Below are 859,268 nucleotides of genomic sequence, written 5' to 3'. Positions count from 1 at the left end.
GGAGGCCATGCGAGTGGCGCGATGCGCTGTGGAAGGCGGAAAAGCATCCATAATAGCGCCAACGGTGCGCGCACCGGCCCCGCAGTGGTCCGCGCGGCATCGGGCCCCGCGATGAGGCCCACGCCGGTTCAGTCTGCAAGCGTGCTAGAAGATATGCGGCGGCTTGCCGTCAGTGAGCTCGCGCGGCAACGGTTCGTCGAGCTGCCACTCGACGTGCGGCAGCGCAAACAGGTCGCCGTGAAAATCGACCGGGGCTTCGCTCGTGAAAAGCCCGTCGAGATAGTCGAAACTCATTTGCGAAGAGACGGCGCGCAGCGCGGCATCCACCGAATGCGACGGTTGCAGTTCGGGCGGGTCGACGTCGAGCCGTACGGCGTAGCGGTCGGCTTTCGTTTCCAGCGCGCCGATGTCGATCAGCTTGCCGTCGACATTTTGCGCAAGGACGCGCTCGCCGTTCGCGAACAGCCGGAAAGTGGCCCGTAGCGCCGCGGATGCGGCGGGTTGCTTGCTTGCCATCGCGATTCTCCTTGTGGTCTTGCGTTGGGGATGCGGCCTAGCCGTCCTCGCCGACTTCGTTCGGATCGGGCAGGTCTGCGCCGCGGCCGGGGTCGGGCGGCGCGGGCTCATCTCTCGCCGACTGCTTCTGCTCGTCGGACAGGCGGCGGTCGCCGGCCGTCGGATCGTTCGGCGTTTGACGCGGCGGCGTCGGGCGGGCGGATTCGCTTGTCATGGGAACTCCTGGTCGTGGCGGTTGCTGGCGCCTGCAGTCAGCGCTGTGTTCCGGCGCAAGCCCGACTCAGTCCGGCGCACGCGTGCGATCCGCGTCGCTTTGCGAGCCGGGCGGCGTGCCGGGCTTGGTATCGGGGCCAGCCGTCGGGGCGGCGTCTTCGAGGCGGTGGTTGTCGGGCCGCTCATCCGAGCCGTCGCTCGGAATGTTTTCCGTGTGGCCGGGCACCGGTTGCTGTTCGATATGTCCGGTTTTCGGTGCGGGATCTGGCATGCTGGGCCTCCGTGATGGCTGATTCGTCGTAGTGAATCAGCATCCCGCGTGCCGCGCTGCCGCAAGTCGGGGATGGATGTCCGCAAGCGCCGGGTCATGGGCGCGCGGTGGCGACTCGCCGTCTCCGGCAAAAATCTTCGACCACAAACGGCGCCACCAGCCCGGCGCCGAATGCCACATACACGACGGTGATCTGCGGCACGCGCAAGTGAAACTCGAAGCCCGGCGTAAAGCGCTTCGGCACGATCACGTAGTCGCTAAAGGCGGCGACCACCGTCAACGCACTCGCGAGCGCAACGCGTCGCCTGTGCTCGGCGCGCGACGCGCGGGCGGCTTCGACCGTCTCCTGCACGGCCGCCAGCGTGTACGCATTCACGGCGGCCCAGCCGATCGACATCAGATGATGGATCGCCAGCCCCGTCACCAGATGGCGCGGGCGCGGGCGGGCCGTCTGGTTCACTTCTTGCGGCCACACCCAGTGGCTCACGGCACTGACTGGCGCGGTCGCGCGCTTGCCGATGAGGCGCGCGCAGGCGCCGAGCGCGAGCGTCGAGAGCGCGCCGGCAACGAGCCCCGGCAGCACGATGTCTTCTAATGGTCGAACCTCCAGAGCCATGGTGATTTTCCTTGCAGGTGCTACCGGCATGATCGGCGCCCGGGTCGCGCAGGCGCTTGTCGCGGCGGGCCATTCCGTCGTGTGCGGCGTGCGGGATCCCGTGGGCGCCGCACAGCGCTTGCGCGGCTGCAGGCTCGTGCACGTGGACTTCGCCGCTGCCCGCGATGTAGCAAGCTGGATGCCGCTCCTCGCGGGCGTCGACGTGGTGATCAATGCCGTGGGCATCTTCAGCGACGCGACCGGCCACGACTTCCGGCGCTTGCACACCGAGGCGCCGGTCGCACTCTTCAAAGCCGCCGTCACTGCGGGCGTGCGGCGCATTGTTCAGATTTCCGCGCTCGGCGCCGATGCCAGCGCGCAAACCGCCTATCACCGCAGCAAGCTCGCCGCCGACGAGGCGCTGCTTGCGCTGCCGGTGTCGTCGCTGATCGTGCAGCCGTCGCTCGTCTTTGCGCCCGAGGGCCGCAGCACGCGCTTTTTCGCCGCGTGGGCCACGCTGCCGGTGGTGCCGCTGCCGGGTTCGGGTGCTCAGCGCATCCAGCCGGTTCATATCGACGATGTCGTCGAACTGATCGTGGCGGGGGCGCTGGCTGCCCCGGGCAGGGATAGGCCGGGGGCGACGGCGGGGCCGCCGCGCCGCGTCCCCGCCGTGGGTAGGGAGCCGATGACATTGAAGGACTATCTGGCCGTTTTGCAGCGCGTAGCGGGCGGCCCGCGCGGCTGGGTCGTGCCGGTGCCGATGGCGCTCGTCCGGTTCGCCACGCGGCTCGGCGCGCTGCTGCCCGGCTCGCTGATGAACGCCGACGCGCTCGCGATGCTCGAGCGTGGCAACGTCGCGCCGACCGAGCGCTTCGAGCGGCTGGTCGGCCGGCCGCCGCGCGCGCTGTCCGACATGCCCGCAGACCCCGAAAGCTTCGGCACACCGGCGCGCCTGATGTGGCTGCTGCCTTTGCTGCGGGCATCGATCGCGGCGGTGTGGATCTGGACCGCGATTGTGTCCGCGGGCCTCTATCCGCGCGCGTCGAGCCTCGAACTGCTCGCGCGGGTCGGCGCGCCGGCGGCGCTGGGGCCGTTGCTGCTCTATGGAGCGGCATTGCTGGACCTGGTGTTGGGCGTGCTCTCGCTCGCGTGGCCGCGCCGCCTCGGGTCGCGCGCGCGCCTTTGGGTCTTGCAGATCGCGCTGATCGTGCTGTACACGGCGCTGATCAGCTGGCGCCTGCCGGAGTTCTGGCTGCATCCGTATGGGCCGCTCTCGAAGAACCTGCCCATGATCGCGCTGCTGATCCTGCTGATCCAGTTCGACGGCGGCTCAGCCGCGCGGCCGCGGCGGGACGCGGCCGGCCGTTCGCCACCTTGGTGAGTGAGCCATGACTTACCTCGTCATCAAATGGCTGCATGTGCTTTCGTCGACGATTCTGTTCGGCACCGGCATCGGCTCCGCCTTTTACATGCTGCTGACGAGCCTCGGCCGCGATCCGCGGACGATCGCGCGCGTGACAAAGCTCGTCGTGCTCGCCGACTGGCTGTTTACGACGCCCACGGCGATTATCCAGCCCGCCACCGGGTTCTACCTCGTGCATCTCGCGAACATGCCGCTCGCAAGCCGCTGGCTCGCCTGGTCGATCGCGCTATATGTGCTGGCGATTGCCTGCTGGCTGCCGGTGGTGTTTCTGCAGATGCGCCTTGCCGCGTCGGCACGGGTCAGCGCCGAGACCGGCGGTCCGCTCACCGCCGCCTACTGGCGAATGCTGTGGATCTGGGTCGCGCTCGGCGCGCTCGCGTTCTTCGCTTTTCTCGGCATTTTCTGGCTGATGGTGACAAAGCTCGCCTGATCCGGCGCTCCACATGAGCACCTGACGCCGCGCGCGCCGCAGTAGCAGGCCGCACGGCGTGCCCACAAGCCGCAGCGGGACCGCACGCGGGCCGCACCGGGGCCGCACCAGTGCCGCCCGGCGGCCCTCGCGGCGCGGCCGTGGTATCGTCCGCCGCTCCGATTCCGGCCGTCAACGCCTCGCTGGCCGATGCGGTAGAATTCCATTTTGGAATAAGGATCGGAAGATGCACTGGCAGCCTCGGATCGCCCACTTGATGCCCGTCCCGCGTGAGTCGTGCCCCGCGGCGGAGCGTCACGTCCGCCACGCACGATCGTGTAGCAGTATCTGAGTGCCGCGAAGCGACCGACGTGGGTAGGCCGTCGGTGGCGCTTCGCTCCAAGAAGATTTCCAAGCATTGCGCCCCACGCGCACCGTCAGCCGGCGCCTCGCCATGAGCGCGCCGGGCTGATCTACCGAGTCGTCCACACATGAACGCACCTCAAGTTTTCGATCCGCACGGAGCCGCCGCCGCGGTCGCCGCCGATCCTGAAGCGCGCCTGCGCGAAATTCCCTATAACTACACGTCGTTTTCCGACCGTGAAATCGTCATCCGTCTGCTAGGCGACGACGCATGGTCGGTGCTGGCCGAACTGCGCGCGGAGCGCCGCACCGGCCGCTCGGCGCGCATGCTCTATGAAGTGCTCGGCGACATCTGGGTGGTGCGCCGCAATCCTTACTTGCAGGACGATCTGCTCGACAACCCCAAGCGCCGCGCGATGCTGATCGAGGCGCTGCATCACCGTCTGTCGGAAATCGAGAAGCGCCGCCGCGCCGATCTGACCGAACATGGCGACGAAGCGGGCGTCGAACGTGCCGCGCGCGTCGAAACGCTGGTACAGGCCGCGCGTCGTGCCGTCGACGAATTCGAAAGCGAGTTTCAGAAGACTTACGATCTGCGCCGCCGCGCGACCAAAGTGCTCGGCCGCGTCACGCAAAAGGACAACATCAAGTTCGACGGTTTGTCGCGCGTTTCGCATGTGACCGACGCGACCGACTGGCGCGTGGAGTACCCGTTCGTCGTGCTGACGCCGGATACCGAGGCCGAGATCGCCGGCATGATCAAGGCGTGTTTCGAGCTTGGACTCACCGTGATTCCGCGCGGCGGCGGCACCGGCTACACCGGCGGCGCCGTGCCGCTGACGCCATTCTCCGCCGTCATCAACACGGAAAAGCTCGAGCAACTGGGCGCGGTGGAAATGACCGAACTGCCGGGCGTCGACCGCAAGGTGCCGACCATTTTCTCCGGCGCGGGCGTCGTCACGCGGCGCGTGACCGAGGCGGCCGAGCAGGCCGGCTTCGTGTTCGCCGTCGACCCGACTTCGCTCGACGCCTCCTGCGTGGGCGGCAACGTCGCGATGAACGCGGGCGGCAAGAAGGCGGTGCTGTGGGGCACGGCGCTCGACAACCTCGCCTGGTGGCGCATGGTCGATCCGGAAGGCAACTGGCTGGAAGTCACGCGTCTTGCGCACAACCTCGGCAAGATTCACGACGTGGAGGTGGCGCGCTTCGAGCTGAAATGGTTCGACGGCAACTATGCGCCGGGCGAGAAGCTGCTGCGCACGGAGTCGCTCGACATCAAGGGCCGCGTGTTCCGCAAGGAAGGCCTCGGCAAGGACGTCACGGATAAATTCCTCGCCGGCCTGCCGGGCGTGCAGAAGGAAGGTTGCGACGGTCTCATCACGTCCGCGCGCTGGGTGCTGCACAAGATGCCGGCGCACACGCGCACCGTCTGTCTGGAATTCTTCGGCCAGGCGCGCGAGGCGATTCCGAGCATCGTCGAAATCAAGGACTACCTGTTCGAAACGTCGAAGCAGGGCGGCGCGATTCTCGCCGGCCTCGAACACCTCGACGAGCGCTACCTGCGCGCGGTCGGCTATGCGACGAAGAGCAAGCGCAACGCATTTCCGAAGATGGTGCTGATCGGCGACATTGTCGGCAACGATGCGGACGCCGTGGCGCAGGCCACGTCCGAAGTGGTGCGCATGGCCAATGGCAAGAGCGGCGAGGGCTTCGTGGCGGTGAGCGCCGAGGCGCGCAAGCGCTTCTGGCTCGACCGCAGCCGCACGGCGGCCATCGCGAAGCATACCAACGCGTTCAAGATCAACGAAGACGTGGTGATTCCGCTCGACCGCATGGGCGAGTACACGGACGGCATCGAGCGCATCAACATCGAGCTGTCGATCAAGAACAAGCTGCAGCTCGTCGACGCGCTGGAGGCGTTTTTCAAGGGTGGCAAGCTGCCGCTCGGCAAGAGCGACGACGCCAACGAAATCCCGAGCGCCGAGCTGCTCGAAGACCGCGTGCAACAGGCGCTGGATCTGCTCAAGCGCGTGCGCACGCGCTGGGAGTTCCTGCGCGACAGGCTGGACCTGTCGCTGCGCGAGGCGCAGCACTATCTGGTCGGCCTCGGCTACGAGGCGCTCGCCGAGAAGTTCGCGGACCGCGTGGACGCGCAGCCGGACGCGACCGTGTTCCATGTCACGCAGGACCGCACGATCCGCGTGTCGTGGAAGCAGGAAATCCGTGCGGAGTTGCGCCAGATCTTCAACGGCGGCGAGTTCAAGCCGATCCTCGACGAAGCTCAGGCCATCCACAAGCAGGTGCTGCGCGGCCGTGTGTTCGTCGCGCTGCACATGCACGCGGGCGACGGCAACGTGCACACCAACCTGCCGGTCAATTCCGACAACTACGAGATGCTGCAGGACGCCCACAAGGCGGTCGCGCGCATCATGAAGCTGGCGCGTTCGCTCGACGGCGTGATCTCCGGCGAGCACGGCATCGGCATTACCAAGCTCGAATTCCTGACCGACGACGAAATCGGCGAATTCCGCAAATACAAGCAGCGCGTGGATCCGCACGGCCGCTTCAACGCGGGCAAGCTGCTGGAAGGCGCCGATCTGCGCAATGCCTACACGCCGAGCTTCGGCCTCATGGGCTATGAATCGCTGATCATGCAGCAGAGCGACATCGGCGCGATTTCCGAGTCGATCAAAGATTGCCTGCGCTGCGGCAAGTGCAAGCCGGTGTGCGCGACGCACGTGCCGCGCGCGAACCTGCTGTACAGCCCGCGCAACAAGATTCTCGCGACCTCGCTGCTGGTCGAGGCGTTCCTCTACGAAGAGCAGACGCGCCGCGGCGTGTCCATCAAGCACTGGGACGAATTCGGCGACGTCGCCGATCACTGCACGGTCTGTCACAAATGCGTGACGCCGTGTCCGGTGAAGATCGACTTCGGCGACGTGACCATGAATATGCGCAACCTGCTGCGCAAGATGGGCAAGAAGAAGTTCAATCCTGGCAACGCGGCCGGCATGTTCTTCCTGAACGCGACGAATCCGCAGACCATCAATCTCGCGCGCACCGCGATGATGGGCATCGGCTACAAGGCGCAGCGCCTCGGCAACGAGGTGCTCAAGAAGTTCGTGAAGAAGCAGACGGCGCATCCGCCCGCTACCGTCGGCAAGCCGCCGGTCACCGAGCAGGTGATCCACTTCATGAACAAGAAGATGCCGGGCAATCTGCCGAAGAAAACCGCGCGCGCGCTGCTCGACATCGAGGACAACAAGATTGTCCCGATCATCCGCAATCCGAAGACGACCACGGCCGACACGGAAGCGGTGTTCTACTTCCCCGGCTGCGGCTCCGAGCGGCTCTTTTCGCAGGTCGGTCTCGCGACCCAGGCGATGTTGTGGGAAGCAGGCGTGCAAACGGTGCTGCCGCCGGGCTATCTGTGCTGCGGCTATCCGCAGCGCGGCTCCGGCCAGTATGACAAGGCCGAGCAGATCGTCACGGACAACCGCGTGCTGTTCCATCGCGTCGCCAACACGCTGAACTATCTCGACATCAAGACGGTGGTGGTGTCGTGCGGCACGTGCTACGACCAGCTCGCCGGTTATGAATTCGACAAGATTTTCCCGGGTTGCCGGATCATCGACATTCACGAGTTCCTGCTCGAAAAAGGCATGAAGCTCGACGGCGTCACGGGCACGCGCTACATGTACCACGACCCGTGCCACACGCCGATCAAGACGATGGACCCGGTCAAGCTCGTCAATTCGCTGATGGGCTCGGAAAAGGACGGCTACAAGATCGAGAAGAACGATCGCTGCTGCGGCGAGTCGGGCACGCTCGCGGTGACGCGTCCAGACATTTCGACGCAGGTGCGTTTCCGCAAGGAAGAGGAAATCCGCAAGGGTGCGGCCAAATTGCGCGGCATACCGCTCGTCGCCGAAGCGGGTGCGAACGCGATCAACCCGGCCAATGCATCGGCGGGCGCAGCCGGTGCGGCGAACGGTTCGGTGCTGAAGGCCGGCGACGGTCCGCAGCCGAAGGGCGCGACCGACGTGAAGATTCTCACGAGCTGCCCGTCGTGCCTGCAAGGCCTGTCGCGCTACAACGAAGACGCGGGCATCGAGGCGGATTACATCGTCGTCGAGATGGCGCGGCATGTGCTCGGCGAAGACTGGATGGTCGACTACGTGCAGCGGGCGAACAATGGCGGAATCGAGCGCGTGCTGGTTTAATGGCACGACTGACGATTTTTGCCTGAGGACGACGATGGATTGCGTTTTTTGCCGTGAAGATGGCGGCGATGTGCTGTGGCAGGACGACACCCTGCGTGTCGTCCTCGCCGACGAACACGATTACCCGGGGTTTTGCCGGGTGATCTGGAACGAGCATGTGGCGGAGTTTTCGGATCTGGACGCGGCGGGCCGCGATCGCGTGATGAAGGTCGTGTATGCGGTCGAGCGCGCCATGCGGCGCATTCTCCAGCCGGCCAAAGTGAATCTCGCGAGCCTCGGCAACCAGGTGCCGCACGTGCACTGGCACGTCATTCCGCGGTTTTCGAACGACGCTCATTTTCCTCTGCCGATCTGGGCGCCGCGGCAGCGCACGGTGTCCGAAGCGATGCTGTCGTCGCGCCGCGCGCAAGCCACGCTGCTGCGCGAGGCGGTGCGGCAGGAAATCGAACAGGCGCTCGCCTGAGCGCCCATCACCGCCGTTTCGCGCCATGGCCTCACGGGGCGCATGCGGGCGCGGCGGCGTTTTCATATTGAGGCCATCATGAGCGGACTGACCCCCGATACTCCGGTGCCGAGCGGCGTCGTCGTGCATGCGAAGTCGCGTGTGCTCGAATTGCAGTACGCAAGCGGCGAATCGTACCGGCTGCCCTTCGAACTGCTGCGCGTGTATTCGCCGTCGGCGGAAGTGCAGGGTCACGGCCCTGGCCAGGAAACGCTGCAAACCGGCAAGCGCGACGTGACCATCACGATGATCGAGGGCGTCGGCAACTACGCGATCCAGCCGACTTTCTCCGACGGACACTCCACCGGCATCTATTCGTGGGATCTGCTCTACGACCTGGCGCGGCGCCAGGATGAACTCTGGCGCGCGTATCTCGACAAACTCGCCAAGGCCGGCGTCGATCGCGACGCGCCGATGGCCCCGCCGGGCGCTGCGCACGGTCACCGTCACTGATACGATTCGCCAGGCCCGCCGCACTGATGCGGCGCAACATTTGAGAATACGCGGAAAGGACAAGCGCGATGAGCAAAACCCACTTCGGCTTTCAATCGGTCGACGAACAGGAAAAGGCGCAGAAGGTGGCGGGCGTGTTCCACTCGGTCGCCGCCAACTACGACCTGATGAACGACCTGATGTCGGGCGGGTTGCACCGGGCGTGGAAGATGTTCACGATCGCCCAGGCCAACGTGCGGCCGGGCTACAAGGTGCTCGACATCGCGGGCGGCACGGGCGACCTGTCGAAGGCATTCGCGAAACAGGCGGGCGAAAGCGGCGAGGTCTGGCACACGGACATCAACGAGTCCATGCTGCGCGTGGGTCGCGACCGGCTGCTCGACAAGGGCGTGATCACGCCCGCGCTGCTCTGCGATGCCGAGAAAATTCCGTTTCCGGACAATTACTTCGACGTGGTCACCGTGGCATTCGGCTTGCGCAACATGACGCATAAGGATGTCGCGCTGGCAGAAATGCGCCGGGTGCTGAAGCCGGCCGGACGCCTGCTGGTGCTGGAATTTTCGAAGGTGTGGGATCCGCTGAAAAAGGCCTACGACGTCTATTCATTCAAGGTGTTGCCGTGGCTCGGCGAGCGCTTTGCAAAAGACGCGGAGAGCTACCGCTACCTCGCGGAGTCGATCCGCATGCATCCGGATCAGGAAACTTTAAAAACAATGATGGAACAAGCGGGTCTCGACGGCGTCAAATATTACAATTTGTCAGCTGGCGTGGTAGCTTTACATGTGGGGACCAAATACTAGGGTCTCCAACCCATCGATTTTTAAAGGAAAGTGCGAAATGTTCGATTCAGTGCTGTTATCTCCCCGTAAGGTTAAGCGGTCGCTGGTGAGAAGAATCGGACTGATCGCCATGGTCGGTCTGATCGTCGCCGGCTCCGTCGCGTCGCTCGACGCCGAAGCGCGCCGCATGGGCGGTGGACGTAGCATCGGCCGTCAGTCGAACACCGTTCAGCAGCAGGCCGCGCCGTCGCAACCGGCGCCCACCAATCCGGCCATGCAGCAGCGCGCGCAACCGGCTCCCGCGCCGGCTCCCACCCCGGCTGCCCAGCCCAACCGCTCGCGCTGGCTCGGGCCGATTGCCGGCCTTGCTGCCGGCCTCGGCATTGCCGCGCTGCTGTCGCACTTCGGTCTGGGCGGCGCGTTCGCGGGCGCCATGGCCAACGTCATCGTGATTGCGGTGCTCGCGATGATCGGCATCTGGCTCGTCCGCCGCTTCATGGGCCGCAAACGCGATGCGTCGCAACCGGCTTATGCGGGTCACTCGCCGTCGCTGAATTCGGGCGCTACCGGCTACACGCAGGAGCCGCGCTATACGGCGCCGCCGACGGGCTCGTATCTCGAACCGCAAGGCAATCCGCTCACTACGCCGTCGGTCAACGCCACGCCGAGCGTGCCGGCCGGCTTCGACTCCGATGCATTCCTGCGCAACGCCAAGGTCTATTTCGTGCGCCTGCAAGCCGCGTGGGACGTGGGCAATATCGACGACATCCGCGAGTTCACCACGCCGGAAATGTTCGCCGAGGTGCGCGTCGACCTGGCCTCGCGCGGCGCGGAGAAGAATCAGACGGACGTCGTGCAGCTGAACGCCGACCTGCTCGGCGTCGAAGAACGCGCGAACGAGTACTTCGCGAGCGTGCGCTTCTCCGGCCTGATTCGGGAAGCGCCGGGCGCGGCGGCCGAGCCGTTCGTCGAAGTCTGGAACCTGTCGAAGGCGAACCGTCCGGGCGAAGGCTGGCTGCTCGCCGGCATCCAGCAGGTCGCGCAGCACTAAAGCGGCGCGGGCGTGCAGCGCCGGTTGCGATCCGGCGTCCGCAGCTTGCAAGGCCCGCTTCGACGTTCTCTTGCGGCCGCTCTCCATTCACCGCGGTTAGCCGTTCGGCCGAGCAGGCCGCGAAGCGAACGGACGTTACAATAGGAACCCGCGCGGGCAGTCGCTCGCGCGGGTTTTTTCTTGCCACTTTCAATGACCCTCGCCGCCAAGCCCTTTGTCGCCGCTGTCAATCATCTGCTCGCCCGCGAATCGTGGGCTCGCGAGCGCCTCGCTCCCTATGCGGGCAAGACCGCCAGACTGTCGTCGCCGCCCGTCGTGCTCACGCTGCTCGTGCAGCCGGACGGCTATCTCGGCACCATCGGCGAAACCGACGCGCAGCAGTTCGACGTGACGCTCTCCGTGCCGTCCGACGCGTTGCCCGCCTTCGTGCAGGGCGGCCAGGCGGCCGTCATGAAGCACGTGAAGATAGAAGGCGACGCCGAGTTCGCGACCGTCATCGCGAAACTCGCGGAGCACTTGCGCTGGGAGCCGGAAGAAGATCTGGCCAAACTGATCGGCGACGGGCCGGCGTGGCGAGTGGGGTCGATCGTGCGCGCGGTCGGCGAACACGTGCAACGCACCGGCCGCAATCTGCTCGACACGGCCACCGAATATCTGCTGGACGAGAACCCGCAACTCGTGCGTCGCAGCGCGCTTGGCGACTTCAACGCGGAACTGGCGCAAGCGCGCGACGCGCTCGCGCGTGTCGAAAAACGCATCCAGCGTCTTGAACAGAAGGTCGAAGCCCGCGGCGCCGTCGCGCCGGGCAGCGCCGCCACGTCGCGCGGCACGCGCTAGTCACCGGGCACAACCATGCGTTTTCTGCGTTTCCTTAAGATTTTCTTCACCGTAATCCGCTTCGGTCTCGACGAGATGATGCTCGGCCGCGTCAACGACCGGCGCGTGCGCATGCTGCTGCGTATCACGACGATCGGCCGGAAGTTCGAGGCGCCGCCGGGCGTGCGGTTGCGTCTCGCGCTCGAAAGCCTGGGGCCGATCTTCGTCAAGTTCGGGCAGGTGCTGTCGACCCGGCGCGACCTGCTGCCGGTGGATATCGCCAACGAACTCGCGAAGCTGCAGGATCAGGTGCCGCCGTTCGATTCGGCGGTGGCGATCGGGCTCGTCGAGAAGTCGCTCGGCGCGCCGGTCGACGTGCTGTTCGACGACTTCGAGCGCGTGCCGGTGGCAAGCGCGTCGATCGCGCAGGTGCACTTCGCGACCGTGAAGGCAGGACAGCATGCCGGCAAGGCCGTCGCCGTGAAGGTGCTGCGCCCGAACATGCTGCCGGTGATCGACTCCGACCTCGCGTTGCTGCGCGACATCGCCGTATGGGCCGAGCGGCTGTGGGCGGACGGCAAGCGCCTGAAGCCGCGCGAGGTGGTCGCCGAATTCGACAAGTATCTGCACGACGAACTCGACCTGATGCGCGAGGCGGCCAACGGCAGCCAGTTGCGCCGTAACTTCGCCGGGCTCGACCTGCTGCTCGTGCCCGAAATGTATTGGGAATTCTGCACGCCCACCGTGCTCGTCATGGAGCGCATGGTCGGCGTGCCGATCAGTCAGGTCGACACGCTGCGCGCGGCGGGTGTCGACATTCCGAAACTGGCCCGCGAAGGCGTCGAGATTTTCTTCACCCAGGTATTCCGGGACGGTTTTTTCCACGCGGACATGCACCCGGGCAACATTCAGGTGAGCCTCGATCCGGCGCATTTCGGCCGCTATATCGCGTTGGATTTCGGCATCATCGGCGCGCTGTCGGACTTCGACAAGAATTACCTCGCGCAGAACTTCCTCGCGTTTTTCAAGCGCGATTACCACCGCGTCGCGACGCTGCATCTGGAATCGGGCTGGGTGCCGCCCACCACGCGCGTCGAGGAACTGGAAAGCGCCATTCGCGCGGTGTGCGAGCCGTATTTCGACCGCGCACTGAAGGACATTTCGCTCGGTCAGGTGCTGATGCGCCTTTTTTCGACGTCGCGCCGCTTCAATGTCGAGATCCAGCCGCAGCTCGTGCTGCTGCAAAAGACCATGCTGAACGTGGAGGGGCTTGGCCGCTCGCTCGATCCGGAATTGGATCTATGGAAAACGGCGAAGCCCTATCTGGAGCGCTGGATGAACGAGCAGATCGGCTTGCGCGGCTGGTACGAGCGGCTGAAGATCGAGGCGCCGCAGTGGAGCAAGACGCTGCCGCAGTTGCCACGGCTGATCCATCATGTGTTGGCCGAGCGTCATGACCACGGGCGCGTCGGCAACGACGACATGATCCGGCAGATCCTGCTCGAGCAGAAGCGCACTAACCGGCTGCTGCAGGGCTTGCTGCTGTTCGGCGTGGCGGTCGGTGTCGGCGCGGCGCTGGCGCGTCTCTTTCTCGCGCTTGCGTACGGCGCCTGATCCCACAGCTTGCGAGGCAAATGATGAGCGATCCGACCCAAACCCCGGTGCCCGAATTCGAGAGTCGCGATCCGAACTCGCCGACGTTCTGGGACGAGCGTTTCGAGCGTCACTTTACGCCGTGGGACCAGGCGGGCGTGCCGTCGGCGTTTCAGGCGTTTGCGGGGCGTCACGCCGGCGAGGCGGTGCTGATTCCGGGCTGCGGCAGCGCGTACGAAGCCGCGTGGCTGGCCGCCCGTGGGAGCCCGGTCCGCGCGATCGATTTTTCGCCGGCGGCGGTTGCGGCTGCGCGGGCGCAGTTGGGCCAACAGCACGCCCAGCTCGTGGAACAGGCAGATTTCTTCAGCTACGAGCCGCCGTTCACCCCCGCGTGGATTTATGAGCGCGCGTTTCTCTGCGCATTGCCGCCGGCGCGCCGCGGCGACTACGCGCGCCGCATGGCCGGGCTGTTGCCGGCGGGCGCGCTCCTTGCCGGGTTTTTTTTCATCGGCGCGACGCCCAAGGGGCCGCCGTTCGGCATGGAGCGCGGCGAACTCGACGGCTTGCTCACGCCGCATTTCGAGCTGATCGAAGACGAGCCCGTCAGTGATTCGATACCGGTCTTTGCGGGGCGCGAGCGCTGGCTCACGTGGCGTCGCCGTGCCTGAACGATGGGCGTCGCCGTGGCTCGCGCTGTGAAGCGCGAGCCTGGCGGCCAGCGCTTGGCACCCCCCTTGATTTTTGCCGCGCCCGCCCTCATTTAGCGCAACGGCGGTCGCGTCGGGCGCCGATCCCCAAAATGCCGGGGAGCGTTGCCGTTTGCGGCTATAATTCAAGGCTTTGCAAGCGTTTACAAGATTTCAGTAGGGAAACGGTCATGCCGATCTACGCTTATCGTTGCGAGTCATGCGGCTTTGGGAAGGACGTCCTTCAGAAGATGAGCGACCCCCAGTTGACGCAATGTCCCGAATGCGGGAAAGACACTTTCCGGAAACAGGTCACGGCCGCGGGCTTCCAGTTGAAGGGCTCGGGCTGGTACGTCACCGATTTTCGCGGCGGCAGTGGCGGTACGAGTGCGCCCGCCAATGGTGCTGCGAATGGCGCTGGTGACGGTGCCGATAAGGGCGCGTCCACCGGCAACGGCGCGGCTAAGCCGGAAACGGCCGCGGCCGCCACGCCGGCTGCGCCCGCCGCGCCGGCAGCAGCGGCAAGCGGCTCCGGCAGCGTCTAGTAGCACGGCCGCCTTCACGGGCGGCGCACACGTCGCGCGTTCTTCACACCGCGCGGCATTCTGGCGGTACACATGACGACGAAAAAAACGACGCTCAAATCGGTGTTCCTGACGGGCCTCCTGGTGCTGGTGCCTTTGGCCATCACGCTGTGGGTGCTCGGTCTCATTATCGGCACGATGGACCAGACGCTGTTGCTGCTGCCGAGCGCCTGGCAGCCGGAGCGCGTGTTCGGCTTTCGCCTGCCGGGCTTGGGCGCGGTGCTCACGCTGGCGTTTGTGTTTGTCGTCGGGCTTCTGACCCAGAACTTCGTCGGGCAAAAGCTCGTGAAGTGGTGGGAGCTCGTGGTCGCGCACATCCCCGTGGTGGGGCCGATCTACACGAGCGTCAAGCAGGTGTCCGACACGCTGCTGTCGAGCAGCGGCAACGCGTTTCGCAAGGCGCTCCTGATCGAATATCCGCGCCGCGGCTGCTATACGATTGCGTTTCTGACCGGCATTCCGGGCGGCGACGTGATCAACCACCTGAAAGAAGACCACGTCAGCGTCTACGTGCCGACCACGCCGAACCCGACGTCCGGCTTCTTCCTGATAGTGCCCAAGAGCGAAGTGATCGAACTCGACATGACGGTCGACGCCGCGCTCAAGTACATCGTCTCGATGGGCGTCGTGGCGCCGTCCGCGCCCGCGGCGCCGCTGCGCCGCACGACAGTCGAGCCGCCGCTGTAATGCCGGCGCGCCCGCCTCCATCGCGGCGCGCCGTTCAACCAATGCAAAACGAAAGTCAAACATCATGTCGATGAGATCTAAATACTGCGGTCTGGTGACCGAAGAACTGCTGGGCCAAACCGTCTCGCTGTGCGGCTGGGTAAGCCGCCGCCGCGACCATGGCGGCGTTATCTTCATCGACCTGCGTGACCGCGAAGGCCTCGTCCAGGTCGTGTGCGACCCGGACCGCGCGGAGATGTTCAAAGCCGCCGAAGGCGTGCGCAACGAGTTCTGTCTGCAGATCAAGGGCGTGGTGCGCAGCCGTCCGGAAGGCACGACGAACGCGGCGCTCAAGAGCGGCAAGATCGAAGTGCTGTGCCATGAGCTGATCGTGCTGAATGCGTCCATCACGCCGCCGTTCCAGCTCGACGACGACAACCTGTCGGAAACCACGCGCCTCACGCATCGCGTGCTCGATCTGCGCCGTCCGCAGATGCAGCACAACCTGCGTCTGCGCTACCGCGTCGCAATCGAAGTGCGCAAGTACCTCGACACGCTCGGTTTCATCGACATCGAAACGCCGATGCTCACCAAGAGCACGCCGGAAGGCGCGCGCGACTACCTCGTGCCGTCGCGGACCAACCCCGGCCAGTTCTTTGCGCTGCCGCAATCGCCGCAGCTCTTCAAGCAGCTGCTGATGGTGGCGAACTTCGACCGCTACTACCAGATCACCAAGTGCTTCCGCGACGAAGACCTGCGGGCCGACCGTCAGCCGGAATTCACGCAGATCGACTGCGAAACCTCGTTCCTCTCGGAGCAGGAAATTCGCGATCTGTTCGAGGCGATGATCCGCCACGTGTTCAAGGAAACCATCGGCGTCGAGCTGGACGCGAAGTTCCCGGTCATGGAGTACTCGGAAGCCATGCGCCGTTTCGGCTCGGACAAGCCGGACCTGCGCGTGAAGCTCGAATTCACCGACCTGACCGACGCGGTCAAGGACGTCGACTTCAAGGTATTCAGCGCGCCGGCCAACACCAAGGACGGCCGCGTCGCGGCGATCCGCGTGCCGAAGGGCGGCGAGCTCTCGCGCGGCGATATCGACAGCTACACGGAATTCGTGCGCATTTACGGCGCGAAGGGCCTTGCGTGGATCAAGGTCAACGAAGTGGCGAAGGGCCGCGACGGTCTGCAAAGCCCGATCGTCAAGAACCTGCATGACGAAGCGGTCAAGGCGATCATCGAGCGCACCGGCGCGCAAGACGGCGACATCATCTTCTTTGCCGCGGATCGCGCAAAGGTGGTGAACGACAGCCTGGGCGCACTGCGCCTGAAGATCGGCCACTCGGAGTTCGGCAAGGCCAACGGTCTCGTCGAGTCCGGCTGGAAGCCGCTGTGGGTGGTGGACTTCCCGATGTTCGAATACGACGAGGAAGACAACCGCTACGTCGCCGCGCATCACCCGTTCACGAGCCCGAAGGACGAGCACCTGGAGTACCTGGAATCGGATCCGGCGCGCTGCCTCGCCAAGGCCTACGACATGGTGCTGAACGGCTGGGAAATTGGCGGCGGCTCGGTGCGTATCCATCGCGAGGAAGTGCAGAGCAAGGTGTTCCGCGCGCTCAAGATCAACGCGGAAGAAGCGCAGGCCAAGTTCGGCTTCCTGCTCGACGCGCTGCAATACGGCGCGCCTCCGCACGGCGGCATCGCGTTTGGTCTCGACCGTATCGTCACGATGATGGCCGGTGCCGATTCGATCCGCGATGTCATCGCGTTCCCGAAGACGCAGCGCGCGCAAGACCTGCTCACGCAGGCGCCGAGCGAAGTCGACGAGCGTCAGTTGCGCGAGTTGCACATCCGTCTGCGTGCGGCCGAGCCGAAGGCGTAACGGCTGCTGCGGCGGCTCGATGCTGCTGACTGCTGTCTGAAAACGACAGCGCAAGCAAAACCAGGAAGGCGCGGGAGGAAACTCCGGCGCCTTTTTCGTTTTTTGCGTTACAGTCGAAGCAACAACGTTCGACGCTTCCTCGACTACTCGCCGACATATATCGCGCAAGCGTTGCGCATCGTTTTTACGCCATGCCGAAACCGCCGAAGATCCCGCAGTCCGTACTCGTCGTCATTCATACGCCCTCGCTCGACGTGCTGCTGATCGAGCGCGCCGATATGCCAGGCTTCTGGCAGTCGGTGACGGGCTCGAAGGACCGGCTCGACGAGCCGCTCGCGGAAACGGCCATGCGTGAGGTTGCCGAAGAGACGGGCATCGTGATCGGCGGCGCGCTGGTGCCGCAAAGCGCCTTGTTCGACTGGCAATATTCGATTGAATACGAGATCTATCCGCAGTTCCTGCATCGCTACGCCGAAGGCGTGATCCACAACACCGAGCACTGGTTCAGCGTGGAAGTGCCCGAGCGGCTCGAAGTCACGCTCGCGCCGCGCGAGCACACCGCGTTTCTCTGGCTGCCGTATGAAGAGGCCGCCTCGCGTTGCTATTCGTCGTCGAATGCGGATGCGATTTTGCAGTTGCCGAAGCGGCTGCGCGGGCGTTCGGAGTCTCGCCGATGAGTGTCGGCGGCGCACGCCGTTTCGCTCGTCTGCGGCAATCGCTGCTCGGCCGCCGCTACTGGCAGCGCTACCGCTTCACGAGCGGCAACGAGGTCAAGCTGCTGCGCTCCGGCGACGAGTTCTTCAGCGCGCTCGTCGCGCGCGTGGATGCGGCGGAGCGCGATGTCGTCCTCGAAACCTATATTTTTTGCTACGACGAAGCGGGGCAACTGGTCAACGCGGCGCTGCTGCGGGCGGCCGCGCGCGGCGTGCGCGTGCGCGTGATCACTGACGGCGTCGGCACCGCGCGCCTGCCGATGTTCAACGAATGGGTCGGCGCCGGCATCGAGCATCGCATCTACAACCCGCACATCTTCGGGCGCTTTGGTTTTTCGCGCACGCATCGCAAGCTCGCCGTGATCGACGATCAGTTCGCGTACTGCGGCGGCATTAATATCGTCGACGATTACGAAAACAACGGCGAGACGCTGCCGTACCGCCGCTGGGATTTTGCAGTCGAGTTGCGCGGCCCCGTGGTCAACGACGTGCGTCAGGCGTTCGAGGTGCAATGGCGGCGCATTCGCGTCGGGCATAAACCGCTCGAATCGCTCGAGCCGGATCTCAGCCCGAAGACCACGGCCTCGCTCGGCAGCCTGCGCCGTCGCCGCCGGCGCCGCAACGAGGAACTGTGGGCGGGCGGCCAGCCGTGTGTGGCGTTCGTCGCGCGCGACAACCTGATCAATCGCCGCGCCATCGAAAAGGCGTACCTCGCGGCGATCGGCCAGGCGCGCAGCGAGGTGCTGCTCGCGAATCCGTACTTCATGCCGGGGCGCAAGCTGCGGCGCGCGCTCGTCTATGCGGCGCGGCGCGGCGTGGTGGTGAAGCTGATCATCGGCCGCAAGGAGTTCAAGGCGCTCGATTACGCCGTGCCTTTCCTCTATCGCGCGTTGCTGAGAGCGGGCGTGCAGATCGCCGAGTACGAGAAAACCCTGCTGCACGGCAAGGTTGCGGTGGTCGACTCGAACTGGGCGACCGTGGGCTCGTCGAACCTCGACGCGCTCAGCCTGATGCTGAACAACGAAGCGAACGTCGTGCTGGTCAACGATCCGTCGATCGACGCGCTGCGTGAGGCGATGCTCGCCGCCTTCAAGGAGGCGCGGCGCATCGACGAAGCACACTACGACGCGCGCCCGGCCGGCGAGCGCCTGCTCAACTGGCTGGCCTACACGACCTACCGGCTCGCCATGAAGCTTCTGACAGTGGGCGGCTACGACTAGAGTCGGCGGGGCATGCGTCGAGACGTGTCGCCAGAGCATACGAAGGTTTCGTCTGAAGAAGCCATGACTTAAGGCGAACCCCTCTAAAAAATCCGATTCCTCCGATTGCCAGATGCCCCAAAATTGAAACCAGGTTAGAAACCGGTTTCTAATAAAGTCCTTGTTTCGCGGACGGCGCCACTCAATAATAGTACGGCCGTTCGATTTTTTGTTTCGGTCACATTAGAACGGTAAAAGCTATGCGAAAAGGCGAACAAACGCGAGCCGCAATTCTCGATGCAGCACTTGACCTGGCAAGCCGCGACGGACTGGAGGGTCTGACGATCGGCCTTCTCGCCGAGCGCATGCAGATGAGCAAGAGCGGCGTGTTTGCGCACTTCGGGTCGCGCGAGGACTTGCAGGTCGAGGTCGTGCGCGAATACCACCGTCGTTTCGAAGACGAGGTGTTTTTCCCGAGCTTGCGCGAACCTCGCGGACTGCCGCGTTTGCGCGCCATGATTTCCCGCTGGATCGAAAAGCGCATACAGGAAGTCACGACCGGGTGCATCTACATCAGCGGCGCCGTCGAGTACGACGACCGCGCAGATAACCCGGTGCGCGAACAACTGGTGTCGAGCGTGACGATGTGGCGGGCGGCGCTCACTCGCGCCATTTCGCAGGCGATGGAAGAAGGGCATCTGCGCGCGGACACCGACCCGCAGTTGATGCTCTTCGAACTGTACAGCTTCACGCTCGGTCTGCATCACGACGCGCGCTTCCTGCATCTGCCGGACGCGGTGCGCCTCACGTGGGCCGCGCTGGAAAAATTGATTGTTTCGTATCAAAGCGAAAGCCGTTAGCGAAAGCCGCGGAACTGCACAAGATCCGGCGGCAAACGTCGCGCAGTGTAAGCACTGAAGCGACAGACGAGATCCGCATCACGCCCTCGCGCTCACGGCCTGGCTTCATGTTCAAACTTTGGAGAGAGTCATGGGACAGTACGCCGCGCCGCTGCGCGACATGCAATTCGTGTTGCACGAGCTGCTTAACGTCGAAGCCGAGATCAAGCAGATGCCGAAGCACGCGGATCTCGACGCCGAGACGATCAACGCCGTGCTCGAAGAGGCCGGCAAGTTCTGCTCCGAAGTGCTGTTTCCGCTAAACCACAGCGGCGACCAGGAAGGCTGCACGTACGTCGGCGACGGCGTCGTGACCACGCCGAAGGGCTTCAAGGAAGCCTATCAACAGTATGTGGAAGCCGGCTGGCCCGCGCTCGGTTGCGATCCGGAGTACGGCGGCCAGGGGCTGCCTGCGTTCGTCAATAACGCGCTGTACGAAATGCTCAACTCGGCGAATCAGGCGTGGACGATGTACCCGGGCCTCTCGCACGGCGCCTACGAGTGCCTGCACGCGCACGGCACGCCGGAGTTGCAGCAGCGCTATCTGCCGAAGCTCGTCTCCGGCGTGTGGACCGGCACCATGTGTCTGACCGAGCCGCATTGCGGCACCGACCTCGGCATCCTGCGCACGAAGGCCGAGCCCAACGGCGACGGCTCGTACTCGATCAGCGGCACGAAGATTTTCATCTCCAGCGGCGAACACGATCTGGCGGAAAATATCGTTCACCTCGTGCTCGCGCGTCTGCCGGATGCGCCCAAGGGCACCAAGGGCATTTCGCTTTTCATCGTGCCGAAGTTCATTCCGAACGAAGCCGGCGAGCCCGGCGAGCGCAACGGCGTGAAGTGCGGTTCCATCGAACACAAGATGGGCATTCACGGCAACGCGACCTGCGTGATCAACCTCGACAACGCGAAGGGCTGGATGGTCGGCGAGCCGAACAAGGGCCTCAACGCGATGTTCGTGATGATGAACGCCGCGCGTCTCGGCGTCGGCATGCAAAGCCTCGGGCTCACGGAAGTCGCCTATCAGAACTCGCTCACGTATGCGAAAGAGCGTCTGCAAATGCGCTCGCTGACCGGCCCCAAGGCGTCGGAAAAAGCCGCCGACCCGATCATCGTGCATCCGGACGTGCGCCGCATGCTGCTCACGCAAAAGGCGTATGCCGAAGGTGCGCGCGCATTCTCGTACTGGTCCGCGCTGCATATCGACAAGGAGCTGTCGCACGCCGACGAATCGGTACGCAAGGAAGCCGCCGACCTCGTCGCGCTCCTCACGCCGATCCTGAAGGCGTTCCTCTCGGACAACGCGTTCGAAGGCACGAATCACGCCATGCAGATTTACGGCGGCCATGGCTTCATCGCCGAGTGGGGCATGGAGCAGTATGTGCGCGACGCGCGCATCAACATGATCTACGAAGGCACGAACGCGATTCAGGCGCTCGACCTGCTCGGCCGCAAGATTCTCGGCGACATGGGCGCGAAGATGAAAAAGTTCGGCAAGCTCGTGAGCGAGTTCGTCGAAGCCGAAGGCATCAAGCCGGAAATGCAGGAGTTCGTCAACCCGCTCGCCGACATCGGCGAAAAGGTCCAGAAGCTGACGATGGAAATCGGCATGAAGGCCATGCAGAACCCGGACGAAGTGGGCGCCGCGGCTGTGCCGTATCTGCGTACCGTCGGTCACCTGGTGTTCTCGTACTTCTGGGCGCGCATGGCACGCATCGCGCTCGACAAGGAAGCCTCGGGCGATCCGTTCTACAAGGCGAAGCTCGCCACCGCGCGCTTTTACTTCGCGAAGCTGCTGCCCGAAACCGCCATGACCATCCGTCAGGCGCGCGCCGGTTCGAAGCCGCTGATGGACGTCGAAGAAGCGCTGTTCTAAGTCATCTAACGCAAGGCGCCGCGTGGTCAGCCACACGCGGCGCTTTCGCAAGCCACATTCATCGCGAGCGAGCCGAACCGTTCGCGACACCGCACAACTCTCCGGAGGAACGACGTGAGCAATCTGATCATTCGCAAGGTAGCCGTGCTCGGCGCCGGCGTGATGGGCGCGCAGATCGCCGCGCACCTGATCAACGCCAAGGTGCCCGTGCTTCTTTTTGACCTGCCGGCCAAGGAAGGCCCGAAGAACGCCATCGCGTTGAAGGCGATCGAGAATCTGAAGAAGCTGTCGCCCGCGCCGTTCGGCGTGAAGGACGACGCGCAATACATCCAGCCCGCGAATTACGACGACGACATCGAAAAACTCGCCGAATGCGACCTCGTGATCGAAGCGATCGCCGAGCGCATGGACTGGAAGCACGACCTGTACAAGAAGGTCTCGCCGCATATCGCGCCGAACGCGATCTTCGCGACCAACACGTCGGGCCTGTCGATCACCGAGCTGTCGCAAGGTTTCGCGGATGAACTGAAGGCGCGCTTTTGCGGCGTGCACTTCTTCAATCCGCCGCGCTACATGCATCTGGTCGAGCTGATTCCGACCGCGGCCACGCGTCCGGAAATTCTCGATCAGCTGGAAACGTTCCTGACGAGCGTGGTCGGCAAGGGCGTCGTGCGCGCAAAAGATACGCCGAACTTCATCGCGAATCGCGTCGGCATTTTCTCGATTCTCGCGGTGATCACCGAAGCCGCGAAATTCGGCCTGCGTTTCGACGAAGTCGACGACCTGACCGGCTCGCGTCTTGGCCGCGCGAAGTCGGCCACGTTCCGCACGGCGGACGTCGTCGGTCTCGACACGATGGCGCACGTCATCAAGACGATGCAGGACAACCTGAAGGACGATCCGTTCTTCCCGGTCTACGAGACGCCGGCCGTGCTCGCCGAACTCGTGAAAAAAGGCGCACTCGGCCAGAAGACGGGCGGCGGCTTCTACAAAAAGGAAGGCAAGGCGATCAAGGTGCTCGACCCGAAAACGGGCGAGTACGTGGAAGGCGGCGCGAAAGCGGACGAACTGGTCGGCCGCATTCTGAAGCGTCCGCCGGCAGAGCGCCTCAAGCTGCTGCGCGAGTCGCAGCACCCGCAGGCGCAGTTCCTGTGGGCGATTTTCCGCGACGTGTTCCATTACATCGGCGTGCATCTGGAATCCATCGCCGATAACGCACGCGATGTCGATCTCGCGATCCGCTGGGGCTTCGGCTGGAACGAAGGTCCGTTCGAAGGCTGGCAGACGGCCGGCTGGAAGCAGGTCGCCGAATGGGTGCAGGAAGACATCGCGGCGGGCAAGGCGCTGTCGAGCGTGCCGCTGCCGTCGTGGGTGCTCGAAGGCCCGGTTGCCGAAAAGGGCGGCGTGCATACGAACGAAGGCTCGTGGTCGCCGGCTTCAAAGACGTTCGTGCCCCGCTCGTCGCTCGGCGTGTACGACCGCCAGGTGTTCCGCGCGCCGCTCGTCGGCGAAACGGCGGCGGATCCGAAGAGTTACGGCAAGACGCTGTTCGAGACCGACGCCGTGCGCGCATGGGTCGACGACCGCGCGGGCGAGAACGACGTGCTGATCGTGTCGTTCAAGAGCAAGATGAACACGATTGGGCCGTCGGTGATCGACGGGTTGACGCAGGCCATCGAACTGGCGGAGAAGGACTTCAAGGGTCTCGTCGTCTGGCAGCCGACGTCGCTGAAGCTCGGCACGCCGGGCGGCCCGTTCTCCGCGGGCGCGAATCTCGAAGAAGCGATGCCGGCGTTCATGATGGGCGGCGCAAAGGGTATCGAGCCGTTCGTCAAGAAATTCCAGCAGGGCATGCTGCGCGTGAAGTACGCGAGCGTGCCGGTCGTCGCGGCGGTGTCGGGCATTGCGCTTGGCGGCGGCTGCGAGCTGCTGCTGCATAGTGCAAAGCGCGTCGCGCACATCGAAAGCTATATCGGTCTAGTGGAAGTCGGCGTGGGTCTCGTGCCCGCGGGCGGCGGTCTGAAGGAAGCGGCGCTGCGCGCGGCGGAAGCGGCGACGCAAGTGGGCGCGACCAACGATCTGCTCAAGTTCCTGCAAAAGTCCTTCGAAAACGCGGCGATGGCAAAGGTCTCGGCGTCCGCGCTCGACGCCCGCGCAATGGGTTATCTGAAGCCGTCGGACACGATTGTCTTCAACGTATTCGAGCTGCTCGACGTCGCGAAGAAAGAAGCGCGCGCGCTTGCCGGCGCGGGCTACCGTCCGCCGCTGCGCGTGACGCAGGTGCCGGTCGCCGGGCGTTCGGCGATCTCGACCATCAAGGCTTCGCTCGTCAACATGCGCGACGGCCGGTTCATCAGCGAGCACGATTTCCTGATCGCGAGCCGCATCGCGGAAGCGGTGTGCGGCGGCGACGTGGAAGCGGGCAGTCTCGTCGACGAGGAATGGCTGCTGCAACTGGAGCGCCGCGCGTTCGTCGAGCTGCTCGGCACGCAGAAGACGCAGGAACGGATCATGGGCATGCTGCAAACCGGCAAGCCGGTGCGGAACTAACAGCGACGCGCGGACATTCTGGAGAGACAAATGAGCAAGCAATTGCAAGACGCATACATCGTCGCCGCGAGCCGTACGCCGATCGGCAAGGCGCCGCGCGGCGTGTTCAAGAACACGCGCCCCGACGAACTGCTGGTGCATGCGATCCGGTCGGCCGTGGGCCAAGTGCCCGGACTCGATACCAACGTGATCGAAGACGCCATTGTCGGCTGCGCGATTCCCGAGGCGGAGCAGGGCCTGAACGTCGCGCGTATGGGCGCGCTGCTGGCCGGGCTGCCGCAGTCGGTCGGCGGCGTCACGGTGAACCGCTTCTGCGCGTCGGGGCTGACGGCCCTCGCGATGGCTGCGGACCGCATTCGCGTCGGCGAATCGGACGCGCTGATCGCGGGCGGCTGCGAGTCGATGAGCATGGTGCCGATGATGGGCAACAAGCCGTCGCTGTCGCCGCATATCTTCGATCGCAATGAAGACGTCGGCATTGCCTACGGCATGGGCCTGACCGCCGAGAAAGTCGCCGAGCGCTGGAAGATCAGCCGTGAGGCGCAGGACGCGTTCTCCGTCGAATCGCACCGCCGCGCAATCGCCGCGCAGCAAGCCGGCGAGTTCAGCGACGAGATCGCCGCATACACGGTCACCGAGCGCTTCCCGGATCTCGCCACCAGCGAAGTGCGCGTGAAAACGCGCGAGGTGTCGCTCGACGAAGGTCCGCGCGCCGACACCTCGCTCGAGGGCCTCGCCAAACTGCGCACGGTGTTCGCCAACAAGGGGTCGGTGACGGCCGGCAACAGCTCGCAGACGTCGGACGGGGCGGGCGCGCTGATCGTTGTGTCGGAAAAGGTGCTCAAGCAGTTCAACCTGACGCCGCTCGCGCGCTTCGTCAGCTTCGCGGTGCGCGGCGTGCCGCCGGAGATCATGGGCATCGGGCCGAAGGAAGCGATTCCGGCCGCGCTGAAGGCCGCGGGCCTCAAGCAGGACGACCTCGACTGGATCGAGCTGAACGAAGCGTTCGCCGCGCAATCGCTCGCGGTGATTCAGGACCTCGGCCTCGATCCGGCGAAGATCAACCCGCTCGGCGGCGCGATCGCGCTCGGCCACCCGCTCGGCGCGACGGGCGCGATTCGTGCGTCGACGGTGGTGCACGGCCTGCGCCGCCGCAACTACAAGTACGGCATGGTGACGATGTGCGTCGGCACCGGCATGGGCGCGGCGGGCATCATCGAGCGGCTGTGACACGGCCCGCTTCGGTGGACGCGGCACGCCGCCAAGGCGCCTGAACGGTTCGCAGGCCTCGCGCTTGCGAACCGTTTTTTCCATTCGGACAGCAGTTCTGCGGCAGTTTCCGCTGCAGTCGAGGAGACGCAAATGACGACGGATATTCTGGTCGAGCGCGCGAACGGCGTGCTGACCCTCGCCTTCAACCGGCCGGACAAGAAAAACGCGATCACGGCCGCGATGTACCAGACCATGGCCGACACGCTCGTCGAGGCGCAACGCGACGCGTCCGTGCGCGCGATGCTGATTCGCGGCAGCGCGAACATATTCAGTGCCGGCAACGATCTCGAAGACTTCATGAAGGCGCCGCCGATGGGCGAAAATGCGCCGGTATTCCAGTTCCTGCGCGCGCTCAGCTCTGCCGAAAAGCCGCTGGTGGCCGCGGTGGCGGGGCCGGCGGTGGGCATCGGCACGACGCTGCTGCTGCACTGCGATCTCGTCTATGCCGCCGATTCGGCCAGCTTTTCGCTGCCGTTCGCGCAGCTCGGACTGTGTCCGGAGGCGGCGTCGAGTTTGCTGCTGCCACGCGTTGCCGGCTATCAGGCCGCCGCCGAAAAACTGCTGCTCGGCGAGGCGTTCGATGCCGCCGAGGCACAGCGCATGGGCTTTGTGAACCGCGTGCTGCCGGCTTCCGAAGTCGACGCGTTGGCGGCATCGCAAGCCGCGAAGCTCGCGGCGCTGCCGGCGTCGTCGTTACGCGTGACCAAGAGTCTGATGAAGCGCGCGAGCCATCAGGAACTGCAGACGCAGATGTCCGAGGAGGCGGTGCACTTCGGCAAGATGCTGATCGCGCCCGAGGCGCGCGAAGCGTTCAAGGCGTTCTTCGAAAAGCGCAAGCCTGACTTCCGGCAATTCGACTGAGCCCGGCGGGGCCCGGAGGCGCCCCGCACGACGCTCGCGTGCGGTGGTTCAAGGCTGAACCGTGTCGTAATCGACGTAGCTCGTTTCGCGGCAGAAGCTCACGAGCCGCACGCCCGCCTTGCGTGCAATGGCAATGGCCAGCGACGACGGCGCCGAAATGGTCGCGACCATCGGCACGTCGACGCGCGCGGCTTTGCGCACCAGCTCGTAGCTCGCGCGGCTCGACAGGAATACGAAACCTTCCTTGGTATCCACGCGATCGAGCACCAGTTGGCCGATCAGTTTGTCGAGTGCATTGTGGCGGCCCACGTCTTCGAACGCATAACGGATCGTGCCCGCCGCGTCGCACCACGCCGCGGCGTGCAGGCCGCCGGTCAGCCGGGTCAGGGCCTGATGGTCGGGCAATTCGCGGGCCGCACGTGCAATGGCGTCGGGCGCGAGCCGCTGCAAGAAGCCGGTGTCGGGCACGCGCTCCGGCTTCAGATCCAGTAGATCGATGCTTTCGATACCGCACACGCCGCAGCCGGTGCGGCCGGCGAGCGCGCGGCGTTTTTCCTTCAGCGCGACGAACGCCTGCTGCACGACCTGCAGATGCACTTCGGCGTGCGGCAAATCGGTGTCGTCGTGCAGCTCGACCTCAATGTCCTGAATGTCGCTGCCGCGCTCCACGATGCCTTCCGAAATCGCGAAGCCGACCGCGAACGCTTCCAGATCGCGCGGCGTGCACATCATCACCGCATGCGAAATGCCGTTGAAAACCAGTGCCACCGGCCATTCCTGACCGACGTGGTCGGTGACCGTTTCCACCGCCGCGCCGCGATGACGGTGCACCTCGCGCTTCACCGCGCCGGGCTGGCCTGTTTGCAGTTCGTCCAAGCTGATTCACTCCGTGTATTCCGCGCGCCTTGCCGTCGCGCGCCTTGCCGCGCCGCCGCCGTGCGAATAAGGTTCTAAAATACCTCAAGCCGGGCTTGCGCGTCGCCCATCATCAAAGAGGACACTGCCATGGGACTGAATGAGGCACCGCTGCTGTTCGACTTCGAGGTGCAGTCGTCGGAGAATTTCACCTATATCCCGATGTCGGTTCGCTTCAACCTCGATCGGTTCGGGCTGCGCATTTCGCTCGCGCAATGGCAAATGCTGCCGCTGGAAGACCGCAAGCTTCTTGCCCGTTTCCCCGTTGCGGACGACGCGGAGATCGAGCCGAACTTCGATCACGCCCTTTTCGAGATGTTGCGCACTCATGCGAATGTCGAGCCCGAGTGGTTCACGCCCGACGACGCGCCCGCCTGGCGCAATACGGAGGCCGTGCCGGAGAGCGTCGAGCGGCAGGCGAAAATGGCGGGCCTCGCGGCCCCGAGCGCGGCACGTTGGGCGGAACTCGACCCGTTCAAGCGCTACGTGCTCGCCAAGCTGTCGCGCAAGCAGGAAATCAACCACGACTTCATCCCGGCGATGAGGGAATTTGGCGCGGCCGGCTAGGCGCGGCCGGCTAGGCGCGGCCGGCTAGCTACCGGCGACTAGCTGCGGCCGGCTTGCTGCGGCCGGCCAGGAGCCGCTGCCGTCCTGCCGCTGCAGCCCAGCTGCTTCGATCAGCCGCTTCGCCCAGCCGCTTCGCCCAGCCGCCGCCCCCGCCGCCCCCGCCGCCCCCGCTGCCCCTCAGCCCCTCAGCCCCTCAGCCCCTCAGCCCCTCAGCCCCCTCCACGAATTTTTTCACCCCGCCCCCTAAACCCTTCCCGAACGCTGCCGTTATCCATGGGTTGGCGCGTAAAAGACTCGCATCGCAAGCGGCCTCGCGCTCCCGCCCGAAGAACGATCGACGTTCGGAACCCATGACTCCTCTCATCTCGAAGCGGCTGCTGATCAACATGGCGGTCGTGGCCGTCGCGCTCGGCGCAAACGTGTTCGTCGCGTGCCTGCAGATCGCCGGCCAGCGCGACGCCGACGCCCGCACGCTGCATTCGACGCGCGTCCGCCAGAGTCTCGACGCCTACCAGGCGGCGCTCGACGGCGGCTTGGCCGCGCTCGCCCGCTTCGAGGCTTCGGGCAAGGACACGCCGGTCAACGCCGCCGCGACGATGAACGCGACGCTCGCCAGTCTCGAAAGCGAGTTGCGCGGCGAACTGGCCGCCGAGCCGGTCATGCTCGCCACGCTCGCCCAGATCGGCGCGGACCGCCACGCGCTGCAACGCGACATCGGCGATGCGTTGCTCACGCGCGACGCAGAGGAGCCGGCCGCGTCCCGTGCATGGACGGCGGCGTCCTACATGCATGTCGGGCTCGGTCTGCAACGGATGGAAGCGGGCCTGGCCGCGCTGCGCGCCGCCGAAAACCGCGCGCTGGAGCTGTCGCTCGCGGCGGCGTCGAAAGAGCGGCGGCATGCGGCTTTGCTTCTCGTCGCGACCATGCTCGCGGGCAGCGCGCTCCTGATCTTCACCTTCGGCGCCCGCGAAAGCAGCGCGCGCAAGAAGCTCCACAGCGTGCGCGCACTCGGCCGTAATGACGAGCGCTTTCGCAGTCTGTTCGACGATCATCCCGTGCCGATGTACATCTTCGACCGCAAGACGTTGCGCTTTCTCGCCGTCAATTCAGCCGCGATCCAGCAGTACGGCTATTCGGAGAGCGAGTTTCTCGACATGACGATTCGCGCGATCCGGCCGAACAGCGAGATCGGGCGGCTCGAGTCGCATCTGCTGCGCGCCGACAGCGCCGAGCGCGGCCGCACGATGGCGGGCATCTGGCATCACCGGCGCAAGGACGGCTCGCTCATCAGCGCGGACATTTCCTATCACGCGCTGAACTTCATGGGCCGCGCCGCATTCTTTGTTCTCGCCGACGACGTCACCGAGCAGATCAATGCCGAAGCCGAGGCGCAGCGCTCGAACCAGATGCTCGAAACGGTGATCGACAACATCCCGCAGCGTATTTTCTGGAAGGACCTGGACTCGCGCTATCTCGGCTGCAACATGGCGTTCGCGCGCGACGCGGGGCTGTCGTATCCCGAGCAGGTGGTCGGCAAGAGCGACGCGGACATGCCGTGGCGCGCGTTCGCCGAGCTGCTCAACGCGCACGACCGGGAAGTGGTGCAGACCCGCGTGCCGAAGATGAACTTCGAAGTCGACGTGGTGATCGGCGGCGTGCATCGCACGACGGTCACGAGCAAGCTGCCGTTCACGGACAGCGACGGTCGCGTGATCGGCGTGCTCGGTTCGTACACGGACATCACCGAGCGCAAGCGCGCGGATCTCGCGCTGCGTCTGCAAAGCCGCGCGCTCGACGCGAGCGTCAACGCGATTCTGATCACGGCGCCTTCGCCGGCGGGCAACCTGATCGAGTATGTGAATCCGGCCTTCATGCGCATCACCGGCTACGATCCCGCCGAGGTGATGGGCCACGACTGCCGCGTGCTGCAACGCGACGACCGCGACCAGGAGGGCGTCGCGCTGATCCGCGAGGCGCTCGCTGCGAATCGCGAAGTGAGCGCGGTGGTGCGCAACTATCGCAAGGACGGCGCGCTGTTCTGGAATCAGCTCTTCATCGCGCCGGTGCCGAATGCGGAAGGCGTGATCACGCATCACATCGGCGTGATCAACGACGTGACCGATCTGATGCGCTATCAGGAACAGCTCGAATACCAGGCCAACTACGACAGCCTCACGCGCCTGCCCAACCGCAACCTGCTGCGCGACCGTTTGCAGCATGCGCTGATCGTCGCGCAGCGGCATCACAAGGGCGTCGCGGTGGTGTTCATGGACCTCGACGGTTTCAAGAACGTCAACGACAGCCTCGGCCACAGCGTCGGCGACCGGCTGCTCGGCGTCGTGGCCGAGCGGCTCGCGCGCTGCACCCGCACGAGCGATACGGTCGCCCGCCACGGCGGCGACGAGTTCGTGATCGTGATGACGGATACCGTCGACGAACAATCGCTGATTGCGTGGATGGAGCGCGTACGCGCGTCGATCTCGGAGCCGGTGTGGCTCGACGGCACGGAGCTGTATGTCGGCTGCAGCATGGGTGCGAGCCTGTTCCCGCAAGACGGCGACGACGCGGAAACGCTGATGAAAAAGGCCGACCTCGCGATGTATCGCGCGAAGGACATGGGCCGCAACACATTCCAGTTCTATCAGCCGGAGATGAACGCGAGCGCGGGCGCACGCCTGGCCCTCGAGCAGCGTCTGCGGCGCGCGCTACGCGATAACCAGTTCCTGCTGCACTATCAGCCGCAAGTGGATATCCACACCGGCCAGATTGTCGGCACCGAGGCGCTGGTGCGTTGGAGCGACCCCGAAGCGGGCCTCGTGCCGCCGTCGTCGTTCATTCCGGTTGCCGAGGAAAGCGGGCTGATCGGGCCGCTTTCCGAATGGGTGCTGCGCGAAGCATGCCGTCAGAACAAGGCGTGGCAAAACCTCGGTTTGCCGCCGGCGCGCGTCTCCGTGAATCTGTCGGCGCGCGTGTTCCAGCAGCGCGATATCGCGAAGCTCGTCATGCAGGTGCTCGACGAAACCGGCCTCGAGCCGCAGTACCTCGAACTGGAGCTGACCGAAAGCGCAATCATGCGCAACGCGGAAGAAGCCGTGTCGATGCTGAACGAACTGAGCGCGCTCGGCATCGGCCTTGCAATCGACGACTTCGGCACCGGCTATTCGAGCCTCAGCTATCTGAAGCGCTTCCCGGTGGATCGGCTCAAGATCGACCGGTCGTTCGTGTCCGACATCGGCATCTCGGGCGACGACGAGACCATTACCTCGGCGATTATCGCGCTCGCGCATTCGCTGAAGCTGCAGGTGATTGCCGAAGGCGTGGAGACGTCGGCGCAGCTCGACTTCCTGAAGGAGCGCGCCTGCGACGAGATGCAAGGCTTCTACTTCGCGAAGCCTTTGTCGACCGAGGCCATCTCCGAACTGATGAAGGGCGGCACGGCGCGCGAACCGGCGCTGGCGTGACGCGGCGAAGGCGCGCCCCTGAACCGTCGTCGCTGCGTTAGTCCAGCGCGGGCAGCGCGCGCGGGCGGCGGTCGCTGTCGGTGGCGACGTAGGTCAGCGTGGCCTCGGTCACCTTCACGATGTCTTGCGCGAGGCTCATACGCTGCGCGTAGACCTCGACGGAAACGGTAATGGACGTATTGCCCGTCTTGACGATATCCGCGTAAAAGCTCAGCAGGTCGCCGACGAACACCGGCTGTTTGAACAGGAACGAATTGACCGCGATGGTCGCGACCCGCCCATTCGCGCGACGGCTCGCCGGGATCGACCCGGCAATATCCACTTGCGCCATGATCCAGCCGCCGAACACGTCGCCGTGAATATTGGCGTCCGCCGGTTGCGGCATGACGCGCAGCGCGCAAGGCTTTTGCGGAAGTTGGAGGTTATCGGTCATGAGGACACTCGGAAAACGCGGGTTGGTTTGATGCGCTCGGCGACGAGACGCGGCCATTGTCCAAAACAGGGCGGCGCACCCGGCGTCCGGCCGGGATGGCGGCGAGGCGGCCGACAAAAGCGGCGCGAGCCGGCTTCTGCGACAATACGAAGATCAGGAATTGTACGGGAAAGCGCCCAGGCGGGTTGCGCGACGAGGCCGCGTGCTCACGCACGCGCTGCGGGTCCGCGGCCGCTGTGCTCTCCGGCATTTCCCCCTCCTCCCCAGCCGAACCATGCGCCGCTCGCTTCCGTCCGAACCCTCGCCGATTTCCACCCAGCCGCGCAACGATTGGCAGACCATCCTGTCGCTGCTGCCGTATCTCGCCACTTACAAGTGGCGTGTCGTGTTCGCGCTCAGTTGCCTGATCGGCGCTAAGGTGGCCAACCTCGGCGTGCCGATCGTGATGAAACGGATCGTCGACAGTCTCGCCTCCGTGCAGCATCTCACGGCGCTAGGCCGTGCGCACGATTCGCCGGGCATCGTGCTGCTCGGCGGCGTCGGCCTGCTCGTGGTCGCGTACGCGGTGGTGCGGCTCTCCACGTCGCTCTTCACCGAATTGCGCGAGATTCTGTTTTCCAAGGTCACCGAGAACGCGGTGCGCCAGCTCGCGTTGAAGGTGTTCCGGCATCTGCACGGCCTGTCGCTGCGGTTTCATCTGGAGCGGCAAACCGGCGGCATGTCGCGCGACATCGAACGCGGCACGCGCGGCATTACGCAGCTCATTTCGTATTCGCTGTACAGCATTCTGCCGACGCTCGTCGAAGTCGGCCTCGTGCTTGGCTTCTTCGTCGTCAAATACGAGGCGTACTACGCGATCGTGACCTTCGTGGCACTGGCCGTGTACATCGTGTTCACGGTGAAGGTGACCGAGTGGCGCACGCATTTCCGGCGCACGATGAACGAGCTCGATTCGAAGGCGAACTCGCGCGCCATCGACTCGCTGCTCAACTACGAGACGGTCAAGTATTTCGGCAATGAAGAGTGGGAAGCAAGCCGCTACGACGAAAACCTGAAGCGCTATCGCACGGCGGCAATCAAGTCGCAGCGCTCGCTCTCCGCGCTGAACTTCGGGCAGCAGGCGATTATCGGCACGGGGCTCGTGTTCATTCTGTGGCGTGCGACGGAAGGCGTAATGGCGGGGCGCCTGACGCTCGGCGATCTCGTGCTCATCAACACGTTCATGTTGCAGCTGTATATTCCGCTCAATTTTCTCGGCGTGGTGTATCGCGAGCTCAAGCAGAGTCTCACCGACATGGACCGCATGTTCACGCTGCTCGGCGCGGCGCAGGAAGTGCCGGACGTGCCGAATGCGCCGCCGCTGCAGGTGAGCGGCGGGCAAGTGCGCTTCGAGCATGTGAATTTTTCGTACGAGCCGGCGCGCCAGATTCTTCACGACGTGAGCTTCACGATTCCGGCCGGCACGACGACCGCGGTGGTCGGCCATAGCGGCTCGGGCAAGTCGACGCTCGCGCGGCTCATGTTCCGCTTCTACGATCTGGACCGCGCGACGGGCGGCGCGATCACCATCGACGGTCAGGATATTCGCGATGTCGCGCAGGCATCGTTACGCGCGTCGATCGGCATCGTGCCGCAGGACACCGTGTTATTCAACGACTCGATCTACTACAACATCGCCTATGGACGCCCCTCGGCGACGCGCGAGGAAGTGATTGCGGCGGCGCGTGCCGCGCATATCCACGAGTTTATCGAAGGACTGCCGAAAGGCTACGACACGCCGGTCGGCGAGCGGGGCCTGAAGCTCTCGGGCGGCGAAAAGCAGCGCGTCGCGATTGCTCGGACCATCCTGAAGAATCCGCCCATCCTGTTGTTCGACGAAGCCACGTCCGCGCTCGATTCGCGTTCGGAGCGCGCTATTCAGCACGAACTCGATCAGATCGCGCGCGAACGCACGACGCTCATCATCGCGCACCGGCTTTCCACCGTGGTTCACGCGCAGCAGATCATCGTGATGGACAAGGGGCGTATTGTCGAGCGCGGTACGCACGCAGAACTGTTGCGCGCCAACGGCCTCTTCGCGCAGATGTGGGCGCTGCAGCAGCAACGCGCCGCCGAGGCGTCGCAAGCCGCGGAAAGCGCGGGCGCCGCAACGCTGCCCGACAGCGCGGAGCTGCCGGCGCGTTGAGCGAGCCGTATCGACAGGAACAGCTTGCCGCGCTCAGCGCGCGTGCAAACGCTGATCCAGTTCGGTGAGTTGCGCCGGCGTGCCGACGTTTTCCCACAAGCCTTCGTAGAGCTCGCCGGTTGCGAGGCCGCGTGCGATCGTCTCCCGGTAATACGGCGTGAGCGCGCGCCGCGTGCCGCGCGGCAGGCCGCGGAACATGCGCGTGTCATAGAGTCCGATATTGCCGAAGGTGAAGCGCCGCCCGGCTTCGAGCGACAGCACCCCGCCTTCGAGTGCAAAGTCTCCGTTTGGATGAAACGGCGGATTGGGCACCATCACGAGATGCATGCCGGGTTCGGGCGAAGCCCGCAGCGCTTCGGCCTGCGCGTTCAGCACGCTGTAGTCGAAATCCGCGTACACGTCGCCGCTCACCGCAACGAACACTTCGCTCGCGCCGTGGTCTTCGATCAGCGGCAGCGCCTGTACGATCCCGCCCGCGGTCTCCAGCGCTTCATGCTCGGGCGAATAGCGCAGTTCGATCTGCCAGCGCGAACCGTCGCCGAGCGCGGCCTCGATCTGCTTGCCGAGCCACGCGTGGTTGATCACGATCGTCTGAAAACCCGCGCGCGCAAGCCGTTCGATCTGCCAGACGATGAGCGGCTTGCCGCCCGCTTCGAGCAAGGGCTTGGGGCGCGTGTCGGTCAACGGACGCATGCGTTCGCCGCGGCCCGCGGCGAAAATCATCGCTTTTTTGAGGGACATTGTAGTTATTCAGAACGTGTAGCCGACTTCGTTCGCGCGGCCTTCCAGATCGTCGAGCAGCTTCGCGAACGGACGCAGCGGCGCGTAGCGTTCGGCCACCTTGCGCGCATAGCCGATGAAGCGCGGCAAGTCGTTCATGTAATGCGGCTTGCTGTCGCGGTAATTAATCCGGCAAAAGAGACCGAGCACCTTGATATGCCGTTGCAGACCCATCCATTCGATCTGGCGGTAGAACTCGCCGAAGTCGGCGTCGACCGGCAGGCCGGCTTTTTTCGCGCGCTCCCAGTAGTACACGAAGCAATCGAGTTCGAACTCCTCGTCCCAGCTGATGAAGGCGTCGCGCAGCAGCGACGCCACGTCGTACGAGATAGGACCGTACACGGCGTCCTGGAAGTCGAGCACGCCGGGGTTCAGTGCGCGGGTTGCTGCCTCGGCCGCGCCCGGTTCTGCGCATACCATCAGATTGCGCGGCATGAAATCGCGCAGCATGAATACCTGTGGCTGCGCGCGGGCGCTGGCGATCAGCAGCGCGAACGTGCGGTCGAGCACACCGCGCGTGTTGCCGTCGACCTCGCGCCCGAGGTGCCTGCCGATGAACCACTCGGGCATCAGTTCCATCTCGCGGCGCAGAAACGCTTCGTCGAACGGCGGCAGCACGTCTTCACGCGAGGCGAGCTGCCAGCGGATCAGCGCGTCGAGCGCGTCGCGCATCAGCGTCCGTGCGCCGCGCGCGTCGTTCTCCTCCTGCGCGGCGGTGAGCGCGCCGAGATACGAGGCAGTGCCGAGATCGGTGACGAGCATCAGGCCCGCGTCGACATCCACCTCGAGGATGCGCGGCACATGCACGCCGGCCGCTTCGAGCAGCCGCGCGACCTGCACGAACTCGCGGCATTTTTCGGGCGGTGGGGCGTCGACGGCGATCAGCGTGCCGGCGCTTTCGCCTTCCGCCGCCTTACCGGCGAGCCGGAAATAGCGCCGGAAGCTGGCGTCGGAGGAAGCGGGCGCGAGCGTGCCGATATTCAGTGCATAGCGGGCCGCATGGCCTTGCAGCCAGGCCTTCAGCAGGTCGAGGCGGCTGTCGGAGGAAGGGGGGGTGAAGTCTTGGGAAGGAGGCAGCGTCATGAAAACCGGCGGCAAATTCAGAGGGGCAACGTCTTGCCATATAATACCCCACGACTTTTTTGACGCGACTCACGCCAGCTTTCGCGTATTCCGCTTTACCGCCCGCCTCACCGTTCGGAGATTGTAAATATTGATGTGCAGCCGACTGTCACGGTCGTGGTGTGCAGGCGGTGGATCGTGACTGCAGAAGCTGACGGACGGGCCGATTCGCCAAACGATACATGCCGCCTAGACAGCTTTCCCAAACGAATCCCTCTTGTGCCGCGATGCCGCGCAAAAGGCGGCTCGTCGCGGCGTTGATCGCCGTTCCGGGCCTCGTGCCCGCGCTTGCTCACGCCCAACTGGTCGGCGAGGCCGCACAGCCGCAGCCGATCGACCCGCCGTGGGGCATGCAGCTCGCCCCGCAACTCGAAGACCACGTGCTGCAGCCGGGACAGAAGCCGGCCACGTTCGTGCTCGGCGATTCGACCAACGGCACGACGGATCAGGACCTGGCTGTGAAGGGCGCGGCGGAAGTGCGGCGCAATACGGTCGTGATCAAGTCCGACGCGCTGCATTACGATCAGGACTCGGACATGGCCGACGCCTACGGCCAGGTTCGCCTGAACAACAACGGTACGACGTTCGCCGGGCCCGAAGCGCACATGCGCGTGGATTCGAGCGAAGGCTTCATGACCGCGCCCAAGTACCACTTCAACGTGACGGGCGGTTCGGGCAGCGCCGAGCGCGTCGACCTGCTCGACAACGAGCGCTCGGTGTTCACCAAGGGCACGTACACGGCCTGCGCGTGCACGGACAATCCGGCGTGGTACATCAAGGGCAGCGAATTCGACTTCGACACGGGCGCCGACGAAGGCGTGGCCTACAACAGCGTGCTGTTTTTCCAGGGCGTGCCGGTGTTCGCCTCGCCGTGGCTGTCGTTTCCGCTGTCGGGCGAGCGGCGCAGCGGTATCCTGCCGCCCACCTTCTCGCTCAGTTCGACGAACGGCTTCGAACTCTCGGTGCCGTATTACTTCAACATCGCGCCCAATCGCGATCTGACGCTCACGCCGCGTCTGATCTCCAAGCGCGGTGTGCAGCTGCAGGCCGCGTTCCGCTATCTGTCGCCCACGTATTCTGGCTCGATCACCGGCGAATTCCTGCCGAACGACCGGCTGACGAAGACCAACCGCTACGCGCTGTATATCCAGCACAACCAGAACTTCGGCAACGGGTTCGGCGGCTACATCTACTACAACAAGGTTTCGGACAACACCTATCCGGAAGACCTGTCGTCGTCGGCGAATCAGTTCATGAACGGCACCCAGCTCCTGTATCAGCAGGAAGCCGGGTTGACCTATAACAACGGACCGTGGTCCGTGCTCGCGCGCGAGCAGCATTGGCAGACGCTCACGCCGTCGGTCGCGCCGTATGGCCGCGAGCCGCAATTGAACGTGAAGTACGCGAAGTACAACGTGGGCGGCTTCGACTTCGGCGCCGAGGCGGACTACACGAATTTCCGCATCACGACCGCTGACATGACGCAGGGTCAGCGGGTGATGTTCAACCCGTACATTTCGTACTCGGTCGTCGGGCCCGGTTATTTCGTCACGCCGAAGGTGCAGTGGCACTTCGCGTCGTATAACCTGAACAACATCAGCACCGACGTGCCGGCCGGCACGCCGAAGAACTTCACCGAATCGATCCCGACGCTGACCTTTGACACCGGGCTCATTTTCGACCGCTCGGTGCGGCTCTTCGGCGAGGATTACATCCAGACGCTCGAGCCGCGCCTGTACTACGTGTACACGCCGTATCGCAACCAGGCATCGGCGCCGCTTTTCGACACCGCGGAATCCGACTTCGGGCTCGCGGAAATCTTCACGCCGAACACGTTCGTCGGCAACGACCGCATCGCGGACGCGAACCGCCTGACGGCGGCCATCACCACGCGCTTCATCAATCCGGCAACGGGCGACGAGCGCGCGCGCTTCGTGATCGCGCAGCAGTATTACTTTCAGGACCAGCGCGTCACGCTGCTGCCGAACCAGACGAGCACGCAGGCCACGCATTCGGACCTGATCGTGGGCGCGTCGCTCAAGCTCGGGGCCGGTTTCGCGTCGGAAACTGCGTTCCAATATAATGCGGACAACAACCAGCTGGTCAAGACGAGCGTCGGTTTCGGTTTCAGTCCGGCCACCGGCAAGGTGCTCAACGTCGCGTATCGTTACACGCGCGCGAACACCACGCTCGACAATGAGCCGATCAACCAGGTGCTGGTGTCGGGGCAATGGCCGCTGTCGCATCGGGTTTTCGGGGTTGGGCGGTTCAATTACGATCTCGGCGGGCATCGGATCGTCGACGGACTCGTCGGTCTGCAGTACGACGCAGACTGCTGGACGCTCGGCGCCGGTATTCAGCGCTACGCAAACGGGCTGAATACGTCGGGGCAGCATCAGTCGAGCACGCGCTTTCTCGCGCAGTTGACGTTCAAGGGCTTGTCGAGCGTCGACAACGGGCTGATTGCCGCGTTCCGCAGCAGCGTGGCGGGCTATACGCCGCTGCCGCCACCGCCGCCGCCGGAGTCGCGGTTCATCAATTACGAATGACGCTCGCCCGGTCGTTCATCGAATGCGAAAAGACGGGCCAGGCGTGCCCGACATCATTGGAGTATCTGTGGCAATCATGAAAAAGCTTCGCTTGGCAACGCTCGCGGCAGGTCTGGCCGCCGTGGCGTCTTTCGTGTCGGTTGCGCCGGTACAGGCGCAGGCGCTCGCCGGCAACCGCGGCCAGACGGTCGACACGATTGCCGCAGTGGTCAACAACGGTGTCATTACGCGGCGCGAGCTGGACGAGCGCGTGAACCTCATTACCCGCCGTCTGAATCAGCAGAACGCGCCGATTCCGCCCGCCGACCAGTTGCGTCAGCAGGTGCTCAACCAGATGGTGCTGGAGCGCATCCAGTTGCAGAAGGCAAAGGAAGACGGCATCAATGTCGACGACGCCGCCGTGCAGAAAACGCTCGAACGGCTCGCCCAGGCGAACAACCTGTCTCTCGACGTGTACCGTGCGCGGATCGAGGCGCAAGGCGTGCCTTGGGCCACGTTCACGAGCGACGCGCGCACCGAGCTGACACTGTCGCGTCTGCGTGAGAAGGAAGTGGACAGCAAGGTCACGGTGTCGGACGCGGAAGTCGCGAACTACATCGCGAGTCAGCGCGGCCCGAACGCCGGCGCGACGAGCGACCTGCACATGGAGCACATTTTCCTGAAGGCGCCGCTGAACGCGCCGCAAACCGACATCGAAGCGGCGCAGAAGAAGGCCGAGGCATTGCTCGCCGAAGCGAAGGGCGGCGCCAACTTCGGCAAACTGGCGAAGTCGAATTCGCAGGCGCCGGACGCGGCCAAGGGCGGCGACATGGGCTACGCGGCGCCTTCGAAGCTGCCGCCGGAATTCGTCAAGGCCGCCTCGGCGCTGCGTCCGGGCGAGGTCAATCCGGAAGTGATCCGCACGAACGACGGCTTCGAGGTTGTGCGCCTCGTCGACCGCCGCGCCGGTCAGGGCACGAGCTCGGACGCGCCGAAGCTCGTGCAAACGCACGTGCGCCACATTCTGCTGCGCGTCGGCGACGGCATGTCCGAGCCGCAAGCGCGTCAGAAGCTACTCGAAATCAAGAAGGAAATTCAGGCAGGCGGCGACTTCGCGAAGTTCGCCCACACCTATTCGCAGGACGGGTCGTCGTCGCAAGGCGGCGACCTCGGCTGGATCAGCCCGGGGGAGACGGTGCCGGAATTCGAGCGCGCCATGAACACGCTGCAGGACGGCCAGATCAGCGACCCGGTGCGCAGCGAATACGGCTATCACCTGATCCAGGTGCTGGAGCGCCGCGAAGCGCAAGGCTCGATCGCCGAGCAAATGGACCTGGCCCGTCAGGCCATCGGTCAGCGCAAGGCCGAGCAGGCTTACGCCGACTGGCTGCGCGAACTGCGCGACACCGCGTATGTCGAAGTCAAGCCTGACCTGTCGAGCATTCAGTAAGCACCATGAGCACCGCCGCCCAGTCCGCCAGCTTGCCGTTGCACGTCGCGATCACGACCGGCGAGCCGGCCGGCGTCGGTCCCGAACTGACAGCGCAGGCGCTGGCGGGCGCGGCAACGCACTGGCCGAACGCGCAGTTCACCGTGCTCGGCGATGCGGCGCTTCTCGCGGAACGTGCGCGCGCCGTGGGCGTGGACTGGAGCGCGCTGCTGGCGGACGGCAAGCGCATTCGGGTGCAGCACCGGCCGCTCGGTGCGCCGGCGGTCGCGGGCAAGCTCAATGCGGCCAATGGGCGCTATGTGCTCGATCTGCTGGACAGCGCCATCGACGGGGCAATGGCCGGCACCTTCGACGCCATCGTCACCGCGCCGCTGCAAAAGAGCACGATCAACGACGCGGGCGTGCCGTTCACCGGTCACACCGAATATCTCGCAGAACGCACGCGCACGCCGCGCGTGGTGATGATGCTGGCGGGCACGGGCAAGCGTCCGCTGCGCGTCGCGCTCGCCACTACGCATCTGCCGCTCAAAGACGTTTCGGCGGCGCTTTCCATTGACGGACTCGTCGACACGCTGCGCATCGTCGATCACGACCTGCGGCATCATTTCGGCTTGCCCGCGCCGCGCATCCTCGTCACGGGGCTCAACCCGCACGCGGGCGAGAACGGCTATCTGGGCCGCGAAGAAATCGACGTGATTTCGCCTGCGCTGAAGCGCGTGAACGGTGAAGGCATCGACGCGCGCGGTCCCTATCCGGCCGACACGCTGTTCCAGCCGCGCTACCTCGACGAAGCCGACTGCGTGCTGGCCATGTTCCACGATCAGGGTCTGCCGGTGCTGAAATATGCGACGTTCGGCGAAGGCATCAACGTTACGCTGGGCTTGCCGATCATCCGCACGTCGGTCGATCACGGCACGGCGCTCGATCTCGCCGGCACCGGCCGCGCCGACGCGGGCAGCCTGATCGCCGCCATCGACACCGCGGTTTCCATGGCGCACCATCGCCGCGCGGGCTGAGTCAACGCCGCATCATCGGCAGGCTTGCGCGGCGTCTTTTTCAAGCAGTTCTCATTCTTAGCGTTTCTTCGATGTCCACCAGCAGACAGCAACAGGGCCGGCACCAGGGTCATATCGCGCGCAAGCGTTTCGGGCAGAACTTTCTGGTCGACCTCGGCGTGATCGATTCGATCGTCGACGTGATCCGGCCGCAGCGCGGCGAACGCATGGTCGAGATCGGGCCAGGGCTCGGCGCGCTCACGGAGCCGTTGATCGAGCGTCTCGCGACGCCCGAGGCGCCGCTGCATGCCGTCGAGCTGGACCGCGATCTGATCGGGCGTCTGAAAAACAAATTCGGCGATTTGCTCGAACTGCACGCGGGCGACGCGCTCGCGTTCGACTTCGGCTCGCTGGCCGCGCCCGGCGACGCGCCGTCGCTTCGCATTGTCGGCAATCTGCCGTACAACATTTCAAGCCCGCTGCTGTTTCACCTCGCGACTTTCGCGCATTGCGTGATCGATCAGCACTTCATGCTGCAGAACGAGGTGGTCGAGCGCATGGTCGCCGAGCCGGGCACGAAGGCATTCAGCCGTCTTTCGGTGATGCTGCAGTATCGCTATGTGATCGACAAACAGCTCGACGTGCCGCCCGAAGCATTCCAGCCGCCGCCGAAAGTGGATTCCGCCATCGTGCGCATGATTCCTTATGCGCCGCACGAACTGGCGCCGGTCGACGAGCGCGTGTTGGGCGAGGTGGTCACCGCGGCCTTTTCGCAGCGGCGCAAGATGCTGCGCAACACCCTGGCTGCGTTACGCGATACGGTCGACTTCGACGCCATCGGCTTCGACTTGCAACGCCGCGCCGAAGACGTGCCGGTGGCCGAATATGTGCGCGTGGCGCAACTCGTGGCGGGCAAAGGCTGAGCGGGCTACACGCCGGCGGCCTTGTGAGCTGGTGAGCGAATGAGCTGGTGAGCGCTCAAAGCAGTCGTCGCAGTGAGGCCACCGCGACGTTCCAGTAGACCATTTGCGCAGCGCGATGCAGCGGCTCGCACAGAGAGAGCAGAAACGAGCTTCTTTCCTGAACCGAACAACGAGCCTTCCCGCCAGGCGCGCCAGGCGGTTTACGCCCGCTTGCCCGGCGCATTGACCAGCGCGATGCCGGTCAGCACCAGCGCCGCCGCCAGGAGAAAGCGCAAGCTGAACGACTCGCCGAGCAGCAGCACGCCGAAGGTCACGCCGAACAGCGGCGTGAGAAACGAGAAGACCGACAGGCGCGACGCGACATAGCGCGTGAGCAGCCAGAACCACACCAGATAGCTGACGAACGCGACCACGATCGCCTGATACGCGAGGCTCGCGACTGCGAGCGGCGTGACCGTGTCGACGCGCGCCTCGCCGAGCCCGAGCGCCAGGGCGAGCAGCACCACGGCCGACACCGCCAGTTGATAGAAGAGCGTCTTGCTCGCGCTCGACTGCGCAAGCCGGGTGGCGCGCACGACGACGGTCGTCGCGGCCCACGCGATGCCGGCCAGCACGCCGAGCGCGTCGCCGGCCACGGCGCCGAGCGTCGAGCCGCTTGCGGTGGCGCCATGCAGAAAGCCGTCCGCGAAAGCCAGCGTCATGCCGGCGAATGCCACGAAAATGCCGAGCCATTGAATGCGCCGCATGCGCTCGCCGTCCACGAACCAGTGCAGGCCCAGCGCCGTAAAACACGGCGCGGTGTACAGGAAGACGGCCATGCGCGACGCACTGGTCAGCGTGAGCCCGAGAAAGATGCACACGAATTCGGCGGCGAACAACACGCCCGCCAGCAGGCCGGCGGCGAGCGTGCCGTCGTCGCGAAAAAGCGGCGTGCCGCGCGAGCGAGCCCAGCCCCACACCAGCAGCGCCGCCATGGCCGAGCGCAAGCCCGCCTGAAACAGCGGCGGCAGCGCGGCGTTGGTGCTCTTGATCGCGACTTGCTGGAAACCCCAGATCGCGCACAAGCCGACCATGAGGAGGACGGCGAAACCATCGGGGGCGCGACGCGCGGGCAGGACAGTGGTGCTCATGGGCAAGGTCGTGGCGATGAAGCCGAGGCAAGGTTGGACGATGCAGCCCGTACGATACCAAACGCCCCCGTTCTTTCAGCCGATGTCCCCACCGCCTACGCGTGCTTCTTACAAGTCGCAAGTTATTTGCTGATTTAACGACGGCGGCGCAACGCGCGCGCAACACATATTTCTTACCATTTCGATTTCGCGCTAAGGTTCGACGACGCTTTCTGTCGGTAGATTCGTACGCGCTGCGTCGCGAATTCCGAGCTTCCGTAGGAATTCAGCGAGCCGGCGCGGCGCGAATCGGCGGCCCTCAACTCTATCCGCGCGAGGCGGAATCACGACGAGGAGACTAGACGATGACCCTCAGCAGAGGCACAGCCGTCGCGGCGCTGTTGTCGCTCGGCTGCCCGGTGGTCGCGCAGGCGCAGTCGAGCGTGACGCTCTACGGCGTAGTCGACGAGAGCGTGCGCTATCTGACCCACGCAAACAAAGCCGGCGATTCCTCGCTCGGACTCGGCACCGGCGGCATGACGCAAAGCCGCTGGGGGCTCAAGGGCGTCGAGGACCTGGGCGGCGGCTGGTCGACCTTTTTCAAGCTCGAAAATCGCATCTACATCAACAGCGGGCAGAGCGATCCGACCTTGCCGTTTTTCAACGAAGCGCAAATCGGCGTGCGCTCGAATTCCTACGGGCAGGTCATTCTCGGCCGTCAGTACAATGTGATGATCGAGGGCATTACCGTCGGCGGTTACGGCAGCAATCCGTGGATTCCGTACGACTTCAGCTTCCAACCCGAAGTGACGATGACAGGCGGCATCTGGACCAGCAACCAGGTGCAGTATCAAGCGAAGTACAACGGCCTGAGCTTCGCGGCCGGTTACGCGTTCGGCGGCAACGCGGGTAATTCGTATGGCAGTCAGATCGGCGCGGCGGCGGCTTATGCGCCCGCGGGCGGGCCGTTCACCGTCGGCGGCGCGTACGAGGAATCCAAAGACTCGGTCAACGGCGCGTCGGCGAAAGCGTGGACATTCGGTGGCTCCTATACGTGGAACAAGACGCGCTTTTCGCTGGGTTATATCGTCAACCGCGCCGACGCCGGTTTTTCGACTTTCGCCAACGGTCCGTTTTCCGCAGCCTCGCTGACGGCGCTCAAGTACACAGACTTCTCGCGGCGGCGCATGTTCATGGGCGGCATCACGCAGCACGTCGGCAACGCGTGGCATCTGGCGGCGAATGTCTGGCGGACATTGCAGGACGGCAAGACCGCCGCGAAGGACGGCTCGGCGTGGCAATACCAGCTTGTCGCCGACTACAACCTGTCAAAGCGCACGGACGTCTACGTCGAAGGCGACTATTCGCTGTATCGCGGCGATCTGATCGGCGCGCAGCTGCAAGGTGTGAATAGCGTGGGACTCGCGCAGAAAGGCTCGCAAATCGGCTTGATGGCGGGGCTGCGGCATCAGTTCTGAAGCGTGGCGGCGTGGTCCGCGCGCGGGTGAGGCGAGCGGCGGCCCGACTGCAACGGCGGTCGATTCCGGGTACATTTACGCTCTCGACATCAAGCAACAGGGAGTACATGATGCGCCTTCTTCACACCATGCTTCGGGTCGGCGACCTGGACCGTTCAATCGCGTTCTACACCGAACTCCTCGGCATGAAACTGCTGCGCCGCCAGGATTATCCGGAGGGGAAGTTCACGCTGGCTTTCGTCGGCTACACGGACGAGGCCGACGGCGCCGTCATCGAGTTGACGCACAACTGGGACACGCCGTCGTATGACCTGGGCACCGGCTTCGGGCATCTCGCCGTCGAGGTGGAAGACGCCTATGCGGCGTGCGAGAAGATCAAGGCCCAAGGCGGCACCGTGGTGCGCGAAGCCGGGCCGATGAAACACGGCACGACGGTGATCGCATTCGTCACCGATCCCGACGGCTACAAGATCGAGTTCATTCAGAAGAAAAAGTAACGCGGGCGTCGGGGCCTCAGGGCTCAGGGCGTTTAGGGCACTAGAGCGTCGGCAGCAATTCCGGCGGATGCGACTTGAGCGTCTGCCGCGCTTCGCGGAATTCCGGGAAGATCGATTCGACCGTTTGCCAGAAGCGCGGGCTGTGGTTCATCTCCCGCAGATGCGCGAGTTCGTGCGCGACCACGTAATCGATAATGGAAAGCGGAAAGTGAATCAGCCGCCAGTTCAGGCGAATCTTGCCGTCGCTCGAACAACTGCCCCAGCGCGTGGCCGCTGACGAAAGCGCATACGCGCGATAGTTCACCCCCAGCTTCTCGGCGTAGACGGCCAGACGCTCGCCGAACAGACGCTTCGCCTCGCTCTGCAACCAGCCTTGCACGCGGTCCTTGATCTGCTGCGGATCGGCTTGCAAAGGCAGCGGCACTTGCAGCGCGCAATTTTCCGCACTGAAGGCGAGCGTGCCGTGCGGCGAGCCGAGCGTCACGCGCACCGGCTGGCCCAGATAAGGCACTTCTGCGCCGTCTTTCCAGTCCACCTTCGGCAGCGCGCGTTGTTCGACGCGCGTTTGCCATTCAATCAGCTTCGTGAAGATCCAGCGCTGCTTCTCCGTGATCGCTGTTTCAATATCGGCGAGCGTGACCCAGCGCGGCGCGGTGATCGTCAGACCGGTGCCGTCGATGGCAAAGCCAATGGAGCGGCGCGCCGAGCGCTTGAGCGCGTAATGCAGCGTGCGCGAGCCGATGACGAGACTGCGCAGCTTGCTGCCGTCCGGCGCGAGCGGCACGGCGGGCTGCAGGCCCTGAGGTGTGGCGCCAGGCGCGGACGGTGAAGGTGAAGGCGACGACGACGTCGACCCCGGCTCGGCGAAGAGCGGGAGATCGAGTTGCCGGTTATCGAGCGCCGCAGCGGGCTGCGGCGTAGGAGACTTCTGCATTGATTCGGCTTCGCGCAAGTACGCCTTCGAGGGCGTGGCGCATCAGATAGGTGCGGCGGCGGAACCGCTGTCCGCCGCGCGATACGCAGCGGGATCGATGCGACGCATTTCAGCTTCGATCCACTGTTCGACGCGCGTGTTCACTTCATCGGGCGTGAGCCCCGTTGTCTGAATCGGCTTGCCGATCGACACTGTGACTATACCCGCATATTTGAGAAACGAGTTGCGAGGCCACACCCGTCCGGCGTTGTGCGCGATCGGCACGACCGGCGCGCCGGTGGCGATCGCAAAGCGCGCACCGCCGGTTTTGTACTTGCCCTGCTTGCCGGTCGGCGTGCGCGTGCCTTCCGGGAACATGATCACCCAGGCGCCTTCCGCCATGCGGGCCTTGCCTTGCCTGATGACCGACTCGAACGCGTATTTGCCTTCCTTGCGGTCGATGTGAATCATCTTCAGGAGGCCGAGCGCCCAGCCGAAAAACGGCACGTACAGCAGTTCGCGCTTGAACACGTAGCACAGCGGCTTGGGCATCAACGCGGGAAATGCGAGTGTTTCCCATGCCGACTGATGTTTCGACAGCAGCACGGCCGGTCCGTCGGGCAGGTTCTCCATGCCTTGGACCGTGTAGCGAATGCCGTTCAGCCAACGCGCCACGGCGAGCGTGACGCGGCACCAGCCGGCCGCCATCCAGTAGCGCCTGTCGGCGCGCATGAACGGAAACGCGATGAAGCACGCGATCGCGTACGGCACCGTGAAGAGCACGAAGTAGATCAGCAGCAGCAAAGAACGGATGAAGCGCATCGGCGTGGTCTGTGAGGGGTGGGGACGCGCGTCACTCTTGGGCGTCGGCGAGGAAGTCGAGCACGAATGCCCGCAGGTCGTCGTGCACCACCGTGCCTTCCGGCAGGCCGCCGGCCGCGAGCGTTTTGCGGCCCTTGCCCGTCAGCACCAGATGCACCGGATGACCGAGCGCCGCGCCTGCTTGCAGATCGCGCATCGCGTCGCCGACCACTGGCGTGTTCTCGGGATCGACCTCGAAACGCTCGTTGATCATTTTCAGCATGCCGGGCTTCGGCTTGCGGCATTCGCAATGGTCTTCCGCCGTGTGCGGGCAGAAGAACACCGCGTCGATGCGCGCGCCGACCGCCGCCGCCATGCGATGCATCTTCAGATGCATGGCGTTCAGCGCATTCATGTCGAACAGGCCCCGGCCGATGCCGGACTGATTCGTCGCAATCGCCACGCGATAGCCCGCCTGGCTCAGACGCGCGATGGCTTCGAGCGAGCCCGGCAGCGCGACCCATTCGTCCGGCGACTTGATGAACGCGTCGGAGTCGACGTTGATCACGCCGTCGCGGTCGAGGATCACCACTTTTTTGGTCGGCATGGCGCGTCGCTCAGGCGGCGAGTCGCGAAATATCCGCGACGCAATTCATCTGCTGATGCAGCGCGCCGAGCAGGGCCAGGCGGTTGGCACGCAGCGCCGGATCTTCGGCGTTGACCATCACGTCGTTGAAGAACGTGTCGACCGGTTCGCGCAGCGCGGCGAGCGCGGTCAGCGCGCCCGTGTAGTCGCGCGCGGCGAGCTGAGACTGCACGCGCGGCGCGACCTGCTCGAGCTGCGCAAACAACGCCTTTTCCGCTGCCTCGACGAGCAGCGCCGGCTGCACGCCGCCGCTTGCCGTTGCGGCTTCCGACTTCTTCAGAATGTTCGAGATGCGCTTGTTGGCTGCCGCGAGCGACGCGGCTTCTGGCAACGCCGCGAACTCGCGCACCGCATCCAGACGCGCGACGATGTCGTCAAGCCGCGTGGGATTGAGCGCCAGCACCGCGTCGATTTCACCCGGCGCGTGGCCGCGTTCGCGCAGCAAACCGCGCAGACGGTCCATGCTGAATTCGTAGATGGCCTCGGTCGAGTCGGTTACGTTCGGCAGGGCGGCGAATTGCGCGTGAGCCGTGCGCAACAGTTCGACGAAGTCCACGGGCAACTGCTTTTCCACCAGGATGCGCAGCACGCCAAGCGCGTGGCGGCGCAGCGCGAACGGATCTTTTTCGCCGGTGGGCTGCAGGCCAATGCCCCAGATGCCGACCAGCGTTTCCAGCTTGTCGGCGAGCGCGACCACCGTGCCCGTTGCCGTGGCCGGCAACGCGTCGCCGGAAAAGCGCGGCTGATAGTGCTCCGAGCACGCGAGCGCGACTTCTTCCGGCTCGCCGTCATGGCGCGCGTAGTACGTGCCCATGGTGCCTTGCAGCTCGGGGAATTCGCCGACCATGTCGGTGATCAGATCGGCTTTCGCGAGACGCGCGGCGCGCTTCGCAAGCGCCACGTCCGCGCCGGTCAGCGAGGCGATCGCGCCGGCCAGCGATTCGAGGCGCTCCACGCGCTGCAGCGCGGAGCCGAGCTTGTTGTGATAAACGACGTTGGCGAGCAGCGGCACACGATCCGCGAGCGGCTTCTTCTTGTCCTGCTCGAAGAAGAACTTCGCGTCCGCGAGACGCGGGCGCACCACGCGCTCGTTGCCTTCGATAATGTCGCCGGGCGTCGCCGTCTCGATATTGGACACGATCAGGAAACGCGAGCGCAGCTTGCCGTTCGCGTCGGTCAGCGCGAAATACTTCTGGTTCGTCTGCATGGTGAGGATCAGACATTCCTGCGGCACTTGCAGGAATTCGTCCTCGAAACGGCATGCGTAGACCACCGGCCATTCGACGAGCGACGTCACTTCGTCCAGCAGCGCTTCCGGCATCACGACCTGATCGCCGTCGGCGTGCGCGAGCAGATGGGTGCGGATGGTTTCCTTGCGATCCGCGAAGTTCGGCACGACGCGGCCTTTGTGCATGAGCGTGTCGACGTACGAATCGGCGTGCTGGATCTGCACGAAGCCTTCGGACAGGAAGCGGTGGCCGAGCGTGGTGTCGTCGGCGTCAATGCCGAGCGCGCTGACCGGCACGATGTGCTCGCCATGCAGCGCAGTGAGGCGATGCGCGGGGCGCACGAACTGCACATTCGAGCCGTCCGGCCGCTGGTAGGTCATGACCTTCGGAATGGGCAGCTTCGCGAGTGTTTCGTCGAGCGCGCCTTGCAGGCCTTCCGCGAGCGTGGCGCCCGGCGCGGCGTAGCGCAGGAAGAATGCTTCCGCCTTGCCGTCGTGCGCGCGCTCCAGGTCGCTGACCGAAAAATCAGGAAAGCCGAGCGCCGCGAGTTTCTTGGCGAGCGGCGCGGTGGGCTGGCCGTCCTTGTCCAGCGCGACGGAAACCGGCAGCACTTTTTCGCGCACCTGTCTTTCCGGCGCGACCGCGCGCACGTTCTTCACCGTCACGGCGAGACGGCGCGGCGTGGCATAACGCTCGAACGACAGTTCGCCTTCAATCAGGTCGCGGGCCGCGAGGCGCTCGGCAATACCTTCGGCGAAAGCGTCGCCGAGACGGGCGAGCGCTTTGGGCGGCAGTTCCTCGGTCAGCAGTTCGACCAGCAGGGTAGCTTGATGGGGTTGAGTCATTTCTTGATGTTCTCGTCAGTCCTGGTCGATCTTGCGTTCGACTTTCAGCGGCGGCGCCCACGCGGGCTTGGCGGCGTCCTGCTCGTCGGTGGTGAGGCCGGGCACGCCGTGCACCGGATTGCCGAGCATCGGGAAACCGAGCTTTTCGCGTGAATCGTAATAGGCCTGTGCGACGAGACGCGACAGCGCGCGAATCCGCCCGATATACGCCGCGCGCTCCGTCACCGAAATTGCGCCGCGCGCGTCCAGCAGATTGAACGTGTGGCCGGCCTTCAGCACGAGCTCATACGCGGGCAGGGCGATCTGCGCTTCGATCATGCGCTTCGCTTCGGCCTCGTAGCTGTTGAAGAACGAGAACAGCAGATCGACGTTCGCGTGCTCGAAGTTGTACGTGGACTGTTCGACTTCGTTCTGGTGGTACACGTCGCCGTAGGTGAGACGGCGCATTTCCGGGCCGTTCGGGCCTTGCTCTTCCCACTCGGTCCAGATGAGGTCGTAGACGTTTTCGACCTTCTGCAGATACATGGCGAGGCGCTCGAGGCCGTAGGTGATTTCGCCGAGCACCGGTTTGCAGTCGAGACCGCCGACCTGCTGGAAGTAGGTGAACTGGGTCACTTCCATGCCGTTCAGCCACACTTCCCAGCCGAGACCCCAGGCGCCGAGCGTGGGATTTTCCCAGTCGTCTTCGACGAAACGCACGTCGTTCTGCTTCAGGTCGAAGCCGAGGGCTTCCAGCGAGCCGAGGTACAGATCGAGGATGTTTTCCGGCGCCGGCTTCAGCACCACCTGGTACTGATAGTAGTGCTGCAGACGGTTCGGATTTTCGCCGTAGCGGCCGTCCTTCGGGCGGCGCGACGGCTGCACGTAGGCGGCGCGCCACGGCTCCGGGCCGACCGCGCGCAGGAAAGTGTGGACGTGCGAGGTGCCCGCGCCGACTTCCATGTCGATCGGCTGGAGCAACGCGCAACCCTGCTTGTCCCAATAGGACTGCAGTGTCAGGATGATTTGCTGAAACGTGAGCATGAAGTGCCTTTCGGGCATGAGGCCGCGCCGCGGGCGCTAAGGCACGCGGGGCGACCGTGGAGCAAAGTGCTAAACCCGAGATTTTAACGGAAAGGCGGGGGGGTGTCCGTTTTGGGAGGGGCGCGGCCTCCGTCGGCGGAGTCGCTCAGGCTACTGCAAGTTCCACCTTCGGCGAAAACGAATCGCTTTGCGCAACCGGCCACCATTTCTCATACAGCGAGTAACGATAATTCCCATTGAGAAGATCGTTCGGCTCGAGATACTTCAGCAGCTCGGACATCAACTGCACCTCATGCGACGACACACGTCGCACGATGTGGTGCGCGCGCAGCTCCGCGGGATGCTTGAGCCCCGCAGCCTGAACAATCTCCTTCAGCGCATGTAGCGTGTTGTGGTGGAAGTTGAACACGCGGTCGGCTTTGTCAGGCACGACGAGCGCACGCTGGCGCACCGGGTCTTGCGTCGCGACCCCGGTCGGGCAGCGCCCGGTGTGGCAGGTTTGCGCCTGGATGCAGCCTACCGCGAACATGAACCCGCGCGCCGCGTTGACCCAGTCCGCGCCGATCGCAAGCGTTTTCGTGATGTCGAACGCGGTGATCATCTTGCCGCTCGCGCCAATGCGGATACGCTGGCGCAAGCCAATGCCGACGAGTGTGTTGTGCACGAGCAGCAAGCCTTCCTGCAACGGCACGCCGACGTGGTCGGTGAACTCGAGCGGCGCGGCGCCCGTGCCGCCTTCTGCACCGTCGACGACGATGAAGTCCGGCAGAATGCCCGTCTCCAGCATCGCCTTGGCAATGCCGAAGAATTCCCACGGATGCCCGATGCACAGCTTGAAGCCGGTCGGCTTGCCGCCCGACAGCGTGCGCAGCCGCTCGATGAATTCGAGCAGACCGCGCGGCGTCGAAAACTCCGAATGCGTGGCCGGCGAAATGCAGTCGCGGCCCATCGGCACGCCGCGCGTTTCGGAGATTTCCGGCGTGATTTTCGCCGCCGGCAAGACGCCGCCGTGACCGGGCTTCGCGCCTTGCGAGAGCTTCACCTCGATCATTTTCACCTGCGGCTCGGCGGCCTGCTTCGCGAATTTTTCCGCGCTGAAAGTGCCGTCGTCATTGCGGCAGCCGAAATAGCCCGACGCGATTTCCCAGATGATGTCTCCGCCATGCTCGCGGTGGTACTTCGACATGGAGCCTTCGCCGGTGTCGTGCGCGAAGTTGCCTTTCTTCGCGCCGAGATTCAGCGCCATGATCGCGTTCGCGGAGAGGGAGCCGAAGCTCATCGCCGAGACGTTGAAGATCGACATGGAATACGGCTGCGCGCGATCGGCGCCGACCACGATGCGAAAGTCGTGGCTGTCGAGCGTGGTCGGCGCGAGCGAGTGGCTAATCCATTCGTGCGCGACGGCCTTGACGTCGAGTTCGGTGCCGTAGGGCCGGCTGTCGACGTCATTCTTGGCGCGCTGATAGACGATGCTGCGCTGCGCGCGCGAGAACGGCTTTTCGTCGGTGTCGTTTTCGACGAAATATTGGCGGATTTCCGGGCGAATGAACTCGAACAGAAAACGCAGATGACCCCACAGCGGATAGTTGCGCAGAATCGCATGGCGCTGTTGCGTCAGGTCGTAGCAGCCTAGCGCGATGAACGCGAGCGGCACGACGATCCACAACCATGAAACGTGATGGGTCGCGGCGAGCGCCGCGCAGACGGCGAGGAGCGCGACGGCGCTCCACATGGCCAGATAACGTCGAGAAAACATGGAGACTCCGGTGCAGTGGATCGTCACGGAGGGATGGCACGCGCTTAAGGCGCGGGCGGATCCACCGTGGGGAAACGGGCGGCTGGCTTGATGAGAAGCCGCGAGCCGGCACAGGCGCGGTTCGAACCTCGCGGCTCAGGCGCCGCGGCTCGAACCCTGCCGGCTAGCGCGCGCTCAGCAATGCCGCCTTTTGCGGCTCGCGCGCGGCCGGCTGCCCGGTCGCCGCATGCTCGATGATGCCGCCGCCGAGGCACACGTCGCCATCGTAGAGCACGGCGGATTGCCCCGGTGTGACAGCCCACTGGGCGTCGTCGAACGTCAGTTGGAAAAGGTCCCCGCCCGCGCCTGCTGCACCGAACGCGCAGTGCGCGTCGGCTTGGCGGTAGCGGGTTTTCGCGCCGCACGCGAAGCCTTCCGCCGGCGGCTCGCCCGCGACCCAGCTCGTGTTGCCCGCGGTGAGCGTATGGCTCAGCAGCCACGGGTGGTCGTGGCCCTGCGCGACGTACAGCGTGTTCGACGCAATGTCCTTGCCGGCCACGAACCACGGCTCGCCGCTGCCGTCCTTGCTGCCGCCAAGGCCGATGCCCTTGCGCTGTCCGAAGGTATAGAACGCGAGGCCGATGTGCTCGCCGACCACTTTGCCGTCGGTCGTTTTCATCGGGCCGGGCTGGGTCGGCAGATAGCGGTTCAGGAAGTCGCGGAACGGCCGCTCGCCGATAAAGCAGATGCCGGTCGAATCCTTCTTTTTCGCGTTCGGCAGCGCAATCTGCTCGGCGATTTCTCGCACCTTGGTCTTGGGAATTTCGCCGAGTGGAAACAGCGTTTTCGACAGCTGCGCCTGATTCAGCCGATGCAGAAAGTAGGATTGATCTTTCGTATGGTCGAACGCCTTCAGCAGCTCAAAGCGGCCGTTGTTTTCCCGCACGCGCGCATAGTGGCCGGTCGCGATGGTTTCCGCGCCGAGCGACATGGCGTGATCGAGGAAGGCCTTGAACTTGATCTCGGCGTTGCACAGCACGTCCGGGTTCGGCGTGCGGCCGGCGGAATACTCGCGCAGGAATTCGGCGAACACGCGGTCCTTGTATTCGGACGCGAAGTTGACGGCTTCCACGTCGATGCCGATCAGATCCGCCACGGACACCACGTCGATCCAGTCCTGCCGCGTCGAGCAGTATTCGCTGTCGTCGTCGTCTTCCCAGTTTTTCATGAACAGGCCGACTACGTCGTAGCCCTGTTCCTTCAGCAGCCACGCGGTGACCGACGAATCGACGCCGCCCGACATGCCTACTACGACTTTCTGCTTGCTCATAAGATGCTCACTGGGTACTGCGTGACTTCATGGATCGCGGGTCGCGGTTGCCGCGAGGTTATCTTTTCGGCCCGACCGAATGCGTATGCACGAAGTCGAGCGGGAAACGCCGGCCGGCGAGGTAATCGTCGATACATTGCATGACGAGCGGCGTGCGGTGCCGCTCGGGGCAGGCGCGCAGCTCGTCTGCGCTCATCCACAAGGTTCGGACGATGTCCGGATCGAGCGCGCGTGCCGCTTCGCGTTCGCCGCCCGCGCCGCAATAGGTGAAGCGCAGATAGGTGACGCCGTCGCGCCCGGGCCGCTCGAAATGCGTCATGTACAGGCCGACGAGCGCTTCGGGCGTGAACGGATGAGCGGTTTCCTCGAGCGTTTCGCGGATCACCGCTTCCAGCAGCGTTTCGCCGGCTTCCAGATGGCCGGCCGGCTGGTTCAGCCGCCGGCCGGCGGCGGTGTGTTCCTCGACCACGAGAAAGCGCCCGTCACGCTCGACGATGGCCGCGACGGTCACGTGCGGCAGCCAGGTTTCCGGTTTCATGGGTGCGCATTTTACCGTTTATGTCCGTGGACTGCCTGGAAGCGGGCGGCGGGCGGCGGCCCCCGGCATGTCGGCCCCGCGCCCAGCCTGCAACCCCGGATTGTCCCCGATTTTTGCGGCCCCCCATCTTTCGGGTAAAGTGAGGCGTTAGCCGTTGCACTTGCAAGCCGGCGTGCCTCGTCGGCCGATCTGTCGTCAAACAGTAAGTCGAGGAGGAACCACGATGCACATCGGAGTGCCAGCCGAGACGCGCGCGCACGAAACCCGCGTCGCCGCGACGCCCGAGACCGTCAAGAAGTACGTGGCTCAGGGCCACCGGGTCACGATCCAGAGCGGCGCCGGGGCCGGTGCGAGCTTTCCCGACGACGCCCTCGCCGCCGCCGGCGCGGAAATCGTCGATGCCGCCACCGCTTTCGGCGCCGACCTTGTCCTGAAGGTCCAGTCCCCCACCGAGTCCGAACTGCCGCTCCTCAAACGCGGCGCGGTGCTGATCGGCATGCTCGACCCGTTCAACGCGGACAATGCCCAGAAGCTCGCCGCGGCCGGCGTGACCGCCTTCGCGCTCGAAGCCGCACCGCGTACCACGCGCGCACAAAGCCTCGACGTGCTGTCGTCGCAGGCGAACATCGCCGGATACAAGGCGGTGCTGCTGGCGGCAACGCTCTATCCGCGCTTCATGCCGATGCTGATGACCGCCGCGGGCACCGTCAAGGCCGCGCGCGTGCTGATTCTCGGCGCCGGCGTGGCGGGCCTGCAGGCGATTGCGACCGCCAAGCGTCTCGGCGCCGTGATCGAGGCTTCCGACGTGCGGCCGGCGGTGAAAGAGCAGATCGAATCGCTCGGCGCGAAGTTTCTCGACGTGCCCTACGAAACCGACGAAGAGCGCGAAGCCGCGCAAGGCGTGGGCGGCTACGCGCGGCCGATGCCGCCGTCGTGGCTCACACGGCAATCGGCGCTGGTGCATGAGCGGGCGAAGCAGGCCGACGTGGTCATCTCGACCGCGCTGATTCCGGGGCGCGCGGCGCCGACGCTCCTCTCCGTCGAAACCGTGCAGGCGATGAAGCCGGGCTCCGTGCTCGTCGACCTCGCGGCGGGCCGCGGCGCGGACTACGAAGGCCGGCGTGGCGGCAACTGTCCGCTGACCGAAGCGGACAAGGTGATCGTCAGGCATGGCGTGACGATTGTCGGCTACACGAATCTCGCATCGATGGTCGCCGCCGACGCCTCCGCGCTCTACGCGCGCAACCTGCTCGACTTCCTCAAGCTGATCGTCACGAAGGAAGGCGCGCTCAATATCGACCTTGCCGACGACATCGTCGCGGCCACGCTGCTCACGCGCGACGGCGAAGTCGCGCGCAAGGCATAAAGCGAATTCACCTGGAGAAACGGCGATGGAAGTGCTCAACCACACCGTCATCAACCTGATTATTTTCGTGCTGGCGATTTACGTCGGCTACCACGTCGTCTGGAATGTCACGCCCGCGCTGCACACGCCGCTCATGGCGGTGACCAACGCGATTTCCGCGATCGTGATTGTCGGCGCAATGCTCGCCACCGGCCTCACGCTCGGCACGCCGGGCAAGTTCTTCGGCACGCTCGCCGTCGCGCTTGCGGCGGTCAACGTGTTCGGCGGCTTTCTGGTCACGCGGCGCATGCTCGAGATGTTCCGCAAGAAAGAGCCGAAAAAGCTCATCGCCGACAAGAGCAAGGAGAACGCGTAATGAGCCTGAACGTCGTCACGCTGCTTTATCTGGTTGCGTCGGTCTGTTTCATCCAGGCGCTCAAGGGGCTGTCGAATCCGAAGACCGCGCGCATCGGCAATACGTTCGGCATGGTCGGGATGGCGATTGCCATTCTCACGACCATCGCGCTGATCGCGAAACAGGCGAACGCGCTGGGTTCGAACCTCGCGCTCGGGCTCGGCTTGCTGTTCGCTGCGCTGATAGTCGGCGGCGCGATCGGCGCGTTTGTCGCCGCGCGCGTCGAAATGACGAAGATGCCGGAACTCGTCGCGGCCATGCATTCGCTGATCGGTCTTGCCGCGGTCTGCATCGCCTATGCGGTGGTGTCGGAGCCGGCAGCATTCGGGCTGATCGATCCGGAGAATCCGGTGCCGGGCTTCCTGCCATACGGCAATCGCGTCGAGCTTTTTATCGGCACGTTCGTCGGCGCGATCACTTTCAGCGGGTCGGTGATCGCGTTCGGCAAGCTCTCGGGCAAGTACAAGTTCCGTCTGTTCCAGGGCGCGCCAGTTGTGTACGCGGGCCAGCATTTGATCAACCTGATGCTCGCCATCGCGATGCTCGGCTTCGGCATCATCTTCTTTTTCACGCAGTCGTGGCTGCCGTTCATCATCATGACGGCGATTGCGTTCGTGCTCGGCGTGCTGATCATCATTCCGATCGGCGGCGCGGACATGCCCGTGGTCGTCTCCATGCTCAATTCGTACTCGGGCTGGGCGGCGGCGGGCATCGGTTTTTCGCTGAACAATCCGATGCTGATCATCGCGGGCTCGCTCGTCGGTTCGTCGGGTGCGATTCTGTCGTACATCATGTGCCGCGCGATGAACCGCTCGTTCTTCAACGTGATTCTCGGCGGCTTCGGCAACGAGCCGGGCGCGGCGGCGGGCGGCGCGGCGGAGCAGCGTCCCGTGAAATCGGGTTCGGCGGACGACGCGTCGTTCATGCTCGGCAACGCGGAGACGGTGGTGATCGTGCCGGGTTACGGGCTCGCCGTCGCGCGCGCGCAGCATGCGTTGAAGGAATTGACCGACAAGCTGGTCGAGAAAGGCATCGAGGTGAAGTACGCGATTCATCCGGTGGCCGGCCGCATGCCCGGTCACATGAACGTGCTGCTCGCCGAAGCCGAGGTGCCCTACGACATGGTGTTCGAGATGGAGGACATCAACGGCGAGTTCGGTCAGGTCGACGTGGTGCTCGTGCTCGGCGCGAACGACGTGGTGAATCCGGCCGCGAAGAACGATCCGAAGTCGCCGATTGCCGGCATGCCGATTATCGAGGCGTACAAGGCGCGCACGGTGATCGTCAACAAGCGTTCGATGGCGGCCGGTTACGCGGGCCTCGACAACGATCTCTTCTATATGGACAAGACGATGATGGTGTTCGGCGATGCCAAGAAGGTGATCGAGGATATGGTCAAGGCGGTGGAATAACACGCAACTGGCCGCGCGGCGCACGTCGGCGTCGCGTGGCTTACTTCGGTTTTGCGTTCACGTGCCGCAACAGGTCCGCGAGCCGCCGTCCTTCCTGGTCCGGATACGGCTCGCGCACTTCCAGCTGCTGAATTTTCTCGAGTCCGAAATTGCGGAAGTCGCCGCGTAATTCACACCACGCGCCTAGCGTCCAGCGGCCGCCCCAATAAGCGAGAGCCAGCGGCCATACGCGCCGCTCGGTTGCCGCGCCGTTGACGTCCGTGTAGGCGAAGCTCACCACGTGCCGCGTGTCGATCGCGCGATGCAGCGTGTCGAGCTGCGTCGAAAATTCGCTTCTGATATGAAAGGACGGCGCGAAGATCGCGAGTCTTTCGAGCGATGCGCGCTTGTCGGCCGGCATGGCCGAGGCGATCTTCGCGAGCGCACCGCGCGCGCCTGCTGCGAAGCCGGCGCTGCCCCACGATTCCAGCATGCGCGCCCCGGCGGCGAGCGCCGTGAGTTCGTCGGCGGTGAAGGTGAGCGGCGGCAAGCTCGCCGCGCGGCTTAACCGGTAGCCGATTCCGGCCTCGCCTTCGATCGGCACGCCCGACAACTGCAGATCGCGCACGTCGCGATAGACGGTGCGCAGCGAGATGTTGAGCCAGTCGGCAAGTTGTTGCGCGGTGGTGAGGCGCCGGCCGCGCAGCAATTCGGCGATCTGGAACAGGCGGTCGGCGCGGCGCGTCATCGTGGGCGTCTTGTAGAAGAGGACAGGGACAGTCCCGCGATGATAGCGCCGCATGCCGTGCTCCGGTCAACGCTCAGGCGGCGGGCGCGTTGGGCGTTGCCATGCGCGCCGCGCTGCTCGCTTGCTGCCCGGCCGATCCGCGCGTTGCGCTTAGCCGTTGGTGCGCGAGTGCAGGCCGAGGCGATTGCCTTCGCTGTCGATAAAAAACGCGATATAGCCGATGTCCTGCGGCAGCTTGATGACGGGTCCGTCGGTCTTGCCGCCGGCTTCTTCGATGCGGGCGAGCGCGGCGTCCACGGTCGGGTGCGCGTTCAGGTAGACGAGCACGCCGTCGCCGTTCGGGGTCATCGACGGGCTGTGGACGACCGCGCCGCGCGTGGCCGGTTCTTCGCAGTCGAACACGGCAATGGGCTGACCGCCGAATTCCTGGCGATTCAACGTGACGTCGAGCGCGGCTTCATAAAAGCGGACGGCGCGATCGAAATCGACGGACGGAATTTCGAACCATGCAACGACTTTGGACGATGCGGACATGACACTCTCCTGTGGATGGCGGATAAGCCGGATAAATCGCCGGATGGCGTGAGGAGGAGTGTGCAGGGGGGCTGCTGACAGCGTGGTGTCAGTAGGGTGCAGCGGCGAGCGAGACGGCGAGCGGGACGGCGCGGCCAGCGCGGCGCAAAAAAAACCGCGGAACGGTGTCCGCGGTTTCGGTGCGAGCGCCTCAGCCCGCCGGCGTGTCGCCTTGCGGGCGCTGCCGCACGCTGCCCGCGATCAGGTCGAAGCGGAACAGCCGGCATTCGAGCGCGCCGTTAAAGAGCGGCGTCTTGGTCGATTCGCGCAGGCGCAACTGGCCCGGTAATTTGCGATCCGACGTCAGAATGAATGCATGCCAGCCGGTGAAGCGCTGCTTGAGCGCGTCGCCGAGCGACTGGAAAAACTCGCTGTCGGGCGTTTCTTCCTGGGCGCGGCGAAAGCCGTCGTCTTCGCGATTGTCGCGATTGCGTCCTTCGCGGATTTCGCCGCGTGCATTGCGCCCGCGAACTTCGATTCGCTCGCCGTACGGCGGATTGGCGACCAGAATGCCCGGCTCGGCGGTGGGCGGCGTCATGCCGCGGGCGTCGACCTGTTTCAGCGGAATCAGCGGCAAGCCTGCGCGCTGGAAATTCGCGCGGGCCTTGTCGAGCATGTCGCCGGAAATATCGCTGCCGAAAATCTGCAGGTCGGCGCGCGAGTTGCGAGCGGCATGTTTGGCGTCGAGCGCGGCGGCTTTGAGCGCCTGCCATGCCTTGGTGTCGTACTGTTTGAACTTTTCGAAGCCGAAGCGGCGCTCGGCGCCGGGCGCAATGTTGAGCGCGACTTGCGCGGCTTCCGCGAGGAACGTGCCGCTGCCGCACATGGGGTCGTAAAGCGGCGTGCCGGCGCTCCAGCCGGTCAGGCGCAAAATGCCCGCCGCGAGATTTTCGCGCAGCGGCGCCGCGCCCTTGTCGAGGCGCCAGCCGCGCTTGAAGAGCGGGTCGCCGGAGGTGTCGAGATACAGCGTGCAGTCCGTCGCGGTGAGAAACGCGAACACACGGACGTCGGGCATGCCGGTGTCGATGCTCGGACGCGCGCCGCTTACTTCGCGCAGACGGTCGCAGATCGCGTCTTTCACGCGCAGCGTGGTGAATTCGAGGCTGCGCAGCGGCGACTTGATGGCGGTGACGTCGACACGCAGTGTTTCATTCGCCGAGAACCACTGCTCCCAACGTTGTTCGACGGCGAGCGCATAGATGTCCTGCTCGCTGCGATACGGTCGATGCGCGATTTTCAGCAGCACGCGGCTCGCGATGCGCGAATGCAGATTGGCCGCCATGCCGGCTGCCCAACCGCCGCGGAAATGCACGCCGCCGGGCACTTGCGAGCCGGCCGCGAACGGCGCGCCGTGCAGATGCTTTGCAGCGATTTCCGCGAGTTCGGCGGCGAGCGCGGCTTCAAGGCCGCGTGGGCAGGGGAGGAAGAAATCGAAGGACATGGGGTGCGGCGGGGCCGGTTGGCGATGGATAAGGGCGTATTGTACGCGGTCGCGAGGAGGCCTTTGCCTGCGACGCGCGGCCGGATTTTTGATCAGAGCACCTGAACATCACCATGGCGGAAGGACTACCCACCAGCCACCGCCCCAGCCGCTTCCACAGGGCAACCCGGCACAGCGGCACGCGCCACATCCTTGCCCGCCTGCGAGGCAGAAGCGGGCGCAGCAGGCGCCGAAGCCGCCATCGCCCGCACCGCCGCCGCCACCTGCGCGGAAATGCGCTGCAACGCCTGCCGATGCCCGTCCACAAGCGCGTCATAGCCGCCACCGACCGGCTCGCTCACCACGCTCCTGCACGTCATCACTGCCGTGCTGCGCACAGCGCGCACGCTCCACACGGCATCGATCAGCGCGTGCGAGCCGGGCCACGATTCGAACCGCTGCACATTCATGCTCACGCGATACACCGGCGTCGCATCCGAATAGGCCGTGCCGTACACGTCGATGGTATTGAGCTGCTGCGTGAGGCTCGTCGACAGCGCCCGGCGCAGCTCGTCGCCGGGCAGCGACGCCCAGCGTTCCTGCTCCAGCACCTTCACCTGCGTCGGTCCCGTCTGCACGACCAGCTGCGTTTTCGCGACTTGCGGCGGCACGTCGATCGGCGCGACCTCGATGAGCCACGCGGGCGCCGCCGCCGCGCTCCGCACGCCCGACGCACCAGCGGATGCGCCCCCGCTCACGTCGCCCAGGGTATAGAACCGGCTCGTCGGCGATGCGCAGGCGGCGAGCGCGAGCGCCGCAGCCAGCGCGCCGGCACCAACAGCGCCGCGCGCGAGTGCGCCGTGCAGGCGAGGGAGTCGGACGAACATCATGGTTTATCTCCTGCTTTACCGCGCAACAACGATTCCGGGTGGCGCTCCAGATAATCCGACAGCGCATTGAGCGACTGCAAGGTGCGCGTCAATTCCTGCAACGCCTGATGCACGTCCGACTGCAGCGGCGAGTCCTGCTGCAACGTCGCCTCGGCCGAGCCGAAGGTCTGCTTCGCAGCCGCGAGGGTGTCGCGCGCCTGCGGCACGACTTCCGTGTCGAGCCGCTTGAAGAGCTGATCCGCGTTCTTCAGCGCAGCGTTCAGGTTATTGCCGATCTGATCGAACGGCACCTTGTCGAGCTTCTTCGCGATGTCGGCGACCTGCAGCTGCAATTCGTCGAGCGTGTTCGGAATAGTCGGCAATTCGAGCGGGTCGCTGGCGACGTCGACGGTAGCCGGGGGCGCCTTCGGGAAAATATCCAGCGCCACATACAGCTGGCTCGTGATCAGATTGCCCGTGCGCAACTGGCCGCGCAGCCCATGTTTGACCAGTTGCTGCAGCATGTTTTGACCGGCGAGACTGCCCGGCGCCGGCGCGGTTTCGCGGAAACGCTTGCCGAGCCGGTCAGGGTAGATGTTCATGGTCACCGGCATGGTGAAGCTGCGCGTTTTCGGATCGTAGTCGATGCCGATGTTCGTCACCTGACCGAGCACGATGCCGCGGAAATCGACCGGCGCGCCGACCGACAGCCCGCGCAGCGACTGGTTGAAGTTCATCACGACGCGCAGCGGCACGCCGTCCGGGTCGCGCATGGCGTCGGCTTCATCGGCGGCGAGGCGGAAGGTCATGTTGTTCGGCGCCTGCGCGCCGACGCCTTGGCCCGGCGGCGACTGGAACGACAAGCCGCCGACGATCACCGTCGCGAGCGACTGCGTGTTCAGCTTGAAGCCGCTCGAATCGAGCCGCAAATCGACACCGCTCGCATGCCACCAGCGCGAATTGGTGCCGACGTACTGGTCGAACGGCGCGGACACGAACACCTGCATGGTGACGCCGGTGCCGTCCTTGTCGAGCGAAAAGCCGACCACCTGGCCGACCTGCACGCGGCGATAGAAAATCGGCGAGCCGATGTCGATGGAACCGAGCGAATCGCCATGCAGAATGAACTGGTGACCCTTCTGGTCGCCGGTGACGGGCGGCGGCGTCTCGAGCCCGACAAAGTTCTTCTCGCTGTCCGGCGAATGGCCGGCGTCGGCGCCGATATACGCGCCCGAGAGCAGCGTGGTGAGACCCGATACGCCGCTCGCGCCCACGCGCGGGCGCACGACCCAGAAGCGTGAATCCTTCACCGCGAAATCTTCGCCTTCCTTTGTCAGCTGCACCTGCACGAGCACGTGCGAAAGGTCCTTCGACAACGTGATCGACTTCACTGCGCCCACGTCGACGTCCTTGTACTTGACCTTGGTTTTGCCCGGCTCGAGCCCTTCCGCGCTGACGAAACTAATGGTGATAGTCGGGCCTTTTTCCGTGACCGACTTGATGACGAGCGCAATGCCGATCAGCGCGGCAATCAGCGGGATGACCCACACGAGCGACGGCAGCCAGCGGCTGCGCGGCTCGATTTCGGGGTCTGGCAGTTGGGGCGGCAGCTTCGGTCCGTTCGAATCGTTGCGCGGCGCGTCGGAGGCGGGCGTCGGTCCTGGCGGGCTAGTCATGTTCGAGATCCTGAGGTTTTTGGGTACTGCCGTCCACGTGGTCCCAGATGAGCCGTGGATCGAATTGCATCGACGCCATCATCGTCAGGATCACCACCGAGCCGAACGCAATCGCGCCCGGCCCGGCCGTGATCACGGCAAGCGACTTGAAGCGCACGAGCGCGACGGTCAGCGTGACGACGAACACGTCGAGCATCGACCAGCGGCCGATCCGCTCCACCATCCGGTACAGCGTGGTGCGCTGCTGCGGCCGCCAGCGCGAGCGCCGCTGCGCGGTAATGGTGAGAAGCGCGAGCACGCTGAGCTTGAGCATCGGCACCATGATGCTGGCGACGAAAACGATCACCGCGAGCGGCCAGTCGCCGGAGGTCCAGAAGTACACGACGCCGCTCATGATGGTGTCGTCCTCCGAACCGACCAGCGACGACGTGTGCATGACCGGCAACAAATTTGCCGGAATATACAGCAACGCCGCGGCGATCAGCAGCGCCCACGTGCGCATCAGGCTGTCGGGATTGCGCGAGTGCAGGCGCGCGCCGCAGCGTCCGCAGTGCTGCGGCGTGACCGAGCGGATGCGCGGTTCGACGCGTCCGCACGCGTGGCAGGCGACGAGCCCGGCGCGTTTTGCGCTCACGTATTTCATCGCGCGGGTCATCCTCGATGGGGCGCCGGCGGCGCGCCGGCATGGGTGCCGGTCTCGCCGTCCGGCCCCTCGTCGGTGGGCAGCAGCGGCGGAGCCGGCGGTCCGGCCACGGAGCCGACCGCGGCCGCCGCGCTGTCCGCCGAGGTGCGCGGCAGCGGCCGCTGATTGCGCGCGCCGAGTTCGTCGGCGAGATCCCACAGAATGCGCGGGTCGAAGGTGACGACCACGGCGAACATCAGCGTAAGCGCGCCGAACGCGAAGAGGGCGGCCTCGGGAATCACGCGCGCGAGACTGACCATCTTCACGATGGTGATGAGCACGCCCAGCATGAACACTTCGATCATGCCCCACGGCCGGACGAACTGGATGGCCCGCAACACGCGGTTAAAGGCTGCCGGCACATAGCCGGCGCGAATCGGCACGAGCACGTACAGCAGCGCGACAAGTTCGGTGAGCGGAAACAGAACCGTGGAGCAGAACACCATGACGGCGACGATCTGCATGTTCTCGTTCCACAGCGCGACGAGCGCACCGAACAGCGTGGTTTGCGTGGTAATGCCATTAGTCTCGAGTTCGACGATGGGAAAGCCCTGCGCGATCAGAAACGTGATCAGCGCGGCGAGCGTCATGGCGCAGATGCCGTCGAGCTTGCGCGACACGCCGCTGTAAAGCGTCGCGCGGCAGCGCGGACAGCGAGCGACCTTGCGCCCGACAAGCCGCGGCTTGCGGAACAGCGTATCGCATTCATGGCACGCGATCAGGTTGTCATGTTCCATACGGCAACGGGGCAACGATAGGTGAATGAGCGTCCAATGCCGGTCGCGAGGAGGTGGCGCTGTGCGTGGCCCTGTCGGTGGCGATGGGAGTCGATGTGGCCGGTTCGTGAAAATTTGTGCAGCAATAGTACCAAAAGGCGCTGCGGCGCCGCCTCGACGGACACAGCGCTCACCCTCTAAACGTCTGACAGCGTCCGTCCCCAATTGTTCACGGGTGCTGCTGGCGGCGCGCCGAACCGCGTTTCGGTAAATTTCACCCTGCTCCCAGCCAGCTTTTTCCGCTTCGGGTAGCATGGCGGCCTGGCGCGTCCTGAAGCCTGTGACGCCGGGCCATCTGCCGATGAACTTTGCGTCGGCGGGGAATAGCCGGGCGTGCGGCGCCGTTAACCTCTCTTAGCAAGCGTTGACCTGTCATGGCACACAATCCTTCGTTCGGTGGCCCGGAGTCGTACACGCGGACTGCCATCGCCTTTCATTGGCTGATCGCATTGCTGATCGTTTGCGGCTTTGCGCTCGGCTGGGTGATGACCGACATCCCGGGCTTTACGCCCACCAAGTTGCGTTATTTTTCGTGGCATAAATGGATCGGCGTGACCGTGTTCGCGCTCGCGGTCCTGCGGATTCTGTGGCGCGCCACGCACGGCGCGCCGTCCATGCCGCGCCGCATGCCGGCCTGGCAGCGCGGCGCCGCGCACCTCGTGCATCTGCTGCTGTATGCGTTGATGGTGGCGATTCCCGTCTCCGGCTATCTGTACAGCTCGGCGGCGAACGTGCCGGTCGTCTACCTCGGGCTGATTCCGCTGCCGCGGCTGATTGCGCCGGACCCGCATCTGAAGGAACTGCTCAAGACTGTTCACATTGCGTTGAACTACACGTTGCTGGCGCTGGTCGGCATGCACGTGGCGGCGGCGCTCAAGCATCAATGGCTGGACCGCGACGGGCTGCTGTCGCGCATGCTTCCCTTCCTCAAATAAGGACAACCATGAAGGTCTCGTTTTATCGCTACATGCTGGCGGCGTTTGCCGCGGCCTCGCTGGCCGCGGCCGGCGGCGCCCTCGCCCAGGTCGACGCGGCGAAAAGTTCGGTGAGCGCCACCTCGAAGCAGATGAACGTGCCGGTCGAAGGCAAGTTCGGTAAATTCACCGCGCAGGTCAAGTTCGATCCGGCGAGACCCGCCGAGGGCAGCGCGCAGCTGAACATCGACGTGTCGAGCTACGATCTCGGCGACGAGACCTACAACGATCAGGTCCGCGGCAAGGAATGGTTCGACGCGAAGACCTACCCGAGCGCCACCTTCGTTTCGAGCGCGATTGCGCCGGCGGGCGGCAATCAGTACAAGGTGACGGGCAAGCTGACCATCAAGGGCAAATCGCAGACGGTGGTGGTGCCTGTTACGGTCACGCAGCAAGGCGCGACGCAGACATTCGACGGTTCGTTGCCGATCAAACGCTCGCAGTTCGACATCGGCACGGGCGAGTGGAAAGACACGTCTGTCGTGGCGGACGAGGTCGTCATCAAGTTTCATATCGTAGCTGCACGCAAGTAATGGGACCGCGCGTATAAGCGCAGCCGTTTTTTCCTGACTGGGAGCATGAATTGAAGACATCCATGTTGATCGCCGCCGGTGCATTGGCCTCCTGCGTTTCCCTTGGCGCATTCGCCGCCGCCGACACCTATCAGCTCGACCCGACTCACACGTATCCGAGCTTCGAGGCGGACCACTTCGGCGGACTGTCGGTGTGGCGCGGCAAGTTCACCAAGAGTTCGGGCACGGTCACGCTCGACCGCGCGGCCAAGACCGGCAGCGTCGATGTCAACGTCGATCCGGCTTCGATTTCGACTGGAAACGGCAAGCTCGACGAGCATCTGAAAGCGCCGGAATTCTTCGACGTCGCGAAATTCCCCGCCGCGACGTACAAAGGCACCGACATCAAGTTCGACGGCGACAAGCCCTCGCAAGTGGTCGGCAGCCTGACGCTGCACGGCGTGACGAAGCCCCTGAATCTGAAAATCGAGTCGTTCAAGTGCATGCAGCACCCCGTGCTCAAGCGCGAAGTGTGCGGCGTCGAGGCGAGCGCCCAGTTCAATCGCGCGGATTACGGCATGGATTTCGGCAGCAAGTACGGGTTCAGCATGGAGACCCGGCTGCATATTCAGGCTGAAGGGATCAAGCAGTAAGCACTGCTCTCGGGCGCGGGCGCCTTTGGCTCGTCATTGCATGCGGATCGCCGTTGCGGCGCAGCAAAGACGGCGGCGCCTCTTTCATCGCCCGTTAGATTGCTTATTAGGCCGCTTCGTTCGCTATCGCGACGAAGCGGCTTTTTCATGGCGTCGCAGTCGCAGCGAGGCGCCTCTAGCCTCATCTGACGCACAAATGCGAAATTTCGCGCTCGCCTCGGTTTAATTTTTCAGGTACATAAAGCGCTGGCACCGCATTGGTTGTGCGCGCATCCAATTCGGCGAAATCGGGTCCGGCCCGATATAAGATTCGCGCGAACTGGAGATCTGCATGAACGCAACGACTGCAGCAAGCCTTGCGGGAAGCCGGGGAAATTCATGGCGGGCGGTGGTCGCCGCGTCGATCGGCAACGCGCTCGAGTGGTTCGATCTCGTGGTCTACGGTTTTTTTGCCGTGGTGATCGCGAAGCTGTTTTTTCCGGCCGGCAACGACACCGTCTCGCTACTGCTTACGCTCGGCACGTTCGGCGTGTCGTTTTTCATGCGGCCGCTCGGAGCCATCGTGATCGGCGCGTACGCGGATCGCGCGGGGCGCAAGGCGGCGCTCACGCTGTCCATCCTGCTGATGATGGGCGGCACGCTGATCATCGCGATTTTGCCGACCTACCCGAGCATCGGCCTCGCCGCGCCGGTGATTCTCGTGATTGCGCGTTTGATGCAGGGTTTCTCGGCCGGCGGCGAATTCGGCAGCGCGACGGCCTTTCTCGCGGAGCACGTGCCGGGACGGCGCGGCTTTTTCGCGAGCTGGCAGGTCGCGAGCCAGGGGCTCACCACGCTGCTCGCGGCGGGTTTCGGCGTCGTGCTGACCGGCAATCTGTCGCCCGCGCAGATGGCTTCCTGGGGATGGCGCGTGCCGTTCTTCTTCGGGCTGCTGATCGGGCCGGTGGCCTGGTACATTCGCACGAAGCTCGACGAAACGCCTGAGTTTCTTGCCGCCGAAACCACGACCACGCCGCTGCGCGACACGTTCACGAGCCAGAAGCTGCGGCTCGTGATCGCGATCGGCGCGGTGGTGCTCGGCACGGTGTCGACTTACCTCGTGCTGTTCATGCCGACTTTCGGCGTGAAGCAATTGGGACTTGCGCCCTTGGTCGCGTTCTCGGCTATCGCGCTGACGGGCCTGATTCAGATGGTGTTCGCGCCGGTCGTCGGTCACCTGTCGGACCGGCACGGACGTACGTCGATCATGCTGATCTCCGGGCTGCTGCTGCTCGTGCTGATCTATCCGGCGTTTGTCTATCTGGTCGCGCATCCGACCTTCGGGACGCTGATCGCGCTGCAAATCGTGCTCGGCTTTCTGATGACCGGCTATTTCGGAGCGCTGCCCGGCTTGCTCTCGGAGATGTTCCCCGTGCAGACGCGCACGACCGGCATGTCGCTGGCTTATAACATCGCGGTGACGGTGTTCGGCGGCTTCGGGCCGTTCATTATCGCGTGGCTGATCAGCTTTACCGGTTCCAAGGCGGCGCCGAGCTACTACCTGATTTTCGCCGCGCTGCTGAGCATTGCGGCGCTCGTTGCGGCGCGCCGCAAGCTCGGGTTCCGGTAGGCGGCAGCGAAGGCTGCGCGGTAAACGCAAAAGGCCGGTTCATCACGAACCGGCCTTTTGCGTTGCGACAGCTAACTGCGGCTTGCGATTGCAGCCGACTCAGCCGCGATCAAACCTGCGCGCCCGCGTTCGGATCGTTCGGGTCGACGCGTTCTTTCTTGTCCTTCAGCAGATCTTCACGCTTCACGCCGAACCACATGGCGAGCGCCGCGGCGACGAACACCGACGAGTAGATGCCGAACAGAATACCGACCGTCAGCGCCAGCGCGAAGTAGTGCAGCGTCGGGCCGCCGAACAGGAACATGGAGAGCACCATCATCTGCGTACAGCCGTGCGTGATGATGGTCCGCGACATGGTGCTCGTAATGGCATGGTTGATGACCTCGATCACCGTCATCTTGCGTTCGCGACGGAACGTTTCGCGAATCCGGTCGAAGATAACCACCGACTCGTTCACCGAATAGCCCAGCACCGCGAGCACGGCGGCCAGCACCGACAGCGAGAACTCCCACTGGAAGAACGCGAAGAAGCCGAGAATGATCACCACGTCGTGCAAGTTCGCGATCACGCCCGCCACCGCGTACTTCCATTCGAACCGGAACGACAGATAGATCACGATGCCGACCACCACGCAGGCAAGCGCGAGCAGGCCGTCGGTGGCGAGTTCCTTGCCGACCTGCGGGCCGACGAACTCGACGCGCTGCAACTGCACCTGCGGCGTGTCGGTTTTCAACGCGCCCATCACCTGGTCGCTTTGTTGCGCGGACGTGAGCCCGTGTTTGAGCGGCAGACGGATCAGCACGTCGCGCGAGGTGCCGAAGTTCTGCACCTGCGCGTCGGCATAGCCGAGCTTGTTCAGCGTGTTGCGCACCGGGTCGAGCGGCGCCGCGCCCGGATACTGCACTTCGATCACCGTGCCGCCGGTGAACTCCACCGACAGATGCAGCCCGCGATGCACGAGAAAAAACACCGCGGCGAGGAACGTCAACAGCGAAATGGCGTTGAAGATCAACGCACGCTGCATGAACGGAATGTCTTTGCGAAAACGGAAAAATTCCATGGTCTTGTTCTCCGGGACTCAGCGGGATGAACCCGGTTTCTGCGGCGTGCCCGGCGTGCCGGGCGCATTGCGGCGACGTACGGTCGGCTTGCCCGCGCGCGATTGCGCGGCAGCGGCCGGCGCTTTCGGCTTCGCGGCGGCCGCGCTGGCTGCGCGCATGGCCTGCGCGGTGTCCGTTGCCGAGTCGTCGTTGCCCAGATAGGCAGCGGAGCCCGCGGGCGCGGTTTCCGGACGCCACACCTGGCCGATGGCGAGCGACTTCAGCTTCTTCTTGCCGCCGTACCAGAGATTGACGATACCGCGCGAGAAGAACACCGCCGAGAACATCGACGTCAGAATGCCGATACAGTGCACGATCGCGAAACCGCGCACCGGCCCGGAGCCGAATGCGAGCAGCGCGACGCCCGCGATCAGCGTGGTGACGTTCGAGTCGAGAATGGTCGCCCAGGCATGCGCGTAGCCGTTCTGGATAGCCAGTTGCGGCGGCGCGCCGTTGCGCAGTTCTTCACGCACGCGTTCGTTGATCAGCACATTTGCGTCGATCGCCATACCGAGCGCGAGCGCGATAGCCGCGATACCCGGCAACGTCAGCGTGGCCTGCAGCATGGAGAGCACTGCGATCAGCAGCAGCAGGTTCACGGACAGGCCGATCATGGAGATCACGCCGAACAGCATGTAGTACGCGATCATGAAGACGGCGATGGCCGCAAAGCCCCACACGACCGAGTGGAAGCCCTTCTTGATGTTGTCGGCGCCGAGGCTCGGGCCGATGGTGCGTTCCTCGATGATGTCCATGGGCGCGGCGAGCGAGCCGGCGCGCAGCAGCAGCGCGAGGTCGGCGGCGGCTTGCGGCGTCGGCTGGCCGGTAATCTGGAAGCGGTCGCCGAGTTCCGACTGGATGGTCGCGACCGTCAGCACCTCGCCCTTGCCCTTTTCGAACAGCACCATGGCCATCGGCTTGCCGATGTTGTCGCGCGACACGCTGCGCACGGCGCGGCCGCCGGCCGAGTCGAGGCGAATGTTGACGGATGGGCGCTGATGTTCGTCGAAGCCCGCCGACGCGTCGATAATCCGGTCGCCGGTGAAGATGATCTGCTTTCTCAGCAGCACGGGCGTCTGGTTGCCTTGCGTGAACAGCTCGTCGCCGGGCGGCACGGGGTCGGACGGATTCGGGTGCGTGTTGACCGGGTCGGCGAGGCGCGCTTCGAGCGTCGCCGTGCGGCCGATGATGTCCTTCGCCTTCGCCGTGTCCTGCACGCCGGGCAGTTCGACCACGATCCGGTCGGCGCCTTGCTGCTGGATAACCGGCTCGGCCACGCCGAGCTCGTTCACGCGGTTATGCAGCGTGGTGATGTTCTGCTTGAGCGCGGCGTCCTGCACGGCTTTCTGCACGGTCGGCGTGAAGGTGCCGACGAGCTGCACGGAACCGTCCGGGCCGTTTTGCGACGCCCATTGCAATTCGCCGATGCTGCGGCTCAATTGCTTGGCCGCGGCGTCCGCCGTGGCCTGGTCGGCGAAATTGATCACCACCGTCTGGTTGACGCGGTTCACGCCGCCGTCGCGGATGTTGTTGTCGCGCAAGAGCGTGCGCGCATCCGACGCGTCGGAGTCGAGCTTCTTGTTGAGCGCGCCCGCCATGTCGACCTGCAGCAGGAAGTGCACGCCGCCGCGCAAGTCGAGACCGAGGTACATGGGCAGCGCGTGCAAGGCGGTCAGCCAGCGCGGCGACGCACTTTGCAGATTCAGCGCGACGACGAACTGCGGGTCGCTCGGGTCGCTGTTGAGCGACTTCTGCAGCAGGTCTTTCACGCGCAATTGCGTGTCCGTGTCGAGAAGACGCACGCGAATGTTCGCGTTGGTCGACGAGTTGTCGAACGTGACGTCTTCCGGCTTGATCTGATTGGCTGCGAGCGCGGCTTCGACCGCCGACAGCGTGGTCGAGTCGAGCTTGACCGTTGCCTTGCCGCTCGACACCTGCACCGCCGGCGCTTCGCCGAACAGATTGGGCAGCGTGTACACGAGGCCGATGACGAGAGCCACCAGCATCACGGCGTATTTCCAGAGGGGGTAACGATTCATGAGTGGTCCAACGGAAGGTTGGCTTTTAAGCGATGCGCCCGGCGATGAGCGCCGGCGACCCGCGGCAGCTTTGCATGGGTCGCCGGCGAGGCCGCGCCGGACGCGAGAGAGCAGGCCTTACAGCGACTTGATCGTGCCCTTCGGGAGAATCGTCGTGACCGACGCTTTTTGCACGGTGATTTCCGTGCCTTCCGAAATTTCGACGCCGACGTAAGCCTCGCCCACCTTGGTCACCTTGCCGACGATGCCGCCGTTCGTCACCACTTCATCGCCCTTGGCCATTGCGGCGAGCATGTTGCGGTGTTCCTTCTGGCGCTTCATTTGCGGGCGAATCATGATGAAGTACAGCACGCCGAACATCAGGATCAGCGGCAGGAAGCTCATCAGATTCGACTCAACGCCACCTGCTGCGGTGCCTTGGGCGAAGGCATTGGAAATGAACGACACGTTGGTCTCTCCGTTATAGATCAATTCAATCAAAAAAATCAGCCGGTTATTCTACCACCGGCATGGCGCGCGTCGGCGCGGCGATTCGGCTTTGCGATCAACCGCTTAAAGCCGTTTTTCGTCGTCCGCGAAAGTAGATTGTAAGGTTTTATGAGAACCGCTGACGGATTCATCCTTCGAATCTGACAGCGTTCGTCGTCATGGTGCCTCGTCGACGCCGCGCGCGCGGTTCTCGTGAAAGCGTTTGCGGAACGGCTCGAACATTTTGGCGTCGATCGCGTCGCGCATTTCCTGCATGAGTTCGAGGTAGTAGTGCAGGTTATGAATCGTATTCAGCTGCGCGCCCAGAATTTCCCCGACGCGATGCAGATGATGCAGATACCCGCGAGTGAAATTTCGGCACGTGTAGCAGCCGCACTGCTCGTCGAGCGGTCGCAGCGAGTTCTTGTGCGTCGCGTTGCGGATCTTGATGTCGCCAAAGCGCGTGAAGAGCCAGCCATTGCGCGCGTTGCGCGTGGGCATCACGCAGTCGAACATGTCGACGCCGGCCGCGACGCCCGCCACCAGGTCTTCCGGCGTGCCGACGCCCATCAGATAGTGCGGCTTGTTGGCCGGCAGCTTCGGGCCGATGTGGTTCAGCACGCGCATCATGTCTTCTTTCGGCTCGCCGACCGAGAGCCCACCGATGGCCAGACCGTGAAAATCCTTCTCCGCGAGACCCGCGAGCGACTCGTCGCGCAGGTCCTCGAACATGCCGCCCTGAACAATGCCGAAGAGCGCGTTCGGATTGCCGAGCCGGCGGAATTCGTCGATCGAGCGCTGCGCCCAGCGCATCGACATGCGCATGGAGTCGGCCGCCTCCTTGTGCGAGGTCGGCACATTGTTGGTCGCGTAGGGCGTGCACTCGTCGAACTGCATGACGATGTCCGAGTTCAGCACTTTCTGGATCTGCATCGACACTTCCGGCGACAGGAACAGCTTGTCGCCGTTGATCGGCGACGCGAACGTCACACCGTCTTCGGTGATTTTGCGCAGGTCGCCGAGCGAAAACACCTGGAAGCCGCCGGAGTCGGTCAGGATCGGCTTTTTCCAGCCCATGAAGCCGTGCAGCCCGCCGTGCGCGGCGATGGTTTCGAGTCCCGGGCGCAGCCACAGGTGAAACGTATTGCCGAGGATGATTTGCGCGTGCATTTCCTCGAGCTCGCGCGGCTGCACCGCTTTCACGGTGCCGTAGGTGCCGACCGGCATGAAGATCGGTGTTTCGACGACGCCGTGGTTCAGCGTGACGCGGCCGCGGCGCGCGGCGCCGTCGGTGCCGAGCAGTTCAAAGTGGAGGCCGTCGGCGGGTGGTTGAAATGGATGACCGGTGGTCATTGAGCTCACTCCGTGGCAAACCGGAAAACAGTCCGGCGCGGTAAAGAAAATGCCGCCGCGATGGCTCGCAGCGGCGTGCAAAAAACGTCGAAAACGACGGGCGCTCTGTCAGATCAACCGTCGCGGCGAGTCAGCAGCATTGCGTCGCCGTAGCTGAAAAAGCGGTAGCGTTGCTCGATGGCATGACGATACGCGGCGCGAATCGTCTCCACGCCGGCGAATGCCGACACCAGCATCAGCAATGTCGACTTCGGCAGATGAAAATTCGTCACCAGCCGGTCGACCACGCGAAACCTGTAGCCCGGCGTGATGAAAATGTCGGTTTCCGTGCTCGCCGCGCCGAGCGGCCGGCCGGCGGCTTCGGCGTCGCGCGCGGCGGCTTCGAGCGCGCGCATCGACGTGGTGCCGACGGCGATCACGCGGTTGCCGCGCGCCTTGGTGGCGGCGATCTTGTCGGCGAGCGACTGCGGCAGGTGATACCACTCGCTGTGCATCTTGTGCTCGGCGAGGTTTTCCACGCGCACCGGCTGGAACGTGCCCGCGCCCACGTGCAGCGTCAGCGTCGCGCGCTCCACGCCGTGCGCGTCGAGCCGCGCGAAAAGCGACTCGTCGAAATGCAGGCCCGCCGTGGGTGCCGCGACCGCACCCGGATTTTGCGCATACACGGTTTGATAGCGCGTTTCGTCGACGGCGTCGGGGTCGTGCTCGATATAGGGCGGCAACGGCAGGCGGCCGTGCTGCTCGATCAGCGTCAGGCAGTCGGCGGGGAAATGCAATGTGTAAAACGGCTCCACGCGCTCGCCGACGGTCACGTCGAACGCATCGGCAAGACGGATCGTCGTGCCCGGCTGCGGGCTTTTGCTCGCGCGGATCTGCGCGAGCGCCGTGCGCTCGCCGGTGAGGCGCTCGACCAGCACCTCGATCTTGCCGCCACTCGCCTTCTGGCCGAGAAAGCGCGCCTTCAGGACTTTGGTATCGTTAAAGACCAGCAGGTCGCCGGGCGAAATGCAGTCGGGCAACTCGGAAAAGCGGCGGTCGACGAGGCGCGCGGCGCGCTCGGCATCGGCGGCGTTGTCGACCTGGAGCAGACGGCTCGCGCTGCGCTCGGGCAGCGCGACTTGCGCGATCAGCTCAGGCGGCAGATCGAAATCGAAATCGGAAAGCGTAAACATGCAAACGACTGGAAGCGAATGGGGACTGAATTGAGCCGAAGCCTCGGCCGGGCAGCTATGATTGCGGGACGCCGCGACGGCCCGCGAGCCGGCGCGCACCTGCCGCCAGCGGTAGCCAGCCGAGGGCCGCGCAGCCTTCGACACTTTTGACAGCCGATATTGTACTTGCGAAGCAGCCCATGCCTTTGTCCGACCGCCGATCGCCTTCCGCAGATGAACTGAGCGCCGAACCGGCAGCCCGGGTTGCGCGCGACGACGGGTTGGGCAAGCCTGCGGCGAAGTCGGGGGCCAAAGCCTCCGCCCAGTCCGCGGCGAGGTCTGGGGCCAAAGCCTCCGCCCAGTCCGCGGCCAAATCCACAGCCAAACCCGCCGTCAAAACCGCCGACAAACTCGCCAGGCTCGGCCTCACGCGCGACATCGACCTCGTGCTGCATCTGCCGATGCGCTACGAGGACGAAACCTCGCTCACGCCGATCGGTCATCTGCTGCCCGGCGGCATCGCGCAAACGGAAGGCGTGGTGTTCGACAACGAGATCGCCTATCGTCCGCGCCGTCAGTTGCTCGTCAAATTGCGCGATGACGCCGGCGACGAGCTCGTGCTGCGCTTTCTGAACTTCTACGGTTCGCAGGTCAAGCAGATGGCGATCGGCGCGCGGCTGCGCGTGCGCGGCGACGTGCGGGGCGGCTTCTTCGGCATGGAGATGGTGCATCCGGCAGTGCGCGTGGTCGACGAGGACACGCCGCTGCCGCAAGCGCTCACGCCGGTTTATCCGAGCACCGCGGGCGTGACGCAGGCCTATTTGCGCAAGGCAATCGACAACGCGTTGTCGCGCACGTCGCTGCCGGAGCTGTTGCCCGAGGCCGTTGCGCGCGAATGGCTGCAGCCGCTTGGCGTGCCTTCGCTGATGGACGCGGTGCGCACGCTGCATCATCCGGGCGCGCAGTCGGACGAGACCGCGTTGATCGACGGCACGCATCCGGCGTGGGTGCGCATCAAGTTCGAGGAACTGCTCGCGCAGCAGATGTCGCTCAAGCGCGCGCACGAGGAGCGCCGCACGCGCGCCGCGCCGGCCATGCCGCGTCGCAAGCTGGGCGACGAAGACGCTCTGGTTGCGCGCCTGCTGAAGGCGCTGCCGTTTTCGCTGACGAAGGCACAGGAGCGCGTGGGCGGCGAGATCGCGCTCGATTTGACCCAGCCGCATCCGATGCAGCGGCTCCTGCAGGGCGACGTCGGCAGCGGCAAGACCATTGTCGCGGCGCTCGCCGCCGCGCAGGCGATCGACGCCGGCTACCAGGCCGCGCTCATGGCGCCCACCGAAATTCTCGCCGAGCAGCACGCGCGCAAGCTGCGCGGCTGGTTGGAGCCGCTCGGCGTGAGCGTCGCGTGGCTCGCGGGCAGCCTGAAGGCGAAGGAAAAGCGCGCGGCTATCGAAGCCGCCGCGCTCGGCACCGCGCAACTCGTGATCGGCACGCACGCGATCATCCAGGACACGGTGGAGTTCGCCCGGCTCGGGCTTGTGATCGTCGACGAACAGCACCGCTTCGGCGTCGCGCAACGTCTCGCGCTGCGCGCCAAAGCGCTGAACGCCGCTGACGGCGCGCGCGATTTCCAGCCGCATCAGCTGATGATGTCCGCCACGCCCATTCCGCGCACGCTCGCCATGACGTATTACGCGGACCTCGACGTCTCGACGATCGACGAATTGCCGCCCGGGCGCACGCCCATTCTCACCAAGCTCGTGTCCGACGCGCGCCGCGAGGAAGTGATCGGCCGCGTGCGCGAAGCGGCGCTGACCGGGCGGCAGGTCTATTGGGTGTGCCCGCTGATCGAGGAAAGCGAGACGCTGCAGCTGCAGACCGCGGTCGAGACCTATGAAACGCTGGTCGCGGCTTTGCCGGAATTGAAGGTCGGGCTCGTACACGGCCGTCTCGCGCCGGCCGAGAAGGCCGCGGTGATGGATGCCTTCACGCGCAACGAGGTGCAGTTGCTCGTCGCGACCACGGTGATCGAGGTGGGCGTCGACGTGCCGAATGCGTCGCTGATGGTGATCGAGCACGCCGAGCGCTTCGGCCTCGCGCAGCTGCACCAGTTGCGCGGGCGGGTGGGGCGCGGCAGCGCGGCGTCGGTCTGCGTGCTGCTCTACACCGGACCGCTTTCGATGACCGCGCGCGCCCGCCTGCAAACCATGCGCGAGACGACCGACGGCTTCGAAATCGCGCGCCGCGATCTGGAGATACGCGGTCCCGGCGAGTTTCTCGGCGCGCGGCAGTCCGGCGCGGCGATGCTGCGGTTTGCCGATCTGCAAAACGATCAATGGCTGATCGAGCCCGCGCGCGAAGCCGCCGCGGCGCTGCTCGAGAAGTATCCTGAGGTCGTGACGCAGCATCTGGCGCGCTGGCTCGGCGCGCGCGAACATTACCTGAAGGCCTGAGCCCCGACAGGCGCCGGCCAGGTCGCGCTGCGGAGCGCCTTCGCCGAAGTGGCAGACTGGGCCGGCGCGGCCGACTTCGCGGATACAAAGCAAGCGAAACCCGGCAAACCAGGTTGGCGAACCGACCCTATGGGTGTATAACTAGAACCTATCGAATCCATCGCACTGATTGGTCCCCCAATGACGCTCACCGAATTGAAGTACATCGTCGCCGTGGCCCGCGAGCGGCACTTTGGCCGGGCCGCCGAAGCGTGTTTCGTCAGCCAGCCGACCTTGTCGGTCGCCATCAAGAAGCTCGAAGACGAGCTCAACGTGCAGATTTTCGAGCGCGGCACGAGTGAAGTGAGTGTCACGCCGATCGGCGAGCAGATCGTCACGCAAGCTCAGCGGGTGCTGGAACAGACGCTCGCCATCAAGGAAATCGCCAAGCAGGGCAAAGATCCGCTCGTCGGACCGCTGCGCCTTGGCGTTATCTATACGATCGGGCCGTACCTGCTGCCCACGCTCGTCAAGCAGATGATCAAGCGCGTCCCGCAAATGCCCTTGATGCTGCAGGAAAATTACACGCTCAAGCTGATCGAGCTGCTCAAGCAGGGCGAAATCGATGTCGCGATCATGGCGCTGCCGTTTCCGGAAACCGGGCTGATGCTGCGGCCGCTCTACGACGAGCCGTTTGTGGTCGCGCTGCCGTCCGGTCACGCGTGGGAAAACCGCCCGAAAATCGACGCCGACGATCTCAAGCAGGAAACCATGCTGCTGCTCGGCAGCGGTCATTGCTTTCGCGACCACGTGCTCGGCGTTTGCCCGGAACTGATGCGTTTCTCGCAGAATGCCGACGGCATCCAGAAGACGTTTGAGGGCTCGTCGCTGGAAACCATCCGCCATATGGTGGCGAGCGGCGTGGGCATTACCGTGCTGCCGCGCATGTCGGTGCATGAGGTTAAACCGCACGCGGGCGGCATCGACTCGGGCCTTTTGTCCTATGTTCCATTCGACGAGCCGGTGCCCGACCGGCGCGTGGTGCTCGCGTGGCGCAAGAGCTTTACGCGGATGCCTGCGATCGACGCAATCTGCGACGCCATCAGCGCTTGCGACCTGCCGGGCGTGAAAAAGCTGGATCTGCCGGTCGCCGTCAACTGAGCTGCGAATGAGAGGCGGCGCGCCGACGTTCCAGTCCCGGCGCGCGTCTCATGGGTTTGCCGCGCCAAACGAGCGCCTATCGGATAGATAAAATTTATAAAACACGCGAATTCGATAGTATTGATATAGTCGTCTGCATGGATCGCCCGATCATCAAGAACCGGAGGACATGATGACGCAACCGAATTTGCCGCACACTCAGGCCTTCGCCGCGGACGCGGCCACTGCCACTGCCACCGCCACCGCCGGCTTTGCGGCCGCCATGCTCGGTCTTCGCACCGTCGCCGTGTCGTTGCTGGTCGACCGGGCGCTGTCCGCATAATGCTTCATCTGCTGGCGTCAAGTGCCTGCAGTGTTGTTCGCCCAAGCTTTCGGCATTGCCTTGCCGCGCTTCTCCCCCCATCCGTTTGAACGAAAACCATCCAGGAGTCCCGCATGTCCGAACGTAAGCTCACCAATGCCGCCGGCGCGCCCGTCGCCGATAACCAGAACTCGATGACCGCCGGCGTGCGCGGCCCGGTTGTCCTGCAAGACGTGTGGCTGCTCGAAAAGCTCGCGCACTTCGACCGCGAGGTGATCCCCGAGCGCCGTGTGCACGCGAAAGGCTCCGGCGCGTTCGGCACGCTCAAGGTGACGCACGACATCTCGCGCTACACGAAGGCGAAGGTGTTCGCGCAGGTCGGCAAGGAAACGCCGCTCTTCATGCGCTTCTCGACGGTGGCGGGCGAGCGCGGCGCGGCCGACGCCGAGCGCGACGTGCGCGGTTTCTCGATCAAGTTCTATACGGAAGAAGGCAACTGGGACGTGGTGGGCAACAACACGCCGGTGTTTTTCATCCGCGATCCGCTGAAATTTCCGGACTTCATTCATACGCAGAAGCGCGACCCATACACGAACCTGCGCAACAACGTTGCCGCGTGGGATTTCTGGACGCGTCATCCAGAGTCGATGCACCAGGTCACTATCCTGATGAGCGACCGCGGCATTCCGAAGAACTACCGTCAGATGCACGGTTTCGGTTCGCACACGTACTCGTTCGTCAACACGAACAACGAGCGCTTCTGGGTCAAGTTCCATTTCAAATCGCTGCAAGGCATTGAGAATTTCACCGATGCCGAAGCGGCGCAAGTCATCGCGCAAGACCGCGAAAGCGCGCAGCGCGATCTGGTGGGCAGCATCGACGAAGGCAATTTCCCGAAGTGGCGTTTCGCGATCCAGGTGATGCCGGAGGCAGAGGCGGCGGCCTATCGCTTCAATCCGTTCGACATCACGAAGGTGTGGTCGCAGAAAGACTACCCGCTGATCGACGTCGGCACGATCGAACTGAACCGTAATGCGGCCAACTATTTCGCGGATGTCGAGCAGGCAGCGTTCACGCCGGCCAACGTGGTGCCGGGCATTGGATTCTCGCCCGACCGTCTGTTGCAGGGGCGGCTGTTCTCGTATGGCGACACGCAGCGCTATCGCCTCGGTATCAATCACCATCAGATTCCGGTGAACGCGTCGCGCGTGCCGAACCCGCATTCGTTCCATCGCGACGGCGCGATGCGCACCGACGGCAACCTGCGCGGTAACGTGAACTACGAGCCGAACCGTTTCGGCGATTTTGCTCAGGACGCCAACGCGTCCGAGCCGCCGCTCGCCGCGGGCGCGGTGGATCGCTACGATCATCGCGCGGATGACGATTACTACACGCAGCCGGGCATGCTGTTCGCGCTGTTCGACACGGCGCAGCGCGAGCGTCTGTTCGGCAACATCGCGCGCCATATCAACGGTGTGCCGCAGGAGATCGTCGCGCGTGCGGTCGAGCATTTCCGCCGCATCGATCCGGCTTATGCCGAAGGCGTGATCGCCGCGATGGCCGCGCTCGCGGACGGCGGCAAGAAGTAAAGCGGTAAGCGAAGCGGGGCGCGCGGGCGCCCCGCGAGTCGGGAGATGAACCGGGAGCACGCGGATGATCGAGATGATGAGAGCCACGGCCGACAGATCGTCGGCCACACAACGCGTACAACGGCTGCATGCGCCGGGCTCGAACCGGCATATCAACATGCGCAAAGCCGTCGGCTTCGCCATTGTGACAAGCGGATTCGCGGTGATCGCGGCGCAGGCGCTGCAACATGCGTTGGGCGGATGAGCGGCAGGCACTAACGTGAGCGAGCTTGCGCACGCGCGTCGCCGCCGGCTCGCGCGTCACGCTGCCGTTGCGGCACGCCACACGAACGTTTCGTCTTTCTAAGATAAACTGTCGAACGCTCGTTTTGCCGGGCCTGCCATCAGCGGGCCATTGGCACGCCGTTACTTCACTGCCGGTTCGTATCACTCTTCGAAGGAGTCATCATGGCCAAAAAAGAAGCTGTACAGCACGTCAATATCGGGATCAGCGACAAGGACCGCAAGAAGATCGCAGAAGGTCTGTCGCGTCTGCTCGCGGACACCTACACGCTCTACCTGAAGACCCACAACTTTCACTGGAACGTGACGGGCCCGATGTTCAACACGCTGCATCTGATGTTCGAAACGCAATACAACGAACTGGCGCTGGCCGTCGATTCGATTGCCGAGCGGATTCGCGCGCTGGGCGTGCATGCGCCGGGCAGCTACAAGGATTTTGCCAAGCTGTCGTCGATTCCCGAAGCGGACGGCGTGCCTGCCGCGGAAGAGATGATCCGTCAGCTGGTGGAAGGTCAGGAAGCCGTGGTGCGCACCGCGCGCGCCATTTTCCCGTCGACGGAAGCGGCCAACGACGAGCCCACCGCCGACCTGCTGACGCAGCGCATGCAGACGCACGAAAAAACGGCGTGGATGCTGCGCTCGATGCTGGCTTGATGAGCATCGGCTGAGGCCGGTGCCGGCCGATTCCGGCCGGGTTGCGCCAGCCGCTCTGCTAGACACGGGTTTGACGCAATAGTCAAAAACCAAGGCCTCCCTTCGCGGAGGCTTTGTTTTTTGCGTCGACCGATACGTGACACTCGAGGCTTGCGGCGCAAAACGGTCCGCTGCGCAGGCCTACGCGCCTGCTTCCGGGCACCGGCAAGGGGTGCGCGCCGCATCCCGTAAAATAGCGGCACTGTTCCCGCTATTCGCCTGCCTTCACCGAGTCCGCCATGTTCGCCCGACTTCCCCTGTATTTGCGCCTTGTGCGCATGGACAAGCCTATCGGCAGTCTGCTGCTGCTGTGGCCGACACTCAACGCGCTGTGGATTGCGTCCGACGGTCACCCGTCGTGGCCGCTGCTCGTGATCTTCACGGTGGGCACAGTGCTGATGCGCTCGGCGGGCTGCGCGATCAACGACTACGCGGATCGCGATTTCGACCGCTATGTGAAGCGCACCGAGAATCGTCCGATCACCTCGGGCAAGATCAAGGCGTGGGAAGCGGTGGCGCTCGCGGCGGGCCTGTCGTTGCTGGCTTTTCTGCTGATTCTGCCGCTCAATACGCTGACGAAGGAGTTGTCGGTCGCCGCGCTGTTCGTAGCCGGCTCCTATCCGTTCACGAAGCGCTTCTTCGCGATTCCGCAGGCGTATCTCGGCATCGCATTCGGCTTCGGCATTCCGATGGCGTTTGCGGCCGTGCAAAACCAGGTGCCCTTGCTCGCGTGGGTCATGCTGCTCGCCAACGTGTTCTGGTCGGTCGCGTACGACACCGAGTACGCGATGGTCGATCGCGACGACGACATCAAGATCGGCATTCGGACCTCGGCGCTCACGTTCGGCCGTTTCGACGTGGCGGCCATCATGCTCTGCTATGCGGTCACGCTCGGCATCTACGTCGGCATCGGCGTGATGCTTGGGTTCGGCGTGCTGTACTGGTGCGGATGGGCGGTCGCGGCGGGCTGCGCGGTCTATCACTACGCGCTGATCCGCCACCGCGAGCGCATGCGGTGTTTCAAGGCGTTCCTGCACAACAACTGGCTGGGCGGCGCGTTGTTCGTCGGCATTGCCGCGCATTATGCGGTGGCTTCGGTCTAGGCTTCAAACGCGAGCCGTTGCCCGGCCGTTACCGCCGCGCCGGGCTTTTATCAGTGGCTGCCGCAGGCGCGGACTTTCTCCTGTAACGGCTCCGCGCCCCACGGCTTTTTGTGTTCGCGCCAGACGAAACCCGGCCGACAGCGGCTCATGACCGCTTACTGCTTGCCGAACTCATCGCCCATTTCTTTTGCGCGCGCATCGGCAGCGAGCGCGCCGCGCACAATCGCTTCCTTGACTCCGCTCGCGTCGAACGACGCAAGCGCTGCGGCGGTCGTGCCGCCCTTCGACGTCACGCGCTCACGCAATACGCTTGGCGACTCGTCGGAATTCGCCGCCAGTTGCGCGGCGCCCGTGAACGTCGCGACGGCGAGCGCGCGGCCCTGCGCTTCGTCCATGCCGAGTTGGCGCGCGGCTTCCTGCAGCGCTTCAATGAAGTAGAAGACGTAAGCCGGCCCGCTGCCGGAAATGGCGGTGACGGCGTCGATTTTCGCTTCGTCGTCGAACCAGACGGTTTCCCCCACTGCGCCCAGCACCTGCGAGGCGAGCGCGCGTCCCGCTTCGTCGACGCTCGCGGTGGCAGTCAAACCCGCAACCCCCATGCCGATCAACGCGGGCGTATTCGGCATGACGCGCACGATGCGCGTATGACCGTTGAGCCAGCGCGACATGTCGTCCATGCGAATGCCGGCGACGATGCTGATTGCAAGCTGCGACGCTTTCAGATGCGGCGCGAGCGTCCCGGCGACGCTCTTCAGGATTTGCGGCTTCACCGCGAGCACGACCGCGTCATAGGCGGCGAGCGCCCCGTCGGCGGCTGCGCCCGTCTTGATGCCGAACTGCGTTTCGTTGCGCTTGCGGGCGTCTTCGTTGGGATCGATCGCATACAGGTCGGCGGGCGCGACGCCGCGCTTGATCAAGCCGCCGATCAACGCCGCGGCCATGTTGCCGCCGCCGATAAAAGCAATTTTCATGATGTTCCGGGAAGGTTTGATTGAGCTTCTGAAACGGTGCTTGCAGCCGCGTCTGCAACTACGGCTGCGGCCGCTTAATGCGAATAATCGCGCGCGCCGAAGATTGCCGTGCCCACGCGCACGATCGTCGCGCCTTCGAGCACGGCCGCCTCCAGGTCGCTCGACATGCCCATGGACAGGGTGTCCAACGCCAAGCCGTCGCTGCGCAGTCGCTCGAACAGCTCGCGCAGGCGGCGATGCGGCACACGCTGCTCGTCGATGCCGCCGGCCGGCTCGGGAATCGCCATCAGGCCGCGCAACCGGAGCCTCGGCAGCGCGGCAATGTCACGGGCTACCTGCATGGCCTCGTCGACGCTGACGCCGCTTTTCGATGCCTCGCCGCTGATGTTGACCTGCAAACACACGTTGAGCGGCGGCAGCGCATCCGGCCGCTGCTCCGAAAGCCGCTGCGCGATCTTCAACCGATCGACGGAATGCACCCAGTCGAAATGCTCGGCCACCGGCCGCGTCTTGTTGGACTGCAGCGGACCAATGAAATGCCATTCGAGCGACGCGCGCAAATCGGCGAGCGCTTCGATCTTCGTGAGCGCTTCCTGCACGTAGTTTTCGCCGAACGCGCGTTGACCGGCTGCATGGGCGGCGCGCACGTCTTCGGCGGGAAAGGTCTTCGAGACGGCGAGCAGCGCGATGGAACGCGCGTCGCGCCCCGCTACGTGGGCGGCCATGGCGATGCGCTGCTGCACCGCTTCGAGGTTGTGAATCAGATCGGGCATGGAACGAACCAGAGCGGACCTCAGGTCGATAAAGTCGATGCCCCGATTATACGGACAGCATGTGCTCGACCAGTTCAATCCAGTGCGCGACCGGCGTCGACGTGCCGCTTTGCAGATGCGAAATGCAACCGACGTTCGCCGACACGATCACCTGCGGCTCCTGCGCCTGCAGCCGCTCGAGCTTCTGATCGCGCAATGCGTAAGAGAGCTTCGGCTGCGTGAGCGAGTAAGTGCCCGCCGAGCCGCAGCACAGGTGATTGTCGACGGGCAGGCGCACTTCCACGCCGAGTTTCGTCAGCAGATGCTCGACGGTGCCGCGCACCTGCTGTCCATGCTGCAACGTGCACGGCGGATGAAACGCCACGGTGTGGATCGCGCGCCGGCGCGTGACCGCGACGAGTTCTTCTTCGAAGTCCGGCAGGATTTCGGCGATGTCGCGCGTCAATTCGACGATGCGGCGCGCTTTTTCCGCATAGGCTGGATCGTCGCGCAGCAGGTGCGCGTATTCCTTGACCGTTGCGCCGCAACCGGACGCGTTCATCACGATGGCCTCGACGCCCTGTTCGACATACGGCCACCATGCGTCGATGTTGGCGCGCATGTCGTCGAGCGCTTCGTCGTTGTAGCCGAGATGCAGGCGGATCGCGCCGCAGCAGCCGGCGTCGGGCGCGACCACGGTTTCGACGCCGAGCGCATCGAGCACGCGCGCGGTGGCGGTGTTGACGTTGGGCATCATCGACGGTTGTACGCAGCCGGCGAGCATCAGCATCTTGCGTTCGTGCCGGGCGGTCGGCCAGACAAGCGGGCGCTGCCGCGCCGGCACCTTGTCGCGCAATTTCCTCGGCAGCAGTGCGCGGAAATGCTGGCCGAGGCGCATGGTCGGCGTAAAGAGCGCGCTGTTCGGCACGAAGCTCGCGAGCAATCTGCGCGTGAGACGCTGACCGAGCGGCCGCGTCACTTTTTCCTCGGTGATCTTGCGGCCGATTTCCACGAGCTTGCCGTACTGCACGCCGGACGGACACGTCGTCTCGCAATTGCGGCAGGTGAGGCACCGGTCCAGATGGACTTGCGTGCTGCGCGTCACCTGCGCGCCTTCCACCATCTGCTTGATCAGATAGATGCGGCCGCGCGGGCCGTCGAGCTCATCGCCAAGCAGTTGGTAAGTCGGGCAGGTGGCCGTGCAGAAACCGCAGTGCACGCAATTGCGCAGAATGGCGTCGGCTTCGGCGCCATCGGGCGTATTGCGAATGAAATCCGCGAGATTGGTTTGCATCGCGCGCTCAGAAGTCGGGGTAGAGACGGCCGCGATTGAAGATGCGGGCCGGGTCGAAAGCGGTTTTCAGGCCGCGATGGATTTTCATCAGCGGCGCGGGGAGCGGTGTGAACACGCCGGCACCGCGGTCATAGCCGAGGCCGGAACGGAAGATCGTGGCGTGGCCGCCTGCCTGCTTCGCGCTGATGCGCACCGTTTGCGCGTCGGTGTCGGTGATCCACCAGCGCTGGGCGCCGCCCCATTCCATCAATTGCGCACCGGGCAGTTGCAGCGGCTCGGTGATGGAGGGCAACGCGAGCCGCCAGAGCGCGGCCTTCGGCGGAATGGCGGCGAAGAACGAGTCGGTTTGCTCGCGCAGGCCGGCCCAGAAGCGTTCGGCCTCGACCGCGTCGACCACTTCGCCGCCCAGCGCCGAGCGCGCGGACTTGACCGCGGTTTCCGCGCCCGCGAGACGCACCGCGAGTGTGCCGTGGCGCCACGCGCTCGCGGTGATCGGCAGCGGGCGGCCGCCCCATTCGTTGAGCTTGCGGACCGCGTCGGTGCCGTTCATGTCGAACTTGAGCGTGGCTTCGGCCTGCGGCAGCGGCAGCACCTTGAGCGACAACTCGAGGATCAGCCCCAGCGTGCCGAGCGAACCTGCCATGAGACGCGAGACGTCGTAACCGGCGACGTTTTTCACCACCTGGCCGCCGAAGCGGAGCGTTTGTCCCTGACCGTTCATGATGACGGCGCCGAGCACGAAGTCGCGCGCGGCGCCCGCCGACGGACGCCGCGGCCCTGCAATGCCCGCGGCCACGCAGCCGCCGAAGGTGGCCTGCGGCCCGAAGTGCGGCGGCTCGAAGGCAAGCATCTGATTGTGCTCGGCGAGCGCGGCTTCGATTTCCATGAGCGGCGTACCTGCGCGTGCGGTGATGACCAGCTCCGCCGGGTCGTACGCGATGATGCCGCGATAAGCGCGCGTGTCGAGGATCTCGCCTTCCAGCGTCTGACCGTACCAGTCTTTCGTGCCGCCGCCGCGCACGCGCAACGCGCGTCCCTCGGCGCTGGCGGAACGTACGCGCTCCGACCACATGGCGACGATGTCGTCCTCTTCCATGATGCCCTGCTTCGTTGTGTTTCGAACGATTGTACCGGGCGGGGGCGCGCTGGCAACCCGGAGCGGACCCGCATCCGGGTAATCAGGGTGGGATGAGTGGACACCCCGCCGCGCCGGGCTATGCGCGATGCGTGACGCTAGAAGCGCGGCAGCTCCGGATGCGGCAGCAGACCGCCGCGCACGTGCATCTTGCCGTATTCGGCGCAGCGCGCGCGGGTGGGGATGCCCTTGTCCGGGTTCAGCAGGCCGGGCGGATCGAAGGCGCGTTTGACGGCGTGGAACGTATCGCGCTCCTCGGGTGAGAACTGCACGCACATCGAATTGATCTTCTCGATGCCGACGCCGTGCTCGCCCGTGACCGTGCCGCCCAGTTCCACGCAGGTTTCGAGGATGTCGGAGCCGAACGCCTCCGCGCGGTGCCATTCGTCCTGGTCGTTGCCGTTAAAGAGAATGAGCGGATGCATGTTGCCGTCGCCCGCATGAAACACGTTGATGCAGCGCAGGCCGTACTTCTTCTCCATCTCCTCGATGCGCGAGAGCAGCGGCCCGATACTGCGGCGCGGCACGGTGCCGTCCATGCAGTAGTAGTCCGGCGAGATGCGGCCGGCGGCCGGAAAGGCGTTCTTGCGGCCGGACCAGAAGCGCAGCCGCTCGCTTTCAGTGCGCGAAATCTGGATGCGCGTCGCGCCTTGCTCGCGCAGCACCGCGGTCATGCGTACGATCTCGTCGGCGACTTCTTCCGGCGTGCCGTCGGATTCGCACAGCAGGATCGCCGCCGCGTCGAGGTCGTAGCCGGCATGCACGAATTCTTCGACGGCGCGGGTGGCGGGCTTGTCCATCATCTCGAGGCCGGCCGGAATGATGCCCGCCGCGATGATGCCGGCGACTGCGTCGCCGCCTTTCACGACGTCGTCGAAACTGGCCATGATGACCTGTGCCGTTTGCGGTTTCGGGATCAGCTTGACGGTGACTTCCGTGACGATGGCGAACATGCCCTCGCTGCCGATCAGCACGGCAAGCAGATCGAGGCCGGGCGCGTCGGGCGCGAGCGAGCCGAATTCGACGATCTCGCCTTCCATGGTCACCGCGCGCACGCGCAGCACGTTGTGCACGGTGAGGCCGTATTTGAGGCAGTGCACGCCGCCTGAATTTTCCGACACATTGCCGCCGATCGTGCAGGCTATTTGCGACGACGGATCCGGCGCGTAGTACAGCCCATAAGGCGCGGCGGCTTCCGAAATCGACAGATTGCGCACGCCGGGCTGCACGGTGGCGGTCCGCGCGTACGAGTCGACCTCGAGGATCTTCCTGAAGCGCGCGAGCGAGACCACCACGCCGTGGCGGATCGGCATGGCACCGCCGGAAAGGCCGGTGCCCGCGCCGCGCGGCACGATCGGCACGCCGAGGCGGTGGCAGATCTGCACGATGCGCTGAACCTGGGATTCCGTTTCCGGCAGCGCGACCGCAAGCGGCAGCCGGCGATACGCGGCGAGGCCGTCGCAGTCGTACGCGACGGTGTCTTCATCGCGATACAGCAGACAGTGGTTCGGCAGCACCGCCATCAGCGCCTGCACGACTTCGCGCTGGCGCTGGGCGAGAACTTCAGCCGTCAGTTCGGCGGGTGCGTTCATGTGAGTCGTCTCCTCTTGCCTATCACGCATCGCTCGTTGGCGCTGCTACTGTGGCGTTGGCGTTGGCGTTGGCGTTGGCGTTGGCGATGGCGATGGCGTTAGCGTTTCCATTTCCATTTCCATTTCCATTTCCATTTCCGTTGCCGCCGCTGTGGGCCGCCGTTATGCGCGGCCGCCGCGCTGTTGCGTCTGATCCAGCGTCGATGATGCGCGTCCCTCTATTTACGCCGCTTTATGCCGCCCAGCTGAAGATCTTGCCGGGGTTCATCAGATTGTGCGGATCGAGCGCGTGCTTGATCGAGCGCATTGTATCGACCGCGACGTCGCCGTGTTCTTCGAGTAGAAACGCCATCTTGTGCAGGCCGACGCCATGCTCGCCGGTACAGGTGCCGTCCATGCGCAACGCGCGCTGCACGATGCGATGGTTCAGACGCTCGGCCTCGACCAGTTCCTCTGGCTTGTTCGGATCGATCAGAATCGCGACGTGGAAATTGCCGTCGCCGACATGGCCGACGATAGGGCAAGGCAGCGGCGATGTCTTCAGATCCTGCTCCGTCTCGACCACGCATTCGGCGAGGCGCGAGATCGGCACACAGACGTCGGTGGTGACCGCGCGGCAGCCCGGCTTCAACTGGAGCATTGCAAAATAGGCGTTGTGACGCGCGTTCCACAGACGGCTGCGGTCTTCCGGCCGCGTCGCCCACTCGAACCCTTCCCCGCCGTTCTGCGCGGCGAGTTCCTGCACGAGCTCGGCCTGTTCTTTCACGCCGGCTTCGGTGCCGTGGAATTCGAAGAACAGCGTGGGCGCTTCGCGCAGCGTCAGGTTCGAATGGCGGTTGATGGAGCGGATCGCGAGCGCGTCGACGAATTCCACCCGTGCAATCGGCACGCCGATCTGGATAGTCTCGATGACGGCGCGCACCGCATCGCCCATCGACGGAAACGCGCAGACCGCGGCGGAGACGGCTTCCGGCTGGGGATAAAGACGCACGGTGATCTCGGTGATGACGCCGAGTGTGCCCTCCGACCCGACGAAAAGCCGCGTCAGGTCATAACCCGCGGACGACTTGCGCGCCCGCGTTCCGGTCTTGATGACGCGTCCGTCCGCCAACACCACAGTCAGGCCGAGCACGTTCTCGCGCATCGTGCCGTAGCGCACCGCGTTCGTGCCGGACGCGCGCGTGGCCGACATGCCGCCGATGCTCGCGTCCGCGCCGGGGTCGATCGGGAAAAACAGACCGGTATCGCGTAGCGCCTCGCTGAGCTGCTTGCGCGAGATGCCGGGCTCGACGGTGACTGTCAGATCTTCGGCGTTAATTGACAGCACGCGGTTCATTTCCGACAGATCGATGGACACGCCGCCCTGCACCGCGAGCAGATGTCCTTCGAGCGACGAGCCGTTGCCGTAGGGAATGATCGGTACGTTGTATTGGCTGCAAAGCCTGACGATGGTTTGGACGTCTTCTGTGCTGCGTGCAAAGACGACGGCGTCGGGCAGTTGCGGATCGAATGGCGATTCGTCGCGGCCGTGGTGTTCGCGCACGGCTTGTGCGACGGAGGCGCGTTCGCCGAAGGCATCGGTGAGCGCGTTGAGCAACGCCGGGGGGAAGGGCCGGCGCAGCGGGGCCGGCGGAACAAGCTGATTCACACGTGTCTCCTTGTTTAGCGTCAGCGTTAGCTCGGCCTCACCTGGCGGCACGGGCTGGCGCCAGCGAGCACTGACTCGACCACATCTACCGATACGGGTACCGACTAACGTTACCGCACAAACCACTTTGCAGCAGATGTTTCATTCTAACGCCGATTATTCGCTGGCCGGCTTCATTCAGCCGGGCCCAGCCGTGCCGCCTCACTCCGCTCCCCACGCGCCCATCGCTCCTATAATGGCGTCGGCCACGCGACGCGTGCAATATGGTTAACGCGGTGGTGCCTGACGCGGTTGCGTGACGCGCGAGACGCATAGACCAACCGGTCCGCCGACGGATTGCCAACCGCACACTGCACAGCCGGCACCGGCACATCACCGAACGAAACGGGAGACATCATGGGCAACCGCCTGAGCAAGATTGCAACGCGCACCGGCGACGACGGCACCACGGGCCTAGGCGACGGCCGGCGCGTGCGCAAGGACAGCGCGCGCATTGCAGCAATCGGCGACGTGGATGAGCTCAACTCGAACCTCGGCGTGCTCTTGTGCGAAGTCCTGCCGGAGAACGTGCGCGCGGCACTGGTGGCCATCCAGCACGACCTGTTCGACCTTGGCGGCGAGCTGTGCATTCCCGGCCACACCATGATCACCGACCGCCATCTTGCCCAGCTCGACGGCTGGCTCGCCGACCACAACGCGGCCTTGCCGCCACTCAAGGAATTCATTTTGCCGGGCGGCTCGCGGGCCGCGTCGCTCGCGCACGTCTGCCGAACGGTGTGCCGCCGCGCCGAACGGGCGATCGTCGCGCTCGGCGAAGAAGAGACGATCAACGCGGCGCCGCGTCAGTATGTGAATCGGCTGTCAGATTTGCTCTTTGTACTTGCACGGGTGCTGAACCGCGCTGACGGTGGCACCGACGTTCTCTGGCAGCACGACCGAGGTCACGGTTAGGCAGTTGCCCCACACCGTGTAGGATCACACGACGGCAACCGAGCAGACTGCGACAATCTGTCTGAGAGAAAGAACTGCCTTAAACATGTATTCTTCATGCATCTTTAAGGAGAAGTACAAATGACCGCCCTTACCGCCGATCAGATTGCCCGCGTCAAAGCAACGGTTCCCGTTCTGGCCGAACATGGCACGACCATCACGAAGCACTTCTACAAGCGCATGTTCGCGCATCATCCGGAACTGAAGAATCTGTTTAACCAGACGCACCAGCAAAGCGGCAATCAACCGGAAACGCTGGCGCGCGCCGTCTATGCCTACGCGGCCAACATCGACAATCTGGGCGCGCTCGGCCCGGCGGTCTCGCGAATCGCCAACAAGCACGCGAGCCTGAACATCCGGCCGGAACACTATCCGATTGTCGGCCGCCATCTGCTGGGCGCCATCGTCGACGTGCTCGGCGACGCGGTCGATCAGCCGACGCTCGACGCGTGGGAAGTCGCCTATGGGCAACTCGCGAACATTTTTGTCGGCACCGAGGCGAAGCTTTACCAGGGCGCGGCATGGAGCGGCTTCCGCCCGTTCAAGGTGGCCCGCAAGCACGTGGAGAGCGACGAGATCACGTCGTTCTATCTGACGCCCGCCGACGGCACCGCTGCCTGTGGGTTCGAGCCGGGCCAGTATGTCAGCGTGACGCGCTTTGTCGACAAGCTGGGCGTGGACCAGCCGCGTCAATACAGCTTGTCCGACGCGCCGCACGGCAAGTGGCTGCGCATCTCGGTGAAGCGCGAAGACGGCCGCGAAGACGCCGCGCCGGGCCATGTGTCGAACCTGCTGCACGCAGGCGTGGAAGAGGGCACGATCGTACACGTGAGCGCGCCGATGGGTGACTTCACGCTCGACCGCAAGAAGACCACGCCGGTCGTCCTGATGAGCGGCGGGGTGGGCGTCACGCCGATGACCTCCATGCTCTCGACCTTGCTTGCCGACGGCAGCGAGCGGAGCGTGACTTTCGTGCACGCTTGCCGTAACAGCCGCGTGCATGCATTCCGCGAGTGGCTCAACGAGACCGTTGCCTCACATCCGAACCTGAAGCGCGTGGTGTTCTACGAAGCCGTGGACGCAGGCGACCGCAAGGGCATCGACTACGACTTCGAAGGTCGTCTCGACGTGGCTCAGATCGCCGATCGGATCATCGTGCCGGATGCCGACTATTACATCTGCGGACCGGTGCCGTTCATGCGCGCACAGCGCGACGGCCTGACGGCGCTAGGCGTGGACGCGGCGCGGATTCACACGGAAGTGTTCGGTTCAGGCGCAGTCGAATAAGCCGCGGCCGGTGAAGGCAGCGCGCAGCTCGCGCGTTAACCCACCGCCAGCGTGACCGGCTTGCCGATCCGGCTCAACATTTCTACCAGCGTGTCGATGGTGAACTTGGTGGTCTTCTTGTTCACCACGTCCGACACCCGCGGGCGCGAGACCATGAGAATTTCGGCCGCCTCCGCCTGCTTCAGATGATGCTGCTCGATCCACGTGGAGAGTTCGGTCATGAGCTGCTCCTTGAGCAGCCTCGTGTCGTTGATCTGCTTTTGCGATGCCGCATGCAGACGCTTTGCCTCTTCGGCCGAAAAACCCAATTCCAGAAAGATGTTCGCGCCGGGCTTGGTTACGTGACGAATTTTGGTGTCGATCGTCATTGTTAAGGTTTCCTATCGTTAATGATGGCGCGGTATCGCGTTTCGGCAATCAATCTGTCGCGCGGTGCGAGCTTTTGCGTTTTCTTCTGCATGCAGTGAAGCACATAAAGCGCTTCGGCAAACTTCGTGACGTACATCACGCGAAAAATACCGTTCTCTTCCCTGATGCGAATTTCGCGCGTTCCAGGACCGATGGTGTCGAACGGCTTCCAGTCGTCGGGGTCGAGGCCCGCCTGGATCTTGCCGAGTTGAAACCCGGCTTGCCGGCGCGGCTCTTCGGGAAAGGCAAGCAAATCGCGATAGCTGGAACCTAGCCAGCGAATTTCTTTTTCCTGCGTCATAACCGCCTTCCATGTACAAAATATTATACGCAACCTCCCGCCCGGTCAAGTCATTCGCGACCCGGCGATGAGCTGTTACGGTACCTGGAGGGCGTCTACTGCACCATTCGTCCGTTCGGCCAATCCAATAAAAAAACCCGGCTCATCGAGCCGGGTTTTTGTCAAAGCAAAGCGTGTCTTAAAAGCCGATAAAACGCCGATCAGTTGCCACTTCCTCGCGCCACGCGGCGCTGCTTGACCGCCTCCGCGAGACCTTCCAGGACAGCGACGCTTTCATCCCAGCCGATGCACGCGTCCGTCACGCTCTGGCCGTACGTCAGCGCGCAGCCTTCCTGCAAATCCTGGCGGCCCGCCACGAGATGCGATTCCACCATCACGCCGACAATTCGTTCGTCGCCCGAAGCAATTTGACGGCCGATATCCGCGCACACCGGAATCTGGTTCTCGTGTTTCTTCGAGCTGTTCGCGTGGCTTGCGTCGATCATCAGACGCGCGGCGAGCCCCGCCTTGCCGATGTCCGAACATGCTGCATTCACGCTGTCCGCGTCGTAGTTCGGCGTCTTGCCGCCGCGCAGGATGATGTGGCAGTCCTCATTGCCGGCCGTCGACACGATCGCCGAGTGCCCGCCCTTCGTGACCGACAGGAAATGGTGCGGCTGCGAGGCGGCCTTGATCGCGTCCACGGCAATCTTCACATTGCCGTCCGTGCCGTTCTTGAAGCCGACCGGGCACGACAGTCCCGAGGCGAGTTCGCGGTGCACTTGCGACTCCGTGGTGCGCGCGCCGATCGCTCCCCACGAGATCAGATCGGCAATGTACTGCGGGCTGATCATGTCGAGGTACTCGGTGCCGGCGGGCAGCCCCAGCTCGTTGATGCGCAACAGCAGCTCGCGCGCGGTGCGCAGGCCTTCGTTGATCTTGAAGCTGTTGTCCATGTGCGGGTCGTTGATGAGCCCTTTCCAGCCCACCGTGGTGCGCGGCTTTTCGAAGTACACGCGCATCACGACTTCGAGTTCGCCGGCAAAACGCTTGCGCTGTTCGACGAGACGCCCCGCATATTCCATCGCCGCTTTCGTGTCGTGAATCGAACACGGCCCGATGATCACGATCAGCCGGTCGTCCATGCCGTGCAGAATGCGATGCATGGCAGTGCGCGAGCTGTAGATCAGGTCGGACACCGCTTCGTCGCACGCGAACTCGCGAATCAGGTGCGCCGGGGGCGTGAGCTCTTTCAATTCGCGAATGCGGACATCGTCGGTGTTGTGCGGGGGCATGTTGTTCTCCTGAATCGGTTCGTAGCGTGTTCGCGCAGGCGGCGCGTGCAAAACGGAATGTTCAAAGGCCGAATGGGCAAAGACCTGGGGCGAAAAAAAACCGCCAGACTCGCTGGCGGTTTTTCGGGAATTCTCGGTGTTCTACGTGCACTAACACCCCTCTCGATCCGCCAGCGGTCTGAGATACCAAAAAAAGTAAAAGTAAAACTTGGCGGACATGGCGAAATGGGGTCGCTGGTCAAAAAGGGTGAGTGACTTTATAACCCGGGTAAGCGCGCCTGACAAGCTACGCAGGTGGAAAATGCGGAAAATCCGCATACTTCGCGCGTTACGTGCACGAACTATGCGTATGCTCGATTTTCAAGCCGTGCCGCCAACCGTCATCCGGTCGATGCGCAAGGTCGGCTGGCCCACGCCCACGGGCACGCTCTGGCCTTCCTTGCCGCATACGCCTACGCCCGAATCCAGTTTCATGTCGTTGCCGATCATGCTCACGTACTTGAGCGATTCCGGGCCGCTGCCGATGAGCGTTGCGCCCTTCACCGGGTAAGTGACCTTGCCGTTCTCGATCATGTACGCCTCCGAGGCCGAGAACACGAACTTGCCGTTCGTGATGTCGACCTGGCCGCCGCCGAAGTTCACCGCATACAAGCCGTTTTTCACCGACTCGATGATTTCCTGCGGATCCTTGTCGCCGTTGAGCATGTAGGTGTTGGTCATGCGCGGCATGGGCAGCGCCGCGTACGATTCGCGCCGCGCGTTGCCTGTGACCGGCATTTTCATGAGCCGCGCATTCAGCGTGTCCTGAATGTAGCCCTTCAGAATACCGTCTTCGATCAGCGTGGTGCACTGCGTCGGGTTGCCTTCGTCGTCGATATTGAGCGAGCCGCGGCGGTTCGGCAGCGTGCCGTCGTCCACCACGGTGACGCCTTTCGCGGCGACCTGCTCGCCGATGCGTCCCGCAAATGCCGACGAGCCCTTGCGGTTGAAGTCGCCTTCGAGCCCGTGGCCGATCGCTTCGTGCAGCAGCACGCCGGGCCAGCCCGGCCCGAGCACGACTGTCATCGCGCCGGCCGGCGCCGGGCGCGCTTCCAGATTCACAAGCGCCGCGTGCACCGCGTCGTCGACGTAGCGCGACAGCACTTCGTCGGTGAAATAGCTGTAGTCGAAGCGGCCGCCGCCGCCGCCGCTGCCGATCTCGCGGCGCCCGTTCTGCTCGGCGATCACCGTGACGGAGACCCGCACGAGCGGCCGGATGTCCGCTGCAAACCCGCCGTCGCTGCGCGCGACGAGCACCACGTCGTATTCGCCGGCGAGGCCCGCCATGACCTGCTGGATGCGCCGGTCGCGGCCACGCGCCATGTGTTCGATGCGCTCGAGCAGCTTGACCTTGGCGGTCGCGTCGAGCGAATGCAGCGGATCGGCGGGCAGGTACAGATCGCGCCCGGCAATGCCCGTCAGCGACGATGCCACCTTGATCTTCTGCTTGCCGCCGCCGGCCTTGGCAATGGCGCGCGTGGCGATGGCCGCCTGGCGGATCGCCTCGGGCGACAAATCGTCCGAATACGCGAAAGCCGTGCGGTCGCCCGACACGGCGCGCACGCCGACACCCTGGTCGATGCTGAAACTGCCCGACTTCACGATGCCTTCCTCAAGACTCCACGCTTCGCTGCGCGTCGCCTGGAAATACAGGTCCGCGTAGTCGACGCGATGCGTGAAGATTTCGGCGAGCGTGCGCGTGAGCAGCGATTCGTCGAGACCGTACGGCGTCAGGAGGATGTCCTTGGCGGTGGCGAGATTACGGATACCGGGTTCGATGATGTTCATGCGAAGTATGTTCTGCTCGATACGAAGGATTCGGTTAGCGCGACCGTCACTCCCTGCGTGAGGCGCGCCGCACTTTCAATGTCAATCTTGCTAGCTCAGCACCCGATGACGCCAGGCGGGCAAGCTCTGCCTCACCTCGTCGATGCGCGCGCGTTCGAGCGTTCCCGCGACCACGCCGGCGCCTTCGTCGCGCACCGCCACGATCTCGCCCCACGGGTCGACGAGCATGCTGTGGCCCCAGGTGCGGCGGCCGTTTTCGTGCTTGCCGCCTTGCGCGGCGGCCAGCACGTAGCACTGGTTTTCGACAGCGCGGGCGCGCAGCAGCATTTCCCAGTGGGCGCGGCCCGTCGTGTAAGTAAACGCCGACGGCACCACCATCAGCGTGCAATCGCCCATGCGCCGGTACAGCTCAGGAAAGCGCAGATCGTAGCAGACCGACAGGCCGACGCGGCCGAACGGCGCCTCGAAGGTGCGGACCTCGTCGCCGGGGCAAATGGTGCGCGCCTCGTCGAACGACTCCTCGCCTTTTTCGAAGTTGAACAGATGGATCTTGTCGTAGCGCGCGGCCTCATTGCCGTGCGGATCGAACACGAGCGTGGTGTTCAATACGCGCGACGGCTCCGGCGCCGTGACCGGCAGTGTGCCGCCGATCACCCATAGCTTGTGGCGGCGCGCGGCATCGGCGAGAAAACGCTGGATCGGGCCGTCGCGGTAGGCCTCGCGCACGGCGAGCTTGTCGGTGTCCTTAAAGCCCATGAAGCAGAAGTACTCGGGCAGGAGAACCAGCTGAGCACCGTCTGCGGCGGCTTCGGCGATCAGGCGCCCGGCCTCCGCGAGATTGCGCTCGCGATCTGGCGTGCTCACCATTTGCAGCGCGGCGACGCGGAAAGTGCCCGGCGCGCCGCCCGTCAGCTCCCGCCCGGCGGCATGCGGCGCAGCGGCGGACGAGGCGTGGGACGTAGCAGGGGACGAAGATGAAGAGGCGTGTGTTTCGCTCATGAGCGTTTCGGAAAACTCCCGGCAAGGCGGCGCAGCACCCGGCGCCGCCTACGTCGTTCAGGGTTCGCTCTGGCCGCCGGCGCGGCGCCGCGTGCTCCACCGGAAAGTGCCCCCGGCTGCGCTGATCAGCGCGCCCGGGGCGCGGCGAGTCAGGCGGTCGGCTGGGCGCGCGGCTCGAAGCTCAATTGGCGCCGACGGTCGAAGCTGGAGCGTCCATCTTACCCCGATCGCTCTTGACCCGCTCGATGTGCGGTTTCGACCACGAGCCCGTGATCGCGTACTCGCGCGCAAACGCGTGCGACACCGATTTGCTGAACGCGAGGTCGGCCACCAGCGCGCCCAGTCCGAGCAGCGGGTTGACCACGGCAGCCGCGACCACCGCCGCGCCCGCGCTGACCGTCGGCACAATCTGCACGTGCAGGTCCTGAGTCTCCTGCGCCAGATCCACCGAGCCTTTCATTTCGGCGCGTGCGGGCGCGGTCACCATTTCGAAGTTTTCGGTGCGGCCGATGCCGTTGCGGATCTGCGCCGTCCCGGTGACGTGCTCGAACGGCAGGCCTTCGCCGATCACGTCGCGGAAGTTAAGCGTCGCGAAGCGCGCGAGGCTTTGCAGGCTGAGCACGCCGAGCAGCTTCGCGACGCCCGGATCGACCTTGAGAATCTGCCCGTGGCGCAAGTCGACGGCGACATTGCCGTTGAGTGTCGGATAGTCGATCGCGGTGGGGCCGCCGCGCCACACCATCTTGCCCGTCAACGTGCCACTGCCCGCCTTCAGCGTGCGAGGCTGGCCGAAGCGCTGGAGCAGGCCGCCCGCGTCCTTGATGTCGAGCTTGAAATCGAATACGGTGCGCCGCGGCGTGGTTTCGTCGGCGGTATTACCCAGCTCGGTCGAGGTGCGCCAGTTGGCCGTGGCAGTGAGCGTGGCCGACGGATTCTCGATGTCGAGCTTGTCCAGTTGCCAGACGGGCACGCCGTCTTCGGTGAAGTTGTGCGCGGCCACTTCCAGCTGCCCGATATTGCGGTCGCGCACGATCAGTTCGTTGACGACCAGGTCGATTGACGGCATGTTCTGCGCCGGCGCCGAGATGGCCTGGCCGAGCAGATCCTTGTCCGCGACCGACGGAATCACCACGCGCGCAAAGCGCGCCTGCAGCGTACCCGGCGACGCCTTGTCGGCGCCCGGCAGCCACGAGACGTGGCCCGACACCTGGTTGGACGCGATATTCGCCTGCCATTTGCCGTCCGCGTGCGAAGCGCCGACGATCACGCTTTCCCAGTGGCGCTTGAGCAGCGTCAGCGTGCCGATGTGCAGCGCGAAGCGGCTCGGCAGGAACTGCGCGACGGTCGGGTTTGGCGTGGCCGGCGGGGCCGGACTGGGCGAAGGCGGCAAAGCGGCCGAAGACGGCGAAGCGGCGGGCGCTTCGTTGCTGCGCAACTGGGCAACGAGCGCGCGCCAGGCGTCGGCGTCGAAGGCGTCCACGTCGACCGCGGCGATCACGCCTTCCGACGGCAAGTCGGCCGGCCGGTTCACGCCGATGGCGCCGCGCACCACCGTGAGCGGGCTTTTCGGCTCATAGTGCAGCAGATAGCGCGCGGCAATCGGCCCGAAATTCAGCTCCGCGCGTTCGAGTCCGCTTTCACCGGCGAGCGTCGACGGACCGGCGGAGAGGTGCAGCGGCATCGGCGTGCCCACCGGTTTGTTAAAGGGCGCGGGGAAGTCGAGCGCGAGGCCGCTCAGGTCGGAGTCGGCGGTCACTTGCGGCAGCTTGCCTTTCACGCCGCGCACGGTCAGCGCATACGGCGCGCTGCCGCTCATGCGCGTGAGCACCTGCGCGGCCGGACCATGCAGATCGAGGCTGCGCGCGGCATCCACTGCGATATGGCCGGCGAGATCGAGCGCGTAAGTGCCGTCGGGTTTGAGCCCGCCGCTTGCCCGCATGTCGCCGCCCAAAAACTGCGCGGTGAGCCGCTCGGTCTGCGCGCTGTGTTCGGTGAAGCGCACCTTGCCCTTCACTTGAGAGAGAGGCGGCACGTTCTCCACGCTCAGCCGGTTGTTCTGGAAGCCGAGCGCGCCTTCCACGCCGATATGCGGCTTGGGCGTGCGCGGCACCGTCAGCTTGAGCGCGAGCGATGCCGGCCCGTCGGCGCGAATCTTCTCGGTCTGATGCCGCGCCATGATGCCGAGCGAACTTTCGTTCACATAGTCGAGCATGTCGGCGAGGGGACCGAGGCCGTCGCCCTTGATGACGAGGTTGGACTCGCGCGTGCCGAGATCGTCGATCCTGCCGTTCACGCCGCGCAATGCCACGCGCTTGTAGCGCGCGCGGTCGATGTCGAAGCGCAGCACGTTCTGTCTGATTTCGAACACCCCGTCGATGCCGTCGAGCGGCGGCCAAACGTTCGGTGTGCCGTTGCGCATCTTGCGCGGCGGGTACGGCGTGGGGTCGAACTTGCCGCCCTTGAAGGGCGCGACGATATGGAAAATGCCCGCCTCGGGATCGCGCGAGTAAGGGAATTTCGTCAGGTCGCCGTGCACCTCGATCTTTGCGCCGTGCGACATGCCGGCCTGCAAGCCGTGGCCGAGATAGATGCGCAGCTTCTCGCTGATGCTGGTCGGCAGATAGCGGACGATGCGCGACACCTGCGCGCGCTCGAAGTCCGCTGTCAGATCCAGCGAGCCGCGGCCGTGGCCGGGGTTGCTGTAGTCGGCGGTGGCGGTGGCCGCGACGTCCGCGTTGGAGACACCGAAGTCGGCCAGCTTGACCGTGAACGCCGGATGTTTCTCGCCGGGCGCCTTCGGCGAGATCGTCCAGTCGGCACGGCCATGCAGGCGGTCGAGCTTCAGGCGCGGATCGTCGAATACGCCCGGCAGCGTGATCGCGACGTTGGACGTGTCGAGCGTTGCGCTACCGTGATGCTGGTCGGCATCCACGCGGCCCCACAGGTTCTCGATACCCGGAATGCCGGCGCGCGGGTGATTGCGCGCCGTGAGCCCGGGCGGCGGTTCCTGCGCGGCGATGCTGATACCTTGCAGGTCGCCCTGGAAGCGATAGCGCTCGATCGGCTCCGCGCCCGTCGCGTGCCGGTCGCCGCCGGGTTCGCCCGATTCCGGCTTGCCGCGCTCCACTTCGATCACGTAGTTGGCGACGAGCCCGCGCGGGTTATAGCGCACGAGATTGTTCAGCAGTGGCCGCGGCAGCGGCAGCGCGCGGCTGAATTCGGCGAGAATGCCCAGATCGACGCGGTCGCCGGAGACGCTGATCAACTGCCCGTTTTGCTGCGACGCCATCCGGTAGTGCCCATTCAGCGTGTGGAACGAGAGCGTGCGCGTGAGCGGCGTGCCGTCCTCCAGCGGCGGCTGGCCGAGTTCGGCCCGCAGGTCGTTCAGTTGCAGCGTGTAGTCGCCTTGCTGGGCTTGCACGCGCCAGCCGAAATTCGCCACCGGCAAAAGCAGCTTGGGCTGCGTGGGCCGCACGCGCAGGGCGACATCCGCGCCGGCCATCTGGCCGCTTGCCGAACTCATGCGGCCGTCGGCGAAATCGACCCAGATGGCATTGTCGATGCGGCCGGCAAACGTCTCGATCGGGAATTTGATATAGCGCGCGAGCGTGGGCAGGTCGACGGGGCCGGTCGACACATAAGCTTGCCCCTTCCAGTTGACCGGCTTGCCGATCGCCGAGAGCGGCGTATGGCGGAAGTGCGTGCGGAAATCGAGCGGGCCGTGCAGCAGCTGGCCGTCCGGCGGTGCCTGAAGCGCGAGTCGGTGATCGTAGCCTTCGTTGAGAATGGCAATGCGAATGTCGTGCAGCGCGAGTTCTGGCGCGTCGCGCTGGGCGTCGCGCCAACGGAGCACGCCGCCGCGAACCACGATCGCTTCCTGGCGCACGAGCCATGTCGAGAGGATGTCGTTGCCGCTGTGACGCGTCGGCACCGGCACGCCGGCGACCGACAGCACGCCGTCGCCGCCGCGCGCGATCAGCACGTCGGGCTGATCGACGATCAGGCTGGAAAGCACCGGACGAAACTGCCACAGCGAACGCCACGACAGCGTCGCGGTGGCGTGCGGTATGGTCAGCGCGGGCTTGCCGTCACGGTCGCGTATCACGAGGTTCGTGATGTCGAGCCCCGGCTGGAAGCCGGTCCAATGCGGCGCGAGTTTGCCGATGGTGAACTGCGCGTGCAGCTTGTCGGAGACGGTCGCCTCGATGTGCGGCCGGAAGCTGTCCACGCGCGGCAGCACCCCATAACGCAAGCCAAGAAAGAGCCCCGCCGCGATGAAATACAGGACGAGCGCGAGCGCGAGAAGGACGTGAAGCGTCCGGCGCAGCACGACGTGGTCGCTTCCGCTCACAGGCCGGGCCTGCCCGGTTTCCTGCGGGTCGGCGGATTCGTTTCGCTCGGACATGCTGCGGCGGGTGGGCGTATGGTAGTTTTGCGAATTAACGACGAAATGTAACACACGGGAAAGCGTCGACAGGACTTCCTGAAAACCCTGTCCGCACGCCGCCGCGCGACCCGCATCGGCGTGCGGCAACCCGTCGTGCGACGAGCCGGTAATCCACGGTTCATGCCAATCAAGCAACGAGCGAGCCAGACCTTTGATGACTCACGCCACTCTCCTGAGTTCCTCCTATTCACATTATGCGGCGCGCGCCGTCGCGGCCCGCCCGCAGCTCGTCGTGCAGGTGGCGGAGCTTGCGTCCGAGCCCTTGACGCGCGAGCGCATCGACGCGCGCTTCGACGCGCTGTGCGCCGAAGCGGCGGGCGGCCCGAGCGCCCCGCTGACCGAAGACGCGCTCAAACGCGCATTGCGCCAGCTGCGCACCGAGGTCTTCTGCGCGGTGATGGAGCGCGACCTGGCCGGCGAGGCGGATGTCGCCGAAGTCACGGGCGCGATGACGGACCTCGCGGAAACGGCAATCCAGCGCTCGCTGGCGGTACTTTCCGCCGAACTCGAAGCGCTCTTTGGCGAGCCGCGCGGTCCAGAGGGCGAGCGGCTCACGCTCGGGGTGGTCGGCATGGGCAAGCTCGGCGGGCGCGAGCTGAATGTGTCGTCGGATATCGATCTCATCTTCATTTATGAAGAGGACGGCGAGACGGCGGGCGGCCAGCGCGCGCCGATCGCCACGCAGGAGTTTTTCACGCGGCTCGGCAAGCGTCTGATCGGCGCGCTCGCCGAAGTGACCGCCGACGGCTACGTGTTTCGCGTCGACATGCGCCTGCGGCCGAACGGCGATTCCGGGCCGCTCGTCTGCAGCCTCGGCATGCTCGAGGAATATTTCTACGTGCAGGGCCGCGAGTGGGAGCGCTATGCGTGGATCAAGGGACGGCTGGTTTCCGAAGGCGCGAGCGAGTCCGCCCAGCGCTTGCAGAAACAGCTGGATGCGCTCGTCACGCCGTTCGTCTACCGCCGCTATCTCGATTTCGGCGTGATCAGCGCAATCCGCGCGCTGCATCTGCAGATTCGCCAGGAAGCGCAGCGCCGCGCGTCGATGCGCCCGGACAAGGCCGACGACATCAAGCTCGGACGCGGCGGCATCCGCGAAATCGAATTCAGCGCGCAGGTGTTCCAGCTGATTCGCGGCGGCCAGGACGCCGGGTTCCGGGTGCGTCCGACGCTCGCCGTGTTGCGGCATGCGGCGACGCACGGGCTGATCGACCCGTCCGTCTGCGTGAAGCTCTCGCAGGCGTATCGCTTTTTGCGCGAGCTCGAACACCGGCTGCAATATCGCAACGACGCGCAAACGCACGCCATGCCGGTCGATCCGGAAGAGCGCGCGGCGCTCGCGCGCGCAATGGGCTGCGACGGCTATCCGATGTTGATGGAACGGCTCGATGCGCATCGCGAATTCGTCGAACAGCAGTTCGACCAGATTTTCGCCGACAAGGTGAGCGGCCGCGACGGTTGCGGTGCGCCGGAAGACGGCGCCGCGGCCTGGGTATGGAGCAGCGCGCTTGCGGACGACAGCGCGGAAGAAGCCTTGCGCGCGCGCCTCGTCGAACTGGGTGTGGCCGAGCCGGCGGACCTGCTCGCGCGGCTGCGCGGCGTGTGGCAGTCGTCGCGTTATGCCGGGCTTGCCGAGCGCAGCCGGCAGCGCTTTGACATCGTCGCGCAGCGGGCGCTCGAGGCCGCGCGCACGCTGGAGCCGCCCGAGCGGCGCGGCGATACGCTCGCGCGGCTCTTCGACCTGCTCGAAGCGGTGGGCCGGCGCGGCGCGTATCTCGCGTTGCTGACCGAATATCCGCAGGCGCTGCATCGCGTGCTGTCGGTGCTTGGCGCGTCGAGGTGGGCGGCGGGCTACCTGATCCGCCATCCGCAATTGCTGGACGAACTGCTCGACGACGAAGCGCTCAACACGCCGTTCGACTGGCCGGAGTTCAAGCGCACGCTGCGCCTGCGGCTTGCCGCCGCCGACGGCGTCGAGCAGCAGATGGACCTGCTGCGCCACGCGCACCAGGCCGAAGTGTTCCGCATTCTGCTGATCGACCTTGCGGGCAAGTTGAGCGTCGAGCATGTGAGCGACCGGCTGTCCGAGCTCGCCGATGCCGTGCTCGACGTCACGCTCGAAGCTGTGTGGAATCAGTTGCCGAAGCGCCATCGCGAGGCGCCGCGCTTCGCGGTAATCGCCTACGGCAAGCTCGGCGGCAAGGAGTTGGGCTATGCGTCGGACCTCGACGTGATTTTTCTCTACGACGACCCGGACGACGCCGCGGCCGACATCTATTCCACCTACACGCGCCGGCTGATCACGTGGTTGACCACCGCGACCGGCGCGGGCACGCTCTTCGACATCGACCTGCGCTTGCGGCCGAACGGCGAGTCGGGCTTGCTCGTCACCGATCTGGACGCGTTTCGCCGCTATCAGTTGCGCGAGGGCGATGCGGCCAACACCGCGTGGGTGTGGGAGCACCAGGCGCTGACCCGCGCGCGCTACTGTGCCGGCGACGCGCAGATCGGCGCGCAGTTCGAGGCCATCCGCGAACAGGTGCTGACGACGCCGCGCGACGCCGCGCAGCTCGCCGGAGAAATCGCCGAAATGCGCGATCGCGTGGGCGCCGGACATCCCAACCATACGACGCTGTTCGACCTGAAGCACGATCGCGGCGGTATGGTGGATATCGAGTTCACGGTCCAGTACTGGGTGCTGCTGCACGCGGCGCGCGATCCTGAGTTGATCCGCAATACCGGCAACATTGCGCTCCTGCGCGAGGTGTCGCGTCTCGGGCTGATGAGCGAGGCGGAAGCGGAGACCGTCGGCGCCGCCTATCGCACTTACCGGAAGCTGCAGCACAAGCTGCGGCTCGACGGAATGGAGAAGGCGCGCGTGGAGCCGGCGCGGGTGGCGGCCGAGCGCGACGCCGTGCTCGGGCTTTGGGAGCGGGTGTTCGGGGCGGGCTGAGGTGGGCTGAGGCGGGATGGATTTCGGCGTGCTTTGGCTCGGTTCGCGCAGAGCGACGCAAGACCGCCTACGCCGCCAGCATTTCCTTCGCGTGCTTGCGTGTGGTCGGCGTGATCTCGAGGCCGCCCAGCATGCGCGCGACTTCTTCCACGCGGCTCGCCTTGTCGAGGGAAATCACGCTGCTCACCGTGCCGCCCTTGCCGTTGCCGGTTTTCGCGACCTGGAAATGATGGTCGCCGCGCGCGGCGACCTGCGGCAAGTGCGTCACGCACAGCACCTGGCGAGCCTCGCCGAGCTGATGCAACAGCCGTCCGACCACTTCGGCGACGCCGCCGCCGATTCCGGTATCCACTTCGTCGAAGATCAGCGTCGGCGTCGGGCTCGCAGCACTCGCGATCACCGCCAGCGCCAGACTGATACGCGCGAGCTCGCCGCCGGAGGCGACTTTTGCGAGCGGCCGCAGGGGCACGCCCGCGTGACCGGCGACGCGGAACTCGACCTGCTCCAGTCCGTGCGCGCCGCCTTCGGGCAACGGCACGAGCGCCACTTCGAAGCTGCCGCCTTTCATCGACAGTTCCTGCATGCCGGTCGTGACCGCGGCGCCGAGCGCCTTGCCCGCCTTGGCACGCGCCCTGGAAAGCTTCTTCGCCTCGGCGAGGAAGTCTTCGCGGGCTTTGGCTTCGGCTGCGTGCAGGCTGTCGAGATCCGCGGCGGCGTCGAGCGCGGCCAGCTGCGCGCGGCGCGTTTCGTGTTCCTCGGGCAGCGTTTCGGGCTGCAGGCGGAACTTGCGCGCCGCCGAGTGCAACGCGTCGAGGCGCCTTTCCACCTGGGCGAGCCGGTCCGGGTCGAGCTCGAGCTTCTGTGCGTAATGGCTCAGCGAATAGGCGGCTTCCTGCAATTGAATCTCGGCGGGCTCGAGGGCGGCCAGCACGTCGTTCAACGCCGGGTCGATGTCGGCGAGGTCGCGCACTTTCGAGACGATCGACGAAAGATGCGTGATCATTGCCTCGTCCGATTCGGAGAGCGCAGTGAGCGCGCCTTGCACGCCGTCGATCAGATTGGCCGAATGCGACAGCCGCCGATGTTCCGTGTTGACCTCTTCCCATTCGCCGGGCTGCGGTGCGAGCTTGTCGAGTTCGGCAAGCTGCCAGGCGAGCCGCTCGCGCTCCAGCTGCAGCTCGCGGTCGCGGGTTTGTGCATGCTCGACCGCCTGCACCTTCTCGCGCCACGTGCGCCATGCGCGTGTGACATTCGCGGAAAGCTCGGTCAGGCCGGCGTGCGTGTCGAACAGTTCGCGCTGCGCGTCCGGACGCATCAGCAACTGGTGCGCGTGCTGGCCGTGAATGTCCACGAGCATTTCGCCGACCTCGCGCAGTTGCGCGAGTGTCGCCGCCGTTCCGTTGATGAAAGCGCGCGAGCGGCCGTTCGCATCCACCACGCGGCGCAGCATGACCGTGCCGCCGTGCTGGCCGTCCGCCGCGGACGCGCCCAACGCCTGCTCGTCGAGCCACTCGTCCACTTGCGCGTGCGTGTCGAATTCGGCGGTGATGTCGGCGCGGCTCTCGCCGGTACGCACGACGCTTGCGTCGGCGCGCGCCCCGAGCGCGAGCGCCAGCGCGTCGATCAGGATCGACTTGCCGGCGCCGGTTTCGCCGGAGAAAACGGTAAAGCCGCTGTCGAACTCTAGGTCGAGCGCGGCGACGATGACGAAGTCGCGTATCGAGAGGTGGCGAAGCATGGAAGTCGTCTGTGAGCTGGGTATTCGGGTTTCACGTACGCGGGTTGCACGAGCGGCGCCGGGTTGCGGCGTCCCGCCGGTCAGGGCTTGGCGTCTTCCTCGTGCGACGGGTATTCGTTCCAGTGAAGCTTCTTGCGCAGCGTGGCGTAATAGCTGTAGCCAACCGGATGCAGCATCGGCACCGTATGACGCGAGCGGCGCACCTCGATTGCGTCGCCGAGTTCGAGCGAGGTGAACGACTGCATGTCGAAATTGACGTTGACCTCGCGCCCGGACACGATCTGGATGCTGACCTTGGAGTCGTCCGGCAGCACGATGGGGCGGTTCGACAGCGCATGCGGGGCGATCGGCACGAGCACGATGCCCTGCAATTGCGGATGCAGAATCGGCCCCTGCGACGACAGCGCGTAAGCGGTCGAGCCGGTCGGCGTGGCAACGATCAGCCCGTCGGAGCGCTGGTTGTACATGAAGCGGCCGTCCACGGAAACATGCAGTTCCGCCATGCCCGAAAAGCCGCTGCGGTTGACCACGACGTCGTTGAATGCCAGAGCGTGGTAGATCGGGTTGCCCTGGCGCATGATGCGCGCCTCGAGCAGCACCCGCTCCTCCCGCTCGAAGTTGCCCGACAGCATTTGCGGCACGATCTCACTCATGTGCGAAATCGGGATGTCGGTAATGAAGCCCAGCCGGCCGTGGTTGATGCCGATAAGCGGCGTGCGGTACGGCGCGAGTTGCCGGCCGATGCCGAGCATCGTGCCGTCGCCGCCGAGCACGATCGCCACGTCGGCACGCGCGCCGATCTCGGCCGGGCGCAGCGCCGGATAGTCGGTCACGCCGATTTCCGCCGCGGTGTCGGCTTCGAAAACGACTTCGAAGCCGCGCTTCGCGATGCACGAGGCGAGCGCGGTCAGCGGCTCGCCGATGCCCGGCGTATTGTTGCGCCCGACGAGCGCGACGGTCTTGAACTGGCTGGTTACTTGCATGCCGGCATTACACCATAGGTAGGGCCTGAAAAGAACCGCGCCCGGACCTTGCGGGTGGCCGGTCGCGGCAGGGCATGAGCGCAGTCCGGGATTATCGTTAGAATGGTGAAGCCTTGATGACATGCGCGCCGGGCAAACTGCACGGGCGCGCGGCCGGGCGGGCCGCCGGGAACAGGGCAGACGGCGCGCCGGACGAATTGCTGCGCGTGGCCCTGAAACGGGCGCAAGGCGCGGTCCCGCCGGACGGCCGGAATGCGGGCGGCGAGGGGCGCGCTGGGCGCTCGCGGTAGTCGCATCATTGAGCTAAAATTTTTCGCCATGCTAGATCCTCGTGCACAAACCCTCCTGAAAACCCTGATCGAGCGCTACATTGCCGAAGGTCAGCCGGTCGGCTCGCGCACGCTGTCGCGCTATTCCGGCCTGGAGCTGAGCCCGGCAACCATCCGCAACGTCATGTCGGATCTTGAGGATCTGGGGCTCGTGATCAGTCCGCACACTTCCGCCGGCCGCATTCCCACGCCACGCGGCTACCGTCTTTTCGTCGACACGATGCTGACGGTCGAATCGTCCGCAGACGAGGAGGCGGTGACCCGCACCGTCAAGACTACGCTGCAGGCAGGCGAGCCGCAGAAAATCGTCGCGGCCGCGGCGAGCGTGCTCTCGAATCTGTCGCAGTTCGCCGGTGTGGTGCTCACGCCGCGGCGCAGCCACGTCTTCAAGCAGATCGAATTCATGCGCCTGTCCGACAAGCGCATTCTGCTCATCATCGTGACGCCGGAAGGCGACGTGCAGAACCGTATGATGGCGACGCAGCGCGATTTTTCGCCGTCGGAACTGGTCGAGGCATCCAACTACATCAACGCCCACTTCGCAGGTCTTTCCTTCGACGAAGTGCGGCGCCGCCTGCGCGAAGAAATCGATCAGCTGCGCGGCGACATGACGACGCTGATGCACGCGGCCGTCACCGCGAGCACGGACGAATCGGACACCGGCGAGACGGTGCTGATTTCCGGCGAGCGCAATCTGCTCGAAGTGGCGGATCTTTCCTCCGACATGGCGCGCCTGCGCAAGCTGTTCGATGTGTTCGACCAAAAAACGAGCCTCCTTCAGTTGCTGGATGTGTCGAGTCATGCCGCGGGCGTGCAGATCTTCATAGGCGGCGAGTCCAACCTCGTGCCGATCGAAGAAATGAGCGTGGTTACCGCGCCGTACGAAGTGAACGGCAAGATCGTCGGCACGCTCGGCGTGATCGGCCCCACGCGCATGGCCTACAACCGCGTCATCCCGATTGTGGACATCACGGCGAGACTGCTGTCTCTCACGCTCAGTCAACAATGAGCCAGCCGTAGCGCGTGACTGCCGCGGCGGTCGATGCGGCACATCATGCGCGAGCGCGCGCCGCTTGCCAATCAGCCGAACGGCCAGGGGCGCTTCGGGCGCCCCGCGCAAGGGCGCGCCGCTATAATGAATTCCACCTTGTTCAACTGCCCGCCCCGAGCGGTTACTCCTGCCAGCCTATGCGCTTCGACCTCGAGCGGCCTTCGCAGAACGCCACGTCGCACCGTGTTGCCGTGCTGCTGATCAATCTCGGCACGCCCGACGCGCCCACGCCGCGCGCGGTTCGGCGCTATCTCGCCCAGTTCCTGTCCGATCCGCGGGTGGTGGAGATTCCGGCGCTTTTGTGGCAGGTCATTCTGCGGCTGCTGATCTTGCCGTTGAGGGGCCGGGCGTCCGCGAGAAAATATGCGGCGGTGTGGATGCCGGAAGGCTCGCCGCTGCGCGTCTACACGGAAAAGCAGGTGGAGGGCTTGCGTCATCTGCTGCAGCTGAACGACTACACGGTGCTTGTCGACTACGCGATGCGTTACGGCACGCCCGGCATTCCCGCCATGCTGAATCAGCTGAAGCTCGCGGGCGCCGAGCGCGTGCTGCTCATGCCTATGTACCCGCAATACTCGTCGTCGACCACGGCAACGGCTTTCGACGACGCCTTTTCCGCGCTCAAGCGCATGCGCAACCAGCCAGAAATCCGCACGGTGCGTCAATACGCCGATCATCCCGCGTATATTTCGGCACTCGCCGCGCAGGTGCATCAATACTGGCACCTCCACGGCAGGCCCGATTTTGCGGCGGGCGACAAGCTGATCTTGAGCTTTCATGGCGTGCCGAAGCGTACGCTCGATCTCGGCGACCCATACCACGACCAATGCCAGAGCACAGGCGCACTGCTCATGCAGGCGCTTGGACTGACGCCGGTGGAATGCCGCATTACCTTCCAGTCGCGTTTCGGAAAGGCCGAATGGCTGCAGCCCTATACGGCACCCACGTTGAAGGAACTGGGTGCGGCAGGCGTGCGGCGTGCTGATGTATTTTGTCCGGGCTTTACTGCCGACTGCCTGGAGACAATTGAAGAAATCGGCATCGAAGTGCGCGACGAGTTCCTGCACGCCGGCGGCAAGGAGTTCCACCGCATTCCTTGCGTGAACGCGTCGCAGGCGTGGATTGCCGCGCTCGGCGAAATCGTCGCGCAAAACCTGCAAGGCTGGCCGGTGCAAGCGGTCCCCGTACCGCATAACACAGCGGCTTGACGAGACTGATGAATTACAGGATTTCAACGGAACCGGGCGCGAAGCTGCGCATCGACAAATGGCTCTGGGCGGCGCGCTTTTTCAAGACGCGCTCGCTCGCCGCGGATGCCGTCGAAAAAGGCCGGGTGCGCATCGGCGGAGCGAGTGTGAAGCCGGCCAAAGACGTGCGGGTCGGCGACCTCGTCGAAATCGAGATCGAGCGTCTGATCTGGCAAGTGCAGGTGCTGGGCGTGTGCGACGTGCGCGGCCCGGCGACCGTGGCGCAGACGCTCTATGCGGAAACCGCCGAAAGCCGCGCGAAGCGCGAAGCGGAACATGAGCGCCGCAAGACGTATCGCGAGCCGGCCGAGGCGCTGCACGGCCGGCCGACCAAGCGCGACCGCCGCGTTATCGACAGATTTTCAGGTGGGGATTGAACAGTTGTTCGATGGTCGCGTTCACGCCGCCGTATTCGGTGGTGTGATCGTTGACCGCCCCGGACATACAGATGGTCGTGGTGCCCGCAACGAGTACCAGTGCGACCACCGAGATTGCAAAGGTCAGCTTCACGGTACCCCCTTTTTGGGATGGTGCAGAAAAGGAACGAGCTAGCCAGGTGGAAATTGCAAAGGGGCGGAAAGGATTACGTCAGATTAGGGTTAACGAGGTTTTTCCGCGCGTAACTGGAGCATAGGTCACTTGTTTGCTGCGCTCAATCTGAATCTGATTGCGTCGCGCTAATGGTTGTAACCGTCCATTTCCGCCAGCGGCCCGCCGCTTTGAAAATTTCTGGCGAGGCGCTTGAAACGGGCGTCCGCGGCCCCATCTGCCGCTCCAATACGTGGTGGCGCGTCTGAACTTCTGTCGCGATTTTGCAACGCACAAATCGCCTGCAGGCTCATGCTTCGCCGCCGCCGTTGGCTTTTAAATTTTTAACGACTTTCAGCGACATGGAAAACACGCAAGAGAACCCGACGAGCCAGAATCCCACGCCCGCGGACGAAACCGCGCGGCCGGCCGCCGAGGCGGCCACGCCCGAGCAGGAAGCCGCAGCGAGCGTCGCCACGGACGCGCCGGCAGCGGGTGCCGAAGCTGCGTTGGCCGAAGCAGAGGCGAAGATCGCCGAATTGCAGGAGAGCTTCCTGCGCGCCAAGGCCGAGACCGAAAACGTGCGCCGGCGCGCGCAGGAAGACGTCGCGAAGGCGCATAAGTTCGCGATCGAGAGCTTCGCGGAGCATCTGCTGCCGGTGGTCGACAGTCTGGAAGCTGCCGTGGCCCATTCTTCGGACGACCTCGTGAAAGTGCGCGAAGGCGTCGAACTCACGCTGCGCCAGCTGACCGGCGCGCTGGAAAAGGGCCGCGTCGTCGCACTGAATCCGGTTGGCGAGAAGTTCGACCCGCACCGCCATCAGGCTATTTCGATGGTGCCGGCGGACCAGGAGCCCAACACCGTGGTCGCCGTGCTGCAGAAAGGCTTTGTGATCGCCGACCGTGTGCTGCGTCCGGCGCTCGTGACGGTGGCCGCGCCGAAGTAAGTTTGCAAGCCCGTCGCGCTCGCCGTAGGCATTCCGCCGTCAGATAGCAGCTGGGACTCCGTCAGCAGGTGAACACCGTCATGGCCAATGTTCCCGTCGACGCTACTGCGTTTTCGGTATTCGACATGAAGGAGCTGAGCGCCGAATCGTTCGACGCCGGCCTTGCCGAAGCCGGCGACGCGCTAGCGGTGGTGTTCTTCTGGGGCGTCGATTGCTTCAACTGCGAGATCGCCAAGAAAGCCATGCTGGCGCAGCCGGAGGCGATTCGCGCGCTGGACCTGCGGTGGTTTCACAGCAATGTCTACGAGCACCGCGAGCTGGGCCGGCGCTTCATGCTTCACGGCGTGCCCACGTGGTTCTTCTTTTATCGCGGCAAACGGCTTGGCCGGGCGACCGGCTGGCATGGTCTGGGGCAGTTCGAGGCTGCGGTGGCTGCGGCGCGGGAGAAGATCCGGGCCGGCGCGACGCCCGGCGGGGTGCCGGGCAACGGCGCGCAAGCAGGCGGCGCGGATTCGGCCAGGGCTTCGGGCAAGGCTTCGGCCAAGACTTCGGGCGAGGGCTCGGCCGATTGAAAAAAATTAAAGACCGCATCGTAAAAGAGGTCTTGAAAACGATGCGGACGCACTTATGTTGAGTGCAGGTATGAATTCAGGGCGGATCGCCTTGCCGCCGAACCGGCAAACAGGGCGCTTCCCGCAGCGATCAAAGTCAGGAGATTAGTAAAAATGGGCAAAATCATCGGTATCGACCTCGGCACGACCAACTCGTGCGTGGCGATCATGGAAGGCAACACGACCAAGGTGATCGAGAACTCGGAAGGTGCGCGCACCACGCCGTCGATCATTGCTTACATGGAAGACGGCGAGATTCTCGTCGGCGCGCCTGCCAAGCGTCAGTCGGTCACCAACCCGAAGAACACGCTGTACGCGGTGAAGCGCCTGATCGGCCGCCGCTTCGAAGAAAAAGAAGTGCAGAAAGACATCGGTCTGATGCCGTACAAGATCATGAAGGCCGACAACGGCGACGCATGGATCGAAGTGCGCGACCAGAAGCTCGCTCCGCCGCAGATCTCGGCGGAAGTGCTGCGCAAGATGAAGAAGACCGCTGAAGACTACCTCGGCGAGCCGGTCACGGAAGCGGTGATCACGGTTCCCGCGTACTTCAACGACAGCCAGCGTCAGGCCACCAAAGATGCCGGCCGCATCGCCGGTCTGGAAGTGAAGCGCATTATCAACGAGCCGACCGCAGCGGCTCTGGCGTTCGGTCTCGACAAGAACGAGAAGGGCGACCGGAAGATCGCGGTGTATGACCTGGGCGGCGGTACGTTCGACATCTCGATCATCGAAATCGCGGACGTCGACGGCGAAAAGCAGTTCGAAGTGCTGTCCACGAACGGCGACACGTTCCTCGGCGGCGAAGACTTCGACCAGCGCATCATCGACTACATCATCGGCGAGTTCAAGAAAGAGCAGGGCGTGGATCTGTCGAAAGACGTGCTCGCGCTGCAGCGCCTGAAGGAATCGGCTGAAAAGGCCAAGATCGAGCTGTCGTCGAGCCAGCAGACCGAAATCAACCTGCCTTACATCACGGCTGACGCGTCGGGTCCGAAGCACCTGAACCTGAAAATCACGCGCGCCAAGCTGGAAGCGCTGGTTGAAGACCTGATCGAACGCACGATCGAACCGTGCCGCATGGCGATCAAGGACGCGGGCGTGAAGGTCGGCGAAATCGACGACGTGATTCTGGTCGGCGGTATGACCCGTATGCCGAAGGTGCAGGAGAAGGTGAGGGAATTCTTCGGCAAGGACCCGCGCCGCGACGTGAACCCGGACGAAGCCGTGGCGGTTGGCGCCGCGATTCAAGGTCAGGTTCTGTCGGGCGACCGCAAGGACGTTCTGCTGCTCGACGTGACCCCGCTGTCGCTCGGCATCGAAACGCTCGGCGGCGTGATGACGAAGATGATCAACAAGAACACCACGATCCCGACCAAGCACTCGCAGGTCTACTCGACGGCTGACGACAATCAGAGCGCCGTGACGATCAAGGTGTATCAGGGCGAACGCGAAATGGCAGCGGGCAACAAGCTGCTCGGCGAGTTCAACCTGGAAGGCATTCCGCCGGCAGCGCGCGGCACGCCGCAGATCGAGGTGAGCTTCGACATCGACGCGAACGGCATTCTGCACGTCGGCGCGAAGGACAAGGCGACCGGCAAGGAAAACCGCATCACGATCAAGGCGAACTCGGGTCTGTCCGAAGCCGAAATCGAGAAGATGGTGAAGGACGCCGAAGCGAACGCGGAAGAAGATCATAAGCTGCGTGAGCTGGCCGATGCCCGCAACCAGGGTGACGCGCTCGTCCACAGCACGAAGAAGGCGCTCACGGAATACGGCGACAAGCTGGAAGCCGGCGAGAAGGAAAAGATCGAAACCGCGCTGAAGGAACTGGAAGACACGCTCAAGAGCGGTTCGGCGGACAAGGCCGCGATCGAAGCGAAGATCGAAGCAGTCGCCACGGCCTCGCAGAAGATGGGCGAGAAGATGTACGCCGACATGCAGGCTTCGCAAGGCGCCGAAGCTGCGGCAGCAGGGGCGGCGGGCGCGAGCGCGGGTGCCTCGGCGGGTGGCGCGAGCCAGCAGCAGGACGACGTGGTCGACGCCGAGTTCAAGGAAGTCAAGAAAGACTAAAGCCAGGTCGCATTCCGACCGTAAAGCCGCACACGGATCATGTGTGCGGCCCGGCTGCACAAGGGACCGCGACCTTCCGGACGCGGGAACGTGCAAGAGCGGTTATCACGCCTGGCGAGCCTTTTAGGCTCTCCGGGCACATTTGTTTTATGGAGGGCGTTGTTTTTAGCCGCATTCAGGCGGCATGAACAGCGGCCGGACGAGTCGTGAGACTCCAGCATTCAAGAGGAGCCACCGCGCGGCACTCTCGCGGGGGGCGTTGAACCGATATGGCGAAACGGGATTACTACGAGGTTCTGGGCGTCGCAAAGAACGCAAGCGACGACGAAATCAAGAAGGCTTATCGCAAGCTGGCGATGAAGCACCACCCCGACCGCAATCCGGGCAACAAGGATGCGGAAGAGCATTTCAAGGAGGTGAAGGAAGCCTACGAAATGCTCTCGGACTCGCAAAAGCGTGCCGCGTACGACCAGTATGGTCACGCGGGCGTCGATCCGAACATGGGCGGCGCCGGCGCGCAGGGCTTCGGCGGTTTTGCCGATGCCTTCGGCGATATTTTCGGCGACATCTTCGGTCAGGCGGCCGGCGGCGCGGCGCGCGGCGGTGGCCGTGCGGGCCCGCAGGTGTATCGCGGCGCAGACTTGCGCTACAGCATGGAAATCACGCTGGAACAGGCGGCGCATGGTTACGACACGCAGATCCGCGTGCCGAGCTGGGCGTCGTGCGAAGTCTGTCACGGGTCGGGCGCGAAGCCCGGCACCAAGCCGGAAACCTGCCCGACCTGCAGCGGCTCGGGCGCGGTGCGTATGTCGCAAGGCTTTTTCAGCATCCAGCAAACCTGTCCGAAGTGCCACGGCACCGGCACCTATATTCCTGAGCCGTGCGGCCACTGCCACGGCGCGGGCAAGGTGAAGGAAACCAAGACGCTCGAAGTCAAGATTCCGGCAGGTATCGACGACGGCATGCGCATCCGTTCCGCCGGCAATGGCGAGCCGGGCATCAACGGCGGGCCGTCGGGCGATCTGTACGTCGAGATTCATATCAAGCAGCACGCGGTGTTCGAGCGCGACGGCGACGATCTGCATTGCCAGATGCCGATTCCGTTCACCACGGCGGCTTTGGGCGGCGAAATCGAAGTACCGACGCTGGCGGGCCGCGCGAGCTTCACGGTGCCCGAAGGCACGCAGTCGGGCAAGACGTTCCGGCTGCGCGGCAAGGGCATCAAGGGACTGCGCTCGAGCATTGCCGGCGATCTGTACGTACACGTGCAGGTGGAAACGCCGGTCAAGCTCACCGAGTCGCAGCGCGACCTGCTCAAGCAGTTTGAGAAAGCACTGGTGGAAGGCGGCGCGCGGCATAGCCCGCAAAGCAAGAGCTGGTTCGACCGGGTGAAGAGCTTCTTCGATTAATGGCGGTTTGAAGTCGGCGGTAAGCATGACGGCAGATGGGCGCGGCGCGGTGTTTGCATTGCTCGATGATTGCGACGCGTCCGCGGCGCGCCGCTCAAGCCGTCTCTACACGGGCTTCGTGCATGAGCGCGTGTGCGCGGACGCCGCGCAACTGGAAGCGGTTTGCGAAGCAGCGGCCGCCGACATGCAGGTGGGCCTCTATGCCATCGTGCTCGCCGACTACGAGTTCGGCCGGCATCTTCTCGACGGAGCATCGGCGCCGTCTTTCAAAACGCAGCATGGCGATGCCACGCTGCGTTTTTTATTGTTCGAACGCTGTGAAAAGCTTTCGCGCGATGAGGTCGAGACGTGGCTCGTGAGGCGGGACGGCGGACTTGCTGAGCCGTCGGTGGCGGGCACGGCCAATGTGCGTGAAAGCGTCGAGGCTGAAGAATTCAACGCGGCCATCGGCGCAATTCATGCCGCGTTGCGCGCGGGCGATTCCTATCAGGTCAATTACACCTACCGGCTCGGTTTTGACGTGTTCGGCTCGCCTGTTGCGCTGTATCGGCGGCTGCGGGGCCGTCAGCCGGTTCCCTACGGCGCGCTGATCGCGCTGCCGGGCGGCGCGTGGGTGCTGTCGTGTTCGCCGGAACTCTTTGTCGAAAAGCACGGTGCTACGTTGCGCGCGCGTCCGATGAAAGGCACGGCGCCGCGCTCGGCGGATCCCACAACCGACCGCGCCGCGGCCGAATTCCTCGGCAGCGATCCGAAAAATCGCGCCGAAAACGTGATGATCGTCGACCTGCTGCGCAACGATCTGTCACGCGTCGCGCAGACGGGATCGGTCAAGGTGCCGGCGTTGTTTTCCGTCGAGCCGTACGCATCCGTTTGGCAGATGACATCGACGGTCGAGGCCGCTTTGCGGCCCGGCACGTCGTTCGCCGGCATACTGCGCGCGCTCTTTCCGTGCGGCTCGATCACCGGTGCGCCGAAGCATCGCACGATGCAGTTGATCGACGAACTGGAAAGCACGCCGCGCGGGCTGTACACGGGCGCGATCGGCTGGCTCGACGCGGCTTTCGAGCCGGCGGGCGCCGGTCAGAATGCCGGCGGCGACTTCTGCCTGTCCGTGGCCATCCGCACGCTGACCTTGAAGCCGTCGGCGCAAGCGGACGTGTTGCGCGGCACGATGGGTGTGGGCGCGGGCATCGTGCTCGACAGCGTCGCGCAGGACGAGCACGCCGAGTGTCGATTGAAAGCGCGCTTTCTGACGGGCGCGGAGCCCGGCTTCGAGCTCTTCGAAACCCTGTATGCGACGCGTGAAGAGGGCGTGCGCCATCTGCCGCGCCATCTCGCGAGACTGTCGGCGAGTGCCGCCACACTCGGTTTTCCATTCGATGCAAAAGCCATCGGCGCGCAGATTGCGGCACAGTGCGCGTCCTTGCCCGCGCGAACTGCCCACCGCATGCGTCTCGCGTTAGCCAAAAGCGGCGCGACGCAGATCACAACGGCGGTCCTGACGCCGCTGGCAGAGCCGACCGTCGGCGTGCTGCTTGCAAGCGACCATGATTTCGCGACCATGCACGCCGGCGATCCGCTCTTGCGCCACAAGACCACGCGCCGCGCGGAGTACGACCGCGGCTGGCGCGAGGCGGAGGCGAACGGCGCTTTCGATACGCTCTTCTTCAACGAACACGGCGAGTTGACGGAAGGCGGCCGGTCGAATGTGTTCGTGAAGCTGGCGGGACGCTGGTGGACGCCCCCGCTTAGCTCCGGCGTGTTGCCGGGCGTGATGCGAGGGGTGTTGCTCGAGGAAGACACGAGCCTGCACGCGGCCGAGAGAGTGTTGACGCGGGCGGACGTGCTGAATGCCGAAGCGCTGATGATCTGCAATGCGCTACGTGGGGCGCTGCCCGCGCGGGTTATTCGGTAGGGCGCGGGCCCATGCCTCCCGCGCCCGCCAGAAGCTCAACGAATTCGACAACGCGCCCGCAAGCCATCTCGGCGCCTCATTCTCAAAACGTGTGCTCAGGCCCAGGAAACGTCGCATCCTTCACCGCGCGCACATAAGCTTCCACCGCCGCGAGAATGCTCGGCTGTCCCTGCATGAAATCCTTCACGAAGCGCGGGCGTTTGCCGGGGAAAATGCCCAGCATGTCGTGCAGCACCAGCACCTGACCCGAGCAGTCGAGCCCCGCGCCGATGCCGATAGTCGGAATGCGCAACTGCTTCGTGACCTCGCTTGCGAGCAGCGTCGGTATCGCTTCCATCACGATGAGCTGCGCGCCTGCCGCCTGCATCGCGAGCGAGTCGCGCAGCAACTGGCTCGCGCCTTCCTCGGTCTTGCCTTGCACCTTGAAGCCGCCGAACGCGTGCACCGACTGCGGCGTCAATCCGACGTGCGCGCACACCGGAATCGAGCGTTCGACCAGAAAGCGCACCGTGTCGCCGAGCCACTCGCCGCCTTCCAGCTTGACCATTTGCGCGCCGGCGCGCATCAATTCGACGGAGCTTCGATAGGCTTCTTCGCGCGTGCCGTAAGTGCCGAACGGCAAGTCGGCCACGATCAATGCCGACGGCCGCGCGCGCGCCACGCTGGCCGTGTGATACGCAATGTCGGCGAGCGAAACCGGCAGCGTGGTGGTTTGCCCTTGCAACACATTGCCCAGCGAGTCGCCGATCAGCAGGACATCGACGCCCGCGCGATCGAGCAGCGCAGCGAAGCTCGCGTCGTAACAGGTGAGCATGGCGATTTTCTCGCCGGCGTCCCGCATTGCCTGCAGTTTCGGCACGGTGATCGCATTCCGGCTCGTTTCCTGCAAATAGGTCATGGGTCGATCCGTTGAAAGAGAAGCGCGCGCCGCTTAGAGCGACGTGCCTTTGACAAAGAATTCCTTGCGGCCGCGCATGGTCTCGATGCGTTCGGCGAGCAGCGCAAGGTCCGCGTCGGAGTCGAGCGGATTCAGATGTTCGGCGTTGACCGTGAGCACGGGCGTGCGGTCGTAGTGATAGAAGAACTCGTTGTACGCGTCGCAGAGCGCATGCAGATAGGCGTCGGAAATTTGCAGCTCCATCGGCACGGCGCGTTTCTGGATGCGCGAGAACAGCACCTCGGGACTTGCCTGCAGATACACGACGAAGTCCGGCGCCGGCGCGCTCACCTCGAGCCGCGCGGCGAGCGCGCGATACAGATTCCACTCGTCTTCCTGCAGCGTGAGGCGCGCGAAGATGTCGTTCTTCTGCGTCATGAAGTCGGCGATGAGCGGCGTGCCCGCCACCTGCGCCGCGCTCACTTCCTGCGCCTGCTGCGCGCGTTGCAGCGCGAAATGCAATTGGGCGGGCAGCGCATAGCGCGCGGTGTCGCGATAAAAGCGTTCGAGGAAGGGATTGTCCTGCGGCCGCTCGAACAGTTCCTGCATTGACCACCGTTGCGCGAGGCGCCGCGCGAGCGAAGTCTTGCCGACGCCGATCGGTCCTTCGATCGCCAGGTAGCCGAACGGAGGCCGCAATTGCGGCGCGGTGACGGTGAGCGGTGGTGAATTCATTCGCAGCGGCCCTTGCCGGCGTTGAGTGCATTGAGCGTCGGGCACTGGCACGGCCCTTTGACTTTTTCGATGCGCTGCTCGCGCACGCCCTCGAGCAGCGCGTCGGCGCGGCCGTGCCGCGGAATGACCAGCGCGGCGTCGATCTCGACGAGCGGCACCAGCGCAAACGCGCGTTCGACAAGGCGGGGATGCGGAACGATCAGATCGGCTTCGTCGATGGATTGATCGCCATAGAGCAGGATGTCCAGGTCGAGCGTTCGCGGCGCGTTCCGAAAGGGCCGCTCCCGGCCGAACTGATGCTCGATCTTATGGCACAGCGCGAGCAGATGGCGCACGGGGAGCGTCGTGTCGAGCTTCACCACGCAGTTGAAATAGTCGTCACCGCCCGCGTCGATCGGGGCAGTGCGATACAGGCTCGACTTGGCGAGCACGGTGATGGTGTGCTGTTGTGCGAGGCACACCACCGCGTCTTTCAGGGTCTGGCGCGCGTCCCCGAGATTCGCGCCCAAGCCGAGATAAGCAACCGTCATGGCATAACTTCCTGCAACTATCGTTCGACGGCTTCAGCAAACGCTGCGTCAGTCTTCATGCGGGCTGTCGTGGCCCGCTTCGGTATCCGCGCGTTCGGCTGGCGTGCCGCCCTCCATTCCGTCGCCCGATTTGCGGTTCCTGGCGCCACCGCCGCGCCGCCGTCGTTTTCTGGGGCTTCGGTCCTTCCCGCCTTGCGTGAGCAGTGCTTCACGCGCCGCCACGTCTCCTTCGATGAACTCCCTCCACCACGCTCCGACCGACTCGTCGAGTTCGCCCGATTCGCAGCGCAACAGGAGGAAATCATACCCCGCTCTAAATCTTTGGTGTTCCAGCAGCTTCAGCGCGCTTCTTCCCGAACGTTTTTCAAGACGGAGCTGCAAGCCCCAGATTTCGCGCATGTCGGACGAAAAGCGCTTGTGGATGGCGAGCTTCTCGGTCTGCATGTCGAGCACTTCGTCCATCGCGCGATGCAGCGCGGGCACCGGATATTCGCCGTTCGCCTCGAATTTCTGCCAGCGCTGCTGCACGTCGTGCCAGAGCAGCGTGGCGAACAGGAAGCCGGGCGACACGGGTTTCCCGGCGCGCACGCGCGCGTCCGTATTGTTGAGCGCGAGCGTGATGAATTTCTCGCCGGTGGGCTGTTCGAGCACCACGTCGAGCAAAGGCAGAAGCCCGTGATGCAGGCCTTCCTGGCGCAGGCGCTTCAGACAGGCGAGCGCGTGGCCGGAGAGCATCAGCTTCAGCATTTCGTCGAAAAGACGCGCGGCCGGCACGTTGTTGATCAGGTCGGCCATTTTCGCGATGGGCGCGCGGGTCGCGTCGTCGATCTCGAAGTCGAGCTTGGCGGCGAAACGCACGACGCGCAGCATGCGCACCGGATCTTCGCGATAACGCGTGGCCGGGTCGCCGATCATGCGCAACAGGCGCGCGCGCACGTCGGCCATGCCGTTGTGGTAGTCCAGCACGGTTTCCGTGGCCGGATCGTAGTACATCGCGTTGATCGTGAAGTCGCGGCGCGTGGCGTCTTCGTGCTGCTCGCCCCACACGTTGTCGCGCAGCACGCGGCCGCTCGCGTCCACGGCGTGCGTACGGCGGTCGAGTTCGTCGCGCTTCAGCCGGCGCGGCGGCGCCGCGTCCGCCGCGGGCGGATCAACGAGCGCGCGGAACGTCGAGGTTTCGATGATTTCCTGGCCGAACTGCACGTGCACGATCTGAAACCGGCGCCCGATAATGCGCGCGCGGCGGAACAGCTTCTGCACCTGCTCGGGCGTGGCGTCGGTCGCGACGTCGAAATCCTTGGGCTTGATGCCGAGCAGCAGATCGCGCACCGCGCCGCCGACGATAAATGCCCGGTGCCCCGCCTGTTGCAGCCCTTCGGTCACACGAATCGCGTTGCGCGAGATGAGCGTAGGGTCGATGCCGTGCACGTCGTGCGGAATGATGACCGGCACGTCGGGGTCGCGCACCGCCTTGGCGGCGGCGCCGCCGCGGGCCGGCTTGCGGCGCGCGCGGCCGGTCCCCGCGGCGCCCTGTGCATTGCGTGCCGGTGCGCTGCCGGTTTCGTCTGCGTCGGCTTCAGCCGGCAGCGTGTCGTCGGCGGATGCGGTGTCCTGGCCGAATAGCTTGCGAATGAGTTTTTTGATCACGTGGGTTGAAAGAGTTCGAGGATGCGCCAGCCTTTGGCCTGTGCATGGGCACGCAACGTGTCGTCGGGATTGGTCGCGATCGGGTCGGTGACCTTTTCGAGCAGCGGAATGTCGTTGTGCGAATCGCTGTAGAAAAAGCTGCGCTCAAAGTCGCTCCAGCTCTTGCCGAGCGACGCGAGCCATGCCTCGGTGCGCACGATCTTGCCTTCCTTGTAGCTCGGCGTGCCCGTGGGCCGGCCCGTGTAGGCCGAGTGCGGGTGGCCGTCGACGGTTTCCGCTTCGCAGGCGATGAGCGTATCCACGCCGAACGCGCTTGCAATGGGACGGGTGATGAATTCGTTCGTGGCGGTGACCACGCAGCACAGGTCGCCGGCTTCGCGGTGCCGCTTGACCAGCTCGACCGCCGCCGGGAGGATGGCCGGCGTAATCACCTCATGCATGTACTGCGCGTGAAAGTCAGCGAGTTGCGCGCGCGTGTATTTGGCGAGCGGCGTGAGCATGGCGATCAGATAGGCGTGGATGTCGAGCTTCCCGGCCTTGTAGTCGGCGTAGAAGCGGTCGTTGTCACGGGCGAAATTTTCGGCGTCGACCATGCCGTGTTTCACCATGAAGCGGCCCCATTCGTGGTCGCTGTCGGTGGGAATGAGCGTGTGATCGAGGTCGAAGAGTGCGAGATTAGCCATGGGGGTCTATTTTACTTGAAGCGACGGACGACGCGGCGGGGCCCTCCTGGCCCGGCGAAGCCAGCATTGTGCGCAAAAGCGGCAGCGTCACCGCGCGCTTCTGTTCGAGCGAAAAGCGGTCGAGCGCGTCGAGAAGCGCCATCAGGCTTGGCATGTCGCGGCGAAAATGCGTGAGCAGATAGGCGGGGACGTCGTCGGCGAGCATGATGCCGCGCTCGCGCGCTGCGCGTTTCAGCACGGCGGCCTTGGCTTCGTCCGGCAGCGGCGCGAGATGGAACACGAGGCCCCAGCCGAGCCGCGTGCGCAGGTCCTCGCGCACCGTCATGCCGATGGGCGGCGCGTTGCCGGCGGCGACGAGCGCGCTCGTCGGATGCGCGCGCACCTCGTTGAAGAGATTGAACACGGCGATCTGCTGCGCGGCGGAGAGGCCGTCGCAATCGTCGATCGCATAGAGCGCGATGCGCGGGTCGAAGCCGAACGCGGCGAGGCTGCTTTGCGGACCCGCGAAGCGCGCGTGGCCCGGCGGCGCTTCGTGCACGAGCGCCTGCAGCAGGTGCGTGCGGCCGCTGCCCGCTTCGCCCCAGATATAGAAGGTGCGATCGGCGACAGGACCGGCGGCGAGCGCGCTGTCGAGCTCCCGCAGGCGCGTGACGAGCTCGGCATTGGTGCCGGCGAAAAAATTCTCGAATGTCGATGGCGGCGGCGTGCCGAGATCGAGCGTCAGTTGACGAAGCACAGTAGGTGAATGCCGAAAGTAGGGCTCGCGTCGCGAAGCGCCTTGCGAGCCGGAACTGCGAAGCGGAATGTCAATTGTTGTAGAGCGTGCTTTCCAGGTAGCTTTGCCGCAACTCGCGCACGGCCACCGACAAAATCGCGCTGACCGGCAACGCGAGCAGCACGCCGAAAAAGCCGAACAGCTGCCCGAACGCGAGCAACGCGAAAATGACCGCCAGCGGATGCAGGCCGATCCGCTCGCCGACAAGGCGCGGCGTAAGGAAAAAGCTCTCCACGATCTGGCCCACGCCGTAAATCAGCGCGACCGCGCCGAAACCGTACCAGTTGCCGAATTGCAGCAGCGCGGCGAGCAGCGCGAGCGCAAGACCGGTCGCGAAGCCGACGTACGGAATGAACACCGCGAGTCCCGTGAAAATGCCGACCGGGAGCGCGATCTCGAAGCCGGCGAGGGTGAGCGCAACCGCGTAAAACACGGCGAGCACGCCCATCACCAGCAACTGGCCGCGCAGGTATTGCGACAGCATCTGATCCATGTCGCGCGCGAGTTGCAGCGTCTTGACGAGCCAGCGCCGCGGTACCACGCCCTGCGCGCGCAGCAGCATGCGGTTCCAGTCGTACAGCAGATAGAACAGCACGAGCGGCACCAGAATGAGATTGCCGATCACCGTCATCATGACGTTGCCGCTCGTCACGATCGAGGTCCACGCATAACGTGCGACCGTCTGCGCGCTGCCTTCGAGCTGTCCCATGACGAGGTCGCGCACGCTCGCGAAGTCGAGCGAATCGGCGAGGCCGAGCAGCGCGAGCTTGGGCTGCAGCCACGCGTTGATATGGGCGAACAGCACGGGCACCTGCTGCCGCAGCTGCGGGCCTTCTTTCTGGATCACGGCGAACACGAGCAGCACGAGCAACGTCATGAGCAGCGTGAAGAGCAGCATCATCAGCAAGGCCGCGAGCGCGCGCGGCACGCGCCGGCGCACCAGCCACGCGACGCCCGGCTGCAGGATGTACGCGAGAATCGCGCCGAGCAGAAACGGCGTAAGAACCGGACTCAGCAGCCACAGCAGAATGCCGACGCCAAGCGCAATGGCGAGCCAGATGAAGGCGCGGCGCTGCACCGGCGTCAGTATCGAGGAGTTCTGTTGCAAAGTTGTTTCCCAGGTGTCGTCGCGGCATCGGGTAAAATCGCATTTTACCGACCTTCGAGCACTCCCCCCATGAATCAACCGAAATCCGCCCCGAATTCCACTGATTCGGCCCAAGGTTTGTCGTATCGCGACGCCGGCGTGGACATCGACGCGGGCGACGCTCTCGTCGACGCAATCAAGCCCTTTGCCAAAAAGACGATGCGCGACGGCGTGCTGGGCGGCATTGGCGGATTCGGCGCGCTGTTCGAGGTGCCGAAGCGGTACAAGGAACCGGTGCTCGTGTCGGGCACGGACGGCGTGGGCACCAAGCTGCGCCTCGCGTTTCAGTTGAACCGGCACGACACGGTGGGCCAGGATCTGGTCGCCATGAGCGTGAACGACATTCTCGTGCAAGGCGCCGAACCGCTCTTTTTCCTCGACTACTTCGCGTGCGGCAAGCTGGACGTCGGCACCGCGGCCACGGTGGTGAAGGGCATCGCGCAGGGTTGCGAACTGGCGGGCTGCGCGCTGATCGGCGGGGAAACGGCTGAAATGCCGGGCATGTATCCGGACGGCGAATACGATCTGGCCGGCTTCGCGGTCGGCGCGGTCGAAAAGAGCAAGATTATCGACGGCAGCACGATCGCCCCCGGCGACGTGGTGCTGGGCCTTGCGTCGAGCGGCATCCATTCGAACGGTTTTTCGCTCGTGCGCAAGATTATCGAGCGCGCGCAACCCGATCTGAATGCCGACTTCGACGGCCGTTCGCTCGCCGACGCGCTCATGGCGCCCACGCACATCTACGTGAAGCCGCTCCTCGCGCTCATGCAGCAGATCGCGGTCAAGGGCATGGCGCACATCACGGGCGGCGGGCTCGTCGAAAACATTCCGCGCGTGCTGCGCGAAGGGCTGACCGCGGAGCTCGATCACCGCAGCTGGCCGCTGCCGCCGCTGTTCTCGTGGCTCCAGAAGCACGGCGGCGTCGCGGACGCGGAAATGCATCGCGTATTCAACTGCGGTATCGGCATGGCGGTCGTGGTGTCGGCGGCGGATGCCGACGCGGCCATCGGTCTGTTGTCCGCAGCCGGCGAGCAGGTCTGGAAGATCGGCCTGATCCGTGAAAGCGCGACCGGTGAAGCGCAGACGGTCGTCGTTTAATTGTTCTCTTCAGGCGCGCGGTAGAGCGCCGTAGCCTGCGCGGTGTGACGAGCAGTCGCCCACGCCGCGCGGGTTCCAGCATTGCCGCTGCGTCAGGCCTCGAGCAGCGCTTCGATCATCTCCAGCACGCGCGCCGTCGCGTGCGGATCGCAGCAGTCCACCACCACCCGCTCGTTCATGCTGCGCAGCCATGTGAGCTGCCGCTTGCACAATTGCCGGGTCGCGAACACGCCCTTGTCGCGCATGGTCGAATAGTCGACGGCGCCGTCCAGATACTCCCAGACCTGCCGGTAGCCGACGCAACGCATGGAAGGCATGTCCGGCGTCAAGTCACCGCGTTCGCGCAGCTTCACCACTTCGTCGACAAAACCGTTGTCCAGCATCGCATCGAATCGTTGCTCGATGCGCGCGTGCAGCACGCTGCGGTCCGACGGCTCGAGCGCGATCGGCACGAAGTGCCATTGGGCGGCGGCTTCGTCGGTGCGCGCGGGGGCGGCGAGCAGCGCGGACATCGCTTCGCCGGTGAGCATGAACACTTCGAGCGCGCGCTGGATGCGCTGCGAATCGTTGGGCGCAAGGCGCGCCGCTGTCGCCGGATCCACCGCGGCAAGCCGCGCGTGCAGCGCGGGCCAGCCGTCGCGCGCCGCGTCGGCGTCCAGTTGCGCGCGCACCGTGGCGTCGGCGGCGGGCAGGTCGTTGAGTCCTTGCGTGAGCGCCCGGTAGTACAGCATCGTTCCGCCGACGAGCAGCGGCAGCCGCCCGCGCGCGCTGATTTCGGTGGTGAGGCGCAACGCGTCGGCGCGAAATTGAGCTGCTGAATAGGCGTCGGCGGGATCGACGATATCGATCAGATGATGCGGCGCGACCGCGCGCTCCTCCGCGGTCGGCTTGGCGGTACCAATGTCCATGTCGCGATAGACGAGAGCGGAATCGACGCTCACGATTTCAACCGGCCGCTGTGCCGCCAACGCGAGCGCGGCCGCGGTCTTGCCGGACGCAGTCGGGCCGAGCAGGCAGGGAATCGGCGTGGGGTTGCGTGCAGTCATCGGCGTGCTGGCGCGCGCGGATCGCGTCTCGGGAAGCGCACGGTCACTGTCCGCGCATGAACAGGCGGTCGAGATCGGAGAGCGTCAATTGATACCACGTCGGACGCCCGTGGTTGCATTGATCGGCGCGCTCGGTCGCTTCCATCTGGCGCAGCAGCGCGTTCATCTCATCGAGTGTCAGACGCCGGTTCGCGCGAACCGCGTGATGGCAGGCAAGCGTGCCGAGCAGTTCGTGCTGACGCTCGGTCAGCACGCGCGAGCCGCCGTATGCGTGCAGATCGGACAGCACCGCGCGCGCCAGCGCTTGCAGATCGGCGTCTTTCAGCAAGGCCGGCACCGCGCGGATCGCGAGCGTGGTCGGCGACAGCACGGCGAGATCGAAGCCGAGCGCGTCGAGCGTCTCGCGCGCTTCCTCCACGGTGCCGATTTCGACGGGATCCGCCTGCATGGTCTGCGGAATCAGCAGCGGCTGGACGGCGATCGTGCGATCGGCGAGCGCGTTCTTGAACTGCTCGTACAGGATGCGCTCGTGTGCCGCGTGCATGTCGACGATCACGAGCCCATGCGCGTTTTGCGCGAGCACGTAGATGCCGTGAATCTGGCCGAGCGCAAAGCCGAGCGGCTGGTCGTCGGCGGGATGGAAGGCGGGCGATGCATGCGGCGCCGACGCGTCGTATGGCGACGGACCTTCGGCGGCGGAATCGCGCGCTTCGAAAAGCGTCGCCCCTTGTGCCGTTGCCGCGCTGCTGCCTTTGCGGCCGAACAGCGCGTCGTAGAAGGCGAGCGGCTGCGCGACCGGCAGCGTGCCTTGCGTCATGCGCGACTGGCGCATCCACGTGTTGCCGGGCTGCGACGCGCTGAAGCCGCTGCCGCTCGAACCGCTCGACGCAGTTGCGCCGAAGCCGCCCGCGCTGTTCGCGCCGTTCATCGCGCCTGATGGCGCGAAGCCGGCGCTCGCTGCAGGCGACGAGCCAAACGAAACCGCTCCATCCGCGGATGCCTGCAGGTGCGCCGCGTGGCCGCCCGCGGTCGTTTCCGGCGACGCGCCCGCGTGACGCGCCAGCGCGCGTTGCACCGCGTGGAAAACGAACTGATGAATCGAGCGCGAATCGCGAAAACGCACTTCGATTTTCGATGGATGCACGTTCACGTCCACCGCTTCGGGCGGCAGGTCGAGAAACAGCACATACGACGGATAACGGTCGCCGTGCAGCACGTCCTCGTAAGCGGCGCGCACGGCATGCGTGAGCAGCTTGTCGCGCACAAAGCGGCCATTGACGAAGAAGTACTGCTGGTCCGAGCGCCCGCGGCTCGCGGTCGGCAGCCCCGCGCAACCGTAGACGGCGAGTGGACCGGCGGACTCGTCGAGCGGCAGATGAGCCGTTGCGAAGGTTTCGCCGAGAATTTTCGCGACGCGCACCGGCGGTTCGCTCGCGTTCCAATGCTCGACTGCCTTGCCGTTGTGCAGGACCGAAATCGCGACGTCAGGGCGGGCCAGCGCGGCACGCCGGATCTGCTCGAGGCAATGGCCGAGCTCAGTCTGTTCGCTCTTCAGAAACTTGCGGCGCGCGGGCGTATTGAAATACAGCTCGCGGACTTCGATGGTGGTCCCTTGAGTGCCCGCCGCGGGACTCAGGACGCCCGTTTGCGCATCGACCCGCACCGCGTGCGGCGCGTCGGCCGTGCGGCTCGTGATCGTCATTTGCGCGACCGACGCGATGGAGGCCAGAGCCTCGCCGCGAAACCCGAGCGTCGCGACGGCCTCGAGTTCGGCGAGCGAGCGGATTTTGCTGGTCGCATGGCGCATCAAGGCGAGCGCCAGTTCGTTCTCGGGAATGCCGCAGCCGTCGTCGGTGATCGAGATGCGCTTGACGCCGCCTTCATCGAGCATGATGCGCAGCGTACGCGCGCCGGCATCGAGGGCGTTTTCCAGCAATTCCTTGACGACTGAGGCCGGCCGCTCGACCACTTCGCCTGCGGCAATCTGGCTGATGAGCTGATCGGGCAGCGGCTGGATGGCGCGCAGCGGGCGCAGAGCCGCTGTGGCGGCTGTCGTGTCGGCGCGGGCGGGCGTTTCGGAGAATTCGGACATGGCGAAATTATAGCGATTCGGGGGCGGCAGCCCGGAAATGGCGGAAACATGCCGGAGATTTTCCCGGCTCGCTCGGGCACTTTCGGTATCATGACGCGGTCAATTCGCGGCGACGGGCGAGACTTCGCGCCATCGCCCGCCGGTCCCCCGGCGAACCTATCCGCCGCATTCAATCTCGCTTGATAAAGGACGCTTTTTGGACACGCTGCTACATCTCGTCAACCTTGTGCTGCACATCGACAAGTTCCTCGGAGAATTCATCCACGTGTACGGCGCGTGGGTGTATGCGGTCCTGTTCCTGATCGTTTTCTGCGAAACCGGGCTCGTGATTCTGCCGTTTCTGCCGGGCGATTCCCTGCTGTTCATCGGCGGGGCATTTTGTGCGTCTGGGCAGATGAATCTGGGTCTGTTGATTTTGCTGCTGTTCGTGGCGGCAACCAGCGGCAATACCGTCAACTACATGATCGGACGAGCGATTGGTCCGAAGGTTTTCAATTCGCGCATTCCGGTGCTGGAGCGTTTTCTGGACCGGCGCGCGCTGCAAAGAACCCACGACTTCTATGAACGGCATGGCGGCAAGACCATCGTGCTCGCGCGCTTCATTCCGGTGGTGCGGACGTTTGCGCCGTTTGTCGCCGGTGCCTCGGAGATGACGGTCAGCCGATTTCAGCTGTTCAATCTGGCGGGCGCGCTGTTCTGGGTATTGCTGCTTGTCCTGCTCGGCTATTTCTTCGGCAATATTCCTTTTATCCGTCAATATCTGAATGTGATCGTGCTCGTCGGCATTGGCGCGGCGATTGTGCCGGTCGTGCTCGGTGCGCTGTGGAAGATGATGCGCAAGAGCGCGTCGAAGCCGGGCTAACGGGTAAGAGGCATTGCGCGCATGGACTGCTGAGGTTTCCGCATAAGTCTCCGCACGAGTTGCCGTATGAAAGAACCGGCGTCGCGATTTGCGCGACGCCGTTTTTGTTTGCGGACCGCAAAGTGGACGGGGGCTCGCCGCTCACATCGGCAACTGAGATTCAGAGTAAGGCGAGGTCGGAATGACGAGCGTCTTGCCGGGCGCTGGCTTCGCCGGACGATGCCGGCGGCTGACGCCTTGCCAGGCAAACGCCGCCACGATGGCGAGCGCGTAGGCGGCGCTGCGGACCCAAAACGCCGACGGCGTGCTGAATTGGCCGTAGCGCGTTCGGGCGTCGGCGAACACGAGAAAGGTGAGGGCGGCATCGAGCAGGACAGCCGTGAGCGCGAGCGCGGCAAACACGCGCGAGCCGTTGAGCACAACGCCCGGTATCAGACGATTACACAGCTGGCACGCCACGAGTACGATCGCCAGCAACGCAAGATTCGAGACGAGATCGAACAGAAAGTTGGTCATTTCAGTGGAATGAAAGCGCCGCGGGTTGCGGTGTTGCGAGAGCGTCTGTGCCCGCTCATGCAGAGCGGCCGTGTCAGACGGCGGCGATCATTGCACGTCTTTATGTCTCAATAAATGTTCAGGTTCGCAGTCCGTATAGTGTTGTCAGAATGCGTGAAGTTTGGCGGTCGAAAAGGCCGAAGGCGACGAGTGAAATTGCAGGGATTGATGAGGGCTCCTGCTTTCCGGCGGCCTGTGGTTCTTCTTTAGGAGAGAGGCAGCGGCCGCAGCAGATTCTGCGGCGCAAAAAGCTTGCGACAAAAGAAAAAGGGCTTACGACGCTAGCGCGTGTAAGCCCTCGAATCTTTTGGTAGGCCGTACGGGATTCGAACCTGTGACCAACGGATTAAAAGTCCGCTGCTCTACCAGCTGAGCTAACGACCCAAAAGAGAAGCGAAATTATAGCGATGGCCGCAAGGGGCTGTCAACCGTTCCGCACGTCCGCCCACGACAGAAGGAAGCAATCCAGATAGTGAAAAGCCCGGGCATGAGACCCGGGCTTTTCAGCGAGAGGCGCGCGTGACTATCTTTTCCGGCATTGCAGGCACTGCGCGTTACTGCAAACTACTCAAACAGACCTGCCGCAGCACGGCAACCGCTGCGCGGCTACTTGATTTGCGACAGCTTGCTCTGCGCCGACTGGGCGACGTCCGAGCCGCCATATTGCGCGAGGATCTGTTCGAGCGTCTTCCTGGCCGCAGCCTTCTGCCCCTGCTCGAGCTGATTGTTGGCAATAGCCAGCAACGCCTCCGGCGCGCGCGGATGCTGCGGATATCTGGCCACGACGCCTTGCCAGGTCGCCGTCGAACCCTTGTAGTCGCGCAGCGCATACAGCGCGTTGCCGAGCCAGTACTGCGCGGTCGGCTGATAGGGGCTGTTCGGATACTTCGAGATGAAGCTGCGGAACGACGCCGCCGCATTCTTGAAGTCGCCGTTGCGGAACTGCTGGGAGGCCGCATTGAACGCATCCGTTTCGCCCGGCTGAACCTCGCCCTGGACACCGTCCACCGTTTGTTGCTGCGGCTCGAATTTCTTCAGCCGCGTGTCCAGATCGGTGTAGTAGTCCTTCTGCTGTTTTTGCAGCGTGGCGAGCTGATTGCCCATGTCCTCGTTCTGCCCGCGCAGCGTCGCAACCTGCTGGTTGAGCTGGTCGAGACGGTTGGACTGATCGAGGATCGTGCGCTGCGCTGCCGACAACTGGCTCGACAGGCTGTCAGTCTTCGCCCGCAGATCGAGAATGGCCTGGCGGGCCTGATCGTCGTCGAAGATGCCCGCGTGCGCCGGCACAGCCGCGAGGACCGTGCCCGCGACGCAGGCCGCTGCGGCAATTCGCAGCGAGAAGAAACGATGCGTCATTCGGCTCATTACCCGTTACTTACTGTTGGTACACGAGGTCGGCGCGGCGGTTTTGTGCCCACGACGATTCGTCATGACCCGTGGCTTGCGGCTTTTCCTTGCCGAGGCTCACAGCTTCCATTTGCGAGTCCGTCACGCCCATCAGCGAAAGCGAACGACGCACCGCTTCAGCACGCTTCTGGCCGAGCGCCAGGTTGTACTCGCTCGTGCCGCGCTCGTCGGTGTTGCCCTGAATCAGGACGTGGCGTTGCGGATGGCTCTTCAGGTACTGCGCGTGTTGTTGCAGCAGCGACTGGTAGTCGTCCTTCACCGAGTAGCTGTCGAAATCGAAATAGATGCTGCGCTTCGCGAGCGGGCTGTTCGGGTCGTTCAGCGGGTCGACGTTCACTTGCGCGACATCGTTGGGGTTCGGCTGCGTCGAGACAGCACCGCCCTTGTTCGCGTTTTCGTCGAGCTTCACGCCCGAATGACACGCGGCCAATGCACCGACCATCAGCACTGCAAATGCGAAGCGAAGTTTGGACATCATTTTTTACTCTCCTTGTGTTATTGCATCAACGTTATTGCATGAAGGGGCCCCAGGACGGCTCGCGTACGCTGCCCCCCTGCACAGACAGGACCTGCCGGGTGCGACCGTCCGTCGAAACCGCGGCCAATACGCCACGGCCGTTCACCTGGGTAGCGTAAAGAATGTACTGACCGTTCGCCGCGAAGCTCGGCGATTCGTCATGTGTCGTGTCCGTCAGGCCCGTAGCGGTTCCGCCTTGCAGGTCCTGGATATACAGCTTGAAGGCGCCGCCGACGCGCGAAATATACGCGAGTTGCTTGCCGTCCGGGCTCACGCGCGGGCTGGTGTTGTAGCTGCCGGTGAACGTGACGCGCTGCGCCGCTCCGGCGCTTTCACCCTGTGCCGACATCTTGTAGATCTGCGGTTGGCCGCCGCGGTCGCTCGTGAAATAGATGGTCTGGCCGTCCGGCGAGAAGGTCGGCTCGGTGTCGATCGAGCTGCCCTGCGTGAGGCGGCGCAGGCCGGTGCCGTCCGCGTTGACCGCGAAAATCTGGGTGTTGCCCGTGCGCGAAAGTGCGACCGCGAGTGTGCGACCGTCCGGCGACCATGCGGGCGCACTGTTGTTGCCCTTCTGATCCGACACGACGATGCGGCGGCCCGTAGGCAAATCGTGAATGTAGACGATCGGCTTTTTCTTCTCGAACGAAACGTAGGCGACCTTGGTGCCGTCAGGCGACCAGGCCGGCGAGATGATCGGCTCGGGGCTCGACAGCGCAATGTGTGCGTCCTGGCCATCCGAATCCGAAATCTGCAACTGATAACGGTTGCCCGTCTTGATGACATACGACAGCCGCGTGGCGAACACGCCGCGCCCGCCCATCAGCTTCGCGTAGATGTAGTCGGCCACCTTGTGCGCGCTCATGCGCAGGCCGCTTTCCGGGCTCACCAGCACGAGGCCGCCGAGGCTTTCGCCCTTAACCGTGTCGTAGAGCTTGAAACGCACTTCGTACTGGCCGTTCGGCAGGCGGTTCACGCTGCCGGCCACGAATGCGTTCGCCCCTTTCGCCTTCCAGCTGCCGAGATCGACCGAAGCCGTTTCCGGCACGGGCGCCGAACCGGCGTCGATATTGGTGAATTTGCCGCTGCGCTGCAGGTCCTGACGCACGATGGTGCTGACCTGCTGCGGCGAGTTCGCTTCATTGGCGAAATTCGCCGTTGCGATCGGAAACTGGGTGGACCCGACGCCCGTGACGAGCACGTTGAGTTGCGCGTTCGCGGCGCCGCCGACGGCGATCAGGCACGACGCTACAAGTGTCCGCAGGCCTAGCTTGGTCATCAAACTCATGCTGTATGGATTCCCCAAAAACGGTTTTACTAAAGCTTCGCAACAGCAGACAGACCGGAAAAGCGCTATTTCGTTCCCGAGTGCGCCGCGCCGGGCGAGGCGCGCAGTCTGCTGTCAAGTTACTGTCAGGCTGCCCTCAACCTGCCGGCCGCAACGTAATTCTGAAGCTCGCCGGCGTCTTTCCGTCGATGTCCTGAGGCATCGGGTCGGAACGCTGAACGGCTCGCAGGGCCGCATCGTCCCAGGCCGGGTTGCCGCTGCTGTGCGCGATGGTCGCGCTCAACAGCGTGCCCGTCGGCGAGCAGCGAACGGCGATCACGGTTTCGAGGCCCTCGGTCTCGCCGCCCCACGAAATGTTCGGCCTGACCACGCGACGAACCTTGTCCGCATAACCGGGCGACGCCGCCGTGCCGCCCGAGCCGCTACCTGTTCCGCTCTTGCCGAGGCCATTGCCGGTCGAGCCCGGCGGCCCCGCCATGCCTTGCATTTGCGCAAGGCGCGCGCGACGTTCGGCGTCGAGCTTTTTCGCTTGCGCCGCCGCTTCCGCCTGAGCCTTGGCCTTCGCCGCCTTTTGCGCCTCCGCCTTCTTCTGCGCTTCGGCTTCGGCCTGTTTCTGTGCTTCGGCCTGCTTCTGCTGTTCCTCTTGTTGCTGCTTCAGTTGCTGCTGCTTCTTCTGCTCAGCGAGCTGCTGTTGGCGGAGCTTCTCCGCTTGCTGCTGTTGCTGCAGTTGTTTCTGCTTCGCCGCCGCCGCTTTCTGCGCGGCCTGTTCCGCCGCCAGTTCCTGCTGACGCTTTGCTTCGGCTTCCTGTTGAGCCCGCAACTTCTCCTGACGCTGCTGTTCGGCGAGCTGTGCCTCGCGCGCCGCTTCCTGCTGCTTACGCTTCTTTTCCTGCAGCGCGATGTCGGCCTGTTCGTCGCGCACCGGGGGAGCGGGGGCGACCGGCACGGGCGGAGGAGGGGGCGTGACCGGGCGCGGGATCGCGCTGTCCGGCACTTCCGTCCATAGCTCCGCTTCTGCGCCTTCCGGCGTGCTGTTTTGCCACTGGATTCCGTGATACAGGAAGAACCCGAGCAGCGCATGCATCACCAGCGCGAACACAAAGGCTCGCCCGGTGCCGCGTTCACGCGGTGGCTGGAGCGGATAGTCGGTGTTCTTACGGATCATTGCGATTTGACGAGCAATCCAACGCGTTTGACGCCCTGAGCCTTCAGCTCGGACATCACATTCATCACGGCTTCATACTTCACGGTCCTGTCGGCGGCGATAACGACCGGCTGATCGGGATGCGACTGCGCGCGGTCGGCGATAAAGCCGTTGAGGCCCGCTTTCGTCATGTCCTCCTGCTGCTGCGCGCCCGAGTCGTCCTTGTACTTCACGCTCATGTTGCCGTCCGCGCGGATGTTGACGATCACGGGCGGCGTTTGCTGCTGCGGCGCTGCGCCGCCCACTGTCGGCAGATTGACGATGGACGGCGCGACGAGCGGCGCGGTCACCATGAAGATGACGAGCAACACGAGCATCACGTCGATATACGGCACGACGTTGATGTCGGACATCGCGCGGCGCGAGCGGCCGCCGCGCATGCTGGAGGAGCGAGAGCCTGCCATCGTGGACTCCTTAGTGCGCCTGGCGCTGCAAGATGTTCGAGAACTCTTCGATGAAGGTCTCGAAGCGGATCGCCAGACGGTCGATGTCGTGCGCGTAGCGGTTGTACGCGACAACGGCAGGAATTGCGGCGAACAGGCCGATCGCGGTGGCGGTCAGCGCCTCGGCGATGCCCGGCGCGACGTTGGCCAGCGTGGCCTGCTGCACGTTCGCGAGTCCGCGAAACGCATTCATGATGCCCCACACCGTGCCGAACAGACCAATATACGGGCTCACCGAGCCGACCGACGCGAGAAACGCCAGGTTCGCTTCGAGCACATCCATTTCACGCTGGAACGCCGCGCGCATCGCACGGCGTGCGCCGTCGAGGATCGCGCCAGGATCGTTCAGGCGCTTTTCCTTACCCTTCAGAAATTCACGCATGCCGGATTCGAAAATTCGCTCAAGCGCGCCGATGGTGTGACGGTTATTGGCGGCACTTTGATAAAGCGCCTGCAGGTCGCCGCCGGACCAGAAATCGCGTTCGAAACGCTCAGTTTGCGCGCGGGCGCGGCGGATCGCAAACCACTTGCGGAAGATAAAAGTCCACGACAGCAGGGACAGCAACAGCAGGAGCGCCATGACGGCCTGCGCCAGCAGGCTCGCATTGAGTACGAGAGAGACGATCGAAAGATCTTGTGTAGTGTTCATAAAGGTTCGTTTTAACGTCCCGAAAGGGGGCGTCCGGCTTTGCAAGGCCACACGAAGCTTGCCGTGAGCAAAACGGAAGCATCGGCGGTACCGCGAGCCGAACCATGCTTGGTGCTGCTTGATCGATGCGAGTTCACTGGCCCCGTAACAACGGGGCTCAGCCCGGGTTCGTTGACACGCCGCCGTCGCCCGCGCAGGGGCCGCGCCGCAAGGCGGCGAGAACCGGCGGAGGGATTGCAGCGGGGCGCAGCGCTGTGCGCTCGACGCAGCCGATCCGGATCGAGCCCGTAGCAAGCAGCGTGCCGTCGCGCCAGGCTTCCTGCGCAAAGTCGACGGACGCCTTGCCGAGGCGCTCGATGCGGCTCACCACCCGGACCACGTCGTCGAGACGCGCGGGCGCCAGATAGTCGACCGCCGTGCTGCGGACGATAAACATTGCGCCCGTTTCGTCGGCGAGCCGGTTCTGGTCGACCCCGCAGGCGCGCAGCCATTCGGTGCGTGCCCGTTCAAAGAACTTCAGGTAATTCGCGTAAAACACGATGCCGCCGGCGTCGGTATCTTCGTAATACACGCGGATGCTCCACGTGTGGCCGATTTCCGTGCCGGGCTGGCTTGTCGTCATATTCATGCGGCGCATTTTACCGGAACGCACACCGCGAGGTCTGTTTCGAGATGCGCGCGCGCTCTCGCGGGCGTTAGCCGCGATGAATGCTCAAACCGGCGAACGATTGCGCGACCGGCATCAGTTCGATCGTGTTGATATTGACGTGCGCCGGGCGCGTGGCAATCCAGTAGATCGAATCGGCGATGTCCTCGGCCGTGAGCGGCTGCACGTTTTCATAAACCTTGCCGGCTTTTTCGTCGTCGCCGCGGTAGCGCACGTTCGAGAATTCAGTGCCGCCGCACAGGCCCGGTTCGATGTCGGTCACACGCAGCGCGGTGCCGGCGAGGTCGGCTCGCAGGTTCAGGCTGAACTGCCGCACGAACGCCTTGGTGGCGCCGTAGACGTTGCCGCCCGGGTAAGGCCAGTGGCCGGCCACCGAGCCCAGATTGAAGACGTGGCCGCGGTTGCGCTCCACCATGCCGGGCAGCAGCGCATGCGTCACCTGCACGAGGCCGGTGCAGTTCGTTTCGATCATCGTCTGCCATTCATCGAGGCTTGCCTTGTGGGCCGGCTCGACGCCGAGCGCGAGGCCGGCGTTGTTGACCAGCACATCGACGGCGGCGAATTCCGCGGGCAAGGCTGCCGGGACGGCTTCGACGGCGGCACGGTCCCGCACGTCCAGCTCGTAGGGCAGAAGCGCGTCGCCCAGCTCGTCGGCGAGCACTTGCAGGCGGTCCTTGCGGCGGGCGGTGGCGACGACGCGGTGGCCGCCCTTCACGAAGGCACGAGCGATGGCGGCGCCGAATCCTGCGGACGCCCCGGTGACGAATACGATCATTACGGTTTCCTGGTCGGTAGGAGGGAAAGGCCCCAAGCCTACTTCCAATGCGGCGCTGCGGCAAGGATGAACGAGGCGGATGAGCGGCGGCGCAAGGCGCCGGCAAGCGCCGCCGGACAAGCTGTTGGAGGCCGCTGCCGCCCAGTCTTGCCGCCCTTGGCCGACCGCCTTCGGCGCGCCCTCGGAGGCGGCGGAAAGCCGGTTGCCTATTCGATCCTCTTCCAATAAACTAACGCGCTCATCCCTGCGTGACTGGCGATAGAACCGATCCAACCAATCGGATTCAAGGTGGAAAAACCCACCGTGAAGCGCGGGGTGCCGTTTTGCCGTTCGCCTGGGCAGCCGTGATCCGCGCGCATTCATCTGCGCTGACGGTGGCTGTCCTGCCTCGCGTGTGCGGCAATTCTCCTTCCGCCACGTCAGGGCCAGCCCAGCCGCCAGCAGCGCCGCGTACCCTCTACGCAAAATTCGGCGCACGATCCGGTCAACCTGAAAACACTCAACGGAATCCGTATGTTTGACAGAGCCCAAAGCACCATCGCCAACGTCGACCCTGAACTCTGGAAGGTGATCGAGCTGGAAAACCGCCGTCAGGAAGAGCACATCGAACTGATCGCGTCGGAAAACTACACGAGCCCGGCTGTGATGGCCGCGCAAGGCTCGCAACTGACCAATAAATACGCGGAAGGCTATCCCGGCAAGCGCTACTACGGCGGCTGCGAATATGTCGACGTGGCGGAACAGCTCGCCATCGACCGTGTCAAGCAGCTCTTCGGTGCCGAAGCGGCGAACGTGCAGCCGAACTCGGGCTCGCAGGCGAACCAGGGCGTCTTTTTCGCGATGCTGAAGCCGGGCGACACGATCATGGGCATGAGCCTCGCGCACGGCGGCCACCTGACGCACGGCTCGCCCGTCAACATGTCCGGTAAGTGGTTCAACGTGGTGAGCTACGGCCTGAACGAGGCCGAAGACATCGACTACGACGCTGCCGAAAAGCTCGCTCAGGAACACAAGCCGAAGCTGATCGTCGCAGGCGCGTCGGCTTTCGCGCTGCGCATCGACTTCGAGCGTCTCTCGAAGATTGCGAAGTCCGTCGGCGCATACTTCATGGTCGACATGGCGCACTACGCCGGCCTCGTCGCCGCGGGCGTCTACCCGAACCCCGTGCCGCACGCCGACTTTGTTACGACCACCACGCACAAGAGCCTGCGCGGCCCGCGCGGCGGCGTGATCCTGATGAAGGCCGAGTTCGAGAAGCAGATCAACTCGGCAATCTTCCCGGGCATTCAGGGCGGTCCGCTCATGCACGTGATCGCCGCAAAGGCTGTCGCGTTCAAGGAAGCGCTGTCGCCGGAATTCAAGGCTTATCAGCAGCAAGTCGTGGAAAACGCGCGCGTGCTCGCGGAAACGCTCGTCAAGCGCGGTCTGCGTATCGTCTCCGGGCGCACCGAGAGCCACGTCATGCTGGTCGATCTGCGCGCGAAGAAGATTACCGGCAAGGCTGCGGAAGCCGCGCTCGGCGCAGCTCACATCACGGTCAACAAGAACGCGATTCCGAACGACCCGGAAAAGCCGTTCGTGACAAGCGGCATCCGCCTCGGCTCGCCGGCCATGACCACGCGCGGCTTCGGCACGAAGGAAGCGGAGCAGGTGGGCAACCTGATTGCCGACGTACTGGACAACCCGGAGGATGCCGCCACGATCGAACGCGTGCGCGGGCAAGTCGCCGAGCTGACGCAGCGCTTCCCGGTTTACCGCTAAGCCGCCATGCATTGCCCTTTCTGCCGTCACGCCGACACGCAGGTCGTCGACTCGCGTGTCTCCGAAGACGGTGCGACGATTCGCCGGCGCCGCCGCTGCCCGGCCTGCGACAAGCGCTTCACGACGTACGAGCGGGTCGAGCTGGCGTTGCCGGCGGTCGTCAAGAAAGACGGCAGCCGCACGGAATTCGATCGCCGCAAGATTCTCGCGAGCATGCAACTGGCGCTGCGCAAGCGCCCCGTTGCGGCCGACGCGATCGACGCGGCTGTCGCCCGCATCGAGTATCAGTTGCTTGGCAGCGGCGAGCGCGAGGTGCGCAGCGAGCGCCTCGGCGAGCTCGTCATGAACGAGCTGCGCGCGCTCGATACCATTGCCTACGTTCGTTTCGCCTCTGTCTACCGGCGCTTCGAAGACGTCTCCGAGTTCGAAGACGTGATCGAAGAGTTCCGCCGCGCCTCCTCTCCTCCCAAGCCTTCCCGCAAGCGCTAAACGGAAGCCCGCCACCCGGCGTTTCCGACAGATCACGTTTTGCCGTGCGGCCTGACCTGTTCGCATCTGCTGCTCTCCTTGTGTTCGTCGCGTGAATTCTGGCGCGCCGTAGCGTCTGAATGCCACCTGGCCATTCGGCCGATTGTTGGGCCGTCCGCGAATCGCTAGATTGGCTGCATTCGTTGCAAACGTTCAGGGATGCAGATGAAACAACATGCAATCGCTTCGCCGCCGTGCGGCGCATTTACGCTTGTCGAAACCTTGGTCGTCATCGCGCTCTTTGCGGTGATCGTTGTCATGGCGACGCCATCGTTCGTAGCGTGGCACGTGCGCGATCAGGTCGATGCACGGGCAAAGGCACTGCTGTCGACACTCTCGTATGCGCGCAGCGAGGCATTGCGCCGCGGCGCCCGCGTGACCGTATGCAGGACGGACGCCGCGCGGCACTGCCTCGCCGCCGGGCAGCCGTGCGGCAACGGCGTGACCGACTGGTCTTGCGGCTGGGCTGTATTAGCGGACCGCGGCGGCACGCCGACACTGCTGCGCGCACACGGCTCGCTTGCGGCGGTGAGTATCGTCGGCATTCAGACGAATCTGACTTTTACGCCGCCAGCCGGCCAACTGATCGGCACTTTTCGCAGTTTCGACATTGCGCCACGCGCGCCATCGAAGGCAACGCAAGGCGATAAATGGCGGCGCTGCATTCGCATTGCGGCGGGCGGCCGGACGCGGATGGTGGACGGCGCGTGTGGAGCGGCGTCATGAGCTCGCTCACCGGGTGGTCTTTGCGGCGCGCGCGGTCGCGTCAGAACGGCACGAGGCACGGCGGAAGTTCGTTGATCGAAGTGATGCTCGCCGTGGCGGTGATGGCCGTGACTGCGCTCGGGCTCATTGCCGGGCAGTTGTGGACGGCGCGCGAGGCGCGCGCCATGGCGATGCGCGAACACGCTGCGTGGATTGCCGATTCGGTCGCTGAGGCGATGTCCGCGCCGTCAGCCAACGAAGCCGCGCTCAACGCGTGGCGCTCGCGAGCGGCGGCGCTGTTGCCGCGAGGCGACGCGTCGGTCGTTGGAACGGGAGGCGTCTCGGTAGCGCGCGTGACATGGACGGCCTCGCGCAACATGCCGCGCGCCGACGATGTGATCGACAAGCCGGAGCCGTGTGGCGGAGTGGACGCGCCCGCGGGCTTCTCCTGCGTTGCACTGGCGTTCGTCAAATGATGTTGCCGGCGCAGGGTGGGCGCGGCCATACGTTGATCGAATTTATGATCGCAGTTGCGCTCGGACTGGTGGTGACAACGGGCGTCGTCTCGCTTTTCGCGACGCAGCGTGCAGCTTTCGACCACGCGAGCAATGCGCTGCGTATCCGCGATGCCGGCTTGACGGCGCTGACCGTCGTTGGCCAGCAATTGCAGATGGCCGGCTTCGTGCCCGCCGACGTCGCGCAATATCGCGCGCCGGCGCCCCTGTTCGGCTGTTCGGGAGGCCATCCCACGGGCACGGACGACAGCCGGCTGACGTGCGAGACGTTGTCTAGTAGATCTGACGGCGTCGCGGTGCGGTACGTCGGCGACAGCGTGTCGACGTGGCCGTCGTCCACGGGGCAGACAACGGATTGCCTCGGGCAAGCCGTGATGGGCAGCAGCGCTGCGCTCGGCGACCGCGGCGTGCCGGTGGTCAATCGCTTTTATGCCAAGGCGAGCAGTTCGACTGGCGAGCCGGAGCTCTATTGCGAAGGCAACGGCAAGACCGGGTCTGCGCAGCCGCTGGTCGAAGGCGTCGAACGCCTGCGCCTCAGGTACTGGCTTGCGGGCGCGACGAGTGCAGTGGATGCCGCCGCGGTGACAGCGGACCAGTGGTCGACCATCGTCGCGGTCGATCTGTGCGTTCTGGTGCGGGGCGCGCCGCAGGGGCAACGCTTCCGTTATGTCGACTGCGATGGCGTGAGTGGCGTGGCGACGGACTTCCGTCCGCGGCAAGCGTTCTGGCGACGCGTCGCGCTGCGCAATGACGCGGAGGGCGTGTCGTGATCGAAAGAAGTAGCAGAGCAGAGTGCAGTTGCATCCGCGAACCTTGGTGCGGCCGTGAACCGCAATGGCCGAAGCGCTGCTGCGGCCGCCCTCGCGGCCGTCGTTGTAGTCACGTCGCCCGCGCGCGGCAGCGTGGCGCTGTGCTGGCCATCGTCCTGTTGTTGTCGGCGATGCTGCTGGTGACGTCCGCGGCATGGTTCGAAGCATCGCTCGCGGCGGCGCGCAGCGCAGTCAACGTCCGCGACTACTTGCAGGCTTTTCACGCCGCGGATTCGGCATTGACCTTGTGTGCCCGCGGCGTCATCGGATCCGCGGGTGTGGGTGTGATCGCGTCGCAAGCTGCCCGTGAACCGGCGCAGTGGAAGCTCGAAACCGTGTTCGAAGCAGCCGCCGCGACGCCCATTGCGCAATGGCCGGGGTCCGTTCGCGCGCCGCAATGCGTGGTGGAAGAGTGGCGCATCGCCGGCCGCCCCAATGCGCGCGCGTATCTGCTCACCGCGCGCGGATTCGGCAAGAACCGGGAATCGCAAGTGTGGCTGCAGATGCAGTTGGTTCTCGACGGCAACGTAGTGGAACGCCATTGGCGGCGGGTCGCTGCGAGGCCCTTTTAACGAGGTGTTGATGAGAAGGCTGCAGATATCCGCGTTCACCTTGCTGGAACTGGTGATCACGCTCGCGATAGTCGCTGTGCTCGCATTGTTCGCCGTACCTGCCTATCGCAGCCAGGTCGCGCGTGCGCATAGAGTCGACGCGGCCTCCGCATTGTTGCGAGCGGCGCAATTCGTCGAGGGCGCGGCAAGCGACAGCATGCTTGCACTGCCGCCCGGCTTTAACCAGGCTCCGCAGTTGGGCTCGGCTGTGTATCGTCTGCGCGTGTTGCCCGCGGACGACGCCAACGGCGGCTATGCGATCGAAGCAGCACCCGATGAATCGGGACCGATGCGAGACGACGCATGCGGTGTCTTTACGCTCGACGCGACCGGGATGCGAGGTAACAGGAGCGCGGCGAACGGTTCGGTGCCGCCCAGCGCGGAATGTTGGGGCACGAGCTAGCGAGTGCGAGAACATGCCATGAAGCGTATGCCACCAAGCCTATGCGATGCGCCTCAGCCCTCGTCGCGGGAAGCGCCGGAAGCCCGCGACTCGCCTTTGATCTGCTGCCACACGCGGTACGCTTCCCACGCGGCGAACGCAAGGCTGCCCCACTTGAGTGCGGGCTTCGCACCCGCAGCGACCGTCGCGCGCAGCGGTTTCGCCAGCACCAGCGACACGAGAGAACTGATGACCGGATATTGCTTGAGAAGCGCGCCAATCGTGCCTGCATTCAGAAAGCTCGCTTTGGAGCCGCTGCCCATGCGCAGCCCGCCGAAGCCCGGCACGATAAATTTCAGCCAGCTAAAGTGGGTGACGGCCTCGCGCAGTTCCAGCGTGGCCTCTGCGAGCTCCATGCGCTCGACGTCCGCGCGCACGAGCAACAGTTCCTTGCGCAGCGCTCGCAGGTGGGGTGCGCTCAGGTCTCGCGCCGGCTGGCGCTTGTTGCGGTATGCAGTATTCGAGTAGCTATGGCTCATGGCGTGTCGGCAGTGAGGGAGCAGGAAACGGCGCAACGAACGACTCAGCTAACCATCGCAGCAACGGCGGACCTGGCAATGCGTCGCAATACTTCACAAGCGTCGCAGCAGGCGAACCGCGCTGCAGGCCTTCACGTCGCTACGGTCTGCGAAAGACGTCGCGGTCTTTCTCGAATTCGGCGATGGTAGCCTCGAACACCATAGGCGCATTGCGCAGGCCGCTGCGCGCCTTGAGCGCGCACACCAGTCCGGCAATCGCATAGACCAGCGTGATTCCGGCGAGCGCCTGCCAGCGGTAGGTGTCCCAGAACGCAATGGCGATCAACGCGGTCAGTGCGATCAGCGCCATGGTGGTCAGCATCATCGCGGCAAGGCCGAGAAAGAGCACGCCGAGAAGGCGATCCTTTTCCTCGGCGAGTTCAATGCCGACCAGCTCAAGGCGCGTTTGCAGAATGGCGGACACCGAACTGATGATGCGGCGTAACGGACTGTGTTGTTCGCGCTGCGAGTGTGTGTCGATCGTCATGGCTGTGGGCGTTGCGCGGATGGGCTAAGCGACGCTCGAGAAACGTGCGCGCCGGGACAAGCGGGCCAGCCGGACATGCGCCGGTCCACTCTATTTGGTCGCATGCCGGACGGGAGCCGTCCGGCCATGTGCGGTGTTACTTGCGGTTGATCAGGAGACCCAGCAGCACGCCGGCGCCCGCGGCGATGCCAATGGATGCCCACGGGTGCTCGTGGACGTAGTCGTCGGTTGCGCGAGCAGCCTTTTTGCCTTTCTCGACCACGACGACTTGCACGTCCGCCGCTTTTTCCCTGGCTTGCTTGAGACGGGACAGCGCCGTTTCGCGCAGTTCCGAAGCGCGCTCGCCCGTTGCGCTTGCGGCCTGTTTCAGCAGGTCTTCCGCGTCCGCGAGGACGGTTTTGATATCCGACATCAATCTCTCCTTGTTGACTTCCGACATTGACAGCTCCCCTTCGTCTCACGCCACGCGTGAATCGTAACCAAAGAAACGGCGACTGGCGAGCGCACGCCCGGTTCACCTCAGCGAATGCACGAACCGTTCCTGGCAAGGCGAAACTCCACTCAACACCACCTGCCTAACCTCGCAGATGATGTTAACGCAGGATGGAGTTGATCTGTCCCGCAAAGTTTCCACTAAATCGGCGAAAATTACAAAACCGCATAAAGTAGTGAGCCGAAGTTAGTTCGGCATAGGCGATCGCTGCCGTATGCTTTATCTTTTCGAGACTTGGCCGGCAGAAGCCCGCGCCAGTTGTCCGATAGCTTCCAGATACCTAAAGGAGATGCACATGAGTCTACGTCTTGGCGATATCGCACCGGATTTCGAGCAGGAGTCGAGTATCGGCCGCATCAAGTTTCACGACTGGCTCGGCGACAGCTGGGGCGTGCTGTTCTCGCATCCCGCCGACTTCACGCCGGTCTGCACCACCGAACTCGGTCTGACCGCCAAGCTCGCCGACGAATTTGCGAAGCGCAACGTCAAGACCATCGCATTGTCGGTCGACAGCGCCGAGTCGCATAAGGAATGGATCAAGGACATCAATGAAACGCAGGCAGCCAACGTCGGATTCCCGATCCTGGCCGATGGCGACCGCAAAGTGTCCGAGTTGTACGACATGATTCACCCGAACGCGAACGAAACGCTCACGGTGCGCTCGCTGTTCGTGATCGATCCGAAGAAGAAGGTGCGTCTCATCATCACGTATCCGGCAAGTACGGGGCGCAACTTCGACGAAGTGCTGCGCGTCATCGATTCGCTGCAACTCACCGACAACCATTCGGTCGCCACACCAGGCAACTGGAAACAGGGCGACGACGTGGTGATCGTGCCTTCGCTGAAAGACGAGGAGGTGATCAAACAGAAGTTCCCGAAGGGCTACAAGGCACTGCGTCCGTATCTGCGCATGACGCCGCAGCCGAACAAGTAAGTGCGGCGAGCGCCTCGGGAAAACGGCGGGTCGTCAACCCTCGACCCTCAACGTGCAACCTGTGAATGAAAGAAGGCCGGTTCATCCCGAACCGGCCTTCTTTTTGTGCGCCGAGCATGCGCAACAGCTTGGGGGTGCAAGTCCCCTGTCCAGCCTGATGGGGCGAAGGACTAGTGAAACGCAAGGGCGTCGTCGCGAGGCGGGGTCTGAAGGAAGCGTGTAGCAAAGCCACGACCTGACGAACAGAAACCAGATATGAGGCCTACCCGGTCGGACGAGCGAGCAAATGATCGCAAAGTCCTCAACCATCAAGGGCTGGGGTGGTAAATCTGGCAGGGGTGTGGTGAAGGCGGTTGAGCTTACCTCGGGAGGCCTGCCCGGTGTCCTGGAATCAGGACTGAACAACTCGCAAGGGTCGTTGATCGCCGTGCAGGAGTCAGCAGCGGGCATATTAGGGCGGCGACGCCTGAAGGCCCAAACGGAAAGGAGCGGCGAGTAAGCCGGAGAACTCGACATGGGAGCGCAGCAGAAAACGCATTGCGTCCTCGACAGCGGAGATAGGGGTGAAGCCCCGATGGCTGCTGGGCGAGGGGCTGAACCTATGGCGGCGAACCCCGAACCTGAAAGCCCGTCGGCTAGCGACCGACTGATGGAGGAAGTCTGCGAAAGGGAGAACCTGAAGCAGGCGTTGAAACGTGTGAAAGCGAACAAGGGTGCGGCGGGTGTGGACGGCATGACCGTCCGGGAGTTGCCGGCATACCTGCGTGAGCATTGGCCGTCGATACGGGCCTCGCTGCTAAGCGGAACATACAAACCCCAACCTGTAAGACGCGTCGAAATACCCAAGCCGGACGGTGGTGGCGTGCGCAAGCTCGGCATCCCTTGTGCGCTTGATCGATTCGTCCAGCAGGCGGTGTTGCAGGTGCTGCAAAGGCAGTGGGACCCAACATTCCCGGATGCCAGTTACGGCTTCCGTCCGGGGCGCTCAGCACATCAGGCCGTGGCCAAGGCGCAAATGTACATCCAGTCAGGGTATCGATGGCTTGTAGATTTGGACCTCGAGAAATACTTCGATCGCGTAAGCCACGATATCCTGATGAGTCGGGTCGCAAAGCGAGTCAGCGACAAACGGATGTTGAAGCTGATCCGCTCCTTCCTGACGGCGGGCGTGCTGCAGCACGGGCTGGTTGGTGCGACGGACGAGGGCACGCCCCAGGGCGGTCCCCTGTCACCGTTGTTATCCAATCTGCTGCTCGACGATCTTGATCGGGAGCTTGAGCGACGCGGACTGCGTTTCGTGAGGTACGCCGACGACTGTAACGTCTACGTACGCAGCGAACGCGCGGGCCAGCGGGTGATGGCGGGGTTGAAAGCCTTCCTTACCGGCAAGCTGAAGCTGAAGGTCAACGATGCGAAGAGCGCCGTTGCACGGCCTCACGCGCGTAAGTTCCTTGGATTCACGTTCACCCCACGGGTGTGGACTAAACGGCGCATCGCGCCCAAGGCTCTGGCCCGCTTCAAGGAACGCATCCGGGAACTGACTCAACGCACGCGAGGGGTCAGCGTCGACCAGATGATCGGCACGCTGAAACGATACCTGACCGGGTGGCGGGGCTACTTCGGCTTCTGCGAAACGCCACGCGTACTTCAGAAACTGGACGAATGGATTCGCCGCCGCCTGCGCTGTTTCTTCTGGAAGCAGTGGAAGCGTGGCCGGACCCGCTTCCGGGAGCTGATTGCGCGGGGTGTGAACCGGCACCTTGCTGCACAAACGGCGGGCTCGCCACACGGTGTCTGGCGCTTAAGCAATAGCCCGGCACTGAGCCAGGCGCTGTCGAATCGTTACTTCCGATCGCTGGGTCTTCCCTCGGTGGGGCCATCGCCGATCAACTGATCCGAACCGCCGTGTACGGACCCGTACGCACGGTGGTGTGGGAGGGGCCGGGCCGCGAGGCCTGCCCCTATCCCGATTACCGCTCGCGGGCCGGAACGCGCGGCCGTCGGCCTCGCAGGCGGCGCCTCGTCAAAACGTCAGAAAAACGCCTGAATGCCCGTTTGCGCGCGGCCGAGGATCAGCGCGTGAATATCGTGCGTGCCTTCGTACGTGTTGACCACTTCCAGATTCACCAGATGCCGTGCAATGCCGAATTCGTCGGAAATGCCGTTGCCGCCCAGCATGTCCCGCGCGAGCCGGGCGATGTCGAGCGCCTTGCCGCACGAATTGCGCTTCATGATCGAGGTGATTTCGACGGCCGCCGTGCCTTCGTCCTTCATGCGGCCAAGGCGTAGCACGCCTTGCAGGCCGAGCGTGATCTCGGTCTGCATGTCGGCGAGCTTTTTCTGAATCAGCTGGTTGGCCGCGAGCGGCCGGCCGAACTGCTTGCGATCGAGCACATACTGACGCGCGGTGTGCCAGCACGCCTCCGCCGCGCCGAGCGCGCCCCACGCAATGCCGTAACGCGCCGAGTTCAGGCACGTGAACGGACCGCGCAGGCCGCTTACTTCCGGAAAGCGGTTTTCCTCCGGCACGAACACTTCGTCGAGCACGATTTCGCCGGTGATCGAGGCCCGCAGGCCGACCTTGCTATGGATGGTCGGCGCCGACAGTCCTTTCCAGCCCTTCTCGAGAATGAAGCCGCGAATCGTGTCCTTGCCGTTCTCTTCGAGCTTCGCCCACACGACAAAGACATCGGCGATGGGCGAATTGGTAATCCACATTTTCGAGCCCGACAGCGAATAGCCGCCGTCGACTTTCTTCGCGCGCGTCACCATGCTGCCCGGGTCGGAGCCGTGGTTCGGCTCCGTGAGCCCGAAGCAGCCGATCCATTCGCCCGTGGCCAGCTTCGGCAGGTACTTCTGTTTCTGCGCCTCCGAGCCGAATTCGTAGATCGGCACCATGACGAGCGACGACTGCACCGACATCATCGAGCGGTAGCCGGAATCCACGCGCTCAACTTCCCGCGCAATCAGGCCATACGCCACGTAGTTGAGCCCCGGCCCGCCGTATTGCTCGGGAATGGTCGGGCCGAGCAGGCCGAGCTCGCCCATTTCGCGGAAGATTTCGATATCCGTCTTCTCGTGGCGGAACGCTTCGAGCACGCGCGGCTGCAGCTTGTCCTGCGCATACGCCGCGGCGGCGTCGCGCACCATACGTTCGTCTTCGGTGAGCTGCTGATCGAGCAGCAGCGGGTCTTCCCAGTGAAACTGCGCGGCCTCGGCCATGACGTATCTCCTGATGCTTGCCTGATTAGGCTTGACTAGAGTTCCGCTATGCGAAACAATGTTTTGCAAACGACACCCGAGTGTATCACCCCATGACGCCCGCAGCCACTCTCACCGAACCGCTCGACGAGCGCAAATTCGTCGTCGCCCTGGCACGCGGGCTCGATCTGCTGCGCGCATTCAAACCCGGCGAAACGATGCTCGGCAACCGCGATTTCGTCGAACGGACCGGTTTGCCGAAGGCCACCGTCAACCGCCTCGCCTATACGCTGACGGTGCTCGGCTATCTCCGGCTCGACGAGGCACTCGGCAAATACGCGCTGGACGCCGGCGTGCTGTCGTTGGGGTTCGCGCTGCTCTCGGGCACCGACACACTGGAACTCGCGCGCCCGCACATGCGCGCATTTGCACGCGAGGTGGGCGCGGCGGTCTCGCTCGGCTGCCGCGACGGCCTCGACATGATCTATCTGGACACGATCCGCAGTGAGACGGCGCTGACACTCGGCCTCGCGCCGGGCTCCAGACTGTCGATGCTGACGAGCTCCATGGGCCGGGCCTACCTCGCCGTGCAGCCCGCCGACGTACGCGACGCGCTGCTCGCCGAGCTGAAGAAAGCGGCGGGCAAGGGCGGGGCGGCGCAGGTGGCCGACGCCGTGAAGGAAATCGCCGCGTTCGGTACAGAGCGGTGCTGCTATTCGTTTCGGGCGTGGCACGACGACGTGAACGCCGTGGCGGTGCCGTTTCGCGAGCCGCGCGAGGGACGCTGGCTTGTGCTGAGCTGCAGCGGGCCGGCTTCGTCGATGGGAGAAGAGGTGTTTCGCGGCAAAGTGGCGCCGCGGCTGAAGGCGTTGGCGCGGCGCCTCGGGGACGCCGGCTGACGCGCGGCGCAGATCAGGCCGTGCGGTCGTGGTAGTGCGCGTTAAAGAGCGGCCCTTGCACAAAGCGCACATCGTATTGCTGCAACGCCTCGAACTGCGGTTCGTCCATCACGCGATTGAAAATGAGCGGAATCCGCAGCCGGCTCGCGTAGCCGACTAGCGGCTTGACGGTCGCATCGCGCAACGCAATGGCTGCGTCCATTTTCATAAAATCGAGCCGCGCGGTGTCCGATACCGACAGAATCTGCCCCGCGTTCGACAGATTGCCCGCCACCTTGAAGCCGTAGTGCTGGTAACTCTTCGTCAGATAGCCAAGAAAGGTTTTATGCGCGACGGCTGCCGCCGGCAGTTCGATCACGATTCGCGACGGATTCAGGCCGAACGACATCAACACGGTCGAGAAATGCCGGCCGTGGTCGTACTTCACGCTCTTCAGGAGCCGCTCGTGCACGCGCAGAAACAGCAGGCCGTGGCGTTGCGCGCCGAAGAAATTGATTGCATGCAGCGCGCGCGACATGCGGTCGAGGGCGACGAGTTCCTGGTCGTCGGCAATGCGGTCGAAGGCCTCGAACATATCGAACGGCGCGTCGTCGAGCCGCTGCGTGACCGCCTGGAAGCCGAGTTCGTCGCCGAAACGATCCACATTCTCCGCATCCGACGAAAGCGACTGCGCCAACGCGTGCACGCTGATGTCGAAGATCGGCTCATAGGCGCTCGTCAGCTCGAAGTCGGTGAAGCGCGCAAGCGCGACGTCTCCATGTGCGCCGCGCGCCATTGTCAGATGCTTGCCGAGAAAAGGATGCCCGGAGGCGCGCGCAACGAGATCGGGGATGGTCGGCGGAATCATTTAGGCGAATGGATCACTTGGGTGGCGCGTTCGGCACCGGAACAAAGGCGCGTGCGCCGCATGCTTCGATGGTAGCAGTCCAGGCTGCAGCGAAATGAACAAAATGCTCATAACCATATCCCGCGAACGCCTGTCGGCACGGGCTGCGGCCCGTCACGGCGTGCGCTTCCAGGGTATACGTTAATTTCACTTAACGTAATTCGTTTTACTATTCGTAAATGTGCCGCCGACTAGGGCAGCGGCGAACTCGTGCCGCGAAGGGAATCGCATGCTGCGGGCGGCGGCCGTGCGCATGCTGACTCGCGCAGCCGCGAGGCGCCCCGGCGCCCTCGGCGCGCCGCCGCGGCCCCGCAGCCACGCCCGCACCGAAAACCGCGTGAGCCAAACCCTTGCGCCACACCCCTTGAGACAAACCGGGCACAACGAAACGAGCATCAACGGAGAACCATGCATGGACACCTCAACACGTCAGCCGGATACGGCCGGCTCGCGGTTCGAAATCGAGCCCGGCTATCAGTCTGGCTTTGCTAACGAATTCGCGACGGAGGCTCTGCCGGGCGCGCTGCCCGTGGGACGCAATTCGCCGCAGCGCGCGGCCTATGGTTTGTATGCGGAGCAGCTGTCCGGCACCGCCTTCACTGCGCCGCGCGGGCATAACCGGCGTTCGTGGCTGTACCGCATCCGCCCGGCGGCAGTGCACAAGCCGTTCACGCTGCTGCCCTCCGCGCGGCTCGTCGCCAACTTCACGGAAGTCCCGCCGACGCCGCCCAACCAGTTGCGCTGGGACGCTTTGCCAATGCCGGCCGAGCCGACCGATTTCATCGACGGCTGGGTGACGATGGCGGGCAACGGCGCGGCCGAATCGATGAGCGGCTGTGCGATCCACCTGTACGCGGCGAATCGCTCCATGCAGGACCGCTTCTTCTACAACGCGGACGGCGAATTGCTGATCGTGCCGCAGGAAGGCCGCCTCGACATCGCAACCGAAATGGGCCGGCTTGAAGTGGCGCCGTTCGAGATTGTGGTGATTCCGCGCGGCGTGCGCTTTGCAGTGAGCCTGCCGGACGGCGCCGCGCGCGGTTACATCTGCGAAAACTTCGGGGCCTTGCTGCGCTTGCCGGATCTCGGTCCGATCGGCTCCAACGGTCTCGCCAATCCGCGCGACTTCCTCACGCCGCATGCCGCGTACGAAGACCGCGAGGGCGATTTCGAGCTCGTCGCGAAGATGAACGGCAACCTGTGGCGCGCGGACATCGGCCATTCGCCGCTCGACGTGGTGGCGTGGCACGGCAATTACGCGCCGTACAAATACGACTTGCGGCGCTTCAACACAATCGGCTCGATCAGCTTCGACCATCCGGATCCGTCTATCTTTCTCGTGCTGCAATCGCAAAGCGACACGCCGGGCGTCGATACGATCGACTTCGTGATCTTCCCGCCGCGCTGGCTCGCCGCGGAAGATACGTTCCGCCCGCCCTGGTTCCATCGCAATGTGGCGAGCGAGTTCATGGGCCTCGTGCATGGCGTGTACGACGCCAAGGCCGAGGGCTTCGTGCCGGGCGGCGCGAGCCTGCATAACTGCATGTCGGGCCACGGCCCCGACGCCGAGACCTTCGAGAAAGCGTCCCTGAGCGATACGTCCAGGCCGAACAAGGTGGGCGACACAATGGCCTTCATGTTCGAAACCCGCACGCTGATCAAGCCGACCCGTTTCGCGCTCGAAACCGCGCAGTTGCAGGCGCACTACTACGAGTGCTGGCAGGGTCTCAAGAAACACTTCAATCCGGAGCAACGATGAGCGTAGTGAGCGATCTTCAGGCAACGCTCGATCCGTCGCGCAAGAGCTGGGTCGAGTCGGCCAACCAGCCGGCCAACGATTTTTCGATCCAGAATCTGCCGTTCGGCATTTTCAGCGACAGCACGAACGCGGCGCGCCGCGCAGGCGTGGCGATAGGCGATGAAATCGTCGACCTCGCCGCATTGCAGGCGGCGGGACTGCTGACGGTGCCGTCGAATGCCAACGTGTTTGCGCGCGATACGCTGAACGACTTTATCGCCCTTGGCCGCGACGCATGGCGCAGCGTGCGCATCCAGTTGAGCGCGCTGCTGTCGCGCGATACCGCCACTTTGCGCGACGACACGGCGCTGCGCGCGAAGGCGCTGGTGCGCCAGGCCGATGCGCGGCTCCATCTGCCGGTAGATATTCCAGGCTACACCGATTTTTACTCGTCGAAAGAACACGCGACCAATGTCGGCTGCATGTTCCGCGATCCGAAGAACGCACTGCTGCCGAACTGGTCCGAGATGCCGATCGGCTACAACGGGCGTGCGTCGTCGGTCGTGGTGAGCGGCACGCCGGTGCGTCGGCCGAAGGGTCAACTGAAGCTGCCCGATCAGGAGCGGCCGGTGTTCGGCGCCTGCCGCAAGCTCGACATCGAACTGGAGACGGGCTTTGTGATCGGCGGCGGCAACGCGTTGGGCGAGCCGATTGCGTGTGCCAATGCCGAAGCGCACATCTTCGGCATGGTGTTGCTCAACGACTGGAGCGCGCGCGACATCCAGCAGTGGGAATACGTGCCGCTCGGGCCGTTCAATTCGAAGGGCTTTGCGACGACCATCTCGCCGTGGATCGTCACGCTCGACGCGCTCGAGCCATTTCGCGTCGCGCAGCCTGTGCAGGAGCCGCAGCCGCTCGAGTATCTGCGGCACGCGGGCGACCATGCATTCGACATCGCGCTCGAAGTCACGCTGCGGCCGCACGGCGCGAAACAGGCGACCACCATCGCGCGGACCAACTTCAAATACATGTACTGGACGATGGCGCAGCAACTCGCGCATCACACGGTGGCGGGCTGCAACACGCGCGTGGGCGATCTGATGGGCTCCGGCACGATCAGCGGTCCGACCGACGATTCGTACGGCAGCCTGCTCGAACTGACGTGGAACGGCAAGAAGCCCCTGGAGCTGAAAGAGGGCGGCACGCGCAGTTTTATCGAAGACGGCGATGAATTGACATTGGCCGGCTGGTGCCAGGGCGAGGGGTATCGCGTGGGCTTCGGCGCGTGCGTCGGGGAAGTCTTGCCGGCGCGGAACTGAGCGCCGAGGGCGCCGGTCGTCGCACGAAGCCGGTCGGCGCCCCCGGCCCCCGGCCCCCGGCCTTGAGCCGCCCGTCTTGAGCCTTGAGCCGCGCGGCAGCCGCGTTTAGCCGGCCATCGCCACCCGCTGCGCGCGCCGGTCGATGGACACCGACCACAGCGTCAGCAGCAGCGCGCCAATCGACGTCGCCACGCCGACCCACGGCAGCATCGTCAACGGCGCGCCCGCGCCGATTGCCATGCCGCCGAGCCATGCGCCCGTCGCATTGCCGAGGTTGAACGCGCCCTGATTCAGCGTCGACGCGAGATTGGGCGCGTGACTCGCACGGTCGACGATCAGCATCTGCAGCGGCGGCACGATTGCAAAGGCGAGAACGCCCCACGCGAAAATCGTGATCATTGCCGGAATTTCAGCGTGCATGGTGCCGGCGAAAATCGTCAGTATCACGACGATCGCGAGGAGGAACGCTACCAGCGAGGGCATCAGGCGCCAGTCGGCGAGCTTGCCGCCAAGCGTGCTGCCCACCGTTAGTCCAAGCCCGAACAGCAGCAGCACGAGTGTGACGGCGTGCGGCGTAAAGCCGGTCACGTCTTCGAGAATCGGCGTGATGTACGTGAAAGTGGAGAACAGGCTGGCCGACGCCAGCACGCTGATGCCGAGCACCATCAGCACCTGCGGATTCTTCAGCACGCTGAATTCGCGCACGAGGCTCGCCTTCTGCATTTCGATCTTTGCCGGCAGGCAAACGGCGAGCGCGACGGCCGCGGCAATGCCGATGCCCGTCACCGCCCAGAAGGTCGCCCGCCAGCCGGCCGCCTGGCCGAGCGCCGTGCCGAGCGGCACGCCCAATACATTGGCGAGCGTGAGGCCAGTGAACATCAGCGCGATGGCCTGCGCGCGGCGGTTCGGCGCGACGAGCCCCGCTGCCACCACGGAACCGATGCCGAAAAACGCGCCATGGCAGAACGCGGTGACGATGCGCGCGGCCATCAGCACGGCATAGCCGGGCGCGAGCGCGCACAGCAGATTGCCGACGATGAACACGCCGATCAGGCTCATCAGCGCTTTTTTGCGCGGCATGTTGGCAACCGCGATTGCGACGATGGGCGCGCCGATGGTCACGCCGAGCGCATACGCCGAGACCAGCATGCCGGCCGCCGGGATGGAGACGGACAGGTCGCGGGCGACGTTGGGCAAGAGCCCCATGATGACGAATTCGGTGGTGCCGATGCCAAAGGCGGCAACGGCAAGAGCAAGCAGGGGCAAAGGCATGGCGACGGACTGTGAATCGGCGCGGCGCAAGGCGTCGCGCGGCCGGCGCGCGTTTTCGGGGCGAGAGCGCGGGCGCCGTGCGGGAGCAAAACAGTCAGGGATTCTACCTAAGTCAAAACGATAGTGCTGCGGGCGGCGCAGCTGTTGTTCGCAGGTGTTGCTTTTAGCCGAGCGTTTTGCCGCGCCGTTCCGCGCCTTGTGCAAAGCGGGCGGCGCCTGCGATACCTTCGTCGACGACCGCCCGGTATCCGCCGGCGCCTTCGCGCCGCAGTGCCTCGGCGAAATCGTCCAGCATGCTGTTTTCGAGGACGGAGCGGCGGTCGGCCAGCAGCGCGGCCTGCGGGAACGCGGCCAGTTCGGCTGCGAGTTGCTCTGCGCCGGCCCGCGCACCGCCCTTGGGCACGATCCGGTTGGCGAGCCCGAAATCGAGCGCTTCCTGCGCGCTGACGGCGCGGCCGGTGAGTATCAGATCGAGCGCGCGCGACACGCCGATCAGCCGCGGCAGACGAATCGTCCCGCCATCGATCAACGGAATGCCGACGCGGCGGCAAAACACGCCGAGCACCGCATTTTCTTCGACGACACGCAGGTCGCACATCGCGGCGAGCTCCAGGCCGCCGGCGACCGCATAGCCTGCAATTGCCGCCACGACCGGCTTGGTGAAATTCATGCGCGTCGGGCCCATGGGTCCGGGGCCACTGCCGTCCGCATGAATTTCATTGCGGCGCGTTTCGTCCGCGAGCGCGCTCAGGTCTGCGCCCGCGCAGAAGGTGCCGCCGGCGCCGAACAGCACGGCGGCGCGCCACGCCGGCTCCGTTTCGAAGCATTGGAAGGCGGCGCCGAGCGCGTCGGCGACATGGCGGTCGACGGCATTTCGACGCTCGGCACGCTCAAGCACGATCGTTGCTACGCCGTTATCGTGGTTAGGCTCGATGCGCACATATTCGTTGAAATTTCGGGTGTCTGTCATCGTCGTGTCCTTGAAGGTCCGCGTCCGCCCGTTGAGTCGGGCGGTTGTGCAGCGCTCATGCAGAGCAGTTAATACCGTGGCTTGACATGCTTCTTTCACAATCGACTCGTAGCGTTAGCGATCTCTTAACGCGCTGGCGAAACCCGGCCAGCATATCGAGCCTGCCTTTGCCTCTATCGAATTCATCGTCCGCGGGTGCGCCGGCCTGCTCGGAGACAGTCTGGATCGTGCCGCTTCAGCAGCATTCATGGTACGACCATGTGCGGTTAAAACGCGTCTTTGTTGCCGACGGCACGCGGCACCAGGTGGTGCTGATCGACGTGCGCAAGCTGCTTGCATGCGCCGATCGCGACAACACCGACTATGTGCTGAAGCCTGTCGCCGAATGGCATGCGGGGAAGGTGCGCGGCATTCGCGAGTTTCTCGATCCGGACAATCCGCGCATTCCGCAAATGCCGTACGTGACCATCTCGACGCGTCGCGCGCCGGGCGTACTCGGCTGGTTCGGTATCGAGCGCGAGGGCGTGGTGGCGTTTCGCAACGGCCAGCATCGCGCGCGCTATCTCGCCGAGGCTGGCGCGCGCTGGTTCCCGGTGGAAGTGCATGAGCGGGAGGCGGCGTTGCTGCGCGAGATGTGCGGCGCGCCGGACGACGCGCGCACGGCGATTCGCCCGGTCTTGCTGAACGCGGGCGGCGTTTGAAGGCGGCCGCGTTCAGCGAAACCGGGGACTGAGAAGCCCGATCTAGCGGTTGGGCGCGGCGCGTTGCCAGCCGCGCCGGCCTGTCACGCGGCTGGGTCCACGACTGTTCTCTACGCGATCTCGTTTGTCGTCTTGTGTCGACGGCCGGTCGCGCGCTTCATCGCCTTGCACGGGAACCGCCGTTTCGCTTCGCTGTTTCGTTTTAAAGGTGGGAATGGGCGAATTCCGGTCATGGCGATAGGCGGGATTCGCGTGAGCGAAGCCGTCAAAATCGCTATTAAAAAAGATGATTAAACCGCATGCAAAGCGATTTTTACTTAGGTCCATCAATTAGAAAGTCAAGGTTTAATGCCAGAAAAAAGGGCGTTGACACACCCGCTAAATTTAATTAATTTAAAAAAAGCGCGCGATCAATCGGCTCAATTTGCCTAGGCCTTGCGGGCCGAGCCCATGGGAAGCAGTGTGCATGCCGGCGCGTGGCTTCCTGAGTCGTTCGCGGAATCCGGTGTGCTGCACTTTGCTTAACGACGCTTAGCGGAATGATTATGTCCGGAAATCGACTCACATTAAATTACGGAAAGAATGATTCGGCTTGATTCGATTGCGAATTGACGAGCGCTGCAATCGGCTATTCGATTCGATCTTAATTCGTTTCCATTATCGGCCGTGGGCGCGCTGACCGGTCTCGCCGGCGAGCGAGGCTAAGCAGTCCGACGTCGGCCAAGGGCAGCGCCTGCGTGTGGCCGACCACGCGTATCGATTAGTACAACAAACGAAACAACGAGGACATGATGGACTGGCTACATCACATCTTTCAGAAATCTCCTGAAATCGCGCTGTTCTTATCGCTGGCAGCCGGTTACTTCATCGGCCAGATCAACTTCGGCAAATTTCAGTTAGGCGGCGTCGGCGGCTCGTTGCTGGCGGCCGTGGTCATCAGTCAGGCTGGCGTCACGATCGATAGCGGCGTCAAGGCGGTCATGTTCGCCGTGTTTATCTACGCAGTCGGTTACGACTCCGGGCCGGGCTTTTTCAATTCGCTCAACCGCAAGACGCTGCGAGAGATCGCCATGGCGGTCTTTCTTGCGGTCACGGCATTGATCACCGTGGTGGTCTGCGCGAAGCTGTTCCATCTCAACAAGGGACTCGCCGCCGGGCTGGCGGGCGGCGCGCTGACGCAATCCGCGATCATCGGCACCGCGGGCGATGCCATCGCGCGCCTCGGGCTGCCCGCCGACGAGGTCAAGTCCCTGCAATCCGACGTCGCGATTGCGTATGCCGTGACCTATGTGTTCGGTTCGCTCGGCGCCATCATCGTGTGCGTGAACGTGCTGCCGAAGTTCATGGGGCAGAGCCTGCGCGATGCATCGGTCGAAGCCGAACGCGACCTCGCACCGGGCGGGCCGTCCCGCGCGCCCGGACAGCTTGTAGCGTTACCGGAACTGGTGGGGCGCGCGTACCGGATCGACTTCAGCGCCGGCAAGACCGTCAAAGAGGTGGAGACGCTGCATCGCGACCTGCTGACCATCGAGCGCGTCAAGCGGGGCGGCCACGCGCTGGACCCGACGCCCGATCTCCTACTCGCGCCCGACGACGTCGTGCTGGTGGTGGGCCGCCGCGAAGCCGTGGTCGATTTCGGCGCAAACGGCAGCGAGGTGGCCGGCATCGGCGACCTGGGCGTCGTCATGCAAACACGCGAAGGCGTGTTCACGCGCAAAGGCATGAATCACACGACGATTGCCGCCGCGCGCGAACTCGTCGATCGCGATATGCGCCACGGCGTGTATATCCAGAGCGTGTCGCGTGCCGGCCAGCCGCTGCCGCTGCTGCCCGAGACGAAGCTCGAACACGGCGACGTCATCACCTTCTACGGATCGCCTAAGGACACAAAGCGCGCGGTGGAAGCCGCCGGCTACGAATTGCCGTACTCCAACAAGACGGATTTCATCTACATGGGCGCGGGTCTCGTGCTCGGGCTGCTGATCGGGCTGATCGTCGTCGACGTCGGCGGCATTCCGCTCACGCTCGGCTCGGGCGGAGGCTGCCTGCTTGCCGGCCTGCTGTTCGGCTGGATGCGCGGCAAGCATCCGATGTATGGCGTCATGCCCACGGCGGCGTCGCAGTTGCTGAAGGACTTCGGACTCGCGGCCTTCGTCGCCGTGGTCGGCTTGAATTCCGGCTTGCAGGCTGTGGTGACGGTCAAGCAAAGCGGCATGACGATCTTCCTGCTCGGGGTGTTCGTCACGCTCTTTCCGCTTCTCCTCACGATGCTGTTCGGCCGCTACGTGCTCCGCTACAACAACGCGGCCATCCTGGCGGGTGCGCTCACCGGCTCGCGCAGTGCCAATCCGGCGTTCGGCGGCGTACTCGACAAGGCGGAGAGCGCGGCGCCCACCGTGCCGTTCGCGATCACCTATGCGATCGCAAACGTCGCCTTGACGCTGCTAGGGCCGCTCGTCGTCGGACTCGTCTAGAAAACGCATCGCATCCTTTCTTCGCGCGGTCCGGGGCGTCGTTCCTCGATGCCCGGTCGCGCCTTTCATCGGGTTCATCGGAGAACGCATCATGGCAAAACAGAATGGCGGCACCACGCATGCAGACATGGCTCAACCGGGTCTTGCGGCGCTCAGCCCGTTTGAGTTGAAGGACGAACTCATCAAGGCGGCGGGCGGCGGTGTCGTGGAGCGTCCGGCCAACATGGCCATGCTCAACGCAGGACGCGGCAATCCGAATTTTCTCGCGACGATTCCGCGTCACGGTTTCTGGCAGCTCGGTCTGTTTGCGATGCGCGAGTCGGAGCGCTCGTTCGCTTACATGCCCGAGGGCGTTGGCGGATTTCCACGGCGCGAGGGCCTCGAGGAGCGCTTCGACCTGTTCCTGCGCGAAAACCGCGGCGTGCCGGGAATCGACTTTTTGCGCGGCGCGGTGTCGTATGTGCGCGATCAATTGGGACTGTCCGCGGGCGACTTTCTGTATGAGATGTGCGAGGGGATTCTGGCATCGAACTATCCGGTGCCGGATAGAATGCTTAAGCTCTCCGAAGTAATTGTCGGACAGTACCTGCGTCGCGAGATGATCGGTCAACATCCGTTCGTCGGCGAGTTCGACGTATTCGCCGTGGAAGGCGGTACCGCGGCCATGACGTACATTTTCAACACGCTGCGCGAGAATCACCTCATCAGCACGGGCGATACGATTGCGCTCGGCATGCCTATCTTTACGCCGTACATCGAGATCCCGCGGCTGAACGACTATCAGCTGAACGTGGTGAATCTCGAAGCCGACGTCGCAAACGGCTGGCAGTATTCGAAACGCGAACTCGACAAGCTGCGCGATCCGAAGGTGAAGGCGTTCTTTCTGGTGAACCCGAGCAATCCGCCTTCCGTGAAAATCGACGACGAAAGTCTTCAATACATTGCCGACATCGTAAATGAGCGGCCCGATCTGATTCTCCTCACCGACGACGTGTACGGCACCTTCGCCGACAACTTCGTTTCGCTGTTCGCGCTCGCGCCAAAGAACACCATTCTCGTGTATTCGTATTCGAAGTACTTCGGCGCGACCGGCTGGCGCCTCGGCACGATTGCGACGCATCGCGACAACGTGCTCGACAGGTTGATCGCCGAATTGCCGGAGGACGTAAAAAGACAGCTGCACGAACGCTACGAGTCGATTACCACCGAGCCGGGCAAGCTCAAGTTCATCGACCGTCTGGTGGCGGACAGCCGCACCGTCGCGCTGAATCACACTGCCGGGCTGTCCACGCCGCAGCAGGTGCAAATGGCGCTGTTTTCGCTGTTCTCGCTGATGGACACGCCGGACGCCTACAAGAATGCGTTAAAGCGCCTGATCCGCAAGCGCAAGCAGGCGCTTTACGAAGAGGTGGGCATTTCGTTCAAGGACGACGACCCGAATCAGGTCGACTACTACACTATTCTCGACGTGGAGTACCTCGGCGAGCGGGCGCATGGGCGCGAGTTCGTCGACTGGCTGCTGAGCAACACCGAGCCTTCCGAACTGCTGTTTCGCCTCGCGCGCGAAGCGCGTGTCGTGCTGTTGCCGGGACGCGGCTTCGGCACGCAGCATCCGTCGGGCCGTGTGTCGCTCGCGAACCTCAACGAGTCCGATTACCGGCAGATCGGGCGGGCCATGCGCCGTCTGATCGAGGAATATGTCGAGCGTTTCAATGCGGCGACCGGGAAGAAACTCGACAGGAGCGCCGTGAAATGACGCTTGAGCAACCGTTGCCTGACTCGGCGTGGGCGGCACGGTTGCACGAAGCATGGTCAAAAAACTTGCGCAATCGCGCGGATCAGTGAATCATCGAACGACGGCCTTGCCAGCATGGCAGCTGACGAGGCCGTTGGCTCCTATGCATTCCATCTTGCGCTTTCCTTCAAGTACCGATCATGCCGACTTCATCATTCAACGTTGCGCCTACTGCTGTGCCGTGCCCGGTTGTCGAATCGCTCGACGCCATTCTTCCCGAAGAGCCGTTGCTGATGATGGGCGCCGGTCCCGTGCCGATCCCCGCGGCCGTCGCGAAGGCCAACACGATCGTCATCAACCATTTGGGCGCGACGATGGTGAAGGTGATCAGCCAGGTGAAGACGATGGCGCGCTATGTGTTCCAGACGCATTCGAAATGGGTGCTGGGCGTCGCGGGCCCGGGCTCGGCCGCGATGGAAATGGCGATCTCCAATCTCGCTTGGGAAGGCACGCGCGTCCTGAGCATCAAGAATGGCTTCTTCAGCGGACGGATGGCCGAGATGGGCCGCCGCGTCGGTGCGCAGGTGAGCGTGCTGGAAGTAGCCGACAGGTCGGTGGCAGGTCTCGAGCAGATCGCGGACGCGATTCGCCGCGAGCGCCCTGAGATCGTCACGATCGTGCAGGGCGAGACGTCGAATACGGTGTGGAATTATCAATTGAAGGACATCGCGGCGCTGGCGAAAGCGGCGGGCGCGCTCGTGATCGTCGACGCCGTCTGCACATTGAGCACAATGCCGCTCGCGATGGACGCGTGGGGTATCGACGCGGTCATCACCGGTGGGCAGAAGGGTTTGTCGTCGATTCCGGGCGTCTCGCTGATTGCGTTTTCCGATGCGGCGTGGGAGCGGGTGAAGGGACGGACGGCGCCGAACGCGCATTGGTGCCTGGACGCATCGCTTGCTGAGAACTTCTGGCACAACGCGGGGTATCACTACACGGCGCCGGTGTCGGGCGTGCTCGCGCTGCACGAAGCGTTGCGGCTCGTATGCGCCGAGACGCTGGAGAAGCGTTTCGCGCGGCACTTGAAGTGTTCCGTGGCATTACAGGAGGGCGTGACGGCGCTCGGTCTGCAGTTGTATGCGCCGAAGGAGTGCCGGTTGAATTCGGTGGTGGGGATCGAGGTGCCCCCGGGCTTGAGTCCGGGCGATGTCTGCGCGCATATTTCGCGGCAGCATCAGGTGGAGATTTCCGGGTCGTTCGGATTGCCGATTGTCCGCATTGGGCAGATGGGCGAGCAGTGCCGTGAGCATAATCTTTTCCGGACCGTGCATGCGTTGGGGCGGACGATGGTGGATCTTGGAGTGAAGGTGGATTTGCCTGCCGGCGTGGCGGCGTTGGAGAGGGGGTTGTCGGGGGGGAAGTGAGGGTTTGCTGGTTTTGTTGTTTGACGTGGTTAACCCCCTTGGCCTTTCCTTGAGGTCACGGTGGTCTATTGGTGTTGCCCCTGTGCGGGGCGGCACCTACTTTCTTTGCATGCCGCAAAGAAAGTAGGCAAAGAAAGCGGCTTTACCCCGCCAGCTTATAAATGTGTCCCCTGGCTTGGAGGGGGTAGTGGTGCATCTGGAATCTGTGTTTTCGCACACTCCGCGCTAGTGACAAGGCAGTCATGCTTCCCGCCTCGCACGGCGTGCTCGCCGGAAGCGGCGGCCCGAAGCCAGTCGCTCGCGATTACGCATGGCGGGGCCGTCGGCTGCGCCTCGGCGAGGTGCTCAGGGGTTTGGCGAGGCGGCGGTGAAATGTGGGGCGCAATCGGCGCGCGTCCTGGGTCAGGGACCGGCGCAACTGACCCACAAAATGATCAGGAAACCAAACAGAAAGGGGAGCGGTTGAACGGAGGGTGGTGTTGAGAACGACCGCTGCGGCGCGCGAAGCGTCGCCGGAAGAATGACTGCCTTGTCACGGGGGTGGAATGTGCGAGGGCACGGATTCCAGATGCACCACTGCCCCCTCCAAGCGAGGGCCCCACTTATGAGCTGGCGGTTGGAGCCCGCTTTCTTTGCTTACTTTCTTTGCGGCGGCAAAGAAAGTAAGTGCCGCCCCGCACAGGGGCAACACTAATAGACCACCGCGAATTCAAGGAAAGGCCAAGGGGTTTCAACACAGCCAAGCCAAAAAGCCAGAAAACATAAAACGGAAAACCAGAAAACGGAAAACCAGAAAACCTCAAAGCGCCGCAGGCATCTTCCCGACCCTCACATCCCGAACATAAAGAAATCCCGACAACACCACGGCCGCCGCAGCGGCCACAGCCGCAAACAAAAACACCGACCCATACCCGAACTCGCCGGCGATATACCCGGCCAGCGGCCCCGTAATCCCCAACGACAAATCCAGAAACACCGAATAAGCCGACAAAGCGGCCCCCCGGCTGGCCGGCGGCACGAGCCCCACCGCCTCGACGCCAAGCGCAGGGAAAACCAGTGCAAAACCAAAGCCGGTCAACGCAGCACCCGCAAGCGCGACATGCGGCTCAGGCGCGAGCCACAGCATCAGCAAGCCGACACATTCGAAGGAAAACGAAGCAATCGCGACGCGGAATCCGCCATACGTCTTGATCGTGTTGGCGAACAGCAGCCGCGCGCCGATGAACAGCGTCCCGAACACCGTCAGCGACAACGCCGCGTTCGGCCACTGCTTCGCTGCATAAAACAAGGTGATGAACGTCGCGATCGAGCCAAAGCCGGCCGAGCCGAGCGCGAGGCCGATACCGTGCGGCAGCACCCGCGTGAACACGCTTCGGTACGACATCCGCTCGCCATGCACGACAGGCACAGGCATCATCGACCGGGCGAGGTAGTAGCCGAGCGCCGCCAGCAGTATCACGAGAATGCCGAGCGCCGCAAAGCCGACCGTCCGCTCGATCGCGACGCCGAGCGGCGCGCCTACCGCCAGCGCGCCATATGTCGCGATGCCGTTCCACGAGATCACGCGTGCATTGTTGTTCGTGCCCACGCGGCCGATCCCCCACAGAATCGCACCCGTGCCGCACAGGCTTTCCCCGAAGCCGAGCACGAGCCGGCTGCAAACCAGCAGGGTGAGACTCGCCGCCGGCCAGCGCCCGCTCAACACCGCCAGCAACAACAGAACGCCGCTCGCGCCGCAGCCGAGCAAACCGATCGACACCGTGCGCTTCGGCCCGAGCGTGTCCGCGGAACGGCCGGCGAGCGGCCGCGAGGCCAGCGTCGCGAGGTACTGCACGCTGATCGCCGCGCCCGCGAGAACCGCGCTGTAGCCGAGGTCGTCGTGGACATAGCCGGGCAGCACGGCGAGCGGAATGCCGATCGTCAGGTAGCAAAGAAACGTGAAAAAGACGACCGGAATGATCTGCAGGGTCGTCGCGAATTCGCTGCGAGTTGTTGCTGTGTCGGTGGACATGGGGAAAACGAGACTTGAAAACGGCGGGAAGGCGTGATTTTCCCATGGAGCCGATTCTCTTGCAGCGTTTGCTTAATAATCATCGGACGAAAACAGGGCGAGGGGCCCCGATAGCACGGCCTTCGACGCTGAAGAGGCGGCCTCTTTCGCCGAATTCCGTCGCGCCAGCACAACATGAAGTGTCCGCAACGCATCAAAACTGGCAAAAATGCCTTGAACCTGCCACAACAACATAAGCCCACGCCCCGCAAAATCCATCTCGTTATCGCTTAACGAATATGTCCCGCATGCGATCCGGCCTATGGGTTGTATTTATTGACGGTGATAGTTTTCGAACCATTCCCGCGGTATTGGCAACCGCACATGAGATTCGAGACATCGAGAGCACGAGACATGACTGAGCCGATTCGCTTCTACCACCGCAACGCGATCCGCGAAATCACGGACGCGCCCGTCACCCGCACGGTCTTGCAGTACCTACGCGAGGACGCGCACTGCACCGGCACCAAGGAAGGCTGTGCCGAGGGCGATTGCGGCGCGTGCACGGTCGTGGTCGGCGAACGCAACGAAGCAGGCGGCGTCGAATTCAAGGCGGTCAACGCCTGCATCCAGTTCCTGCCCACGCTCGACGGCAAGGCGCTTTTCACCGTCGAAGATCTGCGCCAGCCGGACGGCTCGCTGCATCCGGTGCAGGAAGCGATGGTCGAATGCCACGGCTCGCAATGCGGTTTCTGCACGCCGGGCTTTGTCATGTCGATGTGGTCGCTCTATGAAAAGCACGGCCACGAACAGGGCTGCGCGAACAGGACGGTGCCTTCGCGTGAAGACATCAGCAACGCGCTGACCGGCAACCTGTGCCGCTGCACCGGCTATCGTCCGATCGTGGATGCGGCCGTGCGCATGTTCGAAGCGCCCGCGCCCAAGGCGCCTGTCGATGTCGCCGCGCTGGCGGACACGCTCGCCACACTGCAACGCAACGACACGTTCCATTACGAACGCGCCGGCCAGCGCTTTCACGCACCGCGCACGGTGGAAGCGCTTGCGCAGATCAAGGAGGCCGAGCCCGCCGTGCGCATTCTCGCGGGCAGCACGGACATCGGCCTGTGGGTGACGAAGCAGATGCGCGAACTGGGCAATGTGGTCTACGTCGGGCAGATCGCCGAGCTGCAGAAGCTCGAAACGCGCGGCGAATGGATCGAAATCGGCGCGGCCGTGACCGTCGAAAAAGCGTATGCGGAGATCGCGAAGCAGTATCCGGAAGTCACCGAGATGTGGCAACGCTTCGCCTCGCTGCCCATTCGCAACGCCGGCACGCTCGGCGGCAACATCGCGAACGGCTCGCCGATCGGCGATTCCATGCCCGGCCTCATCGCGCTCGGCGCGCGCGTGATCCTGCGCGGCGGCGCGACGGAACGCGACATGCCGCTCGAGGACCTGTACCTCGCTTATCAGAAGAAAGATATGGCGGAGCACGAGTTCGTCGTCGGCGTGAAGGTGCCGACGCGCACCGGCGCGCGCGCGAAGCTGCAGTTCCGCACCTACAAGCTCTCCAAGCGTTTCGACTCCGACATTTCCGCCGTGTGCGCGGCGTTCTCCTTTATCGCGGACGGCAAGCTGATTCGCGAGCCGCGCATCGCGTTCGGCGGCATGGCGGCGACGCCGAAGCGCGCCACGCACGCCGAGGCCGTGCTGCGCGACGCCGAATGGCACGAAGCCACCGCGCAGGCCGCGATGCTCGCGCTCGGCAACGACTACACGCCGCTCTCCGACATGCGCGCGACCAGCGACTATCGTCTGGAAGCCGCGAAAAACACGCTGTATCGCTTCTGGCTCGAAACACGCCCGAACAATCCGCTGCCGAAAAGCGCGCTCGACGTGCGCGCGGTCGCCGCGGCCTGTGCGCCTGCCGATGTGAATCGCGATGTCAATGCGGCCGCCGGCGCCTAAGGCGCAAGACGCGCGCGATCCACGAGGAATACGGAGAACTAAACAATGAATCAGCATGCCGAACCCTTCCTGAAAGATGCTCAGGCGATCGACGACTTCACGCAGGTTCACGTGTCGCGTCCGCATGAATCCGCGCATCTGCACGTGAGCGGCCGCGCCACCTATACCGACGACATCCCGACGGTAGCCGGCACGCTGCACGCGGCGCTCGGTCTGTCGGCGAAAGCGCACGCGAAGATCGTGTCGATGTCGTTCGACAAAGTGCGCGCCACGCCCGGCGTCGTCGCGATCTTCACGGCCGACGACATTCCCGGCGCCAACGACGTCGCGCCGATCGTGCACGGCGACGATCCCATTCTTGCGGACGGCGTCGTGCAATACGTCGGCCAGCCGGTGTTCATCGTGGTGGCGACGTCGCATGAAACCGCGCGCCTCGCGGCGCGGCGCGCGGAAATCGTCTACGAGGAACTGCCGGCCATTCTCACAGCGCAGCAGGCGCGCGCCGCCAATCAGTCGGTGCTGCCGCCGATGAAGCTCGCGCGCGGCGAGGCGGGCACCAAGATCGCGCGCGCCGCGCATCGCGAGGCCGGCGAAATGCTGCTCGGCGGGCAGGAGCAGTTTTATCTGGAAGGTCAGATTTCGTACGCCGTGCCGAAGGACGACGACGGCATGCACGTCTACTGTTCGACGCAGCATCCCACCGAAATGCAGCACCTCGTCGCGCACGCGCTCGGAATTGCATCGCACAACGTATTAATCGAATGCCGGCGGATGGGCGGCGGCTTCGGCGGCAAGGAATCGCAGTCGGGTCTGTTCGCATGCTGCGCGGCGCTCGCGGCATGGAAGCTGTTGTGCCCGGTCAAGCTGCGCCCCGACCGCGACGACGACATGATGGTCACCGGCAAGCGCCACGACTTCCACTACACCTATGAAGTCGGCTACGACGACAAGGGCGTGATTGAAGGCGTCGCCGTGGACATGACGTCGCGCTGCGGTTTCTCGGCGGACCTGTCAGGCCCCGTCATGACGCGTGCGCTGTGCCATTTCGACAACGCGTACTGGCTGTCGGATGTGTCCATCGACGGCTTTTGCGGCAAGACCAACACGCAGTCGAACACGGCGTTTCGCGGCTTCGGCGGACCGCAGGGCGCGTTCGCCATCGAATACATTCTGGACAACGTGGCGCGGGCTGTCGGCGAAGATGCGCTCGACGTGCGGCGCCGCAATCTGTATGGCAAGACCGAGCGCAACCAGACGCCGTATGGCCAGATCGTCGAAGACAACGTGATTCACGAACTGATCGACGAACTCGAAGCGACGAGCGCGTACCGCGCGCGCCGCGCGGCAATCGACGAATTCAACGCGAGCAACGAGGTCCTGAAAAAAGGCCTCGCGCTCACGCCCGTCAAGTTCGGCATTGCGTTTAACGTTACGCACTTCAACCAGGCCGGCGCGCTCGTGCACATCTATACCGATGGCTCGGTGCTCGTGAACCACGGCGGCACCGAAATGGGCCAGGGCCTGAACACGAAGGTCGCGCAGGTCGTCGCGCATGAACTGGGTGTCGGCTTCAACCGGATTCGCGTGAGCGCAACCGATACCAGCAAGGTCGCGAACACGTCGGCCACCGCGGCGTCGACCGGCTCGGATCTGAACGGCAAGGCCGCGCAGGACGCCGCGCGTCAGCTTCGCGAGCGTCTCGCCGCGTTTGCCGCGGAGCGCTTCGGCGCCGGTGAGGTCAAGGCTTCGGACGTGCGCTTCGCGCATGATCGCGTGATGGTCGGCGAGGCGATCGTGCCGTTCGAGGAAGTGGTCGCGAAGGCTTATCTCGCACGCATCCAGTTGTGGTCCGACGGCTTTTACGCAACGCCCAAGCTCTACTGGGATCAGGCGAAGCTGCAAGGCCGGCCGTTCTACTACTACTCGTATGGCGCGGCAGTGTCCGAAGTCGTGATCGACACGCTGACGGGCGAAATGCGCGTGCTGCGCGCGGACGCGCTGCACGACGTGGGCGCGTCGCTGAATCCGGCGCTCGACATCGGCCAGGTGGAAGGCGCGTTCATTCAGGGCATGGGCTGGCTGACCACCGAAGAGCTGTGGTGGAACGCGGGCGGCAAACTCATGACGCACGCGCCGTCCACGTACAAGATCCCGACCGTCAACGATACGCCGCCGGTTTTCAACGTGCGCCTCTTCAAGAACCGCAACGCGGAGGACAGCATCCATCGTTCGAAGGCGACGGGCGAGCCGCCGCTGCTGTTGCCGTTCTCGGTGTTCTTTGCGATTCGCGATGCGGTGTCCGCAGTGGGCAATCACAAGGTGAATCCGCCGCTGAATGCGCCCGCGACGAGCGAGGAAATCCTCAAGGCGATCGCTGCGGTGCGCGCCGCGACGTCCGCCGCGCGGTGCTAACAGAGAGATGGCGATGAGAGACTGCGGTTCTATCCAGATTGGCCGGCGCAGCGCGGTGGAGGCGCCGCGCGCGGCGCCGATGCACATCGTCTTGTTCGGCGCGGGACATGTTGGCCATGCGCTCGTGCGCCTGCTCGGGAATCTGCCGTGTGTGGTTCAGTGGGTCGATGAGCGCGACGAGCTGTTCCCCGACGAAACGCCCGCTAACGTGCAGGTCGAAGCCACCGACTCGCCCGACGCGGTGGTCGATGCCGCGCCGCCCGGCGCCTGGTTTCTGGTGATGACGCATAACCACGCGCTCGATTTTTCGCTCGCGCTGCGCATCATGCGGCGGCGTGATTTCGCCTACTTCGGCATGATCGGTTCGAAGACGAAGCGGGTGAAGTTCGAGCGGCGCCTGCTCGAGCGCGGCGTCGAGCTTGAGCGGCTCGAGCAGATGACGTGTCCGATCGGCATCGCGGGCATTGTCGATAAAGCGCCTGCGGCGATTGCCGTGGCGGTGTGTGCGGAATTGCTGCAGGTTCGCGGGCGGCGGTAAGCCGCGGCAGAGGCTTGGAGCACAGAGGCGGCGCGCCTACCGCCGACTCCGCTGACTCTTGACGTATAGCGGCGAACCCGCGTCGCTCGCTCGCTCGCGCCGCCGTTCACGGCGCGCACCCAAGTTCACCGCGCGCGCCGCCGCTCACACCGCGCGCTTCGGGCGTCGCACCTTCTGCGCAACCAGCGCGTCCGACACCTGCGACATCAACGCACGCAGCCAGCCGAGATCGCTCGGCCGATCCGGCTGCGGATGCCACATCTGATAACACTTGATCCGCGGGAACGGAATGGGCGCCTCGACGACCGCGAGCGGCAGAATGCTCGCGTAGTGCGTCGCAAAGCGGCGCGTCGTCGTGAAGATCAGATCCGATTGCAGCAGCGTCTGCGGCACGAGGCCGAAGTAGGGCAGCGTGGCGACGATACGCCGCTCGGCTTTGGCGCGCGCGAAACCGATGTCGATTGCGCCGCCGCGTGCGCCGCTATACGGCGTCGGCGCGAGATGCGGCGCGGCCAGATACGCCTCGCGCGTGAGCGGCGCGCGCGTCAGCGGATGATCCGCGCGCATCAGGCACACCACGGTGTCCGAAAAAAGGTCGCTGCGCTCGAAGCGCGGATCCGGCTTCGGCCAGTTGCCGATCACGAGATCGAGCTCGCCCGCATCGAGCGCGGCGCAATGGTCGAGCATCGGGTTCAATGAATCGATTTCGAGCCGCGCATGCGGCGCCGCCTCGCGAAACTGCGCGATCACGGTCGGCATGAAGAAGTCGTTCAGATAATCGGGCGCGGCCACGCGAAACGTGCGGCGCGAGCGGCCCGGATCGAAGTCGCCATGCGGCGTCGCCACGAAATCGACCTCGCGCAGCACGCGTTGCGCAGAGGCCAGCAGCGACTCGCCATATTCGGTCGGCACCATGCCCGACTTGCCGCGCACGAGAATCGGGTCGTTCAGCGTTTCGCGCAGCTTGCGCAGCGCCGTGCTGATAGCGGGCTGCGTCTGATTCAGCCGCAGCGCGGTCTGCGTGACGCTGCGCTCGACCAGCAGCGTGCGCAGCACGCGCACGAGCCAGATATCGAGTGAGGCGGCGGTGTCGTCCATGGTCAGGAGGCAAGCGAAGGCGGTTCGGCGTCGCGCCTGGATCGCCTGAAGCACAGCCGCGCGCGAAAGCCCGGCAGCGCGGATAGGCAGGGCGCAAGGTTATAACCTTAGGCCCAATTGCACTGCCGCCGCCATAGCGGGCGGGGTATGACCGGCATCAGCGGGGCTTGGCGCGCGCCGCGGCGCCGCCAACTCAGGTTGGCGCCGTACCGGAGGGCAAGGCGCTGATCCGCTTGACTTCGCTCGATTCCAGCCAGTTCGGCGTACGCGCGCAGTACAGCACCATCGGCAGCGCGTCTTCGCCCCAGAACAGCTGGTCGTTCAGGCGAAAGGTCGGCACGCCGTAGACGCCGAGCCCGATTGCATCGGCGGTATTGCGCTGCAACTGGGCCTTCACCTCTTCACTCTTGATGAGCTCGGGCCCGTCGGGCATGCCTACGCGCTCGCACAGTTCAGCGAACGCCGCATCGTTCGAAGGATCGCGGCCCTCGCGCCAGATAAAGCGGAAGATCTCGCGCACGCACACCACGTCGGCCTGAGCGGCGGTGGCGAGCAGAAGCGGCTTCATCGAATCGAACGGATGAGCGGGCGGCATCTTGTACGGAATGCCCAGCTGCTCCGCGCGAAAGAGCGCGTGCCGGTACATGAAGGTACGCTTGGCCGGCACGCTGTACGCCGGCCGCTGCCCCCAGTGGCGATACAGGTCGTTCAGCACAACCGGCGTGAAGACGAAGTCAAAGCCCGGCCATTTGTCGTGTTGCTCGAGTAGCAGATACGTGAACGGCGAGACGAAATCGTAAAACCACAGCGGCTGCGCGGCGTCGATGCCAACGGTCATATATGTCTCCCGGATTGCCTGTCCGACGGAACAGCGGATGCCTCTGCCAGATCGTCGGAATTGTAATGATCTTACGCGGTGCGGCTCTGCCTTGCACCGTCAATCTGGTTGGCGGCGCTCGTCCGCACGGCTTTCGCCCATTTCGGCGGCCTCGTTCGGCGCGGCCGGGGTCGCGTCTTCCGGGTCCGTTTCGTCCGCCTCGTCGGTTTCGTCGTCGGGCAGGTCGCGCCGGGCGTCGCGGCTTTGCGTAAGTCTCGCCCGCACGAAGCCGATGTGCTCGCGCAGCACGTAAAACTGGTCGGCGTAGGCCAGCGGCATCTTCAGACCATTCACCGAATCTTCGATCGTATCGAGCCGCTGCAGCAACGACGCCCGCTCGGCCGCCGAATGATCGCTGAGTGCGCTGCGCTCGATGGCGATCAGCGCGCCATACCAGCGATAGATGCGCGACTTCACGCGCCACGCATACAGCGACGGCACGAGCCGCAACGCCGGAATCAGCAGCACGACGAGCGGCACGACCACCACCAGCAGCCGGTCCGCGAGGCTCGCGAGCCAGAACGGCAGCAGCCGGTACAGGAAGCTCTTGCCCGACTTGTAGTAGCGCGCGGCGTCGTCGCTGATCGGGAAGTCGTGGGCGAGCGGCGCCGGGAATTCGCCGGCGCGTTGCATGATGTTCGCCTTGCCGTGCACCTCGCGCGCGGCTTCGATCAGAAGGTCCGAGAGCGCGGGATGCAGCGAGTCGCGCGCCACCAGTTCGGCGGTCGGCGCAACCATGTGGACCGGCGCGGAAGGCAGGTTCTTGCCGAGATCGAAGGCGCCCATCGGCAATACGAGCGCCGTCAGGTAGGGAAAGCGCCGCGTGTAGGCGTCGGCCTGCGAGAAATCGAAGAACTGCACGTTCGGCGTGCGGTAAAGCTTGCCCATGACCGCGGGCTGCGCGGAATCACCGGCAAGAAACGCCGCGTCCACCTTGCCGGAGACGAGCGCCTGTGCGGCGTCGTCGCCGGAAAGCGGCAGCAGCCGGGTCGCGCCGCCGGGCTCGATGCCGTTCGCCTTGAGAAGCGCGAGCGCCAGTTGACGCGTGCCGCTGCCCTCGGCGCCGACCGCGAGCCGCTGGCCCTTGAATTCGGAGAGCCGCGTGACCGTCGGGCCGTGATAGAAGATCGCGAGCGGCACATACGACACGCTGCCAAGCGACATCAACCCATTGCTGGCCATGCCCGGCGCGATGCCGTCCTGCACGAAGGCGACGTCGACATTCGAGTTCGGGTCCGACAACCGTTTCAGGTTTTGCAGTGAGCCTTCGGAGGGCAGCACGTTTAACGTGATCCGGTTGCGCGCCAGAATCTCCTTGTATTTCTGGGCGGCATTCCAGAAGGTGCTGCCCTGCGGGCCGGCGCTGATGGTCAGCGTGCTCGGCGGCGCGGGCTGGATCAGGCGTACGGCGACCCAGATCGCCGCCGCGGCGATCAGCAGGATCGGTCCGAACGACACGGCGAGATCGCGCCACGAGATCGCGACAAACCGGGCGACGAGGCGGGTGGGGCGTTTGCGGCCGGTGGCTGGCTTCATCGGATGACGGGGCGGCTACGGTCGAAGGTGAACTGGATGGCGGCGCTGCGCGTGGCGCCGATGGTACCTGAGATTGCCGCGCCGGCGGAACGCGCGGCCGCGGCGGGCGCCGAGAAAGCGGTAACAAAAAGTGACGACGGCGCACGCCATTCACGCCCGCGCGCATCCCATCCGACTAAACCCTTTGCGCTTCTGGCCCGGCTAGATTAAATTGTGCATCGCTGCCGCGAACACAGGTTTCGCGCGGCGCGACCCGGCACGGCACACAAGAACCGGGCGCGTCGGCGGATATCGCGGCTCGCCGGTTTCCATACCGCACTGCATGCGCGTTGTCGTCATCGCATGCGGCACATGGCAGCCGGCCTCTCTTTGCCTCTCGCATCTCGTGTCGCAGCCACAGCCGGCCAGTGCCTCGCCGCGCGCCTCGTCGCGTCCGGCTTTTTGGGCAGGGCCGCAGGTAGTCGTAACGAAGCCGCTTATTCAAGCGGTCCAATATGAAGCTAAGGAGAGAAGAAACATGAAATCGGTCGGTTTTCTGAAGACGCTGGGCTCGGTGGTGGCAATGGTGGTGGCATGCAATGTCTATGCTCAGGCAAGCGATGCAACGGCAACGGGCACGACTGCCGCCCCCGCCGCCAGCGCGAAGGCGAGCAAGAAGGCCAATAGCCAGCTCGGTCGCAAGGTGCGCGCCGCCATCTCGAAGGCGCAGGGCGTCGACGTGTCGAACATCTCCGTGCGTGCCCGCGGCGGCGCAGTGACGCTGACGGGTTCGGTGCCCGACCAGGGGCAGATCGACGCGGCCGGCGAGGCAGCCAAGGGCGTCGCGGGCGTGACGTCGGTGTCGAACAAGCTGACGGTGATGCAGCAGTAAGAACGGCAAGCGGGTGCGGCGCGAAGCCCGCCGCAACGGCGCACTGAGCGGCAGGCAAGCCGCGCCGAAGCCGGCAGTTCGGGCGGCTTGGCACGCGCCATGCGCCGTGTCGATGCAGGTGAAAAAGCCCCGGCCTTTGCGCCGGGGCTTTTTTGTTTTCTGCCACGCGATTATTGACGGATTATTGACGCGGCGATGATGACATCAGTCCGATGCCTGCCCGCCCGGCCCCGCCGGGCGCCGTTATCCGACTGTGCGGGACGACACATTTCTGCCGCCGCGCGAAGCGTACTGTGTGCATGAAGACAGGAGTCATCGCCATGCAAACCACGGTTCTGCGCTATACCGACCTGCCCATCGGCGACCGGGCCGCCTTCGAGCTCGTCTGCGCGCGGCACGGCTTCGCGCCCGCGCATTTCGACGTCAGCATCCACGCGGATTCCGCCGATTCCACCCATGAGCGTCTTGTCACTGTACGGCGCGGCGGCTGGGCACAGTCCTATTATGACCACCACGGCCAGTGGGTCAGACAGTTCGAAGCCGATCTGACCTGCCGTTTTTTCAAGTGACGTCGACGGGCGCGGCTCGCGCTAGGCCACCACGAGCCGCAGGCCGACCAGCGTGAGCGTGGCGGCAAGCAGGTTGCGCAGCAGCGCATCCGGCGCGCGCGTGGACAGCATGCTGCCCACCGCGATACCCGGCAGCGAGCCGATCAGCAGCGACAACAGCATCGACCAGTCGACCGAGCCGAGCAGCCAATGGCCCGCGCCGGCGAGCAGCGTGAGCGGCACCGCGTGCGCGATGTCCGAGCCGACGATGCGCATGGTCGGCAGCATCGGATAAAGCAGCAGCAACACCGTCACGCCGATTGCGCCGGCACCCACCGAGGTGAGCGATACCAGCATGCCGAGCACGGCGCCCGTCAGCATGGTGAGGGCAAGCGTGCGTCCCTGGCTCGGGGGGCGCCGGCGGTGAGCGCCCAGCGCCGCGAGTTGCGGGCGGAACACGAGCGCCACGGCCGTGACGAGCAGCGCGGCGCCGAGCACCAGCTGGATCAGCCGGCTCGCGCCCGGCGTGTCCATGCCGTAGCGGTGCAACAGCAGCAGCGTGACCGTGGCCGCCGGGACGCTGCCGGCGGCAAGCCGCAGCGTCACCTGCCAGTCGACGGAACCTTTCAGGCCGTGGACGAGCGTGCCGGTCGCCTTGGTGGCGGCCGCGTAGAGCAGGTCGGTGCCGACCGCCGTCGCCGGATGGACGTTAAAGAGCAGCACCAGAATCGGCGTCATCAGCGAGCCGCCGCCCACGCCAGTCAGGCCGACCAGAAAGCCGACGAACAGGCCGGAGACGGAATACAGCAGATCGATATGCGGAAGAGCCATTGAAGGGACCGCGGGCGGTCGGTGGATTGACAGTTAGGGCACGGGCGGCGCGCGCGTGCCTCGACCGCCGACACGGGGCGGAAACGGCAAGAAAGGCGGCGCCCGGCGCGGCGAAAGCCGCTATTGTCGCAAAACTGAAGCCCGGGCGTACGGAATGCGCAGAAGCGCGAACGTCGCGGCGGTTTTCGCGCGACGCAGCGCTCAAAGCGCGCGGCGAATCTCCACGACGCCGAACGCCGCCAGCATGACGCCGACGAACCGGTCGATGGCAAGCCGCAACTTGCTGCCGATCGCATGGCGCGCAAGCGACACGACGGTCACGAGGAAGCACCACCACGCAATCGAGCCGCAGAATACGCCGCCCACCGTGGTGAGCGCGATCGCCGACGAAAACGCGCCGCGCGGTGCCAGTGTGGTGAAGAGCGCGGCGAACATGATGACCGTTTGCGGGTTGGTCAGCGTGAGCAGCAGGGAGCTCGCGTAGGCACGCAGCGCGCCCGCGCGGCCTACTTGCGCGAGCTTGCCATTGCCGTTGCCGTTCTGTTCGCCGTCGGCCGTTTCCGCGGGCGCTTTCTGCAGCAGCGTGCGCACGCCGAGATACAGCAGAAACAGCCCGGCGAGCAGGTGCAGCGGCCGGTCGTAGGCCAGCATGAACTGCGAAATGCCGACGAGGCCGAGCGCCGCGATCAGGCCGTAGAATGCATCGCCGCTCGCAATGCCGAGCCCGATGGCAAGACCCGCGCGCGGACCGCCCGTCAGCGTGCGGCGAATGCAGAGCATGCCCATGGGGCCGACCGGCGCGGCAATCGCGAGGCCGACACCGGCGGCGGTGAAAAAGAGGCTCGTCATGGACATGGCGGGTTCCGTTGGCGTGTTGTGATGGCTTGTGTGTACCGGCTGCCGCAAGCACCGCCCAGCATAGCCACAGCCGGTCCCGCGAGCAAGCCGGGCGCCGCGCGTTCGGAATTTACCGTGGATACCCTGGGATCGTGCCGCATGGCGCCGGCCGCCGCGCGTCCTCGGGCATAATTTTCCGCACTTCAATTTGAGGAGCCGCGCGCATGTGGCAGATCGATCAGGTGACGTTGCGCTTGTTCATCGCCGTGTGCGAGGAAGGCACGATCGCGCGCGCCGCCGAGCGCGAGTTCATTGCGCCGTCGGCGGTCAGCAAGCGGCTCGCCGATCTCGAAGCGCTCGTCGACGTCGCGTTGCTCTCGCGCAGTCAGCGCGGCGTGCGGCCCACCGCCGCCGGCGAGGCGCTCTTGCGGCACGCGCGGCTCATCATGCGCGGCCACGAGCGGCTGCAGGCCGAGCTGAGCCAATTCGCGGCCGGCGCGCGCGGGCATGTGCGCGTGCTGGCGAATGTCTCGTCGATGGTGGAATTTCTGCCCGAGGCGTTGTCCGAGTTCCTGAAAGCCAATCCGCAGATTCGCGTGGATGTGGAAGAGCGCGTGAGCGCGGAGATCGTGCGCGGGCTCGAGGAAGGCGTCGCCGATCTCGGCATTTGCCGCGATGTCGTGTCGATGGGCAGTCTGGAAGCGCTGCCGTACCGCGCCGACCATTTGGCGCTCATCGTGCCGCGCGGCCACCCGCTTGCCGCCGAGGCCAGCATCGGCTTCGAGCAGTCGCTCGCCTTCGACCATCTCGGGCTGGCTTCGAATGCGTCCGTCAATGCGCTGATGCAGCGTATCGCGGCCGAGAAAGGGCGCGAGCTCAACTACCGCACCTACGTCTCGACGTTCGACGCCGCCTATCGCTTCATCCAGGCCGGCCTCGCGGTGGCGATTCTGCCGGCGGAGGCGCTGCCCCGCCACGCCGCCGACGAATACGGCATCGTCGCCGTGCCGTTACGCGAGGCGTGGGCGGAGCGGCGCTTCGTGATCTGCGTGCGCGACCGCGGCGCGCTGACGCTGGCCGCATCGCATCTGCTCGATCATTTGCTGCGCGGGGCTTAAGCGCTCGCGCCGTCTTTGCGGTTCGCGTGTTCGCGCGTCTTCTGAAAAGCCCTTAAGGGTTTCCCCTTTGTGACGGCGCATGCCCGTCCCGCTTGCCTTGCGGGCCATCGTCAACGGCGATGGAGTGCTTCGTCAACGCAGACTTTGCCAGGCGGCCGCGCGCAGGCACGCTGTAATCCGTGCTTCATTTCCCCGCAATTTCCGCAGGATTCAAACCATGAGTGATATGAGGGAGCGCGTCGTCGTGACCGAAGTCGGCATGCGCGACGGTCTGCAAAGCATTGCGCGAACCATGCCCACCGAATTCAAGCGGCGCTGGATCGACGCCGCGTATGCCGCCGGCGTGCGGCATATGGAAGTGGCGTCCTTCGTGCCGGCGAAGCTGTTGCCGCAAATGGCCGACGCCGACGAGGTCATCGCCCACGCGCTCGGCTATGAGGACCTGATCGTCACGGCGCTCGTCCCCAACCTGAAGGGCGCGCAGCGCGCGCTCGAAGCGGGCGTGCACCGGATCGTCGCGCCGATTTCCGTGAGCACCGCGCACAGCCTCGCGAACGTGCGCAAGACGCCGGCTGAAATGATCGACGCCTTCGCGGCAATGCGCGAGGCAATCGACAGCGCGGCGAGCCATGCGTCAGATAGAGCCGCGCGGCGCGTGCAATTGATCGCCGGTTTGTCGACGGTATTCGGCTGCACGCTGCAAGGCGCGGTGCCTTACGAGGACATCGCTGCGATCGCGCGCGCCGCCGTGCATGCAGGCGCCGATGTCATCGCGCTCGGCGACACCACCGGTGAAGCGACGCCGCGCCAGGTCGGCGAGATCATCGAACTCGTGCGCGGCGTGGCCGGCGAGAAGCTGCGCTCGCTGCATTTTCATGACACGCGCGGGCTCGGTCTCGCGAATACGCTGATCGCGCTGCAACACGGCATTCGTGAATTCGACGCGTCGCTCGCCGGGCTCGGCGGCTGCCCGCACGCGCCTGGCGCGACCGGCAACGTGAACACCGAAGACCTTGTCTTCATGCTCGACAGCATGGGTTACGAGACGGGCATCGACCTGACGCATCTTATCGCGTCGCGCGACGTGCTCGCCGACGCCTTGCCGGGCGAGCCGCTGTACGGCTATCTCGCGCGCGCCGGTGTGCCGAAGCAGTTTGAGCGCTCGCCAGCCATTGAACCCTCATCTCCTTCCTGCTCGCAGGTGCTGCAATGAACGCCTCTTCTTCTACCGTGACTTCCGCTTCCGACGCGCCGCAAACCGCCTTGCCGCTGGCCGGCATTCGTGTGATCGAGCTCTCGCATATGGTGATGGGCCCGACTTGCGGAATGATTCTCGGCGACCTCGGTGCCGAAGTCATCAAGGTCGAGCCGCCGCGCGGCGACGGCACGCGCCGTTTGCTCGGCACCGGCGCGGGCTTTTTCCGCACTTTCAATCGCAACAAGAAGAGTGTCGCGCTCGATCTCGACACCGAAGCGGGACTCGCCGCGCTGCATGAACTTGTCGATACCGCCGATGTGTTCGTCGAGAACTTCAAGCCTGGCCGCATGGCGAGCCTCGGTCTCGACTATGCGTCGCTGCGCGAGCGCAATCCGAAACTGATCTACGTATCGCACAAGGGCTTTCTGAACGGGCCGTACGAGCATCGGCTCGCGCTCGACGAAGTCGTGCAGATGATGGCGGGCCTCGCCTATATGACAGGCCCGGTAGGCCGTCCGCTGCGTGCCGGCAGTTCGGTCAACGACATCATGGGCGGCATGTTCGGCGCGATCGGCGTGCTCGCCGCGCTGCACGAACGGCATGCGAGCGGGCGCGGCAAGGAAGTGCAGAGCGCGCTCTTCGAGAACTGCGTGCTGCTGTCTGCGCAGCACATGCAGCAATATGCGGCGACCGGCGTTGCACCGGCGCCGATGCCTGAGCGCATCAGCGCATGGGCCGTCTACGACGTGTTCACGCTCGCCAACAACGAGCAGATGTTCATTGCCGCGACCGGCGACGGTCAATGGCGCGCGTTGTGCGGCATTCTCGGCCGCGCGGATCTGCTCGCCGACCCGCGTCTCGCGACCAACAACGACCGCGTGCTCGCGCGCGCGTGGCTGTTGCAGACGCTCGGCGAAACGCTGCGCCAATTCGAGGGCGCCGCGCTCGTGCCGCAATTCGAGCGCGACCATATTCCGTTTGCGTCGATCGTGAAGCCCGAAGAACTGTTCGACGATCCGCATCTGAACGAAAGCGGCGGCCTCGCGCGTCTCACGCTCGAGGACGGCAGCGAAACCGCCATGCCCTTGCTGCCCATTTCGATCGACGGCGCGCGTTTGCAGCCGCGTCAACCGATTGCGAAGATCGGCGAGCACACGGCAGAGGTGCTGCGCGAGCTCGGTTACGACGAGGCGCGGATTGCAGCCGTCACATCGGCGCCGAGCGGTTCGGCTCAGATGCCGCGCGAAGCCGCCTGAGCGGGCGGCTTGGCGGGCGCGGCTCGTGTCGCGCATGAGATCAATCAGGTTCATCCGGCGAGAGACCGGCATTCAAGGAGACAGACGATGAAGTCGTCGAATCAAACGGTATATGCAACAGCGCTCGGCGATGCCGGCGCGCTTGGCGTGCCGGCGGGCGCGGGCGCGTCGGCGGGCAGCCGTGCCGAAGACATCGCACTGGGCGGCGCGCGCATTTCGGCGCGGCTCGACCGCCTGCCTGCCACGCGTTCCATCTGGAAGCTCGTCATGTTGCTGAGCCTCGGGCTCTTTTTCGAACTGTATGACCTGATGTTCTCCGGCTACATCGCGCCGGGACTCGTGAAGAGCGGCATTCTTACCGCGACGACGCATGGCCTCTTTGGCACGAGCGGTGTCGCGAGTTTCATTGCCGCGCTGTTTGCAGGCCTCTTTATCGGCACCGCCGCGTGCGGTTTTCTCGCCGACCGCTTCGGGCGGCGCGCCATCTTCACGTGGTCGCTGCTGTGGTACACCGCGGCCAACATCATCATGGCGTTTCAGGACACGGCGCTCGGGCTCAACGTGTGGCGCTTCATCGCGGGCATCGGCATTGGCGTGGAGATCGTGACGATCGGCACGTACATCTCCGAGCTCGTGCCGAAGCACGTGCGCGGCCGCGCTTCTGCTTGCTCGCAGGCGGTGGGCTTCTGCGCGGTGCCGATCGTCGCGTTCTTATCGTATCTGCTCGTGCCGCATCAGTACTTCGGTCTCGACGGCTGGCGTCTCGTCGTGCTGACGGGGGTGGTGGGCGCGGTCGTCGTATGGTGGATTCGCCTTGGCTTACCGGAAAGCCCACGCTGGCTCGCGCAAAAAGGCCGTATCGACGAGGCCGACGCGATCATGACGCGGCTGGAAGCGCGGGTCGAGCGCGAATACGGACACGCACTGCCCGCACCCGCTGTGCCCGAGCCGGTGCGCGCACGCGCCGCTTTCCGCGATCTGCTCGCGCCGCCGTATCGCAAGCGCACGCTGATGCTGATCATCTTTCACGTGTTCCAGACAATGGGCTACTACGGCTTCGCCAACTGGATCCCGACGTTGCTGATCAAGCAGGGCATCACGGTCACGACGAGTCTGATGTACGCGAGCATCATCGCGGTGGCCGCGCCGCTCGGGCCGCTGCTCGGTTTGCTGATTGCGGACCGCTTCGAGCGCAAGACGGTGATCGTCTGCATGGCTGCGGTCAATGTGGTGTGTGGCCTCCTGTTCAGCCAGGCGCGCGAGACGGTGTTGCTCGTGAGTCTCGGCGTGTGCCTCGTGCTCGCCGGCAATATCATTTCGTACAGCTATCACGCGTATCAGGCCGAGCTCTTTCCCACCAGCATCCGCGCGCGCGCCGTCGGTTTCGTCTATTCGTGGAGCCGTCTCTCGGCGATGTTCTCCGCGTTCGTGATCGCGGGATGTCTGAGGGAGTTTGGCGTGAACGGCGTGTTCGCCTTCATTTCCAGTGCCATGGTGATCGTCATGCTCGCGATCGGCACGCTGGGCCCGAAGACGAGCGATATCGCGCTGGAAGATATTTCGAAGTAGCGCGGGTTGTGCGCCGCGTCGTCCAGGCGCGCTGTTGCACGCGTCGATGTCTTTATTGCCGGGATGCGTCCATGGCGAGGCGCGAAGCGTCAAAACGATCGGCAAGATTTGCTTTGTTCGTATCTTTGCTGAATGTGCTGTCGCGCCCGTATTTTTCGGCTGCGGCGCGCGCGGTTTCGGTGAGAAAGAGGATGGCTGACTGCCGCGTCGGCGAGATTCGCATTCTGAGTGGGCGATACCGCTCATTCGTAAGCCGAAGAAGTCTTGGCCTTGGCGCAAATTTGCAGGATGTTGGGTGTAACGTTTTCCGGCGACGGTTGACGCCGCATCGGCGAGTCGCGGGTTTCGGAAACGACGCGCGTTAAATGCGCGCCACATACCAACTATCGGATGAGGGCGTCGAGTGAGCCGTTGCTCACGAGGGCGGCTTATCCTGCCGCCGCAAGGCGGGCGGTCATCAGAGAGATAAATCGTGAGGATTCTTCAACTGGTTCACGCACCACGATTGTCCGGGGCAGAAGTACTCGTAAAAGGTCTTGCCATTCACCATCAGCGCGCCGGGCACGAAGTCTGTATGACGTCGCTGCTGCCGCAGCAGGACGATTTCGTCGATATTCGCGCCGAGCTCAATGCAGCCGGCGTCATGTGCCGTTTTCCTTCGGTGCGGCATGGCCGGGTAGGCAAACTCGTGCACCTGTACCGCGTGGTACGCGAGTTCCGCCCGGATTTCATCATCGCGCACGCGACGCTTGCTGCGTTGTATGTGCGTCTTCTGCCGGTGCAGACGCCTATTGCATGGGTCATGCACTCGGGCGTCAACGACTTCGAAAACGGTGCGCTCAAGCGCGCCGAGCGCCTGCTGTCGCGGCGGGCCAGTGCCATTATCGGCGTCTCGCAGCAGAACATTGACGACTACATGCGCGAGATCGGCAGGCATCCGTCGATGGTTGTGATTCCTAATGGAGTGGACGCGTCGCTCTTTGCCGCGCACGATACCGCGCCCGCGCGGGACAGCGCCGTGCCGTCGAAGCAGATCGTTCAGCTTGGCCGCTATATAGAAGGGAAGAGCCAGCTGGACACCGTCCGCGCGTTCGAACGCGTGTTGCAGGTCGAGCCGGACGCGCGGTTGCTGCTGTGCGGCGTGGTCGAAGAGCTCGACTATCACCGGGCGGTCGTGGCGCTTGTCAGGCAGCTGGGTCTGGAAAGCAAGGTCGGCGTCTGCGGGCCGCGCTCGGACGTCGCCGCGGTGCTGCGCGCGTCGCGCGTCTTTGCGATGCCCTCGCGTTTCGAAGCACAGAGTATCGGTTTTCTCGAGGCGCTGGCCTCCGGCATTCCGGTCGTGGCTAACCGGATTCCGTCGTTCGGTTTCGCGAGCAACTTCGCGGGCGTTAGTCTCGTCGACACGACCGACGTCGAAGCGTATGGCCACGCGCTCGTCAACGCGCTCCACACGCCGCGCGCGCATCGGCAACTCGCCGGTTATACGCTGCACGATACCGCTGACCGTTATATGTCGATTGTGCGCAAGTTTGCCGAGCCGCTGCGGATCTCGGCCTGAACGTTTCGGCCGGCCGCGCGCGGGCTATGGCGCGAGCCGGTCGATCCTCACCGTCTCCGAGAAGAGCCCCGGCAGTTCGCCCAGATCCTGTGGCGTACCGAGTGCAAAGCCGTTTGTCAGCGGATAGCGCAAGAGCGCGGGAGCACCGCCTGTGAAGTAAAAGTCGCCAAGCGTGGCGTCCACTCTGCGGTACAGCACGAGTGCGGCGCCGTTTTTGTCGCGCACATAGGCCGGGAACACGTCGGACCACGACATGCCGCGCAGCGAAGCGACGTGAACGGGTTCGGCCGTTGGGTCGGCCATGTTGAGCGCGGCGATGTCGATCTGTGCGTCGGCGTCCGTGCCGTCAAGCCGCGGCGTGAGCAGCATGAGCGTGTCGCGATCGTCGCCGTGCAGCGATGCGACCGCCGTCTTCACGAAACCGGGCATGAAGTTGCGCGGCAACATCCTGCGTTCGCCGATGGTCATGCGAAGATTGTCGTTGCTGATGAGCGTGAGCGAGACGCGCTCCTGCACCGTCTCCAATGCGGCGAGCGACGCGCGCGAGCCTGAGTTGCCGAATGGCAGCAATGTGGCGTTCTGCGCGAGCCCCTTGGCCTCGGCAACCAGCACCGGCGCGACGGCCGCATCCGCTGTTCCGTTCGACGATGCGATCCATAGATCGAGTCCGCTATCGGCGCGCTTCTGGGCGATCAGCACGCCGGCCCGATGTGCGCCGGTGAAGTCCGCGGCCACGTATTGCTGCGTCAGCTCGGGCTTGAATGCGGGGCTCGTTTGCAGCCACAGGCGCGGCGCGTCGAAATGGCCGCCGGTGCTGCGCAGCAGCCAGAATGCGGTGCCGTTTGCGCGCGCGGTCACGATCATCAGGTCCGCTTTGCCGTCGCCGTCGAAGTCGCCCAATAGAAAGCGCGCGCTGTCAAAGCAGAGCTTGACGCCTGAGCAACTCGGCGCGGTGGCGCGCGGATCGAATGGGACAGATGCTGCATACCACAGCGCCGGCGGTTTGGTCTCGCCAAGCGCCGCGGCGTAGACGTTGAATCCGGGCCCGTCGTGCTGCCGCTGCACATAGACGGCAGACGGCTCACCCGTTCCCGTGACGTCGCCATACATGGCCGTGGCGAGCCGCAGGTCGTTTGCCTGGATGCGCTGTGTCGTGGCCCAGCGATAGCGCGTGGTGAGCCCCGTACAGCCGCGCATGGTCAGCTTGCCGCCGTTTTCGCCCAGGCAGTGACGCATCGGCGTGTAGACGAGGCCGAAGTCCCACGGCGTCCAGCGCTGCGCGAGATCCCATTGATCGCAGCTTTCCGGGCGCAGATAACCGTCGCGTTCCGCGATGCATTGCGACGTGGCCACACTCACGAGCGCCGCGTTACGCGCGTTGCCGGGATAGACCGTGAGCGGTTCCCATCGCCATTGCTGCGCAGGCGATCCGTTGCAGGCGGCGAGCGCAGGCGGCTGGCCGCTCACGCTCGCGGTTACGCAGCGGTTCGTCGCCACATTAAATAGCCTGATGGGACGCGCGACGAAATCCGGCACGCCGCGATCGCTTCGGTCCGCGAAGGCATAGCGTCGCGCGATCCAGTTGCCGTCCCATTGGAACTCGCCGAACACGTGCGAGGACTCGCTTCCGTCGATCGAAAAGTAGCTCGCCACGATATCGCGCTTGCGCTGCACCTCGGCAGCGGGGAGGTTGCCGGGCCAGCCGCCTGTCGGATAGGTCACGTGATAGACGATCGGCACGCTTTTACCGAGCGTCTGCGCGACATGACGCGTGATGCGCGCCGCGTAGATGTGATCGGGGTGCTCGATAAATGGTACGGTGTCCGGATTAAGTGTGTAGATCTGCGAGGCCTTGGCGAGTATCTCCCGCAAGGTGGCGGACAACGCATCCCGGTCATATTTCACGCGGGCCGAGCCGTCTGCGTTCATCGGATAGGTGGACAGCGTCGCGTGCTGTTCCCATAGCAGGCCGAGCGGCTCGCGGCCGCCGCGCACGCCGCCGCCCGGCAGCCGCACTTCGAGCAGGCGAACCTGTGGTCTCGCCTTCAGAACCATTTCGTGGACGAGCTTGCCGGCAATCTGAACGTTCGATTCATTCCAGACATCGGGCACGCCTGCCATGCGCGCGTAGGCGAGCCGCGAGGCCCGCTCGCGCGTCAGCACATAGGAGAAGTTCGCGCCGTTCGCGCCGCCGATCAGGTGCACGGTGGTGATGCACCATCCGGCATCGAGGCGCTCGGTGATTGCCGGGTCGACGAACAGCAAGTCGTCGTCGAGATGCGCGACGACTGTGACGAGCGTGCCCGCGCTGCAATTCGCGGCGCGCGCGCCCGCCGCAAACGCGGCCAGAAAAAATGCCGCGATGAGCGCAGTGCAGGCCCCCCGAACAAAACTGGCCGCCGATGGTCGCATGTGGATTCGAGCCGTCATGGTGGGCTCGATCATACTGCAATCATCTGACGATCCACGTTGCCGCGGTAACACTGCGCGAGAGCATTCAGGCGGGCCGCTTGCGCATGTGCCGCGGCATCGTCAACGGAAGTAGGCTTTGGTGTTGTCGTGTACGTCGTCGCGCGCGACCAGCTCCGCCGGCGTGAGCCACAGGTAGTCGCTGTGTTGATCGGGCCGGCCGAGCCGCTCGCTGTCCGCGAGCGAGAACGCGTAAGCCAGCACGATGTAATGTGTCGACACGCCAGGCTCGCCTGCGAAATTGTCGCTGTAGTGGTGTTCGAATACGCCCTCGAACCGGGCAGACGCGCGCGCGAGCTTCGCCACGCCGAGCTCGGCGTCGGCGATGCGCGAGAACGCGGCATCGAGCGTTTCGTCCTTCAGAATGCGCCCACCTGGGACGAACCATGTCCCGCGCGCGGGCCGGTTACGGCGATGGCCGATCAGAATGCGTCCGTCTGCATCACTAACGATCAGATCGATCGCCACGAGCGGCGTCAGACGAACAACGTCTAGAAAGTCGAGCTCCGTCAGCATGTCGGTTCCTGAGCGAGGGCGTCGTGCCTGGCGGTGTTTGCGTGGCGGCAGCCGCTAATAGTCGCCGCGGTTGTCGTCGTCGCGAGTCAGCTTGTCCGCCACGTAAGCGATCAGCAGCAGGAGCACGACCGTGCCGGCTGCCGCGAACACAAACGCGCCGATAATCGCCCCGACAATCGCGGCCAGCACCAGCATGATCCATCCAACGCTGTTCATCGGGCGGCTCCAGCGCGTCGATACAGATGCTAATTTCAGCGGTCCGGACTTTCTGTGCGCTACCTAGCTATTGCGCCGCGCGCGCCGGCAGGCGACTTGCCGGCAGACGGCGGCATGGGTTCGGGCACCTGGCGGGCGACATAGCCTTCCGGCGTCGTCACGGCGTCCTTGAATACCTCTGTGTTGTTCGACACGACGTAGAGAGGGGTAGGTGACAGCTTCACGCTCGCCAGGCCGTCGCGGTACGGTACTGGCGTCGCGTTGCCCATCATGTCGAGCGCCGTGACGGTGCCGCTCGTGCCCGGAGCGTCGACACGTAATCGATATTCGGCGCTTTGCCCCGCGTTAAAGCCGGTTTTAGCGCTCCACTTGTCGTTGTCGTGAATCCACAGCGCGGTGACGATCTTGCCGCCGCCGAGCCTCTGAAATACATAGCCATACACGCCTTTTGGCAGACCCTTGAGCGGGCCGAGCGTCGTCGTGCCGTCGACTATGCGCGTCATGGCCGCCACCGCGAGCGCGGCGGGCTTGGGGCTGATGCGTGACGGGCCGTAGGCGCCTTTGTCGTGCTCGAGTTCGAAGAAAATGCCGTAGCCCGGCGCGGCGTCCGGCATATCGGCGAGGTAGAACACATAGGTCATGTCGGCGCCCTCGCCGAGCAGGATCAGATGCGTGCGCGCGACGACCGCGGCTTGCGCATACAGCACATCGGCGCCCGGATAATGCTTGCCGTACGACTCGCCGATGTCGTAGCTGATGCCCGTTTCAGTGACAAAGAGCGGCGCGCCGGGTTTCAGGTATTGCCGCAGTTCATGGCGCAAGGCGCGCATGGAAGAAGCGAGCGCGCCCGGCACGGTGCCCTCATTGCGCGTGTCGGTTGCGCGTTCCGGCGGATGAGACGGCGTCGTGCCGATGTCGTAATAACCGTGCACCGTCATGCCATCCATATAGCGGCCGATGCCAAGCGGACCCAGGTGGCGCATCCACGTCACATTGCCTTGCACGGACGAATACGTGAGACCCATCACCACCGCATGCGGGTCCGTCTGATGGATGCCTTCCCACACGGCCTTGTACATCGCGATGAAATTGGCGTCGCTGTCGCGCCATGGCAATCCGCCGTCCGCGTCCGGCTCCCACGTCACCTGGTAATAGTTGTCGCGCTGCTTCGGGAAGTAGGTGGTGCGGACGCGGTTCGATTCCGCGCCGACCTTCGCCATGTAATCCTTCATCTGCGAAAGGGAAACCGGTGCATAGCTGTGGGTCTCCTTCGCCGTCGGGCTCGCCCATTTGGGAATGCCGTCGAGCTGAATGAGGCGCATGATGTCGCCGCGCTGCAAGTACGGCGTGAGCTGTTGGGTCGCGGGATCGAACGTGCCGGGCCTGTCGGGCTCTTCCATGTACCAGTTGCGGTTGTCGTTGACCCAGGTGAGACCGAGCGCGGTATAGACCGGCCGATAGCCGTCGCCGTCGCAGCAATGCTGGCCGGGCGCGAGGTAGGCGGTGCCCTGGCCGCCGAACCGGTGCAGATCTTCATAGGGAAAGCGCACGGCGGGCAATGTGGCTGCGGTATCGGGCAGCACGCCGAAGGTGGCGATGCCCGCGGGCCGCGTGCCGCGCGATTCCAGCTGACCATGCGCACGTTCAAGCGACGCCGACACGGCGAAATAACCCGCTACTGTGGACGTGCAACTGAGCGCCGACGATAGGGCGCCCGCTGCGACATTAAAACTGCCGCTTGCGCGCACAACATTCCACGTGTCGCGTATCTGCCAGTCAAGCGTGTCGCTTTGCGGCGCGCGCGTGGTGATGACGAGGCCGAACGGCTTCGATGCGGCAAAGAGGCGCGTGCCGTCGCCCGGCGTGTCGGCTTCGATCAGATCGCCGGACGGCGCGGCGCGCGTTTGCGAGGAAGGTGCGGAGCAGCGCAGGCTCCGGCCCACGGCTTCGGCTTGTTGCCGTGCCTCGGACACCTTCGCGTCGACACGTACGGACGATGCGCCGGCCGCCGCCGCGTTGCCTTGAACAGCGGGGACGCAGAGCGCGGCGGCGGCGACGGCGGCCCGCCATACGCGCGCGCGCATCGCGAACTGGCCTACAATGCTTCGCACTCCGCGATGTTTGTTTGAATCCGACATGTATTCCCCCGTGACGTTCGCGGCGCGTCTTGACGCACGAACGTCGTCAAACGGCTAGATCACCAGGCGCAAGCCGCCTGAGTGTAGTGTCCGTCGCCATATCTTGCGGAAAGCGCATAGTGCTTTTCGGCAATCTTATGGCGGTTTCTGACCGCCCTCCAGCGTGGTCTTATCGGCGGCGGGTCCGTCAATTGCGCTGTCTTCTTAACTGCGGTTATTGCGATGTTTCAGGACTGAAACATTAATCGCCGTATTTATATTGAATGCACCCAATAAGAACAAATTAAATAACTGAAAGGCTCCGTAAAGTGCCTATATTAGACACTGCTTCGTGTAATTGAAGCAGGCGGTTTCTATCGTCAGCCGAAACCCGCGCGGCAAGTTCCACGGGAAAGATCGGCCGCCGGGAGACATTATCTGTTAAATGGCGCATGACAGGTAAAAACCGCTTTGTATGTCGCCCTTCGACATGTGGATTGAATTGTAACCGCCCTTTTTTGAGTAGCGATGCAGTGTGCGGTGGCGAACGAAATCGGCATTGGGTTTGCACTAACATTCGCACAACGCCAATTCAATGATATGCGGAATCGGCAATTAATTCGGTGCAATCCGGTGGCGGCAGAATATTGCCGAAAATGCACCGGCCAGCCACTCCCGTCAATGCGCCAACATGTCAGCACTATCGGTCATGGCGGCTAAATACTTGACGGCTCGTGGCTATGATGCACTGCTCAGAGGTCGGCCCGGTGAGGCCGTTGATGGTGAAAGTAAATCCGTTTCCGGTGAGGATAGCTATGACCTGCGCGAGTCTCGAGTCTTCCATGCTGCGTTGGGTGCATGCACCGAACAAAGGCATGCGTCGCATCGCGATCCTGATGTTCAACGACTGCTCGCTGCAAGGTGCTGGCGTCGTAGCCGAAGTGTTTCAGGCGGCGAATGAACTGGCTTCCTCGAGCGCGAGCGGCTGTTCCTACGACGTCTGTTTCCTCTCGGCCGACGGCGGCATGGTGACTTCGTCGTCGGCTCTCAGAGTGTGGACGGACGGACTCGACGCAAGACATTACAGCGGCTTTGACGCGTTGTACGTAGCCGGCGGCAAAGGCGCAATTGCCGCTGCGAGGGACGAACGGCTGATCGCCTGGTTGCGCCGCGTGCGGCACAACACCGGAATGATCCGCCCGATCGCGGAAGGCCGCGCGCTGCTCGATGCCGCCTATGTGCCGGATGCACAGGAGAGCCAGGCATTGCAGGAGTCGTCGAAAGCATCCCGCCAGGCCGAGCAGACCGCGGATGCAGGCGATCGCCTCGAGTCGATGCGAAGCGCGCTCGCGATGATCAAGCGCGACCTGGGCGCCGCGACCGCGCGCACGGTGGCGGAGCGCCTGCTCGCCGATTCGTGCTCGAACCTCGCGCCGCTTCTGAGCGAAGACGGGGCGCTCACGCCGGGTGACAAGGTGCGGGCCGCCGCCCGGTGGCTGCAGGAAAACTGCCAGCAATCGATTTCGATTGCAGACGCCGCGCAGTTTGCGGCGATGAGCGAACGCAACTTCCTGCGCCGCTTCAAGATGGAAATGGGCATCACGCCCTCGAGTTTTTTGCTGCATGAGCGCCTTGCCGTGACATGCAGCCTGTTGACTGAATCTGAATTGCCGGTCGACAAAATTGCGCGCCGCACCGGCATGGGCAACGGCGATCGGCTCGCCAAGGTGTTCCGCAAACGCATGAGGATCTCGCCTACCGAGTTCCGGATACAGAGCCGCCGCATGGTGGGCCAGTAGCGTCGACGGGGCCAGCCGGAGGCCGCTCGCTGCACGCGGTCTCCGGCGTCTGTTCTGGTGGTTTCAAAGCATCATAAGGATTACGAATATGTTGACTCAGGGAGCTGGAAACAAAACATCGCCCAATGCCGGCGATGACGCTGTCGGCGCGCGATGCACGCGCATTGTCCCGGTCATTCTCGCGGGTGGCTCGGGTACGCGGCTGTGGCCGGTGTCGCGCGAGAACTATCCGAAGCAGCTCATCGACGTGGTGGGCTCCGATTCGCTGCTGCAAGCCACCGCACGACGCATGAAAGATTTTCCCGCCGGCTGGCAGGTGGACGCTTCGCCGATCATCGTATGCGGTGAGGAGCACCGCTTCGTGATTGCCGAGCAACTGCACGAGAACGGTGTGGAGGCGCGGCTCATTGTCGAGCCGGCGCGCCGCGATACCGCACCCGCGTTGACGCTCGCCGCGTCGCTTGCATGTGCCGAAGGTCAGGACGGCATTCTCGTCGTGATGCCGGCCGACCATTCGATTGCCGACGTGAACGCGTTGCAGGCCGCGCTGGAAACGGCGGCAGGTTATGCGGAACGAGGCGCGATCGCGACGCTCGGCGTACCGCCGACGCGCCCCGATACGGGCTTCGGCTACATCCGCATCGGCGCCGCGCTGCGCGATGGCGCGCATGCGATCGACGGCTTCGTCGAAAAGCCCGCAGAGGAAATCGCCGCGCAATACGTGGCAGCGGGGACGTACTGGTGGAATAGCGGCATCTTCATCCTGCGCGCGAGCGTATGGCTCGATACGCTCAAGCGTCTGCAACCGGACATGCATGCGGCCTGCGAGCGCGCATTCGGCGGCGGCCGCAGTGAGGGCGCCTATTTCCGCCCGCTCGTCGATGAGTTTCTGAAGTCGCCGGCCGATTCGATCGACTATGCCGTGATGGAGCGCCTAAGCGAAGCAGCAGACGCCGCGAGCACCGACGCCGCGCAGCCAGCCGATGCAGTGCCGGCCGGCGTGGTCGTCAGGCTGGAAGCAGGCTGGTCCGATCTCGGTTCATGGGACGCCGTGTGGGCCGCCATGGAAAAAGACGCCAACGGCAACGCGGGACGTGGCCGCGTGACGTTCGAAGGCGCGGTGTCGAGCTATGCGCATTCGGAAGGGCGCCTCGTCGCGTGCGTCGGCACCACGAATGTGGTCGTGGTCGAAACCGCCGATGCCGTGCTCGTGGTGGACCGCTCGCACGTGCAGGACGTGAAGGGTCTCGTGTCGCGCATCAAGGCGCAGCACGCGCCGGAGGCGGACGCGCATCGCAAGGTGCATCGTCCCTGGGGCTTTTACGATTCGATCGATCACGGCGAGCGTTTTCAGGTCAAGCGCATCGTCGTGACGCCGGGCGCACAGCTTTCGCTGCAACTGCATCACCACCGCGCCGAACATTGGGTCGTGGTGCGCGGCACCGCGCTCGTCACGCGTGGCGACGAACAGTTCCTGCTGAGCGAGAACGAATCGACTTACATCCCGCTCGGCACGCGGCACCGGCTCGAAAACCCGGGGAAAGTGCCGCTCGAAATCATTGAAATCCAGTCGGGCACCTATCTGGGGGAAGACGACATCGTGCGATTCAACGACAACTACGGCCGCTGTTCATAGACAGCGTGCCGGCGGGTTGCGGACAGGAACGGCCAGTACGAGGTAAGCAAAATGCGCAGGTTTCAGGATTTACTCGCGCGAATGTTCGATGTCGCGCTGGTGCTCGCGGGGGCGGCGGTCGCGTCGCAGATCCGCTTCGACTACCTCGCTCAATCCGGCTTCTATTGGGCGCTGGTGATGTTCGCGGCTGCCTTTGCGCTCGCCATCTTTCCGGCCTTCGGCGTGTATGAATCGTGGCGCGGCCGCTCGAAGCTCGCGCTGGCAGGCCAGGTGTCGCTCGCGTGGCTGATCGTGCAAGGCAGCGCGCTCGTGCTGATGTACTCGCTGCATCGCAGCGACTTCGTCTCGCGTTTGTGGTTTTCGTACTGGACTGCCGTGACGGGCGGGCTGCTGATCTCGTACCGGCTCATCACGCACGCGGTGCTGGCGCGGGCGCGCGGTGCAGGCATGAACCTGCATCAGGTGGCGATAGTCGGCAGCGGCTCGCAATGCGACGCGATCATCCGCCGCATCGAATCCGCACCGACCACGGGCTTTCGCGCGGCGGCGGTGTACAACACGAGCCCGCAGAAATCGCCGGTGACGAGTACGGGTGTGCCCGTTTTCGACACCGTGGATGCGCTCGCGGACTACATCCGCACGAACGATGTGCACGAACTGTGGCTGATGCTGTCGCTGGCGGAGGAGCCGCTCATCTGCTCGCTCGTCGGCGAATTTCGCGACGATCTGGTGAACATTCGCTTCATGCCGGACGTGCGCAGCCTCGCGCTCTTCGAGGGCAGCGGCGTGATCGACCTGCTCGGCGTGCCGGCCATCAATCTGGTCGCATCGCCGCTGTCGGCGAACTCGATGTTGAAGAAGGAGATCTTCGACCGCCTGTTCGCCGCGGCTGCGCTCATCTGTCTTGCGCCGCTTCTGGTGGCTATTGCAATTGCCGTGAAGCTTTCGTCACGTGGGCCGGTGTTCTTCAGGCAGAAGCGCAAGGGCGCGGACGGACGCGTCTTCACGATTTACAAATTCCGTTCGATGCGCCTGCACACAGAGGAAAAGGGCACCGTCAGGCAGGCGACGCGCAACGATCCACGTGTGACGAAAGTCGGCGCGTTCCTGCGTCGTACGAGCCTCGACGAACTGCCGCAGTTTTTTAACGTATTGCGTGGCGACATGTCGGTCGTGGGACCGCGTCCTCATGCGCTCGAGCACGACGACCTCTATCAGAAAGTGGTCGCGGGCTACATCCATCGCTATCGGATCAAGCCGGGCATTACAGGTTGGGCGCAGATCAACGGCTTTCGTGGCGAGACCGACCGCATCGAAAAGATGGAACGTCGCGTCGAACATGACCTGTACTACCTGGGACATTGGTCGTTCGCGCTCGACATGCGGATTATCGGCGCGACGATTGTCGCCGGACTGGTGCATCGAAACGCTTACTAGTTGTTAACAAAGCACGCAAGGCGGTGCCTCCTTCCGGGGACATTCGCTTTTGCGCAAGGAGGAAAAGTTATGAGCTCGCTTGGTACACGCACGGGAAGTCTCTCGGTTTTCGCTATCGCTGCACTGCTCGCGGGCTGCGCCGCCGCGCCAGGCCAGCGGATGGAAACGCCTGCCACGCTTCAGGAAACGGGCGGCGATTTCAGCAGCGAACCGTCACAGCAGCAGACGATACCAATTACCGATATCAATCTCGCGCTGCTGCGCAAGATGCATGCGGATCAGGCCGCTGCCCCGTTGCCGCCGGCTACGCTCGCGCTGTTCGGCAAGCCTGGTCCGTACCGCGTGGGCCCGGGCGACGTGCTGCAGATCGTCGTGTGGGATCACCCTGAACTCGCGGCGGCGCTCGGCCAACCCGCGCAGAACGCCAAGTCTTCGGACGCGGCCTCGGGCTTTCTCATCGACGAGAAGGGCGATGTGCAGTTTCCATATGCGGGCACCGTGCATGTGGCCGGCAAGGATGTCGGCACGATCCAGAAGGAGCTGTATAGCCGTTTGAGCAAGGTGTACCAGAAGCCGGAAGTGACCGTGCGTGTGGCGTCTTTCCGTAATGCGCAGGTTTTCATCGACGGCGAAGTGCGCACGCCGGGTGCCCAGTCGCTGAACGACATCACGATGTCGCTCACGAGCGCGATCAGCCAGAGCGGCGGCTTCAGCCCGAATGCGGACCGCAGCCGCGTCGAATTGATCCGCAACGGCGTGACGTATCAGCTGAACATGGACGACCTGCTCAAGCGCGGCCATAACCCGTCGAACATCTATCTGCAACCGGGCGACGCGGTTCGCGTGGCCTCGCGCGAAGACAGCGGCGTCTACGTGATGGGCGAGGTGAACAAGCCTGCAACTGTCACGCCGATGCGTAACGGTTCGCTCACGCTCTCGCAAGCCATTTCGGACAGCGGGAGCTTCGACCAGGCCACGGCTGCAACGCGGCAGCTGTTCGTGATCCGCAATTCGACGAGCGATTCGCCGCAGATTTACCACCTGGATGCAAGGTCGCCGGTTTCGATGATCCTCGCCAACCAGTTCGAGCTGCAGCCGAAGGACGTCGTGTACGTAGGCCAGGGTGGGCTGGTTCGTTTCAACCGTATCCTGAACCTGCTGCTGCCCGCGATCAACGCGGCTGTCACAGGTGTCGTCGTAGCGAAGTAAAGACCGTATAAAGCAAATCAGAAAAACCGCGGGTTATGCTGGGTGAGACCAAACATGGCTATCAACTTCGAGAACCGTTATACCGACGTGTCCGGACCGGACGAGTTGCATCTGTCGGACTATCTCCGCACGATCGTGCGGGGCTGGCGCACCATTGCAACGGTGACGCTGATCGCGCTCGCGCTGGGGTGCGCGTACGCGTTTCTTGCCCCGCCGACCTACCGGGCGGACGTGCTGTTCCACGTCGAGGACAAGACGGCGAATGCCAACGCGAATGGTAAGGAATCCTTGCCGCCGCTCACCGGCATGTTCGACACGAAACCGTCGACGGCAGCGGAGATCGAGCTGCTCAAGTCGCGTCTCGTGACGGAAGAAACCGTCAGGAAGCTGCACCTCGACATCACGGCGACGCCGCGCTATATGCCGGTTATCGGCGGCCTGATTGCGGGGCTGGTGAACGGGCAGTGGGGTTTCAAGCTGCCCCAGTTCATCAATCTGTCGGGCTACGCGTGGGGCAACGAGAGCATTTCGGTATCGCGCTTCGATACGTCGAAGGAGATGTACGACACGACGTTCACGCTGATCGCGGGCAACGACCGTTCGTACGTGCTGCGTGACAGGAACGGTATCGCGATCCTGTCCGGCCATGTCGGCGAAACGGTGGAGACCGATACGGCGGACGGTCCTATCGCATTGCGTGTCGACGCGCTGACCGGTGCGCCGGGCTCGCAATTCGAGCTGCAGCGCACGTCGACCTTGAGCGCCGTGGACCGTTTGCAGAAGGCGCTGGTCGTGCAGGAAACCGCCCTGCAATCCGGCGTGATTCGTGCGAGTCTCGAGGGTAGCGATAGCGGGTTGACCGCCGCGATCGTCAACAGCATGGCGCGTGAATTTGTGCGCCAGGACGTTGCAAGCCGCTCGACGGAAGCCGAACACATGCTCGCCTTCCTCGATCAGCAATTGCCGGGCTTGCGCAAGGAGCTCGACGAAGCGGAGCAGCGCTACAACAAGTTCCGCAATACCCACGGCACCGTCGATCTTGGCGAAGAGAGCCGCCTGCTGCTCCAGCAGATCGTCGACAACAAGACGAAGCTGCTCGACCTGCAAACGCAACGCGCCGAGATGTCGCAACGGTTCACGGCAAATCACCCGGCCGTGGCTTCACTCGATGCGCAGATCGCCGCGCTGCAAGGTGCGCAGGCCAACATGAACCGCAGCGTTTCGGTGATGCCCGACACGGAGCAGACCGCATTGCGTCTGTTGCGCGACGTGCATGTCGACACCGAGCTGTACACGAACCTCCTGAATAGCGCGCAGCAGTTGCGCGTGGCGAAAGCCGGCCAGGTCGGCAACGTGCGCGTGGTCGATTTCGCGGAAGCGCCCGATGAGCCGGTGCGTCCGAAGCGCGTGATTGCCATCCTCATTGCGCTGGGCGGCGGTCTCGTGCTCGGCATTCTGCTGACCTTCTTCAAGCGTGCCATGTACGGCGGCGTGGAACGTCCGGACGAACTGGAAGCGGTGCTCGGCGTGCCGGTGTTCGCGGTGGTGCCGCGCAGCCAGACGCAATTGCGGCTGCAGGAGAACGTGATGCTGCGCCGGCGCGGTCTGCATGTGCTCGCGCAGCAGGCGCCCGAAGATATCGCCGTGGAAGGTGTGCGCAATCTGCGAACCTCGCTGCAGCTTTCGCTCGACCATGCTGCGAATAACGTCGTGATGATCACGGGCTCGCGGCCCGATGCGGGCAAGTCGTTCCTGTCGGTGAATCTCGCGGCACTGGTCGCGTCGGCGAACAAACGCGTGCTGATTATCGACGGCGACATGCGGCGCGGCGACGTGCACTCGCACTTCGGCATCGCGCATCAGCCGGGCCTCTCTGACGTGCTGAGCGGCGGCGATCTGGGCGCGATGATCCAGCGCGACGTGTTGCCCGGTCTCGACGTGCTGGCAAAGGGCACGCTGCCTTCGCATCCGTCCGAGCTGCTGATGAGTTCGCGCTTCGAGTCGATGCTCGAAGAGCTGAAAACGCGTTACGACCTCGTGATCATCGATACGCCGCCGGTCCTTGCCGTGACCGACTCGACCCTGATCGGCAAGCATGCGGGCACGACGCTGCTGGTGGTTCGTCACGGCCGTCACCCGTTGAATGAAATTGCCGAGACCGCCAAGCGTCTTCGTAATGGCGGCGTCGGACTCAGAGGCGTACTGCTCACCGACGTGCCGCAGGAGGGGGCGTTCCTCGGCTCGGGTTATCAGGGCGGCTATTACGGGTACGACAGCATCGCGGGCTGAAATCGCGGCCGAGTTTCTCGCCACAAGTAGTCAAAATTCAACTGGAGAAGCCTTCATGAAACGCAAGGTCGCGCTGATCACGGGGATCACGGGGCAGGACGGGTCGTACCTCGCCGAGCTTTTGCTCGCCAAAAACTACGACGTGCACGGTATCAAACGCAGGTCGTCGCTGTTCAACACGGACCGGATCGATCACCTGTATCGCGATCCGCATGATCCCGAGCAGCACCTCTTTCTGCATCACGCCGATCTCACGGACTCCACCAGCATTCTGCGTGTGATCCAGCGCGTGGAGCCGGACGAAATCTACAATCTGGCGGCGCAAAGCCACGTCGCCGTTTCATTCGAAGAGCCGGAATACACAGCTAACGCCGACGGTCTTGGCGCTCTGCGCATTCTCGAGGCGATCCGAATCTTAGGTATGCAGAATAAGACGCGATTTTACCAGGCGTCGACGTCTGAGCTTTACGGCCTCGTGCAACAGGTACCGCAATCGGAAACCACGCCGTTCTATCCGCGCAGTCCGTACGCGGTAGCGAAGATGTTTGCGTACTGGACGACGGTGAACTATCGCGAGGCCTATGGTCTTTATGCATGCAACGGGATTCTGTTCAATCACGAATCGCCGGTGCGTGGTGAGACGTTCGTCACGCGCAAGATCACGCGCGCCATTGCGCGTATCGCGGTGGGCATGCAGAAGACGCTGTATCTCGGCAATCTGTCCGCGTTGCGCGATTGGGGCCATGCGCGCGATTACGTCGAGATGCAATGGCGCATGCTGCAACAGGATCAGCCTGAGGATTTCGTGATCGCCACCGGCGTGCAATACAGCGTGCGTCAATTTGTTCAGCATGCAGCCGCTGAATTGGGTGTGACGGTGCGCTTCGAAGGCTGTGGCGTCGACGAGATCGGCATTGTCGAGAGGGTAGAAGGACGCGAGACCCGGATGTCGCCGGGCGACGTGATCGTCCGTGTCGATCCGCGCTACTTCCGGCCGGCCGAAGTGGAGACGCTGCTCGGCGATCCATCGAAGGCGCATGCGAAGCTCGGCTGGCAGCCCACCACGTCGTTCGAATCGCTCGTGAAAGAGATGGTGCGCTCGGACTTCCAGATTGCACGTCGTGACGCGCTCGTCACGCTCGCCGGCTTCACGGCGCTCGAACATCACGAGTGATTGCGATGAACAAACAGTCACGCATTTTTGTCGCGGGCCACCGCGGCATGGTCGGTTCCGCGCTCGTCCGAAGGTTGAGCGCGGCCGGCTATACGAACGTGGTCACGCGCTCGCGGCTCGAACTCGACCTGACGGATCAGGCCGCCGTGAACCGCTTTTTCCAGAGCGAAAAAATCGACGTCGTGCTGCTTGCCGCGGCGCGCGTCGGCGGCATTCTCGCGAACGCGTCGCGGCCGGGCGAATTCATCTATGAAAACCTGGTGATCGAAACCAACGTGATTCACGCGGCGTATCGCGCACAGGTGGAGCGGCTGGTGTTCTTCGGCTCGTCGTGCATTTATCCGAAGCAGTGTCCGCAGCCGATTCGCGAGGAGTATCTGCTGACGTCGTCGCTCGAGCCGACCAACGACGCGTACGCCATCGCGAAGATCGCCGGCCTGAAACTCTGCGAAGCGTACAACTGCGAATACAACACGCAATACGTCTCGCTGATGCCGACCAATCTTTACGGGCCGAACGACAACTACGATCTGAACAGCAGCCATGTGTTGCCGGCGCTGCTGCGCAAGGCGCACGAAGCGAAGCGCTCGGGCGCCGACACGTTGACGGTATGGGGCTCGGGCACACCGCGTCGCGAGTTCCTGCACGTCGACGATCTTGCCGCCGCCACGCTGTTCGTGCTGGAAAACAACGTGACGGAAGGGCTTTTCAACGTCGGGGTCGGCGAAGACTTGTCGATTCGGGAACTGGCGGAGTGCATTTGCAAGGCGGTGGGTTTCGAGGGCGAGCTGGTGTTCGACGCGTCGAAACCCGACGGCACGCCGCGCAAATTGCTGGATGTTTCGCGCCTTGCGAAGATGGGCTGGCACGCAACGATTGGACTGGAGCAGGGAATCGCGTCGACGTATCGGGAATTCGTCGAATCATATGCCGGGTCGGCGACCGCGGCAGCCATGCAATGACGTCTTTTCGCGGAGCGGCATAAAAATGAGTGCATCGGTCACCATCTTCCACAACGTCGTATGGTCGCGTCACAAAGGTGTCGTGTTTTCTGCGCTGCATAATATTTCGGCATCCGGATCAATTCGGTACTCCATGGTGCAGATAGCGGATACCGAACACGATCGCCTCGGCTTTTCCGAGGTCGATTATTCATACCATCGGTATCCGATGCAAAAGCTGTTCGACGGCTGCTATGAAGACGTGCCGACCATCAAGATGATCGCGCGTCTGACGTGGGAAGTGCTGAAAGCCAAGTCCGATCTGATCGTGCTGCCGGGCTATCACCGTCCGGAGTACTGGGCGATGCTGGCGGCGTGCATCGTCACCGGCAAGCGTCGCGCGGTTTTTTGCGATTCCACCGGCCGCGATCGACCGAAGAAGCTCATTACGTCCATTCCGAAGCGTGTGTTTTTTTCGCTGTGCGACGGCTATTTCGGTTTCGGGGAGCGCAGCCGCGAGTATCTGCTGTCGCTCGGCGCAAAGCGCGAAAAGATTTTCGTGCCTTGTCAGGCGGCCGCGCTGCCCGGTTCGTTTTCTCCTGAACGTGCGTTGCCGGAGCGCGTTGCCGCGCGCGCCGGCAATCCGCCGGTGTTTCTATACGTAGGGCGTCTTTCTGAGGAGAAGGGCGTCGGAACGTTGCTTGAAGCGTTTGCCGGTTTGCGCAAGCGTATTCCCGCAGCGCGTTTGCGTATCGTCGGCACCGGGCCGATGGGCGACGCGTTGCGCGAAAAAGCCGCCGATCTGAAGCTGGGCGATGCCGTGACTTTCGTCGGAAGCTTGCAGGACGAACCGCTTACGCGCGAGTACTACGGCGCGACATGCATGGTGCTGCCGAGCTTTAGCGAGCCGTGGGGCCTTGTGGTCAACGAGGCGCTCGCGCACGGTTGCCCCGCAGTGGTGAGTGAAAGCTGCGGCTGCGTGCCGGAGCTCGTCATCGACGGCGTGAGCGGCTATTCGTTCACCGCGGGCGACGTGCCTGGATTGCAGCGCACGATGTTAAAGGCGATGGAAGCGTTCGCCGACGCGAGCGGGACCGCACGCCGTTGCATGGAAGTGATTCGCCGTTTCGATCCTCCTTCTGCAGCCGCCAACATTGCCCGCGGCTGTGCGCTGATGCTGAGCAATTGACGGGCGTCGCGGCGTCGCCGCGAGGTCGGGCAAGGAAGCCTTAACACGTTCAGACACGCACAATGAAGATCCTGATCTACGGCCTCAATTACGCGCCCGAGCTCACGGGGACCGGCAAGTACACGGCCGAAATGGCCGCGCTGCTGGCGAGCCGCGGCCACGAGGTGCGCGTGGTCTGCGCACCGCCGTATTACCCGGATTGGCGGGTTTCCTCGGGGTACGCCGGCTGGCGCTATCGGCGGGAGCAGCGCGACGGTGTTGCGGTGTGGCGCGCGCCGCTATGGGTGCCGTCGCAGCCGAGCGGCCTCAAGCGGATGATTCATCTGGCCAGTTTCGCCGCCACGTCGCTGCCTGTACTCGCCTGGCAGACTTTCTGGCGGCCCGACGCCGTGCTGTTGATTGCGCCCACCCTGATGTGCGCACCGGCCACGCTTGCTCTTGCGCGTCTCACGCGTGCCAGCGCGTGGCTGCACATTCAGGATTACGAAGTGGATGCCGCGTTCGAACTCGGCTTGCTCAAGGGCTCGCGGGCGGCGCGAATGGCGCGCTGGATGGAAAGCCAGTTCTTGCGGCGCTTCGATGCAGTTTCCTCGATTACGCGGCAGATGAGCGCGCGCGCGACCTCGAAAGGCGTGGCGCCTTCGAAAGTAGTGTGTCTGCCGAACTGGGTCGACGTATCGGCAATCTACCCCTTGCCGCGCGCGAGCGAGTATCGCAGCGAGCTTAATTTGCCGGACGGCCAGAAAGTCGTTCTGTACTCGGGGAACATGGGTGCGAAGCAGGGCATCGAGACACTTGCGGAGGCAGCGGCGTCGCTCGCATACCGACAAGATCTGACGTTTGTGTTCTGCGGCGGCGGCGCAGCTAAGGAAGGTCTCGCGCGACGCTGCGCGGCCTTGCCGAACTGCATCTTCCTTCCGCTGCAACCCGCCGAGCGTCTGAACGAACTGCTCAACCTCGCCGACATTCACGTGTTGCCGCAACGCGGCGATGCCGCGGATCTCGTCATGCCGTCCAAGCTGACCGGCATGTTTGCGAGCGGCCGCGCGACGATTGCCATGGCGCGGCGTGGAACCGCGCTTCACGAGGCAGTTCATGCGCGCGGCGTCGTGGTGCCGCCGGACAACGTGAAGGCGCTGGTCGGTGCGATTACGGCGCTCGCCAACGATCCGGAGCGCCGCGCGGCGCTCGGCCGGGCAGCGCGCGACTATGCAGAAACCGCACTTTCGCCGGATGCGACGATTAGTACTTTTGAAGAACGCGTGGGAATGCTGTGCCGCGCGGCGGGACGCAGGCGTTGGAAGGCGAGCGCCACGTACTTCGACGCGAGGCCTTCAGCAGTGACGGTGCCGCATCCGAAGCCCGCGACCCCGGAGGACGCCGCACCGGAGTAATCCCGTGCGCGGCCGGCATGAATGGGCAACTACCACGGCGAGCGATAGACGGAGCGCTTGCCGGTTGTATAGGGATCGGCATACGTGGCTTTGGCGGCGCCTTCCGGCAGCAGTTTGTCGGTGGCGCGGGGACGCGCTGCTGCATCGGCAACGCGAAGCTGACCGTTGACGGCGGCCGGCGCCTTGCGCTTGCCAGCGGCGCCTGGTTGACCGCCTTGGGCAGCACCGTTGACCGTCATGCGTTGCTCGTCGAGCAAGGCTGCGCGGCGGGCGTCGTCGAGCGTGCCGTTCTGTGCGTTGCCGATGTCATACCCGTCGGGTGCGCCGAGCAGCTTCTGTTCACGCTTGCGCTGTAGCGCGCCGCGGTCGACAGGAGTCGGCATCGGGGCGCCATAGTCGGTAGGAGCCGTAGCGGTCATTGCCGGCGCGCGGGCGGGCGCCGCGTCCTGGGCTAGTGCAGGTGCCGCGTAGGCGGCGAGGAGAAGCATGCAGTGGGCGGTGTGTCGAAGCGGAGTTGTCATTATGGTCCCCAGGTCGATGCAGTGTTGTAGAGATATCGTGCGCCAAAATCCATGCACCCAGCCGCCAAAACGCTTGCCCGGGCGGACAGCATGAAGATGAGGTGGTCGGTTAAAGACAAGCGTCCAAATTGATTAGTATCCCTGCGTATGGAAGCAGGGCGAAAGGCACGGAGAAAAACGATGGGCAATATCGCAGACGATCCGCGGCTAGCACATAGGCCGCAAAGCCACGCCGAGGGTGCCAAGCATCCTGTCATCGACTTGAGTCTCGCCGGCAAGGGCAATTATCTCGCGCGGCGCAGTGCGCTGATCGAGCTCGTATGGTTTGTCGTCGAAGCGTGTGTGATCAACAACAAGCTGCTGCCGTTCTCATTCGTGCGTGTTGCGCTGCTGCGTCTGTTCGGTGCGCGGATTGGGCAAGGGTGCCGGTTTGTGCATCCGTTGCGCGTCAAGGCGCCATGGAATCTGGAAGTGGGCGACAAATGCTGGTTTGGCGTGGACGTGTGGATCTATAACCAGGCACCCATCCATATCGGCTCGAACGTGTGCATTTCTCAGGGCACGTTCCTCACCGCCGGCTCGCACGATATGAGCACCACCATGGACCTTCGCGTTGCACCCATCGTCATCGAGGACGGTGTCTGGATCACCTCGAAATGCGTCGTGCAAATGGGCGTGACGATTGGCCGCTCTGCGGTTGTCACGCCGCTCTCCGTCGTGCATCGCTCTCTGGAAGCGGAAGGCGTGTACGGCGGAAACCCATGTCGTTTTTTACGGAAGCGTTTCCTTCCGTGACCTGTAGCACAGAATAAGAGCCGCAGCCTTTATACGCTGAGGAGACCGACGTCGTGGCAGCCGGCGTAATGACGCATCCGGCCACGGCATACGGCGCGTTGCCTGACCGCCATTCACCGGCGAGTTGGCGACGCCCCAAAAAGATCATGATGAAGAACACGGGAGCTGCGGATGTTCATCGATACTCGCAATGTCGAGCAAAACACGGTCATCGAAACGACGGTCTGCATCATCGGGGGAGGCGTCGCGGGCATTACGCTCGCGCGTGAAATGTCGGGCGCCGGCGTGGAAACATGCCTGCTGGAAAGCGGCGGCTTTGCCCCGGACGAAGAAACACGCGACCTGTACCGCGGCGAAAATGCCGGGCTGCCGTATCGATTCGCAGACGGCTCGCGCAGCCGCTATTTCGGCGGCAGCAGCAACTGCTGGGGCGGCTGGTGTCGTCCGCTCGATCCTTGGGACTTTGAAAAGCGCGACTGGATTGCGCACAGCGGCTGGCCCTTCGGGCTCGACGAACTCGCGCCGTATTACGCACGCACGCACGAACTGCTGAAGCTCGGTCCGCAGAACTTCGACCCCGCCTATTGGGAGCGCGAGATCGGCCGGTCGGACGTGCGCCGTATACCGCTTGGCAGCGGCGACATGCGCGATACCGTTGCGCAGTTCAGCCCGCCGCTGCGTTTCGGCAAGGTGTATCGCGAGGAACTGGGGCGCTCCACGCACGTTCGCGTGTTTCTGAACGCTAACGTTCTCAATATCGACGCCGACGCCCAAGGCACGACGATTACACGCGTGCAGGTGGGTACGCTCAGCGGCCGCAGAATGTCCGTCAAGGCGCGCATCTTCGTACTCGCCACCGGCGGGATTGAAAACGCGCGGCTATTGCTTGCCTCGAACAATGTGCAGGCCGCAGGGCTTGGCAATACTAACGATCTGGTTGGACGTTACTTCATGGATCACCCGCGCATGATGTCGGGGAAGGTGCGTTTTCGTCCAGGCGTTCCGCGCAACAAGCTCTATGACATCAAGTACCACTATCAGAACCCTGCGGTGTCGGCGCATGGCACGAAGATCTCGTCGCAATTCGCACCGAAGCAGGAGATGATGGAACGCGAAAAGCTGCTGAATTCCCGCGTGTGGCTCTATTCACGCTGGTACGGCGAGGGCAGCGCGGGCTCGGAGGCGCTGATCCGCTGCAAGGAAGCGCTCATGCACAAGGATCAGCCGGGGCGCAGCCTGAGGGCGGACATTGCGACGATGGCGGCGCATCCGCTGCATACGGTCGGGTACGGCCTGACGCGATTGCTGCAGTGGCCTGCGCTCATCACCGATGTCACGCTGCAGGCCATCGTCGAAGCGGTGCCGGATCCGGACAGCCGCGTCACGCTGTGCACCGACAAACGCGACCGGTTCGGCATGCCGCGCGTGAAGGTCGAATGGCGCCTCGGGGAGCAGGTGAAGCGCACTTTCGACAAGACGTTTGCCGGACTCGCGAAGGAGCTGCAGATGGCGCGCGTCGCGGACGTCGAACTCGATGCGCCGCTCGAGGGCAGGGCATGGCCCGAGAAGCTGGAAGGCACATGGCATCACATGGGCACGACACGTATGCACGATTCGCCGCGCGAAGGCGTGGTCGATCGCAATTGCAAGGTGCATGGCATCAGCAACCTGTATATCGGCGGCAGCTCGGTGTTTCCGACTGTCGGCGCCAATTTCCCCACTATTACGATTGCGGCACTCGCGTTGCGGCTCGCGGGGCATCTGGCGCGGCAGCTCGACGTGCCGCACGCCGTCGGCGGCACGCGTGTGGAAGCGGCGCATAGCGGCGTAGTGCCGGCGCAAGCACCGGTCGACACGCTGCCGATCGCCGCGTCGACGTTGACACCGTTGATGAAGGAGCAGCGAAGTTAAGGACGTAGCGGCGCTCCTGTGAGCGTTGTCGCTGAAACTTGAACGGCGCTCACAGGAGCGCCGTCATTTCTTGGTGGAATACCGCGAAATTCAGCGGCCCGGCTGAACGGCCCCGCGCAGCGTGGCGAGCGTAGTGATTTTTGCGTCGCCCTCGTGGCCGCCTTTCGTTTCAAGCAAGGTGGTCAGCGCGCTCACCATGGTCTCGACCCGAAAGCGCGCGTTGAAGGTTCGCGCAGCTTGCATACGCATGGTTTCGCGAGCGGAGTCGTCGAGCTCGAGCCAGCGGGTGAGGCTGCTTTCCGTGCCTTCAACGGTGTCCGGCGCGACGAGGCCCGCGCCATCTTCTTGGATCTCGCGCCACACGTTGACCTTGTCGGAGATGAGCGCGGGCAGTCCGCAGCCCAGCGCCTCGGCGACCGCCACGCCGAAGTTTTCCTGATGCGACGGCAGCGCGAACACGTCGCTTGCATGAAAGGCGCCCCACTTGAGATCGCCTTGCAGCATGCCAGGCAGGCTCATTCGATGCGCGATTCCAGCGGCCTGTGCCTGGGCTCGCAGGCTTGCGACCCAGCCCGTTTCGTCAGGGCCGGCAATCACCAGATGCAGCGCCTCGTCGCGTTTAGCCACGCGTGCGAATGCGTCGATCAGCAGGTCACAGCCCTTTTTCGCGTGCACTCGGCCGAGGAACAGCACGATACGTTTGCCGCGCGCAGCAGGCACGGCCTCGCAGAACGCTTCTCGTACCGACGCGGCATCGACCGTCGGAACCGCTGTGCCGAACGGCACGATACGTTCACGCGCGCGATAGAGCCAGAACGATTCACGGGCTCGCGTGCGTTCTTCTTCAGTCGTGAAGATGACCGCGCGCGCATCGCGCAGCACGCGGTATTCGGCCCAGGGCCAGTAAAGCCATTTCTTCAGATGCTTGAGCGGATACGCGTGCTTGAACCATGGGTCGAGCATGCCGTGCGCGTACACGTAATAGGGCACGTCGCTGTCATGCAGCGCTTTCCATGTCGCGAAGCCATGGTATTGCCATAGCCCGTGCACGACGACGGCATCGAAGCGCTTCGCGTGATTCGCGAGCCACGGCGCAAGGTGCGCGCTATAGCTGTAGCGATTCGAGGTGGGGCCGAACGCATGAACAGGAAAGGGGAACGTCGCGATATAGGCATCGTCGGGAGAATCGCAGGTAGCGACTTCGATCTCATGTCCGGCCTCCTGCATCGCTACGCCGCTGCGGCGAACGCCCTCGACAGGACCGCCCGCCCGTGGATCGATGCTTGCCAGCACGTGGAGGATTTTCATCGCGCAATGTCCGGTCGGTTGGCGCCAGGCAGTCGTGGCGTGTGCGGCATGCCGAGTGTGCCGGCGACATCAGAGTGGCCCATGCCCGGTTGAACGCGGCCAGGCAGGTCCGGCATCGCCGCGGGCCGCATAGGGCGGGCGGCTCGTATGCGATTCGTGCGTGCCGGCAGCGCGCGCTGCAAACGCGTGTAAGTGGCGATCATGAGGCCGAGCCCAATGCCGAATACGAGGCCCGAAAAGCGCGGCCCGAGCGGATTGCCGCCGATCGACGTGGCGGGCAACGCGGCAAACAGCATGATCGCGCGTCCGAGTACCGGAAGCATCGGCGCGTCGGGCACGACCTTGCGCCAATAGCGGTACGAGAAGAAACACAACGCGAGCGCGCCGAGCGTGGCAAGCGGCATCGCGATGCCGAACACGAGTCCGCCTGCGAAGAACTGGTAGACCCAGAAGTTGTGACCCGCGGCCCATTCGTTGATCGCATAGAAATCCTGCTTGCTGAATTGGCCCGCGAGGTCCGGCAGATAGGCTGGCGAATAGCGATAGTAGTGTCCGTAGCCTGCTCCGAAGAGCAGCGTTTCGGGGTTCGCCGTCACCTGGTCGTACTGATCGCGCATTTCCGCGAGACGGGTGATGGTGGTCGGATCCTTGCCCGAGACCGTTGCTTCGGAGAAGAAAATGCGCTGCGTCCAGTGTTCGGCAACGTTGGGAACCGCCAGTATCGCAATGCCCGCCACGCCCGCCAGCACCGCAGCGACGACGACTCCGCGAGCGATGGCGCGCCAGATCTGCCGAGCTGAAGGCGCGCTCAGTGCCATTGCGATGAGGAACAGCAGCACCGTGCCGACCAGCAGGCTGCGAGTGACGCTCAGTAATTCGACGATGACCGTGCCCGCGAATACCGCCACTGTGTACAGCGAATAGCGCCTGGCGACCACGAATTCGTGCAGCAGTACACCTTGCAGTCCGAGCAGCGTGACTGAGATGATCCGGAAGCGCACGTCTTCGAGACCGCCCCCGGTTGCCATGCCATAGACGAAAGTAAATACAAGGCTAATGACATTGCCCGCGAACAGTGCCCTTTCGAATTGAGCGATGCGCTGCTCGCTCCACGGCCGGCATGCAACGAGATAGCCGAGCAGGAACAGCACGAATGGCAAAAGCACGCGCAAATAATTGCCGCTGTCGTTGTCCTGAATGAGTTGCGCGACTACGCTGCCGAATACGCATAACAGCATGCTGGCGGTGACGATCGAGCGAAGCCGGGAGCGCTCGGGAAAGCGCGGTGCGATCAGCAGAAGGGCGAGCCCCGCAGCCATCGCTGGAACGACAAAAATGAACTGGGCGAAGTGCCCGGTGGTCGCGTTGGTGGCCTTGTAGTCCAGCGCAAGTGCCAGCAGGAAAATCCATATCCATGGCGTTGCATACTGATGGCGCATTCTTGTTTCCTCCCCGTCGCCGTCATTTGCCGTCGTCTATAGCGGACGGTCTCGCGTCGGGTCATTGTGAGCGCAACTTTGCGTCTGTGCACATCGCTAAATGCGGTTCGTCTCCGACTGCCTGGATTCTGGCGACAGTGGAAAGGGCTATGCCTGCAAGACGCACGCAAGCTCGCCGATGTTGTCGGTGAATGCCTTGATCTTGGCGCTCGCGTATGCTCCCCGCCGCCGAAGATGAAAACAGGCCAATGTACCCATTAGAATGGAAAGGGGAGAACAACATGAAGCTATTTGGCGGGACGGGACCCGCAAAAGCCGGACGGGCGATCGAGCTGGATTTCGTCCGCGGCATCGCGATCATTGCGGTGATGGGCTTTCACTTTCATGCTGTTCATACAAACAACGTTCTGCTGCAGATTATCGAGTACCCGCTCAAGAGCTTCGGTCGAGAGGGCGTCAATCTCTTCTTCACGCTCAGCGGCTTTCTGGTTGGTGGTTTGCTGCTGCGGCAATACGCGGAGACGGGGCATGTCGACGCGCGCCGCTTCATTGTGCGACGGATGTTCCGCATCTGGCCCGCGTATTACGTATTGATTGCGTTTCATGTACTCGCGGGGCGGCACCCGTGGAATACGTTTGTCTTTCAGAATCTCACGCATTTGCAGAATTATCTCGGCACCTCGATTACGCAGACCTGGAGTCTCGCGGTTGAAGAACATTTCTATCTCGTTCTGCCGGCACTTTTATTACTTTTCTCTCGCTGGCGGCTCGGTGCATGGACCATTGTCGGCGTGCTTTCCGGTATCTGTGCGCTAACACTCATAGCGCGTTGCTTTGCCGTCGCGGGCGGGAATCTGGAAGGCGCTTTCGCCTACACGCAGTACCGCATTGACAGTCTGCTGATCGGCGTGATTCTCTCGGCGATCTACTGGATGAAGCCGGCCATTTACCAACAGCTTGCGAAACGCAAGTGGCTGTTGATCGGCAGCGTCGTACTGTTGTGCGCATGGCTCGTGCTGGCCACGAAGCACATCGCACTCGACGAAAGCATTGGCTATACGATTCAGGCACTCGGTTTTGCCGCGCTTATCGTGCTGGTGCTCGAGTACTCCGGATGGTTGCGCTCGACATGGATTTATCGCGGCGTCGCGTGGATCGGCCTCTATTCTTACGGTATTTACCTGTGGCACTCGCTCGCGCTTGCGCCGGGCGACATGCTGATTCGCAAGGCGACGGCGCTCGGCCTGGCACCGGGCGTAATCTGGGTCGTGGCGCTTGCCGCACAGTTCGCTATTGCCATTGTGATCGGCTATGTCACCACGCGTGCAATCGAATACCCATTCCTGCTGATGCGCAATGCGCTGTTCCCCGAAAAGCGCAGCAGTTCGGTACGGGAAGAAGTGCCGGTCGCAGGCGGACAGTTGTCCTGACAACAAGCTGCGAGTAACGTGCGCCGGGCGTTGTGCCTTGCGCACGCTACGCCGTGCGCAAGGCTTTTTATTACGCCATCTGTTGCAGCAAGGTGTGTTTGAATTCGCCGAGCGTATTTTGCGCGAGCAGATTGTCGCGCGACGAAGCCGACCCGTGCGCGTGGGGCCATGACGTCATGGTTTCCGTAATGGCCCTGGCTATTGACGCAGAACTCAGGTCGCTCAGAATCGGGCCCAGTTCGCAGCGCCTGCTAAACCAGCCGATCAGGCCGTCTTCCGTTGCAATGACCGGTTTGCCGAAGCGGTACGCCTGCACGAGCACTCCGCTCATGCCGTAATGACCTTTGTAGCCGAGCCAGACCGCATCGCATGCGGAGAACAGATCGCGCTCCATGTCGTTGGAGATGAATGAATCGAGCACCACTGGCGCCGGCGTCAAGCTGCGAATGTGATTACGCATGAAGTGGCGCGTGCCCGCATCCTGTTCGCCCGCAACGATCAGCGTCGGCGCATGCTCGAGGCGGGTCATCGCGTGAACCAGCTCGTAAATACCCTTGCGTTCGGTGATCGCGCCGTACACGAGCAAATAGCGCTGCGCCGGATCGAGGCCGAGTCGCGCGCGCGCGAGCGCCGGATCTTCGGCTCGCTCGTCGGGGAATGGGTCGGCGACATAAGCGATCTTTGCGCTGCCTTTCGAGGCATGCTGCGCGGCCCATTCCGGCAGCGTCGGGTCGATGCTCAACAATGTGCGCAGGCCCGGCGTGCGGATCGCACGCGTGAACAACTGCGCCTTGATCGCGTTGACGACTGGACGATCGGGCGCCTTGATGCCGACCTTGTGATGATGAAACGTCGAGCGCATCGTGATGCCGATCCACGGCGTTTTGCCGAATGGCGAACCGAGAAAAGCGAGCCCATTGAAGAAGTAATCCGCATACGGCACGACAACGAGCCGGATTGACTGCGCGCGACTGACAAGCCGGAAGGCGCGCTCGAAGTAGTGATGAAAGCGCCAGTACTGGTTGCGTTCGCGCAGGCGGTGAGTCCGGCTTTCCTCCGGATCGACGAAAGCGATCTGCTGATCCGGGCGGTTCGCGGCGGTGATCTGACGCGCGAGCCGGTGATCCTCATTTGCGCATTCGGTGACGAGAATGCATGGATAGCCGGCATCCGCGCAGGCCTGCATGATCCATTCCGCGTAGCGCCAGCGGTGACCCGTCAAATTAGGCTCAACGATCAGGACAAAGTCAGGTTCGATCACGTCGGTAGGCATAAGCGGAAATAGGCGGGCGTGGATTGACGAATGGCATCGGCGGGCCGGCTGGCAGGGACCGGATAGCCCGCGCCGCGGCCTCTGCCGCGCAGTCAGATGAATAACGTTAGCACCGTGCAGCACCGTAAAACTGCCTAGTTCGCGCGTTGTGTGGGAAAACGAACTACCACGCAAGGGCTTCGGCTGAAGTGACCTGGTTGATGGCGGTTGACGGCGAATCTCTCGCGGTAAGGTCATGCTTACGGTTCCAGATGAACCACCGCCAGCTTGCTGGCGCAACGAATCCAATCAGGCGCGGCGGCGTCTCCAGCAAGTTACGGCATGCTGGGCAGATCGCTGAATAGCGCTGTCATTCGACGGAGAACCAGCTTGCGGGCGATCAGGCTTCCCGCGTTCTCGATAGCGAGCAGCTTCGGGGCGAGCGCGGCGACGTGGGTGTTATTGCAACAGTTCACAGTGCGTGGACTGGTGGCGATCAAGTTTCTGGCGATAGGCCGCATGCTCGGACCGGCCGCCATCGGCAGCGTGAGTGTGGCTTTGCTCGCTGTTGCAGTTGCCGAGGCGCTCTCCGATACAGGCCTCGCGCAGGCCGTTATTCAAGGCGAGCACGCGCCGACGCGCTCGCAACTCGGCGCGGTATGGACCACGCTGACAGCGCGCGGCGTGCTGATCTCCTTGCTGCTCGTCGCACTCGCGCCTTTGCTTTCCAGTCAGTTTCATCTCGACGGATCGCTCGTGCTGATCCAACTCGCCGCGTTGCTGCCGTTGTTGCGCGGCATCGCCTCGCCGGCCTATTACGTGGTGCAGCGCGAGCGGCGCTTTCAGCATATTGCGGGCGTGGAGGTGGCGGCGGCGTTCGTCGATTGCTCGGTCGGTCTTGCACTCGCTTATTTTGGCGCTGGCGCTGCGTCGGTGCTGATCGGGCTCGTTGCCGGCGAAACGCTGAAGAGCACGCTCACCTGGGCCACGATGACGCCGCGGCCGCCGGTGCGCGCGGTGTGGTCGGGCATCGGCCAGTATGTCGGTTTCAGCCGGTGGATCTGGGCCAGCAGCGTGATCAACCTGTTGCTCAATCAGTTCGACAAAGTCGTTGTAGGCAAACTGCTTGGACCTACGCAACTCGGCGGCTATCAGATGTCGTCGCGCCTTGCGCAGATGCTGCTGGCGGATGCGGCAATCGCGATGTCGCAGTACCTCTTTCCGACCTTTGCCGCGCATCATCGCCGCAGTGCACAGTCGGCATCGAGGCTCATCAGAATTTATCTGCTGGTGGTCGCTATCGGCCTCGCTGCCTTTGTCGAGGTGCTGCGGCTCATCGCGGAGCCGATGTTCTCATTGATTCTCGGCGCGGCGTGGCTGCCCGCGGTGCCGCTCTTCAGGATACTTGTCATCAACATGGCTATCGGGGCGTTGATTGCGGTGCTCGTGTCGTATCTGCGCGCAATCGGCGACGCGAAGGCTACCGTGCACGCGTCCGCGATTCAGGTGGTGGTGCTGCTCGTGAGCGCACCGCTCTGGGTTCGCTGGTGGGGCGTGACAGGGATCGCATGGTCGATGACGCTCGGCCTCGGCTGCGCCGCGGCGTGGATGCTCTACAGAACATTGACGGCAAGGACGGCATGATGCGTGTCTTCCATCTCGTACTGGCGCCGCGTTTGTCCGGCGCTGAAGTGCTCGCGAAAGATCTCGCGCTCGATCAGTGCGCTGAAGGAATGGCCGTGTGCGTGGCATCGCTGTTGCCGGCGCACGCTGATTTCGCGGCGCTGGCCGACGAATTACAAGCGCACGGCGTGCAGTGCTGGTTTCCGCAAAAGCGGCACCACGCGCCTGGCAAGCTATGGAATCTGTTCGTCGCCGTGCGGCGTTTTCGCCCAGATGTCATCTTCGCGCACGCCACGATTCCGTCGTTCTACGCGCGCTCGTTGCCGCTCGGCGCGCCGGTTGTCTATGTGATGCATTCCGCGACCAACGATTTCGAGCGCCCGCTGTTCCGGCGTGTCGAGCATCTGCTGTCGGGGCGTGCACGCGTGGTGATCGGCGTATCGCAGCAAGGCGTGAGGGACTATATCCAGGCAATCGGCGTGCATCCGTCCATGACAGTCGTGCCGAACGGCGTGGATCTCGCGCGCTTCACATTCACGGACGGCGGACAGCGCGAGAGCACTGTGCCGCACATTGTGCAGATTGGCCGATATGCGTCGGTGAAAAATCAGCTGCTCACGGTGCGCGCCTTCAGCGAGGTGCTCAAGCAGGTCGAGAACGCGAAACTGACGTTGTACGGCGTAGTCGAGGACCCCGATTATCAGCGCGCGGTCGTTGCACTCGCAACGGAACTCGGCATCGCGGAGCGCGTCGTGGTCGCCGGCCCGCGCAGCGACGTGGCCACGGTGCTTTCTGAATCGAGCGTGTTCGTGATGCCGTCGCGCTCCGAAGGGCATAGCGTGGCGTTTCTGGAGGCCTTGGCCTCAGGCCTACCGATCGTCGCGAGCCGGATACCGGCGTTTGCATTCGCCAATGGCTTTCCGGGCGTGCAGCTCGTCGATACCGACAACATCCGCTGCTATGCCGAGGCCATTGTTACAGCGCTAGCTCAGGAGCGCGTGCAAAGATCGCTTGCCGGGCTGACGCTAAGAGACACGGCCGAGCGATATCGCGCGATTGCACGGCAGATCTGCCCCGCGGTGTCGCCGCGTTAAGCGCGCGGCCCCGCGAGTTCAGTGGTGCGCGTTGACGTCGCGCGTATCCGGCGCGGGTTCGGGCTCGGGCGCGACAGTTTGCACGTTGGCGAGCGCCGTCTCCTGCATCGCCAGCGTGACGAGCCGACGCGCTTCCCGGCTGCTCGAATCGATCTCGAGCGCGCTGCCCGCGTTGCGCGACACGCAATCCCAACGTGCGATGGTGTTACAGCCTCGTGCCAGACTCAGCAGTGCGTCGCGCTGCTGCTCGCGCGTGGTGACGGCCGCACGCAAGCTTTGCGCTTCCCGGCTTTGAGGTTGCACGGACATGGCTGCTGCAATCCGCACCTTCGTTGCGGACAAGTTGTTGTTCTGAAGACTCGCGCGCGCGGCGCGTAGGTGCCGTGACAGATCCACGCGTGCTTTCTCCTCGGCGGTGAGCAGCGGCATTGCACCTGGGTTGCGCTTTGCTTGTGCCGACGCGATCGCGACACCGGAGGCAATGGGTGCTGCGGACGACACAGCCGAAACAGCAGGCGCAGCGCGACGCGCGGGCAAGCGCGATGCGGAGGTTGCGGGCAATGCGGCGGCTATTGGCGGCTGTGCCGCGGCTAACGCTGTCGGCGGCGTCGATGCCGTCTCGGCGCGCGGGGCGGGCGCAACGGCTGCGGACTGCACGGGAGCGACAACGCCGGAACGTTCGACGGCCGCCACAGGCGGCGCGACGTGCTGCTGCCTGATCGCGCCCGAGACGGCGACCGGTTCGCCTTCCAGCTCGCTGTCGCCGTGGTGTATGAAGCCCACATAGACCGCTGACGCTACGACGAGCGCGGAAGCGGCAAATGCAACGGGCTCGCGCAGCCGTTGGTATGCGCTCTGTACGACCACGGGCGCTTCCGTGGACGCGTATGGATTGGTGAGCGCACGCGATGGGTTCCACACTCTGCGAGCCGGCACGCGGTGTGTCGTGACTGCACGGCTGTCGTTGAGCCGTACGGTCAGCGTGGGCACCATCGCCCCGTAAGCAGGGACGCGTCGCGCGCGACACGAAGGACAGGGCATGGCGGGGTCGGCGAGCGGCGCTCCACACGATTCGCATTCCGAAATATTGGCCTGGTCTGTATTCATGTCGCTATTTCCCCATTGGGTACCGGGCGTCCGTCTCCTCGCGGCAGACGGCGCGCGGCTTGCCGCAAGCCGCGTTTGCGGTAGCCGCTTACTGCGCGACGACGTAGCCGCGCGCCTGCATACAGGCGCCGTACGCGGCCCAGTAGCGTGTCATGGGTGGTTCGGGCGCAGGCAGCGGCGGCAATGCGGCGGTGCCGGGTTGCGACGCGCCTGCCGCGCTGGCTGCATTGGCTGCCATAACGGGCTCCGAGGCGCCTTTCTCCGCGATTGCTGCGGAGGCGGGCGCAGTCGCCGACGCTGCATGTCCCGCATTTGCGGTGGCGGTCGGCGTTTCGCTCGCCGGTGCTGCAGGTGTTGCCGAGGCTGCGTGGCTCGCGGCGGCGTTGCCGGCTCTCGGGGCGGACGCGGAGCCGGGCGCGTTGGGCGCCATGCCGTCGGGAAGGGCGGGGCCTGGCGGCGTCGCGGAGAAACTGCTCGGCGGCAACGGAGGGCGGGACGGCGCGCCGGTCGACGACGTTTTCGTCCCAGCGGGTGTGGGCGGCGGCGTTTGCCGCTCGTGTGCGATGTTGACTTTGGTTTGCTTGTTCGCGGTCGCATAACACATCGCACTGTCGACGCTGCGTTGATACGCGCTTTGACTTCGGATTGGATAGATCAGCGGTTGCCACGCGAGGGCCGCGTTGCTTACCGCCAGCAAGGTCATCAGGGTATAGGTTTTGTATCCCATCGCAGTCGCTCCCGCAGCGATGTTGAGCCGTTCGACGGCAATTATGCTTTGCGGCGCATTCTGGTTGCTCGATCTCGCCGAAAACGGCGGCTCGCTGCCGCAAAGGCTGCTCTCGTCAGACTACCACTGCCGCGCACAAGGTCAGTGCGTTGTATAACGCGGGAAAACGCCATCATGCAGGCCAATCAGGCCACGTCAGTGTAAGTCGGCACGTTTCTGGACGTGGGCGCGACTGGCATTCTCCAGGCGAACGAAGCGTCGCGCACTGCAATCGTGCGCGCAGCATGGCGGAATCTTGCGTGCGTGAGGCGCTATGGGCGGCCCTAATTGGCTTATCCGCCGACGAATACAGGCCTTACGTTTTCGCCGCGATCGCGAGGCAGGTGTTTCCGGCAGCCGCGCATTTGGGAAAGTGCACCCTCATCAACGAGAGTACGGTCGGGATCGCTACTTATCGCCCCAGACTACTGCTTCGTTGCACTTATGAAACGTTTATAATTCTCTCGCCAGCACGCCGAGTAAGTAATACCTATGGCGTTAAGGCTGCAGTGAGCTTCAGCAAGATTTCCATATGGGCGCCTTCGCGGCGCCGCGCGGTTCGGGTAAGAACGACGCCAGCCGGCAGGTCGGTGCTCTTTTTTGCCGCTCGCTTGATATCTGTCGCCGGTCTGCATCACGCGTGACAGAAGCATGTCCAGCCAAGACCATTGAACGATGACGGAAAGACAACGGGCTTTCCTGTGCAGTTAGTCGTCCTAATTGGTGGAAGCATAACGAAAGACAGACGGTTCTCGCAGTTCTGCCTGAAAACGAGCGCCTCGACATAGTCGCGCTGGTCTTCGCTCGCCCTGCGTTTGACATCTCAAGACGGACCTCGCTGCGTCCGGGGGCGCGCTTTTTCTTTTTTTCATCCGACAACACAAAGGCGGCAGGGCCAAGCCGATGCCGCTTCATTCTCGGGGATAACTTTTCTTCGCAAAGACAGGGACAATGGTGAGATATTCGAGGTTGATGGGGATCGCGGCGACGACGGCGCTCGCATCCTTCGGTGTGCAAACGGCACAGGCGCAGGTCAGCACGGTCACCGTCGCGGGGCAGCAATACAAGCTGTGCGCGCAGGAGAACAGCAATTGCTCGTTCCTGGGCACGGCATCGGTGGTGTTCGGCGCAGTGCCGCCCAACGCACCTTCGACAATGCTGACGAGTCCGGCTACGTTCAGCAACGGCGTGGGCTGTTATGTCGGCGCGGTTTCGCAAACGGACCCGGCATACGGTTATGACAAGGCCTGCTGGATGCGGGCTGTGGCCGCACCTGCACCTGCACCTGCACCTGCACCCGCACCCGCACCCGCACCCGCACCCGCACCCGCGCCTGCGCCTGCACCTGCACCTGCACCTGCACCCGCACCCGCACCCGCACCCGCACCCGCACCCGCGCCTGCGCCTGCACCTGCGCCTGCACCCACTCCGACACCTACACCAACGCCGACCCCCACACCGTCTCCCTCTCCATCCGCAACGCCCAGCGCGGCCATTTCCTGCGGCACGCCCACGCAAACCGCGGGCGGTACGGCCCATGGCGTCATCAGCGCGGACACCCCGACCGCCGACGGTCTGCGCGTGTTCCCGAACAACACGGCCTTCAAGATCGCCGTCACGACGAACGCCCCGAGCGCCGACACGGTTGTCTGGTCCGTAGCGGACTCGAATGGCGCCATCAAGACGCAAGGCAGCTTTGCGGTAAGCGCCGGCGTACAGACGAGCACGCTGTCGTGCAAGTCGACCTGGTCCGGTTACGGCGCGTTGACCGCGACGTTGCGCTCAGCAGGCGGCACGCTGCCGAGAAGCGGCACGCGGCCCACCGGCATTGCGACTTTCGGCGTGCTGCCCGACCTCAGTTCCGCGATCGGCACGGTCACGTATGCGCATCAGGACCAGCATCGCTTCGGCATGCAGGGCTTCAACGGCAATATCGCGGCGCTGCACGCGCTCGGCATTTCGTGGACGATCGACGATCGTGAAGTGTCGGCGATGGAGCCCAACGGCCCCTACACCTACACGCCGAGCGTGAACGATCTCGATCCTTTCTATAAAGCCAATCCGGATCAGATGCGCATCGTGCGTCTTGACGGCCTGCCGGCCTGGGACTCGAAGACGGGGCAGTTCAACGACAGCTACTACGCGCCGTCGAACATGACCGAATTCAAGGACTTCATGGCGAGGGTCGGCACCGATACGAGTGCGATTCGTTCTGCGAATTATCCGAACCAGCAGAAGAACTACTATCAGGTGACATGGGAGCCGAGCCTCGGCTGGGCGGACAGCGACGCGAACTTCGTCGCGATGTACAAGGCCGCGTATGAAGGCATTCATTCCACGGACGCGAACGCGGTCGTCATGGGGACCGGCAATCCGTTCCCCGCGAACTGCGATACCTGCACCACAGGCTATCTGCAGAAATTCGGAGCGCTCGGCCTCTGGAACTACATCGACGCGGTGTCGACGCATGGCTACTGGAATGCCGGCACCTATCCCGCGCATCCGCCGGAATTGCAGGACTCGGATCCGGATCCCGCGAACCAGGCGAATGCGCTCGACAATCAGATGACGCAACTGCGCTCGGTCATGCAGGCAGGCAAGCCGAACATGAAGCTCTTCTTCACGGAAGCGGGTACGAGCTACGATCCGGGGCTCAGTTACGGCCCGACGGTGCCATCGCAGAACCAGTTGTTTGCTCATGCGGCAGTCGGCGTACGCTCGCACATCATCGTGCTCGGCGGCGGTGCGCAGGTCACCACGTTGTTCTTTGGTCCCGACTATCCGGGCGAAGTGGGATACGGTTCGTTCTTCGACCTGAACGATGCGCAAGGCGCGTTTGGCGCGACGAATCTCTCGCCGAAACCCGAGGCGATGGCCTTCGCGACGATGACGCGAGTACTCGACGGCACGAATACGCTGGGCCGCGTCAAAGGCACACCGTCCGGTACCTTTGCCTACGCATTCCAGCAACTCGGCAACGGCAAGGTCGTGACGGCCGCATGGGCGCATAGCAACGCGCAATGGCCGACGAGCGGCGGCGTGTACAGCCAGACGTACTCGACGAGCTACACGCTGCAGGTCGACAACGCGGGCACGTCGGGGATTGTGACGAAGATCGATGGATACGGCAATGTCACCACGGTTCCGTATAGCAACGGTGCCGTCACGCTGACGTTGACCGAGGTGCCGCAGTACATCGTGTCGAACAACGCGACGGTGGCGAAGAACAATTCCACCGTGCCGCTCGGCTACACCGGGCAATAACGCTTCGGCGAAGCTTTCGGTACCCTGCTGGGCCAACCGGCGCCTGCTGGGTACCGTTCAGGCTGTTTCACCGCTTCTGCGCAGCGCACGCGAGCATCTGATCGCCGATCGGGTTCTCGCGTGCTTTCAGCGCTTGTCCTGCGCCCTCAATGTCGCGCGCGTCCTTGTTCTGGCCGAGCTTGCTCTTGCCGACGAGCCGGGTAATTTCGATCTCCACACCGACAATTGCTTTGAGCATGGTGTCGATGTAGTCGGCCGGCGCATCTCCCATTTTCCACGGCTGCGGCTGATCTGCTTCATGCGTGCGCGTGAGGCGCGCGACCACGCCGCGTACATACTTCTCGTCGTCGCGAATCGTGATGCGACCATGCGCGTGTACCACGACGTAGTTCCATGTGGGTACCTGCCTATGCGTTTCGTGCTTGCTCGGATACCACGTCGGCGAAATATACGCATCGCCCGCATGGAAGACGACGAGCACCTCATCGCCATGGGCCACGTCCTGCCAGAGAGCATTATTCCTCGCCACATGCGCGTGTAGAACGCCGAACGTGCCTTCGTTCGGCGCGAGGTCAAACGGAATGTGATTCGCGTCCAGGCCGTTCGCGCCATGGGTAATCAGCGTGCCGAACGGATTCTGCCTGATAAGCGCGTGCAGGACGTCTTTGCGCGCTTCGTTGAAATGGGGCGGTACGTACATGGGTGCTCCGTTGAGTTTCTGCATGCAGTGTGCGCCGGAACTGGTTTATTCTATAGAGCCAGTTTGGATCAATTTTACTAAACCAGAATCATGCCGCGAACCGTGCGTGTCGTAGACATTCCGGCGTTGGGTACGCTCGACCGTGGAGCCGGAAACCTGTCTGCCCAGTTGGCGGCATTGGTTAGAGAGGCGGTGCGTGGCGGCGCGCTCGCGCCAGCTGAGCCCTTACCCTCGACGCGACTTCTTGCCGCGTCCCTCAAGCTTGCGCGCGGCACCGTGGTCGAGGCTTATGAGCAACTGATCGCCGAGGGATTTCTGGAATCGCGGCGCGGTGCCGCGACACGGGTTGCCTCGACCTTGTCGGTCGCCGCGCCAACGAGGCGCGTTCGCATGCCAACTAGCGCGGGCGGTCGCCGCCGGCTCCCGCAAAGCAGTCTGCCTGAACCGGCCGCGCGCTTCGCGCAGATCGCGCGCGAATTCAGTCCCTTGCCGCCGCTACCGTTCGCTATTTCGGTGCCGGTCGGCCTGACGGCGCCCGCCGACATCTGGCGCCGGCTAGGCAACCGCATACGGGCACGAGGCGCTGCGGCGCCCGCTGGTTACGAAGACCCAAAGGGCGCGTTGCCGTTGCGCGAGGCGATTGCCGCGTACGTGCGCAAGTCGCGCTCGGTGCAGTGCGACGCGGCGCAGGTGATCATTACGAGCGGCACGCAGCAGGGCTTATATCTTGCGAGCCAGGTGCTGCTCGGCGCGAAGGATGAGGCGTGGGTCGAAGACCCCGCCTATCGCGGCCTGACGGCTATCCTCGAAAACAACGGGCGGGGCAGCGCCATGATCCGTGTACCGGTGGACGAGGAGGGCATCGACGTCGCCGCAGGCATGCGCCTCGCGCCGCATGCAAAGGCCGCGTTTGTCACGCCGTCGCATCAGTATCCGCTCGGCATGCCGCTCAGCATGGCAAGACGCAGCGCGTTGCTGGGTTGGGCGCGGACCAACAATGCATGGGTTGTCGAAGACGACTACGACAGCGAATTCCGCTACGAAGGTTATCCGTTTCCGGCGCTGCAGAGTTCGGACCCCGATCGCGTGATTTACCTCGGTACGTTCAGCAAGATTCTGTTTCCTTCGCTGCGCCTCGGGTACGTGATCGCGCCTGGCGATCTCGCCGACGCGTTTTGCGGCGCGCGGGTCTTGATGGACCGGCATCCGCCGAACGCGGATCAGCACGTGCTCGCCGCATTCATGGCGCAGGGACATCTGGAGCGGCACATCAGGCGGGTTCGCAACGTGTATGCGGAGCATCGCGCGCATCTGATCGAGACGCTCGGCGAACTGCTGCCTTCGGAAATCGCATGGGTCCAGCCCGGCGACCAGGGCATGCACCTCGTGCTTTGGCTTGCTCGCGCGCTCGACGATAGAGAGGTGGCCACGCTGGCAGCGCGAGCGGGGGTCGCGGTGCGTGCCGTGTCGCCGATGTTCTCGCAAGGCAACGCCCGGCCCGGCCTCGTGCTGGGATTCGGCGGGTTCAGCCGCGCGCAGATGGAAGGCGCGGCGCGGCGTCTCGCGGAGGTGATCAGGAATGCTATACGTCGGGGTGCGAGGCCGCGGCGGAAATAGCGCGCATTCGGTATTGCCGGCGAAAAAAATGGCCTCCCGCTTGCACGCAGCGGGAGGCCGGTTCTCAAGTCACATCCGGGGACGCACCGGATCACGTGTCGGCGTGGCTCGAGGTGAACGTGGTGAATGCGCCGTACGGCGGGTTCAGCGCCGTGCCGTTCGTCATAATGCCGAACGTGTTGTTGCCGCTATCGAGCACGTAGTACATCACGGACTGAATGTTGTGCGTCTTGCGCGCCGCATAGAACGAATTCAGTTGCGACGTAATGTACGTCGCACGATACGACTGCGTTTGTTCCGGGCCCGTATTCCACTCCGTGATGAAGAACGGCACACCATATCGGGCCTTGCAGTACGTAGGCAGGTCGATGCCGGGACCCGCGCCGTCCGTGCCGATGTTGAAGATGTCGCCATACACTTCGTAGTTGTGCCATGTGGTGATGTCCCAACGCACCTTCGGATGGCCGCCGCTGCCGTCGGGTTGCATGCCGTCCCAGAGAGCGTCCGACGCGCCGACATCCGCGACACAGAAGTTGATCCCGCATTTGGCGCTGGGCTGCGCCGCCTTCACTCCGTCGATCATGCCGCGCATTGCGCCGCGCATGGTCGGCCAGTTGGCATTGTTGAAGTCGAGCGCCTTCGTGCCTGCGTTGGTCGAATCGATGATGATGGCATTGTCGCGGGTCAACTCGTTGCCGCACTCATAGAACGTCACGCCGTACGGTTTGAGCGTATTGGCGATCGTGAAGGCCGATCCATAGCAGGCGTTGTAAGCCGCGGATTCGCCGGCCAGCAGGTTGCCGTTGCTGTCCCGGAAGCCGAGGTTCACCAGCACGAGCAGCGTCATGCCGGCGGACTGGAACGCCTGTGCGAGTTTGACGACGGCGTTGAGTTCATTCGCGTCCGCTGTGCAGCCGACACGATAGCTGGTACAGCCGAGGCCCTTCAGAATCGAGACGATCTGCGCGGGCGTGTACGTGTAGTCGAAGTGACCGTTTATGCCGAAGAAGCTGCCCGCGGTCGCCGCGACGGCCGTGCGCGGATCGCTGCACGGCAACCATTGAGCGGCGACTTCCGCATTCGCATAGAACTGGCCGCTCGTGTTGCGGCAGTAGATCTTGCCGCCGTACCAGAGCACCAGGTTCACGTTGTAGTTGTTGCCGACCACAGCGCCGTTGCACGAGATCACGCCGTTGGTCAGCGTCCAGACGGCACCCGTCTTGTCGATAATGCTGGACGCCGACGGCATCGTAGTGCCGTCCGGCGAAGTCGTGCCCTGGCGAGGATCGCTCGTGGCTTGCCACGTCGAGCCCGTCCACTGGTAAAACTGCGAGCTCGTGTTTTCAACGTAGATGTTGCCGTTAAAGCACAGCGCGAGCACCACGTTGTAGTTGTTGCCCGCCTTCGCACCGTTGCGATAGGCGACGCCGCCGGACAGCGTCCAGGTCGCGCCCGTACCGTCGATCAGCGACGTTGCGGGCGGCATGGCCGCGCCGTTTGGCGAAGTCGCTTTTGCCGTGGCGCTGGTCTTTTGGGCCCCTGAGCTCGAAGCCGTTGCGCCTGCCTCTTCCGTGCCGCCTCCACCACAGGCGCTCAGCACCACACTGCCGCCAAGCGCCGTCAGCGCACCAATAAATTGTCGTCGTTTCAACATCGTGATTTATTCCACTATCGAGAAGGTCCCCGAATAAAGTCAAAAAATGTGGTTCTTATGTTGGTTAATTGCTATTGAAAATCAGATAACGTTATTTTTATTGGCACTACTGATCGTCCAGGAAATCCGAGTGCTGTTGATGCGTCAGGCAGAGGTATTTGCCGAAACGATTAATACCGCTGAACTGCCCGCGTCGACGGGACTGACGCGCGCAAGCCGCCCACGCCACGGGCGGCGCTTCGCGCATGGAGTTCAATCAGCAGTGGAATAACCGGGTTCGTTTTCGGGCGTCGGTGAGACGAGAGACGCCTTCGCAAACGTTTGTCCGAGAAAGAGAGCCTGCACTACGTAAATATTGCGGACTGTTACTGCGAACGGGGTAGATCTTACCCGGAACCCGTGACGGTCAAAACGAAAATTAGCCGTTTCCCGCCAGAAAGCAAGATCATTTCCGATCAGCTCCCCAATGACAAAGAAAATCTACTTTCTCCTTATGGTATGGGGACTGGACGCCCTGCATTTTTTTCACTTTGACCCCATGAAGTACGCGTCAATTTTTCCGCTTTGGGGCGTGACGTATTTTTTGCCGTCCGGCAGTTCGTGCGGAACGCTTGGCGGGGCGTGCGAGGCGTTCAGCACTTTCGGACATGGGCGTGTGAGCGCCTGTCCCGATTGGCGCATTTTCAGGTGATCGCAGCCACACGTGGCCGTTTTTTGCATGCTAAGCTGGACTGAAGAATACAGATTCAGACCATTTTCCATTTTGCGAAAGCGTTCATAACGACGGGAACCCTGAGACGTCGGGATAACGCTTTTGCTTGATGTTCCGCGGGGGCGGTCCGGCCGGAGATTGTCTAATGTCGCAGATTATTCAGGAAGCGCGTCGCGCGCATGGAAAAGATGAAATGAACCGCGTACGACCGCGTGTGCTGATGTGCCCATTTACCAATCCCACGAACCGATATATAGAGATCCAGAAAGATCTATACAGATCGGTTGGCTACGATGTGATGCCGTTGTCGATCAAGGGCTTGTTAAAGGGCGGCATCGTCGACCTGTTCAAGCCGGAGAACCTGCTCGTGTTCCATTGGCTCGAGTACCGCCCGTTCAGGCGACAGAAAGGCACCGCGCAGCTGAGCCTGATTGGCTCGCTGATCTTTGCCTTCTATTGTGCGGTGATTCTGCTCGGGCGCGCGAAGGTGGTGTACTTCGTACACGACCAGGCTGTGCACGATACGGTGGGATTCAACAGACGCCTGTCTATGCGGATCATTGCGTTCGTGCGCCGTCTTGCAGACTTTCGCGTCGTGCACGCGCCCGATTTCCAGGCGCCCTACCGCGCGCAATATTTACCGCATCCGTTGTATTGGGACGCGCCCGGGCACCCGCCATACAACGCAAAACCGCAGCGGTCCGCGCCGCTGTTTACGATGCTGGGTGTGATTCGGCCGTATAAACAGATCGATGCGGTACTCGACCTTTGGCCGGCCGAGTGCAAGTTGCATATCGCCGGACACGGCACCGACGCCTATCTGGCCACGTTGAACGAGATCATCGATAGAAGGTCGCTGCGAGAAGCGGTGGACCTCGAATCGCGATTTCTCACGGACGCTGAGTTTGCCCAGAGCATTGCCGACAGCGACGTGCTGATCCTTCCGCATGCTGCCGATTCCATGCTGGTCAGCGGCGCATTTTTCGAAGCGATTGGGCTTGTACCGGTGCTCATCGCCCGCTCCACGCCTTTTATGGCGTGGGCAGCCAGGAAGTTCAACAACGTGATTCTTTTCGATGACGTCAGCGAGCTGCCCGCCATATTGCGCTCGGTCAACCAGTCATGGCAGACGTTTGGCGGCAACGCGAGCCATCGCAAAGCGCTCGAGGAATTCGGCTGGAATGCCTGCCGCCGCAGTTACGGTGAGTTCCTCGAGACAGCCGGCGGACACGCTGGCGCCGTCGAAAAGCCGGTAACGGAATAAACTCGCGGAACAAACTCGCGCGCCCGCTGCGCAATGGCTTATTCAGCGGCTGGCGGCGTTCGGGTGGCGTAGATGTCCACATAGTTCAACGGATTGTCGCGCCACTGGCCAATCGTCTTCCTCAAGCGGCTGGTGATCGTTGCCATCGGTTCCGTTACGCCTTGCTTGCCCGCCTTCGCGTCCGTCTCTTCGATCCGCCCGTAACTGAAGTGCGCTTCGAGAAACTGCAGTACGACGTTCGGATCACCGCCGAGGCGCGCCATATGATAGGGCGACCATTCGACGAGGATCGCATCGGCTTTCGCGAGCGTTTTGCTGCCGCCGGCGAAGACATAGGGCTCCGCACCTTGGGTATCGATCTTGGCAAAGATCGGCCCCGCTAGTTCGATGGGGAGATCGTCGAGCCTGACGCAACGCACCTCGATAATCTTGCGGCCCATTTCATTCTGCTTTGCCGGCAGACTGGTTTCGAAGTGAAGGCGATGATCGCCGAGATTGCCGTCGGCAATTTCAAAGGGCAGTACTTCCTCGCGTTCGTGGAGCGCAAGCTGGAAGGTCTCTATATTGGACGACGGACAGTTCTCAGCAATGTTGCGCTGCAGATTCCGGTAATTCACCGGCTCGGGCTCGAACGCATAGCACTTCACGCGCTGGTTGTATTGCGCAATCGGAATGGTCGTCATGCCGATGTTCGCGCCGATGTCCAGATAAGTTCCGCCGGACTGTGCGAAGAACTTTTTCAGCTTCTCTGCCAGCTCGGGCGCCCAGCGGCCCGTTTCGGCATATTTGCGCAGAATGCTCAGGTCGTTCGAGCTGCTCACCATTGTGCCGTACTGTCCCGCTGCCGAGAGCCGCACGACGTTGAGCTTGCGCGAAAGGCTGGAGAGGTAAAGATAGCCGTACTCCCTCGCGAGCGAGCTGTCTTCGAGAAGCGACTTAGCCATAACATGCCGGAGCCTCAGGGGAAGCATGGAGGTCACAGCGCCGGTCGCGGAGAGTATAAGTTTCTTCATGAGAAACAGCATACCGCAGCACTATTTCACAGCGAACATCACGTCTCCGCGCTTTCGGCAAAGGCATCAACGAAATCGGCCACTCGTTGCAATGCATGTGCTGTGGAAGCGGCGTGATAGCGAGCAGTGGGGGTTTTCCCCTAGGTTTGGAGCGATGGCTGCCGGCGTTCTAACCGGGGGCAAAGCGGGCCGACACGCGTGCCGCCATTACTGTTCACCTGCACATTCCATGAGTTCCTGCACGAGCACGTCGGACGTCTCACGGCAGCGTGAACCGGTGCTGAGGTCCTCATGCAAGTTCACCCACGTTCAGTTGAGCGACACGTTGCGAACATAGGGTAAACCGCCGGCGTCTTCATGTACTTCATTGCTTGTGTTGGCGTCGACTGTTGCACTATCATGCAATCTCTATCGAGTTCGGCGGTATCCGTGTTCGCGGCAAACATCCGTGATCTTGTTGCGCCGCTTGTATCGACTGCGACCAGGCGGTCGATTGACACATCGTCAGCTAACTTCACGCTTGTAAATTCGTACAACTAATGAAAGAGCATTGTCAGTTATTTTGCTGAGTCGTCGCTGGACGACCCGTAGCCAAGGAGACGAGGAAATGACAGCCGAAAACGACACTGGAAAAAGTAGCGCTGGGTCTCTGCTTTGTATTCTGCTAGTGGTCGTGATGAGTTTCCTGGTCTCGGGCTGTGGAGGTCACGACGACATTTCGACGTCTGCTCAACAATCGGGACTACTAAGCTGTGACGACAGCATGAAAACAGCGTTCAAGCCAGACGCAAACACGACAGTCGTTTTCGTCAAGCAGTTCAAGGCGGGCTCGTCTTATGCGCTTGCCAACACGCCGGCATCACCTGCACCGCCCGTTGCTGCTACCGACGTGTGTCTCGTAAAGCTCCTCGTAGGCCCAGGAAATCCGGGGCCGGCCGGCGCGCCATCGACTTCCGCAGGGATCGGCATCGAGGTCTGGCTGCCAATGGCCTCGGCATGGAACAACATCATCAGGGCGACAGGAAGCGGCGGTTGGGCAGGCGGTGCGCACTCCGATCCCACGCAGGTGGCCACGAAGTCCCTATACCTGGCGGCGGTCAACAAAGGCTACGTCGTGAGTGCATCGGATCACGGTCACGTCATTCTGAACAACGGATCGTTTGCAATGAATCCGGACGGGACTATCAACACTGTTTTGTGGCAGGACTTCGCTGAACGAAGCATGCACGAAATGGCGGTCAAAACGAAAGCACTGGTGAAGGCGTATTACGGGCACGTGCAGACGTACGCCTATTGGGATGGGTTTTCCACCGGCGGGCGTCAGGGATTCAAGATCGCGCAGAAGTACCCTGCGGATTTCGACGGTATTCTCGCGGGCTCGCCGGCTTTCAACTGGAGCAAGTTCATTACCGCCGAACTGTATCCACAGATCGCAATGCAACAGTCGTTGGGCGCGCCTGTCGCGGCAGCGAAGCTCGCTTTCGTTAGCGGTGCCGCCGTCAAATCGTGCGATACGATGGGCTTGGGCTATCTGCTCAATCCGATGCAATGCCGCTACGATCCGAGCAAGGATGCCAACGTGCTGTGTGCAGGAGCGATCGGAAATGGTGTGACAGGGGCCAGTACGAACAGCGCATGTCTCAGTGCAAACGAAGCGCACGTGGTCAACCAGATCTGGTACGGTCAGACGACGGATGGCAGCGTACCGGACCCGGCGCTCGACAACGGCAATGCGGCGACTCTCGCCTCGAACCAACTCTGGTACGGGCTGACACGCGGAACGAGTCTTTCGTTATCGCTGGCAGGCACGAATCCCTTCAGCATTGCGACCGATCAGGTCGCGCTGGAATTGCAAAAGGCGGCCTATGCACAAGCGTCTTTTTTGAATGCGACCGGCAATGGGACCAACCAGTGGAAACAACTAGGTTATAGCGATCTGGCGAACGCCTACGCGCAAGGCGTTGCGCTGCAGAGTTCGTTCAGCAACATCAACACCGATGATCCTGATTTGAGCGCTTTTCACGCAGCGGGCGGCAAGATGCTCACATACCACGGACTTGCGGACGACAAGATTTTCCCGGCAGGATCGATTAACTATTTCGATCGTGTGTCGACGCAGATGGGCGGTGTGTCGGCGGTGCAGTCGTTTTATCGCCTGTTTCTCATTCCGGGGCTCGCGCACGACAGCAGTTTTGCCACGAGCGCCTCGATCGATCCGAGCACCAACGCCCCGATCAACACGGCGAAAATGCCGTTGCCCCAGCCTGCGGCGGGACGCGACGAAATGTTTCTGGCCCTGCGCAACTGGGTCGAGAAAGGGCAGGCGCCGTCCCAGATCCAGGTAAGTTCCGCTGACGCTAGCGTATCCAGAGCCCTTTGCATGTACCCGCAGACGGTGCAGTACGTTGGCGGCGCGGTTGGCTCGTCGGCAAGCTATGTGTGTCAGTAGGCCGCATACTGATCAGGTCCGCGTAGCCGCCTTGTCGCACGCCGCTTCTCTGGCGGATCCAGCAGCGCATGGGGGCGCGTAAGGTCCGGTCGTTCGAGGATACCCTTCGCTGATCGAAGACTTTTCGCTGCGATGCTGCTAGACAGTCTGGCGACCCTCCCGTCGCCTTCACGAGCACGGGAGGGCGCCTCTTCTCGCGGAACTACTTACCGCTGACCAGTTCCTTCGTTCGCTGCGTGATGGCCGCGAGGCCCTTTTCCACGATCTCCTGCCAGTCGCTGGACACCACCACCTGCTTTGATTCACTCACGCGCGTCTTGATTGTCTGTTCACCATGAAGAGCGCCGACATCGCCCGACAACTGCAGTTCGGACTTCTGGTTCGTTTTAATGGACCAGAAGCCGGGCTCGAACCACGTCCAGAAATCGATGATCTGTGCAGTCACCGGAGCGGCCGCCGCGAAGTTCGGATCACCCTGCTTCACGACAATGTAGCCCGCATCCTGAAAGCCGGTGGCCAGTGCGCTTTCAACGAGGCCGGAAGCCGTCTTTCCTTGAGGCAGCACCACGTCGCCCAGCGCTTTGCCATAACCGTTTCTTTTGCGGCCGATCGCACGCGCTTTTGACGCGTCGCTCGAATCTTCATTCGGATCCAGTGACGCCATGTCGGCGCTAGCGGGCTTGACCGAAAACGTCCGCTTGTCCTGAACTGAATCGATTCGCACGTATTTGCCCGCCGTGGGGTTGGTGCCTTGAGGTGCGGAAACATCGACAGTTGTCCGGCCTACCGCGCATCCAGCAAGGATGGACGCGCTGAGGGCATAGATGGCGATTCGACGCAACAGCATGATGGCTTAACTCCTCGTTAATTATTCTGATCGCCGGAACGCCGATTTATTTCGCTCCAGCGTCAGGGTTATAGATGCGCATGGCGCACGTCAGATGGAATAACGGCCTGCTATTGGAAAACTGAAGGGGGAGGGGTAGGCTGTATCTCTGATACGTCGGCGTTAACTGGTGCGCCGCGTGCGGGATTGAGTGCGCAAGCTGTTGTATTTGCGCATGCCGTGCACGGTTTTACGGTTACCTATGCGCCCGGCGCGGGTGTGGTCGAGCAGGTCAAAAACGAAGTGTCACGTTGAGGACATGCTCACGCGCCACGTGGGCGACGTACTCGGAAAACTCGACAAGGGCGTTGGCGGTGGGTTGAGCTGCGTGGTATCGCCCGGCGGCGGTATCTATATCACGCGTCCCGGCACGGCGTGCTGGGCTTGACCGACAGCGGCGAGTGTCCGTTGCGTTTGCAACGAGTCCAGCACCGCGTTCACGACCCGTTCGACGTCCGGCCAGTTTGTTTCCTGCTGGCCCTCCACATAGACGTCGGGCGCGACGCTCCGATAATGTTCGGAGTATCCCCAGATCGCATCGTGAACCATCGGCCTCGTGATGCTGCCTCCCAGCACGGCGACGGTCGGCCGATTGAACGCGGCAGCCACGTGCATCAGCATTGAAGAATTGGTCAGGACGACGTTCGCTGTCTCGGCGAGCGCGAAGACAGTTCGCATCGACACGTCTCCCGCTACCGAACGCACGCGCGCGTGAGGGCCTGCAGCCGCGATGGCTTCTGCAGCGCGTGGTTTGTCGGCCTCGCTGCCGACTATGACGATGTCGCACCGGTCGCCGCCCTGTTCGAGCGCAGACGCGATCTGTAAAAGCGCAGCGCCGAACTGACGGGGAGACCAGGCTTTGCTGGACACACCTGCACCCACGCCGACGAGCAGTCGCCAACGTGTACCATCGTTAGGATAACTGGCGGACCAGATCCTTGCGGCGCTCGCTCGTTCGGCTGCCGTGAGGAAAAGCTGGGGGCGCGCGTCGGGAAGTTCGGTTGCGCCCAGCAACGCGGCTTGCGCCAGTGCGGCGCGACCGGATTGACGGCGCGCGAAATCAATGTAGGCATGACAGCCGCTGTGGCCGCCGCGATAGCCGCGCACGCCGATGCGGTACCGAGCGCCGAGCCGCATCATCAATAGTGCGCCCATGTAACTGCCGAGGACATCGATTCCGACGTCGAATCCGCCGCGCTTGCGCAGTGCGACGACTTGCGGCGATCGCAACAGGAAGCGCATCACAGCACCCGGCGAGCGATTCTCGACGATCTTGTTGTTCCAAGGTGCATTCAGTTCGACGATCTCATCGACGAACGGATTGTTCTCGAGAACCGGCCGCCCCCAACTGCCAATGCCGGCAACGATACGCGTGGCGGGGAAGCGTTTCTTGAGCGCCTCGAAGATCGGCGTCGCGGTGAGCAGTTCACCGAAATCGTTCGGCCTGAGCACGAGAATCTCGCGCGGTTCGGTGCGACGCGGATCGTATCGCGCCGGGGACAGGCGGCCCATCGCCCAAACCGGCAGTTCAGTCAGCAAGCTTTTCCAATTCATTGCGTACCCAGGAGACGAGATCAGTGCGAGGCCGCGGAGCGACGCACTGATTCTGCATGGAAGCAGGCGCTCGATCTGTGGGCCGCCATACGCATTTCGTCGAACGTATCCGTATCGGCGCAATGGTGCGAGACGCTGAGGGTAGGGTGTCTGCATGCGGGCACCATGCCATGGGCTCGTGAATAGCGAGAGGCAGCCCTCGGTGGTCATTGTTGCAATTTGAGCTTGACCAAGTCCGAAAGGGAACGGTGCAAAACCAAGCCCTCGACCTCGGAACCGCGAATCGCGCATTGCGAAGCGGAATGTCGACGGGACGAAAGTTGATCTGGCGCAAGCCGGTGCGACACGGGACCACAGGGATGCGGCCGGGCGGAGCGATACCATGAATACGTCGCCAAAACACAGCACTTGCCGGTCGCGCCGTGTACGCACGAATGAATCAGCGGTGTTGTGAAAGCCAATCGCACTACTCAGGAGTATGAAATGTCCGCCACGTCCGTTCTCATCAGCATGGCCCCCATGTGGGGAATCCTTCTTATCGCATCCGGCACGGCCGCGTACCTCGTATTCTGGCGCAAGGTGATCAAATAAGCGTGCGCGTTTTGTCGGATCGAGTCACCATTGCAGCGAACTGCGGCAAGGTGCGGTTTCTCTTTCGCTGCTAGCTTAAGAAACGGCAACGGTAAACTCGAGTCCGGATTCAGAGTCCAGCGTCGTCGTCGAAAAACGCGGATTGTCGTCAAGGTAGCGCTTGTATGGCCGAACGGCGTCCTCGGCGGTGTACATGTTGTTGGCGAGAACGATGGATCCGGCGCGCAGCAGGCGCTCTGTGTGCTTGAATAGGTCCAGATAGGTGTCGGTCCATACGTCGATAAACACCATGTCGAAGGCGCCTTCCAGTCGCGCAACGGTCTGAAACGCATCGCCTTCCCAAAGATCAACATAGGCACTCAGGCCCGCCGCCTTGAGGTTGGCCTGAAGAAGAGCGCACTTCGCTGCGTCACATTCAGTCGCGACAATCATTCCGCTGCCTAACGTGCGAAGTGCCTCGGCAAGATAGAGCGTGGACACGCCGCAGGAACTGCCGAGTTCCAGGATTCGAGCCGGTCTGTGCGAAAGCACCATGTTGTGCAAAAACTTGCCCGTTTTCGCCGACACGGCTAACGAGAGGGGAGCGCCTTGCGACGATTCAAAATCGTGGCTGGATAGCCCGAGCGTTTCGAGGAACCGTCCACGCAGTCGAGGGGCGAGCGTGTCGTATTCGTCCGCGAGAGTCAGGAACTCCTCGGTGGAACCGCAAAACTGCGCCTGCGCGCGAGCTATCACTTCGGTCTGGCTCTGTTCGTGAAGGTGCCGCAGAAGGGTTGTGCTTGACGGCGACATGTGCGCTCCTTGACGGGATCGTTGGGTCGGTGAAGCCTCGGGCGAGGCGGCTCATGGTTGTTTCAGGCGCCAGGCAATGTCCTACCACCGTCAGCGGGGACGTACGACGCTATGCTGTTCCGGCGAGCTTGATTGCACATTCAGCGCACGCCGTGACGCAAACACGGCATGACCTGCTTTCACGGCCATGTTCAGTCGCCCGTACGACGGGCGCGCGCCGATCGCCATGCGGTCTGAAAGTGCTCGCGTTCCTCAGGCGTCATGGCTTCCCATTTGCGCCAATGACGTCGATCGCGCCAGCCGCTGTGTCCGCGGAATCCGCCAAACAGGATGCGGCTCAAAACCAGCAAGCCCAACGCATGCGCGAAGTCGATCGTACGGGCGCCGACGAATAACGCCGGAATCACCCAATTCCATAGCGTCATGACCACCCAGCCAAGCACGGCGAGGCCGACCACGACGAGCAGCACTTTCCCCGCACATCTGATTCGAAAATTCATCCGTCGACTCCTCTAGATACCCAGTTCGTCATAAATGGACTGCAATCGGGCGCGCAGATGCAGCACTGCATAGCGTTTGCGTGCAAGCAGTGTATTCAGCGCAACGCCGCTCTCCGCCACCATGTCTTTAAAGGACCGCCCCTCCAGCTCGTGCGCGATGAATACCTCACGCTGATTGGCCGGCAACTCATCGAGTGCGCCCTGCAATGCCTTGAGCAAGACAGCGCGAGCGTAGAGCGCTTCAGGGCCTGCATCGTGCGCCGGCAGGGCGAGGTCGAGGCGATACTCGCCGCTCGATTCTTCCTCGCCCGCTGGCAGATCTGCCAAAGGCTCCTCTCTCTTCTTGCGAAAACGATCGACAATGCGGTTGCGCGCAGCACGGAAAAGCCACGCGCTTGCCTGCTCGATCGGAGCGGGTAGCCGGTAAGCCTGCACAAATTCCTGGAAGACATCCTGCAGGATGTCTTCCGCATCTTCCGGATCGCGTATTCGTCGCCGGATGAAATTGACGAGCCTCTTGCGCTCACGGACCACGGTCGCGGTGATGTCGTTGTCTCGTTCGGTCATCGTGTGCGAGGTGGCGGGCGGTTCCATGCGTCTGAAGACGTTTCAGACGCGCAAATATTGTGGCGGGCGTAAAATTTTTTGCCCCGGCGACTGCGGGATGGCTTGAGGCAGTAGGTAAAACGGGTAGGAGCCGTTATGGACCCGGATGAAGCGTAGCAAGCGCCGGTGAGCCCGGTTCGTTGCTGGTGCTTCGTCAGATTCTGCCCAATGGCAACGACAACGGCGTGCTCGCCGTCCTTGAGACCGGCGACAGAGCGATATTTTGCGTCCGCTTCACCGGGGTATGGGGGGGCGAAGTGATCGCTCACGGCAATTCAAGCAGTGGCAAACTGCTTAACGGCGCTTTCTGCGTGAACTTTAAGTTCTAACCAACGAGCATCGCGCCCGATACACGGACGTTGAGAGTGTGGTGTGAATTTGCGCCGAGTCCAGGCCGACGATCACCGCGGCATCGTCGAGGTGGTGTTGCCAGGCGCGAGATCGGGAACGGTGAACGTGCTGCCGTCCTGAAGGGATGATAGATTCAACGTGGTCTAAGCACGGCCACGTTCCATTTGAGTCCCGATGGAGTGTGCGCGATCCGGACACAATCAAGTTCCTCGAATCCCGCCCGCAACCGTTTCCATGTGCTTGCGCCATCGGCGTGGTGCCACATGCTGACAATAAATATCCCGCCAGGCGCAAGAGACTGCGCCAATCTTCTCATTTCATCTTCAGGGGTCCTAAGATAATAAAGTATTTCATTAAAGACGATGACGTCGAACAGCCGTGAGGTCTTGAACGCGGTCACATCGGCCACAGCAAACTCCGCTCCCTCGATGGTCGACTGTCGAGCCTTCTCGATGGCGGCTGCCGACAGATCAATACCAAGGTAGCTGGATATGGCGGCACTTGAAAGCCAATGCGCAAGGATACCCGTACCGCACCCCACGTCGAGAACGCGCGCCGTCGGTTTGAAGTGCAGACAATATCCGAGAATCACGCTATAGCGGCCGACCTCTTTTGTAGTGGACAGAAATTCCCACTCTCCGGATTGGTATTCACGATTCCATCTTTGATCCGAGATTGAGGTGTTGCGACGCGGCAGAATCGCGGCCTTGATCGCAACCGGGATGAACTTATGAACAGGCCATTCCAGAATCTTTTTGACTAACCGTGCAGTGCCGACAAGCTCGTTAGCAGTAAACAAGGCCATCTCCCTTCAGAAACCGACATTACCTATGCGGATGCCGACTATCGGAATTGATGTGTGGGTTAAGTGCTAATCAATGGTCTCGGAAGTCATGCTAGCGGGTTGAAATGGTATTCAGCAGCCGCGAGCGCTGATAGGGCGTGCTGCGGCGGACAAATGGCGGAAAGCCACTTGCCATCACGGCGCGGAACGCGAATCGGAGGAAACAGAAGAAGCGGAAGACTTAACGGCCGGTGCAGTTCGAAATCACGGAAGAGAGCTGGCAGAGTGTCGCGGCAGAGCCGGCCCCGCAATTCGGACCGCGCCGACCCGCGGCGCGGCCCAAACAGCAGCTTCACCACTGATGATGCACGTGAGGCGCAATCTTCTTCAGATAAAGCTCGCGAAGAACAGCTATGGCCGAATCACTCAAGGGCGGCAACTCGCTCGCCTCACTGTTGGCCCTGGCTTGCGCCGCGTTCTTCGCCCCGGGAATGACGGTCGTCACGCCCTCGTTCATGAGAATCCAGCGCAGCGCAAACTGCGCCATGGTTGCATTCTGCGGAACGAGCGAGCGAATTTCGTCGACGGCGTCGAGCGCAATTTCATAAGGAACGCCCGCGAAGGTCTCGCCCTTGTCGAAGGCCTCACCGTTTCGATTGAAAAGGCGATGATCATTGGTCGCAAACGTCGTCTCACGCGTCATCTTTCCGGTGAGCAGCCCCGATGCGAGCGGCACGCGCACGATCACGGCGACGCCCCCTTCATGCGCTTGCTGAATGAATCGCGCCGGCCTCTGTCGAAAGATGTTGTAGATGATCTGCACCGACTTCACGCCCGGATATTCGATCGCCTTCAGCCCTTCTTCGACTTTCTCGACGGACACCCCATAGCCGCGAATTTTTCCCGATACGACCATGCGGTCCATTGCATCGAAAACTTCAGGCCGGTAATAGACCTCCGTCGGCGGGCAGTGAAGCTGCACCAGATCGAGGCACTCCACGTGCAGGTTCTTCAAAGACCGGTCCACGAAGGCATTCAGATTCGCCGCCGTGTAGCCTTCCGCCCGATGCGGGTCAAGCCTGCGACCCGCCTTGGTCGCCACAAAGGGGCGCGGACCGGTGCGTTCGTTGAGCACCTCGGCGATGATTCGCTCCGAGCGGCCATCGCCATAGACATCGGCCGTATCGATGAACGTCGTGCCGTTGTCGAGCGCCGCGTGCAGCGCTGACTTTGCGTCGCTCTCTGCGACGTCGCCCCATGAGCCGCCGATTGCCCAGGCGCCGAATCCGATTTCGGAGACACTGCTTCCCGTATTGCCGAACTTCCGTTGTTTCATGCTGATTCTCCGTTCATGGCATCAATTGCCCGCCGTTGACCTCGATAATTTGCCCAGTGACGTATCCCGACATTGCGCGGGACGCGAGGAACAGAAATGCGCCCACGCATTCTTCCGGCAATCCTTCTCTGCCCATCGGCACCGTCGCTGTCTGCGAAGCGCGAATTTGCGCCGGCGTGTATTTGTCGTGAAAGGGCGTTTGTATCAGTCCCGGCGATACCGCGTTCACCCGGATGCCGTCATTCACGAATTCCTTTGCGTGGCCGCGAGTCAAGCTGCTGACAAAGCTTTTCGACGCTGCGTAGAGCACCGCGCCCGCCCCGCCGCCTGTGCGCGCCGCAATGGACGTCGTATTGATGACGTAGCCGCCGGCCGCCTTCAGGAACGGATAGGCCGCGGACGTTGCTTCCCAAACCGATCTCGCGTTGAGATTGACGACCTGTTCGAAATGGCTCGCCGATGCGCTGACGGAGGCCAACCGTCCCAGCATGCCGCCCGCGTTATTAATGAGCCCATCGAGCCCGCCTAGCAAGTCCGCCGCTTCCTGCACGACGCGCGCTGCCTCGCCCGCTTCGCTCACGTCACCCTGAACCAGACGGATACGGTCCGGCGATTCCGCACGCAGCGCTTGCGCAGCCGCTTCGCTTTCGTTGAAATGCGCGACCACGTGGGCGCCCTGGGCGGCGAACGCCCGAACAACAGCCGCGCCTATTCCGGTCGACCCGCCGGTAATGAGAACTTTCGTGTCCTTCAGGTCGGCTATCTGTATCTGCTCAAGTTGAGACATGGCATTGTCCTCCGAACGGATCTGTCGACGCGCGGCGGCTGCCACACGCTGCAGGTATCAAATCGGGAAAATAATGACATGGCGTAAAATGAAACAGGTTCACTGAACCGATGAATTCTATTCACCATGTCAAGGAACGATCGCATCGACTTCGCCGACCTGAAGCTGTTTCTCGCCATAGTCCGATGTGGAAGCTTCAGGCTCGCCGCCATTGAAGCAGGACAAACGCCCTCGGCTGTCAGTCACGCAATGCGGCGGCTCGAAGACCGGCTCGGCGCGAAGCTGCTGAACCGCACGAGCAGGGCGGTGTCGCCCACGGAGGCGGGGCTCGACCTCGCCTCGCGATTGCAGGACGGCTTCAACCAGATCGGCTCCGCACTTGAAAGCTTCGCAGCGCCTGGAACGGCGCGACTAGGTTCTCTTCGCCTGAATGTTTTCGCAGATGCGGCTCACCTGCTGATCGCACCGGCGTTGCCGGAATTCGCACGAGTGTGTCCCGGAGTGCAGCTCACAGTGGTTGTCGACAATCGTCCGATCGATATCGTCGCGGAAGGTTACGACGCGGGAATTCGCTACGGTCATCATGTTCCGGAAGACATGATCGCAGTGCCCCTCACTCGCCCGCAGCGATGGGTGATGGTTGCGTCGCCCGCGTATCTGAGGAAGCACGGTACGCCCCGCCAACTCGGCGAACTCGCGAACCACGAGTGCCTGCAGCTTCTGCTCGGCGACAATTCCAGCTACCGCTGGGAAGTCGACGTCGCAGGGAGGAAAAAGTCTATCCGGGTGCCCGGGGTCATCACGATCAACGATACGGTGACGACCATCAGTGCATGCAAGGCGGGAATGGGGATAGCGTATGTTCTTGAGGCGCGGATCGCCGACGAGCTTGCGCGGCGTACTCTGAAAGTGGTCCTCGAAGAGCATGCCTGCGCGGAGGACCCCTTGCATATCTACTACAGTAGTCGTCGCTACAACCATCCCGCCTTGCTTCGGCTGATCAACCTCATTCGCGAACGGCAGTCGCTTCCGAAAATTGCAAAGGTGCGTGGCTGAATCGGGAATGCAGTGTTCATTGCGACGGGATGCAACGGGGTGCAACGGCGCGTAGCCGCGCACGGCTAACCGGGCCCGTCACTCGCGGCCGCGAGCAGCGGCACGAGCAGATCGCTGATAGGCGTAGCAATACCGTGCGAGCGGCCGCGTCGCTGCACGACGCCGTTCCGGCAGTCCCACTCGAGAGGGCGGTTAGCCTCTCTATCCGCAAGAATGGATGTGCCCAGATCCGGCGGCGAGCGATGAAACCCGTCGACGATCTGCTGCGGAACGTCATCGCCGAGCTTCGCACCTTCCGCACGCGCGACGTCGAGACATTCGCGCAAATAGGCGAGCGACAGCGTCGTGATATCGCTCCTGGAAAACATGCCGGCGCGGCGTCCTGTCAGCACCATGAGTCCGGCAACTGCATTTTGCAGGAGCTTTCGCCACGCGACGGAAACGAAATCGTCCACCACCTCGACGGAACACCGCGTGCCGCGCAAGGCGGAAGCCACCACGCGGGCGGCCGGCACGTCCGGCAAGGTGAGGCGCGGCGCCGCGCGCAACCATACCGACGATGCCGATTCGCGTTGCGCAGGGAACCACACCACGGAGGGCAAGACAACGCCACTGGACGCGAATGGTTTGAACAGGTCGATCTGCTCGACGCCGTTTTGCAGTACGCAGACAACCGTCCTCGCGTCGCACAGTGCGGAGAGCCACGGCGCCGCGCTCGCTGTCTGCGTCGACTTCACGGCAACGAACACCAGATCGAATTTGTCGCGGATGCCGTGCGGATCGGTCAGCACTGGGCCGGGCACCACGATCTGACCACCGTCGAACTCGAGCGTCAGGCGCTCGTGCGCTGAACGGCCGCAAATGGTCGGCCTGCGTCCTGCCTCATGCAGCGCCGCGGCGACAGTCGTGCCGATTGCGCCGGGGCCCACAAGGGCGATGGTTGGTCTATCAGACATCGTCATGGGTATCGACCTCCTTCCGGTTGTCGCTGAGATACGAGCGAAGGGCGATCGCGAGCGGAAAAATCGCGAGGGCGGTGAACGCGGTGGCGACCGTGGCGCCATGCACACCGACCCTGTCGCCGAGATAGCCATACAGGACCGGCGACAACGCGCCCGACGCGATGGTCCCGGTATAGAACAGGGCGAACGCTCGCTCGGTACGCTCGGGAGGACACATGTCCGGCACGGTTCCGTAGAGGACCGAGGAAGTGCCATTGAGCATCATGCCGAGAATTGGCAGCAGCACCAAAGTCGAAGCCAGAGGCAGGAACATCACAGCGACGATGCACGCCGCCGTGCCGCCCTCGGTGAGGAGTACTGTGTGAACGACGCCCACTCGCGCGCCGATCCACCCACAAACGAATTTGCCGGCCGCACCGCCGATGAATACAAGCGCGAGCGCCGTTCCCGTCAGTTGCGGCGATACGCCTTTTGCCTTAAGCAGAAACGGCAGGAACGTGAGAAGTCCCATGCGCACCGCAGTATCGAGCACGCCGATGGCGAATAGCCACGAAAACCCTTTCCCCGAAGCGGGGCTTCGCTGAGCAGGCGCGCTCCGGTCCGGCGTTTCGCGGCGCGCCAGGTTGGGAAAAGATAGCGCGATGACGGCGGCAGTCACGCAGCCCACTGCGGCGACAACCCACAACGCATGACGCCACGACATCATGGTCACGAGCAGTGAAATGGTGGCCGGCAACGCGGATTTGCCGAGGTCGCCGGAAAAGTTGTAGATGCTTAAAGGGCCTCTCGCCTCGCGGTCATACGCACGCGCGACCGCGCCCGAGGCGATGGGGTGCTGGGTGCTCGATCCGCTGCCCGAAATCGCCAGCGCCACACACAAACCAGCCAGGCCGCCCGACATTCCCGCCAACGCATAGCCCAGTGCGGCGAGCAGCGTACCGAGCGCGAGCGTAGCGCGGCTGCCCCACTGCTTTGCCAGGTGGCCGGCGGGGATTTGCAGCGTCGCCATCGTGCCGGCATAAATGCCGCGCAGGATGGCCAGGCCGGCGAAATCAAGACCGAAGTCCGCCTGCCACACCGGAAGCAACGCGTAGATCATGTCCGTATAGCCGTCGTGCAATGCGTGCGCGACACAGGAGAGCCACAGCACGCGCGAGCGCGACGGCGGACTTCGTCCTTCTGCTGAAGGGACCAGAACGGATGGACGCATATCGATTGTTCTCGCCTCGCCCCATCGCAAGTGCGCGCGCGTGCAGGGCATAAAAGTTGGACAGACGATTTTATGGCCGCACGATTGCGCGATTCAACTGAGCTAATATCGCGGCAACAGAGAGAAAAAGTCACGTCATGAATAGAGGCCCACGCGTCGCAAACAAACGAGACGAACTTCCGCCGCTCAATGCATTGCGAGTGTTCGAGGCGGTCGCACGTCATGGCAGCTTCGCGGAGGCCGCCACGGTTTTGCATGTCACTCATTGGGCCGTGGGAAAACAGATCAGACTGCTCGAGGACTGGTTCGGCGTGCCCCTGTTCGAGCGCCGCCCGAGGGGCGTTGTGTTGACGGATGAGGGGGCCGCGCTGCTGAACGACGTCAGCCAGGCGTTCGAGCGCCTCGGCGTGGCGGCGGTGCGTCTGCGCCACAATCGCGCGACACACCGGATATCGGGCGTCGTGCGAGTGAATGTGCCGATGAGTTTCGCGCTCTGCTGGCTGCTGCCCCGTCTCGCCGATTTCCAGGCGCGTTATCCGGAGGTGGACGTGAGGGTGTCGACTACCTCGCGAAAGTTGCGCTACGTCGGTGACGCCTTTGATATCGGCGTGCGTTCGGGACCGGAAGAGGGCGCCGGCGTGGTCTCCCGTCCATTGATGCCCGACTTGCGCGTGCCTGCCTGCAGCCCGGCACTGCTGCGTCAGCGGCCCATTCAGGTCGTGACCGATCTGCGCCATCACACCTTGCTGCACTCCGCCACGACGCGTGCGGCCTGGTCTCACTGGTTGAAGGAAGCCGGCGCGTCCGACTTGCGGGCCGCCCGTCATGCCGAGTTCGACCACGTGAATCTCCAACTCGGTGCAGCCGTGGAAGGTCTTGGCGTGGCGCTGGCATCACTGCCGCTAATCAGGCGCGATCTTGCAGAGGGGCGTCTTGTGTGCCCCATCGCCACACCGGCCTGGCGCGCCGACGACTACATGCTGGTGAGAAGTACGGGACGCGTCGACGACAATGCCGTGGCCGCATTCGAGCAATGGCTCACGCGGATGGCCGAGCACGAGGCCGAGCCGCTCGCATCGGCGAGTTCCCAGTGATGGGCGCCCGGCCCGACCGCCGCGAGCCCGGCATCGAGGTTCACGCGAAGCCTGCTCGAAAAAAGCTTTCCGCAATGCGTCAACGACAAACTGCCGTTGGGTATGCATTGGCCGTTGCTTTCAGCGCCGCTGCGCATTTGGCCGCCCGCCGGCGATCACCCGTTCCAGCGACATCTTCAGGTGACGCTGCATGCTCGCCTGAGCCTGGATCGGATCATGCGCTTCGAGCGCTTCGAGGATCACGCGATGCTCGTCAGGAACCGCGCCCCAAGTGCTCTCGTTTTCAAAATGGCCGCGCAGCTTTTCGGACAGCGGACTATGCCGCGCATCGAACAGTGAACTGACGGTGCGCACGAGCACTTCGTTGCCGGTCATCTGTGCGATCGCGAGATGAAATGCGCGGTCGGCGGCGACCGGAATCCGTCCCGCCGAGACTTCGCGCTGCATTTCTTCGTACAGCCCGCGCAGGTGCTTCAGGTCCTTCGCTTTGCAAAACGGGGCGACGCTCGCCGCGATCGAGCCTTCAATCACACAGCGCGCCCCCATGATGTCGAGCAGGCTGTCGCCGAGTTCGGCGCGCGACAAGGGCTCCTTGCCATGCGTCGGTGGCGTGGGGCACACGTAGACGCCCGAGCCCATACGGATTTCGACGAGCCCTTCCAGTTCCAGCGCAACCAGCGCCTCGCGTACCGACGGGCGCGACACGGCCAGCGTTGCCGCGAGCGCGCGCTCCGAAGGCAAGCGGCCGTTCGGGGCGAACTCCGGCTGCGCAATCAGATCGCGCAGCTTTTCCGCGATCTGCAGATAGAGGCGGCGAGGGTCGGCGGGTTTGTCTGTCACAAGCTGTCCTGGGGAGGTGGCGCGCTGGCGTGGGTACGCGCCGTTGAGGCGAGCGCCGATTGTAGATCGAAGCGCGCTGCCCGCAAACGACCAAACGCGGCGCAACGCGAGAGGTGTGTCCAACCCGGGGATTTCCCGAATTTCCCCAAAATTGGCTTGACCACTGGCCCAGCCGCATTTTAATTTGTCGGATCTGGTAAGGCCAGACAAGTTCTTGAGTGCGGCGCGGGTACCGCGCAACGGCGATCTGCTGCGCGCCCCAATCGCACGATGGCCCGCATTGCGCGCGGTTAGGGAACCGGTCCCATATTCGATAATGGAGGAGACAAGCTATGCGCAAAATGCGTTGGGTGGTGATTTTTCTAAGCTTTCTGGCGATTGCGGTGAACTACATCGATCGCGCGAATCTGGCGGTCGCAGCGCCCGAGATCGAAAAGGCGCTCGGCATCGGACCGGCGCAGATGGGCTTCATCCTGAGCGGCTTTTTCTGGACTTACGCGTTGATGCAGATGCCGTTCGGCTGGTTCGTTGATCGCGTCGGCGCACGCATTGCGTTGCCGCTCGCCGTCGGCTGGTGGTCCGTGTTCACCGCGCTGACCGCGGCCACCAGCAGCGTGGCGGGCATGTTCGGCTGCCGGCTGCTGCTCGGCGTCGGCGAGGCGGGCGCGTATCCGTCGTGCGCGAAGCTCGTGAGCCAGTGGTTTCCCGTCAAGGAGCGCGCGCTCGCGACGAGCATCTTCGATAGCGGCTCGCGTGTGGGCTCCGCGCTGTCGATTCCGGTCGTCGCGCTGATCATCAGCTCGGTCGGCTGGAAAGCGGCGTTCGTCATCACCGGTGCGCTCGGCGCGGTGTGGATTCTCGGCTGGTTCGTGATCTATCGAAACCCCGAGCCGCTCGATACGGGCAGCTCGAAGGCGGCCGCCAGCGCGCCCAACGTCGCCGGCCAAGGCCAACGCCAACGCGTCACCTGGAGCTCGCTGTTTCGCCACCGCACGCTGTGGGGAATGATGCTCGGCTTCTTTTGCCTGAATTTCGTGATCTATTTTTTCATCACCTGGTTTCCGAGCTATCTCGTGCAGACGCGCGGCTTCTCGCTGAAATCGCTCGGCACGCTCGGGATGATTCCGGCGCTGATCTCGATCCCCGGCGGCTGGCTCGGCGGCTATGTGTCGGATGCGCTGTTCCGGCGCGGCTGGAGCCTGACCGCTGCGCGCAAGACCTGCATGGTCGGCGGCATGCTGTTGTCGTCGGTGATCACGCTGTCGGCATTCACGGCGAACGTTTATCTGATGCTCGCGTTCTTCGGCATCGCCTACGGCAGCCTCGCGTTCGCCGCGGCCAGCATCTGGTCGCTGCCGGGCGATGTCGCGCCGACGCCGGACCATGTCGCGTCGATCGGCGGCATTCAGAACTTTGCGTCGAACCTGGCCGGCATCGTGATCACGACTTTCACCGGCGTGATGGTCGCGATGACCAAGGGCTCGTTCACGATTCCGCTCGTCGTGGCCGGCGGCTTCTGCTTTCTCGGCGCGTTCAGCTATCTGGTGATCGTGGGGCGCATCGAACCGCTGTCCATGGCTTCCGATACCGAGGACGCATCGACGCGTGTGAGCTCGACAGTCTGACGTAGCCGGCAGTCGGGTAGCGGCCCGCCATCCATTCCATTCGAGGCCTTCTTATGTTGACTCAAGCTAGCAGCGCGCCCCAGGTGATTCGTCTGCATCCGAACGACGATGTGATCATCGCGACCCGGCAGCTCCTGCCCGGCACGCGCATCGACGCGGAACGACTGGTCGTGACGGGACTCGTTCCGCCCGGCCACAAGGTCGCCACGCGCGACATTGCGAAGGGCGAACCGGTCAAGCGCTACAACCAGATTATCGGTGTGGCGCGCGAAGCGATCGCGCGCGGCCAGCACGTGCACGTGCACAACCTCGGCATGTCCGAGTTCTCGCGCGATCACGCGTTCGGCGTCGACACGCATCCGACCGAGTACGTGGCCGAGCCGGCGCACTTCATGGGCATTCGCCGCGACGACGGCCGCGTGGCGACTCGCAATTACATCGGTATCCTGACGAGTGTGAACTGTTCGGCCACGGTCGCGCGCGCGATCGCCGATCACTTCAGGCGCGACGTGCGCCCCGAAGCGCTCGCCGACTTCCCGAACGTGGATGGCGTCGTCGCGTTGACGCACGGACTTGGCTGCGGCATCGACATGCAGGGAGAAGGCATCGCCGTATTGCGCCGCACGTTGGCCGGCTACGCCGTGCATCCGAACTTCGCGTCGGTCGTGTTCGTCGGACTCGGCTGCGAAACGAACCAGATCGACGGCGTGCTGGAAGCGGCCGGCCCGGCCGGCAAAGCGACGAAGCTGCGCAGCTTCACGATTCAGGACAGCGGCGGCACGCGCAAGACGATCGAGCGTGGCGTCGCGCTTGTCAAAGAGATGCTCGCCGACGCGAACCGCGTTGAACGCGTGCCGGTGCCCGCGTCGCATCTGTGCGTTGGTCTTCAGTGCGGCGGTTCCGACGGCTATTCCGGCATTTCCGCGAATCCCGCGCTCGGCGCCGCGGTCGACCGGCTGGTGCGGCATGGCGGCACCGCGATCCTCTCGGAGACGCCGGAGATCTACGGCGCCGAGCACCTGCTGACGCGCCGCGCCACGAGCCAGGCGGTGGGCGACAAGCTGCTCGCGCGGATCGCATGGTGGCAGGACTACTGCACGCGCAACGGCGGCGCGCTCGACAACAACCCGTCGGCCGGCAACAAGGCGGGCGGCTTGACGACGATCCTCGAAAAATCGCTCGGCGCGGTCGCGAAGGGCGGCACGACGAACCTCGTCGAGGTCTACGAATATGCGCAGCCTATCGATGCAAAGGGCTTCGTATTCATGGACTCGCCCGGCTACGACCCCGTGTCGGCGACGGGGCAGGTCGCGTCGGGCGCGAACCTGATCTGCTTCACGACCGGGCGAGGCTCCGCATATGGATGCGCGCCGTCACCTTCGCTGAAGCTCGCTACCAACACCGCGCTGTGGGAGCGGCAGGAGGACGACATCGACCTCAATTGCGGCGGCGTTGTGGACGGAAGCGCGACCATCGACGAGCTCGGCGAAGCGATTTTCCGGATGATGCTCGACTGCGCATCCGGCACGCGCTCGAAGAGCGAGCTGCACGGCTATGGGCAAAGCGAGTTCGTGCCCTGGCAGGTCGGCGTGGTGACCTGAGCATGGTCACCGGGAAACGCATGCACGCCAGCGAGACGCATAGAAGAGGAGAGCTGTATTGAAACGCCGCCTTTATTCAGGCCGCGACGTGAGCCGCGCGCACAGCATCGACGATCTGCGCGCAATGGCACGCAGGCGGCTGCCTAATTTCTGTTTCGAATATATCGAAGGCGGCGCTGAAACGGAGGCGACGCTGCGCCGCAATCGGGACGTGTTCGACGAAATCGCGTTTTTGCCGCGCACGCTCGTCAATGTCGAACACCGCAACCAGAGCAGCACGCTGTTTGGTCAGCGCACGGCGTCGCCGTTCATGATCGGCCCGACGGGCTACAGCGGACTGATGTTCCGCGAGGGCGACGTGCAGCTCGCGAGCGCCGCGGCGGCGGCCGGCATTCCGTTCGTGCTGAGCAATGCGTCGACGGTCGCGCTCGAAGAGGTCGTGCAACGCGCGGGCGGCCGCGTGTGGATGCAGGTCTACATGTACCGCACGCGCGAGTTCGTCGCGAAGCTTGCGCAACGCTCGCTTGCGGCCGGAATCGAAGCGCTGGTCGTCACGACGGACAGCGCCGTGTTCGGCAAACGCGAATGGGATCTGCGCAACTACATCAAACCGTTGATGCTCGACTGGCGCAACAAGTTCGACGTGCTGGGTCATCCGCGCTGGATGAGCAATGTGCTCTGGCCGAGCGGGATGCCGCGCTTCGCCAATCTCGGCGACCTGTTGCCGCCGGGGCAGACCAGCGTGAAGGGCGCGACGATTACGCTGGGTCAGCAGCTCGATCCGTCGCTGTCCTGGGACGACATCCGCTGGCTGCGCGATCTGTGGCCGAAGCGCCTCGTCGTGAAGGGCGTGCTCGGTGCGCCGGACGCGCTGCGCGCGATCGAGGCGGGTGTCGACGGGATCGTGCTGTCGAATCACGGCGGCCGGCAGCTCGATGGCGCGGTGTCCGCGATGGACGTGCTGCCGGAGGTCGTCGATCAGGTGCGCGGCCGACTCGCTGTGATGCTCGACGGCGGATTTCGCCGTGGCTCCGACATCCTGAAGGCCGTGGCGCTGGGCGCCGATGCCGTACTGCTTGGCCGGGCGACGACCTATGGCCTGAGCGCGGGCGGCCAGCCGGGCGCCGCGCGCGCGATCCAGATATTGCAAACGGAAGTGGACCGCGGGCTGGGTCTGCTCGGTTGCAGCGATATTGCCGCGCTGGATCGCAGCTATCTGCGCTGGCGGTCGCTGAGCGCCGCGCCGTCGCGAGTGCACGCGGGCAGCGCGCACGACGCGGTGTCACTCGCGTGACAACGGGAAGACGATGAGCGTGCTGGCCGCCCCAACTGCCGGCACGCCTGCCGGCGCCGCCATCGTTACCGGTAACTAAACGGAATTGCACACGCTCACACCAGTCGCTATACTGGCTCCGCAATCGGTGGCCTGACCAAAACCGATTGGCCTGACCGCAGCACGAATCAACGCAGACTGGCGAACGGCGCGTTGTCGATCAAGTCACGGCGCGCGAAAAAAAACGAAAGGAGATGACAGGATGTTCCGTAAAGGAATGAAGGTCAGGGCCGCGCTCGCACTTGTCGCATGCATGCTCGGCAGCGCGGCGCACGCACAGGTCGCCACGGGCGACACGTCGCAAAAGAAAATCGCGTTATCGAACAGCTTCGCCGGCAATGCCTGGCGGCAGTCGATGCTCAAGAGCTGGAACGCGATTGCCCAACAAGCGGTGAGCGACAAGAAAATCGCCGCCGCGCCGGCGTTCACCACCGCGGAAAATCAGGTGACCGAACAGGCGCAGCAGGTGCAGAACCTGATTCTGCAAGGTTATAACGCGATCGTGATCGACGCGGTATCGCCCACCGCGCTCAACGGTACGATCAAGAAAGCGTGCGCCGCGGGCATCGTCGTCGTGTCGTTCGACGGCGTGGTCGACGAACCGTGTGCGTATCGCGTGAACTTCGACTTCAAGGGCTGGGCCGAGCAGGGCGTCGATTATCTGGCAGCGCGGCTGAACGGCAAAGGCAACATTCTCGAAGTGCGCGGCGTGGCCGGCATTTCCGTCGACAACCTGATGCATGAAGGCGTGCTCGACGGACTCAGGAAACATCCAGGTCTCAAGCTCGTCGGCTCGGTGAACGGCGACTGGACGCAATCGGTCGCGCAAAAGGCCGTCGCCGGGATTCTGCCGACGCTGCCGCAAGTCGACGGCGTCGCGACCGAAGGCGAGATGTCGTTCGGCATCGCGCAGGCGTTCAAGGCCGCCAATCGTCCCGCGCCGCCCATGATCATCGGCAGCACCTATCCGGAACTCGAATGGTGGAGCGAGCAGACGAAAACGGGCTACCAGTCGCGCTCGCTGTCGAACCCGCCGGGCGCGGTCTCGTTCGCGTTCTGGGTCGCGCAGCAGGTTCTCGCGGGCAAGCCTATCCCCAAGGACGTGACCATCAACGTACCGCTGCTCGCGATCTCGCAACAGGAGTTGCCGGCGAAGCTCGCCGCGACGCCGAAAGGCGGTATCGCCGACGTCACCTACACGTTGCCGCAAACCGTGGCCTTGCTCGACAAAAAGTAAGCACGCGCGCGACGCCACGCATGGAGGCATGTGAATGGGCGCAACATCAAGCAACGCTCAGCCGGGCGCGCTGATTCGCTTTGAAGGCATCGGCAAGACCTTCGGCCGGGTTCGCGCGCTCGCCGACATCGACTTCGCGTTCATGCGCGGAGAATGCGTCGGCATCGCGGGACATAACGGCGCGGGCAAATCCACGCTCATGGCGGTGCTGGCGGGCGTTTATGCGCCGACGCAGGGACGCATCGACGTGGAGGGACAACCGGCGCCGCATTACGACGCGAACGCCGCGCGCGATGCAGGCGTGCGCTGCGTGTTCCAGGAGTTGTCGCTGTGCGCGAACCTGACCGTCGCCGAAAACATGACGATCGTGCATCCGCAATTGCGCGGGGCCGGCTGGCGCCGCAAGGCCACCGCGTTGATGCGCGAGAAGCTCGAAGAAATCTTTCCGGGCAATGGACTGAAGGGCAATGAGCTGGTTTCCGATCTGACGCTCACGCAACAGCAGATGGTCGAAATCGCGCGCGGCTTTACCGTGACCGACGCGCCGGTGCGCCTCGTGATTCTGGACGAGCCGACATCGTCGCTCGATGCGCATACGGCCGACCAGTTGCTCGCGTTCGTGCGTCGCGCCGCGCAATCGGGCATCACCTGCGTGCTGATCACGCACATGCTCGGCGAAATCGAGCGCGTCGCGGATCGCGTGGTCGTGATGCGCGACGGCGCAATTGTCGGCGTGCTGCCGCGCGACGCGGTGAGCCGCGCGGCGATCATCCAGGCGATGGGTCAGCAGCTCGAAGCGGACAAGACGCCTTCTGCCGCGCGCGTGCGCGACGCGAGCGGCGCCGAGCGCGCTTTTCGCTGGAATGTCGGCGCGCATAAGCGGACTTTGATAGAAGCGTCGCGCGGCGAGATCGTCGGCTTTGCGGGACTCGCCGGCCAGGGTCAGACCGAAGCGTTGCTGTCGATCTACGAGGCTGCGACGCGGCGCGGCGCAGGGCGCGTGAAAGCCGCTTTCGTCGCGGGCGATCGCGGCCGAGACGGCGTGTTTCCGGTCTGGTCGATCGCGCAGAACCTCGACGTGCGCTGGCTTTTCGGCGGCGCGACGCCGAAGCGCGGTCTGGTCGATCGCGCGGCGGCGCGCGCGCTCGTCGAAGCGTGGCGCGCGAAGATCGGCATACGCGGCGCGCCGATGAGCGCGGGCATTCTGTCGCTGTCCGGCGGCAATCAGCAGAAAGTGCTGTTCGCCCGCGCGCTCGCATCGGATGCGGCGCTGATCCTGATGGACGATCCCACGCGCGGCGTGGATGTCGGCACGAAGCGCGACATCTATCAGCTCGTTCACGACGAAGCGCAAAGGGGCCGGACCTTCATCTGGTACACGACCGAAAACGAAGAGCTGTCGCATTGCGACCGCACCTATGTGTTCCGCTCGGCCGCCGTCACGCGCGTGCTCACCGCCGACGAATGCACGGAAGAAGCACTGCTGGCAGCCAGCTTCGAGGAGCAGGCCGCATGACGCCCGCGCGGTTTTCGATCCAGAGCACGCAGGCCCGCCTACGCGCGCTGCTTCCTGCAATCTCGCTGATCGCGGTGCTCGTGCCCATTCTCATCATGCAGCCCGCGGTGATGAGCTATTTCGGCTCCAGCCTGCTGCTCAATCTGGCGGTGCCGATCGTGCTCGCGACGCTCGCGCAGCTCGCGATCATCACCGTGAACGACCTCGATCTGTCGATCGGCTCTTTTGTGAGCCTCGTGGCGTGCATCGGCGCGACGCTGCTCGTTAAAGAGCCGTGGCTCGGCGCGCTCGCGCTGATCGGCTGCGTGCTCGCGTATGCGGCAGTCGGCGCGCTGATCGAGCTGCGGCAGATTCCGTCGATTGTCGTCACGCTCGGTCTGTCGTTCGTGTGGAGCGGCCTCGCGATCGTGCTGCTGCCTTCGCCGGGCGGCACGAGTCCCGGCTGGCTCGGCACCGCCATGAACTATCAGACGCCGCTCATCGCGGCGCCGATCGTGTGGTCGGTCGTGGTCGCGATCATCGGGCACGTGCTGCTCATGCGCACTTCGGCCGGCGTGCGCATCCGCGGCGCGGGCGGCAATCCGCGCGCGATGCGCCGCTTCGGCTGGTCGCTCGTGCGCAGCAAGGCGACGCTGTACGGCATCGCGGGGATCTTCGGCGTGCTGTCGGGGCTGTCGCTGCTCGGCCTCACGACTTCCGCCGACGCCAATCTCGCGCTGCGCTACACGCTGCTGTCCATTGCGGCGGTGATACTCGGCGGCGGCGAATTTATCGGCGGACGCGTGTCGGTGATCGGCGCGGTGCTCGGTGCAATCACGCTGACGCTCGCGGCGTCGTTCCTCGCCTTCCTCAATATCTCGGCGGACTGGCAGGTCGGCATGCAGGGCGCGATCCTCGTCGTCGTGCTGTCGCTGCGCGTGCTGCTGCAACGCGGGGAGCGCCAATGAAATCGCAGGTAACCGGCAGGACAATCGGCGCAGACGACACCGCGTGGTCGCGCTTGCGCAGCGTTCAGGCGCCGTGGGCGTGGTCGTTCGTCGGCGCGGTGCTGGTGTGGCTCGGCATCGTCGGCGTGTTCGGCTTCGGCATTGCCAGCAATGTCGCGCAGACGGCACTCACCTACGGCGTGTTCATGGTGCTCGTCGGTCTCGGGCAGATGCTCGTGATCACGTCGGGCGTCGGCAACATCGACCTCTCGGTGCCGTCGACCATCGCGCTCGCGGGCGTGATCGGCATGCATGTCATGGGCGGAGCAGACGGGCGAATCGTGCTCGGCGTCGTGGCCGCGCTCGGCGTGGGTGTCGCGGTGGGCCTCGCGAATTACATGCTGATCAGGCTGCTGCGCATTCCGCCGATCATCGCGACGCTGTCGTCGAGCTTCATCATTCAGTCGATTGCGATTACGCAAGGGCGGCAGCTTCCGCCGCCGCCGCCCGCGCTCGGTGCGTTCGCGACCGGCCGGTTCCTCAACGTGCCGTATATCGCGCTTCTTGCATTGGCGCTGTCGGCCGCGCTGGCGGTGCTGCTGCATCGCGCGGTGTACGGCCGCAAGCTGTCGGCGATCGGACAGAACGCACGCGCCGCGTGGCTCGCGGGCGTCGACGTGCATCGCACGCGCTGCGTCGCGTATGTGCTGTGCTCGATGATCGCGGCGCTCACGGCGCTTCTGCTCGCGGCGACCTCGGGCGGCGCGTCGCTCGACATGGGCGTCGAGTACATGCTGATTTCGATTGCCGTGGTCGTGATCGGCGGCACGCTGGTTGCCGGCGGCAAGGCGACGATCGTCGGCGTGTGGGGCGCGTCGATGTTCCTGTTTCTTACGAACGCCGCGCTCAACGCGCTCGGCGCGGATGCGGGCGTGCGCTCGATCGTCTATGGCGTGCTCATCATCGCGGTGACGGTCGCGGCCGGTGGAAAGACGGTGCGGTGAAGAGGCGTCGACCGCTTTTCCGGTTCATATCGAGAACGAGAGGAGACATGAAATCCAGCGACTACGAAGTGCATGATCCGCGGTTCAGGCGGCTGCTTCAGCCCAATGCATTCCTGAGCCGCCTGACAGACGAATGCCTGTGGGCCGAAGGGCCGGTGTATTTCCCGGCAACGGACCTGCTCATCTGGAGCGATATACCCAACAACCGGATGTTGCGCTGGGCGCCGGGCATGGGCGTCGGCGCGTTTCGCGCGCCGTCGAACTACAGCAACGGCAATACGCGCGATCGTGAAGGCCGGCTCGTCAGTTGCGAGCACGGCGCGCGGCGCGTGACGCGCACCGAACATGACGGCAGCGTGAGCGTGCTGGCGTCGCATTTCGAAGGCAAGCGGCTGAATTCTCCGAACGATGTCATCGTCGATTCGAACGGCAGCATCTGGTTCACAGATCCTGATTACGGAATCCTAAGCGACTACGAAGGGTATCGGGCGGAGAGCGAGATCGGCCGCTGTAACGTGTATCGCATTTCGCCGGACACTACGCGTGTGGAACTGGTCAGCGACGACTTCGTGAAGCCGAACGGTCTCGCGTTCTCGCCGGATGAATCGCGCCTCTATATCGCCGATTCCGGCGCGTCGCACGACGACAGGGCGCCGCGTCATATCCGCGTGTTCGACGTGGCGGGCGAGGGCCGTTTGCGCAACGGACGCGTCTTCATCGAAATGCAGAGCGGCGTGCCGGACGGCATGCGCGTGGACGAGCACGGCAACGTGTGGACGAGCGCGGAAGACGGCGTGCATTGCCATGCGCCGGACGGGACCCTGCTCGGCAAGATCCTGATTCCCGAGGTGGTCGCAAATCTTACGTTCGGCGGCATCCACCGCAATCGGCTGTTTATTGCAGCGACCTCGTCGATCTATTCGCTTCACGTCGGTGTGCGCGGCGCGGGGCGGTAACGTCACAACATCAAAAACCGGAGACGAACATGAAGATGTCAGCAATCGCGGTGGCGCTGTGTCTGGCCGCGGCATCGGTGGGCGCATCGGCGCAGGTCGCAACCGGCGATACGTCGTCGATGAAGATCGCGCTGTCGAACAACTATGCGGGCAACAGCTGGCGCCAGCAGATGCTCAAGAGCTGGTCGAACGTGGCCGATCCCGCGGTGAAGCAGAAGATCGTCGCGGCCGCGCCCAGCTTCACGACGGCCGAGAGTCAGGCGACCGAGCAGGTCCAGCAGATCCAGAACCTGATCCTGCAAGGCTACAAGGCGATTGCCGTCGATGCCGTTTCGCCGACCGCGCTCAACGGCGTGATCAAGCAGGCGTGCGGGGCGGGCGTGACGGTCGTATCGTTCGACGGAATCGCGACCGAGCCGTGCGCGTATCGGATCGCGGTCGATTTCCAGGGCATGGGCCGCATGCAGGTCGATTATCTGGCGAAGCGTTTGAACGGCAAGGGCAACCTGCTGGAAATACGCGGGCTCGCGGGCGTTTCGGTGGACGACGAGATTCACCAGGGCGTCGTGGATGAACTGAAGAAGTATCCGGGGCTGAAGATCGTCGGCTCGGTACATGGCGACTGGACGCAGACCGTGGCGCAAAAGCAGGTGGCAGGCATCTTGCCGACGTTGCCGAAGATCGACGGTGTCGTCACCCAGGGCGGCGACGGATTCGGCGCCGCGCAGGCAATCAAGGCCGCAGGACGGCCGACGCCGATTATCATTCTCGGCAACCGTCAGGAAGAGCTTGCATGGTGGGCCGATCAGAAGAAGGCCGGCTACGAGACGATGTCGGTGACGATTCCGCCGGGCGCGTCGACGTTCGCGTTCTGGGTCACGCAACAGATCCTGGCCGGCAAGAAGGTGCCGCACGATATCCGCATGCCGGTGCTCGAAGTGAAGCCGGACGAACTCGACGCCGTGCTTGCGAAGACGCCGGCGGGCGCGCTTGCGAACAAGGAGTACACGCGCGACGAGGTCGTCGCGGTGGTCGATGGGAAGAAGTGAGCGCGAGCGCGGTGTAACCTTGGCGGTGCGCATGGCAAACCAGGAGAGTGGTCGAGTGGATACGGAAGCGTTCTTCAAGATGATCCGAACCTACTCCGCCATCTCCGACGAGGCAGAGCGGGCCTGGGCTTCGTTGCTGCACCCCCGGCAATACCGGAAGGATGAGTCGTTCGTCGTCGCGGGCGAAGTGCCGACACGGTTCGCCTTTGTCCTCGAGGGCCTGTTCTTCCAACACCATGTCGGCCCGGACGGGGACATGGTCATCAAGTACTTCTTTCCGGAAGGCCGGATCGCGGGCTCCGTCAGTGCGACGCTGCTGGGCAAACCCGGCCAGTTTACGATCACCGCCATTGAAGACTGCAGTGTTCTCGAGTACGAGTTCGCCGCGTTCCGATCGTTGACGACCAGGTTTCCCGATATCGCAGCGTTCTACATCCATTACATGGAACGCCACTGGATCATCGAAAAGGAGCCGGTCGAGATCGCCTTTCGCCACGACAGCGCGATGAAGCGCTATCGCGACTTCATCAACAGTGAACCCGATCTGCACAGGCGCCTGAAGCAGCACCACATTGCGGCCTGGCTCGGCATTACTCCGGAGAGCCTGAGCCGTCTGAGGAAGGCCATTGCCCTCGGTGTCGGATGAGCTGAATGGCGTCTTACCAAAAGTCAATGCGCCAACAGTCCTCGCGCCTGTATCTTTTAGACAGGCAAGCGCAGTGCTTGTCCTTAACTGGGGAGACCTGTCATGACCAAGTCGATCTTTGTGAACCTTCCGGTCGCAGACCTGCAGAAGTCCAAAGCCTTCTATGAGGCCTTGGGTTTCAAGAACAATCCGCAATTCACCGATGACACCGCCGCCTGCATGGTATGGAGCGAGTCGATCTTCGTGATGCTGCTCACGCACGCAAAGTGGCAAACCTTTACCAACCGTCCGCTTCCGCAAAGCGGATCGAGCGAAGTGATGCTGGCACTGACTTGCGACAGCAAGGAGGCTGTGGATCGAATGAACGATGCAGCGGTGGAATGTGGCGGCACCGCGGACATCAACCCGAAGCAGGACTTGGGATTCATGTATAACCGCGCCCTCGCCGATCTGGACGATCATGTCTGGGAGGCCGTGTGGATGGATCCCGCGGCCATCGGCTCTTGACGCTGGGGCGCCGGAGCGCAGGCGCCAGCCGTTGAAATTCGTGCATCCCATGCTCTTCTCACGAGCGACTTTGCTCATTAAGCCGCTCGTGGGCCACTAGCGCTGCCAGGGGATGCCGTCCGGAGTAGCTCGATTTATCCCCCCGCCGTCGCCGGGCAATGCCTCTACGCAGGATCACCTACCGTTGCAGCGTTAACCATGGCCGTTATGCCACAGCCGTTCGCTGTATTTACGTTTGTTCCATGTGTTAGCGAATACTCAATTACGTTGGTCTACTGATTAATAATCGCGTGGGACGAGGCATCGAGGCCTCTGTCATCCTTTGCGCCAATATCGGATCCATTGTGTCACGCGCCGTTAGTCAGTAATCTCGATCCGCGTGCCGTCTGGTGTTGCGATTACCGCTTCATAAAATCCATCGCCCGTGGTTCGAGGCGCTGATATGAGTAAGCCATCGGCTTGGCAGCGCTTGGCCAGTTCATCAACCGCAACCGAGTCTCCAAGGCAAATGGCGAGATGGTCCCAGCCGACGCGGTCCATTGGCGAACCATCCGCGATCCAGGGACCTGTCATCAATTCGATCATGGTCTGGTCGCCCCGTAATCTCACGAAGCGTGAGACGAATCCGGGCCGGCGTTTGCTCTGATAGGCCGCGCCAACATCGGCGTCGAAATATCGACGCCAGAACAGGGCAGCCTCGTCGAGATCGCGCGTCCACAAGGCAACGTGGGCAATTTTCATGAGCAGTCCTGTGGAAGCCGCCGTGTTGCCATGTGGGCGCATGCAGGAACGAGACAGAACATCGCGGCTAATACCCAGAAGGCAGTCGGCAATCCGACAGCCTTGGCAATGAAGCCCACGCCAGCAGGTCCGGCGAGATGCCCGGCATAACCCGTCGTCGTGATTGCAGCAACCGCAAGCGTTGAAGGCATTGCGCACTGCGACCCGGCGCGCCGGAATAACACTGGCACGACATTCGAAGCGCCGAGACCAATCAGCACAAATCCGCTCATTGCGAGCGGTGCGGTCGGTGCAGTCAGCAGCACGACGAAACCGACTGTTGCGAGCAGTCCTTCCCAGAACATAGTCGCGCGGTCGCCGATGCGCGCGGTGAGCGCGTCACCGCCGAACCGGCCGGCGGTCATGGCGATCGAGAAGAAGATATAGCCCAGCCCTCCGTGCGCGGCGGAAACCAGTCCGGTACCGGTGACGAGCAAGGCACTCCAGTCGAGCAGCGCGCGAAAGCCCGACATCAACGGTCGAGCTTCCGCGCGCTCGACATCGACCGCATGAATGTTCATCGCGACATCGAGTGAGCCGAGGAATGCACCAAACGCCAGCAACGCGATGCCAAGCGTCAGCGGTGTACTGGCGATGGTTAGCAGAGGCAGCACGAGGGCCAGTCCCGAGCCGCCCGCAACGATGATGGGCTTGGCCCCGTACCGTGCACTGAGCGCGCCCGTGACTACCATTGCAATGACTGAACCGAAGCCGATGCACAGCAGCAGGAGTCCGAGCACGCCGTCATCGACGCCAAGCCGCTGCTTCGCGAAAGGCACGAGCGGTGCCCAGCAAGCTACGCCAAATCCGGCCACAAGGAACGCAAGGCGGGTGGCGAGTCGGGCCGCAGGCAGGCCCGGAGCCGTTGCTCGCGACGAGAGCAGATTGGGCCGGCTGTTCATGGCTTGGCGGGTTCCTGTGCCGGCACAACCGATGCGCCGGCTTTCGACAAGGCCGCACGATGTGCGCGCGGCAGATCATGTTCGACGACTACACAGTCGATCTGTTTGATGGCGGCCACCTTGTAAGGGGCGCGAGCATTGAACTTCTCAGTGAGCGCCAGTACCACGCTGTGCTCGCTGGACGCCAGAACGGCGCGTTTGAAAGTCGCGTCCGCGAGGTCGAACGCACTGATGCCGCTCTTTGGCGAGATCGCGCAGGATCCGATGAAGCATCGATCGATATTCATTTGCGAAACGCTTTGCACGGCGCTCGTATCGACACATCCGCCGATCGCTGGATCAACCGAGCCGCCGACGATGAGCAGACGAATGTCGGATCGGCGCAGCACCGCGGCAGCGATATCGACTGAATTGGTCGCGATGGTGATGTCGGCGTCTTCGGGCAGCAGGTCAACGAGCGCGAAATTGGTACTTCCGCTATCGAGAAACAAGAGTTCCCCTCGCTGGATTAGAGGAACGGCCGCACGGGCCAATGCCGACTTTTGCTCGAAGGCTCGATCAAGGCGGCCAGCCATCGGCACGGAAGCGGGTGTGATGGGCAGCGCCCCGCCATAGACCCTCCGGCAGCGCCCCTCGGCCGCCAGAGCGCGAAGGTCGCGGCGGACGGCGTCTTCGGAAATATTGAATTCGACAGCGAGTGCCGCTGCCACGACGGGATGGCCCTGTGCAAGCCGATTGGCGATCTCATCGCGCCGGGAGAGAGGGATATCGTCGTTCATGCACTATGATAACGTGCACAAACAAGAATGTAAACGTGCATAAACGTGCACTGGCTAGGCGCGGCCTCGCTGCAAAGGATCGGCGCGGAAATGCTAGCCTTTGCCTCGCGGACAGGCCAGCTTGGGCTTCGGGCAAATACCTCCGCTTTGGCCGGGGGCGATCGGCAAAACTGCCGTTTCCATACCAGGACCGCTCACATCCGTAGCCCATCGAGGCTCGGTGATCAAGACGATTAGCGCCGAACGGCGCGTCGACGGACTTTCGAGGACGGCCACGGGCAGCCCGTCGGTCGTGCATCTCCCACACAGCCATTCACTCAAATTTTGCTCGTTGCAGCGTTGTTATACTGGTGGCAAACAACCCATGCGACTCAAAGGTATGGTCAACAAAAAATCATGAATAACCTTGCCAAAGCTTTACTCGCATATATCGCCGTTTCGCTGGCTCCGATAATGATTTCGTGCACCGCGACCGCCGCCGGTGCGCAACGCGACCCTACGGCCGTGCTTAACTCGCTGGCGGACCGCCTATACGTTTTGGGAGAAACGAACGGCGAAGTCGACGATATGGTCGCTGCCGAAGCAAACGCGGCCGAGGAAGTCCGTCAGTACATAGCGGGGGGCTCGACAGACGGACTTCTCGCCAGAGAAAAAGGCGAGCACTCTCCTCTAGCGGCCGCTGCCTACTTGGGCTATCCAAACGTTGTAGCGGCGCTGCTCACTTCCAGTCTTGTAAGGATCCATATTAACGACGCCGATGAAATGGGTATGACACCGTGGATCGCCGCCAATTTATCTATGAGGCAGAGTTTGTGGGCATGCAATCCTGCAATAGTCGGCAATCCGTACAAGTTTGTGCCGATGTTAATTACACGACCTTATTACACATCTAATCCAACACCTCCATATAAGAAAACGCGTGAGCTCCTGGAAGAAGCGGGAGCATCTTCCGACATGGCTAAGGCAAAGGAGGTGTGGCTTGCAAGCTGCAAGAACGAAACAGAGGAGACAGAGACCAAGGTCCGAGCCAGCACTGACGTGCAACGGACTGTTCAAGAGCTCGGTGCGGAAAATTTAACTTCTCTGCTCATCATGCTTCAGAAGAATGCCGCAGAAGCGCGAAAGAAGCAGTGACGAGTCCCACCGGATGCTGCTGGGCGCGTTGCACCTCCGCCCAACCGACGACCTTCGCAGGCAACAAGCTTCGGACATCCCGACGTCCGTTGCGCCCTCCAGCCGGCCATTCAATTCGCGACCCCAGCCCGAGTGCCGCCCAATGGATAGCTGGCAAGCAATGCAGCGCATCGCTCCCGCAAGAAAGCATGCAACTCGTTAAGCGCGGGCGTCAGTTGCGCGCGGTGGGCGCAAATCAGGTGGAGCGGCGCAGGCTCGCAATACTCCGACGGAAATAGCTCCACCAGGCGGCCGGCCTTGAGATCGTCGATGAGGTCTAGTCGCGACTTGTAGACAATGCCTTCCCCGGCTATCGCCCAGCGACGAACGGCATCGGCATCGTCGCTGATGCGATTGCCCGTGACTGCCACGGTGCGCTCGCCGCCAGGCGGCGAAAAGCGCCAGCGCTCATGTATCTGCTCGCTCCAGACGTACCGAAGGCAATTGTGTCGCCGCAGGTCGTCTACCCTGGTCGGCGCGCCATGCCGTTCGATGTAGGACGGCGCGGCACACACTGCGCGTCGGTTGTTCTCGACCAGTTTCAGAGCCAGGAGCGACGAATCGGGCAACGTTCCGTAGCGCACGACTGCATCCAGCGGCTGGCGGATGAGGTCGGCCGCACGGTCGCTCATTTTCACGTGCAGCGACAAGCCCGGGTGCAGGTGCTGAAATTCGTCCAGCCACGGCAACAGCAGGTTTCGACCAAAGTCAGACGGAGCGGACAGCCGCAGCGGGCCGGACAGCGCCACCCGTCCGTTTGCCAGGGCCTGCTCGCCTTGCTCCAGCGCACCGATCATGACCCGCGCATGCGGCAGGTAGCGCTCGCCGGCCTCCGACAGTTGCATGCTGCGCGTCGAACGTGTGAACAAGCGCGTATCGAGCGCCTTTTCGAGCCGCTGCACTGACGCACTTGCATGTGCGGGCGCAATATTCAGCTGGCGTGCCGCCTCCGAGAAGCTTCCATAGTCCACCGTGTGCACGAAGATCTGGACGTCATCGAGTCGAATCATTTTCATTGAAACGACGAAAGTGTTTGGTCGAAGAGGGCATTTATCTGAATATCGATGAAAGATAGCATGTCTTCAACGATCCTCGGAGAACACTCCCATGAAAGCCATTGGTTTTTATCAGAACCACCCCATCAGCCACCCGCAGGCGCTGCAGGACATCGATCTGCCGACCCCCGAGCTGGGCGAGCACGATCTGCTGGTGGAAGTCAGAGCGGTGTCGGTCAATCCTGTCGACACCAAAATCCGTCGCGGTGGCGACATTCCGGAAGGCGGTGCGCGCGTTGCCGGCTGGGACGCAGCGGGGATCGTCCGTGCAACCGGAGCGTTGGCCACGCGCTTTAAGCCGGGCGACCGTGTCTGGTATGCCGGCGACATCACGCGGCCCGGCTGCAACAGCGAGCTGCACGCCGTGGACGAGCGCATCGTCGGACCCATGCCGACATCACTCGACTTCGCAGAGGCGGCGTCGTTGCCCCTGACGACGATCACCGCGTGGGAGCTGCTGTTCGACCGTCTGCGTGTTCACGCCGCGGACCCGACCGATAACAACGTGCTGCTCGTAATCGGAGCGGCGGGCGGCGTCGGCTCGGTTCTGACCCAACTGGCACGCGAGCTCACGGGCATGACCATTATCGGCACGGCGTCGCGGCCAGAAACCCGCGACTGGGTGCTGGCTCATGGCGCGCATGACGTCCTCGATCACCATCAGGCCTGGGCGCCTCAACTGGCCACGCTCGGCATCGAACACGTTACGCACGTTGCGGGGTTGAACAACAGCGCTGCCTATGTGCCGCAGATCGCCGCCGTTCTGCGTCCGGAGGGGCAGTTTGCGCTCATCGACGACCCGGTGGGTCTGGACATCGGTCCGTTCAAGGGGAAATCCATCTCGGTTCACTGGGAGCTGATGTTTACCCGCGCGATGTTCACGACTCACACCATCGCGCGGCAGCACGCGTTGCTGCGCCGCGCGGCTGCGCTGGTTGACCAGGGGCGCCTCAAGCACACCGTGACCCGACGCATTGACGGCATCCATGCCGCCGGTCTGATCGAAGCGCATGCGCTGGTCGAGGCAGGCAACATGATCGGCAAGGTCGTCGTCGCGAGGCGCTAATCCCTTTTGACAAGGAGCATCAACATGACAACGCAAATCATCAGCACGGCAACGATCAGCCTGGAAGCTGCGCAGGTATTACTGGCAGAAGCGCGGCGCGCCTGCGCCACGCGGGGGTTCGCCGCAACTATTGCGATAACCGATGCAGGCGGCCATCTGCGCGCTTTTGAGCGCGCGGATACCGCCCCGTTCCTCACCGTTGACGTGGCTATCGACAAGGCATGGACCGCCGCGTCCTTCGGCATGACCACGCACCAATGGAATCAGTACATGGCCGAACCCGCCGTTGCTCCGCTGGCACACCATCCGCGGCTGACGCCGGTCGGCGGCGGAGTACCGATCTTCCACGAAGGGCGTCTGGTTGGGGGCATCGGTATTTCTGGCGGATCATCCGTTCAAGATCATGAGGCCGCTGAGGAAGCACTGCGCAGCGCAGGGTTTCTGCAATGAACCGTGTGCTACCCATGAAATGAGGCGCGGGCACGGATGACCGGATCGTTCTGATCGCTGCCGTCGAAGCTCTGGCTGCCTGCGGGCTGGCGCATTCCAATGGCGGCTTTCGAGCGATGCGTTCGAAGACCGGACGAACGCAAACCGACCCGCTCCGCTCAGACGACCTTCTTCGAAGCGGGCGGCGCAGACAACCGTGAACCGACCACCCACCATTTGGCTCACTCAGGCTTACGCGACCACCGCAACTACAGCGAAAACTCGTCGAACACGAGATGCCGCAGCCATTGATTACCCGGCTCGCGATGATTCTTCGCGTGCCACAGCACGTTAATGGCAATGTCGGGAATCTTCACGGGGCAGGGCGCCTCTTCGAGCCCAAACGGAGACAGCGTCCTTGCCGCGTAGGCTTGCGGTACGACGGCAATCAGGTCGGTCGTCTGAAGGATATGGCCGACGGCGACAAAATGCGGCACACGTAGGCGCACGTTCCGCAATACGCCGGCGCGCTCGATCACATCATCCACCATGCCGTGGCCCGTGCCTTCCGCGACGATCGACACGTGCTCCGCCTCGCGGAATGCGCCGAGCGTCATTCCGGTCTTCGCAATGGGATGACCCTTGCGAAAAATGCACACATAGCGTTGCTTGAAGAGACGGCGCTGAAAAAAGCCTGTCTTCAGATCGGGTATGAAGCCCATTGCCAGATCCACACGCCCCGCCTCCATTTCTTCCTGAAGCGTTTCGGACGTTCTGCGCACCGTGCTGACGGTAACGTTCGGCGCTGCCTTGCCGAGCCGCTTCATGAGCGCTGGCAGGAAATAGATTTCGCCGATGTCCGTCATGGCAACCGTGAACTTGCGTTTGCTCGACGCAGGATCGAATGTCGTGGTGGCGTTCAGTGTGTTGTAGATCGCGCCCAGCGCATAGCCGATAGGTTCTGCGAGCGCCTCGGCGAAGGGCGTCGGGATCATTCCCTTCGATGTCCGAAGGAACAGTTCGTCGCCGAGAAGGCGGCGCAACCGGTTCAACGCGTTGCTTATGGCTGGCTGCGAAATGCCGAGCGTGCCTGCGACGGCCGACACGCGCCGCTGCCGCAGCAGTTCGTTGAAAACCACCAGCAGGTTCAGGTCGATGTCGTGAAGCTCCATGGCTTGTCTCTCGCGTTTTCCCACGCTTCACATTATCACTGCCAGTGATAACGCATATCAAGCGACTTCTATTTATTTATAAGTTGGCCAGTCGCATCATGTGCTTCATCAAGACCAGCCCGGAGACACTGGCGCCATGAAAGTCACTATCGTGCCGCTGCAACGCACGCTGGATGCGCGTGCCGGAGACAATCTGCTCGATGTTCTGCGAGCCAACGAGGTTCCCGTTTCGTATAGCTGCATGTCGGGCCGTTGCGGCACGTGCCGTTGCCGCGTCGCGTCGGGCCGGGTGCTCACGGCCGGCAATGCGGAATCCAACGCGCCGGTCAACAACGGCGAAGCGGTGCTTGCCTGCCAGACGACGCTCGTCGAGGATTGCGCAATTGAAATTCCGGAGATGGACGAGATCGTCGTTCATCCCGCGAAGATCCTGAAGACGACTGTGCTCTCCATCGAGAACCTCACGCACGACATCAAGCGTCTGCGGCTCAAACTCCCCAAGGCATTCGAATTTTCGCCCGGACAGTACGCCAATCTTCAGTTCACGCCTCAGCACGTACGGCCGTATTCGATGGCGGTCACGCAGAATCCCCACGAACTCGAGTTCCACATTCGCGTCGTGCCCGACGGCCGCGTGACTTCGTATATAGCAAACGACCTGAAGGTCGGCGACAGCGTGCGCGTGAGTGGGCCGCTCGGCACCGCGTATCTGCGCCGCAAGACGGATGGCCCGATCGTCTGTATCGCGGGAGGAACCGGGCTCGCGCCGATTCTCGCCATTCTGCGGGGCATCGAGCAGGCTGAGATGGCTAACGACGTGCATGTCTATTTCGGTGTGCGATCAAAAGCCGATGTTTACGGCGAACCCTGGCTTGCCGAATTGCAGCAGCGCGTCAAACGTATGCGATTTCACGTCGTGGTGGCGTCGGGCAAAGCGGCGGACGACTACCGCAGCGGCGTCGTCACGCAGGCCGTCAGCGACGACTGGCGCGACATGAAAGGCTGGAGTGCGTACGTCGCGGGGGCGCCCGTCATGGTCGATGCTGCGTCGCTCCTGTTGCGGCAAAAAGGCGTGGCACCCGAGCGCATCTACGCGGACGCGTTTCATGCGAGTGGCGTTTGACCGACGCATAGCGCGAATCATTATTTCTGGAGACTCACATGACCGAGGCCACCGTCGCGTTCCGGCAGCCGGACTGGAAAGACTCAGGCAGTAGCCGTATTCCGTTTTCGGCCTACACGGACGAAGCCATTTACAGGCGCGAGCTCGAGCGCTTCTTCTATTCGGCGCATTGGTGCTATGTCGCGCTGGAAGCAGAGATCCCGAATCCGGGCGACTTCAAGCGCACTGTCGTGGGCGAGCGTTCCGTGATCGTCACGAGGGCGGCGGACGGCGAGATACATGTCGTCGAAAACGTCTGTGCACATCGCGGCGTGCGCTTTTGCCGGCAAAAGTCAGGCAACCGGAAGGACTTCACCTGCCCGTATCACCAGTGGAATTACGACCTGAAGGGCAACCTTGTGGGTGTACCTTTCCGGCGCGGCGTGAAGCTCGACGGCAAGATCAACGGCGGAATGCCGTCCGATTTCGATCCGAAGGAGCACGGACTGACCAAGCTGAACGTCGCCGTGCGAAACGGCGTGGTGTTCGCGTCATTCGATCATGACGTGCCGTCGCTCGAAGAGTATCTGGGTCCGACGATCCTGCGCTATTTCGACCGCGTATTCGATGGGCGCAAGCTCACCATTCTCGGCTACAGCAGACAGCGCATTCCCGGCAACTGGAAGCTGATGCAGGAAAACATCAAGGATCCCTATCATCCCGGCCTCTTGCACACATGGTTCGTCACTTTCGGCCTCTGGCGCGCGGACAACAAATCGGAGCTTCGAATGGACGAGCATGGCCGCCACGCCGCGATGATCTCCACGCGTGGCACGGGCGGCAAAGGCGACGTGACAAGCGGCGTGTCCAGTTTCAAGGAACAGATGACCTTGCACGACGAGCGCTTTCTGGATGTGGTCAAGGAGGAGTGGTGGGGCGCACCGACCGCGGTGATGATGACGCTTTTCCCGAGCGTGATCATCCAGCAGCAGGTTAATTCGGTATCCACACGGCACATCCAGCCTAACGGCCACAACTCATTCGACTTCGTGTGGACGCACTTCGGCTTTGAAGAAGATAGCGAGGAGATGAAGAGGCGCCGGCTGCGCCAGGCGAACCTGTTCGGGCCAGCCGGTTTCGTTTCCGCCGACGACGGCGAGGTAATCGAATTCTCGCAGGAAGGTTTCGAACAGAAGCCGTTTCATCGAACTATCGCGGAACTGGGCGGGCGCGACGTGAGCGACGCCGACCATATGGTGACCGAAACGCTGATCCGCGGCATGTATCGCTACTGGCGCAGCGTGATGGAGGCTTGAGATGCTCGACTTCGCAACCTATCAGCAACTGCTCACCCTCTACGCCGATTATGCCGCCGCGCTCGACAACAACGAATTGCAGAAGTGGCCGGAGTTTTTTACTGAGGAGTGCGTGTACAAGGTGCAGCCTCGCGAAAACTTCGAGCACGGTTTTCCGCTTGCGACGCTCGCTTTCGAGAGCCGCGGCATGTTGAAAGACCGCGTCTATGGCGTGACAGAGACGATCTTTCATGATCCGTACTATCAGCGGCACGTGGTGGGCGTGCCGCGCATCCTGGACGTGGACGCCGAGCGGATCCGCGCCGAGGCCAACTACGCGGTGTTTCGCACGAAGCCCGACGACATCACAAGTGTCTTTAACGTGGGGCGCTACGTCGACACGATTCGGCGAACGAACGAAGGTCTGAAGTTCGAGTCGCGACTCTGCGTGTTCGACAGCGAAATGATTGCCAACTCGCTCATCTATCCGATTTGAGGCTACTCATGACACAGCAATGGACCCAAGTTATCGAGTTGGCTCAAGTGCCCAGCGACGACGTTGTCGCCGTGCAGGCGGCCGGGAAGGAACTGGCCATATATGGCGTAGATGGTGAGGTATTCGCCACTGACAACATCTGCACGCACGGCCATGCGCGCCTATGCGACGGCTTCCTCGAAGGCCACGAAATAGAGTGCCCGCTTCATCAGGGACGCTTCGATATTCGAAATGGACGTGCGATGTGCGAGCCACTCACGAGCGATATCAGGACCTATCCGGTGAGGATCGAAGCCGGGACCGTATTCGTGAACATCGACCCGCAATCGTAGGAGACACACATGACTGTGCAAACCCGGCATGAAGACCGCGCGGCCTATTATGCGCTGATCGCGCAGCAGGGACTCGCGCCGCTGTGGGAATCGCTGCACAACCTCGTGCCGAAAGCGCCCCGGCCGCAAGCGCAGGCCGCCATCTGGAAGTATGCGCAGATCCGCGAACTGGTGATGCAATCGGGCTCGCTGATCAGCGCTGAAGAAGCAGTCCGGCGCGTGCTCGTGCTTGAGAACCCTGGGCTCGCTGGCAGGTCGAGCATGACGCAGACCCTGTATGCGGGACTCCAACTGATCCTGCCGGGCGAGATTGCACCGAGCCACCGGCACACGCAGTCCGCGCTGCGCTTCATCGTCGAGGGGCGCGGCGCATGGACGGCTGTCGATGGCGAACGCACGACCATGAAGCCGGGAGACTTCATCATCACGCCGTCGTGGACATGGCACGATCACGGCAATCCTTCGGTCGACGAAGGCGGTGAGCCGGTGATCTGGCTGGACGGCCTCGACATTCCGCTCATCGCGAATCTCGACGCCGGCTTCGCCGAAACGTATCCCGAGTCGACGCAACCTGTCTTGCGTGCAGAAGGGGACAGCTTCGCGCGCTTCGGACAGAACATGATGCCGGTGCGTCACCAGTGGAGTGGACCCTCGTCGCCGATATTCAGTTATCCGTATGAAAGAAGTCATGCGGCAATCGATGCGCTCTTTCGTCGCGGTGAGCTCGATGCATGGGACGGCGTCAAGCTGCGCTACGTCAATCCGGTTACGGGTGGCTGGCCGATGCCGACCATTGCGGCGTTCATGCAGTTCCTGCCCGGTGGATTTACAGGCAGGACGTATCGCAGCACTGATGCGACCGTCTATTGCGTTGTCGAGGGTGCGGGGGCGGCGCGCATCGGCGACAACACATTCGCGTTTGAGCCTCACGACGTGTTCGTCGTGCCGTCGTGGCAACCGGTTGCGCTTGATGCATCGAGCGACTGCGTGTTGTTCAGCTATTCGGACAGGCCGGTACTTTCAGCGTTGAATCTGCTGCGCGAAGAGCGCGCCTGAAAATACAGGTCGTGACGGCGCGTGCCGACAGGAATGCATGGCACCCGTGTTTCTTATTGTTCCCACTCAGCGAGCTCTCTCATCATGTCTTTTGTTTTTCCTCCTGAAGCACCTGTCAGCCTGTATGTTGCCGGCAACAACGACCGGTTCGCGGTGCGCCGCGTTTACTGTGTAGGCCGCAATTACGCCGCGCATGCGCGCGAGATGGGCTTCGATCCGGATCGCGAGCCGCCGTTTTTCTTCTGCAAGCCTGCGGATGCAGTGGTACCTGCCGTGTATGGCGAAACGCTGCGGCTCGATTATCCGTCGCAAACGCGCAACTACCACTATGAAGCGGAACTTGTGGCAGTGATCGGCAAAGCAGGCTCGGATATCGCGGTCGACGAGGCGCTTCATCATGTGTGGGGCTATGCAGTCGGGCTCGACATGACGCGTCGCGATCTGCAGATGAAGATGCGCGAGATGGGGCGCCCCTGGGAAATCGGCAAGGCGTTCGATCGTTCCGCGCCGATCGGGCCGATCCATCCTGCCGCCGAGGTCGGGCATTTCGCTGAAGGCGGGATCTGGCTCGACGTCAACGGCGTAACGAAGCAGAAGAGCGATGTCTCGCATCTCATCTGGTCGGTGGCGGAGACGGTCGCGGATCTCTCGAAGTACTTCGAACTGCAGCCGGGCGATGTGATCTTTACCGGCACGCCGGAGGGCGTCGGCGCGGTGACCCAAGGCGACACGATGACCGTGGGCGTGGAGCGTCTCGGCCAATTGACCGTTGCGGTCGTATGAGCGGGAGGCGGGCGTGATGCAGCTGCATAGCTTCTTTAACAGCTCGACCTCGTATCGCGTACGCATTACGCTCGCGCTGAAAGGCCTCGACTACGACTATCGGCCGGTCAATATCCGTGCGCGGGACCATCATGAGACGCGCTATGTCGAGCAGGTCAATCCGGCGGCGGCGGTGCCCGCTTTGCAGGACGGCGACTTCACGCTGGGGCAGTCGCTCGCCATCATCGACTATCTCGACGCGCGTTATCCCGAGCCGCGGCTCATTCCGGCCGAGCCTGCGCTGCGGGCACGCGTGCTCGAGCTTTCGTCGCTGATCGCGTGCGACATGCATCCGCTCAACAATCTGCGCGTGCTCGGGTATTTGCAGACGGTGTTAATGGTCTCGCCCGAGCAGAAGGGCGCGTGGTACATGCACTGGGTGCACGAAGGAATGAAAGGCGCCGAGCGGATTCTGGAACGTCATGGAAGCGGCGCGTGGTGCTTTGGCGACGCGCCCACGCTTGCCGATTGCTGTCTCATTCCGCAGATGGCGAATGCGCAGCGCATGGGCTGCGATTTGGCCGGCTATCCGCGAAGCGTTGCCGTGTATGAGCACGCACTCACGCATCCCGCGTTCGAGGCTGCAAAGCCGCAAAACCAGCCGGACTTCGTGGCGGCATGAGCCGGACGCTGCGAAAAAGCCAGGCGTCAGCTTTCGTCGGCGGAGGCGGCGAGTTCTTCTTCCAGTTTGTCGAGCAACAGGAAGATATCGGAGAGGTTTTTCTTCAGTACCTTTAGCGCGGTCGGTGAGAGATTGCCGATTGCCACAGCTTCGAAGTGTTGAGCGATAGGCACGAGTTGCTGAAGCAGTTTTTCCCCGCCATTCGTCAGGCTGATCGCAACGGTGCGGGCGTTGTTCTCGAGCCGGCTGCGCGAGACGAGCTTCGTCTTTTCCATTGTGCCGATTAGCCGCGATAGCGTGGAAAGCTCGATGGTGGTCATGTCCGCGAGATCGTTCAGGCGCTGTCCCGGCACCTCGTGCAGCGCGGCCATGACACGGTACATCGGCAGGGTAACCCCGTAGGAGGCGATGCGGCGCGAGAACAGATCTCCCATGCGGACGCCCACGCGGTTCAGCAGATAGGGGAAGGATTCGGTGAACTTGTACACGGTGTGGCCCCTCGATATCGATTGGCGGATTCTATCAAAGCAACAGTTTCGGCTTCATTATTTTCATTGCCAACAATTGCAAATGAAACTATAGTGATTGCAACGGGGTGACGAAGCCCGATATTTCAAGGAGACGCCATGGACACCACCGCCGTATCGCCACCACTTGCTCTGCCGGCGCGGGCGCCGATTGCCACTTCCTTTCGGGCCGCGATGCGACGCATCGCCTCCACTGTGACAGTCGTGACCGCTTCGGATGGCGAACGTCGTCACGGAATGACCATGACAGCCGTCAGTTCGTTGTCGATGGAACCGCCCTCCATGATCGTCTGCGTGAACCAGAACACGTTCCTCCACGACATCCTGATGTCGGCCAGGTGCTTCTGCGTGAACGTTCTCAAGTACGACCAGGTGGATGTTTCCGCCGCATTCAGCGGAGCCACGCCTGCGGCGCAGCGTTTCGATGTAGGCGACTGGAAGCGCATAGCGGAAGGCGGCGTCGACTATCTCGGCACCGCGCAGGCCAATGTGTTCTGCACCAAGGTCGCGGCGGTTCCGTTCGGCACGCACACAATCTTTATCGGTCAAGCGGATGAGGTGCTGCTAAACGAAGACGACCGTCCGCTTCTATATAGAAACGCGGCTTATTGCTGAGTGACACCAACGCAGATCGGCCCGGCGGATCGACGCACGCGGGCGGGGATCAGATATCTGGAGGGACATCATGTTTGTTGCAGAAAAAGAAGAACGGTCCGTGAATGGGGCTGGGCAGCCCACGGTCGAGCAGGTTCGTGCCGGCGTATCCGCGCTCGGCGCAGTGCTGAAATCTCGCGCGCAGAAGGTCGAAGCCGAGCGCCGCGTGCCGATGCAGAACATCGAAGCATTGCGCGACATCGGCTATTTCGATCTCGTGAAGCCGAAGGCATTCGGCGGGCTCGAATATGACTTCTCCGCGCTTGTCGATCTGAACATGGATCTCGCCAAAAGCTGCGCTTCCACGGCGTGGGTGGCGGGGCTTCTCGCGGCGCACCAGTGGCTCGTCGCGTCGTTCGCTGAAGAGGCGCAGCGAGATGTGTGGAGCAGCAATCCCAATGCGCTTGTTTGCGGATCGTATGCGCCTGCGTGTCAGGCACAGGCAACCGAAGGCGGTTACCTGCTCAGCGGACGGTGGAGTTTTGCGAGTGGCTGCGAATGCGCGCAGTGGTCGCTGTGCGCCGCGGTGATTCCACCCGAAGGCGACAGGGACAAGCCGGCGCCCGCGTTCCTGCTCGTGCCCGACTCGGACTATCGGATCGAGGACACCTGGCATGTAGTGGGGCTCGCGGGCACGGGCAGCAAGACGCTTGTTCTCGATAACGTCTTCGTGCCGAAGCATCGCCTGCTGTTCTTCTCGGAGACCACCAGTGGGCAAACGCCCGGTGCGCGCGTCTATAGCGGGAGCCCCGGGTTTTCCATTCCGATGTTGAGCGCGATTCCGTCGTGCCTTGCATCGGTTGCGGTTGGGGCCGCACAGGGGGCGTTCGACGACTACCTCGAGCGCACGGCGCGCCGCGTGACACGAGGTGCAGTGGCCGGTGCACAGAACCGCATGGCCGAATTCCCGACCATCCAGTTGCGTGTTGCCGAGGCCGCAGCGAATACGGATGCCGCGCGCAAGATCCTGCTCAGCGACCTGCGGGAACGCGAAGCCACTGTTGCCCGGCGCGAACGCGTGTCGGTCGAGGAGCGCATCAGGAGCCGGCTCGGACAGGCATTCGCCGTGTCGCTCGCCATTCGCGCGGCAGAGGCGCTCAATGCGTCGACGGGCGGCCAGGGCCTCGATCTTTCTCACCCGGTTCAGCGCGCATGGCGCGACGTCAATGCGGTGGGCCGGCATATCAGCATGAACTGGGACACGGTGGGCACCATGTACGGGCAGATGGCGCTCGGCCTCGAGCCTAAGGGCCAATATTAAAGTCGAAGGAGACATCGCATGGCTTTCAAAGCAAGCCGGAAAATCGCGCTCGAAGAGCACTTTGCCATTGACGCGACGGTGCAGGATTCCGCGGGCTTCGTGCCGCCGTCGTATTGGGTGGAGTTGAAACGGCGCCTACTCGACATTCATGATCGTCGCATCGACGAAATGGACCGCAATGGTGTCGAACTGATGGTGCTGTCGCTCAATGCGCCGACCGTGCAGGCCGTGCCCAATATCAAGGACGCCTACGATCTGTCGCGCCGCGCCAATGACTTTCTTGCGGAGCAGATTGTGAAGCGGCCGGATCGTTTCAAAGGTTTTGCCGCGGTGCCGATGCAGTCTCCGGACCTTGCCGCGCGCGAACTGGAACGCTGCGTCAAGGAGTTGAATTTCGTCGGCGCGCTGGTCAATGGTTTTTCGCAGGTGGAGGAGTCCGGCACGGCGCTCTACTACGACTTGCCTCAGTACCGGCAGTTCTGGTCGGTGGTGCAGGCGCTCGACGTTCCGTTCTATCTGCATCCGCGCAATCCGTTGCCCGCGCATGCGCCGATTTACGAAGGACACCCGTGGCTGCTTGGCCCAACGTGGGCTTTCGGCCAGGAAACGGCAGTGCATGCATTGCGGCTGATGGGTTCCGGTCTTTTCGACGAGTACCCGGAACTGAAGATCATTCTCGGGCACATGGGAGAAGGGCTGCCCTATAGCATGTGGCGCATCGACAACCGCAATGCATGGGTCGAGACCCAGCCGAACTATCCGGCGAAGAAGCGCATTGCCGAGTACTTTCACAAGAACTTCTGGCTTACCACGTCGGGCAATTTCCGGACGCAGACCTTGATCGATGCGATGCTCGAAATAGGCTCGGACCGCATTCTTTTCTCCACCGACTGGCCATTCGAAAACGTCGATCATGCGGCGCAATGGTTCGACGACGCGGCGATTAGCGAAAACGATCGCATCAAGATCGCCAGAACCAACGCAGCGCGGCTGTTCAAGCTGGAGCCGTGACGGTCGTTCATACGCACAGCAGAACCTGAAGCACTAAAGCGATAAGCGACGGGGGTGCGCGCGGCAATGTCGAGCCGCGATGCACCCGGTTCGAAAATACAAAATGGAGTGAGACACATGCACAACGATTCTATCGATGTGAATGCGGAGTTGGCCGATGCACCTGTCGGCGGCATGCACATCAAACTCGGCATTCTGCTCGCGTTGATGACGTTATTCGACGGCTACGACACGTTCAATCCCGCTTACGTCATCCACTATGTGCGCGGGCCGTGGCAACTGTCGCTGCAGCAGGCAGGGCTGCTAGTGTCGAGCGGCCTCGTCGGTTTTCTCTTTGGCGCAGCGATCCATGGCGCGATCGCCGACCGCTTCGGCCGCCGTATCACACTCATCGGCGGACTCTGGATCACAACGATCTTCTCGCTGTTGACAGCACTCGCGGCAGGCTCGTTCGCCAGCTTCTGCGCGTTGCGCGTTCTCACGGGCCTGGGTCTCGGCGTGCTATTGCCGCTTTCCACGACCTACATCAACGAGCTTGCGCCGCGACGCATCGAGAACACCTTCGCGCTGTGGGGCGTGGCTCTCGGCTGGGCCGCGGGCGGCGCGGCGGCTGGACTCGTCGGCGTGTTTGTCACGCCTCACACGGGCTGGCAGGGACTGTACTGGATCGGCTCGCTCTCCGTTCTGCTGATTCCGTTCGTGCACCTCTACCTGCCGGAGTCGCCGAAGTTCGCGCTCTTGCGAGGCCGCGAGACCGAGGTCAGAGATATTCTCGCCAGGCTGCGGCCGCAGCGCGCTCATCTTTATCGAACGCTTTCGATCAGAAAGCCCTCCACCTCCGAAAAGGCACCTGTTCTCGCCCTGCTCGCCGCACCGTATCGCCGGCTTTCCATCGCCATCTGGCTGACGAGTTTTCTGAGCCTCTTTTGCATCTTCGGCCTTTCGGGCTGGATTCCGACATTGATGCAGGCACGCGGCGAAAGCTTCGGCGCGAGCTTCGCGTTTGGCGCGCTGATGCAGGTCATGTCCTTTGTAGGCGGCCTCGTGTGCGGACGCCTCGTCGATCGAACCGACCGTCCGCGATTCTGGCTTTGCGCGTGGTGGGCGACGGGCGCCGTCGCCGTGCTGACGCTCATGTTCCTCCAGTCGCATTGGGTGAACCTGGTCTGCAGCGCGATGGCGGGCTTCTGCATTATCGGCGGTCAGTTCGTTCTCAACAATTTCACGGCGACTTCATATGAAACGCGGATGCGCGCGACCGCGGTGGGCATGGAACTCGCCGTCGGACGGCTCGGCGCGATTCTCGGCCCTTTCATCGGCGGGGCGTTGCAACAGATCTTCGGCACTTCGCAGGCGACCCTGCTCGCCATTGTGATCGCGGCGGCGGGAGCGGCGGTGACGGTCCGATTCGCGACCAGATCGGCAGATTGCGGCTGTGATAGCCGCAGTGAAGCGGTGGAGGCGACTACCGCCATGACATCCGCAAGCAAGCTCAAGCAGGAACTCGGCTAGCGGCGCGGCCGCTTTCGAGCCGGCAACGCGATAGACGCAGCAACAGTGCATAGTAGAACTAATAGTAAAATCAATGGAGACTTCGCAATGAAAAAGACGGTGTGCAGTGGTGCAATTCTCATGACCGCTTTGTCGGCCCATGCGCAAAGCAGTGTGACGCTTTATGGCATTGTGGATGTGGGCCTGAGTTATCAGAATAGCGCTCAAACCGGAAAGCAGGGTGGTCAGATCAACGGAAAAAGCCTCGTTGCGATGACCGACGCACACGCCACCGGTTTATCCGGCAGCCGTTGGGGCCTGCGTGGCACCGAAGATCTCGGCAATCAGCTTAAGGCGATCTTCGTGCTCGAGAACGGTTTCATGGTCAATAGCGGCACGCTCGCGCAGGGCGGCGCGCAATTCGGCCGCCAGGCTTACGTGGGCCTCTCGTCGCCGAACGCCGGCACGGTGACCGCAGGCCGTCAATACGATCCCGTGGTGGAGTCGATCCAGCAGTTTTCCGCGCCTTTCTGGGCCGGCTATATGTCGTCCCATATCGGCGATATCGACAATCTCGCGAACACGAATCGCATCAACAATTCGGTCAAATATACGACGCCGAGCTTCGGCGGCCTGAAGGCGGGGGCACTCTACAGTTTCGGCGGAGTCGCCGGCAGCCAGTCGCGCAACCAGATCTGGTCGCTCGGTGTCAGTTACAACGGCGGCGCGTTTTCCGCCGGCGCGGGTTACCTGAATGCCCGCAATCCCAACGTTTCGTTCTACGGCAATACGCCCAACAAGGGCCTTGCGACGGCGAACAACATCGGGTCGGCCGGCTCTGCAACGGCGCCGGAGGCGCTGCCCGCTTACGCTGGTTACGCGTCGGCCAATACGCTCGAGATCATCGGCGTCGGCGCTTCCTATGTGCTGAGCCAGACGACAGTGAGCGCGATTGTCACCAACACGCGGTTCGAAGGCCTCGGGTCGAGCTCCGGGCCGAATGCTTTGGGCTATAGCGGCAATGCGGTGTTCACGAGCGCGGAAGTGGGCGTGCGGACCTTCGTTACACCGGCACTGCTTGCAGGTGTTGCGTTCGACTATACGACGCGCAATTCGGTGAAGGGCGACGGCGGCGCCAAGTATATGCAATTGAACTTCGCCGTAGACTACAGTCTCTCCAAGCGCACCGATGTCTATGCACTAGCAGCGTTGCAGCGGGCCACGGGCCGCGATTCGCTCGGGCAGTCTTCCGTTGCTGCAATCAGCGGATTTACGCCGTCGGCAACCGACAAGCAGCTCGGCGTGCGCGTGGGCCTGCGTCACAAGTTCTGAATGGAGAGGAAGGGAGAATACGTTGCGCAACGTCGATGAAAACACGATTACACACATCGTGTTTTCTCGGCAGCACGACGATGGGCTCGCACCACAAGCTGTGCCACACGCTAGGCGGGGCTTTCCGACAGTCGGCACCGCATGCTCATCAGTCGTGGGACGAATACGCCAAGGCCACGGCTCAGGCTCCCGGCGCGGCTTTGCGGCCGGCGCAAAGCCCTCCTGCTAAGGCTCCCTGACCCGAAACGTTGGACCAGAATCAGGCTTGCGCGACCCTGAACACCGCGACCGCCCGGCGCAGGCTGTTCGCCTGTTCCGCCATCGCCTGGGCGGCCGCCGTTGCCTGCTCGACCAGCGCTGCGTTTTGCTGCGTGACTTCGTCCATCTGGCTGACCGCCACGTTCACCTGCTCGATGCCGTTGCTCTGCTCATTCGATGCATTGGCGATCTCGGTCATGATCTGCGTCACGCGTTGCACCGAATGGACCAGTTCATTCATAGTCGTGCCCGCATCGACGACGAGAGACGAACCCGCGTTTACATGCTGCACCGAAGCGCCGATCAGCTCCTTGATCTCCTTCGCAGCGGTTGCGCTGCGCTGCGCAAGTGTGCGCACTTCGCCTGCGACGACCGCGAAGCCGCGACCCTCTTCGCCCGCGCGGGCTGCTTCGACTGCTGCATTGAGCGCCAGAATGTTCGTCTGGAACGCAATGCCTTCGATCACCGTGATGATTTCCGCGACCTTGGACGAACTGCTCGAAATATCGTGCATGGTCGTGACCACGCGCTCGACGACATCGCCGCCTTGCGCCGCCGTGCTCGACGCCGTGTTCGCGAGCGAGCTCGCCTGCAACGCGTTCTCCGTGTTCATGCGCACCGTGGACGTCAGCTCTTCCATGCTCGCCGCCGTTTCTTCGAGCGATGCGGCCTGTTCCTCGGTTCGTTGCGACAGGTCGACGTTGCCTTGAGCGATCTCACCTGCTGCCACCGAGATCGACTCTGCCGCTGACTTGATACCCGTCACCACACCGCTTAGTTGTTGGCGCATCGATTCCAGCGACGCCACGAGGCTGTGCCGGTCAGCGGCATTGTGCCGGATGGTCGTGGTGAGATTTCCGTCGGCGATCGTCCGGACCATTTCGACGGCGTAGGTCGGCTCGCCGCCCAAGGCGCGGTACAGCCGTCTTCCCATGAAAATGCTCACACCTGTGCCGATCGCCACGCCGGCAACCGCCAGCGCGATGAGGAGGGAACGCAGCAGCGAAAAGCGCTCACGCGACGCCTCGTACTCGCTCTTTGCAACGTCGACCTGCAACTGCCGCAGGCTGCGCATCGCGGTCATTGCCTGCGGCATGGCGGCGTCGACAGCCTGATGCAGGACGGTAGATGCCTGCTCCTGCTGATTGGCCGCCAATGCCGCGCGCAACGGTGCAAAGCCTTTGGTTTCGAGCGTATCGTAACTGTTCCGGAACGCGTCGGCGAGTTGCTTCTCGGTCGGCGTGAGGTAGCTGGACATGTAGTCCTTCCACACGGCTTCGAGTTCGCTGCGGTCCTTGTCGGCACGCTCTATGGCCGCCGTGGGCGGGTTGGTCTGCGGCTCGAGTGTGGCGCGCGATAGTGCAAGGAGCTGATCCTGCAGCCGGTTGCTGACCTGCGCCAGTTGCTGGATGCAGACTGTACGGTCTTCGTAGACGCTACGCAGAGCCTCGCCCGTTTGTCCCATCCCGTACAGTCCGGACGACGCGATGACCAGCATGGATATACCCATCGATCCAGCAATGAGGGCGAGTTGAGATTTGACGGTGATAGTTGGCATGGCTTAAAAGGTACTGTGCATGCACCATATATCGGCAAATCTGCACCAAGCTTGAGCGCTCGCTCTCTTTGATAACTCTCCCGATCACACCATCTTCCAGAGCATCGCCGCTATCGTGCCCTGATCCTGGAACACCTTCAGGACGTCGGGGATGCCGGTGATCGGCACATTGTTGACCGTGACGAAGAACGCAATGCGGCGGCCGCTCTTCGCATCGATATAACCGGCGAGCGCCTGACCCTTCAGAATCGGCGTGCCCGGCGCGGCCGGGTTCTCGGTGACGTACGTTCCTGTTTTCGCGTGAACCTGTCCTTTCGCACCCGCGAGCGTCGAGTCCGCTTCGAAGTCGGTGATGCTCGCGAGAGAGCCGTCCACGCCGAGTACCGGCAACGTATCGAAATAGGGGGCAAACGCTGGCTTCGTCCTCATCCCGCGCAGCATCGCAATGACGGCACGGGCATTGGCCGTCGTATCGCCACCGCCGCTGCCGTCGATGAAATGATATTGATCCGGCGAGATGTTGAACGTGGCGGACAATTCGCCCTGTTCCGCCTCGAGCGAATTCGCCATCGTGGTCGATCCATTGTGAGCGAGACCGAATTGCATCAAGGTCACGTCCGCGCCGATGTTGTAGCTGACCTTGTTGACGAATCGCAAGTCCTGCGCATAGGTCGCCGATGTCAGTTGCGCCACTTGCTGGCTACTCGAATACGAGCCCTTGGCGGGCAACAGTTGCACGGGATTTGCTTCAACCGGCGCGGCCGTCACCGTCACGCCCGCGCGCGCGAGGGCTTCAATAAACACGGTGCGCGCGTAATTGGAGGGCTGCGTGACGCGAAACGTGCGGACCAGTGGATAGGCATTCGTCAAAGGGGGCACGAGCCCCGCGGGAACGTTGCCGCTGACCGTGCCCACGCAATTGGGCGCGCCGATGCATGTCGGCGATTCCGGGTCGAGATCGATCGCGAGCTTCGACGTTGCGCTGCCGGTTGTCAATGTGGATTGCACGGAGAACGCCGCCGACTTCGGGCGCCAGTCGAACGGAACCGCGGCACCCCCCGCGCTTTGCGCGAGCGTCACGTCGACCACGTCATCGTTGACGAAGATGGGTCGCACGTCGAACTGGTCGCGGAAATTGAATGGTTCGAACAGGCGGTCGTCGATCACGACATCGCCGTTGATTGTCGTGATGCCCGCGGCGGCGACTTGCGCCGCGAGCGAATCGTAGCCCGCGAGGGGATCCGGCGTGGTCAGCACCGCATTGCCCAGCGCGTTCGCTTCGTTGTGATCGAAGGCGGTGAACGCGGTCGTACCGTCCGGATTGGCACGGCCACCCATCGTCAGATCGCCGCTCGCCACCAGAATCAGACTGCCGTTGAGCGTCCCGTTCGGTGCAACGCTGCCCTGGCGGTAGACGGGCGTGACAAAGCGATGATCGGCGCCCAGAGCGTTGAACGCGTTGCCGGTCGAGAAGAGCTTGCGCACCGAGCCGATGAGCATCTGCGTGTTCGAGTTCAGATCGTAGATCACACCACCGGAGTCCAGATCGACCACTTGCATCGACCAGCTCGCATTCTTATAAACCGGCTTTTGCATGATCTGCATGATGGATGTGGGCACGGTCGTATTCGAATTGACCGACCCGCCGCACGATGCGAGCAGACAGACGCTGGTAACCACCGTCCAGCGCTTGCACTGGCGGCCGATCATGGAGGCTGTCTCGACTGTCTCGCTCATCTCGCGTCTCCGCTTCGATTTCTTTTTTGCGAACTGAATGCCTGCAATCCTGGCGCGCGGCGCCGACGGTCAGCAGTTAGCCGTGTGTGCCAACCCGCGCGGGCAGTCTACTCACTATATAGTCCTTCAAGAGCGGAGCGTCCGTTCATTTGCAGCCGAAATGCTGGCTTTGGGCGCCGCTCGTACCTCGTCGATTGAACCCGCACGGAAGAATTCTCAGGCGGCTGGCTATCGCCACAGCGGGGGCATTGACGAGCGAAGATCGGCGCACTCGCCGATATTGCTGCTGGCGCGCTTCTCGGCTTCTTCTTCGAGGAAATTGGACCGAACATCTATAACGAGGGCGTGGTGGATGCACAAGAACGGCTCCTGCAACGCGTCTCGAAGCTTGCGTGCCGCACCGCTTCTTTACGCGCGAACCGTCCCGTTTTTCGCAAGGCGCGCGGCGAGTAGCGATAGCGCGTCATAAGCGTCGCGCGCAGCAGGATCCCACACGCCGATCGCGCGAACGTGGGCTTTCACCACCTCTGTATCGCCTCGCGCGGCGGGGCCCGTGAGCGCTTCGCGCGGGCCGAGCGCGAGCAGGTTGTCGGTGGCGTTGCGAAGCAGCGTGCGCAGCATGTCCTGCATCAGCGCTTCCGGAAGCCCTGCGCTGCGCCATAGTTCGCTCGACAGGGACGCGAGCACGGGGAGAAAGTTGGACGCGATCACCGCAGCGCTGTGGTACAGCGTCTTCTGTTCGCTGCGGATCTCGAAACACCGCGCACCGACGGCCGTGAGCGTCTCGCCCCACGCGCGACAAGCTTGAGGATCTCCTTCGATTCCGACCGGCGTTCCTTCGAACTGGAACACGGCCGTTCCCGGGTCCGCGAAACTCAGCACCGGATGCGCGCTGGCCGCGGACCAGCCGATGTTCCGCAACGGTGCCAGCGCATCCGAGCTCAGCGCGCCGCTGCAGTGCACGACGATCGATCGGGCATCGCGCTCGAACCGGCGTGCGAGCTGGTCCGCGACTTCCCGGATGCGGGTGTCCGGTACCGACAGCAGGCAGATGTCGGCAGGCTCGAGCAGGCCGAGATCATCGACCGGTCGTCCGGCACCGACGAATTCGACCGCCGCGCGCGCGCATGCGATGTCGCAATCGTAAATCTGCCCCACGTCGGCAACGCGGTTCGCGACGATCAGGTTGCCCAGTGTTTTGCCGACGCGGCCAGCACCTACAATAGTCAGTTGAGACATGGCGATTCCCCGGCGACGGCCCGCAACGGCCGTCGCACCGTTGCGGCGATCAATCGTGCCTGATCGCGATGGTCTTCAGCGCGGTAAAGCCGAGCAACGCCTCAAAGCCTTTCTCGCGGCCATGTCCGCTTGCCTTCACGCCGCCGAACGGCAGTTCCACGCCGCCGCCGGCGCCGTAGTTGTTGATAAATACCTGTCCGGCCTGCAGCTTGCGCGCGAGCCTCAGCGCCCGTGCGCCGTCCCGTGTCCAGACGCCGGCGACGAGGCCGTACTGCGTGCCGTTCGCGAGCGCGACCGCTGCGTCCTCGTCGTCGAACGGCATGGCCGCGAGCACCGGGCCGAATACCTCTTCCTGTGCGAGTTCGCTGTCAGGCGGCACGTCGCGGAACAGGACCGCTTCGTGGTAGTAGCCCGCATTGGAGGCGCCCGCCGCGATGGTGCCGCGGGCCGCCACGCGAATGCCGTCGGCCTGCGCCCGTTCGACGATAGCGCGGACCCGCGCCTGCTGCCTGGCGTTGACGAGCGGTCCCATCTCCAGGTTCATCGACGGCGGCCCCGAACGCAGCCGCGCAAACTGCTGCGCCAGACGATCGAGCACGCGCCCGTAGACGCTGCGCTGGACGAGCAGGCGGCTGCCGGCCGAGCAGGTCTGACCCGCGTTCTGCACAATCGCGTTGACGATAACGGGCAGCGCCTGGTCGAGGTCGGCATCGTCGAACAGCAATTGCGGCGACTTGCCGCCCAGCTCGAGCACCGTGGGGCAGTGACGCTCGGCAGCGGCGCGCCCGACCAGCGCGCCCGTTACCGTCGACCCGGTGAATGAAACGTGACCAATGCCACGATTGGCCGACAGTGCCGCGCCGGCTTCGCCGCCCAACCCCGTGACCACATTGACGGCGCCGGCCGGAAAGCCGACCTCGGCTGCGATTTCGGCCAGCCGGAGAATGGACAGGCTCGCATCTTCCGCCGGCTTGACCACGCACGCATTGCCGGCGGCGAGCGACGCACCGACGGAGCGGCCGTAGATCTGCATCGGGTAATTCCACGGAATGATGTGGCCCGTCACGCCGATCGGTTCGCGCACCGTCAGTACCGTGAAGCCAGCCTGATAGGGCAGCGTGTCGCCGTGGAGCTTGTCCACGCATCCGGCGTAGTACTGAAGGTAGCGCGCCAGCACCGCCGCATCGGTACGCGCGGTGTTCAGCGCCTTGCCCGTGTCGCGCGCTTCGAGCTGCGCGAGTTCGTCCGCATGCTGCGAGACGGCCGCCGCGTACGCGAAGAGCAGGTTGCTGCGCTCGACCGGTGACAGCTTCGCCCACGGGCCGTCCAGCGTATCGCCCATCGCGCGCTGTGCTGCGGAAACGGCGCGCTGCACGTCCGTTGCGTCGCCCCGTGCAATCGTCGCAAACGGTTCGCCGGTGCTCGGGTCGACGACTTCGATCCGCATGCCGGTATCCGGCGCGACGCGGGCGTTGTCGATATAGTGATCAAATTGCATGGGTCATTCCTCGATCGATGCCGGATTCATGATGGTGTCCGCTATCGCGGCGCCCAGTTCTTCGGTGGTGGCGGTGCCGCCCATGTCGCGCGTGCGCGGGCCGGCCACGAGCACGGACTCGATCGCGGCGACGATTCCGGCGGCCGCGGCTTCGTAGCGCGATTCGCCACGACCGAGGTGCTGAAGCAGCAACGCGGCCGACCAGATCTGCCCGATCGGATTCGCGATGCCTCGGCCGGCGATGTCGGGCGCCGAACCGTGCACCGGCTCGAAAAGCGACGGGAAGCGGCGCTCGGGGTTCAGGTTCGCCGACGGCGCAATGCCGATCGTGCCGGTACAGGCGGGGCCGAGGTCGGACAGGATGTCGCCGAACAGGTTAGACGCGACGACGACATCGAAGCGATCCGGGTTCTGCACGAAGTGCGCGCACAGTATGTCGATGTGATATTTGCTCGTTTCGATGTCCGGGAACGACCGGGCGATTTCCGCGAGCCGCTCGTCCCAGAACGGCATGGTGATCGAGATGCCGTTGGATTTCGTCGCCGCCGTCAGCCGCTTTTGCGGGCGCGAGCGTGCGAGCTCGAACGCGAACCTGAGCACGCGGTCGACGCCGACGCGCGAGAAAACCGACTGCTGCACGGCGATTTCCCGGTCGGTCCCGGCGAACATCCGGCCGCCCACCGTCGAATACTCGCCTTCCGTGTTCTCCCGCACGACGATGAAATCGATGTCGCCGGGTTGGCGTCCGGCGAGCGGCGCGGGCACACCCGGCATGAGGCGCACTGGACGCAGGTTCACGTATTGATCGAACTCGCGCCGGATCTTGATCAGCGATTCCCACACCGCGACGTGGTCCGGCACGATATCGGGCGCGCCGACCGCCCCGAAGAAAATGGCGTCGTGCGCGCCGATCTGCCGTGCCCAGTCGGCCGGCATCATCGTGCCGTGGCGAACGTAGTGATCGGTACACCAGTCGCCGAACTCGTCGAACGCCAGCGGAATGTCGAAACGGTCGGCAGCGGCGCGCAACACGCGCAAGCCTTCGGGCATCACTTCCTTGCCGATGCCGTCGCCGGCGATAACCGCGATGCGGTGCGGGTTCTTCATAGTGCGGGAAGCCTCCATGGCGAAGCTGGCGTCCCGCACGGGAGGGGCAGACACGGGAAGGGGCGTGAACCGCAGCCTCGAACTGCTGCGCGAGCTTCGATACGCGACGCTGCACCGATCACTCTGGATCGCGTCGGCGTGTCTCCTGTGTCTCTTTCCGTTGCGGTAACCGGCGGACTGTTGAATCTGTCCGTCGAATCTACTTCGTCGCAGGCGCGGTTAAGAAGTGCGGATACGTGAACGGGACCTTCGAAAATCTGCAACACGCCGGCAGCACGGACGCGTGGCGCAGAGTCAGCCGTTCGACTGCCCCGTTTCACCCGAGACGAGCGAAGCGGGCGCGAAGGACGCGAGGAACTCGAACAGCTTGCGCGTCGGCAGCGGCACGGCACCCGTGCGGATGCCGACCGACATGACGCGGTTGGCCCACGGATCGTCGAGGCGAATGAAGCGCAGGCGCATCGGCTCGCGAAACAGTGCGACCGCGCGCTCGGGCAGGATGCCGATGCCCTGGCCTGCGGCGATCAGCCGGCACATGGCTTCGAAGCTCTGCACCTGTACGCGGAAGCGGACGGACTTGCCGAGCAGCGCCGCTTCCCTGACGAGCGACCGCGTCAGTTCCGAGCGGTCGTCGAGCGCGACCAGATCGTGGTCGAGCAGCGCGCTGAAGTCGATCGACTCGCCGGTCAGCGGATAGTCGTCGGGCACGACGACGCTGGCCCGGTCCACGCAATAGGGCGCGAGATGGATCCCTTCGGTCGCAGTGCGGGACGTGACGATCCCGACATCCGCGCGGCCTTCGCGGAGCGCCTGCAGGATGTCGGCGCTTCTCAATTCGCTGATCTGCAGCTTGATGTCGCGATAGCGCTGCGAGAATGCGCGCAGCTGATCGGGAAGATCCTGGCTGATCGCCGAGATGTTCGCGAAGACGCGAACGCGTCCGACCGCGCCTTTCGTATAGTCGGACAGCTCGCTGTAGATGGCATCGGTGCGCAGCAGCAGGTCGGTCGCGTGGCGCAACAGCGCTTCGCCGGCAGGCGTGAGCTCCACACCCGACACCGTGCGGTTCAGCAGCACGACGCGAAAGTGATGCTCGAGGAGCGCGATGCGGCGGCTCGCGGTGGAAAGCGACATGTGTGACTGCTGTGCGGCGCGCGACAGGCTGCCGAGCTCGGATGCACGAACGAACAGGGCAAGAGACGTAAGATCGAACAAGCGCGGACTCCGGTTGAAACTGCGGCAAGTATGTCATCCATCGATGCACTCCATGGTGCCGGGCGGAGTGGTGCTAACCCTGAGCGCCTGCGAATGGTGCGCCGCACACCGCGGCGCCTTGGTTACGCCGCGGCGGCCCGTGTCGTGCGAGCGATCAGCGGCCAGGATCTGTTTTTCCGGTGTCTTGTGCATTGCACCGTACGATGGCCGTCGGCGTGTGCGTTCGAGATATTCGAAGTGCCGCTTGAAGGATTTCGCATATCGGGCGGATGGGGCAGCCGGTAGATTCAGACCGTCCCCCGTCGCACACACCTCTCTCAACAGCGACTGCACGCGCGGCGACCCAGGCATGCATACGGGGCCATCCATGAACTTCCGGAGACAAACGTGGAAATCGACGCGAGCTGCAATCCGGGCGACCTCGCAGCCCCCACATCGGCGCACGACCTGGCACAGGAGGACCGGATCTTTCGTCGGCTCGCCGTGCAAATCCTTCCCATTCTGATGTTCGCGTACGTCACTTCGTACATCGATCGCGTGAACGTCAGCTTCGCCAAACTGCAGATGAGCCAGCATCTGGGCTTCTCCGATGCGGTGTTCGGCTTTGGGGCGGGGATATTCTTCCTCGGCTACGTGATCTTCGAGGTGCCGAGCAACATGCTGCTGGTGCGGGTCGGGCCGCGGCGCTGGATCACCCGGATCGTGGTGTCCTGGGGCATCGTTTCGGGTTTGACGGCGTTCGTGTCCACGCCGATGCAGTTCTACGTGATGCGCTTTCTGCTGGGCGTCGCCGAGGCCGGCTTCATCCCGGCCATCGTGCTTTATATGGCGCGTTCATTCCCGGGGCGGCGGCGCGCGCGGATCCTGTCGATGTTCTACGCGGCGCTCGCACTGGCCGGGTTGATCGGATCGCCGTTGACCGGCTTCATCCTTCAGTATTTCGACGGAGCGATGCAGATACCGGGCTGGAAATGGATCTTCATTCTCGAGGCGCTGCCGGCATTCCTTGCCGCGCTGTACGTTTGGAAGGGCCTCGACGACGACGTCACGCGCAGCGAGCGCTTCTCGCACGCGGACCGTGCCATCCTGGCACGCGTCCTGGCGGAAGATCGTGCGACGGCCGAGCCCGTCAATCACCGCGGCCTCTTCTCGAACTGGCTCGTGTGGGCGTTCTGCGTGATCTACTTTCTCGACGTCTTCGCGATCTACGGCTATACATTCTGGGCGCCGACGATGATCAAGCAGATGGGCATCGGCAGCGATTTCGTCATCGGCTTGCTCGCCGCGCTGCCGAATGCGGTGGCAGTGGTCGTGATGGTCCTCTTCGGACGCAGCGCGGACCGTCGCGGCGGCCGGCGGTTGCACGTCGCCGCGCTACTGTTGATGGGCGCGACCGGGCTCGGGCTGTCGGTCGTCTGGCACGATCAGCTGTGGCTCGGCATGTTTGCGCTGTGCATCGCGAACGCGGGGCTCATCTCGTTTCCGCCGCTGTTCTGGAGCATGCCGACCGCGGCGCTCGGCACCGCGTCGGTGTCGATGGGCATCGCGGTGATCAGCTCGGTGGGGAACCTCGGCGGCTTCTTCGGGCCCTATGCGGTCGGCTACCTGAAGCAGTTGTCCGGCAATCTCGCGGCGCCGCTGTTCCTGATGGTCGGGTGCCTGTTGCTGGGCCTCGTCCTCACGATGCTGCTGCCGGCGCGGCTGGTCGAGCGGTAACGCAGTCCATTTCGCCGCGGCGCAGCGTCGCGGCCATCTTTTGACGGGAATGACATGAAACAGCAGATTGGCCTGATCGGCGTGGGTTTGATGGGGCATGGTATAGCGCGCAACGTGCTGAAGCACGGGTATCCGCTCACGGTCGTCGAGCATCCGGGCAACCAGCCGCTCGACGAACTGCTGCGCGGCGGCGTCCGGACCGTGCGGACCGGGCGCGAGCTGGCCGCACAAGCGAACGTCGTGATTCTCTGCGTGACGGGTTCCCCGGAAGTGGAAGCGGTTCTCACCGGTGACGACGGCGTGTTGGCCGGGTTGAAGGACAACGCGATCGTCGTCGATTGTTCGACTGCGGTACCCGAGTCGACCGTCCGGATGGCGCGGCTTGTCGAAGCGGCTGGCGGTCGCCTTGTCGACGCACCGATGACGCGCGGCGCCAAGGAGGCACACGAGGGCAGGCTGAACCTGCTGGTCGGCGCGACGCCCGGTCTGTTCGACGAGATCAGGCCCGTGCTCGCCTGCTTCGCGGAAAACATCACGCGAGTCGGCGACCTCGGGGCCGGCCACAGCATGAAGCTTCTGCACAACTATGTTTCGCTCGGGACCATCGCGCTGCTGTCGGAAGCCGTCGCGTGCGCGAAGCGCTCTGGCGTGGACGTCGCGGTTCTCGCCGACGTGCTCGCAAACGGAGGTGGCGGCGGCGCCGCCCTAAACCGGCTGCGTCCGTTCCTGGAGACCGGCGACACGTCCGCGCTGCCGTTCCATATGGCAAATGCGCTCAAGGACCTGTCCTACTACTCCGCGATGGCGGAAGGCGTCGACGCGGCCCATGCAATCGCGGCGGCCGTCACGGATACGTACCGCGGTGCCGTTGCGGGTGCCGGTGCGCATTGCCCCGTGCTGAAATTGACCGATGTGCTGATGGCGGCGCCCGCGCGCGACGAGGGCGCGTCGCTTTGATGTGCCGTGCAGTCACGCGTGTGCGGCCCGGAAGGATCGACGTCGAGCGGGACAGCGCGTCCCGTCCGTCCGCCCTCACGAAACGGGTCGCACGCACCTAAGTCCGCCGGTGAGAGTCGGGAGACATGGCATGAGCAGGCTTGAGCGTGCGCTGTCGATTAGCGATCTTCGTGAAATCGCTCGAAAGTCGCTTCCGGGATTCATCTTCGAATTCATCGACGGTGGCGCGGAAGACGAAATCACGCTCGCGAGAAACCGGTCTGCGTTTGAGCAGACGACGTTGGTTCCGCGCGTGCTGAACAATGTTGAAAACCCTGACCTCCATACCACATTGATCCGCCTACCCAGTGCTGCGCCGCTGCTGATTTCTCCGATGGGATCGTGTGCGCTCGCTTGTCGTGGCGCTGACGTTGCGATCGCGCGGGCCGCAGCAAAGCGCGGCATTCCGTACGTCCTTTCGTCCATGGCGACGACGTCCATGGAGGAGGTGAGGCGCAGTGTCGATGGACGACTATGGTTTCAGTTATACACATTGAAGGATCGCGCATTCACGCGGTCGTTGGTAGAGCGCGCGAAAGCCGCAAATTTCGAAGCACTGGTCGTCACAGTCGATCTTCCAATTGGCGGGAAGCGCGAGCGGGACGTTAGAAACGGAGTCCGCATTCCCATGCGGCTCGGCATTCCCCAGGCGTATCAACTACTGACTCATCCGAGGTGGGCGTTGCAGGTCGCCGCAAGGGGAACGCCTCAATTCGAAAACCTCCGCGGGCTCGGTGCAAGCGATGATGCGGGGCTGACTATTGCCGCAAAGGTGGGGCAAATGCTGGATTCGCGCTTTGACTGGGAGGATCTGGCGCAGCTCAGGGATCTTTGGGACGGCCCGATCGTCGTCAAAGGCGTGCAGCACCCTCGCGACGCTATCCGACTGTCTCAGGTTGGGGTTGACGCGATCTGGGTTTCCAATCACGGCGGACGTCAACTCGATGGTGCGGAGTCAAGCTTCGAATCGCTGCGGGCGATTGCCGCGGCGGTTGGCAGCGGAACCGAGCTCATTATTGATTCCGGGATCCGGCGTGGCGTGGATCTAGTCAAATCAGTCGCGGTTGGCGCGCGCGCGGTCGCGATAGGAAGGCCGGCGCTTTTCGGCGCCGCTGCCGGCGGCCACGACGGCGCACTACGCGCCATTGACATCCTTCTCGATGAAGCGCGACGCGCAATGATGCTCTGTGGAGTAAAAACCATTGACTCGATCTCGATGTCAGGTCTTATCACTCAGGCAGACGCGGTCAGGCCCTCCCGGTTGCCCGAACCATTGCGATAAGGCGCGAGCCACGTCCTTATCGTCGGGCACGTTTTCACATGCCCACGCGACAAACCCGTCGGGACGCACCAGTACGGCGCGTAGACCCAGCCTCGGACAATCGTTTCGAGCGCGCGATTGTCGGCCGGTCCAGATGCCCCGGCTCAATTGGCCAAGATCAGCACATTCGTATTCAACCGGATAACCCGTTCCGGTAGCGGCCAGCTGTGCAGACTCCACCGAATTTTGGCGAGCGTATGCTTCCTTGCATCGGCGGCGATATCCCGTTTCGATGCCGCGACACCTTCAATGCCTGGACTCCCCTTCGACGGAGTGTGCGCCATGCTTTTCGAACTGCCCACCCAGTTTTCTCATGTCAAACCCACGGACACGCCATTTCGCGAAGGTGGGCTGCGGGATTTCTTTATCTACCGCGATCTCGGCATTGCGGATGCAACGCACGGAAAGGTCATTGCGCAGCTCGTCAGAGCGAACAACGCCCCGGAGGTCGGTACGGGCTGGCACCGGCACGAAGCGGACTTTCATATCGTCTTCATGTTGAAGGGCTGGGCCCGCTTCATGTACGGCGACAAGGAAACGCTCGTGGAAGCGGGCGATTGCGTGCAGCAGGCGCCAGGCATTTACCACTATCTGTTCGATTACTCGAAGGATATGGAGTATCTGGAAATCGTCGCACCGGCCAATTTCAAGTCGATCGACGTCGAGGGCCCTTGCGAGGTGCCGAAGCCTACGCCGTGGTGAGCAGACGAAGGCACCTTTTCGCATTTTTACGTCGTGATTGTTGCTATAGCGGCTCGGTAGCCGGCTTGCCGGTGAAGCCGTGATCAGCCTGCGCATCGAGCAGCGTGCGCAGGCTGACGCGTCCGCTTTCGTCTGGGGCCGATGCAACGGGATAGTGCCGCGCGCGCGGCTCATGGTCATGGATGAGCGCTCGCACTCGCGGATAGATCTGCGTCTCCCATTTGTGTCCGTTGAAAACACCGTAGTGACCGACGCCCGTTTGCACATGATGTGTCTTCATGTATGGGCGCAGGCCAGTGCAAAGGTCGTGCGCGGCGACCGTCTGACCGACGGAGCAGATATCGTCCTTCTCCCCTTCGACAGTGAAGAGCGCCGTCCGGCGTATCGCGCCGGGCTCAACCAGCCGTTCGCCGACGCTCAGCTCGCCGAGCGGCAATGCATACTCCTGGAACACCGCCTTGACCGTCTCGAGATAGAACTCCGCCGTTAGGTCCGTTGTTGCGAGGTACTCCTTATAAAAAGTGCGAACCGTGTCTGCTTTGACGGGGTCGCCCTTCGCGCGCTCATAGAACATCTCGGAGAACGAGGCGGCGTGACGCTCGAGGTTCATCGACATGAATGCGCTCAACTGCACGAATCCCGGGTAGACGCGGCGCGTCGCACCCGCGAATCCGCCCGGCACCACGCTGATCAGGTTCTTCTCGAACCATTCGATCGGCTTGCTGTTGGCGAGGTCATTGACTTTGGTCGGATTGACCCGACAATCGATCGGGCCGGCCATCAGCGTCATCGTCGCCGGCTGCGCAGGATCGTCAGTCGCGGCCATCAACGACACGGCTGCGAGCGCTGCGACGGTCGGCTGGCAGATGGCAACGAGGTGCGCGTCGGGGCCGATGTGCCGGATGAACGATATCAGGTGCTGTACGTACTCCTCGAAGCCGAACCGACCGGCCGATGTCGGTATGTCGCGGGGATTGTGCCAATCCGTGATGAAGACGTCGTGGTCGGCAAGCATCGTGCGCACGGTGCCGCGCAGCAGCGTGGCAAAGTGGCCAGACATCGGCGCGACGACTAACACACGCGGCTGCAATAAATCGCAGTCCTTGGCAAAGTGAAGCAGGGTGCCGAACGGGGTGCGCTTGACGACTTCCTCCTTGACGGCGACGAGGCGACCGTCGACCTCGATGGAAGCGATCCCGAATGGCGGCCGTTGATGGGACAAACCTGCTGCCTCGAGCAGCTCGAAACAGGCATCCATATACCGTCCATAAGGGCTGGCGGCAAGCGACGGCCATGCCAGCATCGTCGCTCGAGCGACCGACGCGCCGGCTCGCAGCGGGCGGGCCCATTCAGCAAACGCCTGATAGGCGTGATAGGCAATCACGTTCATCGGAAGAATCAGGATGCGGAGGAAAGAGCGCAGGGATCAGCAGCGGCGCTACGCACCGCGAATTGATCTGATCCCTGCGCTCTGCAACACGTACGCCTGAAGGAGGCAACAGCTATGCCAACGCTTGGCTGACTGGCATAAGGCTTGCGAAGTGGAGTCGCGAAAGCCTGACGACGGCATGCATCGCCGGTGTGCAGGCCGTCCCGCTGGCGCGAAGGCGGATCGGACAACAGTGTCGCTTGGTGCGAAGCTCGACTCTCGAGTGCACCGAAACGGCGATGCTGCGAACGAAGTCAATGCATCGACGGTCGATTCCGGTGCGTGGCGCACCGGCCTGTGAACGATTCGACGGATAAATCCCATGGCCCTCGACGAGAAGCCCGGTGAGGCGACGAACAAAACGATCTTGACGATCAGCAGCCGCAATTATTCGTCGTGGTCGATGCGGGGCTGGTTGCTGGCGAAGCTGTCCGGCATCGAGTTCGAGACCGTCGTCGTACCGATCGAAGAAGCGGGCAGGCGTGCCGAGCTGCTGCTGCTTTCCCCATCGATCCTCGTGCCGTGCCTGCATCATGACGGCATCAAAGTATGGGATACGCTCGCGATCGGTGAGTACTTAAACGAGCTCTGTCCCGAAGCGAAGCTGCTGCCCGGGGATCGCAAAGCGCGCGCCCATTGCCGGGCAATCTGCGGGGAGATGCATTCAGGGTTCAGCGCGCTGCGCTCAGCGCTGCCGATGAATCTGCGCGGGCACTTCCCGAACTTTCCTGTCTGGTCGCGCGCACGCGACGACATCGAACGCATCGTAACGATCTGGCGCGAGTGTCTCGGAACTTATGCCGGCCCGTGGCTTTTTGGGGAGATCACGGCGGCCGACGCGATGTACGTGCCCGTCGTCACGAGGTTGCTGACCTACGACGTCAAGGTAGATCCCGACATCGCCGAGTACTGCCTGCGTGTGCTCAGGCTGCCATCAGTCGCGGAATGGATCGATGCTGCGCGGTTGGAGACCCAAGATATTGAAGAGCTCGACGCCGAATTCTGAACACACCGGACTTCAAACGTCATTCGTCTGCTTTCCTGCCGGCCAGCCTTTCGCGTTGGGCGGTCACCTGCTCACCCCCGCCAGAACGAACTCAATGCAGCCACGCAAACGTCGCAAGCGCGACCATGACGGTAATCGCGCCCCCGATACGGGTCGCAATCCGCGGGAACGGCATCAGTTCCATGCGGTTCGCGGCGGTGAGAATGGCCACATCGCCGGTGCCACCGAGGCCGCTGTGCGTCGCGTTGACGATGGCTGCCTCGACAGGATACATACCCGTCCAGCGCGCGACGACGAAGCCCGTGGCAACGAGTGTGAGCACCGTCGACACGGCGCGGCGGCTTAACTACTCGTCAAGATGATTTTGCCCATATTTCCCGCCGATTCCATGCGTCGATGGGTTCGGCAGCTCGCGCCAGAGGAAACGTAACCGTGCGATCCGTGCTCTGTACTGCGGAGCATCGTGGGTGGTGCGCGATACGGTGTAAAACTGAGAGCGAATCTGCTCATCTGTCGACTAGTGGGACCTCAACTGACGTTCGCTGTGCCGTGGCGACCGACCGCTTTGGGTCGAGAGTACGCACTGACGACTGGCCGCTTCAGGGCAGCGAAATTTCACTGGCCGCTTTTGAGCGATGAGTTTGAAGAGCGGACTGACGCGGCCCGACCCGTTACGGTCAGACGGACATGTCGAAAGCGGACAGTCAGCCGAACCATGCGTTTTCGAACTGGAGCACCTCAAAGCAGCCGTTGGCGAAGTCACGCAACCGGCCAATAGCGGACGCTCGTCGACGGTCGAAAGCCGCCATTTGAAAGGCTCTTCTATCCCTAAAGCTGCCCGCCGGCCAGAACGAAGGGAGCGTTAGCAGCTCTCGCCCAATAGAAGCCCACGCGGATTAGCCTGTCACTTAAAACCCGAATCCCCCGCCGTCCACGTTCATCACTTGCCCGGTGATGAACCGGGCGTCGTCCGATACGAGAAACGCCAGGGCGCCCGTCAGATCGTCGGGCACTTCGGTACGCGGGATGAACTGGCGCGCGCGCACCGCTTCGAACGCCTGCGGCGGCAAATTCGCCTCGCTGCCGGGATGACGCGTGAGCCCCGGCGAAATCGCGTTCACCGTGATGCCGTGCGCGCCCAGTTCAGATGCGAGCGCGCGCGTCATACCGATTACCGCCATCTTGCTGCTGGCGTAGGCCAGCATGCCCGGCGGTTGGCCCCACACGGTGCTCGACGCAAGGTTGACGATGCGTCCCCAGCGACGCTCGCTCATGCCCACTGAAAAGGCCTGCGCGAGCAGGAAGGGCGCATCGACGTTGACGGTCATGATCTGCCGCCACAATGCAGCGGTGATCGAAGGAAGCGGCGCCATCGGCATGAACGCGGCATTGTTGACGAGCACATCGACGCGGCCAACGCGCTCCAGCACGTGTGCCGCGAAGCGTTCGACGTCGGCGGGTTCCGCGAGATCGCATGCGAGCGCGGTGGCGCGGCCGCCTTCTGCCACGATGCGGGCGGCGAGCGCGTCGCACGGTGCGCGGTCGGTGAGCACGAGTTCGTGGCCGCTTGCCGCGAGGCGCAAGGCGAACGCCTCGCCGAGGCCGCCCGCGGCGCCCGTGACGACGGCTACACGACCGTTGGACGAAGTGGAACGGGTCATGCCGGTGTCTCCTGCTGTTGCATATTCATTGCTTGGACGCGTGGTGTTTCAAAGCGGCTGACGCAGCGCCTGCTGGGCCGCGATCATCAGTTGCGTGTGCTCTTCGCGCGAGCCGCCCTCGCGTTCGATTTCACCCATACGCGCCGACGTCGTCACGACGAGTCTCGCGCGATCGTAGTGTCGGCCCGCATAGGCGATCAGCGCACCTTCCAGCGAATGGCGGCGGGCGAGTTCTTCCGCGAGTACCAGCGCGCCTTCGACGGCGATCCCAGCGCCGGACGCGAGATGAGGCGTGGTGGCGTGCACTGCGTCGCCGAGCAGTACGATGCGGCCCTTGTGCCACGGACCGTCGATCATATGCCCCGCGAGCGGACGATACAGCAGCCGGTGATCCGTCAGCGAACCATCGAGCAGGCCGTCACGGAATTCGCCGACCGCGCCGCCGAATTCTTCCAGCAGACCGGCCAGCATCTGCGGCCATTGCGCGGGCGCGATGAAGTCCATGTCTTCACGCTTGTCGAGCACGAACAGATAGCACTCGGTCTCGCTGATGGGGTTCATCCCGGCCTTGGTGGTCTGGCCCATGTAGATCGTCGAGTTTTCGCGCAGCCGCGGCACGATCGCGCGCCACGATCCCTGGCCCGTGAACTTCGGACCGGCGAAGTCCGGCAGCACGTGTTTGCGCACGGCAGAATTGACGCCGTCCGCGCCGATCACGAGATCGTAGCGGCTTCGGCTGCCATCGGTGAACAGCACATCGACGCCGTTGCCGTCCTGCGTGAGCGTTTCGAAGCTCACGCCGAGGCGCACCCGTGCGCCCGCATCGCGCGTGGCCTTGCCCATGATGTCCGCGAGAGTGGTGCGCATGATGCCCGCTGCGCCCGGCAGATCGTCCGCATCGACCGCGGGCGCGATGGGGACGGTCGCGTTCACATTGCCGTTCGCGTCGCAGATTTCGACGGCGCACCACGATCCGCCCAGACGCAGCACGTCGTCGATCACGCCGACTTCGCGCAGACCGCGCAGCGTCGGACCGCTGATCGTGATGCCGGCGCCGTCGGGCGCCCATTGCGGATTGACCTCGATGATATCGACGGCGACGCCTTGCCTGCTGAGCAGGATCGCGGCGCTCATGCCGCCGATGCCGCCGCCGATGATCAGAACCTTGTTGACCAGTGCCATAGTGTGTCTCGATGTCGTTATGTAGTCGCGCCGATGCTTACGCGAGCGTCCCGCCAAGCTGTTCCGCCAGCCAGTCCGCGATCTGGTTGCCCGCATTCATCGGGTTGTCGAGCGAGCTGTGCTCGACGCCGCCTTCGCGTGCCGTGAAGATGAACAGGTCTTTCTTCGGACTGTTGACGAGTTGCGCGTAAGTCTCGTGCGCGTATTTCATCGGGATCTGCCGGTCGTTTTCGCCGTGCGTGACGAGGAACGGCACACGGATACGATCGAGCACGCCGTTCAGATGCATGTGCGACGCCTTCTCGAAGAAGTCGTCCATGTCCTTCGCACCGAACACCCATTGCACGTGTTTCCAGTAGTGCGGCACGGGGTTCTCACCCTCGCGCTTCAGACGCGCCTGCTGCACCTCGCGCCAGTCATGGTTCGCGCCCCACACCGCGCCGCACGCGAAGCGCGGTTCGAACGCGACCGCGCGCGGGCAGTAGTAGCCGCCGAGCGAAACACCGAGCGCACCGATCCGCTTCGGGTCGACTTCAGGATGCTGTTCGAGCCAGTCGACGATGGGCGCGGCCCACGTCTCGGTGTCGTGCACGGCGGGCAGGTTCGACAGACGCAGCGCCTCGCCCGTGCCCGGCTGATCGATGAACAGTGCGGACACGCCGCGCCGCGCGAACATCGTGCCCATCACGCTTTTCTGCAGCATCTCTTTGGTCGAGTCGAGGCCGTTCATCACGACGACGACGGGCGCACGCTCGCCTTGCGGCACACCTTCGGCGCGCACGTACAGCGCGGACAGAGGCGTATCGCGATAGGGAATCTCGACGCGCATGCAATTCTCGCGGCCGAGCGTACGGCCGAGATCGAACAGTTCGAGCGAGCGGCGATAGATCGCGAGACGCGCTTCGAAGCCGTGCGCCTGCATGCGTTCGGCGATGCTGTAGTACAGGCCCGCGCGGCCGAACTTCTCGCCTGCTGAGAGCGTGTGGCCGCGCGCGAGGTCTTCTTCCGCAAGCGCGATGAGCTTGTCGGCGCCGGCTTTCCACGCTTCGTAGAACGCGAGGGTGCCGGGGTCGTCGCCGGCGAGCGCGGCTTCGCGCAACGGCGCGCACATCGCATCGACCTCGCCGATGTTGCCGCCATGCGTGAGGGCGATCATCGTCGAGAGGCTCCAGACATAGTTGGTTGGGAAGTACTGGAACATGTTTGATATCGGTTGGTTGATCAGTCGAAGATCGAAGGCAATTCGGCGGGAATCCAGACCTTGCCGTGCGCCACGCGCGCCTGAACTTTCGTCAGGCGCCGGCCGGTGCACGGACCGGCGAAGCAGTGCCCGGTGCGGATGTCGAAGTGCGCCGAGTGTGCGTAGCAGACGATGTGGCGTCCGTCGCCCGACAGAAAGCGGTCCTGGTGGTACTCCATCGGCCGGTGTTCGTGCGGGCAGTCGTTGAGCCAGACGAACACCTCGTCGCCCTGGCGCACGACGCACAGCCGGTCGTCGAGCCCTTCGCGCAGCATGCCGCGCGAGCCGCCGTCCGGCAGATCATCGAGCGCGCACAGCAGACGTTCGGTGTTCATCGTCGTCTCCTCGCATCACTCGCCGGGCGCCCATTTGTTGCGGGCGTCGAACAGGAAGATCTGCGAATTGTCGGAGCCAGGGTCGCACGCGCGCGGCACCCAGCTTGCGTCGTGCTGGTCCATGTCCGCGTCGAACTCGATGGTCGCGCCGAACGGGCTGTTGAAGTACCAGAAGAAGTTGCTGCCGAGAATGTGACGGCCAGGTCCCCAGAAGCTCTTGTAGCCCTTCTTCACGAAGTTCCAGCCGTGCTGCAGCACTTCGGCGGCGGAGCCCAGATGAAACGTGAAGTGGTTGCAGCCGATCATGTGATCGTTCCGGCTTTCGATCATGAACAGCGTGTGGTGATCCTGCGTGCCGGGCGGACGCATGAACGGACCGAGATGGTTGAAGCGGTCCGTGACGATGAAACCGAGGCGCGTATAGAACGCCTCCGCCTTTTTCACGTCCTCGACGAAGTACACGACATGCGATAGCGTGCGCGGTTTGATCACTTCATCGGGGTTCGCTGCGCAGTCATTCGGTGCGCGCCCGGCCGGCTGGCCGGGCACGTTGAAGCCGAGATAGCGCGCTGCGTATGCGTGCCGCTGCGTCACCATGAAGGCGACGCCGAAGCCCGCGTCGTCGATGCAATGCACCGTGCCATCGGCATCGACGCGCACCTCGCGCTCCGCTTCGAGATGCGCGCGAATCGACGCGAGCGTATCGGCGTTGTCGACGCCGTAGACGGTCTCGCGCAGGCTCGGCGTCATGGCTTTGGGCGGCAACGGCGGAAGTTGGGGGTCGTCGGCGGCGCGCATGACAAGGCCGGTGCCGTCGAGCGCCTTGAACACTCCGCCTTTGACGGGATCGTATTCGGCTTGGTCGAGTCCATAGTCGAGCAGATACTGGCGGGCGCCCGCCATGTCGTCGATACCGAAGACGAGATATTCGAGTCCTACGATATTCATATGTTGGATTCCTTGCGTTGCAATCGCGTCGGCGAGCGGTCAGCTGGCCATCGCGCGCGCGATGAGTTGATCGACGGTGCCGTCGGAGCGCAGCCCGAGTTGTTCCGCTGCGGGCGTCAGCAGCGGCGGATAGGCCGCGAAAAGGCGCTCGATGAACGGATCGGGTGAGTACGTGACGAGTGCCTTGCGGTCCGCGCCGAAGCGCGCGGCCAATGCATCGACGACCTCGGCGATGGTCAGCCGCAGCACCGGCATCTGATACGTGCGGCGGGCATTGAAGCGTTCGGTATCGACGGTGGCGGCATGCAGCAGGTTGTCGACGCATGCGCCGACGGAGATCCACCACGCGACGCCTTCGGCAGAAACGGGCACCGTGAGCGGCTCGCCCGCAGCGAGCTTCCAGAATAGCTGGCTCATGAAGGCGGACATCAGGCCCGCGCCGTCGCCCGGACGCGCGACGACACCCGGCAGACGCAGCGAGCAGCCTTGCACCCAGCCGAGACGTGTTGCGTCGGCGGCCAGCGTTTCGCCGATCAGCTTGTGCGCGCCGTAGCTCAGCGCGGGCGCGGGCAACGTGTGCTCGTCGACAGTCGCGGGGAGCTGTTCGCCATACACCGCAACCGTGCTCGCGAACACGAAACGCGGCGCGTGCGGCTGGTCGCGCAGATCGTCGAGCAGGCCGGCTGTCGCATCGAGGTTGATCGAGCGGCCGAGCGCGTAGTTCCTTTCGGCGGCGCCGCCGGGAATACTCGCCAGATGGAACACGGCATCGACGGGCGATGCGTAGGCACGCGCACGCAAGTCCGCATCGGCGATGCTGCCAGCGAGCTGCACGACGCGTGCATCGTCGTGCGGCGCATCGAATGCGATGTCGAGCAGTGTGAGCTTCGCGACGCGCCGTCCACCGAGTCCGTCGGCCAGCAGACGTTTGACGAGCGCGCGCCCCACGAAGCCTTGCGCGCCCGTGACGACCACGTGAGTCATCGCGCACCTCCCTTGCGGAATGGCAGCGAAGCCAGGAATGCGAGACGCGACGCGCCGAGCATCTTCAGCCCGGCGCGTGCGGATGCCGCATCAAGCCGCGCTTCCATGGGCATCGTGCCGAAGCTCTTGCCCTTGATGACGAGTTCGTTGCCCACGCGTTCCAGCGACTCGACATGCATCAGCTCTTCGTCGGCGGGGCCGCGCAGCACCATGCCTTCCTTCGCGTCCCTGGCGGTCTGCGTCGATGCATTCGCAGTCGCGGGCACGCCGCTGTCCTGGCGCGCGCCCTTCGCGACGCTGCTGAAATCCATGCCGAGCTGCTCGAACATGCGGATTGCCGTCGCGCGGCCCGCGCCGTAGACGCCGCCGCCCGGATGCTGGAACGGCCCCGCGAGATACAGGCGCTCGACACCCGGCACGGTGAACTGGCCGAGGTCCGGCGTCGGACGATGGCCCGCGCTTTGATAGAAGTAGGGCGCGACGCCGTGCAGGTCGCCGCGCATCATGCTGTTCGGGCTGGAGCGTTCGAGATCGACGGGACTCACGATGCTGCGCGCGACGATGTTGTCGCTCGTGAGGTTCGACACGAACTTGCGGTAGTGCGCAAGCGACAGATCGCCGATCTCTTCCTTGAACTCGTCCCAATGGCGCTCTGACCAGCGCTTGTCCTTCACTGCATACGGCGCGAACGTGATGCCGTGGAACATGCCCGCGCCCGCCGGCACGCGCGTCTTGTCGCCGATGCTTTCGTCGCCGCCCGCACACAGACGCCGCTCAGTAATGAGACCGCGCTTCAGGTCGTCGAAGTCGGCGAGCATTTCGTCGAGACTGTCGGTTGCCATGAACTCGAGCATCGTCGCGTAGCCGACTTCGTCGCCCGCGTAGTAGCGCGCATTCTCCTTCAGGTCGTAATGGCTGACCATGATCGAGAAGGGGGCGAGCGTCGCCCGCTCGGCGCGCTTGAGCACGGGCTCCGGCACGCCTTCGACGAAGCGGCGGATCACATGCGGATGTATCGCGCCGATCACGCCGTCCTTCGCCAGAATCTGCTCGCCGTCCGTCAGTTCGACGCCTGTTGCGCGGCCCGCGCTGGTCAGGATCTTCGAGACTTCGGCGTTGCAGCGCACTTCGCCGCCATACGATTCGATGCAGCGCACGAGCGACTCAGTGAGCTTGCCGCTGCCGCCGACCGGCTGCGAGACGCCATAGGTGTGGATGATGCCGGGCATCAGCAGCACACCCATGCCGGTGCCGAGTTCGTTGGGCGCCTGCAGGTTTTCGCTGACGAGGCGCAGCAGGTGAATCTTGATCTTGTCGCTCTCGTACAGCTGGTTCACGAGGTCGAGGCAATCGCGATTCATGTAATCGAGCATCAGGCGGCCTTCGTCGCTGCGATCAAGCATCGCGACGAGTTCGCCGAGCGGCGGCGGAGGCGCGTACAGCCCCGGCATGAACATCTGCAGGACCTGCTGGCTCATCTTCACGAACTCGCGATACGTGTCGGCGTCTTTCTGCGAGACCTTCGCGAAGCATTCACAGGTCTTGTCGATGTCCTTGTACGTGAAGAGCACCGACTGGTCCGGAAAGATCGTCGCGTGCGGCACGGGCGAATAGTGATAGTTCAGCCCATGTTTCGACAGCAATCCGAGTTCGTCCTGGCGCAGCATCGGATTGCCCTGAATCATGATGTGCACGCTCGAATGCTCGTCGTGCCAGTAGCCCGGCGTGTTCAGCTCGCGCGTGCTGACGCCGCCGCCCGGCCATGCCTTGCGTTCGAGCACCAGCACCTTCTTGCCCGCCTTGGCGAGATACGCGCCGGCGACGAGACCATTGTGGCCCGCGCCCATCGCGACAATGTCATAACTGTGGCTCATGCCTGTGCTCCTGCGTGTGTTTCTGCCTGTGTGGCTGCATGAGTGGCTTGAATTGCATGATCCGCCTCAACGAAGCGGTGATCGATCGCACCGAACACCGATTGTCCGTCGTGGCCGAACATCTCGAAGCGCAGCCGCTCGCCGAAGCGCAGCCACGGCGTCGACGATTCGCCTTGTTCGATCGCCTCGATCGCGCGTTGCTCGGCGAGACATGCTGAGCCCGTCGTCCGGTAATCGACGTTGGAGAACGTGCCCGAACCGAGGATCATGCCGGCGCGCAGGTTGCGGTTGTAGGCGATGTAGGCGAGCAGTTCGTGAAAACCGAAGCTCATCTCGCGGCCATTCGGGTGGCCGAAGGGTTCGCCGTTGCGGTGCACGTGCAGATCGAGATGCACACGGCCGTTCTGCCACGCGTCGCCGAGTTCGTCGGGTGTGACGGTGACGGGCGCGAACGCCGTCGCGGGCTTCGCCAGCACGAAGCCGAAACCCATGCCGAGTTCGCGGAACAGATGCTTGCGCATGCTCACGTCGTTGAAGAGCACGAGTAGGCGCACTTGTGACAGTGCATCGTCCGCACGTATGCCCATCGGCACGTCGCCCAGCACGACGCCAATTTCACCTTCGAAGTCGCAGTTGTCCGCTTCGTCGGGGAACGGATAATCGTCGCGCGGACCGGCGAAGTCGTCGCCCTGACGCTGGATCAGGATCGGCACCGACGCGTCCGTTTTCTTTTCCGGGTGATACGCCTGCGTCATGATCCGTCCGTGATTCAGGAATGCGGACGCGTCGATGAACTGATGCGTGCGCGGCAGCGGCGCCGTGCAGGCATGCGGATCGAAATCGAATGCGTCGGGCGCGGCGTTGACGTTCAATGCGTCGTAAAGCACCTGCAGCGCGGGCTGCGCGTGCGTCCAGTCGTCCAGTGCGGCACGCAGGGTCGGCGCGATGAGTGCGGCATCGACCGCGCGACGCAAGTCGCGCGACACGACGATCAGCGTCCCGTCGGGACCGCCGCTTTTGAGCGACGCGAGTTTCATGATGCGTGTCTCCTTCGTTGTGTATTACTTGAGCGGACGGCCGCCGTCGACGGGCAGCACGCATCCGGTAGTGAAATGAAGATGGCGAACGGCGGCCAGCACCGCACGCGCAATTTCCTCGGGCTGCGCGAGGCGGCCGAGCGGCGTGCGGCCCGCCTGTTCGTCGCGCCACGCACTATCCATCGACTTGACGAACTCCGTGTCGACGAGTCCCGGCGACACCGACACCACGCGGATCGACGGCGCGAGTGCACGCGCGAGCGATTTCGTGAGATTGTCGAGCGCGGCTTTCGACGCGCAATAGATCACGTTGCTGCCCATCGCTGTCTGGGCGGCGATCGACGAGATATTGACCACCACACCGCCGCCTTCGAGTTCGCTGCGAGCGAGCAGCGGACGCAGCGCGCGCACCATCGCGAACGGGCCGCGCACGTTGGTCGCGAGCACGTCGTCGATGAGCGCATCGTCCACGCCGTCGAGATCTTCATGCGCGACGAAACGGGTGGTGCCCGCACAGTTGACGAGCACATCGCAGCGCCCATAGCGGGTCGCGACCGAATCGGCGAGACGCATGAGCGCCGCGCTGTCGGTGACGGGCGCGGCGAGCGCGCAGTGTCCGCCGCCCGGCAACCGTTCGACGAGCGTCTGCGCCGCGTCCGCCGAACTGCGATAGCCGGCGACGATGGCGAAACCCGTCTGCGCGAGCGTGCGGCAAATCTGCGCGCCGAGTCCGCCCGTCGCGCCGGTGACGACGGCGACGGGGCGTGCGCCGTGCGCTGTGATGGGCGTCGTCATGTCAGTCCCGCTTGCCGAGCCGGCGCACGCGGATGTCGGCCTGTTCCTTGTGGCCCGAGAAGTGTTCCAGCGCGCACAGCCGCGAACAGACTTCGCCGATGTGCACCGACGCCTCGTCGGTCAGAATGCGCTGGTAGCTGTGCGTCTTGATGAACTTGCCGACCCACAGGCCGCCCGTGTAGCGGCCCGCGCCCATCGTCGGCAGCGTGTGGTTGGTGCCGATCACCTTGTCGCCGTACGAGACGTTCGTGCGATGGCCGAGGAACAGCGCGCCGTAGTTGGTCATCCGTTGCAGGAACCAGTCGGGGTCGCGCGTCATCACCTGCACGTGTTCGGAGCACAGACGCTCGGCTTCCTGCAGCATTTCTTCATCGGTATCGCACAGGATGATCTCGCCATAGTCGCGCCACGCGATGCTCGCGACGGGCGCGGTGTCGAGGCGCGCCAGCACCGTTTCGATGGCGGCGGGCAGTTCGGCGGCGATCTTCTTGCTGGTCGTGATGCAGTAAGCGGGCGAGGTCGGGCCATGTTCGGCCTGGCCGAGCAGGTCGACGGCGACGAGTTCGGCGTCGACGGTGTCGTCGCAGATCACGAGCGTTTCCGTCGGACCGGCGAACAGGTCGATGCCGACGCGGCCATACAGTTGCCGCTTCGCTTCGGCGACGAACGCATTGCCCGGGCCGACGATCATGTCGACGGGCGCGATGTGTTCGGTGCCGAGCGCCATCGCCGCGACGCCTTGTACACCGCCCATCACGTAGATTTCATCGGCGCCCGCGAGCGCCATCGCCGCGATGATCTCAGGCGACGGCTTGCCGTCGAACGGCGGCGCGCACGCGATCACGCGCTTGACGCCCGCGACCTTCGCGGTCAGCACGCTCATGTGCGCCGACGCGAGCAGCGGATACTTGCCGCCCGGAATGTAGCAGCCGACCGAATTGACCGGGATGTTCCTGTGGCCGAGGACGACGCCCGGCAGCGTTTCGACTTCGACATCGCGCAGCGACATCAACTGGATCTGCGCGAAGCGGCGAATCTGCGCCTGCGCGAACTTGATGTCTTCGATGGCCTGCGGGCTGAGCGAATCGATGCACGCTTGGATCTCTTCAGCGGACAGACGGAAAGTGGCCGGATTCCAATTGTCGAAACGCCCCGAATAGTCGCGCACGGCCGCTTCGCCGCGCGCCTCGATATCGGCGATGATCTTCTCGACGGTCGCGCGTACCTGCGCGTTGTTGTCCGCTTTCACCTGGGCGCTCTGGCCCGTCTTGATGTGTTCGATCATGTCGGTTGTCCAATGAGTCGGAAGAAGAAGGGGTTGCGTGCGGCTAGTTCGCCGCCGGGTTCACGATCACGCGCTCGAAATGCAGCGCGCTCGGCGCGCTCGCAAAGAACGGCTGAAGCAGCGCACGCCATTGCGCGAAGCGCGGCGATCCGCGAAAGCGCTGCATGTGGTCGTCGACCGTGTTCCAACGCACGAGCAGCCGGTATTCGCTGGTGTCTTCGATACAGCGCTGAAGCTCGTGATCGATATAGCCGGGCGTTGCAGCGAGCAATGCTTGCGCCGTGGCAAATGCGGCTTCGAAGCCCGCGTTGCTATCGGGCGCGATGCGAAAGTGTGCGATTTCGAGGATCATCGCGGGCTCCAGTGAGGCAGCGCGAGACCGGCGACGGGCGAGCGGAAGCTCGCAAGCGTCGTGCCGCCGAGACTGCCGAGATACACGGTGCGCAGATCGGGGCCGCCGAATGTGATGCTGGCCATCATCGGCGCGAGCGTGCCGCGGCACGCGCCCATCAGTTCGGGCGTGGTCGTGCCTTGCTGGTAGTGTTCTTCGTAGCGCGCGAGCGCTTGGGGATTGCCGTCGTCTAGCAGTGTCCACACTTCGCCTTCCGGCGTGAGCGCGATCAGCTTCTCGGTGAGGATCAGCGTGATCCACAGATTGCCGTGCGCATCGAACGCGAAGCCGTCGGGGAAGCCGCCCAGATCGTGCGGGCCGTAAATCTCGCGGTCGCTGAGCGAGCCGTCGTCTGCAACACGCAGTCGCGAGATGCGGCGCGCGTTCGTCTCGACCACGTACAGCCATTCCTCGTTCGCATCGAGGCGGATCTCGTTCGTGCCGACGAAACTATCGGCGACGATGCGGATACCGTGTTCGTCGATCAGGCCGACGTAGCCGTCCGCCGTTTTCTCGTTGATCGAGCGCGTCCACGGCACCTGGCGCGTCGTGACCGTGAACCAGATGCGGCCCTTCGAATCCGTCAGCACGAAATTGGTCTTGCCGAGCGGCGCGCCGTCGATGCTGTCGTACAGCGTGCGCGACGCGCCATCGCGCGTCATCAGCTCGATCGCGTCGGTGCCGAAGTTCGCGATCACGATGTTGCCTGCGAGATCGAACGCGAGGCCGTTGGGCAGCGTGCCGCCCAGCACGAGTTGCTGTGCGTCGCCGGAAGCGGGCGTGTGGGCATGATCTGGCTGCTGCGCAATCAGCGTCTGCGTGCCGTCAGGTGCGATGCGCATGACGCCGCCGCGCGCATCGGCTGTCCATAAAGTGCCGTCGGCCTCGGCGAGGATGCATTCGGGACGCAGCAGGTCGCGGCCGACCATCTGAATGTCGTCGCGGCTCACTTGCCATCCGCGCAAGGGATTGAACGAAGTCGTCATCGGAAAACGCGTTATGGGTTGAAGAGGGGGCGCTGTCGCGGGCTTGCCGCGCGTCACGCGGCCGGTCTGTCGACGGCGAACGGCTGGAGCAGTTCGATCAGGTTGCCACAGGCGTCCCGTACGAATGCCGTCGGATTGCCGTCGACGACCAGTTCGAACGCGATGTCTGCCCCTTGTGCGCGCAGTGCGGCAACGGCGCGGGGCACGTCGGGCACTTCGAAGCACATATGCTTGTTGCCGTGCGTGCGCAGATCCATGTTCGGCATGCGGCGCTCGTCGGGCAGCGGCGCGGCGCCGGGCACTTCGAAGAGTTCGATGCGATAGCCGTCTCGCCGCACGAACGCGATGCGCGCGGGAATCTTCTCGATCGTCATCTGCGATTCGAGCGCGAAGCCGAGCATGCGCCCATACCAGTCGATCGCAGCATCGAGATCGGGCACGCTGACGCCGAAGTGATGCGGGCGCAGCACGGGCAGAAGCGGCGGGTTCGGATGGTTAGAGGCCGAGGACCGAAGGGCTGTGCGCTCATCGTCGAGCTGCGGCGCGTCCTCCGGCAGCGTCAGCGGTGCTGTCGTCATGGTGGGCGTCTCCTGCTTGTCTGGCGCGCAGCGAGGCGCGTCATGTCGTTGGCTTGCTCGTACTGTAGAGACGTTCATCTGTCGAGACCATCAATTCCTAGTGGAAACACGCATTGATGCCATCGGATGATTGTCGGATAGTGCCGCCCTATGAGACTGGGTCACTTCGACATGAATCTGCTCGTCGCGCTCGACGCGTTGCTCGACACGCGCAGCGTCACGCGAGCGAGCGAACGGCTGCATATCGGCGCCTCGGCGACGAGCAGCGCGCTGGGGCGCCTGCGCGAGTATTTCGGCGATCCGCTGCTGATGCAGGTGGGCAGGCGCATGGAATTGACACCGCTCGGCAGGAGCCTTGCGCAGCCCGTGCGCGAAATCCTGCTGAACGTGCAGTCGACGGTCGTTGCGCGGCTCGAATTCGATCCCGCGCAGGCGCGTCGCAACTTCGTCATCCGCGCATCGGACTATCTGACGACGGTGCTGCTGACCAATGTGGTGCAGCGGCTGCAGCGCGAGGCGCCCGGCATCACGCTGCATATCGCCAACATGACCGACGACGTGTCCGAGCAGCTCGATCGCGGCGAAGTCGATCTCGTGATTTACCCCAGTATCTCTGTCAATCCAGCGCATCCTTCGCAGGCGCTGTTCGAGGAGAGCTTTAGCTGCGTGGTCTGGAAGGGCAATCCGCTGGTGGGCGATACATTGAGCCTCGAGCAGTACAAGGAGATGGGACATGTCGCGGCAACGTTCGGTGACAGCCGCAGCGTGAGCTTCGAAGGTCTGGTGATGGCCAATCTGGGCATATCGCGCACCGTCGAAGTCACGACGACGAATTTCAACACGCTGCCGCAACTGGTGATCGGCACGACGCGCATCGCCACAGTCATGACACGGCTTGCGCGGCTCTATGCACATTACCTTCCCTTACGCATTTTGCCGCTGCCGATGAACCTGCCGCCCCTCGTCGAAATGATGCAGTGGCATGCGATCAATACCAGCGATCCCGCGCATATCTGGATGCGCCGGGTGTTGCAGGAGCAGGCGCAGAGGTACGCGGACGCCGACACGACGGTATTCGTCTGATTGTGTAGCGCGGATTCGCGTTCGTTCGACGCAGTCAAATGGTCATGTCGACGCAATCTGATTGTGTCGTATGGTGTCTGCGGGAATCATTCGTCTCACACAAAACGGCAAGCGTTGCCCGGAATCTGCCGGCAACCGCTGCCAGAACGGTCAACGACAGACCTTCACAATCGGAGACGACCCCATGCATGTCCAGACGGAAGGGCGCCGCATCGCGCCCGCTGCCCGCGAAGCAACCTTCTTCCACGCACTGATTCTGCTCAGCACGGTCATTTGCGGCACGCTCGCGCCGACGGTGATCGGCCCCGTACTCCCCGCCATGCAGCGGCATTTCTCGGATGTGCCCGGCATCGAAACGCTGGTGCCCGTCGTCGTCACGATGCCGATGCTGGTGCTGGGCGCGCTCGCGATGGTGATCGGTGCGGTCAGCGACAGGATCGGCCGCAAACGCGTGCTGGTTCTTTCGCTCGTCGCGTATGCCGTCGCGGGCACCGCGCCGCTCTACCTCGACTCAATCCACTCGATACTCGTGAGCCGCGCGCTCGTCGGCCTTGCCGAGGCGGCGGCCATGACGGTCAGCACGTCGTTCATCGGCGATTACTTCAGCGGCACGCAGCGCGACCGCTATGCGTCGCTGCAAGTGACCGTCGCGTCGACCTCGGCGTTCGTCTTCAATCTGCTAGGCGGCGTGCTCGGCGCGCACGGCTGGCGCGCGCCGTTCGCAGCGTATGCGCTGCCGCTGCTGCTCGCGCCGCTCGTTCAGATCTTCATCTGGGATACGCGACGCGATGCGGGCACGCCGGGCTCGGACAGCCGCGCCGCCGTCGACGAACCCGCGTTCAACCCGTGGCTGCTCACGCTCATCTGCGTGGCCGCATTCGGCGTCGGAATGGTGTTCATGGTGGTGCCCGTCCATCTGTCGTTCATGGTGGTGCAGCTGGGCGTGCAGTCGACCAGCCAGATCGGTTTTGCCTACGCGATGAACAGCGTCGGGATCATCGCCGGCACGCTCGCGTTCGGCTGGTTCGTCGCGAGCCGGCTCTCCGTTTCGCAGCAGTTCACGCTGGGCACGGCGATCTGCGGTGCGGGTTTCGTGTGCATGGGCAGCGCGCATGACTTTGCGACGCTCACGCTCGGCGGCGCAATCAACGGCGTCGGCTGCGGTGTGATCCTGCCCGCGCTCGTCAGCTGGGGCCTGCGTTCGCTGCCGTTCTCGCGCCGTGGCTTCGGCACGGGCGCCTTCACCGCCGCGCAATTCGTGGGCTACTTCTGCAGTCCGCTGATCGTGATGCCGATGGTGGTGCTCTGTGGCTCGCGCTTCGCCGTCGTGCAAGGATGGGGCGTGGCACTGCTCCTTCTCGCCGCGTTCGGGTTCGCCGCTGCGCTCGTCAGTGCGCAACGCCTCAAGCTTAGCTGAGCGATAGCGGGAGGACGGCATGAAACCAGTCTTCAAACCCGCTCTGCCCGTTGCGCGGGGCGAACGGCTGCGCGGTAAGGTGGCCTTGGTCACGGGCATCGGCAGCGGCATCGGCCGGGCGTGCGCGCTCATATTCGCCGCGCAGGGCGCCCGGGTGGTCGGCTGCGATATCGATGCGGAGTCGGCCGCGCGCACTGTCGACGTGGCACGTTCCAACGGCTTCGAGATCGATAGCCTGCATCCCTGCGATCTGATCGATCCGAAGGGCGCGGCGAGCCTCGTCGAGTTCGCCGCCGCGCGGCACGGCGGTTTCGACATCCTCGTCAATGCGGCAGCGTTCGGCGCGTTCGCGTGGCTGCAGCAGATGGACTACCAGACGCAGTGGCGCCGGACCTTGATGGGCGAACTCGACATCGTCTTTCTGCTGTGTCAGGCCGCGTGGCCCGTGCTGATCGCGCGAGGCGGCGGGTCGGTGATCAACCTGGCGTCGGCCAACGCGGCCGTCGCGCTCGAAGGTTCGCCCGCCATCGCGCATTGCGCAGGCAAGGGCGGCGTGCTCGCGATGACGCGCCAGCTTGCGATGGAAGGTGCGCCGCACGGCATACGCGTCAACAGCATTTCGCCGGCGCTGGTCGAAACATCCGCCACGCGCGCACACATGGAAGCCCAGCCGGAGTTTCTCGAACGGGCGCTCGCGAAAGCGATGATCAAGCGAACAGGGCAGCCGGAAGACATCGCCTGGTGCGCGCTGTTCCTCGCTTGTGACGAGTCGAGCTGGGTCACAGCCGCCGACTTTCCGATAGACGGTGGCGCTACCGCCTGGTAGCGCGCCGCTACTCAACCGATCCCTTTCCCGTACGAACCGCGCCCGCCAGAGGCGCGGCGGGCACCGCTTTGCCTTCAAAAAACAAACAGGAGACACTTCATGTCAACGAACAGGTTTGGAGTTTTTGGTTTTCGGCATCCTCGTGCGCTGCGTCTGTCGGCGATTGCGATTGCCGTGATGCTCGCGAGCGGGATGGCGTTCGCGCAGGCATCGAGCGACACAAGCGCCGCCAGCGAGCCGACGAAGCACGCCGATGTGGAGGCCGCCGCGTCTTCCACGACGCAAGCCGGCGCGGCCGGGACGCAGAAGGCGACCGCCGGCGCCGCAAAGAGCACAGCGGCCCCGCAGACACTCGCGCAGGCAGGCGACTCGCTCAAGCAGGTCTCCACGGATCGCCCGACGGTCCACCAGGGCATCCCGTCCACCGACGAACTCGGCGTATCGCACGTCGGCAACGCGACGCCAGAACCGGCCGAAGGCCCGCGCCAAGGGCCTTTGTCGTCGATTGGACAAAAGATGAATGACTGGGGCTTCACGCCGGTCTTGAATCTCGTGCAGATGTACTTGACCAATCCGAGCGTCGGCCAGCAGACGGGCAACCATGAGGCGCTGACCTTCGTTTCGATTGGCGGCGATTTCGACCTGCAGAAGATCGCGGGCTTCAACGGCGCGACGATTCACTTCCAGCAACTGTTCGTGCCGTTCACGTACAACCTTGGATGGGGAACGCAGGTCGGCGACGTGCTGGCCGGCCAACCCGGCCCTTACGTGCCGAAGGTCTCGCATCTGGCGCTCTTCACATGGGAACAGAAGGCGTTTCACGACAGGCTCGACGTCGAACTCGGCAAGAGCAATCCAGGCCTGTATTTCGGCGCGCCCGTGTGCAACCAGGGCTTCGGTTGCCAGAGCGCGATCCTGCAGAACAACGCGGGCATGAACCCTCCGATCTACGTGAACTGGGGCGGACGCGTGCGCTACAGTCTGACGCCTGAATGGTCGGTGCAGGCGGGCGTCTGGCGTTCGAACCCGGCGTTCCCTTTCACGAACGGCTGGGAGTGGACGGACAGCGCTTCCGACAGCAACACATGGCTGGCGAATGCCGTGTATCGGACGACCTACGAGACCGATCCGTTTCCGAAAAGCTATGAGCTGATGCTCTACTACAGCACGCGAACGCAGACCGATCCGCTGACGCAGGGCACGCACAAGGGCACGTCGGGGTTGTATTTCGGCGGACGGCAGGTGGTGTATCGCCCGGATGGAGGCAAGGCAGGCGCGACCAGTCCGACTGCGCTTTCCGTGTACGCGACATCGACTGTCAGCTTCGATTCGCATGCGAGTACGGGGCTTGGCATGACGGGCGCCACCGGTCTGATTCTCGAAGCGCCGCTTCATAGCCGGCCGCACGACAGCTACTCGCTGAGCTTCCTGTGGGCCACGCTGACGCCGCATGAGCAGGAGTATCTGAAAGAGCAGAACCTCGCTGCGGGCGGTACCGGCTACACGGTCGGACGGACGCAATACGGGATCAAGCTCGACGCCAATATCGCGGTGGGCCGCAGCATCATCCTGAGCCCGTATGTGATGCGCACGTGGAATACGAGCACGTGGGGTAATCCCGCTTATGCAGGCACACCGAAGAACGGCTTCGTCGCCGGTGTACTCGCCAGTATCTTTTTCGACAGGATGCTGGGGCTGACAGATCACTGAAAAAGAACGCGTCAAAGGGGCCGCGTACTGCGGCACCTGAAGCGAGCCGTTTCGTCACTTCCGCATTCCTTTGTAGAAGACGTGAAATTGCGCATTGTTCAGCAAGGACCCCTCGCGTGGCGGCCGCACGATGCGCATCGCGCGCCGACCGCCGTTCGCCGGCCACCCGTGTAACGCCGGAAGATTGTATTCTCGCTCGCCCGATTTGATGCGCTGTCCTCGCGAGTTTACTCTGCGTCGCCGGGGCTGGTGGGAGACTCCGGTGGACTGCGATCCGCGCATGCGGGAAGGGAGGCATCGTTTGACGTCCGCTTGCGGCCGACGCTGCCTCGCCGAGGACCGCGGACCAGTGGCCGTTGCACTTGGTTAAGAGACCCTCGGACTAGCGAGATTCGACCGGCCGGAGAGGGTCGGGATGCGGCAGTAGGCTCCCCAAAATCATCGCCGGAAAGCGGCCACTGGTCTTTCGCAGCCTGAAAGCAGCCAGTCGTCAACGCTCATTCCCGACCCGTAAGCGCCGTTCGACGGCGTAATGCTTTGACGACGGATCACGGAACACAACGGCCGTTCCTGTTCTGCCTTGCCGTCTGCCGTGACATCGTTGTTTGTCGGGCTATAAGAACCGCCTTCGAGCGCGGCTTTCGAATCCGTCATCAAGACATCCGGCATTGCAGTCGAGTTTGGATGCCGGGATCCAGCTTCAAGGTCCGGAGATCGCTAGATGGATCGCCAAAGTTAGCATCATCGCTGCTGCGAACGCGTCGAGCATCCGCCATGCGATAGCGCGAGCGAAGAGCGATCTGCAGGACCGGGCACCGTAAGTCAGCAATAAAAACCACGTTAGCGATGCCAGCACGGCACCGACTGCGAGCGATAGACGCGAGTCGGCCGGTCGGTTTGCGATGATCGAACCGAATACCAGCACCGTGTCGATCCAGGCATAGGGATTGAGTAAAGAAACAGCCGCCGTGGCGAGCAAAGTTTGAAGGAGCGGCTGACCAACCGCGGCTTGAATGTCATCGACATTCTTTCTGCGAATCGCCGAACGCAACGCGATCAGTCCATTGCATGCGAGATAGACGATTCCGCTAAGAAGCGCGACGGATAGGAGGCTTGGGCTGCGTGACACCGCTGCAGCGAGACCTCTGGACCCGGCCGCAATCAAAAGTGCGTCACTTCCCGCGCAAACGCAGGCAATGAGCAGTGGATATGCACTAGGAATCGAAATCTTGACGACGAAGGTATCTTTAGGACCAACGGAGGCAAAGAGACTGGCGCCGAGCAAGACGCCTTCGACGAGCGCAGAGGAGTCGATCATGGATAGGCCGACAACCTCTTAAGCTGAACCGGTAATGGTTAAGTCATCAAAAACTATACTCGAAAGTCTCGGCTGTGCCAATTTGCTGGGCTGGACCGACGTGCGGGCGAGCCGCGCCCACGTTAGTCTGCCCAATAACGGTCGTTCGACGGCAGGAGCAAAAAATTGACAGTTCCCGGGAGCGCTGCCCTCCGCGTCGTGACTGCACCTGACGCTGCCCCCTCGTGCCATAGCGGTACGCGATCGGAGGTCTCTTGCCGGCGTTGAAAGGACATTCGAGCGTCTTGGGCAGCGCTGGATCGATTGATCGCAACTGGCCGATAGGGTGAGGTCGCCAACGGCCGCTTATTGGCGCTTCAATTCGCAAACGTGAAGTTGGCTGACTGACCGCTTCGGAGAAAGTTATCTGACCGGAGTGGGTCGACTACAGAAGCACACCCCGCGACGCGGGACCGCGGAGTCGCCGCGCCCAGCCGAACTTCCGTGTCCGGCCAGGAGCGGCCGATAGCCCCAGTTACGCGAGCGGCTGCTTTGGCACTCACCTCGGTCACACATCGAAGTCAAGCTGGCATTTCGCCTGCAACTCGCACATTCGATCGCTGGCTCATCACAGGGGAACTGCTCCGCGCGTTCTGACGAATTCGCCCGTCGATATTCGCCCACCGCGACTTCGCCCGATTGGCCAGCCGGGTCCTCGATAAGCCAGGCTTTACATCCTTCCATTATTTTCCTGCGTTTACGGCACGTGGCGTCGCTCCTAAGATGCAGTTACTTACTCACCTGCGAATTCGGCGGCCTCAAGCACATTAGATGGGGCGCGTGACGGACAGGTCAGCTGAGGGATGGTCCTTGCATTCCACTTCGCGACGGTTCAAGCGAGAAACCAGAGGATACGATGAGCAATAAGCAGATGAAACTCGGCCTGTCAATGAGATACATGGGGTACCACCTCGGGGCGTGGCGTCACCCGGACCTGCGCGCCGATGCGGCATCACAGTTCAATTCGTATCTGAACGTCGCGAAAATAGCAGAGGAAAACAAGTTTGATCTGCTTTTCCTCGCGGACGGCATCGGGATCCGATACGACGATGTTCCGAAAGGTTCGCTATGTCGCTCCAGCCACAATGTCGAACTCGAACCGCTCACGCTTCTATCCGCCCTGGCGAGCCGCACGCGCCGCATTGGCCTCGTGGCGACTGCCTCGACCACTTACAACGAGCCGTACCATATCGCCCGGAAGTATGGTTCGCTCGACCAGATCAGCGCGGGACGATGCGGATGGAATGTCGTCACATCGTGGTCGGAACAGGAAGCGTGGAATTTCAACCGCGCGAAACATCTCGACTATGACACGCGATATGAGCGCGCAGCTGAATTCGTCGACGTCGTGACGGGACTGTGGGACAGCTGGGACGCCGACGCTTTCGTGCACGACAAGGAATCGAGCGTCTTCTACGACGAATCGAAGCTCCACGTGCTCGGTCACGTCGGCAAGCATTTTTCGGTGCGCGGGCCGCTTAGCGTGCGTCGCTCGGCGCAGGGGCGGCCGATCCTGGTTCAGGCGGGAACCTCTGAAGTCGGACAGCAGATTGCTGCAAAGCATTGCGACATCGTTTTCGCTGCCCAGCAGAACATTGAATCGGCGAAGAAGTACTATGCGTCCGTCAAAAACCGGCTGTCTTCAAATGGGCGAACCGAAGACGATCTTCTACTGATGGTCGGACTGACGCCGATCGTCGGCCGGACGCGAGATGAAGCGCAAGAAAAATACCGGCAACTCGAAGAGCTGATCGATCCGCTCGTCGGCCTCTCCATATTGAAGCGTTCATTTGGGGACCTGTCGCATCTCGATCTCGATGGACCTGTGCCGAAGCCGGATCTCGAGAACGCAGGTTTGCGCAGCAGTGCCCAGATGTACTATGAAACCGCACAGCGCGAAGGGCTTTCTATCCGGCAGCTTTACAAACGGATTGCGATGGCGCAGGAGCATCTGACTGTCGTCGGAACGGCGAGCGACGTGGCCGATGCGATGGAGCAATGGATGGACGCAAAGGCCGCCGATGGCTTCAACATCGCGCCGACCCACCTGCCTCACGCACTGAACGATTTCGTCGAACTGGTTCTTCCGGAACTGCGCCGTCGGGGAAGATTCCGCGACGAGTACGAAGGCGAGACTCTGCGTGAGAACCTCGGCCTTCAGGTGCCGCGCAGCATGTACGCGTGAACGCATTCCAGTCAGTCCACCGATATCCAAACGAAACGAGAGAGCGGCAAAATGATGCGTTCTTCTGACCAGCAGGTTCTCCGCCAGGCGGTGCCCGTCGAGCGGGGCAATCCTGCCGATGACCTTCGGATGTTCCGCCGTTGCCTGAGCCAATACGGCACGGGCGTTGCCATCGTCACTACGTCGAATGGCACCAGCCGGTTCGCCGTCACGGTCAATTCATTTTCGTCGCTATCGCTCGATCCACCGTTGCTACTCTGGTCGATCGACAGGAAATCGCGCAGCTTCGAGGCCTTTTCTTCCTGCGAGCATTTCGCCGTCAACATCCTGTCGGCGGAACAGATCGAACTTTCGCGACACTTTTCGAGTAAGGTGATCGACAAGTTTGCGGACGTCGACTGGGTTCCTGGGCGCTTCGGTTCCCCGTTACTCTCCGGCTGTATCGCGCGCTTCGAATGTAGCGCTGAGGCGCGACACGATGGCGGCGATCATATGATCCTCATCGGCCGCGTGCAGCAACTGGAAAGATTCGACGGGATGCCGCTGATTTTTAGCCAGGGGCAATACAGCATACCGCTCGAGCATCCCGATGCGCCCGGCGAGCCGGCAGCGATGGCTGCCGAGAAGCCGAACGCGCTGGCGAATAACGTGTTGCAAATGATCTTCAATGCGCATCACGCGCTCTCCGACGCGTTCGAGGAGCATCGGCGCGCCGAAGGCGTCAGCATCGGCGTGGCGAGAGTGCTCGCCACCGTGCATGGCCATCCCGGCATCAAGGCGGATAGCGTCGCCGCTCAAACCTATCTTGGGCAGCGCGACGTTGAAGATGCCGTCGCCGAACTCGAGGGCAAGTCGCTGCTGCTTCATACGGAAGACGGTGGAATGCGGCTGACGCCTTCGGGCGTTGCGTTGCGCGAGGCGATCGGCGAGCGTTGGATCGCTTTTCAGAACGCGCAACTCGAGAGCATTCCTTCTGCGGATATCTCCGTTCTGATGCGCACCCTTAAGCGGTTGATCGAGCAGACCGTGCAGGAACGCACGGCGACGGCGGCGGTTAGCGGCGGATAAGGTATCGTCTGCAGATGTCTGGCATTCGCTCGCGGACAACGATGCGCTCACTCACACATCACCGGATTAGGCACGAGACAATGACCTGGGATTTCATCATCATCGGTGCTGGTTCGGCGGGATGTGTCCTGGCCAACCGTCTGAGCGCCGATCCCCTGCACAAGGTATTGCTTCTGGAAGCGGGAGGCAATGACAATCGCTTCGCCATCAAGATACCGGCGCTGGCGATGAGGGCGATGAACAATCCCGAGACGGACTGGATGTTCCCGACGGATCCCGATCCCACGCGCAACAACCGGACCGAGATCGTCCCGAGAGGGAGGGTACTTGGCGGGTCGAGCTCCATCAATGCAACGTGGTATGTCCGAGGGAATCGCGGCGACTACGATCACTGGGCGGAACTCGGAAACAGGGGATGGTCGTACGACGAATTGCTTCCTTATTTCTACAAGGTCGAGCGTAACCGCGATGGCGTGAGCGACGCCTACGGAAAGTCGGGTTCCATCATCATCAGCGAAATTCGTGGCGTGCCGAAGTTGACGCGTCTCTTTCTCGACGCGATGGAGGAGATCGGCTACCGGAAGAACGCGTCGTTCAATGCCGAGCCCACCGAAGGCGTCGCGATTCTCCACTCGACGCAACATCGCGGCATCAGATGGAGCGCGGCAACGGGCTATCTCCATCCGGCGAAAAGCCGGGCGAATCTCAAGATCCTGACTGGCGCACTTGTACGTCGGATCGTCATCGAGAACGGTATGGCGGTCGGCGTTGAATTCGACATGGATGGACGCACGCTCGTCGAGCGATGCACGGGCGAAGTCATCCTCAGCGCGAGCGCGATCAATTCGCCAAAAATACTCATGCATTCCGGCATTGGACCGCATGAGCAACTGGCCTCGGCCGGGATCAGGACCATCGTCGGCAACGAAGCAGTCGGACGCAACCTCCAGGAGCATCCCGCTTGCCAGGTCAAGGCGTTCGTCAACGTCCGCACGGCGAACCAGGAGTTCAACGTGCTCGGGATGATCAAGTACGGCTCCCGCTTCATCGTATCGCGCTCAGGTCAGGCAACGTTCTCGTATAGCGGCATAGGTCTTGTCCGCACCAGGCCCGAGCTGGCCTACCCGGATATCCAGTATCACTTCGGCGCATTTTCGTCGAGCTACACCGACCAGGGCATACGAATGGAAAAGGAAGCTGCCGTGAACCTGCAGCCGAACGTGAACCGTTCGCGGAGCCGGGGTTATATCCGTCTCAAGTCCGCAGATCCATTCGCGCCACCGGGCATCCAGTTCAACATGCTGAGCGACCCGTACGATTGCGAAACGCTTATTGCAGGCGCCCGGATCGCGAGGTCGGCGCTTCGTTCAAAGGCGTTCGCGCCCTATGTCACGGGCGAGTGCAAGCCTGGCGAGGATGTTCAGACGGATGACGAATGGCTTGCCTATCTTCGCGAGAACGCGGGCGGAAGTTTTCATCCTTGCGGGACCTGCAAGATGGGTACTGACGCGGACGCAGTCGTCACGCCGGAGCTCAAGGTGATCGGTGTAGACCGTTTGCGCGTCGTGGATTCGTCCATCATTCCGCAGATTCCAAGCGGGAACCTGAATGCAATCAGTCTGGTGATCGGGGAAAAGGGCGCCGATATGATTCTGGCAGAACGGGCTCGCGCCAGACACTGATCGCCGGTTCCCCCGACGAAGAGTCAGTCGCGCTATCACGTTTCGAATGCGCGTGGATCGACGTCGACCTGCTCATGGCAAACCGGCAAGCGTCCCTTCCCAGTATGAAATTGAAATCGCAGCACGTAGCAAGCGGGAAAAGATAGTAACCACGCAACGGAACTCAACACAGGAAACCATTGTATGAAATCGTTACTCGCACTATCCGCAGCTTTCTTGCTGGGTTCCATTTCCGTTCCGGCGATGTCGGCGGAATGTGGCTCGGTGACCATCACGGAAATGAACTGGTCGTCGGCGGCCGTGGTGACCGCCGTGTCGAGTTTTCTGATGGAGCAGGGATACGGATGCAAGGTCCAGAAGGTGCCGACGTCGACCGTTCCTGCACTGACCTCTCTTGCTGAAACCGGTAAGCCCGACATTCTGACGGAAGTCTGGCCGGCCGTCGCCGACGTCTATTACACGCTCGAGAAGCAGGGCAAGATCGTTCCCGTCGCCAAGGTGCTTTCCGATGGCGGTCAGGATGGATGGTGGGTGCCGAAGTACCTCGTGGACAAGCATCCTGAGCTCAAGACGCTGAATGGCATCCTCGCGCATCCCGATCTGGTTGGTGGGCAGTTTAACAACGGGCCGCCGGGATGGGGATCGACGGTTTCGAACAATAACCTCGTGAAGGCGTTCGATCTGCAGGGGCACGGTTTCAAGGTCGTGAGCTTCGGGTCGGGTGAAACGCTCGCAGCGTCGCTTGCCGCCGCTTACAAGGATCAGAAGCCGTGGTTCGGTTACTACTGGGCGCCGACATCCCTGCTGGGCAAGTATCCGATGGTCAGTGTGGACATGGGGCCGATCAATCCCGAAATCGCGAAGTGCAATGCGCGTCTGGATTGCGCCTCGCCGGGCAAGACAGGGTGGCCCCCGGCGCCCGTCCTCACGACAATGTCCAAGCCGTTTCACGACGCGCATCCCGACATCGTCGCGCTGATGAGTCATGTCTCGTTCACCAATGCAACCATGAACCAACTGCTTTCATGGCAAGAGGCGAACAAAGCAACAGCTGATGAAACGGCCGCCTATTTTTTGACGCATTATAAAGATCTCTGGAAAGGCTGGCTGTCACCGGATGCGGCTGCCAAGATCGGTGCAGTGATCAAATAGCAACTGCGGTCGTTCAACAGCCACCGCTGCCTGCCTTTTTCTTGATTGCTCGCGTGGCGCTTCATCGTGTTGGGGCGAAATGCAAGTGCTGAAAATATGGATGCCGGATCGAGTCTATGAACATCTACAACGCCTTTTTCGGCTCGCCGGCTGTCCGGCAGTGGTGCGATGCTGACGCACAGACGGGACCCGTCTCGCTTGCACAGCTGATCGCGAAATCGTCGTCTGCCACGACGAAAGACGGAAGCGGATGGAATCTGCCGTTTCCTTCTCTCGATGCGCTGAACGCAGACTGCCCGGCAATCCCACGGACGCGCGATTTCACTTCGGGCATCGAGCACGGTTTCCTGCACATTCGCAATGCGTTGAAGCTGGTACTGGATCCGTTGACGCAGCCGCTGTCATGGATGCTCGATTTCTCCTTGCATGTGGTGGACGTGGTGCCGTGGTGGGTCGTCACGGTCGCGCTTCTGCTCGTGACGTACGGCCTTTCCCGCTCGAAAAGGATTACCGCGCTCGCCGCTGGCATCCTGTTCTGCCTCGGACTGGTCGATCACCTGCACTACGCGTTGCAGACCACAGCGATCGTCTTCACCTGCACGATCATCTGCATCATTCTGGGCATGCCGATCGGCATTGCGATGTCAAAGAGCGACAAGCTGAAAAGCAGTCTGTTGCCCGTGCTGGACATGCTTCAGACGCTGCCCTCGTTCGTTTATCTGATCCCGCTGATTTTTCTCTTCAGCGTTACGGAGCCCAAACTCTACGGGATCGCCATCATTCTGTATGCGATCGTTCCCATGATAAGACTGACCGACCTCGGCGTCCGTCAAGTCGACGGCAGCGTAGGGGAGGCGGCGTCTGCGTTCGGCATGAGCTGGTTCCAGAAGCTGATTGGTGTAGAACTTCCGCTTGCGCTACCGAGCATCATGGCAGGCGTTAACCAGACAATCATGATGTCGTTGTCGATGGTGGTGATCGCGTCGCTCGTATCCGCGCCTGGACTCGGTGTACTGGTGCTTCGAGGCATCAACAATCTCGAGCTTGGTGTGGGTCTGGTCGCAGGTCTTTCGATCGTCTTTCTGGCAATACTTTTCGATCGCGTGACTAAAGCGTCGATGTCGCGCCTTAGCGCCCACACTCAGGGAGAACGCACATGAGCGGGGACGTGAAGATCTCGGTCAAGAACTGCTTCAAGGTGTTCGGGCCGAACCCCGGAGCGATGATGCCGCTCATCCGTAATGGCGTCAGCAAATCCGAACTGCTCGAAAAACATGGTCACGTCATTGGTCTTCACGACATCAACGTGGACATGCGCGCGGGCGAGATCACCGTCATCATGGGTCTTTCGGGATCGGGAAAGTCGACGCTCATTCGTCATCTGAACGGTCTGATCGTGCCCACGGCCGGGCAGATCCTGATGGACGGCCGGGATATCACCGAGCTGTCGGGCCGGGCATTGCTGGAGTTCAGACGGTCCCGCGTATCGATGGTGTTTCAGAACTTTGCGCTGATGCCGCACCTCACCGTGCTCGAAAACGTGGGATTGGCGAAGAAGGTATGCGGCAAGTCCAAACAGTCCACCCGGGCGGATGCACGGCGCTGGATCGACCGTCTGGGCCTAAGCGGCTTCGAGGGCCGATATCCGCATCAGTTGTCGGGCGGGATGCAGCAGCGGGTCGGGATTGCACGGGCATTGACGTCGGATGCGGGCGTGCTGCTAATGGACGAAGCCTTCTCCGCTCTCGATCCCTTGACGCGTGCCGACATGCAGGATCTGCTCATCGAGCTTCAACGCGAGCTCTTCAAGACCATCGTATTCATTACCCACGATCTCGAGGAGGCGCTGAAGATCGCCGATCATATCGTCATTCTCAAGGACGGGAAGATTGTTCAGCAGGGTGCACCGCAAAGCATCATTCTGAATCCGTGCGACGAATATATCGAGCGCTTCGTCAACGACATCAACCGGGCGCGCGTACTCAGAGTCAGGTCGGTCATGCAGCCTGCACCGTCCATCGTGACAGAGGCGACGGACGTCATTGACGCGAATGAGACGCTCGAGTCCGCGATGGTGAAATCGGAGGGCGACCCGGACCGGACGTTCACCGTCACCGATGCGGGCGCGATCGTAGGTACGCTCGCCATGCGGGACCTGATACGCGCGATCGTGCCGCGTAGCGTGCGAGGCGCACCGCAACGCGGCGCCGAGGCTGCGTCAGGCGCTCAACCCGTCAACGCTGTTCAAACGACGGCCGCGTGAATCTGGCCGGACCACTCCATCGGGTACGAGGCGCTCGCACCCGTACCAGAACCTGTATTGAACCGAGGAAACGCAGTGCGCTATCTTGACCACTTTTACATCGACGGAAAGTTTGTTCCTGGCACGGATCGCGCGCGGCGCGCGGTGATCAACCCCGCGACCCTCGAATCCGTTGGCGAAATCGCGATGGGAACGCAGGCGGACACGGATGCTGCAGTCAGCGCGGCGGGACGCGCTTTCGAAACGTTCTCCCAATCGGATGTTCGTTTCAGGCTGGAAATGCTTCGCCGTATTGCGGCGTTGTTCGATGCGCGCCGGGAGGACTTCGCGAGGCTGATGACGCTGGAGATGGGCACGCCGATTTCGTTTTCCAGAGCGGCGCAGGTGGGCGGATCCGAGGCTCACATCCAGAATGGAATCGAAATTCTTCAACGATTCGAGTTCGAGAAAAAGCAGGGCAAAACAACAGTCGTTCTGGAGCCCGTGGGCGTGTGCGGCCTGATCACACCCTGGAATTTTCCGGTCTTGCAGATCATCACCAAGCTCATCCCCGCGCTGGCCGTGGGCTGCACCGTCGTCCTCAAACCCAGCGAATATTCGCCGCTAAGCGCAATACTTCTCGCCGAACTGCTGCACGATGCGGACGTGCCGGCAGGTGTATTCAATCTCGTCAATGGCGATGGCGCGACGGTGGGTGCTGCGATGTCAGCGCATCCGGGGCTCGACATGATCTCGTTCACGGGTTCGACAAGAGCGGGCGTGCTTGTCGCCAGAGCGGCTGCGGATACGGTGAAGCGTGTGCATCAGGAACTCGGCGGAAATTCGGCCAACATCGTCTTACCCGATGCCAATATCGGAACAGCTGTGAAGGCGGGTGTGCATGCCGCCTATCGCAATGCCGGCCAGTCATGTACTGCGCCCGGACGAATGCTCGTCCACCGCTCCCAGTACGAACAGGGAATCGACGTCGCCCGGCACGCCGCGGAAGACTTCCGTTGCGGCGACATATTCGATGAAGCCACAATGCTCGGCCCGGTAGTCAACGAAGCGCAGTACATCCGTGGCAAAGGGCTGATCGCCTCCGCATTGGACGACGGTGCGACGCTGGTGACGGGCGGTGCGGATCTCCCCGCTGGCATCGAGACCGGGTATTTCATCCAGCCGACGGTGTTCGCCGATGTGACGCGGAACATGCGGATCGCAAAGGAAGAAACCTTCGCTCCCATCGTGTCACTGATCGCCTACGATGATGTCGACGAGGCGATCGATATCGCGAACGACACGCCCTATGGGCTCGCAGCGTACGTGCAGGGGAGCGATGAACGCGCCGCAAGAGTCGCGTCCCGATTGCGCGTGGGGCAGGTACAGATCAATCAGCCGCAATGGGATCCGTCCGCACCGTTTGGTGGCTTCAAGCAGTCAGGCAACGGACGGGAATGCGGCGAAGCGGGGTTTGAAGCCTATCTCGAGACCAAGGCGATTCTCACGCCTTGATTCACGGAAAGTGATGTCCATCGGCAACTCGAACTGGCGAGCAGCTGCTCTGGACGACACCCATTTCGCGGCGCAACTGCGATCGGCCACGCATTTCGCGTTTTTGCTCGTCCCGAACTTCAGCATGATTGCGTTCGTGAACGCGCTCGAAGTATTGCGGATGGCGAATCAGGTCAGCGGCGGTGACATTTTTGAATGGTCGGTGTCGGGTATAGAGGGATTGCCTGTCCGGGCGAGTAACGGCTTGACGGTCCCTGCGTTTTCCGCCGACCGGATGGACCGGGCGGACGTTGTGTTCGTCTGTGGTGGAAACGATATCGAGCGGACAACAACGGCGGCGCATCTCAATCTGGTGAGGCAGTACGCCCGGAGTGGCAAGTTCATTGGCGGGATATGCACGGGCGCCTATGTTCTCGCAAAGGCCGGGCTGCTAAAAGGCTACACATGCGCAATCCACTGGGAATATCTCTACGCTCAAGCAGAGAGATTTTTCGAAGTCGGATTTGAAGAACGGGTATTCAGGATCGACCGGGACAGGCTGACCTGCGCAGGCGGCATCGCGCCGGTGGACATGATGCTGGATATCGTTAGACGGTCGTTGGGGTCGGAAATCGTCGCAATGATCTCAAGCCAGTTTTCGTTGAATAACATCAGAAGCACCGATGCCAGACAGAAGACGACGCGTTACGGATCGTCCAGAAGCCTGGTGTCCGCTATCACCGAGCTGATGGAATGCAACATCGAGACGCCGCTATCGCTCGACACCTTATCAGTGCGTAGCGGTCTGTCCGAGCGGCAGCTCTCGCGTACGTTTCGAAATGCGGTTGGTCAGCCCGTGATGAAATACTACCGCTCGCTCCGGCTGCATCACGCGAGGCAGCTCTTGTCGCAAAGCAGCTTCTCTCTCACGGAGGTGTGCATTGCGTGCGGATTTCAATCGCATGCTCACTTCGCGACCGCGTATAGAAAGGAATTTGGCCTGACACCCGGTCAGGAAAGGGAGCGTGGGGACCGCGGGCTCGCGGGCGGGGAATCAGGCTACAATTCAGACGGCGGATCGGCGGTCGCATCGCTGGTTGTACCATAGCGTGAGCACCAACAGGGAGATGTGCAGATGGGTTCATTGAAGGCAACACTTCCTCCGCCGAACATGCTGATCACGTTTGAAGCTGCTGGGCGCCATCTGAGTTTTTCGCGTGCGGCCGTCGAGCTGGACGTTTCGCGGGTCGCGGTCAGCCAGCAGGTTCAGGCTTTAGAGACCTTTCTGGGTGTTCAGCTCTTCCATCGAGTCGACCGTGCTGTCAGGCTGACAGATAACGGCGCCCGCTATCATGCCGCGATTTCATCGGCTTTGCGGCAGGTTCTTCACGCAACGACGGAAGTCAGTTCGCGGCCCATCGATAACATCGTGACGATCAGCGCCACGGCGGGCTTTACGACCTACTGGCTTTTGCCAAATCTCGGTGCGTTTCGCGCACTGCACCCTGACATCGAGCTCCGGTTTATCGTCGCCGACCAGTACACGGACGGCGACAACAGCGTCGACATTGCCGTGACTTATGGATTGACGCCGCCGGAAGGGGATTCGGTTCTTCTCACGTCACAGACGATCGCACCAACGTGTTCGGCCACCTATCTCGCGAACCGGGAAGCACCCGAAAAGCCGGCCGACCTGCTCAAGCATCAGCTGATCCATCTCGAAGGGCCTTTCGACCGGCTGACGCGATGGTCCACCTGGTTCACCAACCAGGGTGTGAACATGGATGCCGCCAAGTCCACGATCACCGTGAACACCTATACGAATCTCGTTCAGGCCGTGTTCGATGGACAGGGTTTTGCTCTGATCGGACCTCCCCTCATGGAGCGGTTCCTGACTAACAGGACGCTGGTGCAGCCCATCAGAATGGAGCCGGTTCGTTGTCACGGATTTCATCTGACCGTGCTCCGTCATTCGCCCGTTGCCGCCGCCACTGGCGCGGTGGCCGACTGGATCAAGAGTTCTTTTCTCTGCAATCGCGACGCCGCATAAGTCGAGTTCTCTGACGCCTGTCGTCGATCGATATCAACGCGTCGCGTTAACTCTGGGTTAACGACGCCGGTTTTTTTTCCTGCGTTTACGGCGCGGGAGTCAGCGCGCACCATCTTTCGGTCTCGGGCGTTGCGAGACGAGCGTCGAGAGCGTCGGCCAGAAACGAGTCGCACGCAACCGCATAAGTCTTTGCGCAACTCATCGACAGATTGCGAAAGGCGCACTCGCCATGCCGGCTTCTTCCGGGAAAAACGGTAACTCGTGGCGAAGTCCGCGTGCGATCGTCAACCACCGTACAGGTAAAGCCTATGAACAGCCGCGATAACAACGAAGCCAATGCGTCCAACTCCCGCTCACAGCATGCATCCGACCGGCTATTCCGTCGCGATGAACTGGTTGCCAAGCATCAGGTCAGCAGGATCGACAGTTCAATAATCGCAGCATTCGAAGCGATCGACCGCCCGGCGCTGCGCGCGTATCGGCTCGAACGGCTCCGTGCGCAATTGCGGCTGCACGACTATGCCGGCATGTTGCTGGCCGATCCGATCAATATCCGGTACGCGACGGATACGAACAGTCTGGGCGTATGGGTGATGCACGCTCCGAGCCGATACGTCTTCGTCGGGACGGATGGCCCTGTCATTCTGTTCGACTTCACGACCAGTCGGCACAACAGCGAAGGCATCGAATCGATCGATGAAATTCGACCGACGATCGCATGGAATTATTTTCTGGCGGGGCCGCGCGTCCAGGAAAAAGCGGGAGAATGGGCCCGGTGCATCGCTGATGTCGTGCGTCAGCATGGAAGCGGAAACAGGCGTCTGGCAGTCGACAAATGCGATCCATGGGGCGCTGAAATGCTGAGGGCCGAGGGCATATCGCTCCATGACGCACAGCCGCTTACGGAGATGGCGCGCCTGATCAAAGGCCCGCAAGAGATCGCGCAGCACAGGGTATCGATGGCCGTGTGCGATCTCGGTGTGTCGAGAATGCGCGAGGCGTTGCGGCCAGGTATCACCGAAAATCAGCTGTGGAGCGTTCTGCAGGATACGAACACGGCGCACGGCGGGGAGTGGAGTGAGGCGCGTCTGCTGAGCTCCGGGCCCCGGACCAATCCGTGGTTCAGGGATGTCTCGAACCGGGTTATCAACGCAGGCGATATTGTTGGGTTCGACACCGACATGGTGGGTCCTGGCGGATATCTGTCCGATATTTCCAGAAGCTTCATCTGTCCCGGGGAAAACCCCTCGTCGGAGCAACGGACGCTGTTTGGCCACGCGAGAGATCAGATTGCTCACAACTGCGCATTGCTCAAACCAGGCGTGACGTTCCGGGAGTTCGCCGGGAAGTGTTGGGACGTGCCGGAGAAGTACGTACACAACCGTTACATGATGATGGTGCACGGATGTGGGCTTGTCGACGAGTATCCGAGCGTCGCATATGCCGTCGATTTCGACGAATGGGGTTACGACGGCACGTTTGAAGAAAATATGGTGGTCTCGGTCGAGAGCTTCATCGGAGAGAAGGGTGGTCAGGAGGGCGTCAAGCTGGAAGAGCAAGTCCTGATCACCGCGGATGGACCTGTACCACTGTCGAGTTGCCCGCTGCTCGGCGATCTTTTGATCTGATTGGCGGGTTGAAAACGTCCGCGCCGCGAGCCAGGTCAGGCGTATCGCGGCGCGACTATTTCGCAACACCCCGCATCGCATGGACAATCATGTCATATGGCACGTCACAGCTACGACTGCTTTCGGGCGCATTTGCGACAGTTCGGGACGGCGGGCGAATGTCAGTAACGGGTCGGATTTTGCCTCCGAGCGTCCCATGTCTGGGAACAAACGACGGCTGAGTCGAATCTCACAAGTCCTTCGCCATCATCAGGCTAGACTGGGGACTTCCACCCCCAATCTGTTGCGCACGTTCGGCGCATCAGGAAAAAACCCGCCTCACGGCGGGTTTCTCCTCAATGCCCAAGCGGACTGCCGCGAATCACGCAAGCAGCTTCCGCTCCGTCTTCCCGTACTTCACCGACTTTTCATCCGGAATCATCAGCCCGGTGTGCTCGTCCCGCCCCTGCAGAATGAAGCGCGCGTTGGGGTTGCCGAGTTGTTCGGCCGCCAGCTTGCTATCCGCGCCAATCTCGCCCTTCTTCATGCGGTTCACGATCACGCCGGCCGCCGTGTCCTTAAAGTCGCGCAGCATCCACGCGTCGCCGTCGCTGTCGCCGAACACGAGCAGCGGGCCGTAGCCTTTTTTCGACTCCAGTTCGCCGCGAATGCCCACGGTCTTGCCTGGACCGTAGTTGAAGTGCCAGCCGCTCTTGTAGTCGCTCGTGTATTTGCCATCCTTCATCTCCAGGCGCATGCCGATGACGTTTTCCGGGGGCACGCCGTATCCGTAGTTCGGATGGCCGGCAAACACGCGCACGACATCGTCGAGCGACGCGGTGCTGACGTACACGTCGATGCCGTTCGCACGCAGCGTATGCATCAACGCGCGAATCTCCTCGTGAATGCGGATGCCGTGGAAATGCTTGTCCGACACGACGCCAGCCTTGCCGGGCAGCGTAGGCGGGCTTTCATACGCGACCTTGCGCAGCGCATCGCCGATCCCGTGGTCGTTCGACGCCGCCGCCATCCCCTGCATCTCGACGGGCGTCATGTTCTTGTAGAAGTAGATGATCCACTTGTAACCGACTTCGAGCGGATGCGTATCGCAAATCGCGCCGTACATGAAGTACAGCTTCGCGCGGAAATCCTTGAACTGGTCGGTTTCCTGGATCGCTTCGAGGCTCTTGTCTCCGGCGAGGCCCTTGTAGTTCGCGTACAGCCAGCGGTAGTCGGATTCGACGTCGGCGGCGAGATCCTCCATCGTCACCGGTTTGCCTTCCACCGTCGTGTAGTCGCTCGTGAACGGGCCCTTAGGCACGTCCTTCCACATCACCTGAACGAACTCATCTGGCATCATTTTGTACTGCAGATGATTGATCTGGTACATCAGCAGCGCTTCTTCACAGTCGTTCATGATGCACGTGTTGTCCCAATCGAACACCGCGTATGGACGACGATTCGGGTTGTATTGCCTGCTTTTCACGCCGTGCTGGTCGAGCACCGACTGCAGACGCGCCGCGTTTAGCGGCGACCAGCGGCCAGGGTCGAGCGAGTCGGCCGTCGGCTTCCGGGCTTCGGCCGCGCCCGCTTTGGTGACGAGCGAAGCGGTCGCAGTGGCGACGGCAAGGGTGTTCAGAAACTGGCGGCGTTGCATGGTCTCTCTCCGTTGATATGGCGTCCCTGATTCCACCTGGGTTGCACTCGGCCGCTGCGCATAACGGCCGGCGTTCGTTCTCATGCCCACGCCGCCGGACGCGGCGTGGGAGCCTCGGGGCGACAGTGCATGGCCCTCTGAAAAATATGACGGAAATATGACGACGACCCAGCGCCTTGCGACGGTAAGCTGCCCAGGAACGACATGCAGGGGGATGCGCCGCCGCATAACGCCTCTTTCCCGCAGTGCTCAATACGCGCTTCCTGTGGCTTGGCCCGATGCTCAGGACATTGACCATTTACCTGGACAGCAGTCGAACTGCCCGCTCAGCTTCCTTCGTTCGAAGCGAGACGTGCGCCGCCCTCCCGAAACTGTCAGGGCGGTCGCTGGGATCATCGATAAGTGCCTGTTGCGACTGTTGCCGGGTTCGGCACATAGACGATGCGTTGCCCCTCGTCGGCCCAGGTGGTCGAAACGTCAGAAAGTGGGACTGCGCGGTAGTCCAGCGACAGTCTCGCCTTTGCGGCGGCCTGCAAAACACCATCTATGGCGCCGATAAGGCCGTGCACACTCACGCTGCCGAGGCCGCTTCCCATGATCTGGATAGCGGAGGACCGCAATGCAGAAGCGGGCAACGCGACTTCGCTTGCAGCGGCGGAACCGACCTGGACAAACCGGAGCGGTAGTCCCGAAGGACCGGCCTTCGCGGCCGCAACGAGAATTGAGCGCGCGCTGGCTCCCCACAGATAGTCGAGCACCACGTGAACCCCGCTCGCAAAGTGTGGGTGCAGCGCGGCCTCGAATGCTTCCGGGTCATCGCCAAGAGGAATCTCTGCGTCCGCGCCGACGGTGCGAAGCACCGCTTCATTACGGCCCGTCGCTATCACGCGTGCCGCGCCAAGATGTCGCGCGATCCAGACCGCAAGCTTTCCCGCTACGCCAGTGGCGCCGTTTATCAGGACTGTCTCGCCGTCGATCAGCCTCGCGCGTTGCGTCAGCGCTGCCCAGGACGACATGCCCGGGTTGGCGAGCACCGCAGCAGTGCTGTCTTCCAGGTCCTCTGGCAGCGGGAGCCACTGTCCATTCTTGACGACCGTTCGATCGGCCATCGCGCCAAACGGCGAGCGCGGCAGCAGGAAGTAAACCCGTCTTCCGTCATCGAGCCGCCCAACGCCATCGACTCCCACAACAAACGGATACTGTCCGGTTGCGCTGTAATGATGGCCGGCGGCACGGCCACGGGCGAGTTGACTCAACGCGGATGCTGTTACATGGACAATGACTTCGCCCGGCTCCGCCACCGGCTCAGCAAAATCGTCATAAACCGGCAGGCGGCCGGGTTTCAAAGCGATTGCAGCTTTCATCTTCACCCTTAGAAGTAATACGTGGCTTCGATCGCCCGAGCGCTGGTGGGAATGTGAGGCATCGTCTCTTCGACGGAGGCCACCGGATAGCTGAATGCCACGTAAAGACGCTTGCGCAGGTTTGGTGCCACGAGGCGCTGAATTTCAGCCTCAAGCTCGGACATGGTGAATCCCTTCAGTGTTGACTGCATGAAAATAAAACACGTCTTCTGGCGGGGCGTTTATTCGAGCGATGACGTCGAGTTGTGCCGACTCGCTCGACGGTCAGCGGCACGGATCGACAGCGCGAAACCCAGCACAACGGCGAAGCAGACCACCGGCACCCAGTACGCTGCGCTCGTCGTAGAGCGGTCGGCGATTGCGCCCATCGCCAACGGCGCGACAGCGCCGCCAACCAGCGCCATCACGTGGAATGAGCCGGCGCGCCCCGTACGCGCGCCGAGCCCGCTGATGCCCAGCGCGAAGATGGTCGGAAACATGATGGACTCGAAGAAAAACACGGCGGTCAGTGCGACCACCGCAACTGGGCCCCTGGTCACGCAGGCGGCGATGCAAAGCACGAGCGAGGCAACCGCGTATGTCGCCAGCATCGCGGCGGCATCCAAGCGATGCATCAACGCTGTCGAAAGAAAGCGGCCGCCCGTGAACGCGATCATCGCCCCGGACAGGATGAACGCCGCCTGGCTTACCGGCAACGCTGCCCAGTGTTCCGTGGCGAAATTGATGAAGAATGCCGCGATACCCACCTGAGCCGAGAAGTAGAAAAATTGCGCGACGACGCTGAACACGAAGCGTCGCTCGCGACGCAGCGGCAACGCTTCATTCGCGTCTGCTACCGGGAGCGGCGCATCCTGGCCCGGCTCCGGCAACGCAAGGCGCCAGAATGCGAACGCAAGCAGCAGTACGACGGTTGCGATCACGATATACGTCGCTCTCACTGAAGCCACGTTGGATGCCGCGGTAGCTGCCGCATTCGCGACTTCCGCGCCGGGCCGGAAGAAGAACAAACCACCTATCAAGGGGCCCGCGAACGCGCCGAAACCGGTGAACGCCTGGGCAAGGTTAAGTCGGAGCGCGCCGCCATCAGGCGGCCCCAGCACCGTCACGTAAGAATTGGCCGCGCTCTCCAGGCACGCCGCACCGCATGCGAGGACAAACAGCGCCATCAGGAACGGATAGAAGCGATGCTGTGACGTCGCAGGAGCAAACAGCAGCGCGCCAAGCGCGAAGATCGCGAGTCCGAGCAGGATGCCGCGCTTGTAGCCGTAGCGATTGACGAACAGTCCGGACGGAATCGCGACGAGGAAGTAGGCGCCGAAATAGCACGTCTGAAGCAAGGCGGACTGCAAGCGCGTGACGTGGAGCGTCTGCTGGAAATGTTTGTTCAGCACATCGAGCAGACCGTAGGTGAGGCCCCACGCGAAGAAGAGACTGACGACCAGCGCGAGGGCAATGCGGTAGCGCACGGCGTCATCGCGTGAAATTCTGGTCGCAGCGCCATCCATGACGGAGGAAGTGGAAGTGGGCATGTCGCACCTCGCTCATGCATTGCGCTGCGCACGCGCTGAGCGCAACGAGAGCTTGATCGTCGCGGCATAGTCCTCGCTGCCAAGGCCGAACGCCGATGCGTGATCGAGCGCCTGCGAGACCACCGACGTGATCGGCAATGCCAGATGTGCATCGGCGCCCGCCTCGAGAATCAGGCCAACGTCCTTGCGCATCTGCTCGACCGTGAAGGTCGGCGAGTAGTCATGGGCGACGAGCTGCTGCGCCTTGGCCTTGATGATGGGGGAGGCCACCGCGCTTTCGCACAGCACCTGCCACATGTCGCGCCAGTCGAGGCCCCCTTGCTCGCCGATCGCGAGCGCTTCGCCCAGCATGCCGACGGTATTGGCGACCATCGAATTGATGACCAGCTTCATCGTGCGTGCCTGTTCCGCTCCGCCAACGTAGAACTGTGATGGTCCGAGCAGCCGTAGCAACGGCAAGATACGGCGATACTGCTCGAGCGGACCGGATGCAATCGCAGTCAACTCCGCGTGTTCGGCCATCCGTGCATTGCCCGATACGGTCACGCGCAAATAGTCGACCCCCGCCTCCTCGAACACACGTGCAACGCGAGCCGACGCCTTCGTCGACACGGTGCTGGTATCGACATATAACTGCCCCGGACGCGCGCGTGCCGCAAGTTCCCACGCTACCGCTTCAAAAGCGGCGTCATGCGGAAGCGACGTGATCAGAATTGCGGCCGCGTCGGCAATCGCATCCAGCGTGTCGAGCACAGGCAGACCGCCGGCCCGGGCCAGCGACGCGCGCTCGCTGCTTGCATCGAATGCGGATACGCGGTGGCCGTGCCGGTGCAGGCGCTGCGCCATCGGCAGGCCCATCTTGCCGACACCCACGAAGCCGATGTCGAAGAGGTCGTGATCTGCTGAACGGGTATCGCGTTCGGCGCAGGCGCAAGTTGTGTCGTCCATGAATGTCTCCCGGTTGTAGTCGAGTCGCTGGCGAGCGGGTCGAGCGCCGACGGTCTGAACCGATCGTAATGGGCAGCCAGCGCGCCCGTCCAACACCGAATGTTTCTGGACTTGATGCCGGTTTGTTATCGAAGCTGTGCTGCAGGCATGTGCTGAACGCCTGCCGTCGATGCCGGAAAGTTATTGAGCCTTTCAAAAAATGGTGTTGGATTTCGAGCAGCGGGCTCCTTACGCTTCGTCTGGTGAGCCGCAACACATGCAGGTCACGCCCGATACCTCTATGGAGAACACAGACTATGGATATCACACCGCAGCAGATGGAAGCCACGCGGGTCGCGCGTTGGGGCAAGGTCGAACCGTACGGCGAGACCTTCATCGAAAGCAGGCTGCCTGGATTCACGAAGCGCCTGTACAAGATCATCAACCGCGGTGTGCTCGAGAACAAGGGCGTGCAGCCGGCTATCCAGGGCGCGCATCGCTTCGGCGTCACCTTGATCGAAGTGCCGGTCGGCCAGGGTGCGAACCTGCACTCGCACAAGACCGAAGAAGTATTCTTTCCGCTCAATGGCAAGATGATCGTGATCTGGGGCGATCAGGGCGAGCACCAGATCGAACTGAACCAGTGGGACTGCATCTCGATGCCGACCGGTGTCATGCGCGGCTTTCGCAATCCCAACGACCATGCGCTCGTGATCTATTCGGTGGTTGGCGGCACCGATGAGGAAGTGGGTCGGATCGAGTGGCATCCCGACGTGCTGAAGGCGGCCGAGGGCACCGGCCTGCAATATGATGAAACCGGCTATCTGAAGATCGAAGCGCAAGGTGCCGACCGCCAGGTCGCTTCATAAGAGCAGATCCAGTGGCAATTAACTTATGCAGGAGGCGAAGCACCCAATGAACGAATCCGCTCGCGTAGCAGCAGCGCCACCCACGCTGCCCGAAGCCGACACAGGCTTCGAACCGGGAGACGGCCACGAAGCGCTCGCGGCAACGCCCGAGGCTTTGCTTCAGGCCGTGCTCGCTGCGAACCGCCGAACGACGAACCCTCGCCTCAGGCAGATTCTCGATGCGCTGCTTCGTCATCTGCATGCGTTTGCGCTGGAAGTCGGACTTAGCTATCAGGAACTGGAAGTCGGGCTCGACTTCCTCGTGCGTATCGGCAAGGCGACCGGCCCCGAAAAACATGAAGGCATTCTGCTCGCGGACATTCTCGGGTTGGCCACGCTGGTCGGCCTTATCGATGCGAAGCAGGCGCTGGCCGCAGGCGGCACGGAGCCCGCGCTGATCGGCCCGTTCTGGCGCGCGGCCCAGCCGCTGCGCGAGAACGGCGCGCCTATCGCCGCCGAGGGTACGCCGGGCGAGCGGCTCTTCGTCAATGGCCGCGTCCTGTCGCTGGACGGCAAACCAATCGCCAATGCGCGCGTGGAAACCTGGCAGGCTTCGCCGGGCGGACTTTACGAGAACCAGGACCCGGACCAGGTAGACATGAATCTGCGTGGCCGCTTCGAGACCGACGCGGACGGCCGCTTCTCGTTTCGCAGTGTGCGGCCCTCGGGTTATGCGGTGCCCGTGGACGGTCCATGCGGCGAACTGCTCCACGCACAGCGGCGCGCGATCATGCGGCCCGCGCATCTTCACTTCATCGTGATGGCCGACGGCTACAAGACGCTCGCCACGCAGATCTTCGATGCAGAAGATCCGAATGCGTACCGCGACGTCGTGTTCGGTGCGGTCGGCTCGCTGCTGCATCGATTCGAACGGCAGCCCGACGACAGCTTCCGGCTCGACCTCGACCTGAAGCTCGAACCCGGCACGATGCGCGTGCCCATGTGTCCGCTGCCATGACACCATCGTCCGCTGCCCGGGCGCGAGCAGAACGCCCTTCGACGACGGATGCGCCGCTGGTTATTCTCGCGACATTCGTACCGAAGCCAGGCCATGAAGAGGCCGTCCGGCACGCGCTGCAAGCGGTGCTCGCGGCCACTCGCCGCGAGCCGGGGTGCCTGCGGTTCGACCTGTATGTGAGCTTCGAACCGGTCACGACGTTCCGGCTGTTCGAGATTTTCAAAACTCAGCAAGCAATCGATGCGCATCGCGACACCGATCACTAACGCACGTTTCGCGCGGCCGTCATGCCGCTGTTAGCGGCAGCGCCTGTCGTGATGAAGATGGCGCCGCTCGACGCGGTTCAATTTCCGTAGCATTTGACGACGCCGACTCGCGCGTGGCTCGCACATTGCGCGTCACTCATCGCGCGTATCCGCCGCAACCACCGTCGGTTCGTGCGCCCGCGCCATCGGCCAGTCGCCGGCGCTGATCATCATCGTTATTAGCGCGCGGATCGTGCTAATCAGCGCGATGGTCGCGCTCGACGGCGGACGCTGCCGAGCGTGGGCGAGAAAGCGCTCAAGTACCAGGCCGTCGATCGGGGCCGCGCGCAGCCGCCCGGTCTGAATCTCGCGGCGCACGGCGGATGCAACGTGCACGGTCCAGCCCGCACCGTCCGAAACGAGCTGCGCGGCGACATCGGCCGACTCGACTTCCATCACGTCGTTGAGCACCAGATTCGCATTGGCAGCGCTACGCTCCAGCGCGAGCCGCACGCCCGACTTCTGCAAGCCGGCGAGGATCAATGGTACGTCGCCTAAGGCTTCGATACGCAATGACGGCCCCGCGAGCCGCGCATCGCTCGCAGGGCCGATGGCGCACAGCATTTCTGTCAGCACCAGTTCGGCATGAATCTGCGCGGGCGCGGCGATGGGGCCGGTCAGCAGTGCGACGTCGAGCGTGCCGCGTTCAAGCGCGTCGGATAGCGACGGCGAAAAGCTTTCGTTGACGCGCAGCCGCACCTCCGGATAGCGCTCGCGCAGCAAGCGGGTGAGAGGAAGCACGAAGAAGCTGGCAAACGCCGGCGGCAAGCCGAGCGCAACCGTGCCGCGCGGTGTGCCCTGCAGGTCCCTGATGTCGACGCGGATCTGGTCCGCGTAGCGCAGCAGGAAGGTGGCGCGATCGAGAAGCAGCTCGCCTTCGCGCGTGAGCGATGCGCCGCGCGAATGACGTTCGACGAGCTTCACGCCGAGCTCGGCTTCGAGCAGTTGCACCTGCCGGCTGAGTGCCGGCTGGGCAATATGCAGGACGGCCGCGGCGCGCCCGAAGTGCTGGTGAGCGGCAAGCACGGCGAAGTAGCGCAGCTGACGCAGGTCCATCATTTCCCTCGAATGGATCGTCGCATCCATGTCCGAAACCGCGTGCGACGGTACGGCTTATCGGCGTATTGTCAGCCCGCGGCCCTGTTGCGGCTCGACCTTTGATAAGCGCGGAGACGACTTCAATAGGGTGGCAGACCTGAAGTTGGCGCGCCCTCGCTCGATGATGTCGGTCGCGGGAATAAATCGGCGTTTCAGGGAATGTCTCGTCCAGGTACTCGGTGATTGCCGTTGACTCGGATAGCGCCAAACCGCCGTGTACCAACGTAGGTACGCGCTGAGTCAACGTTCAGATCCTCAGGCTGTTGCGGTCCCGCGGCAAAGTGGGCTTGCGTTTCACGCTGCTGAGAAGGAGTAGCGCTACGCCGAGCATGATTCCGATGTCTGCGACATTGAATATGCCCGTTCTCAGGTGTCCGATACCCACGTTCAAGAAATCGAAAACGCGGCCATCATACATACAGCGATCGACGAGATTGCTAAGTCCACCGCCAAGAATGCAAGCTATCGCCATGACGTCGACTCGGCCAAGCCTGGATGAGCGCAACAGCCAACCCACCAGGCCGATCAGAATCGCCAAAACACCCAATACGAGAATGGCAGCGCGCATCGCGCCAGACATATGCGCCCCAAGGCCGAGGAACGCGCCATCGTTGTAGGTGGGAAGCACCAGGAGACTTCCAGCAAACAGCGACACGACTTCGCCGGGCGACAATATCTGCTTGAACAATGCTTTCGTGAACTGGTCGATAACGATCCAGGCGAGCGCGCAAACCAGCGCAATGGTAAATCTCTGTTTCGTTGTCATTCGAGCTTCGACCCGTAAACTGGCGGATTACATTGTAGCCACTCTGGAAGTGTCGGCACCAAACGCGGCGATTGCCGTCTATCTATAGACATGTCTTGAATGCCCCGTTATGGTCGATTGGTGAACGGAGGCGTCATTTGTTTTTGTTTGAGTTCAGAACTTGCCCTCATAGTGTCAGGCGGCAATCGGCCGAGGAGCGGTCACTTGATTCGTTGAAGAATGAGCCGGCGCTTTACTCATCTTGCGCCGTAAAAATGACGGTACTGCCACGCCGCTTGCGTGATCAACTCGTCGTCCGGCCATGGGCCGGCTCCGAATCTGTCAATCGATAGCGGCGTTAGATCGATCGGCGGGGCACCGTCGACGATCCAGGCTGCGAGCATCTCTCCCAGCACCGGGGCAATGGAGAGCCCCGCAACATTGCAGCCGCTCGCGAAGTAAAACCCCCGCACGGCGGGCGCCGGGCCGACGATGTGCTGGCCATCGGCTGTCATGGTTGGCAGCCCGCCACGATGCTCGCGCACGCCCGCCTTCATGAGGATTGGAAGCTGGGGCTCGACGTCCCGAGCGTAGCGCCAGAGAATCCCGGCGTCGAGCGACAGATCCTTGACGTCGAAATCGGCGTCGAATGCGTTCATATTGAAGAATCGTGGATTTTCTTCGTAGACTCCCCAAAGGAATCCTCCATCACAAGGTCTCATATACACCGCAGCGTCCATGATTCGGACCATCGGCAATTCGGCTCGGGCATCACGCACGGGTTCAGTGACAAACAGTTGCTGCGCTGTGGTCACAAGAGGCACCCGAATTTCGCTGGCTTCTGCCACCTGTCGCGTCCAGGCGCCGGCTGCATCCACGACGACGGGGGCCCGAATGCGGCCCCGCGTGCTGTCTACTCCAGCCACCGCGCCATCCTCAATGACGACGCGCGTCACCGCAGTGTTCGGCAGCACGGCGGCCCCGTTTGCCTGCGCTGCACGCGCGAAGCCGAGGGCCAGTTGAACGGGATTGAAGTACATGTCGTCGCCGATGCGAATCACCGCAGCCACGCCCTGGGTTCCAAGAAACGGATTGAGCCGGTGGGCAGCGTCGACGGAGAGTTCCTCCACGTCCAGGCCGTGGTGCCGGCCGCGCACAACATCTTCGTGAAGGACCTCGGCGTCCGCTGGTCGCCGCGCCACTTTGAGGCTGCCTGAGTGCACCCAATCCAATGGCTCGCCGGTGTCTTCAGAGAATTGCCTGATCTTTTGCGCCGCGAGTTTGACCAGGTCGATCATCAAGTCGCTCTTGCGCAGGCAACTGACCATGCCGGCCGCTCGCGGCGAGGTCTGTGAGCCGATTTCGAGCCGCTCGACCAACGCGACGCTAAGCGCGCGTTTCTTCGCCAGGTGGAAGGCGGTTGCGGCGCCTAGCCCGCCGGAGCCAATGACGATCACATCTGCCGATTCGATCATCGATGCATCTCCCGTTTATCACGCCGGCTGAATCGCCAGGCGAAAGGGTGCTTGACACATGATAGACCCCGAAATCGAGGCGCAGGCGACCGCGAATTAACGGATAGCTAATCAAAGGTCGTCCGGGCCGAGTCAGGTCAGAGGAATCGATTTGGGGCGTGGCGAGCGCATTGTGAGGCATTGACCGGTCCGTCAGGCCTGGGCAGAGCCTCACCGGGCACCGTCAATAAGCTGGACGGTTTGTTAGGGGTTTGACAAATCTTCCAGTAATAGCCAAACTGCCCAACATGCCAAAGAAAACCACTGGAGCGGACATGGCGAAGAAGACTCCCGAGCAGCAGCTACTGCTGGCGCAGATCAAGCAGGTCGCCGAAGGGCTGGCACAGACTTTTGCCCCCTTTACCGAGGTCGTGGTGCATGACCTCCTCGACCCTGAGCACGCGGTGCTGGCGATCCACAACAATCTGTCCGGTCGGGAAGTCGGGCAGCCCGCGACCGAACTCGGGCTTGCGCGGATCATGGACCCGGCCTACGAGCAGATCATCGCCAACTATCCGAACCAGTTCTCCGATGGCCGCCAGGTGAAGAGCACTTCCATCGGCATCAAGGATTCCAAAGGCGACTATATTGCCGCGCTGTGCATGAACGTCGACCTCACGCTGTTCCGGGGGTTTCAGAGCATGCTGAGCAGGTTCATGGCGGTCGAGGGCACCACGCCTGCCAAGGAATCGCTGGATCCTGCCAGCGCCGACCTCATTCGCGCCCGTATCGACGAGTTCGCCGCGCGCATGGCGTCCACACCGCGCTCGCTCAAGCCAGAGGACCGCCGCTCGCTTCTCAAGGAACTCAAGGCGGCCGGCCTCCTCGAGGTCCGTCGCGCGATGGACACCATTGCCGTCCACCTGGGCGTCTCTCGCGCAACGGTGTACAGCGATGCCAAGTGACGCCACGCTCCTTCTCGTCGACAAGCATGTGGTCGAGCAATTGCTCATACCGGACGACGTCATCGCGGCCGTGCGCGAGGCTTTCGAACTGCACGGACAGCGCGCCGGCCGCGTGTTCCCGGTCGTGCGCGAAAAGCTGAGCACAGGCGGCATCTTCGGTATCAAGTCCGGGGACGTCGGCAGCCAGGACCTGCTGGGATTCAAGGCGGCCGGCTTCTGGCCCATGAACCGGGCGCTCGGCGGCGAAGCGCATCAGGCCACCGTGCTGCTGTTCGATCCTGCTACCGGCCGGCCCATGTGCGTGATCGACGGCAACGCCATCACCACGGCCCGCACGGCCGCGGCAGGCGCCTTGGGGCTTTCGCTGCTGGCGCGCCCGGACAGCACAGTGGCCACGGTCTTCGGCACCGGCATTCAGGCGAAGGCACAGCTCGCTTTTGCGCTCAGAACGCTACCTTCCTTGACGCATGTGAATTACGTCTCGGTGGATCGGGAACCGCAGGCAGAGTTTGAATCTTTGTTTGCCGACGAATGCAAGTTGAAATGCGCCGCCAATGCGGACGAGGCGGTCGCCGAGAGCGACCTCATCATCACCGCGACGACCGGCAGCGGCCCGCTTTTCGATGAAACAGCCCTGCGCGCCGGGACGCATTTGAACTGCGTCGGCTCGGACACCCGAGGCAAGCGTGAGCTTCCGGTGGGCGTGCTCGATCGGGCCCGGATTGTCGTCGACGACTTGGAGCAGGCCCGCGAGCTCGGAGAATTGCAATGGGCGCCGCACGCGCCGTCCATCGAGATGGGCGATCTGGTCACAGGCCGTGCCCAATGGCGGCGCGAACCGACCGATATCAGCGTGTTCGACATGACCGGCCTGGCTCTGCAGGACTTGACCGTCGCTCGATTGATCCACCGCCGCGCCGCTCACCTCGGCCTTGGCGTCACCGTAGCCTGGCCCTGGTGAGCGCTGTCGGCGCCTGAACCTGGCGTCGGGGCGCTCTCGCAGCGATCCGGTATGCACCAAAGAGGAGTCCGAAACTTGAAATCGCACTATGTCGAGCCGCTCAGCGGCACCACCTATCCTTTAGATACGCCCCGGTGGTGTTCGGACGATCGCAGACCGCTCCTGATCTCGCCACAGGCTGGGATTTCCCGTGACGACATCGACCGGCACCTTCGTTCGCAATGGCGCTATCGGGCATCGCTTCCAGTCGAGATCGTGTCGCCCATCTCCATGGGGGAAGGGTGCACGCCGCTTGTGCAGAAGACATGGGGCGAGCACCGGCCGCATTTCAAGCTGGAGTGGTTCAGCCCCACCAGCAGCTTCAAGGATCGCGGCACCACGGTGATGCTGTCGATGTTACGGCAACAAGGCGTCACGTCTGTGCTGGAAGACAGCTCGGGCAACGGCGGAGCGTCGGTGGCCGCTTATGGCGCGGCGGGCGCGGTGCGCGTGAAGATTCTAGCGCCCGCCTATGCGTCTCCCGCGAAGATCGCCCAGATGCGCGCCTACGGGGCGGAGGTGCAACTGGTCGACGGACCTCGACAGGCGTGTGAAGACGAGGCAGTCCGGCAGTCCGCGAGCATCTTCTACGCGAGCCACAATTGGCAGCCGTTTTTCCTCGAAGGGACCAAGTCGGTCGGCTACGAAATCTGGGAGGACCTCAACTTCCAGGCGCCGGACAACATCGTTATGCCTGCAGGCGCGGGCAGCAATGTACTCGGCTGCTATCTGGCGTTCTCGGAACTGATGCGCGCGGGCCAGATCAGCAAGACGCCCAGGCTTTTCGTTTGCCAGCCATTGAACTGCTCGCCCATCGATGCCAGCTTTCAGGCCGGCGTCACGACGCCCGTTGCGCGCGAGGTTCGAAAGACCGTCTCTGAGGGGACGGCCATCGCCCATCCTCTGCGGCTCGCGCAGGTGGTCAACGCTGTCAGAGAGACGGGCGGCACGACTGTCGCTGTGGAAGAAGAGGCAATCGTCGAAGCGCTCAGGCGGATTGCGCGACTCGGCCTTCTGCCGGAGCTGACTTCGGCGACTGCGGTCGCAGGATTTGATCGGCTTACTCGAGTCGGGGCGATTCAGGCGCGAGAGGAGACGGTTGTCCTCTTGACAGGCACGGGCATCAAAAACGCCGAAGCTATTGCGCATATGTACTCGGACACTCCCAAGACTCTTGTCTAAAGGCTCAATCTGATGAAAATCGGACTCCTGAATTGCGGCGGCACCATCACGGAAAGCTATCAGGCCGACGGGACGATCAAGCGTCTGTTGTCGCGCGATCTGATCGCATTGAGCGGTCAGACAGACTGGCTCGGATATGACATCGATCCCGTCGATAGCTGCGATCTGAGCTTCGCTTCGCTTTGCCGCGCTCGTGATGTCATGCGGCAAGACAGGGAGAGCGAAGCTTTCGTGATGTGCTGCGGCACCGATGCAATGGAAGATGTCGGCTATGCCGCCGCGCTGCTTTTCGATCGCGACCGGCCTGTCGTTGTGACGGGTGCTGCGATCCCGGGCGGCAACGCCAATGCCGATGGTCCGCGCAATCTGGCGGATTCTGCCAGTGTTGCATGCGCCATGCCGCAGGGCGCGAGCGTTCTCGTTGCCTTCGCGGGGCGGATTTTCGATCCGCTCTCGATCGTCAAGATATGGCCGCAGGCCATTCAGCCCTTCGGACCGGAAACGGCGATCCGCGGCTCCATCGAGGCCGATATCGTCACGCTCACAGGATCGGGCGTCGTTGATGATAGCTACGCCGAACTGGATGTAGCCGATCTCGGCGCCCGCGTGGCGATCGTCATGGAGACCTTCGGGTCACTCGACGGCTTTCCGGATATTTCCAGGCTCGACGGTATCGTCGTGGCAGGCAAGGGCGCGGGGGGCTTCTCCGCACAGTCGGAGGGACTTTTGAGCGAAGCCGCAGCGCATATCCCTGTTGTGTTGTCGACACGCTGCGCCCATGGTTTCCGGGTCAATCCCGCCGTTACCAAGTATGCCTATGATCGCGCGCACAAGCTCGGCCTTATCACGGCAGGGTACGACGGTCTGAACGCATCGAAGGCACGGATTCGGCTCATCGCGGAGTTGGGTCGTACCAGTCGCAGCGCAAAGGCGGGGTGCTGATCAGCTGGGCCAATAGTACGGTGTACTAATAGCCCCGCATGGAGCAGGCCAAGCGCTGATCTCGATTGCGAAGACGTCTTCTTGGCGAGCGGACGAAAGAACGCCGCCGGGGACGGCGGCTATTCAATGATTGCGGCAAAGATCCATCGGGTGCACTGCGGTTCGGGCGCGAGAGCCTGAAGGCTCCCGCACCCGGACCGCCTGGATCACATCTTCTCGACCTCCAGCAGCGTTCGCTTGCCCTTGACGTACTTGTAAAGAGAGATGGAGCTGTCCTTCAAATCGCCGTGCTCGTCGAACCGGATATTGCCAATCAGCGTGTCGAGATTGGTCGCGGGCATCGCGGCCAGAATGCCGGCGCGCGTGATCGAGTTCGATCGTTTCATGGCATCGACGATCACATAGACGGCGCTGTACGCAACCGGCGAGTAGACCACCGGATCGTGGCCGTACACGGCCTTCAGTTCCTTGCCGAACGCGGCGCTGCCGGACATCGCGGACAGATCGCCGCCCGCGACAGAGCACACCAGGTTGTCGGCGGCGTCGCCGGCCAGTCTGGCCAGGTCGGTCGTGCAGACGCCGTCGCCCGCGAGGATTCTGGCGCGGATTGCCAACTGCATGGCCTGCTTGGCGAAGGGACCGCCCGTCGCGTCCTCGCCGCCATACATGATGGCGTCCGGGCGTTCCGCTTTGATTTTGGTCAGAATCGCCTTGAAGTCGGTGGCCTTGTCATTGGTGGCGTCGCGCGACAGCACCTGGATGCCTTGGGCCTTGGCGGTCTTCTCGAACTGGTCCGCAAGGCCCTGGCCGTAAGCCGTGGCGTCGTCGACGATCGCGACTGTCTTGACCTTCTGGTTCTGCGCGTACTTGGCGAGGGCGGGGCCCTGCTGGGCGTCGGTGCCGATCACGCGAAAGGCGGTCTTATAGCCTTGCAGCGTGTACTGCGGGTTGGTGGAGCCCGGGGTGATCTGGGTGACACCGTTGTCGCGATAGATTTTGGAGGCGGGGATGGACACGCCGGAGTTCAGGTGGCCGATCACGGCCACGACGCCGTCGTCGACCAGCTTCTGCGCGACATTCGTGCCGGTTCGGGGATCGGCCTGGTCATCCAGCGAATCGACTTCCAGGACCACCTTCTGGCCGCCGATGACCAGATTGCCGGCCTTGTTGATCTGCTGGACGGCGAGCTTGACGCCGTCGGCGGCATCCTGGCCCATGTGGGCGATGTTGCCGGTCAGCGGGGCAGCGCTGCCGATCTTGACCGTCACGTCGGCGACAGCGGCTTGACCGTAGGCCATGGCGATGCAGGCGAGAGTCAGCGCCGCGCTGATGGGTTTGAGTTGAATTTCCATAGCTTGAGCCTCTTGTTGAACTGGGTTGCTGTTGAAAAATGCGTGCTGCGTCTCCTATCGAAGTTGTCGGCACTGACGACATTTCGAATGTGAGTATTCGTCAGAGCAGCCCATCAACCGAGGGTGATCTGATTAGCACTCCGTAGCGTGGTGATCCGCAACCTGGCCGCTCGTCAGCGGTCCATCTGTTCGGTGGGCCCCGTCGTTCTAGAAAGATTATCTAGAATTAAATAAAATGTATTGTAGGGGTAAACACCTAGTTTCAGCCCGGCCTCCGACTGGGGCTGAACCACTCACGCAAAGTCTCGAAGACGTCACGCGCAGCCGTCCATTCCGTCAAGCATGAGCGGTCGACGTTGCATCTCCGTGCGTCAGTTGGGCGACCCAGTCGATAAACACGCGCAGCTTCGCGCTGACATGGCGGTTGGGGGGATACGCGATGTAAAGCGGCATCGGATCTAGCTGCCAGTCCTCGAATAGCGCGACGAGCTCCCGCCGTTCCAGATGAGATTTCGACATATAACGTGGGAGCCACATGATGCCCAGACCGGCAAGTCCAGCCGCGAGATAGGCGTTGCCGTCGTCGACGGCGAGCGCGTAACGGCCTTGCATCTGTACTGTCTCGCCGCGTCGATGCATGACGAGCGGATAGAGATTGCCCGCGCGTCCCCAGGAGAAACCGATGATGCGGTGATGTGAGTTTTCGAGTTCCTTGGGATGCGAAGGGGTACCTGCCAGCCGGAGATATCCAGGCGACGCGAAGATACCGAGTGAAAGCTCCGTTACGGGCCGGGCAACCATGGATGGGTTGTTCGGCTTCCCTCCACGCACAACGCAATCGACGTTCTCGCCGATGATATCCACGGTGCGGTCGCTCACGCCCAGGTCCAGTTGAATGTCGGGATAGAGAGCAAAGAATGCAGGAAGCGCTGGGATGAGGATCAGGCGGGCGAACGGACTCGGCACGTCGACGCGAAGGCGGCCGCGCGGTGTCGCCGATGCACTGGAGAGGCTGGTCTCGGCGTCGTCCATATCGGCGAGCAGTCGGACCGCACGTTCGTAATACGCAATGCCATCCGCCGTGACATTAACCTTGCGCGTGGTCCGGTTCAGCAATCTGACGCGCAAGCGCGCTTCGAGTTGCTGCACCAGCTGTGTCACGGTCGTCTTGCTCATATGAAGCGTTTCTGCCGCCTTCGTGAAGCTGCCTGCCTCGACTACCCGGACGAAAGCGCGCATTGCGTCGAAGCGGTCCATGACGGTTTCCTCGTGCTTGAACTGTTTGCATTCTACAAATAGTGATGGACAGAGTTGGCCGTTTATCGCGCGCTCCCGGGTCGGTAGAGTGGGGCCCATCGACACTAATGATCAATCAATGGAGGTGGAAGTGGGAAAGCGCGATGTGGTATTTCCGCCGGGACGTCGGGCGCTCTATGAGCGCAACCGGTACTCCCCGGCCGTGCGGGTGGATGGGTTGCTGTTCGTTTCGGGTCAGGTCGGCAGCCGCGAGGACGGAACGCCTGAGCCGGACCTGCAGGAGCAGGTGCGGGGCGCCTTTCGGAACCTGAATGCGATCCTGCGCGAGGCCGGATGCACGTTCGACGACGTGGTGGACGTCACTGTGTTCATGGTCGATCCGCAATCGATCTTCGAGCGCGTCTGGCAGGTCGTTCCGGAGTTCTGGGGCGATGCGCCGCATCCGACGCTCACGGCAGTGGGAGTGACCTGGCTTTACGGTTTCGACTTTGAAATCAAAGTCGTTGCCAGGCTTCCGCCTTACGATTGACGCGTTGGTTCAGCGAACTGGCGTCTTTTCTTGACAGCGGGCCTATGGTTTGCGACTTCGGGACGACGGCTGGACGTCGACAATCGAGGTTTTGCGGGACTGGTTTCGAAAGCCGCCTTGGGGTCGGCGTGGCGTCTTCCTCGACGGCCAAATTGCTGCAACGACGGCCGAGTGAAGAGGCGCATCGCCACGGAGCTCAATCCTCCCGACTCCCTTCATTGTCCCCATCACGTCTCGGTCGTTGAAGGATCTATCATGGAAGCGGGGAGGTTGCCATGCGTTGCCAGCATCCGAGCATTGAATGAAGCCACTACGGAATACCGACTCCATCCCAGGCCAGTGGTACATCGACACCGCGTGCATCAATTGCGGCGCATCGCGTCACGTCGCGCCCGGGCTGATTGCCGAACGGAATGACAAGAGCGTCTTCATTCGACAGCCGGTCACGCCCGAGGAGCAACTCGCTGCCTGGCGTGCGGTGTTGATATGTCCTACGGCGTCGGTACGCAGCGAAACGAAACAGCCGCGCCCGAGCGCTGCGATCTTTCCGCAGCAAATCACAGCGGATGTATGGCGTTGCGGATTCAACGCCCGGTCGTCGTTTGGCGCGCATTCCTATTTCGTGGCGCGGCCGGACGGCAATCTGCTGATCGACTCACCGCGGTATGCGGCGGAACTCGTGAAATGGTTTGACGCTTCAGGCGGGATTGCGCACGTTCTCCTGTCGCATTGTGATGACGTCGCGGACGCAGACAAATACGCACGCCAGTTTGGAGCGCGCGTCTGGATCCACTGCGAAGACCGGTCGGCTGCCCCATATGCGACCGATCTGCTCAACGACGAATCAGCACCGACGATCGCGCGAGGCGTGCGCGCCATTCCGGTACCCGGACACACGCGGGGTAGCGTCGTGTACCTGCTGGAGGATCGTGTGCTCTTCTCGGGGGATTCATTGGCCTGGAGCCCGCGTGAGCAGGACCTCATCGCGTTCAGGGACGCGTGCTGGTACTCATGGACCGAACTGACTGAATCGCTCGGCAAGCTGGCCGCGTATCGTTTTGAATGGCTGCTTCCTGGTCATGGCTGGCTCGCGCACTTGCCGGCACACGACATGACGGCCCGTTTGCTCGCGTTGGTCGCTCGTATGCGCAGTCGTTGAAGTCGCTGGAACGGTGCCCTCCAGCATGAGATGCCTTCAATCCGCCTCTGCGATCTTCATCACACTGTGATATATATAGATTCCACACGCTGTCGACCACCGGCTGTCAAGCAAGGGGAATCATGGGCGAGCACAAGGGCGATTTCGCAACAGATGTTCGGCTTCTGCGGATCAGTGCCATTGCGGCGGTCGGCGGCGCGTTGAGCACCGTCGCCGCTTATTTTCTGCTGCACCTGATCCGCTTCTTCGCGAACCTGTTTTTCTATCAGACGTTGTCCACGGCGAACCGCTCGCCGTCGGAGAACACGCTTGGGCTAATCGTCGTTGCTGTTCCCGTCATTGGCGGGCTGCTAGTGGGATTGATTGCGCGCTACGGTTCAGAGCAGGTTCGCGGGCACGGCATACCCGAAGCGATCGAAGCAATTCTCTTCGGCAAGAGCAAGATGTCGCCGAAGGTCGCGGTCCTTAAGCCGCTCGCCTCGGCCATTGCCATCGGCAGCGGCGGGCCTTTTGGTGCGGAAGGGCCGATCATCATGACGGGCGGAGCGATTGGTTCGCTCATTGCCCAATACTTCCATTTATCCAGTGCCGAAAGAAAGGCGCTTTTAGTGGCGGGAGCCGTGGCCGGCATGACCGCGGTATTCGGCACGCCCGTGGCGGCTGTCCTGCTCGCCATCGAGCTCCTGCTGTTCGAACTGCGGCCTCGCAGTCTTCTGCCGGTCGCCATCGCGTGTGCGGTGGCGGGTTTCACGCGGCCGCTGTTTCTGGGCAGCGGACCTTTGTTTCCGCTGCATACGTTGCCGCTCGGTCCCATGGGTCTCCTGTCGTCGGCCGTTGCAGGCGTGGTGACCGGTGCGTTGTCCTGGGGATTGTCCACCGGGCTCTACAAGGTCGAGGATATGTTCGGCAAGTTACCGATCCATTGGATGTGGTGGCCGGCATTGGGTGCAATCGCCGTTGGTATCGGCGGCTACTTTCAGCCCCGCACACTGGGTGTCGGATATGACGTCATCGGAGACCTGCTGCAAAACCACCTTGCCGTGAAGGTCGTGGTTGCGATCGTCCTGGTCAAAGCCATCATCTGGGTGATTGCGCTCGCGTCCGGCACATCCGGTGGCGTCCTGGCTCCCTTGCTGATGATGGGCGCAGGCGTGGGTGCCATCGCGGCCCCGTACATGCCGGGCGGCGAGCCCGCGGTGTGGCCGCTCATCTTCATGGCCGCCGCGCTGGGTGGCATGATGCGCGCGCCCGTGATGGCATCCGTGTTTGCATTCGAACTGACGGGCGATGTGAATGCATTGCTGCCGCTGTTGGCGGCCGCCGCAGTCGCCTATGGTTTCACGGTCCTTCTCATGCGTCGCTCGATTCTGACCGAGAAGATTGCTCGCCGCGGTTATCACATCTATCGCGAGTACAGCATCGATCCACTCGAAAGACACTATGTCGAGGAGGTCATGACCCGCGCCATGGTGACAATCGACGCGAAAACCACAGTCGCCGAGGTACTCCGCAACTATTTCGGGGCGGGGCAGAAGTATCGTGCCTATCCGGTTGTCGACTCCGGGATTCTGGTGGGCATGGCAGACCGGACGCTGCTCGACCAGATTCCCCCTGAGAAAGCCGGCGCTCCGCTAGGCACGTTCTTCGGGCAAACGCCGCCTCGCATCGCGTTACCAGGTGAGACTTGCAGAAGCGTGGCCGCTCGGCTCGCCATCACCGGACTTGACCGTCTCCCTGTGGCCGAAGACGAGAAAACGTACCGCCTGGTCGGCATCGTATCGCGGCACGACCTGCTCAAGCCATCGATGTCGGTGTTCGCTGAAGAACATGAGCACGAGCAATTCCGCCAGGTGTGGATCCCGCGGAGCACGCGCCTCGCGCCCACCAATAAGCGCAATGATGTGGCGGACAAGCGTGCAGACGTGGGACGCTGAAAAACGATCGGCAACGGAGAGACAGGTGTCTCAGGAGGGGAAAAAATATGCCGGCGGCTCGGATCCGTCCAATCCAGCGGTGAGCAATCAAAGCAGCGGAGAGTAGCGGAATCGAATTTCGGTTGGGAGCTCTCCCGTTAGATCCTGCTCGCCGTGACATTAAGTGGGCAGGCACTACGGCCATCAAGGACAGCTGTATTGGATCGAGCTTTGGCGGATCGAAAAAGATTTTCCTCTCCGGCAAAGTATTTCGCCCCTTCAGCAAACGCGTGGCCAGATAGCGCTATCTACAATCGCTCGAATCCTTACACTGTGATTCCAAATTCTTTCCCATCAAGAGGCGGGTAAGGATGGCTTTGAGTGTGGCGATGTGAGGCGCAGACACGGCCTGTCTGAGCGTGGGCAAATGAATTGCCCGTGACGCCGCCAGGAGAGCGCGAAAGGAAAACCTTCCGTTCACTAGAGAAGTCAGAACAGAAAGCGCAATAAACATCAGCCCATAAAGGGTGGTTTCGAATAGTAGAGCTGAGACCCGGGTCGCTGTAACACCTCTTGCGAGGCACCGCGTCTAACGCGAGTAGGCTGACCTCGTCTCTTATAGTGCAAACTTGCTTGAATAGAACTGCGCTTGCGCAGGGGATGAGGCATGAGCCACTAAGCGCAGGCGAAACAAAATGATGCGACAACAGGGGAAATCACACATTAGTATCCGAGGCGGACAGAGTCCGGGCGCATGCTCGTAAGAAACAATTTCAAGGCCGGCAGTTGGCGCATCTCGCCGCAGCTGCAGTTGCTATGTCCTGTCCGTGCGCGCATTCACAACGCCGTTATAGATTGCTTTTCCTTCATGCAGGCGGATTGAATGTGCGCGAAGCGCTCTTCGCTCGCACTGATGGCTCGTCCCACGTAAAGAAAGTAATCGACTTCGGGAACGCCTGGTCGAACGCAGTCCCTATTGCTGATCTGGTAAATAGCATCATTCGGCCTATTGCTGCATGAGGCATCTGCGCATGGTGCCTGTCATATTTAACACTCGCGCAGCAGTGTCGGCGCACGCTTCAGAGAAAAGACCACAGCCATGAGCATTCTCAAAGACTAAACGTTGGGGTGAAGCGCAAATGCGGCGACGGGTACGCTCTCCGCGGGCATAACGTCAGGTGCTAATGGTGAGCAACTGCGGTGTTAGTACAAAAACTGGCGGGCGCATGTGCGTTCATAATCACTCGACCGTCGCTCCAGCTCAACTCGCATGTTCTACGGTGTGTGATTTAACACTTGTTATTAGTTCTTTCCTGGTGGCTTATATATCATCCGCGAGTTCTCGCGAATCAATTACAAAGTCTTTCCTCTAGCGTAAGTTTTACGTGTTGAGCCACGGTAGGCGCCTGCTTGAGGCAAGCAATCTCACGTCCGCGAGGGCACAAAGACCTACCGTTCTCACGACTGTGGTGACGATTCAAGTACGTCGCGCTTGTCGTTGAAGAACGGTCGATCACCGAATCCCATATTTCAGGATCGGTGATATTAATAAGAAGCATAACTAACTACTAACAAGGTGAAATGCATGACCAGCAGATTAACCAATGGGGTGACGCAATTGCAGCGGAGCGTCGACCGCAACGGCCATAAGCAACTCATGACCCTCCGAACAAAACTTCCGACTCCTATTGGTCTCGCGATCCTGATCCTGGCGGCTCCTGCATACGCGCAATCGTTACCGAATGCAGGTTCCCTCCTGAATCAGCAGCAAATGGCCCCGCAACCACGCGCACCTCAAGCCACAACGCCGGAGGAAGTCATTCCGTCCGAAGCTGCTCCGGGCGCAGCTGAACCAGAAGCCGGCCCGACTGTGACGCTGAAGTCCATTACCTTCAACGGTGACAAGCGTGTGGCAGATGCAGAGGATTTGCAGTCTGCTACTGCCTCAATGGTCGGCAAGAAACTCACCCACGCGGGTTTGCAGAAAATCGCAGATACGATTACCCAATATCTGCGCGGACGAGGCTACGCACTGGCTTACGCGTATCTGGCACCTCAGGACCTGACGGCGGGCAATCTCGTCATCACGATCGTGGAGGGCCGTCTGGAATCCGGCAAGGATCGCATAACCATCCACGGCAAGACGCGCAGCAGCAATGAGCGGATCGCCGCCATCGCGAACGCAGCGCTGCCGACCGATCGACCGCTAAAGAAGGAAGACCTCGAACGCGCACTTCTGCTCATCAACGACCGTCCGGGCGTGAGCGCCAAGGCAATCCTGCAAAAGGGTGCACAACCGGGCACCAGCAAGCTTCTCATCGAAGCGACGCCGACTCCGATCGTCAACGGCCTACTGTCGATCGACAACTATGGCAACCGCAGCACCGGCATTGAGCGCGGAACGGCAACGTTCTTCGTGAATGATCCGCTCGGTATGGGCGATCAGGTCACGCTCGGTCTAAGCAAGACCCAAGGCACGGAAGTCGCCAACCTCGGCTACAGCGTGCCGCTGACGCCCACTGGCCTGACGCTGTTGCTGGGCGGCTCGTATCTGCATTATCGCGTCGTTCAGGAGGCTTACTCGGCACTTGACTTGCGCGGTTCGGCTGTGACGGGTTCGGCCGGTCTGAATTACCCACTCATTCGTACGCGCACGCAGAACCTCAATGCGACCATGATGTACGACTACAAGTATCTGAAGGACAGCGCGCTCGACGTGAACCTGAGCAAGCGCAAGCTCGAAAACCTGACGTTCTCGCTGTCGGGCAACCGTTACGACGGTCTGCTGCAAGGTGGTGTGACGGAAGGCCGGGTCGCAGTGACGTTAGGTCACGTCGATCTGTCGGGCAACCCGGTCGATCAACTGGCGGACTCGATGACGGCGGGCACGCAAGGGACGTTCACCAAACTCGCTGCGAACTTCAGCCGTCTGCAAACCCTCGACCAGAACTGGAGCGTCTACGGCGGTTGGGCGGGTCAATTGTCGAATACCAACCTCGACAGTTCGGAGAAATTCCTGCTTGGCGGTCCAACTGGCGTTCGCGGTTATCCGGTCGGTGAAGGTTTTGGCGACGAAGGCTGGTTGGGGACGGTCGAGCTGCGCCGTTTCGTGAACATCGGCGTTCCATCCGTCAAGGTCCAGGCGCTCGGATTCGTGGATGTCGGCCAGATCCGTTTGCACCACACGAACTACGCCGGTTCGCAAATCAACGAAGGCCACACGAACAGGGTGACATTGACCTCGGCAGGTCTCGGCGTGAACGTGTGGAGCGGTCGCTGGAACGCACACGCGGCTGTTGCGCGGACGATCGGCCGCAATGATGGCGCTTCGCTGTCAGGTAACAACGCCGATGGCCTGAGTACCAGCTGGCGTGCGTGGCTCCAACTCGGCATGGCGTTCTGACCGAACGGCCCTCTCATTGATCTCATAAGGATTCCAAATGAAGAAAGCATCCCTGAATCACGTCTATCGGCTGGTGTGGAATGCCACGATCGGTTCATTCGTCGCCGTCGCCGAGAACACCAACGCTCGCGGCAAACGCAGTACACGTAGCGCGGCCCTGCTCGCAGTCCTCGGTGTCATTGCCGTCGCAGACGCAGCGTACGCAGCCCCGCCGCTTCCGACTGGCGGTCAAATCGTGGCGGGCCAGGGCTCGATCACGCAAAACGGTTCGTCCATGACTATCACCCAGAATTCCGGAAAGATGGTCACGAACTGGAACGGCTTTGACATTGGCGAAGGCAATTCTGTCACGTTCGCACAACCGAACAGCGCGGCCGTTTCGCTGAACCGGGTCATCGGCGGTAATGGCGCGAGCCAGATTCTTGGCGCCATGAACGCGAACGGCCAGGTGTGGCTCATCAACCCCGGCGGCGTGGTCATCGGCAAGGGCGCGAGCATCAACGTTGCGGGGCTCGTTGCTTCGAGCGCGAACATCAGCGACAGCGACTTCCTCGCGGGAAAAACGAAGTTCACCGGAGCGATGGGCAACATCGTCAACCAGGGCAAGATCAATAGCCAGGGCGTGGTCGTGCTGATCGGTCAGCAAGTCACGAACCAGGGCTCGATCAACGCGAAGGGCGTTGCACTCGCAGCCGGGCAAGACGTCAATCTGGACTTCAACGGCGACGGTCTCGTCAGCGTTCAGGTCACGAAGGGCACGCTCGACGCACTGGTGAGCAACGAAGGCCAGATTTCGGCTGACGGCTCCGCAGTGGTGCTGACGGCGCGTGCTGCTGACGCAGCTATTAGCAGCGTGGTCAACAACACGGGCGTGATTGAAGCGCGTTCGCTGCAATCGAAGAACGGTCGCATCGTTCTGGACAACGACCCGGCAAACGGCAATACGACCGTGGCGGGAACGCTGAACGTCTCGTCGGCTGACGGCGTGGGCGGTAACGTCGTGATTGAAGGCAAGACCATCGCGATCGACAATGCGACGATCAAGGCCGATGGTGCATTGGGGGGCGGTACGATCAAGATCGGTGGCGGTCTTCATGGTGAAGACGCTACTGTGAACAATGCGACGACGGTCACAGCGGGCAAGAACGTTGTTCTGTCGGCGGATGCCACGCAAAAGGGCAATGGCGGTACGGTCGCGGTCTGGTCGGACGGTACCAATGCGTTCTCGGGCGAGATTTTTATCCGTGGCGGCAAGAACGGTGGTAACGGTGGTTTCGCCGAAGTCTCCGGCAAGACGGGTCTGAGCTATACGGGCGTGACGCATGGTCTGTCCACGCTCGGCGCAGCAGGTACGCTGTTGCTTGACCCGGACACGATCCAGATCTGGGGCGGTGAAGCTCCGGCAAGTGCGAGCACCAATCCTTCGGACTGGGGAAAGACGAATACCACCGGTGTTCTGAATATCTACGAGAGCACGCTGGAAGCACAAGAGGCCAATGTCAGCCTTTACGCCAATACGTTGATTCACTTCAACGACCTGACGAAGGATGCGAACGGCAATGCGCTGACGCAAGTTGTGCACGGGCCCACGGGCACGGCTGCGGGCTATACCACGGGCGACGGCAAGATCAAGCTTCAGGATGGCGTGAGTTTCAAGGCCGTCACGGGCGCGAACAACAGCTTCATCACGTTCGACAACAAGAACAATACCCTTGAAGTGTCGGGGGCTGGTTCCATTTATATGGAGGCCGGGCAGTACCTTGGCAGCGGTAATCCCACTGGTCACATCGGCAACAATACGGGCAACAATCCCGACACCAATCAGGGTGTTTTCAACCTCGTGGCATTGGGCGGGCTCGACGCAAACGGCAAATCCACTTCCACGAGCGCTTATGGCAGCACCAATTGGACCGGCGTGAATGGTGCGACGCCGGGCGCAGGTACGATTACGCTTCTGGGCGCGGACGGTCTCGCCATTTCCGGCGATCTGACGACGTATTGCGGCTACATCTACATCCACGCCGATTCGGATCACGCGGGTGGCGGCAATCTGGTTGTGAGCAGTAAGATCAAGACCAACGGCGGCGATTTTAACTACGCGTGGGGTTGGAACTCGGGCCAAACCGCGACGTTCACCTACGGTAGTGCCGTCGATCTCGTCTGTGCCGATGGTAGCTGCTCCCGTCAGGCGGGCACGTTCCGGGCTGTTCCGGATGCTGGTGGTCCGGGCGGAACGAAACCCGCCAACAAGACGATTCTCGGCGGTAGTCTAAACGTAGGCGGCAACGTCAATACCTCCGGTTGGGAGATTCACGGCGGCGCTACGATCAAGACGGACAAGGACAGCACCGTCACGCTCGACTCGGGCACGACGCTCGACCCGTCCGTTCTGGACAAGACCGGAGCGAGAACGACCACCACGGGTCTCGTCGGTCTGGAGGGCGGCACGATCGCAATCAGCCACACGGGTGTGACGGGCCTCGCGACGACCGGTCTGCAACTGGCGTCGGCCGACAAGGGCACGAACATCTTTGTCAGCAACGACCAGGGTGTGGTCCTCGGTAACGGCACCGTCAACCGCGACGGTTCGGTTACCGGCAATACGACGTCCAGCACGTTCCTGAGCGCAAGCGACCTCGCTTATCTGCAACAGCAAGGCACGCCCTCGCTCGTGCTCGGCAGCACCGATCATCTCGGTACGATCGAAGTCGGTCACATGGATGGTACCTCCGCGCCCTTCACCTTCAACGCAGCCGGCCAGGTTGGCCTGATCGGCGGCACGGCTGTCGTGAATGGTGCAGTCACGAACAACACCGGTTCGGTGCTCATCCAGGCAGCGGATTCCGTTGACCACAACAAGGCCAACGTCGGCAGCGATGCAAACGCAGATCAAACTGCAACGAGCACGGGCCGTGGCAACGTCGTGATCACGACGAATGGCACGGTCACGGCCGGGACGAACGCGATCCTCGCAGCAGCAACGGCAGACCACAAGTCCACCGACGTGCAGGAGTCGCAAGGCGGCAACTTTGTGAACGACCGCGGCTCCGATGCGTTGACGGTAGGGGCGGGCGGTCGCTGGCTCGTCTACTCCACCACGCCGGACAAGGATGTCGGGCGCGATCTGGATGTCGATTTCAAGGTCTATGAAGCGACGTATAAGGAATCGGACGGCACGTACAGCAACGTCAACGGCAAGTGGGTGGGCACTGACGTGGCATCGCTCGATGACCGTGGTCAACCGGACCTGAATGGTGTCATCACCGATCCGGTGGGCAATCGTGCGGACCTCGTTCAAATCCTGAACGGCGACCAGGCGGGCAAGAACGGTTACCTGTACTCGCGTTCTGCAGTCCTGACCGGTCAGCTTGTCGGCACCGTCACGAAGACCTACGACGGCACGACCGCCACGCAAACGAACACGACCGTGGTTACGGATGCAAACGGTACGCAAACGGGCAACACGGTCACGCTCGGTAACGTCGCGGTCTCCGGCCTCGTCGGCATTGACGGCGACAAGGTCCCGCTCGCAATCCTGAATGACGCGAACCTGGCGAACGCACAATTCAGCGACAAGAACGCAGGTACGGGCAAGACGGTTACGCTGTCCGGTGTGAAGCTGGGCGTCGCGCAGAACCAGGGCAGCACGAATCCGGACGGCTCGAAGGTCGTACAGGTCTATGGCTACCGTCTCGCGGAAGACACGCTTTCGGGTGACATTGGCACGATCACGCCGAAGGCCCTCACGAGCGTGACGACCGTGGACGGCAAGGTCTATGACGGCAACACCGCGACCACGGCTCACACGACCGTTACTGGCGTTATTGCCGGCGACAACGTCAGCACGTCGGCAAGCGGCCAGTTTGCAGACAAGAATGCGGGCGTCGGCAAGGACGTGACGGTTACTACGTCGCTGACGGGCAACGACGCGGGCAACTATGTGCTGGCTTCGGGTTCGCAGGATGCAACGCTGCACATGACCGCCGACATCAGCAAACGCGCGATCACGGGCACGGCTGCGGCGCAGGACAAGGTGTACGACGGCACAACCCGTGCGGATCTGACGAACGTGTCACTGAACGCAGCTGACATTGTTGCGGGTGACAAGCTGTCCATCTCTGGCAATACCGGCTCGTTCTCTGACAAGAATGCCGGTACGGGCAAGTCTGTTGTCGGTTCCGGTCTGTCGCTGGCGGGTGCAGACGCACAGAACTATGATCTGACGACGACGGTCACGGGTGCTTCGATCACGAAGAAGACGATCACGGCAAGCGCTACAGCCGAGAACAAGGTCTACGATGCGACCGCCACGGCCACGATCGGTGCAATCGCGCTGAACGGCACCATTAGCGGCGACAACATTGATTCGACTGCGACCGGCGCTACGTTCGAAGACAGGAACGCAGGTACGGGCAAGGCTGTCCACGCAACCGGCCTCGGTCTGACGGGTGCCGACGCCAACAACTACGTTCTCGCAAACGACGTCGTTGCGCACGCCGACATCGATCGGAAGCTCATCACGGCTAGCGCGAACGCAAAGGACAAGACCTATGACGGCAACGTCACGGCTGACCTGAGCAACGTGAAGCTGATTGGTGTGATCGGTCAAGATGCTGTTGCCGCAGACGGCACGACCGGCCAGTTCGACACGAAGAACGTCGGCAAGTCCAAATCCGTGAACGGCCAAGGGCTCTCGCTCGTGGGTGACGACTCGGGCAACTACGTTCTCGACACGAAGCACGAAGTCGCTACGGCAGACATTACGCCAAAGTCGATCACGTTGACCGGTTCTGCGAAGGACAAGCCGTATGACGGCAACACGGTTGCAGCAGTGGGCGATCTGGCGCTCCATGGCGTGGTTGCGGGCGATAACGTCTCGATCGTCGGCAATACCGGCAGGTTCGACAACAGCAACATCGGCACTAACAAGCCGGTGAACGGCGAAGGTCTGTCGTTGGCTGGTGCGGATGCAGGCAACTACATTCTCGACACTTCCGCTGTCCTCGCACAGGCAGACGTTCGCCCGGGCTACAACCCGTCCGCGCTCGTTGCTGACGCCACGGGTGTGAACGGTACGGCGCAAGCCACGAAAAACGCAGGCAAGGTCATCAGCGACCAGACAATCGCGAAGACGGAAGTTCCGGCGCTCATCGTTGGTTTGCCGGTGACCGTGGCTCAACGTGGCGATGCCGTGGATATCGCTGACGGTGCGCTCTCGACATCTGTCCTGCGTATGGACGGCAAGGCGAGCCTGGGCCTGAATGACGCGCCTGAAGAACGCGCACAACGTAACACGCTCGTCGTGTTCCGCTCGGACCGTCCGGAAGCGCTGGACAACCGTGGCACGTTCCACGTGGTCGATCGCGGCAACGCCATTGAACTGGAAGGTACGCCGAGCTTGATCAACAAGACGCCGGACCTGAAGGGCAAGGGCAGCGACTGGAAGAATGGCACGGTAGTTCGTGCAGACGGCGCGGTGACGGAATATCGCGTTCGGATGCTCAACGACGGTACGCTGGTCGTGATCGAGCCGAACGGCGTCAAGGACAGCGACGAAATCGCTGCGAGTTACGGTCTGGCCGTCGCGAAGAAGCAACTCGGTATCGGCGTCAAGGCAGTGAAGGCCGTCGTTATCGAAGCACGCAACGGCAACAGCGCGAATAACGCCTGATGATGTAACCGCTGAGAATTGGCGGCCCTCGAGCCCGGCGCGAAATCGCCGGGCTTTTTTCGTTTGATTTTTGCTAGAACCAGGACTGGATGCCGGTGAAGCGCTGACATAAGTATTGATCCATCGGCGGTGCGGAACGCTCGTACACTAACAGTTCCGGACGAATGTTCGCTACGCGAGGCCCGTGCATGCCGACGATTGCCCTGATTGTCCTCACTGTCGCGGTCACGCTCTTCCTCGTGCTTCTCATCGCGAATCTGACGAGCGGCGAGAAGAAGATCGAGCACAAGATCGAGCGCCTGTACGCCAGCGACGATTCGCAATTCACACGTTCGATGGGGCTGCTGCTCGGCCCGGCCGTCGTCGGAGGCAATCGCTTCGAGGTGCTCCTGAACGGCGACGAAATCTTTCCGTCGATGCTGGAAGGCATCCGCTCGGCGCAGCGCACGATCACCTTCGAGACCTTCATTTACTGGTCCGGCGCGATCGGGGAGGACATCGCACGCGCACTCTCGGACCAGGCGCGTGCGGGTATCGCCGTGCATGTGTTGCTCGACTGGGTCGGTTCGTCGAAGATGGACAGGCGCTATCTCCAGATGCTGCGCGACGCGGGCGCGGAGGTCATCCAGTATCACAAGCCGCATTGGACCGGTCTCGGCCGCATGAACGACCGCACGCATCGCAAGCTGCTGGTGATCGACGGACGCATCGGCTTTACGGGCGGCGTGGGTATTGCCGACGAATGGACCGGGCACGCGCAGGACGAGAAGCACTGGCGCGATACGCACTTTCGCGTCGAAGGTCCGGTTGTCGGACAGATGCAGGCCGTCTTCATGGACAACTGGGTCAAGGCGACAGGAAACGTGCTGCACGGCTCGCACTACTTTCCGGAAATCGACGCTGCCGGAAACGGCCTCGCGCACATGTTCAGCAGCTCGCCTTCGGGCGGCAGCGACGACATGCAGCTGATGTATCTGATGGCCACCACCGCCGCCACGCATTCGATCCATCTGTCGAGCGCGTACTTCGTACCGGACAAGCTGACGATCAATGCGCTCGTCGAGGCGGCGAGGCGCGGTGTGAGGGTTCGCGTCATTACTCCCGGCAAGCGCATCGACGCCCACACGGTGCGCGAGGCGTCGCGTGCATGCTGGGGCGACCTGCTCGCGGCGGGCATCGAAATGCACGAATATCAGCCGACGATGTTCCACTGCAAGCTGCTTGTCGTCGACGAGTATCTGGTGTCGGTCGGCTCGACAAACTTCGACAGCCGCTCGTTCAAACTCAACGACGAAGCGAATCTGAACATCTACGACCGGGATTTCGCGCGCCAGCAAGCGGCGATTTTCGATCGCGACGTCGCCCGGGCAAAACGCATTTCGCTCGACGACTGGCGCCGCCGTCCACTCCTCGAAAAGTTGCTGGACCGCGCCGTCGCGCTGCTCGATCCGCAACTTTGACGTTGGGGCCGCGCGAGCGACCGCTGCGGACTATGGCTCGCGACGAGGCCAGCGGGCGAGTGACCGCTCCACAGCGGAAGGCGATCCGGATGAGCTTGGACTGAGCCGCCTCTGAAGCCCACGGTTCCTTGTCGTGCCGCGGTATGGAGGAGAAAGTCGCGGGTTTTCTTGCCGCGGGAGCACGGACGACCGCGAATGAAAGACGCGCCACGGCTAACGCGAGATGTTCGCACACGCCCGCAGAATCGGCGTGCGAGTGTGACCACTGTGCTTAAAGCCTGGCCTTCGGGTTTTCACTGATGTGATGTGAGCAGCGCCATCGCGCATCAAATAGTCGGCCGTGAGGCTCCGGCTGGACCGCCAGATGAAAAGGGTTTTTGATCGTAAGTACCTGTATTTCAGGGGCATTCTGCTCTAAAACGGTGTGCTCCAGACTCAACAAAGTCAAGAGTTGGACGACCTTCGGCGCGTCTGCTCCCAGCTTCTTGAATTTGTCACCACCCGTCCATATAATTAGCACTCACTGCACGAGAGTGCTAACAACTTCGCCGGTTGGCTCGGCCAGCCGGGTTTTCCAAGCGTTCTTCAGTCTCAATCAAGAGAGGAGTATGTATGAACCTTCGTCCTTTGCATGATCGCGTGATCGTCAAGCGTCTGGATCAAGAAACCAAGACCGCGTCGGGCATCGTGATCCCCGAAGCCGCAGCAGAAAAGCCGGATCAGGGCGAAATCCTGGCAGTCGGCCCGGGCAAGCGTGACGACAAGGGCGCAGCAATCGCCCTCGACGTGAAGGTCGGCGACCGCGTTCTGTTCGGCAAGTACGCAGGCCAGACCGTCAAGGTCGACGGCAACGAACTGCTCGTCATGCGCGAAGAAGACATCATGGCCGTGGTGAACAAGTAAGCGCAAAGCCGCTACTTGCCAAGGTTATATCCAAAGAATTCAAGGAGTTAGAAGATGGCAGCTAAAGACGTCGTATTCGGTGATTCCGCCCGTGCCAAGATGGTCGAAGGCGTGAACATCCTCGCGAACGCTGTGAAGGTTACGCTGGGTCCGAAGGGCCGCAACGTGGTCCTGGAACGCAGCTTCGGCGGCCCGACGGTCACGAAGGACGGTGTGTCGGTCGCAAAAGAGATCGAACTGAAGGACAAGCTCCAGAACATGGGCGCGCAAATGGTCAAGGAAGTGGCTTCCAAGACCAGCGACAACGCAGGTGACGGCACCACGACCGCTACGGTTCTGGCTCAGTCCATCGTCCGCGAAGGCATGAAGTACGTTGCATCGGGCATGAACCCGATGGACCTGAAGCGCGGTATCGACAAGGCAGTGGCTGCTGCAATCGAGGAACTGCGCAAGATCAGCAAGCCGTGCACGACCAACAAGGAAATCGCACAAGTCGGCGCGATCTCGGCAAACAGCGACACGTCGATCGGCGAGCGCATTGCTGAAGCCATGGACAAGGTCGGCAAGGAAGGCGTCATTACCGTCGAAGACGGCAAGTCGCTGCAAGACGAGCTGGACGTCGTCGAAGGTATGCAATTCGACCGCGGCTACCTGTCGCCGTACTTCATCAACAACCCGGACAAGCAAGTCGCCGTTCTGGAAAACCCGTTCGTGCTGCTGCACGACAAGAAGGTCTCGAACATTCGTGACCTGCTGCCGGTTCTGGAACAAGTCGCAAAGGCCGGCCGTCCGCTCCTGATCATCGCTGAAGACGTCGAAGGCGAAGCACTGGCAACGCTGGTGGTGAACAACATCCGCGGCATCCTGAAGACCGTTGCTGTGAAGGCTCCGGGCTTCGGCGACCGTCGTAAGGCCATGCTGGAAGACATCGCGATCCTGACCGGCGGCCAGGTCATCGCTGAAGAAACCGGCCTGACGCTCGAAAAGGCAACGCTGGCAGAACTGGGCCAGGCGAAGCGCATCGAAGTGGGCAAGGAAAACACGACGATCATCGACGGCGCTGGCGAAGCTGCGAACATCGAAGCTCGCGTCAAGCAAGTGCGCAAGCAGATCGAAGAAGCGACGTCGGACTACGACCGTGAAAAGCTGCAAGAGCGCGTTGCCAAGCTGGCAGGCGGCGTTGCAGTGATCAAGGTCGGTGCTGCGACCGAAGTCGAAATGAAGGAAAAGAAGGCACGTGTCGAAGACGCACTGCACGCAACGCGCGCAGCTGTGGAAGAAGGCATCGTGGCCGGCGGCGGTGTTGCGCTGATCCGTGCACGTACGGCGATCGCCGGCCTGAAGGGCGCTAACGCCGATCAGGACGCAGGTATCAAGATCGTCCTGCGCGCCATGGAAGAGCCGCTGCGCCAGATCGTCACGAACGGCGGCGAAGAAGCCAGCGTCGTGGTGGCAGCAGTTGCTGCTGGCCAGGGCAACTACGGCTACAACGCAGCAACCGGCGAGTACGTCGACCTGGTTGACGCGGGTGTCGTGGACCCGACGAAGGTGACGCGCACGGCGCTGCAAAACGCAGCATCGGTTGCAGGTCTCCTGCTGACCACCGACGCAGCTGTTTGCGAACTGCCGAAGGAAGATGCACCGATGCCTGGCGGCATGCCCGGCGGCATGGGCGGCATGGGCATGGACATGTAAATTCGTGTCCGCTCCCGGGTGGGTCTCTTCAATGAGGCTCACCCGGGCGTTGATGGAAGAGCGCACCGCGAGGTGCGCAAAGCCAAAGAAAAACCCGCTCAGGCGGGTTTTTCTTTGGCTTTCTGTTTTTTGGGCCGCGTTTGCCGGCTAGGCCGCAAGCGCGAGGCAATGCTCGCGCAAGTATCGGAAGATGCCGGCCACGCTTTCGCCTGGTGTCAAAGTGGCGGTGTCGATCACGAGTTCCGGATCGACGGGCGCTTCATAGGGCGCCGAGATGCCGGTGAACACGGGGATCTCGCCGGCCAGCGCCTTCGCGTAGAGCCCTTTGGGGTCGCGGCGCGTGCAGGTCGCGACGGATGCCGACAGGTACGTCTCGATGAAATTGCCCGCGCCGATGATGTCGCGCGCCATGGCCCGGTCGGCGCGCATCGGCGAAATGAGGGCGGTGATGACGATGAGGCCGGCGTCATTCATCAACTGCGCGACGTGCGCCACGCGGCGGATGTTTTCGTGGCGGTCGTCCGGGTCGAAGCCGAGGTCGCTGCCGAGGCCGTGGCGAACATTGTCGCCGTCGAGCACGTAGCAAGCGTGGCCTTGCGCGACGAGTTGCCGTTCCAGCTCGAAGGCGATCGTCGACTTGCCCGCTCCCGAGAGGCCGGTGAGCCAGATCGTGACCGGCTTCTGGCGGAGAATCCGCATTCTGTCCGCGAGTTTGATGCTGCCGTGGAAGCCTTGTACGAGGCCGCAGGATTGCTCCATTCTCATGTTCCTGAAAGCTTAAACGCAGTGCCAACCGCGACCCTGGACGCCCACGTCGGCAATGGCCGGCGGATAGTGGCCGCCCGAGCCGTTTGCAATCATTTTTGCTACAGAGGTGGACTGGCTCGGCACATTCCGTTCCGAGCGCCCAAGCGGCGAAGCTTGGGCCGCACGAGCCCAAAATCATACATGTTGGCAAACGTTTGCGGCCAGTCGGGCTAAGCGGACGAGCGTGCGGTGGAGAGGGCCAATATATACATGCGCGCTTCCGAGCCGCGTCCGATCAGAGCGACAACCGCTGAGCGAGATATTGCCAGCGGCGTCAGTGCCGGGCTTCCCCGGGCGCTGCATCCTTTCCGCTCGCCGGCGGCGTCTCCTCGTCGCTGCTGCGGGCCCAGAAAAAACGATCCGGCATATATGCACCCATACCCGGTCGGAACGCGCTCTGCACGGCCTGATACAGATACTCCTGAGCCTCGCGGACCGCCTCGGCAGGCTCCTGTCCGTTGGCGAGCAATGCCGCGATCGCCGAACCGAGCGTGTCGGTCAAGCCCATGATGCGGTTGTTACCGCGGTCCCACATGTCCTGACGCAACTGGCCGTCTTCGCTGAAAAGCGTATTGACGAGCCGGTGCGTGCCGGTTTCCGTCGAAAGGATGTATTCGCAGCCGTGCGACAGCAAATGCGAGATCGCCGCGTCGAGGCTCGGCGCTTCGGCGTCGCCGTCCGGCTGCGCAAGCGCGAGCAGGGTGGCGGAATCGGCGACGAGCAGCGTGGTTTGCGGCGCGAGCAGATCGGCGATGGCTTCGCGCAGTTCGTCTGCGGCGAGCACATGTTCGTCGTCGAGCGTGAAGTCGGGGGCGAGAATCAGCGGAATGTCGTCGTAATCCGCTACCACTTCGGCGATCGCGCTCACCACTTCGGCGCGCGTGCAGGCGCCGACCTTGAACGCCGCAATCGGCATGTCCTCGAGCAGCATGCGCGCCTGGGTCGCCACCACTTCGGGATCGAGTCCGTTGACTTCGTCGCAGGTTGCCGAGTCGCGCACGGTGTAGCCGGTGAGCACGGAGGCGCCGTGACAACCCATGCTGGCAAGGGTCATCAGGTCGGCTTGCAGGCCGGAGCCACCGGTGGGGTCGGAAAGGCCGAAGGTGAGGACGATCGGAGGCGTGTCGCTGGGCATGAAGTTTTACAAAGGAGCAGTGTTTTCGGCGCACTCGGTGCGCAATTGGCTCAATTATGCGTCCTAAACCGACGCGAGGGCGTTTTTTCGCATCTGGACGGCTTCGCGCGATACCGCGCGGCCCGGCTGTCGCGCGCCTGTGACCCGGCGCCGCACGCTGCGCCGTTTGACCCATCTTGCATAGCCGAAGACCCTCCGAGACTTGGACTGGGCGTTTGCCATTGCTAGGCATTGGGGCGGCAACACGGTACCATCATGGCTCCCGTTTCCACGGACTTCACGACGCGACACAAGAATGGAATATCAAAGCTGGATGTGCCTGATTTGCGGCTGGATTTACGACGAAGAAGCCGGTTTGCCGGACGAAGGCATTGCGCCGGGCACGCGCTGGGAAGACGTCCCCATCAACTGGACCTGCCCTGAGTGCGGCGCGCGCAAGGAAGACTTCGAGATGGTCCAGATCTGAGGTCCGATGGCGGCCGGCGGCGCGCGGCCGAGGTGTGACACGCGCCGCAGCGAGGACGCCGGAACGCCGGATCGTTGGAACGTCGCCGAACTTGCAGTGTCGCAACGGTAAGCCCACGTTGCATATCTTTTGCGGCGCCCTGGCCGTTCATCATTCGTTAGCGTGCCACGCGTCATCGCAACGTTTTTTGCGTATTTGTCATTGTTCAGTCGCCGGTTCGCGCGTTAGGCGCTCAGTCTGCGCGCGGTGCCAGGCGGCGGCCCGCCGACTTTCCGTCGCCAACTCATGACTCTTCGATCCGCAGCTCCCGTTTCCTTCGACGCCTTGCCCAATCCGCGCGGCGGCGCTGTTCGTCCAGCGGAGCTGGCGCTGGCGGAGGCGCTGCTGGCCTTCGAGCAGCACACCGGCTTGACCACCGCGCTGGTGCGCGTTTCGCACGCGCTGCGCAGCGCCGGCTGGCTCAGCGCCACCCGGTTCGCCGATGTGCTGGTGCGTCTCTCGCCGCTTGCCGCGGGTGATCCAGCCGAGGCCGAAAGCGTGCGGCCGAACTTCGGCGCCGCGTTGCGCGATTTCCGGGCGGCGTTGGAGCGTCACAATCTGCGCGAACTGGCCTGCTCCCCGACGCTCTTCGACCATTACCGCGTCTTGAGCGCCGATCTGGGCGAGCACACGGCGGCCTCCCCCGTGGCTTTCGAAGATCTGGCGCTGACCGCGCGGCCTGTGCCGCCGGTGTCCTTTCATGCGCAGCCGGCCGAGCAACTGGCTCATCTGCGGGCGCGCTATGAACGCGCGCTGCTGCCGGTGCTGCGCTCGCAGCCGGACACGGGCAGTGTGGCGGCGCGCGCGGCCACCGAAGCCGCTCTGGACGAACTCGACGCGGTCTTCAGCGAGCTGACCGGCCCCGATCCCTACGATTTCTGGCGCCTCGCGAAGGCCTGCGCCCGCGCTTTGCGCGTGAGCGGCCGGGCAGCCGGCGAGGCGGACGCCCGCCGTTTCTACGCACGCTGCAATCTCGCGCTCGCGGACCATGCACGCGGCATCGAGCGCGCGCAGCGCTCGCTCGTGCGCGCCACGCTCGCGCTGCTGTGGCGCGACTACGCGCTCTTCGGCGCCGCCGCCGAAGATGCCGACCAGGTCGAGGTGCTGCACGACTACGGCTTGACGGTCGACTGGCACGTCGCGGGCACCCAGGCATCCGAAATGCTGTGGGAGGCGGGCGCGGTCGAGGCGCAATCGTTCAGCGCGCGGACGTCGTTGACACGCGAACTCGGCGTGTTGAGCGTCAATGCGCATGCGTATGAAGATTTTTTGCAGACGGCCGACGCCGCGATCTCGGCGCTCGCCGATCATGCGCGTGCCGCGGACCAGCCGGAAAAGGCCGATCCGAGCGAAGCGCTGCAAGCCGGCGACGCCGCCTACCGGCTCGGATCCGCCGCCTGCGCGCTGGGCCTCGGCCACGTCGCGCTGCTGGCGGATGCGCTCGGGCTCGCGTGGCGCCGTCGGGCGCATGCGGCTGTGTCGACACCTGCGGTGCGCGCGCATGTGATCGTCGACGCCCCTGCGGCGAGCGCGCTGGAGAACGCCGCGGAGGCCTTGCGCGCGACGCTGCACAAGGTGGCGGCGGGTGTGGCGCCGCCGGTGAGCGGCGCGGCGCTGGCTGCACTCACACGGGCGATCGAGCAGGGCGGCGCGTAGCGGGTGCCTGGCGGCGCACCGGCCGGACAGCGCGCCACTGAGGCCCGCCGCGCCGGCCCAACACGCACCGTGGCGAGCCCCGCGTGCGTGATAGAGTGCAACATGATTTGCCGTCGATGGCTCGCGGCACGCTTTCATGATTCGCGTCGCCGCTCCACGCTCAAAGCCCGCCATCCTGCATCGTCTTTGCTAAAATCCGAACTATGTCCAAGAGTACCGATCGCATCAATCTGACCAACCAGTTCCTGATCGCCATGCCTAACATGGCCGATCCGACGTTTTCCGGAACGGTGGTCTACCTTTGCGATCACAGTGAGCGCGGCGCGCTCGGCCTCGTGATCAACCGGCCGACCGACATCGACCTGCAAGCGCTCTTCAGTCGCATCGACCTCAAGCTCGAAATCGAGCCTCTCCTCCATGTTCCCGTGTATTTCGGCGGTCCGGTGCAGACCGAGCGCGGCTTCGTGCTGCACGATCCGAAAGACGGCAATTCGTACACGTCGTCCATGTCGGTGCCGGGCGGGCTCGAAATGACCACGTCGAAAGACGTGCTCGAGGCGGTCGCGAGCGGCACCGGGCCGGAGCGCTTCCTGCTCACGCTCGGTCACGCCGGTTGGGGCGCGGGCCAGCTCGAAGAAGAGATTTCGAAAAACGGCTGGCTGACGGTCGAGGCCGACCCGAAAATCGTCTTCGACGTGCCCGCCGAAGAGCGCTTCGAGGCTGCGCTTGCGCTGCTCGGCGTCTCGCTGTCCATGCTGTCGGGCGAGGCTGGGCACGCATGAGAGGCGCCGCATGAGCCTGCCGGGCGGACGCGAGGCGACGCTGCTTGCGTTCGACTACGGTGAAAAGCGCATCGGCGTCGCGGTCGGCAATTCGCTGACCCGGAGCGCGCGGGCGCTCGTCGTCGTGCAGAATCGCAGCCGCGAATATCGCTTTGCCGAGCTCGGCAAGCTGATCGCGCAATGGAAGCCCGACGCGCTAGTCGTCGGCTTGCCGATGCATCCGGACGGCACGCCGCACGAAATGACGCAGCTCGCCAAGCGCTTCGGCAATCAGTTGAACGGCCGTTTCAATCTACCGGTGACGTGGGTCGACGAGCGCTACTCGTCGGTCGAGGCCGAGGCGACGCTACGCGCCAACAAGGGCCGCGCCGACATGCTCGACGCTGAAGCGGCCAGCGTCATCCTTCAGCAATATCTTGACGGACTTTCCGACAACCATGAGTTCCATTGACGCCGAAGCGCTCTACCGCGCGCTGCTCGACCAGATTCGCGCCGCCTACGGCGACAAGCTCGGTGCGAGCGAAGGCGCCGAGGGCGCCGTGCTGGCCGGCATCCACAGCGGCGGCGCGTGGCTCGCCGAGCGCCTTGCGCGCGATCTGAATCTGGCGAGCTTCGGCGTCGTCAATGTCGCGCTGCATCGCGACGACTACGCGAAGAAGGGTTTGCACTCGCAGGCGAGCCCTACCTCGCTGCCATTTTCGGTCGACGGCCGGCGCATCGTGCTCGTCGACGACGTGCTGTACACCGGCCGCACGATTCGCGCGGCGCTCAATGAACTGTACGACTACGGCCGCCCGGCGGCGGTCGAACTGGCGGTGCTCGCCGATCGCGGCGGGCGCGAGCTGCCGGTGGCGGCGCGCTTCGTCGGCGGCGTGGTGGACGTGCCCGCGGACGCGACGCTCGTGCTCGCCCGCGACGAAACCAGCGGCGCGGGCGAGCCGCGTTTCACGTTCCATACCGAAGCACGGGTTGATTGAGCGGCGTCTGCGCGTCTTCGAGCGCGGCTCTGGCGCCGATCCTCAACCCGCTTAGCGGACGCGCGTCACCGAGCACAAGAACTGGAACACAAGCACACCCGACACAAGAGCCCGCACGAAAGCCGAGCAGGAAAGCCGAGCACAAGCGCGCCAACGCGCAGTTCGCCCAGCCCACACGTTGAAGCCCGTATTTGCAAGCAGGTACACCATGAACACCGCCACCCAGGCTCCGCAGGATTCCGCTGATAGCGCCACCGAGCGCTTCCGCTATGGCTTCCTGAAGGGCAACCCGCAGCTCACGAAAAACGGCGAGCTCAAACATCTGTTGTCGATCGAGGGTTTGCCAAAGGCGATCGTCAATCATATTCTCGACACCGCAAGCCAGTTCGTCAGCGTGACGGACCGCGAGGTCAAGAAGGTGCCGCTGTTGCGCGGCAAGTCGGTCTTCAACCTGTTCTTCGAGAACTCGACGCGCACGCGCACCACGTTCGAGATTGCGGCCACGCGTTTGTCGGCGGACGTGCTGAATCTGAACATCAACGCGTCGTCGACGAGCAAGGGCGAATCGTTGCTCGATACGATCAACAATCTGTCAGCCATGCATGCCGACATGTTCGTCGTGCGCCACGCGTCGAGCGGCGCGCCCTATCTGATCGCCCAGCACTGCGCGCCGCACGTGCATGTGATCAATGCCGGCGACGGCCGTCATGCGCACCCCACGCAGGGGCTGCTCGACATGTACACGATCCGCCACTACAAGAAGGACTTCACGAATCTGCGTGTGGCGATTGTCGGCGACATTCTGCATTCGCGCGTGGCGCGCTCGGACATTCACGCGCTGACCACGCTCGGCGTGCCGGAAGTGCGCGCGATCGGGCCGCGCACGCTGCTGCCGGGCGGCCTCGAACAGATGGGCGTGCGCGTGTTCCACAATCTCGACGAAGGTCTGAAGGACGTCGACGTGATCATCATGCTGCGTCTGCAGAACGAGCGGATGAGCGGCGCGCTGTTGCCCTCGGCGCAGGAATACTTCAAAAGCTGGGGGCTGACGCCCGAGCGGCTCGCGCTCGCCAAGCCCGACGCGATTGTGATGCACCCCGGCCCGATGAACCGCGGCGTGGAAATCGACTCGCAGGTCGCGGACGGTCCGCAATCGGTGATCCTGAATCAGGTGACGTTCGGCATCGCCGTGCGCATGGCGGTGATGGGGATTGTCGCGGGCAATAACGACTGATCCGCGGCTTACCTCAGCGCGCGGCACGAGCCACGCATCCGCGGCAAACCACGCAGAATCTGGCCACGAACCGGCTGAAACACTAAGGCAGCGAATGAAGATCCACATTCAAGGCGGCACGCTGATCGATCCGGCAGCGGGCACCGAACAGCAGCAGGACATTTTTATCGACGCCGGCAAGATCGTCGCGCTCGGCAACGCGCCCGCCGGTTTCGAGGCGACGCAAACCCTCGACGCACGCGGCCTGCACATCGCGCCCGGCCTCGTCGACCTGTCCGCGCGGCTGCGCGAGCCGGGCTACGAACACAAGGCCACGCTCGAATCGGAAATGGCGGCGGCGCTGGCGGGCGGCGTGACGAGCCTCGTGTGTCCGCCGGACACCGACCCGACGCTCGACGAACCCGGTCTCGTCGAAATGCTCAAGTTCCGCGCGCGCAATCTCGATCAGGCGCACGTGTATCCGCTTGGCGCGTTGACGGTCGGGCTCAAAGGCCAGGTCATCACCGAAATGGTGGAGTTGACGGAAGCGGGCTGCATCGGCTTTTCGCAAGCCGACGCGCCGGTGGTCGACACGCAGGTGCTGATGCGCGCGCTGCAATACGCCAAGACCTATGGCTTCACGGTCTGGCTGCGTCCCGTGGACGCGTATCTCGGCAAAGGCGGCGTCGCCGCGAGCGGCGCGCTTGCGTCCCGGCTCGGCCTTTCCGGCGTGCCGGTTGCGGCTGAAACCATCGCGCTGCATACGATTTTCGAGCTCGTACGCGTGACGGGCGCGCGGGTGCACCTGTCGCATGTGTCGTCGGCGGCGGGCATCGCGCTCGTGCGCGCCGCGAAGGCCGAGGGTCTGCCGGTGTCGTGCGACGTCACGGTGAATCACGTGCATCTGATCGACCTCGACATCGGCTACTTCGACGCGCAGTTCCGGCTCGACCCGCCGCTGCGCCAGCAGCGCGATCGCGAAGCGATCCGCGCGGGGCTCGTCGACGGCACGATCGACGCCATCTGCTCGGATCACACGCCCGTCGACGACGACGAAAAGCTGCTGCCGTTCGCCGAGGCCACGCCGGGTGCGACCGGCCTCGAGCTGTTCCTCTCGCTGACGGTGAAGTGGGCCGACGAAGCCGGCTTGCCGCTCGCCAAGGCGCTGAACCGCATTACGGCAGCACCGGCGCAAGTGCTGAATCTCGACGCGGCCGGCCGCGTCGCTGTCGGCAGCGTGGCTGACCTGTGCGTGTTCGACCGCCATGCGCATTGGCGCGTCGAGCCGCGCGCGCTGAAGAGCCAGGGACATAACACGCCGTTCCTCGGTTACGAACTGCCGGCGCGCGTGCGCGCGACCATCGTGTCTGGTCGCGTCGCGTTCGAGCAAGGCTGAGCGCCACGGCTCGATTCACGGCGCCGCGCATGGATCCACATCGACCCGCATCGGCCCGGCATCGAGCCCGCATTGACCTGACAGGAAAAGCTCCGACCATGAAGCTCGCGTTACGCAAAGCCCGTCTCATCGCGCATCTGCTGCACGGCATGTGGATCGTTGCCACGCGTTTCCCGAAAGCCGATGCAAACCGCCGTCACGCGCTCAATCGCGCATGGTCGCTGAAAATGCTGCGCCTGTGCGGCATGCGCCTTGTTGTGCATAACGACGGCGCGCGGCTCGACCGCGGCGCGCTCGTGGTGGCCAATCATATTTCGTGGATCGACATCTACGTGATCAATGCGTGGCGGCCGACGCCGTTCGTGTCCAAGGCGGAAATCCGCCAATGGCCCCTGGTCGGCTGGCTCGCGCAGCAGCTGGATACGGTGTTCATCCAGCGCGAAAAGCGCAGCGACGCGAAGCGGATCATGCACGAATTGTCCGATCGGCTGGGCGCTGGCGAATTGATGTGCGTGTTCCCGGAGGGCACGACGTCGAACGGTCTCGCGCTGCTGCCGTTTCACGCAAACATGTTCCAGGCGGCGGTCTCGGCGTCCGTGCCGGTGCAGCCGCTGTGCATCATGTATGAGGACGCGCAGGGCCGGCAGTCTACGGCGCCGGCCTATATCGACGATCTGTCGCTCGCCGACTCGTTGAATCTGCTGCTGCGCGGCGGACCGTTGACCGCTCATGTCTACGTGTGCGGGCCGCTCGCGCCCGGCGCGGACCGGCGCGCGTTGGCCGCGGAAGCGCAGGGCGTGATTGCGGCGGCGCTGCGCGAAATGCAGGGCGGCACGGCGGCGAGCGGCGCGCTGGTCGTGGAGCAGATGGACGCGTCGCCGGCCAGCGAGACGCTTGTCGAACCGGTCGACCAATCGGGCCGTTCGCCGAGCGTCTGAGCGTCTGGCCTTCTTCAGACAGCGGAGTTAATTCCCGCCGCGCGCGCGGCAGTTGTCGCATTCCACCTGAGTCAACGTGCGCTCCGCGGGATTGTCCGCGAGCCGGACCGCCGACAGTTTTTCGCCCCAGACGCAGCCCGAGTCGAGCCCGATCAGGTTGTCGCGCAACATCAAGCCGAGCGCGGCCCAATGGCCGAACACCACGGTCACGTCGGCGGTCTTGCGCCACGGCACGTCGAACCACGGCATGCAGCCCGGCGGCGCGGCGTTCAGGCCGCCGCTGCTGCTGAAGTCCATCGCGCCTTCGGCATTGCAAAAGCGAACGCGCGTCAACGCGCTGCACGTCACGCGCAGCCGCTCGATGCCCTTCAGGCTCGGCGTCCATAAGCTCGGTTCGTTGCCGTACAGGCCCGCCAGCGTTTCTTTCCAGTTGGGCGCGCGCAGGGCACGCTGGAGTTCGTCGGCGAGTTCGAGGGTCAGGTTCACGTCCCATTGCGGCACCACGCCCGCGTGCACCATCAGCATGCCGTTTTCGTAATGCGCGATCGGGCGATGGCGCACCCATTCGAGCAGGTCCGCGGCGTCGGGCGCTGAGAGAATTTCGTCGATCGTGTCGCCTTTTTTCGACTTGCGAATGCCCGCAGACACCGACAGCAGATGCAGGTCATGGTTGCCGAGCACCGGCACCGCACGCTCGCCGAGCGCGATGATGTCGCGCAGCGTGGCCAGCGATTCGGCGCCGCGGTTGATCAGATCGCCCGCGAACCACAGCGGCGTGCCGGCAGGCGGCGCGGCCTTGGCGAGCAGTCGCTGGAACGGCGTGCGGCAGCCTTGCAGATCGCCGAACGCGAGAGGTGCCGGGCGTTGCGGCGAGTTGAGGGAGGCGGATGAAGGCGCGGTGGACGGTGTCATCGACAGAATTGGGGCGGTTCGATACACGCGGCGGCGCACGTCGCGTGCCGCGTTGGGGCGGTGCAGCAAAAGAGCGTGACATAATAGCCCGTTTGCAGCGCCCGCATCGCGCCATGCCAACGTGGCGGCGCGTGAGGCGTTCGCGCGGCGGTCCAGAGTGAACGACCGGCGCAATATTGCATCACAGCAGGATGATCCTCGTGAACGGAGAAAGCATGTCGTCTTTCCATGCGAAGCAACCCGTCCGCACGCTCGTCACCGGGGCGAGCGGCTTTACCGGCCGCTATCTGGTGGACAATCTGCTCGATCGCGGCCATACCGTGATCGAAACATTCGCCGGCCGCGACGAAGGCGAAACGCCCACGCGCCTGAGGCTCGACATTACGTCGCCGGAAAACTGCCGGCGCGTCATTGAAGCCGTGCGGCCGGATTACATCGTGCATCTTGCTGCGATCAGCTTTGTCGGCCACGACGATCCGCTCGACTTTTACCGCGTCAACGTGATCGGCACGCTGAACCTGCTCGAGGCCTGCGCCGCGACGGGCCACACGCCGCGCAAGGTGCTGATTGCGAGCAGCGCGAACGTGTACGGCAACGTGACGAGCGATGCGATCGACGAAACGTTCCCGCTCACGCCGGTCAATCACTACGCTGCCAGCAAGGCGGCCATGGAAACGATGGTGCACACGTGGTTCGACCGGCTGCCTATCCTGATCGTGCGGCCCTTCAACTACACGGGCCGCGGCCAGGCGTCGAACTTCCTCGTGCCGAAGATCGTCGAGCATTTCGCGCGCCGGGAGCCGTCCATCGAGTTGGGCAATATCGACGTCGCGCGTGATTTCTCCGACGTGCGTTATGTGGCGCGCGCTTACGAAGCGTTGCTGGATTCCGATGCGACGGCGGAGACGGTGAACGTCTGCACGGGCACGCCCTATACGCTGCGCGAGATCCTGTCCGCCGCCAGCGATCTGACGGGGCATAAGCTGCAAGTGCATGTGAATCCCGCCTTCGTCCGGCAGACCGATGTGAAGGTCCTCGCCGGCTCGCCCGCGAAGCTGCGCTCGCTGGTGCCGGAGGTGCGGGCTATTCCGTTCATCGATACGCTGCGCTGGATGCTCGCGGCCTGAGGCGCGGCGGCGGGCGCTTTTGCCTGTCGCGTCTTCATTCCTTCCCTTGGCGCGGGCAGCGGCGGCGAGCCGCGCCCGCGAACCTGTCATTTCCCCTCCTACGGGGCCTTTCCCGTCGGCGCCGCGGGCGGGCCGGAAGCTGGATCTCTGCGCCGTCTGACGCCTTTTCGAACGGGCGTCTGCGATCCATTGCGCATGAAGCGCTCGCCTGCAAATCGGCAAATTGCACCCGAAAACGGAATTGTCAAGCTGTTTCAAGTTGTTAGGGTTCTAGTTTTTGTTCCGTGCGGCTTTATAATCTCAGGTTCATAAGATTGGCGTCTGAGCGTCTGCGTGCCGTGCGCAAGCCGCGCGCGCCGAAATAATCGGACTTCACAACGCGTGGCGAGCGGGTCGGCAGAGCAATGCCGGGGCTGCCGCCGACATCTGGAAGGGAATTTCATGATTCTGGTAACGGGCGGTGCCGGCTTTATCGGCGCCAATTTCGTGCTCGACTGGCTGAACACGTCGGACGAAGCGGTGCTGAATGTTGACAAGCTGACCTATGCCGGCAATCTCGGCACGCTCAAGTCGCAGCAGGGCAATCCGAAGCATGTGTTCGTGCGCGCGGACATTTGCGACCGCGCCGCTATGGACGCGCTCTTTGCCGAGCACAAGCCGCGCGCCGTGCTGCACTTCGCCGCTGAAAGCCACGTGGACCGCTCGATTCACGGCCCGGCCGATTTCGTGCAAACCAATGTGGTCGGCACGTTCACGCTGCTGGAAGCCGCACGAACCTACTGGAATACGCTCGGCGAAGCCGAGAAGGCCGCGTTCCGCTTCCTGCATGTCTCGACCGACGAAGTCTTCGGCTCGCTTTCCGCGACCGATCCGCAATTCTCCGAAACCACGCCGTACGCGCCGAATAGCCCGTACTCGGCAACCAAGGCGGGTTCGGATCACCTGGTGCGCGCATACCATCACACGTACGGCCTGCCGGTGCTCACCACGAACTGCTCGAACAACTACGGTCCGTACCAGTTCCCCGAAAAGCTGATTCCGCTGATGATCTCAAACGCACTTGGCGGCAAGCCGCTGCCGGTGTACGGCGACGGTCAGAACGTGCGTGACTGGCTGTATGTGGGCGACCATTGCAGCGCAATCCGCGAAGTGCTCGCGCGCGGCGTGCCGGGCGAGACGTACAACGTGGGCGGCTGGAACGAGAAGAAGAACCTCGAAGTCGTGCACACGCTGTGCGATCTGCTCGACAAGTTGCAGCCTAAGGCAGGCGGTTCCTACCGCGATCAGATCACTTACGTGAAGGATCGCCCGGGCCACGACCGACGTTATGCAATCGACGCGCGCAAACTCGAGCGTGAGCTCGGCTGGAAGCCGGCGGAGACGTTCGAGACGGGTCTGGCCAAGACGGTTCAGTGGTATCTGGATAATCAGGCGTGGTCTGACGAAGTGGCTTCCGGCGAGTATCGGAAGTGGGTTGAGACCAACTACGCGCAGCGCGCGTAAGGGCACGGCCATGGCGCGCAAAGGCATTATTCTCGCGGGCGGCTCGGGCACGCGGCTCTATCCGATCACGCATGTCGTCTCCAAGCAGCTGCTGCCGGTTTACGACAAGCCGATGATCTACTACCCGCTCTCCACGCTGATGGTGGCGGGCATTCGCGACGTGCTGATTATCTCCACTCCGCAGGACACGCCGCGCTTCGAAGCCATGCTCGGCGACGGCAGCCAGTGGGGCATGAACATTCAGTACGCGGTTCAGCCTTCGCCGGATGGCCTCGCGCAGGCGTTCATTATCGGGCGTGAGTTCGTGGGCAATGATCCGTCGGCGCTCATTCTCGGCGACAACATTTTCTACGGCCACGACCTCGCGAAGCAGCTGGAGCGCGCGAACAATCAGGCCGAAGGCGCGACCGTGTTCGCTTACCACGTGCACGATCCGGAGCGCTACGGCGTGGTCGAGTTCGACCAGCAGTTCCGTGCATTGTCGATCGAGGAAAAGCCCGCCAAACCGCGTTCGAATTATGCGGTCACGGGTCTGTACTTCTACGACAAGCAGGTCTGCGACATCGCGGCGGACATCAAGCCGTCGCCGCGCGGCGAGCTGGAAATTACCGACGTCAATTCGCGGTATCTGGCCAACGCCGCGCTGAATGTCGAGATCATGGGACGCGGCTATGCGTGGCTCGACACGGGCACGCATGATTCGCTGATCGAAGCCGCCACCTTCATCGCGACCTTGCAGAAGCGCCAGGGTCTCGTGGTTGCCTGTCCCGAGGAAATCGCGTACCGCCAGCACTGGATCGGCGCCGAGCAGTTGCTCGAACTCGCCGCGCCGCTCGCGAAGAACGCCTACGGCAAGTATCTGCAAAACATTCTTACGGACCAAGTTGCATGGCCATCCAAGTAACCGCTACGGCGCTGCCTGAAGTCAAGATCATCGAGCCGAAGGTATTCGGCGATGCGCGCGGCTATTTCTACGAGAGCTTTAACGCCGTGGAATTCGCGGAGCACGTCGAGGCCGGCGTGACGTTCGTGCAGGACAATCATTCGCGCTCGGCGAAGGGCGTGCTGCGGGGTTTGCACTATCAGATCCAGCATGCGCAGGGGAAACTCGTGCGCGTGGTTGAGGGTGAAGTGTTCGACGTTGCCGTGGATATCCGCAAGAGTTCGCCGAATTTTGGGAAGTGGGTGGGCGTGACGCTGTCGGTGGAGAATCATCGGCAGTTGTGGGTGCCGCCCGGTTTCGCGCATGGTTTTGTGGTGCTGTCTGAATCCGCGCAGTTCCTTTATAAGACAACCGACTACTGGTTTCCGGAGCACGAACGCAGCATTGTGTGGAACGATCCGGAGATTGGTATCGAGTGGCCGATTGATTTCGAGCCGCTGCTGGCGGCGAAGGATGCGACGGGAAAGCGGTTGGGTGACGCCGAAGTCTACGCATAAGGGGTCGCGGCATGAGCGCACACGAAGGCAAGCGGACAATTCTCGTCACGGGTGTCAACGGTCAGGTTGGCTATGAACTCGCGCGCACCCTGCAAGGGCTCGGGCGCGTCGTCGCGGTGGATCGGTCGACGCTGGACCTCGCGAACCTCGATCAGATCCGCGCGGTGGTTCGCGATGTAAAGCCCGCGCTGATCGTCAATCCCGCCGCCTACACGGCGGTCGAGAAGGCGGAACAGGAACCCGAGCTTGCCATGCGCATCAACGGCGAAGCACCGGGCGTGCTCGCCGAAGAAGCAAAGAAGCTGGGTGCGGCGTTGATCCACTATTCGACAGACTATGTGTTCGACGGCGAGAAGCAGGATGCTTATGTCGAAAGCGATCCTACCAATCCGCAGAACGCGTATGGCCGCACCAAGCTGGCAGGGGAACGGGCCATCGCGGCCACTGGCGTCGATCACCTGGTGCTGCGCACCAGCTGGGTCTACGGCACGCGCGGCAAAAACTTTTTGCTCACCATGCTGCGCCTCGGCGCTGATCGACCTGAGCTGAAGGTCGTCGCAGACCAGTTCGGTGCGCCCACCTGGTGCAACACGATTGCGACACTCACTGCGCATATCGCGGCGCAGTCGTTTGCGGCCCCCGACGCGAACTCGTGGTGGCAGGAGCGCTCCGGCGTTTATCACCTATGCGCCGCCGACTCCACGTCCTGGCACGGGTTTGCATCCGCTATTTTCGAGCTTGCAGATTTGCCGAATCGACCCAGTGCGTTGCCGATCCCCGCAGCGGAGTATCCGACTCCGGCGAAGCGCCCGTCCAATTCGCGCATGTCGAACGCAAAGCTCGCTCAGGTATTCGGACTCGCAGCGCCGCATTGGCGCGAAGCACTGAGGTTGTGCCTGACGGACGGGTTCCCAAAGTCGCCCGCCGCGCGCGTTTAAGTACGTTATCCGCGACAGCCGGCGCAACTTACGCGAATGCGAGGCTCCTACCTGTTGTCCGGCGGGCGTGTTGCCCGGGCCGCGTGGGCTGACGATGCTGAAAGGGGGCAAGGGTAGAATGTTGATGTCCCTTGACGCGTGCTCTGCTCACGGCAACCGCACTGCGCTTTTTCATGCCGTGGCGCGAAACGCGTGAAACGCCGCAACAAGACATGCCGCTCACATTGCCTGCCCTGTGCATTGTGTCGGTTTCCGCTGACTGCGGTGGCGCAAACTTCGGCGCATGCGCGCCAAGAAGCGGTCAAGTCATAAATTCGGTACTGAAGGGGAGCCTGTGAGTTTGTTGCCGATTATTCTGTGTGGCGGGGCGGGTTCAAGACTTTGGCCGGTCTCGCGCGAGTCGCACCCCAAGCCGTTCATCCGTCTCGCGGATGGCGAGAGCCTTTTGCAGAAAGCTTTTCTGCGCGCCGTCGCGTTGGCCGGCGTGAAGGAAGTGCTGACGGTAACCAATCGAGAGCTGTTCTTCAAAACGGAAGACGACTTTCGCGAAGTGAACAAGAAGGGCAACGCAACCTCGTTCATTCTCGAGCCGTTTGGCCGTAACACGGCAGCTGCTGTCGCGACGGCGGCGCTGCATACGGCGAAAGCGCACGGCGATCAAACGGTCATGCTGGTGCTGGCCGCCGACCATTTGATTGCCGATCAGGCAGCATTCGCCAAAGCCGTGGTGGCAGCGCAAAAGCTTGCTGAGGCCGGCAAGGTGGTTACGTTTGGCGTGCAGCCTCAGACGCCCGAGACCGGATATGGCTATATCGAGGCCGATGGCGAGAAGGTCGTGCGCTTTGTCGAAAAACCGTCGCTTGAGAAAGCGTGCGAGTATCTCGCGTCCGGCAAGTTCCTGTGGAACTCGGGCATGTTTTGTTTCACCGCGCGCACGATCCTCAAGGAGATGCAGCAGCACTGCCCCGAGATACTGGCTGCCGCAGCGGAGTGCATGAAGATATCGCCGTCGGCGCAAGGCCCGGACGGCGCCGCGCAAATCCGGCTCGAACCAGGCTGTTTCGGCGCGGTGCCCGACGTCTCGTTCGACTACGCGGTGATGGAGAAGTGTGCGCATGCTGCCGTGGTGCGTTGCGATATCGGCTGGACCGACGTCGGTTCCTGGACGGCGCTGAGCGATCTTTCGCCGCCAGACGCGAGCGGCAACCGTGTGGAAGGCGAGGCGCTGCTCTTCGACGTGAAGAACTGCTACTTGCGCGGGGGCGATCGTCTGATCGGCGCAGTCGGCGTCGAGAATCTGATCGTCATCGACACGCCGGACGCGCTGCTGCTCGCAAGCAAAGATCGCGCGCAGGACGTGAAGCAGATCTTCGCGGAACTGAAGGCGCGTGGTCACGAAGCATACAAGGTGCATCGCACGGTGCACCGGCCTTGGGGCACTTACTCCGTGCTCGAGGAAGGCCCGCGCTTCAAGATCAAGCGCATCGAAGTGAAACCCGGGGCGAGCCTCAGCTTGCAGATGCATCACCACCGCAACGAACACTGGGTCGTGGTGAGCGGCATGGCCAAGGTCGTCAACGGGGAGAAGGAATTCTTTGTGTCGACCAACGAGTCCACCTATATTCCGGCGGGTCACAAACACCGCCTCGAAAATCCGGGAGTCGTCGAGCTCGTGATGATCGAAGTACAAAGCGGCGAATATCTGGGTGAAGACGATATCGTCCGCTTTGAAGACATTTACGGACGTACTTGAGATGGACATCACTTTTATCAACGACAGTAGTGAAGATCTGACGCGGCATACGCAGAACGACGATCTGATCGTCGGCATGAAGTCCGTGCGGGTGTGGGGCACACTCGGCTGGCATGACATCCGTCAGCGCTATCGCCGCTCCGTGCTGGGGCCGTTCTGGTTTACGTTGAGCACGATCATCATGGTGGTCGTGCTTGGTGCACTCTATTCCACGCTTTTGCATCAGGAGATCTCTGACTACCTCCCGTACCTCGCGGTCGGTCTCGTTGTGTGGGCCTATCTCGCTTCCGTCGCCAATGAAGGCTGTCTGGCGTTCATTGGCGCTGCTTATCTGATCAAGCAGATCCGATTGCCGCTTACTGTGCATGTATGTCGGATCGCCTGGCGCAACTTCGTGATCCTGTTGCACAGCCTGCCGGTGGTTGTAGTGTTGCTGTTCGCTTTCGGGCGCTGGCCCGGCTGGGAATTTTTGCTCGTGCCGTTCGCGCTGGGCATTCTGCTGCTGCATGGCGTGTGGCTCGGCGTCACACTGGGCGTGTTGTGCGCCCGCTTTCGGGACATTCCACCAATCGTCACCAATCTGATTCAGGTCGTGTTCTTTTTCACGCCGGTCATGTGGTCGCCGGAAATTCTCAAGGAACGCGGCTGGGTCGCCGACTACAACCCGCTTTACCACCTCATTGAAACCGTCCGCGCGCCGCTCACCGGGCGCCCGACGCATTGGGAGTCGTGGGCCTGGTCTATCGGCCTGTTGATCGTCGGCTTTGCATTTGCACAATTGCTGATGAAGCGTTTCCGTAATCGCGTTCCTTACTGGCTTTGATATTGTGAGTTCTTCCTCAATCGTCGCTCGTAACATCTCCGTCGAATTTCCGATCTACGAGAACTCGCATCGCTCGCTAAAAAAAGCGGTGCTCAACCTCACGACGGGTGGCCGCATCGGTCAGGACGCAGGGCGCCATGCGATCGTCAAGGCGATCGACGACCTCTCCTTCAGCTTTACGGAAGGCGATCGTGTGGGCCTCGTCGGTCACAACGGCTCGGGCAAGACCACGCTTTTGCGCACGCTGTCCGGCGTCTACGCGCCGGTGCGCGGCGAGTTGAAAGTGCACGGCAAGATCGCGTCGCTGCTCGATGTTTCGATGGGTCTGGATCCTGACGCCACTGGCTTCGAAAACATTTATTTGCGCGGCATTCTGGACGGCCTGAAGCCAGCCCGCATCCGCAGCAAGATTGACGAGATCGCGGATTTCAGCGAACTCGGCGACTACCTGAACCTGCCGGTGCGCACGTATTCGAGCGGCATGATGTTGCGCCTCGCGTTCGCTATTTCGACGAGCGTGGAAGCCGACATCCTCATCATGGACGAGTGGCTGAGCGTGGGTGACGCCGAGTTCAGCATCAAGGCGGCAGAGCGTCTGGAAAGTCTTGTCGGCAAGGCGTCGGTGCTGGTCGTCGCGTCACACGATCCGTCGCTCGTGGCACGCGTGTGCAATCGCAAGATTTCGATGGAGCACGGCCGGATGATCGCGGATGAACCCGTGGCTCCGCCGGTCGAGAGCGAGGGGCCGCTCGTCAGCCACACCGCGCAGTTGCCGCATTGACGCTTGGCCAAGAACCGGCTTTGCGGCTGTAGCGGGTCGTCGAGGGTTCTCCGCCGCTGCGTCGCATACCACGAGTCAGAGAACGCGGAGCGCGCGAGGGGCTCAACGTCCGCGCGTCCCCATTTCGGGCAGAGCATCGCGCTCAATCTAATTCATGCCGCTCAGCGCCAGCGAAACTCTCGCGGCGCATCCGGCGGCAGTAGTCAGGCGCAAGAGAGGCGCAACAAGGTTCGAAATCATGCGAGCTAACCATCCATTCCTGCGTTATTCCGAATCCCTCTTCGTACGTCAGCCGTTTCGCACGCTAAAGGGTTTTGCGGGCGGGTACATCGCCTATCCGATTGCCGAGAGTCGCGAAAAGCGCAGCGTGCGCCCGAAGATGCAGGAACTGCGCGAGCATTACAGGCTTCCCATGCCGCATCGCCGGCGTATCGCCTTGGAACGCCTTGTGGGCATGCTCGAATTCGCTGGCGCCAATGTGCCGTATTACCACGACCTGTTCAAGGCAAAGCAGTTCGACCCGGCGAGGGTCAAGCAGGATCCGCGCTATCTCGAAGAGCTTCCGTATCTGACAAAGGACATCATCCGCGAACAGGGCCCCCGGCTTCTATCCGGGCCGCTCGAGGCGGGCAGGCATCACGCGTGCAAGACCGGCGGCTCGACCGGTTTGTCGACCACGATCTACTACGATCAGGAGGGAGCCGATTATTCCTCAGCGGTGACGAATTACTGTCGCGAGCGCATCGGCAAACTGCGCCATCGGTCGGAGCTTCACTTTGCCTGCCGATTCCCCGACCAGGCGATTCCCGAATGGCCGTCGCGCGAAGATTTCAAATGCTTTGCGATGAACCGCAGCAATATCTTCTTCGACCGCATCGACGATCAGGGTCTGGAGGAAATGTGGCGCACATTGAAGCGGCGCAAGCCGTACCTCGCGCATTCGCATCCTTCCACGATGTACGCGCTCGCCTGCTATGTGCAGCGCAAATATGGCGGCGGCAAGGCATTTCAGGTGTTCGAGTCGAGCGGAGAATTGCTTGAGCCACATGCGCGCGAAATGATCGCGTCGGCGCTGCGCTGTCGCGTGATCGACCGTTACGGCCTCGCCGAACTTGGCGTCATGGCCTATGAACTGGACGGTCACGAGGGCGGCTTCCAGATTCTCGAATCCGAAGGATGGCCGGAAAGCCGGGTCTCCGAGGGCAATCCGGACGGTACGCACGAACTTGTGTTCACGGGCTTTCGCAACAAGCTCATGCCGCTCATCCGCTATGCGACGGGCGACAATGCGCGCGTGCAGGAAACGGAGAAGGGATTTTTTCTGACTGATGTGGTGGGCCGCATTCATGACGTCGTGCCGATCAACGGTGTCGCGCATCCTACGCACCATATTCAGGACATGCTGGATCATCGCGTTGGCGGCATTCAAGAGTTTCAGATCGATCTCCGTACTTCGCCGCCTACGTTGCGAATCGTGCTGGAACCCCACGCGAATGCAGAAGAAACGACCGCCAAACTGCGGCATTTCTGGCAGGACGCGTTCACGATCGCCTATGTTGGGCATGACGATTTCGTGCGCGTCGGCAGCCGCGCTAAATTCCGTCATGTGGTGACGGCATGATCGGCGTTCTTTCGTCCAACGCGTCCGCTGTGGCCGGCCGCTTGGCGCTGGCAGCCGTGCAGCGTTCGGTCAGTGCAAGCCAGGTGCAGCCCATTTCGCGCAGCATGTTGCGCGAGATGGCGCCTGACATTGTGGTGGCCGTGGACACCCCCGACGGTTGGAGCGCCGACCTGATCGCGTGGTTGCGCGCCCGTCCTCGCAAGCTCCTGGTGTTCGGCAATGTGCCGATCGCGCTCGCCGATTATCTCGGCTATCAACGAGCAGATTTCAACGCCGATCTTGCCGCTACAAGCTGCAGCGAACCCGCACCGTCGGGCGAAACGCGCGAGAGCGCGGCGGCTGTGCGCTACGGTGCACTGGCGCACACGATCGGCGGCAGCACGTGGCATCGTCCGTTCGAGCGTTTCGATTTCGCCGACGAGTGGAACAATCTGGGTTTCGGCGCGATCCGTGGCGACGGCTCGATCTGGGCGGTCGGCAAGCCGGTGCAGGTGCCTGCCGAGGCTGAGATTGCAGCGGTCTGCGTGGGCCGTGAGCGGCAGTTTTCATACGCTGCGCTGTCGGATGCAGACGCGTCGAGCGTGTTGTGGTTTAACCGGCCGGTTGGTCCCTGTGATTCGTTCGAATGGCGCCTGGTCGAGAACTTTCTTTCGGGCTATCGGGCGCAGGACCTGCTGCCCTGTCAGCCGGTGCTGAGCGAACTGCCTTGCGGCTACGACGCGGCGATTACTTCGCGCCTTGACTGCGATGAAGGTGTTGAATCCGCACGTCCGCTCTGGCAGGCATATCAACGTCTGAGCGTGCCGTTCACGCTCGCCGTCCATACGCAAAACCTGAACCGGCCGGAGCAGCACGGCATTCTGCGCGAGCTTCTGGCGGACAGGACACAGGCCGCAGTGCTTTCTCACACGGCGACGCACGCGCCGAACTGGGGCGGCACGTATGACAACGCGGTGGCGGAAGGCATGCAGTCGGCGGCCTTGCTCGAGGCGGCCACGGGCGTGCCTGTGCGCTATGCCGTCTCGCCGTTTCATCAGTCGCCGCCGTACGCAATGCGCGGTCTCGCGGATGCGGGTTACGAAGGTTGCATCGGCGGAATCATCTGCAACGACCCCGAGTTTCTGACGGCTCGTGGCGGCGTCCTGGCGGGCATGCCTGCGGGTTTCGTCGCGCATAGCCAGCAGTGCATGCTGCATGGCGACTGCATGTTGAACGACGGCGATTCGCTCGCCGTCTTCAAGCAGGCTTTCGACTATGCCTATGCGACCAATACATTGTTCGGGTATCTCGACCATCCGTTTTCCGAACGCTATACCTATGGCTGGACGGACGAGGCACAGCGTGTCGACGCTCATGAGAAGTTCATCGCATACATCAGAAGCAAGGCACAAAAGCCGCTCTTTTTGCATGAAGAAGCGGCGCTCGATTTTCTCAAGTTCAGGTCGCTTGCGCAGATTGCTGGCGACAACGGCGGGTTTTGCGTCTTGACGCCGGGCGATAGCGAAGCGGCACCAGCGCGGGCCTCGACGCCCTTGAAGCTCGGCGTCGAATTCCGCGGCGCGCGCCTGCCGGTCAAACCGGGGAAGCCACTGCAATGAAAGTCATGGTGGTGATGGGCACGCGGCCCGAGGTGATCAAGCTTGCGCCGGTCGTTCGCGCATTGCGGGCGGAATTCGAGACGGTGGTTTGCGCGAGCGGCCAGCACAAGGACATGGCCGCCCAGGCGCTCGCTTTCTTCGGCATCGAACCCGACCTCACGCTCGACACGATGAGCGCCGGACAATCCCTCAATGCGCTGTCCTCGCGCCTCCTTGGGGCGCTGGACCGCGCCCTCGACGAAGTGCGGCCTGACTGGGTCATTGTGCAAGGCGACACGACCACGGCTTTTTGCGCGGCCCTCGCAGCGTTTCATCGCGGGATTGCCGTTGGTCACGTTGAAGCCGGCCTGCGCACCGGCGACCTGACGAGCCCCTTCCCTGAGGAGGCGAATCGTAGCTTGATCGGCCGCATTGCGACGCTGCATTTTGCGCCGACTGAACTGGCACGCCGGCATCTCGTCGCCGAGGGCATTGCAGCGGAAAAAATCGTGGTCACAGGCAACACCGTTGTGGACGCGATTGCGGAGGTCCGGCAAAGCTGGACCAGGACGCCGCCAAGTGCTCCGCTACCCGAATGGCATGGTCCCGAGGACGAGCACATTCTCGTCACATGCCACAGGCGTGAAAACTTTGGCGATGTTCTGCAGGACATCTGCCGCGTGCTGCGCGATCTTTGCCAGCGCTATAGCAATTACCGCTGGGTGTTTCCCGTGCACCTGAATCCCGCCGTGCGCGGTCCCGTGCATCGCGAGCTGGACGGTATTGCGAACCTTGCGCTGATCGAACCGGTCGACTATCCGACAAGCCTGTATCTGATCAGCCGAAGCGCGGTTGTGGTCAGCGATTCTGGCGGCATTCAGGAAGAAGCGCCGACCTTCGGTGTACCGGTCGTCGTGATGCGCAATCACACCGAACGCCGCGAAGGCGTCGACGCCGGCTTTGCGACGCTGGCCGGCCAGGCGCCGGAGAACATTGAAAGCGCGGTGGCGAACTGGCTCGACTATCCTGCGCGCCGCGAGGCGCTTCGCCATCGCGCGAATCCGTATGGTGACGGGCTGGCTTCGCGCCGTATCGTGGAAAGCCTGCTTGGGCGACCGGTCGAGGTGTTCATTGGTTGACGGCAAGGATGCAATGTTGGCCGCGCACGACTGCGTGCTCTTTTCGACCGCGGACTGGGACGAACCATACTGGACGAACAAACAACATACGGCGAGCATTCTGGCTGCGCGCGGCTGGCGGATCCTGTATGTGGAGAGCGTCGGCTTCCGTTCGCCGAAGGTGGGCAGCGGCCGCGACTGGGCGCGACTGTGGCGGCGCTTGTGGCGAGGCGTGCAGTCGCTCGTGCTCGGGCCGCCGCGGCGCGCTGCAAACGTCTGGGTCCTCTCGCCGTTGATGGTGCCGGCAGGGCATCACCTGCCGTTCGTGCGCTCGCTGAACCAGGCGCTGCTGCGCTTTTCGGTTGCGCGCTTCGCGAAAGCACACACGTTCAAAGAGCCGGTCGTGTGGACATATCACCCGTACATGCTCGACTCGATCTCGACGTTGCCGCGCGGACCACTCGTCTACCACTGCGTTGACGACATTGCGGCGATTCCCGGCGTCGACGTGAACGCGTTTCGCAGCGCGCAGCAGGCGCTGCTCGGTCAATGCGAGGCGGTGTTCACGACGGCGATGTCGTTAAAGGAAGTGTGCCTGCCGTTTAACCGAAACACGCATTTTTTCGGCAATGTGGTCGACGATGCGCATTTCGGCGAGGCCCGCGCCGATGGTCCGGTGCCTGCCGAACTGGCCGCCATTCCCGAGCCGCGGCTCGTCTATCATGGTGTGCTGTCCGACTTCAAGGTCGACTTTCCGCTCCTGATGCAGACTGCGCAGGCGCGTCCGCAGTGGCAGTGGGTGATCATCGGCGAGGAGCGGGAAGGGCAGCGTAGCGAATTGCTCGCGCAACTCTCGCGCCTGCCAAATGTGCACCTGCTCGGCTATCGCAACTATCAGTCGCTCCCGCAGTATTTGCGCGGCATGCGCGTCGGCGTGCTGCCGACCTTGCTCAACGAGTACACCCGCTCGATGTTTCCGATGAAGTTCTACGAATATCTCGCCGCGGGCCTGCCTGTCGTGTCCACCCCGCTCGACTTCGCGAAGGAGCCGCGCGCCGGTCTGGAAGTGGGCGGCGACGCCGATGCATTCATTGCCGCCATCGAAAAACAGTTGGCGCGCGGCAAGCTCACCGCCTCGGAGGCGGTCGCGGCGGTCGGCGAGAACACGTGGGAACGCAGGCTGGACAAAATGCTCGCGATCACGTTCCAGGGCCGTGCGCCGGGCGACGGCCGGCCCGCTTCGCTGGACGCTGCCGCGTGAGTAATGACCGCATGAAAGTCCTGCATATCTACCGCACGTATTTTCCCGACCCCCCGGGCGGTCTTCAGGAGGCTATCCGTCAGATTAGCCTGTCGACGCGTGCATGCGGCGTGGAGCCTGGAATCTTCACGCTGTCGCCGAATCCAGTGCCCCGCCAGGTGCGGTTTCCCGAGGGCATTGTGACGCGTTCGCGCTCGTGGGCGGCACCGGCTTCCTGCGACCTGGGTGGGCTGGAGTCGCTACGACAATACAGGGCACAGGCGGAATCGGCCGATATCCTCCATTTCCACTTTCCGTGGCCGTTCGCCGACGTGCTGCATCTGCTCGGGCGGGTGAAAAAGCCCGCCGTGATGACGTATCACTCGGACGTGGTGCGCCAGCGTGCGCTGGGTTACGTATACGGACCGCTGATGCGCTCGACCTTGCGCTCCATGTCGGCGGTGGTGGCGACGTCGGCCGTCTATGCGCAAAGCAGCCCGGTTCTGACGAGCGTCGTGGATAAACGGCGCCTCAAGGCTATCCCGCTCGGGATCATCGATTACCGCGATGATCCCGTGCTCGGCCGTTTCTCGCCTCGCTGTCTGGACCGTCTGCAACTCGGCGACGAACCTTACGTGCTCGCGCTCGGGGTTCTGCGGTACTACAAGGGACTGCATACGTTGATCGAAGCGGCGCCGTCGATCGCATCGAAGATTGTCATTGCTGGGTCGGGACCGGAGATGGAGCGGCTTACCGCGCTTGCGCGCGAAGTCGGCGCAAACAACGTGGTGTTTGCCGGGCAGGTGTCGCACGAAGAGAAAGTTGCCTTGCTGAGTGGCTGCCGAGCATTGGCGATGCCGTCGCATTTGCGCTCGGAGGCATTCGGCATGGTGCTGGTCGAGGCGGAAATGTTCGGCAAGCCGATGGTCTGCTGCGAAATGGGCTCGGGCACGTCGTATGTGAATGAGCACGGCGTGACGGGATTTGTCGTGCCGCCCGAGGCGCCGGTGCAGTTTGCGGCCGCGGTCAATGAGCTGGCGAGAGACGAGGCGCTTGCGCGGAAAATGGGGGCGGCGGCGCGTGAACGCTACGAGCGCTTGTTTTCGGGGCCAGCTTTGGGCAATGCGTATCGCGGCCTTTACGAGGAGGTGTTGGGCTAGGACCTGGTGCCCTTCGCGGCTGCGAACTTATCGTGCAAATGAAACAACTTGCCAGAAATAGCTTGTAACGGCATAGTTGGCGCATTTTCCGTGACCTGGCAAGGTTTCAGAAAGGAGTCGCAGCACCCGTGAGGGCGTTGACTCGATAGATGGCTGGACGAAACCGAGTTTCTGGCATCGAAGCTGTTCCTGAGCAAAGGCGACCCGTGACGAGTCGCCAGACGCAGGGCAATCACTGGTCGGACCTTGCCATCTGGATATCGAGGTGCGGCGCACCGGGTATCACAGAGTGGTTTCGGGCAGGCCAGGTCTTTCCCAAGGGGGCAGGTGGTGTTTTTCCCGGTGTTCTTGTCCGTTGTATTTGTCGTTCGTAATCAGGCTCGGGATCTCGAAGCTATCCTGAAAGATGCCGCGGTTGTCATGGCCGATCTCGTCAGCGATTATGAGCTCATCGTGGTGGACAACGCGTCCGATGACGATAGTGTCGCCGTGCTCAAACGGCTGGCGGGAGAGCAGGGCTTGCCGAATTTGCAGGTGTATGCGCTGACAAAGGAAGTCGATTCGGACACCGCGTCTTGGGTAGGCCTCGAAAACGCGCTCGGCGATTTTGTCGCCGTGGTGGATCCGTTGATGGACGACATCGGCTTTTTGCCCACCATGCTCGACAAAGCGGCGAGTGGCGCCGATGTCGTGTTTGCGTCGAACCTGCAGAAGCCGACACAAAGCTGGGCCTACAAAACTTGCCTTGGTGCGTTTAACGCGTTGTACAAATGGTCCAACGGCGTGCATCTGGCAAAAGATGCGCCTCAGTACCGGTTGCTTAGCAAGCGCGTCATCAATTTCATGCTGCAGCATCCCATGCCCGCGCTGACGTACCGCTATCTGCCGGCGACCGGCGGTTTCGCGCGGGCAAATCTCAGCTACAGCGCGCCGCCCAAGGCACCACAGACGAAACGTCTATCGCACAGCATTGATCGCGGCATTCGTCTGCTCGTGTCGACGACGAAGGCGCCAATGCGGCTTGTCACCGCGTTGTCGCTCTTCGGCGCAGTGTCGAACCTGATCTACTCCATTTACGTGATTGCAATCGGGCTGCTGAAGGCCGACGTGGCGCCGGGTTGGGTGACCCTGTCGCTGCAGCAATCCGGCATGTTTTTCCTGATTTCGCTGGTGTTGCTGGTGCTGGGCGAGTACATCCTGCAGATGGCGCGGCTCAGCAACGAAGGTCCTCTCTACCATGTGGCGCAGGAGTTCACGAGCAGCGTCATGACACGCCGCCAGAAGCTGAATATCGAAGACGTCAGGATGCCAGGGCCGCGGGGCGAGCAGGTCAACGACTCTATGCACTCCTCCTAAGCGAACGGGAGGATTGGCTCATGCAAGATGCCGTAGTGATAGGCGGTGGCTTCTACGGAACGGCGATCGCCATCTACCTGATGAAGCAGCGAGGCCTGAAAACGGTGACGCTGATCGAGCGCGAGCCCAAGTTGCTCGCGCGCGCGTCCTACAATAATCAGGCGCGCGTTCACAACGGCTACCACTATCCGCGCAGTTTCACGACCGCCTTTCGCAGCCGTGTAAATCTGCCGCGTTTCGTCCGCGACTTTCCTGAGGTGGTGAAGCGTGACTTCACCAAGGTATACGCGATCGCCAGACGCAATTCGAAGGTGACGGCGAAGCAATTTGAACGCTTTTGCCGTGAAATCGGCGCCAGTCTCGAGCCGGCGCCGCAGCCGGTGCGCGAGTTATTCGAACCGCGGCTGATCGAGCAGGTCTTTCTCGTCGAGGAGTATGCTTTCGACTCGACGAAACTTGCTGAATGGGCGCGGCAGGAACTGGCCGAGTTTGGTGTCGACGTGAGGCTCGGCACGCGCGTCGAAAGTATTCATCGGCGAGGCGAAGGTTTTGCGCTCCAGTGCGACGACGAGAGTCGTTCGACCTTGCATGCAAAATATGTATTTAACTGCACCTACAGTGGTCTGAATCAATTCGCGGGCGACTTTCGCGGCACGCAGACCCAACTGAAGCACGAGATCACGGAGATGGCGCTGGTCGAAACCGTGCCAGAGTTGCGCGACTTCGGCGTGACCGTCATGGACGGCCCATTCTTTTCGATGATGCCGTTTCCCGCGCGCGGGCTTCATACGCTTTCGCATGTGCGCTACACGCCGCATTCAAGCTGGATGGACGCGCCAGGCGCAGATCCCTATGAGCGCCTCGGGGAATACGAACGCGAGAGCCGCGTGGACCGGATGGTGCGGGACGTCGGGCGCTATTTCCCCGCGGTGTGCGATGCGCGCTACATCGAATCGCTCTTCGAGGTCAAAACGGTTCTCGTAAAGAACGAAGGAGACGACGGCCGTCCGATATTGTTCGAACAAGACCCCGCATCGCATGGGCTCTATTCGATTCTGGGCGGCAAGATCGACAACATCTACGATGTGCTTGAGAAGCTGGATGCCGAGACTTTTGTTTCCATTTCCCAAACACCAACCGTACTGGGAACAGATATATGAACGACGCACTGATCGGATATACGGGGTTTGTCGGATCGACCCTGATGAAACAGAAACATTTCGATGCGCGATTCCGCTCGACGAACATCTCGGACATTCGCGGCCAATCATTCGATCTTGTGGTCGGCGCGGGCGCGCCTGCGCAGAAGTGGATTGCGAATGCAGAACCTGAAGCGGACCGCGAAAAGATCGAGGGGTTGATCGAGCATCTGTCCACGGTCCAATGCGGCACGTTTGTGCTGATCAGCACCGTCGACGTATTTCGCCAGCCTGTCGGCGTCGACGAGAGTACGCGAGTAGACGAGGAAGGGCTGCATGCTTATGGCTTGCACCGGCGCCTGCTCGAGAAGTTTGTTGAAAAGCATTTTGCGCGGCATCTCATCGTCCGTCTGCCTGGGCTCGTGGGGCCGGGATTGCGCAAGAACGTCATTTTCGATTTTTTGAACGATAACAACCTGCACACTATCGACAGCCGTGGATCGTTCCAGTTCTACCCGATGGTGAATCTGTGGGCGGATATTCGGACCGCGCTGGCTGGCGGGCTGAAACTCGTGCATCTGACCGCTGAGCCGATCAGCGTGGCTGAAGTGGCCGAGCAGGGTTTTGGCAAGCCCTTCGAGCAGGCCACACAGGCTCAGCCCGCAAGCTACGATTTCCGCACAAAGCATGCGGCGCTATTCGGTGCTTCAGGCCCGTATCAGTACAGCCGGCGCGAAACGATCCAGGCCGTGAGGTCGTATGCGCAGTCCGAACGCCGCACGCTGCCGGCCGCAGCGGAGGGGCAGGGATGAGAATCGCAATTTCGAACATTGCATGGGAAGTCTCGGACGATCAGCATGTCGCGGACATTTTGAAGCGGAACAACGTCGACGCCGTCGACGTCGCGCCGGGCAAGTACTTCCCTGATCCCAAAAGCGCCGAGGCGGTGGACATCCAACGCGTCCGCGCGTGGTGGGCGGACCGCGGGATCGAAATCACGGGCATGCAGTCGCTCCTGTTCGGCACGAGCGGGCTGAATCTGTTCGGTACCGCGGAATCCCAACAAGCCATGCTGGAGCATTTACGTGCGGTCTGCCGCGTCGGCGGAGGATTGGGCGCGACGAGGCTCGTATTCGGTTCGCCCCGCAATCGCGACCGCACAGGGCTGACCGATGAGGCCGCTCACGATATTGCCGTCGCATTCTTTCGCCGCTTGGGTGACATTGCGGCCGACCATGGCGTGGCCGTTTGCCTCGAGCCCAATCCGCCGTGCTACGGCGCCAATTTCATGACGAACAGCGGCGATACAGCGACTGTGGTATCCGCAGTCGCGCACCCGGCCATCCGGATGCAACTGGACACGGGCGCCGTGACGATCAACAAAGAAGACCCGCGGCAAGTCATAACCGATTACGCCCATCTGATCGGACATGTGCATGCAAGCGAGCCGGATCTCGTCACGCTGGGCGAGGGCGGCGCCGACCATGCGGCGATCGCCGCGGTTTTGTCCGAGAAGTTGCCTGCACACGTCGTGTCCATCGAGATGCTCGCGCCGAAGTCAGGCTCTGCTATCGATGCAGTCCGCCGCGCGGTCGCCGAAGCGGTCCGGTGCTACGGCCCGGCAAACGGAGCGTCCGTATGAAGTGGCTGATCCTCGTTTTAGGCATCGCGTCGAATGCGTCCGCAAGTGTGCTGGTCAAGATAGCGATGATGCCGCCGCGCCGTTTTCCGAGCATCAGCGACCCCATTGGTGCGCTGAAGAACGGGCCGTTCTGGCTCGGCCTCGCGTTGTACGGCGCGGCCTTTCTGCTTTACGCGGCGGCGCTCAGCCGACTGCCTTTGAACGTTGCACAGCCGGTGCTGACTGCGGGTGCGATCGCAAGCGTGGCTATTCTGTCCGTAGCGATATTCCGCGAGCCTTTTCCCTGGACCGTTGGTGTCGGGATCCTGTTCATCATCGCAGGCGTTGCACTCATTACTGCCCGCGTAGGGTGAGATCCGAGGATTGCAGATTCAATGAAACACGATATATCCGAACAAGTTCGAGCAGGCTGGCAGGTTCCCGCGTTCAAGGTGCAACTCGATTCCGATGCGCGCAGTTTATGGTGCGTGGTCATTCCCGTCATTAACGAGGGCGCTCGCATTCGTAATCTGCTTGAACGGATGGCGGCGCTTCGTATTCATGAAGCGGCTGACGTCATTATCGTCGACGGTGGCAGTACTGACGGGTCGCTCGACCAGGAGTTCCTCACGGGCAAAGGAGTGCGCACGCTGCTCCTCAAGACCGGACCCGGGAAGTTGAGCGCGCAGTTGCGCTGTGCTTATGCGTTCGCGTTGGATAAAGGGTATGAGGGCATCGTGACTATCGACGGCAACGATAAGGACGACCCCGACGCGATCCCCCGCTTTATTGAAGAGTTGCAAAACGGCGTGGATTTCGTCCAGGCGTCGCGCTATCTTTCCGGCGGCATCGCAGAAAACACACCCAAATCGCGCGACCTCGCCATCCGGTTGATTCATGCGCCGATGCTTAGCCTTTTCTCTGGCTTTCGCTGGACGGACACCACGCAGGGCTTTCGCGCATACAGTCGCAAGATGTTGCTGGATCCTCGCGTTGCGCCGTTTCGTAACGTCTTCAACACTTACGAGTTGCTCGCGTACCTCTCCTACCGCGTACCCAAGCTCGGCTACCGCTGTGTCGAACTCGCGACTACGCGACGTTATCCCAAGGGCGAAGTGCCGACCAAGATCAGCAGCGTGCGGGGCAATCTCTCGGTGCTGCAAGTGCTGTTCAAGGCCTGTTTCGGCGCATATAACCCTTCCTGATGGGAAGGGGCCGCGAACCGAATGGGCCGGATCGGCAACAAACGGGGCATTGAATGTCAAACCAGTTAACCAATACAGAAAAATTGAGTGTGGCGGTGGCGTCGGCTGTTCTGGCTGCTGCCGCACTTGCTCTCGGTTTGCGCATGACGCTGGCGCCGACCTATTCCGATTTCATCGTCGGCCGGATCACCTGGCAGGCCGAGACCAAATTCCAGGATCTCTTCACGCCGCCGTTGGTGATCGCGGTGTTGTTCATCGGCCTGATTGTGTTCTCTTCGCAGATGAAGAGACTGAAGGACGGCTCTGCAGGGTGGGCGCAAGACTTATCCGAACAACTGCTGTGGTGGTCCGTGCCGTCGGTTGTCGTGGCGGCGGGCCTTGTTACCGGCTCGTCCGCCGATCGCGTCATGCAGTTGGTGTCGGCAGCCGCGGTCATCGTCTTGGTCGCGCATACGTGGTTGCAAGGCGGAAGAACTGTGCAACACTCGCCCGCCGTTGTCGGGCTTGGTCTCTTCGCCGCATTCATCGTCGCTCTATTGCCGCTCGAACTGGCGTTAGCGGTAGGCCGTGCGCCCGTTTCCATCGTCGGGTTGATGCGGGTGGAGCGCTATGCGCAGGTAAGCCATGTCGTTATTGCTGTCCTGTTTGTCGCGGTGCTGGTATCCGCCGTCAACGGACGGTGGCTCGTGCGCTTTTTGCCCGGCGCGCTTTTGATCGGCCAGCTCGGCCTGCCATTTTTCTATCTGACGCTCTATCCCGCGCGCCTCGCGTTGCCCGATGGTTCGTTGACCAAGTATTCGACGACCTGGTGGCTAAAGGCGCTAGTCGTGGCACTTCTGATAGCGGGTGTCGCCGATGTGATTCGCTGCTACCGCAACTATCGTCGAGGCGACCGCGCATCCTTCAAGGCGCTAATTTCGCCGCTTGCGTTGTTTGGACTGCTCGTCGCGTTCAAATTCGGCAACACGATCGGACCAGCGCTTTCCACGAACGACTACGAGTTCGGGCAGAACCTGCTCGGCTGGTGGTCCTACGTCAAAGGCGTCGTGCCGTACGTTGGTTACATCGCGCCGCACGGATTCATGGAGGATGACCTTCCGGGGCTCCTTTCTCTGCTGTTCTACGACGGAACGGCGGCAAGCATCGCCGATGCGAATCGACTAGGTTCGACCCTGCTGTCGCTGATCACATTCCTCGCTCTTTTCCGCTTTTCGGGAAGCCTGAGCCTCGCGTTCGTCGCGACATTTTTCATCGGCGGTAGGAGTGCGTTTCTGTTCTTCACTCCGTTCCTCTGCCTCTGGTTTAGTGCCTCGCTAAGAGCAACGCCGGCGCGGTGGCTCGCCGTGTGGCTCGTTACGGCGCCGATCGTGGTATTGGGCGTGCCGCCAGCAGGCGTGCTGCTTGTTGCCGCCTCTGGCCTGCTGGCACTTGAGGCGCTATGGCGCGTGGGGCGCGGCCGCGAGCGGGCGGGACTAAAAGTGCTCGCGGCCGTTTGCGTCACGCTTGTCATGCTCGCCATTGCCACACCGTTTGTCCCGATGCTGTTTGGTGCAATCCGTTATGTGCTCGAGAACGGACCTATCAATCAGGTCGCGTACGGCATTCCTTGGGACGCGAGTTGGAACACGAACGGGCCGAAGTCCGGGCTCGTGTTCGAAGCGGTGCGCATGTCCTGGATTGTCGCCCCATTTTTTTGCCTGATGCTGGCGTATGTGATTGTCAGGCGTCGCGAAGCCAACAGCCCAGCGCTCCTGCCGACCGTCGTCGTTCTACTTTTTACGCTGTTGTTGACGCCCTATTCGATGGGACGAATCGATGCGGGTGACTTGTCACGCGCCGGTCTCGCGGCTATTTTCGGCTGGGCAGTGCTCATCCCGATCGTCGCCTGGCATGCGATTCAGCCGCGACACCGCGTCGCATTGGTTATTGCCGTTGCGGGGGCCAGTGCGACACTCAACTACACGAGCCTTGCGTTCTCCACTGCTGTCACCGCGGCCGCGCCGTCCATCGCCATTGGCCCGATGAAAAACGGCGCGGACGTGGGCATGCCGAACATCGGCCGGGCGATGGTCCAGGATGAGCAGTGGGCCAACCTCATCAAGCTAAATACGCTGCTGAACAGCGTACTGCCGCCGGGGGAGGGCTACCTCGATGTGACCTCGCGGAATGCCCGGACGTTCTATATGAATCGGCCGGTGACAATGGCAGTCACGGCGCCATACAACATGGCTCTGGTTCGCCAGCAGGAGCGGGCGGTGGAACGGCTGTCGGAGCGTCTGCCGGATATTGCGTTAATCGGCGCTGGCAATCTGGCTTACGACGGCGGCGGGCTCGCGTTGCGGGACCCGGTGCTCTATCGCTTTGTGGTCGATCACTACACGCCAGTATGGGCAGACGGCGTTATTCTCGGCTACAGCAGCAAGCGAGCGGCTACCGCTGACCTAGGCCAACGCGTGACTGTGGTGGCAAAAAATCTGACGGACGACAGGTGGGAGCGAGGCGTATCGAGGAACGAGGCAGCGTTGCTGCTCGACAGCGAGATGCCTATGTCCGCCTTTGCCGTGGGTGCCCAATTGCGCCTCGCCGACGGGCAGCAGCGCCGGGTGACCAAGTTCAGTGCCGAGCAGCATACCGTCTGGCTCGACGGCGGTCCGCTCGACCGGTCCAAGGTCGGCTATCCCGCTGCGAACGAACTGGCGCTGAATGCATCGTCTGCCGGCGAGTTTCGCATGGACATGCTTGATGCGGCGTTTTCCGCTCCCGACCTTGGCGAGATCCCGGTCGCATGGGGGCGTTCGAACCGATCGCTTGCGAAGAAGATGTTCACCGTCGCGGCACTGGATTCATCCGCATCTCAATTGCGTGACCTTGTCGCGCAGGAGGGCCAATACAAGGTGGCGGGCGGTAATCCGCAAATCAGCTACGACGTTACCTCGCTCAAGCTGTCGGGCCATGCAGCAGGTATTTTACGGTTCGACTTCGCCTGCTTCGACCGCCGCGCCGAGCCCAGGCTGACGGTATCGTGGTCCGGCGCTCAGCAAGCAGGACCCAGTGCGGCAGGACAGTTGCACTTCACTGCCGACGACGGCGTGCTTATCGTCCCAATCGATGCGTATCCGCGCTGGCTAATTCTGCAGCGTGTCGCTGGGCTGCAGATCGGCCTTGCGAATCCTGGGGCGTGCGGCGCCGTTCGCCTGAAGAACGTGACGCTTCTTCAACGGAACGTTTTCCAATAGAGGGCGGCGTCCCGGACGTGTTTGATTTGTCACCTTGCTGATGCAGCGGGTATGCGCTGCTCGGGGGGCGTTTGTAATGGCCGAATGGCTCGCCCCTCCCGCCACCCGAAATGCCGATAGTGAATCGAGGCATCCGCACCCGCCTCCCGTACGTCGGGATTAGCCGCGAGATACTCGGCAGCATCGAAGCCAGGCGGAAACACGAGCGGTTCGACAGGATCCAGATCGCTCTTCTGCCCGCAAACGCGCGAGGCGGCGGCCGTGCCGTCCCGGCCGCGACGTAACTCTTCCCATATGCGCCGCACTCGCCACCAGAAAGTACCGGGCGTCGCGATTTTGGCCCCCTGTGCCATTCGTTGCCAGCTTTCCGCGATGTATCGCCTGTCACACGAACGCCGTAGCACGACGGAAAACTCCATGCCGTTTCGCGCAGTGTCAGCGAAGTCTTCGCACGCAAAATCGAGCAGGTCCATCTCGCACAGATCCGCGATGAGATTCGCGAACGATCCCGGTGTGAAAACCCAGCAATGGACGTCGTGATAAGTACCATTCTCGAAGGCGTCGCGCGCTAGCTGCATCGCGCCTTGCCAGGTGTGATGGCGCCTTGCGGACCCGGGATCGATACGTCCGCGCCATGCCTCTGCTGTACTGATGTCGGCGGCGTTGAGGCAGTGATCGAACAGGCAATATGGATGAGGCACGCGCGCGCGTTCCACGTAGCTCGTCAGAACTTCCGGGAGGCGGCTTTCGCGTCTGAAGTAGTCGAAGGTAAAGCGCCTGTCCGGCACCGCAAGACGTACCTCGCCGGTCGGTTTGAGCACGGCTGCGAGCTCGCGCAACCATGTGACGAGGTCGGGAACGTGCTCGACCACGTGCGATGCCACCACATAGTCGACATACTGCCCGCCGATGGCTTCATGTAGCGAATTCGCGCCCCAAACCGCGTCCACGCTGACGATCTGTTCTGCGTCGACATGTGGATCATCCCGATACTTGTGACGCAGGTGCGGGGTGTCGGTATGGTCCACATAGATGATCGTCTCGGCGTCCTCCTGGCGAACCAGTGGCCAGCACAGCGCCCCAATTTCGACTCCAACGCTTTCCTTCAGATTGAGTCCCCGGAGCAGACGGGTTCGACGCTTCTCTCGTGCAGCGATGTCGCGCTCATTGCATTCCTTCATCATCTCGTCTCCTCACCTGAACTGCATCCTGAGTCGCACGATTTATGCGTCGCGGGTCATGACGCAAAGCCGAAAAGATGGATCAATGTGCATGCGGAGGCAACGCTGGCGGTGCCAAACGCTACCGGTCGCAAGTGTCGAACGATGAAGCGCAGCCGTGCACCGCGCACGCGCTGCATAAAGCAAGAATTGCCGGACGGCTTGTCGGTCGCGATGTCGGTAGCTTTGGGCCAGCGAGCAGACACTGACTCAATGACGACGATGAGACCTGTAGGAGATGACTTGGCGATCCAAGAATAGCTCAGTTGCGGGCGATAAAGAAAACGTCCTGGTGATTGTCCCATCCTCCGCGATGATATTCGAGTATCTCGACGCCGGTTTCGCGGCACACATCGGTCACCCATTGATGCGGGATCAGCGCGATACCGTAGCTGTCTCCGATGTAATCGACAGTCTTGGCCTCAAGCGAGTGGTCCGGCATGTAGTTGACGAAGCCGTATTGACCTGCGTCGTAACTTGCCATCAGGTGGGCGCGTGCAGCCTCGCCCACCTGATAACAGTCCACCGTCCCGAGGATTTCACGAGAACGCTCGCCATGCGTGGTGACGATTGCCACGCCGCCCCGTTTCAGCTTTCGGAAGAAGTGTCTCATCACCGTGCGAGCGTTGTGGCCGGAGAGGTGCGTGATCAAAGAGCCGAGTGCGGCAACGTCGAAAAACTCGTCCGGCACATTTTTAAACTCGTACACCGGCTCCGTAATGACATAGGCATTGACGCCAAACTCGTCGGCGCAGAACTCGACGGCCGGCAGCATGATGTCAGCCACGTGTATCTGTTGCGGATCCAGACGGGACGCGAGGTGGCGCGTTACGCGGCCATAACCGCAGGGCAATTCGAGGACGAGGGGCGACTGAGCGCCGGCCAGATCGGCTGCATGCCAGACGAAATCAGCCATCTGTGTGCCGACCGATGCGTAATGCTCGGTGGAACCATGAAACATATCGTCGTTCTGGTGAATGCGTGCCGATTGCATAGGCGTTTTCCTCGAGCAAAGTCATTGGCCGCCACACGGCGGGTCCCGATGCTGCAAGTCAAAACGTGTTCCATGGCAGCGCGGTGGGCGCCCCTTAGCGGATACTGACAGGCTGCCCCGTATGCGGATGGGGGCGTGTCGCATAGAAATCAAAAAAGTGTTTTTGCCACAATGCGCAGACCATGTCCATCTGCTCGACCAGCGGCGGCTCGAATATGCGGCTTGCATCGGCGTGGTCGATTTTTGTCCGCATGCGTTCAAACAGCAGCTTCTCGAAGTCGTTGATGCAGTACTCGCGCACTGCATTGGCGTCGAATGCGTAAGCGGCACGCGTCAGCTCTGGATGCAGCGAAATATAGGTACTGAAGAGGCGCTCGATGATAAACGGCAGGAACGGGGCCGGGTCCGTGTGCATCGTATCGGTCATCACGCCGATGGCCGCCTCGTGTGACGGATTGGTTTCCAGAAAATCGGCAATCGGCAATAGCGTTTTGCCGACGTACTCATCCCAGAAGCGGCGCGAACCGACCCAGAAGTTGCAGTAAGCAAGTGTTGTGGGCCCGTGCCGCGGCGTGTCGACGATCGATATGTCCACGCCGCTGGCGTCCAGAAGCGCCTGAGCCGCCTGGGCGAGGCCAGGATGCGCCTGCTCCCCCTGCATCCACACATTGAACGACCAATACGCGAGTTGCGGAAACGGATTGATGAAAGCGACGTCCGCACCGTCATGGCGTTTGACGAAGTCGAGAAACGTACGGCCGGCAATCTTCGCCTTTAGCGAGAATTTGGGCGAGAAGAGACCCGTGTAGTCGTGCCGCAGGTGCTCGCCGTTGCGATACATGTCGGTCAGAATCTTGAATTCGCGCCACTCAGGACGCGCATTGTCAGCGCGCACCAAAGGCACAAAGTCCGAGCAGGTCAGCGTTTGATCCTGCGAGTAGATCGGCTCGAATATCGCAACGGTCGTGCTCATACGTGGCCCGCGCGTTCGAGGCAGTAGCGGCTCAGATCCGCACGCCATTTCAGATACGTGAAGGAGGCATTGGGCACTGTAAAGCTCGGGTAGTGCGTCTCGATGGGCACTCCGAGCAGATGCTGCAAGACGACGCTGATCGGCCCGCCATGCGCGACCGCTGTCGTCAAACCACTTTCGTTGACGTGGGGCCGCACTTCCGACTCGACCCAGGCCTGCACGCGCTCGGCCATGTCAAGGTGCGATTCGCCGTTTTCATAGCGGTTTCTGATGTTCGCGTTGAAGTCTGGGAAGGCACGATTAAAGTCCGCCTCAAGCCACGTTCCGTAGACACCGGGATGCGTTTCTGCGAGGCGCGCGTCGTAGGTGATCGGCGTGGCGGCGTCGAACAGCAACTCGGCCGTCTGGCGCGCACGTGCCCACGGACTGCAATAGAAGCGCGACGGCGTAAAGCCAAAGCGGTCGAGCGTCGCGGCCAGGTTGATTGACTGGGTCTTGCCGAGTTCCGTGAGTCCGTCCTTGTCAGTCGAAATCAGCAGTCCCTTCTCATTCGCGACCGATTGGCCGTGTCTAATCAATAAAAGATCCATGGTGTTGTGTCCGTTCAGGCCGGATTTTCCCCAGTGACGAGTTCAAGGAAGGTCTTCGCGGGACCGGCGAGGCCGAATCGCTCGTGAGTGTCGGCGTGCGCGTTCAGGCGCAAGGTGTCGCGCAATGGCTTGTCCTGGTAGAGCTTTTCCATAGCCGCCGCCCACTCCGCAGGAGTATTGTTGACGAGCAGTCCGGTACGTTCGTTCGTCACGGCTTCTTCATACACCGGCGAACGCGAATAGATCCCCGGGATGCCGAGGCTGCCGTAGTCGATGTACTTGATGCACGACTTGCAACTGTTGAAGAAGAGGGCATCGGGATCCTCGCGGCCGCCGAGTGGCACGATCGAAAACATATAGCCCGCATCGCGGATCGCTGCCTTGTATGCATGGTTCTCCAGAAATCCTTTCGAGACAAGCCGTGGAATACGCGACATTTCCGGGAAGCCGTCGCCCCAGAACTCGAGCACAACGTCGGAATGCCGTTCCAGAAAGTCGACGATGACTTTGAAGAACTCCTTTCTGAACTGAACGAGCTTGATGCCGTCAGTATTAGAGAACAGGATTTTGGGCGGAGTGGCTTCATGCCAGGTGGATGGAGTCGAAGGCAGCGAGTCGTGATCGAAGCCGTTGGGAATCACCACGACCGAGGGCCGTAGCCGTCGCAGCTTGTTGCGTAGCGTTTCATTCGAGACCGTTGCAATCGACGCCTGGCGAATCAGCCAGGTGATGTTCGCCAGCAGGTCGTCGTTCAGGTCGGTGACGCTGTACATCGGCAAGTCGATGATCCAGTCATCCATATCGTAGATAGTGCGCAGGCCAAGGTCGTTTGCCATGCGCATGACGTCCGTCGCGCGGTTCGAACTGTGCTTGTTGAACAGCACCGCATCAAAACGCCGCAATTGCCCGACAGTTACGTCGCTCTCGACGATCTCTTCCCATTCGAGCATCTGGTTGTTCGCCATGTAGCCGAGGAGAGGACCAAAGCGGGCGGCAATGGAGCGCGACATCAGCCTGTCGTGCGACAGCGAGATTCGCTGAACAACCAGTAGGCGAGGAATCTTCGGCATGTCAAATACTTTCCCGTGCGAGCAGTGCCGCGATTTGCGGTCCAATGGTCGACGCCGAATGACGTGCCATCACGCGCGCATACGTAGCCGCGATTTTGGCCTCGCGGTCGACGTCGTTGATTGCGCCCGTGATCGCCGAGGAAATTGCATTGACTGAATCATTAGCGGTGTACCAGACGCCGGCTTCAAAATGCTCGCGCTGCCACGGGCCGTCGGACATCACGAGCGGCTTTTGCATAATCGCGCCTTCCAGGCTCGACCGGCCTGGCGGATCGATGCTTGGTTCCACCATCACGCTGCAGTTCGCGATGATCGAACGCAGCATGGCGCTGCAAGGTTGAATGAACGGCAGGAAGGTGATGCCCGGGTGCGCCTCGGCGACGCATTGCCGGTAGTATTCGTCGTCGCGCGCACCGCCGACGAATAAACCGTCGAGCTTGAGTTCGTTCAGCGCACGGATGGTCTGCAACTGGTTCTTGATCGGCTCGATGAGCCCAAGGCACAGTGCGAAGTCAGTGCTGTTCGACACCGTCGACATCAGATCCTTGTCGGGCGGCGCGAGGAAGCGGTCAGAGACGCAAGTGGGCAACACTTCGATTTTGTCCGCCGGCACCTGAATGTACTGCGTAAAATTGTCGAGCTCCGCTTGCGACTTGAACAGAAGCTTGTGCGCGAGGCCAATCATTTGCTCGATACGTTGCACTTCGCCTGCCGAAACAGGGCCGAGCCACCAGACGTTCGGCCATAGGAAAATGCGTTTGTTGCGGTTCGCGGCCTCGCGCAGGATTGCGTGACCGTCCGCATGCACCGAGAAATGGATGACGCCGTCGTAGAAACTGAGCGGGCGGCTGCCAATGCCGTAGATGTCCGTATGCACGCCCGATCCTTTCAGGATTTCCGCGACCTGCACGAGCTCGGATTCGCCACCGCCGCTAACGGTGAATGCAGTGCTATACGTAGTGAGAATGAATTTAAGCCCGGTCATACGCTGTTCCTCTGAGCGCTCGGCCCAATCAGTATGTCCCGCCATACCGCGTCGCTCGCGCGTTCGAGCACACTGTCCGCATGCGCGACATAGGCGTCGTCAATGGCCTTTGCGCCGGCCCGTGCGCCGAGACGCTCCGCAATGACAGCGGCCCACGCGGACAAATCGGCGTCTGCTTCGAACACGCAATCTGCGGGGCAGATTTCGGGCGCAGCCGTGCCGCCACGAACGAAAACCGGCTTGCCGAAATGCATCGCCTCGAGAACCGGAACGCAGAAACCTTCATGCCGGCTCATTGCAAGGAGTGCGCTCGATGTGTCGTAGCACTCGAACAGGTCCGCGTCGTCGAGCATGCCCTTAAAATCGACGCGTTCCAGAACGCCGAGCTTGCGCGCGCGGTTGATCAGCAGCTTCAGATAATCGTAGTTCGGCGCATTGCCGACGATCGTCAAACTCGCCGGGAAGCCACGCTGCTGCAGCAGAGCGAGTATGTCGATGGCGTCCTCGACGCGCTTATGCGGCACCACGCGCCCCACCATCAGCAGATTGGGCTCGCGCAAGGCGCGTGTGGCCGCGCCCGGTTCGCGCTGGAAAGCAGGCATGTCGGCGAAGACGGGCGGGACGACCTTGAGTGCGGTCGCCTCGACCGCGGACGCAAGGCTCTCCGCTGTGTTCAGCGAGTTTGCGATCACAAGGTGGAATCCGCTCAGCAACGGCAATTGTGCGAGCGCCTTTTCGCACAACTGCGCGGTGCGTGGTTCGAGTTCTCGCAGCAGTTGCGGATCGGTTATGCCGTGGAAATAGCACAGCTTTCGGCACGGCAACGAGAGCAGTTGTTCCAGACGTTCATCGAAGATCGAATAGCTGAGCAGCACGATGTCGCGGGGTGCTACGCTCGCGAACAGTTCTTCGAACGGACGCACTTCCGTCGTGCCGACGTCGTAGCGCTGCGCGTACAGAGAGGCAACAAGGCCGAGCCGCCGCGCCGCGCGCGCGAGGCCGAGGCAGTGGTTACCCACCGCATCGCCAGCAAAGATGTCGGGGGCGCACACGTGCAGCTTCATTTGGTCTGTGCCCCCGCGATCTCCGCAACACGCTGGGCATAAGCGCGCGCGACCGCTTCCACCGAGTAATCCCGCTCGATGCGCGCCTTGCCTGCCCGCGCAATGCGCTCGCGCAGCGGGCCGTCTTCAATCACGCGCTTGAGCTGTTCGGCGGCTACCGACACGTCCGGATCACACCAGTACTGGCCTTCGGAAAACAGATAGTCGCCTGGGCGCAGCGGCACGAGTTCACCGTCGACGAGAAACGCCGTATCGGGCTCACAGAAATCGACGTTGCCGGAGAAGTTCGTGGCGACGACGGGCTGGCCCAACGCCATTGCTTCCGCGATAACGCGGCCAAAACCCTCGCTTCGATGTAGTGAGATGTACGCGTCGCAGCACGCCATGAAGTCGGTCGAATCCTGGCGGCTCAAACGTTCGGAGACGATGTGGATGCGGCTATCGCCGGCCGTCAGCTCCTGCACGGCACGCCACACAGGATCGTCGTCGCGAACGTTCATGGCCTTGATGACAAGGCCCACCCCGGGCGAGTTTTCGCCGAAGGCCTGTTTGAATGCCAGCACGCCCGCGAGCGGGTTCTTGCGGCTGAGCCACGAATTGCCATCGAACATCAGATAGAACAGGAATTCGTTCGGCGGAAGGCCGAAGCGTTCCCGACGCGGATCGACAGGCGCAGGCACTTCGACCGCCATCGGCATGTGATACACCGGTGTGTCACCGAGCCGGGTGTATACGCTTTGCACGAACCTGCTCTGCGCCCAGATTTCATCGACCATCTGATGCACCTTCCCGAACGCGCTCGGCCAGTGAGGGAGTTCCCAGGGCCACGCGCCGATCTTATGCGTGGGTGCGTCGATCAGCTTGCGGCCGCCCTCCAGCGCAAGACGTACCATTTCCGGCGCGGGCAGGCAGATCAGGCTAATGCCGTACTTGAGTTCGTCGCTCAGCAGATGATCGACCGAGTGATCAAGCCTGGCAGGGCCTGACATCGGCGCATTGACGAGCGCGACGGGAGTGGCGTTCATCTGGAAGACGCGCGCTGCCATGCGCGCGTCTTCGCCGAGACCAAGCACGCCTTGTGGAAAGCCGATGACGTTGACACCAAAGCCGTATTCGCTTTCGACGTGCGCGCGGTAGCGCGGCGGCTCACCTGTCTCATGCGCTGCGCGGTCTTGCGTCGACTGCACCTTGAGGCAGTCCAGCAATGGATACTCCTTGCCGCCGAAGCTGTTCCACCACTGCGCGAGCTGAACGCGCCCCGCTTCGGTCGTGACGTCGAACGAAGCCTGCAGATCGGGGCGTTCTCGTGCGATCAGCTCGAGAAAGCGCGGCAGTTGCGAGGTGCGAGGCGCCTCTTCGTCGTCCATGCGAGCCAGTGCATGGGCGAGACCCGCCGCCGACCATTTGATCGCCGGATATTCGCTCTGGCCGTGCTCGTTCCACCACGATTCGTAGCTCAGACGCGCGCCGAATTGGTCCAGATCGAACGCCGCTTGCAAATCCTCGCGCTCTTTCCAGATCAAATTCAGAAAGCGCGGCAGGAAGGGCAGCGTGCAACGTTCACCCGCCTGCATCTCGAACAGGTCAGCCGGCATGGGCGGCGCCGTCCAGCGAATCACCGGATACTCGAATTGCCCATGCTCGAGCCACCAAGAGCGTGCCTTGAGGCGGCCAATGAAAGTGTTCAACGGACAGATAGCCTGGAGATCCGGCCGGTCGTTGAGAATCAGCCGCAAAAAGAACGGCAAAGGCAAGCCACGCGCGCCTGCGTCCGTTTCCATCTCAGTGAGCGTTCGGGGCGCAGCCGGCGGCACCCACCTGATCGCACGATATTGCAGCTGCCCGTGCTCGAGCCACCACGACAGGCAACTTAGCCGCCCGGTAAAGCTGCGCAGATTGAAGGAGTTCTGTAGATCCGGTCGTTCGTTGATGATGAGCGAGATGAAACGCGGCACATGCAAACCGTCATCGCTAACCGGCTCAGCGGGTTCAAGCATCGCGCCCCCCACCGGTGACGGCGACCATTTGATGCGCGCGTATTCGCGATGACCGTGCTCTTCCCACCAACTGAGACAAGCGAGTTGGCCGATGAACGTAGTCAGGTCAAAAGCGCTCTTCAGATCGGGCCGTTCTGCGGCGATGAGCGCGAGAAAACGCGGGAACGGCAGAGCACCGGGCTGCGTGCCGCCCGTCGGCTCGATGAGCTTTGGCCACGCGACGGGTGCTCTCCACGTGATCCGGGGACAGGCGTCCTGCCCATGCGCTTCCCACCAATTGAGACAATTCAGATAGCCGATCAATGTACCGAGATTGAACGCCTGCGAGAGATCGCCTCGGCTTGCCACGATCATCGTGATCAGCCGGGGTAATTCCAGTCCGGCTTCTTCGAGTACGGTTTGCGGCTCGAGCAGCGTTTCGGGAAGATGCTTGGTGTCGAGCACGCTCGGCGCGACCGAGCCTAGCCAATAAGTGACAGCCTCGGGATGCCGGGCAATCAGCGTCTCGTTGTCGAGTTCCCGCAAATATTCGATGTCTTCGTGACGAAGCACCCATTCGAAGTCGGGATAGGTGTCCCGCGCTGTCATTTCCCACCAGAAATACAACGCAATGCGGTCGTTCAGCGACTTTGAGTTGAAGCGCGCGAGATCGGACCTGAACTTCATCAGGAAGTAAATGGCGCTCGGCAGGCAAAACAATTCGCTTGGCGACGGATGGCGATACTCGGCCAGCCAGTCGGTCTTGCTCTTCTTTCCCAGATTAGACAAGGTTAGCAATCCTCGAAGGCCATGCGAACGAGAAGTCGTCCGCCGTCAGCGTCAGGTTCGGCGAATAGTAGGGGTCATTCATCAGCAGATCGCCCCAGCGTTGCCGCACGAGTTCCGATTCTTGGTTGAAGCGGCTGATCTTTTCGGGGGTGTCCTCAGCGCCACGTGTGGCCGACTCATGGTGATACAGCTCCGCGTAGGGCGTCCATACGTTGCGATAACCGGCTTTGCGCACGCGCAGGCAGAAGTCGATGTCGTTGTACGCGACGTGCAGTTCCTCATCGAGCCCACCGACTTCCTTGTAGATGGACTGACGAATCAGCAAGCATGCCGCGGTCACCGCGCTCATCGCATTGCGCAGTCGCGCGCGCGCGAAGTAGCCGGCCATGGTGTTCGGAAAATGCTTATGCGCGTGACTCGCAATGCCACCCACGCCCAGTACGACGCCGGCGTGCTGGATCGTGTCGTCCGGGTACAGCAGCTTGGCGCCGACCGCGCCGACGTTCTTTTGAATAGCCACCGAGACCATTTCTTCGAGCCAGTCTGCGTTGATGACTTCTATGTCGTTGTTCATCAGACAGACGAAGTCCGCCGTGCTGGCAAGCGCGACGCGATTGTTGATTGCCGAGTAATTGAACGGCGAGTCGTCGCGCACGACCTTGATGCGCTCGTCCGTTTGCAGGCGCGCGAACAGGTCATGCGTTTCCTGTTTGACCGAACCGTTGTCGATGATCGTGATGCGGTAATTCGTGTAGGTGGACTTCTGGCGCACCGATTCCACGCATTGCTCGACGAGTTCCGCCGAATCGCGCGTCGGAATAATGATCTCGACGGAAGGCAGCACGTCCGGCAATTCGTAGACGACCTTGTTGAACGCATGCGTGCCGGGCGCATGAATGGTGTGTGCCTTGATGTTGTTGCGTTTGAGATGGTCGTCGATGGCGCGCATCGCGGCGATATGCGCATACGGCTTCGCTTCATGGCCGCTTGCGGTGCTCTCGGGAATGATGCGCCATTGATAAAGCGCGCGCGGAACGTGATACACCACGTCGTGCCCGACCCGATCGATCACGCGCAGCGCCAGGTCGTAATCCTGCGAGCCCTCGAGGCCGACACGGAAACCGCCGATCTCGCGCAGCACCGACGTCTTATACACGCCGAAGTGCGAAATCATGTTCTGGCTCAGGAACAGATCGTAATTGAAGTCGCACTTGAAGTAAGGGTCTGAGCGCTCGCCTTCTTCTGAGATTTTGTCTTCGTCGCTGTAGATGAGCGCCGCGTCCGGATGCGCGTTCAGCATTTCTATCACGCAATAGAGCGCGAGCGGATGCAATTCGTCGTCGTGATCGAGCAAACCGACGAATTCGCCCGTCGCGAGTTCGAGCGCCGTGTTGCTCGAGGCGCTGATGTGACCGTTCGTCGTGCGATAGGCGACCTTCACCTGGCCCGGGTATTTGGCGACGTAGCTGTCGAGCACCGCCTTGACCTCCGGCTTTGTCGAGCAGTCGTCGGCGACGCAGATTTCCCAGTTTTCGTACACCTGGTCGATCACCGAATCCAGCGCCTTGCGCAGCCATTTTTCCGGCGTGTTGTAGGTCGGCATGACAATGCTGACCTTCGGCTGCAGTGCAAACGTTTTGGACCGGTCGCGCAACTGCGGGTAAATGGATTTCGGCGGTTCGTTGGCATTGAGCCATTCCTGATACGACTCGCCGACAATCGGGGCGGTGGCGGGCAACGGGCCGCCGCGCCATGCGGCCATGCGGCGCGCGCGAGCGAGCAGCTCGGCAGAGCACTCGGTCTCGTCCAGCACGGTGATCGTGAGGCCCGTCACTGAAAAAAATGCTGGCAGCGCGATCGGATCGAAGCGGATTGGACCGGCCAGCTTCGGAAACGCAACGTCCTGCTGGACCTTGCCGTTCGCATCGACGTGCAGACCGATTGCCGTATGTTCCGACATGCCAGAGCCCGCATCGACGTACAACATGCAAGGCGAAGCCGCCGTTGCGCTCGTCTTCAGTTCGAACGAAATGCGCGCGGCTCGCTGTGACAAAGCCTCCCAGCCCACCAGTTCGAACTGCGGGTCGTTGTTGGTCGCCTGCCAGGAAAAGTCAGGATTCGAGGATTTCTCGACGTTGTTCAGAGGACGGAGATCGAAGTTCATTTTCTTAGCAGGGAATCGTAGAGGTCTTTCAGGGGTGACAGAACGGCTTGCCACGTCAGGTCGCGCGCCGTGCCCACACTATCCGAGGTGCCGGTGCGTTCGTGTGCGAGGGCGTCGCGAATCGACTGCGCAATGCTGCCGACGTCCGACGGATCCAGATAGGCGACATGCTCCGCGAAGTATTCTTCCGTGGAGCCAACTTTCGTGACCGCGATGCGGGCGCCCGCCGCGTGCGCTTCGAGCGCGGCGAGCCCCGGCGTCTCGAGGGTGCTCGGCAGCACGAACGCTTCGCACGCCGCATACGCAGAGCGCAGCACGGGGGAGTCGTGTGAAAGCGTGCCCGCATAAATGACCTGGTCGCCGCCTTCAGCGAAGCAGGTTTTCGCGTACTCGGGATCGCGTTGATGCCCGATCAACACGAGCTTCAGCTCAGGGAACGATTTCATCGCCCGAATGAGCGCCAACTGGTTCTTACGCGGCTCGATGTTCCCCACGTTCAGGATGAACCGGCCGTGAATCGCGAACTCGCTGCGGAAAAGCTCCGCCGCAACCGGCTCATAGAAGCTTTGTTCGACGCCGTTAAGCACGCTTACGAACTTCTCGCGCGGCAGATTGAAGATGCGCGCGAGCGTGTCGCATTCGATTTCGGAATTAGCCACCACCCGGTCCGCGAGCGAAAACTGATGATGAATCTCACCGATCGGATAGAGATGCTTTGTCTCCTCGGTCACCCAAAGGCTAGAAGAAACCACGAGCGGTAAGCCCAATTGCTTGACAAAGTTACAGAAGTGGACCGATCCGCCGACGCAGGAGAAGAAATGAACCACGTCGTGTTCGAGAAACCGCGGATTCCATGGGTCGAACAGCGCGACGTCCACACCATGTGCGGGCAGGTGCTTTTGATAGGCAAGCAACTGGATTTCTCCGCCTCCGGGCGTGTGGAATGCCATCGGGTAGGTGGCGAACAGCACTTTCATAGATGGGCTCTTTTAGCTCAAACGTTTTCGTCAGACTGGCTCGCGCGTTGCGACAGCATTGCCCGAGGCACAGTCTGCTCGGCGGTGCGCGTGGGGAAGCGGCCGCTGCAGGCCATCGCGTTGAGCGCGACGGGCGTGATTGTGCTGTTGTCGAGCACGTCGGATCGAAACCACGAATTCCACATGCGCGAATATGTTTGAGATGTTACGAAGTGTTCGGACGGCTTTCGTTGTGCGGCCGCCCGCTTATTATCTCGGCCCGGCGGGGGCAAACGGTGCTTGGCCCCCGCCAGCTCCCTCCGGCGATGCTCGCTCCCACTCAGCCCGCGCCGATGCGGGCACACATTTTAGCGCCTAAAGAACGGCCCGAGCGGGCCGAAATAGAAGCTGCCCGCATACAATACGTTCCCAGTCAGACTTCTTCACCATCCCCGCCGATGTCAGATTGTATCGTGTCTCAACTGCCGTTCCCGGGCCGCCGGGGCGGGAAGGCGCTCTCCGGACCGCGCACCCGAGTGCGGCGGCTGGCGCCCGCCACGGAGGGGCGTCGATGACACAACGTGTACTTGTTACGGGAGCCAACGGCTTTGTGGGCAAGGCGGTGTCGCGAGCCTTGCTGCAGCGCGGCGATACGGTAGCCGGCTTAGTGCGCCGGGCACATACCGCTGAGGAAGGCGTGCGCGAATGGCACTTCGACGCAGCGGACTTCCAGGGCATCGAAGAGCGTTGGCCCACCGACATGCAATGCGATGCGGTTATCCATCTCGCAGCGCGCGTGCATGTGATGCGCGACACCATTGCGGATCCACCTACAGCGTATCGCGCCACGAATGTGTCAGGGGCTTTGCGCGTCGCAGCGGCTGCGCGCCGTGCGGGCGCGCGCCGATTCGTGTTCGTGAGCAGCATCAAGGCGGTGGGAGAGAGCAGCACCGGCCGCCCCATCGCAGAGACGGATGAACCTGCCCCGACGGACCCGTACGGCATCTCCAAACTCGAGGCGGAGCGAGCGCTGACCGAATATGGCCGGAGTTCGGGCATGGAAATCGTAATCGTGCGACCGCCACTGGTCTACGGGCCAGGCGTGCGGGCGAACTTCCTGCAGCTGATGAGCGCCGTTGCGCGTGGCATTCCGTTGCCACTCGGGGCAATCGAGGCCCGCCGCAGCCTCGTGTTCGTCGACAATCTCGCGGATGCGCTGGTCCACTGCGCGACCGATCCGCGCGCGGCCGGTGAGACGTTCCACGTCACCGATGGCCGCGATCTGAGCGTTTCTGAACTCGCTCGCGCGCTCGCCATGCAACTGCATGCGCCCGCGCGTCTCGTGCCGGTGCCCGTGGGGGTGCTGCGTCTGGCAGGTCGCGTGACCGGGCGATCGGCGGCAGTCGACCGGTTAGTCGGCGAGTTGCGGCTGGACAGTTCTCACATCTGCGAACGCCTCGGCTGGTATCCACCGCATACGGTCGAACATGGCCTCCTCGAGACGGCGGCCTGGTATCGCGCTACGCACTGAAGCCACTTCCGATGTCATTTGCCTCGCTTTCCGCCCATCCCGCCTTATCGCAAGTCCTGTGCGGCGCCGTCGCATTCTGCGGCTGCGCGGCTATCTTGTTGTTTCTCCTGAAAACCGGCCTGGCGTGGCGTCTCGCCACCGATATTCCCAACGACCGCTCGCTACATACGCGCCCCACGCCGCGCGTCGGCGGCTGGGGCGTGGTGCCCGTCGCTGTCGTGCTAATCTGGCTCGCCGCGCCGGCGCTCTGGCTGCCCGCATTAGCGGCGGCGCTCCTTGCGGCGCTGTCGCAGATCGACGACCGGCGCGGCTTGCCAGCGCGCGTGCGCTTCGGCGGCCACGCCGCAGCGGTCGCGGCGCTTATCATCGTTTATCCGGCTGACGTCTCGTGGTGGGCGCTGGCGGCGATGGCGGTTTTACTAGTCTGGCTCGTCAATTTGTACAATTTTATGGACGGCTCGGACGGCCTCGCCGGAGGAATGGCGATGTTCGGCTTCGGCGGCTATGCCATCGCGGCGTCGCTTTCCGGTCACCCGGACTCGTCGCTCGGGATCGCCTCCATCGTCGTCGCGGGTGCGGCGGCCGGCTTTCTGCTCTTCAATTTCCATCCAGCGCGCATCTTTCTCGGCGACGCAGGCTCGATCCCGCTCGGGTTTCTGGCCGGCGCATTCGGTTATTGGGGCTGGCGTGAGGGCGTGTGGCCGGTGTGGTTCCCGGCGGTGAGCTTCTCCCCGTTCATAGGCGATGCGTCGGCGACGCTCGCGAAACGCCTTGTGCGCGGCGAAAAATTTTGGCAAGCCCATCGCGAACACTACTATCAAAGACTGGTGCAGTCAGGCTTTGGGCATGCCTCGACGGCGCGCATTTGGTATTTGTTCATGGTCGCGGGCATAATGCTTGCTTTGTGGGCACTGGATTTTTCGGTGCCAAATCAGTGGCTGGTGGTCGTCACGTGGGCAGTCGTGCTCGTCGTCGCCGGGCTTTTTATTGATCGACGCTGGCGACGCCATGTGTCCCGTTCCGGGCAATCCTGAGGTTCTGCGCAATGAAGAGATTCAAAGCCCGATGGCTTTCGTTCAGTGCGTTTGCGTTCGACCTGTGCGCGGTGGCGCTTGCCTGGATGCTTGCGTACGTGATCCGGTTCAACGGCCCGGTGCCGGGCCCGTTCTGGTCGAGCGGTTTGCATGCCCTCATATGGGTGCTGCTGATTTACGCGGTGATGTTCCGCAGCTACGGGCTGTATCGCGGCATGTGGGTGTTTGCGAGCTTGCCGGACCTCGTACGGATCGCCAAAGCGATCGGTGTCGGCGCGCTTGTTGTCATGATCGCCTCCGCGCTGTTGCAGCCGGCGCCCATTGTGCCGCGCTCCGTATTGATCGTATCGCCGATGCTGCTGTTCCTCGCCATGGGCGGCTCGCGCGCCATCTATCGGGCGGCCAAGGAGTTCTACCGTTATGGCGGGCTGGTCGGTCAGGGCAAGCCGGTGCTCGTGTTGGGGGCGGGCAATGCCGGCGCGAACCTCGTGCGCGAATTGAAGCGCTCCGGCGAATGGCGCCTCGCGGGTCTGCTCGACGACGACCCGGTCAAGCAGGGTCGCGAAATCTACGGCTATCGGGTGCTCGGCTCGATCAGTGATCTGCAGAAAATTACTGCCGATCTGAAAGTAGAGCATGTGATCATCGCTGTGCCGTCCGCTTCTGTGGAGGCACACCGGCGCATTGCCACGCTATGCGTGCGAGCCGGCGTCCGCGCGATGACGCTGCCGGCCCTTACGCCGCTGACGCAAGGCCAGGCCTTCCTCTCCCGCGTCCGCCAGATCGACCTCGAAGACCTATTGGGCCGCGACCCGGTCATGATCGACACCGACCACGTCGAAGCGCTCCTCAAAAACCGCGTCGTCATGGTCACCGGCGCGGGCGGCTCGATAGGCTCCGAATTGTGCCGGCAGATCCTGCGCTTCGGCCCGGTTCAACTGGTGGCGTTCGACATCTCGGAGTTTTCCATCTACCGGCTCAACGAAGAGCTCGCGGACCGCTACCCTGAAGTGTCGGTCGTGCCGATCATCGGCGACGTGAAAGACTCGTTGCTGCTCGATCAGGTGATGTCGCGCTACACCCCGCATATCGTCTTTCACGCCGCCGCCTACAAGCACGTGCCGCTCATGGAAGAGGTGAACGCCTGGCAGGCCGTGCGCAACAACGTGCTCGGCACCTATCGCGTGGCGCGCGCGGCGATCCGTCACGACGTCGCGCACTTTGTGCTGATTTCGACCGACAAGGCCGTCAACCCCACCAACGTGATGGGCGCGAGCAAGCGTCTCGCGGAAATGGTGTGCTCGTCGCTGCAGCAGCAGGGCACGCGGCGCACGCAGTTCGAGACCGTGCGCTTCGGCAATGTGCTCGGCAGCGCAGGCAGCGTGATCCCGAAATTCCAGGAGCAGATCGCGCGCGGCGGTCCCGTCACGGTCACGCATCCGGAAATCACGCGTTTCTTCATGACGATTCCCGAAGCGTCGCAGCTCGTGCTGCAAGCGTCGAGCATGGGGCACGGCGGCGAAATCTTCATTCTCGACATGGGTAAGCCGGTGCGCATCGCCGACCTGGCACACGATCTGATTCGGCTGTATGGCTTCACTGAAGAACAGATCCGCGTCGTCTACACGGGCCTGCGCCCCGGCGAAAAACTCTACGAAGAACTGCTTGCCGACGACGAAACCACCACACGCACGCCGCATCCGAAGCTACGTATCGCGAAGGCGCGCGAAGTGCCCGACAGCCTGATCGACAACCTGCTGCCGTGGCTGATGCAGCATCGCGTGCCGACCGACGACGAGGTCCGCCGCGATCTGCGCCGCTGGGTCGCCGAATATCAGCCGGCCACCTCGACTGCACTGCGCAGCGTACCTGCGGTGGCTAGCCGAGCCTCGTGAGAGCCAAACTGCTCGGGGAGAGGCTGCCGCTCGGTGTGAGACATCGACGGTGATTGCATAGCGCGCGCCCGCCCATCAAACTTTTTGCGATGGGCGCTGCCGACAACGACGAAGTGCTCTACCTGCCCTCTGGATATGCCCGAAATGCAGGATGATCGTGTACGGCGCGGTTGCGCTGGATTGCGTATCCGCGACATCGGTTCGTCGATCAATATGGCGTTGGCGATAACTGGCATTATGACTTGCACCTGCAAGAGGTCATGCAAACGGACCAAGAGCCATACGGCGAAGCGTGGATCGGTGCCGGAGAGCACGCGTGTCCACCCCAGGACGTCGGCGGTACTACGGATGTGAAGAGATGCTGCGCGCTCGGAGCGTGCAGCCAGAGTCCGACGGACGGAGGCATTATTAATCGTAGTGGGGCGATGTTTTCGATGCCCAACTGTTTGGCCGACGGCCAATTCGACGCTGCTGCCCATGGCGTGAACAGCTGCGCCCATAAGTGGCCAGCTTTAAGCCTTACTCTGCGATACGTCTAAGACCCAGTATGGTTCAACTAGCGCCTTCGGTTCTGCGAGGGTGCGATTCCTGTTGTCCGCAGTAGCCTGTCGGCGTCCACATCCTATGTGCCGCGAGCGGCTCGCCACGTCTTTCCGATGCATCTCTAACCGCTTAGCCAATCGAGGGCTCCCGCTGGTCTTCGCGGGATTCCAGCATACCCGGATCCGCGCACTCCTCGCCACATTCGCACTTTGATACTGCCTTGACTTTTCAATGACGTCGGCAAGATGGAATCACCATAGCCCACCACATTGAAACATGGACCTTCTGGCGAAGCGTTATTCCAGATTCAAAGAAAACCAAGGACTGCAGAGGAAGGATGCGTCGGCAACGCCTTGTCGAAAACTGCCCGCGATTCTCGCCGACTCAGAAATCGCTCATCTTGAAACTGTCGCGTCTTACTTGTTAAACATTGAATATTGGGAGCTGCCCGACTATCTTGGACCTAGATATTGGATTGCTCGCGCTGTGTCGATCGGGGAGCAGTTCGAGCTTGTTTTACCTCAACGGCGACGTCTAACCAGGTTGCTCGCGATGTTTACGAGCCTGGCGCAATCGGGTCGGCGCGTACCTGAAGAAAGACGTGCTCGATCTCTAAGACTGCGATGAAGCCGAGTTCTTGCTTTCGCATGAGTGTTGCCAAATACTCAAGTCTCTTTCTCCTTCGCTTCAACGTCCATCGTCAACTCGACATGTGTTATACCCAGGACGCGATGCGTCGCGCGCGCGGGGCAGCCATGGTCGCCTTTCCGGTGATCCGATCGTGGCAGGGGCCGTGACCCAATGCGGGTAACGCTGAAGGGATGGAACTCTGCCTCGCTGCGTCTCGACCACCTAGTGGGCAACCCAGGCGCGGTGAAGGAGGGCGCTGTCAAGTTAGCACCAGTTTTCACCACAGAAGACCATCGCGACATGATAAGCGTTCCTGAATAATACAATCGATGAAGCGACATGAGCGGATATCTTAATTGGCAATGCTGCACCGCTCGCGAAACAGGCGCGCGAATGACCCAACTCCTCTTTCTTGCGCCTTGAAGTAACCCGCTGCAGTCGTTAGTCCCAAAGCTGCGGCGTCTCGCGAGTTCATGCAGATGTAGGCACAAGCTTCCTTCCCGCGAGCTGGGCCTCGCCGAGCAGAAGGAAGCCCTTCGCATTTGCGTGTGAGGGCGCGTCCAGGATGTCGATGCGGACCCGGGGAAAGGCGGCACGAATCGCTGTCTCGTAGAGGCTTGCTCCGCCTCCTGTCAATACGATCGACTTCAACCTCGAAGGAGAGGGAGTGCGATCACGGATTATTTTGAACGCAGCGTTCACCACGGCTTGTGAGCTTTCAACCAACGGAGCGAGGTCGATGTCCTTACCGTAGTGCAGAAGTGGCTTCTTATCGCTAAGGCATCTGCCAATGCGTTCCATATTGTCTACAGGGCAGCGCTCCCGGTTCGCGATCAACGATCCAATGGTTCTATAGACCTGCCATGCACCGCCCCGGACGTGGCCTGAACACTGGGGGACTATCTTATGGTCACAATACAGCAGCCAGCTAGTCTCGGAGTAGCCTACATCGATGAGGAGATGGCCGCGCTCGGGGTCAAAGCGGCCATCGCCGGAATTGGCGAAGGTTCCGAGCGATCCGAGCAGCGGGGGAACGACATCTACGGAACCTACGTGGATCACGCCTTGGCCGAAATCGAGAGCGCCTGTAAATGCATCGCGAAGATATCGAAAGTATTCCCGGCTGAAGCGGGCCGGCAGGCCAAGCACCATGCATTCGATCTCTGTTACACCGGCGCGGTATAGTGCTCCGCCGAGCAGCGCGGTGTACATGGGCGTCAAACAGAAGCTGTCAAGTAACGTTCGCGTTAAGCTTGAACACGCTCGCAACGACTCTACTTCGGGGCCGACTGCATAATGAGAACCTTGGACCTCTATCAAAACAACGTTCAACCCGTCGGCTACGCGTTCTCTGGTTCGTGATAACTCAAGATGAGGTACCAGAGGCGCGAGCGACGGGAAGCTCGCGGTAGAAATGTCGGAGCCGGTGCGAAGCGCCACTTTGGTGCGGCCGTAACCGATGTCGACGCCAAATGCTGATACTTTCATTAACCCTGCCCTCTAAGGCGAACCCTGCTGATTTCGGAGGCTGAGGTGCATGATGCTTCCGGGCCGCATTCACCCACTACCGTTGCCTGCCGTTTCTCGAAGTCAACTGTCTGTGTTCAATCAACTGTATCTGGTCGATCAGCCTGCCGTGCAGGCAAATGGCGACATATTCGACGTAGCTTTCGATGAGAGCGGGCGTTTAGATGTGGGCGCCTTCCAGTTGTGTTCCTTCAATCAAGACTGGGCCAACGGTTCGAAATCGACGACGTTCCTTCGTTGTCGTCCGGCTGCGTACACTGCAAACCGGACGCTTGCGCGGGATGAATGCTTCGGGTGCCCGATGTCGGTAGCCTGCCGGTAAGCGTCCAAGACAGCTTCTGAGAAGAGGGGCCGGGCACTCCGGGCTATCTCCTCGACCGTGCCCAGTCGAGAGCCCTTTGGCGCATGCTGCGGTTTTGGCTGTCGGTCACTCAAATGTCGTGCTACCGGGAGCTGGCTAACGGTAGCGGCAGCCATGCGGCTGTTACCGCATCCTATTGATTTTATTTATTAACTCGGCCAATTTGCGAAATTTTTATTACTCGATCAACAGCACAGAACTCGCAAATGGGGAGCCGTGCACGCCCCGTCTTACACAGAAAGGATCGCGCTTCGCCGACGCACCGAACGCGACAGTAGAGCCCAACGATGGCGCTTCGCGCCGTGTGGACGCTCTTGCAGAGCACACGTTCCTGGTCCGTCCAACTTGGTGAGCCGACGCGATTGAACGGGCGCCGCAGAGCAGGCCTAAGTCTGCGCGCCAGCAAGAACGAGCCGTGGAGACTACCCCGCGTGACACCTTACGTGAGCCGACGCGCGGTCATGGCAGTTGACACCCCCACACATCAACACTTGACCAGACGCCGTCTTAATGTCCGACGAGTACAGGACGGCGTCGACTGGCGCACATGCTGGCGTCAACGGAAAATTGATCTCGAGCGAACCAGAAAAAGCATAGGTCTCCGGTTGCCAGCACTGGGCCCCCGGTTGTCAGGATCAGTTTTCCGTCGGCGCTGGCGCTTATGTGCTATCCGCGGCGTGCACCGTATTTGCGAGCCTTGCGCCGTTGATCAGTCAATCGAGGTTTCGCAAATCAGTCTGATTTATCAATTAAAACTGAACGATGCGGTGGTGACGCGCTGCCGATGCCACCGTGAGCCGGCTCATGGGGCGGCAGTACATTTATAAGACAGACGTCCCAAAACCGGCGCGGGCCGGGTCGAGCTGCCGTCGACTCGGCAAGACCGACAAGATGGACCGAAGCGCTCCGCTCTTTGTCGCACAACCTCGCGAAAGCACGAAAGAAGCATCGGCATTGGAATGACATCTGGGGGCCACAGGTATGCAATCCACGCATGCGTGCCCTTCTGCATCAAAACAGGCTCGGCATCCGGCGGCTACGCAGGTCATGCCTCCAATGCCATGTGACTGCACGATGTTTCGACAACTCGTCGTCTTTTTTTGAAAGAGGGTGTTTTTGATGCGCCATTCGGTCGCCACCTGAGCGGCAAGTCGCGTATCGTAACGTTTTGCCTGCAGATGACCGCAACACCGGATCAAGCGTGAGACGGCCCATGACTCCCGACGGACTGCTTCGACAAATCAAAAAGCGCAATTGCTTCGTTATTGCTCATTACTATAAAGACGGACTGACTAAAGGGAAATGGACTACGCAAAAGGGCGCACTTGACGCGCTTGGCGTTAGTCAGGCCGAACTTTCGCTGGCGCTTAAAGTGGCTGATCTGCCCACCGCGATAGTCAACTTGTTTGAGTCGGCCACTGGGGTAACGCCGTATTCCGTGCGGGTGATACGCGAGGTTATCGCGCGGGATGGTCTTCAGACCGTGCTTCAGCGAATCGGCGAACACGTTGCGGCTGGCAGAACTCTCCCAGCGCGAGCGGTGCTTGCGACGATAAACGGGCAAGGGGCTGCGTCCCGGCGCGCGCTGCGCTACTTGGGCAACCCTGAGAACAAGGTACTGAGTAAGACGCTGGACTCACCGAAAAACATCTCCGATCGATATCACCTGGGTGTGACCAGAGGGGAATGGACCACTTACAGTGGCTGCGCCCGCGCACTTGACATTTCACGAAAGAACATACGCGATGCGGTGTATATGATGGCGCTTCGGGGTAGCTTGCCCGTTAGTTTCGGTGAGGCCGAATTGACTTTTGCTGTTGGACGGAAACTACTCGCGCTAGACAAGGAGTTGGGCAGGCAAACGCTATTGCAACGTGTGAGAAATCTAAGCCCTGGAGGGAGCGAGGCAACGCCCGAAACTGTTCTTCGGGAGTTAAACGGCGTGAATGTTCTGACATCGGACCATTATCGCATTCGCATCAGGAAGGGTAGAGGAACCCGGCGACTCATCATCGAGTGCATTGATGCCGATGCTCTCTTGCCATACCGACGCGACATCGAGCGTGCGATCCGAAAGGTGGTGAAGAGAGTTACCGTTAGTCCGGAGGAGATCGAGGCGATACGCTCGATCTGAACCGCCCCGGGAATCGTGGAGGCTGGTTGGTTTAAGTTGATGCGAGTTCGGCGGCAGCTGTTTCAAGTTGCCGATAGTAGTTTGCCTCAGCTTCGGCGGGCGGGATATAGCCGAGGGGTTCCATCAACCGATGATGATTGAACCAGGCCACCCACTGCAGTGTTGCCAGTTCAACGGATTCCCGCGTTTTCCAGGTGCGGCGATGAATCAGTTCAGCGTTGTACAAGCCGTTGATCGTTTCAGCCAGGGCGTTGTCATAGCTGTCTCCCCGGCTGCCGACCGACGGTTCGATGCCCGCTTCGGCCAGCCGTTCGCTGTAGCGAATGCTGACGTATTGGGACCCTCTGTCGGAATGGTGTATCAAGGTTCCGTCGTCGCCCGGGCGCCGCGCGTAAAGCGCCTGTTCAAGTGCATCCAGAACGAAGTCCGTGGTCATCGAACTGCTGACTCGCCAGCCAACGATACGGCGAGCAAACACATCGATCACGAAAGCCACATACAGCCAGCCCTGCCACGTCGAAACGTAGGTGAAGTCAGAAACCCAGAGCTGGTTCGGCCGTGCCGCCTTGAACTGGCGATTGACCCGATCCAGCGGGCGCGGGGCTATGGCATCAGGAACAGTCGTGCGAACACGCTTGCCTCGCATCACGCCGCGCAAACTCAGTTGCTTCATCAAACGTTCGACCGTGCAGCGCGCCACCGCGATACGCTCCCGGTTCATCTGCTTTCAGACTTTATCCGCGCCGTAGACCTGCATGTTGGCCTGCCACACACGCTTGATCTCCGGCCGCAGACGTTCATCGCGGATTGCGCGAACAGAGCGCCGCGACGGATCACGAAGCTGCGCGGCATGGCGTCGGTAACCCGACGGGGCAATCCGCAAGACCTTGCAGATCGGCTCGACCCCGAAGGTGTCGCGATGCTGATCGATGAAGGCCTTCAGGACTTGAAACGGCGGTCGAGCTCCGCCTGGGCGAAAAACGCGCTCGCGACCTTGAGAATCTCGTTGGCACGACGCAACTCCTTGACTTCGCGCTCCAAGGCCTTGAGGCGCTCGCGCTCGTCTGTGGTCACGCCATCGCGCTCACCGTGGTCGACCTGGTCGCGCTTGACCCACTCATGCAGTGTCTGCGGTGTGCAGCCGATCATCGGCGCAATCGACTCGATCGCCGCCCACATCGACGGATGTTCGCCACGCTGCTCGCGCACCAGGCGCACCGCGCGCTCTCGGACTTCCGGGGAAAACTTGGTTACCTTCTTGTTCATGGCTCCATTCTCTCAAGAGTTGGAGCCTCCACAAAATCCGGGGCGGTTCAATCTCCAATGATCGCAAACTTTAAAGTGATATTCCACCAAAGATCTATTTGTAACAAAGGCAACTTCCATCTCAGCCCTTACCTCGCGTATCAGCGGACGACAGCAGCTGAAAACTGCAACACATAGCGAATCTATTCCGGCCAAGGGCGGCCCATGGTTTCATGCAATCCTCTGGTTGTACTAACGTTTGTGCCGCACCTTTCGCGCTTTATGCGCTAGCGGCCGCTGTCCGGGTGGTGGGCAATAAGGCCCGTGACCTGCGCACTGCAGTTGCTTCTTTCCCCTGAAGCGTTGCCTTGACTTCTGACTGAGGGTGGCAAGCTGGAGTTACCGGCCATCCTTCGGACCTGCGACGCTACATCACGCCAAACCGCTGGTGAATTGACGATTTTGCTCCCCAGCCATCAAGGTCGTGAGCGAACTGTGTCCGATAACCCTCTTCAGTCCACGAAAGGAGAACAAATGAAACAGGGCAAGACGCTATTTTCTGCTGCGGACAAAGATGCATATTGTGCTGCCGCATCCTCCCCTGAACTGGTGTCGGACTTCAGGCGACTCGCGGGCGATCGCGACGGCTGGATGGCGCATCGACGCCATTTGTCTCTTCCCTTGTCAAGAACCGTTGCAGCGTTCCTGCGGACAACGTCCGAACGCGCATTTGTGGTACGGCGCGGAGTCATGCTTGAGCACGCGCCTGGAACGCGCAATCCAGTGACGTGGGCAGATTGTCTTGCTGTGACTGAGTTTGGCGCGTTTGTCATTAATCGGTACGACTGGACGGGCACCGTAAAACGCTCTGTAAACGACGACGAACTCCTTTTACATGACGAGCCTGGTGCTGTTTCGGTCCAGACGTCCCCATTGCGCAGGGCAAAGCCCGCGGTGCGGCACTTGCGTGCGCTACTCGCCGAACATTGCTGCCCGGTCGAGTCCATTGCGTTTTTCGTCTCCTCACATTGCGCACTCGATCCCACCTTGCCGGAATCGATCCTGTGTCCGTCCGAACTGCACCATTTCATGCGCAGCCGCTTGAACCGCTTCCGCGCCAGCCATACGCAGTATCTCGATCCCGGTAGACTTGCCGCACATCTGCAACAGCGATGCGCGGATTGGGGCGAGAGCTGACAGGCAAAGATTGATTCGAAAGCCGTCGCGAAAAGGAGTGATAGACGGTTGTCCGATGCGGCGACGCACTTGCAGGCGTCGAAGCGGGAACCGGCAGGCCTGCATTAACCGGCGTCCACCGTGGCGAGTGCTTCAAGTGAAATGTCATCCGTTGTCTGGATCTCCTGGCCGCAATGTTTGCACGCGGTCATCGCCTTGAATAATTTTCGCCGGCAATGCCGCCGCAAATTGAAGACCGATTGCAGGCGTTGTTGTGCGTGCAAGGCAAGGTGACGGAGACATCCGAAGGGCAAGACGAAGCGCCGGAGTGATTTTCGCGCAAGCATTCGGCGTCGTAAAATAAAGGATAACTAAGGGAAATGATCGGCAGTCGCAGACATACTGCCCGTCGGCACGAGCGCATGCTGTGTCTCGCCGGTCATCTCCATCTCTTATCCGGCCTGGGTCGGATAACGTGAACGGCGTCAGGGCCAACGAGCGCTGCATCACCTTCAATGACGAACCCATCGGAAGCATAGCGACCGACTGGTTTTGGTGGAGGCAGCCCACCTTTACTGTCGCAGTGAGCACTGCTGGCAGAGCGCAGAGCTCTCCTGGAGCCGTTAATCCGCTCAGCGGCCGCCGCAGGCGTCAAGGTCTGGTTGCGACATTGCATGTGATACGTCAAGTCATCGGCCTCCCGAAGTCAATCGCGTAGCCGTCAAGTACCCAGCGCTTTCGCGAACCGATATTTACCGTTTGCGTCATTGGCAAGCCGTTCCCGTTTTATGCGCACGCTAAGGGTGGCCAGTTGGTTGTGCAGGAAACCGGATTCCAGCAAGACCATTCTGATGCAGGTTATTTCGAGGAGGAGTAGCTCAACATCAACGCATCGCTTTGAGCGCAGTTCGATAAAGCTTGCAAGCAACGCTATGTCCAGGTCGGGCAGCCGGACTGGGCCCGAAAAATAAGGATCGGTGAACTGCTCGAATTCGAGCCAGACCTCAACCATGATGGCGCGCATCGTCTCGTTACATCCGATCGTGTCGGCGCAACGCTTCACGTGTTGCAGAAGTTGCGAATCGGGCATAGTGGCCTCCTATGCTTTGAAAGGCTGGTTGTCCACCTGTGCATCGTCTGCCGATCCTGTGAGGTTTGGTGCCGCATGGGATTGACCGATCGGGTAGCCGCTTAGCTCGCCATGTCGACGTTTCGCCAGAAGGCGTGCCGTCGCCCGAGGTAGTTTGCTCGGTGGTCGGCGGCGGCCAGCTTCGATGTCGTAACGCGATATATGTCCCTCGAACCGCTCGCGGATCGGCTGGCAGTAGTGTCCAAGGATCATCTGGATGCGTGAGGGGCCGTGGCCAAGCGATTCGCTAAGTTCGACGAGAACCTCGTATGGGGCTATTCCTGCATCGAGCATTTCGAGTGCACTCTTGAGCGCATAGGTGTAGCGAAGCGAATGGAAGCTGGTTTGCCCCACCATAGCTGCGCGGCGCAGCAGTGCGGTGAGCCGGTTCATCGCGGATTTGAGCGTCCTTCCATGGCCTGTGATCAGTTCGAGATTGTGTTCGCGAGCGTAAGCGAGCGCGCAACGGACCGCTTCTATCGTCTGCGCGCGCTCACCCTCGATAATCCGCACCTGTCTGGGCCTTGCGTTTTTCGAGCCACGCATCAGGGGAAGCTTCGAATCGCCCCGCTCGAGCGCGTCCAGCCACATCGCGAGATCGGGTGCACACATCAGCGCTTCCTTGCGTCGAAGTCCGAGGTGCAGTGCGAGCGATATCATGTGCATGAGCCCCTGGTCTACCCTCTTCGACCTCTCGATCAACTGCGCAAGTTCCATCGGGTTCAAGGCCCGTTTAGCTCCTTTTCGCACTCTTCGAGCCAGTTGAAGTTGCCTGTTGTTGCATGTGTCGTCGATGTCCCGGCCGGCATGGCGCGATATCACGCGAACCGCCGAGAATATATTCGCGAGAGTGCCCGCGGTTTTGCCTTGCGCGACGCAGTATTGGGCGTACGCATGAATCACCCATGGCGGAATTTCGCCGATCGATGAGTGCAACTCCCCGACCTGTCGCGCAAAGCGCAGTAGGCCTGTTGCATTGAATCGCCTGTTCTGCTGGGTTGAAAAACTGCCGCGCGCTTTTTTGCTGCTCGCGGCGCAATCGTGTACGGCCTTTGACATCATGCTCATGAACTACCTCGCGATTGTCACCCGCATGTCAACTTATGTTCGCCCGCGGGGGGAGGCGAACACGGGCCCCGGTCACGATGAGCTCGTGACGCGTCCGGAATAGCTCGGATGTCGACAATGACGGCTGGCCCGGGGCGGGGGCAGCGCGTACTAAGGAGTTCAATTCGGATGGAGGGCCGGGTACTGCGTTGAGCTATGGGATCCGGTTACGGATGGGCCCTGGTGAAAACAGGTGTTGGGGGAAGGCGGCAGCCCGCACGAGAAAGTGGCATTCGTGCGGGAGCGGTGAGCGGCGGGTGCCTGACAAACACCCTGCCTGTACCCGTCAAGGGAACAGGGCCGCGATTGGAGCGCTTGCGGTCATCATCGGAAGATGAATGAATCACAAGGCTTATTTGACGGGCACCGTACTGGACATCGCAAAAGGGAGATGCTTCCTCGCCCCGCAAACGTTAGAGGCGTGGTGGCATGGTGAACACGGCCTGCACCTGCGGCGTGGGCGTCGGGGGATAAGCCCCCGGTGCGCTCAAAAAGCTCGCCGGCACATAACTTCTGTTGGCTGGCGATCACTAACTGCAGGAAAGATGACTGGCGACGAGCGATACCGGCTGCGCGTACGGAGTTCAGAAAGGGGAGAGGGCGATCAGAAGCACACTGTGGAACTTCTGGGCTTTGAGAGAGATGCCGGCGCTCATTGAGCGGCGGGCGCTCAATTCGTGTCGATGCTGCTAACACAAAACGCGCGAAATGCTTCGCTTCGCCCTTAGGCTGAGCAACGCATTCTTTAAATTGGGCGAAAGCGCCCCCAAACCCCCAGTGAGGAGGTGTAATGGTCGATGCTCGTGACGTGAGCGAACGTTACTGCAATCATTAGAACATAACTGGAAGGGTTACAAAAGGGGGGCGCGGCCTTCGTAGAAAAAGCAGATTGCCACGAGGACGCTCAACGTCTTCTGCCGCCGTCTGCAGAAGACAGGCGGTGCCTTCAAATCGAACGCCGCGCTGGCTTTTCGTCGGTTGGCGATCACTTACTGCAGGAAAGACGACTGGCGGCGACGCGATACCGGCTGCGCGTACCTGGCTTAGGAACGGGAGAGGGCGATCAGAAGCACGCGGTGGAAACTTCTGGGCCTTAAGCGAGATTGAGCTCTGATTGAGCGGCGGGCGCTCAATTCATGTGGATGCGGCTAACAGAAACCGCACGCAGTGCCTTGCTTTGCCCTCAGGCCGAGCAACGCTTTTTTGAAATTGGGCAAAAGCGCCCCCAACCCCCCCAGCGAGGAGGTGTAATGGTCGATGCTCGTGACGTGAGCGAACGGTACTGCAATCATTAGAACATAGCTCGACGGGTCGCAAAAGGGGCGCATGGCTTTCGCACAACAAGTGGGTTGCTACGCGGATGTTTAACATCTTCTGCCGCGGTCTGGCAAAAGACAGGTAGTGCCTTCAAATCGAACTCCGCGCTGGCGGCTTCTAGTCAGCCGGTGACAGCCGGGATCTGTTTGAGCCCGGATTGTCGGGGAGCAAGATGGCGGTCATGATGGACGCAGACCGCATGACGGCGTCAGGGAGGCGCTCCACCAACAAGACAATGGCGGACCCGCACGGGGGCTTTAGGACTCTTAACTCCCGCGCGGCCAGAAGGTGCGATATGCGACGTACACGCCCCAGGTACACGCGCGTGAGTGAGTCGCGCTCAGATGGGAGGCTGCCTGAAATACCGCGATGCTCGTCCCGTCCAGTCGACCGTCGGCGCATGCTGTCGTGCGAAATCCCTGTCGCCGATGATATGGCCGCAATGCGGGCAGTGAAGTTGTGCCGGATGCGAAGCAAGGGCCTGGGGTGGCTGTTCTTTCTCGCGTGAAGCTACGACCGGCGAGCGTCGCTTGGCGAGTTGCTTTCGTTGCTGCCGGGCACCATGTTCCATCGTCCAGCTTAATCCTACAAGGATTGCAGACATTCCGAGTATCGGCCATGTGATATCCATGCTGGCTCCCTAGCTGTTTGGGTGGGGACCAGAATATCATGTGTTGAGCCATCCGCGGGCTTGCCTGCTTCGGGAGCGCCGCAGTATATTGCTGTCGCGTCCACGACGCATCGACCTTGAACTGGCAAAGCCTCCCGTCTTTCTTCCGGGCAGCGCGTCAGTGGAGCTGTTCGCCCGTACGCCTCCGGTTGTCCGGGCGTTCGAAGGCGCACCTTGACACAGCGAGTGCCGGTGTCTTTCGTTCGGCTGCCCTTCCTCTCTCTTTCTTCTTTGCGCAGTTCTGACCGCCGTCCTGCTCCAGGCGGCTTTTGGCCGCGGCTGCTCCAACTTCACATCTGACTGCGTCTTGATGGCGGCTAGCCATCGTCTGCCCATTTCCTTTGCTGTGGCGCGCGCGGCCCGATAAACAGCGCACTCAAACGGCAGTGCGCTTCTCGCGCTGCTGAACGCGGGTCGGTGCCTCCGTTGCACCGGCCAACTCACGGATTGAACACAAGGGAAAACAGATATGTACGTTCTTTACGACTACCGGTACGTGATCGCCTGCAGCAGGCTGCCGTATGCATTCAGGCGGGAATTTCGCAGGCTCGCCAGAGGCCGCGTGACGTCGACATACGATTCGCGCACCCGCGTTAGGGATGCTGTGCCGGCCGAAACGCAATGTCGGCGCGTGGCAGAGGTGTTGCTGGGCTTCGAGGCGCTGCGCGCGAGCGGGTATGCGCTACAGACACCGTGGAATTTTCGCGCAAAGCATTTGCAGGCACTCATCAATCGCTGGTCCACGCAACCGCAGACATCCGAAGAGGCGGCCGAGAGACTGGGGCATTGGTGCGAGTTTTTCCGATGGATCAGGAAGCCCCAGCTGATCGTTCTGATAAACGCGCCAGTTACCGCCGCTGTCTCGCCCGTCGGGAGCAAACGTGTCCAGTACTCGCACGCTTCAGCCTACTCGCGACCGGACATACCAGTGCTCACCAGCGAAAAAGCGATGGAAGCCCTGACCGAACACCGCGGTAACCTGCTCAAGGCAGCCCGTGCGCTCGGAACGACAACGCATGCTGTCTGCGAGGCCCTGAACGAAGGGCGGCCAGCGGCGGACCAGTTTCCTCCCGGCCTAACGATCCTGACCTGATGCTTGACTTCTCCTAGCAGCCCATACGCTGGTTTCACCTCATAACCAAAGGAGAAACCAGCATGCTGATTCAGAAAATCGTCGGGCTCGCGAGTGGATTGCTCTGCGCGTACCTGAGCTTTAGCCAGCAACGTCCGGCTGGCGACGACGCTCGGAAAACGCGGGTGCCCCCCACCCACGAGCCCCACCAGCGGGGGGAAGAAGGAGAAAGGCGGGTGTCGGCCGAATTGTGCTGGCACCTCACGCGACTGTGCGGTGATGACTGGCTGGTATTGGATGGCCTTGTTCTGATTCACGCGCCCGGAAGCGCCTTTCCGACTGCTGAAATCGATCATCTGGCGATTACGCCCTTCGGCGTCTTCGTGGTCGAAACAAAGCACTGGGCCGGGATAGTCACGCGCGGCGAGACCGACGATACGCTAACCCTGACGGCGGCTGACGGACAGAGGTTCGTGCGCGCTTCCCCAATCAAGCAGAATGCGGCGAAAGTGCGTTTCCTGCGCAATCTGCTGCCACCGCGCCTTTGGATCGTTGAAGGACTCGGTGTCTTTTCGCACGAAGCGGTCAGGGTGACCCCTTCACTTCCAACGGTGTTGCTTGAGCGTGGCGAACTTTACCGGCATCTGCGGATGCGCCAGCAGCAGTTTGGTCGTACGGGGATAGGGCGTCTGCCCGTTCGCACGATCTCAAACGCGATTCTGCGGTACGCAGACGCGCGTCCCGAGGCACTTGCAGAGCACCGGCAACGCATCCAGGAGAGCCGCGCGCGTGGACAAGGTGAGGCTGGATAACGTTGCTTATAGCGGAGGGCGCGAACCGCGCTCACCGCTTCGCCTTCCTCACCACCATCCACCGCGGCGACTTGAACCGCACAATGCTCACATAGAGCCACACATAAGTCGCCGCAAACACCACCACAAAGCAGAACAGATGCAGCGTGTGCCGCCAGAACAACGTCGCCGGCACCACCGCAATCAGGCAGAGCAGCCACAAATAAGGCGACGTGAGCGAATTGCGCCGCGTGAGCTCCCGGGCGGTGCGCGCGCCGACCGCCCAACGCATCAGTCGCTTATAAACCAGCATGTGCAGATGCACGCCGTCCGGAATGCCCGGCGACATGCCGCGAATGAACTTCTTGCGGTAAATCGAGAAGCACGTCTCGAAGATCGGGTACATGAAAAGCAGCACCGGATACCACGCGGACACGTCGCGATTGCGCATCACCAGCATGATCGACAGTTCCGCGAGCATGAAGCCGATGAAATACGCGCCGCCGTCGCCGAGAAAAATCAGCCCCGCCGGGAAGTTCCAGATGAAAAAGCCGAGCACCGCGCCCATCATCATGAACGACGCCGACAGCACGATCGGGTCATGCACCTGGAAAGCCACGTAAGCAAGTGAGGCGAACATCATGAACGCGACCATCGACGCGAGGCCGTTGAAGCCGTCGATGATGTTGATCGCATTCGCGAGCGCCGCCACCGCGAGCACCGTCACCGCGCACGAAATCACCGCGTAGGAAAGCAGGAAATCGAGCGGCGGCACGCTGATGCGCGTGACCGCGATATCCAGCAGGAAATAGGCAAGCGCCGCGGCCGCCATCGTGCAGACAAGGCGCGCGAGCGGCGACACGCGCTTGGTCAGGTCTTCGACGAGACCTGAGCCGAAGGCCGGCATGCCGCAGGCAATCAGCCCGAGAATGCCGCCGGACACGGCCGGATAGGCACGATGCAACTGCACGGCCGAGACGACGAGCCCGAGCAGAATGCCGGTCCCGCCGATGCGCGGCACCGGCCGCACGTGGAATTTCTGCACGCCGGCGAGATCGCTATCCGTCGAGAATTTTTCATGCAGATGCGCATAGCGCACGATCACAAGCGTGATCAGCAGTGAAACAAGAAAGCCGAGCGCAAAACTGAGCATGAAAGTGGGCCTGAACAAAGACGCCGAATTATACAAACGAAACCTTGCACGCCCGGAAAAGCGCCGTGCTCGTCAATGTCGCGAAGCATGCCGCGAAATATCCCAGATAGTGAGGTGTGAATCGCCCGGAAACCCGCGCCGGTCATGGATTTCACCTATTTAGCGAGGCGCTTCGCACGCCGTTAAAGCGGGATGCGGCGACGTGCGGACAACGCGGGTGAACAGGCACTCGCCGCGGATCGACAAGACTGTTCCGGAGAACCCATGCTAAACAACATCACAATTCGTGGCGGCCTGACGCTGGTCATCAGCGTGTTCGTTGCTTTTTTGCTGACCGTGATCGGTGTCGGCTATGGCGCGCTGCAACTGGCCAACAGCAGTCTCGACGACACGCAGCGCAGCGCCGCGGCGCTCTCGCATCTGAAGGCGAGCTCGGAAAAGCTGCTGCAGGTGCAATTGGCGCTGGGCTCCTATCAAACGCTCTTTAGTGTCGGCAAGCAGACCGACGATCTGCTGCCGGCGGCGCACAAGGTGCTCGTCGAGTCGAACAAGGACTTCCGCAATTACATGGCCGGCCCGTTTTCGAGCGACGCTGAGAAGAAGCTCGCGCAAAACGTCGAGCAGGCGCGCAGCGCGCTCGTCGACAAGGCGATCGAGCCCGAGTTCAAGGCGCTGACCGACTTCGACTTCAACACCTTCCGCAACATTCAGGGCGAGACGGCGAACGCGTTCTACAGCACGTATTCGAAGGCAATCGACGCGCTCGAACACGCGCAGACCGAAAACCAGCACCAGCAGGCCGAGACCGCCGCGCAACGCTTCCAGATCGCGACGCTGCTCTTCGCCGCGATCGGCGCGCTCGCCATCGTGATCGGCATCGGCGCGCGCATGGCGTTGTCGGCGGCGCTCATCAAGCCGGTCAACGCCACCGTCAAGCATTTCGAGCGCATGGCCGCCGGCGATTTGACGGTCGCGATCAAGAGCCAGTCGCGCAACGAAATGGGCCAGTTGCTGAGCGCCTTGACGAAGATGCGCGACGGCCTCGTCGAAACCGTGTCGCAAGTGCGCGGCAGCACGACGGCCATCACGCAGGGCGCGAATGAAATCGCCTCGGGCAATGCGGATCTGTCCGCGCGCACCGAACAGCAGGCCGCGGCGCTTCAACAGACGGCGGCGAGCATGGAGCAGCTCTCCGCGACCGTGAAGCAGAACGCCGACAACGCGAAGCAGGCCAACCGGCTTGCGCACGGCGCCCTAGACACGGTCACGCGCGGCGGCAACGTCGTTTCGCGCGTCACCGAGACGATGGACGGCATCACGGAATCGTCGCGCAAGGTGACGGAGATCATCGGCATGATCGAAGGCATTGCGTTTCAGACCAACATTCTCGCACTGAACGCAGCCGTGGAAGCCGCGCGTGCCGGCGAGCAGGGGCGCGGCTTTGCGGTGGTGGCCTCGGAAGTGCGCAGCCTCGCGCAGCGCTCAGGCGCGGCGGCGAAGGAGATCAAGGAGCTGATCGGCGATTCGGCGGCGCAGGTCGAGCAGGGCGCGTCGCTTGTCGCCGAGGCGAGCCGCACGATGAACGAGGCGATGCAATCGGTCGAGCGCGTGACCGGCATCATGGGCGAGATCGAGGCCGCAGCGCTGGAGCAGAGCGACGGCATCGAGCAGGTCAACAAGGCCGTCTCGCAGATCGACGAGGTCACGCAGCACAATGCCGCGCTCGTCGAGGAAGCGGCTGCAGCGGCAAAATCGCTGGAAGAACAGGCGGCCGTGTTGCGCGAAGCGGTCGCCGTGTTTCGCGTGAGCGACGGCTCGGCACGACACGCGAGCTACGCCGTGAAGCCCGCGAGCGGCGTGGCGGGCGCGGCGCTCGCCATGTCCTGATCCGGCGCACCGAGGGCGCTGCGGGTCCAAACGGCACCCGCAAGCGCCTCGCGGCGCCCAGCCTCTGCCGTCAGCCCGCAAATCCGCGAGGATTCGCCGACTGCCAGCGCCAGTGGTCCGCACACATTCTTTCGATGCCGAACTCCGCGCGCCAGCCGAGCACTTCTAAGGCCGCGCGCGGATCCGCAAAGCACGACGCCACGTCGCCCGGACGGCGCGCCACGATTTCATACGGCACCGGGCGGCCCGACGCCTTCTCGAACGCCTTCACTACGTCGAGCACGCTATAGCCCTGGCCCGTTCCCAGATTGACGACGAAGCTCGCGTCGCGCTTCACGAGCGCGTCGAGCGCCGCCAGGTGCCCGCGCGCCAGATCGACCACGTGGATGTAATCGCGCACGCCGGTGCCGTCCGGCGTGTCGTAATCGCCGCCGAACACGCGCAGTCTTTCCAGCTTGCCGACCGCGACCTGGGCGACATACGGCATCAGGTTATTAGGAATGCCCGCCGGATCTTCGCCGATCAGCCCGCTCTCGTGCGCGCCGACCGGATTGAAATAGCGCAGCGTGGCGATGCGCCACGACGGATCGGCCACTTCGAGATCGCGCAGCACCTGCTCGGCGATCAGCTTGGACTGGCCATACGGGTTAGTCGCGGAGAGCGGAAACGATTCGTCGATGGGCGAGCTTTTCGGCACGCCGTACACCGTCGCGGACGAGCTGAACACGAACTGCTTCACGTTGCGATCGCGCATCACGCCGAGCAGCGCGAGCAGGCTGCCCACGTTGTTGCTGTAGTACTCGATAGGCTTGGCGACCGACTCGCCCACCGCCTTCAGCGCGGCAAAGTGAATGGCACCCGTGATCGGGTGCGCGTCGAAAATGCGATTGAGCGCCGCATGGTCGCGCGCGTCGGCCTCATAAAACGCCACCGCGCGTCCGGTGATCTGTTCGACGCGCCGCAGCGACTCGCGGTTGCTGTTCACCAGATTGTCGATTACCACGACGTCGTAGCCACCGTTCAGCAGTTCGACGCAGGTATGCGAGCCGATAAAGCCCGCGCCGCCCGTTACCAGAATCGTGCCCTTCGTGGTCATGCTGTTGCTCCGTTAAAGTAAAACGCCCGTCATTTTTTGCACCAGGTCTTTATACGTTTCGACGACGACGCGTTCGTCGAACTCCTGCGCGACTTTCTGCCGGCCGCGTTCTGCCATGGCGCGGCGCTCGGCGCCGCTCATGTCGAGCATATGCGCGAGCGCGCCTGCCAGGCTTTCTGCATTGCGCGCTTCGCAAAGCAATCCGTTGACGCCGTGCGCGACCACTTCGCGGCAGCCCGGCACGTCGGTCGCGACAATGGGCCGGCCCATCGCCGAGGCTTCCATCAGCGTGCGCGGCACGCCTTCGCGATACGACGGCAACACGATGCAATCCGCATCGGCGATAAAAGGCCGCACGTCATGCGCCTCGCCGAGATAGTCGATGATGCCTTCGCGCTCCCACGCCGCCACTTCGTCGCGCGTGATCGCACTCGGGTTGTCGACGCCCACCGGCCCGAGCAACTGGAAACGCGCGTGCGGGTAACGCTCGTGCAAACGCCGCGCCGCTTCCACATATTCGCCGACACCCTTGTCCCACAGCAAACGGCCGATCAGCACAAACCTGAATTCCGCTCGCTCGGGCAGGGGCGTAAAGCCGAATTGCTCGAGGTCGACGCCTTCGCCGTGCAAAAGCCGCGCGCGCTCAGGATGCACCAACAAATTCTGTTCGACAAACGCTGCCTGATCGTCGCGATTCAGAAACCAGACTTCGCGCGGGAAACGGAACGCAAAACGATACAGTTTTTTGGCGACCTGCGCGGCGCGGCTCTGCTGGATGAACACATAGCCGAGCCCCGTGGTCACGGCGACCGACTGCACGCCCGCGAGTTTCGCGGCGATCGAGCCGTAGATATTCGGCTTGATCGTGTAATGAAATACCACATGCGGGCGGATCGCGCGGTAATGGCGATACAGCGAGTACAGCGTGCGAAGATCGTCGCGCGGATTGGTGCCTTTGGAAGCGACCGGCAATTCGATGCAGCGGCACCCCATGGCCGCGAGCAGCTCGAAGGTGCGGTCGCGCGGCGCGAGCACGGTCACGTCGACGCCGCGCCCCACCAGCATGCGGATCAGCCCTTGCCGATACGTATAGATTGCCCAGGCGGTGTTACACACGAGTGTAATGCGCATCGCGGGCGTCGACTTGAGGGCTGGCTTCATGCTGGAAAGCGCTTGACGGTGAATGAAAGGGCGAAGGGCGCCGCGGTTAAATGGCTCGCACGCGGTTCAATGGCTCGCGCGCGGCGCGAGCAGGCCGCGCTTGACCCGCTGCAACGCGCGGTAAGGCGTCACGAGATGCAGCAGATTCTTGGCGAGACCGAGCCAGTCGTACGGATTGGCGACGTTGAAGTAGCGCAGTTGCAGCCGCAGCGTCGAGACTACCTGGCGGCGCCGCTTCGTCGCGCTGATGCCGCCTTCGTTCAGCTCGTAATACAGGCCGAGTTCCGGCAGATTCGCGCAGTCGTAGCGCTCCATCAGGCGTACGAACAGATCGAGGTCTTCGGCCGAGCGATACTTCGCGCGATAGTTGCCGACGGCGCGCACCGCGTCGATACGCAGCATCATCGAAGGATGCGCAAAGCATGAGCGGAAAAAACGCAGGCGCCGGATCTGCGCGGCTTCGGCGGGCGGGCACAGCATGAAAAGCGGCTCGCCCGCGCGCGTGACGACCTGGGTCCACATGCCGAGCCCGGCCACGTGCGGATGTGCTTCCATATAGGCCCGCTGCTTCGCGAGCCGTTGCGGCACGCTGCGGTCGCCCGCGTCGATACGCGCCGCATAGCGAAAGCCGCGCTGCGCCAAAGCGTCGATGCCCGCTTCCAGCGCGCGCTCGATGCCGCCGTTCACCGGCATGCGCAGCACTTCGATCTGCAGGTTGGGCAGCGCAGGCGCGACGATGGGCGGCGTGCTGCCGTCATCGACGATCAAAACGTGCACCAGCGCACGTTCGCTGAACGACGCGAGCGTCAGATCGACGTCGGCCTGGCCGTTGTAGGCGGGCATCAGCACCGCGACGTCGTCGAGGCAGTGCGGCGGCGCGTCGGCGAAAGGAAGCGTCATGGGCTTAATTTGAAACGGATGTAATAAATATTAACCGCCGCCGCCGCGAGATATCCGCCCGCGAGACCGACCAGCGCGCCATAGGCGCCAAGCCGTGGAATAGCCAGCAGGTTGACCACGAACGCGACGCCGAGCGCGAAGAGCCACTTGAACAGCAACACGAACTTCGCCTGATACTTGAGCACGACGAGATTGCCGATCGCTTCAATGCCCGCCGGTACGGAAAGCCACACGGCCCAGCGGAAAATCTCGATAGCGCCTTCGAAGCCCGGCCCGAACACGCGCCGGATGATAAAGCCCGCGAGCAGGTCGAGCACGAGCGCGCCGGAGATCATCAGCGCGGCGGTCATCGCCGTGAGGCGCAACACGTTACGGCGCAGTTGCGCGGCCTGCTGCACGCGATAGACGAACGCGGGCGCAATGGTCTGCGCGAGCATCAGCGCAAGCGTGATCCAGTTTTCGTTCAGCTGTTGCGCGGCCGAATAGCGCCCGAGATCGGCGAATGAAATGGCACGCTCGAGCATGAGCCGGTCCAGTTTCAGGAACAGGTACATACAGATGAGGCCAAGCCAGAACACCGTGCCCGCGCTCGCGAAATGCGTGAAGAGCGCGCGGTCGAAGTGCCAGCCAAGCTTGCCACCATGGCGACGAATGTAATAGACGACCAGTACACTGCCGATAGCCGCCGACTCCAGCGCCCACAGCCAGCCAAAGCGCGAGGGTTCCGCGGCCGCGCGCACGAGCAGATACACGAGGCCCGCCTTGAGCACCGCGGTGCTCATGCTCGTGAGCAGCTGCGGCTTGCTGTAGGTCATGCTTTGCAGCCACGCATTGATCACGCCGACGAACGGCTCGCGAAACAGCATGGTGACCGCGAGCCCCGCGAGCATGGCGCCGACGAGCGGGTCGAAGAAACCCAGCGCAATGCCGAGCCACGTGAGCAGCAAGGCCGCGACCGACACGGAAAAGCGCAGCGTAAAGGCGCTGCCGAGCACGGTGCCGAGTTGCGCGGGCGGCCGCGCGACGATGGTGGGCACGAGAATCTCGGCGCCGCAGACCCACGTAATGGGCGAGAGCACGAGCAGCAGCGTATTGGCGTATTGCCATTTGCCGAACGTGTCGGGTCCGAAGTAACGCGCGAGCAGGCCGCTGATCGCTATCGCCACCCCGATTTGCGTGAGCCGTTCGAGACCGAGCCAGACAATATTCGCGAACGCGCGCGTGACGTCCGGGTTGGCAAAGCGTTTGAGCGTCAGCATCCGGCAAGCGCTCGCCCATGCACTTTGCGGCAGTTCACCCGCCTCGTCGGCCATCTGGGCAACTTTACAAATGGAGGGCGTCTAAGCATTAGAATGGCGTTACCAGGCTGGTCCGAAAGGCGCAATTATAAGTTGGAACCGGATCGCTTCCGGCAAGGGCGCAGCATCATGTCCGATCGCTATGATTTACCGATTCCACATGAGTGCGCCGGTCAAAATTTTCCATTGCACGCAAGTGAGCCAACATGATCTCCAAATCCATTTTCAAGGCGTATGACATTCGCGGTGTGATCGGCAAGACGCTCGACGCCGACGCAGCGCGTTCGATCGGCCGCGCGTTCGGCAGCGAAGTGCGTGCGCAGGGCGGCGACGCGGTGGTGGTCGCGCGCGACGGCCGTCTGTCGGGTCCGGAGTTGATCCAGGCATTGTCGGACGGCCTGCGTGCGGCCGGCGTCGATGTGGTGAATGTCGGCATGGTGCCGACGCCCGTCGGTTATTTCGCGGCAAGCGTGCCGTTGCAGCTCGAGGGCGGCGAGCGCCGCGTCGATTCGTGCATCGTCGTGACGGGTAGTCATAATCCGCCGGATTACAACGGCTTCAAGATGGTGCTGCGCGGCTCCGCGATTTACGGCGAGCAGATTCAGGCGCTGCATCAGCGCATCGTCGACGAAAACTTTTCTGAGGGCAGCGGCACGTACGTCGAGTACGACATTGCCGACGACTATCTCCAGCGCATCGCGAGCGACGTGAAGCTCGCGCGTCCCATCAAGATCGTGGTCGACACGGGCAACGGCGTTGCGGGCGGCCTCGCGCCCCAGCTCTTCAGGAAGCTTGGTTGCGAACTCGTCGAGCTCTTCACGGAGATCGACGGCAACTTCCCGAACCATCACCCGGACCCGGCGCACCCGGAAAACCTTCAGGACGTGATTCGCGCGTTGAAGGAAACGGACGCGGAAATCGGCTTCGCATTCGACGGCGACGGCGATCGCCTCGGCGTCGTCACGAAAGACGGCCAGATCATTTATCCGGACCGCCAGCTCATGCTCTTCGCCGAAGAAGTGCTGTCGCGCAACAAGGGTGCGCAGATCATTTACGACGTGAAGTGCACGCGCAATCTCGCGAAGTGGGTGAAAGAGAAGGGCGGCGAGCCGCTCATGTGGAAGACGGGCCACTCGCTCGTCAAAGCGAAGCTGCGCGAAACCGGCGCGCCGCTCGCGGGTGAAATGAGCGGCCACGTGTTCTTCAAGGACCGCTGGTACGGTTTCGACGACGGTCTCTACACCGGCGCGCGTCTGCTCGAAATCCTCACGCGCGTTGAAGACCCGAGCAAGCTGCTGAACTCGCTGCCCAATTCTCACTCCACGCCCGAGCTGCAACTGAAGCTGGAAGAAGGCGAGAACTTCGAGCTCATCGCACGTCTGCAGAAAAACGCGCAATTCACCGGCGCGGACGACGTCGTGACCATCGACGGCCTGCGCGTCGAGTACCCGGACGGCTTCGGCCTTGCGCGCTCGTCGAACACCACGCCGGTCGTGGTCATGCGTTTCGAAGCCGATAACGACGCGGCGCTCAAGCGCATCCAGGAAGACTTCCGCCGCGTGATTCTCGCGGAGAAGGCGGACGCGAAGCTGCCGTTCTGATGCGGTTCTGACAGATCGAGCATAGGCAGCGGCGGCGCGGCGGTTCGCGAGGCGCCGCTGCCAATGTCGCTAACGCGGCGCGGGTTTCACTTACCGCGCCGCGTTTTTTCATGCCCATTGGCCAGCTCGCGCTAGAATTGCCGTCCTGGCGACATGACGTGCACGTCGTGGCGCCGCTCGCCGGAGGTCTCGCGCGAAGCAAAGCGGAAGGCTTCGCGGCACCTCTTTCAAAGCATCTTCGGACCGCATAGCCGGTTTCCCTCTCTTGAGCGTGCAAAAGATATTGATCGTGAGGGTGTCGTCACTGGGCGACGTCGTTCACAACATGCCGGTCATCGCCGACATCCGGCGCCGCCATCCCGAGGCGCAGATCGACTGGCTCGTCGAGGAAAGCTTCGTCGGGCTCGTGGAACTGGTGAGCGGCGTGCGGCGGGCGATTCCGGTGTCGCTGCGGCGCTGGCGCAAGCGTCTCTTTTCGGTCGACAACTGGCGCGAGATCGGTGCGTTTCGCCGTGCGCTCGCCGCCGAACACTACGATCTCGTGATCGACTGCCAGGGGCTCATCAAGACCGCGTGGGTCGCGAGCATGGCGCGCGGACCGCTCGTCGGCCTCGCGAATCGCACGGACGGCGCGGGTTTCGAATGGCCGGTGCGTTTCTTCTACGACCGGCGTGTGCCGATCGAGCCGCGCACCCATGTGGTCGAGCGCACGCGGCAACTGGTGGCCGCGGCGCTGAACGATCCGCCGCCGCAGCCTACCGACGACATCGACTTCGGCATCGATACGGGGCGCGCCGCGCTGGCGCTCTCGGCGGCCAATCTGAATCTTCCGGTGCCTTACGTGGTGTTCGTGCACGCGACCTCGCGCGCGGACAAGCAATGGCCCGATACCGCGTGGATCGAGCTGGGGCAGTCGCTCGTGCGGCGCGGCGCGTCGATCGTGTTGCCGTGGGGCAGCGAATCCGAACGCGCGACGAGCGAACGTCTCGCGAAGGAATTCGGCGCAGCGGCCATCGTGCCGCCCAGGTTGTCGTTGCCGGCGGTGGTCGGTCTCATTGAAGGCGCGGCCGCGACGGTCGGCGTTGACACAGGTCTAGTGCACATCGCGGCGGCGCTGAAGCGGCCGACGGTCGAGTTGTACAATTTCGCCACCGCGTGGCGGACCGGCGGTTACTGGTCGCCGAACGTCGTCAATCTCGGCACGGCCGGCCAGCCGCCCACGCTGCAACACGTGAAGTCCGCGCTTGCCGGCTTCGGCCTGCTGTAATTCGTCCGGCGCGCTTCGCCTTACGCATCATCCGTTTTCAAGGGCGATCATGAACGAAACCCAGATCATCGAAGTCGCGAACGCCGACTGGCACGGTCGCAACCTGTCCGTGCCGCGCGAGACGCTGCTCGCCGGCGTCGAACGCGGCAAGGTGCTGTATTTTCCGAATCTGCGCTTTGCGATCGAAGGCGGCGAAACTGCGCTCCTCGATCCCGCGCTCGCCGATCCGAACCGCAAGAACATCAGCCTCGAACCGAATGGCGGCGCGCTGCACGGCGTGGCCGGCGACGCCGTCACGCAGTCCGCGGTGCGCGCGTTGATCGCGCGTTATCAGGCGAATGCGCGCACGCTCGTCGACGGGCTCTTTCCCGAATACAACGGCAAGCTGCGCGTCGCGCCCACGAGCCTGCGGCTGCATCAGGTGGAAACGCGCCAGACGTCGTGGCGCAAGGACGACAGCCGTTTGCACGTCGACGCGTTCCCGTCGCGGCCGAATTACGGCGAGCGCATTCTGCGCGTGTTCACCAACGTGAATCCGCATGGTGTGCCGCGCGTGTGGCGCGTCGGCGAACCATTCGAAGACATGGCCAAGCGCTTCCTGCCGCGCATCAAGCCGCAAATGCCGGGTTCGGCATGGTTGCTCAATCTGCTGCACGTCACGAAGTCGCCACGTAGCGAATACGACCACCTGATGCTCCATCTGCACGACGGCATGAAGGCGGACCTCGACTATCAGAAGACGAGTCCGCAGGAGACCATGCCGTTTCCGCCGGGCAGCGTCTGGGTGTGTTTCTCCGACCAGACTTCGCATGCGGTGATGTCCGGCCAGTTCATGCTCGAACAGACCTTCTTCCTGCCGGTCAAGGCGATGGCGCAGCCGGAATGCGCGCCGCTTGGCATACTCGAACGCCTCAAGGGCAGGGCGCTGGTTTGAGCGCCGCGGCTGGTTTGCCTGCGCGGGCGCTGCCCGATTGGCCCGATTGGGCCGCTTGGCTTGATCGCCGCGCGCCCGCTCGAGCGGAGCGCCGATGCTGAGGGCGATCTACAACGCGCTGTGGTGGCTTATCGCGCCCGCCGCCGTGCTGCGGTTGCTGATCCGCTCGCGCAAGGAGCGCGGTTATCGTCAGCATATTGGCGAGCGCTTTGGCTATTCGCGCGGGCGTTTGCCGGAAGACAACGCGCCGCTCATCTGGGTGCATGCAGTGTCGGTCGGCGAGACGCGCGCCGCGCAGCCGCTCATCGAGACGCTCATGAAGGCGCGTCCCGACGCGCGCATTCTGCTGACTCATATGACGCCGAGCGGTCGCGCCACCGGCGAACAGATTTTCGGCGACCGTGTGTTGCGCAGCTATCTGCCGTACGACATGCCCCATGCGGTGCGGCGCTTTTTGCGCGCTTGGCGGCCGTCGCTCGGTCTCGTGATGGAGACCGAAGTGTGGCCCACGCTGATCGACGAATGCCGCCGCGCGGACGTGCCACTGATCCTGACGAACGCGCGCATGTCGGCGCGCTCGTATAAGCGCGCGGCGAAGTTCGGCGGCGCGACGAAAGATGTATTCGGCGGTTTTGCGCGCGTGCTGGCGCAGAGTCCTTCCGACGCCGAACGGCTCACCGCGCTCGGCGCGCGCAATGTCGCGGTGCTCGGCAATCTGAAGTTCGACATGAGTACGCCGCCGGAACTGGCGGCGCGCGGCCATGCGTGGCGCGCGGCAATCGGCACGCGGCCCGTGTGGGTCGCGGCGAGCACACGCGAAGGCGAAGAAGAACTCGTACTGCAGGCGTTCGCTGCGCTCGGCGTGGAGGACGCGTTGTTGATTCTCGTGCCGCGTCATCCGCAGCGCTTTAACGAGGTGGCGGGGCTCGTCGAGAAAGCCGGCTTGCGCCTCGTGCGGCGTTCCGCGTGGGCGCCGGATGCGAAGGTGGCGTCGGCGGCCGCGAGCGGCGGCGTGCCTGCGTTGCCGGCGGAGGTGAACGTGCTGCTCGGCGATTCCATGGGTGAGCTGGGCGCGTATTACGCGGCGTCGGATCTGGCGTTTATCGGCGGCAGTCTGTTGCCGCTCGGCGGACAGAATCTGATCGAGGCGTGCGCGGTCGGCGTGCCGGTGCTGATCGGGCCGCACGTGTTCAACTTCACGCAGGCCACAGCCGATGCGGTCGCCGCGGGCGCGGCGGTGCAGGTGCAGGATCCGGCCGATCTCGCCCGCGCGCTGCGCGAGCTCTTCAACGACAAGGCGCGGCGGCTCGCCATGGGCGGCGCGGCGTCGGCCTTCGCCGCGCGTCATCGCGGCGCGACCGCGCGCACGGTGGATGTGTTGATGGCGGTGCTGCCGGAGTGAGCGGGCGGCTCCGCCGCGCGCCGCCCGCCGCCTCAATCACGCCTTCAACAATCCCTTGCGCTCGATAAACCGCACCACCTCGTCCAACCCGTCGAGCGCCTTCAGATTGCACATCACAAAAGGCCGCTCGCCGCGCATTTTTTTCGCGTCCGAGGCCATCACGTCGAGATTCGCGCCCACGAGCGGCGCGAGGTCCGTCTTGTTGATTACGAGCAGGTCCGACTTCGTGATGCCGGGGCCGCCCTTGCGCGGAATCTTCTCGCCGCCCGCCACGTCGATCACGTAAATCGTCAGGTCCGACAGTTCGGGGCTGAAAGTCGCCGCGAGGTTATCGCCGCCCGATTCGATGAACACGATGTCCGCGTCCGGAAAGCGCCCGAGCATGCGGTCGACGGCTTCGAGGTTGATCGACGCGTCCTCGCGAATCGCCGTATGCGGACAGCCGCCCGTTTCGACGCCCATGATGCGCTCGGCCGGCAACGCGCCCGCGACCGTGAGCAGGCGCTGGTCTTCTTTCGTGTAGATGTCGTTGGTGATCGCGACGAGATCGTACTGATCGCGCATCGCCTTGCAGAGCATTTCGAGCAGCGTGGTCTTGCCCGAGCCGACCGGTCCGCCCACGCCCACCCGCAGCGGCGGCAGCTTTTTCGTGCGGACGGACGAGTGGGCGGTGTGTTGAAGTGCGTTCATGATGGATCGTTTTATGAGCGAAAAAGCCGCGAATACTGCGACTCGTGACGCGCCGACAGAATGCCGAGCTGCGGCGCAAACGTGTTGATGTCTTCCGGCGACGTCGCGAGCGCGCGCGTGACCGCCGCATCGATCGGCCCGCGCAACGCGACGATGATGCGTTGTCCCGCAAGCTGCCCGAGCGGCACCGCCTTCAATGCGGCGGCGGCCTGGTTTTCGACCCAGTTGAACGCATAGGCGGCAAGCGCGGCGTCGACGGCGGCGTCATGCGCATAGGCCGCGAAGGCGAACGCCGTGGGTTGCGCGAGCGGTGAGATCGCCGCGAGCGTCGCGCGCCGCGCCGCATCGCCCCATTCCAGCGAGACGCACAACTGCCGCAGCGACCAGCCCATCTGCTCGGTTTCGCGCCGCAACTCCGCGGATTCGCGGCTCGCGAGGAATTCGTTGTTCGCTTCTCCGAGACCGGTGCTGTCGTGGCTGCGCCAGCGTTCCATCTGATGCGCGAGGAAGGGCAGCTCGCCGCGTGCGAGCACGTCGGTGAGGCCGCTTGCAATCCAGTCGCGGGCCGAATCGGCGTCGGTGATGAGTTGCGCTTCGATTGCCGCTTCGAGTCCCTGCGAATAACTGAATGCGCCGATGGGCAGGGCCGGCGACGCGAGATGCAGCAGCGCCGTGAGTTCAGCGATGCGCATGGTGGTGATGATGCGCGTGGCCGCAGGATTCGTCGTGCACGTGGCCTTCGTGACTGTGATCGTGTGCATGGTCATGACCGTGCTCATTAGCGTGGCCGTGCTCATGATCATGCGAATGCCCATGATGCTCGCCGAACACCTGCTGCGCCAACGCGTAATCTTCGGCAAAGGTCTCGTCGTGCCCGTGCTTGTGGCCGCCGCCATACGCGCCCGTTTCGGGCTGAAACGGCATGGCAACCTGATCGACCGTCGCGCCGATGCGCTTGAGCATATCGGCCAGCACCGGATCGTATTCGAGCTTTAGATAATCCGCGCCGACTTCCACCGGCGTATGACGATTGCCGAGGTGATACGCCGCGCGCGTGAGCGTGAGCGCATCTTTCGCGCGGACCACGAGCACCGTTTCGGGCGCGGCGACGACGCGCACGAGGCCGCCGTCGTCGGCGACGAGCACATCGCCGTCGCGCAACACGGTGCCGCGCGGCAGCAGCACGGCCACTTCTTCGCCGTTATCGAGCGTGGCCGCGAGGCGGCTCTTGCGGCGCTCGTCGAAAGCCAGCGTCAACGTCGGCGCGCGTTTGACGAGCACCGGCGCGAGTTTCAGGTGAGGCGCAATCAGCTTGTCGAGTGTGCGCATGATCAGAACAGGAAATAGCGTTGCGCCATCGGCAGGACACTGGCCGGTTCGCAGGTCAGCAATTGACCGTCGGCGATCACCTGGTAGGTTTCGGGATCGACGCTGATCGACGGGCGCCACGCGTTGTGAATCATGTCCGCCTTCGTGATGTTGCGGCAGTTCTTCACAGCCACGATACGCTTGTTCAATCCGTAGCGCTCGGCCACGCCCGCGTCGGCGGCGAGCTGCGAAACAAAGGTCAGCGACGTGCGCCCCAAGGCACCGCCGCGCGTCGCGAACATTTCGCGGTAATGCACCGGCTGCGGCGTGGGAATCGACGCGTTCGGGTCGCCCATCTGCGCCATGGCGATCATGCCGCCTTTGAGGATCAGCGAGGGCTTGATGCCGAAAAACGCCGGCTCCCAGAACACGAGATCGGCCCACTTGCCAGGCTCGATGGAACCCACCTCATGCGCGATGCCGTGCGTGATGGCCGGGTTGATCGTGTACTTGGCGACATAGCGTTTGGCGCGGAAGTTGTCGTGACGCGCGTTGTCCTCGGGCAGCGCGCCGCGCTGCACCTTCATCTTGTGCGCGGTCTGCCACGTGCGGATGATGACTTCGCCCACGCGGCCCATGGCCTGCGAATCCGACGAGAGCATCGAGAGCGCGCCGAGATCGTGCAGGATGTCCTCGGCGGCGATGGTCTCGCGGCGAATGCGCGATTCGGCAAACGCAATGTCTTCCGCAATCGACGGGTCCAGGTGGTGGCACACCATCAGCATATCGAGATGCTCTTCGAGCGTGTTGACGGTGTAGGGCCGCGTCGGATTGGTCGACGAAGGCAGCACGTTCGCTTCGCCGCAGACCTTGATGATGTCGGGCGCGTGGCCGCCGCCCGCGCCCTCGGTGTGATACGTGTGGATCGTGCGGCCCTTGAACGCGGCCACCGTGGCTTCGACGAAACCCGCTTCGTTTAGCGTGTCGGTGTGAATGGCGACCTGCGTGTCCGTGTCGTCCGCAACGGAAAGGCAGTTGTCGATGGCGGCGGGCGTCGTGCCCCAGTCTTCGTGCAGCTTCAGACCGATGGCGCCCGCGGCAATCTGCTCCAACGCCGGCTGCGGCTGGCTCACGTTGCCCTTGCCGAGAAAGCCGAGGTTCATCGGATAGCCGTCCGCGGCTTGCAGCATGCGTTCGAGATGCCACGGCCCCGGCGTGCACGTGGTCGCGTTGGTGCCCGTGGCAGGGCCCGTGCCGCCGCCGAGCATCGTCGTCACGCCGCTCGCGAGCGCTTCTTCAATCTGCTGCGGGCTGATGAAATGGATGTGCGTGTCGATGCCGCCCGCCGTCACGATCAGGCCTTCGCCGGCAATCACTTCGGTGGACGCGCCGACCGCAATCGTCACGTTCGGCTGGATGTCGGGATTGCCGGCCTTGCCGATGGCGGCAATGCGGCCGTCCTTGATGCCGATATCGGCCTTCACGATGCCCCAGTGATCCAGAATGACCGCGTTCGTCACGACGGTATCGACCACGTCGGCATGCACGCGCTGCGACTGGCCCATGCCGTCGCGAATCACTTTGCCGCCGCCGAACTTCACTTCTTCGCCATACGTCGTGAAATCGCGCTCGACTTCGATCAGCAACTCGGTGTCGGCGAGACGCACGCGGTCGCCGGTGGTGGGGCCGAACATTTCCGCGTACGCGCGGCGGCCAATGCGTAAGGTCATGATGTAGGTCCGGAATTGAGCGGGGCGGTTCGGGCCGATGAGCGCGCGCGGCGCATCAGAGCTTGCCCATCACCTTGCCGTTGAAGCCGTAGACGATGCGCTCGCCTGCCAGCTCGACGAGTTCGACGGTGCGTTCCTGGCCGGGCTCGAAGCGCACGGCCGTGCCCGCCGCGATGTTCAGGCGAAAGCCGCGCGCGGCTTCGCGGTCGAACGCGAGCGCGTCGTTCACTTCATAGAAGTGGTAATGCGAGCCGATCTGCACCGGCCGGTCGCCGGTGTTCGACACGACGACGGTGACGGTCGCGCGGCCCGCGTTGAGTTCGTGCTCGCCTTCGTCGGTGAGGAGTTCGCCGGGAATCATGGGGCGTGCCTTATGGAATCGGGTGATGAACGGTGACGAGCTTCGTGCCGTCCGGAAACGTGGCTTCGACCTGGATGTCGGGAATCATCTCGGGCACGCCTTCCATGACGTCGTCGCGCGTGAGCAGCGTCGTGCCGTAGTGCATGACCTCGGCGACGGTCTTGCCGTCGCGCGCGGCTTCCATGAGCGCGGCGGTAATGAAGGCGACCGCTTCCGGATAGTTCAGTTTGAGGCCGCGCGCGCGGCGCCGTTCGGCAAGCAGCGCGGCGGTGAAGATCAGCAGCTTGTCCTTCTCGCGAGGTGTCAGCTTCATCGAATGAGTGCGGTGGGTTGGGCCCGGTCCGGGCAGACCGGCCGCGACAATGATAGGCGTTGCGGGCCGCCGCGGCGACCCGTGCAATGCCGGATAAGACAGCGACGCTATCAAGTCCGGCTAACGACGCGCTTACAGATCGGCAGGCAGCGCCGCGCCGAACCACTTCTTCGACATCGTGTTGAGCGTGCCGTCCTGCTTCGCCTGAGCGATGGCGGCGTTGACCTTCTGCTGCAGACGCGGCTCGTTCTTGTTCATGCCGACGAAGCACGGCGAATTCTTGATGACGAACTTCGGCTCAGGCCGGCGCGGCGGGTTTTTCGCGAGAATCGCGGCCGCGACGATATTGCCGGCGGCAATCAGTTGAACCTGACCGGAGAGAAACGCGGCGATGGTCGCGTTGTTGTCCTCAAAACGCTTGATCGTGGCATTGGGCGCCATTTGCGTGAGACCGAGTTCCTCGAGCGCGCCGCGCGTCGCGCCGACCGTCTTGCCGGTGAGATCGGCGGGGCCGCTCACCTTGATGTCGGCGGGACCGAACACGCCCTGGTAGTACGGTGCGTAGGCGGTCGAAAAGTCGATCACTTTCTCGCGATCCGGCGTTTTGCCGAGCGACGAGATCACGAGATCGACCTTGCCGGTTTGCAGATACGGAATGCGATTCGCGCTGTTGACGGGCACGAGCTCGAGCTTCACGTTCATCGACTTGGCAAGCAGCGCGGCGGTGTCGATGTCGTAGCCTTGCGGCTTCATGTCCGGGCCGACCGAGCCGAACGGCGGATAGTCTTCTGGCACGGCCACCTTCAGCACGCCTGCCTTGGCGATGTTATCGAGCGTGTCGGCGTGGACCGCCGGCGAGGTCATGGCGAGGACGGGCGAGGCGAGCAGGGCGGCGAGCAGCGTGCGGCGCGTGGAACGAAGCGTGGGTCGGTTCATGTGTCGTAGACGTGGTGGTGGGCAGGCGGCTGACCGTCTGGGGCGCGGCAGCTTCGCGGGTTGGGGAATGCAAGGTGTGTGCCATTGCGGTGCGGCGAGGGCCGGCCAGAAGGGCTGCGGCTCCCTGCACTACACAGGGGCGCGGCATGGCTCCTGATTGGTGCATGGGCGTCTTACGCAGTGAAAGCGCGGTACCGACGCAACGCGTGTCTTGAACCTACGTCGCCCAGATCCTCAACGGCACGGCCTCGACCCCATGCACCACAGGCCGCAACTGCAGCCAGCACTGAGTCAAAGCGCGCTGGAGCGTTTCCATGGACCGCGAAACGGCCCGCACGAGCAACACGCCCTCCGTCACGCACGAAGCCGCCGCGCGCAGCGCGTCATCAAAGGGGAATTGGGCGGTCAGCGCCTCAGCGAGCGCGTCGTCGCAAGCGGGCCCGACGGCCCACAGCGTTCCGTATGCCGGAAATCCGGCGAGCCCTTGCGCGGCATCGCGCAGCGGATCATCGGCCGCGAGACTCGCGCGTTCCAGCCACAACAGGTCGCCTTGCGTTCGCGCGATTCGCGACACCGCCCGCAAGCTGCCGTGCGACCATCGCTCGCCGGCTGCCTGGCGTCCAAGCTGCGTCGCGTCCCAGCCGATCGCGGTGGCGTCTTCGTCGAGCGTCAGAGAAAAATCCAGCGCCGCATTCGCGTGATCGAAAACAATGTTGTTCTGCGGCAGCCAGTCGAGCCTGGCGTGCTCGCCGACATGCACCGCGATGCTCTGCCGCGCGGCGCGGCCATTCGACTTGTACCACTTGGTCGCGCCGGGCGTCGTGATGACCGCGTGCGCGCCGGCACCGACATCGACGTCGATGGAAAGCACGTCGCCGCCCGCAATCCCCCCTGGCGGATGCACGATCACCGCATGACAGATGGATTCGCCCTCGGGATAAAGCGGCCGTTGCACGCGCAACGGTCCGTCGTGAAGCCGATGCTGAAGCGCCGTGCGGCCGCCGTGCCTGACAAAGCCGAGCTCGAGCCGCGCACGCCATTGCGCATGCGCCTCCCCTTGCGCATGGGCCAGCGTGACGTGATTTTCGTGAAGCGACATGCGAATGAACGTGCTATCGACGTGTGAGCGAAGAACTAGAGGCGCGTGCAGGGCTCAACCGATAGCCCGGCACAAGACGCGCCGAGCATAGCACGCCCGCCAGCGCATCAGATTCGCGCGAGACTGACACCAGACCTACACCGCGATCAGCGCGCGCACGCCATCGGCATCCATATTGGCGCCTTCGCCGCCCGCGACAATCTCGCCGCGGCTCATCACCCAATAGCGATCGGCAATGTCCTTCGCGAAGTCGTAATACTGCTCGACGAGCAGCACGGTCATGCCCATCTCCTCGACCAGCTGGCGCAGCGTGCGGCCAATGTCCTGAATGATGGACGGCTGAATGCCTTCCGTCGGTTCGTCGAGAATCAGCAATTGCGGATCGCTCATCAACGCGCGGCCAATCGCGAGCTGCTGCTGCTGACCGCCGGACAGGTCGCCGCCGCGGCGTCCGCGCATATCCTTCAGCACGGGAAACAGCTCGTAAATCCGCTCGGGGATTTTCTTCGGCGCTTTCTTGCTGGCGGCGCCCACCAGCAGATTTTCTTCGACGGTGAGCCGCGGAAAGATATCGCGCCCTTGCGGCACATACGCGAGCCCTTTTTCCACACGCGAGTAAGTGGGCAGCTTCGTGATCGGCGCGCCGCGCCAGGCGATGGAGCCGCTTTTCGTCTGCACGACGCCCATCAGGCAGCGCAGCAATGTGGTCTTGCCGACGCCGTTGCGGCCGAGCAGCACGGTGAGCTTGCCGTCGGGCACGGTCAGCTTCACATCGCGCAGAATGTGGCTGCCGCCGTAGTACTGGTTCAGGTTGTCTACTTCTAGCATGTCCGTTCGACCCTTTTGAGTCCTTCGACTCTTTCGACGCTTCTGTTCGCCTGTTCGCTCATCGGCCGAGATACGACTCGATCACGGTCTCGTCGCGCTTCACTTCGTCGAGCGTGCCGTGGGCGAGCACGTGTCCTTCCGCCATCACCGTGACCTTGCCGGTCTCGCCGGAAAGCGCCGCCACGAACTCCATGTCGTGTTCGACCACCATCATCGAGCAGGTGCCGCGCAGGTGATTGAGCAGCTCGGCCAGTTGCATCGTCTCGTCGTCGGTCATGCCGGCGGCGGGTTCGTCGAGCAGCAGCAGCGCCGGCTGTTGCATCAACAGCATGCCGATCTCCAGGCGCTGCTTCTGCCCATGCGAAAGCTCGCCCGCGAGGCGACGCGCTTCGCTCTCCAGACCGATCAGCACCAGCGTCTCTTCGATACGCGCTTGCGCGGTGCGGTCGAGCCGCGCGCGCAGCGACGCGAGCCAGCCCTTGTCGGTTTTCATCGCGAGCTCAAGGTTTTCCCACACCGGATGCTGCTCGAACACGGTCGGCTTCTGGAATTTGCGCCCGATGCCGGCGCGCGCGATGGCGGGCTCGTTCATCCGCGTGAGGTCGATCGACTGGCCGAGGAACACCTTGCCCGAATCGGGCTCGGTCTTGCCGGTGATCACGTCCATCATCGTCGTTTTGCCCGCGCCGTTCGGGCCGATGATGCAGCGCAGTTCGCCGGCGTCGATCGAAAGCGTCAGCGCGTTCAACGCGCGAAAGCCGTCGAAGCTCACGGTCACGTCTTCCAGATACAGGATCGTGCCGTGCGATACGTCGATTGCACCCGGCACCACCGCGTGCCCCATGCTCGCGACGCCGCTTAGCGCGTGGCCGGACGGTTCTTCGGGCAGGTCCAGATCAGGAACCATCGGGTTTTCGTTCATGAGCGGTTCCTCTTGCGCGTCGCGAGATCCACGAGTCCCATGATGCCGTTCGGCAGGAAGAGCGGCACCAGCACGAAGATCAGGCCAAGAAAGAACAGCCAGTATTCAGGGAAGTTCGCCGTGAAAAAGCTCTTCGCGCCATTCACCGCGAAAGCGCCGACAATCGGCCCGATCAACGTGCCGCGTCCGCCCACGGCGACCCAGATCGCCATTTCGATCGAATTGCCCGGTGACATCTCGCCCGGATTGATGATGCCGACCTGCGGCACATACAACGCGCCGGCAATCCCGCACAGCACCGCGGACACCGTCCACACGAAGAGCTTGTAGGCGAGCGGGCTGTAGCCGAGAAACATCAGACGCGTCTCGCCGTCGCGCACGGCGGTGACCACGCGGCCGAGCTTCGAGGTGACGATGGCGCGCGCGCCGATAAACGCGACGATCAGCACTGCGAACGTAAGCAGCAGAAGCGCGGTGCGGGTGCCCGGATGCGTGATCGGAAAGCCGCCGATGCGCTTGAAGTCCGTAAAACCGTTATTGCCGCCGAAGCCCGTCTCATTGCGATAGAACAGCAGCATGGCGGCAAAGGTCATCGCCTGCGTGATGATCGACAGGTACACGCCCTTCACGCGCGAGCGGAACGTGAAGAAGCCGAACACCCACGCAATCACCGCCGGCACCAGCACGACGAGCAGCAGCGCGTAGCCGAGATGCTGCGTGCCCTCCCAGTACCAGGGCAACTGATGCCAGTCGAGAAACACCATGAAGTCGGGCAGGTCGCTGCCGTACTTGCCGTCGTGGCCGATGGCGCGCATCAGGTACATGCCGATCGCGTAGCCGCCGAGCGCGAAGAAGAGCGCATGCCCGAGACTCAGAATGCCGCAGTAGCCCCACACGAGATCGAGCGCGAGCGCGGCAATCGCGTAGCACATGAACTTGCCGGTGATGGTCGTCGCGTAAGCCGACAGATGCAGCGGACTGGTCTGCGGCACCACAAGCGTCGCGAACGGCACGCCGAGTCCGAACACGACGATCAACGCGATCAGCGCGAGCCACGCGCGGCGCGACAACAGCGCGGGACGCGGCGGCAAGCCGAGCGCGAAGCCGGACTGCGAGCCGCGGCCGGCGGCGCCGGCGGCTTTGGCGCCGACGTGTGCCGGCGCCGTCGAAGAAGAGGTTGCAGACGTCATCTCATGCCTCCGCGCTACGGCCCTTGAGGGCGAACATGCCCTGCGGACGCTTCTGGATGAACAGCACGATCAGCACGAGCACCGCGATCTTCGCGAGCACCGCGCCCCAGAACGGCTCGATTGCCTTGCTGACGAGCCCGAGACCGAAGCCGCCGATCACCGTGCCCGCCAGTTGACCCACGCCGCCCAGCACCACCGCCATGAACGAGTCGATGATGTAGCTCTGGCCGAGGTCCGGCCCCACATTGCCGATCTGCGAGAGTGCGCAGCCGCCCAGCCCCGCGATGCCCGCGCCGAACGCGAACGCGTACGAATCGACGCGCGCCGTCTTCACGCCGACGCAGGCGGCCATGCGCCGGTTCTGCGTGACGGCGCGCACGAAGAGGCCAAGGCGCGTTTTCGTGAGCACGGCCCATGCAATGCCGACCACGATCAGCGAGAACGCCAGAATCGCGAGCCGGTTGTACGGCAGAATGAGGCTCGGCAGCACGGTCACGCCGCCGCTCATCCACGAAGGATTGACCACCTGCACGTTCTGCGCGCCGAACAGCATGCGCGTCGCCTGAATCAGAATGAGGCTGATGCCGAAGGTGGTCAGCAGCGTCTCCAGCGGGCGCCCATACAGATGCTTGAGCACGAGCCGCTCGATCACAAGGCCGACCAGCGCGGCCGCCACGAACGAGGCGGGCACGGCGACGAGCGGATACCAGTCGAACGCACCCGGCGCCACGCGCTGGAAGAGGTTCTGCACGACATACGTGGCATACGCGCCAATCATCAGAAACTCGCCATGCGCCATGTTGATGACGCCGATCAGGCCATAGGTGATGGCGAGTCCGAGTGCCGCGAGCAGCAGCACGCTGCCGAGCGACAGTCCTGCGAACAGCGTGCCGGCAATCTGGCTGCGCCGCTGGATCGCGTCGAGTTCGTCGATGCCGCTTTGCGCCGCCGCTCGCACGCGCGCGTCGCTTTCGGCGAAAGAGCCGTCCGCTTTCTTCGCGACGAGCGGACGCAGCAGTTCGTTCATGTCGAGGTCGTGCCGCGCGGCGACGAGCTGCACGGCTTCGAGGCGCTTCGCCGCGTCGGTGTCATGCAGCGCGCTCATCGCCCAGAGCGTGTCGAGGCGCCTTTTCAGCGCCGGGTCCGTCTCCTTCGCGCGGGCCGCGTCGACGAGCGGTTTGATTGACGGATCGGGGTTCTTCAGGAGCGCGTCGATGGCTGCCTCGCGCGTCGCCTTGTCCGGCGAGTCGAGCTGCAGACCCGAGAGCGCGCCCGCGACTTTCGAGCGCAGCAGATTGTTCAGCGTGACCGGCTGCGCGTCGCCGGCTTCGACCGTTTTGCCGGTGACGGCATCGCGCGTGGCGTCGCCGTCCTGGATCAGCACCGCGCCGGAGTCGGTGGCGAGCACGCCGTCTTCGGACAACGCCTTCAGCACCGCGAGCGATTCCTTGTCGTGATTCGCGATGAGTTTGTCGATGGCCGCGGACTTTGCGTCGAAGTCGTCGGCGGCGAGCGGCGCGACATCGGCGGCGGTCAAGGCGAACGCGCCGTGCGGCGCGAGTGCGCCGAACGCGCACAGAGCAAAGGCGGCGTACGCGTGACGCGTTGTGAACCGCCGCACAGAAATGAACAGTGAAAACGCCATGATGACCTTTGAAGAATGACTGACGGCGCGCTGCAACACGCTGCGCGCCGCCGGTTCGCCTCGTCGCGCCGCGACGGCTGCGTGAGCCGCCGCGACGCGCCATGTCATCACGCCACGCGCGAGCGCGAGCGCTTCAGGAACGCCGGAATCGAACTCACGACATCCGGCTTGCCCGCATTGCCGGCGATAAATGGGCTCCACGGCTGCGCGCGAATCGCGGTCTTGGTGCGCCAGACCACGTTGAACTGGCCGTCGGCGCGCACTTCGCCGATCATCACCGGCTTGTGCAGATGGTGATTGCCGTCCATCTCGAGCGTGAATCCCGACGGCGCCGCGAACTGCTGGCCGACCATCGCCACGCGCACCTTGTCGACGTCCGTGCTCTTTGCTTTTTCGACCGCCTGCTTCCACATGTGGATGCCGACGAACGTCGCTTCCATCGGGTCGTTCGTCACGCGCTTCGTGCCGCCCGGCAGGTTGTTCTCCTTGACCCACGCGGCCCATTGCTTCTTGAACTTCTCGTTGGCGGGATTGCGCACCGACATGAAGTAGTTCCACGCCGCAAGATTGCCGACGAGCGGCTTCGTGTCGATGCCGCGCAGTTCTTCCTCGCCGACCGAGAACGCGACGACCGGCACGTCCGACGCCTTCAGCCCCTGGTTGCCGAGTTCCTTGTAGAACGGCACGTTCGAGTCGCCGTTCACCGTCGAGATAACGGCCGTCTTGCCGCCTTGCGAGAAGGTCTTGATGTTCGCGACGATGGTCTGATAGTCGCTGTGGCCGAACGGCGTATAGACCTCCTGAATGTCGGCTTCCTGCACGCCCTTCGACTTCAGGAACGCGCGCAGGATCTTGTTGGTCGTGCGCGGATACACGTAGTCGGTGCCGAGCAGGAAGAAGCGCTTCGCGCCGCCGCCTTCCGCGCTCATCAGATATTCGGTTGCGGGAATCGCCTGCTGGTTGGGCGCCGCGCCGGTGTAGAACACGTTGCGCGACATCTCTTCGCCTTCGTACTGCACCGGGTAGAAGAGCAGGCCGTTGAGTTCCTCGAACACCGGCAACACCGACTTGCGCGACACGGACGTCCAGCAGCCGAACACCACGGCGCACTTTTCCTGCGTGATCAGCTGACGCGCTTTCTCCGCGAAGAGCGGCCAGTTCGACGCCGGGTCGACGACGACCGGTTGAATCTGACGGCCCATCACGCCGCCGTTCTTGTTGATGTCCGCGATCGTCATCAGCGCGGTGTCTTTCAGCGATGTCTCGGAAATCGCCATCGTGCCGGAGAGCGAATGGAGGATACCGACCTTGATGGGACCGCTCGCCGACTCGGCGTGCGCGAACGGCGCGCGACCCGCGAGCGCGAGCGCGCCGGACATGGAGCCGAACTTCAACAGACTGCGACGTTTCATGTGTATCCCCTTGCCATTGATGATGAATGTTTATGGGCGTCGATCTCAGCCACAGGGCTTGCCCCGCATGACTTGCCGCTCGTGTACTGCAAGGCATATGCCATGTTGATGGGCTGGGCGCAGTGCGCGTACGCGCGCGCTGTGGCGCGGCTTCCCCGGGCCGGGCTTATGCGGAATGGCGTGCGAATCTGGTGCACGGACTTGGGACGCGCATCGTTCAGGTGCGATGCGCGCCGCGACGACGCGTCGAAATCGGCGGACGGGCTTTGGCGGTGCACATGCGCAGCGGTGTTGTGCACGGGTGCGGCGCAAGTGAAGGGGCGCTTGGGGGGCACCGGATTGCGTCGGGGTCTTTATCGAGGCCACACAGGACGGACGCGATAGAGTTGGCGACGTTGATGGAGGCGTTGCAGGAGGGGGTCACAAGCGATTGGTGTTGCGCGAGACCGGCGCGTCGTCATGTCGGCCTCATATGTAACCCGCATACTTGCGTCGACGCTTCGTTAGAGTCGCTGCCAGACCGCCAGAGCCGAAGCCAAATCGGGCGACGCTGCAGATTTCTGTCGTCGGACCATCGGGGAGGCTGCCTTGGGGTGGACGGAAGCAAATCCGGGAACGACAGACCGACTGCATTTCTGCATCTCGGTTGAAATGGCATAGCCGTCTAGCTTCGGCCATGTTCGGCCATTCGATGCCGGTCGCTAGATCGTCGACACTTCGGCTCTGATGCGACTCGGACGACAACGGCAAGCCAGGCACAGCCTTCAGTCAATCTCTTAAGTTTCACGCCAATTTGCCGTAAGGACGGTGTGAGCGCTCTTCGTTCGAACGGGCAGGATGCTGCACGTATCTCCGGTGAGCGTACTAACTGTTATTGATGCTCGCAGTCGCTATGACAATCAAAATTCGAGATGTATTACTTGTTGCAGTTTTTCTCTGCTTTTCCAATCTCGCCTCGGCTCTCGACGATCGTATGGTTGGCACATGGGAGGGGCAAAGGGACAAGGATAGCAAGTGTTCATATATGGCGTGGACCATGAAAAGGTCATCGGATGGCAAGTTCGAAATTGCGTTCTTCCAAAATCCCGAAAGGACTAAGTTTTTGAATATAGAGAGGGGCCAGTGGGAAACGAAAGACGACAAGATTTCCCTCACCACGGAGGGCGACTCTACTCCCGATGTGTACACCTACGCTTTTACGGATAGCGATACCGTTCATGTTTCGGCGATTGAGCGAAACCCTTCGGCTGACTGCATGGCCGACTATGAATTCACGGATCATCGGATCGGACCGTAAAGGCCACCGCCGTAAGCGGCTCCGAGGGACGCCTGTCGCTGATCAAGGCAGAACCGATGTATGCAGGCGCATGAGGCAGCGTGCGGCCATGAAGGGACATTCGACCGAGTGACTTGAATCGGTGACAATTTGCAGCCTGGGCTGCCAAAGCAGGCGGCTCGTCTCGTCGCCGCAGTCGTTCAAACCTTCTCGCATGTCAGTTATGCCACTACCGCTTGTCTTCTTGCCCGCAATGCCGTGTGATGGACGCATGTATGCCCATCAGCTTGAGGGTTTGGCCGACCTCGTCTCACCGTCGGTATTGGTGCTGTCCGGTTCAACGTTCGCGGAAAGCGCCCAGAGCCTTCTTGCCTCAATCGATGGCCCCTTTGTCCTTGCGGGAACGGCCTACGGGGGCTGTCTTGCCATGGAGGTGTTGGCGTCTGCACCTGAGCGTCTACGAGGGCTCTGGTTGATGAATTGTCAACCGGGAGTACACCCATCCCCGGATGCAGTCCGGTCAACCAGTCGCAAAATTCGGGCTGGCGAGCACGAAGCGGTCATCGCGGAATTCGCGGAGAACGCCATCCCCTCTGGGGATGCTGATGCAAAGGCAGCGTTTATTCAGATGGCTCGCGAGACCGGGGCGGATGTGTTTGCACGGCAATCGGACGCGACGATAACCCGCTCGGACCGATGGTCGACGCTTGCCGCTTGCACGGTTCCAACGCTGCTCATATGGGGAAACTCCGATCGCTTCGTCCCTGCCGAGGTTGGCCGTCGAATTGCCGCGTCAATGCCACATGCCCAGTATGAGCCACTAGCTGGATGCGGGCATTTCCCGACGTTGGAGCGGCCCTCCGCGTGCACAGATATAGCGAGGCGCTGGCTTACAACGAAAGTTATCGGCGGGTCGGGTTAGGGCCCGGCAGCACGATAAAAGTTCGAAGCACCGGTCACGCGCTGATCGGCCATGAAGGGACACTCTCCCTCTGCACTTAGATTGTCGACAACTGCTGCATGCGAATGCCGATTGCAAGGCGAATTGGAGACCGCTGGCTCCGCTAAAATACCTGTCGTATCCGCGCCCCTTACGCGCGACCTGGGCGGAGCTATGCCGACAACCGAAATGGTGAAACTATACGGAGCCGCCTGGAGTGTATATGTGCGGATTGTCCGGCTTGCGCTCCAAGAGAAGCAGGTCAAATATGAATTGGTTGAAGTGGACGTCTTCGCAGAAACTGGAGTTCCGCAGGAGCATTTGACGCGGCACCCGTTCGGCCGCATTCCAGCCTTCGAGCACGGAGGGTTCCATCTTTACGAGACAGGCGCGATTGTTCGCTATATCGACGACGCTTTTCCCGGATGCGAACTGCAACCGATCGATCCAAGAGCCCGCGCGAAGGTCAACCAGATCGTTGGGATACTGGACGCTTATGCATATCGAACGCTCGTTTGGGACATATACGTTGAACGCGTCGTTTCAGTCCGCGAAGGCCGGTTAGCCGATGAGCGGAAGATCGCTGCGGCGCTACCACGTGCCGCGGTGTGTCTATCTGAGCTGAACCGGTTGGCCGACGATCAAGAGTTTCTGATTGGCGATGACGTGACGTTCGCCGATCTGTACGCCGCGCCGATGTTTGCATACTTCATGCAGACACCTGAAGCTGTTTCCTTAACGGAAGGACACGACAAATTAATCTGCTGGTGGCAGCGATTCAGCGCTCGCGACAGCATGTCACGGACATGTCCGTGAGCCGCTGCGTGCGGCACGCAACGGCCAAAATCGGCCGTTCGACATCGGTGGCTGGATCGCTGACAATCGGGGGGCTGCGTATTTTTGAGGAGTTTCGACCAATGAGTTTGGCTTGCCGAGTCCGGGCGATAACAGACCCCTCATCGCTGGAAGGTACTGCCTATGTTGAAGTCATGGCGGGCCCCTATACGAATCGATGCTGGAACGATGGTTCGCTGTTTTTCGAGGAAGAGGTGTTTGGGTATATCGAGCCGACGATCGAAAGATTCGAGCCGACTTACGATCACTATGCATTCACTCAGATCAGCATGCTTGACTGGGAAAAGATAATAGAAGCCCTTGCGGGCGTCCGAAGTAGGCTGGAAATGGAGACCTCCAAGCCGGACATGCTGCAGCAGATTGGCTTCCTCTTCACCGATTCGAAAGAAAGGTTTACTGAGAGTATGACCGCGAATTGTGTCGCGCTCGGCGCGATGATTTCGCAAATCGAGACGTGGACCAGCGAAAATCGTCTCAGGCACAGTTGCGTCACGATCCTCGGCCTGTAGTTCCCATGCCGGCCAGGAAGCGACGCTCGATGTCGCCGGTTAGATCGTCAACAATCGCGATGCTTGATCTCATGCGGGATATGGTAGATGTGTTCAAACACCCCAAAAGATGATTTCGGAGTTGGAATGCGACTTACCCTTGAGCCGCTATGGCGCGATTACGATGGCATGCTGCAACTTGGGTTTTCGATGCAGGGCTCGGGTTTTGCGGCAGAAATCGATTTTTACGCTTATCCTGAGTCGATCGAGACGTTCGGACGCTCCCTGTATGAATTTCCTCTGTCATCGACAGATGAAGTAGTCTTCGAGAACGGCTCGAACGCTCCCAATGCGTACAGCTGGCTGGTTCTGCGCGCTTTCGTTTTCGACGGCGTTGGACATTCGGCACTCGAGGTCGAGTGTCAGAGAAATGGTACGCGTCTTGTAAGCGCCCGATCTCGTTTCGCCGTTGAGCTAGAGCCTGCAACAATCAATCGGCTCGGTTCTGAACTCGCGAACTGGGCGTCGTCGGCTGGCGACGAATCTTTCGTGTTTGACTCCGGACAGCGGTAGGAATGAGCCGATACTGGTAACCGCAAGACTCAGCGTCGATACACAACAACATCACCAACGAGCGGCGAACGGCCAGAATTGGACACTCGACGGGATTCCCGGAATCGTAAACAATCAGGCGATGGACCATGAGATGAGGTTAAATTCAAATCACGGCCAAATCCTGTCCCCACGCACGGACCCCCATCCGCCAAACAGAATGACCTGGACGCCTCCACCTCAAGGCAAGAGCAATGCGCCAACGTGGTTACAGACGAGCCTTACTCCGCTCTATCGTTTGCTATGCGGACTTTTGGTACTAGGCGCGCTTGTCCCCATTGTGATGCAAGTATTTGACATCCCGATTCCGTTCGATACGCCTCGGACGTTTTCGCTATTTATCTTGGCCGGGGGCATGCTCGCCCTCACGCACGCCTTGCGCACTTGGCTTTTGCGCCTACCTATCCCCACCCGATACTCCCAACCGGTGCCATATGGCTATCCAGGATGGCGCGGCTTTCTCCAAGCCCAGTTTGCTACAGGATGTTTCCTCTTTTTCTTCGGCGCGCTGCTGCTCCTGCTTTGAGTCGCAAACGTCGCGGAGTCTAATGGCCGCTTTGTAGAAATATCGTTGTCTCTTATGGGTCGGTTCGGCGCGTTCGCCGCTGGGCCGGGTTCGGCGAAGGGGACGAATGCGTACAGTCGGCCATCAAGCGTCATTTGATGTCAGCCCTAAGACGCCGTTCGAATGTCCCATCGACTTTCAAAAGCGGCCCCAAGGTTCAATTCGCCACGTGCGAGCCCCCGTTAGGTGCCCGCAAAGATGGCGTGTCACGCCATTCCTCCCGGTCTGCGTAGATGCTCGCCGAGAAAGTCGACGAATGTCCTGAGCTTGACCGAAAGCTGGTTGCGCTCCAGATAGATTGCGTGGATATTGGCATCCGGCAAGGCCCAGTCTGGCAGCAATGGCACGAGTTCGCCGCGCGCGAGATGGCCTTCGATCTCCCACTGCGAGCGCACCACGATCCCGCGACCTTCGAGCGCCCACTGAAGCACGACGCTGCCGTCGTTGCTGGCCAACGCGCCATCGACCTTTACCGTCTCCGTGCGCTTGCCGCGAGAAAAATGCCATGTGCCATAAGCCGACTCGTTCTCGCGCAAAACGATGCACGCATGCCGTGTCAGGTCGTGCGGCACCGAGGGATTGCCGTGCCGCGCCACATAGCCGGGCGACGCGCACACCATGCGCCTGTTCTCGAGCAGGAGCCGCGCGTTGATGCGCGCATCCGGCACCTCGCCGAAGCGAATGCCGAGATCGAAACCCTCGTCCTGAAGACTTATCGGCCGGTCCGTCAGATGCAGCAGGATTTTCATCGCGGGATAGCGCGCGACGAACTCCGACACCGCCGGCGCGATGCGCGCGCGACCGAACCCGAACGACGCATTCACGCGCAGCAAGCCGGTCGGCTCGCCGCGGCTTTGCGTGACCAGATGCTCCAGTTCTGACAACTCGTCCAGAATGCGCGAGCCGTTCGACAGATAGAGCTCGCCCTCTGGCGTAAGACTCAGACGCCGCGTCGTGCGGTTCATCAATCGCACGCCGAGGCGCCGTTCCAGTTGCGCAAGCCGCTTGCTGACCGCGGGCGGCGTCACGCCCAGCTCCCGCGCGGCAGCCGCGAGATTCCGGTGCCGCGCCACAAGCGCGAACAGATTCAGGTCCGAGAAACCATCCATTTCAATGCTCCACATGGTTCGCCGATTCATTCCTGCTGGTAACGACCGGAATGCTTTCAAGGAAACCAAATCGTACAATTCATCAATTAGACTCGAATCACGATCAGGAGACAACCATGTTTGAAGGCTTCAGGAACGTATCGGCGACCCTCGACGATGTATGCATTCACGCCATTAAGGGCGGGCGAGGCCCCGCGCTTTTACTCTTGCACGGGCATCCGCAAACGCATGCGATCTGGCACAAGATCGGGCCGGCGCTGGCCGAGCATTTCACGGTGATCGCCGCCGACTTGCGCGGCTACGGCGACAGCGGCAAGCCGCCGGGCGCAGCCGATCATGCGAACTACGCGAAGCGCCGCATGGCGCTGGATCAGATCGAACTGATGCGCGGCCTCGGCCATGAGAGCTTCGCGGTGATCGGCCACGATCGGGGCGGGCGTGTAGCGGCACGCATGGCGCTCGATCATCCAGAGGCAGTGACGCGCCTCGTGACGCTCGATGTTGCGCCGACGCTCGCGATGTATGAAAAGACCTCGTTCGACTTCGCGCGCGCCTATTGGCACTGGTTCATGCTCGTGCGTCCCGCGCCGTTCCCGGAGACGCTGATCCGTGCGGACCCCGATCTCTATCTGAGGCAGACCATCGGCGCGCGCAGTGCCGGCCTCGCGCCGTTCACGGCGGGGGCTTACGCGGAATATCTGCGTTGTCTCTCCGATCCCGCTACGGCGCACGGCATCTGCGAGGACTATCGCGCGAGTGTAACGATCGACCTCGAACACGACCGCGCGACGCTCGCTTCACAGCAGCGGATCGCTTGTCCGTTTATGGCGTTGTGGGGCGCACAGGGCGTGATCGAACAATGCTTCGATCCGCTCGCCGAGTGGCGCGCATATGCGCCGAACGTGCGCGGCGAGGCGCTGCCTTGCGGCCACTACATCCCCGAAGAAGCGCCGCAGCAACTGCTTGAACGCGTGCTGCCTTTTCTCAGCGAGTGATCCCATGTCCAACCGAACCCTTTATCACAAGCTCGTCGATTCGCACACGGTGTCGCGTATCGACGCACAGAACGTGCTGCTGTACGCCGATCTGCATCTGATGAACGAGTACACCAGCCCGCAAGCGTTCAGCGCGCTCGATACACGCGGCCGCGCGGTGCGCCGTCCGCGCCAGCAACTCGCCGTCGTGAGCCACATCATTCCCACGCATGCGGAGTCGCCGCGCATGATTTGCGATGCAGCGTCGCTGCTGCAGGCGCAGAACCTCGCGCGCAACTGCGAAAGAGCCGGCATCCGGCTCTTTGCAGCGAACGATCCGTTACAGGGCATCGAGCATATCGTCGCGCCGGAACTCGGGCTGATTCGTCCCGGCATGGTCGTGCTGTGCGGAGACAGCCATACCACCACTTACGGCGCGCTCGGCGCATTGGGCTTCGGCATCGGCACGTCGGAAGTCGAGCACGTGCTCGCGACGCAAACGCTCGTGTACCGGCTCGCGCGGACCATGCGCATCACGATCGATGGCGCGCTTCCGGACGGCATATCATCGAAGGACCTCGTCATCTGGATCATCAGCCGGATCGGCGCGCAAGGCGCGCGGGGTTATGCCGTGGAATTCGCCGGTTCGACGATCGGATCGCTTTCGGCCGAGGCACGCATGACCTTGTGCAACATGACCGTCGAAGCCGGAGCGCGCGCCGCGCTCATCGCTCCGGATGCGACCACCTTCGAATACGTGCGCGCCCACACGCCTTCGCTCGACGACACGGCATGGCCCGCCGCGCTCGAAGACTGGCGCGAGCTGCATTCCGACGTCGGCGCGCACTTCGACGCCGAGCACCGCTTCGACGCACGGAACATCGCCCCGTTTGTCACATGGGGCACAAGTCCTGATCAGGCCAGCGCCATCGATCAGCCGATTCCCGACGAAGCTGCGCAAGCGACGCCCGAGGCCGCCGCATCGCTGCGCCGCGCGCTCGACTACATGGGACTCACGGCCAATCAACCGATTCCGGCACGCGCGTCGACCGTGTGTTCATTGGCTCGTGCACGAACGGGCGCATCGAAGACTTGCGCACGGTGGCCGCGATCGTGCGCGGCAGGCGCGTAGCGGCAGGCGTGCGCGCCATGGTCGTGCCGGGCTCGGGCAGCGTGCGTCGGGCGGCCGAACAGGAAGGGATCGCGAAGACACTGATCGACGCGGGCTTCGAATGGCGCGAGCCAGGCTGCTCAATGTGTCTCGCGATGAACGACGACGTGCTCGGCGCCGGAGAACGCTGCGCGTCCACCACCAACCGCAATTTCGAAGGCCGCCAGGGACGCGGCGGCCGCACGCACCTGATGAGTCCGGCAATGGCGGCGGCCGCCGCGATTACCGGCTGCATCACCGATGTCCGCACGCTGGAGGCACTCACATCATGACCCGACTCACCGCTATTCAAGGCAGCGCCGTGCCGTTGCCGATCGACAACCTCGACACCGACCAGATCATGCCGAAGCAGTTCCTGCGCATCATCGACAAAGCGGGGCTCGCCGACGGCCTGCTATACGACCTGCGATTCGACGAGCGGGGTACACCTCGCACGGACTGCGTGCTGAACCGGAGCGCTTACGTGAACGCGCGCATCCTGATCGGCGGCGTGAACTTCGGCTGCGGGTCGAGCCGCGAGCATGCGGTGTGGGGCTTGCAGCAATACGGCTTTCAGGCCGTGATCGCGCCGAGCTTCGCGGAAATCTTCTACTCCAACGCAATGAATAACCGTCTGCTGCTAGTGCAACTGGAGCCCGACGCGATCCATGCGCTGACGCACCAGGCGATCGAAATGCCCGGCGTATCGATTTCGATCGATCTCGAACAGCAGACGGTGAGATCCGCGTCGGGTGAACGGTATGCGTATCCGATTGGCGCTCGCCACAAGCGTATGGTGATCGAAGGCATGGATATCGTCGATCTGACGCTCGACTCCCTCGCCGCAATCGAAGCATTCGAGCGGTTGCATTTCGCCCGGCATCCTTGGGCGCAAGTGATGTAACCGCACCTCTTGCCGCGCGCCGCAGCGGCGTCCCTGTTTTCGCCAGGCCGATTCCCTTCCGATCGAAGAAGGGAAGGGCTTCTTTTTGCCACGATAAAGGAGGAGACACATGAAACGCAAACCGTTCTACACGATTCTCTATGTCCAGGTTCTGGCTGCCATCGTTGCCGGCGTGCTGCTCGGCCATTTCGCACCGCAAGCCGCGGTTGCGTTGAAGCCGCTCGGCGATCTGTTCATCAAGCTCGTGCGGATGATCATCGGGCCGGTGATTTTCTGCACTGTCGTGACGGGCATCGCCAGCATGCAGGACATGAAGAAGGTCGGCCGTGTCGGCGGCAAGGCGCTGCTCTATTTCGAAGCGGCATCAACGCTCGCACTGGCGATCGGTTTGCTTGCCGCGCATGTGCTCGCGCCTGGCAAGGGCTTCAATGTCGATCCGTCGACGCTCGACGCTCGACGCACGCGCCGTGACGGGCTATGCGGCGCAGGCGGCGCATGGCGACGGCATCACCGGATTCATCGCGCATGTGATACCCGAGACGTTTGTTGGCGCGCTGGTTCAGGGCGACATCCTCCCCGTGCTGCTGATCGCGATGCTGTTCGGCACGGCGCTGGCGCTGATGGGAGAGCCCGGTGCGCCCGTCGCGCATTTGATCGAGACTTTGTCCAAAGCGTTCTTTCGCATCGTCCGGATGGTCACGAGTCTCGCGCCCATCGGCGCGTTTGGGGCGATGGCCTTCACGATAGGGCGTTACGGCATCGTCTCGTTGCTGCCCATGCTGAAGCTGATCGGCGCGTTCTATTTCACCGCGTTTCTGTTCGTGGCTGTCGTGCTCGGCATCGTCGCGCGCCTGTGCGGGTTCAGCATCTGGCGCTTCCTAGGCTATATCCGCGACGAACTGCTGATCGTGCTCGGCACATCGACGTCCGAGGCGGCGTTGCCGCAACTAATGGACAAGCTCGAACGCCTGGGTTGCCCGCGCGGCGTGGTGGGGCTCGTCGTGCCGACCGGTTACTCGTTCAATCTCGATGGCACCAACATCTACATGACGCTCGCGGTGCTGTTTCTCGCGCAGGCGACCAATACGCACCTGTCCTTCGCACAGGAAATCACGCTGTTGCTCGTCACGATGCTGACCTCGAAGGGATCGACGGGCGTGACGGGCGCGGGCTTCATCACGCTTGCTGCGAGCCTGTCCGTCGTGCCGACCGTTCCCGTCAGTGCGATGGTGCTGATTCTCGGGGTCGATCGCTTCATGTCCGAATGTAGGGCGTTGACCAACATCGTGGGCAATGGTGTGGCGACGATCGTGGTATCGGCGTGGGAAGGCGGATTCGATCGAACGAAGCTCGCGATGGCGTTGGGTGATGTCGAGCAGGTGGGAGGCGGTTCGCAGCCACCAGCCCTATGCGAAACGGCCGGTATTGATCGCGAAACAGTCCCTTACAAGTGATTATATCGGGTGACCGGTCAGGGTCGCCTACAGAACCAGGCCCCGCGACGCGAGGCCGCCGAGATCTCCGCGCCGGCCGATTTCCATGTCGGGCCATGAACAGCCGTTCGACATCCTCGCGCTAATCGTCGAAAATCGTTCATTCGCATTGGTAACGTCGAGCCGCCTCGAGGACATGATCGATGCTCGAAGATCGGGCAGGCAACGAAGCCGTTTCGTTCTCTTGACGTTGGGCTTGAAGCGAGCGGCGCTTTACAAGAAAGTTGAAGTGGCGATCTAGCACGAGACAAAATGGACAAAGGCAAGTGGAAGGATGAGTTGACGTTGCTTGAGCGGACGGCGTACCGATGGGTCTCCTATTCGGCAATGGGAGTTGCCGTCTACTGCATGCTCATGGTGCGCAAATATCCAACCTCGACAGCTTGGTTTGTAGTCGGATTATTTGCGGTGGTGATAGCGGCGGTTTTCGGTGGCGGCTACAGCAAAAGCGTCAGAGTATTAGACCTCAGGCGATTCGATAGGGGCTCAAGATAAGGGAAACTCTCGCTGCGAATGACGGCCTTTCGGGTGCACAATACACGCCCAATTGATAGGCCGTTTGGGGTGTGCGTTCACATAGCATGGACGAGGGGTGCGATCACCGCGCTGGGCTGTCGCACTCAGCGCGGTCATGAACGGTTAGCCGACGTAAAGGCCTAGCTCGTTGACGTGCGCCCGTCGTCGTAAGGCAATCACGGAAAGCGAAATCAGACGCTATGGGACAGAAACTAGGCGAAACGGAGTTGGAACTATATCGAAGAGTGGATGAGGTCCTGTACTACGTATGGGACCCTATCGGTGTTGCGCCCAATCCCGTTACACGTGATGAATACCAAAGGTATTTGCCGGAGTTGTTCTCAATGTTGCAGGAGGGAGTGGGCGTCTCGCCTATCGCGGCATACTTGGATAACGTTGCTACTGAGAGGATGGGGCTGAACGGGAATCCGGGACATTCCAATCGAGTTGCTGAATTCTTGCTCGACTGGAAAGCCAAGATTTACCAGATACCGTAGCAGCGCGTTTCAACCAAGCGGTGCGGCGGGGCGAAGTCTGCGCCTGGCTACTACGCAGAGGTACCCAAGACCCTAGGCGCCGTCGGCATTACCCACTGGTGCTCCTGACGGAGAGTCATTCCCCCGCCGCGACGGCAGTAGGTCGATCTTGCGGACTAGCCAAATAGTTGTCCGCGGCTGTGCGCTGACAGGACGGCTGAAAGTCTCCTCAGGGTCGGGTCCTGAAGTTGGGGCCGCAGTCGGGGTCGTTGTGAGTCGCTCGTCGAGCGCGATCTTCGGCAACCGGGCCAAGAGGAGCCATTCGACAGTACCGCTCGGATCGCCGACAATTGCATGATTAGCATGTTTCCGGTCAGGTCCAGTGATGAAGAAAGCGGTGTGGGGGCTGATCATAGTAGCCATCGTTTCGTGGGGGATATGCTACATATACTCGACCAACATTATCCACTTCGGATGGATCGGAAACCTGTTCGCATCGACGGCAGGCTTGATCGCGACGATATCGAGCTATCACACGGAAGACGTAGCTCATACGCGCGGCGGCACTATATGCAAAGCAGAATCACGAATCAAATTTCTGTTGATTTATGTTTTGCTCGGATTACTACTCGCCGCTTTTTTGCTTATGAGCATCCTCGGTAGCTTGGGGAAATTTGGGGTAACGGCCATAAGCACTCGCTGACTGAACCACACTTCAGCGGATTGTGGCCCGCGCTTGGACTAACGGAGGTGTCCCGTCGCGCATGGAAGAACAAATCTGCTGTTAAAGAATTGGCGGGTGGCTGTAGTAAGACAAAAATAGTGGGAAAGAATAACAGAACATGAAAAACTTGATGCGTGGTCTTCGTTTTTTGACTTCGATTACGATTTCGCTCTTTTTTCTTTCTATAGGGCCGAAGTGTCTCGCGTTCGACGAGTGGGGCTTTAAAAGTGGAACACTTAAAGCTGAGATCGAGCAGACTGCGCGATCAGGCGGTGGAAGCATTTCACAGTCCGGTGATGCGACAACCGTTACACGATTCGATCCTGCCAATGGTCAAGCATCAATATTCATCTTGCGATTCTGTGACCATCGCCTAACTAGTGTTTTGAAAACGGAATCATTCACTCCGACAAAGTTAATTGATTTGCAATTTGATCTCGTGAAACAACACGGAAGTCCGGTTCTGTCAGCGCAAGATAAATCGATAAAAACAAAGATGGGTGCCTTCGTTTCCCGCGAGCTGGATTACACTTGGGAACTAGCGAATGATAAGACTCAAATTATAGCAACTGTGCCTATCTCCTCACCTTTTCAGATCAACCCCAGCCTTTCCGTGGTTCACAGTGACCCGTCAGTATGCTTGAACTGGGACTGAGAGCGACCAGCGGTCAATGAGTGACGCAACGAATTTCAACGGTGACAGATACTTCATTGTTTCCGCTTAGCGGTCGCCGACCGCCCGATTTAGGTGGTGGCTGCCTACGAGGTGCAAATGACCGCTATTAGCAGGCTCGAAGGTCTCTTCCGGGTCGGTTCGGCGCGTTCGCTGCTGGGCCGGGTTCGGCGGAGGGGACGAATGCGTACAGTCGGCCATCAAGGGACATTCAACTAGCGCTATCGAATGACCGAAGTTCAGCGCACTGCCGACGCCGAATATAGGGATTGAGTTGTCGCGCAGCGTGACGCGTCGGATAAGCGGTGATGTCGCGCGGAACGTGCGGTTGCCAATCTTCGTGCTGGTCATGGCTGCTGTGGCGCACGGTGCTGCACCCGTGGACGTTCGCCCGCATGGGGGTGTCTCTGACCTGCCTCGCGATGCGTGATTGGCGGCCACTGCATTCCAAAGGACTGACCATCCCGGTCCCTACGGCTTGCCCTGAAGTATCATTGTTCATCGAACATTTTCTCGGCGACTCGACCGACCTTTCCGATGCCAGCCCTTCTCGATAGCCAGCAGGGCGCAGCGCACGTCGCCGCCGCGCAGGCCGGCCCCTGCGACGAACTGGTCATTCGCACGCAGCCCGCCGAGGTCGACCGGCCGTGTCGACGCAAGCGTCTCGCATTGGCCGCGACGATCCTCGGCTCGAGCATGGCATTCATCGACGGCTCCGTCGTCAATGTCGCGCTGCCGTCCATTCAGAGTGAGCTCGGCGCAAGCGTGCCGGCAATGCAGTGGGTCGTCAACGCGTACCTGCTCTTTCTTGGGTCGCTGGTCCTGGTGGGCGGGTCGATGGGCGACAAGCTGGGCCGCCGCACGGTGTTCATCGCGGGCATCGGGCTCTTCACGCTGGCGTCGGCCGCATGTGGGCTCGCGCCGCATGCGGGTTCGCTCATCGCTGCGCGTGCGGTTCAGGGAATCGGTGCAGCGCTGCTCGTCCCGAGCGGCCTCGCAATCATCGGCGCCGTGTTCGAAGGGGAAGCGCGCGGACGGGCAATCGGAACCTGGGCGGGCGTCGGCGCGATCACGTCGGCGCTGGGGCCGGTGGCAGGCGGCTGGCTCGTCGACGCGTTTTCCTGGCGCGCGATCTTCTTCCTCAACGGTCCGCTTGCGGCCGTGACGATCGGCCTGGCGGTGTCGTCGGTGCCCAACAGCCACAAGCTCGATGCGACGCAACAGATGGACTGGTTCGGCGCGACGGCCGCAGCGGCGGGACTCGCCGCACTCACCTATGGGCTGACGGAGGCGTCGGCGCGCGGGTTCGCCCATCCGCTCGTACTGTGCGCGATCGGCGCCGGTGTGCTGATGCTGGCCGTGTTCGTGATGATCGAATCGAACAGCCGCAATCCAATGATGCCGCTCGACCTGTTCCGCTCGCGCGATTTCACCGGTGCCAATCTCGTCACGCTGCTGCTCTACTTCGGCCTGGGCGGCGTGCTGTTCTTCTTGCCGTTCACGCTGATCCGCGCGCATGGCTACACCGCGACCGAAGCGGGCGCGGCGCTGCTGCCGGTGCCGGCCATCATCGGCTTGCTGTCCCGTTTCACCGGTGGCCTGACGAGCCGCCTTGGTTCGCGCACGCTGCTGACCGCAGGGCCCGGTGTCGCCGGGATCGGGTTCGCGATGCTGGCGCTGCCATTCGTCCGCGGGAGCTATTGGGCCGGCTTCTTCCCTGCGCTCGCCGTGCTCGGGCTCGGCATGACGATCACCGTCGCACCGCTGACCACAACCGTGATGGGCTCGGTGACGAGCGACCGCGCGGGCGTCGCTTCCGGTATCAACAACGCTGTCGCACGCGGGGCGAACCTGCTTGCGATTGCCGTGCTCGGCATCGTGTTCGTCTGGTCGCACCACGCGGCGCTGTCGGCGCGGCTCGACCAGATGCACGTGCCGCAGGAATTACGTCAGAACGGACAGTTGCTCGAACCGGTTGCGCAAGCCACGGCCGCATCGGGAGCCGCCCCTACACCGCCCCGGCTACCCGTGGCTCGCGCGGAGACCGACGCCATTGTCGATGCGCTGCGCGCCGTTGCGCTGGTGTCCGCCGCGTGCGCGTTCGCCGGGGCGGGCCTTGCGGCGGCGACCATCCGTCCCGGCAAATGATGTGGTCCGGCGGACTGGAGCCGTCCTGTCCCGACGTCCCCATCTCAATCGCCCCGAAAGCGCCCTTCGCTTACCCACGGCTCGCCGAATCGCGCGGCCGCGGGACACCCAGGCCGTTGCCGCTTCGAACAGGTGAGCGCCGCAAAGGGCCTCTAAAACCGGTGGAGTCAGCGGGCGCCACGAGGCAATCCGGGTGAAGCGTGATCACATACGATCCTGCTCCCCACGTCTCGCACACAGGTGGCCCGCAACAGCCGTTCGACACGCTCGCGGCCCACGGCGAAGGCATCGCGGACGCTCACAATCTCGACGCCGAGGTGTGTCGTGACCCAGTGCTTCACCGGTCGCGGCAGAGGCAAAAAAAATGCACATGGCAGCAGAAGGCATGATGGATGTCGGGCGTGTCTTGCGGCACGATCAGCGACACGGTCGCGCCGGCGGGTTCAAGATCCCGGATCGCAGCGGGCGTGACCGCGAGCGAGACCGGCACGCCGGTGACTGCACAACGCGAGACCACTTGGGCAGTCCGACCGATCAGCGCCGGGAAAAACAAGGTATCGAAGGCACACCAGGTGTACAGGCGTCGGCCGTCGACCTCGAACGTGTGTGGGGTTCCGCGTAACGACTGCGCCACGCCAAGTACGAAGGCATTCTGGTGTCGAAGCGGAAAACATCAACGCGATCCGTCGCTCAACAGATGTGTGCATGTGACCGGTGCGGGTGGCGGCCAGCCGCTGTCGTGTGTTGCCGTTGGCGCAATGATTTCGTTGATTGCACACCGATCGGCAATTGAATCCGCTGCCAATTTCAGTCATTCGCGAGGACAGGAACAACGGCGGCTGTCCGAGTCACAGCGGACGTTCGCACATCGCCGTGCAGGCGTCAAGCTGGGCGGGAGGCTAACGCAGTTCGCCCGCAGCCAAACCGATGCGCCCACTCACGGGTATCGTCGGTGTGATGAGGTCCGAGGCGCCTGTCGCGGGTTACAGGACGTCCACGGCATTCAATCGCGTGAAAGCGTAGGGCGCTTCATACGCATAAGCTCTGTCACCTCATGCCGATCATCCGCGGATGAAATCGGAACAGTCAGCCATTTCCCGTCAGGGTAGGCCCGGGCCTCATCGTAGAGCTTAACCAACCGCGGGGTCCAGAAGTAACGCCGCGCCTCGAACTTCTCTCGTTCAGCTCGCCCCAGGACCACTAGAACCGACAACAGTCTGTATGCCGGCAACAGCGTGCACAAGGCCTTGGTTTTCCTGTAGCGCAACGACCAACCGCGCTTCTTGCCGCCATATAGCCAGTCTGGCGCGAAAACCCCGGGATACGATGCGTCGATCCAGCTCCGCAGTTCGACCCAATGCTCGAACGCCTCGGGCCCCATCCAGTCGCGGATAGTGCGCTCGTCGGGCGGGGAAGCCTTGTCGGCGATTCTGTTGCCGATCTCAATGGACTCTTTCACGTTGCTCTCCTCTTCATGTTCGGCGGTGGAATGCTTCTCGTGATGCCCGCAATCGCGGTACCGAAAGCTCATCCAGGTCACGACTTCTGCGCGTTAGCCCACGAAGCCTGGATGGACGCCACAAGGAGAGAAAGCGATGCGGCCAGTAGAACGACATCTTTAAGAAGGAACTGGCCAGGCAAGGCTGAAATCGCCGGAAACCCACCGGCTGTCGCTTCTGCCACTCCTGGTGTGCTCAGGAAGAAGGTGAGCGTGATGAAATAGGTCGCCGCCGACATCGCTGCACCCAATGCGGAGAAAATGGGTAGAAAGGCTCCGATAGTCAGCGCTGCTGCAGTCGACAGTTCGAGTACGCCGATAACGTCGCTTGCCCCCTGAACTCCGAATAGGGAGTGCAACCAGCTCATGACCGGGCTGTGGATGATGAATGGAGCGATGCCGTTGGCTTCGTAGGCGGTGAATTTCATTGCGCCGAACCAAAGAAAGACGATGACAAGCGCCCATCTGAGCAGAGCCAGACTGGAGAGCGGTCCTGCGCTTTTCTCGGCGATTTGAAGACGAAGCTGATCTGTGCGAATGGACATTTTTGGTTTCCAATTCAGGTTGTGGGTCGGTCATTAACAGCCTTCACTTTAGGCTTGCCCGATGCCGGTTTCGAGACTGCAATCGCTCAATAAAATGCTCAAAAGAATCAAAGGAACGCGGGGCTGCGCGATGTGTTGCAGGATTCCTGAGAACATCTCCGCATGAGAATTTTCAGGTGAATAGTTTCCGATACTGGACGAAACCCGAGCGATCGCCGACGCGATCGTAAAGCCGCATGCCGACAGAGTTGGTCTGGTGTGTCAGCCAGTGCACACGTGCCGCCCCGCGACGTTTCGCGTCCGCATAAACATGCTCGATCAGCGCGCGGCCGATTCCGCCGCCACGCGCATCGGCCGCCACAAACAGGTCCTGCAGATAGCAGTAGTTAGCTGTTGTCCAGGTGGATCGATGGTAGATAGAATGCACCAGCCCGAAGGCGTGTTCGCCCATCATGGCAAGCGCCGCATGCATCGGCTCCATTGGGTCCAGAAAGCGCGCCCATGTCTCGAGCGTCACCGACTGGGGGATATCCACTTCGTAGAATCGCTGATAGCCTTTCCACAGAGGAAGCCAAATATCAAAGTCGTTATTTTCAATGGCTTTTATCTCAACCGATAGCATAGATTTCTCCTGGCTTGCGCAAGTACTTCTCGCCTATTCGCCGATGCGTTTCACACCGTACTTTTGATAATAGGTGTTCCTTATTTCATCCTGACTTCGAGCAGGCTCGGCGAATACATGGGCCGGCGACAGCAGTGGAGTGATCGAAATGGTTGCGATCCTGACGACGTGGTCGACGGGATACTCGAGCCCGTTCGTCGCGCGGACCCAGTCCGCGATCATCGAGTACTGGTCATCGCCTGGCGGTATTATCGACGCATGGCCCTTGAATCGATAACCACGCCTCTCGAAGATGTCGATTACGTTGATCTCGACGGCGGGATTGCGCTTCAGGTTTCGTATCGTCGAGGGCGAGGCGATATCGGCGAAGTAGAGAACACCGTTCCTGACCGTCAACGATGCCTTCGGCGAAAGATTCGGCGTTCCGTCCTCGTTGACTGTCGCGACGAATGACAATATCGCCCGCTTGATGATCGCCTCGACGTCGGCGTTGATTTCGATCACGGATATCCTCGCTTGAAAAGAATTTGAGCGGCTTTATGCTTCGTTATGCAAGACGTTTCGACGGCCTCGCTTCAGGCCGCAGTCACTGCCAACCCGCGCTGCACCGCCGGACGCGCAAGACCGCGCTCGAACCACGACTGGACATGCGAGAAACGGTCGAAACCGACAAGCTCACGCGCTTCATAAAAGCCGATCAGATTGCGCACCCACCCGAGCAGTGAAATATCGGCGATGCTGTAGTCAGTGCCCATTACCCAGTCGCGGCCCGCGAGCCGTTGGTCGAGGACACTCAGCAACCGCGCTGACTCGGCGACGTAGCGATCGCGCGGGCGCCTGTCCTCATAGGCTTTGCCGGCGAATTTGTTGAAGAAGCCAACCTGGCCGAACATCGGCCCGACACCGCCCATCTGCCACATCAGCCACTGGATGGTTTCGTAGCGAGTAACGGGGTCGGTGGAAAGGAGTTGTCCAGTCTTCTCGGCGAGATAGATCAGGATCGCTCCCGATTCGAACAACGCGAGCGGCTGTCCGCCCGGACCGTTCGGATCGAAGATCGCCGGAATCTTGCCGTTCGGATTGAGGGCGAGAAAAGCCGGATCATGGTGCTCGTTTTCCAGGATATCGATGCGGTGCGCCTCATAGGCAAGACCCGTTTCCTCCAGCATGATGCCGACCTTCACGCCATTAGGCGTCGGTAACGAAAAGAGCTGGAGCCGCTCAGGGTGCCGCGCCGGCCAGCGCGTGAAGATTGGATGATCGAGTGTCATGCTTGTTCTCCTGGGTAAGCCAGCGGAACGGAGCCGGGGCATGACCGGCTCCTCCGCCTCGTTTCCCAATTCCCTCGCGGATGAGGGAATAAAGTTCAGATCGAGCCAGCCGGCGTAACCGGTGGAAAGTCCTTCTCGGGATCGAACACGTTATTGAAAAAATTCGTCAGCGAGTACATGGCCACCAGCGCGACGATCTCCATCACGTTTGCATCCGTGTAGCCGGCATCGCGCACGGCTTTCAGATCTGCGTCGCTGACTTGCCCGCGTGTCTCGATGACCTTGCGCGCAAACTGAACCGCGGCGTCGCGCTTCGGGTCGGCAGCATGTCCTTTGCGGGCGAGAACAATTTCATCGGCCGGCAGCTTCGCCATATGCTCGGCGGTGAAGCTGTGCACCGTCAGGCAGTAGTTGCAGCCGTTCACTTCGGAGACGACGAGACCGATGCTGTCGCGCGTCTTCACGTCGAGCGCTTTGCTCAGCGAACCGAGCAGCGTGGCCCATGCGTTGAAAGCGATGGGGCTTTGCGCGAAGCTCGCCATCATGTTCGGCGTGAAGCCGATATTTTTGGTGAATGCATCGAGCGTCGGCTTCGAATCGGCGGGCACCTGTTCCGGCGCTAAAGTAGTAGTCCTTGCCATTGTAGTCATCCTTAAGTTACGGTTTTACAGATTGAGAACGGTCGTTGGGAGACCATCCGTTGGTTTGCTTCGCGCCAAAGTTCGGGTCGAAGCGGGATTTGCCCTTTAAGCAGGCGACAACTTGTGTTCGTCTTTCACTTCATACAAGGTCCAGCACCTCGGCCACGGGACGGCGCGGCTTCTGCGCCCAGTTTCCGGCTCGCTCCACGCCTACGGACAACAGGAGAACCGGTACTTCGTCCGCGGCCAGTCCGAACTCGCGGTGCACGGCTTCGTCATCGAAACCGATCATCGGCGTTGAGCCCAAGCCCATCGAGCGGGCCGCATAGATCATCGCCGCCGCGCCGAAAGTGGCCGTGCGCACAGCCTCGTCACGACGGCGCTGCGGGTACGCCATATACAGATTGCGTGCGGGGATTTCCCACTCGGGCACCATGGTTGCAGGCATGACGCCCGCTTCCACCAGCGGTGCGAGACGCTCCGGTATCACACTGGTTTCGACCAGTTGGCCGCAGACGATGAAAGTGACCGCTGCATCTTTGACCGCGGGCTGGTTCCACGCAATCGGGCTCAGTCGCGCCTTGGCTTCAGGCGTACGTACCGCGATGAAGCGCCAGTTCTGCAGGTGGAACGACGTCGGCGCACTCGTGCCGATCCGCACGAGTTCGTGGATCTGTTCGTCGCTCAAGGTCGCGGTAGTGTCGTAGTACTTTGCCGCGCTGCGGCTCAGAATGCATTCGATGACGGGGTTGGTCATGTTGAGTTCGGTTTTCATAAGGATTCCTGTGTGTAGGAGGGTAGGTTTAGGCGTACGAGTGCCCGCGCTCCACCCGGAGCGCAAAAGCACATGTCATTTAAATCAGGAAATCGGATATCGGCTGGCCCAGGTCGAGATCATTGCGGCCGCATAGTCCGCGTCGGCGCGGCGCGTCAGCAGGTGGTCGGCGTTGTCCAGCGAAATGAAGCTCTTGGGGTGCTTCGCAGCCGCAAAAATATGCGCGGCGTTCTCGATGCCCACCGTTGAATCCAGCGGCGAATGCAGCACCAGCAATGGAATGCGCAACCCGGCGATCCGCGACTCGAGGTTGTGACACGCCAGGTCGTCGACGAAACTCTTGCGCACGACGAACGGCCTGCCAGCCAGCAATACTTCCGCTTCGCCGCGCGTCTCGATGGTTTCAAGGCTTTGCGGGGCGAACTGATGCAGAACATGGCGGGTATCGAACGGAGCGGCCAGAGTGGCCACCGCACGAATGCCCCACATCTGGCCCGCGGCCATCAGGACGGCTGCGCCGCCGAGGCTGTGGCCGATCAGAATCGATGGCGGCTTGCCGTCGCTGGTCATCGCGTTGCCAGCCGCTACCAGATCATCCACGTCCGTGGCGAAAGTCGTGTCGGCAAAGTTTCCACCGCTGTTGCCCAATCCGGCAAAGTCGAAGCGCAACACGCCAATGCCGTGAGCGGCGAGTGCCCGTGCGACGCGACTGGCGGCGAGGCTGTCCTTGCCGCACGTAAAGCAGTGGGCGAGGATCGCCCAGCCACGCGGCTGGCCGTCCGGCAATTCCAGTCTGCCGGCGAGCCGGTAGCCGTGGGGTCCGTCAAATTCGAAGGCTTGTGCGCTCATAAGTCGGTATCCCTCGTATCAGCGTGCGTTGCGTCGATGTGGCGTCAGGCGGTTAGGAGCCTCCACTTTAGGCCTTGTCGATGCGGCTTTCGAGACTGGATTTGCTCAATAAAGTATCCAAAAGGATCAAGACGACGTGGAGCGATGATTCGCGAGCAGCACTGGGGCCGCTGCTGGGCCGCTATCGGCCGTTGCGCGCGAGACGCCGCCATTGCCCCGGCGTCATGCCCATCCTCTCGGTGAACACACGGCGGAATGACGACACCGATTGATACCCGACCGACTCGGCCACCGCCTCGGTGGTCATCATCGGTTTCTTCAACCCGTTGGCAGCCAGGCTCATCCGAATATCGGTCAACAGATCCACGGCCGAGCACCCGAGCGTGTCCTGAAAGCGCCGCATGAAGGTGGCGCGCGACATACTGCATAAGTCGGCTAGCTCAGGCAGATTCCAGGGCCGCGCGGGATCGGCGAACATGGCTGAAATGGCAGGCGCCAGTCGTGGATTGCCGGCCAGTGCCAACAGGCCTGCCGGGGCTTCTTTTGATTCGCTCGCCTCGCGTAATACCAGCGTAAAGAGCGCCGACGAAAGGGCATTGACGATCGCGTATCCACCGACTTTGTCGCCCGCGGATTCTTCGCGCATCATCCCCACGAAACTGGCGAGGTGGTTTTGAGCAGACTCCATACCCGTTTCACCGCGACCTTCCATGGTCCGGACTACTACATTCGTGGGCAGGTAATTGCGAATCAGCCGATCATGAGGCGGTCCGATGAGAAATCGCCCACATAGCATGTCCAGACGCTCGCCCTGACCGTCGTTTTCGCTGAACGTCAATCCGGCGGAATCACGGCGTTCGCACGTAGGCCCGGGTGCACGTCCGCTGCCGTCGTGCAGCACGTGCGCCGACCCGTGAGGCAGCAGCACGACATCGCCGGCTACCAGTTCCCGCGCCGTGTCTGTCTCGGGGTCCTCGATGATGGCACGGCCCTTGAGCACGACGTGATAGGGAACCTCATGCGCACTGGACTGCGGCCAGGCCACGCGCCACGGCGCACCATACGCGCAACGGACTTCCAGCCGTCCGGTGATGGTGATCATTTGCAGCAGGTGGCTCAACCAATCGACTTGGGACATAGAGCTCCGTTAGGCCTCGGCATGGAAAAGAGCGTTTCAATGGCCAGCGCTTTGCCCGCCATCGACGTGCAGGATCTCTCCAGTAATGAACGGTGCCGAATCAAGAAAGACCACGGCGTCGGCGATATCGCGTGTTTCGCCCAGGCGTCCGATGGGATTGAACGCTCGCAGCGCTTCATGGATTTCAGGCGCGTGCATCGGCGTGTCCATGTTTCCAGGCGCGACGGCATTCACGCGGATTCCTTTCTTCGCGTATTCGATCGCGAGCGACTTCGTGGCCGCGTTGATGCCGCCCTTCGTCAGCGCTGCGAGGACCGAGTAGACCCCGCTGATTGCGACCTGATCGATGCTGGCCGTGATATTTACCACATGACCACTCCAATGCTTTTCCATCTCGGCGATCGCAAGCTGCGTGATGTAATAGAAGCCCGCCATGTTCACGTTCATCACGGCCGCATAGTCTTCGGCGGTGTGTTCGGTAAAAGGCTTGCCGATGTAGATGCCGGCGTTGTTCACCAGCGTATCGATCCTGCCAAAGCGTGCGACGCCCTCGGCGATGACACGTCGCGCGGTTACCGGGTCGCCAATGTCGCCGGCTACCGTCAGCAGGTTCGCGTCGTCCGACGGCCCGATCGAACGCGAGGTAGCAACGACGGCACAATCGAGTTCGCGAAATGCCCGAACGATCGCGGCACCCATCCCGCGCGAGGCGCCGGTAACGACAACAACCTTTCTCGATGTACTCATGCATGTGCTCATACTTTAGTACTTTTTTAAAAGGATGGTTTGTCGGGGAATCCCGCTACTGCGGAAGCCAGAATCATGCGATGGCGATTGAGCGGCACTTGCGATCGATAGACACGTGGACTAAATATCGGATCCCCGCGGCGTATCGGCTTACCGGACAGCACGCAAACGGCATCCACACGCGCAACGCAGATGCCCCAGACCTGAGCCGCGCGATGACCAGAACAAGGATCGCTCCAGCATACGCTGATGGTTGTCGACGAGAGCTTTTCCACGATTGAGACGCGCAAGGACGAACGTTCCTGATAAGTTAGCGGCTCGACGCTTGTTCAAGCGAGGCTTTGCACGAGGCTGACCATCGCCGGTTCGATCGTCGCGACGAGCGAGCGGCGAAGTTCGTTTGCGCGAATGTCATCGATAAACGCGGTGCCTTGCAAAGGCAGGTAATGGACTGTATTGAAACCAATGCAGTCGAGTACTGCGGTGAGATAGGGCGTGAGGAAATCCGGCTGATTGGCTCGCTCACCAGCAAACACGCCACCCGAAGCGATCGCGACGAACACGGGACGGTCCGAAAGCATTCCGACCTTGCCGGCTGGTGTCGACTTCATCGTGCGGCCGACACGGAGGATCTGATCGATCCACGCTTTCAGAACGGACGGCACCGTGAAGTTGTTCATCGGCGTGCCGATGACAACGACGTCGGCGCGCTCGACCTCGCCAATGAGTTGCTCGGCGAGCACTAGCGCGTCGGCGGAGCGCCCTGCCGCGGCCAGCGACGCGGGCGTCGCGAGCGTGGCGGCATAGTCGGCGCCGGCGTGAGGTATCGGTTCGTAGCCCAGATCGCGGCGGCTAATACGCGCGTCGGGGAAAATCGAGAGGAGCTTGTCGACGACTGCCGACGATAGCTGTCGACTGTGCGAGTCCCATCGCGGACTGCAGTCGATGTGCAGGATATTCATGCGAGTTTCTCCGGCAGCTTCGGAAAGGCAATAGCGGAGTCGAGAACCTGTTCCCGCACATCACCGGTTCTGCTAGTCATTAAACGAGCGCCAGCACATCGGCCACGGGACGGCGCGGCTTCTGCGCCCAGTTTCCCGGACGCTCCGCGCCTATCGACAACAACATGACCGGCACTTCGTCCTCTGCCAATTCGAACTCGCGGTGCACCGCTTCGGCGTCGAATCCGATCATCGGCGTCGAACCCAGGCCCAGTGAGCGGGCCGCATAGATCATCGCCGATGCGCCGAACGTGGCCGTGCGTACAGCCTCGTCGCGCCGGCGCTGCGGGTACGCCATGTACAGTTCGCGCGCGGGGTTTTCCCATTCCGGCACCATCGCGGCAGGCATGACACCCGCTTCCACCAGCGGAGCCAGGCGCTCCGGTATGACGCTTGTATCGACCAGTTGGCCGCACACGATGAACGTAACCACCGCATCTTTGATCGCGGGTTGGTTCCACGCGATGGGACTCAGCCGGGCCTTGCCTTCGGGCGTGCGCACCGCGATGAAGCGCCAGTTCTGCAAGTGGAACGATGTCGGCGCGGATGTGCCGATTCGCACGAGTTCGCGGATCTGGTCGTCGCTCAAGGTCGCAGTGTTGTCGTAGTGCTTGGCTGCGCTGCGGCTCAGGATACATTCGATGACTGCATTGGTCATGGTTAATCCCATGGGTGAAGGGACAGTTCGAGGTACGAATGGTTACCCGTTCGAATCTGTCGATCGGGCATGGCCCGGTATCTCCGTATTGGGCTCACATTTCTACCTGCTAGGGTGGGAATATTCTGTACCATCGATGGTACGAATAGAAGAACCAAGATTCCCCATTTCCGTGTGTACCAAGAACATGCATCCAGACCTGCAGATTCAGCTCGACCGGACAGCGAAGCTGTCTCTCGCAGAACAGATTCGTGCGAGCATTAGCAGGACCATAGAGGCCGGGTTGCTCGCACCCGGCACGCGGCTGCCCTCGTGGCAGGACCTGGCGGCGCAGCTCGGCGTGGCGCGAGGTACGGTTCAAGCGGCATATGAACGCTTATGCGACGCCCAGATGATCGAAACATTCGGGGCAGGGGGCACTCGCGTCGCCCCGCGGCCGCGCGTGGTGGCGACACAAGCGCAAGCGCCGCAGCTCGGCGCCTTTATGAGGGCTTATGAAGAGATGAACGCCGGGCCGGCGATCTTCCAGCTCGGCATTCCGGCATTTGAAGGTTTGCCGGAACAGCTTTTTGCACGCGCGCGTTCTTCCAATCTGCTGAAGACCGGATGCCTGTCGTCGCTGCTCTATCCCGATCCTCGAGGGGAGTTTGAACTGCGCAGAGAAATCGCGGGCTATCTCTCCATCGCGAGAAACGTGCACTGCTATCCGGAGCAGATCTTTATCACTTCGGGGTATAGCGCCGGCTTAGGCCTCGCACTACGGGTGTTGGGTCTCGAAGGCAGGAAGGTCTGGATGGAAGAGCCCGGTTTCATGGTCACGCGCAAAGGCCTGGAGCTCGCGCGTTTGAACATAGTGCCGGTGCCAGTGGATGCAGAAGGCCTCAACGTAGGCTATGGCATCGAGAACGCCGCGGACGCCGCGTTAGCAGTCGTGACGCCTGGTCAACAAGCGCCACTGGGCTCGACGCTGTCGCTGAGGCGACGGCTTCAGCTGCTGGAATGGGCAGCCTCGAGCCACGCCTGGATCATCGAAGACGACTACCTCGGCGAGCTGCAACTTCAAGGCAGGCCGGCACCTGCGCTGGCGTCACTGGAAGAGGGCAAACGGGTCATTCATATCGGTTCGTTTAGCAAGACGATTAACCCGGGGCTGCGGCTCGGATTTGTCGTCGCGCCAAACGAATTGGCCAACGCATTTGCCGAAGTGGCAGCAACGCTTGCCCCGGCGCCATCGCCAGTCATTCAACTCGCCACAGCGCGATTCATGCGTGACGGCCACTACATCCGGCGCGTGCGCCGGCTCAAGCGTCTTTATTCTGCCCAGCGTGACGCGTTATGCGAGCAGTTGCGAATGCGCGACGCGGAATGGGTCAATGCCGGCCTGGCAGTCCTTCTCCGACTCCCCGACGGCTCGCCCGATTTGCGGATCGTTCGCGAAGCGATGGCCGTTGGCATGGCGCCATCGCCGCTGTCCGTGTGGTTCGCGACTCCGTCCTGGACCTTACCCGGCCTTTTGCTCGGTGTTGCCACGGCGCCTGAGCACCACGTCGCCATGTCCTGCCAGCGACTTTTCGAGATCATTGACCGATGCCGCTCGTGAGACGTGCACCCTCGCGCGTCCTACGCTGGCTAGCTCGCATAAACCCGAGATTCCTTGTGGTAGTGTCGCCTCAGGAAGACCGTCTATCTCGAAGGCAGGGTCCGCTATCCGGCTGAATCCGGACGCTCCGCTCTTGGCGTTGATTGACCGCAGAGGGTCGGGAGTACTCGCTGATGACTGTCTGCTCCCGGGCTGCGTGACTCCACCGACCGCTTTTTGGCGATGAAATTGAAGAGCAGGCTGACGCAGCCCGCTCCATTGCAGTCATGTAAGATTTGAGGCCGTCAGCTGCATCATCGAAAGGGGGGTGGGATTCAGGGCAAGTAGACACCAACTACGTCGAATCTCTGCCGCGCATCGATTTCTCCACTATTCTGCGCGATCGAAATGCCCGTAATCGGTCGTGAAGGCATTCGGTACGCTGCTGCCGTCAAAGCCGGTGGCATGGGTATCGCCTGCCTTAAAAGCAAACGTGAGGATGCCCGGCGGTATATCGGGATTCTCAAATGTGATCAGGAACGAGTCGGCGGACCAATGCGTCAACCTCCCTGGAAAATCATGGGCGCCGATTTTCACTGCAAGAGTTTTGCCGTTGCGTATCACGGCAAGCGACCCATACAGCGGACTGACAAAGAGGCCCGTGAAAGCGTCAAGGTCGCGCGCGAGCGGCTTGGCATCGGCCGGGGGCCTAGGCACATCGAGAAGCGCATACCAGCCTTTTTGCTCTTCGTGAATCTGCCTTTGCAGGTCCTGCCCTGAGGGCGCAAGCACACGCTCGAGAAACTCCGCACGGACGGCCTCTGGAAATACTGTCACCTGCTTGTTGGCAAAGATCGCGATGCCAAGGCCACGCTCCGGGATCAGTGTGACGATGGTGCGCATGCCGTTCAGCGCGCCATTTTTCTCGATTACGCGCCAGCGAAGGAAGTGATAGCTCTCGCACCCCAACCCGGCCGAGTCATTGGGATCGCTCAGCGGACCGCCCACGCCTTGCACCATGCTCGCGGCGAAGATTTCGGTCACGGTTTCCTTGCTCAGAATCTGTTTTCCATCGAATGTGCCTTGCCCGAGCAACATCGTCATCCAGCGTCCGATGTCGCGGCCTGTCGAAACTATCGCGCCCGCACCGCTGAACTTGTCGACGTTCTCGTACGGCATGATTGAGCCGTCGATGTTATGAGCCGTGGCGCGATTATCGTCCTTGAAAAGCTCCGCCTGCACCGGACCACTTCGCGTCATGCCAAGCGGCACGAGCATCATGTTCGACAGCAATTGCGAGGGGCTCATCCCGGCAGCCCGCGATGCACTGTACTGCCCCAGAAAGATGCCGTAGTTCGAATAGGCCCATCGCGACCGGAAGCTATGGTCGAATTGCTGGAAGCGCGCGCGGTGCAGCAGTTCGTCGGGGTCATAGTCGAGTTGGGGGAGCAGGTCGTCTGTGTAGGCCGGCAGCCCGGTACGATGTGCGAAGAAATCGCGCAATGTGACGTTCTGCGTGGCGTAAGGCTCCGCGAGTACCGTGTCAGGCGAAAAAGTCCTGATGGGTGCGTCCCACGAAACGACGCCCCGATCGACGAGTGCTCCGACCGACGTCGCGGCGATGAACTTGCTCATGGACGCGAGCTGAAATCGTGTATCCCCGTCGACCGGCGCCCTTTCGCCGCGACGACGCACGCCGTACCCCTTTAGGAACCCAGTGCCCTTGTCGCTCGCCACGACGACAATCGCCCCAGGTACCTCATAGTCCTCAAGCGTCTTCTGTATGAACTGGTCGAACGTAACCCCGTTCACTTCCCCTGCAAGGGTACCGTCCGCGTGAGCGGGCTGCAGCGGCGCCAGTGTCGACGCCGCGAGCAGCAGCATCGCGAACCAGCGCGATCGGATTACCGTTGAGCGGTCATCGCCATCTCCCGAGTCGACTGCGTTCTTCTTCACGTTGGGCGAACCTTTCGTCGCGTTACTGTACCGCGGCGGTCAGGCTGGAGTTAATTCAGGAATCGGTAGACGTCGGAAAAACCAGGGCATTCCGCGATTCGCCAGCACGGATCAAGCGCAACCGACGACCCTTGATTCATTGCGGGGCCACGCAAGCCGACTGGATGCACCTTCGACACTACGCGCCGTTCACCCTGCCCGATCGGTTCCGGTCGTGCGGATCTGGTCATGGATGGCTTCACAATGGTGCACGAGCGCCGCGCGCGAAAGCACGTACTGCTTAAGCGGTGTGTCAATTTCGTAGAAGTAAATGTTTGCGACAAATCCGTAGATCGCCGCGTCAACGGTGGCAGGATCGCCGCCGAACACATAGCCGGTGTTGCCGAGCATGTCCGCCACGACGCGCAGATCCGCGATACCTCGCTCATAGACCTGCTCGGGTTCATATCGTCCGATGCCTTGATAGTGGTACCGCAGGCGGTTGTATTCGCGGGCCTCCTCAAGATCGCTAGCTGGAATGTCCGGGTGGGCGGACAGCATGGCGTCGCGAAAAGACGGCCAGAAGCGCTCGTCGCGCCAGCGTGAAAAGCTCATGATCCAGTACAGGTCGTCGAGCGTTCGCCGGACCATAAGGTCCAGGTTCAACTGTCTTGGCGAAAGCGCGCGATCGATGTCCAGATCGTATCGACGTGTCAGATGCGCGATGATCCTGTCGCTGTCGCCGATCGTATCGTCCCCATCACGCAGGTAAGGCAGTTGGCCACGCGGCGCAACGCTTGTGTCGAGGACATGACGATGCTCAAAGGGGAGCCCGCACAATCGCATGAACGCAAATACTTTCAGACCAAACGGATTGTTATCCGCGACGCCGAAGAGATCCGGATAGGAATAAAGCGTCAACATAAGCACTCCGTTTGCGAGCGACGAAACCGACCGCTAACGCGTGAAAGAAGAGCCCCTTTGCTGGCATGCTACTTCATTCTGCTCACAAGGGGATAGCCACCCGCCATGCGAAACGGGCTGGCCGCGCATAACTCCCGTGTCGCACGAGCTGCGATAGCCGTGCTGTAGGTTCTCTACAAAGAGCAGACAACTATGCCCCCCGATTGCTACGGTAAGAAGAGGCGCCGTTCGAATGACTGAGCGTTGGCGACATCGAACCACGAAAAGTGGCCTGTTTCCTGCAGAGCCATGGAGACAGGGAACGCGTGAACGGCTGCATCGGGCCGCGGCCGTTGCACGAGTGCAGTCGACCGCAACCCGCCGTTCACGCTAATCTTTCGAACGTCATTCACACGACAGCTTAGCCTCAAGGAACAGCCTTTGGATCTCCAGTCGGTTCGTGACGCTTACGCGTTGCGGTGCGTTCACTGCTACGGACTGCTGTTTCCTGCAGCGATTTTCGGACTGCTGTGGCTTGATAGCGCGGCGCACAGAAAGATAACCGGCACGACCAACGCCAGGGTATCTGCCAGCACACTGCCGGCGCTGCCGGGCATGGTCATTGAGACAGCGACAATTACAACGGGACCGCCCGCCAATGTGCCAAGCAGACCGGCCCACCACAACTTCCCGCTGCTTTCTGTTGTTGCAAGAATCGCGGCTAACGACACCCCAAACAGTAAAAAGCCTGTAAGTGCATCCATCGTCGACTCCAGACGTATTAACTTCGCGAAGCAAAGTTTTGTGAATTTTTGACGATGAGGACAGCATCTGCTGCTCCAGAGTGTGCGGCAGCACACATAGGCAATTCCGCCCACGGCAAAATCCGCGCGCTAAAGCCGAGGCTCAGCGGCGGATTTTCCAAAGATATGCTGGAGGGCAAAGAACGGGAGCCCCACAAAATTCGACGGATGGCGCCTACCGCTTGCAACACTGGCAGGCGAACCTATGTCACACGTACAGGAGTGCAGCAGCATCAACCCTGCGCCTGCTCCCGTTCGCACAATTGCGCACCAGCGTGTCGGCTCCACGGACGGACAACAAACCGCGCGGCGCCAGGGTGAAATGCTATCCGCCCATGAGCGAGTCGGCCTCTCGGAAGGGACGGCCGCGCTTCGCGAAAGCGCAAGGGGTGAAAACACGGCTGCTGCACTCGCTGCCTGAAATATCCTGAGATAGCAACGTAACCGGGTCGGGTTGGCTCCCGCTTGCTCGGTCCGATGCTGGTATCAGACTGACGGAGATACCGAGCATGAACCCTTCATAGTCATAGCTTCGGGTCATGATTGTGTCCCCGCCTTATTTCTCCGGTCGACACTCGCGCACGCCCGGCATGGCTTCGAGGCGCGTGCATATCGTCGAGAACTCGCCCGAGTTCACCCGCGACAGAGCAATATGCACATCGTCGAGATCGGCGTGGTCCTCTGACTGCTGGACAATGAACTGCTTGACGCGAACACTTCCAGTGCCGAGCGTCCGGTGGACGGTGTCCAGCGAGACACTGCCACGCTCGACCAGCAGTTGTATGGTGCGCTGCTGACGCACTGAAATGAAGCGCCGCTCCAGTGGTTTTACACCGACGAGCATGATCATGATAATGACCGTCGCCCCGATCGCGGCCGTGTACATGCCACCACCCACCGCCAGGCCGATACCCGCGACGGACCAGAGGCTCGCTGCCGTCGTCAATCCGCGCACAACTTCGCCACGAAGCAGTATCGACCCAGCGCCGAGAAAGCCGATACCGGAAACCACCTGTGCCGCGACCCGGGATGGATCGAGCACGACGTTCTTCTCGCCCAGCATGTCGGCAAAGCCGAACGCCGAGACGAGCATGATCAACGCTGCCCCAACGCAGACCAGCATGTGCGTACGCAGGCCGGCCGCCCAGTTCAGTCGCTCGCGCTCGAAGCCGATGACACTGCCGAGCAGTGTAGCTATCAGTAACCGCGACAGAAGTTCGAGATTGCCGATCATTTTTCTGCCTCCATACGCTGCCCACGTTAGAAGCGGCCACTAGCCAACGGGCGCGATTGTGGCGTTTTGTGACAGTCGTGCCGGGCGCAAGCTGAGCCTTGCCATGTCGACTCGTATATCGCGGGTTTCGCTGGTTCGATGAGGGCCGCGCGTCAGCGTCTGTTTTCGCTACGAAAGCTGCCCACGCTGACCTCGATCGCCAAGCGTCGCAAAAGAGGTAGAAGGTGGCCGGTTGGGTGAGGTCGCTAACGTCCGCTTTGTGGTGCTCCAGTCCGGAAGACGCCGATTCGGCTGACTGACCGCATTAGAGAGGTTTGTACGGCCGTAGTGGGTCGGACTAAGTCCGCTGGCAGACGCGGACGCAGCTCGCTCCTATCTTCGCAAGGCAACAACGCGACTGTCAGCATCAGCCACGAAATGTGGAATCCCAAATATGTGAGTCATATCGGCCGACCGTGTCCCCGTGGATTGTGATATACGCCGCTTATAAAAAGGCACCTCGATCACGTCTCGCTATATTTCGACGTGTTCGAACGCGAACAGCGGGAGGCTGTTGCCGCGATTGAGCTGGCGAGTGACGCGTGCCATTCTGGGTGTAGCCACTCGCGCGCCTGCTTGTGCTCTTGCTTTTCCGAGCCCCTTACCTTAAAGTAAGGAATGTCGGAGGTCTCGTCATGACAGCAGCAACCATCACTTCAAAGGGCCAGGTCACCATCCCGGTGGACGTGCGGAATCAGCTTGGCTTGCAGTCCGGCGACCGGATCGAATTCAGCTTTAACGAGGCGACGGGCCGGTACGAGGTCTATCCGGCCACGCGGTCGCTTGCGTCCCTCAAAGGCATCGTCAAGAAACCGGCGAAGCCGGTGTCGATCGAGGACATGAACCGGACAATCGCCGAGCAAGGGGCATCCGCCCGATGATCGGACTGGATACGAACGTGCTGGTCCGTTATTTTGCGCAGGACGACGCCGTGCAGTCGAACAAGGCGACGGCGCTAATGGATTCCCTGTCGGCCGAGCGACCGGGGTACGTTTCGCAGGTCGCGCTAGTTGAGGTCGTGTGGGTGCTCGCGCGATGCTACGGTGTCGAGCGCGAGCAGATGAGGGACATCATCGACTCGATGATCGGTACCAAGGAACTGATCGTCGAAGGTGCGGACACGGTACGAAAAGCACTCCGGGTTTTTGCCGCATCCGCGAAGGCCGACTTTGCGGACTGCCTGATCGAGCGGTCGGGGCACGTCGCAGGGTGCGAGTACACGGCCACTTTCGACGTGGCGGCCTCGAAGGTTGCCGGGATGCGTTTGATCAAGTAATGCCGGCGCGGGCCGATAACAGGAAAGCGGACAGAGTTTTATCCGTACACTCCTGCCACAGGACGCCACGTGGCGCGAAAAGGCAGCGCACGGCTTCTTTCGAAGGGAAAGCCATGATCGTGTCCAACATCAGCGTCGAAGTTGTGGACTGCCTGCGCGAACGCGGGTGGGATGACGTGCAGATCGCGAATATGACGCCGGAGGAAGCGTTTTCGGAGTTCTGTGAGTGGAACGGGCTTCTGGGCTATGGCGGCAAGCTGATCCGCGCGCCCGACGGTCTCCGCAACGCAGTCCCGTAACCACAACCGAAAACATGAACCACGCCCGAGCTCGCGATGAAAACGCATCGTCGGCGAGCGCAAGGCCCGGCGCGCAAGCGCCCCGCAGCGGCCGGTCGCCGCGCCGTAGGGAACTCACATGCAGCATCCGTCCGATCCGACCTTTATTTCTTTCATGCCTCTGCTTTTGGTCTCCTTGGCGCTCGCAGTCTCTGCTTATTTTCTGGCGAAAGATAAAGGGCGCGCGCCTTTTCGGTGGGCGCTGGTTTGTCTGATCCCGGGGTTTAATGCGGCTTGCATTTTCTTTCTGGCCGGATCGACCAGCCTGCGACTCGAAAGAAAAATTGATGCACTTCTTGCGCAGCGGGATCAGGCTTCAGTCGGGCGACAGATTTAGCAAATTTGAGGTAAGCGTTTCGGCATACCGCAACTTAGGGGAGCCGTGTTGACGGAACTGAAAAACGGGTGAAAGCTAGGCACGTGATGGGATCAAACGGTTCGTTGTTCGTAGGGACTGGTCGCAGTTCCTATGGTGTTTTCTTCCTGGTTTTCGGAGCTGGCATTGTGCTCGCGTGGGGTTCATCGTTCGATGGCCCGGCTGTGCGAATTAGCCGTGAATACTGGAGGTGGGTCGCGCCGGTTGCTGTGCCAGTTTTGGTTCTCATCGCGTGGCGGCTCCAGCGTGCGCTGATTGGCAGCTCGTACAAGCCTCGTGGGGCAACCAAGGAACATGTAGTAGGGCTCGCCGAATCGTGGGTGACGGGAACAATCGCCGCAGCGATCCTCGTTGCTCTGGCAGCCGGCGCTTTTGCGAACGTGATGAACCAGGTGATTGGAGTGGCATACGTTGCAACCTATGATGTCGCTGCAAAGTACGTTCAGCGCGGCAAGCACACTTGCTATGCATTGACCCTGAGAAAAGCGGGCGATCCGCGCGACGAGTTTCAGGTTTGCGTGGCCCAGGCTGAACAGGACCAAACTGCGATTGGCGATGTGTTGGAGGTGAGCGGGCGGCGCTCAAGGTTTGTTAATCAACTTCTCGCCTACACAAGAACCCACTGATACAACGGAAAACGGGGGAACGTAGTGGCACAGACCTATGGCAGCGGGATTTTTCGGGCCAATGTACGACCTTGTGGAATGGGCTGCGGCGGTTGGTGTCTTTGTCTATTTCGGGCTCGGCGCTCAGGGGATGACGCTCGAACAGCGCGCGCATCCCCCGCTGGATGCCTAACAAGAAAATTTGCTTTGCGCTGGCTGGACTGTCTGCAATGTTCGCGGTAGCTAAGTTCGCCCATTGGCTCTGAGACGGAAAACGCCACCATGAACAAACTCGGCAAGCCGTGTCGGTCGTGCCTTGACGTTGCGATGCGACGGCTGCGGACATTCCGCATTTCGACATGGCGCTGGCCAAAAACCTATCTGCTACCTGCCCGGATAATCGAGGAATGGGACCGGACTTCGGCGCAAGCGTCTTCGCCTGTTACCAGTCGAAATCGGGAGAGGAATTCGCGTGTGCTGGATGGCTTGCGGCGGTCGGGCATTGTCATGCGCGCATGCGGCTTGCCGTGGCCCTGAAGCGTCTGGATGCAACGGCTCTGGAGCCCGGTAGCGACTGGCCCGCTCTGCATGAGAACTATCAACAGGTTTTGGACAATCCGCGCCGCTCGTGCGCGACTGGGGCGATCCTGTGCTGACCACCGCAGTGGTAAATCTATATGGAGCCGCATGGAGCGTGTATGTGCGAATCGCCCGCCTCGCATTGGAAGAGAAGCGAGTCGACTATGTCCTGCGCGAGGTAGATGTATTCGCGAAGACCGGGGTCCCACAGGAGCACTTGACCCGTCACCCGTTTGGGCGTGTTCCGGCGCTCGAACATGGAGACTTCCGTCTATACGAGACTGGCGCAATTGTTCGCTACATCGATGAAGAGTTTTCCGGATGCAAACTGCAGCCGACGATTCCCAGAGCTCGCGCCAAGGTCAACCAGATCGTGGGGATAATGGACGCCTATGCATACAGAACGCTCGTTTGGGATCTCTATGTCGAACGTGTCGTTTCCGCTCGCGAAGGCCGGTTGCCCAATGAGCAGAAGATCGGAGCTGCATTGCCGCGTGCCGCCGTATGTCTATCGGAGTTGGCTCGGCTGTCAGACGACCACGGATTTTTAATCGGCGAAAGCGTGACACTGGCTGACCTATACGCCGCTCCAATCTTCGCATGCTTCATGCAAACACCTGAGGCCGGCCCGTTGATGAACGGGCACGAGAAATTGACCTTCTGGTGGCAGCGATTTTCCACCCGAGACAATATGTCCCGCACTGAGCCATGAGCAGCCTCCTGCGACAAGCACCGGCCAAAATCGGCCTTTCGACATCGGTGGCTGGATCGCTGACAATCGGGGGCCTGCATATTTTCGAGGAGTTTCGACCGATGAGTTCGGCATGCCGGGTCCGGGCGATAACAGACCCCTCATCGCTGGAAGGTACTGCCTATGGCGAAGTCATGGCGGGCCCCTATGCGAATCGATGCTGGAACGATGGTTCGCTGTTTTTCGAGGAAGAGGTGTTTGGGTATATCGAGCCGACGATCGAAAGATTCGAGCCGACTTACGATCACTATGCATTCACTCAAATCAGCATGCTTGACTGGGAAAAGATAGTAAAAGCCCTTGCGGACGTCCGAAGCAGGCTGGAAGTGGAGACATTCAGGCCGGACATGCTGCAGCAGATTGGCTTCCTCTTCGCCGATTCGAAAGAAAGGTTTACTCAGAGTATGAACGCGAATTGTGCCGCGCTCGGCGCGATGATTTCGCAAATCGAGACGTGGACCAGCGACAATCGTCTCCGGCACAGCTGCGTCACGATCCTCGGCCTGTAGTTCCCATGCCGGCCAGGAGCGGCCGGTCGAGCCCGTGGCCTAGTTTTGGCTGACCGAGGTCTTGTCCGCCTCGCTCAATGTCCGGTTTGCGACGAGCAATCCACAGAGAGCACTGCCTCGACGCGGCCACTAGTCGCCGTTCGCCACCACCGTCACTCAGCCGTTTGAGCGGCTGCTTCGCATCAGCTGCCGGCCCTCGCGGCCGAATGTGGGCAGGCCGATCGGTCGAAGCTGCCGTTGGCTCGAGCGTCGGAAAGGGCGGCTATGTCGGAAGGGCTGGCGTATGGCCAACGACTAGTCCGAACGGCAGTTTTCTCACAGTGGTAGGACACCAGACGACCCCGAATGTCCGACGCCATTAGCGTTGCTACACGGTTGTTTCTTAGGCACCATGCTCACGCTAGAAATCAACCCGCGATGGGTTTTGGCGGACCTTCTCGAAGATCGGGTCAATCCTTATGCGTTCCGGGCTGTCGCCCGCAATTATCCAAAGCTGGGACTGCGGCGTTTGCTGGTGGAGGCGAGCCTCGTGATCGGGCCGGGCCAGGATGATGGGCGAACGGTCAAGGCGGCGACTCCCTAACCGCGTTGTGGAAACTCCGCCACTCGTGGTTCCAGCCGGCCCTGATTTCCTGGCCCGCACTCCTCGACACAATCAGGCCAGATCGCGTCCGCCAGTTTCTTCCAGCATCGTCACAGCGCAGAGCGAAATGATGACGCACGCGATCATGTACCACGCCGGCGCCATCGTATTGCCCGTCACCTTGATGAGCCACGCGACGACAAGTTGCGCCGTGCCGCCGAACACCGACACCGCCACGGCATACGCGCTTGCCAGATAGCCTGCGCGCACACGTTTCGGGAAGTTTTCCGGCATGAGCGCATACGCGGGCGCCGAACCCATCGTGTAGAAGAACATCAGCAGGACGATCAGGCCGGTGACGACCGGCAGCGTCGGAAACTGGTTCATCAGCCAGAACGCGGGATACAGCAGCGCGATCAGCACCACGCGTCCCAGCACGGTCAGCGGTTTTCTACGGCCCATGCGGTCCGACAGCGCGCCCCAGATCGGGCACATGAGCAGCGAGACACAGGCGGCGCCAATCGAGACCAGCATCGACAGCTTGGGCGGCATCTTCAGATACTGGATCGAGTAGGTCGGGATGTAGTACATCAGCACGTAGGTCGCGACCGTCATGCCCATGATCGCGAAGACCGTCAAAAACCATTTGCGCACGAGGGCCGGTTCGAAGCGCGAGTGCTCGGTTTTGACGGGCTCGTCGTCCACGATATGCCGGCGCAGATACACGCCCACCGGCATGATCAGCGTGCCGGCCAGAAACGGAACGCGCCAACCCCAATCGAGCAGCTGCGGACCGGTCAAATGATAGGTGAGCAACGCAGCCATACCCGAGCCGAGCAGCGCGGCCGCGCCCTGGCTCGCCAGTTGCCAGCTTGCGCGAAAGCCACGCCCTTTTGCAGAACCTGTTTCCAGCAGGGTCGCGGTGGCCGCGCCAAACTCGCCGCCCTGCGCAAAACCCTGCACGAGGCGCGCTACCACGATCAACGCGGGCGCGGCAATGCCGATCGTCTCGTAGGTCGGCGCGAGACCGATCGCCGCGGAGCCGACTGCCATCAGGAAGATCGTCAGCGTGAGCGCGGCCCGGCGCCCGCGCTTGTCTGCGTAATGGCCGAGCACGAAGCCGCCAACGGGTCTCGCCACGAAGCCGATCGCGAACGCCGATAACGCCAGCAACGTCGACACGATGGGATCTTGCGACGGAAAGAACAACTTTGCGATGGTCAGCGCGAAAAAGCTGTAGACGGTGAAATCGAAGAACTCGAGCAGATTGCCGACGACGGCCGCCACGACAATGCGGGTCTGCGAAACCGCAATCGTGCCGGACGACGTAAGAGGCTGGGTTGACATGGTTTAGGTCCTCACCGTAGGTGTATTTATGATGGTTCCGTCTGTGCTTTCTAATGGGCGCTTAGACTTTCAACGCAAGAAACCGCTCGACCAGACGCGTCCAGAATGCGGCGCCGACGGTCAGGTTGTCGTCGTTGAAGTCGTATTTCGCGTTGTGCAGTATGGGCGTGTCCTTGCCATTGCCCACGCGCAGGAAGCAGCCAGGCTTCTCTTGCAGGTAATAGGCGAAGTCCTCGCTGCCCGCGATCGGACCAAAGCCGTCGACCACGCGTTCGTCGCCCATTAGTTCTCGTGCGACCTGTAACGCGAATTCAGTCTCCTGCGCGCTATTGACGAGCACCGGGTAGCCCGGCACATAGTCGATATCAACGCTGGCGCCGTGCGCTTGCGCATGCGCGTCGGCGAGCGCACGGATGCGTGCTTCGAGCAGCTTGCGCACCTCGGGATCGAACGAGCGAACGCTCAGTTGAAGACGCGCCGTTTCGGGGATCACATTGGGCGCGTGTCCCGCATTGAACGCGCCGATCGTGACTACGGCTGGCTGCATCGGATCGATGTTGCGCGACACGACCGTTTGCAGCGCCGTCACGAGTCCTGCGCCGATCACGAGCGGATCGGTGGCGAGATGGGGGCGGGCAGCGTGACCGCCGCGGCCGTGGATCGTGATGTCGACGGTATCGCATGCGGCCATGAATGGGCCGCTGCGGAACATGAACGTGCCCGCCGGTGCGCCGGGATGATTGTGCAGGCCGAAGATGGCCTCGCAGGGGAAGCGCTCGAACAGTCCGTCAGCGATCATACGTTGCGCGCCGCTATCCGAGCCGACTTCCTCAGCGGGCTGGAAGACAAGATGGACGGTTCCGTCAAAGCGGCGCGTGCGCGCCAGTTGCCGCGCTGCACCAAGGACCATCGTCGTGTGACCGTCGTGACCGCATGCGTGCATCTTGCCCGGGTGAACGCTGGAATAGGGCAGGCCCGTGGCCTCGGTGATAGGCAGGGCGTCCATATCGGCACGTACCGCAACGGCCCGCGATCCCGTTCCCAACTTCAGCGACGCAACCATGCCCGTTCCGCCCAGACCACGTGTGACTTCGTAACCCCAACTTGCGAGCGCCTCGGCGACAAGATCCGATGTCTGGAATTCCTGGTAAGCCAGTTCAGGATGCTGGTGCAAACGGTGGCGAATGCCACGCAATTCATCGTTTAGATCGCTGGTTTCATCGAGCGTGCAAAAGTGCTGGGTATTGGGCATTTAGATTGAGGTGCATGTAGAAAGCGAAGCGTCAGTATTTCGCTGCAAAAACGTGCGATCAATGACGTATTTCAGTCGATAATGTTGACTCCGATGTCAACAGTCAAGGAAGCATGTCAACCGACACCGATATCCCTCAGACAGGCGCCCTCAATCCACGGAGCCTGCGCTATCTGCATGAAATCGCCGTGCATGGTGGCGTGCGGGCGGCGGCGGACGCGCTCGGCATCAATGCGTCGGTGATCAGCCGGCAGGTGACGCAGTTGGAGCGCGCGCACGGTGTGGCGCTGCTCGAGCGGCAGGGCCGGCGCGTGACGCTTACGGAAATCGGCCTGAGTCTCGTCGATCACTTTCGTGAAAGCCGGCGCCGTGACGCGGAGATGCTGGTGCAACTGGAGGACTATCGGGGGCTGCGGCGCGGACGGATCGGCATCGGGTGCGGCGAAGGGTTTGTCGGCAATCTGATGGCGATCGTACTCGAGCGGTTTAGCGCGCAATTTCCGGATATCGTCGTCGACCTGCATACGGGCGCGACGTCCGAAATCATCGCGATGGTTCGCAACGACGAGGTCGATCTTGGCCTATGCGCAGGCGGGGCGAGGGACCCGGCGATACGCTCGCGCACGTTTCGCGCCGCGCCGTTCTGCGCGTTTGTGAGCCCGCGGCATCCGTTGGCGGGACTGCAGCGTATCCGCTTCGAGCAGCTTGCCGATGCCCGCCTGATTTTCATGCCGCCGCGTTTCGGCGTTCAGCAGTATGTCGACTCGATTATTCGCGCGGAGCGGCTCAGCCTGACACCGGCTTACCGGTGCGATATGTTCGCCGCGGCGCAAGCGATTGCGGCGGCGGGGCTTGGCGTCGCGTTCATGTCGACTGATGCCGCTCGGCAATATCTCGATGCGGGCAAGCTCGTTGCGCTGGAGATCGATCATCCGATTGCACGTGACTTCAGCAGCCAGGTGATACGCCGGGTTGGCCGGCGTTTGGCGCCGGCGGCGGAGTTTTTGTGGAAGCAGTTGTTGGGGGCGATGCAGAGGGGGTGGGCGGCGGCTGGGAAAGGCTAATGCTCAACACTGGGCGCGTGAGTTGATAAAACTAGGACACCAGGTCACCCACCGGCCATGAACGGTCACTCGCCCTCAGCGCCTGAATCGTCGACAATCGGCGTCAGGCTGATAAAGGCGTGACTGGGATTATCAGCAGATCGATACATGGCAACGCCTCGCACGAAAACTCGGCTGGCTGGGAGGTTGGCCGCTTCGTCAAGCAGTAGGCTCGCAAGTCTCGAGCGTCAGAGTCCAACGACCGACAATACGATCGCAAGCTCGAAAAGAAGATGAAGCGCATTTCTGCGGCTGAAAACTATCAGACCCGCTTTCCCAGGACGGGCAAAAGACAATGGAGCCCAGCCGTGAGGAAGAGTGAGAACGGCCAGTTTGGGACCTTCGACATTGCCTTTTGATTCGTCGACAATTGGCGACGTGCATGAACTAGACGGCGGCCGTATTGGTCGGTCGTTAATCGCCCAGTCGGAAGAACTGTCGACGCGGCGTTGTCCACGCCCGAAAACAACAAGTACTCAACGTCAGCCCATAGATGGAAAACCCGCCTCCTGTTGCTTTGATCACCGGTTCGACTTCCGGCATCGGCGCCGCGATTGCCCGGCGCCTCTCAATGGACGGATTTTCCGTCATCCTGCACTCGCGAAGTTCTGTCGAAGCGGGTCACGCATTGGCACAAAAGCTCGGGTCCGCAGCCTACGTGCAAGCGGATCTGGCCAGAGATGAGGACCGAATCAAGCTTATCCGCGAAGCAATAGCCGTATGGGGTCGACTCGACGTTTTGATCAATAACGCCGGCATCAGTCGAGTGATTCCGCATATCGATCTTGCAGCGGCCACGCCAGACGTTTGGCGGGAGTTGCATGAAGTCAATGTTGTAGCGCCGTTTCGCCTTATAGCCGAAGCGCAGTCGGCGCTGCGCGAAGCCGCGGCGCGAGGACGATCGAGTTGCGTCGTGAACGTCAGCTCGCACGCCGGTGTGCGACCTAAAGGTGCATCCATTCCCTACGCGGCGACGAAGGCTGCGCTAAACCACATGACGCGCCTGCTCGCCCTTTCGCTTGCCCCGGACATCCGCGTGAATGCGGTCGCGCCTGGCTTGGTAGATACGCCGCTCACGGCAGAGTGGACGCAAGCCCAGCGACTATGGAAAGAACGCGCGCCCATGCGACGGGCCGCCAGCCCAGACGATATTGCTCAGGCAGTGGCATTGCTAGTCGCCTCCGATTATCTGACGGGCGAAATTCTGCTCTCGGATGGGGGACTGAATCTCACATAGCGGAAGCGCGGTGCCGGCCGGCTGGGCCCCGCGCGCGTTGTGATCTGGCATGTGTCGCACGCGATCGGGCTCAGTGCGGCCAAAAGCGGCCGGTCGACACCGGCGCCCAGATCGCCGACAATCACCCCGCTGTTCATTTGTTTGGCTTGCATCGAGCCGCAAATTCAACAATCACCCAGGAAGGCGCCATGCCCGAGGCTCCGCTTCGCTTATATGCCGACGCACAATTCGCAAGCCCCTACGCGACGTCCGTGTTCGTCGCCCTCCAGGAGAAACAACTAACGTTCGAGCTGTTCGCGGTTGATCTTGGAACAGGCGCCAACCGTGCAGAGCCCTACGCCGTCGAATCGTTGACTCAGCGTGTTCCTACATTGGTACACGGCGATTTCGCGCTATCCGAGTCAACGGCAATCACCGAGTACCTGGACGAGACATTCCCTGAAACGCCGATTTATCCCCGGGACCGAAATCATCGGGCGAGGGCGCGCCAACTTCAGGCGTGGCTTAGAAGCGACCTGATGCCCATTCGTCAGGAGCGCTCGACGGAGGTAGTATTTTATAAGAAGGAGGCCCCGGCGCTTTCAGCCGCAGCGGAACTGGCAGTGCAGAAGCTGTACTTTGCAGTCGACCGGCTTCTCTCACTGGATGCATCGAACCTCTTCGGTGATTGGTGTATTGCTGACACGGACCTCGCGTTGATGTTGAATCGCCTCGTCATGAATGGTGACAAGGTACCTGCCAAATTGGCGTCGTACGCGATGCGTCAATGGGAACGAGAAGCCGTGCAGCAGTGGGTAAAGCTGGACAGGCCTCCGCTCTGACCATCGAAACAAGGGTCGAAACTCGGCGGGGACGGGAGCCGGCCATCACCCGACCTTCGACATCCGAGCCAGGATCGTCAACAATTGGCGCGCACATATTCGTGGCACAGCGCGTAGCGAGGACAGTGAAAATCAGATTAATAGAGGATGGGAATTTCCCGTCGTGGCTGCGATTGCTGCTTATCCTCGTTGGCACTGGACTTGCGGCGATAGCACTTGAATGCAAACTGTCTCCGGTAGCGGCGAAAATCGTCTTGCTTCTCGGCTTTGGAATTGCTCTTGTGGGCGGTATGACAAGCCGTGCCGCGTTGCTGAAGATAAAGCCCTTTGACAACAGGTACAAGAAAGCGAAAGACAGCTACAAAGAGAATGACTGAGATAACGAAGAGAAGAATGAAGCAGGGACCGTCCGCTTTTCGGAACGATGATTGGCCGTGACGGGGTCGCACGGAGACGGGCAAAGTAGCTTTGCCTTGTCGTCTTGAATAGGCGATAGTTCAGGGGATGTAATGACAGGCGCAAGGCCTGTCAGGTAAGCGCACAGAAATGGACGCCTAGCAGTCAGGACCTTGTTCTCCATCACATCGACTAATAATTTTCATGCTTGTCGGATCGTCTCCTTCGCTTGCAGGTTTCGCGAAATATTGTGAAAGTTTCAGCGGAGAAACTGACGATTGGCTCAGTAATGGGGTCAAGCATGGCGCGAGTTATGACCACGACACGATGCGAAGCGCGTCCTGATTCACCGACGCCGTCCGCGTGAAGTAATTTAAAGGACATCCGATGCAAGCACGGGGTCAATCGTTTTTCGTTTCCTTATTTCTGACGCGATTCGCTGATCAGATATTGTTGTTTATCGTCCCGCTGGTGGTATTCAAGGTTTCAGGAAGCGTCACATGGTCCGGAATCGCTTTCTTCTGCGAGACACTGCCGCGCTACCTGTCCTTCCCGGTCTGCGGTGTGCTTTGCGATCGCATATCACCTATCAGGTTGATTCATTTCAGCCAGATTTTCCGATCAGTCCTGTGCCTTGTCTGTGTGGCAGGCTATGCAGCGGTCGGAGGACTGAGTTGGTTGATCGCGATTTCGGCAGGAAGCGGTATGCTGACCACGCAGGGGTTCATGGCGCGCGAGGTGATGCTTCCTCACGTTTTCCATGGGCTTGAATACAAGAAAGTTCTGTCGTACACGCAAATTGCTGACCAGCTTGGAACCGTGGTTGGCCCGATCGCCGCAGCGGCCCTACTGGATGTCTGGGTTTGGGAATATGTTGTGATCGCAGCCGGCGTTCTGTTCCTGATATCCGACATGGCGTTCGCGAACTGGAAGGAATCCGTCGATCTTGAACTTGACGCAGTCGGGCCGAAACACACCAGCTGGCTTAGCCCATATCTCGTTGCCTTTCGCCACATTCTATCGATTGGGGGGCTTCTGGAGCTGATATTGCTGGCCGCCGGCGTTAACCTCGTTATCGGTGTCACCCTAGCAACGTCGGCCGCAGTGTTTACGGGAATTTATAGTCAGTCCGCATCTCATTATGCAGCCCTCCAGGTCGCTGGCGCAGTTGCGACCGTTATAGTCCTGATGATCGTGGCACATGCAAACATGTCTCCACGCTTGTCAGGAACCTTTTCCTATGCGTTGATAGTGGTTGGTGGGCTACTGACTGGCTGGATAACCGGCCCTATTATTTATACATGTGGCTTCGTTCTCGTTATCGGCTTCGACAAGATGTTCAGCGTCTTCATCAGGGGTGCTCGGCAAAAGTTGATTCCTAGAGAGGACTTCGGGAAGACTGTCGGCCTGATAGTGCTCCTGAACAACGTAACTCAACCGCTGGCCGGGCTTCTGGTCACCTACTTCGCGAAGTCGTTCGGAACGGGGAATTTAATCGTCACCCTGTGTGCATCGATGGCGGTCATCGGCCTGTGTGTTGCCGCTATGAGGTCAAAGCGGTCTGCGTGGATCACCCGCCTCGACGAGCACTAAATACGGGCGTCGAAGTGCGCAGGTGCGGGCACATTCTCTCGTCGACAAAAATTCAGAACTCTCGCGTTTCGTAACTCCGCACGTCTGACGTAGAGCAGTGCGCCGCGACGGCATGACCGAGTGAAACAGATCAAGGGAATGACCGCTTCGGAGCAGCTTGGCTGTCCCTTCTGGGTCGGGTTATGCTTCGCGCATCGACCTCACGCCGGAGTCCATCGGCGCGTTCGGTCGCCGGGCTGGCCTGCGTATTTTTCGAGGAGTTTTGACCAATGAGTTTCGCTTGCCGAGTCCGGGCGATAACAGACCCCTCATCGCTGGAAGGTACTGCCTATGTCGAAGTCATGGCGGGCCCCTATACGAATCGATGCTGGAACGATGGTTCGCTGTTTTTCGAGGAAGAGGTGTTTGGGTATATCGAGCCGACGATCGAAAGATTCGAGCCGACTTACGATCACTATGCATTCACTCAGATCAGCATGCTTGACTGGGAAAAGATAATAGAAGCCCTTGCGGGCGTCCGAAGTAGGCTGGAAATGGAGACCTCCAAGCCGGACATGCTGCAGCAGATTGGCTTCCTCTTCACCGATTCGAAAGAAAGGTTTACTGAGAGTATGACCGCGAATTGTGTCGCGCTCGGCGCGATGATTTCGCAAATCGAGACGTGGACCAGCGAAAATCGTCTCAGGCACAGTTGCGTCACGATCCTCGGCCTGTAGTTCCCATGCCGGCCAGTCACGCACGCTCGATTTAGGCCGCTAGATCGGCGACAATCACGATCGTCGCATGGTGTATCAGTCACGCCCATGCCGAACGCACGAATTTGCGCTTCGCGCTTCACTTGTGCCACGAGTTGACATGGACGAATCTGCACGCGTGGCAAGCAGCATCGCGTATGCAGGCCGGAGAGCATCAAGCTACGAGTAGCCGCTGGCTCGAAGCGGTGTCCAACGTTTGTAGTCGAAAATCAAGAACGACCTTTTAAGGAAGCGGAAAATGAGAACATTCGGATCTGTCGCGGTGACGCTTGCGGCGCTGGGCGTTTCACTTTTGTCCGGATGCTTTTCACACGAATGGTCGCATGAGCTTGAGAGCCGTGCGATCGGGCTCGAAACAGTGCAGCTTCCTCATGAGGGCGACGTCGACGCGTTGAGTCTCGACAATTCGACTGTCTATATGCGCGTCCTCGCTGTACATGCCCTCTCCTCTAAATGCGTAGGCGGAATCCTGCTTGTTCCGCTCGACGTTCGCATGCGTGGCGAAGAGGAGCTCAACAGCCCGGCAGGACGGTACAACCGGCCTTTACCAACGACTAGTGTGGTCAAAGTCGGAATCACTCCGGGTCCACAAGGGTTCGATATGGAGTTCGGCAAAATCACGCTTGAATACCTTGGAAAGGCCTACCGGCCAGCTCGGGTCTTCGCCGGTGCACGCCGGGTGACAGACAAGGAAGTGCTGGCTCCAGGCAACGAAACCGTCTGGTATAACTTGACGTTTCCCGTACACATTGACGCAAAAGATCAATTCTCGATCTTATTAGATGGCTATACCGTTTCCGGCCAGGCTCGAGCCGTGCAAGCGATTGAGTTCGGCCCGAAAGATGTCCATCGGGTGGCCGAGTACGGCGAGCGCGGATGCTGATGAATATTTGTGCCGACCAATATGAACGGGTGCCGGCTGCTCGCGCTTTCTTCGTCGGACCTCGTTCGGTAAAGGCAATAAATGTGAAGGGAGCCTTCGGCAAAGACGCTCCGGCCGAGCGATTCGCCTAGAGGGACTTTGATCTGCCTTCGTCCCGACGAACGACCGTTAAGGGCGAGACTGAAGGACCGAATCGGGTCGGTTACTGCCGTTGGCGGTGGCTCCAATGTTCAAAGCCGCAGTTGTGTCGGCAGGCACCTCCATCTGAATCCTGGCGATCTCATGATTTCCCCTTTTTCAATCTCACGGAAAGCGAGCCACTCTCTAATTCCGTTTCCTTGCAGTTGAAGTTGGCTCCGCAAAATGAAAAAACCAATCGGCCCGATGGAGTGTCGGCCCATCACGGTTCAGGAAAGTGCGGCTCTTCAGTCCATAGCGAGCAGGCGCGAGACGACTGCCGCCATCGACCACACTTGTGAGCGCGACAGCGACTTGATGTGGACGAGCGGGACGCTCTGCACAAGTCGTATTCGCTACCTGCGGCCAACTCGACGACGTCGACGCGGATAATCCAGCCTTCCTGGATGCCACGCTCGACCGGCGGGGACAAACGACCGTTTGGCCCCTCGACAGGCCATGGCGCCGAGGGCGGCAGGCCGAACTGAGTCCAGGCAGTCCACGTCGATGAACTTGGCGTGGATCGCCCCCTCCGGCTCGATTTCGGTACCCGCAACGCCCGGGAGATCTGATCTACGACACTACCAACAGTCATGCAGACCGCTTCAAACGGCGCCGCCGCTAATGCGATGGGAACGTCAAGGGTTAGGGCGCTCTCCCTCCAGAAACGAAAAAGCCGCGCCCGAAAGGTGCGGCCAGGTACGGCATTGAGCCTGCACGCACGCCAGAAAACTCGATTAACGCCGATGCGGACGCTCGTTTTCCTGGCGCCGGCTGTGCTCCGCAAAGATGCCCAGACCGAGAAAAGCCAGCGCAACGCCCAGAGCGAAGAAACTGAAACCCATGCTCATGCTCCTTTATGGAAATCATGCCGTCATTGGAAGTTACCACAAAGGCGAGGAGCTGATTAACCTTGCTGAGGATATTGCTGGGGGCCGAGGATCACGTCGAATGCCCGAAACAAATCGCGCCGACCAACGACGCTTGATAAGCATGACGTCCATTGTGGCGACGGCGCATGCTCCCCATCGCGTTCCCATTCCGACCGTGGCGCGCCATAGCTCCGCATTGGGTGATTTCCGCCGTATGCAAAGGCGTCAGGCACAGCGACGTCACTCGCGCCGTAAGTTCTCATCGACGATTCGTTTCTCCGGTTGGCGACCCGCCCGCTAGCGCAGGTTTCGCGCTTGCACAAAAGCACGCCTTACATCCCGATGCACGGTGCATAGGTCCGTTGTATTTCCGCATATGTTGCAATGTTTTGCGCTGCATCATTGCAAATTTCGGTAGATTACCGCGAATTACAGAATTGGTCGGACGATAATAAAATGACCTACGGGGTAAATCGGCCTGCGACGGGCAGGCCGCGGGGTATGCACGCGCGCGCCGGGGCCGCGCGAGCGGGCTCAGGGAATCTCGCAGAAATGACGGGAAGCCCGGCAGGGCATCCGTTTTTTTCACCATTTGCGCTGGCTCACGCCGGCTGGCTCCGCAAACCAGCGCCGCCTAGCCGTAGCGCGCGCGCTGCTGGTTCGTCGCTCCTCACGTCTGCGACGCGCTCATGGGAAGACATCATCTTTTGGCGTCGGCGAACGCTGGCGCAGTTCCTGTCGGTATGCGCAGCGTTGCTGGCGGCTTCGCACATAGCTGGCGCAAGCGCACAGGCAATCGACCCGCTCGGGGAACAGGAGCAGCGTCGCCGCGCGCAGCAGCAGGCAATCGAGCGCGAGCGTGCGGTCAGCGCACCGAATGTCGCGCTCCAACCGGCCGAGCATGCGGATCGGGACGACGGCAAACTCCCCATCGAAACACCATGCTTCAAGCTCGAGGAGCTGACGCTCGAAGTGCCGTCAGGCCTGAGCGACCCGGTAGAGTCGGCCGGGTCGCGTGCACTATCTCCCAATCCGCTCTTTCCAGGCGAACTCATTTTCGCCAGCGATTATCTCAAGCGCTATCGCGGTCAATGCGTCGGCCGTGAGGGGCTCAATCTGATCGTGCATCGCGTGATGGCGCGCATTATCGGGAAGGGTTATTCGACGACGCGCGTCGTCATTGCGCCACAGGACCTGTCGACAGGCAAGCTGAAGCTCCAACTGATTCCCGGCATTATCAGCTCCATTCGCTTTGCCGATCCGTCGACGTACGGCACATGGCGCAATGCGTTCCCCACGCGCGCAGGCGATCTACTGAATCTGCGTGACCTCGAGCAAGGCCTCGAGCAGATGAAGCGCGTGCCGAATCAGGACGTCGACATGCAGATCGTGCCGGGTCCGTCGGCCGGCGAAAGCGACGTCGTGATTTCTGTCAAACGCACGAAGCCGTGGGCGCTCTCGGCAAGCGCCGACGACAGCGGGCTTAAATCCACCGGCCAACTGCAGGGCAACGTGAGCCTGACGATCGACAATCCGTTCGGACTCTCCGACCTTCTTAACGTCAGCTACAACCACGACATCAACGGGCACACGAGCCAGTATGGTACGCGCGGCAGCAGCGCGTACTACTCCATCCCATGGGGCAACTGGACATTCACCGCAACCGCTAGCCAGTACGACTACCACCAGCAGATTGCAGGAGCGTTCGCGACGCTCGTGTCCAGCGGCAAGTCGAGCACCTTCGACGTCAAGACGGAATACCAGTTCTATCGCAATCAGGTCCAGAAGAACATGGTGGAGTTTCGCGTCGGCAAGCGTTTTAGCCAGGCGTTTATCGACGGCACGGAGATCGGCGTTCAGCACCGCGACAACAGTTATGCGGAAATCGGCTGGGAGCATAAACACTACATCGGCGCTGCGCAGCTCGACAGCACGCTTGCCTATCGCTGGGGTGTGCCTTGGTTCGGCGCGCAGCAGGACCTGTCCGCCGTGGGCATCGGCGCGCCAACCTATTACTACCGGATGCAAACGCTCGATGCGACCTTGAGTGTTCCCTTTGTAGTCGCAGGCTTTCCGCTGCGATATAGCGCAACGGTGCGTGCGCAGAATTCGCCTAACACGCTTTATCCCACCGAATACTTTTCGATTGGCAGCCGCTATACCGTGCGCGGCTTCGACGGCAACACGATGCTTGCGGCGGAGAAGGGATTCTTCTTCCGAAATGACCTCGAGTTTCCGTTACCACGTTTTGGCCAGTCGCTGTATGTCGGTCTGGATGGCGGCGAAGTGTTTGGCCCCGGAGCCAGCGATCTGCTTGGCCGCCGTCTCGTGGGAGCCGTGGTCGGTCTACGCGGCAGCGCATTCAGACAGGTCAGCTACGACGTTTTCATCGGCGGTCCTCTGTACCAGCCGGCGCGTTTTCCGAACCACTGGCCGGTGGCCGGTTTTAGCGTGAGTTTCCTGCTATGAACAAGAATATCTATCGGGTCATTTTCAGCGCAGCTCGGGGGCTCTGGACGGCTGTTCAGGAAACGGCATCGGCGTCAGGCAAGGGGCGTTCAGCCGGCGCCGTTCGTCGTGCGCCGCTGGATCGGGCACGAGTAGGCCTGGTCGACATGCTATCGATGAGGCATGTCGCATTTGCCGCGTTGTGTGCGCTCGGGATGCAGCCGCTGTGGGTCGGTGCGCAGGTGGTCGCGGCACCTGTGGCCGGCAGCAAGCCAGCGGTGGGTGTCACGGCAAACGGGTTGCCCATCGTTCAGATCACCGCGCCCAATGGCGCCGGCGTATCGAACAACTCGTACACCCAGTACAACGTGGGTCCGCAAGGCCTCATTCTGAACAATTCCGGCAGTAACGTTCAGACGCAGTTGGGTGGATACGTGACCGGCAATCCGAATCTCGGTGCCGGCGGCGCGCGCGTCATCGTGAATCAGGTCGTGGGTGGCAGTGCCAGTCAGTTGCTCGGCTACACGGAAGTGGCGGGCCAGAAGGCCCAGGTGGTGGTCGCTAATCCGGCGGGCATTTACTGTAACGGCTGCGGGTTCATTAACACGAGCCGCGGCGTCCTAACGACAGGCACGCCGGTCTTCGGCGGCACGGGCAGTCTCGATGCTTTCCATGTAACAGGCGGTCATATCGAGATTGGCGCAGCGGGGCTTAACGCGAGCAACGTGGATCAGGTCGACCTGATCGCGCGGAGCGTGGCAGTGAACGGCAAGATCTGGGCGGGGCAGTCGCTGAACGTCGTCGCCGGAAACAACGACGTACGTTACAGCGATCTGAATGTGCAATCGCTCGGCACCGACGGCAACAACCCGGGCGTGGCGATCGACGTCGCGCAGCTCGGCGGCATGTACGCGGGCAAGATCATGCTGGTCGGTACGGATGCGGGCGTTGGCGTCAACAGCGCCGGCACGATCGCCTCGCAGGCCGGTGATCTGCAACTCAGCAGCCAGGGCAAGGTAAGCCTCTCAGGCTCGACCAGTGCAAGCGGCAACGTTACGATTTCCGCAGCCGGCGATGTCACAAACACCGGCTCAGTCTATGCAACCCAGAAGACGATACTGAATAGCCAGGCGCAGGTCAGCAATAGCGGCACGATCGCTGCGCTCGGCGATACGTCTATCGCGGGCGCGAGCGTCAGTTCGACGGGCGCGCTCGGTGCTGGCCTGGATACCAACGGTAACGTCGCGGGAACAGGCAGTCTTGCAGTGACGGGCGCAGGCAGTGTAACGGCCACCGGTCAGCAGATGGCAGGCGGCAACCTCGCGCTGTCGGCTAGCAGTCTGAACATGGCGGGGGGGCAGACGCTATCCAAAGGCAATGCGTCCCTGAGCGCGACGGGCGAGCGAGGCGACGCGGGCAACATTGTGCATACGGGCGCGTCGCTACAGGTGGGCGGCAGCCTCACCGTCAATGCTGCAGGAAATGTCACGAACGACCATGCGCAGATCAGCGCGGCGCAACTGGGCGTGACGGCAGGTGGCATCTCGAATCGCGGCGGCACGCTGTCGCAAACGGGCGCGGGCGACACGACGCTGACTGCGTCGGGAGCGCTCGACAATACGGGCGGTAGCGTCACAACCAACGCGAGGAATATCGCGATCAGCTCGGGCAGTCTGACCAACGAGAACGGCACGATTAGTCAGGCGGGCACGGGTGCGCTGAACGTTCAGACCGGTGCGCTCGATAACGGTCAAGGCAGCATCGCCACAAACGGCGCAGCGGTAATTGCGGCGACGAGCCTCCAGAACGGTTCGGGCTCCGTAACCTCGGCACAGGCGCTCAAAGTGACGTTGAGCGGCGACATCCACAATACCGCGGGCCGGCTTGAAGCGGCCGGTGCGGTGAACGTGTCGGGCGCAAACGTAGAGAACACCGCTGGGCGCATCGTGTCCGGTAATGGCGATGGTCTGACGCTCGCGGCGAGCGGCCGGATCACGAACGCGGCAGGCACGACGGCGCAGGGTACGACAGGTGGAGTCATCGGCGGTGGCAACGGCAATGCGGCGATTAGCGCGGCCTCGCTGACGAACAGCGCGACGATGACGGCCGCACAGCAACTGGCGGTGACAACTTCAGGTGCTCTCGACAACAGCGGTGGATCGCTCAGCGGCGCGGCGCTTACGGCGAACGCTGCCACGCTCCGCAACGCAAATGGAACGATCAGCGCCGGGACGGTCTCGGTAACGGTGCCGCAGCTCGACAATCGCGGCGGGAACATCACGGCGAACCAGATCAACGTCAATGCCACGAATCTGACGAACGGCAACGGCACGCTCACCCAGCTGGGCTCGGGTGCGATGGGCGTCAGTGTAAGCGGCATCCTCGACAATTCGAGCGGCGGCATAATCCAGACGAACAGCACGGATCTGACCCTGGCACCAGCGACGCTCAACAACAACGGCGGCACGATTACCCATGCCGGCACCGGGACGCTCGCGATTGATGCGGGCCACGGAATGGGGGCGCTGACGAACGTCGGCGGGAAGATCGCGACAAACGGGCGGGCGGCTCTGTCTGCCGACAGCATCGACGACACGGGCGGCGCGATCTTAGCCCAAGCCGGTTTGAATGCGACCGTTGCCGGTGCATTGAACAATACGAACGGCCGGCTTGACTCGAACGGTGACCTGGCGGTCACCAGCGGCTCGGCTATCACAAACGGCAATGGGACGATTTCCGCAGCGGGTAACGGTTCCTTGCAGTCGGCTTCGCTAAGGAACAGCGGCAGCGTCACGGCTGGACAGAACCTCAACGCGAGCGTAACCGGGATGCTCGACAACAGCGCGGGCACGCTGGGCGCCCAATCGGTCACGGCGAATGCCGCGTCGCTAAAGAACACGAATGGGACCATCAGCGCCGATCGGGTCTCGGCCACCGTGCCGCAGTTCGATAACAGCAGCGGTCGGATCATTGCGAATCAGTTAAGTCTCACTGCCACCAACCTGACCAACGCTCACGGTTCCGTTACGCAGCTCGGGACCGGCGCAATGGGTCTGGTCGTAAGCGGCACACTCGATAATTCCAACGGGGGGCTGATCCAGACGAAGAGTACTGACCTCACGCTCGCGCCTGCGACGCTCAATAACAACGGCGGCACAATCACGCACGCCGGCACCGGCATCCTGTCGGTGAATGCATTCAGTGGTACGGGCGCCGTCACCAACGTTGGCGGCTCGATAATCAGCAATGGCCAGATCGCGCTGAACGCAGGTACTCTCGACGACACGAGCGGAACCATTGGCGGGCAGGCAGGACTGAATGCGACGGTAGCCGGCGCCATCGATAACACCGGTGGGCAACTCGAATCGAACGGCAATCTGAGTGTCGCGAGCGGCTCGGCGATCACGAACACCGGCGGCACCATCGCCGCGTCGGGCAATACAACGGTGCATGCAGCGTCGCTGGCGAACAGCGGCACCGTGACGGCGGGGCAGAATCTCAATGCCGTCGTAACGGGCATGCTGGACAACAGTGGCGGCACGCTTGGCGCGCAGACGCTTACGGCGAGTGCCGCTTCGCTGAAGAATGCGAACGGCGCCATCAGCGCCGATACCGTGTCGGCTACTGTGTCGGAGTTCGACAACCGCCACGGCGCCATCACTGCGGACCAGCTCAGTGTGACGGCGACGAACCTCACGAACCAGCACGGCACGATCACGCAACTTGGCACGGGCGCAACGCAGTTCGACGTGAGTGGCACGCTCGACAATACAAGCGGCGGCGTGATCCAGGCCAAGGGCGCGGACCTGACGGTCGCTGCCGGAACGCTGAGCAACGGCGGGGGCACCATCACGCATGCCGGAACCGGCACGTTCTCCGTCGATACGCCCAATGGTACGGGCGCGATCACCAACGTCCGCGGCTCGATGATCAGCAACGGTCAGATCGCATTGAATGCGGGTAGCCTTGACGACACGACCGGCATCATAGGCGGCCAGTTGGGGTTGAACGCGACCGTTACCGGCGCCATCAACAATACAGGCGGGCAGCTTGAATCGAACGGCAACCTGAGCGTCGCAAGCGGTTCAGCGATTATGAACACCGGCGGCACGATCGCCGCATCGGGCAATACGACGGTGCGCGCCGCGTCGCTGACGAACAGCGGCAGCATAACGGCGGCCCAGACCCTTGACGCCATCGTGACAGGCATACTCGACAACAGCGCGGGCACGCTGAGCGCGCAGACGGTCACGGCCAGTGCAGCGTCGCTGAAGAACGGGAACGGGACGATTAGCGCCGATACCGTGTCCGCTACTGTGCCGCAGCTTGACAACAGCAACGGCCGGATCATTGCGAATCAGTTAAGTCTCACTGCCACCAACCTGACCAACGCTCATGGTTCCGTTACGCAGCTCGGGACCGGCGCAATGGGTCTGGGTGTAAGCGGCACACTCGATAATTCCGACGGCGGGCTGATCCAGACGAAGAGTACTGACCTCACGCTCGCGCCTGCGACGCTCAATAACAACGGCGGCACAATCACGCACGCCGGCACTGGCGTCCTGTCGGTGAATGCATCCAATGGTACGGGCGCCCTCGCCAATGTTGGAGGCTCCATAATCAGCAACGGACAGGTCGTGGTGAGCGCGGGCAGTCTGGACGACACGGGTGGCATTATCGGCGGACAAACCGGCCTTGATGTGACCATTGCTGGCGAGCTGAACAACACTGGCGGGCAACTTGCATCGAACGGCAACCTGAGCGTCGCGAGTGGCTCGGCCATCATCAACACCGGAGGCACGATCGCCGCGTCGGGCGACAGCACCGTCCAGGCCGCATCGCTGACCAACGGCGGCAGCATCACAGCGGCCCACAACCTCAGCACGACCGTCAGCGGAACGCTCGATAACAGCAATGGCACGTTGAGCGGACAGGTGATCACAGCAAACGCCACGTCCTTCCGGGACACGAACGGAGTCGTGAGTGGCAATAAAGTCCTGATGACGGTGGCGGAGCTCGACAACGGCCGCGGCAGGATCACCACGAACCAGCTGGCTCTGACCGCAACAAACCTGACAAACGAGGGTGGCTTGATCACCCAGCTCGGCACCGGCGCGATGAACCTCGGTGTCAGCGGTGCGCTTGACAATTCGAATGGCGGCACGGTCCAGACCAACAGCACGGACCTCATACTCGCCTCCGCATCGTTGAATAACAATGGCGGCACAATCACCCACGCCGGCACGGGCACCCTGAGCATTCGCCCCGGCAGCGGCGGCGGCTCGCTGGCCAACGTAGGCGGAAAGATTGTGAGCAACGGGCAGGCGTCCATATCGGTCGGCAGCTTCGACAACACGGGCGGCATGCTGGCTTCGCAGGGCGCGTTATACGCGTCCGTTCAGACGACGTTGAACAACACAAATGGACGTCTTTCGTCGGGCACAGCACTGACCGCCACCAGTGGTGGTTCACTGTTCAATGCTGGCGGTATCATCGGTGCAGGCGGGGCGGCAGCGGGCAGCACGCTCACGCTCGGCGCATCGTCGATCGACAATTCGGGCGGCGCGATCACCAACGTCGGCAATGGCGCGACGACGGTCAACGGCGGTAGCCAGATTGCCAACCGCAATGCGGCTGGCGCGTCCGGCATGGGCTCGATCAGCGGCAACGGCGGGGTCACGCTGAACGCCACCTCGATCTCCAATACGCAAGGCGGGCAACTGAGTGGCGCGAATTTGCAGATCAACACCGCGAATCTGGACAACACCGGCGGAGCGATCGGCAATGTAGCGAGCGCGACCGGCGACATTGGAATTTCGACCAATACGCTGACTGCCACGAGCGGCCAGATCATCGCATCCCGGAATCTGTCGGTCACGGCAAATGCATTGGGAGGCGGCGGCACCTACAGTGCAGTGAATGATCTGACCTTGAACCTGCAAGGAAACTTCACCACTTCGCCCAATTATCGATTCAGTGCGGGCCACAATCTGACCTTCACATTGCCGGGAACGTTCAGCAACGGCGGAGCCCTTACCGCCGTCAATGGGCTTACGATCAATGCAAGTGATATTCAGAATTCAGGAATGCTGGGCGCCGGCGGTCTGCTCGCCACGCACTCGAATACGCTGACCAATACGGGCACCATCGTCGGCGGCAGCGTGTCGCTCAGCGCTGCACAGACGTTGTCGAATCTCGGTACGAGCGCACTGATCGGCGCAACCGACGGCGCCGGAACGCTCGAACTGCTGTCTGCGGACATCGAGAATCGCGACGATTCAACTGCTGCCGATACCCAGGCGATGACTACCATCTATGGTCTCGGCAGGGTGGTCCTCGCGGGCGGCAAGGATGCGAACGGCAATTACACCAACGGGAATCTGATTCGAAATCAGTCTGGGCTGATCCAGTCGGGCGGCGACATGGAGATCCACGCCAATCAGGTCACGAACACACGTCGCGTGATGACGACGGGCGGGTTCACGTCGTCGGTCGATCCTGCTCTGTTGGCCCAACTCGGTATCAGCCTGTCCGGGTGTACTGCGATCAACATGGCCGCGTGCTCCGGTCAGGACGTGGGCTGGACCACTCCGGACAATCCGGCATTCCTGACCATGATTGGCGGTGTCTACACGGTGCCCCCCCACGGCGGCCAGTGGAACAGCGGCTATCAATACACCACCTACACAGGCGTCGCAGTCGCCAATACGGTCACATCGGTCAGCCCCGAATCGCAGATTATCGCTGGCGGTAACCTGAACGCGGCGTCGGTCGGTACGTTTCAGAATTACTGGAGCCAGGTTGCGGCGGCGGGCAATATCGCTTCGCCGGTCACCATTGACCAGGATAGCTGGCGAGGTCAGAGCGCTCCGCAGGTTCAGGTCACGTATTCGGGTGAATATCACTATAACAATTACGACAACAGCGAACACAACTGGCAGTTGCCGTTCGGCGACGCGCCATTCGTCGGTTCCCGTCCTGGCGGCTACACGCAGGCGGCGCCAGCGGACGTCCGCTCGTACGCGTTGCCGGCCTATGAATCCACCTTCACCGCCGGGGGCACGCTCAGCGGTACCGGTGTGACGATCAACAACATGGCGGGCAACGCCGGCGTGACGCCGCTCGGCCTGTTGCCGGGGCAGACCGTATCCGGCACGGGAGCCAATGCGGTTAGCGGCACCATCGGCACACTGGGAGCCGGAATCATCGCTGCTGGTGCCGTCAGCGGCACAATCGGCGCGCAGAACGTGAGGGCGATTGGCGCAGGCGTGGTAAATGGATCGGTCGGCGCGCAGGACGTGCGGGCGATTGGCGCCGGGCTGGTGAGCGGGTCGGTCAGTACAGGCAGTGGCTCACATGCGGGCGCGGTGGCAGTCCAGGGCGGCCGCATCCTGAATAGCGGCCTTCCCAACTCGAACAATCCGACCATCGCGGCTGCGACGGCCGTGAACGTGCTCAATAACATTACCGTGCCAGCAGGGGGACTCTTCCACGCGGACCCCGCGCCGAACGCGCCGTATCTGATTGAGACGAACTCCGCGTTCACGAACCAGCAGCAGTGGCTCTCGAGCGACTACTACTTCCACCAGATGGGCATGAATCCCGGCCAGATTCAGTTAAGACTCGGCGACGGGTTCTATGAGCAGAAGCTCGTGCAGGACCAGATTCTTGCGATGACCGGAAAGTCGGTGCTCACCAACTATGCGAGCACGCAGGACGAGTTCCAGGCCCTGATGACGTCGGGTGCGCAACTCGCGAAGTCGCTCAATGTGGCGCCAGGTACGGGCCTGTCGCCCGAACAGGTAGCGCAGCTGACGACGAACGTCGTCATCATGCAGACTCAGATTGTCGACGGACAGGCGGTCCTGGTACCGGTGGTCTACCTGGCGAAGGCGAATCAGGAAAACATGGGCAATGGGCCGGTGATCGCCGCAACGAATATCGATCTGCAGAACGCGCAGTCGGTGACCAACAGCGGCACGATCAAGGCGGCGAACAGTTTCGCGATCAGCGGGCAGAGCATCGATAGTTCGTTCGGTACGCTGCAAAGTGCCGGCCAGATGTCGCTTGTGACGAAGGCCGACGTGAACCTGACGTCGGCAACTCTGAACGCAGGCAGTCTGGCGTTACAGGCGGGCGGAAATCTGGCTCTGAACACGGCGCTCAACACCCTTGACCAGGTGAGCGCTACCGGTGCCACGCGTGTCACGACGACACTCGGGCCTGCGGCCAGCGTCAACGTAACGGGCAATGCAGCCATCGTGACGGGGGGCAACTTCGAGCAGAGAGCGGCTACGCTCAATGTTGGCGGCGCGCTTGGGATGAGCATTGGTGGCAACTGGGATCTTGGCGTGTTGCAGACGGGGGAGACAAAGGTGGTCGCACGGGCGAACGGCGTGTCGGACACGCACATCGTCAGCGACGTCGGCAGCAGCGTGAAGATTGGCGGAGTGTCTTCGATCGCGGTGGGGGGCGATCTTACGGCGACAGGCGCGAACATCGATCTTGGCGGCGGCGGGGTGGTGGCCGCCAAGGGCAACGTGACGTTGCAGGCGGCGACCGCGACATCGACGGTCGACAGTAATAGTTCCGGCAGCGACCATCACGGCGACTACTCCGAGTCGCTGCACACGTCTGACGACGAAGTGACAGCCACGAAGTTCAAGAGCGGCGACGGTCTCGCGATCGTGTCGGGGAAGGATATCAATGTCACGGGTAGCACGGTCTCGCTGGACAAGGGCAACGCGCTGCTGATGGCGTCGGGGAATGTGAACGTGGGCGCCACGATGGAGACGCACGTCTCCAACAGCGATGAGACGCACAGCCACAGCGGCGTTGCGAGTCACACCAGTGCCGCTAATCGGGTCGATCAAACCGCGACTTATGCGGACGGCAGTACGATTTCGGCGGATGGCGTGACTGTCGTGAGTGGCAAGGACATCAACGTGACCGGCAGCAACATTGTTGGAACGAATGGTGTTGCGCTTGGTGCGAAGGGCAACGTGAATATCCTTGCCGCAACCGATACCTATCAGGATTCGGAGTATCACGACGTCAAGCATTCTGGATTGTCGGGAAGTGGTGGTATCGGCTTCAGCGTCGGGTCGAGCGAGCAGAAGGACCAGTACGACGCGAATTCCGTTACGCAGAGCCAGTCGCGCAGCACGGTCGGCGCTGTACAAGGGAACGTGACAATTTCCGCGGGTAAGGACGTTCATATTGGTGGCAGCGACATCATCGCCGGGCAGGCGGAGGGTGACGTCGCGGGCGCAACAGGCAACATCAGCATCGCCGGTCAGAACGTCATCATCGATCCGTCCCAGGACAGCGCGCGCTCACACGATCAGCAGGAGGCGCGTTCGAGCGGCCTGACGGTCGCAGTCAAAGGAACGCCGCTTGATGCGGCGCGCGACCTGAAAGCGAACGCGTCCTCCGGCAATGCGTTCCAGCGCACGCAGAACGTTCTGAACGGGATTGGCGCGAGTGCGGCCGACACGCCGTCGATTGCGTTGTCATACGGCAGTAGTCATAGTTCGAGCACGACTGACATATCGAGCCTGACCAACGCGGGCAGCACGATCCGTGGCGGCGGCAATGTGTCGGTGACCGCCACGGGCGGCGCAGTGAAGGATGCAAACGGCCAGCCGATTGACGGCGATCTCTCGATCATTGGCTCGACGATCAGCGCAGGCGGCACGGCCTCGCTGACGGCAAACCGCAACGTCACGCTACAGGCATCGACCGATCAGCTCCAGCAGAGCGCGCAGTCGAGCAGTTCCAGTATGGGCATTTCGCTGGCGTCGCCAGGTCTGGGCGACGTCGGCCGGTGGATCAGTGGTACGGCCAATAGCGGCGGCACGAGCCCTTCGCCGTACAACGCAGGGCGCAGCAGTTCGACCGGAACGCAGGCGCAGACCACTCAGACCTCGACGACGGTGTCGGCCAATAGCGTGGTGGTGAAGAGCAATACCGGCGACATCAATGTGATCGGTTCGGGCATTACCGGGACACAGGGTGTCGATCTGGTGGCCAAGCAGGGCGCCATCAACGTGTTGGCGGGCCTGGATACGAGCGCCAACCATCAGGATTCAAGCGGTCATCAGTTCGGCAGCCTGGGCAGCAACGGCACGGCCACGGGGTTCACCGTCGGCGTGTCGAACAACCATTCGGTGCAGGACACGGCCGCGCAGACGCAGAGCACGATGCGTAGCCAGATCGTGAGTGGCAAGGGCAGTGTGACGCTGGATGCATACCAGGACGTGACGGTGGCCGGCTCTGAGCTGAGCGCAGGCAAGGACCTCACGCTGATCGGCAAGAACGTGAACCTCGACCCCGGCACCGATGCGACGCAAAGCAGCGCGAGCCAGAGTTCGAGTCAGTTCGGCGTGAGCCTGGCGCTGGGTGGAGCGGTGGGCAATGCGATCGCGACGGTCAACCAGAGCATGAATAACGCGAACCATGCAGGCGATTCGCGCCTGGCCGCGCTCGACACAGCACAGGCAGGGCTTGCAGGCTACAACGCATATCAGGTAGCCACCGCCAAAGGGCCGGCGGGTCAACCGCTGATCAAGGCGACGGTGAGTATCGGAGGTGGTTCCAGCCACAGCGACTCGCAGAGCAGCGAGGTGATGAACGACGGCAGCACGCTGCATGCGGGTGGTACGGTCAGCATCGTCGCGACAGGAAGCGGAGCGAAAGATGCGAACGGGTTTGCGACCGATGGCGATATCAATGCGCGAGGCACACAGATTTCCGGGCAGGACGTTTTGCTCAACGCTGCGCGTGACATCAATCTCCAGAGTGCGCAGGACACGAGTCAGCAGTCGAGCCACAACAACAGCAGCGGGGGCAGCATCGGGGTTGGCCTTGCGCTGGGTGGTCAGCAGAACGGTTTCACGATCGAACTCTCGGCCAACAGTGCAAATGGGCATGCCAACGGCAACGGCGTGACCAATCGTGATACGCAGATCAATGCTGCGAACACCGTGACGCTGACAAGCGGACGCGACACGAATCTGCGCGGTGCCGAAGTGGCGGGCAATACCGTCGATGCAAACGTCGGACGCGATCTGAACATCGCGAGCCAGCAGGACACGAATACGTACGACAGCAAACAGACAAGCGCAGGGTTTCAGGCGAGCATCTGCGTGCCACCGATCTGTTACGGCACGACCGTCAGTGGCTCGGCGAGCGCAAGTGACCAGACCATCAAGAACAATTACCAGTCTGTCGTTCAACAGAGCGGCATCTATGCGGGCAGCGGCGGCTACAACGTGTATGTTGGTAATCACACGCAACTGGACGGCGGGGTGCTTGCAACTACGGCGACGGCGGACAGGAATTCCCTGTCGACGCAAACGTTCGGCTTCACCAATCTGCAGAATACGGCGAGCTACTCGGGCGAGTCGATGGGCTTTGGGGTGAGCGGCAGTTTCGGACAGAGCACCCCGAACGGCGTGAATCTGAATACACCGGTGAAGCAGGCGGGCAGCAGCACACCCGGGCCGTCGAATTCGCAGGGTTTTGGTCCGAGTGGCTTCTCCGCAGCGGGGACGAGCAGTAGCGCGTCGGGTACGACGTACGCGGCAGTGAGCGCGGGGAAGATAATCGTGCGCGGCGATGCGGGCACGGGGCAGGACTCTACCGCGGGCTTAAGCCGTGATACGGCGAATGCGAACGGATCGGTGCAGAACACCTTCGACGCACAGAAGGTGCAGAACGGCATGGCGATCCAGCAGATGACGGGGCAGGTCGGCATGCAGGTGGTGGGCGACATTGGCCAACGCATGCAGGACAATGCGGTCGACTCGGCGAAGCAGGCAGTAAAGGACTATAACGATGCGCTCGCGCGAGGTGACACGGCGGGGATGGCGCAGGCGAAGGCTGATTACGCGGCAGCGAGCCAGCAGTACGCATTGTGGGCCGACGACGGCGCGGCGCGGGTCGCTGCGCATGCGGTGGTAGCGGGCGTTGGCGCTGGTATGGGAGGCGGCAGTGTTCCTGGAGCCCTTGGCGGTACTCTGGCGGGCGACATTGCGGGCAACGCAGTCAGTGGTACGACGCGTGACACGCTCGGAGGTACGCTGTTGTCTAACCTGGCGTCAGGATTGGCCGGTGCTGCGGCCGGGGGGGCGTTGGGCGGTTCGTCCGGTGCGTTGAGTGGGATGAATGGGGCGCTTAGTGCAGACCTTTACAATCGGCAGTTGCATGACGACGAGAAGGCGAAGATCCATGACCATGCGAATGGGGATGCGGCGGAAGAAAAGAAGCTGACGGAAGCAGCGTGCTATGCTGTGCAGTGCTGGGCGCAGTACTCGCCGAACAGTCCTGAATGGACCCGGAACTATGTGAGCCCGCAAGAGGCGGCAGGACTGACCGGGGAACTCGCGTGGATCAATAGCCAGAAGGTGCCGGGCGGGTTGTTCGACTACACGCTTGGCCAGCAGGCAAAGGACTTCGGTCTAAGCCAGTGGGATCAGTTCTCGCGTGGTGCGCAGCAGCTTGGGCAGGATGTGCGGAACTTGCCGCACGATTTGGCGAATACACGTCTGCGTTCTCCTACCGCGGCGCAGGGCGATGCGAATCCGTTGGTTGACGTAACGAACGGTGGAAATGGGACTCCGCCGACCGCAACGGCGGTAGTAACGCCGACGGTTGTGCCGTGTGGGCCTGGTGCGCTGTGTCCGACGGTGACCGCTACGCCGGTCCTGACGCCTGGTGCGCCGATTCTATCGAGCGAAGGCAATGGTGGGGATGACAACGCGTCATCGAATGCAAACACAGGGAGCAGTGTTAAGTCTCCCAACGACGCGATGCGCGCAAGTGCCAACGCAACGGGAACGTATGTCGATCCGTTGACGGGGCAGACTGTACCCGCAGATGGAACGCTCGCGGCGGACCATATCGTTCCGCAAAGTTGGATCAAGGCACAACCTGGCTTCGATCAGTTGACGCCCGCACAGCAAAGCGCTCTACTGAACGATCCGGCAAATACGCAAGGGTTGCCAGCGACGTTCAATTCTTCAAAGGGACCAAAGATGCCGGGTGATTGGCAAACCTACAAGGGGCAACCATTGGATCCCGGGTACATCCAAAGCGGCGCTCAACAGGCGGAAAACCTGAGGAGCTATATTACTGATCAAATTAGATCCATGCTCGGAAAGTAATGCCATGACGGATTATCGAACCAACCTCCGGACTGCCTATGGCCATCCCGACATTGTGGTGTCCGTAGATCCCGAATTCGACGTAGGGACAGAGTGGTTGCTTGGTTTCTTTGAAAGTGAAGTGCGTCGGGGCGTAGTGTTTAAATCTGGCCAAACGGTTCAGATCGGATGGATGGTGTCCATGTTGAAGGGCAACCATGACGGTGACCTAGAGGTTTGGGAGCCGGGGTTCGACGCAATGCCGGTTAACTGGGTTCGAGGAGTCAATAAGACGTTGAGGCATCTTCTGCTTCAGCGTGAAGTCTGCGCTCAGCTTGGTGTTGAGCCGGACTTCCCTTCGCTTAGGCAATCCGGAGTGGTGTCGGCAAGTTATGGCACAGGCGGTAGTTTCGTCATGGCAAGGCAGGAGCCTAGCGGAAACGATTCTGGCTGGGTGCTTGTGGCGCCAGAAGATGCGAACGTGGACGGCAAGCGTTGCTCGTTGTTTGAGGCCGCTCTAGGTAATTCGCGGCTAATTCCATTTCTAGGTCTTCCTGCTGGCTCTCAGGTGGCCTACTCGAATGCCAAAATTCGAGTCAGTCGCGACGGGACCACTGTTGCATCGGATTCAAATGAGTTCCTACGCAGGCTGCATGCAAGCTGGACATAGCCCATTTGTTTTATTCGGTGAGCCCGGCATCGGCCGGGCTAATAGTTCGTGAAGTCGTTTAAGCGTGATGCGGACACGCGCTCACGTTGCGCGTCGGTGTCGAGAGGCAAACGGTTTATTCGAAGTCCGGGGAAATTGGAGTCGATCGTCGCGGTAGTCGAAAGCGATGCATGTGCGCTGCCCCGGCGAGAATCCGGCACGTAGAAGGCACAGGTCGGCGACCTGCATCCAAGGCATGAACGGAACTGGCGAGGGGGTCTTGCCATAGTCGAGTGATGCTTCAGGCTGTAGAAAACCGTTTCGATGGTGCGCTGAAAGCCGACAACGAAATCGAATGGCTCAGCGACAACGGTTCCTGCTACATTGCCGAGGACACGCTGACGTTCTCGAAAAAAGTGGGCCTGAAACCCATCACGACGCCGGTCAGAAGTCCGCAGAGCAACGGCATGGCCGAGAGCTTCGTCAAAACGATGAAGAGAGACTACGTCTCGTGGATGCCCAAACCGGACGCGAGAACCGCGTTGCAGAACCTGGCCATCGCGTTTGACCACTACAACGAGTCGCATCCGCACAGCGCCCTGAAATACCGCTCGCCACGCGAGTTTCGCCAGCGAGCAAATTCACCAACCTAAGCGTGACCGCATGTCCGGTCATGCGGGGGCAAGTCCAATCAACGAGGTCAAGCCGCTCAATGCGAACGGGTCGATCAAGCTAAATGGTCCTTCCGACTCCTTGCCGACGCAGATGACAGACGATTGGGTGAAAGGCGCGATCCAGCGCCTGCGAGACACCGGGGACCCTGCTGCTATGCAAACGGCGGACATCATTGCCGCGGCGCGGAACGACGGAAAACTAGTCAAGTTGGTTACAGGCGTGAACAATCAAGGGGCAACCGTTGTGAAGCTAGGGCGGTGAAATAATGGATACGTTGAGTCGAGAGAAAAGGCTAACTAACCTTCTGAATGCAGAAGAAAAGGCGCACCCTGCGCAAATCGAACGGCTCTTGCATCGTCGAAAGACGACCAGGTTGGGAACCGTTCTTTACGATCTTGCTGGTTACGCGAGAACAAGGGCCCTTTATACGCCGAAGCTGAGATACGATCGCGGGCTCGGAAATACGTAGCAGATTGCGCCGTAACGGCGCTCGACCTTGAGCCAACCCAACCTTGGTTTCTCGTCAAGACAAGCACGGATGCGGAGCGCGACCGGCTTACCGGTGACCAAGGGCTCCTGAAGGAATTCAAGGCTGTGTTTCGTGCGTACGAATGCCCCGAAGAAATCGTCCAAGTGCTCGCCTTCACCTTCCAGTCACAGGAAACTTTGGAGCGAGACTACGCGGGCAACTGGCAATGGGCGTTGACTTAGCCAACATTCCGAATGTCGGCTATCGGACGCATTGACTGTCCGATCAGGGCCAGCCTGTGTGAAAACGCATGATCGCCTAAACTGAATCAACGCGCTGAGACCGGGTGACTCATGAAGCGATTCGTTGAAGGCGATGACCGCAAGCAGGTCGCACTACTTCCCGAATGTGTCGATGACTACGTCGGGCAGGACAATCCGGTGAGAGTAATCGATGCCTTCGTCGACGAACTTCATCTCCCACAGCTCGGTTTCAACGGTACGACACCGGCTCTCACGGGCCGGCCGTCTTACCATCCTGGCGTGATGCTGAAGATATACATCTACGGCTATCTGAACCGGGTACCGTCGAGCCGGAGGCTTGAGCGCGAATGCCAACGCAATGTTGAGCTGATGTGGCTGACAGGACGGCTCGCGCCGGACTTCAAGACGATCGCGGACTTCCGCCGTGACAGCGGCGCGACGATCCGCAACGTATGCCGGCGTTTCGTCGAACTGTGTCGCGGGCTCAAGCTGCTATCCAGTGACATGGTGGCTATCGACGGTAGCAAGTTCAAGGCATCGAACACCCGCGACAGGAACTACACGGCAAGCAAGATCGACAAGCGTCAGAAGCAGATCGAGGAAAGCGTGCAGCGATATCTCGATCTGATTGAAAGTGCACACCGCACCAGTCCTACCGGGTTCGATGTAAATACAGTCAGGCTTTACGAGAAGATCGCCGTGCTGCGCCAGCAGATGCGTGAGCTCAAGCAGATCGGCAGGCCACTGGAAGAGCAACCGGACAAGCAGTTGTCGCTGACGGATCCGGACGCGCGCTCGATGGCAACGACTGGAAGAGGCTCCGGCATAGTGGGCTACAACGTCCAGGCAGCAGTTGATACGAAGCATCATCTGATCGTTGAACACGAAGTAACCAATGTCGGCAACGACCATGGACAACTCAGCAAAATGGCGATATCCGCGAAGCGCGCGATGGGCAGATCGAAGCTGAAGGTTGTTGCGGACCGTGGTTACTTCAGCAGGCCGGAGATAAGGGCATGTGATCTGAATGGCATCAGCGCGTATGTTCCCAAGCCGCTCACGTCGGCGTCCCCGGAAAAAAGGTCTGTTTACGAAGGCCGACTTTATCTACGTAGCCAAAAGCGACACATATCGATGCCCTGCTGGCGAGCGGGCGATCCATCGATTCACGACTGTCGAGCATGACCTGAATCTGCGAGTCTGCTGGCCCAGCGCGTGCCCACGTTGCCACCTCAAGGAACGATGTTCACCGTCTGACTATCGTCGAACTCGGCGATGGAAGCACGAGAATGCGCTTGAAGTGATGCAGCGTCGGCTCGACCGGAAGCCCGATGCGATGACCATCCGCAGAAGTACCGTTGAGCATGTCTTCGGCACGCTCAAGCACTGGATGGGTCCCGCACACTTCCTGACCAGGACGCCCAGGCGGGTGAGTACGGAGATGAGCCTTCAGGTGTTGGCTTACAACCTCAAGCGGCTCATGAACATACTCGGCGTTCAGGGAACATTGAAGGCTATAAAGATGATCGAAAGCTAAAGCCCTGAGGGGCTTTGTTACGCACGCGACGGTCGATCGGTGCAAGCTATCTGGGCCGAACGAGATTGACCTGATCGGCAATCGCTCGCATAGCTGCGAAAAACCAGTTTCCATACAAGCTGGGTCGGCTACTGTCGTTGGCGGTGGCTCCAATGTTTAAAGCCGCAGTTGCGTCTGCCGGCACTTCCATCTGAGTCCGGGCGATCTCATGATGTCCCTTTTTCCAATCTCACGAAAAACGAGCCGGTCTAACTAATTCCATTTTCCTGGAGTTGAAGTTGGCTCCCGCAAAATGAAAAAGGCCAATCTCCCCGATGGGGTGTCGGCCCATCAGGGTTCAGGAAAGTGCGACTCTTCAGTCGATATCGAGCAGGCGCCAGATGACGGCCGCCATCGACCACGCTGGCGAGCACGACAGCGACTTCATGCGGGTGAGCGGGACGCTCTTCAACAACCGGGATTCGCCACCTGTGACCGCTTGGATCACAACGACGCGAATAATCTTCCGCGTTGCTACGCTCGACCAACAGGGTCAAACGACCGTTGGCTGCAGGACAGGCCACGGCGCCGACGGCGTCGGAAGAACCGGTCCGGGCAGTCCGCGTCGATGAAGTTGGCGTGGGTCATCCACTCCGTTGCGGTTTCGGTACGCTGCAAAGCGCACGAAATCTGATCGACGACATTACCAACGCACATGCGGACTGCATCAAGGGGGCTGTGGCCAGTGCAACTGGCAAATTAAGGGTTTCGTACGTAGCAAAACGCCAATACGAAAGGCCGCACCCGAAGGTGCGGCCTTGACGAATGTGGATAGGAGATCCCATCCCTGGAAACGTTTCTAGCGCGGATCGCGAGGATGCCGCCGTTCACGCTCGTGCTTACGGCTCCGGTTTGTCATGTAACCGCCATAGATCAGGATCGGTGCCATCATCAAAAGGACAAACAACCCTAGATTCATTGTCAGTCTCCGTTCATGGAATTCATGCCTAAAAGGAACCTTATCTGGACCGCTCCGGACCGCTTTGGCGCTTGTCTGCACGCTGACGATCATACCGCCAACTATATCTGGAGAAACGTCCTGGTCGTGGGTCAGCCTCCTGCTATGCGGCTTCTTTTGATGGCAAATGGAGGCTTCGCGTCCGGCGCACACATGCTTGGTCTAATGCCATCCGACAACTGATACGAAAAGGCGGGAAAAACCTACGGGACGTAGAACGAAGATGAGAACCCGAAGTCCAGGCAGCGGGACAGGCTTGCTCCGGAATTTGCCTGGCTGTGTACGACCGGCAACCGCATCAGGACGGCGAGGCGCAGAAAAAGACGCTGGCCAGGAATATTGCGGCCAATACGGCGGCGCAGGGCATGACGAATGAGCACGGCTCCAGAATGAACGGAGCATGGTGCCTGTGTGGTGTTCGCAAAAGCCTGCGAAATTTCGCAACGACAAGGAGGAAGAGGACGAACAAATTGCGACGCGCGTGCGTTGCAGTGCGCGACGAGCGGCCTTGCGTGCATTCATTCCGCAAGACCGCCCCTCGGCGCTTCGGCGATCAGACCTGAGCCTGTCCGCCGTCGACGAACAACTCAGCGCCGTTCACGAAGCTCGCGTCGTCGGAGGCGAGGAAAAGCGCTGCGCCGGCGATTTCCTCCGGCTCGCCGACCCGCCCCATCGGAATACGCGAGGCGAGATAGTCGAGCAGGCCTTGCTGTTGCGCGGTGTCAGGGCCGGCCAGTTCGACGAGGCCGGGCGTTCTCGTCGCACCCGGGCTGATCGTGTTCACGCGGATCTGGCGATCCTTCAGATCGAGGATCCAGCTGCGCGCAAAGGCGCGGATCGCGGCTTTCGACGCCGAATAGACGCTGAAGGCGGCGGTGCCCTCGATGGTCGTCGTCGAGCCGGCGAGAATCACGGACGCGCCTTGGGCGAGCAGCGGCAAGGCCTTTTGCACGGTGAAGAGCGTGCCCTTCACATTGCGCTCGAACGTATCGTCGTAATGCGCCTCGGTGATCTCGCCGAGCGGCAGCATCGAGCCGCCGCCGGCGTTCGCGAAGAGCACGTCGAGACGCCCCTTTTCGCCGCGAATCTGTTCGTACAGCGCGTCGAGCTGTTCGAGCTTCGACGAATCGACGCGTACGCCCGTGGCGTTGCCGACCGCGGCGACCGCTGCATCGAGCTCCGCCTGCCGGCGGCCGGTGATATAGACGTGCGCGCCTTCTGCTGCAAAGCGCTTTGCGGTGGCGAGTCCAATGCCGCTGGTGGCGCCGGTGACCAGGGCGATTTTGCCTTCGAGCTTGCGTGCCATGATGTTGCTCCTTTGCTGTCAAGTCGCGTTGACCGGGTTGGTGCTGCGATGTGAGGAGAATATCGACGCCCGCCTCGTTTCGAAATAGAATCGATAGAAAACTATCGTTGCAAAAATGAAATGGCCAAGCTTCCCGACTTCGAAGGGCTCGCCATGTTCGCGAAGGTGGCGCAGGAGGGCTCGTTCGCGGCCGCGGCGCGTGCGATGGGGGTCTCGGTGCCGACGGTCTCGCGGGCGGTGGCGCGGTTCGAGGAGCGTCTTGGCGCGAGGCTGTTCAACCGCACGTCGCGCCAGCTGGCGTTGACCGAGTTCGGCCGCACGGTGTGCGAGAAGGCCGGCGACGTGTACCGGCTCGCCGAAGACGCCGAAAATGCCGCGCGCGAAATGTCGGCAGAGCCGCGGGGGCTGATTCGTCTCGCGGTGCCGATGTCGTTCGGCGTGCGTTGGGTGGCGCCGCTCTTGCCGGACTTCTTGCGCCGCTATCCGGAGGTGTCGGTCGATCTGCACCTGTCGGATGCAACCGTCGATCTCGTCGCCCAAGGCTTCGACGCCGCGCTGCGCATTGCCGCGTTGCCCGATTCGTCGCTGGTGGCGCGGCGCCTGTGTGCCGTCTCGCAGCTTCTGGTGGCGACGCCCGGCTATCTGCAACGCTGCGGCCGGCCTCTTCATCCTCGCGAGCTTGCCGCGAGGCCGTGCCTCTCCTACGCGTACCGGGCGCGCAGCGACGTCTGGCGCTTTACCAACGATGCGGGCGAAGAGGAGGCCGTCACGCCGGCCGGCCCCTTGCGGGTCAATAACGCGGACGCGCTGCTGCCGACGCTGCTCGCCGGGCTCGCGATCGCCGAGTTGCCCGACTTCATGGCGAGCGAATATCTGGCCGACGGACGGCTGGAGGTGATTCTGAGCGGTTGGCATCTGACGCGAGGCGGGCTCTATTTCGTCACGCCATCGGCAAGAGCACGGCCCGCAAAGGTCGCGGCGCTGGCGGACTTTCTTGCCGCACACCTGAGCGCACCCACGTGGCTTGCGGCGCAATAGCCGCAGCCGGATGCGCGTGTGTCCGTGGGGCCGAATCAACGATTGGTCGAAAAAGCGCAACAATCGTTCTCAACCGCCGCTCTTCCATAACGCGGGGCGCGTCCGTATTCTCCCTCCACCGTGTACCGCGCGGTTCGTATTGGAGTTGGCCCGACAGTCAGCGCGAATCGTGCTGGCTTTCGTCACATTGGCGCCGGATCATGTAGCCGGCTATCGCCCGACAACCTGAAACAGGAGAAACGACCATGCCGTACGTCACAACGAAGGACAACGTCGAGATTTTCTACAAGGACTGGGGCCCGAAGGACGCGCAGCCTGTCGTCTTCCATCACGGCTGGCCCTTGTCTTCCGACGACTGGGATGCGCAGATGCTCTTCTTCGTGCAGAACGGCTATCGCGTGATTGCGCATGACCGGCGCGGCCACGGCCGCTCGTCGCAAGTGTCGGACGGGCACGACATGGATCATTACGCCGCGGATGCGTTTGCGGTGGCCGAAGCGCTCGATCTGCGCAATGCCGTGCATATCGGCCATTCCACGGGCGGCGGGGAGGTGGCGCGTTACGTGGCGAAGCACGGCGAGCCCGCCGGCCGTGTCGCGAAGGCCGTGCTGGTGAGCGCCGTGCCGCCGCTGATGCTCAAGACCGAGGCGAATCCGGAAGGCCTGCCGCTCGAGGTTTTCGACGGCTTTCGCAAGGCGCTCGCCGACAATCGCGCGCAGTTTTTCGTCGACGTTCCGGCGGGCCCGTTCTACGGCTTCAACCGGCCCGGCGCGACGGTGCACCAAGGCGTGATCCAGAACTGGTGGCGTCAGGGCATGATGGGCAGCGCGAAAGCGCATTACGACGGCATCAAAGCCTTCTCGGAAACGGATCAGACCGAAGACCTGCGCGCGATTTCAGTGCCGACGCTCGTGCTGCACGGCGAAGACGATCAGATCGTGCCGATTGCGGACTCCGCGCACAAGTCGATCAAGCTGTTGAAGAACGGTACGCTGAAGACGTATCCGGGCTTCTCGCACGGCATGCTGACGGTGAATGCGGACGTGCTCAACGCGGATCTTCTGGCGTTCGTGCGAGGGTAAAGCTCGAACGGGCGCCCCGGCGTCGCTGGGGCGCTATTTCGACCCGGTGAAGAAGCCGCCGCTCGGCGCAAGAAAACGCACGCCGGCGCGGCTTCAGCGCGGCGGAACAATCAGTACGTCGGCACCGACGGATCGACCTGACGCGACCACGCGTCGATGCCGCCTTGCAGATTGAACACGTTCGCGTGGCCGCGCGACTCGAGGAACATCGCGACCTGGGCGCTGCGCGCGCCGTGATGGCAGATGCAGACGATCTGCGCGTCGTCGTCCAGTTCTTCGCTGCGTGCGGGAATTTCACGCATGGGAATCGACACGATGCCGGGCATGGCGGCGGTCTGGATTTCCCACGGTTCGCGCACGTCGAGCAGCACAGGAGCGGGGCGCGACGTGTCGGCGAGCCATTCGGCGAGAGCGGGAGCGGTGAGGTTTTGCATCAGCGGGACTTCCGTTCGGAGCACGGCGCGACGCGCGCCGTCCATGAAAAACAGGCGGATCAGAACTTGAAGCGCGGCGGCTGCACGGCGTTGACGAGCGGCTCGACATACGTTTCGAACACGTCGGCAATGCGGTACTGCTTTTCGTCGATGCGCGTGATGATCTGCGCCTTCATGACCGGCGCCGTGCCGACGAACGCCGCCAGACGGCCGCCGATTTTCAGATGCTCCAGAATGTCCTGCGGCAGCACGGGCAGGCCGCCCGACACGCAGATCACGTCATACGGTGCGGCGGCGGCCCAGCCGCGCGCGGCGTCGCCGGTGGCGACTTCCACGTTCAGCACGCCGTTGGCGATCAGGTTGGTCTTGGCCAGTTCCGCCAGTTCCGGTTCGATGTCCACCGTCAGCACATGTTGCGCGCGATGCGCGAGCAACGCCGCCATATAACCCGAGCCGGCGCCGATTTCGAGCACGCTTTCGTGCTTCTTCACCGCCAGTTCCTGCAGCACGCGCGCCTCGACGCGCGGCGCCAGCATGTGCTGGCCGGCCGGCAGCGGCACTTCGAAGTCGGCGAAAGCCAGCTCGCGGTACGCGGCGGGGACGAAGTTCTCACGCTTGACGATCGACAGCAGATTCAGCACGTCCTGGTCGAGCACTTCCCAGGGGCGGATCTGCTGTTCGATCATGTTGAAACGCGCTTGCTCGATGTTCATGGTGGATTTGCGGTTCTGGTTTGGCGAGTGTGGCGATTTTTCCGCTGCGCGGGGGGCCGGGCAGGGAGCCGGCGGCGCGCCGGTGCAGGGTAACTGCGGGATTGTACCAAATGGCGCCCGGGTTCCGGGCTTGGGCGGGCGCCTGGCCGTGCCGGCTCCGGTTAGTCTTGCCCCCGTGTTTATCCCTAGCAATCCGGCCTTGCAGTTCGGCGCGTCTTCGCCAAAAAATGTAATCGATTACATTTGCGGAAGCCGATTGCGTGTCTAAACCGACGTCAAAAACGAAGCCTGCGGCGGTGGCCGGGAGCCGAGCGGAGCCCGACGTGCGGCCCGAAGTGCGGCCCGAAGTGCACTCCGAACTGCAGCCCGAGCCCCAGCCGGAGTTGCGGGCTGGACCGCGTCGCCAGCCGCGCTCGCCCGAGCCCGCCGGACCTGCCCGGCCCGCCGCCGAAGGCCTGTCGATTGCCGGCGTCGCGCGGCAAGCCGGCGTTTCGGTCGCCACGGTGTCGCGCGTCCTGAACGCCCACGAGAATGTCCGGCCCGCGACGCGCGACAAGGTGCTGGCGGCCATCGACGCAAGCGGCTACCGCGTCAACGAACTCGCGCGCAACTTGCGCACGGCGGAAAGCCGCCTGCTGCTGACCATGGTCCCCGACTTCGGCAATCCGTTTTACGCGGAGATCGTGCGCGGCATCGACAGCGTGGCGCGCCAGCACGGCTACTTCATGCTGTTGTGCGACACCGGCGCGGACGCCGGCCGCGAGCGCAGCTACTTCGACCTGCTGCGCCGCCGCCGCGCGGACGGCGCCATCTGTCTGGACCCGGCGACGATCCAGCAGGCGCTCGGCGAAGCGTCCAGCGCGCTGCCGTGGGTCGCCTGCTGCGAGTTCGAGCCGTCGATGGGTGTGCCCTACGTCGGCATCGACAACTACCGGGCCGCCGGCGACGCGGTGCGGCATCTGCTCGCGCGCGGTCACCGGCGCATCGCGCTCATCAATTCCGACATCGACTACCTGTACGCGCGGCAGCGTCAGCAAGGCTATCTCGACGCGCTGACCGAGGCAGGCATCACGCCGCTCGAAGGTTGGCGCATGAACCTCAACAGTCTCGACTACGAGGCGGGCGCCTCGGCCGCCGCCGTGCTGATGGAGCCGCCGCACCCGAAAAACGCCACGCCGACCGCGATCTTCGCCGTGTCGGACACGCTCGCGACCGGGGTGCTGCACGGCCTGCGCAGCATCGGCAAACGCGTGCCCGATGATGTCGCCGTGGTCGGCTTCGACGACATCTCGATCGCGTCGCAAGTCGATCCGCCGCTCACCACCATCGCGCAGCCGATGCGCGAGCTCGGCGAAACCGCCGCGCGCCTGCTGTTGCAACGGCTCGCGAATCCGCTCGCGAGCGTGCCGGGCGTGCTGCTGCCGCATCGGCTCGTGATTCGCGGGAGCACCTGAATCATGAGCCTCGCGATCCGCTTCGACGACATCCGCAAGGACTTCGGCCCCGTGCGCGTGCTGCACGGCGTGAGCTTCGAACTCGCGCCCGGGCGCATCTACGGTCTGCTCGGCGAGAACGGCGCGGGCAAGTCGACGCTGATGAAAATCCTCGCCGGCTATGAAACCGCGACCTCGGGCACCGTGCTCGTGGATGGCCGCGCGCAGCATTTCAACGGCTCGCGCGAGGCGGAGTCGCAAGGCATCGTGCTGATTCACCAGGAGTTCAATCTCGCCGAGCATCTGACGATTGCGCAGAACATGTATCTTGGCCACGAGAAGCGGCGCGGCTGGTTCGTCGACGACGCCGCGATGCGCGCCGAAGCCGCGCGCTATCTTGCGCAGGTCGGGCTCGACAAGGCGCCGGATACGAAGGTGCGCGAGCTGATCGTCGCCGAAAAGCAGATGGTGGAGATCGCCAAAGCGCTATCGCGCCGTGCGCGTCTGCTCATCATGGACGAGCCCACGGCAACACTCACGCCGTCCGAGACCGAGCGCCTCTTCACGCTGATGGCAAAGCTGAAGGCCGACGGCGTCACTATCGTCTACATCTCGCACAAGCTCGACGAAGTGGAGCGCATCACCGACGAGGTCATCGTGATGCGCGACGGCCGCTTCGTCGCACGCAATGAGACCGCGGCGCTCGCGCGGCAACAGATGGCGAACCTGATGGTCGGCCGCGACGTCTCGGATATGTTCCCCGACAAGCTCACGGTGCCCGCGACCGCGCCCGTTGCATTGAAGGTGGAGGGGCTCACGGTGCCGGACTGGGTCGACGGTTTGAGCTTCGACGTGCGCGCCGGCGAAGTGCTCGGTTTCGCGGGGCTTGTCGGCGCGGGCCGCACGGAAGCGTTCGAAGCGATCATCGGATTGCGCAAGCGCACAGCTGGGCGCATCGAGATCGCGGGCCGCCCGGTCGAGCTGAACAACCCGCGCGACGCGATGCGCCACGGCCTCACGTATCTCAGCGAGGATCGCAAAGGCAAGGGCCTGCACGTGAATCTGAACCTGCAGGACAACCTCACGCTGATGACGCTGGAGCGCTATACGCATCCGCTCCTCGATCTGAAAGCGGGCCGCGAGGCGTTAAAGCGCGCCGTCAGCGAATTCGGTATTCGCACCGGCGACCTGGCGAGCCGCGCGCGCATGCTCTCGGGCGGCAACCAGCAGAAGCTCGCGCTCGCCAAGTTCCTGCAACCCGAGCCCGACGTGATCGTGCTCGACGAACCGACACGCGGCGTGGATGTCGGCGCCAAACGCGACATCTATTTCCTGATTCATCGCCTCGCCGCGCAAGGCCGCGCGGTGATCGTCATTTCATCCGAACTGATCGAGCTGATCGGCTTGTGTCATCGCGTCGCCGTGATGCGCGCGGGACGTCTGCAAGCCACGCTCACGCTCGAACACCTGACCGAAGAGGAGTTGATCGCCCATGCGACCGGCACCCACTGAAGCCGTGCAATCCGGCCGCGCGTTGCGCTTCGCGCAGCGTCTGTATGCGCTTGGGCCATTCGCGGGTCTGATTGCGCTGTGCGTCGTCGGTACGCTGCTGAACCGCGACTTCGCGACGCTCGACAATATGATGAACGTGCTCACGCGCACGTCGTTTATCGGCATCATCGCGGTCGGCATGACGTTCGTGATTATCTCGGGCGGCATCGATCTTTCTGTCGGCTCGATGGCCGCGTTGATCGCGGGCAGCATGATCTGGCTGATGAACGGGCTCGCGGCGGGCGTGGGCGGCCATACGTTCGCGCCGCTCGCGATCGTGATCCTCGGTATTGTGTTCGCGCTCGTGCTGGGCGGATTGTTCGGCTGTGCGCATGGTCTTCTTATCACGAAGGGACGCATCGAGCCGTTTATCGTCACGCTCGGTACGCTTGGCATCTTTCGCGCGGTGCTCACATGGCTCGCCGACGGTGGCGCGCTGACGCTCGATAATTCGTTGTCCGATCTTTATGGGCCGGTCTATTACGCGAGCCTCTTCGGCGTGCCCGTGCCGATCTGGGTGTTTCTCGTGACGGCGGCAGGCGGCGCGCTGATTCTCAATCGCACGGCATTTGGCCGGCATGTGCAGGCCATCGGCTCGAACGAACAGGTTGCGCGTTATGCGGCGATTCGCGTGGATACCGTGAAGATCATCACCTATGTGCTGCTCGGCATTTGCGTGGGCGTGGCGACCGTGCTGTACGTGCCGCGTCTCGGCTCGGCGACGCCGACCACGGGTTTGCTGTGGGAGCTGGAGGCGATTGCCTCGGTGGTGGTGGGCGGCACGGCGCTCAAGGGCGGCGAGGGACGCGTGATCGGCACGGTCATCGGCGCCATTCTGCTTTCCGTGATTGCCAATATTCTGAATCTCACCAGCATCATCAGCGTGTATCTGAATGCGGCAGTGCAGGGTGTCGTGATTATTTTCGTCGCGTTCGTGCAACGCGGACGTCGGTAGCCATTCGCAGTGAAACAACGGCAGGGGCGCCCGCGCGCCTCATAACAGCAGATAGGAGACGCAACCATGAAGCAGGTCATTCGAGCGATTGGCGCCGGCATGCTGGCGTTGGGCATATTGGGTAGCGCAGGCGCGGCGCGCGCCGACGACAAGGTCACGCTGGGCGTCGCGATTCCAACCGCCGACCACGGCTTTACGGGCGGCATCGTCTGGTGGGCCAACAAGGCAAAGGCGGATCTGGAGAAAGCGCATCCGGATCTCAAGGTGATCGTAAAGACCGCAGCGGGCGCGCCGGAGCAGGCGAACCAGTTGCAGGATCTCGTCACCGTGAACAAGATCAACGCGCTCGTGATTTTCCCGTTCGAATCGGCGTCCTTGACGCAGCCGGTCGCGCAGGTCAAGAAAAAAGGCGTGTACGTGACGGTGGTGGACCGCGGCCTCACTGACACCAGCGCGCAGGACGCCTATGTGGCCGGCGACAACACCGCGTTCGGCCGAATTCCGGCCGAATATCTGGCGAAGGCGCTCGACGGCAAGGGCGACATCGTCGCGCTGCGCGGCATTCCGACCACGCTCGACAACGAACGTTGGACTGCTTTCACCGGTGTGCTGAAGGGCTATCCGAACATCAAGATTCTCGACGCGAAGTACGCAAACTGGAATCGCGACGATGCGTTCAAGGTGATGCAGGACTACCTCACGCGCTTCAAGCACATCGACGCCGTCTGGGCTGCCGACGACGACATGGCGGTCGGCGTGCTCAAAGCGATCGACCAGGCGAGGCGCAACGACATCAAGATCGTGTTCGGCGGCGCGGGCTCGAAGGGCATGGTCAAGAACGTGATGGACGGCGCGCCGCTCATCAAGGCCGACGTGTCGTACTCGCCGAAATTCATCTACGACGCGATCAAGCTCACGGCCGAGGCGCGGCTGAAGGGCGAGAAATTGCCCGCGACGACAATCATTCCGTCGGTGCTGATCACGAAGGAAAACGCGAAGGACTTCTACTTCCCCGACTCTCCGTTCTGAGCACGAGTCGCACCGCGCGCTCTCGTTAAAGGAGCCACACGATGAGAACCATCAAAGGCCCGGCGATTTTCCTCGCTCAGTTCATGGGCGACGAGGCGCCGTTCGACAATCTCGCCAATCTGGCCAACTGGGCCGCGGGGCTCGGCTTCAAGGGCATTCAGGTGCCGTGCGATGCGCGCCTGATCGATATCGAGCAGGCCGCGTCGAGTCAGGCGTATTGCGACGAGCTGCGCGAAACCGTGGACAACGCGGGCGTGACGATCACCGAGCTGTCGACGCATCTGCAAGGGCAACTGGTGGCCGTCCACCCCGCGTATGACAGCCTGTTCGACGGCTTCGCGGCGCCGCACGTGCGCGGCAATCCGGCGGCGCGCACGCAGTGGGCTGTCGAGCAAATGAAGCACGCGGCTAAAGCGTCGCAGCGTCTGGGGCTCGACACGCATGTGTCGTTTTCCGGCGCGCTCGCGTGGCCGTATGTGTACCCGTGGCCGCAGCGTCCGGCCGGTTTGATCGAAGCCGCATTCGACGAACTCGCGCGCCGCTGGGCGCCGATTCTCGACGCGTTCGACGCCGCCGGCGTGAACGTCTGCTACGAGCTGCATCCGGGCGAGGATCTGCACGACGGCGTGACCTTCGAGCGTTTCCTCGCCGCTGTGAAGGATCATCCGCGCGCGAACATCCTTTACGACCCGAGCCACTTCGTGTTGCAGCAGCTCGACTATCTCGCGTTCATCGACATCTATCACGAGCGCATCAAGGCGTTTCATGTGAAGGACGCGGAGTTTCGGCCGAACGGCAGGCAGGGCGTGTACGGCGGCTATAGCGGCTGGGTGGAGCGCGCGGGGCGCTTCCGCTCGCTCGGCGATGGGCAGATCGACTTTCGCGCGATTTTTTCGAAGATGGCGCAATACGATTTTCCCGGCTGGGCGGTGCTCGAATGGGAATGCGCGCTCAAGCATCCGCACGACGGCGCGCGCGAGGGCGCGCAGTTCATTCGCGAGCACATCATCCGTGTGGCCGAACATGCATTCGACGACTTCGCGCAAAGCGGCGCCGATGCAGCGCAACTGAAGCGCCTGCTCGGCATCTGAAGCGAAGCGCGAACATCAGTGGAAGGAGAAAACGCGATGGCCTACAGACAACTGAGGCTCGGCATGGTGGGCGGCGGGCAGGGCGCCTTTATCGGCGCGGTGCACAGGATCGCCGCGCGCCTCGACGGTCGTTTCGAACTCGTGGCGGGCGCGTTGTCTTCCGACCCGCAACGCGCGCGCGAGAGCGCCGTCGAGGCGGGCATCGCGCGCAGCTATGACGACTGGCGCGAGATGGCGCGCGCGGAAGCGGCACGCGAGGACGGCATCGACGCCGTCGCGATCGTCACGCCGAACCATCTGCACGCGCCGGTCGCGACTGCGTTTCTCGAAGCCGGCATCCATGTGGTGTGCGACAAGCCGCTCGCCATCTCGCTGGCGGAAGGGGAGGCGCTCGCGACACTCGCGCGCGAAAAAAACCGGCTTTTCGCGCTCACGCATACCTATTCCGGCTATCCGCTCGTGCGGCACGCGCGCGAAATGGTAGAAGCGGGCGAGCTCGGCCAGATCCGCGTCGTGCAGGTCGAATACGCGCAAGACTGGCTCGCCGAACCGGTCGAAACCGGCGGCCTGAACAAGCAGGCGGGCTGGCGCACCGACCCGGCGTTAGCGGGACCGGCGGGCTGTCTCGGCGATATCGGCACGCATGCCTACCATCTCGCCGCTTTCGTCACCGGCATGACGCCTGTCGCGCTTTCCGCCGAGTTGCACACCTTCGTGCCGGGCCGGCGCATCGACGATCACGTGCAGGCCATGCTGCGCTACGCGAACGGCGCGCGCGGCATGCTGTGGGCAAGCCAGGTGGCGAGCGGCGCGGAAAACGCGTTGCGTCTGCGCGTGTACGGCACGAAAGCGGGGCTCGCATTCGATCAGGAAGAGCCCAACGAATTGTGGTTCACGCCGCTTGGCGGCTCAGCGCAGCGTTTGACGCGCGCGCGTGTGAGCGGAGCCGCGGCCGCCCACGCGACGCGTGTGCCTGCGGGCCATCCGGAAGGTTATCTGGAGGCGTTCGCGCAGTTGTATCGGGACGCCGCGCTGCAGATCGAGGCGCTCAACGAGGGCCGCGCGCTGCCCGCCGAAAGTCGGTTGCTGACCACCGTGGAGGACGGCGTGGCGGGCTTGCGCTTTATCGACGCCGTGCTCGCGAGCAGCGCGGCCAATGGCCAGTGGCGCGAGATCGCGCCGTAAGCGTTCTAGCTTCCTTTGCTTTTTCTGATCTGCGCTTCGAACGCCACATCGAGCTTGCTCGCCTTGCGCGGCTTTTGCGGACCGTACGCGTCGACGAACTTGACGAACTCGTCGAGCGCGAGCGGATCGGACACCTTCTTGTCCGTGCCGCCCGATTTGTCGACGAGATAAAAGAGGCCGCCGGAGAGGCTGATCGCAGCGAACTGCGGATTGCCGCTGCGCGTTTTCAGCCGCTCGACGGCGTGGATGGCTCGCGTGGTGCGCATGATGTGGGACTGCTGATCGGTTAAAGCTAGTACTTTAGCAATTCGCACAGACCGCCGCCGCAACGGCGGTCGCCGCGTCGAGCTTACTGACTGAGATACACGAACTTGCCGTTGCGGATGATGCCCATCACGCTCGCGCGCTGATCCAGCCCGACGTGGTCCTTCACACTCGTATTGACGACGCCGTTCGGCACGACCAGTTCATGCGCGTGTTCGAGTTCGTTGCGCAATGCGACGCGGAAAGCCGGCGTGCCCGGTTGCGCCGTTTTCAGCGCGCGCGTCACGGCGTCCTGCAGACGCGGGTAGACGCCGGCCGCATCGCCCGCGAATTGCGTCACGCTGCCGGGACCGTACTTCGCTTCGTACTCGTTCGTGAACGCGAGCGCCGCCTTTTTCGCGGGATGATCGGCCGGCAGCGTGCGCGCGACGACGACAGGCTGAGTCGGAAACAGCGTGCCCTCCACATCCTTGCCGCCCAGCTTGATGAACTCGGGCGTCGCGATGCCGTGCGTCTGATAGATCGGCCCCTTATAGCCGCGCTCGATGAGCGTGCGTTGCGGCAGCACCGTCGGCGTGCCCGCGCCTGCAATCAGGATCGCGTCCGGTTTCGCGGCCATCAGCTTGAGAATCTGCCCGGTGACGCTCGTGTCGGTGCGGTTATAGCGCTCGGTCGCAACCAGCTGGATGTGGCGCAGCGCCGCGAACTTGCTGAACTCGTTCAACCAGCTTTCGCCGTAGCCGTCCGCGAAACCGATGAAGCCCACCGTCTTCACGTTGTGGTTCGACATGTAGCGCGTCATCACGTCGGCCATGGCGCTGTCGGTCTGCGCCATCTTGTAGGCCCAGACTTTCTTGCCTTCCTGCGGCTCCACGACGCTCGCCGAGCCGATCAGCGTGATCATCGGCGTCTGGCTTTCGGCGACCGGGTCGAGGGCGGCCATCGCGGCCGGCGTGATGTTCGGACCGACGATCACGTCGACGTGGTCCTCGTTGATCAGCTTGCGAATGTTGCGCACGGCGGCGCCCGGGTCGGAGCCGTCGTCGAGGAAAATGTAGTCCGCTTTCTGGCCGGCGATGGTGACCGGCCACATCAGCATCGCGTTCTTGCTGGTAATGCCGATCACGGCCGCCGGGCCGGTGCTCGACAGGTCGATGCCGACCTTGATGTCGGCGTGCGCGGCGGTGGCGAGCCAGAGCGCGCCGAGAGCGGCCAGGCCGCGAAGTCTGTTCTTATGCGACGTCATCGTGTGGGTCTCCGTAGCGGGAAATGCAAAGCGCGTGGTAAGCGGTGAATCAAAGTTCGTAGGTTTCGTGTTCGCCCTTGAGTGCCTGCTCAATCAGCTTGCGGTTCAGGCCCGGGGAGAGCAGCTCGACCAGCGTATACACATAGCTGCGCAGATACGCGCCCTGTTTGAGCGCGACGCGCGTCACGTTGCTGCCGAACAGGTGGCCGACCGGCATCGCGCGCAAATGGCGGTCGCGCTCACCGTTAAACGCAATGTCCGCCATGATGCCGACGCCCAAGCCCAGTTCAACATAGGTTTTGATCACGTCGGCGTCGATCGCCTCCAGCACGATGTCCGGGTGCAGCCCGCGCAGCCGGAACGCCTCGTTGATCTTGCTGCGGCCGGCGAAGGCGTTGTCGTAAGTGATCAGCGGATACTGGGTCAGGTCGTCCAGCGAGAGCAGCTTGCGATCGAGCAGCGGATGATCCGGCTGCATCACCGCGACGTGATGCCACTGAAAGCACGGCAGCGAGACCAGTTCCTTATAGTTGGAGATCGCCTCGGTGGCGATGGCGAGGTCGGCCTGGTCGTGCAGCACCATCTCGGCAACCTGCGTCGGGCTGCCTTGCAGAATTGAAAGGTGCACCTTGGGAAAGCGCTTCTTGAATTCGGCGATGGCGGCCGGCAGCGAATAGCGCGCCTGTGTGTGGGTGGCGGCGATCACGAGGTTGCCCTGGTCCTGCGCGGCGTAGTCCTTGCCGACGCGCTTCAGGCTCTCCACTTCCTGCAAGATCCGCTCGACCGACTGCAGAATGATCCGGCCCGGTTCGGTCAGCGAACGCACGCGCTTGCCGTGCCGCGTGAAGATTTCGACGCCCAGCTCGTCCTCGAGCTCGATGATGGCCTTCGACACGCCCGGCTGGCTTGTATACAGCGCCTTGGCCGCTTCCGTCAGATTAAAGTTCTGCCGCACAGCCTCGCGGACGAAGCGGAACTGGTGCAGGTTCATATATAACCTCTGCGCATATCAAAAGAATTTCTTAGTCGTTTGAAATATAAGGCGAGTTTATTACGATCTGTCCATCTTTTTCAATATGGATATCTGTATTTGTTATAAGCAAATGAGAGATAGGTCTAAACCCTGACTCGAATGGGCTGACAAACACGGACGTTCAGAGCGCGGCGGAACCGGACCGCTGTGGGTAACGCAAAAAATTGGGGTCCCCGAATGTACCAATACGATCAGTACGACCAGACCATCGTCGATGAACGGGTCGCGCAATACGCCGATCAGGTTCGCCGCCGCTTGTCGGGCGAATTGAGCGAAGAGGAGTTCCGTCCGCTGCGTCTGCAGAACGGCCTGTACTACCAGCGCCATGCGTACATGCACCGCATCGCGATTCCCTACGGCAATCTGCGCAGCGACCAGTTGCGCATGCTCGCCACCATCGCGCGCGAGCACGACCGCGGGTACGGCCATTTCTCCACGCGCTCGAACATCCAGTACAACTGGATCAAGCTCGAGGAAACGCCGGAGATTCTGCGCAAGCTCGCGTCGGTGCAGATGCATGCCATTCAGACGTCGGGCAATTGCATCCGCAACATCACCGCCGATCAGTTCGCGGGCGTCGCGCCCGACGAATTCGTCGATCCGCGGCCGTGGGCGGAAATTCTGCGTCAATGGTCGACGTTCCACCCTGAATTCCTGTGGCTGCCGCGCAAGTTCAAGATTGCCGTGTCCGGTTCGCATGAAGACCGTGCCGCCGTGCAGATTCACGACATGGGCGTGTACGTGAAGCGCAACGCGCAGGGCGAACTGGTGGTCGACATTCTGGCGGGTGGCGGTCTGGGCCGCACGCCGATCGTCGGCGCGGTGATTCGCCGCGATCTGCCGTGGCAACACCTGCTGACTTACAGCGAAGCCGTGCTGCGTGTGTACAACCGCTACGGCCGCCGCGACAACATGTACAAGGCGCGTATCAAGATTCTCGTGAAGGCGCTTTCCCCGGAGAAGTTCGCCGCGCAGGTCGAAGAAGAATGGCAGCACCTGAAGGACGGCCCTTCGACGCTCACGCAAGCCGAGCTGGATCGCGTGTCGCAGTACTTCCAGCCGCCGGTGTACGAGAAGCTCGCCGACACGGACGCTTCGTTCGAGAAGCATCTGCTGGAAAACCGCGCGTTCGCGCGCTGGGTCGAGCGCAACGTGCGTCCGCATAAGGTGTCGGGCTACGCGGCGGTCACGCTGTCGCTGAAGAACGGCATTGTCGCGCCCGGCGACGCAACGGACGCGCAAATGGAAGCCGTCGCGGATTGGGCCGACGAGTACTCGTTTGGCGAGATTCGCGTGTCGCACGAACAGAACCTGATTCTCGCGAACGTGAAGAAGTGCGACCTGTTCGCGCTGTGGGAAAAGGCGAAGACGCAAGGCTTTGCGACGCCGAACATCGGGTTGCTGACCGACATCATTGCGTGCCCGGGCGGCGATTTCTGCTCGCTCGCCAATGCGAAGTCGATTCCGATTGCGCTCGCTATTCAGCAGCGCTTCAACGATCTGGACTACGTGTACGACCTCGGCGACGTGTCGCTGAACATCTCCGGCTGCATCAACGCGTGCGGTCATCACCACGTCGGCAACATCGGCATTCTGGGTGTCGATAAGGACGGCTCGGAGTGGTATCAGGTGACGCTCGGCGGCGAGCAGGGCTCGGGCGCGGACGGCGCGCGCCTTGGCCGCGTGATCGGCCCGTCGTTCTCCGCGGAGGAAATGCCGGATGTGATGACGAAGGTGATCGACACGTTCGTGGAAAACCGCGAAGAAGGCGAGCGTTTTATCGACACGTATAACCGCATCGGCATCGCCCCGTTCAAGGAACGCGTGTACGCGTCGCGTCAACCGGCTCACGCGTAAGCGCGCAAAGGAAACACAACAGATGGCTTCTATCATCAAGAATCGCGCGATCGTCAACGACGACTGGACGCTGGTGCGTCCGGCGGAAGACGGCTCGCTGCCCGCCGTGAACGAACTGCCGGCCGGCAAGGTGCTGGTGCCGCTCGCCCTCTGGCAAGCCGCGCGCGACGCGCTCGTCGCTTCGCGCGGCGCCGATGAACTGGGCGTGTGGCTCGCGCCGGACAGCGAACCGGCTGACATTGCGGGCGACCTCGACAAGCTCGCGCTGATTGCCGTGGACTTTCCGGTGTTTCGCGACGGCCGCGGCTACAGCATCGGCCGCTTGCTGCGCGAGCGCTATGGCTACAAGGGCGAACTGCGCGCAATCGGCGACGTGCTGCGCGACCAGGTGCGCCTGATGTTCCGCTGCGGCTTCGATGCCTTTGCCGTGCGCGAGGACAAGGACATCGCCGACGCAATCAAGGCATTCGACGACTTCACGGTGCAGTACCAGGGCGCATTCGACGAACCGTCGCCGCTCTTTCGCCGCCGCGCTCCGCTGTCGGCGTCGTCTGCTTGTGCAAAGGTCTCCGCATGAGCGCCGCTTTGACGCCGTCGCTCACGCCGGAGCTCGCCGCGAAGGTCGAGCGCCTGAACGCACTGCTCGATTCGATCGCCGCGCGCCACGCGAACGTCAAGCTCGCGAGCAGCCTCGCCGCCGAAGACATGCTGCTCACGCACGCCATTCTCTCGCGCGACGTGAAGATCGGCATCTTTTCGTTGAACACGGGCCGCCTGCATGCCGAAACGCTTGGCATGCTCGATCGCGTGAAAGAGCGCTATGGCTACGAGATCAAGCAGTTTCACCCGCAGGCTGCCGCGGTCGACGAATATGTCGCCTCGCATGGCCTGAATGCATTCTATGAAAGCGTCGATCTGCGCAAGCGCTGCTGCGAAATCCGCAAGGTGGAGCCGCTCAATCGTGCGCTGTCGGATGTCAGCGCGTGGGTGACGGGCCAGCGTCGCGAGCAGTCGGTGACGCGTGCGGAACTGCACGAAGAAGAGCACGACGCCGCGCGCAACATCGCGAAGTTCAATCCGCTCACGGACTGGACGGAAGCGGAAGTGTGGGACTACCTGACGGCGTTCGACGTGCCGGTGAATCCGCTGCACGCGCGCGGTTATCCGAGCATTGGCTGCGAGCCCTGCACGCGTGCGGTGCGCCCCGGCGAAGACAGCCGTGCGGGCCGCTGGTGGTGGGAGTCGCGCGATACGAAGGAATGCGGCCTGCACATCACGACCATTACGCCGATTGCGGTGGACCGCAGCGAGAACGCTGCGGCTTGACGCATGGCTGAGTTGTGCGGCGTTGGTAGAAGATTGAAGACTTGCCTTTGCGTCTTCGCGCCGCACATACCGAACTGAATCTCTGAGCTTTCGCGAGCAACCGCTCGACAAGCGAATCAACGAAGGACCCAAACATGAGCACCACGCTCGATTCCACTGTCAACGCTCCGCTTGCCAATACGGCGAACCGGATGGATCACCTCGATTGGCTCGAAGCCGAGTCGATTCACATCCTGCGCGAACTGGTCGCCGAATGCAGCAAGCCCGCGCTGCTGTTTTCGGGCGGCAAGGATTCGGTCGTCGTGCTCGCGCTTGCCATGAAGGCGTTCGGCATCGGCGCGAATCGCAAGACCGTGCTGCCGTTCCCGCTCGTGCATATCGACACGGGTCACAACTACGACGAAGTGATCGACTTCCGCGACCGTCGCGCGAAAGAGATCGGCGCCGAACTGGTGGTCGGCCACGTTGAAGATTCGATCAAGCGCGGCACGGTGCGTCTGCGTCGCGAAACGGATTCGCGCAATGCAGCGCAGGCGGTGACGCTGCTCGAAACCATCGAACAGCACGGCTTTACGGCGCTGATCGGCGGCGCGCGCCGCGACGAAGAAAAAGCCCGCGCGAAAGAACGCATTTTCTCGTTCCGCGACGAGTTCGGCCAATGGGATCCGAAAGCGCAGCGCCCCGAACTGTGGAGCCTGTACAACGCGCGTCTGCATAACGGCGAACATCTGCGTGTGTTCCCGATTTCGAACTGGACCGAGCTCGACGTGTGGCAATACATCGCGCGGGAAAAGCTCGAACTGCCGTCCATTTACTACGCGCACCGCCGCGAGATCGTGCGCCGCAATGGGCTGCTCGTGCCGGTCACGCCGCTTACGCCGATGCGCGAAGGCGAGGTCAGCGAAACGGCTGTGGTGCGTTTCCGCACGGTGGGCGACATCAGCTGCACGTGCCCGGTGGAAAGCGATGCGGACGATCTCGAGAAGATCATCGCCGAAACGGCCGTGACGGAAATCACGGAGCGGGGCGCGACGCGGATGGACGATCAGGTCTCCGAAGCCGCGATGGAGCAGCGCAAGAAGCAAGGTTATTTCTAAGTACGCCGAAAGAGGAACACGAACATCATGAGCAGCATTCACCAACCTGAAGACCTCGGCGTGCTTCGCTTCATCACCGCGGGCAGCGTCGACGACGGCAAGAGCACGCTGATCGGCCGCCTGCTGTACGACAGCAAGGCTGTGCTGTCCGACCAGTTGTCCGCGTTGTCGCGCGCGAAGAACAAGCGCACCGTCGGCGACGAAATCGACCTCGCGCTGTTGACGGACGGTCTCGAAGCCGAACGCGAGCAGGGCATTACGATCGACGTCGCGTATCGCTATTTCGCCACCGCCAAACGCAAGTTCATCATCGCCGATACGCCGGGCCACGAGCAGTACACGCGCAACATGGTGACGGGCGCGTCGACCGCGCATGCGGCGATCATTCTCGTCGACGCGACGCGCGTGACGTTCGTCGACGGCGTCGCGCAACTGTTGCCGCAGACCAAACGTCACAGCGCGATCGTCAAGCTGCTCGGCTTGCAGCATGCGATCGTCGCGATCAACAAGATGGATTTGGTCGATTACAGCGAGACGCGTTTCAACGAAATCCGCGACGCGTATGTCGAACTCGCGCGCCAACTCGGTCTGTCTGACGTGCGCTTCGTGCCGGTGTCGGCGCTGAAGGGCGATAACATCGTGACCGCGAGCGAGCGCATGCCGTGGTACGCGGGCGAGCCGCTCCTCGATCTGCTCGAAGCGCTGCCTGTCGAAGTGGCGACGGGTGAGGCGCTGCGCTTTCCGGTGCAGTGGGTTGCGCGCCAGGACGGCAGCCAGGCCGACGACTTCCGCGGCTACATGGGCCGCGTCGAATCGGGCGAAGTGACGGTGGGCGACACGATCGTCGTGCTGCCGGCCAACCGTGAAGCCACGGTGGCGGAGATCATTGCGCCGGTGGTGGGCGGCACGGCGGCGGTCGACCGCGCATTCGCCGGTCAGACGGTGACGATCCGTCTCGCGGAAGACGTCGACGTGTCGCGCGGCGATACGTTCGTGTTGCGCGAAGCGGCGCCAGAACCGGCGAAGAAGCTCGAAGCCGACCTGTGCTGGTTCGACGACACGCCGCTCTCCACGCAGCGCAAATATCTGCTGAAGCAGACCACGAACACCGTGTTCGCGCGCATCGGTTCGGTCAAGGAAGTGCTCGACGTGCATACGCTGTCGCACTCCACCGAACGCCACGAACTGGCGATGAACGACATCGGCCGTGTGGCGCTGACGCTGCAAAAGCCGCTGGTGTGTGACGTGTATGACTCGCATCAAGGCACGGGCGCATTCGTGCTGATCGACGAGGCGACGCATCACACCGTCGCGGCCGGCATGATCCGCGCGTTTTCCGCGTAAGCGCGGCGAGCGGGCGGCGCTGTCGCGCTGCCCGGTTATCGCGCGCGGCGCGAGCGCACTGAACAACAGGCTTGAGCTAATGGGCAAGGTATACCTGATCGGCGCGGGACCCGGCGCCGCCGACCTGATCACGGTGCGCGGCGCGCGGCTTCTCGCGAGCGCCGACATCGTTCTGCATGACGCGCTCGTCGAGCCGGCCATGCTGGACTACGCGCCGGCGCACGCGCGGCGCATTGCGGTGGGCAAGCGCTGCGGGCAGTTGTCCACGGCGCAGCAGTTCATCAACAAGCAGATCGTCGACGCCGCGCTTGAACACGAGGTCGTGGTGCGCCTGAAGGGAGGCGATCCCATGCTGTTTGGCCGTGCCGACGAGGAAATGCGCGCGTTGGAGGCGGCGGGCATCCCTTATGAGGTGGTGCCTGGCATTACGGCCGCGCTCGCCAGCGCGGCCTCGCTGAAGCGTTCATTGACGTTGCGCGGCGTCTCGCGCAGCGTAGCTTTGGCGACGTTCAGCCGGGCCCCCGGCTCCGACGAAATCCGCGAGCAGGTGAATGCGGATTCGCTCGTGTTCTACATGGGCCGTGACAGCGGGGTGGAGATTGCCCAACAGCTGATCGACGCGGGCAAGCCGCGAGCGACGCCTGTCGCGATTGTCGAGGCTTGCAGCACTGAACGCGAGCGAACGTTGACGTTGACGCTGGAAGCACTCGCTGCTGGCGAAGCGCAGCGGTGGCTGGACGCTTCGCAGCCGAGTTTGCTGATGATCGGCGAGGCTTTTGCGGAGCGGGAAGGGGCGAAGGACGTGGTGAGGTCTGTCGTGGGTGGGGTGTTGGTGGCGGCTTAAAAAACTTCAACCCTGCCGCAAACAATACCCCACGACAGCATCAAGCACAGCCTCATCCTCGCCGACCGCTCCGGCGCAGCGAATCTCCACCGCAGGCAGCGTCTGCCGGCAACGCTCGATCAAATCGGGCAAGTCCTTCCTGATATGCCCGCCTTGCCCAAAAAACACGGGCACGACGGTAATGACATCGCAGCCGTCGGCCGCGAGCTGGCTCACCGCGGTGGGCAAGTCCGGCTCCATCAGCTCAAGAAAAGCCAGACGGACATGCCCGTCGTCGCCGCCCGAGCCGCGCGCTGCGCGCAGCTTCGTGGCCAGCCGCTCGAACGGCTCACGCCACCGCACATCGCGTGCGCCGTGACCAAACAGGATCAATCCATGCGTAGCCATCGCGAGGGCTCCTAATGGCGATCAACCCACTTTAGCCCGACGAGGCCGAGCACCAGATAAACCAGCCCCGGCGTCGCCGCCGTCAAGGGCGCGGGCCACGTGTTCAGCGTGCCGATATGCGAGAACAACGTGTTGAACAACTGGAAGCTCATGCCGAGCATGATCCCGCCGAACACCTTCATGCCGACAACGCCGGCTCGCGTATGCAGATACGCAAAGGGCAGCGAAAGCACCAGCATCACGAACACCGCAAACGGATACAGCAGCTTGCGCCATAGCGCGATTTCATAGCGCTGCGTGTCCTGATGGTTCTCGGTCAAATGCTGGATGTAGCGGAACAGGTTGAACATCGACATGCGATCCGGCGACACCAGCAGCACCGACAGAATCTGCGGCGTCAATTCCGAGCGCAGCGAATATTCAGGCAGCACAACCTGCTTCGCGCGATACACCGGATTCAGCGCGTCGGCGGGCGTGCCGGAAGGCGGGGGTACGTCGATCAATTGCGTGTCCGTCACGCCTGTCAATTGCCAATGACCGGGCGGCTGATAAACGCCGCTCTTAGCAATGCGCACGTTCGAGAGCCGGAATTTCGAGTCGAACTCGTAGATCCGAACGTTGCTGATGGTCGCGTCCGGCCTCAGTTCGCCGACGTTGACAAAGCGCGTGACCTGCTCGCCGTCCGCGCGCGCGGTCAGCGTGTCCTTCACCCACACGCCCGACTGGAAGTTGCTCGACACCGACGATCCCAGCGCCTCGAGCCGCACGCGCTCCGACAACTGATCCGTGTACGGGCCGATCACTTCGCCGATCAGATAGGTGAGAAATACCAGCGGAATGCCGATTTTCAGCAGCGAGCGCAGCGCCTGATTGGTGGCGAGTCCCGACACGCGGAAAATCGTGTACTCCGAATTCGCGGCCATTTGCGCGAACACGTAAATCGCACTGATCAACGCGGCGACGGGAATGATCTCGTAGAAGCGCGACGGCGTTTGCAGCGCGACGCGTAGAACCGCGTACTGGAATTTATAGTTGCCGTGGCCGACCGAGTTCAGTTCGTTGATCAGGTCGAAGAAGAAAAACAGACCCGAGAACGCGAACAGAATGAAAATGAACGTGAGGTAGACCTGACGCGCAAAGTACCTTTCATAGATGCGCATTGGTCACGCTCCCTGCGTACGGCTGAACATGGCGCGCGTGAAGAGCGGCCGGTTGCGCACGCGCAGCCAGAAAATGAACGCGACAATGCCTGCCACGATCACATGCAGGATGACGAGCCCGACGCCGAACGACATCTTCCCTTGCTCGATCCACGACTGCACCACGTTCAGCAGGTTCGAATACGTCAGATAGATCAGCACCGCCATCACGAGATTGATGGTGCGGCTGCGCCGCGGGTTCTGGTGCGCAAGCGGAATGGCCAGCAGCATCAGGTTGATGGCGATGAGCGGCAGCCCCGCGCGCCAGGCGAATTCGGCGAGATTTTCGTTCGTCGGATTGCGCAGCAGCGTCAGTGTGGGCGTGCCCGTGGTAGTGGGCGTGTTGACGACCGGCTGACTTTCGATCTTCACGCCGTAACGCTCGAACTCCATGATGCGGAAATCCGGATGGCCCGGCTCGCCTTCATAACGCCGGCCGTTTTCCAGCACGACGAAGCGGTCGCCGTTCTTGTGCGTCTCCGTGTGGCCGTTCTTCGAGACGACCACGTTGACCTTGCCGTTTTCCGTGCTCGTCACGAATACGTTTTCCACGTGCCCCTGGTCGGGTGACATCTTCTCGATGAAAAACACGCGATGCGTGCTCGCGGATTCGCGGAACTGGCCGGGCGCGAGCAGCGAAACCTCGTCGCGCTGCTGGAAACGCGCGCGAATCAGCTTGCTTTGCTGATTGGACCACGGCCAGCCGACGAACACGAAGAACATGATGAGAATCACGATCGGCGTGGCGAACATGCCGATCGGCTTGATGAATTGCGTGAGACTCACGCCCGAGGACAGCCACACGACCATCTCGGAGTCTTTGTACCAGCGCGTGAGCACGAACAGGATCGACACGAACAGCGTGGCGACGAGCATGATGGCGAGATAGCCGATCACAGTGAGGCCGATCAGGACCAGCACGTCGCGCGGGTCGATTTCGCCTTGCGCCGCGAAGCCGACGATGCGGATCATCATCGTGGTCAGCACGAGCGTGAGCAGAACCATGAACACGGCACCAGCCGTATACGCGAGTTCGCGCTGGAGGGAGCGTTCGAAGATCATTATTGATGACGAGAGGGGGCGCTCTCAGCGACGCGCGGGTTGCTTTCCGTCACGCCTCCGGTGCAGCCGCCGCGGGAAAAATAGCGGATAATTGCGGCTTTCATCCTAAGCCCAGATTTTATCCGAGGACAAGCGCGATGGACTTTAGCATAAAAGCCTGTGATTGGACCAAAGGCTCGACAAACGGTTTCCTCACCGGAAAATCGGATTGCATCGTAATCGGCGTGTTCGAGTCGCAAACGCTCTCGGGCGCGGCACTTGAGATCGACGCGGCCACCAAGGGGCTCCTGACCCGCATCATCAAGGCGGGCGACATGGACGGCAAGGCCGGTACCACGCTGTTCCTGCATGAAGTCTCGGGTATCGGCGCATCGCGCGTGCTGCTCGTCGGCCTCGGCAAACAGGACGCTTTCACTCAGAAAGCCTACGGCGAAGCGGTGCGCGCAGCATGGCGCGCGCTTCTCGCCACCCGGATCGTGCAGGTCACCTTCACGCTGGCGCAACTGCCTATCCTCGAGCGGTCGGCCGACTGGGGCGTGCGCGCCGCGATCCTCGCGTTGCGCGAACTGACCTACAAGTTTACGCAAATGAAGAGCAAGCCGGACAACTCGGCGCGGGCGTTGAAACGCATCGTCTTCAGCGTGAATACCGGCGACGAGAAGGCCGCCAAGCTCGCCGCGAAGCAGGGCGCCGCGCTCGCCAACGGCATGGATCTGACGCGCGACCTCGGCAATCTGCCGAGCAACGTGTGCACGCCCACCTATCTCGCGAACACCGCGAAAAAGCTCGCGAAAGACTGGAAGCTGAAGGTCGAGGTGCTCGGCGAAAAGCAATGCGAAGCGCTGAAGATGGGCTCCTTCCTGTCGGTCACGGCCGGAGCGGTCGAGCCCGCGCAGTTCATCGTGCTGCAGTACCAGGGCGGCGCCGCGAAGGCCGCGCCGGTGGTACTGGTGGGCAAGGGTGTGACGTTCGACACGGGCGGCATTTCGCTCAAGCCGGGCGATGCCATGGATGAAATGAAGTACGACATGTGCGGCGCGGGCTCCGTGCTGGGCACGCTGCGCGCGGTCGCCGAAATGGGCCTGAAGATCAACGTGGTCGGCATCATTCCGGCTGTCGAGAACATGCCCTCGGGCACGGCGACCAAGCCGGGCGACATCGTCACCAGCATGAAGGGGCTGACGATCGAAGTCCTCAACACCGACGCCGAAGGCCGCCTGATTCTGTGCGACGCGCTCACGTACGCCGAGCGCTTCAAGCCGGCCGCGGTGATCGACATTGCCACGCTCACAGGCGCCTGCATCATCGCGCTCGGCCATCACAACAGCGGTCTGTTCTCGAAGGACGACGCGCTTGCGGGCGAGCTGCTCGATGCGTCGCGCGAGGCGTCGGACCCGGCGTGGCGCCTGCCGCTCGACGACGAGTACCAGGAGCAGCTCAAGTCCAACTTCGCGGACATCGCCAATATCGGCGGGCGTCCGGCGGGCAGCGTGACGGCCGCGTGCTTCCTGTCGCGCTTCACCGACGCGTATCCGTGGGCGCACCTCGACATCGCCGGTACGGCCTGGAAGAGCGGCGCGGCGAAGGGGGCGACGGGTCGTCCGGTGCCCTTGCTCGCGCAGTTTCTGATCGACCGGGCCGCGGATGGTCGGGCCGCGGACGGCCGCCTTGCCCCATGACGCATTGCAGTAAGGTCGCGCGCGCCGGAATGTTTGCCCTGTCGGCAAAAAGCGCACAGCGGAGCCGCCGATGACTCGAATCGATTTTCATTCGAACGTCGGCGACTCGCTGCTGTATGCGTGCCGCCTCGCGCGCAAGGCATACCAGGCGGGGCAGCCCACCATCGTCGTCGCGGAGCCGGAGCGGCTGCGCGCGTTCGACGAGCAGTTGTGGACTTTTTCGGCGCTCGACTTCGTGCCGCACTGCATGGCGGGCACGCCGCTCGCTGCACACACGCCGATCGTGCTGGCTGCGAATCTCGACGACGTTCCGCATCACCAGGTGCTGCTCAATCTGGGCGCAAGCGTCCCCGCGCAGTTCGCGCGCTTCGAAAGATTGCTCGAAGTGGTCGGTAACGCACATGACGAGCTCATCGCCGGCCGCGAGCGCTACCGTTTCTATCGCGATCGCGGCTATGCTTTGAACAACTACAAGCAGGGCGGCTAGGCTTTCGTCCTACCTCGCGTTGTGCTTCGCGTTGCGGTCTGACGAGGCGCTCGACGCACACGCGGCCCGCTATTGCTACGACTCAAACACGGAGGGCGCACGTGTCCGATCCCAACGATAACTCGATCCCCATTCTGCAAGAAGTGCTCGTGCCGGGTCACGCGGCACAGCGGCGCGAGCCGCAGAGCGGCGCTGCGCCGGCCACCTCGCCGGCCGCGACTTCCGTCCCATCGGCCACGACTCCTGCTGCTCCGGTCTCACCGGCCGGCGCTCCGGCGTCGACTTCGGCCGCTCCGGCCTCGACTTCCGCTGCTCGTCCGGCTGACACGCCGCTGCGCGCATCCGAGGAGCTTCGTGAGCCCGGTTTGCAAGCGGAGCCCGAGCTCGCGCCGCAGCCGGTGCTGTCGCCGGAAGACACGCTGGCTCCCGAGCCCGTGCTCGCACCGGAGCCCGCTGCGGTTCCCGGTCGGCCTACAATCCATTCCGACGACGCCCACCGCGCAGAGGAAGCCGAGCACGCGCATGACGAGGTGCTCGCGGCATCGGCGGGGGTGTTCGACCGGACCGAGCCGCCGCCGCCGCTCGAAGCCGGCGCCACGGTCCCGCCGGACATCGCGCAGGAAGGCGGCGAGGAGCTGCCTCGCGGCGTGAACGCAGAGCTCATCGCCGGACGTCTACGCGAACGGTTTGCGGGTTTCCTTGCGGGCGACGGACTCACTATCGTCGAAGCGCGCTGCCGCAGCGCCGTCGAGGAGCACACCACGCGGCTCGTCGATCAGATCACGCGCGAAGTCGTATCGACGCTGGAAAAAGAAATGACCGGCTGGGTACGCGAAGCGGTTGAAGCGGAGGTGGCGCGGCGAACCTCCGGCGCGTGATGGTCGCGTATGGATTGCAACCTGGCTGCTTTGGACAGCACAGTTCACGCGCGCCCAGACGCATTCGCGCGGCGCGAGCCCGGCTACTTCAACGTCAACACCCAGCTTGCCAGCGTCGCGGCCTGCTCGGGCGTGAGCTGCGTGTTGGCGGGCATCGGCACCTGGCCCCACACGCCGGTGCTGCCGTCAAGAATCTTGTGCTTCAGGTAGGTGGCGGCGTCCTCGCGGCCCGAGTATTTTGCGGCGACGTCGTGCAGCGCCGGCCCCATGAATGGGCGCGCTACCGAGTGGCAGCTCATGCAGTTCTGCTGTTGTGCAAGCGCGAGCCCGGTCGCCGCTTCCGCATGCGCCGTCGCGCTGACGCCGATGGAAAGGGCGGCGGACACCGCAGCCGCTGCAAGCACCGCATACGACATTGATTTCATTCTGGTCTCCGCCGGTGCAGTTGCCCGACTTGTGGTGCCAGCATTATAAAAGGAAAGGGGCACACGGTTTTTCGTGCGCCCCTTTCGCTTTTACGTAGGCATGGCGGCCGGATCTGTGCAGGTCGCTGCTTGAGAATGCTTCATCAGAGCGCCGCGCCATGCCGCCGCCGTCGCGGAGCTTGTGCAGCCTGCTCCGCCCGAAGCCGCCCGTCGTCAGCCCGTGACCGCGCCCTTGTTGGCGGGTAGCGCGAGAGCCGAGTACTTGGCCAGCACGCCCCGCGTGTAACGCGGCTTCGGTTGTTGCCAGGCGGCGCGGCGGCGCTGCAGTTCGGCGTCGTCGACGTTCAGTTGCAGCAGCAACCGGTGTGCGTCGATGGTGATGGAATCGCCTTCCTGCACGAGGCCGATCGTGCCGCCCACGAACGCTTCCGGCGCGACGTGGCCGACCACCATGCCCCACGTGCCGCCCGAAAAGCGCCCGTCGGTGATGAGACCGACGCTTTCGCCCAGGTCCTTGCCGATGATCGCCGATGTCGGCGCGAGCATTTCCGGCATGCCCGGACCGCCCTTCGGCCCGAGGTAGCGCAACACGACGACGTCGCCGGCGACGATTTTGTCCGCCAGAATCGCTTCGAGCGCGCTTTGCTCGTCGTCGAATACGCGCGCCGGGCCGGTGATCACCGGGTTCTTCAGACCGGTGATTTTCGCGACCGCGCCGTCTTCCGCCAGATTGCCCTTCAGGATCGCGAGGTGGCCTTCCTTGTACAGCGCCTGTTCGATCGGAAAAATCACCTGCTGGTCCGCGCGCGGCTTGGCCGGCACGTCTTTGAGTTCCTCGGCGAGCGTCTTGCCGGTGATGGTGATGCAGTCGCCGTGCAAAAGCCCCGCGTCGAGCAGAATCTTCATGACCTGAGGAATGCCGCCGGCCTTGTGCAGATCCGTCGCGACGTACTGGCCCGACGGCTTCAGGTTGCAGATGACCGGCACCTTCTTGCGCATGCGCTCGAAGTCCTCGATGGTCCATTCCACTTCCGCGGCGTGGGCGATCGCCAGATAGTGCAGCACGGCGTTGGTCGAGCCGCCCGTCGCCATGATCAGCGCCACGGCGTTTTCAATCGATTTCTTCGTGATGATGTCGCGCGGCTTGAGGTCTTTCTTGACCGCTTCGACGAGCACCCGCGCCGATTCGGCGGCGGAGTCGACTTTTTCCTGGTCGGGGTTCGCCATCGTCGACGAGTACAGCAGCGACATGCCGAGCGCCTCGAACGACGAGCTCATCGTGTTGGCCGTGTACATGCCGCCGCACGAACCCGTGGACGGGCACGCGTTTCTTTCGACCCCTTCGAAATCTTCCTGCGACATGCGGCCCGCCGTGAATTCGCCGACCGCCTCGAACGACGACACGATGGTCAGGTCGGTGCCCTTCCAGTTGCCCGGACGGATCGTGCCCCCGTACACGTAGATGCCGGGCACGTTCATGCGCGCGAGGCCGATCATGCCGCCGGGCATGTTCTTGTCGCAGCCGCCTATCACGACGACGCCGTCCATCCACTGGCCTTGCACGCAGGTCTCGATGCAGTCGGCGATCACTTCGCGCGACACCAGCGAGTACTTCATGCCCTCGGTGCCCATCGACATGCCGTCGGAGATGGTCGGCGTGCCGAAGGTCTGCGGATTCGCGTCCGCGCCCTTGACCGCGGCGACGGCCGCGTCGGCCAGACGCTGCAGGCCGGCGTTGCACGGCGTGATTGTCGAGTGGCCATTTGCAATGCCGATCATCGGCTTGTCGAAGTCTTCCTTCTGATAGCCAAGCGCGTAGTACATCGAGCGGTTCGGCGAACGGGCCACGCCCTGCGTGATGTTCTTCGAACGACGGTTGTAAGGCATGGGGAGCTCCAGTCTGTTTGTTTTGCTGGTCGGTCCAGTGTAGTTCGGACGCGTCGGCCCAGAATGCTATTTTGCGATATGCGTGTCCAATATATTATTGATGGCCGATTAGGTCGTAAAATGTATTAATCATGCTGCCAGCCGTTCCCGACCTGCGTCAGTTGCGCTATTTCGTGACCGTCGCCGAAGAAAAGCACTTCGGCCGCGCGGCCGCGCGCCTGTCGATGACGCAGCCGCCGCTGTCGCAGGCGATTCGCGCGCTGGAGGAGACGCTCGGCGTCGAACTGTTCGCGCGCACCAAGCGCTCGGTGGAGCTGACGCGCGTCGGCGCCGACCTGTTGCCTGAAGTGCAGCGCCTGCTGGCGGGCGCGGAAGGCCTGCGGCCGCTCGCGCAGTCTCTCGCGCGCGGCGAGGCGGGCGTGCTGTCGCTCGCATTCGTGTCGACGGCTGACTATGGCTTGCTGCCGCGCCTGTTGCGCGACTTCGGCGCGCGTCATCCGCGGGTGCGGCTCGAACTAACGGAGGCCACGAGCGACGTGCAGGTGGACGAACTCATGGCCGGGCGCATCGACGCGGGGCTCGTCATCGCGCCGCTGCCGTTGCGGCATGCCACGCAGTTGTCGTGGTTGCCGATCGAGCGCGAACCGCTCGTCATTGCAATGTCGACCGAGACGGCGGCGCGCGTGGCGGCGGCCGCGGGCAGTGCCGGCGATCCGCGCGCGGAATGGCTCGACGCGCCGGTCAGCCTGCGGGAAGTGGCCGATGCGCCGCTCGTCGTCTTCCCAAGACGTTTGGCGCCGGGCTTTTATGACATCATTATGGATTGCTACGGCGTGGCGGGGCTCGCGCCGCGGGTCGGTCAGGAGGCGATACAGATGCAGACCATCGTGAGTCTCGTGTCGGCCGGCATGGGTGTCGCACTGGTGCCGCAATCGCTGCGTAACCTGCGCCGCACGGGTGTTGTGTACCGGCCGCTGTCGGAGTCCGTGCCGGCTATCGAGACAGGTCTCGTCTGGCGCAGCGCTGAGGTGAGTCCGGTGCTCGCGGGCTTCATCGACATCGTGCGGGCTCATGCTGCGGCTGTGGTGGCGCAGCCGGCTACGTCCGAGCCCGCGGGGCAGCCGACGGCGTCCCATGTCGCGGCGCAGCCAGACAGGCCCGAAAATTAGCGCGGCGGCCGCGAACGCATTACGCGCTGAGCCGTCCAACGCAGGCTGCGCGCGCCGCCCGTCGTCATACAAACAAGCTTCTGAACCCGAACTGCCCATAACAACACGATGCTCATTCACCCGAACTTCGACCCCGTCGCCATTCACCTGGGGCCGCTTGCCGTGCGCTGGTATGGACTGATGTACCTCGTCGCGTTCATCGCGGCGATTGTCGTCGGCCGGCTCCGGTTGCGTTTGCCGTACGTCGCGGCCCAAGGCTGGACGGCCAAAGACATCGACGACATGCTGTTTTACGGCGTGCTCGGCACGATTCTCGGCGGCCGGCTCGGCTATGTGCTGTTCTACAAGGCCAGCTTTTACTTTGCGCATCCGCTCGATATCTTCAAGGTCTGGGAAGGCGGCATGTCGTTTCACGGCGGCTTTCTCGGCGTCACGTTCGCGATGATGCTGTTTGCGTATCAGCGCAAGCGCTCGTGGCTGCAGGTCACAGACTTCGTCGCGCCGATGGTGCCGACTGGCCTCGCGGCGGGGCGGCTCGGCAACTTCATCAACGGGGAGTTGTGGGGGCGCGTGACGGATCCGTCCGCGCCGTGGGCCATGCTCTTTCCCGGCGCCGCGCCCGACGACGCCGCGTGGCTCTCCGCGCATCCGCAACTGGCCGCGCAATGGCATCTGAACGAAGTGTTCGCGCAATATCACATGCTGCCGCGTCATCCTTCGGAGTTGTATGAGATCGCGCTCGAAGGCGTCGCACTCTTCTTCGTGCTGTTTTTCTTCTCGCGCAAACCGAAGCCGCTCGGCGCGATTTCCGCGGTCTTCCTGATCGGCTATGGCCTCGCGCGCTTCACGGTCGAATTCGCACGCGAGCCCGATGACTTTCTCGGACTGCTCGCGATGGGCCTCTCGATGGGTCAATGGCTCTCGCTGCCGATGATCCTCGGGGGCATTGCCATGCTCGTGTGGTCGTATCGCCGTGGCCGCAGCGAAACCGCGCACGCGTTGCCGTAACGCGCGGCGCGTTACGCGCGCAAGCGATTGACAGCAAAACGCCACCGCATGAACTGCATGCGGTGGCGTTTTCGTTGAGTGCTACAACCCGGCGGGGTGGCCGCGCGCTACTTCATTTGCACCGAGCCCGACACGTTGACCGTCACCGTCGACGTGCCGCCTTCTATCGACACCGGCGCCGCCATCTTCGCGTCGGCGCCCATGGCGCGCGCGCTCATCATCATGACGGGCCGCGGCATCACGCCGTTGTGCCCGACGTTGACCTCGCGAATCGAATAGCCGCTGTAGCCGAAAGCCTGCGCGGACGACGCCGCCTGCTCGCGGAACGAGTGGATCGCCTCGCCGGTCAGCTTCTGCTCGGCGGCGCGCTGCGCTGCGGGCGACAGCGAGAACTGGACGTTGCCCACCTGCATGATGGAAGCCATTTGCCCCGCGAGCTTCGACGCCGCCGCGAAGTCGTGCGACTCCAGCACGATTTCCGTGCGGCCGCGCCACGCGGAGATGCGCCCGTCGCGGTCGGTGGACGGATAGATCGAGAACGAACCCGTGCGCGCGGTCACGCCGCTCACGCCCTTCGCTTTTTGCAGCGCGGAATCCGCGCGCTGATTCAGCGTTGAGGTCAGCGCCGACGGATCGCTCGCCTCCTGCTCGTAGAACAGCGTAATGTCCACGACGTCTTGCGGTACCTCCGCGCTCGCCTGCGCATTCAGCGACAGCACGCCGGCCGGTTGATAGGGCGCGACGCTCTGCGCGCGCGCGACGGCGGGCGAGAGCACGAGCGCAGCAGGTGCGGCGCAGACAAGCGCGAAAGCGAGTGCACGTGCGGTGTGTTTGGTCATTGTTGGACTCCTTGCTTGAACACGATGGCGCGCGAAAAACGGGAGAGGTTCGCGAGAACTACGCGAGAACTACGCGAGAACTACGCGAGAACTACGCGAGAACTACGCGAGAACTACGCGAGAACTACGCGAGACCCCCGCGCGATGCAACGGCGGCGCAGCGTTGCCCGAGCCGTTTGCGAGTCCGTTAGGCGCCTGTAACCTGAGCTTGGTTCCCTAATTTAACGTTGCTGCAACCTTTGCTCACAACGTCGCCCGCGTCCAATCGCAGGAGCGCCGAGGCACTGCCAGGAACCCGGCGAGTTCAAACAAGCCGCTTCGTGATGAAGCGCCACTCCGCTTCGGTCACAGGCGTGATCGACAAGCGGTTGCCTCGTGCCAGCACGCGCATGTCTTTCAACTCGTCGTGTTCGCGCAAGGCCGCGAGCGGAATCAGCGGAATCTTCTTCTTGAACACGACGTCGACGAGCAGCCAGCGCGGCGTTTCCTGCGAGGACTTGGGGTCGTAATACGGACTCTTGCTGTCGAACTGCGTGGGGTCCGGATATGCCGTGGACGCGACCTCCGCGAGCCCTGCGATTCCGGGCTCCGGACAACTCGAGTGATAGAACAGCACGCCGTCACCGATCTGCATGGCATCGCGCATGAAGTTGCGCGCCTGATAGTTGCGCACGCCGGTCCAGGGCAGCGTGCGGTGCGGGGCGTTGGCGAGATGGTCGATGCTTGCTTCGTCCGGTTCGGACTTCATTAGCCAGTAGCGCATGAATCGAATTGAACGTTGAACGTTAAGGGTTTGAAGAAGCAGGGGAAACCGCTGCAACATACAACTGCAAAACGCAGCCGCGAGACAGACATGCAAAACCGAGACGCAGAACGCGACGCACAAACAAAAACGGCACCGGACGCAAGTCCGATGCCGTTCCAAATAAGGTCCCCGCCTTAGCCGCTAGGCCGGCATCCTGAACCGGGGGTTCAGAATTGGTCGCAGTTAGCAGCACTTCGGGTACATCAGACAGAGTGACGCGCACGCCCGTGCTACAAATTTCCGCAACCGTGCACATGGCATTGGTTCAAGGAATATATGACCTTGGCGAACCAGGCAGGGAAGCTAAACCGATGAAACTAAAACGACTGAATTCAAACGTTTGCGATGCGTGGTTCGTGCATGCTTCACGAACGCTGCGCTTGCGCGCTTTCGCCTGAATTCCCGACCGGTCGCAAGACCGGTCAGCAGTACTGCACCCACTCCAGCACTACTTGCAACCACTGGTTACTGCACGCTGTACTGCGCGATGACAGTGCCCAGTTGTTCGTTCATTTGATGCATTGTACGCCGGATTTCCTCAGCAGGAAATGCTTCTCCGTGACGCACGCTTTGTTGCAGCTTAAGCAGTTCGGATGCCAGCGACAGCGCAGCCATGACGGCAATGCGATCCGTGCCGCGCACATTGCTGTTATTGCGGATCTTCGACATTTCGGCGTCGACTCGCGCGACTGCCTCGAGCAGCGCGCCTTCCGTTTCCGGCGAGCAGGCGAGACGATAGGGCACGCCGAGAATCGATACTTCGATCTGCTTGGTGGTCATGCATTTTCTCCGTGGCGAGTGGCGTCGCTCTCCGCTTCCACTTCATGCTGAGCGGGCTCGAGCAGATCGAGCTGGTTGTCCGGCTCGTGATGCGCGCGCGCACGCGGCAATTTCTCGAGGATCGCGTTCAGACGCACCTGAGCGTCGTCGATCTTGGCCGACAGCGCGTCGCGCTCGGCCTCCAGTGCATCGCGTTCCTCGCGCAGCAGTGCAAGTTCCGTGCGCGTGGCTTCGGCTTCGGCGCGCGATTGGGCGAGTTGCTCTTCGAGCGCGACGCGCGCTTCATTGTGGCGCTGGCTGATCGCGATCAGCTTGCCGATATTCTGTGAGAGTGTTTCGAGTTCGGTGAGCATGTGCTGCGTCCTCTAAAGACATCGCATTTTAGCGCGGAATGTCGCACGTTCCGACAATTGTCTCGTTTCGAGACGTAACAACACCGCTTTTTGCAGGCTTTTTTCAACTGAAGAAGAAAAACTACTCCCGTGCCGGCGTGTGCGTCGGACAATAGCTCGACCCTGTCGGAATCGAACGCACGCGCGGCTCGCATTCTTGACTCGCTCAGAGGGCGCTCATACACTGGCCGCACTCTGGTGCCCGCGCGCATTCACCGTGCGCGCAGTTAAACGGGAAGCAGGGCGCGCGGTTCATCTGAACGCGCCAACCTGCGCTGCCCCCGCAACGGTAAGCGACCGCATTCGCGTGCTCGTATTGCAGTTCAATACTGCAGATGCAGCAGAGCAGTTCGCGCTTTGCAGTTCGATCCCCATCGCGTGTTCCGGTTCAACGCCGGTTCAACTCGCGAGTGTGCCACTGCGCGTCACGCGTGGGAAGGCGGGATTGAAGGTCGCCAGCCCGGATACCGGCCAGAGGGAGGGGCGCGAAGCGCGAATGTCAAAAGCGCACGCACCCCGTTACGCGAAGGCCTGCGGGGAAGCGGGCCGCGCATGCCATCCACGGGAAATCTCATTCCATGTTGTCCCCCATCGCCCGCGCGGTGTTGCTCGCTTCTGCAGGGCTGCCGCATGTCGCGCATGCGCAGGCCGCCGCGCCTGCAAGCGCCGACTCTTCGTTCACTGTTTTATCGCCGGTCGTCGTGACGGCCGAGCGCGGTCCGCAAGCGCTCGCCGACACGATCCCGCAAACGTCGCTCTTCGATCAGCAGGACCTTGCCGACACCACCGCGACGGATCTGCCCGGCCTGCTGCAACTCGCGCCCGGCGCGCAAATCTCGCGCACGGGTGGGCCGGGTTCGACGGCGAGCCTCTATTTGCGCGGCGCGTCGTCGACGCAATCGCTGGTTCTGATCGACGGTGTGCGTGTCGATTCGGTGAGTCTCGGCGCCGCGCAAATCGCGCAGATTCCGCTCGACCAGATCGATCACGTCGAGGTCGTGAACGGCAACGTGTCCGCGCTGTATGGTTCGGGTGCGATTGGCGGCGTGGTCCAGGTGTTCACGAAAGACGGCGGCGAGCATCCGCCGCGCTTCAATTTCTCCGTGGGCTATGGCAGCTATCACACGCAGACGCAGCAAATCGGCGCGAACGGCGCATTGGATAAAGACGGCCGCACGACCTTCAGCATCTCGCTTGCGCGCTCGAAAGACGACGGCTTTTCCGCGCTCAATCCGCGCGAGGCGCCCAATGCGAATCCCAACGCGAACGGCTATCTGAACGAGAGTATCTCGGCGTCGTTGCGTCACAAGTTCGGCGACAAATGGGACGCGGGCGTCAGCTATTTCCAGTCGAACGGCAACAACAGCTACGACAACGCATATGGCGCGCCGGCCGATCTGAACAACCTGTACACGAAGGTGCGTCAGGTGTCCGCGTTTGCGAACGGCAAGCTGACCGACTGGTGGACCACGCACTTCATCGTCTCCGAAGGCGACGACCGCAGCGTGTCGAACACCAACGGCCTCTACAGCGGCCGATTCGATACCGGCAATCGCCAGTACACCTGGCAGAACGATTTCGCGCTTGCCGCGCAGCAGAAGTTACGCGTCGGCTACGAGCATCTGGATCAGAGCCTCGATTCCGATACGTTCGCCGCGCCCACCCGTCGCGTGGATTCGGGTTTTGCAGGCTACACGGCGCGCTTTGGACGCCACCAGGTCCAGGCGAACGTGCGGCGCGACCAGTACTCGGATTTCGGCGGGGCGAACAGTTACTATCTCGGCTACGGCTTCGACATCACGTCGCACTGGAAGGTGAGCGCAAGCTACTCGGATTCGTTTCGCGCGCCGAGCTTCGACGATCTGTACTATCCGTTAAGCGGCAATCCGTCCATCCAGCCCGAGCGCAGCCACTCGGTGGAAGCGGCGCTGCAGTACGCGTCGAATGCGCTGGGCGTGATGCGTTTGAGCGCTTTCCAGACGCGCTATTCGAACCTGATCGACTATCAGCAGGTTACGCCGGGCATCTACCTGGCCGAGAACGTGGGGCATGCGAAAGTGCAGGGGCTCGAAGGATCGTGGAGCGGACATGTGGGCAAGACGGACGTGCGCGCGTCGCTGACGCTGCAAAATCCCGTCGACCTCGACAACGACGTAGATCTCGTGCGGCGTGCGCGGCGTTTTGCGTCGCTCGCCGTGAATCGCAGCATCGCAGGGTGGCGCGTGGGCGGCGAGTGGATCGTGAGCGGCCCGCGCGAAGACAGCAGCGGCAAGCTGGGCGGCTACGGCATCGTGAATCTGTCCGCGCGCTACAACATCACGAAGGCCTGGTACGTCGCCGCGCAAATCCAGAATCTGTTGAACAAGGACTATGAAACGGCCTACTCGTATAACTCGCCGCGGCGCGGTGCGTATGTCACGGTCGGCTGGCAGCAGCAGTAGGCCGTGCACCCTGCCGGGCGCGCGCCGATGAACCGTCATCCCGGTTCGCTGCCCGCCACGCTCCAGCCGATGAGCGCGAAGCGCGCCGCCGCCATCTGGCTCGTGCTCGCGTTCGCCGCGCTGGTCGTGCTGATGGCGTCGCTCGCCTTGGGCAGCGTGGCGCTCGCGCCGTCGAGCGTGATCGAGGCGCTGGCGCCGCTGCATGCGTCTTCGCCGCACGCGGCGTCTGCGGATCTCGCCGGCGAGATCGTGCGCACGCTGCGTCTGCCGCGCGCATTGGCCGGCTTCGCATGCGGCGCATTGCTCGCGATAGCGGGCGCGCTGCTGCAAGTGCTGTTGCGCAATCCGCTCGCGGAGCCCTATGTGTTGGGTGTCTCCGGTGGCGCCGCCAGCTTCGCGCTCGTCGCGATGATCGCCGGCTGCGCGTGGTGGCTCGTCGATGCGTTCGCGTTCGCGGGCGCGTTCGTGTCGATCCTTCTCGTGCTCGGACTTGCACGCCACGAATTGTGGCGCGGCGAACCGCAGGACACGTCGCCGCGTTTGCTGCTGACGGGCGCGGTGATCGCCGCCGGCTGGGGCGCGCTGATCACGCTGCTGCTGAATCTCGCGCCCGACAATCGTCTGCGCGGCATGCTGTTCTGGCTCACCGGCGACCTCAACGGCAACGCGATGCCATGGACCGCGCTTGCCGCGCTCGTCGTCGTGCTGATTGCGATCGTGCCGGTGGCGCCGCGGCTGAATGTGCTTTTACGAGGCGACGCGGTCGCGCAGGCGCTCGGCGTCGCGGTCATGCCGCTGCGGCTGCGCGTCTACCTCGCAGCCTCGCTCGCCGCGGCGGCGGCCGTGACGACGGCGGGCACCATCGGCTTTGTCGGGCTCGTCGTGCCGCATATGCTGCGGCTCGCGTTCGGCAACGATCAACGCATGCTGCTGCCCGCCGCGGCGCTCGGCGGCGGCGTCGCGGTCATGGGCGCCGACCTGATCGCGCGCCTCGTCATCGCGCCTGCGCAATTGCCGGTTGGCGTCATCACGTCGATCGTCGGCGTGCCCGTGTTCCTGTGGATGCTGCTGCGCACCCGCCGATGATGCACGCCTCCAACCTCGCCCAACCCTCGCTCAGCGCCCAGCGCGTGACCTTGCGCGCCGGCGCCCGGACCTTGCTCGACGCCTTCACGCATACCTTCTATCCGGGCGAAATCTGGTGCGTGGCCGGTCCGAACGGCGCGGGCAAAACGACGCTCCTGTCGACGCTCGCGGGTTTGAGACAACCCGCGGCGGGGCACGTCGAACTCGACGGCGTGGGCCTTGCCGACTGGCACGGCCAGCCACTCGCACAGCGTCGCGCGCTCATGCCGCAAAGCGCGCCGGACACCTTCAGCGCAAGTGTGCTTGACGTCGTCATGCTCAACCGCTTTCCGCATCTGACCGGCTGGGGCTGGGAGCGTGAGGTCGATCGCGAGGCCGCGCGCGCGGCGCTCGATGTGCTCGGCCTCAGCGATCTGGCGGCGCGCGACGTGTTGTCGCTCTCCGGCGGCGAACGCCAGCGCGTGGCGCTCGCGGCCGTGTTGTGCCAGGCGGCGCCGCTCTTGCTGCTCGACGAACCGCTTGCGCATCTGGACCTGCATCATCAGATACAGTGCCTGGAAGTACTCCACGAATGGACGCGCGAGGCGGGACGCACGGTCCTCTTTTCATGTCACGACCTGAATCTGGCGCGCCGCTTTGCGACGCACGCGTTGCTGCTCGACGGCGAGGGCGCCGCCTATGCCGGCCCCGTGCGGGACGTACTCACACCCGCATTGACGAGCCGCGTATTCGGCTATCCGCTCGTCCTGATCCGCGAGGGCGACCACGAGGCGCTCATTCCCGCAGCGCGTTCGCGTCACGAATCGCTTTCGGTTCATGACACACCGGCACGCGGATAAAACAGAACACAACATCATCTATTTGCAGGCACTCATGACATTCACGACTGGCTTGTCCGCGTTGCCCGAAGTTGAACCGCTCGATCAAAGCTTGCGCGGCGAACTTCAGCACATCATCGATACGAAGACGAAGCCGCCCGGCAGTCTCGGTCAGCTCGAAACGCTCGCGCGTCAAATGGGCCTGATCCAGCGCAGCACGCGTCCCGCGGTAGAACGGCCGGTGCTGATCGTGTTCGCGGGCGATCACGGTATTGCCGCCGAAGGCGTGAGCCCTTATCCGCAAGCGGTGACCGCGCAGATGGTCGCGAATTTCCTCGCGGGCGGCGCGGCGGTCAATGCCTTCAGCCGCGTCGCGGACATCGAACTCGAAGTGGTGAATGCGGGCATTGCGACGCCGCTGCCGCGCACCGACGGGCTCGTCGACATCTCCGTTGCGGCGGGCACGCGCAACTTCGCGCACGAACCGGCGATGACGCACGACGAGGCGCTGACCGCCATGCAAGCGGGCGCCGCGCGCGTGCGGCATCACGCGGCGCTCGGCAGCAATGTGATCGGTTTCGGCGAGATGGGCATCGCGAATACGTCGGCGGCGGCGTGTCTGATGAGCCGCCTGTGCGGCGTGCCGATCGACGAGTGCGTGGGCCGCGGCACCGGTCTCGACGACGCCGGGCTCGCAAAAAAGCGCGCTGTGCTGGCCGCGGCGCTCGCGCATCACGACGCGTGTCATGCCGCATTCGATGTGCTCGCAACCTTCGGCGGCTTTGAAATCGCCATGATGGCCGGCGCGTATCTCGCGGCTGCGCACGCGCGGATGACGATCGTCGTGGACGGCTTCATCGCCAGTTCGGCGCTGCTGGTTGCCGACGCGATCGCACCTCACGTGCGCGAATACTGCGTGTTTGCGCATGCATCCGACGAAGCGGGGCACCGGCGCATGCTCGCGCATTTCGGCGCGAAGCCGCTGCTGTCGCTCGACATGCGGCTCGGCGAAGGCACCGGCGCGGCGCTCGCCGTGCCGCTGCTGCGCGCGGCCTGCGCGTTCATCAACGAGATGGCGAGCTTCGAATCGGCTGGCGTCGCGAATCGCGAAGCCTGAGCGACGCGCGCCGACTTTTTCCCACATCATGCACGCGACGACGCACTCATGAACCCGCTGGCGGAATTGCGCTACTTCTTCACGGCGCTTGGCTATTTCACGCGTGTGCCCGTGCCGCGCTGGGTCGGCTACGAACCGCATTATCTGAATGCGGCGGCGCGTTATTTTCCGCTCGTCGGCGTGTTGATCGGCGGCGTCAGTGCACTGGTCTACCTTGCGGCGCTGCGCGTGTTTCCGGCGGGCGTCGCGGTGTTGCTGTCGATGGCGTCGTCGCTGTTGATCACCGGCGCGTTTCATGAAGACGGTCTGGCCGATTGCGTCGATGCGTTCGGTGGCGCCTATACGCGCGACGACGTGTTGCGCATCATGCATGACTCGCGGATCGGCGCATTTGGCGCAATGGCGCTCATCGTTGCGCTCGCGCTCAAGTGGCAAACGCTCGCCGCGTTGCCGCCGCTGCGCGCCGCCAGTCTGATGATCGCGGCCCATGCAGCAAGCCGCGCGGGCGCAATCAGCTACCTCGCGACGCACGACTACGTGCGCGCCGAAGGCAAGGCGAAGCCGGTTGCGCAGCGTCTGAGCGCCCCAGCGCTCCTGTGTGCGGCGATTTTCGGATTGCCGTGGCTGTTATGGCCGGACGGTCCGCGTGGGCTCTTCATGGCCGACTGGCGTTTTGCCGGCGCGGCGCTTGCGCTGCTGCTCGTGCTGCGCTTTGCAATGGGCCGCTATTTCACGAGGCGCATAGGCGGCTACACCGGCGACTGCCTTGGCCTGGCGCAGCAGATTTTCGAACTGGGCATCTACCTCGTGGGGCTCGCATGGATATCGTTCTGATTCGCCATCCCGCCGTCGCGCTCGACGCGGGTGTTTGCTACGGCCACAGCGACGTGGCGCTCGCCGAGGCCGCCGACGTGTCGTCGGCCGCGCTCGCGCTGCGGCTGGCGGCCTTGCAGGTCCCCGCGCCGCGCGTCGTCATGTCGAGTCCGCTGACGCGCTGCTCCGCGCTCGCCGTCGAAATGGCGAACGATTTCGGCTGCGCGTTGAGCCACGACGATCGGTTAAAGGAAATGAATTTCGGCGCTTGGGAAGAGCGCCGCTGGGACGCGATCGATCGCGAACTGCTCGACGACTGGGCTGCGAATTTCGAACACGCGCGAGCGCATGGCGGCGAGAGCGTCGCGCAGTTCGTCATGCGCGTGCGCGCATGGTTCGATGCGTACACGCAGACTCGCGAACTCTCGCCCGCGTATGTGGTTACGCATGCGGGCGTGATGCGCGCAATTGCGTCACTGGCGCTCGATCTGCCGCTCGAACGCTGCTTGCGCTGGTCGCTCGAGACGGGTGGCATGGTCTGGCTGCGCCGCGGCGCCGAAGGACAGCTGTGGTCGCTCGTGAAATGGAATGCGTGAGCGCGGGCGCGCTTTGTGCGCTTTGCCGCGGCTGAGTCACGAGTGACGCTCTTGACTCACGCTCCTAAGTCACGCTCCTAAGTCACGCTCCTAAGTCACGCTCCTGACTCACGCTCCTAAGTCACGCTCCTAAGTCATGCTCCTGAGTCACGCCCCTAAGTCCAGCTTAGGTCGCGGGCCTGAGTCGCGCGCCTGGGTCACGCGCCCGAGTCACTGAGCGTTCGGCTTTCTGCGCGAGCGCGCGAGTTCCAGGTCCTCGCACATCTGCTTCGCGCCTTGCACGATGCGCGGCGAGGGCCGGTTGATGAGATCGCCGTCGATGGCAAACAGGTTGTTATCGGCCACCGCCAATAGACGCGGCCACGCGCGCCATACGCCGAGCTGCGGCAACGTGGTGTCCGGTTTCGTCGCGCCGGGCGCCGCCGTGACGATGGCTTCGGGATTCGCGGCGAGCACCGCTTCCGTCGACACCGTCGGCACGAGCGGTTGCAGCGCGGCGAACACGTTGCGCCCGCCGCATAGCTCGATCACGTCGCTGACCATGTGCTCGCCGTTGAGCGTCATCAACGGCTGATCCCACACCTGATAGAACACGCTCACGGCCGGCCGTTTCGCGTACTGCGCACGCAGGTTCGCGACGTCGCGGCGATACGCGGCGGCCGCCGGATCCGCGGTGGACGACGTGCCGAGCAACTGGCCGAGCTTCGTCAGCGAGACGGCAATATCGTCCAGGCGATGCGGCTCGCTGAAGAACAACGGTATGTGCAGTTCGCGCAGACGTTCGAGTTGACGTTGTGCATTGCCATGCCGCCACACCACGATCAGATCGGGTTTCAACGCGACGATGCGTTCGAGATCGAGCGACTTGTTGTCGCCGACGCGCGGCAGCTGTTTCGCCTCGGGCGGATAGTCGCTATAGGACACGGCGCCCACCATCTTCGATGCGCCGCCGGCCGCGTACAGCAGTTCGGTCACGTGCGGCGCGAGGCTGATCACGCGCTGGGCCGCGGCGGGGAGCGTCACGGCGGCGCCTGTGTCGTCGGTCACGGTGATGCCGGCGCGCGCCGGCAAGGTCACGGCAATGAGGCCGGCAGCGAGGGCGAGGCGCATGAAGCGCGCGGATGAAGTCATCGGGGCCTGACGTCGAGTGTTTGCGTTGAGCGTTTCAGTGAGCGCTGCGAGGCGCGGCCGTTTTGCGCGGTGATCCACGGATCAGCGTGCTCCCGCCGCGTCGATCGTTTCCATCGCGGCACGCAAGCTGTCTTGCAGACGCGCCCATTCCGCCTCGCTTTCTGGCAACCCAAAACGCACGCTGCTCGTGGCGGCGAAAAGCCGCGTCCACACACCGCGTGTGGCCAGCGCTTCATGCAGGGCGGCGGCGCGCGCGTCGTCGGTCCATGCGAAAAGCGGCGTGGCGCGTGGGCGAATGCCGTGGGCCTGCAGCAGCGCGACGAGGCGCGCGCTGTCCGCGGCGAGCCGCGAGCGCATCTGCTGCTGCCAGGCGTGATCCGCGAATGCCGCTTTGACGGCATGCCGCGCCGGGCCGCTGACGGTCCATGCGCCCAGCGTGAGCCGCAAGCTTTGCAGCACGGCGGGCGATGCCAGCACGAAACCGGCGCGCACGCCCGCAAGGCCGAAGAACTTGCCCGGCGAACGCAGCACGATGAGACCTTCGCGGTTCGTGTGGGCTGCAAGCGAAGCGGCGGGCACGGTGTCGACGAAGGCTTCGTCGACAAGCAGCGTGCCGCCGCGCTCGCTCAGTTGCGCATGCCACGCAAGCAGCTTTGCCGCGCTCAGGTGCTCGGCGGTCGGATTATTCGGATTCACAACGATTACATGCGTGAGCGCCTCGGGCAGGACGTCCCACGAAATGTCGAGCGCTACGACGCGATGCCCGGCACGTTCGAATGCCGGCGCGTATTCGCTGTACGTGAGCGGCGCGATGCCGACTTGCGCGCGCGGCAGCAAGGCCGGCAGCGCACGGATGGCCGCCTGGCTTCCTGCCACGGGCAACACGTGCGCCGCATCGGGCGCGCCGTAATAGCGCGCGGCGCAGTCCGCGAGGCCGTCGCCTTCGTCGGGCAGACGGCGCCACGCATCGGCGGGGACGGGCGGCACCGGATAGCCGTGCGGATTGATGCCTGTCGACAGGTCCAGCCAGTCTTCGTACGGGATGCGATAGCGCGCGGCCGCTTCGTGCAGGTTGCCGCCGTGCGCGATTGAAGCGAGAGGCGGGGCGTGAGACGGGGCGTGAGGCGACGCGTCGGCCGATGCAGACGAGGCCGTCGCGGGCGAGCCCTGCTGAGGGTCCGTATGGCGAAGTGAATCCGGCACGGCGCTTCGCTCAGACATGCAGCGGCACGCTCAGCAAGGCCAGCACGATCAGTACCGCAAGCCACAGAATGACGGTGCGCTCGACCAGCATCAGCGCGGCCGTGATATGCGCGGCCTTCGCGGGATGGCCGAAGCCGAGCGTGGGCCGATGTTCGAGCGCGCCGTGATACACCGCTGGGCCGCCGATCAGCACATTCAGACTGCCCGCGCCCGAGGCCATCACCGGCCCGGCATTCGGACTGTCCCAGCGCGGCGCCTGCTCGCGCCAGCAGCGCCACGCGGTGCGCGTGTCGCCGAGCAGCGCGTAGCTCGCGGCGGTGAGGCGCGCGGGAATCCAGTTGAGCACGTCGTCGAGGCGCGCGGCGGCCCAGCCGAAGCGAAGATAGCGCGGCGTGCGATAACCCCACATCGCATCGAGCGTATTGGCGAGGCGAAAGCCGAGCGCACCCGGCCCGCCCGCAATCGCAAACCAGAAGAGGGCGCCGAAAATGGCGTCGTTGCCGTTTTCGAGCGCCGATTCGACCGCGGCGCGCGACAGGGCGGCTTCGTCGGCATGCGCGGTTTCGCGCGAGACGATGCGTGCGGTCAAGAGGCGCGCCTGCGCGAGGTCGCGCTGCGCGAGCGCCTGCGCAATCGGCTCGATATGGTCGTGCAGACTGCGTGCGCCGAGGGCGAACCACAGCAGCGCGACGTGGACGGCGCAGGCCGCGAAAAACGGCAGCACGGCCACGAGCCACGAGGCAGCGAGCACCGGCGGCAGCACGGCCAGCGCCCATGCGAGCAGGCCCTTCAGCCTCAGGCGGCGGCCGCGGTTGTAGTGTGCTTCGAGGCGCGCCGCCCATTTGCCGAAGCCGACGAGCGGATGCGCGCCGCGCGGCTCGCCGATCCAGCGGTCGACGGCCACGCCCGCCGTTGCCAACGTCACGATGAGTGGAAGCGACAGCATCACGCGCCGCCTGCGGGTTTCAGCGCGAGCGGCAGGCCCGCGACCATCAGCGTGGCCTGGGTGGAGAGTGCCGCGATGCGCTGATTGAGCCGCCCGAGTTCGTCGACGTAAAGACGCGTGGCCGCGCCGAGCGGCACGACGCCCAGACCGATTTCGTTGCTGACCGCGATGATCTTGCCGCGGGCGTTCCCAAGCGCGGCCTCGAGCGCCTCGATGTGCGCCTGATATCGAGCGGGCGCTAGCGGCTCGCCGTCGGCGGGACACAGCAGGTTGGCGAGCCACAGCGTCAGGCAGTCGATCAGCGTGCAATGCCCGGGCGCGTCGACCTTCGACACCGCGCCCGCGAGGTCGAGATCCGCCTCCAGCAGCCGCCAGTGCGCAGGCCGCCGCGCGCGATGATGCGCGATGCGCGCGTTGAATTCGGCGTCGCCGGTCACGCGCGCGGTGGCGACATAGGTGACGGGCAGCGCGCTCCGGGCGGCAAGCTGCTCCGCGTGCACGCTCTTGCCCGAGCGCGCGCCGCCGAGAATGAAGGTGAGGTCGCGGGAAATCATCGCGTGATTGTACCGGCGCGCAGCGCGGCCCGGCGCGATGGGATAATGCCGCGATCCGTGCGGCGGCCGCGTGGTTTCCTGCTTCGCGGCCCGCCCTTCACTCTTGCCATCGCCGAGTCCAACGTTTCCGTGAGCACCCAATCCGTTTCGCCCGAGTTCCCGCATGACGCGCTTGCCGTGCCGCGCGGCACGCTGATGATCCAGGGCACCACGTCCGATGCCGGCAAAAGCACGCTCGTCGCCGGCCTGTGCCGGCTCGCGCGCCGCGCCGGGGTGCGCGTCGCGCCCTTCAAGCCGCAGAACATGGCGCTTAACAGCGCGGTCACCGTCGACGGCGGCGAGATCGGGCGTGCCCAGGCGCTGCAGGCGGTGGCGGCCGGCATCGCCGCGCACACCGACCTGAATCCCGTGCTGCTCAAGCCGACGAGCGATCGCGGCGCGCAGGTGATCATCCACGGCAAGGCGCGCATGAACCTCGACGCCCGCGCCTATCACGAGTACAAGCCGGTCGCGTTCGAGGCGGTGCTGCAATCCTATGCGCGGCTGCAAGCGGCGTACGACACGATTTTCGTCGAAGGCGCGGGCAGTCCGGCCGAGATCAATCTGCGCGAGCGCGATATCGCCAACATGGGTTTCGCCGAGGCGGTGGATTGTCCGGTTGTGCTGGTGGCCGACATCGACCGGGGCGGGGTATTCGCGCATCTGACGGGAACGCTCGCGTGTCTGTCAGAGAGCGAGCAGGCGCGCGTGCGCGGTTTCATCATCAACCGTTTTCGCGGCGATATTGGACTGCTGAGGCCGGGGCTCGACTGGCTGGAAGCGAAAACCGGCAAGCCCGTGCTCGGTGTGGTCCCTTACCTGCACGGCCTCGCGCTCGACGCCGAGGACATGCTGCCGCCCGAGCTGCGCGCCGCGCAGCGCGGCGACGCCGCACGCACGCTGCGGGTGGTCGTGCCGGTGTTGCCGCATATCAGCAATCACACGGATTTCGACGCGCTGCGCGCCCATCCGCAGGTCGATTTCCATTACGTGCGAAGCGGCATGGCGCCGCCGCCCGCCGATCTGATCATCCTGCCGGGTTCGAAAAACGTGCCGGGCGACCTGGCGTTTCTGCGCGCGCAAGGCTGGGACGCGGTGCTGCAACGGCATTTGCGCTATGGCGGGCGGGTGATCGGCATCTGCGGCGGGATGCAGATGCTGGGCCGCGAGGTGGCCGACCCGCACGGCGTGGAAGGCGCGCCGGGGACGTTCCCGGGACTCGGCTGGCTCGACTACTCGACTGTGCTGACGCGCGACAAGACGCTGAAGAACGTGACGGGCCGCCTGGCGCTGCCGGGCTCGCCGGAAGTCGCGGGTTATGAAATTCATATGGGCGAAACGCGGGGACCGGCGCTGGAAACGCCGGCGCTGCGGCTGGTACAAGCCGGACAAACGGAAGAGGCGGAAGAGGCGGGAGAGCCGCATCCCGACGGCGCAATTTCCTCCGACGGCCAGATCCTCGCCACCTACGTGCACGGCCTCTTCGACACGCCGGCCGCCTGCGCGGCGCTGCTGGGCTGGGCGGGACTGAGCGACGCCGAGGCGATTGACTACCCCGCGTTGCGCGAAGCGTCGCTGGAACGGCTCGCCGACACGCTCGCCGAGCACCTCGACCTGGCGAAATTAATGGCCGCGGTGGGTTGATCGCTGCCCGTTCGCGCGGGCATTGATTCTTATCCGGAAATAATCAAAGCGGGATTCAAGGTTTTTCGCGTGTATCGGTTCGAATAGAGTGGGGGCATCGACCGGCTTCGTAGCGAGCCGTTTTCCACTCTCACAAGGATCCGTCATGAATTCGAACCGTTCCGCCGATCTCGCGGCGCTCGTTTTGCGCGTCGCCCTCGGCGTGCTCTACCTCGCGCACAGCCTGCAGAAAATTTTTGTGTTCACGCTGCCCGGCACGGCGCAGTTCTTCGCTTCGCTCGGCTTGCCTGGATGGCTCGCTTACGTGACGGCGTTCGTCGAGCTGATCGGCGGTATTGCGCTCTTGCTGGGCGTGCAGGTGCGCTGGGTCGCGCTCGTGCTGCTGCCGTTCATGCTCGGCGCGATGTCCGCGCATTGGCATAACGGCTGGGGCTTCGGCTCGCCGCACGGCGGCTGGGAATATCCAGCGTTCTGGGCGGTGACGCTCGTCGTGCAGTCGTTGCTTGGCGGCGGCGCGTTCGCGCTCGGCGGCCTGAGGGCGCCGAGCGCAGCGGTCGCCTGATTCATTCGTGCCAAGGGGCGGTCGTGCGGCGCGGTTGCCGCCACCGGCTGCCAACCCTTCGCGCGACGCAGGATGCAAAAAAGCACGCGCCCTCGGGCCGCGTGCTTTTTTATTCCCGGCGCGACCGGTTGCGCCGGTTGGGTCGGTTGCGCGTTGGCAGTCTCGTCAATACAACACAATCTGCGTGCAGCGAAAAAGCGCGATGGTCTTGCCATTCGGATCGGTGACAGTCGCGTCCCACACCTGCGTGCTGCGGCCAAGGTGCACGGCTTTCGCCACCGCGCGGATCGCGCCTTCCGTTGCCGTGCCGAGGAAATTGCTTTTCAGCTCGACTGTCGTGAAATTGCGCGCCGTCTCCGGCAGATGCGCGAGGCACGCGTAGCCGCAGGCGGTGTCCGCGAGACCGATCACCGTGGCCGCATGCAGAAAGCCGTTCGGCGCGAGCAGTTCGTCGCGCACGGTCAGTTGCGCGCTCAGCATGCCTTCATCCAGCGACAGCACCTGCACGCCCAGCAAGCCGGGCAGCTTGCCTTTCTGGCGTTCGTGCAGGCGTTCGACGGTGTATTCCGGGCGGAGCTTGCTCATGGATTGCGCTTCCTCGAAAGATAAATTCGCTGACGGACGACGGCCGATTAGCCGTTCGGGGGCTTCGGCCTTGCTGGATTTGTCGATATTATCAACGGCTGGATCGGCGCGCGGGCTCAAGATGCAGCAAACCCGCGCGCCGACATGACAGCGGGGCATCCCCCAAAGGAGCCAGCGCAATACAGACAAGCTGGCGGAAAACGAGGTAGAAAGCGGCAAACCGGCTGGCATCGCCAGCCTTCTTTCCGGGAGTATTCATGACGGTAATCGTGGTGGCGAATCCGAAGGGCGGCGTGGGCAAAACCACGCTGTCGACGAATCTGGCCGGCTATTTCGCCGCAAACGGCGAGTGGGTGGCGCTCGCGGATCTCGACAAGCAGCAGTCGGCGCACGCGTGGCTGTCGTTGCGGCCCGACACCTTGCCGGCCATCGAGACCTGGGAAGTGAACCCCGACACGCCCGCCAAACCGCCGAAGGGCCTCGAGCACGCGATCATCGACACGCCGGCCGGGCTGCACGGCAATCGCATGAACATCGCGCTGGAGCTGGCGGACAAGGTGATCGTGCCGCTGCAGCCGTCCATGTTCGACATCCTCGCGACGCAGGACTTTCTGGAGCGGCTGGCCAAGGAAAAGGCGGTCAGGAAAGGCGCAATCGAGATCGGCGTGGTCGGCATGCGGGTGGACGCCCGCACGCGCTCGGCCGAGCAGTTACACCGTTTCGTCGAAGGATTGAAGCTGCCCGTGCTCGGCTATTTGCGCGACACGCAGAACTACGTGCAGCTCGCGGCGCACGGCCTGACGCTGTGGGACGTCGCGAAAAGCCGGGTGGAGAAGGACCTGGAGCAGTGGCAGCCGATCATCGAATGGACGAACGGCGCCGCGAAAAAAGGCTGAGCGGGCGCTGTGCCGCGTTTGCCCGAGGCGTGGATAAAGAGTGGGACGGAGAGTCGGGCAGCGGTTCGAAGCCAGACCCGGAGCGAACCCCGGGCGCGCCGGCTCAGGTCCAGTTCTGCGTGGGCACGTGATCCCGGCTGCCCTTCATCTTGTTGTTTTCGTCGACGAACACCAGATCCGGCTTCCAGCCAGCCTTCAGTTCCGCCTCGTCGACCATGGCAAACGCCGCGATGATCACCAGATCGCCCAGCTGCGCGCGCCGCGCCGCCGAACCGTTCAGCGAAATCATGCCGCTGCCGCGCTCGCCCTTGATCGCATAGGTCGAGAAACGCTCGCCGTTGTTGATGTTCCAGATGTCGATGCGCTCGTTTTCGACGATGTTCGCCGCTTCCAGCAGGTCTTCGTCGATCGCGCATGAGCCTTCGTAGTGCAGCTCGCAATGCGTGACCGCGACGCGGTGGATCTTTGACTTCAGCATGTTGCGTTGCATGGCTAGTCCATCCTTGACTCTTAGGCGATGTCCAATCGCCTAGGACAATTTCAGATTTCGAGGTTGTCGATCAGACGGGTCGCACCCAGCTTGGCGGCCGCCAGCACGACGAGTTCCGCGTTCGCGTCTTGCGGACCCGGCGGCAGCAGATTCGAGCGCTTGCGCACCGCGACGTAGTCGGGCTGCCAGCCGCGCGCGGCGAGCGCTGCCATTGCGGCCCGTTCGAGCGACGCGAAGTCGCGCTCGCCCGCGAGCACGGCGTCGCGCACGCGGTTCAGTTCGGCGGCGAGCATCGGCGCTTCGGCGCGCTCAGCCGCCTCCAGATAGCGGTTGCGCGAACTGAGCGCGAGACCGTCGGTATCGCGCACGGTTTCAGCGGCGATGATGTCCGTCGGCAACGCGAACTGGTGGCACATGCGGCGCACGATCATCAACTGCTGGTAGTCCTTCTTGCCGAACACCGCGACGCGTGGCTGTACGCACGACATCAGCTTCATCACGACGGTACAGACGCCCTGGAAAAAGCCCGGCCGGAATTCGCCTTCGAGGATGTCGCCCAGATCGTGCGGCGGATGCACGCGGTACTCCTGCGGCTCCGGATACAGATCGCGCTCGGTCGGCGCGAACAGCACGTAGACGTTTTCTTTCTGCAGCTTCTCGATGTCGGCTTCGAGCGTGCGCGGATATTTGTCGAAATCCTCGTTCGGTCCAAACTGCAGACGATTGACGAAGATGCTCGCCACCACCGGATCGCCGTGCTGGCGCGCGAGCCGCATCAGCGACAGATGGCCTTCGTGCAGATTGCCCATGGTCGGCACGAAGGCCGTGCGATTCTGGCCGCGCAACTGGTCGCGCAATTCATGGATCGAGCTGATGACTTTCATGATCGGACAGGGATTCCTCGCGCGGCGCGAGACTCGGTTGACGCACGGCGCTGGCCGATTGCGCGGCCCGCGGCCTCACTGGTAATGACAGGTTCGGAGCGCGGGATTGTAGTGGATTTGACGCCGCTATGCACCGAAATGACGCCTGAAGCGCGACTCGGGAGCGTGCGGCCGGGCGGTGTTACGCCGCCGCGGAAACGCCTCGCGCGGCGGCGAGGCGCCTCGCTTCGGCTTCTCGCCGGCGCTCAGGCCGGCAGGTAGGCGAGGCGCACATAAATCGGTGCGAACGGCTCGGCCTGGGTAATTTCAACGAGCGATTCCCTGCACAGCTCAAGTACCGCGATGAAGTTGACGACCACGACGGGCACGCCCTTGCTGGTGTCGAACAGGTCGGAGAACTCCATGAAACGCGCGTTCTGCAACTGCCGCAGGATCGTGCTCATGTGCTCGCGCACGGACAGTTCTTCGCGCGAAATCTTGTGATGCTGCACGAGCTTCGCGCGCTTGATGACGTCGGCCCACGCGGCGCGCAGGTCTTCGCTGTTCACGTCCGGAAAGCGCGGCGTGATGCTTTGCTCGATGTAGACCTCGGCGCGCAGGAAGTCGCGCCCGAGTTGCGGCAACTGGTCGATGCGCTGCGCGGCCAGCTTCATCTGCTCGTATTCGAGCAGGCGGCGCACGAGTTCGGCGCGCGGGTCCTCGGCTTCCTCGCCGCTGTCCGCTTTCTTGACGGGCAGCAGCATGCGCGACTTGATCTCGATCAGCATGGCCGCCATCAGCAGATATTCGGAGGCGAGTTCGAGATTGGTCTGGCGCAACTGGTCGACGTAGCCGAGGTACTGCACCGTGACATCCGCCATCGGGATGTCGAGCACGTTGAAGTTCTGCTTGCGGATCAGGTACAGCAGCAGATCCAGCGGTCCCTCGAACGTTTCGAGGAACACCTCGAGCGCGTCCGGCGGGATATAGAGGTCGGTGGGCAGCTTGAAGAGCGGCTCGCCGTACAGGCGCGCGAACGCAATGCCGTCGACGGTGTCCGGCGTCGAATCGGTGGCGGGCGCGGCGAGCGCGGCGTCGGACGAATCCGGCGGCGCGCCGTGTGCCTCGTCGGCGTGACTCATCGGTTGCGGCGCGGCGCTCAGAAGTTCTGGTAGTACTGGTAAGGCGTCTGTTCGACGCGCGAAGCTTTCTGCTCGGCACGCTCTTCCAGGTCGATCGGCTGCTTGTCCCACAAAAGCGCCCGGCCGCGGCGTTGCTCGGCTTCCAGGTTGGGCTTCTGCTGCTTGAGCTGGTTCAGGAACTGGGTGATGTCCGATTGATACATGGCTCGACGTCCGTAGTGGGTGAAATGGCGGCTTGCCCGGCTTGGTGCGGGTGCCGCGACTCGATTTCGCGATTTTAGCGCATGCGCCGCGCGCGGTCGAAAAACCCCGTCGGCGGCGAACGCTTTGGCCGGCATGTTCGCGCGGCGGGCGTGGCTGGAACCCGCGCGCAATAGGTGCGTCAAAGGCGGGCGCGTCGGCCGCGGGCGGCGGGCCGCGCGCCCCGGCGCCGCGGCGTTGGCTGCCGCCTTTCAGGCGATGTCCTTGCGGGTCCGCTCGCGGGTGCATTACGAGATAGCGCGGAGACAGCGTAGTCCCGCCGATGTGGTCAAATAGCGAGCTTCGGCGGCACTGCGCGCCCGAACGACAAATTCATCAACCATGGCCGGAGGTCCTGCTTGGCGGGGTGTGCGATCGAAAAGCCGCATGAGCGGCGCGGCGAAGCCGGCGGGCGGGGCAGAGCGCCGTGGCCGGCGGCAGCCGGCGCTGCGGCGCTGCGGCGCTGGCTGCGCGCCTCGCTTGCGCTCGGCATCCTGCTGTCCTTGCTCCCCGGCGGCCCCGCTCACGCGGCGCGCGCAGCGGCCAGCTACAAGGTCGACGTCGAAGCCACGCCGCGTTCGCTGCGCAAGCTCCTCGACGAGCATCTGGACATTGCGCGCTTCGCAAAGCGCCCCGACATCAGCGACGACCAGTTCGAATTTCTGATCACGGCCACGCCGCAGCAGGTCCGCGATCTGGCGGCGACGCAGGGCTACTTCACGCCCGTCGTCCGTACCGACGTGCGCACGGTGGATAACACCAAGCACGTCACAGTGAGCGTGGATCCGGGGCCGCAAACCACCATCAACTCGATTTCGCTGTCGTTTCGCGGTCCGGTGTTGACCGAGGACCCAGCGCAGGAAAACGCCGCGCGCTTCGCCTTTTCGCTGCACGAAGGCGATGCCTTTTCGCAGGGCGACTGGGACGACGCCAAGAACGCGTCGCTGAAGGCGTTGCAGGCCCGCCGCTATCTCGGCGCGAAGATCTATCACTCCGAGGCGCGCGTCGATCCGCGCACGCACGAGGCGAAGCTGTCGGTCGTCTATGAAAGCGGCCCGACGTTCACGATGGGTAAGCTCGACGTGTCGGGCACGCGGCGCTATCCGGAGCAGATCGTCGAAAACGTCAATCCTATTTCAGTGGGCGACATTTACGACGTTCAGCGCATTACCGAATTGCAGCGGCAGTTGCAGAACACGCCCTACTACGCGAGCGTCGCGATCGACGTGGACAGCGACCCGGCCAAGCCTGTCGACACGCCGGTTCACGTGAAGGTGTCGGAATATCCGTACAACAGTATTCGCGGCGGCGTCGGCTATTCGACCGATAACGGCGCGCTGGTGCAGGGCGCGTACTCGTATCTGAACACGTTCGGCAAGGCCTGGCCATTCACCGTCGACGGCCGTCTGGATCAGGTCCAGCAATACGGCCAGATCCAGCTCGCGATGCCGCCCGGGCCGCGCGCGTGGACTAACAGCGTGCTCGCCTCCTACACGACCACAGACGTTTCCGACACGCGCATCTACAGTATCCGCGGCGGCGTGCAGCGCGCTCGTACGTCGCAATTCATCGACTACACGTACGCGATCCTGTTCTACCAGGACCGGCTGGATCAGAACGTTGGTGCGCCGACCACGAGCCGTGCGCTGGTGCCGTCGTGGTCATGGACCCGGCGCAATACCGACGACCCGCTGTTCCCGCGCAAAGGCAACCTGATTCATGTGGAGGCCGGCTTCGCGGTGAAGGGCGCGCTCACCGATCAGACGTTTATCCGCGGCTACGCGCGCGGCCAGCAGTATCTTCCGATCGGCAAGGAAGACCTCGTGGTGTTGCGCGCCGAACTGGGCGGCGTGTTCACGAGCGGCAGTTCGAGCGGCATTCCGGCGTCGCTGCTGTTTCGCGCCGGCGGCTCGAATTCGGTGCGCGGCTATGGGTATCAGAGCATTGGTAACAACGTCCAGGGCTCCGTGCTGCCGACCAAGTATCTCGTGACGGCGTCGGCGGAATACCAGCATTGGTTCAGCCACGACTGGGGCGCGGCCGCGTTCTTCGACGTCGGCACGGCCACCGACACCTGGGGCGAGAGGGTGTTTTATCCGGGCGTGGGCGTCGGCGCGCGCTGGCGCAGCCCGGTCGGTCCCGTCAACGTGGATCTGGCCTACGGCATCCGCAACAGAAGCGTGCGGCCCTATCTGACACTGGGGATCGCCTTCTGATGGACATTTCTCTGAACCCGAACCGCGCATGACCACGGACGTTTCCGCTCAACCTCCCGCGCCGCCGCCTGGCAACGAGCCGCCCGGCGCTCCGGAAGCGGGGCCGCCGGGGCCGCCGGGGCCGCCGCCAAAGCGCCGCGGCGCCGCGCGTCTGCTGCTGAAAACGCTTGGCTGGACGCTCGTCGTGCTGGTGCTGCTGGTCGCGCTGGCGCTCGGCCTGCTGTATGGCGCCGTTACCACCGAGCGCGGCACCGCGTACGCATGGCAGGCGGCGGTCAAGCTGCTGGGCGGCAAGCTGACCGGCACGCTCGAAGGCGGCGCGCTCGCCAACGGCGTGCGGCTGCGAGCCGTGCGCTGGCGCGCGCTTGACGGCAGCGGCACGGACATCCAGATCGACCGGGTGTCGGGCCGCTGGGAGCTCACGCGCGAACCGTGGCGCTTCACGATCGACTATCTCCATGTCGGCACGGTGGATGCGCGCATCGGCGCGTCGTCGCCGGGCAGCAACGAGCCGCTCAAACTGCCGCAAGACCTGCGTCTGCCGATGCAGCTCGAAATCCGCGACGCCCAGGTGGACAGGCTGTTGCTGCGCCAGGGCACGTCGACGAGCGAGTTTGCGCACTTTGCTTTTCACGGACGCAGCGACGGGCGGCATCACGAGGCTGCCGTCGAGCGGCTCGACACGCCGTTCGGCGCGGTGACGGCGTCGGCGAAGCTCGACGGCGTGAAACCCTTTCCGCTCACCGGCGACGTCGGTTACTCGGGGAAGGTCCGCGACGAGCCGGTGCAGGTGGGCGGCCATCTGAGCGGGTCGCTGCAGAATCTCCTCGCTGAACTCGATGCAAGCGGCATGAAGCTCGCCGGCCGCGCCGAGGTCGAGGCCACGCCGTTCGCCGAGGTGCCGCTCAAGCGCGCCACGCTGAGCTTCGATCACGTCAACCCGCAGGCGTTTGCGCCGGGCGCGCCGCTCGCCGATCTGTCGGTGAGAGCGGAGTTGCAGCCGGTGGGGCAGGCGGTCGGCAGCGGGGGTTTTGACGGTGCGAAAAATGCCCCCGATGCGGCCGGCGCGAGCGCCCGTTTGCCTTCCAGTTCCGGTGCAGCCGTGACTGGCAGCGCCGCCGAGCGCCGCGCGCAGGCGCAGTCGCAGGCGGCAAGTTCCACCCGCCCGCCCGCCGTTGGCAAACCCGCCGGCAAAACCGCCGCCGCCCCGTTTGCCGTAGCTGGCCATGTCTCGATCGTCAACGCGCGCCCGGGCGCGATCGACCAAAACCTGCTGCCGCTCATCGACGCTAACGCCGACGTGCGCCTCGACGCCGAGGCGCAACGCATCTCGAACCTGGCCGTCCGGCTGGTGAAAAGCGCGACACTCACCGGCGGCGGCACGCTGGCGGGCAAGCGCGGCCAGTTTGATCTGCAGGTCGCGGGACTGGACCTGAACGCACTCGAGGCGACCGTGCGCCCGACGCAGCTTGCTGGGCCGATCGCCATCCGTCTGAACGACGATATTCAAAGCGTCACGCTCGATCTTGCCGACCCGAAGGCGGCGCTGCGCGCGCAAGGCAAGCTCACCATGGACCCCGCACGGCTCAGTTTCAACGACGTGCGCATTACCTCGGGCAAAGGCCGCATCGAGCTCTCCGGCGCGCTCAAGCACGACGCGAATTCGAGCTACAACCTGAAGGCGCAACTGACCGACTTCGACCCGTTGACGCTGACGTCGCAAATGCCGTCGCGCAAGCCGGTCGACGGGCCTTCCGCGCCGCAGAACGCGGCGAGAGGCAAGCTCGCCGCCGAAGCCGCGGCGCAAGTGGGCAGCACCGCTGGTGCAAAAAGCGCGGCCCCGGCCGACAAAGCGGCGGCGGCCGTCGCGAACACCGGCAAGGCCGTCGTGAAGACGGAGGTCATGGCGCGCAAAAAACCAGCGCCGAAACGCACGGCGCCGCCCGTGCGCAAGATCGAGGCGAGGGTCAACGGCACCCTGTCCGCCACCGGCATGCTCACTCCGGCTTTCACGACCAAGGCCGAGTTCCGCCTCGGCCCGAGCGTCTATGACGGTCTGCCGCTGACGGGCGGCGGCACCGTGCAGCTGGCGGGCTCGCGCATCCTGCCGAGCCGCGCGAACCTGTCGGTGGCGGGCAACCAGGTCGATCTCGCGGGCAGCTTCGGCGCGCGCGGCGACCGCTTGCGCTTTCATATCGACGCCCCGGCACTCGAGCGCCTCGGCTTCGGCCTCGCCGGGCTCATTGCCGCCGACGGCGATCTGACCGGCTCGTTCGATCATCCGAATGTCGTGCTGAACTACAAGGCCGACAGCGTCGTGCTGAGCAGCAACCGCATCGGCCATGCAGAAGGCCACGCCGAATTGCGCGACGGCGCGAACGGTGCGCTGGTTTTCACGACCGACGCGCGCAACGTGAGCGCGGGCGGCGTGGATCTGGCCACGCTCACCGCGCGGCTTTCGGGCACGCGCGCCAATCATTCGCTCGAAGCCGCCGCGACCGGCAAGCTGCAGGACCGGCCGCTCGATCTGACGCTCGCGGCGAACGGCAAGCTTACCGAGGCGCGCGACGGCACGCACTGGGACGGCACCGTGACGCGTCTGCAAAACCGCGGCACCCCGGCGCTGAATCTGGAGTCTCCGCTCGCCGTCAGCGCCGGCCCCCGCCGCCTGACGCTCGGCGCGACGCGGCTCACGCTCGAAGGCGCGGTGCTGAGCCTGAAATCGTTCGCGCTCGACCACGGCCGGGTGCAATCGGCGGGCAGTCTGACCGGCATTTCGCTCGCGCGCCTGCAGGATTTGCGGCGCGAGATCACCGGCGCGCCGCCGGCCGTCAAGACCGATCTGATTTTCGACGGCGACTGGGACTTCGCGCTCGGCAGCACGGCGAGCGGGCATATCCAGATAAAGCGCCGCAGCGGCGACGTCACGGTCGAGATCGGCCGCGGGCTGGCGTCGCTCGGCATTACCGATATCGGCGCGCGCGCCGACTTCAGCGGCGGCAGCCGGCTCAACGCGACGCTGCATGCGCAGGCGAGCCGCATCGGCGTGATCGACGCCGACGCGCACACCACGCTTGTCGCGCGCGAGGGCTTCCTGACCGTCGACGACGAAAGCGCGCTCACCGGCAATGTGAGCGCCAATGTGCCGTCGCTGAAAACCACCGGTGGGCTGTTCGGGCCGAGTTATCTGCTCGACGGCCATCTCGCGCTCAAGCTCGCGCTCGGCGGCACGGTCGCGAAGCCCAATCTGACCGGCTCGCTGCTCGGCGACGACCTCTCCGCCACGCTTGTCGATCAGGGCGTGCAGCTGAAGGAAGGCATTGTGCGCATCGCGCTGTCGCACAATCTCGTGGACTTCCAGCAGGTCGAATTCCACGGCGCGAGCGGCACCTTGCGAGCCACGGGCCGGGTGCGGCTCGACGGCGCGGAGCCGGATCTGACGGCGAGCATCGTCGCGGACAAGCTCGAGCTTTTTGCCGCGCCGGACCGCAACCTGTCGCTGACGGGCAGCGCGACGGTGGCGAACGCGGGCGCGCAGGGCGGCATGGCGATCAACGGCAAGTTCGTCGTCGACCATGCGCTCTTCGACATGCCGGAGCAGTCGGCGCCCAAACTCGGCGACGACGTCGTCGTCGTGCGTCCGGACGGCACCGTGGCCGGTGAGCGGCCGCAGCCGGTGCCCGGCAGCAACAAGCCGATTGGTCCGTTCGCGCCGCGTGCGAACATCGACATCAGTCTCGGCGACAACTTCCGCTTCCGCGGGCAGGGCGCCGATCTCGGCCTGACCGGCACCATCACGGCAATGAGCGCGCCGAATCTGCCGCTGCGCGCGGTCGGCAACGTCCGCGTGACGCCGGGCTCCACCTACACCGCGTTTGGCCGCAAGCTCAACATCGAGAACGGCTTTTTTACGTTCAACGGACCGGTGGCCAATCCGGGCATCAACATTCTGGCGATGCGCCGCAACCAGCAGGTCGAAGCCGGCGTGCAGGTCACGGGCACGGTTCAGTTTCCCGTCGCGAAGCTCGTTTCGGAGCCGAACGTGCCGGACAACGAAAAGCTCTCGTGGCTGCTGTTCGGCCACGGCACGGATCAGGGCAACAACCTCGGCCAGCAGAGCACGATGACCACGGCGCTCGCATTGCTCGGCAGCGCGAGCGGCAAGCGGATCGCGCAGACGTTCGGCCTCGACGAGTTTTCGATTGGCCGCAGCGAGGTCGGGCTGACCGATCCGCAGGTGGTGATGGTGTCGAAGGCGATCAACGAATGGCTGGTGATCGGCTACGAACAGGGCTTGCAGTCGGCAAGCAATGCGATCAAGGCGACCATCAACCTGACGCGCTACTGGTCCGTCGCCGCTTACGGCGGCACGTTCGACGGCATCACGCTGCTCTACACGCGGCGTTATGACCGGATCAAGTGGTGACGCGTTGGTCACGCTTTAGTCACGTATTGGTGACGTATTGCGTGGATGAAAAAACGGCACGCCTTTTCAGGGGCGTGCCGTTTTTCTATTGCGAAGGGAAGCGGGGTGCTCCCGCCTCGTTCCCAACAGTTACTTGACGCGCATGCCCGGCTTCGCGCCGCTGTGCGGCTCCAGCACGTAGAGCCCCGGCTCGGCTTTTTCATCCGCCGCCGACGCGGCCAGCACCATGCCTTCGGACAGGCCGAACTTCATCTTGCGCGGCGCCAGATTCGCAACCATCACCGTCAGCTTGCCGATCAGCTGCTCCGGCTGGTACGCGGACTTGATGCCCGAGAACACGTTGCGCGTTTTCTCCTCGCCCACATCCAGCGTGAGTTGCAGCAGCTTGTCCGAGCCTTCCACCGCCTTGCAGTCGACAATTTTCGCGACGCGCAGATCGATCTTCGCGAAGTCGTCGATCGAGATGACGCCGGGCGTTTCGTCATGCGCGGCCGCAGCGGTCGTTGCGGCTTTCGCGGCCTTCGACTTCGTCTTCGCGTCGGCAGCAGGCGCGGCCGTTTCCGGCGTGGCTTGCAGCGACTCGCGATTGGCGGCGAGCAGCGCTTCGATCTGTTTCGGATCGACACGCGTCATCAGATGCTTATAGGCGTTGATGGGACGCGCCGAGCTGAGCGGCACATTCGCGTCCGCCCATTGAAGCGGCTCGATGCCGAGGAATGCCTCGACCGATTCCGCCAGCTTCGGCAGCACGGGTTTCAGCGCGACCGACAGCAGCCGGAATGCCTCGATGCTCACGCTGCAGGTTTCATGCAGCGCGACTGCGTTGGCCGGATCTTTAGCCTGGTCCCAGGGCTTCGCGGTGTCGACGTAAGCGTTGACCGCGTCGGCCAGTTCCATGGTGTGGCGCAGCGCGCGGTTGTACTCGCGTGCCTCGTAGTTCGCGGCGATTTGCGGAATGGCGGCGCGCAGCGTGGCGAGGAGCGGATGCTGCATCGCGCTGTCCTGCACGCGGCCTTCGAAGCGCTTGATCAGGAAACCCGCGGCGCGGCTCGCGATATTCACGTACTTGCCGACCAGATCGCTGTTCACGCGCGCCTGGAAGTCGTCGAGGTTCAGGTCGAGGTCTTCCATCGTGCTGTTCAGCTTGGCCGCGAAGTAGTAGCGCAGCCATTCCGGATTCAGCCCGGTGTCGATCACGCTCTGCGCGGTAATGAAGGTGCCGCGCGACTTGGACATTTTCGCGCCGTCCACCGTCAGAAAGCCGTGCGCGAACACGTTGGTCGGCGTGCGATGGCCCGAAAACTCGAGCATGGCCGGCCAGAACAGCGTGTGGAAATACAGAATGTCTTTGCCGATGAAGTGATACTGCTCGGCCGTGGAGCCCTTGCGGACCCACGCGTCGAAGTCGAGACCGCGCTTTTGCGCGAGGTTCCTGAAGCTCGCGTAATAGCCGACCGGCGCGTCCAGCCACACGTAGAAGTACTTGCCCGGCGCGCCCGGAATCTCAAAGCCGAAGTACGGCGCGTCGCGCGAGATGTCCCAGTCGGCGAGCTTCGCTTCGCCCGCGTCGCCGAGCCACTCGCGCATCTTGTTGGTCGCTTCCGGCTGCGCGAGGCCGCCCACCCACGCGCGCAGGAAGTTCTCGCAGCGGGGATCGGAGAGGCGGAAAAAGTAGTGCGTCGACGTCTTGCGAACCGGCGTGGCGCCCGAGACGACCGAATACGGATTGACGAGTTCGGTCGGCTGATAAGTCGATCCGCATACTTCGCAGCTGTCGCCGTACTGGTCTTTCGCGCCGCATTTCGGGCACTCGCCCTTGATGAAGCGGTCCGGCAGGAACATTTCCTTGACCGGGTCGTAGGCCTGCTCGATGTCGCGCGCCTCGATCAGCCCGGCTTCCTTCAGCGCGAGGTAGACGTTCTCGCTGAGGACGCGGTTCTCTTCCGAGTCGGTGGAATAGTAGTTGTCGAACGAAATGCCGAAGCTGTCGAAATCGCGCTTGTGCTCCTGCCAGACGCGGTCGATCAGCTGCTTCGGCGTCACGCCTTCCTTTTCGGCGCGCAGCATGACCGGCGTGCCGTGCGTGTCGTCGGCGCCCACGTAATAGACCTCGTGCCCGTGCATTCGCAGCGCGCGGACCCAGATGTCCGTCTGGATATATTCGACCAGATGGCCGATATGAATTTGCCCATTCGCGTAGGGAAGGGCCGACGTGACGAGAATCTGGCGGCGGCCCGACGGCGCGCCTGCGGTGAGATCGGTTGCGGGTGCTGACATAAGGATGGTGGGAGCCTGCGGTGGGACGAAAGGTCGATTCTAGCAGGGCGGACGCCCGCCGGGCGCGGGCTCGCGCGGACCTGGGGCGGTGCCGCGCCGGTGCCGCGCCGCTTGCCGTTGCGAAAAGCGAGCGCCCAAAAAAAACCGGGGCGATTAACCCCGGAGCAACAACGACAAGAGGAGAATGGTGACGCGGCGGCTTCGCCAGCCACGTACCGTAAAGACAGACAGCGGATTTCCGCGAGAGTTCGAAATTTTTTCGTTCCCAGGTGAGATTTTCTGCGCTGGACGTTTTACGGCGTTGGCGTCACCCGGTGCGCCAGCGTTGGCACCGCCGCTGGCGGCCACCGCGCAGGCAGCAGCCGGTGCGCGCAAGGCGCCCGGCGCCGCCTGACACTCCGCCCGCGCGCGGCGGCCCGGCGCGCTTCACGGCCGGCCCGCCGCTTTTCTCCGCGCTGTCCTTATTGCGTCGTGTGTTGCGCCGTGGCGCGCAGGTAGATTTCCACGCGACGGTTGGCGGCGCGGCCGGCTTCCGTGCTGTTGTCGGCGATCGGCTGGTTCTGGCCCATGCCCTGCGCCGACAGGCGCTGCGGCGCGACGCCGCGTTGCTCGAGGAAGCCCACCACGCTTTGCGCGCGATTGACCGACAGCGTCTGGTTGTAAGCCGGCTGACCGGTGCTGTCGGTGTGGCCGACGACTTGTGCGATCACTTCCGGATTCTGCTGCAGCGTCTGCGTCAGCTGATCCAGCACCGGCGCGAACGAGGGCTTGATCGCGTAGCTGTTGGTGTCGAAGGTGACCGAGCTCGGAATGTTGAGCTTGAGCGAGCCGTCCGGCTGCTCGGTGATCTGCGTGCCGGTGCCCTTGGTCGCGCCCGACAGCTTGTTGTGAATCGCTTGCCAGTTGTAGCCGGTAATGCCGCCCACCGCAGCGCCGACGCCGGCGCCGATTGCCGCGCCCTTGCCGCCGCCGAAGATTGCGCCCAGCGCCGCACCGGTGCCGGCGCCCACGCCCGTGCCGACGGCTGTGTTAGTACCCTGTTGCGAAGCGCAGCCTGCCAGCACGGAGCCGGCAACGGCGAAAACGGCCAGGCGAGTCATGATTTTTGCATTCATTTTTGATTCCTCTCGAGTGAAGCGAATGACGCGCACGAAGCGCGCAGGTAAAGCATTTGCGCAACGTCAAGCCTTGGCGGCGAACGTTGCGGCAGCACAGCTGACTGCTCGCGCCGGGATTGATCCGCGGCAACGGCGCGGGAAATCCCCAGCGAAAACTTGTGGCGAAAAACGCGCCGGTCCGTCTTCAGTCCCGGTCCGACAGTGAAGAAGGGTCTTCCGGCACCGCTTCGCACGAGCCACTACAATAAAGGCTGGCGCGCAGCGATGCGGCCCCACGGCGGTCCGCCTGCCCGAAGGGTGCCCGGCACGCCTGGTTTTCGCAATGCTGCCTAACAATTTCTTGCAAATTCCGGCGCGTGGCCGAGAGTTCGATCGCGCCGCGCCGCAAGTGTTCCCCTCGGAGTGTCAATGAGTATCGATCGGGCATTGGTCGACGCTGCGCTCGCAGCCGTCACTGACCCTAACACTGGCCGGCCGTATGCCGCGGCCAGGAACCTGAAGAACGTCGCCGTGGAGGGTGACACGGTTAGCGTCGCGGTGCTACTCGGCTATCCGGCCACGCGGCAGTTCGAAGCGATCCGCAAGCAGTTCGACGATGCGTTGCGGGCCGTGCCTGGCGTGCAAAACACGCGCGTCGAGGTCTCCCAGGAGATCGCCGCGCATACCGTGCAGCGCGGCGTGAAACTCTTGCCGAACGTTAAAAATATTGTTGCCGTGGCGTCGGGCAAAGGCGGCGTCGGCAAGAGCACGACGGCGGTCAATCTGGCGCTCGCGCTGGCGAGCGAGGGCGCGTCGGTCGGCATCCTCGACGCGGACATTTACGGGCCCTCGCTGCCCGTGATGCTCGGCATCGAGGGGCGCCCGGAATCGCCGGACGAAAAGACCATGAATCCGATGACGGGGCACGGTCTGCAGGCCAACTCGATCGGCTTTCTGATCGAGCAGGACAACCCGATGGTGTGGCGCGGCCCGATGGCCACCTCGGCGCTCGAACAGCTGCTGCGGCAGACCAACTGGCGCGATCTCGACTACCTGATCGTCGATATGCCGCCCGGCACCGGCGACATCCAGTTGACGCTCTCGCAGCGCGTGCCCGTGACGGGCGCCGTGATCGTCACCACGCCGCAGGACATTGCGCTGCTCGACGCGCGCAAGGGCCTGAAAATGTTCGAGAAAGTGGGCATTCCGATTCTCGGCATCGTCGAAAACATGGCCATGCATATCTGCTCGAATTGCGGCCACGAGGAGCACATCTTCGGCGCGGGAGGCGGCGAGCGGATGGGCAAGGAATATGGCGTCGACGTGCTCGGCAGCCTGCCGCTCGACATTGCGATCCGCGAGCAGGCCGACTCCGGCCGGCCGACGGTGGTGGCCGATCCGCATGGGCGGATCGCGGAGATCTATCGCACGATCGCGCGCAAGGTGGCCGTCCATATCGCCGAGCGGGCGCGCGACATGAGCTCGAAGTTTCCCAACATCGTCGTGCAGAACACCTGACGAGCCATGCGCATGCTGCGCCCCGGGCCGGCTGGCCGCGCTCCGGCGCGGTCGCCGGCGTCTGATTCCGCCAGGTCTCGCGGTATCATGTCGACTTCACAGGTTCGGCTCGACGGCCGCAGGGGCGGGCGCCAGGCCGGCAAGAGGATCGCATGGGAAAACGAATCGACGGGCAGGCGGTGCATGCGTTCATCGTCCTGACTGCCAGCAGCCTGCTGCTATGCGGCTGCAGCGCCTTCCTTAGACCACAGGAAAAGCGCGCCGACGCGCAGTTGCTGCCCACCGTGGGCAATCAGGCGCGCGGCCTCGTGACGTTCATCGAGCGCTCGGACGGAGTGCAGGTCTCCTACAATCTGGCGGGCTTGCCGCCCAATAGCGACCACGCGCTGCAAGTCCACGAGCGCGGCGACTGCAATGCCACCGACGGTTCGAGCGCCGGCCAGGTGTTCTCGCCCGCCGCCGAGCGCCTGAAAGCAGGCGCGCGCGTGGAAGGCGACCTCGGCAACATTCACGCAGACGCGAACGGCGTGGCCACCGGTTTTATCGTTGCGCCGGACGTTTCGCTCGACGGCATCCGTTCCGTCTTGCAGCGCGCGGTGCTGCTGCATCACGACGCCACCGATCCCTACGCGTACCCGCAGCACGGCGCTGGTCCGGCGCTCGCTTGCGGCGTGATCCGGCAATGAGCGGACGCGCCGGCGGCCCGGCGGTTGAGCCTGGCGTTCTGGCCCGCGCATTTGGCCCACGCGTTTGGCCCACGCATTTGGCCCACGTCTTGGCCCCTATTCGGCCCCGCATTGTGGCCGCATTTTGACCGCTTGTTGCCACGCTTACTGCAAGATCAACCGTCCGCGATCCGCATCTGCAGCAGCCTCGTCGTGATCGCGTAAAATAAGCGCCTTTCGTCGCGCCGTCCGGCTGGCGGCATCGCAAGGCGCGCCAGCGAGTGGTTGCACAAGCGGCTGCGCCCGGGCGCCTCGCCGGGGTTTTGACCCGACGCGCGCTAATCCGGCCGCAAGGTATCCGGCACGCGCCGGGTGGTTATCCGTCACACATCTGTTATTCACGTCGAGCAGCGTTCACCTATGACCATCAAATCCGACAAGTGGATCCGGCGCATGGCCGAGTCGCACAAAATGATCGAGCCGTTCGTGCCCGATCAGATTCGCGTCTCCGAGGACGGCCGGAAGATCGTCAGCTACGGCACATCGAGCTACGGCTACGACATTCGCTGCGCCGACGAATTCAAGATCTTCACGAACATCAACTCCACCATCGTCGATCCGAAGAATTTCGACGAGAAGTCGTTCGTGGACTTCAAGGGCGACGTCTGCATCATTCCGCCCAATTCCTTCGCGCTCGCCCGCACGGTCGAATATTTCCGCATTCCACGCTCGGTGCTGACCGTGTGTCTCGGCAAGTCCACGTACGCGCGCTGCGGCATCATCGTGAACGTCACGCCGTTCGAGCCGGAATGGGAAGGTCACGTCACGCTCGAATTCTCGAATACGACACCTTTGCCTGCGAAAATCTACGCGAACGAAGGCGTCGCCCAGGTGCTGTTTTTCGAAAGCGACGAGATTTGTGAAACGTCGTACGCGGATCGCGGCGGCAAATATCAAGGTCAGCACGGCGTCACGTTGCCGAAGACGTGACGTCGGCAGCGCATTGACCCACCAGCTATTCGGGTGACCGCTGCGATTTTCAGAATGCAGCGGTCGTTCTTTTTGGAGAATCGCCCATGAAGTTCCGTTTTCCCGTCGTCATCATCGACGAAGATTTCCGCTCCGAGAACATCTCGGGTTCCGGCATCCGGGCTTTGGCCGAAGCAATCGAGAAAGAAGGCGCGGAAGTGCTCGGGTTGACGAGCTACGGCGATCTGACTTCGTTCGCGCAGCAGTCGAGCCGCGCGTCGTGCTTCATCCTCTCGATCGACGACGACGAGTTGCTGCCCTACGTCGAAAACGTCGTGGTGGAAGGCGAGACGCCGGAGCTCGCGGCCGCCATCGTCGCGCTGCGCGCGTTCGTGACCGAAGTGCGCCGCCGCAACGCGGACATTCCGATTTTCCTCTACGGGGAGACGCGCACCTCGCGCCACCTGCCGAACGACATCCTGCGCGAGTTGCACGGCTTCATTCACATGTTCGAGGACACGCCGGAGTTCGTCGCGCGCCACATCATCCGCGAGACCAAGGTGTATCTCGACTCGCTCTCGCCGCCGTTTTTCAAGGAGCTCGTGAAGTACGCCGACGAAGGTTCGTACTCGTGGCATTGCCCCGGCCACTCGGGCGGCGTCGCGTTCCTGAAGAGCCCGCTCGGACAGATGTTTCACCAGTTCTTCGGCGAAAACATGCTGCGCGCCGACGTCTGCAATGCCGTGGACGAACTCGGCCAGCTGCTCGATCACACGGGGCCGGTCGCGGCGTCCGAGCGCAATGCCGCGCGCATTTTCAGCGCGGACCACGTGTTCTTCGTGACCAACGGCACGTCGACGTCGAACAAGATCGTCTGGCACGGCACGGTCGCGCCGGGCGACATCGTGCTCGTGGACCGCAACTGCCACAAGTCGATCCTGCACGCCATCACGATGACGGGCGCGATTCCCGTGTTTCTCACGCCGACGCGCAACAACTTCGGCATCATCGGGCCGATTCCGCGTTCGGAATTCGAGCCGGAGAACATCCGCAAGAAGATCGCGGCAAATCCGTTCGCGCGCGAAGCGCTGGTGAAGAACCCGAACCTCAAGCCGCGCATTCTGACCATCACGCAAAGCACCTACGACGGCGTGATCTACAACGTCGAGATGATCAAGGAGATGCTGGGCGAATGGCTCGACACACTGCACTTCGACGAAGCGTGGCTGCCGCACGCCGAGTTCCATGAGTTCTACCAGGACATGCACGCAATCGGCTCGGGCCGCCCGCGCATCGGCGCGATGATCTACGCGACGCACTCCACGCACAAGCTTCTCGCCGGCATTTCGCAGGCGTCGCAGATCGTCGTGCAGGATTCGAAGAACAGCCGCTTCGACAAGCATCGCTTTAACGAGGCGTATCTGATGCATACGTCGACGAGTCCGCAATACGCGATCATCGCGTCGTGCGACGTGGCCGCGGCGATGATGGAAGCCCCGGGTGGCACGGCGCTCGTCGAGGAGTCGATTGCCGAAGCACTCGACTTCCGCCGCGCCATGACCAAAGTCGACGCCGAATACGGCGACGACTGGTTCTTCAAAGTGTGGGGCCCGGAGCAGTTCGCCGAAGAAGGCATCGGCTCGCGCGAAGACTGGATGCTGCGCCCGGACGACTCGTGGCACGGCTTCGGCCCGCTCGCCGAGGGCTTCAACATGCTCGACCCGATCAAGGCGACCATCGTCACGCCGGGTCTCGACATGAACGGCGACTTTGGCGAGACTGGCATTCCGGCGGCGATCGTCACGAAGTATCTGGCCGAGCACGGCATCATCGTCGAGAAGACCGGGCTGTATTCGTTCTTCATCATGTTCACCATCGGCATTACGAAGGGCCGCTGGAACTCCATGGTCACGGAGCTTCAGCAGTTCAAGGACGACTACGACAACAACCAGCCGCTGTGGCGCGTGTTGCCGGATTTCGTCGCGCTGCATCCCACCTATGAGCGTGTCGGTTTGCGCGATCTGTGCCAGCAGATTCACAGCGTCTATCGCGCGAACGACATTGCGCGCCTCACGACGGAGATGTATCTGTCGAGCATGGAACCGGCCATGAAGCCGTCGGACGCATTCGCGAAGCTCGCGCACCGCGAGATTGACCGCGTGCCGATCGACGAACTGGAAGGCCGCGTCACGTCGATCCTGCTCACGCCGTATCCGCCGGGTATTCCGCTGCTGATTCCGGGCGAGCGTTTCAACAAGACCATCGTCAACTACCTGCGCTTTGCGCGCGAGTTCAACGAGCGTTTCCCGGGTTTCCACACGGACATCCACGGGCTCGTCGGCGAAATGATCAACGGCCGTATCGAGTATTTCGTCGATTGCGTGCGCGTCTGACAATGCGGCTGAAGAGGACCCTCGCGCTCGCTTTCACCAGCGCGCTCGTGCTGGGCGCCGCGCCGCTCGCGGCGCGCGCCGAAGTCGCCGCCGCTGATCCGATCGACGCGGCCATGCGCACGTGTCTCGCGCGCAGCGACATGTCGTCCACGGCGGGGCAGGTGCAGTGCATGGAGACGGCGCGCATCGGCTGGAAGACCGCGTTGGACAACGCCTGGCGGCAGTTGCAGCCGGAACTGCCGCCGGCGCGGCGCAAACAGTGGGAGAAGAGTCAGGCAGCCTGGCAGGCTTCGCGCGATGCCGAAAAGCAGCTGCTCGCGGCGGTGTTCGCCACCACGCGCGGCACGATGTATGTGCTCGCCGAAGCCGATATGCAATTGCAGCCGGTGCGCGACCGGGCGCTCGTGCTGCGCAGCGCGGTGGCCGACGCGAGTGCGGGCGACTCTCCGCACACGAAGCGTCTGCGGGCCTGTGCCGCCGACGCGCGTTGCGAACACGCGATGTTCGACATGAACCGCTACTACCGCCGTCTGCAAGCGAAAATGCCGCTACACTCGCGCGCCACGCTCACGCGCGCACAAAAGGCGTGGACTGCTTATCTGAACGCGGCCACGCCGCTCGTCGACGAGCGCGGCCGTATTGACATCATCGGGGCACGCGTGGCCACGCTCAAGCGTCTGTCGGAAACGGCCGGCAACCACTAGATCCGCAGCCGAACGCGAGCCGTCAGGTCAGCGCATAGCTCTCTGGCTGCGGACCCGGCAGCTCGAGCGCGGGCTCGCCGCGCAGGTCGCGCATCGCGTCTTCGATCATGACGGACATGGTGTTCAGCGCGAGGTCGTTGTCGTCGGTGCCGAACGGCTCTTCGATTTGCGACGCAATCGCTTCGTGCGCCATGAACGTGTACGCGACGAACACCGAGAACACCGGCGTGAAAATGCCGATGCTGTCCACCAGTCCGAACGGCAGCGACGCGCAGAAGAAGTACACCGTGCGGTGAATCATCACCGAGTAGGCAAACGGCAGCGGCGTGGACGCAATGCGCTCGCATCCGCCGATCACATCCGACAAGCCATTCAGATTCCGGTCGAACGCAAGCACGGCCATCGGATCGATCGCGCCGCTCTGGGCCTGACGCTGTGCCCATTCGCCGAGAAACAGCAGCAACGTGGCCGGCTTATAGCGCGATGCCATGACGCGCTCGAACAGCGCGGGCGGCAGGCGCGGGGCGAGGTCTTCGCGCGGATCGGTCTTGCGAAGCTGATGGCGCAGCGCGTGAGCGAGCGCACCGAGCGCCGCGCAGAATTCGATCAGCTCTTCTTTCGGCAACGGGCGCGTGCGCAAGGTGAGCGCTTGGCGCGTCAGCGAACGCGAGTCGTTCAGCAACTGGCCCCACAGCTTGCGGGCTTCCCACCAGCGGTCGTAGCTCGCGTTATTGCGAAAGCCGAGAAACACCGCGAGCGCGATGCCGACGAGCGAGAACGGCGCGGTCGTGTTGAGGTTCAGCGAGATCGGCAGCAGATGGTCGTGCGCCGCGACCGCAATCACCGCAATCGCGAGAATGAGGGCGAGCCGCGGAAGCAGCTGCGGAAGGACCGAGCCCCGCCAGGCGAGCAGCATGCGGAACCAGTGGAGATGCGGACGAATGATCATCGGTATGCGTGGCCGTAAGCGATGGAGAGTCTATTATCGCTGCTCGACGCGGCCCCGCTTCGATCTGCCGCGCAATATAAAAGATGCAATGCAAAAGGCCACGCTTTCGCGTGGCCTTCCTGCAGGCATCGGCCAGAACTAGTCGCGAGCCGATGAAGCTGCGCCGTGGCTGAGCCAGTCGAGCACGGCGGTGGCGTCGTCGTCGGCGCCCTGACGCACTTTGGCCACGGCTTCCGCGACGTCGGCGCTCGGCGCCGCGCGGCGAATTGCCACGCCGACCGCGAGAATGTCGATCATCACGAGATGCAGGATCCGCGAAATCATCGAGAGCTGCGACTCGCGAATTTCAATGTGATCGGTTTCGAGCGCGACCGTGGCGCGTTTGGCCAACGGTGTATTGCTCGACGTGATCGCGATCACTTTCGCGCCGGCCTGCATCGCCACATCCAGCACGCGCAGCAGTTCGGGCGCGCGGCCCGACTTCGACACGGCGACGATCACGTCGCCCTTGCCGAGCAGCGCCGCCGACGCCGCCTGCATGTACAGGTCGCCATAGGCAATGGTCGGAATGCCGAAGCGGAAGAACTTGTAGTGCGCGTCCTGCGCGACGATGTTCGAATTGCCGAGTCCGTAAAACTCGATGCGCCGCGCGCCGTTCAGCAGGTCGATGGCGCGCTCCACATGCTCGAAGTTCAGATGCTCGCGCAACTGCAGAATCGCCGACACCGTGTTGTCGAGCACCTTCGCGCCGAAATCGGTCGCGGTATCGCCGAGATGCACCTGGCTATGGCTGACCGGAATCGTGCCGGTCAAACCGGTGGCGAGCTTCAGCTTGAAGTCCGACAAGCCCTGGCAACCGAGCGAACGGCAGAAGCGGATCACCGTCGGCTGACTCACGTCGGCCTTGCGCGCGATGTCGACGATCGGATCGTTGATGATCGAGCGCGGGTGGTTCAGCGCGAGATCGGCGACGCGGCGCTCGGCCGGCGTCAACGCGTCGCGCATCTGCCGGATCCGCTCGAATACCGCCGACGAACTGCCGCCCGCGCGGTTCGACAACTGCTCCGCGAGAATCGCCGAGACACCGAGAAACGCGGGATATTCCGCGGTAATCACATAGGTCGGCACGTTCTGCAGATAGGCTTCGAAGCGGCCCTTCGCCTCGAAGCGCTTGCGAAACGACGAGCGCGCAAAGAATTCGCCGAGCCGCGGCACCACGCCGCCGCCAATGTAAATGCCGCCGAGCGCGCCCAGCGTCACCGCGATATTGCCCGCGAAGGTGCCGAGAATGCCGCAGAACACGTCGACGGATTCGGCGGCGAGCGGCTCGCCGTCCAGCGCGCGTCTGACGATCTCGCGGGTATCCACGTTCGCCGCCACGCGCTTCTTGTCGCGGCCCGCGAGCGCGCGGTAAATCACTTCGAGGCCGGGGCCCGCGGCCACACGTTCGAACGACACGTGCGACCACTTCTTGCGCGCGTAGTGCAGCACGATGTCTTCGCGCTCGTCGGCCGGCGCGAAGGTGGCGTGGCCGCCTTCGCTGCCGAGCGCGATCCAGCGGTCGTCGGCGGGAATCAGACCCGACACGCCCATGCCCGTACCGGGGCCGAGCAGGCCGATCACGCTGTTCGGGCGGCGCGTGCCGCCGCCCACCTGCACGCGCTGCGCATCGGTCAGGCCCGGCAGGGCCATGGCGAGCGCGGTGAAGTCGTTCACGACGAGCAGCGTGTCGAAGCCGAGCGCGCGGCGCGTGGCTTCAATCGAGAAGGTCCAGTCGTGATTCGTCATGCTGACCTGGTCGCCGTCGACCGGGTTCGCAATCGCAATCGCCGCATGATTCACGCGGCCGATCTTCGTGTCCTTCAGATACTTCTTGATGACGTCGGCGACACCGGGGAACTCCGCGCACGGATAAACCTGCACCGAGCCGATTTCTCCCGGTCCGGTTTCCAGCGCAAAGCGCGCATTGGTGCCGCCGATGTCGGCGAGCAGCCTCGGTCCGTCGGCGTGCTGGCCCGCGCCCGGAACAGCCTTAGTTTGCACACCAGTAGACATCGAGTCTCACTCCCTTGTCGTTTGCCAACTGCGAGATGGCATTTTTTTGTAGCGAAGAGGCGGCGGCGTTCAGCACGTCCATCTTGCGCGGTCCTGCGATCAGCAGAAACAGGTGCTTCACTTCCTTGAGCGCCGACAGCGACCAGCTCACGCGCGCATGCGGCGCGCTGCCGGGATGCACGGCGACAAAGCGCTCGGCGGTGGTAATGGCATGGTCCCATTCGGGCGCGTCGGCGAAGATCGACGCGGTATGGCCGTCTTCGCCCATGCCGAGGATGGCGACGTCGGGCACGTTCGCAAAACGCGGGTCGGCGTTGAGCGCGGCGACATGCGAGTGCAGATCCTGCGACGTGTCGACGAGCGGCCAGAAGGTGGTGTTGTGCGCGGCGTTCTGCAGCAGCGTGGCGTGCACGAGCTGCGCGTTGCTTGCGCTGTCCGTCTCGGGCACCCAGCGGTCGTCGACGAGCGTGACGGCGATGCGCGGCCAGTCGAAGCTTTGCGTGGACAACGTCTGCAGGAACGGGCGCGGGCTGCTGCCGCCGGACACGGCGAGCAGAGCCGGGCGCGCGCCGGCGTTGGACATACCGGCCGTGGACGCGCCGGCAATACCGGCGTCCGACGTTGCCGCCTGGGCGGCCAGCGACGCATGTAACGCGTCGCCGACAGCCTTCGCCAACGCGTCGGATTGGGCGCGTTGATCGTCGAAAGCGTGAAGCTCGATCACTTCTCCTCCGTGCTGCTTTTTTGTTAGCGCGGCGACTATCCGCCGCGAATCAATTCTCTTCTTCGAGCCAGCAGGTGCCGTGCTGCGCGAGCATCGCGCTGGCGGCAGCAGGGCCCCACGTACCCGACGCATACGGCTTCGGCGGTTTGTTCGAAGCCTTCCATTCGTTCAGGATCGGTTCGACCCAGCGCCACGCGGCTTCCTGCTCGTCGCGCCGCACAAACAACGCAAGGCGCCCGTTGATCACGTCGAGCAGCAGACGTTGATACGCCTCCATCTGCCCTTCGCGGAAGAACTGGTCGAACGCGAGGTCGAGGTGAACGCTTGCGAGATTCATGCCTTCACCCGGCTGCTTCGCGAGACAGTACAGGCGAATCGTCTCGTTCGGCTGCAAACGGATCACCAGACGATTCGCGCCCGCGCGCAGCGCCGACGCGCCCAATGCCGAATGCGGCACCGGGCGGAAATTCACCACGATTTCCGCGACGCGGTCAGCGAGCCGTTTGCCGGTGCGCAGGAAAAACGGCACGCCGGCCCAACGCCAGTTTTCAATCTCCACCTTCAGCGCGACGAAGGTTTCCGTCGTGCTGTTCTGCTTCACGCCGGGCTCCGTCGCATACGCCGGCACGGCATTGCCGCGAATTACGCCCGAATGATACTGGCCGCGCACCGCAACCTTGCCGATGTCGAGCGGATTGATCGGCTTGAGCGCCCGCAGCACGCGCAGTTTTTCGTCGCGCACGGAATCGGAGTCCATCGAATGCGGCGGCTCCATCGCGACGATGGAAAGCAGTTGCAGCAAATGGTTCTGCACCATGTCGCGCAGCGCGCCCGTATTGTCGTAGAAATCGCCGCGTGCTTCGACGCCGAGTTCTTCGGCGATCGTGATCTGGATGCTTTCCACCCACTCGCGGCGCCACAGCGGTTCGAACAGGGCATTGCCGAAGCGCAGCGCCAACAGGTTCTGCACGGGTTCTTTGCCGAGGTAGTGGTCGATACGGTAGATCTGCTCTTCCGCGAAGATTTCGCCGACCGCGTCGTTGATCGCATTCGACGACTTGAGGTCATAGCCGAGCGGCTTTTCGAGCACGATGCGCGCGTTTTCGTTGAGCCCGACCGACGCCAGCGCGCGGCAGATCGGCACGAAGAGCGACGGTCCCGTGGCCAGATAAAACACGCGGATGCCGGGCAGGTCTTTCACCGCGTCGCGCAGCAGCACGAAGTCGTCAGGATTGCCGAGGTCGATCTTCGCGAACTCGATGCGTGCGAGAAAGCTCGCCCATGCGGCTTCGTCGACGCCGTTCTTCGACACATGCGGCTTGACGTGCTCGTTGACCCACTGAAGGTATTCGCTGCGATCCGCCACGTGACGCGCGACCGCGACGATCTTGCCGCTGTCGGCCAGCATGCCGCCCGCACGGTGTGCTTCAAACAGCGCGGGGAGAATCTTGCGCATCGACAGATCGCCGGTTCCGCCGAAGAGAACGAAGGTGAAGCTTGAATCGGTTTGCATGAGTCTCCGTCGATGTCCTGGGGCCGCCGCGCTGACCGCTTACTGCCCGGAAAGGGCGACCGTAGTCCGATAAAATATTTTTTGACACTGAATTGTAGTTTAACTACAATCCAAATCAAGAGGTAGCGCTAATTCGATGAAAAAAGCGTGCGCGGGCAGGTAGGCTGCGCGTTTCGCGAATCGGCAGGCGCTCCCCTCGCATGTTAACGGACAACGGGACAACGCCTGCCGGCATCGGCGAACGGGTGGCCCCGGTTGACGTGCAAGGCACCTCGAGTCTGCCGCGCGACGCGGGCGGGCAAAAATCAAAAGAGGAGACAGTCTTTGCATCCCGAACCACTCATCTCTTGAGCTTCCAGCGGCCGACATCGGTCCGCCGGCACATGCGCCGCATGCGCCCGACCGTGCTCGATCGCCCAGTGTTTTGCCTGTTTGAACCAACCACAGCACCCTGGCGACATCAGGGGCCATTCGTTTTTTGTTCAGGTGTCTGGAGGAGATAAGCAATGAAATTTCGCGCGATCATGGGCGCTCTGTGCGCCGCAGGTCTGATGTGTGGCGTCTCGGCTGTGCAGGCGGCCGAGTCGGTCGAAGTGTTGCACTGGTGGACCTCGGGCGGCGAATCGAAAGCCGTCGGCGTCCTCAAGGACGACATGACGAAGCAAGGTTACACGTGGAAGGACTTTGCGGTTGCAGGCGGCGCGGGCGCGGCTGCCATGACGGCACTGAAGACGCAGGTGATCTCGGGCAATGCGCCGAGCGCCGCGCAGATCAAGGGCCCGCTGATCCAGGATTGGGCTTCGCAAGGCGTGCTGGTGCCGATCGACTCCGTCGCCGGTGACTGGAAGAAGAATCTGCCGCCGGAAATCGACAAGATCATGCACGCGGACGGCCACTACGTCGCGGCGCCGTTCTCGGTGCATCGCGTGAACTGGCTGTATATCAACAAGGCAGCGCTCGACAAGGCAGGCGGCAAGGTGCCGACCACGTGGCCCGAGTTCTTCGCGGTGGCCGACAAGATGAAAGCCGCGGGCATCCAGCCGATCGCGATGGGCGGCCAGCCGTGGCAAGACCTGACGCTGTGGGAAGACGTCGTGCTCTCGCAAGGCGCGGACTTCTACAAGAAGGCGCTGGTCGACCTCGACGAAAAGACGCTGACGTCGGACAAGATGGTCGGCGTGTTCGACACGGTCCGCAAGATCCAGGGTTACTTCGACGCGGGCCGCACGGGCCGTGACTGGAATCTGGCAACGGCCATGGTCATCAACGGCAAGGCCGGCATGCAGTTCATGGGCGACTGGGCGAAGGGCGAATTCGCCAACGCCGGCAAGAAGTCGGGCTCGGACTATGTCTGTGCCGCTGTGCCGGGCACCGAAAAGTCGTACACGTTCAACGTCGACTCGTTCGTGTTCTTCCAGCAGAAGGGCCAGAAGGCTGCAACGCCGGGCCAGCTTGCTCTCGCGAAGACGATCATGTCGCCGGAATTCCAGGAACAGTTCAGCCTGTACAAGGGCTCGATCCCGGTGCGTCTCGGCGTGTCGATGGCGAAGTTCGACGACTGCGCGAAGAAGTCGTACGCGGATGAGCAAACCGCGATCAAGTCGGGCGGCTACGTGCCGTCGCTTGCTCACGGCATGGCTCAGCCGGACGCGGCAGCCGGCGCGATCTCCGACGTCGTCACGAAGTTCATGAACTCGCAGCAGGATTCGAAGAGCGCGGTTGCGGCGCTCGCGAAGGCAGCGAAGACCAAGTAAGTGAAGTAGCGAAGGGCGCGTCCGGGTATCGGCGCGCCCTTCGCGCCGTTGATCGCGTGAATTGGCGTCATGCGGTGTGCGTCCCTGGCACGCGCGCGCATCCGATGCACGCGGCTTCACCTGACAGTTCCAGCAGGAGTCGAGTAGTGACTGCTTCTATCAGCGGAAACGGGAAAACGGCTACCGTCGCCCGCCGCGCGTCGCCCATGGCGGCCCTTGCCGATCGCTTCATCCCGAAGCTGGTGCTCGCACCCAGCGTCGTGATCAGCCTGATTTTCGTTTACGGCTTCATCGCCATTACCGGCTATCTGTCGATGTCGAACTCGCGGTTGATGCCGCGCTACGACTTCGTCGGTTTCGACCGTTATCGCGAACTGTTCGATAACGACGTGTTCTGGACTTCGGCCGCGAATCTCGGCTGGTTCGGTATTCCGTTCATCGGCATCTGCATCGGCCTCGGTCTCTTTCTCGCGATTCTGCTCGATCAGCAGATTCGCAACGAAGGCGCGCTGCGCGCGGTGTTCCTGTACCCGATGGCGCTGTCGTTCATCGTGACCGGCACGGCGTGGCAGTGGATCATGACGCCGAGCATCGGCCTCGAAAAGGTCTTTCACGACTGGGGCTGGACGAGCTTCTCGTTCGGCTGGCTCGGCGACCCCGACAAGGCGATTTTCTGCGTGGTGATCGCGGCGGTGTGGCAATCCACCGGCTTCGTGATGGCGCTGTTCCTTGCGGGCCTGCGCGGCGTGGACGGCGAAATTTTCAAGGCGGCGCAAATGGACGGCGCGAGTCTGCCCACCATCTACCGCAAGATCGTCATTCCGAGCATGCGTCCGGTGTTCTTCTCCGTGCTGCTGATTCTTTGCCACATCACGATCAAGACCTTCGACCTCGTCGTCGCGTTGACGGCGGGCGGTCCGGGCACGTCGTCGTCGCTGCCGGCCATTTTCATGTACACCTTTTCGTTCAATCGCGGGCAACTCGGCGTCGGCGCGGCATCGTCGATCATGATGCTCGCCACCGTCGTGGCCGTGCTCGTGCCGCTCATGTATCTGGAATCGAGGAGCACCCGCAATGCAGCCTAAGATGACGATCAGCCGTGCCGTCATTTACGCGGCGCTGATTCTGTTTGCCCTGTACTTCCTGTTTCCGCTGTACGTGATGCTGTCCACGTCGTTCAAGGACATCGATCAGCTGCGCACCGGCAACCTGCTCACGCCGCCGTCGCACTGGACCGTCGATCCGTGGATCAAGGCATGGAGCGGCGCCTGTACCGGCGTGCGCTGCGACGGCATGCAGCCGTTCTTCATGAACTCCGTGCGCATGGTGATTCCGGCGGTGCTGATCTCGTCGATCATCGGCGCGTTCAACGGTTATGTGCTCACGCACTGGCGTTTTCGCGGCGCCGATCCGATCTTTACGATGCTGCTGGTCGGCTGCTTCATTCCGTTCCAGGCGATCCTGTTGCCCATGGCGCGTTTCGAAGGCGCGCTCGGCCTGTCGAACACGACGACCGGTCTCGTGGTGGTGCACGTGATCTACGGTATCGCATTCACGACGATGTTCTTCCGCAACTTCTACGTGAGCGTGCCGGCCGAACTCGTGAAGGCGGCGCGCATCGACGGTGCCGGTTTTTTCACGATCTTCACGAAGATCCTGCTGCCCGTGTCGCTGCCCATTTTCATGGTGTGCCTGATCTGGCAATTCACGCAGATCTGGAATGACTTCCTGTTCGGTATCGTGTTCTCCGGCGTCGATTCCATGCCGATCACCGTGGCGCTGAACAATCTCGTGAACACGTCGACGGGCGTGAAGGAATACAACGTGGACATGGCCGGCGCGATCATCGCCGCGCTGCCCACCTTGCTCGTCTACATCGTGGCCGGACGTTATTTCGTGCGCGGCCTGACGGCCGGCGCAGTGAAGGGCTGAACCATTCGAAGCCGGCAGCGCTCGACCCACTCAGCGCTGCCGTCAAACAGACGTTTTCAGGCAGTACCAGAGACTAGAGGATTCACAGCATGGCAAGCCTTTCCATCCGTGACGTGTACAAGACTTACCCGAACGGGGTGCCGGTTCTGAAGGGTGTCAACATCGACATCGAAGACGGTCAGTTCCTGATTCTCGTCGGCGGCTCGGGCTGCGGTAAGTCGACGCTGCTCAACATGATTGCCGGCCTCGAAACGGTGACCAAGGGCGAGATCCAGATCGACGGCAAGACGGTGAACAACCTCTCGCCGAAAGATCGCGATATCGCGATGGTGTTCCAGTCGTACGCGCTGTATCCGTCCATGACGGTGCGCGAGAACATTTCGTTCGGCCTGAACATCCGCAAGGTGCCGAAAAGCGAGCAGGCGCAGATTGTCGACCGCGTGTCGAACACGCTGCAGATCACGCATCTGCTGGATCGCAAGCCGGGCCAACTGTCCGGCGGCCAACGCCAGCGCGTCGCCATGGGCCGCGCGCTTGCGCGCGATCCGGTGATGTTTCTGTTCGACGAGCCGCTTTCGAACCTGGACGCGAAGCTGCGTATCGAGATGCGCTCGGAAATCAAGCTACTGCATCAACGCCTCGGCACGACGATCGTCTACGTGACGCACGATCAGATCGAAGCCATGACGCTCGGCGACCGCATCGCCGTGATGAAAGACGGCATCGTGCAGCAATTCGGTGCGCCGCAGGACATTTACGACTCGCCGTCGAACCTGTTCGTGGCCGGCTTTATCGGCGCGCCGCCCATGAACTTCATTCAGGGCAAGCTCGTCGAACAGGGCGCGGGCGTGGGCCTCGAACTGGACACGGGCGTGACGCGCACGGCGCTCGTGCTGCCGTTCGACTCGGCGAAGGTCAAGTCGCACATCGGCCGCGAAGTGATTCTCGGCTTGCGCCCCGAGCGCATTACCGATTCGCGCGGCGCGCACGGCGACCACGGCAAGCTGCAACAGATCGAAGTGAAGGTCGATGTCATCGAGCCGACCGGTCCGGACACGCTCGTGTTCGCGCAGGTCAACGGCAAGCGCGTGGTGAGCCGCGTGCACCCGGCGTCGAATCCGCAGCCGCTGACGAACACGACGCTGCTGTTCGATACGTCGAAGGCGGTGTTGTTCGATCCGTCGAACGAGGAGCGGATCGCTTGAGTCAGGCTGACTGCCGCATAGACCGCGGCGTCTGTCAGTTTTGAAGCAAAAAGCCCCTTGGGTCGCGAGACCCAAGGGGCTTTTCTTATGCGCTTCTTTCCAACGGCTTCGGCGCTGAAGCGTCAAACGTCAGGCCTCCGGCAGGCGCAAGTCCGGATTGTTGCGCACGAGTTCCGTCACCCATTCGGTGAACGCGCGCAGCCGCGAGCTGAGATTGCGGCGATGCGCGTACAGAATGGACAGCGGCGTGCCGGGGCTCGTGTAGTCGGTGAGAATTTCCTTCAACACGCCGCGCTCGATCAGATGCGCGACCATGAAGCGCGACGGTTGAATGATGCCGTGGCCGAGCGCGCCCGCGCGAATGTAGACCGAGCCGTCGTTCACCGCGAGCACGCTCTTCATCGCGACTTTTACGATTTCACCGTTGACTTCGTACTCGAACGGAAAGGTCTTGCCGGTGCGCGCCGACACGTAGTTGACCGCGCGGTGCTCGCTCAATTGATCGAGCGTGGTGGGCGTGCCGTATTTCTCCAGATACGCGGGCGAAGCGCACGTGACGATTCGCGCATGACCGATGCGCCGCGCGACAAGGCTCGACTCTTCCGGCGTGCCCATGCGGATCACGCAATCCACGGCGTCCTGGATCAGGTCGATGTTGCGGTCGGCGAGACCGAGCCGCACGTCGATTTCAGGGTAGCGCCGGTAGAAGTCGTCGAGTGCGGGCAGCAGGAGCGCGCGGGCGAGCGTGCCCGAGGTGTCGACGCGAATCGTCCCTACGGGGTTCTCCCGCTTGTTCGACAGCGACGACTCCGCGTCGGCGACTTCCGCGAGAATGCGCACGCAGCGCTCGTAAAAGAGCGCGCCGTCTTCAGTCACGCTGACCTGGCGCGTCGAACGATTGAGAAGCCGCACGCCCACGTGTTCTTCGAGCGCCTGAATCGTGCGGCTCACTTTCGCCCGCGGGAGGTCGAGCGATTCGGATACTTTCGTGAAGCTGTTTGCCTCGACCACACGCGTAAATATCTCCATCGCTTCGAAACGGTCCATGTTTGGCCTTGTATGTAATGAGCGGAAATTGGTTTCGACGTGAAGTGTATAGGCTCACATGGATGTTGTCCGCAAGGGGCCGCCAGGCGGGGCGGCGGGTGCGGTCCCGCCTGGCCCGCTCAGGTGCCGCCTCAGGTGCCGCTCAAGTGCCGCTCAAGTGCGCTTCGTTGCGCTCAGTCCCAGTCAGTCCCGCTCAGGCGCACCCAGCGGAAACAGCGGGCGGTAGGGCCGTGCTTCGTCGACGGCGCGGGCAAACGACGGGCGCGCCAGCAAGCGCTCGCGATAGGCGCGCACCTGCGTGAACTTCGGATCGATCGCGTGCGTCCAGTCGGCGTAAAAAAGCGCGGGCGCCGCCGCGCAATCGGCGAGGCTGAAGCTGCCGGCGGCGGCCCATTCGCGGTCGACCATGGTTTTGTCGAGCCACGCATAGGCCGTGTCGAGCATCGCGCGCGCTTCGGCGACGCCGCGCGTGTCGCGCTCCGCCTCGGGGCGCAGGCGGTCCGTCACGATCTTCTGCACCGGCGTGGAAATGTAGTTGTCGAAGAAGCGGTCCATGCCGCGTACGTCCAGCGCCGCGCGGGCGTCGGCGGGCACGAGCGCAACCGGCCCCGGATAGTGAAGACCGAGATATTCGATGATGATGGTCGCCTCCATCACCGTGCGCCCGCTGTCGACCAGCACCGGAAAGCGCCGGATCGGCCACAGTTCGGCGAATTCGGCCATGATGCGCGGGTCGTCGTGCGCGAGCAGCCGGAACTCGAACGGTGTGCCGTTCTCGTACAGCGCGATCAGCGCCTTCTGGCAGTAGGATGAAAAAGGGTGGGCGTATAGCTTGAGGCTCATCGTGATCACCTTCGACGGTTAAAGGGTTGTTGCGGCCCGGCAGGGCCGTTCAAGTCACGACGAGCGGACGCGGCCAAAATCGACACGCGGGCGTTGCAGCCGCGCGAGCGCGGCGCAAAAAAGCCGCTAATGCGGCAGGCGCACGTTGAGGCGGAAGGTCGCGAGCCGCGCCAGCAGAATAAAACCGGTGGCGATGAGCACGCTGTAGACGGTGTCGAAATTCACGTAGTCGAGCAGCACATACAGCCAGCAGCCGACAAAAGCGCACGTCGCGTAAGGCCGCGAGTCGCGCAGAATCAGCGGCACCTCGTTGCACAACACGTCGCGGATCACGCCGCCGAATACGCCCGTCGCCACGCCCATCATCACGGAGGTGAACCACGGCATTTGCGCGTCGTGCGCAATCGAGGTCCCCGCGACGCTGAAGAGCCCGAGGCCGATCGCATCGGCCACCAGCAGCACGCGCTCGGACAGGAGGCGCGAGGTCATCTTCAGCAGCGTGGGGGCGAAGAGCGACATTGCAAAAATGGCGATCAGATAGTCCTGATGCTCGACCCAGTAGAACGGCCGGCGCTCCAGCAGCACGTCGCGCAGCGTGCCGCCGCCGAAGGCCGTCGCGATCGCCACGAGAAAGGTGCCGACGGCGTCGAGGCGGCGCGTCCTCGCCTCGATGAAACCGGAAATGGCGTACGCGAAGATCGCCAGCGCTTCCATGATGGAGAGCGCGAGAGTGAGTCTCGGATGGATCACCGCGGCTCCGCCGTGGGCCGCGCTTGAGCCGGCGCGGCGCCGGGTTGCAGCAGCACGACGACCGCGCCCGCGCCGCCGTCATGGGGACGCGCCTGGCAAAACGCGATCACTTCGTTTTTCTGCACGAGCCACGCGCGCACTTTGCCCTTGAGCACGGGTTCCTTGCCGATCGATCCCAAACCTTTGCCGTGAATCACGCGCAGACAGCGCAGGCCGCGCTTGACCGACTCGCGGATAAACTCGGCCAGCGCCTCGCGGGCTTCCTCGCGCCGCATGCCGTGCAGATCGATTTGCGCCTGCACGATCCAGTCGCCGCGCCGCAGTTTTCGCACCACTTCCTGGCTGACGCCGGGGCGGCAATAGGAGAGCGTTTCGTCGGTGTCGAGCAGCACCTCGGGGTCGTACTCGTCCGAGATGGCTTCGTGCAGCACCGCTTCCTCGTCGAGCCGCGTCTGCACCGGCAAGGGTGGCGGAGGGTTGCGCGGCAACGAGGCGCGCGGCGGCACGGCGAGCGGCGCCACCTCGCCGATTTCGCGGCGAAACAGATCGGCGTCCGCGGCCGCTTCGCGCTGGGCGGCCGCCGCGGCGGCGCGTTCGCGCTCGCGCTTTTGCGCATCGACCTTCAACGCGTCGCGCAGCGCGCCGAGGCCGGCCAGGCCCGCGGCCGGCGCGATCTTCGGTTGGGCCGCGGGCGCCGCCGGCTCGCGCGCGGCGGGGGCGGCGCGGGGGCGCTTCGGTTCGTGCGGATGAGGGTGGTTCTTCGGCATAGCGTGAGTGGACGCAGAAAAAGCGCGGAATGAGATCTGGAAAAGCCCGCGGACTGACACGCGCGGATTAACCCGCGCAAAGACCGCCGCATAAAACGTGACATAAAACGCGACGTAAAACGCCGCGATCCGATCACGGGGCGTCTCACGACCATAATGCGGCATCCAATGAAAAAAGGCCGCCGGCTGGTGAGCCGCGGCCTTTTTTCATTCGAACCCGATCGACCGGCCGGGCAAGGCCCAGCCGCCATTTTACCGTTGCGTGGGCGCGAGAGCGCGCTCGATCAGCGCTCCGCTTCCTGGCTCATGGCGTGTTCGCCGGCCATTTCGTTGATGGTTTCCAGATAGCGCTGCGCGTCGAGCGCGGCCATACAGCCCGTGCCCGCACTCGTGATGGCCTGGCGGTACACGTGGTCCTGCACGTCGCCGGCGGCGAACACGCCCGGCACGCTCGTCGCGGTGGCAAAGCCGTTCAGGCCGCCCTTCGTGATGATGTAGCCGTTCTTCATTTCCAACTGACCTTCGAAGATGTCCGTGTTCGGCTTGTGACCGATCGCGACAAAGAGGCCTTGCAGCGCAATGTCCGTGGTTTCGCCGGTTTGCGTGTGCTTGATGCGCACGCCGGTCACGCCGGACTGGTCGCCCGTCACTTCGTCGAGCGTATGGTTCCACTTGATTTCGACGACGCCTTCCTTCTCTTTCGCGAGCAGGCGGTCGATCAGGATCGGCTCGGCGCGGAACTTGTCGCGGCGGTGGATCACCGTCACCTTCTTCGCGATGCCCGACAGATACAGCGCTTCTTCAACCGCCGTATTGCCGCCGCCGACCACGGCCACGTGCTGCTGCTTGTAGAAAAAGCCGTCGCAGGTCGCGCAGGCGGACACGCCCTTGCCCATGAAGGCTTCTTCCGACGGCAGGCCGAGGTACTGCGCCGAAGCGCCCGTCGAGATGATCAGCGAATCGCACGTGTATTCGCCGGAATCGCCGATCAGGCGGATCGGCTTTTCGTCCAGCTTCGCCGTGTGAATATGGTCGAAGATGATTTCGGTGTTGAAGCGCTCAGCATGCTCCAGGAAGCGCGCCATCAGTTCAGGGCCCTGCACGCCGTTGGCGTCGGCGGGCCAGTTTTCGACGTCGGTCGTGGTCATGAGCTGGCCGCCTTGCGCGAGACCCGTGACCAGCACCGGCGCGAGGTTGGCGCGCGCCGCGTAGACCGCTGCCGTGTAGCCGGCGGGGCCGGAACCGAGAATCAGAACCTTGGCGTGTTTCGTGGAAGTTGCGGGCATGATCGAATCCTTTTACGGCGCACCGTCCGCCCATGCGGGCAGTGCGACTTGGCTGAAACTGTAGATGGGCATCAGTCCGGCATTATAAAGGGCAGGGCGGCGGGCTGCTCCATGAAGCTTTCCGATCGCGCCGATAGTCCGGCGCCCCGCTTAAGCGGCAAGCGCGTGTGGCCAATCGGCCAGGTTACCGTCATTTACAGCCTCACGCGGGGCACTGCGTTTACAATAGGCCGGATCGAAGTTCCGGGTCGCCGGGGCCGTGACCGCAGCCGCGTCGAACGAGGCCCGGCACACCGGATCGGCCACACACGCAACAGGATCAATGGCAAAAGCTCCTTATTCCGCGAGCGCGCAGGCATTGCCGCACCGCATGTCGCGCCTTTTCACAGAAATCCGCTGGATCCTGCAGGTCGCGCTCGGCGTTTTCCTGCTGATGGCGCTTATCAGCTACAGCCGGCGCGATCCGAGCTGGACGCACGCCGCGCAGGTCGACCACATCGCCAACTGGGCGGGCCGCGTCGGCGCGTGGACCTCGGACATTCTGCTGCTGCTGTTCGGACTTTCCGCCTACTGGTGGATCGTGCTGCTCGGCCGGCACATCTCCGCGAACTACAAGCGCATCACGCGCCATGAGGAGTTGCAGGAGGACGCGCCGCGCGACGCGAGCTGGCTCGCGGACGCCTTCGCCTTCCTGCTCGTGCTGCTCGCGTGCGACGGCATAGAGGCATTGCGCATGTGGTCGCTGAAAGTCCAGTTGCCGCGCGCGCCGGGCGGCGTGATCGGCGAGGCGGTCGCGCGCGGGGTGTCGCATGCGCTCGGCTTCACGGGCGGCACGCTTGCCTTGCTGATCGTGCTGGCCATCGGTTTGTCGCTGTATTTCCGCTTTTCCTGGCTTTCCGTGTGCGAAAAAGTCGGCGAGTCGATCATCTCGGCCGTCACTTTCGCGAAGCTGCGCCGCGAGGCGGGCCGCGACCGCAAGCTGGGCGAAGCCGCCGCGGTCAAGCGCGAGGGCAAGGTGGAAAAGGGCCGCGTGCGCATCGAGGAGCACGAACCGGTCGTGATCGTGCCGCCGGTCGTCACGCCGGCAAAGTCGGAGCGCGTCGAGAAGGAACGGCAGGTGCCGCTCTTCACCGACCTGCCGGGCGACTCCACGCTGCCGCCCATTTCGCTGCTCGATCCCGCGCCGGCCGCGCAGGAAACCATTTCCGCCGACACGCTCGAATTCACCTCGCGTCTGATCGAGAAAAAACTGAAGGACTTCGGCGTCGAAGTGAGCGTGGTCGCCGCGTATCCGGGCCCCGTCGTCACGCGTTACGAGATCGAGCCGGCCACCGGCGTGAAGGGCAGCCAGATCGTCAATCTCGCGAAAGACCTCGCGCGTTCGTTGTCGCTCGTGTCGATTCGTGTCGTCGAAACGATTCCGGGTAAGAACTACATGGCGCTCGAATTGCCGAATCAGCGCCGTCAGACGGTGAGTCTGTCCGAGATTCTCGGCTCCGCGGTTTATGCGGACGCCGCGTCGCCGCTCACCATGGGCCTCGGCAAGGACATCGGCGGCAAGCCCGTCTGCGCGGACCTCGCAAAAATGCCGCACCTGCTGGTGGCCGGCACGACGGGTTCGGGCAAGTCGGTCGGGATCAACGCGATGATCCTGTCGCTGCTGTACAAGGCGAGCGCGGATCAGGTGCGCATGATTCTGATCGATCCGAAGATGCTCGAAATGAGCGTCTACGAAGGCATTCCGCATCTGCTGTGTCCGGTCGTGACGGATATGCGCCAGGCCGGCCACGCGCTCAACTGGGCGGTCGCCGAAATGGAGCGCCGCTACAAGCTCATGAGCAAGCTCGGCGTGCGCAATCTCGCCGGCTACAACAACAAGATCGACGAGGCCGCGAAGCGCGAGGAGAAGCTGCCGAATCCGTTCAGCCTCACGCCGGACGATCCGGAACCGCTCACGCGTCTGCCCAATATCGTGATCGTGATCGACGAACTCGCCGATCTGATGATGGTGGTCGGCAAGAAGGTAGAAGAGTTGATCGCGCGAATTGCGCAAAAGGCGCGCGCGGCCGGCATCCATCTGATTCTCGCCACGCAGCGTCCGTCGGTCGACGTGATTACCGGTCTCATCAAGGCCAACGTGCCCACGCGCATGGCCTTCCAGGTGTCGTCGAAGATCGACTCGCGCACCATTCTCGACCAGCAGGGCGCGGAATCGCTGCTCGGTATGGGCGACATGCTTTACCTGCCGCCGGGCAGCGGCTTGCCGGTGCGGGTGCATGGCGCGTTCGTGTCGGACGAGGAAGTGCACCGCGTCGTCGACAAGCTCAAGGAGCAGGGCGAGCCGAACTATATTGAGGGCATTCTCGAAGGCGGCGTGACGGGCGAGGGCGACGAAGGCTCGGCGGGCGCGGGCGGTGCCGGTGCGGGCGACGGCGAGTCGGACCCGCTTTACGACCAGGCGGTGGACGTGGTGCTGAAAAACAGGCGCGCGTCGATTTCGCTGGTGCAGCGGCATTTGCGCATCGGCTATAACCGCGCCGCGCGTTTGCTCGAGCAGATGGAAAACTCCGGCGTCGTCTCGGCAATGTCGTCGAACGGCAATCGCGAGATTCTTGCGCCGGCGCGCGAGGCGGAGTGAGGCGCGCGGCTCGCGCCTCGCGGCGGGAACGGGGGCGGTTTTTTGCGGCCTATGTTGGCAACCTGAACCTTGCCGCCTGCCCGAGACGCGTGGCCGAGTCGTGTGTTTTTGCCGCTTGTAACGTTGGTTTCGAAACGTTCGCTTCTAAGGTTCGCTTAAGACTGACTGCCTAAGCTCCGGGACGAAAGGCGCCACAGTGGAATGGAGCGCGACGGACTTGCGCGTTCGCACGCAACCCGGAAATCAAGGGTGACGCGTGACGCCCGCCTCTCGCCCGGTTCGCCAGCGACCGGCAGCCAGCGGCAACACCGCCCAATACACGCGCCGCAGGCACCGCGGCCGCTCGATAAATCCAGATCAAGGGAGAAAAACTATGCAGCTATTTGCGCAGCAGCACGCACCATCCACCGGCGCCGGCCGTCCGACAGGGACGCTGGCACGGACCGTCGCGCGCCGGATCGGCGCGTTGGCGATCGGCGCGTCGATGCTCGTCGCTTCGCAGGCTTTCGCGAGCGGCACCGAGCAGTTGAAGGCTTTCGTCGCGCAGGTCCACTCGGCGCGCGGCACCTTCGTGCAGCAGGAAGTGCGCGCGCCGAGCAAGGCACAGGCGGCGAGCGGCGCAAGCGGCGTGCTGTCGACGAACGGCGGCGGCAAAAGCAGCACGTCGAGCGGAACATTCACGTTTGCTCGTCCCGGCAAGTTCATCTGGCAATACGAAAAGCCCTACGCGCAGCTGCTGCAAGCAGACGGCGACAAGCTTTACGTGTACGACAAGGACCTGAACCAGGTCACGGTGCGAAGCCTCGGCGGCGCACTCGGCGCGAGCCCGGCCGCCATCCTGTTCGGCAGCAACGATCTGGACAAGAACTTCACGTTGCGCGATGCGGGCGTGAAGGCCGGCATCGACTGGCTCGAACTGACGCCGAAAACGCGGGATACGCAATTCCAGCGCGTGGGCATCGGCTTCAAGGACGGCAATCTGCAAGCCATGGAATTGCACGACGTGTTCGGCAACGTCACGCTGCTGACGTTCTCGAACATCCAGAAGAATCCGCCGCTGCCTGCCGACGCTTTCAAGTTCACGGTGCCGAAGGGCGCGGACGTGATCAACGGCTAAGGCGCCGCTCTGCGGTTGCGCTTGACGAGGGAAGCCGCGCTGAATGCGCGGCTTTTTTGTGGCCGACGTTTGTGGCCGACGCTTGCGGCAGACCCGTGCGGCCGGTCTTCGTGCCCGCCAAGGCGCGGTTCCCGTCAAACCCGCGCGCTATGGGGCCGCGTGCGCGGCCTTCATGTCTTCGAGAAACGCCTCCACAATATCCGTTCGATGCTGCCGTGCCCGCGCGACCATATGAAACGCGACGCGGTAGCGCATGCGCGCCGGATTCAACGCCGCGAGCAACCCTTGCGCGACGAACGGCGCCGCGAAATGCCCCGGCAGATAGCCTAGGTGATGCCCGGAAAGCACGAGCATGGCGACGGCTTCCATGTTGTCGGCGACGGCGGTGATGTTGCGCGGCGCCTGCGAATCTTCGGCCTCGGGCAACGGATAGCTGCGCCACGCCCATTCGTGCGCCGCGGCCTGTTCGGGCGTGACATCGCCGGCACGGGCAAAGAGCGGATGCCCTTTCGCGCAGTAGGCAAACTGGTCTTCGGCGAACACTTCCGTGTAGTCGAGCGACGGCACGCGATGCCAGAAATAGCCGATGCCGATCTGAATGCGTCCGTTGAGCAGCAGTTCTTCGAGCTCGCCCGGCGAGCGCACGAGAATCGAAAAGCGCACGGACTGATCGCGCGAGCGGAAGCGGCCAATCGCGTCGCTGATGCGCGCACTCGCCGACACGGGCGTGTGCCCGATCATGCCGATGTCGAGCGTGCCGACGAGTTTGCGTCCCACGTTACGCGCCTGCACGCCGAAGCTGTCCACCGCGGCGAGCAGCGCGCGAGCGGCATCCACGAATTGCTCGCCGCGTGCGGTGAGGCGAAAGCCGCCGCGGCCGCGCTCGCACAGCCGGTACCCGAGGCGTGTTTCGAGCGTAGCCAGTTGCGTGCTGATGGTCGGCTGTCCGACGTTCAGTGTGGCCTGCGCCGGTGAGACGCCACCGGCATCCACAATGGCGAGGAAGACGCGGATGAGCCGCAGGTCGAGGTCGGTCAGTTGGGAGAACATGCGTCAGGATACATCGCCTGGGATCGATGTGAACGTTTTTGCGCGGCTATTTCAAGTTCGCGGGAACTGCTCAAGAATGGAATTTGGTCCGGCCGTGCATCGCCACATTGCTTACTGCAAGCCAGTTTTTGGCCGGTTGACCGATTCCCGCCCCCAGGCGCCTTTTCATTGCCGAGCCACGATGAATACTTCCTCCTTCATTTCTCCCGAAGCCGGTGAGCGCCCGCAGCCGCTGTCCGGCAATGCGATGCCGCGCTGCGGCGGAATCGCGACCATGATGCGTTTGCCGAACGTCGGCTCGGCTGCGGGATTCGACGCCTGTTTCGTCGGTGTGCCGTTCGATCTCGGCACGTCGAACCGCACGGGCGCGCGTTTCGGGCCGCGTCAGATCCGCAGCGAATCGGTGCTGCTGCGGCCGTACAACATGGCCACGCGTGCAGCGCCGTTCGATTCGCTGCGCGTGGCCGATCTCGGCGACGTCGCGATCAACCCGTACAACCTGCATGACTCGATCGCGCGAATCGAAAGCGCTTACGATGAAATCCTCCAGCACGAATGCAAGCCGGTCACGCTCGGCGGCGATCACACGATCGCGCTGCCGATCCTGCGCGCGATTCATCGCAAGCACGGCAAGGTCGGGCTGATCCACGTGGACGCGCACGCCGACGTCAACGACACGATGATGGGCGAGAAGATCGCGCACGGCACGCCGTTTCGGCGCGCGGTGGAGGAAGGTTTGCTCGACTGCGAGCGCGTCGTGCAGATCGGTTTGCGCGGCACGGGTTACGCGGCGGAGGACTTCGACTGGTGCCGCGACCGGGGCTTCGAGGTCGTGCAGGCGGAGGCGTGCTGGAACCAGTCGCTTGCGCCGCTGATGGCGCGCGTGCGCGAGCGCATGGGCGACGCGCCGGTGTACATCACGTTCGACATCGACGGAATCGATCCGGCCTTCGCGCCCGGCACGGGCACGCCGGAAATCGCCGGACTGACGGTGCCGCAGGCGCTCGAAATCATTCGCGGCGCGCGCGGCCTGAATATCGTCGGTTGCGATCTTGTGGAAGTCGCGCCGCCGTACGATCCGTTCGGCACGACCGCGCTGCTCGGCGCGAACCTCGCGTTCGAGTTGTTGTGCGTGCTGCCGGGCGTCGAATACCGAACCGTCGCCAAGCGTTAGCCTCACGCGCGAGGTGGGCGTCGCAACTAGGCTGCTTGCAACGAAAAGGCCCGCATGTGCAGGCCTTTTTCGTCACAGAAGTTAACCGCGTGCTCACGCGTAAGCAGTCTTGCGCGTCGACACGAACGCGAGATAGCACACCGCGCCGATCACCAAAGAGGGCAACGTCGCGCCGAGATTCGGCAGCCATTGGTTGATCGCCTGATAAGCGGCGATGCCGATTGCCCACGCGATGAACGCGCTCAGATGCCAGCCGCCCGAAAAACCATAGCGGCCGCGCACGTCGGCGAGCACGGCTGCTTCGATGCGGCGCTTGCGCACAATGAAATGGTCGACCAGCACGACGCCGAAGAGCGGCGCGAACACCGAGCCGATGAGCAGCAGGAAGTTCTGATATTTCGCCATCGGCACGGCGAGCGCGATCAAGGTGCACAGCGCGCCGAATGCCGCCGACAGGATCGGCACGCTGCCGCGCGCCCAGAACGTGCCGGTCGACACGGCCGCCGAATGGATGTCGGCGAATGCATTGTCCACTTCGTCGATCAGAATGAGCAGCAGCGCGAGGCCGCCGCCCGCCTGTGCGAGCGCGCTCGTGAGCAGCGCGTCGCCGCCGCCCGCGGCGAGGCCATAGATCGCGCCCAATGCGTAGAACCAGATATTCGCGATGCCGAAGCCGAGCAGCGTGCCGCGAAACGTGTCGCCCGCGCGGCGGCCAAAGCGCGTGTAGTCCGCGATCAACGGCAGCCACGAGAGCGGCATGGCGACCACGAGATCGATCGCGCCGCCGAACGACATCTCGCCGGTGCCGGGACGGCGCATCATCGCGGCGAGGTCCTGCTGCGCGAGCAGATTCCATGTGAGCCATGCGGCGCCGGCCAGCAGCAGCCAGATTCCCCATGTACGCAGAAAGCGCCGCACGAACGAAAGCGGTCCGCTGATCGCGAGCAGCGTCGCGAGCCCGCCGAACGCGACCGTCCAGACGAGCGGCATGGAGAGGCCGAACGCCTGCTTCGCGAGGGCGTCGGCGGAATCGCGCATCACGATCACTTCGAAGGCGCCCCAGCCGACCAGCTGCACCGCGTTCAGCACCGCGGGCACCGAGGCGCCACGCACGCCGAGCGTCGGAGGCAGCGACGACATCGCGGCGAGGCCGGTGTCCGTGCCGATCACGCCGGCGAGCGCGAGCAGCACCACGCCGATCGCACTGCCGATCGCAATGGCCAGCAGCGCGTGCACCAGCGACAGCCCCGGCACGAGCAGCGCGCCGGCTTGCGCGACGAGCAGGCCGATGCCGAGCGAGAACCAGAGCGCGAACGCGTCGCCGGTACGGAAGGCGCGGCGCGCGTCGGGCACCGGCGTGAGCGGGGCGTAGGTGGAACCGGCGTCGCCGGTGAGCGGGTCTTGTGTCATCGGGTCGTGTCCCTGAGTGATGTGTCTATTGCCGATCCTGTTGCTGCTCGCAGCGAATTCGCGCCCGGGCGAGGATGCGTCGCTCGCCCGGGCGCGGTCACTGTCATAATGCAGGACGTTGCCCGCGCGTTGCTCGCGCAGGCTTTGCGCTTGTCCGGCAGCGCGCCGCTTCTGGACCCCTCGCGGATACCTGCGCGCAGCGCGTCCGGAAAGCCGAGATTATCCCCAAAACGTCATGTTCGAAGAAACCCGTGCCAATGTTCCGCTCGCCGAACGCCTGCGGCCCCGCAATATCGACGAAGTGATCGGCCAGAAGCATCTGCTCGGTCCGAACAAGCCGCTGCGGGTCGCATTCGAATCCGGCGAGGCGCATTCGATGATCCTCTGGGGCCCGCCGGGCGTCGGCAAGACGACGCTCGCGCGGCTCATGGCGGACGCGTTTCACGCGCAGTTCATTGCGCTCTCGGCGGTGCTGTCCGGCGTGAAGGACATTCGCGAGGCAGTCGAAACGGCGCAGATTCATCGCGCGAACGGGCATCAGACGCTAGTGTTCGTCGACGAGGTGCATCGCTTTAACAAGAGCCAGCAGGACGCGTTCTTGCCGCACGTGGAGTCGGGGCTGTTCGTGTTCATCGGGGCGACGACGGAGAATCCGTCGTTCGAAGTGAACAGCGCGTTGCTCTCGCGCGCCGCCGTGTATGTGCTGAAAAGTCTCGACGAAGACGAGTTGCGCGAGCTGCTCGAGCGCGCGCAACACGAACTGGGCGGCCTCACATTCACGGACGAGGCGCGCGACGCGCTGATCGGCTCCGCCGACGGCGACGGCCGCAAGCTGTTGAACAACCTTGAGATCGTCGCGCGCGCGGCTTCCCAGCAGAAGAAGACGGCGATCGACGGCGCTTTGCTCGGCAGCGCGCTCGCCGAGAATCTGCGCCGCTTCGACAAAGGCGGCGACGCCTTCTACGACCAGATCAGCGCGCTGCACAAATCGGTGCGCGGCAGCAGCCCGGACGGCGCGCTGTACTGGTTCTGCCGCATGCTCGACGGCGGCGCGGACCCGCGCTATCTGGCGCGGCGCATCGTGCGGATGGCGTGGGAGGACATCGGTCTCGCCGATCCGCGCGCCGCGCGCATCGCGCTGGATGCCGCCGAAACCTACGAGCGGCTCGGCACGCCCGAAGGCGAACTCGCGCTGGCGCAGGCCATCATCTATCTGGCGGTCGCGCCGAAGTCGAATGCCGGCTACAACGCCTACAACGAAGCGCGGCGCTTCGTCGGCAAGGACAAGTCGCGCGCGGTGCCGGTGCATCTGCGCAATGCGCCGACGAAGCTCATGAAGGAGCTCGGCTACGGTCACGAGTATCGTTACGCGCACGACGAGCCCGATGCTTACGCGGCGGGCGAAACCTATCTGCCGGAGAACATGCGCGATCCGCATTGGTACACGCCGACGCCGCGCGGGCTCGAAGGCAAGATCGGCGACAAGATGGCGCGTCTCGCGGAACTCGACGCGCAGTGGCGCAGCGAGAACAAGCCGAAGAAAGGCTGACGCCGCCCACGCCATGCGCGTGTCGTGCCGCCCACGTTGCTGCTTCGATCCAGCCGCGCCGGTGCGCTAAAATCCCACCTTCACACAACGAATACCCGCCCCATCCCATGCTCGACATCCAGTTGCTGCGCAAAGACCTCGACGGCGTCGCGAAGCGCCTCGCCGACCGCGGCTATACCCTCGACGTCGCGGCCTTCACCGCGCTCGAAGCGGAACGCCGCGATACCCAAACCCGCACCGAAGAGCTGCAGGCGCGCCGCAACAGTCTGTCCAAGCAGATCGGCGCGATGAAAGGGCGGGGCGAAGACACGTCGGCGTTGATGGCCGAAGTGGGCGGTATCGGCGACGAGATGAAGGCGTCGGCCGCGAAGCTGGACGATATTCAGAAGCGTCTGTCGGACCTTTTGCTTGGCGTGCCGAATCTTCCGCATGAGAGCGTGCCGGTCGGCCGCGACGAAGCGGATAACGTCGAGGTGCGCCGCTGGGGCACGCCGCGCCAGTTCGACTTCGAAGTGAAGGATCACGTGGATGTGGGCGCGCCGCTCGGCCTCGATTTCGAGACTGGCGCCAAGCTCTCGGGCACGCGTTTCACGATGCTGCGCGGACAGATTGCGCGGCTGCATCGCGCGCTTGCCCAGTTCATGATCGACACGCATACGCAGCAGCACGGCTATACGGAGATCTACACGCCGTACATCGTGAATCCTGAGATTCTGTACGGCACCGGCCAATTGCCCAAATTCGCGGACGACATGTTCCGCGTGGAAAAGGGCGGCGGCGAAAATACGGTCACGCAATATCTGATTTCGACGTCGGAAATTTCTCTGACGAACACGGTGCGCGAGAGCATCGTCGAAGCGAACGCGTTGCCGATCAAGCTGACGGCGCATTCGCCGTGCTTCCGTTCGGAAGCGGGCTCGTATGGACGCGATACGCGCGGCATGATCCGTCAGCATCAGTTCGACAAGGTCGAGATGGTGCAGATCGTGGCGCCCGAAACGTCCTACGACGCGTTGGAACAGATGGTGGGCCACGCGGAGACGATTCTGCAGAAGCTCGAACTGCCGTACCGTGTGATCACGCTGTGCACGGGCGACATGGGCTTTTCCGCGACCAAGACGTACGACCTGGAAGTCTGGTTGCCGGCGCAAAACACCTATCGCGAAATTTCGAGCTGCTCGAACACCGAGTCGTTCCAGGCTCGCCGGATGCAGGCGCGCTATCGGAACGCGCAAGGCAAGCCGGAACTCGTCCATACGCTGAACGGCTCGGGGCTCGCGGTTGGCCGCACGCTCGTGGCCGTGCTGGAGAACTTCCAGAACGCGGATGGCTCGGTCACGGTCCCCGCAGCGCTGCGGCCGTACCTGGGCGGCGTGGAGCGTCTGGAAGTGCCGGCGGTGTGAGTTGCGTCACCGCGCGTCGGGTGGCCTGACCGATCATCGGTAAATGAGTGGTCGGAGCGAGTCCCTCTGAAATTTTTTCGACGAGGGGCTTGGAAAGTCGAGTCAGCTGTTCTATAATCTTTCTCTCCCAAGCAACGACCCGCTTGGATCTGACAAAACCGCTTGTCTTAGCAAGACGGCGGCGAGTTGGAAAACACGGAAAGGTGGCAGAGTGGTCGAATGCGCCGGACTCGAAATCCGGTGTACCTTTAGGGGTACCGTGAGTTCGAATCTCACCCTTTCCGCCAAATTCAGAAAACAGGCCCTTCGGGGCCTGTTTTCGTTTCCGGTCGGCAATTGCATTGAGTCTGCATATTCGTGCCCGCGTGTCGCTTTCGTAAGCGATGCTAAATTAACGGCATGGGTGCGATGGCAGCGTGAACAACCGAGCAGCCATGCGCTTTGTCTGCGTTCCACGCCTTGCAGCTTCCCTCAGCCCGGGCCCCTTCCCGATCCTCTGTACAATTGGCCGTTCGATTGAACATCGACCTACCTTCGCACCTATCGACCGAATTCATGGCCATTACCTACAAGACGCCCGACGACATCGCCAAACTCCGCATTTCGGGCCGCCTCGCGGCCGACGTGCTGGCCATGATCGGCGAGCACGTGAAAGCCGGTGTCTCCACCGACGAACTGGACGCACTGTGCAACGACTACATCGTCAACACGCAGAAGTGCATTCCGGCCAACGTCGGCTATCTCGGTTTTCCGAAGACGGTATGCACGTCGGTCAATCAGGTGGTCTGCCATGGCATTCCGAACCGTAACGAGGTGCTGAAGGACGGCGACATCATCAACATCGACGTGGCGATCATCAAGGACGGCTATTTCGGCGACACGAGCCGCATGTATTGCGTCGGCGAGCCGAGCACGGTGGCGCGCCAACTGATCGATACCACCTATGAAGCGATGCTCGCGGGCATCCGCGAAGTGAAACCGGGCGCTACGCTCGGCGATATCGGCCATGCGATCCAGAAGGTGGCGCAGCGCGACGGCTTCTCCATCGTGCGCGACTATTGCGGCCACGGCATTGGCAAGGTGTATCACGAAGACCCGCAGGTCCTGCATTACGGACAGCCGGGGCAGGGCGTGCGTCTGAAGCCCGGCATGGTCTTCACCATCGAGCCGATGATCAACGCGGGCCGCGCCGGCACCACCGTCCTGCGCGACGGCTGGACCGTGGTCACAAAAGACCGCTCGCTGTCGGCGCAATGGGAACACATGATCGCCGTCACCGACGCCGGCTACGAACTGCTCACGCCCTGGCCGGACGGCACCGGCCACTACGCGGCCCCTTAGCCCGCGAGGCTTGCATCGCCATCCGGTGGACGGCTGTGCGCACCCCGCGCCGGGCGCGGCAAATGCTGCCGACTCAATGCGCGCTTTGCGAGAACCGGTTCGCGCGATAAGATCGCCCGGCAAAGAATGATTTGACTCGCGCGCCGGTTCGGTTAAAGCTACACGTTAAGGCTTCAAGGGGTTTTCGTCTGCATGAGTCCGTCATTGACCGTTCGCCGTATCGCCGCCGATCAGGGCGCCGTTTTTCGCGAACTCCGTACAGCGTCGCTGCGTGAGGCGCCTTATGCCTTCGGTGCGACGCTGGAAGACGCATTGTCCGCGGATGCCGCCAGCTTTGACGTCATCGCCGCGAAGCACGCGGTTTCTCTTACGGTCAGCACTTTTATCCTCTATACCGAGGGTCATCCGGCCGGATTGATCGAAGCGCATTTCGAAGATGCGGCGCCGCGTCGCGCCTTCGTGTGCGAGTTGTGGGTCGCGCCGGCGGTGCGCCATTTGCGCGGCGGCGAGTTGCTCGTCGACACGGCGAGCGGCTGGCTGGCGAACGAAGGCGCGACGGAAATCTACGCATGGGTCGCCGACTCCAACCGCAACGCCATGCGCTTTTACGAAGCGCTCGGTTTTGGGCCGACCGGCGAACATCGGCGCATGGCGCGTGCGCCCGAGCAGGCCGAAAGCCTGCTGATTCGCCACGTGCCCTCCACGACCTCTGCGGTCGACTCGTGATTCATCCGGGCGGCGCCGACGTTTGCCGCCCCATCCCTTCGCTTTTCCACTCGTATCCCGACAGCGACAGCCATTGCGCGGCGCCCATCGCGGCGCAGTGCGGCGTGCCGGTTTTGTGCGCGCAGCTTGCGGATATCGACTGCACTGTCGGGCAAAAAATCTCGCCGCGCGCCGCGACGCCTGTAAAATACGCAAAATTTTTTGCCGAACGCTATGTCGCCCAAGAAATCGCCTTTTTTCGAACTCCGCAGCGGTTCCGTCGACACGCTCCTGTTTGTGGTCAAGACAACCGACCTCGAGTCCATGCGTGCCGAACTGACCCGGCGCTTCGAGGCGACTCCCGAATTTTTCGCTAACGACGTCGTCGCAATCGACGTACGCCGCCTCGCCGAAAACGAGCGCGTGCCGCTCGCGGACATCGCCCAGTTGCTCGAAAGCGTGCGCATGCGTCCGGTCGGGGTGGTCGCGGAAACGCAGCAGTCCTGGGCCGCGGAGTCGGCGTTGCCGCTCCTCGAAGCGCGCGACCGCCGCGGCGCGGTCGCGAAGCCGGCTGACGGGGAACCGGCGAGCGCGTCGTCGGCGGACACCGGCGAAGCCGGCAATGGCGCGGCAAGCACCGCTACCACGGCGGCGGGCACCAACGCAGCGCCGGGCGCTGCACCGCTCGAACCAGCGGCCGCCGCCGAGCCCGTGCGTCTTGCGACGTCGTCGCAAACCATGGTGGTGGAAAAGCCGCTGCGCTCGGGTCAGCGCATCTACGCAAAGGGCGATCTCGTCGTGCTCGGGCTCGTGAGCTACGGCGCCGAAGTCATCGCGGAAGGCAATATCCATATCTATGCGCCGTTGCGCGGCCGCGCGCTCGCCGGCGTGCAGGGCAATCACGACGCGCGCATTTTCTGCACGTGTCTCGAACCGGAACTGATCTCGATTGCGGGCATCTATCGCACGACCGAGAACCCGCTGCCGGCCGACGTACTCGGCAAGCCGGTGCAGATCTGGCTCGAAGAAGAAAAGTTGATGATCGAACCATTGCGGCTCACGTAAGCGCCGGGAAGCGCGCCGTGCCGAAGCTTGGCGGCAGGCGTTTTGCGCGAAATCGGGCCGCACATAATTGACGAATTTGACGAACACAAGGTAAGGGTAATGGCAAAAATCATTGTGGTGACATCGGGCAAGGGTGGCGTGGGCAAGACGACCACGAGCGCGAGTTTTGCATCGGCCCTCGCATTGCGCGGCAGCAAAACCGCCGTGATCGACTTCGACGTCGGCCTGCGCAACCTCGATCTCATCATGGGCTGCGAGCGCCGCGTGGTGTACGACCTGATCAACGTGATTCAGGGCGAAGCCAATCTGAACCAGGCGCTCATCAAGGACAAGAAGTGCGAGAACCTGTTTATCCTGCCGGCCTCGCAAACGCGCGATAAAGACGCGCTGACCATGGAAGGCGTCGAGAAGGTCATCAACGACCTGATCGCGATGGACTTCGAATACATCGTGTGCGATTCGCCGGCCGGCATCGAATCGGGCGCGCTGCTCGCCATGCATTTCGCCGACGAAGCGCTCATCGTCACGAACCCGGAAGTATCGTCGGTGCGTGATTCGGACCGCATCCTCGGCATTCTGTCGTCGAAAACCAAGCGCGCGATCGAAGGCAAGGAGCCGATCAAGGAGCATCTGCTCATCACGCGCTACAACCCGAAGCGGGTGAGCGAAGGCGAAATGCTGTCGCTGACCGACATCCAGGAAATCCTGCGCATCGACCTGATCGGCGTGATTCCGGAATCGGAAGCCGTGCTGCATGCGTCGAACCAGGGCCTGCCGGCGGTGCACCTCGACGGCACGGACGTGGCGGAAGCCTATAAAGACGTGGTGTCGCGTTTCCTCGGCGAGCAGAAATCGCTTCGCTTTATCGATTACCAGAAGCCCGGGCTGCTGCAGCGCCTCTTCGGCACCAAGTAAGGGGAGCGCACGTTATGTCGATTCTTTCGTTTTTGCTGGGCGAGAAGAAGAAGTCCGCGTCGGTAGCGAAGGAACGCCTGCAGTTGATCATCGCGCACGAGCGCGCCGGCGGCCATGCTCCCGCCGATTATCTGCCTGCGTTGCAACGCGAACTGGTGGCCGTGATTTCGAAGTACGTAAGGATCTCGGATGACGACATCCGCGTGAGTCTCGAGCGTCAGGACGACCTCGAGGTGCTCGAGGTCAAGATCGAAATCCCGCAGACCTGACGGGCGCGCGGCGCGCATGCCGACGCGCGCGCCGCGGGAATGAGCTGCTCCTGAGCGTGGCTTAGGGCTGCGGCGCGGCTGGGTCGCGCTCGACGGAGGTCTGCGCCGAGGCATCGGTCGCGGCGACGCCGGGCGTACCTGAGGACGCAACGGCGGAGGCATCGGCGGACGCATCGGCCGGCATGTCCGCCAGTGCATCGACGCAAGTGTCCGCAGCGGTTTCCTGCGGCGCCGGTTCAGGCGCCTCTACCTCGGGCACTTCCGGCACCGGAGCAGGCGCCGGGCGCGGCAGCGGCGCGAGATAGCGCTCCGAGAGCGCTTCGTAAAGCGGCGGCGCGAAAAGTCGCGCCACGCGGCTTGCGATCAGTGCGGTCGCCATCAGCGAAATCACGAGCGCGTGGCCGTTGATCATTTCCATCACGATCACAAACGACGTGATCGGCGACTGCGTGACGGCCGCCAGATAGCCGACCATGGCGAGCGCGATCAGCATCGGCAATTGCATGGAGCCGAACACCATGTGCAGCAGATTGCCGAAGCCCGCGCCGATGGACAGCGACGGCGCGAAGATGCCGCCGGGAATGCCGGGCAGGTATGAGCCCACCATCGAGATCATTTTCAGGAACGGATAGAACACGGACAACTGCTCGTGTCCGTCGAGCAGGCCGCGCGCTTCGGCATAGCCGCTGCCGAACGTGGTGCCGCCCGAAATCAGGCCGACTCCTGCAATCACGAAGCCGCACAGCGCCGCGAACGCGACGGGCCGCTCGCCGTGCAGCTGGCGCAGCGGCGCGGGAATCCAGCGCGCCGTATTCAGCAGCAACCACCCGAACACGCCGCCCGCAATGCCCGTGACGATGGCCGTGAGCAGCACCGCCAGCGCCAGCACATCCGGAAAGTGGGCGCCGATCTGAATCGTGCCGAAATAGGTGTAGTTGCCGTTCAGCCCGAGCGCGATCACCCCCGCGATGATGATCGCGGTAATCAGCACGCCGCTCGCACGCGCCTCGAAACTGCGCGTCAATTCCTCGATGGCGAACACGATGCCGGCGAGCGGTGTGTTGAATGCCGCCGACAACCCCGCCGCCGCGCCGGCCAGCACGAGCTGCCGCTCGATCAGCGCATTCGAGCGCGGATACAGCCGGCGCAGGTTGAACATGAGCGCCGCGCCGACCTGGACGGTCGGACCTTCGCGGCCGATCGTAAAGCCGCCGAGAATCGCCAGAAACGACACGGCGATCTTGCCGAGCAGAATACGGAACGACAGCAGCCGCGAGCCGTATTCGCCGGGTTTCGCATGAAGCGTGGCGATCACCTGCGGAATGCCGCTGCCTTCCGCGCCGCGAAAGAACTTGCGCGTGAGCCACACGGCGAGCGCCGCGACGGCGGGCGTGATGACGAGCGGCGCCCACACATGTTCGCGCTGTACCGCGCGGAATTCGCCGTAGCCCCAGTCGATCAGCCGCGCGTAGAGCACCGCGATGAGGCCGACCGCGATCGCCCCGAGCCAGAAAATGCCGTATTGCCGCCAAAGGCGTCGGGCTCGACGCACGATCCCGGAAGAAAGAAGAGGTTGCGCTCGCGGCATGACTATCTAGAAAAGCAAAGGACGAAGTATAAAGCGCGCGGATCGCACAAAACCGCATGAAAGCATTTTGAAATATAATGCGAAGGCTAATCGTAATGATTGGGTTGTAAACCGCCGTATTATTTTCCGGGCGCCGTCTTGCCCAGTTCAGCAAAGACTATTCCTTTCGTCGGCTAAAATGTTTTGACGTCGGAACAATTAAAGGCCCTCAATGAAGCGAGTCCTTATCGTCAAGGTCACCTCACTCGGCGATATCGTCCAGGCGCTGCCCGTCGTGGCGGATATCAAACGCGCGTTTCCTGGCGTTCAGGTGGATTGGGCCGCGGACGAGGCCTTCGCCGAAGTGGCGCAATGGTGCGAGGGCATCGACCGCGTGCTGTTCGCGCCGCTGCGCCGCTTCAAGAAAGCGCGCAGCTGGGCCGACTTCAAGGCAATCGCGGTGTCCATCGCGGCGCTGCGCGCACATCGCTACGATTTCATCATCGACATTCACGGCGTGTACAAAAGCGCGATCATCGCGTTTCTTGCCCGTTCGTCGCGGCGCATCGGCTATCAATCGCAGGATCTGGGCGAGCGCGGCGCCGCGTTCGCTTACACTGGGCGCTTCGGTCCGCGTCCGGAATGCAATGCGTGGCACGGCATGCGCATCAGCGCGGGCGAGGCTCTCGGCTACGAGGTGCAGGGGCCGGCTGTCTACGACCTGAAACTGCCCGAGCCGGCAAAGCCGCCATTCGCCGGCGAGCGTGCGCCCGTCGCCGCGCTGTTCCACGCGACGTCGAAAGACGACAAGAAATGGCCGCTCTCGCATTGGGCAGTGGTTGGAGCGGAACTCGCGCAACGCGGTTTCCGGGTGGTGCTGCCGTGGGGTTCGGAAGGCGAGCGCCGCGAAGCGGAACAGATCGCCGCGCAGGTGCCGGGCGCGCGGATTCTGCCGAAAATGAGCGTGACTGAAATCGCGCAGATGATCGACGCATGCGCGCTGGTGCTCGGCACCGACACCGGTTTCGTCCATCTGGCGCATGCACTGCAAAAGCGCACGGTGATGGTCTTCGTGGCCACCTCGCCCGCGCATTGCGGCGTGGACGCGCCATTCCGTTCTATCTCGGTCGGCGACGGCTTTTCGGTGCCGCCTATCAGCGACGTGCTCGACGCGATCGACTACGTTCATATGGAGCCGCAGGCGCTCGCCGTGCACCAGGGCTCGGCCGCGGCTTGAGCAGGGCTCGCCCCGCAATCGTTTGCTCCAAAGAAAAGGGCGTGACGCGCAGGGTGCCGAAGCGAACCGGCCCTGTCACGTGACGCCCAGAAACGCCCGCGTCGGGGAACGTCGGGCGAAGAGAGTACGGATTGCCGCGCGAACATGCGGCGCACGCAAGATGCTCGTTGCACGCGTTGCTGGTGGCAGCGCCTTCCCGCAGTGCCGCCCGCGGCGCGCGCCGGAGTGCCACCCGCCGTGCGTCCCCCAGTGCGCTCCAGTGCGCCCCCAGTGCGCCCATTACACGGTTGTTAAATCTGTCGCTTTTCGTTGGCCGTCACACGCGTCATGCGGTTTGCGCGAGTGACTCGCGCCGGCTGGCCGGGGCGAACCGCTCGCCGCCCTCCGGTCCCTCTCCACAAACGCACGCCAAGGTGTAACACCGGCGTGATCTTCCCTTACAACTGGCAACGTTCTTGCAGGCGCGCGTCGTGTTCAATCGAGTCATTCGGGACATAACTCGAATAATCTGACTCGACGGAGAACAACATGAAACGCTTGATCCTGACCCTGATCGCCGGCACCGTGCTTGCAAGCCTGCTCGGCGGCTGCATTGTTGCGCCGGCGCCGGGCTACTACTACGGCGGTGGCGGCTATTACCACCACGGCTACTATTACCGCTGAGATCGGTCAGGCCGCTCAGTTGTCCGCTCAGGCGTCCGAGCAGACGGCCTGTCGCGAGGCGCGCTGCAAGAAAAGAGTCGAGGCTTCACGCAAGCAGCATTTCGAACGCGACGACTGCGGTAATGGCCGCCGCGTTCGCCGCCAGCGCCTCGACCACAATGCCTTTCCAGCTGGCGGGTCGAAAACGCAACGCGAGCAGCAGCGAACACAGAAGCGCGAGCGCAATGATCATCACGATGTCTGCATTGTGAAGATGAAGATTCATCCGGGCCTCCCTGCTTGCCATAGGGTTATTTCAATTCGAGTATAGGCAAGTCAAAAAGCCGCGCAAGACAGGGGATTCACCAGCGAAACCGGCGCCAGGCGGCGGCTTCGGCGATACGCTGCCGAAGCTCGCCACCTCGCGAACGCTCCCGTCACATCATGCGCGAGTCGCGGGTTTCGCGCATGCACAGCACGCCGATCATGCTGACCGCCGCCGCGATCGACACATACGCGCCCACCCACGGCAAGCCGCCGCGCGCGGCCAGCATCTGCGCGATATACGGCGCGACCGACGCGCCCAGAATCCCGCCGAGGTTATACGACACGCCCGCGCCGGTATAACGCACGTTGGTAGGGAAAAGCTCCGGCAGCAGCGCGCCCATCGGCGCGAAGGTCACGCCCATCAGGAACAGTTCGATCACGAGGAACAGCAGCACGAGCGGCGTCTGACCGCTGCCGAGGAGCGGCGCCATCGTGAAGCCGGACAGCACAGCCGCGACAATGCCGGCGATCAGCACCGGCTTGCGGCCATAGCGGTCGCTTGCCCATGCCGAGAGCGGCGTGGCGAGCGCCATGAACACCACCGCGATGCACAGGAGCCCGAGGAACGTCTGCCGCGGAATGTGCAGCACCGACACCCCATACGACAGCGAGAAGGTCGTCGCGTTGTAGAAGAGCGTGTAGCAGACCACCATCGCCAGTGCGCCGAGCAGCGTGGGCAGCCCATGTCGCGACAGCAATGTCGCGATCGGCACCTTGACGCGCTCCTGCCGCTCGATGGCGGCCTGGAAAGCCGGCGTCTCGGCGATCTTCAGGCGCACGTAGAGCCCGAGCGCCACCAGCACCGCGCTGACGAGAAACGGCACACGCCAGCCCCAGCTGCGGAACTGCTCGTCGGTGAGCGACATGGCGAGCGCGAAGAACAGGCCGTTCGACGCCAGAAAGCCGACGGACGGCCCCAGTTGCGGGAACATGCCGAACCAGCCGCGCTTGCCGGCCGGCGCGTTTTCGGTGGCGAGCAGCGCCGCGCCGCCCCATTCGCCACCGAGCCCGATGCCCTGGCCGAAGCGCAAGATGCACAGCAGGAGCGGCGCAAGGCTGCCGATCGAGTCATAGCCCGGCACGAAGCCGATCAGCGTCGTCGAAAGGCCCATGACGAGCAGCGAAGCGACGAGCGTCGATTTACGGCCGATGCGGTCGCCGAAATGGCCGAACAGAAACGAGCCGATGGGCCGCGCGACGAACGCAATGCCGAACGTGACGAACGCCGACAAAGCCTGAGCGGTCGCCGAGCCGTGCGGAAAAAACACCGGGCCGATGACGAGCGCCGCGGCGGTCGCATAGACATAGAAATCGTAGAACTCGATCGCGGTGCCGATGAAGCTCGCGAAGATGATCCGCGCGCTGTTGGTCTGCCCGGCCGCATTGGGCTTGGCCGCTGAAATCGGCGATGTGGACATGCAGGGTCTCCATGTGTCGTGATGCCGCCTGGCCGCTCGGGTCACGCGCGCCGCAGCCTGATTGCCCGCGGCGCGGTCAACCGGTCAATGGCGGCGGCGCCGGGAAAGCGGCGCGCTGAGTCGGCATCTTTGTTGAGGTTTCGTGCGCGCTTGTGCCGGTCACGCGCCGGGTTTGCGTAGCGACAGAAGCCGCAACGCACAACATACAACGCATGGCACAAAGGCGCTTGCGCAGCGCGCACGGATGACGCGGCGCCGCGACGCTCGGCTGCGGGCGCGCCGGCGGATGAGCGGGCGGCCTGAGCCGTGCCGGAAGGCTCCGGCGAGGGAATCGGAAAATTATAGCGAGCGCGGTGAGGGCGCAGCAAGGCGCCTCGCCGATCGGCCAGGCCGCGTTCAGTCGATGGTCAGTGCCTGCGGCGCGGCGAGCTCGCGCAACTGGAACTTGCCGTCGTCGTTGAAAAGCCAGTCTTCGAACAGCTCGAGCTGGCCGCGGCCGTTCAACAGTTTGCCCGGCGGCAACGGCAGCGGCGAGGCTCGCCGCAAGCTGGCGAGCGCCGTGCCCTCGGCGTCGTCGTCGCCATTCGTGCGATAGACCGACGATTGCACCACGCGCCCGTCGCGATCGACGGTAAACGACACCACGACGAGCGAGCGCAGCATGGCCTGCGGCGCGCTGCGCAGCACATAAGATGGATTGCGTTCGATGATGCGCCGCGCGACGGCCTCGCGATACTGATCCAGCGTCGCGCTGTTGACCGCGGCAGGCGGCGTGGCGACGACCGGGCGGGTCGGCGGCGTGATGGTGAAATTGCAGCCGGCGACGGCGAGCAAGGCGACGAGAGCGGTACCGCGCAAGGGCAGCAACCAGGCAGGGCCGCGGCATGCGCCGCATTCAGTCAGAAGGTGAAGGACGCGCGTGCGGGTGAGCATGATGAACCACGAAAAAGGCAGAACGTGTCTTGATGGTAGTCAAAAACCGCGCGGTTTCAATCCGCGTTCATCCCTGTGCGAGCAGGCACGCATGCAAGAAAAAAGGCGAACTCGTCAATGAGTTCGCCTTCGCAATTTGCCGTGCACGAGCGCGCACTATCACGGCGCGCCCTTGCTTCAGTTCAATGCTTGCCGTGCTGCCTTGACCGCCGCGAGCACCTGCTCGGGCGCCGTGCCGCCCGGATGATTGCGGCTCGCGACCGAGCCCTCCAGCGTCAGATAGGAGAACACGTCTTCGCCGATCAGATGCGCGACGTTCGGCAACTCGGCGCGCATTTCGTCGAGCGTGAGATCCGCAAGATCGCAGCCGCGGTCCGCGCAGATGCGCACGGCGAGCGCGACGGCTTCGTGCGCGTCGCGAAACGGCAGCCCGCGCTTGACCAGATAGTCGGCGAGATCGGTTGCCGTCGAGAAGCCTTGCAACGCGGCGTCGCGCATGGCTTGCGGCTTCACCGAAATGCCCGCGACCATTTCCGCGAAGATGCGCAGCGTGTCGGCCACGGTGTCGACGGTGTCGAAGAGCGGTTCCTTGTCTTCCTGATTGTCCTTGTTGTAGGCGAGCGGCTGGCCTTTCATCAGCGTGAGGAGCGCCATCAGATGGCCGTTCACGCGGCCGGTCTTGCCGCGCGCGAGCTCGGGCACGTCCGGGTTCTTCTTCTGCGGCATGATCGACGAGCCGGTGCAGAAGCGGTCGGCCAGATCGATGAAGCCGACGCGCGGGCTCATCCACAGCACGAGTTCTTCCGAGAAACGCGAGATGTGCGTCATGACCAGCGCCGACGCAGCCGTGAATTCGATTGCGAAGTCGCGGTCGGACACGGCGTCGAGCGAGTTCGCGCAGATGCCGTCGAAGCCGAGCGTCTTTGCCACCGCATGACGGTCGATCGGATAGCTTGTGCCGGCAAGCGCCGCCGCGCCGAGCGGCAGGCGGTTCACGCGCTTGCGGCAATCCAGCATGCGTTCGGCGTCGCGCGTGAACATTTCGACGTAGGCGAGCAGGTGATGGCCGAACGTGACCGGCTGCGCGACCTGCAAATGCGTGAAGCCGGGCATGATGGTCGACGCGTTCTTCTCCGCCATGTCGAGCAGGGCGCTGCGCAGTTCCTTCAGCAATTCGCCGATCCGGTCGATTTCGCCGCGCAGCCACAGCCGGATGTCGGTCGCGACCTGGTCGTTGCGCGAGCGGCCCGTGTGCAGGCGCTTGCCCGCGTCGCCGATCAACGCGGTCAGGCGCGCCTCGATGTTCAGGTGCACGTCTTCCAGATCGAGTTGCCACTCGAACTCGCCGCGCTCGATTTCACCCTTGATCTGCGCCATGCCGCGCTGGATCGCGGCGAGGTCGTCGGCGGCGATGATCTTTTGCGCGGCCAGCATCGAGGCGTGCGCAAGCGACCCGTCGATGTCGACGAGCGCCAGACGCTTGTCGAAGAAAACCGACGACGTGTAGCGTTTGACGAGCTCCGACATCGGCTCCGAGAAGCGAGCCGACCAGGCTTCGCCTTTTTTGTGCAGTTGGGACGTCATGGTGTTGAGCAGTTAAGCAGCGGTTAAAGGGCAGTGGAGCGGGCGATGCAGAGGCCGACGGCGCGGATGCACGTGGCACGACCGTGCGCCCCGCCGGAGCGAAGAAAGAAAACGATTTTAACACTGGCGCGCTGCCCGCCCGATGACTGAAGGGCGCGCTGTGTGCGGGCAGAAGACGCCGCGACGCCGCGGCACGCGCTTACTCGCGCACCAGCACGACCAGCTTCAGATCTTCGCGATGCGCGGGCTTGAACGTGATCTGGTCGTAGACGAGCCGGCCTTCGCGCGGATGGTTGAACTCGCGCCGTCCGCCTTCGCGCCCGCCCACGTCCTGCGACGCCCAGAAGCGCGCAAACGCGTCGTTCGCGGCGCTCAGCGAATCGATCAGCGCACGCGTGGGCGCGTCGTTCAGATGACGGATCGAATCCGCGCGAAACTCGGCGGCGAGGCGCCGCGCGCGCGTTTCCCAGTCGACGATCAATTCGCGCGCCGCTGGTTCGGTGAACGTATAGCGCAGCAGGTTGCGGTCGTGCGCGCCGTCCAGCCAGCCGACAAACAGCGCGGCCGCGCGCTCGTTCCAGGCGAGCGCATTCCATTGACGGTCGAGCACATAGGCCGGCGCGTTCACCAGCTGCACGGTCTGGAGCAGCGTCGCGGGGGCGTCGGCGGCGGCCGGGTCGGGCTCGGCCGGATCGCGCTGCGCCGCCAGTTCGAACAGATACGCGCGTTCGGCGCGCGACAGTTGCAGTGCGACGGCGATGCGCGCGAGCGCGTCGGCGGAAGCGGAGACCGGCCGCCCCTGCTCGATCCACGTATACCAGGTCGGACTCACGCCGCACAGTTGCGCCACTTCCTCGCGCCGCAAGCCCGGCGTGCGGCGGCGCGGGCCGGGCGGCAGCCCGACCGCTTGCGGCGACAGGCGCTCGCGATGCGCGCGGATGAAGTCGCCGAGCGCGCGGGCCGGCGTGGCGTCCAGCGGCGGCGGGTGGTCGGCGGAAACGGGCGGGCTCGTTCGCGTGGTCATTCGATTCTTGCGGCGCGTGAGGAGGGTGGTATAGATACCAGAATAATTGCTTAACTTGTACTGGTACCGAGCGGGCTCTATTGTAGCGGCGTAGCGGCATGAACGGCAGGCCGCGCTGCCACGCGCTACACGCGGACTCACACGACAATTCGTCCCACGCAGACAAACGGAGCTATCCATGAAGCATCACGATCAGGTCGCCGACGCCTTTGGCTCGACCGCCGCCGCCTATTTGACGAGTCCGACGCATGCAACCGGCGCCGACCTGCGCACGCTGGCCGAGGCGATCGCCGGCACGCCCGGTGCGAGCGTGCTGGACATGGGCTGCGGCGCGGGCCACGCGAGCTTCGCGGTCGCGCCGCACGCGAAAGAGGTGATCGCGTACGACATCGCCGCGCCGATGCTCGCCACCGTCGAAGGCGCGACGAAGGAGCGCGGCCTCGCCAACATCCGCACGCAGCAGGGCGCGGCCGAAAAACTGCCGTTCGACGATCACACGTTCGACTGGGTGATCAGCCGGATGAGCGCGCACCACTGGCATGACGTGGCGCCCGCGCTTGCCGAAGTGCGGCGCGTGCTGAAACCGGGCGGCAAGGTGTTGTTCATCGACATTGCCGGCATCGACCATCCGCTGCTCGACACGCATATTCAGGCGATCGAATTGCTGCGCGACGGCTCGCACATTCGGGATTACCGTGAGGACGAATGGATAGCCATGTTCGAGGCCGCGGGTTTCGAGGCGTCGATTCGCGAGCGCTGGCGCATCGACATCGAGTTCAGCTCGTGGGTGGCGCGCATGCGCACGCCCGAGCCGCGCGTCGTCGCGATTCAGTCGCTGTGGCGCGGTTCGCCGGACGAGGTAAGGCAGTATTTCGACGTGAAGGAAGACGGGTCGTTCAAGCTGGATGCGGTGATGATTGAGGCGGGTTGAACAGTGCATTGATCGCATTCAACGCCACGCCGCAAAAACAAAAGCCGGCCGCAGTCATCCGACCACGCCCGGCTTTACCCAAACACGCATCAACGAGCGGCGCACACAAAAAAGCGCCGCGCCACCAGCCACTAACCCGTATTCCGCAACCCCGCCGCGATCCCGTTGATGGTCAAATGAATCCCGCGCCGCACGCGCGCGTTGGTGTCGCCCGCACGGTGACGCTTGAGCAGTTCGACCTGCAGGTGATTGAGCGGATCGAGATACGGAAAGCGGTTCTTGATCGAACGCGCGAGCAGCGGATTCTCCGCGAGCCGCTCGCGTTTGCCGGTGATCTCCGACAACACCTTCGACGTGCGCTCCCATTCCGCGACGATCCGCTCGAACACGTGCTTGCGCAGCTTCTTGTCGGACACGAGCGCCGCGTAGCGCGAGGCCACCGCGAGGTCGGTCTTCGCGAGCACCATGTCCATGTTCGAGAGCAGCGTCGAGAAGAACGGCCAGCTCTTGTGCATTTTCTTCAGCAGCGAAAGACGGCGCCCGCGCTCGGCGTCGCTCGGCGCGCTGTCGAGATAGGCGGCGACCGCGCTGCCGAAACCATACCAGCCGGTCAGCAGCAGCCGGCATTGGCCCCATGAAAAGCCCCACGGAATCGCGCGTAGATCTTCAATCTTGCGATGCTTCGGGTCCTGCAACTTACGCGAGGCCGGCCGGCTGCCGATGTTCAGCTCGGCGATCTCCGAGATCGGCGTCGACTCGAAGAAATATTCCTTGAAGCCGGGCGTCTCATACACCAGCGCGCGATACGAGGCCATGGCCGCGTCGGACAACTGCTGCATGGTTTCCTCGAAGGCGGGCAGGTCGGCGGGCGCATTGCCGTGCGGCAGTAGCGACGCTTCGAGCGTGGCTGCCACCACCGTCTCCAGATTGCGCCGGCCGATTTCCGGATTGCCGAACTTGCTCGCAATCACTTCGCCTTGCTCGGTCAAACGGATCTGACCGTCGACGGTGCCCGGCGGCTGCGACAGAATCGCCTGATAGGTCGGGCCGCCGCCACGGCCGACGGTGCCGCCGCGTCCATGAAAGAGCCGCAGCGTGATGCCGCGCTCGTTGAAGAGCGACACCAGCGCGAGTTCCGCGCGGTACAGCTCCCAGTTCGACGTGAGAAAGCCGCCGTCCTTGTTGCTGTCCGAATAGCCGAGCATCACTTCCTGCTCGTTGCCCTGGTGCTCGATGATCGAATCGGCGCCCGGCAGCGCGAGCAGATCGCGCATGATGTGCGGCGCGTTGCGCAAGTCGGGAATGGTTTCGAAAAGCGGAATCACCATCAGCGCGGCTTTGGCCGGGTTGTCCGCGTTGCCGAGCTGGCCTTGCAGCAAGCCGGTTTCTTTTTGCAGCAGCATCACTTCGACGAGATCGCTGACCGTCTCCGTGTGCGAAATGATGTAGTTGCGCACCGCGCGCGCGCCGAACTTTTCGCGCGTCACACGCGCTTGCTCCAGCACGCCGAGTTCGCTTTTCACGAGATCCGAATACTCCGCATACGGCAGGCGCAGCGGACGCGGCTGCGCGAGTTCGGCGAGCAGCACGTCGAGCTTCGCGCTTTCGTCGAGCGCCGCGTAGTCGTCGTGGACGCCCGCGCGCTTGAGCAGCTCGGCGATCACCGCTTCGTGAATGTCCGAACTCTGGCGCAAGTCGATGCTCGCGAGATGGAAGCCGAACACCTCGGCCGCGCGCGCGAGCGGCGCGAGACGCGGCGCGGCGAGCGGCGCACCGTGATGCGCGGCGAGCGAATCCATCAGCACATGCAGGTCGCGCACGAACTCGGAGGCGTCGTCGTAAGGCGTGGCGCGGATCGGCGCGGCGCCGCGGCCCGCGCTGCGCAGCGGCACGGCGCCTTCGCCGAGACGCACGCGCGCGCTTGCCGCGAGCCGCGTGTACATGCCGATCAGCGCGCGCCGATACGGCTCGTCCGTGCGATGCGGCGAGCGGTCCGGCGAAATTTCGGCGAGCGCCTTTAGCTCGTCGCTCGCGCCGGCAAGCAGATTCGACACGGACAGTTCCGCGCCGAGCTTGTGCACCTGCTCCAGATAATGTTCGAAGATCACCTCGGCCTGGCGCGCGATGGCGTGCTCGAGCGTTTCGGCGGTGACGTTCGGATTGCCGTCGCGGTCGCCGCCGATCCAGCTGCCCATCTGGAAGAAGGGCGGCAGGCGCGCTTCGAGGCCGTGCTCTTTGAGCGCTTCTTCGATATCGGTGTAGAGCGCGGGAATTTCTTCGAGGAACGTCGCGCGGTAATACGACAGCGCGTTCTCGATTTCATCGGCGACGGTGAGCCGCGAGTCGCGCAGCATCCGCGTTTGCCACAGCGACGTGACGCGCGCGCGCAGCATCCTCTCGTTCTGCGCGCGCTCGCGGTCGGTCAACTGCTGGTCGCGTTCGGCGAGCAGGCGCGCCACGTCGTGCTCGGCGTCGAGAATGCTCTTGCGCTGCACTTCTGTCGGGTGCGCGGTGAGCACGGGCACGATCAGCGCGTCGTTGAAAAACTGCTGCAAAACGGGCGTGGCCGCGGCGCCGGCTTCGACAAGCCGCTCCAATGCATACGCGATGCTGCCAGGCTGCGCAGCCGAGCCGGCGAGCGCGTGAATGCGGTGACGGCGGTTGCGGTGACGGTCTTCGGCAATATTCGCGAGATGCGAAAAATAGCTGAACGCGCGCACCACGCTCACCGTTTGCTCGGGGCTCAGCGAGCGCAGCTTCTTGTCGAGCGTCTGCGCGGCGGCGTTGTCGTCCTCACGGCGAAAACGCACGGCTGTCTGCCGGATCGTTTCGACGACGTCGAACACCGCGTCGCCTTCCTGCTCGCGCAGCACGTCGCCGAGCAGCCGTCCCAGGTAGCGGATGTCCTGGAAGAGCGGATGATCCTTGTCGTCGCGCGTGCGGCCGTTGGTTTTGGCCGCGGCAATGACGGTGTCTTCGGATACGGCTTGCAGCACCGGCGCTTTGCCGGCGGCTTTGGCTTTGCCCTTTTTCGCGGAAGGCGCGGCCTCGCCGGATTTGTCCGCCTTCGACGTCTTCACGGTTTTGTCCGCTTTGACGGGCGCGGAAGTTTTCTCGGCCTTGACGGCTTTTGCCGCGTTGGCGGCCTTCGCGCCGGATGTCGCGCGTTTGGCTTTGGGCGGCTGCGTGGTCTCGACAGTGGACGATGCGGCGGCCGGGGACGCGGCGGCGTCGTCAATGGAAGCGTTGGGCGATGCAGTGTTGCGGCGGGCGGAGCGCGCCGATCCGGAAGACGTCACGATGGGTTTCCTCAGGGAAGCCAGGGTCTGTTAAGTGATGAACTGCGACTGCGGAACTCGAACTGCACTGGAACTGCAACGTGAACTGCATGAAGCGGTATGCACCGATGGCGATACGCCGGAGAGGATGGCCGCGCCCGCACGAAGTCGGCAAGTCTGCATACGGCGCATGTTGCGCCGCATTGAATCATCGCGCATGCAGCGCCGCGATGCGCGAACGACCGTGCGTGAAGGCGCCGCGGCGAGACGGCCGCGAGGCAGCTGCACGCCACCGTGGACCGCCGCGCATGGCGCGAGGCCCGTCTCCTCCATCGATACCGCGTCGGCACGGCGCCCTCTGAAACCCGACGCGAGCCTTGATCCGCAAGGGCGGCAGGCGGGCAAAGCGAGGGGAGAACGCAAGGGCGCGTGCTAACATTCCTTGTTATTCCATCCCGTCATTCAATCGACAAGCTAATGAACACCGAGACGTTTGCCGCGCCACCCCACACGCTTGTGATTGCTTCGCGAGAGAGCCGCCTTGCCATGTGGCAGGCGGAGCATGTGCGATGTGCGCTGCACAAATTATATCCATCTTGCGACGTAAAAATCCTCGGAATGACGACACGCGGCGATCAGATTCTCGATCGCACGCTGTCGAAGGTGGGTGGCAAGGGGCTGTTCGTCAAGGAACTGGAAGCTGCGCTTGCCGACGGTCGCGCGGATCTCGCCGTGCATTCGCTGAAAGACGTGCCGATGGAATTGCCGGCGGGCTTTGCGCTCGCCACGATCATGGAGCGCGAAGATCCGCGCGACGCGCTCGTCTCGAACGATTACGACTCGCTGGCCGCGCTGCCGGCGGGCGCCGTGGTGGGCACGTCCAGCCTGCGCCGCGAAGCGATGCTGCGCATGCGCTATCCGCATCTCGAAGTGCGGCCGCTGCGTGGCAATCTGGATACGCGCCTCGCCAAACTCGATCGCGGCGATTACGCGGCGATCATTCTCGCGGCGGCCGGTTTGAAGCGCCTCGGTCTTGCGGACCGCATCCGCGCGCTGCTCGATCCGGAAGATAGCTTGCCCGCCGCGGGGCAGGGCGCGCTCGGCATCGAAATTCGCGCCGACCGCGCGGACCTGGCGGCGTGGCTTGCGCCGCTGCATCACGAGCATACGGCGGCGGCCGTCGAGGCTGAGCGCATGGTGTCGCGCGCGCTCGGCGGCAGTTGCGAAGTGCCGCTCGCCGCGTATGCCACGTGGCATGACGGCGCGCTGCATCTGCGCGGCGTCGTCGCTACGCCTGACGGCCAGCGCGTGCTGAGCGCGCAGGCGTCGGCGCCCGCGCCGACCACGGAGCGCGCCGTCGCCTTGGGCCGCGAAGTGGCGAGCGCGCTGGAACAGCAAGGCGCGATGGAGATTGTCCGCGCGCTGAGCACCGCGAGCGGTCCGGCAGCGTCGAGTCCCAACGCGGGCGCAGGCACCGGTCAAGGCACCGGCAAGGGCGCGGCGGACAGCACGGCGTCCGGCGACTGATGGCGGCCGACATTCCGCGCAACGCGTCGTCATCAACCGCCGGGAAGGCGGCGTTCACGGTCGTCATTACGCGACCGGCCGGTCAGTCGAACGAACTGATTGCGCGGCTGGCCGCGGCTGGCGTCGCCGCGCTGGACTTTCCGCTCATCGACATCGCCCCCGTTGCCGACGACGCGCCGCTGCGCGCCGCGCTCGGTTCGCTGGAACGTTACGCGCTCGTCGTGTTCGTCTCGCCGAATGCGATCGATCACGCGTTCGCCACAAGCAGCGCGATCTGGCCGCATGCGTTGCCGGTCGGCGTGGTCGGGCCGGGCAGCGTGCGCGCGCTCGCGCGTCACGGCGTGAGTGCGCCTGCGCACCAGGTGATCAGTCCGGCGGCGGGCGTGGATGACGACAACGGCCGCTTCGATTCCGAAGGCCTCTTCGCCGCCATCGATGCAGCGCTCGGCGAGGCGAACCTGGAAGGCAAGCGCGTGCTGATCGTGCGCGGCGACGGCGGGCGCGAGTGGCTCGCGGATCGTCTGCGCGAAGCGGGCGCCGAAGTGGAGACGGTCGCGGCATACCGGCGCCTCGTGCCGGAGCCGTCCATCGCCGCGTGGGCGCGCGTGCATCAACTGCTCGCGGGCGAACCGCACGCGTGGCTCGTGACCAGTTCCGAGGGCGTGCGCAATCTGCACGAACTCGCGCAAGAACACCTCACCGCCGACGAAATCGCGCAGTTGAAGCGCGCCACGCTCGTCGCGCCGCATCCCCGTATCGCGCAGACCGCGCGGGCATTGGGTTTTGATAGGATTACGGTGTCCGGCGCGGGCGACGAGCGCATCGCCCAAGCCTTGCTCTCCGCGCTGCCGACCGAAGTTCAACCGGTACCGTCCAATCCGGCTTATTCACCGGCTCAATCACGCATGACTGAAACGAACGCATCCACGAACGCTTCACCCCAGCCGGCCGCGACTGCAAGCTTGCCGCCGAACCCACCCTTCACGCCCTACGAAGCGCAAAAGCGCCGCAGCGCGAGCGGACCGCTGCTGTGGTTTGTCGTCGTGGTTCTGGCTTGCGCCGCGGGCGTGGGCGGCTATGCGCTCAATCGCAAGCTCGAGCGCACCGAGCAGCAGATCGCGCAACGCCAGCAGGCGAACGACACGCAGACCAACGAACTGCGCATCAAGACCGAGCAGGCGCTTGCCACGGTGCGTCAGTCCGACTCGCAGGTCGCGCAACTGGAAGGCAAGCTCGCCGACGCGCAGGCTGCGCAGCAGGCGCTGCAACAACAGTACGCGGATCTCGCGCGCAATCGCGACGACTGGACGCTCGCCGAAGTCGGCCAGATGCTGTCCGCCGCAAGCCAGCAATTGCAGTTGACCGGCAACACGCAACTCGCGCTCTTCGCGCTGCAAAGCGCCGACACGCGGCTCGCGGCGTCGGACAGCGCGCAGGCGGTGGCGGTGCGCAAGGCGATAGCGCAGGACATCGACAAGCTGAAGGCCGCGCCTTCCACCGATCTCACGGGTCTTGCCATCAAGCTCGACAACGCGGTGGATCAGATCGACAGCCTGCCGCTCTCGGGCGAGGCGCAGATCGCGCGCGCCACGCCGCAGGCGACGACGTGGGCGGACACGGCGAAGGTCTCGGCGGCCACCGGCGAACCGCGCTGGAAAGTGTGGTGGCGCGAAGTGACGAACGGCATCGGCCAGCAGTTGACGAGCCTCGTGCAGGTGCGCCGCATCGACAATGCGGACGCGATGATGATTGCGCCCGACCAGGGCTATTTCGTGCGTGAGAATGTGAAGCTGCGTTTGCTGTCGGCGCGGCTCGCGCTGTTGTCGCGCAACGAGACCACGCTCAGGTCCGACCTGCAGGCGGCACAGAATGCGTTGACGCGTTATTTCGATGCATCGTCGAAGAAAACGCAGAACGTGGTCGACCTGGTCAAGCAGGTCGAGGCCGGCTCCGCCGCCGTCGAATTGCCTAATCTGAATACGAGCCTGCAAGCCGTCAATCAATACCGGAGCCGAGGTTAATCATGGCGATCCGGGGACTTCTATGGCTCGCGTTGCTGTTCGCCGTCGCGGTCGTGCTCGCGGTGGTCGGGCGCTTCGACATGGGGCAGGTGCTGCTGGTGTATCCGCCGTACCGCGTGGACATGTCGCTGAATCTGTTTGTGGTCGGGCTCGTGGTGCTGTTCATTCTGCTGTATGCGCTGTTGCGCATCGTGCGCAGTATCTGGCACATGCCGCAGCGGGTGGCCGCGTATCGTGCGCGCGCGCGGGTCGCGAAGGCGCACGCGGCGCTGCGTGACGCGATCGGCAATCTGTACGCCGGGCGTTTTTCGCGCGCGGAAAAGGCCGCGAAAGACGCGCTCGCGAATGGCGACAACAAGGGCGCGGCGGGTTTGATTGCGGCGACGGCGGCGCATCGCATGCATGAATATGCGCGGCGCGACGAATGGCTCGCGCAGATCGACGGCGCCGACTGGCAGGACGCGCGTCTCATGGCCACCGCCGACATGCGCGCCGACGGTCGCGACGCGGACGGCGCGCTGGCCGCGCTGAAGGAAATGCAATCGCAGGGCGGCCGGCGCATTCACGCGCAGCAGATTACGTTGCGCGCGCAACAGCAATTGAAGAACTGGGCCGAAGTGCTGAAGCTCGTCAAGACGCTGGAAAAGCGTGAGGCGATTCACCCGGCTGTGGCTGTGCGTCTGCGGCAACTGGCAGCGGAGAACTTGCTGCGCGATCGTCGGCATAACGCGGATGCGCTGCTGGAGCTGTGGAATTCGCTGACGCCGACGGAGCGCCATTCGCCGCGTCTCGCCGATCTCGCCGCGGAGCTGCTGGTCGCGCTGAATCGTCCGCAGGAAGCGCGCAAGATTGTCGAGGACGCGCTCGCGCAAAACTGGGATGCGCGTTTGCTGCGTCGTTATCCGGACACTGCGGGCGGCGACGCGTTGCCGCTGATCCAGAAGGCCGAGGCGTGGCAGAAGGATCGTCCCGAAGATGCGGACTTGCTGTTTGCGTTGGGGCGGTTGTGCCTGCATCAGCAGTTGTGGGGCAAGGCGCAATCGTTCCTGGAACGCGCGTTGAAGCTCGCCGATAACGAGACGCTGAAGATCCGCTCGCATCGCGCGTTGGCTCGCTTGCATGAGCAACTCGGGGATGCCGAGAAGGCGAGCCTGCATTATCGCGAGAGTGCGTTGGCGATGAATATCGTTTGAGCTGGTTTTGCTTGATTTGACTGATGGCCGCAGCGTGTGCTGCGGCATTTTTTTTGGTGTTCCGCGTTAGTGGGGCGCGGTGTGCGGCGGTTGGGCGAGGCGCGCGGGTTTGGCGGGTGCTTTTTTGCGGGGCGTGGCGGTGGTTTCGTTGTTGACTGGCGCTTTTGCTTTCTGCGATGCCTCGGCGAGCAGCCTCGTCGCGTGGTGCGCGGTGAGGCGGCTGTGTGGGACGCCTTTGGCGTCGAGCGCGATGACCTGGAATAGCTCGCGGTCGCATTCCAGTTCCTGTTGGTATTGCTCTGCTGTGTCCAGCAGGAGTTCGAGAAGCGTTTGACGGCGACGCCGTTCGTCGCGTGAAATGGCAGGATTGCTAAGTATCGAGGACGCGAGTGTAATCAAGGTGTCCAGTTGAGCTACCTGACGGTCGCAGAGATCGAATGCGGAAAGGGCGAGTTTTTCGTACTGGAGGGCGTCGACGGGGGCGCGTTGGGCTTGTTGGCTTTTGAGGGGCTTGGTCATGTGCGATCTCCCTGTGATGCTTTTTGGATCGCCCGGACAACCGCTTTTTGGGGAAGGGTGAGCGGGCACGATAGCGGGTTAGCAGACCGGCGTTGAAACCATAACCGGCGAGCCTTGCGGCTCCCCACCACGGCCCGCCCATAGAAGTATAGACGTGCAGCAGTAGACGCACGGCCTGCGTGAGCAGGCGTGCGGGTTTCAACGGTCAGGCTGTCAAACCTGGTCGCCAAATGTTTGCCGGCGACTTGGTAATTATAAAGGCGTGGCTGTCTCGGATTTGGTTTTCAGCGGTTGGATGGTTGCGGTTTGTGAAGAGTTGTCAACGCGGGTCGACAACGTCGGCGGGGCGGGATATACGTTTCGGATGCGGAAGGCGATGAGCCTGCGACCGATAGAAATAGACCGGGACTGCTGAACGAAGTGCCCTATCCGAATAAGGATGCCGCGATGGAATTGCAAGGAGTTGGAAGCGGCGCGTTAATCGCGTTCGGAGTTGTAGTGTTGGCGGTTGTTGGGGCTGCGGCGTGCGGGCGTGTCATGGCGTACATTTTTGCTGCTCCGACTGGCAGGCGAGGGCGGTCTTTGAGTGTATTGAAGACTCTCGAGAAGTGCCTTTTCGCGGCTTTTACGTTCGCGCTCGTGATTAACTACGCGCTAGACGTCAGGCTGCGGTCGAGGGCGCACGACTGCGAAAGAAAGCAATCCGACGACGGGAAATACATCGCCGAGCTTTGCCTGCTGCGCGACGAGGGGCATGACGCTGACTATGTTGGTCGTGTGTATGACGCGAAGGATGGCCAGTTACTTGTCGAGCGAACGTTCAATGCTGCTGAGACGGAATTGTCCTGGCTTAATGGGCAAGTTAGCTTTATGCGCGGCGGGGAGAATTACGATGTGGTGCGGCTGCCGGCTTCGTGGATGGAACGGCTGCTGGCCAAGGCGCCATAGGACTATCTAGCGTGGTCTGGGCGCCGCGGATAACGATTAGTGGGCTTTGCTTCCGGACACTTGATAATGCATTGTGAATAGGCGCCTCGCGCTCCGCTCCCGCCCTTAGACCCGGCGCGACGTCGACGGCGGCTTCCAAGCTACAACGGTGGTTGGTCGACTTGCGTAGGGAGGCGCAAGCGGTCAAGCTCAGATCCTACGACCGAACTATTCCTCGTATAATAAGTTCCTTGGCGTCCGAGGGACTCGCCTTCTCATATCAAGAAATGTTTTTTCCGGGGGCAACATGAGTATGCAAGAAAAGAATCTAGATAAACTTAGGAACGTAATAAATGAAAATTTGCGTACGCAAATTGGAAATGACAAAGTCAATTACATAAGCACCGGGCATACGCTCAGCGATGTCACTGCGAAGCAGAGTCATTGCATATTCGCTCGTCGCGGTTGTGGAAAAACCCTGCTGCTTCATCACTCAAGACGTCAACTGGACACTGAAACGAGAGCGATTTATATCAACTGCGAAGACTTCAAACATCATTCATTTCCCAACGTTCTTATCGAATTGCTTGACGCGACATTTAGAGAACTCGACCGCAATCTCCTAGGTTGGTTCGGGAAAAGCAAAAAGCTGAAGGCGATCCTTACAGACATTCGCTCGAGCCTGATGACGCTTCGGCAGGCTCCCGATCAGCAATCGATAGAAGTGAAGGCGGCACTGAGCGAGCACGCCGAGCGTAAAACTAGCGGTACAGGGAAAATTGGAGCAAAAGTACATTCAGCAGAAGCCTCGATCAGCGCAGGCTCGGACCGGCTCTTCAAAAGCTCAAGCGATATCGAACGAAAATATGTCCACAATGAAAATAAACTCCAACAACTGAACCACAATTTACCGAGTTACAAGACCGGAATTCGTGACTTTTTTTCGATCTCTGCCAAACTTCGGTCAGTATTTATTCAGATTGATGACTTTTATCATCTAAATCGCACCGATCAACCTTTCGTTGCTGACTATATTCATAGGCTTTGTAAGGATACTCCGCTTAAATTTAAAATCGCGACGCTTAGGCATAATTCGGTGATGTACATTGAGCGTGCAGGACAGCCGATTGGAATTCAAGAGCGTCACGACTATCAACCGATAAACATCGACTTCACTTTCGAACATTTTGACCGCACCCTTGCGCAAAACCGCGGAATTTTTCTCGAATACTGCAAGCTAGCGGGGATGACTCCTGCCGATTTTGATGCCCTTTTCAAAGGAAAAGGATTCGACCGACTCGTTCTTGCCGGCGGCGGTGTTCCGCGTGATTGCATGTCGTTTTTTCTCGAAGTCCTAGACAGGGTAAGAACAGCAGACCCAGCGGGAAAAATTGGCAAGGATGACGTTCGTTTCCTAAGCAAGGAAACCTTTGAGCGTCGAATTGATGAGCTTAAGCAGGATTCCGAGGGACAGGATCAAGATACTTTGCTAAGGGCATATATGCCCTACGCAGTTTTTGCCTCGAAAAGAAAAGCAACGTCTTTCTTGTCGCGGAAAACGAAATTCAAAGCGATGACGACCTAAAATTGCTTCTCTACCGCCTGATGGATTATCGAATAATCCACCGCGTCGCAAGTTCTCTTACGCACAAATCAAAGACCGGGTCGAATTATCAGGCATTTGCCATTGACATAGGCTGTTATGCGTATATGCGTAACTTACAAAAGCGCGTCGTTGAGATTGATTTGACAGAAGCGACTGCCAAGGAAAAGATGCGTTCTAGTCCTATATTTGAAGGCGAAGACTTGCGTCGAATCTGGCTCAATTCGGAGGGTAAGTCTGGAGCCGCGGCGTTAGCGGAACAGGATCAAACAGACAACGAGGTCGTCTAGCGTCGGAGCATCGGCCTATAGGCGCCCCTGAAATCCGCTTTCGAGGCGCGAGACATTCTCAGGGCTGCGCAATTTGCGAGAATCAACGTCCGAAGACACCGAGAAACGGACGTTTCCACGTCCATGTCAAGCGTACGCGGATATCTTTAAATGACCCATGGCTGCCGATGCTCCCGATAAAAATCTCAGGAAGAATCACTGGCAGCATATTGCGGGTTGCTGGCGACGTAACGGCTTAACCGTATCACAAGTCGCGCGGGCTTTCGCTCGCGGTCCGCTACCGATTTCCCTCGACTACCACTCCGCCGCTCGTGCCCCCTCACGACGAAATCCACCCCCGCCCAATAGGCCACGCCAACACCTTCCTATACACCGCAACGAGCCCACGAGTCAGCGCCGCGCCGGACATCCCCCACAGCGGAGCAACCACCGCATACGCGACGCAAGCGATAACAACAGCGCCAGCCATATCCAACGGAAAGTGCACGCCGATGAAGATACGCGCCCACGCCACCGCAAACCCCGCGAGCAGCATCGCCAGCCCATAGCGCCGCTCCCCCGCGAGCAGCAACGTCAACGCACCGCTTGCCAACACAGTCCCGTGGTCGCTCGGAAACGATGAATCCGGCGCATGCTCGATAAACGTATGACCCAGGCCGATCATGAACGGCCGCGGATGCATCCACCCAAGACCGATCAGCTGATTGATCCCGAGCGCCAGCAGCACGACGCAGCACACCCGCACTGCGGCGGCGCGTCGGTGCTCGCCGCCCGCGAGCCACATCGCGGCGAGCACGAGCGGCACGAGGTAAATCACGTCATCGGCGATAAAGCGCGCGGCGTCGATGAGCCAGACGGGCGTCGACGGCGTCGCATTGATCGACAGAAAGAGTGCGCGGTTCAGCGCTTCCAGTGCATTCATCGGTCTAGATCGCAGTGAAATGTGCCGATCTTAGCCGTCGAAACTTATGAAATGCTTATGGCGCCGCTCAAACGACGCCGCATAGACGCGAGCAAGCCAGCATGAGTTCAAGCATCAGGAATAGCAAACGACGTCATGCTCTGCCGACCGGACGCATGCCCGACGCGCCCGCAATCACTCGCGGCCGCCGCTCAAAGCCGGGCACGAACGCGGTGGATTCGCGACTTCCGTACCAGGTTTAAAAAGGCTTGCAGAACGGGGGAGTTGTCCCCACGACGATACAGACAGGTCAACTCGATTTCCCGCGACTGTTTCGATCTGAGCGGGCGGTACACAACCCCAGGCAGCCGAAGATTGACTGCCGATTCTGTCGTCACGCAAATGCCGGAACGGCTCGCAACCAATGCGATGCACGTCACCACGTCCTCGACTTCCTGCTCAACACGCAGTTGCAGATTCTCGGCGCGAAACGCAGCGGCCACCTCTTGCGCGAGACCATGCACGGGTGCGTTGGGATAAAGAATCATCCGCTCGTTGTCGAGATCCCGCAGCGTCACCGCCTTCTTCGCGCACAGCCGATGTCCTTCATACAGCGCAATCAGAAACGGTTCTCTTAGAACCCATTCAACCGCGATATCGGGTTCGTCGGGCACGAGACGATTGGAGCCGATCGTGATGCGCCGCTCACGCAGCGCACTGATCTGCTCGGCCTTCGACATATTGTGCAAGCCAATCTTGACCTCGGGCCGTTCGGTATGGAATTCGGCGAGCAACCGGGGGATGACGTTCAGAATCCCCGAACTGAAAATGCCGACATCGAGCCGTCCCAGGTAGCCTTGCCCGGCCAGTTGAGCCTGTTCCTCCGCACGCCACGCAAGAGCAAGAATGTTGGGCACCTCTTCCATCAACGCGCGACCCGCCTCGGTCAGCTCGGCGCCCTTCGTGGGTCGGACGAACGGTTGCGTACCGAGTTCTTCTTCGAGCGCACGGATGTTGCGTGTGAGCGGCGGTTGCGCCATGTGCGGACGTTCCGCCGCCCGTCTGTGTGCGTCAACGCGATGCCACGTAAACCCCGTCTTCAGTTCAACGTCCGCGCGCCGTAAAGATGGGCAAGGCCTGCTAACCGGGCCGAGCGGACCGGTCGGCTCGCCGGCTGCGCTTTGATATGAAGAAAAACCACACTTGGGGGTGGCATGAAATCGTTCTATCGGTTAAGCGTCGGCAAGCGGCTGAGCGTTCTGATCGCGAGTGCTGCGCTCGGGTTGTTCCTGGTGTCCGGCCTCGCGTTCCATCAGATTCAACGCGTTTATGATTCGGCATCCTATGCAAGCGTGAATACGGTGCCGAGCCTGCGGGTTCTGGATGAAGCGCAGATCGCCTTCGGCACAATGCGCGTGCTCGCCTACCAGCACATGTTGAGCCCGGATGCCGCCGGAAAAAGCACGATCGTGACGAAAATCGGCGCGCAGCGCGAGCGCATCGTCGATGCCCTCAAGCGCTATGAGCCGTTACTGTCCGACGACCGCGATCGCGCGATGCTCGCCGCAGATCGCGAGCTGCTCGCAAGCTATGAAGCGCTGCGCGACAAGGCGCTGGAACTGTCGAACTCGGATGCGTCCGCAGCGTTCAGGCTCGGGCAGTCGCAGATGATGCCCGCAGCGGACAAACTTAACGCCGCGCTGATGGACCATCGCGCGTACAACGTCCAGCTCGGGCAGCAAGGCAGCGACGAGGCGGCGCGGATCGTCAGCCGCGTGCTGTGGATGGTCGCGATCGTGGCGGCATCGACGGTAGTCATGGTGTGCGGGCTTGGCTTTGCGATCGTGCGTCACCTGTTGCGCGAGCTGGGCGGCGAGCCGTCGTATGCCGTGGAAGTGGCGAAGCGCATTGCGGCAGGCGATCTCGCGACCGAAGTGCGCCGCAAGCCCGGCGACGACGCGAGCCTGCTCGCGGCGATCGGCGCGATGCGCGACAACCTCGCGCTGATCGTCGGGCGCGTGCGCAACGGCACGGAGGCGATTGCGAGCGCGTCGCGGCAGATTGCCGCCGGCAACCTGGATCTGTCGTCGCGCACGGAGGAGCAGGCGGCTTCGCTGCAACAGACGGCCGCCTCGATGGAAGAGCTCACGACGACGGTCAAACACAACTCCGACAGCGCGTCGCAGGCCAACGAGCTGGCGTCGGCGGCGTCCGGTATCGCAGCGAAGGGCGGGCAGGTCATGTCGCAAGTGACCGGCACGATGCTCGCGATCAGCGAGGCGTCGAGCAAGGTGGCCGAGATCATCGGCGTGATCGAAAGCATCGCGTTTCAGACCAACATCCTCGCGTTGAACGCGGCGGTGGAGGCCGCGCGGGCGGGTGAGCAGGGCCGCGGCTTCGCGGTCGTCGCCTCCGAAGTGCGCAGCCTCGCGCAGCGCAGCGCCACTGCTGCGAAGGACATCAAGACCTTGATTACGGACTCGGCCTCGCGCGTCGAGGCGGGCGGGGCGCAGGTGGGACAGGCAGGGGCGACCATCGAGGAAGTCGTCGTCAGCGTGCGGCAGGTCGCGCAGCTTATTGCCGAGATTGCATCTGCGGGACGGGAGCAGGGGAAGGGCATCGAGCAGGTGAATCAGGCCGTCGCGCAGATGGATCAGGTGACGCAGCAGAACGCGGCGCTCGTGGAAGAGGCCGCGGCGGCTGCGGAAAGTTTGCGGCATCAGTCGCAGGAATTGGAGGAGGTGGTTCGAGTGTTCAGGATGGGGTAGGGCGTGGGGGCCGAGCGTCGACCGTCAGCACTTTCAACATCGTGATAGCAGACGCCGGACACACGCCCCGGAATTGGCTGGATGCCAGCAGAGGCGGAGGCACCTCGTTGCGCGCAACGGGCGCAAAGCCTTGATCAGCAAAATAGTGCTCTGCCGTTGTCGTTAGCAATGCTACCGATCGAACCGCCCGCGTTCGGCACGCTGCCAACAAATGGGCGATGATGGTTTCGCCGAGGCCGCGACCACGGGCGTCCCGTGCCACAACGATCGAGCGCATGAGAGCGAACTCGGCGTAATATTCAACGCCGCCACACGCGATGGTCCCAGATGGACCCACTCCTACGACGAAATGGGACAGGTGCTCCGCAACGCCGGCCGTAGGCAATTCGTTGGCTTTGAGCAATGCCTCTATCGCGGCGAGGTCGGTTGCGACTGCTGATCGAAGATGCATGATGCGGGTCCTGGTGTGCCAGTGACTTCAACAGCCGGAACAATTTCACAGAGGCGCGAAGCGTTCGACAGCGTGCGAATGGGCGGGGCGACCCGAACGCGAGCGGCGACTGGGACCGCTCGCATCAGATGCCTGATTGATTCACGCGCTTCATCAGCGCCTCTGCGCTCTCCTTGCGTTCGCTGTACCGGTCTACGAGGTACGGACCGATGTCGCGCGTCAGCAGCGTGAACTTCACCAGCTCTTCCATTACGTCAACGACGCGGTCGAAATACGCTGAAGGCTTCATGCGGCCGGCTTCGTCGAACTCTATGAAGGCCTTGGCCACCGACGACTGGTTGGGGATGGTCAGCATGCGCATCCACCGTCCGAGCACACGCATCTGGTTGACTGCGTTGAACGACTGCGAGCCGCCGCTTACCTGCATCACGGCGAGCGTCTTGCCTTGGGTAGGCCGCAACGCCCCGACCGAAAGCGGAATCCAGTCGATCTGCGCCTTCATGATGCCGGTCATCGCACCGTGCCGCTCCGGCGAGCACCAGACCATTCCTTCCGACCACAGCACCAGCTCGCGCAGTTCGGCCACCTTGGGGTGGCTGTCGGGCGCGTCGTCCGGCAGCGGCAGGCCGCTCGGATTGAATGTGCGCACTTCGGCACCCATCGCCGTGAGCAGGCGTGCAGCTTCTTCGCTCAGCAGGCGGCTGAAGGAGCGCTCGCGCAGCGAGCCATAGAGCAACAGGATACGCGGCGGATGCGGCGATGCCTTGGCAGGCTGCAGGCGATTGATGTCAGGCACGCGAAACAGCGCAGGGTCCACCTGCGGGAGGTCAGTAGCGAGATCGGACACGTTTGCCCTCTGTGATTGATTCCATATTCGTCAGGCGCATTCGTACCAGTCCTTTGAGCGGTTCACTATGCGCACCACGAGCAGCATGACGGGCACCTCGATCAGCACGCCCACGACCGTCGCGAGCGCGGCCCCCGAGTTGAAGCCGAACAGGCCGATTGCAGTGGCGACGGCCAGTTCGAAGAAGTTCGACGCACCGATCAGCGCGGACGGACAGGCAATGTTGTGCTTCTCGCCGACCGCGCGATTGAGCCCGTAGGCAAGCGCCGAATTGAAGAACACCTGGATCAGGATCGGCACGGCGAGCATCACGATGACGAGCGGCTGCTTCAGGATGGCCTCGCCCTGAAACGCAAAGAGCAGCACCAGCGTCGCGAGCAATGCGGTGATGGACCACGGGCCGATCTTCGCCATCGCGGCTTCGAACGCCGCTTGCCCCCTGACGAGCAGCGCCTTGCGCAGAACCTGGGCGAGGATCACCGGAATCACGATGTAGAGCGCGACGGACGTGAGCAGCGTCGCCCACGGCACCGTAATCGCCGAGATGCCGAGCAGCAGGCCGACGAGCGGCGCAAAGGCGACCACCATGATGCTGTCGTTCAGCGCGACCTGCGAAAGTGTGAACAGCGGATCGCCACCGGTCAGCCGGCTCCAGACAAAGACCATCGCCGTGCAGGGCGCTGCGGCAAGCAGGATCAGACCCGCGACGTAACTGTCGAGTTGTTCTGCAGGCAACATCGGCGCGAACATGTGCTTGATGAAGATCCATGCGAGCAGCGCCATCGAGAACGGTTTGACCAGCCAGTTCACAACGAGCGTGACGCCGATGCCCTTGACGTGCTGGCGCACTTCATGGAGCGAGCCGAAGTCGACCTTGACGAGCATCGGGATGATCATCACCCAGATCAGCAGGCCGACCGGCAGATTGACATGCGCATATTCCAACCGGCCGATCGCCTGGAAGACTCCAGGCAGGACCGGCCCAAGCAGAATGCCTGCGACGATGCACAGCGCGACCCAGACGGTCAGGTATCGCTCAAAGAAGCCGATGGCCGGTTTCGCGGCCGGCGTTCCCGAAGCGGCAACATTGGGGGTGTTCATTGTGTGACTCGGCGGAAAGGGTTCAGCTTTGAAGGATGTCGTTCAGCGCCTGCTGCAACTCGGTGTTGTCCAGACTTTCGAGGGGAAGTGCCAGCAGTTGCAGCATGCGGTAGCCGATCGCCTCGCGCGTGAGGTTGAAGGCGTGCCGCTTGCCTTCATCGCCGCCCGGCGCGTGCGACGGATCGGCATAGCCCCAGTGAATCTTGACAGGGCTTCCCGGCCAGAACGGGCACTGTTCGGCCGCTGCGCTGTCGCAGACCGTGATGACGATGCGCATGTGCGGTGCGCCATCCTGCGCGAATTCATCCCAGCTTTTGCTGCGATAGCCTTGCGTATCGATGCCCGCGTTCGTCAGCGCTTCAAGTGCGAACGGATTGATGCGTCCGCTCGGGGCGCTGCCCGCGCTATACGCGCGGACGTCCTTGCCGAGCTTCTTCGCCCAGTGGTTCAGCATGCCCTCGGAAAGCACACTGCGTGCAGAATTGTGTGTGCACAGAATGAGTACGTTCGTGGTCATGGTGTTATAGCGTCAACGTGGACGTGAAACCGCTTAATGTTGGTTCTCCGTCAACATTTGCACGAGTCCGCGCCTGGCTCAAGGCAAGGTTGCCCCTGGCAGCAGTTTTCGGTCAGAAAGCCAAGCACCGCGCTCATCTGGTCATAGGCGGCCCGATAGATCAGGCTGCGCCCGTCGCGCTCCTGAGTGACGAGCCCCGCGTGCATCAGCTCCTTCAGGTGAAAGGAGAGCGTCGCGTTGGGAACCTCGAGTTGCTCCGCCATGGCGCCCGGCGTCAACCCGGTCGGACCAACGACGACCAGCATGCGGAACACACGCAGGCGTAGCTCGTGAGCGAGCGCCGCAAGTGCGCGGATAACGTCTTTATTTTCCATAATTCCAATATAGTCGAAATATAGCGTAAAAGCAAATCGCTGCGGCAGTTAAAGCACACCCAACCCTCCGGCTTCTCGAAGGCTCGCTATGGATGACCTCCTAGGCCTGAGCGATGTTCACAGCGCCGCCACCACGCCCCACGCGCGATCGAACCCGATAACGCCCCGGACTCACCCCATACATCCGCCTGAAGGCAAGGCTGAACGCCGTTGCCGACTCATAGCCTATTTGCCGCGCAATGGCGGCGAGCGGTTCGTCCCCTGCTTTCAGTACGCTACACGCCAACGTCAAGCGCCAGCGCGTCAGATACTCGAGCGGCGGCAGGCCCACCTGCGCCCTGAAGCGCTCCGAAAACCCCGTGCGTGACATCGCCACGGCAGAAGCGAGGTCTTCGACTTTCCAGCGCCGTGCGACCTCGCCGTGCATCAATCGAAGCGCGCGGCCAATCTTGGCGTCGGCCAGCGCGCCGAGCCATCCTGCCGGCGCCTTTCCCCCCGCGAGCCACGCCCGGAGAATGTTGACGAGCACGATGCTCGCAAGGCTTGCTGCCATCGCCACCGCACCTGGCCTCACGTCCTCGGTTTCCATCGCAATCAGCTTCGACGCCAGTTCGAGCGCGCCGGTACCCGGCGCATCCGACCGGATATGGATGAGCGGCGGCAACGCGTCGAGCAGCAGGCGACTGACATCGTCGTCGAGGATGAAGCGGCCGCCGGCCCCGACCGTGCGCGTTGGCCCTTGCCCGAACCGCACCACGCCGTCGTCGTCGGGATGCGGCGGCAGCACGTCGACGCTTTCGCGCAGGGGCGCATCCGGCGCGCTGGCAAAACAATAGGGACGTCCATCCGTCAGCAGATAAAAATCTCCCGGCGCAAGCTTGACGACGTCGGCCGTACCGTCGATCCAGAGCCAACGGTCGCCTTCAATGATGCTGCCGAACTTGATGTGCCGGTACGCGGCAAATCGCAACGCCCAAGGTCCGGCGCCCTCCAGACGGGCCGAAAGCACGCTTTGAACCCGAAGTAGAGCCAGGACGTCGGAAAGGGGATCCATCGGCGGTTTTGTACGATCGAATAGAAAATATGTTCTTTTCATTATTGATGAAACGGCCAAGACCGGCAACACTGCGGTTGTTTCAAAGACTCGGGAGACAGCAATGGCGAACCAGCAGATGAAGGCCTGGCGTTTGACACGCATGGGCGGCCAACTGAGCCAGAAGCGCGTGCCCGTCCCCGAGGTTCGCGCCGGCAGCGTGCTGGTGCGCGTGGAGGCGTGCAGCCTGATGTCCTATCTGAAGTCCTACGTCGAGGGGAAGCTGCCGTTCTACTCGCCGCCCGAAGGCGAATACACCATCGGCACCAACGGAGTCGGCGTCGTGGAAACCGTCGGCCGCGATGTCTGGCACATCAGGGCGCGACAACGTGTACTGATCTCGTCGCATTTCGTTGCCCGCGAGAACGTCGACGATCCCGGCCAGGTCCTGATCGGCTCGACGGCAGGCGCGGGCTCACAGACCGTTCTCGCAGACTGGCCGGACGGCACCCTGGCGGATTACACACTGGTTCCCGTCGAAGCTGTCACGCCCGTCGATGGCCTGGATCATATCGACAGTGCCCAACTGGCCGCGTTGAGCCGTTTCATCGTTCCGTTTGGCGGCTTGCTGCGTGGGCGTCTTGCCGCCGGTGAAACCGTAGTCGTGACGGGTGCCACGGGCGCGTACGGCACCGCGGCCGTGCTGCTTGCCGTTGCGATGGGCGCTTCGCGCATCATCGCCGCCGGCCGCAATCGGGCCGCGCTCGACACGATCGCCCGCATCGGCGGTGCGCGCGTGCGACCGGTCGCGCTGCGCGGCGAAGTTGCCGCCGATGCCGCTGTCATTCGGGAGGCGGCAGGAGGCGGTGTGGACATGGCATTCGACATGGTGGGCAATGCCGGCGATCCGAATGCCACGCTCGCCGCTCTGCACAGCTTGCGGCGGGCCGGTCGCCTCGTATTGATGGGGAGCATGACGGTCGAACTGCCGATCCCCTATACGCAGGTGATGCTCAACAGCTGGGAGATCCTCGGACAGTTCATGTACCCGCCCGCAGCGTATCGCCGTCTGATCGAACTCGTGCGCAGCGGCCAACTGGACCTGTGTGCCATCCAGCCGCGCGTTTATCCGTTCGCGGACTTGCCCAATGCGATGCAAGCCGCCGCCGCGGCCGGCAGTGCCGAATACGTCGTGGTCAAGCCCTGAACCTCCACTACCCTACCCGCAGAGTCCCATGCCGCATTCCCAAACGCCCCTCCATTCCGGCTTCGGCTCGCAGAGCACCGCGCTGGAAGTACTCGGTGCCGCCAATCTCGCCGGCAAGACTGCCATCGTCACGGGCGGCTACTCCGGCATCGGCCTTGAAACCACGGCCGCCCTGGCCACCGCCGGCGCGACGGTGATCGTGCCGGCGAGAGAGCCGGAGAAGGCACGCCAGGCCCTGTCGTCCATCGCGCGGATCGAACAAGGACAGATCGACCTGATCGATCCCGCGTCCATCGATCGTTTCGCCGACGCGTTCCTTGCGACGGGACGTCCGCTGCACATGCTCGTCAACAATGCCGGTGTGATGGCGGTGCCGCTGCAGCGCGATGCGCGCGGCAATGAACTTCATCTCTCGGCGAATCACCTGGGACATTTTCAACTGACCGTTCGCCTGTGGGATGCGTTGAGGCGTGCGCAAGGCGCGCGCGTCGTCACGCTTTCTTCCGGTGCTCACCGGCGTTCGCCGTTCGACTTCGACGATCCCAATTACGAGCGTGAGAAATACGACAAGTGGAACGCTTATGCGAGATCCAAGACCGCCAACGTACTGTTCACCGTGGGTCTTGATCGCCGGGGCGAGCCGCATGGCATTCGTGCGTTCGCCGTACACCCCGGACGCATTGAAACGAATCTGCAGCGACACATCCCGCTTTCGGAATTACAGAAGATGGGCTTTCGGAACACCCGCGGCGAAATTCCAGCGGACCAGGTCGGCATGTACAAGACCGCGCAGCAGGGCGCGGCCACGACGGTCTGGTGCGCCGTTAGCGCGGCCCTGGAAGGTATCGGCGGCGTCTATTGCGAAAACTGCGATATTGCGCAGGCCGTCGGTGCAGAGCATCAGGCCTTGGACGGAGTGCTTCCGTGGGCAATCGATGCGCACGACGCTGAGCGGCTGTGGCAATTGAGCGAGCGAATGACCGGCGTTTCCATTTAAAGCAACGGTCACGGAGAGGGTTTTCAACGCTGAAAACCCGCTCGACAGAACTTGCGGCCGTTAGCCTGCGCGAAGCGGCACCGGAGGTGCAGTGACTCGGACCGGTATTGGCCTTGCCCCGGACGTATCGTTAAGCCGTGCCGGACCGCCTTTTCGTCTCGGCGAGGTAGGTCAGTCCGAGGCTCTCGAGCGCCTGCGCCTGCGCCTGAACCGATGCCGCTTGAGCGTTGAGGGCGTCGGCGCCGAATGACTGCCCTACGACCCAACGTGCAGGGCGCGTACCGTTTGCCTGTTCGACTAGCTGCACGATTGCATCGGCCACATCGTGCGGATTCGGGGCTTGGTCGCTCGCGAACAGCGCCATTAACGTCTCTACCATCTTGTCCGGAATCGCACCGGCTTCACCGTAGCCAAGCGCACGCACCGCGTCGGCGGGCCGCTGCGCGCTGGCGAAGATATTCGTTGGATAGTGACTGGGTTGAACGAGGACGACGTCGACGCCCAACGTCGATAACTCATAGCGGTAGCTGTCGGTTAAAGCTTCAATTGCGAACTTCGATGCGCCATAGAGACCGAAGAACGGAAACGTCACGCGGCCGAGTATCGAGCCGATGTTCACGACCAGGCCTTCACCCTGTTTCCTGAAGGCCGGCAGTACCGCTCTCAACGTTCGCTGAATGCCGAATACGTTCACATCGAAGAGTGCCTGTACCTGCTTGGTGGTGAACGCTTCGGAAACGCCAGCTGACCCAATACCTGCGTTGTTGATGAGGACGTCGAGACGACCTGCATTTTCCAGTACTAAAGCTACGCCGCGTTCGACGGACGCATCGTCCGTCACGTCGAGTTCGATGACATGCACGCCTCTCGCCCGGAGGGCATCGGCATGAGGCCGGTTTCGGCCGGCGCTGTCGCGCATCGACGCGAATACCCGGTGCCCGGCGCGTGCGAGCGTCTGCGCCGTGTCGCGGCCGAAGCCGCTGCTCGCGCCGGTTATCAGAATATTTTTAGGCATGCTGAGTGTTTCCAAAAATGAGGTTAGAGAACCGGGACCGAGAGCGCATCGGTATGTGCACGTGCGATGCGACGAGCTCCGAACCGCTCATGCTCCTTTCCTTTCTCAGGCGGCATAGACCTCCACCGCATTGCTATGCAGTCTAGGCTTTGCACGGAAACCGGGCTATAGTCGTAAATGACATTAATAGCGATATTTACGACATGCGATTGTCCATCCTGGCCCTCGACGGTCTCTTCGACACCGGGCTGACCGTGCTGCTGGATACCTTCGCGATGGCCAACGAACTGGCTTCTGCACAGGGCTTTGCCGCAGCGCCCTTCGACGTCAGTGTTATTGGCGTGCGCAGACGCATCCATACCGCGCACGGCTTGTCCATGCAGGTGGAACCGGCAAGCAGCGTACGCCATCCGGACTGGGTGATCGTGCCTGCGCCCGGTGTCAGGCAGCCGGAGCGCCTGATCGAGACGTTGCAGCGCCGGGACGTGTGCGATGCGATGGCGCACCTTCGCGCCTGGCGTGCCGACGGCGTGGGCGTGGGCGCCGCCTGTATCGGTACCTTTCTGCTGGCCGAAGCAGGGCTTCTGGATAATCGCGAGGCGACCACCACCTGGTCACTCTCGCCTTTCTTTCGTCAACGTTATCCGGCAGTGGAGCTGAATGATTCGCGGATGGTCGTCGCCGCGGACCGCCTCGTGACGGCGGGGTCGGCCATGGGCCATCTCGATCTTGCGCTGTGGTTGCTGCGTCAAGCCAGCCCCGCACTGGCAACGCTCGTTGCCCGCTTCATGCTGATCGACAAGCGTTCGTCACAGGCCGAATACATCATTCCGGATTACCTTGCACACGCCGATCCCCTGGTTGCGCGATTCGAGCGATGGGCTCGCGAGAACCTGTCCGTGGGTTTTTCGCTTCAGAGCGCGGCAGCCGCATTAGCCGTCGGACCGCGCACGTTGCAGCGCCGTACCGAGGCGGTACTGGGCAAGTCGCCATTGGCGTTCTTCCAGGATCTGCGCATCGAGCGGGCACAGAATCTCGTCTCCATGGGTTACGACCTGGAGAAAATCGCAAGCGAGGTGGGCTACGCGGATTCCGCGACGTTGCGAGCCTTGCTGCGTCGCAGGCTCGGCCGTGGAGTGCGGGAGCTGCGCGCGAGCAATCGGTAGCGTCCGTGGACGGATCGGCATTTCTCGCCAACGTGGAGAGACGCAGCGTGGAGGACCGTCGCTGCGTCGGCACCGGCGCGTTCGTGCGCTGCGATGCACTAGCGCGTGCGGGCTCGCTCCTGATTGCCCGTCAGTTCGACCATGAAGTCAAGAAAAGCCCGGGTCTTTGCCGGGACGTAATGCCGGGATGGGTAGTAGGCGTATAAGGGGTATCGCTCGTCTGTCCACTCGGGAAAGAGATTGATCAACCGGCCGTCGGCAATCAGGGGCTCCGCGCCGAGCAGCAGCATCTGCGCAATTCCGGAACCGGCGAGACACGCGTTGAGCAGGGCGCCCGGATCGTTTACCGTGAGGCGTCCCCGGGTGTCGACCACAAGGCGTCTGCGCCTGCGATGGAATTCCCACTGGAACGGCTTGCCGGTCTCCGGGTTGCGAAATTCGAGGCATCGGTGGCTTCGGCTTTCGAGGTCCTCGGGTTTTGCCGGCCGTCCACGGCGCGCGACGTACGAGGGCGCCGCGACCGTCACAATCGGGGTATCGAGCAGCTTTCTCGCGATCAGCGTCGACGCCTGTGGTTCGCCGAATCGCACGGCGAGGTCGAAGCCATCCATGACGAGGTCGCCAAGGCTGTCTCGAGCGATGAACTCGATTTCGAGTTCGGGATGCGCATCCATGAACGCATCGAGTGGTTGCCCGAGAATGGTCCGATAGACGACAGGATCCAGATTGATTCTCAGCTTTCCGCGCACAGCGGAGGCGCCACCTGCCGCGGCCGCGGCTGCCTCTTCCAGCCCCGCCAGATGGGGCATGACCTGCTCGTAAAAGCGGCGGCCCTCTTCAGTCAGCGAGACGGAGCGCGTGGTTCGGTTGAAGAGCCGGATGTTCAGCCTTTTTTCCAGCCGCGCAATCGCCCGGCTGACTCCCGGCGGCGTCATGCCTATCACTTCCGAGGCGGCCGCGAACGTCCCAGCATCCACCACGGCGGCGAACACGCTGATGCTGCCGGACAGCTTCTCGCTACTGGATCTCATGGTGGTTTGAGTGAATAGGGGTGGCCAATCGCGAGCGGCCACTGAAGGCCGGCGCGCCAACGCCGCCCAGTGCAGCAAAGCCGGGCGTCCGCGTCGATCATGCCGAATTGGTGACTCGTTGTCACTTATCTAATGCCATCCATGTTGTTTTGTTTCGTTCGGTGTTTGCCCAGAATGCGAACGACGTGTTCACACCTGGAGGATGAGCAATGTATGCAATAACAGGAATCACCGGCAAGGTCGGCGGCGCACTGGCCCGCCAGCTGCTGGCAGCAGGTCAGCGGGTGCGCGCAGTCGCGCGCGACGCGACGCGAGCCGGATCGTGGGCGGAGCGCGGTTGCGAGATCGCGACGGCTCGCATGGAAGACCCTTCATCGCTCGCGGACGCGTTTGCGGGCGCGACGGGCGTTTTTATCCTGCTGCCTCCTGAGTTCGATCCGCAGCCCGGGTATCCGGAAGCGCGCAAGGTGATCGAAGCCGTCTCCGCAGCGCTTATGAAGGCGCGCCCCGAAAAGGTCGTTTGCCTGTCGACGATCGGCGCGCAGGCTAAAGAGCCCAATCTGCTCACGCAACTCACGCTGATGGAGCAGGCGCTGCGCGAGATGCCGATGCCGGTGACGTTCCTGCGACCTGGCTGGTTCATGGAGAACGCCGCGTGGGACGTCGCGTCCGCGCGCGACAATGGCGTCGTCGCCAGTTACCTCCAGCCGCTCGACAAGCCCGTGCCGATGGTCGCCACCGCGGACGTCGGCCGCGTCGCGGCAGAACTGCTCCAGCAGACGTGGCACGGTGTGCGCACCGTCGAGCTCGAAGGTCCCCGCCGGGTGAGTCCCGACGACCTCGCGTCGGCTTTCGCCCGGGTGTTGAGCCGTGAGGTACGCGCGGAAGGGGTCGACAGGCGAACCTGGGAGGCGCTGTTCCGCGCGCAGGGCATGAAGCATCCGCTACCGCGCATGCGCATGCTGGACGGCTTCAACGAAGGCTGGATCGATTTCGAGAGTTCTCCTGACAAAATCTTGCATGGCCACGTCGCATTGGAGACGGTTCTGGGCGAACTTGTGTCGCGTACGGTCTGAACCCATTCGGCCGGCGACGCGTGGCGCGAGCGCCCTGCGCCCCACCTATGCATGGGGTTGCCCGTCAAACGAAGGGCGATATTCCACGTCGGGAGGAATGTCGCAATTGTCGCCATTAATGTCATTTATGACTATGGTGCACGCCCCCGCCGCGAGTCTAGACTGCGAAGCACTATCTCGGCGCTCGGCGGGTTTCACTACGGAGTCTAAGGCAGCAGGCATTCCCGTCGTTCCGCCGCCGCTTTGCGTCTTACCGGTTCGCCTACTCCAGAGGTCACCATGAAATCGACTCCCGGCAACATCCTCGACACGATCGGCAACACGTCGCTCGTCCCTTTGCGAAACGTGGTCCCGAAGAACGGCGCGCGCGTTTTCGTCAAGCTCGAAAGTCAGAATCCGACTGGCAGCATGAAAGACCGGATCGCGCTCGAGATGATCGAAGCGCCGGAGCGCGACGGGCGTCTGAAGCCCGGCGGCGCAGTGGTCGAATACACCGGCGGCAGCACAGGCGTGTCGCTCGCACTGGTGTGTGCGGTCAAGCGGCATCCGCTGCACCTGGTTTCATCGGATGCGTTTTCGAAGGAGAAACTGGACCACATGCGCCTGCTTGGCGCGAAGCTGACGATCGTCCCGAGCGACAACGGCAAGCAGACCGGAAAGCTGACCAAGGACATGATTCGCGAAGCGCATCGGATTGCCGCAGAGATGGGCGCCTACATTACTGCGCAGATGGAAAACACCGATCAGCTCAACGCCTATACGAAGATGGCCGACGAGATCTGGGAGCAGACCGGCGGCCGTCTCGACGGCTTCGTTCAGAGCGTCGGCACGGCCGCGTCGCTGCGCGCGACTTCGCGGCGCTTGCGCGAGCACGATGCACGCATTCGGATCACCGGGGTCGAGCCGGCAGAATCCGCGGTGCTCTCGGGCGGTCCGACTGGAGCGCACAAGATAGACGGGATCGGCGCGGGCTATATCGTGCCGCTCTGGCACGACGGTATCGCCGACGAACTGGAGCGTGTCTCGACGGACGATGCGAGAGCCATGGCGTTCCGGCTGGCCGCTGAGGAGGGACTCTTCTGCGGAACCTCGACGGGAGCCAACGTAACCGGCGCATTGCGACTCGCGGAACGGCTTGGCCCCGACGCCACGGTCGTGACGATCATGTGCGACACAGGCATGAAGTATCTGAAGTCGTTCGCGCAGACCCTGGGCTGATGGCTTCCTTGATGTAATGAAGCCGCAGCAGCCGTTGTCATCCTTCTGGTCGATGTCGAGCGCGGCGCCGCGTCTGTAGAAGATCGTGCCGACGCTTGGCGTCGTGATGATCGACCTCGATCGCATGAAGACCGGCGGCAAGATTTTCGGCTATCACGGCAACCGCTTCGACGCACTCTCCAATTTCCCGGTCGGTGCGCACGCTCGGGTGCTCAACGTCACGCGGCATCCCGAATGAACATGTCGTCCTGACGGCGGGCAAGGGGCACCGCCAGGGCTTCAACACCGGCAATCTGCTTCAACTCACCGGTTGACGATCCGCGCCGGCACGCTGATCGCCAGCAACCCGCCCAACACCATAAACGCCGCGAGCATATACATGCCGGAATCGTTAGCCGCGGTCGCCTGCTTGAGCCAGCCCACCGCATACGGACTCAGGAACCCGGCGAGATTGCCGATTGAATTGATCATCGCGATGCCGGCCGCCGCGCCCGTTCCCGCCAGAATCGCCGTCGGCAAACTCCAGAAGAGCGGCAACGTAGTCAGGATGCCCATGGTCGCGAGCGTGAGAGCAGCCATCGCGAGCAACGTGTTCTGCGCCCAGACCACCGAGAGCACGAGCCCGATCGCCCCGGCGAACGCGGGCAGTGCGATGTGCCAGCGCCGCTCGCGCGTGCGGTCCGCGCTGCGCGCGACGAGCACCATCGCGATCACCGCTGCCGCGAACGGAATCGCCGAGAGCAGCCCAATCGCGAACGCATCCTTCACGCCGGTCGCCTTGATGATGGTCGGCAGCCAGAAGCTCACGCCATACAAACCCATCACAAACGAAAAGTAGGTGAGGCTCAGCATGAGCACGCGGCCGCTCGTCAGCACCTGGCGGATCGGCATGTCGTGTTTGGTGGCTTCCTCCGCGGAAACGTGACGCTGCAGCAACTCCTGTTCTTCCTTCGTCAGCCACCTGGCTTTCGCAATGCGGTCGTCGAGCGCGAAGAACACCAGAATGCCGACCAGCACCGAAGGCACGCCTTCGAGCAGAAACAGCCACTGCCAGCCATGCCAGCCGTTCATGCCGTTGAACGTCTTGAGGATATAGCCCGACACCGGCCCGCCGATCACGCCCGAGAGCGCAATTGCCGTCATGAACCACGTCGTCATGCGCCCGCGCCGATGCGCCGGATACCAGTAGGTGAGGTAAAGAATAATGCCTGGAAAGAAGCCTGCTTCGGCAATGCCGAGCAGAAAGCGCATCACGTAAAACATGGTCGGCGTGGTGACGAACATGGTCAACATGGAGATCACGCCCCACGACACCATGATCCGCGCAATCCATACCCGCGCGCCCACCTTGTGCAGGATCACATTGCTTGGGATTTCGAAGAAAAAATAGCCGACGAAGAAAATGCCTGCGCCGAAGCCATAAACAGCATCGCTCAAGCCGAGGTCGCTCGTCATTTGCAGTTTCGCGAAGCCGACGTTCACGCGGTCCAGATACGCGACCACGTAGCAGAGCATGAGAAGCGGGGCGAGCCGCCAGTTCACCTTGCGGTAGGTCGCCTCCTCGAACGTGGAAGGCGGCGCACCCGCGCCGGGATGGTGGAGCGGATCTGCGGGACTAGCCATGGTGTCTCCTCTTTTCTTGTGGAATTGAAGTGCCGCGTCGATCGATTCTAGCCGTGCGGCGCGGCTCGCACGTCAATTGAATACCGGGGGAAAACACTGAGCCCGGCAAGCGCCGGGCGTGAACGGCGCTTGCTCAACGGCTCGAGGGCTCAAGGGCTCAAGGGCTCAAGGGCTTGGCAAACGCAAGCAAGCGCGGGCGGAACACGCAATGTACCGCTACACGCAGCGGCCGCCGTCCACTTCCAGGCACACGCCGGTGATGAACTCGGCTTCGTCCGAAGCCAGATACAGCGCGGCGTTGGCAATGTCCTGTGGCGTCGAGAAGCGGCCGAGCGGAATGCCGGCGAGAAAGCGCTTGCGGTTCTCAGGCGTATCTTCGACGCCCATGAATTCCGACAGCAGCGCCGTTTCGCCGATTACCGGATTGACGCAGTTCACGCGGATGCGGTCGGGCCCGAGTTCCACGGCAAGCGACTTGCTCGCGATGATCACCGCGCCCTTGCTGCCGTTGTACCAGACGAGCCCCGGCCGCGGCCGCACGCCCGCCGTGGAGGCGATATTGATGAAGCTGCCGCCGCCTCGCTCGCGGAAATACGGCACGAATTCCTGCACGCTCCAGTAGATGCTCTTCACGTTCACCGCATAGACGCGGTCGAACTCCGCCTCCGTGACTTCGAGCACCGGCTTGTTGCGATGCGTGGTGCCCGCGTTGTTGACGACGATCTGCACGCTGCCGAAGTCTTCCAGCGCCGCCTCGCGCAGCTTCTGCCAGTCCTCGCGTTGCGCGACGTTGCCCGCGACCGCAATGGCCTTACCGCCCGCCAGCGCAATCTCGCTCGCGACGCGCTCGGCGGCCGGCCCGTTCAGATCGTTGACCACGACGTTCGCGCCTTCGCGCGCGTAAGTCTTTGCGATGCCTTCGCCGAAACCCGAGCCGCCGCCCGTGACGATGGCCGTTTTACCTGTCAACCGCATGATGTCTCCGCTGTTTATGTTGTGACGTTGCCACTGGCTGAACCGTGAAGCGACAACCCGCGCACCACCTAGCCGTGCCGGATCGCAATAGTCTTCAGCACGGTAAAGCCGTACAGCGCCTCGAAGCCTTTTTCGCGCCCGTGGCCCGAATGCTTGACGCCGCCAAACGGCAATTCGACGCCGCCGCCCGCGCCATAGTTGTTGATGAACACCTGCCCCGAGCGGATGCGCCGCGCAAGACGCATCTGCCGCGCGCCGTCGCGTGTCCAGATGCCGGCCACGAGGCCGAATGGCGTGCCGTTGGCGAGTGCGAGCGCTTCGTCTTCGTCGCTGAAGGACATGGCGGCGAGCACGGGGCCGAACACTTCGTCGCGCGCGAGACGGTGGTTCGCAGGCACATCGCGCAACAAGGTGGGCGCCTGGTAGAAGCCGCTTTCCGGCGCTTCGGGAATCACTTCGCCGTGCGCGGCCATGGCAATGCCGTCGTGCTGCGCGTCGGAGAGAAAGTCCCACACGCGCCGCTGCTGCTTCGCGTTGATGAGCGGCCCGCAATCCAGGTCGGCATGCGAAGGCCCGACGCGCAGCGCATTGAACGCGCCGCTCAGCCGGTCGAGCAGCGGCTCGTAAATGGCGCGATCGATCAGCACGCGGCTGCCCGCCGAGCAGGTTTGCCCGGCGTTCTGCACGATGGCTGAGACGAGCACGGGCAGGGCGGCGTCGAGATCGGCATCGGCGAACACGATTTGCGGCGACTTGCCGCCCAGCTCCAGGGTGACCGGCACGTGGTTCTCAGCGGCCATTTGCGTGACGAGCTTGCCGGTTTCCGGCGAACCGGTGAACGAAATATGATCGATGCCCGGATGGCGCGCGAGCGCTGCGCCGGCGTCGTGGCCATAGCCGGTGACGACGTTCAGCGCGCCCGCGGGCAAGCCCGCTTCGGCCGCCAGTTCGGCGACGCGCAGCACCGACAGACACGCGTCCTCGGCAGGTTTGACGACGCAGGCGTTGCCCACCGCGAGCGCGGCGCCCACGCTGCGTCCGAATATCTGCATCGGATAATTCCACGGCACGATGTGGCCGGTCACGCCGTGCGGCTCGCGGATCGTCATCACCGTGTAGCCGGCCTGGTAGGGCAGCGTTTCGCCGTGAAGCTTGTCCGCCGCGCCCGCGTAGAACTCGAAATAGCGCACGAGCGCCGCGGAATCCGCGCGCGCCTGCTTGAGCGGCTTGCCGGTGTCGCGCGCTTCGAGCTGCGCCAGTTCTTCCTGATGGGCGGCGACGAGCATGGAGAGCCGGTACAGCACGCGTCCGCGTTCGGCCGCGCTGGCCGCGCCCCACGCGCCTTCAAAGGCGCGGCGGGCGGCGTGCACGGCGGCGTCGATGTCCGCCGCGGTGCCGCGCGCGAGTTGAGTGAACGGCTGACCGTCCGAGGGATCGAGCACGGCGATCGTCTCGCCGCCTGAGGCAGCGGCCCACTCGCCGCCGATGAAATGCCGGGCTTCTTGCATGCAGACTCCTTGAGGTCGCGCAGCCGGCGCTCGTGCGAACCAGCACGGAGCCGAACGCCGCTGCGCGGTGTTCACAAACGAGAGGCACAATCGAAAGACGCCAGACGATTATCGCGCCGATCCGCCGCGGGATGCCATCGGCCGATTGGCTATAATGGCGCATTCCGCACTGTCCGGCCGCAGCGCACCATTCGAGGCGAGTTTCGCCGTATCGCTATCGCTTCGAGCCCGCGCGCCGCATGCCGTGCTCCGAATTCCATCTGACCAGAGAGCGCTCATGAGCTTCAATAACGTCCCCGCAGGGAAAGACCTTCCGCAAGATTTCAACGTCATCATCGAAATCCCGGCGCAAAGCGACCCGGTGAAGTACGAAGCCGACAAGGACCTGGGCCTGCTCGTCGTCGACCGTTTCATCAGCACCGGCATGCGCTATCCGGCCAACTACGGCTTCATCCCGCAAACGCTGTCGGGCGACGGCGATCCGGTCGACGTGCTGGTGATCACGCCGTTCCCGCTGCTGGCCGGCTCGGTGGTGCGCGCACGCGCGCTCGGCATGCTGCAAATGACTGACGAATCGGGCGTGGACGCGAAGCTGATCGCCGTTCCGCACGACAAGATCTGCCCGATGACCGCGAGCCTCAAGTCCATCGACGACGTGCCGGCGTACCTGAAGGACCAGATCAAGCACTTCTTCGAGCAATACAAGGCGCTGGAAAAGGGCAAGTGGGTGAAGGTCGAAGGCTGGGCCGACATCGACGCCGCACACAAGGAAATCAGCGAAGGCGTGGCGAACTACAAGAAGTAAATCGCCGTCTCGGTCGCCGATGTCATTCGCCTGGGCGTCGGGCGGGGCCGGGTCATCGGTTCGTTGACCGCGGCGCATGCAGCAGAAAACCGCGCGAGCCTGCCCAAGGCCGCGCGGTTTTTTGTTGCGCCCCGGCCGGGCAAGGCTGCCCGCCAGGCAGCGCCCAACCTCACGCCCGCTCGCATAGCCGAAACGCATCGCGTGGATGAACCAAAGCCATTTTTATATCCTGGTGTAAACCCTTAAGATTCGTGGCTCGTGGTTGCCGCTCCGGCGCCGCTCACACGCCCGCTTCAGGAACCCACCGTCCGGATGATGAACCGCAAGTCGCACCCGCCGTCTTTCTCGCCCCGCTGGTCGAATCGGCTGTATGCGATCGCTTCGGCGATCTATCGCAAGCGGCCGGTGTGGATGGTGTCGTTTTCCGCCAGCGAGGCGAGCCTCTCCGAAGGCTTGCGGGCCGCGTGCGCATCGACGGCCATGCTGGCGATGGGCAACCTGCTGCACGACCCGACTTTTGCATGGGCGGCCATCGGCGCGTTCTGGACCTGTCTCGCCGATGCCGCCGGTTCCAACCGCGCGCGCTTTGCGTCGATGATGGGCTTCGCGCTGCTTTCCACGCTATGCGGCGGGCTCACCGCCTTGGCGTCGGCGAGCGGAACGGCGGTCGCGGCGCTCGCCGTCCTCGTCTTCACGAGCCTCGGCGCGTTCGGCCGCATCTGGGGCGCGGCGACTTCGCAGGTGACGATTCTCGCCGCCACCGCCTGCGTCGTGATGGTCGACCGGCCCATGCGCGACGTCCGCGAAGGGCTCGCGTTTCTCGGCGTCTATCTGCTTGGCTGCCTGTTCGCGGTCGCGCTGAGCCTGACGGTGTGGCGCATTCATCCATTCGGCGCGAGCCGCGCTTCGTTGCGCACGGTGTATTGGCGGCTCGCGGACATTGCGCTCGACAGCGCCCGTCTGCTGCAGCAGCGCAGCACGCCGCGCGAGTGGGCGACCCATGCCGCGCAGTTTCGCGCCGATGCGCGCGCCGCGCTCGAGCGCTCGCGCAAGGCGCTGGCCCGCGTGCCGGCCACGCGCACCGGCGCGCGCGAGACATACGACACGCTGCTCGGCTTGCTGACCGAAGGCGAGGCGTTGTTCGCCTATCTGATCGCCGTCTCGGGCGCGTGCGAAAAGATGCCCGCCGGCGCGAACAATGAGCCGCCCGCGCGCCATACCGTGCGGGCGGCCCGTCTGCTCGCGGGCATGGGCGAACTGCTGCGCAACATCGGCGTGGACGCGAACGAAGCGCGCTGGACCCATCTCGCCCGGCTGCAGATGCGTTTGCGCCGGCTGGCCCGGCGTCTCGAACCCGCGCTGATGGAGCCGGTCAAGCTGAAGTCCGATTTCGAACTGGTCGACTTCACGCCGGTGCAGGCGCCGCCGCGGTTCGCCGGGAGCGTCGCAGTCACGCTCGCGCGAGTGTGGTCGACGCTCAAGGCGAATCTGTCTTTCGAGTCCGTGGGTTTGCGCCACGCGGCGCGCGTCGGCGTCACGACGACGGCCGGCTTTCTGGTGATTCGCGCGCTGGGTTTGCCGTTCGGCTACTGGGCGACCATGGCGACGCTGCTGATTCTGCAGCCGTCGATTGCCGCGACCTGGCCGCGCAGCATCGAGCGCGCGGCCGGCAGCATCGTCGGCGGCGTGCTGGCGGCAGGCATCGGCTATGCGATTCATTCACCGCTCGGCATTTCGCTCGCGGTCTTTCCGCTCGTCATGGCCACCATGGCATTGCGCCCCGTCAGCTATAGCCTGTTCGTGCTGTTCCTCACGCCGACGTTCGTGCTCGTCGCCGACTTCGCGACGCCCGGCGCCAGCGAGTTCGCGTTTGCGTTGACGCGCCTCGGCAACAACGTGCTCGGCTGCGTGCTGGCGCTCTTCGCCACCTTCTACCTGTGGCCGACGCGCGAGAAAACCGACTACCGCGCGTATCTCGGCGATGCCGTGCGCGCCAATCTCGCCTACCTGCTCGCCGCGCTGGAGTCGCCGCGCCGCAACGAAAAGGAGGTGGAGCGCCTGCGCAGGGCGGCGGGGCTCGGCAGCAACAACGCGGAGGAAGCGCTCGCGCGCGTTCGGCTGGAAAAGCTCGAGGACTCGATGGTCGATACCGTCACGCTGACGGTGCTGAGTCTGCTGCGCAAGATGGCGGGGACGGCGACGCAGCTGCGGCTAAGCGCCAACCGGCACGAACAGCACGATATGGACGCGCAGTTGCGCGCATGGGTCACGGGGGTCAGCGCGGATATCGAGGCCGCGCTGAATCGGACGATCGTGCCGCTGCGGCATGAGCTGCCCGCGCGCGCGCGCCTGAGCTCGCTCGAAGCGGACGCGGTGGGCGAGCTTGCATTGATGCAGCGTCTGCTTGCCGAACGGATGCGCGAAGCACGGGGTTAAGCGCCCGGCTTACGACGCATCGCCTTGTTTCGCGATGTCTTTGTCCTCGGCCGCCAACTCCGGCTCGGGCAACGGCAACACCGATTCCAGCGTTCGTTCGCCGGCCGCCAGCACGCGCTTCTGGGCCGGCGTGAGCCGCTTGACCCAATACTCGGCGCGCGAAGCGCTCGCGCGATCCGTCAGTTCGAACGACGCCAGCACGCGCAGGGGTTTGCGCGAACGCGTGTAGCGCGCGCCGAGGCCGCTCGCGTGCTTTTCGAAGCGCGCCGCGACGTCGGTGGCAATGCCCGTGTAGACGCTGCCGTCGGAGCATTCGAGCAGATAGAGAAACCACGCCATGGACGCGCGTCAGCCTTTGAACGGATTGTGTTCGCGCAGCTCGTCCACATACGCGTGGATGCTGTTCTTTTCATTGTCGAGGAAATGGCCGACCGCATCGGCGAAAGCGGGATGCGCGAGCCAGTGGGCCGAGCGCGTGACCGTGGGCAGGAAGCCGCGCGCCATCTTGTGCTCGCCCTGCGCGCCGCCTTCGAACGCGCCGAGCTTTTCTTCGATGCAGAACTCGAGCGGCTGATAGTACGCGGTCTCGAAGTGCAGGCACGGCACGTGTTCGAGCGCGCCCCAGTAACGGCCGTACAGCGTGCCGCCGGTTTTTGCGTCGCGCTGATAGACCACGAGCGAACTCGCAATCGGCTTGCCTTCGTATTCCGCGATCACGAGCAGCAGGTTCTCCGGCATCGACGCGCCGATCATGCGGAAAAAGTCGAGATTCAGATACGGGCTCGAAAAGTGCTCGCGGTAAGTCTGCCGGTAACACTTGCTGAAAAAACGCCAGTCGGCGTCCTGAATGTCCTCGCCGCGGATGCGGCGCATCGTGATGCCGGCGTCGCGCACCTTGCGGCGCTCCGCGCGAATGTTCTTGCGCTTCTTCTGTTCGAGCGTCGAAAGAAAATCGTCGAAGTCGCGGTAGCCGTCGTTCAGCCAGTGAAACTGCACGCCTTCGCGCTGCATCATGCCCATGTCGGTGAGCGCGTTCGCCTCGGCTTCGGTCGGAAACAGCACATGCAACGACGACACGTCGGCCTGCTCGGCGAATGCCATCAAGGTGGCCGCGAGATGCCGCAACGCATGGGCGTCGGCGGCAAGGAGACGCGTGCCTTGCACGGGCGTGAAGGGCACGGCGCACAGGAGCTTCGGGTAATACGGCAGCCCGTTGCGCTTGTAGGCGTCGGCCCAGGCCCAGTCGAACACATATGTCGTATCCGGAAAAGGAGTCGTTAGTGCTCGAGTAGGGTTTACATGCATTGAATCGTTAAGATTTCGAAGGCGACCGCAGGGCGCCGAGCTGCTTTTAGGTTGAGGGCAAGCATGCCCGAAACCGGGTGGGGGTCTGGGGGAGGGGACGAAAAAATATATCACAACCCGCGAAAAATAAATTGGGGTTTATCGATTTAGGCTCTACTGTTGACTCATCCCAAGGACTGCTCCGGAGATGATGCGATGGACGTAACTGCGCCAACTGTTGCAGACGTTATTATCGAATCCGACCGTGATTGTCGAATTTATGATTATTTGGTTCAGACATGTGGAATCGCACGGGTTACTAATGCAAGGAATCAGTTGCGGGGGCGGACGCGGCCTTACGTCTCTAATCTAGCGAAGATGCTCGGCGTGACGATTCCGGACGCCGTCGTTATTACACCGAGGGAGGAGGCTAAACGGCATCTCGCTGAAATAAAGAAGATTATCCGACCTGTTTAATAATCGACGTCAGTCTTTGCGGGTCTGTGTCGGGCCGCGCCGCACGGAAGTATCAGGGTTACCCGATTGCTCCAGTGGCATGCGCGGTGCGGGAATATCATTTTGTCGGAATAAATCCGGCGCGTTCATCTGCTTTCGCGTCTTCGCCTGCGAACCACTGATAATGAACTTCGGCGGCGATTTCGGTAGGCGGCTCTTTGTTTTCTATCACTATGACTTGTATATATTTTGAGGTCTTAGCGAGCGACTCCCAGAAAGCTGCTTCAATACCTGCGTCAAGCTGTCCGTTTTCTCCTTTCACAGTCTGGTTCTTTTTCTTCTTATAGCTTGTGAGCGGCGAGTCGATAACAATCAAGCCGGGATGCGGGCGATTGTTTTTTGCAGTGTATCGCAGAAGGCCAATAACAAACGCAGCGTATAGGATTGCCCGGACACCTTTGCCGGAGGACTGGCGCGGCTTCCCATCCACAATAATGTCGAACGCCTTTTCATCGAATTCGACACGCGGAGTTCCTTTCCATGCCCACTCGACCAATACAGCTTGAATCTCCGCGCAAAATTCCCCGAGCTCTTTCGGCGGAATGCCGGCCCAGGTTTGCTTCGGCGCGCCACTCTCGGCGAGGGCGGAATTAATGTCATTTTGGAGTTTGACCAAACTTTGCCAACGTTCTCGTTCGACTCGCGTAGCCTCGCGTTCAGTGTGTCGACTCACGAGTTGCTCGAGCCGCTGGGTCGTGAACTCCAAACGTGGGGCCAAAGTGCGACTCAACTCAGTATTCAACGATTGGAGCTCCGTGTCGATGATGCTTTTTTCACCTTCGACCAAGCCTTGACGAACTTCAAGGTCGCGAATCGCCGCCGCTAAGTCGGTTCGATGCGCGTGTATTTTTGCAGCTTCGGCCACGGCTGATTCTCGGATTGGTCGAGCGGCGGAATCCGGACTGTGCGAGTGACCGGGTGCCATTATTTGGTCACAAACAGGGCAAGGGACTTCCTGAAGCGCGTCGAAATAGAAAGAGCTTTCCGAAATGAAGTCCAACCTGTCCAGGTCAGAGGTGTACCGCTGGTCCAGCAGTCGATACCTCGAAAGAAGCTCACGGATGCCGAGCAGCTGAGAATCAGCTTTCAGGATATTGCGGGTTGCTTCTTGCGACTGGTCCTGGAGTGCATCTCGAGAACTAGCAAGATTCTCTAGTTCGCCACTCAGGCTACCAATCAGCGCGTCTAGCTCTGTGTCGTCTGTCGAGACTTCCAACTCATCGGGCAACGCGAAGCGCTCGTTCAGAGGTTGCAGCATCTCGTCCACAAGTTCGAGCTTTGCCTTCAGTCGCGCCTTCACTATTTCGTTCTTCTCACCGGCGGCCACGCTTTCATCGTCAATCCCAGTCAAGACGTACGAAAGCGCGCGTTTCCGGGCCGTGTCGCCGAATGCGGGCTTCCCCGTTACAGGCGAGTGTTGGTCGATGACAGAGACTTCGTCGACGAGGAAAAGCGGCTCAATCGTCCGGATGGTAAAGCGTTGAGTTTCGCCACCAACATTCTTCCGGAGGCGAGCTTCCTTGATGTCCGCAAACTGCAGCAGGACCGATGTGACGTCGGGGCCTTTGCTCACGCCTTTTCTTGTCGGCGCTATTTGCTCACCATCTCCCGAAATATCATCGACGGGTACCCGATATGCCATCAGATTGCCGCCATTCGTCGGGCGCACCAATGTGATGGTTTCATCGTTTGAGTTTACGAATTCGACGGCGAGATGAGTGTACGGCACCGCTTCGTCGACATGCTTCAACTTATCCGCTCCAAGGATGAAGTTGATGCATTCCAGGAGAAAGCTTTTTCCGGTGTCAGACTCACCCGCGAGCACGTTGGCGCCGCTGTAGAACTGGACGATTGCGTCTTCCAGCCCAGCTCCCCGGAGCAGAATCTTTCTGATTTGAAGCATAGTCAAAGTTCCAGTAAATCAACGGCGGTGAGGCGGTCGAACTCTGTGCCCCATCGTCCCACGTTTTGCGCCATGAAAGCCTCAAGCTCCTGGTCGGTGTAACGACCAAACCGGTCAATTATCCAGTTCGCTCTCGCGCCCAGTTCGTGCGCATAGGCAGATTTCAGTAGCTTGATGAACGCGGCCGTCATATCGGTAGCCCGGTACAAGAAGCCTTGCGGGGCAAAGACGATTTCAAGCAATTCCTTCGCTAGCATCTGGGTCAGCCCGGTGTGGACGACATTCCGCTTCACAAGCAGCTCCGTGCCTCGATGTGGCATCGCCGGATGCAAGCTGGCTGGACCATCATCCACGTCACCAGAGTGGACAAGCAGGTAGTCGTAGGATACGAGGCGCTCGAGGTCCATTGCGTGACCGCGTGCCGCGTTGAGGATGAACAGCGTCCGGAACCCATACTCCAAGGCTGAGTTGAACGGGCGGACTTGAGGCGTCCGGATTGGCTTGTCCGCGCTATTCATGGATTGCACCAATCGAGGATGTCTTCGTTTGCCATCTGGTGGCACATGCCTTCACGGTCTTTACCGGTTACATGGAGCGCCAGCGGGTGTGCTCCAAGTTGAATCGCTTGGGCGGCGGTCACTGTCGCCTTCAGGCGGTCCATCGGACTCCCGTTGGGCTCGGTGTATTGGTAGTACAGTCCGTCGCTGAATTCGGTCAGCAACGAATCGAAATAGGCCTGGTCCGCCATCTGGTCTCGAGCCAGCTCTTTGAGTCCCTCTGCGCTGTAGAACATCAGGCGAGAACGCTCGAATAAACGCGCGTGACGAGGGCTATGCTCGAAATCTGCGGTGTCAACGACCTTCGTGCCCAGAGCGTCGCCGATTACGCTGTACAACTGTTCGATGTACTTCGCCTCGTTTGCTGCGACCGTCGATGGTGGCGGGGGAGGCGGCGGCCTTTCCAGCAACGGGGCGCCGAACACCGTCAGGTGATATTTAGTTTGAGCGTGCTCGGCGATTAGGTCGTGAGGCTGCTTCGCGGAGAAGATGCTGAAGTCGAAGCCCAGGATGTGCTTCTTAAGCTTCGGCGTGAGCGCGATGGTCTGCTTCGAAGTTATGGACTTCGAGTAGTCATCCCAAGTATTAATCATCGCTTTCTGAAGGTCGGCTGGCACGTCCAGCAAGTCTTGGAACGGGGAGGTGACGCCCTTGTGCGTCACGAAAGAGTAGCTTTCGGGCACCGTGTAGTCGCCGATGTGCGTGTAGTACAGCACCTTCGCCATCTCGATGCCCGCTTTGGCCAAACCGAGCTTCGCGTCATAGTGCTTGCATTGGTAGAGCTGCCAGCGGCGTGGGGTTACGTTCGAGGCGTCGAGCCAGACGATAACATCTCGACCTTTATCCCCGGAGCCTCCGCGCGCTTGCACTTCGACCGCGTGGATTTGTTTTGCGAGGAAATCGCTCGCCCACTCGAGCGTGAATCGCTCGAAGTCCGCTGCGCTGAATTGGCCTAGGCGAGCCAGCGGGGTGACGGGAAGGCCATATCCCAGTCCCAGCATTCGAGCATTGGCACCGGGCCAAGGTGTTGGCGGCGGCAATGCGGATAGCGCGACGTTCCCGCTCGCTTTGGTGGTCTTTGCCAAAGTCCCCTCGGATATATGATTTTTTCGGTTTCAACCAAATCTTACTCGAACGAAGCGCATGCGAGAACGCCACGCATTCATCCGTGCCTGCTATGCAACCGAGCGAGTCCGATTACCGGCCAGCCTTGTCAGCGGGCAGGCTTTCACGACTCTGGCCCAAACTCAAAAAAAATTAAAATCTCTCGCTCTCGGCCAATCGCTGACCCTTGTGGTGCCCGACGACCTCTCCATCGTTTGGCCCACCACGAAACAGCCATCCAGCCTTTGAGACCTCTCCGTGGTTAAGGACCCAAGAGAACCACCGGGTCGACGTCGAGACCTTTAGCAAGTCTTTGGAGGTTGTCGACGGAGACGTTGGTTGCCGAACGCTCGACCTGACTGACATATGTCCGGTGAAACCCACACAGGTCGCTGAGCTGTTCTTGTGATAGTCCCTTTTCAGCACGCAGCTTTCGGACAGTGTTAGCAACGCGCCGGCGTAGGTACGGGTCGAATTCTTTGCGCTCGGTATTTGTCATGCACCGGAATTTCGCCTAAGGCTGAATTCCCGTCTACCGGCTATACGTCTACCGTTTTTACGTCTACTGGGTATACATCTCATTTGAAGGTGTCTATCATTACGCTGTGTTGTCGCTTCAACACCGGCGGATTGGTCGTCGGCATGCGATACGAACCTCTTTTCACGCTATACGAGGCGGGTATGGAATCCAGAAGAAGTAATGCGAGGCGCAGAGCCGTGATGTTGCGTTTGGAGAGCATCATGCACGCTACGGCGGGCAATACCATTCCAGAGACTCAACCGATAGCGGAGTCGGCCGCTGCGGCCAACATCGATTCTCTGGACATACTGGAAGTGCTTTTCATGCTCTGCAAAAAGGACGGGCTCCAGGTGACGGGCGACCCAAAAAGCGCGTTTGCGCATTTTGATGCGGGCACGCGCACTCTGCACGTGTACGCGCGGGATATGAACGCGGTCGACATCTCCTCGGACCCGAAAGCCACCATGCTTGCGGCCTTGGACTACGCCCAAGTGCAGGGTGCTAGCTTCGTGGTGGGTGACGGTTTCGCTGTCTGCACGGTAAAAGGCGTTACCGCTCATGGGTACACGTATGGGGAGGCTGCCGTGCGTGCACTTGCAAAACTGAAGGCCTCGCCAAGGTCCCAGACATCGACAGCCGAGACATAACGCAGACCCTGAGCCTGCCGCTTCGCGCGCCAAAAAGTCGGACACGATGGCGGGTTTCGGAGTTCGAGGGACTGACTAGTTGCTCCGCGGCGACGCCTGAGCGGTACGTTCTCAAACTAACTCTCGCCGCCATGAATCGAATCACGACCAAGAAAGTAGCAAGGCCGCGGCCGTCCCGTCAAAGACGAGCCGCTCCCTTGCTCGAAGAGACGCGGCTTGCACAGATAGACCACTTGATTGATTGTGCAGTTGTCGCTGCCCTGTTGGTCGACCCTAAAGGCTGGAACGCGCTTCTCGAACTGTCCGACGAGCAGCTCGGACGGATGTTTAAGAATCGCCTGTGGGAAGTCATCGGAGTGTCGACGACACTGAACCTAGACCTCCCTTTGATGCGTGACGAGGTCGCTAAGCTACGCAAGGGCGCTAGCAGTAAAAGGACGCTGAGAACATCTGAAAGCGAGGATGCGTTGCAGGGCGTGTCGGCACATTCCGAATCCTATGACCTCGTGCGTAACGGGAAGTTGGTGCGAATGGACGACTACCTCGGGGCTGCAGATGTCACAGAGAAGCAACTCAGGAAATCGCTGGCTTCGGATAAGGTCTTTAGCGTCGAGCTCGAAGGAGCGGTTTACATCCCCGGATTCTTTCTCTCCCCGTTGATTCATCACAACGACTTCACGAAGGTGATACGTAGCCTTGGTGACACGTCAGGTTGGGACAGGTGGGATTTCTTTACCACACCAACAGAGGCGCTTGCTGGTTCGACGCCGCTCCAATTTCTCGCGATTAACAAGGTCAAGCCGGTGCTGAAAGCGGCGGAGGACGTTGCGAACTCGCGGCAGGCTGACGCCAACGCTTTCATGTCCACCGGTGAAGCGGCGAAGCTGCTATTCGTTTCACGTCGATATGTTGTAAAGCTGCTTGAGCAAGGACGACTCAAGCTTCACCACAAGACGGGGAACAACCGATTCGTGACGAAAGCGTCAGCGCTGAAATTTCAAAGCGACCAGCGTGCTGCGGTAAAGAGGTACCAAGCCTCAACAGCTGACGAAAAATGAGCCGAATACGACTAGCTGAGTCGGACGCCAAATCAGGTGGGAAAAGGCGACCGAGACCACTGTCGACAATCGCCCAAGAAGCCACAAAGGCGGTCGTTGCGACCAGCGTCATGCTTCGTTAACTTAAGAGAGCAACATGCCTACGGAAAATGAACTCGATTGATTGCACTTCAAAAGTTCCACGAACTCGGCTTGGAGAGCGGAGATTTGGGATACGCATATTGGTACAGGGTCGGGCAACTCCTCCGACGAGCGTCTGGCATGCAAGTGCAGATAGATGAGCTCAGCAAAGAGCTGGAGCTGTGCCAGGCGAAGCAACGCGAGAGACGCTGAGAAGGATATTTCTTCATGGTACCGACGCTAAATACTGATACCCACATCGCGGCTGACCACATCGCGATAAGCAGACTTCTTTCGAAGGTTTTGCGACACGAACCCGAGATGATTGGCATTCAGCTCGACAGTCATGGCTGGGTATCCGTTGACGACCTCATACGCGCTATCGAACGTACTGCGCGTACTGCGGGCGCATCAAAGCGACTGAGAACACTGCCGATAGTGACTAGAGACGTCATTCTGGCGGTCATCGCTACGAGCGATAAAAAACGCTTTTCGCTTTCGCCAGATGGAACGCGAATACGCGCGGCGCAAGGCCACTCTGTCGAGGTGGACCTTGGATATGCCGAGATGGTGCCTCCAGCGATTCTTTATCACGGGACCGCTTGGAGCAACTGGGCAAATATTTCGAAAGAGGGGTTGACGCCTAGGACAAGGCACGCTGTGCATCTGAGCACGGATGTCGATACGGCAGCGCGGGTAGGTGCTCGCCACGGTCCGCCATTGGTACTCGTCGTGGCTGCCGCGCAAATGTATGCGGATGGCTACACCTTCTCCCGCTCGGATAACGGCGTATGGCTTACTCGGGTTGTGCCGGTGGCATACCTGTCAAAGTGGACGGACGAACGCGGGCCGAGCTCATGAGGCTGCGTTCGCGTGTCAAATCTCTCACGGCGAAACAGGTTCAAAGACGCGAGCTGCGTCGCGAGCGCGCGAGAGAGTCGCTATTCCCGGACCTCGTGTCCGGCCTACGAGATACGAAACTCGGAGGTGCGAGGAACGAGGCTGAATTTCTCCGACGGAACGAACCAGCATATGACCACACAAAGTGAGCGGTCCATCGGCGAGCGAATGTCTCGGGCTGCAGAGAGACCATCCGAAGACCTCAGCCGGTCATGGCACGTGAGCAAATCCCTTAGCTGCGGCATATGTTTCTCGAGTCCGACGACAGGCAAGTGGTGCATTTTTGTGCCTTCATCTGATGTCGACCTAGCATGGACCAAAGTTAGAGTCGCCGTAGAGGAAGATAAACTATTGTGTGCCAAAGTGTCCACCGCTCTGCGCAGCATTGGCCGCGATGGGCACGTCATCTGCGTCTACACACGTGACTGGGCCGATAGGCAGGACCTCATGCGCGCCCGCGAAGTGCTGAAGTCGCTGGGCTTCGTGAAGGAGCTCGGCTACAAGCGTGACATTGATACACGGAACAGGATTTACGGCTCTGGCGAGTGGTACCTACGTGCATAGCCAACCGCATAGTGTGGATACAACTCGGACGCCATGTGTTCGCGCTCTGCTGAGCGAATTCGCGAGCGGCGCGACGACACACGAGCCGTGTCCAATGGTCAGACCGACTCGGCAACTGCCACAGCTATAGAGGACGAAATGACGGACCGACGTGTGCCTGATGATTTTCCGAGAGAGCCGGACCTAGGTTCTGTAACCGGGGTTCAACCGAAACTTCTCGTTCGCGAAGTCGACGGGCGCTATCTCAGCGGTCTCACTGAAGAGCAGCTGCGGGTACGCTATGACGCATGTGAGGACCTTGCTAGTCAGCTATCCGCGTATGCGTCGCGAAAGATTGTCAGCTCCGGTCTGTCTCCCGACGTGGCATTGGCGCGGGCCGAGAAAGGCGTGAGATTGAAGGTCGACACTGGCGAATGGGACTTTTCGCAGCCAGAGGTGGAGTGGGTCATGAAGCGCACGCGGGAAATGCTACCGGCTGCGACCGATGACTAGCGAGCGCATCCGCTGAGAAACCGCCGCGCTGAAACATCGTTGGTCGCTCCTTGAGACAGCGTTGACCGCCAGCCGTTCGCCTTAGGGCGTTCGCTGACCATGCCAACGTCGAGCAGTGTCGCGCAACGCAACGCAAGGAGCGTCGACACGGAAACTGACTCGCGCATAACGGTGAGGACCACGGTGGCAGCGCAACGGAACAACTCATCGAAGTTGTTCACAGCTATTTCAAATAGAGTCAAAAAATGAGTGATTTCAAAAGCGCCGCGTTCGGCGCAGGACATGACCACATCTTACTGGGTGCCGGCCATGAAAAGAACGAGCGCAAGACATGGGCTGTGATTGCGCTGTGCAGCGCGATGATGCTGATTGAAATCGTTGGCGGCAGTATGTTCGGCTCGCTCGCGCTTGTCGCCGACGGCTTGCGTATGTCGACGCATGCTGGCGCGATGCTGATTGCAGCGCTGGCATACACCTACGCGCGCAAGCACGCCACCGACTCCCGCTTCGTGTTCGGTACCGGCAAGCTCGGTGACCTTGCAGGGTTCACGAGTGCCATCGTGCTTGCGATGATTGCTTTGCTGATTGGGTACGAGGCGGTGTCGCGTTTTCTGTCGCCGGTACCCATACACTTTAGCGAAGCGATTCTTATCGCTGTGGTCGGCTTGCTGGTCAACCTCACAAGCGTGTGGCTGCTAAGCGGCGGCGACCACGGACCCAGCCACGGTCATAGTCACGGCCATAGTCATGGTCACGACGACCATGCTCACGAAGACGAGGTGCACAAGGTTTTTCGCGCCCTCCGGTGTGTTTGTCGTTTCCATCTTCGAGGATGGAGCGCCGCCCGTTTTCCGGATTGCGCCGGCGACGAGTGGTTCAACCCTGGACGCTTCTGTGACGTCCGTCACCACGGTCCGACCCGACGGGACGCTACAGGTATTCGCGCTGGCTGACCGTGGCGGCTATCTGGAATCGAAGGAATACATTCCTGAGCCGCACGCCTTCAAAGCCATCGTGCGAATGCCGGACGGCGAGCACGAAGTCGAATTTGAACAACATGAGCACCACGACGACGCGCATGAGGCAGCGACCCGAGACCACAACATCCGGTCGGCCTACATTCACGTGATGGCAGATGCGGCGGTCTCCGTGCTGGCTATCATCGGGCTGGTGCTGGTGCTGGTGCTGGTGCTGGTGCTGGCGTTCGGCTGGTTATGGATGGACTCTTGGCGGGCGTCATTGGTGCGCTCGTGATTGCCAACTGGTCCTACGGCTTGATGCGGGACACCGGTGCAATTCTTCTCGACATTAATCCCGACCGGCGCATGGCAGGAAACGTCCGTGCTGCTGTCGAGGACCGCGGCGACAAGGTCGTCGACCTGCATGTATGGCGGGTGGGTCCTGGACACATGAGCGCCGTGGTGTCAGTGGAGACACGGGAACCCCGGCGTAATTCGCGCTTCTATCACGCGGTGCTTGAGCGATTCAAGGGGCTGTCGCATGTCACCGTTGAAGTGCAACCTTCGCAAGCGCCCGGCTGACTATGGCAGTCAAGTCGCCGTGCATTGACGTAATTGCTTTCGATGGCAAGGCCACATCGCGCGTCAGGTGTTTCCGTGCGCTAGATGAAAGTCGCGCGAGGAAGAGATGACCGACCATCGGCGCCATCGAGTGGGTAACGACCTGGCACGGCGACAGGTCAAGACAGAATTGTACTCGCTCATTGAGGGGTATGGATTTGATGCAGTCTGAACAGCGGGGCAGTGTCCTCCGAAAAATTCCTCGCAGTGTGGGTGCTTGGTTGTGTCAGCCTGTTCATGGATATTTCATCCGAAATCATCCATAGCCCGTTGCCCATGTTCCTCGTGGTCGCTCTTGGAGCCAGCGCGACCACGATTGGTGTCATCGAGGGGCCTGCGAGTGCCATTCACGACATGCCCAAACGAGGAGAATGTGTGTCACAGTCGGAAGCGCAAATGATGGCACGCGGGAGGCTAATCCGAGAATTCCTCGCGCATCGTTTTCGTTGAATTGGTGATGATGCCTTCGCGTGCGAGCCGCTCCCAGCGCTTCGTCAGCAGAACATTCCCGAGAGCATGCCGCAGCGGCGTACCAACGATGACTTTGGTTATGTAAGGCAATCGGCGCCACGTGTCGAGCAAAACGGTCATCGCCTCCCATCTGCGCTCGGTCGGTTTATGGCGCGCGTCAGACCAGTGCGCGCCAACCTCCGGGTTGAATGGAGGCATAAGTGCAACGTGATAGAGCTGACGCCGGACTTCACCCTCGCGAACGAAAAATGCGATAGGAACTTTGCCGGCGCGTTTCCACAACTCGATTGCCTCATAAACTTCGGGGTCGCTGATATCAACGACCCAGTACACCCGCGTGTGTCCGAGATGCAGGCAGATATTCAAACTAATAAAGTCGTCAGTCCTGACCCACTCGAAAGTGAAATGTGAATCGGAACGCTCCGTCTCGAGACAGTCGGCCTCCTTGTTCGTCACCGCGCAGGTCAGCACGGGAGTTTCGTCGGGCAAGCCACAGGTTTGTTCTGGCCTTGGCCTGAAAGTCCAAACCGGAAGTAAGGTGCCGAACTGAAAAAGCTCATCACTTCCACCAAAAATTGTCGCGTCGTTCATCAATATCAGCCACATTCGGTTAAATCCAATGGAGCGCACTCAATGTGCACCTTCCGTTCGTCCGCTGCTTCACGCTGCTGTTCTAAAGGACCTCACAGCACTGCGGTCGGCAGTATGTATAACCAGATTTGATGCGCATGACAGACAATAAAAAGCGGCTGCCATCTGGGAAGATTTTTGGACGCTCAAAAAAGTACCGAATGTAAGGGAAGATTTTGCGTTATGTAACTCGCGATGTACGCCTCTTTCTCGGAACGAGACAGATACAGATGCATTGCTCACGTGACAGCGAGGCATGTAGATTGTGCGGCATCCAACGGTCCCTTATGCCCGCAGTTCCGTGCTGCAGTTCCTCTTCGAGCAAGGGCGACAGGCGCGGCGTAGCATTTGCGAGAGGCGTCGCTCGTGCAGCAAGCCAAATTCCAAGCAATACACATGCAACCAATCGAAAAACGGGATGAAGAGGCCGCAGCGGTGGCAGGTATCGCGGAAGCCGCTCGCGAAGCCCAGGTCGGCTCGGCCGGGTTCGCTGAGCACTTCCACGACGCGGGCGGCGCTCCGTCAACCTTGGTGCTGGCAAGACTGGCCGCCGCGATGCCTAAGCTGCAAGCTGCGCGAGACGCGTTCGACGCGCCGCTTGCCGCCAGTCACTCATCAGGTAACTCCTAGCCCGGCGCCTGGGCCGTTGTTGGACGGCTAGCGCTCGACCAAGCTTCGAGATGTGACAACTCGGCCCATCGAACTCACTCTTCCTTTCTGCCTCAATCAAAGGCGTACAGTAACGGCCAGTGCAACGCCAGCGATTAAACCGGTTCAGGAACCTTGTCATGGACGTCAGGCAACTAAAACACTTCGTCGCAATTGTTGACTCCCGCAGCCTCTCAAAGGCGGCGGAGCGCCTCTTCGTGTCGCAGCCTTCTTTAAGCCAGCAGATTCTGAATCTCGAGAAGGACTTGGGCGTACAGTTGCTCATTCGCAGCCCCCAAGGCGTGGTGCCGACCGAGGCTGGCAAAACGCTTTACCGACTCGCGCGAGACGTGTTGCGAAGCATGGAGCTCATCCGAAAGGAAGTTAAGGGCGGCACAGGCGGAGAATCAGGGACAGTTTCGATAGGCTTCCCTGCGACCGTCGGGGCGATTCTTGCGGCTCCGCTATTTCGCCGTGTCAAAAAGACGTACCCGGGAATCCGCTTGCAAATATACGAGAGTATTACCTCTCGTATCAATGAGCTCCTTGTCGAGGGCCGCCTTGACTTGGCCGTCATGTTCAGGGAGTCCGACAGCTTTGGCGTGTCCGGCGAGCCGCTCTTCCACGAGAGCTTCTACGTGGTGGGGCACCAGCTCAGTGAGCTAAAAATCGATGAAACGACTTGCCCCCTTCGAGCACTCGAGATGGTGCCCATCGTCGCGCCTGGGCCAGAGAACGGCTTGCGACTGCTTCTTGAGCGCACGTTCTCAGAGGCCGATGTCGCGCTTAACGTCGTCGCGGACATCGATTCGATAGCGACACTTGTCAACATCGCCGAGGCGGGTGATGCGTGCGCAATGTTCGCCGCATCAGCTCTCGCCAATTGCCGATTCGCCCCGTCCACGCCTATCAGGAAGATTATCGAGCCCGAGATGACTCGCACCGCCAGCCTGTGCTGGAACAATTCCATCCCGACGCTTGCAGCCGCGCACGTAATACGGGAGACGGTGGTGCAACTCATCGAAGACCTCCAAGCGAGCGATGCGCTGGTCGGGGTACGCGCCGCGTGAGACGCTACGTGCACGAACAGCTGCGAGGCGGCCTGGAAGTGCTGGCGAGAGGCATCCACATTTCGGAGGGGCCGTCGTCCGCATTTCACCGAGCCGCGCAGGCTCGAAGGTGCCTGCGCGGCGACGACGATAGCCGCTGAACCGTAGAAGGAGCCGTTGAGGGTGGGGCCGTGCGTCCGTCATGCCAGCACCACGGAAGGCTCTGCGCTTCCGCCCTCAGGTTTTAACCGATATAAAGCCGATTTATACCCGGTAGGTGAAGTTCGTCTTTCCTGCGTGGGATAACGCCGCCATATACTCGGGCATGGTCGATGGCAGGCGAGACTTCCGCGTCAACGGCGTGTTCAAAGGCTGAAAACAAGGTCACGGTCATTATTGGCGGCCGAATTCCTTCAGCGCTAAAGGCGAGTAAGTCTCAGGCAAATCCGCCACTTAGAAACGATGTCCGAAAAGGGCGCAAATCGGAGACACGGCACAACATGGACATAGCACAGCAAAGCCGAGGGAAGGCGACTGCCGACGGGGGCCGACGGGTCAAACGGTTGCAGATAACGTTTGTGGGACTCGCCCTTCTTACAAGCATTCTCAAGAATATGGACCGCGCGACACTCAGTATCGCGGCCATACACATTCGCTCCGACTTAGGCCTGTCAGCGACTCAAATCGGAGCACTATTGTCAATATGGTCCATCGCGTACGCTGTTTGCAATATACCAGCAGGGTACGTTATCGACCGCCATGGCGTGCGGAAAATCGCTAGTTTCGCGATTTTCTTCTGGTCGCTTGCGCAACTAGCCGGAGGCGTCGTTACGGGATTCAGCCAGATGTTCGCATCCAGATTTTTGCTGGGCGTCACCGAGGCCCCGAATGCGCCAGCAAACGCGAAAGCTGTGACGACATGGATTCCACTGCGTAGCCGCGGGCTCGCCTGGGCGATTTACACGTCCGGAGGTTCAGTCGGGCCTTTCATCGCACCTCTTGTTTTGACAGCGCTGATGGTTCACTTCGGCTGGCGCATGATGTTCGTGGGGATGGGCCTCATCGGAATCGTCGTCGCGATTGTCTACTATGCAGTTTATCGCGATGTCGAAAAGGCAAAGTTGAGCGATGAAGAGCGGACTCTCGTCTCTCAAGATGAGCCGGCAGCATCGACTGACCCGATTACATTCAAGCACTGGAGAGCGCTATACCGCTTTCCGACGACATGGGCGCTTATGTTTGGAGCACTTACGCTTGGTTGGGTCAGCTGGCTGTACGTTGGTTGGATGCCGTTGTTTCTTGAAACGGAATTTCACATGACTGTCGCCAAGACAGGACTGTTCGCTTCGATTCCATTTCTCTGCGGCATCTTCGGTTCATTTCTGGGCGGTCTCTGGCTCGACCATCAGAAGCGACGCGGCGCAACCCCTCTCGCCAGCTGCAAATCGCCTATTGCAATTGGAACCCTCGCCTTGTCTCTGTCTACGCTCGGCTTTGCCTTCGCTAAGACTCCTGCAATCGCTATCGTCTTTAGTTCCTGTGCTTTCTGCCTGTGTATGGTAATCACCACAGCACTATGGGCGGCTGGCTCGGTGCTGTACCCCAAGCGTATCGTAGCTTCGGCAATCACATTGATAAACTTCGCGGTGTACATCGGAGCCTCCATCTCGCCGCTCGTCACGGGCTGGTCTGTTGATATGACTGGCTCATTCAAGACGAGCTTCCTTCTAGGCTCAGCGCTAGCGCTACTCGGCGCATTGGTGATGTTCCGCTTCGTGACAAAGGCAATCGACGAGGCTTCAATAGAGCAAGTGGTAAGCGCGTCGAATAAGCACTGACTCGAGGCACGGCGGCGCCACCATCGAAGGTAAAACCTCTGGCCGACTCCACCTCGCAAGGCGTGCAGCGGACGGGCTTTGCACGCTTGTCTACCAGAGGACCACGACCGGACTCGGCGTTCGAACCTGCCTTTGACGTTCATCTCTTCATCAACTATTTGGAACTAAAATGGCTGACCAACCTTGGTATAAAACCACCCGGCGATGGGGGCAAACGAATCTAGTTGAAATTGACCCGACGCGATACGACGCCGAATGGTGGAGACAACATTGGCGCAGAACTGAGATTCAGGGCGTAATCGTTAATGGAGGCGGAATTGTTGCCTATTACCCGTCGGAGTTCCCGTTGCACCGTCGAGCGGAAACGTTGGGTAACCGTGACTTATTCGGGGAAATCGTTTCAGCTGCGAGGGAACAAGGACTCGCAGTTATCGCCCGCATGGATTCGAATCGAGTGGCCGAAGAGTTTTATGGCGAGCATCCGGATTGGATTTGTGTTGACCGTGACGGAAAGCCGTATCGACTATCTGACAAGTACGTGACGTGCATAAATTCACCGTACTACTCAGAGTATCTTCCTCAAATCATCGAAGAGATTATCCAGCGATATAAGCCCGACGGACTTGCTGACAACAGCTGGGCCGGCCTGCCTCGCGAGCATATCTGTTATTGCCGGTACTGCCGGGCGGGATACTCGAAATTTTCCGGCGGCCGCACCCTCCCGCTTGCAGCCAACTGGGACGATGAAGGCTACCGGCTCTGGATTCGCTGGAACTACGAACGTCGAACCGAGCTCTGGCGAGAGAACAATCTGACGACCATTCGTTCGGGGGGAGCTGATTGTCTTTGGAACGGGATGCTTAGCGGCAATCTGCTTGTGAACAGCCAGCGGTTTAACGACCTAAGGTCGATTTTGGCGGAAGCAAAGATTGTGATGCTTGACCATCAGCATCGCACACCGCTTGACAGCTTCGAGCAAAACACGGAGGCCGGCAAGCGTCTTCACGAGCTCGGTGGGTGGGACAAACTGATTCCCGAGAGCATGCCGCAGTACATGGTCGGCGTTCCGACTTTTCGCCTCGCCGCTATGCCAAAGGACGAGACTCGCCTCTGGTCCTTCTCAGCTTTCGCTGGGGGGATTCAACCGTGGTGGCATCACATCGGTGCAGCGCACGATGACCGCCGTCAATACACAACTGCAGAACCGGTTCTCCGCTGGTATGCCGAGAATGAGGACGTGCTGCTTAATCGAGCGCCGCAAGCAGACGTCGGCGTCGTTTGGTCCCATGAGAACCACGACCTATACGGACGCGACAATGCTCAAGACCGCACTATGCAACCGTATCGCGGAGTCATCAAGGCGCTAGAAGCGGCGGCCCTCACATATCTACCTATTCACCTTGACGACATTGCGAACGCATCAGGAAGACTCCGCACACTTGTACTGCCGAATGTGGCAGTGATGTCGCAGGCCCACGTAGATGCTCTGAATTCGTTTGTCCAAAACGGCGGCTCTCTAATTGCAACGGGGGATACAAGCTTGATGGACGAACATGGAGAAGCGCGAGAAGACTTCGGTCTGTCAGGGCTCTTCGGCGTTCATCGAATGGACGGGCACGAAGGAGCGATGGAGAAGGCAGACCCGTTCTATGAAGTGAGCGGCAGGCACACCTATCTACGGTTGTCGCCTGAACTGCGCGCGTTCCACTACGGGCCCGCTGATGCCACTGCGCCCACTGAGCGCAGTGTTCGCCACCCGATTCTAGCCGGACTGGACGAGACAGACATCCTCCCTTTCGGTGGGTACCTACCGCTGACGAGCGTCGAGGATGACGTTACCGTACTTGCTACGTTCATTCCAGCGTTTCCAATTTACCCACCGGAAACCTCGTGGATGCGCACGCCTGTCACGAAAGTGCCGGCCGTCTCGGTTCGTGAGCATCCGTCCGGCGGAAAGCTCATCTGGTTGATGGGAGACCTGGACCGCTGCTTCAGTCGCGATGAACAACCGGACCACGGCGTGCTTCTCGGTAACGCGCTGAAATGGTCGTTGCGAGGCCCATCCACCGTAGAAATCGAGCACGGGCACGGATTTGTCAGTCCCACTCTTTTCGTACAAGGCAACCGACAGATTCTTCACCTTATCAATCGTCTTGAAGTCTCCAAAATTCCAGGGCGACACGGAGGTTCAATCCCAATCGGTCCGCTGTTGATTCGATTGAAGGCTCCATTGGTCAATGACTGCGCGCAATATAAAGTGATGCTCCGAGTGGCCGGCGGCGGTATCGAAGCTCGCCGCGAGTCAGGATATCTCGTTTTCGAGTTGAATCGATTGCTCGAGCATGAAGTTGTTGTCGTCGATTGGGCTTGATGACGTATTGCGAGCAAGTGGGCGTGGCGGCAACGCCGCCCGACCCGACCGAGCTTCACCAGCGAGAGCCGCGACACATTATCCCTCGTTCATCTGCCTTCCATAGGTGACTGATGTTAGCGCTGTACCGATGCGAACAAATAAATTCAGTAGTGTTATAAAAACATGAGACGACATTCTACTTATGCCCTGCTTTTGGTAACCACTCTTCCTCTTTACGCGTACGCGCAAAACAGCGTAACGCTTTACGGAGTTGTTGACCTAGGCATGCTGTACACGAACAACGTGAATGGTAAATCGCAGATTCAGATGAAGAGCGGAGGGCAGAAAGGTGGGCGTTTTGGCCTTATCGGCGAAGAGGGTTTGGGAGCACAAACGAAGGCGGTATTTCGGCTTGAGAATGGGTTTAATGCAGCAACCGGAGCGTTAGGGCAAAACGGAGCGCTATTTGGGCGAGCGGCATACGTTGGACTGGCAAACGACACGTATGGCACGGTGACACTCGGACGACAGAATCAGTCTACCTACACGGTAATCACGGGCCTGCTGCAACTACCCGCCGGTGGCACCTGGGCATCGACAGGAGGAGGCTACGGCACCCACGTTGGCGACATTGACAACCTGGACGGTGCGAATGTTATCAACAACTCCATCAAATACCAGAGTCCAAAGATTGCCGGATTCACCGCAGTCGGTTTATATAGTTTCGGTGGAAAGCCGGGAAGTGTATCGCAGAACGGCATCTACGATATTGCATTGGGATACGAAAACGGACCGATAGCGGCCGGAGTAGGATACGGGTTCGCACAGAACCCGAACTTTTCGTTGTGGGGAAGCAAGCCGAACGACAGTCAGACGGGCAGCAACATTTCCAACGTCATCTTCTCCGGTTACGCATCAGCATCATCGAATCAGATATTTGTTGCTGGCGCCGGTTATACGTTCGGACCCGCGAGGTTGTCATTGGTCTACAGCAACGTGCAGTTCAGCGGACTCGGGTCCGTAGGCGGTGTTACGACAGGTACGGCTGCGACGTATCGAGGGGAGGCCGTCTTCAACACCGGTGAAGTGAACGTAACCTATCAAATCACCCCTGCGCTCTTTTGGGGTAACGCTTACAGCTATACTAAGGACAGCGGGGCAAATGATAGCGGAGGCGCCCACTATCAATTGTTCGTTAGCTCCATGATTTACTCGCTTTCGAAACGGACGGCGGTGTACGGGTTGGTCGCATACCAAAGGGCGAATGGCACCAACTCCCTCGGAAAGCCTGCGGTAGCGCAGATTGGTGGAATCACTTCACCGTCATCGAACAATCACCAGGACCTTGCGGTCGCGGGCCTGATACACCGATTCTGAACGGATTGCACGTCCGTGGTGGGCGGCAGACCCCGCCGTGAACGCGTGACTGCCGCCTTCGAAGTGTCTTCGGCTACGACAACGGGTTTGTTCATTTGCCATCAGTGGCTTCCCGCCGGAATATTGGTTCGAAGGCGCCAAACGGTGTGCTGGTCCATTTCAGTGATGTAAAGAAAGCCTTCGTGGATAGCGACATTTGACGGGACCATGCCGGCGCCGGGCGGGAGTCGAATCGCCCCGTAATAGAATCCATGCGGGTCCATAACAATGACTTCCCCGGCCCCATAGTGAGCGATATAGAGGTTGCCCTGGGCATCGACTATGAGGCTGTCAGGGCCACGTCCGCCATTCAGATACGCGAAGACCCACGCGGCGTCGACATCAAGTTCGCCTGGGGCCTTTACTGGCACCGCTATCACGCGGTTTGATGACCAGTCATCGATATAAAGGGTGCGCTCATCGGGCGACAGGGCGACCCCGTTCGGAAACGCCAGGCCACCCGAAATGAGCTTTCGCACGGTGCCGTCGGCCGTCAAATAGAACAATTGACCTTGCGGGTGCAAGATACTGGAGCCGTAAGCGTCCGAGAGGTAAAGTCCGCCCGCCTTGTCGAAGCAGAGGTCATCAAGCCCATGGAAATTCTCGTAGCCAAAGCGATTGGTGACGTAGGTAACTTTCAGGGATTTCGTGTCCAGCCAGAAGACTCCCATCTTGCTGTCAACTCCGAACAGTCGTCCGTCGCTAGAAAAGCGAGTCCCATTCGGCGCCGGCGTCTGGGCAACAACCTCGCAATGTCCGTCGGGTGTTACGCGAAAAATGCTACTTGTGGCAGGACTGACCATCCAGAGGTTGCCGTCTCTGTCAAAAGAGGGACCTTCGAGTCGGCCGACACATTCATCAGTGAATTTCTCCAACTGGCAGTCGTTACATATCGGCTCAAGTCCTAAAGTGCGCCCTGGAGTGCCGGTCTGGCTGTCCACTCCACGCTGCGACTGAGGAGTGGTGTACTTGTAGTCCAAATTCGGCATCGGGTACAAGGGAGGGGCAGCACGTGACGCGATTGGTACCAGGATGATGATTGCGAACACACTCATCCAATTCAAGAAGTTCGTCATGTTCAGGTGAAGGAAAATGGTGCGGTTCAACGCCTTTTTAAGAACGCAACGCTACGGCGCCCGCCGACGGCGCTTGGAAGATTGTTCGACGTTTTATCGCGCGGCGGCAGAGAGGGCGTCGTGCCGCGGATAGTCGGTGTAGCCGTTGGATGCGCCACGATAGAACGTCGCTCGGTCGAACGGAGCCAGCGGGTATCCGTTCTTAAGGCGCTCAACCAAGTCGGGATTGGAGATGAAATCGCGACCAAAGGCAACGAGGTCCAACAACCCAGAGTCAATCGCGTTCTGCGCGTCGACCTTGCTGAAACCTCCGGCGAGCATCAGAGTACCTGAGTAGCTATCGCGAAACTTGCGCAGAAAACCCCTGTCAATCGCCGTTCGCCCGAGGGTCTGCTGGTCGCTCAAATGGACGTAGGCGAGCTTCCTATGCGCGAGTTCTTGCGCGACGGTCAGCCACGTTAGCTCTTCGTCGTCGAAGGCCACCATGTCCCCGAGACGACCGAACGGGGAAATGCGCAAGGCCGTACGCGCGCTCCCAATCGCCGCTGACACGGCGTCGACCGTCTCGAGAAGGAAGCGCATACGATTATCTATCGATGGTCCGCCATAGATGTCACTGCGCGTGTTCGTAGCACCGTTGAGGAACTGTTCAAATAGGTAGCCATTCGCTCCATGGAGTTCGACTCCGTCGAAGCCCGCGTCCATCGCGTTCTTGGACGCGAGGACAAAATCGCCGGTAACGCTTGCAATCTCGGGGATTGTCAAGGCTCGAGGTGTGCTAACCGGGACTGCGTTGGGCAAGCCGTGAGCGTCGTAGCCATAGGCCGTACAACCTCTGGCGGCTCGGCTTACAGACGATACGGGACTTTGCCCATCCATTTGGAGAGTAGTGTGTGAAATTCGCCCTACATGCCATAGCTGTATGAATATCCGACCTCCCACCGAATGAACTGCGTTCGTCACCTTCCTCCAACCCTCGACCTGTCGGGCAGTGTGAATTCCCGGCGTGAATAGATATCCGCGCCCCTGCACCGAAATCTGTGAGCCTTCCGTAATTATGAGGCCTGCGCTTGCGCGCTGTTTGTAATAGAGGGCAGTCTGTTCGTCGGCCACGGTGTTGAGTGCTCGCGAGCGCGTCATTGGTGCCATGACAATTCGATTCGGAATCGTCAGACCGGCAAGGGTGTAGCTCTCAAAAAGTTTGCTCATGCGTGCGTCCCCACTCAGTTTCGTTGTTTCAATTGCTCCTCGTCTCTCCGCGAGCACCTCGTAGCGCTGTGTGGCTTGGCGCTTATGTCTCGGGAAAGGTGCACGGCCCGACTCATGGCCGAGAAGAAGTATTTCGGAGGAGCTTAGTTCCGCCGCTAATTTCGTCATATGACCCGACGGGAGGCGACGGCGGCAATGTATGTATTTGCAGATAAAGCGGAGTGTACGTCTGGCCTAGAGGGACAAATAGCCGTTAGAAATTCCATTGAGTTCATCCGCTGATTCCAGAATCGTTGGTGCACGGTGTCTGAACCGAGCCGTCATTGCTTCGCTGGGTGCTCGCCAATGTCTGCCAGGACGGCGCTTATAGAATCAAATAAGAAACAGATATCCACGCCTACGGGGCAAAAAATGTAAGGCAACGCGAGGATGACTTATGCTGCTGAGTCGTCCGCCGAGACTGCGTCCGGGGCAAATTGCACATTCATTGACCTAGGCACAAAGCTTTCATTGGAACCGGTATCACCGGACTTACCTCACGGGCGAAGGACGACGGCTTTCCGGTCACAAAATCGTGTACAGCCCTCAACCTTTCGGTTGTACAACATATAGGAATACGAAGATAAATAGCGCGAGGATGTCGATATCAACCCGACGGCCGAGGGTTAGCACGTATGGATGATGGTGACTAGAGTTATATGATGACAACACAAATTGCGATAAACAAATTAAGCGGAGAGGCGATGTTCGACAAGATTCCAAGTCGGGCGCTCAGTGAGACTGTAGCGCAGCGGTTGCTGGCTCAGATTGACAGCGGTGCTTTCCAACGTGGCGGAAAGCTCCCGACCGAGTCGGCGCTCGCGCAGGAGTTCGGTGTTAGTCGAACGGTCATTCGGGAAGCGGTTTCGAGGCTTAGAAACGAGGGTGTGGTCGAGCCGCGTCAAGGGAGCGGAGTCTACGTGTCCAACCACGGGTCCGTGCGCCCGCTAAGAATTGATTATGCCGAGGCGATTGAGGGCGGGTCGGTCCTTCAGATTCTCGCACTACGTCGAGCGATTGAAGCGGAAGCTGCGTCCGAAGCCGCAATGCGCCGGACAGACTCAGACGTACTGGCCATCGATTCGGCATTGCAACGGATTGATGCTGCCGTGGCGGCGGGACATGATGGAGTTGACGAGGATGTCGCCTTTCACCGCTCGGTCGCCGCCGTAGCGGGAAATCCGTACTTTTTGAAGACTCTCACTTTCCTGAACCAATATTTGCACGACGGCGTTGCGGTGACCCGCCGAAACGAGGCATTGAGCGAGGAGTTCTCCCGTCAGGTTCGCGATGAGCACGCTGCGATTGCCGCCTCTGTTAGGGCCGGCAATCCGATGGCCGCTCGGAGCGCGGTCGAAACACATATGTACAACGCGGCGCGACGGCTCGCGCAAGCGGGAATTTGCTAACCGGAGTTCTAGCATCGAGTTGGCACGGTGGGTGTGAAGACCCGTCATTTGAATTAGCAACGCATTCAATGGGCTTAATATGAAAGTCTTGATTACCGGTGGTGCCGGGTTTCTTGGACAACGACTTCTAACGGCGCTGCTGGACGCCGGGACACTTAGGGGCGTTAATGGCCGGGACGAGGTCATTGATGAGATAGTGCTCCTCGATGTGGTCGCCGCGCGCCGGTCGGACGACGCCCGAGTTCGTATGCAGGTTGGAGATATCTCCCAACGGGGCGTGGTGGAACAAGCAATCGACCAAAAGACACAGCTCATTTTCCATTTGGCCGCCGTTGTGAGCGGGCAGGCGGAGACTGACTTTGAACTGGGCATGCGAATCAACCTGGATGCATCCCGGCTAATTCTCGATGTCTGCCGCTTGGCGGGACATCGCCCTCGCGTCGTTTTTACAAGTTCAGTCGCCGTTTACGGGGGAGCGCCCTCCGAGGATGTCGGTGACTCGACCGCGCTCAAGCCCCAGTCGTCCTATGGCGTTCAAAAAGCCATGGGAGAACTTCTCCTGCAGGACTACACGCGGCGCGGTTATGTAGACGGGCGAGTTTTGCGTCTTCCCACGATTAGCGTCAGGCCGGGAAGGCCGAATGCAGCTGCTTCATCATTCGCAAGCGGAATTGTCCGAGAGCCGCTGAACGGAGAAGTCGCTCTTTGTCCGGTCAATGGTGAAACGAAAGTTTGGTTACTTTCCCCGAAGAGGGCTGTCGAGTGTTTGATTCGAGGCGCTGAGATAAAAGAGTCGGCGATAGGCGACAAGAGATGCATAAATCTGCCTGGGCTCAGCGTGACGGTCAACGAGATGGTTTGTGCGCTGAAATCGGTCGCCGGTGACGTAGTGGCAAGCCGCATCGAATGGAAGTCGGACCCTCGGGTCGAGCAAATTGTCGCCAGCTGGCCTGGAGCATGGGACATCTCAAGCGCTATCGAGCTGGGGTTCGAAGCAGACTCCTCATTCGAAGATGTCATCCGAAATTTCATAGACGAGACGGCAGATGACCGTCGGCAAAAGAGGGACGGAGCAGTCTAAGTAACTCAAAAGAGTTAAGGCGTCAGGGAAAGCGAGGGAAGGAGCGTGCTGCTGGCGCCCTCGCGCAAATGAACGTCTCTTCTCAGTGTGCCGAGAAATCGACAACGACGTCGCTATAAGAGTAGGACACCTATTTAATGACGGCCAGCTGCGGGGGGCGTGTAACCGCCTACATGGTCGACCGAATTCCAAGGCGTGGGAAATCGAACCGCGACCCACCGCTTAAGAGACGAAGTGTTGACAAGAAGGAGACGTGATGAGCGAGATAAATATGGATGTGACCGCGTTGAGTCGAAGCGCTGTGAACAGGGTCCGCGCAAAGCAAGTGGGATTTGTGCTGCTCGCTTTGTTCACCAACATTGTCAACTATTTAGACAGAAGCACAATCAGCATTGGCGCGCTTCACATCAGAGCCGACTTAGGGCTGACCGCGGTGCAGCTTGGAATGTTGCTGTCTGTGTGGTCCTTTAGCTACGCAATTTGCAATATGCCAGCGGGTTTCCTAATCGACCGATTCGGTGCCAGATACATTGCGAGTGGCGCGATTTTCATCTGGTCGCTTGCTCAAATGGCGGGGGGAGTAGTAACCGGCTTCGTCCCGATGTTGGTAAGTCGCCTGGTACTTGGGGTGGCCGAGTCACCTACCGCACCTACCAACGCGAAAATGGTATCGACATGGATTCCCTCCCGCAGACGGGGATTTGCCACCGCCGTGTACACCTCGGCGACATCGATGGGGCCATTTCTCGCACCGCTGGTATTAACTGGACTTATGCTCCAGTTCGGCTGGAAGATGATGTTCATCGGCATGGGTGCCGCGGGTGTCGTTTTCGCTGGACTTTACTTCTTCTTGTATCGGGACCTCAACAAGGCAAAGCTTTCCGATGAGGAAAGGAAGCTCATTCTCGGTGACGACGTTCCGACTCCTCACGTGCCTGTCACATTCAAACGGTGGGCCTCGCTGTTTCGCTTTCGGACAACGTGGGGGTTGATGGTCACCGCGTTTTGTAATGGGTGGGTCTTCTGGATTTTTGCGGGTTGGCTCCCACTTTATCTCGAGACCGAGTTTCATATGAGCGTCGCGAAGACCGGAATCATGGCTGCGATACCTTTCATTGGAGGACTCTTCGGTTCGCTTCTCGGCGGCTTCCTCTCTGACTGGATGGAGCGCCGAGGTATCTCGAAGGTAAGGAGCCGGAAAATCCCCATCATCGTCGGTACATTGGGTCTGAGTATCTTCACCGTTGTTGTGGGAGTGGCAGCTGTACCTACGGTGGCGATTGTCTTTAGCTTCCTAGCAGTTTGTTTTGTTCAAATGGCGGGCACTGCGCAGTGGGCGGCTGTCACCGTCCTCTTTCCCAAGAACCTTGTTGGCTCAGCGATTACTTCCTCGAATTTCGCGGCCTATCTGGGTGCCACGTTCTCGCCGATTGTTACGGGACTCTCGGTTGACTTGACCGGCTCATTTCGGTCAGCCCTCCTGCTGGGCGCCGCAATCTGTCTGATTGGGTGCATCAATATGCTCTTCACCGTGAACAAAGTCGTAGATGAAGATGCAATTGAAGATGCATTGAAGAAGCGTTCCTCTGAATGATTCGCTTGGGGCTTGCTCCCAACTATGAGCGAAACAGTTGGGACTGCACGAAGCGATGTTACTGAAACTGAAAATGGTAATCCTATGAAAGAGCAACCTTGGTACAAGCAACAGCTTCGGATTTATCAGACCGTCCTGCGTGAAGTGGACTTGATTGGGTACGAAACTGAGAAGGTCGTCGACTATCTGGTGTCTGTCGACGCCAACTGCCTTGTAATCAACGCCGGTGGCATCATCGACTTGTTTCCCAATCCTCTTGAGCTAAGTAATCCTAGTAGGTTTCTGGGAGCGCAGGATATCCTGCGCGAACTTTGCGACGGTTGTCGGGCGAGAGGAATTCGGGTAATAGCGCGAGTTGACTTTCGCGGCGTGGAGCGGCGCGTCTTCGAACAAAGGCCCGACGTCTTTTCTGTTGATGCAAATGGATTTCCGCAGATATCCCGGTACCTCGGCGAGGCCCTTCCCGAGACGCTGTATACGCCTTGCTATCTGAGCTGGTATCGGAACGAGCACGCATTCGAATTCGCGAGACATCTTATCCGTGAGTACGGGGTGGACGGCATTTGGGAAAATGCCTCGGTCCATGAGGGAATCTGTTACTGCACTCGTTGCGAGACGGCCTACAAAAGTGAGGTCGGAGAGGGGCTGCCCCGCGGTGGCGTCTTCGCAGATGTCCGATATGACGAGTACCGCGCCTGGAAAGCGAGGAAATTGCAGGAACATCTTGAGAATTTTCGTAGGGAAATCAAAGCCTTTGGCGACGATAAAGCGTTTTGTGCTGAAATCTTTGGTCTGTTCTATGACCTCTACGACTTCGCTGGCCACGACCTCTATAACATAAAAGAGGCGATGGACTTTCTCGTTACGCCCTTATTTATCGCTAATGACGAGCCGCTCAGCGCGCCGACTATCCTCACCAAGTTCTTAAAAGCATTGGATGCAGACAAGACCCCTGTGGTTCTGTTTGGGCATCTTGGCACCGACAACCAGCTTCGGTATGTATCGAACTCGCCTAGTGAACTGAAGGTTTGGATGTGGCAAGCAATCGGTTCAGGCGCATCGCTTTGGGATGTCATCTTCAACGGGCAACATGCCGCTGCGACCTACGACCGGCGGAATGAGGTCCTCGTGGCCGAGGTCTTCCGAACGATGAAAAAGTTCGAGCACCAACTTCACAATCAGCGTGCGGTTGCGCCTGTTGGCATCTTCTTTTCGCAAAAAACCAATCTGAAGCGCAGAAGGCCGAACCGCGAAGAAGACCACTATCTTACAAACATTTTAGGACTTGACCAGGTTCTTGCTGATAGACATATCCAATATGACTTCGTGTTGGACTTGAACCTGTCCGCTGAATCTCTCTGCGACAAAGAGCTGCTAATTCTTCCCAATGCAGAGTTCATCGCAGATGCAGAAGCAGATATTATCCGTGAGTTCGTTAGAAATGGCGGGAGAGTGATTGCGACCGGGGCGACGTCACTTGGTGATGGAAACGGAGCACGACGCGAGAACTTCGCACTCAGCGACGTCTTTGGTTGCGACTACGCAGGAACGTCCGTAGACGCGTCAAAATGGGGATATCAACGAATCAAAGAGTCAGGTCATCGGGTCTTTCGAGGACTGGAGAAAACTGAACTCACCGCGAATTGGGGCCAATCTGTATTAGTCCGCGAGCGCTCTGACAGGGGTAGCAAGGCTCTCGCGACTTTCGTCCCCCCAATCTATCCGCAGCCCCCCGAGAAATCATGGCTAACGTCCATGGATACGCCGTATGCCACTATCGTGGAGAACCAATTCGGAAACGGGCGAGCAGTTTACTTTGCCACCGAGATAGATAGAAACATCTGGCATCACGGACACCTCGACTTCTCGACGCTGCTCGGAAACGCGGTTTCATACATGCTCTCAGACGAGCATGTGCTAGAGACAGACGCACCGCCGAGCGTACAGATGACTCTTACCGAGGCGACTAGCGGCGCACCGGCCGGATTCATTCTGCACATGGTTAATCTTACGTCTACACCACGCAGGCCGGTTGGAAATATCATTCCTGTCCGGGATTTCTCTGTGACACTGAAGCTTCCGGCTAGAGAATTCGTCTCTTGCGAGGCGCTTATCGGAAATAGCGAACACGTTCATGTGTCGACGCGAGAGGTCACGACTGGTGGTGAACTACGCGTCAGCTTGTCGATTGGTCAAATCGATGACGTACTGAGTCTCCACTTAGTAACCCAATAGTATTCAGTCTGCCGCGCAGTTCGGCCCTAATTAGAAGAAGTACGGGCTGCGGCGGCGCAAGCAGAATGTCACGTGCATTTCAGTCCATATGCATGAACCGTCTTGCGGGTAGTTAGGTATCCATAGTATATATGGCAACATTGAGGAGTAAGCCATGAAGAAGTCAACGAAGCTTAAGATGCTTAGTGTAGGCGTTGGGGCACTGTCAATCGGGTCCGTCCAGGCGCAAACCAGCGTCACCCTCTACGGCGCACTAGACGCCGGCTTCACCTACACATCGAATGTGAAAGGCTCGTCACTGTTTGCATTGACAAGTAGCAACCAGGCGGGGAGTCGGTGGGGCCTTACCGGGGCTGAGGACTTAGGTGGGGACCTCAAAGCCATCTTCACGATGGAGGGGGGATTCAGCACGACCACAGGGGCAATCGGCACGAATGGAACGCTCTTCGGGAGACAAGCGTTCGTCGGCCTCTCTAGCAATCAATACGGTACCGCGACGCTTGGTCGTCAGTACGGCGCGTCCTACACAGCAATTACTCAAATACTTGCCTTGCCAGCAGGGGGGACATGGGCTGCCGCTGGTGGAGGGTATGGTACGCACGCGTCCGACGCCGATAATCTGAATAGCGCGAATCGTATCAACAACGCGGTCAAATACCGAAGCCCCAATTGGGGTGGGGTGACTGTGGTTGGTCTCTACAGCTTTGGCGGAAAGGCTGGCGACTTCACCCAGAATAGCATCTATGACATTGGGGTCGCCTACGATAACGGGACGTTTCGGTTTGGAGCAGGGTACTTTTTCGCAAAGAATCCAAACTTTTCGTTTTGGGGCGACAAGGCGAATGACAGTCCCAGCGGGAACAACATGCCCAACGTGATTATTTCCGGGTATGCGTCGGCGGGTTCAGAGCAAATCATCGCGGCAGGCGCGGGATACACGCTTGGCAGCGCAATCTTTGGAGTTGTCTACAGTAACGTACGTTTCAACAACCTCGGGTCCATTGCCGGCGTTACCACTGGGCGTGCATCTGGCTATCGCGGGTCTGCGACGCTCAATACGGGCGAGGTCAACCTCAAGTATCAAGTAACTCCCGCGGTTCTTCTTGGCGTCGCCTACAGCTACACAAAGGACAGCGGTGCTGGCAACTCGGGCGGGGCTACCTATCAGTCAGTGGACGCAGGGGCGCTCTATTCGCTGTCGAAAACAACATCGCTTTATGCGGTGGGCGTTTATCAACGGGCAAGCGGTACGAATTCGCTTGGACAGAACGCGGTTGGAGCCATCTTTGGTAGTGCCGGCCCCTCGTCAAATAATCACCAACTGCTTCTGACGACCGGCCTGCTACACAAGTTCTGATGGGCAGCAACTTGAGATGTCGTCCGCATGCGCGCTCGACTGAGGTCTGAGCATGTTCAGACTGGAAGAGGTCGGCGTCGCTCGGCCTCGTCGAACCGGGTTGGCTAAATATAGCATCCGACACACGCTTGCAATTTGACGTTGGGAAGCGTCGTGACGCAACTGAGACAGAGATTCGACCTTCGACGGGCCGGATGGAATAGGCAATGCGGTACGCTCATCAAGCGGAAGATTTTTCGCCTGTTGGGATGACGCTTTTTGCTGAAGAACGGTGATAGCGCTGACTTTGGAAGCTACGGTGCGGCGGCGAACAACGGAGTTCTATGTAAAAAGGGGCGTCTCGCGAGAGGAGAATCGCGGGACGCTCAAAGCGCTCGCGCGCCAACTGAGCCCTACCAACTCATTCGGCGTTCGAGAATTAGCCCACATCAAACCGCGAAAGTTGTTAGCCTTCCGCATCCGGCTGTTTTGATGGGTCCGCTTGAACGAACGCATCCAACTCCATCGCGTCCCCGGCAATCCGGGCGATAGTCGGATATCGCTCAAGTGATATCTGGAACCGACGAGCATTCCACACTTGTGGGACAAGACAGATGTCCGCAATCGTAGGCGAGTCGCCACACACGAATCGTCCAACACGCCGGTCCGCCTCAAGCTTTTTTTCCAGTGACGCAAACCCAGTGTCAATCCAATGGCGGTACCACGCGGTCTTTTGGTCGTCCGTGATGCCGATGGTTTTGCTCAGGTACCGTAAGACTCGAAGATTGTTAATTGGATGGACATCACACGCCAATTGAAAAGCGACCGAGCGAACATATGCCCTACCTACGGCGTCGGAAGGCAGGAGCGGAGGGGATGGATGCAGTTCTTCGAGGTATTCGATGATGGCGAGTGACTGCGTTAGAGTGTGCGGCCCATCTTCCAGAGTCGGAACAAGTCCCTCCGGATTCACGCCACGGTACACCTCTGAGTGCTGTTGACCGCCTCCTCGAAGGAGGTGCACCGCAGCGTAGTCGTAAGGTAGACTCTTCAGGGCGAGTGCGATGCGGACCCGATACGATGCCGAGCTTCGAAAGTAGCTGTAAAGCCTCATTCGGCGTTCTCCGACGGACTGAGCGCCAGCGCGGGCTCTATGATACCCGCGCATGAACCGAAGCCGACCTTATAGCCGTCGCCTTGACACCAGCCCCGCAAAACTATTTGGTCACCATCCTCGAGGAAGTTTCTGACCTCGCCGTTGGCGAACTTGATGGGGGACTGTCCGTTCCAAGTCAATTCAAGCAGGCTACCGAATGCGCCGGTTCCGTCGCAGTTGGAATTGGCTGGCCCGCTGATAGTGCCAGAGCCCATGAGGTCGCCTACTCGCACATTGCAGCCCGACGACGTGTGATGTGCGAGTTGTTGAGCCATCGACCAATACATGTATTTGAAGTTGGTCCGAGCGATTGTCTTGCCTGAGGGCGCGAACCGAGGTCGCAGTTCGACCTCGAGTTCAAGGTCGACACCAGCGTTGTGTGCGCCCCGCAGATACCCCAAGGGCCGCGGGTCCTGATTCGGTTGTTCGACTCTGAAAGGCGCGAGAGCGTCCATGGTCACGACCCACGGAGAAATCGTTGTCGCGAAGCCCTTCGAGTTGAACGGACCGAGAGGCTGATACTCCCATTGCTGAATATCTCGCGCGCTCCAGTCGTTCAAAAGCACCATGCCGAAAATGTGGGAGTCAGCGGCGGCTGCCGGCACAGGGCTACCGAGTTTGCTGCCAACACCGACGAAGAAACCCGTTTCTAACTCGATGTCCAGCTTTCGCGAGGGCCCGTACGTGGGTCGGTCGGACTCAGATGCTTTCCTCTGCCCATTGGGTCGACGCACCGGCGTTCCGCTTACAACCACCGACGACGCGCGCCCGTTGTATCCAATCGGAATTTCAAGCCAGTTCGGCATGAGCGCGTTCTTCGGGTCGCGGAACATGGAGCCCACGTTTGTGGCGTGTTCGCGCGAGGAATAGAAGTCCGTATAGCCGGGGATGTCGAAGGGCAAATGCATCGTTGCCTCCGACTGGCGCACGAGTACGCGTTCCCGAAGTTGGGCGTCATCGCGAAGGCGCCCGTTGTCTGAGGACAGGAGCGTGGAAAGCTGCGAGCGCACACCAGACCAAACCGCCTGCCCAAGCGAAACGAAGTCGTTGAGTCTGCCGTACCGGAAGACGCTCCTGGGATTCCCTTCGTCGTCCACCATAGAATAGGGAACGGTGATGAGGCGAGCGCGCTCGAGTGCTGCGAGGTCGAGAATCCAATCGCCGATAGCGACACCAACTCGCGCTGATGCGGTGGCGTCACTGAAGACGCCGAAAGGAAGGTTCTGGATGGGGAAATCACTTCCTTCCACGTTTGCTGACTGCACCCAACTTCTAAGGGACGGCTGATTTGTTTGCGCCAGAATTTCAGCGTGACTAATCGAAGAGCTCATGACTGGCTTCCAGGATTGAAGTTGCTCGTCAACCCCTGCCAGCATTCGAAGTATTCGTTCTGCAACTGTGACGTTTCAAGGGCGAACTGGGTCGGCTTAATGAGCGTGCGAGTCTCAAACATGAATGCCATGGTCGAATCGACCTTGACTGGCTTCGACGTGTCGGAGGCAGAGGCCTTGTCGAAAGTGTCGGCGTCGGGCCCATGACCAGACATGCAGTTATGCAAGCTCGCTCCGCCGGGAAGGAAGCCTTCGGCTTTTGCGTCGTACTCGCCGTGAATTAGCCCCATGAATTCGCTGGCAACATTTCGATGAAACCAAGGGGGGCGGAAAGTATTTTCTGCCGCAAGCCACCGCGGCGGGAAGATTACGAAGTCGATGGAGTCAACGCCCGGAGTATCGCTGGGCGATTGCAGGACCAGGAAGATGGAGGGGTCGGGATGGTCAAAGCTGATGGACCCAATCGTATTGAACCGACGGAGGTCGTACTTGTAGGGCGCGTAGTTTCCATGCCAAGCGACGACGTCCAGCGGCGAGTGACCGATATCGGCACGCCAAAGGTTGCCGTTCATTTTGGCGACCAGCTCGAATTTCCCCTCACGAACCTCGTACGCAGCGAGCGGCGTGAGAAAGTCCCGTGGATTCGCCAGGCCATTCGACCCAATCGGTCCGAGGTCCGGCAGTTGAAGCAAGGCGCCGAAGTTTTCGCAGACGTATCCGCGTGCTTCGCCGTCGGGCAACTCAACGCGGAATCTCGTGCCACGCGGAATGACCGCAATTTCCTGTGGCGCGACGTCGAGCAATCCCAGTTCGGTAGCAATGCTGAGCGGACCTGACTGAGGCACAATCAACAATTCGCCGTCGGCACTGTAGAAGAATCGATTCGACATTGACCGATTCGCCGCATACAAATGGATGGCGCATCCTGACATCGACTCTGCAGACCCGTTGCCAGCCATTGTTACCAACCCGTCAACAAAATCGGTCGGGTTCGTCGGAATAGGCAGTGGGTCCCAGCGCAACTGGTTGGGCGGCGTCGGAGGTACTTTGGAAAAGTCGCCGACTAGCCTGCTGTTTTCTATCAAGGTGAACGGCATATGCACGGCGGCCGGGCGCACGCGGTACAGCCACGAACGACGATTGTGAGAACGAGGTGCAGTAAAAGCCGTGCCGGAGAATTGCTCAGCGTAAAGGCCGTAAGGCGCGCGCTGAGGGGAATTGCGACCAATCGGAAGGGCGCCGGGCATGGCCTCGGTCGCGAATTCGCTAGCGAATCCTGATTGGTAACCTGCGGGGTGTGCGGAGTGCGCTGACTCGGTCGGTGCGCGCTTCAGTTGAGCGTTGCGCGAAGGTGTCGCCGACGGAATCGGCTCGAATTGAAGTGATGCTTCTTGCGTCGGCTGTTCCACCATGGTACTCCGAAGAAATTCGCTAGCCATTTCGGTGGCCGCGGCGTGCGACCAGCAAATCTGCGACAGTTAGCCTTCCAGCGTTTCCCACATCTCTTTGTCGCGCTGCGCGGTCCAGATTCGCGGGTCGGGATACTGAGTGGCTTCGTCGTGTGCGCGCGTGACGTCGAAAGGCATGCAGTGGTCGAAAATGACCCATTCGCCAAATTTCGGTTTGAGTTCGGCGTAGGTGTCCTTGTAGATTGCGTTCAAGTCTTTGCCTTGGCTCGCGCCCGACTTCACTTTGCTATAGAGCTCGCTGATGAAGGCGCGAGTGCCTGCAAGACCGTCGGCCACCTCTTGCGGGGTCTTCAGAGCAGCGCCTCGACCCGGTACGAGCTTCTCTGGCTTCAACGCTGCGATTGCATCCAGCGTCGCGGGCCAATCCTGGAAGTACGCATCCCCGGCGTACGGTGTCGCACCGTATTCGACGAGGTCGCCGGACAGAAGCGTCTTCTCCTGAGGCAGCCAGACAACGGTATCGCCCTTCGTGTGACCGCGACCAAGTTGCAGAATCTGGACTTCGAGCTTCCCCATCCAGAGGGTCATCTTCTTCTGGAAGGTTAGGGTCGGCCAAGTCAGTCCCGGAACGGATTCGACCGCTTGGAACAGACGCGGGAAGCGCTCAATTTCGCTCTTCATGTCTTGTTCGCCGCGCTCGACAATCAGGTCGTACGTGTCTTGGCTGGCAATGATTTGCTCAGCGTTGTAGGCAGACGCGCCGAGCACCCGAACGGCGTGATAGTGCGTCAGCAACACGTACTTGATGGGCTTATCAGTGACTTCGCGAATGCGGCGAATGACGTCTTGGGCCATCACCGGGGTTGCTTGTGTATCGGCCACGAGCACCGCATCGTCACCGACGATGATGCCTGTGTTCGGGTCGCCCTCAGCGGTGTAAGCGTAGGCATGCTCGGAAAGCTGCTCGAACGTGACCTTCTTCTCCTCCACATCTGCGTGGGAAGCGAATTTCTTCTCTGACATGGTCCTACCTCGATTTGGAAAGTTCATGGGCAGTCTGCGCCGAGCCGTAGCGCCCGCTGCAGTCGTTGGCGGAATTATACATATGCGAATACGCACGCATATAGACAATTTCCCCAATGCTAGCCGATGTCTCAATTGTTTGACGACAAGAATATGGGCACGGCATCGGAAATTATACCTACGCAATGTAGATTGCAAGTAGCAAAAAACAGCGTACCATTCTTCTGTGGGCGCCAGCAAGGTGGCGTCGAATTAGGGAATGAACGTTCGACGCGTCCTATCGATGCGTCTTCCTGGGAGAAAGGCAATGCCTGTGGAGAAGGATTACGAGTGCGACGTGCTAGTCATCGGTTCGGGCGCGTCGGGTATGTCGGCAGCGGTGACGGCTGCCTCGAAAGGTCTGAGGGTTTTAGTTATCGAGAAAGAGCAGAAATTTGGCGGCTCGACTGCTCGTTCCGGTGGTTGGCTTTGGATTCCGAACACCTACCTGGCAACGCAACAGGGTATCTATGAGCCAGAAGGAAGCGCGAAGACCTACCTCGCTCATGAAGCGGGCGATAGTTTTGACGAAAAGCGTGTCGACGCTTTCTTGAAGTATGGTCCTGAAGCGGTGGAGTATTTCACCACGAAAACAGCCGTCCGCTTCGACATGCCGCTGGTGTTCCCGGACTATCACGCCGAAGCTCCCGGTGGGCGTCAGGGCGGTCGTTCGATGGTCACGCGGCCTTTTGATGGTCGCGAACTCGGCGACCACATCAAGAACCTTGCTCCAGCTCTTCCGGAATTGACGGTATTCGGGATGATGCTTGGCTCAGGCAAGGAAATCGTGCATTTCATGCGAGTCACGAAGTCGCTGAAGTCCGCCTGGTACGTCACGAAACGTCTTTCGAAGCATTTCACGGACGTCATGAAGCATGGGCGAGGCATGACATTGACGAACGGGAACGCGCTCTCCGGCCGCCTTGCGAAGTCGCTATTCGACCTTAACGTTCCGCTGTGGCTCAATACCAAGGCTACCTCGCTGACGTTCGAGCGCGGCAGAGTGACCGGAGCGGTCCTCAGTCGCGAGGGTAGGCCGGTGCACGTGATGGCGAAGCGAGCCGTCGTGCTGGCATCTGGCGGTTTCCCGTACGACATCGAGCGACGCAAGCAGATGTTCCCGCATGCGCCCACCGGTCAGGAGCATTTCTCGCCGTCTCCGACCGGGAACACAGGGGACGGATTGCGACTCGCTGAATCAGTCGGGGGCGAGGTGAGCACAACGCTTCCCAATGCAGCGGCGTGGGTTCCGGTGTCGCTGCTCCAGCGCAAAGATGGAACGACGGGCATCATGCCGCACTTTATCGACCGCGCAAAACCTGGCGTGATTGCTGTCCTCAAAAACGGTCGTCGCTTTACGAATGAGGGGAATTCGTATCACGATTTTGTCCAGGCGCTGGTGGCCGCGACTGAGTCGGGAGCAGAGATTTCGGCCCACCTCATCTGCGACCACAAGACCCTGCGGACCTATGGCTTGGGCAGCGCAGCCCCATTCCCAATGCCTATTGGGCGCTATCTGCGCACCGGTTACCTTGTTCGCGGCAATTCAATCGAAGAATTGGCGCGAAGGATTGGCGTCGATGCCGATGGTCTGCATCGGACCGTCGAGGGCTTCAACGAAGAGGCAAGACTTGGCCGCGACCCGCAGTACGGAAAGGGTAGCCTTGCCTATAACCGCTACCAAGGCGATGCGCTGTATGGCCCAAACCCATGTGTTGCACCGATTGAGCGGGGCCCGTTCTATGCACTGAAGGTGCGTATCGGCGATATCGGCACATTTGCCGGCCTGAAGACGGACGCTAGCTGTCGTGTGCTCTCAAAGGACGGAGCGCCGATTTCCGGTCTCTTCGCGGTCGGTAATGACGCGTGCAGCATCATGGGAGGAAACTATCCCGGAGCAGGCATCACATTGGGGCCGGCACTCACGTTTGGCTACATCGCCGGAACGGCGATTGCCGATAGTGACGTCGAAGAGTTCCCCGGGGCGGGTTCTGCGCCGGTCGGGACGCTGGCTTTCCAGCGCTAGTATCAAACTTCGCTGCCCTGCGTCGCCGAATAGCCGAGTCTGTAAGACAAGTCGGCTGCGGTCTGGCGCAGGGTCAGCGCGAGCTCTCCGTCCCAACGGGTATCGAATGTGCCGGCTGGACCGACGAGCGTGATAGCGAGTGCGATGGTGCCGTTGAACATGAAAACAGGCGCGGCAATAGCATTCACACCCGGCAAAGGATGACCCGACGTCCTGGTCATCCCTTCTTCGCGAATCCTCTCGTACTGACGGAAGAGTTCCTGTTTGTCCGCAGTTTTGAGGCTAACAGCGCCGCTCAGACGAATTCCCTCATCTTCCAGCGCCTTCTGAACCAACGGTTCCGGCATGTAAGCGCCGAAGAGCCGGCCAGTCGCCGTATTGACGAGTGACATAATGGTTCCGACTCGCAGAGTCAAATGCAGCGGGTACGATGGGTCTTCCTGCCGAACGACCACGGGTCCGTTTGGTCCCCAAGTGGTGAGGAACACGCTTTGACCGGTCTTTGAAGCGAGGGCTAAGACGTCCTGCTCTGCCTCCCGGAGTGGATTCAAACGTTGCAGCCCATAGAGGCCAAGTCGTAGTGCAAGAGCACCGGGCGCGTAGTCGCCCGACGGCTCCGCCCGTTGTACGAGCTGCAGCTTGATAAGGCTAACGAGATAAGGAAACAGCTTGGCGGGAGGCATGCCCGTGACCTGAGCAATCTCTTTGAGCGCCATCGGCGAATCCGAATGAGTCAGCGCAAGCAAAATCTCGCTGCCGACTTCAACAGACTGGATTCCTCGTTGGGCCTTTTCGGTGCTATCGGTGTCCATGCGTGTTTTTCAGCAGTGTGCCACTTAGGAAAGGCTTCCCCGTCGTGTACGAAGAGCCGGTAAAATCAGCGTACTACCCATTATGCTCGTGCAGCAGAGGATTGCATGGTAACGAAGCAGCGTGCAAAAGGAAATCCGGAAAGTCACGATTCGAGTGCGCGGAAGGAGCAGCGCGGCATCCAGAGCATGGAAGTTGGCGGCCGGTTCCTTCAGTACCTCGCGGACGCTGGCGAGCCTGTGACCCTCGCGGAACTCAGTGCGCGAAGCGGCATTCCGACCAACCAGGTCTTTACCTATATGGTCAGCCTCTTGCGGACAGGCTTGGTGAAGCGGGACCCTGTGACATCGCGCTTCGAGCCTGGTCCACTTTCGTTGCGAATGGGCCTTCACGCCTTGCGCATGGTTCCAGCTGTTCGAAACGCCATGAAACCGTCTATCGACCTCGCAACTCGAGTCGAGCAGAGCGTGCTCCTTGCCGCGTGGGGAGACCGAGGTCCTACCGTCTTGCAAAGCATCGAACCGGCGGCGTCGCTTCATGCTGGTATCCACGTCGGTACCGTGATGTCCCTCGCACATTCGACAACAGGCAGGGTGTTCGCCGCCTTTAAGGAGGCACAAAAACTCGATGAACTCGTGAAAAAGGATATCGGAGCTCAAACTCCCGAAGGGGAGCATCTGACCCGTACGCAGTTCGAAAGTATCCTTGCTGACATCCGGAAGCGCGGTCTTGCCCGTGGCGAGGGAATGCCAATTCCAGGAATCAACAGTATCAGCGCACCGGTGTTTGATGGTAGCGGAGAGATAGTTCTGGTCCTTACGTTGTTTGGAGTTGCCGGTACGTTCGACGTCGCATGGAAAGGTACGCTCGCGACGAACCTCCTGCAGACCACGAAATTGTTGACAGAACAAAACGCCTCCGACCTCGTCATTCGCTAATTGAATAAGGTCGCCGGCGTGGCGTCGCTCGACGCCTCCTTGCTCTGCTCGAACAAACTCCGTTAGCTGCTCCTGTTCCCTGTCGGCGGCGCTTTATGCCGCCCCGGTGAGCAATTGCTCACCGGCCGTCCCATCAGTGTTATCCCTCACCGGCCGCAGACGTCATCCTCAACGAAATCCAACACTCGCCTGAAGCGCCTTGAACAGCGGGCCTCATCTGCCCAATGTCGGCGTGACGGGAACATGTCAGACCTCCAACTGGCGCGAAGAGGCAAACGAATATGGCGCGTCAAGTCGTGAAGGCGCTCGACTGCGCTCCTATAGTCGGCGCAGAGACGTTGATGCGATGTTGATTGATGAAGTCCATATTTCAATGGAGGAGACGATGGCGACGCTTTTTAAATGTTCCATGGGTGCACTTGTCGGCGGTGTCGTCGCTGCGACGACATCGGTTTCGATGGCGGCAGAGTCGGTTTCTGTGCAGAAACAGGCGGACATTACCACGATGTGCGGGAGCAAGCCCATGGTCGTGGGTCTGTCAGATGGCTATGGCGGCAACACATGGCGCAAGACTGCTATCGCGGAGCTCAAAGATGAAATCGGTCGCTGCAAAAACGTGAAACGGTTCATCTATACGAACGCCAATGGAGACCAGCAAAAAGCCAACTCAGACATAAATAGCATGGTGGCACAGGGCGTCAACGTCCTCATTGTCTACCCTGACTTTGGCGCAGCACAGATTCCCGCAATGCGTGCCGCCACGCGGGCAGGTGTCACAGTCATTCCGTACATGGCTGAGCTTCCCGGTGTCGCTGGGAAAGACTACGCGGCGAACGTTAGCGCCGACCTGCTTCGAATCGGTGGGGCTTGGGCTGATTGGTTTGGTCAGAACGTGAAGAAAGGGAACGTCGTCTTCCTCGGTGGAATCCCCGGTGCTCCGGCATCCCAAACGTTCCTCGAGGGTTTCAAAACGCATCTTTCGAAGTACCCAAGCCTCAAGTTGGTCCAGAATGATTTCGTCGTGACGAACTGGAATCCGATTGATGCCCCTAAAGCCGTTGAGGGCGTGATTGCGAAGTATTCGCAGATTGACGGGCTCGCGGCCGACTACGGCGTTACGGCACTCGCCGCAGTCAAAACCTTTCAGCACGCAAATCTTCCGATTCCTGCTATCGCAACGGGGTCGAGCAACAATGAACTCAGTTGCAAGTATGTGTCGATGAAGGACGCGGGGAAGCCGTTTCCATACTACTCGCTTGATGGGATGACTACGGTCATTCGATTCGCAGCGCGTCGCGGCGTTGCCACATATCAAGGTACGACTGACAACGAGCCGCTCAAGGTGTTCCCGTACACCTACGCAGACAGCGGCGCGGGCATCGCTCCGAAGTGCGATTCAGCGGCGCCCCCTGACGCGGATTTTTCTTCGAGTCTCACCGTCGATAAGCTGAAGGCGGTGTTCACACAGTAGTGGAATGTTGCTTTAAGCCTCACAAGCAACGCACACGATTAGTACAACTATTAGACTTAAAATATTGAAAGGAGAGCATCATGAGTCAAGAGTTTAGTCTGGAAGAACGAGTCAAGCGCATCGAAGACATTGAGGCAATCAAGCAATTGAAGGCGACATATGCACGCCACCTTGACGATAGCTACAACCCGGAGGGGATTGCATCCTTATTTACCGAGGACGGTCTCTGGGTCATAAAGGGTGTCGGTGGAGAAGCGAAAGGCAGGGCCGGCATCAAGCAGCATTGCCGCAATCTCAAGGAGGGCATTGCTTGGGGGCAGCACAACATTTCGTCACCGATTGTCACGCTGAGTGCCGACGGGAAGAGGGCTGATGCGACGTTTTACCTCGTCTGCCTGTTGACGATGACCCCTACGCCTCAAAAGCCCGAGCAAGAGGCGTTTGTTCTCGCGGGTAAGTACAGCGACAAACTCGTCAAGGTTGGCGAGCAATGGTTGTTCGAAGAAATCACGGGAACCATCGACCAGTCGTCGCCTTGGACGGAAGGCTGGGTCAAGTCACCCTTTGTCAAGGAATCCTGGTAAAACGACGTACGATTCAAGCGTCGCACGAGCGGTGCTCAGGGACGGTCTGTCCATCTTTCTGAGCACCGACTGATTGCCGGACGCGCTTTTTTCAAAAAATTATGAAGTGAGGTACTGATGAGTAAATTGCTCGAAAGCTACGACATGAACGGCACGCTGTTGGCGAATCGCGTTCTCATGGCACCGATGACCAGGTCTCGAGCACGTGACACCGTACCGGATGCCAGCACCGCGCTCTATTATCGCCAACGCGCGGGCGCGGGTCTGATAGTGACTGAAGGCTCACAGATTTCAGTGGAAGGAACCGGGTACCTATTCACCCCGGGAATTCATACGCCTGAGCAGATAAAGGGGTGGAAGGCTGTCACCAAAGGCGTACACGAGGCTGGCGGAAAAATTTTCATTCAAATTTGGCACGTCGGTCGAATCTCGCACGTCAGCTTGCAGGAAAATGGGGCTTTTCCTGTTTCGTCGGTCGACGCTCCCGCTAAGGGGTACACGTGCTTCGGCTACGATGACAAAGGGCAGCCTGGACCAGTGCCCGTCAGCACGCCGCGAGCGATGACGAAGGAGGACATTGCGCGCGTCACGTCGGACTTCGTCACCGCCGCGAAGAATTCGATGGAAGCGGGGTTCGATGGAATCGAAATTCATGCGGCCAACGGGTATCTCTTTGAACAGTTCATCAGTGCAAGTTGTAACACTCGTATCGACGAATACGGCGGTAGCACCATGAATCGCTTGCGCTTCGTCCTTGACGCAGTTGACGCGATGTCTGAGGCTATCGGCAGTAATCGGGTCGGCATAAGGTTGGCGCCATACGGTCGTCTTCACGACATGCACAGCTTCGACGATGAGGAGAATACCTGGCTCACCTTAGCGGAAAAGCTCAGCGAGCGAAACCTCGCATATGTCCACCTCAGCGACCAGGAGTCGTTGTGCAACATCGACCCAACTGTGGCTGCCATTCCGAAAGACTTTATCAGGAAGTTCCGCAGCGCTTACAAGGGCACGTTGGTCATTGCAGGTTCGCTAACTCAAGAGACCGCGGAAGAGCTCGTAGCTTCCGGGGTTGCCGACTTGGCTGGATTCGGACGCCCTTTCATTTCGAATCCGGACCTTGTTGAGCGTTTCAGGAACAAGTGGCCGCTTACACCGTTTGACCACTCCACCTTCTACGGCGGAGGAGACGAGGGATACATTGATTACCTCGGCTACGAGCAGACAGCGGAAAGGGCGCTTCAAGAGAATTGAGTTTTGGTATCGCAGAGGTTGAAGTCGGATGACGAAATCATCCGACTTTTTTCATTACCCAGAGCGACGACATGTTCGTCCCATCGGCCGCTTTGACATGCAGTAGCCGGATGCTGCACCTACGTTCGGGCGAGCTTGGCCGTCTGTCTGGTTATCAGGGCAGACAAGGTAATTGCCAGCACGAGAAGTCCGCAGCCGGCGGTGAGAAAAACCGGTCGTGCCGAGAACCGGTCGACGAACCATGAGGCGCAAAGCACGCCGAGCGATTGCCCAAAGAAGAGGCAACACGAAAAAAGCGAGACGGCTGTGCCTCGTGCGGAGGGGGCCATTTGGGTCGCGTGAGTTTGGAGCGTGTTGTGCAGAGCGTAGAAGCCGAAGCCCGCTAGCGCACAGGCCGGCAAGGTCCAATGCCACCCATCTACTAAGGCCAGAGCACCGTAGGACAGAGCGAGGCACGCCCCTCCTAGTTTGGCTAGCATGCTTTCTCCAAGACGATGCACCAATAGACGTGCCCATTTACTATATAAAAGTCCACCAAGGCCGTAGAGCGCGACAATCCCACCGGCTTCCGCCATGGGTGTGTTAAACGCGGAGTGCAAAAAGCTGGGTATGAACGAGAGCGCGCTGAAAGCGAGAGCGCCCTCGACGAAGGTAACGAAAAGTACTGTACGCGCCCATGGAATCGACAGCACTTCCATGGCCCGGCGTCGGGAACCATTCTTGGCGTCATCCTGCGGCATTGACCTTTCGTTCCGGTCACACAGGACTAACGTGCCCGCGAGCAGGGAGATTGCCCCCAAGAGCCCAAAGGAGACGCGCCAGCTGAACGTCTGAGCCAGTAACGCGCCGAGCCATTGGCCAGCAATCATGCCGAAGACAGTCGCCCCGAGCAGTTTCGCGAGCACTTCTTGACGTTGTCCATATGGCACGGTGTCGCCAATCCATGCCATAGTCAACGGCACAATGCCTGCTGCGGCCGCGCCTGAAACTATCCGAGCTGCGAGTAGCTGGTCTATCCCAAATGCGAAGGCTGCTGCGACGTTCCCCACCGTACAGGCGAGCGTGGCGAGGGAAACCACTTTTACTTTGCCGAAACGGTCACCGAGTGGACCGAAAAACAGCTGCATCATGCCGTAGGCCAACGCGAACGAAGAGATTGTCTGCGCTGCGGTTCCGGTGCTTATTCCGAATTCGGTTTGCAGCGATGGAAGCAACGAATCGCACACTCTCATTGTGGCCATGCTCGTGAAACAGCAGGTACCGAGGAGCCAGAGCATCTTTTTCGACAGCGGGTCATCCATACGCGCGCATTCCTCCTACCCGTCGCAATTCAAAACCTCAGGTGAAACAAAAACGGCAGTCGTCGACCTGCCGCTATTTACAATTCTACATCTACGAAGCTAATTGCGTATGTTGAATTAAGTCAGGGTCAACCCTTGGTTTGTGCTCTTAAGGTTGCCGTCGAAAAGGCGCCAGTCCTATGGCTCCGAACAAGCATATTTCGTGGCGCGCAGAGGCCATCGAATATGTCGTGCTGAGTCGCGAAGGTCCGCGTCTCCTTTCATATATTGGCTGCAAGTCTGTTGAAGACAGCTTCAATCAGGGACTTCGACCCAATAAGAGATGAGGAGACGATGAAAAATCTCTATCTGTATTCCGCGCAACTGTTTGCTGTAGGTGTTCTCGCCGCGTCGGCTTCCATCCCGGCGATGTCGGCCGAATCGGCCTTGGTGACAAATCAGGGCGATATCAGTTCTATGTGTGGCACGAAGCCGATGGTGGTGGGACTGTCGGATGGTTTCGGTGGTGTCACGTGGCGAAAGACGGCCGCCGCCGAACTTAAGGACGAGGTGAGCCGGTGTAAGAATTTCAAGAAGTTCATGTACACCAATGCGAACGGCGACCAACAAAAAGCGAACTCGGATATCAACAGCATGGTTGCGCAAGGCGTGAACGTGCTGGTTGTGTTTCCCGACTTCGGCGCTGCGCAAATCCCTGCGATGCGGGCGGCGACGAAGGCAGGCGTGACGGTCGTACCTTATCTCGCCAAGATTTCCGGTAATGCAGGAAAGGATTACGCAGCCAACGTTACGGAAGACGTGTACCGCATGGGCCAGGTTTGGGCCGACTGGTACGGTGCGAATCTGAAAAAGGGCAATGTCATTTTTCTCGGTGGTGCGCCGGGGGCGATGTCCTCGCAAATCTTCCTTGATGGTTTCAAGACCCAGCTCGCGAAGTATCCGGAACTTAAGCTCCTCGACAACAATTTCATTGTCACGAACTGGAACCCCGTCGACGCACAGAAGGCTGTTTCCGGTCTGATTGCGAAGTACCCAAAGATTGATGGTGTTGCAACCGATTACGGCGTGACCGCGCTTGCCACCGTCAAGGCGTTCGAACAGGCGCACCTGCCGGTTCCCGCCATTGCGACCAATGCAAGTAACAACGAGTTGAACTGCAAGTTCCTCGACATGAAGAAGGCCGGCAAGGCGTTTCCATACTTCTCTCTCGATGGAACAACCTCGGTCATCCGGTTCGCGGGCCGTCGCGGCGTCGCCGATTTTCAGGGAACGAAGAACAACGAGCCGCTGGCGGCATTCCCGGTCCCGTATGCAGACAGCGTGAAAGGCATGGACCCGAAATGTGACCCCACCGCACCGCCTGATGCTGACTTTTCGTCCGCGCTCTCGGCCGAGAAACTGAAAGCGGTATTTCAGCAGTAGTCCAATTCGAGCGAATTCAATGCCGAGCCGAACCCGTTGGCTGCGCTCGGAACCGTTCGCTCCTTCTGACAGTTCGGTTCTACAAGTTCCGAATGTACGAAACATCGCGAGTTTGAGTCACTACGACCGAGTTCGCGATTCGAAAAACTGGAGGCAAGCATGACTGACTACATCATCATCGGGGCAGGCTCCGCCGGCGCCGTTCTTGCGCATCGACTGAGCGCGGACCCCAGCGTCAACGTTACTCTGCTCGAAGCGGGCGGCTGGGACAAGAGCCCCTTCATTCACATGCCGGCAGGCTATTTCCGGCTTATGCAGACGGGTCAGTTGGATTGGGGATATCACACGGTTGCTCAGAAGCACATGAACAACCGGGAGATGTTCATTCCTCGCGCCCGCAGCATCGGCGGTTGTACGACGGTCAACGGCATGATTTACACGCGTGGTGACCACACCGACTACGACCATTGGCGCGACCTCGGAAACGAGGGCTGGGGCTACGACGACATTCTCCCGTACTTCAAGAAATCCGAAACCTGGTCGGGAGGAGAGACTGAAGTCCACGGCGGCAGCGGTCCTCTGAAAACCAGCCGATTTGGTATCCACAATCCGATTGCGCTTGCATTTGTTGAGGCAGGTAAGCAGGCCGGGTACAAGTACAACGACGACTTGAATGGCGGCAGCCAAGAGGGCTTCGGTCCTTGCGACAGCACGCTCGCCGACGGCGTTCGCTCGAGCGTGGGGCGTTGCTATATCGCGCCTATTCGCGACCGGAAGAATCTGACGGTCATTACGGATGCGATGGCCTCTCGAATTCTCTTCGATGGCGACCGCGCCGTAGGTGTCGAGTATGTCGCAGGTAGAAAATCAAAGAAGGTATACGCTTCGCAGGAGGTAATCCTGTGCGGAGGCGCTTTCAATTCGCCTCACCTTCTGCAGATTTCTGGTGTTGGCGACCCAGAGCATCTTCAATCGATTGGCGTGCAAGCGGTTCACAAGCTCCCGGGTGTCGGGAAGAATCTCCAGGACCATGTGGGCTGCGGACTGAAGCAACGAATCACTCAACCGCTTTCGCTACTCAAGCACCTGAACATCCTGAACTCTGCATCGGCGGTCGCCAAGTACATGGCCACCAAGACGGGTCCGGCTTCCTATCATGGCGTTGAGGCGCTCGCTTTCGTGAAAAGCCGCCCCGACGTCATTGCTCCGGACATTCAGTTCCATCTGAACATGGTGATGTATGAAGACCACGGCCGCAAAATCTTCCACGAAGAAGGCGTGATGCCGTACTTCAACATCTCGCGCCCCCAGAGTCGCGGGACGGTGATGGCTCGGTCTTCTGACCCGACAGCGCTGCCGGAAATCGACCCGAACTTCTTTTCCGTGCCGGACGACATTCGTGTCATGCGCGATGGTTTGCGTATTGCGCGCGAATTGATAGCGCAGAAGGCTTTCGACCCCTATCGCGGAGAGGAGTTCGGACCGGGTAAGGAAGTTACATCGGATGCGGACCTGGACGAATACCTGAAGAACAAGAGCGAGAGCGTGTATCACCCCGTGGGGACTTGCAAGATGGGTTCCGACGATGAGGCAGTGGTCGACGCGCGCTTGCGGGTGCGTGGCCTTCGTGGCTTGCGCGTGGTCGACGCATCCATTATGCCGACACTCACGAGCGGGAACACGAACGCTCCGACCATCATGATTGCGGAGAAAGCCGCTGACATGATTCTCTACGACGCTACCGCAGGAAGTGCCGTCAGCCGCGCCGACCATCAGGTGGAACAACTCGGAATTTAAGGCAGCGTCAAGGCGGCTCTGCACACTTCCGGAGCCGTCTTGATTCGTGTTGCGCTTCAATCAATGTCACAGGGAAGAATGATGACTTCTTCAATCGCAGCTTTTGATATCTCGTCCAGTCTCTCTGAAGCCACGAAGGGCTTCTTGGGACGGAAACATCGGCTATTCATTGGCGGAGAGTGGGTCACAGCGTCTTCTGGCGCAAGTCGTGATGTCGTCGACCCGGCCACGGGAGCCACGATTTCGACGATGGCCAATGGCGATGCAAAAGACGTTGACCTCGCAGTCAAGGCGGCACGCGAGGCTTTCGAGAACGGACCGTGGCGCTCGATGCCGAGCAGCGAGCGAGCAAAAATTATTTGGAAGATTGGCGCACTCATCGACGAGCACGCAGAAGAACTGGCTCAGCTGGAAGTGCTCGACGAAGGCTCGCCTTACAACGTGGTGAAGAACTTCTACGTGCGCCTGGGTGCGGAGCATTTCCGATACTACTCGGGCTGGGCGACCAAAATCACCGGCACCACGGTCCCGGTCAACATGCCGGGCGAATGGCACGCATACACAGTCCGCGAGCCAATCGGTGTCGTTGGTCAAATCATCCCGTGGAACGTGCCGCTTTTGATGGCAGCATGGAAGTTGGCGCCGGCTCTTGCGGCGGGTTGCACCATCGTGCTCAAGCCGGCCGAGGACACGCCTCTGACCGCGCTGCGCATCGCAGAGCTCTGCCAACAGGCCGGGCTGCCGCCGGGAGTGCTCAACGTCGTAACCGGTGACGGCACGGCAGGTGCCGCGTTGGTCGAGCATCCAGACGTCGACAAGGTCGCGTTCACCGGCAGCACGGAAACGGGCAAGGCGATTGTACGTTCCTCTGCAGGCAATCTGAAACGCGTCACGCTCGAACTTGGTGGCAAAAGTCCGGTTTTCGTCTTTCCTGACGCCGACCTCAAGCGTGCCATTCCGGGTGTCGCGGAGGCAGTGCTGCTCAACACCGGACAGGCATGCACGGCTGGCTCGCGCCTCTATATTCACGAGGATATCTATGACAAGGTGGTGGCAGGGGTGTCGGAGTACGCCGAGTCGCTCAAACTCGGCCATGGCCTAGACCCCGACACAAACCTCGGGCCCCTCATCTCTGACCGTCAGCTCTCGCGCGTATCGAGACTACTGCAAGCTGGTGTTGATGAAGGTGCAAAGGTTTATTCCGGCGGCGGAAAGCTCGAAAGCAGCGGTTTCTTCATCCGGCCCACCGTGCTGACAAACGTCAAGCCGGGCATGACCGTTTATCAGCAAGAAATCTTCGGGCCAGTTATCTCGGCAATGAAGATGGACAGCGACAATTTGGACGCACTCGTGCGCGAAGCCAATAACACGACTTATGGCCTTGCAGCGAGCGTTTGGACACAGAACGTCAGCTTGGCTCACAAGTTGGCGTCGCGAATTCGCGCCGGCGTGGTCTGGGTCAACAACCACAACCAGACGGACGCTGCACTTCCTTTTGGTGGCTTCAAGCAGTCGGGATGGGGAAGGGAGATGGGCTTGAACGGAATCGAAGCTTACACCGAGCTGAAGTCCGTCGGCGTCTACCTCGGTTAGCAATGACGCGCTCCACTCCTCTGATGCTCGGCGCCCGCGTCTCAATGCGCATGGCCTCGGAGGAGGTTCCACCCTTGATGTGGTCAACTGTGAACGGAGACTCGAAGCATGGAGGGTTTGCGCGACAAGACGATTGTTATCACGGGCGGCGCCGGAGGCATCGGCCTTGCCACTGTACGGTGTTTGGCGGACTCGGGTAGCCAGGTAGTTATGGCGGACCTGGTATCGAGCGATGGCGAGCGATTGGCAACTGAGGTGGATGCTGGTCGTGGGTTGGTGCATTTCGTGCCTATCGACGTGACGAGTGCGGAGTCGTTGTCGCAGATTGCGGAGGACGTGGTGCGCCGCTTCGGCGGTGTCGACGGCGTGGTGGCTAACGCAGGCATCGCTGTCATGTCAGAAGCTCTTGCCTACACCGAGGCGTCATGGCGCCAGACAATGTCCATCAACCTCGACGGCGCGTTCTTTACCGCGCAATCGTTCGCGCGTCACATGCGTGAGCGCGGGGGTAGCATCGTCCTGATTTCCTCCATCGTGGCTCGCACGGTTGTGCGCCCCGAGAAGTGCGCAGCATACGGGGCGACAAAAGCTGCCGTTGAGCATCTCGCCGCCTTGCTTGGCGTTGAATGGGCCAATGACGGAATTCGTGTGAATGCGGTTGGTCCGGGCCGCACGGAAACCCCGATGATTGAACGTATCGCGAACGAAGCACCAGAGATGGTCGCAACATGGATGGAACAGGTGCCTATTGGCCGTCTAATTAGGCCCGAGGAAGTGGCAAACGCGGTGGCCTTTTTTCTTTCGGATTTATCCAGCGGCTGCAACGGCACGACATTGATGGTCGACGGCGGCTACGAGAAAGCTTGAGGTTGAGCCACTATGCTTGTTGGGTGCCGTACTCCTGCGGCACTTTTAAGGCATCCATAGCCGCATGGATGCCTTTTTTTAGTTTGCCACCACCTGTGGTGACTACACTCCTCACGCGACATCCAACTGCGTGAGTGTTACGCGGCTCTTCGCTTCACAAGCGTGTTCGGCGCTATGCCATACGTTTTCTTGAACGCACGGCTGAAGTGAGAAAAGTCGCTGAAACCGCATGCGATTGCGACATCTGCAATGTGCTGGGAACGGCCCTCAGTCAGCGATGCGTGGCTCGCCTCCAATCGCTTTTGCCACAGCCAACGCGCGGCAGTCGTTCCGTGCGCAGCAAAGATTCGATTGAGCGTGCGTCGAGATACGCCTATCGCCTTTGAAACTTGTTCGACGTCAAGCTCCGAGTCACCAAGATTCGCTTCGATGTAGTTCTTCGCGCGCTGCAACACGTCTCCGTGCCGCTCCAGCGCACCTTTGGCGCCATTGAACTCTGTTTCCACGGAAGCCGCGAAGATGTCGATGACCGAGGCGGCGAGCTTCGAAGCGGCACATGGTTGAAGGTCTGCGTCGATGTCGGCTGCGCCGCGGATGACAGCACCTGCCAACGCTCCCATGGTTGATTGACCGTTCAGTGCGATGGCGGTCAAACGCTCAGCGTCGGATAGCCGGCAGAGCATCTGCTTGCGCGGAATCTTGAGCAAGATGATTCGGTAGTCTGACGAAAAGCTGTATTTGAACGCCCGGGCGGTGTCATATAGAACGATGTCGCCGACATTTTGTACTGTCTGACGGCCGCTTTGCTCGAGTGACGCCGTGCCCTGAATTAGTAGGCTGGCAAGGAACTCATCGCTCGGGGTGCGGCTGAGGTCACTCGACGTTCTTACATAGTCCAGGCCTGGCGCCGCGATATCGCCGACGCCAATGTTTCCGAGCGGTTTCTGAGTGACTCGCGCCCGGAAAACCTCTTGACCGTCTCGGTAGGAAGGGAGGTCGACGTGGCAGTAGAGGCGACAGATGACGTCGTGATAGTAAGCCAGCCTCTCGCGGGCCATCACAGCTGATGTATCGAACTGTTCAATCATACGTGGCGAAAGGATGAAATTCGGTCAGGGCGGGCGCGGGACGCAGCGCAACTTGTACATATACAAAGTAAATTGAAATGATTGAATTTGAAATGCGAACAAACCCGCACCCATTTCCGGTTTGAAACCAGCACTTAATCTGAAACGCCCGCCCCGCATAGGGCGCGATACCCAGCCGAAGGGATGGCACATGCGAAGAATGTAGGTTGTCCCCGCGCGCCTCCGTTGCCTTGCTTCGAGGCCTTCGCCGTGGCGCGTGCGGTCCAGTAAATCTGTCGTGCTGAGTCGCGAAGGGCAAAGGCCGGTCTCCTATATTCGTCGAAAAGAGGGAGACGACGCACTACCGCAGGGTCGACTCCGGAAGACGAAGCGTCCCGTGGAACCACTTTCAAGGTTGTCACGCGTGAATGCGCGGGCCGCATCCCGAGGGATGGAAACGGCGCCCTGCACATCCCTGACAGTTTGTGCTCGCTGGTTACAAGCCCTCGATTGAAAGGGACAACCAGACAACACGTCGTTGCCCGAGCGAGAAGCACGTGGAAAGAGTGTGTAGGCCTAACTACGAAAACAGCTTTGTTTCAAGGCAACTGCTTTTAGGAGACGCGCATGGAAGGCGCACGATTCACGCAGGAACAACGTCTTACTCGGCTCGAAGACATCGAGGCCATCAAGTATTTGAAGGCGCAATACGCCGAGCATCCTGATAACGGATACGACCCCGAAGGCGTAGCGTCGCTCTTTGTGGATGATGTTCTCTGGCTCATCAAAGGCGTGGGCGGGGAGATTGGGTAAAGAACCCTTTTATTGAAGAAAGCTGGTGATTGATTGGCCGAGTCAAGGCGAAAGCCACGCCCGATAGTAGGCGCGGAACAGGCGCCGAGACAATGCCGACCCGCGCCGTGGAGGGGGTCGGCATATTCGACAGACGCAATAGAGGAAGAGTTATGAGCCCACTACTTGAAAGCTACACGATGGGTGGTATTGAGCTGGCAAACCGGGTGGTAATGGCGCCGATGACTCGCTGCCGGGCAAAAACAACAATCCCCGATGCGCAGACCGGACTCTATTACCGGCAGCGGGCCGGCGCTGGACTCATTATCAGCGAAGGAACTCAAATTTCGGCAGAAGGTACAGGCTACCTTTATACACCTGGCATCTACACGACTGAGCAAATTCGTGGCTGGGCGCAGGTGACCAAGGCCGTTCACGAGGAGGGCGGGAAGATGTTCGCTCAACTCTGGCATGTTGGCCGGATGTCGCACATCAGCCTGCAAGAGGGCCGCCCTCCCGTATCCTCCGTAGCCGTCGCTGCGCAGAACAGCAACTGTTATGCGTATGACGAGAACGGTGAGCCCGGTCCCGTACCGGCGAGCCAGCCACGTGCTCTCGCGACCGAGGAGGTGGCGCGGATTACGGCAGACTTCGTTACAGCCGGCGAGCAAGCCATCAAGGCAGGATTTGATGGAATCGAGATTCACGGTGCGAACGGATACATCTTCGACCAATTCGCGAATGGCGCCCTGAATACGCGAACCGACCAATATGGCGGAAGCACGACGAATCGTCTTCGGTTCACGCTCGAGACGGTGGACGCCCTCGCATCGAGGATTGGCAGTCGTCAAGTAGGCATCCGGCTGTCCCCGTTCGGAAGGCTGTACGACATGCAGCCGTTCGATGACGAGGAAAACACCTGGCTGACGCTCGCTCGGGAACTGAGCACCCGCAACCTCGCATATGTGCATCTGAGCGACCAAACGGCGTTCACGAGCCTAGGAATCGACCGAGAGTTTCTGGGAAATTTTCGCGACGCATACACCGGCACCCTTATTTTGACGGGCGCCCTCGACCAGGACGCGGGTGAGGAACTGATTGAGCTTGGGTTGACGGACCTTGCGGGTTACGGGCGTCCTTTCGTGTCAAACCCGGACCTCGTAGAGCGTTTCCGCAACGGATGGCCGCTGAGTCCCATCGATATGCCGACTCTATATACCGGTGGTGAGAAGGGTTACGCAGATTACCCCTCCTACACGGAGCAAGTTGAATCTACGTCCGTCGAGTCGAATTGACGGCGCGAACATAGCGACCCTTCCGCGGCAGAATTCGAGAAAGATTAGACGCCGGGCGAGTAAGTCAGTGGTCGCTCCAGTTCATCTAGGAAGGGCAGGAGACAATTATGGAAAGAAAGATTGCGTTGCAGGTAGACCACGTGACAAAGGTCTTCCCTGGTGTAAAAGCGCTCGATGATGTGACCTTCAAGGTCGCCGTCGGTGAAGTGCACGGTCTCGTTGGCGAGAACGGTGCCGGCAAGTCGACGCTCATGGCGGTCGCGTCCGGTGCACTCGTGCCGGAGCAAGGTCGTGTTGTCATCAATGGCGTCGAAACTGTTGGCGACACGGAAAAAGCGCGTGCTCTCGGACTGGCCATCGTGCGTCAGGAGCCGGCACTCATGCCCGACCTGACGGTCGCAGAGAATCTCTATCTTGGAGTTTCCGAGGCCGAACGCCCCTCCTTAATGCGCGCCGCTTCATGGGCGCAACGCCTGCTTGAACAGTGGAGCGATGATGTCGCCATCGACGCCTCCGAGCGAGTCCTTAGTCTCAATCCCGAGCAGCGATTCATCGTGGAAATCGTCAAAGCTCTGGCAACCAAGCCGAAGGTCCTCGTGCTAGACGAGCCGACCGAGCATCTGCTGGCCGAGGATGTCGAGCGACTCTTCCAGCGCATTCGCAAGGTCACGTCTGGTGGGTGCGCGGTCGTATACATCTCGCACCGGATTCGAGAGGTGCAGCAAATCGCAGATAGATTGACGGTTCTTCGCGATGGTCAGGGCCAAGGAACCTACGACGCCTCGAATCTCACGGAACAACAGATTGTTGAACTCATCGTGGGCGGAGCGCTCGACCGCGAATTTCCGCCGAAGGCGACTGCCGGACGGGCCGATATCGTGCTCGATGTTGCCGAGCTGAGGGGCCATGGGTTCTCCGATGTGTCTCTTCAAGTCAAGAAGGGAGAGATTGTAGGCCTCGCAGGGATTGACGGTAACGGTCAGCGGGAATTCATGCGCGCTCTTGCTGGACTTAACCGCTGCAAAGGCGATGTTGCCGTCAATGGCAAGAGCGCCTCTCTGCGTCAGTCGCAGGCAGCGACACGCAGTGACATTCGCTACCTCCCCGGCGACCGCCATCGCGAAGGTATCTTCGGCGACCTTTCGGTTCGCGAAAATTTCTCTGTCCGTAGCCTGTCCTTCGATACGGTGCGCGGCCTTGTTCGTCCAAAGAGCGAGAGACGTCGTGCGCAGGACGCTGTCACGAGCTTCGCTGTCAAAACTCCGACTATCGAAACACCAATCCGCTCGCTTTCCGGAGGCAATCAGCAAAAGCTCGTTCTTGCGAGTGTGCTCGCGAGTAAGCCGAAGGTGCTACTCGTTGACGAACCCACTCAGGGCGTCGACATCGGAGCCCGGATGGAAATCTATAAGGTTCTTCGGCTTGCCGCGGCAGCAGGGACCGCCGTCATCGTGGTGTCGTCAGATGCACAGGAAGTCGCGGGGCTATGCGACCGGGTCTTGATTTTCTCGCGCGGTCACATCGTCAAGGAACTTCACGCTGACGAAGTAAGCGAGAGCAACATCACTTCCGCGGTCCTAACGGCAACAACGGAGCGCGAGCGCGGTTCAGCGAGCATTTCTCCGTTCTGGAAATGGGCGGCGGGCGACTGGGCACCTCTGGTCATGCTCGCGCTTGTAATTTGTGCGCTGGGCTTATATGCGGCACAGGTCAACGACAGTTATCTTTCGGCGCGCAATCTCAGTGGGATGCTCGCATTGGTCGCCACGCTTGCCATCGTGTCCTATGGGCAACAGGCCCTTATGCTAGTGGGCGGCATTGACCTGTCCGTCGGTCCGTTAATGGGCTTGATGGTCGTCATCCAGTCATTCTTTCTGAACGACGGTGCGACCTTTGGTCATCAGTTCGCTGGTTGGGTGATTGTTTTCGGTGTCGCTCTAGCGGTCGGTGTTCTCAATTGGCTGCTTGTGGACCCGTTCCGCTTGCATCCGATGGTGGCGACGCTCGCGACCTACATGGCGCTTCAGGCGGTGTCGCTGCTGCTTCGACCTATTCCAGGCGGACTCATTTCTGACTCCGTTGTCGACGGCATCGGTCTTCAGCTTGGTTTCGTTCCGATTATTGCAATCGCCGCGGCCATAGTAGCCGTTGCGTTGGAATTCGGCCTCTTCCGAACGAAGCTTGGTTTGTCTTTCCGAGGCGTCGGTTCGCGGGCCGAAGCGGCGAGGATGGCGGGGGTTCGGCCGCACCTCACCTTGCTCAGCGCGTATGTCGGCTGTTCGCTGCTTGCTGGCGTCGCCGCTATACCAATGATGGCGCAAGTCGGCTCTGGCGACCCAAGCGCGGGAGTCAACTACACGCTCGCAAGCGTCGCAGCCGTCGTGATTGGCGGTGCAAGCCTCTTTGGCGGACGAGGTTCTTTCGTGGGAACTCTCCTCGGGGCGCTGCTTATCACCCAGGTCAATGTTGTGACCTCGTTCCTTGACCTCGGCGATTCCTGGCAATCGTATTTGCTCGGCGGGATGATTCTCGCGTCGGTGGCCCTTTATTCAAAGAGCAGAGAAATGGCGGTGGCGAAATGAGACAAGTACCGACACGAAATCAGGCGGAAGCAGTTCAGCGTCTTCCTCACCCGGCGAGCCCGCTGCCGGGCCCTCGGAAACTGCCTGCAGTGGGGGAGTTCTCCTGGATTTGGATTGGTCTGGTCCTCCTGTTCGCGATAAGCGCGCTTGTCGCTCCCGGAACCATGACCCGCGGGTCAATCCTCGCGATGCTTCCGTTCGCGGGCATCCTGGCGATTGTTGCGACGGGACAGACGCTGGTCATTCAACAGCGGGGCCTCGACATGTCGGCGGTGGGTATGGTTTCCCTCGCAGGCGTCCTGATGGCAAGGACAGGCTTTGGATTTGATTCCATGATTCTCGCCGCGGTCTTCACGGTCGCTGTGGGCGCATTCGTTGGCCTGGTTAATGGTGCCCTCGTGTCGCGCGTAGCAATCACGCCCCTCGTCGCCACCCTCGCAGTGAACGCTTTGCTGATTGGTGTTGTACGTTCGCTGACTGGCAACGTGCCTGTCAACGTGCCGCCAATCATGCAAACCATTTCACACGCTCAGTATCTTGGACTTCCAGCGAACGTCCTGTTTGCGGTTGTCTTTGTGGTTGCAGCTTGGATTATTACGCGGAAGACGTCGATTGGCAGGCGCTTTGTTGCAGTCGGGGTGAATCCGCGCGCAGCGGAAGCCGCGGGAGTCCGGGTCCTCAAGTACCAGATTGGCGCATATGTTGCGTCAGCAGTGTGCTTTTCTGCTGCTGGGATGCTGCTTGCGGGTTTCATTGGCAGCGCTTCTGCGTCCTCGGGGAACGACTACCTCATGCCGGCAATCGCGGCGGTCGTCGTCGGAGGAACCCCGTTCACCGGCGGCAAGGGTAGTGTTGTTGCCAGTGCGGTTGCGGCGCTCTTCATGGCGCAACTTGGACAGATGGTGCTTGCTCTTGGCGCTGGGACGTCTGTTCAGCTCCTGGTCCAGGCTTGCGCGATTCTTCTTGCGACAACGGTTCGCTACCTGCCTTCCGCTCTGAAAACGCTCCGAAGCATGAAGCGCTAGCAGGGCCAAAGAGTAAGTCCCCATATCTGGCCGACGCCAGTATGGGGCGTTTCAGCAAGTCGTTGGTGTAGTTCAAGCACATTGCATCGACCCCGAAAGAGGGCGGAACGCAATATCGGAGACTTTTTCAAAAAGTAAGGATAACGAAATGATTAAAGGAATCATGCTGGCGGCTGCCCTCTCTGGGGCGGCCTGTGGCGCGAATGCTCAAAGCACTGTCACCCTGTATGGTCGCATTGCATCAGGACTTGACTTTGTCACGAACGTCGCTACGGCGGATGGTCAGTCAAAGAACAATTACCGTTTTGGCAGCAACCAGTACGGCATCAGTTGGTGGGGACTCAAAGGCGATGAAGACTTAGGCGGCGGGTATCACGCGGTCTTCAATCTGGAGAGCATGTTTACGGCGGGCACTGGTTCGCTTCCAGATTCTAGTTTGTTCAACCGGTATGCCTACGTCGGCGTTGCCAATGAGAAGTACGGTTCGTTGTGGGCCGGACGCGTCATGAGTCTTACTGACGAAACGGGTTACTACCTCGACCCGTTTGGCGAACAGGCCACCGGCATCGCGAACTTCGCGAAGGGAAGGGCGTGGGGCTCCCGCGCCAATACGCTTACCTACAACTCACCGAAGCTGGCAGGCTTTTCGTTCCGTGTGCAGAACGGCTTCGGAAATCAGGCCGGTAACTTCCGTGGGGCCCGTCAGTTCAGCGTTAGCGCCAACTACTCGCTTAACGGCTTCAACGGTTACGGCGTATATGAAGAGATTCGCGATGCGAATGGCAAGTTTTCGAGCCTGTACAGCGCCTCGCGCGAGTACATGATTGGTGCCACTTATCAGTTGAGCGCATTGAAGTTCTACACCGGTTACCAGCAACTGGTGTCCTCCGGGCAGGACACGGTCACGGATGCGACGAACCCGTTCGGAGCAACCCGGAATCAGCAGGAGTGGTTCGGTGCCACGTATCAAGTTAATGCGGCGCTCGCTTTCCAAGCCGCCTGGTTCCACGGAAACGTCAACCACGGTGGTGGCGGGGGCAATTTGGGGGTGATTGGAACGACTTATAACTTGTCCAAGCGGACCTTCGTCTACGCAACTTTCGGGGCGATGTTCAACGGCGGTAACGCCAACTTTCCGGTCGAGACTGCCGATTCGCTCCCGCTGCCAGGTCATCACCAGCAGGGCGGTTACTTCGGCATGATGCATTACTTCTAAAATTGCCCACGGTTGATGGTCAGGGTTAACCCGAACTTCAAGATGGCGATTCCTACTCTTCGGCGGCTCGACCGCCGCAGAGTAGTAAAAACCCCCATTATATATATGCGAATGTACGCGTTAATATTTAATCAAGAAGTGCGAACTGGCCTTGGTGCGGTTGCCTTCCAAACATGACGGAGGCCGGACGCAACTGGCAACGCCCCTCATCCGGGGCGGCTCCGTTTGGAAAATCACTGGACTGGAGTCCCTGATGACAACCCCGACCTCGGCTCGAACGGTTTCCGCCTCGACGAGTCCCTCCGCGATAGATTCGGCAGATGACCGGCTTTTCCGCAAGGTGAGCCTGCGTATCATCCCATTCCTGTTCCTGTGCTATGTCGTTGCGATTTTGGACCGGAACAACATCGGTTTCGCGCAACTGCAGATGAAGCACGACCTATCGTTGACAGACGCGATGTACAGCTTGGGCGCCGTGTTCTTCTTCTGCGGGTATGTCCTGTTTGAGGTCCCGAGCAACATGCTTCTGCATCGATTCGGAGCGAGGAAGACTTTCGCGCGAATCATGCTGCTGTGGGGTGGCGTGTCAGTCCTCATGGTTTTTGTTTCAAGCACGGCTCAGTTTTACATCCTGCGATTCCTCTTGGGTGTGTTCGAAGCGGGCTTCTTCCCTGGCATTGTCTTCTACCTCACCTTCTGGTTCCCGGCACGTCGTCGCGCAGGGGCCCTGTCAGTTTTCTATGCCGGCGTGGCCGTTGCGGGTGTGCTCGGTGGCCTCGTTTCGGGTTGGATTATGCGGGGAATGGACGGTGCTCTCGGCGTTCACGGCTGGCAATGGATGCTCGCGATTGAAGGCGCGCCGGCTGTCATCCTCGGCGTCGTCGCATTCTTCTATCTCAAGGACAATCCGGCTGCCGCTTCCTGGCTTTCGGTCGGTGAGAAGCGCCGTCTGCAGGACACGCTCGCAGCAGACGGCAAGCCGAGCGAACACAGCCACTCTCTGTTGGCTGCCTTGAGCAACCCGCACGTCTATGTGTTCGCTTTCGTGTACTTCTGCCTGACCTCCGCCATTCTGCTGTTGCTGTTTTGGATGCCCACGATGATTAAGGACTTCGGGGTTCAAGACATCGTGCAAATCAGTCTGTATTCGGCCATTCCGAACGCTATCGGCGCGGTGGGCGTTATTGTCATCGCGCGCAATTCGGACCGCCGCAATGAGCGAAAGTGGCATTTCGTTCTGTGTGCCATCGGCGCTGCCATCGCGCTCACGCTTCTTACGACCCACAACCTGTCGTTTAGCGTCTCGATGGGTCTTCTGACGGCTGCCGCAGTTTTTGTGTACGCGGCACACCCCATCTTCTGGTCGGTACCCGCTACGTTCTTCCGGGGTCCCAACGCGGCGGCGAGTATTGCCTTGGTGAGCAGCATTGGCGTCTCGAGCGGAACGATTACGCCATATCTCATCGGGCTGATTAAGACGTACACCGGCAGCATGAGCAACGCGTTCTATTTCATCGCCGTGTTGTTAGTGTTTGCCTGCGCAGCCATGGCGTATGCGTTGCGGTTCGAGGGTAAGCGGCGAACTGCAGCTAACTGATAGCAACGAGTTCATACGAAACGGGCGCCCACACATGGGCGCCCGTTTTCGTCTGCGGAGCATCGCGCAACGCTATTGCTGCGTTACTCGCTGCGCGGATTGCTCTGATTCTGTTGCGATTTGATTTTTCGCTCAGCTGCTTGAATGTTGTCGGGATAATGGACCCAGTCTTGCGGCGAATATCCGACGCGATGCAGTGCTTCCAGTTCCGCCTTGACTTCGCTTCTTGTGAGCGGCTTGGCCGGCTCCGCTGCGAAAGCAGAAAATGTGACCACAGTGGCTGCTAGAGCTGCAGCAAGTTTGAGCACTTTCATCAATAACTCCGTGAGAACAGTGCGCAAACTATAAAACGTCGTGAGGTCAGTATAAACCCTTATACGGCGAAATCACTGTTTGATAGTCGTGAATAATCTTCTCCGGGGCGAGCCGACGAGACGGCCCGCCGCTACCAGGAGCCTTATTTGATTACGAGGCGATTGATTAAATACGCGGCAGCTCGCGTGGTCGTCTCCGACAGCGTACGAATGAAAGCACCGGTTGGCTCAAATGCCGTATGAGCTCGTGCGACGTCCTCGAACCAAAGGGAGACGAGCACCGTGGGCGGAACCGGCTCAGACCAGAGGCGCTCGCGGTTGGCACTGCGGATGGTCCAGTTGAATGACACTGTGGCGTCCGATTTACTGTCGCGATTTGCTGACGCGATAGCGTTCTCGAAACTGGCCCGGGGCTGGTCGCCTGCCAAAGCAGCAGCCACTATGACTTTGACCCCACTTGGTTCCTGTTCCAAGTCGTGCTCAACAACGCACAGGCTCCATCCACGGAGGAAGTTTGGCTCATCTTCGGGAATGTAGCGGCTGCCGACCGGCGACGCCTGAGCAACGCTCATCACTTCATCGCTTTCAAAGCAAAGCTCGACCACACCGTCAACGTTGAAACACCCGGCGTCATCGGACTTCGACCACAGCGTCTTGTCGACTCGATTCTGGGCGTAATCTGTGATTCCCTTCATGCAAAGGGCCAACTGAGCATGGCAACCAGACCAGTAGGCTCTGAAGTCGCTTGTCGACGTCCCCTCTTTGCGTGACAGCAAAGTCATTCGTTTAATCATCGCTCCTCCTGTAAAGCGGCTATGGGCTCCCGAAAGAGCGACAGCGTGGGGCCGAACTGGGAATTTTGACTGTCGAATCGCATGAGTTTCTCCGCTCTTCGCGCTGCAAATCCTACGTCGGGGTTGTCGCGTCTAGGGATTGTACCTACGCAAATTCATGCGCGTATGTTTAATTGTAGCGTATGATTTCCGTCATGGCCCAACTTATTTGGGATGACTTCGACGAGGCGCCATGATGGGCTGCCTCGATTTGGGAGACGGATGATGAAGCAGGAAACCGAATACAGCTGCGACGTGCTCGTGGTGGGCTCTGGATGCTCGGGAATGTCGGCCGCGATTACTGCCGCCTCGAGCGGACTAAAAGTGCTTGTTATCGAGAAGGAGCCTAAGTTCGGGGGCTCAACCGCGCGCTCTGGCGGATGGCTGTGGATTCCGAACACCGCGCTCGCGAAGGTGCAGGGCATTCATGAGCCTGAGGGCGCAGCGCGTACGTATTTGCAACATGAAGCAGGTAACAGCTTCGATGGCCCGCGAGTCGATGCCTTTATCAAGAACGGACCGGAGGCGGTCGATTTCTTCACGTCGAAGACCGCTGTTCGATTCGATATGCCTCTCGTGTTTCCCGACTACCACGCGGAGGCGCCTGGCGGAACCCAGGGCGGACGCTCGATGGTGACGCGGCCGTTCGACGGTCGTGAGCTTGGCGCTGCGATAAAAGACCTCGCGCCGGCGCTGCCTGAGTTGACGGTCTTCGGAATGATGCTGGGCTCCGGGAAGGAAATCGTTCACTTCATGCGGGTGACGAAGTCCATTAAGTCAGCGTGGTACGTCACGAAGCGGCTCTCGCGGCATTTCGCCGACGTCATGAAACACGGTCGCGGCATGACCTTGACCAACGGTAATGCCCTTGCTGGTCGACTCGCGAAGTCGCTCATGGACTTAAACGTTCCTTTGTGGCTAAACACGAAGGCGCTCAGTCTCATCAACGAAGACGGCCGTGTGACGGGCGCGCTTCTGGACCGGGAAGGCTCGAAGGTGCGCGTTATTGCCCGCCGTGCGGTGGTCCTGGCAAGTGGCGGCTTCCCTTATGACATTGAGCGTCGTAAGAAGCTTTTCCCGCATGCGCCGACGGGTAACGAGCACTTCTCGCCTTCGCCCACCGGCAACACCGGCGACGGCTTGCGGATGGCCGAGGCCGTCGGCGGACAAGTGGCGGACACACTGCCTAACGCAGCAGCATGGGTGCCCGTTTCCACTTTGACGCGCAAAGATGGTTCGACCGGCATCATGCCGCACTTCATCGACCGTGCTAAGCCGGGCGTAATCTCGGTACTGCGTGACGGTCGCCGGTTTACGAATGAAGGCAACTCCTATCACGATTTCGTTCAAGCGCTCGTTAAGGCCACGCCGAAAGGCGAGGAGATTACGGCTCATCTCATCTGTGACCACAAGACGCTTCGGACATACGGCTTGGGAAGTGCAGCTCCCTTCCCGATGCCTATCGGTCGTTACCTGAAAATCGGCTATCTGACCCGCGCTTCATCCATCGAGCAGCTCGCGGAAAAAATTGGGGTTAATGCGTTAAACCTCAGAGAAACTGTTCGAGGTTACAACTCTGAAGCTCGACTCGGCCGCGACCCAGTCTTTGGAAAGGGCAGCAAGGCTTACAACCGATATCAAGGGGACGCGCTTCATTCTCCGAATCCTTGTGTCGCTCCCATCGAGAAGGGACCGTTTTACGCCCTGAAGATTCGCATCGGCGATATCGGCACATTCGCTGGCCTCAAGACCGACGACTCTTGCCATGTACTGGACGAGAAAGGCGTACCAATTCGGGGGCTTTACGCCGTAGGGAACGATGCTTGCAGCATTATGGGCGGCAACTATCCAGGCGCCGGCATCACATTGGGCCCAGCGTTGACCTTTGGGTACATTGCGGGCAAAGCCATCTCGGTCGTCGAGACAGAAAACGATGGGGAAATCATCGCCGCTTCGCCAGCTAAGTTTGCTGTGGTATCGCAATAACGGTCGAACACAATTCTTTCTCCAAGGTGGGTATTGCCGCGGCGCCGTCGTACGCTACCGCGGCTTTTTTACGGACTCAAACCTAGGAAGTGTCACATGGTGAAGGCGCAGCGCGGTATCCATGCCATGGAAGTCGGCGGAGAGCTACTCAAGCAGTTGGCCGACGCAGGGCAACCTCTCTCAATGGCAGCGCTAAGCGCAGCGTCCGATTTGCCTTTGAATCAGGTGTTCACGTACATGGTAAGTCTGGTGCGAACCGGGCTAGCCAGAAGGGACCCCGTGACTCACCGTTATGAGCCGGGCCCGCTCGCGCTGAAGCTTGGTTTGCACGCACTGGCTCAGTTCTCACCGCTTCGAGAAACGTTTCGACGAGCAAATGAATTGGCGAAGGCCGCCGACCACGGTGCTTTCATCGCCATCTGGACGGACCAAGGGCCGACGGTCATTCGCTATCAGTGTCCCGATTCGTACATGCATACGGGCTTGCACGTTGGTGCGGTCATGTCCGTGGCGCATAGTAGTACCGGGCGCTTGTTCGCAGCATTGCTACCCCGGGAGCACGTGCAGGGGCTGCTGGACCGCGATGCTGCGAAGCGCGACGGGAGTTCAGGCATAGGCGAGGACGAACACCTTGAGTACATGCTGAACGATGTTCGTGAACGCCGCCTTTCTCGAACAATGGGTCTGCCGATTCCGGGCATCGACAGCATGAGCGCTCCAATATTCGGACCGGCATGGAACGTCGTATTAGCGGTAACTGTTTTTGGCCCGACCAATACAATAGACATCTCTTGGGACGGCGAGACAGCGCGCAGTCTGTTGTCACTAACCGAAGAATTGTCGGAGGCTAAGGACTTGAACGCTTCTCACGTCGCCCGAATGGATATCGGAAGTGTTCCGTCGAGGGGCGTTATCACGACCCCGTCCGATATGACTTGCAACTGACATGGCCTCCTCAAGCAACGTATTCTGGCGCATGCAGGCGAGCAGGGCTTCCAACGAAGACCTACATTCTTCCTTGCTGGCGCCTGATACTGGTGGCAGGTTCGCGGCCATGCGGTCGCGCAAGTGAGCCGCAAGTTGGAGCTATCTTACAAATATTTGAGGATGGAGGACGGAGTGAGAACGAAAAGGACAGCTGTCGTATTGATTGCTTCACTCTTCACCGCCGCGTCAATGGGCGCCTACGCGCAGGGCGGTTCGGGTAGTGCCTCGACAGTGCAAGGCAAGACCGCCACGAACAAAGCGGCGGACCGTGCTTTGCAGAAGCGAGTGAGAACCGCTCTCGCCAAGGACAAGCATGTTACGGTGTCGAATATCACGGTAAGAGCGCATGGAGGCGATGTCACGCTCCAAGGGAGCGTTCCAGCGCAGGACGAGCTGGAACGAGCCGCAGAAGTCGCGAAGGTCGTACCGGGTGTGAATTCGGTGAATAATGCGCTGACAATTCGAACCCCTGGCCAGTAGCAGCAGGCACGTCTTGCTGAGCCTCGCATCGTGGAAGAGGGGCCCGTTGGGCCCCTGTAATGGCACTTAAATCGCCAGAAAACCGCCGTCGACCGCCAAGGTAACGCCCGTCACATACTTCGACATGTCGGACGCCAGGAAGACTGTCGGGCCGACCAAGTCTTCGGTCTGCCCAACCCGTCCCATCGGAATACGGGACATGAAAGCGTCAAGGCGCTTGGGGTCCTCCCGAGTTGCAGCGGTCATAGGAGTTTCGATGACGCCCGGGGCGAGCGCGTTGACTCGGACGCCTTGCGCCGCGAGTTCAGCTGCAAGCGACTGAGTGAACATCTTGATGGCACCCTTTGACGGAGAATAGCCGAGGCTCCCGCCCTGTCCTGCATACGCTGCAATCGACGCGATGTTGATGATTACGCCCTTGCTCGCCTTGATTGCCGGCAAAAGCGCGTGCGTGACGTTGAACGTACCTTGCACGTTCACATCCATCACCTTCTTCCAATTTTTGGCCGCGTTCGGGCTAGCGGAATTCTCACGGATGATGATTCCAGCATTGTTGACCAGCAAGCTCACGTCACCAATCTCCTGCCGGACGCGCGCTGCAAGGGCATAGGCGGCTTCTGCATTCGTGACGTCAAGCGCATAAGCCCACGCCTTGCGGCCCTCTTCACGAATCAGCGAAGCCGTCTCCTCTACGTGCGCGAGATTGATATCACTGACGACGACGTCTGCGCCTGCTTGTGCCAGACCTGCCGCCAGCGCACGTCCGTTTCCTTGACCAGCGCCGGTAACGAACGCCAGTCGCCCTTCAAGAAGCGGCGGAACGATTGAACGGTTGAACGACATACCTTCTCCTTAGACGTTTGAGCTTAAAGCGGGCAAGCCCGTGGTAGACGTGACGGAGTATTGCACATAAACATATGCAATCTCATAGGTGTAATCACCCAAGCCAGTTTTGCGTGTGCGTTTTCCGCCGCACGCTTGACGCACCCGCTGTCGCTAGCCCGCGCGCTGCCCTGCAGAAACATTAGCTACATCACTGCGAGCGGCGCACCCGACCGTTCAGACGCTGCGGCCAGGGCAAAGCGCTAGGGATTTGCACCTATGCAAAACAGGTAGCAAATATCTAATTTCATGGCGTAGTATTCGCTCACGGGTTGCCGCTGAGTGCGAGCCGGATGTTGGAGACGAAACTGGCTGTCGTCCGTCTGCGGTGGCATGTTGAGCGACGCCCGCTTTCGTTTCAAAACAATCAGAGACGAAATTCCGCTGGTCTGTACTCCTATAAACGCTGCCACGCGGTCGCATGCAGCCGGAAGAAAACAGAACAACCGAACTTGAGTCCATACCAACAAATGCAGCACCTAGATTTATCTCAGGAGACTTTGATGTTGACGAAGAGAGTGTCGAAACACGCGTTGACGGCAGCCGCCGCGTTCCTGGCTGCGCCTTCATTCGCACAGTCGACTGTCACGTTGTATGGGATAGTCGACACATCGATTACCTACCAAAACAGTCAGACGACGCTCGGGTCGACAACGCCAGGAAAGTCAAACGTTCGCATGCAGTCCGGCGTGTGGAACGGCTCACGCTGGGGCCTTCGTGGTACAGAGGACTTTGGCGGAGGAACACAGGCTCTCTTCGTTCTGGAGTCCGGTTTCAATCTCGCCACCGGTGGACAGCAATTCACCAATGCGATGTTCGGACGGCAGTCGCGCATTGAGGTATCCAATAAGTCCTATGGTGCGTTGTCACTCGGTCGCCAATACAGCGCTTACTACACGATGCTTGCGCCGTGGGTCCCGGCGTATTACCAGACGGGCTACGGCTCACATCCCGGCGACCTCGATGGCTTGGACACCTACTATCGCGCCAATAACGCGATTGTTTACACGACACCTACCTTCTACGGTTTTACTGCGAGCGGTGAATTCGCGCCCGCCGGCATCCCGGGAAGTTTGAATCAAGGGTCTACGTGGAGCGCAGGCCTTCAGTACAAGGGCGGTTCCTTCGGCCTCGCCGCAGCCTTTTGGCGCATCAATAACTCCACCTCTGGGGGAGGCCCGTACGGAGTTGAGTCGGCTGTGAATTCCTCCGGGCAGCAAGGCGTGTCGGCCATCACAAATGGCTACAGTCAAGCTCAAGCGCAACAGCGCTTCGCCGTTGACGGCGGGTACATCTTCAATGACGCATGGGACATTTCGTTCGCGTACTCGAACGTGCAGTACATTCCCGGCATCAATTCGAAGTTCACTGATACGGCGGTTTGGAATACTGCAGGAAGCGTGCTCCATTACAAGCCGTCGCCCGCAGTCGACCTTGCGCTTGGCTACAGCTATACCTGGGCCTCGAAGGCGAACAACATCTCGGACCCGGCGAAATATCACCAGGTCATTCTGTCCCAATACTACGCTCTGTCTAAGCGCACGGGCCTTTACGCACTGGAGGGGTTTCAGCGAGCCTCTGGCAAGACGCTCGGCAACCCGGGTACGGGCTCCGTCATCAATGCCACGCCCGCAATTGGCGACAGTTTCCAAACGACACCCGGTGCGAGCGCCTCGCTGCTTGCAGTGAGCTTGGGCATCGTCAGCAAGTTCTGAACTAGCGAGCTTACAGGTGGACCGAGAGGTTCCCCTGTAATTCAGGGTATCAGGGTGGAGACATCATGAGTTCAATTCGTATCATCGCTGCGGCGCTCGTGTTTTTGGGCCTCAGTGCGACAGCTTCGTCAGTATCAGCGCAGGACGTCAAGATTGGTTTCAACGGTGACCTCTCTGCGTCACCCTCGGCGCAGAGCGGTCAGGCAGCTGTGCTCGGTATGCAAGCAGCGGTCGATGACATCAATGCAAGCGGTGGAGTGCTCGGAAGGAAGTTTGCACTCGTGCTGCGGGACGACTTGTCGCAGCCGCCGAAATCAATTCAGAACATGTCAGACCTCATCGACAATGAAGGGGTCGTTGCAGTGTTCGGTCCGACAAACTCGGGCAATGCGATGGCGTGGAAGCACATCGTCAACCAGAAGAAGATTCCGGTTCTCGATAACGTGTCGTCTGGCACGGACATCACGGCGCCTATGCCGGACATGGATAACTACATGTTCCGCGTATCGATGGTCGACCGCGAGCAAATCTCAGCGTTGATGGCGTATGTGAAAAAGAGTGCGGGTGCGTCTCCGAAGGTCGGCTTTATGGCAGAGACCACCGGGTACGGCCAAGGCGGGCTTCGCGACATGAAGGCCATCGCCGACATGCAAGGCGTGAAGCCAGTCGGCATCGAGCAGTTCGGCGTTGGCGACACTGATATGACTTCGCAACTCAACAAGCTGAAGGCGGCTGGGGTCGATACCGTGCTTATCTGGGCTCAGGGGACACCAATCGCCCAGGTGATGCGAAGCATGGAGAAAATCAACTACTATCCGCGAACGCTCAGTTCGTGGGCCGCGGACAACATCACGTTCTACGATGCCGCAGGTAAGACCTTGGCCGAGAAGCCGCTGTTTCTTCGAACGGTCAGTGAGAACCGCACACCTGCGCAGGACAAGTTGTTTGCTCGCATTGGCTCGCAACTGAAGGCTCCCAGTTCGTTCTCTTTTGCTCTCCACGGGTACGATTCGGTGCTGATTCTGGCACAAGCAATCAAGCAGGCGAACAGCACTGATGGTTCAGACATCCGAGTCGCGCTCGAAAACTTGAAGACCCCGGTTCAGGGGTTACTGAAAACTTACGTCAAACCGTACAGCAAGTTGAATCACGAGGCGCTCGTTGCAAAGGACCTCGTCTGGGTGCAATGGAAGGACGGAAAGCTGGTACCTCATTCTGATGCGGTGGTCTCTTCTTTGACTGCAGCGGATTTTAGGAACCAGAAACCGGCGGAGCCTACCGCGCTCAGCTTGGCTCCCGTTTCCACCAGCGGCGACATGACGGGCGCATTTCTGCAAGCACTTATCAGCGGCTTGGCCATCGGCGGTGCATATGCGCTAGTGGCGCTGGGGTTCAGCATCACGTTCACCACGACCAAGACGCTCAACTTCTCTCACGGTGAGTTTGTGTCGTCTGGCGCGTTCATCGGTATGAGCGCCATGCTACTCCTCTTGGGCAAGCCGATAACTGCCACGAGCTTCGGCGGTGCCGTTCCAGGGGCTACTGCGCAACTCTTGGCGCTGGTTGCTGCTTTGGTCGTGATGGGTGCACTTGGATGGCTGCTCTACGTCCTTGGTGTGCGACCGTTCGCAAGAAAGCCCGGAATGGCGTGGGTGATGAGCACCCTTGGGTTTGGCGTTGTCCTTGACAGTATCGGCCTTGCCATCTGGGGTCCGAAACCTGTCGTCGTTCCGTCTCCATTGGGCGATTCGGTCATCCAAATCCTCGGGGTGGGCGTGCGACCGCAGGAACTCTTGCTTCTCGCCGTAGCGGTTGTAGTCATGTTCGTGTTCGACGTGGTTATGCGCAAGACGATGGTCGGCAAGATGATGCGTGCAGTCGCTGCGAATGGAAGCGTTGCCAGTCTGATGGGCATCAATACGAACGCCGTGATGATTGGTGCGTTTGTGGTCAGCTCGGCTCTGGCCGGTCTCTCCGGATTCTTGATTGCTCCAATCGCTCAAGCCTCCTTGTTCATGGGCCTCACCATTGGACTCAAAGGCTTCTCGGGCGCAATGATTGGCGGCTTGAACAATCCGCGAGGTTGCGTCATTGGGGGGTTTGTGCTTGGCGTGCTTGAGTCCATGGTCAATCTCTGGCAGGCGCAATGGCGCGAGATTGCTGTCTTCGCTGTCGTCATCTTGGTCTTGGCGTTCAGGCCGACCGGTCTCTTTGGAAGCAAGCTGGTGGAGAAGGTATGAAACAGCTCTCTCATGTCATTTTAGTTTGCGCTATCTCGGCCGTTCTCATCGCCGGAGCGCTTATGGTCGGCAACGACTATTATTTGCACATCGCTTTCATGATGTGCGTCTACTACCTGTGCGGCGCGGGAATGAATGTGCTCGTGGGCTTTGCGGGTCAGAAGTCTCTTGGGCAAGCAGGGCTGTTTGGGGCGGGCGCATACGCTGCGGCGCTTCTTACGTCGCAAACGGCGATAAACCCGTGGCTCGCGATGGGGGCTGCTACGGTCATTGCAGGCATCTTTGGGGTTCTCATCGCGTTGCCGTCGCTTCGAGTGAAGGGGCCCTATCTGGCAATGGTCACTCTCGCTTTCGGAATCGTGGTCGAGCGTTTGGTGAGCGATTGGAATGAGGTATTTGGGGGAGCGCAAGGCATTTATGGCATTCGAAGCCCGCAGTGGGGCGGTCAACCGTTATCGCTGTCTCACTGGGTGTGCGTCGCCGTTGTCTTTTGCGCTCTTACGCATCTCTTGCTGCGCAATCTTCTGAGTGGACGATTTGGACGAGCATTTCTCTCGCTTCAGGCCGACGAGATAGCGTCTTCCTCCGTGGGTGTTCGGGTCTATCGAGCGAAAGTTATCGCATTTGTCATCGCTGCCATTACTTGTGGTTTGGCCGGCGCGATGGTTGCTCAACAGAACCAGTACATCAACTCTGACTTCGTTTCGTTTCAACTCTCGATTTTCATCCTCTTACTGGTGCTCTTCGGCGGAGCAGGTACGAAGCTCGGCCCGGTAGTCGGTGCGGTGACCCTTACGCTGCTGGACGCCTTGCTTGCACGCTGGCCCTCCGTCCAACACGTCCTATACGGCTTGTTGTTGCTGTTTGCGTTGTACGCAATGCCGAACGGAGTGGTAGGAACAATCTACAGTCGTCTGTTCCGTGCCAAAGGCGATGTTAAGAGTCAGAGGGTCGCTCGAGCAAGTGCGCAGGTGACGCCGTTCATGCGCAGCGGGCGTTCGGGAACAGGCGACCTTCTCACGGTCGAGAAGGTCTGCAAGGCGTACGGTGGGGTGAAGCCCGCTCAGGATGTCTCCTTCTCGCTAAAGCGCGGTCACATTCACGCACTCATCGGCCCCAACGGAGCGGGTAAGAGCACGATGATTAACATGGTCACGGGCATCGTTAAGCCAGACACCGGCTCCATTAAGTTCAATGGAAAGGACATTACAGCCAGCCCAGTACATGCAATCTGTTGGGCAGGCATGGGACGCACTTTTCAGAACTTGAGACTGTTTGCCGACCTTTCGGTCCTTGACAACGTGATGCTCGGGCGCCACAGCCGGATGAAGAACGGCATTCTCCAATCACTTGCGTCACTGCCCGGTGCACGCCGCGAGGAAGAAATCACTCGGCAACGCGCTTTGGAGTTGTTGGAGTTGGTCGAACTTGGCGAACTGGCAAGTCGACCGGCCGGAAGCCTCTCCTACGGGCTGCAGCGCCGTGTTGAACTTGCTCGCGCCCTCGCCACTGAGCCTCAGTTGCTTCTGCTCGACGAGCCGGCTGCGGGACTCAATCCGCAAGAGACCGCCGAGCTCGGCCAGTTGCTGCTGCGCATCGGAAAGTACGGAGTCACCATTTTAATGGTCGAACATCACATGGACCTAGTTATGTCGATTTCCGACCATGTCATTGTCCTCGACTACGGAGTGAAGATTGCGGAAGGCAAGCCTGCCGAAGTTCAGGCGAATCCGCGTGTTGTCGAAGCGTATCTCGGCGTCGACGAAGCTGCTGCAGCGTGAGGGGATTGACATGCTGAAATTAGATTCCGTGAAAGTATCCTACGGCGCCATCCACGCACTTAGGGGCGTCAGCCTTGAAGTGCGTGAAGGAGAAGTCGTCACCATCATCGGCGCCAACGGCGCAGGAAAGAGCAGCCTGCTGAAAAGCATCGCCGGACTTCAGTCAGTGTCGGCAGGGCGAGTGACTGTTGGCGGACGAGATTGCACGCAGCTCCCTCCCCACTTGAGACTAGGCCTGGGCATTGCTCTCTCGCCTGAGGGCCGAGGAGTCTTTCCGGACCAGACGGTCCGCGAGAACCTTCTTCTCGGCGCTTACTCGCGCAAGCAGTCAAAGGCCGAAACTGAAGCAGCAATTGAGCGCGAGTTTGAACGATTCCCGCGATTGCGCGAGCGCCAGAACCAGCTGTCTGGAACTCTTTCGGGAGGCGAGCAGCAGATGCTAGCAATCTCGCGCGCATTGATGAGTAAGCCGCGACTACTCCTTCTCGACGAGCCTTCGCTCGGTCTTGCGCCACTCGTTATACGAGACATCTTCGAAGCAATTCGCAGCCTCCGGAACGAGGGCATCACGATTTTGCTGGTTGAGCAGATGGCGAAACAGGCCCTTGGCGTGGCGGACCGCGCCTACGTGCTAGAGGTGGGTAGCATCACCCTTGAGGGGTCCGGGCGCGAATTGTTAAACGACCCGAAAGTGAAGGCGGCCTATCTGGGCACGCATTGATTCCTGTCACGAATGGGGCGCGCGGCGTCTCTCGATATCAAGGAGATTGAATGAGCAAGGTCAGGATGGGACTGCTGTACAAGAAGCCTGATTGGTCAACCGAAGACTTCCGAGCACATTGGCTCAATCGTCACGGACCGTTGGTCAGAAACGCTCCTGGCCTTAGCCAGTATTGGCAGAACCACGTTACGGACCGCACTCAGCGCGGGATTGATTTTGCGCGTGGGCCGTACGAGTTCGATGGATTTTCTCAACTGTGGGTTGCAGACCCCGAAGCTCCGTTCGGTCGCGACGACCTGCCAGCCAGAGTTTTAGCCGATGAGAACTACTTCATGGGCGGTCTTCACATCGTATCCGTTCACCAGACGACCGTCGTAGACGTTCCGGGCGATGACGTTCGCCGAAAGCTCAAAAAGCGGATGTCGCTCATTCGGCGGCGCCAAGGAATGTCGGAGCAGGATTTCCTGAAAGAATGGAAGGTTCACGCGGACTACGTAAAAACTATGCCGGCTGTATTGGGCTATCGACAAAATGCGATTGTCGAGCGCGAGGTAACGAAGGGCATCCCAAGCGGTTACGAAGACTTGCCAATCGATGGCATCGTCGAGTTCTGGTTCGAAAGCACGGACTCGTTGCAGAACGCCTTCGAGTCAGAGGCTGGGCTTAAGACCATGGAGCATGCAAACACGTTTTTGTCGGAAATCACGACCTTTCTTGTTGGAGAACACAGGATTGTCTGAACAGAGTGCGAGGGACCCGATTGGGCCCGGGCCTTTTTAATTACAGCGCTTACTGGTACATCATTCGGCCATCGATGACTCTTCGTAACGTGGGTAATCCGTGTAGCCGCGAGAATCGCCACCATACATGGTCGAACGGTCAACAGGCGCAAGAGGGGCGTTGTCGCGGAGTCGTTCCACAAGGTCGGGATTTGAGATGTATAGACGCCCGAACCCGATAAGGTCAACGATTCCGGATTCGAGGGCTTGCTCCGCCTCTGCCTTTTGGAACCCACCGGCGAGAATTAGCGTCCCTTGATATGCGACTCGAAATTTCTTTAAGAATCCGCGGTCGATTGCGGTTTGACCGAGTGTCAACTGGTCGCTAAGATGAACATAAGCCAGATTTCGAGCAGAGAGTTGTTGTGCGACTGTCAGCCAGGTGCCCTCTTCATCAGCGTACGGAGTCATGTCATGCAACCTTCCAAACGGGGAGATTCGGATGGCGGTCTTACTTGCGCCAATTGCCTCACTGACCGCGTCAACGGTTTCAAGGAGGAAACTCATTCGATTCTCGAGGGTCCCGCCGTATTCGTCACTACGACTGTTGAGACCGTCGTTTAGGAACTGCTCGAATAGATATCCATTTGCTCCGTGCAGCTCTATACCGTCGAAGCCGGCCGCCATGGCATTTTGCGCTGCTTGCACGAAGTCGCGGATAACTCTTCGAATCTCGTCCGTTGTGAGGGCCCGCGGAGGACTGACGGGGACCTTATTCGGGTTCCCGGTCGCATCATACCCAAACGCTGTGGCGCCAGCCGCGGCACGATTGACTGAGGAGACGGGGCTATTGCCGTTTTGCTGTAACGTCACGTGGGAAATTCGACCAACGTGCCAAAGCTGAATGAAGATGCGCCCGCCTTGCTGGTGGACAGCCTCGGTGACTCGTTTCCATCCCGCAATCTGCTCGGTCGTGTGGATTCCTGGAGTGAACAGATAACCGCGCCCTTCGACGGAAATCTGTGACCCCTCGGTAATGATGAGTCCAGCGCTTGCGCGCTGCTGATAGTAGAGAGCTGTCTGCTCGTCTGCAACCGAGTCTAGCGCGCGCGACCTTGTCATAGGCGCCATCACGACACGGTTGGGCAGTGGCAGGCCGGCTAAATCGTAGCCATCGAAAAGTTTGCTCATGGGTTTTATGCTAGTCAAAGTCGGGTGAGGTCGAGTCGTGCACGGAAGCACTATTTTTCGCGAATAAGCGTCTTTACGCGAACGTGACGGTCACGGATGACACGTCAGTGAGATGGGAAGTGAGCAAGAACTTCAGAAGCCAGTTCGTCCATAAGTTCGGCATACGGTCGCCGACTAATCTTTGGGTTGAGAGCGATGTGGTTGACACCCGCTTCCTGTGCGTCTTGCAAGAACTCCGCGAGGCTAGCGCTTCCAGAGCGCAAGCCACCTCGTGTTCGAATGAGTGGCTCATTCCGGTTTTCGACCAAGTCGAGAAAGCCCCCGACGCCGAGCGGTTTGAACCGCTCAGAGCCGCAGAATTCGGTTACCTCGGTATGCCACTGCCTGGCGTAAGCCGGCAATTGCTCGGGTACCGGTGAAGAACCGATGAAACCGTCCATGTTCTTCGCAATCCAGGCGAGGCTCTGTTGAGCACGGCCGACGGCGATAGCAGGTGTTCTGCCAAAGGGGGGCTTTGGAATTAAATCGTGGGCTCCCCATGAACTTCCGAACCGAGACGAAGCAAATCGCGGGAAGCTTTCCTCAAGAACGCTCTTGTACACAGTGAATGCATCGCGGAAGCGCTCGCCTCGGGTTTCAAAGTCGATTCCGAATAATGGGTATTCAGCGGGTCGGTCGCCAGACGACAGCCCAAGGACAACGCGGCCTCCGGACAACTGGTCAAGAGACGCTATTTGCTTTGCCAAAATGAGAGGCTCGCGCATCGGCAGAACAATTCCTGCGGTCCCCAACGCAATCTTGCTCGTGAAGGCGGCTAGGTATCCGATGTATGGCACGGGGTCGAAGACTTGGCCCACATCGCCGTAGTGTGGGTCGTAGAAAGGGACGTCGCGCATCCAGAGCGCCGCAAATCCCAGGTCGTCCGCCTTCTGCGCCATTGAGATATGGTCGCGCATGGTCGGAGTAGGGCTGTTTGGATGTGTCTCAAGCGGCAAAATCAAGCCGACGGTGAGCTTCTTCGGCGAGAAGACACGCGCGAAGCCTGGCTGTCCGGCCAGCGTAGCGTCGCTGACGATTTGTTCTGCGTGAGCCTGCATTGCGGATTCTCCTTGGATGGTTCATCTTAATTTCGAACCTGGAATGCATAAACTGCCTATAATTCCATTTACGTCATCCTGCAATTCCATAATCATGTTGAAGGATAGGTTTTACGGCTTCAATGAGTTCGTCCTGTCTGCGCAGGAAGGAAGCTTCACAGCGGCGGCTGCTCGACTAGGATTAACGAGCAGCGCCGTCGGGAAGGCAGTGACCCGACTCGAGGAACGCCTTGGAACAAAACTGGTTCACCGAACCACCCGTCGTCTAACACTGACGAACGAGGGAGAGGCTTATTTGGCCAGTTGCCTTCGGGTGCTTGGCGAACTGGACGAAACAGAAAGCTTTCTGACGACCGGTCACCAAGAGCCGGTAGGACGAGTGCGTATCGAGTTGCCAGCGACATTTGGCAGACGCCACGTGCTGCCATCGCTTCTGCAACTCTCGCAAAGACACCCCCGGCTGGACCTCTCTGTGAACTTCAGCGAACGCTTGGCGGACCTCGTTGCCGATGGCGTTGACATCGCAGTGCGAATCGGCCGACTGAAGGACGATGCCGACATTGCTGCTCGCAGGCTCGGGGAACAGCAACTTGTCATCTGTGCGGCTCCAAACTATCTCGACCGCAACGGAACGCCGAAGAATAGAGACGAGCTCGCGAGGCACGACTGCATTGTTGGACTGCAGCGAGGGCAGAGAGCAAGCTGGTTAGTAAAGAATGCTGCAGAAAACTTTGAATCGATGCAGGTAGCGGCCCGATACGAGTTAGCCGACGGCGAGGCAATGCTCAACGCTGCGTTGGCCGGTTGCGGCGTTGTTCAGCTACCAACATGGTTGGTTGGAGAGCACTTGCGACGCGGAGAATTGATTGAAATATTGAAGGAATGGGCCGGGGGAGAAATGCCTATCCACGCCATCTGGCCGCGCACGAAGTACGTGCAACCTCGCGTTCGCGTTGTTATCGACGAGTTCGTTCGGCTCGCCCACGAGGAAGGCTCCGGTTTCAAGCCTTGATGCCAAAAACTGCTTGCAACTTCCCGGCCGAGTGAGCGCAAATTTCAATGCGACGAATGCGAAGGTGGTCGGGTCGTGAGTAGAACCGCCTTCCTTGCAGAAGTCGTCTGTCGCCGACCTGACGTGGGCCTCGCACTCCCAGCGGTGTCGAGGAGCCGCGCCGCTTGGAACTCTGTTACGGTGTCTGCTGGCAGCCGTGACAGCTTGCGCCGCATATATCACCGCCAGGCTTACGCCGTTGCGATGGTCGAAGCATCTGTCGTTGGTATTGTCATAGCCGTGGCGTTGCGTGAAGTCCTTTTTCGAGCAAAAGCGTTTCTTGCAGGGACGGTTAACCGCGCAGCTTTCGACGTAGCTGCCTCGCCAGTCTCGGACGCATCCGACATACCGGGAGGAGCTTACCCAATCAGAAACTTGGTTCGGTCTCTTGCGGAAGCGAGCCAATCGAGACCAAGGCCGCGCCCGTCAACAGCTCCCGACTTTGGGTCTTGATATTTTGCAGGCAGCGCACCCTTTGATTCCACTTTGCTAACCAAAGCCTTTCCTCTGGAAGCGGTGACCTTGTTCGCCGGAGAGTCGTAGCGGCGCTTTCGATGAGAAATCTTGTGCGGTCTTTCGCATCTTCAATCCAAGCCGACGTCCGGCGGTCCGGCGGTCGAGCAATGCGTTCACACGATAGCTTTGCGTATAACTAGCCGACCTTGTCACCCGCATGGCATAGTTTGACATCTCAACTGCGGAGACGCGAATGGCGACTTTGGAATCCTTGCAAGCAAAAATCCAGAAACTTCAGGCGCAAGCTGAAGCGCTCGCTGTAAAGAAATCGAGTGCAGTCATCGAGAAGATTAAGAACTTGATGGCAGAACACGGTCTTACGACCGCCGACATTGATGCGCACATTGGCGGCAAAAAGCGTGGACCCGAGCCGCTCGCTAAGGCTGCCGCCAAGTCGTCCTCTTCCGCAGCAAAGTACCGCGACCCGACGACGGGCGCCACATGGTCGGGCCATGGCCGCGCGCCGGGGTGGATTGCCAGCGCTAAGGACCGCTCTAAATTTTTGGTTGAAGGTAACGCAGTGTCTTCTGCTCCTGCTGCCAAGAAGTCAGCGAAGGCCGGAAACTATGCCAGGGGCCCGCAGCCAGCGCTCTATCGTGACCCCAAGAGCGGCGCGACGTGGAGTGGGCGTGGTCGAGCTCCGGCGTGGATTGCTAACGCCAAGGACCAGGACCGCAGTCGATTTTTGATTGCAGGGCAAACCAAAGCCAAGGCAAAGCCGACGATAGTCGTTGCGAAAAAGGCCGGGCTGGCTAGGAAGATTACCACCAAGAAGTTGGTCTCCGCGAATAGCGCCGCGAGGAAGGTGATTGCCAGCAAGACGGCAGCGCCTAAGAAGTCATCCACTGCGACGGTGACCGAAGTCGTTGCGTAAGCGTTTTGGGTGCTTATTGCATTTGCGCGAAGTTGCGGCGGCCGAAAGTACGACTTTCATCGGCATCGGCTTGGAGCATCCGTGCAAAGACTGCGTAGGTAACCGCCTCTTCGCGTTTGCTGATAAACACCAATCGGTTGCTCAGGACAGGAGCTTCTCTCACTGGCGTAGATACTTCCATAGCTCGAGCCGACCAGAGACCGAACTTCGATACCACGCATATATCAGCTTCAGATGGTCACCCAGGCGTTCGAGCATTAGGTCATGGTCGGCCTGGCCCGAAATTGACACCTTGTTCCCAATCGTGGACTTCGTATCCCACTTGCTGCAGACGATTGCGCAGGTCCGACGTCGCGGCCCCGTTGACACCTAGCCCGGAGAACACCAGTACCGGATGACCGTCGCCCGGCGGCAATGGGGCAGCGAGGGGAGCCATACCGGCAATGTAATCGGCTGCCGCGCGAAGCGGTTCAAGAAAGTGTTGCTGACGGCGGCGTGAGTTCAACGCGTTTCATTGCATGTCGAAGAGCGCGAGTTCGTGCGACACGTCAGTATGCACCACGATTGCTGCGACGCCGCATGAATTAAAAGTGTCAAAGTGGGAGGCCATTTTTGCTGCAGAAGACGTCTTGCTGCGCTGTGCCGAGGCAGGAATGAAGGCGAGCCATGCAGGACGATGGAAAAATAAGAATTTGACTTCATTAAAACTGCGCCTTTGATGAAATTTAATTGCTGCGCTGCAGCATGTGAGCGGGGCGACATCCAGCCCCGCCCTTTTGGAGTCGAATATGACCAACTTCATCCCCGAACAAACGATTGCTGCATCCAAGGCAGGCGTCGACACAGCCTTCGGTCTGGCGAGCAAGGTTTTTGAAGGATTCGAAAAGCTCGTTGAACTCAATGCGCAGACGGTCAGGACGACGCTTGCCGAGGCGCAAGGATTCGCTGCCAAGTCCCTCGCTAGCAAGGCGCCGCAAGCAGCGTTTGCAGTTGAGGAAGACCAGCTACGCGTCGGTTTTCAGAAGACTCAGGCCTATTGGACACACGTGAAGGAAATTGTGTCGAGCATCCAGGCTGAATTCGCCGCGGTGGGCAAAGCAGTCATCAAGCAACCTTCATTTGACGCGAAGACGTGGTTCGACAACATATCGAAAAATGCATTGCCGGGCAGCGACGCGTTTCTGGCCGTCTGGAAGTCGGGTCTGGGCGCGGCGAACCAGTCTGCTAGCGCGGCGTATGCAACTGCCACCAAGTCGGCTACAAAGACTGTCAATACCGCAGCCAGCGAAGCGTAGTATTCGCTCGCGCCCGGAGACCTTAGCACTGGCGCGAGAAAGTCTGCGAGTGAGCGCGACAATGAAGCTCCATGTCGAGTAGCGGGGGAGGGAGTCCTGGTCTTCGGACCGGGACTGCCAAACCAAACGAGGAATAGCATCCTGCGTGTGCGAAGTCTTCGCGCATAAGCCCGGCGGTCCAGACACCCTAAGAAACGGCTGGCAGCAATTAACGCGACTTGTACCCCGGTACCTCTTCGGGAGTTTCGTAGATATAAGTTGCGACATTGCGACGTTGCAGCGCGTCACCTAGTTTCATCCGGAGAAAGCTGCTCGTGGTGTATCGGGTCACATCCGAGTAAAAGCGGGAGACGAGCCCGGTCACCATATCCGAATAGGCGTCGATGACCTCCGGAGTTATCGAAAAGTTGTCATAGTTCACGATAGCGTGAGGTCTTACCTCGAGTCCGGACAGTGCCAATTCAACCTCGGAGCGGATAGCTTCCACGTCTTCTTCAGTCGCGACCTTGTGCCCTTCGAAGTTGATGAAGAACATTTTTTTATCCGCGTCGTAGCTGAAGCGCTCACGAAGTCTCAATCGCAGAAGCACGCTTCGCAGGCCCATCGGCTTGCTTTCGAAAATACGGGCGTCCATGAGGCGCGGCGGCGACTTCATGATAGGCGCGAAGCCCATCTGTGAAATGATGTCCCTCTGCAAGTCGACTCCTGGCGCAATTTCCACAAGTTCAAGGCCGCCCGGACTCAGAGAAAAGACACAGCGTTCCGTAATGTACAGAACAGGCTGGTGGCGTTCATTCGCGTAGCGACCGCCGAACGTGCGATGTTCCACCTCGTCCACGAACTTCCGGCAGACGCTGTCCCGAAGAATTGTCAACCGACCGTTTTTGATACTCACATCGAGGTTGCCGGCGTTAAACGTGCCGAGAAAGACCACCTTCTTCGCGCTCTGAGAAATATTGATGAAGCCGCCTGCGCCTGCCAGCTTCGGGCCGAACTTGCTCACATTGAGATTGCCTTCACGGTCAACCTGAGCCAGTCCGAGGAACGCAATGTCCAGGCCGCCGCCGTCATAGAAGTCGAACTGGTAGGGCTGGTCAATGATGGCGTCAGTATTGGTCGCGGCGCCAAAATTCAGTCCACCCGCAGGTATCCCGCCGATGACGCCAGGCTCCGTCGTCATCGTGAAGAGGTCGCACACCTTCTCCTCGTTGGCGACGCTCGCTATGCCTTCCGGCATCCCAATTCCAAGATTCACCACGCTGTTAGCCATCAGCTCGAACGAGGCTCGTCGCGCTATGACTTTCCGCTCCGTCAACGACATCGGGGCAATCGAGCCAGCCGAAACGCGAAGCTCGCTTGCGAAGCCTGCACTGTACGGTTCGGCAAAGGTCTGCCAGTGAATTTCGGGCTTCGCGACCACAACACAATCGACCAGAATGCCGGGTATCTTGACCTGTCGAGGATTCAACGTGCCATACTCTGCAATTCGCTCTACCTGAACTATCACGATGCCACCGGAGTTACGTGCGGCCATAGCGATTGAAAGCGACTCGAGGGTGAGCGCTTCCTTCTCCATCGTTACGTTCCCGTTTGCGTCGGCCGTGGTGCCGCGCACGATAGCGACATCGATGGGGAATGTCTTGTACAGAAGACATTCGGCCCCGTTGACAGATGTGAGGCTCACCAAATCTTCAGTCGTTTTGTCATTGAGCTTGCCGCCGCCGTTTCGAGGGTCGACGAACGTTCCGAGTCCGACTGTCGACAGGTGGCCAGGACGATGCGCCGCGATGTCTCGAAACAGCTATGAAATTACGCCTTGCGGGAGGTTGTAGGCTTCGATGTGGCCTTCGACAGCCAGGCGTTGAAGCTTCGGCACAAGCCCCCAATGGCCACCGATTACTCGCCGAACAAGTCCTTCGTGAGCTAGGTGATTCAGACCTCTCCCGGCGCCATCGCCCTGACCACCTGCATAGACAAGTGTCAGGTCGCGAGGCACTTCGCCGTCGCTTTGGCCTGAGTCAAGAAACAGCTGCTCCAGCGCGACCGCAACCTCCTCTGCGAAGCCTATGCCAACAAATCCACCGGTTGCTATGGTGTTGCTGGGACGAATCAGCCTGACAGCTTCCTGCGCACTGACGATTTTGCCGCGCGCGACGTTGCTTGTCGCCGTGGGAAATGGATGTTGGAAGCCTGCAGTCATGATGTCTCCAAAATGCACCATGGAGCGCGCAGCTCCGGTGCTATTTATTAGTCAGGACTTGCTGAAACTTAACCACGCGCACTAACTATGACGAGGCATCGTTGCAGGGTCGAGCGACGGCTGCACACCCCGATTCTCCCAGCTATTATCGAGACTGGCATCTGCACGGCGGTGCTCAACTCAGCACAGCGTTCCGAGGAGCGAACTCGCTCACGCAGCTGACGCTCACTCTTCTTCGGCTCCTTAAGCAAGACTCTCCACGCTGCATGCTTTGTTTTTATGAATGCCCCTTGGTGAAGTTGAGCCCCGCCTTATCCTGAGCGGGGCCATCAGACACGTTCCAATGCATCGTTAGATGCCCCTCGGAGCGAGAGTCGCCCGTCAGCCGTTCGCCTCAGGGCGCTAACTTCGCCACCCCGTCCGGTGTCTCAAGACTATCCCACAGTACCGGTTAGCCCGCGACCGCTGTCGTTGATGTCCGACCGGTCACGCGGCTGCACAACGAATCGGGCAGCGTTATGTATACGGCGCAACGGGGATGATGATTTTGCAAAAAAGGCGTGCGCCCGCAAAACTCTCGGCTCGCAGGGGAGATTTGTTTGCAAAAAACGTCGGCAGACTAGGCGATAAGCTATGAGACGATGAAATTCGCAGCAATTTGCTGCCTCCCAGGGAAGCAGAACCTCGATTCTTGCTTCCTTGCAGTGCTGCAAGTGGGTTCCGGTGTCGTTCGAAAGTGCGTCCCAACCTTCGCGGCCCGCGTATCCAGCCTCACGAACCAATCATCACCGGCTTCCGCGAGGTGCCGCATTGCCGCGCCCACCGCCGGACGGAATTCCAGTCGTACTCGGCCAATTGCCACCTGAGGGGCCTCCTCCTGGCCGGCCGCCGCTCCCGCCCGACTTAGCCCTACTGGATGAGCCCTTCGATGCGCCGCCCGAGCTACCGCGAGCGCCCCTTTGACCGCCGCCTGTTCCTTTGCTCATCGCCACCTCCGTTGAACATGAAAGATTGCTACCAGCCGTTTTCGGTGAGTCGGATTGCGCAACGCAATCGAGACTGTCACACAACAATACTCCTAGAGAGTCGCTCGCGGAGTTCTCAAGAATTCAGGCAGCATACGCGGGCAAGACGCCGGGGAACATGTCGCCGTCATCGGATTTGTGAGGGTAGACAAGATACTTCTCAGTTTGCATATTTAACCTCTGCAATTGGCGTTCGAGCGTTGTGTCGACCCCAGCCATCTTCAACGCAGTATCAATCAATCGGAGCTCCCGGCCGAAATCGAGCGCTCATTCCTCGCCATCGCACCGCACGGTCACGCCGTCATCCATGAGATGAGATAACGAGCCTGAAGCAGGACGTCGACCGCGCCTGCAAGGATGGCCACCCGATGGTAATTACCGGGCTCTAAAATATTCAAGTCTGCTTGGGCTTGCGCCGTTAAAGCGTCCACTGACATACCACCCGGAGGACGCAGTGCACTTGCATAAAATGATTCTCGCTACCCTGACGCTCGTCGCCTTGTCCGGCTGCTCAACGACTCAGTCCGTGACCGGTGGACCGCAGTCGGGCAAATCCCCGATGACTACCGCCTGCTTCACTGCCCATGGCGGTAGGTCGGCGGACATGGACGCGGCGATTCAGCGGAATCTCGAAAACCACGGCGTGTCCGTGGCGCTGGCGCCGGCTTGCGACAAGGCAGACATGAACGTGTCGTACACAGACAGCTGGTTCTGGGACATCGTTATGTACCTGCGCTCGATGGACATTCGCTTCTACAAAGCACCTTCCGGCGGGTTGATTGCATCTGGTCATTGGAAAAACTCCGTGCTACATCAATTCCCGAATGCCGACGGTGTAGTGCAAGACCTGATGGACGAGATGTTCCGGAAGACCGGAGAGCCGACTGCCGTGCGTACTACCTCCGAGAGCCAGTAATACCCAGTGCGGCGGCAATCATATTTGACGCGCGGCGCCCTCACTTGCAGATAAAGATATGACAACTTTGGCAGACCTGAAACCGGTTACGAAGCAGCTTGTCCGCGACATCGCCGAGAAGGTCGGTGTCCCTATGACGACGCAGTACGATTGGTGCTTCAAAGGCGAAGGTGGTCCCTACCTGGTCAACATCTGGCACGACGGTATGGATGAGGACGGCGACGAAATTTCATTCATCGACAGAGCCTCGGATTGGGCGCAAGAAAATATCGCAACTGCCACCCCGGTGCAATTGAACCGTGCAGATGCGGTATCGGCGTTGATGGTGGAGGCCTACTATCGAAAGCAGCCGATTCATGTGGCTATTCTTGATGGAGTACGACGCAGGAAAGGGCTGCGGGAGACGAGCGAAGCACATCAGCGCGAGTTGGACCCCGTCCTCTGGTACCCACATCACCTGAATGAAGACCGACGGATTGTCGTTATCCGCGGCAAGCCGCAGCCCGTCGAGTTCGACCCTTATGCTGAAGACCTAGAGTATGAAGAGTTGCGCCGAGCTATGTTTGCCGCTTCATCTGCTGTTTCCGCAAAGAAGGCCGTTGCTCCAGCCACCGTCACTGCCATTTACGAGCGAGATTCGGCCGTGGTCCGCGCAGCGAAGCTGCGAGCTGCGGATGGGAATTGTGAGCTATGTGAAAAAAAGGGCTTCGTGACAGCAAGCGGCGCTTATTACCTGGAGGCGCACCATGTCATCCCGCTGAATTGCGGCGGTCCCGACGACGAACGGAATGTAGTCGCTATTTGCGCGGACGACCATCGGCAGGCACATTACGGAGAGGACCGACATAACCTTCGCGACATCATGATTTGGGATGTGCTTGCGAAAAAATATCCTAACGACGAGGAGTTCTTCGAAGGTCTCGACGAAAAATCTCATCAAATCGCGCAAAGCGAGACGGGCGAGAAGCGGTTAGAAGAAAACAGGATTGAAACATAGGTGTTCAGAAGATGGTGTTCGTCTGGTGTGGCCACGGGCCTGCCCGATGCAAAACTATCATGTAGCGTCTGAGAAGCATGTCGGAACGCACAGGCAGGATGCCTCGCATTCGGTTGGGCCGCACCGACGCGAGTTTCGGTAGAACCCGGCTCGAAGTTGTCTGCTGAAGTCGATGTCGAAAAAAAGCCCGCTCGAAAAGCGGGCTTTTTAACAAGCGACGCGGCGCTTATGCGGCGGCGTTCTTCAGCTTCTTCAGCGGGCGCACCTTCAGGCGCACGCTCGCCGGCTTGGCGTCAAACCAGCGCTCCTCACCCGTGAACGGGTCCTTGCCGAAGCGCTTTTTCTTGGCTGGCACTTGCTGCACGCCAATCTTGAGCAGGCCGGAGAGCGTGAACTCACCAGCACCCTTCTTGTGAACAGAGCCCAAAATAGTGTCTTCCAAAGCCGCCAGGATGGCCTTCGCTTGCTTCGGGTCGACGCCGGCTTGCGTGGCGACGTGAGTAGCGAGCGACGCCTTGGTAAACGTATCTTTCATCGGCTTGAGCGCAGTAGGCGCCGTGGCCGCTTTCTTCGCCGGGGCGGCAGCCTTCTTCACTGCCGTCTTGGTTGCAGCCTTTGTGGCTGCGGGTTTTGCCGTCTTCGTTGCCATGGACATCCTCATTTCTGGTTTCGAGAATGCTTAAGACGAGGCACCCCAGAGATAGAGCACTCGGCACATGCGCCGTCTTAAGCTGAAGGCAAGCGTAGCAATGGTTTGTAGCCAATGCAAGCAGAAAACCCCTTAAAACAAGGCTTATTCTGCAATTTACAACAGGGCATTGGCCAGATTCGTTATCTGAAGATGTTGTCTGAAGACGCTAAGGTGGACGGTTCCCAGATTCGCCACGGCTATCTGCCGATGCGTTCGGCGTGCCGCGATGGCGCAAAAGGAACCACCGCCGTCCTCATGAGCCGGCGGCCAGCAAAGTGGAAAGCAGAGAATCAATCGATGGAAATCAGAGCCTCAACTTCGACTCGAACACCCTTCGGAAGCGCGACAACCTGATAGCAGGCGCGAGCGGGGAACGGCTCGGCGAAGAACTGGCTGTAGACGTCATTCACTGCGGCGAACTCGCCGAGGTCCGTCAGCAGTACGGTGGTCTTGACGGTCTTGCGAAGAGAGGTACCAGCCGCTTCGACAATGGCGGTCATGTTCTTCAGGCACTGCTCGATTTGTTGGGCCGCGGTGGAGCCGACCACATCTCCAGTTTTCGGGTCGAGCGGAATCTGTCCGGAGACGAACAGGAAACCGTTGTTGGCGATGGCTTGCGAGTACGGCCCGATAGCCGCCGGCGCCTGTGCGGTTTGAATCTTTTTCATTTGGTTCAGAGGGAAGTTGGAGGTTGGTGGGAAGGAAGCGAGGAGCCATGCATCAGCAAACGCGCGATGAGTGGTTGGCGGCTGGGGAGTGAGCTGCCCTCGGCGATTCTACGGCTGGAGCGTTCTATCAAGGTAGCGAGCGAGAGTCGCAGGTCGGAAGGCGCCTGCCCTTCTATTCGAAAATCAAATATCGGTGGCGCGGTCGACACTATTGCTCGGACACGCTCTGAGGCGCTCGCGTGCTTGTCGTCTCGGCGTCCGGCCGGCGCCGAGAACGTGCCATAACGACAGAGACGGTGACCATCGCAACTCCGAGCCACAAGGCGGGCGGCAATGGCTTCGCGACATGTAGACCGAGGAAGATTGTTGAAAGAACAGGAGTCGCGTAGCTCAACGCCGTCGTTAGACCTGTGTTACCCGCTTTCATCGCTGAATCCCACAGATAGAACGCTGTACCCATAGGGCCGAGACCCATGTAGACAAGTACGAGCCAGTCTTGTGCTGGCAGCCTTGGCCAGTCACTCGTGAGAAAGTGCATCGCAAGGCATGCCAAACCGGCGGGTAGCGAGAAGGCGCCCACCGACAGGCTGGAAATTGATTTGAATCTCTTACCGAGAACCGAATACGCGGCCCAGGCAAGAGCCGAAAGCAACGCTAGAAGGTAAGCCGCGATTTCCTTGAGCACATGCGACCCCATCGAGGCTGCTGTGACGTGCGTCGACAGCGGCTCTTGCATCGACCAGCAAGCGGCGACGGCTCCTCCGAAGCCGAGCGGCGCGCTGGCATACAGGACCCGGGGCTTTTGTTCTGCAGGTGCCAGCCAGCCTGTCATGCACACAATGATGATTGGCCATAGGTAGTGCACGAGGCTTACACCAATTGGGTCGCCGAGTTGCAGCGCGTAAAAGTAGATGACGTGATAAGCGAACATCAAACCGCTGCCGGAAAGCAGGAGCGTCAGCGGCATTCTCCAGTGGCGAAACCACGGCAGACCAATGACTCCGCCGATTGTTAGAGCGATGCCGTTGACGAACAACGTGGGGGTGCCATGCAGGAGGTCCACGCTCGTCGCAAGGGTGCTCCACATCAAAACGGTCACGAGCACGCCGATGGTAGTCATCTTGGCTCCTTCAAAATGACTGAATCTGCGTTATCCATCGATAGCTGTCTTCCACTTCGAAGTAGGAAAACATCGAACTCATTTTGTAGTTGTGCGCCGACGAGCCCGAATGCCGGCAAGGTCCGCGCTGATGACGATATGAATCTTGCCGGGGTGCCCTTGGCCGTTCTGTGGGACCACTCCGTAAGGGAAAACGCGTAGGCTGGAGGCAAGAAGACGAAGGCAGCAGAAGTTGCTGCCGCGGCGGCTCAGGACGGTGAAAGCTGCTGCTCCGTCCCTCGATTAAAGTCCTGCTTGCTGCCGGTGCTCAATAAACTGTGTTCTTCAACTGGACACATGAGAGGAGTAATCCGTGAAACTGACCGACTTCAACACCCTTACGTTTGACTGTTACGGCACCTTGATTGACTGGGAGAGCGGAATCTTCCAGGGGCTGAAGACCTTGCTGGACCGGGCGAAGACGCCGCTGACGCGCGACCAGGTGCTGGAGGCGCATGCCCGTCACGAGTCGTCGCAACAGAAGTACACGCCGGCGAAGCGCTATCAGGAATTGCTGCCTATCGTGTACAAGCGTCTGGCCGAAGAATGGGGTCTGCCGTTCACGCACGAAGAATGCGTCGCCTATGGTCGCTCGGTCCAGAACTGGCCGGCGTTCCAGGACAGCGCCGAAGCACTGCAATACTTGAAGAAGCATTTCAAGCTCGTCATCCTGTCGAACATCGACAACGACAGCTTTACCTACAGCAACGCCAAGCTGAAGGTTGAGTTCGACGCCATCATCACAGCGGAAGACGTGGGTTCGTACAAGCCGTCGCCGCGCAACTTCGAATACATGCTCGAGAAGCTCGGTGACCGCGGTATCAAGAAGGAAAAGATTCTGCATACGGCAGAAAGTCTCTTCCATGACCACAAGCCTGCAAACGAATTCGGTCTGACGTCGTGCTGGATTTATCGCCGTCATTCGCAGCCGGGCTTCGGCGCGACGATGAACCCGGGCTCGCAGCCCAACATCGACTTCCGCTTCAACAGCATGGCAGAGCTCGCGAAAGCGCACCAGGAAGAACTGGCAAATAAGTAAGACAATGGAGTCTCGTCGGCCTTGGAACTGCGAGCCGCTTTTACGCGGTCGAGGCAGACGAGACCATTGAGGTGGCTAAGATTGATTGCAGGCGACTGACACACAGGGGGCGTTGTGGCTTTGACGGATTTCAAGGCACTCACATTTGACTGCTACGGAACTCTCATTGACTGGGAGTCGGGTATCACATCAGGTCTGTCGGCATTGGTGTCCCGAGTCGCCGAGCCTCTTACACGTGATGCGATTCTTGAAGCTCACGCCCGCCACGAGTCGTATCAGCAGAAAGCCACGCCGACCATGCCGTATGACCGCGTGCTTCAGGTGGTCTTCAAACGGCTGGCAGAGGAATGGGGGGTGTCGTATCGCTGGGAAGAAGCGGTCGCGTACGGTGCCTCAGTCGGAGACTGGCCGGCATTCCCAGACTCGCCAAGTACGCTGCAATATCTGAAGAAATACTTCAAGCTGGTGGTTGTCTCCAATGTAGACAACCGCAGCTTCAGGACCACAAATGAGAAGCTCGCTGTCGACTTTGACGCCATCGTGACGGCTGAGGATGTCGGTTCGTACAAGCCTTCGCGAAACAACTTCGAATATCTGTTCTCTACGCTCGCATCGATGGGCATTGGTAAGGACGATACACTGCACGTCGCGGATAGCGTCTACCACGACCATCAACCTGCGAGCGAGCTGCAACTTCGTTCGTGCTGGATTCAGCGACGCTATGAACAGCGCGGAGCTGGCGCGAACGTGAAATACTCGGTCGAGCCTGAAGTTGACTACAGGTTCACGAGCATGGCTCAACTGGTCAAGGCGCACCACGAGGACTTGGCCCGCTGAAAGTAACATGGTCTTCGATTGACACCCAGCAATTCGAACAAGCACGATATGCGACAAAAGCTTGACCGGACCGACATCAAGATTCTTGCCGAGCTGCAGAAGAGCGGCAATATGACCAACGCCAACCTGGCCAATGCGGTCGGGCTGTCGGCAAGCCCTTGTCTGCAACGCGTGAAGCGCCTCGAAGCCGCGGGAATCATCTCCGGTTACGGGGCTCATTTAAATCTGGTCAAGCTGACCAGTACGGTTACGGTATTCACCGAAATCATGTTGCGCGACCACCGACGTGAAGACTTCACGCGCTTCGAGTCGAATCTGCGGGACTTCGATGAGATTACGGAGTGCCATCTTGTCAGCGGCGGATACGACTACCTGCTGAAGTCCATCGTCAAGAACATCGGCCACTACCAGGAGGTCATCGAAAAGCTGGTGGACCGCAATATTGGAATCGAGAAATACTTCAGCTATATCGTGATTCGGTCTCCCTTCGTCAAGCAGACTGTACCGCTAGAAAAGCTGCTATCTGAAGACGACGACTAAGGGAGCATGTGCAAGATGACAACAGTTCGGTATGTCTGTGCGTCTAGCACTAGGTCAATTCATGGAAAGCTGAACGAGCATGCTGCATGGTTCGACTTCCATCAGGTTGCCCATCTCTTCGGCATCCGCTCTGAGCGAGCAGCCAAGGTTCTGTGGCAGGTTGCCGCCTCCGGCGAAATCAACGAAGAGAGGGACCTCAAGCGCAACGAGCGACGTGGCTGTCTGTTGAGCCACCGAGCAGTGGTCGCCGTCGGCTATCACATGAACTACGGTCGTGCAAACGCATTCCAGAAGTGGTGTGCGTCGGAGCTTGCAGCATTGCTGCACTGAATGATTCTGCTTCAGCTCGCTTTCCCTCTCCAATTCTTCGACACATCGGCAGAAACCACTCCCGCGCAGCGTCGTATCTAGGCGAAACCATAACCGATTGCGGAACTCAACTAGCCGCTGACCTCCAACGTACGAAAGGTTCGAACTCGGCGCATCCGTTTCCTATCTTTCGTCGATTGGTGACAAAAATAGTTGCGGGAATACTGACGTCCGGTAGCTCGGCAGTCAGAAAATCACATCGACCGTTCTTCAATCGGTCGCGCTGCCGGGCGGATATTTCATACCTTCCGGAGGGGACAATTGAAGAAGACAGTGCTGTGCGCTGCAATGCTTTTCGGCTCAACGACGTGCTTTGCTCAAAGCTCTGTGACTCTCTACGGAGTCGTCGACGACAGCTTCTCTTTTACGAGCAACCAGTCAGGCTCCCACAACTACCAGATGGTCAATGGCGGGCGCGGTAGCAGCAAATGGGGCTTCCGGACAGTCGAAGACCTCGGTGGTCAGCTAAGCGCGGTTGCCGTTCTCGAGAACGGATTTGACGTGAATACCGGGAAGTTCGGCAACGGCGGTCGTCTGTTCGGACGGCAAGCCTACGTCGCGCTGAATGGACCGTTTGGTAGTTTGCGACTGGGGCGGCAGTATGACCTCATCGCAGACGCTCTGATGCCGCTTGCTTCATCGCTCAAGTTCGGTGGCGTGCTCACGACGCGTGCCGGAGACGTAGATAATGTCTGGGGTGATTACTCAGTCAGTAACACCATCAAGTATTACACACCGGATTTTGCTGGCTTCAAGCTTGGCGCGCTTTTCAGCCTCGGTGGCGTCGCGGGCAACTTCTCGCAAGGCCGTGGTGAAGGATTAAGCCTGACTTATGCGGGCGGCCCTGTGACCGCTTCGGCCGCACTGCTGAGGTTGAACAACCCGGCGACATCGCTCTACGACGCAACAGCGAATCCTCAGGCTGGCGCCACTTTTGCGAATCCAATCACGAACCCGACCTTTAGCGGCTACGTCTCGGCGCACACATTGCAGATTGCAGGGGGCGGCCTGAACTACGCTGTGGGTAGTGCGACGATTGGCGTGCTGTACACCAACACGCGATTCGAAGACGTGGTTCCGACAAGTTCCACTCCGTTTTCGGGTACAGCGACCTTCAACAGCATAGAGGCCAACGCGACCTACAGAATTACGCCCGCGGTGATGGTCGGCGCTGCATACAACTACACGAAGGCGGAGAACGCGAAGTATAGCCAAGTCAACGTGGGAGCTGAGTACGACCTGTCAAAGAGGACGATGCTTTACGCAATCGCGGCATGGGAACACGCCATCGGAACAGATTCAACGGGCAAGGCCGCGGTCGCTGCCATGGCGTTCGTGACGCCGTCGAGCACAAGCAATCAGGCGGTCGTTCGCGTTGGTGTGCGGCAGGCGTTCTGAGGCAGCCAAAGAAAAAGGCCATCGTCCCTGCGGACGATGGCCCAATAAACAGCCGCCTACGACCTATTCAAGCCCGCCTTGGCAGATGTACTTGATGGACAGGTAATCATCCAGGCCATACTTTGAGCCTTCGCGTCCGTAGCCCGACTCCTTCACACCGCCGAACGGCGCTGCTTCACTTGCCACTGCGCCTTCATTGAGGCCGACAACTCCAGCTTCCAAAGCGCGAGAGACGCGGTCGGCACGGCGCATGTCCTGCGTATAGAAGTAGGCAGCGAGACCGAACGGCGTATCGTTGGCCAGGCGAATCGCTTCTTCCTCGGAGTCAAAGCTGTACAGCGGAGCAACCGGACCGAAAGTCTCTTCGCAAGTCACGAGCATCTCCGTGTTTGCATGCGCGAGAACGGTCGGGGCGTAGTAGTTCGGCCCCATTTCCACGAGACGCTTGCCGCCTGTGAGGACCTTGGCACCCTTCGACACGGCATCGGACACATGCAGGTCAATCTTGTCGATGGCCTTCGCGTTAATCATCGGTCCGATTTGAGCCTGCGGGTCGGTGGCAGGCGCGACCTTCAAAGCGCCCACGCGCGCCGCGAGAAGCTCTGCGAACTTGTCGAACACGCCGGCTTGGACGTAGATTCGGTTCGGGCACACGCACGTCTGACCGCCATTGCGAAACTTTGCCGCCATCAGGCCTACGACAGCAGCGTCGAGGTCAGCGTCGTCGAAGACGATGAACGGCGCATTGCCGCCAAGTTCGAGGGACAGCTTCTTGAGCGTGCCAGCCGACTCGCGAACCAGATACTTCCCGACTGCCGTCGAACCCGTGAAAGTAATTTTCCGAACTCGTTCGTCTGCGAGCCATTCGCCCACCGCTTCGATACCTTGGTCACGCGAGGCGCTGAGCATGTTGAGCACGCCGGCGGGCACGCCGGCTTCTTGTGCCAAAGCAGCCAGCGCAAGCGCCGTCAGCGGCGTGTCTTCTGCGGGCTTGCCGACAACCGTGCAGCCGGCTGCGAGGGCCGGCGCAATCTTTCGCGCAATCATCGCGAGAGGGAAGTTCCATGGCGTGATAGCCGCAACGATACCGATAGGCTCTTTGACGGCGCGCATCTGCTTGCCACGTTGCTGCTGCGGGATGATGTCGCCGTAGATGCGCGTTGCCTCGTCAGCGAACCAGGCAACATAGGAGGCGCCGTATGCAACTTCGCCCTTGGCCTCGGCCAGCGGTTTTCCCTGCTCCATCGACATGATTGCCGCGAGGTCGTCGGTGTTCGCAATAATGAGTGCGTGCCAGCGTTGGAGAACCTGGGCTCGCTCGCGCGGAAGACGCTCGCGCCAGCCTTTGGCCGCTTTTGCTGCCGCGTCCGTTGCGGCACGTGCGTCGCCCTTGCTGCTATTGGCGACTTCCACGATGACAAGGCCGGTGGCAGGGTTCGTCACAGGGTAACGTGCATTGTTGACCGCTTCCGTCCACTCGCCACCAATCAGATTTTGACGGCGCAGAAGCTCTTCGCGCTTCAGTTTCAGTTCCATGAGGGATACCTTCGCAATTTCTGTTCACCGCCACTGCTATGGCGGACTCGCACTTCGTTGGGTTAGTCTTTCAGCGCGCGACGCACGTCTGCGATTTCCAGAACGTCGTCGAGCGTCTTGCGAACACGCTCCACCATGATGTCCACTTCCTTCGCGGAGAAGCAGAGTGCAGGCGCGAAGCCGAGGATGTTGTCGCCGAAAGCACGGAAGATAATCTTGTTTCGCCCCGCAGCTTCAAAGATTCGGTCTGCGAGTTGTAGCGAAGGGTCGAAACGAGCTCGCGTTGCTTTGCTCGACACGAGTTCGACCGCACCCAGCAGACCTAGGTGCCGAGAATCACCGACAAGCGGGTGGTCCAGCAGACTATCGAGGCCAGCAGCAAAGCGCGGTGCCTGTTCTTGTCCGTTCGCCAGCAGACCACCTTCGGTGTAGAGCCGAAGGACTTCGAGGCCGATGGCTGCGCTCACCGGATGGGCCGAGTACGTCTGACCATGACCGACAGGTTCACCCGGCTTGCTTCCGTCTGCGATACCTTGATAGATGGCATCGGACATCAGAACAGCACCCATCGGGGCGTAGCCCGCCGTGAGGCCCTTTGCAATAGTCATGAGGTCCGGTTCGACATCTTCATGCTCACACGCGAACATCGGACCGGTACGGCCGAATGCCGTGATGACCTCATCTGCGACGAAGAGAATGTCCAGTCGGCGGCACGCATCGCGCATGGCTTTGAGCCAGCCCTTGGGCGGAACGATTACACCGCCGGAGCCTTGGACGGGCTCGCAGAAGAATGCCGCGACGTTTTCTGCTCCGAGTTTTGCAACCTTGTCTTCAAGCGCTTTGACCGAAGCCGCGATAATCGCTTGTACGTCATCCGGTGTGCTGCTGCGGTACGGATACGGAGACGGTATATGGTGTTGCGTGGGCAGCGGAACGTTGAAGTTCCGATGGAAGCTGCCGATTGCAGTCAAACCCGAACCGACTGACGATGAGCCGTGGTATCCACGCTCCAGCGCGATGAAGTGCTTTTTGCTCGAACGGCCGATTGCGTTGTAGTAATGCGTGATGAAGCGCAAGGCAGAATCCACCGCATCCGACCCTCCGAGTGAGAAGTAGACGTGCTGGAGGCTGCGTGGAGAGATGTCGACAAGACGTTGCGCGAGTTCGATTGCCGGCTCGGAACCGAAATGGAAGTAGCCAGTGGCATACGGCAACTTGGTCATCTGCTCAGACGCGACCTTCACGATGCTGTCGTGACCATATCCCGTGTTGACACACCAAAGACCTGCGAACGCGTCCAGCAGCTCGTTTCCGTTTGCGTCGTACAGCCATGCGCCCTTACCGCGTTCCAGGACGGTGACGCCTCGCGCTTCGTGCGCGCGGTAGTTTGCCACCGGATGGATGAGGTGCTTGCGGTCCGAGTCAATAAGCGTTGCTAGTGACATTTCAAAAATCCTTGACAGGTTGTTGCTTAACCTAAGACTACTCGCTTGTCGCAGCATTTGGTTTCGGCGGATGGTCCACTTTACGAGTGTCTCGGTCGATACTTCGGGCCCTACGGCATATCCTGCTGTCGCGTTAGCTTGCGGCTGGTACCAGGTCGTCGGAGAAGAGCGGCGCGGTCAGTGCGCTCAGCAGTCGAATTTCTTCTGTGATGGCGTTTTCAGGGACCACTTCCGCACACATGAAGGCAAAGGCACCGACAGTCCGGTTGCAGACAACGACAGGGATATTGACCAGTGTTGCTGTGCCTAGCGACTTCAACTTCGCATGGTCCGGGAAGTAATGTTCAAGTTGTTCGTCGGAATTAGCGACGAGAACCTCACCACGCTCGAGCACCTTACGCGCCCAATCGGACCCAGAGAGTTGTTTCCAGCCGCCAACCGGGTATTCGCTCGGGACGGTGGAAAAAATTCGACGGACCGCACCAAGCTCTTTCGGAGCTTCCGGACGGGGCCGAGATACGAGCGCTGTCGCTTGCAGATAAGGCAGGCGCGTCTTGACCACTTCAAGCCAACCCTGAATTGCGGCTTCCCTCGATGGAGCGCGATGAATTGCTGCAGCCGCTTTGGCGAGGTTCGTCGAAAGGTCACTGTTCGGCCCGGCCGCAGCGGCGCTGCTGGTCCGAGACAACAGCAGGGCTGCTGCGCCCAGTGACGCAACACTCGCAAAGTCTCTTCTATTCATACTGTTTCTTCCTGAGATGAGGGTTCAACGGGTTGAGATGCCGTAGTCTTCTTTGTTCGTTCGTCAAGCCACTGCGCGAGGTGAATCGCTTTCCGGCCGGTGGTGTTGCCAATCTGAGAGCGGCAACTGAAGCCGTCGGTCACCAGAACCGAGTCCTTTTCGAGTGGCTCGATTTTTGGTACAAGTTCCGATTCGGCGACGGCGCGTGCAACTTCTGCTGTCTTGGTGTGATAGCCAAAGGCCCCAGCCATCCCGCAGCAGCCGGTCTGCAGCACAGCGCCGGATGCGGCAGCTTTGTCTACGAGTCGTGACTCTGCTTTCACGCCTCCGCAGGCCTTCTGATGGCAGTGCCCATGGATGTAGACGGTCTCGTCCAGCTTGGGCACTTCAAATCCTTGCGACTCGAGATACTCAGCGAGGGTTTGGACCGAAGCGGACAGCGCTTCCGCATTCTTGTCTTCCGGGAAAAGAGAGCGAAGCTCATCGCGGAACACGGACAAACAACTGGGTTCCAGAACTACGACCGGCAGTCGATGCGCAATGACGTCCTTCAGCTCCCTCATGATTTCCACGAGGTTCCGTTTTGCTTGGTCGAGCATGCCCGCGTCGTAATAAGGACGGCCGCAGCAAATCTGCTTGCTCATGAGTTCGACATCGACGCCATAGGACTTCAGGACACGCACGGTTGCATGAAGTACCTCAGGGGAGAAGCCGTTATTAAAGGTGTCGGTCCACAGGAGAACGGATTTGGATGCTTGTGGCTTTTCGTTAACGCCACCTAGCAGTCTCTTGGCGGTTTCGCTGTTTCGAAATGCTTCGGATGCGATAGCCGGGAATTTCACGTGTGCTGCGAGCCCGAATTTCTGAGAAACTGCACGAAACGCCGGCATCTTCATCGCGACGTTGATGACGCCGCTGATACGCGTGGCGACGGGCAGCCACGAGCCGATGTGGCCAATCATCGTGTCCATCAACGGACGTTTGACGCGCTGATAGTGCTGGTACAAGAAGTGGCTCTTGTACTTGGCCAAGTCAACGTGGGTTGGGCAATCGCTGCGACAGCCTTTGCAGGCAAGGCAATTGTCCAGTGAGTCTTTGACGTCTTTGTTGTCCCATCCGTCCGTGATGACTTCGCCCCTCAGCAACTCGAACAGCAAGCGGCTGCGGCCTCGCGTCGAATACTTCTCCTCGCGCGTCGCGCGGTAGCTGGGACACATGGTCCCCCCTTCGAGCGAGCGGCACTTGCCCATTCCAATGCAGCGTTCCGTGGCGCGAGCGAATGTGTCTGGACTCTGAAGATTGCCAAACGAAAAGTGACTCGGCACGTCTACGCGACGATACGTCGGTCCAAGTCTGAGGTTCTCGTGAACCGGCATCGCGTCGATGAGCTTGCCAGGGTTCATCCGGTTTTTTGGGTCCCAGATTGCTTTGAACTCGCGGAAGGCAGCCATGATTTCAGGCGAGTACATAAGCGAGAGCAATTCGCCCTTAGCTTGGCCATCGCCATGTTCACCGGAAAGCGAGCCTTCGTATTTGACAACGAGCTTCGCAGCCTCTTCGAGGAACTGGCGCCATGTAGCGATGCCCTGTCCGTTGCGCAGGTCGAAGTTGATGCGGGAATGGATACAGCCGTCGCCGAAGTGACCGTACATATTGGTCGTGTATCCGTAGCGCTCGACCAAAGCCGAGAACTCGCGCAGGTATGCGCCGAGCAGGCGCGGCTCCACAGCGGCATCTTCCCAACCGACCACGGGGTCGGGCTTCGACGGGTCGTCGCCAATCGAGGTCGCCGAGGCGCCGGTCTCGCGAACGGACCAAAGGCATTTCATCATTGCCGCGTCGGACACGACACGTGCGTTCGGCCGGCCGGGCAGGGAAGATGCCAAGTCTGCCGCCGCTTGAGCACGCGCGACTGCCGTTTCCAGACTGTCAGTACCGAACTCGACCATGAGCCATGCATTGCCATCAGGCAGTTCTGCAATGTCGGCGAGTGCGAGACCTCGTTCGCGCAAGCCACCAACGATGCCGGTGTCGAGCCCTTCCATCGCAATGGGCTCAAGGGGCAGCAGTTGGGGGACACAGTCTGCAGCATCGAAGATGGTCGGGAATCCGAAGACGGTCAGCGCGCGAGCAGTTGGATTGCGCACGAGCGTCGTCGTGGCGCGCAAGACAGACACGCACGTACCTTCAGAGCCAACCAGTGCTCGGGCGATGTTGAAACCATTTTCGGGGAGGAGCTGGTCGAGGCTATAGCCTGAAACACGGCGCTTGAGCTTGGGGAAGCCGGCGCGAATCTCTGCGGCATGGCGATTGACGAAGTTTCTAAGGCCCTGCACGATTTCTGCGCGTCGACCGCCTGCTGCGATGTGCTCTTGATATGCTGCCTCGTCGGTCGGGCCAACCCAGAACCGCTCACCGTCATAGGTGAGAATTTCCATGGCTTCGATGTTCTCGGCAGTTTTTCCTGCCATCACCGAGTGGGCGCCACAGGAGTTGTTGCCGACCATGCCACCAATCGTGCAGCGGCTGTGAGTTGCAGGGTCTGGGCCGAACGTCAGGCCTTTAAGGGCTGCCGCGCTTTTCAGCTGGTCGCAGATGACACCAGGTTGAACGACGGCGGTATGGGCGCTTCCATCCAGCTGTTCGATTCGAGTCAGGTGGCGCGAGGTATCGATGATGACCGCGACATTGACGGCCTGCCCGCACATCGAGGTGCCGGCACCGCGCGTGAGCACTGGAACGTCGGCATCATGGCACGCACGCATGACTGTGACGACGTCTTCCACCGTGCGGGGAAGGACGACGCCGATAGGAACCTGACGGTAGTTCGACGCCTCAGACGCGTAAGCCGCGCGGGACCCTGCATCGAACCTGATTTCAGCATCCGTCGTTTCTGCGAGTTGCCGCTGAAGCGCGAGAAGCTTGTTGAGGTCCGGGCGTGAGGAAGACGTATTTGAAGTCATTTGGTCGCGAATTTCGGAGAGAGCGGTGGGAAGGCGGTCCAACGCGAACTGCACGATGACCAAGAAATCCCGCGTCATACCAAATTAAAACGCGACACAAAGCTGAAGTCTTCCTACTTAAAGTAGGAATGAGAGGCTCAATCTTCGCGAAGCCGATACAGGGCCATTGCGACTTGAACCTGGAAGCGAACCTTCGGGTCTTCCAACGTCACATTGAGAACCTCCTCGATTTTCTCGAGGCGGTATCTCATTGTGCTGATATGAATGCCAAGGGAGCGCGCCGCATTGACTAACTGGAAGCCTTCATCTGCAAGCGTGCAGAGTGTGTCGAGCAGAGACTCGCCACGTGGCCGCGATACCAGTGGCGTGACGAGGCGCTCGATGAGCATGTCCCGCGCATTAGCATCACCAAGCAGCGCGCGGGGGAACAGAATTTCATCGAAACGATGAAGCCTTCCAGGGCGCAGCGTTGGGAGCAACGCATCAACGTCCTTCGAGCCAGTGGCCATACCATCGATGCCCGTGTGAACTCGGCTTATTGCCATGGCCGCGCGTTGGTCGGTCACCGCTTCCCATAACAACTCAGGTGAGGCCTCGGCGGGTAGGATGAACTTAATCTGATTAAGCCATATTGCGAGCAGTTCCGGTTGACCAGTAGCCCGAAGTTGATGTTTCAGAGATTCCACCCAACGCTCGCGGCGATTCAATCCTTCTGTCGTGAGCGGGATGGGTTCGTCTAAAAGCACGAGACCAATTCGATATTGATTTGTCTGGCTCCAGCCGCAGACTCGCGCTCGCTCAATCGCGGCGGGTGTGGCCGTGAATTCGCCATCAAGAAGGCCGGCGACGAGAGCATAGCCCAAGCGGTCTTCTTGTTGTGCGAGCTGCTGCTGGTGCATGAGGTGGAGAGCAGCCACCACGCTTGCATGCTCCATCGCGCGGGTATCGAGTTCATCGGCTTCCGCGCCTTCGAGGTCGAGCCAAGTTACTGCGACGAGCGAATCATGAAGTCTGACGGCCAACCGAAGTCGATACAGAACACCGTTCGCAGTCTGGAATTTCACGCGGGTCGGCCTTTGCGCGCTTCTTGAATCAACGGGTGATTGCGAGAGAGAGGATATAAACTGCTCTTCCAGCAACGGCGAATTTTCGTCATCGACTGATGTGCCAAGGATTTCGCCAGAAACGCTGGTGAACGCGACTTCTCGGCCGACGAGCTTTCGCAATGTTTCCGCGATGTCGCGTAAGCTTTTGGCGGTGACCGCAGCGTTGGTCAACGCTCGATGCAGCTGTTCAGACCGTTCGATAATTTCAGCCTGGAAGTTAATTATCTTCGCGAGAATTTCGTGTGTAACTTGACTGAACTGCACGGCCCACGGCAGTTCGAGAAGAGGGAAACCAACGCTACGAGCTTCGCTGATGGCTTCTTCAGGAAAGTGGTCTCGAAACTGAGGGACCGCAAGGACGACGCCGGCAAGTCCAACGTCGCTCAGTTCACGTACCAACCGTCGCGACGTTTCGGCGTCGCGCGGCCAGTTATAGCCGGTTGTCAGCAGTAGTTCGCCCGGCTTTACCCAGTTGACGATGTCTGGATGGTCAACCATGTGAACCCAGGTAATCTCGCGCTGAAGACTCTCTTCTCCAGCAACGACCTCAGCTTCACGTAAAACAGTCTCACGGATGGCGGTGTCGAGCTTCATGGCGGCGAATAGTTTCGCCGCGGTATCAGCCTGACACCGCGGCATCAATTAAGCCTCTTTGGGCTGTCGGTAACCGAACAAGACGCCGAGTAAGCTGAACGCGGCGGCAAAGATAACGTAAATAGCAGGTGCCATCGGCGTTCCCGTGGTGCTGATAAGCCACGTGAGAATAAGCGATGCAAAACCGCCGAATGTCATGACCGCGAGATTGTAGGCGACTGAAAGGCCGGTCGAAAGCACCTTCGTCGGGAACGTTTCCGACAAAGCAGCCAGGATGGGGCCGGTATAGATTGCGATGAGCACGCCAAAGATGGCCTGGAAGACGCACAACGTTGCGACTGACGGTGACTTTACAATCATTGCGAACAGCGGCCATGCGAGGACGAGCATTGCCGCTGAGGCGCCACCCAAAAGCCACTTGCGCCCAACCTTGTCTGAATACCAGCCAGTGAACGGCGAACAGACCGTGATGACGCTACCGCCGACCATTGCAGCGATGAACGATGCCGATTGGGGAAGTTTCAGAACCTTGACCGAGAAGGTCGGCATGTAAAAAAGAATCACATAGATACACACCGTCCACAGCACGACCATTGCAAAGCTCGCGAAGGCTTGCCAGGGGTAGTCGCGCAACACATCAGAGAGCGGCGTCTTCGACTTCTCTGCGTCCAAAAAAACCGGCGTCTCGTCCAGATTTCGACGAATAAAGAAGCCGATAGGTCCGATGAGCAGGCCCGAGAGAAACGGAATACGCCAGCCCCAGCTTTCCATGTCCGCAGTGGAGAGGCCAAGCGTAATGCCGGTACCAAAGCAAGCGCCGAGTAGCACTGCAAACCCGATGCTCGTCTGAATCCAGCTAGAGTAGTAAGCCTTTTTACCCTTTGGAGCGTGTTCGGTAAGGAATGCGGTAGCCGTGCCCATTTCGCCGCCAGCAGAGAAGCCTTGCAAGAGACGCGCAAGGACAATCAGGCACGGTGCGGCTATGCCAATCTGCGAATAGTTTGGAGCCAGCCCGATGAGTGCCGTGCCTGCGCACATCAGAAGGATGGTCAGCGACAATGCCGATTTACGGCCTGCGCGGTCGGAATAGATGCCGATGAGAATCCCGCCGAAAGGGCGCACAAGAAAACCTACACCGAACGTCGCGACTGAAAGCATCAGCGAGGTGAGGTCGTTCCCGGTCGGAAAAAACTGCTTTGCGATGGTGATGGCAAAGAAGCCGTACACCATGAAATCGAACCATTCGAAACCGTTTCCTAGGACGGTCGCAACGATGGCGCGCCGTCGTGCCGTCCGCTCGTCCTGATACTCTGCTGCCAGATTCACCGTGTTCATCTCCGCTCCCGGTACGTGCTCAAGCTCTTTTCAATGGGTCGGCGCGGTTCGCCAAGAACCAGCCGTATCTCATTGAAGCCAGCCAGAAATCGCATAACCATCCACGTTTGGTAGGAACGGCATCTTCAAGATTAGTACACGAAGTAGTAATTGCGTCAAAATAACTGAAAATTAGCTCGAAAATTCCTACTTAAAGTAGATGTTCTCGTCATTTCTGGCTTCCTACCATGGGTTCACCTCAGGAGGTCATTCATGAACAAAAGTCTCGACAAGTCCCAAAGCGCCGCTGCGCTTCGCCAAACCTACGTCGCTCGCGGAGTCGCGACCGCCCATCCGATTGTTGCTACCCGTGCGGCGGGCGCCTATCTTTGGGACGAGACTGGACGCAAATTTCTCGATTTCGTTGGCGGAATCGGCGTCCTCAACGTCGGCCATAACCATCCGGCCGTTGTAGCCGCTGTGCAGCAGCAGCTGGAATCGTTCTCGCATGTTTGTTTCCAGGTCGTGAGCTATGAGCCGTATGTCCGCTTGGCAGCGCGCCTGTCCGAACTTGTGGCACCGGGACAGGGTTACAAATCGGTCTTCCTGACCACGGGCGCTGAAGCGGTCGAGAACTCCATCAAGATTGCACGCGGCTACACAAATCGCCCGGGCGTTATCGCGTTCCGCGGCGGCTTCCACGGTCGCACGCTACTCGGCATGTCCCTGACGGGCATGAGCGCACCGTACAAGCAGAACTTCGGACCGTTCGCGCCGGACGTCTATCACGCGCCGTACCCCAATGCGTACCACGGCATCTCGTCGGACGATGCGCTCAAGGCACTTGAGACCATTTTCAATACGCAAATCCAGCCGGACCGAGTCGCCACGATTATTCTCGAACCCGTTCAGGGCGACGGTGGTTTCCTGGCCGCGCCGGCGGAGTTCATGAAGGCGCTGCGCGAGCTCACGACGAAGCACGGCATCGTGCTGATTTGCGATGAAATCCAAACCGGTTTCGGTCGGACGGGCACGATGTTTGGTTTCCAGCACTCGGGCATTCAGCCTGACCTCGTAACGGTGGCGAAGAGCCTCGCTGGCGGCCTGCCCATCTCCGGCGTGGTCGGCCGCGCCGAAATCATCGATGCACCGACCCCGGGCGGTTTGGGCGGCACTTATGGCGGTAATCCGCTGGCTTGTGCCGCGGCCAATGCAGTGCTCGACATCTTCGAGCAAGAGAATCTCCTCGAGCGCAGCGTCAAAATCGGCGAGCAACTTCGCGCCGGCCTTGACGAGCTTAAGGCCCTGCATGCGGAGATGGGTGAAATCCGTCAGACCGGTGCCATGGTTGCCGTTGAGTTCGTCTCTGACCCTCAGGCAAAGACGGCCGACGGTGCGCTCACTCAGCGCATTCTGGATACGGCACGCGAAGAAGGGCTGCTCATTATCAAGTGCGGCGTCGAGCGGAACGTCGTTCGCTTCCTGTCACCCCTGACTGTGTCCGACCAGGATGTGTCCGACGCGCTCGGCATGTTCGGTCGTGCCGTCGCTGCGGCCAAAGCTGCTGCCTAAGCGATGCTGGACGGACGGCTTGACGAGGCCACCCAACGCCTGCTTGCGCGACCATATGGCGCGCGAGTAGGCATCACACGTCGTTTCGACATCAATAGTCCCTTCGACGGTTCGGTTGTTGGCAGCGCGCCCGACACCGACTCCCGAACCATCGCACCGCATTTCGAACGTGCTTTTATCGCTGCACGAACGCTTCACACCACACGCGTGGTTCAAGAGCGGTTGTGTACCTGGGCGAAAAAAATCGCCTTACAGCGAGAGAGGTTGGCGCGCACAATTAGCCTTGAGACGGGCAAGCCAATCAGGTTTGCTCGCATAGAGGTGCTGACGGCGCTTGCGACTCTCGACCTTTACGGTTCGAGTCCGATTGCAGCCTTGGCGCGGGAGTGGACGGCAGCGCAGGTGACGTTTGGCATCTTGAATTGGTGCGACCCGGTATTGTCATTGATAACAGAGACGGTAACGGCGCTGAGCAACGGCCGTGCGTTGCTTGTGAAACCCTCTACGCGAGCATCGCTATCTTCGTTATCGTTGGCTGCGCTTTGGAAGGAAGGTGACGACCTCGACGGATTGCTGTGCGTTGTTCCTTCTACTGATGCGATTGGAATGTTACATGCGGCGCTCATGCACTCTCATGTGAGCGAAGTCCGGTTTCGAGGAAGCGGTGAAGTGGGCAGCTACATCATGGGTGCGTGCGGCGAAGCATTAGTGCCCGTGACGATAACTACGGTCACTCGGTCTCCGCTCGCAGTCGACAAGCACTCCGACATCGAGTCCGTGTGCGACTCAATCATTCAGCGGGCCTTCTTTCCTCCTTTCCGGGGGGAAGCCGAGCGCATATCGTGTCTTTACGTACACGATTCCATCGCGGACTTGGTTGTCTCCACACTCATCAGCCGAGTAGCTCAGTTAAATGTCGGAGACCCGCTCGATGAGCGAACTGATGTCGGACCGCTCATCGACGATGTCGCGGCGACCCTGATAGACGAACAAGTCGAAGAAGCGATAGCCGCGGGGGCAGCGCCACCGGTCATCGAGCCGGGGGCCAAGCCCCGACATTTCCGTCCTGTGATTTTGGACTATGCTCAAGCTTCCATGAGGGTTTGCCAAGGTGAGCTCGAGGGACCCTTGCTCCCCGTGGTCAGATACAAGCATCCGGACGAAGTTCAGAATGCACAGTTGCTCAACGCGGACTCGACGGCATAGCGACCGAAATGCATCCGCCGTACTGCGGCTATGTCTCGAGACCCCGTTGGGCCTTGGATACAAAATTTTTTATTGTTACAAGATGAGCGATACAACCCCTTACGAAGCATTTTCAATGGTCGACATGCGCGCTGGCCGCATCGCTCGCGTCGAATTGAACACGGAAGCACGGAAACCTGCCTACAAGATTTGGATTGACTTCGGCGAGCTTGGTGAACTCGCAACCAGCGGTCAATACGTGGCACTCTACAAAGCTGAAGAGCTTGTCGGTCAGATGGTCATTTGCGCAGTGAATCTCGGCGCCCGGCGTATTGCCGGATTCAAGTCCGAGGTTCTGATGCTCGGCGTCGAGGGCGCGGAGGGCGCGGTTGTTTATCTCAAGCCGGAGCGTGATGTCGCCCCCGGCACGAAAGTATTCTGAGGATTGACGAAAGCCTGAACAGGGCAATTCGATAACGGAGACAGCATGAGCGCGCCTGGTGTGGATATTGAAGTCGGCGAAGAGATGGTCGCCGGTTTCGCAAAGAAAGGTTTGGGGCAGGTGCAAGCGGCAACAGAGCGTGACCGCGGCGCCGGTCCCTTCCGGCGACTCGTTCTGCGCGGTGCGATGGTCATCGATGGTACGGGAGCGCCTCCTTGGGGACCGGCCGACATCGTGGTCGAAGAAGGGCGCATCACTCACGTAGCCGCCGTTGGTGTACCGGGCCTACCTATCAACCCGGCTCGTCGCCCCGAGGCTGGCGACCATGAAATTGACTGCTCTGGAAAGTTCGTCACACCAGGCTTCATCGATTGCCACGCCCACATCGGCACGCCATTCCACGCCGAAAACGGCGAGATGCTGCCAGCTGACTACATCTACAAGCTTTGGCTCGCGCATGGCGTTACGAGCGTCCGTGAAGCAGGCACGATGAATGGGCTTGCGTGGACGCAGCAGCAGGCGGAGGCAGCTGATGCTGGCCAGATTGCCGCGCCGACGCTGTACCCATACGTTTATTTCCCCGCAGTCAATGATTACCTGAAGACAATCTTCACGCCGGAGCAGGGTCGGGAGTGGCTTCGAAAGGCCCACGCAAAGGGCGCACGAGGCGTTAAATTCTTCGGTGCTCCACCTGCAATCATGGAAGCCGCTCTTGATGAGAGCAAAAAGCTCGGTTTGCGGACCTGTTGCCACCATGCACAGCTTTCAGTTGGTCGTATGAATGCGTTGCGCACAGCGCGCTGGGGGCTGACAAGCACCGAGCACGCGTACGGAATTCCTGAGGCGTTGTTCGATGGTCGCACGCTGCAATCAGTGAGCGACGACTACAACTACAACGATGAGTACATGCGGTTCGCAACTGCCGGTCAGACATTTCTGCAGGCAGCGCGGCCCGGCAGCGCGAAATGGAACGAGGTCATCGAGGCATTCCTCGAAGCAGGGCACACCTTCGTTCCGACGATGAACGTTTACGACAGCAACCGCGATTTGATGCGTGCGCGTCGTGCTGACTGGCACGACGAGTATACGGACAGCACGACGTGGAAATATTTCCAGCCGCAACGTGGCGGTCATGGCGCGTACTTCTATCGTTGGTCGGTGAAGAACGAGGTCGAGTGGAAGGAGAGCTTCAGCATCCTAATGACCTTCCTGAACGATTACAAAAATCGTGGCGGCCGCGTGTGCGCTGGCAGTGACTCTGGCTTCATGTACCAGGTCTACGGTTTCGGGTTCGTTCGCGAGCTCGAACTGCTTCAAGAAGCCGGCTTCTCGCCGCTCGAAGTTCTGCGCGCGGCGACATCGCATGCAGCGGAGCTTCTCGGCATTGAAGCTGACGCAGGTACTCTTGAGGTCGGCAAGCGGGGCGATATTCTTGTTCATGACCAGAATCCGTTGACCGACTTCAAGCTGCTCTACGGCACCGGTGCCGTCCGCTTGAACGAGGACACCAACGGACCTGAGTTCAAGCGTTGCCTGTTGAAGACGATTCGAGGTGGGATGGTCTACGACGTCGCTGAACTGCTGTCAGACGTTCGTGACATGGTGGCTGACACTTGGTCGGGTTCACCCGAGAATCAACGGGCGCGGTGAGGGTCGCATGGAAAATGGACCGCAATTCATCATCGTCTCAGGCATGCTGGGTAGTGGGAAGACCACACTACTGGAGGGCCTGCTCGCCAGCGAGAGCACAACCGACACTGCCATCATCGTCAACGAGGCGGGTGAGATAAACATAGACGGTGCCGTGCTGTCTGAATCGGCGCGCGGAATGTCAATGGCTACGCTCAGCAACGGATGTGTCTGCTGCTCGTTGACGAACGACCTGGTCACCACGGTGCAAGACCTCTTCGAGTCGCGCCGGACCTCAGGGCAAAGTCCGTTCGCTCGCATTGTTCTGGAGTGCAGCGGTCTCTCGCGACCTGGGCCCATCGTTTCGTCATTGCAGGAGCTCTCCGACCTACGCCTCCGGCTGCATCTGGTTACGACCTACGATTGCAGTCGACCGTCGCTGCGGAGTGGTGAATTTGAAGATGCTGTGGCCCAACTGGCTGCCGCCAGCGCAATTGTTCTCACCAAGGTCGACCTAGTATCGAGTGCGAGGCGTGACGAGGCGTTTGAATCAGCAGCGGCCGCCAACCCGCTCGCGCGAGTGGTGAACGAGTTCTCTGCGTCAGTTCGCGTTCGCGAAGCATTCCTGCCGCCAGAAAGTGGATTGCCAATAGTGCTCAAGGAACAATTGAGGCAACCCGAGCCCTCAAGATTGCTCCACCCTAGGGTCCGCGTCTTCCGAGCCAAGCTTGAGGAGAACCAATCGTGGGAAGCAACCCTCGACTGGTTGGAGAACCTGGCGGGAGCGCTCGGCGAGCGACTGTTGCGAATCAAGGCGATTGTCTCGGGGGATAACGGAAGCGACCGTGTTTTGCTCCAAAGCGTAGGAACGACATTTTCAGCACCGCGCCGTCTCAGTCCGAATACGACCGCGCCACTCGGAGCCATCGTCATTGCAAGGGATTGTGGGCGTCAGGACTTGGAAGAGATTCCCGCAGAAAATCCGGTAACCTGGTTCGACCATTAGTGGTTACGGACGCACGCGAGGCTGTGACTCTCGCGGCGCTCGGGTCTGCGCCGACAAGTGGTTATGTTGAGGTTGCCCGCCGCGCGGCGGGCTTCATTAACTTCTGGGCGTGGAACGTCTTCTACGCAATGGCCGGTGTAAGCGGCACCTCGACGAAGCTTCCACCGATGCCGGTGTGTACCGAGAAGACGGGTGGGCGACCATATGGCATCGGCACGAAGTGACCCGCATCGGCGCCGGAAATCGATACACGTAGTCTGCTCCCTTTTTTCAACGTCCATGCAACAGGGAGCAACGGGATAACGAAGTCGGTTGGCACTCCGACCTCGAGACGAGACGCATCAGCGCGGTGATATGAACGGAAGGGCCACGCGGTCACGTACTCTGCCGGGGCTTCGGACATTTTCCGATGTATCGCGCGGAGCATTCCCTCGGTCATGTAAAAGACGTTTCCTTCGACGTCGACTTCAGATAGGTAGACGAATATCGACGCGTCCCCCTGGTCAACCGCCATTCGAAGGGTTGCCACGGCGTGTCCTGCGAGGGACATCGGTTCAACTACCGGCGCAGTCTCGTAATGCAACATCGCGGCGGAGCAGTCAGACCAGTCGGGGTAATAGTCAACGATGGTCGCCGCGCCAAGGCGCTCATATCGCGTTTGCTTACCACTTGATGTTTCGAAATCAACCTTGAAACTGTCTATGGATTGTTCAGCCGGGGATTCGGTCAGTTTGCCTCCGGCAGACAGGTTGAATCGGGTGGGCTTTGAGACTGGAGGCCAAACCGCCGACGCCTGCCACTGTTCAGCATGAACGTTGTAGTAATGTATTGGCGCCTCAGCATCCAGGCCCGCGTCCTTGCCCATCAAATGCGTGTCGAAGAATCGGAGTAGCTCAGCGAGCAGATTGAACTGCGGAGCCTCTTGCTTTCGCCAGGGTGAGACATTCGTACGGGCACCGTGGTCCCATGGCCCCAGAAGCAGTCGGTCTTTCGGGTTCGCGCGAGTCAGGAAGCGCGTAATCGCGCCATTAGCGTAGCCCGCGCCATCAAACCAGCCTGAAACAGAATAAATGGGGACCTCGGGCGAAATCTGGTCGAGGTAGTGATATGGGCTGCAAACGGCGAGGGTGAACTCTGTGGCGTGAAGCATCCCCTCGTCTTTGAATGCAAACTCACCCGCTGCGTCCGTGAGAGAAAAGTTGCTGCGGTGCTCGTTGATAGCGGCAGCGAGTAGCTTGCCCTCAGTATCTTCATCCACGCGGTGCGGTCCTTGCAGTCCGGGGTCCTCGTAGTACGAGATTTGACGGATGAGGTCGCGCCGGTCATGGTCCATTGCAACCATGAGTGTGGAGTACGCCTGAGTCCAGACCTTCGACACCAGGCCGCCCGGGTACAACTGCTCACTATAAATGTCCGACACGCCGAACAGCGGCGCAATCGCTTTGACAGCCGGATGCCCTGTACTCGCAAGAAAGCAGGCGGCAGCGCCGACATATGAGATGCCAGTCGACCCGATGACGCCGTTCGACCATGGTTGCTTGAGGGTCCATTCTGCGACCTCACCGTAGTCATCGCGTTCCGTGGGAGAGCGAAGGGCATCGCGCGTTCCGAAGCTCGCGCCGGTGCCCCGGACGTCGACCACAACGACAACATACCCTCGAGGCACGAAGAAGTCGCGGTAGCGGGCCGCGGCTGGCGCAGCCTCAGCTACCTTGCCGTCTGTCTCGAAACGCCTGTAGTACGGGGTAAAGATGAGCAGCGTCGGGAACCGCTCCGCTTGCGGACCTGCTTGCGGAGTGTAAATGTCGGCGGCAATACGGCAGCCGTCACGCATGGTGATGTACAGCGATTGCGGTGCAGATGGAAGCTGAAAATGCGCAGGCCTGTTTGAGAGGTACTGGCTCGGAGGCACGTTCCAGGCCGAGTTCTTGTCGTCGCGGTCTGACATGATGGTGTGTTCCTTACTGGTGGTTCAATTCAAGAAGTTCGACGGAAGAAGGCTCATTGCATAGAAAGGCAGGCAGTGCTGCCTGAGCCAGGCATCGCACGACCGGAATGTGCGCATCAAGGTAATAGCCGTCTTCGGTATGGAGGAGATTGACGGTAGCCAGTATCTTTCCCATCCAGATTACCGGAACGTTCAGGATGCTCGAACATCCGGTTGCAAGAATCGTCTCGGCGTCGGTGAAGTTAGCGACGATGTCATCCCGGTTGCGTCCAATGAATGGCTGTCCAGTGACGAGCACTTTCTAGAGTCTGGGAGCAGAGTCGATGCGCTTGATGCCGCCTGCCGCGTAAGAGTCGCGTAGGTTGCTATACGCGCGTTTGACAATCCCTTCTTCGATGTGGACGGTCAGAACGGTGAGCAGCTTTCGACCAACAATGTCCGCGATTGCATTGTCCAGAGCTGCGAGCGTCGACCGTGGTTGTTCCTTGAGTGTGTGAGCATCTGTAATTGAGCGCAGCCCGGAAAGGATGTTTTCGCATGCGGTCATGCGTCACCTCTGGAGGGAATCGGCATACCGTCCGCGTGAACGGGTCTGCTTTCTGAGGTCGAAATTTCCTCCAGTGCCAGACCGCGAGTCGGGATACCGAAGACGAGAACGATAGCTGCACCAGCGAGGAGAATGCAGGTTGTGATGCCGAACACGCCTGCGAAGCCTAATGTCGGGTAGATGAGTCCGACGAGTATTGGTGCGATTACGGCTCCAACGCGACCAAACGACGACGAGGTACCGACGCCGGTAGCACGAAGGTGCGTGGGGAAGATTTCAGGCGTGTACGCATAGACGCCGCCGAACGTGCCGTTCATAAAGAACGAGAGGCAAATACCAGCGACCGCGATTTGCCACGTCGCATCGGAGAACGCCATTCCGACGGCCGATAGCCCACCCAGGACCATGTAAGTCGCAATTGTCCCTTGTCGGCCCACTCGCTCGTTGAAATATGCTGCGGAAAGGTATCCAGGAATTTGCGCTGCGTACATCAACAGGGAAAAGCCGAAACTCTTCGTGAGCGTCATGCCGTGCTGAACGAGCAGGCTGGGAATCCACGTGAAGAACGCGTAATAACTGAACGCAATTGCGAACCACATCGCCCACGACATCGCGGTTGTTCTGCGCAGCTTCGGCGACCAGATGGCCGCAAAGTTTCCGAAGAAGCTTGAAGGACTAATCTTCGGACTCGACTGCACAATCGCTTCCAGGACGGGCTCAAACGTTCGCCCTTCCTTGAGAACGAGTGCCTCGATTCGGTCCATTGTCGAGTTGGCTTCCGCGATGCGTCCGCGGCTTTCAAGCCACCGGGGCGATTCCGGCAGGGCTCGTCTCCACCACAGCAGGATGAAAATAGGCAGCGAGGTGATGACCACGACGAAGCGCCAGCCATCGTGGAAATGCGGGATTATCAAATTGCCCAGAACGGCCGACATGACGTAACCGAAGGCGAAGAACCCTGCTAGCGCGCCTGTGAAAGCTCCTCGATACTTGCGTGCGACAAACTCCGATAGAAATGGCGCAACGATGGCGCTTTCTGCACCGGCTCCGAAGCCCGCGAAGATTCGAATCGCGTAGAAGGCTTGCCAGTGATTTACCTGAGAACTGATGACCGAGGCGATGCAGAAAATAATTAGCGCCGTCATCATCACAAAACGACGCCCAAAACGGTCGCCGGCCAGGCCAGCAAGCATTGCTCCGAAGAAAAATCCTGTGTAGGTGCTGCTGGCGATGAGGCCTGTCTGCAGAGAGGACAACCCCCAGGCTTTGGTGATTGCGGGCAACACGAAGGCCATCGACGAAGAATCCATTGCGTCGAAGGTGTAACCCAGCCCGCCCATGAACAACAACTTCTTGTGAAACCCACAGAACGGCAATCGTTCGAGGCGTGCTGCGACGCTAGGCATGCTCTGTCTCCCACCTTCCCATCTTCACGGCAAGGCAACGTTCTACGAAGAGCCATTCGCTGACGACTCCGACCCGTGGTCTCCTTGGACCGCGCAGGAACATTTAACGGCTTCAACTTTCATGCGTCAAATGCGAAAAACAATCCATAATGTGCGAAAAACGCATATGGAGCGCTCATGCTTAATGTCCGGGAAATCGAGGCGTTCAAAGCCTTCATCGAATGTGGGTCGGTAACGCTGGCCGCCGACCGGCTCTCGCGGACCCAACCACAGGTTGGCCGGCTGCTTTCTTCACTGGAAGAGTCGGTCGGATTCAAACTCTTCGACCGTGTTGGCAAGCGGCTGCATGCGACCCCTGAGGGATGGCGCTTCTATGAAGAGGTCGACCGTGTAATCCGTGAGATTGAGTCGCTCACTCGTTCGGCTGCGCAGATTCGTTCAGGCGCTTCAGACCACCTCCGAATCCTGGTGGCACCGCACGCGACGAATGCATTGGTTTCGCCTGCCCTGGTGGTTGTACAGGACAAGTTGCCTGGCTTCACAGCGGAGGTAGCTACGCGCGTGCGGCTCGACATCGAAACGTGGATAACCCCCGAACAATTTGACGTCGGGCTTAGCATCCTGCCCATCGACAATCCAGGTATCGAGGTGGAACCGTTTATCAGGACACGGGCGGTTCTCGTCATGTCCGAAAATCATCCACTCGCGGAAAAAGACGTTCTCGCGTTCGACGATATTCTGGATTTGCCGCTTGTTGCGACTCATTCGAGGTCGCTGCTTCGACAACATCTCGAGCGGTTGTTCCGTGACCGAAAGCGAACGGCGAACATACGGTACGAAGCGACGAACGGGCTCATCGCGTGTGAGCTTGCTGCTCAGGGTCTAGGTGTCGCATTGGCCGACCTTTTTGTCGCAATCTCATCTGGCGCACCGAACCTTGTCATGCGCCCGCTCTCTGAAGAAATTCCCTTGGAATATGGGTTCTTGTATCCAATTGGGAAGACGAGGTCAAAAGCCTCAAGCATCTTCACTTCCGCCGTACGAGAAACGGTACATGAGAGGTTGTTCCGCTTACCGATGCCGGGTGTGGCCTTCGATTTTTTATGACGATTTAACTCCCTAAGCCCTTGGTTTCACCTTCCTACGTTTGAGCATTCTCTCAAGGGTACATCTATCGTTTTTCCGAATGCCCCTTGGTGGAGAGGAGCCCCGCCTTATCCTGCGCGGGGCCTTCAGACATGTTCCAATGCATCGTTAGATGCCCCTCGGAGCCAGCGTCGCCCGTCAGCCGTTCGCCTCAGGGCGCTAACTTCGCCACCCTGTCCGGTTTCTCAAGGCTATCCCACAGTACCGGCTGTCCCGCGACTGCTGCCGTTGATGTCCGACCAGTCGCGCGGCCACACCGTGGAACGGGCAGCAGTATGTATACCGCGCGACAGGGGTGATGATTTCGTATTGAGCGACAGTGCTCGCAAATCTCGTGGCACGCCGGGGCGATTTGTCGGAAAAATATTTCTGCGGGTTTATCGTGCGCGGCGATACGACAAACTTTCGCGAAGTCTGTCGCACGGTTTGGATGGAAGTGCGTGAAAGACTGAACCTCCCGAGAGGCCGAAGGGGTTCTTGTTGTTCACGCACGTGTAATCTATTAATGATAACCATGCTGAAAGCCCAAACCGGTAAATACCGAGTATCTATGCGTCCAGCATTGAGCAACGGATGCGCGAGCGCTGAGGGACCGATATGCACAGAAGAGCACGCCTTGATGTCTGTTTGCCCGCAGCGCTGTTTCTCGTGTTGTGTTTCACGTCGCTACCCGGACTGGTACTCGGCCTGTCGTGGATGACCGTAGGGATGATGGCAATAGGCCACCGCGGGCTAGAGAGCTTTCCTCGCGTCGCGCCGTCCGTCGAATGGCGCTCAGGTTATCGCTCCGGTTGCGTCTGGTTTTATCACATCGCCTGGTGGCCTTGGTATGTGCGTCGCGAGATGCGTCGGTTTTTTCGACGCCTTTTAGGTGCCAGCGGGGCTTTGTCCGAGCCCCATGCAACCATCGGCCTACAAGAAGCGCCTCCATCTGTATCCGCACTGCTCGCGAGGAAGAGAGACAATGGAAATCTTTGAGTTGACGATACAGCCGTGTGCCTGAGCGTTCGCGCCAAGTGCGCGATGCGGTGTCAACTGCCGATTGGGAACAGCGAAATATCGGCAGACATTTGACCGGCTATTCTGCTGTGACGGAGGTAACAGCATGCAGCGTAACTACCCCTATCGTGGATATGTCATCAGCGTATCGATAGAGAATTACAGCTCGAGTAGCTTTGCGGGCAACGGAATGTCAGATTCAGGTTGCGACGCGGTCGTTCAAGTATTCATAGAGGGCAGTGACGTTCCATGTTGCGGACCGATTCACGTGACCGGAAATAATGGACGCCGGTTTGGAATGCAGGCCGATGCACTATTGGCCGGCAGTACCGCCGGCCAGCGAGCCATTGATGAACTCCTCCTGCCACGCCGATGAGCGCGAAGTTCCTGACGTACCCGGGGCGATATTGGCTTGGTCGATGGCCTGTGGCTCATCGAGAGGCATAATAGAGACCTACCTCGAACATCGAAGTGCTATGCGCAGCGGAGAGACGATAAAACGATGAAGCAGCGAGCCACAGTCATCTGTGAACGCGATGGTAATGTCTTGCTAGTCGCGCGTGAGCGTGGGCGCTGGGCCTTCCCAGGTGGACGGCAGAAGATAGGCGAAGACATCGCATCGACGGCCATCCGCGAGCTCGGCGAAGAGACCGGATTGCAGGTTTCCAGTAGCCACTACCTGTTCCAGTTTCGCGGGCTGCGGACCCGCCACTTCGTGTTCATCGTTCGGCTGACCAATGAATCAGAGCCAGTGCCGTCGAATGAAATCGCGCGTTGTCGGTGGGTGAAACCGCAAGAGCTTGCGAAGTTGGACACGAGTATTCCCACCAAGGGCATTGCGGAAATATTTCTTCGCCAATCGCGCGGCAGTAGGCAGTCACCAGACGAAACCGCGCAGGCGCTTGCAACGTAACCAAGATACCGCGCGAAGATATACTGCAAATTACTTGGGGGGCGATACGCGTTTGATGAATCGCTCGTCAACGACTTCCGCGAGGTGCGGCGTTGCTACGCCCACCGCCTGACGGATTTCCAGTCTTGCTCGGCCAGTTACCGCCTGAAGAGCCACTTCCCGAGCGGCCGTTACTCGCAGCTGATTTGGCTCCGCTGGACGAGCCCTTCGATGCACCGCCCGAGTTGCCGCGAGCGCCACCTTGGCTGTCGCTTGCTCCTTTGCTCATCGCTGCCTCCGTTGAAAACACTGAGGAGAGGCGCTACTCGCCTTGCCTGAAGAGTAAAGTCGCGCACGGCGATAGCGGCCATCACACAACGATACTCCTGTTTGTGACGGTTGGCATGCCACATCGGCCTCATGCGGAGGGCGTTGCGCAAGGGTGGAACGAAGGAGTGACATCGGCTTCGCGTCCAGCCGACGATAACGACAGAAGCGTTGCGCCTTTGGCGGTTGATGTGGACTGCCGTGCACGCGTGTAGGACGAACCCGAAAAAAAGCCCGCTCGAAAGCGGGCTTCGGTCAACCATGACGGAACGCTTAAGCCGCTGCATCCTTCAACTTTTTGAGCGGACGAACCTTGAGCTTCACGCTGGCCGGCTTGGCGTCAAACCAGCGCTCCTCACCCGTGAACGGGTCCTTGCCAAAGCGCTTTTTCTTGGCCGGCACTTGCTGCACGCCAATCTTGAGCAGGCCAGAGAGCGTGAACTCACCAGCACCCTTCTTGTGAACAGCGCCCAGAATAGTGTCTTCCAAGGCCGCGAGGATGGCTTTCGCTTGCTTCGGTTCGACACCGGCCTGCGTGGCGACGTGAGTGGCGAGCGACGCCTTAGTAAACGTATCTTTCATCGGCTTGAGCGCAGTAGGCGCCGTAGCCGCTTTCTTCGCCGGGGCTGCAGCCTTCTTCACTGCCGTCTTGGTTGCAGCTTTCTTGGCTGCGGGTTTTACCGTCTTCGTTACCATGGACATCCTCATTTTCAGATTTTGAGAATGCTTAAGACGAGGCACCCCAGAGATAAAGCACTCGGCACATGCGCCGTCTTAAGCTGGAGGCAAGCGTAGCAACGGTTTGTAGTCAATGCAAGCAGAAAGCCCCTTATAAAAGGGTGTATTTCGCTTTTGCAGCTGAGCCTAGACCAGCTTTGTGACCTGCCGACGCTTGGTGGATGTTTCACACGGTAGTGCAGCAGGCAGCTTTCGGAGCAACTAGGGTTCGTCTTGAGGTAGTGATGTACGGGCCGCTGGTCGGGGGGAGTTCCGCGCCGAGTTGGTAACATGAAGGGCAATCTGTCGACCTACCGAACTATCAGGCGTCGTTGAATGGACATCTTTTATTACTGGCAAAAGCTCGAAACCAATCTCAAAAGCCGCGAGGTGGGGTACTTTGGCTCCAATAATTCGAAGCTCTCGGAGCTCGCGGGGCGCTTGCCCAAGCGAATCTGGGTGGTTAAAACCCCGAAGGGCATGAAAGGCTCAATCCAGCTCGTAGGCTCGCTGATTGTCTGCGACGAACCGCGCGTCGCAGTCAAAACTGACTACCCGAATGTGATTTACTATGACCCGTTCTCGCCCGTGTCTGTCATCTACACGGACTCTAATACACCTGAGCGAATAGCCGAAATCTCAGGGTACTTTCAGTACCGATTCCACGCGGCGTTCAGCGCTAACTTCAACGGTGACGCGGGGATACAGCCGCTGGAAGCCAACGTGGTGCGAGGCCTGGAGGCAATGGTGGCGGACTGGTCAAAGGTCCAGATGCTCGAGCGCGTCAATCAACCCGAGAAGGTGTACCCCATCAACCCCTTCGCTCAGCAAAGCCGGTAGCTGCTAGCAGAAGTTTCGACTGACGGCGGTAAGCCCACCGAGCAAGTGCGACATATCGACAAGTCGCTGGGCGACCAGGTGGCGGACCTCGCCCTCGCATTGCCACGTTCCATACACAGCAAGGAGCGACGCGCCCAGCACCTCCTGCCGGAACTTCTCCTGGACCGATGTCCAGATGATGACGTTGACATTGCCGGTCTCATCCTCAATGGTCAGAAACATCACGCCTTTCGCCGTCCCTGGTCGCTGACGTACCGTGACCAGACCACAACCGCGAGCGAGCCTGCCGTTGCGATACGTCATGAGGGTCGCGGCCGGCAGAAGACGGTGTTCGAGCAGCTGCGGCCGCAGCAACGAAAGGGGATGCCGGCCGAGCGTGAGGCTCATCGAGTTGTAGTCGGCGACGATGTCTTCGCCCTCCGACGGCGCGCCAAGCACAGGCGTTTCATCATCCGCGCGCGCATCGGCAAGAATGTCACGGTCGGGTACCGCGGCGACAGACGTCCAGAGGGCTTCGCGCCGGTTACCGGCGAGCGACGACAGCGAATTCGCGGCGGCCAGAACCTGAAGGTCCTTCCGGTCGAGCTGCGCGCGTTTGGCGAGGTCGCTGACGCTGGCAAACTGTCTCACGGCTCTCGCAGCTTCAATACGTTCGGCGGCGCCGTCCTTCATGCCCTTCAGCAGCGAGAGGCCAAGGCGCACGGCCGTCCTCGATTCTGATGCATGACGCTCGAGGACCGAATCCCAGCCGCTGATGGTGACGTCAGCCGGCAGCACCTTCACGCCGTGACGCTGCGCGTCCTGGATGAGCTGCGACGCTGAGTAAAAGCCGAGCGGCATGCTGTTAAGCATTGCGGCAAGAAACGCTTCCGGCTCGTGACACTTTAGCCAGCTGCTCGCGTAGACGAGCAGCGCGAAGCTCGCCGCGTGGCTCTCAGGGAAACCGTATTCGCCGAAGCCGTGAATCTGCTGGAAGATGGATTCGGCGAAGTCCTTCGTATAGCCGCGCTCCGTCATGCCATTGACGATGCGGTCGTAATATTTGTCGAGGCCACCCTTGCGCTTCCATGCAGCCATCGCACGGCGCAGCTGGTCCGCTTCACCGGGTGTAAAGCCGGCAGCCAGAATGGCAACCTGCATCACCTGCTCCTGGAAGATGGGTACGCCCAACGTCCGCCCGAGCGCGACCTCCAGTGCTTCGCTTGGATAGGTCACTGGCTCCAGACCCTGTCGACGGCGCAGGTATGGATGCACAGCGCCGCCTTGAATCGGGCCAGGGCGGACGATGGCGACCTCGATAACAAGGTCGTAGAACTCGCGCGGCTTCATCCGCGGCAACATGCTCATCTGGGCGCGCGACTCAATCTGGAATACGCCCACCGTGTCGGCGCGCGAAATCATTTCATAGGTCGCCGCGTCTTCAGCCGGTATGTCCTGCATCTCGAAGCGCTCGCCGCGTTGCTCCGAAACTATGTCGAGCGTGCGCCGGATGGCCGACAGCATTCCTAGCGCGAGTACGTCGATTTTCAGTAGCCCAAGCGCTTCGAGGTCGTCCTTGTCCCACTGGATTGCGGAGCGGTCCGCCATCGCCGCGTTCTCGACGGGCACTAGGCGAGTGAGTTTGCCGCGGCTGATGACGAAACCACCAGAGTGCTGCGACAGATGGCGCGGAAAATTGAGAATCTGCGCAGCCAGCTTCGCCCATAGACCGATGAGCGGATTTTCCGGGTCGAGTCCTGATTCCGCAAAGCGCTGGAGGAGGTCGGCCGAGTGGTCAAACCACTGATGTGACTTCGCGACCTTGTCCACAATTTGCGGGTCAACGCCGAGAGCCTTCCCGCTTTCACGCAGCGCGCCGCGCGGTCGGTATGTGGATACCGCCGCTGCGATGGCCGCACGGTCGCGGCCGTACTTCCGGTAGATGTATTGGATGACCTCTTCGCGGCGCTGGTGCTCGAAGTCGACGTCGATGTCGGGCGGCTCACCACGCTCCTTGCTGATGAATCGCTCGAACAGCATATTCCCGCGCGATGGGTCAACCTCTGTCACCCCAAGGCAATAGCAGACCGCACTATTTGCAGCTGACCCACGCCCCTGACACAGGATGTGCTGGCTGCGCGCGAAGCGCACGATGTCGTAGACGGTGAGGAAGTACGCTTCGTATTCCAGTTCGCGGATGAGCTGCAGTTCATGCTCAATCTGCTCCTGCACGTTGTGTGGAATGCCACTGGGATAGCGCCGGTGCGCGCCGATGTACGTCTCCTGGCGCAGATACGCTTCGTGCGTGAAGCCACTCGGCACAAGCTCGTCCGGATATTCATACCGAAGTTCGTCGAGCGAAAACTGGCATCGCTCGAGAACGTTGAGCGTCTCGTACAGCGCGCGCGTCGGATACAGGTTGCCCAGCCGGAACCGCGAACGCAGATGCCCTTCGGCATTAGGCGCGAGGTCATAGCCGCATTCAGCAACGGTCTTCCGAAGCCTGATTGCCGTCATCGTGTCCTGCAGCGGCTTGCGTGAGCGCACGTGCATGACGACGTTCCCCGTCGCCACGACCGGCACGCGATACTGGTCAGCCACATGTTCGACGATGCCGCGATGGATGTCGTCCATCGCTCGCTGGTGCAGGGTGAGTCCGACCCATGCTCGACCTGCAAATACATCATTCATCCATTCGAGCTGAACGGCGAGCGCGGCCTCTTTCGCTGGGAAGGCCGGCACCAGTATGGCAAGGCAGTTCGGCATGCCGCGGAGATGTGTGTAGCCTTTCTCTGGCCTCAAGATGTCGTGCGGCGTGAGCAGGTATTCACCCTTCGTTGCGCGCATGCGTCCCAACGTGATGAGTTCGGAGAGATTGCCGTAGCCTTCGCGGTTCTGTGCCAGCAGGATGAGGCCAAATGCGGGCGTCCGGTCCGCATGCACGAGCCGGAAGTAAGAACCGATGACCAACGGCAGCTTCTCTTTCTTCGCCTCGACATGGGCGCGCACGACACCGGCGAGCGAACACTCGTCGGTTATCGCAAGTCCCGAGTATCCAAGCTGGGATGCACGTTGCACCAGCTCTTCCCCGTGCGACGCGCCATGGAGAAACGTGAAGTTGGTGAATGCGAAGAGCTCCGCATAATCTGGAAGCATTGACGATGGAAAGTCCACGAGCGCACCGTCCTGTCCGCTCAGCCAAACAGGCCGTGCAGGAACCAGCGGACTTCCTCAGTTTTCACGACAGGCCGTTCGCGAAATATCCAGTAGCAGCTTTTGTCGGCAGCTTCAGCGACGTAGTAGTCTCGTGTGACTGCTTCACTGTCATGCCAACCTGCCTCAATGCGTTCGCCCATCGAGACGAGCCTGAGCGGCGAACCGTAAAACGGTCGATGATTCTTCATCATGAGCTTGATGGGTTCCTCAAGCAGCCAGGTCGGTCGCGGGAGTTCAACGGGCAGCGCCTGTGCCTTCGCGTCGCTCTGGATGGGCACCCATCGGTTCGCCATCTCTGGTCTATGGTCGGATGTTGGCGCCGCGCGCTCCACATTCTCGGAGCCGAGCCGCGCGACCAGCAATTCGATGAGCCGGTTGTGGTCTTCGGCTGACCCGCCTGGGTCAGGGAACAGCGAATCGCTCGGTGGCTCTGCGGGCTGCACGCTGGATGCGGTGAGGCGCACTGCGAGTACGGCGGCTGGGAGTTCGGTGCGACCAAGGCGCTCCTTCAACAAGCGGACGAGATGCTCCTCGTGCCATGTCGGTTCTGCGAGCGCGACTTCGAAGGTGGTCGGCTCGACGGCTTCGCGGCCACGCTCATGTTCAAGCGACACAGTGGCGTGAGTGAGCGCGAGTTGCTGCGCGCTCAACCAGCCACACATCTGGACGATGAGCCGCTTCGCCGAAAACAAGATGGCTTCGGCATGCTCGACACGGTCGGGGAGCTCGGTGCGCGCGCTGAAGGTCGGTGGCAGCTCGAGCCATTGATACAGCTCGGGCGAAAGGCCGTAGGCGCGGTCCAGCGCATCGAGTAAGCCTGCACCGCAGCGCTTCTTCAGCCCGGCGCGCGGCAAGCGGCGGACGTCACCCAACACCCGGCAGCCAAGTCCCTCGAACCAGTCAGCGAACGGACGCAGTTCTTGAACGACCGTGAACGGCAATGCGTTCAAGTTGCGCTCAAGAGAAGGCATCTTGAGCACACGGCAGCGGCCGCGTTTTGCGAGCAGCCACGCGCCTTGGCCAGTTGGGGCGACGCTCATGCGCACAGTCACACCGATGGATTTCACAACGTCGCGCATGAATTCGCAGACGCGCCGGATGCCACCGAAGAGACGCAGGCTGGCCGTGACGTCCATGACGATGGTTTCCTCGTCGCAGACCGCGACCTGCGGCGAGAAACGTAGCAAACCGAAAGCGACCTCGCGTTGCATCTCGCGTTCACGCTCGACGCTCCGGTCGTACATCAACGCATCGGGCGAAAGTGTCGTCACTCCGCCCCGTTTCATGCCGGGCAGCACACCGGCTTCCCGCGCCATCGTATCCACCACCACAACCTTGTCGCGCTCGAGCACGACGCACCCGTGCTCAGTGCGAGGCGACCACCTCGGACGGAACACCTCCAGCGAAAGCCGGGGAAGGAAGATGGCGACGAACACGGCCATAGGGGCTGAGCAGAATCGGTGACGGTTGCAGGGTAATGGACAGCATTTCGCTTCGTATTGGGCCCCGTCGCTTGACGACGTCGACGACGAGGCCACCGTCAGTTGGTCTGACTCCCAGTCGCAGCGTGGCAGGCGAAGCGTCCTGTGCGCTGGCCAGCGGCCGGATGAGTACAAGCATCGTTTCCGACGCCTGCGCCGCCAGGTGTAATCGCCGCAGCGCCTCGGTCCGGATGTGCTGCTGCCATAGGATGAGCGCACCACAGCTCGCAGCCTGCAACACGCGCTCCGCGCACCAGAGCGCATCTGCCGTCTTCGGCGCGCGCAATCTCATAAGACGTTCCACTGGCACGCCGAGATAGCTGAACGCCAGCGAATTGGGGACATGCGGCGGTTGCAGCAGCGCAATCGGCCGCGCGCTCAGCTCGGCGAGCGCCGGCTTCAGAAGCCGCATTTCGCCAATCCCGGGTTGCTGGACCAGCAGTTCCACCAGTGCGCCCAACGGCCAACCGCCACCCGGTAGCTCAGCAGACAGGGCCGCATAGCCCGTATCCACGGTCTTCCCATGCACACGCGCAAGCTGCGCCCCGCGCCAGAGCGCTGGGTGAATCGACTCGACGTGTTCGGGCAAGGAGGCCATTGGTGAAAAATGCTGTATGGATGTACAGTATCGTATATCAAAATTCTATTTTGTGAAGTGCCCCCTTTTTGGTCGCGACGGGAGACGACGATGGATATGCCTGTACGCAAGCACCCGATGCCGGAGATAGCGGCATTCGTGGCCGAATTGCGTCATGCGTTCGGGGATGCGACTATTGACGAGGCAGTCACGCGCGGCAGAGCGGGCGAGCCAACGTTTTTCGCAAGCGAGAACGACCGAACGGTGGGCACCAGGTCACCTGACGCCGCGAACAGCTGGCGGGTCGACGACAGCGTGCGCGACCGGCATTTCTGCCGCGGATGTGATGGGTCATGCATCGGCACCGACATACGATGCAGTCAACGGAGATGACAATGTGCTATTCGGCTCAAATCCTGGCGGACTATCGCCGGTACGTTCGGATGTTCGGCGCGCACATGGACATCGCCGAGTTTGCGCGTCTCTACTTCCTGCAGGCGGAAGGGCACACCGCGAAGACACCGAAGGCGCTCGACGATTCCTTCCGCGCCCCGCAGAACGACGGGGAGCGTGAGATTTGGCAGCTCATTGAAAAGACGCGCGCCGAGCAGAAGACGAAGCTCGAGCAGGACCTTTTCAAGCAGCGCACCCGCCTGACGGAAGCCGAGCGCAAGCTGGAATCGAAAGTGACGAAGGCTGCGACCGAAAGTCGGCGCATCGCTACCGACAAAATCGAGGCTGCGCTACGTCGCATCGAGGACATCAACCGGACAGAACCGCAGCCACGCGACTCGCGCATCTTCCCCGGCTACTACGCGCCGGTGCTTATGATGGAGCACGGCGAATACGTGTTGAAGCCGATGCGATACCAGTGCCGTGTTGCGGGCAAGCCTTCGGACTACGATGTCCGTTTTCCGAGCACATACAATGCCCGTCGAGACAATCTGGAAGGTTTCTGGAAACCTTGCTTCGGACATACGCACGGCATTATGGTCGTCGACGTGTTTTACGAAAACGTGAGCAAAGCGAAGGCAGAGGGGCGGGCGCTGGCCGAAGGCAAGAAGGACGAAAACCTTGTGCTGGAGTTCCACCCGGAAGACAACCAACCGATGCTTGTAGCTTGCTTATGGTCCCGCTGGACAGCGCCCGGGCAGGACGAGTTGCTGTCGTTCGCTGCGATTACCGATGAACCACCACCGGAAGTCGCAGCAGCCGGCCATGACCGGTGCATCATTCCAATCAAGCCTGAAAACGTCGAGGCATGGCTGCATCCAGACCCAGAGGACCTTGACTCGCTCTACGCTATCCTGGACGACCGCCATCGACCGTTTTACGAGCACCGGCTGGCGGCATAACACCATCGCCGATTTGCAGACCGGGACATCTGCTCCCGTTTTACTCACCCGTCAGCTCTTCGTTCGCATCGAATGATTTTTTGAACGCCATGTCGATACACCCAATCACCTGCTAGTCATTCGACAAGCCTCATGAAGGACGCAGGCCCTCCTCGACGTTCACCAGTTATCTCACCACGGCGGTCCCGCGGTGACGTATCGGAGCATCCGAGCCGCGTCATGCGTAATCGTCTTCGTCCTCGTGGTGTTGCAAATCTGGCAGGTAGGCGAATGACTGGCCGTCGTCACGTACAACGAACTTGACCGAGGTATGAGAATAGTGCACTTGTGTGACTCGCGAAAAACTTATGCTTTCCGGCAAATAGTCAACGTTAAAACGTTCTCGCGTAGAACCTATGTCTCCGCCATGTCGACTGAAGAGTACGACATTCATGCCTCCAGCTGACTGAGCGGACGCGAATTTCACACCATCAAATTTCTCGGCATGAACATGGGCGAGATACTCTGCCATCGTTTGTGTAATCAAATAGTCTGATTCCCTGCCTGGTACGACAGGTTGAGATATAAGTCCGTGGAGACGCCGAAGGAAAGTATGTTTTGTGACCTGTTCTTCGTAGTCGGGCTGAAAGTAGCTCAGATTCGTCGCGGCTGTAACACGTTCGAGCCGCTCCAAATCAAGAACTTTCAATGGTTGAGTGGTAACGAGTTTGATGACAGCTAAATCGTTGCCGATAGCCGGTCTGAGTTCCGCGCGGGCGGTGTCCTCCTCGAATGCTGCGTATAGTACGACGACACCTTCGGGATTCATTCGGCCAGACTTGGCGAGTTCACTAGGTGGCGGCCCAATGAGCTCCAGGGGTGCGTCGGCCATTTTTCCCATTTGAGTTATTGACGAGCACACCCGAGCTCTGAACAAAATAGTTTTGACCGGCAACAAGACCGTGACGGGTAAATTGCCGTTTCGATGCGTAGCGAACAATTGGCCTACGTTCGCAAACAGGCTGTCAAAGAGGTCGCGGACACTGACGCTGAAGAAGCGTCGGTTGCGCTTCAAGTCTTCGACAGCCGCGTTCCAATGTTCCGTGAACTGGTAAGGCAGGAGACGACGGGGAACATAATTTGCCGTTGCTTCCCACAGCGGCTCTTCTCCGTCACCGGGCCAGGCATCATCGAGGTCACAGACTGCGTCGACGAGTTCATCCTCAAAGTCAAAATATTGTCCGGTCACCGTCTGAATGATGTCGTTCAACGGCTCACCGCTTTGTTCCCACCATCCTTTGTCATCGTCGCCGCTGTAATGCTTTTCCTCAGCACCTTGGACAAAATATTCCCGAAGGACGGGTTCAAGAACTGCTGCTAGAGATTCGACAGTGACAGCTTCGTCGGATTCCTCGCCGCACACTGAGCATTCGAGATGTTCGAAGTGCTCGGCTAACGAGTCGCGAAAGTGCGAGTCTTCGATGCAGTTGCTGCAAATGGCCGTCGTCATGGTGAACTTTGTTGGAAAATATTCCGTCGTAACATGCAAGAAAGCGAAAAAATACGGTCCGAACGTCGGCTGACCGACGGGGCAGCCAGTGCAATGCGGGGTGCGCCTCATGCGCCCGTCTCGGCTGAAGCTAGCTGCGATATGTCAACTTGTCCAGTCCTTGACGTCCCAACCTTTTGCTATAAGCGATGCGCGCGACGATGCAGTTGCTCTGTCAGCGTGCATGGCAAACGCGAGCAGTCGTCGGGGCCGACTAGCAGCCACAAAGATATTCATCAAGGACCGAAGCTTTTCTTCATGTGTTTCGTTCGCAGGAGTTTCAGAGCCACAGAAATAGGGCAGTATGTTGGCAAGGTCGAATTTCCTGTTTCGGCAACTCTCGAGGACCAGGGTCGCAAGATGGGTTTCTCCTTTCACAGAGGCTATCGTGGCCACATGCAATGGAAATCGCATCGCCCCCGCCGAGATGGTCAACGAGTTGACACCATCCATTTGTGTGTTTGCAGAACCAGTGTCGACGAGCCACTCATCTGGAATATCTTCGGCCGTGGTCACGGCTTCAATCAATTCGCCAAGCTTGGAGATTAAGGTGGCAATTGTGTCCCGCGCTGAGACATCTGTGGTTAAGTCGCTTGGGTCCACGACAATTTCCAAGACAAGCTGCTTGAGCGTTTCCATATCTACGTCATTTGCTGACGCAATCTGCACCAACTGACGCCAAGTTCTAGCCTCTTTATAGGCCGTTGCACCGTACTCTTGAACTATCTGCAGAAGTGCAGAACGTGCAGCTCCAACTCGATTTCCTCCAGAGGTAGATGCAGCCGCCCTCAATAGTTGCCGTATTGTACGGTTGGTCGGGCGTGGGGTCAGGGCATCGTCGAAAGCCGGGAAATAGTCGCTTATATGGCGTCCGACTTTCTGGGCTGGATTGCCTTTTGCCTTAATGGCACAAATTGCCTTTATCGGATATTGACTGATTTCGTCAGCCGGTAGCAGGGTAGCGGCCCATGTACCAAAGCGTGAAATCACATCCTGAATCGTAGCCTCAGAATACAAGATGAGCGTTGGCGGCGCTAACGCTGCCGGCCCCTCTCCCACGATTTCTGCACCAACCGGTTTGACAGCATTTACCACCGCCGCGATGGTAGAGCCAAAGCGAAGGCTCGTGCGAACCTCCGAGCAATTTGCGACTGGGAAGGCGTTGGGCAATGTTCCCCGAGTGCGATTCAAGATGGCTTGATTAACATCTCCGAATCGTTGGATAACAGCGTCGTTCCGGAACACTTTGTACAGTGCGTTCAGTTGCACGTCGCTTGTATCCTGCATTTCGTCGATAAAAACGTTGGGAAATCGATACTCAACAGCATCGACGAGCCCTGGAACCTTGCTGATAGCCTGTTCAGCGTACGCAAACATATCTTCGTGTCGGAGGCGCCCCTCTCGAGCCATGGCATTTTTAACCAGCTGCAAATGCGCGATTGTCGTTCCAGTGGCCGGCAGCGTGAGGTCGTCGTGCGTTACGAGCTGCAAATCAGCACCACGATAACGTACACCTTTCACAGCACGAGTTCGCTGCTGAGGGCTTTGAGAAATCCAGATGCGCGCGCTTCTGTTTGCGTTGACGCGTCTAAAAAATTGCTCAGCAAACGCGTCTTCGTCAGTCTCTCGAACGTCGATTCCAAGTTCCCTTAGCCAGGGAAGCGCCAAAAACTTGTTAACAAAACTTTGAATCGTGCCAATGAAATGAGGGTAGGCGAGCAGTGCGTTCCCGTATGGAACCGAATTCAAGCAGCGCTCAATTTCTTCTCGGGCGACGTTGGTGTGCGTCAGAATGCAGATTCCCCGATGAGCAAAGGGCCATCTCGCAGCCATCAGGGAAAGCTTGGCACCTAACAATGTCGTCTTGCCGCTTCCTGGTGCCGCTTGAAAATCAGCAGTGCCTCCATCAAGTATCGCGTCAATTTGCTCCTTGCGGGTAAAACTGAGCCGTGGAAAAAGCTGCCCAATTTTCAAGAGGTCATCTTCAGTCAATGAGAAGCGAGCGGTCATCAAACTACCTCCGGAACGAGGTGGTCGAACGCAGCTTTGATGTATGGCGGCAAACTCGCGAGCAAGGTATCTCCAGTGCCAAGATGCCCTTCCGCCGCCAATTTCGCAAGGTATTGCGCAACGATAGCTTTCGATACCTTCTTCGTATGCAATAGTTCATAGACATTGGCCGCAATGGTTTCTTGGTTTTCAAGCAAGACAAGTGTCGCGTACTCCGCTTCGGCATCTATGCGTGCAGTTTCGTATTCTTCGTCCGTCAAATAACCCTTGCTACCTTCGGCCTGTTCAAGTCGAACAGCAACGAACATGTGTTTAGCGACTCCCGACCTCAGCAGGTCGTATTCAAGTGTCCAATGGTCCGCAATGAAGACCTCAGTGCTCCCGCCTCTCGCTCGGTCGATTTTTGATTTTCTGAGTTCGACTATCTCCTGCGGCGTGTAGTCGCGAACCTTACGCTTTTGATGATTTTTACCATCTTTCGTTTTAGGAATTCCCTTTTCTTCCTTGTCCTTCCTGCCTTCGATGTAGCTAATATCGTCTGGCACGACATCTAGGTCACCAATGCATGCAACCCGAACCGGGAGGCTGGTGCCGTCCTTCCGCTGAAGAATTCGCGCGAATCTGAATAGACCAACTCCGCCTACGCTCACTGTCGAAACGCTATTACCTTGGAATGACCTGCCCACGGCTTCGGCGAGAGCCGGGAGTACAATGGCTTCGGCAGGCCCTTCAACGATTAGTACGCCGCGCGCAAAGAATAGATTGGCTTTCGTAGAGTCGAGAAAGCGGCGAAGGAACTCGTAGTCTGAGCCATCGAGACGTGTCTCGGCCCGTCCGAGGGGATATGCCTTGCCGGCAGTAACAAGGGTGAGTGCGTCGACGGGGGCGGCAGATGCGATGCTGGGGCTGTGGGTTGTCACCACAATCTGGATGCCGCTCGTGGACGCTTTTTCTGCGAGCATAGCTAGAATACGCGCTTGTAGCTGCGGATGAAGGTGCGCCTCTGGTTCTTCAATCAGGAGGAGGGCGAGCTCATTACCGCCTCCATCACTAAGCAGGAGCAATTCGGCAGCCATGAACAAAACGTTGTTATAGCCAAGTCCTCGTTCGCAGGCCATGTCCTCGCTGACTCCGCTTGGTGGCCTGAGCGTTAATTCCAGCCGTTCAAGTATTTGCGCTAGAGTAAGTTCGGCGGAGACACGAATCTCTGAAGACAGTGGCGTTTTCTCGAAGCTCAAGGATTTGAGGTAGTCTCGATTGAGAGTGTCCCTGACTTCTTTGACGACCTGCTTCGTGCTAATTCGATACTGCGCCTGAGCCATGATTTCGACGAGAGTAGCAGGTGCTCCATCAGGATTTTTCTTGTCGAAGTTGTTTGCGCTTTCTTTTTTTACGTCTCTGTGTGCTCTTAGCACCTGAGAAAGCCTTGACCCCTTTTTCGGCCGCAATTCCGCGACTGCGTCGCGCAGCGGTTTGAGGTAGGTTGCTCGAATCAGTTCGCGTGCAGCTGAACCAATCTCCGGGCCAGTACCACCTTTCCCGGCATTGATGCTTACGACTGGATTACTAAGCCTGCTGCCTCGGTTGCTTTCGATACGCCGGGTGGCGCGAAGATGCACAACCAGATAAGGGTCCACGCCTTCCTCGAGGGTTAGCCAATCCAGCAAGGCTGCCTGTTGTGCCTTATTCAAATCGCGTAGCTCTACTTCGAGCTTGAGTTCGTCGGCTTGCGAGCTTCCGTTTATGTGAAAATCGTCATCTTCAATCCGAAGCCAGTCATTGGTCGTTGTCAATAGTACATAACGGACAACGTCGACAATGCATGTTTTCCCGGCGTCATTTTCTCCCACGAACACATTTAGACCCTGACGGAACTGAAGGTCGAGATGTGCATTGTCAGCGAGAGTGCCAAATACTCGGAAGTTTTCTGCATATACACGGTGAAGGTACATGGGATTGTTTTTTTGCTCGTTCTAGTTTGTCTGACACCTTTGAGGCGACGAGAGGTTGTCGCATGCAGGTGGTTTTTCAATCTTTGACGTTCGGCCGTACTCGCGTGCGAACGGGCCGCGAAAGTTGCTTGGCACGGGCATGCTCGCGATAGTCACGTTTGTTGGTTACGTTCGCACGTGGTCCTGGCAGATACGCCGGAGTTGCTCTCAACAACTCAGGTTTGCGCCCTTGGCGAGGCGAACCGTAAAGTGGATTATCGGGCAAAATCCCCCAAACTATTTTGCGATATGGCCATAAAAGGAGGGGCTATTCGCGGAATCGCTGTCACACCGGGAGCCCGCCTGACGCCGATTTCACAATATGAAAAACAACGAGACTAGAACAGATTGCCTGCACCGAACGCCGTCCTAAAATCTAACTGATACCTCTTAGTTCGCGACCAACTTGCCCAAACAAAATGATAATTTGCGTTGACTGTGTCACCCCTCAGCCGTTGAAGAGGTTTGTCTCGGAAAAGGGACAAGTTGCGACATGCCACTACTGCGGCAGTGACAACGCCTCAGTAGCGGCACAGTCGCTGTTCGACTATATCTTTGAACGGGTTAAAGAGAACTTCGCTACCGAAAACGACCTTTCGCAATTTGAGTACGACATGCTCTATGAAGGCGGAGCCGATGATATTGCGGTTGCATCTATCGACGTCGTTCTGAGCGAGTGGTTGAATCTTGGAGGTGACTCATATTTCGACGACCTGAGCGCCGCCGTTCCGTCAGAATTCAATACCAACGAGCGGGGATACGAAACTTATTTCTACGGTGACGACGGACTGTTGGAACGAAACTTCTACGAGAAATCTTGGCAAGATTTCGTTGAGAACATCGGGCACGCTCATCGATTCTTTAATACGACCGCTCGTGAATTCCTCGACTCAGTGTTCTCGCTCTTGGTGGACGAGGAAAGCGTATTGAGGCCGGAGTGTCTTCGGCAAATTAATTGCGGGGAACATATTTTCAGAGCGCGGAGTGTCGATGGTTACACGAAGGCAAAACAACTCGTCGCAAATCCAAAAGAATTCGGCCCGGCTCCTCGAGGAAAAGCCAGTAATCAGCGGATGACCCCATCCGGAATATCCGCGCTCTATTGCGCTTCAAATAGAGCGACATGTCTCAGTGAAATACGGTCGATTACCGGAGACGAAGTCGTTAGCGTTGCACTGACTCCGACGACGGGCCTGATACTCCTAGACTTGACGCAACTGGAACGATTAGAGCCACCGAAACTAACCAATTTGGACGTAGGCTATCTGAAGGCGATGCATCTTAAGACTTTCCTGAAGTCTCTCGTCAAGAAGATGTCTCGGCCGAAAAGTCGTACAGACGACCTAAGTTACTTATCCACGCAGGTCGTTTTCGAATACTTGCGCCTTCGCTTCGTGGCGGATGTCGACGGCATCATCGTCCCGTCGGTGCAATCGGGTGAAATCAGCACGAACGTCGTGCTTTTCCCCGAGTCTAGTGTCATCAGTTCGACGTTTGCTCCCGCAGTAAATGCTCGGAGCGATTTTTTGCGAGAGCTCAAGGAGGAGGCGGCCGCGGGATTTGAGGCTGGAGAAAAACTTGCAGTTGTCGCAGGGTCCTTTCTATTTCACAAGGTCATCGCAATCGAAACAAAAGCAGAGACCTATGGAAATATCCGAGGTGTTTATTCGGGCGAATGGGAGCAAAAGCACTATGGACGTGCATTTGCTCGAGACATCGCTGACGTGCGAGAAAGTACGGAAGGGTGAGTGGTCTTGTGATGTCCGGAGCTGAGGGCAAAACCACTGGCGCTACGCGTGTGAATCCGAGCTGTCGTCACCATCGTGATGCCATCCGGCGCACACAAGGCACTGTCCGGTTTCGGCGGACACAAGGTTTCCCTCACATCCACTTTGGCGATGCTCCGCTCGTTCTATCGGGCAGACATCATTGCAAACCGGACAGTAGACTTCTGCTGCTTCGCGGTTATTGGGCCTCAGTACCGCCAAGACTGGGAGAACCTCGGCGTCTGTATCCGCGTCATCAAGGCAGACCGGGCAAAAATAAGCTCGCTGCTTTTTATCCACGCCAAGATAGGTCTCGACCTGCCGAGGGAGGAGGAGTCTCTTGACGATGTTTGCCTCGCGGCACGCGTTGTTCGTTGCGTACTGGGCGGCACCCAAGGCTGCGTAGGGTCCACCGCGCAAAAACTCTCGCCGCACGGAAAACCAGCGCTCGCCTGGGAAAAGGCTTTTGTGCATAAACAGCGCACTCTCGACAACTTCAGCCACTTGGACTGAAACGTTTTTCCCAACGGAGTGCATGACGATGTTTCGAATTTCTCGAAGATGGCGTAGTTTCTCGATAAACTTAGGTTCGAACTGGGCGGGCGCAAAGGTGTCGTGGACTTTCACTAAGTCCTGAGCGTCGATGGTTCTAAAGCGCTCAAAATCGACCGGTTGGGCTTCATACGGCGAAGGCCAACGCGCAGGAGCATCAGAAATCAGCAGGTAGGGCGAGACTTCGGCGATTCTTCCTTTGATAACGAGTTCGACCGCTTGTTGGATAACGGTCAGAGCAGTGGTAAGTGTTCGCTTAGAGGCGGCCCAATATTTAGTGGAAACTTCCGCCATATCTGATTCTTCAATACCATAGAAGTCTGCGTTGTCGAGTTCGACCAAAAGTGTCGCTGTCGCATCCCACGCAAAATTCAGCAATTCTTTGCCCGAAGTGTAGAAATCTTCGGGAGTAGGTACGTTCACTACCACGTAGGCTCCTTCGTTCGCATTTTAAATTCCTGCTCAACTTGAACTGGATTTTGATTTCGTTGACTCACGTGTTGGCGAACGTGACTTTACCTTTCGCTTCGAGCCCGGCGTTAAGATGCTTGAGGGAACAGGTCGCATGCCTGGAATGCGAAACACCACTATCATCCGCGGTTGCGAGTCACGGGGTCCCTGAACGGATTCAACCCAGCAGTTATCAGCGAGTCTCAATGGCCAGTCCTTCTGCGAACAGAGGTCCAGAACGACTAGGAAGCCGAACCCGGCACCCGTAAGCGTGTACGACGCCGCTTGGCCGAGATATTTCGATACGCCCTCGCGAGAAGCATCGGAGCTTTCCCGCTTGAGTTCGATGGTCATAAGCCACGCGGTGCATATGATGGCCAAGTCCGCACGGCCGCGCGAAACGTCATGTGCTTCTCGCCGTATCTGGTGGCTACCGAACCGTGGCATTGCAAGCCGCATCCATTGAAACATGGCAATTTGCAGGTCCTTTTCTAGGGGCAGCGTGCCGTCTGATTCGAACAGAAACTGGAACGTTGGCTTTGCCATCTCCGCACTAATGTCCAGACAGAGGGAGAGAAATCGAATCTGAAATGAGATACAGGCGTTCACGTCGTCCTCGACGCTACCGTGATACTCCCCGTGTGATTGCAGCTTTGAAACAAGCTGCAGGTAGCACTGTTCCTGTGGCTTGCCGAATGGCGCTGGTTGTATTGCGCGGAGCATCGCTGCAGCAACCTCGGTGGTAGCGTCGGCTTCAATGCCGCCGGCGAGACCACCATTGCTCGCCAGCGGCGTGGCTTTTCCCTGGTCGGTCCGTAGTAGGTCGACTGCCGACAACAAAGTAACGGCATATAGCCGATTGGCATCGTCGGTCTGGACGTCTGCAATCCAGGCTTGTAGGTGAGCCCGAAGTCCTTCGCGTGCAGCGAATCCGGCCGCAAGGCGGTTTGTGACAGCATCGCGCAGAGCGTCACCGGAGTCTGTAGCCAGACTGACCAACGTGCTTCGCAGGATTGAGATTTGTTGCAAAACAGGCAGCGCGCGCAGCCAACTGCGCTCCGACATGTAGCTGCTCAGGCCACGCAAGGCGCCAGCGAGTTCATACCAGGCTGACTGCGCATCCAACCGCGGCCTCAGCCATTTTCGGAGAGATTGCTTGTCGAGAAACTGAAATCGTTCGCTAGCCGCATCGCAAGCTATTTCAACGTGATGCTCGATAGACTCCGTCGATGCCTCATCGCAAAAAAGCACCAACGCCCGGACTACGTTGCCGAGTGCCCGGGTCTCAGGCATTTCTGGGTCGATGTCGATTCCAACTTCGAACCACTTTGCCGCTCCTTCCAGTCTTTCGAATAGCGATTCTCTATCTTCGCTGCTCAAGGCTCGGTCGATTTGAATCATCCCAAGCTCGAAGGCTGCCTGCTCGCCAGAATCTGTATCTGCGGCCAACCGCTCTAGGAGCATCTCCAAGTCGGCGGATTGATTCCAGTGCCACGCGAGCCCTGCCAGCAGAGCAACTCTTCGAACGAGTAGCGAACTGTCCCCAGGTTCGGTTCGCTCAAGTGCTGCAACCAGAGCAGACTGAGATGCGCCTGTCTCGGCTGCAAGCAGAAACGCAGCGGCGAGGCACTCGGACGCCATGTCGTTGTCGATTTGCGTGTCCGTTTGGCGTGCTCTCGCGAGCAGGATGTCCTGCGCCGACATCACTTCGCGGCGAGTAAGGTCAGCGGCTGCAAGATTTTCAGCGACGGATGCGACAACGAGAGGGAAGGGATTGTCGCGTAGGACTTCGCTGACAAATTTCAGATAGTCAGGACGCATATCACGCGTCCGGCACAGTGCATTGGCCAGCCGGTCGGCATGGCCACTTTTCACAAATTTGGACGCGAGCTGACGCATAACGACGGGCCCACCAAGTTCCTCCGAACTGGGCGAATCGTTACTGCGCAGGGCTGTATCGAAATCGTGCAAATCCATAGCGGGATGAATTGAAGCGTTGCACTCAGAACATAGAACCGACAACCTTAGGCCAGCGTTGCCTTTCCTTTGGTACTGCGTCTTTAAAAGTGCCTCCACGTGCAGACGACACGAAAATTTGGAGGTTGCTCGTTTCGTCACACAACGCACGTATCTCGTTCATCATCGCGTTCAAGTCGGTCTCGCTCAGTTCCTCTGCTCCGGGTGAGTCGATAAACAAAAGACCTGGATGATGACCTTGCCCGGTTCCGATAGCGAGCTTCATCATCGCGATGACGAGCGAAACACGCAAGCGTAGCCTCTGACCCGACGTCTGGTCGGAGAAGTTGGTCGGCGTCCCGGACACCGTGAGTTTTATCCCGTTACCTCGAATAGAAACGCGTTCCAGCCCCCTGAAGCCCACTCGCGTTGCTACCTCTACGAGCTTTGTTTCAAGCTCACGGAGCAATTCTGCCCCGGCAAACTTCGACCGCTCATCGGCAACGCTCTCAGCGATTCTCAAGATGCGAATCCGTTCGGCTGCCTCCCTGTCTGGTCCAGGGGCGGTTTGTTGTTGCTCCAAGGCTTTAAGCTGGTCGTGGGCACCTCGAGCGCGCTCCAGCGCAAAGCGAACGTCCTGCTGTTTGCGAACGTCGTCGGCGTCCTCATCCAGCCGACCGACCTCTGTCTCGAGCCGCTCTAGCGTGGCATTTGCTGTGGAGAGCGTCGCACGAAGCGCCTCCTCACGCTCGTCAAGCTCAGCTTCGCCGGCCTTCGCGTCTTCAAGTCGGGATGTCGCGTCAGCGATGGCCGCAGCGAGAGCATCGTAGTCATCGGCGAGGGTGTCCCTATCGCATATCGCGCAATTCCCTCCGTCCTGTTCGAGCTCCAGCCGTTCGCTTGCAAATGGTTTGGCGCAGCGCGGACAGCACACAGGTGTCAGGCCAGCGAAGAACTTTTTCGCAGATGCCCCTTCTTTCAATTGCCGCAGCTTGGTGCGTGCTTCGTTAACCTCCGCGACAATGCCAGACCGCAGATGCTCGACGTCGCTGATGGATTGTTCGGCTTTTGAGACCTCTAAAGCGGCCTGCCGAAATCTGCGCAGGAGCTCAGGGACTTCTTCCGGTCGCGGTGTGGTGGCTGTCAGTTCCGTCCATTCGCGTTCAAGGTCAGCGATATTATTGTTCAGGCGCTGAATGTCATCTTGATAGAAAGAAGCCGGGGTCGCGGAAGTCTGCTTTTGCTCGGAGCGAAGTTTTTCGAGTGCAAGCGCGCTGCTGAGCGCTATCTGCGCGCCTGAATAAGGCAGTCCGATGAACAGCTGCAGCATACGCCACCAGAGTCCCCCCACAGCCACGTCACCCAGAATCGCCGGGTGGGAACCTTCGATAAACATCGACCCTGAATATGCATTCCAGTCGTGGCGGATTTGGGTCGCTTCGTCAGATTTCCGATTTACTACTGGAATCGACTGAAGTGCAAAGCGTCGCATCATGAACTCATCCATGGACCGCACGAATTCGGCTTCGTCGCTGAACGCCGCAACCTCCCGCAGCGGTTCGGGCGATATACGTAACAAAACGCCCTTTGGTACATTCTCATCATCGTCGAAAGCGACGCGATACCGGTCCAAACCAATCGAGAAATCGAGCTCGACATGCCCAATCCAGCTACGTACCGGAGCTGGGACGGCCCTTTGGGTGCCGCGTAGCGCCCACAGCATGACGCCCAGAATCGACGATTTTCCAATCTGATTCTCGTTGTCGCTCAGCACAAGCCAGAGGCCGGAGCCAAGGTCATTCCATTCGAAGGAAAAAGGGCCGTTATCGGTCTCAGCTGCGCGCTTTTCGCCACTGAACGCGAGGCGATGAATCTTCAGGTGCTCTGCGCGTCGAGTTCCCGTTTCTTCGACAACTCGAGCTTGCGCGAAAATGCTGTCGACCGTCTCAAGCGATACTTTCGCTTTTTCCGCTACGGCCGCCTTCAGCGGAGGCAGCGCCTTCTGTTGCTTGTCGTTTAAATCACTCACAGGCTGCCTCCAGTTTCACGATTCGTTCCCGTACTTCTTCCGCAATGCATGCAATAGTTTCTCCATTCCTCGCGCCGGCGTACGTGGGATGTCGATATTGCCATTTCGCAAGTTGGTCACCGGACTTGCCCTGAGAGAAGGTGCCGATGAGCATCGCTCGTTCTGAATACCATTGCGCTTCAGGGAGTTCAGTCTCCAGTCTCTTGGTGACATCGAGTCCTTTCGGCAGGAGAAAGTACATCCGCTGCTTTGTCTCCGGATTTCGTCTCATGCACGCCAAGCCATAGCTGAAAAGCGGTGCAAGAGCCGTATCGAGCGGCTCGTACGCGCCATAGAAATACTTCAGCATCGCGTCGCGACGAATTTCTGGTTCCTCAGAGTCCACTATCGCTTTCGCCGATGCCAGAAGGTCCGCGTCGCCGTTCTCGATGTAAGCCTCAATCAGAGCGTACGCAAAGTGGTCCGGGTTGCGTATCCAAAAGTCCATTTTCTGAAGCTTCTTCTCGGAGGTAACAACAGACACTGCAGCTGGCACGGCGGGAGTCACGGGTGCCGACTCACCAGCCTTGGCGAGGATGAACAACAGTCGTAGGGCGTCTCGGAATTGCCTAGTTATTTGGTCCATATTTGGTCTTTTTCTTCTATCCCAGTAAGCGCAGGGGCAAGCGTCGGGGGCGCGCACATATTACGCTGATTGAGGCAAAAGTGCTCCGAACCGAAGACTGCTGGTTTGCCCGACGCTTTTGCGACGCCGATGCGAGGTAAATCGAGAGGGACCGGAGCTTGATGGATACCGGCTCAGTTGGGCGCGGGTGGGCGAAGAGTCTGTCTGTAGCGAGGACCCGAATGGCATTCGAAACGCTCGCTACGACCGCGCTTCAATGTGCAGCGACTGCCTCGTTTTTGCCAGATAGTCGGCGCGAACGCAACTCGCATAAGTCGAGTCAGAGGCCAATCGGGTCGCGATACTTCTCGAAGCGCTGCTACCAATCTGCACTAGCTTAGACCGATGGGAAAAGCGATGAATTCGGCGAAGTGTTTTCTATACTGATACGAGTGACGGTTCGCCCGAGACGGCGGCGCCGGAGGAGATACACATGCTGAGCCTGTTTTTTTACCGGAATTCCCGTGGTGCCTTGATTGGCGAATTGCAGAACGACGATTCTCGGCTGCTCGCTACGTCGCACCCCGCAACGATTGCTGCTGCCGTTTTCGCGATGAACGAGCACAGCGTCCGCGTCGATACGGATGATGGTAGTTTCGAAATGCAATTTCCATTCAATGACGACGAATTCGACTCGGTCGGGGCCGTAATAAAAGAGGAAGATGTGGGCTACTGGATGAGTCTGTTTTGTACATTCTCGCGATTTGATTTCCTCAATCCTCTTCCGTACGATAACCACGCCGAAACCCATTTTCGTACGGCGGTTCATCACCTGCCGCCAGAGCTCGTGAAAATCCGTCTAATGGCACCAGAGCCGAAGGATTTTAAAAAGCAACTGAAGAAGCGGAATCGTTACATTTACTATCCATGGGAGTAGACTCGCAGTCTTGCGAAGGCTGTTGTTGTTGATGTGTGAGCGTTTCCGCGCGTTCTCTCCTATGCTCCTCTTAGCGGCATCCGTAGCGCCGCAACTCTTCGCGATTGTGAACCGGAGGCAGTGATGGTGAATGATGATATGGATGCAGATAGCTCAATTCTGAAGCGCTGCTTTACGGCAGCGGAGGTCAGACGACTCCAGGCAGCCTTTGCTGTCCAAATGTGCCTATTTACTGGGATGCGCAGCGGTGAAGTTCTACGTGCGATAGACAAAATGACCGCGGAGCGACTAAGCCACAAAAACGTCCGGACCACGTTCGGATACCTCGTTGATACGGGGCTATGCCCGGGTGGCGAATTAGTAACGTGCTCGTCCTACATGCAAACTCAGCGGGCCATACTTGCTGCGAGAAGCCTTGACGCCTCGGCGTCGCCGTTCACTCGGGTCTATCAAGACCAAGGCCGGGTAGATGCCTTAGTTGCGCATCTCGGCGCGTTGCGCGAGCAACTGAGCGACTAGCTTCGAGCACGGCACGACGTCACCTTGGTGCACCGGCCTGACGACTTTTCCTGTATGCGCGACAATGCTGCTTTGCGGCGTCTGGCCGCGCTGGGAAAACCGTCGGGGGCAGGGTGAGCAGCAAGGTCGAGATTCTGGTTGTCGATTCGCTTTCAGATGTGTCTGGGGAAGAGTGGAATGCGCTCGCTGCAGGCAATCCCTTCGTGGCGCACGAATACCTGTCGGCAATGCACGATACGAAATGTGCGTCCAAGTCGAGTGGATGGCAGCCAACATACCTGCTAATGCGGCGCGGGGGCCAACTTGCTGGCGCCATGCCGTTGTACCTGAAATCACATAGCCGAGGCGAGTACGTCTTCGACCACGTCTGGGCGGATGCTTTCGCCCGACATGGCATTCAGTATTACCCTAAGCTACTCTCAGCAGTCCCTTTCACGCCTGTCACGGGTCCACGGCTACTGGCGTCGACTCACGCTGACAGGGTGCTACTGGCGCGGGGCGCCATCGAGTTCGCAAAGCAGCTCGAGGTCTCGTCAATCCACGTCCTGTTCTCGCACGAAAACGACCTTGATGCCCTGACCGACGCCGGATTCATGTTGCGAGAAGGTGTGCAGTTCCACTGGGAAAATTTTGGGTACAAGTCCTTCGACGAGTTTCTATCGAAGATGTCGCACGACAAACGCAAGAAGGTCAAGCAGGACCGACGGAGGGTTCACGACGCCGGCGTGACGTTCCGATGGCTACGTGGACAGGAGATTAGCCAAGACGACCTCGATTTCTTCTACGAATGCTATGAAAACACCTATCGAGAGCACTGGAACGCTCCCTATCTGACCCGCAAGTTTTTCGGACTTGTTCATCGGACGATGCCGAATGCTTTGATGCTCGTGATTGCTGAGGCAGATGGGCAACGGCTCGCGGTAGCGCTCAACGTGATTCAGGGCGATACCATGTATGGCCGCTACTGGGGTACCAAAGAATTCGTATCGGGTCTTCATTTCGAAACTTGCTACATGCAAGGTATCGAGTATGGCATTGCCAACGGGCTGAAGAGCTTCGAGGGCGGGGCTCAAGGCGTGCACAAGATGTCGCGTGGACTGATGCCGACCGCAACGTGGTCTGCGCACTGGATTGCTGACCATAGATTTGCGCACGCTATCAGCGAGTTCCTGGACCAGGAGACGGCGGCAATGGACGAGCACATTGACGAGCTTGAGGCGCATACACCGTTCAAGCGAAAAACGTGAAGGCATGTCTCTCGGCGCAGAACCGGGGCCACACAATCCTATGAAGGGATGCCGCAGAGGAGTTGGTCAGCGCTTGGTAGGTGGTTTCTGGCGCTCAAGCTCAGACAGCTTAGCCCGGAGTGCTGCAATTTCATTGCGACAGGCCTCAAGCTGGTCCCGCTGCTCAGACTCGACCGTGTACCCGGACGTCATCGCATTTGCCTCGACATAGAACTGGTACGCTGTCTTGGAGTTCTGGCCGAGACGTTGCGCGATAGCGTCAACCACGTCTTCTCGTTGCATCGAGAGTCCTCGCTTCTTCCTGAATTCGATTTCCTCCCGGGCGATACGTGTGCCCGTTTTCCTTCGGACGCCATGCGCTCCTGCGCCTTTCCCTGCGCCGACCTTCTTGAACCGCTTGGCGAGTCGGTCCGATAGTGAGTGGTCGTTAAGCGGAAGCCCCGATGTTGGATTTAAGAAAATGCGTGCTTCAAGACGTTTCCGATTGACACCAGTTTTCTTGATTATTTCTTCTCTGTCGATTTCGATGTAGTTTGCGATGTCATAGGCAATTGCCCAAGACATCGAGAAGGATTTGCTGTAGCCGTTTTTCTGGTCAGGCGGTGCTACATCGAATGCAGTAGCATGTCTCGCTTCGGCCTCAGCTAGTTTGTTCCTCGCGAACTGATGAACTTGAAGACTTGCCACACTGCCGACTCGCCACGCCGTGTCCGAGATGATACGAACGATAAGCATGATTTGGCGGTGGTCGACAGCGTCTCCGGCATCTTCAAGGAAATCTTCCAGCGCAGCAATGTCGTCATCAGTCGCTTGATACTGGACTCGTCCGAGGCGACTCGCTCGCCCCGTTCGTGTGTAAATTTTTGGGTACTTCTTCAGTTCCTTTTCGTCGGAATCCAGACCGGAAAGTCCCACCACCGGCAACGTCGATGTGATACCACAACGGACTGGCCCTATTGTCCCCGACGGGATACGGCCTTGCCCTTGGGCCCACGCAAGAAGTTCGTAGACCTCCTTCAATCGAATGTTCGTGGTTTCCTTCGCGACCAACCGGTTTCCGCGATACTGAGGGCGTTTCATCGTCCGCTCCCAGCACCAATCTCGAAATTTCAGAAGATGCTTGTCGTTCATCTCAGCAATTGGAAGCTGCTTTTCCGACAGGTATATATGTAGTTCGCGTGCTGCACTGACGGCATTGTTTCTACGCGTTCGCATAGCAGCTTCTGAAACGTGCTCTGATTCTCCCTTGCGTATGACCATCCCGCAATAGTCGGTGGGCAACTCGAGGAGGGAGTAAGTGCTGCCTCGAAAAACCGGGTATCGACGCTTGTTTCCGTCCTCAACCCAGAAAACTGAAACGCGCTGGGCTTTGTGAACTGAAGCTTTCATGTGGACGTCTCCGGAAACCTCTGCAGAAGGTGTTGTAGGAGAGGGTCGACGTAATAGGCCGCGTCTCTTCCCTTGCGCTTTAAACTAGCATCGACATCACCAACGAGCACCACCGCTTGCGACGCAAGACCGGATGCGGCACGAAGGAGCTCTGCATTGCAGTCGGTGCCCTCGCTACAAACAACTACAACGGTCTGCCAACTTCCGAGCGCAGCTACCGGGAGCTCGAGTGCGTACGCGAGAGTGAGTTCAAATGCATCTGACGCCGTTAAAGGAACGACGTCTCCGTTTGCGCGCGCGACTTGAGCCACGACGAACTCCGGAATCGAGTTGGTCACGCGAACGTAGGGTGTTTGCTCCACGTCATGCAAGCTCATGCTCTCGCCTGGCCAGCGACATTTCGCGATGTCCGCTCGCTTCCACGTGACAGGGCATTTCGCATATGCTCTTCCACCGCGACCAAGGGTCGTCGAATTCATCGGAAGGTTATCGAATCGAAGTTCGTCAGCTTTTTCTGACGCCAGCGTAACATTGAGCGAATGACAAATTGCAGCGTTGCTCGCAATAAGGACTGTCGTTCCATCACACACATTTTCGCGATAGAGAGCCAGCGCTTCGTTCAGTATATCTTTCGCCCCAGTGAGCTGGACCTTCCGTACTTCCAACCCCTCTCTAGGGCATGATGGATGCCGAGATTGGTCACTACCGCTTGGCCCAGTTGGACCAAACGTCATCCGTTGGAATCTTCCTGAATACCATAGTGCATGATATGGCGCCGGCCGACTGGGTCGGCTAACCATATCGGACGCTCCTGCAAGTATCAGGCGGGTATCGATTGGAAGCCTATGGATAAGCTTGTTAAGAGTTAGGATGTCAAGGGCATGAGCGTCATGAACCACGACCGTTGGACTTGATTTGTAGACTTGAGTCGGCCGTGCAAGTACCTCTGACAAAACTGACTGAGGTGCGGGCAGGGACCCTGTACGCGAGAACGCAATGTGAAGTGCGTCTGCAAAGGCTTCACGGAGCCGGCCGGATGCAGCAGCGGCGGTATGCCCGCCATAGTCAATCAAACAAGCTGAAGCGTCCGTCCGACGGATGGTGTCCACGGGGGTGAGCGCGTCATTGCAAACCTGCGTCGAGCCCTTGGCGGTGAACAGGCGCGACAAAAAAGCGTGGGTGACCTTTGTCAGCGCATCCGAAGCGACAAAGCGCTGGCGTTGACTCGTTAGACATGAAATCCTTCCCGACGCGACGGCCGAGTCCATCGTGGCGTCGACGAGTGCCGGGTCTCGAAGCTTGTTTGCCAGCCGATGCTTGTAGTTCTTGAGGGGAACTGCGCGCAATATCGCGTGGTTCCCTTGTGTAAAGACAGAATCTGATGCTGAGAGCAGTCGATGCGGCTCGTTAGGCGGGTTTGAACTCTGGACCGAGTTGTCGATGGTTGACCAATGAATCGCCGGGTGGAAATCATACGGAGTTGCCAATCGCAATCCACGAAACACCGCTATGACGTCAGGCAGCGTTGAGCGCTCATGTCCAGAAAGGGCGACAGACTCAAGTGCACGAGTGATTCGGATGCTATCAAGATAGCTATGCCACGCGGCAATGCCAGCGATTGCTGCGGATGCACTGATGCCAGCGGAATGCAGGCTTTGGACGTCTTCATGGGAAAAAATCTCGCTAAGCTTCGCATCAAACTTCTTCCAAAGCCTCTTCGCACCACGCATTCCGATTTTGGCAAATGAGGGATGTTTCCCCAGTAGCCTTACCAGTTCTACACCGTTTGGCTCCCGACAGAATCCAGTTTTGGCCTTCAGTTGGGCTCCGTAAAGCGGATGGTTTTCGAACGTGCCGGAAATTTCCCAGGTCTCACCGACCACCGGCGCCCGTAGCATAACGTTGAACTTTGCAACGACGCGGACACGCTTTGCCGGAAGGACAGTCAGGACGAAAATCGCACCGCCTCCGAGGCCGTATGATAGGACCCGTGCGACCGTCCCCCTTAAACGACGAAGGCTTGGAGGGTTGGTCATCGCTGTTAAGGTCCCGATATAGGCTCTGCACGGAGTGCGATGCCGTTGTCTTCGAGGTACTGTAGACGCTTTATGGCCGCAACTTGCTCCGCCAAAGCAATTCTGAGGGTTCGGCATTCGTCCTGCAGTTCTGCCGTCAGAGATTTCTTCGAGACGCGCTTACTGTTCTTGTGTTTGCGCCACTCGTCGAGCTCATCGTCGAGGGTCTTGAACAGATTGAAGAGTTCGTCATTCGTCCCGACCGTGGACGTCGGTATTTTAAGCATCTCACAGATAGTCTTCCGTGCGGCTTTTCCGAACTGATTGACAGGAACCTGACTGAGTCTGGTCTGCGATTTCCATGTCCTCAAGCGGGCCGCATTTTCAAGCTTCTTCCCGATGGATGGCATGTTGGCGCTCAAGCTTTCTCTCCATCTTCGACGGGTGGAATGTTCGAACTTGTTCGTCTTCCGAGCGGGACCAGATTGGGTTGCCGAGTCCGAGCTTCTCTGATTCGATTCGTCAATTTCTGGATTTCGTCCTCGTAATGCCTTTTTTGTCGAACTTGTAGTGCTCGCGATTCTTGGAGCTCCTCGTTGGCAATCCGCGCCTCTTCGCGGTATTTCAGAATCTCGCGCTCCAACACGTCGATAAGATTCTGCTTCTGTTCGATGTCTGATTGCGCGTCGGACATGGCTTGCTTAGACTTAGTCTTGCCAAGTTGAGTCGACGCGGTTTGTTCAATTGCAGCAAACAACGAGCGTATCTCCTCTTTCAACTTGCTGTTGTGTGGAGCGTCTAACGTGCCACGACTAAACGAGCGAAATTTAAGGATGGCGGGGTGCTGTTGAAGTGTGTAATGGCATTGAGATTCGTGCATCCATTGCGAAAGAGCATGCATGTCTTTGGGGAAGTGGTCTAGTTGCAATTCGTCGTTTTCATCGCAGACGCAGCGGCCCTCATCGTTTCTAACCCACGGAATGCCAGCCTCAATCCACAATCTTAATATGACGAGCTTGGCTTCGATGGCTTCTCGGGCCTGCAACGCAAGAGGTGATTTCGTTTCGTTGCGTTCAGTCATTTCGGTAGCTCCGCTCTAATCGTGCTCCAACTGTCGGCGAAACGTTGGAACCGGATACGAGTGCCTTCGGCCATGGCCTTCTCCGACGCAATCACTTCCCTGAGCGTTTCGATGAGCGCCTGCGCCTGCTTGCGGAGTGCAGCCGGCAGACGCTTGTCGTTGGCGGTTTCGAGGGCGGATTCCATTTCCTCTTCGAAAATTGAGAGTCCGACTTCAGTCGAGATGGAGTGAACACACCCATTGCACATGCTTGGGCAGGCCAGTTCGATTCTCGGACGCTCGCCGTCAAAGCAGTTCGATTGCTCTTTGGTTTTGCCGGCGTCGCCAGCCATGCAGATGGTGTTTCCTTCGACCAATCGATAGCCGCGCTGCTCGAGCTCGTCCGCAATCGACTCAGCTTTCTTGGAAAGTGCAGCGTCCTTGAAGTTCTCTGGCAGAGATAGCCTTTTTAATAGCGCGTTTACCACTCGCGCGAACCCTCCTCCGAAACGGCGCTGCCCGGCGAGCAGGTCGGTAAGGATTTCTATTAGATAGAGCTTTCGTTCCTCTCTCAGCATGCTGGCGATGTTGAGTGCCTCTGTCTCATACTCGGCATAGTGAGCCTTGATACTGTCCTCTGGAAGACCATTAGCTTTGTCTCGATAGTAAGCGAGCAGACTTTCTATCGAGAAGTCCTTCATGTACTGCTGCAACGCCAGTAGTTCCGGGGAGTCGAACCTGTGCACATACAACGTCATGAATGTTCGCCTGAAAGGCATCTGCCTACCTAGGAAAATCGCGGGCTCAATGCCGGCCAGCCGAAAGAAAATCGTTGACGCTTGGCGAGCGTCAAAAATGGGGGGCTCTGAATTGAAACCTCGTTCCGTGAATCGTGGGAACTGAAAGAGCTTCTCTGTTCGAGCGATTTCCACATCGGTTTTAACAGATACTGTAGATGTGAACAGTGGTCGAGCAATTTGAAACATCTCTTCGAGAAAACTTACTGCGTCGGCAACTAGCTGATTGCACCAAGAGGTAGCGTATGCCCCGATAGATTTTTGAATATACGTCTCTATTCGATGAAACGGAATCTTGTCTGAGACTCTAACGCAGCACCCGCGATGGAGTCCGTAGGACTTTTTGGTTTTACCTGCCCCGTGGATTTCTCCAGGCCTACGACCAAGATTCGTCGCTATGTTGAAGTAAAGAGCAAACAGTGTGGTATTGACGAGTGAAGAAGCGGAGTTATCGCCATCGGGGTCGTCGCCGAATTTGCTCGCCTTGTTGACCCGAAGGGGAACTCCGGCCGTGGTGAGAATGCTGTTGGCTTTTTCGATGACCTCCACCGTAAAAGGTTTGGCAACAACCCGCTGCTCAGTAATTTTCGACTCCAGGGAATCTCTTAAGAGTCTAAGTACCTGCAGGATTGCATCCTTGTAATCATATTGCCAGCGCAACGCTTCCTTGAAGCCTGCAACGGCAATGTGGAGGGGCATGTTGGGGGTCGCATGTTGACTGGGCGCTTGTGCTGCCTGTTGCGCACCTTCCTTCGCCCATGTATCGATTTCCTGTGCCAAAGCTTCCAACGATGCAGTCGGAGCGTCGCCCAGATGCATATGGGTGGCAACTTGCGGTCCAGAAATGCTCTGAATGTGGTCTCCCGTAGCCTCCGTGTGGTCGTCGGAGGATACCGTAAGGCGCTTTTCCAATGTGCGGGCGCGGCGCTTGTCGCCAGCAGCTAATTCCCCAGCCGCTTTGGGAAACGGGTGAAATCGAATGCTATCGAATCCGTCCCCTAACAACGCTAGCCTGTTGATAGTAGTCATCGTCATTAGATGCTCTTTTCTAGTAGGGCCGGCGCGGGTAGGCCTGTCGAAGGTTTTAAAAGCGGGCATTTTCTTCGTGACCGTGGCCGTGCGAAACCAACGTGGAATATCGTTTCCATTAATTGGTAATCCTATCTTAAAAGATAGGGACTCGGGAGAGAACGCCCACGTTACGTCGGTACGTTGTGTAGCGATTTCGAAAAGACGGTCTGGATTTTGCAGGATGTTTGTCGCTTCCTGAAGGAGCGCCTGCTGATACTGCATCAAGTCCCACCACCCTTGTTCGGAGACTTCCGCAGACAACTGTTGAACGTCTTCACGGCCGAGTTCAGCCAGCCAGGTGAAGCCACGCCGGAACATCCAGCAGTAAATGAGAGTTGAGAGCCTTATGGTATCGGTGAAAGCTTGTGCGGGTCCGCCTTCATTGCCTTTGAGTGCGGAGTTGGCTGCATACAGCATAGGTGGAAACAAATGAGGAAAGTCCTCTAGCCTGTGGATACCTGTGTGAATGCCTACGCCGCCAGTTGCGTTCACTAGGAATGCTCGCGTATCAAATTCGCGGACCTTTGAGCCTCGAAACTTGATGCTCTCGGAAACGTCAATCCGTATGATTTTGTCATCGAAGTCACTGAGGAATCTCCAGCTTTTTTCTTCGTCCGGTAACGTTGTCGGTGAAGGTGCCGTGATTTGTTTAGCTTGATTTCGCATATCCTGCCTCAAAGCGCTTAAGTTCTTGAGCGAGGGGGCCGATGGCAACGACTTGGTAAAGGGCGCAGCAGAAGACAATGCGAGGTAGGTGTCTCGCGACAAACCTCTCGTGTCCCGCCTGCACTAGGGCGGGCAAGTTCCGAGTGTAGAGTCGGTATTGCAATGCGATATGCGCTATCTCTGGCTTGCCGATTCGGAAAGGCATTTTGCCGAAGGAATCTACCCAACGGTCTGCGACGCAGTCGACTCCCTTGTCTTCAAGCGTGCTCGGAGGGAAGAGGAGGAGATTATTCTTCTTCACTCGTGCTAGCTGTTTGGCATCAAGCTTATCCTTGCGGCCAGTTGCATAAAAAACGCAATCGGAGAGCAGCGTCACGTACTTCAGCAGGTTAGCTTCTCCAAGTAGACGTATGATTGTGCTGTTTAGATACACAGTGGTTACGTCTGCCGCGGCATGTCCCAAGAAAAGTTGCGTCTGGACAATGTCTCTACCAGTCGCCAAATATCGAGTGTGCGCGGCGCGATGTCTCAAGTCTGAAAACGAGAACTCTTCGAGTCCAGTCAACCGGCAAAACTTTTTCAAATACTCGGGTAGCTTGCCAACATCAAAAAGGAAGGTTGGGGAGTTCCGTATGGCGAATCGCATCGACACAAAAATCGAATTGGACTTGGGTTTAAAGTTATCGTCGATGTTTCGTCTGTGCTGCATTAACAGCTCAAGGGCATGCACACAGAGGGGGTCGGTTACTTTCTTTGGTGGCAGTGTGGAGAATCCTTCCTCCAGTTCGTCCTCTTCCTCATCGTCCGGCAAATCATTATCATCGGCTTCTGGTAAATCTGTTAGTGCCGCCTTCTGAATCTGACCGGTTTTATGTTTCACCCCTTGAATTGTATATCCTGAGTCATCTTCGATAATGTTCTCAAGATTAACGGTCATTAATGTGGCCCAATTCCAGCCGATATTATCCAAAAGAAGAATGACGCAAGCGGTTACCACTGTTCTCGGTAAGTAATGCCTGGAGAGCAGCATCGAAGTAGTCTCTTGCCTCAGGCAGTTTGGCAGCGACCAAAACTGGTTGAGCTTCTCAGGAAATATTGCTGGGATTCGATGTCCTTGATGGGATTTCGCCTTATCGATGACGTAGGTGTGGAGATGTAGTAAATCTTCCGGGGAAATTTGTCCCCAAAAATTTCTTCTCGGCAGACTTCCTCGCGCTACGGCATATCTAATGCGCGTGGGAATCGATTTGGGCAATTCGGTGTTACTGAGCCGTTCGAGGTGCTCGACCAGTTTGTCGTGCCGCGTGATTATCTGTTCACAGACGGCTCGTGTTTCGGCAACTGATTTTTGAAGAATCGCTTTTGCTTTTTCATCGCGCTCAGCTAGGTCGTCGAAATCAATCGAAGTCAGTTCTTTTGCGAGAAAATTTTCATCGAAAATGTCGTTGACATAGACGTCATGCTCGGGGGCTTTAGTTCGGCGCACTTCTTTGTGTCTGCTCGAGAGCTTAATGTTTTTTATAAGCTCTCCGTCCGCGAGGGGAGTCCGGCACTGCACAAGGAAGTGTCTGATATTTCCAATATCGCTTGATTGGGTTATCCCGCCATAACCGTCTAAGACATCGTCGAGATGAGAAAGCAGCTTTGAGAGGTCACGTGGGAATAACTTGGCGGTAGTCGTGTTGAAAATATGTTTGGCGACCGGGTCGTGAGCAGCTCCATTCAGCAACCGGACGAGCTTATAACTCCGAAGGTACGAAATCGGGCACTCCGAACTCGCGAGCATCTCTTCGAGAAGTCCGCCTCGTCGATAACCCGTGCCAACCAAATCTAAAGTTCTGATTACTGGAGTTTCGACATCGCCACGGGTCCGGATGCACGACAGCTTGAGCGTGCGTTTCGACCATACATGTGTGGTTTGTTCGACGGAGTCCACGACGCTTCCCTCCACCGGTTTGGGGTGTGGCGGGCGTGAGAAGAGGCTATACGTGCAGCAGTCCGATTCCTAACGTGCCTTACCCGCTAGATGCAGCGTAGGAGATGGAAAGGACATAAAAAATAAGGGTTTACCGGTGGTCGGTCAGTCAGTCGAAGCTTCGGCGCGACATAACATGCCGTACTCGCCGTACGAGTGGCCCTTCAGATAAACCGGCGCCGCCGCCGCGAGCTTGCCCGTGAGCGGGTCCGTCAGCGTGACGAATTGCGGTGCCCAGCCGGTGTCCGCGACCGCGCAACGCGTGGCATGCAGCGCGCTCAGGAACTCGTGCCGCAAGAACGGCGTGGGTTGCGGCTGCCGCGCGAGGAGGGCGTTCCATTCGGCGGCGTCCACCTCGGAGGGCGACGCCAGAATGCCCGTGCGATAATCAAAGCGTTCCTGATTCAATCTGTGTGACTGTTCCAATGAGCGACGCGGTCCGTCAAGCACGTACTGCGTCGTTCGTTTATCCGAGTTGTCCGTTCCGTCGAGCCAATAACACGCCGCGTGACGCGCAAGCTCCCGCTTGCCCGTCGATCCTGCCATGAAGACACGAATCGCTCTTGCTCAAATCAATGTCACCGTCGGCGACTTCGCCGGCAACGTCGCGAAGATCGTCGCTGCCGCGCGTGACGCGCACCATGCCGGCGCAAAACTGCTGATCGCGCCCGAACTCGCGCTGTCCGGCTATCCGCCCGAAGACCTGCTGCTGCGCCCCGCGTTCTACACCGCAAGCGCCGCGGCGCTCGCGGACCTCGCCGCGCAGTTGAAGCAATTTGCGGGGCTGCATGTGATCGTCGGCCATCCGCTGCGTGATGATGCAAACGGCGCGGCGAACAGCGGTGCAAACGGCGGTGCAAACGGCGGGGCGAACCAGGGTCATGGTAATGCAAACAGGCCGATCGAGCGCGGCCTGCCGCCGGTCGACACGTTCAACGCGGCCTCGCTGCTCGTCGACGGCAGGATTGCGGGCACTTATCGCAAGCAGGATCTGCCCAACACCGAGGTGTTCGACGAGAAACGCTACTTCGCGTCCGACCCGCAGCCGTTCGTGTTCGAACTCGACGGCGTGAAGTACGGCGTGGTGATCTGCGAAGACGCGTGGCATGCGTCGGCCGCGCAAATGGCGAAAGCGGCGGGCGCACAAGTGCTGCTTATTCCGAACGGCTCGCCCTTCCACCTGAACAAGGAGGCGGTACGCTTCGACATTCTGCGCGCGCGGATTCGCGAAACCGGGCTGCCCATGGTCTACGTGAACATGGTCGGCGCGCAGGACGAACTGGTGTTCGACGGCGGCTCCTTCGTGCTCGACGCGCAAGGCGAACTCGTCGCGAAGATGGCGCAGTTCCAAGAAGCGACCGCGTTTGTCGACTTCGACAACGGCGCGCCGGTGCGCGGTGAGGCCGACGGCGTAGCGAACGCGGGCAGCGGAGTGAGCAGCGCAATCGCGCCCGAGCTTTCGCTCGAGGCACAGGTCTACGCGGCGCTCGTCATGGGCGTGCGCGACTACGTGAACAAAAACGGCTTTCCTGGCGCGATCATCGGGCTTTCGGGCGGCGTGGACTCGGCGCTGGTGCTGGCCGTCGCGTGCGATGCGCTCGGCGCGGAGCGCGTGCGCGCGGTGATGATGCCCTCGCGCTACACGGCCGACATCTCTACCACCGACGCAGCCGACATGGCCCGCCGCGTGGGCGTGCGCTACGACGAAATCGCGATTGCGCCGATGTTCGACGCATTCCGCAGCTCGCTCGCGCAGGAATTCGAAGGACGCCCGGAAGACGCCACCGAGGAGAACATCCAGGCGCGCATTCGCGGCACGCTGCTGATGGCGCTGTCGAACAAGTTCGGCTCGATCGTGCTCACCACCGGCAACAAGAGCGAGATGGCGGTCGGCTACTGCACCCTCTACGGCGACATGGCGGGCGGCTTCGCGGTGATCAAGGACATTGCGAAGACGCTGGTTTATCGCCTGTGCCATTACCGGAATCAGGCTGCGAGCTTCGAGAAGCAGGACGTGATTCCCGAGCGCATTCTGACGCGCGCGCCGTCCGCGGAATTGCGCGAAAACCAGACCGATCAGGACAGCCTGCCGCCCTATGACGTGCTCGACGCGATCATGCGCATGTACATGGAAGAGGACCGCTCGCTCGCCGAAATCGTCGCGGCCGGTTACGCGGCCGAAGACGTGAAGCGCGTCACGCGGCTCATCAAGATCAACGAGTACAAGCGCCGCCAGGCGCCGATCGGCATTCGCGTCACGCATCGCGCGTTCGGCCGCGACTGGCGTTATCCGATCACGTCACGCTACACCGAACCGGTGGCGTGAGCCGTCGCGGCGGCGCGCCGATGCGCGCCGGACTGCCTCAATGCATCCGGCGCGGCGTAGAATAAAAATCATCCCCTTTCCTTTCACTCTTCCAGTCACGAGACGAGGTTCGCCATGAAGCGCATCACCGCAGTCATCAAACCGTTCAAACTCGACGAAGTGCGCGAGGCGCTCGCAGAAGTCGGCCTCACGGGCCTGACCGTCACCGAAGTCAAAGGCTTCGGCCGGCAGAAAGGCCATACCGAGCTCTATCGTGGTGCAGAGTATGTGGTCGACTTCCTGCCGAAAGTGAAGATCGAAGTGGTGGTGGCGGACAACCAGTGCGATCAGGTGATCGACGCGATCATCGGCGCGGCGCGCACCGGCAAGATCGGCGACGGCAAGATTTTTGTCGCGGACGTGGAGCGGGTGATCCGCATCCGCACCGGCGAGGAAAACGAGGCGGCGGTCTAAGTCATTCGCGCACCGAAGCGGTGCGCCGGCGCATCGCACAACTCGCGCGCCAATAAAAAACGGTGCGATACCCTTGCGGACATCGCACCGATACGCGCCTCTCGCAGCAGCGTGAAAAAGATTCTCTTGAAGACCATCTAAGCCCCGAAGGCAATGCCCTCGGGGAACACCGTTTGATCAGAACGAGTGTTGAATACCTGCGTACACGCCAGTCTGGCTGTGGCCCGGCAGCGGGTTCTCGTTGTAGGAGACCGTGCCGTCCGAGGCGGTGATGTTGCCGCCGTTGCCTGCGTTGTTGGCGTCCAGACCGAAGTTGGCCGTCTTGCTGTTACGCACGGTTGCGATCTGGATGTCGAGCAGCGTGCGCTTCGACAGGTTGTACGAACCGCCGATCGTGTAGATCGTTGCGTTACCGCCGCCCTTGTTCGCATTCACGTGGTAGACCGCCGCGATCAGTGCAGCAGCCGGCGTGGCTTGCCACGTCACACCGCCCCATTCGTGATCGAGCGACGTCGGCGAGGTGCCTGCCGCGCTGGCAGCCGACGACGTACGCACGGCCTGGTACGCGCCCTGGACCTTGAACTGGCCGAGGAACACGTTGAAGGCAGCCGTGTATTCACGCGATGCGGTGAACGGGTTCGTGAAGTTGCCGTTTGCCGAGTTGCGGATTTCGTCGTACATGCCGCGAACCTGGAACAGCGACGAGGTGTACGTCAGTTGCAGGCCGGCTTCACGGCCTTGCGGCGTCGTGCCGTTACCGTTCCAGTTCGTCGCGTTCGACAGCGCGTACTGGCCGTACACGTCAAAGCCGTAGAACTTCGGCGACTGGTAAGCAATGTTGTTGCTCGATTGCGGCCAGTTGCGGCCACGCACCAGCGATGCCGACGACCAGTTCGATTGACCGAACGGGTCGAAGTCCCACACGCCGTTCGAGATGAAGAGCATGCGGCCCATCGTCAACGTACCGTATGCGCTGTTCGACAGACCGACCGTTGCCCAGCGATTGAAGAGACCGCCGCCGCCAGGACCCTGGCCGTTCATCGTGTTGAACGAGCCTTCCAACTGGAACAGGACCTTGTTGCCGCCACCGATGTCCTCGACGCCCTTCATACCCCACAGGCTGGTGCCCCAGTCACCGCTTTCCGCGCGGAAGCGGGAGGTCGAACCGGTATAGTTGGCGTTCGGCAGCCCGCTGATGTATTCGAGACCTGCGTCCAGGCGGCCATACAGCGTCACGCTGCTTTGAGCATGCGCAACAACACCGGCCGACATCAGCGCAGCGGCGAGCAAAGCTTTCTTCATCTTCTCCTCCATACCCTGTCAAAAAGTGAAACCCAGTACTGCGAATGGTGTTCGGACGCGAGCCGCGCCGAACAGAAATCGGTACCAGGGAGATTAGCGGGCGGATTGGTCTCCTGTCCTGACCTGCAGCCTTGGGGCTGTCTGGTGGTCATGCCGATCCCTCGCCGACCGGTTCTCCTCTGTGCTTTGAAGTAAAACTACTTTTAATGAACTTAGTTTTGCTACTTTGGTTACTAATTTATCAAAAATAGACTTGAGTGTGAGAAGAAATTAGTACCGGCGTTGACCTGTGTCTCCAAATTGCAATACCGATGTGCGCAAAGACCCGTTGCACAGTTCGCCAAAACGGCGAAACCCCTTATACGACAAGGGAATCACGGATCGCGCGCAGCAAGATTAAGGATTGCCACTATTGACGCTTGCGATACGGCAGGTTAGGGCGCAAAAGGCGGCCTGAGAGGCCTATGGGAGGGGCTTCGGCGCGCCGAAACGCAGCGATTACACAGTTGACCGAAATAAAAAAGGCGCTCGTAAGCGCCTTGTAAAATTACTTCGACTACAACCCGTTATCAAGATACGTGGACGAATCTCAAATACCAGGTTGTGCGATAGGTTGTGCTATTTGAGACTGCCGGAAAGGAACTGCTTCAGGCGCTCGCTGCGAGTGTTTCTGAACACCTCGTCGGGGTGGCCTTCTTCTTCCACGCGGCCTTGATGCAGGAACATCACGTGGTTCGACACGTTGCGCGCAAACGCCATTTCGTGCGTGACGACGATCATCGTGCGGCCTTCCTCGGCGAGCGTCTGCATGACCTTCAGCACTTCGCCGACGAGTTCCGGATCGAGCGCGGAGGTCGGTTCGTCGAACAGCATGACGTCGGGGTGCATGGCGAGCGCGCGGGCGATCGCCACGCGCTGCTGCTGGCCGCCCGACAGATGTGACGGATACTGCTTTTCCAGACGCGGCGCGAGGCCGACTTTTTCCAGGTACTCGCGCGCGCGGTCTTCCGCTTCCTTGCGCTTGAGACCGAGCACATTGACGGGCGCCTCGACGATGTTCTCGAGCACGTTCATGTGCGACCACAGGTTGAAGTGCTGAAACACCATCGACAGTTTGGTCCGCACGCGCTGCAGTTGCTTCGGGTCGGACACGCGCAGCGCGCCGTTCTTCGCGATCTGCGTGCGGACTTCTTCGCCGTCCACGAAGATGCGCCCGGCGTTCGGCTGTTCGAGGAAGTTGATGCAGCGGAGCATCGTGCTCTTGCCCGAACCGGACGAGCCGATCACGCTGATGACGTCGCCAGCGTTCGCCTTCAGCGAAACGCCCTTGAGGACTTCATTGTCGCCATATTGTTTATGAAGCTCGTCGACGAAAAGCTTTTGCTTCGTGTTGTTCATCAGAATCCTTGGGCGTGCTTACGTGCTGGGCGCGGGCCCGGTTATTTGCCTTGCGGCCGCAGGTAAGCGAGCCAGCGGCGCTCCGCGCGGCGGAACAGCCACACGAGCGCGAAAGAAATGCACAGATAGAGCAGGGCGGCAATGCCGAATGCATTGAACGACTGATACGTTGCCGAGTTCACGTCGCGCGCGATCTTCAGAATGTCCGGCACGGTCGCAGTGAAAGCGACGGTCGTGGCGTGCAGCATCAGGATCACTTCGTTGCTGTAGTACGGCAACGCGCGGCGCAGCGCCGACGGCAGAATCACGCGCCGGTAGAGCGTGAACGACGACATGCCGTACGCGCGCGCCGCTTCGATTTCGCCATACGGCGTCGCCTTGATCGCGCCGGCGAAAATTTCGGTGGTGTACGCGCAGGTGTTCAGCGTGAAGGCGAGCAGCGTGCAATGCATGCCGTCGCGGAAGAACGCGTTGGTCAGCTCGTGATTGCGGACGATTTCGAGGCTGTACAAGCCCGTGTAACACAGCAGCAACTGCACATAAAGCGGCGTGCCGCGGAAGATGTAGGTGTAGAGCCACACGAGACCCGCGAGCCATTTCTTCTTCGAGACGCGCGCCACGGCGAGCGGAATGGACAGGCAAAAGCCGAGGCCGATCGACACGACGAGCAGCCACAACGTAATGGCGAGGCCCGTGAAGCGGTAACCGTCCGTGTAGAGATAGTTGCGCCAGTATTCCTGAATGATCTCGATCATAGATCCGCCTTTCGCACGCCGGTCGAGTAACGCTTTTCGAGGTACATCAGCACGAAGTTCGACACTGTGGTGATGACGAGGTAGATCGCGCCCGCAAGCAGGGTAAAGAAGAAAAACCGCAGGGTCCCTTTGCCCGCGTCCTGCGAAGCCTTGACCACATCCGCGAGACCGATGATCGACACGAGCGCCGTGGCCTTCACCATCACCTGCCAGTTATTGCCGATGCCGGGCAGCGCGAAGCGCATCATCTGCGGGAACATGATGCGCGAGAACACCTGCCAGCTCGTCATGCCGTAGGCCGCGCCGGCTTCGAGCTGGCCGCGCGGCACGGCGAGAAACGCGCCGCGGAAGGTCTCGGTGAAATACGCGCCGTAGATGAAGCCGAGCACCGCGACGCCGGCCACGAACGGGTCGATGTCGATCTGATCCCAGGCGAGCATGTCGGTCAGATCGTTGAGCCAGATCTGGATGCTGTAGAAGAGCAGCAGCATCAGCACGAGGTCGGGCACGCCACGCACGAGCGTCGTGTAGACGGTACCGGCGCCGTACGACAGACGGTTCTTCGACAGTTTCGCCGCCGCGCCGAGCAGGCCCAGCAGGAAAGCGAGCGCCAGCGATAACACCGCCAGCTTGACGGTTTGCCAGGTGCCGTTGAGAAGCAGCGGGCCGTAGCCTTGAAGGAACATAGGGGGTCCTTGACGATGCGTTTGCGGCACACCGCGAAAGACGCGGGCGGCCTGACGCCGCAAGTACCGCGAGCATGGCTCGACGTGATCCGCGGCGCACAGCGCACCGCTGTGCAAATCATGACTGCATGGCCGTTGCCGGACCTGCAGCGCGCTTTTCGACTCTCTTTGAAACCAGACCGACTGTATTACGAAGCCCCGGACACGCCCATGCGGGCGAGCCCCGAGTCTCCTTTTTGCTGCATTCGACGGGAGCCCTCAGTCAGGTCCCTTGGCGGGTGCGCGAGACGGCGGCCGCGCGACGCGTACCCGCAGCGCTCAGTGTTCGGGATAGATCGCGAAGTCGAAGTACTGCTTTTCGAGCTTCCTGAACGTGCCGTCCTGATGAACCTGCGCGAGCGCCTTGTTGAACATCGCCTTCAGTTCGGCATCGTCCTTGCGCAGACCGATGGCCGTGCCTTCGCCGATGGTCTTCGGGTCCTTCACTTCCGGGCCGGCCCAGGCAAAGCCCTTGCCGCGCGGCGTTTTCAGAAACCCGGCGTCGGCCTGGAGTTCGTCCTGCAGCGCGGCGTCGAGCCGGCCGGAGGTGAGGTCGGCGTAGACCTGGTCCTGATTCTGATAGGGCACGACGGTCACGCCCTTCGGTTCCCAATACGCCTTGGCGTACGCTTCCTGGGTCGTGCCTTGCTCGACGCCGACGCGTTTGCCCTTCAGCGAGTCAGCGGTGGGCAGAAGCGGCGAGCCGGTTCTGGCAATCATGCGGGCGGGGGCGTCGAACAGCTTGTCGGAGAAATCGATCTGCTCGCGCCGCTTGTCCGTGACGGTCAGCGACGACACGATCGCGTCGAACTTCTTGCCCTTCAGCGCCGGGATGATGCCGTCGAAATCCTGCTCCACCCACACGCACTTGACGTTCATTCTTGCGCACAGCGCGCGGGTCAGATCGACGTCGAAGCCGACCAGCTGGCCGCTGGCCGCCTTCGACTCGAACGGCGGATAGCTGGCGTCAACCCCGATGCGTACGGTTTTCCATTCTTTGGCCATGGCGCCGGTGGCCATGACGGCGAGCGCTACGCACAGTGCGAGCTTCTTCATGTTTCTCCTGGGTCAAACTGATCGGCCTCGCGTCCGATCCCGACTGAGCCTGGCTTGTGGCCGGCCGTCGCTATTCTAGGCGGTCAAAATTCCCGCGCCGCCGCGCTTTTTTGCCTGCGGTTGGCCCGGTGTCGGCCTGACGTTGCCCCGCTGTTGGCTTGGTGCGGGCCTCGCGTGGGCCTCGCGTTGGACCCGCGTTGGCATTGCGTTGGCCTGCTCTCGGCGCGGTGTCCGGCTGTGCCGGACGCGCCTTGCGCCACGCCAAGCGTAGAAAAGCGCGGTATTTTACCCGAAGAGGGACCGGGCGCCAGTGCGCGATGCCCGCCGCGCCCGCCCCGTGCTGCGGGCGTTGCGTATGCGCGACGCATCCCTGCGCCGCCGCGCTCAGCGGTGCCACGGTTGGGCCGGCAGGGTCGTGTCGGATTACGCGGATTGACGAAACGATCCGGTGCGCTTGCGCCCGATTGTCCGGCGCGCGGCGAGCCCATACATTCTCGTTATCGCCAATTTGACCGGGAGTACGTCATGATCGAAATTCGCCGCTCCGCAGAACGGGGTCACGCCAACCACGGCTGGCTCGACTCGTATCACAGCTTTTCGTTTGCCGATTACCGCGACCCCGAGCACGTCCATTTCGGGCCGCTGCGGGTGATCAACGAAGACCGCATCGCGGGCGGGCAGGGTTTCGGCACGCACGGACACCGCGACATGGAGATCGTCACGTACGTGCTGGAAGGGGCGCTCGCGCACCGCGACAGCATGGGCAACGGCTCGACCATCCGTCCTGGCGACGTGCAGCGCATGAGCGCCGGCACGGGCGTGATGCACAGCGAGTTCAACGCGTCGCCGGACGAAGAGGCGCATTTGCTGCAGATCTGGGTGATTCCGCGCCGCGCGGGCGATCAGCCGGGCTACGAGGAAAAGCGCTTCGACGCCGCGGACAAGCGCGGCCGTCTGCGCGTCGTCGCCTCGCCCGACGGCCGCGACGGCTCGGTGACGATTCATGCGGACGCGTCGATTTACGCCGCGCTCATCGACGGTGCGGAAACGGCCAGCTTCGCGGTGCCTGACGGACGGCTCGTCTACGTGCACGTGGCGCGCGGTTCGCTGACGGTGAACGGCAAGGTGTTGCAGGCCGGCGACGCCGCCAAGCTCAGCGACACGGACACGGTGACGCTGGAACAGGGCAATCAAGCCGAAGTGCTGCTCTTCGACCTGGGCCGGCTGGATGGCTGAAGCGGGGCCGTTGTGCGGCGCCTCCCGACAGATGGTTGAGCACACAACGAGTCCGCAGCCGCCGCGCAGTCCACACAACGGGAGGAACTGACAGCGGCGCTGCCTTTATATAGAGAACAGAGGAAGAAAACGCACGCCACGGGATCGCAAGGTTCCCGTGGCGTTTCTGCTTTTACAGCCGCAAGCCGCAAGCCGCAAGCCGCCGTGTCCGCGGCAGGGGCTTACTGGTTCGCAGCCGGCGCCGACGCCGCGCCGCGATGTTCCTGCCAGCGCTCGCGCATCTTCTCGTGACGCGCTTCCATCTTCGCAAAGCGCTGCTTCAGCGCGGTGCTGACGGTGGTCTTCTGCTGATCGTTCAGGCTGTTGTAGAACTTGAGCCAGGCGTCCGTGGTTTGCTGGCGCAGTTGCGCGTCTTTCTGCTCGATCTGCTGATGAGCCGCGGCCATCGCGTTGAGATCCAGAATCGGCTGTTGCTGCGCGGCCTTGAACTGGCTCTTCATTTGCTCGTGGTTGGTCCGCATTGCCTCATGGTTTTGCTTCATGGTGTCGAGCGCGGCTTGCCACTGCTTTTCCTGGTCTGCGTTCAACTTCAGCTGGTCGTGCAGCTGCGTGAGCTCTTTCATGAAGTGGCCGTGCCAGCCGCCGGGGCCGCCGTGCGCCTCGTGAGCAGGTTGGGCGGCGTAGGCCGCGCCCGCGCCGATGGCGAGAGCGGTGGCGGCAACGGCGAGAGCGCGCGAGATTTTTTGGGTGGACATGTAAGGCTCCTTGTAATGGAATAGCCGACGATGCATCCGATCCAGTTGACGGCCTGCATTCGGTAAGACAGAGCGTAGAGAACTGCCTGCCGCGCTGTGTTACGCGCCTTCGCGCCGCTGTTACGGGTCATTACGTGCAGCTTTCACCGTAACACCCGGTAACCCTTGAGGCCTGCCTGAAATCGAAAACCGCTCCTGCCGCGCGTTAAACTTCATTCCATGGCTACTCAAATACTTGTTGTCGACGACGACGTCGAATTGCGCGATCTCCTGCGCGACTATCTGGCCCGCCAGGGCATCGAGGTGTCGGTGCTGCACGACGCGGGCTCGCTCGAGCGCAGACTCGAACGCGAGCGTCCCGATCTGATCGTGCTCGACCTGATGATGCCGGGCGTGGACGGGCTCACCGCTTTGCGCAAGCTGCGCGCGTCGGGCGACGACATTCCCGTCATCATGCTGACCGCGCGCGCGGACGACGTCGACCGGATTGTCGGTCTCGAACTCGGCGCGGACGACTACCTCGGCAAGCCCTTCAATCCGCGCGAACTGCTCGCGCGCGTGCAGGCGGTGCTGCGCCGTCGCCGCACGTCGCCTTCGGCCGCCGCGCCCGAGCAGCGCGAGCCGTTCAGCTTCGGCCGCTTCACGCTCGATTTCCAGTCGCGCACGCTGCATCAGGAAGACAAGCCGCTCACGCTGTCGGGCAGCGAGTTCGCGTTGCTGAAGATTTTCGTCAATCACCCCATGCGCACGCTCACGCGAGAGCGTCTGCTCGAGCTGCTGCATGGTCCCGAATACGACGGCACCGACCGCGGCATCGACGTGCAGGTGTGGCGTCTGCGGCGCATCCTCGAAACCGACCCGTCCACGCCGCGCTTCATCCAGACCGTGCGCGGGCGGGGCTACGTGTTCGTGCCGGACGGCGAACAGCATGCGCCGGCCCATTGACTCGCTGTTCGGACGGCTGGCGTTGCTGGTCGTCGCGGTGCTGCTGCTGTCGCATTTCGCGTGGTACGCGCTCATGCGCCTCGAGCGCAGCCAGCTGCAAACCCGCTACGCCGTCGAAGAAGCCACGTTTCTCGTCGACGCGGTGCGTCAGCACGTGGCCCGCAACCCGGACCAGCCGCTGCCGTCGCGCGTGAAGCTCGTCGACCCGGCGAGCCCCGAGGTGCCGCCCGACACGGCGGACATGCCGCCGCCGCTCGAGCGCTTCATTGAAGACGTGCGCGACCGCATGCCGTCCGGCACGCAGGTGCGCGTCGGTCTGCCCGGCCGTCCGCCCACGCTGTGGGTGCGCGCGCCCGCCGACCGCAGCTGGATCGTCGTACCGGTGCAGCCGTTGCGGCCGCCGCGTTCGCTCGACCGCACGGTGCTGTGGCTCGTCATCATCTTCTCGTTCGCGGTGATGGCGGCGCTCTTCGCCGCGTGGGCGCTGCAGCAGCCGTTGCGCTCGCTCGCGCAGGCGGTGGCGCGCTTCGGCCGCGGCCTGCCGGTGCCGCCCGTGCCCGAGCGCGGGCCGCGCGAGTTGCGGCAATTGACGCATGGCTTCAACCAGATGGTGCAGGAAGTCGCGCGCACGGAAAACGACCGTGCCGTGATGCTCGCGGGCGTCGCTCACGATCTGAAGACGCCGCTTGCGCGCTTGCGGCTGCGCGCCGAAATGATGGACGAGGCGAAGATGCGCGACGGCGTCGTACGCGACGTGGATTCAATGACGCACATCGTCGAACAGTTTCTCGTGTTTGCGCACGACGGCGCGGATCGCAGCGAAGCCGTCGAGGTCGACGCGCAGTGCGAGCGCGTGGTGCGCAGCTATCGGGCGGTGGCCTCCGGCGCGCCCACGGTGCAAACCGACCTGCGGGCGGGCCCGGGTTTCCTGCTGCCTGCCGCCACGCTCGACCGGATTCTGTCGAACCTGCTCGACAATGCGCATGCGTACGGCGCGCCGCCCATCGTGGTCGCCACTGCGCGCACCGCGGAGGGCTTTACGCTGTCGGTCAGCGACAACGGCAAGGGCATCGCCGCGCAAGACCTCGTCAATGCGAGCCGGCCCTTTGTGCGGCTCGATCCGGCGCGCGGCGGCAATGGCCACAGCGGCCTCGGGCTCGCCATTGTCGAGCGGCTGGTGCGGCGTGCCGGCGGCGAGTGGCAGATCGGCAACCACGATGGCCGTGGCTTGCGCGTCTTGATGAGCTTTCCGTTTGCCGCGGTGCCTCAGGCGAGGGCGGCCTCGGAAACGGTCTGGTGATTCGGAGGCAGGCGCGGCGTGGGTCGCCCGGCTGCCTCGCGAGTGGTTTGTGGCCCGGTTTGTAACCTCGTTCGTAACCTGGTTCGCGGCGCTCGCCGGGCGGCCTTCTTGCTGGCCTTTGATGCCGCTCCTGATGTGGCTCCTGATGTGGCTCCTGATTGCCGCCGCGGCTGCCCGCCGCGACCACGAGCTCGGCCGCGGCCACTTCAAACCCTCGCGTTCTAATCCGAGAACAGCGTGTTCAGCGCGTTCGCGGCCTCGCTGTCCACCGTATTCCACGTCGCGCTCTCGGCCTCGAAAATATAGTGGGTCGTATATTTGCCGAGGCGCTCGAGTATTTCTTCCTGAATGACTTCCGGCGCGACGTCCAGCTTCAGATACCACGCGGTGGACGACAGCCGCGTCTGGAACGCGCCATATTCGGCCAGCAGATGGTCGAACGCGTCAGCGTCCTGATCGCGGCAGACAATGACCAGATTTCCCTTCATGCGAATCTCCCGTTAAAGCGGTAGCGACAACTCGAACTCAGTGTCGATCATACCTGCTCGTTCGCGGGAGGCTCGATAGCGGGCTTGCGTGGCGCCAGACGGCGGACTCGCCGTCACGGACGTTACCAGACGTTGGCGACCGTGCGCGCAGGCGGGGCGGTGTCGTCGGGCGGCAGCGCCTCCGTGCGGTCGCGGCCGCCGGTTTTGGCCGCGTAGAGCGCCGTGTCGGCGCGGCTCATGATCCGCTCCGGGAGGTCGTCGACGGAAAGCTCGGTGATGCCGATGCTCACCGAGAGCGTGACCGAAGCCGGCAGCTGCGCCGACGGCACGGCCTTCAGACGCAAGCGCAAGCGCTCGACCACTTCGCGCCCGCCGGCCAGGTCGGTGGCCGGCAGCAGCAGTCCGAACTCCTCGCCGCCGAGCCGGCCGATCGCGTCGGCGCCGCGCAGTTCCGCGCGGCAGGTGTCGACGAAATGTTCGAGCGCGCGGTCGCCGGCCGCATGGCCGAAGCGGTCGTTGATCTGCTTGAAGTGATCCAGGTCGGCAATCGCCATGCACAGCGGCTGATTCCCCAAATGCGCGCGGTCGATTTCGTGACGCAGCAGGTCGAGGAAATAGCGCCGCGACAGCGCGCCCGTCAGCGCGTCGTGGCGCGCCTCGGCCGACAGCAGCGTATTCGCCGACTGCAACTGCTCGGCGAGATCGCGCGTGGCCCGATGATGCCGCCGCTCGCGCACGTACGACACGGTGATGACCCACGCGAGCGCCACGGTTCCCGCAAGCGTCAGAAACACCAGCAGATGATCGCGTTTATGGTTGCGCAGGAGCTCGGGCCAGGCCGACAGCGGCTCGACGAGATGCGCCGAGAGCCCCGAGTTCAGGCCGCCGCGCGTCTGATACAGCGACGGCCCCGGCCGTCCTGTCGAGCCGAACAGCTGTTCGGCGATCGCGGGGGAGACCCACGGCGCCTGCTCGCGCATGAGAGGATCGACGCGAATCTCGATGTCCGGGAACACGTCCCGCCGATAGGTCACGCTGCGCTCGGCGGTGCTCATTTTAGTGACGCGCGAGTTGGGCAGCGCGCGGCCTTCGAGCTTGCTGTCGTGCGCCATGATGATGACGCCGTTGTCGTCGGCGACGAAGGTGCCGACGTGCGCGACCCAGTGGCGCAGCCGCGCGATCCCGACCTTGGCGACGACCGCGCCCGCCAGCTCGCCGTCCGCATAGACCGGCACCGCGATGAAGATGCCGGGTTCGCCGCTCGTGCGGCCCACGCCGTACGTCTCCGAGAACGCGCCTAGCAGCGCGTTGGTGAGGTAGGCGCGCACGCGCATGTCGACGCCGACGAAAGAAGCGCCTCGCGCCTGTGAGCCGCCTACCACGTCGCTCGAGGCCACGCAGATGCCGTTTGCATTGACGAGCCACACCTGGTCAAGCCCGGAGAAGCCCTGCGCCCGGTGCAGAAAGGTGTTCACCGCGTTCATGCGCGCGTCTTTGAGCAACGCGGCGCGCAGTGCGGGTTCCGTCGCCTCGCCGTTCGCGGCATAATTCCGGGATTGCACCAGGGCGTTCTGGACCACGTCCATTTCGGCCATGGTTGCGGGGATAGCCCGCGACATGGCAAGGTCGCTCGCGATCACCTCGGCCATGTTGTCGACGATCGACGCGGCCATCTGGCGTTGCGCGCGCAGCGCCGCGTCGAGCTCTTGCTGTACCATCCGGTCCGCGACCATGCCGGCCACGAACCAGCAAGCCAGTACGATCAGCATGAAGCCGATCGGGCCGGTTGCCTGGCGCAAGGTTGTCCTGTTCATCGACCCTCTGATCCGTCTGGCTGAGACATGCAACTCGCTTATTCGTGGCAGCGCCGCGGCGCCGATCGGTCCGACGCCTCGCCCCGCGTTTCGCTCGGGGTTGCGCCGCGCGCCTTCTGGCCGCTTCGGTTTTTGCCGTTATTGCAGCAGGCGGTCGTACGCCGCCGCAGCGGCCCGGGATAAAACCACCAATAAAGGTGCATCTTTGTGGATTTTAACCGCCATGGGGCCAGACAGCATCGTTATTGGGGAATGAAATCCATATTGTGGCGGCATCCATCCAGCTTTTAACGGCAGCCGCGCACGTTTCTTGATGGTGCGCGCGGGGATGCCCGAGGCGCACGCGCCAATGATCGCGGCATGGCCGACGCTCTTCGGCGGAAGGCCACTGTCAGCGCATTGCGGGCCCGTTGTCAGGCGGCCACTGCAAGTTGCCAAGAATTGCCGTCAAAGGTTGTGCCTGAAACATAGGATGGTGTAGTGTCGTGCCGTCCAAAACAAAGGAAAGCTCGCCAGCCTACGGGCGGCGCCTGCGGCGACAGGACTCTGGCTTGACGATCGACGCTCCGGGGCGGCTTGCCCAGCGGCGCTTCCGTTACCGGTCCAGATGTCTCCTACGCTAACGATTTACCGCTCACACGCGTTTTGCCATGCCTGATTTCCGCTTTCCGGACCGATCTTCAGACCGCCGCGCGGCAGCCGCGGCCTCCTTCTCGCGTTCGAACGCCTGTATACATAAGGAGTGGGTCTGATGGATTTCAGCTTTGACCTGAAGCGCACCGCCAATGCGTCCGCATGGCGCGTGCTGCCCAATCGCTGGGACTTCGTCGCGTTCCCGCTCATCATCTGCATTATCGCGATGGCGGCGATCGGCTTTCACGAGACGCTTGCGCCGATGTCGACGCTGAAGACCCAGGCGATCTCGCTCGATCCGGCGAATCTGCCCGAGTACGCGATGCGCACCACCTTGCGCATGCTCGCGGCGATGGTCGCGTCGCTGATCTTCACGCTCGTCTACGGCACGCTCGCCGCGAAAAGCCGCCGCGCCGGTCTTGTGCTGGTGCCGATTCTCGACATCCTGCAGTCGGTGCCGGTGCTCGGCTACATCTCGTTCACCGTCACGTTCTTTCTCGCGCTCTTTCCCGGGCGCGTGCTCGGCGCCGAACTCGCGGCGATCTTCGCGATCTTCACGAGCCAGGCGTGGAACATGACGTTCAGCTTCTACCAGTCGCTGCGCACGGTGCCGCGCGATCTGGACGAAGTCTCGCGCGGTTTTCATCTGACGTCGTGGCAGCGCTTCTGGAAGCTGGAAGTGCCGTTCTCCATGCCCGGCCTCATCTGGAACATGATGATGTCGATGTCGGGCGGCTGGTTTTTCGTGGTCGCTTCCGAGGCGATCACGGTCGGCAACAACACGATCACGCTGCCCGGCATCGGCGCCTATCTCGCAGCGGCCATCACGGAGAAGAACCTGCACGCGATCGGCTGGGTGATTCTGGCGATGACCGTGGTGATTCTCGCGTACGACCAGTTCCTGTTCCGCCCGCTGGTGGCGTGGGCCGACAAGTTCCGCATGGAAAACACCAGTTCCGGCGACGCGCCCGAATCCTGGCTGCTCGACCTGATTCGCCGCACGCGCCTGATTCACCGGCTGCTCGTGCCGCTCGGCTGGATGTTCGCGAAGGCGGCGCGCGTGCCGTTCCGCCTGCCCGCGCTGCAAGGGCCGCGCTTCCCGATTCCGCAGATCCAGAAGAGCTCGCGCGTCGGCGACATCGTGTGGGGCGCGCTGGTGCTGCTCGGCACCGTGTATGTGGTGTATCGCGTGTTTATCTACGTGCGCACCGGCGTGTCGCTGGACGAAGTCGGTCATGTGTTCCTGCTCGGTCTCATCACGCTGTTGCGCGTGGTGCTGCTGATCGCGCTGGCTTCCGTGATCTGGGTGCCGGTCGGCGTGCTGATCGGCTTGCGGCCGGCGCTCGCCGAAAAGATCCAGCCGCTCGCGCAATTCCTGGCGGCGTTTCCGGCGAACCTGCTGTTTCCAGTGTTCGTGATCGTGATCGTGCGCTTCCATCTGAACCCCGACGTCTGGCTCTCGCCGCTGATCGTGCTCGGCACGCAGTGGTATATCCTGTTCAACGTGATTGCCGGCGCGACGTCGTATCCGAACGACTATCGCGAGGCGGCCAAGAATTTTCATATTCGCGGCTGGCAATGGTGGCGGCAGGCCATGTTGCCGGGCATCTTCCCGTACTACGTGACGGGCGCGATCACCGCGTCGGGCGGCGCCTGGAACGCGAGCATCGTCGCCGAATTCGTGCAGTGGGGCGACACCAGGGTTGCCGCGCACGGGCTCGGCGCCTATATCGCGCAGTCCACAGCCGCAGGCGATTATCCGAAGATCATTGTCGGCATCGCCGTGATGTCGCTGTTCGTGACGTTGTTCAACCGCCTGCTGTGGCGCCCGATGTACGCCTACGCGGAAGCCAAGCTTCGGCTGGACTGAGGCCCCGCCGCTGCCGCTACGCGCCGGCCCCCAGGGAGCACGAAGACCTGGGCGGCCCGGCGTTTTCCTGAGAATTGAAGGCATAACGCGATGCAAAATCCTAAAGCTGCAATGACCGCCGCGCCGATCCAGACGCCGCCGAAGCCGCCGCGCCTCGGCGAAGAAATCCTGCGCGTCAAGGACGTGTGCCGCGGTTTCAACAAGACGCAGGGCGAACTGCTTGTTCTCGACGACGCGAACCTGTCGCTGCGCGAAGGGGAGATCGTCGGGCTGCTCGGGCGTTCGGGCTCGGGCAAGTCGACGCTCCTGCGCATCATCGCCGGTCTGATCGAGCCGACCGACGGCGAGGTCACCTATATGGGCAAGCCGCTCGAGGGCCCGGCGAAGGGCGTCGCGATGGTGTTCCAGACGTTCGCGCTGTTCCCGTGGCTCACCGTGCTGCAAAACGTGGAAGCCGGACTGGAGGCGCAGGGCGTGGCGGCGCGCGAGCGGCGCGAGCGCGCGCTCGCGGCAATCGACCTGATCGGCCTCGACGGCTTCGAAAACGCCTATCCGCGCGAGCTGTCGGGCGGCATGCGCCAGCGCGTCGGTTTTGCGCGTGCGCTGGTGGTCGACCCCACGCTCCTGCTGATGGACGAGCCGTTCTCCGCGCTCGACGTGCTGACCGCCGAGACCTTGCGTACCGACCTCCTCGACTTGTGGACGCAAGGCCGCATGCCGATCAAGTCGGTGCTGATCGTCACGCACAACATTGAAGAGGCCGTCTTCATGTGCGACCGGATTCTCGTGTTGTCGTCGAATCCGGGCCGCGTGATCGCCGAAATCAAGGTGCCGTTCAAGCATCCGCGCAATCGTCTCGACCCGGCGTTCCGGCGGCTGGTCGACGAAATCTACGCGAAGATGACCGCGCGTCAGACCGACGAGAAGACGAGGAAGGGGCTGGAACTGCACAGCTGGTTGCCGCATGTGTCGACCAACCTGATGGCCGGTCTGATCGAGACGCTCGCCGCGGCGCCATACCATGGCCGCGCGGACATGCCGGAAATTGCGCGTTCGCTGCACCTGGAAGTGGACGATCTGTTCCCTGTCGCGGAAGTGCTCCAGCATCTCGGTTTCGCGGACGTCCGCGAGGGCGATATTTTCCTGACGCCGCCCGCGCGCGTGTTCGCCGAGTTCGGCACCCAGGAGCGCAAGATGATGTTCGCCGAGCATCTGCTGCGCCACGTGCCGCTTGCCGCGCGAATCAAGAAGGTGCTGAACGAGCGCCCGGGGCACCGCGCGCCGCGCGTGCGCTTCGAGCAGGAACTGGAGGACTTTCTGTCGGACAGCGCCGCGGAAGAGACGCTCGACGCGGTCATCAACTGGGGCCGCTACGGCGAGATTTTCTCGTACAACGACCAGACCGAAATCTTCAGTCTGGAAGACGTGGAGTCGTGATCGCGCGCGTGTTCATTCGCCCGGTTCAATGAAAACGGCAGGGGAGACCCTGCCGTTTTTTCGTTCTGCCGCGCGGACCGTGGATTGTCCCGCGTCGGCCCCATGCGCGTCGCTGCTACTGCAGAGTGCCCCAGCGCTCCACCGCGGGCTCGGCAGACGCCCATTTCCAGCCCTTGTCCTGCTGACACGCGCTGGCCGTGTACCAGTCTTCGTGCGCGTTGGGGCCGTCGCCGTCCTGCACCGAGAACACGAATTCCTTGCACAGCGCGAGCGCCGAACCGAACGCGCGTGTGACGCGCACCTGGCCGTGGCCGTTTTCAATGGGCAGCGTATGTTTGACGGACCACGGCCGTGTTTCGCCGACCGGCATGGCGCCGGCCAATGCCGCGATCAGGTTCTGCTGATCGCTGTGCATGATGCGCATGTAGCGGCCGACGGCCTCGTCGGTTGCCGCTTGCACGGCGATACCGACGCCGATGCCCACCGCCGGATTCGAGGTGACGAGACCGGACGCCACACCGGCGGCCGCGCCGCTGGCCGCGCCGATCGACGAGCAGCCGCTCATCAGCACACTCGCGCCGATGCACAGCGCGCCGGCGAACGCCGTCAGGCTCACGCGACGAAGCGGCTTGGCAGCCGCGAGCGCACGCGCCGTCATTGCAATGCGCCCCAGCGTTCGGTGGCGGGTTCGGCCGACGCCCACTTCCAGGTATCGCCGTCGCGGCAGATCGACGCCACGTAGAACGCGCTGCTTGCGGGGACGTTTTTCGTGGCGATGTGGTCGACGGAGAAGACGATTTCCTTGCAGTCGAGCGCGCCCGCGCTGATCGTGCGGCTGACCGTGACGCGGCCGTGCTCGTCGTCTTCGATCGGCATGGAATGCGTGACGCTCCACGGGGCGACTGCGCCGACGTCAAGCGGGCCGGCAATTTTCGCGATGCCGTCCTGCGTGTTCTTGTGGACCACGCGCTCCGAGTACTGCACGCCGGCTCGCGCCGCGGCCACCGCGCCGAGACCGATGCCGGTCGCGACGGCGGCATTGCTCGTGACTTTCGCGGCGAGCGCGGCACCGGCGATACCCGCGCCGGCAGTCGCGCCTTCCGTGTAGACCGAACTGCAGCCGGAGAGCGTCGACCCGAGCGCCACGGCGAGGGCCGCGAACGCCGTGGCCCGACGACGTCCACGCGTAGCCGGTTGCTGGCAGCCAGCTTCAACGCGCGGCCCGAAGCGCAGTATCAGGAGCGTTTCCAGGCGCGCTCCGAACCACGCGCCGCACACCGTTTTGTTTTGCATTCCCTGTCTCTGTTCTTGCAAGTGCCGCGGTTCGCGCAAAGGAAGCGTCGAACCCGCGGCAGATCGTCCCATCGTTAAAAATGGGCTGCTGCATTTTGCAGGATGCGTTTTGTAAATGGCAGAGGGAAAGTGCAAGCAATTGCAAAAGATGATGCGCGTCAAACCGGTTTCTGCTCGGCCTGCAGGCCGGTTTGATTGGTGGTGCGAACTGTTTGCAGAGGAAACTTCTGCGCGCGCCCCTCTACTGTTCGGTATCTTCTTCCGTGCTTTCGTCGCCGTATGCGCTCAGGCGGTTGTAGAGCGTTTTGAGGCTGACGCCGAGCGCTTTTGCCGCGCGCCGCTTGTCGCCGCCGCAGTACTTCAGCGTGCCGAGAATGATCTGCTTCTGCGCGTCGGCGAGCGGCGTGCCGATCCACACGCTCATCGCATCGCCTTGCGTGACGGGCCGCTTCACTTTCGACGCGAGGTGCGGATGCGGCAGCTCGACTGTCTTCTCCGCGAGAATGAACGCGCGGTACACGGCGTTTTTCAGCTCGCGCACGTTGCCCGGCCACGACCACGTGCGCAGCGTTTCGATCGAGCGTTTGCTGAAACTCTTGCTGGTGCCTTCCTGCTGGTTGAGCTGTGCAAGAAAGTGCTGCGCGAGCAGTTCGCGGTCGTTCTCGCGTTCGCGCAACGGCGGCGCGCGCAACGGAAAAACCGCAAGGCGGTACATGAGGTCTTCGCGCAAACCGTTTTCCTTGACCGCCACGGCCGGGTCGCGATTGGTCGCGGCGATCACGCGCACATTGCCGCTGATCAGCTCATTTCCGCCCACGCGATAGAACGTGCCGGTTTCGAGCGCGCGCAAGAGTTTCACCTGGCGCACGGGCGCCATTTCGGTGACTTCGTCGAGAAAGAGCGTCCCGCCGTTCGCATGCTCGAAGTAGCCGACGCGCCCTTGCACCGCGCCGGTGAAGCTGCCTTTTTCATGGCCGAACAACTCGGCTTCGATCAGTTCGTCGGGAATCGCGCCGCAATTCACGGCGACGAAGGGCGCCTCGCGGCGGCTGCTCTGGTCGTGGATCGTGCGGGCAATCAGCTCCTTGCCGGTGCCCGATTCGCCGATGATCAGCGCGGTTGCATCGGTGCTCGCGACGCGCTCGATCTGCTCGTACAGATCGAGCATCACCGGCGACGAGCCGTACAGCAGGCCGTACGATTTGAGTCCCGCGATGCCGTCGGCGACGCGCTGCTTCGCTTGGGCGGAAGCGCTGCCGCCGGCGGACACAGTGGGCGAGTCCAGATCGATTGACGCCATAAACGGGGAAGTCCTGTGCAAATGAATTTCGTTGGTGCGGCGCGCAGGCCTGGGAACGAGATGGCAAAAGTCCTATCTCACAAAGGTCGATTTAACCACTTTGGCGGCGCTTCCTGCAATCTATGTGACAGCATTCGGGCAAGCGCCGGATAAAGTCGGTCGAAAGTGCTTTCGACGTCATCGCGTTGCGCTCCTGGCGGCCCAGATTTACCGGGCACAGCGCTTGCGGCTCGGCCGCGACATGCGTGCGCTCGCCCACATAGTGCGGCTCCGCGCGACGCGAACATCTGAACCTGGACGAGGAGCGAAAGATGACTGACACGACGCAACAGCTTGCACTCGGCGGCCAGAAGATCGTCGAGGATCTGCGAGTGCTGTTGAAGGATTCGGAGGAAATGCTGCGGCTTGCCGCGAACGTGCCGGGCGAGGGCGTCGGCGCGCTGCGCCAGAAGCTCGGCAATCACGTCGAGACGCTGCAATCCGCGCTCGGCGACGCGCAGGAAAACGCGCATCGGCGCTACCGCTACGCGACGGTCAACACGGAACGTTACGTGCGGCAGAACCCATGGAGCTCGGTCGCCATCGCTGCGGGCGTCGGCTTCGTGCTCGGCGTGCTGACCGCGCGCTGAGCGCTGTTCGGCCGGCTCGCCTCCGCGATCGCGGCGGCCGCGCGCCGGTGCTTACCTGCCTGGCGCTTGATCAACAGAAGCCAACGCAAGCCCCACCCCAGCCCAACATAAGGAGTTCATGATGGCTCGACCCAAAATTGGCATTTTCGGTGCGCTCATGGCGCTCGGCGGCTATCTCGCGGTGCGCTATGTGCAGCGCAGCCGCGCGGCCCAGTCGACGACTGGGCGCGAGTTGAACCGCTGGGAAGACGAGGGCGGCGCGGTCGTGACGCCGTCGGCCTCGTCGGCGCAGTCCGGCGGGAGCCTCGCGGCCACCGCGGGTCCCGGCGCCCACGGCCCGAACGGCTCTGCCCACCCTGACGCCTGGCCTTTCCCGCACAGCAGCTGAGGCTGCCTGGCGGCCCCGCGCCGCCGCCGGCCCTTCCGGCGTGCGGCGCGGGCCGGGACTGTTAAATTGTCTCAATAAAGCCTTATAATAGGTAAATACACAACAATAGTGCCGATCACGCCCAATTTTTCGCGTGCATTGTTGCAATATTGAACGAAATCGGTGACCAAGCGCTGTACGGAAGTTGGCGTACGCTCACTTTGAGAGATAGATGTTCGCTTCCCGCGCGAGGTCGTCGCCGTTTTTCAGCATGCCCCGCCGCATGCTGCTCCTCCCACGCTTGCAGGCTTTCGAGACGCGATGCCACATGTACTGATTGTCGATGACGACGCGAGTACCCGCGAGGCGCTTTCCGCCATCATCGGGGAAGACGGCCTCACCACCGCCACCGCGGGCGATCTGCGCGAAGCGCGCATTCAACTGGTCCGGCAGATGCCGGACGTTGTCTTTACCGACCTCAAGCTGCCCGACGGCAGCGGGGTCGAACTATTCGAAGATCTCGACCCGCGCTCCGGCGTGGAAGTGATCGTGATTACCGGCCATGCCACCGTTGAGTCGGCGGTGAACGCGCTCAAGATGGGCGCCACCGACTATCTGGTGAAGCCGATCAACATGCAGCGCGTGAAGGCGATTCTGTCGCGCCTGCCGCGCGCCGGCGACCTGAAGGCGGAAATCGGCACGCTGCGCGGCGAACTGCGCCGCATGGGCCGCTTCGGTCTGATGCTCGGCAATTCGCCGGCCATGCAGGAGGTCTACGACCAGATCGGCCGGGTCGCGCCGACGGCGGCTTCGGTGATGCTGGTCGGCGAATCCGGCACCGGCAAGGAGGTGGCCGCGCAGACGCTGCACGAGCTGAGCCTGCGCCGCAAGCATGCATTTCTCGCCGTGAATTGCGGCGCGATCTCGCCGAATCTGATCGAGTCGGAAATGTTCGGCCACGAGCGCGGTTCGTTCACGGGCGCCGACCGTCAGCACAAAGGTTATTTCGAGCGCGCGAACGGCGGCACGCTGTTCCTCGACGAAATCACCGAAATGCCGATCGAGCTGCAGGTAAAGCTCTTGCGCGTGCTCGAAACCGGCATGTTCATGCGGGTGGGCACCACGAAGGAAATCGAGACCGACGTGCGTCTCATCGCGGCGACGAACCGCGATCCGGAGCAGGCGGTGCTGGAGGGCAAGCTGCGGCTCGACCTCTACCATCGGCTGAACGTGTTTCCGATCAGCCTGCCGCCGCTGCGCGATCGCGGCAAGGACGTGGAGCTGCTCGCGCAGGCGTTTCTCGACGAGCTTAACGAGCGGCACGGCACGAAAAAGCATTTCCCGCCTGCAGTGAAGGAGATGCTGCTGTCGTACCCGTGGCCCGGCAATGTGCGCGAGCTGAAGAACTACGTGCAGCGTGCGCACATCATGTCGGGCGCCGACTCGGACAGCACCGCGACGGTGCCGTTGCAGATCACGTTGTCGAAGCCCGCGGCGGGCACGGCGATCACGATTCCGTTCGGTACGTCGCTCGCCGAGGCCGACCGTCAGCTGATTCTGGCCACGCTCGAACAGTGCGGCGGCGTCAAAACGCGTGCCGCCGAGATTCTCGGCATCAGCCTGAAGACGCTGTACAACCGCCTCGTGGAATACGGCAACGACGCGCGCGAAGAGGGCGATTCCGCCGACGAATCGCGGGCGTTGGGCGGCGCGGACGCGTAGCGCCGCAACCCGCCCTTCAACCGGGAGCGCGGCGCTGAACCGCACAGGCGGCAAATCGGCACAGGCCTTGCTGGATCCGAAAGGACACGCATAGCGAGGATCACCGACAATGCCGCAATCCGCCGCCGCTCCCGCGCAGCCTCTTCGCAAGCACGCGCATCGTCCGGAGCCGATCGAGCCGCCCACAGCGCCGCCGACACCGGGCGAGCCCGACACCGTGCCCGATCCGAGTCCGCAACCCATTGAGCCGGTCGAGCCGCCGATCGGCGATCCGCCGCCGCAGCCCACGCAAACTCCCCAGGCCAGTCGGCGTCCGCCAATCTCTCTGCGCGTCTGAATGATCGCGGCTTGCGCGTCTAGCCTCGCGTAGGGATTTTGTGTACATGTTACAAATGCGACGCAGGTTTTACCGGCAATTTACCGTTGCCGCTCCTAGACTGTCTTGATGCCGCCGTCGCCTGGCGGCGCGGCTTTGCCCGGAGGCATCGATCATGAGACATCCAGCGCTGCGGCGCTCCGCGCGCCATTCGAAGCGCGACGGCCGTCCTGCGAGCAAGGACGCTCCACCCGCGTCTTCCGCCCCTGCTCCTGACTCTCAGGCCGCGCCCGGCGCGCCCGTCACGCCCGTCACGCCAGCGGCGCCTTCGGCCGCACAGCACCACGATCCTTCCGCGCAAAACCGCGTCGCCCCCGACGCGCCGCCCGACGGCGAGTTCAACCAGGGCGGCGTGCGCCAGGAAGGAATCGACTATCAGCGCGACCTCGGCTCCGAGCAGGACGCCTGAACCGGTTGACGCCGAAGTTCGTCTTGCTGCGAGCAACGTATCTTCCGTAGCGATTGCTTACCTGGAACAAAATTCCGCGAATTGAACTTGCATCGCGAGTTATTGCTTGTTCGTCACAATTGCATACATTTTTCTTTTCCATGCACGAAAAAAAGGCACGCGACTTGCGTGCAGTTGTTCTGGCACATGTCCGTATGCAACGAAACAACTGAACCAGGTGGAGCGCCAATGAGCAGACTGATCGTGGTATCGAATCGTGTTGCGCCGACCCAGGAAGGCCGGCCCGCAGCGGGTGGCCTGGCGATCGGCGTGCTGGACGCGTTGAAGGAAACCGGCGGGGTGTGGTTCGGCTGGAGCGGCGAGACGGTGAGCGAACCGTCCGCGCCCGTGATCGAGAAGCAGGGCAACGTCACCTATGCGACCGTCGGGCTGACCAAACGCGACTACGACCAGTACTACCGCGGTTTTTCGAACGCGACGTTGTGGCCCACATTCCACTATCGCAACGACCTCTCGCGCTACGACCGTCAGGAATATGCGGGCTATCAGCGCGTCAATGCGACGCTCGCCAAGCAGCTGAAGGAGCTGCTCAAGCCCGGCGACATCATCTGGGTGCACGACTATCACCTGCTGCCGTTCGCGCGCTGCCTGCGCGATCTGGGCGTGAAGAATCCGATTGGCTTCTTCCTGCACATTCCGTTTCCGGTTCCCGAAGTGCTGCGCACCATTCCGCCGCACGAAGAGCTCGTGAAGGCGATGTGCAGCTACGACGTAATCGGTTTTCAGACGGAAGCCGATCGCCAGTCGTTCGTCGATTTCATCGAGCGCGGCCATCACGGCACCTCGAGCGAAGACGGCATGGTCCACGCGTACAACCGCTTCCTGAAGGTGGCCGCGTATCCGATCGGCATCTATCCGGATGCGATCGCCAAAGCCGCCGAGCAGTTCACCGACCGCAAGCCGGTGCGCAGCCTGCGCGACGGCATGCGCGGCCGCAAGCTGATCATGAGCGTGGATCGCCTCGACTATTCGAAGGGGCTCGTCGAGCGCTTCCAGGCGTTCGAGCGTCTGCTGCTGAATGCGCCCGGCTGGCACGGACGCGTGTCGCTCGTGCAGATCGCGCCGCCGACGCGCTCCGACGTGCAGACCTATCAGCGGATTCGCCAGACGCTGGAAGGCGAGGCCGGGCGCATCAACGGCCGCTTCGCGCAGCTCGACTGGACGCCGATCCAGTATCTGAATCGCAAATATGAGCGCAATCTGCTGATGGCGCTGTTCCGTCAATCGCAGGTCGGCTATGTGACGCCGCTGCGCGACGGCATGAATCTGGTCGCAAAGGAATATGTCGCGTCGCAGGATCCAGCCGATCCGGGCGTGCTCGTGCTCTCGCAGTTCGCCGGCGCGGCCGAGCAGTTGCCGGGCGCGCTGGTCGTCAATCCGTTCGATCTCTCGCAGATGGCCGAGGCGCTCGAGCGCGCGCTCTCCATGCCGCTCGCCGAGCGCCAGGCGCGGCACGCCGACATGATGGCGCCGATGCGCGAGAACAACCTGTCCGTGTGGCGCGATACCTTCCTCGGCGACTTGCGCAACGTGGCAACGGCGTCCTCGGTGACGGCCAAAGCGGTAAAGCTCGCTGACGTGACGGCGTCGTCGTAAGCGGTTCGGCGGTTGCGCGGCGCTTGCTCAGCCGCGTGAGCGGGTCACGTCGCAGCGGGCAAGAAAACTGGCGGCAACGGCAAAAAGGGCGTGCATCGCAGGATGCGCGCCCTTTGCTTATCCGCTTCGCGAGCCTGAGGCCGGGCGCGGCTCGACGCGTTGCACGACGCGCATCGTGCTGACCACTGCGGCCACCGCGGAGAATCCGGCGGCGACATAGAGGGCAATCACAGGCCCATTCTGCGGCGCAACGCCGAAAATCAGCGCGACGAGCGCCGCGCCGAGCGTCTGACCGGTCAGGCGCGCGGTGCCCAGCATGCCACTCGCGCCGCCGCTGCGCTCCCGCGGGGCGGACGACAGCATCGTGCGGTTGTTCGGCGACTGGAAGATGCCGAAGCCCGCGCCGCACAGCGCCATGCGCCACGCGATCTGCCACGCGTCGGGATGCGCGCCGAGCGTGGCGAGCAGGAGCAGGCCGACGGTCATCGCGGCGAGCCCCACGCCGCCGAGCCAGCCGGACGAGACCTTGTCCGACAGCACGCCCGCAATCGGCGCGGCGATGATGATGATGGCGGGCCACGGCGTCATCAGGAGGCCCGTGTCGACCTGGGAGAAACCGAGCGCGTCCTGCAGCAGGAAGGGCAGCGACACGAACGCGAGCATCTGCGCGCAGAACGAACACACGGAGGTGCCGATCGACAGCGCGAAGATCGGAATCCTCAGCAAATCGATCGGCAAGAGCGGGGCGGGGCGGCTCAACTGACGGCGCACGAAGAAGTAGCCGATCACCACGGCGCCGATCATTTCGGCGGCGACATAGCCGAGCCGTTCGCCGTGGCCGAGGCCGTCGACGGCGAAAATCAGCAGGCCGAATACCAGCGCGTTCATGAGCGCGCTCAGCACGTCGTAGGGCGACTCGTGGCCGCGGTTCATCGGCAGCGCCTTGAAGCCGCCGGCAATTGCCGCAATGCCGATCGGCACATTGATCGCAAAGAGCCACGGCCACGGCGCCACGGCCAGCACGCCGGAGGCCACCGTGGGGCCGACCGCCGAGGAGATCGCGACCACCATCGCGTTGATGGCGACGCCGCGGCCGAGCTGCGTCGGCGGGTAGATCATGCGCACGAGCGCCGTGTTCACGCTCATGACGCCTGCTGCGCCGAAGCCCTGCACGACGCGCGCAATGGCGAGCGTAGCAAGCGAAGTGGATAGCGCGCAGCCGAAAGAGGCCAGCGTGAACAGGATCAGCCCGGCGAGATAGATGCGACGGTAGCCGATGCGGTCGCCGAGCGAGGCGAGCGGCAGCAGCGAAATGGTGATGGCGAGCTGGTAGGCGTTGACGATCCAGATGGAGCCGGCCGCGCTCGCCCGCAAATTTCGCGCGATGGTGGGCAGCGCGACGTTGGCAATCGCGCTGTCGAGCACTGCCAGCGTCAGTGCAAGCGCGATGACGAGCATCGCCCAATAGCGTTGCGGCGTCGGCAGGCCGTGTTCCGTGTTGGGTGCCCGCGCGCTGTCCGGGGCAAGCGTGTCCGCTGCGTCGGGCGGGGCTGTCCCGTCGTTGCGGGATGGTTGTGCGTGCATCGATTAGTCGGATCGCCTTGAGCGGTCCGCCGCGTGGCGGCGAGCCGCGGGTCATGCATGCCGTCGCAAAGCGGCTTGCGCGCGGCTCGTACCACGCGCCGATGCCGCGCCGCTTACCGGGTCGACCCGGTAAGCGGCAAGCGCGTCGTTATTTGAGCTCGTACAGGCCGGTGTGCGTGGTCGAGTCGATCTCGTTCATGTGCGTCATGAAACGCGCGACCGCGTTGGTGGTTTCGGCGGTGATCGGCAGATGCGGCACCTTCAGCGCATGCAGCCGGAAAATATAGCGGTGCGTTCTGTCGCCGCGCGGCGGCGCCGCGCCGCCGAAGCCTACCGTGCCGTAATCGTTGCGCACCTGCAATGCGCCTTGCGGCAGCAGCGAGCCGTCGGCCTTGCCGGCGTTGCGCGGCAACGAGCGCGCGTCGGCGGGAATGTTCACGATCACCCAGTGCCAGAAGCCGCTGCCGGTCGGCGCGTCGGGATCGTGCACGGTCAGCGCGAAGCTTTGCGTGTCGGCCGGCGCGCCCTCCCACTGCAGCGCGGGCGAGATGTTCTCGCCGTCGACGCCGAACGCCTTGTCGTCGTATTCGTGCGCTTTCGGCATAAAGCCGTTGTTGGGGAAATCGTCGGACCAGAGACGAAAATCAGCCATTGTGTGCCTCCCTTCTTGGCGGGTTTTGACGGCCGAAGCGAACGGTACGGCGCGCCGCATTCGCGATGCCTGGCGCGTGGGCGCCGCTTCGGGTTAGCCAATCGAGTGTATCACCGAGGGCTTTCGGTTCGCTCGCAGAACGCCCGGGTTTCGAGCGGCTCTAGCCGCGTTCCTCGAAGCTCGGCGCGTCGCTCTTCAGCCATTGCTCGAGCCGCGTGAGCACGCCCCCTATATCGCGATTGGCGCCACGCAAAGCGCATTCCCATATGACGCCGACGCGCCAGCCGCCGGCGAGCAGCGCGGCGTGGACCTTGTCGTCGTTCGCGCGATTGCGGCCGATCTTGTCGCGCCAGAATTCCGGGCGGGTCTGCGGCCATTTGAAAAGATGACAGTCGTGGCCATGCCAGAAGCAGCCGTGCACCAGCAAGACCGCACGGTAGCGGGGCAGCACGATGTCCGGGCGTCCGGGCAGATCGCGCGCGTCGAGCCGAAAGCGAAAACCCCGCCGATGCAGGAGGCTGCGGATCAGCACTTCCGGCTTCGTATTGCGGCCGCGAATGCCGGACATCATGCGGCTGCGCGTCGCGCTGTCGACGATATCGACCATGGCTAGCTACGCGAGTGTGCGCAACGGCAGCGCTCTGGCGTGGCGGGAAGGCACTTCGGTGGACTCATGCGGCTCCTCGTTAGGCAGCAATTGCCTGGTCGGGAACACGATGCGCGCCACATGGGGCGTGCTCGGGATTCAATGAAAACCGCGCGCAGGCAAGCCGGCTGTAACCGGCAGTTGCCAGTTTACGCAAAATCTCGTGGCTTGCTGGAGTCGCCCGCGGATTGCAGGTGTATTGCGCGCGGCGTCGGAAGAGCGGTGACGCGGGCTCAGGACCGGCGTACCAGCATGCACAGACTTTGAAGCCTGCGCAACTCCGCGTCATAGCCTTCGAGCGTATGGCCGAGCTGCTGTCTGCGTGCGCTGCGCCGTTGCTCGAATCTCTGCTTCTCGTCGTTTGTCGGGACCCAGTAGATGCCCGTACGGGCTTCTTGCACGTGACGAACGGTGCCGGCGTCGACAAGCTGGCTCAGTGAGGCCTTGATTTGTCGCGTGCTGCTGTTCAGTTGACTTGCGAGGGCAACGCAGGTGTAGCGGACGCCGGGCGTCATGATTGCATCGAGGTTCGATGCAGTGAGCCTTTTGCGTTTTGCCGCCTCCCGGTTTTTTGCGTCGTTGTCCTTTTCTTTTTTATTCTCTTTTCCCGGCTCGTTCTCCATTAGTTGGCTGTCCGAATCAAGAAGGTCGCGCTCGTCGGCGCTTGCCTTGATGCCGCGCGATAACGCTCGTGCAGTGCTGTCCCGTTTCATGCTCGACGCCTCTTCTCTACCTGTTTTACCAGTGCTGGATCGTCTTCACATCGCGCGCTGGAATCGGCATCTCCGCGCGCCCCATCTGGCCGCTTACTGCGTTTCAGCGGAGGGAACGCCGTCGCGCGCGGCGGCGACCGCGGCGTCGCGTTCCTTCGCCGCCGCAGCTTTCTGCCGCGAATACACGCGCTTGGCGGCGGCTACTTTCGCGTCATACGTGCGGTTAGCCGCGGAAATGCGCTGATGCATCTGGACGATCTGATCGTTTGTGCCCGCCGGCGTCTTATCGACTTCCGTCTGCGCCCAGCATGCGGATGCGGCGCTGAACATGCAGAACAACAAAGTGGAAACGATCTTTTTCATGGACACTCCTGCTCGAAAAAAAAAGCGGCCGCGTTAAGCGGCCGCGAAAGTCCACCACTCAGACCTTGGAAAGTGGCGGCTCGGGGTTCGTTACTCGCTGCAACGTGTTGGAAAGTTAATGCAAGCAGCCTTGGGCGGGAAGAACAGGAATGGCGTACGCGTAAAGAAAAACCGAACACGGCTCGTTGAAGACGACGTGAACAGACGGCGCCTTCGACATGGATGGAATGCGCAAGTTGCCGTGCGGATTCCGGCGCTGTTCGCAGGCAATTAACGTGTTCACGGATGCGCGTCTTCCCAGGCGACAGGTGCGCGCGATACGTTTGCGACTGACAGTTGACAGGCGACTGATTGCTCGACGCGCTGATGTTGTCACGACCGCTGTCCGTCACACCTACTCATCACAAACAGGGAGCAAGATATGCGTGCACTTACAGTGCGATCGTCGAGTATGCTGAACCTCGCGTTTGCCGCGGCCATCGTGGTGGTCCATCCGTCGGCGAGTCGCGCCCAGCAGCCGCCGCAGCTTCAACACGCGAGCGCCGGCGCGCCGGCCAGTGCCGCGGGCGCGGAGGCGATTGCCCGGCTCACTAGCCGCATCGTCAACGTCGACCCAGAGACGAGCCGGATCGCCGTGCAAGGATCGCGCGGAGAGACGGTGATCATCGCGGTCGACCCCGAGGTCGCCGATGTGAGGCTCCTCAAAGTGGGCGACGAAGTTCACGTCGAATATCAAGGCGCACTGTTGTTGTCGGCGGAAAAAGTCGAGACGAAGGGCGTGCGCTCGCGGGTCGAACAAGAGTCGGCCACGCCCATGTCGCATGGTATGTCCGTCAAGCTTCGCAACGTCGACGTGGTCGCGACGGTGCAAAGCCTCGATCGCAAGCGTCGCCAGGTGGTGTTGCGCGGGCCGACCCGCAGCGTTCTGCTGCAAATCGCTCCGGACGTGCCGCTCGACAAGATTGCCGTGGGCGACAGCGTGCATGCGAAATATCGCGCTGAAACAGCGGTTCTCATTACGCGCGACGGCAAACCGATTCGCTGAATGTAGCGATAAGCCGGCGGAGAGGGCATAGCCGCCGGTTTCGCGGCTGCGCGAGTCAGAACAATAACTCGGTGGATTGCAGAACGCGCCTTGCCTCCACGCTTCCTGTCTTATCGCTATTGCGGATGGTTTCCAGAAGTATATCGATCAGGCAGTTCGCCGCCGCGCTGTGAGGATGCGCATGGCGCGACACGATGCCGATGGAAGTGTCTTCCAGCTCTTCTCTCAGCGGAAATGCGCAGAACTTGAAGCGCGAGACACAGAGTTCTGCCAGCGGCCACGGGAAAATACTGACTGCATCGGTTCTTTGCAGTACCGACGCCGCTACCGTTAATGAATGGGTGAAGTGAATGTTGCGGGGTTCCGGCAAGCCGTTGCGATAGAACATTTTCTTTGAGAGGCGGCACTCCATGTCAGAGTCGAGACACACCAGCCAGTCCGCATCCAGCAGATCGGCAAGCGAGCGGGACTGCGCGAGTGGATGGCCCTTCCGCGCAACGACGGTGACTCCACAGGAGAACAGCGGGCGGAAGTTGAATTCCGTATTGACCGTGTCCGGTGCCTGCTGGCCGACGAATATCTCGACACTGCCATCGCGCAGGCGCGGATACGCAATAGACATGAGGCCTTCGAACATCTCCAGTTGCACATTCGGCATGCACTTGCGGAACTGGATAAAGATCTCCGGCAGAAAACATAAGGCAATCCAGGGCGTGATCGCGACGGAGAGCTTGCCGCACGGTTCACCTCGCATTTCATTCAACGCGCCATGAGCACGCTCGACTTGCGACACGATAAGCCTTGCATGGGTGAGAAGCGTATTGCCGCATTCGGTCAGCGTCGCCCCCGACGACGCGCGCTGCAACAATGGCGCGCTCACATAGTCTTCGAGATCTTTCAGCGCCTGGGTGATCGCGGAGGGCGACAGTCCCAGAGCGCGCGCTGCGCCGCGAACGCTGCCGGCGTCTGCAATGGCGACGAGCGCGCGAAGTTGATGATTCTTCATCGTGTCCTCACCGTTTAAAAAATATGCGTTGCTGCTCAATGAAGCCGCTCGACGATGCAATGGATCTTCTTCGACAATTTTGGCCTGATTGTCTGTCGGCTTCAGGAGGTGTTTAGCGTTCGCGTGCATGTCAAGCAACGCGGTGCAATTATGAGCGTGGCCAAGGGGCAGTGCCATGCTCTCAGAAATAATGCTGAATTAACGTAGTGTTATTGTTTGGCGGGACGGGTCCGCATGGCGATGTCGATCGCCGCGTCCAGTACGACAGGCTTTCTGCTTTGTACACGCCAGAAGGCGACAAGCCGCCGGGGGGGAATGTCCGCGAGAATTATGCGCTTTAAATTGCAGCTTGCTATGAGATCTTCCGGCACATGTTCCGGCAACAGGGCAATAGATCGGCTAATGGATGCCATACGCAATGAGAGCTCCAGCGAGTCGCATTCAATCGACGGCCGTATCGGGCAGCCCAGCACGCGCTCCACGTAGCGTCGCACTCCGAAATGACGGGGCGGCAGGATCAGCTTCAACTCCGAAAGACGCGACATCGCCTCGCGGCTGAGATCGGTTTTGGCGCAGTGGTAGAGCGCGAGGCGTTCCTCGTGAAGCGCTACGCTTTGAAGGTCGGTGGTGCTCAGGTCCGTCGAATACGTGAGCCCCAGATCGGCCATGCCTCGTAAAACCATTTCCACCACGTGGCTGGAACTGTCGCATTGCAGCGAAAGGCGCGTTTGCGGATAGATTCGCAGCAGTTCCTTGCTGAAACTGGGTATGAAGTGCCCGATTAACGTCTGCACGGTGGCGATGCGTAGCGACAGTCCCCAGCCCGGCCCGTGCGCGGCGGCGTGCGAGATGGACTCGTCGAGTGCATCGAGGAGCGGTTCGACGGTGCGAAACAGCACTTCGCCGTCCGAGGTGAGTTGCATGCCGCGCCCATGACGCCTGAAGAGTGCGTGACCGAGTTTCAGCTCAAGCGACTGAATATGCCGGCTCAAGGCTGGCTGCGTGATGCCGACAGCGTCGGCGGCCGCGCGCAGCGAATGGCATTTCGCCACGGCGACAAACATACGCAGTTGCGTATCATGGCTGGCGCTGATCGTCATCGGCTGCGCTGAGAAGAGCGTCTGGTGTTCAATGCAGAATCCTCGCGAGAAACTCTCTCGCGCGATCCGTGCTCGGCGCGCCGAAGAACTCTTCTTTCCGGGCGTTTTCTACAATACGTCCGCGATCCATGAAAACGACGCGGTGGGCGACCTTTCTGGCGAAGCCCATTTCGTGCGTGACGCACATCATGGTCATGCCCTCCTGCGCGAGCTCGATCATTACGTCGAGTACCTCGTTGATCATTTCCGGATCGAGTGCGGAAGTCGGCTCGTCAAAGAGCATTGCAATCGGATCCATCGACAGTGCTCGCGCTATGGCCACGCGCTGTTGCTGACCGCCGGAGAGCTGGCCCGGATATTTGTCCGCGTGCGCTCGTAGACCCACGCGCTCAAGCAGCTTCAGGCCTCTGGCCGCCGCCTCGTCGCGATGGCGGCCCAACACCTTGACCTGCGCAAGCGCAAGATTGTCTGCGACGGAAAGATGGGGGAACAGCTCGAAGTGCTGAAACACCATGCCGACCTTCGCGCGCAGCTTCGAGAGGTGAGCACTTTTACCGCCGGGCGACATTCCGCCAACCGCGATCTCGCCCTGCTGAATAGGCTCAAGACCATTGACCGTCTTGATCAACGTTGATTTGCCCGAGCCTGAAGGTCCGCATATCACGACCACCTCGCCCTTGCTCACGCGCATCGAGCAATTGTCGAGGACCTGGAATTGCCCGTACCATTTCGACACGTCTTTCAATGCAATCATTTTGCAAGTCTCGTCCGAACGCCGTTGGTGATTGCGATCAGCATGGTCGTGATCGCCCAGTAAGCCACGCCCGCAACGATCAGCATGGGGACGATGTTGCCGTCGCGCTCGCCAATCGCGGTCACTCGCCGGAAGAAGTCGCCCAGCGCGATCACGTAGACGAGCGATGTGTCCTGAAAGATGACGATGCACTGCGTGAGCGCGAGCGGCACCATCGCGCGAAACGCCTGCGGCAGAATCACATGGCGCAGCGTCTGCCCGGACGTCATGCCGAGTGCGTGTCCGGCCTGAAGCTGTCCGCGCGGCAGACTTGCAATGCCCGCGCGAATGATTTCGCAAAAGAATGCGGCCTCGAGCAGCGAATAAGCGGTCAGTGCCGAAATGAGTCGCAAGTCGATCGTGGACGGCAGATTGAAAAGTGCCTTCAGCAATTGCGGCACGATCAGAAAGAACCACAACAGCAGCATGACGAGCGGAATCGAACGGAACAGCGAGACATACGCTTGCGTGAAGATCCGCAGCGCGCGGTGAGTGGACAAACTGAATATCGCCAGCACTGTGCCCCAGGCGAGACCGAAAAGGATCGCCACCGCGGTGATCTGCAAAGTGATTAGCATCCCTGATAACAGTACGTCCCTCGAATCGATGAGGGCTTGCCAGTCCATCTCGAACATATCAGCTCCCGATCATTCCAGGCAGCGCGGTGCGCCGGCGCACCCAGCCCATGCCGCGCAGAATCGCGAAGTTGAGTCCCATATACGCGAGTGTTACGCAGATAAACGACTCATATGGCTGCGCGGTGTAGTCGACCAGTTGCCGCGCCTGACCTGACAGTTCCAGCAGGCCGATGGTGGAAGCCACGGCGGAGTTCTTGGATATGATCAGAAACTCGGAGGTCAGCGGTCCGAGGATCGTGCGAAAGGTGACGGGCAGCAGCACATAGCGATATGCCTGTTTGCGGGTGAGCCCGAGCGCGAAGGCCGCATGGAACTGCCCGACGGGGCGCGCCGATATTCCGGCGCGTACCTGTTCGCAGATTCGCGACCCTGTGTAGACGCCGAGTGAAACCACCGATGCAAACAGAAACTGCGGATGCGACGGGAGACTCTTGAACCAGTCGCCGGCAGCGGTAGGGAGCAGTTCCGGCGCGGCGAAGAACCAGATAAAAAACTGCACGATCAGCGGCACGCCGCGAAAGATTGAAACGTACGCGGCACCCGCGGCACGTGCGGCGCGGTTGGGCAATGTACGCAGAACGCCGAACATGGTGCCCATCGCGAGTGCGAGTGTAAAAGCGAGCAGCGTCAATTCGACCGTGTTGACGAGTCCGGACAGCAGCCAGTCGAGATAGGTCGCGGGCTCGCCGGTAGCAACGGGCTGCAGCAGCACGCCCCAGTGCCATCTGTAATCCATGAGTGCCTCAATCTGCGCGCGTCGGCGCGCGGTGGATGTATGTCGTCATCGTTGTTCGGTACGGCTCAGGACGTGGGCTTGTCGTCGGGATGGGAGAACAGTGTCTGCATGCGCGGAGACAGTGGTAAGCCCAGGTTGACGCGCTTCGGGGGAATGGGCTGCTGGAACCAGCGCTGATACAGTTTTGCGGCGGCACCGGACTTCTGGGCATCGGCGATCGCTGCGTCCATGACGGCTTTCATCGCTGCGTCGTTTTTGCGCAGCATGCAGCCGTAGGCTTCATAAGTTTGCGGGGTGCCGACAATTTCGTAGTCCTCGGGATTGCGCGCCTTCACACGTTCGCCGGCGAGCAATGCGTCGTCCATCATCATCGCTTTGGCGCGACCGGTGGAAAGCATGAGAAACGATTCGGTGTGATCTTTCGCGCTGATGACGTCCATGTTCATCGACTTTTCGACATTCATCTTGCGTAGAATTTTCTCGGAAGTCGTTCCCGCGCCGACAACCACCGTTTTGTCCTTCAGATCCGCAAAGTCCTTGATGCCGGATTTGGTGCGGACGAGCAACCGCGTGCCGATCACGAAGAAGGTGTTCGAAAAGGACACCTGTTGCGCGCGTTCCGCGTTGTTTGTGGTACTCGTGCATTCGAAGTCGATCGTGCCGTTCTGCAGCAGCGAGATGCGGTTTTGCGAGGTGATCGGAATGGTGCGTACCTTCAGATCCGGAAGCTTGATTTCCGTCTTGATGCGCTCGACGATCAGATTGGCGATGTCGATCGAATAGCCGATAGGCTGCTGGTTCGCATCGTAGTAAGAGAAGGGAACCGATGCGTCGCGATAGCCGATCGTAATCACACGTTCTTTGCTGACTTTGAGCAGTGTGCCTGTCAGTTCAGCTTCCGCCGCTCGCGCATCATTCGGTGCATGCAACGCGACAAGGCCGAACACGGCGAAGGCGCTGATCGAGCCGCGGCGGCTTGATACGGCACGGGCAGGTTGCTGCTGTTTCATGAGGGTCTCCTGAACATGCTTTGTTGTCGGTTCTCCGACAGGCGCGGCGGCGGACACCACGCGTCGATTCCTGCGTGCTGGCGCGGCTTCAGCCTGCGCCGGTAATCTGCGAAACGTCGATCACATACATCTGGCGAGCGCCCTCGTGAACCGAGTCGATGCACACGGCTAGGCCGTCGCGGTTCCAGCGGGGGTGCAGATCGCAGCGATTTTCCTTCTTCAGATCCGGCGGTGCATAGAATTCGCCGATCTCGTAACGAAGACCTTCGTGCATGTCGTACAGAAAGAGAATGCGTGTGTTCGTTTGCGAGTCCGGATAGGTGTCGGACACCAGCCAGCGCGTGTCGACAGGCGAAAAACTCATATGTCCGTTTTCGGTCAGCAGTTCCCGGCCGATAACTTCCACCCGGCCGTTATCGCTGTCTTCATACAGGTGGTAGTGGATGCTGCCCGCGTGTGGGCCCCATACGACGATGTGCGAATCGTCCTGCCACAACGGATGCGAGATCTGGTATTCGGACTTCTCATAGTCGAAGGTGCCGACCGCGGAAGGATCAAAATCATCCGCTAATTGCGGCAGTGGATGATCCGAGCATTCGAGCAGGCGCATGTCCGAGCCATCCGGGTTCATGGTAATGAGGCGGTGCAGGAAGCAGGTTTCGTCTGCGGTGCGTTCGGTCCAGCGGTGCAGAAACAGCACCCGCGACGATGCCGGATTGATTTCGATGTGGCTCACCCAGTGAATGGCGCGCTCCATCGACTCAACATGGTGAAAGCGGCGCAAATCGTCGTAGCTGACAATCAATGCGGGTTCGCCTGTTGCGAGATCCAGACGGTATATGCCGTCGTCCGCCGGTGCGAGTTGGAGCGCAAATGGGCCGCCGTGCTCGCTGTAGCCTATGGTTTCGTGCGTGACGTAAAGGCGCCGGTAATCGACGCAAAGGGCGTAGCGGCTATCGGGGGAACACACGTAGACCGGCATGCAGAGCGCAGTCTTCTTGCCGCTGTCGATGTCGAAAACTGTCGCGCCGAAGCCGGGATAGCGCGCGGACAGGTCACCGGTGCGGGTGTTGTAGATCACCTTGCGGCCGGCCTCGCCGTCGAGCCACTGCAACTGGCAGCCCATTTGCCAGTTCCACGCAGTGGTCGTGTCGATCGGAAAAAACGATTCGTTTTCCTGAACATCGAAATAGCCCACTGCCGCCAGCAGTTCCGGAACAAGCGGTGCATCCCTCATGGCGACTTCGTTGCCGAGCACGTAGCGTCCGGTGCGGTCCCACACGCTCTTATTGTAGTAGCCGAAGAAATGATGGCGCTCGCCGGTGCCTAGCCGTCGGATGGGGCACAGGCGCCTGACAGATCGCGGATGCAGCGGAAGAGGGTCAACGGTGCGATGCGGCGAAGCGGTCATGAGCGGGCCGAGTCTGGTGCAGGTAGCAAAACGCCGTCGGGCTGTGCCGGGGCGAACAATGGCTGAAGAATATCGACACATTGCAATGTCGGATAATTCATTTTTGCTGTATGACTATTCACTTTTGGTATAGTCGCGCCCGACAATGCGATCGGATTTGCCCTACATGACACGGCCACTAAACTTCCAGCAAATACAGGCATTTCGCGCCGTCATGCAGATGGGTACGACGACCGCGGCTGCCGCCGCGCTCAATACTACCCAGCCCTCCATCAGCCGGCGTCTTGCCGAACTGCAGAGTTCCTCCGGGCTTAAGCTGTTCGAGATGCACAATGGGCGGCTGCGGCCCACGAGCGAAGGGCAACTGCTGTACAAGACGGTGCAGAAGCATTTCAACGGTTTGGAAAACATCGAATCCGTCGTGTCGATTCTGCGCAATTCAGGTACGGGCGCATTGCACATTGGCTGTACGCCCACGCTGGGCACCGGCCTTTTGCCGCAGGTCATTCGCGAGTTCCGTGTGCGCTTCCCGCAGGCGTATCTGAATGTGCAGACGGCCGCGACGCCCCAGTTGACCGACCTGCTGCGGCAAGACCTCTTCGATCTGATATTGACGACCGGCAAGCTCGACGAACTCGACTTCGAGACGCAGGTCATCAAGACCGTGCCGGCGGTTTGCGTGCTGCCGCTCGGCCATCGCCTGGAAGCGCGGCGCACCGTGCAGGCGGAGGCGCTGCGGGGCGAGCGTCTGCTTTCGCTCGGCGAAATGGACGACCTCACCATTGCGATCAAGGCCGTGCTGGAAGCACATGACATGCCGACCGACTTCGCGATCCAGACCACTTCGTCGATCACCATCTGCGCGCTCGTGAGCGCGGGCAACGGCGTAGGCATCGTCAATCCTTATGTCGCCGGCACCTTTGCCGGCCAGTTGCTGGTCAAACCGTTCGAGCCGACGATCGACGTGCCTGTGCGCATGGCGATGCCCGCGCACACAGCACCGTCCCTGCTGACACGGCATTTCATCAAGGTTCTCCGCTCCCATCTGGACGCACTCGGCCGGACTGCGCCCGACGTCTCCCCACACCGATAAAACTTTTTCGGTTTTTTGTTTTATTGGACCTATGCTGGTATCGACCACTGTCTTTCGGGGCAGCGGTTGAGGTGTCTCGTGCCGAGCGCGGCCTCGATTGATGCCGCGCTCAGTGCCGAGCAATTACCATTCGAATAACAGGAGTACTGTAATGAGCAATCAGCCAACGATCTTGCTGGTACATGGTTTTTGGGGCGGCGCCGCCCATTGGAGCAAGGTCATCGTTGAGCTCGCGCGGAGAGGTCACGAGTCGATTCGTGCCGTTGAATTGCCGTTGACGTCGCTCGCGGATGACGTCGAACGAACCCGCAAGATGATCGGGCAGTGTGGCGGACCGGTTCTATTGGTCGGGCATTCGTATGGAGGAGCGGTCATCACCGAAGCGGGCAACCATGCGAATGTGGCCGGGCTCGTGTATATCGCGGCGTTTGCGCCGGACAAGGGCGAGAGTCCCGGCGCCATCACTCAGCAGTGTCTTCCGGACGCGGCGGCGAATCTCGAGCCCGACAGCGACGGCTACCTCTGGATCAAGCCCGCGAAATATCACCAGAGCTTCTGCCAGGATCTGGCGGCAGACGAGGCGCTTGTCATGGCCGTGACGCAGAAGGCGCCGCTTGCCGGAACGTTCGGAGACCCAATTACTTCTGCGGCATGGGCCACGAAGCCTTCCTGGTATCAGATTTCCAGTGAAGACAGAATGATTCATCCGGAGAATCAGAAGATGATGTCCGCGCGGCTCAACGCGAGGAAGATCGTGACGCTCGGCGCAAGTCACGCGTCGCTCGCTTCCCGGCCAGTGGAAGTTGCAGCGCTGATTCACGAGGCTGCGATCGACTCGGCAGGCTAGATCTTGCCGGCACGCGGTTCGGTCATGTGCTGAGGCCCGATCGAACCGCGCTGCACGAACGCCTACGCGCGCAGGCGCACCGTGGCTCGCGCAGACTGAACGTCTCGCGCGAGCAGCGCCCCGATATGCGGCGTCATGATGCGCGCGACTTCTTGCATGACCGGCACCACCACGCTGTTGCCGAACTGGCGATACGCCTGTGTATCGCTCACGGGAATCACGAAGTCGTCCGGAAAGCCCATCAGACGCGCGCATTCACGCGGCGTCAGGCGGCGCGGCCGTTCGCCTTTACCTTGCGCGAGCAGAATCTCGGAGCCGTCCTTGTGATAGCGCGCCGACAGCGTGCGCGTGATGCTGGCAGGCGTGACCAGACCGAAGCCGAATCCATTGCCGGCCGCGCGATGTTTCTCCGCATAAGCCTGCAGGTAGGCCCACAGGTTCGGCGTTAGCGTGTATTTCGGCTGGACCTTGCGGCGAACGTGGTCGAAGAAACGCTCGCCGTCGTGCGGCAGCAGCGGCTCGCTGCCGTCGGTTTTGTGCAGGATGGACGCGAGGCGCGGCCCGTTGGCAGGCAAGCGCAGGTCGTCGAAAGAAAATCCTGTCTCCTCGCGAAAGCCGACAATCACAATCCGCTCGCGGTGCTGCGGCGTGAAATGCTGGCCGTCGATGACCTTATAATGAACGTCGTATTTCAATTCGTCGCGCAATACGTCGAGAATGGTTCGCAGTGTATTGCCTTTGTCGTGCGACACGAGGTTCTTGACATTCTCAAGCAGAAACGCCGCGGGCCGTTTTGCATCGATGATGCGCGCGACGTCGTAAAAGAGCGTGCCTTGCGTCGCGCATGCGAAACCGTGCGGGCGGCCAAGCGAATTCTTCTTGCTCACGCCCGCAATGCTGAACGGCTGACACGGAAAACCGGCGAGCAGCACATCGTGCGCGGGGACGTCGTTCTCCGCGAAGGAAACGATGTCGCCGACGAACTGATGTGCGCCGTCCGCATCGCGATGATTCTGCTGGTAGGTTTTCTTCGAAAACTCGTTCCATTCGCTCGTGAACACGCACCGGCCGCCATGCGCTTCAAAGCCGCGCCGAATGCCGCCGATGCCCGCGAACAGGTCGATGAAACGAAAATCAGGCTCGCTTGCGGCGAGCCTCGTGCGCGACCCGGCCTGCAGCATTTCGCGCAAAGCCGCTTCCGCAATGCGGGGACAACTCTGATCGGTTTTCCAGCGGCGAATGGTGCGAACGTTTTTTCCGCAGCGCGCCGCGATTTCCGTCTGGCTATACACCTGCAACGCTTCTGTGAGCAGGTCCTGCCGTGTGGCCAGAGTCATGTCGCGGGTCATATTGCTGTTTCGCTGGGAATTTTGGCGGACATTTTGACCGTTCGATAACCGCCTGTCCAGGAATTTTGGGGCGCAATGCGGTCCACTTGCGGGCTCAGCCGCGAAATGCGCTTGTCACAGTTGGATGTGTACGCTTGCGCCGTGACGCGAAGTCCCTGCGTTGCGACGTGTTGAGGCCGCGGCGTGGTTCGCGGCCGTTTTTTTGGGCACAAAGGTTCGCGAACAGCGCGTTTCCGGCTCGCACGGCGCAGTCCTGGGCAAAACCCGTTGCGGTGTGTCAGGCCGGGTGGCCGGCGCCGGTTTCGTGCGTGGGCGGAAAGAGCGCGGCTGTAGCGGGCGCCAGTTCGTCCCACGGGACGGGCGGTTCGGCTTCGAACTGGTCGAGCTGCAGGAGAAGACTGTCGACCGCGCACAGCTGCGGGTGCGTCAGATTGCCCATGTCGAGCAGCCTGTTGAGGCGCTCGCGCCAGTAGGACGGCGGCAGGATGGGGCCGGCAAGGTCGCCTTGCAGGGACAGCCGCATGGCACGCGCGATGTGCGTGATGTCGCCGTCGATCAAAGCCACTTTCGATGATGCGGACTGGGTGATGGGTGTGCGGTCCATGGCTCCTCCATGGCCGCTATTACGGCGGGCTGGAGGGGAACTTTAGGGTTCCGGCGAAAGATTTTCGGCCCGTTTTTCATCTGACGATATGCCGGGCATGCGCGTTGCTCGAAGCGGGCACTGGCGCAATCTCGCGTCGGCATTCCTTTTAAAGCGGAGTCGAAGATGAACAAGGACCAGGTAAAAGGCGTGGGTGAACAGGTGAAGGGGAAGATCAACGAAGCCGTGGGCAAAGCCACCGACAACCCCGGCAAGGAACTGAAGGGCGATCTCCAGCAGGGCGCGGGCAAGGTGCAGAAGAGCTACGGCGACGCGAAGGAAGACGCCAAGGACGAGGCGAAACGCAATAACCCGTAACGCACTGTGATGGGTCTCCACGGAAAGGCGCCTCGTGCGCCTTTTCCTTTTTGCGGCCTTTGTCCACTGCATGCGCGGCCTGGGAGTAACCCGGCTTTGGCGCGTCGAATGTGTCGCGCGCACCGCGGCGCCTTTAGACTCGATACACCCTACATGGAGACCGCGCCAATGACACCGGAAAAAGTGCTTTCGATGTTTGAACGACAGTATCTGGAGGGCAAAGCGCCCGTCGACATCGAGGAAACCTGCGCGAATTTTGCGGCGTGGCTCGCCTCGGCGTGGGAGCAGCTGGAGGCCGGGCAGCGCACGCAGCTCGTGAGCGTGGGCGCCGCGTTGTGGCGCGAGGGGTATAACGTGCGGGCGGGCAGCGCGACGAAGGATTTGTGGTGAACCTCGCCTGAGGCGCGGACCTGCCGGCTCGCGCACGCGTTGCGCCGAGTCGGTTTATATTGGGCGGTCCGCATCGGGACGAGCCGCGCCGGCGAGCCGGCTGCGCTCGTTGTCCCGATGTTTTTTCGTCCGCCATTCCGCACAGGGCTACCTCATCACATGACAGATCTGTCCGCCTTTCCGATTACGAAAAAATGGCCTGCCGAGCATCCCGAGCGCCTTCAGCTTTACTCGCTGCCCACGCCGAACGGCGTGAAAGTGTCGATCATGCTCGAAGAAACCGGCTTGCCTTACGAGCCGCATCTGGTGCGTTTCGACACCAACGACCAGATGACGCCGGAGTTCATGTCGCTGAATCCGAACAACAAGATTCCGGCGATCATCGATCCGAACGGCCCCGACGGCAAGCCTTTGCCGCTGTTCGAATCCGGCGCGATCCTGATCTATCTCGCGGACAAGACCGGGCAGTTGATTCCGCAGGACGCCGCCGGCCGCTACGAGGCCATTCAATGGGTGATGTTCCAGATGGGCGGCATCGGCCCGATGTTCGGCCAGGTCGGCTTTTTCCACAAATTCGCGGGCAAGGAGTATGAAGACAAGCGTCCGCGCGATCGCTATGTCGCCGAATCGAGGCGTTTGCTCGGTGTGCTTGAACAGCGTCTGGAAGGACGCGAGTGGATTCTCGGCGATCAGTACTCGATTGCCGATATCGCGACGTTTCCGTGGGTGCGCAATCTGATCGGTTTCTATGAAGCCGGCGAACTGGTGCGCATCGAGGACTTTCCGAACGTGAGGCGTGTGCTGGCGGCGTTCGTCGCGCGGCCGGCGGTAATCCGCGGCCTGGATAGTCCGAAGCGGGGATAGTCGCGAGCGAGCGCGACGGCGCCGCGGCGCGGCCGGGCGCGCCGTCCGTGCTACGATTTTCCGCGACGAAGCGCCCGCCGGCCGGCCGGCGCACGCGACGAGAAATGAGTTTTTACGATGCCCATCAACTATTTGCGCGGCTTCACGGCCCCCGAACGGACGGACGCGACCAATCGGCGTCTCGGCCGGTCTTTGGCATTCGTGGCGGGTGCGGCCAACGCGGGCGGTTTTCTCGCCGTCGGGCAGTACACGTCGCACATGTCCGGCATCGTGTCGTCGCTCGCGGACAATGCGGTGCTCGGCGACGTAAGCCTCTTCTTTGCGGGGCTGAGTTCGCTGCTTTCGTTCGTGATGGGCGCGGCGGCATCGGCGATTCTGATCAACTGGGGCCGCCGACGGGAGCTGCGCAGCGTCTACGCCACGCCGCTTGCCATCGAAGCGGTGCTCCTGCTTTGTTTCGGATTGGTCGGGGCGAATCTCGAGCAGCATCGCGTGCTCTTTGTGCCGGTGACGGTCTGTATTCTTTGCTTCGTCATGGGCCTGCAGAACGCGATGATCACGAAGATCTCGCGCGCGGAAATTCGCACCACGCATGTGACTGGCCTCGTCACGGATGTGGGCATCGAACTCGGCAAGATGGTCTATTGGAACGCGCGGCCGGCTGCTGGTCAGGAACCGGTGCAGGCGGACCGGGAGAAACTGCTTCTGCTGGGATCGCTGCTGCTTTCGTTTGTCGCGGGCGGCCTGGCGGGCGCTGTCGGATTCAAGCATCTGGGCTTTGTGTCGACAGTGCCGCTCGCAATTGTCCTGCTGACGCTGGCGGCTGTGCCGCTGGTGGACGATATGCGGGGGGAGCGGGGGTAGGGCGGTAGTTGCCGGAGCGTGCGCCGCAACGACGAGATTGCGTTGGCGCGGTGGAAGCGGGTGGTCCCCCTGGCAGGAATCGAACCTGCATCTAGCGCTTAGGAGGCACTTGTTCTATCCATTGAACTACAGGGAGCGGATAGCGATAAACGGGGCGGACCGGACCCCTGATCTCGAACCGCCGCGCTCGACTCTCGCGGCAGCCGCTCGCGCATTCGGCGACGCGAGCGAGGGCCAGAGTATAGCAAAAACGTGGGAAACGGCGCCACGCTCCCGCTCGGCCCCGCTCGCGCCGCAGTCGCCTCAAAACCGCGTCGAATAAGCAACACCCACGGTCTGCCCCCGCGCCGAGCGGCTATACATGATCGCCCAGTTGCCGAGCAGCGCGCCCGTGAGCGCGCCGGCGACGTCCGCAGCCAGGTCCTTGTAGGAAAACCCGCTGCTGCGACAGGTGCCGTCGATCCCTTCCTTGATGAGCCCGGGAATCGTCCCGATCAGCGTGCCGTAAATCACGGGATGCGCCGTGTCCCGCGTCAGATACGCGCCAAGCGCGCCGAACGGCGCCGAGACCGCGAAGTGCTCGAGCTTGTCGGTATGAAACCAGCCGTCCGATGTCTGCAGGCGGTACCCGCCGCGTCCACCGCCGCAGTCAATGTCGGCGTGTGCCGCTGTGCTTGCTGCCAGCATCAGCGCAACGCAGATGCCGTGTCTCCATGTCGTCCACATGTTGTTTCCCCCTTGGTTTATGTTTTTTATGGAGACGCTTGCGGACCGGTATCCGCGCCGATGCGTCGCCATGGCTCTACGTTTTACGCAGGCGACGTGAGTGCGGATGTGCGCTGAAAGACTAACCTTCGGCCATCTGTGAGGGCTGCGCCACACAGGCGAAGTGCCGACCGGCGTAGGCCTGTGCGCGGCGCGAGGACGAGCGAGGACGAAAAGGACGGGGAAAGAGAAAACGCGAAAGATAAACGCGCGTCTTTAGGCGAACATCAAAGGACAACGAGGGCGATGCGCAAGGACTCCATTCGACGATTGCGCGCCCAAAAAGCAAGCGGCCCAGCAGGCATGACCTGCTGGGCCGCGCACACTACTCACGCGTGACGTCGCTTCGGCTAAACGGTGCGGTGTCCCGAACCGCGCAGCGACAGCACGCTCAGAATTCGACCACCGCGAACTCGGCCTTGCCGACGTCGCACAGCGGGCAGCGCCAGTCGTCGGGAATCGCGGCAAAGCGGGTGCCGGGCGCAATGCCTTCGTCGGGCAGGCCTTCCTCTTCGTTGTAGATCCAGCCGCAGATCAGGCAAACCCAGCTCTTGTAGTCAGTCACATCCATTACTTCGCTCACGACGCAGTCTTCTCTCTTCAATGCAATGATCCGCTCGGTCTGCCCCTTTTTGGGGCGCGGCGGCGACCCGCAATATTACCGGAATTTGCCAAATGCATCGGCGATCCGGTTTGATGCTCGTCGAGGCGCGAAGCTCCGGCTGTGTCATGCACTGCGTGTATTCTGCTGACTCACGGCGGCTTTGCGTTGGTGTGGCTCGCGCATGTCTCGATCGAGTTTGGCTCGTGTACGGCTCGTGTTTCTAACCAGGAGAAGACGATGTTCAAAACGAAATGGTTCAGCGGCGGGTTCAGCGGCAAATTGAGCGGCGCGGCGCTGGCCGGATTACTGACGGCGTCCGGTGCGGCGCAGGCGGCAAGCGTGTCCTTCGTGCAGCCGACAGACGGCGCGACCGTCAGCAACCCTGTCCACGTGGTCTTTGCTCTCGACGGCATGAAAGTCGCCCCGGCCGGCACGACGACGGACGGCACGGGCCATCATCATCTGCTGGTGGACGGCAAGCCGCTCGCGAAAGGCGAGGTGATTCCTGCCAACGATAAATCGCTGCACTTCGGCAAGGGCCAGACGGAAACCGATCTGACGCTGCCGCCCGGCGACCATACGCTGACGCTGCAATTCGGCGACGGCGCACACCGCTCCTATGGTCCCGAACTAAGCAAGACGATTACCGTGCATGTGAAGTAAGCGCAGGTCGGCTCATGGTTTGCCGGGCGCTGACCCATAGCGCCCCGGCGGCGCCCGCAGTTCCCGAGAGCTGCCCGGCCGCGAGTTCCCGAAGAGCCCCGGCGGCCCACTGGCGGCGACCGACAGCTGCCCCGCCGCGACCAGCGGCCACCGGCGGCGCCCTCAATGCCCGCGCCCGTCGCGACCGGCCCGCAGCATGTTTCTTACGGCCCTCTGCGCCGGCCATCGCGAGCGCGGCCGTTCGTCCTATATCTTCAGGCATGCAGGCAGCGGCCCGTGCGCCCGGTACAATGAGCAGTTCCGAGTCATCGCTGTCTTCGCCAATTTCCCATGTCGCTTTACACCATTACCGAAGCCCAGCTGGCGTTCGGTCACGTCGCGTTGCTCGATCACGCCGACTTTTCTCTCGAAGCGGGCGAGCGGGTCGGGCTGATCGGCCGCAATGGCGCCGGCAAGTCGTCGCTGCTGAAAATCGTCGCTGATCTTGCCAGGCCCGACGACGGCCTCGTCACGCGTCAGCAGAATCTGACCACGGTGTACGTGCCGCAGGAACCCGAGTTCGATGCGGACGACACCGTGTTCGATGCCGTCGCGGCCGGCCTCACGCACGCCCGCGCGCTGCTCGACGAATACGACGTGGTCGCCAACCAGCTCGCGGACGAGCCCGAAGGCGCGCAGCACGACGCATTGATGGCGCGCATGAACACGCTGCAGTCGTCGCTGGACGCGGCCAACGCCTGGAGCTGGAGCACGCGTGTCGCCACCACGCTGCAGCAGATCGGCCTGAATGGCGAGGCGCGCGTGGGTTCGCTCTCGGGCGGCATGCAAAAGCGCGTGGCGCTCGCCCGCGCGCTCGTCGTGCAGCCCGACGTGCTGCTGCTCGACGAACCGACCAATCACCTCGATTTCGATGGCATCCGCTGGCTCGAAGAACTGCTCGTGTCGCAGCGCGCGGCACTCCTGTTCATCACGCACGACCGCGCGTTTCTCGACCGTGTCGCCACCCGCATCGTCGAGCTGGATCGCGGGCGTCTGTTGTCCTATCCGGGCAACTTTTCGGCTTATCAGACGCGCAAGGCGCAGCAACTGGAGATCGAGCGCGTCGAAAACGAGAAGGCCGACAAGCTGCTTGCCCAGGAAGAAGTGTGGATCCGCAAGGGCGTCGAGGCGCGCCGCACGCGCAGCGTCGGCCGGATTGCGCGGCTCGTGGAAATGCGCAAGCAGCGCGCCGAGCGCCGCAACGTGCAGGGCAACGTCAAGCTGGACGTCGGTCAGGGCGAGAAGTCGGGCAAGATCGTCGCGGAATTGACAGACGTCACGAAGCGCTACGGCTCGCGCACGGTGATCGACCGGTTTACCGCGACGGTGATGCGCGGCGACAAGATCGGTTTTGTCGGCCCGAACGGCGCGGGCAAGACCACGCTGCTGAAAATCCTCCTCGGCGAACTGAAGCCCGACGAAGGCACGGTGCGCGTCGGCACCAATCTGCAGGTCGCGTATTTCGACCAGATGCGCGCGCAACTGGACCTGGAAAAAAGTCTCGCCGACACGATCAGCCCCGGCAGCGAGTGGGTCGAGGTCAACGGGCAGAGAAAGCACGTCATGAGCTATCTCGGCGACTTCCTGTTCGCGCCGGAGCGCGCGCGTTCGCCGGTCAAGTCGCTGTCGGGCGGGGAGCGCAACCGTCTGCTGCTGGCGCGCCTTTTCGCGCGGCCGGCCAACGTGCTGGTGCTCGACGAACCGACCAACGACCTCGACATTCCCACGCTGGAACTGCTCGAGGAACTGCTCACCGACTACGACGGCACCGTGCTGCTCGTGAGCCACGACCGCGCGTTTCTGGATAACGTGGCGACGTCGGTGATCGCGTCCGAAGGCGGGGGCAAATGGCGCGAGTATGTCGGCGGCTTCACCGACTGGCAGGTGCAAAGCGAGCGCTCGCAACAGCTGGCGCAGGAAGCGCAGAAAGACGCAAACAAGGACGCGGCCAAAGAAGCAACGAAGGACGCCACTAAAGACGCCACTAAAGACACACCGGCCAAAGACACGCCATCCGCCCGCAATCCGCAGCGCGCCGCGAAGCTCTCCTTCAAGGAACAGCGTGAACTCGAGGCGTTGCCGGAAAAAATCGCCGCGCTTGAGGCGGAGCAGAAAGCCATCGGCGCGCAGCTCGAAGAAGGCTCCATATTCGCGAAGGACCCGCAGGAAGGCGCACGTCTTTCCGAACGCTATGCCGCGATCGACGAGGAACTGCTGCTCGCGCTCGAACGCTGGGACGAACTCGAAAACCGCCGCCAATGACCCGACGAACGCGGGCGTGCTGCGCCGCCGGCGCGCCCGCTCGCGCAAGCGCGAAGCCTTGTCCGGACGGCCAATCGCGTGCGCTGTCAATTGCCGCCAGGTTCGAAATCAGTAAAATACCCCGCGAAAAGGGCTTCCCGGCATTTTCACCGGCCGCGCCGCTGCCTCGTCAGGGGGCGGTAGCGGGCCGGCAGCCGGGCCGCAATGTCGCGCCGAACCTGACAATGCGCACGAAAGCCGGCGCGGCCATCGCACTGCAATCGCGTGACATCGCGTGACAATCGCGTGACGATCGAGCGGCTAACAACCGGAAGCCGAGCAGTAAAACAGCCTGCCCGCCCCGCGGGCACCCCACCTAACCACATTGTTTCGTTTCGCTTTTTTTGAAAAGTCAACGCATTGTCCACGGACTTATGAACAGGACCTGTGGACAACGATGAACCGACGCACCCGAGTCAACCATGTCTACGAAAAAGCCAAACGCCGCGTATAGCGAAGCGTCGATCAAGGTGTTGAAGGGTCTCGAGCCGGTCAAGCAACGGCCCGGCATGTATACCCGCACCGAGAATCCGCTGCACATCATTCAGGAAGTTATCGACAACGCGTCGGACGAAGCCCTCGGCGGCTACGGCCGGCAAATCACGGTCACGCTGCACGCGGATCATTCGGTGTCGGTCGAAGACGACGGCCGCGGCATTCCCTTCGGCCTGCATCCGGAAGAAGGCGTGCCGGTTGTCGAAATCGTCTTCACGCGCCTGCACGCGGGCGGCAAATTCGACAAGGCCGCCGGCGGCGCGTACACGTTCTCCGGCGGTTTGCACGGCGTCGGCGTGTCGGTCACCAATGCGCTCTCCACGCGCCTCGACGTCACCGTGTGGCGCGACGGCAAGGTTGCCGCGCTGAGTTTTGCGCACGGCGACGTGGCGAAGCCGCTCGAAGTCCGCGCCGCGGCGAAAGGCGAAAAGAAATCCGGCACACGCGTGACCGCGTGGGCGGATCCGAAGTACTTCGATTCGCCGAATCTGCCGCTCGGTGAACTGCAACGTCTGCTGCGCTCGAAAGCGGTGCTGCTGCCGGGCGTGGAAGTCACGCTCGTCAACGAAAAGACCGGCGAACAGCAACGCTGGAAATATGAAGACGGCTTGCGCGGTTACCTGCTCGAGGGCATGAACGGCAGCGACCTGCTGATTCCGCTGTTCGAAGGCGAGCGTTACGCCGAAAACTCGCGCGCGAGCGAAGAGACGTTCGCGGAAGGCGAGGGCGCGGCGTGGGTCGTCGCGTGGAGCGAGGAAGGTCCGCTCACGCGCGAGTCGTACGTCAATCTGATTCCGACGCCCGCGGGCGGCACGCACGAATCAGGCTTGCGCGAAGGGCTTTATCAGGCGGTGAAGAGCTTTGTCGAACTGCACAACCTGCAGCCGAAGGGCGTGAAGCTGCTCGCGGAAGACGTGTTCGCGCGCGTGTCGTTCGTGCTGTCGGCGAAGGTGTTGGACCCGCAGTTTCAAGGGCAGATCAAGGAGCGCCTGAATAGCCGCGACGCAGTCAAACTGGTCGCTTCGTTCGCGCGGCCGGCGCTCGAGCTGTGGCTCAACCAGCACGTCGAGCACGGCAAGAAGCTCGCGGACCTCGTCATCAAGCAGGCGCAGGCGCGCACACGCGCCGGCCAGAAGGTCGAGAAGCGCAAGAGCTCGGGCGTCGCGGTGCTGCCGGGCAAGCTGACCGATTGCGAATCGACGGATATCGGGCGCAACGAGTTGTTCCTCGTCGAGGGCGATTCGGCGGGCGGCTCCGCGAAAATGGGCCGCGACAAGGAATATCAGGCCATTCTGCCGCTGCGGGGCAAGGTGCTGAACACGTGGGAAACCGAGCGCGACCGTCTCTTTGCCAATAACGAGGTGCACGACATTTCGGTGGCGATCGGCGTCGATCCGCATAGTCCCGACGACAAGGTGGATCTTTCCAACCTGCGCTACGGCAAGATCTGCATTCTGTCGGACGCGGACGTGGACGGCTCGCACATTCAGGTGCTGCTGCTCACCCTGTTCTTCAAGCACTTCCCGCAGTTGATCGAGCGCGGTCACGTGTGCGTCGCGCGTCCGCCGCTCTTTCGCGTCGACGCCCCCGCGCGCGGCAAGAAGCCGGCGCAGAAGCTATATGCGCTCGACGAAGGCGAACTCGAAGCGATCCTCGACAAGCTGCGCAAGGACGGCGTGCGAGAGACGCAATGGTCGATCAGCCGGTTTAAAGGCCTAGGCGAAATGAGCGCCGAGCAACTCTGGGATACGACGATGAACCCGGATACGCGGCGTCTCACGCCTGTCGCGCTCGGCGAGCTCGACTACGACACCACGGTCGCGCGCATGACCATGCTGATGGGCAAGGGCGAAGCGGCGTCGCGGCGCAGCTGGCTCGAAGAAAAGGGCAACGAGGTCGAAGCGGACATTTGAGCGGCATAAGCGCTCCCGCACGACACTTCACGCCAAACACGATACGGATTCCAGATGGACGACGATAACACTCTCGACCTTTTCACCGAGCCGCCGCCGCCCGAAGGCGACTTCCTCACGCTCGGCAATTACGCGGAAGGCGCCTATCTTCAGTACGCAGTCAGCGTGGTGAAGGGGCGCGCGCTGCCCGACGTCTGCGACGGGCAGAAGCCTGTGCAGCGGCGCATCCTCTACGCCATGAACGAGCTGGGCCTCAGCGACAACGCGAAGCCGGTCAAATCGGCGCGCGTGGTGGGCGACGTGATCGGTAAGTATCATCCGCACGGCGATCAGTCGGCGTACGACGCGCTCGTGCGTCTCGCGCAAGACTTTGCGATGCGCTATCCGCTCATCGACGGGCAGGGCAATTTCGGCTCGCGCGACGGCGACGGCGCCGCGGCCATGCGATACACCGAAGCGCGCCTCACGCCGATCTCGAAGCTGCTGCTCGACGAAATCGATCAGGGCACGGTCGATTTCATGCCGAACTACGACGGCGTCGAACAGGAGCCGCGCCAACTGCCCGCGCGTCTGCCGTTCCTGCTGCTCAACGGCGCGTCGGGCATCGCCGTGGGCCTCGCCACGGAGATTCCGTCGCACAATCTGCGCGAAGTCGCGGCGGCTACGGTTGCGATGATCCGCAATCCGAAGATCGCGCATGCGGACCTGATGCAGCACATGCCGGGGCCCGACTTCCCCGGCGGCGGCCAGATCATTTCGAGCGAAGCGGAAATCGCGGCGGCGTATGAGAGCGGCCGCGGCAGCCTGAAGGTGCGCGCCCGCTGGAAGATCGAGGACCTCGCGCGCGGTCAGTGGCAACTGGTGATCACCGAATTGCCGCCGAATACGGCGGCCCAGAAGGTGCTCGAAGAGATCGAGGAGCAGACCAACCCGAAGATCAAGCTCGGCAAGAAGGCGCTCACGCCCGAGCAGTTGCAGGCAAAGCAAACCATGCTGAGCCTGCTCGACGCGGTGCGCGACGAGTCCGGCAAGGACGCGCCGGTGCGCCTCGTGTTCGAGCCGAAGTCGAGCCGCATCGATCAGACGGAGTTCGTCAACACGCTGCTTGCGCATACGAGTCTGGAGTCGAACGCATCGCTGAATCTGGTGATGGTGGGCGGCGACGGCCGGCCGCGCCAGAAGGGCTTGAGCGAAATCCTGCACGAGTGGATCGCGTTCCGCTTCGCCACGGTCACGCGCCGCACGCGTCACCGGTTGACGAAGGTGGACGACCGGATCCACATCCTCGAAGGCCGGATGATCGTCTATCTGAACATCGACGAGGTGATCCGCATCATTCGCGAGTCCGACGAACCGAAAGTCTCGCTGATGGCCGCGTTCGGGCTGTCGGACCGGCAGGCCGACGACATCCTCGAAATCCGGCTGCGGCAGTTGGCGCGGCTCGAAAAGATCAAGATCGAGAAGGAACTCGCGGATCTGCGCGACGAGAAGGCGAAGCTCGAGGAACTGCTCGCGAGCGAATCCGCGATGAAGCGTCTGCTCATCAAGGAAATCGAAGCCGACGCCAAGCAATACGGCGACGAGCGCCGCACGCTCATCCAGCAGGAAAAGCGCGCCACGTATGAGGCGCGCGTGATCGACGAGCCGGTCACGGTCGTGGTCTCGCAAAAGGGCTGGGTGCGCGCGCTGAAGGGCCACGGTCTGGACACGGCCGGCTTCACGTTCAAGGCCGGCGACGGTCTGTACGCCGCGTTCCAGTGCCGCACGCCGGATACGCTTATCGCGTGGGGCAGCAACGGGCGTGTCTATTCGGTCGCGGTGGCGTCGCTGCCGGGCGGTCGCGGCGACGGCGTGCCGGTCACATCGCTGATCGAACTGGAGTCGGGCAGCCATCTGATGCACTACTACGCGGCTGCTGCGGACCAGGCCCTGCTGCTCGCGTCGAGCAACGGCTTTGGCTTCATCGCGAAGGTCGGCGACATGGTGAGCCGCGTGAAAGCGGGCAAATCGTTCATGACGATCGACGCGGGCGCCGCGCCGCTCGCGCCCATGCCGATGCTGCCGGACGCGAGCCAGGTGGCGTGTCTGTCGTCCACGGGGCGCCTGCTCGTGTTCGGCATCGACGAAATGAAGACGCTGTCGGGCGGCGGACGCGGCGTCACGCTGATGGCGCTCGACGACAAGGAAACGCTGGTGCAGGCGCTCGCCATCAACGGGGCGGGTGTCATGCTGATCGGCGCGCGTCGCGGCGGCAGGCTGGACGAGGAAAAGCTGAGCGGCGCCGCGCTCGCCGCGCACGTGAGCAAGCGGGCGCGCAAGGGCCGTGCGCCGGAGAGCAAGTTGAAGCTCGAAGGCATGCGTCCAGCGCTCGCCGGCTGACAAAGATTGACGTTGAAAACGGCCGGCGTCTGCTAGCATGCGAGGCGCTGGCCGTGCGCAGTAATGGCAGTAACAGTAGTCGCAGGCGTGGCAAGATGCGGCAAATCCGGGGGCAGCGTCATGGTGTCGCGTGAAAGTGCCAGGTGACGGCACTTCGTCGAGACAGCCGGCGCGCTGCAATAACAACAAGAAAAACGACAGAAGCCATGAGCGTTCTGGAACTGCACACAGGGCGTGCGGTCGAACGCGCTCAATAGCCGCTCGTCAAGCGTTGGCGTAGGCGGCGCGGCATCGTCGGAGAGGAAAACACAACATGAACAAGGCTATCGAACTCGCGCTCTTTCTACATCTGCTCGCAGTCGCGGTGTGGATGGGCGGGATGGTCTTCGCGCATTTCTGCTTGCGCCCCGCAATGGCCGATCTCTCGCCGCAATTGCGTCTGCCTTTGTGGGAATCGGTGTTCGGCCGTTTCTTCAATTGGGTCGCGGCTTCGGTGCTCGTCATTCTGCTGACCGGCGGCTTCCTGCTCATGCGGTTCGGAGGCGGTCACGCCACCTGGCCGTTGCATGCCATGGCCGGTCTCGGCATCGTTATGATGCTGATTTTTGGGCATATCCGTTTTGCCGTGTTTCCACGTATTCGCCGCGCCGTGCAAGCGCAGAAATGGCCTGACGGCGCGCAGGCGGTCGGCACGATCCGGCGCCTCGTGCTGGTCAACATCGTGTTGGGCGTGGTGACGGTGGGCGTCGCCGTGCTGTCGCGCGGATTCTGACGGCGCGCGTCAAGCGACTGCGGCGGTGCCGCGCATCGCGTGAGCCGCCGGAGCGTTGCCAGCCAGCGCATGATCCGATCAAGCGCTGCCGAAGAGCGCATCGCTCGCCAAAGCGTCGCTCACCCGCGACGCTAGCCCCACGCCCCATACGCAAGCCACAGCCCGCACACCACCGCCACCGTGCCGTACACCGCGTAGACCGGCAGTTTGAGCTTGCCGAAGCCTATCGCTGAAAAGAACGCGGTGAGCAGATAGACCGGCTGCAGCGGCACGCGTCCGGCGATACGCAGCACGGCGACCGCGAGAAAGGCAGTCGTGACCGCGCGCAGAATCCGCATGCCGTGTTCGAAGCGCGGGTTCATCTTCAACTGATGCAGATGCCGCTGCGCAAGCACGACGAGGCAGCCCGACGGCACGAACAGCGCGAGCGTGGCGAAGACCGCGCCCGCCCAGCCGTCGACGAGATAGCCGAAGAACGGCACCACATTCAGCAGCGGTCCCGGCGAGATCGGCGACAACGAAAAAGCCAGCGTGAAGTCGTTCTCCGAGATGCCGATCGTCGGCGTGACGAACAAGGTCTTGAGCACCGGCAAGGCGGAAAAGCCGCCGCCGAAGAGTGTCATGCCCGCGCCCGCGAGCCGCGGCCACAGCAGCGCAAGATCGAAGCGATGCGGCAGCGGCAGCGCGAACAACAGCACGAACGCGCACAGCATGCCGAGTATCTGCCAGTCGCCGCGCGCAAACGACACCGCGAAGCGCGTGCTGCGCACCGGACTGATCGCCCAGCCGGTGCCGAAGGCCGCGCTCAGCATCAGCACATAAGCGGCGGGGCTGTGCGCAAAGAAAAGCGCGAAGCAGCCGACCACCGCCGCGGTCCATTCGAGCTTGCCGCGCACGAGCGCGCGCGTCTGCTTATACCAGGTGATGCCGATCAACGTGGCGAGCACCACGCTGAAGTGGTTCAGCAAGGTTTGCGACGCGGCGGCGCGCACGAGCGGCGTCCGGTAGAAGATCGCGAAGAGCGTCATCAGCATGAAGAAGGGCAGCACGCTCGCCATGCCCGCGACCCATGCGCCGGCGCGTCCGCGCAGCGCGTGTCCGAGTTGCACGGCGACGTTGCAGCCCACCGGTCCAGGCACCATCCACGCGAGCGCTATGAGATCGGAAAACGCGACGCGCGACAGCCGCTCCTCGCGCTCGACGTAGTGATTTTCGAGCTGCGCCATTAGCGCGAGGCCGCCCCAGGACAATGCCGACAGGCCGAACACGACCTTGAACAGCGTCCATAGCGGTTCCCGCTCCCCTCGTCTTGCAGCATCGTGGCTTGTTATCGTCTGCATGGCGCCACGGGCGCGCGGTGTGCGCGCGCCCGTCCTGTGGATCCTGTGATGTTGCGCGCGGCCGTCCGGTCCGACGGCGTCGCGCGAGAACGCAATACAGCGAGAATGTAGCCGGTTTTAGGCGGCGGCGGTATGGAGGCACGAAGGGCCGGCGCCGCAGCGTTGGGGCGAAGCCCACAGCCGGCGCGTCGGGCGTGCACTGTCTAACCGTTCGTGCTGGTGCTCGTGCTGTTGGCTTCCTGGATCGGGCGCCGGCCGTTCATGCCGCACACGCCGAAACGTTCGAGCAGCGCCGGAATCGCGTCGACGGGAACCGGGCGCGAAAAGAGAAAACCCTGCGCCTCGATGTGGCCGAGCGCGGCGAGCCACGCAATCTGCTCTTCCGTCTCCGTTCCTTCGACCACCACCGTGAGCCCGAGCGAGCGCGCCAGATTGACAATCGCGGTTACCATCACGCAGACGCTGCGGTCGCCCGGAATGGCCTGGACGAAGGAGCGGTCCACCTTCAGCGTGTCGACCGAGAACCGGTTGAGATACGACAGCGACGAATAACCGGTGCCGAAGTCGTCGAGCGCGATCCGCACGCCGAGGCGCTTGAGCGCGAAGATCTTTTCGGAGACGAGTTCCGGATACTCCATCATCGCCGTTTCGGTGATTTCGAGTTCCAGGCGGCGCGCGGAAATGCCGCTTTCCTCGATGGCGTGCGACACCGTTTCGTACAGATCGCCGCGCCAGAACTGCACGGCCGAAATGTTCACCGCAAGCGACAACGTGTCGTAGCCTTGCTGCTGCCACAGCGCGAGTTGGCGGCACGCGGTCTCGATCACGAAGTCGCCGATCGGCACGATGAGCCCCGTCGACTCCGCAACCGGAATGAATTCGTTGGCCGGAATCAGACCGTGCTGCGGATGATTCCAGCGCACCAGCGCCTCGAAGCCGGTAATGCAGCGGCGCGTCAGGTCGATCTTCGGCTGATAGGCGAGAAAGAGCTGCCCTTCGGCGAGCGCGACACGCAGCTGCTGCTCCCACTTCATCAGATGGTCCGCGCGATGCGACAGTTGCGGCGAATAGAACTGGTAGCAGTTCTTGCCCGCGTCTTTCGCGCTGTACATGGCGAGGTCGGCCTTTTTCAGCAGGTCGATTTCGCTTTCGTTGGCGACCGAGTAAAGCGCAATGCCGATGCTCGCATGCAGCACGAACGAACTGCCGCGCACTTCGAACGGTTTCGAGAAGGCTTCCGCGGCGGCCTCGGCGAGCGCCACCGCGCGCTTCTCGACGTCGTCGCCCTTGATGACGACCACGAACTCGTCGCCGCCGATGCGGCTCAGCGTGCCACCTTCCGCCACCGCGGTGGCGAGCCGCGAGGCCGTCATTTGCAGCACGATGTCGCCGGCGTTGTGACCGAGCGTGTCGTTGACCGTCTTGAAGTTGTCGAGGTCGATGAACAGGATCGCGAGGTGGCCCAGGTTGGCCGGCTGCGCGACTTCCTGACGCAGCGTGCGCAAAGTGGCGTAGCGATTGCGCAAGCCGGTCAGCAGATCGTATTCGACGAGGTGCGTCATTTCGCGCTCGCGGCCGAGCAGCTTGCCGATCAGGCCGGTCGCCACCGCGAAGAAGCTCAGCATGGCGAGCGAGATGAAACCCGCCATCAGCAGATAGACGTTGCGCGTGTGGTTGTAGTCCGCGAATTCTTCCGCCTGCGACAAACCCACGAGCACGCCGAGCGGATAACCGTCGATATGCCGGTACGAGACGATGCGCGTGACGTTGTCGATCGAATCGACATAGGTGCCCGAAACGTGCTCCGACGTCGGATAGGAGCCGCTTGCGGAAAAGGTGCCCGTTGCGTTCACGACATTGCCCGTGCGCCGCGCGAGCACCGTGCCGTTGTCCGAGATCACGGCAATCACGCCTTCGCGGCCGATTGCCGCGTTGTTGTAGAAGTCGCTCGTGAAATAGCTCGGATCTTCGGACACCACCACGACGCCTGCAAACGAGCCGTCCGGATGATTGAGACGGCGCGTCATCTGCAGCGTCCAGTGACCCGACACGCGGCCGAGCACCGGCTTGCTGATGTACAGCTGGTCGTCGTTTTCGTGCTCGTGAACCTTGAAGTGCTCGCGGTCCGACAGATCGATGTGCTTTGGATTGAGCTCGGCCGTGTTGGCGATCAGCTTGCCGTGCTCGTCGATCAACGACACCTGCACGAGCGTCTCGCTTTGCACGACGCCTTTTTCGACCGTGCTGGACAGGTCGAAATGCCCCGGCGTTTTTTCGAACTCGTATTTGACGAAGCGGGTGATCTGGTCGACCTGGTGAATCGCCTTGATCGTATGCTGTTCGAGCGCCGCCGAGAGAATGGCGGCAGATGCCATGGCTTCGCGGTAGGTGGCCTCTTTTTCGACCGAAAGACGCGCGAAGATGACCGTCCAAAGCAGGATCAGCACAAGCACGCCGAGCGCGGGAATGGCGAGCAACGCGCGCCGTCGCGACGCGGCGGGATCGCGGCGGCCTGGAGCTTCGCGCTGATCGGAGAAGCGGGGTTTGCTCATCAGGCGGCCCGTACCCAGCTGCCGGCCGGTTGCGAACACGCGAGCGTCGACTGCGCTGTTTTCATGGGTGGCTGCATGGAGTTGCCGGAACTGCTGCGCAAGAAGAAGGGGCGTGGCCGGGCGCCTGATCGTTCGCACTGGGTCGGGTACGTTTCGATATTACTTAATGCCACTAGATTAAGGAAGGGTCCGGGCATCGGGTATACACGGGCGCTGTCTGCGGGCTTCCGCACACTGTTTTGCAGCCTGTTTTCAGGGCTTTTTGACGCTCCGTGCGCAGGTGTGCCGCGAAGTTCGCCGCAAACTCCGGCGCATGCACTGTCAGGCGGCGAACCGGCGCATGCAGGCGATCGCGCGCGGGCGGTCGTGAGGTTCGGATGGTCCATCGAAATTCGGCGTTCCGGCATGGCGGCTTATGCGTGCGTGGCCTTCGTCAGGCAGGATTCGTTATGCAAGTTGCATCGCGCGAGCGTGGCAAGCGGCGTTTTGTGGCTAAACGTGGTTAAGCGTGGCTAAATGAGGCAAGTCGCGTGCTGTTTATCGTCACGGCTTTGCTATTGCTTCGGCAGGCTACGAATCGAGCAAGCAAACGACGGGCCGGTCACGGCATCCGGAACGTACCGTCGACGACCGTCACCGACGACCCGCCGATCCATGTCTTGCCGTTTGCGTCGTCATAGCGAACGAAGACCTGGCCGGCCCGCCCAAGCGCGGTACCCTGGCGTGCCGTATAGCTCGCGCCGGGCCGCAGATTCTGCGCGCTCAGCAAGCCCGCCAGCGCCGCGTTCGCGCTGCCCGTCACCGGGTCTTCGCCGACGCCGAACGCGCCGCCCATCATCAGGCAGCGCACTTCGAACGTGGCGGGGCCGCCCGCCTCGTGTGGACCATACGCGGCAACGCCGTGCGCGCCGACCGCCTGCACGATCTGCGCGAGCGCCGCCGCATCGGGTTCGAGCGCGAGGCAATCGCGCGCGGAATTCATTCGCACGACGAGCCACGGCGCGCCGTTGTCGACGGCACAGGGCAGGGCGCTGAAGTCGATCGCGTCGCTACGCAAAGCCGTAGAAAGTGCAGGGAATTGTCGTTCTGACAAAGGTGCGATGCGCGCGGGCGGCGCGGCAAAGGCCCACGCGTCGAGTCCGTCGTCCGGCTCACCGGCGGCGCATTGCTCCAATTGCACGAGCCCCACGCCGCATTGCTGGACGAGCTTGCCCGGCTGCTTCGGCTGATAACCGCTTTCGAGGAGCGCATGCGCGCTGCCGAGCGTCGGGTGACCCGCAAACGGCAGTTCGCCGTGGGTCGTGAAGATGCGCACGCGATAGTCGGCGGCCGGGTCGGTCGGCTGCAACAGGAAAGTTGTTTCGGACAGATTGGTCCAGTGCGCGATGGCCTGCATCTGATCGGCGCTGAGCGCGTCGGCGTCGAACACGACGGCGAGCGGATTGCCTTTGAACGGCACCGACGTGAAGACGTCGACCTGTTTGAAACGAACGGTGTTGGCGGGCATCGGGCGCGGTCCGGCGATTCCTGCGGTTGGTATGGTTCGCGGATTCTATCCGGTGCCGCCGGAACGATCCACCTCGCCACAAATGCAAAACGCGCCGCGGGTGCCTGCACCTCGCGACGCGTTCTGTCTGGCGCCCGGTCGAGCCGGGCCGGGCTGTCGTCAAACCGGGTGGGTCTGCCCGGCGCCAGCTTATTCGACTTCGGCGATCATCTCGATCTCGACGCATGCGCCAAGCGGAATCTGCGCGACGCCGAATGCCGAGCGCGCATGCTTGCCGCGCTCGCCGAACACGTCGGCGATCAGTTCGGACGCGCCGTTCGTGACCAGATGCTGCTCGGTGAAGTCGAGCGTGGAGTTCACGAGGCTCATCAGCTTGACGATGCGCTTCACGCGGTTCAGGTCGCCGACATGCGCGTGCAGTGTGGCGAGCAGGTCCACCGCGATGGAACGCGCGGCAAGCTTGCCTTCCTCGGTGTTCAGATCGGCGCCGAGCTTGCCGGCCCACACCTTACCGTCTTTCTTCGCGATGTGGCCGGACAGGTACACCGTATTGCCGCTTTGCGCGCTCATCACGTAAGCGGCTGCCGGCGCGCCGGCGGTCGGCAGTTCGATGCCCAGTTCCTTGAGCTTGTCGTAAACGTTCGTTTGAGCCATGTTGACCTCGGTCGGTAGTAAAAAACGGAGAAGCGGGCGCGGGCTTAGACCTTCGCGCGGATCAGCGCGGCGAGGCGCGCGACGCCTTCGTCGATCCTGGCAGGCGGCACCGTGACGAACGACAGGCGCAGCGTGTTGTGCTGCGCCTCGTTCGCGAAGAACGGACCGCCCGGCACGAACGCGACATTCTGCGCGACGGCTTCTTCCAGCAGCTTCATGCTGTCGATCTGCGCGGGCAGGTTCACCCAGATGAACATGCCGCCTTCCGGGCGATTCCACTTCACGCCTTCCGGCATGTAGCGTTCGAGCGCGGCCAGCATCGCTGCGCACTGCGCGCGATAGAGCTCGCGGATGGTCGGCACGTGCGTATCGAGAAAGCCGTCCTTGACCACTTCATGCACGATGCGCTGCGTGAAGCTCGGCGTGTGCAGATCGGTGGCCTGCTTGGCCTGCACGAGTTTGAAGATCAACTCTTCCGGCGCGATGATGTAGCCGACCCGCAGACCCGGCGCCAGCACCTTGGAGAACGAACCGAGGTGGACGATGTGATCCGGCGCCATCGACAGCATGGTGGGCAGCGGTTCGCCCGCGTAGTCGAGCGCACCGTAAGGATCGTCCTCGATCACCGGGAACGGTGCCGTCTTCGCGAATGCGGCGAGCGCGCGGCGGCGCTCGACCGGCAGGCGGCGCCCGGTCGGATTCTGGAAATTCGGTTGTGCGTACAACAGGCGCGCGCCGGCGGTGAGTTCGGGCGTAAGCCCTTCAGGGATCAGGCCCTGCTCGTCGGTCGGCACCTGGACGTAGCGCGGCTCGTACATGGAGAACGACTGCAGCGCGCCGAGGTAGGTCGGCGTTTCGACGAGCAGCGGGCTTTGCGGACACACCAGCACCTTGCCGAGCAGATCGAGCGCCTGCTGCGAGCCAGTCGTGATCAGCACCTGCGTCGGGCGGATCTGCACGCCGTTCACCGAATAGCGTTGCGCGACCCATTCGCGCAATGGCGCATAGCCTTCGGTTGCGCTGTACTGGAGCGCCGCGGCGGGCGTGTCGCGCAGAATGCGGTCGGACGCTTCGCGCATGCGTTCAGCCGGAAAGGTGGCCGGCGAGGGCAGGCCGCCCGCGAACGAAATGACTTCGGGCCGTTCCGTGACCTTGAGAATTTCGCGGATCGCCGAGCTCGTGAGCTTGCGTGCGCGTTCGGACAATTGCCACATGGGGGCTTTCAGGTCGCTTTGGTCCATGGTCTCCTCTCTCTGGTGTCTCTGGAACCGGTCAAAACTTCGATTATCGCGCGAGTCGGCGACCCGCGCGCGCTGCTTATTTAAGGGTGCGTAGGCCGCCGGGCGTTTCGAACTCGGCGATGAGCGCCGGCGCGCCGTCCGTCGCCTGCACCTGGATCAGGTGCGCGGCGCCCAGCCACTGCAATTGCGCGGCCACCGTGTCGGCTTGCGGATGCAGGCCCTTCAACGATTTGAGCGCAACGCCGCTGTCCGGCAGTACCGCCGACGGATGCCGCGCCGTGTCCCACTGAATCAGGGACGGCAGCACGCCGTCGCCGGCGCCTTGCCAGGCAGGGAAGGCGCCGTCTTCAGGGACCGACAGGCCCCACGCGAAGTCGCCGCGCGTGAGCGGCACGATCGGCGGAATGCGCGCCGGGTATTGCGCCTGCCACGTCGGCAGATGCTTCGGACGGTCCACGCGCACTACCCAATGCGACAGATAGGGGCCGCTTTCGAGGCGCGCGCGGGTCGCCGGATCGTCGAGCGCGAAGAGACGCGGGCGCGGCGCGGCGTCCGGAGTCTTGCCGGCTGCGTCGGCTTGCGGGTCGATGGCGATCACTTCCAGATAGGCGCCGCCCCACAGGTTCAGGAGCCGGTTGTGCGTGCGCATGGACGGATGCGCGCCGCCGCCGGCCGGTTTTGCGCCCAGCAGGTCGGCAACGTACTGCGTGCCCTCGTCGAGCGTGCGGGCGGAAACGACGAGATGATCGAGACGAAGCGGATGTGCGGTCATTCGGATTGAGGAAACGGGTTTCTACGGTAGGCCGGCCCCGCGCCGCGTGCCGCTTGCGACAGGCGCCGGGGTCGTAAGCATAACCGTTCGTGCACGCTGAATCGACGGACTGACTGATGGAGCGGCGGCGCTTCTCCGTTGGCGTCTTTCCTCGCGGACGGCCGGCTGGTCGCCGGCCGCTGGCCGCGCTGGCCGCCGGTACGGTTCATTTCCCGCCAATCCGGCTCATGGCGCGCTTCGGCCATGGCGACTGGCCGCCCGAACTTCCATGGCGACGCCCCCCCGGGAGCCCGGCGGAGCGGGGGGGCCACGTTTCACCCGCCGAGGCGCGCCCTCCACCTCAAATGTAACGGCGAGGACCGGCACAGTAACGGTACAATCGACTCGATACCGTTCGGTACAGTTGGAGCCTCACATGTCCGTCCCGCTTACGCAGATTCCCGCCCCGCACGACACGGCGTCGCTGACGCTGGTGGAGCAGCTCGTCCAGTGGGCGCGCCGCCGGATCGAGGAGCGCGTGTTCCGTCCCGGCATGCGCATGCCGTCCATCCGCAAGCTAGCGCTAGACAAGGGCGTCTCGCGCTTCACGGTGGTGGAAGCATATGAGCGGCTCGTCGCCCAGGGTTATCTGGAGTCGCGGCGCGGCTCGGGATTTTTCGTGCGCGAGCGTCTGGCGGGCGCGGCGGGGGCTGGGGTGGCTGCCGTGGCGGACTTGCGCCCGGCCGCGCAGGAGAGCGCGCCGGCCACCATCGACGTGGTCTGGCTGCTGCGCAACATGCTGCATACCGGCGCGCGTCCGGAGCGCAGTCCGGGCCTCGGCTATCTGCCGGGGCGCTGGCTCGACGGCGAACTGATCACCAATGCGCTGCGCACGCTGGGCCGGCAAAGCGGCGCCCAGATGCTCGGCATCGGCACGCCGCTCGGTTTTCTGCCGCTGCGCCAGCAGTTGCAGACGCGTCTCGAGGAGCTGGAGATCGGCGCGTCGCCCGATCAGATCGTGATGGTGTCGGGCATCACGCAGGCCATCGACCTGATTTCGCGCATTTACGTGAAGCCGGGCGATTCGGTTATCGTCGGCGATCCCGCGTGGTTCCAGATGTTCGGGCGCTTCGCGTCGCAGGGCGCGCGGCTCGTCGGCATGCCTTATACGCCGGACGGTCCCGACCTCGACGCGCTCGAATCGCTCGTGCAAACCTGGCGGCCCAAGATGCTGGTGATCAACTCCGTGCTGCAGAATCCGACCGGCACCTCGCTGACCGCCGCGCAGGCGTTCCGCATCTTGCGGCTTGCCGAGGCTTACGACTTTATCGTCGTGGAAGACGACATTTACGGCGATTTGTGCCCGCCGGGCTATCCGGGCACGCGGCTCGCAAGCCTCGACCAGTTAAAGCGCGTGATCTACCTGGGCAGTTTCTCGAAGACGCTCGCGCCGAACCTGCGGGTCGGTTTTATCGCGTGCGCGCCCGACGTGGCGAAAGCGGTCAGTGACCAGAAGATGCTCGTCGGCATGACGAGCCCGGAACTCAACGAGCGCGTGTTGTACAAGATTCTGACGGAAGGTCACTACCGGCGCCATGTCGAGCGGTTGCGGGTGCGGCTCGACGGCGTGCGCGAAAAATCCGTGCGGATGTTGGAAAAGACCGGCCTGAAGCTCTTTCTGACGCCCACGGCGGGCATGTTCGTGTGGGCCGACACGGGCGTCGATGCCGACGGGCTCGCCGCCGCGGGCCATGAGGCCGGCTTTCTCCTCACGCCTGGCAGCCTTTTTTCGCCGCAACAATCGCCGACCACGTGGATGCGCTTTAACGTCGCCAATTGCGGCGATCCCGAGCTGGCGACGTTTTTGTGCCGTTATCTCGACGGCGTTGCGCGCCGCGCCTCTTGAAACCGCGCGGGCTCGCCCCCACTTAGGTCGACAATCTGGCGCTCCAGCGGTCCGCCGGTGCCGAGGCTCGCGGTGCCGCGCCGGGTTGCTCCCGTGCCCCGCGCGCCCTGCTGCCGCGCCCGAACCGCATTCGTACAACCTGATTCGCCAAAACCGATTCGCAACAGAGAGGAAGTCCGACCATGGCACAAGAAACCATGAGCTTTCAGGCGGAAGTGAAACAGCTTCTGCACCTGATGATCCATTCGCTGTACAGCAATAAGGAAATCTTTTTGCGCGAGCTGATTTCCAATGCGTCCGACGCGGCCGACAAGCTGCGCTTCGAAGCCATTGAAAACAGCAGCCTGTACGAAAGCGACCCGAACCTGCGCATTCGCGTGTCTTACGACAAGGAAGCGCGCACCGTCACGATCGACGACAACGGCATCGGCATGAGCCGCGACGAGGCAATCGCGAACCTCGGCACGATCGCGCGTTCGGGCACGAAGGAATTTTTCGGCAAACTCTCCGGCGACCAGCAGAAGGACGCAGCGCTGATCGGCCAGTTCGGCGTGGGCTTCTACTCGGGCTTCATCGTCGCGGACAAGATCACCGTGGAAACGCGCCGCGCCGGCTTGCCGGCCTCCGAAGGCGTGCGCTGGGAAAGCACGGGCGAGGGCGATTTCGCCGTCGAGCAGATCGAGCGCGCCGCGCGCGGCACGACCATCACGCTGCACCTGCGTGCTGATGAGGACGACCTGCTGTCATCGCATCGTCTGAAGTCGATCATTCAGCGGTATTCGGATCACGTCGCGCTGCCCATCCTGATGAAAAAGGAAGAGTGGGACGCGGAAAAGAGCGCGATGGTCACGAAGGACGAGGACGAGACCGTCAATCAGGCCAGCGCGCTGTGGACCCGCGCGAAGAACGACATTACGGA

The 859,268-nt window shown here is 61.9% G+C and carries 723 protein-coding genes, 3 tRNA genes, 1 other RNA gene, 16 pseudogenes, 2 riboswitches and 1 other annotated feature (1 of these 746 running past the window's edge); of the genes and pseudogenes, 399 read left to right on the top strand and 344 right to left on the bottom strand.

The window, feature by feature from the left end:
* Positions 1 to 144: 144 nt before the first annotated feature.
* From ACEN8U_RS30170 to ACEN8U_RS30155, 4 genes are all read right to left on the bottom strand, one after another.
* Positions 145 to 516, bottom strand: coding sequence for a hypothetical protein (locus ACEN8U_RS30170; RefSeq protein WP_013587090.1), 372 nt, complete (start codon positions 514 to 516; stop codon positions 145 to 147).
* A 37-nt stretch (positions 517 to 553) separates the two neighbouring features.
* Positions 554 to 730 carry a hypothetical protein gene (locus ACEN8U_RS30165; protein ID WP_167330863.1) on the bottom strand — a complete coding sequence of 59 codons (177 nt, stop codon included), beginning with the start codon at positions 728 to 730 and terminating at the stop codon, positions 554 to 556.
* A gap of 66 nt (positions 731 to 796) precedes the next feature.
* Positions 797 to 1,000 (bottom strand): MARCKS-like protein, encoded by a 204-nt coding sequence (locus ACEN8U_RS30160; protein WP_310105058.1) that lies wholly within the window; start codon positions 998 to 1,000, stop codon positions 797 to 799.
* A gap of 94 nt (positions 1,001 to 1,094) precedes the next feature.
* Positions 1,095 to 1,616, bottom strand: coding sequence for a hypothetical protein (locus ACEN8U_RS30155; protein ID WP_310105061.1), 522 nt, complete (start codon positions 1,614 to 1,616; stop codon positions 1,095 to 1,097).
* Between the two features lie 28 nt (positions 1,617 to 1,644).
* On the opposite strand from ACEN8U_RS30155, the gene ACEN8U_RS30150 reads away from it, so the two are divergent.
* The 20 genes from ACEN8U_RS30150 to ACEN8U_RS30055 all read left to right on the top strand — a co-directional run bounded on the left by ACEN8U_RS30150 (position 1,645) and on the right by ACEN8U_RS30055 (position 26,401).
* Positions 1,645 to 2,976, top strand: a complete 1,332-nt coding sequence (locus tag ACEN8U_RS30150; RefSeq protein ID WP_413658304.1) for an SDR family oxidoreductase — start codon at positions 1,645 to 1,647, stop codon at positions 2,974 to 2,976.
* A gap of 7 nt (positions 2,977 to 2,983) precedes the next feature.
* On the top strand, positions 2,984 to 3,448 hold the full coding sequence (locus ACEN8U_RS30145) for a DUF2269 domain-containing protein (protein ID WP_310105067.1): 465 nt from the start codon (positions 2,984 to 2,986) through the stop codon (positions 3,446 to 3,448).
* A gap of 470 nt (positions 3,449 to 3,918) precedes the next feature.
* On the top strand, positions 3,919 to 8,013 hold the full coding sequence (locus ACEN8U_RS30140; RefSeq protein WP_310105070.1) for an FAD/FMN-binding oxidoreductase: 4,095 nt from the start codon (positions 3,919 to 3,921) through the stop codon (positions 8,011 to 8,013).
* Between the two features lie 34 nt (positions 8,014 to 8,047).
* On the top strand, positions 8,048 to 8,476 hold the full coding sequence (locus ACEN8U_RS30135; protein ID WP_013587096.1) for an HIT family protein: 429 nt from the start codon (positions 8,048 to 8,050) through the stop codon (positions 8,474 to 8,476).
* A gap of 78 nt (positions 8,477 to 8,554) precedes the next feature.
* A complete protein-coding gene (locus ACEN8U_RS30130) occupies positions 8,555 to 8,968 on the top strand; it encodes a gamma-butyrobetaine hydroxylase-like domain-containing protein (protein WP_013587097.1) in 414 nt (137 codons plus the stop codon).
* A 68-nt stretch (positions 8,969 to 9,036) separates the two neighbouring features.
* Positions 9,037 to 9,768 (top strand): bifunctional demethylmenaquinone methyltransferase/2-methoxy-6-polyprenyl-1,4-benzoquinol methylase UbiE, encoded by a 732-nt coding sequence (gene ubiE / locus ACEN8U_RS30125; protein WP_015001595.1) that lies wholly within the window; start codon positions 9,037 to 9,039, stop codon positions 9,766 to 9,768.
* Between the two features lie 37 nt (positions 9,769 to 9,805).
* Positions 9,806 to 10,798 carry a Tim44 domain-containing protein gene (locus tag ACEN8U_RS30120; RefSeq protein ID WP_310105073.1) on the top strand — a complete coding sequence of 331 codons (993 nt, stop codon included), beginning with the start codon at positions 9,806 to 9,808 and terminating at the stop codon, positions 10,796 to 10,798.
* 192 nt (positions 10,799 to 10,990) lie between these two features.
* Positions 10,991 to 11,635, top strand: coding sequence for an SCP2 domain-containing protein (locus ACEN8U_RS30115; protein ID WP_015001597.1), 645 nt, complete (start codon positions 10,991 to 10,993; stop codon positions 11,633 to 11,635).
* A 15-nt stretch (positions 11,636 to 11,650) separates the two neighbouring features.
* Positions 11,651 to 13,228: a ubiquinone biosynthesis regulatory protein kinase UbiB gene (gene ubiB / locus ACEN8U_RS30110; protein WP_013587101.1), complete on the top strand. Its 1,578-nt coding sequence runs from the start codon at positions 11,651 to 11,653 to the stop codon at positions 13,226 to 13,228.
* Between the two features lie 23 nt (positions 13,229 to 13,251).
* Complete coding sequence (locus tag ACEN8U_RS30105; protein WP_041745965.1) at positions 13,252 to 13,875, top strand: methyltransferase domain-containing protein; 624 nt, start codon at positions 13,252 to 13,254, stop codon at positions 13,873 to 13,875.
* A 209-nt stretch (positions 13,876 to 14,084) separates the two neighbouring features.
* Positions 14,085 to 14,438 carry an FmdB family zinc ribbon protein gene (locus tag ACEN8U_RS30100; protein ID WP_015001599.1) on the top strand — a complete coding sequence of 118 codons (354 nt, stop codon included), beginning with the start codon at positions 14,085 to 14,087 and terminating at the stop codon, positions 14,436 to 14,438.
* A gap of 72 nt (positions 14,439 to 14,510) precedes the next feature.
* Complete coding sequence (locus ACEN8U_RS30095) at positions 14,511 to 15,164, top strand: DUF502 domain-containing protein (RefSeq protein ID WP_013587104.1); 654 nt, start codon at positions 14,511 to 14,513, stop codon at positions 15,162 to 15,164.
* 64 nt (positions 15,165 to 15,228) lie between these two features.
* Positions 15,229 to 17,028 carry an aspartate--tRNA ligase gene (aspS, locus tag ACEN8U_RS30090; RefSeq protein WP_041744912.1) on the top strand — a complete coding sequence of 600 codons (1,800 nt, stop codon included), beginning with the start codon at positions 15,229 to 15,231 and terminating at the stop codon, positions 17,026 to 17,028.
* 191 nt (positions 17,029 to 17,219) lie between these two features.
* Positions 17,220 to 17,705 (top strand): dihydroneopterin triphosphate diphosphatase, encoded by a 486-nt coding sequence (nudB, locus tag ACEN8U_RS30085; RefSeq protein WP_041725177.1) that lies wholly within the window; start codon positions 17,220 to 17,222, stop codon positions 17,703 to 17,705.
* A complete protein-coding gene (clsB, locus tag ACEN8U_RS30080) occupies positions 17,702 to 18,961 on the top strand; it encodes a cardiolipin synthase ClsB (protein ID WP_310105085.1) in 1,260 nt (419 codons plus the stop codon). Before nudB ends, clsB begins: the two co-directional genes overlap by 4 nt.
* A gap of 239 nt (positions 18,962 to 19,200) precedes the next feature.
* Positions 19,201 to 19,800 (top strand): TetR/AcrR family transcriptional regulator, encoded by a 600-nt coding sequence (locus ACEN8U_RS30075; RefSeq protein WP_015001603.1) that lies wholly within the window; start codon positions 19,201 to 19,203, stop codon positions 19,798 to 19,800.
* Between the two features lie 130 nt (positions 19,801 to 19,930).
* Positions 19,931 to 21,718, top strand: a complete 1,788-nt coding sequence (locus ACEN8U_RS30070) for an acyl-CoA dehydrogenase C-terminal domain-containing protein (protein WP_310105087.1) — start codon at positions 19,931 to 19,933, stop codon at positions 21,716 to 21,718.
* A 114-nt stretch (positions 21,719 to 21,832) separates the two neighbouring features.
* The gene (locus tag ACEN8U_RS30065) at positions 21,833 to 24,268 is read left to right on the top strand and encodes a 3-hydroxyacyl-CoA dehydrogenase/enoyl-CoA hydratase family protein (RefSeq protein WP_310105089.1); all 2,436 of its coding nucleotides are present in this window, start codon (positions 21,833 to 21,835) and stop codon (positions 24,266 to 24,268) included.
* A gap of 30 nt (positions 24,269 to 24,298) precedes the next feature.
* Complete coding sequence (locus ACEN8U_RS30060) at positions 24,299 to 25,498, top strand: acetyl-CoA C-acyltransferase (protein ID WP_015001606.1); 1,200 nt, start codon at positions 24,299 to 24,301, stop codon at positions 25,496 to 25,498.
* Positions 25,499 to 25,630: 132 nt separating this feature from the next.
* On the top strand, positions 25,631 to 26,401 hold the full coding sequence (locus tag ACEN8U_RS30055; protein ID WP_310105092.1) for an enoyl-CoA hydratase: 771 nt from the start codon (positions 25,631 to 25,633) through the stop codon (positions 26,399 to 26,401).
* 48 nt (positions 26,402 to 26,449) lie between these two features.
* Here ACEN8U_RS30055 and fdhD read toward each other — a convergent pair whose 3' ends face one another.
* Positions 26,450 to 27,277: a formate dehydrogenase accessory sulfurtransferase FdhD gene (gene fdhD / locus ACEN8U_RS30050; RefSeq protein WP_015001608.1), complete on the bottom strand. Its 828-nt coding sequence runs from the start codon at positions 27,275 to 27,277 to the stop codon at positions 26,450 to 26,452.
* Between the two features lie 129 nt (positions 27,278 to 27,406).
* On the opposite strand from fdhD, the gene ACEN8U_RS30045 reads away from it, so the two are divergent.
* Positions 27,407 to 27,883, top strand: a complete 477-nt coding sequence (locus ACEN8U_RS30045; RefSeq protein WP_013587114.1) for a nitrate reductase associated protein — start codon at positions 27,407 to 27,409, stop codon at positions 27,881 to 27,883.
* A gap of 350 nt (positions 27,884 to 28,233) precedes the next feature.
* Positions 28,234 to 31,344, top strand: a complete 3,111-nt coding sequence (locus ACEN8U_RS30040) for an EAL domain-containing protein (RefSeq protein WP_310105095.1) — start codon at positions 28,234 to 28,236, stop codon at positions 31,342 to 31,344.
* 37 nt (positions 31,345 to 31,381) lie between these two features.
* Here the strand turns inward: ACEN8U_RS30040 and ACEN8U_RS30035 are convergent, their stop codons facing one another.
* Positions 31,382 to 31,777: an acyl-CoA thioesterase gene (locus ACEN8U_RS30035; protein WP_013587116.1), complete on the bottom strand. Its 396-nt coding sequence runs from the start codon at positions 31,775 to 31,777 to the stop codon at positions 31,382 to 31,384.
* 274 nt (positions 31,778 to 32,051) lie between these two features.
* Between ACEN8U_RS30035 and ACEN8U_RS30030 the strand changes: the two genes are divergently transcribed.
* Entirely contained in the window at positions 32,052 to 33,962 is a 1,911-nt protein-coding gene (locus ACEN8U_RS30030) for an ABCB family ABC transporter ATP-binding protein/permease (RefSeq protein WP_015001611.1), read from the top strand.
* Positions 33,963 to 33,995: 33 nt separating this feature from the next.
* Here the strand turns inward: ACEN8U_RS30030 and murU are convergent, their stop codons facing one another.
* Positions 33,996 to 34,703 carry an N-acetylmuramate alpha-1-phosphate uridylyltransferase MurU gene (gene murU / locus ACEN8U_RS30025; RefSeq protein WP_310105098.1) on the bottom strand — a complete coding sequence of 236 codons (708 nt, stop codon included), beginning with the start codon at positions 34,701 to 34,703 and terminating at the stop codon, positions 33,996 to 33,998.
* Between the two features lie 9 nt (positions 34,704 to 34,712).
* On the bottom strand, positions 34,713 to 35,825 hold the full coding sequence (locus tag ACEN8U_RS30020; RefSeq protein ID WP_310105100.1) for an aminoglycoside phosphotransferase family protein: 1,113 nt from the start codon (positions 35,823 to 35,825) through the stop codon (positions 34,713 to 34,715).
* Positions 35,826 to 36,046: 221 nt separating this feature from the next.
* Here ACEN8U_RS30020 and ACEN8U_RS30015 point away from each other — a divergent pair, with 221 nt between their 5' ends.
* The 4 genes from ACEN8U_RS30015 to rsmA all read left to right on the top strand — a co-directional run bounded on the left by ACEN8U_RS30015 (position 36,047) and on the right by rsmA (position 41,760).
* A complete protein-coding gene (locus ACEN8U_RS30015) occupies positions 36,047 to 38,413 on the top strand; it encodes an LPS-assembly protein LptD (RefSeq protein ID WP_368608208.1) in 2,367 nt (788 codons plus the stop codon).
* Positions 38,414 to 38,480: 67 nt separating this feature from the next.
* Positions 38,481 to 39,842 carry a peptidylprolyl isomerase gene (locus tag ACEN8U_RS30010; RefSeq protein WP_310105102.1) on the top strand — a complete coding sequence of 454 codons (1,362 nt, stop codon included), beginning with the start codon at positions 38,481 to 38,483 and terminating at the stop codon, positions 39,840 to 39,842.
* A gap of 5 nt (positions 39,843 to 39,847) precedes the next feature.
* A complete protein-coding gene (pdxA, locus tag ACEN8U_RS30005; RefSeq protein ID WP_310105104.1) occupies positions 39,848 to 40,858 on the top strand; it encodes a 4-hydroxythreonine-4-phosphate dehydrogenase PdxA in 1,011 nt (336 codons plus the stop codon).
* A gap of 71 nt (positions 40,859 to 40,929) precedes the next feature.
* A complete protein-coding gene (gene rsmA / locus ACEN8U_RS30000) occupies positions 40,930 to 41,760 on the top strand; it encodes a 16S rRNA (adenine(1518)-N(6)/adenine(1519)-N(6))-dimethyltransferase RsmA (protein WP_015001617.1) in 831 nt (276 codons plus the stop codon).
* Between the two features lie 200 nt (positions 41,761 to 41,960).
* On the opposite strand, the gene ACEN8U_RS29995 is transcribed toward rsmA, so the two are convergent.
* Positions 41,961 to 42,890, bottom strand: a complete 930-nt coding sequence (locus ACEN8U_RS29995) for a DMT family transporter (RefSeq protein ID WP_310105106.1) — start codon at positions 42,888 to 42,890, stop codon at positions 41,961 to 41,963.
* 344 nt (positions 42,891 to 43,234) lie between these two features.
* Here ACEN8U_RS29995 and ACEN8U_RS29990 point away from each other — a divergent pair, with 344 nt between their 5' ends.
* The gene (locus ACEN8U_RS29990) at positions 43,235 to 44,347 is read left to right on the top strand and encodes a porin (protein WP_015001619.1); all 1,113 of its coding nucleotides are present in this window, start codon (positions 43,235 to 43,237) and stop codon (positions 44,345 to 44,347) included.
* Between the two features lie 110 nt (positions 44,348 to 44,457).
* Complete coding sequence (gene gloA, locus ACEN8U_RS29985; protein ID WP_013587127.1) at positions 44,458 to 44,844, top strand: lactoylglutathione lyase; 387 nt, start codon at positions 44,458 to 44,460, stop codon at positions 44,842 to 44,844.
* A gap of 40 nt (positions 44,845 to 44,884) precedes the next feature.
* On the opposite strand, the gene ACEN8U_RS29980 is transcribed toward gloA, so the two are convergent.
* The 8 genes from ACEN8U_RS29980 to ACEN8U_RS29945 all read right to left on the bottom strand — a co-directional run bounded on the left by ACEN8U_RS29980 (position 44,885) and on the right by ACEN8U_RS29945 (position 53,904).
* A complete protein-coding gene (locus ACEN8U_RS29980; protein WP_041744920.1) occupies positions 44,885 to 45,778 on the bottom strand; it encodes a M48 family metallopeptidase in 894 nt (297 codons plus the stop codon).
* Positions 45,779 to 45,820: 42 nt separating this feature from the next.
* Complete coding sequence (locus tag ACEN8U_RS29975; protein WP_015001622.1) at positions 45,821 to 46,579, bottom strand: lysophospholipid acyltransferase family protein; 759 nt, start codon at positions 46,577 to 46,579, stop codon at positions 45,821 to 45,823.
* A 31-nt stretch (positions 46,580 to 46,610) separates the two neighbouring features.
* On the bottom strand, positions 46,611 to 47,165 hold the full coding sequence (gene gmhB, locus ACEN8U_RS29970; RefSeq protein WP_013587130.1) for a D-glycero-beta-D-manno-heptose 1,7-bisphosphate 7-phosphatase: 555 nt from the start codon (positions 47,163 to 47,165) through the stop codon (positions 46,611 to 46,613).
* 10 nt (positions 47,166 to 47,175) lie between these two features.
* Positions 47,176 to 49,278, bottom strand: coding sequence for a glycine--tRNA ligase subunit beta (glyS, locus tag ACEN8U_RS29965; RefSeq protein ID WP_310105108.1), 2,103 nt, complete (start codon positions 49,276 to 49,278; stop codon positions 47,176 to 47,178).
* Positions 49,279 to 49,293: 15 nt separating this feature from the next.
* Entirely contained in the window at positions 49,294 to 50,301 is a 1,008-nt protein-coding gene (gene glyQ, locus ACEN8U_RS29960; protein ID WP_015001624.1) for a glycine--tRNA ligase subunit alpha, read from the bottom strand.
* 145 nt (positions 50,302 to 50,446) lie between these two features.
* Complete coding sequence (locus tag ACEN8U_RS29955; protein WP_310105110.1) at positions 50,447 to 52,057, bottom strand: FMN-binding glutamate synthase family protein; 1,611 nt, start codon at positions 52,055 to 52,057, stop codon at positions 50,447 to 50,449.
* Positions 52,058 to 52,220: 163 nt separating this feature from the next.
* On the bottom strand, positions 52,221 to 53,366 hold the full coding sequence (gene mnmA / locus ACEN8U_RS29950; protein ID WP_310105112.1) for a tRNA 2-thiouridine(34) synthase MnmA: 1,146 nt from the start codon (positions 53,364 to 53,366) through the stop codon (positions 52,221 to 52,223).
* 58 nt (positions 53,367 to 53,424) lie between these two features.
* The gene (locus tag ACEN8U_RS29945) at positions 53,425 to 53,904 is read right to left on the bottom strand and encodes an NUDIX hydrolase (protein WP_310105113.1); all 480 of its coding nucleotides are present in this window, start codon (positions 53,902 to 53,904) and stop codon (positions 53,425 to 53,427) included.
* Between the two features lie 223 nt (positions 53,905 to 54,127).
* On the opposite strand from ACEN8U_RS29945, the gene ACEN8U_RS29940 reads away from it, so the two are divergent.
* Genes ACEN8U_RS29940 through ACEN8U_RS29930 form a run of 3 tightly spaced genes read left to right on the top strand, consistent with a single transcriptional unit; the run spans position 54,128 to position 57,076 of the window.
* Positions 54,128 to 55,270 carry a Re/Si-specific NAD(P)(+) transhydrogenase subunit alpha gene (locus ACEN8U_RS29940; RefSeq protein WP_413658291.1) on the top strand — a complete coding sequence of 381 codons (1,143 nt, stop codon included), beginning with the start codon at positions 54,128 to 54,130 and terminating at the stop codon, positions 55,268 to 55,270.
* 25 nt (positions 55,271 to 55,295) lie between these two features.
* Entirely contained in the window at positions 55,296 to 55,625 is a 330-nt protein-coding gene (locus tag ACEN8U_RS29935) for an NAD(P) transhydrogenase subunit alpha (protein ID WP_006047931.1), read from the top strand.
* Positions 55,625 to 57,076, top strand: a complete 1,452-nt coding sequence (locus ACEN8U_RS29930; RefSeq protein ID WP_015001629.1) for an NAD(P)(+) transhydrogenase (Re/Si-specific) subunit beta — start codon at positions 55,625 to 55,627, stop codon at positions 57,074 to 57,076. Before ACEN8U_RS29935 ends, ACEN8U_RS29930 begins: the two co-directional genes overlap by 1 nt.
* Before the next feature lie 40 nt (positions 57,077 to 57,116).
* On the opposite strand, the gene ACEN8U_RS29925 is transcribed toward ACEN8U_RS29930, so the two are convergent.
* The 7 genes from ACEN8U_RS29925 to ACEN8U_RS29895 form a co-directional block, all read right to left on the bottom strand.
* Complete coding sequence (locus tag ACEN8U_RS29925) at positions 57,117 to 57,857, bottom strand: helix-turn-helix transcriptional regulator (protein ID WP_041744922.1); 741 nt, start codon at positions 57,855 to 57,857, stop codon at positions 57,117 to 57,119.
* Between the two features lie 96 nt (positions 57,858 to 57,953).
* Positions 57,954 to 58,337: a VOC family protein gene (locus ACEN8U_RS29920; protein ID WP_035480160.1), complete on the bottom strand. Its 384-nt coding sequence runs from the start codon at positions 58,335 to 58,337 to the stop codon at positions 57,954 to 57,956.
* Positions 58,338 to 58,527: 190 nt separating this feature from the next.
* Entirely contained in the window at positions 58,528 to 59,817 is a 1,290-nt protein-coding gene (locus tag ACEN8U_RS29915; RefSeq protein WP_310105116.1) for a class I SAM-dependent RNA methyltransferase, read from the bottom strand.
* A gap of 125 nt (positions 59,818 to 59,942) precedes the next feature.
* Positions 59,943 to 60,686, bottom strand: a complete 744-nt coding sequence (locus ACEN8U_RS29910; RefSeq protein ID WP_310105118.1) for a PqiC family protein — start codon at positions 60,684 to 60,686, stop codon at positions 59,943 to 59,945.
* Complete coding sequence (locus tag ACEN8U_RS29905; protein ID WP_015001634.1) at positions 60,683 to 62,341, bottom strand: intermembrane transport protein PqiB; 1,659 nt, start codon at positions 62,339 to 62,341, stop codon at positions 60,683 to 60,685. The genes ACEN8U_RS29910 and ACEN8U_RS29905 overlap by 4 nt, the downstream gene beginning before the upstream one ends.
* A complete protein-coding gene (locus ACEN8U_RS29900; RefSeq protein WP_028361796.1) occupies positions 62,334 to 62,984 on the bottom strand; it encodes a paraquat-inducible protein A in 651 nt (216 codons plus the stop codon). The genes ACEN8U_RS29905 and ACEN8U_RS29900 overlap by 8 nt, the downstream gene beginning before the upstream one ends.
* A gap of 8 nt (positions 62,985 to 62,992) precedes the next feature.
* The gene (locus ACEN8U_RS29895) at positions 62,993 to 63,760 is read right to left on the bottom strand and encodes a paraquat-inducible protein A (RefSeq protein ID WP_015001636.1); all 768 of its coding nucleotides are present in this window, start codon (positions 63,758 to 63,760) and stop codon (positions 62,993 to 62,995) included.
* A 413-nt stretch (positions 63,761 to 64,173) separates the two neighbouring features.
* On the opposite strand from ACEN8U_RS29895, the gene ACEN8U_RS29890 reads away from it, so the two are divergent.
* From ACEN8U_RS29890 to ACEN8U_RS29875, 4 genes are all read left to right on the top strand, one after another.
* Entirely contained in the window at positions 64,174 to 64,734 is a 561-nt protein-coding gene (locus tag ACEN8U_RS29890; protein ID WP_013587145.1) for a cytochrome b, read from the top strand.
* 8 nt (positions 64,735 to 64,742) lie between these two features.
* On the top strand, positions 64,743 to 65,306 hold the full coding sequence (locus tag ACEN8U_RS29885; protein WP_310105122.1) for a YceI family protein: 564 nt from the start codon (positions 64,743 to 64,745) through the stop codon (positions 65,304 to 65,306).
* Between the two features lie 62 nt (positions 65,307 to 65,368).
* Complete coding sequence (locus ACEN8U_RS29880) at positions 65,369 to 65,938, top strand: YceI family protein (protein WP_310106327.1); 570 nt, start codon at positions 65,369 to 65,371, stop codon at positions 65,936 to 65,938.
* A gap of 331 nt (positions 65,939 to 66,269) precedes the next feature.
* The gene (locus tag ACEN8U_RS29875) at positions 66,270 to 67,547 is read left to right on the top strand and encodes an MFS transporter (RefSeq protein ID WP_310105124.1); all 1,278 of its coding nucleotides are present in this window, start codon (positions 66,270 to 66,272) and stop codon (positions 67,545 to 67,547) included.
* Between the two features lie 109 nt (positions 67,548 to 67,656).
* On the opposite strand, the gene secF is transcribed toward ACEN8U_RS29875, so the two are convergent.
* The 5 genes from secF to queA all read right to left on the bottom strand — a co-directional run bounded on the left by secF (position 67,657) and on the right by queA (position 73,679).
* The gene (secF, locus tag ACEN8U_RS29870; RefSeq protein WP_013587149.1) at positions 67,657 to 68,607 is read right to left on the bottom strand and encodes a protein translocase subunit SecF; all 951 of its coding nucleotides are present in this window, start codon (positions 68,605 to 68,607) and stop codon (positions 67,657 to 67,659) included.
* An 18-nt stretch (positions 68,608 to 68,625) separates the two neighbouring features.
* Positions 68,626 to 70,686, bottom strand: a complete 2,061-nt coding sequence (gene secD, locus ACEN8U_RS29865) for a protein translocase subunit SecD (RefSeq protein WP_310105126.1) — start codon at positions 70,684 to 70,686, stop codon at positions 68,626 to 68,628.
* A 117-nt stretch (positions 70,687 to 70,803) separates the two neighbouring features.
* Positions 70,804 to 71,133: a preprotein translocase subunit YajC gene (gene yajC / locus ACEN8U_RS29860; RefSeq protein WP_013587151.1), complete on the bottom strand. Its 330-nt coding sequence runs from the start codon at positions 71,131 to 71,133 to the stop codon at positions 70,804 to 70,806.
* Positions 71,134 to 71,331: 198 nt separating this feature from the next.
* On the bottom strand, positions 71,332 to 72,507 hold the full coding sequence (gene tgt, locus ACEN8U_RS29855) for a tRNA guanosine(34) transglycosylase Tgt (RefSeq protein ID WP_309583740.1): 1,176 nt from the start codon (positions 72,505 to 72,507) through the stop codon (positions 71,332 to 71,334).
* Between the two features lie 113 nt (positions 72,508 to 72,620).
* Positions 72,621 to 73,679 (bottom strand): tRNA preQ1(34) S-adenosylmethionine ribosyltransferase-isomerase QueA, encoded by a 1,059-nt coding sequence (queA, locus tag ACEN8U_RS29850; protein WP_310105127.1) that lies wholly within the window; start codon positions 73,677 to 73,679, stop codon positions 72,621 to 72,623.
* A gap of 179 nt (positions 73,680 to 73,858) precedes the next feature.
* On the opposite strand from queA, the gene recG reads away from it, so the two are divergent.
* The 7 genes from recG to ubiA all read left to right on the top strand — a co-directional run bounded on the left by recG (position 73,859) and on the right by ubiA (position 81,219).
* Positions 73,859 to 76,111 (top strand): ATP-dependent DNA helicase RecG, encoded by a 2,253-nt coding sequence (recG, locus tag ACEN8U_RS29845; protein ID WP_310105130.1) that lies wholly within the window; start codon positions 73,859 to 73,861, stop codon positions 76,109 to 76,111.
* A gap of 180 nt (positions 76,112 to 76,291) precedes the next feature.
* Positions 76,292 to 77,251: a LysR substrate-binding domain-containing protein gene (locus ACEN8U_RS29840; protein WP_013338073.1), complete on the top strand. Its 960-nt coding sequence runs from the start codon at positions 76,292 to 76,294 to the stop codon at positions 77,249 to 77,251.
* 172 nt (positions 77,252 to 77,423) lie between these two features.
* Positions 77,424 to 77,573 (top strand): hypothetical protein, encoded by a 150-nt coding sequence (locus ACEN8U_RS29835; protein WP_310105132.1) that lies wholly within the window; start codon positions 77,424 to 77,426, stop codon positions 77,571 to 77,573.
* 113 nt (positions 77,574 to 77,686) lie between these two features.
* Positions 77,687 to 79,141: a catalase gene (locus ACEN8U_RS29830; protein ID WP_310105133.1), complete on the top strand. Its 1,455-nt coding sequence runs from the start codon at positions 77,687 to 77,689 to the stop codon at positions 79,139 to 79,141.
* Between the two features lie 64 nt (positions 79,142 to 79,205).
* Positions 79,206 to 79,385, top strand: a complete 180-nt coding sequence (locus ACEN8U_RS29825; RefSeq protein WP_310105136.1) for a hypothetical protein — start codon at positions 79,206 to 79,208, stop codon at positions 79,383 to 79,385.
* A gap of 203 nt (positions 79,386 to 79,588) precedes the next feature.
* Positions 79,589 to 80,077 carry a Dps family protein gene (locus tag ACEN8U_RS29820; RefSeq protein ID WP_006047907.1) on the top strand — a complete coding sequence of 163 codons (489 nt, stop codon included), beginning with the start codon at positions 79,589 to 79,591 and terminating at the stop codon, positions 80,075 to 80,077.
* Positions 80,078 to 80,355: 278 nt separating this feature from the next.
* The gene (ubiA, locus tag ACEN8U_RS29815) at positions 80,356 to 81,219 is read left to right on the top strand and encodes a 4-hydroxybenzoate octaprenyltransferase (protein ID WP_310105138.1); all 864 of its coding nucleotides are present in this window, start codon (positions 80,356 to 80,358) and stop codon (positions 81,217 to 81,219) included.
* Positions 81,220 to 81,374: 155 nt separating this feature from the next.
* Here the strand turns inward: ubiA and proC are convergent, their stop codons facing one another.
* From proC to ACEN8U_RS29785, 6 genes are all read right to left on the bottom strand, one after another.
* The gene (gene proC / locus ACEN8U_RS29810; RefSeq protein ID WP_310105140.1) at positions 81,375 to 82,190 is read right to left on the bottom strand and encodes a pyrroline-5-carboxylate reductase; all 816 of its coding nucleotides are present in this window, start codon (positions 82,188 to 82,190) and stop codon (positions 81,375 to 81,377) included.
* Positions 82,191 to 82,264: 74 nt separating this feature from the next.
* Positions 82,265 to 82,963, bottom strand: a complete 699-nt coding sequence (locus ACEN8U_RS29805) for a YggS family pyridoxal phosphate-dependent enzyme (protein WP_013587160.1) — start codon at positions 82,961 to 82,963, stop codon at positions 82,265 to 82,267.
* Between the two features lie 46 nt (positions 82,964 to 83,009).
* The gene (gene glcF / locus ACEN8U_RS29800; protein ID WP_013587161.1) at positions 83,010 to 84,236 is read right to left on the bottom strand and encodes a glycolate oxidase subunit GlcF; all 1,227 of its coding nucleotides are present in this window, start codon (positions 84,234 to 84,236) and stop codon (positions 83,010 to 83,012) included.
* Positions 84,237 to 84,243: 7 nt separating this feature from the next.
* Complete coding sequence (glcE, locus tag ACEN8U_RS29795; protein WP_310105147.1) at positions 84,244 to 85,332, bottom strand: glycolate oxidase subunit GlcE; 1,089 nt, start codon at positions 85,330 to 85,332, stop codon at positions 84,244 to 84,246.
* 137 nt (positions 85,333 to 85,469) lie between these two features.
* Positions 85,470 to 86,963, bottom strand: a complete 1,494-nt coding sequence (locus ACEN8U_RS29790) for an FAD-linked oxidase C-terminal domain-containing protein (protein WP_015001651.1) — start codon at positions 86,961 to 86,963, stop codon at positions 85,470 to 85,472.
* Positions 86,964 to 87,195: 232 nt separating this feature from the next.
* Entirely contained in the window at positions 87,196 to 88,611 is a 1,416-nt protein-coding gene (locus tag ACEN8U_RS29785; RefSeq protein WP_310105149.1) for an FAD-linked oxidase C-terminal domain-containing protein, read from the bottom strand.
* A gap of 396 nt (positions 88,612 to 89,007) precedes the next feature.
* Between ACEN8U_RS29785 and ACEN8U_RS29780 the strand changes: the two genes are divergently transcribed.
* Complete coding sequence (locus ACEN8U_RS29780; protein ID WP_015001653.1) at positions 89,008 to 89,562, top strand: cob(I)yrinic acid a,c-diamide adenosyltransferase; 555 nt, start codon at positions 89,008 to 89,010, stop codon at positions 89,560 to 89,562.
* A 120-nt stretch (positions 89,563 to 89,682) separates the two neighbouring features.
* Positions 89,683 to 90,888, top strand: a complete 1,206-nt coding sequence (hmpA, locus tag ACEN8U_RS29775) for an NO-inducible flavohemoprotein (RefSeq protein WP_310105151.1) — start codon at positions 89,683 to 89,685, stop codon at positions 90,886 to 90,888.
* A 35-nt stretch (positions 90,889 to 90,923) separates the two neighbouring features.
* Here hmpA and ACEN8U_RS29770 read toward each other — a convergent pair whose 3' ends face one another.
* The 3 genes from ACEN8U_RS29770 to aroG form a co-directional block, all read right to left on the bottom strand.
* The gene (locus ACEN8U_RS29770; RefSeq protein WP_015001655.1) at positions 90,924 to 91,256 is read right to left on the bottom strand and encodes a helix-turn-helix domain-containing protein; all 333 of its coding nucleotides are present in this window, start codon (positions 91,254 to 91,256) and stop codon (positions 90,924 to 90,926) included.
* Between the two features lie 2 nt (positions 91,257 to 91,258).
* Positions 91,259 to 91,597: a type II toxin-antitoxin system RelE/ParE family toxin gene (locus tag ACEN8U_RS29765; protein WP_015001656.1), complete on the bottom strand. Its 339-nt coding sequence runs from the start codon at positions 91,595 to 91,597 to the stop codon at positions 91,259 to 91,261.
* Between the two features lie 200 nt (positions 91,598 to 91,797).
* Positions 91,798 to 92,871: a 3-deoxy-7-phosphoheptulonate synthase AroG gene (aroG, locus tag ACEN8U_RS29760; protein ID WP_013587169.1), complete on the bottom strand. Its 1,074-nt coding sequence runs from the start codon at positions 92,869 to 92,871 to the stop codon at positions 91,798 to 91,800.
* A 72-nt stretch (positions 92,872 to 92,943) separates the two neighbouring features.
* On the opposite strand from aroG, the gene ACEN8U_RS29755 reads away from it, so the two are divergent.
* Complete coding sequence (locus tag ACEN8U_RS29755; protein WP_167330859.1) at positions 92,944 to 93,126, top strand: hypothetical protein; 183 nt, start codon at positions 92,944 to 92,946, stop codon at positions 93,124 to 93,126.
* A gap of 105 nt (positions 93,127 to 93,231) precedes the next feature.
* On the opposite strand, the gene tldD is transcribed toward ACEN8U_RS29755, so the two are convergent.
* The 3 genes from tldD to ACEN8U_RS29740 all read right to left on the bottom strand — a co-directional run bounded on the left by tldD (position 93,232) and on the right by ACEN8U_RS29740 (position 100,102).
* The gene (gene tldD / locus ACEN8U_RS29750) at positions 93,232 to 94,698 is read right to left on the bottom strand and encodes a metalloprotease TldD (protein ID WP_013587170.1); all 1,467 of its coding nucleotides are present in this window, start codon (positions 94,696 to 94,698) and stop codon (positions 93,232 to 93,234) included.
* Between the two features lie 90 nt (positions 94,699 to 94,788).
* Positions 94,789 to 95,697 carry a carbon-nitrogen hydrolase family protein gene (locus tag ACEN8U_RS29745; protein WP_310105154.1) on the bottom strand — a complete coding sequence of 303 codons (909 nt, stop codon included), beginning with the start codon at positions 95,695 to 95,697 and terminating at the stop codon, positions 94,789 to 94,791.
* A 181-nt stretch (positions 95,698 to 95,878) separates the two neighbouring features.
* Entirely contained in the window at positions 95,879 to 100,102 is a 4,224-nt protein-coding gene (locus ACEN8U_RS29740; protein WP_310105157.1) for a YhdP family protein, read from the bottom strand.
* A gap of 196 nt (positions 100,103 to 100,298) precedes the next feature.
* Between ACEN8U_RS29740 and glnE the strand changes: the two genes are divergently transcribed.
* Positions 100,299 to 103,097, top strand: coding sequence for a bifunctional [glutamate--ammonia ligase]-adenylyl-L-tyrosine phosphorylase/[glutamate--ammonia-ligase] adenylyltransferase (glnE, locus tag ACEN8U_RS29735; RefSeq protein ID WP_015001659.1), 2,799 nt, complete (start codon positions 100,299 to 100,301; stop codon positions 103,095 to 103,097).
* A 67-nt stretch (positions 103,098 to 103,164) separates the two neighbouring features.
* On the opposite strand, the gene recN is transcribed toward glnE, so the two are convergent.
* Together recN and ACEN8U_RS29725 are read right to left on the bottom strand one after the other, a co-directional pair.
* Entirely contained in the window at positions 103,165 to 104,835 is a 1,671-nt protein-coding gene (gene recN / locus ACEN8U_RS29730) for a DNA repair protein RecN (RefSeq protein ID WP_310105161.1), read from the bottom strand.
* An 80-nt stretch (positions 104,836 to 104,915) separates the two neighbouring features.
* Positions 104,916 to 105,818: an NAD kinase gene (locus ACEN8U_RS29725; protein WP_013587175.1), complete on the bottom strand. Its 903-nt coding sequence runs from the start codon at positions 105,816 to 105,818 to the stop codon at positions 104,916 to 104,918.
* Positions 105,819 to 106,136: 318 nt separating this feature from the next.
* On the opposite strand from ACEN8U_RS29725, the gene hrcA reads away from it, so the two are divergent.
* The 3 genes from hrcA (at position 106,137) to ACEN8U_RS29710 (ending at position 108,822) form a co-directional block, all read left to right on the top strand.
* Positions 106,137 to 107,156 (top strand): heat-inducible transcriptional repressor HrcA, encoded by a 1,020-nt coding sequence (hrcA, locus tag ACEN8U_RS29720; RefSeq protein WP_015001661.1) that lies wholly within the window; start codon positions 106,137 to 106,139, stop codon positions 107,154 to 107,156.
* Positions 107,157 to 107,335: 179 nt separating this feature from the next.
* Complete coding sequence (hemH, locus tag ACEN8U_RS29715; protein ID WP_015001662.1) at positions 107,336 to 108,406, top strand: ferrochelatase; 1,071 nt, start codon at positions 107,336 to 107,338, stop codon at positions 108,404 to 108,406.
* Positions 108,407 to 108,414: 8 nt separating this feature from the next.
* Entirely contained in the window at positions 108,415 to 108,822 is a 408-nt protein-coding gene (locus ACEN8U_RS29710) for an RNA-binding S4 domain-containing protein (protein ID WP_310105164.1), read from the top strand.
* On the opposite strand, the gene ACEN8U_RS29705 is transcribed toward ACEN8U_RS29710, so the two are convergent.
* Positions 108,794 to 108,955 carry a hypothetical protein gene (locus ACEN8U_RS29705; RefSeq protein WP_013587179.1) on the bottom strand — a complete coding sequence of 54 codons (162 nt, stop codon included), beginning with the start codon at positions 108,953 to 108,955 and terminating at the stop codon, positions 108,794 to 108,796. The genes ACEN8U_RS29710 and ACEN8U_RS29705 overlap by 29 nt on opposite strands.
* Before the next feature lie 380 nt (positions 108,956 to 109,335).
* On the opposite strand from ACEN8U_RS29705, the gene grpE reads away from it, so the two are divergent.
* From grpE to pabB, 5 genes are all read left to right on the top strand, one after another.
* Positions 109,336 to 109,920 carry a nucleotide exchange factor GrpE gene (grpE, locus tag ACEN8U_RS29700; protein WP_013587180.1) on the top strand — a complete coding sequence of 195 codons (585 nt, stop codon included), beginning with the start codon at positions 109,336 to 109,338 and terminating at the stop codon, positions 109,918 to 109,920.
* 80 nt (positions 109,921 to 110,000) lie between these two features.
* Positions 110,001 to 110,492 (top strand): thioredoxin family protein, encoded by a 492-nt coding sequence (locus tag ACEN8U_RS29695; protein WP_310105168.1) that lies wholly within the window; start codon positions 110,001 to 110,003, stop codon positions 110,490 to 110,492.
* A 153-nt stretch (positions 110,493 to 110,645) separates the two neighbouring features.
* Positions 110,646 to 112,604: a molecular chaperone DnaK gene (dnaK, locus tag ACEN8U_RS29690; RefSeq protein ID WP_310105171.1), complete on the top strand. Its 1,959-nt coding sequence runs from the start codon at positions 110,646 to 110,648 to the stop codon at positions 112,602 to 112,604.
* A 269-nt stretch (positions 112,605 to 112,873) separates the two neighbouring features.
* Positions 112,874 to 114,013: a molecular chaperone DnaJ gene (gene dnaJ / locus ACEN8U_RS29685; protein WP_310105175.1), complete on the top strand. Its 1,140-nt coding sequence runs from the start codon at positions 112,874 to 112,876 to the stop codon at positions 114,011 to 114,013.
* 25 nt (positions 114,014 to 114,038) lie between these two features.
* The gene (gene pabB / locus ACEN8U_RS29680; protein ID WP_310105178.1) at positions 114,039 to 115,928 is read left to right on the top strand and encodes an aminodeoxychorismate synthase component I; all 1,890 of its coding nucleotides are present in this window, start codon (positions 114,039 to 114,041) and stop codon (positions 115,926 to 115,928) included.
* 82 nt (positions 115,929 to 116,010) lie between these two features.
* On the opposite strand, the gene panB is transcribed toward pabB, so the two are convergent.
* The 7 genes from panB to ACEN8U_RS29645 form a co-directional block, all read right to left on the bottom strand.
* Positions 116,011 to 116,826, bottom strand: coding sequence for a 3-methyl-2-oxobutanoate hydroxymethyltransferase (gene panB, locus ACEN8U_RS29675; protein ID WP_015001667.1), 816 nt, complete (start codon positions 116,824 to 116,826; stop codon positions 116,011 to 116,013).
* A 33-nt stretch (positions 116,827 to 116,859) separates the two neighbouring features.
* Entirely contained in the window at positions 116,860 to 117,540 is a 681-nt protein-coding gene (locus ACEN8U_RS29670; RefSeq protein ID WP_013587186.1) for a deoxynucleoside kinase, read from the bottom strand.
* Positions 117,537 to 118,070, bottom strand: a complete 534-nt coding sequence (gene folK, locus ACEN8U_RS29665; protein ID WP_013587187.1) for a 2-amino-4-hydroxy-6-hydroxymethyldihydropteridine diphosphokinase — start codon at positions 118,068 to 118,070, stop codon at positions 117,537 to 117,539. The genes ACEN8U_RS29670 and folK overlap by 4 nt, the downstream gene beginning before the upstream one ends.
* A 48-nt stretch (positions 118,071 to 118,118) precedes the next feature.
* Positions 118,119 to 119,717, bottom strand: a complete 1,599-nt coding sequence (gene pcnB / locus ACEN8U_RS29660; protein ID WP_310105181.1) for a polynucleotide adenylyltransferase PcnB — start codon at positions 119,715 to 119,717, stop codon at positions 118,119 to 118,121.
* Positions 119,714 to 120,400, bottom strand: coding sequence for an HAD family hydrolase (locus tag ACEN8U_RS29655; RefSeq protein ID WP_013587189.1), 687 nt, complete (start codon positions 120,398 to 120,400; stop codon positions 119,714 to 119,716). Before ACEN8U_RS29655 ends, pcnB begins: the two co-directional genes overlap by 4 nt.
* Complete coding sequence (gene hda, locus ACEN8U_RS29650; protein ID WP_310105186.1) at positions 120,393 to 121,136, bottom strand: DnaA regulatory inactivator Hda; 744 nt, start codon at positions 121,134 to 121,136, stop codon at positions 120,393 to 120,395. The genes ACEN8U_RS29655 and hda overlap by 8 nt, the downstream gene beginning before the upstream one ends.
* Positions 121,137 to 121,206: 70 nt before the next feature.
* Positions 121,207 to 122,283: an AI-2E family transporter gene (locus ACEN8U_RS29645; protein ID WP_310105188.1), complete on the bottom strand. Its 1,077-nt coding sequence runs from the start codon at positions 122,281 to 122,283 to the stop codon at positions 121,207 to 121,209.
* Positions 122,284 to 122,352: 69 nt separating this feature from the next.
* Here ACEN8U_RS29645 and purM point away from each other — a divergent pair, with 69 nt between their 5' ends.
* Entirely contained in the window at positions 122,353 to 123,420 is a 1,068-nt protein-coding gene (gene purM, locus ACEN8U_RS29640) for a phosphoribosylformylglycinamidine cyclo-ligase (protein WP_310105189.1), read from the top strand.
* A 92-nt stretch (positions 123,421 to 123,512) separates the two neighbouring features.
* On the opposite strand, the gene miaA is transcribed toward purM, so the two are convergent.
* Positions 123,513 to 124,466: a tRNA (adenosine(37)-N6)-dimethylallyltransferase MiaA gene (gene miaA / locus ACEN8U_RS29635; RefSeq protein ID WP_310105192.1), complete on the bottom strand. Its 954-nt coding sequence runs from the start codon at positions 124,464 to 124,466 to the stop codon at positions 123,513 to 123,515.
* Between the two features lie 43 nt (positions 124,467 to 124,509).
* Positions 124,510 to 126,558: a DNA mismatch repair endonuclease MutL gene (gene mutL, locus ACEN8U_RS29630; protein ID WP_310105195.1), complete on the bottom strand. Its 2,049-nt coding sequence runs from the start codon at positions 126,556 to 126,558 to the stop codon at positions 124,510 to 124,512.
* A 196-nt stretch (positions 126,559 to 126,754) separates the two neighbouring features.
* On the opposite strand from mutL, the gene ACEN8U_RS29625 reads away from it, so the two are divergent.
* Positions 126,755 to 127,420, top strand: coding sequence for a VTT domain-containing protein (locus ACEN8U_RS29625; protein ID WP_013587195.1), 666 nt, complete (start codon positions 126,755 to 126,757; stop codon positions 127,418 to 127,420).
* Positions 127,421 to 127,561: 141 nt separating this feature from the next.
* Here ACEN8U_RS29625 and ACEN8U_RS29620 read toward each other — a convergent pair whose 3' ends face one another.
* The 10 genes from ACEN8U_RS29620 to ydfG all read right to left on the bottom strand — a co-directional run bounded on the left by ACEN8U_RS29620 (position 127,562) and on the right by ydfG (position 134,922).
* On the bottom strand, positions 127,562 to 127,936 hold the full coding sequence (locus ACEN8U_RS29620; RefSeq protein ID WP_015001675.1) for a hypothetical protein: 375 nt from the start codon (positions 127,934 to 127,936) through the stop codon (positions 127,562 to 127,564).
* A 347-nt stretch (positions 127,937 to 128,283) separates the two neighbouring features.
* Positions 128,284 to 128,359 (bottom strand) — tRNA-Lys (locus ACEN8U_RS29615).
* A 222-nt stretch (positions 128,360 to 128,581) separates the two neighbouring features.
* Positions 128,582 to 129,331, bottom strand: a complete 750-nt coding sequence (gene ybgF / locus ACEN8U_RS29610; RefSeq protein ID WP_013587197.1) for a tol-pal system protein YbgF — start codon at positions 129,329 to 129,331, stop codon at positions 128,582 to 128,584.
* Positions 129,332 to 129,350: 19 nt separating this feature from the next.
* Entirely contained in the window at positions 129,351 to 129,860 is a 510-nt protein-coding gene (pal, locus tag ACEN8U_RS29605) for a peptidoglycan-associated lipoprotein Pal (protein WP_013338115.1), read from the bottom strand.
* 31 nt (positions 129,861 to 129,891) lie between these two features.
* Entirely contained in the window at positions 129,892 to 131,184 is a 1,293-nt protein-coding gene (gene tolB, locus ACEN8U_RS29600) for a Tol-Pal system beta propeller repeat protein TolB (RefSeq protein WP_013587198.1), read from the bottom strand.
* Between the two features lie 136 nt (positions 131,185 to 131,320).
* On the bottom strand, positions 131,321 to 132,349 hold the full coding sequence (gene tolA, locus ACEN8U_RS29595; protein WP_013587199.1) for a cell envelope integrity protein TolA: 1,029 nt from the start codon (positions 132,347 to 132,349) through the stop codon (positions 131,321 to 131,323).
* Positions 132,346 to 132,792 carry a protein TolR gene (gene tolR, locus ACEN8U_RS29590; protein ID WP_310105201.1) on the bottom strand — a complete coding sequence of 149 codons (447 nt, stop codon included), beginning with the start codon at positions 132,790 to 132,792 and terminating at the stop codon, positions 132,346 to 132,348. The genes tolA and tolR overlap by 4 nt, the downstream gene beginning before the upstream one ends.
* Positions 132,793 to 132,802: 10 nt before the next feature.
* Complete coding sequence (tolQ, locus tag ACEN8U_RS29585) at positions 132,803 to 133,480, bottom strand: protein TolQ (protein WP_006047860.1); 678 nt, start codon at positions 133,478 to 133,480, stop codon at positions 132,803 to 132,805.
* Between the two features lie 157 nt (positions 133,481 to 133,637).
* On the bottom strand, positions 133,638 to 134,117 hold the full coding sequence (gene ybgC, locus ACEN8U_RS29580) for a tol-pal system-associated acyl-CoA thioesterase (protein WP_310105203.1): 480 nt from the start codon (positions 134,115 to 134,117) through the stop codon (positions 133,638 to 133,640).
* 58 nt (positions 134,118 to 134,175) lie between these two features.
* The gene (gene ydfG, locus ACEN8U_RS29575; RefSeq protein ID WP_310105206.1) at positions 134,176 to 134,922 is read right to left on the bottom strand and encodes a bifunctional NADP-dependent 3-hydroxy acid dehydrogenase/3-hydroxypropionate dehydrogenase YdfG; all 747 of its coding nucleotides are present in this window, start codon (positions 134,920 to 134,922) and stop codon (positions 134,176 to 134,178) included.
* Between the two features lie 238 nt (positions 134,923 to 135,160).
* Positions 135,161 to 135,269: riboswitch (ZMP/ZTP riboswitch) on the top strand.
* 166 nt (positions 135,270 to 135,435) lie between these two features.
* Here ydfG and glyA point away from each other — a divergent pair.
* The 7 genes from glyA (at position 135,436) to ACEN8U_RS29540 (ending at position 140,254) form a co-directional block, all read left to right on the top strand.
* Entirely contained in the window at positions 135,436 to 136,683 is a 1,248-nt protein-coding gene (glyA, locus tag ACEN8U_RS29570; RefSeq protein ID WP_015001680.1) for a serine hydroxymethyltransferase, read from the top strand.
* A gap of 6 nt (positions 136,684 to 136,689) precedes the next feature.
* Positions 136,690 to 137,172: a transcriptional regulator NrdR gene (nrdR, locus tag ACEN8U_RS29565; protein WP_013587203.1), complete on the top strand. Its 483-nt coding sequence runs from the start codon at positions 136,690 to 136,692 to the stop codon at positions 137,170 to 137,172.
* Positions 137,173 to 137,376: 204 nt separating this feature from the next.
* On the top strand, positions 137,377 to 137,937 hold the full coding sequence (locus tag ACEN8U_RS29560; RefSeq protein ID WP_175126337.1) for a GspH/FimT family pseudopilin: 561 nt from the start codon (positions 137,377 to 137,379) through the stop codon (positions 137,935 to 137,937).
* Positions 137,934 to 138,392 (top strand): hypothetical protein, encoded by a 459-nt coding sequence (locus ACEN8U_RS29555; RefSeq protein ID WP_015001682.1) that lies wholly within the window; start codon positions 137,934 to 137,936, stop codon positions 138,390 to 138,392. Before ACEN8U_RS29560 ends, ACEN8U_RS29555 begins: the two co-directional genes overlap by 4 nt.
* Complete coding sequence (locus ACEN8U_RS29550; RefSeq protein WP_310105211.1) at positions 138,389 to 139,201, top strand: PilW family protein; 813 nt, start codon at positions 138,389 to 138,391, stop codon at positions 139,199 to 139,201. Before ACEN8U_RS29555 ends, ACEN8U_RS29550 begins: the two co-directional genes overlap by 4 nt.
* Entirely contained in the window at positions 139,198 to 139,812 is a 615-nt protein-coding gene (locus ACEN8U_RS29545) for a PilX N-terminal domain-containing pilus assembly protein (protein ID WP_310105213.1), read from the top strand. The genes ACEN8U_RS29550 and ACEN8U_RS29545 overlap by 4 nt, the downstream gene beginning before the upstream one ends.
* Before the next feature lie 10 nt (positions 139,813 to 139,822).
* Positions 139,823 to 140,254, top strand: coding sequence for a type IV pilin protein (locus tag ACEN8U_RS29540; protein WP_310105216.1), 432 nt, complete (start codon positions 139,823 to 139,825; stop codon positions 140,252 to 140,254).
* 53 nt (positions 140,255 to 140,307) lie between these two features.
* On the opposite strand, the gene ACEN8U_RS29535 is transcribed toward ACEN8U_RS29540, so the two are convergent.
* The 3 genes from ACEN8U_RS29535 to ACEN8U_RS29525 all read right to left on the bottom strand — a co-directional run bounded on the left by ACEN8U_RS29535 (position 140,308) and on the right by ACEN8U_RS29525 (position 141,737).
* The gene (locus tag ACEN8U_RS29535) at positions 140,308 to 140,772 is read right to left on the bottom strand and encodes a DUF3318 domain-containing protein (RefSeq protein ID WP_015001686.1); all 465 of its coding nucleotides are present in this window, start codon (positions 140,770 to 140,772) and stop codon (positions 140,308 to 140,310) included.
* Positions 140,773 to 140,911: 139 nt separating this feature from the next.
* On the bottom strand, positions 140,912 to 141,298 hold the full coding sequence (locus tag ACEN8U_RS29530; protein WP_015001687.1) for a phage holin family protein: 387 nt from the start codon (positions 141,296 to 141,298) through the stop codon (positions 140,912 to 140,914).
* 136 nt (positions 141,299 to 141,434) lie between these two features.
* Complete coding sequence (locus tag ACEN8U_RS29525; RefSeq protein WP_006047848.1) at positions 141,435 to 141,737, bottom strand: DUF883 family protein; 303 nt, start codon at positions 141,735 to 141,737, stop codon at positions 141,435 to 141,437.
* Between the two features lie 349 nt (positions 141,738 to 142,086).
* On the opposite strand from ACEN8U_RS29525, the gene ACEN8U_RS29520 reads away from it, so the two are divergent.
* Both ACEN8U_RS29520 and ltrA read left to right on the top strand, forming a co-directional pair.
* Positions 142,087 to 142,725, top strand: a complete 639-nt coding sequence (locus ACEN8U_RS29520) for a peroxiredoxin (RefSeq protein ID WP_041745974.1) — start codon at positions 142,087 to 142,089, stop codon at positions 142,723 to 142,725.
* A gap of 514 nt (positions 142,726 to 143,239) precedes the next feature.
* Entirely contained in the window at positions 143,240 to 144,619 is a 1,380-nt protein-coding gene (gene ltrA / locus ACEN8U_RS29515) for a group II intron reverse transcriptase/maturase (protein WP_310105220.1), read from the top strand.
* Between the two features lie 137 nt (positions 144,620 to 144,756).
* On the opposite strand, the gene ACEN8U_RS29510 is transcribed toward ltrA, so the two are convergent.
* On the bottom strand, positions 144,757 to 145,947 hold the full coding sequence (locus tag ACEN8U_RS29510) for an acyl-CoA dehydrogenase (protein ID WP_013587212.1): 1,191 nt from the start codon (positions 145,945 to 145,947) through the stop codon (positions 144,757 to 144,759).
* 92 nt (positions 145,948 to 146,039) lie between these two features.
* Here ACEN8U_RS29510 and ACEN8U_RS29505 point away from each other — a divergent pair, with 92 nt between their 5' ends.
* Positions 146,040 to 146,825, top strand: a complete 786-nt coding sequence (locus ACEN8U_RS29505) for an IclR family transcriptional regulator (protein WP_310105223.1) — start codon at positions 146,040 to 146,042, stop codon at positions 146,823 to 146,825.
* A gap of 13 nt (positions 146,826 to 146,838) precedes the next feature.
* On the opposite strand, the gene ACEN8U_RS29500 is transcribed toward ACEN8U_RS29505, so the two are convergent.
* On the bottom strand, positions 146,839 to 147,672 hold the full coding sequence (locus ACEN8U_RS29500) for an EAL domain-containing protein (protein WP_310105226.1): 834 nt from the start codon (positions 147,670 to 147,672) through the stop codon (positions 146,839 to 146,841).
* A gap of 451 nt (positions 147,673 to 148,123) precedes the next feature.
* Here ACEN8U_RS29500 and hmgA (ACEN8U_RS29495) point away from each other — a divergent pair, with 451 nt between their 5' ends.
* Both hmgA (ACEN8U_RS29495) and fahA (ACEN8U_RS29490) read left to right on the top strand, forming a co-directional pair.
* A complete protein-coding gene (hmgA, locus tag ACEN8U_RS29495) occupies positions 148,124 to 149,470 on the top strand; it encodes a homogentisate 1,2-dioxygenase (RefSeq protein ID WP_310105230.1) in 1,347 nt (448 codons plus the stop codon).
* Entirely contained in the window at positions 149,467 to 150,768 is a 1,302-nt protein-coding gene (fahA, locus tag ACEN8U_RS29490) for a fumarylacetoacetase (RefSeq protein WP_310105232.1), read from the top strand. Before hmgA (ACEN8U_RS29495) ends, fahA (ACEN8U_RS29490) begins: the two co-directional genes overlap by 4 nt.
* Positions 150,769 to 150,873: 105 nt before the next feature.
* Here the strand turns inward: fahA (ACEN8U_RS29490) and ACEN8U_RS29485 are convergent, their stop codons facing one another.
* Positions 150,874 to 152,040 carry an MFS transporter gene (locus ACEN8U_RS29485; RefSeq protein ID WP_013587217.1) on the bottom strand — a complete coding sequence of 389 codons (1,167 nt, stop codon included), beginning with the start codon at positions 152,038 to 152,040 and terminating at the stop codon, positions 150,874 to 150,876.
* A gap of 163 nt (positions 152,041 to 152,203) precedes the next feature.
* Positions 152,204 to 153,010 (bottom strand): crotonase/enoyl-CoA hydratase family protein, encoded by an 807-nt coding sequence (locus tag ACEN8U_RS29480; RefSeq protein WP_310105235.1) that lies wholly within the window; start codon positions 153,008 to 153,010, stop codon positions 152,204 to 152,206.
* 86 nt (positions 153,011 to 153,096) lie between these two features.
* On the opposite strand from ACEN8U_RS29480, the gene ACEN8U_RS29475 reads away from it, so the two are divergent.
* The 4 genes from ACEN8U_RS29475 (at position 153,097) to ACEN8U_RS29460 (ending at position 159,344) form a co-directional block, all read left to right on the top strand.
* Positions 153,097 to 153,711 (top strand): plasmid fertility inhibition factor family protein, encoded by a 615-nt coding sequence (locus tag ACEN8U_RS29475; protein WP_310105238.1) that lies wholly within the window; start codon positions 153,097 to 153,099, stop codon positions 153,709 to 153,711.
* Positions 153,712 to 154,502: 791 nt separating this feature from the next.
* A complete protein-coding gene (gene aspT / locus ACEN8U_RS29470; RefSeq protein WP_310106330.1) occupies positions 154,503 to 156,185 on the top strand; it encodes an aspartate-alanine antiporter in 1,683 nt (560 codons plus the stop codon).
* Positions 156,186 to 156,276: 91 nt separating this feature from the next.
* A complete protein-coding gene (locus tag ACEN8U_RS29465; RefSeq protein ID WP_310105241.1) occupies positions 156,277 to 157,941 on the top strand; it encodes a bifunctional aspartate transaminase/aspartate 4-decarboxylase in 1,665 nt (554 codons plus the stop codon).
* Positions 157,942 to 158,120: 179 nt separating this feature from the next.
* Positions 158,121 to 159,344, top strand: coding sequence for a pyridoxal-phosphate-dependent aminotransferase family protein (locus tag ACEN8U_RS29460; RefSeq protein WP_310105243.1), 1,224 nt, complete (start codon positions 158,121 to 158,123; stop codon positions 159,342 to 159,344).
* 799 nt (positions 159,345 to 160,143) lie between these two features.
* On the opposite strand, the gene ACEN8U_RS29455 is transcribed toward ACEN8U_RS29460, so the two are convergent.
* Complete coding sequence (locus ACEN8U_RS29455; RefSeq protein ID WP_310105245.1) at positions 160,144 to 161,355, bottom strand: MFS transporter; 1,212 nt, start codon at positions 161,353 to 161,355, stop codon at positions 160,144 to 160,146.
* Between the two features lie 393 nt (positions 161,356 to 161,748).
* Between ACEN8U_RS29455 and xdhA the strand changes: the two genes are divergently transcribed.
* From xdhA to xdhC, 3 genes are read left to right on the top strand one after another with little or no spacing between them, the layout of a single operon-like run.
* Complete coding sequence (xdhA, locus tag ACEN8U_RS29450) at positions 161,749 to 163,302, top strand: xanthine dehydrogenase small subunit (protein WP_310105248.1); 1,554 nt, start codon at positions 161,749 to 161,751, stop codon at positions 163,300 to 163,302.
* A 45-nt stretch (positions 163,303 to 163,347) separates the two neighbouring features.
* Positions 163,348 to 165,714 carry a xanthine dehydrogenase molybdopterin binding subunit gene (gene xdhB / locus ACEN8U_RS29445; RefSeq protein WP_310105251.1) on the top strand — a complete coding sequence of 789 codons (2,367 nt, stop codon included), beginning with the start codon at positions 163,348 to 163,350 and terminating at the stop codon, positions 165,712 to 165,714.
* A gap of 13 nt (positions 165,715 to 165,727) precedes the next feature.
* Positions 165,728 to 166,252 carry a xanthine dehydrogenase accessory protein XdhC gene (gene xdhC, locus ACEN8U_RS29440; protein ID WP_310105254.1) on the top strand — a complete coding sequence of 175 codons (525 nt, stop codon included), beginning with the start codon at positions 165,728 to 165,730 and terminating at the stop codon, positions 166,250 to 166,252.
* A gap of 144 nt (positions 166,253 to 166,396) precedes the next feature.
* On the opposite strand, the gene ACEN8U_RS29435 is transcribed toward xdhC, so the two are convergent.
* The 3 genes from ACEN8U_RS29435 to ACEN8U_RS29425 form a co-directional block, all read right to left on the bottom strand.
* Positions 166,397 to 167,350: a LysR substrate-binding domain-containing protein gene (locus ACEN8U_RS29435; protein ID WP_015001700.1), complete on the bottom strand. Its 954-nt coding sequence runs from the start codon at positions 167,348 to 167,350 to the stop codon at positions 166,397 to 166,399.
* 193 nt (positions 167,351 to 167,543) lie between these two features.
* Positions 167,544 to 168,188 (bottom strand): 2-hydroxychromene-2-carboxylate isomerase, encoded by a 645-nt coding sequence (locus ACEN8U_RS29430; RefSeq protein ID WP_015001701.1) that lies wholly within the window; start codon positions 168,186 to 168,188, stop codon positions 167,544 to 167,546.
* Positions 168,189 to 168,287: 99 nt separating this feature from the next.
* Entirely contained in the window at positions 168,288 to 169,763 is a 1,476-nt protein-coding gene (locus ACEN8U_RS29425; RefSeq protein ID WP_310105257.1) for a TAXI family TRAP transporter solute-binding subunit, read from the bottom strand.
* 517 nt (positions 169,764 to 170,280) lie between these two features.
* Between ACEN8U_RS29425 and ACEN8U_RS29420 the strand changes: the two genes are divergently transcribed.
* On the top strand, positions 170,281 to 170,634 hold the full coding sequence (locus ACEN8U_RS29420; RefSeq protein WP_013587231.1) for a BON domain-containing protein: 354 nt from the start codon (positions 170,281 to 170,283) through the stop codon (positions 170,632 to 170,634).
* 320 nt (positions 170,635 to 170,954) lie between these two features.
* Positions 170,955 to 171,203 (top strand): hypothetical protein, encoded by a 249-nt coding sequence (locus ACEN8U_RS29415; protein ID WP_013587232.1) that lies wholly within the window; start codon positions 170,955 to 170,957, stop codon positions 171,201 to 171,203.
* Between the two features lie 21 nt (positions 171,204 to 171,224).
* Here the strand turns inward: ACEN8U_RS29415 and ACEN8U_RS29410 are convergent, their stop codons facing one another.
* Both ACEN8U_RS29410 and ACEN8U_RS29405 read right to left on the bottom strand, forming a co-directional pair.
* Positions 171,225 to 172,013 (bottom strand): sulfite exporter TauE/SafE family protein, encoded by a 789-nt coding sequence (locus ACEN8U_RS29410; RefSeq protein ID WP_013587233.1) that lies wholly within the window; start codon positions 172,011 to 172,013, stop codon positions 171,225 to 171,227.
* Between the two features lie 201 nt (positions 172,014 to 172,214).
* Positions 172,215 to 172,868, bottom strand: coding sequence for a LysE family translocator (locus ACEN8U_RS29405; RefSeq protein WP_310105260.1), 654 nt, complete (start codon positions 172,866 to 172,868; stop codon positions 172,215 to 172,217).
* 206 nt (positions 172,869 to 173,074) lie between these two features.
* Between ACEN8U_RS29405 and ACEN8U_RS29400 the strand changes: the two genes are divergently transcribed.
* The 4 genes from ACEN8U_RS29400 to ACEN8U_RS29385 all read left to right on the top strand — a co-directional run bounded on the left by ACEN8U_RS29400 (position 173,075) and on the right by ACEN8U_RS29385 (position 177,991).
* The gene (locus tag ACEN8U_RS29400) at positions 173,075 to 173,968 is read left to right on the top strand and encodes a LysR family transcriptional regulator (protein ID WP_310105263.1); all 894 of its coding nucleotides are present in this window, start codon (positions 173,075 to 173,077) and stop codon (positions 173,966 to 173,968) included.
* A gap of 217 nt (positions 173,969 to 174,185) precedes the next feature.
* The gene (locus tag ACEN8U_RS29395; RefSeq protein WP_041744940.1) at positions 174,186 to 175,181 is read left to right on the top strand and encodes a hydroxymethylglutaryl-CoA lyase; all 996 of its coding nucleotides are present in this window, start codon (positions 174,186 to 174,188) and stop codon (positions 175,179 to 175,181) included.
* On the top strand, positions 175,178 to 176,422 hold the full coding sequence (locus tag ACEN8U_RS29390; protein ID WP_310105266.1) for a CaiB/BaiF CoA-transferase family protein: 1,245 nt from the start codon (positions 175,178 to 175,180) through the stop codon (positions 176,420 to 176,422). Before ACEN8U_RS29395 ends, ACEN8U_RS29390 begins: the two co-directional genes overlap by 4 nt.
* Positions 176,423 to 176,509: 87 nt before the next feature.
* Positions 176,510 to 177,991, top strand: coding sequence for an MFS transporter (locus tag ACEN8U_RS29385; RefSeq protein WP_310105268.1), 1,482 nt, complete (start codon positions 176,510 to 176,512; stop codon positions 177,989 to 177,991).
* 52 nt (positions 177,992 to 178,043) lie between these two features.
* Here the strand turns inward: ACEN8U_RS29385 and ACEN8U_RS29380 are convergent, their stop codons facing one another.
* A complete protein-coding gene (locus tag ACEN8U_RS29380; protein WP_310105270.1) occupies positions 178,044 to 178,214 on the bottom strand; it encodes a hypothetical protein in 171 nt (56 codons plus the stop codon).
* A 249-nt stretch (positions 178,215 to 178,463) separates the two neighbouring features.
* Between ACEN8U_RS29380 and ACEN8U_RS29375 the strand changes: the two genes are divergently transcribed.
* Positions 178,464 to 179,549, top strand: coding sequence for a glycosyltransferase family 4 protein (locus ACEN8U_RS29375; RefSeq protein WP_310105273.1), 1,086 nt, complete (start codon positions 178,464 to 178,466; stop codon positions 179,547 to 179,549).
* Between the two features lie 24 nt (positions 179,550 to 179,573).
* Here ACEN8U_RS29375 and ACEN8U_RS29370 read toward each other — a convergent pair whose 3' ends face one another.
* From ACEN8U_RS29370 to ACEN8U_RS29355, 4 genes are all read right to left on the bottom strand, one after another.
* Complete coding sequence (locus ACEN8U_RS29370; RefSeq protein WP_310106333.1) at positions 179,574 to 181,961, bottom strand: RICIN domain-containing protein; 2,388 nt, start codon at positions 181,959 to 181,961, stop codon at positions 179,574 to 179,576.
* Between the two features lie 120 nt (positions 181,962 to 182,081).
* Positions 182,082 to 182,534, bottom strand: a complete 453-nt coding sequence (locus tag ACEN8U_RS29365; RefSeq protein WP_310105276.1) for a GDP-mannose mannosyl hydrolase — start codon at positions 182,532 to 182,534, stop codon at positions 182,082 to 182,084.
* A gap of 54 nt (positions 182,535 to 182,588) precedes the next feature.
* Complete coding sequence (locus ACEN8U_RS29360) at positions 182,589 to 182,750, bottom strand: hypothetical protein (RefSeq protein ID WP_310105279.1); 162 nt, start codon at positions 182,748 to 182,750, stop codon at positions 182,589 to 182,591.
* Between the two features lie 59 nt (positions 182,751 to 182,809).
* Entirely contained in the window at positions 182,810 to 184,888 is a 2,079-nt protein-coding gene (locus ACEN8U_RS29355; RefSeq protein WP_310105282.1) for a hypothetical protein, read from the bottom strand.
* Positions 184,889 to 185,682: 794 nt separating this feature from the next.
* On the opposite strand from ACEN8U_RS29355, the gene ACEN8U_RS29350 reads away from it, so the two are divergent.
* The 9 genes from ACEN8U_RS29350 (at position 185,683) to ACEN8U_RS29310 (ending at position 197,935) form a co-directional block, all read left to right on the top strand.
* Positions 185,683 to 186,666: a helix-turn-helix domain-containing protein gene (locus ACEN8U_RS29350; protein ID WP_310105285.1), complete on the top strand. Its 984-nt coding sequence runs from the start codon at positions 185,683 to 185,685 to the stop codon at positions 186,664 to 186,666.
* Positions 186,667 to 186,754: 88 nt separating this feature from the next.
* On the top strand, positions 186,755 to 188,302 hold the full coding sequence (locus ACEN8U_RS29345) for a mannose-1-phosphate guanylyltransferase/mannose-6-phosphate isomerase (protein WP_310085185.1): 1,548 nt from the start codon (positions 186,755 to 186,757) through the stop codon (positions 188,300 to 188,302).
* A 51-nt stretch (positions 188,303 to 188,353) separates the two neighbouring features.
* Positions 188,354 to 189,739 (top strand): undecaprenyl-phosphate glucose phosphotransferase, encoded by a 1,386-nt coding sequence (locus ACEN8U_RS29340; protein WP_041744945.1) that lies wholly within the window; start codon positions 188,354 to 188,356, stop codon positions 189,737 to 189,739.
* 69 nt (positions 189,740 to 189,808) lie between these two features.
* Entirely contained in the window at positions 189,809 to 190,948 is a 1,140-nt protein-coding gene (locus ACEN8U_RS29335; protein WP_013587247.1) for a polysaccharide biosynthesis/export family protein, read from the top strand.
* Positions 190,949 to 191,002: 54 nt separating this feature from the next.
* Positions 191,003 to 193,237, top strand: coding sequence for a polysaccharide biosynthesis tyrosine autokinase (locus tag ACEN8U_RS29330; RefSeq protein WP_015001718.1), 2,235 nt, complete (start codon positions 191,003 to 191,005; stop codon positions 193,235 to 193,237).
* 55 nt (positions 193,238 to 193,292) lie between these two features.
* Entirely contained in the window at positions 193,293 to 194,411 is a 1,119-nt protein-coding gene (gmd, locus tag ACEN8U_RS29325; RefSeq protein ID WP_310105293.1) for a GDP-mannose 4,6-dehydratase, read from the top strand.
* Positions 194,412 to 194,416: 5 nt separating this feature from the next.
* Positions 194,417 to 195,373 (top strand): GDP-L-fucose synthase family protein, encoded by a 957-nt coding sequence (locus tag ACEN8U_RS29320; RefSeq protein WP_013587250.1) that lies wholly within the window; start codon positions 194,417 to 194,419, stop codon positions 195,371 to 195,373.
* A 25-nt stretch (positions 195,374 to 195,398) separates the two neighbouring features.
* Positions 195,399 to 196,541: a glycosyltransferase family 4 protein gene (locus tag ACEN8U_RS29315; RefSeq protein WP_310105295.1), complete on the top strand. Its 1,143-nt coding sequence runs from the start codon at positions 195,399 to 195,401 to the stop codon at positions 196,539 to 196,541.
* A 62-nt stretch (positions 196,542 to 196,603) separates the two neighbouring features.
* Entirely contained in the window at positions 196,604 to 197,935 is a 1,332-nt protein-coding gene (locus ACEN8U_RS29310; protein WP_310105298.1) for a glycosyltransferase WbuB, read from the top strand.
* Positions 197,936 to 197,964: 29 nt separating this feature from the next.
* On the opposite strand, the gene ACEN8U_RS29305 is transcribed toward ACEN8U_RS29310, so the two are convergent.
* Positions 197,965 to 198,318 (bottom strand): hypothetical protein, encoded by a 354-nt coding sequence (locus tag ACEN8U_RS29305; RefSeq protein WP_310105301.1) that lies wholly within the window; start codon positions 198,316 to 198,318, stop codon positions 197,965 to 197,967.
* Between the two features lie 318 nt (positions 198,319 to 198,636).
* On the opposite strand from ACEN8U_RS29305, the gene ACEN8U_RS29300 reads away from it, so the two are divergent.
* Both ACEN8U_RS29300 and ACEN8U_RS29295 read left to right on the top strand, forming a co-directional pair.
* On the top strand, positions 198,637 to 199,251 hold the full coding sequence (locus ACEN8U_RS29300; protein WP_310105303.1) for a DapH/DapD/GlmU-related protein: 615 nt from the start codon (positions 198,637 to 198,639) through the stop codon (positions 199,249 to 199,251).
* Positions 199,252 to 199,422: 171 nt separating this feature from the next.
* Positions 199,423 to 201,162, top strand: coding sequence for a GMC family oxidoreductase (locus tag ACEN8U_RS29295; RefSeq protein WP_310105305.1), 1,740 nt, complete (start codon positions 199,423 to 199,425; stop codon positions 201,160 to 201,162).
* Positions 201,163 to 201,252: 90 nt separating this feature from the next.
* Here ACEN8U_RS29295 and ACEN8U_RS29290 read toward each other — a convergent pair whose 3' ends face one another.
* Both ACEN8U_RS29290 and ACEN8U_RS29285 read right to left on the bottom strand, forming a co-directional pair.
* On the bottom strand, positions 201,253 to 202,470 hold the full coding sequence (locus ACEN8U_RS29290; protein ID WP_310105308.1) for a glycosyltransferase: 1,218 nt from the start codon (positions 202,468 to 202,470) through the stop codon (positions 201,253 to 201,255).
* The gene (locus ACEN8U_RS29285; protein WP_310105310.1) at positions 202,467 to 203,909 is read right to left on the bottom strand and encodes a hypothetical protein; all 1,443 of its coding nucleotides are present in this window, start codon (positions 203,907 to 203,909) and stop codon (positions 202,467 to 202,469) included. The genes ACEN8U_RS29290 and ACEN8U_RS29285 overlap by 4 nt, the downstream gene beginning before the upstream one ends.
* A gap of 281 nt (positions 203,910 to 204,190) precedes the next feature.
* Between ACEN8U_RS29285 and ACEN8U_RS29280 the strand changes: the two genes are divergently transcribed.
* Entirely contained in the window at positions 204,191 to 205,339 is a 1,149-nt protein-coding gene (locus ACEN8U_RS29280) for an acyltransferase (RefSeq protein WP_310105313.1), read from the top strand.
* Positions 205,340 to 205,409: 70 nt separating this feature from the next.
* Here ACEN8U_RS29280 and ACEN8U_RS29275 read toward each other — a convergent pair whose 3' ends face one another.
* Positions 205,410 to 206,612 carry a glycosyltransferase gene (locus tag ACEN8U_RS29275; protein ID WP_310105315.1) on the bottom strand — a complete coding sequence of 401 codons (1,203 nt, stop codon included), beginning with the start codon at positions 206,610 to 206,612 and terminating at the stop codon, positions 205,410 to 205,412.
* A 369-nt stretch (positions 206,613 to 206,981) separates the two neighbouring features.
* Between ACEN8U_RS29275 and ACEN8U_RS29270 the strand changes: the two genes are divergently transcribed.
* Both ACEN8U_RS29270 and ACEN8U_RS29265 read left to right on the top strand, forming a co-directional pair.
* Positions 206,982 to 208,235: an oligosaccharide flippase family protein gene (locus ACEN8U_RS29270; RefSeq protein WP_310105318.1), complete on the top strand. Its 1,254-nt coding sequence runs from the start codon at positions 206,982 to 206,984 to the stop codon at positions 208,233 to 208,235.
* Positions 208,235 to 209,308, top strand: coding sequence for a glycosyltransferase (locus ACEN8U_RS29265; protein WP_310105321.1), 1,074 nt, complete (start codon positions 208,235 to 208,237; stop codon positions 209,306 to 209,308). Before ACEN8U_RS29270 ends, ACEN8U_RS29265 begins: the two co-directional genes overlap by 1 nt.
* Positions 209,309 to 209,326: 18 nt before the next feature.
* Here the strand turns inward: ACEN8U_RS29265 and ACEN8U_RS29260 are convergent, their stop codons facing one another.
* The 3 genes from ACEN8U_RS29260 to ACEN8U_RS29250 all read right to left on the bottom strand — a co-directional run bounded on the left by ACEN8U_RS29260 (position 209,327) and on the right by ACEN8U_RS29250 (position 212,365).
* Positions 209,327 to 210,415, bottom strand: a complete 1,089-nt coding sequence (locus ACEN8U_RS29260) for a hypothetical protein (protein ID WP_310105324.1) — start codon at positions 210,413 to 210,415, stop codon at positions 209,327 to 209,329.
* Between the two features lie 88 nt (positions 210,416 to 210,503).
* A complete protein-coding gene (locus ACEN8U_RS29255; protein ID WP_015001733.1) occupies positions 210,504 to 211,142 on the bottom strand; it encodes a hypothetical protein in 639 nt (212 codons plus the stop codon).
* Between the two features lie 950 nt (positions 211,143 to 212,092).
* Complete coding sequence (locus ACEN8U_RS29250; protein WP_015001734.1) at positions 212,093 to 212,365, bottom strand: hypothetical protein; 273 nt, start codon at positions 212,363 to 212,365, stop codon at positions 212,093 to 212,095.
* Positions 212,366 to 212,762: 397 nt separating this feature from the next.
* Between ACEN8U_RS29250 and ACEN8U_RS29245 the strand changes: the two genes are divergently transcribed.
* A complete protein-coding gene (locus ACEN8U_RS29245; protein ID WP_368608213.1) occupies positions 212,763 to 214,445 on the top strand; it encodes a hypothetical protein in 1,683 nt (560 codons plus the stop codon).
* A 67-nt stretch (positions 214,446 to 214,512) separates the two neighbouring features.
* Here ACEN8U_RS29245 and ACEN8U_RS29240 read toward each other — a convergent pair whose 3' ends face one another.
* Positions 214,513 to 215,145, bottom strand: a complete 633-nt coding sequence (locus tag ACEN8U_RS29240; protein ID WP_310105332.1) for an FMN-binding negative transcriptional regulator — start codon at positions 215,143 to 215,145, stop codon at positions 214,513 to 214,515.
* A gap of 90 nt (positions 215,146 to 215,235) precedes the next feature.
* Here ACEN8U_RS29240 and ACEN8U_RS29235 point away from each other — a divergent pair, with 90 nt between their 5' ends.
* Positions 215,236 to 216,762, top strand: a complete 1,527-nt coding sequence (locus tag ACEN8U_RS29235; protein WP_310105335.1) for a PLP-dependent aminotransferase family protein — start codon at positions 215,236 to 215,238, stop codon at positions 216,760 to 216,762.
* A gap of 91 nt (positions 216,763 to 216,853) precedes the next feature.
* Here the strand turns inward: ACEN8U_RS29235 and ACEN8U_RS29230 are convergent, their stop codons facing one another.
* Positions 216,854 to 218,416, bottom strand: a complete 1,563-nt coding sequence (locus ACEN8U_RS29230) for a hypothetical protein (protein ID WP_015001738.1) — start codon at positions 218,414 to 218,416, stop codon at positions 216,854 to 216,856.
* Between the two features lie 821 nt (positions 218,417 to 219,237).
* Here ACEN8U_RS29230 and ACEN8U_RS29225 point away from each other — a divergent pair.
* The gene (locus ACEN8U_RS29225; RefSeq protein ID WP_310105338.1) at positions 219,238 to 220,392 is read left to right on the top strand and encodes a glycosyltransferase; all 1,155 of its coding nucleotides are present in this window, start codon (positions 219,238 to 219,240) and stop codon (positions 220,390 to 220,392) included.
* Between the two features lie 38 nt (positions 220,393 to 220,430).
* On the opposite strand, the gene ACEN8U_RS29220 is transcribed toward ACEN8U_RS29225, so the two are convergent.
* Positions 220,431 to 221,417: an FkbM family methyltransferase gene (locus ACEN8U_RS29220; protein ID WP_310105341.1), complete on the bottom strand. Its 987-nt coding sequence runs from the start codon at positions 221,415 to 221,417 to the stop codon at positions 220,431 to 220,433.
* A 595-nt stretch (positions 221,418 to 222,012) separates the two neighbouring features.
* Between ACEN8U_RS29220 and ACEN8U_RS29215 the strand changes: the two genes are divergently transcribed.
* The gene (locus ACEN8U_RS29215; RefSeq protein ID WP_310105344.1) at positions 222,013 to 223,854 is read left to right on the top strand and encodes a tannase/feruloyl esterase family alpha/beta hydrolase; all 1,842 of its coding nucleotides are present in this window, start codon (positions 222,013 to 222,015) and stop codon (positions 223,852 to 223,854) included.
* A gap of 202 nt (positions 223,855 to 224,056) precedes the next feature.
* Here the strand turns inward: ACEN8U_RS29215 and ACEN8U_RS29210 are convergent, their stop codons facing one another.
* The 8 genes from ACEN8U_RS29210 to ACEN8U_RS29175 all read right to left on the bottom strand — a co-directional run bounded on the left by ACEN8U_RS29210 (position 224,057) and on the right by ACEN8U_RS29175 (position 232,041).
* Positions 224,057 to 224,701 carry a flagellar biosynthesis protein gene (locus ACEN8U_RS29210; protein WP_310105347.1) on the bottom strand — a complete coding sequence of 215 codons (645 nt, stop codon included), beginning with the start codon at positions 224,699 to 224,701 and terminating at the stop codon, positions 224,057 to 224,059.
* Between the two features lie 390 nt (positions 224,702 to 225,091).
* Entirely contained in the window at positions 225,092 to 226,294 is a 1,203-nt protein-coding gene (locus tag ACEN8U_RS29205; RefSeq protein WP_310106336.1) for a glycosyltransferase family 9 protein, read from the bottom strand.
* Between the two features lie 666 nt (positions 226,295 to 226,960).
* On the bottom strand, positions 226,961 to 227,677 hold the full coding sequence (locus ACEN8U_RS29200) for an O-methyltransferase (RefSeq protein WP_310105350.1): 717 nt from the start codon (positions 227,675 to 227,677) through the stop codon (positions 226,961 to 226,963).
* 191 nt (positions 227,678 to 227,868) lie between these two features.
* The gene (locus tag ACEN8U_RS29195) at positions 227,869 to 228,177 is read right to left on the bottom strand and encodes a hypothetical protein (RefSeq protein WP_310105353.1); all 309 of its coding nucleotides are present in this window, start codon (positions 228,175 to 228,177) and stop codon (positions 227,869 to 227,871) included.
* Between the two features lie 12 nt (positions 228,178 to 228,189).
* On the bottom strand, positions 228,190 to 228,771 hold the full coding sequence (locus tag ACEN8U_RS29190) for an RNA polymerase sigma factor (RefSeq protein WP_310105357.1): 582 nt from the start codon (positions 228,769 to 228,771) through the stop codon (positions 228,190 to 228,192).
* Positions 228,772 to 229,267: 496 nt separating this feature from the next.
* The gene (locus tag ACEN8U_RS29185; protein ID WP_310105359.1) at positions 229,268 to 229,939 is read right to left on the bottom strand and encodes a class I SAM-dependent methyltransferase; all 672 of its coding nucleotides are present in this window, start codon (positions 229,937 to 229,939) and stop codon (positions 229,268 to 229,270) included.
* 331 nt (positions 229,940 to 230,270) lie between these two features.
* A complete protein-coding gene (locus ACEN8U_RS29180) occupies positions 230,271 to 231,254 on the bottom strand; it encodes an aldo/keto reductase (RefSeq protein WP_310105361.1) in 984 nt (327 codons plus the stop codon).
* A gap of 13 nt (positions 231,255 to 231,267) precedes the next feature.
* Positions 231,268 to 232,041: an SDR family oxidoreductase gene (locus ACEN8U_RS29175; protein WP_310105371.1), complete on the bottom strand. Its 774-nt coding sequence runs from the start codon at positions 232,039 to 232,041 to the stop codon at positions 231,268 to 231,270.
* A gap of 126 nt (positions 232,042 to 232,167) precedes the next feature.
* On the opposite strand from ACEN8U_RS29175, the gene ACEN8U_RS29170 reads away from it, so the two are divergent.
* Positions 232,168 to 233,097: a LysR substrate-binding domain-containing protein gene (locus tag ACEN8U_RS29170; RefSeq protein WP_310105374.1), complete on the top strand. Its 930-nt coding sequence runs from the start codon at positions 232,168 to 232,170 to the stop codon at positions 233,095 to 233,097.
* A 65-nt stretch (positions 233,098 to 233,162) separates the two neighbouring features.
* Here the strand turns inward: ACEN8U_RS29170 and ACEN8U_RS29165 are convergent, their stop codons facing one another.
* Both ACEN8U_RS29165 and ACEN8U_RS29160 read right to left on the bottom strand, forming a co-directional pair.
* A complete protein-coding gene (locus ACEN8U_RS29165; protein WP_310105378.1) occupies positions 233,163 to 234,059 on the bottom strand; it encodes an oxidoreductase in 897 nt (298 codons plus the stop codon).
* Positions 234,046 to 235,269, bottom strand: a complete 1,224-nt coding sequence (locus ACEN8U_RS29160; protein ID WP_310106339.1) for an MFS transporter — start codon at positions 235,267 to 235,269, stop codon at positions 234,046 to 234,048. The genes ACEN8U_RS29165 and ACEN8U_RS29160 overlap by 14 nt, the downstream gene beginning before the upstream one ends.
* Positions 235,270 to 235,406: 137 nt before the next feature.
* Here ACEN8U_RS29160 and gcvA point away from each other — a divergent pair, with 137 nt between their 5' ends.
* Positions 235,407 to 236,363 carry a transcriptional regulator GcvA gene (gene gcvA, locus ACEN8U_RS29155; RefSeq protein WP_310105380.1) on the top strand — a complete coding sequence of 319 codons (957 nt, stop codon included), beginning with the start codon at positions 235,407 to 235,409 and terminating at the stop codon, positions 236,361 to 236,363.
* A gap of 120 nt (positions 236,364 to 236,483) precedes the next feature.
* Here the strand turns inward: gcvA and ACEN8U_RS29150 are convergent, their stop codons facing one another.
* Entirely contained in the window at positions 236,484 to 237,203 is a 720-nt protein-coding gene (locus tag ACEN8U_RS29150) for a FadR/GntR family transcriptional regulator (protein WP_310106342.1), read from the bottom strand.
* A 332-nt stretch (positions 237,204 to 237,535) separates the two neighbouring features.
* Here ACEN8U_RS29150 and ACEN8U_RS29145 point away from each other — a divergent pair, with 332 nt between their 5' ends.
* The 11 genes from ACEN8U_RS29145 (at position 237,536) to ACEN8U_RS29095 (ending at position 249,603) form a co-directional block, all read left to right on the top strand.
* Entirely contained in the window at positions 237,536 to 238,828 is a 1,293-nt protein-coding gene (locus tag ACEN8U_RS29145) for an MFS transporter (RefSeq protein WP_310105381.1), read from the top strand.
* Positions 238,829 to 238,881: 53 nt separating this feature from the next.
* Positions 238,882 to 240,429 carry an altronate dehydratase family protein gene (locus ACEN8U_RS29140; protein WP_310105384.1) on the top strand — a complete coding sequence of 516 codons (1,548 nt, stop codon included), beginning with the start codon at positions 238,882 to 238,884 and terminating at the stop codon, positions 240,427 to 240,429.
* Positions 240,430 to 240,487: 58 nt separating this feature from the next.
* Complete coding sequence (locus ACEN8U_RS29135; protein WP_035485918.1) at positions 240,488 to 241,723, top strand: alpha-hydroxy acid oxidase; 1,236 nt, start codon at positions 240,488 to 240,490, stop codon at positions 241,721 to 241,723.
* A gap of 241 nt (positions 241,724 to 241,964) precedes the next feature.
* Positions 241,965 to 242,999, top strand: a complete 1,035-nt coding sequence (locus ACEN8U_RS29130; RefSeq protein WP_310105390.1) for an ABC transporter substrate-binding protein — start codon at positions 241,965 to 241,967, stop codon at positions 242,997 to 242,999.
* A 34-nt stretch (positions 243,000 to 243,033) separates the two neighbouring features.
* Entirely contained in the window at positions 243,034 to 244,515 is a 1,482-nt protein-coding gene (locus tag ACEN8U_RS29125; RefSeq protein ID WP_310105393.1) for a sugar ABC transporter ATP-binding protein, read from the top strand.
* Entirely contained in the window at positions 244,512 to 245,462 is a 951-nt protein-coding gene (locus ACEN8U_RS29120; protein WP_028362651.1) for an ABC transporter permease, read from the top strand. The genes ACEN8U_RS29125 and ACEN8U_RS29120 overlap by 4 nt, the downstream gene beginning before the upstream one ends.
* On the top strand, positions 245,459 to 246,445 hold the full coding sequence (locus tag ACEN8U_RS29115) for an ABC transporter permease (protein WP_309583657.1): 987 nt from the start codon (positions 245,459 to 245,461) through the stop codon (positions 246,443 to 246,445). The genes ACEN8U_RS29120 and ACEN8U_RS29115 overlap by 4 nt, the downstream gene beginning before the upstream one ends.
* 47 nt (positions 246,446 to 246,492) lie before the next feature.
* The gene (locus tag ACEN8U_RS29110) at positions 246,493 to 247,401 is read left to right on the top strand and encodes an SMP-30/gluconolactonase/LRE family protein (RefSeq protein WP_310105397.1); all 909 of its coding nucleotides are present in this window, start codon (positions 246,493 to 246,495) and stop codon (positions 247,399 to 247,401) included.
* Between the two features lie 29 nt (positions 247,402 to 247,430).
* On the top strand, positions 247,431 to 248,450 hold the full coding sequence (locus tag ACEN8U_RS29105) for an ABC transporter substrate-binding protein (RefSeq protein WP_013587294.1): 1,020 nt from the start codon (positions 247,431 to 247,433) through the stop codon (positions 248,448 to 248,450).
* A 55-nt stretch (positions 248,451 to 248,505) separates the two neighbouring features.
* The gene (locus tag ACEN8U_RS29100) at positions 248,506 to 249,096 is read left to right on the top strand and encodes a Crp/Fnr family transcriptional regulator (RefSeq protein WP_310105400.1); all 591 of its coding nucleotides are present in this window, start codon (positions 248,506 to 248,508) and stop codon (positions 249,094 to 249,096) included.
* Between the two features lie 102 nt (positions 249,097 to 249,198).
* Positions 249,199 to 249,603: a VOC family protein gene (locus ACEN8U_RS29095; RefSeq protein WP_310105403.1), complete on the top strand. Its 405-nt coding sequence runs from the start codon at positions 249,199 to 249,201 to the stop codon at positions 249,601 to 249,603.
* 357 nt (positions 249,604 to 249,960) lie between these two features.
* On the opposite strand, the gene ACEN8U_RS29090 is transcribed toward ACEN8U_RS29095, so the two are convergent.
* From ACEN8U_RS29090 to ACEN8U_RS29080, 3 genes are read right to left on the bottom strand one after another with little or no spacing between them, the layout of a single operon-like run.
* Positions 249,961 to 250,344 (bottom strand): VOC family protein, encoded by a 384-nt coding sequence (locus tag ACEN8U_RS29090; RefSeq protein ID WP_310105405.1) that lies wholly within the window; start codon positions 250,342 to 250,344, stop codon positions 249,961 to 249,963.
* Positions 250,341 to 251,285, bottom strand: a complete 945-nt coding sequence (locus tag ACEN8U_RS29085; protein WP_310105408.1) for an MFS transporter — start codon at positions 251,283 to 251,285, stop codon at positions 250,341 to 250,343. The genes ACEN8U_RS29090 and ACEN8U_RS29085 overlap by 4 nt, the downstream gene beginning before the upstream one ends.
* Positions 251,282 to 252,064, bottom strand: a complete 783-nt coding sequence (locus ACEN8U_RS29080; RefSeq protein WP_310105411.1) for a DeoR/GlpR family DNA-binding transcription regulator — start codon at positions 252,062 to 252,064, stop codon at positions 251,282 to 251,284. The genes ACEN8U_RS29085 and ACEN8U_RS29080 overlap by 4 nt, the downstream gene beginning before the upstream one ends.
* A gap of 396 nt (positions 252,065 to 252,460) precedes the next feature.
* Here ACEN8U_RS29080 and ACEN8U_RS29075 point away from each other — a divergent pair, with 396 nt between their 5' ends.
* Complete coding sequence (locus ACEN8U_RS29075; protein WP_310105413.1) at positions 252,461 to 253,198, top strand: hypothetical protein; 738 nt, start codon at positions 252,461 to 252,463, stop codon at positions 253,196 to 253,198.
* Positions 253,199 to 253,308: 110 nt separating this feature from the next.
* Here ACEN8U_RS29075 and ACEN8U_RS29070 read toward each other — a convergent pair whose 3' ends face one another.
* Positions 253,309 to 254,247 (bottom strand): LysR family transcriptional regulator, encoded by a 939-nt coding sequence (locus tag ACEN8U_RS29070; protein WP_310106345.1) that lies wholly within the window; start codon positions 254,245 to 254,247, stop codon positions 253,309 to 253,311.
* Between the two features lie 97 nt (positions 254,248 to 254,344).
* On the opposite strand from ACEN8U_RS29070, the gene ACEN8U_RS29065 reads away from it, so the two are divergent.
* Both ACEN8U_RS29065 and ACEN8U_RS29060 read left to right on the top strand, forming a co-directional pair.
* On the top strand, positions 254,345 to 255,358 hold the full coding sequence (locus ACEN8U_RS29065; protein ID WP_310105420.1) for a zinc-binding alcohol dehydrogenase family protein: 1,014 nt from the start codon (positions 254,345 to 254,347) through the stop codon (positions 255,356 to 255,358).
* A gap of 24 nt (positions 255,359 to 255,382) precedes the next feature.
* Positions 255,383 to 255,808: a heme-binding protein gene (locus tag ACEN8U_RS29060; RefSeq protein WP_310105422.1), complete on the top strand. Its 426-nt coding sequence runs from the start codon at positions 255,383 to 255,385 to the stop codon at positions 255,806 to 255,808.
* Positions 255,809 to 256,056: 248 nt separating this feature from the next.
* Here the strand turns inward: ACEN8U_RS29060 and ACEN8U_RS29055 are convergent, their stop codons facing one another.
* Positions 256,057 to 256,959 carry a LysR family transcriptional regulator gene (locus tag ACEN8U_RS29055; RefSeq protein ID WP_310105424.1) on the bottom strand — a complete coding sequence of 301 codons (903 nt, stop codon included), beginning with the start codon at positions 256,957 to 256,959 and terminating at the stop codon, positions 256,057 to 256,059.
* A 136-nt stretch (positions 256,960 to 257,095) separates the two neighbouring features.
* On the opposite strand from ACEN8U_RS29055, the gene ACEN8U_RS29050 reads away from it, so the two are divergent.
* The 7 genes from ACEN8U_RS29050 to maiA (ACEN8U_RS29020) all read left to right on the top strand — a co-directional run bounded on the left by ACEN8U_RS29050 (position 257,096) and on the right by maiA (ACEN8U_RS29020) (position 262,684).
* Entirely contained in the window at positions 257,096 to 258,082 is a 987-nt protein-coding gene (locus tag ACEN8U_RS29050) for an FAD-binding oxidoreductase (RefSeq protein WP_310105426.1), read from the top strand.
* A gap of 38 nt (positions 258,083 to 258,120) precedes the next feature.
* Positions 258,121 to 259,377, top strand: coding sequence for an aromatic ring-hydroxylating dioxygenase subunit alpha (locus ACEN8U_RS29045; RefSeq protein ID WP_013587301.1), 1,257 nt, complete (start codon positions 258,121 to 258,123; stop codon positions 259,375 to 259,377).
* Position 259,378: 1 nt separating this feature from the next.
* On the top strand, positions 259,379 to 259,852 hold the full coding sequence (locus tag ACEN8U_RS29040; RefSeq protein WP_310105429.1) for an aromatic-ring-hydroxylating dioxygenase subunit beta: 474 nt from the start codon (positions 259,379 to 259,381) through the stop codon (positions 259,850 to 259,852).
* An 8-nt stretch (positions 259,853 to 259,860) separates the two neighbouring features.
* On the top strand, positions 259,861 to 260,184 hold the full coding sequence (locus tag ACEN8U_RS29035; protein ID WP_310105431.1) for a non-heme iron oxygenase ferredoxin subunit: 324 nt from the start codon (positions 259,861 to 259,863) through the stop codon (positions 260,182 to 260,184).
* Between the two features lie 9 nt (positions 260,185 to 260,193).
* Positions 260,194 to 261,240 carry a gentisate 1,2-dioxygenase gene (gene gtdA, locus ACEN8U_RS29030; RefSeq protein ID WP_310105433.1) on the top strand — a complete coding sequence of 349 codons (1,047 nt, stop codon included), beginning with the start codon at positions 260,194 to 260,196 and terminating at the stop codon, positions 261,238 to 261,240.
* A gap of 84 nt (positions 261,241 to 261,324) precedes the next feature.
* Positions 261,325 to 262,023, top strand: coding sequence for a fumarylacetoacetate hydrolase family protein (locus ACEN8U_RS29025; protein ID WP_310105435.1), 699 nt, complete (start codon positions 261,325 to 261,327; stop codon positions 262,021 to 262,023).
* Between the two features lie 16 nt (positions 262,024 to 262,039).
* A complete protein-coding gene (maiA, locus tag ACEN8U_RS29020; RefSeq protein WP_310106348.1) occupies positions 262,040 to 262,684 on the top strand; it encodes a maleylacetoacetate isomerase in 645 nt (214 codons plus the stop codon).
* Between the two features lie 26 nt (positions 262,685 to 262,710).
* Here the strand turns inward: maiA (ACEN8U_RS29020) and ACEN8U_RS29015 are convergent, their stop codons facing one another.
* Entirely contained in the window at positions 262,711 to 263,172 is a 462-nt protein-coding gene (locus tag ACEN8U_RS29015; protein ID WP_310105436.1) for a MarR family winged helix-turn-helix transcriptional regulator, read from the bottom strand.
* A 138-nt stretch (positions 263,173 to 263,310) separates the two neighbouring features.
* On the opposite strand from ACEN8U_RS29015, the gene ACEN8U_RS29010 reads away from it, so the two are divergent.
* The 5 genes from ACEN8U_RS29010 to ACEN8U_RS28990 all read left to right on the top strand — a co-directional run bounded on the left by ACEN8U_RS29010 (position 263,311) and on the right by ACEN8U_RS28990 (position 268,960).
* A complete protein-coding gene (locus ACEN8U_RS29010) occupies positions 263,311 to 263,826 on the top strand; it encodes a flavin reductase family protein (RefSeq protein WP_310105438.1) in 516 nt (171 codons plus the stop codon).
* Positions 263,827 to 263,896: 70 nt separating this feature from the next.
* Positions 263,897 to 265,126 (top strand): acyl-CoA dehydrogenase family protein, encoded by a 1,230-nt coding sequence (locus tag ACEN8U_RS29005; protein WP_310105440.1) that lies wholly within the window; start codon positions 263,897 to 263,899, stop codon positions 265,124 to 265,126.
* Positions 265,127 to 265,144: 18 nt separating this feature from the next.
* On the top strand, positions 265,145 to 266,137 hold the full coding sequence (locus ACEN8U_RS29000; protein WP_310105442.1) for an amidohydrolase family protein: 993 nt from the start codon (positions 265,145 to 265,147) through the stop codon (positions 266,135 to 266,137).
* Positions 266,138 to 266,254: 117 nt separating this feature from the next.
* A complete protein-coding gene (locus ACEN8U_RS28995) occupies positions 266,255 to 267,649 on the top strand; it encodes an MFS transporter (RefSeq protein WP_310105443.1) in 1,395 nt (464 codons plus the stop codon).
* An 87-nt stretch (positions 267,650 to 267,736) separates the two neighbouring features.
* On the top strand, positions 267,737 to 268,960 hold the full coding sequence (locus tag ACEN8U_RS28990) for a porin (protein ID WP_310105446.1): 1,224 nt from the start codon (positions 267,737 to 267,739) through the stop codon (positions 268,958 to 268,960).
* A 259-nt stretch (positions 268,961 to 269,219) separates the two neighbouring features.
* Here the strand turns inward: ACEN8U_RS28990 and ACEN8U_RS28985 are convergent, their stop codons facing one another.
* Together ACEN8U_RS28985 and dacB are read right to left on the bottom strand one after the other, a co-directional pair.
* Entirely contained in the window at positions 269,220 to 270,776 is a 1,557-nt protein-coding gene (locus ACEN8U_RS28985; RefSeq protein WP_310105449.1) for a methyl-accepting chemotaxis protein, read from the bottom strand.
* 84 nt (positions 270,777 to 270,860) lie between these two features.
* Entirely contained in the window at positions 270,861 to 272,513 is a 1,653-nt protein-coding gene (gene dacB / locus ACEN8U_RS28980) for a D-alanyl-D-alanine carboxypeptidase/D-alanyl-D-alanine-endopeptidase (RefSeq protein WP_310105451.1), read from the bottom strand.
* Between the two features lie 261 nt (positions 272,514 to 272,774).
* Here dacB and ACEN8U_RS28975 point away from each other — a divergent pair, with 261 nt between their 5' ends.
* A complete protein-coding gene (locus tag ACEN8U_RS28975) occupies positions 272,775 to 272,966 on the top strand; it encodes a DUF2164 family protein (RefSeq protein WP_413658638.1) in 192 nt (63 codons plus the stop codon).
* Here ACEN8U_RS28975 and ACEN8U_RS28970 read toward each other — a convergent pair.
* The 4 genes from ACEN8U_RS28970 to ACEN8U_RS28955 form a co-directional block, all read right to left on the bottom strand.
* The gene (locus ACEN8U_RS28970; protein ID WP_310105454.1) at positions 272,922 to 273,752 is read right to left on the bottom strand and encodes a DUF2520 domain-containing protein; all 831 of its coding nucleotides are present in this window, start codon (positions 273,750 to 273,752) and stop codon (positions 272,922 to 272,924) included. The genes ACEN8U_RS28975 and ACEN8U_RS28970 overlap by 45 nt on opposite strands.
* Positions 273,753 to 273,801: 49 nt before the next feature.
* Positions 273,802 to 275,250 (bottom strand): aldehyde dehydrogenase family protein, encoded by a 1,449-nt coding sequence (locus ACEN8U_RS28965; protein ID WP_310105457.1) that lies wholly within the window; start codon positions 275,248 to 275,250, stop codon positions 273,802 to 273,804.
* A gap of 3 nt (positions 275,251 to 275,253) precedes the next feature.
* The gene (locus ACEN8U_RS28960; RefSeq protein WP_013587316.1) at positions 275,254 to 276,357 is read right to left on the bottom strand and encodes a tartrate dehydrogenase; all 1,104 of its coding nucleotides are present in this window, start codon (positions 276,355 to 276,357) and stop codon (positions 275,254 to 275,256) included.
* 294 nt (positions 276,358 to 276,651) lie between these two features.
* Positions 276,652 to 277,572: a LysR family transcriptional regulator gene (locus tag ACEN8U_RS28955; protein WP_013587317.1), complete on the bottom strand. Its 921-nt coding sequence runs from the start codon at positions 277,570 to 277,572 to the stop codon at positions 276,652 to 276,654.
* A gap of 387 nt (positions 277,573 to 277,959) precedes the next feature.
* Here ACEN8U_RS28955 and ACEN8U_RS28950 point away from each other — a divergent pair, with 387 nt between their 5' ends.
* From ACEN8U_RS28950 to ACEN8U_RS28940, 3 genes are all read left to right on the top strand, one after another.
* Positions 277,960 to 279,288: an MFS transporter gene (locus ACEN8U_RS28950; RefSeq protein ID WP_310105462.1), complete on the top strand. Its 1,329-nt coding sequence runs from the start codon at positions 277,960 to 277,962 to the stop codon at positions 279,286 to 279,288.
* Positions 279,289 to 279,342: 54 nt separating this feature from the next.
* Entirely contained in the window at positions 279,343 to 280,245 is a 903-nt protein-coding gene (locus ACEN8U_RS28945) for an NAD(P)-dependent oxidoreductase (RefSeq protein WP_015001794.1), read from the top strand.
* 130 nt (positions 280,246 to 280,375) lie between these two features.
* Positions 280,376 to 281,566, top strand: a complete 1,191-nt coding sequence (locus tag ACEN8U_RS28940) for an alpha-hydroxy acid oxidase (RefSeq protein WP_310105464.1) — start codon at positions 280,376 to 280,378, stop codon at positions 281,564 to 281,566.
* Here ACEN8U_RS28940 and ACEN8U_RS28935 read toward each other — a convergent pair.
* Positions 281,504 to 281,635 (bottom strand): hypothetical protein, encoded by a 132-nt coding sequence (locus tag ACEN8U_RS28935; protein WP_413658637.1) that lies wholly within the window; start codon positions 281,633 to 281,635, stop codon positions 281,504 to 281,506. The two genes, ACEN8U_RS28940 and ACEN8U_RS28935, sit on opposite strands and share 63 nt — an antisense overlap.
* Positions 281,636 to 281,887: 252 nt before the next feature.
* Here ACEN8U_RS28935 and ACEN8U_RS28930 point away from each other — a divergent pair, with 252 nt between their 5' ends.
* Entirely contained in the window at positions 281,888 to 282,307 is a 420-nt protein-coding gene (locus ACEN8U_RS28930) for a cupin domain-containing protein (protein ID WP_013587321.1), read from the top strand.
* 43 nt (positions 282,308 to 282,350) lie between these two features.
* On the opposite strand, the gene ACEN8U_RS28925 is transcribed toward ACEN8U_RS28930, so the two are convergent.
* On the bottom strand, positions 282,351 to 283,697 hold the full coding sequence (locus ACEN8U_RS28925; protein ID WP_310105467.1) for a polyhydroxyalkanoate depolymerase: 1,347 nt from the start codon (positions 283,695 to 283,697) through the stop codon (positions 282,351 to 282,353).
* 361 nt (positions 283,698 to 284,058) lie between these two features.
* On the opposite strand from ACEN8U_RS28925, the gene ACEN8U_RS28920 reads away from it, so the two are divergent.
* Positions 284,059 to 284,742 (top strand): glutathione S-transferase family protein, encoded by a 684-nt coding sequence (locus ACEN8U_RS28920; RefSeq protein ID WP_310105469.1) that lies wholly within the window; start codon positions 284,059 to 284,061, stop codon positions 284,740 to 284,742.
* A gap of 91 nt (positions 284,743 to 284,833) precedes the next feature.
* Here the strand turns inward: ACEN8U_RS28920 and ACEN8U_RS28915 are convergent.
* From ACEN8U_RS28915 to ACEN8U_RS28850, 14 genes and pseudogenes are all read right to left on the bottom strand, one after another.
* A pseudogene (locus tag ACEN8U_RS28915) lies at positions 284,834 to 285,073 on the bottom strand (2-hydroxycarboxylate transporter family protein); the annotation flags it as partial.
* 577 nt (positions 285,074 to 285,650) lie between these two features.
* Positions 285,651 to 286,403, bottom strand: a complete 753-nt coding sequence (locus ACEN8U_RS28910; protein WP_310105472.1) for an SDR family oxidoreductase — start codon at positions 286,401 to 286,403, stop codon at positions 285,651 to 285,653.
* Positions 286,404 to 286,451: 48 nt separating this feature from the next.
* Positions 286,452 to 287,585 carry an FAD-dependent oxidoreductase gene (locus ACEN8U_RS28905; protein ID WP_310105475.1) on the bottom strand — a complete coding sequence of 378 codons (1,134 nt, stop codon included), beginning with the start codon at positions 287,583 to 287,585 and terminating at the stop codon, positions 286,452 to 286,454.
* Positions 287,586 to 287,622: 37 nt separating this feature from the next.
* Positions 287,623 to 288,786, bottom strand: coding sequence for an alpha/beta hydrolase family protein (locus ACEN8U_RS28900; protein ID WP_310105478.1), 1,164 nt, complete (start codon positions 288,784 to 288,786; stop codon positions 287,623 to 287,625).
* Between the two features lie 20 nt (positions 288,787 to 288,806).
* The gene (locus ACEN8U_RS28895) at positions 288,807 to 289,160 is read right to left on the bottom strand and encodes a Rieske (2Fe-2S) protein (RefSeq protein ID WP_310105480.1); all 354 of its coding nucleotides are present in this window, start codon (positions 289,158 to 289,160) and stop codon (positions 288,807 to 288,809) included.
* A gap of 15 nt (positions 289,161 to 289,175) precedes the next feature.
* Entirely contained in the window at positions 289,176 to 290,108 is a 933-nt protein-coding gene (locus ACEN8U_RS28890) for a VOC family protein (RefSeq protein WP_310105481.1), read from the bottom strand.
* A 39-nt stretch (positions 290,109 to 290,147) separates the two neighbouring features.
* A complete protein-coding gene (locus ACEN8U_RS28885) occupies positions 290,148 to 291,092 on the bottom strand; it encodes an NAD-dependent epimerase/dehydratase family protein (protein WP_310105484.1) in 945 nt (314 codons plus the stop codon).
* Positions 291,089 to 292,966: an NAD(P)/FAD-dependent oxidoreductase gene (locus tag ACEN8U_RS28880; RefSeq protein ID WP_310105488.1), complete on the bottom strand. Its 1,878-nt coding sequence runs from the start codon at positions 292,964 to 292,966 to the stop codon at positions 291,089 to 291,091. Before ACEN8U_RS28880 ends, ACEN8U_RS28885 begins: the two co-directional genes overlap by 4 nt.
* Positions 292,963 to 294,003, bottom strand: coding sequence for a fumarylacetoacetate hydrolase family protein (locus ACEN8U_RS28875; protein WP_310105491.1), 1,041 nt, complete (start codon positions 294,001 to 294,003; stop codon positions 292,963 to 292,965). The genes ACEN8U_RS28880 and ACEN8U_RS28875 overlap by 4 nt, the downstream gene beginning before the upstream one ends.
* A 24-nt stretch (positions 294,004 to 294,027) precedes the next feature.
* Complete coding sequence (locus ACEN8U_RS28870) at positions 294,028 to 294,798, bottom strand: SDR family oxidoreductase (protein WP_310105494.1); 771 nt, start codon at positions 294,796 to 294,798, stop codon at positions 294,028 to 294,030.
* A 1-nt stretch (position 294,799) separates the two neighbouring features.
* Positions 294,800 to 296,083: a histidinol dehydrogenase gene (gene hisD / locus ACEN8U_RS28865; RefSeq protein ID WP_310105497.1), complete on the bottom strand. Its 1,284-nt coding sequence runs from the start codon at positions 296,081 to 296,083 to the stop codon at positions 294,800 to 294,802.
* A gap of 43 nt (positions 296,084 to 296,126) precedes the next feature.
* A complete protein-coding gene (locus tag ACEN8U_RS28860) occupies positions 296,127 to 296,435 on the bottom strand; it encodes an antibiotic biosynthesis monooxygenase (RefSeq protein WP_310105500.1) in 309 nt (102 codons plus the stop codon).
* Positions 296,432 to 297,460 carry an SMP-30/gluconolactonase/LRE family protein gene (locus tag ACEN8U_RS28855; protein WP_310105503.1) on the bottom strand — a complete coding sequence of 343 codons (1,029 nt, stop codon included), beginning with the start codon at positions 297,458 to 297,460 and terminating at the stop codon, positions 296,432 to 296,434. The genes ACEN8U_RS28860 and ACEN8U_RS28855 overlap by 4 nt, the downstream gene beginning before the upstream one ends.
* 53 nt (positions 297,461 to 297,513) lie before the next feature.
* A complete protein-coding gene (locus ACEN8U_RS28850; protein WP_310105506.1) occupies positions 297,514 to 298,038 on the bottom strand; it encodes a VOC family protein in 525 nt (174 codons plus the stop codon).
* A 150-nt stretch (positions 298,039 to 298,188) separates the two neighbouring features.
* Here ACEN8U_RS28850 and ACEN8U_RS28845 point away from each other — a divergent pair, with 150 nt between their 5' ends.
* From ACEN8U_RS28845 to ACEN8U_RS28830, 4 genes are all read left to right on the top strand, one after another.
* Positions 298,189 to 299,121 carry a LysR family transcriptional regulator gene (locus ACEN8U_RS28845; protein ID WP_310105509.1) on the top strand — a complete coding sequence of 311 codons (933 nt, stop codon included), beginning with the start codon at positions 298,189 to 298,191 and terminating at the stop codon, positions 299,119 to 299,121.
* A 184-nt stretch (positions 299,122 to 299,305) separates the two neighbouring features.
* A complete protein-coding gene (locus ACEN8U_RS28840) occupies positions 299,306 to 300,538 on the top strand; it encodes an MFS transporter (RefSeq protein ID WP_310105514.1) in 1,233 nt (410 codons plus the stop codon).
* 19 nt (positions 300,539 to 300,557) lie between these two features.
* The gene (locus tag ACEN8U_RS28835; RefSeq protein WP_310105516.1) at positions 300,558 to 301,364 is read left to right on the top strand and encodes an SDR family NAD(P)-dependent oxidoreductase; all 807 of its coding nucleotides are present in this window, start codon (positions 300,558 to 300,560) and stop codon (positions 301,362 to 301,364) included.
* Positions 301,365 to 301,463: 99 nt separating this feature from the next.
* A complete protein-coding gene (locus ACEN8U_RS28830; RefSeq protein WP_310105518.1) occupies positions 301,464 to 303,074 on the top strand; it encodes a carbohydrate porin in 1,611 nt (536 codons plus the stop codon).
* Positions 303,075 to 303,512: 438 nt separating this feature from the next.
* Here ACEN8U_RS28830 and ACEN8U_RS28825 read toward each other — a convergent pair whose 3' ends face one another.
* The gene (locus ACEN8U_RS28825) at positions 303,513 to 303,728 is read right to left on the bottom strand and encodes a hypothetical protein (RefSeq protein ID WP_310105521.1); all 216 of its coding nucleotides are present in this window, start codon (positions 303,726 to 303,728) and stop codon (positions 303,513 to 303,515) included.
* A 46-nt stretch (positions 303,729 to 303,774) separates the two neighbouring features.
* On the bottom strand, positions 303,775 to 304,392 hold the full coding sequence (locus ACEN8U_RS28820; RefSeq protein ID WP_310105523.1) for a LysE/ArgO family amino acid transporter: 618 nt from the start codon (positions 304,390 to 304,392) through the stop codon (positions 303,775 to 303,777).
* Between the two features lie 937 nt (positions 304,393 to 305,329).
* Here ACEN8U_RS28820 and ACEN8U_RS28815 point away from each other — a divergent pair.
* The 10 genes from ACEN8U_RS28815 to ACEN8U_RS28770 all read left to right on the top strand — a co-directional run bounded on the left by ACEN8U_RS28815 (position 305,330) and on the right by ACEN8U_RS28770 (position 317,932).
* The gene (locus ACEN8U_RS28815; protein ID WP_374725906.1) at positions 305,330 to 306,616 is read left to right on the top strand and encodes an LLM class flavin-dependent oxidoreductase; all 1,287 of its coding nucleotides are present in this window, start codon (positions 305,330 to 305,332) and stop codon (positions 306,614 to 306,616) included.
* A gap of 51 nt (positions 306,617 to 306,667) precedes the next feature.
* Positions 306,668 to 307,684, top strand: a complete 1,017-nt coding sequence (locus ACEN8U_RS28810; protein ID WP_148281756.1) for a flavin reductase — start codon at positions 306,668 to 306,670, stop codon at positions 307,682 to 307,684.
* An 80-nt stretch (positions 307,685 to 307,764) separates the two neighbouring features.
* Positions 307,765 to 309,366, top strand: a complete 1,602-nt coding sequence (locus ACEN8U_RS28805) for a GMC family oxidoreductase (protein WP_310105534.1) — start codon at positions 307,765 to 307,767, stop codon at positions 309,364 to 309,366.
* A 183-nt stretch (positions 309,367 to 309,549) separates the two neighbouring features.
* Positions 309,550 to 310,518, top strand: a complete 969-nt coding sequence (locus ACEN8U_RS28800; protein ID WP_310105536.1) for an ABC transporter substrate-binding protein — start codon at positions 309,550 to 309,552, stop codon at positions 310,516 to 310,518.
* A 116-nt stretch (positions 310,519 to 310,634) separates the two neighbouring features.
* Positions 310,635 to 311,678, top strand: coding sequence for an ABC transporter permease (locus tag ACEN8U_RS28795; RefSeq protein ID WP_310105539.1), 1,044 nt, complete (start codon positions 310,635 to 310,637; stop codon positions 311,676 to 311,678).
* Positions 311,675 to 312,781: a quaternary amine ABC transporter ATP-binding protein gene (locus ACEN8U_RS28790; RefSeq protein WP_041744971.1), complete on the top strand. Its 1,107-nt coding sequence runs from the start codon at positions 311,675 to 311,677 to the stop codon at positions 312,779 to 312,781. Before ACEN8U_RS28795 ends, ACEN8U_RS28790 begins: the two co-directional genes overlap by 4 nt.
* Positions 312,782 to 312,856: 75 nt before the next feature.
* Positions 312,857 to 314,275 carry an aldehyde dehydrogenase family protein gene (locus ACEN8U_RS28785; protein ID WP_310105542.1) on the top strand — a complete coding sequence of 473 codons (1,419 nt, stop codon included), beginning with the start codon at positions 312,857 to 312,859 and terminating at the stop codon, positions 314,273 to 314,275.
* Between the two features lie 13 nt (positions 314,276 to 314,288).
* Positions 314,289 to 315,362 (top strand): GlxA family transcriptional regulator, encoded by a 1,074-nt coding sequence (locus tag ACEN8U_RS28780; RefSeq protein WP_015001815.1) that lies wholly within the window; start codon positions 314,289 to 314,291, stop codon positions 315,360 to 315,362.
* Between the two features lie 27 nt (positions 315,363 to 315,389).
* Positions 315,390 to 316,304 carry a LysR substrate-binding domain-containing protein gene (locus ACEN8U_RS28775; RefSeq protein ID WP_310105545.1) on the top strand — a complete coding sequence of 305 codons (915 nt, stop codon included), beginning with the start codon at positions 315,390 to 315,392 and terminating at the stop codon, positions 316,302 to 316,304.
* A 308-nt stretch (positions 316,305 to 316,612) separates the two neighbouring features.
* Positions 316,613 to 317,932: a Xaa-Pro peptidase family protein gene (locus tag ACEN8U_RS28770; RefSeq protein WP_310105547.1), complete on the top strand. Its 1,320-nt coding sequence runs from the start codon at positions 316,613 to 316,615 to the stop codon at positions 317,930 to 317,932.
* Between the two features lie 361 nt (positions 317,933 to 318,293).
* Here ACEN8U_RS28770 and ACEN8U_RS28765 read toward each other — a convergent pair whose 3' ends face one another.
* From ACEN8U_RS28765 to ACEN8U_RS28745, 5 genes are all read right to left on the bottom strand, one after another.
* On the bottom strand, positions 318,294 to 319,568 hold the full coding sequence (locus ACEN8U_RS28765; RefSeq protein WP_310105550.1) for a haloacid dehalogenase-like hydrolase: 1,275 nt from the start codon (positions 319,566 to 319,568) through the stop codon (positions 318,294 to 318,296).
* 392 nt (positions 319,569 to 319,960) lie between these two features.
* Positions 319,961 to 320,932: a zinc-binding alcohol dehydrogenase family protein gene (locus tag ACEN8U_RS28760; RefSeq protein ID WP_310105553.1), complete on the bottom strand. Its 972-nt coding sequence runs from the start codon at positions 320,930 to 320,932 to the stop codon at positions 319,961 to 319,963.
* 8 nt (positions 320,933 to 320,940) lie between these two features.
* Positions 320,941 to 321,096 carry a hypothetical protein gene (locus ACEN8U_RS28755; RefSeq protein ID WP_310105555.1) on the bottom strand — a complete coding sequence of 52 codons (156 nt, stop codon included), beginning with the start codon at positions 321,094 to 321,096 and terminating at the stop codon, positions 320,941 to 320,943.
* 57 nt (positions 321,097 to 321,153) lie between these two features.
* On the bottom strand, positions 321,154 to 322,461 hold the full coding sequence (locus ACEN8U_RS28750; protein ID WP_310105558.1) for a sugar MFS transporter: 1,308 nt from the start codon (positions 322,459 to 322,461) through the stop codon (positions 321,154 to 321,156).
* Positions 322,462 to 322,473: 12 nt separating this feature from the next.
* Positions 322,474 to 323,409: an NAD(P)-dependent oxidoreductase gene (locus tag ACEN8U_RS28745; RefSeq protein WP_310105560.1), complete on the bottom strand. Its 936-nt coding sequence runs from the start codon at positions 323,407 to 323,409 to the stop codon at positions 322,474 to 322,476.
* Between the two features lie 296 nt (positions 323,410 to 323,705).
* Between ACEN8U_RS28745 and ACEN8U_RS28740 the strand changes: the two genes are divergently transcribed.
* The 3 genes from ACEN8U_RS28740 to ACEN8U_RS28730 are packed head-to-tail and all read left to right on the top strand — an operon-like array spanning position 323,706 to position 325,520.
* Positions 323,706 to 324,257 (top strand): cupin domain-containing protein, encoded by a 552-nt coding sequence (locus tag ACEN8U_RS28740; RefSeq protein ID WP_310105563.1) that lies wholly within the window; start codon positions 323,706 to 323,708, stop codon positions 324,255 to 324,257.
* Between the two features lie 46 nt (positions 324,258 to 324,303).
* Positions 324,304 to 325,254: a dioxygenase gene (locus ACEN8U_RS28735; RefSeq protein ID WP_310105566.1), complete on the top strand. Its 951-nt coding sequence runs from the start codon at positions 324,304 to 324,306 to the stop codon at positions 325,252 to 325,254.
* Positions 325,239 to 325,520: a putative quinol monooxygenase gene (locus ACEN8U_RS28730; protein ID WP_310105569.1), complete on the top strand. Its 282-nt coding sequence runs from the start codon at positions 325,239 to 325,241 to the stop codon at positions 325,518 to 325,520. Before ACEN8U_RS28735 ends, ACEN8U_RS28730 begins: the two co-directional genes overlap by 16 nt.
* A gap of 132 nt (positions 325,521 to 325,652) precedes the next feature.
* On the opposite strand, the gene ACEN8U_RS28725 is transcribed toward ACEN8U_RS28730, so the two are convergent.
* From ACEN8U_RS28725 to ACEN8U_RS28710, 4 genes and pseudogenes are all read right to left on the bottom strand, one after another.
* Positions 325,653 to 326,645, bottom strand: coding sequence for a LysR family transcriptional regulator (locus tag ACEN8U_RS28725; protein ID WP_310105572.1), 993 nt, complete (start codon positions 326,643 to 326,645; stop codon positions 325,653 to 325,655).
* A gap of 109 nt (positions 326,646 to 326,754) precedes the next feature.
* Positions 326,755 to 326,904, bottom strand: a pseudogene (locus tag ACEN8U_RS28720) (glutathione S-transferase N-terminal domain-containing protein); the annotation flags it as partial.
* Entirely contained in the window at positions 326,905 to 327,423 is a 519-nt protein-coding gene (gene lspA / locus ACEN8U_RS28715; protein WP_310105576.1) for a signal peptidase II, read from the bottom strand. It lies immediately after the preceding pseudogene.
* A 236-nt stretch (positions 327,424 to 327,659) separates the two neighbouring features.
* Complete coding sequence (locus tag ACEN8U_RS28710; RefSeq protein ID WP_310105579.1) at positions 327,660 to 328,877, bottom strand: FAD-binding oxidoreductase; 1,218 nt, start codon at positions 328,875 to 328,877, stop codon at positions 327,660 to 327,662.
* 314 nt (positions 328,878 to 329,191) lie between these two features.
* Here ACEN8U_RS28710 and ACEN8U_RS28705 point away from each other — a divergent pair, with 314 nt between their 5' ends.
* From ACEN8U_RS28705 to ACEN8U_RS28690, 4 genes are read left to right on the top strand one after another with little or no spacing between them, the layout of a single operon-like run.
* Complete coding sequence (locus ACEN8U_RS28705; RefSeq protein ID WP_013587346.1) at positions 329,192 to 329,821, top strand: transcriptional regulator; 630 nt, start codon at positions 329,192 to 329,194, stop codon at positions 329,819 to 329,821.
* Positions 329,811 to 330,782 carry an ornithine cyclodeaminase family protein gene (locus ACEN8U_RS28700; RefSeq protein WP_310105582.1) on the top strand — a complete coding sequence of 324 codons (972 nt, stop codon included), beginning with the start codon at positions 329,811 to 329,813 and terminating at the stop codon, positions 330,780 to 330,782. Before ACEN8U_RS28705 ends, ACEN8U_RS28700 begins: the two co-directional genes overlap by 11 nt.
* Positions 330,783 to 330,833: 51 nt before the next feature.
* Positions 330,834 to 332,003, top strand: a complete 1,170-nt coding sequence (locus ACEN8U_RS28695; protein WP_374725907.1) for a threonine synthase — start codon at positions 330,834 to 330,836, stop codon at positions 332,001 to 332,003.
* A gap of 12 nt (positions 332,004 to 332,015) precedes the next feature.
* Positions 332,016 to 332,945, top strand: coding sequence for an asparaginase domain-containing protein (locus ACEN8U_RS28690; RefSeq protein WP_310105587.1), 930 nt, complete (start codon positions 332,016 to 332,018; stop codon positions 332,943 to 332,945).
* Positions 332,946 to 333,151: 206 nt separating this feature from the next.
* Here the strand turns inward: ACEN8U_RS28690 and ACEN8U_RS28685 are convergent, their stop codons facing one another.
* A complete protein-coding gene (locus ACEN8U_RS28685; protein WP_310105590.1) occupies positions 333,152 to 334,297 on the bottom strand; it encodes a branched-chain amino acid ABC transporter substrate-binding protein in 1,146 nt (381 codons plus the stop codon).
* A 336-nt stretch (positions 334,298 to 334,633) separates the two neighbouring features.
* Entirely contained in the window at positions 334,634 to 335,554 is a 921-nt protein-coding gene (locus ACEN8U_RS28680; RefSeq protein ID WP_310105592.1) for a LysR family transcriptional regulator, read from the bottom strand.
* 130 nt (positions 335,555 to 335,684) lie between these two features.
* Between ACEN8U_RS28680 and ACEN8U_RS28675 the strand changes: the two genes are divergently transcribed.
* The 8 genes from ACEN8U_RS28675 to groL all read left to right on the top strand — a co-directional run bounded on the left by ACEN8U_RS28675 (position 335,685) and on the right by groL (position 352,287).
* Complete coding sequence (locus ACEN8U_RS28675; RefSeq protein WP_310106353.1) at positions 335,685 to 336,083, top strand: RidA family protein; 399 nt, start codon at positions 335,685 to 335,687, stop codon at positions 336,081 to 336,083.
* A 301-nt stretch (positions 336,084 to 336,384) separates the two neighbouring features.
* Positions 336,385 to 337,242 (top strand): MBL fold metallo-hydrolase, encoded by an 858-nt coding sequence (locus ACEN8U_RS28670; RefSeq protein WP_310105595.1) that lies wholly within the window; start codon positions 336,385 to 336,387, stop codon positions 337,240 to 337,242.
* Positions 337,243 to 337,364: 122 nt separating this feature from the next.
* Complete coding sequence (locus tag ACEN8U_RS28665) at positions 337,365 to 339,176, top strand: chloride channel protein (protein WP_310105598.1); 1,812 nt, start codon at positions 337,365 to 337,367, stop codon at positions 339,174 to 339,176.
* Between the two features lie 1,588 nt (positions 339,177 to 340,764).
* Positions 340,765 to 342,558, top strand: a complete 1,794-nt coding sequence (locus tag ACEN8U_RS28660) for a ShlB/FhaC/HecB family hemolysin secretion/activation protein (protein ID WP_413658217.1) — start codon at positions 340,765 to 340,767, stop codon at positions 342,556 to 342,558.
* Positions 342,559 to 342,595: 37 nt separating this feature from the next.
* Complete coding sequence (locus ACEN8U_RS28655; protein ID WP_310105606.1) at positions 342,596 to 348,229, top strand: beta strand repeat-containing protein; 5,634 nt, start codon at positions 342,596 to 342,598, stop codon at positions 348,227 to 348,229.
* A gap of 188 nt (positions 348,230 to 348,417) precedes the next feature.
* A complete protein-coding gene (gene cls, locus ACEN8U_RS28650) occupies positions 348,418 to 349,689 on the top strand; it encodes a cardiolipin synthase (RefSeq protein ID WP_310105609.1) in 1,272 nt (423 codons plus the stop codon).
* A gap of 612 nt (positions 349,690 to 350,301) precedes the next feature.
* A complete protein-coding gene (groES, locus tag ACEN8U_RS28645) occupies positions 350,302 to 350,592 on the top strand; it encodes a co-chaperone GroES (protein WP_013587356.1) in 291 nt (96 codons plus the stop codon).
* Between the two features lie 54 nt (positions 350,593 to 350,646).
* Positions 350,647 to 352,287, top strand: a complete 1,641-nt coding sequence (gene groL, locus ACEN8U_RS28640) for a chaperonin GroEL (protein ID WP_013587357.1) — start codon at positions 350,647 to 350,649, stop codon at positions 352,285 to 352,287.
* A gap of 147 nt (positions 352,288 to 352,434) precedes the next feature.
* Here groL and cysC read toward each other — a convergent pair whose 3' ends face one another.
* On the bottom strand, positions 352,435 to 353,046 hold the full coding sequence (gene cysC / locus ACEN8U_RS28635; RefSeq protein WP_310105613.1) for an adenylyl-sulfate kinase: 612 nt from the start codon (positions 353,044 to 353,046) through the stop codon (positions 352,435 to 352,437).
* Positions 353,047 to 353,368: 322 nt separating this feature from the next.
* Positions 353,369 to 354,229 carry a hydroxymethylpyrimidine/phosphomethylpyrimidine kinase gene (locus ACEN8U_RS28630; RefSeq protein ID WP_028362548.1) on the bottom strand — a complete coding sequence of 287 codons (861 nt, stop codon included), beginning with the start codon at positions 354,227 to 354,229 and terminating at the stop codon, positions 353,369 to 353,371.
* A 295-nt stretch (positions 354,230 to 354,524) separates the two neighbouring features.
* Between ACEN8U_RS28630 and ACEN8U_RS28625 the strand changes: the two genes are divergently transcribed.
* From ACEN8U_RS28625 to ACEN8U_RS28590, 8 genes are all read left to right on the top strand, one after another.
* Complete coding sequence (locus tag ACEN8U_RS28625) at positions 354,525 to 354,695, top strand: rubredoxin (protein WP_006047743.1); 171 nt, start codon at positions 354,525 to 354,527, stop codon at positions 354,693 to 354,695.
* Positions 354,696 to 354,980: 285 nt separating this feature from the next.
* Positions 354,981 to 356,390, top strand: a complete 1,410-nt coding sequence (locus tag ACEN8U_RS28620) for a hypothetical protein (RefSeq protein ID WP_310105615.1) — start codon at positions 354,981 to 354,983, stop codon at positions 356,388 to 356,390.
* 203 nt (positions 356,391 to 356,593) lie between these two features.
* Positions 356,594 to 357,172 (top strand): YqgE/AlgH family protein, encoded by a 579-nt coding sequence (locus ACEN8U_RS28615; RefSeq protein ID WP_013587362.1) that lies wholly within the window; start codon positions 356,594 to 356,596, stop codon positions 357,170 to 357,172.
* A gap of 10 nt (positions 357,173 to 357,182) precedes the next feature.
* Entirely contained in the window at positions 357,183 to 357,623 is a 441-nt protein-coding gene (ruvX, locus tag ACEN8U_RS28610; RefSeq protein WP_013587363.1) for a Holliday junction resolvase RuvX, read from the top strand.
* Positions 357,610 to 358,149 carry a bifunctional pyr operon transcriptional regulator/uracil phosphoribosyltransferase PyrR gene (gene pyrR / locus ACEN8U_RS28605; protein WP_015001841.1) on the top strand — a complete coding sequence of 180 codons (540 nt, stop codon included), beginning with the start codon at positions 357,610 to 357,612 and terminating at the stop codon, positions 358,147 to 358,149. The genes ruvX and pyrR overlap by 14 nt, the downstream gene beginning before the upstream one ends.
* Positions 358,150 to 358,357: 208 nt before the next feature.
* Entirely contained in the window at positions 358,358 to 359,383 is a 1,026-nt protein-coding gene (locus ACEN8U_RS28600; RefSeq protein ID WP_006048658.1) for an aspartate carbamoyltransferase catalytic subunit, read from the top strand.
* 94 nt (positions 359,384 to 359,477) lie between these two features.
* Entirely contained in the window at positions 359,478 to 360,758 is a 1,281-nt protein-coding gene (locus tag ACEN8U_RS28595) for a dihydroorotase (RefSeq protein WP_015001842.1), read from the top strand.
* Between the two features lie 98 nt (positions 360,759 to 360,856).
* A complete protein-coding gene (locus tag ACEN8U_RS28590; protein WP_310105623.1) occupies positions 360,857 to 361,696 on the top strand; it encodes a lysophospholipid acyltransferase family protein in 840 nt (279 codons plus the stop codon).
* Positions 361,697 to 361,723: 27 nt separating this feature from the next.
* Here the strand turns inward: ACEN8U_RS28590 and ACEN8U_RS28585 are convergent, their stop codons facing one another.
* Positions 361,724 to 362,608 carry a symmetrical bis(5'-nucleosyl)-tetraphosphatase gene (locus ACEN8U_RS28585; protein WP_413658210.1) on the bottom strand — a complete coding sequence of 295 codons (885 nt, stop codon included), beginning with the start codon at positions 362,606 to 362,608 and terminating at the stop codon, positions 361,724 to 361,726.
* Positions 362,609 to 362,823: 215 nt separating this feature from the next.
* On the opposite strand from ACEN8U_RS28585, the gene ACEN8U_RS28580 reads away from it, so the two are divergent.
* From ACEN8U_RS28580 to ACEN8U_RS28485, 20 genes are all read left to right on the top strand, one after another.
* Positions 362,824 to 363,735: a GDP-mannose 4,6-dehydratase gene (locus tag ACEN8U_RS28580; protein ID WP_028362556.1), complete on the top strand. Its 912-nt coding sequence runs from the start codon at positions 362,824 to 362,826 to the stop codon at positions 363,733 to 363,735.
* Between the two features lie 441 nt (positions 363,736 to 364,176).
* Complete coding sequence (rfbB, locus tag ACEN8U_RS28575) at positions 364,177 to 365,238, top strand: dTDP-glucose 4,6-dehydratase (RefSeq protein WP_413658208.1); 1,062 nt, start codon at positions 364,177 to 364,179, stop codon at positions 365,236 to 365,238.
* Between the two features lie 10 nt (positions 365,239 to 365,248).
* A complete protein-coding gene (gene rfbA / locus ACEN8U_RS28570; RefSeq protein ID WP_013587370.1) occupies positions 365,249 to 366,142 on the top strand; it encodes a glucose-1-phosphate thymidylyltransferase RfbA in 894 nt (297 codons plus the stop codon).
* The gene (rfbC, locus tag ACEN8U_RS28565; RefSeq protein ID WP_413658205.1) at positions 366,127 to 366,678 is read left to right on the top strand and encodes a dTDP-4-dehydrorhamnose 3,5-epimerase; all 552 of its coding nucleotides are present in this window, start codon (positions 366,127 to 366,129) and stop codon (positions 366,676 to 366,678) included. The genes rfbA and rfbC overlap by 16 nt, the downstream gene beginning before the upstream one ends.
* A gap of 11 nt (positions 366,679 to 366,689) precedes the next feature.
* Positions 366,690 to 367,616, top strand: a complete 927-nt coding sequence (gene rfbD, locus ACEN8U_RS28560) for a dTDP-4-dehydrorhamnose reductase (RefSeq protein WP_413658203.1) — start codon at positions 366,690 to 366,692, stop codon at positions 367,614 to 367,616.
* 334 nt (positions 367,617 to 367,950) lie between these two features.
* Positions 367,951 to 369,369 carry a mannose-1-phosphate guanylyltransferase/mannose-6-phosphate isomerase gene (locus tag ACEN8U_RS28555; RefSeq protein WP_413658201.1) on the top strand — a complete coding sequence of 473 codons (1,419 nt, stop codon included), beginning with the start codon at positions 367,951 to 367,953 and terminating at the stop codon, positions 369,367 to 369,369.
* 1 nt (position 369,370) lies between these two features.
* Positions 369,371 to 370,192, top strand: coding sequence for an ABC transporter permease (locus ACEN8U_RS28550; protein WP_013587374.1), 822 nt, complete (start codon positions 369,371 to 369,373; stop codon positions 370,190 to 370,192).
* A 4-nt stretch (positions 370,193 to 370,196) separates the two neighbouring features.
* Positions 370,197 to 370,973 (top strand): ABC transporter ATP-binding protein, encoded by a 777-nt coding sequence (locus tag ACEN8U_RS28545; protein WP_413658199.1) that lies wholly within the window; start codon positions 370,197 to 370,199, stop codon positions 370,971 to 370,973.
* Between the two features lie 238 nt (positions 370,974 to 371,211).
* Positions 371,212 to 372,594, top strand: a complete 1,383-nt coding sequence (locus ACEN8U_RS28540; protein WP_413658197.1) for a phenylacetate--CoA ligase family protein — start codon at positions 371,212 to 371,214, stop codon at positions 372,592 to 372,594.
* Positions 372,591 to 374,192 carry a polysaccharide deacetylase gene (locus tag ACEN8U_RS28535; RefSeq protein WP_413658195.1) on the top strand — a complete coding sequence of 534 codons (1,602 nt, stop codon included), beginning with the start codon at positions 372,591 to 372,593 and terminating at the stop codon, positions 374,190 to 374,192. Before ACEN8U_RS28540 ends, ACEN8U_RS28535 begins: the two co-directional genes overlap by 4 nt.
* Positions 374,189 to 375,310: a non-hydrolyzing UDP-N-acetylglucosamine 2-epimerase gene (gene wecB, locus ACEN8U_RS28530; RefSeq protein WP_368580758.1), complete on the top strand. Its 1,122-nt coding sequence runs from the start codon at positions 374,189 to 374,191 to the stop codon at positions 375,308 to 375,310. Before ACEN8U_RS28535 ends, wecB begins: the two co-directional genes overlap by 4 nt.
* On the top strand, positions 375,303 to 376,550 hold the full coding sequence (locus ACEN8U_RS28525) for a glycosyltransferase (RefSeq protein ID WP_413658193.1): 1,248 nt from the start codon (positions 375,303 to 375,305) through the stop codon (positions 376,548 to 376,550). Before wecB ends, ACEN8U_RS28525 begins: the two co-directional genes overlap by 8 nt.
* Positions 376,551 to 376,561: 11 nt before the next feature.
* Positions 376,562 to 377,689: a glycosyltransferase gene (locus ACEN8U_RS28520; protein WP_368580756.1), complete on the top strand. Its 1,128-nt coding sequence runs from the start codon at positions 376,562 to 376,564 to the stop codon at positions 377,687 to 377,689.
* A gap of 330 nt (positions 377,690 to 378,019) precedes the next feature.
* The gene (locus ACEN8U_RS28515; RefSeq protein ID WP_368580755.1) at positions 378,020 to 379,045 is read left to right on the top strand and encodes a glycosyltransferase; all 1,026 of its coding nucleotides are present in this window, start codon (positions 378,020 to 378,022) and stop codon (positions 379,043 to 379,045) included.
* Positions 379,046 to 379,065: 20 nt separating this feature from the next.
* On the top strand, positions 379,066 to 380,205 hold the full coding sequence (locus ACEN8U_RS28510) for an NAD(P)/FAD-dependent oxidoreductase (RefSeq protein WP_413658636.1): 1,140 nt from the start codon (positions 379,066 to 379,068) through the stop codon (positions 380,203 to 380,205).
* A gap of 44 nt (positions 380,206 to 380,249) precedes the next feature.
* On the top strand, positions 380,250 to 380,996 hold the full coding sequence (locus ACEN8U_RS28505) for a pyridine nucleotide transhydrogenase (protein WP_368580753.1): 747 nt from the start codon (positions 380,250 to 380,252) through the stop codon (positions 380,994 to 380,996).
* Positions 380,993 to 381,826, top strand: coding sequence for a sugar phosphate isomerase/epimerase family protein (locus tag ACEN8U_RS28500; RefSeq protein WP_413658190.1), 834 nt, complete (start codon positions 380,993 to 380,995; stop codon positions 381,824 to 381,826). The genes ACEN8U_RS28505 and ACEN8U_RS28500 overlap by 4 nt, the downstream gene beginning before the upstream one ends.
* Positions 381,823 to 382,179, top strand: a complete 357-nt coding sequence (locus ACEN8U_RS28495) for a multidrug transporter (protein ID WP_013587385.1) — start codon at positions 381,823 to 381,825, stop codon at positions 382,177 to 382,179. Before ACEN8U_RS28500 ends, ACEN8U_RS28495 begins: the two co-directional genes overlap by 4 nt.
* Positions 382,180 to 382,200: 21 nt before the next feature.
* Positions 382,201 to 383,010, top strand: a complete 810-nt coding sequence (locus tag ACEN8U_RS28490; RefSeq protein WP_413658188.1) for a glycosyltransferase family 2 protein — start codon at positions 382,201 to 382,203, stop codon at positions 383,008 to 383,010.
* A 53-nt stretch (positions 383,011 to 383,063) separates the two neighbouring features.
* The gene (locus ACEN8U_RS28485) at positions 383,064 to 386,246 is read left to right on the top strand and encodes a hypothetical protein (protein ID WP_413658186.1); all 3,183 of its coding nucleotides are present in this window, start codon (positions 383,064 to 383,066) and stop codon (positions 386,244 to 386,246) included.
* Positions 386,247 to 386,275: 29 nt separating this feature from the next.
* On the opposite strand, the gene ACEN8U_RS28480 is transcribed toward ACEN8U_RS28485, so the two are convergent.
* The 10 genes from ACEN8U_RS28480 to ACEN8U_RS28435 form a co-directional block, all read right to left on the bottom strand.
* Entirely contained in the window at positions 386,276 to 387,430 is a 1,155-nt protein-coding gene (locus tag ACEN8U_RS28480; protein WP_413658184.1) for a methyltransferase domain-containing protein, read from the bottom strand.
* A gap of 298 nt (positions 387,431 to 387,728) precedes the next feature.
* Positions 387,729 to 388,460 carry a class I SAM-dependent methyltransferase gene (locus ACEN8U_RS28475; RefSeq protein ID WP_413658182.1) on the bottom strand — a complete coding sequence of 244 codons (732 nt, stop codon included), beginning with the start codon at positions 388,458 to 388,460 and terminating at the stop codon, positions 387,729 to 387,731.
* Positions 388,461 to 388,554: 94 nt separating this feature from the next.
* Positions 388,555 to 389,433: a hypothetical protein gene (locus ACEN8U_RS28470; RefSeq protein WP_413658180.1), complete on the bottom strand. Its 879-nt coding sequence runs from the start codon at positions 389,431 to 389,433 to the stop codon at positions 388,555 to 388,557.
* Positions 389,430 to 390,023 carry a histidine phosphatase family protein gene (locus ACEN8U_RS28465; protein ID WP_413658178.1) on the bottom strand — a complete coding sequence of 198 codons (594 nt, stop codon included), beginning with the start codon at positions 390,021 to 390,023 and terminating at the stop codon, positions 389,430 to 389,432. Before ACEN8U_RS28465 ends, ACEN8U_RS28470 begins: the two co-directional genes overlap by 4 nt.
* Positions 390,024 to 390,037: 14 nt before the next feature.
* Positions 390,038 to 391,093, bottom strand: coding sequence for a glycosyltransferase family 1 protein (locus ACEN8U_RS28460; RefSeq protein ID WP_413658635.1), 1,056 nt, complete (start codon positions 391,091 to 391,093; stop codon positions 390,038 to 390,040).
* A gap of 1 nt (position 391,094) precedes the next feature.
* Positions 391,095 to 392,078 (bottom strand): glycosyltransferase family 4 protein, encoded by a 984-nt coding sequence (locus ACEN8U_RS28455; protein WP_368580898.1) that lies wholly within the window; start codon positions 392,076 to 392,078, stop codon positions 391,095 to 391,097.
* Positions 392,075 to 393,142: a glycosyltransferase gene (locus tag ACEN8U_RS28450; protein ID WP_413658176.1), complete on the bottom strand. Its 1,068-nt coding sequence runs from the start codon at positions 393,140 to 393,142 to the stop codon at positions 392,075 to 392,077. The genes ACEN8U_RS28455 and ACEN8U_RS28450 overlap by 4 nt, the downstream gene beginning before the upstream one ends.
* A complete protein-coding gene (locus ACEN8U_RS28445) occupies positions 393,139 to 395,907 on the bottom strand; it encodes a glycosyltransferase family 4 protein (protein WP_413658174.1) in 2,769 nt (922 codons plus the stop codon). The genes ACEN8U_RS28450 and ACEN8U_RS28445 overlap by 4 nt, the downstream gene beginning before the upstream one ends.
* Complete coding sequence (locus ACEN8U_RS28440; RefSeq protein WP_013587396.1) at positions 395,900 to 398,071, bottom strand: glycosyltransferase family 2 protein; 2,172 nt, start codon at positions 398,069 to 398,071, stop codon at positions 395,900 to 395,902. The genes ACEN8U_RS28445 and ACEN8U_RS28440 overlap by 8 nt, the downstream gene beginning before the upstream one ends.
* A complete protein-coding gene (locus tag ACEN8U_RS28435; protein WP_413658172.1) occupies positions 398,068 to 399,048 on the bottom strand; it encodes a glycosyltransferase in 981 nt (326 codons plus the stop codon). The genes ACEN8U_RS28440 and ACEN8U_RS28435 overlap by 4 nt, the downstream gene beginning before the upstream one ends.
* A 550-nt stretch (positions 399,049 to 399,598) precedes the next feature.
* On the opposite strand from ACEN8U_RS28435, the gene ACEN8U_RS28430 reads away from it, so the two are divergent.
* The 4 genes from ACEN8U_RS28430 (at position 399,599) to ACEN8U_RS28415 (ending at position 404,026) form a co-directional block, all read left to right on the top strand.
* Entirely contained in the window at positions 399,599 to 400,558 is a 960-nt protein-coding gene (locus ACEN8U_RS28430) for a UDP-glucose 4-epimerase family protein (protein ID WP_413658170.1), read from the top strand.
* 11 nt (positions 400,559 to 400,569) lie between these two features.
* Positions 400,570 to 401,592 (top strand): MraY family glycosyltransferase, encoded by a 1,023-nt coding sequence (locus ACEN8U_RS28425; protein WP_413658168.1) that lies wholly within the window; start codon positions 400,570 to 400,572, stop codon positions 401,590 to 401,592.
* 11 nt (positions 401,593 to 401,603) lie between these two features.
* Entirely contained in the window at positions 401,604 to 403,487 is a 1,884-nt protein-coding gene (locus ACEN8U_RS28420) for a polysaccharide biosynthesis protein (RefSeq protein WP_413658166.1), read from the top strand.
* Positions 403,488 to 403,657: 170 nt separating this feature from the next.
* Positions 403,658 to 404,026 carry an IS1096 element passenger TnpR family protein gene (locus tag ACEN8U_RS28415; protein WP_413658164.1) on the top strand — a complete coding sequence of 123 codons (369 nt, stop codon included), beginning with the start codon at positions 403,658 to 403,660 and terminating at the stop codon, positions 404,024 to 404,026.
* A 1,105-nt stretch (positions 404,027 to 405,131) separates the two neighbouring features.
* Here the strand turns inward: ACEN8U_RS28415 and ACEN8U_RS28410 are convergent.
* Positions 405,132 to 406,148, bottom strand: a complete 1,017-nt coding sequence (locus ACEN8U_RS28410) for a PRTRC system protein D (protein ID WP_413658163.1) — start codon at positions 406,146 to 406,148, stop codon at positions 405,132 to 405,134.
* A 1,613-nt stretch (positions 406,149 to 407,761) separates the two neighbouring features.
* Between ACEN8U_RS28410 and ACEN8U_RS28405 the strand changes: the two genes are divergently transcribed.
* Positions 407,762 to 408,682 carry a hypothetical protein gene (locus ACEN8U_RS28405; protein WP_413658161.1) on the top strand — a complete coding sequence of 307 codons (921 nt, stop codon included), beginning with the start codon at positions 407,762 to 407,764 and terminating at the stop codon, positions 408,680 to 408,682.
* Between the two features lie 31 nt (positions 408,683 to 408,713).
* Here ACEN8U_RS28405 and ACEN8U_RS28400 read toward each other — a convergent pair.
* A pseudogene (locus ACEN8U_RS28400) lies at positions 408,714 to 409,948 on the bottom strand (IS3 family transposase).
* Positions 409,551 to 409,667 (bottom strand) — a sequence feature (AL1L pseudoknot). Its footprint overlaps the pseudogene before it by 117 nt.
* Positions 409,949 to 410,461: 513 nt before the next feature.
* Here ACEN8U_RS28400 and ACEN8U_RS28395 point away from each other — a divergent pair.
* On the top strand, positions 410,462 to 411,124 hold the full coding sequence (locus ACEN8U_RS28395; protein WP_413658159.1) for a nuclease-related domain-containing protein: 663 nt from the start codon (positions 410,462 to 410,464) through the stop codon (positions 411,122 to 411,124).
* 700 nt (positions 411,125 to 411,824) lie between these two features.
* Here the strand turns inward: ACEN8U_RS28395 and ACEN8U_RS28390 are convergent.
* On the bottom strand, positions 411,825 to 412,193 hold the full coding sequence (locus ACEN8U_RS28390) for a hypothetical protein (protein ID WP_413658157.1): 369 nt from the start codon (positions 412,191 to 412,193) through the stop codon (positions 411,825 to 411,827).
* Positions 412,194 to 412,202: 9 nt separating this feature from the next.
* Positions 412,203 to 413,300 carry an integrase domain-containing protein gene (locus ACEN8U_RS28385; RefSeq protein WP_310105684.1) on the bottom strand — a complete coding sequence of 366 codons (1,098 nt, stop codon included), beginning with the start codon at positions 413,298 to 413,300 and terminating at the stop codon, positions 412,203 to 412,205.
* Between the two features lie 2,495 nt (positions 413,301 to 415,795).
* On the opposite strand from ACEN8U_RS28385, the gene ACEN8U_RS28380 reads away from it, so the two are divergent.
* On the top strand, positions 415,796 to 416,419 hold the full coding sequence (locus ACEN8U_RS28380) for a hypothetical protein (RefSeq protein WP_413658155.1): 624 nt from the start codon (positions 415,796 to 415,798) through the stop codon (positions 416,417 to 416,419).
* Between the two features lie 62 nt (positions 416,420 to 416,481).
* Positions 416,482 to 417,210: a nuclease-related domain-containing protein gene (locus tag ACEN8U_RS28375; RefSeq protein WP_413658153.1), complete on the top strand. Its 729-nt coding sequence runs from the start codon at positions 416,482 to 416,484 to the stop codon at positions 417,208 to 417,210.
* Positions 417,211 to 417,241: 31 nt separating this feature from the next.
* On the opposite strand, the gene ACEN8U_RS28370 is transcribed toward ACEN8U_RS28375, so the two are convergent.
* Positions 417,242 to 418,342 (bottom strand): MraY family glycosyltransferase, encoded by a 1,101-nt coding sequence (locus ACEN8U_RS28370; protein WP_015001884.1) that lies wholly within the window; start codon positions 418,340 to 418,342, stop codon positions 417,242 to 417,244.
* Positions 418,343 to 418,606: 264 nt separating this feature from the next.
* On the opposite strand from ACEN8U_RS28370, the gene ACEN8U_RS28365 reads away from it, so the two are divergent.
* Positions 418,607 to 420,229, top strand: coding sequence for a methyl-accepting chemotaxis protein (locus ACEN8U_RS28365; RefSeq protein ID WP_015001885.1), 1,623 nt, complete (start codon positions 418,607 to 418,609; stop codon positions 420,227 to 420,229).
* A 70-nt stretch (positions 420,230 to 420,299) separates the two neighbouring features.
* On the opposite strand, the gene galE is transcribed toward ACEN8U_RS28365, so the two are convergent.
* The 4 genes from galE to ACEN8U_RS28345 form a co-directional block, all read right to left on the bottom strand.
* The gene (galE, locus tag ACEN8U_RS28360) at positions 420,300 to 421,325 is read right to left on the bottom strand and encodes a UDP-glucose 4-epimerase GalE (RefSeq protein WP_413658150.1); all 1,026 of its coding nucleotides are present in this window, start codon (positions 421,323 to 421,325) and stop codon (positions 420,300 to 420,302) included.
* A gap of 12 nt (positions 421,326 to 421,337) precedes the next feature.
* Entirely contained in the window at positions 421,338 to 422,486 is a 1,149-nt protein-coding gene (locus ACEN8U_RS28355; protein ID WP_413658148.1) for a glycosyltransferase family 4 protein, read from the bottom strand.
* 66 nt (positions 422,487 to 422,552) lie between these two features.
* Entirely contained in the window at positions 422,553 to 423,386 is an 834-nt protein-coding gene (locus ACEN8U_RS28350) for a glycosyltransferase (protein WP_413658146.1), read from the bottom strand.
* Complete coding sequence (locus ACEN8U_RS28345) at positions 423,383 to 424,645, bottom strand: oligosaccharide flippase family protein (RefSeq protein WP_413658634.1); 1,263 nt, start codon at positions 424,643 to 424,645, stop codon at positions 423,383 to 423,385. Before ACEN8U_RS28345 ends, ACEN8U_RS28350 begins: the two co-directional genes overlap by 4 nt.
* Positions 424,646 to 424,890: 245 nt before the next feature.
* On the opposite strand from ACEN8U_RS28345, the gene ACEN8U_RS28340 reads away from it, so the two are divergent.
* The 4 genes from ACEN8U_RS28340 to waaA all read left to right on the top strand — a co-directional run bounded on the left by ACEN8U_RS28340 (position 424,891) and on the right by waaA (position 429,888).
* Positions 424,891 to 426,285 carry a phosphomannomutase/phosphoglucomutase gene (locus ACEN8U_RS28340; protein ID WP_413658144.1) on the top strand — a complete coding sequence of 465 codons (1,395 nt, stop codon included), beginning with the start codon at positions 424,891 to 424,893 and terminating at the stop codon, positions 426,283 to 426,285.
* Between the two features lie 265 nt (positions 426,286 to 426,550).
* Complete coding sequence (waaC, locus tag ACEN8U_RS28335) at positions 426,551 to 427,552, top strand: lipopolysaccharide heptosyltransferase I (RefSeq protein WP_310088032.1); 1,002 nt, start codon at positions 426,551 to 426,553, stop codon at positions 427,550 to 427,552.
* Between the two features lie 49 nt (positions 427,553 to 427,601).
* Positions 427,602 to 428,486: a Kdo hydroxylase family protein gene (locus ACEN8U_RS28330; protein WP_013587410.1), complete on the top strand. Its 885-nt coding sequence runs from the start codon at positions 427,602 to 427,604 to the stop codon at positions 428,484 to 428,486.
* Positions 428,487 to 428,580: 94 nt separating this feature from the next.
* The gene (waaA, locus tag ACEN8U_RS28325; RefSeq protein ID WP_413658142.1) at positions 428,581 to 429,888 is read left to right on the top strand and encodes a lipid IV(A) 3-deoxy-D-manno-octulosonic acid transferase; all 1,308 of its coding nucleotides are present in this window, start codon (positions 428,581 to 428,583) and stop codon (positions 429,886 to 429,888) included.
* A 36-nt stretch (positions 429,889 to 429,924) separates the two neighbouring features.
* Here waaA and ureG read toward each other — a convergent pair whose 3' ends face one another.
* From ureG to urtA, 13 genes are all read right to left on the bottom strand, one after another.
* On the bottom strand, positions 429,925 to 430,578 hold the full coding sequence (gene ureG, locus ACEN8U_RS28320) for an urease accessory protein UreG (RefSeq protein WP_413658140.1): 654 nt from the start codon (positions 430,576 to 430,578) through the stop codon (positions 429,925 to 429,927).
* An 11-nt stretch (positions 430,579 to 430,589) separates the two neighbouring features.
* Positions 430,590 to 431,270 carry an urease accessory protein UreF gene (locus ACEN8U_RS28315; protein ID WP_413658633.1) on the bottom strand — a complete coding sequence of 227 codons (681 nt, stop codon included), beginning with the start codon at positions 431,268 to 431,270 and terminating at the stop codon, positions 430,590 to 430,592.
* Positions 431,257 to 431,907, bottom strand: coding sequence for an urease accessory protein UreE (ureE, locus tag ACEN8U_RS28310; protein WP_413658138.1), 651 nt, complete (start codon positions 431,905 to 431,907; stop codon positions 431,257 to 431,259). Before ureE ends, ACEN8U_RS28315 begins: the two co-directional genes overlap by 14 nt.
* Before the next feature lie 2 nt (positions 431,908 to 431,909).
* Positions 431,910 to 433,616: an urease subunit alpha gene (ureC, locus tag ACEN8U_RS28305; protein WP_413658136.1), complete on the bottom strand. Its 1,707-nt coding sequence runs from the start codon at positions 433,614 to 433,616 to the stop codon at positions 431,910 to 431,912.
* Positions 433,617 to 433,671: 55 nt separating this feature from the next.
* Positions 433,672 to 433,977 carry an urease subunit beta gene (locus tag ACEN8U_RS28300; protein WP_013587416.1) on the bottom strand — a complete coding sequence of 102 codons (306 nt, stop codon included), beginning with the start codon at positions 433,975 to 433,977 and terminating at the stop codon, positions 433,672 to 433,674.
* Between the two features lie 10 nt (positions 433,978 to 433,987).
* Entirely contained in the window at positions 433,988 to 434,290 is a 303-nt protein-coding gene (ureA, locus tag ACEN8U_RS28295; protein WP_006048588.1) for an urease subunit gamma, read from the bottom strand.
* 132 nt (positions 434,291 to 434,422) lie between these two features.
* A complete protein-coding gene (locus ACEN8U_RS28290; protein WP_309583547.1) occupies positions 434,423 to 435,226 on the bottom strand; it encodes a transporter substrate-binding domain-containing protein in 804 nt (267 codons plus the stop codon).
* A 217-nt stretch (positions 435,227 to 435,443) separates the two neighbouring features.
* Positions 435,444 to 436,325, bottom strand: coding sequence for an urease accessory protein UreD (locus ACEN8U_RS28285; RefSeq protein ID WP_413658133.1), 882 nt, complete (start codon positions 436,323 to 436,325; stop codon positions 435,444 to 435,446).
* 135 nt (positions 436,326 to 436,460) lie between these two features.
* Positions 436,461 to 437,153 carry an urea ABC transporter ATP-binding subunit UrtE gene (gene urtE / locus ACEN8U_RS28280; protein WP_028360359.1) on the bottom strand — a complete coding sequence of 231 codons (693 nt, stop codon included), beginning with the start codon at positions 437,151 to 437,153 and terminating at the stop codon, positions 436,461 to 436,463.
* Between the two features lie 58 nt (positions 437,154 to 437,211).
* Positions 437,212 to 438,075: an urea ABC transporter ATP-binding protein UrtD gene (gene urtD, locus ACEN8U_RS28275; protein ID WP_015001900.1), complete on the bottom strand. Its 864-nt coding sequence runs from the start codon at positions 438,073 to 438,075 to the stop codon at positions 437,212 to 437,214.
* The gene (gene urtC, locus ACEN8U_RS28270) at positions 438,072 to 439,265 is read right to left on the bottom strand and encodes an urea ABC transporter permease subunit UrtC (RefSeq protein ID WP_015001901.1); all 1,194 of its coding nucleotides are present in this window, start codon (positions 439,263 to 439,265) and stop codon (positions 438,072 to 438,074) included. Before urtC ends, urtD begins: the two co-directional genes overlap by 4 nt.
* Before the next feature lies 1 nt (position 439,266).
* A complete protein-coding gene (gene urtB, locus ACEN8U_RS28265) occupies positions 439,267 to 440,910 on the bottom strand; it encodes an urea ABC transporter permease subunit UrtB (RefSeq protein WP_413658632.1) in 1,644 nt (547 codons plus the stop codon).
* Between the two features lie 107 nt (positions 440,911 to 441,017).
* Complete coding sequence (urtA, locus tag ACEN8U_RS28260) at positions 441,018 to 442,322, bottom strand: urea ABC transporter substrate-binding protein (protein ID WP_013587423.1); 1,305 nt, start codon at positions 442,320 to 442,322, stop codon at positions 441,018 to 441,020.
* Between the two features lie 892 nt (positions 442,323 to 443,214).
* Here urtA and ACEN8U_RS28255 point away from each other — a divergent pair.
* The 5 genes from ACEN8U_RS28255 (at position 443,215) to ACEN8U_RS28235 (ending at position 446,454) form a co-directional block, all read left to right on the top strand.
* Positions 443,215 to 443,619 (top strand): hypothetical protein, encoded by a 405-nt coding sequence (locus ACEN8U_RS28255; RefSeq protein ID WP_041746026.1) that lies wholly within the window; start codon positions 443,215 to 443,217, stop codon positions 443,617 to 443,619.
* A 193-nt stretch (positions 443,620 to 443,812) separates the two neighbouring features.
* Positions 443,813 to 444,520 carry an alpha/beta fold hydrolase gene (locus ACEN8U_RS28250; RefSeq protein WP_041745003.1) on the top strand — a complete coding sequence of 236 codons (708 nt, stop codon included), beginning with the start codon at positions 443,813 to 443,815 and terminating at the stop codon, positions 444,518 to 444,520.
* 192 nt (positions 444,521 to 444,712) lie between these two features.
* Positions 444,713 to 445,354 carry a glutathione S-transferase family protein gene (locus tag ACEN8U_RS28245; RefSeq protein WP_041745005.1) on the top strand — a complete coding sequence of 214 codons (642 nt, stop codon included), beginning with the start codon at positions 444,713 to 444,715 and terminating at the stop codon, positions 445,352 to 445,354.
* Positions 445,351 to 445,902: a hypothetical protein gene (locus ACEN8U_RS28240; RefSeq protein ID WP_238558534.1), complete on the top strand. Its 552-nt coding sequence runs from the start codon at positions 445,351 to 445,353 to the stop codon at positions 445,900 to 445,902. Before ACEN8U_RS28245 ends, ACEN8U_RS28240 begins: the two co-directional genes overlap by 4 nt.
* 126 nt (positions 445,903 to 446,028) lie before the next feature.
* The gene (locus tag ACEN8U_RS28235; RefSeq protein ID WP_148281763.1) at positions 446,029 to 446,454 is read left to right on the top strand and encodes a hypothetical protein; all 426 of its coding nucleotides are present in this window, start codon (positions 446,029 to 446,031) and stop codon (positions 446,452 to 446,454) included.
* 810 nt (positions 446,455 to 447,264) lie between these two features.
* Here the strand turns inward: ACEN8U_RS28235 and ACEN8U_RS28230 are convergent.
* Positions 447,265 to 448,167, bottom strand: a complete 903-nt coding sequence (locus ACEN8U_RS28230) for a LysR family transcriptional regulator (RefSeq protein WP_041746028.1) — start codon at positions 448,165 to 448,167, stop codon at positions 447,265 to 447,267.
* A gap of 116 nt (positions 448,168 to 448,283) precedes the next feature.
* Between ACEN8U_RS28230 and ACEN8U_RS28225 the strand changes: the two genes are divergently transcribed.
* From ACEN8U_RS28225 to ACEN8U_RS28195, 7 genes and pseudogenes are all read left to right on the top strand, one after another.
* Complete coding sequence (locus ACEN8U_RS28225) at positions 448,284 to 449,162, top strand: alpha/beta fold hydrolase (protein ID WP_041745010.1); 879 nt, start codon at positions 448,284 to 448,286, stop codon at positions 449,160 to 449,162.
* A gap of 4 nt (positions 449,163 to 449,166) precedes the next feature.
* Positions 449,167 to 450,584 (top strand): annotated as a pseudogene (gene leuC, locus ACEN8U_RS28220) (3-isopropylmalate dehydratase large subunit).
* Positions 450,581 to 451,195 carry a 3-isopropylmalate dehydratase small subunit gene (leuD, locus tag ACEN8U_RS28215; protein WP_015001909.1) on the top strand — a complete coding sequence of 205 codons (615 nt, stop codon included), beginning with the start codon at positions 450,581 to 450,583 and terminating at the stop codon, positions 451,193 to 451,195. The pseudogene leuC and the gene leuD overlap by 4 nt, the downstream one beginning before the upstream one ends.
* Positions 451,196 to 451,304: 109 nt before the next feature.
* Positions 451,305 to 452,649 (top strand): annotated as a pseudogene (locus ACEN8U_RS28210) (dicarboxylate/amino acid:cation symporter).
* A gap of 291 nt (positions 452,650 to 452,940) precedes the next feature.
* On the top strand, positions 452,941 to 453,183 hold the full coding sequence (locus ACEN8U_RS28205) for a hypothetical protein (protein WP_148281764.1): 243 nt from the start codon (positions 452,941 to 452,943) through the stop codon (positions 453,181 to 453,183).
* 1,339 nt (positions 453,184 to 454,522) lie between these two features.
* Positions 454,523 to 455,059, top strand: a complete 537-nt coding sequence (locus ACEN8U_RS28200) for a hypothetical protein (protein WP_413658128.1) — start codon at positions 454,523 to 454,525, stop codon at positions 455,057 to 455,059.
* Positions 455,060 to 455,614: 555 nt separating this feature from the next.
* A complete protein-coding gene (locus tag ACEN8U_RS28195) occupies positions 455,615 to 457,225 on the top strand; it encodes an MFS transporter (RefSeq protein WP_413658126.1) in 1,611 nt (536 codons plus the stop codon).
* Positions 457,226 to 457,562: 337 nt separating this feature from the next.
* Here the strand turns inward: ACEN8U_RS28195 and merB are convergent, their stop codons facing one another.
* The 14 genes from merB to ACEN8U_RS28125 form a co-directional block, all read right to left on the bottom strand.
* On the bottom strand, positions 457,563 to 457,859 hold the full coding sequence (gene merB / locus ACEN8U_RS28190; RefSeq protein WP_015001912.1) for an organomercurial lyase: 297 nt from the start codon (positions 457,857 to 457,859) through the stop codon (positions 457,563 to 457,565).
* A gap of 369 nt (positions 457,860 to 458,228) precedes the next feature.
* Positions 458,229 to 458,684 (bottom strand): DUF3788 domain-containing protein, encoded by a 456-nt coding sequence (locus ACEN8U_RS28185; protein WP_015001913.1) that lies wholly within the window; start codon positions 458,682 to 458,684, stop codon positions 458,229 to 458,231.
* Between the two features lie 77 nt (positions 458,685 to 458,761).
* Positions 458,762 to 459,268 carry a YkgB family protein gene (locus tag ACEN8U_RS28180; RefSeq protein ID WP_015001914.1) on the bottom strand — a complete coding sequence of 169 codons (507 nt, stop codon included), beginning with the start codon at positions 459,266 to 459,268 and terminating at the stop codon, positions 458,762 to 458,764.
* A 172-nt stretch (positions 459,269 to 459,440) separates the two neighbouring features.
* Complete coding sequence (locus ACEN8U_RS28175; RefSeq protein WP_015001915.1) at positions 459,441 to 459,890, bottom strand: GNAT family N-acetyltransferase; 450 nt, start codon at positions 459,888 to 459,890, stop codon at positions 459,441 to 459,443.
* Positions 459,891 to 459,923: 33 nt separating this feature from the next.
* A complete protein-coding gene (locus ACEN8U_RS28170) occupies positions 459,924 to 460,394 on the bottom strand; it encodes a pyridoxamine 5'-phosphate oxidase family protein (protein ID WP_015001916.1) in 471 nt (156 codons plus the stop codon).
* A gap of 71 nt (positions 460,395 to 460,465) precedes the next feature.
* Positions 460,466 to 461,161, bottom strand: coding sequence for a glutathione S-transferase N-terminal domain-containing protein (locus tag ACEN8U_RS28165; RefSeq protein WP_015001917.1), 696 nt, complete (start codon positions 461,159 to 461,161; stop codon positions 460,466 to 460,468).
* A 95-nt stretch (positions 461,162 to 461,256) separates the two neighbouring features.
* A complete protein-coding gene (locus ACEN8U_RS28160) occupies positions 461,257 to 461,802 on the bottom strand; it encodes a carboxymuconolactone decarboxylase family protein (protein ID WP_041745018.1) in 546 nt (181 codons plus the stop codon).
* Between the two features lie 139 nt (positions 461,803 to 461,941).
* Complete coding sequence (locus ACEN8U_RS28155; RefSeq protein WP_015001919.1) at positions 461,942 to 462,577, bottom strand: nitroreductase family protein; 636 nt, start codon at positions 462,575 to 462,577, stop codon at positions 461,942 to 461,944.
* A gap of 84 nt (positions 462,578 to 462,661) precedes the next feature.
* A complete protein-coding gene (locus ACEN8U_RS28150; protein WP_015001920.1) occupies positions 462,662 to 463,426 on the bottom strand; it encodes an alpha/beta hydrolase family protein in 765 nt (254 codons plus the stop codon).
* Between the two features lie 181 nt (positions 463,427 to 463,607).
* Positions 463,608 to 464,564, bottom strand: coding sequence for an AraC family transcriptional regulator (locus ACEN8U_RS28145; RefSeq protein WP_413658124.1), 957 nt, complete (start codon positions 464,562 to 464,564; stop codon positions 463,608 to 463,610).
* Between the two features lie 36 nt (positions 464,565 to 464,600).
* Entirely contained in the window at positions 464,601 to 465,311 is a 711-nt protein-coding gene (locus ACEN8U_RS28140; protein ID WP_041745020.1) for an SDR family NAD(P)-dependent oxidoreductase, read from the bottom strand.
* 26 nt (positions 465,312 to 465,337) lie between these two features.
* Positions 465,338 to 465,586 carry a DUF3331 domain-containing protein gene (locus ACEN8U_RS28135; protein WP_238558536.1) on the bottom strand — a complete coding sequence of 83 codons (249 nt, stop codon included), beginning with the start codon at positions 465,584 to 465,586 and terminating at the stop codon, positions 465,338 to 465,340.
* Between the two features lie 54 nt (positions 465,587 to 465,640).
* On the bottom strand, positions 465,641 to 466,273 hold the full coding sequence (locus ACEN8U_RS28130; RefSeq protein WP_015001923.1) for an FMN-dependent NADH-azoreductase: 633 nt from the start codon (positions 466,271 to 466,273) through the stop codon (positions 465,641 to 465,643).
* A gap of 79 nt (positions 466,274 to 466,352) precedes the next feature.
* A complete protein-coding gene (locus ACEN8U_RS28125) occupies positions 466,353 to 466,970 on the bottom strand; it encodes a nitroreductase family protein (RefSeq protein ID WP_015001924.1) in 618 nt (205 codons plus the stop codon).
* Positions 466,971 to 467,157: 187 nt separating this feature from the next.
* Between ACEN8U_RS28125 and ACEN8U_RS28120 the strand changes: the two genes are divergently transcribed.
* Positions 467,158 to 468,570, top strand: coding sequence for a PLP-dependent aminotransferase family protein (locus tag ACEN8U_RS28120; RefSeq protein ID WP_041745021.1), 1,413 nt, complete (start codon positions 467,158 to 467,160; stop codon positions 468,568 to 468,570).
* Positions 468,571 to 468,939: 369 nt separating this feature from the next.
* Here the strand turns inward: ACEN8U_RS28120 and ACEN8U_RS28115 are convergent, their stop codons facing one another.
* The gene (locus ACEN8U_RS28115) at positions 468,940 to 470,505 is read right to left on the bottom strand and encodes a serine hydrolase domain-containing protein (RefSeq protein WP_413658121.1); all 1,566 of its coding nucleotides are present in this window, start codon (positions 470,503 to 470,505) and stop codon (positions 468,940 to 468,942) included.
* A 189-nt stretch (positions 470,506 to 470,694) separates the two neighbouring features.
* A complete protein-coding gene (locus ACEN8U_RS28110) occupies positions 470,695 to 471,408 on the bottom strand; it encodes a glutathione S-transferase C-terminal domain-containing protein (protein ID WP_015001927.1) in 714 nt (237 codons plus the stop codon).
* 420 nt (positions 471,409 to 471,828) lie between these two features.
* On the opposite strand from ACEN8U_RS28110, the gene ACEN8U_RS28105 reads away from it, so the two are divergent.
* Entirely contained in the window at positions 471,829 to 472,203 is a 375-nt protein-coding gene (locus ACEN8U_RS28105; protein ID WP_175126345.1) for a hypothetical protein, read from the top strand.
* Between the two features lie 543 nt (positions 472,204 to 472,746).
* On the opposite strand, the gene ACEN8U_RS28100 is transcribed toward ACEN8U_RS28105, so the two are convergent.
* Complete coding sequence (locus tag ACEN8U_RS28100) at positions 472,747 to 473,424, bottom strand: MgtC/SapB family protein (protein WP_015001928.1); 678 nt, start codon at positions 473,422 to 473,424, stop codon at positions 472,747 to 472,749.
* Between the two features lie 674 nt (positions 473,425 to 474,098).
* Between ACEN8U_RS28100 and ACEN8U_RS28095 the strand changes: the two genes are divergently transcribed.
* The 9 genes from ACEN8U_RS28095 (at position 474,099) to ACEN8U_RS28055 (ending at position 478,480) form a co-directional block, all read left to right on the top strand.
* A complete protein-coding gene (locus ACEN8U_RS28095; protein ID WP_310088433.1) occupies positions 474,099 to 474,344 on the top strand; it encodes an AbrB/MazE/SpoVT family DNA-binding domain-containing protein in 246 nt (81 codons plus the stop codon).
* A complete protein-coding gene (locus ACEN8U_RS28090; protein ID WP_015001930.1) occupies positions 474,341 to 474,739 on the top strand; it encodes a PIN domain-containing protein in 399 nt (132 codons plus the stop codon). The genes ACEN8U_RS28095 and ACEN8U_RS28090 overlap by 4 nt, the downstream gene beginning before the upstream one ends.
* Positions 474,740 to 474,852: 113 nt before the next feature.
* Complete coding sequence (locus ACEN8U_RS28085; RefSeq protein ID WP_041745022.1) at positions 474,853 to 475,038, top strand: hypothetical protein; 186 nt, start codon at positions 474,853 to 474,855, stop codon at positions 475,036 to 475,038.
* A gap of 118 nt (positions 475,039 to 475,156) precedes the next feature.
* Positions 475,157 to 475,414, top strand: a complete 258-nt coding sequence (locus ACEN8U_RS28080; RefSeq protein ID WP_148281768.1) for a hypothetical protein — start codon at positions 475,157 to 475,159, stop codon at positions 475,412 to 475,414.
* A 68-nt stretch (positions 475,415 to 475,482) separates the two neighbouring features.
* Positions 475,483 to 476,079, top strand: coding sequence for a hypothetical protein (locus ACEN8U_RS28075; protein WP_148281769.1), 597 nt, complete (start codon positions 475,483 to 475,485; stop codon positions 476,077 to 476,079).
* A gap of 338 nt (positions 476,080 to 476,417) precedes the next feature.
* Entirely contained in the window at positions 476,418 to 476,714 is a 297-nt protein-coding gene (locus ACEN8U_RS28070; protein ID WP_413658116.1) for a DUF6283 family protein, read from the top strand.
* A 44-nt stretch (positions 476,715 to 476,758) separates the two neighbouring features.
* Positions 476,759 to 477,349 (top strand): glutathione S-transferase family protein, encoded by a 591-nt coding sequence (locus ACEN8U_RS28065; RefSeq protein WP_413658114.1) that lies wholly within the window; start codon positions 476,759 to 476,761, stop codon positions 477,347 to 477,349.
* The gene (locus ACEN8U_RS28060) at positions 477,346 to 477,897 is read left to right on the top strand and encodes a hypothetical protein (RefSeq protein ID WP_041745028.1); all 552 of its coding nucleotides are present in this window, start codon (positions 477,346 to 477,348) and stop codon (positions 477,895 to 477,897) included. The genes ACEN8U_RS28065 and ACEN8U_RS28060 overlap by 4 nt, the downstream gene beginning before the upstream one ends.
* Before the next feature lie 391 nt (positions 477,898 to 478,288).
* Positions 478,289 to 478,480: a hypothetical protein gene (locus ACEN8U_RS28055; RefSeq protein ID WP_041745029.1), complete on the top strand. Its 192-nt coding sequence runs from the start codon at positions 478,289 to 478,291 to the stop codon at positions 478,478 to 478,480.
* Positions 478,481 to 478,552: 72 nt separating this feature from the next.
* Here ACEN8U_RS28055 and ACEN8U_RS28050 read toward each other — a convergent pair whose 3' ends face one another.
* Together ACEN8U_RS28050 and ACEN8U_RS28045 are read right to left on the bottom strand one after the other, a co-directional pair.
* Positions 478,553 to 479,827 (bottom strand): MFS transporter, encoded by a 1,275-nt coding sequence (locus ACEN8U_RS28050; protein WP_309583536.1) that lies wholly within the window; start codon positions 479,825 to 479,827, stop codon positions 478,553 to 478,555.
* Positions 479,828 to 479,888: 61 nt separating this feature from the next.
* Positions 479,889 to 481,079: a M20 aminoacylase family protein gene (locus tag ACEN8U_RS28045; RefSeq protein ID WP_413658111.1), complete on the bottom strand. Its 1,191-nt coding sequence runs from the start codon at positions 481,077 to 481,079 to the stop codon at positions 479,889 to 479,891.
* A gap of 113 nt (positions 481,080 to 481,192) precedes the next feature.
* On the opposite strand from ACEN8U_RS28045, the gene ACEN8U_RS28040 reads away from it, so the two are divergent.
* The 13 genes and pseudogenes from ACEN8U_RS28040 (at position 481,193) to ACEN8U_RS27980 (ending at position 508,102) form a co-directional block, all read left to right on the top strand.
* Positions 481,193 to 482,143: a LysR family transcriptional regulator gene (locus tag ACEN8U_RS28040; protein WP_368580740.1), complete on the top strand. Its 951-nt coding sequence runs from the start codon at positions 481,193 to 481,195 to the stop codon at positions 482,141 to 482,143.
* Between the two features lie 532 nt (positions 482,144 to 482,675).
* Positions 482,676 to 483,419 (top strand): SDR family NAD(P)-dependent oxidoreductase, encoded by a 744-nt coding sequence (locus ACEN8U_RS28035; protein ID WP_041745031.1) that lies wholly within the window; start codon positions 482,676 to 482,678, stop codon positions 483,417 to 483,419.
* A 188-nt stretch (positions 483,420 to 483,607) separates the two neighbouring features.
* The gene (yfcF, locus tag ACEN8U_RS28030; RefSeq protein ID WP_015001937.1) at positions 483,608 to 484,240 is read left to right on the top strand and encodes a glutathione transferase; all 633 of its coding nucleotides are present in this window, start codon (positions 483,608 to 483,610) and stop codon (positions 484,238 to 484,240) included.
* A gap of 125 nt (positions 484,241 to 484,365) precedes the next feature.
* Positions 484,366 to 484,617: a hypothetical protein gene (locus tag ACEN8U_RS28025; protein ID WP_041745033.1), complete on the top strand. Its 252-nt coding sequence runs from the start codon at positions 484,366 to 484,368 to the stop codon at positions 484,615 to 484,617.
* A gap of 406 nt (positions 484,618 to 485,023) precedes the next feature.
* Entirely contained in the window at positions 485,024 to 486,229 is a 1,206-nt protein-coding gene (locus ACEN8U_RS28020; protein ID WP_015001938.1) for an MFS transporter, read from the top strand.
* A 269-nt stretch (positions 486,230 to 486,498) separates the two neighbouring features.
* Positions 486,499 to 486,945, top strand: a complete 447-nt coding sequence (locus ACEN8U_RS28015) for a hypothetical protein (protein WP_413658108.1) — start codon at positions 486,499 to 486,501, stop codon at positions 486,943 to 486,945.
* Between the two features lie 277 nt (positions 486,946 to 487,222).
* Entirely contained in the window at positions 487,223 to 487,867 is a 645-nt protein-coding gene (locus tag ACEN8U_RS28010; RefSeq protein WP_413658105.1) for a hypothetical protein, read from the top strand.
* A 1,802-nt stretch (positions 487,868 to 489,669) separates the two neighbouring features.
* Positions 489,670 to 491,385, top strand: coding sequence for a ShlB/FhaC/HecB family hemolysin secretion/activation protein (locus tag ACEN8U_RS28005; protein ID WP_413658102.1), 1,716 nt, complete (start codon positions 489,670 to 489,672; stop codon positions 491,383 to 491,385).
* Positions 491,382 to 491,459, top strand: a pseudogene (locus ACEN8U_RS28000) (ESPR-type extended signal peptide-containing protein); the annotation flags it as partial. The gene ACEN8U_RS28005 and the pseudogene ACEN8U_RS28000, both read left to right, overlap by 4 nt.
* A 72-nt stretch (positions 491,460 to 491,531) precedes the next feature.
* Positions 491,532 to 504,530 (top strand): hemagglutinin repeat-containing protein, encoded by a 12,999-nt coding sequence (locus tag ACEN8U_RS27995; protein ID WP_310105764.1) that lies wholly within the window; start codon positions 491,532 to 491,534, stop codon positions 504,528 to 504,530.
* A gap of 4 nt (positions 504,531 to 504,534) precedes the next feature.
* On the top strand, positions 504,535 to 505,179 hold the full coding sequence (locus tag ACEN8U_RS27990; protein ID WP_310105766.1) for a hypothetical protein: 645 nt from the start codon (positions 504,535 to 504,537) through the stop codon (positions 505,177 to 505,179).
* A 272-nt stretch (positions 505,180 to 505,451) separates the two neighbouring features.
* Positions 505,452 to 505,811, top strand: a pseudogene (locus ACEN8U_RS27985) (integrase core domain-containing protein); the annotation flags it as partial.
* 844 nt (positions 505,812 to 506,655) lie between these two features.
* Positions 506,656 to 508,102, top strand: a pseudogene (locus tag ACEN8U_RS27980) (IS1182 family transposase).
* Positions 508,103 to 509,652: 1,550 nt separating this feature from the next.
* Here ACEN8U_RS27980 and ACEN8U_RS27975 read toward each other — a convergent pair.
* Positions 509,653 to 510,405, bottom strand: coding sequence for an SDR family NAD(P)-dependent oxidoreductase (locus ACEN8U_RS27975; RefSeq protein WP_035481177.1), 753 nt, complete (start codon positions 510,403 to 510,405; stop codon positions 509,653 to 509,655).
* Between the two features lie 120 nt (positions 510,406 to 510,525).
* On the opposite strand from ACEN8U_RS27975, the gene ACEN8U_RS27970 reads away from it, so the two are divergent.
* Both ACEN8U_RS27970 and ACEN8U_RS27965 read left to right on the top strand, forming a co-directional pair.
* The gene (locus tag ACEN8U_RS27970; protein WP_310105769.1) at positions 510,526 to 511,443 is read left to right on the top strand and encodes a LysR family transcriptional regulator; all 918 of its coding nucleotides are present in this window, start codon (positions 510,526 to 510,528) and stop codon (positions 511,441 to 511,443) included.
* A 245-nt stretch (positions 511,444 to 511,688) separates the two neighbouring features.
* A complete protein-coding gene (locus tag ACEN8U_RS27965; protein ID WP_015001946.1) occupies positions 511,689 to 512,525 on the top strand; it encodes an alpha/beta fold hydrolase in 837 nt (278 codons plus the stop codon).
* A 110-nt stretch (positions 512,526 to 512,635) separates the two neighbouring features.
* Here the strand turns inward: ACEN8U_RS27965 and ACEN8U_RS27960 are convergent, their stop codons facing one another.
* Positions 512,636 to 512,959 (bottom strand): rhodanese-like domain-containing protein, encoded by a 324-nt coding sequence (locus ACEN8U_RS27960; RefSeq protein ID WP_006048574.1) that lies wholly within the window; start codon positions 512,957 to 512,959, stop codon positions 512,636 to 512,638.
* A 59-nt stretch (positions 512,960 to 513,018) separates the two neighbouring features.
* Positions 513,019 to 513,672 (bottom strand): protein-L-isoaspartate O-methyltransferase family protein, encoded by a 654-nt coding sequence (locus ACEN8U_RS27955; protein ID WP_013587434.1) that lies wholly within the window; start codon positions 513,670 to 513,672, stop codon positions 513,019 to 513,021.
* A 383-nt stretch (positions 513,673 to 514,055) separates the two neighbouring features.
* Between ACEN8U_RS27955 and ACEN8U_RS27950 the strand changes: the two genes are divergently transcribed.
* The 6 genes from ACEN8U_RS27950 to ACEN8U_RS27925 all read left to right on the top strand — a co-directional run bounded on the left by ACEN8U_RS27950 (position 514,056) and on the right by ACEN8U_RS27925 (position 520,916).
* Entirely contained in the window at positions 514,056 to 515,126 is a 1,071-nt protein-coding gene (locus ACEN8U_RS27950) for a LacI family DNA-binding transcriptional regulator (RefSeq protein WP_310106365.1), read from the top strand.
* Positions 515,127 to 515,129: 3 nt separating this feature from the next.
* Positions 515,130 to 516,617 (top strand): sugar ABC transporter ATP-binding protein, encoded by a 1,488-nt coding sequence (locus tag ACEN8U_RS27945; RefSeq protein WP_310105771.1) that lies wholly within the window; start codon positions 515,130 to 515,132, stop codon positions 516,615 to 516,617.
* The gene (locus ACEN8U_RS27940; protein WP_013587437.1) at positions 516,598 to 517,611 is read left to right on the top strand and encodes an ABC transporter permease; all 1,014 of its coding nucleotides are present in this window, start codon (positions 516,598 to 516,600) and stop codon (positions 517,609 to 517,611) included. Before ACEN8U_RS27945 ends, ACEN8U_RS27940 begins: the two co-directional genes overlap by 20 nt.
* 66 nt (positions 517,612 to 517,677) lie before the next feature.
* Positions 517,678 to 518,640, top strand: coding sequence for a substrate-binding domain-containing protein (locus tag ACEN8U_RS27935; RefSeq protein ID WP_015001951.1), 963 nt, complete (start codon positions 517,678 to 517,680; stop codon positions 518,638 to 518,640).
* A gap of 41 nt (positions 518,641 to 518,681) precedes the next feature.
* Entirely contained in the window at positions 518,682 to 519,731 is a 1,050-nt protein-coding gene (locus ACEN8U_RS27930) for a sugar phosphate isomerase/epimerase family protein (protein WP_310105773.1), read from the top strand.
* A gap of 36 nt (positions 519,732 to 519,767) precedes the next feature.
* Complete coding sequence (locus ACEN8U_RS27925) at positions 519,768 to 520,916, top strand: Gfo/Idh/MocA family oxidoreductase (RefSeq protein WP_310105775.1); 1,149 nt, start codon at positions 519,768 to 519,770, stop codon at positions 520,914 to 520,916.
* 5 nt (positions 520,917 to 520,921) lie between these two features.
* On the opposite strand, the gene ACEN8U_RS27920 is transcribed toward ACEN8U_RS27925, so the two are convergent.
* The 3 genes from ACEN8U_RS27920 to ACEN8U_RS27910 all read right to left on the bottom strand — a co-directional run bounded on the left by ACEN8U_RS27920 (position 520,922) and on the right by ACEN8U_RS27910 (position 523,417).
* On the bottom strand, positions 520,922 to 521,182 hold the full coding sequence (locus ACEN8U_RS27920) for a hypothetical protein (protein WP_013587441.1): 261 nt from the start codon (positions 521,180 to 521,182) through the stop codon (positions 520,922 to 520,924).
* A gap of 83 nt (positions 521,183 to 521,265) precedes the next feature.
* Positions 521,266 to 522,426 (bottom strand): ABC transporter substrate-binding protein, encoded by a 1,161-nt coding sequence (locus tag ACEN8U_RS27915; protein ID WP_310105777.1) that lies wholly within the window; start codon positions 522,424 to 522,426, stop codon positions 521,266 to 521,268.
* Between the two features lie 49 nt (positions 522,427 to 522,475).
* Complete coding sequence (locus ACEN8U_RS27910; protein ID WP_015001955.1) at positions 522,476 to 523,417, bottom strand: CysB family HTH-type transcriptional regulator; 942 nt, start codon at positions 523,415 to 523,417, stop codon at positions 522,476 to 522,478.
* Positions 523,418 to 523,636: 219 nt separating this feature from the next.
* Between ACEN8U_RS27910 and ACEN8U_RS27905 the strand changes: the two genes are divergently transcribed.
* From ACEN8U_RS27905 to cobA, 6 genes are all read left to right on the top strand, one after another.
* Positions 523,637 to 525,316 (top strand): nitrite/sulfite reductase, encoded by a 1,680-nt coding sequence (locus ACEN8U_RS27905; protein WP_015001956.1) that lies wholly within the window; start codon positions 523,637 to 523,639, stop codon positions 525,314 to 525,316.
* A 22-nt stretch (positions 525,317 to 525,338) separates the two neighbouring features.
* Positions 525,339 to 525,893 carry a DUF934 domain-containing protein gene (locus ACEN8U_RS27900; RefSeq protein WP_015001957.1) on the top strand — a complete coding sequence of 185 codons (555 nt, stop codon included), beginning with the start codon at positions 525,339 to 525,341 and terminating at the stop codon, positions 525,891 to 525,893.
* A complete protein-coding gene (locus tag ACEN8U_RS27895) occupies positions 525,890 to 526,642 on the top strand; it encodes a phosphoadenylyl-sulfate reductase (RefSeq protein ID WP_310105779.1) in 753 nt (250 codons plus the stop codon). Before ACEN8U_RS27900 ends, ACEN8U_RS27895 begins: the two co-directional genes overlap by 4 nt.
* A gap of 134 nt (positions 526,643 to 526,776) precedes the next feature.
* Entirely contained in the window at positions 526,777 to 527,739 is a 963-nt protein-coding gene (cysD, locus tag ACEN8U_RS27890) for a sulfate adenylyltransferase subunit CysD (RefSeq protein ID WP_013587447.1), read from the top strand.
* Between the two features lie 27 nt (positions 527,740 to 527,766).
* Positions 527,767 to 529,083, top strand: a complete 1,317-nt coding sequence (locus tag ACEN8U_RS27885; protein WP_310105781.1) for a sulfate adenylyltransferase subunit 1 — start codon at positions 527,767 to 527,769, stop codon at positions 529,081 to 529,083.
* Positions 529,084 to 529,162: 79 nt separating this feature from the next.
* Entirely contained in the window at positions 529,163 to 529,927 is a 765-nt protein-coding gene (gene cobA / locus ACEN8U_RS27880) for a uroporphyrinogen-III C-methyltransferase (RefSeq protein ID WP_015001960.1), read from the top strand.
* 6 nt (positions 529,928 to 529,933) lie between these two features.
* Here cobA and ACEN8U_RS27875 read toward each other — a convergent pair whose 3' ends face one another.
* Genes ACEN8U_RS27875 through lptF form a run of 3 tightly spaced genes read right to left on the bottom strand, consistent with a single transcriptional unit; the run spans position 529,934 to position 532,575 of the window.
* Entirely contained in the window at positions 529,934 to 530,314 is a 381-nt protein-coding gene (locus ACEN8U_RS27875) for a sirohydrochlorin chelatase (protein WP_015001961.1), read from the bottom strand.
* Positions 530,315 to 530,325: 11 nt separating this feature from the next.
* Positions 530,326 to 531,474: an LPS export ABC transporter permease LptG gene (gene lptG / locus ACEN8U_RS27870; RefSeq protein WP_013587457.1), complete on the bottom strand. Its 1,149-nt coding sequence runs from the start codon at positions 531,472 to 531,474 to the stop codon at positions 530,326 to 530,328.
* Between the two features lie 3 nt (positions 531,475 to 531,477).
* On the bottom strand, positions 531,478 to 532,575 hold the full coding sequence (gene lptF, locus ACEN8U_RS27865; protein ID WP_013587458.1) for an LPS export ABC transporter permease LptF: 1,098 nt from the start codon (positions 532,573 to 532,575) through the stop codon (positions 531,478 to 531,480).
* Positions 532,576 to 532,712: 137 nt separating this feature from the next.
* Here lptF and ACEN8U_RS27860 point away from each other — a divergent pair, with 137 nt between their 5' ends.
* From ACEN8U_RS27860 to ACEN8U_RS27850, 3 genes are all read left to right on the top strand, one after another.
* Positions 532,713 to 534,254 (top strand): leucyl aminopeptidase, encoded by a 1,542-nt coding sequence (locus ACEN8U_RS27860; RefSeq protein WP_041745044.1) that lies wholly within the window; start codon positions 532,713 to 532,715, stop codon positions 534,252 to 534,254.
* A 70-nt stretch (positions 534,255 to 534,324) separates the two neighbouring features.
* Complete coding sequence (locus ACEN8U_RS27855; protein ID WP_028360381.1) at positions 534,325 to 534,741, top strand: DNA polymerase III subunit chi; 417 nt, start codon at positions 534,325 to 534,327, stop codon at positions 534,739 to 534,741.
* A 101-nt stretch (positions 534,742 to 534,842) separates the two neighbouring features.
* On the top strand, positions 534,843 to 535,619 hold the full coding sequence (locus ACEN8U_RS27850) for a DUF2486 family protein (protein WP_310105785.1): 777 nt from the start codon (positions 534,843 to 534,845) through the stop codon (positions 535,617 to 535,619).
* A gap of 83 nt (positions 535,620 to 535,702) precedes the next feature.
* Here ACEN8U_RS27850 and ACEN8U_RS27845 read toward each other — a convergent pair whose 3' ends face one another.
* Together ACEN8U_RS27845 and ilvD are read right to left on the bottom strand one after the other, a co-directional pair.
* Positions 535,703 to 536,044 carry a c-type cytochrome gene (locus tag ACEN8U_RS27845; RefSeq protein ID WP_013587462.1) on the bottom strand — a complete coding sequence of 114 codons (342 nt, stop codon included), beginning with the start codon at positions 536,042 to 536,044 and terminating at the stop codon, positions 535,703 to 535,705.
* 213 nt (positions 536,045 to 536,257) lie between these two features.
* Positions 536,258 to 537,931, bottom strand: coding sequence for a dihydroxy-acid dehydratase (gene ilvD, locus ACEN8U_RS27840; RefSeq protein ID WP_310105788.1), 1,674 nt, complete (start codon positions 537,929 to 537,931; stop codon positions 536,258 to 536,260).
* Positions 537,932 to 538,062: 131 nt separating this feature from the next.
* Here ilvD and ACEN8U_RS27835 point away from each other — a divergent pair, with 131 nt between their 5' ends.
* On the top strand, positions 538,063 to 539,100 hold the full coding sequence (locus tag ACEN8U_RS27835; RefSeq protein ID WP_015001967.1) for a LysR family transcriptional regulator: 1,038 nt from the start codon (positions 538,063 to 538,065) through the stop codon (positions 539,098 to 539,100).
* A 108-nt stretch (positions 539,101 to 539,208) separates the two neighbouring features.
* Positions 539,209 to 540,108 (top strand): prolipoprotein diacylglyceryl transferase, encoded by a 900-nt coding sequence (gene lgt, locus ACEN8U_RS27830; RefSeq protein ID WP_013587465.1) that lies wholly within the window; start codon positions 539,209 to 539,211, stop codon positions 540,106 to 540,108.
* A gap of 107 nt (positions 540,109 to 540,215) precedes the next feature.
* Here lgt and ACEN8U_RS27825 read toward each other — a convergent pair whose 3' ends face one another.
* The 5 genes from ACEN8U_RS27825 to ACEN8U_RS27805 all read right to left on the bottom strand — a co-directional run bounded on the left by ACEN8U_RS27825 (position 540,216) and on the right by ACEN8U_RS27805 (position 542,885).
* Positions 540,216 to 540,947: an SIMPL domain-containing protein gene (locus ACEN8U_RS27825; RefSeq protein ID WP_310105791.1), complete on the bottom strand. Its 732-nt coding sequence runs from the start codon at positions 540,945 to 540,947 to the stop codon at positions 540,216 to 540,218.
* Positions 540,948 to 541,251: 304 nt separating this feature from the next.
* Complete coding sequence (locus ACEN8U_RS27820) at positions 541,252 to 541,710, bottom strand: EVE domain-containing protein (RefSeq protein ID WP_015001969.1); 459 nt, start codon at positions 541,708 to 541,710, stop codon at positions 541,252 to 541,254.
* A 164-nt stretch (positions 541,711 to 541,874) separates the two neighbouring features.
* Positions 541,875 to 542,056: non-coding RNA, 6S RNA (ssrS, locus tag ACEN8U_RS27815), on the bottom strand.
* A gap of 161 nt (positions 542,057 to 542,217) precedes the next feature.
* Positions 542,218 to 542,532: a cell division protein ZapA gene (locus ACEN8U_RS27810; RefSeq protein ID WP_013338465.1), complete on the bottom strand. Its 315-nt coding sequence runs from the start codon at positions 542,530 to 542,532 to the stop codon at positions 542,218 to 542,220.
* Complete coding sequence (locus ACEN8U_RS27805) at positions 542,529 to 542,885, bottom strand: ATPase (protein WP_015001970.1); 357 nt, start codon at positions 542,883 to 542,885, stop codon at positions 542,529 to 542,531. Before ACEN8U_RS27805 ends, ACEN8U_RS27810 begins: the two co-directional genes overlap by 4 nt.
* Before the next feature lie 218 nt (positions 542,886 to 543,103).
* A riboswitch (cobalamin riboswitch) is annotated at positions 543,104 to 543,415 on the top strand.
* A gap of 87 nt (positions 543,416 to 543,502) precedes the next feature.
* Here ACEN8U_RS27805 and ACEN8U_RS27800 point away from each other — a divergent pair.
* Genes ACEN8U_RS27800 through cobC form a run of 6 tightly spaced genes read left to right on the top strand, consistent with a single transcriptional unit; the run spans position 543,503 to position 549,795 of the window.
* Positions 543,503 to 545,365, top strand: a complete 1,863-nt coding sequence (locus tag ACEN8U_RS27800) for a TonB-dependent receptor domain-containing protein (protein WP_310105794.1) — start codon at positions 543,503 to 543,505, stop codon at positions 545,363 to 545,365.
* Between the two features lie 27 nt (positions 545,366 to 545,392).
* Positions 545,393 to 546,451, top strand: a complete 1,059-nt coding sequence (locus tag ACEN8U_RS27795; protein ID WP_413658090.1) for a FecCD family ABC transporter permease — start codon at positions 545,393 to 545,395, stop codon at positions 546,449 to 546,451.
* On the top strand, positions 546,448 to 547,290 hold the full coding sequence (locus ACEN8U_RS27790; RefSeq protein ID WP_310105799.1) for an ABC transporter ATP-binding protein: 843 nt from the start codon (positions 546,448 to 546,450) through the stop codon (positions 547,288 to 547,290). The genes ACEN8U_RS27795 and ACEN8U_RS27790 overlap by 4 nt, the downstream gene beginning before the upstream one ends.
* Before the next feature lie 34 nt (positions 547,291 to 547,324).
* Complete coding sequence (cobT, locus tag ACEN8U_RS27785; RefSeq protein ID WP_310105801.1) at positions 547,325 to 548,386, top strand: nicotinate-nucleotide--dimethylbenzimidazole phosphoribosyltransferase; 1,062 nt, start codon at positions 547,325 to 547,327, stop codon at positions 548,384 to 548,386.
* 48 nt (positions 548,387 to 548,434) lie between these two features.
* Complete coding sequence (locus ACEN8U_RS27780) at positions 548,435 to 549,220, top strand: adenosylcobinamide-GDP ribazoletransferase (protein WP_310105803.1); 786 nt, start codon at positions 548,435 to 548,437, stop codon at positions 549,218 to 549,220.
* Positions 549,205 to 549,795 (top strand): alpha-ribazole phosphatase, encoded by a 591-nt coding sequence (gene cobC / locus ACEN8U_RS27775; protein ID WP_310105805.1) that lies wholly within the window; start codon positions 549,205 to 549,207, stop codon positions 549,793 to 549,795. The genes ACEN8U_RS27780 and cobC overlap by 16 nt, the downstream gene beginning before the upstream one ends.
* Before the next feature lie 210 nt (positions 549,796 to 550,005).
* On the opposite strand, the gene ACEN8U_RS27770 is transcribed toward cobC, so the two are convergent.
* The 4 genes from ACEN8U_RS27770 to cobU form a co-directional block, all read right to left on the bottom strand.
* Positions 550,006 to 550,926, bottom strand: coding sequence for a cobalamin-binding protein (locus tag ACEN8U_RS27770; RefSeq protein WP_310105807.1), 921 nt, complete (start codon positions 550,924 to 550,926; stop codon positions 550,006 to 550,008).
* A gap of 81 nt (positions 550,927 to 551,007) precedes the next feature.
* A complete protein-coding gene (gene cobD, locus ACEN8U_RS27765) occupies positions 551,008 to 552,147 on the bottom strand; it encodes a threonine-phosphate decarboxylase CobD (protein ID WP_310105809.1) in 1,140 nt (379 codons plus the stop codon).
* Entirely contained in the window at positions 552,140 to 553,075 is a 936-nt protein-coding gene (gene cbiB, locus ACEN8U_RS27760) for an adenosylcobinamide-phosphate synthase CbiB (RefSeq protein WP_041745048.1), read from the bottom strand. Before cbiB ends, cobD begins: the two co-directional genes overlap by 8 nt.
* Positions 553,075 to 553,629: a bifunctional adenosylcobinamide kinase/adenosylcobinamide-phosphate guanylyltransferase gene (gene cobU / locus ACEN8U_RS27755; protein WP_310105812.1), complete on the bottom strand. Its 555-nt coding sequence runs from the start codon at positions 553,627 to 553,629 to the stop codon at positions 553,075 to 553,077. The genes cbiB and cobU overlap by 1 nt, the downstream gene beginning before the upstream one ends.
* A 45-nt stretch (positions 553,630 to 553,674) precedes the next feature.
* Between cobU and ACEN8U_RS27750 the strand changes: the two genes are divergently transcribed.
* Together ACEN8U_RS27750 and ACEN8U_RS27745 are read left to right on the top strand one after the other, a co-directional pair.
* Entirely contained in the window at positions 553,675 to 555,312 is a 1,638-nt protein-coding gene (locus ACEN8U_RS27750; RefSeq protein ID WP_374725909.1) for a cobyric acid synthase, read from the top strand.
* A gap of 145 nt (positions 555,313 to 555,457) precedes the next feature.
* Positions 555,458 to 555,874, top strand: a complete 417-nt coding sequence (locus tag ACEN8U_RS27745; RefSeq protein ID WP_015001982.1) for a DoxX family protein — start codon at positions 555,458 to 555,460, stop codon at positions 555,872 to 555,874.
* 165 nt (positions 555,875 to 556,039) lie between these two features.
* Here the strand turns inward: ACEN8U_RS27745 and ACEN8U_RS27740 are convergent, their stop codons facing one another.
* The gene (locus ACEN8U_RS27740; RefSeq protein WP_041745051.1) at positions 556,040 to 556,459 is read right to left on the bottom strand and encodes a PaaI family thioesterase; all 420 of its coding nucleotides are present in this window, start codon (positions 556,457 to 556,459) and stop codon (positions 556,040 to 556,042) included.
* A 257-nt stretch (positions 556,460 to 556,716) separates the two neighbouring features.
* On the opposite strand from ACEN8U_RS27740, the gene ACEN8U_RS27735 reads away from it, so the two are divergent.
* The gene (locus ACEN8U_RS27735) at positions 556,717 to 557,355 is read left to right on the top strand and encodes a ParA family protein (RefSeq protein ID WP_310105816.1); all 639 of its coding nucleotides are present in this window, start codon (positions 556,717 to 556,719) and stop codon (positions 557,353 to 557,355) included.
* A 103-nt stretch (positions 557,356 to 557,458) separates the two neighbouring features.
* Here ACEN8U_RS27735 and panD read toward each other — a convergent pair whose 3' ends face one another.
* From panD to ACEN8U_RS27715, 4 genes are all read right to left on the bottom strand, one after another.
* Entirely contained in the window at positions 557,459 to 557,845 is a 387-nt protein-coding gene (gene panD / locus ACEN8U_RS27730; RefSeq protein WP_013587483.1) for an aspartate 1-decarboxylase, read from the bottom strand.
* A gap of 50 nt (positions 557,846 to 557,895) precedes the next feature.
* Entirely contained in the window at positions 557,896 to 558,729 is an 834-nt protein-coding gene (panC, locus tag ACEN8U_RS27725; RefSeq protein ID WP_013587484.1) for a pantoate--beta-alanine ligase, read from the bottom strand.
* 245 nt (positions 558,730 to 558,974) lie between these two features.
* Positions 558,975 to 559,850: a segregation and condensation protein A gene (locus ACEN8U_RS27720; protein ID WP_013587485.1), complete on the bottom strand. Its 876-nt coding sequence runs from the start codon at positions 559,848 to 559,850 to the stop codon at positions 558,975 to 558,977.
* A 17-nt stretch (positions 559,851 to 559,867) separates the two neighbouring features.
* The gene (locus ACEN8U_RS27715; RefSeq protein WP_013338483.1) at positions 559,868 to 560,053 is read right to left on the bottom strand and encodes a DUF3460 family protein; all 186 of its coding nucleotides are present in this window, start codon (positions 560,051 to 560,053) and stop codon (positions 559,868 to 559,870) included.
* 396 nt (positions 560,054 to 560,449) lie between these two features.
* Here ACEN8U_RS27715 and ACEN8U_RS27710 point away from each other — a divergent pair, with 396 nt between their 5' ends.
* Both ACEN8U_RS27710 and ACEN8U_RS27705 read left to right on the top strand, forming a co-directional pair.
* Positions 560,450 to 562,306 carry an autotransporter assembly complex protein TamA gene (locus tag ACEN8U_RS27710; protein WP_015001987.1) on the top strand — a complete coding sequence of 619 codons (1,857 nt, stop codon included), beginning with the start codon at positions 560,450 to 560,452 and terminating at the stop codon, positions 562,304 to 562,306.
* Positions 562,307 to 562,334: 28 nt separating this feature from the next.
* On the top strand, positions 562,335 to 566,732 hold the full coding sequence (locus ACEN8U_RS27705; RefSeq protein ID WP_310105822.1) for a translocation/assembly module TamB domain-containing protein: 4,398 nt from the start codon (positions 562,335 to 562,337) through the stop codon (positions 566,730 to 566,732).
* A gap of 129 nt (positions 566,733 to 566,861) precedes the next feature.
* Here the strand turns inward: ACEN8U_RS27705 and metG are convergent, their stop codons facing one another.
* Both metG and ACEN8U_RS27695 read right to left on the bottom strand, forming a co-directional pair.
* Positions 566,862 to 569,009, bottom strand: a complete 2,148-nt coding sequence (gene metG, locus ACEN8U_RS27700; protein WP_015001989.1) for a methionine--tRNA ligase — start codon at positions 569,007 to 569,009, stop codon at positions 566,862 to 566,864.
* 461 nt (positions 569,010 to 569,470) lie between these two features.
* Positions 569,471 to 570,124 (bottom strand): OmpA family protein, encoded by a 654-nt coding sequence (locus ACEN8U_RS27695; protein WP_013587489.1) that lies wholly within the window; start codon positions 570,122 to 570,124, stop codon positions 569,471 to 569,473.
* A gap of 411 nt (positions 570,125 to 570,535) precedes the next feature.
* Between ACEN8U_RS27695 and apbC the strand changes: the two genes are divergently transcribed.
* The 5 genes from apbC to ACEN8U_RS27670 all read left to right on the top strand — a co-directional run bounded on the left by apbC (position 570,536) and on the right by ACEN8U_RS27670 (position 576,355).
* The gene (gene apbC / locus ACEN8U_RS27690; RefSeq protein WP_310105825.1) at positions 570,536 to 571,624 is read left to right on the top strand and encodes an iron-sulfur cluster carrier protein ApbC; all 1,089 of its coding nucleotides are present in this window, start codon (positions 570,536 to 570,538) and stop codon (positions 571,622 to 571,624) included.
* Between the two features lie 152 nt (positions 571,625 to 571,776).
* Positions 571,777 to 572,310, top strand: a complete 534-nt coding sequence (locus ACEN8U_RS27685; protein WP_013587491.1) for a superoxide dismutase family protein — start codon at positions 571,777 to 571,779, stop codon at positions 572,308 to 572,310.
* A 399-nt stretch (positions 572,311 to 572,709) separates the two neighbouring features.
* Positions 572,710 to 573,279, top strand: coding sequence for a dCTP deaminase (gene dcd, locus ACEN8U_RS27680; RefSeq protein ID WP_013338490.1), 570 nt, complete (start codon positions 572,710 to 572,712; stop codon positions 573,277 to 573,279).
* 86 nt (positions 573,280 to 573,365) lie between these two features.
* Positions 573,366 to 575,651, top strand: coding sequence for an arginine/lysine/ornithine decarboxylase (locus ACEN8U_RS27675; RefSeq protein WP_310105828.1), 2,286 nt, complete (start codon positions 573,366 to 573,368; stop codon positions 575,649 to 575,651).
* A gap of 2 nt (positions 575,652 to 575,653) precedes the next feature.
* On the top strand, positions 575,654 to 576,355 hold the full coding sequence (locus ACEN8U_RS27670; RefSeq protein ID WP_310105830.1) for a lysozyme inhibitor LprI family protein: 702 nt from the start codon (positions 575,654 to 575,656) through the stop codon (positions 576,353 to 576,355).
* 22 nt (positions 576,356 to 576,377) lie between these two features.
* Here ACEN8U_RS27670 and ACEN8U_RS27665 read toward each other — a convergent pair whose 3' ends face one another.
* From ACEN8U_RS27665 to zwf, 4 genes are all read right to left on the bottom strand, one after another.
* Positions 576,378 to 577,304 (bottom strand): bestrophin family protein, encoded by a 927-nt coding sequence (locus tag ACEN8U_RS27665; RefSeq protein WP_310105833.1) that lies wholly within the window; start codon positions 577,302 to 577,304, stop codon positions 576,378 to 576,380.
* Between the two features lie 138 nt (positions 577,305 to 577,442).
* Positions 577,443 to 579,359 (bottom strand): bifunctional transcriptional regulator/glucokinase, encoded by a 1,917-nt coding sequence (locus tag ACEN8U_RS27660; RefSeq protein ID WP_041745056.1) that lies wholly within the window; start codon positions 579,357 to 579,359, stop codon positions 577,443 to 577,445.
* Positions 579,337 to 580,083, bottom strand: a complete 747-nt coding sequence (pgl, locus tag ACEN8U_RS27655; protein WP_015001994.1) for a 6-phosphogluconolactonase — start codon at positions 580,081 to 580,083, stop codon at positions 579,337 to 579,339. Before pgl ends, ACEN8U_RS27660 begins: the two co-directional genes overlap by 23 nt.
* Before the next feature lie 49 nt (positions 580,084 to 580,132).
* On the bottom strand, positions 580,133 to 581,596 hold the full coding sequence (gene zwf, locus ACEN8U_RS27650; RefSeq protein ID WP_310105838.1) for a glucose-6-phosphate dehydrogenase: 1,464 nt from the start codon (positions 581,594 to 581,596) through the stop codon (positions 580,133 to 580,135).
* A gap of 506 nt (positions 581,597 to 582,102) precedes the next feature.
* Here zwf and ACEN8U_RS27645 point away from each other — a divergent pair.
* The 4 genes from ACEN8U_RS27645 (at position 582,103) to ACEN8U_RS27630 (ending at position 586,487) form a co-directional block, all read left to right on the top strand.
* Positions 582,103 to 583,350, top strand: coding sequence for an ABC transporter substrate-binding protein (locus ACEN8U_RS27645; RefSeq protein WP_013587498.1), 1,248 nt, complete (start codon positions 582,103 to 582,105; stop codon positions 583,348 to 583,350).
* A 146-nt stretch (positions 583,351 to 583,496) separates the two neighbouring features.
* The gene (locus ACEN8U_RS27640; RefSeq protein WP_013587499.1) at positions 583,497 to 584,435 is read left to right on the top strand and encodes a carbohydrate ABC transporter permease; all 939 of its coding nucleotides are present in this window, start codon (positions 583,497 to 583,499) and stop codon (positions 584,433 to 584,435) included.
* Positions 584,425 to 585,282 carry a carbohydrate ABC transporter permease gene (locus tag ACEN8U_RS27635; RefSeq protein ID WP_013587500.1) on the top strand — a complete coding sequence of 286 codons (858 nt, stop codon included), beginning with the start codon at positions 584,425 to 584,427 and terminating at the stop codon, positions 585,280 to 585,282. The genes ACEN8U_RS27640 and ACEN8U_RS27635 overlap by 11 nt, the downstream gene beginning before the upstream one ends.
* Positions 585,283 to 585,371: 89 nt before the next feature.
* Positions 585,372 to 586,487, top strand: a complete 1,116-nt coding sequence (locus ACEN8U_RS27630; protein WP_041745058.1) for an ABC transporter ATP-binding protein — start codon at positions 585,372 to 585,374, stop codon at positions 586,485 to 586,487.
* 129 nt (positions 586,488 to 586,616) lie between these two features.
* Here ACEN8U_RS27630 and ACEN8U_RS27625 read toward each other — a convergent pair whose 3' ends face one another.
* The 5 genes from ACEN8U_RS27625 to trxB all read right to left on the bottom strand — a co-directional run bounded on the left by ACEN8U_RS27625 (position 586,617) and on the right by trxB (position 591,180).
* On the bottom strand, positions 586,617 to 587,534 hold the full coding sequence (locus ACEN8U_RS27625; RefSeq protein WP_015001999.1) for a LysR family transcriptional regulator: 918 nt from the start codon (positions 587,532 to 587,534) through the stop codon (positions 586,617 to 586,619).
* Between the two features lie 183 nt (positions 587,535 to 587,717).
* On the bottom strand, positions 587,718 to 588,377 hold the full coding sequence (locus ACEN8U_RS27620; RefSeq protein WP_310105843.1) for a glutathione S-transferase family protein: 660 nt from the start codon (positions 588,375 to 588,377) through the stop codon (positions 587,718 to 587,720).
* A 126-nt stretch (positions 588,378 to 588,503) separates the two neighbouring features.
* Positions 588,504 to 589,124, bottom strand: a complete 621-nt coding sequence (locus ACEN8U_RS27615) for a trimeric intracellular cation channel family protein (RefSeq protein ID WP_028360408.1) — start codon at positions 589,122 to 589,124, stop codon at positions 588,504 to 588,506.
* Positions 589,124 to 589,894 carry a Smr/MutS family protein gene (locus tag ACEN8U_RS27610; RefSeq protein ID WP_015002002.1) on the bottom strand — a complete coding sequence of 257 codons (771 nt, stop codon included), beginning with the start codon at positions 589,892 to 589,894 and terminating at the stop codon, positions 589,124 to 589,126. Before ACEN8U_RS27610 ends, ACEN8U_RS27615 begins: the two co-directional genes overlap by 1 nt.
* Before the next feature lie 284 nt (positions 589,895 to 590,178).
* Positions 590,179 to 591,180, bottom strand: coding sequence for a thioredoxin-disulfide reductase (trxB, locus tag ACEN8U_RS27605; RefSeq protein WP_006048502.1), 1,002 nt, complete (start codon positions 591,178 to 591,180; stop codon positions 590,179 to 590,181).
* A 322-nt stretch (positions 591,181 to 591,502) separates the two neighbouring features.
* Here trxB and ACEN8U_RS27600 point away from each other — a divergent pair, with 322 nt between their 5' ends.
* Positions 591,503 to 593,818, top strand: a complete 2,316-nt coding sequence (locus ACEN8U_RS27600; RefSeq protein WP_310105846.1) for a DNA translocase FtsK — start codon at positions 591,503 to 591,505, stop codon at positions 593,816 to 593,818.
* A 373-nt stretch (positions 593,819 to 594,191) separates the two neighbouring features.
* Positions 594,192 to 594,935, top strand: coding sequence for an outer membrane lipoprotein chaperone LolA (gene lolA / locus ACEN8U_RS27595; protein ID WP_310105849.1), 744 nt, complete (start codon positions 594,192 to 594,194; stop codon positions 594,933 to 594,935).
* 147 nt (positions 594,936 to 595,082) lie between these two features.
* On the opposite strand, the gene ACEN8U_RS27590 is transcribed toward lolA, so the two are convergent.
* Positions 595,083 to 595,985, bottom strand: coding sequence for a LysR family transcriptional regulator (locus tag ACEN8U_RS27590; protein WP_310105852.1), 903 nt, complete (start codon positions 595,983 to 595,985; stop codon positions 595,083 to 595,085).
* A gap of 181 nt (positions 595,986 to 596,166) precedes the next feature.
* Between ACEN8U_RS27590 and speB the strand changes: the two genes are divergently transcribed.
* Positions 596,167 to 597,159: an agmatinase gene (speB, locus tag ACEN8U_RS27585; RefSeq protein WP_310105854.1), complete on the top strand. Its 993-nt coding sequence runs from the start codon at positions 596,167 to 596,169 to the stop codon at positions 597,157 to 597,159.
* A 93-nt stretch (positions 597,160 to 597,252) separates the two neighbouring features.
* Here the strand turns inward: speB and cytX are convergent, their stop codons facing one another.
* On the bottom strand, positions 597,253 to 598,569 hold the full coding sequence (gene cytX / locus ACEN8U_RS27580) for a putative hydroxymethylpyrimidine transporter CytX (protein ID WP_310105857.1): 1,317 nt from the start codon (positions 598,567 to 598,569) through the stop codon (positions 597,253 to 597,255).
* Between the two features lie 235 nt (positions 598,570 to 598,804).
* Between cytX and ACEN8U_RS27575 the strand changes: the two genes are divergently transcribed.
* The 8 genes from ACEN8U_RS27575 (at position 598,805) to minE (ending at position 605,816) form a co-directional block, all read left to right on the top strand.
* Positions 598,805 to 600,118, top strand: coding sequence for a replication-associated recombination protein A (locus ACEN8U_RS27575; protein WP_310105861.1), 1,314 nt, complete (start codon positions 598,805 to 598,807; stop codon positions 600,116 to 600,118).
* Between the two features lie 107 nt (positions 600,119 to 600,225).
* Complete coding sequence (gene serS / locus ACEN8U_RS27570) at positions 600,226 to 601,521, top strand: serine--tRNA ligase (RefSeq protein ID WP_310105864.1); 1,296 nt, start codon at positions 600,226 to 600,228, stop codon at positions 601,519 to 601,521.
* Between the two features lie 197 nt (positions 601,522 to 601,718).
* Positions 601,719 to 601,808: transfer RNA gene (locus ACEN8U_RS27565), tRNA-Ser, on the top strand.
* Between the two features lie 268 nt (positions 601,809 to 602,076).
* On the top strand, positions 602,077 to 602,862 hold the full coding sequence (gene map / locus ACEN8U_RS27560) for a type I methionyl aminopeptidase (RefSeq protein ID WP_310105866.1): 786 nt from the start codon (positions 602,077 to 602,079) through the stop codon (positions 602,860 to 602,862).
* 192 nt (positions 602,863 to 603,054) lie between these two features.
* Complete coding sequence (locus ACEN8U_RS27555) at positions 603,055 to 603,588, top strand: GNAT family N-acetyltransferase (protein WP_013587515.1); 534 nt, start codon at positions 603,055 to 603,057, stop codon at positions 603,586 to 603,588.
* Between the two features lie 213 nt (positions 603,589 to 603,801).
* Positions 603,802 to 604,632: a septum site-determining protein MinC gene (gene minC / locus ACEN8U_RS27550; protein ID WP_310105869.1), complete on the top strand. Its 831-nt coding sequence runs from the start codon at positions 603,802 to 603,804 to the stop codon at positions 604,630 to 604,632.
* Between the two features lie 99 nt (positions 604,633 to 604,731).
* The gene (gene minD / locus ACEN8U_RS27545; RefSeq protein ID WP_013338516.1) at positions 604,732 to 605,547 is read left to right on the top strand and encodes a septum site-determining protein MinD; all 816 of its coding nucleotides are present in this window, start codon (positions 604,732 to 604,734) and stop codon (positions 605,545 to 605,547) included.
* Positions 605,548 to 605,561: 14 nt separating this feature from the next.
* A complete protein-coding gene (gene minE, locus ACEN8U_RS27540; protein ID WP_006048489.1) occupies positions 605,562 to 605,816 on the top strand; it encodes a cell division topological specificity factor MinE in 255 nt (84 codons plus the stop codon).
* 61 nt (positions 605,817 to 605,877) lie between these two features.
* Here minE and ACEN8U_RS27535 read toward each other — a convergent pair whose 3' ends face one another.
* On the bottom strand, positions 605,878 to 607,404 hold the full coding sequence (locus ACEN8U_RS27535; protein ID WP_310105872.1) for a chloride channel protein: 1,527 nt from the start codon (positions 607,402 to 607,404) through the stop codon (positions 605,878 to 605,880).
* 211 nt (positions 607,405 to 607,615) lie between these two features.
* Between ACEN8U_RS27535 and waaC (ACEN8U_RS27530) the strand changes: the two genes are divergently transcribed.
* Positions 607,616 to 608,620, top strand: coding sequence for a lipopolysaccharide heptosyltransferase I (gene waaC, locus ACEN8U_RS27530; RefSeq protein WP_310105875.1), 1,005 nt, complete (start codon positions 607,616 to 607,618; stop codon positions 608,618 to 608,620).
* Positions 608,621 to 609,148: 528 nt separating this feature from the next.
* On the top strand, positions 609,149 to 609,283 hold the full coding sequence (locus tag ACEN8U_RS27525) for a hypothetical protein (RefSeq protein WP_013587519.1): 135 nt from the start codon (positions 609,149 to 609,151) through the stop codon (positions 609,281 to 609,283).
* A gap of 85 nt (positions 609,284 to 609,368) precedes the next feature.
* Here ACEN8U_RS27525 and ACEN8U_RS27520 read toward each other — a convergent pair whose 3' ends face one another.
* From ACEN8U_RS27520 to ACEN8U_RS27500, 5 genes are all read right to left on the bottom strand, one after another.
* On the bottom strand, positions 609,369 to 609,548 hold the full coding sequence (locus tag ACEN8U_RS27520) for a hypothetical protein (RefSeq protein ID WP_013587520.1): 180 nt from the start codon (positions 609,546 to 609,548) through the stop codon (positions 609,369 to 609,371).
* A 151-nt stretch (positions 609,549 to 609,699) separates the two neighbouring features.
* Complete coding sequence (locus ACEN8U_RS27515) at positions 609,700 to 611,007, bottom strand: MFS transporter (protein ID WP_310105879.1); 1,308 nt, start codon at positions 611,005 to 611,007, stop codon at positions 609,700 to 609,702.
* Between the two features lie 396 nt (positions 611,008 to 611,403).
* Entirely contained in the window at positions 611,404 to 611,940 is a 537-nt protein-coding gene (locus ACEN8U_RS27510; protein WP_310105882.1) for a TonB family protein, read from the bottom strand.
* Positions 611,941 to 612,117: 177 nt separating this feature from the next.
* The gene (gene argH / locus ACEN8U_RS27505; protein ID WP_015002010.1) at positions 612,118 to 613,524 is read right to left on the bottom strand and encodes an argininosuccinate lyase; all 1,407 of its coding nucleotides are present in this window, start codon (positions 613,522 to 613,524) and stop codon (positions 612,118 to 612,120) included.
* 199 nt (positions 613,525 to 613,723) lie between these two features.
* Positions 613,724 to 614,548, bottom strand: a complete 825-nt coding sequence (locus ACEN8U_RS27500) for a helix-turn-helix transcriptional regulator (RefSeq protein WP_310105884.1) — start codon at positions 614,546 to 614,548, stop codon at positions 613,724 to 613,726.
* A 178-nt stretch (positions 614,549 to 614,726) separates the two neighbouring features.
* On the opposite strand from ACEN8U_RS27500, the gene ACEN8U_RS27495 reads away from it, so the two are divergent.
* Positions 614,727 to 615,479 carry a class I SAM-dependent methyltransferase gene (locus tag ACEN8U_RS27495; protein ID WP_310105887.1) on the top strand — a complete coding sequence of 251 codons (753 nt, stop codon included), beginning with the start codon at positions 614,727 to 614,729 and terminating at the stop codon, positions 615,477 to 615,479.
* Between the two features lie 131 nt (positions 615,480 to 615,610).
* Here ACEN8U_RS27495 and ppc read toward each other — a convergent pair whose 3' ends face one another.
* On the bottom strand, positions 615,611 to 618,559 hold the full coding sequence (gene ppc / locus ACEN8U_RS27490) for a phosphoenolpyruvate carboxylase (protein WP_310105891.1): 2,949 nt from the start codon (positions 618,557 to 618,559) through the stop codon (positions 615,611 to 615,613).
* On the opposite strand from ppc, the gene ACEN8U_RS27485 reads away from it, so the two are divergent.
* The 4 genes from ACEN8U_RS27485 to ACEN8U_RS27470 all read left to right on the top strand — a co-directional run bounded on the left by ACEN8U_RS27485 (position 618,537) and on the right by ACEN8U_RS27470 (position 623,498).
* Positions 618,537 to 618,812, top strand: coding sequence for a hypothetical protein (locus ACEN8U_RS27485; protein ID WP_310105894.1), 276 nt, complete (start codon positions 618,537 to 618,539; stop codon positions 618,810 to 618,812). The two genes, ppc and ACEN8U_RS27485, sit on opposite strands and share 23 nt — an antisense overlap.
* A 422-nt stretch (positions 618,813 to 619,234) precedes the next feature.
* The gene (hemC, locus tag ACEN8U_RS27480) at positions 619,235 to 620,284 is read left to right on the top strand and encodes a hydroxymethylbilane synthase (RefSeq protein ID WP_310105897.1); all 1,050 of its coding nucleotides are present in this window, start codon (positions 619,235 to 619,237) and stop codon (positions 620,282 to 620,284) included.
* Positions 620,284 to 622,305, top strand: coding sequence for a fused uroporphyrinogen-III synthase HemD/membrane protein HemX (gene hemDX, locus ACEN8U_RS27475; protein WP_310105900.1), 2,022 nt, complete (start codon positions 620,284 to 620,286; stop codon positions 622,303 to 622,305). The genes hemC and hemDX overlap by 1 nt, the downstream gene beginning before the upstream one ends.
* Positions 622,306 to 622,307: 2 nt before the next feature.
* Positions 622,308 to 623,498 carry a heme biosynthesis protein HemY gene (locus ACEN8U_RS27470; RefSeq protein WP_028360427.1) on the top strand — a complete coding sequence of 397 codons (1,191 nt, stop codon included), beginning with the start codon at positions 622,308 to 622,310 and terminating at the stop codon, positions 623,496 to 623,498.
* Positions 623,499 to 623,564: 66 nt separating this feature from the next.
* On the opposite strand, the gene ACEN8U_RS27465 is transcribed toward ACEN8U_RS27470, so the two are convergent.
* Positions 623,565 to 624,017 (bottom strand): hypothetical protein, encoded by a 453-nt coding sequence (locus tag ACEN8U_RS27465; RefSeq protein WP_310105904.1) that lies wholly within the window; start codon positions 624,015 to 624,017, stop codon positions 623,565 to 623,567.
* A 447-nt stretch (positions 624,018 to 624,464) separates the two neighbouring features.
* On the opposite strand from ACEN8U_RS27465, the gene ACEN8U_RS27460 reads away from it, so the two are divergent.
* Positions 624,465 to 624,965 carry a hypothetical protein gene (locus ACEN8U_RS27460; protein WP_310105907.1) on the top strand — a complete coding sequence of 167 codons (501 nt, stop codon included), beginning with the start codon at positions 624,465 to 624,467 and terminating at the stop codon, positions 624,963 to 624,965.
* A gap of 286 nt (positions 624,966 to 625,251) precedes the next feature.
* The gene (locus ACEN8U_RS27455) at positions 625,252 to 626,529 is read left to right on the top strand and encodes a hypothetical protein (protein WP_310105910.1); all 1,278 of its coding nucleotides are present in this window, start codon (positions 625,252 to 625,254) and stop codon (positions 626,527 to 626,529) included.
* A 627-nt stretch (positions 626,530 to 627,156) separates the two neighbouring features.
* Here ACEN8U_RS27455 and ACEN8U_RS27450 read toward each other — a convergent pair.
* Together ACEN8U_RS27450 and ACEN8U_RS27445 are read right to left on the bottom strand one after the other, a co-directional pair.
* Positions 627,157 to 627,759 (bottom strand): phosphatase PAP2 family protein, encoded by a 603-nt coding sequence (locus ACEN8U_RS27450; protein ID WP_310105913.1) that lies wholly within the window; start codon positions 627,757 to 627,759, stop codon positions 627,157 to 627,159.
* 191 nt (positions 627,760 to 627,950) lie between these two features.
* Positions 627,951 to 628,778 (bottom strand): LysR substrate-binding domain-containing protein, encoded by an 828-nt coding sequence (locus tag ACEN8U_RS27445; RefSeq protein WP_413658068.1) that lies wholly within the window; start codon positions 628,776 to 628,778, stop codon positions 627,951 to 627,953.
* A gap of 174 nt (positions 628,779 to 628,952) precedes the next feature.
* Between ACEN8U_RS27445 and ACEN8U_RS27440 the strand changes: the two are divergent.
* Together ACEN8U_RS27440 and ACEN8U_RS27435 are read left to right on the top strand one after the other, a co-directional pair.
* A pseudogene (locus ACEN8U_RS27440) lies at positions 628,953 to 629,438 on the top strand (MCP four helix bundle domain-containing protein); the annotation flags it as partial.
* Between the two features lie 3 nt (positions 629,439 to 629,441).
* Positions 629,442 to 630,506 carry a methyl-accepting chemotaxis protein gene (locus ACEN8U_RS27435; protein ID WP_413658631.1) on the top strand — a complete coding sequence of 355 codons (1,065 nt, stop codon included), beginning with the start codon at positions 629,442 to 629,444 and terminating at the stop codon, positions 630,504 to 630,506.
* On the opposite strand, the gene arsN2 is transcribed toward ACEN8U_RS27435, so the two are convergent.
* The 6 genes from arsN2 to ACEN8U_RS27405 all read right to left on the bottom strand — a co-directional run bounded on the left by arsN2 (position 630,493) and on the right by ACEN8U_RS27405 (position 634,850).
* On the bottom strand, positions 630,493 to 630,957 hold the full coding sequence (gene arsN2 / locus ACEN8U_RS27430) for an arsenic resistance N-acetyltransferase ArsN2 (RefSeq protein ID WP_310105918.1): 465 nt from the start codon (positions 630,955 to 630,957) through the stop codon (positions 630,493 to 630,495). The genes ACEN8U_RS27435 and arsN2 overlap by 14 nt on opposite strands.
* Positions 630,958 to 631,081: 124 nt before the next feature.
* Entirely contained in the window at positions 631,082 to 631,804 is a 723-nt protein-coding gene (gene arsH, locus ACEN8U_RS27425) for an arsenical resistance protein ArsH (RefSeq protein ID WP_310105921.1), read from the bottom strand.
* A 30-nt stretch (positions 631,805 to 631,834) separates the two neighbouring features.
* Positions 631,835 to 632,905 (bottom strand): ACR3 family arsenite efflux transporter, encoded by a 1,071-nt coding sequence (arsB, locus tag ACEN8U_RS27420; RefSeq protein ID WP_310105924.1) that lies wholly within the window; start codon positions 632,903 to 632,905, stop codon positions 631,835 to 631,837.
* Positions 632,906 to 632,927: 22 nt separating this feature from the next.
* Positions 632,928 to 633,422 carry an arsenate reductase ArsC gene (locus ACEN8U_RS27415; RefSeq protein WP_310105926.1) on the bottom strand — a complete coding sequence of 165 codons (495 nt, stop codon included), beginning with the start codon at positions 633,420 to 633,422 and terminating at the stop codon, positions 632,928 to 632,930.
* Between the two features lie 50 nt (positions 633,423 to 633,472).
* A complete protein-coding gene (locus tag ACEN8U_RS27410) occupies positions 633,473 to 633,796 on the bottom strand; it encodes a metalloregulator ArsR/SmtB family transcription factor (protein WP_310105929.1) in 324 nt (107 codons plus the stop codon).
* Between the two features lie 100 nt (positions 633,797 to 633,896).
* Positions 633,897 to 634,850 (bottom strand): AraC family transcriptional regulator, encoded by a 954-nt coding sequence (locus tag ACEN8U_RS27405; protein ID WP_413658630.1) that lies wholly within the window; start codon positions 634,848 to 634,850, stop codon positions 633,897 to 633,899.
* Between the two features lie 103 nt (positions 634,851 to 634,953).
* Between ACEN8U_RS27405 and ACEN8U_RS27400 the strand changes: the two genes are divergently transcribed.
* Both ACEN8U_RS27400 and ACEN8U_RS27395 read left to right on the top strand, forming a co-directional pair.
* Positions 634,954 to 636,036, top strand: coding sequence for a medium chain dehydrogenase/reductase family protein (locus tag ACEN8U_RS27400; protein WP_310105935.1), 1,083 nt, complete (start codon positions 634,954 to 634,956; stop codon positions 636,034 to 636,036).
* A gap of 28 nt (positions 636,037 to 636,064) precedes the next feature.
* The gene (locus ACEN8U_RS27395; RefSeq protein ID WP_310105938.1) at positions 636,065 to 637,033 is read left to right on the top strand and encodes an oxidoreductase; all 969 of its coding nucleotides are present in this window, start codon (positions 636,065 to 636,067) and stop codon (positions 637,031 to 637,033) included.
* Positions 637,034 to 637,163: 130 nt separating this feature from the next.
* On the opposite strand, the gene ACEN8U_RS27390 is transcribed toward ACEN8U_RS27395, so the two are convergent.
* The gene (locus tag ACEN8U_RS27390) at positions 637,164 to 638,048 is read right to left on the bottom strand and encodes an SDR family oxidoreductase (protein ID WP_413658064.1); all 885 of its coding nucleotides are present in this window, start codon (positions 638,046 to 638,048) and stop codon (positions 637,164 to 637,166) included.
* A gap of 203 nt (positions 638,049 to 638,251) precedes the next feature.
* Between ACEN8U_RS27390 and ACEN8U_RS27385 the strand changes: the two genes are divergently transcribed.
* On the top strand, positions 638,252 to 639,214 hold the full coding sequence (locus ACEN8U_RS27385; RefSeq protein ID WP_310105944.1) for a GlxA family transcriptional regulator: 963 nt from the start codon (positions 638,252 to 638,254) through the stop codon (positions 639,212 to 639,214).
* A gap of 98 nt (positions 639,215 to 639,312) precedes the next feature.
* Here ACEN8U_RS27385 and ACEN8U_RS27380 read toward each other — a convergent pair whose 3' ends face one another.
* Positions 639,313 to 640,245: a LysR family transcriptional regulator gene (locus ACEN8U_RS27380; protein WP_310105947.1), complete on the bottom strand. Its 933-nt coding sequence runs from the start codon at positions 640,243 to 640,245 to the stop codon at positions 639,313 to 639,315.
* Between the two features lie 209 nt (positions 640,246 to 640,454).
* Here ACEN8U_RS27380 and ACEN8U_RS27375 point away from each other — a divergent pair, with 209 nt between their 5' ends.
* The 3 genes and pseudogenes from ACEN8U_RS27375 to ACEN8U_RS27365 all read left to right on the top strand — a co-directional run.
* Complete coding sequence (locus ACEN8U_RS27375) at positions 640,455 to 641,321, top strand: NmrA family NAD(P)-binding protein (RefSeq protein WP_310105950.1); 867 nt, start codon at positions 640,455 to 640,457, stop codon at positions 641,319 to 641,321.
* Between the two features lie 279 nt (positions 641,322 to 641,600).
* Entirely contained in the window at positions 641,601 to 642,539 is a 939-nt protein-coding gene (locus ACEN8U_RS27370) for a cysteine synthase family protein (protein ID WP_310105952.1), read from the top strand.
* Between the two features lie 79 nt (positions 642,540 to 642,618).
* A pseudogene (locus tag ACEN8U_RS27365) lies at positions 642,619 to 642,777 on the top strand (MoaF C-terminal domain-containing protein); the annotation flags it as partial.
* A gap of 65 nt (positions 642,778 to 642,842) precedes the next feature.
* Here ACEN8U_RS27365 and ACEN8U_RS27360 read toward each other — a convergent pair.
* The 3 genes from ACEN8U_RS27360 to ACEN8U_RS27350 all read right to left on the bottom strand — a co-directional run bounded on the left by ACEN8U_RS27360 (position 642,843) and on the right by ACEN8U_RS27350 (position 646,645).
* Entirely contained in the window at positions 642,843 to 644,162 is a 1,320-nt protein-coding gene (locus tag ACEN8U_RS27360; RefSeq protein WP_310105955.1) for an MFS transporter, read from the bottom strand.
* A 216-nt stretch (positions 644,163 to 644,378) separates the two neighbouring features.
* A complete protein-coding gene (locus tag ACEN8U_RS27355) occupies positions 644,379 to 645,137 on the bottom strand; it encodes an SDR family oxidoreductase (protein ID WP_310105958.1) in 759 nt (252 codons plus the stop codon).
* 68 nt (positions 645,138 to 645,205) lie between these two features.
* The gene (locus ACEN8U_RS27350; RefSeq protein WP_310105961.1) at positions 645,206 to 646,645 is read right to left on the bottom strand and encodes an aldehyde dehydrogenase family protein; all 1,440 of its coding nucleotides are present in this window, start codon (positions 646,643 to 646,645) and stop codon (positions 645,206 to 645,208) included.
* Positions 646,646 to 646,922: 277 nt separating this feature from the next.
* Here ACEN8U_RS27350 and ppa point away from each other — a divergent pair, with 277 nt between their 5' ends.
* On the top strand, positions 646,923 to 647,450 hold the full coding sequence (gene ppa, locus ACEN8U_RS27345) for an inorganic diphosphatase (RefSeq protein ID WP_013587567.1): 528 nt from the start codon (positions 646,923 to 646,925) through the stop codon (positions 647,448 to 647,450).
* 312 nt (positions 647,451 to 647,762) lie between these two features.
* Positions 647,763 to 649,886 carry an FUSC family protein gene (locus tag ACEN8U_RS27340; protein WP_310105964.1) on the top strand — a complete coding sequence of 708 codons (2,124 nt, stop codon included), beginning with the start codon at positions 647,763 to 647,765 and terminating at the stop codon, positions 649,884 to 649,886.
* A 9-nt stretch (positions 649,887 to 649,895) separates the two neighbouring features.
* On the opposite strand, the gene ACEN8U_RS27335 is transcribed toward ACEN8U_RS27340, so the two are convergent.
* The 6 genes and pseudogenes from ACEN8U_RS27335 to ACEN8U_RS27310 form a co-directional block, all read right to left on the bottom strand.
* Entirely contained in the window at positions 649,896 to 650,225 is a 330-nt protein-coding gene (locus ACEN8U_RS27335; protein WP_310105967.1) for a GIY-YIG nuclease family protein, read from the bottom strand.
* Positions 650,226 to 650,234: 9 nt separating this feature from the next.
* Positions 650,235 to 651,140: pseudogene (locus ACEN8U_RS27330) on the bottom strand (GNAT family N-acetyltransferase); the annotation flags it as partial.
* Between the two features lie 604 nt (positions 651,141 to 651,744).
* Entirely contained in the window at positions 651,745 to 653,589 is a 1,845-nt protein-coding gene (locus tag ACEN8U_RS27325; protein WP_413658059.1) for a hypothetical protein, read from the bottom strand.
* Positions 653,590 to 653,591: 2 nt separating this feature from the next.
* The gene (locus ACEN8U_RS27320; protein ID WP_413658057.1) at positions 653,592 to 654,107 is read right to left on the bottom strand and encodes an ABC-three component system middle component 2; all 516 of its coding nucleotides are present in this window, start codon (positions 654,105 to 654,107) and stop codon (positions 653,592 to 653,594) included.
* The gene (locus tag ACEN8U_RS27315) at positions 654,104 to 655,231 is read right to left on the bottom strand and encodes an ABC-three component system protein (RefSeq protein ID WP_413658055.1); all 1,128 of its coding nucleotides are present in this window, start codon (positions 655,229 to 655,231) and stop codon (positions 654,104 to 654,106) included. Before ACEN8U_RS27315 ends, ACEN8U_RS27320 begins: the two co-directional genes overlap by 4 nt.
* Positions 655,232 to 655,512: 281 nt before the next feature.
* The gene (locus ACEN8U_RS27310) at positions 655,513 to 655,749 is read right to left on the bottom strand and encodes a helix-turn-helix domain-containing protein (protein WP_413658053.1); all 237 of its coding nucleotides are present in this window, start codon (positions 655,747 to 655,749) and stop codon (positions 655,513 to 655,515) included.
* A 182-nt stretch (positions 655,750 to 655,931) separates the two neighbouring features.
* Here ACEN8U_RS27310 and ACEN8U_RS27305 point away from each other — a divergent pair, with 182 nt between their 5' ends.
* The 6 genes and pseudogenes from ACEN8U_RS27305 to ACEN8U_RS27280 form a co-directional block, all read left to right on the top strand.
* Positions 655,932 to 656,417, top strand: a complete 486-nt coding sequence (locus ACEN8U_RS27305) for a hypothetical protein (RefSeq protein WP_413658051.1) — start codon at positions 655,932 to 655,934, stop codon at positions 656,415 to 656,417.
* Between the two features lie 197 nt (positions 656,418 to 656,614).
* Positions 656,615 to 657,475, top strand: a complete 861-nt coding sequence (locus ACEN8U_RS27300) for an excisionase family DNA-binding protein (RefSeq protein ID WP_413658049.1) — start codon at positions 656,615 to 656,617, stop codon at positions 657,473 to 657,475.
* 348 nt (positions 657,476 to 657,823) lie between these two features.
* On the top strand, positions 657,824 to 658,456 hold the full coding sequence (locus ACEN8U_RS27295) for an RNA 2'-phosphotransferase (protein WP_413658047.1): 633 nt from the start codon (positions 657,824 to 657,826) through the stop codon (positions 658,454 to 658,456).
* 171 nt (positions 658,457 to 658,627) lie between these two features.
* Positions 658,628 to 659,059, top strand: coding sequence for a putative phosphothreonine lyase domain-containg protein (locus ACEN8U_RS27290; protein WP_413658045.1), 432 nt, complete (start codon positions 658,628 to 658,630; stop codon positions 659,057 to 659,059).
* A 737-nt stretch (positions 659,060 to 659,796) separates the two neighbouring features.
* Positions 659,797 to 661,092, top strand: a pseudogene (gene dmeF, locus ACEN8U_RS27285) (CDF family Co(II)/Ni(II) efflux transporter DmeF).
* Positions 661,093 to 661,292: 200 nt separating this feature from the next.
* A pseudogene (locus ACEN8U_RS27280) lies at positions 661,293 to 661,494 on the top strand (MFS transporter); the annotation flags it as partial.
* Between the two features lie 51 nt (positions 661,495 to 661,545).
* Here the strand turns inward: ACEN8U_RS27280 and ACEN8U_RS27275 are convergent.
* Positions 661,546 to 662,208 (bottom strand): hypothetical protein, encoded by a 663-nt coding sequence (locus ACEN8U_RS27275; RefSeq protein ID WP_413658043.1) that lies wholly within the window; start codon positions 662,206 to 662,208, stop codon positions 661,546 to 661,548.
* Between the two features lie 420 nt (positions 662,209 to 662,628).
* Here ACEN8U_RS27275 and ACEN8U_RS27270 point away from each other — a divergent pair, with 420 nt between their 5' ends.
* The 5 genes from ACEN8U_RS27270 to ACEN8U_RS27250 all read left to right on the top strand — a co-directional run bounded on the left by ACEN8U_RS27270 (position 662,629) and on the right by ACEN8U_RS27250 (position 669,497).
* Positions 662,629 to 662,862, top strand: coding sequence for a hypothetical protein (locus ACEN8U_RS27270; RefSeq protein WP_413658041.1), 234 nt, complete (start codon positions 662,629 to 662,631; stop codon positions 662,860 to 662,862).
* A gap of 158 nt (positions 662,863 to 663,020) precedes the next feature.
* Entirely contained in the window at positions 663,021 to 663,950 is a 930-nt protein-coding gene (locus ACEN8U_RS27265) for a LysR substrate-binding domain-containing protein (protein ID WP_413658039.1), read from the top strand.
* A gap of 311 nt (positions 663,951 to 664,261) precedes the next feature.
* A complete protein-coding gene (locus ACEN8U_RS27260; RefSeq protein WP_413658037.1) occupies positions 664,262 to 665,767 on the top strand; it encodes an MFS transporter in 1,506 nt (501 codons plus the stop codon).
* 169 nt (positions 665,768 to 665,936) lie between these two features.
* A complete protein-coding gene (locus ACEN8U_RS27255) occupies positions 665,937 to 668,138 on the top strand; it encodes an alpha-amylase family protein (protein ID WP_413658035.1) in 2,202 nt (733 codons plus the stop codon).
* Between the two features lie 165 nt (positions 668,139 to 668,303).
* The gene (locus tag ACEN8U_RS27250; RefSeq protein WP_413658033.1) at positions 668,304 to 669,497 is read left to right on the top strand and encodes a porin; all 1,194 of its coding nucleotides are present in this window, start codon (positions 668,304 to 668,306) and stop codon (positions 669,495 to 669,497) included.
* A 101-nt stretch (positions 669,498 to 669,598) separates the two neighbouring features.
* Here ACEN8U_RS27250 and ACEN8U_RS27245 read toward each other — a convergent pair whose 3' ends face one another.
* Both ACEN8U_RS27245 and ACEN8U_RS27240 read right to left on the bottom strand, forming a co-directional pair.
* Entirely contained in the window at positions 669,599 to 670,642 is a 1,044-nt protein-coding gene (locus tag ACEN8U_RS27245; protein WP_413658031.1) for an SMP-30/gluconolactonase/LRE family protein, read from the bottom strand.
* A 63-nt stretch (positions 670,643 to 670,705) separates the two neighbouring features.
* Positions 670,706 to 671,761, bottom strand: coding sequence for an alkene reductase (locus ACEN8U_RS27240; protein WP_413658629.1), 1,056 nt, complete (start codon positions 671,759 to 671,761; stop codon positions 670,706 to 670,708).
* A gap of 803 nt (positions 671,762 to 672,564) precedes the next feature.
* Here ACEN8U_RS27240 and ACEN8U_RS27235 point away from each other — a divergent pair.
* From ACEN8U_RS27235 to ACEN8U_RS27215, 5 genes are all read left to right on the top strand, one after another.
* Positions 672,565 to 673,269 (top strand): FadR/GntR family transcriptional regulator, encoded by a 705-nt coding sequence (locus ACEN8U_RS27235; protein ID WP_413658029.1) that lies wholly within the window; start codon positions 672,565 to 672,567, stop codon positions 673,267 to 673,269.
* Between the two features lie 79 nt (positions 673,270 to 673,348).
* A complete protein-coding gene (gene denD / locus ACEN8U_RS27230) occupies positions 673,349 to 674,350 on the top strand; it encodes a D-erythronate dehydrogenase (protein WP_413658027.1) in 1,002 nt (333 codons plus the stop codon).
* 256 nt (positions 674,351 to 674,606) lie between these two features.
* Positions 674,607 to 675,944 carry an MFS transporter gene (locus ACEN8U_RS27225; protein ID WP_413658025.1) on the top strand — a complete coding sequence of 446 codons (1,338 nt, stop codon included), beginning with the start codon at positions 674,607 to 674,609 and terminating at the stop codon, positions 675,942 to 675,944.
* A gap of 84 nt (positions 675,945 to 676,028) precedes the next feature.
* Entirely contained in the window at positions 676,029 to 678,179 is a 2,151-nt protein-coding gene (locus ACEN8U_RS27220; RefSeq protein ID WP_413658023.1) for an alpha-amylase family protein, read from the top strand.
* A gap of 154 nt (positions 678,180 to 678,333) precedes the next feature.
* The gene (locus ACEN8U_RS27215; protein WP_413658021.1) at positions 678,334 to 679,536 is read left to right on the top strand and encodes a porin; all 1,203 of its coding nucleotides are present in this window, start codon (positions 678,334 to 678,336) and stop codon (positions 679,534 to 679,536) included.
* Between the two features lie 445 nt (positions 679,537 to 679,981).
* Here ACEN8U_RS27215 and maiA (ACEN8U_RS27210) read toward each other — a convergent pair whose 3' ends face one another.
* The 4 genes from maiA (ACEN8U_RS27210) to ACEN8U_RS27195 form a co-directional block, all read right to left on the bottom strand.
* Positions 679,982 to 680,629, bottom strand: a complete 648-nt coding sequence (gene maiA, locus ACEN8U_RS27210) for a maleylacetoacetate isomerase (protein WP_413658019.1) — start codon at positions 680,627 to 680,629, stop codon at positions 679,982 to 679,984.
* On the bottom strand, positions 680,626 to 682,002 hold the full coding sequence (fahA, locus tag ACEN8U_RS27205) for a fumarylacetoacetase (RefSeq protein WP_413658017.1): 1,377 nt from the start codon (positions 682,000 to 682,002) through the stop codon (positions 680,626 to 680,628). The genes maiA (ACEN8U_RS27210) and fahA (ACEN8U_RS27205) overlap by 4 nt, the downstream gene beginning before the upstream one ends.
* On the bottom strand, positions 681,999 to 683,411 hold the full coding sequence (gene hmgA, locus ACEN8U_RS27200) for a homogentisate 1,2-dioxygenase (RefSeq protein WP_413658628.1): 1,413 nt from the start codon (positions 683,409 to 683,411) through the stop codon (positions 681,999 to 682,001). The genes fahA (ACEN8U_RS27205) and hmgA (ACEN8U_RS27200) overlap by 4 nt, the downstream gene beginning before the upstream one ends.
* 69 nt (positions 683,412 to 683,480) lie before the next feature.
* Positions 683,481 to 684,434, bottom strand: a complete 954-nt coding sequence (locus tag ACEN8U_RS27195) for an MBL fold metallo-hydrolase (protein WP_413658015.1) — start codon at positions 684,432 to 684,434, stop codon at positions 683,481 to 683,483.
* 307 nt (positions 684,435 to 684,741) lie between these two features.
* Here ACEN8U_RS27195 and ACEN8U_RS27190 point away from each other — a divergent pair, with 307 nt between their 5' ends.
* The gene (locus ACEN8U_RS27190; protein ID WP_413658013.1) at positions 684,742 to 686,499 is read left to right on the top strand and encodes an FAD-dependent oxidoreductase; all 1,758 of its coding nucleotides are present in this window, start codon (positions 684,742 to 684,744) and stop codon (positions 686,497 to 686,499) included.
* Between the two features lie 2 nt (positions 686,500 to 686,501).
* Here the strand turns inward: ACEN8U_RS27190 and ACEN8U_RS27185 are convergent, their stop codons facing one another.
* The gene (locus tag ACEN8U_RS27185) at positions 686,502 to 687,311 is read right to left on the bottom strand and encodes an IclR family transcriptional regulator (protein ID WP_413658011.1); all 810 of its coding nucleotides are present in this window, start codon (positions 687,309 to 687,311) and stop codon (positions 686,502 to 686,504) included.
* 105 nt (positions 687,312 to 687,416) lie between these two features.
* Between ACEN8U_RS27185 and ACEN8U_RS27180 the strand changes: the two genes are divergently transcribed.
* The 4 genes from ACEN8U_RS27180 to ACEN8U_RS27165 all read left to right on the top strand — a co-directional run bounded on the left by ACEN8U_RS27180 (position 687,417) and on the right by ACEN8U_RS27165 (position 691,556).
* The gene (locus ACEN8U_RS27180; RefSeq protein WP_413658009.1) at positions 687,417 to 688,247 is read left to right on the top strand and encodes an IclR family transcriptional regulator; all 831 of its coding nucleotides are present in this window, start codon (positions 687,417 to 687,419) and stop codon (positions 688,245 to 688,247) included.
* Positions 688,248 to 688,446: 199 nt separating this feature from the next.
* On the top strand, positions 688,447 to 689,718 hold the full coding sequence (locus tag ACEN8U_RS27175; protein ID WP_413658007.1) for a substrate-binding domain-containing protein: 1,272 nt from the start codon (positions 688,447 to 688,449) through the stop codon (positions 689,716 to 689,718).
* An 80-nt stretch (positions 689,719 to 689,798) separates the two neighbouring features.
* Positions 689,799 to 690,302, top strand: coding sequence for a nuclear transport factor 2 family protein (locus ACEN8U_RS27170; protein ID WP_413658005.1), 504 nt, complete (start codon positions 689,799 to 689,801; stop codon positions 690,300 to 690,302).
* Positions 690,303 to 690,419: 117 nt separating this feature from the next.
* Entirely contained in the window at positions 690,420 to 691,556 is a 1,137-nt protein-coding gene (locus ACEN8U_RS27165; RefSeq protein WP_413658003.1) for an alkene reductase, read from the top strand.
* Positions 691,557 to 691,675: 119 nt separating this feature from the next.
* On the opposite strand, the gene ACEN8U_RS27160 is transcribed toward ACEN8U_RS27165, so the two are convergent.
* The gene (locus tag ACEN8U_RS27160) at positions 691,676 to 692,857 is read right to left on the bottom strand and encodes an MFS transporter (protein WP_413658001.1); all 1,182 of its coding nucleotides are present in this window, start codon (positions 692,855 to 692,857) and stop codon (positions 691,676 to 691,678) included.
* A gap of 333 nt (positions 692,858 to 693,190) precedes the next feature.
* Here ACEN8U_RS27160 and ACEN8U_RS27155 point away from each other — a divergent pair, with 333 nt between their 5' ends.
* From ACEN8U_RS27155 to ACEN8U_RS27140, 4 genes are all read left to right on the top strand, one after another.
* Positions 693,191 to 694,279, top strand: coding sequence for a substrate-binding domain-containing protein (locus ACEN8U_RS27155; protein WP_413657999.1), 1,089 nt, complete (start codon positions 693,191 to 693,193; stop codon positions 694,277 to 694,279).
* A 159-nt stretch (positions 694,280 to 694,438) separates the two neighbouring features.
* A complete protein-coding gene (locus tag ACEN8U_RS27150) occupies positions 694,439 to 696,076 on the top strand; it encodes a GMC family oxidoreductase (protein ID WP_413657997.1) in 1,638 nt (545 codons plus the stop codon).
* An 81-nt stretch (positions 696,077 to 696,157) separates the two neighbouring features.
* Positions 696,158 to 697,669 (top strand): aldehyde dehydrogenase family protein, encoded by a 1,512-nt coding sequence (locus tag ACEN8U_RS27145; protein WP_413657995.1) that lies wholly within the window; start codon positions 696,158 to 696,160, stop codon positions 697,667 to 697,669.
* A 108-nt stretch (positions 697,670 to 697,777) separates the two neighbouring features.
* Complete coding sequence (locus tag ACEN8U_RS27140; RefSeq protein WP_413657993.1) at positions 697,778 to 698,536, top strand: SDR family NAD(P)-dependent oxidoreductase; 759 nt, start codon at positions 697,778 to 697,780, stop codon at positions 698,534 to 698,536.
* A 137-nt stretch (positions 698,537 to 698,673) separates the two neighbouring features.
* On the opposite strand, the gene ACEN8U_RS27135 is transcribed toward ACEN8U_RS27140, so the two are convergent.
* The gene (locus ACEN8U_RS27135; RefSeq protein ID WP_413657991.1) at positions 698,674 to 699,624 is read right to left on the bottom strand and encodes a helix-turn-helix domain-containing protein; all 951 of its coding nucleotides are present in this window, start codon (positions 699,622 to 699,624) and stop codon (positions 698,674 to 698,676) included.
* A 606-nt stretch (positions 699,625 to 700,230) separates the two neighbouring features.
* Between ACEN8U_RS27135 and ACEN8U_RS27130 the strand changes: the two genes are divergently transcribed.
* The 6 genes from ACEN8U_RS27130 to ACEN8U_RS27105 all read left to right on the top strand — a co-directional run bounded on the left by ACEN8U_RS27130 (position 700,231) and on the right by ACEN8U_RS27105 (position 708,110).
* A complete protein-coding gene (locus tag ACEN8U_RS27130; protein WP_413657989.1) occupies positions 700,231 to 700,416 on the top strand; it encodes a nuclear transport factor 2 family protein in 186 nt (61 codons plus the stop codon).
* Positions 700,417 to 700,568: 152 nt separating this feature from the next.
* Positions 700,569 to 701,690 (top strand): alkene reductase, encoded by a 1,122-nt coding sequence (locus ACEN8U_RS27125; RefSeq protein ID WP_413657987.1) that lies wholly within the window; start codon positions 700,569 to 700,571, stop codon positions 701,688 to 701,690.
* A 107-nt stretch (positions 701,691 to 701,797) separates the two neighbouring features.
* Positions 701,798 to 704,272 carry an ATP-binding cassette domain-containing protein gene (locus ACEN8U_RS27120; RefSeq protein WP_413657985.1) on the top strand — a complete coding sequence of 825 codons (2,475 nt, stop codon included), beginning with the start codon at positions 701,798 to 701,800 and terminating at the stop codon, positions 704,270 to 704,272.
* Between the two features lie 164 nt (positions 704,273 to 704,436).
* Complete coding sequence (locus tag ACEN8U_RS27115) at positions 704,437 to 705,297, top strand: ABC transporter permease (RefSeq protein ID WP_413657983.1); 861 nt, start codon at positions 704,437 to 704,439, stop codon at positions 705,295 to 705,297.
* A 148-nt stretch (positions 705,298 to 705,445) separates the two neighbouring features.
* Positions 705,446 to 706,513: a porin gene (locus ACEN8U_RS27110; protein ID WP_413657981.1), complete on the top strand. Its 1,068-nt coding sequence runs from the start codon at positions 705,446 to 705,448 to the stop codon at positions 706,511 to 706,513.
* Positions 706,514 to 706,766: 253 nt separating this feature from the next.
* A complete protein-coding gene (locus ACEN8U_RS27105) occupies positions 706,767 to 708,110 on the top strand; it encodes an MFS transporter (protein WP_413657979.1) in 1,344 nt (447 codons plus the stop codon).
* A gap of 83 nt (positions 708,111 to 708,193) precedes the next feature.
* Here the strand turns inward: ACEN8U_RS27105 and ACEN8U_RS27100 are convergent, their stop codons facing one another.
* Together ACEN8U_RS27100 and ACEN8U_RS27095 are read right to left on the bottom strand one after the other, a co-directional pair.
* Positions 708,194 to 708,424: a DUF4148 domain-containing protein gene (locus ACEN8U_RS27100; protein ID WP_413657977.1), complete on the bottom strand. Its 231-nt coding sequence runs from the start codon at positions 708,422 to 708,424 to the stop codon at positions 708,194 to 708,196.
* Between the two features lie 143 nt (positions 708,425 to 708,567).
* A complete protein-coding gene (locus ACEN8U_RS27095; protein WP_413657975.1) occupies positions 708,568 to 709,218 on the bottom strand; it encodes an EthD domain-containing protein in 651 nt (216 codons plus the stop codon).
* Between the two features lie 264 nt (positions 709,219 to 709,482).
* On the opposite strand from ACEN8U_RS27095, the gene ACEN8U_RS27090 reads away from it, so the two are divergent.
* From ACEN8U_RS27090 to ACEN8U_RS27080, 3 genes are all read left to right on the top strand, one after another.
* A complete protein-coding gene (locus ACEN8U_RS27090; RefSeq protein ID WP_413657973.1) occupies positions 709,483 to 711,243 on the top strand; it encodes an FAD-dependent oxidoreductase in 1,761 nt (586 codons plus the stop codon).
* A 96-nt stretch (positions 711,244 to 711,339) separates the two neighbouring features.
* The gene (locus ACEN8U_RS27085) at positions 711,340 to 712,188 is read left to right on the top strand and encodes an IclR family transcriptional regulator (protein WP_413657971.1); all 849 of its coding nucleotides are present in this window, start codon (positions 711,340 to 711,342) and stop codon (positions 712,186 to 712,188) included.
* 231 nt (positions 712,189 to 712,419) lie between these two features.
* Positions 712,420 to 712,710 (top strand): BON domain-containing protein, encoded by a 291-nt coding sequence (locus ACEN8U_RS27080; protein WP_413658627.1) that lies wholly within the window; start codon positions 712,420 to 712,422, stop codon positions 712,708 to 712,710.
* A gap of 66 nt (positions 712,711 to 712,776) precedes the next feature.
* On the opposite strand, the gene ACEN8U_RS27075 is transcribed toward ACEN8U_RS27080, so the two are convergent.
* On the bottom strand, positions 712,777 to 713,553 hold the full coding sequence (locus tag ACEN8U_RS27075; protein ID WP_413657969.1) for an SDR family NAD(P)-dependent oxidoreductase: 777 nt from the start codon (positions 713,551 to 713,553) through the stop codon (positions 712,777 to 712,779).
* Between the two features lie 542 nt (positions 713,554 to 714,095).
* On the opposite strand from ACEN8U_RS27075, the gene ACEN8U_RS27070 reads away from it, so the two are divergent.
* The 6 genes and pseudogenes from ACEN8U_RS27070 to ACEN8U_RS27045 all read left to right on the top strand — a co-directional run bounded on the left by ACEN8U_RS27070 (position 714,096) and on the right by ACEN8U_RS27045 (position 720,789).
* A complete protein-coding gene (locus tag ACEN8U_RS27070) occupies positions 714,096 to 715,307 on the top strand; it encodes a porin (protein WP_413657967.1) in 1,212 nt (403 codons plus the stop codon).
* Between the two features lie 65 nt (positions 715,308 to 715,372).
* A pseudogene (locus ACEN8U_RS27065) lies at positions 715,373 to 716,371 on the top strand (ABC transporter substrate-binding protein); the annotation flags it as partial.
* Positions 716,372 to 716,623: 252 nt separating this feature from the next.
* Complete coding sequence (locus ACEN8U_RS27060; RefSeq protein WP_413658626.1) at positions 716,624 to 717,547, top strand: branched-chain amino acid ABC transporter permease; 924 nt, start codon at positions 716,624 to 716,626, stop codon at positions 717,545 to 717,547.
* Positions 717,544 to 719,328 (top strand): ABC transporter permease subunit, encoded by a 1,785-nt coding sequence (locus ACEN8U_RS27055; RefSeq protein ID WP_413657965.1) that lies wholly within the window; start codon positions 717,544 to 717,546, stop codon positions 719,326 to 719,328. The genes ACEN8U_RS27060 and ACEN8U_RS27055 overlap by 4 nt, the downstream gene beginning before the upstream one ends.
* A 10-nt stretch (positions 719,329 to 719,338) precedes the next feature.
* Positions 719,339 to 720,049 carry an ABC transporter ATP-binding protein gene (locus ACEN8U_RS27050; RefSeq protein ID WP_413657963.1) on the top strand — a complete coding sequence of 237 codons (711 nt, stop codon included), beginning with the start codon at positions 719,339 to 719,341 and terminating at the stop codon, positions 720,047 to 720,049.
* Positions 720,050 to 720,099: 50 nt separating this feature from the next.
* Positions 720,100 to 720,789 carry an EthD domain-containing protein gene (locus ACEN8U_RS27045; RefSeq protein WP_413657961.1) on the top strand — a complete coding sequence of 230 codons (690 nt, stop codon included), beginning with the start codon at positions 720,100 to 720,102 and terminating at the stop codon, positions 720,787 to 720,789.
* A gap of 60 nt (positions 720,790 to 720,849) precedes the next feature.
* Here ACEN8U_RS27045 and ACEN8U_RS27040 read toward each other — a convergent pair whose 3' ends face one another.
* Together ACEN8U_RS27040 and ACEN8U_RS27035 are read right to left on the bottom strand one after the other, a co-directional pair.
* Positions 720,850 to 721,959, bottom strand: coding sequence for an alkene reductase (locus tag ACEN8U_RS27040; protein ID WP_413657959.1), 1,110 nt, complete (start codon positions 721,957 to 721,959; stop codon positions 720,850 to 720,852).
* A 104-nt stretch (positions 721,960 to 722,063) separates the two neighbouring features.
* Entirely contained in the window at positions 722,064 to 723,056 is a 993-nt protein-coding gene (locus ACEN8U_RS27035; protein WP_413657957.1) for an LLM class oxidoreductase, read from the bottom strand.
* Positions 723,057 to 723,072: 16 nt separating this feature from the next.
* Here ACEN8U_RS27035 and ACEN8U_RS27030 point away from each other — a divergent pair, with 16 nt between their 5' ends.
* The 3 genes from ACEN8U_RS27030 (at position 723,073) to ACEN8U_RS27020 (ending at position 726,792) form a co-directional block, all read left to right on the top strand.
* Positions 723,073 to 724,068, top strand: coding sequence for a LysR family transcriptional regulator (locus ACEN8U_RS27030; RefSeq protein ID WP_413657955.1), 996 nt, complete (start codon positions 723,073 to 723,075; stop codon positions 724,066 to 724,068).
* Positions 724,069 to 724,816: 748 nt separating this feature from the next.
* Complete coding sequence (locus tag ACEN8U_RS27025) at positions 724,817 to 725,497, top strand: H-NS family nucleoid-associated regulatory protein (RefSeq protein ID WP_413657953.1); 681 nt, start codon at positions 724,817 to 724,819, stop codon at positions 725,495 to 725,497.
* Positions 725,498 to 726,285: 788 nt separating this feature from the next.
* Entirely contained in the window at positions 726,286 to 726,792 is a 507-nt protein-coding gene (locus ACEN8U_RS27020) for a phasin family protein (RefSeq protein WP_413657951.1), read from the top strand.
* Between the two features lie 208 nt (positions 726,793 to 727,000).
* Here ACEN8U_RS27020 and ACEN8U_RS27015 read toward each other — a convergent pair.
* Positions 727,001 to 728,992: pseudogene (locus ACEN8U_RS27015) on the bottom strand (acyl CoA:acetate/3-ketoacid CoA transferase).
* A gap of 1,485 nt (positions 728,993 to 730,477) precedes the next feature.
* Between ACEN8U_RS27015 and ACEN8U_RS27010 the strand changes: the two are divergent.
* Together ACEN8U_RS27010 and ACEN8U_RS27005 are read left to right on the top strand one after the other, a co-directional pair.
* On the top strand, positions 730,478 to 730,933 hold the full coding sequence (locus ACEN8U_RS27010; RefSeq protein ID WP_413657949.1) for a hypothetical protein: 456 nt from the start codon (positions 730,478 to 730,480) through the stop codon (positions 730,931 to 730,933).
* A 58-nt stretch (positions 730,934 to 730,991) separates the two neighbouring features.
* Complete coding sequence (locus ACEN8U_RS27005; protein ID WP_413657947.1) at positions 730,992 to 731,930, top strand: HNH endonuclease; 939 nt, start codon at positions 730,992 to 730,994, stop codon at positions 731,928 to 731,930.
* Between the two features lie 226 nt (positions 731,931 to 732,156).
* On the opposite strand, the gene ACEN8U_RS27000 is transcribed toward ACEN8U_RS27005, so the two are convergent.
* The 3 genes from ACEN8U_RS27000 to ACEN8U_RS26990 all read right to left on the bottom strand — a co-directional run bounded on the left by ACEN8U_RS27000 (position 732,157) and on the right by ACEN8U_RS26990 (position 734,409).
* Entirely contained in the window at positions 732,157 to 732,579 is a 423-nt protein-coding gene (locus ACEN8U_RS27000) for an HU family DNA-binding protein (protein ID WP_413657945.1), read from the bottom strand.
* A gap of 332 nt (positions 732,580 to 732,911) precedes the next feature.
* Complete coding sequence (locus ACEN8U_RS26995) at positions 732,912 to 733,289, bottom strand: RidA family protein (RefSeq protein WP_413657943.1); 378 nt, start codon at positions 733,287 to 733,289, stop codon at positions 732,912 to 732,914.
* 208 nt (positions 733,290 to 733,497) lie between these two features.
* A complete protein-coding gene (locus tag ACEN8U_RS26990) occupies positions 733,498 to 734,409 on the bottom strand; it encodes a DMT family transporter (protein ID WP_413657941.1) in 912 nt (303 codons plus the stop codon).
* 352 nt (positions 734,410 to 734,761) lie between these two features.
* Between ACEN8U_RS26990 and ACEN8U_RS26985 the strand changes: the two genes are divergently transcribed.
* The 5 genes from ACEN8U_RS26985 to ACEN8U_RS26965 all read left to right on the top strand — a co-directional run bounded on the left by ACEN8U_RS26985 (position 734,762) and on the right by ACEN8U_RS26965 (position 738,631).
* Positions 734,762 to 735,487 carry a haloacid dehalogenase type II gene (locus ACEN8U_RS26985; protein ID WP_413657939.1) on the top strand — a complete coding sequence of 242 codons (726 nt, stop codon included), beginning with the start codon at positions 734,762 to 734,764 and terminating at the stop codon, positions 735,485 to 735,487.
* Positions 735,488 to 735,601: 114 nt separating this feature from the next.
* Positions 735,602 to 736,324 carry a haloacid dehalogenase type II gene (locus ACEN8U_RS26980; protein WP_413657937.1) on the top strand — a complete coding sequence of 241 codons (723 nt, stop codon included), beginning with the start codon at positions 735,602 to 735,604 and terminating at the stop codon, positions 736,322 to 736,324.
* A gap of 48 nt (positions 736,325 to 736,372) precedes the next feature.
* Positions 736,373 to 736,864: an Lrp/AsnC family transcriptional regulator gene (locus tag ACEN8U_RS26975; protein ID WP_413657935.1), complete on the top strand. Its 492-nt coding sequence runs from the start codon at positions 736,373 to 736,375 to the stop codon at positions 736,862 to 736,864.
* A 15-nt stretch (positions 736,865 to 736,879) separates the two neighbouring features.
* The gene (locus ACEN8U_RS26970; RefSeq protein WP_413657933.1) at positions 736,880 to 737,194 is read left to right on the top strand and encodes a hypothetical protein; all 315 of its coding nucleotides are present in this window, start codon (positions 736,880 to 736,882) and stop codon (positions 737,192 to 737,194) included.
* A gap of 300 nt (positions 737,195 to 737,494) precedes the next feature.
* Positions 737,495 to 738,631, top strand: coding sequence for a porin (locus ACEN8U_RS26965; RefSeq protein ID WP_413657931.1), 1,137 nt, complete (start codon positions 737,495 to 737,497; stop codon positions 738,629 to 738,631).
* A 63-nt stretch (positions 738,632 to 738,694) separates the two neighbouring features.
* On the opposite strand, the gene ACEN8U_RS26960 is transcribed toward ACEN8U_RS26965, so the two are convergent.
* The 6 genes from ACEN8U_RS26960 to ACEN8U_RS26935 all read right to left on the bottom strand — a co-directional run bounded on the left by ACEN8U_RS26960 (position 738,695) and on the right by ACEN8U_RS26935 (position 748,352).
* Positions 738,695 to 740,167 (bottom strand): NAD-dependent succinate-semialdehyde dehydrogenase, encoded by a 1,473-nt coding sequence (locus ACEN8U_RS26960; protein WP_413657929.1) that lies wholly within the window; start codon positions 740,165 to 740,167, stop codon positions 738,695 to 738,697.
* Positions 740,168 to 740,229: 62 nt separating this feature from the next.
* Positions 740,230 to 741,612, bottom strand: coding sequence for an aspartate aminotransferase family protein (locus tag ACEN8U_RS26955; protein WP_413657927.1), 1,383 nt, complete (start codon positions 741,610 to 741,612; stop codon positions 740,230 to 740,232).
* A 133-nt stretch (positions 741,613 to 741,745) separates the two neighbouring features.
* Positions 741,746 to 742,354: a hypothetical protein gene (locus ACEN8U_RS26950; protein WP_413657925.1), complete on the bottom strand. Its 609-nt coding sequence runs from the start codon at positions 742,352 to 742,354 to the stop codon at positions 741,746 to 741,748.
* Entirely contained in the window at positions 742,351 to 745,317 is a 2,967-nt protein-coding gene (locus tag ACEN8U_RS26945; RefSeq protein ID WP_413658625.1) for an FAD-binding and (Fe-S)-binding domain-containing protein, read from the bottom strand. Before ACEN8U_RS26945 ends, ACEN8U_RS26950 begins: the two co-directional genes overlap by 4 nt.
* Before the next feature lie 137 nt (positions 745,318 to 745,454).
* Entirely contained in the window at positions 745,455 to 747,017 is a 1,563-nt protein-coding gene (locus tag ACEN8U_RS26940; RefSeq protein ID WP_413657923.1) for a PucR family transcriptional regulator, read from the bottom strand.
* A gap of 48 nt (positions 747,018 to 747,065) precedes the next feature.
* Positions 747,066 to 748,352 carry an MFS transporter gene (locus ACEN8U_RS26935; RefSeq protein WP_413657921.1) on the bottom strand — a complete coding sequence of 429 codons (1,287 nt, stop codon included), beginning with the start codon at positions 748,350 to 748,352 and terminating at the stop codon, positions 747,066 to 747,068.
* 252 nt (positions 748,353 to 748,604) lie between these two features.
* Here ACEN8U_RS26935 and gabT point away from each other — a divergent pair, with 252 nt between their 5' ends.
* The 5 genes from gabT (at position 748,605) to ACEN8U_RS26910 (ending at position 754,165) form a co-directional block, all read left to right on the top strand.
* Positions 748,605 to 749,903 (top strand): 4-aminobutyrate--2-oxoglutarate transaminase, encoded by a 1,299-nt coding sequence (gene gabT / locus ACEN8U_RS26930; protein WP_413657919.1) that lies wholly within the window; start codon positions 748,605 to 748,607, stop codon positions 749,901 to 749,903.
* 3 nt (positions 749,904 to 749,906) lie between these two features.
* Entirely contained in the window at positions 749,907 to 751,109 is a 1,203-nt protein-coding gene (locus tag ACEN8U_RS26925) for an aldehyde dehydrogenase family protein (protein WP_413657917.1), read from the top strand.
* Positions 751,110 to 751,191: 82 nt separating this feature from the next.
* Positions 751,192 to 751,530, top strand: coding sequence for a tRNA-binding protein (locus ACEN8U_RS26920; RefSeq protein ID WP_413657915.1), 339 nt, complete (start codon positions 751,192 to 751,194; stop codon positions 751,528 to 751,530).
* A gap of 45 nt (positions 751,531 to 751,575) precedes the next feature.
* Positions 751,576 to 753,180 (top strand): amidohydrolase family protein, encoded by a 1,605-nt coding sequence (locus ACEN8U_RS26915; protein ID WP_413657913.1) that lies wholly within the window; start codon positions 751,576 to 751,578, stop codon positions 753,178 to 753,180.
* 7 nt (positions 753,181 to 753,187) lie between these two features.
* Positions 753,188 to 754,165: a CobW family GTP-binding protein gene (locus ACEN8U_RS26910; RefSeq protein ID WP_413657911.1), complete on the top strand. Its 978-nt coding sequence runs from the start codon at positions 753,188 to 753,190 to the stop codon at positions 754,163 to 754,165.
* Between the two features lie 121 nt (positions 754,166 to 754,286).
* Here the strand turns inward: ACEN8U_RS26910 and ACEN8U_RS26905 are convergent, their stop codons facing one another.
* The 4 genes from ACEN8U_RS26905 to ACEN8U_RS26890 are packed head-to-tail and all read right to left on the bottom strand — an operon-like array spanning position 754,287 to position 758,066.
* Positions 754,287 to 756,113, bottom strand: coding sequence for a CocE/NonD family hydrolase (locus ACEN8U_RS26905; protein ID WP_413657909.1), 1,827 nt, complete (start codon positions 756,111 to 756,113; stop codon positions 754,287 to 754,289).
* Positions 756,114 to 756,126: 13 nt separating this feature from the next.
* Complete coding sequence (locus ACEN8U_RS26900) at positions 756,127 to 756,411, bottom strand: hypothetical protein (RefSeq protein ID WP_413657907.1); 285 nt, start codon at positions 756,409 to 756,411, stop codon at positions 756,127 to 756,129.
* A gap of 3 nt (positions 756,412 to 756,414) precedes the next feature.
* Positions 756,415 to 756,660 (bottom strand): hypothetical protein, encoded by a 246-nt coding sequence (locus tag ACEN8U_RS26895; protein WP_413657905.1) that lies wholly within the window; start codon positions 756,658 to 756,660, stop codon positions 756,415 to 756,417.
* A complete protein-coding gene (locus tag ACEN8U_RS26890; RefSeq protein WP_413657903.1) occupies positions 756,657 to 758,066 on the bottom strand; it encodes an MFS transporter in 1,410 nt (469 codons plus the stop codon). Before ACEN8U_RS26890 ends, ACEN8U_RS26895 begins: the two co-directional genes overlap by 4 nt.
* A gap of 177 nt (positions 758,067 to 758,243) precedes the next feature.
* Between ACEN8U_RS26890 and ACEN8U_RS26885 the strand changes: the two genes are divergently transcribed.
* Both ACEN8U_RS26885 and ACEN8U_RS26880 read left to right on the top strand, forming a co-directional pair.
* The gene (locus ACEN8U_RS26885; protein ID WP_413657901.1) at positions 758,244 to 759,173 is read left to right on the top strand and encodes a LysR family transcriptional regulator; all 930 of its coding nucleotides are present in this window, start codon (positions 758,244 to 758,246) and stop codon (positions 759,171 to 759,173) included.
* A gap of 1,540 nt (positions 759,174 to 760,713) precedes the next feature.
* Entirely contained in the window at positions 760,714 to 761,124 is a 411-nt protein-coding gene (locus tag ACEN8U_RS26880) for an NUDIX hydrolase (protein ID WP_413657899.1), read from the top strand.
* Between the two features lie 579 nt (positions 761,125 to 761,703).
* Here ACEN8U_RS26880 and ACEN8U_RS26875 read toward each other — a convergent pair.
* Positions 761,704 to 762,132 (bottom strand): HU family DNA-binding protein, encoded by a 429-nt coding sequence (locus tag ACEN8U_RS26875; RefSeq protein WP_413657897.1) that lies wholly within the window; start codon positions 762,130 to 762,132, stop codon positions 761,704 to 761,706.
* A gap of 351 nt (positions 762,133 to 762,483) precedes the next feature.
* Between ACEN8U_RS26875 and ACEN8U_RS26870 the strand changes: the two genes are divergently transcribed.
* Positions 762,484 to 762,987 (top strand): hypothetical protein, encoded by a 504-nt coding sequence (locus ACEN8U_RS26870; protein WP_413657895.1) that lies wholly within the window; start codon positions 762,484 to 762,486, stop codon positions 762,985 to 762,987.
* A 3-nt stretch (positions 762,988 to 762,990) separates the two neighbouring features.
* Here the strand turns inward: ACEN8U_RS26870 and ACEN8U_RS26865 are convergent, their stop codons facing one another.
* From ACEN8U_RS26865 to imuA, 3 genes are read right to left on the bottom strand one after another with little or no spacing between them, the layout of a single operon-like run.
* Positions 762,991 to 766,122 carry an error-prone DNA polymerase gene (locus tag ACEN8U_RS26865; protein WP_413658624.1) on the bottom strand — a complete coding sequence of 1,044 codons (3,132 nt, stop codon included), beginning with the start codon at positions 766,120 to 766,122 and terminating at the stop codon, positions 762,991 to 762,993.
* 38 nt (positions 766,123 to 766,160) lie between these two features.
* Positions 766,161 to 767,624 (bottom strand): Y-family DNA polymerase, encoded by a 1,464-nt coding sequence (locus ACEN8U_RS26860; RefSeq protein ID WP_413657893.1) that lies wholly within the window; start codon positions 767,622 to 767,624, stop codon positions 766,161 to 766,163.
* Entirely contained in the window at positions 767,548 to 768,261 is a 714-nt protein-coding gene (gene imuA, locus ACEN8U_RS26855; RefSeq protein ID WP_413657891.1) for a translesion DNA synthesis-associated protein ImuA, read from the bottom strand. The genes ACEN8U_RS26860 and imuA overlap by 77 nt, the downstream gene beginning before the upstream one ends.
* A gap of 374 nt (positions 768,262 to 768,635) precedes the next feature.
* On the opposite strand from imuA, the gene ACEN8U_RS26850 reads away from it, so the two are divergent.
* A complete protein-coding gene (locus tag ACEN8U_RS26850; RefSeq protein WP_413657889.1) occupies positions 768,636 to 769,595 on the top strand; it encodes an SOS response-associated peptidase family protein in 960 nt (319 codons plus the stop codon).
* A gap of 217 nt (positions 769,596 to 769,812) precedes the next feature.
* Here the strand turns inward: ACEN8U_RS26850 and ACEN8U_RS26845 are convergent, their stop codons facing one another.
* The 3 genes from ACEN8U_RS26845 to ACEN8U_RS26835 all read right to left on the bottom strand — a co-directional run bounded on the left by ACEN8U_RS26845 (position 769,813) and on the right by ACEN8U_RS26835 (position 775,085).
* Positions 769,813 to 771,084, bottom strand: a complete 1,272-nt coding sequence (locus ACEN8U_RS26845) for an RES domain-containing protein (protein WP_413657887.1) — start codon at positions 771,082 to 771,084, stop codon at positions 769,813 to 769,815.
* Positions 771,085 to 771,228: 144 nt separating this feature from the next.
* On the bottom strand, positions 771,229 to 773,133 hold the full coding sequence (locus ACEN8U_RS26840) for a UvrD-helicase domain-containing protein (RefSeq protein ID WP_413657885.1): 1,905 nt from the start codon (positions 773,131 to 773,133) through the stop codon (positions 771,229 to 771,231).
* Positions 773,133 to 775,085, bottom strand: coding sequence for an ATP-dependent nuclease (locus ACEN8U_RS26835; RefSeq protein WP_413657883.1), 1,953 nt, complete (start codon positions 775,083 to 775,085; stop codon positions 773,133 to 773,135). Before ACEN8U_RS26835 ends, ACEN8U_RS26840 begins: the two co-directional genes overlap by 1 nt.
* A gap of 494 nt (positions 775,086 to 775,579) precedes the next feature.
* Here ACEN8U_RS26835 and ACEN8U_RS26830 point away from each other — a divergent pair, with 494 nt between their 5' ends.
* On the top strand, positions 775,580 to 776,872 hold the full coding sequence (locus ACEN8U_RS26830) for an RES domain-containing protein (RefSeq protein WP_413657881.1): 1,293 nt from the start codon (positions 775,580 to 775,582) through the stop codon (positions 776,870 to 776,872).
* A 42-nt stretch (positions 776,873 to 776,914) separates the two neighbouring features.
* On the opposite strand, the gene ACEN8U_RS26825 is transcribed toward ACEN8U_RS26830, so the two are convergent.
* Genes ACEN8U_RS26825 through ACEN8U_RS26810 form a run of 4 tightly spaced genes read right to left on the bottom strand, consistent with a single transcriptional unit; the run spans position 776,915 to position 782,460 of the window.
* Complete coding sequence (locus ACEN8U_RS26825) at positions 776,915 to 777,871, bottom strand: hypothetical protein (protein WP_413657879.1); 957 nt, start codon at positions 777,869 to 777,871, stop codon at positions 776,915 to 776,917.
* 33 nt (positions 777,872 to 777,904) lie between these two features.
* A complete protein-coding gene (locus tag ACEN8U_RS26820; RefSeq protein WP_413657877.1) occupies positions 777,905 to 779,869 on the bottom strand; it encodes a hypothetical protein in 1,965 nt (654 codons plus the stop codon).
* Between the two features lie 25 nt (positions 779,870 to 779,894).
* Positions 779,895 to 781,877, bottom strand: coding sequence for a hypothetical protein (locus ACEN8U_RS26815; RefSeq protein WP_413657875.1), 1,983 nt, complete (start codon positions 781,875 to 781,877; stop codon positions 779,895 to 779,897).
* Positions 781,870 to 782,460, bottom strand: coding sequence for a hypothetical protein (locus ACEN8U_RS26810; RefSeq protein WP_413657873.1), 591 nt, complete (start codon positions 782,458 to 782,460; stop codon positions 781,870 to 781,872). Before ACEN8U_RS26810 ends, ACEN8U_RS26815 begins: the two co-directional genes overlap by 8 nt.
* Positions 782,461 to 782,974: 514 nt before the next feature.
* Here ACEN8U_RS26810 and ACEN8U_RS26805 point away from each other — a divergent pair.
* Both ACEN8U_RS26805 and ACEN8U_RS26800 read left to right on the top strand, forming a co-directional pair.
* Positions 782,975 to 783,418, top strand: a complete 444-nt coding sequence (locus ACEN8U_RS26805; RefSeq protein ID WP_413657871.1) for a hypothetical protein — start codon at positions 782,975 to 782,977, stop codon at positions 783,416 to 783,418.
* 632 nt (positions 783,419 to 784,050) lie between these two features.
* Positions 784,051 to 785,184 (top strand): GNAT family N-acetyltransferase, encoded by a 1,134-nt coding sequence (locus tag ACEN8U_RS26800; protein WP_413657869.1) that lies wholly within the window; start codon positions 784,051 to 784,053, stop codon positions 785,182 to 785,184.
* Positions 785,185 to 785,250: 66 nt separating this feature from the next.
* Here ACEN8U_RS26800 and ACEN8U_RS26795 read toward each other — a convergent pair whose 3' ends face one another.
* The 7 genes and pseudogenes from ACEN8U_RS26795 to ACEN8U_RS26765 all read right to left on the bottom strand — a co-directional run.
* Positions 785,251 to 786,573: a hypothetical protein gene (locus ACEN8U_RS26795; RefSeq protein WP_413657867.1), complete on the bottom strand. Its 1,323-nt coding sequence runs from the start codon at positions 786,571 to 786,573 to the stop codon at positions 785,251 to 785,253.
* Positions 786,570 to 788,609, bottom strand: a complete 2,040-nt coding sequence (locus ACEN8U_RS26790) for a hypothetical protein (RefSeq protein ID WP_413657865.1) — start codon at positions 788,607 to 788,609, stop codon at positions 786,570 to 786,572. Before ACEN8U_RS26790 ends, ACEN8U_RS26795 begins: the two co-directional genes overlap by 4 nt.
* Before the next feature lie 5 nt (positions 788,610 to 788,614).
* The gene (locus tag ACEN8U_RS26785; RefSeq protein ID WP_413657863.1) at positions 788,615 to 789,010 is read right to left on the bottom strand and encodes a hypothetical protein; all 396 of its coding nucleotides are present in this window, start codon (positions 789,008 to 789,010) and stop codon (positions 788,615 to 788,617) included.
* Entirely contained in the window at positions 789,007 to 789,669 is a 663-nt protein-coding gene (locus ACEN8U_RS26780) for a hypothetical protein (RefSeq protein WP_413657861.1), read from the bottom strand. The genes ACEN8U_RS26785 and ACEN8U_RS26780 overlap by 4 nt, the downstream gene beginning before the upstream one ends.
* Positions 789,666 to 792,182: a hypothetical protein gene (locus ACEN8U_RS26775; protein ID WP_413657859.1), complete on the bottom strand. Its 2,517-nt coding sequence runs from the start codon at positions 792,180 to 792,182 to the stop codon at positions 789,666 to 789,668. The genes ACEN8U_RS26780 and ACEN8U_RS26775 overlap by 4 nt, the downstream gene beginning before the upstream one ends.
* Positions 792,166 to 794,118, bottom strand: a complete 1,953-nt coding sequence (locus ACEN8U_RS26770) for a hypothetical protein (protein WP_413657857.1) — start codon at positions 794,116 to 794,118, stop codon at positions 792,166 to 792,168. Before ACEN8U_RS26770 ends, ACEN8U_RS26775 begins: the two co-directional genes overlap by 17 nt.
* A 180-nt stretch (positions 794,119 to 794,298) precedes the next feature.
* Positions 794,299 to 794,565 (bottom strand): annotated as a pseudogene (locus ACEN8U_RS26765) (peptidogalycan biosysnthesis protein); the annotation flags it as partial.
* Positions 794,566 to 794,701: 136 nt separating this feature from the next.
* Between ACEN8U_RS26765 and ACEN8U_RS26760 the strand changes: the two are divergent.
* Together ACEN8U_RS26760 and glnK are read left to right on the top strand one after the other, a co-directional pair.
* Complete coding sequence (locus ACEN8U_RS26760) at positions 794,702 to 796,483, top strand: NAD+ synthase (RefSeq protein ID WP_310105969.1); 1,782 nt, start codon at positions 794,702 to 794,704, stop codon at positions 796,481 to 796,483.
* Positions 796,484 to 796,597: 114 nt separating this feature from the next.
* Positions 796,598 to 796,936: a P-II family nitrogen regulator gene (gene glnK / locus ACEN8U_RS26755; RefSeq protein WP_006048444.1), complete on the top strand. Its 339-nt coding sequence runs from the start codon at positions 796,598 to 796,600 to the stop codon at positions 796,934 to 796,936.
* Positions 796,937 to 797,113: 177 nt separating this feature from the next.
* Here glnK and ACEN8U_RS26750 read toward each other — a convergent pair whose 3' ends face one another.
* The 5 genes from ACEN8U_RS26750 to ACEN8U_RS26730 all read right to left on the bottom strand — a co-directional run bounded on the left by ACEN8U_RS26750 (position 797,114) and on the right by ACEN8U_RS26730 (position 802,172).
* Positions 797,114 to 798,238 carry a porin gene (locus tag ACEN8U_RS26750; protein ID WP_013587572.1) on the bottom strand — a complete coding sequence of 375 codons (1,125 nt, stop codon included), beginning with the start codon at positions 798,236 to 798,238 and terminating at the stop codon, positions 797,114 to 797,116.
* Positions 798,239 to 798,856: 618 nt separating this feature from the next.
* On the bottom strand, positions 798,857 to 799,636 hold the full coding sequence (locus ACEN8U_RS26745) for an ABC transporter ATP-binding protein (RefSeq protein WP_013587573.1): 780 nt from the start codon (positions 799,634 to 799,636) through the stop codon (positions 798,857 to 798,859).
* Between the two features lie 41 nt (positions 799,637 to 799,677).
* The gene (locus ACEN8U_RS26740; protein ID WP_013587574.1) at positions 799,678 to 800,391 is read right to left on the bottom strand and encodes an ABC transporter permease; all 714 of its coding nucleotides are present in this window, start codon (positions 800,389 to 800,391) and stop codon (positions 799,678 to 799,680) included.
* Entirely contained in the window at positions 800,388 to 801,077 is a 690-nt protein-coding gene (locus ACEN8U_RS26735) for a histidine ABC transporter permease HisQ (protein WP_310105972.1), read from the bottom strand. The genes ACEN8U_RS26740 and ACEN8U_RS26735 overlap by 4 nt, the downstream gene beginning before the upstream one ends.
* A 318-nt stretch (positions 801,078 to 801,395) precedes the next feature.
* Entirely contained in the window at positions 801,396 to 802,172 is a 777-nt protein-coding gene (locus ACEN8U_RS26730; protein ID WP_310105975.1) for an ABC transporter substrate-binding protein, read from the bottom strand.
* 525 nt (positions 802,173 to 802,697) lie between these two features.
* Between ACEN8U_RS26730 and ACEN8U_RS26725 the strand changes: the two genes are divergently transcribed.
* On the top strand, positions 802,698 to 803,408 hold the full coding sequence (locus ACEN8U_RS26725) for a pirin family protein (protein WP_310105978.1): 711 nt from the start codon (positions 802,698 to 802,700) through the stop codon (positions 803,406 to 803,408).
* Between the two features lie 221 nt (positions 803,409 to 803,629).
* Here ACEN8U_RS26725 and ACEN8U_RS26720 read toward each other — a convergent pair whose 3' ends face one another.
* Entirely contained in the window at positions 803,630 to 804,163 is a 534-nt protein-coding gene (locus ACEN8U_RS26720) for a periplasmic heavy metal sensor (RefSeq protein WP_310105980.1), read from the bottom strand.
* Between the two features lie 219 nt (positions 804,164 to 804,382).
* On the opposite strand from ACEN8U_RS26720, the gene ACEN8U_RS26715 reads away from it, so the two are divergent.
* Entirely contained in the window at positions 804,383 to 805,108 is a 726-nt protein-coding gene (locus ACEN8U_RS26715; RefSeq protein WP_013587579.1) for a response regulator, read from the top strand.
* Positions 805,092 to 806,408, top strand: a complete 1,317-nt coding sequence (locus ACEN8U_RS26710) for an ATP-binding protein (RefSeq protein ID WP_310105984.1) — start codon at positions 805,092 to 805,094, stop codon at positions 806,406 to 806,408. Before ACEN8U_RS26715 ends, ACEN8U_RS26710 begins: the two co-directional genes overlap by 17 nt.
* A 221-nt stretch (positions 806,409 to 806,629) precedes the next feature.
* Here the strand turns inward: ACEN8U_RS26710 and ACEN8U_RS26705 are convergent, their stop codons facing one another.
* The gene (locus ACEN8U_RS26705; RefSeq protein ID WP_013587581.1) at positions 806,630 to 806,896 is read right to left on the bottom strand and encodes a hypothetical protein; all 267 of its coding nucleotides are present in this window, start codon (positions 806,894 to 806,896) and stop codon (positions 806,630 to 806,632) included.
* A 122-nt stretch (positions 806,897 to 807,018) separates the two neighbouring features.
* Positions 807,019 to 808,710, bottom strand: coding sequence for a sensor domain-containing diguanylate cyclase (locus ACEN8U_RS26700; protein ID WP_013587582.1), 1,692 nt, complete (start codon positions 808,708 to 808,710; stop codon positions 807,019 to 807,021).
* Between the two features lie 751 nt (positions 808,711 to 809,461).
* Between ACEN8U_RS26700 and ACEN8U_RS26695 the strand changes: the two genes are divergently transcribed.
* Both ACEN8U_RS26695 and ACEN8U_RS26690 read left to right on the top strand, forming a co-directional pair.
* Positions 809,462 to 811,213, top strand: coding sequence for an ABC transporter permease subunit (locus ACEN8U_RS26695; RefSeq protein ID WP_310105986.1), 1,752 nt, complete (start codon positions 809,462 to 809,464; stop codon positions 811,211 to 811,213).
* 90 nt (positions 811,214 to 811,303) lie between these two features.
* Positions 811,304 to 812,650 carry an AAA-associated domain-containing protein gene (locus ACEN8U_RS26690; protein ID WP_013587584.1) on the top strand — a complete coding sequence of 449 codons (1,347 nt, stop codon included), beginning with the start codon at positions 811,304 to 811,306 and terminating at the stop codon, positions 812,648 to 812,650.
* A 115-nt stretch (positions 812,651 to 812,765) separates the two neighbouring features.
* Here the strand turns inward: ACEN8U_RS26690 and ACEN8U_RS26685 are convergent, their stop codons facing one another.
* The 3 genes from ACEN8U_RS26685 to ACEN8U_RS26675 all read right to left on the bottom strand — a co-directional run bounded on the left by ACEN8U_RS26685 (position 812,766) and on the right by ACEN8U_RS26675 (position 815,243).
* Complete coding sequence (locus ACEN8U_RS26685; protein WP_310105989.1) at positions 812,766 to 813,308, bottom strand: hypothetical protein; 543 nt, start codon at positions 813,306 to 813,308, stop codon at positions 812,766 to 812,768.
* On the bottom strand, positions 813,305 to 813,943 hold the full coding sequence (locus tag ACEN8U_RS26680) for a hypothetical protein (protein ID WP_310105991.1): 639 nt from the start codon (positions 813,941 to 813,943) through the stop codon (positions 813,305 to 813,307). Before ACEN8U_RS26680 ends, ACEN8U_RS26685 begins: the two co-directional genes overlap by 4 nt.
* 241 nt (positions 813,944 to 814,184) lie before the next feature.
* Positions 814,185 to 815,243, bottom strand: a complete 1,059-nt coding sequence (locus ACEN8U_RS26675; protein WP_310105994.1) for a sigma-54 dependent transcriptional regulator — start codon at positions 815,241 to 815,243, stop codon at positions 814,185 to 814,187.
* 311 nt (positions 815,244 to 815,554) lie between these two features.
* Between ACEN8U_RS26675 and ACEN8U_RS26670 the strand changes: the two genes are divergently transcribed.
* The 6 genes from ACEN8U_RS26670 (at position 815,555) to otsA (ending at position 820,402) form a co-directional block, all read left to right on the top strand.
* A complete protein-coding gene (locus ACEN8U_RS26670; RefSeq protein WP_013587588.1) occupies positions 815,555 to 815,872 on the top strand; it encodes a DUF883 family protein in 318 nt (105 codons plus the stop codon).
* A 121-nt stretch (positions 815,873 to 815,993) separates the two neighbouring features.
* Positions 815,994 to 816,260: a hypothetical protein gene (locus ACEN8U_RS26665; RefSeq protein ID WP_310105996.1), complete on the top strand. Its 267-nt coding sequence runs from the start codon at positions 815,994 to 815,996 to the stop codon at positions 816,258 to 816,260.
* A 300-nt stretch (positions 816,261 to 816,560) separates the two neighbouring features.
* Complete coding sequence (locus tag ACEN8U_RS26660; RefSeq protein ID WP_013587590.1) at positions 816,561 to 817,961, top strand: sigma-54-dependent transcriptional regulator; 1,401 nt, start codon at positions 816,561 to 816,563, stop codon at positions 817,959 to 817,961.
* 109 nt (positions 817,962 to 818,070) lie between these two features.
* The gene (locus ACEN8U_RS26655) at positions 818,071 to 818,298 is read left to right on the top strand and encodes a hypothetical protein (RefSeq protein WP_013587591.1); all 228 of its coding nucleotides are present in this window, start codon (positions 818,071 to 818,073) and stop codon (positions 818,296 to 818,298) included.
* A gap of 154 nt (positions 818,299 to 818,452) precedes the next feature.
* On the top strand, positions 818,453 to 818,746 hold the full coding sequence (locus ACEN8U_RS26650) for a hypothetical protein (protein ID WP_310105999.1): 294 nt from the start codon (positions 818,453 to 818,455) through the stop codon (positions 818,744 to 818,746).
* 228 nt (positions 818,747 to 818,974) lie between these two features.
* Positions 818,975 to 820,402, top strand: a complete 1,428-nt coding sequence (otsA, locus tag ACEN8U_RS26645; RefSeq protein WP_013587593.1) for an alpha,alpha-trehalose-phosphate synthase (UDP-forming) — start codon at positions 818,975 to 818,977, stop codon at positions 820,400 to 820,402.
* A 117-nt stretch (positions 820,403 to 820,519) separates the two neighbouring features.
* Here otsA and ACEN8U_RS26640 read toward each other — a convergent pair whose 3' ends face one another.
* From ACEN8U_RS26640 to ACEN8U_RS26620, 5 genes are all read right to left on the bottom strand, one after another.
* Positions 820,520 to 821,986: an MFS transporter gene (locus tag ACEN8U_RS26640; protein WP_310106002.1), complete on the bottom strand. Its 1,467-nt coding sequence runs from the start codon at positions 821,984 to 821,986 to the stop codon at positions 820,520 to 820,522.
* A 148-nt stretch (positions 821,987 to 822,134) separates the two neighbouring features.
* A complete protein-coding gene (locus ACEN8U_RS26635) occupies positions 822,135 to 822,638 on the bottom strand; it encodes a YbhB/YbcL family Raf kinase inhibitor-like protein (RefSeq protein WP_013587595.1) in 504 nt (167 codons plus the stop codon).
* Between the two features lie 160 nt (positions 822,639 to 822,798).
* Entirely contained in the window at positions 822,799 to 823,245 is a 447-nt protein-coding gene (locus tag ACEN8U_RS26630; protein WP_310106005.1) for a very short patch repair endonuclease, read from the bottom strand.
* A gap of 272 nt (positions 823,246 to 823,517) precedes the next feature.
* On the bottom strand, positions 823,518 to 823,997 hold the full coding sequence (locus tag ACEN8U_RS26625) for a hypothetical protein (RefSeq protein ID WP_310106008.1): 480 nt from the start codon (positions 823,995 to 823,997) through the stop codon (positions 823,518 to 823,520).
* 93 nt (positions 823,998 to 824,090) lie between these two features.
* Positions 824,091 to 824,360, bottom strand: a complete 270-nt coding sequence (locus ACEN8U_RS26620; RefSeq protein WP_013587598.1) for a hypothetical protein — start codon at positions 824,358 to 824,360, stop codon at positions 824,091 to 824,093.
* A gap of 421 nt (positions 824,361 to 824,781) precedes the next feature.
* Between ACEN8U_RS26620 and ACEN8U_RS26615 the strand changes: the two genes are divergently transcribed.
* Positions 824,782 to 825,405, top strand: coding sequence for a hypothetical protein (locus tag ACEN8U_RS26615; RefSeq protein WP_310106011.1), 624 nt, complete (start codon positions 824,782 to 824,784; stop codon positions 825,403 to 825,405).
* A 55-nt stretch (positions 825,406 to 825,460) separates the two neighbouring features.
* Here ACEN8U_RS26615 and ACEN8U_RS26610 read toward each other — a convergent pair whose 3' ends face one another.
* The 7 genes from ACEN8U_RS26610 to ACEN8U_RS26580 all read right to left on the bottom strand — a co-directional run bounded on the left by ACEN8U_RS26610 (position 825,461) and on the right by ACEN8U_RS26580 (position 832,099).
* Positions 825,461 to 826,411 carry a LysR family transcriptional regulator gene (locus ACEN8U_RS26610; protein ID WP_310106377.1) on the bottom strand — a complete coding sequence of 317 codons (951 nt, stop codon included), beginning with the start codon at positions 826,409 to 826,411 and terminating at the stop codon, positions 825,461 to 825,463.
* 209 nt (positions 826,412 to 826,620) lie between these two features.
* Positions 826,621 to 827,475: a LysR family transcriptional regulator gene (locus ACEN8U_RS26605; protein ID WP_413658623.1), complete on the bottom strand. Its 855-nt coding sequence runs from the start codon at positions 827,473 to 827,475 to the stop codon at positions 826,621 to 826,623.
* Positions 827,476 to 827,539: 64 nt separating this feature from the next.
* Positions 827,540 to 828,265 carry an amino acid ABC transporter ATP-binding protein gene (locus ACEN8U_RS26600; RefSeq protein WP_310106017.1) on the bottom strand — a complete coding sequence of 242 codons (726 nt, stop codon included), beginning with the start codon at positions 828,263 to 828,265 and terminating at the stop codon, positions 827,540 to 827,542.
* Positions 828,262 to 828,939: an ABC transporter permease subunit gene (locus ACEN8U_RS26595; RefSeq protein ID WP_310106019.1), complete on the bottom strand. Its 678-nt coding sequence runs from the start codon at positions 828,937 to 828,939 to the stop codon at positions 828,262 to 828,264. Before ACEN8U_RS26595 ends, ACEN8U_RS26600 begins: the two co-directional genes overlap by 4 nt.
* Before the next feature lies 1 nt (position 828,940).
* Positions 828,941 to 829,678 carry an amino acid ABC transporter permease gene (locus ACEN8U_RS26590; RefSeq protein WP_310106021.1) on the bottom strand — a complete coding sequence of 246 codons (738 nt, stop codon included), beginning with the start codon at positions 829,676 to 829,678 and terminating at the stop codon, positions 828,941 to 828,943.
* Positions 829,679 to 829,743: 65 nt separating this feature from the next.
* A complete protein-coding gene (locus ACEN8U_RS26585; RefSeq protein ID WP_310106023.1) occupies positions 829,744 to 830,688 on the bottom strand; it encodes a glutamate/aspartate ABC transporter substrate-binding protein in 945 nt (314 codons plus the stop codon).
* A gap of 88 nt (positions 830,689 to 830,776) precedes the next feature.
* Complete coding sequence (locus ACEN8U_RS26580; RefSeq protein WP_310106026.1) at positions 830,777 to 832,099, bottom strand: hypothetical protein; 1,323 nt, start codon at positions 832,097 to 832,099, stop codon at positions 830,777 to 830,779.
* 166 nt (positions 832,100 to 832,265) lie between these two features.
* Here ACEN8U_RS26580 and ACEN8U_RS26575 point away from each other — a divergent pair, with 166 nt between their 5' ends.
* Both ACEN8U_RS26575 and ACEN8U_RS26570 read left to right on the top strand, forming a co-directional pair.
* Positions 832,266 to 833,192, top strand: a complete 927-nt coding sequence (locus tag ACEN8U_RS26575) for a LysR substrate-binding domain-containing protein (protein WP_310106029.1) — start codon at positions 832,266 to 832,268, stop codon at positions 833,190 to 833,192.
* Positions 833,193 to 833,343: 151 nt separating this feature from the next.
* Positions 833,344 to 834,039 carry an alpha/beta hydrolase gene (locus ACEN8U_RS26570; RefSeq protein WP_310106032.1) on the top strand — a complete coding sequence of 232 codons (696 nt, stop codon included), beginning with the start codon at positions 833,344 to 833,346 and terminating at the stop codon, positions 834,037 to 834,039.
* Between the two features lie 62 nt (positions 834,040 to 834,101).
* On the opposite strand, the gene dcm is transcribed toward ACEN8U_RS26570, so the two are convergent.
* Positions 834,102 to 835,376, bottom strand: coding sequence for a DNA (cytosine-5-)-methyltransferase (gene dcm / locus ACEN8U_RS26565; RefSeq protein ID WP_310106034.1), 1,275 nt, complete (start codon positions 835,374 to 835,376; stop codon positions 834,102 to 834,104).
* A gap of 289 nt (positions 835,377 to 835,665) precedes the next feature.
* Entirely contained in the window at positions 835,666 to 835,992 is a 327-nt protein-coding gene (locus tag ACEN8U_RS26560) for a hypothetical protein (RefSeq protein ID WP_310106038.1), read from the bottom strand.
* A gap of 165 nt (positions 835,993 to 836,157) precedes the next feature.
* Here ACEN8U_RS26560 and ACEN8U_RS26555 point away from each other — a divergent pair, with 165 nt between their 5' ends.
* From ACEN8U_RS26555 to ACEN8U_RS26540, 4 genes are all read left to right on the top strand, one after another.
* Positions 836,158 to 836,349, top strand: coding sequence for a CsbD family protein (locus ACEN8U_RS26555; protein ID WP_013587611.1), 192 nt, complete (start codon positions 836,158 to 836,160; stop codon positions 836,347 to 836,349).
* A gap of 168 nt (positions 836,350 to 836,517) precedes the next feature.
* The gene (locus tag ACEN8U_RS26550; RefSeq protein ID WP_310106040.1) at positions 836,518 to 836,739 is read left to right on the top strand and encodes a hypothetical protein; all 222 of its coding nucleotides are present in this window, start codon (positions 836,518 to 836,520) and stop codon (positions 836,737 to 836,739) included.
* A 159-nt stretch (positions 836,740 to 836,898) separates the two neighbouring features.
* Positions 836,899 to 837,603, top strand: a complete 705-nt coding sequence (locus tag ACEN8U_RS26545; protein ID WP_310106042.1) for a glutathione S-transferase C-terminal domain-containing protein — start codon at positions 836,899 to 836,901, stop codon at positions 837,601 to 837,603.
* A gap of 117 nt (positions 837,604 to 837,720) precedes the next feature.
* A complete protein-coding gene (locus tag ACEN8U_RS26540; RefSeq protein WP_310106044.1) occupies positions 837,721 to 838,467 on the top strand; it encodes a YoaK family protein in 747 nt (248 codons plus the stop codon).
* 61 nt (positions 838,468 to 838,528) lie between these two features.
* On the opposite strand, the gene ACEN8U_RS26535 is transcribed toward ACEN8U_RS26540, so the two are convergent.
* The 3 genes from ACEN8U_RS26535 to ACEN8U_RS26525 all read right to left on the bottom strand — a co-directional run bounded on the left by ACEN8U_RS26535 (position 838,529) and on the right by ACEN8U_RS26525 (position 839,803).
* Positions 838,529 to 838,603: transfer RNA gene (locus tag ACEN8U_RS26535), tRNA-Arg, on the bottom strand.
* Positions 838,604 to 838,770: 167 nt separating this feature from the next.
* On the bottom strand, positions 838,771 to 839,193 hold the full coding sequence (locus tag ACEN8U_RS26530; RefSeq protein WP_310106047.1) for a hypothetical protein: 423 nt from the start codon (positions 839,191 to 839,193) through the stop codon (positions 838,771 to 838,773).
* Positions 839,194 to 839,623: 430 nt separating this feature from the next.
* Positions 839,624 to 839,803 (bottom strand): rubredoxin, encoded by a 180-nt coding sequence (locus ACEN8U_RS26525; RefSeq protein WP_013587620.1) that lies wholly within the window; start codon positions 839,801 to 839,803, stop codon positions 839,624 to 839,626.
* A 270-nt stretch (positions 839,804 to 840,073) separates the two neighbouring features.
* Between ACEN8U_RS26525 and ACEN8U_RS26520 the strand changes: the two genes are divergently transcribed.
* From ACEN8U_RS26520 to ACEN8U_RS26500, 5 genes are all read left to right on the top strand, one after another.
* Positions 840,074 to 840,499, top strand: coding sequence for a DUF4399 domain-containing protein (locus tag ACEN8U_RS26520; RefSeq protein WP_310106050.1), 426 nt, complete (start codon positions 840,074 to 840,076; stop codon positions 840,497 to 840,499).
* Between the two features lie 330 nt (positions 840,500 to 840,829).
* Positions 840,830 to 842,800: an ATP-binding cassette domain-containing protein gene (locus tag ACEN8U_RS26515; protein ID WP_310106053.1), complete on the top strand. Its 1,971-nt coding sequence runs from the start codon at positions 840,830 to 840,832 to the stop codon at positions 842,798 to 842,800.
* A 461-nt stretch (positions 842,801 to 843,261) separates the two neighbouring features.
* Positions 843,262 to 845,247 carry a DNA topoisomerase IV subunit B gene (locus ACEN8U_RS26510; protein ID WP_310106056.1) on the top strand — a complete coding sequence of 662 codons (1,986 nt, stop codon included), beginning with the start codon at positions 843,262 to 843,264 and terminating at the stop codon, positions 845,245 to 845,247.
* Between the two features lie 54 nt (positions 845,248 to 845,301).
* Positions 845,302 to 847,626 carry a DNA topoisomerase IV subunit A gene (gene parC, locus ACEN8U_RS26505; RefSeq protein ID WP_310106059.1) on the top strand — a complete coding sequence of 775 codons (2,325 nt, stop codon included), beginning with the start codon at positions 845,302 to 845,304 and terminating at the stop codon, positions 847,624 to 847,626.
* Positions 847,627 to 847,939: 313 nt separating this feature from the next.
* Complete coding sequence (locus tag ACEN8U_RS26500) at positions 847,940 to 848,398, top strand: CopD family protein (protein WP_310106062.1); 459 nt, start codon at positions 847,940 to 847,942, stop codon at positions 848,396 to 848,398.
* Positions 848,399 to 848,529: 131 nt separating this feature from the next.
* On the opposite strand, the gene ACEN8U_RS26495 is transcribed toward ACEN8U_RS26500, so the two are convergent.
* From ACEN8U_RS26495 to ACEN8U_RS26470, 6 genes are all read right to left on the bottom strand, one after another.
* Positions 848,530 to 849,738: a chromate transporter gene (locus ACEN8U_RS26495; protein WP_310106065.1), complete on the bottom strand. Its 1,209-nt coding sequence runs from the start codon at positions 849,736 to 849,738 to the stop codon at positions 848,530 to 848,532.
* 203 nt (positions 849,739 to 849,941) lie between these two features.
* Positions 849,942 to 852,290 (bottom strand): EAL domain-containing protein, encoded by a 2,349-nt coding sequence (locus tag ACEN8U_RS26490; RefSeq protein WP_028360492.1) that lies wholly within the window; start codon positions 852,288 to 852,290, stop codon positions 849,942 to 849,944.
* Positions 852,291 to 852,891: 601 nt separating this feature from the next.
* Complete coding sequence (locus ACEN8U_RS26485) at positions 852,892 to 853,797, bottom strand: PhzF family phenazine biosynthesis protein (RefSeq protein WP_310106067.1); 906 nt, start codon at positions 853,795 to 853,797, stop codon at positions 852,892 to 852,894.
* Positions 853,798 to 853,986: 189 nt separating this feature from the next.
* Entirely contained in the window at positions 853,987 to 854,451 is a 465-nt protein-coding gene (locus ACEN8U_RS26480; protein WP_015002093.1) for a RidA family protein, read from the bottom strand.
* Positions 854,452 to 854,495: 44 nt separating this feature from the next.
* A complete protein-coding gene (locus ACEN8U_RS26475) occupies positions 854,496 to 855,692 on the bottom strand; it encodes a PLP-dependent aminotransferase family protein (RefSeq protein ID WP_310106069.1) in 1,197 nt (398 codons plus the stop codon).
* 76 nt (positions 855,693 to 855,768) lie between these two features.
* A complete protein-coding gene (locus ACEN8U_RS26470) occupies positions 855,769 to 856,464 on the bottom strand; it encodes a VOC family protein (RefSeq protein WP_310106072.1) in 696 nt (231 codons plus the stop codon).
* Between the two features lie 415 nt (positions 856,465 to 856,879).
* On the opposite strand from ACEN8U_RS26470, the gene ACEN8U_RS26465 reads away from it, so the two are divergent.
* Positions 856,880 to 858,349 (top strand): PLP-dependent aminotransferase family protein, encoded by a 1,470-nt coding sequence (locus ACEN8U_RS26465; RefSeq protein ID WP_310106075.1) that lies wholly within the window; start codon positions 856,880 to 856,882, stop codon positions 858,347 to 858,349.
* 182 nt (positions 858,350 to 858,531) lie between these two features.
* A protein-coding gene (gene htpG / locus ACEN8U_RS26460; RefSeq protein WP_310106078.1) for a molecular chaperone HtpG crosses the window boundary here: on the top strand, positions 858,532 to 859,268 show its 5' portion. Its footprint extends 1,162 nt past the window's final position; 737 of the gene's 1,899 nt are visible here — the first part of the coding sequence; it begins with the start codon at positions 858,532 to 858,534; its stop codon lies beyond the right edge, outside the window.

Origin of the sequence: Paraburkholderia phenoliruptrix (assembly GCF_047325075.1) — a bacterium.
GTDB classification, from domain to species: Bacteria; Pseudomonadota; Gammaproteobacteria; order Burkholderiales; family Burkholderiaceae; genus Paraburkholderia; species Paraburkholderia phenoliruptrix.
This window is presented reverse-complemented; position numbering and strand designations above follow the sequence as displayed.

Excerpts from the sequence above, each read along its gene's own strand:
- ACEN8U_RS27855 (WP_028360381.1), top strand. The coding sequence starts at position 534,325 with ATGACTCGAATCGATTTTCATTCGAACGTCGGCGACTCGCTGCTGTAT.
- ACEN8U_RS28480 (WP_413658184.1), bottom strand. The coding sequence starts at position 387,430 with ATGATGAAGGAATGCAATGAGCGCGACATCGCTGCACGAGAGAAGCGT.
- ACEN8U_RS27510 (WP_310105882.1), bottom strand. The coding sequence starts at position 611,940 with ATGCTCACCCGCACGCGCGTCCTTCACCTTCTGACTGAATGCGGCGCA.
- ACEN8U_RS29765 (WP_015001656.1), bottom strand. The coding sequence starts at position 91,597 with ATGACGCAGGAAAAAGAAATTCGCTGGCTAGGTTCCAGCTATCGCGAT.
- ACEN8U_RS28455 (WP_368580898.1), bottom strand. The coding sequence starts at position 392,078 with ATGACCGGGCTTAAATTCATTCTCACTACGTATAGCACTGCATTCACC.
- dnaJ (WP_310105175.1), top strand. The coding sequence starts at position 112,874 with ATGGCGAAACGGGATTACTACGAGGTTCTGGGCGTCGCAAAGAACGCA.
- ACEN8U_RS27860 (WP_041745044.1), top strand. The coding sequence starts at position 532,713 with ATGGACTTTAGCATAAAAGCCTGTGATTGGACCAAAGGCTCGACAAAC.
- waaA (WP_413658142.1), top strand. The coding sequence starts at position 428,581 with ATGCTGAGGGCGATCTACAACGCGCTGTGGTGGCTTATCGCGCCCGCC.
- ACEN8U_RS29465 (WP_310105241.1), top strand. The coding sequence starts at position 156,277 with ATGGCAAAACAGAATGGCGGCACCACGCATGCAGACATGGCTCAACCG.
- ACEN8U_RS27255 (WP_413658035.1), top strand. The coding sequence starts at position 665,937 with ATGGCTGACCAACCTTGGTATAAAACCACCCGGCGATGGGGGCAAACG.
- ACEN8U_RS26620 (WP_013587598.1), bottom strand. The coding sequence starts at position 824,360 with ATGAAAAAGATCGTTTCCACTTTGTTGTTCTGCATGTTCAGCGCCGCA.
- ACEN8U_RS27910 (WP_015001955.1), bottom strand. The coding sequence starts at position 523,417 with ATGAACCTGCACCAGTTCCGCTTCGTCCGCGAGGCTGTGCGGCAGAAC.
- ACEN8U_RS27885 (WP_310105781.1), top strand. The coding sequence starts at position 527,767 with ATGAGCAGCATTCACCAACCTGAAGACCTCGGCGTGCTTCGCTTCATC.
- urtB (WP_413658632.1), bottom strand. The coding sequence starts at position 440,910 with ATGGCGTTTTCACTGTTCATTTCTGTGCGGCGGTTCACAACGCGTCAC.
- ACEN8U_RS29000 (WP_310105442.1), top strand. The coding sequence starts at position 265,145 with ATGGCTTTCAAAGCAAGCCGGAAAATCGCGCTCGAAGAGCACTTTGCC.
- ACEN8U_RS27080 (WP_413658627.1), top strand. The coding sequence starts at position 712,420 with ATGGGCGCCTACGCGCAGGGCGGTTCGGGTAGTGCCTCGACAGTGCAA.
- ACEN8U_RS28960 (WP_013587316.1), bottom strand. The coding sequence starts at position 276,357 with ATGAAGAACCCGCACCGCATCGCGGTTATCGCCGGCGACGGCATCGGC.
- ACEN8U_RS28440 (WP_013587396.1), bottom strand. The coding sequence starts at position 398,071 with ATGAACTTCGATCTCCGTCCTCTGAACAACGTCGAGAAATCCTCGAAT.
- ACEN8U_RS29215 (WP_310105344.1), top strand. The coding sequence starts at position 222,013 with ATGACAGCCGAAAACGACACTGGAAAAAGTAGCGCTGGGTCTCTGCTT.
- ACEN8U_RS30130 (WP_013587097.1), top strand. The coding sequence starts at position 8,555 with ATGAGCGGACTGACCCCCGATACTCCGGTGCCGAGCGGCGTCGTCGTG.
- ACEN8U_RS26905 (WP_413657909.1), bottom strand. The coding sequence starts at position 756,113 with ATGTCAGACCGCGACGACAAGAACTCGGCCTGGAACGTGCCTCCGAGC.
- lptG (WP_013587457.1), bottom strand. The coding sequence starts at position 531,474 with ATGCGCATCTATGAAAGGTACTTTGCGCGTCAGGTCTACCTCACGTTC.
- tldD (WP_013587170.1), bottom strand. The coding sequence starts at position 94,698 with ATGAACATCATCGAACCCGGTATCCGTAATCTCGCCACCGCCAAGGAC.
- ACEN8U_RS28735 (WP_310105566.1), top strand. The coding sequence starts at position 324,304 with ATGAACGAATCCGCTCGCGTAGCAGCAGCGCCACCCACGCTGCCCGAA.
- ACEN8U_RS29405 (WP_310105260.1), bottom strand. The coding sequence starts at position 172,868 with ATGTCCATGACGAGCCTCTTTTTCACCGCCGCCGGTGTCGGCCTCGCG.
- ACEN8U_RS27620 (WP_310105843.1), bottom strand. The coding sequence starts at position 588,377 with ATGAGCCTCAAGCTATACGCCCACCCTTTTTCATCCTACTGCCAGAAG.
- cobD (WP_310105809.1), bottom strand. The coding sequence starts at position 552,147 with ATGTCTGAGCGAAGCGCCGTGCCGGATTCACTTCGCCATACGGACCCT.
- ACEN8U_RS27130 (WP_413657989.1), top strand. The coding sequence starts at position 700,231 with ATGGAAGGCGCACGATTCACGCAGGAACAACGTCTTACTCGGCTCGAA.
- ACEN8U_RS28945 (WP_015001794.1), top strand. The coding sequence starts at position 279,343 with ATGAAACAGCAGATTGGCCTGATCGGCGTGGGTTTGATGGGGCATGGT.
- ACEN8U_RS27120 (WP_413657985.1), top strand. The coding sequence starts at position 701,798 with ATGGAAAGAAAGATTGCGTTGCAGGTAGACCACGTGACAAAGGTCTTC.
- ACEN8U_RS28485 (WP_413658186.1), top strand. The coding sequence starts at position 383,064 with ATGTCAAACCAGTTAACCAATACAGAAAAATTGAGTGTGGCGGTGGCG.
- secF (WP_013587149.1), bottom strand. The coding sequence starts at position 68,607 with ATGGAATTTTTCCGTTTTCGCAAAGACATTCCGTTCATGCAGCGTGCG.
- ACEN8U_RS27975 (WP_035481177.1), bottom strand. The coding sequence starts at position 510,405 with ATGGCACGCAAGCTCGAAGGCAAAATCGCCCTGGTCACCGGCGCCACC.
- ACEN8U_RS28315 (WP_413658633.1), bottom strand. The coding sequence starts at position 431,270 with ATGCGCATCGCTGAACTCACGGCGCTGCTGCATCTCGCGTCGCCGGCC.
- ACEN8U_RS29915 (WP_310105116.1), bottom strand. The coding sequence starts at position 59,817 with ATGTCCTTCGATTTCTTCCTCCCCTGCCCACGCGGCCTTGAAGCCGCG.
- ACEN8U_RS27035 (WP_413657957.1), bottom strand. The coding sequence starts at position 723,056 with ATGCAGGCTCACGCAGAACAAATCGTCAGCGACGCTACGCTGGCCGGA.
- ACEN8U_RS28770 (WP_310105547.1), top strand. The coding sequence starts at position 316,613 with ATGAACAGCCGCGATAACAACGAAGCCAATGCGTCCAACTCCCGCTCA.
- ACEN8U_RS27800 (WP_310105794.1), top strand. The coding sequence starts at position 543,503 with ATGTTGTCCCCCATCGCCCGCGCGGTGTTGCTCGCTTCTGCAGGGCTG.
- hmpA (WP_310105151.1), top strand. The coding sequence starts at position 89,683 with ATGACCGCCCTTACCGCCGATCAGATTGCCCGCGTCAAAGCAACGGTT.
- ACEN8U_RS26710 (WP_310105984.1), top strand. The coding sequence starts at position 805,092 with ATGCGCCGGCCCATTGACTCGCTGTTCGGACGGCTGGCGTTGCTGGTC.
- ACEN8U_RS27385 (WP_310105944.1), top strand. The coding sequence starts at position 638,252 with ATGCGATTGTCCATCCTGGCCCTCGACGGTCTCTTCGACACCGGGCTG.
- ACEN8U_RS26600 (WP_310106017.1), bottom strand. The coding sequence starts at position 828,265 with ATGATTGCATTGAAAGACGTGTCGAAATGGTACGGGCAATTCCAGGTC.
- ACEN8U_RS27140 (WP_413657993.1), top strand. The coding sequence starts at position 697,778 with ATGGAGGGTTTGCGCGACAAGACGATTGTTATCACGGGCGGCGCCGGA.
- ACEN8U_RS28870 (WP_310105494.1), bottom strand. The coding sequence starts at position 294,798 with ATGACGACGCCCATCACAGCGCACGGCGCACGCCCCGTCGCCGTCGTC.
- ACEN8U_RS28370 (WP_015001884.1), bottom strand. The coding sequence starts at position 418,342 with ATGCTCAGTTTTGCGCTCGGCTTTCTTGTTTCACTGCTGATCACGCTT.
- ACEN8U_RS27695 (WP_013587489.1), bottom strand. The coding sequence starts at position 570,124 with ATGAATGCAAAAATCATGACTCGCCTGGCCGTTTTCGCCGTTGCCGGC.
- ACEN8U_RS26655 (WP_013587591.1), top strand. The coding sequence starts at position 818,071 with ATGCCGCAATCCGCCGCCGCTCCCGCGCAGCCTCTTCGCAAGCACGCG.
- ACEN8U_RS27660 (WP_041745056.1), bottom strand. The coding sequence starts at position 579,359 with ATGTCTACTGGTGTGCAAACTAAGGCTGTTCCGGGCGCGGGCCAGCAC.
- ACEN8U_RS29280 (WP_310105313.1), top strand. The coding sequence starts at position 204,191 with ATGAAGCTATTTGGCGGGACGGGACCCGCAAAAGCCGGACGGGCGATC.
- otsA (WP_013587593.1), top strand. The coding sequence starts at position 818,975 with ATGAGCAGACTGATCGTGGTATCGAATCGTGTTGCGCCGACCCAGGAA.
- ACEN8U_RS30040 (WP_310105095.1), top strand. The coding sequence starts at position 28,234 with ATGACTCCTCTCATCTCGAAGCGGCTGCTGATCAACATGGCGGTCGTG.
- ACEN8U_RS26550 (WP_310106040.1), top strand. The coding sequence starts at position 836,518 with ATGACACCGGAAAAAGTGCTTTCGATGTTTGAACGACAGTATCTGGAG.
- nudB (WP_041725177.1), top strand. The coding sequence starts at position 17,220 with ATGCCGAAACCGCCGAAGATCCCGCAGTCCGTACTCGTCGTCATTCAT.
- ACEN8U_RS29380 (WP_310105270.1), bottom strand. The coding sequence starts at position 178,214 with ATGCGAATCTCGCCGACGCGGCAGTCAGCCATCCTCTTTCTCACCGAA.
- ACEN8U_RS27025 (WP_413657953.1), top strand. The coding sequence starts at position 724,817 with ATGGCGACTTTGGAATCCTTGCAAGCAAAAATCCAGAAACTTCAGGCG.
- ACEN8U_RS28880 (WP_310105488.1), bottom strand. The coding sequence starts at position 292,966 with ATGAGCCACAGTTATGACATTGTCGCGATGGGCGCGGGCCACAATGGT.
- ACEN8U_RS30170 (WP_013587090.1), bottom strand. The coding sequence starts at position 516 with ATGGCAAGCAAGCAACCCGCCGCATCCGCGGCGCTACGGGCCACTTTC.
- imuA (WP_413657891.1), bottom strand. The coding sequence starts at position 768,261 with ATGGCCTCCTTGCCCGAACACGTCGAGTCGATTCACCCAGCGCTCTGG.
- ACEN8U_RS30075 (WP_015001603.1), top strand. The coding sequence starts at position 19,201 with ATGCGAAAAGGCGAACAAACGCGAGCCGCAATTCTCGATGCAGCACTT.
- ACEN8U_RS29530 (WP_015001687.1), bottom strand. The coding sequence starts at position 141,298 with ATGACGATCGACACACACTCGCAGCGCGAACAACACAGTCCGTTACGC.
- urtE (WP_028360359.1), bottom strand. The coding sequence starts at position 437,153 with ATGCTAGAAGTAGACAACCTGAACCAGTACTACGGCGGCAGCCACATT.
- ACEN8U_RS28740 (WP_310105563.1), top strand. The coding sequence starts at position 323,706 with ATGGATATCACACCGCAGCAGATGGAAGCCACGCGGGTCGCGCGTTGG.
- ACEN8U_RS29920 (WP_035480160.1), bottom strand. The coding sequence starts at position 58,337 with ATGTCCGCATCGTCCAAAGTCGTTGCATGGTTCGAAATTCCGTCCGTC.
- ACEN8U_RS27190 (WP_413658013.1), top strand. The coding sequence starts at position 684,742 with ATGCCTGTGGAGAAGGATTACGAGTGCGACGTGCTAGTCATCGGTTCG.
- glcF (WP_013587161.1), bottom strand. The coding sequence starts at position 84,236 with ATGCAAACCAATCTCGCGGATTTCATTCGCAATACGCCCGATGGCGCC.
- ACEN8U_RS26705 (WP_013587581.1), bottom strand. The coding sequence starts at position 806,896 with ATGAAGGGAAATCTGGTCATTGTCTGCCGCGATCAGGACGCTGACGCG.
- ACEN8U_RS29175 (WP_310105371.1), bottom strand. The coding sequence starts at position 232,041 with ATGTCTCAACTTGAGCAGATACAGATAGCCGACCTGAAGGACACGAAA.
- ACEN8U_RS26940 (WP_413657923.1), bottom strand. The coding sequence starts at position 747,017 with ATGAAGCTCGACACCGCCATCCGTGAGACTGTTTTACGTGAAGCTGAG.
- ACEN8U_RS29060 (WP_310105422.1), top strand. The coding sequence starts at position 255,383 with ATGACAACGCAAATCATCAGCACGGCAACGATCAGCCTGGAAGCTGCG.
- ACEN8U_RS27050 (WP_413657963.1), top strand. The coding sequence starts at position 719,339 with ATGCTGAAATTAGATTCCGTGAAAGTATCCTACGGCGCCATCCACGCA.
- ACEN8U_RS29695 (WP_310105168.1), top strand. The coding sequence starts at position 110,001 with ATGGCCAATGTTCCCGTCGACGCTACTGCGTTTTCGGTATTCGACATG.
- ACEN8U_RS29435 (WP_015001700.1), bottom strand. The coding sequence starts at position 167,350 with ATGGACGACACCGCCGCCTCACTCGATATCTGGCTCGTGCGCGTGCTG.
- ACEN8U_RS26860 (WP_413657893.1), bottom strand. The coding sequence starts at position 767,624 with ATGGCCGTGTTCGTCGCCATCTTCCTTCCCCGGCTTTCGCTGGAGGTG.
- ACEN8U_RS28205 (WP_148281764.1), top strand. The coding sequence starts at position 452,941 with ATGGACAAAGGCAAGTGGAAGGATGAGTTGACGTTGCTTGAGCGGACG.
- ACEN8U_RS27070 (WP_413657967.1), top strand. The coding sequence starts at position 714,096 with ATGTTGACGAAGAGAGTGTCGAAACACGCGTTGACGGCAGCCGCCGCG.
- ACEN8U_RS27350 (WP_310105961.1), bottom strand. The coding sequence starts at position 646,645 with ATGCAAGAAGCCCGGCATTTCATCGGCGGCGAGTGGGCCGCTGCCTCA.
- ACEN8U_RS30120 (WP_310105073.1), top strand. The coding sequence starts at position 9,806 with ATGTTCGATTCAGTGCTGTTATCTCCCCGTAAGGTTAAGCGGTCGCTG.
- ACEN8U_RS26740 (WP_013587574.1), bottom strand. The coding sequence starts at position 800,391 with ATGATCGAGATCATTCAGGAATACTGGCGCAACTATCTCTACACGGAC.
- secD (WP_310105126.1), bottom strand. The coding sequence starts at position 70,686 with ATGAATCGTTACCCCCTCTGGAAATACGCCGTGATGCTGGTGGCTCTC.
- ACEN8U_RS29330 (WP_015001718.1), top strand. The coding sequence starts at position 191,003 with ATGGCTATCAACTTCGAGAACCGTTATACCGACGTGTCCGGACCGGAC.
- ACEN8U_RS28745 (WP_310105560.1), bottom strand. The coding sequence starts at position 323,409 with ATGGACGACACAACTTGCGCCTGCGCCGAACGCGATACCCGTTCAGCA.
- ACEN8U_RS28875 (WP_310105491.1), bottom strand. The coding sequence starts at position 294,003 with ATGAAACTCGCGTCGCTCAAAAGCGGCGGTCCCGACGGGACGCTGATC.
- ACEN8U_RS29345 (WP_310085185.1), top strand. The coding sequence starts at position 186,755 with ATGTTGACTCAGGGAGCTGGAAACAAAACATCGCCCAATGCCGGCGAT.
- ACEN8U_RS29200 (WP_310105350.1), bottom strand. The coding sequence starts at position 227,677 with ATGTCGCCGTCAAGCACAACCCTTCTGCGGCACCTTCACGAACAGAGC.
- zwf (WP_310105838.1), bottom strand. The coding sequence starts at position 581,596 with ATGCAAACCGATTCAAGCTTCACCTTCGTTCTCTTCGGCGGAACCGGC.
- ACEN8U_RS29165 (WP_310105378.1), bottom strand. The coding sequence starts at position 234,059 with ATGACGATGTCTGATAGACCAACCATCGCCCTTGTGGGCCCCGGCGCA.
- ACEN8U_RS29090 (WP_310105405.1), bottom strand. The coding sequence starts at position 250,344 with ATGAAAATTGCCCACGTTGCCTTGTGGACGCGCGATCTCGACGAGGCT.
- ACEN8U_RS27470 (WP_028360427.1), top strand. The coding sequence starts at position 622,308 with ATGGCGATCCGGGGACTTCTATGGCTCGCGTTGCTGTTCGCCGTCGCG.
- ACEN8U_RS29170 (WP_310105374.1), top strand. The coding sequence starts at position 232,168 with ATGTCAAGGAACGATCGCATCGACTTCGCCGACCTGAAGCTGTTTCTC.
- ureE (WP_413658138.1), bottom strand. The coding sequence starts at position 431,907 with ATGCGCACACTCGACAAGCTGATTGCGCCTCACCTGAAACTCGCGCCG.
- ACEN8U_RS29320 (WP_013587250.1), top strand. The coding sequence starts at position 194,417 with ATGAACAAACAGTCACGCATTTTTGTCGCGGGCCACCGCGGCATGGTC.
- ACEN8U_RS28495 (WP_013587385.1), top strand. The coding sequence starts at position 381,823 with ATGAAGTGGCTGATCCTCGTTTTAGGCATCGCGTCGAATGCGTCCGCA.
- ACEN8U_RS29285 (WP_310105310.1), bottom strand. The coding sequence starts at position 203,909 with ATGCGCCATCAGTATGCAACGCCATGGATATGGATTTTCCTGCTGGCA.
- ACEN8U_RS28595 (WP_015001842.1), top strand. The coding sequence starts at position 359,478 with ATGAAGATCCACATTCAAGGCGGCACGCTGATCGATCCGGCAGCGGGC.
- ACEN8U_RS29080 (WP_310105411.1), bottom strand. The coding sequence starts at position 252,064 with ATGAACGACGATATCCCTCTCTCCCGGCGCGATGAGATCGCCAATCGG.
- ACEN8U_RS27355 (WP_310105958.1), bottom strand. The coding sequence starts at position 645,137 with ATGCGGTTGACAGGTAAAACGGCCATCGTCACGGGCGGCGGCTCGGGT.
- ACEN8U_RS27370 (WP_310105952.1), top strand. The coding sequence starts at position 641,601 with ATGAAATCGACTCCCGGCAACATCCTCGACACGATCGGCAACACGTCG.
- mutL (WP_310105195.1), bottom strand. The coding sequence starts at position 126,558 with ATGTCCGAATTCTCCGAAACGCCCGCCCGCGCCGACACGACAGCCGCC.
- ACEN8U_RS28585 (WP_413658210.1), bottom strand. The coding sequence starts at position 362,608 with ATGACACCGTCCACCGCGCCTTCATCCGCCTCCCTCAACTCGCCGCAA.
- ACEN8U_RS30055 (WP_310105092.1), top strand. The coding sequence starts at position 25,631 with ATGACGACGGATATTCTGGTCGAGCGCGCGAACGGCGTGCTGACCCTC.
- ACEN8U_RS29110 (WP_310105397.1), top strand. The coding sequence starts at position 246,493 with ATGAAATCCAGCGACTACGAAGTGCATGATCCGCGGTTCAGGCGGCTG.
- ACEN8U_RS26530 (WP_310106047.1), bottom strand. The coding sequence starts at position 839,193 with ATGTGGACGACATGGAGACACGGCATCTGCGTTGCGCTGATGCTGGCA.
- ACEN8U_RS28615 (WP_013587362.1), top strand. The coding sequence starts at position 356,594 with ATGTCCAAGAGTACCGATCGCATCAATCTGACCAACCAGTTCCTGATC.
- ACEN8U_RS26465 (WP_310106075.1), top strand. The coding sequence starts at position 856,880 with ATGTCCGTCCCGCTTACGCAGATTCCCGCCCCGCACGACACGGCGTCG.
- ACEN8U_RS28885 (WP_310105484.1), bottom strand. The coding sequence starts at position 291,092 with ATGACTCACGTGGTCGTCACGGGCGCGCAAGGCTTCGTGGGGCGCGCG.
- glnE (WP_015001659.1), top strand. The coding sequence starts at position 100,299 with ATGACTCACGCCACTCTCCTGAGTTCCTCCTATTCACATTATGCGGCG.
- ACEN8U_RS26910 (WP_413657911.1), top strand. The coding sequence starts at position 753,188 with ATGGAAAATGGACCGCAATTCATCATCGTCTCAGGCATGCTGGGTAGT.
- ACEN8U_RS27360 (WP_310105955.1), bottom strand. The coding sequence starts at position 644,162 with ATGGCTAGTCCCGCAGATCCGCTCCACCATCCCGGCGCGGGTGCGCCG.
- ACEN8U_RS27665 (WP_310105833.1), bottom strand. The coding sequence starts at position 577,304 with ATGATCATTCGTCCGCATCTCCACTGGTTCCGCATGCTGCTCGCCTGG.
- urtC (WP_015001901.1), bottom strand. The coding sequence starts at position 439,265 with ATGACGTCTGCAACCTCTTCTTCGACGGCGCCGGCACACGTCGGCGCC.
- hrcA (WP_015001661.1), top strand. The coding sequence starts at position 106,137 with ATGCTAGATCCTCGTGCACAAACCCTCCTGAAAACCCTGATCGAGCGC.
- ACEN8U_RS29525 (WP_006047848.1), bottom strand. The coding sequence starts at position 141,737 with ATGTCGGAAGTCAACAAGGAGAGATTGATGTCGGATATCAAAACCGTC.
- serS (WP_310105864.1), top strand. The coding sequence starts at position 600,226 with ATGCTCGACATCCAGTTGCTGCGCAAAGACCTCGACGGCGTCGCGAAG.
- lptF (WP_013587458.1), bottom strand. The coding sequence starts at position 532,575 with ATGATCTTCGAACGCTCCCTCCAGCGCGAACTCGCGTATACGGCTGGT.
- ACEN8U_RS29220 (WP_310105341.1), bottom strand. The coding sequence starts at position 221,417 with ATGCTGTTTCTCATGAAGAAACTTATACTCTCCGCGACCGGCGCTGTG.
- ACEN8U_RS29160 (WP_310106339.1), bottom strand. The coding sequence starts at position 235,269 with ATGCGTCCATCCGTTCTGGTCCCTTCAGCAGAAGGACGAAGTCCGCCG.
- ACEN8U_RS29840 (WP_013338073.1), top strand. The coding sequence starts at position 76,292 with ATGACGCTCACCGAATTGAAGTACATCGTCGCCGTGGCCCGCGAGCGG.
- aspT (WP_310106330.1), top strand. The coding sequence starts at position 154,503 with ATGGACTGGCTACATCACATCTTTCAGAAATCTCCTGAAATCGCGCTG.
- tolA (WP_013587199.1), bottom strand. The coding sequence starts at position 132,349 with ATGATCCGTAAGAACACCGACTATCCGCTCCAGCCACCGCGTGAACGC.
- ACEN8U_RS28350 (WP_413658146.1), bottom strand. The coding sequence starts at position 423,386 with ATGACGCTTCCTTTCGCCGACGCGCCGCCGCACTGCCTCGACGACGTC.
- ACEN8U_RS28755 (WP_310105555.1), bottom strand. The coding sequence starts at position 321,096 with ATGTCCGAGCTTGAGGCTGAAATTCAGCGCCTCGTGGCACCAAACCTG.
- tolR (WP_310105201.1), bottom strand. The coding sequence starts at position 132,792 with ATGGCAGGCTCTCGCTCCTCCAGCATGCGCGGCGGCCGCTCGCGCCGC.
- ACEN8U_RS29555 (WP_015001682.1), top strand. The coding sequence starts at position 137,934 with ATGAGCTCGCTCACCGGGTGGTCTTTGCGGCGCGCGCGGTCGCGTCAG.
- ACEN8U_RS28245 (WP_041745005.1), top strand. The coding sequence starts at position 444,713 with ATGCCGACAACCGAAATGGTGAAACTATACGGAGCCGCCTGGAGTGTA.
- cobT (WP_310105801.1), top strand. The coding sequence starts at position 547,325 with ATGACATTCACGACTGGCTTGTCCGCGTTGCCCGAAGTTGAACCGCTC.
- ACEN8U_RS28165 (WP_015001917.1), bottom strand. The coding sequence starts at position 461,161 with ATGACACTCGATCATCCAATCTTCACGCGCTGGCCGGCGCGGCACCCT.
- ACEN8U_RS26945 (WP_413658625.1), bottom strand. The coding sequence starts at position 745,317 with ATGACTTCAAATACGTCTTCCTCACGCCCGGACCTCAACAAGCTTCTC.
- ACEN8U_RS29355 (WP_310105282.1), bottom strand. The coding sequence starts at position 184,888 with ATGTCGGATTCAAACAAACATCGCGGAGTGCGAAGCATTGTAGGCCAG.
- denD (WP_413658027.1), top strand. The coding sequence starts at position 673,349 with ATGAAAGTCTTGATTACCGGTGGTGCCGGGTTTCTTGGACAACGACTT.
- ACEN8U_RS27435 (WP_413658631.1), top strand. The coding sequence starts at position 629,442 with ATGGACCATCGCGCGTACAACGTCCAGCTCGGGCAGCAAGGCAGCGAC.
- ACEN8U_RS28625 (WP_006047743.1), top strand. The coding sequence starts at position 354,525 with ATGGAATATCAAAGCTGGATGTGCCTGATTTGCGGCTGGATTTACGAC.
- ACEN8U_RS29745 (WP_310105154.1), bottom strand. The coding sequence starts at position 95,697 with ATGAGCGAAACACACGCCTCTTCATCTTCGTCCCCTGCTACGTCCCAC.
- ACEN8U_RS29975 (WP_015001622.1), bottom strand. The coding sequence starts at position 46,579 with ATGCGCTTCATCCGTTCTTTGCTGCTGCTGATCTACTTCGTGCTCTTC.
- ACEN8U_RS26720 (WP_310105980.1), bottom strand. The coding sequence starts at position 804,163 with ATGTCCACCCAAAAAATCTCGCGCGCTCTCGCCGTTGCCGCCACCGCT.
- ACEN8U_RS29055 (WP_310105424.1), bottom strand. The coding sequence starts at position 256,959 with ATGGAGCTTCACGACATCGACCTGAACCTGCTGGTGGTTTTCAACGAA.
- ACEN8U_RS27705 (WP_310105822.1), top strand. The coding sequence starts at position 562,335 with ATGACCACGGACGTTTCCGCTCAACCTCCCGCGCCGCCGCCTGGCAAC.
- ACEN8U_RS26545 (WP_310106042.1), top strand. The coding sequence starts at position 836,899 with ATGACAGATCTGTCCGCCTTTCCGATTACGAAAAAATGGCCTGCCGAG.
- ACEN8U_RS29130 (WP_310105390.1), top strand. The coding sequence starts at position 241,965 with ATGTTCCGTAAAGGAATGAAGGTCAGGGCCGCGCTCGCACTTGTCGCA.
- leuD (WP_015001909.1), top strand. The coding sequence starts at position 450,581 with ATGACCCGACTCACCGCTATTCAAGGCAGCGCCGTGCCGTTGCCGATC.
- ACEN8U_RS27810 (WP_013338465.1), bottom strand. The coding sequence starts at position 542,532 with ATGACCACCAAGCAGATCGAAGTATCGATTCTCGGCGTGCCCTATCGT.
- ACEN8U_RS27310 (WP_413658053.1), bottom strand. The coding sequence starts at position 655,749 with ATGACAAATACCGAGCGCAAAGAATTCGACCCGTACCTACGCCGGCGC.
- ACEN8U_RS28520 (WP_368580756.1), top strand. The coding sequence starts at position 376,562 with ATGAAAGTCCTGCATATCTACCGCACGTATTTTCCCGACCCCCCGGGC.
- ACEN8U_RS30135 (WP_013587096.1), top strand. The coding sequence starts at position 8,048 with ATGGATTGCGTTTTTTGCCGTGAAGATGGCGGCGATGTGCTGTGGCAG.
- waaC (WP_310105875.1), top strand. The coding sequence starts at position 607,616 with ATGAAGCGAGTCCTTATCGTCAAGGTCACCTCACTCGGCGATATCGTC.
- maiA (WP_310106348.1), top strand. The coding sequence starts at position 262,040 with ATGCAGCTGCATAGCTTCTTTAACAGCTCGACCTCGTATCGCGTACGC.
- ACEN8U_RS28600 (WP_006048658.1), top strand. The coding sequence starts at position 358,358 with ATGAACACCGCCACCCAGGCTCCGCAGGATTCCGCTGATAGCGCCACC.
- ACEN8U_RS27955 (WP_013587434.1), bottom strand. The coding sequence starts at position 513,672 with ATGAACATCGAGCAAGCGCGTTTCAACATGATCGAACAGCAGATCCGC.
- ACEN8U_RS29955 (WP_310105110.1), bottom strand. The coding sequence starts at position 52,057 with ATGTTTTCTCGACGTTATCTGGCCATGTGGAGCGCCGTCGCGCTCCTC.
- ACEN8U_RS28045 (WP_413658111.1), bottom strand. The coding sequence starts at position 481,079 with ATGCCCAATACCCAGCACTTTTGCACGCTCGATGAAACCAGCGATCTA.
- ACEN8U_RS27790 (WP_310105799.1), top strand. The coding sequence starts at position 546,448 with ATGATGCACGCCTCCAACCTCGCCCAACCCTCGCTCAGCGCCCAGCGC.
- ACEN8U_RS29990 (WP_015001619.1), top strand. The coding sequence starts at position 43,235 with ATGACCCTCAGCAGAGGCACAGCCGTCGCGGCGCTGTTGTCGCTCGGC.
- gmd (WP_310105293.1), top strand. The coding sequence starts at position 193,293 with ATGAAACGCAAGGTCGCGCTGATCACGGGGATCACGGGGCAGGACGGG.
- ACEN8U_RS28700 (WP_310105582.1), top strand. The coding sequence starts at position 329,811 with ATGCCAAGTGACGCCACGCTCCTTCTCGTCGACAAGCATGTGGTCGAG.
- ACEN8U_RS26870 (WP_413657895.1), top strand. The coding sequence starts at position 762,484 with ATGGACATCTTTTATTACTGGCAAAAGCTCGAAACCAATCTCAAAAGC.
- ACEN8U_RS27965 (WP_015001946.1), top strand. The coding sequence starts at position 511,689 with ATGCCGTACGTCACAACGAAGGACAACGTCGAGATTTTCTACAAGGAC.
- ACEN8U_RS26735 (WP_310105972.1), bottom strand. The coding sequence starts at position 801,077 with ATGTTCCTTCAAGGCTACGGCCCGCTGCTTCTCAACGGCACCTGGCAA.
- ACEN8U_RS26630 (WP_310106005.1), bottom strand. The coding sequence starts at position 823,245 with ATGGTCGATATCGTCGACAGCGCGACGCGCAGCCGCATGATGTCCGGC.
- ACEN8U_RS28340 (WP_413658144.1), top strand. The coding sequence starts at position 424,891 with ATGATCTCCAAATCCATTTTCAAGGCGTATGACATTCGCGGTGTGATC.
- ACEN8U_RS27415 (WP_310105926.1), bottom strand. The coding sequence starts at position 633,422 with ATGACCACGAACGTACTCATTCTGTGCACACACAATTCTGCACGCAGT.
- ACEN8U_RS29725 (WP_013587175.1), bottom strand. The coding sequence starts at position 105,818 with ATGCAAGTAACCAGCCAGTTCAAGACCGTCGCGCTCGTCGGGCGCAAC.
- ACEN8U_RS26880 (WP_413657899.1), top strand. The coding sequence starts at position 760,714 with ATGAAGCAGCGAGCCACAGTCATCTGTGAACGCGATGGTAATGTCTTG.
- ACEN8U_RS27390 (WP_413658064.1), bottom strand. The coding sequence starts at position 638,048 with ATGCCTAAAAATATTCTGATAACCGGCGCGAGCAGCGGCTTCGGCCGC.
- ACEN8U_RS26555 (WP_013587611.1), top strand. The coding sequence starts at position 836,158 with ATGAACAAGGACCAGGTAAAAGGCGTGGGTGAACAGGTGAAGGGGAAG.
- glcE (WP_310105147.1), bottom strand. The coding sequence starts at position 85,332 with ATGGAAGAGGACGACATCGTCGCCATGTGGTCGGAGCGCGTACGTTCC.
- ACEN8U_RS29365 (WP_310105276.1), bottom strand. The coding sequence starts at position 182,534 with ATGCTGACGGAGCTCGACTTTCTAGACGTTGTTCGTCTGACGCCGCTC.
- ACEN8U_RS26485 (WP_310106067.1), bottom strand. The coding sequence starts at position 853,797 with ATGCCCGCCAACACCGTTCGTTTCAAACAGGTCGACGTCTTCACGTCG.
- ACEN8U_RS27770 (WP_310105807.1), bottom strand. The coding sequence starts at position 550,926 with ATGACTTCATCCGCGCGCTTCATGCGCCTCGCCCTCGCTGCCGGCCTC.
- tolQ (WP_006047860.1), bottom strand. The coding sequence starts at position 133,480 with ATGAACACTACACAAGATCTTTCGATCGTCTCTCTCGTACTCAATGCG.
- ACEN8U_RS29335 (WP_013587247.1), top strand. The coding sequence starts at position 189,809 with ATGAGCTCGCTTGGTACACGCACGGGAAGTCTCTCGGTTTTCGCTATC.
- ACEN8U_RS29205 (WP_310106336.1), bottom strand. The coding sequence starts at position 226,294 with ATGAATTGGAAAAGCTTGCTGACTGAACTGCCGGTTTGGGCGATGGGC.
- cobU (WP_310105812.1), bottom strand. The coding sequence starts at position 553,629 with ATGATTTCCCGCGACCTCACCTTCATTCTCGGCGGCGCGCGCTCGGGC.
- ACEN8U_RS28775 (WP_310105545.1), top strand. The coding sequence starts at position 315,390 with ATGGGTTCATTGAAGGCAACACTTCCTCCGCCGAACATGCTGATCACG.
- ACEN8U_RS26665 (WP_310105996.1), top strand. The coding sequence starts at position 815,994 with ATGGCTCGACCCAAAATTGGCATTTTCGGTGCGCTCATGGCGCTCGGC.
- ACEN8U_RS28420 (WP_413658166.1), top strand. The coding sequence starts at position 401,604 with ATGAAGAGATTCAAAGCCCGATGGCTTTCGTTCAGTGCGTTTGCGTTC.
- groL (WP_013587357.1), top strand. The coding sequence starts at position 350,647 with ATGGCAGCTAAAGACGTCGTATTCGGTGATTCCGCCCGTGCCAAGATG.
- ACEN8U_RS29195 (WP_310105353.1), bottom strand. The coding sequence starts at position 228,177 with ATGAATTTTCGAATCAGATGTGCGGGGAAAGTGCTGCTCGTCGTGGTC.
- ACEN8U_RS26950 (WP_413657925.1), bottom strand. The coding sequence starts at position 742,354 with ATGAATAGAAGAGACTTTGCGAGTGTTGCGTCACTGGGCGCAGCAGCC.
- ACEN8U_RS26495 (WP_310106065.1), bottom strand. The coding sequence starts at position 849,738 with ATGCAGACGATAACAAGCCACGATGCTGCAAGACGAGGGGAGCGGGAA.
- ACEN8U_RS27220 (WP_413658023.1), top strand. The coding sequence starts at position 676,029 with ATGAAAGAGCAACCTTGGTACAAGCAACAGCTTCGGATTTATCAGACC.
- mnmA (WP_310105112.1), bottom strand. The coding sequence starts at position 53,366 with ATGAGCAAGCAGAAAGTCGTAGTAGGCATGTCGGGCGGCGTCGATTCG.
- ACEN8U_RS28405 (WP_413658161.1), top strand. The coding sequence starts at position 407,762 with ATGACTCCCGACGGACTGCTTCGACAAATCAAAAAGCGCAATTGCTTC.
- ACEN8U_RS28910 (WP_310105472.1), bottom strand. The coding sequence starts at position 286,403 with ATGACCCGTTCCACTTCGTCCAACGGTCGTGTAGCCGTCGTCACGGGC.
- apbC (WP_310105825.1), top strand. The coding sequence starts at position 570,536 with ATGAGTATCGATCGGGCATTGGTCGACGCTGCGCTCGCAGCCGTCACT.
- ACEN8U_RS27795 (WP_413658090.1), top strand. The coding sequence starts at position 545,393 with ATGAACCGTCATCCCGGTTCGCTGCCCGCCACGCTCCAGCCGATGAGC.
- ACEN8U_RS28230 (WP_041746028.1), bottom strand. The coding sequence starts at position 448,167 with ATGGATGGTTTCTCGGACCTGAATCTGTTCGCGCTTGTGGCGCGGCAC.
- ACEN8U_RS28425 (WP_413658168.1), top strand. The coding sequence starts at position 400,570 with ATGTCATTTGCCTCGCTTTCCGCCCATCCCGCCTTATCGCAAGTCCTG.
- ACEN8U_RS28705 (WP_013587346.1), top strand. The coding sequence starts at position 329,192 with ATGGCGAAGAAGACTCCCGAGCAGCAGCTACTGCTGGCGCAGATCAAG.
- ACEN8U_RS26780 (WP_413657861.1), bottom strand. The coding sequence starts at position 789,669 with ATGACTGAACGCAACGAAACGAAATCACCTCTTGCGTTGCAGGCCCGA.
- ACEN8U_RS26850 (WP_413657889.1), top strand. The coding sequence starts at position 768,636 with ATGTGCTATTCGGCTCAAATCCTGGCGGACTATCGCCGGTACGTTCGG.
- murU (WP_310105098.1), bottom strand. The coding sequence starts at position 34,703 with ATGTCCCTCAAAAAAGCGATGATTTTCGCCGCGGGCCGCGGCGAACGC.
- glyS (WP_310105108.1), bottom strand. The coding sequence starts at position 49,278 with ATGACTCAACCCCATCAAGCTACCCTGCTGGTCGAACTGCTGACCGAG.
- ACEN8U_RS27990 (WP_310105766.1), top strand. The coding sequence starts at position 504,535 with ATGACGGATTATCGAACCAACCTCCGGACTGCCTATGGCCATCCCGAC.
- xdhB (WP_310105251.1), top strand. The coding sequence starts at position 163,348 with ATGAATCAGCATGCCGAACCCTTCCTGAAAGATGCTCAGGCGATCGAC.
- ACEN8U_RS28535 (WP_413658195.1), top strand. The coding sequence starts at position 372,591 with ATGATCGGCGTTCTTTCGTCCAACGCGTCCGCTGTGGCCGGCCGCTTG.
- ACEN8U_RS30150 (WP_413658304.1), top strand. The coding sequence starts at position 1,645 with ATGATCGGCGCCCGGGTCGCGCAGGCGCTTGTCGCGGCGGGCCATTCC.
- ACEN8U_RS29065 (WP_310105420.1), top strand. The coding sequence starts at position 254,345 with ATGAAAGCCATTGGTTTTTATCAGAACCACCCCATCAGCCACCCGCAG.
- ACEN8U_RS28825 (WP_310105521.1), bottom strand. The coding sequence starts at position 303,728 with ATGACGGATTCGAAAGCCGCGCTCGAAGGCGGTTCTTATAGCCCGACA.
- ACEN8U_RS26955 (WP_413657927.1), bottom strand. The coding sequence starts at position 741,612 with ATGTCACTAGCAACGCTTATTGACTCGGACCGCAAGCACCTCATCCAT.
- ACEN8U_RS28225 (WP_041745010.1), top strand. The coding sequence starts at position 448,284 with ATGTTTGAAGGCTTCAGGAACGTATCGGCGACCCTCGACGATGTATGC.
- yfcF (WP_015001937.1), top strand. The coding sequence starts at position 483,608 with ATGCCCGAGGCTCCGCTTCGCTTATATGCCGACGCACAATTCGCAAGC.
- ACEN8U_RS27030 (WP_413657955.1), top strand. The coding sequence starts at position 723,073 with ATGGTTCATCTTAATTTCGAACCTGGAATGCATAAACTGCCTATAATT.
- ACEN8U_RS27630 (WP_041745058.1), top strand. The coding sequence starts at position 585,372 with ATGGCAAGCCTTTCCATCCGTGACGTGTACAAGACTTACCCGAACGGG.
- ACEN8U_RS29560 (WP_175126337.1), top strand. The coding sequence starts at position 137,377 with ATGAAACAACATGCAATCGCTTCGCCGCCGTGCGGCGCATTTACGCTT.
- ACEN8U_RS27165 (WP_413658003.1), top strand. The coding sequence starts at position 690,420 with ATGAGTAAATTGCTCGAAAGCTACGACATGAACGGCACGCTGTTGGCG.
- ACEN8U_RS27465 (WP_310105904.1), bottom strand. The coding sequence starts at position 624,017 with ATGACCAAGCCCCTCAAAAGCCAACAAGCCCAACGCGCCCCCGTCGAC.
- ACEN8U_RS26750 (WP_013587572.1), bottom strand. The coding sequence starts at position 798,238 with ATGAAGAAAGCTTTGCTCGCCGCTGCGCTGATGTCGGCCGGTGTTGTT.
- ACEN8U_RS28840 (WP_310105514.1), top strand. The coding sequence starts at position 299,306 with ATGCATGTCCAGACGGAAGGGCGCCGCATCGCGCCCGCTGCCCGCGAA.
- speB (WP_310105854.1), top strand. The coding sequence starts at position 596,167 with ATGAATACTTCCTCCTTCATTTCTCCCGAAGCCGGTGAGCGCCCGCAG.
- ACEN8U_RS27215 (WP_413658021.1), top strand. The coding sequence starts at position 678,334 with ATGAAGAAGTCAACGAAGCTTAAGATGCTTAGTGTAGGCGTTGGGGCA.
- ACEN8U_RS26835 (WP_413657883.1), bottom strand. The coding sequence starts at position 775,085 with ATGTACCTTCACCGTGTATATGCAGAAAACTTCCGAGTATTTGGCACT.
- ACEN8U_RS29360 (WP_310105279.1), bottom strand. The coding sequence starts at position 182,750 with ATGAACAGCGTTGGATGGATCATGCTGGTGCTGGCCGCGATTGTCGGG.
- ACEN8U_RS28985 (WP_310105449.1), bottom strand. The coding sequence starts at position 270,776 with ATGCCAACTATCACCGTCAAATCTCAACTCGCCCTCATTGCTGGATCG.
- ACEN8U_RS28080 (WP_148281768.1), top strand. The coding sequence starts at position 475,157 with ATGCAGCATCCGTCCGATCCGACCTTTATTTCTTTCATGCCTCTGCTT.
- ACEN8U_RS26605 (WP_413658623.1), bottom strand. The coding sequence starts at position 827,475 with ATGTTTGTCGCCGTGGCGAAATGCCATTCGCTGCGCGCGGCCGCCGAC.
- ACEN8U_RS29890 (WP_013587145.1), top strand. The coding sequence starts at position 64,174 with ATGGCACACAATCCTTCGTTCGGTGGCCCGGAGTCGTACACGCGGACT.
- ACEN8U_RS29305 (WP_310105301.1), bottom strand. The coding sequence starts at position 198,318 with ATGCCGACTCCTGTCGACCGCGGCGCGCTACAGCGCAAGCGTGAACAG.
- ACEN8U_RS28250 (WP_041745003.1), top strand. The coding sequence starts at position 443,813 with ATGTCAGTTATGCCACTACCGCTTGTCTTCTTGCCCGCAATGCCGTGT.
- ACEN8U_RS26895 (WP_413657905.1), bottom strand. The coding sequence starts at position 756,660 with ATGACCGCATGCGAAAACATCCTTTCCGGGCTGCGCTCAATTACAGAT.
- ACEN8U_RS29005 (WP_310105440.1), top strand. The coding sequence starts at position 263,897 with ATGTTTGTTGCAGAAAAAGAAGAACGGTCCGTGAATGGGGCTGGGCAG.
- ACEN8U_RS29485 (WP_013587217.1), bottom strand. The coding sequence starts at position 152,040 with ATGCCTTTGCCCCTGCTTGCTCTTGCCGTTGCCGCCTTTGGCATCGGC.
- purM (WP_310105189.1), top strand. The coding sequence starts at position 122,353 with ATGAATCAACCGAAATCCGCCCCGAATTCCACTGATTCGGCCCAAGGT.
- glyQ (WP_015001624.1), bottom strand. The coding sequence starts at position 50,301 with ATGCTCACGTTTCAGCAAATCATCCTGACACTGCAGTCCTATTGGGAC.
- ACEN8U_RS28465 (WP_413658178.1), bottom strand. The coding sequence starts at position 390,023 with ATGGATCTTTTATTGATTAGACACGGCCAATCGGTCGCGAATGAGAAG.
- ACEN8U_RS29935 (WP_006047931.1), top strand. The coding sequence starts at position 55,296 with ATGGAAGTGCTCAACCACACCGTCATCAACCTGATTATTTTCGTGCTG.
- ACEN8U_RS27170 (WP_413658005.1), top strand. The coding sequence starts at position 689,799 with ATGAGTCAAGAGTTTAGTCTGGAAGAACGAGTCAAGCGCATCGAAGAC.
- ACEN8U_RS27305 (WP_413658051.1), top strand. The coding sequence starts at position 655,932 with ATGGAATCCAGAAGAAGTAATGCGAGGCGCAGAGCCGTGATGTTGCGT.
- ACEN8U_RS29230 (WP_015001738.1), bottom strand. The coding sequence starts at position 218,416 with ATGTTGAAACGACGACAATTTATTGGTGCGCTGACGGCGCTTGGCGGC.
- ACEN8U_RS28100 (WP_015001928.1), bottom strand. The coding sequence starts at position 473,424 with ATGATCGGCAATCTCGAACTTCTGTCGCGGTTACTGATAGCTACACTG.
- folK (WP_013587187.1), bottom strand. The coding sequence starts at position 118,070 with ATGACGGTTGCTTATCTCGGCTTGGGCGCGAATCTCGGGGACGCGCGC.
- hemDX (WP_310105900.1), top strand. The coding sequence starts at position 620,284 with ATGGCGGCCGACATTCCGCGCAACGCGTCGTCATCAACCGCCGGGAAG.
- ACEN8U_RS28940 (WP_310105464.1), top strand. The coding sequence starts at position 280,376 with ATGAGCAGGCTTGAGCGTGCGCTGTCGATTAGCGATCTTCGTGAAATC.
- ACEN8U_RS28235 (WP_148281763.1), top strand. The coding sequence starts at position 446,029 with ATGCGACTTACCCTTGAGCCGCTATGGCGCGATTACGATGGCATGCTG.
- ACEN8U_RS27535 (WP_310105872.1), bottom strand. The coding sequence starts at position 607,404 with ATGCCGCGAGCGCAACCTCTTCTTTCTTCCGGGATCGTGCGTCGAGCC.
- ACEN8U_RS27075 (WP_413657969.1), bottom strand. The coding sequence starts at position 713,553 with ATGTCGTTCAACCGTTCAATCGTTCCGCCGCTTCTTGAAGGGCGACTG.
- panD (WP_013587483.1), bottom strand. The coding sequence starts at position 557,845 with ATGCAACGCAACATGCTGAAGTCAAAGATCCACCGCGTCGCGGTCACG.
- ACEN8U_RS29475 (WP_310105238.1), top strand. The coding sequence starts at position 153,097 with ATGCTTCTTTCACAATCGACTCGTAGCGTTAGCGATCTCTTAACGCGC.
- ACEN8U_RS28695 (WP_374725907.1), top strand. The coding sequence starts at position 330,834 with ATGCACCAAAGAGGAGTCCGAAACTTGAAATCGCACTATGTCGAGCCG.
- xdhC (WP_310105254.1), top strand. The coding sequence starts at position 165,728 with ATGAGAGACTGCGGTTCTATCCAGATTGGCCGGCGCAGCGCGGTGGAG.
- ACEN8U_RS27915 (WP_310105777.1), bottom strand. The coding sequence starts at position 522,426 with ATGACGTCGCATAAGAACAGACTTCGCGGCCTGGCCGCTCTCGGCGCG.
- ACEN8U_RS27745 (WP_015001982.1), top strand. The coding sequence starts at position 555,458 with ATGAATTCGAACCGTTCCGCCGATCTCGCGGCGCTCGTTTTGCGCGTC.
- ACEN8U_RS28505 (WP_368580753.1), top strand. The coding sequence starts at position 380,250 with ATGAAACAGAAACATTTCGATGCGCGATTCCGCTCGACGAACATCTCG.
- ACEN8U_RS28180 (WP_015001914.1), bottom strand. The coding sequence starts at position 459,268 with ATGTCCATTCGCACAGATCAGCTTCGTCTTCAAATCGCCGAGAAAAGC.
- ACEN8U_RS27625 (WP_015001999.1), bottom strand. The coding sequence starts at position 587,534 with ATGGACCGTTTCGAAGCGATGGAGATATTTACGCGTGTGGTCGAGGCA.
- ACEN8U_RS27115 (WP_413657983.1), top strand. The coding sequence starts at position 704,437 with ATGACCCGCGGGTCAATCCTCGCGATGCTTCCGTTCGCGGGCATCCTG.
- ACEN8U_RS28490 (WP_413658188.1), top strand. The coding sequence starts at position 382,201 with ATGAAACACGATATATCCGAACAAGTTCGAGCAGGCTGGCAGGTTCCC.
- ACEN8U_RS28435 (WP_413658172.1), bottom strand. The coding sequence starts at position 399,048 with ATGAAAGTGCTGTTCGCCACCTACCCGATGGCATTCCACACGCCCGGA.
- glnK (WP_006048444.1), top strand. The coding sequence starts at position 796,598 with ATGAAGCGCATCACCGCAGTCATCAAACCGTTCAAACTCGACGAAGTG.
- ACEN8U_RS27920 (WP_013587441.1), bottom strand. The coding sequence starts at position 521,182 with ATGCGCACCACGCGAGCCATCCACGCCGTCGAGCGGCTGAAAACGCGC.
- minD (WP_013338516.1), top strand. The coding sequence starts at position 604,732 with ATGGCAAAAATCATTGTGGTGACATCGGGCAAGGGTGGCGTGGGCAAG.
- ACEN8U_RS28925 (WP_310105467.1), bottom strand. The coding sequence starts at position 283,697 with ATGAACGTGATTGCCTATCACGCCTATCAGGCGTTTGCTGAATGGGCC.
- ACEN8U_RS27275 (WP_413658043.1), bottom strand. The coding sequence starts at position 662,208 with ATGTGGCTGATATTGATGAACGACGCGACAATTTTTGGTGGAAGTGAT.
- fahA (WP_310105232.1), top strand. The coding sequence starts at position 149,467 with ATGAGCGTAGTGAGCGATCTTCAGGCAACGCTCGATCCGTCGCGCAAG.
- ACEN8U_RS28255 (WP_041746026.1), top strand. The coding sequence starts at position 443,215 with ATGACAATCAAAATTCGAGATGTATTACTTGTTGCAGTTTTTCTCTGC.
- ACEN8U_RS29655 (WP_013587189.1), bottom strand. The coding sequence starts at position 120,400 with ATGGCTAATCTCGCACTCTTCGACCTCGATCACACGCTCATTCCCACC.
- ACEN8U_RS28355 (WP_413658148.1), bottom strand. The coding sequence starts at position 422,486 with ATGAAGCCAGCCCTCAAGTCGACGCCCGCGATGCGCATTACACTCGTG.
- ACEN8U_RS29315 (WP_310105295.1), top strand. The coding sequence starts at position 195,399 with ATGAGTGCATCGGTCACCATCTTCCACAACGTCGTATGGTCGCGTCAC.
- ACEN8U_RS29095 (WP_310105403.1), top strand. The coding sequence starts at position 249,199 with ATGACCAAGTCGATCTTTGTGAACCTTCCGGTCGCAGACCTGCAGAAG.
- dacB (WP_310105451.1), bottom strand. The coding sequence starts at position 272,513 with ATGAGCGAGACAGTCGAGACAGCCTCCATGATCGGCCGCCAGTGCAAG.
- ACEN8U_RS29825 (WP_310105136.1), top strand. The coding sequence starts at position 79,206 with ATGATCGAGATGATGAGAGCCACGGCCGACAGATCGTCGGCCACACAA.
- ACEN8U_RS29035 (WP_310105431.1), top strand. The coding sequence starts at position 259,861 with ATGACACAGCAATGGACCCAAGTTATCGAGTTGGCTCAAGTGCCCAGC.
- ACEN8U_RS26670 (WP_013587588.1), top strand. The coding sequence starts at position 815,555 with ATGACTGACACGACGCAACAGCTTGCACTCGGCGGCCAGAAGATCGTC.
- ACEN8U_RS27005 (WP_413657947.1), top strand. The coding sequence starts at position 730,992 with ATGACAACTTTGGCAGACCTGAAACCGGTTACGAAGCAGCTTGTCCGC.
- ACEN8U_RS29425 (WP_310105257.1), bottom strand. The coding sequence starts at position 169,763 with ATGAAGCCAGCCACCGGCCGCAAACGCCCCACCCGCCTCGTCGCCCGG.
- clsB (WP_310105085.1), top strand. The coding sequence starts at position 17,702 with ATGAGTGTCGGCGGCGCACGCCGTTTCGCTCGTCTGCGGCAATCGCTG.
- ACEN8U_RS29260 (WP_310105324.1), bottom strand. The coding sequence starts at position 210,415 with ATGAATACAGACCAGGCCAATATTTCGGAATGCGAATCGTGTGGAGCG.
- ACEN8U_RS28125 (WP_015001924.1), bottom strand. The coding sequence starts at position 466,970 with ATGACCAATGCAGTCATCGAATGTATCCTGAGCCGCAGCGCAGCCAAG.
- ACEN8U_RS30160 (WP_310105058.1), bottom strand. The coding sequence starts at position 1,000 with ATGCCAGATCCCGCACCGAAAACCGGACATATCGAACAGCAACCGGTG.
- gmhB (WP_013587130.1), bottom strand. The coding sequence starts at position 47,165 with ATGCCGACCAAAAAAGTGGTGATCCTCGACCGCGACGGCGTGATCAAC.
- ACEN8U_RS29460 (WP_310105243.1), top strand. The coding sequence starts at position 158,121 with ATGCCGACTTCATCATTCAACGTTGCGCCTACTGCTGTGCCGTGCCCG.
- ACEN8U_RS29185 (WP_310105359.1), bottom strand. The coding sequence starts at position 229,939 with ATGGCCTTGTTTACTGCTAACGAGCTTGTCGGCACTGCACGGTTAGTC.
- ACEN8U_RS29350 (WP_310105285.1), top strand. The coding sequence starts at position 185,683 with ATGACCTGCGCGAGTCTCGAGTCTTCCATGCTGCGTTGGGTGCATGCA.
- ACEN8U_RS28020 (WP_015001938.1), top strand. The coding sequence starts at position 485,024 with ATGCAAGCACGGGGTCAATCGTTTTTCGTTTCCTTATTTCTGACGCGA.
- ubiB (WP_013587101.1), top strand. The coding sequence starts at position 11,651 with ATGCGTTTTCTGCGTTTCCTTAAGATTTTCTTCACCGTAATCCGCTTC.
- ACEN8U_RS29835 (WP_310105132.1), top strand. The coding sequence starts at position 77,424 with ATGACGCAACCGAATTTGCCGCACACTCAGGCCTTCGCCGCGGACGCG.
- ACEN8U_RS26610 (WP_310106377.1), bottom strand. The coding sequence starts at position 826,411 with ATGAAGAATCATCAACTTCGCGCGCTCGTCGCCATTGCAGACGCCGGC.
- ACEN8U_RS28805 (WP_310105534.1), top strand. The coding sequence starts at position 307,765 with ATGACCTGGGATTTCATCATCATCGGTGCTGGTTCGGCGGGATGTGTC.
- ACEN8U_RS27645 (WP_013587498.1), top strand. The coding sequence starts at position 582,103 with ATGAAATTTCGCGCGATCATGGGCGCTCTGTGCGCCGCAGGTCTGATG.
- ACEN8U_RS26805 (WP_413657871.1), top strand. The coding sequence starts at position 782,975 with ATGCTGAGCCTGTTTTTTTACCGGAATTCCCGTGGTGCCTTGATTGGC.
- ACEN8U_RS27250 (WP_413658033.1), top strand. The coding sequence starts at position 668,304 with ATGAGACGACATTCTACTTATGCCCTGCTTTTGGTAACCACTCTTCCT.
- glyA (WP_015001680.1), top strand. The coding sequence starts at position 135,436 with ATGTTTGACAGAGCCCAAAGCACCATCGCCAACGTCGACCCTGAACTC.
- ACEN8U_RS28795 (WP_310105539.1), top strand. The coding sequence starts at position 310,635 with ATGAACATCTACAACGCCTTTTTCGGCTCGCCGGCTGTCCGGCAGTGG.
- ACEN8U_RS26890 (WP_413657903.1), bottom strand. The coding sequence starts at position 758,066 with ATGCCTAGCGTCGCAGCACGCCTCGAACGATTGCCGTTCTGTGGGTTT.
- ACEN8U_RS28780 (WP_015001815.1), top strand. The coding sequence starts at position 314,289 with ATGTCCATCGGCAACTCGAACTGGCGAGCAGCTGCTCTGGACGACACC.
- gloA (WP_013587127.1), top strand. The coding sequence starts at position 44,458 with ATGCGCCTTCTTCACACCATGCTTCGGGTCGGCGACCTGGACCGTTCA.
- cysD (WP_013587447.1), top strand. The coding sequence starts at position 526,777 with ATGAGCACCACGCTCGATTCCACTGTCAACGCTCCGCTTGCCAATACG.
- ACEN8U_RS28930 (WP_013587321.1), top strand. The coding sequence starts at position 281,888 with ATGCTTTTCGAACTGCCCACCCAGTTTTCTCATGTCAAACCCACGGAC.
- ACEN8U_RS28095 (WP_310088433.1), top strand. The coding sequence starts at position 474,099 with ATGACAGCAGCAACCATCACTTCAAAGGGCCAGGTCACCATCCCGGTG.
- ACEN8U_RS28630 (WP_028362548.1), bottom strand. The coding sequence starts at position 354,229 with ATGCCCAGCGACACGCCTCCGATCGTCCTCACCTTCGGCCTTTCCGAC.
- recG (WP_310105130.1), top strand. The coding sequence starts at position 73,859 with ATGCCTTTGTCCGACCGCCGATCGCCTTCCGCAGATGAACTGAGCGCC.
- ACEN8U_RS28365 (WP_015001885.1), top strand. The coding sequence starts at position 418,607 with ATGCTAAACAACATCACAATTCGTGGCGGCCTGACGCTGGTCATCAGC.
- ACEN8U_RS27780 (WP_310105803.1), top strand. The coding sequence starts at position 548,435 with ATGAACCCGCTGGCGGAATTGCGCTACTTCTTCACGGCGCTTGGCTAT.
- ACEN8U_RS27610 (WP_015002002.1), bottom strand. The coding sequence starts at position 589,894 with ATGCCGAAGAACCACCCTCATCCGCACGAACCGAAGCGCCCCCGCGCC.
- ACEN8U_RS29670 (WP_013587186.1), bottom strand. The coding sequence starts at position 117,540 with ATGAATTCACCACCGCTCACCGTCACCGCGCCGCAATTGCGGCCTCCG.
- ACEN8U_RS28995 (WP_310105443.1), top strand. The coding sequence starts at position 266,255 with ATGCACAACGATTCTATCGATGTGAATGCGGAGTTGGCCGATGCACCT.
- tgt (WP_309583740.1), bottom strand. The coding sequence starts at position 72,507 with ATGACCACCGGTCATCCATTTCAACCACCCGCCGACGGCCTCCACTTT.
- recN (WP_310105161.1), bottom strand. The coding sequence starts at position 104,835 with ATGCTTCGCCACCTCTCGATACGCGACTTCGTCATCGTCGCCGCGCTC.
- proC (WP_310105140.1), bottom strand. The coding sequence starts at position 82,190 with ATGAAAATTGCTTTTATCGGCGGCGGCAACATGGCCGCGGCGTTGATC.
- ACEN8U_RS27805 (WP_015001970.1), bottom strand. The coding sequence starts at position 542,885 with ATGCTCACCGAACTCGAAACACTCTCACAGAATATCGGCAAGCTGATC.
- ACEN8U_RS27325 (WP_413658059.1), bottom strand. The coding sequence starts at position 653,589 with ATGCTTCAAATCAGAAAGATTCTGCTCCGGGGAGCTGGGCTGGAAGAC.
- ACEN8U_RS29190 (WP_310105357.1), bottom strand. The coding sequence starts at position 228,771 with ATGGAACCGCCCGCCACCTCGCACACGATGACCGAACGAGACAACGAC.
- ACEN8U_RS26515 (WP_310106053.1), top strand. The coding sequence starts at position 840,830 with ATGTCGCTTTACACCATTACCGAAGCCCAGCTGGCGTTCGGTCACGTC.
- ACEN8U_RS26745 (WP_013587573.1), bottom strand. The coding sequence starts at position 799,636 with ATGAACAACACGAAGCAAAAGCTTTTCGTCGACGAGCTTCATAAACAA.
- ACEN8U_RS29105 (WP_013587294.1), top strand. The coding sequence starts at position 247,431 with ATGAAGATGTCAGCAATCGCGGTGGCGCTGTGTCTGGCCGCGGCATCG.
- ACEN8U_RS28290 (WP_309583547.1), bottom strand. The coding sequence starts at position 435,226 with ATGAACCGACCCACGCTTCGTTCCACGCGCCGCACGCTGCTCGCCGCC.
- ACEN8U_RS29120 (WP_028362651.1), top strand. The coding sequence starts at position 244,512 with ATGACGCCCGCGCGGTTTTCGATCCAGAGCACGCAGGCCCGCCTACGC.
- ACEN8U_RS27295 (WP_413658047.1), top strand. The coding sequence starts at position 657,824 with ATGGTACCGACGCTAAATACTGATACCCACATCGCGGCTGACCACATC.
- ACEN8U_RS27820 (WP_015001969.1), bottom strand. The coding sequence starts at position 541,710 with ATGCGCTACTGGCTAATGAAGTCCGAACCGGACGAAGCAAGCATCGAC.
- ruvX (WP_013587363.1), top strand. The coding sequence starts at position 357,183 with ATGAGCCTGCCGGGCGGACGCGAGGCGACGCTGCTTGCGTTCGACTAC.
- ACEN8U_RS26560 (WP_310106038.1), bottom strand. The coding sequence starts at position 835,992 with ATGGACCGCACACCCATCACCCAGTCCGCATCATCGAAAGTGGCTTTG.
- ACEN8U_RS27340 (WP_310105964.1), top strand. The coding sequence starts at position 647,763 with ATGATGAACCGCAAGTCGCACCCGCCGTCTTTCTCGCCCCGCTGGTCG.
- ACEN8U_RS27455 (WP_310105910.1), top strand. The coding sequence starts at position 625,252 with ATGAGTATGCAAGAAAAGAATCTAGATAAACTTAGGAACGTAATAAAT.
- ACEN8U_RS28820 (WP_310105523.1), bottom strand. The coding sequence starts at position 304,392 with ATGATCGACTCCTCTGCGCTCGTCGAAGGCGTCTTGCTCGGCGCCAGT.
- ureA (WP_006048588.1), bottom strand. The coding sequence starts at position 434,290 with ATGAAGCTGACACCTCGCGAGAAGGACAAGCTGCTGATCTTCACCGCC.
- ACEN8U_RS29550 (WP_310105211.1), top strand. The coding sequence starts at position 138,389 with ATGATGTTGCCGGCGCAGGGTGGGCGCGGCCATACGTTGATCGAATTT.
- ACEN8U_RS30115 (WP_015001597.1), top strand. The coding sequence starts at position 10,991 with ATGACCCTCGCCGCCAAGCCCTTTGTCGCCGCTGTCAATCATCTGCTC.
- ACEN8U_RS29805 (WP_013587160.1), bottom strand. The coding sequence starts at position 82,963 with ATGCCCGATCTGATTCACAACCTCGAAGCGGTGCAGCAGCGCATCGCC.
- ACEN8U_RS28010 (WP_413658105.1), top strand. The coding sequence starts at position 487,223 with ATGAGAACATTCGGATCTGTCGCGGTGACGCTTGCGGCGCTGGGCGTT.
- ACEN8U_RS27875 (WP_015001961.1), bottom strand. The coding sequence starts at position 530,314 with ATGGCTACGCATGGATTGATCCTGTTTGGTCACGGCGCACGCGATGTG.
- ACEN8U_RS27940 (WP_013587437.1), top strand. The coding sequence starts at position 516,598 with ATGCGACCGGCACCCACTGAAGCCGTGCAATCCGGCCGCGCGTTGCGC.
- ACEN8U_RS29370 (WP_310106333.1), bottom strand. The coding sequence starts at position 181,961 with ATGCGACCATCGGCGGCCAGTTTTGTTCGGGGGGCCTGCACTGCGCTC.
- ACEN8U_RS28815 (WP_374725906.1), top strand. The coding sequence starts at position 305,330 with ATGGGGTACCACCTCGGGGCGTGGCGTCACCCGGACCTGCGCGCCGAT.
- ACEN8U_RS29390 (WP_310105266.1), top strand. The coding sequence starts at position 175,178 with ATGAACGCCTCTTCTTCTACCGTGACTTCCGCTTCCGACGCGCCGCAA.
- ACEN8U_RS28330 (WP_013587410.1), top strand. The coding sequence starts at position 427,602 with ATGAACGAAACCCAGATCATCGAAGTCGCGAACGCCGACTGGCACGGT.
- ACEN8U_RS28345 (WP_413658634.1), bottom strand. The coding sequence starts at position 424,645 with ATGCTGACGCTCAAACGCTTTGCCAACCCGGACGTCACGCGCGCGTTC.
- panB (WP_015001667.1), bottom strand. The coding sequence starts at position 116,826 with ATGACCTATTTGCAGGAAACGAGCCGGAATGCGATCACCGTGCCGAAA.
- dcm (WP_310106034.1), bottom strand. The coding sequence starts at position 835,376 with ATGACTCTGGCCACACGGCAGGACCTGCTCACAGAAGCGTTGCAGGTG.
- ACEN8U_RS26570 (WP_310106032.1), top strand. The coding sequence starts at position 833,344 with ATGAGCAATCAGCCAACGATCTTGCTGGTACATGGTTTTTGGGGCGGC.
- ACEN8U_RS30020 (WP_310105100.1), bottom strand. The coding sequence starts at position 35,825 with ATGACGCTGCCTCCTTCCCAAGACTTCACCCCCCCTTCCTCCGACAGC.
- ACEN8U_RS28760 (WP_310105553.1), bottom strand. The coding sequence starts at position 320,932 with ATGAAAGCTGCAATCGCTTTGAAACCCGGCCGCCTGCCGGTTTATGAC.
- parC (WP_310106059.1), top strand. The coding sequence starts at position 845,302 with ATGGACGACGATAACACTCTCGACCTTTTCACCGAGCCGCCGCCGCCC.
- rsmA (WP_015001617.1), top strand. The coding sequence starts at position 40,930 with ATGTCCACCAGCAGACAGCAACAGGGCCGGCACCAGGGTCATATCGCG.
- cobC (WP_310105805.1), top strand. The coding sequence starts at position 549,205 with ATGGATATCGTTCTGATTCGCCATCCCGCCGTCGCGCTCGACGCGGGT.
- ACEN8U_RS29940 (WP_413658291.1), top strand. The coding sequence starts at position 54,128 with ATGCACATCGGAGTGCCAGCCGAGACGCGCGCGCACGAAACCCGCGTC.
- ACEN8U_RS29290 (WP_310105308.1), bottom strand. The coding sequence starts at position 202,470 with ATGAAAATCCTCCACGTGCTGGCAAGCATCGATCCACGGGCGGGCGGT.
- ACEN8U_RS28750 (WP_310105558.1), bottom strand. The coding sequence starts at position 322,461 with ATGCCCACTTCCACTTCCTCCGTCATGGATGGCGCTGCGACCAGAATT.
- dnaK (WP_310105171.1), top strand. The coding sequence starts at position 110,646 with ATGGGCAAAATCATCGGTATCGACCTCGGCACGACCAACTCGTGCGTG.
- ACEN8U_RS29210 (WP_310105347.1), bottom strand. The coding sequence starts at position 224,701 with ATGCTGTTGCGTCGAATCGCCATCTATGCCCTCAGCGCGTCCATCCTT.
- ACEN8U_RS29790 (WP_015001651.1), bottom strand. The coding sequence starts at position 86,963 with ATGAACGCACCCGCCGAACTGACGGCTGAAGTTCTCGCCCAGCGCCAG.
- ACEN8U_RS27750 (WP_374725909.1), top strand. The coding sequence starts at position 553,675 with ATGCCGCGATCCGTGCGGCGGCCGCGTGGTTTCCTGCTTCGCGGCCCG.
- ACEN8U_RS27060 (WP_413658626.1), top strand. The coding sequence starts at position 716,624 with ATGACGGGCGCATTTCTGCAAGCACTTATCAGCGGCTTGGCCATCGGC.
- maiA (WP_413658019.1), bottom strand. The coding sequence starts at position 680,629 with ATGAGGCTTTACAGCTACTTTCGAAGCTCGGCATCGTATCGGGTCCGC.
- miaA (WP_310105192.1), bottom strand. The coding sequence starts at position 124,466 with ATGACTGCACGCAACCCCACGCCGATTCCCTGCCTGCTCGGCCCGACT.
- ACEN8U_RS29265 (WP_310105321.1), top strand. The coding sequence starts at position 208,235 with ATGCGTGTCTTCCATCTCGTACTGGCGCCGCGTTTGTCCGGCGCTGAA.
- ACEN8U_RS29115 (WP_309583657.1), top strand. The coding sequence starts at position 245,459 with ATGAAATCGCAGGTAACCGGCAGGACAATCGGCGCAGACGACACCGCG.
- ACEN8U_RS28175 (WP_015001915.1), bottom strand. The coding sequence starts at position 459,890 with ATGCTATCGGTTGAGATAAAAGCCATTGAAAATAACGACTTTGATATT.
- ACEN8U_RS28620 (WP_310105615.1), top strand. The coding sequence starts at position 354,981 with ATGACTCTTCGATCCGCAGCTCCCGTTTCCTTCGACGCCTTGCCCAAT.
- dcd (WP_013338490.1), top strand. The coding sequence starts at position 572,710 with ATGACCATCAAATCCGACAAGTGGATCCGGCGCATGGCCGAGTCGCAC.
- ACEN8U_RS28905 (WP_310105475.1), bottom strand. The coding sequence starts at position 287,585 with ATGGCACTGGTCAACAAGGTTCTGATCATCGGCGGCGGCATCGGCGGC.
- minE (WP_006048489.1), top strand. The coding sequence starts at position 605,562 with ATGTCGATTCTTTCGTTTTTGCTGGGCGAGAAGAAGAAGTCCGCGTCG.
- ACEN8U_RS27400 (WP_310105935.1), top strand. The coding sequence starts at position 634,954 with ATGGCGAACCAGCAGATGAAGGCCTGGCGTTTGACACGCATGGGCGGC.
- ppa (WP_013587567.1), top strand. The coding sequence starts at position 646,923 with ATGAGCTTCAATAACGTCCCCGCAGGGAAAGACCTTCCGCAAGATTTC.
- wecB (WP_368580758.1), top strand. The coding sequence starts at position 374,189 with ATGAAAGTCATGGTGGTGATGGGCACGCGGCCCGAGGTGATCAAGCTT.
- ACEN8U_RS28835 (WP_310105516.1), top strand. The coding sequence starts at position 300,558 with ATGAAACCAGTCTTCAAACCCGCTCTGCCCGTTGCGCGGGGCGAACGG.
- ACEN8U_RS26680 (WP_310105991.1), bottom strand. The coding sequence starts at position 813,943 with ATGCAAAACAAAACGGTGTGCGGCGCGTGGTTCGGAGCGCGCCTGGAA.
- ACEN8U_RS28890 (WP_310105481.1), bottom strand. The coding sequence starts at position 290,108 with ATGAATATCGTAGGACTCGAATATCTCGTCTTCGGTATCGACGACATG.
- ACEN8U_RS28085 (WP_041745022.1), top strand. The coding sequence starts at position 474,853 with ATGATCGTGTCCAACATCAGCGTCGAAGTTGTGGACTGCCTGCGCGAA.
- ACEN8U_RS29885 (WP_310105122.1), top strand. The coding sequence starts at position 64,743 with ATGAAGGTCTCGTTTTATCGCTACATGCTGGCGGCGTTTGCCGCGGCC.
- ACEN8U_RS27675 (WP_310105828.1), top strand. The coding sequence starts at position 573,366 with ATGAAGTTCCGTTTTCCCGTCGTCATCATCGACGAAGATTTCCGCTCC.
- ACEN8U_RS26915 (WP_413657913.1), top strand. The coding sequence starts at position 751,576 with ATGAGCGCGCCTGGTGTGGATATTGAAGTCGGCGAAGAGATGGTCGCC.
- ACEN8U_RS30045 (WP_013587114.1), top strand. The coding sequence starts at position 27,407 with ATGGGACTGAATGAGGCACCGCTGCTGTTCGACTTCGAGGTGCAGTCG.
- ACEN8U_RS29295 (WP_310105305.1), top strand. The coding sequence starts at position 199,423 with ATGTTCATCGATACTCGCAATGTCGAGCAAAACACGGTCATCGAAACG.
- ACEN8U_RS27685 (WP_013587491.1), top strand. The coding sequence starts at position 571,777 with ATGGGAAAACGAATCGACGGGCAGGCGGTGCATGCGTTCATCGTCCTG.
- ACEN8U_RS28375 (WP_413658153.1), top strand. The coding sequence starts at position 416,482 with ATGCTGATTCAGAAAATCGTCGGGCTCGCGAGTGGATTGCTCTGCGCG.
- ACEN8U_RS27635 (WP_013587500.1), top strand. The coding sequence starts at position 584,425 with ATGCAGCCTAAGATGACGATCAGCCGTGCCGTCATTTACGCGGCGCTG.
- ACEN8U_RS29140 (WP_310105384.1), top strand. The coding sequence starts at position 238,882 with ATGTTGACTCAAGCTAGCAGCGCGCCCCAGGTGATTCGTCTGCATCCG.
- ACEN8U_RS26575 (WP_310106029.1), top strand. The coding sequence starts at position 832,266 with ATGACACGGCCACTAAACTTCCAGCAAATACAGGCATTTCGCGCCGTC.
- ACEN8U_RS27125 (WP_413657987.1), top strand. The coding sequence starts at position 700,569 with ATGAGCCCACTACTTGAAAGCTACACGATGGGTGGTATTGAGCTGGCA.
- ACEN8U_RS27720 (WP_013587485.1), bottom strand. The coding sequence starts at position 559,850 with ATGAGTCACGCCGACGAGGCACACGGCGCGCCGCCGGATTCGTCCGAC.
- ACEN8U_RS29430 (WP_015001701.1), bottom strand. The coding sequence starts at position 168,188 with ATGACCGTTGGCATCGACGCCGCGCAGCCGCTGTGGTTTTACGATTTC.
- ACEN8U_RS28300 (WP_013587416.1), bottom strand. The coding sequence starts at position 433,977 with ATGATTCCCGGCGAACTCCTCACCGACGAAGGCGAGCACGAACTCAAC.
- ACEN8U_RS27410 (WP_310105929.1), bottom strand. The coding sequence starts at position 633,796 with ATGGAAAATAAAGACGTTATCCGCGCACTTGCGGCGCTCGCTCACGAG.
- ACEN8U_RS28110 (WP_015001927.1), bottom strand. The coding sequence starts at position 471,408 with ATGTTGACGCTTTATTCCTATCCGGATCTCTTCGGCGTCGCGGATAAC.
- ACEN8U_RS29780 (WP_015001653.1), top strand. The coding sequence starts at position 89,008 with ATGGGCAACCGCCTGAGCAAGATTGCAACGCGCACCGGCGACGACGGC.
- ACEN8U_RS29740 (WP_310105157.1), bottom strand. The coding sequence starts at position 100,102 with ATGTCCGAGCGAAACGAATCCGCCGACCCGCAGGAAACCGGGCAGGCC.
- ACEN8U_RS29755 (WP_167330859.1), top strand. The coding sequence starts at position 92,944 with ATGGGCAAAGACCTGGGGCGAAAAAAAACCGCCAGACTCGCTGGCGGT.
- ACEN8U_RS27835 (WP_015001967.1), top strand. The coding sequence starts at position 538,063 with ATGCTGCCAGCCGTTCCCGACCTGCGTCAGTTGCGCTATTTCGTGACC.
- ACEN8U_RS28855 (WP_310105503.1), bottom strand. The coding sequence starts at position 297,460 with ATGACGACTTCGTTCAATCCCTTGCGCGGATGGCAAGTGAGCCGCGAC.
- ACEN8U_RS26635 (WP_013587595.1), bottom strand. The coding sequence starts at position 822,638 with ATGGCTGATTTTCGTCTCTGGTCCGACGATTTCCCCAACAACGGCTTT.
- ACEN8U_RS28860 (WP_310105500.1), bottom strand. The coding sequence starts at position 296,435 with ATGATCCTCGAAATCGCACACTTTCGCATCGCGCCCGATAGCAACGCG.
- ACEN8U_RS26640 (WP_310106002.1), bottom strand. The coding sequence starts at position 821,986 with ATGCACGCACAACCATCCCGCAACGACGGGACAGCCCCGCCCGACGCA.
- ACEN8U_RS29880 (WP_310106327.1), top strand. The coding sequence starts at position 65,369 with ATGTTGATCGCCGCCGGTGCATTGGCCTCCTGCGTTTCCCTTGGCGCA.
- ACEN8U_RS29300 (WP_310105303.1), top strand. The coding sequence starts at position 198,637 with ATGGGCAATATCGCAGACGATCCGCGGCTAGCACATAGGCCGCAAAGC.
- ACEN8U_RS29310 (WP_310105298.1), top strand. The coding sequence starts at position 196,604 with ATGAAGATCCTGATCTACGGCCTCAATTACGCGCCCGAGCTCACGGGG.
- hemC (WP_310105897.1), top strand. The coding sequence starts at position 619,235 with ATGAACACCGAGACGTTTGCCGCGCCACCCCACACGCTTGTGATTGCT.
- ACEN8U_RS26885 (WP_413657901.1), top strand. The coding sequence starts at position 758,244 with ATGCTTAATGTCCGGGAAATCGAGGCGTTCAAAGCCTTCATCGAATGT.
- ACEN8U_RS27375 (WP_310105950.1), top strand. The coding sequence starts at position 640,455 with ATGTATGCAATAACAGGAATCACCGGCAAGGTCGGCGGCGCACTGGCC.
- ACEN8U_RS28140 (WP_041745020.1), bottom strand. The coding sequence starts at position 465,311 with ATGAGTACATCGAGAAAGGTTGTTGTCGTTACCGGCGCCTCGCGCGGG.
- ACEN8U_RS29025 (WP_310105435.1), top strand. The coding sequence starts at position 261,325 with ATGTCTTTTGTTTTTCCTCCTGAAGCACCTGTCAGCCTGTATGTTGCC.
- ACEN8U_RS27380 (WP_310105947.1), bottom strand. The coding sequence starts at position 640,245 with ATGAGATCCAGTAGCGAGAAGCTGTCCGGCAGCATCAGCGTGTTCGCC.
- ACEN8U_RS26685 (WP_310105989.1), bottom strand. The coding sequence starts at position 813,308 with ATGACGGCGCGTGCGCTCGCGGCTGCCAAGCCGCTTCGTCGCGTGAGC.
- ACEN8U_RS27670 (WP_310105830.1), top strand. The coding sequence starts at position 575,654 with ATGCGGCTGAAGAGGACCCTCGCGCTCGCTTTCACCAGCGCGCTCGTG.
- galE (WP_413658150.1), bottom strand. The coding sequence starts at position 421,325 with ATGACCACGAAGGGCACGATTCTGGTAACGGGCGGCGCGGGCTTTATC.
- ACEN8U_RS27450 (WP_310105913.1), bottom strand. The coding sequence starts at position 627,759 with ATGAATGCACTGGAAGCGCTGAACCGCGCACTCTTTCTGTCGATCAAT.
- lolA (WP_310105849.1), top strand. The coding sequence starts at position 594,192 with ATGCAGCTATTTGCGCAGCAGCACGCACCATCCACCGGCGCCGGCCGT.
- ACEN8U_RS26480 (WP_015002093.1), bottom strand. The coding sequence starts at position 854,451 with ATGGCTCAAACGAACGTTTACGACAAGCTCAAGGAACTGGGCATCGAA.
- pabB (WP_310105178.1), top strand. The coding sequence starts at position 114,039 with ATGACGGCAGATGGGCGCGGCGCGGTGTTTGCATTGCTCGATGATTGC.
- cysC (WP_310105613.1), bottom strand. The coding sequence starts at position 353,046 with ATGGAGCAATCCTGCGGCCTCGTACAAGGCTTCCACGGCAGCATCAAA.
- ACEN8U_RS26820 (WP_413657877.1), bottom strand. The coding sequence starts at position 779,869 with ATGGATTTGCACGATTTCGATACAGCCCTGCGCAGTAACGATTCGCCC.
- ACEN8U_RS27930 (WP_310105773.1), top strand. The coding sequence starts at position 518,682 with ATGAGAACCATCAAAGGCCCGGCGATTTTCCTCGCTCAGTTCATGGGC.
- ACEN8U_RS28015 (WP_413658108.1), top strand. The coding sequence starts at position 486,499 with ATGAGTTTCGCTTGCCGAGTCCGGGCGATAACAGACCCCTCATCGCTG.
- ACEN8U_RS26845 (WP_413657887.1), bottom strand. The coding sequence starts at position 771,084 with ATGACGACGGCCATTTGCAGCAACTGCATCGAAGACTCGCACTTTCGC.
- ACEN8U_RS29930 (WP_015001629.1), top strand. The coding sequence starts at position 55,625 with ATGAGCCTGAACGTCGTCACGCTGCTTTATCTGGTTGCGTCGGTCTGT.
- ACEN8U_RS27935 (WP_015001951.1), top strand. The coding sequence starts at position 517,678 with ATGAAGCAGGTCATTCGAGCGATTGGCGCCGGCATGCTGGCGTTGGGC.
- ACEN8U_RS30070 (WP_310105087.1), top strand. The coding sequence starts at position 19,931 with ATGGGACAGTACGCCGCGCCGCTGCGCGACATGCAATTCGTGTTGCAC.
- ACEN8U_RS28055 (WP_041745029.1), top strand. The coding sequence starts at position 478,289 with ATGCTCACGCTAGAAATCAACCCGCGATGGGTTTTGGCGGACCTTCTC.
- ACEN8U_RS27000 (WP_413657945.1), bottom strand. The coding sequence starts at position 732,579 with ATGGCAACGAAGACGGCAAAACCCGCAGCCACAAAGGCTGCAACCAAG.
- ACEN8U_RS27845 (WP_013587462.1), bottom strand. The coding sequence starts at position 536,044 with ATGAAATCAATGTCGTATGCGGTGCTTGCAGCGGCTGCGGTGTCCGCC.
- ACEN8U_RS28060 (WP_041745028.1), top strand. The coding sequence starts at position 477,346 with ATGAGCAGCCTCCTGCGACAAGCACCGGCCAAAATCGGCCTTTCGACA.
- ACEN8U_RS30060 (WP_015001606.1), top strand. The coding sequence starts at position 24,299 with ATGAGCAAGCAATTGCAAGACGCATACATCGTCGCCGCGAGCCGTACG.
- ACEN8U_RS29410 (WP_013587233.1), bottom strand. The coding sequence starts at position 172,013 with ATGGCTCTTCCGCATATCGATCTGCTGTATTCCGTCTCCGGCCTGTTC.
- ACEN8U_RS27100 (WP_413657977.1), bottom strand. The coding sequence starts at position 708,424 with ATGAAAGTGCTCAAACTTGCTGCAGCTCTAGCAGCCACTGTGGTCACA.
- ACEN8U_RS28965 (WP_310105457.1), bottom strand. The coding sequence starts at position 275,250 with ATGCAATTTGATCACTATATCGACAACGCCCGCGTCGCGCCGGATACC.
- ACEN8U_RS29395 (WP_041744940.1), top strand. The coding sequence starts at position 174,186 with ATGAGTGATATGAGGGAGCGCGTCGTCGTGACCGAAGTCGGCATGCGC.
- ACEN8U_RS27235 (WP_413658029.1), top strand. The coding sequence starts at position 672,565 with ATGTTCGACAAGATTCCAAGTCGGGCGCTCAGTGAGACTGTAGCGCAG.
- ACEN8U_RS29275 (WP_310105315.1), bottom strand. The coding sequence starts at position 206,612 with ATGCCTACCGACGTGATCGAACCTGACTTTGTCCTGATCGTTGAGCCT.
- ACEN8U_RS27260 (WP_413658037.1), top strand. The coding sequence starts at position 664,262 with ATGGCAGGCGAGACTTCCGCGTCAACGGCGTGTTCAAAGGCTGAAAAC.
- lspA (WP_310105576.1), bottom strand. The coding sequence starts at position 327,423 with ATGACAACGAAACAGAGATTTACCATTGCGCTGGTTTGCGCGCTCGCC.
- ACEN8U_RS29820 (WP_006047907.1), top strand. The coding sequence starts at position 79,589 with ATGGCCAAAAAAGAAGCTGTACAGCACGTCAATATCGGGATCAGCGAC.
- ACEN8U_RS27520 (WP_013587520.1), bottom strand. The coding sequence starts at position 609,548 with ATGAATCTTCATCTTCACAATGCAGACATCGTGATGATCATTGCGCTC.
- ACEN8U_RS30145 (WP_310105067.1), top strand. The coding sequence starts at position 2,984 with ATGACTTACCTCGTCATCAAATGGCTGCATGTGCTTTCGTCGACGATT.
- ACEN8U_RS26960 (WP_413657929.1), bottom strand. The coding sequence starts at position 740,167 with ATGGAACTGAAACTGAAGCGCGAAGAGCTTCTGCGCCGTCAAAATCTG.
- ACEN8U_RS27445 (WP_413658068.1), bottom strand. The coding sequence starts at position 628,778 with ATGGCGCAACCGCCGCTCACACGCAACATCCGTGCGCTCGAAGAAGAA.
- ACEN8U_RS26730 (WP_310105975.1), bottom strand. The coding sequence starts at position 802,172 with ATGAAGAAGCTCGCACTGTGCGTAGCGCTCGCCGTCATGGCCACCGGC.
- ACEN8U_RS29455 (WP_310105245.1), bottom strand. The coding sequence starts at position 161,355 with ATGTCCACCGACACAGCAACAACTCGCAGCGAATTCGCGACGACCCTG.
- ACEN8U_RS30095 (WP_013587104.1), top strand. The coding sequence starts at position 14,511 with ATGACGACGAAAAAAACGACGCTCAAATCGGTGTTCCTGACGGGCCTC.
- ACEN8U_RS30165 (WP_167330863.1), bottom strand. The coding sequence starts at position 730 with ATGACAAGCGAATCCGCCCGCCCGACGCCGCCGCGTCAAACGCCGAAC.
- urtD (WP_015001900.1), bottom strand. The coding sequence starts at position 438,075 with ATGAACGAAAACCCGATGGTTCCTGATCTGGACCTGCCCGAAGAACCG.
- ACEN8U_RS26520 (WP_310106050.1), top strand. The coding sequence starts at position 840,074 with ATGTTCAAAACGAAATGGTTCAGCGGCGGGTTCAGCGGCAAATTGAGC.
- ACEN8U_RS29235 (WP_310105335.1), top strand. The coding sequence starts at position 215,236 with ATGCCGCGAACCGTGCGTGTCGTAGACATTCCGGCGTTGGGTACGCTC.
- ureC (WP_413658136.1), bottom strand. The coding sequence starts at position 433,616 with ATGACCTTACGCATTGGCCGCCGCGCGTACGCGGAAATGTTCGGCCCC.
- ACEN8U_RS26675 (WP_310105994.1), bottom strand. The coding sequence starts at position 815,243 with ATGGCGTCAATCGATCTGGACTCGCCCACTGTGTCCGCCGGCGGCAGC.
- rfbC (WP_413658205.1), top strand. The coding sequence starts at position 366,127 with ATGGCCATCCAAGTAACCGCTACGGCGCTGCCTGAAGTCAAGATCATC.
- ACEN8U_RS28895 (WP_310105480.1), bottom strand. The coding sequence starts at position 289,160 with ATGAACACCGAACGTCTGCTGTGCGCGCTCGATGATCTGCCGGACGGC.
- ACEN8U_RS29510 (WP_013587212.1), bottom strand. The coding sequence starts at position 145,947 with ATGGCCGAGGCCGCGCAGTTTCACTGGGAAGACCCGCTGCTGCTCGAT.
- ubiE (WP_015001595.1), top strand. The coding sequence starts at position 9,037 with ATGAGCAAAACCCACTTCGGCTTTCAATCGGTCGACGAACAGGAAAAG.
- ACEN8U_RS29145 (WP_310105381.1), top strand. The coding sequence starts at position 237,536 with ATGCGCAAAATGCGTTGGGTGGTGATTTTTCTAAGCTTTCTGGCGATT.
- ACEN8U_RS26615 (WP_310106011.1), top strand. The coding sequence starts at position 824,782 with ATGCGTGCACTTACAGTGCGATCGTCGAGTATGCTGAACCTCGCGTTT.
- ACEN8U_RS26990 (WP_413657941.1), bottom strand. The coding sequence starts at position 734,409 with ATGACTACCATCGGCGTGCTCGTGACCGTTTTGATGTGGAGCACCCTT.
- ACEN8U_RS27055 (WP_413657965.1), top strand. The coding sequence starts at position 717,544 with ATGAAACAGCTCTCTCATGTCATTTTAGTTTGCGCTATCTCGGCCGTT.
- ACEN8U_RS28510 (WP_413658636.1), top strand. The coding sequence starts at position 379,066 with ATGCAAGATGCCGTAGTGATAGGCGGTGGCTTCTACGGAACGGCGATC.
- ACEN8U_RS29070 (WP_310106345.1), bottom strand. The coding sequence starts at position 254,247 with ATGATTCGACTCGATGACGTCCAGATCTTCGTGCACACGGTGGACTAT.
- ACEN8U_RS26970 (WP_413657933.1), top strand. The coding sequence starts at position 736,880 with ATGACAACAGTTCGGTATGTCTGTGCGTCTAGCACTAGGTCAATTCAT.
- ACEN8U_RS29830 (WP_310105133.1), top strand. The coding sequence starts at position 77,687 with ATGTCCGAACGTAAGCTCACCAATGCCGCCGGCGCGCCCGTCGCCGAT.
- minC (WP_310105869.1), top strand. The coding sequence starts at position 603,802 with ATGTCGCCCAAGAAATCGCCTTTTTTCGAACTCCGCAGCGGTTCCGTC.
- ACEN8U_RS27715 (WP_013338483.1), bottom strand. The coding sequence starts at position 560,053 with ATGTATCAATCGGACATCACCCAGTTCCTGAACCAGCTCAAGCAGCAG.
- ACEN8U_RS28040 (WP_368580740.1), top strand. The coding sequence starts at position 481,193 with ATGTCAACCGACACCGATATCCCTCAGACAGGCGCCCTCAATCCACGG.
- ACEN8U_RS26795 (WP_413657867.1), bottom strand. The coding sequence starts at position 786,573 with ATGAAAGCTTCAGTTCACAAAGCCCAGCGCGTTTCAGTTTTCTGGGTT.
- ACEN8U_RS28970 (WP_310105454.1), bottom strand. The coding sequence starts at position 273,752 with ATGTCTCAACTGACTATTGTAGGTGCTGGCCGCGTCGGCAAAACACTG.
- ACEN8U_RS29045 (WP_013587301.1), top strand. The coding sequence starts at position 258,121 with ATGACCGAGGCCACCGTCGCGTTCCGGCAGCCGGACTGGAAAGACTCA.
- ACEN8U_RS29910 (WP_310105118.1), bottom strand. The coding sequence starts at position 60,686 with ATGATGTTCGTCCGACTCCCTCGCCTGCACGGCGCACTCGCGCGCGGC.
- gtdA (WP_310105433.1), top strand. The coding sequence starts at position 260,194 with ATGACTGTGCAAACCCGGCATGAAGACCGCGCGGCCTATTATGCGCTG.
- ACEN8U_RS26470 (WP_310106072.1), bottom strand. The coding sequence starts at position 856,464 with ATGACCGCACATCCGCTTCGTCTCGATCATCTCGTCGTTTCCGCCCGC.
- ACEN8U_RS29240 (WP_310105332.1), bottom strand. The coding sequence starts at position 215,145 with ATGTACGTACCGCCCCATTTCAACGAAGCGCGCAAAGACGTCCTGCAC.
- ACEN8U_RS26875 (WP_413657897.1), bottom strand. The coding sequence starts at position 762,132 with ATGTCCATGGTAACGAAGACGGTAAAACCCGCAGCCAAGAAAGCTGCA.
- cobA (WP_015001960.1), top strand. The coding sequence starts at position 529,163 with ATGGGCAAGGTATACCTGATCGGCGCGGGACCCGGCGCCGCCGACCTG.
- ACEN8U_RS27135 (WP_413657991.1), bottom strand. The coding sequence starts at position 699,624 with ATGATTGAACAGTTCGATACATCAGCTGTGATGGCCCGCGAGAGGCTG.
- ACEN8U_RS29995 (WP_310105106.1), bottom strand. The coding sequence starts at position 42,890 with ATGAGCACCACTGTCCTGCCCGCGCGTCGCGCCCCCGATGGTTTCGCC.
- ACEN8U_RS26840 (WP_413657885.1), bottom strand. The coding sequence starts at position 773,133 with ATGACCGCTCGCTTCTCATTGACTGAAGATGACCTCTTGAAAATTGGG.
- ACEN8U_RS27495 (WP_310105887.1), top strand. The coding sequence starts at position 614,727 with ATGAAGCATCACGATCAGGTCGCCGACGCCTTTGGCTCGACCGCCGCC.
- ACEN8U_RS26935 (WP_413657921.1), bottom strand. The coding sequence starts at position 748,352 with ATGAACACGGTGAATCTGGCAGCAGAGTATCAGGACGAGCGGACGGCA.
- ACEN8U_RS27555 (WP_013587515.1), top strand. The coding sequence starts at position 603,055 with ATGAGTCCGTCATTGACCGTTCGCCGTATCGCCGCCGATCAGGGCGCC.
- ACEN8U_RS28850 (WP_310105506.1), bottom strand. The coding sequence starts at position 298,038 with ATGACGACAGCACCGCTGACGCTGCCGGAGGACGCGCCGCAGCTCGAC.
- ACEN8U_RS29540 (WP_310105216.1), top strand. The coding sequence starts at position 139,823 with ATGAGAAGGCTGCAGATATCCGCGTTCACCTTGCTGGAACTGGTGATC.
- ACEN8U_RS27240 (WP_413658629.1), bottom strand. The coding sequence starts at position 671,761 with ATGGCACCAATGACGCGCTCGCGAGCACTCAACACCGTGGCCGACGAA.
- ACEN8U_RS29710 (WP_310105164.1), top strand. The coding sequence starts at position 108,415 with ATGAATTACAGGATTTCAACGGAACCGGGCGCGAAGCTGCGCATCGAC.
- ACEN8U_RS30035 (WP_013587116.1), bottom strand. The coding sequence starts at position 31,777 with ATGACCGATAACCTCCAACTTCCGCAAAAGCCTTGCGCGCTGCGCGTC.
- ACEN8U_RS26540 (WP_310106044.1), top strand. The coding sequence starts at position 837,721 with ATGCCCATCAACTATTTGCGCGGCTTCACGGCCCCCGAACGGACGGAC.
- ACEN8U_RS29010 (WP_310105438.1), top strand. The coding sequence starts at position 263,311 with ATGGACACCACCGCCGTATCGCCACCACTTGCTCTGCCGGCGCGGGCG.
- gabT (WP_413657919.1), top strand. The coding sequence starts at position 748,605 with ATGAACAAAAGTCTCGACAAGTCCCAAAGCGCCGCTGCGCTTCGCCAA.
- ACEN8U_RS27095 (WP_413657975.1), bottom strand. The coding sequence starts at position 709,218 with ATGATTAAACGAATGACTTTGCTGTCACGCAAAGAGGGGACGTCGACA.
- ACEN8U_RS28050 (WP_309583536.1), bottom strand. The coding sequence starts at position 479,827 with ATGTCAACCCAGCCTCTTACGTCGTCCGGCACGATTGCGGTTTCGCAG.
- ACEN8U_RS30155 (WP_310105061.1), bottom strand. The coding sequence starts at position 1,616 with ATGGCTCTGGAGGTTCGACCATTAGAAGACATCGTGCTGCCGGGGCTC.
- ACEN8U_RS30140 (WP_310105070.1), top strand. The coding sequence starts at position 3,919 with ATGAACGCACCTCAAGTTTTCGATCCGCACGGAGCCGCCGCCGCGGTC.
- ACEN8U_RS28690 (WP_310105587.1), top strand. The coding sequence starts at position 332,016 with ATGAAAATCGGACTCCTGAATTGCGGCGGCACCATCACGGAAAGCTAT.
- ACEN8U_RS27995 (WP_310105764.1), top strand. The coding sequence starts at position 491,532 with ATGCTATCGATGAGGCATGTCGCATTTGCCGCGTTGTGTGCGCTCGGG.
- panC (WP_013587484.1), bottom strand. The coding sequence starts at position 558,729 with ATGAAAGTCATCAGCTCGATCCATGAATTGCGCGACCAGTTGCGCGGC.
- metG (WP_015001989.1), bottom strand. The coding sequence starts at position 569,009 with ATGTCAGCACCCGCAACCGATCTCACCGCAGGCGCGCCGTCGGGCCGC.
- ACEN8U_RS26975 (WP_413657935.1), top strand. The coding sequence starts at position 736,373 with ATGCGACAAAAGCTTGACCGGACCGACATCAAGATTCTTGCCGAGCTG.
- ACEN8U_RS28710 (WP_310105579.1), bottom strand. The coding sequence starts at position 328,877 with ATGATCGAATCGGCAGATGTGATCGTCATTGGCTCCGGCGGGCTAGGC.
- ACEN8U_RS27090 (WP_413657973.1), top strand. The coding sequence starts at position 709,483 with ATGAAGCAGGAAACCGAATACAGCTGCGACGTGCTCGTGGTGGGCTCT.
- ACEN8U_RS26660 (WP_013587590.1), top strand. The coding sequence starts at position 816,561 with ATGCCACATGTACTGATTGTCGATGACGACGCGAGTACCCGCGAGGCG.
- ACEN8U_RS27600 (WP_310105846.1), top strand. The coding sequence starts at position 591,503 with ATGGCAAAAGCTCCTTATTCCGCGAGCGCGCAGGCATTGCCGCACCGC.
- ACEN8U_RS26510 (WP_310106056.1), top strand. The coding sequence starts at position 843,262 with ATGTCTACGAAAAAGCCAAACGCCGCGTATAGCGAAGCGTCGATCAAG.
- ACEN8U_RS26625 (WP_310106008.1), bottom strand. The coding sequence starts at position 823,997 with ATGAAACGGGACAGCACTGCACGAGCGTTATCGCGCGGCATCAAGGCA.
- ACEN8U_RS26525 (WP_013587620.1), bottom strand. The coding sequence starts at position 839,803 with ATGGATGTGACTGACTACAAGAGCTGGGTTTGCCTGATCTGCGGCTGG.
- ACEN8U_RS27290 (WP_413658045.1), top strand. The coding sequence starts at position 658,628 with ATGACCACACAAAGTGAGCGGTCCATCGGCGAGCGAATGTCTCGGGCT.
- cbiB (WP_041745048.1), bottom strand. The coding sequence starts at position 553,075 with ATGCTGTCGCTTCCACTCATCGTGACGTTGGCAACGGCGGGCGTGGCC.
- ACEN8U_RS29770 (WP_015001655.1), bottom strand. The coding sequence starts at position 91,256 with ATGACGATCGACACCAAAATTCGTCACGTAACCAAGCCCGGCGCGAAC.
- ACEN8U_RS26700 (WP_013587582.1), bottom strand. The coding sequence starts at position 808,710 with ATGAACAGGACAACCTTGCGCCAGGCAACCGGCCCGATCGGCTTCATG.
- ubiA (WP_310105138.1), top strand. The coding sequence starts at position 80,356 with ATGTTCGCCCGACTTCCCCTGTATTTGCGCCTTGTGCGCATGGACAAG.
- ACEN8U_RS26725 (WP_310105978.1), top strand. The coding sequence starts at position 802,698 with ATGATCGAAATTCGCCGCTCCGCAGAACGGGGTCACGCCAACCACGGC.
- rfbA (WP_013587370.1), top strand. The coding sequence starts at position 365,249 with ATGGCGCGCAAAGGCATTATTCTCGCGGGCGGCTCGGGCACGCGGCTC.
- ACEN8U_RS28120 (WP_041745021.1), top strand. The coding sequence starts at position 467,158 with ATGCATCCAGACCTGCAGATTCAGCTCGACCGGACAGCGAAGCTGTCT.
- ACEN8U_RS27925 (WP_310105775.1), top strand. The coding sequence starts at position 519,768 with ATGGCCTACAGACAACTGAGGCTCGGCATGGTGGGCGGCGGGCAGGGC.
- ACEN8U_RS28830 (WP_310105518.1), top strand. The coding sequence starts at position 301,464 with ATGTCAACGAACAGGTTTGGAGTTTTTGGTTTTCGGCATCCTCGTGCG.
- trxB (WP_006048502.1), bottom strand. The coding sequence starts at position 591,180 with ATGCCCGCAACTTCCACGAAACACGCCAAGGTTCTGATTCTCGGTTCC.
- cls (WP_310105609.1), top strand. The coding sequence starts at position 348,418 with ATGCCGACGATTGCCCTGATTGTCCTCACTGTCGCGGTCACGCTCTTC.
- ACEN8U_RS29980 (WP_041744920.1), bottom strand. The coding sequence starts at position 45,778 with ATGCAGAAGTCTCCTACGCCGCAGCCCGCTGCGGCGCTCGATAACCGG.
- ACEN8U_RS27225 (WP_413658025.1), top strand. The coding sequence starts at position 674,607 with ATGAGCGAGATAAATATGGATGTGACCGCGTTGAGTCGAAGCGCTGTG.
- ACEN8U_RS27265 (WP_413658039.1), top strand. The coding sequence starts at position 663,021 with ATGGACGTCAGGCAACTAAAACACTTCGTCGCAATTGTTGACTCCCGC.
- ACEN8U_RS28590 (WP_310105623.1), top strand. The coding sequence starts at position 360,857 with ATGAAGCTCGCGTTACGCAAAGCCCGTCTCATCGCGCATCTGCTGCAC.
- ACEN8U_RS28670 (WP_310105595.1), top strand. The coding sequence starts at position 336,385 with ATGAAGCCACTACGGAATACCGACTCCATCCCAGGCCAGTGGTACATC.
- ACEN8U_RS27155 (WP_413657999.1), top strand. The coding sequence starts at position 693,191 with ATGAAAAATCTCTATCTGTATTCCGCGCAACTGTTTGCTGTAGGTGTT.
- ACEN8U_RS27515 (WP_310105879.1), bottom strand. The coding sequence starts at position 611,007 with ATGTCCACATCGCCGATTTCAGCGGCCAAGCCCAATGCGGCCGGGCAG.
- ACEN8U_RS28460 (WP_413658635.1), bottom strand. The coding sequence starts at position 391,093 with ATGCCGAAGATTCCTCGCCTACTGGTTGTTCAGCGAATCTCGCTGTCG.
- ACEN8U_RS30015 (WP_368608208.1), top strand. The coding sequence starts at position 36,047 with ATGCCGCCTAGACAGCTTTCCCAAACGAATCCCTCTTGTGCCGCGATG.
- ACEN8U_RS28410 (WP_413658163.1), bottom strand. The coding sequence starts at position 406,148 with ATGAAAGTATCAGCATTTGGCGTCGACATCGGTTACGGCCGCACCAAA.
- cytX (WP_310105857.1), bottom strand. The coding sequence starts at position 598,569 with ATGACACAAGACCCGCTCACCGGCGACGCCGGTTCCACCTACGCCCCG.
- ACEN8U_RS28145 (WP_413658124.1), bottom strand. The coding sequence starts at position 464,564 with ATGTCCCAAGTCGATTGGTTGAGCCACCTGCTGCAAATGATCACCATC.
- ACEN8U_RS28380 (WP_413658155.1), top strand. The coding sequence starts at position 415,796 with ATGTACGTTCTTTACGACTACCGGTACGTGATCGCCTGCAGCAGGCTG.
- ACEN8U_RS26475 (WP_310106069.1), bottom strand. The coding sequence starts at position 855,692 with ATGGACCAAAGCGACCTGAAAGCCCCCATGTGGCAATTGTCCGAACGC.
- groES (WP_013587356.1), top strand. The coding sequence starts at position 350,302 with ATGAACCTTCGTCCTTTGCATGATCGCGTGATCGTCAAGCGTCTGGAT.
- ACEN8U_RS28385 (WP_310105684.1), bottom strand. The coding sequence starts at position 413,300 with ATGAGCATGATGTCAAAGGCCGTACACGATTGCGCCGCGAGCAGCAAA.
- hmgA (WP_310105230.1), top strand. The coding sequence starts at position 148,124 with ATGGACACCTCAACACGTCAGCCGGATACGGCCGGCTCGCGGTTCGAA.
- ACEN8U_RS28990 (WP_310105446.1), top strand. The coding sequence starts at position 267,737 with ATGAAAAAGACGGTGTGCAGTGGTGCAATTCTCATGACCGCTTTGTCG.
- ACEN8U_RS26585 (WP_310106023.1), bottom strand. The coding sequence starts at position 830,688 with ATGAAACAGCAGCAACCTGCCCGTGCCGTATCAAGCCGCCGCGGCTCG.
- pdxA (WP_310105104.1), top strand. The coding sequence starts at position 39,848 with ATGAGCACCGCCGCCCAGTCCGCCAGCTTGCCGTTGCACGTCGCGATC.
- ACEN8U_RS27735 (WP_310105816.1), top strand. The coding sequence starts at position 556,717 with ATGACGGTAATCGTGGTGGCGAATCCGAAGGGCGGCGTGGGCAAAACC.
- ACEN8U_RS27180 (WP_413658009.1), top strand. The coding sequence starts at position 687,417 with ATGGTAACGAAGCAGCGTGCAAAAGGAAATCCGGAAAGTCACGATTCG.
- ACEN8U_RS28285 (WP_413658133.1), bottom strand. The coding sequence starts at position 436,325 with ATGTCGCTTCACGAAAATCACGTCACGCTGGCCCATGCGCAAGGGGAG.
- lgt (WP_013587465.1), top strand. The coding sequence starts at position 539,209 with ATGCTCATTCACCCGAACTTCGACCCCGTCGCCATTCACCTGGGGCCG.
- ACEN8U_RS27945 (WP_310105771.1), top strand. The coding sequence starts at position 515,130 with ATGAGCCTCGCGATCCGCTTCGACGACATCCGCAAGGACTTCGGCCCC.
- ACEN8U_RS27405 (WP_413658630.1), bottom strand. The coding sequence starts at position 634,850 with ATGGATCCCCTTTCCGACGTCCTGGCTCTACTTCGGGTTCAAAGCGTG.
- rfbD (WP_413658203.1), top strand. The coding sequence starts at position 366,690 with ATGAGCGCACACGAAGGCAAGCGGACAATTCTCGTCACGGGTGTCAAC.
- ACEN8U_RS27960 (WP_006048574.1), bottom strand. The coding sequence starts at position 512,959 with ATGCAAAACCTCACCGCTCCCGCTCTCGCCGAATGGCTCGCCGACACG.
- ACEN8U_RS27110 (WP_413657981.1), top strand. The coding sequence starts at position 705,446 with ATGATTAAAGGAATCATGCTGGCGGCTGCCCTCTCTGGGGCGGCCTGT.
- ACEN8U_RS28150 (WP_015001920.1), bottom strand. The coding sequence starts at position 463,426 with ATGAGCGCACAAGCCTTCGAATTTGACGGACCCCACGGCTACCGGCTC.
- ACEN8U_RS28685 (WP_310105590.1), bottom strand. The coding sequence starts at position 334,297 with ATGGAAATTCAACTCAAACCCATCAGCGCGGCGCTGACTCTCGCCTGC.
- ACEN8U_RS29895 (WP_015001636.1), bottom strand. The coding sequence starts at position 63,760 with ATGGAACATGACAACCTGATCGCGTGCCATGAATGCGATACGCTGTTC.
- ACEN8U_RS27020 (WP_413657951.1), top strand. The coding sequence starts at position 726,286 with ATGACCAACTTCATCCCCGAACAAACGATTGCTGCATCCAAGGCAGGC.
- ACEN8U_RS29905 (WP_015001634.1), bottom strand. The coding sequence starts at position 62,341 with ATGACTAGCCCGCCAGGACCGACGCCCGCCTCCGACGCGCCGCGCAAC.
- ACEN8U_RS27335 (WP_310105967.1), bottom strand. The coding sequence starts at position 650,225 with ATGGCGTGGTTTCTCTATCTGCTCGAATGCTCCGACGGCAGCGTCTAC.
- ACEN8U_RS28680 (WP_310105592.1), bottom strand. The coding sequence starts at position 335,554 with ATGGACCGCTTCGACGCAATGCGCGCTTTCGTCCGGGTAGTCGAGGCA.
- ACEN8U_RS29535 (WP_015001686.1), bottom strand. The coding sequence starts at position 140,772 with ATGAGCCATAGCTACTCGAATACTGCATACCGCAACAAGCGCCAGCCG.
- ACEN8U_RS26595 (WP_310106019.1), bottom strand. The coding sequence starts at position 828,939 with ATGTTCGAGATGGACTGGCAAGCCCTCATCGATTCGAGGGACGTACTG.
- ACEN8U_RS28810 (WP_148281756.1), top strand. The coding sequence starts at position 306,668 with ATGATGCGTTCTTCTGACCAGCAGGTTCTCCGCCAGGCGGTGCCCGTC.
- ACEN8U_RS26690 (WP_013587584.1), top strand. The coding sequence starts at position 811,304 with ATGCAAAATCCTAAAGCTGCAATGACCGCCGCGCCGATCCAGACGCCG.
- ACEN8U_RS29075 (WP_310105413.1), top strand. The coding sequence starts at position 252,461 with ATGAATAACCTTGCCAAAGCTTTACTCGCATATATCGCCGTTTCGCTG.
- ACEN8U_RS27320 (WP_413658057.1), bottom strand. The coding sequence starts at position 654,107 with ATGAATAGCGCGGACAAGCCAATCCGGACGCCTCAAGTCCGCCCGTTC.
- ACEN8U_RS26580 (WP_310106026.1), bottom strand. The coding sequence starts at position 832,099 with ATGACCGCTTCGCCGCATCGCACCGTTGACCCTCTTCCGCTGCATCCG.
- ACEN8U_RS28155 (WP_015001919.1), bottom strand. The coding sequence starts at position 462,577 with ATGAAAACCGAACTCAACATGACCAACCCCGTCATCGAATGCATTCTG.
- arsB (WP_310105924.1), bottom strand. The coding sequence starts at position 632,905 with ATGAACACCCCCAATGTTGCCGCTTCGGGAACGCCGGCCGCGAAACCG.
- ACEN8U_RS27185 (WP_413658011.1), bottom strand. The coding sequence starts at position 687,311 with ATGGACACCGATAGCACCGAAAAGGCCCAACGAGGAATCCAGTCTGTT.
- ACEN8U_RS26695 (WP_310105986.1), top strand. The coding sequence starts at position 809,462 with ATGGATTTCAGCTTTGACCTGAAGCGCACCGCCAATGCGTCCGCATGG.
- ACEN8U_RS29385 (WP_310105268.1), top strand. The coding sequence starts at position 176,510 with ATGAAGTCGTCGAATCAAACGGTATATGCAACAGCGCTCGGCGATGCC.
- ACEN8U_RS28920 (WP_310105469.1), top strand. The coding sequence starts at position 284,059 with ATGGCCCTCGACGAGAAGCCCGGTGAGGCGACGAACAAAACGATCTTG.
- ACEN8U_RS29480 (WP_310105235.1), bottom strand. The coding sequence starts at position 153,010 with ATGACAGACACCCGAAATTTCAACGAATATGTGCGCATCGAGCCTAAC.
- ACEN8U_RS28035 (WP_041745031.1), top strand. The coding sequence starts at position 482,676 with ATGGAAAACCCGCCTCCTGTTGCTTTGATCACCGGTTCGACTTCCGGC.
- xdhA (WP_310105248.1), top strand. The coding sequence starts at position 161,749 with ATGACTGAGCCGATTCGCTTCTACCACCGCAACGCGATCCGCGAAATC.
- queA (WP_310105127.1), bottom strand. The coding sequence starts at position 73,679 with ATGTTTACGCTTTCCGATTTCGATTTCGATCTGCCGCCTGAGCTGATC.
- ACEN8U_RS27895 (WP_310105779.1), top strand. The coding sequence starts at position 525,890 with ATGAGCGCCGCTTTGACGCCGTCGCTCACGCCGGAGCTCGCCGCGAAG.
- ACEN8U_RS27150 (WP_413657997.1), top strand. The coding sequence starts at position 694,439 with ATGACTGACTACATCATCATCGGGGCAGGCTCCGCCGGCGCCGTTCTT.
- ACEN8U_RS28395 (WP_413658159.1), top strand. The coding sequence starts at position 410,462 with ATGAAACAGGGCAAGACGCTATTTTCTGCTGCGGACAAAGATGCATAT.
- ACEN8U_RS29500 (WP_310105226.1), bottom strand. The coding sequence starts at position 147,672 with ATGATTCCGCCGACCATCCCCGATCTCGTTGCGCGCGCCTCCGGGCAT.
- ACEN8U_RS26590 (WP_310106021.1), bottom strand. The coding sequence starts at position 829,678 with ATGGATTACAGATGGCACTGGGGCGTGCTGCTGCAGCCCGTTGCTACC.
- ACEN8U_RS27045 (WP_413657961.1), top strand. The coding sequence starts at position 720,100 with ATGAGCAAGGTCAGGATGGGACTGCTGTACAAGAAGCCTGATTGGTCA.
- ACEN8U_RS27740 (WP_041745051.1), bottom strand. The coding sequence starts at position 556,459 with ATGAGCAAGCTCCGCCCGGAATACACCGTCGAACGCCTGCACGAACGC.
- ACEN8U_RS26920 (WP_413657915.1), top strand. The coding sequence starts at position 751,192 with ATGAGCGATACAACCCCTTACGAAGCATTTTCAATGGTCGACATGCGC.
- ACEN8U_RS28900 (WP_310105478.1), bottom strand. The coding sequence starts at position 288,786 with ATGTTCCAGTACTTCCCAACCAACTATGTCTGGAGCCTCTCGACGATG.
- ACEN8U_RS26995 (WP_413657943.1), bottom strand. The coding sequence starts at position 733,289 with ATGAAAAAGATTCAAACCGCACAGGCGCCGGCGGCTATCGGGCCGTAC.
- ACEN8U_RS27900 (WP_015001957.1), top strand. The coding sequence starts at position 525,339 with ATGGCTTCTATCATCAAGAATCGCGCGATCGTCAACGACGACTGGACG.
- pyrR (WP_015001841.1), top strand. The coding sequence starts at position 357,610 with ATGAGTTCCATTGACGCCGAAGCGCTCTACCGCGCGCTGCTCGACCAG.
- ACEN8U_RS28500 (WP_413658190.1), top strand. The coding sequence starts at position 380,993 with ATGAGAATCGCAATTTCGAACATTGCATGGGAAGTCTCGGACGATCAG.
- ACEN8U_RS28540 (WP_413658197.1), top strand. The coding sequence starts at position 371,212 with ATGCGAGCTAACCATCCATTCCTGCGTTATTCCGAATCCCTCTTCGTA.
- ACEN8U_RS27575 (WP_310105861.1), top strand. The coding sequence starts at position 598,805 with ATGTTCGAAGAAACCCGTGCCAATGTTCCGCTCGCCGAACGCCTGCGG.
- ureG (WP_413658140.1), bottom strand. The coding sequence starts at position 430,578 with ATGAACGCACTTCAACACACCGCCCACTCGTCCGTCCGCACGAAAAAG.
- ACEN8U_RS27395 (WP_310105938.1), top strand. The coding sequence starts at position 636,065 with ATGCCGCATTCCCAAACGCCCCTCCATTCCGGCTTCGGCTCGCAGAGC.
- ACEN8U_RS26715 (WP_013587579.1), top strand. The coding sequence starts at position 804,383 with ATGGCTACTCAAATACTTGTTGTCGACGACGACGTCGAATTGCGCGAT.
- ACEN8U_RS28665 (WP_310105598.1), top strand. The coding sequence starts at position 337,365 with ATGGGCGAGCACAAGGGCGATTTCGCAACAGATGTTCGGCTTCTGCGG.
- ACEN8U_RS26790 (WP_413657865.1), bottom strand. The coding sequence starts at position 788,609 with ATGACCAACCCTCCAAGCCTTCGTCGTTTAAGGGGGACGGTCGCACGG.
- ACEN8U_RS27460 (WP_310105907.1), top strand. The coding sequence starts at position 624,465 with ATGGAATTGCAAGGAGTTGGAAGCGGCGCGTTAATCGCGTTCGGAGTT.
- ACEN8U_RS27195 (WP_413658015.1), bottom strand. The coding sequence starts at position 684,434 with ATGTCAGAGAAGAAATTCGCTTCCCACGCAGATGTGGAGGAGAAGAAG.
- hemH (WP_015001662.1), top strand. The coding sequence starts at position 107,336 with ATGCGCTTCGACCTCGAGCGGCCTTCGCAGAACGCCACGTCGCACCGT.
- fahA (WP_413658017.1), bottom strand. The coding sequence starts at position 682,002 with ATGAGCTCTTCGATTAGTCACGCTGAAATTCTGGCGCAAACAAATCAG.
- ACEN8U_RS29180 (WP_310105361.1), bottom strand. The coding sequence starts at position 231,254 with ATGAAACAACGGAAGTTCGGCAATACGGGAAGCAGTGTCTCCGAAATC.
- ACEN8U_RS29125 (WP_310105393.1), top strand. The coding sequence starts at position 243,034 with ATGGGCGCAACATCAAGCAACGCTCAGCCGGGCGCGCTGATTCGCTTT.
- ACEN8U_RS29050 (WP_310105426.1), top strand. The coding sequence starts at position 257,096 with ATGAAAGTCACTATCGTGCCGCTGCAACGCACGCTGGATGCGCGTGCC.
- nrdR (WP_013587203.1), top strand. The coding sequence starts at position 136,690 with ATGCATTGCCCTTTCTGCCGTCACGCCGACACGCAGGTCGTCGACTCG.
- ACEN8U_RS26650 (WP_310105999.1), top strand. The coding sequence starts at position 818,453 with ATGAGACATCCAGCGCTGCGGCGCTCCGCGCGCCATTCGAAGCGCGAC.
- ACEN8U_RS27500 (WP_310105884.1), bottom strand. The coding sequence starts at position 614,548 with ATGACCACGCGAACGAGCCCGCCCGTTTCCGCCGACCACCCGCCGCCG.
- ACEN8U_RS27085 (WP_413657971.1), top strand. The coding sequence starts at position 711,340 with ATGGTGAAGGCGCAGCGCGGTATCCATGCCATGGAAGTCGGCGGAGAG.
- map (WP_310105866.1), top strand. The coding sequence starts at position 602,077 with ATGGCCATTACCTACAAGACGCCCGACGACATCGCCAAACTCCGCATT.
- ilvD (WP_310105788.1), bottom strand. The coding sequence starts at position 537,931 with ATGCCTTACAACCGTCGTTCGAAGAACATCACGCAGGGCGTGGCCCGT.
- rfbB (WP_413658208.1), top strand. The coding sequence starts at position 364,177 with ATGATTCTGGTAACGGGCGGTGCCGGCTTTATCGGCGCCAATTTCGTG.
- ACEN8U_RS29505 (WP_310105223.1), top strand. The coding sequence starts at position 146,040 with ATGACGCCCGCAGCCACTCTCACCGAACCGCTCGACGAGCGCAAATTC.
- ACEN8U_RS26925 (WP_413657917.1), top strand. The coding sequence starts at position 749,907 with ATGCTGGACGGACGGCTTGACGAGGCCACCCAACGCCTGCTTGCGCGA.
- hisD (WP_310105497.1), bottom strand. The coding sequence starts at position 296,083 with ATGATCGAACACATCAAGACGGGCCAGAGCGCCCAGGTGAAAGCGGAC.
- ACEN8U_RS28070 (WP_413658116.1), top strand. The coding sequence starts at position 476,418 with ATGGCGCTGGCCAAAAACCTATCTGCTACCTGCCCGGATAATCGAGGA.
- ACEN8U_RS28195 (WP_413658126.1), top strand. The coding sequence starts at position 455,615 with ATGCCAGCCCTTCTCGATAGCCAGCAGGGCGCAGCGCACGTCGCCGCC.
- ACEN8U_RS28200 (WP_413658128.1), top strand. The coding sequence starts at position 454,523 with ATGAAAAACTTGATGCGTGGTCTTCGTTTTTTGACTTCGATTACGATT.
- ACEN8U_RS30100 (WP_015001599.1), top strand. The coding sequence starts at position 14,085 with ATGCCGATCTACGCTTATCGTTGCGAGTCATGCGGCTTTGGGAAGGAC.
- ACEN8U_RS27270 (WP_413658041.1), top strand. The coding sequence starts at position 662,629 with ATGCAACCAATCGAAAAACGGGATGAAGAGGCCGCAGCGGTGGCAGGT.
- arsN2 (WP_310105918.1), bottom strand. The coding sequence starts at position 630,957 with ATGCATCTTCGATCAGCAGTCGCAACCGACCTCGCCGCGATAGAGGCA.
- ACEN8U_RS27825 (WP_310105791.1), bottom strand. The coding sequence starts at position 540,947 with ATGACCAAACACACCGCACGTGCACTCGCTTTCGCGCTTGTCTGCGCC.
- ACEN8U_RS28450 (WP_413658176.1), bottom strand. The coding sequence starts at position 393,142 with ATGAAGCTGCACGTGTGCGCCCCCGACATCTTTGCTGGCGATGCGGTG.
- ACEN8U_RS29040 (WP_310105429.1), top strand. The coding sequence starts at position 259,379 with ATGCTCGACTTCGCAACCTATCAGCAACTGCTCACCCTCTACGCCGAT.
- aspS (WP_041744912.1), top strand. The coding sequence starts at position 15,229 with ATGTCGATGAGATCTAAATACTGCGGTCTGGTGACCGAAGAACTGCTG.
- ACEN8U_RS29520 (WP_041745974.1), top strand. The coding sequence starts at position 142,087 with ATGAGTCTACGTCTTGGCGATATCGCACCGGATTTCGAGCAGGAGTCG.
- ltrA (WP_310105220.1), top strand. The coding sequence starts at position 143,240 with ATGGGAGCGCAGCAGAAAACGCATTGCGTCCTCGACAGCGGAGATAGG.
- urtA (WP_013587423.1), bottom strand. The coding sequence starts at position 442,322 with ATGAAACGTCGCAGTCTGTTGAAGTTCGGCTCCATGTCCGGCGCGCTC.
- gcvA (WP_310105380.1), top strand. The coding sequence starts at position 235,407 with ATGAATAGAGGCCCACGCGTCGCAAACAAACGAGACGAACTTCCGCCG.
- ACEN8U_RS28800 (WP_310105536.1), top strand. The coding sequence starts at position 309,550 with ATGAAATCGTTACTCGCACTATCCGCAGCTTTCTTGCTGGGTTCCATT.
- ACEN8U_RS28725 (WP_310105572.1), bottom strand. The coding sequence starts at position 326,645 with ATGGATGCGACGATCCATTCGAGGGAAATGATGGACCTGCGTCAGCTG.
- ACEN8U_RS27040 (WP_413657959.1), bottom strand. The coding sequence starts at position 721,959 with ATGAGCAAACTTTTCGATGGCTACGATTTAGCCGGCCTGCCACTGCCC.
- argH (WP_015002010.1), bottom strand. The coding sequence starts at position 613,524 with ATGACGTCCCAACTGCACAAAAAAGGCGAAGCCTGGTCGGCTCGCTTC.
- ACEN8U_RS29925 (WP_041744922.1), bottom strand. The coding sequence starts at position 57,857 with ATGCGGCGCTATCATCGCGGGACTGTCCCTGTCCTCTTCTACAAGACG.
- ACEN8U_RS30105 (WP_041745965.1), top strand. The coding sequence starts at position 13,252 with ATGAGCGATCCGACCCAAACCCCGGTGCCCGAATTCGAGAGTCGCGAT.
- ACEN8U_RS28845 (WP_310105509.1), top strand. The coding sequence starts at position 298,189 with ATGAGACTGGGTCACTTCGACATGAATCTGCTCGTCGCGCTCGACGCG.
- ACEN8U_RS28790 (WP_041744971.1), top strand. The coding sequence starts at position 311,675 with ATGAGCGGGGACGTGAAGATCTCGGTCAAGAACTGCTTCAAGGTGTTC.
- ACEN8U_RS29415 (WP_013587232.1), top strand. The coding sequence starts at position 170,955 with ATGCAAACCACGGTTCTGCGCTATACCGACCTGCCCATCGGCGACCGG.
- ACEN8U_RS29225 (WP_310105338.1), top strand. The coding sequence starts at position 219,238 with ATGTTCCGCGGGGGCGGTCCGGCCGGAGATTGTCTAATGTCGCAGATT.
- ybgC (WP_310105203.1), bottom strand. The coding sequence starts at position 134,117 with ATGCGCCGCATGAATATGACGACAAGCCAGCCCGGCACGGAAATCGGC.
- ACEN8U_RS28130 (WP_015001923.1), bottom strand. The coding sequence starts at position 466,273 with ATGAATATCCTGCACATCGACTGCAGTCCGCGATGGGACTCGCACAGT.
- ACEN8U_RS26760 (WP_310105969.1), top strand. The coding sequence starts at position 794,702 with ATGAAGACACGAATCGCTCTTGCTCAAATCAATGTCACCGTCGGCGAC.
- grpE (WP_013587180.1), top strand. The coding sequence starts at position 109,336 with ATGGAAAACACGCAAGAGAACCCGACGAGCCAGAATCCCACGCCCGCG.
- tolB (WP_013587198.1), bottom strand. The coding sequence starts at position 131,184 with ATGAGTTTGATGACCAAGCTAGGCCTGCGGACACTTGTAGCGTCGTGC.
- pal (WP_013338115.1), bottom strand. The coding sequence starts at position 129,860 with ATGATGTCCAAACTTCGCTTCGCATTTGCAGTGCTGATGGTCGGTGCA.
- ydfG (WP_310105206.1), bottom strand. The coding sequence starts at position 134,922 with ATGATCGTATTCGTCACCGGGGCGTCCGCAGGATTCGGCGCCGCCATC.
- ACEN8U_RS29900 (WP_028361796.1), bottom strand. The coding sequence starts at position 62,984 with ATGAAATACGTGAGCGCAAAACGCGCCGGGCTCGTCGCCTGCCACGCG.
- ACEN8U_RS28765 (WP_310105550.1), bottom strand. The coding sequence starts at position 319,568 with ATGCAACGCCGCCAGTTTCTGAACACCCTTGCCGTCGCCACTGCGACC.
- ACEN8U_RS26865 (WP_413658624.1), bottom strand. The coding sequence starts at position 766,122 with ATGCTTCCAGATTATGCGGAGCTCTTCGCATTCACCAACTTCACGTTT.
- aroG (WP_013587169.1), bottom strand. The coding sequence starts at position 92,871 with ATGCCCCCGCACAACACCGACGATGTCCGCATTCGCGAATTGAAAGAG.
- ACEN8U_RS29420 (WP_013587231.1), top strand. The coding sequence starts at position 170,281 with ATGAAATCGGTCGGTTTTCTGAAGACGCTGGGCTCGGTGGTGGCAATG.
- ACEN8U_RS28160 (WP_041745018.1), bottom strand. The coding sequence starts at position 461,802 with ATGGCAAGGACTACTACTTTAGCGCCGGAACAGGTGCCCGCCGATTCG.
- ybgF (WP_013587197.1), bottom strand. The coding sequence starts at position 129,331 with ATGACGCATCGTTTCTTCTCGCTGCGAATTGCCGCAGCGGCCTGCGTC.
- ACEN8U_RS26490 (WP_028360492.1), bottom strand. The coding sequence starts at position 852,290 with ATGAGCAAACCCCGCTTCTCCGATCAGCGCGAAGCTCCAGGCCGCCGC.
- ACEN8U_RS29875 (WP_310105124.1), top strand. The coding sequence starts at position 66,270 with ATGAACGCAACGACTGCAGCAAGCCTTGCGGGAAGCCGGGGAAATTCA.
- ACEN8U_RS28550 (WP_013587374.1), top strand. The coding sequence starts at position 369,371 with ATGGACATCACTTTTATCAACGACAGTAGTGAAGATCTGACGCGGCAT.
- ACEN8U_RS27160 (WP_413658001.1), bottom strand. The coding sequence starts at position 692,857 with ATGGATGACCCGCTGTCGAAAAAGATGCTCTGGCTCCTCGGTACCTGC.
- ACEN8U_RS27525 (WP_013587519.1), top strand. The coding sequence starts at position 609,149 with ATGAAACGCTTGATCCTGACCCTGATCGCCGGCACCGTGCTTGCAAGC.
- ACEN8U_RS28090 (WP_015001930.1), top strand. The coding sequence starts at position 474,341 with ATGATCGGACTGGATACGAACGTGCTGGTCCGTTATTTTGCGCAGGAC.
- ACEN8U_RS28580 (WP_028362556.1), top strand. The coding sequence starts at position 362,824 with ATGTCGTCTTTCCATGCGAAGCAACCCGTCCGCACGCTCGTCACCGGG.
- ACEN8U_RS27905 (WP_015001956.1), top strand. The coding sequence starts at position 523,637 with ATGTACCAATACGATCAGTACGACCAGACCATCGTCGATGAACGGGTC.
- ACEN8U_RS26500 (WP_310106062.1), top strand. The coding sequence starts at position 847,940 with ATGAACAAGGCTATCGAACTCGCGCTCTTTCTACATCTGCTCGCAGTC.
- ACEN8U_RS27145 (WP_413657995.1), top strand. The coding sequence starts at position 696,158 with ATGACTTCTTCAATCGCAGCTTTTGATATCTCGTCCAGTCTCTCTGAA.
- ACEN8U_RS27105 (WP_413657979.1), top strand. The coding sequence starts at position 706,767 with ATGACAACCCCGACCTCGGCTCGAACGGTTTCCGCCTCGACGAGTCCC.
- ACEN8U_RS27590 (WP_310105852.1), bottom strand. The coding sequence starts at position 595,985 with ATGTTCTCCCAACTGACCGACCTCGACCTGCGGCTCATCCGCGTCTTC.
- ACEN8U_RS26775 (WP_413657859.1), bottom strand. The coding sequence starts at position 792,182 with ATGCGAAATCAAGCTAAACAAATCACGGCACCTTCACCGACAACGTTA.
- ACEN8U_RS28475 (WP_413658182.1), bottom strand. The coding sequence starts at position 388,460 with ATGCAATCGGCACGCATTCACCAGAACGACGATATGTTTCATGGTTCC.
- ACEN8U_RS28470 (WP_413658180.1), bottom strand. The coding sequence starts at position 389,433 with ATGAGCACGACCGTTGCGATATTCGAGCCGATCTACTCGCAGGATCAA.
- ACEN8U_RS28430 (WP_413658170.1), top strand. The coding sequence starts at position 399,599 with ATGACACAACGTGTACTTGTTACGGGAGCCAACGGCTTTGTGGGCAAG.
- ACEN8U_RS29340 (WP_041744945.1), top strand. The coding sequence starts at position 188,354 with ATGCGCAGGTTTCAGGATTTACTCGCGCGAATGTTCGATGTCGCGCTG.
- ACEN8U_RS29085 (WP_310105408.1), bottom strand. The coding sequence starts at position 251,285 with ATGAACAGCCGGCCCAATCTGCTCTCGTCGCGAGCAACGGCTCCGGGC.
- ACEN8U_RS29620 (WP_015001675.1), bottom strand. The coding sequence starts at position 127,936 with ATGACCAACTTTCTGTTCGATCTCGTCTCGAATCTTGCGTTGCTGGCG.
- ACEN8U_RS30030 (WP_015001611.1), top strand. The coding sequence starts at position 32,052 with ATGCGCCGCTCGCTTCCGTCCGAACCCTCGCCGATTTCCACCCAGCCG.
- ACEN8U_RS28655 (WP_310105606.1), top strand. The coding sequence starts at position 342,596 with ATGAAGAAAGCATCCCTGAATCACGTCTATCGGCTGGTGTGGAATGCC.
- ACEN8U_RS29945 (WP_310105113.1), bottom strand. The coding sequence starts at position 53,904 with ATGAAACCGGAAACCTGGCTGCCGCACGTGACCGTCGCGGCCATCGTC.
- ACEN8U_RS27970 (WP_310105769.1), top strand. The coding sequence starts at position 510,526 with ATGGCCAAGCTTCCCGACTTCGAAGGGCTCGCCATGTTCGCGAAGGTG.
- ACEN8U_RS28390 (WP_413658157.1), bottom strand. The coding sequence starts at position 412,193 with ATGCCCGATTCGCAACTTCTGCAACACGTGAAGCGTTGCGCCGACACG.
- ACEN8U_RS29255 (WP_015001733.1), bottom strand. The coding sequence starts at position 211,142 with ATGGGATACAAAACCTATACCCTGATGACCTTGCTGGCGGTAAGCAAC.
- ACEN8U_RS29400 (WP_310105263.1), top strand. The coding sequence starts at position 173,075 with ATGTGGCAGATCGATCAGGTGACGTTGCGCTTGTTCATCGCCGTGTGC.